The sequence below is a fragment of the Shewanella mesophila genome (genome assembly GCF_019457515.1).
GTDB lineage: Bacteria > Pseudomonadota > Gammaproteobacteria > Enterobacterales > Shewanellaceae > Shewanella > Shewanella mesophila.
On record NZ_CP080421.1, the window covers coordinates 1,095,759 to 2,018,504 of the forward strand.

Here is a 922,746-nt window from a genome sequence, read left to right on the forward strand (position 1 = left end):
AGCCTAAATCCTCCGACCGTTACATTCGCGCCGTTCACCAAGAAATAGAGACGAATAATATCGGCTTGGAAAAGACACGTTATGCCATTTTAGAAGGGATGCTGAATACTAAGGGATTTGCGTGGGTCTATGACGGAGAGGGCGAAGGATATATTTTAGCGCGCTTCGATTACCGAGGTGATACCAACGTAATGCGTATCGAGTATGATAAATCCTTAGTACAGCTTAAGTATCATGATGCGCTAGGGGATTATCAATGTGAAAAGCTGATTGATGATATCTGCTACAAAAATGGCCGTGGTTATTATAACTATATTAAAAATTTACGTGCCAGTATTGCTAAACAGTTGACGCGGCGCTAAGGATAGAGATAGATGAAAAAGTGTATATTCATAATCGCCCTTTGTTTAATATCTGTGTCCTCACTGCAGGCCAATACCTTACAGCTCTATCAAGATCCCGTGCCGCTAGGGGATTATGTAAAGGATCAAGATGAGATGCTCACTAAAGCACTTAAGCGCCACGGCTGGGTTTATGTCATCGAAGGCGATAGACGTTTTGCCAATTTGTCCCATAAAACCTATGAGATCAACGCTGAGCTGGTGATTAAAGATGCTGAGGTCGCGATAAAGTTTATCGATGCTGCGCGTCCTGAGTGCACAGAGAAGCGTTGTGATCTTGATATGGATAAGGTTAATGGTTGGTTGGTTAAATTACGCCGCAGCATAGCTTACGACCTAACCCTATTGGTGCGTGACGACGCGATACGACGTAGTTATCTGTAGCACTTTGATTTTATAGGTACAAAAAAGCCACTCAATAGAGTGGCTTTTTGCTGTCGGCTAGCCGATTAATGCTTGAACATTGCAGAGATAGACTCTTCGTTGCTCACTCGGCGAATGGCTTCAGCCATCACTGATGACATAGTTAGCTGAGTTACCTTGCTTAACGCCGCAATTTCAGGACTTAGTGGAATAGTATCGGTAACGATAACTTCATCGATAACAGACTCAGCGATGTTCTTCGCCGCATTGCCTGAGAATACTGGGTGAGTTGCGTAAGCAAAAACGCGGTTGGCACCGTGTTCTTTTAATGCTTCGGCCGCTTTGCAAAGTGTTCCACCGGTATCGATCATGTCATCAACGATAATGCAATCACGGCCCTGTACATCACCTATGATGTGCATGACTTGAGCAACGTTTGCCTGTGGACGACGCTTATCGATGATCGCTAAGTCAGAATCATCAAGTAGCTTTGCGACAGCACGAGCACGTACAACACCACCAATATCTGGAGAAACCACAACGGGGTTATCCAACTCTTTGCCTAACATATCTTCTAACAGTACTGGGCTACCAAATACGTTATCAACAGGCACATCGAAGAAACCTTGGATTTGCTCAGCATGAAGATCACAAGTTAGTACGCGGTCAACGCCGACGCTCGATAAGAAATCGGCAACGACTTTTGCCGTGATAGGTACACGAGCGCTACGAACACGACGATCTTGACGTGCGTAACCAAAATAAGGAATAACCGCAGTAATACGGCCAGCTGAAGCGCGACGTAACGCATCAACCATAACGATAAGTTCCATCAGGTTATCGTTAGTCGGTGCACAAGTAGATTGAATGATAAATACATCCGCCCCACGTACATTTTCGTTAATCTGGACACTGATTTCACCGTCGCTGAAAACGCCAACCTCTGCGTCTCCAAGTTTACAAAATAGACGATCTGCTATCTTCTTTGCGAGACTGGGTGTTGCGTTACCGGCAAATAGTTTAATGTCAGGCACTGTATGAACCTCAGGCGTATGCTTCATTGTAATGGCCGGGATAAAGTAGCCTTATCCCGCATGATTTTAACACTGCGCTAAGCGCAGCATTAGTGGTGATTTATTTGTCCCTTTCGCGATAAAACCGCTCATATCGGCAGGTATTTGGGCAAAAACTTGCTCTGCTTGTTCGCGAGTATCGAATGATCCGAAAACGCATGCTCCGGTTCCAGTCATTCTCGACGGCGCATATTCTATCAGCCACGCCAATGCTTTGGCAACTTGGGGGTGGCGATCTGCGACCAGCTGTTGGCAATCGTTGTGCCAATTGTTGTTCATTAAATCAACTAAGGTTAGCTTTGGGGTATCTCTTGGTAATAGCGGATCTTGGAATACTTTGGCTGTGGATACGTGCACATCTGGAGTAATAACAAGATACCAAGGTTCAGGGAGCTCAACTGTGATCAGCTCCTCACCGACGCCCTCGGCAAATGCCGACAAACCATTAATAAAAACAGGAACATCAGCGCCTAAAGATAATCCAATTTCAGCGAGTTCTTCGAGTGATAATTGGGTATTCCATAAATGATTAAGCGCAACCAATGTTGTTGCAGCGTCCGATGAACCACCACCAATTCCACCGCCCATGGGCAATTTTTTATCCAGCCAGATCTCTGCACCAAATGGTGTTGCTGATTTTTTTTGTAATGATTTTGCAGCTTTTAGAATTAAGTTATCGCTATTTGCGACAACATCGCCAATATTGGAATGTAATGTGAGTTCGCCAGTTTTATTGACAGCAAAATCGAGCAGATCACTCTGTTCGACAAACTGAAACAGGGTTTGAAGTTCATGATAACCATCTGGGCGACGGCCATTAATATGAAGAAAGAGATTCAGCTTTGCCGGTGCAGGCCATGCGCGTGAAATATTATTGCTCATTGGATTTCTCTGGTGTCTCTGGTGACAATGTTACGCTATCAGTGAGGGCTTGCCACTGACTAATTTGAATTTTCAAACGAATATCTTCACGGGTTAGCTCAAGTAGCCTAGGTAATTGAGCACCGCTTTGTGTTTGCCAGCTTTTAAATGTCACTTGCCAAGGTGTTTGCCCAATATGAGACTGTACCGTTTGGGGTCTATTTGCCTGATCTCTACTCAGTACTTGGTCGGTTGCTGATATTTGCCCCGTAATCCACAGTGGTAAAATATCAATAGGGATCGACCAGCCTGTCAGCCGCTTAAGTAACAGTTCTGGATCCTCGTCTCGATAAGTTTTGCCATCAAGTACTAGCTCGGCTCCATTCGCATCACTCGTCAGAGACATGACGGTAGTGCCAAGCATGGTAGTTAGCCTTAGCTCATTGTTATATTCGGTATGGAGCCAATATAAGTTAGTGCTAAATTTATCTTCAGTTGTCTTTACTGCTAGCTTACCCTGCATCTCCCAAGATTTTGCTTGCTCTGGATTAGTTACATTTACCGGGAGCAAGTTGATATTGGGTTTGCTAACACAGCCACTAAGCAGCAAACTCGAAAGCAGGAGTAAACACGGGATGATTTTTGTGAGGTAGTTCAAATTATTCATCTATTGCTGAAATAACTAACCCATATCATACGAGGGCTGTTTCTAAATACCAATGCTATTCGATAAATTTCCTGCCAGCCTAGGCTAGGGTTAGCAATGGCTAATTTTAATTAGTAACAAATTTTATGGCTTTGATGGCCTTGTTTAATTGGAAAAATAAGTAGCAAACGAGATTATTATTCGGTTTTGTTAAGCGTATTCTGTTTTTAGTTGGCTCAATTCAGTAGAATGGCTACCAATAAGTGAGATGCCTAGAGACCAGAAAGAGTCAGATGAGCCTTGTAGCAATCGGTATTAATCATAAAACAGCCACCGTAGACCTACGTGAAAAAGTAGCGTTTGCGCCTGATAAAATTCATGATGCGATGAAAAGCCTTGCCAGCCGCACTAAGACTGGTGAAGCGGTGATCGTTTCAACCTGTAATCGTACCGAACTTTACTGTAATACAGGTGAAGAGGCGGAGGTTATTCAATGGTTAGAGGATTATCATCAACTCTCTCATGAAGATGTCTTGCCGTGCCTTTATAAATATAAGGGGCAAGAGGTGGTGCAGCATCTGATGCGCGTATCAGCTGGGCTGGATTCTCTTATCTTGGGTGAACCGCAAATTCTTGGTCAGGTGAAGCAGTCTTTTGTTAAAGCAAAAGAGGCGGGTACTGTCGCGGTAACCATAGACCGCCTATTTCAAAATACCTTTTCGGTAGCAAAGAAGGTTCGCACGGAAACCGAAATTGGTGCAGCAGCTGTATCGGTAGCATTTGCGGCTGTCAGCATGGCTAAGCATATCTTCTCAGCAATCAGTGCGACAAAGGTGTTGCTTATCGGTGCGGGTGAGACAATAGAGCTCGTTGCCCGCCACTTAAAAGATAATGGCGTTGACTCAATGATCGTTGCTAACCGCACCATTTCACGTGCCGAAGCCATGTGTGAAGAGTTTGGCGCAACAGCAATTACGCTAGAACAGATACCAGAGTATCTCCCTAAAGCCGATATCGTGATATCCTCTACCGCCAGCCCACTACCTATACTCGGTAAGGGCATGGTAGAAAAAGCGCTGAAGCAGCGTCGTCATCAACCTATGTTATTGGTTGATATAGCAGTTCCTAGAGATATTGAAGCTGAAGTGGGGGATCTTGATGATGCCTTCCTCTACACGGTTGACGACCTGCAAAGCATTATTGAACAAAATATGGCCTCAAGACGAGAGGCTGCCGAGCAAGCTGAAGTAATTGTAGAAGAGGAATCTCATCTTTTCATGGAGTGGATCCGCTCACTAGAGTCAGTGGATAGTATCCGTGAATATCGCACCCAAAGTATGGCGATAAAAGATGAGCTGGTTGAGCGAGCGATCAATAAGTTAGCCCAAGGCGGAGATAGCGAACAGCTGATCCTCGAATTGGCCAATAAACTAACCAATAAATTGATCCATGCGCCCACTCAGGCTCTCACCGCTGCTAGTCGCCGAGGCGACCTAAACAGCATAGGGCAGTTACGTACAGCGCTTGGACTAGATAAAGACTAAGGTTAGCGTTGGAATGAAGGACAGTGTTATTCGCAAGCTCGAAGGCTTGCTTGAGCGTAATGAAGAAGTTTTGGCGCTGTTAAGTGATGCGAGCATCATTGCCGATCAGGAGCGTTTTCGCGCTCTTTCCAAAGAGTACTCTCAACTCGAAGATGTTGTTAGGACATTTAAAGCCTATCAGCAGGCTGAAGAAGACATTGAATCAGCTAAAGAGATGCTAAGTGAAGATGACCCCGATCTTAAAGAGATGGCGCAAGAGGAGATCAAAGAGGCTAAAGCCACTTTAGAAACCCTCGAAGCTGAGTTGCAAATTCTGCTGCTGCCTAAAGATCCTAAAGACGATAACAACGCCTTCCTCGAGATCCGCGCAGGTGCGGGTGGCGATGAAGCGGCTATCTTCGCCGGCGATCTATACCGTATGTACAGCCGCTACTGCGAAGCTAATCGCTGGCAAGTGGAAGTCATGACCCTTAATGAAGGTGAGCATGGCGGCTTTAAAGAGATCATTGTTAAGGTTTCCGGCGAAGGTGTTTTCGGTAAGCTGAAATTTGAATCTGGTGGACACCGTGTACAACGTGTACCAGAAACTGAATCTCAGGGCAGGGTGCATACCTCGGCTTGTACCGTGGTTGTTATGCCTGAAGTACCAGAAGCTGAGGCGATTTCAATTAATCCCGCCGATCTTAAAGTCGATACCTTCCGCGCATCGGGTGCGGGTGGACAGCACGTCAACAAAACCGACTCAGCCATTCGTATTACGCATATTCCATCAGGCATCATTGTTGAATGCCAAGATCAACGCTCACAACACAAAAACCGTGCCCAAGCCATGAGTGTTCTGGCTGCACGTATTCAAGCTGTTGAAGATGAGAAGCGTCGTAGCGAAGAGGAAACGACTCGCCGTAGCTTAGTGGCCAGTGGTGATCGCTCTGAGCGCATTCGCACTTATAACTATCCACAAGGTCGTGTTAGCGAACACCGCATCAATTTGACCCTTTATCGCCTTAATGAAGTGATGGAAGGCGATCTTAACGCGATTATTGAGCCGCTCATGCAGGAAAACCAAGCCGATATGTTGGCTGCATTAGGCGAAGATTAATCTTCCTCTAATTCTGCTCACAAAGCTTTTAAGGATATTTTTTGTTCCAGACCTTAGCTGAAGCCCTAGCTTGGGCTTCATCTCAACTTGTTGAGATCTCTGATACCGCCAAGCTTGATGCTGAAGTGATGTTATTGCATATCATCCATAAGCAGCGCAGCTATCTCTATACTTGGCCCGATGAACGCTTAACCTCTGAACAGGTCACCGCCTTTAAACAGATGGTTCAAAGACGTGCGATAGGTACACCTATTGCCCATATTGTGGGCGAACGCGAGTTTTGGTCGTTACCTTTTATGGTCAATCCCACCACACTGATCCCGCGTCCCGATACTGAAATATTGGTGGAAACAGCACTTAATCTGCCACTAGCAGATAATTCAAAGGTGCTCGATTTAGGGACTGGTACCGGAGCGATTGCGCTGTCGTTGGCGTTTGAACGTAGCTCTTGGGAAATAACCGCCGTTGATAAAGTCATAGAAGCGGTCGCATTAGCCAAAGCCAATCGAGACAACCTCAAGCTACCGCAGGTAAATATTTTGCAAAGCGATTGGTTTGATGCCATCACTCAATATGACTTTAACCTGATCGTTTCTAACCCTCCTTATATCGATGAAGAGGATGAACATCTTTCTCAAGGCGATGTTCGGTTTGAGCCGCAAAGCGCATTAACTGCAGGTGAGCATGGTTATGCCGATCTGTTCCATATTGCCGACTGTGCGAGGGACTATTTAGCGCCCGGTGGATACTTACTGTTGGAACATGGCTTTGGTCAAGCCATCACGGTTCGAAATAAGATGATTGAACTTGGCTACGAGGCCGTTTCTACCGTCAGAGATTTTGGCAGTAATGACAGATGTACCCTAGGCCGTTGGCCGAGATAGTGGCACATTGACACACCATTTATCTTGGCTGTGTTAGATAAATTTCAATAACTGAAAGTATTCCAGCCGTTGATATCTGAAGGTAGAAGTGTTCCTTCTACCTTCAGAGCTTCGTTAGGGAATGAAAATAATCTCTTTCTCAAGCAACTCGTATATCAATTCGATAGCTGAGTTTTTATCTGCGCCATTCTGACTCAACACACTGATGATCTCGCTACCCGTGAAACATGTTGTCTGTTCACTAAGAAGCAATACTATTTGAGCTAATAGGGGATCGGTAACCGATTGATTCTTGCTATGCCTAATCTTATAGCTGAGGCTCTCGACCCTTTGAGACTGGTTTAAGTTCCTCTTTTCCACTGAAAATGAAGCTTCAGGATTTACTGCAAATTGACTGGACTCTATCTCATCTATATTCACCGTCTCTGCTGCAGTATTATCAGTTTTACATATAATAAGCTCTAACTTAGGGATTTCGAATAATCTTTCAATTATTTGATATTGTTCAAATTCGCTCAACTCTCTTAGTCTTGCTAAAAGCTGAGGGTCGTTAAAACGTCTATCTACTGACCAGACATCAGGATCGATCCAACGAACAAACTTCATTTTCGCGTTATCAATGAACTTCCATAGGGAAGCGACATCGTAGCTCACTTCGTTGACATTAAGGCAAGTATCAACAAACTCTACATCGGGGTTTCTATAGGTACCTTGCCAATAATTGCCTTTAAAAATGGTGTTATCAGCTTCCTCAGTCAATGCTCTTGCAAGTGGTAATCTATCCTCAATTTCATCTTCATTAGGGGAGATAATATCGATTCCTTCAATTAGCCGGTATAGGGCTTGCCGACCAAAACTGCCATAGAGCATTAAAGAGATCACTCCGTGTGGCGCAAGAATATTGGCCAAGTTATTAAGGCCGACTTGAGGGTCTGCCAAATGGTGTAATACGCCGGACGAATAGATAACATCAAACCCTCCTGGAGGAATGTCAACTCCCTCCAGTGTCATCAGGTCTGCTTGTATAAAATTAACATTGGTGAGTCCTCGAGTCTCTGCATTGGTTTTGGCTTCCGCTAGACCGACACTATTAATATCTATAGCAGTAAACATCACATCGGGTTGTAGAGATGCTGCACCAAGAACCCCTGGGCCACGTCCGCATCCAGCATCTAAAACGTTAAGAGGCGTGTCCGTATCTTTTTTCTTTGCAACGTAACTTAAAAGTAATCTAGCATCGAAACCCGCTCTTATGGATGGATCTCCAGAGGGATAGGGATATCTTTCATACATACTTTTTACATTTTTAGTCGTTTGATCCACGGTTCATCTCCTCATACGGCACAATTGGCGATGCTAAAGGGTGTAAAGAGGTTTGTTGCGATCCCAAACAAGCCTGATAGCATCTAATTAGCTAACTAACTGGATAATCAAAATTCGAGGTAAATTGATAATAGTGTTAATAGCTTAATGCTACTTAATCTATGTTACTTTAATCCCATTAGCAAAAACCTATGTCACAGGTAGGGATTTATCCGATAGCCTAATCAATATTGAAATTGGGTTGTAGAGTCTCTCCATTTTTTATGCTTATGGGCGATCATCCCATTTCAGCTTTAATCAGTTTATTTTAGTCTGAACATTCACTGGGGATTGCTTACCTACTACAGAGCAGTAATGGTTAATTGTTAGTTTGAACACTCGACAATGCTTTGGTCATAAAATATTTACATCCAGTTTTTGGGTATGCTTGTTGGGTCCATTGCAATTGATAGCCGCGTGACTCATAGAAGGGCTTAGCCTGAAAGTTGAGGGTATCTAAAATGGCGTAAATGCAGCCGCGTTCTTTGGCTATGCGCTCAGCTTCTGCCAGTAGTTGACTACCGATTTGCTGACCGCGGAGTTGATCACTGACCCAGAAATTATCTAGCATCATCCAGTTACCAAAAGTACGAGCAGAAAGACCCGCGATAAGTTCACCTTGCTCATTTTCTAGTTTTAAGCCTAAAGGTAAGCGTTCACTCACTTCCCAATGTTGCCAGTTAAACTCGGCAATTTTTTGTTTAACGGCGTCGGCAAACTCATTTGAGTCATCGCGTGTAAATTCCATTGTCATATTGGTTCCAAATAGCGTTAATCGTTTATCAGGTTAGGACTAGTTTATCTTGGATAATCGTTTGATGATATTGGTGATGGAGAGGTGAATCAGGTACACTAGCGCCTTTGCGAACAACGAAAGAATTTAAAATGGACAGTTTATACCCCGCTATTAAGCACATTCATATGACGTTTATTGCCCTAAGTGTGCTGTTTTTCATTGTGCGTTTTGTATTGCACTTAAAACAGTCCCCTATCATGGACAAGAAGTTCGTTAAGATAGCGCCGCACGTTATCGATACTTTCCTTTTACTATCGGGTTTAACCTTGTGTTTCATCATTAAGCAGTATCCGTTTCAAGATGCTTGGCTTACCGAAAAGATCTTTGCCGTCGTCGCTTATATCTTCTTAGCGACCATCTCTTTAAAGGCGAATCGCAATAAATTATTTAAAGTTTTCGCTGCATTAGGGGCGATTGCCTGGATCGTTTATGCCGCAAAGATTGCGATGTTTAAACAAGCAATATTGATGAGTTAATGACACAAATGATCCTTAATGATGAACTCTCATTGCCAGAGAGCGCGTTTGACATTACAGAGTATTTAGGCTTTTCCAAAAAAGAAGTCGCTAAGTGGGCATGGTTGGAGTTGGCGGGTTCGGTGCTAAGCCAATATCTTGTCGATCGCAACGATAGGCTTAATGCCTTGATCAAGTGGTTTTATCAAGATTTAGGGTTCTGTGTTAGAGATTCTTACTTTAGTGTAGAAGCCGCTGATCTCGCTTGCTGTGTGACAAGTCGACAGGGTAATAGCACTACGTTATCGACATTGTTGATGTTACTGGCGAAACAGCTGGATTTGGTGTTAGAACCTTTACTCTTACCTGGTAATACCGTGCTTTGCAGTCGTATAGATAAGCAGGTGAGATATATCGATCCGTTAACGGGCAATGATATCACCAAGCATCAGCTACATGTGTTGGTTCGAGGGGAACTCGGTAATGGCGCGCCATTTAAGCCGCGTTACTTAAAGCCCGCAACGATTAAACGTCTACTGTCGCGCATGCTTCATGAACTCAAGGCTGGGGCAATTTTATCCCATAAGTTTGAGAGTGCTATGGAATGCTGCAATCTGTTATTACAATGGCACAGTGATGATTTAAACCTTAATCGTGAACGGGCTTTCATTGCGCAGCAATTGGGGTGTATCAGTGTGGCGGCGGCGGATTTACAGCATTTTGTCGACAATAGTCCCCATGATCCAGTAACCGAACTGGTCAAGTTACAGTTAAAAGAGCTCAATGAGGATCGAGAGGTCTATCATTAAATGCTTGCTAAACTGCCATAATAGCTGAGGTCGAGATACTTCAGCTTTTTTATGGTCATTTTGGGAGTCGCCATTGGCTTTTTGACGGCGTTAGGCACAATTTAATTATGCTCTAACCCTAGTGATGTTGTGACATGGCTTGAACTTTGATGCTGTGCTTAAGCGAAAACAAATCGTGCACTTTCATTGTAAAATGTTGGCTGGATAAACCGAGCCTTTTCGGCAGTTAATAACGACTCGTCTGATCGCTTTTTCACAACTCATTACGTTATGACAAAGCCAATGAAATACAAGCAACTAAAATAAACAACTACAACAAAATAGTTAATACAAAATAAATAGAACAAGATAACTAAAATAGAGTTACTAAGGGAGATGAAATGAGCGGTACAGCACTAGTCAGCAATGATGCCACGGGTCTAGGCCTATTAGCGGTAATATTGGGCTTCGTTTTTTATACCAATAGCAGCAGCCATCCATTTTGGGTAAAGTTTTATCGTTTTATTCCTGCACTACTACTGTGTTATTTCCTGCCCTCTTTGCTCAACTCATTCAATATTCTCGACGGTGATACCTCAAAGCTTTACTTTGTCGCCTCACGTTATCTATTGCCCGCTTGTTTAGTGCTTTTGATTTTAAGCGTCGATCTTAAGGCGATTATGAGCCTTGGTCCTAAGGCGCTCGTGATGTTTTTAACTGGCACAGTGGGGATAGTGATTGGTGGACCAATCGCCTTATTGATTATATCTACGATTAATCCTGATGTTCTTGGGGTGACTGGGCCTGATGCGGTGTGGCGCGGAATGACTACGCTTGCTGGCAGTTGGATTGGTGGTGGCGCGAATCAAGCGGCGATGAAAGAGATCTATGAAGCCGGTGGCAGTATTTTTTCTATCATGGTGACGGTAGATGTGATTGTTGCCAATATCTGGATGGCCGTGTTGCTGTTCATGGCATCTAAAGCCAAAGAGATCGATGCCAGAACTGGCGCCGATACTCGGGCGATTGAAACCTTAAAGCAAAAGGTTGAAAAGTATCATGCCGAGAACGCCCGTATTCCAAGTCTGCGTGATTTGATGATGATAGTGGCTGTCGGTTTTGGTATTACCGGCCTTGCGCACATGATTGCCGATTTCTTAGGGCCGTTTTTCGAAGCCAACTATCCTTGGACTCGCGATTACAGCTTAACCTCTAAGTTTTTCTGGTTAATTGTGACGGTAACCACTATCGGATTGGCGATGTCTTTTAGCCCTGTGCGTCATTTAGAAGCCGCTGGCGCCTCTAAAGTAGCTTCGGCCTTCCTGTATATCTTGGTTGCCACTATCGGCCTACATATGGATGTGTTTAAGTTATTTGACCCCGATAACCTTTGGTACTTCGCCATCGGTATTATTTGGATGATAGTGCACGCAGGCTTTATGTTGCTGGTGGCCAAGTTAATTAAAGCGCCGCTGTTTTACATGGCCGTGGGCAGTCAAGCGAATGTTGGTGGGGCCGCATCGGCTCCAGTAGTGGCAGCTGCGTTTCATCCTGCACTTGCACCAGTCGGTGTGTTATTGGCAGTGTTAGGCTATGCTGTAGGCACTTATATGGCTTGGTTATGTGGTCAGATCTTGCAAGTCGTCGCCGCTTAGCGTTTCGACTTGATACCTATTTGATTAATGCTAAGGCGAGGCCTTAGCTTCTTAAGAGAGAAGTAGCGATGAGTAATAAAACCATTAAGTTAGGTAGTATTGAGATAGCAAACGATAAACCGTTTGTCTTGTTTGGCGGTATGAATGTGCTTGAATCTCGCGATTTGGCCATGAAGATCGCAGAAACCTATGCCGAAGTTACTCAGAAATTGGGTATTCCTTATGTGTTTAAAGCCTCTTTTGATAAGGCTAATCGCTCGTCGGTAAACTCTTACCGTGGTCCTGGTATGGAAGAGGGGTTAAAGATTTTTCAAGAGATTAAGTCGACCTTCAACTTGCCGCTGATCACCGATGTTCATGAAACATATCAGTGTGCTCCAGTTGCCGAAGTGGTTGATATCATTCAGTTGCCGGCGTTCCTCGCTCGTCAAACGGATCTAGTCGTTGCCATGGCTAAAACTGGCGCCATTATTAACGTGAAAAAACCGCAGTTTTTAGCGCCCCATGAGATGCGTCATATCATCACCAAGTTTAATGAAGCCGGTAATGATGAGATTATCTTGTGTGAACGTGGTTCAAGCTTTGGTTATAACAACCTAGTGGTTGATATGCTCGGCATGGATGAGATGAAGCAATCAGGTTACCCGGTGATCTTTGATGCTACCCATGCATTGCAGCGTCCTGGCGGACGCAGTGATAGTGCTGGTGGACGCCGCGCTCAAGCAACTGAGCTTGCCCGCAGCGGTATGGCATTAGGTTTAGCTGGTCTGTTTATTGAGGCGCACCCAGATCCCGATAATGCGAAATGTGATGGGCCTTGTGCGCTGCCATTGCACCAGCTAGAGAACTACTTAGTGCAGATGAAAGCGATTGATGATTTGGTTAAATCATTCGATCCTATCGACACCAGTAAGTAAGCACTAAGTGTTACTGACTAAAGCCTCGCACATGCGAGGCTTTTTTGTATTTGAGTCGTAGTTAGAGAGGGGAGATTAGCTATGTTTTCACTATCCTGAGTTCAGCTTGGCTCGAGCAGAGGGTTATCCTTGAGTGCTATACATTGCAGTATTTCAATCTATGCTGGATTTCAATCAGTGCGACTAAGTGCAGTGATTAACTATAAAAAAAAGGCTAAGTTGATGAGACTTAGCCTTTGTCTAAAGGGAGTGATGAGTTAAGGGATTATTTTTTTAACGCGTGTTCCGCTGCGTGTTCACCTGCTCTTCGGCCAAATACAACCGTATCAGCAATGGCATTTCCACCAAGTCGGTTGAAGCCGTGTACACCACCGGTGACCTCACCAGCGGCGAATAGACCTGGTATTTTCCAGCTTTGCAGATTTAATACGTTAGAATCAGTGTCGATAGCGACGCCGCCCATGGTGTGATGAATACCAGGAGCAACTTTGACAGCATAAAAAGGAGCCTTAGTGAGATTCAACGGCATATCTTCACGACCAAAGGCGTCATCTTTACCATTTTTTTGGTACTTGTTATAAGCCGATACGGTCTGAGGTAGTTGATTCATGTCGGTGATCTTGGCCAATTCCTCAATAGTATTTGCTTTGCTTAACATGCCTAGGTGCTCATATCCGCGTACCATCTTTTTCTTTTCAACCAGCTGTTCATCAAATACTAACCAAGCGTATTTATCTTTCTGCTTTAGGATTGCGTCTGATGCGCGGTCACGCGTGGTTAACTCATTGATAAAGCGTTTACCATCGGTATTGACCATGATAGCGCCAACGCCGCGTACTGTTTCAGATATTAGGATGCGGCTATCTTTACCAATGGTTGGATGGGCCTGTACCCAATCAATATCGGTCATTGATGCACCAATCTCTTTGGCAAGCTTGATACCGTCTCCGGTAGCTGTCACATTGTTTGAGCTTGTCATATTAGCAAATGTTGGTCGGTACCATGAGATCATCTCCTTGTTCATACCGTAGCCACCCGTTGCTAATACAATTGAATCAGCAGCGATCATGTTGTAACCACTGTGACGGCCATGAACAACCACACCTGCCACCGATTTGTCATCGTTAAGTACGATTTTCTCCACACGCGAGTTAACGCGCACATCGATATTACGATCTACTGCCGCTTTGCGTAGAACATCGATAATATGTGGTCCAACAGAGGCGCCACCTGAAGGACGGTGAGTACGCTCGACTCTTGCACCGCCAGAACGTTTTAAGTCATCCATATTGGCGCCTAAAGATTCTAGCCATTTAACGGCATCCGCTGACTCTTCGGCTAAGATTTTTACCAATTTGGGGTCATTTTTGTAGCGACCACCTTTCATGGCATCTTCAGCGAACCATTCGACTTTATCTTCGATACCTTTTTTCTTTTGTTGAGGGGTTCCTACTGCGTTGATGCCTCCTGCTGCCAGCATAGAGTTACCACCCGTGTATGGTGCCTTTTCAAATAGGACAACTTTAGCACCATGCATTTTTGCCGATATTGCCGCGTTGAAGCCCGCAGAACCGCCGCCGACGACGATGACATCTAATGTTTCGACTGGCCCTTTATCAATGGCTTTTTGGATTTTGTCTTGGTTCCAACCCGCATCCCATTTTTTCTTTTCTTTGGTGTCTGCAAATGGCATATCTATTTCAAAGTTATGGCAATTATTACACGTTAGTTGGGGCTTTGAGTGCCCTGAGTGGCAGGAGGTGCAGTTAATATCACCAAGGTGAGAAGCATGTGGATCAAACTTTAGTTTTTCATTCGCCAACTCTTCATAGGATCCATGGCAAGAGCGGCATTGTTGATTTTCGTGGGTTTCGCTATCGCTCACCTTAATGGGTTTGCTATGGCAAGATTGACAGCTATCCATGTCGGCATGAAAGTTCGCCAAACTTTGATCCTTTGCTATTGCTACACCTGAGGTTAATAGCATGACAGCCATTACCGAGGCGATTTTATTTAATTTCATCTTCTACTCCATACACTCATTTTATTGTGTAGTTATTTTTTACTTTTCGGGGTAAGAGATTAATTAAATGGAGTCAATAAAAACAAGATCCTCATCAAGTTACTTAGTTGTGTCAGTTTTTATGAAACATGTTTAAGTTTTTCTTAACCATCTGCTTGTTTGTTTTTTGTGTGAGCTGGGTGCGGGTATTTCTATAAACTTATACGTAGCATTATTTATATCCTGTTTGCCTTGCCTATATGTGATTGCACATCAAACGGTTTGACAGATTTAAAAATGTTTAATAATGGTGGTGATTATGAATAATAAAAAGATATCAATTTGTGTTTTATCAGTGATGGCTTTAAGTAGTTTCTCTGTGATGGCTGAGCCTCCTAAGTTTTATGGGAAGTTGGATATTGCATTAACACATTCAGAAAATGGAACAACGACTCAAAACAAGAAGCAAGGAACAGTATTGGAAAATAACTTTTCTAATATAGGTGTTAAAGGTTCAGAAAAATTATCTTCTGATGTTAAGTTGCTATATAAAGTCGAAGTTGAAGTCGATAGTGCTACACAAGAAGCGACTGTTTTTAAAGCTAGAAATACATATTTAGGTATAAAGTCTGAACGTTTAGGGACTATTCTTGTTGGCCGAAATGATACTGTCATGAAGACATCTAAAGGCACTGCAGAGGCTTTTGCGTTAACGAATGCTGCATACAGTCGTATGATTGACGGCCAAGTGAGAAAGGCCGATGGTATAACCTATTATTCTCCAAAACTGGCCAATTTATTTACTTTAAATGCTACCTATTTAATGGATGATAATTATGAAGGGAACGATGAAACGCAATATGCGCTAAGTTTTTTGATGGGTGATAAGAAGTTTAAAACGTCAGATTATTACTTTGCGCTTGCCTATAATACTATCGGTGGTATTGATGCCTATCGTAGTGTTGGTCAAGTAAAGCTTGGTGATTTAGTTTTGTCTGGTTTATATCAAAATACCGAGAGTCAAAAAAATAGTGATAAAAGTGGTGGATCATATTTTTTTAGTGCGATTTATAGTATAGGTGATCTTAATTTAAAAGCGGAATATGGGAAAGATAATGCTGGCTTTGGTAAATTTTTAAAAAATAGTGTGTCGAGTGCAGACTACAAAAATGCAACAGACGTTGATATTGATTCAGTTACAGTTGGTGCTGATTATAATTTATCTAAGTCCATGAGGGTTTATGCACATTATGCAATATATTCTGGTGATTATCGTGTCAGTAATTCTTCACCTACAATTGAATTAGATGACGATAATATTGCTAGTATCGGTGTCCGTTATAATTTTTAGGGCTCAGACGTAGAAACTAGTAAGATCAGGTTTTCGTCATATTAGGCGTGTGTTGACTCTATATCGATGTCAATTTACGCCTTTACAGTATGTCAGATTAATTAAATTATTCTAACCGAGTTAACATTTACTGCAGTGAAATAGATATTGTCCTAACCTAATAAGGATTTTTATATATACTAGTTGTTAGCATCCTACTAAAGCGTTTTTTATGAGAATTACTTTAAAACAATTGTCGATATTTAAAGCTATCCATCATAGTGGGCAGATATCTAAAGCTGCTAAAGAACTACATATGTCTGTGCCAGCGGTGAGTATGGCGTTAAAAGAGTTGGAAAGCTGTCTAGGTAGTCGATTATTTGAGCGAAGTAGTAATGGCTTAGCAATCAATGATAATGGTAAAGTCATTCTACCTTATGCCAATGAGATGTTGTCAAAAGGAATGCAGCTAGAGCAGATATTAGCTGAAACATCTAATTGTATACGAGGAAGCCTGAGGGTCGGCAGCAGTAAAACCGCTGGTAACTATGTATTATCTCGTAAGATTCCATTATTTAAGAAAGAATTTCCGTCCGTAGAGATTAAATTAGTGATTGGTAACTCAATCACCATAGAGCAAATGGTAAGTGAAAAAGAGTTAGATCTTGGTTTTATTGATGCCAAATCTGGGAGTTCAAATCTCAAAAGCGAGCTGTGGTTGAAAGATAAAATATGTATTGTCACGGGTAAATCAAATTCTATTATCGGCGAGTCAATTACAGCGGACCGTTTATCAAAAGAGTTATGGGTGCTAGATGAAGCTGGCTCAATTTCGCGGATACGAGCAATTCAACTACTAAAAAGTGCCAAAATTAATATAGAGCAAGAGCTAACTATGACCACTATGGGGGCGATTAAGCGTGCTATTGGTACTGGTATTGGTTTAAGCGTATTGCCATGGATAGCGGTGGTAGAGGAGGTTGAACGTGGTGAGTTAGTGGAGTTAAAGCTACCTGGTTGGGAGCATCAACGCCATTACTGGTCTGTGGTTCGTGATAATGAGCCTATGGCAGAGTTGACGAGTAAGTTTTTAGCCTTTTGCAATAATGAAGCGATATCATAATTACCAGTGCAGGGCCGCTATTTGAATAAGGTGGCATTGCCGGAGAGATAGATTGGTCACTGCGGATCCCATTATTTTCGGTTTAGTTGTTGCGTTACTTGGTTTGATTTTTTATACCAGTAAACTAGCGCATCCATTTTGGCAAAGAATTTACAGATACATACCAGTGATGGTGATGTGTTATTTTCTACCGTCTTTATTTAACGCTTTTGGCTTAGTCGATAGCAGTGACAGCCAGCTTGCTACGATTGCATCCCGTTACCTCATGCCCGCCTGTTTGTGTCTACTCGTTATCAGTGTTGATCTTAAAGCCATTCGTAAACTTGGCCCCAAAATACTGTTGTTATTTTTTTCTGGTGGCTTTGGTGTGATTATTGGTGGGCCATTAGTGCTCTACCTGTTTACTATATTTGCACCAGAGGCTATAGCTTGGGATGGGGCTGATGCAGCGTGGCGAGGTATGGCTACACTGGCGGGCAATTGGGTCGGCGGTACCGCTAACCAGCTTGCGATGAAAGAAGTTTTTGCCGTTGGTGATGGTATCTTTTCAATTATGGTCACAGTTAATGTTGTGTTTTCAGCATTGTGGATGTCATTTTTACTCTATTGTGCCAATTATGATGAGTATATTGATAACAAGTTGGGAGCAGATCGCTCCGGATTAATCAAATTGCAGCAGTCTGTTAGCGCAACGGAAACTCAATCAGCTTTGATACCAGAGTTAAGGGATTATATGTTGATTTTCGCTGTTGCGTTTTCGGTGACAGGTCTAGGCCATGGTGTTGCTGATATCATGGTGCCATTTTTTGCTAGAGAATACCCCGCTTCCGCGAAGTTTAGTTTTACGTCCGAATTTTTTTGGATAGTCGTTGTTGTCACCTGCATTAGTGTTTTACTTTCTTATACTAAAGCCCGTCGATTAGAGCTAGTGGGGGCATCTAAAGTATCATCTGTTATGTTGTATTTTTTGATTGCAATTATGGGGCTGAAGATGGATATCAGTGCTATCGCAGATTTTCCTATTTACTTTATCATGGGCTTTATGTGGTTAGCGGTACATGCTGCATTTATCATAGTTGTCGGCGTATTGACGCGATCCCCCTTGGCCTATATGGCGATAGCGAGCCAGTGCAATTTAGGCGGCGCGGCATCATCTCCTATTGTAGCGGTTGCTTTTCATAAGGCGTTTGCGCCAGTGGCTGTGTTGTTATCAGTGCTGGGCTATGCGTTAGCGACATATATGGCGTGGATCTGTGGCGAATTATTAAGGCTCGTGGTGCCGGGCTGATTTAAATTTTTTAAAACTTCGTGGTTATATTTCTTTGTGATTTTTGATAATAGAATTCTGATCAAGTGCTTCCGCTTTGAGTTTTATTTATATTAACAATATTTCAAAAATTTAGTAATTTATAATATTGGTTTGCTGCATTTTTTGCATATGCCAATATAGGACTCTGCAATGGCATGGATATTTTTTACCTTACTTGCGGCATTTATGCAGGCATGGCGCAATGCGTTTCAGAGTCAGCTTAGCATTGACGTAAAAGTCGCTGGGGTCACGCTTGCGCGATTTATTTGGGCAAGTCCGATAGCAGCGATCTATCTTGCAGCTCTCTACTGGTGGCTACCTGTTGATAGTGCGCTCACCTTAGATATGCTCACTCTTAGTTTTTGGTGCTATGTCATTGGCGCATCCTTGATGCAGATCCTTGCAACCGCTTTGATGGTGCAACTATTTAAGATGCGTGATTTTGCCATTGGTGCAGGTCTAGCGAAGAGTGAGGCGATCGTTGCTGCCATATTGGGGGTATTGTTTTTTGGTACTCATTTGAGTTTATTGGGTTGGTTAGGGGTCACTATCGGCGCGGCGGCCGTGTTTATGATGAGTACCAATCAAGGCATTAAGAATCTATCTCCAGCAACCATGCTAATAGGGCTAAGTTGCGGTAGTGCCTTCGCCCTAACGTCTCTATGGATAAGGGAAGCGAGTTTGTGTTTAACGCTGCCATTTCCTCATCGGGCAGCCTGGGTTTTATTATGGGTTATTAGCATACAGACCTTGCTGTTGACCCTCTATCTATTGATTCGGGATAGGGAGACATTACTAGCTCTATGGCATAGACCGCGCTTAACTTTGTTAATTAGTGTTAGCAGTTGCTTTGGCTCTATAGGTTGGTTTAGCTCAATGTCGTTGCAGGCGGTACCCTATGTAAAAACCTTAGGTCAGATAGAGATATTTTTTACGATCCTGATCTCAGTCCTGTTTTTAAAGCAGGGAGTAAAAGTCAAAGATATGCTGGCATTAGTGTTGATCGCACTTGCTGCGGTACTAGTGATGTGGAGTTAGGACTGGCGCACTGTGATGAGTCGGACATAGGATGAGCCCCACATAAGGTAGGGATAGAAATAAGGCCCCTGAAACAAGAGGCCTTATGTCGATTTACACTCTAGGCGGTTTGGTACCTTGCGAGGATGTTTCCTAGGCTTTCAGAGGCCTGAGATAGCTGCACAACACCGTTAGAAGACTGGTGAGCAAGCTCTTTAATTGTATTCGCTTTTTGCCTAATTTCACTAAGTTCAGAGGCTATATCATTAGCAACAGCGCTTTGTTCTTCTGAGGACGCGGCTATTTGGAAGCTCATATCGATAACACTTTGAGATGATTCGTTGATTGAGCTGACATCTGTGCCAATTTCGGTGATCAGAGTTTGACTCGATTGCGCTTGCTTAACGGTATTTTGAGTGATGCTATCTATGTTGTTAGTCTCATGCTGCAGATTTTCAATCATGGCTTGGATCTCTACCGTTGCCGACTGTGTTCTGCTTGCAAGGGTACGAACTTCGTCGGCAACTACCGCAAAACCTCGGCCCATTTCACCCGCTCGCGCAGCCTCAATGGCGGCGTTCAAAGCTAGGAGATTGGTCTGCTCTGAGATAGCATTAATTGTGGTGATCACTTCGTTGATCTTGGTCGCGTTCACTTTCAAGGTGTTCACTGAATCAGACGTCTGTTCGATAAAGCGCGATAACTGCTCTATATCATCTATCGCTTTTTGCACTCGCTGGTAACTTTGGCGAATAGATTGTGAGTTTTGCTCTACTTGAGCCACCGAGTTATTTGAGATGCTAGAAACTTCAGAAGCCGATGCTGTCATCTCTTCCATTGCGGTTGCGACTGAATCGAGCGAGAGGTATTGCTGCTCTATCTGCTCTTCACTTTCACGGTTTTCTGCTGCGAATGATGATGCCGTGTTATGTAACGTGTTGGCATTGTCTTTTACCGTAACAACCAGTTCAGTCAGGGTGTCCATGGCATTATCGAGTGCACAACCTATGGTGCCAAACTCATCGCGGCCAGGATGAAATCCGAGTCGAGAGGTAAGGTCGCCCTTGGCGATATTTTCAGTGGTATTCCATAACACCCAAAGCGCACCGCCAATGAAAGTCGCTGTCCAGTATAGGATCACGGCAAATGGTAGCGCCCATAGGTAAGTGAGCAGCAGACTATAGAAAGCCGATTTTTTGGCGGCTTTTTCTTGAGAGCTGACACCTTGGCTGATGCTTAACATTTGGCCCGATTGGCTCTTGATCACTGCTGTTATCGTGTCATTTTTACGTGATGATTTACTGGCATTGCTATTTTGAATATTCAGCGTGGCGAACTTATCTGTTTGTCCAGTGCTTTCGATTGCACGAACCATACCCGTTAGTTGGCTTTCCAGATTGCTGAGCGATTGTTGTTCAATTTGCTCTATGTTGTCTTGATAGCGAAAAACGGCAATGCTAGTTAGCGCGATAAGGAAAGCGGCAAAGATCGCCCAAAACTTATCGTTTATCGACATTTTGATAAATAGTTTATCTATGGTGCGGAAATTCACTTCTCTCATAGTTGGTTCCAAATCGTTGTCAGGCGAAAGCTTAAAAGAATAGTAGAATAGATTATAAAGTTTAACACCAATTTAATAACGTATTTAGCATTTTTGTAATGACTTTTTAGTGGCTTGTATGTAATTTGACCAATATTTATGCTGCGAGTATCGAGTTGAATATAGTGGATCTAAACCTGTGCCCATTACTCGTCGCCCATGCCTCAATGATTAATCGCTGGTGTTATGTGTCAATATCGACTGACTTATAGCGAATTTTATTTGAACTCATTTGTTCAGCTTAATTATTTGGGGAGATCCTTGGGTTGCTGCCATGAAAGCTCTGTTGCAATATATTTAGCTGTATGGCTCACGAGTAACCCAAAGCTAGCCCCGGCGATAAGATCGCCCAGATAGTGATAATTCATCCCCAGTTGTCCTGCCAATGCAGCAATCAGTAGAGCAAACCAGAGAATCCCAAATCGCGGCAGATGGCGCCAAAAGGTCAGCGCTAAGGCAAAGGTAAATAGGGCATGCCCTGAGGGGAATGAGTTGTAAGATAGCCCCTCTGCGAAAGGATGAAATGCTTCGATACCGTCTGCAATCCATGACGGATTATGGCCTCCTGATGGCAGTTCAATCCAGCTCTCTGGCCAGGTTCTGCCAAATAGGTATTTAGTGGCGAGACGAGTAACGAATGCCAATGCAATTGTCATTAACAGTTCGATAGCGAGTGTGAGGTATTTTTGCCTAAAGGTTTGACTCATACAAGCTGCAATCACAAGGCCTGCGGTGAACTCCAATAGTACAGGGGTATAACTGAACCATTTAAGTATCTGCCGGCCGTAGGTTTGCTGATGCATTAACTCGGCGAGGTTACGATCGACAAAGAGGATGCTAAACAGGCACAGTAGAATTAACGAGCCATAGAGTAGTGCTAACCCTTTAAGGCTGCTATGGAAAACGCTTTTTATCATAGTCGGTTAAAACAGAAGGCAACTGAGGTCACCTTACTCTTTAGATAAATAAAACGCCACAGGTTTAGTATGGCGTTTTTATGTCGTCAGAAAAGCGTTAGAAGGGGCATGAGTTAGCTTCGTAGACTCTCGATAAGATAATTAAGGCTTGGGTTTTCTTCGAGACATTTGTCACTGGTGACATTGAAAGTCGGCGCGACAAGCCAGTTACGTTGGACCAATTCATCGATAAGATCTAGGTATTGTACACTGGTTTTACCGACCAGTAGATTACTCAAGCTGCGAGTCTTAGACAATGCAAGCATCTCTAAAAAGCCGCTGAGATAAAGATGATCTTTAGTAAATCCACCGCCGCGATAGACACGAGCCGCAGTCACAAAGGCATCACCTGGTTCCATACCGACGTCGTCGACGAGATAGCTGTGAGTAAGGTAAAAATCTTGCTCTTGTAACATGGAGTTAACGGCTAATACTCGACAGGCTAGGGTGTTGAGGCGTGCGTGAGCCATAAAGCCTGCATTGAGCTCAGCTAGTATCGCTAAGCCTTCTTGCGTATATGTGGCGCCAGGTAGCCCGAGTCGCAGCACCTTTAGTGGTTGCTGCTTGGCATTGAGCGTTGTGGCCATGTGCACGCCAAGTTCATGTTGAATTAGACGCTGCACCTCACTGTTATAAAACTCAGCATGGCTATTAATCGTCAGCTGTGGGGGCATTGAGCTCACCATTGCTCGGGCAACAATAGAGGTACTTAGACTGATTTTACACTGCATTCCCCATGAGTCTGCCTGTTGCTTCATCTGCTCACATGCGGCTTTGGCATCGAACTGTTCGCCACACTCTTCGGGGATCTCCTTGGCGTAAAGCAGGAACTTCGCGTTGTTTATCGCGCTGTTATCTGGGCGGCCGTAGTAGCGTAAGGAGTTATAAACAAACCCTTCCTGTCCGACGTTCGTTAGCATGTCGACCTGCTCGCCGAGCTTGTTAACTATATCACTATACATCTGCTTTAGAGCGGGATCAGAGATATTGTCTATCGGTAGGCGGTAGAGTTTATATTTAAACTCATTGGCATCTATCGGCAGCTGACGGTAGCGAAAGTTTGGCTTAAAGCGACTCGGTGCACAGAAAAAACGTTTGCGCTCAGCCACTAAATTAGTCGGGTTTACATATTTTAAGGTATTGACCTTCTGGGCTAAACGGAACAGGCTAGCGTCGATTTCGAGGACCGAGGATTCGACGGCGCTGGAGAGCATGTCGGCGCTACGGGTCTTGCTGCGACGATTGAGCTTACGTTGAAAATAAGCACTGGTGGCGCTAAACGCATTTTTCAGCCCAAGTTTTAGATCATCGAGTACGATAGGATAAACTTCGCCCGTTAGCTCATCCATGAACACTTTTTTTATCTCAATGGGCAGCACTAAGGTACGATCAAAATGCGCGTTAGTATGGGCGATAAGGTAACCTCGCCCTTCAAAGACGGCGTTGATCTTAGCATCGACTTCAATATTGGGCAGGGTGATGTTGCCGAGTTCACTTTGGAACTTTTTAACCACGTTCTCCCAACGTTCCATATCGATTTGTGCCGTCCCAATATTAAATACTGGGGCAGGCTTTTCGATGCGCTTGTAGTTGTATGAGTGCAAGTCAAATACGATAACGTTGCCAAACATGGACTCTAGCTTAGCGATAAGCGCTTCATAGAGAAGATAAAAGTCGTTATGTTTGGCTTGACTGATGCTGCGCTGTTTGGCACTCATCGTCTTGCGCCAGACCTGCTTCATCCAAGCCGATTTGTAGTAGGTACTAAGGCTCTTTGGGCGATTAAGATCATATTCAAACCGTGAATCAGTGCCGACCAGTGTAATGGGTTGTGAGGCGATGACTTCATCGGTATAGGGATCTTCTTCGAAATAGCGTTCTTCGGCGGTAAGTTGACCCAATCTGATCAGCTCATTTCTCAAGTTGTGGCCCGCATGGATTGCGGTGCACACTACCGGAAGATATTCCTCTATTTTGATAATACAGCCAGATGTTTCTAATTGACCCGAAAAAGCTTTGCCTTGCTTAATCAGGCCTAACATCTGCTCAAGACTATAAGTTTGCATCTTCTACCGCACGTCGATATGCACTCTTGCGTTGCATAAGTAAATCTTTAGAGTTAATGATGTTCTCTGCAAAATCAATCACTTGTTTTTGAAGTCTCACTCGGTTTAATTTATTAATACGGGTAATGCCACCAGGACTTAACACATTAACTTCAACGAGTTTGTTACCAATAACATCTAGGCCAGTAAAATAGAGACCGTCACGCACTAACTTAGGTCCAATTGCTGCGCAAAGCTCACGCTCTTCACGTGTTATGGTGTGTTTTACGACACTGCCACCGACATGCACATTAGAGCGAAACTCACCAGATGCGGGAACGCGTCTCATGGCACCGATAGGTTCGCCATTAAGCATAAGGATTCGTTTATCGCCTTCCTCTGCTCCTTCTATGTAATCTTGTAAGATCACGTAGTTACTTTGCTCATCGGCTCCAATATAGAAGTCTAACAATGAGCTGAAGTTTTGTCTGGCACTTTTTTCAATCACAATGACCCCGTGGCCACCAAAACCATTTAATGGTTTGAGGATCATCTTATCGCTGTCACTCTCTTCTAGCACTCGCTGAAGGTAGTCACGATTTTTTGATACGTGGGTAGTGGGGATATAACGACTGGCCGCACCGCTCATACTGGCGGTGTAAAGTTTATTATTGGCCACGCGTAATCCTTCGAGATCATTAATGATCAAGGTGTCTCCCTTGACGGAGTCGAGGAAGTTAAGTGCAAGGTTATCCAATGGGGGATTGGCACGCATAAAGATGCAATCAAATCCGGCCATAGGTAAACGCGCCTTATGAAACTCAACCGACCGATAAAAGCGCGGTATGTTATCGGGGATCTTAGTTCCTTTTTTGATGATTTGACAAAACCCGTAGACACTACTGTCTCGAATAGTTAACCCACTGGTGGTGGTGATAGCAACGGTATGACCGCGTTGCGCGCATTCATGAACTAGTCTTAGGGTGGTATCAGATTCTGGATCGATACGTTCCCACGGGTACATCAAAAAACAGATGTGCATTATTTAAGCAACCTCATCGTCGGGGTGTGATTCTACGTAACTGTATTCTTCAACACGCTTGTTCACAGTGCTATTTAGGGTGTGAAACTTTTTCGGCTCACGAGTGAGCTTAGTGTATTTTATCCATACATGTTCGAGTTTAGTATTGGCCTTATTAGGGTGTTTTAACACCTTAATAAAATGTTTTTCCTCTGCGGTTTCAGGATCTAATTCGCCTGACTCAAACGCGAGCATAGTATCGCCATATAGGCTTAATAGCTCCGCTTCAGACAAGGTGAATTCACCTGACTTGCTGAACCCTCTTGGAAAGTTTTTGTCATCAAAAAAACGCTTTTGACCAAAACGGAATGAATCTTCTGACATGGCAACCTCTAACTGTGATTTAAACGCTTTAACTACAGGGATATTCGATCGCGAAATTATGTTTTTTGCCCCCAAAAGAGAAACAAAATTTTTTTGTCGTCACCATCAGGATTAGTTGTTATTCTCTCGGTGAAATCGACAGAGAGTAAGTAATGGACGTAAAAGTATTTAAAACGTTTTTAGAAGTAGCACAAACACGTCATTTTGGTCGTGCTGCCGAAAACTTATATATAACCCAAGCTGCTGTAAGTGCAAGGATTAAGCAGTTGGAGTCTTTCTTTGATTCACCACTTTTTATCCGAGATCGTAATAGCATTAAATTAACGACCTCTGGTGAGCGATTAGTGGCTTATGCGGAGGTGATGGTTAACACCTTAGAGCAAGCTAAGAATGAGTTAGCGCTTGCAAACAATAAAGCACTGCAAATTACTATGGCTGGAACGCCGAATATTTGGGATGCCTATTTGCAACATTGCCTAAGTAAGGTCACCGAGGCTTTTGGCGGCTATGGCTTTTTAGCCGAGGCTTTAGGTCGTGAGCAGCTTAATCGTCAGCTTATTGAACGTACTATCGATATGGCATTTGCTTTTGACCCGCTCAAATCTGATGAGCTGGTATGTAAGCAGGTCGCAGATCTGGTATTGGTGTTGGTATCGACGTCTCCCTGTAGCCAAGAGCAAGCATTATCTGAGCATTATGTGTATGTCGATTGGGGCACCCGATTTGCGTCAGAGCACGCTGAGCGGCATTACCGTATTCCTCCTCCATATTTGAGAACCTCTACGGGGCGAATCGCACTGGACTTTATTCTCGATAAAGCGGGAGCGGCTTATTTACCGCTTTCGATGGTCGAGCCGTTTTTAAATGCTAAGCAGCTCTATCTAGTTGATGGCGTCGAAGCGTGGAACAGGCCTATTTACCTCTCTTATCGAAAAGACAGTGGCTCAATCGAGGCTATCACTAAGATCCAAGAGTTAGTAAAAGATATTCAGCCGCTGACGGCGTTAAGTCTTCAGCAAGCCAATTTGATGGATTAAGCATTTAATCCATATTGTCCCAGTAACAAGCATTTCATTCTCGGTCTGCATTGCGATGTTTTAGTGCAATCGCAATGCAGACTGCCGCACCGCCCCATGTGAGCAATATGGCTATCGACATCATCATCATGGCGCTAGCTGTCATTAGAGTGTTGCTCCTTTTTTTCGGTATCGTCTGGAGAATGGATGTTTGGATACCCTTGATGCTTACTGCTCAAATTAATCAGTATGGCAAAAAACATCATGGTACCCACTAACCCCCAGCCAAAAATAAGCTGATCGGCTATTGGATAATCGCCATAGCCGTTGACGATAGTGTTGTAGAGGTTCTTCATGAGAATAGTGACTAGGATTGCTGGGCTGATGAATTTTAAACAGATCTCTAGCCAGTGACCCACATGAAACTCTGAATTTTCATTGGCATGCTGCCGAATAAAGCTAACCTTGAGTAACCAAGTGACAATAATTAATTCGATTAGACAGCTCATCAATAGCGCGATGTTATTAATAAAGTAATCGACTAAATCCAATAGCAAAAGCCCGCCATTGGTGGCAAATGCCATGGAGACGAGATATCCAAAGCTACAAACAATAATGGCCGCGACTTTTCTCCGTAGATGAAACTTGTCTATAACCGCACTGATCACCGCTTCGATGATTGAAATATGGGAGCTGAGCCCTGCGATAACCAATGCAATAAAAAATAGCGGACCAAGAATATAAGGTGCTGGCATTAGGTTAATTGCTGTGGGAATCGTCACGAAAGCGAGGCCAATTCCCGAGCTAACGACTTCGGTGAGCGGCTTCATCTGTTGCTCTGCCATGTAGCCCAATACGCCGAAAATCAGAATACCCGCTAGAATCGAGAAGCCGCAATTGATCAACACTGTCATGAAGGCGTTGTTGTTAATATCGGATTTACTTGGCAGGTAGCTGGAATAGGCGAGCATGATGGCAAAGCCCACACTTAAGGTGAAGAAGATCTGTCCGTAAGCCGCTGACCATACTTTGAAATCCGATAGCCGACTAAAATCGGGCTCAAACAGGTAATTGAGCCCTGATAGTGCACCTGGTAAAAAGAGCACTCTTGCAATTAGCAGCAATACCATCATAAACAGCAGTGGCATCAATATCTTATTCGCCTGTTCAATCCCGCCTTTTACGCCAGTGTAGACCGCAGCGAAACTCATTAGCCAAGCAATAGTGATGCTGATAGCGATACCGAATTGAAACTCTCCTAAGTTAGAAGGGGAGTTATTACCCAGCTTTAAAAACTCATCGAAGAAAAATTGGTTTGGATTTTCGCCCCAGCTTAGGTTGAATGAAAAGCCTAAGTAGGAGATGGTCCAGCCGATAATAGCAACATAATAGACAGCGATAACCGCAGCGATAAATACTTGAAACCAACCAAGCCACTCAAGTTTTACACCTAAGGTTTGGCCGAGTTGAGTAAATACCCGAGGCGCGGTTTTCCTGATTTTATGCCCCAGACTGAATTCTAAAATCATAAACGGGATGCCGGCGGTCAACATGGCAAAGAGATAGGGAATGAAAAAGGCACCGCCGCCATTTTCGTAGGCCATGTAGGGGAATCGCCAGATATTACCTAATCCAATCGCCGACCCTACTGCCGCCAGTATAAATCCAACCCTCGAATTCCATTGTTCTCGCTTCATCGGTCACCTCAAGGTAACTCTTGCAATACTTGGATCAAGTCTAGTCTTTAATAGGCAATAGCGGGAGAGATAACCGTCACTTAGATACGGTTAAGCTGGTTAGCCATGGTTTTGTAGCGTGATGATTTGTCGGTAAACCTTAGTATTACACGGGGTGTCGATACCGTGATGTTTGGCACGGATTATCAAGTAACCGTTTATCGCATCAATTTCAGTTTTTCGCTGATGATAAATATCTTGATGCATGGAGGAGTGATTGTTTGCTGTCAGGTGTATGACATCAAAAACGCGCTGGGTGAGTGCGGGCCTATCGAGAGTTAGACCCTCTGCATCGGCCACGGTGAACACTTCATTTAATAGTGCGCAGATCTCATTGCGGTACTGTGGCTTCGCCAGTTCTCCATTTCGGCAATTATAGATGGCGGTTAATGGATTAATGGCAATATTGACTGCCAGCTTCTGCCAAAGCATAGGCAGAATGGGCTCACACCATTGGCTATTAGGAATGCTATCTAATAATTGTTGTTTGAGTTGCACTGACATCATTGGGCCGCAGTAGTGGCCAAGCTGGGTTAACCCTGTGCCAGTTTGAATAATGTGCCACTGTTTAGGTCTCAGTGCGCCTTGGGATGTCGTTCCAAGGCTTAATCCTCTGCCGTTTAAAAGTTTAGCAATCTCTAGATGAGGCCCCATGCCATTATGCAAAAGTAACAGATGACAGTGTGAGTGGAGCTTAGGTATGAGGGAAACTAAGGCATCAAATACTTGATACGCTTTGACACAGACAATGAGCAAATCGATTTCAACTAGCTGCTGTGACTCGGGTAAAATCACCTGCGCCTGTCGGTCTAGCTGCTCGCCTGATATATCAGTATAATGCAGTGTAGCCATGTTTGATGAATTTACTGCAGTGGCTGCGTGCGCGCTGCGCCCAATGACGTAAGGCGCCTTATTAGCCTTAGCAAACTGATGGAAGAGTAGTTGTCCAATCGCGCCAGCGCCGAGTATTGCAACCTTTGGTTTCTTGTTATCACGGTTTAGGATTTGCATCGTTAGTTGGCCTAGGTTATCGATCAATTTAACGAATAAAACTGGCTTTAACGTAACGTCTATAGAGCCAGTGGATAAAATAAAACAGCGCTACACCAAGCATATCGGCGATAAAGTCGGCACTAGAGGCGCTTCGATAGGGAAGAGTCGATTGTACTAGTTCAATAAAGATTGCGTAAAAAGCCAGTATTGAAGTCAGCGTATACCATTTGGGCTCGAAAGCCAGATAGGTGAGTAGCGCAAGGCAGAAAAAACTGCCCAAGTGACCAACTTTGTCCATGTTGGGTACAAGCTGAGGATAATTGGGGCGAGAGAAAACTAAATAACTGATCACGAGTAACGCAAGAAGTAAGGCTAGTTTAAAAATGAGCTTTCTAGAGATCACGAGTTACTATTATTGAGGTGGTTTTACCAATCATAGAAAAATGTCATCTTAAAGTCATTAATAATTCGCCGTGATAGGTGGTGAAGTTTTTTTGCTACCGGTTAGTGCAAGCAGGTAAACTAGCGGCCATAGATTAAGCGTAACAAGAGGATGGTACCTATGCCTTCTATGGATATAGTGTCGGAAGTAAATGAAGTTGAGCTGCGTAATGCCGTTGATAATACCCGCAGAGAGTTAGATGGTCGTTTTGATTTTAGGGGGGTCGTATGTGAGATAACCTATAAAGATCACCAAGTCACTTTGGCCTCAGAGTCTGATTTCCAGTGTCAGCAGCTGGTGGACATGCTGCGTAATCAACTCAGTAAGCGTAACGTTGACCCCGCTTCAATGGATGTGGCCGATAAAGCGATTCACAGTGGAAAAACCTTCTCGCTAAAAGTGACCTTTAAAGAGGGCATAGAAAGCCTTGTAGCCAAAAAGCTAGTAAAACTGATTAAAGACAGCAAGCTCAAGGTTCAGGCGGCTATTCAAGGTGATTCTGTACGTGTTACCGGTAAGAAGCGTGATGACTTACAAGCTGTAATGGCGATAGCTCGCGAATCTGATTTAGGTCAGCCATTTCAGTTTAATAATTTTCGAGATTAGGCTGAACCTAAACCAAGTTCAGGTTAGAATTGTAAAGCCCCGTTTTATTGCAATAAAACGGGGCTTTTGGTCTTTGTGGTGCTAATCGTTGTGCGGATAGGAATTAAACCTTACGAGCCTGTTCTTCGTCTTCAAGGTTGGCATTGGGTGTCAACTTGTCATTGCGGATATCATGGCTAGGGTGCGGGGCATATTTTTGGACTAGCACAATCAAGCCTAGCACCGGGAAACCAATGACACTGGCACCGACAAAGAAATTGATATAGCCAAAAGCATCGATATAAGCGCCCGAGAATCCGGCGACGAATTTTGGGAACAGCAACATGATCGATGATAACAACGCATACTGTGTCGCGCTGTAGCCACTGCTGGTGAGGCTAGATAGATAAGCGATAAAGGCCGCCGTGGCGACCCCTGCGCTGAAATTATCGATAGAGATCACCATGGTTAATAGGGGGACGTTGTAGCCAACCATGGCCTGATAAGCAAACAATAAGTTAGTGACCGCCACCATAAAGGCGCCCAGGAAGAGGATTTTCATGGTGCCATAGCGAGCGAGTAATACGCCCCCCGCGCCAGCCCCAACTAAGGTCATGATCAGCCCATAGACTTTACTAATGGCGGCAATTTCAGATTTGGCGAATCCCATATCGACATAAAAAACATTAGCCATAATTCCCATCACGATGTCGGAAATCCGGTAGCAGGAGATAAGTAGCAAGATTAAAATTGCACTGCGACCATAGCGTTTGAAAAAGTCGATAAAGGGCAAAATGCTGGCGGTATAAAGCCAAGAGATCCCTGCTGCGACAAACTTTGGGTACTTTTTCGATAGTGCGAGTTTGAGCTGAGCTTCTTTTGCGTCGGCCTCTCTGCTCTCTACAATGGGCTCTTTGCTCATTAGGGTGGTGATAATCCCCACCGACATTAGGCCTGCCATGGCTAGATAGGCGGTTTGCCAAGAAGCAAGATCATAGACCTCGCTATTGGGGTCGACCCAAGCGGCAATGGTTAATGCGCCTGCGGTAGCAATAATCATCGCGCTGCGATAGCCCACCTGATAGGCCGCGGCCAATGCCGCCTGCATCTTTTCAGGGGCTGAATCGATGCGAAAGGCATCGATAACAATATCTTGTGTTGCAGAGGCAAAGGCAACCATTAATGCAAATAGGGCAAGACGCTCGAGATCTTTAACTGGATCGCTCTGACTCATACCGAAAATAGCGACCACTAAAATCAGCTGAGCAAATAGCATCCAGCCTCGTCGCCGGCCTAAAAATCGCGTAAACAGTGGTAATGACAAGCGATCGACTAAGGGGGACCATGCCCACTTAACCCCATAGGCAAGTGCGATCCAGCTAAAGTAGCCAATCGCCGTTCTATCAATTCCCGCTTCTCTTAGCCAAAAGGAGAGAGTTGAGAAAACCAACATTAAGGGGAGACCAGCAGAAAAACCAAGCAGTAATAGCACTAACACCCGTTTATGGCAGTAGATAGAAAGTGCATCTTTTAGACGAGACAGATGGGTCACAGACATACAACAGTATTAAGAAAGATAGAGTTAGCTTAAACGCTAAGGACGCAAATAAAAAGAGAAAATCTGAGTCATAAAAAAGCTCGGTCGTGAGTGACCGAGCTTGGCTTTTATTGCATTAGTAAATAGAGATGGGTCTTTGGCCAATACAGCCTGTCGGGCAGGGGCCTTGATAAGTCAGGAAATCGCAACAATCGTTTATCTGTTTTCGCAAAAATTGATTGCCGCGTATTGTCCAATCAGGCCACTTGTCGAAGGCGTGGATTAGATGCCAAAAGACTCTTTCTATATCACTTTGCGCATCACCCTGATGATTGAACTGTTGCCACTCTTCTAGGGTGTCCCATAAGTAAAGCTGGATCTCGTTGAAATCGAGTTGATTATTCAAAAACGCTTTCCCGTATTGACCCAGTTGGGGCGCCTTATTATCGATGAACTCATTTGGGGTCATCGTTCGCCTCCTTGCTAACTACCAGACAAGTATAGTCGGCGATATTTTTGACTACTGTCTAAAAACCAGAATTTACATTTCTAGTGTTGTGGCACTTTGATGAAAGCGCCATGAACTTTGGGTTATTTTGTGACGTTCCTAACCTTTATTGCCGCGGAAGCAAGGTGGCCTTGGTTAAGATGATCTCTTTTACTGGAAAATCAGCCCAGCCAAGTTTAGTGTTGATCTGAGTTTCAACCATCGACATCGCTTCTAATACTTCCATGCCTTCGACGACTTCACCAAAAACAGCATATCCCCAGCGTCGTTTCGAAGGATCTAAGCGGGTATTATCGCCGACATTAAAATAAAATTGCGCGGTTGCCGAGTGAGGATCGTCTTCGCGGGCCATTGCAATCGTGCCCAAGCCATTACTGAGGCCATTACCCGATTCGTTGATGATAGGTTTGTCTGTTGGTTTTTCTTCCAATTTAGGATTAAGCCCACCGCCTTGAACCACAAATTCAGGGATAACCCGATGAAATAGGGTGTTGTCGTAATGACCTTTCACCACATAGGTCAGGAAATTATCAACAGTGATAGGCGCTCTTTTTCGATCGAGTTCAACTACGATGTTGCCCATGGTGGTTTCTAGTTTGACCTTGGGGTAAATAGTATCACTTTGGATATCGATAGCATGGGCCAAGGTGCTTATCGATAGCATGATGATAGAGCATATCCAATGTTTCATCGGGTCTCCTTACTGGATTTATTTTTGTTGTATGAACTGGTTGAGCTCGGGATCGTTAATGATTTTCCCGGTGAGATCGTCGAGTAGATTATTCATCGCTAACTCTAATGTGGCAAAATCGGCACTAAATGGGCCCGACACCACGTTACGACCTGTATATCGCTTGGTAAAGGTTTTTGCCGTATTACTGGCAATCACATTGATAATGATATCGTTGTTCGCTTCATAGCCTAAGGTGGTTTCATTGACGTCGGTAAGCAGTTTCTCTAGTTGAAATTGCAGATGATGGGCAGAACTTGGGTCTATCGTGTATCCCGCTTTAGTCAATCCCTGTCTAAACACTTGTTCCAACTGTTGGCGAGGCGCTTCGGAAGGACTGATTAATCTTGCTGCATCACCGTCTTGATTAAATCTGGCCACAAAATTTGCCGAACGGGTATCTAGCATTTCGATAGCGATCGGCGTCGAAGGCGCGCCTTGAGTGGTTATCGATGGTAGTTGAGGGTTGAGTGCCATATGAGTAGGGGTATGGCTGGCGCAACCAATGAGAGCAACTGCACTAACAACAAGTGGAATAAAACGTTTCATGAGATCTTATATGCGGTCAAAAGGTGGCATCAGCATACCAGAAGTTGATGAGGTTTCCAGCCCAGTTCATATTGAGTTTACTGCGCCTGTATTGCTCGACATCGTGAGCTTAGGGGCCTGTTAATCGATTGTTGCAAGCTGTGCTTTAAACTTGTTTGATAAAGCGTTAGAGTAAAAATTCAAAATAAAAAGGTGTCTTGACTGGGCCTTGGTTGCTTTAACACTGGCCTTAGCCATCTCTATTTCTGAATATTATCGAGGCTGTATTAGAAGCTATGATGACTCCAAATCAAATAACTCAGCTAGATATTAATCTGGCACCAGAGAGTCTTATCTTACCGTCAGGTAAAGTGTTATTCGGTCACTTTGATGGGCCTGTAAAATCATTGGGGTTGGAGAACTTTAACTATGTAAATGTAATGGATAAGCCCGCTAGTGCAATGGCTAACCATTTTCATTTTAAGCAATTTCAATTTGTATCGATAGTCACCCCAAGATTTGTCATTGGCGTCGCAATTGCCGATATTCGCTATGTGGGCAGCGCATTTTGTTATCTCTATGATATAAAAGCCAATAGCTTAGTCGAGACCTCTTGGCTAAAACCTTTAGGGATGGGATATCAGATGTCGCCGTCACCAAGTTCTGGAAAGGCTAAGATAAGCAATAGAAAAGGCTCAATTGCCTTTAATTTAGTCGATGGGCTATGGCAGCTTGTACTGAATACGCCGCAGATAGATGCCGAGCTTGAGCTACATCCTCATGCGCTAAGTCTACCGATGGCGATGTGTAACCCGACCGGGTATAGCGGCTGGACTTATACTCAAAAACATAATGGCCTAAAGCTTAAGGGCAGTTTAGTGGTTAATGCTGAGCCTCAGCCACTTAATCATGCGTTGGCAGGGTATGACTATTCGGCAGGATATATGCGCCGTGAAACCAGTTGGCGTTGGGCCAGTATTAATGCCAATGTGAACAATAAGGTGATTGGATTAAATCTCGCAGCAGGTGTCAACGAAACTGGTTGTAATGAAAATGTGTTTTGGGTCGATGGGGCTCGGCATCTGTTAGGACCTGTGCATTTCGAGTTTTCTCGTCATACACACATGATCAACAACTCGATTTGGCGCATCTATTCAGACAATGGACGCGTCGAACTCAATTTCCACCCTAGAAATTGCCGTCAAGAAAAACTCAACCTTTGGTTAATTAAGAGCAATTTCAGGCAGTTCATAGGTTACTTCGATGGCTTTATTATCGATAGTGATGGTGTTAAACATCAGCTCAAGCAAGCTTTAGGTTTGACTGAAGATCACTTTGCTCGCTGGTAGCGTGTTATGGTCCTCATAGGTGAGCATATTCAAAGGAATAAGACAGGAATAAAAGATGGATTTTAATTCACTCATTTCGCACCCAGAGATTTTACTCTTAGTGTTAGCACCAATTTTCTTTATCTGCATTTTACTTGAATGGTATATCGGTGATAGAGGTGGGAAATTACCCAAAACGGCGCGCTATCATCTGCCTGAGGTGTTGTGTAATTTTACCCTAGCGGGCATGCATCAAGTCGCTGATATTGTTGCGGGCTTGCTGGTGGCCAATATCTATTTGATGGTGTTTGGCTGGCGTTTGTTTGAGATCCAAATGGGCGCGCTTAGTTTTATCATGCTGCTGATCGCTCAAGATTTTTGCTATTACTGGTTTCATCGTGCCAGCCACCGAATCCGCTGGATGTGGGCTGCTCATGTGGCACACCATAGTTCTGAAAACATGAATTTCAGTACGGCTTTTCGTCAAAGCTTAATGTATCCGCTCGCAGGTATGTGGCTGTTTTGGTTGCCCTTAGTCATTATTGGTTTCGATCCCAATTGGGTGGTGTTTTCGGTGCTGCTTAACTTAGGATTACAGTTCTTTGTCCATACCCAAGCTGTCGACCGTTTAGGACCGTTAGAGTGGATCTTTAATACGCCTTCACATCACAGGGTGCATCATGGTCGCAATCGGCAATATATTGATAAGAATTATGCAGGTGTGCTGATCATTTGGGACCGCCTGTTTGGCACCTATGCCGATGAGGAAGAAACGGTAGTTTATGGGATCACTAAACCTGTGAACAGCTTTAATCCTCTGGTGGTCACTTTTAGTGAGTGGCGAGATATGTTTAGCGAAGCTTTTGCGAAAGGGCTGAGTTTAAAACAGCGATGGCAGCTGCTGTTTGCACCGCCAAGCGCTAATGATGCCAAACCTGTGGTTGCAAACCAGCATAGTGAAGTCCTGCACTCAGCAAACACCAGCAAAAGAGTATGATTGGTGGTGAGTTATTTATGCCTCTGGGCTGGAGTTCGCTGGCGGCTATTTCAATCTGGTTAACTGAGGTTGAGCAATAGTATCAACTGCTTTTAGGCATTTTTTGCGCTTGCAGAATAACGAATTTTCCGTTTGATGCCACCGTGGTGCAGTTTTTAAAAATCCGTTTCAATTTGACATGGTAGGCAAGGTGTCTGTTGCCTACCACATGTAAAATCCCGCCCTCTTTGAGCTTTCTGAATGCATCTAAAAACATCTGCCATGCGATATGATCAGTGATGGCTTCGCCTTGATGAAATGGGGGGTTACACAGCACCAGATCCGGGCAAACATTCTCGTCTAAGTGAGTTAAGCAGTCATCCCAATGAAATGAGGCTTGTTCGCCTTCAAGGCTTGAATTATCGAGGTGATTAAACTGCCAATTTTTCCGCGCTGAAGCGATGGCCATTTCAGAGTCATCGACAAAGTGAATCGTTGCAGTAGGGTAAAGCTGCTTGGCTCTTAAACCTAGGATGCCATTGCCACAGCCCAGATCGACAATTGAGTTGAACTCGCCTTTAGGCATATTCTCTAGCATGATCCTCGCGCCAATATCGAGCTTATTGGCGGCAAAAACATTACTTAAATTACTGATGGTCAGTTGATACTCAGGAACAGACCAGCGAGTTTCGGCTGGGAGCGCACGGACAATGCCGTCGCTGATGCAGGTGATCACACGGGTCTTCTTCCATGTGAGACTAGCGGTCGCCGTGCCTAAATGTTTAGCCAGTAATTCAAGCAGCGACTTATTAATCGATTTTGCTTTTGCGCCAATATAGATAGTGGTGCCTTTGGGCAATATTTGAGAAAGCCTGTCCAGTTGATGCGCCAGATAATTAAGGTTTTTGGGCAGCTTCATTAACACCAGCTCAATCGATACTGGTAGTAGGTCTCGGCTATTGCACCACTGGATATTGTCGCTGCTAAGCTGATTGTGTTGCAGATTTTGCTTGATACCGAGTTGACTGGTTTTGGCATCGGTTTCAATGATCAGTGGCCAATCAGGATTGTGCTTGGTGAGCGCGGTGCTTAACGCGCCAAAGCTGTCGTTAATAATGGCAGTGCTGACGGGATGCTGCTGGCTTTCCTGTATATGTTTTATCAAGTGTTCGTCGGCAGCATCCCAAGCCTGCAGGTTAGATTCCTGCTTAGCGGGATAACGATAAAGTTCAAGTTCGATATCGGCGACGGAGAATTGAGTTGTCATAACTGCACTGCTACTTTGAATTTGGGGCGCGATTATCGCAGATTTAGCCCATTAGGTATAGCAACAGCATTGAGCCTATTCCTCGCTGACTTTAGCTTGATGTATCCAATATGGCTATTATTAGCTAGGGTTGCTGTTAAGCTGAGCGAGTGTAAATTGCATTTAGCAGAGTGAGTGTTAAATAGGCCCTAGTGATTATCGTTTATGGGGAAATAGAGTGCGCCAACCTAGTTTAGATTTTGATGAGCAAAAATGGGATACGCAGCAATCAACCGCCGCGCCGTTTACCTTAGTCGAAGGGTATTTGAGCTTGCCTCAACAGCAGGCATTAGTTGCTGAATCGGCAAGCTATCCATTTTCCAGACCAAGGATTAAGGTCTACGGCAAATCCCATATGATCCCACGAAGCCAAGTATGGTTTGGCGATGAAGGTTGTGACTATCTCTATTCTGGTTTGTTTATTCAAGCGCTACCTTGGCCTAAGTATGCCATGCGATTACGAGATAAATTGGCGAGAGATTGGGGGCTTAATAGTAATGGTGTATTGGTTAATTGCTATCTAAATGGTCAGCAATCGATGGGCTGGCACAGTGATGATGAGGCAGAAATTACCCCCAAGTCAGACATAGCCTCGGTAACCCTTGGCGCAAGCCGAGCGTTTCATATCCGCCATAAGCAGACTAAAGAGAAAATAGAACTCGTGTTAAACAGTGGTGACTTACTGATCATGCATTGGCCTATGCAGGATGACTGGGAGCATTGCGTGCCAAAACGAATGGGCGTTAGCCAAAGTCGACTAAACTATACCTATAGGGAGCTAATTCCCAGATTTCACCAAGTTTAATTGGATCTTGGGCGATAGCTTTTGCTATCTAGCTCTCACTCTCAGGGAAACGAATGATTTATGCTCAAATAAGTTTGGGATCATCATCTAAGGAGTCATATATGAAAAAGATGTTCATTACGACAGTGGTGGGAAGCGTTACCCCTGGAGTCATTAAAGCCTTGGCTAATTTGACTCGCGAAGCTGGCGGAGAATGGTTGACGAGTAAAGTGATCAAAATCGATAACCTTTTTGCCGCAATGATGAAAGTCGCCATCGAAGATGAAAGTGTCGAATCGTTAAAGCAACAGTTTGCAGTTCAGTTCCCTACGCTGCAATTTAGTTATGGTGCTAAAGGTGAAGTGTACAACGAGCATACTCGTACTATGCAGCTGAATGTGGATTGCTCAGATCGTCCAGGCCTCACCCGTGAGATTGTCGATCTACTGTCAAACTTAAACTTAGAGATTGAACATATGGAGTTCAATCGGATGCATGTGTCGACCATAGGGCAAACGGTATTTTCATCCAAACTTGCTATTGCCGTGCCAGATGAGGTCAGCAATGAGAGTGTGGTTGAGTTATTGGAAGGTGTGTCAAAGGATGCGAGAGTCAGCATGGTGTGATAGTTGATCTTTTAGCGTCACCGCAGTAATCTGCCGCCATCATTCTTGTACTCATAAAGAGACAATGTATATGTCAGTAGAACAGATCATTATTGAAAAGCTAACTGCGGAATTATCACCCGTCCATTTAGAAGTGATAAATGAAAGTGATAATCACCATGTGCCGCCCAACTCAGAGACCCATTTTAAGGTTGTGGTAGCGAGTGAGGTGTTCGATGGTAAGCGTTTGATCGGTAGACACCGCATGATAAATGAGCTTTTAGCCGACGAGTTTGCTAATGGCATGCATGCGCTTTCTATGCACACATTTACGCCAACTGAGTGGCAAGCAGAGGCTGATATTCCGTCTTCACCTAAGTGTCGCGGCTAAGCCATTTACTGATCGCAATTAGTTGTTAAACCACAGAGTCTATCTGTGGTTTTTTTTGCCTGTTTTTCTTTTGTCTATAACGTCAATTTTTAGCTTATAGAAATGGCAAATGCCAATAACGTAATAAGGGCTGGCCTTATGTTGATTGGTATTAGGCTCAATGGTATTGGACGCCTGTATCGTTCTTCGCTGCACTTAGCTACTCGGTGCTGTTGGCATTAAGTGCACTTTACATAAGTTCTGCACTGTCGCATATTAAGCAGGCCTGCTTATTTAGGCATTTGATAATGACGCCTCTTAGCGTGTCATCTAACCAGATTATAGCTTGTGGCGCTTAGTGGATTGATATTCATTGTGGCCGCAAATCAGGGAGAATAGAGCAATGCCGTTACTTGATAGCTTCACCGTTGACCATACCCGCATGAATGCTCCTGCTGTGCGTGTCGCAAAAACCATGACGACGCCCAGCGGCGACAAAATCACCGTGTTTGATCTTCGCTTTTGTGTTCCCAATCAAGATATTTTGAGCGAGCGTGGTATTCATACCCTAGAGCATCTTTTTGCTGGTTTTATGCGTGATCACCTTAATAGTGATAGCGTAGAAATTATTGATATCTCTCCTATGGGATGCCGCACCGGTTTTTACATGAGCCTCATCGGTACTCCAACGGAGTCACTAGTCGCCGAAAGTTGGCTGGCGGCAATGGAAGATGTTCTTAAAGTTAACCAGCAGTCAGAGATCCCTGAGCTTAATGAATATCAATGTGGTACTTATGAGATGCACTCACTTGACCAAGCCAAAGATATTGCTAAGAACATTATCGCTTCAGGCGTTAATGTGAATAAAAATGATGATTTGAAATTGAGTGACGAGATCTTAAAAGGACTTTAAATGTCTGTTAGGCAAAAAAGCAGTTTAGACTGCTTTTTTTGTCGCTATTAGCTGATATTGATGATTAAACTTTAGTCGAACAAATGGGTTTTTTGTCTGTTTTTTGCGCTAACGGTTATTGCTAATATAAGGTTAAATTTAGCCTCGAAAAAATATATTTTGAACTTATAAAATCGATATAACCCTGCTAGGACAGGGGGCTAAATTAATTTGGGTTTACCTAAATCATAAAAATCCTCAGAACTGTGATCTACTCCTCACCGCAAAAAACCTAAGCAGCCTTTTAAAACACCCGTATTTTTCATAGCGATAACTAAATATTTACGGTAAAATGCGCCCGACCAGCGTGATTGCGATCGCATTTCTGTAATAAATCTGCGCTAGCTCAATGCGATAGCTTCTGTTTGAAATCTATCTCATTTAGCAGGAACGCGACGCATTATCTTTCCTTCATAACGTAGTGCTTGTGGATATGATTACAATAAAGAAAGGATTGGACCTACCTATAACAGGTGGACCAGAGCAAGTTATCCATAATGGCCCAGCCATTAAACATGTAGCTACTTTGGGTGAAGAGTATATTGGCTTACGTCCCACAATGAAGATCAAAGTGGGCGATAAAGTGCAAAAAGGTCAGGTGATTTTTGAAGACAAAAAGAATCCTGGCGTTAAATATACTGCTTTAGCCAGTGGCACAATTTCCGAAATTAACCGGGGCGCTCAGCGTGTTCTTCAGTCTGTTGTCATTGAAGTGGAAGGGGACGACAGTGTTGCCTTTGCTAAATATGATGCATCGGCTTTAGAGACTCTGGATCAGCAGCTTGTTCGTGACAACTTGATTGAATCAGGTTTATGGACAGCATTGCGTACGCGTCCTTTCAGCAAAGCTCCAGCAGTTGACTCTAGCGCTGCTGGTATTTTTGTGACCGCCATCGATACCCAACCTCTTGCCGCCGATCCTGCCGTTATCATTAACGAGCATAAGGATGATTTTGCTAATGGACTAAAAGCCTTAGCAAGATTAACCGAAGGTAAAGTGTATCTGTGTAAAGCGCCTGGTGCCGATATCCCAGCTGCTAATGCACAGGTTGAAGAGTTTGCAGGTCCGCATCCTGCGGGTCTTGTCGGTACTCATATCCATTTTGTTTTGCCTGCATCTGCTAAACGTACTGTTTGGCATATTGGCTATCAAGATGTGATCGCAATCGGTCAACTATTTACCACTGGTGAGCTAAATACTCAGCGTGTTGTTGCTGTTGCCGGCCCTAAAGCGCTTAAGCCTAGGCTTGTTCGCACCCTTGCAGGAGCATCTACAACCGAACTTGTGGTTGGTGAAGCTGGCGAAGGCGACGTGCGTATTGTTGCGGGTTCTATCCTTAACGGTAAAACCGCCGTCGGTGCACATGCTTATTTAGGTCGTTTCCATTATCAAGTGTCATTGCTTGAAGAGGGCAGAAGTCAAGACTTTATCGGTTGGGCAATGCCTGGCGCTGATAAATTCTCTATTACTCGTGCTTTCTTGGGCCATTTGTCACCATCACGTCTATTTAATATGACGACCAGCACAGGTGGTTCTGACCGTGCAATGGTGCCAATTGGTAACTACGAGCGAGTGATGCCTCTCGATATTCTTCCTACTATGTTATTGCGTGACTTAGTGTCAGGTGACAATGACGGTGCTGTTACATTAGGCGCATTAGAGTTAGATGAAGAAGATTTGGCACTATGTACTTTCGTATGTCCTGGTAAGTATGACTATGCGTCATACCTACGCGACTGCTTAGATACGATCGTGAGGGAAGGCTAATGGGCTTGAAACAGTTTTTCAAAAGTATTGAACCGCAGTTTGAAAAAGGCGGTAAATACGAGAAGTTTTATGCGCTTTTCGAAGCCGCATATACGGTATTTTATACGCCAGGCCACGTAAACAAGGGGCGTACCCATGTGCGTGATAACCTTGACCTAAAACGTATGATGATTACGGTTTGGGCGTGTGCATTCCCTGCGATGTTTATGGGTATGTATAACGTAGGTTTACAAGCTCAAGCTGCATTGCTGGCTGACTTTGCCACTCCTGATACTTGGCAAGTCGCGTTGTTCGGATTGTTTGGTACTGAGCTAACCGCAGATTCAGGTGTCGCTGCATTGATGTGGTATGGCGCTTGTTGGTTCTTACCCATCTATGCGGTGACATTTGCCGTCGGTGGTCTCTGGGAAGTGCTATTTGCATCAGTTCGCGGCCATGAAGTTAACGAAGGTTTCTTCGTGACCTCAATTTTGTTCGCGCTCACCCTGCCAGCAACAATCCCGCTTTGGATGGTTGCCTTAGGTATTACCTTCGGTGTGGTTGTGGCGAAGGAAATATTCGGTGGTACCGGCCGTAACTTCCTTAACCCTGCGCTTGCTGGTCGTGCGTTCCTATTCTTTGCTTATCCGCTGAACATGTCTGGCGACACCACTTGGGTTGTCGCTGATGGCTACTCAGGTGCAACCGCACTGAGTCAAGCGGCTCAAGGCTCTTTAGAGTATGGATTGACGCAAGACTGGTGGAATGCCTTCTTCGGTTTCATTCCGGGTTCTGTGGGTGAAGTATCGACTTTAGCCATCTTACTTGGTGGTGCAGTGATCGTTTATACCCGTATCGCTTCTTGGCGCATTATCGGTGGTGTTATGGCCGGTATGATTGCCGTGTCATTGCTACTTAATGCTATCGGCAGCGACACCAATCCAATGTTTGCTATGCCTTGGTATTGGCACCTTGTATTAGGTGGATTTGCCTTCGGTATGATGTTTATGGCGACTGACCCAGTTTCTGCGTCTTTCACCAACAAAGCAAAGTGGGCTTACGGTATTTTGATCGGTGCAATGGCTGTATTCATTCGTGTCATTAACCCTGCTTTCCCAGAAGGTATGATGTTGGCTATCTTGTTCGCCAACCTATTTGCGCCGCTATTTGACCACTTTGTGGTTCAAGCAAATATCAAGCGGAGGATTGCTCGTGGCTAGTAATAAAGATTCGTTCGGTAGAACGCTGTTTGTTGTTGTTGGATTATGTTTTATCTGTTCGGTATTTGTATCTACCGCTGCAGTATTACTTAAGCCTACTCAGCAAGAGAACAAATTGCTTGATAAGCAAAAGTATATTCTTGAAGCTGCCGGCCTAGTTGATGCTAAGTCAGGTAAAGTTGAAAAGGCCCAGATCCTTGAGACTTACAACAAGTATGTTGAAGCTAAGCTGGTAGACCTTAAGTCTGGCGACTGGGTTGAAGGCGATGCTAACACCTTTGATACTGAAAAAGCGGCTCGTAACCCTGCGACCTCATTCAAGCCAGAGCATGATATTGCATCGGTTAAGAATGTGGCTAACACAGGTGTTGTGTACTTAGTTCATGATGATCAAGGCAAACTGCAAACTGTGATTATTCCAGTTAAAGGTTACGGTCTATGGTCAACCATGTACGCTTTCTTAGCGGTAGAAGCTGACCTTAACACTGTACGCAGCTTAGTGTATTACGACTTTACCGGTTCAGGTGAGACTCCTGGTCTTGGTGGCGAAGTACAAAATCCTCAGTGGATTGCTAAGTGGGAAGGTAAGAAGCTTTATGACGAGCAGGGTAACCTAGCGATTAAAGTGACTAAAAACCCAGCTATCGCAAACTCTGAGCATGGTGTAGATGCGCTATCTGGCGCAACGCTAACCAGTAATGGTGTTCAGCATTCACTTGATTTTTGGTTAGGTGAAGAAGGTTATGCTCGCTTTATCGAGAAGGCGCGCAACGGAGGGCTAAGCTAATGGCTGATGCTAAAGAACTTAAACAGGTTCTGACTGGACCTATCGTTAGTAATAACCCGATTGCATTGCAGATCTTGGGTGTGTGTAGTGCCTTGGCTGTGACCAGTAAGATGGAAACTGCCTTGGTTATGACTATCGCGCTGACTGCAGTAACGGCATTGTCTAACTTGTTCATCTCAATGATCCGGAACCACATTCCAAGTAGTGTACGTATTATCGTACAGATGACGATTATCGCGTCGTTGGTTATCGTGGTTGACCAGGTGCTGCAAGCTTACGCTTACGATGTTGCTAAGCAGTTATCGGTATTCGTTGGTCTGATTATTACCAACTGTATCGTAATGGGCCGTGCTGAAGCCTATGCGATGAAGACACCACCAATGATGAGTTTCATGGATGGTATCGGTAACGGTTTAGGTTACGGTGCAATTCTATTGTCTGTGGGCTTCATTCGTGAACTCTTTGGTAATGGTTCATTATTTGGCGTTGAGATCTTAAGTAAGATTTCTGACGGTGGATGGTACCAGCCAAATGGTCTTTTATTGCTGCCTCCAAGTGCGTTCTTCCTGATTGCTGCATTGATCTGGATTATCCGTACTATGAAGCCTGATCAAGTAGAAGCAAAAGGGTAAGCGTAATGGAACATTATATTAGTCTATTAATTCGTTCTGTTTTCATTGAAAACATGGCGTTATCCTTCTTCCTTGGTATGTGTACTTTCTTGGCTGTATCGAAGAAAGTCACCACGGCCATGGGCTTAGGTGTTGCCGTTATTGTGGTATTGGCGATTTCAGTACCCGTTAACCAAATTATCTATCAAGGTTTATTAGCACCAGGCGCACTTGCTTGGGCTGGTGTTCCTGATGCTGACCTGAGCTTCTTGAAGTTCATCACCTTTATCGGCGTGATCGCGGCATTAGTTCAGATCCTTGAGATGGCATTGGATAAGTATTTCCCACCGCTATATAACGCGTTAGGGATCTTCCTACCTCTAATCACCGTAAACTGTGCGATTTTCGGCGCAGTATCTTTCATGGTTGAGCGTGACTACAACCTGGCTGAAAGTTTGGTGTTTGGCATAGGTTCTGGTATCGGTTGGGCATTGGCGATTGTCTTGTTAGCTGGTATCCGTGAGAAGTTAAAATATGCTGATGTCCCTGATGGTCTACGTGGTTTAGGTATTACCTTTGCTACTGCGGGTTTGATGGCGTTAGGTTTCATGTCGTTCTCTGGTGTGTCTCTGTAATAGAGACACCTTAACGGCTTCAGATTTTGAACCTTAAAGGATAAGTTCATGGGTATTATTGAATCTACTCCAATCGACGTCTATCTCGGTGTGAGTATGTTTACTGCCATTGTATTGGTTTTGGTTTTGGTTATTTTATTTGCCAAATCAAAGCTAGTACCAAGTGGCGATATCACTATCGGCATCAACCATGATGCTGGTAAAGCAATTAAGACGGGTGCTGGTGGCAAACTACTTGGCGCGCTTGCTGAAAACGGTATCTTCGTATCGTCGGCTTGTGGTGGCGGTGGCTCTTGTGGTCAGTGTAAAGTGATCGTGAAGTCTGGTGGCGGCGATATTCTGCCTACAGAACTTGATCATATCTCTAAGGGCGATGCTCGTAACGGCTGCCGTTTATCTTGTCAGGTAAACGTGAAAACCGATATGGAGATTGAACTAGAAGAAGAGATCTTCGGTATCAAGAAGTGGGATTGTGAAGTTATCTCTAACGATAATAAAGCAACCTTCATTAAAGAGCTTAAGCTGCAAATTCCTGATGGCGAATCTGTTCCATTCCGTGCCGGTGGTTATATTCAGATTGAAGCGCCTGCGCACCATGTTAAGTATGCTGATTTCGACGTACCAGCAGAATACCGTGGTGATTGGGAACACTTTGGCTTCTTTAACCTAGAATCAAAAGTTGACGAAGAAACAATTCGTGCGTACTCGATGGCTAACTATCCTGAAGAGGAAGGTATCATCATGTTGAACGTGCGTATTGCAACGCCACCACCACGCAATCTTAGCTTGCCTTGCGGTAAGATGTCGTCGTACATCTGGAGCCTAAAGGCGGGTGATAAGGTGACTATTTCTGGTCCATTTGGTGAGTTCTTCGCTAAAGATACCGACGCAGAGATGGTATTCATCGGTGGTGGTGCTGGTATGGCGCCAATGCGTTCGCACATCTTCGACCAGCTTAAGCGTCTTAAGTCTAAGCGTAAGATGAGCTTCTGGTACGGTGCTCGTTCGAGTCGTGAAATGTTCTATGTTGAAGATTTCGATGGCCTAGCTGCTGAAAACGATAACTTCGTTTGGCATGTTGCCCTATCTGATCCTCAGCCAGAAGATAATTGGGATGGTTACACAGGTTTTATTCATAACGTACTGTATGAAAACTACCTGCGCGATCATGAAGCGCCAGAAGATTGTGAGTTCTACATGTGTGGACCTCCAATGATGAACGCGGCAGTTATCGGCATGCTTAAAGATCTAGGTGTTGAAGATGAAAACATCCTACTAGATGACTTTGGCGGCTAATCACACCTTGTTGTGATAATATCTGTTCAGATGAGTTAAGTTCATCGAAATCCATATAAAGTGGTGTTTCGATGAGCTTAATTGTAATTTATTTGAGCGATTATTAAGGAATTTGGTCAATATGTTTAAGACCTTGGTAAATGGGTTAGTCCTTGCGGGGCTAGCCTTTTTTGTTTCAGCCTGCAGCCAACCTGCACAGATGCTCTCCTTCTCTGGTCAGACGATGGGGACGACATACCATATTAAGTTCGTTGGTACAGAGCAGTTGCCTAATGAACAGCTATTACAAGCAGAGATCGATTTGGCGCTTGAAAAAGTCAACGATCAGATGTCGACCTATCGAAAGAATTCAGAGTTATCCCAGTTTAATCAGATGACGCTGGCATCGACCATTGAAGTCTCTCCCGATACCGCAAAAGTAATTCAAGCGGGAATCGATCTCTATCAAAAAACCGATGGGGCATTAGATATCACCTTAGGTCCACTGGTTAATCTGTGGGGGTTTGGGCCCGATAAGCGGCCTGTTAAGGTGCCAAGCCCTGAGTTGATCGCTCAGACTAAAGCCAAGACTGGCATTCAATATCTGACGATTAACGGTCTTAAGGCGAGTAAGAGTAATCCGGATCTTTATGTGGATTTATCCTCTATCGCTAAAGGGTTTGGCGTCGATAAAATTGGATCACTATTAGCTAAGTATCAGCCCAAGGGGTACTTGGTCGAGATTGGTGGCGAAGTTAGCCTTTATGGAGTTAAAGCCGATGACAGTCCTTGGCGCATCGCTATAGAGCAGCCCGATATCGACGAACGCCAAATTCAACAAGTGATAGAGCCCGGTAACATGGCAATGGCCACTTCCGGTGACTATCGCAACTACTACGAGGAAGATGGTCAGCGATTTACCCATATTATCGATCCTCGCAATGGCTATCCGGTCGATCACCGTTTAGCGTCTGTTACCGTGCTGCATCCTCAAAGTATGATTGCCGATGGTTATGCAACGGCCATGATGGTGCTAGGCACAGAAGCGTCTTTGGTACTGGCGAAAGAGCAGAACTTGGCGATAATGTTAATTGAGAAGCAAGCAGAAGGTGAAGGATTTAAGGTCTATTACAGTGATAGCTTTAAGCCTTTTGTTGGTTTGTGATAGAATATCTAGCCCACTAGGCGGTGCGATAGTAAATCTCGCATCGAATAAGTGAGGCAACATATTTGATTTTTAAGCGAGTGATGAGTTCAGTGCATTGCTCGCAGTGGAGTAAGTGATGAGCACTTTTATAGCGGCTTTTGTGGTATTACTACTGTTTTTTTTACTCATGTCGATTGGCTATCTCGTCAAGCAAAAAGCGGTTGCTGGAAGTTGTGGTGGTTTAGGCTCCTTAGGGATTGAAAAAGCCTGTGATTGTGACGATCCGTGCGACAAGCGTAAGGCTAAAATGGCCGAAGAAGATGCTCGCCGTGAAAAACTCAACAAAGATCGTATTATCTGATATTTCAAGCTTGCTCAAACGACTAAAGGCTCCCATGAGGAGCCTTTTTTGTTGAACCTTAACCTTATTATTCATAACGCCGTTCGCTAACAGCAATTAGCATAGCGTCACTTTTAACACTTCTTTACTCTTCCTAGTTACTTGTATTCACTCATAATAGCTTGCTGTACTCCATAGCAACTAAGAATCAGAATAATAATGATTATCTTTGGTAAATATTTGAAACTAAATGTTAATTTGTTTTTGGTTGAATTTTGCTCTAGGCTTGAATATTGATTTAGATCAATATTACTAAGGAGCTCAAATGAAGGGTCATCCGAACGTTATTCGGCAACTCAATAAGATTTTGACGTTTGAATTGACGGCGATTAATCAGTACTTCTTACATGCACGTATGTATAAAAATTGGGGCTTAGAAGAGCTCAACGAGAAGTGCTACAAAAAGTCGATTCAAGATATGAAGCATGCCGATAAGCTCATTGAGCGGGTGCTGTTCCTCGAAGGTTTACCTAATCTGCAGCAGTTAGAAAAGTTACGTATTGGCGAAAACCCGCAAGAGATGCTGCAATGCGATAAGAGTATGCTCGAAGAGCAACTGGTTGAATTACGCAGTGTGATTAGCCTTTGTGAGACGGAGCAAGATTATGTCAGCCGAGAAATTTTAGAAGATCTACTCGAAGATGAAGAAGCCTATCTTGATTGGATAGAAGCGCAGCAAGATCTGATTAAAATGACCGGCATCCAGAATTATTTACAAGCGCAGATAGAGTCTGACTAGGGAGGTTAGAATGAAAGGTGATCAAGAGGTGATCGATACGCTAAATCAACTACTCACCGGTGAGCTATCGGCGATGGATCAATATTTTGTGCATGGACTCATGTATGACGACTGGGGGCTAACAGAATTACATGAGCGTATTTCCCATGAGTCGGACGATGAGCGAGAGCATGCGAAAAAGTTGGTTGAGCGGATCCTCTTTTTAGAGGGAACGCCAGACGTCGCTAGCCGTGAGGCGCTTAATATCGGTAAGACCCCGCAAGAAATGCTGCAAAACGATCTTAATTATGAATATAAGGTGGCAGACAATCTGCGCAAAGCGATAGCCTTATGTGAAACGAAGAAAGACTTTCCATCTCGTGAGTTATTGGAACTCTTGTTAGAGGAAACAGAATCAGATCATATGTATTGGTTAGAGAAACAACTTGGTCTTATCGATAAGGTCGGTCTACAGAACTACCTCCAGTCTAAGATGTAATTATCTATATTTGGACTTTCTGGACTGAAAAAGTTTGAACGCCACATAAGCCACCCATCAGGGTGGCTTATTCATTTCTGTCCCGTCCTGAGATAATTTGCCTCATGACCCTCTTTGTTAGGCGTTATCAATGGGGAAATATTTGTGTACTGTTTAAATGTACAGTATTCTTGGCGGTGGAGGTAAGCACCGTTGAAAAAGATTATCCATGTGGATATGGACTGTTTCTATGCAGCCGTCGAAATGCGAGATTTTCCTGAATTAAGGGGCAAGCCTATCGCGGTAGGCGGGCGCAGCGATCGCCGCGGCGTGATAAGCACTTGTAACTATGAGGCTCGCGAGTATGGGGTGCGTTCGGCAATGGCATCGGCTCACGCATTAAAACTGTGCCCTACGCTGATTTTAGTACCAGGACGTATGGATGTTTATAAAGATGTGTCGGCGCAAATTCGTAGCGTATTTGCCCGTTATACCGATTTAATTGAGCCACTCTCACTGGATGAAGCCTACCTAGATGTCACTGACTCTGATGCCCATCATGGCTCTGCAACCTTAATCGCTCAGTCTATTCGGCAAGAGATCTATGAATTAACTGGATTAACCGCCTCGGCAGGGATTGCGCCGGTTAAGTTTTTGGCAAAAATCGCCTCAGATCTAAATAAGCCCAATGGCCAATATGTAATAGTCCCCGATGCGATAGCGGAATTTGTAAAAACCTTGCCCCTGATAAAGATCCCCGGAGTAGGCAAAGTCACTGCGGCTAAGCTCGAAGAGATGGGGCTTCATACCTGTTTGGACGTGCAACAGTTCTCAGAGGCTAGATTAATAGAGAGATTTGGTAAATTTGGTGCTGTGTTGATTGAGCGTGCTAAGGGAGTCGATCCTCGGGGAATATCACCGAATCGCGAGCGTAAATCAGTAGGGGTGGAAACCACACTGGCCCAAGATATTTATACCTATGAGCAGTGCGAGTCGGTAATGCCGCAACTTATTCACGAGCTAGCAGCCAGGATTAACCGCAGCGCCTCGGCGCGACGGATTCATAAGCAGGTGGTTAAGCTTAAGTTTGATGATTTCAAACAGACCACGATAGAGCAGCGTAGCGACGAGGTATCGGTGAAGCTGTTTTACGACCTGCTCAGCCAGGCACTGGAGCGCCGCGCCGGCCGTGGTATTCGCCTGCTGGGTGTCTCAGTCGGTCTCGAGAGTGAGCTTGCTCATGCCGGGCTGGATGAGGCCGAGTATGGTGCGCAGATGGATCTCGGGTTTTAGCGTTAACCCTATTACCCTTTTTAGCTTGTAGCTTGGATGGTTATTGCGCCTAGTTATATTTTTGAAGCTTTACCCTTCATGGCAATCTAACGCCTACCCGGCGGGGCTGTGCAGATACGCCTGTGACACGCTGCGCGTCTTTAGATCTGCATGGATGCCGAACTGGCTGTTAAACAGGGATGTTGTTTGAATATATCCCTATACGCTTCACGGCGGCGTCCATGCCGCCGAGAGCCAAAAACGTGTTTACACCGGATATCCAACGTCTCTTCGATTTAGCGGTATTTCGGTACGAGTAGCGAACCTAAAGGCTGGGTTATTTTTGCCCAAAATGAGGCTGTCAAATGCCTAGGGTTCTGGGGCCAGTTCAGGTCATGTGAAAACTGGAAATAGTGATTTAATTAAATATATAAATCAATCTCAATACCTTGAGTTTAAAAACAACAAAATCGAAATCCTCAATGGCTTTTCAGAGCATTGCTTAAACGTATTTGAAGACTTCTTTCATGAGCTTTTTGCACGAATGGAAGCGTTAAAATAAATATAACAAGTGACTGTGGTGTTTCGTCAATATAACCTGCCGGCTCCTTGTTTTTAAATGTGGCATTGAGGGGTAGAATGCCGCTAGCGTTTTACAACCAATGGAGATGGAAATGGAGTATCCGGTAAAAGGGGCGTGTCAGTGTGGCGGTGTGACTTATGAGCTGCATTCGGCGCCTTTGATGGTGGTGGCATGTCATTGTAAGGAGTGTCAGAAGCTCTCAACCAGTGCCTTTAGCATCACGGCGATGGTGAATAGCGATAGCATAGTGTTTCAGGGAGAGATGGCCGAGTGGAGCCGTGTGGCCGATAGCGGCAACATCAATGGCGCTAAGTTTTGTCCCACCTGCGGCAACCGCATCTATCATTTCGACCCTAAAGACCCGAGTAAGATTAAACTCAAGCCGTCGAATCTGTCTGACACCAGCCTGATCGTCCCCACAGTTCATGTATGGGCCAGCGAGAAGCAAAGCTGGTTTACCATCCCCGAAGGCGTCGCCGTTTACGATAAGCAGCCTTAACCCAATATAACCAATAGGATTTCTCAGCATTTGCTGCCCCCATGCACTGCACCTGCCGTAGACAATTCATAACAATGTGAGTTAATGCTGTCGTTCGTTACGGTAAGCACTTTACCGTCGAATGTGGCACCGACGCTACATTTGTTTGCCAATAAAAAAGGCGTCTCGTTAGACGCCTTTCTCATCGATAACCTAGTTACGCTATCTATTATGCTTTAGCTGGAATACGTTCTAGTACTGCTAGAAGTAGTTTCCAGTATTGATCGACGGTCTCAATTAACACCATCTCATCTGGGCTGTGTGGGAAGCGAATGGTGGGGCCAATCGATACCATATCCATCTCTGGATAAGGCTTCTTAAATAGACCGCATTCAAGACCTGCGTGGATCACCATAATGGTTGGCTCTTTATTATAAATCGCCTCGTAGGTATCTTTCACAATTGCCATAACAGGTGAGCTGCTATCTGGCTTCCAACCAGGGTAAGCACCGCTAAATTCAACCTCTGCACCGGCTAAGCTGCTCAGCGCCGTTAGGTAGCCTTCAACTTCTTCACGCCCTGAATCGATCAGTGAGCGAATTAAGCAAAGAATATTAACAGATTCCCCTTCGGTCGAGATCACGCCGACGTTTAATGAGGTTTCTGTTACGCCTGCTATCTCATCGCTCATGCGCATTACGCCATTTGGACAAGCATGTAGCAGATCGATAAGGGTTTGCTGGGCATCTTCACTCATGACTTGAGTTGCCGCAGGGCTTTCTTGCAGGGTTAACTGCATATCGGGATCTGCAATGGCTAACTCTTGACGAACGAGAGCGGTAAACTCTTGCATTAACTCATTGAGGCGTGCCACATTTTCACCTGGCAGCATAAAACTCACGCTCGCCTCACGTGGGATCGCGTTGCGTAGTGAGCCGCCTGTAAAGTTAGTGAGTTCGAGTGCTAACTCATCGGCGTGGTTAAACAAGAAGCGAGCCAGTAGTTTGTTAGCATTGCCGCGGCCTAAATGGATGTTTACCCCTGAGTGTCCCCCTTTTAGACCCGAAATTGACAGTGTGTAGGTCGAGTTTGTAGGCTCTGGTGCTTGCCATACCATAGGGACGTCAATTTGCGCATCGACGCCACCGGCACAACCCATATAGATCTCACCCTCTTGTTCAGAGTCGGTGTTGATCAAGATCTCAGCATCGAGATAACCCGCTTCTAAACCAAATGCGCCAGTCATGCCGGCTTCTTCATCTATGGTCAGTAACACTTCTAACGGGCCGTGAGGAATGTTATCGCTGCCCAGCACGGCTAGCGCCGATGCCATGCCGATACCGTTGTCTGAGCCTAAGGTTGTTCCCTTAGCTTTGACCCATTCGCCATCGATATAAGCTTCGATCGGATCTTTCTCAAAGTCATGGACTTTATCTGCGTTTTTTTGCGGCACCATATCGATATGAGCTTGTAGCGCAACAGTTTTGCGATCTTCCATACCAGGGGTAGCTGGTTTTTTGATGATAAGGTTGCCGACTTTATCTTCGACAATGCTGAGCCCTTTATCTTTAGCCCAGTTTTGAATGTATTGACTTAATGCTTGCTCATGCTTTGATGGGTGCGGAATCGCACAGATCTGTTCAAACCATTGCCAAAGCGCTTGAGGTTGTAACTGGCTTAATGTGCTCACGGACTAACTCCTCTGTATTAAAGGTCGCTGAGATCAAAATTGGCGATAGTTTATCACAGAGTCAAAGCCAGTGAGCTGATTTGCGCCTATGGGTTTATCGATAGTGTCATTTCAAGTTGCCACATTTATAGATTGATCTTGGTATTTCACTTGGCTTTGTCTGCTCAATAAGGGAATAATGCCACTACTATTTGCTCGGGTTATTCGGCGGAGATCGAAATCGGGGTTCACAAGCTATAGGAATGGATATGACTCCAGTTAATTTTGTTGATGTAAAAGATAATGATGCAATTTTTGAAGGCAGCGGTTGGGATGCCGTTATCGTCGTCACATCAAGTTTAGATGATATTGAGTTTGATGAGATCAGTCTGCTCGCCAGTCATGGTGCCAATATAGATGCCCGCGTTGGTCGTTCTGCGACCCTGTTGTTTGCTCCCGGCCTTGCTGGAGGCAGATTAATTGTGTCGCCGGTACAAAACCATGCAAGCGATGTTCAAGATGTACGCGGTTATGCCGATGCTGCTCGCAAGGGCTTAAGCCTAGCGAAAGAGGCTGGCGCGCGTAAGCCTCTATTAGTGGTGTCACCAAGCCAACAGAGTAAGTATGGCCAATCTTTGTCTGTTGTTGCGCTAGCTTGTGGGCAAGAGCTTTGGCAGGCATTAGAGCTGCGCGAAGCCGTTAAACAGCGAGATGCTATCGAGTCTATCGGGTTGTTGGTGTCAACCGAGCAGGCCAAGGTGCTGAATGCGATAGAAACTGGCCGTCATCTAGCTCGCGATCTCTGTGGAACGGAACCTGAAAGAATGTCGGCGCCAAATTTTGCTCAATATTGCATAAATGCATTTGAAAATACCTGCCTTAAGGTGGCTGTGATAGAGGATCGTGATGTACTCGAGCGCGATTATCCGCTGCTCAGTGCGGTTGGTCGTTCATCTTTTGCTGTGCTACGTCATCAACCTCGAGTGGTTAAAGTTGAGTATTGCGCCGATGGTGACATAGATCGTAGTTACTTCTTTGCTGGTAAAGGGGTGGTATATGATACTGGCGGCGCCGACATTAAGGTTGCAGGCGGTATGGCGGGCATGAGCCGAGATAAAGGTGGTGCGGCAGCGGTTGCAGGGTTAATGAAGACATTATCGATACTTAAACCAAAAGGGATCCGTGTGGTCGCTGAACTAGGATTGGTGCGCAACAGTATTGGCAGTGAAGCCTTTGTCAGCGATGAGATCATTACCAGTCATGCGGGTGTTCGAGTACGGATTGGCAATACCGATGCAGAAGGGCGCTTAGTGTTGGCGGATCTATTGTCTCATCTGCGACTAAAAGCAATAAGCGCGCCTAGGGCGCAACTGTTTTCGGTGGCAACCTTAACCGGCCACGTTGTCCGTTGCTATGGTGGATATACTGCCGTCGTCGAAAATTCAGTTGCACGTGAACAAGGTGTGGGAGAGCGCTTGCAACAATTAGGCGAGGCGTGGGGCGAACCGCTCGAACTGTCTCGTTTGCGCCGTGAAGATTACGCTAAAATAGTCGATCCATCGGGTGCAGCGGACGTGCTTTCTTCTAATAATGCGCCTTCATCGGTCACTGCTCGTGGTCATCAATATCCTGCCGCATTTTTATTAGAAGCGTCTGGACTGCAAGCCCATGGGTTAAGCAGTGATAAACCGTTAGCTTATGCCCATGTGGATATTGCTGGCAGCGCGACCGAGGGCGATCCGCTTTATGGTAAGCCAACAGCAGCACCATTAGTCGGTTTATTACAACATCTTTGTTAGTGGCTTAAGCCGTTAGCGAGTGGATGCTAGGGTAAATATTTGAAGGGGGAAAGCTAAGGCTTTCCCTTTTTTGTTGCCGGATCACCGTTTCTAGAGATATGTGATCTTGATGTGAGTCGAAATGTATTTTTGTCGTTATAAAATTACATATTTGCGGTTAATTTAAAAAAATGAAGAAAATAGTTGTAATAAAACTACATTTAGCTATAATGGCTCTCGTTGGTTAGACACGGTGTCTACCACCTCTAGTCTATCCAGGATGGATAATTCTCCAAGGAATCGAGCGACAAGTTGACTCTGCGGCAGACTAGGCTTTTGAGCCAGTTAGCTAAGTTTAACTAGAGTAATTTTTATCACAACTTTGTTTAGGAGCTTTGACTATGGCTTACACAGGAATTCAACACGTTTATTGGCAGAAAAGTTGGTTTTGTACGAACGCTCTGCGTGGCGGGTTATTTGCTATGACTTTCAAGGGCTAACTACCCCTTATATCATCTGAACCTAGTTTAGTTGATATCAAGTAGTTGCATCATCCATCAACCTTATCCCTATTTGGGGACTTTAGACTCAAGTTGTATATTGCTTACGGTTAATCGTAATTGATATGCCAGTGTAACCCGCTAGCGCGGTAGCTCTATTCCTTTCGGAACACTTGAAACATGTCTTGCCTACTCTTTGAGTAGGCTTTTTTTTGCCTAAAATTCGGTAAAATCTCTCTTTGGTCACATCCTTGTATGTTCATCGAGTTATCACTTTCGCGTGACTCGCGTTTGCCTATTAGTTGAGTATATAATCTGCGCCGACGTTAGGTTGTTAACCTGGTGTTTACATCTACCCTACTAAAATGAATCATAATTAATTCAAGGAACCTTGTTCCATGTTAGAAAAACTATTCAAACTGACAGAGCACCAAACGACATTAAAACAGGAGGTGATAGCGGGACTCACCACCTTTTTAACCATGGCGTACATTATTTTTGTTAACCCTATGATGCTCGCCGATGCGGGCATGGATCATGGCGCGGTATTTGTTGCTACCTGCTTGGCGGCGGCAGTCGGCTGTTTAGTCATGGGGATCGTGGCGAACTACCCGATAGCGCTAGCGCCAGGTATGGGATTAAACGCATTTTTTACCTATACGGTTGTAGGCGAAATGGGTTACAGCTGGGAAACGGCATTAGGCGCCGTGTTCCTCTCTGGGATCTGCTTCTTGGTGCTATCACTTGTCAAGATACGAGAGTGGATCGTTAACAGCATCCCTATTTCTTTGCGTCTTGGGATTGCCGCCGGTATCGGTCTGTTCTTGGCCTTAATTGGTCTCAAGAGTGCGGGTATCGTGGTCGCTAGTCCTGCAACGATTGTGACTATGGGTGATGTGACTGCATTTCCCGCAGTAATGGCTGTGCTTGGTTTTTTCTTGATCATCGCCTTAGTGCATCGCGGCATGAAATCGGCGGTTATCATCAGCATACTGTTTATTACGGTTTTAGGTTTGCTGTTTGGTGATGTGCAATATAACGGTATGGTTTCTATGCCACCTTCAATCGCGCCGACGTTTATGAAGATGGATCTGTCGAGCGTATTAGAGATCAGCATGTTGTCAGTGGTGTTTGCCTTCCTGTTTGTCGACCTGTTTGATACCTCTGGCACTTTAGTGGCGGTTGCGCAGCGGGGTGGTTTCCTCGATGAGAAGGGCCGTCTACCAAGGCTGGGTCGTGCACTCACCGCAGACAGTACAGCAACCATAGCGGGTGCAATGTTGGGCACCTCTACCACAACCAGTTATATCGAAAGCACTGCGGGTGTGAGTGTGGGTGGCCGCACGGGGTTAACCGCAGTTGTTGTGGGTATTTTATTTCTATTGTCGCTATTTTTATCTCCATTGGCGGGGATGGTTCCTACCTATGCAACGGCTGGAACCCTGTTCTATGTGGCAATATTGATGATGTCTGGCTTAGTGCATGTTGATTGGGAAGATTTAACCGAAGCTGCGCCTGTCGTGGTGGTATGTATTTTAATGCCATTAACTTTCTCCATTGCGACGGGGATCGCCATGGGCTTTATTGCCTATGCCGCAATAAAACTGTTTAGTGGGCGATACAAAGATCTGACTATCGGCGTTGTGCTGTTGGCTGCACTGTTTTTAGCTAAGTTTATCTATGGTTAAACACCTTTGAGCTAATAATGTCGTCATGTGTCTTTGTTAGCGCATTCATTAAGGGTCATACAATGTATGACCCTTTTTTATGGCATATATTTAACTAATGTAGGTTGTCGCTAATCTTTTGAGTCCTTGGCTACCAATTTTGCAGTGGATTGGGTATAACCTTAGGTTCGGTTTTTTCTTTCAATAAAAAAATGAATCTAAGTGAGATTGGTTATCGCCGCGTGGTGGTAAAGTTGGGCACAAGCGTCTTAACTTCGGGCTCCCGTCAGCTGGATAAGGCACATATGGTTGAGCTTGCTCGTCAAATGGCAAGTTTAATGAAATCAGGTGTTGAAGTTGTATTGTGTACATCAGGGGCCATTGCCGCTGGTCGCGAACACTTAGGTTACCCCAGTCTCCCCGATACCGTGGCCAACAAGCAGTTGCTTGCCGCTGTGGGGCAAAGTCAGCTTATTCTTGCTTGGTCACAGCTGTTCAGTATTTATGGACTGCATGTCGGTCAGCTATTGCTAACGCGCGCCGATCTGCACGACAGAGAACGTTATCTCAATGCGAGAGATTCCCTTAATGCGCTGCTCGCTAATGGCATTGTTCCTATCATCAATGAAAACGATGCCGTGGCGACCAATGAGATCAAGGTGGGCGACAATGACAACTTATCAGCGAGAGCGGCACTGCTTTGTGATGCGGATTTGCTGATTTTACTCACAGATCAGAAAGGCCTATTTGATGCCGATCCTCGTTCCAATCCGCATGCCAAATTAATTAAGCAAGTGGTCAATATTGATGACAGCCTGCGCAGTCTCGCTGGTGGAGCCGTGTCGGGTTTAGGCACTGGTGGTATGGCGACTAAACTTCAAGCCGCCGACATTGCGCGTCGCGCTGGTATTGAGGTGATTATTGCATCTGGGCATCACCCAAAGGTTATCCAAGATGCGGTATGTAAAGAGGGGGTTGGCACCCATTTTACCGCACTAGAAAATCCGCTCGAGAGTCGTAAACAATGGATTCTTGCTGGCCCTGCGACCAAAGGAAAGCTAGTGCTGGATGCGGGCGCGATTATCGCAGTGACAGAAAAAGGAAGAAGCCTGTTATCTAAAGGGATTTTAACTGTAACTGGTCAGTTTGACCGCGGCGCAACATTACAAATTGTGGATGAAAAAGGTCGCGAATACGCTCGGGGAATGACACGATACAGCGCCAAAGATTTGATTAAGATCGCGGGTAAACACTCAGATGAAATTGAGCTGTTACTCGGCTATGACTATGGCGATGCGGTTGTGCATCGCAATGATATGGTCGTGCTATAGCGAGTTAGGATTAATGGCTAAATGCCATAACCAAAAAGAATAGGTAAGCCAAAGTGATAGAGAATAATCAGCAGTATTTAACTCAACTGGGTCAACAAGCTAAGCAAGCTAGTTATGCACTGGCTAATCTAACTGGCTCGCAAAAGCAGCAGTTATTGGGGGCAATAGCGGCCAAGTTAATAGCAAAGAGCGATGTTATCGTTGCAGCTAATAAGATAGATGTCGCTAATGCTCGCGAGCAGGGATTAAGTGATGCGATGGTCGATCGGCTGCTGCTCGATAGCGTTCGTCTCGCTGCTGTGATTGCCGATATTGATAATGTCATAAGACTTGCCGATCCCGTTGGCGCAGAGCTGGAAAGTCAGTTGCTTGATAATGGGTTGCGTTTGTCTCGTCGCCGAGTGCCTCTAGGGGTTATTGGGGTGATCTATGAAGCGAGACCGAATGTGACCGTGGATATCGCCGTCTTGGCTTTAAAAACAGGTAATGCGGTCATCTTGCGCGGTGGTAAAGAGACATTACAATCTAACTTGGCGCTGAGTGATGCTATACGTGAAGCCATAAGTGAGCAGGGACTTCCTACCGATGCGGTGCAACTGATCCAAAGCCCTGATCGCGCCTTGGTGACAGGGTTACTCAAGTTAGACAGTTATATCGATATGATAGTGCCTCGTGGTGGACAACATCTGCAACGTTTATGTGCTGAGCAGGCCACTATTCCGGTGATATTAGGCGGGATCGGTATTTGTCATCTCTATGCCGATAAAGATGCCAATATTGATAAAGCCATTGAGGTGATTATCAACGCTAAAGTGCAGCGACCTACTGTATGTAACGCGCTCGACACCTTATTGGTGCATCAAGACATTGCCGAACAGATACTGCCCAGACTCTATCTAAAAGCTCAATCCTTGGGAGTGAGTTTTTATACTTGTGATCGAGCGGCAAAGATAGCCAAAGGCGTAAATGTCGATGTTGAATCTGCAACCGATGACACTTATGGTCAGGAGTGGCTGTCATTGGTGCTTGGCATTAAGGTTGTTGATGATATTGATGAGGCGATTACTCATATTCGTCAATATTCTAGTGGTCACTCTGAGGGGATCCTCACCGATAATATCCACTCGTCGGCAACTTTCGTCAATCAGGTCGATGCATCGGCAGTCTATGTCAATGCGAGTACGCGTTTTACCGATGGTGGCCAGTTTGGGCTAGGGGCAGAGGTGGCGGTATCAACGCAAAAACTTCATGCGCGCGGTCCTATGGGACTCGAAGCACTTACGACCTATAAGTGGATCGGCGTTGGGAATTACACCGTCCGCGCATAATATAGTTGTTTAAACAGTAATAAAGGGGCTTAGGTGTCTTTATTACTGTTTGCTATTGAGTGGTATATGCTTCTACTCAGTGAAATCCCCCCCAAGTTTGAGATCAAATACCTATTGCGGCTAATTCACCTAGGCTTATCCCATCCCTTCGCCGAGTCTAGGTTGGTTAAATCAACTAATTGTTAGTTATATTCTTATCATCTATTACCGCTGTATATTACAAAGGGTATAAAAATCATCAGCTTAAATTATTGGCATCGTCTTTGCTTTATCTAATGCATTCAAATAGGTATAAGCTAAGGATGGAATATGAGCACTTCGATATTGTCTAAATTTGTTATTGGGCTAGGTTTGGTATTAACCCTTTGCAGCGTGACTGCACACGCCGAATCAAAAGTGACTTTAAGTGATAATTTTCAATACGATGGTCAAACTGTACTGCTAGATATGGAAGTAGGTAAGGCTGAGATGATCGCTACCGATGAAACTGAAATTCGGGTGGAAGTTGTCGTTAAGGCATCCGATGGTAATTGGTTAAGTTTTTGGAGCCGTGCAGATATCAATGATGTCAATCTTGCGGTAGTTGAGCGAGATAATAAGTTGATACTAAAAGTCGATAATCAAGACGGTATTAATCAAGAGTGGCGCGTCTACTTACCGCATGGCGCCGCGTTAGAGATCGATGCGGGTGTGGGTGAAGTGATTGTTGATGGACTGACCAGCAGTATAGATGTGGATTTAGGTGTAGGTCGTGCTGAGATCAAGCATCAAAATCAATATGGTAATATTGCGTTAGAGTCGGGCGTAGGTGAAGTGTCCGTGAGTCAAAATGGTCAGCGCCAAACGGTTAAACAAAGCTTAGTGAGCCAGAGTTACCACAGCCAAAATAGCGACCACCAAGAACACTTGTTTGTCAGTGTTGGTGTCGGCGAGATATCGATAGCGAATTAGCTTGAAAAATAGCTTAACAAAGCGAAAGCCGACGAGAGTCGGCTTTTTGGTTCGTTTGCTATACACAGGTAGAGAGTCTTGTTTTTGGTCGTAAGCGATTAATACCAATCAGTATAAAGATGTGTCGCTCAGCGAGAATTAGCGCTTATGAGGCAAGGCCCTTAATTGTTTCTCGGCTCTAGTATCCTAGGTAACCGCTCCATGCGTTACCCTACCGCCTAAATCTCTTTAGTCGTGCTTCGCCCTATCTCCATAAAGTCTTGCATTAAGGGCATTCACAACATCTGACCTCCAGGGATAGAGGGGAATGTCTTAAGTATGTCGGGAACATGCAAGACCCTGTTGATTGCAACTATTTCATCGCCCATTGGCCTTGAATTAGTTGCCAAAAAACACGCTAAGTAGATCACTTTCTTGTACTGATTGGTATAAGTTGTGGTAATAGTTGCTGTAATGCCAATGCCGTTAATATCAGTCCAAGACCGATAAATGTTGAGCGGGTAATGCTCTCTTGTAATATCCAAGCGATAAAGCCAACGGACAGTACTGGGGTAATAAATACTAAGGTACTCATGCTAGCGGTGCGGTCCGCTTTCTTGAGCGCGACTAACCAAAGTACGAATGTCACGCCCATTTCAAATAGTCCAACATACACACCAGCAGCAAAGGCCTTTGCATCCCAGGTTGGCATCGATTGGGTTAATAGCAATGCGGCTAAGATAAATGGCAATCCTAGGATGAAGCTGAGCAGCAGGCTAATGACGGGATCACCCTGATCTTTGGTATTAATGATCCAATAAAGTGACCAAAGTAAGGTGCTGGTTAATGCGAATATTACGCCTGCGCCACTATCGAAGTGAATATCGGTAATATGACCATTGGTGGCGATAACAAACACACCTAAATAGGCGATCAGCGCCGCGGTGATATCACTTTTTCTGAGCTTTTGTTTAAGCAAAGGGACGGACAGCAATGGCAGCAAAATAGCCCAAGTGTAGTTAAGTGATAGAGCTTGTTGCGCAGGCAGTAGGGCGTAAGCCTTAAATAGCACTAAATAGTACAAGAAGGGATTTAGCAATCCTGTTTGCAAATAAAACCAAGGACGTGCGATAAATTGCTGCTTAATTAATCTCAGCTTGCCCATGATAAATAAAATGATGGTTAGCGCGACAATAGAGGTCATGACCGCAATAAAGACCAGCTGCAACGGTGTAAAATGAGCGAGTGCGAGTTTAAAAGCGGTCGCCACCGTCGACCACAATAGAATTGCACCTATAGCGTAAAGATAAGCTTGGCTTGATGATTTCACTGGGATTTCTCACTGAACGAGACGACTTAAGCTATTGCGAGTTGATTTAACCCTACGCAACATTTCCTTCGATTGCATGCATTATACGCTTATCTTTGGGTCAAAGCTGCTTTTTAAGCTCAAAAAAATTCTTAATTAAGATAATTTTTATCTTTTAACCCTTGTAAACCTCTTAAGCGGCCCAATATAGGGTGTTAAGGAAAGATATCGGTTTGGAAAATTAGGCTTGAAATTGAATCCGCCTATCCCCATATCTGAATCAGATGACAAATTTAGCGTTAGTTAAAAGTTTTTTTGGAGGACTCCATGGGTAAAATTATTGGTATCGATTTAGGTACAACCAACTCTTGTGTTGCCGTATTAGATGGCGGAAAAGCACGTGTTATTGAAAATGCAGAGGGTGATCGTACCACTCCATCAATTGTTGCATACACTGGCGAAGAAACTATCGTAGGTCAGTCTGCGAAGCGTCAAGCTGTAACAAACCCAGCTAACACCTTCTTCGCAATTAAGCGTCTAATTGGTCGTCGTTTTACCGATGATGAAGTTCAGCGTGATGTTGACATCATGCCATTTAAAATCATTGGTGCAGATAACGGCGATGCATGGGTTGAGGCGCACGGTAAGAAGATGGCACCTCCACAAGTTTCTGCAGAAATTCTGAAGAAAATGAAGAAGACTGCCGAAGACTTCCTAGGCGAGCCAGTGACAGAAGCGGTTATTACCGTTCCTGCATACTTTAACGATTCACAACGTCAAGCAACTAAAGATGCTGGCCGTATCGCGGGTCTTGAAGTTAAGCGTATTATCAACGAGCCAACAGCGGCTGCGTTAGCATACGGTATCGACAAGAAGCAAGGTGATAATATAGTTGCGGTATACGATTTAGGTGGTGGTACATTCGATATCTCTATCATCGAAATCGATAGCGTCGAAGGCGAACAAACTTTCGAAGTACTAGCGACTAACGGTGATACTCACTTAGGTGGTGAAGATTTCGATAACCGTCTAATCAACTATCTAGCCGACGAATTCAAGAAAGAGCAAGCTATCGATCTACGTAAAGATCCACTCGCAATGCAGCGTCTAAAAGAAGCGGCAGAAAAAGCTAAGATTGAGCTTTCAAGCACCACTCAAACTGAAGTGAACCTGCCTTACATCACCGCCGATGCAACAGGTCCTAAGCACTTAGTGGTTAAGATCACTCGTGCCAAACTTGAGTCTCTAGTAGAAGATTTGATTGCTCGTTCACTTGAGCCATTAAAAGTTGCTCTTGCTGATGCTGACTTATCGGTATCTGAAATCAATGAAGTGATTTTGGTTGGTGGTCAGACTCGTATGCCTAAAGTTCGCGCTGAAGTCTCTGCTTTCTTCGGTAAAGAACTTCGCCAAGATGTTAACCCTGATGAAGCGGTTGCAATTGGCGCAGCAGTTCAGGCTGGTGTACTTGCTGGTGACGTAAAAGACGTACTACTACTAGACGTTACACCACTATCTCTTGGTATCGAAACCATGGGTAGCGTAATGACTAAACTGATTGAGAAAAACACGACTATCCCAACTAAGGCTAGCCAAACTTTCTCGACAGCAGACGACAACCAAAGTGCGGTAACTATTCACGTACTTCAAGGTGAGCGTAAGCAATCAAGTGCTAACAAGTCTTTAGGTCAATTCAACCTAGAAGGTATTGAACCTGCACCACGTGGCATGCCACAAATTGAAGTTGCGTTTGACATCGATGCTGATGGTATCTTGCATGTGTCTGCAACAGACAAGAAGACGGGTAAAGCGCAGAACATCACCATCAAAGCCTCTTCAGGTCTAAGTGATGAAGAAGTTGATGCAATGGTTCGTGACGCTGAAGCGCATGCTGACGAAGATGCCAAGTTCGAAGAGCTTGTGACAGCTCGTAACCAAGCAGATGGCATGGTTCACGCCACTAAGAAGCAGATCGAAGAAGCTGGCGATGCATTACCAAGCGAAGACAAAGAGAAAATCGAAGCTGCGATGGCCGAGGTTGATACTGCGTCTAAAGGTAATGACAAAGAAGCTATCGAGAAAGCGACTCAAGCATTAATGGAAGCATCTGCTAAATTAATGGAAATTGCTCAAGCCAAGGCACAAGCAGGCCAAGGTGAGCAAGCACAGCAGTCAAATGAAGCGCCTGCTGATGATGTTGTCGATGCTGAGTTTGAAGAAGTAAAAGACGACAAAAAATAATTAAGGCCTAGCCTAAATTATTTCCAGCGGGCGTTACGGGGAAACTCTAACGCCCGTTCGTACAACTCCAGCGCAGAAAGTATAAGACTATGTCAAAGCGAGATTATTACGAAGTATTAGGCGTAGGTCGTGACGCCAGCGAACGTGAAATTAAAAAGGCTTACAAGCGTTTAGCCATGAAGTTTCACCCAGATCGCAATCCTGGCGACAAGGCGGCTGAAGCCAGCTTTAAAGAAGTTAAAGAGGCTTACGAAATTCTAACCGATAGCGATAAGAAAGCGGCTTATGATCAGTTTGGTCATGCAGGCGTTGATCCTAATCGTGGCGGTGGTGGATTCGGCGGCAACGCTGATTTCGGTGATGTATTTGGTGATGTATTTGGCGATATCTTCGGTGGTGGACGCCGTGGTGGTCAACGTCAGGCTGCGCGCGGCAGTGATTTACGTTACAACTTAGAGTTATCGCTAGAAGAAGCGGTTAGAGGATTAACCAAAGAGCTACGCATTCCAACATTGGCAGCGTGTGATGCATGTGATGGAAGCGGTGCTAAGAAAGGTTCATCGCCAACGACCTGTGGAACCTGTCATGGTCAAGGCCAAGTACAGATGCGCCAAGGTTTCTTTGCGGTGCAACAAGCCTGTCCGACCTGTCATGGCCGCGGTAAGATCATTAAAGATCCGTGTAACAAGTGTCATGGTGAAGGTCGTGTCGAAAAGAGCAAAACCTTATCGGTCAAAATTCCAGCTGGTGTAGATACTGGCGATCGTATTCGTCTTTCTGGTGAGGGTGAAGCGGGTGAATTTGGTGCACCACCAGGTGACTTATATGTTCAAGTCACCGTGCGTGAACATGCTATCTTTGTTCGTGACGGCAACAACCTTTACTGCGAAGTGCCTATCTCATTTAGTACGGCAGCATTGGGCGGCGAGATTGAAGTGCCAACACTCGATGGTAAAGTTAACCTTAAGATCCCATCAGAGACGCAAACGGGGCGTATGTTCCGCTTACGTGGCAAAGGGGTTAAGTCGGTTCGCAGCCATGCCGTTGGTGATCTGCTGTGCAAGGTCGTAATGGAAACGCCAGTTAACTTAAGTGATAAGCAAAAAGAACTGTTACGTGAGTTTGACAACACGCTAACGGGATCGTCAAAAAAGCATAGCCCTAAAGCGGAAGGTTTCTTCGATGGTGTGAAGAAGTTTTTTCAAGACTTGAATAGTTAGCACTGACTGATACACAATAAAAACCTCGCATAGCGAGGTTTTTTTATGGTTAAAGATTGGTACACATAGGTTCGTTCAATAAGGATAGAGATAATGAAACAAGTTATTGCTGCAGTAACGCTATTGATATTAACCAGTTGCGCTACCCATCAATCGCCAACGGGTCGTGGGCAAACCTTACTTTTTTCTTCGCAGCAGATGGATCAAATGGGCGCGCAGTCATTTGCAGAAATGAAAAAGCAGCAACCCTTGAGCAAGGATAAAAAACTTAATCAATATGTGGTTTGTGTCGCCAATCGGATCACATCGGTATTACCGAGCAACCAGGCGAAGTGGGACGTGGTGTTATTTGAATCTGATCAAGTTAATGCCTTCGCGCTGCCGGGCGGTCATATTGGGGTCTACACAGGCTTGCTTAAGGTCGCGACTAACCAAGATCAGTTGGCGACTGTAATAGGCCATGAGGTAGCGCATGTGTTAGCTAATCACAGTAATGAGCAAGTCTCTAGGGCGCAGATGACTGGAGTCGGTATGCAGCTAGCGGACGTTGCACTCGATGCCGGAGGCGTTAGCAACAAAGATCTTTATATGTCGGCACTGGGCTTGGGCGCACAAGTGGGATTTATCTTACCTTATGGACGAGAGCAGGAGAGTGAAGCCGATATCATGGGCGTTGAATTAATGGCCAGAGCAGGCTTTGATCCAAGCCAAAGCATTCGTTTATGGCAAAACATGGCAAAAGCGGGTGGAGATCAAGGTCCTGAACTATTGTCAACACATCCTTCTCATGGTCGACGAATTGCCGATCTGCAGCAGATGCAAACTAAGGCGATGCCGTTATATCAATCGAGTTCACTGCGCGGAAAAAATCGCTGTGACTAATCGCTGATTTATGGGCTTTTTATCACATACTATGGTAAAATTCCGCGCGAAATTAATTGAATAAATGAGAGTACTATCATTATGTCTGACAAGTTCACCACAATTGAACAGCATGCTAGCTACGGTGTCGGTCGCCAATTAGGCGAGCAATTAGCGGCAAACTCTTTTGAAGGTATTGATATTTCAGCGGTTCAAGTTGGTCTATCTGATGCTTTTGAAGGTAAAGAGAGCGCTGTTTCTATGCAAGATCTTCAAACTGCCTTCACTGAAATCAGTCAGCGTATCCAGAAGGTACAAGAAGCAGCAGCAGCAGCTGCATCTGCGGAAGGTGATACTTTCTTAACTGAGAACCAAAAGCGTGATGGCGTTATTACCTTAGAGTCAGGTCTTCAATACGAGATCATTACCGAAGGTAATGGCGATAAGCCTGGTTACGACTCAACAGTTCGTACTCACTACCACGGTACTTTCATCAGCGGTGACGTTTTCGATAGTTCAGTACTACGTGATCAACCAGCCGAGTTCCCTGTATCGGGTGTTATCGCTGGCTGGACTGAAGCGCTACAACTAATGCCTGTTGGGTCTAAGTGGAAGCTTTATGTTCCTCATCACCTTGCTTATGGCGAGCGCGGCGCTGGTGCATCTATCCCACCTTATTCAGCCTTAGTGTTTGAAGTTGAATTGCTCGACATACTATAATCAAAAAGCCTAAGCCGTTGCTTAGGCTTTTTTTTGTAACTTGTTTCTAATAGCAAGCTATAAAGTCATTTTTAGACAGCCTGTATAGGCAAAGCAAATGAAGTGCAGGGAGACGTGGATGACAGAGCAAGTAAGGGTCGCTATTACTGGTGGCAGTGGTCGTATGGGTCGCACTCTTATTGAATCGGCAAAGCTGAGTAGCAACATCTTTTTAGGTGCGGCGATTGAGCGAGCGGGTTCAACGTTGATTGGGGTTGACGCGGGCGAGTTAGCTGGTGTTGGTGCAATGAATGTTGCTATAACGGATTCCCTCGATCTTGCTGTCGATGATTTTGATATTCTTATTGATTTTACCTCACCTGAAGCGAGCGTGGTTCACACTGACTGGTGTGCCCGTAATGGTAAAGCCATTGTGATCGGTACAACGGGTTTTAATCATGCTCAAAAAGAGCAGATAGCTGCTTATGCTGAGACCACTCCAATTGTGATGGCGCCTAATATGTCTGTAGGCGTTAACTTGATGTGGCGTCTGCTTGAGTTAACGGCTGAGGTGATGGGCGATTATACCGATATTGAGATTATTGAAGGCCATCATCGTCATAAGAAAGATGCACCGTCGGGAACCGCACTCAAGATGGGTGAGGTCATTGCTGAAGTGCTAGGTCGTGATCTAGAAAAGTGCGCGATTTATGGTCGTGAAGGGATCACTGAAGAGCGCTCACGTGAAACCATTGGTTTCTCAACGATCCGTGCAGGTGATTTAGTGGGTGAGCATACCGCTATGTTTGCCGATATTGGCGAACGTTTAGAGATCACTCATAAAGCATCGAGTAGGATGACTTTTGCAAATGGTGCAATGCGTGCTGCATTTTGGCTTGGTGAACAAGCCCCAGGACTTTATGACATGCAACAGGTCTTAGGCCTGAAAGATTAGTATTTAAAAAAACGCCGATATGGCGTTTTTTTTTATGGAAAAACACCGTTTATCTATAGACGAAATGATATTTCACCTATAGAATTGACGGAATTTGTCAAAATTTCGTATTTAAGCGAAAGTTGGTATCTTAAAAGTAAAATAAAACCCTATTATACAATGGCTTGGCTCTTTTCGGAGGTCGCGTTGACAAAGTCTGCCTTACTCGTACTCGAAGATGGAACCGTATTTACTGGCACTGCAATTGGTGCTGATGGACTGGCAGTTGGTGAAGTTGTTTTTAACACTTCCATGACTGGTTACCAAGAAATTCTTACGGATCCTTCCTATTCTCGTCAAATCGTTACTTTAACTTATCCCCATATTGGTAACACTGGAACCAATAGTGAAGATGTTGAATCTGATGCCGTTCATGCATGCGGGTTAATCATTAGAGATCTTCCTCTAATAGCAAGTAACTTCAGAAATCAGCAATCCCTAAGCGATTACTTGAAAGCTAACAATGTCGTAGGTATTGCCGATATCGATACGCGTAAATTAACGCGTGTTTTAAGGGAAAAAGGGGCACAGGCTGGCGCAATTTTAGTCGGTGATATGGATGAAGCTAAAGCGCTCGAAGCGGCTAAAGCTTTCCCTGGATTAAAAGGCATGGATCTCGCCAAAGAAGTGACCACAGATAAACAATATCAGTGGCGCAGTGGTAGCTGGCGTTTAGTTGGTGGTTTACCTGACGATACTCCAGAATCAGAGTTGAAGTTTAAGGTCGTCGCTTATGACTACGGTGTTAAACGCAATATTTTACGCATGCTGGTTGACCGTGGTTGTGATGTGACTGTCGTTCCCGCACAAACACCTGCGAGTGAAGTACTGGCGATGAACCCAGATGGTGTGTTTTTATCAAACGGCCCAGGTGATCCAGAGCCATGTGATTACGCCATTAGCGCGATTCAAGATATCTTGAAAACTGATATTCCAGTGTTTGGGATCTGCTTGGGTCACCAATTACTGGCATTGGCTTCAGGTGCAAAAACCTTAAAGATGAAGTTTGGCCATCACGGTGCTAACCACCCTGTGAGCAATATTGAGCTAGGTAATGTGATGATCACCAGCCAAAACCACGGTTTTGCTGCTGATGAAGCAAGTTTGCCTGCCAACATCAAAGTGACCCATAAATCACTGTTTGATGGTTCGTTGCAAGGCATCCATCTTACCGATAAGCCTGCGTTTAGCTTCCAGGGTCACCCTGAAGCGAGTCCAGGTCCTCATGATGCGGCCCCATTGTTTAATCACTTTATTGAGTTGATTGAACAGTATCGTCACAACGCTAAGTAGTCCGGGAGAAGGTTTAAGCAATGCCAAAACGTACAGATATAAAAAGTATTCTAATCCTGGGCGCTGGCCCGATTGTGATTGGTCAAGCATGTGAGTTTGATTACTCTGGAGCTCAGGCCTGTAAAGCCCTGCGTGAAGAGGGTTACCGAGTTATTTTGGTTAACTCAAACCCTGCGACTATTATGACTGACCCTGAAATGGCCGATGCAACCTATATCGAGCCTATTCATTGGGAAGTTGTGCGCAACATTATCGCCAAAGAGCGTCCAGATGCTATTTTACCAACCATGGGTGGTCAAACAGCGTTGAACTGTGCTCTTCGCTTGGAAAGCGAAGGCGTGCTGGCTGAATTTAATGTCGAGATGATTGGCGCGACCGCCGATGCAATCGATAAGGCTGAAGATCGTAGCCGCTTCGATGAAGCAATGAAAGCGATTGGTCTTGAGTGCCCGCGTGCAGGTATTGCTCGTAGCATGGAAGATGCTTATGGCGTACTTGAACAAGTGGGATTCCCTTGTATTATTCGCCCATCATTTACCATGGGTGGTAGCGGCGGTGGTATCGCCTATAACAAGGAAGAGTTTGAAGAGATCTGTTCTCAAGGCCTAGAGCTTTCACCAACCACCGAGCTGCTTATCGATGAGTCGTTAATTGGTTGGAAAGAGTATGAGATGGAAGTGGTTCGTGACCGTAACGATAACTGTATTATCGTGTGTTCAATCGAAAACTTCGATCCAATGGGTGTCCATACTGGTGATTCAATCACAGTTGCTCCAGCACAGACGTTAACCGATAAAGAGTATCAGTTGATGCGTAATGCATCACTAGCAGTGCTGCGTGAGATCGGTGTTGAAACTGGTGGCTCTAATGTTCAGTTTGGTATCAATCCTGTTGATGGCCGTATGGTTATCATCGAGATGAACCCTCGCGTATCGCGTTCATCGGCATTGGCATCTAAAGCTACGGGTTTCCCAATTGCTAAGATCGCAGCAAAACTTGCAGTTGGCTTCACCCTTGATGAACTAAGTAACGATATTACTGGAGGCGCAACACCTGCGTCATTCGAACCAGCTATCGATTACGTAGTAACTAAGGTTCCGCGCTTTAACTTTGAAAAGTTTGCTGGCGCAAACGACCGTCTAACCACTCAGATGAAGTCTGTAGGGGAAGTGATGGCCATTGGTCGTACTTTCCAAGAGTCGCTGCAGAAAGCGCTTCGTGGCCTTGAGGTTGGTGTAAACGGTTTCGATCCAATTATCGACATCGAAGATAATGATGCGCTGTCTCGTATTCGCCACGAGCTTAAAGAACCTGGCGCTGAGCGTATTTGGTATATTGCCGATGCATTCCGTGCCGGCCTTAGCTTAGAAGATATCTTTAAGCTGACCAATATCGACTCTTGGTTCCTCGTTCAAATTGAAGAGCTGCTTACATTAGAGACACAAGTTAAAGAATCTGGCATGTCTAGCATGGATAAGGATTTCTTATACAAGCTTAAGCGTAAAGGTTTCGCCGATTCACGTCTTGCTGCACTATTAGGTGTTAGCGAGTCTGAGATGCGTAAACTGCGTTATCGCCATGAAATCTACCCAGTTTATAAGCGTGTAGACACCTGCGCGGCTGAGTTCTCTACTGATACGGCTTATATGTACTCTACTTATGAAGAAGAGTGTGAGGCTAATCCAACAAATCGTGACAAGATCATGGTCATTGGTGGTGGTCCAAACCGTATTGGTCAAGGTATTGAGTTCGATTATTGCTGTGTGCATGCGGCGCTAGCGCTTCGTGAAGATGGCTTTGAAACCATTATGGTTAACTGTAACCCAGAGACAGTATCAACCGACTATGACACATCAGACAGACTGTATTTCGAATCAATCACACTAGAAGATGTGCTTGAAATCGTGCGTATCGAAAAGCCCAAAGGCGTTATCGTGCAGTATGGTGGTCAAACACCACTTAAACTGGCTCGTGACTTAGAGGCAGCAGGTGTACCGATTATTGGTACTAGTCCAGATGCCATCGACCGGGCAGAAGACCGTGAGCGTTTCCAGCAAGCGATTCAACGTCTAGAGATGAAACAGCCAGAAAACGATACTGTGACTACAGTTGAGGGCGCAGTCATTTCTGGTGAACGTATCGGCTATCCATTAGTGGTTCGCCCATCTTATGTACTTGGTGGCCGCGCAATGGAAATTGTATACGATGAGCAAGATTTGCGTCGTTACTTTAACGAAGCGGTGAGTGTCTCTAACGCATCACCTGTATTGCTTGACCGTTTCTTAGATAATGCGACCGAAGTCGATATCGATGCCATTTGTGATGGTAAAGATGTTGTCGTCGGCGCCATCATGGAGCACATTGAGCAGGCAGGCGTTCACTCAGGCGATTCAGGTTGTTCACTACCTCCATATACGCTAAGTCAAGCGATCCAAGATGAGATGCGTGAGCAAGTAAGAAAGCTTGCAATGGAGCTTGGTGTCGTTGGTTTAATGAACGTGCAGTTTGCGGTTCAAGATAACACCATCTACATGATTGAGGTTAACCCTCGCGCCGCTCGCACCGTGCCATTTGTATCGAAAGCGACTGGGGTACCACTTGCTAAGATTGCGGCGCGCGTCATGGCGGGTCAATCACTTGAAGAGCAAGGTTTCACTGAAGAAGTGATCCCACCTTTCTATTCGGTGAAAGAAGTGGTGTTGCCATTTAATAAGTTCCCAGGTGTCGACCCATTACTCGGCCCTGAAATGCGCTCTACAGGTGAAGTGATGGGCGTGGGTGATACCTTTGCCGAAGCTTATGCTAAAGCGCAACTTGGTGCGACATCAGAAGTGCCTAAGTCGGGTCGTGCCCTCTTGTCTGTTCGCAATAGCGACAAGAACCGCGTTGCCGATTTGGCGGCTAAGTTGATAGAGCTTGGTTACGAAATCGATGCTACTCACGGCACTGCTGTTGTGTTAGGCGAAGCGGGCATTAATCCTCGTCTCGTGAACAAGGTGCACGAAGGGCGTCCTCATATTCTTGATCGTATCAAGAATGATGAGTACACCTATATCGTCAATACGACAGAGGGTCGTCAAGCAATTGAAGATTCTCGTCAATTACGCCGCGGCGCTCTGCGTTACAAGGTTAATTACACTACAACCTTGAATGCGGCGTTTGCAACCTGTATGGCACATGCGGCAGATGATCGTACCAATGTGACATCGGTACAAGAGCTGCACAAACGCATTAAAGGCTAATACAATCATTAGCTTTAAAAGGCCGCGTAAGCGGCCTTTTTTTATTCGTAAATATAAGTGATGTGGTCACTAATCTAATGGGGTATTCGCTCTTCTTAGTTGTCGTACTGGCATATCGATGTGGGACGAAAAACACAGTTCTTTCAATGTTAATGTTATCTCTGCGTGATTCATTAGCATCTAACGCAATCCCAGTATAGAATAGATCCATTCCATGCTTTCTTTATACTTAGTCAGTGGCCTTTATCTGGTCAGGCTGGCTAGGATGCTTTTGTTTTAAGGAGACGATCGTTCCTATGAATAAGGTTCCGATGACAGTTGTTGGTGCAGAACAACTACGTAAAGAGTTAGATTTTTTAAAGTTTGATAAGCGCCCTAAGATTGCTGAAGCTATCGGTATCGCAAGAGAGTTGGGCGATCTGAAAGAAAACGCTGAGTACCATGCTGCTCGAGAAGAGCAGGGACTATGTGAGGCTCGTATACGAGACATCGAAGGTAAACTGTCGAATGTGCAAATTATCGATGTCACTAAGATGGAAAATACGGGGCGAGTGATCTTTGGCACCACTGTGACTATCTTAAATCTCGATACCGAAGAAGAATCTAAATATCGCATCGTGGGCGAAGATGAGGCTAATATCAGAGAGAATTTGATTTCGGTGTCATCACCAATAGCGAGAGGTTTAGTGGGCAAATCCGAAGGTGACGAGGTGACTATCTCTACACCAGGCGGTGTGACCGACTTTGAAATTACAGCGGTTGAATATATCTAAACCATTTTCAGGACAAGACTCGTAAACTAAAAAGCCGCTAATTGATAGCGGCTTTTTTATGTGGCAAATAGAATTACTTTGCTCTTGGAATGGCAATCTTCATTTCTGGAGATTGACGAAAAAGGACCAATACGTGACCGATTAGCTGTACTTTTTCAGCTTGGGTTTCGCGTACGATGGCGTCAACGACTGCATTTTTTAGCTCTCTGTCACCAGAGGCCACTTTCACTTTGATTAATTCATGATGAGAGAGTGCATTATCAATTTCAGCCAGTACACCTTCAGTCAGACCATTGGAACCAAGCTGTACAACAGGCTTTAAGTTATGTGCTAAGCCCTTTAAGTGCTGTTTTTGTTTGGTTGTTAAGTTCATTTCTACCAACTTTATGCTGAGTTACTGTTGAAAAACCGCTATTCTACCCTCATATAGCCTTTGTGTAACTTATATTTGTTGCGGATTTTAAATGTCAGGTAAAAAACGAACAGCTAGTTCCTCTCGCTGGATGCAGGAACATTTCGATGATCACTATGTAAAGTTATCGCAAAAACGAGGGTTACGTTCGCGTGCCGCGTTTAAAATCGAAGAGATACAACAGAAAGATAAACTTATCCGTCCCGGCATGACTGTCGTAGATTTAGGGGCTGCGCCTGGTGGATGGTCACAGATCGCAGTCAAATTGGCTGGAGACAAGGGCAAGGTTATCGCTTGCGATATTTTACCTATGGATCCCATCGTTGGTGTCGACTTTCTGCAAGGCGACTTTCGTGAAGAGAAAGTGCTTGATGCCTTACTTGAAAGAGTTGGCGATGCTAAAGTTGATGTTGTACTTTCTGATATGGCGCCTAATATGAGTGGTACAGGTGGTGTGGATCAACCGCGCGCCATGTATTTGGTAGAACTAGCGTTAGATATGTGTCATCAAGTGTTGGCACCTAATGGTAGTTTTGCTGTTAAAGTCTTTCAGGGGGAGGGCTTTGACGAATATATGAAGGCGGTAAAAGAAGCATTTACTACCGTTAAAACACGAAAGCCAGACTCTTCGCGACCGCGTTCGCGTGAAGTCTATCTTGTGGCGACAGGATACAAGTTGTAGTAACCTAACGTCAGTAACCGCAAGACTGTATGAGGTCTAGTAATTTTGAGTGATATGGCAAAAAATTTAATTCTCTGGGTTGTCATCGCCGTTGTGCTGATGTCAGTGTTTCAGGGTTATTCCCCCTCTTCATCAAATTCGTTGAAGATGGATTATTCCGCATTCTTGGACGATGTTCGTTCAGGGCAGATTAATGCTGTCGAAGTTAAAAGCGACCAACGTACCATTGAGGGTACAAAACGAACGGGTGAAAAATTCACTACGATTATGCCTATGTATGATCAAGATTTGATTAATGATCTTGACCGCAAAGGCGTGACCATGAAGGGACAAGAAGCCGAAGAATCTGGCTTCTTAACTCAGATCTTCATCTCTTGGTTCCCTATGCTACTGCTTATCGGTGTGTGGATATTCTTCATGCGTCAGATGCAAGGCGGCGGCGGAAAGGGCGCGATGTCATTTGGTAAGAGTAAAGCCAAATTAATGGGTGAAGACCAGATCAAGACGACTTTTGGCGACGTTGCAGGTTGTGATGAAGCTAAAGAGGACGTTAAAGAACTGGTGGATTACCTCAGAGAGCCAACCAAATTCCAAAAGCTAGGCGGTCGCATTCCTACTGGTGTGTTACTCGTTGGGCCTCCAGGTACAGGTAAAACCCTACTCGCAAAGGCGATTGCTGGTGAAGCTAAGGTACCTTTCTTTACTATATCTGGTTCAGATTTTGTTGAGATGTTTGTCGGTGTTGGTGCATCACGTGTGCGTGACATGTTTGAGCAAGCAAAGAAATCAGCGCCGTGTATCATCTTTATCGATGAAATTGATGCTGTAGGCCGCCAACGTGGTGCCGGTGTCGGTGGTGGTCACGATGAGCGTGAGCAAACATTGAACCAGATGCTCGTCGAGATGGATGGTTTTGAAGGCAATGAAGGTATTATCGTTATTGCTGCGACTAACCGCCCAGACGTACTTGATGCAGCATTGCTGCGTCCTGGTCGTTTTGACCGTCAAGTGGTTGTTGGATTGCCTGATGTGCGCGGTCGTGAACAAATTCTTAAAGTGCATATGCGCAAAGTGCCATTAGCCGATGATGTTAAGGCGAGTGTGATTGCACGTGGTACGCCAGGTTTCTCTGGTGCGGATTTGGCCAACCTTGTTAACGAGGCTGCGCTATTCGCTGCGCGTGGAAATCGCCGCGTTGTTGGAATGGAAGAGTTTGAAAGTGCTAAAGATAAGATCATGATGGGCGCTGAGCGTCGCACTATGGTGATGTCTGAAGACGAGAAAGAGATGACCGCCTATCATGAAGCAGGTCATGCGATTGTGGGCTGCTTAGTACCAGAGCATGATCCTGTGCATAAGGTGACTATCATTCCACGTGGTCGTGCGTTGGGTGTTACTTTCTTCCTACCTGAAGCTGACGCCATCAGCCAGAGCCGAAGAAAGCTTGAGAGTCAGATCTCTGTGGCTTACGGTGGACGCCTCGCTGAAGAGCTTATCTATGGCAGCGAACGCGTATCGACCGGTGCTTCACAAGATATTAAGTATGCGACTTCTATTGCGCGTAACATGGTAACTCAGTGGGGCTTCTCTGAAAAACTTGGTCCTGTGCTTTATGCTGAAGATGATAACGAAGTTTTCCTCGGACGCAGCATGGGTAAATCACAGCATATGTCTGATGAGACTGCCAAAGTGATTGATGATGAAGTTAAGATGATTATCGATAGTAACTATGACAGAGCCAATAAGTTCCTGACTGATAATATGGATATTCTTCATGCGATGAAAGATGCGCTTATGAAGTATGAGACTCTTGATTCGACTCAGATAGACGATCTTATGTCTCGCCGAGAAGTTCGTGCTCCAGCTGATTGGAATTTGGACGAAAATGGCAGTAATGGCGATCATAAAGGTGGCAAAGAAGCTGAAGCGGATGTTAAGGCTGACGATGCTGGTGTTGTAGAGCCTCTGAACGAAGCATCAACTCCAAGCGATAATAAAGGTGTTGATGAGTCTCCAGTGACCAAATAACTTGGTTTATTGAATTCGCGCGTACTAAAAATAATAGAAAACCCCGAAAGGGGTTTTCTCGTTTAAGACTGGTTAGTTCAATAAATCACTAGTTCGATTTTTTGAAAAGGATCATATCAATCCTGTTGATCACCGAATAATTCTTCATCGTCGAAATGCGTTTTTATCCTGTGGTAAATCATGTCATCAGGATATCTTGTTATTTCAATTGATGATTCAGCCTATTGTTGATTGTTGTCGAGGAAAATCTTTTGCAGTTAGTTAGCGGACAGAAAAAAATATTGCTCAATCGCCCACATGTTATGGGGATTTTGAATGTGACACCTGACTCATTTTCTGATGGTGGTCAACACAATAGCTTCGAGCGTGCCTGTCGGCACGCAGATGCAATGGTCTCCCAAGGCGCCAGTTTTATCGATATTGGTGGTGAGTCAACTCGGCCAGGTGCCGCCGATGTTACTCTTGAACAGGAGTTAGATAGGGTTATTCCACTAGTCGAATATGTCAGTGCAAATCATGATGTATGGATATCGGTCGATACAAGTAAGCCGAAAGTGATGCAAGAGGCGGTTGATAATGGCGCTCACCTTATTAATGATGTTAGGGCACTGCAGGAACCTGGCGCCTTAGCCACCGCAGCCAAGCTGAACGTACCTATTTGTTTAATGCATATGCAGGGGCAACCAAGAACTATGCAGCAATCGCCAGCGTATGGTGATATCGTTGTGGATATTGTGCAGTTTTTTGATGCGCGGATTAAAGCATGTGAAGCACAAGGCATCGACCGTTCTCAGATTATCTTAGATCCAGGCTTTGGTTTTGGTAAAACACTTGCTAACAATTATGAATTGCTGAATCGATTGGCTGAATTTAACTGTTTTGAGCTCCCCTTGTTAATCGGGCTTTCAAGAAAGAGTATGATAGGGCAACTTTTACAAGCCGATGTTAATGAGCGCTTAGCGGGTAGTCTAGCCGCTGCAATGTTAAGTGTTCAGCAAGGAGCAAATATTCTTCGTGTGCATGATGTCAAAGAGACAGTCGATATGCTTAAAGTGATGCACGCAACCACTCATTTTGAGTCGCTATAACGCGGTCATAATAACACTTTTGTAAATGTAGACGTCCTTACTATGGGCGTAAGAGGTTAACATCGTGAGAAAATTTTTTGGTACCGATGGCATTCGGGGCAAGGTGGGTTCTGGGAAAATGACACCAGAACTGGCGTTAAAATTAGGTTGGGCTGCAGGTCGTGTGCTTTCACGCTCAGGTACCAACAAAGTCATCATCGGCAAGGATACGCGGATTTCTGGTTATCTATTCGAATCGGCAATGGAGGCCGGTCTGTCGGCGGCAGGGTTGAATGTTATGCTAATGGGGCCAATGCCAACGCCCGCAGTCGCTTATCTTACGCGTACTTTTAGAGCTGAAGCAGGGGTGGTGATCAGCGCATCTCATAATCCCTATTATGATAACGGCATAAAGTTCTTCTCAAGCGATGGCAGCAAATTAGATGATGCCATCGAGCTCGAAATAGAGGCAGAGCTTGAAAAACCGCTCACCTGCGTAGAATCTCATCTATTAGGCAAAGTCTCCCGTATAGAAGATGCTCCTGGTCGATACATTGAGTATTGCAAAGGTAACTTTCCCGCAGATCATACACTTAAGGGGTTAAAGATTGTGGTTGATTGCGCTCATGGCGCAACTTATCACATTGCGCCTAACGTGTTTAGAGAGCTGGGCGCCGACGTTGTTGTGATTGGTACAGCGCCTAATGGGATCAATATTAACCATGAAGTGGGCGCTACTTCGATGGGTAAAATTCGTGAAACCGTCATTGCCGAAAAGGCTGATTTAGGTATCGCGCTCGATGGTGATGGCGATCGTATTATGATGGTTAATCGACACGGCAAGGTTATCGATGGGGACGAAATTCTTTATATTCTGGCCTGTGATGCCCAAGACCGAGGTATCTTACAAGGTGGGATCGTCGGAACTTTAATGTCCAACTTAGGCTTGGAGTTAGCCCTAAAAGCGCGTGATATTCCGTTTGCGAGATCTAAAGTTGGCGATCGTTATGTGATGGAACTGCTTAAGAAAAACGCATGGCGAATTGGTGGGGAGAACTCGGGTCACATACTCAATCTTGATCATGGAACAACAGGTGATGGCATCGTTGCTGGGATCCTTGTCCTCGCCGCAATGTGTCGTAAGAAGGCGACACTCGAAGAGTTAACCGAAGGGATAAAGATGTTACCTCAAGTCTTGGTGAACGTTCGCTTCGAAGGTAATCATAATCCGCTTGCGGCAGAAAGTGTTTTAGCCGCACAAGCTGAGGTTGAGAAGCAGCTTGGCGAGCGTGGTCGTGTTCTATTGCGAAAATCAGGAACCGAACCGCTTATCCGTGTCATGGTGGAGGGTGATGTAGCTAGCGATGTGACTCATCATGCGAACGTTATCGCCGATGCGATAAGAGCGTTAGTTTAGGTCGATTATTATTTTTGAATAACAGGATTTAATCTTCCCATGGTTAAATCCTGTCCTTTATCGATGAATTAAGGATAAAAAGTAGACGGGTAGACGGTTTATCGCAAAAATTCGGTATTTAGGTATTGTAAGTTAACAAGTGGTTCGCTATTATTCACGCCGCTTTCAGGAGGAGACAGTGATGGCACTTAGACGTCCAATGGTCGCTGGGAACTGGAAAATGAATGGCACGGCGCAATTAGCGCAAGAGCTATTTACCAAGTTCGCTAATAAGCTTCAAAATGATTCTGCGGAAGTAGTCTTATGTCCGCCTAGTATATTTCTAGAAAGTGTACGTCAGCAGCTAGATGCTAACAAAGAAGCCTTAAATGGTTGTCTTGTCCGGATGGGCGCACAAAACCTTAGTCAACATGAGTTTGGTGCTTATACTGGTGAAGTGTCTGGGCAGATGTTGTCAGATTCAGGATGTCGATATGTTATTATTGGTCACTCCGAACGTCGTCGTATGTACGGCGAGACAAGCGATATAGTGGCGGAGAAGTTCGCCGCAGCACAAAAGCACGGTTTGACCCCAATACTCTGTGTTGGTGAGTCTGGTCCGGCTCGTGAAGCAAGACGCACCTTTGAGGTGATTGCTGAAGAGTTAGACGTGGTCATTGAAAAAAATGGCACCATGGCTTTTGATAACGCGATTATCGCCTACGAGCCTTTATGGGCAGTGGGTACAGGTAAGAGCGCTACGCCAGAGCAGGCACAGGAAGTTCATGCGTTTATTCGCAAACGCCTCTCTGAAGTTTCTCCATTTATTGGGGAGAATATCAGGATTTTGTACGGTGGTAGCGTAACACCGAGTAATGCAGCAGATCTATTTGCTCAGCCTGATGTAGATGGTGGACTGATAGGCGGTGCAAGCTTAAACTCTACCGAGTTTTTAAGTTTATGTTCGATAGCAATGAGCGCATAAAATATGTACGAAGTTCTAATGGTTATTTACTTGTTGGTCGCATTAGGTCTAATTGGCTTAATCCTAATCCAGCAAGGTAAAGGTGCTGACATGGGAGCCTCTTTCGGCGCCGGTGCATCAGCAACATTATTTGGATCAAGTGGTTCAGGTAATTTTTTAACACGTTCTACCGCTGTTTTAGCGATTGCGTTTTTCGCTTTAAGTTTAACCATTGGTAACTTAAGCGCTAACCATGCTAAGAGTGAAGATTCGTGGAAAGATTTAGGTGCTGATGCAGCCGCTGTTACTCAACCAGTAACCGATACTGCACCAGATACCCAAAAGTCAGAAGATAAGATTCCTGACTAATACAACTTAATCATCGATTAAGTTGGGCTAAAACAAAGTATGATTGTTGGTGCCAGTTTTAAACACTGAGATTATTCCTCAATTATCTCGTTAAGGTGTAAACAGCGAAGAAAGTAAGATCACATGCGGATGTGGTGGAATTGGTAGACACGCCATCTTGAGGGGGTGGTGAGCTATGCTCGTGGGGGTTCAAGTCCCCCCATCCGCACCAAATCTTAGAATAGTTATTGGCTAGTCTGAGTGTAATAAAGTCTGTTAGTTAATTGGCTTTATTCTTGCAAATATTGATGAGTATCAATATAATTGCAGCAGTTGACGCGGGGTGGAGCAGTTTGGTAGCTCGTCGGGCTCATAACCCGAAGGTCGTCGGTTCAAATCCGGCCCCCGCAACCAGCTTCTCAGTGATGGATTTATCCATTTCTGATACAGGTTCTGAATGCTATGACCTCGTGATTACGGGGTTTTTTGTTATCTGGACTTTTGAAATATCGTCTTTTGGCGATGTCGTACTGGGCTTTAGGCCCTTTTTTGTTTTTCGGGGGGTAACCTTGGCAACTTTAGAAAGTAAACTGGAACAAATGCTTATCGCACCAGTTGAAGCATTAGGCCACAGTCTTTGGGGCATTGAATTTATTCAAGCAGGCAAGCACTCAGTTTTGCGCGTATATATAGATAATGAGAAAGGTATCTTTATTGATGATTGCGCAGATGTTAGTCGTCAAGTTAGTGCCGTGCTTGATGTTGAAGATCCCATATCAACCGAATATACATTAGAAGTTTCTTCGCCTGGTGTAGATAGGCCGCTATTTAATGCGGCGCAATATGCGCTTTACATCGGCGAGACTGTAAAGGTTCAATTGACTATGCCTGTTGCTGGTAGTCGTAATTTAAAAGGTACCGTCACTGGTGTTGAGGGGCAGATGCTTACTCTAACCGTTGATGGCAACGAACTGATTATTGCCTTGGATAACATCCGTAAAGGCAATTTAATCGCTAAGTTTTGATGGATTCAAGGTGAACGAGGCAAGAGGATGAACAAAGAGATTCTGCTAGTCGCTGAGGCGGTTTCAAATGAGAAGGCCGTACCGCGCGAAAAGATTTTTGAAGCGTTAGAAATAGCGTTAGCCACAGCAACCAAGAAAAAGTACGAAGGCGATATTGAAGTTCGTGTTGCTATCGATCGTAAGACTGGTGCATATGAAACTTTCCGTCGCTGGATGGTAGTAGACGATCATGGAGAAGCATTAGAAAATCCATTTCGTGAAATTACCCTAGAAGCGGCTCAATATGAAGATCCAGAGATCCAAGTCGGAGAATATATCGAAGATGAGATCGAATCTGTTGTCTTCGACCGTATAACGACCCAAACAGCAAAGCAAGTTATCGTACAAAAAGTACGAGAAGCTGAGCGTGCTCAAATCGTCGATCAGTTCCGTGAGAAAGAAGGCGAGTTGATAACAGGTGTCGTGAAGAAGAGTAACCGTGAAAGTGTTGTGGTTGATTTAGGTAATAATGCTGATGCAGTGTTGTTTAAAGAAGACCTGATCTCTCGTGAAAGCTTCCGTCCTGGTGACCGTGTTCGAGCATTACTTTATGCAGTGCGTCCAGAGGCTCGCGGTGCTCAGTTATTTTTAACTCGTACTAAGCCGGATATGCTTATTGAGCTTTTCCGTGTGGAAGTGCCTGAAATTGCTGATGAGATGATTGAGATTATGGGCGCTGCTCGTGATCCTGGTTCTCGCGCTAAGATTGCGGTTAAGTCAAATGACCGCCGCATCGATCCTATCGGTGCATGTGTTGGTATGCGAGGCGCTCGTGTTCAAGCCGTTTCTAATGAGCTTGGTGGTGAGCGTGTCGATATCGTTCTTTGGGATGATAACCCTGCACAATTTGTGATCAATGCAATGGCGCCAGCTGATGTGGCCTCTATTATCGTTGATGAAGATAATCACTCAATGGATATTGCCGTTGAAGCTGATTCTCTTGCGCAAGCAATTGGTCGTAATGGCCAGAATGTTCGTTTAGCGACCCAGTTATCGGGATGGGAGCTGAATGTAATGACAGTGGCTGATATGCAAGCTAAACACCAAGCAGAAAGTGCAAAGGTGGTTAACTTGTTTGTTGCCTCACTGGATGTCGATGAAGATTTTGCTCAAGTACTCGCTGATGAAGGCTTTACTTCATTAGAAGAGATTGCTTATGTTCCAGAGTCTGAACTTTTAGACATCGAAGGTTTTGACGAAGATGTCGTCGAAGCATTGAGAGAGCGTGCGAAAGCTGCTATCTCTACACGGGCTCTGGCGTCCGAAGAAGCACTTGATGGTGCTGAGCCGAGCGAAGATTTACTTGCCTTAGAGGGTTTAGAGCGTCATTTGGCGTATGTGTTGGCAAGTAAAGGCGTAATTACGCTTGAAGATTTAGCCGAACAAGGCATTGATGATTTGATCGAGATTGAAGAATTAACAGAACAAAAGGCTGGTGAGCTCATCATGGCAGCCCGCAATATCTGTTGGTTTGGCGAAGAAGCATAAGTCGATCAACAGAGGGGATTTAACAGATGGCAGATACTACAGTAGAAAAACTGGCCGCAGAAGTTGGAAAAACAGCAGATCGACTAGTCGAGCAGTTTTCTGAAGCAGGCATTAAAAAGAATAAAAGCGACACGGTTTCTGAACAAGAGAAGCAACAGTTACTTGATTTCTTAAAGAAACAACATGGCGGCGATGCTGCGCCAACTAAGATGACATTACAACGTAAGTCTGTATCAACACTGAGTGTTGCTGGCAGCGGTGGTCAATCTAAAGACGTTAAAGTCGAAGTTCGCAAAAAGCGCACTTTCGTAAAACGTGATGCAGCGGCCGATGCCGAGGCGGAAGCTAAAGCTAAGTTAGAAGCGGAAGCTAAAGCGACCGCAGAAGCTGAAGCTAAGGCAAAAGCAGAGGCAGAAGCTAAGGCAAAAGCCGAAGCCGATGCAGCAGCCAAAGCTAAGGCGAAGGCTGAAGCAGAAGCGAAAGCTAAAAAAGCTGCGGAAGCTAAGCCTGCTGTAGCTGAAACCGCTGAAGAGAAAGCGGCTAAGCTTGAAGAAGCTCGCTTACTTGCAGCGAAAGAAGCGGCAGCTAAGCAAAAGGTTGATGAAGAAGCGAAAGCGGCAGCCGAAGAAGCACGCCGACTCGCTGAAGAAAACGAGAAACGTTGGGCTGAAGAAGAGCGCATTCGTAAAGAATCAGAGAAGAGCGCCGATCATCATGTTACGACTTCAACTGAAGCTCGCGCTGCAGAAGATACCGCTGACATGAACGCTGAAAAGCGTGGCCGTCGCGCACGTAAACCTGCTGGCGGCAAGAAAGAAGTTGTCAATAAGAAACGTGGCGGCAGAGATAACCGCGGTGGTAGAGACCGTAATAGTCGTAACCAACGCAACGCTCCAGAGTCAATGGATCATGGTTTCAACAAGCCTGCAGCGGCTGTTAGCCGTGATGTAAGCATTGGTGAAACAGTTACTGTTGCTGAGTTAGCGCAGAAGATGGCGGTTAAAGCCACTGAGATCATCAAGCAGATGATGAAGATGGGTTCTATGGTTACGATTAACCAAGTGCTCGATCAAGAAACTGCTCAGATGGTTGCAGAAGAGATGGGTCACAAAGTGGTACTAACTCGTGAAAACGAATTAGAGCATCAAGTACTGGCTGATCGTGACGGCAATGTTAAAGTTGAGCCTCGCGCACCAGTAGTGACAATCATGGGTCACGTTGACCACGGTAAGACATCGCTACTCGATTATATTCGCCGTGCAAAAGTTGCATCTGGTGAAGCCGGTGGTATTACTCAGCACATTGGTGCATACCACGTTGAAACTGAAAACGGCATGATCACCTTCTTAGATACTCCTGGTCACGCGGCGTTCACCGCTATGCGTGCTCGTGGTGCTAAGGCGACTGATATTGTTATCTTGGTTGTTGCTGCCGATGATGGCGTAATGCCACAAACGATTGAAGCTATTCAGCACGCGAAAGCGGGCGGTGTACCGTTAATTGTTGCCGTTAACAAGATGGATAAGCCTGAAGCGGATCCAGATCGTGTTAAGTCTGAACTTTCACAGCATGGTGTTATGTCTGAAGATTGGGGCGGAAGCAACATGTTCTGTCACGTATCTGCCAAGTCTGGTGAAGGCATCGATGAGCTGCTTGAAGGTATCTTGCTAGAAGCGGAAGTACTTGAGCTTAAAGCTGTTCGTGAAGGTATGGCTGCTGGTGTGGTTGTCGAGTCTAAGCTTGATAAAGGCCGTGGTCCAGTTGCTACCGTATTGGTACAAGAAGGAACGCTTAAGCAAGGTGATATCGTTCTTTGTGGTCTTGAGTACGGTAAAGTCCGTGCGATGAAAGATGAGAATGGTAACTCGATCACTGAAGCTGGCCCATCTATTCCTGTAGAGATCTTAGGTCTTTCAGGTGTGCCATCAGCAGGTGATGAAGCAACGGTTGTACGTGATGAGCGTAAGGCTCGTGAAGTTGCACTTTACCGTCAAGGTAAGTTCCGCGATGTGAAACTAGCACGTCAGCAGAAGTCTAAGCTTGAAAACATGTTCGCTAACATGACCGACGGTGAAGTTCAGGAACTTAACATCGTGCTTAAAGCTGATGTTCAAGGTTCACTTGAAGCTATCTCTGATTCACTTAATAAACTCTCTACCGATGAAGTTAAAGTGAACATTATCGCTAGTGGTGTAGGTGGATTGACAGAGACTGACGCTTCACTTGCTGCTGCCTCTAATGCGATTATGGTTGGCTTTAATGTTCGTGCCGATGCACAAGCGCGTAAGACAATCGATAGCGAAAGTGTCGACCTTCGTTACTATAGCGTTATCTATCATCTTATAGATGAAGTTCGCGCTGCGATGGGCGGTATGCTTGCACCAGAATTTAGACAAGAGATCATTGGTCTTGCTGAAGTTCGAGACGTGTTTAAGTCGCCTAAGATTGGTGCTATTGCTGGTTGTATGGTTACCGAAGGTACTATCAAGCGTAGCGCTCCAATCCGTGTTCTTCGCGATAACGTGGTTATCTACGAAGGTGAACTTGAATCGTTACGTCGCTTCAAAGATGACGTCAACGAAGTTCGTAACGGTATGGAGTGTGGTATCGGCGTGAAGAACTATAATGACGTCAGAGTTGGCGATCAGATAGAGGTCTTTGAAACGGTCGAAATCGCTCGAACCTTATAATAGTAAAGGGCGGCGTAAGCCGCCTTTTTTAGTTAAGAGTGGCAATAATTATGGCAAAAGAATTTAGTCGTACTCGTCGTATTGCTCAGCAACTTCAACAAGAACTTGCTCAAGTGTTACAGCGTGATATTAAAGATCCTCGTATTGGAATGGTTACTGTTAACGATGTCGATGTGTCTCGAGATCTCAGTTATGCCAAGGTATATGTGACCTTCTTCGAAGAAGACAAAGCCGTGGTCGAGGAAAAGCTCGCGGCACTAGAGACAGCTGCAGGTTATGTGCGTTCGTTAGTGGCTGGTCGTATGAAACTGCGCGTTATGCCTGAGATTCGTTTTATTTATGATGCATCACTTGTTGAAGGTATGCGTATGTCTAACCTCGTCAGTCAGGTGATCAGTTCTGATCAGGCCAAGGCTCGTGAACATGGCAGTGATACCGAACAAGACGAAGAGCAAGGTGAAAAGTAATGGCGCGCAAACCTAAGGGTCGTTTTGTCGATGGTATAGTGCTGCTCGACAAAGACACTGGAATGAGCTCTAACTTTGCTCTGCAGCGTGTTAAGCGTATCTATAATGCCGCTAAAGCGGGTCATACTGGCGCTCTCGACCCATTAGCAACGGGAATGTTGCCAGTGTGTCTTGGTGAAGCGACTAAGTTTTCCCAGCATCTGCTTGATGCTGATAAGCGCTATTTAGTTACCGCTAAGCTTGGTGTGCGTACCGATACCAGTGACTCAGATGGTGAAGTGGTACAAACCCGCGAAATAGACTTTACCCAAGCTCAGCTGGACGAGGCATTAGAGTATTTTAGAGGGGATACTATGCAAGTTCCCTCAATGTACTCAGCATTGAAACATCAAGGTCAACCACTCTACAAATACGCTCGAGAAGGGATTGAGGTGCCGAGAGAGGCGCGTCCTATCACTGTGTATGAGCTTAATTTCATTAAGCTTGAAGGCGATGAGTTAACCTTAGATATTCACTGTTCTAAGGGCACTTATATCCGGACTATCACAGATGATCTCGGGGAAATGCTTGGTTGTGGCGCTCACGTTATCATGTTGCGTCGTACAGGCGTTGCTGGATACCCCTACGATAAGATGGTTTCGCTAGAACAGCTAGAGAACTTATTACAGAAGGCTCAGTCAGAGGAGCGTCCACCGAAAGAGTTGCTCGATCCTTTACTTCTACCGATGGATACCGCGGTGAGTGGCTTTAAAGAGATCAATGTCTCTGATGATATTGCTCACTATTTACTGAATGGTAATCCAGTTCAAGTGGCTAATTTACCCGTCGATGAGCTGGTGCGCATTACCATAGGTGATGAACGTAAATTTGTCGGCGTGGGTGCAATGAATGATGACGGCCTATTGGCACCAAAGCGTTTAATTGTATTACGAGACGAGCAAGCATAACGCTTGCAAGCTGGTTATAAAATAGGTACTATACCGCGCTCTCTTCGGCTGAGTTAGTGATCGGCTGAAGCATTTATATTATTTTGGAGAAAAACATGTCACTAAGTTCAGAAGTAAAAGCACAAATCTTGGCTGATTTCGGTCGTTGTGAGAATGACACTGGTTCTACTGAGGTTCAAGTAGCTCTTTTAACCGCACAGATCAACCATCTGCAAGGTCACTTTAAAGAGCACATCCATGATCATCACTCACGTCGTGGTTTGCTTCGTATGGTTAACTCTCGTCGTAAGCTTCTTGCTTACCTAAAGCGTACTGAAAACGTTCGCTACCAAGAGCTGATCAAAAAGCTAGGTCTACGTCGCTAATATTGCATTAGTGTACAGTAGTAAAAAAAGGAGGCTTAGCCTCCTTTTTTTATGCTTGAACTATGGCTAGTCAATATTATAGTTGGCTGATGGTTGCCGTTTTAGGGGCAATATATTTGTTTTCGAACTCATCCAATGGCAATGGCTGGCTGAAATAGAAGCCTTGTCCTATTTGACAGTCCATCTCTTTTAACCAAGCTAATTGCTGCTCATTCTCAATGCCTTCGGCCACAATATGCAGGTTAAGCTGTTTACCTAACATCAAAATTGTAGAGGCTATAGCGCTTTCATGAGGTAGATCGGTAACAAAGCAGCGGTCAATTTTCATGGTTGTGATCGGCAGATGTCTTAGGTACGAAAGCGATGAATATCCGGTTCCAAAGTCATCTACCGCAATGCCAAACCCTGCAGACTTTAGTTGTTCCAGTTTAGTGATTGCCAGCTCGATATCGTTCATTAATGAGGTTTCAGTGATTTCGACTTCGAGTAAATGGGGCTCAATCTGATATCTCAGTGATAACTGTTTGATATCGGGTACTAGGCTAGGGTCTGCAAATTGTTGTGAGGCGACGTTAACCGCGATTGGAACTGTATAGTTATAGCGTTTCTTCCAATGCTTAAGAGTCTTACAGGCTTCTTCTATTACCCAGCGGCCTAGTGGAATAATGATTCCAGTTTCTTCGGCGACAGGAATAAATGACATCGGGCTAATTAAACGGCCATCTTTCTTCCAACGAATAAGTGCTTCGCAGGCGATGACTTCTCCCGTCTTAATACAGAACTTTGGCTGGAAGTGCAGTAAAAACTCATTATTTTTTAGCGCGTCATGTAAGGATGCTTCGGTACGTAATCGAACCGCTGCACGCTCGGTCATCTGTTGTTTGAAAAATGCCCATTGATTAGACCCTGATGCTTTTGCGCTGTACATTGCGATGTCAGCATGGCGAATAAGGTCTTCTGCGGTTAATCCATCATCAGGGTAGATAGAGATACCGACTGAGGCGGCAGGGTGAATTGTATGTTCATTTAACTGCAGTGGAACGTTCAGTTGCATCAATAATTTGTCAACAAAATCGGCTGCTTGGTCTGGGGTACGGGCGTCATCGGCTAAAATCACAAACTCATCACCGCCAAGGCGTGCAACGGTTCCCCTGTCACCAACAACGCGCTCTAATATTCGCGCGATCCTCGCTAGGAATTGATCTCCCAGTGCATGTCCCAGAGAATCGTTGACGTTTTTAAAACGGTCTAAGTCGATAAACAACATGGTGAACTGGTGTTTATGTGCGCGTGCTCTTTGGATCGATACCGCGATAGTTTCAAGTAGCAGTGTTCTATTAGGCAGTCCTGTTAAAGGATCCCTTGTAGCCATACGGCGTAATTTGGTTTGTGTTTGACCAAATTGAATTAAGATTTGATTAAATTTTGATGTCACTAGTCCCAGTTCATCATCTTGATGGGCGGGAGACATAGGCAATAAATTTTCGTCAGGCAGTTCAGGATCGATTTTATCTATCGCTTCGCTGATCTCTGCAATCGGTTTAGTCAGGAATCGATGAAATAATATCGACAAGACTAACGTCACTAAGAGTGCTCGGGCTAGGGTTGCCAGAAAGCTAAATCTAAGTTGAGAAAATAGTGAGTCTGTGAGTTCTTGGGTGTTATAAAATATGGTGAGTATACCGATAACTTGCTGTTTATCAGTGCCTTCGAAAAATGATGGTCGGTATAAAGTGCGAGAAATTTGTTTCAGATCGCCGAACAGTTTTTGACTTAGCTTTCGTACTAACGCGTTGTCGGTAGATGGATTGTTCATCGATACGAAGATGCTGCCGTCGTCGAGTTCAATTAATGCTTCTCCGACGTGCTCGACTTTTAGTACACCTTCTAAGGTTTGAGTGGCTAAATTGTCGTCTAACGCCCAAACCGCATTTGCGGCGGGTTGTTCTATTGAATTAAGTAGTTCCTCTTGAGAAGCGGTCAGTTGTTGGCGAGCGGATATTCCGACTAAAGCGATTTCGACGATGAAAATGGCAAAGGCAAAAAACATCGCTGAAAACACGACTAAAGTCGTTTGTTTCCATGTCAATGATTTAAATTTAGCGCTCATTTGCCACTCCTCTATACCTGATTGGTGACTCTTCACATTCTATTGTCATAGAAAAAGCAGCGATTGATGACGAAAATTGCCTTATATAACTACTTTAGAGAAAAGATTCAGCTTTGTCATCTACATGTGCTCTTTATCTATTGATTAGACTTGAAGTATACTTACCCGCGAAAATAAGGTTATTAAATTAAGGAATGGTTCACGTGAATCCAATCGTAAAAAGTTTTGAATATGGTCAACATACAGTCACGCTAGAGACTGGGGTTATTGCACGTCAAGCTGACGCTGCTGTTTTAGCAAGTATGGGTGATACTACAGTTTTAGTAACTGTTGTCGGAAAGAAAGCTGAAGAGCCAGGTCGTGACTTTTTTCCATTAACCGTTAACTACCAAGAAAAGACATATGCTGCTGGTAAAATCCCTGGTGGATTTTTTAAGCGTGAAGGCCGTCCATCTGAAGGTGAAACATTAACAGCACGTCTTATTGACCGTCCAATTCGTCCATTATTCCCTAACGGCTTTAAGAACGAAGTTCAGGTCATCATTACTGTAGTTTCCGTTGATCCAGAAATTAGCCCTGAAGTTATCTCTATGATTGGTACTTCAGCAGCACTGTCTATCTCAGGTATTCCATTTAATGGTCCACTCGGTTCGGCTCGTGTCGGCTATGTGAACGGCGAATACATCCTAAACCCAACCGTTTCTCAGCTAGTTGACAGCGAACTTGAATTGTCAGTTGCGGGTACTGAAAACGCAGTACTTATGGTTGAGTCTGAAGCGAACGCGCTTCCTGAAGAAGTCATGTTGGGTGCTGTGGTTTATGGCCATGAACAACAACAAGTCGTTATTGAGGCAATTAAAGAACTACGCGCTGAAGTTAACAAACCAGTATGGGATTGGGCTGCACCAGTTCAAGACCAAGATTTGGTTGCTAAGATCAAAGATTTGGCTGAAGTGGGTTTAACCGAAGCTTACCAAATTCAAGTTAAGCAAGACCGTTACGTTCAAGTCGGTGTTGTTAAAACAGCAGCTAAAGAAGCATTATTAGCTGAAAACCCAGACGCAAACACACGCGAAATCGACGGCCTTCTAGCTAGCCTAGAGAAGAAAGTGGTTCGTAGCCGTATCATCGCAGGCAACCCTCGTATCGATGGCCGCGAACCAGATATGATCCGCGCACTAAACGTAATGGCTGGTGTATTGCCACGTACTCACGGTAGCTCACTGTTTACTCGTGGTGAAACTCAGGCGTTAGTGACTTGTACTTTAGGTACTGAGCGTGATGCACAGAAGATTGATAGCATCATGGGCGAATACACCAATCGCTTTATGCTTCACTATAACTTCCCTCCATACTCTGTTGGTGAAACAGGTATGGTTGGTTCGCCAAAGCGTCGTGAAATTGGTCACGGTAAGCTAGCTTGGCGTGGTATTAAAGCTGTTATGCCAACGGCTGAAGAGTTCCCATACAGCGTTCGCGTAGTATCTGAAATCACTGAATCTAACGGTTCAAGCTCTATGGCTTCAGTTTGTGGTACTTCACTAGCGCTTATGGATGCCGGTGTACCAATCAAGACTTCTGTCGCTGGTATCGCTATGGGTCTAGTTAAAGAAGGTGACGATTTCGTCGTACTTTCTGATATTCTAGGCGATGAAGATCACTTAGGTGACATGGACTTTAAAGTAGCGGGTACTCGTGACGGTATTACTGCACTGCAGATGGATATCAAGATCGAAGGTATCACGCAAGAGATCATGCAAATTGCACTTCAGCAAGCCTATGGTGCTCGTGTACATATCCTAAACGTGATGGACCAAGCGATTTCAGGTCACCGTGAAGAGATCTCTGACCACGCTCCTCGTATCACCACCATCAAGATCAACCCTGAAAAGATCCGTGATGTGATTGGTAAAGGCGGTGCGACAATTCGTGCGTTGACTGAAGAGACTGGCACCACAATCGAACTTGATGACGATGGTACAGTGAAAATCGCTTCTTCAAATGGTGAAGCGACTCAAGAAGCGATTCGTCGTATTCAAGAGATCACTGCTGAAGTTGAAGTGGGCACTGTGTACAACGGTAAAGTGGTTCGTATCGTTGACTTCGGTGCATTTGTTACCATTCTTCCTGGTAAAGATGGTCTAGTACACATTTCTCAAATCGCTGAAGAGCGTGTTGCAAATGTTTCTGATTACCTAGAAGTTGGCCAAGAAGTGAAAGTTAAGGTGATGGAAGTGGATCGCCAAGGTCGAGTTCGTCTTTCAATGAAAGAAGCTCAGCCTAAAGAAGAAGCTGCTAGCGAATAATCGTTAATAGTTTGAAGAAAGGAGACCATTAGGTCTCCTTTTTTATTGGTTTTTTATAAATGCAGATAGCCGTTAGTATTTGGGATTGCTATGATTGAGGCTAATGCTGAAGTTAAAAGGTTAAATGGATGACTTATAAATTGCGCTCAGCCACAGTAGCGGTTATGGCTGGTCTTAGTATGTTGCTAACAGGATGTGTATCAACTCAATCAGACGCCAGTGCTGAGCAGGGCAAGCTAATGGTTGCCCCCGTAATGCCGGATTATAAGTTAGAAGTGACTTTAGCAAGACTTAACGATATTTTGACCTCTGCCGAATTGACTCCCGATCAGCGTGCGCGGTTTCATTATGATCGCGGTGTTATTTACGATAGCGTTGGCCTACGTATTCTCAGTCGTATTGATTTTCATCAGTCATTAAAGCTGCAACCTAATTTAGCCGATGCATATAACTTTATCGGGATCTACTATACCCAAGAGGGAGAGTTTGAAAGTGCTTATGAGGCTTTCGATGCCGTACTTGAGTTGTCGCCTGATTATGATTATGCCTATTTAAATCGCGGTATAGCACTTTATTATGGTGAACGTAATGATCTGGCTACCGCCGATATGCAAAGCTTTTATCAGGGGGATGAGCAAGATGGTTATCGTGTCTTGTGGCTTTATATCATCGAAGCGAACGGAGATGCAGAGCTTGCTAAAACGCACCTTATTGAACGTCGAGCAAAGTTAGCCGACAATGCATGGGCGACGACCTTAGTGGATTATTATCTGGGTAAGGTGAGTAAGACGGAGGTTTTTAGTATCGCAAAGCAAGGACTTAGTCACCCTAATGAATATGCAGAGCGTCTTTGCGAAGCCTATTTTTATCTAGCGAAAGTCGCCCAGAAACAGGGCGAGTATAGCGATGCAGCTAATTACTTCAGGCTTGCGCTTGCGACCAATATTTATGATTTCGTCGAACACAGATATGCACGTGTCGAACTTGCAAAAATGAGCCAAGTATTAGAGCAAGAGTAATTATTGATTCTCGGTAATGCTAGCCTTCGTCTTTGCGAAGGCTTTTTTCTACATAGTCGTAGTTCCAAAAATATTTTGTTATAGCCTCAATTCTATTAGGGCTCTATTGACGACTAACAGACTAGCCATCACACCACCTAGGCGCTATAATTGCCGGCTTTTAGCACTCCATCATTCGCAGGTAACCATGTCAGGCTATAAAGTTGAAGTCGACAAGCGTCGTACTTTCGCCATCATCTCGCACCCAGATGCGGGTAAAACTACCATCACTGAAAAAGTATTGTTGTTCGGAAACGCGCTACAAAAGGCTGGTACAGTTAAGGGCAAAAAGTCGGGTCAACACGCTAAGTCGGACTGGATGGAGATGGAAAAAGATCGCGGTATTTCGATCACTACCTCTGTGATGCAGTTTCCTTATCACGATGCGCTCGTCAATCTGCTCGATACCCCAGGTCACGAAGACTTCTCCGAGGATACCTATCGTACTCTGACGGCAGTAGACTCCTGTTTAATGGTTATCGACTCGGCCAAAGGTGTTGAGCAGCGCACCATTAAATTGATGGAAGTGACACGTCTGCGTGATACGCCCATTGTCACCTTTATGAACAAACTCGACCGCGATATTCGTGATCCTATCGAGTTGATGGATGAAGTTGAAGATGTGCTTAATATCGCCTGTGCGCCTATTACTTGGCCTATTGGAGCAGGTAAAGAGTTTAAAGGCGTCTATCATCTGTTGCGTGATGAAGTGATTCTGTATCAAAACGGTATGGGGCATACGATTCAAAATTCTCGCGTTATTAAAGGTTTAGATAATCCAGAGTTAGATGCAGCTATCGGCAGCTACGCTCAAGAGATCCGTGATGAGATGGAGTTGGTGCTTGGTGCATCAAACGAATTTGATTTAGATGCTTTCCTTAAGGGGGAGCTTACTCCAGTATTTTTCGGTACCGCACTGGGCAATTTTGGTGTTGATCATATCCTCGATGGCATCGTTGAGTGGGCGCCTCGTCCACAGCCGCGTGAAACTGATGTTAAAGTGGTAGAGCCAGAAGATACTAAGTTCAGTGGCTTCGTTTTTAAGATCCAAGCGAACATGGATCCAAAGCATCGAGATCGGGTTGCTTTTATGCGGGTTTGTTCTGGCCGTTATGAGCAAGGCATGAAAATGCATCATGTACGTATAGGCAAAGATGTTAACGTGAGTGACGCGTTAACCTTTATGGCTGGGGATCGTAACCGAGCCGAAGCGGCATATCCTGGTGATATTATCGGTTTACATAATCACGGCACCATTCGTATTGGTGATACTTTTACCCAAGGTGAGAAGCTACGCTTTACAGGTATTCCTAACTTTGCGCCAGAGATGTTCCGCCGTATTCGTCTCAAAGACCCGTTAAAGCAGAAGCAGTTGCTAAAGGGGCTTGTACAACTTTCGGAAGAGGGCGCCGTGCAGGTCTTTAGGCCGCTCGATTCCAATGATTTGATTGTTGGCGCCGTGGGTGTACTTCAGTTTGAAGTTGTTGTACAACGTCTAAAGAGTGAATATAAAGTCGAAGCTATCTATGAAGCTATCAGCGTGGCAACGGCGCGTTGGGTTTATTGTGATGATCACAAGAAACTTGATGAATTTAAGCGTAAGTGCAGCAATAATCTTGCACTAGATGGTGGTGATAATCTCACTTATGTTGCGCCAACTATGGTTAATTTAAACTTATCGATGGAACGTTATCCCGACATAGAGTTTGCCAAAACGCGAGAGAACTAAGCGTTAAAGCTATATTAAAAAGCAGATTCGTCTGCTTTTTTTGTGCCTAAAGTTTCCCCGTTTTGATAAGGTGAATTTAAAACTGGAGAGGGAGAAGGCTATGATCGTAAAGTGGTGGCGAGCCTATATCACTTGGTGTGACAAGATGGGGTTGACCCAAGATAACAAGCGTTGCTGCGTCCCAAATCTATCGGATCCGCCTTTAAAAAAAACGCGAAAAAACGCAGAGCCGTCCGTCGATGAGACTAAAGACAATGCCAAATGATCTGCTAAAAGTGTTCGATAGCCATATTCACCTAGATTTTGATGCGTTTGAACCACTGCGAGAGCGACTCGTTGGACAAATGAGAAAGCAAGGCTTGGTTGACGCCGTCATTCCTGGGGTGTCTGTCGAGGGTTGGGGAAAGTTAATTGATATAGCTAAGCAGTACCAATGTCATTATGGCTTAGGTATTCATCCTTGGTATTGCAATGAAGATTGGCAAGCAGATGTTGTATCACTTGAGCAATATCTTGCGGTGAACCGCCGTGATCTATCTTTGGTGGCGATCGGTGAGTGTGGATTAGATGGTTTTCATCGCGATAATTGGCAGTGGCAACTGCCCTGTTTTGAAGCTCACTTGGTTTTAGCCCAACGTTATCAGTTACCCGTCATTATCCATAGTGTTAAAGCGCATAATGAAGTACTTGAGTTGCTTAAACGTTATCCGTTAGAAAACGGCGGAGTGATCCATGGCTTTTATGGTGGCTCTGAGTTGGCTAAAAGGTACCTGAATGTGGGTATGAAGTTGGGTATTGGACATCTCTTGCTAGACGAAAAAGCCAAGAAATTACCGGAAACGATTGTCAACTTACCATTGACATCTTTTGTCATTGAGACTGATTTAGCACTTATTTCTAGTAAGAAAGAAGTAGGGATTGCCGATGAAATCAACGGATCAAGCTTAATTTTGCATTTGCTAATTGAGAAAATCGCTAATTTACAAAAAAAATCTTGCGTTCTAGTATCAGAACAAGTGTTTCAAAATACACTGCAACTCTTTGAACTCTAGTTTATTTTAAAAAAAACAGATGTAAATCGCATCAACTTTTTTTTATAACACCTTGAAATAAAACTTCAAAAACTTGATCAAAACGACGATTTTAACCATTCCGTCTAGTATAATCTGACGGTGAAAAAGGTTGGTTAACAACATAATTAAAAAGTATTAACAATAGGGTGATGGTTAATGGATATTTTAATGAGTTTAGTAGGGGTGGTCACCTTACTTGCAATAGGTTTCTTGTTCTCTAATAACAAAAAAGCTATTAACGTTCGTACCGTTTTCGGTGCGTTAGCAATTCAAGCGTTCTTCGCTGGTTTCGTTTTATATGTGCCAGTAGGTAAGGACATCCTAAAAGGTGTTTCTGATGGCGTATCTAGCGTGATCAGTTATGCTCAAAATGGTATTAACTTTCTATTCGGTGATTTAGCCCAATTTAAAGTTGGTTTCATTTTCGCGATTAACGTTTTACCAGTTATCGTTTTCTTCTCTTCTTTAATCGCTGTGCTTTACTACCTAGGCATTATGCAATGGATCATCCGTATTATCGGTGGTGGTCTACAAAAAGCATTAGGTACAAGCCGCACAGAGTCTATGTCAGCAACTGCTAACATCTTCGTTGGTCAAACTGAAGCACCACTAGTGGTTCGTCCGTTTATCGCGACTATGACTCAGTCTGAATTATTTGCCATCATGGTTGGTGGTCTAGCATCTATTGCTGGTTCAGTACTTGCTGGTTATGCGCAGATGGGTGTACCTATTGAATACCTAGTTGCAGCGTCATTCATGGCGGCTCCTGGTGGTCTATTAATGGCTAAGCTTATGCATCCAGAAACAGATAAAACTGTTAATGAGATGGATGATCTTCCAGAAGATCCAGATAAGCCAGCGAACGTATTAGACGCAGCAGCAGCTGGTGCTTCATCTGGTATGCACCTAGCACTAAACGTTGGTGCAATGTTGATCGCTTTCGTAGGCTTAATTGCTATGATCAACGGTATCATCGGTGGTGTTACAGGTCTATTCGGCGCAGAAGGCATCACGCTTGAGCTGATACTTGGCTATATTTTTATGCCTTTAGCATTCCTAATCGGTGTACCTTGGAACGAGGCACTTGTTGCAGGTTCTTTCATCGGTCAGAAGATAGTTGTTAACGAATTCGTTGCTTACCTAAACTTTGCTCCATACCTAAAAGATGTTGCTGATGGCGGTTTGTTGGTTGAAGCGACTAATGCTGTAATGACTGATAGAACTAAAGCTATCATCTCATTCGCACTATGTGGATTTGCTAACTTGTCTTCAATCGCTATTCTATTAGGTGGTCTAGGAGCCATGGCACCAACACGTCGTCATGACTTAGCAAAACTAGGTTTACGTGCGGTAGTTGCTGGTTCTCTAGCTAACTTGATGAGTGCGACGCTAGCAGGTTTATTCCTAGCGTTATAAGTCTCAGGTAATTCCTTGGGGGGATGCCCCTGAACTGTGACTCTGCCCAGCAGGGCAGAGTCAAAGTTAACCTAACCATTTTTCAACGAATTTGTTACAAACGGCGTGACTTCTATTACCAAAATAGAGGCGCTATGTGCAAACAAACTAAGGCGGAGTTTGTGAGTTAGCTCAAGATATACCGCCAAATCAGAAGTTTGTTTTACTGTTAAGATATAGTGTTCGCATTTTTACGTTAATTGTATTGTGATTTAATAAAATTTGAGTAAAATGCGCCGCAAATAAGTTAAAAAACTTAAGTAAAAAACGCTGACTCGTTAAGAGCAGTAAAACCATAAAATAATGGGGTTGATGATGAAAAACGTTAAAACTTTAGCTTTAGCTGCTACAGCAGTAGCTGCAATGTCAGGAAACGCTTTCGCAGCTGATCGCTCAGACCTTCATGGTAGCGATTACAAGTGGATGCAGTTCAATGCAATGTACTCTGTAGGTGAGAAGCCTGATAACCCAGCATCAGGTGATCAGCACAACTATCTAGAGATGGAATTTGGCGGCCGCTCTGGTGTCTTTGATCTTTATGGCTATGTTGATGTATTCAACCTAGGCACTCAAACTTCAAGCAACGGTGACAAGAACCCAGGTTCTGGTACTAGTAAGTTGTTCATGAAGTTTGCTCCTCGTGTATCTATCGATGCAATCACAGGCAAGGACCTGTCTTTCGGCCCTATTCAAGAAGTTTACTTCTCAACGCTATTTAACTGGGATGGTTTAAACGGCAATGGTGTAAATAGCTCATTCTGGGGTGTTGGTGCAGACGTAATGGTGCCTTGGTTAGGCAAAACTGGCATGAACCTATACGGTTTTTATGACCTGAACGCTAAAGAGTGGAACGGTTACCAGTTCTCTGCCAACTGGTTCAAGCCTTTCTACTTCTTCGAAAACAAGAGCTTCCTATCTTTCCAAGGCTATGTTGATTACCAATTTGGTGCTGATGAAGATAAGGCTGCTTTCGTTCCTAAGACGTCAAGTGGTGGTGCAGCCTTCTTTGGTCTGTACTGGCACTCAGATCGTTACGCACTTGGTTATGGTCTAAAAGGCTTCAAAGACGTTTATCTGTTAGAAGATGGAGCTGGCGCTTTAGCACTTGAGTCTACTGGCTGGTCTCATTACTTCTCTGCAACTTACAAGTTCTAAGAATAGAATAAGTAAGTATTGGAGCCGTGATTATACGGCTCCAATTAACCATCAAATTTAATGTTTATTTCATTGTTTGATGGTTAATCTATATCTAAGTATGAACTATATTGATAGAGCTTATTTAGATAAAGGTTAATAGTTTTACGCGCTAAAATGGATTTTTCGCGGAAAGGCAGGAACACTGCTCTACAGTGATAATAACTCAGTTCCCCTTCCCGGTCTTCAAGGATTCAAGTCGTGACCCTGTGTCAGGATCGCTATCGAGGTGACTCGAGGCATTGAATACCTGAATAAGTAAACTTTAGTCAGGTGTATTAATCAGATTTTGTATTAATACGCATTAGACAAGATTTACGGCAACGCCTGAAGGCCCGGCCATAACAATAATCAAAATAATGCCAACTCTTAGGTGCTGTCATACGTCTATTTCTTTTTTTAGTATTTGAATGAATTAATTACGTTTCGGAGAGCTATTATGAGCGATTTAAAAAAAGCAGCACAAAAAGCCATTGAATTGATGGATCTTACTACCTTGAATGACGACGATACCGATCAGAAAGTGATTGAGTTGTGTCATAAGGCTAAAACTCCTGCAGGTAATACCGCTGCTATTTGTATTTATCCTCGTTTTATTCCTATTGCGCGTAAAACGCTAAACGAGATGGGTTGTGAAGAGATCAAAATTGCCACGGTAACTAATTTCCCCCATGGTAACGATGATATTGCTATTGCAGTTTTAGAAACCCGTGCAGCTGTCGCTTATGGTGCAGATGAAGTTGATGTGGTATTCCCATATCGAGCATTGATGGCGGGTAATGAAACTGTTGGTTATGAGCTAGTTAAAGCGTGTAAAGAAGCCTGTGGTGACGACGTTCTTTTGAAAGTCATCATTGAATCGGGTGTGCTTCAAGATCCAGCGCTTATTCGTAAAGCATCAGAATTATCAATCGATGCAGGTGCGGACTTCATTAAGACCTCTACTGGTAAAGTTGAAGTGAATGCGACGTTAGAAGCGGCTGAGATCATGATGACGGTTATCAGCGAAAAGAACCCTAAGGTTGGCTTTAAGCCTGCTGGTGGCGTGCGTGACGCTGCAGCCGCTGATGAGTTTTTAGCTCTTGCAGCCCGTCTTTTAGGTGACGATTGGGCAACGCCTCGTACCTTCCGTTTTGGTGCGTCAAGCCTATTAGTTAACCTACTTCATACATTAGATCTAGGTGATGCGCCAAAAGGTCCTCAAGGTTACTAAATATAGCGTTGGCTTTATTAGTTAAGCGTGATCTAAATCTATTTGAAGACGTCAAAACTAGTTTATATTAAATGTAGTTTAATTACGGTTTTGACGTCTTATAAAAGAGTTTGTCACCTAGAAAGAAATTTTGTGACAAACTTGGAGGCAGTACTATGTTTCTAGCACAAGAGATAATTCGTAAAAAGCGCAACGGCGAAGCGTTAACGACTCAAGAGATCCAGTTCTTCGTTAAAGGGATCACTGATAACAGCGTATCAGAAGGGCAAATTGCTGCACTTGGTATGGCTGTTTACTTTAATGATATGAACATGGATGAACGTATCGCATTAACCACTTCTATGCGTGATTCTGGCACAGTGCTCAATTGGAAGAATCTCGGCTTAGATGGTCCCATTATCGATAAGCACAGTACTGGTGGTGTCGGTGATGTGATAAGTCTAATGCTCGGCCCCATGGCGGCAGCATGTGGTGGTTATGTTCCAATGATTTCTGGTCGTGGCTTAGGACATACTGGAGGCACTCTCGATAAATTTGATGCCATCCCTGGTTATCAAACCGAGCCCGACAGTGCACTTTTCCGTAAAGTGGTAAAAGAAGCTGGCGTTGCCATTATCGGTCAAACTGGTGACCTCGTTCCTGCTGATAAACGTTTCTATTCTATTCGCGATAACACCGCAACTGTTGAATCAATCTCCCTTATTACAGCGTCAATTCTTTCTAAAAAGCTCGCCGCTGGTCTAGATGCACTTGCTATGGATGTTAAAGTCGGCAGTGGCGCATTTATGCCGACCTATGAAGCATCAGAAGAGTTAGCTCGCAGTATTACGGCTGTAGCCAATGGTGCGGGTACGCGTACTACCGCTCTCTTGACCGACATGAATCAGGTTTTGGCTTCTTGCGCCGGTAATGCAGTTGAAGTCAAAGAAGCGATTGATTTCTTAACGGGTAAGTATCGTAACCCACGTCTTTATGAAGTCACTATGGGGTTATGTGCTGAGATGCTCCAGCTGGGTGGTCTAGCGGAAAATGAAGCTGAAGCTCGTCTTAAGCTAAACCAAGTGCTTGATAACGGTAAAGCTGCTGATATCTTTGGCCGTATGATCTCAGGACTTGGCGGTCCAGCAGACTTTATCGAAAACTACAGTAAGTATCTTCCTCAATCTCAGATTATTCGTCCTGTTTATGCTGATAGATCCGGTTTTGCCTCTTCGATGGATACCCGTGAACTAGGGCTAGCCGTCGTTACTTTAGGTGGCGGTCGTCGCAAACCAGGTGATGCTTTAGACTATAGCGTTGGTTTAACCCAAGTATGTGCTTTGGGAGATGAGATTGTGGCTGATAAGCCAATTGCGATGATTCATGCGCAATCGGAAAGTGCGTTTGAAGATGCGGCTGCGGCCGTGAAGAAAGCGATTCATATTGGCGATAGTGCGCCAGAGAAAACACCAGAGATCTATCGTTACATTCGTCAAGAAGATCTCTAGGAGAGTAAAGATGAAAAGAACAGTAATTATGATGCTTGATTCGTTCGGCGTCGGTGCAGCTAAAGATGCAGCAGCCTTTGGTGATGTTGGTTCAGATACTTTTGGACATATCGCTAAGGCATGCGCAGAAGGCAAGGCTAATGATGGTCGTGAAGGCCCATTAAAGCTGCCTAATCTCGCTAAGTTAGGCTTAGCCTTAGCCGCCAAAGAGAGCACAGGTGCTTTTGCCGCTGGTTTTGCTGACGACGTTGAGGTGATCGGCGCTTATGGTTATGCCGACGAGCTAAGCTCTGGCAAAGACACCCCTAGCGGTCACTGGGAGATGGCGGGTGTACCCGTACTTTACGAGTGGGGTTACTTCAGCGATTTGACTAACTCTTTCCCAAAAGAATTGACTGATAAGATTCTAGCGCGTGCAGGTTTAACGGATTACCTTGGTAATTGTCATGCATCGGGAACCGCTATTTTAGAAGAGCTTGGTGAGGAGCATATGCGCTCTGGTATGCCTATTTTCTATACTTCAGCCGATTCAGTATTCCAGATTGCCTGCCATGAAGAATCGTTTGGATTAGAGAAGCTTTATGAGCTTTGTATTATTGCGCGTGAAGAACTCGAACCTTATAACATTGGTCGAGTCATTGCGCGCCCATTTGTGGGCACGGGTCCAAGTGACTTTGCGCGTACTGGTAATCGTCGTGATTACGCGGTTGAGCCACCAGCACCAACAGTATTAGATAAGTTAAAAGATGCCGGTGGTGAAGTGGTCAGTGTCGGTAAGATCGCAGACATTTATGCCCATTGTGGTATCACTAAGAAAGTGAAAGCAACAGGGCTAGAAGCGCTATTTGATGCCACTTTAGAGCAGGTCAAACAAGCGGGTGATCGCACTATCGTATTCACTAACTTCGTTGATTTTGACTCTCATTATGGTCATCGCCGTGATATCGCTGGCTACGCGCGTGCGCTCGAGTATTTCGACAGCCGTTTACCTGAGATGCTAGCGCTGTTAAATGAAGATGATCTGTTGCTATTAACAGCCGATCACGGTTGCGATCCAACATGGAAAGGCACCGACCATACTCGTGAGCGCGTACCAGTGCTTGCGTATGGTGCAGGTTTGGTTGCGGGCTCACTGGGTTGTCGTAACAGCTTTGCCGATATAGGCCAAAGCATTGCGACCTATTTCAAACTTGAGCCGATGGAATATGGCGAGTCATTTGTTGCATAAATGACGAATAGAGGTGGTCGTAAGCTCACCTCGTTACACCGAATTCTCAATTTGGCGGTTAAGATGATGGCCGCCAGTACTAGAAAGACTTAAGTCTAAAATAATAGGGGTTATATAGATGGCTACACCACATATTAATGCAGTAGACGGTGCATTCGGCGATACAGTGTTATTCCCAGGCGATCCACTTCGTGCTAAGTACATTGCTGAAACTTTCCTTGAGAACGTTGAGCAAGTGACTGACGTGCGTAACATGCTTGGTTTTACCGGTACTTATAAAGGCGTACGTATTTCTGTTATGGGCTCAGGAATGGGTATCCCATCTTGCTCAATCTACGCTACTGAACTTATTAAAGATTACGGTGTTAAAAACCTCATCCGTGTCGGTACTTGTGGCGCAATTAGCACTGACGTTAAAGTACGTGATGTGATCATCGGTATGGGTGCATGTACTGATTCTCAAGTTAACCGTCTACGTTTCAAAGGCCAAGACTTCGCTGCTATTGCTGATTACAGCTTGCTTAGCGCTGTGGTTAAAGCCGCTGATGCGAGAGGGACTAAATACCGCGTAGGTAACGTATTCTCTGCAGACCTTTTCTACACACCTGATCCAGAAATGTTTGATGTGATGGAAAAGATGAATGTACTAGGTGTCGAGATGGAAGCTGCTGGTCTTTATGGCGTAGCAGCTGAATTCGGTGCTAAAGCACTGTGTGTTGTCACTGTATCTGATCATATCCGTACTGGCGAAAAGACCTCTTCTGATGAGCGTCAAACCACCTTTAATGACATGATCGAAATGACACTGGACGCGGCAATTACTCTGTAATTTTTCGCATTAGTGAGCATTAAAAAACGGGCCAATCGGCCCGTTTTTTTTTGTGCTATAAAATGACTCATTTCTATTAAGATAACTTGTCGTTATTGTCGTTATTGTCGTTATTGTCGTTAGCGTCGACTGTCGTATCTGCCGGCGAAAGCGCAGCGGCGAGCTTTTTCCCGAGTTTCGTTTTTGTTTTTCTGCGGTCAAAGTCGGCGCGCTTGAAAGATAGCGCGCGCGAAAGCAACATCCCAATTAGGCCTGCAATGATAAGCATCATCTGTTGCTGCTCCATATTAAGCTGATGGGCTTCTTTGATCTCATTAAAGAACAGTTCAGGTTGTAATCTCACCTCGATATAGCCCAAATTCTTATCATCTTGTAATACGGCTTCGACATAAGGAGGGTATGTTGACAGTAAGTCTTTCATCTCATCAGAATCTGGATCTAACTCATCTTGAGTCACACTTTGGGCGAATGAAAGCCGTTGTCCTTGCTCGCTAAAGATGGTTGCAGACATCACCTTGGGATCTAAAACCAAGGCGGTGGTGAGCCATTGCAGTTGTTCATCATTTTGTAATTGCAGTGCTGGAGCTGCGCCATAGGCAGTTTGCTGCACAAGTAATCGTGCCATCTTTTGCGTTTGGGACTTTAGAAGCTGCTGACCTTGTAGTAGGCTTGTTTCCCATAATTGGAACAGACCCGCCATAAGCGCCAGTGCGATGCCTATCTGGATCAATCGTGAAAGCCTATGGGATTTTTTGAGTCCTTTAAGAAAAAACACTTTGTACCTGAACATGATAAGGGTTTTATTAATCATAATTGATTATCGTCAAACCCGATAGCCGGAGATGTAACACTAATGGAAAGTCAGCGCCAAGTTTCACTGTTTTCATGGATCTATGATGAGAGTTCTGACGCGTTCGAAAATCAAGGTCACTCTTTTGTGCGTCATCTCGAGGCTAATGCATTAATAGAAGTGGTGAGAGTGCGTATTGTCTATGAGAGTCGCGATGTAGAAGCTCAGTTAGCCGCAGCGATGATGGCACTGACATCGCTTGTGAGCATCGCTCAGATCAAGCGTCAATCGGGCTTACACTGTGTTGAACTTATTCTAGATGAAGCGCTTAGCGAAGCTGAGACAAATCAGTTCGATGCGATGGCGGGCATTGAGCTTATTACGATGGGCGAGAACTCTCCACGCTTAGATCAAGTGGGCTTGCTTGTGATGGATATGGATTCCACAGCGATCCAAATTGAGTGTATCGATGAGCTTGCGGTCATGGCGGGTGTTGGTGCAGAGGTGGCAGAAGTCACCGAGCGAGCTATGCAAGGTGAGCTTGATTTTGAACAAAGTCTTAGGGCTCGAGTCGCCAAACTAGCAGGAGCAGATGCGAAGATAATCGATGATTTATGCGCGCGGCTGCCGCTAATGCCGGGACTAATTGAGATGATCAAGGAGCTACAATCTCATCAATGGCGTCTAGTGCTCGCCTCTGGCGGGTTTACCCCTTTCGTTGGTCATTTAAAGCAGATGTTGTCACTCGATGCCGCCCATGCCAATGAGTTGGTCATTGAAGGTGGTCAATTAAAAGGTGAAGTGTGTGGCACTGTCGTCGATGCGCAGTTTAAGGCTGATACCGTTGAAAGTGCTGCTAACGAGTGGCACATCGCTTCTGGTCAGCGTCTCGCCATTGGCGACGGCGCGAATGATATCCCAATGATAGAAAGTGCTGATTTTGGTATCGCTTATCATGCAAAGCCTAAGCTACGCGCGGCAGCGGACGCCGCGATCGATAAGCTAGATCTACGAGTATTGCCTTATATGCTGGTTGATCTGAGTTAATGGAAGATGTTAGCTCGCTTAGACAATGCAAGTGAATGCAATGCAGTTAACGGAATAAAGGCTTATTTAGGATAGGTTTATAACCTCGAGTAGAGGTTCGTTATAGGAGGTTGTGTCTGCCGCTTGGCAATAAATTTGTCATTGTTAAGTGGCTTGTGGTTTTAGGCTCTGTTTTAATCATCAGGTTAGCCGCTGATCTGTAAGGGCTATTTTAAAACGCCTGTTTACCGTGGGTTTTTATATGTAGTCTGACTTGTTTTATTCCATGATTGTCAGTAACTTAATCGAAATTTATTTTATTTTAATTCTATTTTGAACATCATTCAGCAATCTCTTTATATTCCCTACCGTCAAGGTCAACTTCATCTGCGGCAAATAAAACGTGCAGATGCCGATATGCGAAGGCCGCCAATATTGATGCTCCATGGTGCCATGTCTAACGGCCGAGTTTTCTATAGTGACAAAGGTAAAGGCTTAGGATGTTATCTAGCCCAAGCTGGCTACGTGGTGTACGTACTCGATACCTTAGGTAGGGGGCTTAGTACGCCCAAGTTATCAGCGGGGGCGAGTCATGGACAGGGTGAGGTGATTCGAGAGCAGCTTCCTTTAGTGCAGCACTATATTTTGTCGATTCATCAAGGCGTCAGTAAAGTGCATTGGTGTGCTCATTCATGGGGCGGAGTGCTGATGGCGAGCGCTATCGCTCGATTCGATTTCTTTCAAACGAGTGTGGCATCACTGCTGACTTTTGGCTCTAAACGAGCGATTAAGGTCAAATCGTTCAAGAAATGGCTCATGGTTGATCTCGCTTGGAATCGACTCGCTCCAGCAATCGCCATGGGACATGGTTACTTAGCTGCCGATCGATGGCGCATGGGGATGGATAACGAAAGTCGTGCATCCCTTTCTCAAAGTATCGATTGGGTTCGAGGTGATTGGGTTGATCATGATGATAACTTTGATTATGCAAAGGCCGCAGCTAAACTCGCCGAAGGTGCTGGATGGCCTAAATCTTGGTTTATTGCAGGTCTGGGCGACAAAGTGCTTGGGAATCCAAGTGACGTGCAGCGTATGATCGCCGAGTGCCAGATGGGTGATGTTAAATACACACTATTATCAAAAGCAAATGGCAATAAGCATGACTATGGCCACGCCGATATGCTGATCCATAAGGATGCGATATCCGATCACCTCCCTTCGGTGTTAGCCTGGTATAACGCTTTTACGGGAGCCTAGTCTTCTATCTGGCGATTGAATTAAGGTGATTTTTTAATGATAAAGACTTGGGTAGCGTAGCATTACCTCTGGGGTAACATCTAATAGTTCGCCCACGCCTATGATACGCCACATCTTTTGCTCTAATTGTTTTGCCTTGTGCGGCGCATGTACGTTGATATATTCAAGTTCTCGCCTGATATAGCTCATATCAGGCTTGCCTGTTGCGCCGCGATAGATACGCAGCGCCATAAACTTACCTAAATTTTGGCTTTGGCGAATAAAATGAATTTGCGCCTGTTCATCACCGATCTCTTTTGGGGCGATGCATTTCATTTTTATTCGTCCTTGAGATTGGCGCGATACTTGAAGATAGACTTCGAAAAATTCCATGCCATGCTGCGGTTTCATCTGTCGGATTGGATCGATAAAATCACGTTTGAGATGGCCATCATCGAGCAGAGTGCTGAGATCATATTGCAGAGATTGTTGGGTGGCTGCAGCGAAAAGATCGGTGATCTCGTTCGAATGTTTACTCACTCCTAATACGCCCAACTTGGCTGATTTACTGGTTTTCTCAATGAAATAGGGTACAGACGCAAGTTCTCTCATCAACAGGTTCTTTAGGCCATCAGAAAGTTCTTTCATGTCGCTGTTGGCTTCGGTGAGTTTTTGTAATTTGTCACGATTGGTTTCGATGAGTCGGTTTAAGAAGGCGACGCCTACATGCGCTGCGTGGCCGACCATTGCCGCCAAATGTATAGTGATGCCATTTTTTCGAGTACGTATCAATCGGTAAGGTAGTTGAGAAAGTTTGGTTTTTCCTGCCAGATGCTGCAACTTAGGAAAACTTAAATATAACGGTGCGCTGGCATCGAATGTTGCGGGATCATCTAAGGTGACTTGAAGTCCTTTACCCGAAATATCTAAGGTAAAACCTTGATGAATCTCTTTTCCTTGGGTCACAGTCACTAAGGTCTTGAAAGAGAACCTTGCCTCGTTTCGCCTTTCGGTAAATTGTAGTGACAACAGTTTTATTTGGTTAGAGGTTAATTTCTTCTGCCCAAATGGCTTTAGCTCATTGGCTTGGTGCTCTTTGGTATCCCACTGACCGTATTGTTCTAACATATCGCTATTGGTTAAATCGATAAGTTGTAAAACATGGCTAAAGCGTTTGAGTTGTGCTTCGGTTAGTGGTGAATAATAGCTGCTATCGCCCGGGAGTATGCTGGATTTATAGGACGTGAGATGGTCGATTTCATGGCTAGTGAGCTTAAAGATACTCCAAGTGGATTTACTCGACCCAAAGCGGATAAATAAGCCTAATAGATCGGTTGCGAGTAACTCAGCTAAAGTCGCCGAATAGAAAAAGATGTTGCCTTGAGTTTGGAAGGTAAAGCAGAAAAACAGCGCGTGTTCAATGCTGTTAGGTTCATCGAGCAAGGCCTTTAAACGACTAGGGGTTAACATGCCAGGTAACTGATCGATCTCTTTTTCATCACTAAAGAAATGCTGCAGTTTTTGATTATCTCGACTTAGTAATTTGTGGGTGATCTTATATTGCCCATCTATATGCTCAACATAGAGCGGCAGATGGGGCAAGTGGGGTAAATAGTGACGCTCAAATCCCAATCCAGTTGCGGCAACTAAAATGTCATTGATATCGACCTTGTAGCGGAACTTGTAGCCCTGAATTAAATTTCCGAGCATTTCGGCTAGGGCATCACTGCCTCCGATACGTTTTAGGCGCATCCAGCTGTATTCATGGTTGCTTTCGACATCGACGACTTGATAGTCGACCCCTTGCTGCAGGTCTTCGAAATAGTACTCTTTACTCAGATCAAGTAACTTAATTCGCAGTGGTTGCTCGACATTAAGTCCATGGCTAGCAGGTAAGCGAATCCGAGCGCCGCCGACCGATAGATCGACTGTTATTCCGCCAATTTCACTCGAACCTGGCTGCACTGCACTAATGCGAATAGAGTAGTTCATCCGCTCTTCGCTGCGATTAAAATAGCTACCTAATATCGCACCATCGGCGACAAAAGGCGTTAGCGCCATGTCGCTATCGCTGTCAGGATCGCGAGATTTTTTACGTCTGAGTTTGTGGGTTTCCATCACTTGCTCATAGACGCCTAAGGTATATTGTCCTTGATACAGTGCTAACGCTTGGATAAAGCTATTTTTGGCTGGAGCATCTAGAAAGTGGGTTTGTTCACCACTTTTAACTGTCTCACAGGGGAGTTCTGACTTATCTCTTAAATCAATCACTCGGGTACATAGAGAAGATAGCCGATTAAGCTCCATTTTTAGCAAGAAACGGGTAGAGTTTGACTCTTTAGAGGTCAAATTTTCAAACAACTCTTGGAAGTTCTTTTCCATAAGCAAAGGTTTTAGTTGCTCTATCAAGGCGTTGTGTTGCTCTAAACTCATTGGCAATTTCTTTTTTGGGTGATTATTTTAAAGGTCACTTATCTTGTGTCGGCTAGCGGTGAAAAAACTTGATAGCCTCATGTTTATTAATGATAAAAATTAACTTTTAAGTAAGCGTTGACCATTTTATTGTTACCGCAGTTTAAGTCATTATGTGGGGGAAGTGCGACCGATTAATGATCAATGGCTAAATATTGATGACTTCTTGATTCACTTTCGCTGCAGATCGTTAAATACCGCGGATGTTAAGATATTTCCCTAGGATAATTTTATAACAAGCTAGAGTGAGATTTTGTGTGTCTCTAGTACTTGGGTCGCATTGTTACTGTGTTTAACGATACTCATGTAGAATGATAGCATCATGTTGGCGCCGCTTGGTACAGATGTATAACAGTGGCAGCAGAAACAGACTGTAAAGGTTAATAGAATTAGAATCGAATATGGCGAAGAATAAAACAGCTTATGTATGTAATGAGTGCGGCCAAGATTTCCCGCGTTGGCAAGGGCAATGCAGTGCCTGTAATGAGTGGAATACGATCACCGAAGTTCGTTTAGGCGCGGTAAAATCGAATAGTGGTTCGGTAGCGGGTTACGCAGGCTCTGTGGGCGGCGGCTCCAAAAAACTCAGCGAAGTTGAGGAGTTTGAAGCCAAAAAGATGCTGACAGGGATCGGGGAGTTAGACCGGGTGTTATGTGGTGGGCTAACCACAGGGTCAGTGAATATTATTTCTGGTGATCCTGGTGCGGGTAAAACGACCATCTTGTCTGATCTGGTGGCGCGTATGTCGCAAGTTATGCCATCGCTCTATTGTACAGCCGAAGAGTCACTGTCACAGTTTAAGAATCGAGTTAACCGACTCAAGTTAGATTGCAACGAGGATAATTTGTATCTGATGGCCGAGACCAGTGTTGAGGCTATTATTGCAGAACTAGAAGCAAAGCAAGTTAAGTTTGCGGTGATTGATTCTATTCAGGCGGTGGTCACCGATCTTGCGAATGGGAGCCCAGGCTCTCCATCACAAGTAAAGAGCAGTGCTCAGGCGCTGACTCAGTATTGTAAGCAAAATAACGTCACCATGTTCCTTGTGGCGCATGTGAACAAAAACAATGAAACAGCTGGACCACAGACGCTGATCCATATTGTCGATTGTTTAACTCATTTAGAGTGTAACGATGGTCAAGTTCGTACCCTTCGCGCTAACAAGAACCGTTTTGGTGATGTCGATACCGTCGGTATTTTCAAGATGACAGAGCGGGGGATGATCAGTGTCGATAACCCTAGCGAAATCTTTCTCTCTGGTTCGACGACAGATTCTCCGGGGGCTGCGATCACCTGTATTCGTAAGGGAAATCGTAACCTGCTGTTAGAGATCCAGTGTTTAACCACAGAGACCGAAGGTGAATTTCCACAGCGGGTTTGTGTGGGATTGAATATGAATCGTATCAAGATGCTCACTGGTATTTTACGCAAACACACACGTACTAAGATTTTTCATGATACCTATTTCAATTTGGTTGGCGGGCTTAAGATTGATGAGTCGGAGACCTGTATCGATTTAGCTTTGGTTACCGCCTTGCTCAGCAGTTTAAATGACTTTGTGGTCCCAAGGACCACCTGCATCATGGGAGAACTGAGTTTAAATGGTGATGTTCGTCCCATAGATAGCGGGGTACCACGGGTGAAAGAGGCGGTGCAGCACGGCTTTACTGAGATTTTTATTCCATATCGTAACTATCATAAATCGATGGAGGGACTAGGAGCTAAGATTAACCCTATCAAGACGATTCATGAACTGCTGGAATTAATCAGCTAGTTATCACGGCTTAGGTTAATAAAAGGGCTAGGACAATGCCCATGAAAGCGTTCGCCACGAGTAGGATGCTCAAAATAGAGGTCGCTTGCGTGTAATTGTAAGCGATCTGCCATCTGCTGACTCTGATGGTTTTTATAGAGATCGCAGCCAATAATTGGGTGCCCTATAGTCAGGCTATGGATCCGTAACTGGTGTGTGCGGCCGGTATGAGGAGTATATTGCACCATAGTCCGGGGCGGCTGTTCCAACCGAGTTAACACCTCATATTCACTGATGGCGGCTTTGCCTGTGGCGTGGCAAATTTTTACTAGGGGAAACAGGTTTTTATCTTTGGCTATTGGTGCCGTTATCTGTCCTTTGTCATCGGCAAGCCAGCCCTCTAACATGGCGATGTAGCATTTTTGAACCGTGCGCGCTTGAAATTGCTTATTGAGATGCTGTGCCGATCCTGCGTTCAGCCCAACCACCATAATGCCTGAGGTACCAAAATCTAATCGATGCGGCAATTTTGCATCAGGAAAGGCTGGAGTAAAGCCAGCTTGGCCATGTACCAAACGGTAATGTACCGAATCCCAGTTAAGTGGATTTTTTCCTGACAGACTCAGCAGTCCGCTTGGTTTATTAATTAATAGTATCTCTTCATCTTGATATAGGATCTTCACTAAATCGTCACAGACGGGGGCGACAAAGTCATCAACTATCCCTTTAGCTGGTTGACAAGGATGAAACATTTGGATTCCCTACAATTGAGAAATTACGCTGATAAATAAACAGACGGTTCGTTCAGATCAAAAAAAGGGGAAACGTATTCCCCTTTCGATGTCACTTAGATTTGGTAAATTTTAACCTTGATCGTGAACCTCAATAAACATTTTAAGCTCTCGGTTTAGCAAGGAAGCATCACCTAAGTTGAGCTCAAGCATGCGCCTAAGATGGCTGATACTATCGACGTCGATATGTAAACATTCTAAGCCTAATTGCCCCTCTTTTTGATGGATTAACTTAGTCTCCATCGATACCACTACATCCGATTCGCCTAAGGTAAAGCTTAATTGCAGTGGTTGTTCTGATGCTACAAAACCTGAAGGCTCGTTGATCAATGCACCGTTAAGACTGAGATCGTGGATCGTAGTTGGCCAGACAGTTTCTTGTTGAGTGAGTGTTGCATTCGCATCAAATAAAATACGCGAAAATTGGCGTCTTTCATCCATAATCTGTCCTTACGCTTTGAGGGAAGCTTTATGTTATAGAGTAAGCATAAGCTAACATAGCCTTAGTGTAAAAATCTTGCTTTATATTTATGACATCAAGGCGTTAATTGCTTATTTGTTTAAGGTTTTTGTTGTTGATCACCTCGTGAATAAATCTGCTAAACTTGCCCACTATTATTGGTGTTGTTATTGGTTGTTATGTTATTTGCACAATTAGGCTTAAGCCAGCCGCTGTTAGCTGCTTTGGAACAGCTTAGCTTTTCCAAAGCGACAGCTATTCAAACTGCAGCTATCCCGGTTATTTTGGCGAAAGAAGATCTTCTGGCATCCGCACAGACTGGGACGGGTAAAACAGCCGCATTTGGGTTACCTATCTTACAACAACTGCTCGACGCTGGCGTATCGGCGCAAGATCAACATGATGTGAAGGCATTGATACTCGTACCGACGAGGGAACTCGCATTACAGGTACAATCGAGTCTGCAAGGGCTTAGCCAGCATACCATGTTGCGAGTCGGTATCGTTTATGGCGGCGTGAGTATTGAAGCGCAACAAGTTGCCTTGGGTCAGGGGCTTGATATCTTAATCGCGACGCCAGGTCGCCTACTGGATCATCTTAATCGTGGCTCGCTGACGCTAGCTAAGCTTACTCATCTGGTATTTGATGAGGCAGATCGCATGCTCGATATGGGGTTTATGGACGAGATCCATGCCTTGATGAGTCAATTACCTACATCACGTCAGACTTTGCTTTTTTCTGCCACCCTTGATGATAGTGTTTTGGGCTTTAGTCGTGACTTACTCACTCGTCCTAAACGGATAGAGGTGGATCAAAGTAATAGCGTAGCGAAGGATATCGAGCAGCGAGTATATGCTGTTGACAGTGACAAAAAGTTTGCGTTGTTGTGTCACTTAGTGACGACAGGTGATTGGCAACGGGTGTTGGTGTTTAGCCGAAAAAAAGTGGCAGCAGATAAGTTAGCGCAGCACTTAAGCGAAAAGGGGATTCAAGCGAGTGCCTTTCACGGTGATCTGAGCCAAGGCGCAAGGGAGCAAGTGCTACAAAGGTTTAAGTCGGGCGAGATAAAGGTGCTGGTGGCGACGGATGTGGCCGCTCGGGGAATTGATATCCAGAGTCTCGATTACGTGGTTAATTATGAGCTGCCGTTTGTTGCTCAAGACTATGTTCACCGCATTGGGCGCACGGGACGCGCGGGTAACAAAGGGGTTGCTGTGACCCTTTTCAGTGAAGACGATGGGCTGCGACTGGAAGAGGTTGAGGTGTTGCTCGATAAGCGTTTACCTCAACAATGGTTACCTGGTTTTGAACCCGATTTAACTAAAGTCGATCCATTCGCTGGAAGAAACAGTAAATCGGCGCAAAAACGTCGGGCTAAGAAACGCCGTTATCCCAGTAAAAAATAGTCGTGAAAATAACGCCAGAATATGTGTATCTGGTTTAGCTTGATAAGCTTTAGCTGCGTTAAAACAGCATTTGGCCCTTGGAAAAGGGGGCGTGCCTCGGATGAGCATCTTTTTTGTCGATGATGACAACCTAAGGTGCACATTTTTCTATTAAAGAGAGCATGCTCGCCGCTATTTTGCGGTTATCGCAACCTTCTGCAGTAGGTATGCTCACAATATGTGCTGTTTTGTTACTTTGCTCTAGTTTCTTGTGATCACTTTACTGTAGAATTCGCGCCCAACTAAGGCTGTGATATTGGTGAGTATTTGCTTACCTCCATGAGTCGCTAGGGTTGATCAATCAAATTAAATAACTATTCCATTTTTAACAGGGTAGTGATCGATTCCATCGGCTTGCAGGTCACGTTAGGCACAATAATAAGTGCCCAGTGGATCTCTCACCCGTTTTTTTAACGGGGCTCTAACTTGCCACAGCCTTTCAAATTAAGAGATCAAAAAAGGTAAATAATTATGAAGTCTGAACAGACTCTCGATACCCCCGCAGTACCTGCTAGTTCTATACTTGACCGTTATTTCTCTATTACTGCGAGAGGCAGTACCCTAAGGCAAGAGGTGATTGCCGGACTCACAACTTTTCTTGCCATGGTGTATTCGGTGATCGTTGTGCCAAATATGTTAGGTGCGGCTGGATTTGATCCTGGGGCTGTGTTTGTTGCTACCTGTCTGATCGCTTCATTTGGCTCGTTGTTAATGGGGCTTTGGGCAAACCTTCCTATGGCGATAGGTTGCGCCATCTCGCTAACTGCCTTCACCGCATTTAGTATGGTGTTAGGTCAGGGAATTTCGATTCCGGTAACCCTCGGGGCCATCTTCCTGATGGGAGTCGTATTCACTTTGGTGAGCGTGACTGGCATACGTCAGTGGGTACTCACTAATTTACCTAAGGGGATTGCTCACGGCACGGGTATTGGAATTGGCTTGTTTTTATTACTTATTGCTACCAATAGCGTCCACTTGATTATCGCAAATGATACTGGGCTTCCAGTAAAACTGGGTGATATTCACAGTCTACCAGTGCTTGCAACGATTATCGGCTTAGCTGCGACTATTGGCCTCGAACGCCGAGGTGTGCCTGGTGGCATTTTATTGGTGATCATCGTTTTGTCTGTATTTGGCTTAGTGTTTGATCCCGCTGTTACTTATCAAGGGCTATTTGCATTTCCCGATCTGATGTCGGACAAGTCGCTCATTGGGCAGTTAGATATTATGGGGGCATTAAATCCTGTGGTGTTGCCGATAGTATTAGCGCTAGTAATGACCGCTATTTTCGATGCGACCGGGACGATACGCGCAGTTGCGGGGCAAGCTGAGCTGCTCGATAGCAAAGACAATATCGTGGGTGGAGGTAAGGCGCTAACATCCGATTCTGTCAGCAGTATTTTCGCTGGCGTAGTTGGCGGGGCACCTGCTGCGGTATATATCGAATCTGCGGCTGGAACGGCTGCTGGTGGTAAAACAGGATTGACTGCGACCATAGTCGGCACTCTGTTTTTACTGATGGTTTTCTTAGCACCGCTTAGCTATTTAGTCCCCGCTTATGCAACCGCTCCCGCGTTGATGTATGTGGGGCTTCTGATGCTGAGTAATGTCACTAAACTCGACTTTAATGATAAAGTCGATGCGATGGCAGGCTTAACCTGCGCGGTATTTATCATTCTAAGCTGCAATATTGTAACAGGCATTATGCTAGGTTTTGTCACCTTAGTGATTGGCCGTATCTGCAGTGGTGAGTGGCGTGCATTAAAGCCTGGGGTACTGGCTATCACTATCGGTTTAGTAGCGTTTTATCTAGGTGGCTGGGCTATTTAACGTTTGAACCGTTAGCTGGTTCGGTACTCGGCAATTTTTAAAGGCGAAACTATGAGAGTCACTTCATGTTTCGCCTTTTTTATTGGCTAAAGGCTCTTAATAGATCTTTCCAGGTGATGATACCCACGATCTGACCTTGCTCGAGCACAGGTAATGAACCTATATCGTTTTCAATGAGTAGTCGGCTCGCATCTTTAATACTCTTGTGAGGCGCAATGGTGATGGGATCACGGGTCATGACTTGGTGCGCTCTTCGTTGAAGAGTTTCTGAATCGCGTTCGGTTTCGTTGATGGCGCCGACATTAGGGCTTAGGGTTCGAAGATAATCTCGCTCTGACAACACGCCTTGTAATTGATTATCTTCGACTACCAATAGATGATGAAAGGGTGCACTGTCGAAGATCTCTTTGACTACTGTGAGCCTGTCATCCATCTCTATAGTGACCACGCGGGTACTCATAATATCTGCGACCGTAATTGTCATGGCAATCTCCTTGTTATGCTATTTATAACAGACAATTGCGTGTTCAACAAACCACCGGTGAGTCTTAGTCCGTTTCCTGCTTTTGTAGTTAAAGATTGGGGATAACGGTTTGGCTCTTTCCTATGCTTTCGGTACTGTGAGTATTGATCTCTTCATCAGTATCACTATCAATATTGCGCAGTGGAAGGTGGCAATCGATATAGCGAGCACGCCTTTTGGGCTTGAGTTTGTGGGTGTCGACTAGCACTAAGCCGTCAATACAATCACCAAAATCGACATCGACACCAAAATCAAGAAAGCTGACACCCTGATGATGACATAGTTCGCCATACTGCTTATAGAGAGCAGGCACTGCACTATTCATACTCGAAAGGATCTGTTTAAGTTGTTTAAATTCGGATTGATAGTCATCTCCAGGGTATAGCAAGCTCAGTTCCTGTCTTTTTGCCTCTGTAAAGTGGTAGCGATTATTGGCGTGAGCCATCTCTTGTGACGGTGAAAAATGGGCTTGATAGAAGAAGACCAGCATCTCCTTAACACGTTCGGGTAAACTATCACTAATCGATACTGGGCCAAAAAGGTAACGATATTCTGGATGCTTGGCTAAGTAAGCACCTATCCCAAACCAGAGATAGTCTAGGCTGCGTTTCCCCCAGTATTTTGGTTGTACAAAACTGCGTCCAAGCTCAAGCCCTTGTTCGAAATAGGGGGTAAAACAGGCGTGATAATTAAATAATGATTGGCTGTATAAGCCTGTACTGCCATCTGCTTGATATAGATGCTTAGCGCTTGCAAATCGATATGCGCCGACAATATCTAAGGTACTGCTATCCCACAAGACTAAATGGAGGTAGTGGGCGTCATACTTGTCGATATCTCGCCGCTTACCAGTGCCTTCGCCTACGGTTCGAAAGGCAATTTCTCGCAATCTGCCAATTTCGCGCATGATAGGATTGCTTTGATCATGTTGATAGAGGTAGATCAATTTGTTGTCGTGGGTTGTTCCGAGTAATTCACATTGTGAAAGTGCTTCTATGAGCTCAGTGCGCGACTCAGGATGTGCAATTGCATTTTGTGTCGTAAACAGCGGGCTACGATTTTTGCCAATACGGTAAAGATGACTCTTCAATAGCTTAATTTGAGTCTTAAGAGGGAAATCGCTACTGGCGACAACCTCTTTTGGGATGAGCTGACCAATTCTGACTGGCATGGTTCGCTTTGCCTGTTTAAACATCTCCTTTACCAGCAATAAGCTGGCCAAAGGCTTATAGATCATTGACGCGCCATAGAAAGTTGCAGAGTTTTTCGCATCGGCAAACATCGGCAGTAATGGCGCCTGACAAGCTTTGGCCATTTTGACAAATCCACTGTGCCATTGCAGATCGCGTACGCCATTTGGGCGTAGCCTTGAGACCTCTCCTGAGGGGAAGATCAACACTGCACCTTCATTCTTTAAATGTTGATGAATATTATTGATATGTTGTTTGGGTGTACCACTAGTCATATTACGAACAGGCAAAAGTATTGGGTGTAACGGTTTTAAGGTCATTAACAACTCGTTAGCGACAACTTTTACATCTGGGCGAACCTGACTGATCAGTTTAATCATGGCTAATGCGTCGAGAGAGCCGATAGGATGGTTGGCGTAAATAACCACCCGTCCTTCGTGGGGGATGTTTTCTATCTCGTTACTTGGCACGCTGTAGGTGAAGTTAAAACTGGCTAGTACCTGTTCAATGAAGTCGATACCCGAGAAGTGGGTAAACTCTTGAGTGATTTCCTGACACTCTTTTTCCATCAAAAAATAACGCAGCAGGGCTTTAGTCGGAGTAGCAAGCCAAGCAGATTGGTTCAGTCTAGGCAGGTGATTAGTAATAACATCATCGACACTAAATATCATTTTTTGCATAGGATTGGTTCGCTTGTGTTATCTCTGTCAGAGGCGCTTATTTGACACTGAGAGTAGCGAGATGATTTGAATTACAGATGAAGGATTTATTGCGCTCAGATGACGGGATTTAGCGGTTTACGATTAATTCGGATGGAAGGGTGATGATAAAAGTGCTTCCCTGATCTAGCACTGAGTTTATCTGTATTTCGCCTCCAAGAACCTGAGTCACTATGTTATAGACTATGTTCATACCTAAGCCACTTCCACCTTTACCTCTTTTAGTTGTGAAGAAGGGTTGAAAGACTTGTTCTTGGATCTCATCGGACATACCACAGCCATCATCTTGGTAAGTGATTTTGATCCCTAACTCATCGCTTTCAACGGTAAGGCTTAAGTTGCCAGAGCGACCATCAGGGTATGCATGGATCACCGAGTTATTGAATAAATTACTGACTATCTGATAGAAAGCACCTGGTGTGCTTTTAATATTTAGCTTTTCTGGACAACTATAGCTGTATTTATGCGGAGTGCGAGACAGCATTGGATTGAGTGAAATAAAGATCTCATCGAGGTAAGCATGTAGATCGAACTCTCTGACATCTTCATGGGACTGATCGACCGAGACTTGTTTGAAGCTCGCAATAAGTTTTGAAGCGCGCTGCAGATTTGAGAGGATTAATTGACAACATTCAGCGACTTCAACTTGATAAAGTACAAAGTCTTCGTGGGATACATCGCCTTGTTGATAGTTTTTGTCGAACACTTTTACACTTTCTTGCAGGTGCGATGCTGCCGTCACGCTAATCCCTATGGGAGTATTAACCTCATGGGTAATACTCGCCACTAGGCCGCCGAGAGCCGCCATCTTCTCTCTATCCATTAACTCGCCCTGAGTGTGCTTAAGTTCATCGAGGGTGCTATTGAGTTCGTCGTTGCGCTGTTGCAGCTCCGTCGTACGTAGTTTGACTCGTTGTTCAAGTTCTTGGTTGAGTTCTCTAAGTGCTATTTCCGTTTCTTTTTGCTGTTGAATATTCTTTATTGTCCCTGCCACCCTAGACGCTTTTCCGTTAGCATCACGTTCAACGACTTGGCCACGGTTTAATACCCAAACCCAGTTTTCCTGTTCATCCATCCCTCGATAAGAGACTGAAAATTTGTCCATCTGTTCATTTATGCACGCTTGGGCAATTTGCGAAACCTTAGGAGCATCTTCAGGGTGAATTCGATTTAGAATCGTCTCTTCGACCAGTTCGATGCCATCAGGGTATTCTAAAAAAGTATTAGTTCGATTGACTATTCCCTTGGTGATGTCCCAATCCCAAAACTCATCGCCACTTCCCCATAGTGCCAATTGCAAACGCTGTTCACTGTGTGCGATCTCCTTTAGCAGCTCTGCTTGTTGTTTATACTGCCACCATTTTCGATAGAAGAGGTAGCTGATGATCATGAATGCGAAACTGAAGTAGAAGGTGTACGCGAACGGAGACCGCCAAGGATCAGGTTCTATCATTACCTTTAATTGTCTCGTAGGGCTTGTTATGTTGTTGATATCTTTTGCGCGCACCTCAAAAATATAGTGACCAGGGCCGAGCCCCGTGAAGTAGGTGATCTGTTCTGTAGAGGATTGAAGCCAGGTTGGATTAAGCCCTATCATGCGGTATTCATAGCTAAGACGACTGGCATTGTGTAAGTTCGGACTGTGATAATGCAATGAAAAAATATCGTCTTCGTGGGTGAGTGATAGGGAAGCTTGATTTTTTTCTGAAATGTTATCAATGTTCAGCGCTGGCATGGGTTTATTAAGAATATATACATCAGTAATAACAGGCATGTTCGGCGCGAGCCTTTTGGGGAGCTGAGTTGGATTGAAGTGATTAAATCCGTTTACGCCGCCGACGTATATGGTTCCATTTTTCCCTAGGCTTGCTGCCCTAAAGTTAAATTCATTGGCCTGTATCCCATCGATATCTGTGTAGTTAGTGGTCGTCATCAAATTTGTATCTAGAGCGGTTAATCCCTTAGTGGTGCCAAGCCATAGAAGATTGTGTTGATCGGCTAGCAGCATATAGATGGTATTTCCAATAAGGCCATCGTCTGTTGTGAGTAATTTACTCGCTAAGGTTTTGCTATTAAACAGAATTAAACCATCAGTACTGGCTATCCAGAGGTCGTTATCTCGACCAGTTACGATAGATAGCAGACTTTTTTTAGGTAATTTAACAGAAGACTCGGTATTGAAGTGACGAATATTGCCTGCTGGTGAAATGCTGATCAGACCATCAGTGGAGGAGGTCAACCAATAGACCCCCTGATTATCTTGTGTCATATCAGTAATGAAGTTTGTGGGTAGACCTTGGCTAGCGTTGATGGTTTTAAAGCCTTTTTCTACGCCTAAGTATTGGGTGATTCCGGCATCTTTAGTCGTTATCCAAGGTTGCTTATCGCGGTCGAAGTATAGTGAGAGCAGTGTATTGCTAGGAAGGTTATTACTACCTTGATAGTTGGCTTGGTAGTGGATGTAACTCTGCTTATCTTGAGCATAGATAAAAAGGCCATCGCCGCGTGTGCCAATCCAGATTTGCCCCTTGTCATCTTGCTTTATAAAACTGATAAAGCTTTTTGATAACATTGTATTTTGCGGATTAAATAACTCAAAGCCGGAAAGGTCGCCATTGCTGTCTTTTAGACCAAAGTAGACGCCGTTGGCCGTACCAATCCATAAATCTTCATTTTCATCATCTAAAATTGCGCGAACATCAACATTCTTCAAGTTATCAGTGGGAAAGCTAAAACCATGAATATGGCCAAAATATTGGGCATCTAAGAAGGTTTTACTGAGACCTCCGCCTTGGCTGCCAATCCAAAGTTGTTGTTCATTGTCTATCCATAGTGAGGTGATCACCGGGCTGTTGACGCTGTATCTATTTTCGCTGGCAGAGTTAAATAGATGTAAGTGGTGCTGATTTGGCGAGTATCGAGCCAATCCATAGGAGCGATACCCTATCCAGAGGGTGCCAAATTTATCGCGTTTTAATGCGGAAATTTGACTCGATTTATATGTCAAAGCCGTTGTTATTTCGATCATGTTATTGTTAAGGATGTCGAGCAGGAATAAGCCTTGGTCTTGAGTTCCTATCCAAAGGGTATCGCTATTGCCTTGCTCGATAGCGCTGATCTTGTCAACAATGCCTTTACCCCAAAGGGATACTTTATATTGGCTTTGAGCCTGTTCTATGCTTGCCAGTCCCGCGTCAGTTCCTAGCCAGAGTCTGTCATATTTATCTCGAAATAGGCTAAGCATCTTATTGCTTGGTAGGGCAAAATGCTTAGATGCAGTGTCAAATCGCTCAATTATTTTACGGGTTTTAGGTGAAAAATAGAGTAGACCTTTATCGGCTGTTGCGACCCAAATATTGCCATTGGCTTCAAGATTAATATCGACAATATCATTGGGTAGCTCACTGTTTTTACTATTAAATACCTCAAATATGCCCGTGTCAGCATGATAGCGGTTTAGACCGTCACTACGGGTGATTAACCACAGCTGATTATGGTTATAGTGCAGCTTTTTAATATGCTTGACCGAGGGGCCGTATGGACCTTCTGTAATGTCGAAAATTTTGAAATGCTTGCCGTCGAATCGATTTAATCCCGCTTGTGTTGCAATCCAAAGATGGCCATCATCATCGCTAACGATATCGGTAATCGTGTTCATAGATAGCCCGTCTTTGGCTCCAAAGGAGTCAAATTGGGGTTGGTATGTTAGTGCACTACAGCAAAAACTGATAGCGAATAACAGCGATATGACAATAGCTCTCATTTAAGCAAGCCGGACTGGTATTTAGTTGATGTTAAGTGTCTAAGTTTAGGAGTGATTTGGGAAATTGCGAGGAATGAAAGTCAAGATAGTATCCAGAGCAACAGATGTTGCTCTGGTTTATTTACAAACGGGTTAAAAAATTAGATGAGCGACCCCAGCAATGACGGGGAGAGTTACTAGTGTGCGTAGAATAAAGACCACGAACAGTTCCACAATATTTACCGGAATTTTACTGCCAATAAGCAGTGCGCCAACTTCACTCATATAGATAAGTTGAGTGACAGACATCGCGGCAATAATAAAACGAGTCATGTCTGATTCTATCGAGCTGGCTAAGATCGATGGAATGAACATATCGGCAAAGCCTACCACGATAGTTTTTGAGGCTTCGGTGGCTTCTGGTACTTGTAGTAGCTCCAGAAGTGGAATAAACGGCATACCTAGATAATTAAAAATCGGCGTATATTCGGCGATCATTAAGGCGACGGTCCCTATTGCCATGACAATAGGAATAACACCAAAAATCATATCGATAACGTTTTTTAAGCCATCCTTAAGGGTGTGAACTATGCCTTCAGATTTTTCAGCCTTTGTCATTGCTTGCTCAAATCCCCAAGCAAACACGCCTTTGCCCTTGGGGATCACTTCATCGTCTGGATGACGCGGAGTGTCGTCGATGTAATGATCTTTCTTCCATGACAGAGGTGGAAGTTTAGGCACTACGATAGCGGCGACAATCCCCGCAAGACAGACAGTGAGATAGAAAGGAACGAATAAGTGCTCTAGTTTAACCTGCGATATCACCACCAATGAGAAGGTGATAGATACGGCGGAGAAGGTGGTGCCGATAACGGCTGCTTCTCTTTGAGTATAAAAACGTGATTCATATTGCTTGCTGGTCATCAAGATCCCAACACTACCATCGCCAAGCCAAGAGGCCATACAGTCGATAGCGCTGCGACCCGGCAGGTTGAACACTGGACGCATGATCTTTGTGAGCAGAGTGCCAAATAACTCTAATAGACCAAAATTGAGTAGTAGCGGAAGCAACATACCTGCAAAGATAAAAACGCAAAACAGTACTGGCAGCAGATCATTTAATACCAAGGCGCCAGTATTCGCCGAGTTAATCGCTTCAGGTCCTATACCTGCGTAGGTTAGTACGATAAAGACTGCACCAACTACCCTAACAATAGCCCACATCAAACTGACATTCAGCAGTGAATGCAAGAAATGGTGCTGTAATAATGCGCGAGGTTTGAATAGCTTGCACACTAAGGTGGCTATTGCGGTTATTACTACTATGCTAGTCACGATTGCAGTTGCGGCATCACCTAGCAAGTTTTGTAGCCCTTTGGATACAATTGCGATGGGAATCGTGATCGCATCTTGATAACTGATGGGTGTCATAAATAACAACAGGCCGATCAGCGAGGGAATAAGAAAAGTCAAAAATGTCTTTATGTTATGGGGGTGTTTTTCAGCCACTTTGTTTTGCCCTAAATTACGCTGTTTTTACAACGGCAATAAATTAATCAAAAATCCATAAAATGATTTAGTATGAATATCCATTCACGAATAAGCGGGGAAGGTTACCCCCTAAGTCTAGTGATGTAAAACCTTATCTTGCTTGCTTAAGAGAATCACTGCAGCAGAATAGTTATTAGCACTTTGTGACTATTTATATTGTACTGGATATTGTTAGATTTGCATCATGTAATTTTGAGTTAAAATTGTTTGAAAACAATGTAATGGATGTATTTTCTTTTGGTGTTTTCCTGATGATTGAGGTTAAGCACAAGTGTTGAATTACTTGATTTTGATAAACTCCTTAAGGTTAGCAATGTGTTGAGCTTAATTCATGTTTAAATCATATTACTTGAGTCATTGATAATGTATTCACCGCATCAGCTTATCTGTTTGATTGTTTGGCTATACTATTTGCAAGAATAATCAAGCTGGAAGGATAATTAGGCTAGGTATGTCAGTGTTTATCGAGGCGAGTGAATGGTGGGTCGCCTCAGTCCATTATTCTCAATGTGGAGAATTGGTCGATGTTTTATTTGGTTTTATTTGGTTTTATTTGGGTGATTATGTTTAAACCGTGCACTATGCTATTACTTTGTTTTGGATATGAGTGAGAGTTTGGTTTATCCCTCTTTTTTGTATCGTCATTGCCACTTTGACTAAATCTAAAAGTGAATCTAAAGTTGTGTGATCTTGGTGTGGGATATTATAAAAATATGCGCTAGACCACTGCAGAAAAATCTTATTCGATATATGTTAATGGGATAACAACAATAAATGATAAAGGAACCATGAACTCAAGAGAGCGAAAATTATCAAAACTAGCGTTTAGATTTGGCTTGCTTGGGCTCTTTGGCCATCTTTTAGGCTTAGTTTTTGCGTCCTTAGGGTTCAGTGACTTTAATGGTCAGGGGTTTAGTTTTTATAATTTTACCCTGAGTGAGCTGGGTCAATACGGTCATTCAGAATTGGCTGTGATCTTTAATGGCGGCCTATTCTTCGGTAGCTTGAGTCTGGTATTGTTCTGTTTATTCGCCTTGCAAATTTGTGACAACCCCTGGTTGTACCCATGCCTATTGTTGTCTGTTCTCGCCCTGCTAGCTCTGGCGATCACCGGACTCTTTCCCGTTAATGTCTATCATCTGCATACTATTGGTGTGGAGTATTTCTTTCATTTTGCCGCGTTAAGCGTGGCGAGTTATTTCGTATACCTTCTACAAAAGCCCAGTTCAGGCAAACGATTTGCTGTTAGGGGGAGTTTTGTTCTTTGCCTATTAAGCTTGGTTATTTTTGGCCTATTTATCGTTTTAGCCCATGTCGATATGGGATTAGTGGCTGATGGGCGTTGGTTTTATCATGATATGACAATGGTGGAACCGCGGCCACCATATTGGTGGCCAGCCATATTAGAATGGTTATCTTTGTTGATGTTTATGCTGTGGATATTCTCGCTGGTATGGAGCCAGCGAGAAGTTAAGCGTTAGATAACGCGATCCAATCCTGCTTGCTTGAACCAGTAACCGTTAGCGCCGTCGCTGCACTGTAGCTGGCACTCATTTAGACTCGATGCGATAGCGAGTGCATCGAGTGATGAAGGAGATACCCTAAAGTAGTCGATGCCCATTCTCTCCATCTGAGCTTGCTGATCTCGTAAATCGATATGCGTCGCAGATTGAGTTTGAATGCCATTTAAGCGCAGTAAGGGTTGAGACTCCTGTGTTTGGGCCAATACGCCTTTGGGATAATCGATACAGATAGTTTTACAGCTATCTTTAGTGAGGCCCTTATTACGGGCTGTGAAACAGCGAGCCGAGTGAGCTAAGGGCATATAACCGTGACCAAAGACTTCGACTTCTATCAGTTTCGGTGGCAAGGTGGCGATAATCTGCTCAAGCCACTCTTTGGACAGTTCTAGTGGCATAACAAAACGTTGCATACCCCAAGAAGCTAATTTTTTCAGCGTTGCCACATTATAGTTGTTGATCGTTGGGCCACACACAAAAGGCAGCTTAAGGGATTTGGCGACTTCCACTGCGCCCATATCATTCGCTTCAACAATAAATTCGCCGTTATCTATTTGCTGTTTTAACGCTCCAAATTCTGATTGTGCTTCTATTAGGGCTAAAGTCGATAATACAACTTGTTTACCCGATGCCTTTAACATTTGCGCCAATGCTAGATAATCTGCAAATTTCACTTCCCGGCGGCGACTACAGACGGTTTCACCCAGGTAGATCAAAGGGATATCGCTTTGAGCTACTTGTTGATAAAAGTCGATTATTTTATTTTTTGGCCAGCAATATTGAATCGGCCCAAGAGATACTTTCATGTTGATTCCTTATGTAACCTATTGCCAAGCTCTTTCGTATGCGCCTAATGTGGTGACTTGCCCCTCTGACACTTTAGCTAACGCCTTATTCCATTGCTCTTGGGCTGAATATGCTTTTGGATCGCTTAAGTAGGTATCAATGGCTTGACGCCATACTCGAGTAACCTGTTCAACGTAAGCGGGACTGCGCTGGCGGCCTTCAATTTTAAGAGATACCACATTAGATTTTGCCAGCTCAGGTAATAGACTTAGGGTATTTAAGCTCGTTGGTGATTCTAATAGATAATTGGGCTGGGCATCTTCTTGGGTGGTATAGCGCCCCTTACACACAACGGGATAACCCATTTGATCATCAATATCAGATTTATCGATAAGTACGTTGTTAAGACGGGTGAGTCGTTTTCCATCAACCTCTTGCCAGCGCACATCCTTTGCAGGGGAACATGAACCACCAGTGTTGGGTGATTGTCCTGTGACATAAGATGATAGATGGCAGCGCCCCTCAGCCATGATGCACAGACTCCCGAAAGCAAACACCTCTAGATCGACAGGGGTTACTTTAGCAAGATCGCGCACTTGCTTCATCGACAACACTCTGGGTAATACTGCGCGCTCAATATTAAATTCTCGTTTATATAGACTCAGAGCTCCTAGGTTGGTCGCACTTGCTTGCACGGAGAGGTGCAGGGCTAGGTGTGGATAGCGACTGTGAGCATAATCGAGTAAGGAGAGATCGGCCATAATGAGTGCATCGACCCCAGTGTTGGCAGCGAGATCTATGGCTTGATACCAACGTTGCTCTTCGCCTGGTTTGGGGAAGGTATTAATGGTTAAGAATATTTTCTTACCTTGTTGCTTGGTATATTGAACCGCTTGTTTGAGTTTCTTGGCGGTGAAATTTAGCCCAGCGAAGGAGCGGGCATTGGTGTCATCTTTTAACCCCAAATAGATCGCATCCGCACCAGCATTGAGTGCGACTTTCAATGATGCCAAGTTGCCAGCAGGACACAAGAGTTCCATAGCTACCTCTTTCATGAAAAGTGAGCAGTTTAAAAGGGATTGGCGACCGAAATCTTGATGTAAAACAGGTTTGCGATCATAAAATCTGGTTAAAATTGAAATATTTCTCATTCTTGGCTTATGCGCCGAGCTCATTGGATAAAATTGAGACGAGTCCAATTTTTTTCATACTCATTTTTTGTTAGGAGTAAGTAAGTGATGCAAAATAACTTGCTGGCGAATGTGGCCAAGCACCTGTTGCAATATGGTCCTAAAGTGATAGCTAAGCCCTTATCTATTGTGCCGTTTTCAGTGAAGGCTAAGGTGTTAGAAAAACTATTGAATCTGTTGCTAGCTCAACAAATCGAAGACGAAGAGTTAGGTTTTTTACAGCAACGCTGGGTTAAAATTGACATTCTCGATATGGATTTGAGTTTTGAAGTGAGCTTCGATAGACAGTTTTTAGTCCGTGAACAAGGAGTGTCAGAGGTGACTTTTAGCGGGTACACCAAAGAGTTAGTGCTGATTGCGGCAGGTAAAGAAGATCCCGACACCCTGTTTTTTCAACGTAAACTTTCAATTGAAGGTGATACCGAGTTGGGATTAGAGGTGAAGAACTTATTGCTCAGCATCGAGTTTGATTCTATGCCCAAGGTGGTGCGGGAAAGCATTGAAGGCTTAGCGGCTTTACTCATTCGGCTGCAACATCAGGCCGAGGCGAAGTGGGCTTAATACCAAAGCGTCATGGGCACAAATAAAAAAGCGAAGTTTAATCACTTCGCTTTTTTGGTTATTACCCTATTGCGCTACTAGCCTATGGCGTTGCCAAGGGTTTGCCTGTAATGAGGTGGTACTTCACCAGCAACTCATCATCTGACTCGACATGGGCGGGATCTGGGTCGATACAGTCGATAGGGCACACCGAAACACAAGTGGGCTTGTCGTAGTGGCCAACGCACTCGGTACATAGGTTTGGGTCGATCTCATAGATCTCCTCACCCATAGTAATCGCCTGGTTTGGACACTCTGGCTCACACATGTCACAGTTGATACAGCTGTCGTCGATTAAAAGTGCCATCAGTCCTGTCCAATTACACCGCTGTGTGCGGGTTACGAGTATTTTGCCCATCGTTAAGGTTGCGCATTAAAATCGCTTTATCGATTTCAACTTCTTGTGGCACAGGTAAGAACACAAAATGCCCAGAGCCCAGTCCAGCCTCAACACTCTCACCTTTACGGTTTTCCAGATGATCGATAGTCAGGTTAATGTTGCCTTGAGGGGTCATTAACTCAACACTGTCGCCGACAGAGAATTTGTTTTTCACATCGATCTCGGCCATGCCTTTCTCATTACGTTTACCCGTGAGTTCACCCACAAATTGTTGAGTGTCACTGATAGAGTAACCATAGTCGTAGTTTTGATATTCATCATGTACGTGGCGGCGAAGGAATCCTTCGGTGTAACCGCGATGTGCCAAACCTTCTAACTGATACATCAACGCAGGGTTAAATTCGCGTCCAGAAGCCGCATCTTCAATGGCTTGGCGATATAGTTGAGCCGTGCGCGCCACATAGTAGAAAGATTTGGTTCGACCTTCAATTTTCAGCGAGTCGATCCCCATCTTGGTTAGACGCTCGACATGCTGAATTGCACGTAGATCTTTAGAGTTCATGATATAGGTACCATGCTCATCTTCAAATGCTGGCATATATTCGCCTGGGCGACCCGCTTCTTGAAGTAACACCACCTCATTGCTGGGCTGGCCTGCACCTAACGTTGGGTTGTGCATCTGCACATCTGGATTGACAGCGATAATGTCGCCAGTTTCGGTTTGTACCGCTTCGTGGGCATCATACTTCCAGCGGCATGCATTGGTACAGGTACCTTGATTGGGATCGCGTTTGTTGATGTAACCAGAGAGTAAGCAGCGACCAGAGTATGCCATACACAGCGCGCCGTGAACGAAGACTTCGAGTTCGATATCGGGACAGCGTTGGCGGATCTCTTCAATTTCATCGAGTGAGAGCTCGCGAGATAGGATCACGCGTTTTATTCCCTGTTGCTGCCAAAACTTAACCGAAGCCCAGTTAATGGCGTTTGCTTGTACAGAGAGATGCACAACCTGATCTGGAAACGCTTCGCGAACCATCATAATAAGACCTGGATCTGACATGATCAGCGCATCGGGTTGCATAGCAACTACAGGCTCCATATCTTTGATGTAGGTTTTAAGTTTAGTGTTATGGGGCGCAATATTACTGACCACATAGAGCTTCTTACCTAGGCTATGGGCTTCTTGAATACCGGTAGCAAGGTTTTCCATTTTGAAATCATTGTTTCTGACTCGCAGACTATATCTTGGCTGACCTGCGTAGACTGCATCTGCTCCATAAGCAAAGGCGTAACGCATATTTTTAAGCGTCCCAGCAGGAGACAGTAGCTCAGGTTTAAACATAATTTCTCTCAATTAACAGGATTCAATCTAACTTGGGGCGGGCATTTTACTCAATGGGGGGAGGCTTATGCAAATTAGAAATTGTTTATTTTGTGGTCAAGCAGTGATCAGGTAAAAAAATTGTTGGATATCCAATAAAATTAAGCCAATTAATAACCTATAATCTGAAACTTAGCTAAAATTAAACAAATTCTTAACTGGATGTGTGATTTTTACCATCGCGCTCATTGAGAGTCCTGATATACTCTGCTCCATCATTAATGGGGTGATCTGTTTTTTTAAGGAATACGAATGTCTAACGAGCATCAACTACTGGTTGGGTTATTGAAAAAGTTGAAGGCCGATGCCTTAGTTTTACCAACTTTACCCGAGGTAGCAATGCGCGTTCAAGAAGTCGTGTCTAGGCCTGACTCTAGCCCTAAGCAAGTCGCTGAAATTATTGGTCAAGACGCCGCTATTTCTGCCCGAATGATTAAAGTCGCTAACAGTGCCATGTATAGCCGAGGTATTAAGGCTGAAAATATCAACAGTGCGGTAACTCGCATTGGTTTGACCCAGATTAAGTCCATTGCGACATCGGTTGCAATGGAACAGCTATTTATCTCTACCAATGAAATGGTATGGGAGGTGATGGATGAGGTTTGGAGTTCATCTATCGAAGTAACCTCTGCCGCTTGTGCTCTATTGCTTAAATATTCTAAGACTCATAAGGGATGCGGTTTAAACTACGACACGCTGACATTGGCGAGCTTAGTACATAATATCGGTGCATTACCTGTGCTTACCGAAGCGGAAGCGAATCCTCATCTGTTTACCAGTATCGATCAGCTGCGAGCGCTAGTGCGTAAGATGCAAGGCCCCATTGGGCGTGCGGTACTTAAAAGCTGGGACTTTTCTACAGAGGTGATGGAGGTTGTCGAGCGATGGGCCGATCTTCCCTATCTTCCTGAGCGAGTGACCTATTTGGATTTTGTGCGTGCGGCGGCGTTTTATACTGGCGAGTTACGTTCGGGCCATGAATTGGAAGAACGCTTAGATGTCTTTGCTAAACGCGGTTTGCCCGTCTCACCAGAATATTTAGGGTCAGATGAGTTTCTTGATAATTATCATTCAATTAAGTTGAGTTACGAGTAGTTGTTACGTAAGGTGATCTTTGCTAATAATGGTCAGTCACTTAGCTACACTAAACATTAAGGTATTATGTGGGTGTTACAGAACTTTATTGGATAATTGTTTATATTGTTGCCATAGGCATCGCTGGTATCATTTACTGTTACTGGCATAGACGAGTTGAGGTAAAGTTTCTTAATCGACTCATAGGTCAGCTGAGAGCCCAGCATAAAGTTCGCCAAGCCCTTAACATCAAGCATGTTCCATTTCGTTATATTCCTTTATATGTTCAGCTACAACAACTATTAAATACTCTGCCACCTCCCGCCGGCCGCGATAAGCTCACCGGCCTGATAAATCGCGTTGGCTTGAAATCTAAATTGACGCGATTAATGCCCGTTACCGAAGGGATGTTTGTACTTATCGATATTTATCGATTTAGATATGTAAACGATCTCTTTGGTTTCTCTTTTGGGGATAAGTTACTTTTCGCCATGAGCGAACGGATAAAGCTACAAGTGGGTGAACAAGACATGCTGGCACGCATGAATGAAGATGAGTTTCTTATTTTCTTTAAGACACCACTCAATGAGACGCAATTAGCTGTTTTACAACATACACTGCAGCAACCGATCAGTATTAATGACACCCTTATTAATTTGCAGGTACAAGTGGGCTATTTAGATCTGTCCCTATATCACTGTGATGTTAGCCAGATGTTAAGGCGGTTGGATTTAGCCTTGGTGAGGGCAAAAGCCAGCAGTAACTTGATGGCAAGCTATCGGGAAGGTGATGACATTAGCCAACATAGGCAACTGACCTTGATTAGCTGCTTTCCTAAGGCGCTTAAAAATAACGAACTCTATATCGTTTATCAGCCGAAATACAATGTTGTTGATGGTAATTGTACCCATGCTGAAGCTTTGATCCGTTGGAATAGCTCGGTTGTTGGTGCTGTTTCTCCTAGCGAGTTTATTCCTCTACTGGAATGTGCAGGAATGATTAGCATGCTGAGTCAATGGGTGATTGAACAAGTTTTGATTCAACAGCGTCAATGGCACAATAGTGGACTCGTCATGCAAGTGGCTGTTAATTTGGCAATCGATGATCTCAATAGTAAACGGCTTAGCGAGTCTATTATTGCCCAATTGAAAAAACATGATCTGAGCGCAGACTTATTGGCGATAGAGATCACTGAAAGCCAACTCATGACTGATATGACCCGTGCGGTGGCTGCGCTAAATAAGCTTAAACTCGCTGGCGTTAATGTTGCGATAGATGACTTTGGAACAGGCCATTCATCACTTGCTTATCTTAAGCTGCTTCCAGTTGATGAGGTTAAAATTGATAAAGCCTTTCTCGACAATATCGATGATGACAAGCGAGGGCAACATATTCTCAAGAGTGCGATAGAGCTCGCTAAAGGACTTGGGTTTTCGGTAACGGTTGAGGGCGTCGAGACTCAGAGGGCTTTTGATATGCTCTGCGATATGGGAGTCGATAAAATTCAAGGCGTTCTCTATGCTAAACCCATGACCGCCGCTGAATTAGAGATGAACTGGCGCAAGCTAAACAGCGCTAAGTTATAGCGCGATTTTTTCGCTGAAATTCTGGCTCAATAAACGTATAACCTCTGGAGACATAGGAGCTAGTTGACGGGCCTTGTTCATGCAGACCATCTCTATCTGTGCGGTAACGGCGGGCTTTTTCCCATTGGGACGCCAAATCTCTTGTTGCCATACTGTGCGGTACTTACTCTCGAAATAAAATGTCGTCCTTACATCGATAATTTCAGCAAATTCAACGCCATCATGACATAGCATATCGCTGCGATAGACCGCAAAGCCTAGGCCATGAGTATCCCAAAGGCTCGCCAGTAGCTCGGCTCCGATAACATGTTCACGTGCCCGTTCAAAATACTTTAAAAAATTAGGATGATAGACCACTCCTGAAAAATCGGTGTCTTCATAATATATTTGTACCGGAAAATGAAACGTTGAACTAAATTGTGGGAGAGCGGCGCTATTCATGGCTTAGATCATTAAGATAAAGAGCCCAAGTTTAACATATTAAATGTGTGAGATGCAGTGCCATCACCACTGCATATAGTGATCATTTTATTGATGTCTGGAGCGAGCTCATAATTTTGTCGTAGCGACCATCTTGATGCAGCGCTTTGAGGCCTTGATCTAACATATCTGCAAATTGCTTAGCATATGGACTGCGTTTCGAAAATGCGAGATAGAGTTCTCCTGTATGATTATGAACGCTCTTGCTGATCACATCTGAAACCCCCATTTCGGCAAGGTATTGTTTGGCGACTTGATCGTACATGATGACAGCATCGAGACGATTGAGTAGGAGCAAGTTGATCAGCTGACTATGATTTTTCACTTTAACCAATTTAAGGTGGGTGAGATTAGCCAATTCATCACCATATTCATATCCTTCAATAATACCAACCGTAGTATTTTTAGGAATATTCCATTTAGTATGAGCCGTAATGGGGTACGCATCGTTTTGGTAGAAAGAGGCTGTCGTTGAAAAGAGTGGTTCGCTGCCAAAAATGAATCTGTCTTCTGTACTCAGTTCTTTATGTAAATTGAAAACCGCATCAACCAAGCCTCTGTCGGCCATGACGAGTCCCCTCGCATAGGGCACTACAATCGTATCGACACTAATATTCATTAGCGAAAATGCTTGGTTGATCAAGTCATGGGACAAACCTTTGCCATTGTGATCCGCAAAAGGTGCCCAGTTATCTTCGGCGGCGACTTTTATATGATGCGGTTTGTCATCGGCTTGTAATGATGGATGCAGCATTATGCAGATTGAAAATAGGCATGGTACTGCCCATTGGGTATATTTGCGCATCATAATCCTTGAGGCAAAGCTTCCTAATAGTCTTTATCATAAGCTGTTTCAAAGCAGATCAAAATGAATAATTGGTTCATTGTGTTGTTTTTGCTATCGCTATCGCTATCGCCTGCACACCTCTAGAGACACTCTAAACTATCGGCACTATATAGTGGCAAGTTTCGCTGGTTACTCGTCGATTTTAGAGTGAGGTTAAAGATTGCTTAGAGTCAATTGAGTTTGCAAAGCGATAGCTTTTCATGTGTTGTTGATAACTGGCGTATTTTTTACAAATATTTCTGCTAAACTCACACTGATGTTATCAAAATGATAATAATAACTTACGATTGATATGAATCAAGATTCGCTATTTGCACTTCTCCAGAATGCAGCACTATTGTTGATATTGGTGTTTATTTACGATGCGGTGCCTCGTCAGCAGCGTAGTGAGCACTTTTTACTTTGGCGTTTATCAACCGGAATGGTCATTGGTCTGGTGACAATAGTCACAATGCTGGCTTCTTGGGAGTATTCCCCAGGTATTTTTGTCGACACTCGAACGGTTGTTTTAGCGATTTCCGGTCTGTTCTTTGGCGGTTTGCCAACCTTTATCGCTGCATCAATTGGCATAGGTTATCGCTTACTTGAAGGCGGTTCTGCCATGATTGCAGGTAGTGTTGCCATGCTTGCTGCTGCCTGTACTGGCAGCTTGTGGCGCTATTACCGCAAAAACCAAATTGCGGATATGGCATTCAAGGAGCTGTATTCCTTTGGTTTTATACTGCATTTAATCGTTCTGTCGTCTTTTTTTTTCCTGCCATCAAAGCTTTCTTTAAATTTACTTTATCAAATTGGTTTGCCAGTTCTGCTGTTATTCCCTTTGGTGACCGCGCTTATCGGGTTAATGCTATCTCGCCGATTTGAAATAGAGCGAGATGCCAAGGTTCAATTACAAGATGATTTTATTTTTCGCACTCAATTTGATATTGGCAATATGGGGATTGCGATTACCTCTGTCGATAAGCGCTGGATCAAGGTTAATCCTAGATTATGTAAAATGCTCAAATACAGTGAGAAGGAGTTGTTAAACCGAACTTGGTCCGATCTCACCTACTTTGAGGATCTCAAAGCCGACGAACAACAATTTGACATGATGTTACGGGGAGAAATTGATGCCTATGAGATGGATAAACGCTTTATCGCAAAAGGTGGAGAGATAGTTTATACCCATTTAACTGTCGCTTGCCGCCGAATGAGCAAGGGTGTCGAAATGGTGATTGCAGGATTTATTGACATCACCTTGCATAAACAAGCTGAAATGGCGGTTAGAACCAACCAAGAGCGTCTATCTCTTGTGCTCGAAAGTAGTGACTTAGGTTTCTGGGATTGGGATATTAAGACCAATGAGATCAAGCGTAATCCAAGGTGTGCTGATTTATTAGGGTGCGATCTCGAACGTTTAAATAGTGACAGCAGGCTCTGGCAAGATGCTATTCATCCCCAAGATAGAATGGCGGTTTTGACCTCGATTGATAATCACCTTAAAGGGGATACTGAAAGTTATAGTCTGGAATATCGACTCATTAGTCAGAAAGGCGAAGAGCGCTGGATATCAGACTCTGGAAAGGTGGTTAGTCGTGACATTAATGGCGAGCCGCTGCGGATGTGTGGCATTCATGTCGATATTACTGAACGTAAACAGGTACAGGAATCTCTTGAGCTTGCGGCATCGGTTTATAACAACTCTAGCGAAGCGATGAGCGTACAAGATCTCAACGGCAATGTCATTACCATTAATGCCGCTTTCACTAGTATCACGGGTTATAACGAGCATGAAGTCTTAAGCAAACATATTAGTATTTTAGAGTGTGACAAAAATAAGCATCAATATGCGGAGCTTGAAACCGCCATTTTGGAGCAAGGTCATTGGCAAGGTGAACTCTGGTTAAAAAGCAAGCTTGGTCATGAGTTTATGGTGTGGCTGACAATTAATAGTATTTATGACAAACATGGTGAGGTGTTTCGCCGAGTAGCTTTGTTCTCTGATATTACCGAAAAGAAGCAAGCCGAGCATATTATTTGGAAGCAGGCTAACTATGATCCTCTCACCGGATTGCCTAATCGGCGCATGTTACTGGAATACCTAAGTACCGAAATACTGCGTATCGATCGCAATAAAAGTCATTTTGCTTTGATGTTTCTTGATCTAGATTTTTTTAAAGAGGTTAACGATACCTTAGGCCATGATGTCGGTGATCTGCTGTTGCAGGAAACCGCCAAACGCCTCAAGAGCTGTATTAGAGAATCAGATGTTGTTGCCAGGTTAGGTGGTGATGAATTTACCGTTGTGCTCTCTGCGGTAGATTCTCCTCGAGGAATAGAGCGTGTTGCGCAGGGGATTTTAGAAAGAATTGCTGAGCCTTATTGTTTAGGGGATGAGACCGCCTATATCAGTGCCAGCATAGGTATCACTATCTATCCTGATGACGCAAACAGTATTGATAGTTTACTCAAGCATGCAGATCAGGCGATGTATGCGGCTAAGGAACAAGGGCGTAATCGTTTCCACTACTTTACCCCGTCTATGCAGGAGTATGCACATTATCGTATGGCCTTGGTGAAAGATTTACGTAATGCCATAGGGAGAAAAGAGTTTGAGATCTATTATCAGCCCATTATCGATATGGCAAATGGTCGGGTAAACAAAGCGGAAGCGCTTATTCGCTGGAATCACCCTGAACGAGGAATGGTGTCTCCTGGTGAGTTTATTCCTGTGGCTGAGGAAACTGGACTCATTAATGATATTGGCAACTGGGTTTTTGAAAAGGCGGCGCAACAGTCGGCTCGTTGGCGTAGCGAATTTGGGGTGGAGATTCAGATCAGTATAAATAAATCACCTATTCAATTTCGTGATGAAGGTGATGTCTTCACCAGTTGGCTCGCCCTGCTTAGACATCTCGGCCTCTCAAGTAATGCCATTTGCGTGGAGATCACCGAAGGATTATTGTTAGATGCTTCAATGGGAGTCACGGATAAATTATTGGCTTATCGTGATGCGGGTATTCAAGTGTCTCTCGATGATTTTGGTACGGGCTATTCTTCACTGGCTTATTTGAAAAAGTTTGATATCGATTATCTTAAAATTGATCAGTCTTTTACTCGCAATTTAGAGTCTGATAGCGACGGCGTAGCCTTGTGTGAAGCGATTATCGTTATGGCCCATAAGCTGGGGATTAAGGTCATCGCTGAGGGCGTTGAGACGCCATATCAACAACAGATATTAGCCGATGCCGGATGTGATTTTGGCCAAGGATACCTGTTTTCTATGCCTGTGCCGTTAGCCGAGTTTGAGCTGCTTTATTTGAAAAAGCAGTGATTCGGTCGAGTCTGGAGTTAACGCGTTTTAGATATCTACTGTGTCATTTGATCATTTTCACGCTTTTATGCTAATGGCTATTATCCTTATCATGCAGTTTTTGGTAGACTCCGCGATCACTTTTGATTTAATGCCCCCAAGATCTGCGAGCCTAATATGAATTTTGATTCTCTCCCTCTCCATCCCCTTTTGAGCCAAGCGACGGCGCTTTGTGGTTATACCAGCATGACAGAGGTGCAATCAAAAGTGATCCCGACAGCCATGCAGGGTTTAGATGTGATGGCTTGTGCCGAGACTGGCACGGGTAAAACCGCCGCATTTAGCCTTCCTTTTTTGCATCGTTTGCTTCAAGAAGATAAGCCAAAGGGGAGACTTAGGGTATTGGTCTTGACGCCGACACGTGAATTAGCCATTCAGGTTGGCGAGAGTATTAACAAATATAGTCAGTTAACGACGCTAAAATCGGTCGCTGTCTATGGCGGCGCTAATATCAATCCTCAGCGAAAAGCATTGGCGCAAGGAGTAGATATTTTGGTGGCCACTCCTGGCCGTTTGTTTGATCTTATTGGTCAGCATGGATTAGATCTCTCTTTGGTCGATCATCTGGTTATTGACGAGGCTGACCGTATGTTAGATCTCGGCTTCGTAAAGGATATTGAGCGGGTAAAAACCTTAGTCGCGAAACAACATTCTACCCAACTTTTTTCGGCAACATTTAGTCACGGCATTAAGGTGCTCGCGACTAAGATGCTCAATAATCCAGAGTGGATTAACGTGACTCAAAGTTCGACTGCAAGCCTGATTAAGCAAGAGGTCTATACCCTCGATAAACGCCGTAAGGCTGAGCTGCTCGCGGAACTTATCGGCCGTAACAATTGGCAGCAGGTACTTGTCTTTGTCAGCAGTAAAGAGAGCGCTGAATCGCTGCATAAAGAGTTGAAGCTCGATGGGATTAACAACGCCGTCTTTCACGGTGATAAAACCCAAGGGGCTCGAAATCGTGCGCTGGAGCAGTTTAAGTCTGGTGAGCTCAGAGTCATGGTAGCAACGGATGTAGCGGCTCGAGGATTAGATATTGAGGCATTGCCGCTGGTGATTAATCTGGAGTTGCCGTTAGATGCAGAAGACTATGTTCATCGCGTGGGGCGAACTGGACGAGCAGGGCTAGCAGGACATGCCATCTCTTTTGTTGGGTTAAATGATGAAAAGATGCTGCTGGAGATCGAAGTGCTTATTGGCCAAACGTTGCCGCGTCAGGTTATTCCTGGTTATGAGATCGGTGCGCCTTTACCTGAACGTTATCGCAAGTTGGATGTTGAAACGACGACTAAGCCTAAAGGGCATCAGCGCCGTAAATCCTCTTCTGGGCGCAGTAATCAAGCCAACAGTTACGACAGCCGCCGAGCTAATAAGTCGCGTAAAGTATAATTTAAGGGAATGAAGCTTCCCGAGCTTTGGAGTTCATTTCAATGATAGTAAAACCTATCGCTACCCATGTGATTACAGGCTTTTTAGGTGTGGGTAAAACGAGTTTTATTAAGTACTTGTTAGCCAATAAACCCATAGATGAAGTGTGGGCGGTATTGGTGAATGAGTTTGGTGAAATAGGCATAGATGCAGGGTTAATCGATAACCAGTCGGGAAAGGTGACAATAAAAGAGGTCGCTGGAGGTTGCTTGTGCTGCGCCGCTGGTGTGCCTACACAAGTGGCTGTTAATCAACTTATCGCTAAGGCAAAACCAGATAGGTTGTTGATCGAGCCCACGGGACTAGGCCATCCTAAGGCGATAATAGAAACCTTAATCCAACCTCACTTTCAACAAGTCATAGCGCTTAAATCGTCAATTTGCCTTGTCGATGCTCGTAAGGTCAGTGACAGTCGTTATCGACAGCATGATACCTTTAATCAGCAGCTGGCGATTGCCGACCTTATCCTTGCCACCAAAACCGATCTGCTTGATGAAAACGATCTTACTAATTTGCATCGCTACCTTGAAGCTCAATCGATTGATACGCAGGTTGTTGCCGTTAGCTTATTAGATAAGCCAGTACAGGTAGAGCAAACTGAGCTGTTTGAATGGTTATCTACCCATTATCTGCAACGCGCCTCAGGGATAACCAAACCTTCAGGGCTCCCTGCAGCGACAATGTCAGTGTCACTATTTCGATCGTCACAATTGCAAGCTGCGCCTGAACACAATGCGGTATCTTTTGATCCGCTGGGAGTGTATCGCAGCAGTAATAAGATAGATGATATCTATAGTGCTGGATGGGTGTTCGATTGCTATTACGAATTTGACTTTGCGACACTGCTTGCCTGGGTGAAGAAACTGCACTGTTTACGTTTGAAGGCGGTTGTTATCTGTGATGAGGGCATAGCAGGACTTAATTATGTTGATGAACAGCTTAGCCTTGTAGAACTCGATGATGCTATGGACTCGCGTATCGAGCTTATTAGCGAGCATGCTATTGACCTTGTTGAGATGGAACAACAATTGATCTTGCTATCTAAACGCATAAAGCTCTGATATCTTTCGCGACTTAGTGGTCTCAATACTTACATAGAACTTTTAGTATGCATGTCGCCGACAATGATCAAACCCTAGCCACAGATCCAATCCCTAAGCTGGTGTGGCGCTACACCATACCCACCATTTTATCTATGTTGGTGACTGGGGTATATGTCGCCATCGACGGCATGTTTGTCGGGCATTATTTAGGTGAGATTGGACTCGCCGGGATGATGTTGGCTTATCCCGTCGCTGCGATACTCTATGCTTTTGGCGCGCTGCTTGGTATGGGAGGAGCCTCTTTGGTGTCGATCAACTTGGGTCGTAATGATGCAGCAAGAGCGCGAAAAATATTGGGTAATACTTTTACCTTATGTCTGATTTCAGGGGCGTTATTTGCGTTGGGAGGCACCTTTTTTAGTCGAGCGATCTTGGCTTGGCTAGGCGCGGAAGGCGAGGTATTGCAAAGCGCTAACGATTACCTATTTTGGTATTTCGTTTTAGGTGTGTTTCCCATATTGGCGATCGCCTTTAGTGCGCTGTTGCGAAACGATGGTAGACCCGGTTTTGTCACCTATGTGTTGATTATCAGCGGCTGTTTAAATGCGCTGCTAGATTGGTTGTTTATCGTTGTATTTCCTTTTGGCCTCGCTGGCGCGGCTATTGCGACCATGATCTGCCAAGCGCTGACGGCGTTACTGTGTTTGCAGCATTTTTTTACCACTAAGACGCGCCTGCGCATTACCCTTGAGCAGATGAAGCTAACCTTAGATCATTGTTTAAATATTCTTAAGGTTGGTTTTCCTAGTTTCTTGATGAACCTTTATTTATCAATTGTGTTGACGCTGCACAATACCGCATTTCTTTGGGTCGGTGGCCCTATTCATGTCGCAGCTTATGGTGTGGTGAGTTATACCGAGGCGCTATTTTATTTGGTGTTTGAAGGTATAGCTTTTGGCACCCAGCCTATCTTTAGTTTTAATGCGGGCGCTAACCGATTCGACAGGGTGTTCAAAACCTTTAAAATTGCCATCATTATGACCCTTGTTACCGCTGCGGTTGGGCTGTTGTTTATCTATATTGTCCCTGAGCATCTAGTCTACATCTTTGCTGGCGATAACCCTGAGTTGACTCCAGTCGCCATCGAGGGAATGAGGCTTTATTTCTGGGGGCTTCCCTTTGAGGGGTTAATCTTAGTTGGCGCAGCCTTTTTCCAAGCGATTAATCGGTCAAAAGAAGCCTCTATGCTTACAGGCAGTAAATTGCTGTTAATTGCAGTGGTTATCTATCTATTTGCTTGGATTTTTGGTGTCACAGGGGTTTGGATCTCCTTGGCATGTTGCAGTTTGTTACTGACATTTTGGATGATAAGTCGTTTGCGAAAACTGTCTTACCATTTAAGTTAATTCATATTGCTGTTAGGATGTCGTATCGCACGCAGTATTTGGTTATATCGATTTAAGAGCGGTTTTCCCTAGTGAGATCGTGCGAGTCTGTATTGCAACCTCAAGTGCAATATTTAAGGTTAAACGGAAGGTTTAGCCAGCGTTTACAAATAAGGATATTTGTTTATGGTGTTAAAGTCTCAAGTTGTCGCTATCGCGTTTAGTGCGCTGATAAGTCTTAGTCCCTCAGTTAATGCCTCTCCATTTAGTGAAAGCTATGCAGCATATCAGCAGGCCATAGATGCTGCCGATACTGATGCAGCAGTGAAATATGCTAAACAGGCTTATGAGTTAGGCCAAAGTTATTTTGAGAGGGATAGTCTTGATGTTATCCATCTAGAGCTCAATTTTGCCACTGCTTTACAACAAAATGGTGATGATGAACTCGCTTTTGAGCATTTCGACAGCGTGATCACGGCTTATCGTAAGCTGTTTGGAAATGATGCGATTGAGCTTGTCGATCCCCTTATTGGCGCCGCTCAGACAATTTCCGCTTCTGAAGAGAAGAAGCGTTTATTTAAGCAGGCTATTGACATTGCTGAAGATGCTGACAAGCCATTATTGGTAGCAGAAGTTAAAATGTTGACCTTTAATGAACTTGCCTCTACGCCTTTCTATACTCGTGACGTCCGTGATTATGCTTTAGAGGCCTATGAGATCTATAAAGCCCAATTACCCGCCGATGCCATTGAGCGAGTGAAAGCCACATTTTCAGCGGGAATGATTAAGGCGGTGCAACATAAAAATAGCCAAGCTATTGAGTATCTCGAAGAGGTCGTTAAGCAGTTTTCTGTGCTTGATTACAGTCATCCCTATCAACTCGCTGCTCATGCGCGTTTAGTAGAGCTTTATGAAGCCGAGGGGGCGAGCGATAAATCAACCCAGCATTGTATTGCTATTGGCAGCATGACGCCGTGGAACGATAGCCAAGAGCAGACGCCATTGTTTAGAACGCCTCCTCGTTATCCGATCTCTTATGCTCGCGATAGTAAAGAGGGCTGGGCTCAGCTGTCGTTTACGGTCGATGAGCAGGGGTTTGTGAGAGACCCCGTGTTGTTGGCCTCTGAAGGTGGAAAATTGTTTGCTAGGGAGTCTCTTAAAGCGATTAAACTGTGGCGTTATGCTCCCAAATTTGTTGATGGTAAACCGGTTGCTGCCGAGGCAACAGTTCAGCTAGACTTTTCGCTAGGTCATTAAATTGATGCCAAAAATCAATATTTAGATAACATAAAGCCCCAGACAGATTGCTGGGGCTTTATGTTTGATTTGCTTGTATTAAAACAGTTTACTTCCCCATCCTAGTTTGTTTCTCAGTACGTGAAAGTAGTTATAGCCTTTAGGGTGGATTAAACGCAGACGCTCTTGGCTGCGACTGATAATGATTTCATCACCAGGTAATACAGGCAGGGCAACATGACCATCACAACTCACTTCTAACGTGTCGCCGTTATCGGGAGAAACCACAAGTTTGATGGTGCTGCAGGCATCGACCACGATTGGACGACATGAGAGGGTATGAGGGAACATAGGTACTAAGATTAGGGCTTCTAAGTTTGGAGTTAAGATAGCTCCTCCTGCCGATAGCGAATAGGCTGTCGATCCTGTCGGCGTTGAGACTATCATTCCGTCTGCGCGTTGGCTGTACATGAACTTGTCATCAATATAAACTTCAAACTCAATCATATGAGCAATTTTTCCAGGGTGGAGAACCGTTTCATTTACGGCTGTATTGCTCGATTTTACTATGCCGTGGCGATGCACCTCAGATTCGAGTAAGAATCGATGCTCGGTTTCATAATCACCTTGTAATACCTTGCCTAATGCTTCTTCAAAGTTATCTGGCGCTAAATCCGTTAAGAAACCCAGATTACCGCGGTTAACCCCTATAACTCCGATATCGAAACGCGCTAATACACGTGCTGCGCCAAGCATATTACCGTCGCCACCAACAACAATCGCAAGATCGCAATATTCGCCAATTTGCAGCAGGTCAACGGATTTGACGTGAGTGCCAATCTCAGCGGCAATTCTTTCTTCAACATAAACATCAAGACCTTGCATCGTTAACCAATGATGCAGGCGCTTTAAGGTTTTGTGTGTGCCTGTATGGTGGGGTTTGCCAATTAAGCCAATTGTGTGGAACGCTTTGCTCATATTTGTCTTTGATCCATGCCTTAGGGCTTGAAACCTCAAATTTGATCCCCATAATATGCCCAGAGCATGCAGAAACAAAGCATTTTTAGCTGGAGTAACAATGAGCAACGAATCGAGCAAAGCACAAGAACCACAAATTGAAGAAACCATCGACCCGCAAATGGAAACCGAGGTGGTTGAAGATCCAGCCAGTTTGATGGATGAACTTACCCAAGCTAATTTCCGTGTTGAAGAGCTGGAACAGGCGCTATCGGCAGCTGAAGCGAAAGTCGAAGAACAGAAAGACTCTGTAATTCGTGCCGCAGCCGAAGTGGATAATGTTCGTCGCCGCGCAGCGATGGATGTTGAAAAGGCGCATAAGTTTGCCCTAGAAAAGTTTGCCAACGAACTTTTACCCGTTATTGATAACATGGAGCGTGCGCTTCAAGGAACCAATGCCGAAGATGAAGCTACCAAGGCAATTTATGAAGGGGTCGAGTTGACGCTGAAGAGTTTCACTAGCGCAGTTGAAAAGTTTGGTCTAACTCAGGTTGATCCTCAAGGCGAAGCGTTCAATCCTGATCATCATCAGGCCATTGGTATGCAGCCTAGCGCAGAGTTTCCTGCCAATACTGTGATGTTAGTGATGCAAAAAGGTTATATGCTCAATGAGCGTCTGCTGCGTCCTGCTATGGTCATGGTGTCTCAAGGTGGCGGCTCTGTCGATACTCAAGCCTAATTTGAGATAATAGATGAATGACTAACATTTGGGAGTAATCTCAATCAAGATAAGTCATTTATCACCAAGTTTAGATATGAAAAAGGCCTCATTTTGAGGCCTTTTTGCTTATACAAATATCTGTTGCTCGGTTATTCGCTTAGATATTGATTAATTTGAGATAATATCCCTTCACTATCAAGCTTGAGCTCGGCCAAAATTTCCTCTGACTCACCGTGTTTAATAAACTCATCGGGGAGACCGATATTAAGCACTGGTATTGGCAATTTCATTTTTTGCAGTAGTTCGAGCACACCCGATCCCGCGCCGCCCATCACAGCGTTTTCTTCTACTGTCACTAGGAGTTCGTGGCTGGTGGCGAGCTGTTTAACTAGCTCTGCATCCAATGGTTTGACAAAGCGCATATCTGCAAGCGTTGCATCTAATGCGTCGGCGGCGTGAGATGCTGACGCCAAGGTGGTACCAAAGTTGAGGATAGCTATCTTCTTACCTTGACGTTTAATCAGACCCTTACCAATTTCAAATGCTGTCATTGCTTCGACTTGAGGTTCACCAGTGGCGCTTCCTCTAGGGTAACGGATTGCCGTTGGGCCATCGTTATAGCAGTAGCCCGTGTAGAGCATCTGTCTACATTCATTCTCATCCGATGGCGCCATGATCACCATATTAGGAATGGTGCGCATAAAGCTTAAGTCAAATGCCCCTTGGTGGGTTGGACCATCCGCTCCGACAATACCGCCACGGTCGATAGCAAAGATCACAGGCAGTTTCTGTAGTGCAACATCATGAATTAACTGATCGTACCCGCGCTGCAAAAACGTTGAGTAAATAGCAACGACTGGCTTGTATCCTTCACAGGCAAAACCAGCCGCCAGGGTGACTGCGTGTTGCTCGGCAATTGCCGCATCAAAATATTGCCCAGGAAAACGCTGAGAAAACTCCACCATGCCAGAGCCTTCTCGCATGGCTGGGGTAATACCCAATACCTTTTCATCTTTCTCTGCCATATCACATAGCCAGTGGCCAAACACTTGTGAGAAGGTAGGGTTTGATGGTTTTGAAGCGGGTTTAGCAAAGGTTGATGGATCAAATTTAGGGACAGCATGCCAGCCAATTGGGTCTTTTTCTGCAGGCTCATAACCACGACCTTTCTTGGTCATGATATGGAGTATTTGTGGCCCGGAGAGATTGCGCATATTACGCATGGTCTCGACTAAAGCATCGACATCATGGCCATCGATTGGACCAATATAGTTAAAACCAAGCTCTTCAAACATGGTGCCTGGCACAACCATGCCTTTAAGGTGCTCTTCGGTACGTTTAGCCATCTCTTTAATGACAGGCATACCCTTGAGCACTTTTTTGCTGTTTTCACGTATGGTGGTATATAAACGACCTGACATGAGCTGAGCTAAATGATTGTTAAGGGCACCAACGTTTTCTGAAATAGACATCTCATTGTCATTGAGTACCACAAGCATGTCATTATGCAGATCGCCGGCGTGATTCATGGCTTCAAATACCATGCCCCCAGTCATTGCACCATCACCGATAACCGCAACCACTTTGCGTCCAGCTTGCTCTTTTTCAGCAGCAACAGCCATGGCTAAAGCCGCACTGATGGAGGTGCCTGAGTGGCCGACACTAAAGGTGTCATACTGACTTTCTTCGCGCCAAGGGAAAGGATGAATCCCACCTTTTTGGCGTATGGTGTGCATTCGATCTCGGCGACCCGTTAAAATTTTATGGGGATAAGCTTGATGGCCCACATCCCAAATCAAACGGTCGAAAGGTGTGTTGTAGACATAATGCAAGGCGACCGTTAGCTCTACCGTGCCAAGGCCCGATGCGAAATGACCACTCGAGATGCCTACCGATTGCAGTAGATAACTTCTGAGTTCATCAGCAAGTTTTGGGAGCACGCCTTGAGGAAGCTGTCTTAGCTCATCGGGAGTGTTTGCCTGCGCTAGCACAGGGTATTTCGTTATATCCAAACTCATAGCGAGATTCTTTGGCTCTTTATTATACTCTTCGCTCTATGATAAAACGGGCGAATTCGGCAATTAACTGGCTATTGTATGGTAATTTAGCCAGCGCTGATAGGGCATCGTCGATCAAACTTTTAGCAGTCTCTTGTGCACCTTCTAATCCAAGCAGTTTAGGATAGGTACTTTTATTTGATTCACAGTCAGAACCTTGAGGTTTACCTAGCTCTTCGGTGCTGGCAATAATATCGAGTACATCATCTTGCACTTGGAAGGCTAGGCCGACAGCGTCAGCAAAGTCTAACAGGAGAGCACGCTCTATATCTGTGACGCCTGCGGCAATGATAGGTAATTCAACCGCGCAGCGAATTAGTGCCCCAGTCTTTAATTTATGTAGACGCTTTAATGTATCTAAATCTATTGGTTTATTGGTGGCGTTAAGATCCATCGCTTGGCCACCACACATCCCATGGTAACCAGAAGCGTTAGCCAGTGAACGTACCATTAACAGCTGTTGTGTCGGTGATAGCGCCGTTGTTTCTTGGCTAATAATCTCAAATGCTAAGGTTTGTAATGCATCGCCAGCTAAAATTGCCGTGGCTTCGTCAAAGGCGATATGTACGGTTGGTTTACCGCGGCGCAGTGCATCATCATCCATTGCGGGGAGGTCATCATGAATTAATGAATAAGCATGAATACATTCTACTGCGGCTGCGCAACTGTCGAGATGTTCCGGTGGCACATTAAGCATCTCGCCTACGGCATAAACCAAAAAAGGCCTAATTCGCTTGCCACCGATTAAGGCGCCATGTTCCATTGCTGCTTTTAATTTCGGTTCGGTATCGTCTTGAGCATCGATAGATAGACGCAGCAGATTATCGACCCGCTGCTGATATAGGGTTATCGCTTCGGTTAGCAATTATTCGCCCTCTGCTATGTAGGGTTGCAAACTTGGTTGATCATGTTCTTGGGTAAGAATAGACACTTTCTGTTGGGCTTGTTCCAACTTACCTTGGCTATTTCTGACTAAGTTGATACCCCGCTCAAACTGTTTTAAGGCATCGTCGAGAGAAACATCGCCCCGCTCTAGATCGGCAACAATTTGCTCTAATTCCGATAATGATTGTTCAAATGTCAGATTTTCAGGTTTTTTAGCCACGGTAATATTCCCAAGAAATTAGCGACACACAAAGTATCTTAGTGAACTTCATGGGTCAAATTAGGGTGTCGTATATTTGTGCAATAGCACGATTTACGGAGGAATTTTTATAAAAATTTGAATTTGTAGCTAAACTTGCGTGTAAGCTGTCCGATAACAGAATTAGAACAATATTCAATTTTATCAGATATTATATCCTAAAGTGATACGTGCGGTTAGCGCTATGAAGGTCAATTAGACGACTTTATTTTGCTCAACTTTAGGTACAAACCCTATCTTTAAGGGGGATTTGGGGTAAGATCATCAAAACCCTATCTTTGATGTTTTAGAGCTGATTAAAACGTAGACATCCTAGTCGATGTTTTAGAAACAGCCAATACAATAAATAAGGAACAGTTGTGGATTTAGCGACCCTGATAGGCCTCATTGGTGCATTTGCTTTTATTATTGGAGCTATGGTTAGTAGCGGCGGTATCGCCATTTTCATTGATGTGCCCTCAGTGCTTATCGTTATGATAGGTTCTTTATTTGTGGTCATGATGAAATATAACCTTAAACAGTTTCTTGGTGCGGTGAAAATTGCAGCCAAAGCGTTTATGTTCAAAATCGACAAACCCGATGTGTTAATAGAACAGTCTGTCACTATGGCCGATGCTGCGCGTAAAGGGGGCTTTCTCGCATTAGAAGAAGCTGAAATTAGCAATAGCTTTATGCAAAAAGCCGTGGATATGTTGGTTGATGGACATGACGGTGATGTTGTTCGTGAGGCATTAGAAAAAGATATCTCCTTGACTGAAGAGCGCCATAAAATAGGTATTGGTATTTTTCGTGCGCTAGGTGATGTCGCACCCGCTATGGGGATGATAGGTACGCTTGTTGGCTTAGTGGCTATGTTATCGAATATGGATGATCCTAAATCAATCGGACCATCGATGGCGGTGGCGCTGTTAACTACTCTTTATGGCGCAGTCATTGCTAACATGGTTGCTATTCCTATTGCCGATAAATTGACTTTACGTATGGGAGAAGAGATGCTCAACCGTAATCTGATCATGGATGCGGTGCTTGCGATTCAAGACGGTCAAAATCCTCGAGTTATTGAAGGATTCTTGAAGAATTATCTTTCAGAAAAACAACGTCAGATAGATACAACGGACGGAGAATAGCCTGATGGCTAAGAAGGTCAAATGTGATTGTCCACCAGCAGGAGCGCCAATGTGGTTGGCGACCTTTGCCGATCTGATGTCGCTACTGATGTGTTTCTTTGTTCTGCTGCTCGCATTCTCTGAAATGGACGTGATGAAATTCAAGCAAATTGCCGGTTCGATGAAATATGCATTTGGTGTACAGAATAAAGTAGAGGTGAAAGATATTCCTAAGGGGACATCGGTTATCGCACTCGAGTTTCGTCCCGGTAAGCCAGAACCAACGCCAATTGAGATCATTAATCAGCAAACTAACGAGATGACCGAGCCTACTATTGAAGTTCAGGCCGGTGAAGATGACAGCGCCGGTGGAGTCCAGCAACAACGTGGCGAGCAAAGAGGTGGTGAGGCGTCATCGACAGCGCAAGAGCAAGCCGATGCCGAAGCGCAGTCTCAATCACAACAGCAACAAGCATCCTCTCAAGATCAGATTAATGATCAAGTGAAGAAAATGGCTCAAGAACTCAACAAAGAGATTGTCGATGGTGCCATTGAGATCGAGTCGTTAGGGCAGCAGATCATTATTCGAATTCGAGAAAAAGGCGCATTTTCATCCGGTTCGGGATTCTTGCAACCTAGGTTTAAACCTGTGGTGCGTCGAGTCGGGGAGCTACTTAAAGATGTTCCCGGGATAGTGACTGTGTCGGGTTATACCGATGATATGAATATCAGTAATGAGCTTTATAGCTCTAACTGGGATCTGTCGAGTAAACGTGCCGTCGCCGTGGCCCATGAGCTTATTAAAGTTAAAGGATTTGATGATAAGCGAATGAAGGTTGTTGGAATGGCGAGTTCTTCACCATTAGTTCCTAATGATTCTGCAGATAATCGCGCTCGAAATCGCCGGGTTGAAATTGCCATAGAGCAAGGTAAGGCAAAAGAGTCGGATGAGATATTGGTTGGTCAATAACCTTTAAGTTAATGACAGGCATCATAAAACGGGCCCTATTAGTGGGCCCGTTTTGTTTAAGGGTTCTAAAAATTGCCATCTTTTACCACGGCTCGATAGGCATTTGCATACTGACCTTGGTATAATAGTCAGATTGCTGTCTAAAATTATTCCCTCGGAACTTCCATGAAATTTATCGTAAAACTGTTTCCTGAAATCATGATGAAAAGCAAACCGGTAAGAATGCGTTTTACCAAGATGCTTGAAACAAACATTCGTAATGTGCTGCGAAAAGTCGACGACGATGCGAAAGTGCAGCGTCAGTGGGACAAGATCATGGTCAAGGTGCCAGCCGATAAGCCCGAGATGGTGGCTATTTATGCCGAGCGTCTAGCCTGTATTCCGGGGATTGCTCATGTGCTGCAAGTTAAAGAAAGCACATTTGAATCGATCGATGATATTTATCAACAGACCTTACCTCTATATAAAGAGCAACTTGCGGGCAAAACGTTTTGTGTTCGAGTGAAACGTAGCGGTCAACATGACTTTAATTCAATTGAAGTTGAACGTTATGTCGGTGGTGGTTTGAATCAATTTACCGATGCTGCAGGCGTTAGACTTAAAAACCCTGATATGACAATTAACTTAGAGATCGATAGAGACAATCTTTATTTGGTTGAAAAGCGTATCGATGGGCTTGGTGGATTCCCGATGGCCACCCAGGAAGATGTGTTGTCGCTGATTTCTGGTGGGTTCGACTCAGGTGTTTCAAGTTACCAATTTATCAAGCGCGGCTCTCGGACTCATTACTGCTTCTTCAATCTTGGAGGCGATCAACATGAGATAGGTGTTAAGCAGGTTGCTTATCATCTTTGGCAAAAATATGGTGAGTCTCACAAGGTTAAGTTTGTTTCGGTTCCCTTTGATCCTGTGGTTAGCGAAATTTTAGAGAAAATCGATAATGGCCAAATGGGCGTCATACTAAAACGTATGATGATGCGTGCAGCTACCCGCGTCGCCGATAAAATGGGTATTCAAGCGTTAGTGACTGGTGAGGCGATGGGCCAGGTATCGAGTCAGACACTGACTAACTTGAATGTGATAGACCGTTGCACCGAGATGTTGATTCTGCGTCCGCTTATCGTGATGGACAAGCAAGATATTATCAATATTAGTCGTCAGATCGGTACCGAAGATTTTGCGAAATCTATCCCTGAATACTGCGGCGTGATCTCGCAAAAGCCGACGGTAAAAGCGGTACTCTCTAAAATTGAAGCCGAAGAGGCTAAGTTCTCTGAAGACTTATTAGATAGAGTTATCCAAGCTGCGGAAATTATCGATATTAGGGAGATTGCCACTAGCATGGATACTAAAATCACCGAAACTGAGACTGTCGATACCGTTAATGGTGGGGAAGTGGTTGTTGATATTCGCGCACCAGAAGAGGAAGAACAAAGTCCTCTCGCTATCGAGGGTGTTGAAATTAAAGCCATTCCTTTCTTTAAGCTAGCGACCAAATTTGCCGATTTAGATAAAGATAAGACCTATCTGCTTTATTGTGACAGAGGTGTGATGAGTAAGCTTCAAGCGTTATACCTGCAAGAGCAGGGCTATCACAACGTAAAAGTGTATCGCCCTTAATCTGTTTACTCATTAATGCGATAGAGGCCATCATTCAACAGAATGGTGGCTTTTTGTTTTTTGCTCTTCCCCTCAAAACATAAGCAAAATGAATGTACAAAAAAGCCGCATCGCTGCGGCTTTTTTATTATCAATTAGGATTAGCTAGGGTGTTACTCAGAGCGCTGTACACTAATGCTAATGTTCGTTTGCTGTTCATCTTTTTCAGCAACGAGCACGGCGTTTACATCTTCATTGAGGTCTTGTTGCATCTGAGCTAATCCTTCAGCCAATTGGGCGCTGATAGATGCATGTAGATCTGTGGTATCGATAATAATTTCGTCGGCAGTTACTGCGGTTGAAGCAGATAACAGCGCGATAGCAAAGACAGTTTTAAGGTTTATCATTTTGGTCGCCTCCGGGCGGCTAACTAGAGGGGTCAGACACTCCCCAATTACGTCGTAGAGGCTGTCTAACTTTATTCGTTTCATTGGCGCAAAATTTAACCAAAAACGCATTTCTTTACAAACGATAAAATGTAACAATGAGGATTAGAAAAACTAATTGAAATGTGAGACCAGGATCACTATGTCTAGACGTTTACCTCCCCTAAATGCGGTCAAAGCATTTGAAGCCGCGGCAAGGCATTTGAGTTTCACTCGAGCAGCTGAAGAACTTTTTGTAACGCAAGCAGCTGTTAGTCATCAGATTAAGGCGTTAGAGGAGTATTTAGGCCTTAAACTTTTCCGCCGTAAAAACCGATCTTTGCTATTAACGGAGGAGGGACAGGGATACTTTCTCGATATAAAAGATATTTTTGTGCAACTAGCCGATGCCACAGACCGTTTACTTGCGAGAAGTGCTATCGGTTCGCTTACGGTCAGTACTTCGCCCAGTTTTGCTATTCAGTGGCTAGTTCCAAGGCTAGCAAACTTCAGTGAGAAAAATCCTGATATCGATGTGAGGATCAAGGCGGTCGATAGTGAATCGAGTTCACTAACTGATGACGTGGATGTTGCGATTTATTACGGTATGGGGAATTGGCCTGGCGTTCGCGCCGATAAACTGCGTAATGAGGTATTGATCCCTGTCTGTTCACCTATGTTACTTAACGGGCCTAAGCCATTATCTCAGCCAAGTGATCTTAAATTTCACACTTTATTGCATGACTCTAGCCGCCAAGATTGGCAGGCGTGGTTTAGGCAGTGTGGCATTAATGATATTAATGTGAACCAAGGTCCAATTTTTAGTCATTCATCATTAGTGCTTCAAGCTGCTGCTCATGGTCAAGGGGTCGCGCTTGGCTATAGTGTATTAGCTCGTCCTGATATTAAGGCCGGCAGATTAGTGTGTCCTTTTCCTGAAGTACTTGTGAGTAAAAATGCCTACTATCTTGTATGCCAGCAAAATCATGCCGAGGTCGGTAAGATTGCTGCTTTTAGAGAATGGATGTTAGATATGTTCGAAGAGGAATCGCGTAGTGAATTACTGCCGGGCTAATAGAGCCATCTTCAATATCATACTAGGGGTAAGATGATGCAGAGTATATTCACCATTAAATCATCTATGCTGGCAAGCGAACTTCCGCAAAGTGAATGTTTAATCGAAGGGCCGCTCACCAAGCCTGAGCTTGACCAATTAGATACGCTTGTTCTGCTCGCTCATGGCGCTGGTGCGAATATGAAGCATGATTTTATGACAGAGATGGCGGGTGGACTCGCGGCTAACGGGGTGAGCGTTGTGCGTTTTAACTTTCCCTATATGCGAAAGAATGCCATTGATGGTAAACGTAGACCGCCAGACAGAGCCCCTAAGCTGTTGATGGACTTTAATCTGCATATAGCCGCGATTCGAGAGCAGTTTAAACCTGCAAAACTCATTTTAATGGGAAAATCGATGGGGGGACGTATGGCTGCTATGGTCGCTAGTGAGACTGGTGTCGATGGGGTGATCTGTTTAGGTTATCCATTTGTCCCACCAAAAGGCGGTGAGCCGAGACTCGAGCCTATCGCAAACTGTAAGGCTCCTCTGTTAGTGATTCAGGGTGAGCGAGATAAATTTGGTGCTAAAGGCGAGGTCGACATTTGGCTTGCACCTTATTCTGCTCAATTAAAGTGGTTAACCGACGGCGATCATAGTTTCATACCAAGAAAGTCGTCAGGCACTACTCAAGCGGCTAATCTTGAGCTGGCTATATCTCATAGTGTTCGTTTTATTAGGGGGTTAAATGCGTAAGGGATTCTTTTTAATGGCCGCATTAAGTGGCTTTATGGCCGTTGCACTTGGCGCGTTTGCCGCTCATGGGCTTAAACATGTTACCACTCCAGAGATGATCGCGATTTTTAATCTTGGCGTTGAGTATCAGTTTTATCATACCTTTGCGCTGATCGCGGTTGCCTTTAGTGGCCACTGGTTAAAGTCTCGTTTGATCGATTGGGCAGGTTATCTTTTTCTGCTAGGGATAGTGCTATTTTCTGGCTCACTCTACCTCTATGCATTATTAGGCGCAAAGTGGACTGGACCCATTACGCCGATGGGCGGGGTATGTTTCTTGCTGGGTTGGTTATTCATTGCTGTTGCTGTGTGGCGTAATCGGGTGGTTGAACTAGATGATTAAGCTAGCGTAGATTGAGCTAAGATAATCGTATTCATTTTAGAGAAAGTGTAGAATGGCGGCCAATTGCTTTGGTCGCCATTTTTTATTCAGGAAGTTCTGATGATTAACCTATTTTTATATTGCCGTGCCGGCTACGAAAAAGAGTGTGCCGCAGAGATACAGCAGCGTGCGGCTGAATTGAATATTGGTGGCTTTGTTAAAACCAACAAGAATGACGCCTATGTTATTTTTCAGTGTTTTCAAGCGGGTGATGCCGACATCTTGGCGAAATCGCTCGACCTAGATTCACTCATTTTTACTCGTCAGATGTTTGCCGCGAATGAGTTACTTAAATCATTACCTGAAGGCGATCGGGTTACCCCAATTGTTGAGGCGTTGGCTAAGGTTAGTAAAGCGGGTGAACTGAGAGTCGAGACGCCCGATACCAATGAAGCAAAAGAGTTGTCTAATTTTTGTCGTAAGTTTACCGTACCTTTGCGCCAAGCGTTAAAGCGCAGCGGTAGCTTACTAGAGAAAGAAAACCCTAAGCGTCCGATTATTCATGTGTGCTTTGTCGGCTCAGGCACTGCCTATGTTGGTTATTCCTTGAGTAATAACAGCTCACCTCACTTTATGGGGATCCCCAGATTAAAGATGGCTGCCGACGCGCCGAGTCGTTCGACGCTAAAGTTAGATGAAGCCTTTATTCACTTTATCCCAAAAGAAGAGCAAGAGCAGCGTTTACGCAGCGGAATGAACTCTGTTGATTTAGGCGCATGCCCTGGTGGCTGGACTTATCAGTTAGTTCGCCGCGGTATGTTCGTCGCTGCGGTAGATAATGGACCTATGGATCAAGGTCTGATGGATACCGGACAGGTAAAACATTACCAGGCCGATGGATTTAGATTTGAACCGCCGCGTAAGAATATTTACTGGCTGGTGTGCGACATGGTTGAAAAGCCTTCTCGAGTTGCTGAGCTTATCGAAGCTTGGGCGATTAACGGATGGTTTAAAGAGGCTATTTTCAACCTTAAGCTTCCGATGAAGAGCCGTTATAAAGAAGTGTCGACTATTTTAGATACCATGCGAAGTATCTTAAAAGAGAATGGTATTGAAGAGTTTCAACTCTCTTGTAAACACCTATACCATGATCGCGACGAAGTCACTGTCCATTTATGGTTGCGCCCCAGTGTTGGATTTTAGACCGCACTAGCGTAAAAAAAGCCCCGAATAGTGATTATTCGGGGCTTTTTAATATCATTTTAATGTGTCGACTAAAGGCGCTCGATCACAGCCTGAGTGAAATCAGTTGTACCGTGGGTACCACCAAGATCACGAGTCGTACGGTCACCTTCTTCAATCACCGCAGACACAGCTTTACGGATCGCTTCCGCTTTATCTGACATGCCCAAGTATTCAAGCATTTGAATCGATGCCAAGATCACTGAAGTTGGGTTGGCAAGGTTTTTACCTGCGATATCAGGTGCACTGCCGTGTACCGCCTCGAAGATCGCTGCATTCTTACCAATGTTGGCTCCAGGCGCCATCCCCAGTCCGCCGACTAGGCCAGCACAAAGATCTGACAGGATGTCACCAAATAGGTTGGTGGTGACAATCACGTCGAAGTTTTCTGGATTCATTACCAGTTTCATACACGTTGCATCCACGATCATCTCTTCGGTAGTGATGTCTGGATAACGTAGACTGACTTCGCGAGCAACTTTGAGGAATAGACCTGAAGTTGATTTCATGATGTTGGCTTTATGAACGATAGTGACCTTTTTACGACCCTCTTTACGGGCTAATTCGTAAGCAAACGTTGTGATCTGTTCAGCGCCTTGACGGGTAATAATGCTGGTTGCTTCAGCGGTGGCACCATCTTCAGAGATAGTTTGGCCTAATCCTGAATACATACCTTCAGTGTTCTCACGTACAGTAATAATATCGATATTATCGTAGCGAGCTTGAGTTCCTTTAAAAGAAAGCACTGGACGGACGTTGGCATATAAGCTGAACTTTTTACGCAATGTTACGTTGATAGAGGTAAAACCTTCTCCAACGGGTGTAGTGAGTGGACCTTTTAGCGTAATGCTATTTTTTTCAATCAGATCCAGCGTACGTTGTGGAAGAAGTTCACCTTGCTTCTCTAACGCCGCTAAACCAGCATCGGCAAACTCATATTCAAAATCACATCCTGCTTTGTCGAGGATTTTGATGGCTGAGTCGATAATACTTGGTCCAATCCCATCGCCAGGGATCACGGTAATTGTTCTTTTTGACATGGAGAGTCCTTCCACGGTTGGTCGTTACTGCTATTGTCTGACCATGTCGAAAGACACGGTTAATGACTATGAATTTTGTAGAATCTTATCGGCTCTATTTTAACTACTTTTGCGCAAGTTTCACAGGAAATAGTGAGCAATCTCACGTTTTTTTGTGTAGGCTAACTTGCATTAATAGAGGCTAATGACGATGATGGAATCTTAAGTGTTAAAAAAGTCTACTTTAGTCTAATAAATCGAGAATAATCCGTTAATAAAATAATTAAAACGAGGAAAACCTTGAAGTCATTCCCTACTGCCAGCCTAGCACTGCTTTGTGCCAGTCTTTTTACCCCCTCACTGTTTGCCGCAGATGTTACTCCAGAAGCCATAATGAAGTTTGAGTCGCTGAGCAAACCTGTCATTTCCGCACAAGGTAATGCGTTTGCAGTTGAAGTCGCTCCTGACCGTGGCGATAGCCATGGTATGGTCAAAAGACTCGATTTGGCTAAATCATTTGAGGTTCAAGGTGGCTCAAAGCCTAAAGTGAATCGTAATGGTCGCTTTGCTGCATTTGTTACAGAGCCTAGTTTACTCGAACAGGAGAAGGCTACTGCAAAACAGCGTAAAAAGTTGAAATCAGGCCTTGCTCTGCTCGATACCCAAACAGGTCAACAGACTCGTTATCAAAGAGTAAAAGAGTTCGCCTTTAACGACGCTGGTACCCACTTGGCTGTCTGGTATGAAGAAGATGAATCAAAGCCAGAAGAGAGTGGCGCTGATGATAAGTCAACGGGCAAAGCTGAAGAAAAGCTGGCCAAAGTTGATGACTATGATAAAGGTCGCAAGCTTGAACTGGTTAATTTAGCCAGCGGCCAAAGTCAAACGATTGAAAATGTTACCGCTTATTATTTCAATAAGTCAGGGCAATATGCCGTGCTGGCGCAAAATGATATTGCCGCTAATCTGCACCGCGTAGTACTTATCGATCTCAAAAATGACAGGCGAACCGTTGCACAAGGTTATGTGGATCAGCAGATAGGGGCTGTGGCTGTTAGCGATGATGGTTCGGTCATCTCCTATACCTATGGCGCGGCAAAAGAGGCTCCTTATGGCCGCCAATATCAATTGGCGCTGTTTTATATCAATGAAGCCAAGCTGCATCTCACTACTCAATCGGCTGATTGGGTGCTCAATCGTTATACTGAGTTAAGGTTTTCTGAAGACAGTAAGCGTTTGTTCTTTGGTCGAGTCCCTCAGGTTAGTCAGCAACTCGAGTTACCTAAGATCGAAAATGAAGCCGATCTATTTGAAGCGTCAATTATTACAGGGCAACGGGAGCTGAATATCTGGCACGGGGATGATCCTCGTATTAAGCCTAATGAGATTAAACAGTATAAAAAGGAGCTAAAGCGCACTTATCTAGCGGTATTGCATATGGAGAGCAAGCAGATCATTCAATTGACTGATCTGCAAGTCCCCGATATCGAAATCCAGCAGCAACAGCGTTATGCGCTAGCCAGCAGCGATGTTCCCTATTTAAAGATGATCACATGGGCTGGTTTCTATCGTGATTATTATATTGTTGATATAAACACTGGTCGAAAAGTGCCATTTATTATTCAACAGCCTACCTCTGAAAAGCCGTTACTTTCACCTAATGAGCGTTTCGTTGCCTATTATCAACAAGGCGATATCTATCTCTATCAAATAGCGCAAGATACTCGGGTTAAATTGACCAAGGATTTTAAGACTCCATTTGCCGATGAAGATCATGACTATCCGTCAGCGGCTCCAAGTTACGGGTTTGGTCCTTGGTTAGAAGATGGTTCTGGATTTTTAGCTTACGATAAATATGATATTTGGCAGTTTAATACTAACTCTTTGGCGGGCTTTAGGATCACCGCTGCGACAGGTCGTAAGAAACAGATCCAGTATCGAGTAGCGGGATTATTTGATAGTGAAAGTGTGCCCTCAACATTAAGCACAGAGCAAACCTTGTTGCTGCATGGCTACAATGAGCTCACTAAAGCGGATGGCTTTTATCAAGCTAAAGTGGGTGTATCTGGTGTTAAGCCATTAATGCAAGGAGATTATAAACTTAAGGTTTTAGCTCGCGCAGAACAGAGTAGTGAAATCTTGTTCTCGAAAGAGCGCTACGATCTCTACCCTGATCTCTACAGTGCAAAATTTAATGCACCGCAGCAAGCGAACCGTGAAACAGACTTAGATAGTCAGCGAAGAGGACTAGATTGGGGTCATTCGGAATTAGTTCATTGGACCAATGGTGATGGGCAACCCCTCGATGGCGTCTTGATTAAGCCGACGAACTATAAACAAGGTCAGCGTTATCCTGTATTGGTTTATTTCTACCGATTTATGAGTGATCGCTTGCATGGATTCCCGCAAATGAAGCTTAACCATAGGCCGAATTTCGCGTGGTATGCCGATAATGGTTATGCCATTTTCTTACCCGATATTCGATTTGAGGTCGGTTACCCAGGGGCGACATCGGTACAAGCATTAACATCGGGTGTGCAGAAGCTAATTGATATGGGGATTGCCGATAAAGATGCCGTCGGGATTCAGGGGCACTCTTGGGGCGGCTATCAAACCGCTTTCGCCGTCACCCAAACTCATATTTTCAAGGCTGCGGTAACTGGTGCTCCGGTATCGAATATGACCAGCGCTTATAGTGGTATTCGTCACGGTACAGGTCTTGCCAGACAGTTCCAATATGAAACGGGTCAAAGTCGTATCGGTGAGAGCTTGTTTAGGGCACCGCAAAAATATATCGAAAACTCACCCGTTTTTTACGTGGAACGTATTAAGACGCCTATGATGATTATGTTTGGTGATAAAGATGATGCAGTGCCTTGGGAGCAGGGCGTTGAGTTGTATTTGGCGATGCGTCGGGCCGCTAAAGACGTAGTGTTTTTGCAGTATGAAGATGAACCTCATCATTTGAAAAAGTACCCAAACAAGGTCGATTATAGTTTAAGAATGATGCAGTATTTCGACCATTACCTAAAGGGTCAGCCTGCGCCGAAGTGGCTAACTCAAGGCGAAGCCTATACTGAGTATAAAAAGTCAGAGTAAGGTTATACTGATTGGGATGAATGGTTTCATTTAGGAAAAGCCGAGCAGGGATTGAGCTCGGCTTTTGTTATTGTGTCTTTAAGGAGTTTCTATGGCTGAAATTGATCGTAAAGGTGCTCAAGTTAAATTCCCACCTCCATTGATTTTTGTAAGTTTCATGGCTTTAGCCTATTGGATGGGCAGCTTCTATCCCATCACGTTCTCTTCACCTGAATGGTTAAAATTCATCGCAGCGTTTTTGATGGTAATGGGTTTTGCGATCTTACTGCATATTTTGTTTATCTTTAAACGTCAGCAGACCGCTATCGAGCCGTGGCAACCGACCTCGGTTATAATTTCTCATGGCTATTATCGTTACTCGCGCAATCCTATCTATCTGATTTTTTGCCTCTATCCAATCGGCCTTGGATGTATGCTGGGATCATTATGGTTAATTGTGAGCCTTGTTCCCGCATGCATCGCTGTTTATCTCATAGCAATAAAGGCCGAAGAGCGTTACTTACATCAGAAGTTCCCACAGGAGTATGGTGAGTATTGCCTCAGAGTGAGGCGATGGCTATAAATAGGGCCGATCTAGATCGGCCCTAAAATAGAGATATTTTCAGAGCCACAGAAGCAAAATTCAAGGCGTCAGTGGCCTAAGATGTCATATTCTCTCGTTGGGTTAACCATCGATGGCGGCAGCTAAATATTGTTGATAGGTATCTTGTCCCCAGGCAATCAATTTATTGTTTTTAAACAGTAAGGGCGTGCATTCATCTCGAGTTGTTTCCCCATCAGATTTACTATGATGAGTGCGATAGAATAGCACTTGAAGCGTCTCATGATTTACGGTTTTCGCTTCAGAAAAGTCGGCTTTACCTAGGAGTAGTTTTACTTGGTCAACAGGGATGCCGAGGGTGATTTCAGTGAGCTTAGCCTTGTTGTAAGCCTGTCTATCTTCCCAGTCCATATCATCGGGTGTTGGTTCATATACCAGTACAACAACGGCAACAAAGGCGAGGTAGGCGGCAAAAATAGAGCCGATTATGACTGGAACTTTTGATTTCATTGTACTTAACAATCCTTCTGTTAATTGGGTATCAGCCTATACATCCACCTTGGCAACATGTTATTTACAATATAAAACAGATGAAAAGTGGAAGATAGTCTATTGGCTGCTATCGGAAAAAAGAAATAAGTAACCGAATGTTTACGTCGCAGTTGACTGCTGAACTCGATAGCTTGCGAGATGGGTATTGAGTGCGATATCGGTTTGCAGTTGAACCAATTTGTAGCTTAGCCGAGCCAGAGGTCTACCTTCTTCGAGTTTTTTAGCCTGTTTCGCGCCAATTTTATCTAAGGAGTTGTAGATATTGGCCAAGGTTCGGAATGTTTTTAGTAGCTCTGCTGCCGATTTTGGACCTATTCCGGGTACACCAGAGATCTTATTGCCGCTATCTCCAGCAAGTGCCAAGAAGTCGATAAATTGAGTTCGGTCGACAGCAAGTTTTTGCTCTCGCTCTTCGATGGTCAATGCTGTTTGGTTGAAGTAGTCCCAGCGTGAGATATTCGGGTTTAATAGCTGGGTAAAGCCTTTATCAGTTGAGACGATAATAGCGCGATTAGATTGCGCAACTTTTACCGCGAGCGTCGCAATAACGTCATCTGCTTCAGCTTCGGCATTAATTGAATTTATGCCGACTTCACTGAGGCAGCTTTTTATCTCTTTAAGCGCGTTAGCCAGCGCTTGAGGCATAGGTTTACGTCCTTTCTTATAATCATGATATAAGCGCTTTCGCCAAGATACTCCATCTCCATCCCACACTATGGCGACGTGGGTTGGAGTATGGCTTTGTAACAGCTTCAAGCAGGCACTACGAACTCGTTCTGGTAATCCATTTACATCATTTTCGTTAGGTTGTGCAGCGTGAATTCGCCTTACAAGGTTAAGTCCGTCGATGATTAAAAAGGTGTTCATAGCTGTCTTGGGATCTCGAGTATTAAGTCACTATCTTATAACAAGGAATATATTCACTGCCGGGTAATTTCATGCGCTGTTGTTTCACAAATGCTTGTAATAGCGTGTCCATCAATTGCATCAAGTTTTTGTCACCTCTTAATTCAAAAGGCCCCAGATGCTCAATCGCTTTAATGGTGTCCATTTTCACATTGCCAGCGACTATACCAGAAAATGCTCTCCTTAGGTTGGCTGCAAGCTCTGCTTTATTAAGATGAAAATATAAGTCTAGGTTATTCATCATCTCATGAGTAGGTACGAATGGCAGTTGGAACTCAGGTTCGATTTTAAGCGACCAGTTGTACTGATATGAATCCCCTGTATCTTTACGATATGTCTTGATCTCATCCATACCGTGGCTCATGACTCTTGCGACACGGACGGGATCGTCGATGATTATCTCATACTTATTTTTTGCTTCTTCCCCAAGTGTTGCGGCAATAAACTGATCAATTTTATGGAAATAATCCTCGCTCTCTTTTGGCCCTGTCAATATCAGAGGGAAGGGGCGAGAAGCATTTTCTTTATTGAGCAAAATGCCGAGCAGATATAGTAACTCTTCTGCCGTTCCTGCGCCGCCAGGGAAGATGATGACCCCATGTCCTAGGCGAACAAATGCTTCGAGTCGTTTTTCAATATCAGGCAAGATCACCAGTTCATTGACGATTTGATTTGGTGGTTCAGCCGCGATAATGCTGGGTTCGGTTAACCCTATATAGCGAGCATTTCTGACACGCTGCTTTGCATGACCGATAGCGGCACCCTTCATTGGTCCCTCCATGGCGCCGGGTCCACAACCTGTGCAAATGTTTAAACTACGCAGACCAAGTTCGTAACCAACTTCACGGGTATATTGATACTCGATAGGGTTGATACTATGGCCACCCCAACAGACCACCACGTTCGGATTTTCACGAGGGATCACCTGCGCGTTTCGCAGGATATCGAAGACAACATTGGTGATGTGATTAGAGTTAGTTAGGTTGATGTGTTTGAGGTTATCGTAGCGATCACTGAGAAAAACGATATCTCTCAACACTGCAAATAGGTGTTCTTGAATCCCTGCGATGATGTTGCCATCGACAAAGGCGGCTTCTGGAGGATTGACTAACTCAATCTTGATCCCACGTTCACGTCTAAGAACGTTGATATTGAAATTACTGTATTGTTCAAATAAATCTTGCGCATTATCGGTTTGCGCTCCCGAAGCGAGAACCGCTAATGAACAGCTACGAAATAGTTGATAAAGTTCACTACTTGCATTTTGTTTTAGGCGATCAACTTCCAATTGTGAAAGTTGATCCATACTGCCTCTTGGACTGATATTTACAATCATGACAACTCCTTAGCAGCAGAAGTGACTCATGAATATGACTGGGAATGGAGAAAGTTGCACAACTCATGTGGAGATGTGTTATACCAATTAAACTGCTTATTGTCTCATCGATAAATAGTCAATTTGATTGGTATTAGGCGTCAATAATCACTCTGTCTCTGCTTTCATGTTTAGCTTTATAGAGTGCTGCGTCGGCTCGTTCGAAAGTTTCACTTATCTGTTCATTATCAAGAATTTGTGCAGCACCTATAGACACTGTAACTGTAATTCTCTGATTTTTAAACTTAAAAGGAATATTTTTTATTTTTTCTCTTACGCGGTTTAACAGGTGTTCTATATCACTAGCAGAAACATCGGGAATGATTAATACAAATTCTTCACCGCCATATCTTGCGACGAATTCAGATTCTCTCAGTGAGTTTTTCAACGCCATAGAGATGACTTGTAGAGTCTTGTCCCCCGTACTGTGGCCGAAATTATCATTGATCGATTTAAAGTGATCGATATCCGCGACGGCAATCCAAAGTGGGTGTTTATGCCGCTGATAGTTACGGTACTCTTGCTCCATTCGCTCTTCTAGAGCGGCTCTGTTTGGCAACTGGGTGAGCGAATCGAGCATATTGAGCTTTTGCTGTTCAAATAATCGCTCTTTATAAGCGTTAGCTTCTTTACTAAGCTCATTAAGCTCGTCACGCATGGTTTCCATCGATTTTCGCAGTAGTGCTTGTTCTCGCTGCTCTAATGCTTCTTTGCGTCCTAGAGCGGTACGAATCGAGGCGAGTTGTTCTGTGACTTGAGACTTAAGGTGGTTGATATCATTGATATCTATAATGGCATCACCGACGTTATCGACTCTTGAGTTTATCTCTCTATTAAGTTGCTTTTTCAGTTGGAAGCTTCGTTGGTTGCTGTTGTATGAATCATTAACGACTTCTCTCACCGCAGATAATGCATCATTGAGAGCATAGAGAAACTCTTGAGAAGCACTCTTCTCCAAGGCGATATTTTCTAACAACAAGGAGAGAATGGTTTGATAAGCGTCGATCAAACCTTCCACTTCAATTTCGTCGGCCAAGTAATCTTTAATAACCAAAACTTGATCGCGTTGAACTTTGCGAAATTCTATTTCAGAAATCATCTGTGCCAGCTCATGGGCGAGCTGACGGTGTTTAGGCAAAACTTCTAGTGTCTCACCTTGTTCTAGCTGCTCCTGTAAAATGGCATCATAGAAACCTACCAAACGTTCTACTTTAGGGAAATAGTCCCAGTAGGTATGAAAAGGTTTACCAAGATCTTGTTTAAAGTAAGCAATCTCTTTTTTCAGCTTTTCTGGTATTGAGTTAACACGTTGAAGTTGGCGTATAACCTTTGAAAGACTCGAACGCCCTTCCTCTAGTTGGGTCATTACATGGTGATATTGATTCTTGAGGAGTTGTTCTACTTCGACAAGTTCAGGGAGAGCCTGTTCGATATATTCAATTGAGCCTAGGTTATGGCGAAGTTTTGCAAGTTTATTATCTAATTCAATGCTTTGACCTTTACATGCGAGACTAAGATGGCCGATGAATTGCAGTAATGAATGTTGATTTTGTTCTTTTTGCTCACTTATTTCAGCTAAAGCAGTTTTGGCAGAATGGAGTTTCTGCTGTAGTAGCGATACTTGGGAAACGCTTGCCATAGAGTCTTTCATTCTAGACCTTGTAAATATTTATCAGTGATCATGATTGACTTAAAATATCCTGCTCTAGAGAGTCTAGAAGTTGCTGAGCCGCTTTGCTAAGTTCAGCGCATAGGTTAATGGTATCTCATTCATCATGTTATGCAAACGTACTTTAGGCGCTATGTGACCTAGGCTGAATAGTTTTCATTATTCAAATCTATGTTGTTGTCATCACCGCCAGACCATTTTGGCCAACGGATTAGGTTTTTGTTTTCGTTGCTTTCAACCTTCACTAATCCGCGAGTGATCCCTTTTTCTAAATGTAAGTATAGTGGAGTTGAGAAAATTGCTGCTGGGGCGAAATTTAAAGGTGTTATTGACACAAAATAATCTTTTTCATCACCTAAGCTGATCGCTCCTGCGGTTAACATCTGTAACACATTAAAATAGACTGTGGGTTCAAATTTGATATCTGGATTATTCATCAAGGGTAAGCTGAGTATACCCAGATGAAGCGTGGTACCTTTCAATAGTCCTTGGTCATCGATGATTGAGCGAAGTGTTGTGAGCACCTCCAGATAGTCATGACTTTGGGGAAGAGTAATGGCAAAAACACCTGGGCGTATTAGGTAGGCATTGTTGCATAAGGATTGAGTTAGGCCCGTCATCAGCTGTTGGTTAGTGTGTTGGCTCGACTCGAGACCTAAATCTATGTCCATACTATGTCTATCGGTGAGCGAGAGCATCGCTATCATTGCTGGCTTTTGTTTTAATTTGAGCTGTTCGATAAACGCGCGATACCCAGGTAACTCGTTAACGGGATCTTGGCTGAGTTTCTGACCAATAGTTTGTAAATGTTGATTGGCCGTTTTTTTCCCTCTCCACTGATTAAAGCAGACTAACGAGATAAGAAATGTAGCAAATGCGGTAATAATTAAGGCTAAACGAAATTGACTTACCAGTTTGTCGTTCTCTTTCTGAGCCGATTGGATTTGAGCTAACTGTAATTTTAACTTTTGCTCGGCTAAACTGCTTGCGCTATAGGTTTGTGTCTCTTTATGAACCTTACTTAGCTGCTCATTGTAATCGATTAGCTGATCTAAGACGTTGAGTGATTTTTCAATATCACCTAACTCCTTTAATGCCTTGGTTCGGTATCGCAATGCCTCAATCATCTGCTCGAGTAAATCCTGCTCTTTTGCCAAGATGAAGGCTTTGGCCGCATAGCTGTTTGCCATGCTCCAGTCCTTAACGCTTGTTGCTACCTGGGCAATTAATAGGTCATTGTATACAAGGTAATGTTTGCTTTTCTTTTGTAAAAATAGGCTGTTCGCTTTAACCAGAAAAGTTAGCGCCGTACTCGCTTGGTTATTGTTAAAATACGCCTCGCCTAAATTATGATAGTTCAATGCTTGTGCGGTTAAATTGCCACGTTTAGTATCAATTTGTTGGGCATTAAGATAGTAATCGATAGCCTGATTCCATAAACCCTGTTCGCCATAGACCATGGCGATAACCGTCATGGCACTCGAGAGGTAATTATCCTTCTCGAGCGTTTTAAAACTATCAGCGGCTTTGTGGGCGTACTCTAATGCTTCGTTCCATGACTGCAGATCTCGATAAACTCTCGCCAGACGCAGTGATAGCGTTGCGCTTAAAAATGGTTTATCTAAACTTTCTGACAGGCGAATCGCTTCGCTGTAGTGCTGTAAGGCTTTAGTAAATTGTTCATCTTGATTATAAAATCGCCCGAGCGTTGTCTCTGCCTTGGCGATAAGATAATTATCTCTAAGTTGATAAGCGAGGTCTCTATAGTGGTTAAAATGGTCTAGTGCTTGGTTTTTTTGCAGCGTAATACGATAGAGATCGCCAATTTGATAATGAATGTTATGTAGCAGTAAATTGCTGTGCAGATCTTCCTCAATCAGTGGCTGGTGGAGGGCCTTTTTATAAAGTTCTATAGCCTGTTGATAATCTTGTTTTTCTCTACCTAGCTTACGACCTTTAAGCATGGCTAGATAAGCCACGTCATAAGGCGTATCTGCAATGATCTCTAGGGAGGTCATAATAGTGGTCGCTTTTTCGAGTGCATTTTCGGCGCCGACACCTGGTTCTAAATATAGTCGTGCGAGCCATTGCATCTCCTCTTCGAGTTCTGCGTTGGTAAAGCCTTGCTCCTCTGCGATACGGTTAAATTCCGCTTCACTCGTAAAAGTTAACGAGAAAGCCAGTGTTTGCGCCATATCTTGATAAAGCTGCGGCGCTGATTCGATTAACTTAACTTCTTTACTCAGAATTTGGCTGTAGGATGCCGCCGCCATACAGGAAAAAAAATAGCTTGGCAGTAACAAGCAGTAAAGGAACGTGCGCATTGATCTCTCGCTACCAGCCCTTTTGGGCTTGTTATGTTTTTAGGATAATGTCCGCAACCTAATGTTAAATCGGGTTATAATGACGAACTTCACATTAAAACAATGATAACAGAAGGAAGCTCGCGTGAAACTAGTTGTACCCTTGATTTTGATTTTTAATCTCTTTTTTATTACCTCTACTCATGCAAATGTTAACTATCATATTGACTTAACTACGCCAGAGCATCATCTGGCACAAGTAGAAGTGCAATTTCCTCCGACCCAATTATCCGAATTAGCAGTTGATCTACCTGTTTGGCGCACGGGTAAATACCAAGTGCTGCCGCTAGCTGACAGTTTGCGCTATTTTAGTGCCAAAGATGAGCAGGGTAACAGCTTAGAGTGGCGCAGAAGCGCCAGCGGAGAATGGCTAGTTCAATTAACCGAGCCAACAAGTGTGACAATTAGCTACCAGTTATATGCCAATACCTTGGGTCAACGTGTCAGTCATATCGATGGGTCACATGCTTATCTGGATGCCAGTGGCGTGTTTGTCTACAGTCCTTCATTTCGACAGCACAAGCTCGAAGTGTCACTCAAGGTGCCTCAGCAATGGCGAAGTTATTCTGGGATGAATCGTGGTGAGAATGAGCATAGTTTTATCGCAGATAACTACGATATATTAATCGATTCCCCCATTGAAACAGGTATCAACACCCATAAGCAGTTTAACGCCGATGGGCGAGATTATGAGCTAGTGATTTGGGGGGAAGGCAATTACGACGTCGATAAAATGGTCGATGATCTCACCCTGCTAAGTGGTCAAGCATCAGTTATTTGGGATGATTATCCATTTAAGCGCTATGTTTATATGGTTCATGCAACCAGTGGTGCAAGTGGCGCCACTGAGCATCTTAATTCAACGGTGATCCAACGTCCTAGATTTAGTTATCGCGAGCGTAAAGACTATCTTGGCTTTATTAAAACGGCGTCCCATGAGTTTATCCATACTTGGAATGTTAAAGCCTACCGTCCACAGGGGTTGGTGCCTTATAACTACCAGCAAGAGGGCATATCTGAGTTGCTTTGGATGGCCGAAGGCTCGACCAGTTACTTTCAAAGCCAGCTTTTACTTCGCGCAGGTGTCATCACGCCTAAAGAGTTTCTAGAAGATTTAGCCAAGCGGGTTGCAAGTAGCCAAATGACGCCAGGGCGTGAAGTTCAATCAATTGCCCAGGCGAGTGCAGGGCAGTGGGTCAGTACTGGTGGTGATTATGCCAAAAACCATAGTGCGAATATCTACTCTGAGGGGTATCTCGCTTCATTGTCGCTGGATTTTTCCTTACTCAGTGATACCGATTTAAAACGCTCATACCGCGACGTGCATAGACAGCTGTATCGTGATCATCGTATTCCGACCGGTTACACAGTTAAAGACGTGCAGCACATTTTAAACACTTTGAGTGGAAAGGATTATGGTGATTGGTGGCAATCCCATATCAATCAACCCTTGGTGATTGATTTTGAAACCTTACTTAAGCAAGCCGGTTTAAAAATGGGTTATGGCAGCGACAGTAAAGCTATTGCATTTTCGGGGATGACATTGGCCGATGATAAGTCACGTTTAAACCATGTATTACGCGGAGGACCCGCATGGCGAGCGGGTATCGTTGCTGGCGATGAATTGGTTGCGATTAACGATCTTAAGGTCACGGCTAAAGGCTTCAAGCAGCGAATCAGAGACTTCGCTGCTGGCGATACGATTAAGGTGACTCTGTTTAGCGATCAACGCCTAAAAGAGGTTGAGCTAACCCTAGCACAAGAGCAAAGCGGCAAGCTAGTGCTTGAAAGTGTGGTTAAGCCTTCTCGCGCGCAAAAAGCATTTTTTAAAGCCTGGTTGGGTATCGAGTGGCCGTTTGATTCAAAAGGTAAGTTTAAAAGTTAAACTTACGCCAACTTAGCTAAAATCATTAAGTTGGTTTAGCGATAGTTGAAGGCTTATTGCCAACAATTTATGGCTCAAAAAAACCACCGACAATTCGGTGGTTTTTTATATGATTTTCACAGCAATAATAGGAAGGTTCCCTATTACAAACTGTCTTCCATGCCGCCAAGCACTTCGATTAGAGAGCTCATTAGCGCAATAAGCTCGCTGCCCATCAGGGCAAAATCGGCGTCGAGTCGAGCAATAGGATCTTCTGTGCCCACTTCGTCGTTGCCAGCTCTAAACTCTTCTGAGAATTTAAGTCGTTTGATGCCTGCATCAGATTGCAATACAAAAGCAATAGATTGGCCAAAATGCAGCGCTAATTTATGCACCTGCTTGCCGACTTCGATATGAGCAAGCACTTCATTCTCGGTAAGATCTTGCTGCTTAAAGCGAACTATCCCGCCTTCGTCTGAGTCTGACTTTAGTTCAGCTTCATCTTGCATCTCAAATGGAGCAGGCGTGCTATCGCTTTTTAACCAATCGGTTAATTGAGTTTCGATAGGCGTTTTAAAGCTCATCGGGATCACAGGTAGTGAGCCTAATGCTTTACGCAGTAGTGCTAGTAACTCTTCAGCTTTGGCAGCGCTTGAGCTGTCGACTAAGATCATCTCGATTTCAGGCAAGATTAATGCGTGAATTTGGCTACGACGAGAAAAGGCGCGTGGCAGCAAGGTTGTGGTGATCTCATCTTTGAGTGAATCTTTCTCTTTTTTGGCGAGTTTACGATTCTCTTCATCTTCAATCTGAGCCACTTTCTCTTCAAGTGCTTCTTTAATGACTTGCGAAGGAAGGATTTTTTCTTCCTTGGTGGCGCAGATAAGGTGTCTGTCGCCAGCGCTATGCACCAATGTTTGTCCTAGTTTACCTAAAGCCTTAGAGAAACCAAACTTGCTGATGTCCTGGCTTGAGCAGGGAGAAAAGGTAAAGTCTTCCAGTGACTTCTCTAGCGCTTCAGTATCGACAGAGAAAGGTTTATTAAAACGATAAACAGTAAGATTTTTAAACCACATGATAGGCGCTCAATCAAAAATAAAGCCGCAGTGTAAGCCATTGACGGCGTCGGGTAAACCGCTATCGTTTGTGATGAAAACGCCATAAAAGCTGCCTTGTTGACATAATTCATCAAACTGTAATATTTCAATCCGTCGCGCTGTATGCCTTGTTGGCTGTAGGTTTTGTCTTGGAAGCGTTTGCATTTGTTACTTAATTAGCCTCAAGAGGAGATTGATGAAATAAAACTGCAATATAAAAGTTGCAAACTTTCGGCCGTCCAAACCAATAACCAAGACGAACAAACGTCGAAAGGATTAAATGATGAACGTTTTTTGTAAAACTCTACTTGCTTCTGCGCTAGCCACTGCCACTTTAGCCTCTGCACAGGCGGCAGAACCATTGACTGTTTACGGCAAACTAAACGTAACCGCTCAATCTAACGATGTAGATGATGATGCAACGACTACGATTCAAAGTAATGCTTCACGCTTTGGTGTTAAAGGTGGCTTCGAACTGAGCAGCTCTCTTGAAGCTTTCTACACTGTAGAATATGAAGTCGATACGGGTGATGATGTTAAGGAAAACTTCAAAGCACGTAATCAGTTTGTGGGTTTAAAAGGTAACTTTGGTGCCTTCTCTGTGGGCCGCAATGACACTATGCTGAAAGTGTCTCAAGGTAAAGTTGACCAATTCAACGACCTATCTGGTGACTTGAAAAACTTGTTCAAAGGTGAAAACCGTATTGAGCAAACAGCAACTTACGTGACGCCATCATTTAGCGGTTTTAAAATGGGTGTAACTTATGCTGCTGAAGGTGCTAGCTCACAGTATGCCCAAGATGGTTTCAGCATTGCAGCTATGTATGGTGACGCCAAATTGAAGAAGTCGCCAATCTTTGCTTCTGTAGCCTATGATTCAGACGTAAAAGGTTACGAAGTAGTACGTGCAACGGTTCAAGGTAAGGTTGCAGGTCTAGTGCTTGGTGGTATGTATCAGCAGCAAGAAGAGACATACAAGAAAGATGGTTCGCCAGTAACAGGTGCCGATAGCAAGACAGGTTACCTCTTCAGCGCAGCGTACACTATCGATGCCGTTGTGTTGAAAGCTCAGTTCCAAGACATGGAAGATAAAGGTGATTCATGGTCTGTTGGCGGTGATTACAAGTTAGGTAAGCCAACTAAACTATTCGCTTTCTATACTAACACTTCTATGGAAAGCAAAGATACTGACGATAAATACTTCGGTATTGGTCTAGAACACAAGTTCTAATCTATTGAAGTCAATACGATAGCGTATGACTGATAGGATAAAAGGGAGGCATTTAGCTTCCCTTTTTGTTATCTGCTTTTTGAAGTCGTTTTTAAGTTTTATGACAAAAACAGCAACTTTATGACAATATAGCGCTGCGGTTTCATAATTTTGTAATAAAAAAGTCCAATAATGGAAACGTGGGTATTCACTGATAGAAGATCGCATATGACTGCTAGGATTTTGATAGTTGAAGATGAGCTAGCCATTCGAGAGATGGTTGCTTTTGTTTTAGAACAACATGGATTCACGACAACTACAGCAGAGGACTATGACTCGGCACTGGATATGTTGTCTGAGCCCTATCCCGATTTGGTTTTGCTCGATTGGATGTTTCCAGGTGGAAGCGGTATCCAGTTAGCCAAGAAGCTACGCCAAGATGAGTTTACTCGTCATATACCTGTGATCATGCTGACCGCACGTGGCGAAGAGGAAGATAAGGTCAAAGGGCTGGAGGTTGGTGCCGATGACTATATTACTAAACCTTTCTCCCCTAAAGAGTTAGTCGCTCGTATCAAGGCGGTAATGCGCCGCAGCGCGCCTACCGCTTTAGAAGAACCTATTGATGTGCAAGGATTAGTATTAGATCCAGTTAGTCACCGCGTTACGGTAGGCGATCAAGTGCTGGATATGGGGCCTACCGAGTTCCGCTTGCTGCACTTCTTTATGACTCATCCCGAGCGTGTCTATAGCCGTGAGCAACTGCTCGATAATGTTTGGGGGACTAACGTTTATGTCGAAGACCGAACCGTCGATGTGCATATTCGCCGCCTACGTAAGGCGGTAGAGCCATCGAGCCACGACCGCCTTATCCAAACCGTTAGAGGCGCAGGCTACCGCTTCTCCACTCGACTTTAGTAAATTGATAGGCACAAGTAGCGATTTACGTTATCTTGTGCCCAATTGCTCACTATGGTTTATTTATGTTTGATTCATACTCAGGGTATCGGCTCCTCAGTCGTCTGGTGATCTTCCTCCTGCTCTGTTTTGCTGTTGGATTACTCATCAATCAAGTGCTGTGGGTGATGCTTATCGGCACGATTGGCTTGCTGGTTTGGCATTATAAACAGCTATCAAGGCTTAATTATTGGCTGTGGCGTGACAAGCGACTTACACCGCCAAATGGCAGTGGCAGTTGGGAAGGTGTGTTTAATGGCATCTATCGCTTACAGGGTAAAAATCGTAAAAGAGTGAGCCAGTTAGCTTATCTCTTAGCGCGTTTTCGCCAAGGCGCCGAAGCCTTGCCTGATGCTGCCGTGGTGTTAGATTCTGAAAATAATATTTTGTGGTGTAACAAATTAGCTCAGCTGTTATTAGGTTTAGTTTGGCCACAAGATAACGGTCAGCGTATCGATAATCTCATCCGTCATCCCGATTTCTCAAATTACCTTAAGCAAGCTAATTTTAACGAGCCTTTCGAGCTAACTGATACCCAAAATGACGCTCGGGTATTGGAGATCCGTATCATGGGTTATGGATCAGGCCAGCTGTTGCTGATCGCACGGGATATTACCCGCATACGTCAGCTCGAAGGGATGCGTAAAGAGTTTGTCGCTAATGTGTCTCATGAGCTAAAGACGCCGTTAACGGTACTGCAAGGCTATCTTGAGATGATGCAAAGCATGGCTGAGCCAGGATCGCCCAGTATTAAGGCAATGGAGCAGATGCAGCAGCAAACTCATCGAATGCGCTCTATGGTCGAGCAGCTTTTGGTGCTGTCACGTATTGAAGATGCGTCAGCGGTCAACCTTGAAGCTAAAGTCAATATGGCACTGCTAATGGATACGCTTAAAGAGGAGGCTCAAGCCCTGGCTTCGGATCAGTATCAACTAAGCTTTGAAAGCGACGCAAACCTCAACATCTATGGCAATGAGATGCTGCTGAGAAGTGCGTGTTCAAATCTGGTATCTAATGCGATCCGTTATACAGAACCCGGCGGTAGGGTTTCCATCGTTTGGAAGCGGGTGCCTATGGGGGCACAATTTAGTGTCACTGATACCGGTGAGGGGATTGCACCGCAGCATTTGGCTCGTTTAACTGAGCGCTTCTATCGCGTTGATAGTGCCCGTTCTCGTCAAAGTGGTGGCACAGGTTTAGGTCTTGCTATTACTAAGCATGCTCTGAGTCATCATCAAAGCGATCTCAATATTGAGAGTCGACTCGGTAGAGGTAGCTGTTTTAGTTTTATTATCCCTAATCACCTCATCGATATGGATTAGCAACTCGCTGCAGGAAGTGGCTGACAGCAGGTTATTCGCATTTGCTTTAACAAGTTAACGCCGTCATATAATGACGGCGTTTGGCGTTTATTATGACCGCCGTTTGACAGTCGCATTTAAGAAATTTAAAAAACTGGATTTTATTGCACTTTGTCATCTAAGTGTCACATCACGGTCATAGACTTGTCACGGTAGCGATTGATACTAGCTGCAACTTAAATGAAGCAAGTAAGCAAATCAGCTTAACACTGGAGCAAAGAATGAAACTTAAACAGCTTGTCGGTGCGGTGAGTTTAACAGCCGCTAGTGTATTTTCAGTAGCCGCTATGGCTTCTATCGATCCATCACTACCAACTTATGAAAAGAGTAGTGGTGTATCGGGTAACTTATCTTCTGTAGGTTCAGACACGCTAGCTAACATGATGACGTTATGGGCTGAAGAATATAAAGAGATGTATCCTAACGTTAACATCCAAATTCAAGCTGCTGGTTCATCTACTGCGCCACCAGCATTGACTGAAGGAACTTCACAGTTCGGTCCAATGAGCCGCAAGATGAAGCCTAATGAAGTTGAAGCGTTTGAAAAACATTACGGCTACCAGCCAACACAAATTCGTGTCGCTATCGATGCCTTAGCAGTATTCGTACACAAAGATAACCCAATTAAAGGATTAAGCATCGAGCAGATCGATGGCATCTTCTCTGCAACACATAAGTGTGGCGGTAGCGATGTACAGCGCTGGGGCGATGTGGGTCTAGAAGGCGGCTGGTCAGCTAAAGATGTACAGCTATATGGTCGTAACTCAGTATCTGGTACTTACGGTTACTTCAAGAAGAAAGCACTTTGTAAAGGTGACTTCAAGGCTAATGTTAACGAACAACCAGGTTCTGCATCTGTAGTGCAGTCGGTTTCACAGTCACTCAATGCCATTGGTTACTCAGGTATTGGTTATAAGACTGCAGGCGTAAAAGCGGTTGCTATCTCTAAGAAAGGTGATAATTATATTGATGCATCACCAGCGAATGCTGCTGATGGTAGCTACCCACTTTCACGTTACCTATACGTTTATGTGAACAAGCATCCAAACAAAGATTTAGCGCCACTTGAGCGTGAGTTCCTTCGCTTTATCTTGTCTAAGCAAGGTCAGAAAATCGTTGAGAAAGATGGTTATGTGCCACTTCCACGTAGCGTCACAGCAAAAGACTTAGAAAAAGCTGGCATCCGCCTGTAAGCTTTACCCTAAGTCAACAAGGCCTCCTAGTGAGGCCTTTTTTGCCTTTAAAAGAAGATGATATTTTGTTTGAATTGCGTTTGGCTACATCTTATTTGGCGATGGCCGCTTAACAAAAACGGTGTTGATTTCGATACCCTCAGCTGCGTCGATATTGGGGTATATCGTTGTTCACTCATAAACATATCTCCTATGCAAAAAGCTTAGGTTAAATTTGTCCATAAGACTCGGGGCAGTCCATTTATTTTGTCCAAAATCTTTCCATAGGGTCAAATCGAAGAGAGTGATAACTCGGTGTAGGTGCGGCTGTGGCCATATGCTCATCACATTTGGCATCTATGTGCTTCAGTTTCTGCAAGCCATTAGCCACAATTATGGTTAACGCTAGCATCAACCAATTGAATACAAAATGAAGCTAAATTAAAGGTTTTCATTGAAATAGTTATTGCTGCGTCAGATTTTGTCGTAGGTAGCGGTTATGCTGGTGGCACAAACAATTATGAGAAGCTTTGATGCAAACGAATATCCAGCGCCAGCTTGCCATGCTAGAGCAAATCCCTCGTCACCCTCGTCGAATTACCGCAAATGCTATTACCGATCGGTTACATGGTCGCGACTTCGATGTGGGTTTAAGAACCGTGCAAAGGGAATTGAAATCCATGTACGATATGGGGCTTTTTGGCCTTGTGCTCGATGACAGATGTAAACCGTTTGGCTGGTCGATTGCTGCGTGTTGGCGTGGTCTCAATTTGACCTTGATGGATCACCATATGGCACTGGCATTTCATACCCTAAAACACAGTGCCAGCCAGTTGCTACCACCACAAAGTCTTAAACAACTTACGCCCTATTTTGAACGCGCAGATCAAGTGCTTGCCAGTGATCCGGAAAATCCTTGGTTGTACTGGGCATGTCGGGTTGCGCAATTACCTGAACCTTTTCCCTATATCTGTGCCGAACCAGATCCAAAATCGTTTAAAACCATTCAAGAGGCCTTATTACATAAGCGCCAAATAGCCTGTCAAATCAAGCGGGTTATCAAAGGTAAAAGTTACTGGATTGACTATATGCCGCTCAATCCTGAGGGGATAAAAATATCCAATGGTGTGGTGTTGCTGGCGTTTACTATCGGCGAATTTGATTCGAGGCGTTATGTACGCTCGATTGACTTATTGCGCGATATCCAGCTGCTCGATACCCCGGCCATTACCAGAGATGATTTTGATATCGCCCATAGTGGAATCGCCGATACTGCGGAGTTAATTGATATCGAGTTACGTTTTACGTCATCGGCAAACTTTATTTTGAGTGGTGCCAAGTTAAGTGAAAACCAAGATGTTGAGCAATTGCAAGATGGTCGCTATCGCGTCACAGCGAGTGTTAAGGACTCCCCCAGGTTTAGGGCGTTTCTGTGGGAATTGGCAGATAACGTCGAGATTGTAGCTCCACTCAAGCTAAGAGCCCATTTCACGCGATTAATCAGTAAAGTCAGTAGCCAATATCAAACTGTTACGACTTAGTCTGTCGCAGCCACAAGTTAAGCTTCTGGATACAAATCCAAGGAGGTTAGCTAATGTTTGAAATTCTAACGCAAAATAGCCAAGTGCCGCGTATTGCCGTTTTTGGCGTGGGAGGCTGTGGTTGTAATACCATAAACCAACTTATTCAGGTTCCTTTTGGCGATAACGTGCACTTTGTTGCGGTCAATACCGATGCCCAGGCACTGGCTGCTTCTCAATGTAGTACTCGCCTACAAATCGGCTTAGAAACCACAAAAGGATTAGGTGCTGGTGCTAAACCTCAGCAAGGCCATGATGCCGCGCAGGAATCAGAGGCAGAGCTTAGAGAGCTTATTGAGCTTGCCGATATTATCTTTATTACTGGCGGGATGGGAGGAGGGACTGGAACGGGAGCGATCCCTTTTATGGCTTCTGTAGCAAAGGACCTCAATAAGCCTTTAGTCGCCGTAGTTAGTAGCCCTTTTGGCTTTGAAGGGTATCAAAGAAACCAATTGGCGAAAACGGGCGTCGAGCAATTAATGCAGTATGCCGATGCCGTGATCGTGTTACCTAACGATCAATTATCCAAAGCGTTGGATAAAAAAGTTAGCCTAGTTAACGCCTTTTTTGAAAGTAACCGAATTTTGCAAGATGTGTTGCTAGGGTTAACGACGACAATCAGTCAGTCGGGACTGATTAATATCGATTTAAATGATTTCATTGCTGTAGTGAGTCATCAAGGCCGAGCGGCGATGGGCGTTGCTAAGCAAGTGGCCGGTGAAGATCTGCTGCTCACAATCAATAAGGCCCTGAAAAATCCTTTATTGGAAGATGTTGATCTTACCCAAGCCAAGGGGGCTATTGTCAGTGTTATTGCGACAGAGAGTATTGAACTTAGTCAATATAATAAAATTGGGGAAACCTTACACCAGCAGCTAGATCCGGGTGCATTAGTGATCCTAGGGTTGACGATTGTTCCACAGTTGGATTGTGAACTTGAGTTGATGGTGATTGCAACGGGTATTCAGGCGCCAACAGAGGGATTATTAACCCAGGATAAGGTTGTCATATCACAGTCTAAAAACGATCGTTTTAGGTCAGCAGAGCTGATAAATGTACATGATTTTTTGGAAAAACAGGCCAGCAGTAAGCATGAGCAGCCGTTTTCTACTGAACTTGATATTCCGACTTATACTCGTCAAAGAAGGCCTAATTAACCTGAACTCGGGTTAAGAGATGGAATAACGCTAGATGAATTAGCCGTTTGACGCTTATTTCATCTCAAACTTGTCATTTGTTTTGATAATAAGGCGTATTTAAGCGTCAATAGCCCGCCTATTGCAAGTGAATCCAACGCAGTTAGCGGAACAAACGGTTGTTTGAGATACGTTTATTATCCCGAGTTTAGATTAACTAACACTGTAGTATCCGCCTCTTTCGTGTGAACGAGTTCAAACAGACCAAACTCTCGACTGTCTTAGCCAAATTCTAGATAAAAAAAAGCGACCCTGATGAGGTCGCTTAAGTTCCAAATTCGGAATCTAAGGATAGTTGCGCTAGAAACTATCTAAAGGGAATGATGATGAACGGTAAACACACTGATGATTAATTAAGGCCTGTCACTGGATTAACTAATCGATGCAAATTCTGTTCATATTATCAGAGCGCTTTTATCGGGATTAGTTCAGAAAAATTCTTAAATATTTTCATCTTTTTTAAAAAACCTTATTAAATCAATAAAAAGCTTCATGTTTAGCACCGGCTAAAGTAGTCTGTTGCCTGACTCACTACTCATCTTTTGTCATCAATAAGGACGTTGCGCCGACATGAAGTTCCCCCACCTGCTCACATCGCTGGCTATCTTCTTAACCTTCTCTTTGGCCACTCAGGCGTCCTCTACGGTAGCGGTATCCGAACAAGCGGCGCCCGGCTCTCTGGCGCCTAATTCAATGTCGCCAGCGCTTAATTCAACGTCGCCAGCGCCTAAGGTAGAGATCCCCCGCACAGCAGTGTTCGAGCTGACCGATCCCGTGAGTAAGCGCATCTATCCACTCTGGATTAAGCTGCCGCGCTCTTATCAGTCTGACAGCGAAAGGCATTATCCGGTGATCTATGTGGCCGATGCCCCCTATGCCTTTCAGATTGTCTCGGGCATGACGCGTTTTCCCATGAATAGCGGCAAGATGCGCGAGGCGATCATCGTTGGGCTCTCTTATGCCAAGGGGGATAAGGGGCCCCAGAGTCGGGTGCGTGACTATACCCAGGTTGTGGACAGCGGCTGGAAGCTAGAAACCGGCGGCGCCAGCCAATATGCAGATTATCTTCAGACTGTGGTCTTGCCCTTTGTGGCGGGGCGTTACCGGGTTAACGACAATGAGCTAACCTTCGTTGGTAACTCCCTCGGCGGCTTGCTGGGGGCTTATCTGCTACTCGAGCGGCCTAATCTGTTTGACCATTATGTGCTGGGCAGTCCCTCTGTGTGGTTTAAGGGAGAGCAGATCTTATCCCTGACGGCGAAGGCGAGGGCGACGGCTAAACAGGCGCAGAAGCGGCGGGTGTTTCTGGCGGTCGGGGCATTGGAGACGCCAGCTAAGGCGGGCATGCTACACGACATGGTGGATGGGGCCGATAAACTCAGCAAGCATCTTAAGAAGCAGCTAGGAGATGTCCTGGAGTTAGAGGTGTTAACCATAGCAGGGGCTCGCCACGAAACCGCCTTTCCCACCACGGCGAGCCAAGGCCTCTATTGGCTCTTGGCGCGCGACGGGGAAGGCAATACTCAATAAGCGGTTTGAGGAGCTTGTCCTAAGCAGGCTTTTTCTTAAGAAGGCCTTTCCCTACGAAGCTTAGCCTGAATAAGATCTCTTAAGAAGCTTGCTCTGAGTTCAGGCGCTTGAGCCAGGCCTGAAACTCAGCATCCATGCTGGTTCCCCACTGCTTTACCAGTGCCTGATATCTGGGGTAATCGCCCTTGCGGGTAAAGCCCAGCATGGTGTCTATCTTGTCTTTGTGGTGCTCCATCATGAAGCGTACCGCCAGATAGCCCCAGCGATAGACGCGATCCGTGCCGCCGTTGTGCTCATAGCTGGTGTTAAATAGTTCACTCAGTTGGAAGTGCTGCTTGGCGATGATGGCGATGGCCGCCGGGTTATCGTCCCCTTGAGAGATATATTCCCCCAGTCCCTCGCTCCACCAGACCAAGTGCGGCAGTAATGGCGCGGGCTTGGGGCAATACTCGGGGGCGCTATGGGAGTCGTGTAGCGAGGCGCAAAAATCGCCGTAGAGGTTGAAGTGACCGTCGAGGTAATGCACATACTCGTGGGCCAGGTTCCAGATCTGTCCGCCGCGCTCATAGGCGACAAATTCAGCTTGATTGCCCGGCTGGTGGGGCAGCCCTTCTAAGAACATGCCACCGTTGTCGCTCGGTACATCAACATGGCTGGTCACGTAGCGTACGAAATGTTCATGGCAATGATACACATTGGCGCGCATACGGTAATTGTTATAGCTGGTGGAATTTAGCTTCCTGTTTTTGCAGTAAAGCTCAGGCTTGAGTTCTCTGATCTGGGGTTAAGGCTTGAGAGCGAATGGTAATGGTTTCACTGCAATTGTGTTGCTGACTAAAGGTTTCATTCAATGGCACAACGTCGGTATTGGCGCTACAAAGGCTGGGTAATTTCAGCAGTGGAACGAGGGGAAGCTAGCTTAATCTACGCGCATGGTTTTTCCTACTAGCCATACTTGTATAAAACATGCAAAAGTGTTTCATCCTTATCTAACAGAGTCAATTTCAATGGTATTGTCGGGGGAGATGGCTACAATATCCTCAACCGCTCTAACTACTATAAGAAGGAATCATCAGTGTCCAAGCAATGGGATAATAATCAAGACCATCACTCGTTTGCTAATGTCGACCATGTCAGAGTCACCCATTTAGATCTTGCGCTGTCGGTACTGTTTGAACAAAAGCAATTGTTAGGGATCGCGCAGTTACAACTCGACTACCTAGATGCTCAGTGCCGAGAGCTGTATCTAGATTGCCGCGCATTAACCATAGAATCCATTGTTGATGATGCGGGGCAAGCGTTAGCATTCAGCATCGATCAGCAGGATCCGATTCGTGGCGAGCGGCTTAATATTCGCTTACTCTCGGCAACCAAGTGGGTATCCATTAGCTACCGTACTTCTGCCGACGCCCAAGGCTTGCAGTGGTTAGCACCAGAGCAAACCAGCGGTAAACAGTTACCCTTTCTTTTTAGTCAGTCGCAGCCGATTAATGCCCGCAGTTGGATACCGCTGCAAGACAGCCCCAGGGCCCGTATCACCTTTAACGCGACAGTTGAGGTGCCTAAGGGGATGCGTGCAGTGATGAGCGCCATGAATGATGCCGATGCGCCATTAACTGGTCGTTTTTCTTTTGAAATGGAAAAGCCTATTCCAACTCATTTAATGGCAATTGCGGTGGGGGATTTACAGTTTGGTGCAACAGGCCCAAGAACTGGGGTGTATGCGGAGCCTGAACTGTTGCAGGCAGCGGTAAAGGAGTTTGAAGATACCGAGCATATGGTCGAGATTGCCGAATCGCTGCTTGGCCCCTATCCATGGGAGCGTTATGACATGATAGTGTTACCCCCGAGCTTTCCTTTTGGTGGTATGGAAAACCCAAGGCTGGCATTCATGACCCCAACATTGATAGCTGGCGATAAGAGCTTAGTGTCAACCGTGGCTCATGAGCTGGCGCATTCTTGGACGGGGAATTTGGTCAGTAACGCCACTTGGCGTGATTTGTGGCTCAATGAAGGCTTTACCACCTATTTCACCAACCGCATCGTTGAGGCGGTATTTGGCCAAGAGCAGGCACAGCTTGAGGTGGTACTGGAATATGGCCGCTTAAAAGAGGAGTTGGCATTAATGCCGTTAGCGGCACAAACGTTACCCGCCAACGTGCAAACGGGCGATCCAAATGATGCGTTTAACCGCTTTACCTATGATAAAGCGTCGATGTTTGTTCATGATCTTGAGAAGCGCCTTGGTCGTGAATCGTTCGATATGTTCCTCTATCAATATGTCAGCCACTTTGCCTTTAAAGCGATCACCACCGAAACCTTCGTTGATTATGCTAAGCAGACCTTGTTAGTTGAACATGGCGATAAGATCAGTGAGCAAGAGTTGCAAGAGTGGGTATATGGCAGAGGGATGCCCTATTGGTTTACCCCGCCTACCTCAGACAGCCTAGATAAAGTGGATGCGCTGCTGGCGGATTGGCAAGCTGGGGGCAAAATCGATAAACAAAATACCCAAGATTGGCGTGTACATCACTGGCAGTATTTTTTAGGGGGTTTGCCTGAAAGCATCAGTCAACAAACATTGATGCAGTTGGACGAAGTGTTTGATTTTACCCACTCAACCAACGCCGAAATAGCCTGTGATTGGTATCGTGTGGCGATCCGTAATCACTACGACCCTGTACTGCCTGCGCTTGAGCGTTATCTGGTGAAAATTGGTCGTGGTAAGTTTGTGCGCCCACTATTTACCGAGTTACAGCTTGCTGGCTATCACACGGAGTTAGCCGCTATCTATGCCAAGGCGCGAGGCGGTTATCACCCCTCTTTAGCCGTGCAATTAGATAAGCAGTTCGCCAACTAGCTAAAAAAAATGGCAACCAAAGGTTGCCATAAACAATGTGTTTTAGAGCCATTAGCCATATGCGCTAGCTTTGGGTAATGCTCCTGGGACCGATAGGGTCGCCAAAGGGAGATGATGAACAAACAATGATGAAAAAATCTGTTACCTATTATCAGAGTCGCTGATTAACGATTTGTTCCCGCTTTATCGTAAAAAATCGAATTTTATTTCAATACGGCTTCAATGGTTTAGAACAAAAAAAATGGCAACCAAAGGTTGCCATAAACAATGTGTTTTAGAGCCATTAGCCATATGCGCTAGCTTTGGGTAATGCTCCTGGGACCGATAGGGTCGCCAAAGGGAGATGATGAACAAACAATGATGAAAAAATCTGTTACCTATTATCAGAGTCGCTGATTAACGATTAGTTCCCGCCTTATCGTAAAAAATCGAATTTTATTTCAATACGGCTTCAATGGTTTAGAACAAAAAAAATGGCAACCAAAGGTTGCCATAAACAATGTGTTTTAGAGTCATTAGCCATATGCGCTAGCTTTGGGTAATGCTCCTGGGACCGATAGGGTCGCCAAAGGGAGATGATGAACAAACAATGATGAAAAATCTGTTACCTATTATCAGAGTCGCAATTTTTAAAGAAGTTCAGTAAATGATGCAAAAATAGTTCAAATTTTTCGAATTATCTTAGATGGATATTTTAATCGATATATAAGGTATTGTTTTAAAATATCTTTGTTGGGAGTATAAAAAAAGGCAACCTATCCAGTTGCCTATTGATCTAGGAAGATCAAGGGGACCGCGCTAGAAGTCCCAGGGAGAATGATGAACATGAAAAATCAATTCTTCGCGTTCAATTATTTGAGCCAACAAGATCAATAAAGTTCAAAAAACAAACAATCTAATTTCAGTTTATTGCCATTTTTTTACTATCTCTTTGGATTAATTGAGTAAAGATTTTATTTTTTGTTCAAGAGATTCGGGTGCGGTTGTTGGGGCGAATCGCTCAAGGACCTCTCCGTGACTATTGACTAAGAACTTAGTGAAGTTCCATTTAATCGATTCGCTACCTAATAGACCTTTAGCTTGTTTCTTTAAGTAGCGATACAGAGGGCTGGCATCATCTCCGTTGACCTCTATTTTTGCAAATAGTGGAAAACTAACGCCAAAATTGAGTTCACAAAACTGACTTATTTCCGACTCGTCTCCTTGTTCCTGTTTACCAAATTGATTACAAGGAAACCCCAGTACCGCAAAGCGTTCTGGGCCATAAGTATCATACAAAGCCTGCAGGGCCTTGTACTGAGGTGTAAATCCACACTTGCTGGCAGTATTGACGATAAGCAAGACTTTACCTTTAAAGTCACTCATTGGTTGTTCGCTACCATCAATCCTTGTTACTGAAAAATCATAAATAGACATAATATTCTCCCATGTTTGTTTAAATCTTAGACTAGCAATAAATTAAGTTGTGCGCAATTTAATTTATTGCTTTGTTGCTGAGGTACAGAGGTGTGTGATGTCTCAACCTACCGACGTACGAGTGCGATATAGCTGTTTTACTTGGGGGGTGATTTGTGGCTTTACGTGATGGATTTTACTGTTTAAATCATTTTAAACAATGAGATAGCTAGCTTTCATGGTTAGCCTTTTTGTGTTTTGATACTTTGCGGTCAATATTCAAAGAGGTATTTATGAAATCTAGATTTGCAATATCTAGTTTAGACTTAATGGCATTGCCTGCTAATGCGACCGATTTAAATCTAGGTATCAATGATGACGTACTCTCTGCCGATGTGGAGATGAATTTGAACAAATCGGCCAATCTTGTACTTGACTACATCTATTCCAATGATGACGGTCATGCGGTGTCGGCTGCGGCACATATGGTTCATAGCGCTGGGGTCCATCATTTTGAAATTGGTCAAAGTTTTCTCACTATTGGGCCAAAGCAGAGTCAAAATGGCAGCCTTCTATCTATTGGTGGACGCTATTCGATGGAGCTTGGCTTTAACATATCGCTGAAGACCTCGGCATACTGCGCGCCTTCGTTATTTAGTTTTGGCGATATAGATGGTCAATATGAACTTGATGGCAGAAACCTGTTTCAACTGAATCCTGCGTTAGGGCTATTTGTGGGATACCGTAATATTCGTCTGCAATACGATAATCGAAGCAACAGCACGTTTGATAACGGTTTTTATATCTGTACGGCAGCAAGATTTTAGTGTCTTACTCGGATGGTCTCGTAGGCTCGTCGCTTGTCTCTGCTTATTGAGCAAATGCCGACGAGCCTTTATTGACTGGGCACAATGCTTATCGGCTAACGCCACTGTTCTTCTCGATAATCATCACTATTGCCATGTCGTTTTTGCTGTTCACTCTGTTGGCGGCGCCGTTGTTTAGCCCGTTTCCCACGCTGTTTGTCTTGTGGTTCGAGTTCCCATGGTGTTGAGTCATTGGATGTCATTTCATGTTTGTCTAAGTATTCATCATAGTGTGACATTGCAATATCCATATCTAGCGTCTGTGAAACATTGTTGATTTTTTGCCACTGTTTACTGAAAACCTTTATTGGTTAAGGCGGTGAGCCGTCGCTATCTCGCCAGCCAGCAATGCAGTAAAACATGGCCAATAGATGCAGCAGATTTTGTTCATTAATCATCAAAAGGGATACTAAAAAGCGTAAGTGACAGCGCTGTGACAAACAGAAGACGGTAGCGTGACATTTTTTAGGTAATCGAGCTTGGAGAGTTAAGCTCAGGTGGTTTAGTGAAGGCGCTGACCGATGCGGAAATAATCGCAGGTTTTGGCTATAAAAATAGTGTCGAGACATCATTGGCCGACGAGTTATCGCCAGCCAATTAACGCTATGGTTAACGCTTTACCATTTTTGCGACAAACATGCCGTCGCTATCGGCCTGATAAGGAAGAACCGTTAGCATCGATAAAACATCACCAGTAAATGGGTGGGTTAATGTTTGTAGGGTAAAATCACTATGAGTGGCTAAAAAGGACTCAACAACCGCTTCATTTTCACTAGGACTCATTGAGCAGGTGGCATATACCAATACGCCGCCCGATTTTACCGCGGCCGATGCACGGCTTAAGATATCGAGCTGCAGTGCCGGTTTGTCGGTGATCGCGGTTTCATCATCTAGCCAGCGCATATCGGGATTGCGTCGCCACGTGCCAGTGCAACTGCAGGGCGCATCAACTAATACTCCATCGAAATGTCCGCTTGGCACGGGAAGGGCATCCGATTGCCAAGGTGATACGCTTATCTGCTTAAAGCCAGCGCGCTTAGCTCGTTTATTCAGTTCTTCTAGTGGTTTACGACGAATATCAGAGGCCACTATACTGCCTTTGCTGTGAGGGTTTTGCTGTAACATCAAGGAACGTAACTGCAGCGTTTTTCCGCCCGCACCGCTACAAGCATCCCACCATAACTGATCATCTTTTGGCATGCAGATGTTACCTATCACCTGTGAGCCAAGATCTTGGATCTCCAGTTGGCCATCGGTATAGAGTTTTAATCCATTAAGGTTAATGCTCTTGTGACCAAGATTAATGGCATCAGTAAAGTAGGGAGTCATCGATGCAGGGATATCGCTAGCGCTTAATGCCGCGATAGCCTTTTTGGCATCTATTCCTTGTAGGCGTCCCCATATCGGTGGGCGAGAGCATAAAGATTCGACAAGGGCATCTTGCTCCTTTGGCGTCGAGCTTGGATAGTGCGCCCAGAACCAGTTGGGTACCAAATCGGTAATGGCAATACTCAGCTCACTAAAGCAGTTTTGTATCATCTTAAGCTTGAGAGCTAAGCTACTAATATCCGTTGTGTTATTAATGTGTGCAAGTTCAGTTAATGCCGCAAAACTTAACCAGGCATCACGAATATCTTGCCATGGATGTTCTTCGATTTTGGCCGTTAACACTAATGAAGCAAACCAGGCTTGAGGTGCATTACACACTTGAGGCAGTTGTTTCAGCCACCCGTGCCAGCGGAATAGCCCAAACAGACTTTCTCTAATGATGCGTCTGTCTTTTGAACCATGTTTTTTATGGGTACGAAAATACTCCGCGACTACGCGGTCCGCGGGCATCTTACTCTGCATTACTTGTTCAAATAGTTGATGAATAGTGATGCTGTAACTCAATGCGCGTTTTTGGGCTGAAGTACCTGCATTCACATCTTGATGGATGGTGTCAGTTATCGACACGTTCGATGCCTTATCTGTCGCTGCGAAGGTAAATGGAGAAGCTGAAGTATCGACCATGAATATATTGCCTAGCGCTGGTTCTAATTTCGAAGCCGCAAGTTTAACAGATGTCGTTGCTTTTGGGATCTTTGCTTAACAGATTCGCTAGTCCTATTTTGCGGACCAAGAGTGGCGAGCCTAGGCGGGAAATATTGAGCTGATAAGTGGCTGAGCGGGCACGAACCATTATCTGAACTTCAGAAGAACAATAACACCACTAACAAAGCCGAGTTTTAGGTTGGCTATATGCTTCTAAAATATGTCACTATGTGATTTCTCTTGTATCACTGATTTAGGTAACCCTATGGATAGCGCATCCATCTTACTTTGGAGTGTCTTGTTTAGTGCGATTGGAATGGGTTACTTCATCTACGGCAAACGGCAACAGGCACTTGTTCCACTGTGTACTGGGCTTGCTCTTTGCATTTTCCCCTACTTTATGACGAGTGTTACTGCGCTGCTGATTGTTGGCGTGCTCTTAGTCGCTGTGCCCTATTTTATTCGGTCCTAATTTTCTGCTTGCTTGTGTTTAATAGTCCATAGGACGGCGCAATCGCCGCCGTATAGTCCATCTCGTTCAGTGAGTGATGCTTTCACTTAGCCATGTCTTATTGCTCAGTGCATTAGGCAGGCAATTAGAGGTAAGGCAATAGTTATTGTTGTAACTATCTTTGACGCGACTTTCGCGGGCGTTATCTTGTCGTTATAACTAAATTTTAGTTCGATTTAATTTTAAATATTTTACGTTCATGATTTTAACATCCTGTTAATCTATTTTATTCTTTATTTAACAGTGGTTTGCTTGCTTTATCTTCCTGCAAATTATAAAAATTTCTGTGATTTGGCTCTAAAAAATAAAGCAGGAATAATAGTTATACATCTAGCTATTGCCATCATTATTAATTGAACGTTCAATTAACTATTTTAACGATGGAGAACAAGGCTTTTATGGCGCGATCGCAGATGACAACTGTCAGGCAGCAACAGCTTATCGATGCCACTCTTATCTCTGTTGAGCGATATGGCTTACATCATACGACGATCAACACCATTAGCGGATTGGCAGACATGTCACCGGGGATCATTAGTCACTACTTTGGCGGTAAACAGGGACTTATTGAGGCAACCTTAAAGTATCTGTTAGATGAACTAAAACAGGCATTAGGGCGTTTATGTCTGCAGATTCAGGTGTGGATGAGTTTGTTACCACATTTGCCATGCTGGGTGATTACTTTGGTAACTTGCATCACTTTGTATTGCCATTTAATGATTACCACGAGTTCTACCTATTTTGGTGGTTTGCATGGAGCATTATGATTGGTCAGTTTACTTCACGTTTTGTAGGCGGAATGAAAACCTATCAAGTGATAATTGCCATGATGGTATTTCCCTCTATTCCCATTGCGATCTGGTTTAGCGTGCTTTATTACTACAGCGCCAATGGCATTGCGACAGCAGGTTTTTATAACATCGCAATGGTCGTCGTCGGAATAACCTTTGTGATCAACTCATTAGATTCATTGATCCGTTTATATACCGATAATCTAAACTTAACTGTGCAGCGTTTCGGTAAGACTCAATACGTCATTGGTAATCTGGTATTGATGTGTGGCTTAACGCTGTTGTTCAGCTTAGATTTTCTACAAATTCAATGGGTAGGCGCGTTAGCTATTGCGCTGATATTAGGTTGTTTCGGCTATATCTTAGCGACCAATTTCCAACAAGTGGCGGAAATTGAACGCTCACCTAAAGAGAATAAAATCGACTTTAGTAAGATTGAGTTAGCTAACTAAGCTTAATTTTATCTGATTGAATTAAAAATAAATGTCCTGAATTTAGTTTGCTAGATTCAGGCTAAAAGAAGAAGGGAAATGATGAATACGACAATGAAGAAAATCGCAATACTTGGGTTGTTGGCCTTACCGACTACGGCAATGGCTGGCTTAAGTTCAACGGTAAACTTGACCTCTGACTATACCTTCAACGGGGTGAGCCAAACTGACAATGGTCCCGCGCTGCAAGCCAGTTTAGATTATGGTTTTGATAGCGGTTGGTATGTGGGTAGCTGGGCATCCAATGTTGATTTTGGTGATGGCGATGACACTTGGCTGGAGTGGGATTTCTACGCAGGTAAGTATTTTGAATTAACCGATCGCGTTTCACTCGATGTGGGTATTGCTTATTATACTTATCATGGTGATTCCTTCTCCGATGACTATAAGTATCCAGAAGCCTATACCAAGTTTGGTTATGCGTCGTCGCTTGGCCAAACCGAACTTAATTTCTGGTATTCCTGGGATTACTTTGGCTTAGATGCCGACCATTACATCATGATGGCGGCACATACCTTTAGCATTGCCGAAGGACATGATATCCGTATCAGCTTCGATCGCTCAACCTCTAAAGACGAAGCTAAGTGGTCATGGGATGGCGATGCATCATATAACCATTATCGTGTTGAATATATGACAAGCTGGAAAGGTTTCGACTTTAATCTTGCGGTTGAAGATACCAGCATGGATACCGATCTTAGTGATAGCCGCGGCGTTCTGTCTGTATCTCGCACATTTGAATTTTAAGCGCGATTGCGCCACGGACTTTTGTTGGGGTCTGTTGATCTTTGCTGGTTGAATTTTATTTGAGACAAAAATGATTTAATCGAGGTGAGTGGATTGTAGCCTAGTCATCTAAGTAAAATTCACTTAACAAAGAGTAAAATATTTTTAGCCAAACCCTTTGGGCAGCGTTTGTTGGTCATTTATACGGTGTTCTCAGCTTTTTAGGTAGAAAAACTACACTACAAAGCTTCTGCCTTATATAAGTACCCCCGCAATTCACTGCAAAAACAACCTTGAAAGAGCAACTGGCCCTAGTTAGTACAAAAGCAGAGCAAGCTAATTAGTTTGCTCTGTTTTTTTGCATTTCTAGCATGAGTCTAAGCCATATTTCTGTTATTGTGCTGCTGAAATGAGAGGGGATTATGGAAAAGTACGAACAACTATTAATTTCATTGCGCCGAGTGATCAGAGCCATCGATATACATTCTCGGCAACTCAATAAGCAGTCTGGGCTAACTGGTCCGCAGTTGATGGTGATGCAAACCATTTCGCAATTAGAGCGGCCTTTAGCTAAAGATGTGGCTCAAGAGGTGGCGCTCAGTCCTGCAACTGTGGCGACGATTATTGATCGGCTCGAAGCGCGTGACCTTGTTGTCAGAACCCGCAGCGAGTCAGATAAGCGTAAGTGGCATTTATCATTAAGTGATGCTGGAGTGACTATTTTGAGCGGCGCACCTAAACCGCTGCAAGATCACTTTATTAAGCGTTATCAAAATCTTGAAGAGTGGGAACAGAGTCAATTACTGTCTGCGGTAGAGCGAATTGCTTCTATGATGGATGCTAATGAACTCGACGCTGCGCCTGTTTTACTCGTGGGACAGATACAAGCGGAAGAGTAATTGTTTGGCATGCATAATCTCTTGGCGTGCTGAGTGGTTTTTGTGCAAACAAAACTTGGTTGTAGGAATGTGAGAGCGATATGGATCGTGAGATAAGTGGTATCAATAGAACGACGCCTGCTTTAGTGCTTGAGGGCGGTGGGCTTCGTGCCATCTATACTGCTGGCGTGCTCGATGCTTTTCTTGAGGCCGATGTTCACTTTGAATATCAAGTGGGCGTGTCTGCTGGGGCTATTTATCCTGCCTCTTATCTTTCGCGTCAGCATGGACGCAACCTCAAAATTCAGCAAAACTACCTTGCCGATAAACGTTACATGGGGTTGAAGTATTTTTTACGTGACGGCAACTATGTTAATACCGACTTTACCTATCGGCGTATGGCTCATGAGTTGTTACCTTATGATTTTGAGACTTTTCAACGTGGCAATGCTGAATTTAAGGTAGGTGCCTTTAATTGCTTAACGGGTGAGACTGAATTTTTTGGTAAGGATGATTTTGCAGAGCATGATAGATTTTTAGAAGTGCTTATCGCCTCAAGTAGTTTGCCGTTTATCTCCACTCCCACAATGCTAAACAATATGCCCTATTTAGATGGGGGGATTGCAGCGCCAATCCCTTTAGCGCAAGCACGAGCCGATGGTTATCAGCGTCAAGTGGTTATTTTAACCCAAGAGCCTGATTATCGAAAATCAGCCTTTAAATTTAAGTGGTTAGCACAACACGTTTATCGTCGTTATCCCAACGTCGCTGCGGCGATATTAGCCCGTCATCGAGTTTATAACGATGCGCTAACAGACTTAGCTTCCGCTCAGGCTGCGGGCACAGCACTGGTTTTACAGCCTGAAACGTCTTTGGGGCTATCGCGCTTAGAGCGTGATGTGTCGAAAGTCGAAGCGGTATATCATCGCGGTGTATCAGATGGCAGAGCTTTCTTGCCAAAGCTTCAAGCATTCCTTGGCGAATAGCCGTTCTAGTAAATTTTTCCTCCCAGTTTTAAACCGCCCAATAACGCCTCTTGTACCATACAACGACTTTCTATTTGTTAAATGCTTGCAGTAGATCTTTTGCACAAGTAATTTATAGCCTTGACTTAACGCAGACGAATAAGACCTTTATTGGAGAAGTGAGCATTATGGACAAAGATAAGTTTCAGCAAGGGTTAGCGGTAAGACGCGAGGTGATGGGCGATGATTTTGTCGACAGGGCGCTGTCGTCGGCCAGCGACTTTACTCAACCACTGCAAGATCTCGTTACCCGAAATGCGTGGGGAGAGGTGTGGGTGCGAGAAGGGATCTCAAAGCAAACTCGCAGCCTTATTACCATTGCCACTTTGGCAGCGTTAAAAGCGCCTACCGAACTTAAAGGCCATGTGAGAGGCGCACTGCGAAACGGTTGCAGCGTTGAAGAGATCCAAGAGGTGTTGCTGCATGCCACAGTGTATTGCGGCATGCCTTCGGGAATAGAAGCATTTCGCGTCGCCGCCGAGGTGATAGCCGAGTGGCAGCAAGGGGAGTAGGGATTGGTATTCCCCCTTGTTTGCTGAGTAGCGTTTGACGGTATGTTTAAGTGTTGAGTGGGTTTGAAGGTCATACCTTCATGGCAATCTATCGCCTGCCCGGCGAGGGGATGTGCAAACACGTTTTTGGCTCGCTGCAAGTCCATCCATGGATGCTCTGCGAAATCATCCATGATTTCGAAGGCCAAAACCGTGTTTACACCTAGTATCTAACGCTTCTTCGATTTGACTTCATCTGTTGCTTGCTGCAACAACTTTGTCTACGTTTAGCAAAAAAGCGTATTTCACAGGGCAAAGGAATACTGAGGCACAAAACTTTATTAAGCAACTTCGTCTTGGTCAGACAGAAATAGGTAGTTTTATCGTAAATTTAATAGCTCCAATTCCTGAAACTATAAACTCTCAACTAGATCAAGATGAGATGTCAGTTACGAGAGCGGTGACGAATAACTTGTCTCGAAGCCTTGTTGCTCTAGGGAAGGGGATAGAATTATATAAAGCTTCAGAAAGCATCTTTGAGTTCGAATCAATAGTTAAAAATGGCGTTAGTGCTAACTTATGTGACGCTCTAATTGGGCTCAGTGGTTTCTCTAAGAGTCGTTCGTTCAATATCAGTATTTGTCGTGCTGGCGCAGAAGTAGATACTCAAGAGTTACCAACTACATTCAAGTTCTTACCTGAACATGTTCCGACACTCGAGATAGCATCTTCGTTTTATAAAGGCAATTACATTATTAATGAATATGAGGCATTTGGGTTAGTTAGCAAGATGACGCACCTGCCTCAAGATGACTTTGGGGAGATAACGGTTCGTTCATCGGTCCGAGGTACTGAAAAAAATGTATTTATACAACTAAGCATGGAGCACTATTGGCAGGCTGTTCATGCTCATGAAAACGGTGATCTAGTCAGTTGTAAAGGAGTATTACATGTCACTGCAAAGTCAGCGAAGTTGCTGGACTCACATGACTTTAAAGTAATAGGTAAATCTGTCTAGGGTTAGCGTTGAAAAAAACTAATAAACAGTTTAAGAGTGATTCGCAATGTGTGGTATTTTTACTATGCGTTGCGTTTAGTGTTCAAGATGGTATGCGGAGGCACCAGTATGGCGTTGTTTACACCTCAACTAGGCGTTAGTTTACTAGAAAAATATGGATAAAATTGATTACTCAAAGTATAGCGTCGAGGAATTAGAAGACGCATATAGACATATTGATCGTGATAAATGGCCTGATCGCGTAAAAGAAATAGAGCAGATTATTAATGATCCTGTTAAGCGGCGAGCACGGGTTAATACTGATAAATATCGTAAGAAAATAAAAGAAGAACGTGCAGAGAGAGCAAGGAAGCGAAGGGAGCCTCTGGGTTATGCGTTAATGTATTTAGTGCTAGCTGTTTTAGTCTCATTTTTTGGAATAGTCGCTTCGCGAACTGGACAAGGAACAACCGCTGATTCCATAGGGGAAAGAGTTTTAATTGGAATAGCTTTTTTTGCTATTGCATATTTGTATTTTAATAAATGGCGAAAAAGCGTCGATAAACCCAGGCGCAAGTAATTCTCACCAAGCCAGCATCGATCCAGTTGGTCGCTGGATCTGGTTTAATCAGTCGTTGCTGGTGGCGTTAGTTGGAGGGCGAGCTTGGTTGGTTTTAATACCTTTTTAAATTCCTCTCAGAACATTGGGCGCGGTGTTAGCCGTTGGCTGCGATGATCGATGGCCGTTGTTCCATCTTGGTGAGCCAGGCGGTGAGGTGGGGCTGGTCGTCGCTTGGGGTGATCTCCAGGTGCTTGATGAAGCTCATCATCACGTAGGCGGTGATGTCGGCGATGGAGAACTTCTGGCCGGCCACAAAGGGCTGCTGGCCGAGCTGCTTCTCTAGCGTCGGCAGAAATTCTATCACTCGCTGGCGGGACTCTTCTCCCCAGGCCTCGACGCAGCGCTCTCTGTCTTCATACACCTTGGTGATGTTTCTAAAGGCCTGGAAGGCGACGAATAGGCCCTGCAGCTCGCAGATCCGCTGCCACATCTCAACCTGGGCCTTCTCCAGCGGCGTGTCGCCAAACAGCGAGTGTTCTGGCGCAGTGATTTCGTCGAAGTAGCGGCAGATGGCCACAGACTCACACAGGGTCTGGCCGTCGTCGAGTTCCAGCACCGGGATGCGGCCGTTGACGCTGATGGCTTTGAACTGGTCACTCAGGTTGTCGCCGGCGCGCAGGTTGAGGCTCTCACGCTCGAGACCAAGCGCCTGCTCCTTGATGCCGAGTTCCTTTAGGAAAATATTGACGCGTCGGGCGCTGGGGGTCATGGCTAATTCGTAGAGTTTCATCTATCCCTCTCTGACTCTTGTCGTTGTTTATTTTGTCGATGTTTATCTTGTCGATATTTACTTGAGTTCGGTCAGGCCGTTTGGCTTTAACTGAACGCTCGTTTAGAATAGAATCTAATTCATAACTAAACGTTCGGTCAAGAAACTTATATCGATCGATTTTTAATAGCAAAGAGCAAAATCATCTATGGCAAGAGTTTGTAATTTTGATAGGCAAGAGAAGCTGGTCTTAGCGATGGAGCTGTTCTGGCAAAAAGGTTATGCCGATACCTCGGTGGCAGATCTGGTTGCCAAGCTGCAGATCAATCGTTTTAGCTTGTATAACAGTTTCGGCGATAAGTTAAGCTTATATCGTGAGGCGCTGACTCATTACCTAGAAAACTATTCGCAGCCAAATTTGTCACCGCTTTTAAGCGAAGAGGCTGACGTTAACGATATCATTCGATATATAGAGGCGTTTATTGCTCTGCAATCGAGTCAACCCTATGGCTGTTTTTTGCAAAACGCCGTACTTGAGAAATACCTGAGTGATCAGGTGGTGCAGCAGATCTGCGCAAGGCTGTTTAATGGCCTGCATCAGGCTTTCGTTAAGGTGTTGATGCGCTCTCAGGCGTTAGCACAGATTGATTCAAGCATTAATACACCACAGCTAGCCAGCTTCCTAATCATGCAACTTCAGGGGATTCGAGTACTGGGTAAGGCAAAGCAATATGCGCTGATAGAAGATGCCCGCCAAGTATTATTGACTTATATAGGCGGGCTTAAGTCTTAACTTATGTGGTTTTTCAACTCTATAATTATTCTAATCATTTTTTTTACCTAGGTTATTTAGCGCCTTTGATCAGCGGAATGCCGTTGGTTCCAACAGGGATATATACCGTTGTATGATTGGGTGAGTCAGCCATTTTCAATTGAGCGTTGATGGCTTCATGTTGCAGGTAATTCGGTGTCAAAGTGGTGTTGATGATCTTTTGTGCCTCGGCGATCCCCTTGGCTTCTTCTATGCGGATCTCGGCATCTTTTTGCGCGATCTCTTTTTGGGTCTCTTTCTCCGATAATAATTGCTGCGCGGCTAGCTTTTTCTCCACCGCAATCGCTACAATCTCAGGGTAGTTGATATTGCCTATGACCACGTTTCTCAGCTGAAACGGTGATGTTTTAAGGTAGTCTTTGAGTTTTATCTCGACCGATTCGGCGATTTTTGAGCGGTTTTCCTTTAGGGCCACGCTATCATAGCGCTGCACTTCATCGCGGACATAGGTTCTGAAGGTTTCACGCACAAAACGGATATACCAGTTTTCTGCGCCATACTGTTCTACTACTTCTCTGACTGAGCCAGATTTAATCGCGATAACTGCATGAAAATTGAAACTGATGTTAAGATCATCATTGGCCAGTATCTTAAAGTTTTCGGTGTAGGTATTGGGCCGCATATCGATATTAATAATTTCGTTACGCCACAATGATACCCCATAGTTACTCGGCCCAATCAGGCTGCCACGATATCCACCAGAACCAAAGATTCTTGGTTTTTCGAATACATAACCCTCTTCACCTGCTGGTGTGTTTGGGTTGGTACAGCCTGATAGTAAGGTGCCTAAAAGGCCGATACTCACTAATACCATTAGTGGTTTTGTGACTTTTTTAGCGCTTAACTGCCTGTTCATCTAATGTCCTTATTAATTAATAATCTAAATCCAATGCAAAGCAGAGATAACCCATGAGCTTGTTGGCTTGGCTAAATTGATCGCTGCACCAGAGATCAAAATCGTTGGCAAACAGTTGTTCTGTGCTGACGGCTTTAATGGCGATAAAGTCTTTGCGCTTAAGTTCATCAATCATAGGGTGCTCTTTATCAAATCCTTTAGGAGGTCTGATTAAGCTGTCTCCCTCCAGGACGAAACCTGCATCCACAAGTTGTTTTAAAGCTTGTTTATAGGCATTGGGGTTGTCAACGATACAGCTGCGAATTTGGTTTAACGCCTTACTGTCGGGATGCCAAATACCAGCACCGATAAAACATCCGTCGTTGGCAATATGCAGATAAAAACCTGGTGCATGCACATCTTTACCTTGAAAGTGGCGAAACTGAATGCCGACATTAGTTTTGTAGGGGGTTTTGTCTTTGCTAAAGCGGGCATCGCGTTGGGGACGCATTAGGCTGCCTCCGACCTTTTTTGCCACCGCAGTTAGGCGAGGTGAGAGCTGCTGAATATGCGGTGCCATCGTCTCAATAAATTGTAACGCAGGCATTCGCACCTTAACTTCATAGTCAGCTTGATTGGTTTTAAACCAATCGCGGTGGTTGTTCGCTTCAAGCTGATCCAAGAAGGCTAAGGTGTCTGGGGTGAATATGGGGGAAGGTATGTTGCTGTTAACCACTTTCATAATAATTAATTACTGATAAAACCCTGATTGTGATATAAAAATACCATATTTTTTATCAAAGTGTTACTTGGGTATAGGCTAAAACAGGAAAGGGCTCCCTTAGCTGCTAAGCAGATTTATGCTATAGTCGCCGCCAATGAATGATGCGCTTACGTTGCACTATTTTAGGTATAAGCCAAGGGAAGTGTCGATACGCGCATAGATGTTTGCTCAAGTGGACAGGAGGGATAAATGAAGATTTGGGTAGATGCCGATGCATGTCCTGGGGTGATAAAAGAGATGTTATTTCGCGCAGCCGATCGCGCCGAAATTGAGGTCACGTTAGTCGCTAACCACGCAATGCGTATCCCACCGTCACGTTTCATCAATTTAGTGACAGTATCGTCAGGTTTCGATGTGGCCGATGATGAGATAGTTAAACGCCTCAATGGGGGAGATTTAGTGATAACAGCTGATATTCCGCTGGCATCAGAAGTGATAGATAAGGGAGGCTTTGCATTAAACCCTAGGGGAGAGCTCTATACGACCCAAAATATTAAATCGATTCTCAACATGCGTGACTTTATGGACACTATGCGAGCCAGTGGCGTGCAAACGGGTGGGCCAGCGGCGATAGGCCAAAGCGAGAAACAAGCTTTTGGTAATCAGTTGGATAGGTTTATTACTAAGCATCACAAGCGTTAACTGTATAGTCAAAACTGCAGTTTTAACCTTCGCCACAAAGGCGCTATTTGCGCCTTTGTGTTCTAGTTATGATTCGTTAGAGTAGTTCTGCTACAACTCGCTTTAGCAGAAATGTTTCACGCTCTATCGACATTCCTTTTTTATCGCAATGAGCCATGGTGTGCTCATTGTGGGCGATTGCATCATGGATATTGATCCAAACTGGGCGCATGCCATTTTGAATTTCATGGGCTTCAAGCCGCGTCTCTTTGAGTGTTTCATCTATGGTGCACACAAAGCAAAATGACTCCATATGCACAAAGTCAAAATCGTCTTTGTACCAAGGGCGAAACTCTTCATAGCGCCCAAACTCAGCCACGATATTAATATTATGCGCGCCAGTTTCCTCTTCGAGTTCACGGATCAACCCTTGGCGAACATCTTCGCCTTCATCGACACCTCCGCCCGGAATGCTGTAATCATGGTAGCGTTCGGTGTAGAGCATGAGGACCTCTTCGCCCCTTAAGATGATGCCGCGTGCCGCTTGGCGATGAAAGCCTCTACCTGCGATGGCTTGGCGATGCGGGGCATTAAGTGCTGGGTGGATGGTCGATTTTAGTAGGCGCATGAAGTCGATCGCTTGGTAAAGGGCGCAAGTATACGCAAAAAGTAAATTATTGTTGAGGGGTTAATGCTTGGTAAGCACTAATTGCCTCGCGGAGCATGTTAGCGTGCGCTTCATCAGTCGCGCCTTTAATTGCGAGACGATAATGGTTCAGCAGCCGAGTAAGGTAGTGTTGGTTGATGTCGGTACTGTGGTGTGACCATATTTTGTCGCCCACCGGTGAGACAGGTGTTGTGGCATCACTAGACAGGTGCAGCACTTCGTAGAAACGTTTGTTTTCAGTGATTAAGTGTTCATTAATTAGACCTAGCGCTAGCGAAGAGAGGGCTTCCCTTAATTGATAGGTGTGGTGAACAGGGCAGAGAATAAACTCCACACTTTGTCCGATAGCCAAGGCGTGTTGCCGTATCGCCTTCACAAAGCTTGCTGTGAGTTCACCACCCACTCCTGCAATAATCACTAGGTGAGGAGACTGACTGCGGTATTGTGCTAAAGGCAGCGCGTGAACGTCGAGACAGTGAACATGCCATGTTTGTTGTGATAGAGCGGCTAAGGGGTAAAACTGTCCAAGTTTTGCAATCAGGCTATTGGTGATAGATGGCACAATATCGACAAAATGCATGGCATCGCATCGCCCTTGTTTTAGCAAGGTGGCACCCAGCAAACCATGATCGCAACAGCAATCCCAAATATGGCTATAACGGCTATCGATCATGCTGGCAATAGTGTGTAAGCGTTGACTTAATTTCAATCGTGTGGACTCTGGTTAATGGGTGTGGCGTTTAAATTACTGGGTAGGCGTTTGCATTCGCCAGTGCCAGCATGGCAGCGTTATCTATTGTTGTAGCGTAGGAGCTGCTATCGCTGGGGGGATTAGCACTAAAGTGAACAATGGCCTCGGCGACTTGCTCTGCGCGAATAGGGCGATACTTTGCCCACTTACCAAACATAAAAGGGGCGATCCGCGGCAGGAGTGTTTGACCTATATCTTCAGCCAAGCGACTCTGCTTGCGTTTACCTAACAACAAACTTGGCTGATAGCACTGCAGCTGTTTTTGGCGGTCATGGGCCCACAGCTTCAGTGCAGCTTCAGTCTCCCCCTTAACACGGTTATAGAACACCTTGCTATTGGCGTCAGCACCTAAGGCAGTCACCACCGCGCTGTATTTTGCGTCGCACAAGGTGACGAAGTCGATTACGGCCCGCTGATCGACAGCAACAAAAGCCGCTTGGCTGCCCGCTTGTTTAATCGTGGTGCCTAACGCGCAAAAGCTATGGTCGATAGCAAAGGGGGGCGTAAGATGGGCCAATTGATTTAACTTAGTAGCGGTAAAGACTAGGCTTGGGTGGGTCAGTGCTGGCGGCGTTCTGCCAAGCACCCAGATATGACGGTAGCGACCGCAATCAATCAGTTTTTGCAATAAGTGTTGGCCAACCAGTCCTGTTGCGCCAATGATGGCTGCATTCATCTCACGTACTCGTTAAACAATCAGATCCATTTCAAGTTGGATATCGGTACACCCCTTTTTGCAAAACACTCCATATTGGCCTGTTTGCGCTTTTTCTGTGGGCACCACCAAATGCAGGGGTTGGTGACATGTCTCGCACATGACTGTATTACCTTTAAATAGGCGTTTAATCAGATTTTTCTGATCATTAAATGATTTAGCCGTGGTCTTATTGATGGCGGAAAAATCTAATTTCTGGGTTTTGTTGGCTGCACTATCAGTCATTGTTTAGGTCTTCGTTATACACATGATGTCGCTAGTATATCAGTGTTGAATCAACTCTAAAGTGATTCTATAAAAACATTTAAAATGTACCATAGTGCTACATATGTTTTAATTTTGTTAATTGTTTGTTGTTTTTTGGTTGGTGTGGTAGGTTTGTTTCGTCAGTTAGCAGTAAATGCCGAACATGGTCGCAATGGAAGATTTAAATGTTGTGGTATGCGCTGTTTAAAACAAAATTCTAATAAGAACCTCTTAATAAAAAATATAATGGAGAGACCTTCATGAAGTTAACAAGATTAGCAAGTGCCGTGATGGCAATTAGCGTTGGCATGTCGACACAAGCTTTTGCTGATGATGACCGTTACATCATCCAAGTAGACAATGGTAACAAGGGTGTAGTGAAGGCGTTAGCAAAGAAACTAGGCGCACAGATCCATGTCGATGGTAATGGCTTTATTGCTGCGACATTCACAGGTAAAGACTTATTACAGGTGAAAGGGCTGTTAAATAATCCGCATGTTAAGTTGGTTGAAGCAGATCAGCGCCGTCATCTGATGGGCTTTAGTGATGATGCTGGTAATCCAATGACACAGCAGGTGACGCCTTATGCTGTATATCAATCGCAAGCCGATCAGGTTAGCTTCAACAGTGCTGCAGGTATGAAGGTCTGTATCATTGATTCGGGACTTGATGCGTCAAACCCTGATTTTGTTTGGAACAATATTAGCGGTAACAATGATTCAGGTACTGGAAATTGGAATGAAAATGGTGGCCCACATGGAACTCATGTAGCGGGTACAATAGGTGCGGCTGACAACAATATTGGTGTTGTTGGTATGGCGCCTGGCGTTGATATGCACATCATTAAAGTGTTCAATGCTGATGGTTGGGGTTATTCATCAGATCTAGCACAAGCGACCAATCTTTGTAGTGCAGCGGGTGCTAACATCATTAGTATGAGTTTAGGCGGTGGCGGCGCTAACTCAACTGAATCTAATGCGTTTCAAGCTTTCGTTGATGCAGGTGGCCTAGTGGTTGCTGCAGCAGGTAACGACGGTAACAATGTTCGCTCATATCCAGCGGGTTACCCATCGGTCATGATGGTAGGGGCTAATGATGCTAACAACAACATTGCTGACTTTTCACAATTCCCAACTTGTACTTCGGGTCGTGGACCTAAGGCATCATCAGATGAAAACATCTGTGTTGAAGTTACCGCTGGTGGCGTAGATACGCTGTCTACTTATCCTGCAGGCATGGCTACAGCCTCTAATCTGACTGCTGATGGTGGATATGTAGCTAGTAGCGCAATGGAGAATTCAGGCACTGTAACAGGTAACACATACTTTATGGGAACCGCCGAAGCTACAGATGCTGGTGCGAACGGTAATGTCTGTATCATCGACCGTGGCGTGATCTCTTTTCACGATAAAGTGGCTAACTGTGAAAACTCTGGCGGTATCGGCGCCGTTATCATTAACAATGAACCTGGGATGCTGTACGGCACCTTAGGTGACACTAATGCGACGAGTATTCCAGCTGTGGGTGCAGCGCAAGAAGATCGCGCGGCGTTAACTGCGGCAGCTTCTGTCACGGTTGACATTAGCACGGCCGACTATGGTTTTATGAGTGGAACCTCGATGGCAACGCCAGCGGTATCGGGTATTGCAGCCTTAGTTTGGTCTAACCATAACGAATGTACTGGTAGCGAGATCCGTGAAGCGCTTAAAGCAACAGCGCTAGATGGTGGTGCAGCAGGTAATGATGTCTACTTCGGTTACGGTATCGTTCAGGCGGCTGCGGCAGATGCATACCTAACGGCCAATGGTTGCGCCGGTGGCGATAATGGCGGTGGAACAGGTGGTGGAGGTGATTTCACTCTTTCTGCCAATGGTTATAAGAGCAAAGGTGTGAAAACGGTTGATTTAACCTTTAGTGGTGCAGCTGGGACTAATGTCGATGTGTATCGTGATAACAGCAAAATTGCGACCACAGCAGCTAGCACTACTTATACCGATACCATTAATGGCAAGGGCGGCGGAACATACACTTATAAAGCGTGTGATGCAGGCACATCAAACTGTACCGCTGATGTGACCGTGGTTTTCTAAATAGACATCGTTATCCGTTAATCTAAGGGTAACAGGTAGATCTAAAAACGCAGCTAAGGCTGCGCTTTTTATGTTTCGGTTTGGTAAGGTTTGGTAAATACTAGGCTAGAAGCTCGAATGATAGATGGGTTGGAATTAAAGCGGTGCAGCGAACTCTAGCCTGCAAGGTGTTACTCTTTGCTCAATTTTGCTTGCAGATCTTGTTTTACTATTTCTAATGCCTCCAGCGCAACACTTGGCTCAATCTCATGACTCTCCAGAAGATAAATAAGGTCGACGGCTAGCTTTATTTCATCACTTGCTTGACTGAGGCCACTCTCAGCGGTGTCCGGGTTACCCGATGCTTGTGTCATATCATATCCTCTATTGTGTGCTAACGATTTTCACATAGTGTGCCGATGGGAACAAGTTGCTAAGGGGATATCTTTAATGGAGGTGTATGTTTAGGTGTTAAGGCTGCTACAGATAATGCTTGTTAGCGTGAGTTTTGGGCAAGCCATATCCAAGGTCACAAGAGAGTTGCGCTCACGTGTGCTTGGATAAAAAAACAGGCCATAAATGGCCTGTTTTAGTGTGATTAACTGATAAGAATTAGTAGGTATATTTCGCTTCTAAGAAGAAGTAACCCCCATTAAAGCCAAATGGCGTGTTGGTTAATGGGTAGACGAAGATACCATTGAAGTTATTACTATCAGGGCGCTTTTCTGGATAAACATCAAATAGATTTTGCACGCCAGCCGTAAAGCTTAACGCATCGGTAGCAGCGTATCGTACCGACATATCCATAATCCATTGATCGCTATAATTCACGTCGCCAGTTGAATAACCCACAGTGTAGTCGCCAAAGTAGCTAACACGAACATTAGTCTTGAAGTCACCGAGTTCATGGGTGAGACCTATGTTGCCCGTGTTATTTGGCGTTGCCGAGGTCATGCGAGTCTGCTCAATACGATCAAACAACTCTTCACCTACGCCGTCCAAGACTTGTGGGAAATGAATGTGTTGGATTTCAGTTTTGTTGTAGGCATAGGCTAAGTTGGCACGTAGGTCGCCCCAAGAACCGATATCAAAATCTTGGCTGACCACAAGATCGACACCGCGGGTACGAGTATCGACAGCGTTGATGAAAAAGCGTGCCGATTCTGCATTGGTTCCGGCTAACGCTTGGGCAACGGCTGGTGAGTCATCGGGAGTGACAGAGCTCGACAGAATGATGCGATCATCTACAGAGATTTGATATGCATCTAAGGTCACTGCTAAGCCTGTGTCATTGCGATAGACTAGACCTAAGCTGAAAGATTGCGAGAGCTCGGGATCGAGTTCATTGATGCCCAGCGCTGTAGTCACGGGTGATAGGGTATTGAATGTACCAGATTCTGTAGGTATCAGCTGACCCGTTACAGGATCTGGGTTAAACAAGGTCGAGATATTGCTAAAGTAGAGTTGCTGTACACTCGGTGCTCTAAAGCCAGTATTGATTGTTCCGCGCAGTGCTAGGTTATCGGTAAAGTCATAACGGCCTGCTAGTTTCCAGCTGGTATTACCGCCGAAGTCAGAATAGTCTTCGTAACGCAGTGCGGCGGCCCAATAAAAATCATCGGTTAACTGGTTTTCGAGTTCGACATAAACACCAGTATTATCTCGGGTTTCATCGACTTCAGATTCAGGGGTAAAGCCAGTAAAGCCTTGGCTACCCGCGGCGCGATTATCAAAACCGCCATTGAGATAAGAACCACTCTCGCCAGCCTCGATTTGGTAGCCATTTTGACGCCAAGAAATACCAGCAGCAAATAGGATCTCTGAGTCATTGGCAAAATCAAAATAGCGAGATACATCGATATTGACATTGGTTTCACGAGTGCTTAGTGTGCCCGCATCAAACTCGGTTGGGCTACTCGGGCCTAAGGAGGCGTTTAGGGTGTTATCAATATTGTAGTTAAATGAATTTTCGCCATGGCCTAGCGATGTATCGATGTTCCACTCACCTAGCGTGAATTCATAACCAAGCACCACGGAGGCGTCGATAATCTTTGGGTTGATTTGCGGCAAGAAACCATCTGGATAGATTTCGGTTAAGTTACGTTTATCGAGTGCTCTGCGATAAAAAGCGCCTGATTTAGTTTCACGTTGACTGATGCCGCCGAAAGCATACAGCTCACCATTGCTTGAAATTGACTTTGCCCCATTGATAAACAAGCCTAAGTTGTCATATTCAGCATCACCGACTTGATGGCTCTTACGGTTAAACGTGGCTTCGCGAGGATCGGCCGAACCATCAGCTAATTTAGGATATTGTTGGCGCGGATCTAATCCTGCTCGATTAGTACTATTTTTGTGGTGCGCTTCGAGAGAGATATTAACAAAACCATCGTCACTCAAATTAATGCCGTGGTTTACACCCACGCGCCATTGCTCACCATCACCTAAGTAAGTCTGGCCAGCTTGAGCGGATACACTACCGCCTTGATTGCTATCTTTTAGCACGACATTAATTACACCAGCAATGGCATCGGAACCGTATTGCGCAGATGCACCGTCACGGAGAATTTCAATACGTTTAATGGCCGTCATCGGTATCGCGTTTAAATCGACGTTGGATGAACCTTTGCCGACAGTGCCACTTAAATGCACTAGGGCTGAACCGTGGCGACGCTTACCATTAACGAGCACTAAGGTGTGATCGGGTGATAGGCCGCGCAAGCTCGCGGGGCGCACTGCATCGGAACCATCGGTAACCGATGAAAATGGGAAACTGTAACTTGGTGCGGCAAATTGCAGCGCCTTAGCCGTTTCTGTCATCCCCGTCGATTCAAGCTGCTCCGCGGTAATAATATCTACCGGGGCGACACTATCTGTCGCTGTACGCAGAGCGATACGTGAACCTATGATCTCGATTTTCTCGAAAGTGGCTTGTTGCTCTTCGGCGTGGACGGTGGGAATAATTAATGCAGATGACACTGCCAATGCGGTAACAGTTAAACGCATAAGACCTCTTAGTAATATCTATGTGAAACAACGACTCAATTTGGCTGGATATTATCACTGTAACAATTGTTACATTTAGACGGATATGTACTAACTCAGTGCGGACGGTTCTAAATGTGTTTCTCACCACCATATTAGTGTGGCTATTTGTTTACGTTACAAAAAGTTGCTTGGGCGCGTTTTGAGCCATGACGGCAGCTTTTCAAAGCCGCCGTCATGGTGGGCACTTTTTTATCGTTCGGTGGTTTGCGGGGGCTAATTATTTGGCCAGATCTATTCGGCCTGACATCGAGTGACTATCAAAGGGGCGCTACGATGCTTGTCGGCATCTGTTATAAAACACTGCTCACCACTTATCCAAAGCTGCACTATTTCAGGCAGTTCAAAACTTCGCCCCATCAGTAATTGACCATTAGGGTCGGTATGGGGTTCGCGCTCTAATGAGAGACGACTATTGCGAGTAAACGCATCATCTGCGATGGTCACGCGCGCCATTTTAAGTAAGCTTGCGATGGCGATTTCCAGTTCATTGATACTCTCGGCGCGAGGCTCAATGACCAAGGCAGGTACAGGAGTCGTTAACACTGTTGAGATCTGACTGTCATCGGCCTGTAAGCTGCACCCCATTAACAATAATGGAGTGAGCTTTAATACAGAGCTAACGAAATGCGGCTTGATCATGATTACTGTTTTACCTCAGTTAAGATGCGGTTATTAAGCAGTACATTTTGCAGTCGGGTATCTTGGAGCATATAACCTTGATCAACAAATTGTGGCTTAGCTGGCACTTTAGCTATCGAGGCTGGCACAGCTGGGCAACGACTATTGTCGCGATAATAAAGCGCTGCCGATAGTAATCGTTCCTCTTTGTCACCTAATGCATGGTTAAAATCATCTGCCAACTGGCAGCCAGTAATTTCGCTAGCCAGTGTTGGGCTCGTGCTAGGAATGAAGCCATCGGAGTAGTCGCCAAAGCCTTTGTCATTAGCTCCTTTAAATTGCACGGTAAAATAGGTCTCGCCACAATTAGGTGTTGGGTAGAAACCATAAGGTTTACCACAAGTCGTGCCACCCAGTTGAATCACTTCAACATCAATACCGCGTAAGCTGTTCATCAAGGCTTCACTTGCTGAGCAGGTATTATCTGTGGTCAGGACATAAAGGCGCTGTAAATCAAGTGTGGGTAAGGCTTGGCCTGCTCCGAGTAAACCAGAGTTAAACCCTATGGATTGATCGATAAATGGCATTGGCGTTAGCGGTTGTCCAGTTACTGGATCTGTCGTTGGGTATTTATCGTTAAAGGTGCTGCGCTCAAAGATACGGTTTTCGGTCGCTTGCTCACCAGCAATCATATAGCCTAACTGACTCGCCATCGCCAGCAGGCCGCCGCCGTTATAGCGAAGATCGAGTACCAGATCCTTAACGTCAAGTTGTTGTAGTTGATTTACCGCATCGACGAGCCCACGTTCGGCGGTGGCAATGTGAGAATTAAATTGCATGTAGCCTACGTTGCCCGTTGGTGTGGCCAGTGCTTTAACATTTTGAACCGGTGTTGATACCACGGTTTGTGCCGTAAGGGTGACGTTTCGGGTTTGAGCCGCACCTAAGTCTAGGATTGCAAATTGGGTTTGCTGGCCAGCTGTCGTAGGAAACAAGCCTTGGTTGAGGGTGTTTATTGAATCGCTATCGTTGGCATCTTTAACGCTGACGCCATTGATGCTCACAATAACAGCGCCACGAGCGATATTGGCACTGGTCGCTGGGGTTCCTGGTTCGGTATAGGCAACGGTGACTTTTCTATCTGTGCTTGCGCTAGCCTGTTGTAGATTGAGTTTTAAACCATACCCTACTGATGCCCCTGATTGATTGAGTTGATCCCATTCGCTCGTAGGCATCGAGAAGTGAAACTGATCTTTCTCATTACCCGATGCCGACAATTCGGTGGTTTTCAATAGCTGAAAATACTCAATCACGCCATAGGGAGCAGGATCTCTATCGGTGATTTCGTTGTACCATAAATAGGTATCGTTACTCCATGAACGTAACCAAAGCTTCTCATTTAGCTCATAACTTGCATTGCTGGCAGCGCATTGATTCGCTAATTGTGGATAAGCGGGAAACTCACCTTCAACCCATTTTAAATCGCTGCCAGAACTCGTTCCAATAGAGCCGTTATTATTTGAGCTAGTACCAGAATCACTGCCACCACCGCTGCATCCTGTTAACATTAGGCTTGATAGTATAAGGCTGCTTAATAGGGTTTTAGAGAGTAACTTCATAAATAATCCTTCATTATTCGACTCTTAACGGCTAAGTTGTTAGTCAGTTTTACAAATGGCTGTAACTTTTGTTAAAACAATTCTATAACAGAAGATTAAACTTTGTCAGTCAAGAATTGCTTTTGGCTAAAGAAAGATTAATAGGTCGCCGTATCACGATATTGATTGCGTATCATGTAATACCATTTATATTCAATCTAGTATTATTCCCAGCCACTTAAGGCTTTATTTAAGGTGCGGTCAAACTCATGGGATATTCGTTATTCGATTTTATTGCGGTACTGTGCTTCTTTACCTGTTGGATTGGTTATGCTCGTTTTGCGAGAAAAAAAGCCAAAACCACTAACTGTATTGCTAAGTGTTTACATCAGCACAGAATTCATTGGATGCATCAGCTCATTGGTCGAGAGGTCAGAGTCGCTGAGGCGGCATTACTTGCCAACTTAGAGCGTAATATTACTTTTTTTGCGTCTACGACGATGTTGGTGCTTGCCGGTGTGTTGACACTATTTGCACAGGTTGAGCGATTAGAAAGTGTGATAGCTTCAATTCCGCTTACCGCGCCGCCAGTGCACCTGCTTATTCAACTTAAGTTAGGTCTATTGACCTTTATTTTTGTGATGGCCTTTTTCCAGTTTACCTGGTCGATGCGTCAATATGGTTTTTTGAACGTCATGATTGGGGCGACTCCTATAGATAAGAGCGGCACGAGTAAAGCCTTGATGGAGTACGCTAGTCAGATGGCGATAGTACAAGATCAGGCTGCACATTCTTATAACTATGGCTTGCGGTCTTACTATTTTGCCATGGCTGTGCTGAGTTGGTTCTTTCACCCACTGCTGTTTATCGTCGCGAGTCTCGTGGTGGTTTATACCTTGTATCGCCGCGAGTTTAAGTCAAAGGCCGTGCTTGCCATTACCGCCGGAATGCAGATCTTAGATGCGCAAAAGCAGCTTACGGACGATAAGCTCAACGCAAAAACCGGTTCAACATAGGCCCAAGTTTAGCTTGAGAGTCGACTGAGTGATTGTTTCGTCCATGTTTGTTGTTTTGCGCTTTTGTAGTTAACTAGTTTGCAGATTGTAAAATGTGCCATATTGAATTAATTATTGATTGCGTTTGTAACTGAGCCTCTATTAATGTGCTCCTCGCTAGGAGAGCAAGGTATTTAACCTATTTAAATATCGATATTCGACGGATTGATTTTTCTATCTATCGCTATTTTTTGTCTTTTATTCTCCTAGCAATCATAAATATAAGGGAATACATTGATGAAAAAATCAGTTACAGCAGTTGCCATTCTTCTTGGACTTAGCTGCATGAGTGCTTTCGCAGCACAAGATAATGCTTTTCAACATGAAGCGGGTATCAATTATCTATCAAACTCAGAAGAGTTTAGCGATGGGATCTGGAATGCGAATTACCGTTACTATGTAACACCTGTTGCTCAAAGCACCAGTCCTTATGCGCTTAATAGCTTTTTAGCGCAAACGTCAAACTTAGGTGCTAACTACAGCAATATCGATGTTGTAGATGTTGATTCATACGGCGTCGATGGCACTTACGTTTTCGCTTCAAAATGGTTTGTATCAGCTAATTACCAAAATTATGACTACGCTAATTTCGATTTCAGTACTTATGGCGCTGAAGTGGGTTACTATTTTAATGATTCATCTGCGGTATCGGCTTTCTATACCGATGGCGAAGATAACTATGAAGAGCAGTATGGCCTAAAAGTGCGCAGTTTCTTGGCGCTGCAAGCTACTGCCGGTGTCGATCTTAAAGCGACTTGGACTCACAGCGATTCAGATGATCTGCTTAACCTAGGTGCCGATTGGTACATCAACAACGCTTGGTCAGTGGGCGCGGGTTATACTCGTAGTGATGACGATGATGCATTTGATCTAAGAACCGCTTATTGGTTGCGTCTGTCTGATAACTTCTCTGCTAATTTCCACCTTGCTCGCGTATTAGATTCAGACTTCGACGGCGTCAACATTGGTCTTGGGCTTGTTGGCCGTTTCTAATTGAGTTTAGATTAAGCGAGATCCTATTAGCGGCCATGCACTATGCATTGGCCGCTTTTTGTTAAAGTTGTGTTTGTGAGAAGGTCGCTTGTATCATCATCACTTCATCATGGGCGTTAATGAGTGCATTGACACAATTTCTATCGAGCTTTGTTCCTGCTAATCTTTCAAGTTCAGTATAAGCTTCTTGATTACTCCATGCGTTTTTATAGGGTCTCACACTGGTGAGTGCATCAAATACATCTGCCACTGCAACTACCCTAGCTTCAATAGGAATATCGTTACCTATTAAGCCATTTGGGTAACCCTGACCATCTAAGGTTTCATGGTGATACATCACTATATTGCGCAGGATCTGGGTATGATCTAGATTATTGAGATGATAATTGTTGAGTAGCTTGTCAATGAGCTCTAAGCCTGATTGACAGTGTTTTTGCATCTCTTGTCGTTCTTCTGTTGTCAGAGGCCCCTGTTTAAAAAGAATACTATCAGGCACTGTGATTTTGCCAATATCATGCAAGGGGGAAAATAGAAAAACGTGTTCAGCAAAATGGTCATTAAGCTGATGTTCGTCAGCAACTCGTAATATAATAAGGCGAGAATAATGGGACATTCTGGCGAGATGTTCGGCAGTTTCTGGGTCGCGAAAATGAGTCACATCAATAGCTGTTTGCATGGTTGATGCTAAGGTTTTTATATCTGAAAGCTCGTTGATTAAAATTAATGAAATTAGGTTACCGATCAGATCTAAATATTCAATACAGCGCTGGTCGAATACCTCTTCTGTATCGGCATTGAAGAAGATAAAGCCCTGCAATTCACCACTATAGATTATCGGTAGTGTATAGCTACTGCGGTAACCTGCCTCATATATCAACTGAGCATGTTGGTGTTTGCTATCGCAAAATACCCGTAAATCTTGCTCTATCCTGGCATTACCAGATATTGCGATTTGATTTAACGAATAACAGTCACTCAGCTTTGCCTGATAGTGGTTTAATGGAGAGGGTTTGCCACTGTAGATGAAGGTTTTGACTATATCGGTATCATGATCATAAAGAGCGACAGCAATACGTGAGATCGCGGGGAATTTTGTTTGAGTGCTTGAATGGAGATAAACCAACTTATTCATCGCCGATGAATGTTGGCTGATGTCTAAAGGTTTGTGGTTCATGGCTGCTCCTTCGGCACTCGCTTATCAATTGATAATCTAATCACCTGAATTTGGAACAATGAAGGTCGCTCTATTATTAGAGCTTAGATTACCTCTCCTGACTGTAAGTATAGCTCTTCAACATAATTTGAAAACAAATACTAAACAGATGTTCATCGAATAAGAGAAGGGTTAACTGAGATCAGTGAATACGCCAAGTACATAGTGAACTCTCGGCGTATTGGACAATACATAGTAGGACTAGAGTGCTAGCTAAATAGCCTTATCTAATGCTTGAGATACATCTTTGATGATGTCGTCGATATGCTCAATTCCAACAGAAATACGGATAAGATCTTCAGATACCCCAGCCTTGGCTAACTCATCGGTATCGAGTTGTCTGTGGGGTGTGGTGGCGGGATGACAAGCCAGTGACTTCGCATCGCCAATATTGACCAGACGTAAGATCATTTGCAATGCATCTATAAAGCGCCCTCCAGCCGCTTTTGCTTCATCTGGAGAGTGGGCTTGTATTCCAAAACTAATAATGCCAGAGGCTTTTCCTGCCGTTATTTTGTCGCAATTCTCTTTATAGGGGCTGTTTTCAAGCGCGCCATAGTTAACCCAGCTTACTTTAGGGTGTTGCTCGAGATATGCCGCCAGCGCTAACGCATTACTACAGTGGCGCTCCATTCTTAAGGCTAAGGTCTCAAGACCTTGAAGTAATAAAAAGGCACTTTGAGGCGATAGCGCTGCCCCAGTATTTCGAAGAGGAACGACGCGGCAGCGACCAATAAAGGCGGCTGGGCCAAAGGCCTCTGTGTAAACCACGCCATGATAAGATGGATCGGGTTCGTTCAACAGTGCAAACCGTTGAGGTTGAACTGCCCAATCAAATTTCCCAGAATCTATAATTGCGCCACCTATGGTGGTGCCATGACCGCCAATATACTTGGTCAACGAATGAACGACGATGTCGGCCCCGTGCTCAAATGGCCGGCACAATACTGGCGTTGCCACCGTATTATCGACCATGAGTGGCACACCATGTTTGTGAGCAATTTCGGCTAAACGCTCGATGTCGACGATGTTCCCTGCAGGATTACCAATAGACTCGCAAAACAGCGCCTTAGTATTGTCATCAATCAGTGATTCTAAACCGGCAAAATCATCAAATGCCGCCATGCGTACTTCAACGCCTTGGCGCGGTAGAGTGTGAGCAAATAGGTTGTAGGTGCCGCCGTAGAGCTGGCTGGTGCTGACGATGTTGTCGCCCACTTGGGTTAAGGCTTGAATAGCGTAGGTGATGGCGGCCATGCCTGATGCAACCGCTAACGCACCAATACCGCCTTCGATGGCGGCGAGACGTTGCTCTAAGACATTGGTGGTTGGATTCATGATGCGAGTGTAGATATTGCCTGCCACTTTGAGATCGAAAAGATCCGCCCCATGCTGAGTGTCATCAAAGGTATAGGAGGTCGTCTGATAGATGGGCACCGCCGCAGCCTTGGTGGTTGCTTCAGACTCGTATCCATGGTGCAGTGCTAGTGATTCAAGTTTCATCTTTGATCCATTCCTATTTCTTCGAGTGAATATTGAACATATCACTTGGCCGTCTAGATGTCTAAGTGTTTTTTTTATTGGTATGAGTTCATCTCTTTAGCGATAACAGCTAACAAATCGATATGATATTGTGACACTTAGGGTAAGCCATTTGCGATTGGATAATAGATGACGAGTACGATGAGAAAAGGGGCATTAGTACGTTGGAGAGATGATAGAGGTTATGGCTTCATTAAGGTCGAACCCAGTGATAGTCAGCCTGGATCTGATGATCTGTTTATTCATGCTAAAGCGCTACACCATATGAGTCGACGTCCAGTCGTTGGTGATACGGTTTATTTTCAAATAGAAGCCCAGCCCAATGGGAAATATGCCGCAATCAATGCGCGTATTGAGGGTGTTTCCCCTCGTTTGGTCGATTCGAACTCAACGGCTAAGGCTTTCTCTTCGCCAGCTCCTAACGCTAAGCAAAATGCTCAGCGAACGCCTAAGCATAAAAGTAAGCGAAAGCGTTCATCGCAATCCCCATTGATCGGTATTGTGCTGCGTATCCTTGTGATGATGTTACTGCTGGCGATAGGCAGCGAACTATATCAGCATTTCTGGCTAACGCCGGATAAGCCTAGCATTGAGGCTAGCACCAGCTTAACTGATACCCTTAACATTGATGTCAAGGTTAACGCCGATAGCGTGATAGCTAGGGCATTTGAGCAGAGGCAAAGCGGCGTGATGGTGCAGAGCCAAGGCCGGGTGACCAAATTATTAGCCGATGATAATGAGGGCAGTCGTCACCAGAGGTTTATTCTGCGGTTATCGACAGGCCAGACATTGCTGGTGGCCCATAATATCGACTTGGCGCCGCGTATCGATAGCCTTAATGTTGGTGATAATGTTAGCTTTGCCGGTCAATATGAGTGGAATCAGCGCGGCGGGGTCGTGCATTGGACTCACCATGATCCCAAAGGACGTCATCAAGGTGGTTGGTTAAGGCACAATGGACGCACTTATCAGTAACCGTCTCTGGGCCTGAATCGTGCTCATATTGTATGGTCAACTAAGTTAGCGGCCTTGCGAGTTTGCACTATACTGACAATTAGGCTGACGGTCGACGCGGCTAACAATACGAACCCTAAGTCGTGTATTAGGCTGGCAAGTAAGAGTGATAGGCCGAGGAGCAGGTAGTAAGTTAACCCTAATAGTGCGCCCGCACTGCCTACCATGGCCTTATAATCATCTATGGCTGAGCTCAAGATATTGAGAATGGCAATACCAAATGAGATCACCACCGCAATCATAGGAATAAGAAACGCTAGGCTTGTTTGCAGCGTGGCAACGCCAATCGCACCAACCATGGCAAGACAGCTCGCCATCAGGGTTAAGCCTTTTTCTTGCCAACCTAACATGAGTAACTTTTTATTGCGTAAACTGCCTAATAGGGTGCCAAACGCTAAGACGATACCACTATAACCAAAGACTAAGACGCTCAGGCTCAACTCAGAGAAGATAAAAGGGGCAAGTGAGTAATAGCCAAATAGCATCAGGTTAAAGCAGGCGATCAATATCGCGCAGCGCCATATTTTGCCATCATTGAACATACACGTTGCCAGCGGCCATAAGGGAATTGGTGTTAGATTGTTAGGCTTTGTTTCAATCAATAGGTAGCCGCTCATTAGCCAAAGGACTATTGATATCAGCACTAAGAAACTAAATAGTCCCTGATGTCCAAGCCGATCCACTAAAAGACCTGCTAATATTAAACCCATGATCTTGGCTCGATGGCTAATGGAGTTAACAAGCCACGGTGATTTGCCGCAACCGCGTAATCAGATAAAGCATAGGATTGGTGCCAGTGAACGGACTATTTCACGGATTTTCATCAAAGAGACGGGGATGGCATATTCGGTCTGGCGTCAGCAATGGTGATTACATCATGCGATAGCGCTGTTGGCACAAGGCGTGCGAGTCAATCAAGTGGCCAGAGAATTAGAGTTTGCTAGTGACAGCGCATTTATTGCTTTTTTTAAACAATATCTTGATCTGCCCCTTGGCAATCTTTTAGGCAGAATAAGAGTACGCCTGCTGAATAACACCAACCAGTATAAAGAAGTGTATGCTCAGCTTATTTAGCCCGCCCTAAATAAGTTGCATTTAATCCACTTGTTTTATTGTTATATAACTACATTGTTATCGTCAGTCCATCATGATTGGTGATGTGGATCACATATTTATTTTAAAATTCGTTCTTTAGTTACAATCCTGTGTCGGAATGTGACCTCAATATCGGTATTTTCGTTAATTCTGTCCTACGCTTGAGCATCCCCAATTTTTAATGGTTGATGTTTGCGATGGCAGGTTTCTCAGACAAGATTAAGATGATTAAGAAGGGCCTAGATGTGCCCATCGCCGGTGAGCCAAGGCAGGAGATCGAATCATCGTCTCTGCCAGCGAAAGTGGCTTTGCTCGGCGAAGAGTATGTAGGCTTAAAACCCACGCTTTTGGTTGAAGTTGGCGACCGAGTAAAAAAAGGTCAACCACTTTTCGAAGACAAGAAGACGCCTGGAGTGCTATTTACTGCACCCGCTAGCGGTGTCGTTGTCGAGATCAATCGTGGTGAACGCCGTGTGCTGCAATCTGTTGTGATTGCTGTCGAAGGTGATGAGCAGGTGTTATTTTCAAGCGTTAATGATCTGTCTCAGTTAAGCCGCGACGCGGTGCAACAAAACCTCGTCGATAGCGGATTATGGACTGCGCTGCGTACTCGTCCTTTTTCTCGCGTACCGCAACTCAATACTGAGCCATCGGCCATTTTCGTCAATGCAATGGACAGTAATCCCTTAGCGGCCGATCCTCGCGTTATCATCGCTGAGCAAGCCGAGGCCTTTGCCGCTGGTCTGCAAGTGGTGAGCTATTTAATCCAAGGCAAGGTACACCTTTGTCATGATGCAGGTGATAGCTTACCCGGAGCAGATTTACCACAAGTGGAAAGTCATCGTTTTGGCGGAGTTCATCCTGCAGGGCTTGTGGGCACCCACATCCATTTTATTCAACCAGCGAGTTTAGAGCGTCCTGTGTGGCATCTGGGCTATCAAGATGTTATTGCCTACGGCAAGTTATTCCTTACAGGTGAACTTTATACCGACCGCGTTGTTGCGCTTGGGGGACCAAGAGCAATTAATCCTCGTCTGTTACGTACTCAACTTGGTGCACAATTGAGTGCTTTGGTTGAGGGTGAAGTTAAGCCTGGTAATAACCGAGTGGTATCGGGATCGATCCTCGCAGGCCATACCGCAAAAGATGTACATGACTTTCTTGGTCGTTTCCATCAACAAATCTCTGTTCTGGAAGAAGATGATCAGCACCAGTTTTTATCTTGGGTGCGTGGTGGTTCAAATAAGTTCTCCATTACTCGCGCAGTGACATCGCGCTTTAGCAGTACCAAGCGGTTATTTAACTTAACGACCCATGCTGGTGGATCGCAAAGAGCCATGATTGCATTTGGTCAGTTAGACAGAGTGATGCCACTCGATATTTTGCCTTTGCTATTGATGCGTGACCTTGTGGTAAGAGATACCGACGAAGCACAGCTGCTTGGCGCACTAGAGTTAGATGAAGAAGATTTAGCGTTATGTACGTTTGTTTCACCGGGTAAATATGACTACGGACAAGAACTGCGTATCTGCTTAGATATTATTGAGAGGGAAGGTTAATGAGTAAGCCAAGCAAAAAGCCTGACGTTCAAAATGACTACTATGCACATGGTCAGTCAATGCGCAGCTTCTTTCGTTCACTACTCTATTTGCATGGCCGCAGCACCAAGGGGAAGGTGCATGTGCGTGATGCTATCGATGTAAAACGTACCATGACCTTAGTGGGCTTATGTCTGCTGCCTGCCATTTTATTTGGTATCTACAATTTGGGCTTACAAGCTCAGTTAGCGGTAGCTTCAGGGTTAACCACTCCTAATGTATGGCAGCTGTTCATCTTTAATGCCATTGGCGGTGGCCTGACCGATCAGACTGGTCTTTTGGGGTTGTTTGGTTATGGCCTCAGCTTCTATCTGCCTATCTATCTGACGGCACTGTTTGTGAGTCTGTTTTGGGAGATCGTTTTTGCTAAGGTGCGTCGCCAAGAGCTACACGAAGGGTTCTTCGTTACCGCGCTACTGTTTACTATGCTTATGCCTGTATCGACGCCGCTATGGATCGTCGCTTTAGGTATCACCTTTGGTGTGATCATGGCAAAAGAGGTGTTTGGCGGTATGGGATACAACTTCCTTAACCCTGCACTTGCGGGTTATGCCTTTATCTATTTTGCCTATCCGACTCAAGTTGTGTCACTTTCTCAGTTTGTTGCCGTTGATGGTTATTCGGGGGCAACCACCCTAGTGCAAACTGCTGCGGGTAAGATGAGTTTTGCCGATTACAGCTGGTATCAAGCGTTTAGTGACCCTTTATGGTGGGACAGTTTCTTTGGATTTACCGTCGGAACTATGGCTGAAACCAGCACGCTGGCCATCCTTCTTGGTGGTTTAATGCTTATTTTAACACGTCTTGCCGATTGGCGGATTGTGGTGGGCGTGATGTTAGGCATGGTGCTGACTGCCGTGACGTTCAATCTTATTGGCTCTGCTAAGAATGAGATGTTTGCCATGCCTTGGACTTGGCATTTGGTTTCTGGTGGTTTTGCCCTCGGTATGATGTTTATGGCAACCGACCCAGTAACCACGGCTTATACGCGCCAAGGCAAGTTTATTTATGGCTTGATGATTGGCTTCATGACAGTGCTGATACGTGTGCTTAACCTCAAACTGCCAGAGGGCATTATGTTAGCGATTTTGTTTGCCAACCTTTGGGCGCCGTTATTCGACTATGTGGTTGCTCGTCTTAATATGAAGCGGAGGCTAAAGCGTAATGCCTTATAAATCAGAACAGATGTTGCAGGTTCAGACTGCAAATTTATGGTCATCGATCATCGCATCCTTTTTATTTCGACTTTCCAGTCGCTTCGAGCGCGTCGATATGGGAGATAAATCCTAATGGCATTTAAGAAAGATACTGTAGTGGGGACCATGATCTTCACTATCATTCTCTGCCTCTCTTGTTCATTTATGATCACAGGTACTGCTGAGGTACTTAAAGAACGCAAGTTGGCTAAGAAACGTGATGAGTTAAAGCGCTACGTACTGATGGCGGCCGATGTTGACATCAGTGGTGATAAAGATTTTCGTCAGATTTTTGAAAAGTCAGTGACGCCACTGCTAATCGAAATCGATACTGGCGTGGTTGATACTGAGGCCAATGTACTCGACTTCGATGACCGCATGGCGGCTATCAATCCAGAAACCTCAAGTAAGCCGAAGAAAGACACCGCAAAGATTCGTAGCCGTGCCGACAAGGCCCGTGTGTTTAAGGTGTTTAACGATAACGGCGAGCTTCATGCCGTGGTGCTACCGATCTACGGTAAAGGCCTATGGTCGATGATTTATGGCTATGTGGCGGTAAAACCTGACTTTAATACCATCGAAAATGTGGTGTTCTATGAGCATGGTGAGACTCCTGGTATTGGTGATTTCCTCGATGATAGTGCTTGGACCGATAAGCTCAAAGGTAAGCAACTGTTTGATGAAAAAGGTAAAGTCTCATTCAAAGTGGTTAAAGGTGGCGCAAAAGCGGGCGATGTTCATGGTGTGGATGCCGTGAGCGGCGCGACGATGACAGGGCGTGGCGTACAACGCGCAGTACAGTTCTGGTTTGGTGAGGAAGGTTTTGAAACTTTCCTGCACAAGCTAAAAGCGTCGGAGGTTTAAGATGAGTAAAAGTATGACATCGACTCGGGATATTCTAACCGGTCCTATTTTTGCCAATAACCCGGTTGCGATGCAGGTGCTAGGTGTCTGTTCGGCACTCGCGGTGAGTAATTCCATGCAGACGGCGCTAGTGATGACACTGGCAGTGACCTTTGTATTGGTGTTCTCAAACCTGATCATTTCGACCATTCGTAACTTTATCCCTAACAGCGTGCGAATTATTGCCCAGATGACGGTGATTGCGTCATTGGTGATTATCGTCGACATGATTTTGCAAGATGTGGCCTACGAGCTATCGCGTCAGCTATCGGTATTCGTTGGTTTGATCATCACCAACTGTATCATCATGGGACGTGCAGAAGCCTACGCTATGAAGATGCCGCCACACCTTGCGGTGGTAGATGCCTTGGGCAATGCCATGGGCTATGGCGTTATCTTACTTGGGGTTGCCTTTGTACGTGAACTCCTTGGCAGCGGCAGTTTATTTGGTCATGAGATCTTTGCCACTATCGAAAATGGCGGCTGGTATTTAACCAACGAGATGTTCAAGTTACCACCAAGCGCTTTCTTCTTGATCGGCTTGATGATTTGGGCAATCAACGTCATTCAGCGTAAGCGAGGATAAGGAACGGATATGGAACACTATATTAATCTTTTTGTTCAAGCTGTCTTTATCGACAACATGGCTCTGTCATTTTTCATGGGGATGTGTACCTTCCTCGCGGTATCGAAAAAGGTATCGACCTCATTTGGTCTAGGTATTGCGGTTATCGTGGTGATGATGCTAGCCGTACCGCTAAACCAGCTGATCTATGCCAACGTACTCGCACCAGGTGCACTTGCCTGGGCCGGCTACCCCGAACTGGATTTGAGCTACTTGCAGCTAATTACCTTTATTGGTGTGATTGCCGCATTGGTACAGATTCTGGAAATGTTCTTAGATAAGTACATTCCAAGCCTGTATCAAAGCCTAGGCATCTTCTTGCCACTATTAACCGTGAACTGCGCGATTTTTGCGGGCGTTATCTTCATGGCTAACCGCGACTATACCTTAGCCGAATCGGCGGTATTTGCCGCAGGTTCGGGACTGGGCTGGGCAATGGCGATTGTGATGTTGGCAGGTCTTCGCGAGCGAATGAAGTTTCATGCAATCCCTGCTGGGCTTCAAGGTGTTGGTATCACCTTTATTACAACAGGCTTGATGGCTTTGGGCTTTATGTCTTTCTCTGGGATTTCGTTTTAAGTGGTGTGGATTCCCACTTAAATCAGATGCATTAAAGAAAAGGGTTATTAGATGGAAATGGCAATAGGCATAGGCATGTTCACCATAGTGGTGTGTGTGCTGGTTATGGTGATATTACTCGCCAAAAGCAAGCTGGTCATCAATGGTGATATCACTATCGGCATTAACGATGATGAAGAAAAACGCATAACAACGGCCGCCGGTGACAAGTTACTTGGCGCGCTCGCGGGTAAAAATATCTTTATTCCATCGGCGTGTGGCGGCGGTGGGACTTGCGGGCAGTGCCGGGTGAAGGTGAAGTCGGGCGGTGGCGATATTCTGCCGACTGAGCTTGATCATATCAGTAAAAAAGAAGCTAAAGAGGGTTGCCGATTAGCCTGTCAGGTTGCGGTTAAAACGGATATGGAACTTGAGATCGAAGAGGAGATCTTCGGTGTGAAGAAGTGGCAGTGTGAGGTGATCTCTAACGACAACCAAGCGACCTTCATTAAAGAGTTACTGCTTAAACTGCCAGAAGGTGAGGATGTTAAGTTTAAGGCTGGTGGTTATATTCAAATCGAAGCGCCAGCGCATGAAGTGAAATACAGTGATTTCGATATTCCTGCCGAGTATCGTGATGATTGGGAAAAGTATCATTTGTTTGATTTAGTCTCGACCTGTGAAGAGGATGTACTGCGTGCTTACTCAATGGCGAACTATCCAGACGAAAAAGGCCTGATCATGCTTAACGTGCGTATTGCTACGCCGCCTTCAGAAGGCTTGCCGCCAGGTAAGATGTCATCTTATATCTTTAATCTTAAGGCCGGTGACAAGGTGACGATTTCAGGCCCATTCGGTGAGTTCTTTGTTAAAGAAACCGATGCCGAAATGGTGTTTGTTGGCGGTGGTGCGGGTATGGCACCGATGCGCTCGCACATCTTTAATCAGTTAAAGGGTGAGAAGACTAAGCGTAAGATGACCTTCTGGTACGGCGCGCGTTCATGTCGTGAAATTTTCTACAAGGAAGATTTCGATAAACTCGCTGAAGAAAATGATAACTTCGAGTGGCACGTGGCACTGTCGGATCCGCTTCCTGAAGATAATTGGGATGGTTACACAGGCTTCATCCATAACGTACTTTATGAAAACTACCTTAAGAACCATAAAGCGCCAGAGGATTGTGAGTTCTACATGTGTGGCCCTCCAATCATGAACTCTTCGGTGATCAACATGCTGGAAAACTTAGGGGTTGAGCAAGAGAACATCCTACTCGATGACTTTGGTGATTAGACTCAATTGAGTCAACACCTGACTCAATGAAAAAACGCAGCCAATGGCTGCGTTTTTTATTGTGCATGAGTAATTATTGAGGCTGTATTCTTGAAACTAAGTGTTATGGGTATTTATCATTACATATCAACACAATGCTGAAATGTAGCAGGGGGTTACCTCATTTTGAATTATACCAATCAGTATAAAGATGTGAGCGTTCAGCGAGAATTTAGCGCTTATGAGGCAAGGCAACGAGTGAAGAGCATAGTTGAGCTAGGGTCAAACTCGTTAACACAGCATCGAAAGCGCTAAAACTCGCCTGTTAGGCGTGTTTAGGCGTGGTTAGGCTTCCTACTTCTGCGTTGAACAGCCTCACAAGGGATCAAGTATTCCATCATCCATTCGCCTTGAATTAGTTGTTAAAAAAACACGCTGAGTAGATCTCTTTCTTATACTGATTGGTATTAGATCCTGTTAGTATCGTTGGTGTTATTGACCTAAGATCTCATCTCGCAACGAATACGCAGCCATTAAAAGCTCCTGCTGCTCTTGCTGACCGACATTATGCTTTGCCAGTACCGCTAAGATATCATCGATCACCGCCATATATTCTCGCTCATTGATATTCATGCCTCTGTGAGTATCTACCATGTTCTTGCCGGTATATTCCTGCGGTCCGCCCGTGGCCATGCAAAGAAATTCGGTGACCTTTTCGATAACTCTATTACGATCAGAGTCTTTGTAGCGGCTAGCTATAATAGGATTTGCAGCGTGAGTATCAAAGATATCGGCGGCAACTTTGGCTATATTTGACTCGCCGCCTAGGCGAGTATAAAGACTTATTTCACTCATCATATTGCCTCTTATTTGATTCAAAGAAACGGAAGAGATTAAGCATTTTCAATAGTGGTCTTTAAGTGTAGTGCCTGAGGAGAATATTATGGCGCTAATGGGCTGTCATAATGGTTGATTTGAGCAAGTAGTTGTAAGGGGATAATTCATTTGCTCTTAGTTGTTATTTTTAGCCCTAGAGTTGAGCTAGGCATTTCATCTTTAAGAACAGCTCAAAAACGCAGCTATAGGCTGCGTTTTACTTTGTACTCGACTTATATTTTATATAAACACGGGAGCGTCATAGTCGTAGCCCTCGTCGGTATAGGCGGTAACGATGGCATCTTCAACTAAGCCGTCAGCTGCCGCCACTTGAGTATCAAAAAAGTGCTTGATCTGTTTACGACGTCCATGGGCTGCCCAGCTTTCTCCATCGGCCCAAATTTCGTTGAATACGATAGGGTGGTCGTTGCGCATGGCACTAGGATGGTCAATCTGTCGCGTTAAAATGTATTGAATGCAGCCCTGTTCACGCAAGGCATCGGGCTCTAATGCTTTAAGAACTTCAAATAGTTGCGCCTCTTTACCAGCTTTTGGGCGAAATTGAGCGATAACAAAAACACGAGTCGACATAATAAGGTCTCTTTTCTAAGTGAAGTGAGCAGTGTAAACCAACAGCGGCTAGCTCACTAGGATTGAAATATTGGTTATCTAGGTGTCTAGTGATAGAGTTCGCCTTGTAAATGTGACTCTTCATTGAGGAATTAGTGAGTGGCGTTAGTGAATCCTGTACAAGATTTTCAGATCTTTTTGACTCGATTAGGCCTAGACAGTAATGCAGTTGAAGCCGTTACAGAGCAGACTAAGTTGCTTAAGGTTGATGCTGGGCAAGTGCTGTTACATCAGGGAGAACTGCAACAATATGCCTACTTTATCCATACTGGAATACTAAAAGCTGAGCATGATAATGACAGTGGTGTGGCATTAGCGAAGGAGTTCTACTTTGAGCAAGAATTATGTTTCTTATACTACAGTTGGCTGTCTGGTACGTTAGCGCAATATCGACTCGAAGCTGTTGATAATGCAGAGTTAGTGCGAATACCTATCGACTTGCTTGATAGTCCTAATTGGCAACAAGTTAAAATGGGTTTGTTAAGCCAGCAGCTAATTTATAAGGAGCAAAAAGAGGCCTTTTTGTTGCTAAATACGCCAGAGCAGCGTTATTTATACCTTGTTGAACATAGACCATTGTGGGTTTCTAAGCTGCATAATCATCAATTGGCCTGTTATATAGGCATTAATCCTGTGAGTCTATCTCGCCTCAAGGCGCGGATATCCCAAGGTGCGAATATTTAGCCTTGTAGTCCTTACCAACAGCGCATAATTAGAAAAAGTATCCTTTGGTTAACCTAAGTTAATGCTCAATGCTGCCGTCAACCTCATAATTTGGCCGTCTACTATTTTTTGTCTTATTTTGATAAAGGTTTGGAAGGTGGTTTATGTCAGCATTTATGGTATCGCAATTATTGATTGCTATTGCGATTATCTTCGATCTTGCGTCGTTCCAGTTTAAACAAAAGCGCCATATTGTGGCTTGTCTTGCAGTATCAGGCTTACTCATTAGCACTCATTTTGCTTTGTTAGCACAGTGGACGGCAGCGGGATTAATGCTAGTTGCGGCTGTTCGTTATTTCGTTACTATTTTTAGCCATTCCAAACGGCTAATGTTGTTCTTTTTAGCCATGAGCACACTTGTTACCACGCTGACTTTTGGTGGCTTGCTAAGTCTTATCAGTTTCGCTGGTAGTGCAATGCAAACGGTCGCGGCGTTTTGCCAAAGTGATCAACGTTTACGTCAGCTGATGATTATCGGTACTAGCCTTTGGTTGATCAATAATATATTGGTTGGTTCACCCACGGCGGTATTGATGGAAATGCTGTTTATTGGCAGTAATCTCGTTGGTTATTATCGCTATTATGGCACGAGTCTAAAACTTGATATCGCAGATTAATTGGATTTTAAGCTCAGATTACTCATAATGCAGTTCGTGAATATTACTGGTGAATATGACGGTAAATGCGTCTTGATAAATTTGTTTGTAAGAGTACAAGGCTTAATCGTGAAGAGGCGGTTGTTGTTATTGGTGCGGGAAAGGTAGCCGTAAACGGCAGCGTCGTAGTCGATGCAGGCGCTCAGGTGCATGAGAGCAATTGCATTGTGTTTCAAGGTGGGTGCCTTAAACCCCGTCCTTTTCGTTATCTACTGCTAAATAAGCCTAAAAATACCCTATGTTCTAATGTCGATGGTGATCACCCCTCTATTTTTAATTTACTCGATGTTGAATATCCTCATGAGCTGCACATTGCAGGCAGATTAGATGCCGACACAACAGGGCTAGTACTCATTACCGATGATGGCCGCTGGTCGTTTAATGTGTTTAATCCCAAATATCATTGCCAAAAAGTGTACAGGGTAAGGCTGAGAGATAGCATAGAAGGTGAACACAAAGGCGAGATCGATAAGCAACTGGTGACTCGGTTTAAACAGGGGTTAGAGCTACCCGGCGAGACTAAGCCTACGCTGCCTGCAAAAATGGCCTACGTTAGTGAACGCGAGGTGCTGCTGACGATTAGTGAAGGGCGGTATCATCAAGTGAAACGTATGTTTGCGACTGTTGGCAACCGCGTTGTAGGCCTGCATCGTGAGCGGGTTGGCAGCATAGAGTGCGATGTCCCATGCGGTGAGTGGCGATATCTCAGTGATGAAGAGGTTGAAGGGTTTGGCTTTTCTCCATTCAGTGAGTTAGATAACAGACTCTAGTTGCTGGCTTGAGCCTGTTATCGGCAGAAAATAGCGCCTTTGATTCATGCTTTAGTGGTCTCGCTGCTGTGTTCGGCCCTGGGCGCTTTGCTGTGAGCGTTCGCGATTCGTTTGATGATTGACTTGAGTGCGCTGCTGAGTTTTTGACCTTTGACTCGCGTTAAACTGGGTACCTTCTCTCTCCTGTTTTATGCGGTTTGCCTGATCATGCCTATTCTTTTGAGCGCTATAGTCCCGCAGAAGGCCTTTATCTTCCTTTGGGTTGTAGTTGCGCTGAATGTTCTTATCTCTCTGATGAGTCCTATCTTGGCCTAAAGCAGGCTTAGTTTTTGCTGATTCGACCTTATAGATCGAGTTTGTCTGCTTGGTACGCTTCTCCTGATGAGTTGCTGCGCTGCCTATGTTGCGTTGGCTATTACTCTCTTTTTTATAGCGACTGTTAAACTCATGTCTTTGGTTTGATTTAATATTAGTGTTTATTCTAGCGTGATTGGTTGCGAGTTTATGCCCAAAATCCTGCTCTCGGCGCTGTTTAATTTGAACTGTGTTGTAGTGCTTGGGTTTGGCACCGTTACCGTAACGATCGACACTTCTTAGTTGTTTGGTTTGCAGCGTACTGGGTCGATGACTGTTATAGCGCTGTTTAACAACCGTCGAGCGGTAAGCGACACCTCGGCGATGGGTCGGTTTATGGTTCCAGCGCTGTGCACCGCTGCTCGATACGATACGAGTACGCGGACGATAGTGGTTCGAGTGGTGATGATGAGTCACAACAATATGACGGTCGTGCCAGCGAAACGCACTAAAGTAATAGTTAAAGCTAATGCGGATACCACTATGCCAATAGAAATGACTCGATAAGTGATTTGAATAATCCATGGCATAACGTGGTGGATAAACCCAATACACTGGCGGATAGTTGTACCAGCGCCAATGGCCATAGACGACTCGGGTGTCATAAACGGGTACGTAAACAATCTCTTTTTGTGCTGGCTCGATGATGATCTCTTGGTTGACTTTGGTCACCCTCATGTTGTCCATATCATCTAGGCTATTGGCCTCCTCGGCTTGGCGGCGAAGTGTTTGAATGCTGCTCAGTACCTGCTGCTCATCTTGTAAGAAGGCGTCGCCCAGTTTTTGCGTCCAATTGAGGTCGTCGCTGAGCTTCTCTAACACAGTAGGAAACGCCACTAACGCCACTACACTTGGGTCCCAATCTTTATCTTCAGCTTTGCTAACGGCGTCACTGGCTTGCAGATTTTTATGTTGCTTACGCCAGCGATTGGCTTGGACAACCTCCAAAGGGTAGGTCGAAGCGATCAATATATGGGTTAACAGACTGTCGGGATACAGGGCAATGGGCGCTAGCATTTGTGCGAGTTCGGCCTCACTAAACTGTATCTCTTCGATACGTTCTGCTGGGTTGTCAATCGCTAATACTGCTGGTGCAACTAAAAGCGGTAGTAGGGCGATAAGCAGGATGAAAGTTCCTTGTTTTATGCTGTTCATATCGTCTCCAATTTTTAACTGTTGTTTGATTTACCTCGATAGTAGATGAGCGAAGATGAACATAAGCTGAAAGCATAAGTGTGTTTGATTTTTACGAAAAAATTAGATTGTTGGCAGATCTGAAATCCATTAGAGTGGCTAGCACAATGAATAATTTCATAAGGAGATGTAATGTTTAGCCATGTAATGCTCGGTGCGAATGATATTGAAAAATCAAAACTATTTTATGATGCGATACTCGGTGCGCTAGGTTATGACGCTGGTGTTTTTGATGAGAAAGGTCGTTGTTTTTATTTTTCTGCAAGTGGGGTGTTTGCGTTAACAAAACCTATTGATGGCGAACCAGCGACTCACGGAAATGGAAGCACTATGGGCTTCAATGCAAAAGATACCGATTTAGTCGATGCTTGGCATGCTGCAGGCTTGGCAAATGGTGGTACTGCTTGTGAACAGCCTCCAGGCCTTAGAGAAGGAGCGGTTGGTCAGTTGTATTTGGCTTATCTAAGAGATCCTTCAGGAAATAAAATTTGTGCACTTCATCGAGTAGCTTAGTGTCGGTTATTGACTCGTTTATGTTGGGGCGGATTAGCGTTGTGATGTAAGTAACCTGAACTCAAGTTAAGTGATCAAACATAAGCTAATCCGCTTTTTGTTGATAAAAGTTACTAAGCTTTTGCCCCAAAGTGTGTAGGCCTTAGAATGAAGGTTTAGCATTGTTTGGGTTAGCCTTAGTTGCGTTTGGCAGCATCTTATTTGTTAAGTGTATTTGAAGGTCACACCTTCACTGTTACTAATCGCCTGTCCGGCGAGGAATGTGCAAGCACTCTTTTGGCTCGGTGAGTGAAGCATAGCTTCGTGCTTATGAACGAGAGACAGGGATTGTCGAACTGGCTTTTAGATAGGGATATCGTTGCGAGCACTTCCATGTGGCTCTGCGAAATCATCCATGATTTCGAAGGCCAAAACTGCGCTTACACTAGGTGATTTTATCTCTTCGATTTGACAGTCTTTGGTGTGACTTGAGAATTAAAAGCTAAGAAGGTTTTGCCCAAAAGTGGGTTAATGGGTTTTCGGTAGCTCAGTAATGAATGGACTTTCTGGCCTAGAAATTTTCATCGCTACACCCGTGTGATGTAATTCACTATGCCACTACATACTGCCTATCAAAAAACGGGATAAGTATACAGTTATATTAAAATCATCAGGGTTTTGAACGATTTCCATTCTGTATTCGTGCGCGTTTTTCCTGATGGATTACTTATATGAAAAGCGGCAAAATGCTGATAAGTTCATTACATACAGATAGTTAGCTGTGCGCGTTTTCACTGGTCCAACGAGGTAAACGCGCATGCGCACTAATAAAATGTTCTTGACCTGCGGTAGACGATTCTCAGCAAAAAAGAAGTGATATTTAAGTCTAGCCGAAGGAATAGATAGAGCCAAACGCGATGGAAGAAACGCCTCATTTATGATAGCTTGAAGGCACTTGCTAAGTCTCGTAAAGCGAAGCTTTCAAAGAGACCTGCAATTGACTTCAAGTAAAGCAGCGATGCTTCCCTCACGCCGCAGGGGGCATCAATTAAGCCCCAAGGGCATGGAATAAGAGCTCACGGATTGAGTAGCGATAACCTCCTCTCTCCGAAAGTTAAAGAACAATCCGTTACACGAGACCTTCGGCTCGTGAACTAAATCGTTCTTGACCTGCAATTGACTTCAAGTAAAGCAGCGATGCTTCCCTCACGCCGCAGGGGGCATCAATTAAGCCCCAAGGGCATGGAATAAGAGCTCACGGATTGAGTAGCGATAACCTCCTCTCTCCGAAAGTAAAGAACAACCCGTTACACGAGACCTTCGGCTCGTGAACCACGATCGTTAGCAGAATAGAAGGAATATTTGATGTCAGTGGAAGAAGTGGTTAGAGGTTTTATTGAGCAAGTAAGGTCAGGGAAAAGTCCAGACTTAGTCAACCAGTATCTAGCCCCAGTAGTTGTCGCTCATCAGATTGTTTCTGGAGTCTCACAAGTAATTGAAAGAACACCTGAAAACTATCGTGAGCACGTCGAAGAATTTCTAGAGGCTTACGGTAATTATGACCTCACAATAGAAGAATTTTTAGTTCAAGGTGAAAAGGTCTACGTCCGTTGGCGTCAAGACGGTTCCCATGAGGGCGTCATTTATGGTTATGAACCGACAGGTCTAGAACTCTCTACAGTAGGAAGCGCAGTGTACCGAGTCAGTGAAAACCAAATAGTGGAATATTGGATTCAACAAGAGAATCAAGGTCTACGAGGGCAATTGGAAGCTAACCTTGAGAAATTCTGCTAACAAATAAGGATAGGCCGCGCGCAGCCGCGTCCTTATCCCGAGTGTTGAACAAGCCCGATTGATACCTTTAATTGTAAATAACAGATCGAGAGTTCGGTCTGTTTGAATGATTGGTCAGTAGTTTGTTTTCACCAGAACATATCTAGCCCTTAGCAAAGCAGCCAATTAGACAAGTCCCGCTATATCAGTGTGTTGTATTTACTCCCCTTCTTTTAACTCAGTGTTACCGTTATCCTTATTCTTCCTGCGCTAGGCTGTGAACATTGAACTCGTCGGTCGTCTGTTGAGATGAATGCCCATGAAGCGCATCGGCTGACGGCAGCAAGGACAAGTGCGGTTCACCACAGTACGCTTTAGCTCTGGCACTTCCAGACTTCCTACTACTTGAGGCAGCGCACCAGCAACCGCAAGCATTAGCTGGATCTGCTGACGGATCTTTCGACTGCTACCTTGCAACAAGCCATAATCTCTGACTCGTCGTAGCCCTTTGGGTAATACGTGTTGCAGCACTAACCATAAGAACTTCACTGTAGGTAAAGGGCCCGTTTCATAAACAAAGTGTAAAGTGGCATGAGGGTACTTAGACTTAAACTAGCCGAGCTAGTTTTGTGATTGAGGATTTCGCAATAGAAACTCTTCCACAATGAATGATTTATGTCATGTGTTGGTCTTTAATATAAGCCACTTCAACGAACTCTTTATGAGTATCTAGGCCGATAAAAAGTATGTTATGTTGTTTCATGCTGATCGCCAATTTTTTAGTTTATTTAACAAAACTATTATGGCTCTGGCTTTCAGCTAACCCACGATGGATTGGAGATCAGCATCTTTATGGGGAGTCATTATGTCTATGTATTCAGGAGGAATCGAGGTTATATGAAAAAATTAAGTATGTTTTTATTTGTATTGTTATCAATGTCATCATTTGCTAATGAAGCTTCTTTGGAGGACAGAATGAAAGTTCTTGATACCGAGCTTTTTGAGTCTTTTAACAAGTGTCAAAGCCCTGAAGAGTTAGAAAAGCATGCTAGCTTTTTTTCTCCAGATGTAGAGTTTTATCACGATAACGGTGGTGTTACTTGGGATCGGGAAAGCATGATCTCAAATACTAAAAAAAACGTATGTGGTAACTACACTCGTAAACTTGTAGCAGGTTCCTTCAAAGCCTACCCAATTAACAACTTTGGTGCAATCACTGAAGGAGTGCACATTTTTTGTGACACTAAAACTAAAAAGTGCGAAGGAAAAGCTGATTTTGTTATGGTTTGGCGTAATGTAAATAATAAATGGGAAATTACTCGAGTATTGAGTTACGGGCACAGTGAAAACAAATAAAATACGTATAACGAATAAGGATAGGTCGCGCGAAGGCGCGTCCTTATCCTATTCGTTAGGGCTTCGCGGCCTATGCGACACATCCCTATTAGTGCTGTTTAGCGGTTTTAGCTAACTTTGTTACATAAAGCTCACTTAGCAATTTAACGCTAACTTTGCTGCTTAAAGCTCACTTGAAAGCGCGCGCCACCTAGTGCATCAGATTGACCTATAGTCAGTTCGCCCTGATAGCTTTCTACTAGATCGCGCACAATCGCAAGACCGATCCCATGGCCTTTTTCATAGGTATCTGCACGTCGTCCTCGTTCGAGTATGGCTTGTTGTAGTTCAGGGTCAACCCCTAAGCCATCATCTTCAATACAGATGACCAATTTGTCGCTGGACTCAGTAATACTCAAGTTCACTTCAGCTTTTGCTGCTTTGCAGGCGTTATCTAGCAGATTACCTAGCAACTCGGTTAAATCACTTTGATCGCCATAAAAAACCGTTAATTCATTAGGGGGAGCACTATAGTCGAGGCTAATGCTAGGGTATATCTTAGCTAAGGTGCGCAGCAATTTATCTGATGTGTCTTTCACCTTTACCCCTAAGTGCCATGCACTACCCGCAGCGCTTTGTGCACGCTTTAGTTGATGCCCTATGGTGCGATTGATCTGGTTAACTTGTTCGATGGAGGTTGGGCTCAACTCTTTTTGGCTTTGTATTACAGCCAAGGGGGTTTTGAGACTGTGGGCTAAATCTGATAGCGCATTACGATAGCGACTGCGTTGGTGTTGCTCGGTACTCAGCAGGGTATTGAGTTGTTTGGCAACCGCTTGTAACTCTGTTGGATATTGGCCTGTTAATTGGTGTGACTCTCCTCGCTGAACGGATTTGAGTTCTGATTTAAAGCGGGCGAGGGGTTTAAGCGTCCAGCTTAACCAAGCAATTTGAATGGTGACCAGCACTAACATGAGTAGCAATAACCAACTCCAAAGGTGCTGGCTGAAAGCCTGTTGTTGCTCTGCGACAGTGGCGAAATCTTTAATGATATGCAGGGTTATTGGTGCATCGGTTTGCTTGGCGACAGTGGCTGCGAAACGTACGCTAAAACTATAGACAAGGTGTGCTTTGCCATCGATGTCGATTTGACTAAAGTCACCACGGCCGACGTCTGGATTCGACAATTGCTGTGGCTCACTCAGACCTAAAAATGAGTTAGATGCCCATATTACCTTGCTGTTATCGGTCTTATTCACTTGCTGAGAAATTAACGCATAAAGCCCAGAGTTGATGACATTAAACTGGTTTTCTAGTAAGCGCTCGGGCATTAGCAGTTCACCATCTTCCATGTCTGTAACCGCAAGTACCGAATACAAGTAGGCGCTGAGTTGGTCCTGGGTATTAATTATCACCTGTTGTTTAAAGGCGTTGTTAAGTGCAAGACCTATGATTGGCAGCAGCACTACGATAAGCAGCAGGGCGCTGAGCATTAAGCGGGTGCTAAGTGAGTTGAGTAACTTAGTCACTGGAGTATCCATCTTCATCGATGTCTTAGTCGTTTGCCAGTTGTCGCATACGATATCCTTGGCCTCGTAATGTTTCGATTAAGCCATGTTCATTGTCTGGGTCGAGCTTTTTCCGTAAACGGCGAATAAACACTTCGATGACATTTGAATCTAAATCAAAATCTTGATCGTAAATATGTTCTATAAGTACGCTTTTGGATTTAACTTCTCCAATGTGTAGCATGAAATATTCAAATAGTTTGTATTCTGAACCACTTAAATTGATCTGCTGCTCACCGGCTTTGATCTCATGGCTGCTGGTATTGAGGCTAAAGATTCCGTTTTGAATGAGTGGACTCGATTTACCCGCGGAGCGACGAATAAGCGCCTTGAGGCGCGCGATTAACTCTTCGGGATGGAAAGGCTTTGTTAGGTAATCGTCGGCTCCGGCATCTAACCCTTCGACTTTATCTTGCCAACTGTCTCTAGCGGTTAAGATTAAAATCGGGTAATCAATACCTTGCGCTCGTAATTGGCTGATCAGCGCGATACCATCGAGCTTTGGCAGACCCACATCAATAATGGCGGCGTCATAGGTGTATTCTTCAGCTTGAAATAATCCCTCTTCACCATCGCTAGCCACATCTAAGGTGTAATTGGCATCAAGCAGATGTTGTTTTAAGTTATCTTGCAGCGCTAAATCATCTTCAACCAAGAGTAATCGCATCTGTCTCTCCTTAACTCTGAGTTTAGCGTCGACTCATCTGTCCACTAACGGCATCGATTGATACATAAAAAACCACGCCATCATTGCTGAGCAGTTTAGCGCGATATCCTGGATTGCCATTGACCTTGGTTGATTGAACACTGAGCACTTTGCCGCCGTATTTACTTTTAACCATTTGAGTGGCTTGTTGGCGATTGTTGACTCTGAGATTGGGTTGGTTTTTTTGCGCAGCGATTAATAGACCGCTACTTGCCATCGTCGATAGCCCATAGCTTGATGCATTCCCATGAGCGGGAAGTAATAAGCAAAGTGATGCTATCAATATCAGTGCAATTCTCATCAAAAGTACCTGTATTCCAATTATCTGCTCAGTGTAAAAGATCCTATAAAAATAAGAAACATATCAACCTAGTTACGCACGATTTTAGTCCGGCAATATCGTGAGCCCCGCTATTGCTTTTGGGTGTTGTCATGATGACTAACGTGCATTATCTCGAAGTGAAAATGAATATTAGCTGAATGCGTATTTTTACACCATCACACTGAATCCACTTTATTTTATCGTTCAGCTAATGTTCATTTTAGGCGAGCTTTAATAGATGCAACGACAAGATAATAGTTCAAAATGGAGATTGATTATGCACACAATCACTCAGTTAACTCAAAGCGTTGCAACGGCTTTCAAATCTAAGATGACACAGTTAAGGCCAAAGATCCTACCGAGTGTTTTACTCCTTGGGATGAGCACGACTCTCGCGGTTGCTGCCGACAATACTGCGGGTAAAAATAGCGCCGCTGAAAATACAGAGATGATGAGCTCTGCATCGATAAGCGTGGCTCAAGATTCGAATGGCCAGCAGGTGCCATTTAGTCGAGCCGTTCAACCAATGAACGCGGCTCAGCAGTTAGCTGCGCAGCAACTGAAACAAGTTGATATCGTTAGTGATAAACGAAAAACCCGTGAGCAAGTGATTGCAGAGCGTCAGTCTGGGGGGACAAAATCGGTGCCATTACGTTCAGCATCTCAGCGTTTGGATGCGGGGATCTTTCATGAGTTCTCCATCTATGAGGCGAGTAGTCGTCTGTTTGAAGATATTGACTACGACGGCTTTTTCCGCACTTTTAGTGTGACCTTTGATGCCGATGTTCATAGCTACTATATTGGGGAGCGTGCCGATGTCTATGCCGACCTCTATTTAAGTCGAAATGGCGGGCCGTGGGAGCTTTATCATACGACCGATATTTTCACTATTGTCGACGATGTGAGTGATGACGATTTTGAAGTGTTGACCACATTGCACACCGGTTACCCAAGCGATCATTACGATGTATTGATTGATCTCTATGAGGTTGGTTACAGTGATATTGTGGCCACTATCAGCAGTGATGATCTCGACGAACTCTATGGCTTGCCGCTGGAGAGCAGCGATCGTGATTTTTATGAAGAGGAGATCACCGAAGTGACTGTGGGAGGCTCTATGTCAATGTCTGCCATGTTGCTTTTGGGCGCTGTCGCAATATTTAGACGCCGTATTTTGGCTCCCGTGGCGTGAGCTTTATGTCGATATTTCCCGAGAAGATATCATTTACCTTTACTTGATCAATGTTTCTGTAGCGTGAATGACATTTCACAAAAAATTGCCATATTTAGGCGTATATTAAGGCTAATAGTTTTTTGTATGTTGGGGGAAGTATGGTGCAGGATCAACAAGTAAACAGTGAACAAGTCAAAGTCTATCGTGTTTGGGATAAACCGACTCGCCTGTTTCATTGGGTAAATGTATTGTGTGTCATGGCACTCATTTTTATTGGTGCCATTATGCTGTTTAAAGGTGCCTTGGGGATTAGTGGTTTAGAGGCGAAGGTTAAGCTTAAGGAGCTCCACGTTGTCATCGGCTACTTATTTGCGATTAACTTAGTGGTTAGATTGGTTTGGGGCATTATAGGTTCAAATAGTGCCCGTTTAGCTAAGATGCTGCCAAATTTTGCCGCAGTATCAGCTTATAAAGCTAAATTAAAGCGGGGGGAATCACCGCAATATCTGCATCGCAACCCTGTGGGGAATTTGGCGGTATTCGCCATGGTGATTCTAATGGTCACCATAATGTTAACCGGCCTTATTCGCGCCGGGACCGATATCTATTATCCTCCGCTAGGTGGCTTGGTTAGCGACTATATTGCTCAGGCTGGTGTCGATGGATCGTCGTTAAAACCTTATGATGAGACTGGTGTCGATAAACAGAAAGTGGCACAGATAAAACCGTTTAAATCATTGGCGGGTGAAGTGCATGTTTATAGCGTTTATCTGTTGATTTTAATCATATTGGTTCATGTTGCTGGGGTTATAGTCGCAGAGTTAAAGCATCAGCCTGGATTAGTCTCGGCGATGATATCGGGTAAAAAACGCTTGAGTCGACCTCCTGAAGATGAGAGTGGTTTGAATATAAAAAATACAAACTAAAAGGCACCATTTTAATTAAGTTAGTTGGGTACAGCATAGGTTGTGCCCAATTTTTTTATACGTGACTAAGTCCAAGTTTAGCAAGCGAGGTAAATAGCCGTTTATTGGTTTAAATATCAATAATCGGATTAGATAAAAAAGTACCACAATTAATACTTTAAAGACTTAATTTATCATTATTTTTAGGCTAGTATGTTAGGTACTTGTTAATGTCCCATTTGGGGGAATAATGAAGCGAACTCTGATACTTGCACTTACATTGATTGGCGCTTTAACATCAAGCTCAGCATCAGCAGTTGCTGATATCAAAGGTTACTATCTTGGCGCTATGGCTGGGAGCTCACAGCTAAAGGCGGGTGAGTTCGATGAGTCTGCAATAAGTTACGGCGTATATGGCGGTTATTATACGAGTAAGAATTTCGCCCTAGAAGCTGCCTATATGATGACAGATAACTATGTTGATCAGGGCGATGTCAAAGCGGATTACATCTCACTTGCAGCTAAGTTTCATCATTATTTTAATGATACCTATTCGATGTTTATTAAGGCCGGGGCTGCATCCACTAAGGTTGACGCCGATTTAGATTACGATGGTATTGGCTGGCTGTGGGGCGCGGGTTTTAATATGGCTTTTAGCAACAAGGTCAACGTGCGAATCGCTTATGAAATGGTGTACACAGATTTAGATGCCACAGATCTTGATGAGACCGTCGATAGCGATCTTGGCAATATCTATTTCGGGGTGCATTACCAGTTTTAATGCCGAGTTTTTGAAACGACAGTCATTATATGAATACCTAAAAACTCGGTGAGCTTAAAAACGCAGCATTTTTGCTGCGTTTTTTATTGCCTTACATAGAAGATCGCGCCTTGTTGATGAAACCACTAGGGAAGGTTTGGTGTATCGAAGCCATACTTGGCTAAGATAGATTGTCCCTCGGGAGATAAGATAAATAGGGCTAACTCGGAAGCATGTTCTTGAGCACCATTAACAACGGTCAACCCATAGTTGGCGCCGACGCTAAGCGATTCGGGCAATTGAACTATCTTAAGTTGATTGACTTCTTTTTGCGCTAATACCGCATTAGTACAGTAGGTTAGGAATATATCGGCTTGTTTGTTTTCCATCACCCAGCCATAGGGGTTGCGTCCTTCGGGTGCTTTAGCGCTGGTTGGACCGCCTGTTAATTGTAATGCTTTGCTGCTCAGTATTTTTTGTGCATCGGGTGACAGTTTTTCTGCCCGCTCGAACACCTTAAAGGCATAATCACCGGCAGGATCGGCCTTTGGGGTTGAGGTACCTACACGGGTATTTTTATTTAACATCTGCTGCAGTAACGTCTCCGATGAAACGGTGACTTCTGCTTGGGTAATCGCGCACAGTTTGTTGCGGGCAAACATCACTACATTACCGCTTATTTTGGCGTTTTTAAGGGTTGTAGGATGTTTCATGTTCGCTGAGGCGAATAGATCGACCTTTTCTCCAGATTCTATTCGTTTACGCAACAACCCCGAAGGCGCAAATTGGGCAGCGACATCAATCTTGTGGCTGTGTTGATATGTGTTGACGATATCTGTCATCGCCGCTTTTAAGCTGCCAGCAGCTCTAAACTCTAATGGTGCATCATGGGCTGCAAGGTTGCTGCTAAATACCGCGACAAACAGAGGGCTTAATATCCATTGATATTTCATGTTCCATCATTCCTGTGACTAATATTGGTCGCTATCACACCTTAATTTCTGATCAGCAACAATAGTCATAATTGACGCAATCGATAACTTGCAGTAGAGATCGCTAACTTAATGATGGAGTCAGACAAAATGTCGCAGACTAGCTTATTGTTCGATTAATCGGCTATCGTTCTCACTGGGAGCGCCAACAGCTTCTATTTATAACAATAACAGCATTTTGGGTAATGAAAGTAAGAGTGGCAGTGTGCTAAAAGTAGCATCATTTCATCATGGCTATTATTTCATAAGGGCCTTGGTGCCAATGATCTTAAAAGCGGGAACGCCTCTGACCAAGGTTTCCCGGGCAAAGCACTGCTGGCAATGCGGGCAAATGCAGGGGACTTGGGTATAGTCTTCAACAATCCGTTCTTTAAAACATTTGACTAGGGTTCCCTTGCCGCCTTTACGGTATTTAAATAACTGAGTTTTACACTGGCTACAGAGGATCTCGACAGTCCTACTAGGCCCTCTCTTATTTGGTTTCGCCATAATAATGGTTTGCTCTTAATGACTTATTGTTTAGCAGCTTACTGCTTAATAACTGAGTGCTGATGCCACTGCGGCAGCAAAAAGGATTTCTAACATCTATGTAACTTAGATATAGTAACGTAAGTAAAAAGGATATTGGCATTACTCTATGATTAAAATAATAAAAATTACAATTATCGGATTACTTGCCGCGTTATTTCTGGCGATAGTCGCTATTTATGTCGGTTTGCACCTTAGTCTGCCTAAACTTTCTGGAGAACTAAAGAGCCGTAAGATAGTTGCGCCTGTGACAATTGAAAGAGATCGCTTGGGAACCGCTGTGGTTAGCGGTAAAAATCGTCAAGATGTGGCTTTTGCACTCGGTTTCGCCCATGGGCAAGACAGATTTTTTCAGATGGATCTGCTGCGGCGTAACTCTGCCGGTGAGTTGTCAGAGATCTTTGGTCCTGGGGCTGTATCGCTTGATAAGCGTCATCGTTTTCATCAGCTACGGAAAAGGGCTGAGCAGATTTTTGATAAATTACCGACAGCTCAGCAGCAGTTACTTGAGCGCTATAGTGATGGTGTTAATCAAGCCATTACAGAGCAGAGCCTGAAATCGTTCGAATATATCTTAACTGGGGCGTCACCTAAACCATGGCAACCCACAGATAGCTTGCTTGTTATTTACAGCATGTATTTAGATCTGCAAGGCAATACCATTAACCGAGATATGGCGCTGACTATGGTTGAGCGTCTATTTGGTCAGCCGATGCGGCAGTTTATTACTCAGACCTCTAATTATCAGGCTGCGCTGGATAACAGTCTATTTCCATCGGATCCGCCGCTTATCCCAAGGATAGAACAGAGCATGATCGCTAATAGAGTTGATGTTGAGATTGCTGAGCTAGAAGAGGTGGGGAGTAACAACTGGGCGGTCACTGGCGCACATACAGAGTCAGGTAGCGCCATGTTATCCGATGATATGCATCTCTCATTTGCGGTACCGATTATTTGGTATCGAGCACAGCTTAATTATCCCGCGGCCGATGGTCAAAAGGTACAAGTCACTGGCGTGTCGCTTCCCGGCGCACCTGCCATTGTAGTGGGGTCAAATGGTAAGGTTGCTTGGGGCTTTACCAACGCTTATATCGACACAGCTGATTGGATAGCGATAGATGATAGTGAGGCGTTAACTTTAGAACATGAAACGATCAAACTCCCCGATTCAGTTGTAGATTTTCAGCTCCCAATGTCACGTTTTGGCCCGGTTAAGACCTATGGCGATCGGCAATACGCGCTCGCGTGGGTCGCACATCAAGATTATGCCGTCGATATGGAACTCATGGAGTTGGAGACTGCTAGCAGCGCAGAGGAAGGGCTTGAGCTAGCTAAAACATTTGGCGTTCCAGTGCAAAATCTATTGATTGTCGATGATAAGGGGAATGCAGGTTGGCAACCGACAGGTGCAATACCCAGTAGAACAAACCCTGCAGATATAGCGCAACCGATAAATGAGATTCAAGCGGTTGCTTGGGAGCAGGACGAGGGCCGTCTGCCTAGGGAATATAACCCCAAAAATGGCTTGCTTTGGAGCGCAAATGCCAGAGTGATGTCAACCCGTGATGCTATACGCTTTGGTGATGGCGGCTATGCGCTAGGTGCTCGAAGCGCTCAAATTCGCGACCGATTACAACAGCAGCAAGAGTTTAACGAAGCAGACTTTTATCGAATTCAGCTCGATAATCAGGCGCGTTTTTATCGACCCTGGCAGGACTATCTTGTTAACGCGTTAATGTCCCAACCTCAAAGGTTTGCAAAAGATATTCAGTATCTTAGGCAGTGGCAAGAGTGTGCCTGCAGTGATTCAGTTGGCTTTACTTTGGTCAAATCTTTCAGAAATCGGCTTATCGATGCTGCATTTTCGCCAGTTGAGAATGCGCTCAGACAGCATGATCTTAGCTTGTCGGTATTGAAACGCTATCTTGAACCCGCCATATGGCAGCTATTAAATGAACAAGCACAAAGCTGGTTACCATCAGAATATACCTCTTGGGATGAGTTTGTTATAGCAAGTTATGTGGCTTCAACCGAAAGCCTATTAGCAAAATATAGTGACTCTAATAACTATCAAGATCTGGCGTGGGGCAGGGTAAATAGCTTGCAGATTCAACACCCTTTCAGTAAACAAATTCCTTTGCTGAGCAATTGGCTCGATATGCCCACGGTCGAGGGGTTTGGCGATACTTTTATGCCTGCAGTGCAGGGAAAAAACTTTGGTGCATCCCAGCGCTTTATTGTTCAGCCCGGTTTAGAGGCTCAGGGGATACTAACGATTCCCGGTGGTCAGTCTGGTCATCCCTTATCGAAATATTATCGTTCAGGGTTTAAGGAGTATACTTCGAAGTTATCGACGCCACTATTACCGGGTGAGGTCGAGGCTAGGCTCACCTTACAACCCACACATTAACCTTTAACGGCCCGTCATCCTATGAGATAGAGGTTAATTGCCAATAAGGCGATTAACCTCTTGCCGTCTCATCTGCATTATACCTTACCTGATTACTTACCTTACTTTTCAAATGCTTAAACATTTTCTTTGTCTCTAATTGTTGTTTAGTTGTTATGAATACGTATGCAGCATGTTGTTGCGAGATTGTTGCCATGACTAGTATAGCGGAATAAAAAATATCCAATGCTTACATTAATCTGAGTCGTATAACTGAGCGTTGGGTGACAAAAAGTCCAAAGGTGAGGGGATTATCGATGCTCAAATGTAAACCAAGTATTTTAAGCTTGGCGTTGGCGGCTGCAGGGGGGAGCGTAATGTTTGCGCCAGTGGCTGTCAGCGCGGCTCAAAAGGTGGATGAAAAAACACCCGCAGAGGTGCAAGTACCAGCCAAGGCGCAAGAACCCGTTGAGGAAACCGCGCTAGACCTGTCGAATATTGAGCGGATAGAGGTGACGGGTTACAGTCGCAGTCTTATCGACTCGCTCAATGCCAAACGCTTTAGCGATACGGTCTCTGAGCAGTTATCTGCCGATGATTTGGGGGCTTTGCCTGATGTGTCAATGGCCGATGCATTAACCCGTCTCCCCGGCATATCCGCCGTGCGTACTGGCGGACAAGCGGCGGAAATCAATATTCGTGGTATGTCTGGAGGCTTTGTTTTTTCGACCTTAAATGGTCGCGAGCAGGTATCGACCAGTGGCACTCGCAGTATCGAGTTTGATCAATATCCTTCTGAGTTAATCAGCTCCGCTGCCGTTTATAAATCCCCTAAAGCCTCGCTTATCGAAGGTGGGGTTGCGGGGACGGTTGAGCTAGAAACTGCCAGCCCACTGAGTGCATCCAATACTCATAATTTTATGGTGAATGCGCGGGGCATGTATAACGACCGTGCCAGTGAAGTGTATGGCGCAAAAGAGTATGGCCACCGCTTGAGCTTCTCCTATCAGGGCAAGTTTTTGGATGAAACCTTGGGGGTTGCCCTAGGTTTTGCTCGCCTCGAGCAGCCTAGCGTCGCAACCCAATTTATCGGCCTTGCCTACAATGACAATAAAGATGTCGATGGTGTGGCAGGTGACACCAATGGCCCCATAGATAACCCTGCCAATGAGTATATCAGCGAAGGGTTTGAGGTTCAGCATCTTGGTGGTGTCGAGACGCGTAACGGCTACATGGGCGCGATTGAGTGGACGCCAATCGATAACTTCACCCTGAAGGCAGATGCCTTCGTGTCGCGCTTTGACAGTGAGGCGTTTGCTAGAGGCTATCGAGTTAAGTTGGGCGGGCCCTCGGCCAGTGTGGCTAACCCAGTGCTCGAAGGTAATGCGGTGATTGGTGGTACGTTTAATCGCAATTCAAAGAGCTATACCCGAGTTGAAATTGTTAATGACGACAACCAAGACTTCGATCAGGTCAACAGCTTTGGCGTGAACGCCGACTGGCAGCTCAGCGATAATCTTAATGTCTCTGCGGATATCTCCTATTCGTCGGCTAAGAGTGATTTTCGTAACGGCCTGCTGTGGTCAAATGTGGCCGTCGATGCCAATGCCGACAGTCCAGTGTTTGATGAAAATGTCTCTATCAGCTACCAGCTGAATGGTTTGAGCCTGCCTGATGTCGGCTTTAATCAAGCTGAAGCTTTTTCCGATGTCAATCGGGTCATGGTGAGTAAATATGGTATTTATCCTTTTGAAAATGAGGATGAAGTTAAAGCCTACCGTTTAGACTTTACCTATCTTTTAGACAACGATTATATCGCCTCAGTTGAGGTGGGGGCGCGTTATTCTGATCGCAATTACTCCAACAACCGCTCGGTATTTGAGTATGGCAATGATGGCGCATTTTCTAAGAGTGAGCCGCCACTTAAGCTGACAAACGATATGGTCAATGTCGTCGATTGGGAAGGCGACTTTAGCTACTTCCCATCTTATTTGGCTATCGATCTCGACGCCGCACTTAACGCTTGGTTCCCCGATGGCGTGCCGCAACCAGTGCAAACCTGGGGTAATGCCGCTGGGGTGTTAGACCCTCAGGGTTACACCAGCAATTACTCTTGGTCTGTGCTGCAAAGTGGTGAGGTGTTCGAAAAGGTACTGGCAGGTTATGTGATGCTCAACATCGACACTGAGATTGGTGATATTCCGGTGACAGGTAACTTTGGTGTGCGCATCGTCAATACAGATCAATCAGCTACCTTGCTTGAGAATGTGGCAGGCGATCCAACCCTTGGTGCACAAAATATTACCGATGAAGTGGGCATTATCAATAATTACTATGCACCAACGATAAAAGGGATCACTTACACCGATTATCTGCCATCGCTTAACCTAAATTTTAAGATCACCGACAATTCGCAAATTCGTTTCGCCGCGGCCAAGGTGATGTCACGCCCGCCTATTAACCGCCTTGCGGGCGATGCCAGCGCCAGCGTCAGTGATGATGGCATTATCAACGGATCGAGTACCAATAACCCATTCTTGATGCCCTTCTATGCCGATCAGTTTGATCTCTCATATGAGCGTTATTTCGATGAAGGGGCTTTTGTCGCCGCGCTGTTCTACAAGAACATCGACTCCTTTATCGATACCGTTGCGATAGATGATTTCGACTTTAAAGGTAATGGTTTTAACGTACCTGATTATATCGTTGACCCGGTCAGTGGTGAGCAGATCGCAACCACCAATGGGACTTATACCACTGCGGTGAATAATGCCGAGGGCGGTTATATTCGCGGCTTAGAACTGGCATACACCCAAGTGTTTGCTTCACTGCCTGAGGCGTGGTCGGGTCTGGGTTTTAATGCCAGTTACTCCTATACCGAGAGTGAGGTGCAGTCGATCACCAGCCTAGGTGGCGACAGCGTGGCTCAAGATTTACCAGGGCTGTCTAATAACGTGCTGAGTGCGACACTGTTTTACTCCTATGAAGGGTTTGAGACCCGTGTCAGTGCCCGCTATCGCGATGAGTTTGTCTCTGAGCAGGTCGCGATTAATGAGCAAGTGGTCAATTTTGCCGCAGAAACTGTTGTCGATTATCAAGCATCGTACCAGATGACCGATAGCTTTGGCGTGCTATTCCAAGTGAACAACCTGACCGATGAGCCCACCAAGAGCTATTTCGGTACCGAGCAAAAGACCGGCACCTTGCAGTATTTTGGTCGCGAGTTTTATCTGGGGTTCACTTATGTCATGTAATCGCAATCAACAGTTACTTACCCAGCAAGGCTTTGGCCATTATCCGCCGTTGGCTCGCTACGCCGACCTAGCCATAACAATAACTAAATTTGTAGGGAGAGATCACTCATGATGAGGTTTTCTAGAATCATGCAACTGACGGCCGTCGCCATCAGTGTGGGCGCGCTATCTGGCTGTGGTGGGGACTCATCTGAGCCCGGCCAAGTATTATTGACCTGTGATGTACCTATGGTGCCCGATGCCACTGGCACTAGTTGTGTTGCGCCGCCACCCATCAGTTGTAAGGCACCTAAATTTCCCGATGCCAACAACGAAAGTTGTATCGTCGGTTATAACCCTGACCTGCCATTGCCGATAGCGACGCCTACGGCAGATCAGGCGGTACTCTATTATAACCGTATCAAAGACAAAGATAACTCGGCTAGTAACCCAAATTATCCCAGCTTTAAATTGCACACATGGAATAACGACACCTGTGACGCTTTTGCTGCGCCATTTGATTCAACTGACTGGGCTAATGGCCACTCCTTCGATGGCATCGACCCTAACTACGGGGCTTACTGGATCTTAAACCTGAAAGCGGGCCACAGTGAGTGCGCCAACTTTATTGTTCATGAAGGCACTGAAGGGTCGGGTAAGGCGTTAGGTGATGGTGATCTGACCATGAACCTTAAGCCATTCGATGATAGCACCGCGCCAGAAGCACAATTTGATCGCATTAATTTCACTATTCATGGTGAGAGTGATGTCTATGATTTTCCTATTTTAGAGCTGGGGTTCTCTATTGGCGGAGCAAGCGCTCATTGGCTAGATAGAAATACCTTAGTGTGGAACGAAGACCCTGATGGCATCGCTAAATTTGCACTGCATCACTCGGCCAATGCGGGCATTGAGGCCGATGACAACAATGTGATTTCAGGCACCCAAGTGACAGTAACGCCTAGCGAACTCAGCGATGAGCAAAAAGCGCTCGTGCCACACTTGGCCGCGTGGCCTGCTTATCATATTGAGTTGTCCGCAGATGAAGCCAAAGCGATCGCAAAGGAGCAGTTAGTGCTAGCGGCCTATGACAGTGACGACAAGCCTGTTGCTGCTACCTTTGTGCAAGCGGCTAAGGTACTAGATGACTTGTACACTAAGGCCGAAAACGATGCCGATGAAGCCATGCTTGGTGTGCTTTACAGCGATGCCGAGATTACAACCAAGGTATGGGCGCCAACCGCGCAAAAGGTTGAGTTAAAGCTGTATGACAGCGGTAAAAACCTCACTGATACCAAAGCGATGACATTAGATAACACCACAGGTATCTGGTCTTATGCCGGTGATATGTCACTGGATATGCAGTTCTATCGCTTTGCGCTGACGGTTTATCACCCAGTGACTAAGAAAATCGAGGTGATAGAATCCACCGATCCCTATTCGCTGAACGTTTCAAGTAATGGCCGTTACAGCCAGTTTGTTAACTTGAGTAGCGACGCGCTCAAGCCTGAAGGGTGGGATGAACATAGCGTACCGACGGTTGCAAATCCTGAGGACACGGTGATCTATGAAGGCCATATTCGTGACTTTAGTATTCGTGATGAGAGCACCTCTGCGGCCAATCGTGGCAAGTATTTAGCCTTTACCGAAACGGATAGCGCACCTGTCACACACCTAAAAGCCTTGGCGGAAAGCGGTGTCACTCACTTTCATATGTTACCCGTGACGGATATCGCCACCATCAATGAAAATAGCGCCGAGCGCATTGAGATTACCGATACCTTAGCCATGCTGTGTGCCAAGATTGAAGACAATGCCAACGCCTGTAAGACTCAAGATAAGTCGGCAAGCATAGCGTCTATTTTGGCTGACAGCCTGCCTGGTTCGGGCGATGCACAGGATCTAGTCAACGCGATGCGTGGCGTTGATGGCTTTAATTGGGGCTACGATCCACAGCACTTTATTGCACCAGAAGGCAGCTATGCCAGTGAGGCGGATGGTACGGCGCGTATCAAAGAGCTACGCGCCATGAACCAAGCACTGCATGAGATGGGGCTTAGAGTGGTACTGGATGTAGTCTATAACCACACCAGTGCATCAGGGCTGTGGGATAACTCAGTGCTCGATAAAGTGGTGCCAGGTTATTATCACAGATACAACGAAGTGACAGGGGCGATTGAGTCATCCACTTGCTGTGACAATACCGCCACTGAACATCGCATGATGGACAAATTGGTTACCGATTCACTGGTTATCTTAGCCAAAGAGTATGGCTTCGACGGCTTCCGTTTCGATGTGATGGGGCACATGCCTAAACAGAGCATTATCGATGCTCGCACTGCCGTGCAAGCGGTCGATGCCGATAACTACTTTTATGGTGAAGGCTGGAACTTTGGTGAGGTGGCTGATAATCGTCTGTTTGAGCAAGCTACTCAGGCCAATATGGCAGGATCAGAGATCGGCACTTTCAACGACCGCATCCGTGAAGCGGTGCGTGGCGGTGCGCTGTTTGCGCTAGAGCAAAAGGATGACTACCTGCGTGACCAAGATACGCTGCGTCTATCCATGGCCGGCAATCTGCAAAACTACCTGTTAAAAGATTTTAATGGCAATACGGCAACAGGCAGTAGCTTTAGCTGGAACTCGCAGCCAACGGCTTATGCGCTTGACCCTGCCGACAGCATTAATTATGTCTCAAAGCATGATAACGAAACGCTGTGGGATATTTTGCAGACCAAGCATGATGTCGGGCTCAGCCTAGAAAGTCGTGTGCGGATACAAAATATCGCGGCAACCATTCCACTGATGAGTCAGGGGATTCCGTTCTTGCAGATGGGCGGTGATATGCTTCGCTCTAAATCGATGGACAGAAACAGTTATGATTCTGGCGACTGGTTTAACTGGGTTGACTTCACTAAAGCCAGTAACAACTGGAACGTAGGCCTGCCGTTGGCGCAAGATAACGGCAGCAAGTGGCAGCAGATCGCTGGGATCTCGGCAAACCCCAATGCGGCGGCGTCAATGTCTGAGATTGAGTTTGCCTCAATGGTGTTCAATGAGTTCTTGAGTATTCGTCGCGACAGCCCGCTGCTGCGATTAACCTCTGAGCAAGCGATTTTAGACAGAGTCGGCTTTCACAATATAGGTAAAAACCAGACCCAAGGCGTGATCGTCATGAGTGTCGATGATGGCGTGGATCTGGTTGATCTCGACCCCAGTGTCGATGCCATGGTGGTGATGGTCAATGGCAGTAATGCAGAGCAATCACATACTGTGCCAACGGCCACAGGTTTTAGCCTGCACACAACGCTGGTTCAATCGATTGACAGCACAGTGCGCGGCGCTAGTTTTAGCCAAGGTACCGATGAGGGCACCTTTACAGTGCCTGCTTATACCACGGCTGTGTTTGTTAAGCTGCAAGGCAGCATGCAGGGCGAAGGCTTGAGCGCCACAGCAACGGCGGGGGCACCAGATGTGGTGCCTTATGGCAGCACTGAGGTGTTTGTACGCGGTGCCATGAATGGCTGGGGCGAAGAGGATAAGTTTGTCTATCTAGGCGGCGGAGAATATCGCGTTGCTATTACGCTGGCTGCGGGTGATTATGAGTTTAAGATTGCCTCAGCCGATTGGAGCAGCGTTGACTTTGGTGGCGCTTCAGCCGCCGATGCAGACGTGGTACAAGATGTGGCCGAGCAGCTTGCTGCGAAAGGGGCAAACCTTAAGTTTAATGCGGCCATCGATGCAACCTATCTATTCTCACTCGATGCATCAGATAAAGAAAACCCAGTGTTAACCGTTTACAACGAAGAGCCTTTTGTGGGGACTCAAGTGTATTTACGTGGCGACATGAACGCTTGGGGGACAGACAATGAGTTAGTCTATATGGGCGGCAGCATCTACCGCGCGGAGATCGCGCTCAGTGTTGGCAATAAAGGCTTTAAGGTGGCGTCAAGTGACTGGTCAACGGTGGATTACGGCAGTGGTGAAGCAGATGGTGTGGTGGCCTTAGGCGTTGAGAAACTGCTGGCGATTAAAGGTGGTAACCTCAGTATCGATGTGGATAGCGATGATACTTACACTTTCACGTTCAATATGTCAGACCGCAACGCCCCGATATTAACCGTACATAAGACAGAGATGTTTGGTGAAAACACGGTTTATATCCGCGGCGGGATGAACGGTTGGGGCGAAGTGGATGCGCTTAGTTATCAAGGTTCATCCCTCTACAGTGTCGATATTGCCCTAAGTGCGGGAGACAATGAGTTTAAGATCGCCACCGGCGATTGGTCTACCGTGGATTTTGGTGCCATTGCTGGTGAGGAGACTGTGGTGGAGGGGGAAATGAAAACCTTAGCCTCAAAAGGCGCTAACATGCATTTAGATGTGCCAGCCGATGGTACCTATCGTTTTAGTGTGATGGGGCCTGATGCTAGCTCGCCGATCTTAACCGTGACTAAGGTGAATTAATCGCGAGGTTGATAAAACCTGAATATAAAAAAACCAGCGTAAGCTGGTTTTTTTATGAGTTTAGCAATTAGATGAGTTTAGCAATTAGCACCTAGTTTCTAGCATCTAGTACACTAGGCCATGCGCTCAACGGGTTTCCAGCGCAGTAGCTCACCAGGCAGTTTTACGCCTTGGGCGGTGATGCTGTTAATACGATTGAGATAAGCCGCGCCGTACATCAAGTGCTTAGCCAAATCTACCGCATTGCGGTTTTGATAGTCATCTAAATAACTGCCTTTTGCCCACTGGTTAAAAGCGCCAAGTGCCGGACCTGCCCAAATTTGGTAATCCATCTCACGGCCCACTTCGCCAGAATTTGACCAGCGGCTCGATAGTCCCAAATACCAGCGGAAAATCAGTGCCATCTTACGTTTTGGGTTACCTTCGGCACGCTCAATCTGCTTAGGATCGCGCTCATTAAAGTGGGCAACAGTGCCTGCCCAAATATCATCGAGACTTGAGCGAAACACTTGCTTCTCAAGTTTTTCACGCTCATCGGTAGGAATGGACTCAATAGCGTCATAACGTGTGTAGATCTCATACAGTTTGTTAGCGCGCATCGGGAATAGGGTGCCACGCTTAACCACCTGAAGCTTAACGCCCATCTCAAACATGTCGGCGGCTGGTGCCATGGTGACGTCGGCCATCTCTGTGGTGGCCAGAAGCTTGCGGGTATGCTCACTGGCCCCAGCTTCGACACAGGCTTGGTTGATTGAACCGGTAACGATATAAGCCGCACCCATATTAAAGGTCGCTAATGCCGCATCAGGGGTGCCCACACCACCGCCACAGCCTACGCGAAGTGGCGTTGGGTATTGGTACTTGGCTTGGATCTCCTCTTTCAGCGCTAAAATCGTCGGCAATAGTGTAACCAAAGGACGGTTATCGGTATGGCCGCCAGAATCGGCTTCGGCCGTAATATCATCAGCCATGGGGATCTGCTGGGCCATCGCCATCTGGTCGACGCTGATCAACCCTTCATCAAGGAGTTTCTGTAGCATCTTAGCCGGTGCTGGCATCATGAACTTCTCCGCCACTTCGGTACGGCTCACTTTGGCGATCACCTTATTGCCGATAACTATGTTGCCATGGGTGTCACGACTAAGACCTGCGGTGCGGTAGTAAACAATTTGCGGCGTGAGGCCTAAGAAAGCCGATGCCTCAACGGTACGTACCTTATGTTTGAGAAATAGCTCGACGCTGCCACGTTCTAGTGCAGGTTCGCTTGGGCTATGAATAAGGTTAAACATATAAGGGCCATTGGGCAGCGCCGCTTGAATGCGGTTAATGGCGGCTTCAACGCGGCTAGGGATGAGCCCCGCTGCGCCAAATGAGCACAGAATGCCCGCTTTACCTAAGGCGATAACCAGCTCTTCTGAGGAGATGCCGTTCGCCATCGCGCCAGCATAATAGGCATACTTTACCCCGTGAACGCGGCGGAAATTGCTATCACCAAGGCTTTCGGTGCCAAGCGCTGGGGTAAAGGCGCTAACGGGGTGGCCTTGAGCATTATTGCCTGTTATTAGGCTCGCTTCGGTCGCGATACCCACCCCTTTGTCGCTGTCATTGATGACATAGCAGGCGCGGCTGAAATCTTTCAGTTGCGCGGCCATGGCTGCCGTATCAAAGCTGATGCTAGCATCGCTTACTTGCCAAGGCCATGGCGATAACTTGTCGTTGGTTGTCGTAGGATTCATTTAAATAAGACCCTTATCTTTTTCATTCTTTATTAGGTTGCTTGACTAGCGGGATTGAGGATATGCCCATCCCGCTAGTATCAATTTTTTTAAGCTTCTTCGATACAGATGGCTATGTCGGTGACTTCATAGATACGCAGCCCGTCTTTGCTCAGGCTAGCGTTACCTGTGATCACCTTCTTACCACCCTCATCTTTAATCGAGGTAATACTCACATCCATCGACATCTGCTTATTGAGAGGGTTGATCTGACCGCGATATTTCCACTTAATGTTTGACAAAATCTGGCCAAACTTAGGGTTTTTAAATCCTGCGCCCAAATTTTTGCTGATGGCGTAAGTTTGCATGGTTTCGATAATGGCTTCAACGCCTAACGAACCCGGCATCACAGGATCTTGGTGAAAATGGAACTGGAAGAACCAGTCGCTAGGATCGATAGTGCGCTCAGCGTAGAGGTAACCTAAACCTTCGGTGCCACCGTTATCGACAATTTCGACGCTATCGATAAAATTAAGCTGACCGCCAGCAAGACGATAGTGAGGCTGATTTGCCGGCGCATTAAAGTGGCGGCCTGCTTTATCTAATAAATTCACTTTGGTGTCGGCACTAATGCCTTTGGCCACATGCCAAGGCTGAGTCACTTTACCATTATCTAAGCCCAGCTGGTCTTTAAGCGCATCGCCTTTGAAGTAGCCAAATACTGCGGTGCCGCGATAGAAGGGCTCGCCGTCGGTGCTCAATTCAAAGCTGAAACTTTGAATGATGTTGGTGCCAGCCATCACTGTTGACAGCAGACGCGAGTCGTTGACAATGGTTTTACCGCGCAGGTCGACATCGCGTAGTAGCTCGCCACTACCATCTAGGTTACGGAAAAACAGCTCAAGCCCTGGGAAGCCCAATGTGGTGCCCATGTAACCTGAGATGAAACCATTAGGCTGCAAAGAGATCTCCATCAGCACCGAATACGGCATGACAGCATGGTGGCTATTCTTATCGAAATACCACGCATCCGTTGGCACTTCATATTCGGCTATACAACTTGACGGTTTTTTAAATTCACCACGTTTACCGTTAACTTCCACCACGCGGGTGGTTAACTGCAGATCGCCGCACGGCGTACGTGGCGGGATCATTCCGCGATAAATTGAAAACTCAGGGCCAAAGCAGTTTTCGATATTACCTGTGGCAAATTCAAACATGTGATACGGCGTAAACGGCACGGTATCAGGCACGCGATTGGGATAATCGGGTGTGAGTGGTGCCTCTACATGTGAAAGAGGGATCACGCCTTTGTTAGGCGCGGCGCTCAAATCAGGCACTTGTGCCATTAACGGTGCATTGATTGACGCACCTTGATAGCCCTTTTTAGCACTTGCTGAGTCAGCCTGCACTGCGTTGCTAACCGTCAATGGTGCGTCATAGCGGGTACACTCATCTTCCTCTTTGATCATCACGCCGAGGTTTTGGAAGTCCACCACCACTTTGCCATTGAGCAGAATGTCGATGTTGGCTTTGGCATAAGGACGTGGGCTGAAGCCAATCTCGGTCACTTCCATACGATAGGTAAGCTGGGCCGATTGCGGAATAACCTGACCACGACAACGTACCTTTTGTGACGCATTTTCAAGTGGTTGGAAACGACCATTTTTCGTTTGGGTATGCATCCCTAGATGTAACATGTAGAACTGCAGTAACTGGCCACAGCCTTCTGCCATCAAGGAGCCCGCCATCACCTGATCATCTTTAAAATGACAAGGGAAGTACCAATGGTTAGGTTCCAGCTGCTTATGACCTTCGATTAACCCAAGTCCCCATGCACCGCCCGTTCTGTCGACCTTACTGACCTGCTCGATCATCAAGAACTTCTCAGAGGCAAAACACAATGATGGTTGGGGATGACCTGCGTGTGACGGACCGAAACAGCCTTCAATGTCGGCCGATAATAGCTTATGAATCGCGGCGTAATCGAACTGAGTCTGCGGGCAATCCAGTAGCGGATTAAAGCGTAGCTTGGTTGCGCTGTTACGGGCCTTGATTTCATCTTCTGTGCGGATGACACCTTTGCCGTCTGCCAGTTCTGCATCGGTAAAGAAACCCGCGCAGCCACCATCCATCTTGAGGATCATGGTATCGCCAACGAAACACTCATAAGAGAAGAAGAACAACAGGGTATCGCCGTTACGGGCATAGTGGTTGATCTTAATATCGTATCTTAATGTGTCACCGCCCCGAGGCAGGTCGCCTAAGAAGGTGAGGGTGCAGTCGAGTAGACGGTAAACGCGCTCACCCTTGTTTTCAAAATCAATACCTAAGTAGCTGATTAACATTAAGTCACACTGACCCGATTCAACGGCAACGGCCCAAGGAATTTGGCCATCGACTAAGTAAGGGGCATCCTCCGGGATGTCATACTCAGTGGTCATTGAACTTGGCTTGTATTCATTAATGTTGGCATCGAGTTTCGTCACCCGCGACACCAACAGATAGTCGGTGGTCGGTAGGCGAACGCGGCGCGAATAGTTATCGATAGGGGCATATTCTGGGCCAAATACTTTGGCGATATCACCTTCAGCATATTCGACCAGATCATGGTAATCCCAGATGCATGGCTTGTGCGCAGGCACTGGGGCACGATAAGGCTCTACCTTGTCATGCTGTGGTTTCAATATTGGCTGCGTCTCTACCAGCACTTGAGAATGAGCGTGAGTCTGCACTTGCGTCTCAGTCGGCGCCGCACCAGTGGCTTGTGCAAGCTGCTGTTTTAGCAGTTGGTCAGCCACTTTAAGGCCGGTTTCACGGCTCTTGAGAAAAGCGAGGTGCGCTTGCTGTGCGAGCTGCTGGTTATGCTGAAACGCGGCTAGCTCGCCTTGTGGCAAATTTAATTGGCTCGCATCGAATGTGCTGGGTGTTTTGCTTGTCATGATGTTCTGGGTACCTATTGCTTTAGCAATGTGGGCCTGTGTTGGCGTTTGGGCATCTGCCGCCGACGTCGCAACTGGCTGTGGGTAGCTGATAAGTTGCGGAGCACGTGAAGTGGTTGGCGCTAAATGACCCTGGGCAACTTTTGCTTTAATGGTGTCTAGACCAGGTATCGGGGTGTTAATAATATGACCCACAATATCTCGCCCACCTAAACCGACCTCCTTGACTAAGCTGCGCTCGGCATGGGTGCCTAAGGTGTGTGCCAGTCGTTGAGTCAGTGCACTGCGCTGCGTAGCATCTTGACTAAGGTGGGTGAGGGCGCACTGATTTTCACTGACATTGGCGATCACCGCATGCTGGCTTGAACCTTGCGCAGCTTGTTGATTGAGGCGCAACAAGCCATAGATTAGGCTCGTCATACCCGCGGCGGCAAAACTGTGTCCAAGCTGTTGCTGACCCTGTTCAAAACACGCTTGGGTTAAGGGGAGTGCCTGCTGCAATTGGTCGCATGTCAACGCGCTTCCTGGGGCAATACTCTGCTCAACTAAGCTGATTTGCGCGCCATGGGTGCCAGTGAGCGTGAGTAACTCATCGGCGACGCGGCTAACCGCGCTGGTGGCGCCAAAGTTTAGGCTCTCAATGGTGGCATAACTTTGCTTGGCGTGGACAAGCGGCTCGAGTACTAAAGCGCCCGCACCTTCTGCCAGTTTCCAGCCTGTATCGCTTGGTGCTACCGCCACTGGACTTACGGCATTTTTAAGCATCACCTGCTCAATACTACCAGAGAGGTCGACCGCGGCAATCACGACGGCGTCGAGCTGTTCTTGCACCATCATATTTTCGGCCACATCGAGGGCGCGGCTCACCGACTGCTCACCCGCTGAAATGGTGAAAGCAGGGCCGTTAAAGTCCCAGAGTGAAGCGATACGCGACGCCATGATGTTGCCGATAAAGCTGGTGTACTGGTTAAGCTTGGCAGCATCGAGCACACTATCCATGGCGATGGTTTCGATGGATTGATACTCACTGTCTGTGAGTGTCACGCCCATGGCATTGAGGCTTTGTTTCAATTGCGTATGCAAATTGACGCGCCCACGGAACTGATGCAGTTCAAGCTCTGTCTCCATCGCGACCAGCACGGCCACTTTCTGCCCCGGTTTTAACTTGGCATCACGAATGGCCTCGTCGGTCACCTTCATCAACATCAGTTGCTGACAGATCAAGCGATCATCTTCATTAGGCGGCAGTTTAAAGCGTAAAAAATCCAGCTCAAAATTGTCAACATAAGCCCCTTGTGGAATGGCATGGATGCCAAACTGAGCTAATAGCTCTGGGTGCTTGTCGAGTCCTTTCCAGCGCTTGCTGGGGAGATCGATAAACGCATGCTGACCCTGTTGCAAGGTCACATCGAGTTGATTAATGGTGCTAATCGGCCCAATGTGGCTGGCGATACCACTAATGGCGAATGCGGGAGTTGAGCCGTTACTGCAGGCCTGTGAAGGTGTGCTTGCCGCTCTTGGCTGTTTTGCGGTGTAAGACTCTAATAATAGGTGAGCATTACAGCCACCAAAGCCAAATACCGACACACCTGCAAGCCGTTCATGGTTGCCTGGCTTTACTGGCCATGGGGTGACTTTATTTGGCAAAGTATGAGCACCAAATAGGCCATTTGGCGAGCCAATGGCCTCACTAATATTAATGCTGGGCGGCAATACGCCTTGGCGCATGGCGAAGATCATCTTCATGATCCCTGGCATACCAGCAGCAGTAAGCAGGTGGCCTAAGTTGGATTTGGCCGAGCCAATGAGCGGTGCGGCTGAGCCATTGAGACGTGGGGCAAAAAACTGCTCCATCGAGGCCAGTTCAACCTTGTCTCCCAGTGGCGTGCCAGTGGCATGACATTCGATCACTTCGATATTTTCTGGCGCTATGTCGCTGCTGCGATAGGCGCGTTCGAAGGCCTTTACTTGGCCTTTGCTATTTGGGCTTAATACAAACTGGCCTTTACCGTCGTTAGACAGGCCGATCCCGCTGACCACGGCGTAGATCTTATCGCCGTCGCGCTCGGCATCGTCGAGACGTTTAAGCGCCAATACTCCAGCGCCTTCACCGGCAAACAAGCCTTTGCTGTTTTTATCAAAGGGGGCTGAGAATCCATGATCTGGGTAGGCGTGAAAAATCGAGAACCCCATATTGATAAAGAAAGGGTCCGCGCCAGAAACGGCGCCCGCCAACATTAAATCGGCTTTGCCCGTTGCAAGGTAATCACAGGCTAATTTAAGTGAATAAACTGAGCTGGCACAGGCGGCATCTAGGCTGAGCTGCACGCGACCGAGCCCTAGCGCGTCGGCAACAACCTTAGAGGCATTATGAGCAATTGCCCCGTTAGCACAGTCGATTGATGGTGTGTGTGGGGTTTGCGCGTTAAAGGCTTGCAGGCGAAAATCTCGGCTATCTAACTTGGTTTGCAGCGCCTTCTCTACCGCATTGTGATAGAGCGGCAGAAACAGCTCATTCGATTTTGCGGTTGGGAATGACAGCGCGCCCATGATGATGCCTGTGCGCTCTAGTAGTGGCGAGTCCATCGGAACGCCTGCATCGAGTAGCGCGTTACGACTGGTATCGAGTGCCCATTTGAAACTGTCATCGAGGCCCTTGAGCTGCTCAGTCCCGGTACGATAGCCGTTAGCATCGAAGATAAAGTCTTCAATATAGCCGCCTTTATCGCAATAAAATCGGTCAGATTGTCCCTGAACGCCTTGGTAGTCGGCGCTGTTAGCGCCCAGTTTCTCATTGCTGAGAATGGTTCTTGAGTCGCGTTTATCGAGTAAGTTTTGCCAAAATTGATCCGGCGTTTTAGCGTCGGGATACAGGGTGGCTAACCCGACTATCGCTATTTTACATGGTTGAGAAGGCGCTTCATTTGAAGGCATTATGCTTCCCCTTTTAATAAGGTATTTGCCGCATCAGTTGTCTTTAGCTGCTCTTGCAGTGCTAATTGACGCTTTAGTCCCAGCTGCAACACGGTCAGGCTGACGGGGACACGATGGCTGATTAACTGTCCGATCGCCTTAAGCAGAGTCGCGATATCGCTGCTCCCTTTGGCGTTTAGCGGAATCGTGCAGCATTGAGATGTCAGGTTTGTCGACGGTGATAACAGATTATCTATGAGTTTTTCACTGTTACTGCTTTTTAGTATTTTGTCGATAAGTGTGCAGTTTTGGCGATCGGCACCGATTTCGACAAATAGCCGTGCGCCTTGGCGCGTTGCACTCTGGATCAGGGCGGTAAAATCTAAGCTATTGCAGAAGGTATCGGCAATCGAGGTTGCTATTAGCTTAGGATTCAACTGACCCTGTTCATCGCCAACGCCCCTATCGATACCTTTGCCTGTATCGGCGGCGCTGATAAATGTAACTGGGTGACTCACCGCTTCTGGAACAATATTTTGCTCGTAAAAAGCGATCACATTTTCATGCTGGCTGAGTGCCGGTGTCGTGTGCATCGCCGTTACACGATTGGCCGCAATCCCGCGTTTCCCCAAGGCTTTTAGTAGCAGCTGACAGCTATGCTCACAACCTGCAATCACGCAGGTGTCTCCCTGAGTAATGGCTAAGTAAACACGTGGATATTGCTCAAGCATTGAGTGAATCGACTCAGGAGTGCAGCGCACCACAAAGCTGTTCCAATGAATCACATCGCTATCGGTCAGGCCCCAAGCGCTGCGCACAGCGCTTAAGTCGCCTGAGATGACGGACGTAAATAGCGGATCGCTTTTGGTTTTGTCGATCAAGAGATGAGGCTGCTGCCATACGTCAAGACTGGCCCACATTGAGGCTTCGCCCATGGAGTAACCTAACGCGTATTGTGGCTTAACATCAAACTCATCCATTAATAGTTTGCTCAGCAGATAACTCGCACCTACGCCTGCAATCGCCATATCGCCCAGGGCCATCTGCTCTGTGATCTGTTTGTCGCTATGATAGATCTCATCGGCTTGTAACATGGCTTTGAGATCGCCTTGCTGCTCTAAGCGGGCATAGAGCGCAGGGAAATAGTGATGCAGTTCGCTGAGCATGTCGTGATAGACAGTACCAACACCAGGATAAATAAAGGCCAGGTGTTGTTGTCCAAGTGGCGCTGCCGTAAAAAAGCTTCCAGCTGGGGTTTTGTATTGCCCTTTTTCTTTAAACACTTGGCTTAGCGCATCACTCATACAGGCGATCTCTTGCGCGAGAGACTCTATGCTAGTGGCTTGTAATGTGAGCGCAAAACGTGGACTGGTACTGATTTCAAATTCATGTAAATTGTGCTGCATTAACTCCAACAAAGATGACGTGATCTTTGAATTCTCGCTCATCAGCCTAATACTATCTAGCTCAGCGGCTAACGCCCACAAGCCTTGATTTAACTCGGCTTCACTGGTGCCAGAGATTAAGAAGAATAGGCGCTGTGCTTTGAGCAAGGATCTTGCTTTTAATCGACCCGTACCTTGAGTCAGCACTATAGCTGCATGCTTCATCGCGCTATCTGCGGAATCAAATTGCAGATTTAATCTTGCTACACGTGCCTGATAACGCTCTGTAAACCAATAGTGGCGTGAGTTATCGTCACGGGTAATGGTGCGCTGCGCGATATCGATAATCAGTTGGCAAAGCGCGTCAAATGCAAGTTGATTGCGATCAACCTCTGGATGACTCACTTGTTCATTATTAATGACAAGAGTGCGCTGACAGTTTACCGCGCTCAGATCACGCTTAGCTTGTTTTAGCGCAAGATTCGATGCCTCGTCAGCTGTTTTGGCATATTGCACCCCAGCAAGATACGCATGTGGATGCAGCTTTCGCTGCGCGGCCACAAGTGCGGGCATTAATACCAAACTGCTTTGCGGTGCCTGAATGCTGACTACTTCGCCAGCGGCCACAAGGTCTAGCGCCATCTCAAGATTTGTTGTGAACCTGTCAAGCTCAATCACCAAGATAGGTTCATTGCTCAGCTCGTTAGGCATAACGTCTGCCATATTAATCACGAGGGCGGCAACGCGCAGTGGCGCCGCCTCATCTTGGTCTAGCTTGCTATCGCTTTGTGTTGCGCTCCCTTTATTGAGAGTCCCATTATTGAGTGTCACTATGCATGATCCTCTTTAATGTGTCGCTCGTTAATAAAAGCGCCGTTAAGCGTTTTGCTTATGGTCACTTTTGCCGATCTCATTACGCAGCTTAACTGGCCATTTTGATGATACAGCGCCACATCGGCGATGAGCTGTCGGCTGCTGGTTTTAAGGACTGTGAGCTCGATATAACCCTGCTCGCCAAAGTCCATAGGTAACACACTGACGAACTCGCCAATGGTCGAGGGTAGACTGGCAGCGCCATAGGTTAATCTTGCCCAAACTAGCATCGCTTGCAGTAGCAGATCTTCAGCAAAAGGCTGACATCCTTTAGCGACCAAGCTTGGGGCAAAATCCCCGCAATCTTGCTTGGCCACAGCAGGCAGCTGACAGCTAACCACTAAGCCGTGCTCGGTAAAGCGCAATACCTTATCTAAGCCTTGTAAACGCGGGCCATGGAACAGGGTACCGTCACTGTAAAGCCTCGCTTTATCGGTTACAGGCACGACTTGGCTGAGCTGATCAAACTGCTTAGTGTTATGTTGCACGTCACCAGCTTTAACTAATAATGCCTGATACTGCGGCCGCCCTTCACAGCTGATCAACGCCTTAATACCTTTGAGTGCACCCGCTTCATATTGCGGGGTTAAGCACATCACTAAGGTTTGACTATCGCCTGAGTCGAACACTATGCCTTTGAGTAACTTGTAGTCTTGCACCATGAGCGTTAGCCCATATTGTTCAAGCGCCGCTTCGCGCATCCATTGGATAGCACAGACCGTTGGCAATACGGGATTGCCACCAATGCGGTGATCTTGAACAAAGGTCAATGCATCAGGCTTTAGCACTCGCGTAAGTGTCACTTCAGTCAGTGCGGTGACGTCGCGCTGCGGGCGCTGTGCAAGTTGCACCTCACCCGCATTAGGCTTTTTTACAGTCGCTTCCTTAGCGGCTGTGTCACTTTTGCTGTTGCCTTGCATGTCAGTGCCCACTAGCAGCTGCACACCACTCTCTTTTAGCAGTTGGGTCGCAAATAGCTCCGCACCTGATTGGAGTGGGATCACATACACACCTCGGTCAGTAAACATCTTTTTCAGCGCAGGGTTAACCATACCGCCATCCCAAGGTCCCCAGTTAAAGCTCATCACTTTAGTATTAGGGTGCTTTGCCGAGAGTTGTAGTGCCGCCTTGTTAAGAATGTCGTTCGACATGGCGTAGTCGCTTTGGCCAGTATTGCCGTAGAAACCTGCCGCCGAGGAGAACATGGCAACCAGTTTTAACTGACTGGCGTCAATGACAGAAAGCAGCGCCTTCAGGCCGTTGACTTTGGTGCCATAAACCCGTGCCAGTTCATCTAAGGTTTTGTCTTGGATATGTTTGTCAGCCAAGACACCTGCTCCATGGATAAGGCCTGTGATTGGCGTTATCTGAGTGATAGCGCTCAGTGCGCTGTTAACCGAGTCAGCATTGCTCACATCCATGCTGATGTATTCGGCGCTCGCGCCTACGGCGTTAAACGCATCCAGCGCGGCATTGATCTCTAAACTGCTCTGTACCGGCCACACTAGTGCATCTACCTGCTTAGGCGTGGGTTTCTCACCCGAGGCAATAATGTGGGCAATCGCGGCTGATTTGAGCTCAGTGGCAGATTTACCTTGTGCCCAGCTGGGCAGATGGTTAAGGGTCACATGTTGGCTACGACCCGCCAAGATAAAGTGGGACTGACAACGCTTAGCGAGAGCTAGGGCACACTCAAAGGTCACGCCTTTTGCTCCCCCGGTCACCAGTATTTTATCTGCGCTGTTTAGCTCACTTTTTGCTGTTTTTACGCTCGCATCGCCTGCAATCAGGGCTATGCGCTGTAGTTGACCTTGCTCATTGAGGCTTAAACCCACTTCGTTCAATGTTGCATTGCTATCAAACAGCTCGTTGGCGATGGCATCACTTAGATGGCTAGCATCCATTGCTGGTGCGATGTCTAATGCACGGCAAAATACGCTTGGCCACTCGTGGCTTAATGTCTTGGTGAGACCAGCCAGTGCGGCTTGGTTGAGCTCTGCAGTTTTTAACTGTTCAAGGTCTAAATAACCGAAGCCACCGTCAATACGACTGACGCTGATGAACGCACGTCGGGCACCGGTGTCTTGGGTTAATTTAGGTTGCAATAACTTGGCCCACAAGAAAGCTTGGCTCAAGTGATTGAAGCTGTCGTCGCTAAGCTGCACGCTGCTAACTAATGTTTGTGCCTCTAGCGCTTGCGATTCCTGTGGCTGCAAGTGAACAAAGCCGCTGATAGCGCCTAACTGCTTTTCAATCTGATCGATCACGGCTGTGATGCCAGTTTCATCGGCACTGTTAGCCTGAAAGCTTTTGATATCACTGTTTAGCGGTGACTGTGGTTGACCTTTCGGCAAACGCACAACGGCCACTTGCAAGCCCTGTTTAACCAGTTTCTCGGCTAGCACACCCGCATTATGGCCATCATCGTTGATCACAATGTGAGTGTTAGCGGCGAAACAGTTGTTAACTAACTCCGCCGCATCAAGCTTTTTTAGCGCTACCTCGCTGTGAGGTGGCAGTTCAACACTCGGCTCGCTTGAGAGCGCAGCAGGCTTATCATTTAAGGGCTCAGCCTTTGCGGGCGCTGCAGCTGATGATGAAGCGCCGAGTTTGCTGTTCATAGAGCCTTCAGCGGATAGCTTGCTATTCATATAGCTAACAATTTCACCTAAGGTGCGACACTCGGCTAAATCTTCTGGGTTTAGCTCTGGTAGCCCTGGCAGTTCATCTTGCACTGTACCTAAGATCTCCACACGCTTGATAGAGTCGATGCCTAAATCGGCTTCCATATCCATCTCGAGGGCGAGCATCTCGGTTGGGTAACCGGTTTTTTCGGCCACCACGTTCATCATGGTGTTGTGCACTTGCTCGTTAGTCAGACCGCTTTGAACAACTGCTGCAACAGGCGCAGCGGCTATTGCTGGTAACTTGCTGTTCATGTAAGCAACGATTTCACCTAAGGTGCGACACTCGGCTAAGTCTTCTGGGCTGAGCTCAGGTAGCCCCGGTAGCTCATCTTGCACTGTACCTAAGATCTCCACACGCTTGATAGAGTCGATGCCTAAATCGGCTTCCATATCCATCTCTAGGGCGAGCATCTCAGTTGGGTAACCGGTTTTTTCGGCCACCACGTTCATCATGGTGTTGTGCACTTGCTCGTTAGTCAGACCGCTTTGAACAACTGCTGCAACAGGCGCAGCGGCTATCGCTGGTAACTTGCTGTTCATGTAGGCCACGATCTCACCTAAGGTGCGACACTCGGCTAAGTCTTCTGGGCTGAGTTCTGGTAGCCCAGGCAGCTCATCTTGCACTGTGCCTAAGATCTCTACACGCTTGATAGAGTCGATGCCTAAATCGGCTTCCATATCCATCTCGAGGGCGAGCATCTCGGTTGGGTAACCGGTTTTCTCTGCCACCACGTTCATCATGGTATTGTGCACTTGCTCGTTAGTCAGGCCGCCTTGAGTGGCTGGCGCGACATTTACCTGTGTGTTTGCTGTAACTGGCGTGCTGCCAATGGTTGGCAGTTTACTGTTCATGTAGGCAACAATTTCGCCTAAGGTGCGACACTCGGCTAAGTCTTCTGGGCTGAGTTCTGGTAGCCCAGGCAGCTCATCTTGCACTGTGCCTAAGATCTCCACACGCTTGATAGAGTCGATGCCTAAGTCGGCTTCCATATCCATCTCTAGGGCGAGCATCTCAGTTGGGTAACCGGTTTTCTCTGCCACCACGTTCATCATGGTGTTGTGCACTTGCTCGTTGGTCAGGCCGCCTTGAGTCGCTGGCGCGACATTTACCTGTGTGTTTGCTGTAACAGACGCAGCGGCTATCGCTGGTAACTTGCTGTTCATGTAGGCCACGATCTCACCTAAGGTGCGACATTCGGCTAAGTCTTCTGGGCTGAGTTCTGGTAGCCCAGGCAGCTCATCTTGCACTGTGCCCAAGATCTCAACGCGCTTGATAGAGTCGATGCCTAAATCGGCTTCCATATCCATCTCAAGTTCAAGCATCTCAGTTGGGTAACCGGTTTTCTCGGCCACGACACTCATCATGGTGCTATGTACTTGCTCGTTGGTCAGGCCGCCTTGAGTGGCTGGCGCGACATTTACCTGTGTGTTTGCTGTAACAGGCGCAGCGGCTATCGCTGGTAACTTGCTGTTCATGTAGGCCACGATCTCACCTAAGGTGCGACACTCGGCTAAGTCTTCTGGACTGAGCTCAGGTAGCCCTGGCAGCTCATCTTGCACTGTGCCTAAGATCTCCACACGCTTGATAGAGTCGATGCCTAAATCGGCTTCCATATCCATCTCAAGTTCAAGCATCTCAGTTGGGTAGCCTGTCTTCTCGGCGACTACGTTCATCATAGTTGCTTGCACTTTCTCTGCAGAAAGCGCGTTGCTTGGCGCTGGGGCTGCTATTGGGCTTGCAACAACTGGTGCAATTACGGTTGGTGCCGTAACTGTCGCAGAGGCCGCAGGCGTGTTAACCACTGGAGTCACCACTTTTGGTGCTACTGCTGCGCTAACAGTAGGCGCTGCGGGGGCATTAATCACTGGTGCCGTCGTAACAGCTGGAGCTGACTGAATTGGTGCTACATGTACTGACGCTGGCTGAGTGGGAGCGATTGCGCCATGACTCAATAGGCCAATTGCGGTGGTATTGCTCTGCGCTTGCTGCTCTAAGAACAGAGTATGGCTTTGCAGTGTTTGCGCCTGATGCTGATGGAACTGTTCCATAGAGCGCTGTAGGCTCTCTGGGATCGCGATGCCTGATGCTGCCATTTGTGCTTGTGCGGTCATCAGGGTGGTAAAGGTTTCACCATATTGCTGTGGAATTGACAGGAACTGCTGATGCAGGGCTGCCGCTTGGCTTTGGGCTGCAAAGAACTGGCTTAGGGCATCGTTACTCACTGGGATGGCAGTGGTGGTAGTCATTTTGGGGGCAGTCGCTTGTGCTGGGATATTGTTTACTGAGGAATGGTTTACCGCGACGTTGTTTTCTACGACTTTTTCCACAACTTTCTCTACTTCCACAATCTTCTCAACTTCTACTATTTTTTCGACTTCGACGACTTTCTCAACTTCAACTAGCTTTTCAACTATTTGACTCGAGATCGCACCAGTTTGTAACGACTTGGCCATTTTCGCGCGAGTTGCTGGGCTAACATGGTTGGTCGCTGTCAGCTTGATGTTCATCGCCGATGGTTTTTCTTCGGCCGCGATTGGGGCCGCATAAGGGTCGAGGTTTTCTAGCGCAACGCCCGCTACCGCAAGCTGCACTGCTGCTTGACGCAGTTGCAGATCGCTATCGCCCTTAGGATTTGGGTTAATACTGACGGTACATAGTTCACTCATCTTGTCGCTAAGGGTGTTTTCAACCAGTTTTTGTAAGATGTTCTTTGGTCCAAATTCCACAAATACGCGAGCACCCGCGTCATACATAGCTTGCAATTGCTCGCTAAAGCGAACCGATTGCAGCATGTGTTGCTTAAACTCGCTCTTAATGGTCTTCGCGACCGAGTTGTACTGCTGGCCTGTGGCGTTCGAGTAGATAGGACGTTGTGGCTTGGTAAACTTAGCCGCATCGATGGCCTTAGCAAAAGGTGCCTGCGCATGGCCAACCAATGGGGTATGGAACGCACCTGAAACGGGCAGTGCAATTGTTTTAAAACCGAGATCGCTTAAGGCTTTTGCGGCCTCTGAAGTTGCGGCGGTTGGTCCTGCAATCACTAGCTGAGTTGGCGCGTTGTAGTTCGCCACTTTGACGCCATCAAATTTAGTGATAGTCGATTCAAGTAATTCAAGATCACTGGCAGCTTTGGTGATAATGGCATACATAGCACCAGTATCAACGTCGTCTTCAAGTTTGGTTGCCATGGCGTCGCCGCGGGCGAAGGTTAGCTTGTAGTAATCGTCACTACTGATAACCCCTGCCGCACAAAGCGCACTGAGTTCACCAAAACTGTGGCCAGCGACCATGTCAGCTTCAAAACCTGCTGCGGTCAGTAACGCGTATTGACCCATTGAGATAGCCCCAATAGCACTTTGCGCGTTAGCCGTGTTGGTTAATAGTGCTTCTTGTGCCTTTTTAGCCTCAGTGCTAAACACTGGAATAGGGTAAACAACTTGAGACAATGGTGTCTTGTTATGGGCGTCAAACACCTTGTCTGCGTCTACAAATTGCTGGCGCATCTCAGGGAAGTGGCAAGCGAGTTCACGGCCCATATTGAGGTACTGTGAGCCTTGGCCTGCAAAGAGGGCGGCTACTTTCCCCTCTGTCATTGCAGCTGTGCGGTAATGGATACCACCAGGCAGAGACCAGTGAGCCTCGTCACTAGATTGCAACTTAGTCAGCGCTTGATTAATCAACTTGATGAGTTCGTCATTGCTGCTAGCAACCAATCCTAGGCGCGGTGCATTCGATTCAAGTTTACGAACGCCATAATCGTTGGTGATGTCGGTTAAGCGAGTGCCATTATTAGCCGCGCTGAGGGCGCTATTGAGGCTTGCGATTAACTCAACTTTATTCGTGCCACTAAAGAGCAGGCTTTGAGCAACGCTGCGCTGACGGTATTGGGTCAGTCTGCTATCGGTACGCGCATGTTCACTGTTGTACTCCTCCAACACAAAGTGGAAGTTAGTGCCGCCAAAACCAAATGAGCTGATCCCGGCGCGGCGCGGCGTACCATCGGGACGAGGCAACCAAGGGCGAGTTTCGGTGTTTAAGTAAAACGGCGAGTTTTCGATATCCAGTTTTGGATTTGGCTCGCTGACGTTAATGGTAGCTGGCAACACCTTGTGGTGAAGCGCTAGCGCCGCCTTGATCAACCCTGCGGTTCCCGCGGTTGATTTTGTGTGACCGATTTGCGATTTCACCGAACCCAGTGCGATATGTTGTTTGCTGTCGTTCTCTTCTGCAAATACCGAGCTTAAGCCCCTAAATTCGGCTGCATCACCGGCGGCTGTGCCCGTGCCGTGCGCTTCGATAAGCCCAAGAGTGTGGGGGGCAAAACCTGCGTCATCATAGGCGCGTTTAAGTGCCTTGGCTTGACCCTCTGGACGCGGCGCATAGATAGACTTAAATTTGCCGTCTGACGATGCGCCTATGCCTTTGATCACCGAATAGATACGGTCGCCGTCACGCTCGGCATCTTCCAGACGCTTAAGCGCTATCATGCCAATCCCTTCACCAATCATCATCCCCTTTGAATCGATATCGAATGGCTGAATGGTTTCATTAGTGGTAAAGGCTGGGGTTTTTGAAAAACTCATGTACATCGAGGGTGAGTTATCGGTACACACGCCACCTGTGATCATCATCTCTGAGCGACCCTCAACGAGTTCACTCAGTGCCATACGCATAGCGGCTAACGAGCCTGCACATGCGGCGTCGACTACGCAGTTCATGCCGCCTAAGTCGAAACGGTTGGCAATACGACCTGCAATCACGTTACCTAAAGAGCCTGGGAATGAGTTCTCTTCCCAATGAATATACTGGTCTTGGAATTTCTTAATCAGCATTTCGCTGTCTGCGTCGCTGATACCGCTGCTCTTAAAGACCTTCTTGAGCACAGGATATTGTAGACGAGAGTTAAGGCTTTGGCTGATCTTCTGACCGCCACCTACACCTAGCGTAATACCGATTTTGTCACGATCATAATCGGCAGGTAGATTGGCATCTGCTAATACTTCTTTGGCGACAATCAGCGACAGCAGTTGCGAGGTATCGGTAAGTTCGAGGATATTTGGCGGCAGACCAAACTCCATTGGATTGAAGTTAACTTCTGGCATAAAGCCACCACGCTTACAGTAACTTTTGTCGGGCGCACTCTTATTGGTGTCAAAGTAGTCTTCGGTATTCCAATGGGTGTCTGGCACTTCAGTTATCGCATCAATCTTCTCACTGATTAAGTCCCAAAACTTATTCAGGTAACGTGAGTTAGCAAAGATGCTTGCCATGCCGACAATAGCAATAGGCATATCTTTAAGACGCTTGTTTAGGCGCGTGTCGCTTTGCGTCTGGTTGGCAGCTTGTTTAGCGGTAGGTTTAGAGATCTGGCTCATTATGAGTCTCCAGTGGATGCCTGAGTGTCAGGCGTCTTGTTGTTAATGTCAGCGTCTGTGTGTGTGCCATGAGTGAGCTTGGCACCAGGGAATCGCTGTAAAAAAATGTGATAGTTGCGAACAAGCAACTTACGTAAATGGAACGGCCCATGCTTTAACACATGAGTGATATAGCGGTTGGTGGCTTGGGTATTGCCATCTTGATAAATATCTAAATAGATCCAGTCGCTGTGCGGATCTATCCCCAACAATACCGAGCTTGGTGTCGCGTCAGTCAATTGGGGGGGAATGGTCAGTGATGCCACTTGCATCACGGTGTCGCCGTCTGCCTGAGGTAAGGCTAAGGCGTTGGCGAGGGTTTCGGGGTTGAGTGTATAAGTGGCTATATGACTCCCTTGTGCAATAGGGAGTTGATTAAAATAACGCTCAGGTACCAATGGACTTTCAATTTCGCTGATACGGGAAACACCATAGCGTTTAAGGCAACGCGCTAGACCTGAACGGGATACATGAGGGTTTATAAAGGTCTGAGTCACTCGCAATAACCTGTCTAACGGCATCTTAAGTTGGTATCTCAAACCGACTACCACATACTCTTGCATAGGGGTCAAGGTGGTATTGAGGTGGTGAGGCGTATTAGGCGTATTTGTCACCGAGTCGCGCTTACGCCACTTACGTACAGTGGCTTCACTGATGTTAAGCACCTTTGAGAGTTGGCTGACTGGGAGGTCTGATCCTTGGATGAATCGACGCATCTCGGGAGTCGTGGTGGCATTTTTGTGCCTAAACTCGGTGACATTTTGCGTACGGTCATCCGGCTTATCACTGTGTTCACGAGCATTAATACTCTGAGGCTCAACCATAGATAGTGCAAGTTTCCATGAATAATCTACTGGGACTTACCGTGGTTCATGTGGCCGTTTTGAGCTGCAGACTCATAAGGCTGGCGGTATTTCTCAGTGATTGAATAGCTATTTGCCCAGCAGACTACATTAGGTTTGAAGTCAACACAATCACCTGGGACTTAAAAGCACCTGTTTAGACCAGTTTTAGCGTACAAGTGTGCACTATAGCAAAATAGTGGAGGTGGCAGAAAGTCTATTGCGTTTGCTTTACCTAAGATTTACGGATGGAGAAATAAATATGATAAGTCGGTAGTGAGAATCGTGAGGAAGTATGTTCTGAGAGGAATAATCGATATAAGGGTAAAGCTAATAGTCTAGCTATCTTTACCCTATCGCTATATATCGTTGGTCAGGCTAGAGACTTGTTGCTCCAGTTGACTATTTCTAGGGGGGATAGATGCCCTGAGATTAATTACTTTTCGGAGCTGGTGTTTGACGGATGATATCGTTAATCGCCTCTCTATCTGCATTCTGGCGATCTTCACGTTGTTGACGTGTATCGCAAACTTTTACCTTGATGCTTGATCCCGTCACTCTCTGTTTTCTACATTCATAGCCCGCGTCGGCAAGTCTTTGTTCATTTTTTGCTTTTAATGCCATCTGCTCTTCAGTCATAGGCTTGTTATCGGTACTGCTGCAAGCTGTCATGGCGAACATCAAGACACTCAAAGTAACCGTCTTAATAATATTTGTTGATTTTATAGACACAAAGTTTTCCTTAAATAAGATTATTAGTATTGTTCCATCAAAATGATGTGCGTTTTCGTGTACGCATTTATTGCATCTGGTCTGAACCAAGTATAACGGTTACATATTTGGAACAAATTAACAACTAAAAACAACGCCGCTACCGAAGGCATACTTTAGACCGTTAGGGGTAAAGGATCTAATGTTAATTTTATCTAATTGAATTAACGTCTTATGTCTATTCTGTTTTAGGTCACAAGATGCATGGTGAATCCGTGATCTTGATCAAAAGCGATTGACCGTTACGCGCCTATACTGGTTGTTAATAAACCGATAACAACTCACGTTTTTTATTTGCAGCAATGACGATTTTGTTTGCGATAAAGCACAAATCCTAGTGCTGCTATCTAGTTAGATAACATGAAAACAAGGAGGCCAATATGGCTGAGTTTATGACCGAACAGATAAGAAATCTGGCGGTGCTCGGACACACTGGAGCGGGTAAATCCTCACTGCTTGAGGCGTTACTGTTCCAAGGTAAGGCGATCACCCAAAAAGGCAGGGTGGACAAGGGCACAAATCATGCTGATTTCACTGCCCAAGAAAAAGACCATCGCCATAGCCTTGAACCTTCATTCCTCAATCTTGATTTCGACAACCATCACATCAACTTTATAGATACTCCAGGTCTTCCTGACTTTTTTGGTAGAGCCTTGTTGCCACTGCCCGGTGTGGAGACTGTTCTGCTAGTGATCAATGCGACAACGGGTATTGAAACGATAACCCAACGCGCCTTTGAGGCGGCAAGAGCTCAAGGTAAAGTGGTGCTCATTGCCGTGAATCATATCGACGGTAACGCTGGGATCTTGCCTGCATTGCTCGATGATATTCAAACTCGATTTGGTCACCGCTGCTTACCCGTTAACTTACCTAATGCAGCGTTAGATAGCGTGATTGATTGTTATCTTCATCCTGAGCCACAGCTGCAAGCAGACGCGCTATTTCATGATATCGCCAGTGCCCGCGATGAGCTGGTCGATACAGTGTTAGAAGAAGATGATGATTTGATGGCGCTCTATTTAGAGCAGGGAGAATCTCTCACTCCCGAGCAACTACACGCGCCCTTAGAAACGGCATTACGCATGGGACACTTAGTGCCGATCTGTTTTACTAGCGCCGAAACAGAGGTCGGTATTAGCGAGCTACTTGAACTGATCATTAAGCTATGCCCTAATCCGCTTGAGGCCAATCCACCGCAGTTTTTAAAAGGATTTGCCGACCAAGCCAAGCCAGTTGATGTCACGCAAGCCGCCGATGATCATGTGCTCGCTCATGTATTTCGGGTCGCGATCGATCCTTTCTTTGGCCGGATGGGCGTGTTTAGAGTGCATCAAGGCACGATTCAATTGGGAATGAAGCTCTTTATTGGTGATGGACGTAAACCTTTTAAAGTCAGTAGTTTATTTAAGTTACAGGGTGATAGACAGATCGCGGTGACCTCGGCCATTCCTGGGGATATCTGTGCGGTATCTAAGGTCGATGAACTTAACGTCGGTGCGGTATTGCATGACAGCCATGATGAAGATGAGTTTTGTTTGCCAGAGCTTAACCTACCTCAACCTATTTTTGGCTTGGCTGTTTCGGCGAAGCGTCGTGGTGACGAGCAGAAAATTGCCGAAGTGCTCCATAAATTGGTGGTGGAAGATCCCAGTCTGCACATAGCTAAAAATGAAGCTGAAGGACAGACTATTTTACAAGGGCAAGGTGATCTGCATCTGCAGATCGCACTTGAAAAAGCGCACGATCTATTTAATGTCGATATGGATACCGATGTGCCCGCCGTCGCCTATCGTGAAACGATTATGGCAACAGCCAAAGCTCGTTATCGCCACAAGAAACAATCGGGTGGTTCGGGGCAGTTTGGTGAGGTCGAATTGGAAGTCGAGCCTTTACCACGGGGAACGGGTTTTGAGTTTGTCAGTAAAGTGGTCGGTGGCTCGGTGCCTAGCCAATATATCCCAGCGGTAGAAAAGGGGGTTAAGGAAGCTATGGGGAGCGGCGCTTTGGCTGGGTATCCTATGCAAGATGTGCGGGTGTCTCTGTTAGACGGTAAGCATCACAGTGTGGATTCGAAAGAGATAGCGTTTGTGATGGCAGGTAAAAAAGCCTTCTTAGATGCTGTGCATCAAGCTCAAGCGGTTATATTGGAACCCATAGTTGAGATGACGGTTACCGTTGCTCAGGAGCATGTTGGCGATATTACAGGCGATATCAGTGCTAATCGTGGCATTATTTGTGGTACCCAGGCGCAAGCGAATGGCAAGGTCGAGGTTGAGGTTGAAGCCCCCTTAGCGACAGTAGATGACTACTCTACCAGACTTAAATCGTTGACTGGTGGTGATGGGCAGTTTGCGATGACCTTTAGTCGCTATGATGTGGTGCCAGATCATGTGCAGCAACAGTTAGTTACCGAAGCAAAGCGTGATTAAGATGAAATAGATACTATGGTTAAGTAAAGGGAGAGCCGAAGCTCTCCTTTTTTATTTAAGTCTATATCGGTTTAATTTTGATATAGAAGGTGTGTTATATATGTATCTCTATTTTATCGTGAGCACTGCTACTAAGTGTTTATACCTGTTGATGGATGAAGATAGATCTTATGACCTCAAACTATTCCCATTTAATTCATATCCGTGATCACTCTGAGTTAGTGTTATACGAGCTCATTCCTGATGTCGTGTGGATATTTGATTTAGATAAACATGGTTGGTGGTGGGGAAATTCTGCCGCATTACGCTTTTGGGGGCTTGAGCAATTAACGCAGCTGATAGATAAGGATCTCTCTGGGGATACCCAAGGAGCGAAAGATCGCACTGCACAAACTTTTGAGTTGGCGGCTCAAAACGGTTTAACGGTCGATCCATGGACCACTTATCCAAATGGCAAGCCTAAAACACTCTATATGCGTCATCGCGCTGTGTTGGTGGGGCCCAATAAACATCGCGCCATCATTGCCTACGTGAATGAAGAGGTAAACCTCGGTGACACGCCTGAAAATCTGCTGTTAGTGGAGGCGATGCGCTATACCAGTGTGCTAGTGACCAGTTTTACGTTTGAGGGTGAGCCGATAGTCGAAAACCCAGCGGCGACCCAAGCCTATAAGCATTTGTCTCGAACAGACTTAGTTGATAACCATAGTTTCTTTTCTAGCCGCTTTCTTGACCCAAGTGAAGGAAAACGGGTATTGGAGACCGCTATCGCGCAAAAAGGCGGCCAATGGACCTGTGAGGTGATGACATCCGCTGGCATACGTAAACATACGTTAGATTTGCGTATCACTCGCCATCCATTAACAGGAGATTTTCTGTTGTTGATGTCCGAATATGATGTATCGCCCCTGCATGCAGCGCTTGACCAAGCACGGCAGGCGCAAGAGCAATTACGTCAGCTAGCACACTATGATGCGGTAACTGGCATCCCATCCTTGCACTATCTGTTGGCTAAGGAAGCTGAATTGGTTGAGACGGCAAAGAGCAACGAGTCGTTATTGGCTGTTTTATATCTTGATTTAGATGGATTTAAGCAAGTGAATGATAATTTTGGCCATGAGGCGGGCAATCAGGTGTTAACCAATATAGCCAATAGACTCAGTGTTATCGCACAGGGGAAAGGCCAAGTGGTGCGGATTGGTGGTGATGAGTTTATCCTGTGGTTAGATGGCATAAACCAGCGCCAAGAGATCTGCCGTATAGCAGAGGAGATAGTGGCTAAGGTTCAGCAACCTATAGCGCTAGCTGACGCTTTAGATCCTGTCGTGATGAGCGTTAGTGTCGGTATTGCTTATTACCCTGATCATGGGGATAGTTTAGAAGCCTTAATTCAGGCTGCTGACAATGCCATGTATCAAGTTAAGCATCAGGGCAAATGTGCGGCGCGAGAGGCCTAATGTTAAGCCAAGCCAGCAAAGAGTCTGACTGATTATTCTATGCTGGCTGAGTTTGCTAGACGTCCACCATTATCTATATGGCGTTATAGCTCGTTAGCTTCGCTGATCCGTTCGCGCTTTTCCTGCTCTTCTTCGAGCGCGGCTTGGATCTCTTCTAGTACCGAATTGACATCGGCACTGTGAGTATCTTCAATGAATTCACCGGTTAACTTAGTATTTGGGGTGAGTTTAGCTTTTTCGTATAACGCCCACATCTCTTTAGCGTATTTGGTCTGCGCAAGTGCTGGTGCAAACTGCGAATAGTAGTGGGTCATATTATTCACATCACGTTCGAGCATCACTTTGGCATTGTTGTTGGCTGATGCATCGACGGCTTGGGGGAGATCGATGATCACTGGGCCGTTATCGTCGAGTAACACGTTAAATTCAGACAGATCACCATGGACTATGCCCGCGCATAACATACGCGTGATATATCCCATCATCACATCGTGATCGGCGATAGCTTGCTCTGACGTTAGCATAACGTCATTGAGTCGTGGTGCCACATCGCCGTTAGCGTCGGTGATCAGCTCCATTAACAAGACGCCATCGAAACAACCAAATGGGGTGGGGACTCTAATATCGGCGGCGGCACATTTATAAAGCGCATCGACCTCGGCATTTTGCCAGGCTTGCTCCTGTTGTTCGCGACCATAGCTTGAACCTTTTTCCATCGCTCGGCTGCGACGACTATTTCGGCTCTTTCTACCTTCTTGATATTGAGCTGCTTTTTTGAAGCTTCTTTTTGTAGCTTCTTTATATACTTTGGCACAGCGGATCTCTGTCCCACAACGTACGATGTAGACAGTAGCTTCTTTACCACTCATTAATTGGCTAATCACTTCATCGACGAGACCATCGTCAACCAGTGGTTGTATACGTTTAGGCGTTTTCATTGCGCCGTTATACCTTACTTCAAGACGGGATGGTACCTCTTGAAGACTAAATTATGTGAACTTGGGGCAATTTAAGCGGTTCAAGGTGATTTTTCGTGTTTCATGGGACTAAAAATGCGTTAAGAAAAGCTCTCCTTATCTCCTGTGTTCGCCTCAGGACTATAGCGCTAGGGGAAACTGAGGCGTTTTGTCGTACTCTTATGTCGGTTAGTGGGCGTATTTATGTTTAACCGCTTCGATCAAGGCTTGCCATTGTGGGTATTCTGCCAAGCTGCTTTTAAGATCGCCCCAAGGTGACATAGTGATAGCTTGATTGTCTGTATGAGTTAATTGAGTTGATTCATAGAGATAATAAAATGCCGATGCTCGGTAGTTTGCAGCGCAATGGATCAAAATATCCTTATCTTTATTGGCATCCATAATGGTGAAAAACTGCTCAACATCCGCTAGCGTGGGTCGCTGCCAGTCCACTGAAATATGTGCGTATTGCATCTGTGCTTTAGCCACCAGCTCGGCCTCATTTTTATGTCCATTAGGATTGTCATTTGGAATGAGATTAATGACTAAATCGATGCCAGCTTGTTTTAGCACATCAAACTGCTCAGTGGTTGGAAGTCCCGAGGTGATAATGGTATCACTGTTAAGTTTTATCGCCTTAATATCGGACAAACTGGTCGGTGTGATTGCTGCATGAGCAGACATAGCACTACTCATGAGTATGGCTACGCGGATGACAAACCAGGTTAATCTCTTGTTTAAATCGATGAGTGGGCGCATAGTTTATATCCTTGATTTATAGTTTAAACTGCTGGCTTATGAGGGTACACCTGAGGTGCGATTAAGCGTTACATATTGCGACTTACTTGGCAATGAGTAGGTGAGGATATTCACTCGAATCGAGTACAATGGCTCCTTGTTGGGGATACTTGCGAGGTCACTTTTTGAGACAACTTTTTGAGGAAAGAATATGAAAATTGAACGTGTTAATCCGACGCCGCGCTGGTCAGATGCAACTGTTTTTAATGGGATTGCACACTTTGTCGAAATCGCCGAAGACACGACTGCTGATATGCAGGGTCAAGTTAAGCAGATTTTAGCGCAAGCCGAAGCGACACTGACCAAGGTTGGCAGTGATAGAGCCTCTGTGTTGTCTACCACCATTTATGTTACAGACTTTGCTCACTTGGCGATTTTGAACGAACAGTGGGATGCGTGGTTTCCCCAAGGCTGCGCGCCGAGTCGTGCATGTGTTAAAGCCGAACTCGCCGATCCTAACTATTTGGTTGAGATGACTTTTGTGGCGGCCTGTAAACCTTAAATTGGTCGACGTTGATAAAGCTCATGGCGTATGCAAGTACTTGTTTACGCTTGTGCCACTGGCGACTCGATCGCACTGCTAAGTAGAGCAAAAGCGTGATGTTAATCCATCGCACTTTTTAATCTATTGTCAGTCAGATTATTGAGCCTAAAACCGCGGCGTGAAGCGCTTGTTTACCTTTGTTTTGCTGCGCTATTCAACCGTGGCTACCCTTAGATCGGTTTATTTTCTAGCAGTCCCTGTTTGCTTGTTGTTTCATCAGTTATAGTGGGATCAGATTCAAGCTTTATCGACACATTGTGGATGATAATAGGGGGATTGATGAATAGGGATTCAAGGAAGATAGTTCATGTTTTTGTTGGGTTATTATTGGTGGTGCTAGCGCCGCTGGTGAGTGCGGATGAGCATGTATTAGATGCTCGTGATATTGTACGTCAGTCGGATGAACAGATGCGAGGAGCCTCCAGCTATAGCGTGGCGACGATGAACATTATCCGCCCTGATTGGACACGTTCCATGACCATGAAAAGTTGGACTAAAGGGCAAGACCTTTCACTGGTTTTGGTGACCGCTCCAGCAAAAGATAAAGGCAGCGCTTCACTCAAGCGTTATAAAGAGATGTGGAACTGGATCCCATCGATTGAGCGCGTCATTAAGATCGCCCCCTCAATGTTGAGTCAATCATGGATGGGCTCAGACTTCACTAATGATGACCTCATCAACCAATCTTCTATTGTTGTCGATTATGACCATCAGCTGATGGGGCAAGCGGCTATCGATGGTGATAACAGTTACATTATTGATGCGCTGGCAAAGCCCGATGCGCCAGTGGTGTGGAATAAGGTGCGTTTATGGATCTCCACAACCAGCTTTTTGCAACGACGTGTCGAGTTTTATGATGAGTTTGATGAGCTGGTTAATATCTTAGAAACCTCCCAAATCCAGGAGCTTGGTGGCCGTATGTTAGCCACCAAAATGGCGATGTACCCCGTCGATAAACCGGGTCAAAGAACCGAACTCATTACCCATGAAGCTCAGTTTGATTTCGATATTGAAGACAGTTTTTTTTCACAGCAGCAGATGAAAGCGTTACGGGATTAACGCGGTATAATACCAATCAGTATAAGAAAGTGATCTACTCAGCGTGTTTTAGCGCTTTCGATGCTGTGTTAACGAGTTTGACCGTAGAACAACTATGCTCTTCACTCGTTGCCTTGCCTCATAAGCGCTAAATTTTCGCTGAGCGATCATATCTTTATACTGATTGGTATAAAGTCGATTGAGGGAAGAGTTATGTTGGTGAAACTCGCGTGGCGAAATCTTTGGCGACAAAAACGACGGACGCTACTAACCGCGTTGTCCTTGGCGTTAGCACTGTTTTTGTCACTCTTTATGCGCAGTATGCAGGAGGGGAGTTACCAACATAATATTGATAATAGTGCACGTTTCTCTACAGGATTGGTGCAACTCTCGCACCCTGACTTTGCTCAGAGTCAAAGCATAGAAGATCTACTTCCTCAAACTGACCACTTTATTTCGCCCGCAATGACCTTGCCACATGTGAGCTATCTGCTGCCGCGTATTGAATCATTTGCACTGGCATCGGCTGGTGAGCGCTCCAAAGGGGTTATGGTGATTGGCGTATTGCCAGAGCAGGAGGATGAATACTCGGGCATTGCCAGTAAGTTGGTGGCTGGTGAATTTATTACACATGATGATCAGTCGGTGCTGATTGGTGAAGGGCTTGCGCAAACCTTAGCGCTGAGCGTGGGCGATGAGATAGTACTTTATGGTCAAGGCTACCGCGGACAAACCGCCGCGGGGTTGTATCGGGTAAAAGGCGTGCTGCATTTTCCGCTGGCCGCGCTTGATAAACAGCTCGTTTACCTCCCGTTACCGCTGGCGCAAACGCTCTATTCTACTGGGGCGCAGGTTACCACTTGGGTATTGCACAGTGATGAATTGTCACGGATCCCCGCCTTAAAGGCTGAGCTTCAGCAACTGTACGGTCAGGATGTGAATGTTCGAGATTGGCAAGAGCTCGCGCCTGAGATGGCCCAACAGATCACCATGGATAAAGCGGGTGGCGTGTTTATGATGTACCTCCTCTATGGCATTGTTGGTTTTGGACTGTTTGCGACAATTTTAATGATGACCTTGGAGCGACAGCGTGAATTTGGCGTGATGTTGGCTACAGGTCTACAGCGGCATAAGTTAATGCAGCTCATTATTATAGAGTCCTGCTTTATTTCGCTGTTGGGTGTCATCATAGGTTTAGCGGTGAGTTTCCCTGTTGTTGGCTATTTCTATTATCACCCCATTCAATTGTCGGGCGACACGGCCGAGATGATGCTGGAGATGGGCTGGGAGCCCATTATTCCTATGTTGATCTCGATCAGGCTTGTGGTCGATCAGGTGACAATCGTGCTCATGCTCATGAGTATCTGCCTGCTCTATCCGTTATGGCGAGCCTATCATTTGTCTCTAGTGTCGGCACTGAAGGGGGGGGAGTTATGATCATTAAGCTGGCGTGGCGAAACCTGTGGCGTAATAAAATCCGCACCACAACCATGGTATGCGCCATGGTATTTGGTCTGATGGGCGTGGTGGCGATGATGGGGTTTATGTCAGGCATGTATGGCAACATGATTGATAATGCCATTGCGTGGCAAGTTAGCCATGTTCAGATCCAAAACCAGCGCTACCTCGATGATCAAGATATCAATGAAACCTTAATTAACCCGCAGCCATTAATTGAGGCGCTGCGCACAATGCCCGGGGTTAAGGCGTTTTCTGCGCGATTTCTAGTAGACGGCATGATTGCTTCCGCGCGAGCCAATCGCGGTATACGCATCAATGGTGTCGACAGCGATGCCGAAGCGAAGGTGACGCCAATAGCTGGCAGTATTATCCAGGGCCGTTGGCTGCTACAAGAGGGGCGTAATCCCATCGTTGTATCGCAAAAGACAGCCGAACGTCTGCGGCTTAAGTTGGGGTCAAAGGTGGTGCTCACTTTCAGTAATGCCCATAAAGATGTTACTGGTGCAGCTTTTCGTGTTGCTGGTATTTTTAGTTCGCCTTCTAGTGGCTTCGATGAGGCGAACAGTTATGTGCGCCGCAGTGATTTGGCTAAGCTTGCTGGAGTCGAGGGGATTCATGAAATCGCCGTCGTGCTCAATGAATCAAATAATTTGGACAATCGCTCGGCACTGGAGCTAGCTGGGCAACTAAGTCAGTTGAGCGATACGGGCAATCGCGTGCGAGACTGGCAGCAAGTCCAGCCACTATTGGCGACAATCATTTCACAGATGGGTGCAACCAATGCGGTGATATTGGCCATTTTTGTTTCGGCAATGGGCTTAGGTATTGTCAATGTCATGCTGATGTCGGTGTTTGAACGTACCAGAGAATTGGGGGTGTTAATGGCAATTGGCATGGCAAAGCGTCAAGTGTTCACGCTTATTTTACTGGAGTCGACGCTACTGGGGATAACGGGCGCAACCATTGGATCGCTGGCCAGTTTACTGCTGGTTACGCTGCTGGCGCAAACGGGTATTCCTTTGGGCAATATGGCACAAGGGTTAGGTGCATTTGGCGTCGATACCACCCTTTATCCAAGCGTCAGCTCTAATGAGTACGCCGCAGCTTTTGTCACCGTGATCTTGGTGAGTATTCTGGCATCACTCTATCCCGCGCGGCAGATTTTAAAACAACGGCCGGTAGATGCTATGTCACAGAAGCATTAAGGAGGTGATGCGATGAGTATCGAGATTAGCCAGCTGAGCAAAGTGTACAATCCAGACAGCGACTTTCCAGTGCATGCCGTCAAAGCGTTAGACTTGAGCATAAAACAGGGAGAGTTTGTGGCTGTGATGGGGCCGTCAGGCTCAGGCAAGACCACTTTGCTTAACATGATTGGTGGAATAGACTCGCCAAGCTCGGGTGCAGTGTATATTGATGGTGATGATATTTGTCAGTTAGATGACAAGGCATTAATCGCCTTTCGTCGCGATCATGTTGGTTTTATTTTTCAAGATTACAGTTTGTTGCCAGTGCTGACGGCATTAGAGAATGTAGAGTTTGTGATGCAACTTCAGGGACACTGTGAGCAGGCTTGTCGGCAACGCGCCACCGAACTGTTGAAACAGGTCGGTTTGGGCGATCATCTACACAAAGTGCCCGCTAAGCTGTCGGGGGGGCAGCAGCAGCGAGTGGCCGTTGCCAGAGCCTTGGCCCCGCGGCCACGCTTTGTAATGGCCGATGAGCCAACCGCAAACTTAGATGCAAAAAGTACCAGTGAGCTGCTCGATATCATGCAACAGCTCAATGAGATAGAGGGAACGACATTTATTTTTTCAACACATGATCAACGCGTAATAAAGCGCGCTAAGCGGGTGATCGTGTTTGAGGATGGTCAACTTGTGGAGGATAAATTGCAGTGAGGTTGCCACGCTATGGGCTTGTGATCCTGCTCTGCCTTTGTGGCGTGCAGCAGTCGATGGCATCGCCTATCCCAGGGCTTGCTCCCCAAAAAGATTGGGACTTAAACGGTTACGTTAAGTATATGGGCAGTGCGACATATCCTGACAGTCAAGATAACCTACTTGATCATCTACTCAACCAACGTGTTAATTTTGAATATCGGATTGATAAGAGGCTGCGCTTTAATTTGGGGATGCGCAATCGACTCTTCTATGGTGACACGAGTCAGTTTCCGGCCTATGGCAAGCTGGTGGGCTTCGATAACGGATATTTTGACCTATCGACCAACTGGTTAGATAGCCATGGTTGGGTTGGTAACAGTCAGTTCGATAGGGCGTATTTAACTTTTAGTACTGATGAGGATTGGCAATTTAAGCTTGGACGATTTCGGGTGAATTGGGCGATGAGCGCACTGTGGAATCCCAACGATATTTTTAATGCTTACTCGATTTATGATTTTGATTATGAAGAGCGGTCTGGCACGGATGCGATAATGGTGAGCCGGAAATTGGGTTTTGCCAGCAGTGTTGAACTGGTCTTTAACGCCAATCAAGATAGTGACTTAAACCGCTATGCGACACGCTTTTTATTCAACCATGATGGCTGGGATATGCAGCTAATCGCTGGGAAAGCCGGTACCGATAGAGTATTCGGCGCTGGTTTTGCGGGGGATATTCAAGGGGCTGGTATTCGGGGAGAGTGGAGTTACTTTGACCCCATTTATGATAATTGGCCAGAGCGCGAGCAAGTGACAAATCCGTTACTCTCCACGCCCTCTATGTTGCCAGAGCTGGGGTTCTATTCGACCCATGTGGCGACTCTTGAGAGTGATTACAGTTTTGCCAGTGTTCGCAACTGGATACTGCGTGGATCTGTGCTGTATATATCCTCTCCTATGTTGGCCGATAGTGCACAGCTTTATCTTAATTTACCGCTCAGCGCTCGGACACTTAGCTTTACCCAATGGACCTATTATGGGGAGGCGAGTTTTGATTGGTCGGCGTTAAGCCGTGTCAGTCTAAGTGCGAGCTATTATCAGGATGGCTCCTATTTTGTTGGCGCTAGCGTCAGTTATTCGCTTGCTAATGACTGGCAGCTGCAATTTATTGCCCAACGATTTGATGGCGATATAGACAGTTTGTTTGGCCAATCCGCTTCGACGCTCGCTTTTGCTCAGGTGAAATGGAGCTTTTAGCCATCATCGCAGGATATTGGCGCCTTCAATGGCGAGGGGCTTATTTTCTTCGACGGCCCATGCTGTTAATATCGCGCTTTATTTAGCAGAAGAACACTCAATTTGACTCAGCTTGCAGACGAGGTTTCTAGCGATATCTCTGTATATTTTTGTCCCTTAGTCGATGACGGCTTGCCTGTTGCCGATCGTGCTCGTTTGGAGAGTTGGTTACCTGAAGATGAGCTTGCCAAGGTCAAGCGCTATACGCGTAAAGAGGCAAGGGAAAAAGGTCTGCTGGTGCGCGGCTATTTACGTACTTTACTAACGACCTATGCAGCGGGAGTAGGGCTTGAAATAACCCCGAGCCAATGGCGATTTGTCTATGGTGATAAAGGCAAACCTAGGTTAACGGCTGACCAGTTTCAGTGCACGCAAATAGCATTTAATATTAGCCATAGTGGCGACTATCTTATGGTATCCATCACCCATGGTGCCCCTGAGATCGAGCTAGGCGCCGATATTGAGCGGCTGCGAGCAAGCACCAATATTTACCCCATTTTAAATCACTATTTTACTGAGCAAGAGCGCGATGCCTTGCTGGCACTGCCAAAGGCTGAGCAGCGCGAGCGCTTTTTCAATCTATGGGCCTTAAAGGAGTCTTACATAAAAGCCAAGGGGTTAGGGTTAGCCTTGTCGCTAAAGTCTTTTGGCTTCTGTTTTGACAGTGCAATCCGCCAGACTATGATGATTGATGGTTTAGGCGAGATAGAGGCTCGTCAGGCAATAGGTTTAGTGTTGCATCAAGAGAGCATGCTGAGCAGCGATAGTTGGAGTGTGACACTGGCGCATATTGATGCAACTTATCGCTTTGCTGTGTGTATCAATCGGCCATCACAAAGGCTACATGGCACACTGATCACCATGAGAGAGTTATTGCAACGCTGGTAATTTGCAGAAAAAGCAGGCACAAATGACGTTGCCTGTTTGATTGGGAGGGTCGCGCTTAGGCCGTAATAGCCTTAAGCGCTGTTTCGATTAGTAGTTAGCTTGGAATGTGAGCCAAAGCTTGTCGGTATCGTTTGAGAAACTGTAGCCGGCGCCACTGAAGCTGGCGTACTTGATGCCCACGCTGTAGTGATTGGCAAAGGGGTAGGTGGCTGACACGCCCCACTCTTTACCTATATCGATGTCGCCATAGTCAGAATCAAATTTGTGGTATTTAGCCAGTAGGTTAAGGCCTGCAACTTTAGCGATCACAATTTAATGAGTAGCCATCAAGCCATTTTCCCAGTTGCCTTTACCGCTAAATAGGAATTTGTCTGTCCAACCATTGAAGGCATGTAAAGTGGCAAGCGGAGTGATAAAGCCTGCTTTACCATCGTCGGAGCCCAACACTTCGTAACCAATTTTGGCACCGAATGCATCGATATTAAGGCCAGCGCCCAATTTGTAGTAAGACGCGCTGTAACTCACTGGATTATCATTATCTTCAGACTGCTGAGCAAATTCCGCCTGGTAGCTGAGTTTCAGCGCATCGAGTTTTACATCGCCTGTTGCGCGGATACCGTAAGTGTCGGTAGAGAAAGCGGCCACATCTTGATTGTCAATAAGGTCGGCGTAACCAGTTAACTGGGCAAATTCAAGCCCTTTATAGTTAACGTTGACTAGGCGAGTTTCGTTCTCATGCTCTTCTTTACCTGAGCCTTCAGGGAATGTAGCGTTAGCCGCTGCGGGATGGGAGCAACAACAGTTGCGATTATGGAGGTCAAACAATAAAAAGCCCAGCATTGCTGGGCAATTAGTGATGCTATTAGCAATCAGTATGACGAAAACTTATTGGCGAGCAAGACGATGGCTTTCTGGCGGATTTTCAAAATCACTGCGATATGGGTTAATGTCTAGGCCACCACGGCGTGTGTATCTTGCATAGACGGTTAACTTGGCGCAATGGCAAAACTGTTTGAGGTCGACAAAGATCCGTTCAACGCATTGCTCGTGAAACTCATTGTGCTGGCGGAACGAGATCAGATAACGCAGCAGTTTTTCACGATCGATTTTAGGACCTTGATAACGAATCATCACGCTGCCCCAATCAGGCTGAGAGGTGATTAAGCAGTTAGATTTTAATAGGTTTGAGGTCAAGGTTTCTGCGACGACACTCTTGTCATCTGTGCTATCAATAAGGTAGTCGCTGGTAAATTCATAGTTATCAACTTCAATATCGAGGTCGTCAATGCAGGTACCTGGTAGCTCGACGACACGTTGAGAAGCAAACTGTTTGGGCTCAATGATCTTAACTACGACTTCACCTTCGGCGCATGCAGACAGATCTTTGGCCAAGGTTTGCTGTACCAGTTCAATAGACTCAAAGCGAGTTTGGTTGTAACTATTGAGATAGAGCTTAAATGACTTAGATTCAATTAGGTTGGCACTTTGATAATCGAGAATGAACTCGGCAATGGCGACCATTGGCTTACCTTTGGCATTTAGCCAAGAGAGCTCGTAACCCGTCCAGATGTCGGCCCCATGAAATGGCAGTTCAACGGATAAAGCAATCGCATCACGATTTAATTTTCTCGGTACGCCTTGTAGCAAGGATGCATCGTACTCAGCTTGATAACCAGTAGATTTGCCAAGGGTTAACTCTGAAAGGGCTGGTGCGTTACTATATGGGTCATGAACTGGTGTCATCAATCGGTTTTCCATGTCAAAATAGGCGCATATTATACTTGAATTTTGGGCGTGTGCTAAGTGTCTTCTTTACCTGCTTTAGATAAATTTTTCGCGTTATACCACCGAAGCTATATGGAAAAGTTAGGTGAGTTACCTCGATATTACCCACACGGTGAACACTCCAATTGTATTGTGGGAGAGTACCAACAGGGCGGGGATGCATCAGAGCCGGTTTCCGTGATATGGCAGGCGGTAGCGCGTCCAGTAAAAGGCACATTCGATAATATAGATCACGCCTTAGAGATGACATTGCATGGCGATATTAATCATCTGTATGGCGGTTATTTTTCAGCGCCATTAATGTTTAGCTCTCAGTGGGGCGATGGCGAACTGCTACAGGTATGGAATGACACCGATTTTGAGTATTTGCAGCAGAACCTGATTGGTCACCTAATGATGAAGCAGAAGCTTAAGCAACCTGCTACATGGTTTATTGGTGTATTGGGTGAGGGCGATCAGATGTTGGTTGTCAATAATGACGATGGCTCGGTTTGGATTGAGATCCCAGGTGAGCAGCCTGAAGTCAAGCTGGCTGAATCATTGAACGAGTTTATCAGCGGCTTAATCCCGCGGGTTTGCCCACCATCACTTGTTGTCGAAGAGTCGTTGCCGCACACTGACCATCCTGGCATTTGGCAGCGTTTAAAAATAATGTGGCAAAACTTGCTGGGTAAGCGTTAGTCTAAACCTAAACGCAAGCGGCCTTAGTGATGATGACTCAGGCCCGCTAGACTATAGGTGATCCCAAGAGATATTTGACACAATACGGCAGTTGTCGCATTTAAAATGAAACAGGTCTAATAGTGGTTCATCGAGCCGCCAATGGGCGTTGCCACAGCGAGGGCAGGCTCGCTGTTTCTCCGCTGCAAGGCTTTCACCGCCAACTCGATATAAGTAGTAGTAAGTAGGGATCTTGGTGAGATATTCGATTCGGCCACGCAGATCCCATCCTCGCCTGAATAGGTCGCTGTCACAGCGTGTCAGCTCTTCTAGCGCAGCAAATTCCGCTTTAGTCGCTGCGGCCATTTGCAGTTCATCGCACGCTTGCCACTCCGTTTGCCACTTAATGACGCGTTTATGATCGCCATTAAATGTGGCGGGGATTTTGTAAAGCGGGATCGGTTGTAGGGTGTCACCGTTGCGCAGTGGTGAACACATGTGCACATAGCTGGTATAAAGCAGTTGCCAACTGGCTGGCTCGGTACTGCTGATTTCAGAATTAATATCTTGGCCGATATACTTCTCTCTTGGGTGCAGTAGCTTTGCGTCAGTTAGCATTTGCAGGGCATGTTCGACCCAAGGGCTATTGTAACGCTTGGCTAAACTACTCTTCTCGGGCATGAGCAGGCGAACCCTAAACTCGCCATCGTTAAAGGCGACAGCAAATTCTCTTCCTAGCACCTGACCATTGGCGCGATAGGCTTCGAGCAACCCGTTTATTGCCTGTTCAGCAGCGGTGATCGTAGTGTTATCGAAGCATTCAAATCTTAATTCAATGACGTGCATTATTGACTATCTCTGTTACTAAGTGCAGATTCTAAAACTTCAATACGTGCGATGAGTTGCAACTGTTGCGACTGTAGCGCGGTTATCTGCGTAGCCAAGGCGGCGATAGTGGGTGTGGCTGTTTGCTCTGGCGCTTGGCTGTCGACCATTGTCGTATCAAATGCCAGTGCGGCAATTTCCTCTTTAGATAACGCCTTAAAGCGTTGTAATCCCTGAACCAATATTGGCATCGGGATCTGGTTTCCTAGGCGAGATTTTATTAGCGCCAGGCTTGGGGTCTTACCAGAAGAGGCGATTGACTTTGCTGTCGCAAGGACCTGTTCGATGGGGCTCATAGTTAGTAAATTTCCTCACTAATTAGCAATGTTTTTAAGAAATGCCTCATTTAAATCTATGTATATCTATATAAAACAATATGATACTTATTTGGCATAAGCCTTGCTTTAACTCTGACATGTATAATAGATAAACAGGAAGTTAAAGTGAAAACAAAATTATTAAGTTTGGTATTGGTTAGTGTCGCTAGTATAGGCCTTTCTGGCTGTGTATTAAACATAGGTGAAGGGGACGGACAATGGAGCAACAGCGACTCTTGGGAACGCGTACAAGATCAAAATAGAGCCAATTTAGCCAAGCTAAGTTTAGGGATGAGCCGAGATCAAGTGACGACTTTGATGGGAACGGCAGACTTTAATGAAGCCTATATCAAGCAAGATAAAGAGATTTCGGTGTTATATTACCGAACTCAGCGGATTAAAGGTGACGGCACCACAACTAAAGATGAATGCACGCCAATTGTCTTGGCTAATAACGCTGTCGTTGGTTGGGGTGAAAAAGCTTATCACAACATGTAACTATACTTAGCTGTTAACCTGCTCTGAGCTTGATAAGTGCAGAGCAGGTTAATGCTAGGGTTGACAACTGTTCATTACACTTAAACGTTTTACTTATTCACTCGGTTGAATCTCTTTACCAAGGTGGATAAGCAATAGCGCACCTATAATGCTCAATGGACTGAGTATCATCCATAAATCTCTGTCTTTCCATCATCGAATTCGCACACAAATAAGTTCGAAAGAATAAGGCTGTAAAGTGTAGCTCTCTTTTGCTATCAATCTCTTAATTGAGCATCTAATTGATCGACAATTTCGGTCCATAAGCCATCGTCACTTAGTGCTTCTTTGAGGAAATGTTTTTGCGCATCGTTCCAAAAATCAGCTTCAGTCAGATGAATGGACGCTTCTATGCGGTGTTGATTAATAAAAGTGTCGATATCTTGCTGGCTACTGGGTAATCCCAACTGATCGAATAGAGATTGAAAGTCTGGTTGATTCATATCCATAAATATCACCTTATTTTTAGCCTCTGATACCAATTGAGTATGCAACTTTTTGATTGAATTATCGACCCGATTAAAGTTTGCACTTTTTTACAACCTTGTTACATTGAATGATATTGATCGCTAACAAGGAAAACCAGTAATGAATACCACTGCAAAGCAAACCACACTTGATAACTTGAAAGCGGTATATTTAACCGCTGAAGATTTACGGGTTGCCGCGTCAATTTTATATAACGCATATCATGATGATCCTTTCTTTATTGCGGCCCTTCATAAAGGCGATAAGGCTCAATATGAACAGAAGCTGAGAGGCGCAATTCGAGAGGAGCTGCATACATTGTGGCAAGAAGAGCAGGCTCTAATTGGTTTATTTGATGATCAACGACTGATAGGGTTAGCGTGCATAGTGACTCAACAAGTACCATTAGGTGAGGCTCGTTATTGGCATTGGCGTCTCAAAATGCTAATGAGTACCGGATGGCATTCAACACAAGCGCTGATGAAAAAAGAGGCATCTATACTAGAACATCTCCCGAGTACACAATGTGGTATTTTGCAATTTATTGCGCTGACTCCAATTGAGCAACACAAAGGTTTAGGCAGTCGCTTGGTTCAAGCTGTAATGAGTTGGTGCGATGAACAGCCTAAGCTTGATGGTATAGGTGTGTATGTTACTCAAGAGAGTCACGTTCATCTGTTTTCAAAGCTAGGATTTGCAGCAATTGAAAAGCTGACTATTGGGAGTGTCGAAGGCGATCTTCTGTTTTATCGGAGTTGCGAGAGTGAATAAAAGGTTTCAAAATTTTTGGGAGTTTTATCCTTTTTATCTTTCGCAACATCAAGAACCTATGTGTAGATATTTGCATTATGTAGGCAGTTTACTTGTCATCAGTGTATTGATTTTATTTTGTGTTACGCAAGATTTTTGGTTACTGCTTCTAATGCCTATTTTAGGATACGGTTGTGCTTGGTTAGGTCATTTCTGTTTTGAACACAATCAACCTGCAACCTTCCAATATCCTTTGTATAGTTTTATCGGTGATTGGCTGATGTTTGCTCAATGGCTAGGAGCAATGATTCGAACGAAGGCCAACTAAACTAAGCTTGGGATAGCAGAACTGCTTCCCACAGTGTCTTATTATGCTTTTTACTGCATTGTAATCGCCCCCTTAAATTCCTCTTGGGTCTATTGCTCTGGTGATAGTTCGCATCAATATACGCGTATTTCTCATCATATTGACGATGAGCTATCTCATAAATTGCCAGATTCAATGTGAGAGATCTCTCACACTTATGTAAGTCATTCACTTGTTAATAACATGGTTTTAATTTGGATTTGAGTTATTCCTGTTTTATAACAATGGATTATGAATATTTGTTTCGTTTTTTGGCTTTTGCTGTTTTTGTTGCATTTTAGTTTGGCTGTAGATTGTTTGTTCTGTTCACATATACTAGTCACACGATATGGAATACCACGTAGGACGTGTGAGCCCCTTAAGGATTAGGGATATCAGTTAAGTGGATTAACTGACCATGGATGACAGACTAGGATGTTATAAGGATTGATGGGACTGGCAGGACGCTAGAGCATTATGGATGAAGCAGGGAGCATCTTGATAGCAGGAAGGCTAACAAAAGAGTACAAGAAGGCGCACTTTTAAGTGCGCCTTTTTCTTTTCAGCCCTAAGTTATCAACTTCAGTTAGTGGTTATCATCAATTAGACTTTGCCACGACATATCTGCATAAGATTTTTGCGATACGGGTCAATAGAACTTGATTGGCCAACAACAGACCTATCGATTGCTGGGTAAGCCGCCACAATTTGCAGCGCAGACAAGCCTTTTTATCTTGTTAGTAGGGTTCAAGTTAAAGATCAGATTCAGTGTTATCAAGGTGAATGCATTGGTCATAGGTGAGAGATCTCTCACATTGTCGTGAGACATGAGGTGATACTGAGGTTTGATATCTCTGTATAGTCACCAAAAAATCTTTTTAAACAAATGCTTATGTTAAAGGTCTTCATCTGCTTATTTATTGCGAGATAAAACTTGTAGATGTGACGACATTAAATTGAAGCCAATGAAGTAACATTGATCATGTTCAAGGATGAACTGGTCAGGATGACAGAGATGTTAACTAGGATTGTTAACATAGAGGGAATTTCCAAAGGATAGGGTACTTAGGATGAGTACTAGTGACTAAGGAAGGCCAAATCTTCAAGGATGACATTTTACTGCCTAGGATGGTGGTATACACGGAGTGTATGGAAAGGAATCCCATGGAAGAGCTTGGACATGCTTTATGGATGAAGCAAACTTGGTAAAAGGATTGCCAAGTCAAGGGAAGGTACTTAGATACAAGGAAAAATGGAAACAGGGATGATGCAAGGAGCATAATCTTCGCAAGGATGGTGCAGGGAGCACAGTTATAGCAGGATGGCTTAACGGAAAGATAGAAAGCGCGACTCTATTAGAGCCGCGCTTTTTCTATATAAACTATTTTCTGAGGCATTATATTTTGCCTTACAGCCTTACAGCCTTACAGCCTTACAGCCTTACAGCCTTACAGCCTTACAGCCTTACAGCCTTACAGCCTTACAGCCTTACAGCCTTACAGCCTTACAGCCTTACAGCCTTACAGCCTATTTACAACTGCCGCTATTACAGCCCCCGCGACTGCCACAACCGCCACCAAACTTTCCCGTTGACTCCGGGGCTTCGAGCCACTCAGGTTCTGGGAAAATCGGCCATTGAATTTTCTGGATCTTTTTACCGTGCATCCAAATAGACGCTTTATATTGATTGATACCGTCAGTACTAAACTCTAATAAAAACTTGGCTTTCCATGTTAGTCCGCTGGTTCCTCCCACACTAGGGCGAGCGGATTCCATGGCGATAGCTAATAGTTGAACTCGTTGCTTTTTGCACTCGCTAGTGGCAAAAACACGGCTTAGTTCGGCCATTTGTCGTAGTTGCCAGAAGAAGGCGGCGATGATCACCAATCCCGCAATCAATAAAAAATCTGTCATCATGCTTTGGTTACCTTAAAAAGTCCGCCGATGGCGGTCGAGAGGGCTGCACTGCGATTAGGATTTCTGAGTTCGATAAGCAACTCGGTTCTAATAGCTGGAATAGCTACGATATCAGCAAAGATCTGGTTAAAGAAGTGTTGATCTTGTTTTGCTAATACTTCGAGGTAAAGAGTGCGAGTTTGATCATCCTTCAGTGCCGTCCAGTTCCGTCCTGCGATAGTGATGAGCGCTTCCCTATCTAACGTATTATTTTGGGCTAAATATTGGATTGCTTTTTTGGAATATTGTGGTTGGGACGCTAATGCACGCATAAAATAAAGCTTGTGGTCATTCTGCGCTGCATAAAGTTTTTCCAGTAGGCGCTCAGCTAACTCTGGTGAGATCAGTAAATGTTCTAGTTGTTGACATAGTGCGATTTGAACTTCAATGGCACTGCTGTCGAATGCGTTTTCGATATGGCTATGATGATCAAGCTCGTCGGCTCTAGCACAAATATCAGCGATGCCTTGGAGGCCTACATCTTGCCAACGATCGCTGTCAAGTTGCCCCGATAAATATTGATATGCAAATTCATACTGTGGAGAGGCAGCTTTACCTAATTGTTTTCTAACTAAGGCATTAAATAGTGCCAGTTTTTCATCAGCAGGTTTGAAGGCAAATGGATGGTTAGCTAGCCTATCTTGCTGAGCTTCTGACATAGGTTGGGTTGGATCGCTGCCGAGCGCTTCTAACACCATACGAATAAATTGGGTGCGAGGCGCTGGGGACAATAATCCTCTTTCATCTAAGGGAAGTTTTAGAAACCAGATGTAGTGTTGTTCAGATGCGTCCCAAAATACCACTGCAAATTGAGCATGCCCTTGGATTGGCGAAGGATAGGGCGTAGTAAGTTGTTCTATTTCGGAAAATGTTGGTCTATCGATATGCTGTACGCGCCGTCCTAAATCATAGACTTCGAATTGGCTGTTTGCTGTAGATAAAAATTGGGAGAGAGTGGTGATTTCAGTCATAAGGATGCCGTTATGATAAGAGACAGATTTCAATGGGCGTTATTATAGGGAGAACTCTATTGAGATGGTATAATTTGGCGTAAATTAGCCGATATATCTGCTGGCATGCGGTATTTAGTGTCGATATTTATCCTTGGAAAGTGTCATGTTGTATCTTTTTGTTGAAAAGCAGTTAGCGTTAATTGAGCTGGAGTTAAAATTTCTTGGATTGTGGGCCAGCGAATCTCCGTCAGTAGAAGCCTTAGCCGATCCCACGCCTTTTGCCTGTGAGTCGATGTCGTTTGAGCATTGGTTACAATTTATTTTGATCCCTAAAATGAGTGTATTAATTGAGCAGAGAGACTCGCTACCAAGTAATATTGCGCTGACCCCGATGGCTGAGCACCTGTGGCATCATCGCGCCGAAATGAGCAGATTAATATACCTTATTAACCAATTAGATGAGTGTTTGAGTGAACCAAGATAAAGCAATGCAAGAGCAGGTTGTTGATGAGATTCAAGATATCGACTTGGATTTAGAACAAGTGCCAGAAATCAAGATCCTTTTTGAAGATGAGGATATTGTGGTTATTCATAAACCTGCAGGTCTGCTGGTTCATCGCAGTTACCTTGCTCGGAGAGAGCGATTTTTTGCAATGCAAATGACACGGGATAAAGTGGGCTGCCATGTATTTCCTGTCCATCGATTAGATAGACCAACTTCTGGTGTTCTATTGTTTGCTAAAAGCAGTGAGATGGCCAATGTACTTTGTGAGCAGTTTGCAGCTAAAGAAGTAGAAAAACAGTATATCGCAATTGTAAGAGGTAATATTTTGCAAGGAGATCTACTCGATTATCCGCTGAAGCAAGAGTTTGATGAACTAGGCGATAAACATGTGGATCCCAATAAAGCGGCTCAGGAAGCGCAAACAAGTTATTTGCCGTTGCTTAATTGTGAAATTCCCTATCCATCGGGACGGTATGCTACCAGTCGATATGCCTTAGTAAAGCTTACGCCACATACTGGACGTAAACATCAATTGCGTCGTCATATGGCGCATCTACGCCACCCCATAATTGGCGATACGACCCATGGCGATGGCAAACAGAATCGATTTATTAGAGAACAGTTTGGTATTAATCGTTTGTGGTTAATCGCGAAGAAACTTAGCTTTTATCACCCAAGAACGGGAGACCGTATCAGTGTCGAAACAGAGTTAGAGCAAGAGTGGCATACCTTATTTAACGCATTTGGATGGGATGATGAAGACTTTGATGTTGATGCAAGCCAACTGATCTGTTGAGTTAGCTATCCCTATTAATCCTTTTAGCTAGGGCGTATAGCGGTTTATTTTAGTAAAGCTATCGCCCTGCCATGATTAATTTTACCTACCGTTTATATTCGTTTTTTTAGGCGGCAGTCTCTTTTTCTTTTTTCACTTTGATAGGCGATACACACTGCTTATTAGCATTTTTTGTTGCGGGGAGGTTTAGAGCTAGCGCATGGATTGTTCTGAAATAACACATGCGTCGAATATGAGCACTACGCTGAACATGTTTTAGATGTTTCTGTCGGCTGGAATGTCGCATCTAATTGATCCTTGAAACTCAATAACCTAGTGTAGCTATCAAGCTTTCAATAAAGTATGGTTAAATTATATGTAAATATTGTGCTGAGGGCTAAGTAAAACATGAGAAAAGTGAATCTAGTTTTTGGAACTGTTTATGGTAGTGCGCAATTTGTTGCGGAATCGGTTCAGGAGCAGTTAATTGCTGAAGGTAGAAAAGTGGTATTGATGACCTCAGATACCCTAACTGGATTTGTGCCGCCACAGGATGAGTTGCTATTAATAGTCACTTCGACCACAGGTCAAGGTGATATTCCTGAAGATATTAGCATGTGGTTTGAAACACTAAGAAGTGAGGCTCCCTATCTACCTAAGCTCGAATATGGAGTGATAGCCTTGGGGGACTCTAGCTACGAGACATTTTGTAATGCGGGGATCCGATTCGACGAACTTTTTAGCGAACTCGGTGCAAAAAGGGTCGGAGAGTTATTAAAAATTGATGCCTGCGAAACAATGGAACCTGAAGTTGAAGCTAAATCATGGTTAATAGAGTGGAACAAACTCATCGCTCTAAGCCCCGCCGATTAGGTCAAATTAGTCGTCAGTGGTTTAAATTTGCGCAGCGGTTAAGTCAAGCTTTGCTGCTGCCTATTGCAATTTTACCCGCTGCTGGGGTGATGATTGGTTTAGCGACTAATCCAGTTCCTTTCATCTCTGAGAATGCGACAATCCTGATGTTGACTATCGGCAACCTTATTTTTTCTATGATGCCGATGTTGTTTGCGGTCACCGTAGCGATAGGGTTTTGTCGCGATCAAGGCATTGCAGCCTTTAGTGCCGTTTTTGGTTATGGGGTCTTTTTTTCAAGTTTATCGGCTTTAATCAAAATAGATGAATTTCAAACCCAAACTATTCTTGGAGCCGAGACCATAGATACGGGGATCGCTGGTGGAATATTTGTCGGAGCGATAACCTGTATTGCTGTGCATCAGAGTGAGCGAGTTCGCCTACCTGCGGTATTTTCTTTCTTTGAAGGACATCGAAGTGCGCCACTATTGATGCTACCCCTATCTGTCTTACTTGCTTATCTGTTTTTACTTGTTTGGCCGCCGCTATCCATTTGGATTGAGCAAGTTTCTAACTGGACCGTTTACCAAGAGCCTGCATTTGCATTTGCACTTTATGGCACAGTTGAGCGATTGTTGATCCCGCTTGGTTTGCATCACATTTGGAACGCGCCGTTTTATCTTGAAATGGGTCAATATGTGACAGAAACTGAGGTGTTTAGAGGCGAGATAGCTCGCTATTTAGCTGGCGACCCACAAGCTGGGAATCTGGCTGGTGGCTATCTGATTAAGATGTGGGGCCTACCTGCAGCAGCCTTAGCAATATGGCGATGTGCAGATAAGAATGAGCGAAATAGGGTTGCTGGAATAATGTTGTCTGCGGCTTCTGCATGCTGGTTAACTGGTGTTACTGAGCCTGTCGAATTTGCATTTATGTTTGTCGCGCCATTATTGTTCATCTTACATGCCCTGTTAACTGGGCTGGCTTACGCTGTCGCTATCTCATTAGATATCCACCATAGTGTGGTATTTTCTCATGGTTTAGTTGATTTTAGTCTATTGATGGGACAGTCCAGAAATGTAGAATGGTTTTGGATTTTAGGCCCTTTGACTGCGGTTATCTATTATCTGGTGTTTAGGGGGTCCATTCTAGCGTTTAATTTGAAGACCCCCGGCAGAGTTAGTGATAATGGAATTAACAACGGTGGCATAATTTCTATAATCAAAGCTGTGGGCGGTAAGGATAACATTAGTGAGTTGACGGCTTGCTTAACGCGTTTAAGAATAAGCCTCAAGCATGCTTCTCTTGTGGATATGAGCTTGCTGAACCGCTTGGATGCAAAAGGTGTCGTTGTAGTTGGAAATGGTGTACAAATTGTTTATGGGACTAAGGCCGAACGTATTCGGCGTTTATTACAACGATATTTAGATAGGCACAAACTGTGATCTTTTGGGAATTTTAGGGTAGGAACTAATGCAGCGAAAAGTATTAATTACAGACTGTGCAGATGAGCCAGGGCTAATAACAAAGTTAACGGGCGTCTGTTATGCTCATGGGTTAAATATCATTAAAAACAGTGAGTTTGTCGATAATTCTCAGGGGCGTTTCTTTATGCGCACAGAGCTTGAAGGGCACTTTGATGATGAGCGTTTATTGGCCGATATCGATAAAGTTCTGCCAAAGCAGCGTCATAGGAGACTTGTCAGTAAAGGCACAAAACGCATCGTTGTCATGGTAACTAAAGAGGCGCATTGTTTAGGCGATCTGCTAATGAAAGCCTATTATGGCGGATTAGATGTCGAGATCGCTGCAATTATTGGTAATTACGATACATTGAAACCGCTTGCTAGCAAGTTTGATATTCCGTTTTATGAGGTCTCACATCAGGGCTTGACTCGTCATGAACATGAGCAGGTAATGATGGATATCATTGTCAAGTTTAATCCAGATTATCTCGTGCTTGCTAAATATATGCGAGTGTTAACACCTGAATTTGTTGAGCGCTATCCTAATCGCATCATTAATATTCATCACTCTTTTTTGCCAGCGTTTATTGGAGCGGCTCCTTATCGCCAAGCCTGGGAACGTGGTGTAAAAATTATCGGGGCAACCGCTCATTTTGTTAACAATTGCCTCGATGAAGGACCGATTATTAAGCAGGATGTCATTCCTGTTGATCATAGTTACAGTGCCGAAGAGCTGGCTAAATGCGGACGAGATGTTGAAAAGAGCGTGTTGAGTAAGGCGCTGCAACTCGTTTTACAGGAAGATGTCATTGTTTATGGAAATAAAACTGTCGTTTTTTAACCTTGAATATGAGTGATACTAACCTTGGTGGTTAGCGCTAAATTTTAGAATGAAAAATAAAAAAAGAGCCGATTGGCTCTTTTTTATGCGAGTGTCTCAATTGTAGGAAAGAGATACATTAGATTAGTCATCGCAAGGTTAATAATTTACCGCCAAAATTTGATCCTCGCCGTAGTTCATCGCTATATCTTTAATGGTCACCGTACCCGTTGCATAAGGGGCTATTTTATGTGCTGTGCGATCAGCGCCTTGACTAAGTGCAAACTGATGGAAGCTTTGATCGTTACATACAAGGCGTGGAAATACCCTTTGCTTATTGATTCGGTACTCTTTCATTGTACCGTTAAACTTTACCACATTATTGCTGGCACCTGCTTTACAAACAGCAATCAGCGTTTTTTCCATGTGAGGTGTCATCGCGGCTTGAGTTGAAAAAGCGAATGGTGCTAACGCAATTACAGCGATTGATAGTAACTTTTTCATTTGATGCTCCTAGCATTTTTTCATTGGGATCGAGTAATAGTAAAGCCCCTATTTTGCATAAAAGCTGTTAGTGTTTTGTCGCCAAATGTATCTCAATGTGATGAGTGGATCAGTGTATGTCTGAAGGTAACAAAATATGTATGAAGCGATATGTATACCTATTTAACCTGAACTCGGGTTAAGAGATGGAATAACGCTAGATGAATTAGCCGTTTCACGCTTACTTCATCTCAAACTTGTCATTTGTTTTGCGAACAAGACCTATTTACGTGTCAATAGCCCGCCTATTGCAAGTGAGTCCAACGTAGTTAGCGGAATAAAGGGCTGTTTGAGATACATTTATTATCCCAAGTTCAGGTTATTTAGGTAGTGTACTAATGTCGGTAAAACTGCTTGGACAGAGTGATTTATGTCGCGAGTGCATCAAATCATGTGTCATCATGCGTTGACTGTGGCACCTAAGATGATCTTAAAAGATGTGAAACATCTGCTTGAATTAGAGAAGCAAGAGTATTTGATCGTACGAGATGAAAAGAAATCGTTGGGGGGGGCACATGGAAAACCTTCGCGAATGCTCACTTCTGTGATTATGATACTGAGTTGCATCATTAAAAAAGCCAAGCTGGTTAGCTTGGCTTTGTTGATATTTTCCGAGTCAATTAGTCAACGATACGCAACAGTTCATTGATACCGACTTTACCGCGAGTCTTAGCATCAACCTTCTTAACGATAATGGCGGCATATAAGCTATAAGTACCACATTTTGAAGGTAGATTGCCCGATACCACTACAGAACCCGCTGGAACACGTCCATAATGGACTTCGCCTGTTTCACGGTCGAAAATACGAGTGCTCTGGCCGATATAAACGCCCATAGAGATAACCGAGCCTTCTTCAACCACAACGCCTTCAACAATCTCAGAGCGTGCGCCAATAAAACAGTTATCTTCGATGATGGTTGGGCCTGCTTGCAACGGCTCTAACACACCGCCAATGCCCACACCGCCAGAGAGATGCACGTTTTTACCGATTTGTGCACATGACCCAACCGTTGCCCAAGTATCAACCATGGTGCCTTCATCAACATAGGCGCCTAGATTAACGTATGAAGGCATTAGCACTGTATTCTTACCTATGTACGAGCCCTTACGAACCGCAGCAGGTGGCACTACGCGAATGGCTTCCTCTTTAAAGCGTGCTTCATCATAATCGGCAAACTTCATTGGCACCTTGTCAAAGTATTTGGTTTCAGCGCCATCAACGACTTCGTTGTCGAAGATACGGAAAGAGAGCAGAACGGCTTTCTTTAGCCATTGATGTACGTGCCATTGGCCATCAATTTTTTCGGCGACACGAGCTTCGCCTCTATCTAACATATTGATGACTCGCTCGACATCGGCACGAATGGCGGCATCGACTGTGTTAGGTGTAATTTCTGCGCGAGCTTCAAAAGCTGCCTCAATACGTTGGCGTAAAGCCTCCATTAACATCTCCCAATTATCATTAACTATGAATGTTGACTAAATCTAATTATTAGGCTCAGATAGCACTTGGACCAGCGCCGCTCTGAGCTCATCTTGTTGAACTTGGTTTAACTCTTGTCCATCTGCCGTTTGTAACATGAAAAAGTCTTCGGCTCTTTCACCAATAGTGGTAATTTTCGCCCCTAGCAGCGACACCTGACAACGATAGAAAATATCACCCACTTTAGCCAGTAGTCCTGGGCAATCTAAGGCGATTAATTCCATCATGCTGGTGCCTTGCTTACGTGTAGGCAAAAAACTGACTTGAGTTCGAACTCGAAAGGGTTTCATCTGCCTAGGTAGTTTCTTAAATTTCGGCAGTTTAGCGGTATCGCTATTCAAGGCTTTGACAACCGCTTTCTTCAATCCTTGTATTCGAGATATTTGTGAAACAGGGCTGCCATCTTGCTCCAAAATAACGAAAGAATCCAGTGCGTAACCATCTTTTGAGTTCATGATACTCGCATCATGAACATTTATATTCTTGTTATCCAATACCGCCATAACTGTCGCGAATAACTTAGGCTTATCTGGACTATAAACGAAGAGCTCTGTCCCACCACGAGTCGTATGTTTAGAGATTAACACAAGCGGTTCGTCATGCTTATGCTTGAGGATCGCTTCTGCATGCCAGGCAACTTGATTGGGTTGGTGGCGCAGGAAATAGTCAGCCTTAAAACGCTGCCATAGAAGGTCGAGGCTTTTTTCTTTGATGCCGCGTCTTAGTAGCTCTTTCTTCGCTTTGCCTTGGTGCTCTCTGACCCTTGCTCTAATATCGACCGGTTTTTCTTTGCCTCTGGCAAGTACCCTTTGGGTTGAGAAGTAGAGATCGCGCAACAACGAGCCTTTCCAGTTATTCCAGGTTTTCTCGTTGGTGGCACAGATGTCGGCAACGGTTAAGCAGTAGAGATAGCTTAAGTGCACCGCATCACGTACTTTATCGGCAAATTCGGCGACGATGTCAGGATCTGATATATCACGGCGCTGAGCGGTAACTGACATCACTAAGTGGTTTTCTACCAACCAACTGACTAAGCGACCATCGTGTTTATTTAAGCCGTGTAGATCGCAAAATGCTTGAGCATCGACCGCACCTAGCTTGCTGTGATCGCCGCCGCGTCCCTTGCCTATATCGTGAAAAATGGCCGCTAGTACTAAGAGTCCTTTTTTCGGTAACTGATTAATCAGCACTGCGCCTAATGGAAACTCCTCTTTTTGCTCCGTTTGTGAGAAACGATCAATGTTTAACAGCAATCTATGGGTATGTTCATCTACTGTGTAAGCATGAAAGAGATCAAACTGCATTTGGCCTTCAATATTACGCCAAGCAGGCATATAGGCTGATAACATGCCGTGGCTATGCATTAACGATAAGGATGCGATGCCGCGAGGGTGACGCAAGATCTGTAGAAATACCGCTCGACAACGTTCATTTTCCATTAAAGGTTGTATTTGTGAACGGCGCGCTCGGCGCAGACTTCGTAAGGTCGGTGCGTAAATCGCTTTGACATTCGAGTTACGGGCGACTTGTAAGAATAGCCCCATCAACTCTGCAGGATCATCAAAAAGATCGGGGGTGAGCAGCTCGATAAATATACCGCGGCGCTGATAGTTTTCATCTATCTTTTTAATTTCTAACGCTTTGGTGTGGCCCAATGTGGCCCGTTTAAACAGTTGCAGCAGCATCTGGTTTAACTCCATCACACGACGTACCGTGCGATAGTAGCGTTTCATCATCTGTTCGACCGCGAGTTGGGTTTCATCTTTGTAGCCAAGTAGCTCTGCGACTTGGCGCTGAAGATCAAACAGCAAGCGGTTTTCATCACGACCAGAGATCAGGTGCAACGCAAAGCGTAGTCGCCAGAGATAATCTTGACACTCTAGCAGTTCATCCAATTCATTTTTTTCTAAAAAGCCGTGGGTGAGAAGCTCTTCTGCACAGCTTGCATCGAAATAGCGCATCGCGACCCAGGTAATGGTTTGAATATCTCTTAAGCCGCCAGGACAGGATTTTATGTTGGGCTCGAGATCGAATGCGCTGGCCTTTGCATGCCGGGCAAACTGCTCATCGCGCTTGGCGACAAAGAAATCGCTAGGAGGCCAGAAATTAGCTTCTCGTACCCCATCATAGAGTTGGTTAAATAGCCTGGGTTGACCACTTAATAGTCGGGCTTCGAGTAAATTGGTTGCAATGGTAATATCGTTAAGCCCAAGATCGAGAGTCTCATTTAAGGTACGAACACTATGACCCACCTCTAAGCCGGCATCCCAAAGGAACGCAATATAGGTTCCTAAAATGACTTCTCCTGCCTTAGATAGTTCGCCGTCGATAAGAAACAACAGATCGACGTCAGATTGGGGATGTAACTCACCGCGGCCATAACCCCCGACGGCAATGAGGGCGATAGGATGCTCGTTGAGTTGATGTAATTGCCATTGCTTAATAAGGAGTTCATCGACAAATCGACAGCGCTGACTGACCAGCTCAGTTACCGATTCCCCAGCGCTAAATCGCTCTAATAGTTCTTGGTTTTGTTGTTTTAAGGCGGTCTTTGCTGTTAGCGCTGTGTTCATTCTTGTCCTTAAAAGGGATAAAGATAGCAGGTAGTTGTACCTGCTATCTTGGGTTACCGCAACACAGAATGTAAACGGTTAATGATTGATGATTCGTGGGAAGTCTTCCTCTTCGCGTAGGGTTAATACTTCAACGCCCGTTGGCGTGATCAATAAAGTGTGTTCCCATTGGGCGGAGTTTTTACCGTCAGAGGTCGTGACAGTCCAGTTGTCATCTTTATCTAATACGCTAGTGTGGCGACCTGCATTGATCATAGGTTCAATGGTAAAGCACATACCTGGGCGTAATAGGGTCTTATCATTATTTTTATAATGCATAACCTGCGGCTCTTCATGGAAGCCTGCGCCAATGCCATGGCCACAATAGTCGGTAACTATGCTGTATTTTTCAAGGCCTGTTTTCTTACCTTTTACATATTTTTCGATAATGGTACCAATTTCGCCTAGTTTCATACCTGGACGTACTTTCTTGATGGCTTCATAAAGACTTTCTTGGGCTATGCGGCAAAGACGTTTGTCTTTGGCACTGACATCACCGATCAAGAACATCTTAGAAGTATCGCCATGGTAGCCATCTTTAATGACCGTGATATCGAGGTTGATAATATCGCCATCTTTTAATGCTCTGTCACTCGGAATACCGTGACAAATGACCTCATTAATAGAGGTACAAATTGATTTTGGAAAGCCATGATAATCAAGAGGTGCAGAAATTGCGCCTTGCTCTTCTGTGTACTTAGCGCAAATATCGTTGAGTTCGTTAGTCGTTACGCCAGCCTTTACATAAGGGGCTATCATCTCTAGTACGTCAGCGGCCAATTTACCTGCGGCGCGCATTTTTTCAATCTCTTCGGCTGTTTTAATCACTATACTCATTAAGCTGTCTCTTGGGTTTTGGTAGCTGCATTTTGGGCGCGTTTGCTACGCTAAAAATTTGTGTTTGCGCTGGTATTATGGTATAAAGCGCGCCGTTACGTTTGACTCTTGATACTTTGTCTTCTGACATTGAATTTAAGAGTGGATGTGGCGGCCATTATACATGGCAATTACTAAATACTAAATCACACACGTATCGACACGTTCTCCGGGGTGCCTATTTAGGTCGGAGATATGGGATGCGTGGAGGTCTAACCCCTAATTTTAAGGTAATAAAATGACTACAGTTTCAATGCGCGACATGCTTCAGGCTGGTGTTCACTTCGGTCACCAAACTCGTTACTGGAATCCAAAGATGAAGCCTTTCATCTTCGGCGCTCGTAACGGTGTACACATCATTAACCTAGAGCACACTGTGCCTATGTTCAATGAAGCACTAGCGTTCATCAGCAACGTAGCATCTAAGAAAGGTAAAGTTCTTTTCGTAGGTACTAAGCGCGCTGCAAGCGAAGCTATCAAAGAAGCAGCAATTTCTTGTGATCAGTACTACGTTGATAACCGCTGGTTAGGCGGTATGTTGACTAACTGGAAAACAGTTCGTCAATCAATCAAGCGTCTTAAAGATCTTGAAAGCCAGTCTGTAGACGGTACTTTCGACAAGCTAACTAAGAAAGAAGCGCTTATGCGTACTCGTGAACTTGATAAACTAGAGAAGTCTCTTGGTGGTATCAAGAACATGGGCGGCCTACCTGACGTGATCTTCGTTATCGGTGCCGACCATGAACATATCGCTATTAAAGAAGCTAACAACCTAGGTATTCCAGTTGTTGCTGTTGTTGATACTAACTCTTCTCCAGACGGCATCAACTACATCGTTCCTGGTAACGATGATGCTATGCGTTCTATCCGTCTGTACACTGAGTCAGTTGCTGCAGCTGCTAAAGAAGGCCGTGGTCAAGACCTAGCTGTTCAAGCTGAGCAAGATGGTTTCGTAGAAGCTGAATAATAAGGCGAGATGAATTTCATCGCCCTTATTAACCAAGAAGTATGATTGGTGAACAGGGGCCTTGGGCCCCTGTTTTTTCACATTTGATTTGTAGAGTTTTCTATAGAGGATTTAACAATGGCAATTACTGCTGCCCAAGTTAAAGAACTACGTGAGCGCACTGGCGCTGGCATGATGGATTGTAAAAAAGCGCTAACTGAAACCAATGGTGACATTGAGCTAGCGATTGAAAATATGCGTAAGAGTGGTGCTGCTAAGGCTGCTAAAAAAGCGGGTAACATCGCTGCTGACGGCACAATCCTTATCAAGCAGGGCGCTGGTTTTACTGCACTTTTAGAAGTTAACTGTCAAACTGACTTCGTTGCTAAAGACGGAAACTTCCTAGGATTCGCTAACGCTGTACTAGACGTTGCTGCTGCATCTAAAGTGACTATCGAAGATTTGAAAGCGCAGTTTGAAGAAACTCGTGTTGCTCTAGTTGCTAAGATCGGTGAAAACATCAACGTTCGTCGCGTTGAGTACATCGATGGCGACAAACTTGCTTTCTACCGTCACGGTGAGCGTATTGGTGTTGTTGTAACAGGTGAAGCTGACGAAGAAACACTAAAGCACATCGCAATGCACGTTGCTGCTTCTAAGCCTGAATACGTTAATCCTGAAGACGTACCAGCTGATGTTGTTGAGAAAGAAAGAGCCGTTCAAATCGAAATCGCGATGAATGAAGGCAAGCCTCAAGAGATCGCTGAGAAGATGGTTGCTGGTCGTATGAAGAAGTTCACTGGTGAGGTTTCTCTTACTGGTCAAGCTTTCATCATGGAACCTAAGAAAACTGTTGGCGAAATTCTTAAAGAGAAAGGTGCTTCAGTTACTAACTTCATTCGTTTAGAAGTTGGTGAAGGTATCGAGAAGAAAGAAGAAGATTTCGCTGCTGAAGTTGCAGCACAAATCGCCGCTTCTAAGGCTTAATCGTCGCTTTTTAGATACACCCAAAACCGCAGCAATCGCTGCGGTTTTGTTATGTCAATTAGATTGCCGCAACACGCATTTTTTCCGATATAATTGGCAAGTTACCCATCGGCATTTATCAGGATAAATAACTATGAGCACAAATCCAAAACCTGCTTTTCGACGTATTCTTCTCAAATTGAGTGGCGAAGCCTTAATGGGCGAAGAGGGCTTTGGCATTGACCCCAAGGTGCTAGATCGTATGGCACAAGAGATTAAAGAGCTGGTTGAGCTTGGTATTCAAGTCGGTGTTGTGATTGGTGGTGGTAACCTTTTCCGTGGTGAAGGTTTAGCAAAAGCGGGTATGAACCGCGTTGTAGGCGACCATATGGGGATGCTAGCAACCGTGATGAATGGTTTGGCAATGCGCGATGCATTGCACCGAGCTTATGTTAATGCTCGCCTTATGTCTGCAATCCCTCTAAAAGGCGTGTGTGACGATTACAATTGGGCTGAAGCGATTAGCTTGCTCAAATCTGGGCGTGTGGTAATTTTTGCGGCGGGTACAGGTAATCCATTTTGCACCACAGATTCAGCTGCGTGTTTACGTGGGATTGAAATTGAAGCCGAAGTTGTACTTAAAGGCACTAAAGTCGATGGCGTCTATTCAGACGACCCAGTGAAGAACCCAGAAGCGGTCAAATATGACGAGATGGGTTATGACGAAGTACTCGACAAAGAATTAAAAGTGATGGATCTTGCGGCGTTTACACTTGCAAGAGACCACGATATGCCGATTTTAGTATTTAATATGAATAAGCCTGGTGCGCTGCGCCGTGTTATTATGGGTGACCATGAAGGCACAATGATTAAGAGTAGCCGCGCAAAATCAGCCGAATAAATTTGTTTGTACTAACGAAAACTTAGTAACCCAAAAAGGATATTAAACGTGATTAATGAGATCAAAGCAGATGCGAAACTTCGCATGGGTAAATGTGTAGAAGCGACTAAGACTCAAATGGCTAAAGTGCGTACAGGCCGTGCTCACCCAAGCCTACTCGATTCAATCAAGGTTTCTTACTACGGTTCAATGACCCCGCTTAAGCAAGTGGGTAACGTGTCAATTGAAGACTCAAGAACACTTGCTGTAACCGTTTTTGATTCGACGCTAATTCCTGTGGTAGAAAAGGCGATCATGAGTTCAGACCTTGGTCTTAATCCAATGTCTGCAGGTACGACGATCCGTATTCCTCTGCCAGCCCTGACTGAAGAGCGTCGCAAAGACTTGATTAAAGTGGTTCGCGCCGAGGCTGAGAATGGCCGTATTGCGGTACGTAATGTGCGCCGTGATGCAAACTCTGATGTAAAAGCGTTAGAGAAAGATAAAGAGTGTACTGAAGACGATGTTCGTCGCAGCGAAGATGAGATTCAGAAGTTTACTGACGCTCACGTTAAAATGATTGATGAGATTTTGGCTGCAAAAGAAGCAGAGTTGATGGAAGTCTAATCTCCCTGCTTAGTCACTAGAGTTAACACGCCGTGTAGGGGTATACTACACGGCGTTTGCTATTTTAAAGGGTTGTAATAGATGTCAATCGAATCTCAAACTAGCTCTGAGCTTTCAAACGAAGCACTCTCAGAGTTAGTCAAGCAATCTATCCCTAAGCACGTTGCGATCATTATGGATGGTAATGGTCGTTGGGCTCAGGCCCAAGGTAAGCCTCGTGTCATTGGACACAAAGCTGGGGTTAAGGCTGTTAGACGTGCGGTTAGCACGGCTCGAGAGATGGGGATAGGCTCACTAACACTGTTTGCATTTTCAAGTGAGAATTGGCGTAGACCCGACAAAGAAGTCAGTTTGTTGATGGAACTGTTTTTTACCGTGCTGCAAAGAGAGCTCAAATTGCTGCACAAGAATGGTGTTCGTCTCAATATTATCGGCGATATCAGTCGTTTTTCAGAGCGTTTACAAAAGCAAATTGCTGCCGCTATGGCGAAAACAGCTGATAATGATGGTTTAATTTTGAACGTTGCCGCTAACTATGGTGGTCGTTGGGATATTATGCAGGCGGCGCAAACCTTAGCCAAAAAGGTTGAATCTGGTGAAATGAACAGCAGTCAGTTCACTGAAGAGGCGTTAAATCAGCATTTATGCATGCAAAATCAGTCGGAAGTTGATTTAATGATCCGAACGGGCGGAGATTATCGCATCAGCAACTTCGTGCTCTGGCAGGCCGCTTACGCAGAGTTAGTGTTTACTGATGTACTTTGGCCGGATTTTGATGAGCAAGCCTTTAAAGATGCTGTAGCCGTATTTGCTACACGCCAGCGCCGTTTTGGATTAACGGGATCTCAAATTGAGACATTACAGGCTGAATGCTAAATAATAAGAGGGAAAGTTTTGCTAAAACATAGAATAATAACAGCAGTATGGTTAATCCCCTTGGTCATGGGGGCCATATTCTTTTTCCCTGTGGAGTATTTTTCATGGGCCTTGGTTGCGGTCTTTTTAATCGCTGGTAAAGAGTGGGGGCGCATCATTGATAAGCGCTGCAATATTACCCAGTGGAGCTTTACCTTTACGATAGGAGTATTGCTGGTTGCGCTAAATATCTTGGTGCCAACAGAGCAAATTTGGTTGAATGGCAGCCTACATCCTATATTTATGGCCATTATGCTCATTGGTGCCATTTGGTGGGCTATTTCACTACTATTAGTTCTCTCTTTCCCGAAAAGCGCTGCCTTATGGGGCAAAAGCCATATGTTTAAGTCCATGTTTGGACAGTTGACATTAATTCCTTGTTTTACCGCACTCATAGCCTTGAAAGCGTTAAGTAACGAGGCGACCCCATATTATGGTGGAACCTTAGTTTTCTTGGTGATGTTAACTGTGTGGGCTACCGATTCTGGTGCTTATTTTGCCGGTAAGGCACTAGGTAAGCATAAGCTTATGCCCAATGTTAGTCCTGCTAAAACCATTGAAGGTCTTATTGGTGGGCTATTAACCACCATGATTGTTGTTGCGGGCATTATGTATGTGTCGCCAGAACAAGAAGTCGGCCTAATCATCGCTGTTACGCTATTTGTCGCTTTGGTTTCAGCTGTGGGCGATCTATCTGAAAGCATGTTTAAGCGTGTGGCAGAGATTAAAGATTCTGGAACAATTTTACCAGGTCATGGCGGGGTGTTAGATCGTATCGATAGTCTAACTGCAGCGCTGCCTATCTTTACGTTACTTTATATCGCATTTTGGATGTAACCATGCAGAAAATGGTGATTCTAGGCGCCACCGGATCCATTGGCGCTAGTACCTTGAGTGTCATTGCTCGTAACCCCAATGAGTATAGTGTTTATGCACTAGTGGCTAATACCAGCGTCGATAAGATGCTGGCCTTGTGTATTGCCCATCGACCGACAGTTGTCCATATGGTGGATGCGGCCGCAGCTCATCTTTTACAGCAGCAACTGCCGTCCAACCTTAATGTTCGCGTGTCAACAGGCGAAGATGAACTACTTGAATTAGTCAGTTCAAATGAGGTTGATACTGTGATGGCTGCAATCGTGGGGGCCGCGGGGTTACCATCGACACTGGCGGCGGTAAAAGCGGGCAAACGAGTACTGCTAGCCAATAAAGAATCACTGGTGATGTCGGGGCGGTTATTTATTGATGAGATGCAGCGTTCTGGCGCTCAGGTTTTACCTGTTGATAGCGAACATAATGCCATATTTCAATGTTTACCTCAGTTGGCCCAGCAGCAGATTGGGGCATGCCAATTGGCTGAGGCGGGAATCTCTCACATATTATTGACTGGATCTGGCGGACCATTCTTAAATACCGATTTAACCTTGTTACCGGATATGACACCGGAGCAGGCATGTAAGCATCCTAATTGGTCTATGGGGCGCAAAATTTCGGTCGATTCAGCCAGCATGATGAATAAGGGGCTTGAGTATATTGAGGCTCGATGGTTATTTAACGCGAGTAAAGAGCAACTTAAGGTCGTGGTGCATCCTCAGAGTGTTATTCACTCCATGGTGCAATATAAAGATGGCTCTGTTGTCGCTCAGTTGGGTAACCCTGACATGCGTACCCCTATTGCTCATTGTATGGCCTATCCGCAAAGAATTTCTGCTGGCGTTGAACCTTTGGATTTTTTCAAAGTCGGACAGTTAAGCTTTCTAGAACCTGACTTCGAACGTTTTCCCTGTCTTGCATTAGCAATTGAAGCCTGTGAACAGGGGCAGGAGGCGACCACAGTGCTGAACGCTGCCAATGAAATTTCCGTTGAGGCGTTTCTTGCGGGTAAGATACGGTTTACTGATATTGCAAAAATTAACGAGTTCTGTTTATTCAAGGTGGCTAAACAGAGCTTAAATACGATTGAAGATATTTTGGCGCTTGATCGTCAAACACGCATTGTCGCCGCTGAGCATCTTAAGCACATGCAATCGTTGTAAAGGAGTGTAATGCTAGACTTTTTATGGAACCTAGGTTCTTTTGTCATTGCCTTAGGTGTGCTGATAACGGCGCACGAATATGGACACTTTTGGGTCGCTAGACGTTGCGGCGTTAAGGTCGAGCGTTTCTCGATTGGTTTTGGCAAGGCTATCTGGCGTAAAGTGGGCAGTGATGGAACCGAATATGTCCTCGCACTTATCCCGTTAGGTGGCTATGTTAAGATGCTCGACGAACGTGTCGATGATGTGCCGCAAGCGTTAAAATCACAAGCCTTTAATCGTAAATCGGTATGGCAACGTATCGCCATTGTCGGCGCTGGCCCTATGGCAAACTTCATCTTTGCTATTTTTGCGCTGTACATCATGTATCTTATCGGCGTGCCGTCATTAAAGCCTGTGATTGAGTCTACTCAAGCCGATACGCCTGCTGCGGTTATCCAGGTTAATCGGCCGATGCAGATCATCGCCGTTGGTGACCAAAGTGTGCGTAATTGGGAAGAGGTGACGTACGCTTTAGTTGGTCACATCGGTGATGAACAGATATCGATGACGTTAGCGCCGTTATCCGGCGTTATGGGCGAAGAGCGGAGTTATAAGCTTGATACCCGCAACTGGAAGTTTGATCCAGAGAAGCAATCACCGATAACCTCATTAGGTTTGGATATCTATCGCCCCGAGATCACGCCCACATTAGCTTTGGTCAGTGATGATGGTGCTGCTCATGCGGCTGGCGTAAGGGTTGGCGATACCATAGTCGCTATTAACGGCAGTTCCTACAGTGATTGGGATGGTTTTGTTGAGCAGATAAAAGCGTCGGCCAATAAAACGGTAAGCATTACTGTAAAGCGAAATGGCGAGCAGCTTAAACTAAGTGTTACCCCGAAAGCGCGAACCTTGGATAATGGCAGTGTCGAGGGGGTTATTGGTGTTGCGCCAACTCAAGCGCCTTGGCCTGAAGAGATGCGTCTTCAGTTAGAATATGGCTTTGGCGAATCTTTTGTGGTTGCTGCAGATAAAACGTGGCAACTTGTGTCAGTCAGCATTAAGATGATTGGCAAATTGTTTACTGGCGATGTGTCAGTTAAAAATCTCAGTGGCCCTATCTCTATTGCACAAGGTGCAGGAAGCAGTGCTAACTACGGATTAGTTTATTTTTTAGGATTCCTGGCATTAATTAGCGTAAATTTAGGCATTATTAATTTATTGCCTTTACCCGTGCTAGATGGTGGGCATCTGTTATATTACTTCATCGAAGTGATCACAGGCAGGCCTGTACCAGAAAAGGTACAGGAAATTGGATTCAGATTTGGGGCAGCTATGCTGCTAATGTTGATGAGTATCGCCCTTTTCAATGATTTTTCCCGACTCTGAGCAAGGACACACACATAATTAGAAGTGCTCTATGAGATTGAATAAAATTTTTGCCTCGATGTTATTAGTCGGTGCGTCTTTATCAGGGAACGGTTGGGCAGAGACATTCCAGCCATTTGAAGTCACAGATATCCAAGTGCAGGGCTTGCAACGTGTTGCGCTTGGTGCCGCCTTGTTAAATATCCCCATTAAGGTGGGAGATACCGTTGACGAAACGCGTTTGCAGCAAGCGATTAAGAGCTTATATTCGTCGACTAACTTCGAACATATTGAAGTTGCCCGAGACGGTAGTGTGCTTGTGGTGACAGTAAAAGAGCGTCCAACTATCAGCGTTGTCTCTTTCGAAGGTAACAAAGATATTAAGGATGAGCAGTTACAAGAAAGCCTCGACGGTAGTGATGTAAAAGTCGGTGAATCTTTGGACCGCACCATGCTAAGCGGTATCGAGAAGAGCTTACAAGATTTCTACTATGGTGTCGGTAAATATGGCGCTAAGGTTGAAGCGCAGGTGATTAATCTGCCGAGAAACCGTGTCGAGCTTAAGTTTAAGTTCACCGAAGGTTTAGCCGCAGAGATCCGTCAAATCAACGTGGTGGGTAATACTGTATTTACCGATGCAGAGTTGATCGGCATGCTTGAACTTAAAGATTATGTCGCATGGTGGGATCTTTTTGGTGAGCGTCGTTATCAAAAGCAGAAGCTACAAGCCGATCTCGAGACCATCAAAACCTTCTATCATAACCGTGGTTATATTCGATTCGATGTTGCCTCTACTCAGGTAGCAATGACTCCAGATCGTAAAGGACTCTATATCACGATTAACGTCGATGAGGGTGAGCAGTACAAGGTTAAAGATGTTAATCTTACTGGTGATCTGATGGGGCGTGAAGAGGTGATGCAGGCGATTTTGCCTATCAAGGTCGGCGATACCTATAATGGTGGCGATGTAACCTTTACCGAAGAGATGTATGGTAAATATCTGGGCCGCTTCGGTTATGCTTATCCGGAAGTGAAAACCTACCCAGAAATTGACGATGAGACCAAAGAGGTCACGCTTAACGTCAATATTAAACCAGGTAAGCGGGTTTATGTACGTAGTATTAACTTCACGGGTAACCAAGTCACCAAAGATGAAGTATTACGCCGAGAACTCCGTCAGATGGAAGGCGCTTGGTTAAATTCGGCTCAGGTTGAGCAATCAAAGTCACGTCTTAATCGCCTAGGTTATTTTGAAACGGTTGATACTCAAACTGTGCAAGTGCCAGGTACTGATGATCTCGTTGATGTCGCATTTAATGTTAAAGAGCAGCCTTCTGGTTCATTTAACGCCGGCGTAGGTTACGGTACCGAATCTGGCCTTAGTCTGCAGTTTGGTGTTCAGCAGAGTAACTTCCTAGGCACGGGTAATCAGGCTGGGATAAACCTCAATACCAACAAATACTCTAAAAACGTCAATGTTTCTTATACCGATCCCTACTTTACTAAAGATGGTGTCAGTTTAGGTGGGAGTGTTTTCTGGAGCGAGTTTGATGCGAATGAGGCCAACTTAGAGCGTTATAAAAATAGCTCGTACGGTGTTACATTGAATTCGGGTTTCCCGATCAATGAATACAATCGTATTAACGGTGGTGTAGGCTATCGTCATAACGAAATCTCAGAGATTTCAGCTTATGAACAGGCGCTGCGCTTCTATAACATCTACCGTGATGCAAATGATCCAAACGCCGATCTCGCATTCGATAACTTTGAGTTAAATCTCGGTTGGTACCGCAGTACGTTAAACCGAGGCACTTTCCCAACAGATGGTTCATCGCAACGTCTAAGCGGCAAGATGACTGTGCCAGGTTCCGATCTACAATATTTTAAGACTGATTTCGATACCAGTTTTTACTGGCCAATTACCCGAAGTCACAGCTTTGTATTCTTGACTAAAGCGCGTTTAGGTTACGGTAACGGTTACGGTCAATTTGATAGTAATGATCAAATTCTACCCTTCTGGGAAAACTACTACTCAGGTGGTAGCAGCTCATTACGTGGCTTTAAGTCTAATTCAGTCGGTCCACGTTCATTCTACTTGTATCGTGGTAGTGAACCTTGCTCACCTGATCCATCGGGTGATGGTTGTTCGCTTCCAGGCGATCCTAATCGTGTAACGGTAAGTGATGGACGCTCTATTGGTGGTAATGCTATTGCGACAGCAACGATAGAAATGATTGTACCTACACCGTTTTTGGATGAGGCATATACCAACTCTGTGCGCACCAGTTTCTTCGTCGATGCGGGTAACGTGTGGGATACTGAGTTTGATTATGACTCATATAAATTCTTGCCAGCAGAGCAGTTTGCTAAGCTAGAAGATTACTCAGATCCAGGGCGTATCCGTGCATCTGCGGGGATGAGTGTACAATGGTTGTCGCCGATGGGACCTATGGTATTTAGTCTTGCATGGCCAATCAAAAAATATGAAGATGACGATACCGAGATCTTCTCGTTCAACATTGGTAAAACTTTCTAAAGTAGAACTAATTTAAATAAAAAGTATTCGGCAAGTTTTGCTGACAATAAGGAGTTTATTTTGAATAAGATGTTTAATCGCGCAATGATGGTTTTGGTTCTTTTAGGTGCACCAATTGCTGCGCAAGCTGAGAAAATTGCCGTTGTTGATATGCAAGCGGTGTTTGAGCAACTACCTCAGCGTGAAGAAGTAAGTAAAACCCTTAAAACCGAATTCGGTGACCGTGTTGCAGGTGTGCAAAAGATGCAAGACGAACTGCGCACTATGCTTGAAACTCAGCAGCGTGATGCAGCCCTGATGAGCGAGACTCAAAAGACAGAAATGTTACGTAAGATGGAATCAATCAAAGCCGAGCTACAACTCAAAGGTAAGGCTTTGGATGAAGATATGCGTCGTCGTAACGGTGAAGAGCAAAACAAATTGCTTGTTAAAGTTCAAAAAGCGATCAGTGCTATTGCTGAGAAAGAGCAATATGACGTAGTGCTTCAACGTGGTGCGGTCATTTACGTTAAACCTACTTCAGATATCAGCAGCAAAGTTGTTGAAGCGTTGAGTAAAGGCTAACGATTGATGACAAGCTACACATTAAGAGAGATAGCCACTCACTTAAATGCTGAAGTACAAGGTGATGACACGGTTAACATTAACCGTGTTGCTACCTTAGAAAATGCACAAGTCGGTGAGATCTCTTTTTTAGCCAATTCTAAGTACGAAAGTCAACTCGAAGGCACCTCAGCCTCGGCGGTATTGTTGTCGCCTAAGAGTGCTGAAAGTTATGCGGGTAACGCCATCGTTCTCAATGATCCTTATGTTGGGTTTGCCCGAGTCGCTCAGTTACTCGATTCGACCCCAAAGGCGGCAGAATCGATTCACCCTAGTGCGGTAATTGATGCTTCGGCAACGTTAGGAGAAGGCGTTGCTATTGGCGCTAATGCGGTAGTTGGTCCAAATGTCATAATTGGTGAAAATGTCCAAGTTGGTCCGGGTTGTGTGATAGGGCAAGACTCTATTGTTGGTTCTGGTACTATTTTATGGGCTAATGTCACCCTCTATCATGATGTACACTTGGGTCAGGCTTGTATCATTCACTCGGGTACCGTGATAGGTTCTGACGGTTTTGGCTATGCTAATGAGCGTGGTCAATGGATTAAAATTCCACAAACGGGTGGTGTGCGCATCGGTGATAACGTCGAAGTCGGTGCTTGTACTAGCATAGATAGAGGCGCTATCGAGCATACCGAGATCCACAACGGTGTGATTATTGATAACCAAGTTCAGATTGCCCATAACGTCATTATTGGTGCCAATAGCGCATTGGCAGGCAGTTCAACCATTGCTGGCAGTGTGACCATAGGCAAGTATTGCATCGTGGGTGGTAATAGCGCCGTTGCGGGGCATCTATCTATTGCTGATGGTACCCACGTCTCAGGTGGAACAAACGTCACGAGTGTTATTCGGGAGCCTGGTGTATACTCCTCGGCAACCGTCGCGATGGAAAATAAAGTCTGGCGCCGAAATACGGTTAGATTTAGACAGCTCGATGAGTTGTTCCAGCGCGTTAAGAAGCTTGAAAAAAACGTTAAATCAGATGATTAACTGCCTTTGGCAGCTAAGGAAGTTATTGAGTGTCAAATCAATTAAACACAATGGATATCAAAGAGATCCTGAAGTTTTTACCTCATAGATATCCGTTTTTATTGATCGATAGAGTCTTAGACTTTACCCCAGGCGAAACACTGTATGCGATCAAAAATGTGACCATTAATGAGCCGTTTTTCCAAGGCCATTTCCCTGTACAACCAGTTATGCCTGGTGTATTGATCCTTGAAGCTATGGCTCAGGCGACTGGCCTGTTAGCATTTAAGACCATGAGCGATGTGCCTTCAAATGACGCTCTATACTATTTCGCGGGTATTGATAAGGCACGCTTTAAGCGTGTCGTCGAACCTGGTGATCAACTTCATTTTGAAGTGAAAATGATTAAAGAACGCCGCGGGATTGGGGTGTTTACCGGTGAAGCCAAGGTGGATGGTGAACTAGTTTGTTCAGCTGAAATCATGTGTGCCCGTAGAGAGATTAGCAAGTGATCGATAAGTTAGCGTTTGTACATCCCGATGCCAAAATAGGCAATAACGTCACTATTGGTCCTTGGACTTATATTGGTGCTGACGTTGAGATAGGTGACGATTGTCATCTTAGTTCTCATGTCGTGGTCAAAGGGCCTACCGTTATCGGTAAAGGTAATCGCATTTTTCAGTTCGCATCTGTGGGTGAAGATTGTCAAGATAAGAAGTATGCCGGCGAGCCGACACGTCTTATCATCGGCGATAACAATGTTATCCGAGAGTCGGTAACCATTCATCGCGGCACCACACAAGACAAGGGTGAGACCATTATAGGTTCTAATAACCTGTTTATGGCCTATGTTCATATTGCTCACGATTGCGTGGTCGGTAATAACGTGATTATGGCCAATAACGCCTCTATCGCGGGTCACGTGCATGTGGGTGATTGGGCGATTTTAGGTGGTATGACTGGAGTACACCAGTTTGTTCATATTGGTGCCCATGCATTCACAGCTGGTTACTCTTTGATATTGCAAGATGTTCCGCCATTTGTGATGGCTTCAGGCCAACCCGCGATCCCGCGTGGATTGAACAGTGAAGGACTCAAGCGTCGTGGTTTCTCTAAAGAGAGCCAACTTGCCGTGCGCCGAGCTTATAAAACGCTTTATCGTAAAGGTTTAACTATAGAAGAGGCCGTTGCAGCACTGGGTGAAGATGCAGAAGATGAGCAGGTAAAGCTGCTGATGGATTTTGTGGTCAATTCCAGCCGTGGCATCATTCGCTAACGATATGCCTTTAAAAGAAAAGCTCGTTTATACGGGCTTTTTTTATGAGGTTGAAAAACCTAATAACGCACAAAGAATTTAGATATGAGTGAACAACAAAAAATATTTGCCATGGTAGCCGGAGAGCTTTCTGGTGACATCTTAGGTGCTGGATTAATTCGCGCCTTGAAACAGCAATATCCCAATGCCAGATTTATCGGTATCGGCGGCCCACAGATGGATGAACTGGGGTTTGAGTCGCTATTTTCCTTTGAGGAGTTAGCCGTGATGGGGATTGTGGAGGTGTTGTCGCGTTTGCCTAGATTACTCAAAGTGCGTAAAACCCTGATTGATGAGATCACGGCGCTTAAACCCGATTGCTTTATTGGTATCGACGCCCCCGACTTTAACATAGGTTTAGAGTTAAAATTGAAGCTGCGCGGCATTAAAACCGTGCATTATGTCAGCCCTTCGGTTTGGGCATGGCGTCCTAAGCGGATATTTAAAATCGCCAAAGCAACCAATATGGTGTTGTCGTTATTACCCTTTGAGAAGGCATTTTACGATAAACATGACGTGCCGTGTACGTTTGTTGGCCACACCCTCGCCGACGATATTCCTATGGTGAGCGATAAAGCGTCTGCTCGTAAAGTATTAGGTCTTGATCCAGAAGCTGAATACCTCGCCGTGTTGCCGGGCTCTCGTGGCGGTGAATTAAAGCAACTGGCAGAACCCTTTGTCAAAGCCGTTAGCTTACTTCGTCGACGTTATCCGGATCTTAAGTTTGTTACCCCTTTAGTTAACGCTAAGCGCCGAGCTCAATTTGAGGCGGCGTTAAAAGCTTTTGCCCCCGATCTTGAGATCCACCTTGTTGAAGGACAATCTCGAGTGGTGATGGCGGCAGCCGATGCGATTTTACTGGCGTCGGGCACTGCAACGCTAGAGGCTATGCTGGTTAAAAGGCCAATGGTTGTCGCTTACCGAGTGAGTCCGATAACCTATAAGATTGCTAAACGGATGATGCAGATAGAAAGTTACTCTCTGCCCAATCTGTTAGCGGGAGAGGATATAATTCCTGAATTGATCCAAGCTGACTGCACCCCGAAGAAGATTGCCGATGCCGTATCAGGGCAGTTGGACAGTGATCATCGGCCGTTGATGGCAAAGTTTACCGCTATGCATGAGCAGCTTAGATGTAATGCGAGTCAGCGAGCGGCAGAAGCTGTAATGACTTTGGTGGAGAAGGGATAAAGATGGCGACGTTTAAAGATATTACTCCAGAGCAAGTAACAGTATTGTGCAGCGGTTATTATGCCGGTGTTGATGAAGTGGGCCGCGGCCCACTAGTCGGTGATGTGGTTACAGCGGCGGTTGTGCTCGACCCGCAAAATCCAATCTCAGGTTTAAATGATTCTAAAAAACTGTCAGAAAAGAAGCGCTTAGCGCTATTTGATGAGATCTATGAAAAAGCGCTTGATGTGTCGGTAGGGCGTGCAACGCCTAGCGAGATTGATGAGCTTAATATCTTGCATGCGACAATGCTGGCGATGCAGCGCGCGGTGGCCGGTCTTCGGGCGCGACCTGAGCGCATTTTGGTTGATGGTAATCGGGTTCCCGACTTTGACGCACCAGGCTGTATTGAAGGCGGTGTTGAAAGCCATGCGGTTATTAAGGGTGATGGCTTGATCGCGGGGATCAGCGCCGCATCGATCATCGCTAAAGTGATCCGTGACAAAGAGATGGATGAACTCGATGCTCGCTATCCGCAGTTTGGCTTTGCTAAGCATAAAGGCTACCCGACAAAAGCTCATTTCGACGCCCTAGAGCAACATGGCGTATTGAGTGAACATCGTAAGAGCTTTCGGCCAGTAAAAGAGCGTTTGGACGCCCAATAATCGCTTATTGCTAGCCCCGCATCGGCTGGGCTAGCTTGGTAAGCGTGAGTCTGTTAATCTCAATCTGTTATTCTCAAAGGGCGATATCCGCCCGCTCAAATAATAAAAGATACTATCAACTATGTCAGAACCTCGTTTCGTGCATCTGCGCGTTCACAGTGATTTTTCTATGTCTGATGGCCTCGCGAAAGTGAAGCCTATTCTTGCTAAAGCCAGCGAACTTGAAATGGCGGCGCTTGCGTTGACCGACAAGACCAACTTGTGTGGTTTGGTTAAGTTTTATAGCGGATGTCATGGTGCGGGGATAAAGCCGATTATTGGCACTGATTTTTCTATGCTGGTGCCTGGATTTGAGGATGAGTTCTGTTCAATCACTGTATTGGCAATGAATAACGAGGGCTATAAAAACCTGACTTTATTGATCAGTGATGCCTATTTAAGGGGTCATGTTCGAGACCGGGCGGTGATCGATCAAGCGTGGTTGATTAAGTATAGCGAAGGGCTCATTTTACTCTCTGGTGCAAAAGATGGTGACGTAGGCAAGGCGCTGTTAAAAGGTAACGCTGGCCAGGTTGACTCTTTGATTGAGTTTTATCAAACCCATTTTCCCGATCGCTATTATCTTGAGTTAATTCGTACTGGCCGCGCCGATGAAGAGCGCTATCTTCATATGGCGGTAGAACTGGCTAACAACAAAGAGCTTCCGGTCGTTGCCACTAACCAAGTGGTATTTATTCAACCGGAGCAGTTCGAAGCCCACGAGATCCGTGTTGCGATTTCAGACGGCTTTACCCTTGCCGATCCGCGTCGACCTAAGACCTATAGCGAGCAGCAATATTTTCGCTCGCAAGATGAGATGTGTGAGCTGTTTGAGGATATTCCCGAAGCGATTACCAACACCGTTGAGATCGCTAAACGGTGTAATGTTACGGTCAGGCTCGGAGAGTATTTCCTCCCTAATTTCCCAACGGGCGATCTTTCTATCGAAGATTTTCTGGTTGCAGTGTCTAAGAAAGGGCTCGAAGAGCGTCTGGAATTTCTCTTTCCCGATGAACAAGAGCGTATTGCGCGCCGAGGCGAATATGACGAGCGCTTAGATGTCGAACTGACCGTGATTAACAACATGGGATTTCCTGGTTACTTCCTTATCGTAATGGAGTTTATTCAGTGGGGTAAAGATAACGGCATCCCTATTGGTCCAGGTCGTGGCTCGGGAGCGGGTTCCTTAGTGGCCTACGCGCTTAAAATTACCGATCTCGATCCGCTGGAGTTTGACCTACTATTCGAACGATTCTTGAACCCTGAACGTGTATCCATGCCCGATTTCGACGTCGATTTCTGTATGGATCGCCGTGATGAGGTGATCGACCACGTGGCCGAGCTCTATGGTCGTGATGCGGTATCACAGATCATTACCTTCGGAACCATGGCCGCGAAAGCGGTAGTACGTGACGTGGGGCGTGTGCTTGGTCATCCCTACGGTTTTGTTGACCGAATTTCGAAAATGATCCCCGCAGAGCCAGGGATGACGCTGGCTAAAGCCTTTGAGGCCGAGCCTGCGTTGCCTGAGGCCTATCACGCCGATGAAGAAGTCAAAGATCTCATCGATATGTGCCGTATCTTAGAAGGTGTTACCCGTAACGCGGGTAAACATGCGGGTGGGGTGGTGATCGCACCAACGGTTATTACCGATTTTGCGCCGCTTTATTGTGACTCAGAAGGCCATAATCCAGTCACTCAGTTTGATAAAAACGATGTGGAAACCGCGGGTCTGGTTAAGTTCGACTTCTTAGGACTGCGCACATTAACCATTATTGACTGGGCGTTGCAGATGATTAATCCGCGCCTTGAGAAAGAGGGTAAAGAGCCGGTTAGAATCGAAGCAATTCCGCTAGACGACCCCGCATCATTTAGACTACTGCAACGCTACGAAACTACGGCGGTATTCCAGCTCGAATCCCGCGGTATGAAGGATCTCATTAAACGTCTTCAGCCCGATTGCTTCGAAGATATGATCGCACTGGTTGCCCTGTTTAGACCTGGCCCGTTACAGTCGGGCATGGTTGACAACTTCATCGAGCGTAAGCATGGGCGTGAAGAGGTGTCGTATCCTGACTCTCAATACCAACATGAGTCGTTAAAGACCCTGCTTGAGCCGACCTATGGCATTATCTTGTATCAAGAGCAGGTGATGCAGATCGCTCAGGTACTCTCTGGCTACACCCTTGGCGGTGCGGATATGCTGCGTCGTGCTATGGGTAAGAAAAAGCCTGAGGAGATGGCGAAGCAGAGGAGTATTTTCAAAGAGGGAGCCATTAATAACGGTGTCGATGGCGAGCTGTCGATGAAGATCTTCGATTTGGTGGAGAAGTTCGCTGGTTACGGTTTTAACAAGTCGCACTCCGCCGCTTATGCGTTGGTTTCCTATCAAACTTTGTGGCTTAAGACCCACTATCCATCGCAATTTATGGCGGCGGTAATGTCTGCCGATATGGATAATACTGACAAGATCGTGACCTTAGTCGATGAGTGTGACCGCATGGGCTTGCCGCTGTTACCCCCGGATGTGAATAAAGGCTTATTTAGATTTACCGTCGACGATGACCAAAAAATTGTTTACGGCATAGGGGCGATTAAGGGCGTGGGCGAAGGGCCTGTCGATTCAATTTTAAAAGCGCGTCAGGATGGACCTTTTAAAGATCTCTTTGATTTTTGTGCCCGTATCGATTTGAAAAAGCTCAATAAGAGGGTGATTGAAAAGCTTATCTGCGCAGGCGCATTAGACACATTAGGCCCCCATCGCGCCTCTATGATGGCAACGCTGCCTGAGGCTATTCGCGCCGCAGATCAGCATGCAAAAGCCGAAGCGATAGGTCAGCATGATATGTTTGGCTTGCTCAACAGTGAACCCGAAGATAGCAAGCAGCAATTTGTCGAATGTACTCCTTGGCCTGATAAAATTTGGCTAGAAGGTGAGCGTGAAACCTTAGGCCTATATCTTACGGGTCACCCGATCAACCAGTATCTTAAAGAGTTGAAACACTACACCTCAGGTCGTCTGAAAGATGTTCATCCTACCGAGCGGGGTAAAACCATGAAAGCCGCGGGGCTTGTGGTGGCGACGCGAGTGATGATGACCAAGCGTGGCTCGAAAATGGGGCTGGTAACCTTAGATGATAAGAGCGCGCGTCTAGAGGTGATGCTGTTTACCGAAGCGTTTGAAAAGTTCGGTCACCTATTAGAGAAGGACCGGATTTTGATTATTGAAGGTGAGGTCAGTTTCGATGACTTCTCTGGCGGTAATCGTATGACGGCGCGTAATATTATCGATATGGGCGAGGCGCGAAGTCATTTTGCGCAGGCAGTAGAGGTCGATGTGGAATCTGACTCAATCGATAATCAGTGGTTAGAGCGTTTTGAGCAAGCCCTCTTACCATGGAAACAGGGTTCTGTGCCTGTGGTTATTAACTATGCTCAGCCTCAGGCCAAGGCACAATTTAAGCTTGGTGATGAGTGGCGGGTTAATCCTACCGACGAGTTAATGTTGGCACTGGAGACATTAACGGGTTCCGATAAGGTTAGGATAGTGTTCTAAATGGAAACTCCATCATTTTCTCCCGCCACTAAAATCGCTGAGTTAGTTGAACAGCTTGGGCTTGCGCCCGAGGCTAAGTTAGTGCTTGCCTACAGTGGCGGTGTTGATTCGCAAGTGTTGGCGGTGGGATTGGCTGAGTATGCTCAATCACATCCAGAGTTTAATTATCTTCTCGTTCATGTGCACCATGGCTTAAGCACTAATGCAGCTCTGTGGGCAAAGCATTGTGAAACGATGGCGACCCAATATGATTTGCCGATAAAGGTAAAGACGGTCAAGGTTGAAGCCGGGCCAAGAGTCAGTATTGAGGCGGCGGCGCGAGATGCGCGCTACGCAGTACTCACTCAAGAGTTATCGGCAGGTGATCTACTACTGACCGCGCATCATCAAGACGATCAACTGGAGACCTTGTTACTGGCACTTAAGCGTGGCCTTGGTCCTAAGGGGTTGGCGGCGATGGGGCGAGTGCAGGTGTTTGCAGAGCATGCCTACTTAGTGAGGCCCTTATTGGACGTGCAGCGCCAAGAGATTGAAGAATATGCCAAGCTTCATGATATTGCGCATATTGAAGATGAGAGTAATCAAGATAATCGTTTCGATAGAAATTTTTTACGTCTCGATGTTATACCTGCGCTGAAAGCGCGCTGGCCGTCTATTGCGTCTACGGCTTCTCGCAGCGCACAACTCTGCGCCGAGCAGCAATCGCTGATTGATGAGGAGGTGGGCGCTCGCTTACCTGGCATGTTGGTGAAGATGCCGAATATGGCTAGACCCGTATTAGATTTACGTTTGTTAGCACAGCAAAGCCAGTTATGGCGCGCGCAGTTATTACGCGGGTTTATCGACTCTTTAGGGTTTGCGATGCCCTCTTCGGTGCAACTAAAGCAGCTTTTGTTTCAGCTGTTGGCAGCGAAAGAGGATGCTAAAGTCGAGATAAGGCTTAAACCTATGGTGTTACGCCGTTTTCGCCATCATCTCTATATCGATAGATATGAAGCCTCTCCTAAGTTGATGCCTATAGAGATCGCTATTAACGAAAGCGCGTCAGAAGGCTGGCTGATAACCGAGAATATCAAGCTTGAGCTTAATCGGTGTGATACGGGGGTTCGCTTGCGATTGCCACAAGCCAATGAGCGGGTGAGCATTCGTTTTGGTGCATCAGGTTCATCGCGTTGTCACCCCCATTTTCGTGATAAGGGGCGCGAGTTAAAAAAGCTCTGGCAGGAGTTAGCTGTGCCGCCCTGGCTACGCGATCAAGTTCCGCTTATCTATTTCAATGATACCTTGGTTGCCGCGGCGGGTTATTGGGTTGAAAAACGCTATCTCGCATCAGAGTCTGAGGTGGGATTGATACCAATCAGTGTAAGAAAGTGAGCTATTCGGCGTGTTTTTAGGTAACTAACTCAAGGCGAATGGACGACTCTCGCTGAGCGTTCACACCTTTATCCTGATTGGTATGATTTTGAAATGGATAAGATCAGCCTGTAATCTAGCTAGGGCTGTTAAGTGCAAGCGTTAGCTTGGATAAGCCAAGTTAGGTCAATATAACCAACAAGCTTAAACATGGTCGTATAGATCTGATAGATATCATGACGAAGAGATATCTTGGCTAATATATGTCTTGTCTAATATTATGTCATGACTAATAGATAGCATGGTTGATCTGTTATCGCTTATTCCTACGTCTTTCACCTCAGGTGAATTACCCAAAAACTCACAACTAATATCTCTTTTTATATTGATGGCGATTAGCTTTGACCATCGACTCTATAACAGCGACGTCCCGCTGCTTTAGCACAATAGAGTGCCTTGTCTGCACGCAGATAGAGATCTGCTGCACTATCGCCACTTTGCCACTGTGAAACGCCTAGGCTCGTCTGTACCTGAAACTTATTTAGCAATAAATTACTGTCGATCATGGTCAGTACTCGTTCGCACATGATGCTGGCTGCTTGTGCATCGCCTTGGATAATGACAGTAAATTCATCTCCGCCAATTCTAAAGGCTTGATCGCTTTCTCGAATGGCTTGATTTAGTGTTTGCGCAAAACTGCTGAGCACATCGTCGCCAATAAGGTGTCCATGCGTATCGTTAAGGCGTTTAAAGTTATCGAGATCTAAGACAACTAAGCTTAATACCTCGCCATGGCGCTGCGCACGAGCCAGTGACTGTTTTATGGTCTCAGTATAATAGTGACGATTACCTAGCTGTGTCAGCGCGTCATACATAGCTTGCTGTGCCATCTGTTCATACTCTATGGCATTGATTAGCGGACGCAGTAACAGCGCCTGTAGCTGGCGTAAGAGTTCGGCTTGAGAGGTTAACATAGGTGAGTTTAATCGATAATCCAAACCCACGCTGATCCCGTCAAGGGAGACATTTTGCTTTACGGCCAAACCTTGCTCAGAGCCCCAGCTTAGCTGATACTCTTTAATGTGCAGTTTGATACCTAGGACTGGCAAGTTCTGTCCCATTATTTTGCCGAAGCAGGCAAAGACCGTCCGTGGATCTAAGCTTTCATGCAACTGTTGCATTATGGTAACCAAGTTTGGCGAACCTTTATCAGAGTGGTGATACTCTGGTTGATATCGAAATTCGCTAGGCGAGAATTCGGTCGCTAAAGCAAAGTCCATAGTGTTTACTCCACAATGAATCGGACTAGTGATAGCTTGTATGAAGCAATTATCGTGCCTATTGTTTTCGATAGAAAATTGTCTATATTTGTCATTTAGTTAATCACTTTGTTACATTTGTATTTTAAGCTGTCATCTTTTTGACAAAGGATTCAAGATTGAGGTGAGCGAGCGCCAACCTTGGAAGGGACGATAAAAAGACACTGGGTAACATTTTAATGTTTTCGGCATAAACAGTGACGAGTTTCCCCACTGCAATGGCTATAGGCTTATTGAGTGGCAATTGAAGATGAACAAGGTAATACCAATCTGTATAAGTAGCAGTTTGAAGCTACGCGTTATTCGATATGCAAAGTTGCAGCCATAGCATGCAGTGTTTTGTTCCCGACGGGAAGTCATGCATTAAAGCATTACGCTCTCGATCGGCATGGCCAATACAGAAATAGCCATTGCAGAAAGATCCCAGATTTTAAATGGAGCCCCAATGGAACATAGCTTTCTGATTAAAATATTGTTGATGTTGGTTATTGCCATAGTGTCGATAGCCCTATTCCGGCGAGCGGGACTGCCAGCAATTTTGGCCTATCTTGTGACGGGGGTGATTAGTGGTCCCTCGATGTTCAATTGGTTTAGTCAACAACAGATCCACTCGGTTGCCGAGTTGGGTGTCGTCTTGTTGATGTTTTCCCTCGGATTAGAGTTCTCCTTACCCCGCTTGTGGGCGATGCGTCGTACCGTGTTTGGCTTAGGTAGTGCACAGGTTTTTGTTACCCTGGTATTAACCATGTGCATCAGTATGCTAATGGGGATGGATCTGAATGAGGCGATTGTCGTCGGGGCCGTTGTGGCGCTTTCATCGACGGCTATTGTCCTCAAGCTACTCAATGAACGAGGGTGGCTTAGAAGGCGGCATGGTGAACTCTCTGTCAGTGTGCTCTTGTTTCAAGATTTAGCCGTGGTGCCATTGCTAATTTTAATGCCTTTGTTGGCATCCGATAGCGAGGTGCTCAGTTGGCATCAAATTTTGTGGGCGATTGGCGAGGGACTGCTAGCATTTATTGCCTTGATGGCGTTTGGTAAATGGGCACTGCCTAAACTGTTCGATGAGGTAGCACGGTCACGGTCGAATGAACTCTTTGTATTATCGACACTAGTGGTCGCCCTAGTAACTGGCGCCTTTACCCAATGGATCGGCTTATCTATGGCCTTAGGTGCGTTTATGGCGGGGATGTTACTTGGAGAGAGTCAATATAAGCGCCAGCTCGAGGCCGATATTCGTCCGTTTCGAGATCTGTTGATGGGGTTATTTTTTATCTCCATAGGTATGTTACTCGATTTCAGTTTGGTCATTACATTCTGGTGGCAGGTTTTACTGCTAGTGGTTGCTGTTATCCTTGCTAAGGCTCTGATTGTTTTCGGATTGCTTCGAGCGGCAAAAGAGTCATTTCGCACTTCGGTATCTAGCGCGATTAGCTTGGCTCAAGTGGGTGAGTTTAGTTTTGTGGTATTAGCCTTGGCCGTTAATTATCAGCTGCTCGAGATCACCTTGAGCACTAAACTGGTGATGGTGGCAGTGTTATCTATGGCGGTAGCCCCATGGTTGGTCAAACATAGCGTCGATATTGCCTGTCGTCTACATGGGCTTAAATCGTCCCAGCAAGGGGAGTCTGAACCGATCCCAACGATTGAACATGCTAATGATCTGGTGCTTATCTTGGGATACGGCCGTGTCGGTCAGACCATAGCTCGTTTTATGAAAATCGAGGCGATTCCCTATCTGGTGCTCGATCTCGACCCAACGCGAGTCTCTGAAGCTCGCCGAGCTGGCGAGCCTGTTTATTTTGGCGATGTGGCCAAACGGGCCATATTAAAACAGGCGCAGATAAAGGAAGCTAAGTTAATCGTATTAACATTTGATGGCGCTCGGGTATTGGAAGAGGTGTTACCGCTCTGTCGTCAATTAGCCCCAGAGGCGAAGATTTTGGTCAGAACCCGAGATGATGAGGGGATGGAGGATCTTGAGACGGCAGGCGCCAGTCAAGTGATCCCAGAGTCTTTAGAGGGAAGTCTAATGCTCGTTTCTCAGGTAATGTATCAATGTGGCGTGCCATTAAATCGTATTTTGAAACGTTTAGAGTATGAAAGACGTAACCATTACCAGTATCTGCATGGCTTTTTTTCTGGTGAGGAGACCGACTTTACCTTGGAGTTACTGCATGCGGTAGCGCTGCCTAAAGGGGCACAAGTGGTGGGTTTAACCTTGGCCGATATTCCATGGGAAAAACTTAGGGTCGAGCTTCGTGCTGTCAGGCGTGCCGGGGCCGAGGTTGAAAACCCAGATCTGGATTGGTTGATCAGGCCTGGAGATATTTTGATTATTTTGGGTAAGCCGCGACGTATTGAGAAAGCAGAACAGTTTTTATTGCAAGGCTAGTCAGCTTAAGCTGGATGTTAAACCGCCTGTTACTTTGCAGGCAGTCACTTGCAATAGTCTCTAGTCAATATCAAAAAAAGCTTTAATCTCATCTATTTGGCACATGGCATCCTGATAGCCAAGATTAATTAATGCGCTGCAGTAAGATTGTTCGAATAACAGATAGGAGACGATACTCGAATCCGATTGTTGATTGATCCCGATAAGTCGTAGCAGTGTGCGCACCGCCATCGGCATATCATGATAGTGCTGAGCGGCAATGAGGCTTAAGTCTTCACTGGGTTTTATCACCAAAGTGTCGATGGTTTTGAGCGGCGCTTGTTGGCGGGCCTCTTCTGGAATAAGTTTCAAGGTTCCGTTGATACGCTGTAAACGTTCTAAGTCGCTGTTAAGCGTGTCTGAAAATATGGTATCAAGCAGATGGCCGGCAATGGTTGCGGTTTTAGGGTGATGCTCTAACTCTTGGTGTATCTGTTTGTGTGGACTCTCTAAGTTTATCACCATGATTTTTTCTGCTCCTAAGTGAATAGGGCAGCTCAGGGGCGCTAACTGATGCACTGAACCATCGCCGTAATAACCCCGATTGAGTTTTATCGAAGGGAACACTAATGGTATGGCGGAGCTGGCGAGCAGATGCTCGGTGTTGAGGTGGGTTCGTTGTCCTCCTCGCCTTGAGCGAACCCACTCATCAATATCTCGATTGGCCTGAAAAAAGGATACCGACCGTGACGAGTTATAACATGAGGTATCGATACTGAGTGCATGAAGCGCTCCGTTACCGATATTTCTATCAATACGAGCAAAGTTAATCAGCTGATTCAGCAGTTCACGTAACGGATCATTATTGAATAAACTACCCGCGTCAGGGTTAATCTTCTCATCTTGTAACCCCATTAACGCCATCTTAGCCAGATGTGATAAAACCCCCGAGAAAGACGCTCGATAGATTTTATGGGTATTAAAATGACGCCAAACCCACTCAAGTTTATGCACTCCAAGATGAAAGCAGGAGGCGTGGGTAGCGATGGAGGTACCATTGATGGCGCCAGCGGAGGTTCCGCAAATAATCTTGAAAGGTATGCCATGATTTCGAGGATAGAATTGCACTATCGCCTTCAGCACGCCAACTTGGTATGCGGCGCGCGCACCGCCACCGCCCAAAACTAACGCTTTTTTATCTGGCAAGTTCGCCCCTTATGCTTCTATTTTAGCGTTAATACGCTGTGGTTTACTTATGCTAGGGTCTGTCGCCCCTTATGCTGATTGCTATTAATGGTTAACCAGCGCTATAAATTTAGAATATGTGACCGCAGGTTGATGTTCAAGCTAGCAAGGTAAATTTTTGTTTGTTTACTGTTAACGGGTCTATCACACTTTTAGCGCGTGTATAAACCTTCTCCTAGCATAAAAATCTCGATAATGGCCTAGTTAATAAGTCTATATTTACCTCAGCTTTACTTTGTGTTTTGGGGCGTGTTTACCCCTTATCTATTTGTAATTTATATGTTAAATATTGAGGTTTTATAAATTAACGATGACTTGAGCCAATTTGATAATCTTGAACCTTGGGGTAGACTGGAAAAATCAACATATGAGGGATCAAACATGTTACAGCCACTAAAAATAATAATAGCTGATGACCATCCACTTTTTAGACAAGCATTAGTCAATATATTAACGTCTCAATTTCATGAGCTAACTATCTTCGAAGCGGAAACCATCGGCGAGCTTGATGAGATTTTGCTGCAACATGATGATGCTGATCTCTTGCTGCTGGATCTTAATATTCCTAACGCACATGGTTTCAATACACTGGTTAATATTCGCAATACTTTTCCCCACATTGGAATTTTGGTGATCTCAGGCCAAGAGGATAAAGTCACCGTTGGCAAAAGCATTTCATTTGGTGCAGCAGGCTTTATTCCTAAATCCACCTCGGCCGATGAGATGCTTAAGGCGATAAAAGCCGTATTGGCGGGTCAGCAGTGGATCCCACAAGGCTGTGGCGATCTGACATCGGTTACCTTAGATTCGATGAGTAGCAAGATTGCTAGCTTATCGCCAAGACAACATAAAATATTAATGATGTTTGCCGATGGTTTGCTCAACAAACAGATAGCCTATGAGTTAGGTCTATCTGAAGCCACTATCAAGGCCCATGCTAGCGCTATCTTTCTTAAGCTTGGAGTTCATACTCGTACCCAAGCGGTCATCGCCATGAGTCAACTTTACCTCGATAAAACTCCACTGCTTGACGCCGTAGAATAAGCGCTATAGCTCAGTGCTAGCATAACTGCTCGGTGTCGCCGAGTAGTTATTGTGCAAGCTATTCGCTAAGGTAGCGCTCATAACTGCTCTCAGCGCTATGGGTTTTATTATTTTGCGCAGGTAGCCATAACCCAATGATTTAGCTCGAAGCACTACACTTTCATCTATGGTTGCCGTGATCAAAATAGCGGGCACGGGATGAGGTGATAGCTGCTCAATTTCGGTCATCAAGTCTAAACCGTTCAAGTTGTCATCAAGTTGGTAATCGACTAAAACAATATCGATTTTCACGCCATGTTGTTTGAATAAGGCTTTGGCCTCGTCTGCAGATGCCGCGCTATAGACGTGACATTTCCAGCCATTAAGCAGCTCTTCCATTCCTGCAAGGACATTAGGATCGTTGTCGATACAAAGCACATGTACGCCATTTAAGGTGAGGATATCGGCTTTGGTTGTGACCAATTCTTGTGGTTTGGCGATAGCCGTTTTGACTTGTAAACTAAAAATACTGCCATGATTGACCTCGGAAGATAAGGTCAGTTGATGATGCAGTAAGCCGGTCAAACCTTGTGCGATATTAAGCCCTAAACCTAGACCATTGACTCCTTCGTGACCTGAGTGTTGTAAACGGGTGAACTGCTCAAAAATAACCACCTGTTTGTCGGCGGGGATCCCTGGACCATTATCAACCACCTGTATCAATATATCGCTCCCTTTTCGGCGACATCCGAGCACAATTTTTCCATCTCCTGCGTAGCGAAACGCATTGCTGACCAGGTTTTGTAAGATACGTCTTAACAATACCCTGTCGCTGCTGACCCAAATCGCGGTCTTAATCGATTTGAATTTGACCTTTGACGTCGTCGCCATGGCGCTAAACTCTTCGACTAAGGAATCGAGCACCTCTTGCAGTGGGAAGTCACATATCTCGGGCACTATGGTGCCGCTTTCTATTCGCGAGACTTCATTTAAGTCCAGTAACAGTTCATTGGCCACTTGCAGTGCATTATCGATATAGCCGATCTGCTGTTTTTGTTTCGTGGATAATTGACCGTTTTGCACGAAGGCCGACGAGAACAAGCGTGCCGCCGATAGGGGTTGCAGTAGATCATGGCTACAGGCTTTTAAATAGAGGCTTTTCTTTTGGTGCGCTTGCTCTACCTTCTGCAGTGCATCTGCGAGCTCTGCGTTTGACTGACCGAGCTGCAAGTTAGCTTGCTCGAGCTTTTTAGTACGTTCATAGACGCGCGCTTCGAGATCCAGATTCTTCTCTTTAAGCAGTTTTTCAGCCTCTCGATACATGGTGATATCGGAAAATATCATCACAAAACCGCCATCGGGGATGGGGTTGCCTTGGATGCGGATCGTTTTACCGTCAGGCTGAATTCGCTCTGTGCTGTGACGACTACCTTGACGCAGAAAATCGAGGCGACGCTGCACTTGTTCATCGAGATTGGTGACGTAATGGTTGCCAACGCTCAAATTATATTTAATCAGCTGGCTCACTGGGCAGCCAATATAGATGAGATCGTCCGGGTAGTTAAATAGGTTGAGATAATGCTGATTCCAGGCCACTAACTTGAGGTCACTGTCGATCACAGAGATCCCTTCACTGGCATTTTCAATGGCACTATGAAGTACCGAGCGACTGAACTCCATGCGATGGTTTGAGGCGACTTCCACTAATTGGGCGACGTCTTCAATGGCAATATCGCGGCCCTTTAATGCATAGGAGATCACTAAGCGCGCCGATGCCGACCCCATTACACTGGCGAGCATATTTTCGGTGTAAAAAATGAGTGCCTGATTGTGTGCATTCTTATCGACAATGGGTTGAGGCTGGCAAGAGAAGAAATTATAAAATCCTTGGGCGGCTTTATCTTTACCTACAAACCTAGCGACTAATAGCTCCAGTTCGGTAGGATTGACGTGTTTAGGCACCTCTTGCTGCAATTTATCTAGCTCAGGTCGCTCTATAAAATGCGCGATCTGCATCTGCTCGTGTATGCTCTGACGGGTAAATGATGACACAAGCCAGATAGCCATGACATTGACAAACAGGCCGAGTAATGTGGCCATTGTTGTCATCGAGTATTCACTGCCTGCAAAAGGATGTGGGTATAAACCTAGCTGAGGTAACAGGTTGAGTGTCAGCCACAAACTAAAGCCAGAGGTGATGCCGACCAGCACGCCGATTAAGGTCACCCTGCGCCATAAAAATGCAGCAAAAAGGGCGGGACCTATCTGAGCTATGGCACCGAAGGCGACCTCTCCTAGGGAGGCTAAGGTATCGGGCGGCGCAACGAGAAACATGCCATAGCTTAAGAAAATAACAAATAACACCAGTGCTTTACGGATATTCAGTAGGTGAGATCTAAACTTATAGAAGTCGGCACTTTGAATATTGTTGATCTTAAAGAGTGTTGGAAATACCACTTCATTACTGAGCATGGTGCTCAGGGCGATGGTTGAGATGATCACCATCGAACTTGCCGCAGAAATAGCCCCTAGAAAACTAAAGAGTCCTAACCAGATCTCGCCAGTAAAAGCGGGGAGAAATAGCACATAGGCATCACTCTTAAGCGAGTCACCGTAAAGGATATTGCCAGCTTGCCCAAGTGGGGTGGCAAAGAAGGCAAAAACCAAAATATAGAGCGGAAATGTCCAGCGGCTCCAGAGGGCATGTTTTTGATCTTTAAGTTCGACGATTAATACCTGAAACTGTCTCGGCAGACAAAGAAATGCCGACATCACAATAAACAGCAAACCAAACATAGAGATAAGATTGGGATAGGTAAACTGCATGGTAATGGGGGACGCTTCGCTGGCCTTACGCCAAATATCCAGAGGTGAATCAAACAGGTAAAAAGAGACAAATATGCCGATAGTCAGGTAGGCGATAACTTTGACAAAAGACTCAAAGGCAATCGCCAGCATCATCCCCGGATGACGCTCGGTAACATCGATGGCGCGTACCCCAAAAATAATGGTAAAGCCTGCCAGAATAAGGCTGACGACTAATCCCAACTGCCACGAGGAGAGCAGGTGATCTTGGCGGAGGATCTCATAGGAGTTCACAATCGCCTTTTGCTGCAAGGCGATATAGGGCAAGGTGCCGACCAGCGCCACAAAGGTTACCACTACGGCTAATATGGGTGACTTACCAAAGCGTGCGGCCAGTAAATCGGCAATTGAGGTGATGTTGAGCCGTAAGCAGACACGAATAACCCGTTGGATAAATGGCCAGGCAAAGATAAACAGTAAAATAGGCGCGATATAAACGGGTAGATAAGAAAAGGAGTTATTTGCCGCTTGCCCAGCGGTTCCTAGAAATCCCCAAGAGGTACAATAAACCCCCAATGAGAGCGAATAGATCACCGTATGCTGTTTGCTGAAGAGTTTCTCGCGGTACTTATCGCCTAAGAACGCCATCAAAAACAGTAAGCCAATATAGCTGATGCTAATAGCGACCAATAACCAATTAGGGAACATAGATTAAGACCTATTTTTCAGGAGCTTAATCGCCGTTTTAACTGGCCCGCCCCTTTGTTTGTTATCAAGACAACATATCACATATCGCCCTATATTCGTCGAGTAATCCTATCGACTTAAGTCTTAGCCTGTTGGTGTTAATCATCTGGTATTAAGACCTTGGTATTGAACATAAGGTATTAATACTGCTGCACTAATACCTATTCCCAATTGAGCCTGTGTGCATATTTCTCCATCTTGGACGCAGACATAACAGGGGATAAAAAGATGCTTATTTCAACAATAAAAAAGATCACACTCGCGAGTTCACTTTGTTTAATAGCGGGTTCTGCCGCTGCAGGTTACGACTTTGATCTCGGCGAAAACGGAAAATTGTCATTTGGAGGTTACCTCAAGGCCGATGCGCGCTATGTATCTGGCGATGTGGGCTACCGTGACTTTTGGATTGGCTCTGGTGCTCCGCTAGCCGAAAGCGCTAATCAATTCAAAATTTTTGCCAATGAATCGCGTTTCAATACCAAGTATGTTCACGGTGATGTGATGGGCTTCATCGAAATGGACTTCTTTGGTGGCGGCGGCAATGAGGTGGTTTCCAATTCGGCGAATCCGCGTCTGCGTCATGCCTTTATCAAGTATAAAGGGCTGACAGCGGGTCAAACCTGGACCACCTTTATGAATACCAGCGCCATTCCTGAAACCGCCGATTTTGCCGGTGCGACAGTGGGGCTAGCATTTATTCGTCAAGGCCAGATCCGTTATGACATCGGCAATTTTCAGGTATCGATAGAGAACCCTGAAAGCGTTGGCGGCGACCCTGCAAACGATGATCTGCCCGATGTTGTTGCGCGTTACAATTTCAAAGGTGATTGGGGTAATGTCTCTATCTCCGCCTTGGGTCGTAGCCTCAATACCCAGATGGGCAAGAGTGAAACCGCATTTGGCGGCTCGATTGCCGGACTCATCAAGACCTTCGGAAAAGATGATTTCCGTTTTCAATTCCATCAAGGCGAAGTGGGCCGCTATGTCGGTATTGGCGCCGCGTCAGATCTTGTTGGTGAAGAGGTGGAAACCACAACATCTTACTTAGCCGCCTATCGCCATTACTGGACAGATAGCCTGAGAACCACCGTACTCTATGGTCGCGTCGAAACCGATATTACTGAAGCCGATCGCAGTCAGTGGAGTGTCAACCTGTTTAAAAACCTTACGCCAGCACTCGCCATTGGTTTTGAAGTCGGTAACTTTGAGATCGGTGATCAAGATGTCGACTCAGACTACGCTCAATTCTCAGTACGTTACGCCCTCTAGTTCCATCATTTTGGGGGGAGGGTTGCTCCCGCTCCTTCCCCTTTTTTTGTGCCGCGAGATCCCAATGGGTGGTTTGTTTTCGTTCATCGTCTTGGTCAAAGGCTCGGCAATGGGGAAAAGATAAGTGTTATTTAAAGGAGTATGGATGTGACAGATACCATTTTAAAAGTTGATCAAATCTCCCTCGCATTTGGTGGTGTAAAAGCGCTAACCGATGTCAGTTTTGAGGTAAAACGAGGCGCAGTATTTTCTATTATCGGCCCCAATGGGGCGGGTAAAACTTCGATGCTTAACAGCATATCTGGTCGTTATCGTCCCCAGAAGGGAGCGATTCATTTTGACGGCCAAGACGTGACTCACATGCGTCCTAACGATCGCGCCGATCTTGGCATTGGCCGTACTTTTCAAAACTTAGCCTTATTTGGTCACATGTCAGTACTCGATAACATCATGGTCGGGCGTCATCATCTAATGAAAAACAACTGGCTCACTGGTCCTCTGTATTGGGCATCGCCAGCACAGAAAGAGGAGCTGGCGCATCGCCGTCAAGTCGAGGAGATCATCGATTTTCTCGATATTACCCATGTTCGCAAATCGGTGGCAGGCACCTTGTCATACGGGTTACGTAAACGTGTCGAGTTAGCTCGGGCTATCGCCCTTAATCCCAAATTGATTCTGCTTGATGAGCCTATGGCGGGAATGAACCTAGAAGAGAAAGAGGATATGGCGCGCTACATTCTCGATCTCAATGAAGAGTTCGATATCACAGTGGTGATGATTGAGCACGATATGGGCGTGGTCATGGATATCTCCCATGAAGTGATGGTGCTCGATTTCGGTAAGCGACTCATCTGTGGCCTACCCGATGAGGTGATGGCCAATGAGCATGTGAGACAGGCTTATTTAGGGCTTGAAGATAACGAGCAATTAAAAGAGGTCGTCTAATGAATAGCTCAAATCAATTATCTAATCCGTCATTCGACATGGGGAACAGGGACACTTTTCCCAAGATATTGCGTCACAACGCCGCTAACTGGGGCGCTGAAATCGCCATGCGTGAAAAGGAATTTGGGATCTGGAGTGAGTTCACTTGGCAAGATTACCATAACCGAGTGAAGTGGATGTCCCTAGCCTTTAATCACTTAGGCATAGAAGCTAAAACCACTATAGCCCTGCTAGGGGATAATCGCCCTGAGTGGGTCTGGGGCGAAGTCGCAGCCCACGCATTATGCTGTTTTTCACTTGGAATATATCAAGATTCACTTCATGAAGAGGTCGCCTACTTACTAAATCGCAGCAATGCGCAGGTGGTTGTGGCCGAGGATGAGGAGCAGTGTGACAAGTTACTCGAGCTTGGTGACCAGATTCCGGATGTGAAATATATTGTTTACTGCGATCCACGAGGCATGCGCAAATATGACGATCCACGCCTAATTAGCGTCGAAGAGATCTACCGCATCGGTCAAGAAGTTGATAACACGGCGCCGCGCACCTATGACAACCTAGTCGATGCAGGGAAGGCTGAAAATATTGCTATCTATTGCACCACTTCTGGCACCACGTCCAAACCCAAAATCGTACTGCTGCAAGGCAGTAAGTTTATCGATCACTGCTGCTCCTATTTACGTGCCGATCCAAGGGCTCCTGGCGATAACTATGTATCGGTACTGCCACTTCCTTGGATCATGGAGCAGGTTTATGCAGTAGGTCAGGCCTTGATTGCTCGCCAAATTGTGAACTTTGTCGAAGAGCAAGAGACCATGATGGCGGATCTGCGCGAAATTGGCCCAAGCTTTGTGCTGTTAGCGCCTCGAGTTTGGGAAGGTATCCTCGCCGATGTTAAAGCGCGCATGATGGATTCGACCCCTTTTAAGCAAAAGCTATTTAATTTCGCTATGGAGCGAGCTGAAAAACGCTTAGCAGAGGGCAAGCGCTCTAAGCTTGCGGATCTGCTATTGATGAAGGCGCTGCGCGACCGACTCGGATTCTCATTCCTTAAATCGGCAGCCACCGGCGGGGCGGCGATGGGGCCTGACACCTTTAAGTTTTTCCAAAGTATTGGGGTGCCGCTGCGTCAACTCTATGGTCAAACCGAGATGTGCGGCGCTTACACCATACATCATCCTGATGATGTGGATTACGATAGCGTTGGCGTGGCGTTCGATACCGCCGAACTCAAGGTGATCAATACCGACAGTGAAGGTGTGGGAGAGGTCATTGCCAAAACCGTTGGCATGTTCAATGGCTATCTTGGCGACCAAGCCGCCTATGATGAAGATGTTAAAGAGGGTTGGATGCATACGGGCGATGCAGGTTACTTCAAACCATCGGGTCATCTGGTGGTGATCGACCGCATTAAAGATCTGGCGAAAACCAGTAACGGCATTCAGTACTCGCCGCAATATATAGAGAACAAACTTAAATTCTCATCCTTTATCGGTGAAGCGGTCATCCTAGGCAAGGATAAACCTTACTTGTCGGCGATATTATGCATTCGGTTCAGTATCGTTGCTAAATGGGCTGAGCAGCAAGGCCTTGCCTTTACCAACTACACCAGCTTATCGAGCCTACCAGAGGTTTATCAGCAGCTAACTCGCGAAGTTGAGCATGTTAATGAAACCCTGCCAGACGCTCAGAAAATAAATAAATTCATTCTGTTATATAAAGAACTCGATGCCGATGACGGTGAGCTAACCCGCACGCGTAAGGTGCGCCGCGGCGTCATCGCCGACAAGTATGGCGACATTATCGATTCTATCTACAACGATGAGCCCCATGTCGATATCGACACAGTGATCACCTTCCAAGATGGCACTAAGTCACGGATTAAAACCCAGTTACAGGTGGCTTCGGTGATCGATAGTCAAGTCGTTAACGATGCCAGCAAAGCGCAAAGGAGAGCATCATGAATTTCGAACTTCTGATCCAACTTATCATCAACGGCCTGATCGTGGGCCTGCTCTATGGTGTCGTCGGCATGTGTTTCGTGCTGGTGTACAAATCAACCCAGATTGTTAACTTCGCTCAAGGTGAGTTTTTGCTGGTGGGCGCTTGGGTCTGCTGGGCATTTTTAACCTACTTTCAACTGCCTTTCTTCCTTGGGTTTATCTTAACTCTCTGTTTTATGGCGGCCTTCGGTGTGTTGTTGCAGATGATAGTGCTGCGCCCCATGATTGGTGAACCCATTATCTCTGTGATCATGGTGACCATTGGCTTGTCTATCTTCTTCCAGTCGTTAACTAAGTGGATTTTCGGGGTCTCGCCGCAAAGTTATCCGCAAGTCTTCGACACCCAATCGGTGGCTATCTTTGGTCTGAATGTCGAATTTGCCTACTTGATGAGTACCGTTATCGCACTGCTCATCATGGTCAGCTTCTTTGTGTTCTTTAAATACTCAAAACATGGATTAGCCATGCGAGCCACAGCCTTCGATCAGCAGGTTGCACAGAGCTTAGGGATCTCGGTTAAGCAAGTGTTTGCCATGAGCTGGGGCATAGCGGCGACAGTGTCGGCGACGGCGGGCGTGGTCATCGGTATGGTCAACGGGGTTTCAAGCTCACTCTCCTCTATCGGTATTAAGGTCTTTCCTGCGGTGATCTTAGGCGGACTCGACTCCATTGTCGGCGCGATAGTCGGTGGTGTGGTGATTGGGGTGCTCGAAAACGTGGCAGAGTTCTTCGATAGCCAATACCTGAATATCGGCAACATGTATGACATAGCGCCATTTTACGTACTGCTTATCATCTTGTGGTTTAAACCCTATGGCTTGTTTGGCACCCGTGACATTGAGCGGATTTAGAGGATAGCACTATGTTTCAACTATTTGCATTAGACCTATTTTCAGTTCAAGGAGTTTGTTATGTCTAGTTTGGCCATGCGCCCGTGCGGGGATTTTCGCACCAGTTACAAGGGTGACAACACCATCTTTGAAACTAAGACCATTCGCTTGATGACGATATTGGTGATCGCATTAGCGTGCGCCGCACCTCTGGTGCTCGATGGTTACTTTCTAACCCTGTTTATTCAGATCTCCTACTTAGGTATTGCTGCACTTGGCCTTAACATTTTGGTGGGCTTTACTGGGCAGATCTCCTTGGGTCACGGGGCGTTCTTTGGCTTTGGCGCGTTTGCCTCTGCCTGGCTCAATACCAGTTTCAATATTCCTGTGGTGTTTTGTATTCCTTTGGCGGGCTTTCTAACCATGGCCGTCGGCATGATGTTTGGTATGCCAGCGGCGCGTATTAAGGGTCTCTATTTGGCTATCGCGACCTTAGCCGCGCAGTTTATTATCGAAGATTTCTTCGCCCGTGCGGACTGGTTCTCAGGTGGTTCATCTGGGGCGATGGCTGCTCCTGTTAGCCTGTTTGGATTCGATTTCGATACCGATTTAAGCTTCTACTTTATCGCCTTATTCGCCTTGGTATTTATGTATATCTGGGGCTGTAACCTGATGCGGAGCCGCGATGGCCGCGCCTTCGTGGCGGTGCGCGACCATTATCTCTCTGCCGAGATCATGGGGGTGAAGCTCAACAAGTATCGTTTATTGTCATTTGGGATCTCCTCTTTCTATGCCGGTATTGGCGGTGCACTTTATGCCCACTACCTAGGCTATGTTTCGGCCGAAGGCTTCACCATTTTGATGTCGATACAGTTTCTCGCCATGGTGATCATTGGCGGCCTTGGTTCCATTAAAGGCACGCTGATGGGCGTGGTGTTTATGGTGCTCTTACCTGAGGTACTCGAGAGTATCGTTGGGCTGATGCAGTACACCGCTTGGGGCGATATTCCCATGGTGACGGATGGTTTGGCCTACATCAAAGAGATGGCGATTGGGGTGGTGATCATCTTGTTCCTGGTTTTTGAGCCTGAAGGCCTAGCCCATCGCTGGGGACAGATTAAAAACTACTGGAAATGCTATCCGTTTGCCTATTAGCGTTGGTTTTAACTGATGCGCATCTCGTTGTAACACGCGGTAACGATATGCGCAGCGCAGCCACTTTGGCGAAGGTGGTTAGCGAATCTCTTCTTAATTACTCAAAGAAGTACGCACCGCAATTGAGTTGCTTTGGGCGCTTTAGCTGTCGCGCCACAAGGTTAAGGCAATTCAATCTTGAAGGACTATTTTGAAGTACCATTTGAAGGAAAATAACTATGTATAAGAAATTACTACTTAGCTCAACATTGGCGGCAATGACATTTGCAAGCAGCGCTGCTCATGCTGAGGATTCTGTTTTTGTCGGCCATCTTGCCGATATGTCAGGCCCTACCGCGTTTGTGGGCAAGCCTTATGCCGACGGGGTGCGTGATGCCTTGGCGTATATTAATGCTAATGGCGGTATCAAAGGCACCAAGCTTGAGTATGAAACGACCGATTATGCTTATAAGGTGCCGCAAGCGATAGCGTCTTATAAGAAGTGGCTATCACGGGAAAACATGGTGGCGATGCAAGGCTGGGGCACTGCCGACACCGAAGCGCTTATCTCCTTTGCGGCAAAAGATAAGACGCCTATCTTCTCGGCGTCATACTCCGGTCACTTAACCGATCCTCAAGGTAAAAACCCTAAGACCACCAAACCTGCGCCTTATAACTTTTTCTATGGCGCTTCTTATTCTGATGCCTGCCGTGGATTAGTGCAGTGGGCTGCCGACGATTGGAAGCAAAAAGGCGGCAAGGGTAAGCCTAAGTTTACCCATATTGGTGCCAATCATCCGTTCCCTAATGCGCCGAAAGAAGCCTGTGCCGAATACGCGACCGAGCTCGGTTTTGATGTACAGCCTTCAGTGGTGATCTCCATGAAACCAGGGGATTTTAAGGCTCAATGTTTAAGCCTTAAAAGCTCGGGTACCAACTATGGCTACATAGGTAACTTAGGTGGCTCGGTGCAATCGCTCATTAAATCCTGTGACACCGTCGGCACAGATATTCAGTTTATGTCCAACATTTGGGGCGGCGACAAGCTGGTGTTTAAGGCTGCTGGCGAAGGGGTGAAAAACTATATCTTCCCGACAATGACTCCGTTTTGGGATGATGAAGTTCCGGGTATGAAGCTGGTACGTGAAATATCAAAAATGTCAGACAGCAGCGGTACCGAACAGCGTCTGCATCACTATATTCGCGGTGTGTGCTCAACTTACTACATGAAAGAGTCTATGGAGTGGGCGAAAGACCACGGCGGCATTACTGGTGAAAATGTCAAGAAAGGGATGTACGTCCATCAAAACTGGGTACCAAAAGGATTAGAAGGCGTCTGTCTACCTGCTACATGGACACCTGAAGATCATCGCGGTATCAACCAAGTTAACATCTATCAAGGTAACTTCAATGGTGGTGACATTAAGGTAGAGAAAGTCAACCAAGTGACCTTAGAGCGTCGTGTGGACTGGCTAGGTTATTAAGCCATATTGCCGTTCGGCCTAGCGGTACGTTTTGCCCGCTAGGCCATCATCAATTGATCTTGGAGTAGTTATGACACAAGCCGTGCAGTTAAAACCAGAAACCCCACTTCTCGCGATTAATAACATCGAGGTAGTGTATGACGATGTGATCCAAGTGCTACGTGGCGTCAGCATTGAGGTGCCACAGGGGGAAATTGTGACCTTACTTGGGCCAAATGGCGCGGGTAAATCGACCACCTTGAAGGCGATATCTGGGCTACTTAAGACAGAAAATGGCGAGGTTTCTAAGGGGGATATCCATTTTATGGGAGAGCGGATCGATCAAAAAAATGCCGAGGATGTGGTGCGTTCTGGCCTATTTCAGGTAATGGAAGGTAGACGTATTATCGAAGACATGAGTGTCATCGAAAATTTAAAGCTCGGTGCCTATACCCGCAAAGATCGTAAAGTAAATCAAGATATTGAAATGGTGTTTAACTATTTCCCTCGCCTCAAAGAGCGTACTGGCTTAGCGGGTTATCTCTCGGGTGGTGAGCAGCAGATGCTGGCGATTGGCCGCGCGTTAATGGCGCGCCCTAAGATGATCTGTCTCGATGAACCCTCGATGGGCCTATCGCCACTGCTGGTTAAAGAGGTGTTTGGCATTATTGAGAAGATCAATCGCGAGCAGGGGATCACTATGCTGCTGGTGGAACAAAACGCCAACTACGCCCTGAAAGCGGCAAACTACGGCTATATCATGGAGTCAGGCAAGATAGTGCTCGATGGCAGTAAGGCGCAGTTACTCAACAATGAAGACGTTAAAGAGTTTTATCTCGGTGGTGGCAATGAAACCCGTAAGAGTTTTAAAAACTTAAAGTCTTATAAGCGTCGTAAACGTTGGTTGTAACAGGAGCATTTATGAGACCTTTTTTTCATCCGTTAGAGGCGCAAAGCGCCGCAGCGCGTGAGCATAGCTTGATGTTGGCCCTCAGTGAACAGCTAACCTTTGCTAAGCTGCATTGTGACTATTACGCCAAGCTGCTGGCCGACATCGATCTGAGTCAAATTAATCACCTCGATGACTTAGCTAAATTGCCGATAACTCGCAAAGCCGATCTTATCGCGCTGCAAAGCGATGCGCCGCCTTTTGCTGGCATGACCCCAAAGCAGCATCGAGTGGGCCGCATCTTTAAATCTCCAGGGCCGATTTACGAACCCGAATGTGACGGCTTTGATTGGTGGCGTATGGGGCAAGCGTTTTTTGCCGCGGGTTTTCGAGCGGGCGATCTGGTACAAAACTGCCTGTCATATCATCTAACGCCAGGCGGCTTCATTATGGATTCTGGTGCTAAGGCCTGTGGTTGCAGCGTGATCCCAGCTGGGCCCGGTCAGAGTGAGATGCAGCTGGATCTGATTGAATCGCTAAAACCCAATGGCTATTGCGGTACGCCATCATTTTTAAATATCTTGCTAGAAAAGGCCTATGAGCAAGATAAAGATATCTCATCTATCACTAAGGCGCTGGTCTCTGGCGAGGCGCTAACTCAGCCGCTTAAAAGCCAATTTGCTAAAGCGGGTATCGAGGTTAAACAAGCCTATGCTACTGCCGATATCGGCCTTATCGCGTTTGAGAGTGTCAGCGATGCAGGCTTAGTTATCGCAGAAGATATCATTGTCGAGATAGTGCGTCCCGGCACCTTAATCCCCGTTGCCGATGGCGAAGTGGGCGAGGTGGTGGTAACTAGCTTTAATCGCGACTATCCGCTGATCCGTTTCGCGACTGGTGACTTGTCGGCTATCATGCCGGGAGCCAGCGATTGTGGCCGCACCAATAAGCGGATAAAAGGCTGGATGGGGCGAGCAGATCAAACCTGTAAAGTGAAAGGACTCTTTGTGCATCCAGAGCAGATTGAGCGGGTGCGTCGCCATCATGCTGGTATCGACAAGGTACGGCTGCTCGTTTCAAATGAGCAAAACAGGGATGTCATGCGTTTATTGTGCGAAGTGGATAGTTCTGTGCATCCTCAACTCGATATTGCTGCTATCGCCCAGACGCTTCGTGCCGAAACTCAGCTCAGTGGCGAGGTGGCGTTAGTGGCGCTAGCTGCCTTGGCCAACGATGGCGTGGTGATTGAGGATCAAAGGTAGCGCTCTAGTGTAGCTTTTAGAGTAAGCTCTAATTCTGAATATTGTAAATGCCTAGCTTTGGATGAGGTTGGGCATTTTTGTTATTGGGAATTGTTGAATTTGGCAGAGTTGCTGTTTGATGATGTTTTGAAGGTTATACCTTCATGGCAACCTAACGCCTGCTCGGCGAGGGATGTGCATGGAAGCACCAATGTCGTGATCACATGGTCAGTGATGTTCCCTACATCACAGTGACATTTCCCATGTCCCTATGGGTCAGATGTGAAAGAACAACCTAATGTGCAGATACTGCTTCGGGACGCTTTGCGCCATCCTTGGCCGCTTAACGAAAACATCCATGTTTTCGATACCCTCAGCTGTATCTACACTAGGTTATTTTCTCTCTTCGATTTAGCTTCATTTGGTGTGAGTCGCTAGTTCAAAAGCTAACAAGCTTTTGCGACCAGTGATGTTCGTAAGAGAATAGAGCGAAAAACTTGGCTTTTCATGCTCTATAAACTGCTAGGTTTTTTGTAATTGTTTGAATTATATTGATTTAATTTTTTGTTGTAGAGACCGCTACATCAACTTGTTCAGTTTTGCGGGCGACTTATACAGTTTTTCTGAAAGTGATGTTAACTTTGTCACTGTATTTCAATGCATTAGCATGGCATAGTTGCTGTAAGTTAAATTTTAAGCAGCAGTTTATTGAGCAGCTAGTTAATAAGCTGTTAGATTTTGAATTTAGTTCGGTGGTTAAAAAATAATGAAGTACAGAAAAACCGAAAAATGGGATGACTTAGAAAACAGCAGAAACCTACTTTTTTTCGCTCAACTATTTAATGAGCTGTTTTTTGATTTCTCTCTGGATACTTATAAACCCTCGTCGATGAACACGAGTTTGTTGTGTGAGGAGGCATTAGAAGTTATCGAAGAGGTCCGGAAAGGAAATATAAAAGCACCTAACCTACAGCACGTTATTGATGAACTATGTGAAAACTTGTCTAAAGACAAGGTTGCACAAGCTTTGTTGTCTATTAAATTAAAGCAGATTAATACAACTCTTCGTGACCCTAAGAAGACGACAGAAGACAAGAAAATTGTAGTTGAATTGATTCTCCGTCAAATTAATTTGAAGCAGTATAAAAAGAAAAATGAAGAGCTACTAACTCAAGTAATTAATGGTGAGGTTGACTTTGCCTCGATTCGAACATTGGCTAGAAGTTATGCGACAACATTATTAAATTTGGGTTTTAGTTCAGAATACATTGCAGAAATTACACAACAGTTTTTCCATTACGATAAAAACAGGATTCACGGCAATAGTGCTATTGAGGACTTTATAAAAATATTCTGCGATAAACCAAAACAATATCAAATAGTCTTCCGTTCAGCAAAAGATGTTGAGTTCTACAAAGACTCTCTAAAAACTTTTGATATCAATATAGTAAATGACTTGCATGACCTAGATATTGACCATAGTAAACACAAGTTCCCAAAGAGCGAAAATGAAGTATACATTTGTGTTTCAGAGATTAAGGCTCGTGATAATTTTTCTGCGAAGAATAATGCTGAAGACACACTGGAAATGCTTAGCACAATATTTGGTTTATTCCATCACAAGCAACAGCTCAGCTGGGCGACAGATTGTTTGATTTTGAACAAGACGGATAATGAAGTGAATAGGTCTCGGTTTCGAACAAACGCTATGCATAAATGTAGCGATCAAAAGCCATCTCGAGCAGCAATACAAGCTAATAGATTTTTGTCGGAGTTTGGTTTAGAAAAAAACTCTTTTAGAATATTTACAAGAGCAGCTGAGCTTCACTCTTTAGCATTAAAAAGTGATTCTAATGAAAATCAGATGCTAAACCTTTGGATAGCACTAGAGTCAATTATTCCTGCTTCTCATGACTCAGGTTTATCTAATATTGAGCATATTGTTCAAAGCACTATGCCATTTTTGAACTTAGGTTATTATCAAAGGTTAGTTGCTCGTTTAGCAAGTGATCTTTTTAATTGGAATCGCCACCAGACAAAGAAAGTTTTAAAGGATATAGAGGGTGATAATCAGGTAGTAAAATTAGCTAAATTGATATCGCTAGAAGAGTTTTCAGATAAGCGACAAGAACTCAAAGATTCTTTTAAAGACTTTCACCTACTCTTCGATCGTTTTGAGTATTTAGAGTATATCTATGCTGACCCCCAAAATATGGTCAAAGGTTTGAAAAATCACACCGTAAGAGTTGGTTGGCAAATTCGACGGATCTATCGCGCTCGTAACATGATAGTTCATAGTGGTATGACACCGAGTTACATCGAGCTTCTTATTGAAAATGTGCATGATTATTTAGATCACATAATAAATAAAATAATAATGTTAGTGAATGACTCGCAAAAGGTCCTGAGTGTCGAACAAGCATTTAAATTAACTGATATGGCATATAAATCTTTAGAAGACACGCTGTCAGACAAAAAACTAAAGCTTGATGCTGAACTAATTGAACAGATGTATGCTTATAAAATCTAACAAACCAAGCTAGGCGGACGGGAATACAAAGAGAAAAAGAAAACAAAGACACCCAATGTTAATGGCGTAGAAGTAAACCTCCTACTAAGCTTTGACTGAGCATCGAACAAGGAGGTTTTTATGCCACGCCCTCGCAGAACTCAAATAAGTATCGAAGACACAGCCTATTATCATTGTTGTAGCCGCGTCGTTCGCCGAGCCTATTTATGTGGCGATGATGCTTATTCGGGTAAGAATTATGACCATCGTCGTGGCTGGGTTGAAGCACAAATACTTAAGCTATCAAAATGTTTGCCATTGATGTTGCAGTCTATTGTGTAATGAGCAACCTGCTCAATCCTTAATGTAAACCCTTAACGTAAATAACAAATTTAATAAATTAATTGCTCGTTATAGCATTATGATGCTTCAAGTTTTTCTAGTATTTTTATGCAGTTCGCTGTCACTTCTGTGCCGTTGCCAGATAAATGAGCGGTCACAATTGCTCCCTCCTTCATGATGCAGATAGCATCAATGAGTTCGCTGTTTTTGTTGGTAAGATGGTTGGCTATCACTTGCTTAACTTGTTGCTTGTGATGGTGGCAGAAGGTGAAAATATCACTGTTGATGTCGCTAAATTCGGCAGAGGTATTAATAAAAAAACAGCCTCTAAAATCGCCTAGTTCAGGTTCCTTGTTACAAAACCAACTTTCTAATGCTGAGAACAAGGTTTGAATGACCTGCTTGTCAGCTGTTGTCTTGGCGAGTTTTTGCTCTAGCCAGGTGACAAAAACCTCGTGCCTTTGCTGCAGCGCAGCGAAGATTAAGGCTTCTTTACTTTCAAAATGAATATACAGGGTTCGCTTGGCGATACCTGAAACCGCGAGTATTTCGTTTATGCCGACAGAATGAATACCGCTTTGATAAAAAAGTGTTAGTGCTGTGTCTATGAGTTGCTGACGTTTTTTGCTCACGCTCTGCTCTTTCAAAAAGTGACCCTCTTTCAATAACCCTTGTTGTTTAAAAAGCATGTTGACAAAAGTATACCGAGTTGTCTACTCTATTTTGGTAGACAGACTGGTATACTTTTGAGGTTAATATGAATAATGTTGTTTTATCGATAGTGGCAGGTGTGGGTGCCTTCTTGGCGATCGGCTTGCTTTCTTTCTTTGACTCGAACTTGAGTGACGTTGCTTTGTTGATGGCGCCCTTCGGTGCCACGGCTGTATTGGTTTTTGGTGTTCCAGAGAGTCCATTGGCACAGCCAAAAAATGTGATATTGGGTCATCTGATCACTGCTCTTATTGGGGTGTTTTTTACCCAGTACATAGGCGTTTCACCACTGACATTAGCGTTGGCGACAGGGATAGGTGTTAGCGCTATGCTGCTTACAAAAACCACTCATCCGCCTGCGGGGGCAAATCCGCTGCTTATAATGTTGGCCGGGCAGGGGTGGGCTTTTCTTATCACGCCAGTGTTACTCGGGGCAATCGTGATCGTTTTAGTGGGTAAAGGGATGCAATTTTTCAGCAAAACAATGGCTAAGCAGTTACATAGTTAACCGTTCACCTGCTAACGGCCAGAGCGCTAACGGTTAGGATAGTTTACGGTGAGCAGTCGAAGCGCTGAATAAAGGAGAGAACAGTCGCAACAGTTTGCGTTGTCTGCGGCATGCTCCATAAAAAGACGCCCAGCATGAGCTGGGCGTCTTTAGTCTCGATTAAGTCTTATTTGGCTGACTTGATAAAGTCGATGATCTGATCGAATGGAATATCTTGTTTCTCACCCGTGCGACGATTCTTATATTCGAATACGCCGCCGTCGATGTTACGATCGCCAATCACGATAACGTGTGGCAGACCTATAAGCTCCATATCGGCAAACATCACGCCTGGACGCTCTTTACGGTCGTCAAATAGCACTTCGATACCCGCATCGTTAAGGTCTTTATATAGCTGCTCAGCCATATCCTTAACGCGATGAGATTTGTGCATGTTCATCGGCAAGATACCGACCTTGAACGGTGCAATAGCATCTGGCCAGATGATACCGCGATCATCGTTATTTTGCTCAATAGCCGCTGCCACGATACGGCTCACGCCCACACCGTAACAACCCATTAGTAGGGTTTTTGACTTGCCGTTTTCGTCGAGTACGTTAGCGCCCATCGATTCTGAGTAGTTAGTCCCTAACTGGAAGATATGACCCACTTCGATGCCGCGCAGCAGTCCAATAGTCCCCTTGCCACATGGGCTTGCCTCACCTTCGATGACATTACGTAGGTCGGCAACAGCTACTTCTGCTAGGTCGCGCTCCCAGTTGATACCCACATAGTGTTTACCCTCTTGGTTAGCGCCAGCGGCAAAATCACTCATGATATTAACGCTGTGGTCAACATAGACAGGAATGGTTAAACCGACTGGGCCTAATGATCCAGGGCCTGCGCCTAGTGCTTTGCGGATATCGGCTTCATCGGCCATTTCAAATGGGGCTAATACGGCGTCAAGCTTTTCAACTTTAACTTCGTTCAGCTCATGGTCGCCACGAATGATCACGGCAACTAATGGCGCTTCTTCGGTTGCACCCTTAACGATAATGGTCTTAACGGTTTTTTCGATAGCGATGCCGTGCTGTGAGACGAGTTCTTCAATGGTCTTGGCATTTGGCGTATCGATAATGCTCATTTCCATTGTTGCAGCGCCGCGAGGTTCGGTTGGGATTGGCGCTTCTGCTTTTTCGATGTTAGCCGCGTAATCACTCTCAGTTGAGTAGGCAATTAAGTCTTCACCACTGTTGGCTAATACGTGGAACTCGTGTGACATGCTGCCACCGATAGAACCTGTATCTGCAAGCACTGGGCGGAAAGCCAGACCCATACGGCCTAGGATGTTGCTATAGGCTTGGTACATCGCCTCGTAGGTTTCATCCATGGTCTCTTGATCTAAATGGAAAGAGTAAGCATCTTTCATCAAAAACTCACGTGAGCGCATCACGCCGAAACGTGGGCGAACTTCATCACGGAACTTAGTTTGGATCTGGTAAAGATTAAGTGGTAACTGCTTGTATGAGTTAACTTCTTTACGGATAATATCGGTGATCACTTCTTCATGGGTTGGGCCTAAGACGAAGTCACGGTTGTGACGGTCTTGAAAGCGCAGTAGCTCAGGACCAAACTTTTCCCAACGGCCAGTTTCAACCCACAAATCTGCTGGTTGCACCATGGGCATTAAGATCTCAACAGCACCTGCATTGTTCATCTCTTCACGAACGATGGCTTCAACCTTACGTAAAACACGTAAGCCTGTCGGCAACCAGCTGTAAAGACCTGATGCGTTACGACGGATCATACCCGCACGCAGCATTAATTGATGACTAACCACCTCAGCGTTTGCTGGGGTCTCTTTTTGTGTTGACAGCAGGTACTTGCTAACTCGCATTCCCAATATCCAGTTATGTAATGAAATAGGCCGACATTTTAGCACCCTGTGTGTTGATGTCACCTAGTTTGTTGACACGGCGATTACTCGGTCAATCTATGTCGTTAGCTTCGCGAGCAGAGAGTCTGATGAACATCAATACTGACAGGTATCATGAAGCTGTTCGAGAGGGAGCTATTACTGTTATCCTCCTATCAAAAATACAGTTTCAAGTATAAAAAAGGAGAGAAATGAAAGCTAAAGTCTTAGTCGTGTTAGCGATTACTATTGCCCTGTTGGTGCTGCTTCCTCGATATCAGTCGACGCATGTTAAAACCACCTTGACCAATGCTCAGGATGATATCGTATTTTGTGAGGCCCATTGGAGCGACTTAGGGTTTGGCAATAAGATGTCAAATGCCGAGTATGATGACTGTGTCGATGCTTACCTTGCCGCGGGGTATTCTATAAGCCGTAATGAGAAGCGCGTCGAAAAAGTGGGTGAGCGGTGGTTGCGGTGAGTCAAGGGTGAGTACCCCGTCACAGGGGAAAGCTAGCCAATACATTGCGTACTGGCTAGTTTATTATTTTAGATAAGTAGTTTAAGCGCAGTTTATATCTTCATATAGCTCTTGATACATCAGCTCGCGCATCTTAAATTTTTGAATTTTACCCGTGACTGTCATCGGGTATTGTTCGACAAATTTGATATACCTTGGCACTTTGAAATAGGCGATTTTTTCAGTAAGAAAGTGACGAATTTCCTGTTCATCGATCTCTGCTCTCGGCTGGACTTTAATCCATACACAGACCTCTTCACCGTATTTTTCACTTTGCACCCCAAATACGGCCGCATCTTGCACGTCTGGGTGGGTGTAGAGTTTTTCTTCGATCTCGCGTGGATAGATATTCTCGCCACCACGAATGATCATATCTTTGATCCGGCCAACAATTTTGACATAGCCTTCGCTGTCCATCTCACCAATATCGCCTGAATGTAACCAGCCTTGGTTGTCGATAGTAGCTGATGTTTTTTCAGCATCGTTCCAGTAACACTGCATCACGCCGTAACCGCGACTGCACACTTCGCCAGGTTGACCCACTGGCAGTATGTCACCAAATTCATCGACGATTTTGACTTGTGTATGTGCTAGCGCTCTACCAACGGTTGTCACCCGTTTTTCAACCGATGAATCGATTTCGGTCATGTTGTTAATGGGGCTGCATTCGGTTTGTCCGTAACCAATGAGCACTTGTTCCATGTACATCAGGGTTTGAACGCGGCGCATCACCTCTTCTGGACAGGTAGCGCCAGCCATGACACCGGTGCGCAGAGTGCTTAAGTCGAACTCACTAAAGCGTGGATGTTCTAACTGCGCAATAAACATGGTGGGTACCCCATGTAGCGCGGTGCATTTCTCGGCCTCGACAACTTGTAAGGTGGTTAGCGGATCGAAAGCGTCACTTGGGTATATCGCCGCGGCACCTTTACTGATGCATGACAGATTGCCTAATACCATGCCAAAACAGTGATACAAGGGCACTGGAATACACAGTCTGTCATCAGCACTGAGCTGCATAGCATTGGCGACTAACAGGCCGTTGTTAAGGATGTTATGGTGGCTCAGCGTCGCACCTTTCGGGTTGCCTGTGGTACCAGAGGTGAACTGAATATTGATGGCATCGAAGGGAGACAGGCCATCGGCAACGGCTTTTAGCTCAAGTTTGTCGGCGTCACTTAAGGGGCGCTTTAGCTCATTAAAATTGAGCATACCGGGAGACACCTCATCACCCATACGAATCACAAACTCTAGTGAGGGCAACGCGGCAGATGACAATTGTCCGGGAAGGGCGCTGTTTAGCTCGGGGGCTAACTCATACAGCATTTGTAAGTAGTTGCTGGATTTAAACTTTTCAGCGCAGATAATTGCACGGCAACCGACATTGTTTAACGCATACTCTAACTCTTCAGGTCTATATGCTGGGTTGATACATACCATGATGGCGCCAATTTTCGCGGTGGCGAACTGGGTTAGGCACCATTCAATATTATTGGGAGACCAGATCCCGACGCGATCACCAGGTTTGATGCCAATCGCCAATAAACCTGCCGCCAGTTGATCGATTTGGGTTTGATACTCTTGATAGCTCCAGCGAATACCTTGGTGATGCATGACAACAGCAAGCTTATCGGGATTATTATTGGCCATCTCATCGAGATAAGCGCCAATGGTTTGCTCAATCAAAGGTTCACTGGTTTGCCCGTTATATTGACTGAGCGATAGGGGGAAATGGTTTTCAGTTGGATATGTCGTTACAGCAGACATAAAGCCTCCATGCGTTAGATGTTTCACAGCGATGGCTATCACACTACCCAAAGCCAGTGAGATCTCACAAGTGAAGATTGGCATTTATAGACTAAAGAACTAAGGTGAGGATATTGCGGTTTTCATCAGTTTTTAAACTAGAAGTGGTTGTTATAAAAACTAAAAAAGGAGACCTTAGTCTCCTTTTATTTAGTCTGTCCTATAAGCCATCTTGGGCGCGGCGTTTCTTAAAGTCTGACGCTTCGAGCCATTTTGGCCAGTCATCGTTGTTCGCCAGTTGAGTCAAGATGTCGCTGATCAGTGTTAAGTCTTGCGCGACGCCACCTAGATCCCAATTGGGATCATAATCATCGGCTCCCTGATGGTATTTATGGGCGATATAGTCGGGGTCGGTATCACCTAGGCTCATAAACATTAAACCTGGTACGCCTTGCTTGGCGAGTGCAAAATGATCTGAGCGGAACATTAAGCCATTTTGTGGACGCGGATCGGCTTTAACCCAGCGACCTTGCGCCTTCGCTGCCTTATCTAAGTAGCTCTCTAGCTCAGAGACACCTTCACCATAGCGTAAAATGTAATCGACCCCTTTGCCGACATTCATGCCATCGATATTTAAAAATGACACTAACTGTTTGGTGGCAACGGGAGGATGATCGGCAAAATATTGTGCCCCAATTAATCCTGTTTCTTCGGCGGTAAAGGCGGCAAATAGCATAGAACGTTTTGGCGCATCATCACCTGTTAACCCTTTGAAGTGACGGGCAAGTTGCAATACCCCGGCGACGCCAGAGGCATTGTCGACTGCACCGTTGTAGATCCGAGTTTCACCATCATGACTCGTTTTACCTAAATGATCCCAGTGAGCATGCATCACTAACCATTCATCAGCTTGACTAGTACCAAGCAGTAGGCCTGCGACATTATAAGAGGTGGCTAATTCAATCTGGTTATTGAGTTCAAGATTGGCCTTGAGATTAAGTGCCATGGATTTAAAGCCTGGCTTTGCCGCAGTCAGTTTGAGCTTATCGTAATCTAGGCCTGCAGCCTTAAATATTTTTTGCGCCACTTCATGCTGTATCCAACCCATGACACCGATATGTGAGCTGTTTTTGCTGTCATCGACTAGGGTGTATTTGGCGTTAGTATTACTGTTTTGCACCACATTCCAACCATAGGCCGCAGGGGCGGTTTCATGGACAATAAATACCGCCTTAGCGCCTTGACGAGCGGCTTCCTCATATTTATAGGTCCAGCGGCCGTAGTAAGTCATGGCGTTGCCTTTAAATACTTGAGGATCTTGAGTGGCAAATCCGGGGTCGTTCACCAGTAGTATCACCGTCTTGTCTTTTACGTCGATATTGGCGTAATCGTTCCAGTGATACTCGGGCGCATTGATGCCATAACCGACAAACACGACATCGTTATCTTTCAAGGCAACCTTAGGCTGGACTTGCTCTGTGCGAGCGGTAAATTCATCGCCATTACTAAACACCATATCGCCAATGGTAAGCTGCATGGATTGATCGGCGCTGATCTTGGCCATGGGCACACTCTGGCGGTAACTGTCACCAAAGCCGGGTGCGAGTCCCATAGATTTATAGGCGTTCTCAAGGTATTCGACCGTGAGAGTTTCGCCCTTGGAGAGTGGGCCGCGGCCCTCAAATTGATCGCTGGCGAGAGTTTGAACATCTTGGCGATAGCTTTGCTGGTCAAAATTAAATGGGGCGGCATGGGCAGCGGGCAAGAGTAACACGCCGAGCAGGCCTAATAAGCGAGAGGTATTCACAGGCGACTTCCTTCAATGATTATTGTTGTTTAATTGCTGTATGTGTGATTGTTTGAGTATTTTTTAATGCATTGTAACTGCTATTAGCTTTGATAGTAATGGTGAAAATGTGTTGAGCAAGCTTACTGGAAATAGTCTTTGACACTATGCTGGTATTGTTTCTACTATTGATAGGTGTCTGGGTATGTTTCAAACCAAAACCTCACCGAGCAAGATTAACAGTCAATGGATGCAGTGACGATAAGGACGATAGCAATGAAGCGTTTAGGGACAGTTGGATTCATGGCGTTAACGGTGAGCTTGACGTTGACAGGCTGCGCCAATTACAAAAGTTTTGACCAAGCATTTTATGACGGTATGGTGCGAAATAGTGAGTCTCGGGCGAACAATCATGACAACCAAGTTAATCGCGATGATGTGAATGCGGGGCTAATTAATATGATGATCCATGGCACCGCCGTCATCCTGCACGACTAAAATTACTTTTTATCTCTTCTATTTCTTCTATCGCCAATCAAGGTTGCGGGGTTACCGGCGACAATGCCATAGTCAGGCACATCTTTGGTGACAATAGCCCCCATTCCTATTACTGCGCAGTCGCCAATGGTTACGCCATCGACAATGCCAGCTTGCGCGCCAATCCATACATCCTTACCGATAACGATGCCTTTAGAGTTCGACTTCTGTTGGTAGATGGGGCTGTTAGGCGACATGCCATGATTAAAGGCGTAGATGGTGACATTGTTGGCGATACGGGTCTGATCGCCAATAACAATTTTTCCACTGCCGCCATCGAGTGAGCAGCCGTGATTAATCGCCACTTCATTACCTAGCACTATAGGCCCATGTAAAAAGCTGTCGGCAGCTAGCATACATTGGTCACCAATAATGATGCCACGCCCTGGCTCGGCAAATAGATGCGCCTGCTCGGCAATAAAGCAGTTGTCGCCAATGGTGATGGTTTCTAGGGCCATCAACCGGCGCTGAATTTCATCTTGCCAGGGTTTGGCCCAGCTTAAATGCTTCGGCTTTAAGGAGAAGTAGAGCCAAGGCATATAGGCGAGGCGCTGTTTATGCTGCGCTTGGTAATCGATGTGAGCTGTCATCACTCTTCGTCCGACTCAGATTCTGTCAGCGTTGAGGGACGTATGGTTTCTACCATTATCTCCTCGTCAATCACTCGCCAAAGGATATCTAAATCGTAGAGTGCGACCTGATACTGTTTAGGGTCGGCTTTGGCTTTCTTATAGGCAGGTCTTGGGTCTTGAGCGAGCACTCCTTCAATGATCTGCCGTAAGTTGGGATATTGATTCTGCTCATAATTTGCCAGCTGATGCTGTACTTCATCGGTAAAACTGACATTGGCGAGCACTGGCGCTTCATGCGCGATGCCGCCCTCGGCATCGCTAATCGCATCAGAGAAAGGAATGTAAGGTTTAATATCGATAATCGGCGTGCCATCGAGCAGATCCATTGCCGAGATCTCTAATACCACCTTGCCTTTCTGCTGGTGGACCCCATGGAGTTTGACTACCGATTGTCCAATGCCGTTAGGGCGAAAAGTGGAACGGGTTGCAAATACACCGAGTTTTTCATTGCCGCCTAGGCGAGGTGGTCTCACTGTGGTTTTCCAGCCCTGAGCTAGATTTTCATGAAAACTAAATAACAGCCAGATATGAGAGTATTGCTCCAGACCACGCACGGTATCGATATGGTTAAAGGGGGCTTGTAGCTCAACAAAACCACGGGCAGCGGTCACTAGCCCAGGTTGGCGAGGAATCCCAAACTTTTGTTTGTACGGAGTGCGGCAAATAGCCACCGCTTGAATTTCGCTGGTAAAGATCATGCAAAAGGCTCAATTAACGTGTGGTAGCGTATTTACTTCGCATCTACTATGGCCTGGCCAACGCATAACGCACGAGTAACGCAGGCTTTAGTGGCTTCTTCAAACATGACACACTGCTTAACGATGAGACCATTTGCGCCTTTTTCAGCGGCGGCTCGGCGAGCGATGGTGCGTGCATCGGCAATAGAGGCTGGCACGTCATTTACGCGTTCTTGGCAAGATTCACCTTCGACTAAGCCTTTTACTTCATAGGTTGTCGATGGCTGCATACCCTGTTGATATAAAACAACGTCACCAACTTTAAAGTAGTCATCTATGGCTTGTCCGCTTAAGTTGCTATTAAAAGCGTAGTCGCCAGCGCAACCACTTAGCAGTAGCACTGTGATGGCAAGGGTTGTCTTTTTCATGGTATGAGCCTGTTTTGAGTTGGGCAGTAATACAGGCCATCGTTAGATGACCAGTATTGAACTGTTTAGAATAGAAATTCTAACGCTTTAGGTACTTTTGATAAAGTTGTTGTTGGCGATTATTGAGATCTATTTGGCGGCCATCGATAAACACGGCTTCGATTTTACTCGATAGTGGATCTAGCATGTCACCAGAGGAGAGTAAGATGTTGGCTTTGTAACCAACCGCTATCGCCCCCATATCATCGATACCCAGGATCTTCGCCGCGTCTAAGGTGATACTTTTAAGCGCCTCATCTTGGCTTAATCCGTAGGCCGCCGCTTGGCCTGCGGCAAAGGGGAGGTTACGCGCGTTCCAGTCGGAGCTAAAGCCAAGAGCAAAGGGGATTCCAGCTTGTTTGAGCAGCTTGGGCACTTTGAAGCTCATTTCGGTTGGCTCATCTTTTCGCATGGGTAAGCTTAAGGTGTGGTTGTAGATGACCGATGCGCCAATTTCATTGAGCTGCTCTGCGACTCGCCAAGCGTCATAGCCGCCGACGATCACGAGTTTAAATTGATAAGGCGTGATCATAGCTACCGCTTGTTCAATCTGCTCGCTGCTATCGGCGTGAACGAAAAGCTGTCCCTGACCTTGATAGAGTGGCAACATCGCTTGCCAGCGATTATCAATTTTGTTGATTTTATTGGCGTTAGCCGCGAGATAATAGCGATAACCATCTTGCAGTGCCGTCTTAATCGCCTCTCGCTGCTGGTTATATTGCTCGACCTGTTGCTTTCGTTTCTCATCATCATGGGATAAGCGTCCCATAGTGGGCCAGTAGAGATGAAACTGTTTGGGTGTTGCCACTAATGCATCTTCTATGGTCCAACTATCTAAAGATACCAATGCGGATTGTCCGGTTAACGCCTTTCCTTGAGGTACGACTTGAGCATGGGTTATACCGTTGACACGCACCGTTGGAATAATCTCTGAATCGGGATTAAATGCACTAACAGCCAGTAGTTGTGGATTACTCTGACCAACTTCATAGCTGTCATTACTTGGGCGCATCATCTCCACTTCGACCAGGCCGATACTGGTATCTAATGCAATCAATCCAGGATAAAGATGTTTGCCTGTGGCATCGATAACCAGTGCATTTTCGGCGTTGAGCTTTGTACCGACTGCAACAATTTTACCTGCCTCTAGCCGAATATCAGTGTTGGCGAGTACGCCATCGGTGACGGTATGCACCCTTGCATTGCTAATCACTATGGCTTGGCTTTGTGGTTTTGCTGGCACCATGTCGTGAGCCAATAGAGAGCTACTGACTAAGCCAAGACCGACGGCCATTATTTGAGTTAAATGTCTCATTATAAAGCCTCCCCATACGTGTGGCTGTATCGTTTTTGGCTGTTTAGTGCGTTGGCGTTCTGCGTATTGGCTCTTTGTGTATCGGCATGGTGTCGCCAAACATCATATTGGGTGTCGCAGTGCCATTGGGGGTCATTGTCGACAGCTGGTGTCTCTCCCGGAACACTGGGCTTGTCACTGGTTAATATGGCTTGAATTAGCGCCGCGCGCTCGGTGGCGACATCGGATTGCATCGCCTTGTCTTGTACTCTGTCGAAATAGCGACGTCCCTCAATCCAAGTGCTATCGACTTTTGCATATACTGAAAGTGGCGAGTGATCCCAAAGTACGACATCGGCTTGTTTGCCTGGCGCTAATGAACCTACATATTCGTCGATCCCCAGTTGTTTTGCTGGGTTGATTGTCACCATGTTCCAAGCATCCATTTGGCTCATGTTGCAGTACATTACCGATTTAGCCGCTTCTTGGTTGAGACGCCGTTGCATCTCATAGTCATCCGAGTTGATGCTGGTGAGCACGCCTTTGTCGTGCATCAGACAGGTATTTTGTGGGATGGCATCATAAACCTCGAATTTATAGGCCCACCAATCGGAGAATGTCGACGCAAAAGCCCCATGTTTTGCCATCTCATCGGCAACTTTATAGCCCTCTAAAATATGGGTGAAGGTACCGACTTTAAAATTGTAAGCCTCCGCTAGACGGATAAACATCAAGATCTCCGATTGAACATAAGAGTGGATGTGGATATCACGCTTTCCGTTGAGCACTTCACTGACGGCTTGGAGGCGGTAATTAGGTTTAGGGGCAAGCTGGCGTCGTTGTTCACTCGAGCGCAAGTTATTATAGATTTTTAGCGCTTTTTCATAGGCAATCGCTTCGTTGAATGCCTCTTCAAATAGTGACTTAACGCCCATGCGACTCTGAGGGAAACGGCGAGTGAAATTGTCGCCCCAGTTGCTCTGCTTGACGTTTTCGCCTAGGGCGAACTTTATACTTGCAGGCGCCTGCTCAAATTTAATGCCTTGGGCATTTTCTCCCCAACGCATTTTTATCACCTGTGCTTGTCCACCGATAGGATTGGCGCTGCCGTGCAGCAGTTGTGCAGAGGTTACGCCGCCAGCAAGGGCTCGATAAATAGCGATATCTTCAGGGTTAAGTACATCGCCTATGCGTACCTCTGAGGTGATGGCGTCCGTCCCCTCATTGGTGCCGCCATTGAGCGCAATATGAGAGTGCTCGTCGATGATCCCTGCGGTGATATGTTTGCCTGTTGCATCTATGATTTGATAACCAGAGGGCGTAGTGAGATTCTTGCCTATCTTTTCAATCTGTCCGCGGCTAATGAGTAGGTCACTGTTTTCTAATATCCCTTCTGCCGTCGATGTCCAGATAGTGGCATTTCTGAGATGGATTTTCTCTGTTTCAGGTTGAGTGATTAACCCGTAAGCGACGTTTGGTTGAGTTAGCTTAGAAACAAGAGGTTTAATTGGGACCTCAGGTTTAATCTCTACTTCTTGCTCGCTTTCAATGGTGATACCGGCTAGTAGATGTTGGCTGTTGTCTTTATCTAACATGCGCCCATGAACACCTTGATCATCGAACCATAAGGTAAAACGATTGATTCCTGGGTAGCCTGCGTCACCGAGATCGGCGGTAAAGGTAAGCCTTTGGTTGGCGTAGGCTAGGGCGTCTAATCTTATCTCTTGTTCGCCGCTGCTTAACATACCCGACAGTTTGTCGCCTTGTGTCACCGCTAAATCTAAGGTTAGCTCACCCAGTGTTAGTTGATAATTACTGGTTAGCCTATGTGTGTCTCTTGGTATTAATTGAGTTTCTTTACCTTGTAACCAGACACTTTCGATTTTACCTGACTCAAATAGATCGCCATCGGCAACCACAAGATCCGCCATGTAGCCAGATTTGAGGCGACCACTAAGATCACCTATCCCCGCAATCTCGGCGGCTTCGGTTGTTAATGCGGCGAGGGCGGTTTGTTTGCTGAGCCCTGCATCGATAGCTTGTTTCAATCTTGGCCAGAAGGCGTCGGCTTTAATCCCATATTGAGTCAAGGCAAATGGGATTTTGGCCATTTCGAGGGCATAGGGATTGGTTGGCGCGCGCTCCCAGTGGCGCAGTTCCGCTAACGGGATATTACGCTCTTCACCATCATCTTTGACATTGGGCGCAGCGGGAAAGTTAAGCGGCAAAATAATACTAAAGCCAGTCGCTTTAACTTCATCGATACGAGCATATTCTCTTCCGTTACCCAATAGGTTGCCCGATAACTGATGTTCGTGCAGTAAGCTGGCAGCTCTTAACAGGCTATTTAAATCTTTGGTTTCAAACAGTGTAGATTCTTGCTTTATATTACCCAGACGTTCGAGCGCGATATTAAATTCAATATTATCGACCGATGTTTTATCCAAGGATTTATCAATGTTGGCGTTATACCATTTGGCATCTGCTAGGGTTTGGCGTATTAGTGCCATACTGCCCATTAATGAACTGGGATAATCTTGAATTGAACTGCCTTTATCGAAAGCGAATAGATGACTCGATCTTGAACGATAAATAATATCGTTGGCTTTTAATTGCGCGAGAGAAACACTCGCTGCCCGTCCTCTAAATATCCCGTCTAGAGCGCCTGTCTGTACGCTGGTAAAACCATTCGTTAGCCATTTTTTTGCCGATTCTTCGTTGGGGTAAACATAGTTAAACCACTCCTTTTCGGCGTGAATGGCACCATTCTCAGCATTACCGCCGATGCGCTTAATTTCATACACTGGCGGAGTGATCTTTTGCTGATCATATTTAAAATCGATTGCGTAGTCTGTGTAGGGGTCTATAAAACCTGGGTAAATCACCTTGCCTGTCATATCGATAACATAAGCATCGCTAGGTATTTGCTCATTGGTGATAATTGATTTTATTTTACTGTTTTCAATTAACAGGGTTGCTCGCTTGAGCTCTTTTCCTGGTTCAATCATCAATGTCGCATTGGTGAACGCTGTGATTTTTGGCGTGTTATCAGTTAGTTGTGAGTTTGCGTCGGCGGTAAAAGTGACGAGTGCCGCCATAGTAATACAAATGGTTGCCGATTTAAAATGAATGCGCATAGGTTTATTGATTTTGAGCTGAACTATTGGGATTGCTAAAGATTATCCTAATTTGTGAACAATTACCAAGTGATGTATTGGTAAAATTCACAAGCGCTTGCTCAACTAATCTAGCAATAAACTCGTTGACATAATTTACCAAAAAAAAGCCAACTAAAAAGTTGGCTTAATATTGGATAGGAAAGCGATTTAGCTCTCCTCCTTTTTCTCGACAGGTATTCTAGATAAGGAACTCTTCTAGGCTACGTCCTTTGTCCAATTCTTTCTTAAATACAGTTGGAGTGCGACCCTGACCTGTCCAAGTGATGGTTTCGCCATCGACTTCAATTTTATATTTAGCTGGGCGTGGTGCGCGCTTTTTCTTTGGTGCTGATTTTGTTGCAACAACACCTAAATCATCAACTGATAAACCAACGGCTTCCATTTGTTGGCGGATCTCTTCAATTTTTGCGTTACGTTCTGCCATTGCCGCATTTTCTTCTTCGGCTTGCTGAACTTTTTCAGTGATGATTTTTTCAAGTTTGACGGCTAAGTCTTTTAAGTCATCAACTGATAGCTCTTTAACAGCAGCTTTAAAACGACGACCGTGGGTCAAAATATCTAGAAATTCGCTCATTTTAATAATTTCCTACTGAAAATATATATAGTAAATATGAATACGCGGTTAATAATAGAAACTAATAACTGCTTTATCAAACGAATTAAATAATTATTTCGATATATGATGTAATTTTATATTGGTAAATAACAAATACTACTCAAATTGGCCACTAGATAAGCCTAATTTTGTTACTTTTAGATTCTACGATAACTTCCGCTTACTTCTTGTTGACGTTAACGTAAACAGGACGTAAAGTGGCACTAGTTTGTGATAGTTTTGCTATGCACTATTTTTTATCCAGAATAAAGACGTAAGAAGGAAGCCTTATGAAAGTATTGGTGCCAGTTAAACGCGTCGTCGATGCCAATGTGAAGGTCAGAGTGAATGCTGACAATACGAGTGTCGATACCGCAAATCTTAAAATGGCGATTAATCCATTTTGTGAGATTGCTGTAGAAGAAGCGGTTCGTTTAAAAGAAGCGGGTATTGTTACTGAGATAGTAGTGGCAACCATTGGACCTAAAGCGGCTCAAGAGCAATTGCGTACAGCAATGGCATTAGGTGCCGATCGTGGTATTCATGTGGAAACCGATGAAGAACTCGCACCTCTGTCAATCGCAAAGCTCCTTAATGCTATTCAGGGCCAAGAGCAGGCGCAGATTATTCTGCTCGGTAAGCAATCTATCGATGGCGATAACAATCAGACGGGTCAGATGCTGGCAGCGCTTGCAGGTATGCCTCAAGCCACCTTTGCGTCTGAAGTGAAGGTCGAAGGCGATACCGTATTAGTGACTCGTGAAATTGATGGCGGTTTGCAAACCTTAAAGATGCCACTACCTGCGATTATTACTACCGATCTGCGTTTGAACGAACCTAGATATGCAAAACTACCTAACATCATGAAAGCGAAGCGTAAGCCACTTGATACGGTAACTGTTGATAGCCTAGGCGTGACACTTAAGCAACATCAAAATGTGCTTAAAGTTACTCCGCCTGCTCAGCGTGAGGCTGGCGTGATGGTGGCTTCTGTTGAGGAGCTGGTTGAAAAGCTAAAAAATGAAGCGAAGGTGATCTAATGGCTATTCTAGTAATTGCAGAACATGATAATGCGAGTCTAAAGCTAGATACCGCAAAAGTGGTTGCTTGTGGTCAAGCGATTGGTGGTGATGTTGATCTGTTAGTTGCCGGTGAAAACTGCGCGGCGGCAGTCGAAGCGGCTAAACAACTCAGTGGTGTACGAACTGTATTGGTTGCCGATAATGCCGCTTATGCTAATGGTATTGCGGAAAATCTGGGTGCCTTAGTGGTGTCTATGGCGAGTGATTATCAACATATCTTGGCATCGGCTTCTAGCTTAGGTAAAGATGTTATGCCTCGCGTTGCAGCGCTGCTTGATGTGGCTCAGTTGTCAGAAGTCGTTGAAGTGGTTAGTGATGATACCTTCGTGCGTCCAATATACGCTGGTAGCGCTATGGCAACCGTACAGAGCTTAGATGCGATAAAAGTGATGACTGTTCGTTGCAGTGCGTTTGACTCTGTGGCTAATGATGGCGGTGCAGCGGTACAAAACATCGATGGCGTGTTTAGTAGCAATGTTGAGTTTGTATCGCAAACCTTGACTGAATCTGAGCGCCCAGACTTAGGTGCCGCTTCTGTTGTTGTTTCTGGTGGTCGTGCGTTAGGCAGTGCAGAGAACTTCGCTATCCTTGAGCAGCTAGCCGACAAATTGGGCGGCGCTTTGGGTGCATCTCGCGCGGCCGTTGACGCGGGCTACGTGCCAAATGATCTACAGGTGGGTCAAACTGGTAAGATTGTTGCCCCAGATCTGTATATTGCTGTCGGTATTTCTGGTGCCATTCAACACCTGGCGGGTATGAAAGACTCTAAAGTTATTGTGGCAATTAACAAAGATCCAGAAGCTCCGATCTTCCAAGTCGCTGATTACGGTCTAGAGGCTGATCTGTTTGAAGCCGTGCCTAAGTTACTTGAGCTTCTTTAGTAAAATGTAAACAGTTGGTGAACGCTTTGGTGTTCATTTAAAACTTAATGTGATATAGATCACGCCAAGCGGCTTTGAGGTAGCATCCTTTAAGCCGCTTGTGTTTTTATGTGCGTCACGTCGACCGATAGTGAAATTGGTTGGCGTCCTGAGACGTAGAGGTGCATTAAATATAACTAGTGTTCATTAGGGTGATGCCGATGAGTGAACATGAAAGGATTTGATGCCGAAGTGGTAAAGTTCATCAAGGCTTGCTGCTGGGGCTGTCATCGAATAGAGACAGCACTGCCATAGTGCTTTTTATCTGGAAGATAAAAAGAAGGTATACCGACGCATGGTATCACTATGGAGCGCTACTGATAGGACAGGTGTAATATCTATGACTATATCCCACCAGTTCAGTTGCCCTCCATTCGTATTTTAACGAAGACGACATAAAATAATGACAACTTTGAGTTACGCCGATTCGGCACTTTCTTTGCTACCTCCTGTGGTGGCAATTCTGCTGGCGATTTTTACTCGCCGCGTATTACTCTCCTTAGGACTAGGGATCCTATTAGGCGCAATCTTTATTACCGATTATTCAATCACGGGAACTGGCCAGTATCTGGGTCAGAAGGTGGTTGGACTGTTCTGGGATGATGGCACTTTAAATAGTTGGAATGTCTATCTGCTAGGCTTCCTTATTTTACTTGGGATGATCACTGCGCTTATTACCGTTAGCGGTGCAGCCAAAGCTTTTGCTGATTGGGCGCGTCAGCATATTCGCAATAAGCGAGATGCAAAGCTGCTGACAATGTTCTTAGGCTGCGTGGTTTTTATCGATGACTATTTTAACAGCCTAGTGGTGGGGAGCGTCGCGCGTCCTCTGACCGATAGGTATTATATCTCTCGCAGTAAGTTAGCTTATTTACTGGATTCTACCGCCGCGCCTATCTGTGTTATCTCACCTGTTTCGAGTTGGGGCGCGTATATTATTGCTCTGATTGGCGGTATCTTAACGACTCATGGTTTTACCGATACGGGTCATTTGAGTGTGTTTATTCAGATGATCCCCATGAATTTCTACGCCATTTTTGCCTTGTTACTGTTGCTTTGCGTTGCGTTTATGGGACTCGATGTTGGTCCTATGCGCCAACATGAGCTGAATGCACAAAAAGGTAATCTGTATGATGAGGCTAAAGGCTTACCTCCTGGGGCGAATAGTGATCTGCCTGAAGCCGATTCGGGGAAAATATTAGGCCTATTTCTCCCTATTACCGTATTAGTGTTTGCCACTATCTATTTTATGATCAGCAGTGGTGCCGATGCGCTAGCGGCCGAAAGTCTGCCATTTAGTGTGATTGGTGCATTTGAGAAAACCGATGTCGCGTCGTCTCTTTTCTTTGGTGCCGTTATCGGCCTAGCATCGACGTTAGTTTTGGTGATAAGCCAAGGTTTAGATAAAGCACTTGTCTTAAAAGGTGTGGTTGCGGGTGCGCGTTCAATGCTACCTGCTATTTATATTTTATTGTTTGCATGGACAATCGCCGGTGTTATCGGTCAGATGGAAACGGGTAAATATATGGCGAGCCTAGCTACTGGTAATATTCCATTTGCACTATTACCAGCAGTGTTATTCGTGTTGGCTGGATTGACGGCGTTTTCCACAGGCACCAGCTGGGGAACATTTGGTATTATGCTGCCGATTGCCGCCGATATGGCGATGGGAACGCATACCAACATGATGTTACCCATGCTCGCGGCTGTATTAGCCGGTGCGGTATTTGGTGACCACTGCTCACCCATATCTGATACGACCATTTTGTCGTCGACCGGGGCCAACTGTCACCATATTGACCATGTATTGACTCAGTTACCTTATGCGTTAATTGTTGCTGGGATCAGCTTAGGTGGTTATACCGTGCTTGGTTTTACCGAATCACTGGCAGCAGGCCTTGCCGCGTGTAGCGTCTTGTTTGTTATCAGCATATTGGTTCTGCGCCACAAGGCTATTCAACCAGTAAGTTAACGGGTAAGTGTATAAAAAAATGCCGCTAATTTAGCGGCATTTTTATTGGGTTAAAGTAAGTTAGGCTTACGGCTTAGTATTAGTTTAATCCGCGACGTTTAAGCAGCGCATCTGTGGTAGGTTCTTGGCCACGAAATGCTTTGTACGCTTCCATTGGTGGCACGCTATTACCTACTTCACGAATAGTCTTACGGTACTTCATACCGATTTCACGGTTTAAGCCACCTTGGGTTTGCACGTAGGCGAATGCATCGGCCGCCAAGATCTCACTCCACATGTAGGCATAATAGCTAGCGGAATAGCCACCGGGGAAGGCGTGAGCAAAATAGGTCGACTTATAACGTGGCGGCACAGCAGGGATATTGATGCCGTGCTTCTTCAGCGCGTTTGCTTCGAAACTTACGACATCTTGCAGTGGTGCGTCAGCTGGTAGTGAGTGCCACTCAAGGTCTACTAATGCCGCTGCCATATACTCAAGCGTATCGAAACCTTGGTTAAAACTACGGGACTTAAGTAACTTTTGTAGCAATTCCTCTGGGATCACTTCGCCAGTTTGGTAGTGCTTGGCATAGTTGGCGAGTACCTCTGGATGCGAAGCCCAATCCTCTTCAAAAGTCGATGGAAACTCAACGAAGTCACGAGATACCGCTGTACCCGATAGGCTAGGGTAGGTCACTTTAGAGAACATGCCGTGGGTGCCGTGGCCCATCTCATGGAACATGGTTGTCACTTCATCGTAGCTGACAAAAGTAGGCTCACCCTCTGGCGCCTTCTTAATATTCATTACGTTAACCACAACCGGTTTGCTGTTTAGCAATGTCGATTGCGATACAAATGAACTCATCCATGCGCCGCCGCGTTTACCTTCACGAGCAAAATAGTCGGCGTAGAAGATAGCCATTGAGGTGCCGTCGGTATCAAACATCTCATAGGCTTTGACATCTTCATGATAGACAGGCAGATCTGGGCGTGGCTTCAAGGTGACTCCGTACAGCTTTTCTAGAGTGAAGAACACCCCATCTTTCAGTACACGGTCAAACTCAAAGTAAGGTTTGATCGATGACTCATCGAGATCAAATTTTTCTTGGCGAACTTTTTCAGCGTAGAAAGCCCAATCCCAGGGGGCTAAGGTAAAGTTGCCTCCCGTTTTGTCTATCATCGCTTGAATATCAGCGGCTTCTTTTTCGGTATTAGCGACAACGGCTGGCACCATAGAGCCAAACATGTCATAAACGGCTTCGGGTGTCTTAGCCATCTGCGGGGTTAAACGATAATCGGCCCAACTTTTATAGCCCAGCAGTGCGGCACGCTCGGCGCGAAGTTGTGCAAGGCGTGATACCAATGACGCAGTCTCATTGTCACCACTCATGCCGCGTGTGGATGATGCTTGCCAAATGCGTTGACGGAGCTCGCGATTCTCAAGTTTGGCTAGTACAGGTTGGCGAGTGGTATTGGTAATGCTAAGCAGGTACTGACCTTCATGGCCTTGCGCCTTAGCATCGGCTTTAGCGGCGCGAATGTCGCTGTCTGACAAGCCAGCTAATTGATTAACATCATCTACTACAATCGCAATTTCTTTAGTCAGGCGCATCAGGCGCTGGCTAAACTCATTGGTTAGGGTCGATTGCTCTTCATTCAACACGCGAATTTGCGCTTTTTGCTCATCAGTTAATTTAGCGCCTGCCATAACAAAACGCTGGTGATAAATTTCGATAAGGCGCACCTCTTCAGCGGTTAATCCCAGTTGCTGACGCTGTTGATATAAGCTATCGATGCGAGAAAACAGGGCGCTATTTAGATGAATATTGTCCGAATGGGCTGCTATTTTTGGTGCCATTTCACCCTGGATTTTACGTAAGGTTGGATTGCTGTTTGAGCCCGTTAGATTATAAAACACTTTAGATGCACGGTTAAGCAATTCACCACTGATTTCTAGCGCCACTATGGTGTTTGCAAATGTTGGGCTGTTACTATTATTGGCGATAGTGAGGACTTGCTGATAGTGCTCTTTAATCCCTTGCTCTAATGCGGGCTGAAAATGTTTATCTTTGATGATGTTAAAATTAGGCGCTTGATATTGCAGTGAGCTTGCGATAAAGAGTGGATTTGCAGCAATAGGATCCACTAACAGCTGTTGTGTGTTTTCGCCTTCAGGCGTCGTCGATTGGCACCCTGTTAATAATAGGGTTGTAGATAGAGTACCAGCAATGGCCAGTGCGATAAGATTTAATTTCATGTTACAACGACTTCCTTCTTTTGATGTTTGTTATTTTTTATCGTAAACAAGTTAGCAGACACGTTAGACGTTACTTTATCTTTTGTGACTTAAATCAGGCTGAAATTAGTTAATATTTTGAGGAAAGAACAGCTGTATTCTAATTTTTGAGGGAGGTTGTTTTTTATCGATTTTATTAGCTATTTTGATGGTAAGTTAAGCTTGAAAGTAAAATGCTAAGTAGGTTAAACACTACCTAGCATTTTATTTATCGATATCTGTTGCCTTCGTCAGTAGGCTTAATGTTGTGACAACATGGTTAACTTAGCTTGGTAGAGTCTTTCAAGTTCAGGTTGATGTACCTTTTCCAATGCTAGCGTAAGGGCTTCTTTAGCTTGATGTTGGTCACCGAGTAGATAGAGTGTTTTTGCTTTACCGGCATAGCCTTGAGGTATGTATGGGGCAAGCTCGATCGCTTTACTGTAGTATTTTAAGGCTCGGCGATAATCTTTGTTTTTGTAATGCTCATTTCCCAATGTGACCCAGCGAAATGGACTAGGATCTTTCGCATTATCTATGCGGTTTTGCAGCCGCTGCGCTTCTATATATCTGGCATTTCTAGTCAATAACACCTGGTAGTTGAATAATAGGTTTAGATCATTCGGTTTTAACGACAGGCCATAAAGATAGATTGATTCTGCTTGAGCGTCTTGCTCTAAATGCCTAAAGATAACGGCCAACAAGTTAATGATTTCAATTCGTCTAGGCGCTAGTTTGAGTCCTTCAATTGCCAGCCATGCGGAATTGTTGAATTCCTTATTCTGTAGAGCGTCGGCTGCAAGGTTTTGATAATACATCGCCATAAATTGTTTATCATTTATATTGCCTTTCGATATGGAGTTACGGCTGGGGAAGTAGTCAATGATCACGCCTGGCTCGAAGAAGTAGAGAACATCATCTTTCTTTTCAAAACTAGGATCGACTAATTTGGTTTTTACATGATTTGAAATAAGTTCAAGATTCGCGCTTTGAAAGAAAACGGGTGAGGAGGTTTCTTCGATGTACTGGGTTTCAATTCCGACCAGATTAGCGTAAGCCGTGGTTAATACCGCTAGAGACATACAGTTTCCAGAGTTGTGCTCTAGGGTTTCATTGGCACTGTAGGTTTTGCCGTAATAGCTAAAAGTGCCGAGTCTCTCTTCTAAATAATCATAAATTCGATGATGTCCACGGATATCGGTATTGGATTGATAATATTCTAAAAACCTTGCTTTTTCTTCGCTGTCAACAAGCAGCACTTTGTCTATAGCGTCTATCTTGGGCTTTTGACCGAGCACGGTGAGATCAAGTATTTCAAAAATATCCTTGGTTTGATCTTCAGATTTAATATCAGAGCGAGATGCACAGGAGATAAGTGCTGATGATATCAGCAGCAGTAATAATGAATTAAAAAAACGATATAAATACATAACCTTCCTTGTTACATGTCGTAATTTAAATGATATCAACATCGGTAAAAACAGTGTTAACAGCCAATATAGTAAAACAGATGTAACGTGTCTATAACATTGCCTCTGGTAATCTATTTTAGAGTGGTATCGCAATAGTTTGGTGTTTTATTGTATTGCTATTAATCGAGATAGATATAACGAGTGTTTAGGTCGCCCTAAATTCAAATTTGATTCAGCTTTTTGATCGGCTACTCAAAATCGACTAAATTCGGTCTTACTAAGAATTCATGGCATTTTTGACGCTGCTAAATGTACAAAGATAGTGTTAGAATTTACCGAGAAAAATAATCACAGGAATATTTACCTTGGCACAGCTTTATTTTTACTATTCGGCGATGAATGCAGGCAAATCGACTTCGCTTTTACAATCTTCATATAACTATCGTGAACGCGGTATGAATACCCTAGTGATGACGGCATCAATCGATGATCGTTTTGGCGTAGGAAAAGTGGCGTCACGTATCGGCATAGAGACTGAAGCTCAGGTCTTTAGTAGTGATGATAATTTAAGTGAGATGATTCGCCGCGCGAATGAAGAGCAAATACTTCACTGCATCTTAATCGATGAATCTCAGTTTTTAAGTAAAGAGCAAGTTAAGCAGTTGACTTATGTGGTGGATATTTTAGATATTCCCGTACTGTGCTATGGCCTAAAGACCGATTTCCAAGGCGAACTCTTTAGTGGTAGCCAATATTTGCTTGCTTGGGCCGATAAGTTAGTCGAGCTAAAAACCATTTGTCATTGTGGTCGTAAGGCGAATATGGTGGTGCGCCTAGATGGTGAAGGCAAACCAATGAAAGAGGGTGAACAGGTCGCCATTGGTGGTAACGAAAGTTATGAGTCTGTATGCCGTAAACACTTTCGTGAGTTTTTGTGGGACTAGCCATTGAGACTCGCTCATTAGACTGAAAGTTTACCTCATGTAAGCGAGTCATCTACGGAATAATCTATGACCGAATCTAAGCATTGGACATTAAAAAGCATCGCCCAAGAGTTGGGGGTGTCAAATGCGACTGTTTCTAATGCCTTCAATCGTCCCGATCAGTTGTCTGAAAAGCGACGTAATGAGATCTTAGCCGCATGTAATGAACTAGGATACTTTGGCCCCAACAAGGCCGCCAGATCCCTGCGCCGAGGTAAGTTTGATACTGTTGCGCTGGTATTACCTGATAGCGTGTCTTATATGGTGTCGGATCCGGTCGCAAGTAAGTTTATGAAAGGGGTAGCTGAAGTACTTGAACAGCATAAAATTAATCTTTTGCTGTTTTCTGGAGGTGCTGAGAGTATCAATGGCGTAAGTGATTTCGTTGACGGTTTTATCTGTTACGGTCGGCCACGAAACGGTGTGTTGGTTGATCAACTTAAGCAGATGAAGAAGAAAGTGGTTACGGTAGACTTTAATATTCATCGAAGTGCATCGGTAAGTATAGATAACCGCCGTGGTGCATACGATGTCGCATCGATTGCATTACAATCGGAGCAAGATCAGGTCGCAATTTTGGGTTTACGTCTACTCGATACTCATCTTACCTGCCGGGTCTATGATTTTGACTCTGACGCTATGGAGGTTGATACTTCGATAGCGCATCAGCGGTTGCAAGGATATCTCGACGCGATTACTGATAAACAGATTTCACTGAGTCCGGATCGAGTGTGGAATATTCCTGAGAGCAATTCTGACTTTGCGGCTATTGCGGCCAAAGAGGCATTGAGCTGCAACCCTCGACCTAATGTTTTTCTGTGTATGAGTGATTTAATTGCAATGGCTGTGGTGCGAGAAGCTCTGCAAAAGGGGCTGAGAGTACCTGAAGATATCCGAGTCGTCGGTTTTGATGGTATTGAGGAAGCTCAACGCATGGTACCTGCATTGACTACCGTTTATCAGCATTCTGAGCAGAAGGGACGTCAAGCTGCGCAGATGTTTATTGATGATGCTCATGATGCAGAAATACTTGATTATGAGTTATTGCGTGGTGGTAGCTGTTAGAAAATAAACTTCAGCATCTTGCTGATGGCAAGATGCTGAACCTGGCTAATAATTGATGTTGATAATCCATCTATCTCTGTTGCGACAGTGGTTGCTACAAGAGTGATGCCAGCGTTAGCTTATCTATTTTTCCGTCTTGTTTCACCTCTATTTCGGCATCCTTAGTGGCAAAATCAACGGTCAATTTTGCGCTGTTAAGTCCTTCAGTCCAAATCAGTTGCAAACTGTGTTGATCACCGTTCATCGAAAACTCACCACTAAATGCATTTAGGTTATTTCGTAGTGAAATAAGTTTACAAAGCGCTTTAACAACAGGCTTTTGCAGCGCACTAGCGATATCGTCGATAGTGAGATAGGGACGGTTTATATCACGGCCTACTTGGGTCTTTTTAAGTAACGCCATATCATTAGGAATGGCGAGTAAGCCAGCGTAATAAACTTGGGGGATCCCTGGTGCAAAAAACTGTATCGCCCTTGCAATGAGATAATCAACATCGTCTTGCCCAAGTGCGTCATAATAGGTGCAGTTGATCTGATACAGATCGACATTACTTGCCGCAGCTCCAGTTGCTTGAAGGCTTTCGCCTTTACTTTTTGTGTGAATGGTATTAACCAAGTTATCGATTTCAGCGGCGTTTAGTAGACCTGGTTTTCCATCCATTGGGCCGACATCAATAATGCCGATACCATCGTGAGTGTCGAGAACTGTGATGCAATTCCGTGGCGCAATTGAGAGCCAATGGCTAAGAGCCGTTGCATCTTGGCTAAATAACGAGTGCAATATCAATGGTGGCAAGGCAAAGTCATAAACCATGTCTACTCGTTTGGCTATATCGATTTGTGTCATGTGATGAGAGTGGATCTCCGCTAAGGTTGTCATGCCTAGACGGTTAGCTTGCTTAGCTAATTGATTAACAAATTCAAATGACTCTTCTATCATGAAACAACTGGTGCCAGGTTTCTTAATGGCATAACCCGCCGCATCTAAACGGATAAGATTCACTTTACTTTCATGAAAGCGCGCCAGCACTTTGTTTAGGTAGGCTTGTCCTGCCTCAGAGTGGACATTGATATCAATTTGATTAGCGGTAAATGTGGTCCAAAACTCCACTTCACTACCGTCTGCTAATCGATAAGTACTAAAGCAACTTCCTGGACGAGGTCGGTAAATTTTTGCTCTATCTTCATCACTTAAGCCGCTTGGAAAGACACTCTCTTTGGTCAAGAACAGATCCCAATAAGCCGATTGCTTGCCCTTAGCGAGCACATCTTTAAACTCGTTTGATTCTGCTGACATGTGGTTAACGATAAGATCTGCCATGATATCGTAAGCTTCACCTATCTGTTTTACGTCGTCCCAATTACCGAGACGCTCATCGACTTGCACATGGTCAATGGGATCAAATCCCGCATCACTGCCATCAATGGGGAAGTAGAATGGTAACAGATGAACGCCACTAAAGCGTTCAGATAACTGGTTATCTAGTACCTGTTTGAGTCCTACCAATCCAGAGTTAGCGATTCGATCTACGTAGGTGATCAATTGCACTTTATTCTTCATTTTATGCCCACATTGAATTGAATGTTGAAAAAAAACTTAATCGATTAAGTTGTATATTTAACCAAGATGAAACATTATTCAAGGTGTTTGTTGAATTATTGAGGTGCGATATCCGTAATGTCGCCTCCGTGATCTCAAGTAATGTATACGAGGTATCGGCTTTTATAGTTTGTTTTTAATGCAATATTTGATATCTGCATTAACTGTTAACTCTACAATTGGCGGAGCTTTCGAGTGTGACTGGTCTAACATGACAGAGTCACCCTAGCGTTTAGTTGCCCTAAAAATATGATAAAAATAAAGGTGAACAGTATGACGAGTGAATTAGATAACCTAAATCATGATAGGAAAATGAAGGTAAGGTTACTGACCTATTTGATGTTTTTTATGTTCGCGATGACCTCTGATGCCGTTGGGGTGATCATTCCTGAGTTGATTAGTCAATTTGATTTATCTATGTCTCAAGCCAGCGCATTTCATTATATGCCCATGATTTTTATCGCAATGAGTGGACTTTTTCTTGGTTATCTTGCCGATAAACTTGGCCGAAAGGTAACCATTTTACTAGGGTTAGCATTATTTGCACTGGCTTGCTTCATGTTTGCTTTGGGAGAGTCATTTTACTATTTCTTATTTTTACTGGCGCTAGTTGGTACCGCTATCGGCATTTTTAAAACAGGAGCGTTAGGCTTGATTGGTGACATATCTGCCAACGCCAAGCAGCATTCAAGCACCATGAATACCGTCGAAGGTTTTTTTGGGGTGGGCGCTATGGTCGGGCCTGCCATTGTTAGTTACCTGTTGATCAGTGGCGTTTCTTGGAAATACCTTTATTTTGGCGCCGGGATATTTTGCTTGATCTTATGTGTCTTGGCGTACAGAGCAGAGTACCCTCAGTTACAACGCACCTCTTCGAAAAATATCAGCTTAGCGGGCACCTTTTTAATGATGAAAAACCCTTATGCGCTCGGTTACTCATTAGCGATTGGCCTATACGTGGCTACTGAGGTCGCTATCTATGTTTGGATGCCAACCTTATTGCTTAATTACGAGGGGAGTTTCGTATTAATCGCCACTTATGCGTTGACCATCTTTTTCACTTTGCGAGCTTTAGGTCGATTTTTAGGTGGATGGATTTTAAATCGATACTCTTGGCAACAAGTGATGTTCTGGTTTAGCTTAGCGATTGCTCTTTGTTACTTAGGTGCAATGTCTTTTGGTATCGATGCCGCTGTCGTGTTACTGCCGTTATCAGGTCTATTTATGTCGATGATTTATCCTACATTAAACTCTAAAGGGATCAGTTGCTTTCCCATTGAACAGCATGGCTCAGTTGCGGGCGTTATCCTGTTTTTTACTGCGCTATCTGCGGCTCTTGGACCGCTGCTAATGGGGATCGTTGGCGATATTTTTGGTCATGTAAAATATGGTTTTTATCTCGCTACAGCCTTTGCTTTTCTATTATGTGCTTTGGCGACGTTTAATTTGCTAAGAGATCCATCTGGGCATCTATTGGTCGCAAGAGAGCATTAAAATTCAGTTAGGCTATATTTATTTCTTCCATTGAAAAACAATCGCTTGGTTAGTAATTCTCAAATACAAGTTGCATTTAGGTTGAAAAATGTACTTGCAATTTACAATTTAGTTGCTAATTTGTAACTTAATCGATTAAGTTTGATTAAATAGAACATCACCTGTAGCAAATAACTGTGGTGCAGTCTTAGGGAGTAAGACTACATCGAATGATGATTGGGGATATAACAATGAAAATAAATAGATCACGTCAATTTGTAATTAGTACTGTCGCTGCACTAGTCAGCGCAAATCTGTGGGCAGCAGACGCTGATGTGCAGCAAGCAGAGGTTAAACAAGATGGCGTCGGCTTAGAGCGTATCGTGGTGACTGGCGTTGCTCGTGGAACACGAGTCATGGATTCAAGTGTTTCGGTGAGTAGCTTGTCACCAGATGAACTTGCTGTTAGCTCTCCGCGTTCGTCTGCCGAGGCGTTTCGTATTATTCCTGGGATGAAGGTCGAATCTACCGGTGGTGAGGGCAATGCTAACATCGCCGTTCGTGGTCTGCCTGTTGCCTCTGGTGGTGCTAAATTCCTACAAATACAGGAAGATGGTCTACCAATTCTACAATTTGGTGACATCGCATTTGGTAACGCCGATATCTTTCTACGCATTGATTCAACGGTGCAAACCATAGAGTCAATTCGAGGTGGCTCAGCATCGACTGCGACCAGTAATGCACCGGGTGGTATTATCAATATTATCAGTAAAACCGGTGACTCCGACTCGGGAAGTGTCTCTGCTACCTTAGGTTTAGATTATGATAGCTATCGTACTGATTTCGAATTTGGTACCGATATTAATGACACCATGCGGTTCCATATCGGTGGTTTCGTGCGCACTGGCGAAGGTCCACGCCAAGCTGGATATACCGCTAATCAGGGGGGCCAAATTAAAGCTAATTTGACTAAAGAGTTTGATTCTGGGTATGTGCGTTTATATTTCAAACATTTAGATGATCGAAGCATTGGATATTTGCCTATGCCAATGTATTCAGATGGTAGTTCTATTGCTGGGTTTAATAGCAGCTCAGATACAATTCATTCAGCTTATTTTCTCTCAACACTTAGCTTAGGTCCCGATGGTGAACGACGTCGCGGCGATATGCGTGATGGAATGAATCCTGTAGTAGACTCCTTTGGGCTTGAAGCATCATTTGATCTCGGTAGTGATTGGCAGGTAGAAAACCGTTTCCGCTTCTCTGATGTGAGCGGTAACTTTATCTCGCCGTTTCCAGCGGAAGTGGGTAACAGCAGTGCTATAGCATCAAGTATTGGCGGTGCAGGCTCGCAGTTGATTTATGCTAATGGACCTAAAGCGGGACAAGCGTTTGACAGTGATTTGGCGATGCGTATTCATACTTTCGATGTGAGCATGAATGATTTTGGCTCAATCGTGAACGATATCAAACTGACTAAAAGCTTTGAAGACTCAAGTATTACCTTTGGATATTACACTGCTTTGCAAAACATCAGCATGAGTTGGATGTGGAACTCTTACATGATGGAAGTAAAAGGTGATAATGCTGCGCTGCTCAATGTTGTTGCAGCAGATGGTACTTCCTATTCCGATAACGGCTTATATGGCTATGGCGTGCCGTATTGGGGGAATTGTTGTCAACGAAACTATGATACGGAATACACTATTCAAGCACCTTATGTTGCCGCATCATCCAAATTAGGGGATTTTACTCTTGATGCTAGTGTCCGTTACGACAGTGGCGACGCTAGTGGTTACTATGCTGGAAATACCCAATCAGTAGTAGATATGAATCGCGATGGGGTGATTTCAGAGCCAGAAAAGAGTGTCTCTTCAATTGATAATGCTAACCCACAGCCTGTTAACTATGACTGGGGATATCTATCTTACTCCCTTGGCGCAAACTATCAGATCTCTAACGATTTAGCGACATTTGCTCGGTTAAGCCGCGGGGGCAGAGCCAATGCCGACCGTTTGCTGTTTGGTAAGGTGAAGCCAGATGGTTCTGTTGCCGATGAAGATGCGGTTGATTTAGTCGACCAGTATGAACTAGGTGTTAAGTACCGTTATGACAACTTATCGCTATTTGCTACCGCGTTTTACTCTGAAACTGAAGAGCAGAACTTTGAAGCAACCAGTCAAAAGTTTTTTGATAGGAAGTATGAGGCGAAAGGTATTGAGCTTGAATCCGCTTACTATGTTGGTGATTTTGATTTTAAGGGCAGTGTAACTTGGACCGACGCAGAAATTGCTTCTGATGCACTTAATCCTGATGTGGTGGGAAATACGCCAAGACGTCAAGCAGACTTCATTTACTCCTTAATGGGTCGTTATAACTTTAACCGTGGCTCTGTTGGCGTCAATGTTATTGGCACTACCGATGCGTATGCGCAAGATAACAATGACCTGACTTTTGATGGCTATGCACAGGTTAATGCGTTCGCGTTGTATCAGTTAACCGACGGGTTATCTTTGTCTCTCAATGTTAACAATCTCTTTGATACCGTTGGGATAACAGAAGCCGAAGAGGGGTCGATTCCTGATAACAATATTATTCGCGCTAGAACCATTAATGGGCGTACTACGACCGCCACGCTTAAGTATGAATTTTAAAACAGTTTGTTAGTTTCCTTCAGCTATTAGCCCATGAAAATGGGCTCTTTTTGGGATATACAGCATGACAGCATTACTCTGTTTCGGAGAAGTCTTGGTTGATTTATTACCTATTGACGCCCTTGGAACCCAGCATCAACCTATTGCGGGTGGTGCGCCAGCCAATGTTGCGGTGGGTTTCGCTAAGTTAGGCGGTAAAAGCTTATTCGCTGGTGGGATAAGTACCGACGATTATGGGGTTATGCTGCAAGAGGCTTTAGCTCAGTATCGGGTAGATACCGACTATCTGGTGTCTTTTGACTGTGCGCCGACAGCGACGGTACTTGTGTCATTAGATTCAGGCGGGGAACGCTCATTTAGCTTCAACCGGAATGGTACGGCAGACATGCTATTTCGCAGCAATCATTTTGATATTATCGATTGGCAACAAGTCGATATTTTTCATTTTTGTTCTAACTCCATGACTGATGATCAGAGTTTCGCTGCCACGTTTTACGGCGTCCACTTAGCTTACAGCAAATCTAAACTGGTTAGTTTCGATGTCAATTTACGGCCATCTTTATGGAGTGATATTAAGCAAATGGCGACGAGAGTAGAGCGTTGTTATCACTATACTCATTTGCTCAAACTTAGTCGTGATGAGGCGCTCTATTTGGCCGATATTCACGGGATCTCTTTAGAAGAGTATTGGCAATACTGTATTGAATTAGGTGTTGAATGTATCTTGGTGACGAATGGTGATAAAGAGGTGTTATGTGTCACTTCTCACACTCAATTTACCGTTGCTGTGCCGACTGTCGACGTGGTTGACACTACTGCTGCTGGTGATAGCTTTATTGCCGGGTTTTTGTATGCGATAGCAAAAGAGATAGAGTTTGATTTAGCTTATCTGTCGATAAAACAACGATTCGAAAGCCGTGATTTTTTGCGTTCCGGGATAGATTTTGCAGCTCGCTGTGGTGCACTTACTTGCTCACAAAAAGGTGCGTTCCCTTCATTGCCTCATTTGGAGCTTGTGGCTAAGTTTGACTGAGTTTGACTAATTGTTAACTGTATCCTTGTGCATTACTGGCAAGGATTGGGAAAACCATTTCTGATAAAGTTGTTCGATCTCTCCCTCTACTTGTAGTTGTTCAAGAGCAAGGTTGATCTGGTTGAGAAGTGCTTGGTTGCCTTTCTTCACAGCCACTGCGACTGGCGTCATCGGGGTAGAGTCTTCGATGATTTTAATCTTTATATTGCGTTGCTTTGCTAAATAAAGACCAACGGCTTTAGGCATAATAGCTGCTGATATTTTGCCTGATTGCAACATCGACATCGACTGCTCTTTGCTTGACGTTGAAATGATCCGATAACGATATAAAATACCTAGCTTTTTCCATAATCTTTCAAGTTCAGAGTGGCGATCACCCGCTACAAATAAATTCACCAAATCATCGATTTTATTTATATTCTGATTTTCTTTAAGTACAAATACTACATCTTGTCTGTGGTAGTAAACGGCCGAAAAATCAAATATCCGTTTTCTTATTTCGGAGATTTCCATACCAACGATGAGATCTATTTTATTAAACCTTAATTCATTGAGCACCGTATCCCAAGGAGCCTGTTGGAAGGTGAAGCTTCGACCCATACGAGCGAATATTAATCTAGCAACATCGGCATCGAAACCAGTGACTCGTTCATTTTCGGTAAACTGATAAGGAGGGTATCCTGTTGCAATGCCACTGGTTAGCTGTGTGGGTTCAGATATATCGACAACAAGAGTGTTTGCTAGCGCGGCGCTCGATAACGTAAGCAGCATGATTAGCGCAGTGAGGTAGAACTTGGTTATCGCAGCGTAATTCATCTGTTTGATTTGCCTTTAACGTCTCTTACTTTTTGGCATAAGATTTTATCACCTATAGTAGCCGCCTAATGCTAAGTTTTGTAACGTTTTACTTTGGCGGTTAGTTTTTCCATTTTTCAAGTTAACAATGTTAGTGAATAGCCTAAGTCTCTAGCCTTAAATATCATGGGTTGGTAAAAAGTGAGAAGCAATGTGCCAAGTTAGGATGTGAAGGAAGAGCTTTCAATTGAACTTAGTGTAATCCTTCAATACCGTCTTCGCCATCTTAATGGTTTTCAATGACAAATGTTAAAAACCAATATAACAAGCTGCTTATTTAGCACTTTCTCAGTTGCTTCCCTATGAGATCTGGCTCAAAAAATCAACAGCTGTAATAATTGTTGATACAGTTATATTGAGCTAGATCAAAGGTAAGATAGTTTGAAAGCGTCAATATTCAGTCACCCTAGTGTTAATAAATTATTGAAACCCATGCGTAATAATCAGCCTGTTACCAACAAAGAGGTGCTTCTTACTGACGAAGATATCTTATTGTCTACAACAGATCTTAAGGGAAATATACTCCACGCCAATGATGATTTTTGTCGGATTTGCGGTTTTGAACAACAAGAACTGATCGCCCAGCCCCATAATATTGTTCGCCATCCAGATATGCCAAAGGAAGCTTATGGCATGCTTTGGAATACCCTAAAAGAGGGGAAATCATGGATGGGAATAGTCAAAAACCGCTGTAAGGATGGTGGGTTTTATTGGGTTAATGCGTACGTCGCGCCAGTGATGAAAAATGGCCGAATAACAGAATATCAATCGGTGAGGCGCAGAGCGAATAAGGCTCAAGTCGCGAGAGCAACCGACATCTATCAAAGTTTGAAACAAGGGGCGTCACGCCACGAAATCGATGAGGCGACTTTGGGTTTTACCACTCGAATAAAGCTGTTCTCTTTAATGGCAATGTTAGTCAGTTTAACTTGTTCTTTGTATTCTCCATGGCTTTCATTAGCCGTGGCGATCCCACTTTGGTTTGGCTTGCAGCGTTTAATGAGGCCGCTTGCTCAGCTAAATCAGAGGGCACTTGCAATATGTAACGATGGTGTGGCAAGACATATTTATACCAGCCGAAATGATGAGATAGGCAATATTTTAGTGGCTATGGATTATGTTACTGCAGAAATTGCTGGGGTAGTAGGAAGGATGGCGGATTCGTCTGACAGTATCGAGAAAGACAGCGAGCTGCTGCTGGATTCTATCATAGCTGCGGCGCAAAGAGCCGATAGTCAGAGTCAGCAAACGGCGCAAGCGGCCGCTGCTGTCGAAGAGATGACCGCAAGCTTTAGCGAACTAGGCCAACAAATTAAGCAAGTGGCTGAAGATGTGGAGGGCAGTCAGGAGGCTGTAGCACTTGGTTATCAGCAACTCGATTCCGTCGTTAAGGCAATCGATGCGCTTAATCAAGAAGTGGCTAATTTTGCTAGCGTTGTTGAAGAGATCGAACAAGATAGTGTGGCGATTAACGAGGTGCTTGAAGTGATCAGCAATATTGCTGAGCAAACAAATCTTTTAGCCTTAAATGCGGCTATTGAAGCTGCGAGGGCAGGAGAGTCGGGTCGAGGGTTTGCTGTCGTTGCCGATGAGGTTAGAAAGTTATCTGCTCGAACAGGTGATTCAACCAGTCAGATTGATCAAATCGTTGATAAATTTCAGCAAAGCACTGCGAATGCTGCACGGACATTAACTGCGGGGCAAAGTCAGGCGACTCAAGCGGTAGTGTTAGTTAAAGAAGCTGAGGCCGTGTTTGCTGGATTAGTATCGACGATAGATAGAATCAACGGGATGACAGATCATAGTGCAAATGCAATGAGTGAGCAGACGATTGCCGCAAATGAGGTGAGTGACTCACTACAGACGATCAGTGAACTTGCCTGTGAAGGTTATGGTCAATCGGAAGCGGATAAAAAGCTTGGGGAAAATACCTCGTTAAAAGCGTTAGAATCTAGGCAGTTAGCCAGACAGTTTTGGACTCAAGCGGTACAAAGAGCGAATCGTTAACCCTGTTTTAATGCAAAAAACCACCCTAGATGTTATCTCTTTGGGTGGTTTTGCTGTTTATCCCGAGTTTGACCGACTTAAAACGGAACTCGGGTTAGGCATTTTCGATTGGATAAATCTTAAAACACCATTTCAGGAACATGCTCTGGCACGATTAGTTTACCCGCCGTTTTCTCTATGATCTCTTCGACGCTCACCCCTGGTGCGCGCTCCAGTAGATGGAAGGCACCATCTTTAATCTCGACAAAAGCCAAATCGGTCAATACCCGTTTAATACAGCCATAACCTGTGAGCGGTAGCTCGCATTTAGGCAGTAACTTTGAGTTGCCGTATTTGTCGGCATGCATCATGGTGACGATAATATTGTCCGCGCCAGCCACTAAATCCATGGCGCCGCCCATGCCTTTGATCAGTTTGCCTGGGATCATCCAAGAGGCGATTGAGCCATTAACATCGACTTCAAAAGCGCCAAGCACGGTTAGATCCACGTGACCGCCACGAATCATCGCAAAGCTCTCTGCCGATGAGAAAAAAGATGCGCCCGGTACCGCCGTTACCGTTTGTTTACCCGCATTAATTAGATCGGCATCTATGGTCTCTTCCGTTGGGAATTCGCCCATGCCAAGCAGGCCGTTTTCCGATTGCAGCATCACTTCCATCCCATCAGGAATATAGTTAGCTACAAGGGTTGGAATGCCTATTCCTAAATTGACGTAAAAGCCATCTTGTAGCTCTTGGGAAACACGTTGTGCTAGTTGTTCTCTTGATAACGCCATGGTGTTTCCTCCTATTTAGCGGCTGCTTTGACGGTACGTTGCTCGATGCGCTTCTCGAACGTGCCTTGGATCACGCGATCGACATAGATACCTGGGGTATGAATATGATCAGGGTCGAGTTCCCCTGGCTCAACGATATGCTCGGCTTCTACCACGGTGATCTTACCTGCGGTGGCCATCATAGGGTTGAAGTTAGCGGCGGTTTTACGGAACACCAAGTTACCCATGGTATCGGCTTTCCAGGCGCGGACTAAGGCAAAATCTGCTTTCAGTGCTGGCTCTAATACATAGTAACGGCCATCGATTTCTCGTGTTTCTTTGCCTTCAGCGACGGGCGTGCCATAACCTGTGGCGGTAAAGAATGCTGGGATCCCTGCGCCGCCCGCGCGGATTTTTTCCGCTAATGTGCCTTGAGGCGTCAAGATAACATTGAGTTCGCCAGAGAGCATCTGCTGCTCAAAAGTCGCATTTTCGCCGACGTACGAGGCGATCATGGTGCTGATCTGACGGCTTTTGAGTAGCAGTCCTAAACCAAAGTCATCGACGCCAGCGTTGTTTGAAATCGCAGTGAGTCCAGTCGTGCCCATTTTAACCATTTGGGCAATGAGTCCTTCAGGAATACCACACAAGCCAAATCCACCGACCATGACGGTCATGTTGTCTTCGAGGCCGTGTAACGCTTCTTCGTAGCTGCTAACCAGCTTATTGAGTCCTGCCATTATTATTATCTCCTGTGAGAGGTGCTAGGCTAGGCGCCGAGCATCTTTTATTCTAGTCGCGCCTTAAGTTATTCGGTCAGAGCAAGGGCCACTTTTGCACCACTGGTTCTGCTCAGCGCTCGGCTAATCGTGTTGCCAGCCTCTATTAAGCGCGGTAAATCAACGCCTGTTTCTATGCCTAAACCGTGCAGCATGTAAACCAGATCTTCTGTCGCCAAGTTACCCGATGCGCCTTTGGCATAAGGGCATCCCCCCAGACCTGCGACCGAGCTGTCGATAACGCTCACGCCTGTTTCTAAACAGGCAAGAATATTAGCCAGTGCTTGCCCATAAGTATCATGGAAATGTAGCGCCAGTTTATCTACGGGGATTTTTTGCGTGACCGCTTCCACCATTTTACGGGCGTTAACCGGCGTGCCAACACCGATAGTGTCACCGAGTGAGATCTCATAGCAGCCCATTTTGTAAAGAAGTTCTGCCACTCTCGCGACTTCACTTACGGCAATATCACCTTCATAGGGACAGCCTAAAACACAAGAGACATAGCCCCGTACGGCGATGTTTTTGGCTTTAGCCGCCTCCATTACAGGGATAAAACGCTCGATAGACGCCTCAATTGAACAGTTGATATTTCGCTGGCTGAAGCTCTGTGAAGCGGCGCCAAAGATGGCCACTTCGTCTGCACCAGCGTCAAGTGCAAGTTCCAGCCCTTTTAAATTGGGCGTCAGCGCGCTGTAGACTACGCCACTGCGTTTATTGAGCTGCTTAAAAATATCCGCCGAATCGGCCATTTGTGGCACCCATTTGGGTGACACAAAGCTGCCTGCCTCGATGCGCTTAAGGCCAGCCATGCCTAACTGGTCGATAAGGATAAGCTTGTCAGCCGTGGTGACAGCTCGCTCATTTTGTAAGCCATCGCGAGCACCAACCTCAAAAAGGCTTACCTTACTTGGGTATCTGCCAAGGTTAGTGGACATGATTAATCCTCCTCATTTGGCGTGACATCGGCAAGCACTGCGCCATCACTGACTAGCTCGCCTGGTTCGAAGAAAAAGGCAGCAACGGTGCCATTAAAGGGAGCTTCTATGGTGTATTCCATCTTCATCGCTTCCATCACCATTAAGCCTTGACCTTGTTCAACCTTATCGCCGACCTCGACAAGGTGAGTCACGATAGTGCCGTTCATCGGTGCTTTTAGTTTGTCTTCGCTGCTACCTTGCTCTTCAAAAATTTCAGTCTGAATCGCGCGGTAATGATAGCTACCTGAAGGTAAAAATAACGTAAAATCATCACCTTCTCGACTCACAGGGAGCTTACTCTTATGACCGTTAATTTCGGCGTGTAGCAGATCTTGTTTTAACTCACCGCTGAGTGTCAGCGTTTGATCGTTAAGATTTAAATAATAGCTATCGCCGATTTGGCTTAGGGTTAAGTGCTGTATTTGATGTTGGTCGTCCAGCAAGGTGAGCTGGTGAAGGCCGCTGCGGTTGAGCCTAAAACCACTCACTTGTCCCCAAGGAGAGTAGGGGTCATTGCTATTGGTGGCGGTGAGTTTCGCCAGCTCTTGTTGGGCACAAAGGTGATATAGAGCGGCAAAGGCGAGAGCACTGTTTTGCTCTTTGCTGCTATCTGCATCTAAGTTAGTACCAATTAAGGTGTCGCCGTAACGCTCAATAAAATCGGTGCTAAAGTTGGCATCGCTAAAGGCTTGATGTTCGGCGATATTCGCTAAGAACTCTATGTTGTGTTTCAGACCGCTAATTTGATAAGACTCAAGTGCGTGCACTAAGCGTTGCAGTGCACGTGGACGAGACTCGTCCCATACAATTAATTTCGCGATCATGGGGTCGTAAAAATTACTGATCACATCGTTTTCACGAATGCCTGAGTCGATACGCACATAGCGGCTTTGCTCGGGCTCGCGCAAGAAGTTCAGCTTACCGCTAGCGGGTAAAAATTCATTTTGTGGATCTTCGGCGTAAATACGCGCTTCAAACGAGTGGCCGTGAATACGCACTTCATCTTGTCTCAGTGGTAACTCACTGCCACTGGCCACCATCAGTTGCCATTTGACTAAGTCTTGGCCTGTAACCATCTCGGTGACGGGATGCTCAACCTGCAAGCGGGTATTCATCTCCATAAAATAGAAGCTGCTAGCCTCGTCGGTAGCATGGGTGTCGAGTAGAAACTCGACCGTACCGGCGCCGACATAATCAATCGCTTTAGCGGCAGCAACGGCGGCTTCACCCATGGCGCGACGAAGGCTGTCCGTCAGACCTGGCGCTGGTGCCTCCTCGACCACTTTTTGGTGGCGACGTTGAATAGAGCAGTCACGGTCGGAGAGGTAGATACAGTTTCCTTGAGTGTCGGCAAACACTTGCACTTCAACATGGCGAGGTTGTCTTAAGTAGCGCTCAATCAATAATTTATCGTTACCAAAAGAAGATGCCGCTTCACGGCGGGCCGAGTTAATCGCGCCCAGCGCTTCTTTTTCAGACTCAACGATACGCATCCCTTTACCGCCGCCGCCATAGGCCGCCTTGATCAGTTGCGGAAAGCCTATCTCTTTCGAGGCTTGAAGTAAGCTTGCATCACTTTGGTCGTCACCGTGGTAGCCTGGCACTAATGGCACATTGGCTTTCTCCATGATGATCTTAGCCGCACTTTTGCTGCCCATGGCATCGATGGCGTCGGCGCCTGGGCCAACAAAGGCGATACCAGCTTGTTCACACTGGCGTGCAAAGTCGGCATTTTCAGATAGAAAGCCATAACCCGGGTGAACGGCCTGGGCGCCGCTGCGCTTTGCGATCTCTAGGATCAGATCGCCTTTTAGGTATGACTCACTCGGTGCGCTACCACCTAAGTAGAAAGACTCATCGGCCATCGCCACATGACGCGCATCTTTATCTGCATCGGAATAGAGGGCGACAGTTTTTACCCCCATGGCATTGGCGGTTTTGATAATGCGACAAGCAATTTCGCCGCGGTTGGCAATCAGTAATTTAGTAAACATGTTAGCAAACTCCCGCGCTTGGCTTGGCAATAGGGTCATTATTCATTGTGGTGTTCATATCGCTTTCCAATCTGGGCTTCGTTTATCGAAAAAGGCATTTAGCCCCTCTTGACCTTCGTCAGATACGCGAATACGGGCGATGCGCTCACTGGTGTAGTTCAATGTATCGTCATCGATAACGCCATCTTCTAAGCGTGACAACAAGGTTTTTACCCATGCCATACCTTGTGGGCTATTGCTTAACAGGGCGGCTATAATGGGTGCAGCTGCAGCGTCAAGATCATCTGCTATCTCATGGATAACATTGAGCTTTAGCGCTGTATCTGCATTAAAGCGCTCGGCGGTGAGCATGTAGCGGCGTGAGGCGCGTTGCCCCATTGCGCGTACCACGTAAGGGCTGATCACTGCGGGAATTAATCCAAGCTTGACTTCGCTTAAACAGAAACTCGCGCGTTCATTGGCAATCGCAATATCGCTTGCGCAGATAAGGCCTAGTGCCCCACCAAAGGCTGCTCCTTGAACCAGCGCAATAGTCGGTTTAGGAAATTTATCTAATGTATGCATCAAGGTGGCGAGCTCATTGGCATCGGCCAAGTTTTGCTCAAAATCCATCTTGGCCTGTTTGCGCATCCAGTTAAGATCGGCTCCAGCGCTAAAGTTCTTGCCATTGGCCTTGAGGACTAAGACTTGGCAATCGTCATTGCTAGCAAAACTATCCAGCGCTGCGATCATCTCGCTAATCATCACCTCATCGAAGGCGTTATGTTTGTCGGCGCGGTTAAGCACCATCTCGCCGACGCCATTGTTTAAGGCGCAGCTGAGGTATTGAAATTGAGTGTCTAGTGTTGTCTTGTCGGTCATGTTTGCATCCTCTGCCTAAGTTAAGAAATCGAATTTGATGGCCGCTTACATGCGGAACACACCAAACTTGGTTTCTTGTACTGGGGCATTTAGGGCGGCAGACAAGGCTAAGCCGACAACATCGCGTGTTTGCGCAGGATCGATAATGCCATCATCCCAAAGGCGAGCGCTGGCATGGTAAGGGTGACCCTCTTTGTCATATTGCTCGACGATTGGCGCGCGAAATGCCGCTTCATCTTCATTGGACCACTCGAGGCCTTTACGGGTGAGTCCATCGCGACGAACGGTAGCCAATACGCCTGCGGCTTGTTCACCGCCCATTACAGAGATGCGCGCATTTGGCCACATCCACATCATGGTGGGTTCAAAGGCTCGACCGCACATGCCGTAGTTACCCGCGCCGTAGCTGCCGCCAATAATTACGGTAAATTTAGGCACGTTGGCACAAGAGACCGCGGTGACCATCTTAGCCCCGTGTTTGGCTATGCCTTCATGCTCGTACTTTTTACCCACCATAAAGCCGGTGATATTTTGCAGAAACAGTAGCGGGATCTTGCGCTGACAACAGAGCTCGATAAAGTGAGCCCCTTTTTGTGCCGACTCAGAGAATAATATGCCATTGTTGGCCACTATACCCACAGGATAGCCATGAATACGGGCAAAACCACACACGAGTGTCGCACCATAGTTAGCCTTGAATTCGTCGAAATCTGAGTCATCGACGATACGGGCGATCACCTCTTTGATATCGAATGGCTTCTTCAGATCGGTGCCGACAATGCCGTAAAGCTCATTAATATCAAACTTGGGTGGTTTGGCTGGGCTTAACAAGCTTTCAATCTGTTTATTGTGATTGAGACGTGTCACGGCTTTACGGGCAAGTTCGAGGGCGTGCTCATCGTTTTGCGCCAAGTGATCGGCAACGCCAGATATTTTGGTGTGTACTTCGGCGCCGCCAAGTTCTTCTGCCGACACCTCTTCACCGGTTGCCGCCTTAACTAATGGTGGGCCAGCCAAGAAGATAGTGCCTTGCTCTTTAACGATAATGGACTCATCGGCCATGGCTGGCACGTAAGCACCACCTGCGGTACATAAGCCCATGACCACCGCAATTTGAGGAATGCCTAATGCTGACATCTGTGCTTGGTTATAGAAGATACGCCCAAAATGATCACGATCGGGGAACACCTCATCTTGGCGTGGCAGGTTAGCCCCGCCGGAATCGACTAGGTAGATACAGGGCAGGTGGCAACGCTTAGCAATATCTTGTGCGCGCAGATGTTTTTTGACGGTAAGCGGATAGTAAGTGCCGCCTTTAACCGTTGCATCGTTGGCGATCACCATACACTCGACGCCACTGACTCTGCCTATACCGGCGATGATCCCAGCCGCAGGTACCACATCGTCATATACCTCATAGGCGGCAAATTGGGATATTTCTAAAAACGGCGAACCAGAGTCGAGTAGTTTCTCGACGCGCTGGCGAGGCGACAATTTGCCACGAGCAAGATGACGTTCCATAGCGACGGCGCCGCCACCTTGTTCAATTTCAGCGAGTTTGAGCTTGAGATCGGCCACGACACTGGCCATCTGTTGATGTTTGGTTTTGAACTCATCGCTGCGAGGATTGATTCGACTACTCAGTTGCGTCACGTCAATGTTCCTTTTGTAAACTGTGATGGTGTCTGATGAGGCATTTACACTCATCAAAGGCCGAGCGATCTCTCGGCCATCAATAAGCGATTAACTATTTAGATTCGTTAAATAGCTCGCGGCCAATGAGCATACGGCGAATTTCTGAGGTGCCCGCACCAATTTCATATAATTTGGCATCACGTAGAAGGCGACCCGCAGCATATTCGTTAACATAACCGTTACCGCCGAGCAGTTGAATCGCATCGAGTGCCATTTTGGTCGCGAGCTCGGCAGAGTAGAGAATCGCGCCTGCGGCGTCTTTGCGAGTCGTCTCACCACGGTCGCAAGATTTAGCGACGTTATAGATATAAGATTTTGCCGCATTCATACCTGTGTACATGTCGGCCAACTTGCCCTGAACTAGCTGGAACTGGCCGATAGACTTACCAAATTGCTCACGCTCGTGGATGTATGGCACCACGATATCCATACAGGCCGTCATGATCCCTAGTGGGCCGCCAGACAGGACCACGCGCTCGTAGTCTAGGCCGCTCATGAGGACTTTAACGCCGTTGTTGAGTCCGCCTAAGATGTTTTCTTCTGGGACTTCACAATCTTCAAATACCAATTCACAGGTGTTTGAACCGCGCATACCCAGTTTGTCTAGTTTCTGTGCCTGACTGAAGCCTTTGCTGCCGCGCTCGACGATAAATGCAGTGATCCCGTGGGGACCTTTATCTAGGTCAGTTTTAGCGTAGATCACATAGGTGTTAGCATCAGGGCCATTGGTGATCCACATCTTGTTGCCGTTGAGAATATAACGGTCACCCTCTTTGCGTGCATGCAGTTTCATTGAAACCACATCTGAACCAGCATTAGGCTCACTCATGGCCAAGGCCCCAATATGTTCGCCACTCACCAGCTTAGGCAGATATTTAGCCTTCTGTTCGGCGTTGCCGTTGCGATTAATTTGGTTAACACACAGGTTAGAGTGCGCGCCATAGCTCAGGCCAATAGATGCAGATGCACGTGAAATCTCTTCCATCGCCACTACGTGCGCTAGGTAACCCATGTCGGCGCCGCCGTACTCTTCTGGCACGGTAACCCCTAATAGACCCATGTCACCCAGCACGGGCCAGAGCTCGTTAGGGAAGGCGTTCTCCTGATCGACTTTAGCGGCGATAGGAGCGATTTCATTGGCGGCGAAACTCTGCACTGCATCACGCAGCATATCGACATCTTCACCGAGACCAAAATTTAGAGATGAGTAGAGTTGAGTCATTGTTATATCCTACAGGTCTGATTTTTATAATTATTTTAGTAATAGTCGTTTAAGTACTGATTGTTAGTGTATTTTCTAGTTGTGCAAACTCTGTCTTTATTTGCCACCGCGAGTGTTTATTGGCTCTGCAGTTCTAACGCCGCACGGCATTGCTGCTCGGCAGAGTTAAGCTCCATCAATACGACCTTGATGTCGTCCATCTGCTGTTGCAGGGCCGTTTTCTTTTCATCGACCAGTTCCAACATGGTATGCAACTGGGTGCTACTGTTTTTATCGGCGTCGTACAGCTCAAATAAACGGCGAGTTTCGGCGAGAGAGAAACCTAATCGTTTACCACGTAATATCAGTTTTAAACGAACACGATCTTTTAGGCCGTAGATGCGAGTTTGCCCACGGCGCTTGGGTTTCAGCAGGCCCTGATCTTCATAGAAGCGAATACTTCGAGTCGTGATATCAAACTCTTTTGATAGATCACTGATTGAATAAGTTGTCTTTGGACTGTGTTTGTCGCTCATCAAAAAATACCATAACAATTAACATTGATAGAACGATATATGAAGTTTACGTAAAGGTAAAGATTTTAGGTGGTCAAATCTTGCCATTAAGCTCAAAACTGCTTCTGAGTGCAGGACTATCAGCCAATTAAAAAGGGAAGCGAGTGCCAAAGAGTCGTTAATCCTGACGATTAGGCAAAGGTCTAATGGGAAAAGATCTTTCACTCTCCATAATGAAAGGTATGGCGCAATTGCCAAACAAGTTGAAAAAGGAAGCCGATATGTGGCTGGCTAAGTGCCTTTGGGCATCGACCCGTTGCACTTAGCGCGGTTATATATTAATTGGAGATGGTCATATGAAGGCAGTGCATAAGCAGTTACATCAACAATCTATTGAAAATCCAAATGAATTTTGGGCCGATGCCGCCCAAGCGATAAATTGGGTTAAACCATTCGACACCGTACTCGATGATGCCGATGTGCCCATGTATCGCTGGTTTAGTGGCGGACAGCTTAATACTTGCTACAACGCTGTCGATCGGCATGTTGAGGCTGGACGCGGCGATCAGGTGGCTATTCAATATGTAAGTCCGATCACCGATACCGAGTATGGTATTACTTATAATGAGCTGCAGGCTCAGGTGAGTCGCCTTGCGGGATATATGGCAAGTCAAGGGGTGAGCAAAGGCGATAGAGTGATCATCTATATGCCCATGGTGCCAGAGACTGCCTATGCCATGCTAGCTTGTGCTCGTATTGGCGCCATTCATTCTGTGGTATTTGGTGGTTTTGCTGCTAATGAGTTGGCGACGCGTATCAATGATGCCAAGCCAAAAATGATTCTATCGGCATCTTGTGGTATCGAACCTTCAGGCGTGGTGGCATATAAGCCGCTACTCGATGATGCTCTTAACCAAGCGACCCATCAAGTGGATCAATGCCTCATCCTAAATCGTCATCAACTGCATGCGGATTTAGTGGAAGGGCGCGACGTAGACTGGCAATTCGCCATGGTCGATGCGCCCAATATCGACTGTCAGCCAGTGGAGGCAACCGATCCCCTGTATGTGCTTTATACCTCTGGCACCACAGGTCAACCCAAAGGTGTGGTTCGAGACAATGGTGGCCATGCGGTTGCGCTCGCATGGTCGATGAAAAATATCTACGATATTAATGGCGGAGATGTGTTTTGGGCTGCATCGGATGTCGGTTGGGTGGTGGGTCACTCTTATATAGTCTATGGCCCTTTGTTGGTGGGCGCGACAACCTTGTTATTTGAAGGTAAGCCTGTGGGGACACCCGATCCCGGTATTTTCTGGCGTACCATTGCTAAATATCAGGTGAAGAGCTTCTTTACGGCACCGACAGCGATTCGCGCCATTAAGCGTGATGATCCCGATGGCGACTTCTTGCAAGACGTTGACCTGAGTTGCTTAAAAACCGTGTTCTTGGCGGGGGAGCGTTGCGATCCTGATACCTTACATTGGGCGGAGCAGAAGCTAAACAAACCTATTATCGACCATTGGTGGCAGACTGAAACTGGTTGGCCAGTGGCAGCCAACATGATGGGGACAGCGCCAGTGCCTGTTAAGCCAGGATCACCAGCATTAGCTGTGCCGGGTTATGATGTTCAAGTGGTTGATGAGATGGGCGATCAAGTGCCCGCCGATCAAACGGGCAATGTCGTGATAAAGCTACCATTGCCACCAGGCACCTTGGCGACCCTTTGGCAAAACGAGGGGCGTTATAAAGAAAGTTATTTATCTATGTATCCTGGTTTTTATCTGACGGGTGATGCGGGTTATATGGATGATGAGGGTTACCTCTACATCATGAGTCGTATCGATGACATCATCAATGTTGCTGGTCATCGCTTATCGACGGGACGTTTTGAGGAGGTATTGTGTCAACACGAGGAGGTTGCCGAAGCGGCTGTGATAGGTGTCGATGACAAGCTCAAGGGGCAGGTACCACTGGGACTAGTGGTGCTTAAAAAGGGTTGCACCTTAACTGACGAACAGCTTTATATAGAGCTTATTGCCCTTGTGCGCGAACAGATTGGCCCTGTGGCGGCATTTAGGTTGGTGAGTGCGATTCCTAAGTTGCCTAAGACACGTTCAGGCAAAATTTTACGCGGCACTATGCGTAAGATTGCCGATAATCAGAGCTTTAATATGCCTGCGACCATTGAAGATCCTTATACATTGGAACTAGTGCGCAATGCGCTGACTCGTATGGGCTACGCCGATGCCCATGTCTAGGACTTAGGCTGTCGGATTAAAAAAGGGCCAGATGGCCCTTTTTTTACACCCCCAGTTAACCCTGATGGCTTTACAGTTTGAAGGTTTCTATTCTTGCTTTAAGATTATGGGCCAAGCTACTTATTTCTTGGCATGCAATCGCTGTTTGAGAAGCTCCCTCGGCCATCTCGGTCGATACATTATTGATATGATCCACGCTGCGATTAAGATCTTCAGATACCGCAGTTTGCTCGCTACAGGCAGTGGCGATTTGGGTGCTCATCTGGGCTATGTTCTCCACCGAATGTTCGATTTCACTGATTTGGCTACCAGCTTCGTTAACCTGATCGACACATTGGGCAATGCCTTGTTGGCATTCTTGGCTAGAGATACCAATCTTGCTGCTGTTTTCCTGTAGTTGATTAACGATATCGACAATCTGTGAGGTAGAATCTTGGGTGCGCTGAGCTAAAGATCTTACTTCGTCGGCGACCACGGCAAAGCCCCGTCCCTGTTCACCCGCTCGCGCTGCTTCAATAGCCGCATTCAGTGCCAATAAATTTGTCTGTTCGGCGATGCCACGGATCACATCTACGACCATATTGATGTTGTTTGAACTCGCTTCGAGTTCTTGAGCCAATTCATCGGATTCTTGGATCGTTTTCGAGACTCGATCGATGACGGCTATGGTCTGTTGCAGAGTCAGCGTACCTTGTTTAGCGACCTCTGTTGCCGAATAGGCCGAGGTTGCTCCAGCTTCGGTATTTTGTGCCACTTCACCGACGGCAGCCTGCATCTGAGTCATAGCCGAGGCGACGGAACTGAGCTCTAGCTGTTGATTCTGCATGTTTGATGCATTTTGTCCCGAGATGGCACTCACCTCTTCGACGGCTGCGGTTAGCTGAAATGTGGAATCATTGATTTCTGATACCAATGAGTGAAGGTTGGTCTGCATGGTAATGAGTTCGCGAAGCAAGGTGCCAAGCTCATCTTGGGTGAGGGCTTCGTCCTCTATCGCGTTGTTGAGTTGCCCTTTAGCAATCTTAGCTGCAAAATCCAATGCTCTGTCGATGGGACGACATATTGCGCGAGACAGCAGTGTCGAGGACAGCATGATGACCAAAATAATCACCACGGCGCCAATGCTTGCACTGTATTGTGTCGATAGTGCTTCATTGTGAACGTCTATCCCAATTTGTTTTACGAGCTCATCATTGAGTCCAAGGGTATCATCTAGGCTACTTAGGGCTTTGGAATAGGTACCAAAACTCGACAATACTACCTGATTGGCTTTTTCTGCGTCCCCTCGACCGAGCAGACCGTTATAGGTGCTGGTTTCTTGAATATATTGATTCCAAGTATCTTTAAATACCTTAAATGAACGTATTTCTTGTTGGTTGAGATCCAATGATTCATAGGCGGTTATTCCGTCTGTTACATCTTTGCGCCACTTATCTAGGTCTTTTAGCCATTCACCTATTTTAGGATTATCGCTGTTAGGGAGTAAGGAGAACTCATCTTTACGCACTTTGGTTATGTCGACTTGTATTCCCTTTAATATTGCGACAGAAGGCAGGCTTTTGTCGGTCAGCATCCTTATATTCTGGTTTAGGGCCGATAGGCTCAATACTAATAATAGGGCAACCGTCGCAAATACTACGAATACAACCAAGTAGCTTAGCCATATTTTTTTCACGACGCTTAAGTCTCTAATCTTCATACGCTTCTCCATAAAAAAGCTAGTTAAAGTACTAACACTTATTAACTATAGCGTGTATCTTGATAACCTTTAGGCTCATTTGTTGATAATTTATTATTTTTTCAACTTAGAGTAGATGTGAGCAGTTTGGTGTAGGCGCCTATGGGTCGTAAGCTTGTTACTATCTTGCTTAGATGAGTTATCAAGGTTGGGGGAACTGGCAAGCTGGGAGTAAGAACAGCCTTTCTATTTATCGTTAGTCTTTTGGGTTTAAGTTAGTGACGTTTTATGCTTTATAGAAAACTTATTCATAACCTATGTGCTATGTTGTTTCAGTGTTTATTGTATTTAGACTGAGCCATGAAGAAATTTTCAATTAGTCGAATAATACTAAGGTGGGTATTTTTAGGTTGCTAGGGCCTGTTGAACCTTGCTGTGAGTTAGACATTAACTCGCAGCAAGGTAAAGATATTTTAGATACCATTGAAGCCAAAGTAGCCGCTCATCTCTCTTAATTGAAATGACATTAATTATCGGAAAACTGTATTCTTCACTAGCCGAATTAACGAGGATACTCGCTGAATTACAGAGTCACCGGAGCGTTTGATTATTGCTATAGTTGACTTAGCTTTTAGATATCGGAAAACTAAAAAGCCGACGATGAGTCGGCTTTTGTATATTCAATCGACTAAATCCACGGGACTAGGCCAGTTTAACGACCATCTTTCCGCGGTTTTTCCCCTCAAATAGACCGATAAATGCAGCAGGCGCTTGCTCGAGCCCTTCATAGATGGTTTGTTCTGCTTTAACCTGACCACTCGCTAGCCATTGCCCCATCTGCTGAGAAAATTCGCCATAGTGTTGCCAGTGCTCACTGACGATGAAACCTTCTATCTTCAATTTTTTCATGATGATGTAGGCAAGGTTACTCGGTCCTTGTGTGGGCGCTGTGTCATTATATTGAGAGATCATGCCACACACTGCAATACGTCCATGGTCGTTCATATTGTCTAGTGCAGCAGCTAGGTGTTCACCGCCCACGTTTTCAAAGTAAACATCGACCCCTTGTGGCGCAGCCGCTGACAGTGCTGCACTTAAGTTAGCGGTAGTTTTGTAATTAATCACTTGCTCAACGCCCATGGCGCTAAGCGCTTCGGCTTTTTCATCTGAGCCTACAGAGGCGATGACCTTGGCGCCCATCAATAAGCCAAGCTGACAAACCACACTGCCTACCGCACCAGAAGCAGCAGAGACGAAAAGGGTTTCGCCTTGTTTTAGTTCGGCGATACGGTTTAGACCCGTCCATGCTGTCATGCCTGGCATACCAAGGACCCCAAGAAAATGTGATTCACACAAAGGCGTTTGGGGTAACAGGGTATGGTCTCTGCCGTCGGTAATGTAATGGCTGCGCCAGCCATTCATGCTGTTGACTTTGGCGCCGACAGGGAAGTCTGCATGGTTAGACTCGATAATTTCGCCGATAGCCCCACCCTCAAGCACTTCGCCTAAAGCGAATGGTGCGATATAACTTTCTCTATCGATCATACGGCCACGCATGTATGGGTCAACAGACATCCATAGGTTCTTCACCAAGAACTCACCAGCTTTGATGGCTGGCAGCTCGGCGTCAATCATGGAAAAGTCACTCTTAGATGGCATGCCTTCTGGGCGTGCGTTCAAAACAATTTGCTGTGCGTTCATAAAATACCTTTTTTACTTTGTGCGCTAATTAATTGTGGTAGACTTTACAATTATCTCTGGGATAATGCAAATGCTTTGCGCGCAAAGTATTTGCATTTAGTATCGAGTTATTAGTATCGAGTGATTCGTTTGATGCCTCTGAGGTCGATACAATAAGGTCCTCACCTTGCGAGTGAGGTGAATGTTAAGCATCTATATAAATAAGCTACATAGGACAAAGACTGTGACTGAACAATCTATCTCATCGACCTCTGGCGGTGAGGAGCCACAATCATCAGCAGGCAAAGGTCTGTCAGACAATGTGTGTTTTGCACTTTATACCGCCGCTAATGCCTTGGTGCGTGCTTATCGGCCACTGCTAGAGCGCTGCGATCTCACCTATCCGCAATATCTAGTGATGCAAGCGCTGTGGTTTGAAGATGATGCCAGTTTAACGACGCTGTCCTTGGCGACTCGGCTCGATCTTGGGACCTTGACACCGATTGTTAAACGGTTGGAATCAAAAGGCTTAGTGGTGCGCAATATCGATATGACCGATGAGCGAAAAAAAGTCATTAGCGTCACGCCTACGGGGCTTTCCCTTAAACAGGAGGCGTTGGCACTGACACAGAGGCTACTAGAAAAAGTGACTATCTCGGTGCAAGAAGTCGAACAGCTGCGAGACCTTTGCCTGACTTTGACCCAAGATCTAAATCAAAAGTAGTGTTTTGAAGAAGTACTCAGCGTTGAAATAAAAACAACTCTAAGAGATGCTTATTATTATAGCGAACACACTGTTTTCTGGTGTGTTCAGTGATTCGGGATATAGCCTAGTAATTAACTTACCAATTTTTGTATAATCGCCGCCAATTTCTTGCCTATCAATTGCGCAGTGTCAGAGCAGTGGATGTAAACGATTACAAGCCTATGATTTGACTAAACTTGGGCTGAAAACTATAACAGATAGGCGTCTATAATCTCTGTTTTCCGTGGGAAAATCTAATGCAAAATCACCCAGACCTTCTCGATATAGGTGTGATTGGCTTAGGTGTGATGGGTAAAAACCTCGCACTCAATATTGCCGACAATCACTACAACGTTGCCGCGTTTGATCTCGACACGCAAAAAATTACCGCGCTGCTAAAGCAGGAGCAAGCAGAGCGTCTTCCTGATACTGCGCAGCGCATAGCCGGTTGTAGCAATCTTTCAAAAATGTTGTCTAGTCTCGCAAAACCTCGGGTATTGGTATTGTCTGTGCCAGCGGGAGCGCCCGTTGATGGCGTGTGCAGTGCCTTGATTGAAGCGGGTATAGAAGCTGACGATATTGTTATCGACACTGGTAATAGCCTTTGGACCGACACTGTAGCGCGAGAAGCCCAATATGCAGGGCAGTTTGTCTTTTTCAGCTGCGCCGTATCAGGCGGGGAGATGGGGGCGCGTTTTGGTCCATCGTTAATGCCAAGTGGCGACAGAAAAGCTTGGGATAGGATTAAGCCGATTTGGGAAGCTATCGCGGCTAAAGTCGACCCGACGACTGGCCTACCCATTGAACGTCAAGAGCCGGGTAACCCGGTAACAGAGGGCGAGCCTTGCACAACCTATATTGGTCCAGCGGGTGCAGGTCACTACGTTAAGATGGTGCACAACGGTATTGAATACGCGGACATGCAACTTATTTGCGAAGCCTATCAACTATTAAGCGATGGCTGTGGCATGAGTGCTAGCGACATTGGTCAGGTATTCGCGCGCTGGAACCAAGGTAGCTTAAACAGCTACTTGATGGAAATAAGTGCCGATGTGCTTTCTCAGGCCGATCCCATCACAGGTAAACCTTTGGTGGAGATGATCCTCGATAAGGCGGGCCAGAAAGGCACAGGTCTTTGGACTGCCGTCAGCAGCCTTCAAATAGGCTGCCCTGCGCCAACGATTGCCGAGGCGGTTTATGCGCGAGCGGTAAGCACCCAAAAAAATCAGCGCCAGCAGTTAAGCAAGATGTTAGCGGGCCCGCAGCCGATGAAAATGAGCGCTGAAGAGCAGGCTCAATTTATCTCGCAGTTAGAGAATGCGCTCTATTGTGCCAAGATCGCCTGCTACGCTCAGGGTTTTCAGCTAATGGCGATGACGGCAAAAGAGAAAAATTGGCAGTTAGACTTTGCCGATATCGCTAAAATATGGCGCGCAGGCTGTATTATCCGAGCGACATTTTTGCAGTCGATTACTAAGGCCTATCAACAGGCCAGTGAGAACGGCGAAGAGCTGGCTAACTTATTGATGGCAGGCAGTTTTAGTCATGCATTGTCGGCAAAACAGCTAGATTGGCGTCAAGCGGTAGCCAAAGCCATTATTGGTGGCGTGCCAGTGCCTTGTATCGGCTCTGCGCTGGCGTATTATGATAGCTATCGCTGCGAAACCTTACCTGCGAATTTACTCCAAGGTCAGCGAGACTTTTTCGGCGCTCATACGTTTGAACGTATCGATACCCCAGCTGGTGAGAAGTACCACCTTAACTGGAGTCATAGTGAGCGCACCATAGAGAAAGTTTAACCTTTCCAAGGTAAGAAATAGAAAAGGCCGTTATCTTGAATGAGATGACGGCTTTTTTGTTACTTCACTAGCCTCCACAGGTGCCGCTTTCATAGCAGCTAGGTTTACGCGGACAGGTTGAGCCACGAGAGCAAATTAGCCTAGCTTCGTTGTCTATACCGCGTTCAACCCAGTTGATGTTGAGGATTTTTGCCACTCGCTTGATATCTGTTTTGATGCTAGTGGGTAGGTTAGCCGAGCCGCCATTGTCTACGCAGACCTTTTTGAGTTCGTGTGCAATGGATTGGGCGTCTCCACCTTGGGCTTCGATAGCGGGGTTAAGGTCGATACCGGCGCACAATACATGGGGGTTACCGGCTAAGTCATTGACACGGATCGATTCACAGCAGTAGATTTTTGGCTCGGTGGCGACATCTAATATAGATATCTGCGCCGACGATCCCGTTGATGCCGCATTGATCATACGAAATACCGCCCAGTGTTGACAGGGATCTTCCACTTGACGCATGTTACCCCATGGCAGAGGGATCCCGTTACCACGATAGACCGCCTTGAGTTTGCCTGGCGAATAAGCGTCGAAATAGTGCCAATGACTGTAGGGTGATACAGCGGTCATTCGCCGCATGGCCACCGATGGCGAGACTCCTACGAGTTTTGCCACATCTATCTCATAACCGTGACGGTCGAGCAGTTGTCTAAAGGGAACTTTAGGGCAGAGTAGGGCGCCGGCAAAGAAGCTAGACTCAAAGTCACGCCATGCATGCAAAATATCTTGGGCATCGACCGTTGATGATTGCGGTGAATTGAAGGTCTCTTCGCTTAAACTCGTGCCGTGGCTTCGACCTGCGACCATGATACTTTTCAGGCCATCTTTGTTGTGTAAAACACAGTGACCAATATGTACCGCTAAATCATATTTGAGTCGATTGTTGTGGTTTCTTAGGAGTTTATTGAGGCAGATCTGATTCGGTAATTCGAAATAGGAGGTGATGATATGCTGTTCGCTCGCTCCAGCCTCAATGCAGATCTCTTTAGGTGCCTGGCTAAACCATTTCACTTTTAGCCCCAATCTATCGACTATGCTAAGCAGGTCGTCGAGATTTAATGGCATGCGTTTTAGTCCCACCTCTTCGGCGGCTCGTTCAAGATCGGGGAAATGATTCTGATGGTGTTCCTGATGGGCGCGAATTAACAGATGTGCAAATTGGCGACCACTGATCCCCGTTTGTGACAACATCTCAGGGATAGCGATTTGGAGGATCTCATTTGAAAACAAAAAACTCGGCTCCAATGCCATGCCGTTGATCCCGCCCCTTGACCCTTTGACTGGGGTTATAGCTTGCTCTTCTGGTGCATCGTCAAGGAACCAGTCGACCTCTTTTTGAAACACAGCTGCAATCACCGCAAGCATGCCAGCACTGGGGACTCGCTTACCTCTTTCTATCATTGAGAGGTAAGAGACTGAGGGAGCAGAATCGGCATCGACTCTTACACAGCGAGCCGAAAGATCTTCCATGGTTAGATTATTACGTTTTCTTAGGTTTCTAATTTTAGTTCCCAGAAAATGTGACTTTCTCATTAGGCTAGTATTTGTTTTCATTTTGTAAAATTCACATTGTGAAATTTCTATTGTGAAATTGTAAAGAAAAAAGCGCTAGACTACAAATTAAGCAATCGGGACTGATTGTTGGTGTGAAGAGACTCGTCGTTAATCGCTCTCTTTGACCAAGTCAGTCAAAGCCAGTTTAGCGATAAATCACTATTGGAAGGATGAAGCTATGAATATTCAAGCAGAGCAACATAACCAGATAGACCAAAGTATTTACAACTTCATCAAGCAGGTAATGCCTATGACACTTATGAATGGAAACAACGCATTAGATCAAAACAGTCACAGTAACGACACTATGGCTTACGCCAAGCAAATTCTTGATCAATATTTCCCTCTCAGCAATGGTTCTCATCAGGATGTCTGCAGCTATGTGATTTACTATAAACAGCTTCTTGCGTTTTTTGCCGATGGCACCCAGAGTGGTCTTGCTCAGCCAAGACAGTTCGTTGCCTTAACGGGTCATAAGTGTGAACCTAGCTCAATAGTGCTTAAAAATAACGGTTTTCATGTTGAGTTGTCACTAGATAGAAGTGGTGAGAATGGTTGTTATGATCGAGCTGGTGTTGACGATGTGCAAGTTGAAGCGGCTTTGATGACAATTGTTAATAGCAGCCAAGCACCATCTCAGCGTAGTTGGACTAGTCTCATTAGCGGTCAAGCGGGTAAAGGCAATAAGCAGTTTACCTCTAAAGATGGTAACGAATACGATTTGTAATGGCTTATCGCTACAGCTGAAATTAAAGATTGCTTAACTTTTGCTGTAAAAATATGTCGTAAAATAATCGAGTAAAAAGGCCTGTGATTTCACAGGCCTTTTTCGTTTAGTGCTTTTTTACTCTTTAAGCTAAAGGCTAAAGGCTAAAGGCTAAAGGCTAATCCTATGCTAAAGAGGGTGCTGAAAATAATGGTCAGTTTCGCCGTTTGACCGAGTAACGGATTTAGCGCTTCACCTGAAGTTTGGCTAAATTCGCTATTTAGTTTTCTAGCCAAAATCAATGATAGCCCGCCCAGTAATACCGGTAGCCCAGGCAATAGACCCATAAAGAAACCACCGATGATCAATGCAAAAGGCAGATACACTAATGCTTGATAGAGGACACGAGACTGACCTTCACCGATCCTGACGGCAAGGGTGAATTTACCCGCCTTGGTATCAGTTGGAATATCACGGGTGTTATTTACTAACATGACCGCGGCATTAAATAGGCCAATAGCGCTTCCCAATAGCCAGGCGGCGATGCTGGTATCGCTTGCTTGCAAGTAATAACTGCCGACAACGGCCACTAAGCCGAAAAAGATAAAGGCGGCTACTTCGCCTAAGCCATGAGAGGCGAGAGGATAGGGGCCACCACTATAACCGAGCGCACCTAATATTGACGCCGCAGCTAGGATAGCAATGGGCCAGCCGCCATGATAAATAAGCAGAGAACCAACGCTGAGGGCAAGTATCAGACAGATAATCATCGCATTACGTACTTTTTCTGGTGCTAATAAGCCGCTCTGAGTGACACGTATGGGCCCTAGACGCTCTTGAGTATCAATACCACTTTTAAAGTCGAAGTAATCATTTGCTAGATTGACGGCAATCTGCAGCAGCAATGCGCAAATCATCGATGTGCAGGCGATAAGCCAGCTGAACTGTTCGAGATGAAGCGCAAGCGTATTACCAACCAATAGCGGGCCAATAGCGGCTGGAAGGGTACGTGGTCGTGAAGCTAAGATCCAAGGATTCATTATCTATGTTCGTAGTTGTTAACAAGTAGGTGGACTGAGGCGGTGAAGGCCTAAATTATGCGCGTAGCATAACAAAAAACGCTATGTCGATGAAGCGCTTGTATTAGCATTCTGTGAACTGCTTCGTTTTATTTATTGTTTATGGCTGGGATCTTTAGCCATAGGGATAGGATTGGAATAACTGTCTGTTAATAGAATGTGAAAAACTTGATGTAGAGCACGATTATTATCCGAAACATGACTAATTCTGTAGCCGAAGTCAAAGAATATGGTTGATAAATGTGCTGTTATAGTACTTCGTGAGTCTGGTTTTATTCGCGTTTTGTTAAAACTTATCTAATTAATTTATAATGATTTTATTATATTAGCTTGACGTAAAGTAAACGTTATTGAACCGCCTAATAAAAAAGGAATCTAGGTGATGCGTTTTGATGAACAGGTCGCTGTCGTCACAGGAGCAGGAGCCGGCTTAGGAAGAGCATATGCCATCGCCTTGGCTGAGCGAGGAGCGCGTATTGCGCTTATCGATTCAGGTTATGGTGATGCTAGAGAGCCTCATCGCCGTTATTCCGAATTAGAAAACACCGCTAAGGCACTAGAGCAACTGGGTGCGGATATTCTAAGTTTTGCTATTGATGTTCGTGACGAAACCGCATTAATTGAAGCCGTTCATCAAACCCATGAAAAATGGGGGCAGATAGACATTCTGATCCACTGTGCTAGCATCCATCATCCCTGTCCGTTTGATCTGTTAACCAAGGAACGTTGGCAACATCAGTTGGATGTGGACGTTAATGGCTGTTTCTATTTAACTAAATTGGTTTGGCCCCTGATGAAACTGCAAGGTTACGGTCGCATATTAGTCAGCAGTGCAGCCAGTGGATTGTATGGCAACATGTATGAGACCAGTTTTAGTACCAGTAAGATGGCCTTAATTGGTCTCGCCAATAGCCTTGCTTTGGAAGGCAAAGAGTATGATATCTGCGTCAATACCATTACTCCTCATGCATTAACTCAGATGACTGAACATCATCTTGCCCCTTCGGTTAAGCCCTTGTTTACCATCTCGTCTGTGAGCGCTGTGATGCTGTTTCTAAGTTCTAAATATGCGCCGACAGGGCAACACCTGTTAGTGGCTGCGGGTAGTGTCAGTAGAGGTGGTTTTACCGAATATCAGCATATTCGTATTGATGAGGAACACTGTAATCCAGAGGTATTGCAGCAACGTTGGTTAGAGATTGAGCGAGCACCACCTTGTCGTCAACATCCTAGTGCAGAAGATCAAGTGACAGCTTGGGCAAAGAGAGCCGCATTAGAACGCCATATAGTTATCGAATAAGTTTAATAGTTATAGTTTGTTACCTGAACACAATATTGATATTTACTCAAGAAACCTCACTGATAAACATGCCTTTAAAGCGCAACATGTCCTAGTAACATGAGTCGATTCTAAGGTAAGCTTAGCGGTCAATAAATCGATGTTGTTGCTGGGGGTGGAATGAGCCACGTTTTAGATGATCTGTTATCACTACTTTCTCTTGAGCAGATAGAAGTCGGGCTTTATCGTGGTCAGAGTCAGGATTTAGGCTTTGGCCATGTATTTGGTGGTCAAGTGATGGGTCAAGCATTAAGCGCTGCAGCACAAACGGTAGCAAGCGATAGACAGGTTCACTCATTTCACTCCTATTTCTTACGTGCTGGAGATGAAAAACAACCAATTGTTTATGACGTTGAGATTATGCGTGATGGAGGCAGTTTTAGTGCCAGAAGAGTAAAGGCTATCCAAAAGGGTAGACCGATATTCTATATGACGTGCTCGTTTCAGGCTGAGGAGGAAGGGTTTGAGCATCAGAGCGTAATGCCAAATGTTCCTGGTCCTGAAGGATTGTTGAATCAGCAAGAGTTGGCAATGACTCTGCGTGATAAAGTGCCTGCCAAGGTGCTTGAAAAATTTATGGCCGACTCTCCCTTAGAGATGCGGTTGGTCAATCCAAGTAGTCCTATCGCTCCGGCAGTATCGGATCCCAAACGATATGTGTGGATAAGAGCAAACGGTAACATTCCTGCCGATCTCTCTGTACATGAATACCTACTGGCCTATGCTTCAGACTTTAATTTCTTAGTTACTGCTGTTCAGCCCCATTGTGTATCATTTTTAACGCCAGGTATGCGTATGGCGACTATTGATCATGCTATGTGGTTCCATCGGCCGCTGGATCTGAGTCAATGGTTGTTATATAGCATTGATAGTCCAAATGCGGGTGGTGGAAGGGGATTTGTGCGCGGAGAGTTTTTTACTCAAGGCGGTGAATTGGTCGCATCGGCGACTCAAGAAGGGTTAATTCGTTTTACTAAGCGATGAGCAATATTTTATTAGGCTGAATCTATGAGCACCAAAGTTAAAAGTATTATCACACTATTTTGCATATTTGTTCTCAGCGCCTGTGTCACAGTACAGCCTGAGCCTCCGGTTATTGTTAACGGAGCGGCTGGCTATTTAGAGAAGATAGCGCTGCCGCAAGGGAGTGCAATCACTATTGCGGTTATCGATCTCGATACTCCTGGCGTGATCATTGCGCAGAAGTCATTTAATATTGCTCGGACGCCCGTGCCATTTAAATTTACTTTTGGCGCAGAAACTATCGACAAGTCAGTTAATTATGGGGTCGTTGCCATGATTCAATATCAAGGGAAAGTGATTTTCCAGACTTATGATAAGTTTCCGGTTATTAATAACGGCAAATACACCACAGAGGTGTTAATGAGACGGGCTACATCGCGTTAACTAAGTCCTAGTGGGTCAATCCTAGTAGAGTAAGCAGTCGTTTAGTCGATCATTCACAATAAGGAGCTTAGGCTCCTTTTTTGTTGTCACTCTAAAACCACCGCCTATGGAGATGGGGAGCATCAATTAGGCTTTGGTGAAATAAAATCAATGAAAGTTATGCAGTAGGTTATGTTCAATGGCCTACATAACATGGCTTTTTGCTAAAGCAGGGTAGGAAAGCTCCCTTCTAGGGATTGATATTCCAGCTACTAGTTTCAGAAGGTGGATGCTCTACAATGATACTTGGATTTTTACCATGATTTTTTGAATTCTTTGCCTTTTCTGTTTCCGTTTTTGCCATTTCCCGCTTTGACTCCAATTTTCTCTTTGATTTCACCATTACTTGAGCATTATTTAGCGCTATTTGGCACCCGCTTTGTGATTGCCACCGATAACGGACGCGTGGGACGGCGTAGGTGAACTCGAGGTGATCTTTATCACTAAATTCAAAGGTGCATTATCAATATTTGTTCGTTTTATGTGATCCGTGTCAGTTATAGTTACGACTAATTAGGTAGAAGGCGTGGTTATTGATATGGATCAATATGTAGCTAATTTGCTTCTGGCAGGATACACGCAAATGTAAGGATTTTGATAATAAAAACGACATATGCTGTTGTATTAATGGAGTAGTATGATGAAAAAAAATATCGTATCAGGTCTAATCGCTGTAACTCTTCTCTCTACTGGTTTCGCCACTTCTGTTTCTGCACATCAAGCCGGTGATTTTATCGTTCGTGCTGGTGCCGCTATGGTCGCACCGAATGAATCTAGCCAAGATGTGGCTGGACTTGGTGAGTTTAAAGTAGATGATAACACTCAGTTAGGCCTGAATTTGGGTTATATGTTGACCGATAACTGGGGAATTGAATTATTAGCGGCGACACCATTTAGTCATGATGTTTCTTTAAATTTAGGTGACGGCAACGGATATACTAAGATTGCCGAAACTAAGCATCTTCCACCAACCTTAGTCGCGCAGTATTACTTCGGTTCGGCGGACTCTAAGTTACGTCCTTATATTGGTGCTGGCGTTAACTTCACTAACTTCTTTGATAATGAGTTTACCAATGACCTTAATGGTGCATTGACAGATCTAAGTTTAAGTAACTCATGGGGTTTAGCGGCTCAAGTGGGTCTTGATTATCAGATCAATAAAAACTGGCTCGTGAACGCGTCGGTTTGGTATGCGCAAATTAGCACAGATGTTAAATTCAATTTAGGCGATGCACCCGTGAAAATTGAAACCGATATCGATCCATGGGTATATATGGTGAGTGTTGGTTATACCTTCTAATAATGTCTAAATGTATTATTTAAGAAACGCGACAGTTTAACAGATAAAAAAGGAGCCCTTAGGCTCCTTTTTTGTTATTTGGGCTATTGTATTTATCCCCTTGCTTGCCTATTGCCTATTTCGACTTTTGCGCCGCTTTCTCTGCTAGGCGCTGCTCTTTAGTGCGCCAATGGCGGGTATTATAGATAAACTCTGGTAACAGTTTGGTTAGCCAGGCCACCAATCGCCAGCGTTTGGTGATATAAGCTTTGCGCTTAGCGGACTTCATTGCCTTAATCACTTGCTTTGCAACTTCATCTGGCGGGGATAACCATAGTCGACTCCCCTGCATTGCCGCTTTATCTAGTAGGCCCATCTGAAGATCTGTGATGGTGATGGGAAGCTTAAGACGCTGAGCATGCATGCTCAGCCCTTCCAAATAGTTAGTCGCGTAAGCTTTAGAAGCGTGATATGCCACGCTAGGTCCACCACGTAATCCCGCTATTGAATTAACAGCTGCTAGCTGTCCATAACCCTGTTCGGTAAATAGCCTAAACGCCGTATTGCATATGGCACTAAAGCCCTGCACATTGACGGTAATAATATCTTCTTCAGGCTGCCATGGTAGGCTGGCATCATAGCTATTTAGTCCTGTGTTCACTATGACTAAGTGGGCGCCATTTAAGTCCTGCCAGAGGGATTCTAAGGTGGAAATAATGGCTTGTGGCTGCTCTACTTTTAATGCATGCACAGTCGCTTTGCTTGGCAGTGATTGAGCAAATTCCCTCAGTGAATCAGGGTCTTGGGCAAGGAGTGAAAGTTCTACACCTTGCGCTGAGAGTTGCTTAGCTATTTCGCGGCTTAACAGTGAGCTCGCGCCCACAATTATGGCAGTTGCTTGAGTCATGAGGGTATTCGACAACAAATGGTTGGCCTATGATATGAACTTAACGCGTTGAGAACAAGATTTATAACGTAGACATATGGACATCTAGAAGTCTTTATGTATGATGAGGAGTAAGAGTATGAATAATTGGTTAAAGTCGGTTTTATCTGTCGGGGCAATGGTTGCGACATTGAGTGGATGTGCGACTCCAAATGCGGGTGTCGAGATCCAGGGGGAAATTTGGTTTAAAGAGCGTATTGCCCTTCCAAGTGATGCGGTATTAACGGTTCAAGTTAAAGATGTCTCTTTGATGGACGCACCAGCGGTGGTTATTGCAGAGCTGGAGCGAAGCGATGTGACAACACCTGCACCGTTTCAATTTATGATCCCGGCAGATCAGTTTGAGCAAGGCCACACCTATGCAATCGGTGCCAAGATTAGTCTAGGTGATAAACTGATGTTTATTAATACTCAGTCATATCCCATCGACGTTGGCTCGCAAGCGCCTATGTCGATACTAGTGCAGAAAGTTGGCCGTTAGTGATAAGTTATGTTGTCCCTTATCGCGCCGACTTCATGGTCATAGCATACGCGTGGCGTATGTTTAACAAGAGTATAAGAGGCGCGGTATGCCGGTAAAAATTCCTGATAATCTGCCTGCGGCAGAGATCCTAGAGTCCGAGAATATTTTCGTCATGTCTGAAACTCGGGCGGCGAATCAAGATATCAGGCCGATGAAGGTGTTGATCCTCAATCTTATGCCCAATAAGATCGAGACGGAGACCCAGTTACTGCGATTACTGGGTAATACACCACTTCAAGTCGATGTCGATCTGTTGCGAATTCATGACAAAGAGTCGAAACATACTTCTATCGATCACATGAATAATTTTTATCGTGATTTCGAAGATGTACGACATAAAAATTATGATGGCTTAATTATTACAGGGGCTCCACTCGGGCAAGTGGAGTTTGAAGATGTGATCTACTGGGACCACATTCGTGAGATCATCGATTGGTCTCAAGAGCATGTGACATCGGTACTGTTTCTTTGTTGGGCGGCGCACGCCGCCTTATACCACCTGTACGGTTTGCACAGAAAGCTACTGCAAAAAAAACGCTCAGGAGTGTTTAATCATCAACGTAGTAAACACTATTTTCCTTTGCTTCGTGGCTTCGATGAGGAGTTTTTTGCACCACACTCGCGTTTTGCTGAGATGGATGTCAGTGAGTTAAAAGCGCACCCAGAGCTGCAAGTATTAACTGAATCAGAAGAGGCCGGGGCTTACATGGTGCTGAGTCGCAGCAACCGAAACCTGTTTGTTATGGGCCATCCAGAATATCAAAAGTCGACCCTAAAAGATGAATATCAACGGGATCTCGGTGAGGGACTCAATCCTGACGTGCCACTTAACTATTTTCGTCATGATGACCCTAACCAAGAGCCTGTTGCCCGCTGGCACAGCCATGGGAGTTTATTGGTTAGTAATTGGCTCAACTATTATGTTTATCAGTTAACGCCTTATGACCTTGATGACATGAGCGCTATGACCCCTTGGGAAAGTGATGGGGTAGTTAAATGAGCGAATTGTCAAATACCACCTTGATAGATACACCAAGATTGCAGATGCGTGAATTTACCCTCGATGATGCTGACGCGGTACTGGCCTTTTCGATTCATCCTGAGGTGGTACGATACACAGGTGATGCAGGCAAGGTTAACTCGCTTGAAGATGCCAAACGGGTTATCAAAGATTATTGGTTGGCCGGGTATCGCGAGCATGGTTTCGCGCGATATGCGCTGATCTGCAAGCAAGATAATCAATTGATCGGGTTTTGTGGCATAAAATATGAACCCTATCTCAATCGTGGCGCCGGGGGGATCGATATTGGTTATCGGATGTTACCCGACTATTGGGGGCAAGGATTGGCCACTGAAGCGGTAAAGGCTTGCTTGGACTATGCGCACAGCACCTTAGGGGTCGAGAAGGTTTACGCAGAAGTGATGGTTGAAAACAGCGCCTCAAGTAAGGTGTTGCTCAAGGCGGGTATGCGGCATATTGATAGCTACCAAGATGACGGTTATCAACTGCATCTTTATGAGACCTGCTAGCCGCCACGTTTTAAGTAAATCGTATCTCGCTTGAGAAACCACCTCCAACAGGCTATTTTATCTAGACTTATCAGGTTCTATAGGCCTTTTTTCTTCTCTAGAACCGTCGCGACGTTTCATACTTCTCCCATTAACCAATCATTTGACTAATGGTAGAAGTATTAGGTAAAGGACTGCTATGTCTGAGATTAAAAAGCGTATTTTGTTATTGCTGGCTCACCCCTCTCAGCATCGCTCTGAAGTTAATATTCCGCTATTTGAAGCCGCAAAATCGATTGAAGGTGTCACCGCTGTCGATCTTTATGGTGAATATCCAAGGTTTGATATCAACATTGAGCGTGAACAGCAGCGATTGATCGATCACGACATTGTTATTTTTCAATTTCCTCTCTATTGGTATTCCACTCCAGCAATTTTAAAAGAGTGGCAAGATTTAGTGCTTGAGTATGGGTTTGCTTATGGTGCCGATGGTGTCGCGCTCAAAAATAAGTTGTTTCTATGTGCACTTAGTGCTGGTGGTAAAGAGGATGCTTATAAGAGTCAAGGATATAACCATTTTACGATTAGGCAGTTACTCGCGCCGCTAGAGCAGACTGCAAGTCTAACAGGGATGCGTTATCTACCGCCGTTAGCCTTATTTGGCGCAAGAACGGCGATAGAAGACAATCGAATGTCATTCTATATCAATAACTGGCAACGATTGCTTAAAGCGTTAGTCGAAGATCGTCTCGATCTGCGTAAAGCCGCTAAACTCGATAAATTGAACGATCAGTTAGATAGCATCATCAGAGGAGAATAGCGATGACAGGGTACTTTCTACAAGCCTTCATCTACTTGGTTGCTGCGGTTATCGCGGTCCCTCTGGCTAAGCGTTTTGGGCTCGGCTCGGTGCTAGGATATTTGATTGCTGGTGTCGTCATTGGGCCAGTTATTGGGTTGGTCGGCGAAGAGACCAGTGTTATTCAACACTTTGCCGAATTTGGTGTCGTGATGATGCTGTTTGTGGTGGGTTTAGAGCTAGAGCCTAAGATGTTATGGGGCATGCGTCATCGACTAATGGGCTTAGGTGGACTGCAAGTTGTGTTAACCGCAGTCGCTGTAATGGCTGTCGCTATCTGGCTTGAGTTTCAATGGAGTATCGCATTAACCGTCGGACTGGTTTTCGCGTTGTCATCGACGGCAATAGTATTACAAACCTTTAATGAGAAAGGGCTTGGTAAAACGGAAGGGGGACGCAATGCGTTCTCTGTGTTGCTGTTTCAGGACATCGCCGTGATCCCTATGCTTGCCTTTATTCCTTTACTCGCTTTACCTGATTTAGTCGATAAGGCGCAGCTTGTCGCGACCAGCGCAGCACAACAGCATGATGAAATAAGTTTAGTGGCGGGCTTACCCTCATGGGCATATGCCATGGTCATCACCGCTGCCATTACTGGATTGGTGGTGGGTGGACATTACCTTAGTCGTCCACTGTTTCGGTTTGTGGCGAGTTCTGGTCTTAGGGAAATTTTTACAGCTACCGCGTTAATGTTAGTCATAGGTATTGCCGCATTAATGAGTTTGGTGGGTTTATCGCCGGCATTAGGCACTTTTCTAGCGGGAGTCATCCTAGCTAACAGCGAGTTTCGTCATGAGCTTGAATCGAATATCGATCCCTTTAAAGGTTTATTGTTAGGGCTGTTTTTTATCACCGTGGGAGCGGGTATTGATTTTGCGATTTTGTGGCAACAATTAGGGATTATTCTTCTGCTGACTCTAGGCTTAATGCTGCTTAAAGCCTTAGTGCTATTGATACTCAGTGTAGTGTTTAAGATCCGCAAAAGCGATCGCTGGCTATTTGCGCTCAGCCTCGCGCAAGCTGGAGAGTTTGGCTTTGTTCTACTGAGTTTCTCGGTACAAAATCATGTGTTGCCGACAGAAATGGTGCAGACTTTATCATTGGTGGTGGCAATCAGTATGTTCTTAACTCCTGGTTTATTTATTGCCTTTGAAAAGCTGATCGAGCCACGTTATCGAGTTGCCAAAAGTGAGCGCAAGGCCGATGATATCGATGAGCTGGGCACGGTTATCATTGCAGGTATGGGACGTTTTGGTCAGGTGGTCAATCGTTTGTTAACCGCAAATGGCGTAAAAACGGTGGTGCTGGATCATGATATTAGCCAGATCGATGTATTACGTAAGATAAACATCAAGAGTTATTTTGGTGATGCTAGTCGTGCCGATCTGCTGCATACCGCAGGTATCGAAGAGGCGTCCTTGTTGGTGGTCTCTATGGATAATCCTGACAGTGCCACCGAAGTGGTCAAGTACGTTAAGAAGACCTATCCACAGGTCAAAGTGTTAGCGCGGGCATTCGACCGCGGCCACGCTTATATGCTACGTAGTGCCGGGGCGGATTATATTCAAAAAGAGACGTTATTATCGGCGTTAGAATTAGGTGCCGATGCGATGAGATGCTTAGGCTTTCATCCATTTCATGTTGAGCAGCAGAAAAATATATTCAGACGAGTAGAGAAGCGCAGCTCTGATGTTCTTTATCAGGCATGGTGTGATGACAGCTCTGGTGAGCGATTCGATAATAATTACCGTAAATTATTTATTGAGCTCGAAGAGACAATTAAACAAGAGATGGTAAAAGATCGAAGCGATAAACATGCTACCAGTGAGCGTGGTTGGACGCCGCCACCGAAAGGCTATGATGAGATACTTGAGGGCGAGGAGCCTATCGATAGTATCCCAACGATTGCAGATGGCAGAATTACGCCCTAGTAAGTTCAAACAGAAATTTTAGAGATCACTTAATTGAGGCTGCAGATGCTCTGGCAGGACAACATGCACTTTCTCTTGGCTCAAAGGGCAAGTGAAGTCTAAAAAACAGGCCGTCAGTTGCAGGTTTGGATCGCCTTCACCTGCACCACCATGTTGTCTGTCTCCGATAACAGGGTAGCCAATGCTAGCCATGTGAATTCGAATTTGGTGCTTACGACCCGTTTCTATTTTTACCTGTACTAATGAGCGATTGTTGTGGGCATCATATTCAATGAGGTGAGCATGAGAACATGCGCTTTTGCCATCGACATCGGTTGTTATTGTTTGTGGTTCTAGTGGAAACTCCCCAGCAAGGATGACACGATATTGTTTATCAAGCTGACGATGTTCAAATTGTGCAGCAAGCGCCGCAGTGGTGGTTTTACTGTGTCCAATCATTACCAGTCCAGTGGCCGCTCTGTCGAGCCTATGGATGATAAATGCAGGGCGCTGCGGGGTGAGATGAGTTTCTACAAAGCGATTGATCGTCGTGTGATCGCTCCACTTCGAGCCCTGACATAGCATGCCGTAGGGTTTATACCAGATGCTATAGTCGCCCTTATCTAGCAATAATTGTGCGTCATCAACGGTTTGAGCAAGGACATCGGCATTGTAATAGAGGTGCAGTTGATCGCCAGCCTTTAAGGATTTTTTGGCACGCCTCAAGCGTTGAGTATATTTACCTCGGCTCAGCCATACCGCACCTTTTGCCATTGCTTGCTTGATTGTCTGTTTCGAATGCTGACTTTGGTTGGACAAAAGTGTGCAGGCATCGCTATTGGGATCGGTAACGGTTATATGGCATTCATACTTGCTTTGACTCATGGTGCAGAACATCTATTTTGGCTGTTTGACGGCGCAAGTTTACACCATTTTTATCCTATTGAGTGAACCGAATTCTCACTGAGTTTTATTTCAGGTATACGCTTACTAAGTGATTGATCACTGCTATACTCATTCTAGTTTCTGGGGGTGTGGTGCGTGTTTACAAAGGGTAACTAAGGAAAGTAACAGAGCCTGTAATCTCTGGGCCTGTCATCTCAGGGAGAGAAGTATGTTTCATGTTATCGCTAGAGTATCTATTTCCTTATTGCTTTTGTTTAGCCCATTGCTATGGGCCAACCCTAGCCCGACTCCAAATCCAAATCATGTACGTTACAACCTGTCTGATAAGTATATTGACGCCAAGCAAAGCTACTTTATCGATCTGTTAAGACTCGCGATGGAAAAGAGCGAGCAACAATATGGTGATTTCGAGCTTCAAGCTGTAGCGATTGATATGACTCAGCGCCGCGCAATCAAGTTTGTCCAAGAGTTCGAGTTGGATGTTGTTTGGACAATGACCACGATGGAGAGAGAACTGCAATTAAAACCTATCTATTTTCCTTTGTTGAAAGGGCTTTTAGGCTATCGCATCGCCGTTATCCGCAGTGAGGATGCAGATAAATTCAATGACATTCGTAGTTTAGAAGAACTGCAGAGGATCCCCGTAGGGCAAGGACTCGATTGGCCAGATAGTGATATTCTTCAAAAACAAGGTTTTACTTTAGTTCGAGGCGCCGACCATAATTTACTCACTATGCTCAATAAAAAGCGTTTTGACTATTATCTTCGGGGACTACATGAACCTTGGAGCGAACTTATTGACCAACCGGGTCTAATGATTGAACCGAATTTTGTCATCATCTATCCGGCCCCGATCTATTTTTTTGTTAGACAAGATAATGAACTACTCGCTGAACGACTTGAATATGGTCTTCGAGCCGCGTTGGCCGATGGTAGCTTCGATAGTCTGTTTTATAGTCATGCTATAACTCATGGGGTACTTGAGCGGGTTAATCTACCAACGCGTCAAGAATTTAGAATCGATAATCCTTTTTTATCAGATAGTTCCAAGAACTTGTTAAGCGAACGACAATTGTGGTTTGAAAAGTAAACTCTTTTCGAATCTTAGTTTCCACCCTTTGTGTTTTCCAAGGTTAACCAGTGCCTAACGAAGCAATCTGCCGAGCTAGATGCTGCTCAATTTATTATTCCTTTCAAAGTTGTCATTTAATCTTGTTGTGATACTAAAATCAGACTAAATTCATAGTAATAGAGTATGTTATTTCAGTTGTTTACGGATGTGCTGTGAAAATGAAATATCAATACGATTTGGATTGCTCGATTAACGTTTCTCGGGATTAAGGTCGTCTTTATGATTAACAATGAACAAATGGCGTTAGTGCTAGCGGCATTACCCGATCCTGCGTTCATATTATCAAAAAGCGGTAAATATGTTGCCGTGTTTGGCGGTAAAGATAGCCGTTATTACCATGATGGCAGCGGTTTAGTTGGATTGAATCTTGTGGATGTGTTGAGTCAGAATAAAGCTAACTGGTTTTTAGCGATCATTGGACGAGCGCTTAGCTGTAAAAAACTGCAGGTCGAAGAGTATGAGCTAAGCAACAAGGATGTAAAGGGTTTACCTGATGAGGGGCCACAGCAGCCAATCTGGTTCGAGGGACGTATTCAAGCGCTGGATTTTCTTATCGATGGTGAAGAGGTGGTACTTTGGGTTGCGAGTAATATTTCTACAAGGCATGAGTTTGAAGCCCAACTGCGAGAACTCAGCGATACGGATCAATTAACAGGACTGTTTAATCGGCGTCGTTTAGAGCGCGATTTAACCTTTCAATTTGATAGTTTTCAACGTTATGGCATTCCGACCGCTATTTTGATGCTAGATGTAGATCACTTAAAGGCGGTTAATGACAAACTGGGTCATCATGTTGGTGATGAGATTATTGTTGCGGTGGCCGAGACGTGTAGAACGCATTTTAGAAAAACCGACAGTGCTTATCGTTATGGTGGTGATGAGTTTGTGATCGCACTCCCTGGGATCAGTCTAGCGCAATCGATGGAGTTTGCTGAGCATCTCAGGCTTGCTTTTTACAACGAGTTACAGAAACTGGCACGAGATGGATTGTTTGCTACCGTCAGTATTGGTGTTGCGACGATTGAGCCACAAGACAACTCCTATGAAGATACCCTGAAACGAGCGGATGTCGGGCTTTATCAAGCCAAGCATGCGGGGAGAAACCAAGTCGTGCTAGCTCAGAGTTAGCGAGATAGAAATGATTTGAATATTCTAGCTTAGTCTTGACTACTGTGGTTTATTTTACGCCTCTATCGATCAAACCTATTTTTACCTATCTTTTAATGCAAATTCACTTGTTCTTAAGCGTTGACGAGCATACTGTTAATAGTAATTGTTCTCATTTTGAAATTGCATATTCTGGTTTCCCTGTGCTATACGGAGTTGAGTTATGAATGTACATTTACAGGCAAAGATTAAACATTGGCTGAGTCTCGATGGTGATGAAAACAGCCGTGAACAGATCCAAACCTTACTTGATAACGACGATATTGACGAGTTAGCGGCGCGCTTTAGTGGCCGTCTTATGTTTGGCACGGCTGGTATTCGTGGGGTGGTGGGAGCAGGCCCGATGAGAATGAATCCTTTAGTGGTTCAACAAACATCGAAAGGGGTGGCTGAATACCTGAAAGCTCAAATAAAGGATGCGTCGACTCGCGGGGTGATCATTGGTTATGATGGCCGTCATGATTCGAAGCGGTTTGCCCATGATACCGCCTCCGTTTTGACGAGTGCAGGTGTTAAGGTTTACCTCACAGAGAGAGTCGCTCCTACACCCTTGGTTGCCTTTGGTGTGTTGCATCTTGATGCCGCCGCAGGCATTGTGGTGACCGCGAGTCATAATCCACCGCAATATAATGGCTATAAGGTTTACTGGGAGAATGGCGCACAGATCATCCCTCCTCACGACAGCGGAATCGCAGCGCGAATAGAACATGCTGCAACTAACGCGATTTCACTAATGAGTCATAGCGAGGCCATCGCCAAGGGCAAGTTAATCATATTGGGAGACGATTTTTATCAGGCTTATCGACATGGCATACAGCAAGCTAGCACCTTGCAAAATCATACCGCGCCAGAGCGAGTGAGTCTTGCTTACACCGCAATGCATGGGGTTGGAGCAGATATGGCTGAAACTGTGCTCAAGGATGCTGGCTTTACTCAGGTATATTCGGTGGCGGCCCAGCGAGAGCCCGATGGGGATTTCCCCACGGTGAACTTTCCCAATCCAGAAGAAGCTGGGGCAATGGATTTAGTCATGGCTGAAGCCCATAAACACTCGGCTATGCTAGCATGCGCAAACGACCCGGATGCAGACCGATTTGCGGTGGCGGTGCGCAGAACCGATGCCTCTGCGGACATGAGTCCTAGTGAGGCATATCAGATGCTCACAGGCGATCAAGTAGGAGTGTTATTGGGTCACTATCTACTATCTCACGCCCCAGATGATCAGCGCCTGACCTGTCGCACTATTGTTTCATCGAGTCTGCTGTCGCAAATTGCAGATTCACTGAATGCGGTATGCGAAACCACCTTAACAGGCTTTAAATGGCTGACCAATGTCGGTATGAGCAAACAAACTAATACTAACCGCTTCCTATTTGCCTATGAAGAGGCGCTAGGCTACACCATTGGTAGCATGGTGTGGGATAAGGATGGTTTATCGGCCCTGGTTGCATTTGCGCAGCTCACTGCTGAGTTGGCGTCCAAGGGACAAACGATTTGGGATCGCTTAGAAGCCATCTATCGTCAGTATGGTTTCTATCTTAATCAACAGGTAAGTATCGCACTTAGCGCAGAAAGCGGCGCTCCAACTATTGGTGAGCAACTCAGGGCGCTAGCGCCAAATAAGATAGCCGATCGAGTTGTGGTATCGGTCGATGATATCAGTATCGGTATACGTCGCTTCGCAGACGGACGTGAAGAGCGTATCGATCTTCCCGCTAGTGATGTGCTTATCTATCAGCTTGATGATGGTGCAAGGGTGATCGTTCGTCCTTCCGGAACAGAACCCAAAGTGAAATGTTACTACGAAGTGGTCGAGCAGTTTGTTGATACGGATAGTTTACAAACTGTGCAAGCGCGGGCAGCACAATCCATGGCTAACTTGATTAAGTGCCATCAACAAGAGTTGCCAGGTTAATCCACGTTAACTTTAATTTTCCTCTACTGACACTATGCTGTCAGTAGGGGGGCGTTAAGCTCTTTGTGTCACTTAAGTGTTTTACAAGATATCGAGCTCCGATATCGGCACTGAGATAACAAGGAGAATGTTATGTTACAACAAGCACCGTTAGTTTGGGGTGAGATTGCCGTCGAAGATATGGATCGTGCCATTGCGTTTTATGGTCAGCATTTTGATGTGAGTTTTCGCTGCGAAACCATGAATGACATGGAGATGGCAATACTGGAAACTCAAGATAAGCAAGTCGCCAGCATAGGGTTAGTGAAACATGCCATGATGCGACCAAGCTTAGATGGCAGTGTTGTTTATTTGCACTTTGCTGATAAGCTTGAACCTCTCGTGACGCGTTTGGCGGCCAACGGCGTGACTATTTTACTTCCTGTCATGGCGATAAAAGAGGGTGAGTGTGGCTTTAGCTGCTTGTTTGTCGATAGTGAAGGCAATAAAGTCGGTTTGTGGTCGCCTAACCGATAAACCATGGGTAATGGATAGGAGAGAAAGATATGGAACTGGTTACCCTTCATGAGATGGTGATTCATGGCATGACGACTCGCACCACCAATGCGGATGAAGCCGTCGCAACGAGCCAAAAAATCGCCCCGTTATGGCAGCGCTTTATGGGGCAGTATGGCGAACAGATCATCAATAAGCAGCCAGCTTATGGTGTTTACTATGGTTATGAGTTCAACATGAATGGTGCGTACTCTGTCATGGCGGGGGTCATAACGGATGTCGAGAACGGAGGTCTCGTTGGCGATGGCCTTGAATCGATAACCCTAGCGCCGGGTAACTACTTACATTTTCATGCCAAAGGTGAGATGCCTCAATCTGTGGTGAGGTTATGGCAAGAGATCTGGCAGTACTTTGAACAGCCATCTTGCCCCTATACACGTCAATACCTTACCGACTTTGAATGTTATCCATCCGATGATAGTGTCGATATCTATATTGGTGTGCATACCGCGATTTAACATGTCGTTATTGCTAGGACGTCACCAATGACGTCCTTTTTATAGGGAGAACCATGCGCCGCGCGGATCGTCTATTTCAAATTGTACAGCTATTGCGAGGGCGAAGATTGATGACGGCGCAGCAGTTGGCCGATCGACTCGAAGTGTCAACTCGTACTGTCTATCGTGATATTCAAGATCTCTGTTTATCTGGAATTCCCATAGAAGGAGAGGCGGGCGTAGGTTATTTGTTACGTCATGAGGTTAGTGTTCCGCCGCTGATGTTCAATGAGGAGGAGTTAGAGGCGATTCAAGTGGGCATGCGAATGGTGCAAACTTGGGGCGGGAAGTCCCTCGGAAGTGCGGCCAAGCAAGCAATGATTAAAGTCGAAGCGGTATTACCTAAACGCTTGCAGGCATATCAATCGTTAATGTTTTCTCCCGATTTCTATCTCGATTCCGATGAGTTTCAATTTCTTGATCCCTTGAGGAATGCCGCCCAGCGTCGTGAGGTGGTTAAACTCTTTTATACCGATGCGAAGCAATCACTTAGCGAACGTGATGTGAGACCCTTAGCTATCTATTTCTGGCGTGGTACTTGGACATTGCTGACATGGTGTGAGCTACGCGATGATTTTCGTAATTTCAGGGCCGATCGGATCACCGGGCTTGTGTGCCTAAAACGTTTTTTCGCGGTTACACCTGGACAGGAACTTGACGATTTTATTGATTTGATGCAACAAAAGCAGGCCAACAAGGAGCCTATCAATCAAGGCCATGATGAAGTCTGATCTTTCACCACTAGTGATCTTTGATGCTAGGTGTAACTTATGCCATGGCGCGGTGAATTTTATTATCGCCCACGATCCTGACAAACAGTTTCGATTTTGTGCCCTGCAAAGCGCCACGGCACAGTCAGTACTGGTACAGCATGATCCTCAATTGCTGCAGTATGACACTGTGTATCTATTTCAGGATGAGCAGGTGTATATCAAGAGTGATGCGGCGATCGAAATAGCAAAGTTATTATCGGGTCACTGGCCGTTGCTGCGTTACGGTAAGTGGTTGCCGAAAGGATTACGTGATGGACTCTATGATACGGTGGCGCGCTATCGTTACCGTTTATTTGGTCAGCGGCCGCTCTGTTTACTTCCTGATGATGAAACCAAAAGCCGCTTCGTTGAATGAGGCGGCTGTACGTTGGGTATGAGATAGGGCTTATTTCAGTGCTATTTTAAAGCTCATCGTTAATCTAAGGCTAAAAGCTGCGGTAAGAATACAGAGTCTTGCTGGGCTATCTCCCTTTGCTCCTCAATCACTTGTTGCAAGATATCGTGCCCGGTTAGTGGATTAGCTAATACCACTCTAAACACCACAGAGGTTAAGCCTAAGTTGTTGTCTGGCGTGATCCGGGTACGGGATACAAATGACTTACCTTGTTCCCGCTGACGTTTCTGGACAAACTTGGTCAGTCCATCGAGTAGCGAGTTTATCTGGCTAACTTTGCTGACGTTGTTATTGAGCACCGCCTGTTGGAGTAAGCTCTGCACCTTGGCTGGAACATAACGATAGGTTAGTAGGCAGAGCTCGGGCGCCGAGACTAACTGAAAATCATCTTGCTGTTGAATAAGCTCGGCAAAATAACGCGCCTTTTCCAAGCTGTTATTAATGAGGATCTCATAGCCATCGCGGCCAATCACCTGCAGGCAGGCATGCACTAACATGGCCATGCCGGGGCGAGAGCCTTCAAGCGTTTGGCTGCCTAAATCTTTTGAGCCTTTGCGCAAAATATACTCGGCGTGATGTTTAATGGCATTGGCAAATTCAGGGTCTTTAAATAGCACCATGCCAGCGCCCATGGGCACATACATCTGTTTATGGGCATCTATGGTGACAGAGTCGGCACGCTCGACGCCAGCTAATAGATGACGATATTTGTTTGACAAAAGACTGGCGCCGCCCCATGCCGCATCGACGTGAAAGTGGCAATTTAGCTCTGAGGCTAATCTTGCTAGCTCATCAAGCGGGTCAATATTGCCCGTTTCTGTAGTACCTGCTACGCCAACAATCGCCATCACCTTAATATTACGCGCCTCGAGTTCGGTGGCCATGTGGCGCATCTTTGCCACATCGACCTTGTTGTCTTTAGCGCAAGGAATTTGAATGATGTTATCACGACCAATACCGAGCAGATCGGCGGCTTTGCCAAGGGAGTAATGTCCGCGCGTTGAGACTAAAATGGCTAAGTCATCATAGCCATAATGACGTAAGCCAGCCATGAGCCCTGATGCGGCAATCCCTTTAAAGTCACCATCGGCTGTGAGTATACGGTTACGAGCGATCCACAGTGCTGTGATATTGGCCACTGTGCCACCAGAGCAAAATGCCCCCAGTGAGTGGCTGGCGCTGTGCATCCAGTTATTATAAAAATCATCGCCTTGGCCATATACCATATGGTGCATCATGCCTAAAACTTGGCGCTCTAACGGCGTGAAGGCTTTGGACGTTTCAATTTTGACTAGGTTTTGGTTCAGTCCCACCATCATTTTCGATAGTGGCAACACAAAGTAGGGTAGTGCTGAGGTCATATGACCGATAAAACTCGGCGCTGAAGTGTGTACACTGTGGGCGATGAGAGTTTGCATCATCTGCTCAGCGTAATCGGAAACGAAGCTCGGCGACGCCGGGATTTGATGCGCCTGAAAGTCTTTCTCTATCTCAGTTAAAGGTTTCTCGAGTGCAACAATATTTTCCTTTAAGAATCCCATTAGGTTTTCAGATAGATTTTTTTCGATCTGACTCAAGGTTGAGGTAGGGGCTTCTGGCAAAGTGAATATGCGCAGTAAGGCTTCTTCAGAGGCTGTTGCTTGTCGTGTCTGCTTAGATGTCATCGAGGTGCATCACTTAACTCTTGACTCACCTTGTTATTGCTAGGCGGAGTCGGTCGAAAAAGGGAGCTAACTTTACTGTAAGCTTTATACCGCATCAAGGGGGAAAGTGAAATGAATTGAGACGAAATCGTAAACTTATACCATAGCTAAGATAGTCAAATAGCGAGCTGAGCCCGCCAAATTTGGGCTCAGATTAATGACAAATAGATAATGAGCTAACGAAGCATCATCTGTGGCGATTGGTGTTATACAAGGCGGCAATATTGATTGAGGTGGTGTAGAGGTTGTGTTTGGCATTGGAGAGCACTTTTTCCAATTCCATTGCTCTGGGGGTTATCGAGAATATTGCATCGATACCATGATCGAGTAATACATTGGCATCATCACTCACGCAGCCTGCGATAGCGATAACAGGAACGCCTTGTTTATTGGCTTCGCGGGTCACTCCCATCGGCGTTTTGCCATGTAATGTTTGGCTGTCGAGTCGCCCCTCTCCTGTGATCACTAAGTCTGCGCCATTAAGTGCGCCGGCTAGATCGACCGTTTTCATGACAATATCGATACCAGGTTTTAACTCGGCGTTGAGATAGGCAAGCACGGCAAAGCCCATGCCTCCTGCGGCGCCAGAACCGGGCGTATGACGATGCTCTGTTAATGTGGTTTGGGAGGTGATATTGGCAAAGTGAGATAGTGCGTCATCGAGACGTTCGACCATAGAGGCTGTCGCCCCTTTTTGGGGGCCAAAAATAGCCGATGCCCCCTTATCGCCACAAAGTGGGTTGTTAACATCGCAGGCGACCTCGATGTGACAGCTTTGCAGCAGTGGATGCAATTGACTGACATCGATCCTGTGCAGCGTTTCAAGCCCTGCGCCGCCAACATCAATCGGTTGACCATTTTTGTCGAGTAGATGCACGCCAAGGGCTTGTAGCATACCGGCTCCGGCATCGTTGGTAGCACTGCCACCTAAGCCGATAATAATATGTTTTATGCCTGCATTTAGGGCATGACATATTAGTTCTCCAGTACCATAGCTGGTGGTGATCTGCGGGTCACGCTGAGCTGCCGGAACATGATGTAATCCCGATGCCGACGCCATCTCGATCACGGCGGTTTTGCAGTTGTTGACACTCGTGCCTAAATTTTTAGCGCCCAAAATACCATAATGCGCCGTGACGGGCTCGCCGAGTGGCCCGATAACCGTGAGCTCAATGATTTTGCCGTTTGTTGCATCAACCATCGACTGCACTGTCCCTTCGCCTCCATCGGCAACGGGAACTTTTATATAGTCAGCATTCGGGAGCACTTGACTAAATCCACGTTCAATTTCGTTGGCAACTTCCATAGCGCTCAGGCTTTCTTTGTATGAATCGGGCGCAATGACTATTTTCATTGATATTTCCTATAAGTCAGGGATAGAACCAGAGTTAATGGCTGCCATGATACTAAAGGGTACCATGGCAGATATGGTCGCTTTTAGAGTAAAACGAGGCTAAGTAGGTAGACTAAAATCATGGCGGTAACGCCTTGAACTAAAGTTGCCATGGTTTGTGCCTTATAGGCTTGCTTTACGCTCATACGGCTAAATTGAGTCACCACCCAAAAGAAGCTGTCATTAGCGTGAGAGACCGTCATGGCGCCAGCACCAATGGCCATTACCGTGAGCACGCGTCCCATATCACTCGCCAGACCAATGTCACCCAACATGGGAGCAACTAGCGCAGATGTAGCCACCAAGGCCACGGTAGAGGAGCCTTGGGCCGATTTAAGCGCCGCAGCGACAATAAATGGCATAAAGATACCAATCCCCAATGCCGACAGTGAGCTACCCAAGAAATTACCAATTTCGGTGGCTTTTAACACCGCGCCAAATGCACCGCCTGCACCTGTGATCAATAAGATTGGCGCCGCAACGACTAGGCCGTGGCTGATGCGCTCACTGAACTCCTTAATTTTGTCATCACTTTTCAGTAGCGATAGCGATAACATCAGACCTATCATTAAGGCGTTCACCGGTTGGCCTAGGAAGGCGAATATTTCAAATAGCGAGCCTTCACCTATCGGATGAGAGGGGAACTTGGCAATTGACCCCAAGCAGATCAGCAAGATAGGAACGAAGATAGGGGCAAATGCTTTGGTTGGACTAGGTAATGTGCCATAAGCGGCCTTTAAACTGTCAAAATCTTCTACGCTGTTTTTAAGCTCCTCCGCACCTTCACCATCGGGCTCAACATGGGCAAAACGGTTGGCCCACAACATGCCAGCGAACGCGGCAACCGCGGCGACAAATATACCCACGCCAATAACGAGTCCTAAGTTTGACTCTAAGCCTAAATTACCGGCCGCAGCGATAGGCCCTGGCGTAGGTGGCACAAAAGTGTGGGTCGCGTAGAGCCCAGTGGCTAAGGCGACGCTCATCGAGACGCTTGATACCTTCATCCGATTGGCCATTGATTGCTTGAGTGAGTTCAAAATCACAAAGCCCGAGTCACAAAACACCGGAATCGACACTAAATATCCGATAACTGACATGGTGAGCGTCGGGAAACGCTTCCCCAGGACTCTGATCACCACGTCTGCCATGGTTATCGCGGCACCACTTTTTTCAAGTATGGTGCCAATAATCGTCCCTAAAACGATCACTAAGCCTATGTACCCAAGGATCCCACCAAAACCAGATGTGATGGTTTTAGCAATATCGGCACTTGGCAGACCATAGGCGAAGGCGGCGATAAACGACGCAATAATGAGGGTTAAAAACGGATGTAACTTAAATTTGGATGTTGCAATGACGATAAACGCAATCACGGCTAGCAGAATCAGTACTAGGCTCATAGGGTGTCCCTGTATTTGGGTTATATTTATTTGATGGATAGAACAATGGCCCGCATAGTCAGCGCCATCTAAAGTGAGGGCTAAGGTATTTCAGGCTTTGGCTATTATCCGCACAAAAGGACAATCAGGCTTCGTCAAAGTTGCTGGATTTTACCGGGTTTTATCAGATTATTTTGTGCGATTGCACATATATGGGGCGGGTGAGCCTAGATGACAGCTAAAAGCACAATATGCTGCCACCCAAGCTGTTGTGTTACGCGGTCAATTGGTGATTGGTTTGCTGTAAGCTGAACTCTTTGCGACAGGCATCACCGAAGGCTTTAAATAATTTGATCGAATCTGGATTGTCATTTGCTTGCCATTCAGGATGCCACTGGACACCAAGAATAAACTGTCCGTAAGCTGGGCCATGGATCGCTTCGATTAAGCCATCTTCGGCACGGGCGAGCGGTTCGAGTCCTTTCCCTAAGGTGCATATCCCTTGGCCGTGGAGTGAATTAATGGTGATGCTGTCTCCAAGTAGAGCATGCAACCAAGTGTTAGGTTCGATATTGATGCTATGGCGTGGACCATACTGTTCATCTACCGAGGTATTGGGATCTTCACGATGATCATCTAAGTGATCTTCAGCATAAACCTTTTGATGGAGATCGCCGCCCAAAGCCACGTTTAGCTCTTGCATGCCACGACAGATCCCAAGGATCGGCAGTTTTCGTGCTATTGCCCCACGTATAATGGCTAAGTCGAACAGATCGCGATTCACATCTTGTGCTTTCTCTGGTGTGAGATTTTCTTGTCCATACAGGCTAGGGTCGATATTTGAACCCGCACCAGAGAGATAGACACCATCGACCATATCCAAATATTGGTCGATATCCTCAACACCAAAACAGGTGGGAACCAGTAACGGAATGCAATCGGCGATATCGACGATGGGCTGCATATATTTGTGGGTCATGACTTGATAAGGGTGACCGTTACGGTCTTGTTGACCCATAGTCATTAAAATCGTGGGTTTCTTAGCGGTTTTTTTTTGTGTTATTGGCATAGATCACCTGATGAATAAATAGAGTCATGAGTTCATATTAGTGCCGATTGTCTTTGCTGTGTCGGTAGCGGTGACAATCGTTATAAGCGCGGTTTAATGGCACGCGTTAAACAGATTAGATGAACTTCAGTCTGCCTATTGGTGTTCATTATGTCAAACATTTTGATTGTAATTAATTACATTTAGTGTGGCAAATTTAGATCTAAGTGAGGATTTTTGACTTGGTTGGATTTCCAATGAAAGTCATGAGACTCTGGATTTTAGTTTAATGGATATTGGACTGGCTATAAAACGTTCTAAGACATTGTAGAGTTAGATTTTTAGTTCTAATTCATGACTATCGGATTACCGATTTTTATCGGCTAACGCTATGATAAACTGTTTTTTTGCCCTCTATATTTAACTTTTCAAAAGAGATAACTTTTGGTTTTATGATTGAAATTTGATTGAGAAAATGGCGGGTAAAATCAGGTTCATCAACTTCTTATGCGATTATTTTTATTGCAAAACACACTTTCCACAACTCAAGCTGATGAGTACCAAAACAATCGACTTAGAATTCATGTTTTGCCAAAATTTTATCCATTTCCCCTGACTCAGAAAGTATTTTTAAACCTGAGTTAAATGCCTCCACCTTTTTTTGAAAATTCTTTGTCTGCTTTGAAATCATCAGATATTGCTTCACTACTTCAACAGGTGGGTCAATCCATTCCAAGTTGTTCGCATGTTCTGGTATCTCTGTACGAATGATATATTGTCCCAACGCCTTATCCGTCAGGGCTAAATCAATACGATTTCTCGCTAATATAACAAGATTTTGTTTGTCTGTTGTAACTTCCAGGGTTCTCAAGTTGGCCTCTTTAAATCCAGGAGGATTAAGGTATCCACGGACAACTCCTACTGTGTAAGGTTTTAAATCTTCAAACGAATTAAATTTGATGTTGTCCTCTTTTCGTTTGTAGAAAACAATTTCGTTCGGAGGCAAAGGTTCAGAAAAGACAAACCATCGTTCTCTATCCTTTCTGTACCAGGCAGTGAATATCCCATCAACGGTTCCTTCTTTTGCTTCCTTCAACCCTCTTGCCCACGGAACAATTCTTAACTTCACCTCATAGCCAACCTTCTTATAAGCTTGGACAATAATTTCCGTGAACGGTCCTCCATTCTCTAAGCTTTTCCCATAGTAAGGGGGATAATCCACACAAGCCAAGACCACCTTGTTTTCATTGGCTACTGCTTGCAACGAGTAAATCAAGAATACTAAGATCGCCACTAGGTGTTTGTACTTCATCCTGACCTCATAAAAAATGTATTGAATATCAGCCGTAAAAAAAGAAGTGAATGCTTGATTGCTAATGACACACCGAGCACTGAACGCCCCAACCTTGGGAACCCCCTGAGAATTCCTTTTACAATCAATTAGTAGACACCCATGGTACTGTTTGATCTAATTAATTTCGCCAAAAACCTACCAGAACCAACACCATGCGCGATATAACAATACTACACGACTCACTCACCAAGCAATGCTCTTCCATCTACAAAAAACGTCTTAATTCTCTTTTTTTTTGCCACAAAATTATTACTCGACGGTGATAAAAAAGTTAGCCACCCATGGTTAATCAATTATATAGCATCATTATTCTCTGGTGCTTTTCATGCCTACACCAAAGAAGCATGACAAATGAGAAACCCCTTCGAAATGGCAGACAGCAGAGCATTAGTTAGATTTGAATAAGTGAAAAGAAGATGAAAGAGCAGTATCTAAGGCATCACAAATTGACCTGAATAACAGGCCTAGTACACTCCCCGGGGAGCAGAAGTAGTTGCACATAAGCCTGCTGCAAGCAATTAACTCCCATTGAAGGTTCGACCTTCAAACACATTTAACAAATAAGATTCAGCCAAACGCTACTCAAGTAACCCAAAAATACTAACCCTTCATTTGAAGAGGAATTCATCTGATCGCTAAATAATGACTTCACTGCCATGACAGCGTAAAATCCTCGGCTTCGTTAGCGAGTATTAGTTTAGTCTCACTCAGTATCAGCACAAGATGTTAAATGCCCATGTATTCTGCTCAGCACTGCTTTACCGCGTTTAAATCGCCAATCGATAGTTATCAACTACCTGAGCGTTTTACCTTTCCGTTTTATTATGAGCCACACCCTTTGTGTGTATTGGCGGCAGAGGAGTTACAAGCTTATCTGAGTAACCAAACCGATTGGCAACACAACTTTGGCTTAGGTAAGGACACCAACAAGGTTATCGGCAAGATGTTTGGTGTGCTGCTCGTTCGCAATAACAGTGGCGAGATCGGTTACTTAGCGGCCTTTTCTGGCAAGCTGGCTGAGCAAAATCTCATCGATGGTTTTGTGCCGCCGGTATTCGATATGTTGACTAAAGAGAGCTTTTTTCACGCAGAGCAACAAGCGATTAATCAGCTAACCTATGAGTTGACCCAGCTTGAGGCTTCGACCGAGCTGTTGGAGTTGAGAGAGCAGTTAGCGACATTAGGGCAAGAGGCTGATGATGAGCTCGAAGCCATGCGCGCGGCTATTATCGAGGGGCGTAAAGCGCGTAAATTAAAACGCGCTCAGGCTGAAGCTGAATTGTCGAAAGAGTCGTTGGTAGGGCTAAATGTGCAGCTGGGCAAAGAGAGTGTGGCGGAAAAGAATCGGCTAAAAGCGATAAAGTTGCATTGGGACGGCGTCATTGCAGAGGTGAGCGACTCACTACAATTGTTAGAGGCTGAGATTGAATCACTCAAAGCACAGCGGGCAAAGCAGTCTAACGCCTTGCAGCAAAAGTTGTTTGCACAGTATCGGTTCTTAAATCAAGCGGATGAGCTGCAAGATCTTAATCAGATCTTTAAAGATGCACCAAATCAGCAACCGCCAGCGGGAGCCGGTGAGTGCGCGGCGCCCAAGTTATTGCAATACGCCTTTTCTCATGGGTTGACTCCGCTAGCGATAGCCGAGTTTTGGTGGGGCGCCTCACCAAAGTCAGAGGTGAAGCAGCATAAGCAGTTTTATGGGGCTTGTCATGGTAAATGCCAACCTATCTTAAGCCATATGCTTAAAGGCATAGAGATGGATGACAATCCATTATTGAGTAATCCCGCCGAAGGTAAAGTTATCGATATTCTGTATCAAGATGAGGCGATGGCGGTGATCAACAAGCCGGCTGAGTTTCTGTCGGTGCCGGGGAAAAATATCTGTGATTCGGTTTATGCGCGCATGAAGCAGCAGTTTCCTACTGCGACCGGGCCTTTGATCGTGCATCGATTGGATATGTCGACCTCGGGGCTGATGGTGATCGCATTAAGCAAAGAGGCGAATAGAGCGCTGGTACAACAGTTTATTGGCCGTACGGTAGAGAAACGTTATGTGGCTAAACTGGCGGGCATAGTCGCAGGCGAGCAGGGCGAGATTAGCTTGCCATTGCGAGTCGATCTTGACGATAGGCCGCGCCAACTGGTCTGTTTTGAACATGGAAAACATGCTCATACCCTGTGGCAGGTTAAGGCGCGAGACGATGAGAACACTTGGCTGTACCTCTATCCTCAAACTGGCCGAACTCATCAACTGCGGGTGCATTGTGCCCATGTTGATGGGCTTAATCTGCCGATCATTGGTGACGATCTCTATGGCGCGCGCGCTAACCGTTTGCATTTGCACGCCGAGCGTTTAGTGCTCAATCATCCAACTACAGGAGAGCGACTGACCTTCGAAGTTGACGCTGAATTTTAATAGCGTATTTTTAGTGAGGCGTTTTTAACGCATTGTTTTAAAAGCAGGGTCTTTGCGCACGAATTCAATGCCTAATTTGGATCGCTCAATAGAATTTGCCCAAGATAGAGTTGCAGCAAGCCATCGATCTTGTTGAGTTCAACCCCTGTTATTTGGCTGATCTTATCGAGCCGATACCGAAGGGTATTGCGGTGGATATAAAGCTGTTTTGCACAAGCGCCCTGATCGCCTAAATGAGTCAGATACGCCGCCAGAGTTTTTCGTAGCTGCTGGTTATTGTCTTGCTCAATTAACTTGCTAAACGGCGTGAGCAGTTGCTGACCGCGCCAATCTTGTTTGAGTCCCGATAACATCACCAGCAAAGAGAAATCTTCAAACAGGTATTTGCTTCGTTTGGGTTGCATCTGCATGCCAAATCTAAGGGTTTCTTTTGCAGTTTGGTAAGAGTGATGAATATCGGTCGCGGCAGGAAAGTAGTGTCCCAAGGCGATTTTTAACTGAGCGTTCATTTCCGCGGGGATCCGTTTAAGCAGCTGGTCGATACGCTCACTTTCGAGACTCGCATTCCACTGTTTGCCATCCAGAAACGCAGGTTTGAGGATCACCAGCTCTGTCATCGATGTCATGGCGACTAGGTTACCCCTAGATGGATTTTCAAGCAGGTTAAGGACTTGTTTTAGTAGTGAGTTTGCCGTGGTATGGGGGTTATCCTCCTGTACTTGGATCACCGCCGCGACGCGGGGCATATAAAGGTCGATGTTGAGTTTCTTTGCCCACGCTTTGAGCTGATCAATATCGTTATATTCGCCCTTAATGAGTTGCAGAATAAACTCCTCTTGCTGACGGTTCTGCCATTGCGTTAGCTCAATTGAATTGGCCTGTTCAACAATCATCTCGGCGCTCATCTTCAGTAGCTCGCCATAGGCCATCAGATGTTCAGGATCTCCAGTAATACCCACAACACCGATAACCTCCCCTTGATAGTGCAAGGGCAGATTAATCCCTGGCTTGACGCCCTGAAGACTCGAGGTACTGGCTTGATTTATGGTAACGGTGCGATTTTGGCTGATGGCAAGTAGGGCACCCTCATGGGTCGAGCCGATACGATGGGGATCGCCTGAGCCCAAAATAACCCCGAGGTTATTCATCACATTAATATTGTGTTTGATGATCGCCATGGTGCGGTCGACAATCTGCTGCGCGATTTGTGAGTCTAAAAAGTACACTGGCTTGCTATGGTGTCGGAGTTGATATTTGAGCTTACGACAAATAGAGTGATGGAACTAGTGACTGGTACACGTTTTGATATCTAATGCCTCATAAAAAACCCGCGACTTGCGCGGGTTTTTAGTGACTATCGGCAAAATTTACAACTTGTAGCTCATGCTCAACATGATGAGATGGGCTGTGTAGTCGTGGCTGTTAGCGCCAAAACTCACGACGTTCCAGATCCCATCCGGGGCTATGCTGTTGCCTGGATCGTTGTCTTTGTAGTTTTCCATCTTGTAATCAAGACGAAGCGCCATTTTTTCAGTTGCCTGATATTGACCATAGACATTGATATTATGCACTTTAGCTGAGTAGTCGCCGTAATCGCCGCTGATCCCTTGGGTCACTTGGGTATTACTGCTTGAATCTGAGTAAGTGTAGTCTACGCCTAGGCGCATCTTGTTCTCTAACAGATTGTTATAGCTAAAGCCGGCACCAATGACATCGACTTGATCTTCTACAACGCCAAACCAGTTAGGTGCACTAAAGTTAGTGCTGCCAGCTTGCTCTGAATCAATATTCTGACGATTGTAGAAGGCGTTAACCATCATGTCGTCATTGATTAAGTAGCTAATATTGGCGTCATAACTAAGATCTTTCGATTCAGTTAGACCAATTTGAGTTTCGTTGTAGTCATCGAGTGCATAGCGCGCACCAAAGTCGATAGTTAACGCATCGATTGGTGTGTGGCTAACGCGAGCCTCAACCATAGTGCGCTTGCGATCGGCTAAGTTGTACTTGCGTAGCAGGTCATTTGACTCGCTTGAAGTCCATTCAGATGCCTGATACTCAGAACCATCACGCTCACCATAGCTGCCCTTGATCCACATATCCCAGTTGTTAAATGCACTGATACGGAACTTGGTCCAAAGTGTATTTTCATCTGTAGTTTCACGGTCTTGGTAGCTGCGCTCATCACGACGATAGTCGTAACCTGCTTCTAGGTTCATACCACGGCTAAGACGGAAATCAGCGCCCAATTTACCGCGTTGGGTGGTGATATCGTAAGGCGTGTTGTAAGCCACTTTTCCGGTTGTTGAGTTAATGCTGATCTGCGTCCATTGTTCAACATTGGTCTTGTTATCACGATCGCTATAGTCGTAGCTGGCGTTTAGGCGCACAGTGCTATTGATACGCGAGACCACTTTAAGGTTGACGCCATTCATATCGACCTTGCCATCTAATGCTTCGGCAGGGGTTTGATAACCATAACCTGAGGTGACAAAAGCTTGGTCCTGAGTCATTTGGCCGTAATGCACGCGACCACTCATGATGGTTTTGCCTGCAACATATTGGCCCATCAATGAAACAACATGGGCTTCATTGTCAGGGTCGAGTGCCATTACGCCTTGAGTTTGCGCGCCAAAGGTTGGATTAAACACATTGTCAAAGGTCAGTTGACTATATTGGTTTTTAAAGCTGGAACCTGAATAGTTCAGTGCAGTAAACCAGTTATCGCCTTTTAACTTAACACCCGCTTCAATCGTATCTGTGGTGTAATCAACAGGTTCAGCAAGCATCATCGATTGGTTAAAGAAGCTACCAGAGGCTTGTTTAAGGCCCTCTTTGTCTTCACGCTGATAGTTGATGTAAGTGCTCCACAGCTCTTCGGCTTGATATTCAAACCCAAGGCCTGCACGTTTGCGTTTAAGCGACAGTTCAGTTGGATTTAAGCTGCTATAAAGCTGGCTCATATCTTGGCTAGAACCTGCAGTTTGCCAGTTGTTAGGCAGGGTTAAATGATCGCCACTAACGCCTAGATATGGCGTCATGGCACTGTCTGTGTCATAGGTTGCGATTTGACGGTAATTTAGGTTGATCTTGTATTGACCTACCTTACCGGTATTCACGTCTAAACGACCATTTTCCATGCCCAGATCTTGGGCTTCTACTGTCGCGCGATAGCCTGATTTGTTGGTGTATCTGACATCGGCATCGACTTTGCCTGCAAACTCATTTTCGGCGGCAAAAGCATTAGCAGAGTGGATGTCGTTACTGTCATTGTAACCAACACCCACGCCTACTGTGCCTGATACGCCTGTATCAATAGCGCAGCGCTTACATGCCCACTTATCAAATTTTACTTTGTCAGTATTAGCGTTTTGTACGCCATAGCCATCGGCTAGAACCATGTTTGGTACAAAAACACTGGCATTAGCGATCAGGGCGAGCGTGACTAAATTTAAGTTGAATTTCATCTTCTCGTCTCCTTAGCGCTGGAATAGTTTGCCAGATGGATGGTTAGAACCATGGACCTGACTATGACAGTTCAAGCAGCTGCGGCCACCTGTAAAGGCATTACCGCCAACAGTTGAGCCTTGTTCTGTATTACCCATGTAGGCATTGCTGGCATGGCCATCGCTGGCATGGCATTGCTGGCATAGCTGAGGAGCACGAGTATTTAGCATACCTTCGTTTACGCTGCCGTGTGGGTTATGACAGGTCACACAGTTTTCAGTGACGGGGGCATGTTCCCATAGCTTTGGGCCGCGTTTTTCAGCATGACATGAGTAGCAAGTTTCATTTACGCTTGGCTTTACCAAGTCTGAATCTGCCATAGTGCCGTGTGGATTATGACAATCGCTACAGGTCATTTGGTTCCATTTCATTGGATGACTAGAGCGCTTGTTCATGTCCGCTTTTTGCTTAGTGTGACAGCTAGTACAGACTTCCATCTCAGTGTTTTTTGACAGCACTGGATCTTTTTCCGTATGTACCGAGTGACATGATGCACAGGCAACATCGGCATTGTCGTGATGACCGCCATTCCAAGACATACGCTTATCATCTTGGTGACAACTCATACAGACGCTGTTTTGCTTTTCTGCTGATAGAGTGGAATCAGGGCCAAAGGTGATCATTGGCTCATTACCACCCTTATTGTGTTTACCCATTGGGCCGTGGCATGACTCACATTGCAGACCCGCCATTGGGCTATTGCTGGAGTGTGTCGCGCCGTGGACACCTTTAAATAGGTCCATCACTTTTTCTGATTTACCGTGGCACATCAAACAGGTGTCGGCACCTTTTGGTGAGTATTGGCCTTCTGCGAACTTTTTGTCCAGGGTGGCTTCTACTTCATCGGGCGTCATTTTTGCGTCCCACTTCGATGCGATAGCACTGTGGCTTATACCCAAACTAAGCACCGCAGCAGCCATAACGGCTGGGATGAGGCTTTTGAATTTGTTTACGATTTTCATAATAGACTTCCTAATTTGCACAAATTTTCGAAAAGTAGGGGAGAGCACTCCCCTCGTTTTTCATTTCAAGATGAGCAAATTACATCTTAACCGCAGTGTGATCTTCGATAACAGGAGCATGACAGTAGAAACAGGTTTCTAACTGAGCAGCATCGTTAGCGACATCTTTTGCACCATTAATGATCGCACCTTGGCTTTCTGCATGGGCTTTAACGCTATCGCTGGTGTGACATGAAGTACATGTCGCAGTGATAGGTGTAGTGTATAGGCTCTCTTGGCTTGGTGTGTAAGGGTTTATTACTTTAGTTGCTAATGCGCCTTTCACTTTGAATGCGTCAAGGTTAAAGTCGTTATGACACTGAGCACAATCTTTGATGATGCCTTGCTCGCCGTGAACCACGTGGAGTTTCATCTCTAACGCACCTTTATTGGTGCCGCCTGCATAAGTACCGTCTGGTGTATGACAAGCCACACATGCATCAACACCTATGATTGGCATATCGTTAGCATCTTTTGCGTGTGAAAGCTGCTCAGACATCACGAAACCAGCATGGTGGCTACCTTTGTGGATTTCGAACTCAGGTGTATGACAAGAAGCACAAGCGGTAAAGTTAACAGAGTCAACGTGACGCATGCTTGGGGTTTGACCTGATAATGAAGCGAAAGCTAAATCCGCTTTCATCGCGGTGTACTTATCAGCGTCGCCACCGTCAAATGCAGGGTCTTCGCATTTTACGAATTTGCCAGCTTCTGAACACATAGCCCAACCAACAAAGGTAAAGGCGGTTTCGTTATCAGCACCGGCTTCAGTATTTAGCATAAGCTCTTTAGTGGTTGTGTAAACTAGCTTACCGTCTTGGATAGTCGCTTTTGCATCCACTACACCGTTCTTAATGGCGTTGATTGAGTCTTTACCGCCGTAGCCTAAGGTCACATTATTTGGACCCACGTTGGTGACGATTTCAACGCGCTGGATCATTGGCAGAACGTCATTGATATCAACATTTTCGCCAGCAGTATTAACGATTTGAATGCTAATGGTCGCTGCTTTAGTTGTTGAATCGATAGTAGACTCAGTTTGGATACCATATTGATCGATCAGTGCTTTTTTCTGAATTGCATTTTCGCTGTGGATCTCTTCAGTCCAGCTCGCGTTATGACAGGCGACGCAGTTGCTGTTGTCACTTTGCTGTGAGTGGCCTTTACCGGCTTGGAAGTCGATATTTACGTGACAGCTAGTACAGGTTTCCATGGTTGGAACTCGTGACCAGTTGCCCCACTCTGCAAGATCATCAGATTGTACGTGACAGGCTTGACAGTTGTCTTGAACGATAGCATGTGCTGTCTCAGCACTCAGTTCCATGTTTGGGCCGTACATTTTTGCATCGTTATGGACGTTATGAACAAGGTGGCTAAAGGCAACTTGTGGCTTACCTCTGCTATCAGCTAATTCCTGAGTATGACAAGAGATACAAGTTTCGACATTATAGCCGTGATAAATTTCCTGTCCTTCGCCGTGACAGGTATTACAGCTGGCGGTGGCGACAATATTCTTTGTATAAAGCGGTGCATAACCTTCGCCAGAGAAATCTTGGGATATCTCGGTACGTGGCACAGTAGTCACACCGTCTTGCAGCGTCGCCGCGCTGGCAATTACGTTAAAACGTTGTGTTAGTTCAGGGTTGTAGCCTTCTACCTCGACAGTAAGGCTGTAGTTGCCGTTCTTGTGGTCAGTAAACGCTTTCTGAGAGCCGATAAATTGCCATTGTGCACTATCGCCTGCACCAGTTGAACCTTGTGGAAGTAACTGAACAGCTTTCTTAACTTCAAGCTTTGTTAGGCCAACCACGGGTAGGTCTTCTTCGTTGGTGGCAAATACATTAATGGTTGGTACACCATTGTCATAAGAGACTTTGGTAATATCCAAGTTTAATGTATCGATATGATCAGCGGCAGAACCACCTGGGTTACCTGGGTTACCGTCATTACCATCGCTGCCGCCACAACCACTAAGAGCCATAGAGACTGCACTTGCTGCGAGAAGCAGCGCAAATTTATTATTTCTTATGTTCATCATTTTTTCCCTGCATAGGTTTGGCATCGTCTTAAGTGCATGGACAGTTTTCTGTTCCGATTCTCATTTATAAGTAGTGCAACCTAAGTCAATGCTGGAAATAGAAATCCCCAAGGAAATGCTAACGTAACAGGCGCCTAAAATCTGCCAAACTGGCTCTAATGTGTGACCGAGATCTTTCTATTTCTAAAGGGGTAGTTTATCGAGGTAGGAAAGGCTAATTTAGAATGAAAATCGGCCTATAAATTAACCAATTATTTACAATTTGTTTATAAAAATACATTTACTGTTTCTAAATAAAAACAAAGGGAGGCAAAGCCTCCCTTCGGGAATTAAATTTCAAATAAAGTGAGTAATACTCACTTTAGGTGATCTTCAATTAATGGCCGTGAAGTGCCATGACTTTCTCTGGCGTATGACAGGTTTGGCAAGTTTCTGCTGCACGAGTACGTACATCGTCTGCACTTGTACCATCTAAAATACCGCCGTTAGTTTCGATGTGAGATTGACCCGCATCGCTTAAGTGAGCTTGGTGACAACTTAAACATGCACCCGCATCTGACGATACCCATATACCTGCACTGTCTTTAGTTTCAAGATTAGGATAGTTCCATACACGATCAGGCGAGCGGCCTAAGGTGATACCATTATCGATCCCGTTTCTAGAGTCTTCGGCCGTGTGACAAGTCAAGCAATCTGTCTTCATTACCGTTCCAGATTTAAGCCCGCTGCCCCATTTGGCATTCATATCATGCCCTGCTGCATGGTGCGCTTTATAGGCATAGCTGGTAGGGCTATCAAACAGACCTGAACTACGAACAGATTCTTTAACTGACTTATCTGAAGTGTGACAAGTTTGGCAGTTGTAGTCGTTATTGTAGTGGTGGTTCTCTTGGTTATGACAACCTTGACACTTAGTTGGGTCAATGATGTCACGGCGAGAAGCCGCTTTAGCAGTATCGTCTACAGCACCGTCTTTCCAGACGAAATGTAGCGGAGCATCTTTGGCTTCAATTTTACGCACACCGTCGGTAGCACAAGCCGTTAGTTCAATGTCCGCAACGCCGTATCCACCATTGTTGAAACACACTTTTAGTGCTGACCACAACTCAAATGTTTTACCATTAGCATCGGCTGGTACATCAAATTTAGTGCCCGTTAATGTGTAGGTTTTGGTTGCCGCATCATAGACACCCTCTTTTAGGGCAATACGACGATTGCTATAAGAGGCTTCGCTGTATGCAGGGAAATCTTTATCGACATCCCATGCTACGACAACACGTGAGCTTGGGTCTAAGAACTCGCCGTCAATGGCTGCGCCATTTTGGTCAAGTACTTGTACGTTGAACACGAATTTACCGTTTGCATCAACGCCGATGTCGCTGAATTTCACGCTCATCTCACGAGCTTCGTTGTAAGCTTTCAGTACATCGCCGTGACGTTTGAATGCACTACCTGTTCCGCCGTAAGGTTCAGTACTGTTGTGACATGCGACACAATCAGTGCTGCCATGATGCGCTGATGGTTTTTCGCTATGACAACCGATACAAGCCGTGTTGCTTAGATCTGCTTTGAACAAATCAGCATTGGCAGGTGCGTTAGCCCCTTCAACGTGACATGAACTACAGTCAGCAGCAGGCTTTTGTGGGAACATCACCTTGCCATAGTCGTGAACGCCGCCGCCATAGCCGATAACTTTGTAAGGTGCTGGCACTTCGACGCCATCGGCATCATAAGTGTGGCGCTCATTTCCTCTATGGATCGCATGGATCATGTAGGTAAAGTCGACACTGTTACCCGTCTCAGGGTCGCCAGATGTTGCCGTATGGCATGAGGCGCAATTTTCGATATTAATGCGTCGACCGCCATGTAAAGCAAGGCTTTCTGGTTGGTGACAGGTGTAACAGGCTTCGATTGAAACCACATCACGAGTCTGAATATCTTCAGTTTTACCCGTTGAAGGTTGGAAATCGTAATTGGCGTTCGCGGTTACGTTAGGTTGCTCAAGCTCTAAGGTAATACGCTGAGTGGCATCGGCATCATAGGTGATGGTCAGTGGTGTCGTCACTTGGGCAATATTAGTCTGGAATGTGTAGCTGTAGCTACCATCTTGATTATCGACCAAACAGTCATCACATTTTGAAGCTTGCTCAACGTTGGCTTGATATTGAGTCGATGGGGTAATATCGGTTTCACCCTCAGGAACCCAACTTGGGTTTGGTGCTTTTTCAGCATTAATATAGGCTTGCCATTGGAAACCGCGATCAGCTTCAACGGCTGCCTCACCTTCGCCTGTGGTTTCAACTACGTGAGTTAATTGTGCAATGCCAAATCTTAAGTCGTGATCTTTGGTGAGACCGAGAACGGCGACGCCGTTAGCATCTTGAAGCGTAAAATCGACTTTTACCGTGCCAGCATCAATGCTTGCATTGGTAAATGTTGCTTTTAGGCTGGCGGTTGAGTCAATATTGACACCAATAACACCATCTTTTCCATCTTCACCATTTTTTCCGTCGCTGCCGCAACCTGATATGGCTAAAGAGAGAAGCCCTGCACCTAATACGGCTTTTGTCGCCGCATTAAAATTGAACTTTTTCATCATGATTATTCCCTGCAATAGTTTTAATCATCACTTGTCGGTTATTTAAGTTATTTAACACGTTCTCAAATGAGAACAGTTGTCGTTTGTAGTCTTTAAAAACAACCATTTAGTGTGTGGAATTTATTTCCACTTACAAGGCTATCGAAACAACCGCTTTTTGGCAGTTGTTTCAGTGTGCTTATGTGATTGAGATCTGACTATTTCTTTAGAGGTAGTGAAAAAGGCGCTTTTTTTGTGCAATTTTAATTTTTACTTAAGGAAACTCACTCTTAAGCCCTGTTAGATGTTGCTTTTTTGTATACATTTTTCGGCATATGATAATGGAGTTGAAATAGTTAAGTGGGTTTGTACAAAGCCGCAAATAAAAAGAGTGGAAAGGGTTGCTTTCCACTCTTGAGGGTAGGGTAGATGTATTTGCTATCGCTTAGTTTTGCTTATGCAGCTCAGCGACTTTTTCACTGTTGTGGCAAGTGAGGCATGATTCGCTATTGAGCATAGCTTGTTCATAAGTGCCTGCAACTACTCCCCCCATGCTTTCGATGTGTGATTTAGCTGCATCTTTACCACCACCGATATCGTAGCTGCTAGAGACGTGGCACGATGCACATACACCCGCCTGTGGGCTAGAAAAGGTTTCATCTTTTCTATTCCAACGCATTGGGGTTGAACGCGCATTTTCTAACCCAAAGTCATTGTCGCTATGGCATGCGCTACAGTTTGCACTGCTGACGAGTGATTGAACATCTTCGCGGCCGTGGGCTTTACCGAAAGTACCATGAACACGAACAATCATGCTGTTGTAATCACCGGCCTCATGACATTGAGCACAAGTATGTATATCGGCGTTACGATAGTGCGCGGCACCTTTGCGTGCGACCATGTCATTGTTATGACAGCTTGCACAGTTTTCATAATCGACCGCGCTTGCGCGTTCACTACCTTGGGTGCCATCAAGTTTAACAAACTCAGTTTTGGCAGCATTAGGGCTAAGTACACCTGTACAATTGCCTTCAGCATCAAGTGGAAGCAGGGTTGATGTCTTGTTATTAAAGCAAGTGTTAAAGCTAGAAGTAATAGCTAGGTCTGCACCGTTATTCAAGGCTTGTGCTAATGATGGTAGAACATAGCTAGCTTTTGAACCGTCGACGGTTACACTATAGCTACTATCTTGATTCGCAACTGCGGTGCCACTTGTACGGCTTGCTAAAAACGCATCAGGGCTTACTGAGTCTATGGCGTTGACATAAATCGACACGCGAGGCACGAATTCACCAGTCACCGCTTGTTCACCTTTCATTAGGTTCATGGTGAAAGTTAGCGTTGAGGTGGCTTCATCCCAGTTGATTTCGCTGTAGCTCGCATCAACTAAGATACCCGCTTGAGAAGCGGCTTCACGGCTGTCTTTTTCATGTCCAGCAAAGTGACGGAATGCGCCGCCGCGAGTATTGCCATCATTTGAGTTATGGCAACTGACACAACCAACTAGCACAGTATCTTCGCCAATGACTTCTGTACGGCTACCATAGTGGTAGTCACCGTGACAGGTTTGGCATCCAACCGTGTCTTTATCTGCAAACCAAGCTAATGCATGAGTTGTAAGGTCTTCTGGCAGTGTTTCTTCAGTCTCTGTGTAGCTAACGTGACAGCTTTGGCAGTCTGCCGTTGAAGTAGGGAAGTTAAGCTCAGCTTGTGGATTGCCCTCACTATCAAGCGCTGCACCATCAAATTCATAGGCAAATGCAGGGTTTTTAGCCGGATTTGCAATCACTGAGCTGAATTTCCCAAGCTCGCGACGCTCGCCTTCGGTAATACCAGTATGAATACCGTGTACTAAACCTTTGATGGAACCATCGAAGTTAAACTCAACTGTATTACCTTCACTGTCGACACCCGAGCCGCTATAAACTGTGTAGTCGGTATGGCAGAAACCACAACCATCGGCGGTGTTCCCATAGTTGCCATGACGAATATGGTCTTGACCAACGTGACAGTTAGTACAGGTTTCCATCTCCAGTACTTTCTTCGGTGACCCGACTGACTGTTGCGTTAGCGGATCCCAATAGTAAGCTTCGACATTTTTCAGCTTGTTTTGACCGACACCATAGGTCATCACGTAGATGCCTTGGATCTGGTTGACGTCGTAGTCGTAGTCTAAACCGTTAGTGTCTATGATATTGGGCGCGGTGATCTTGTATTTACCTTGGCCTAAATACGCAAGACAGGTTTCACCCTCAGGGCAGTCACGAGTAGGGCGCCAGTTGTTGGTGCCTGTCATAGGTACGCCATCTTTAGTGGTGTTTCGATAGGATAACCAAATTTGCTCATCTCCATCGGCTCTTGCCGTAACTTGGGTTCCATCTTCTAGTGCAAAAGGCGTAAAGGCCTCACTGCGAGTCCCCATGCGCCCGAAGGCAATTCTTAGAGGATCTTTTAGATTTTCTAATCCCGTTACGGCGACGCCATTAGGATTGGTTAGACTAAATTCAAAACTTAGGGTTTTTGAAGCCTCATCATAGTTTGCTAGTTCGACTTTAGTTTGAACTGCAGTTGCGCTGTTGATATCAATTGCGATTTCGCCAGGCTTGCCGTCTTCACCATCTTTACCATCGCTGCCACCACAACCGACCAGTGCTAAGGACAATACCCCAACACTAAAAGCTGCTTTGACTGCGGTACCGATTGAATACCGTTTCATCATTTTTCCCCTGCATGAGAGTGAGATCTATCTTTTTAGTATGGTTAAGGCAGATCTAAGTAACTGCTATTGCTTCAATTGCTTAGTTTTACCTTACTGGGATATTACCCAAAAGAGGTAGTAGGTTGAGAGTTAGTCTGTTCAAACGTGAACCAGATCGAGTGAGCCAGTAACGAGTGTGTACTTAGTGTTAAATTGCTTTTAAAACAATTGATTATATTGGCGTTATCAATGCATTATCATCAGGTTGAATAGGTAAAAGTGATGTATCTGAATTAGAGCTTAATAATTGAAAGGGATTTTTAATGGATACTTGATCTCAAACAAGGTTTGTTGCGTATTTTGAGATGCACAAACTACAGGGATCCTTGTGTATGTTTCTGGTTGGTTATCGATAAAGGTTTTTTTGTTTACCGTTGTGTTGTGATTTGGTTTTCTGATTGCTCCTTAAACTGTATTTGATGATGTCGTGGTACCTACGGATAGCACTAACACATAATCGCAATGACATTAGGCACGCTTAATGCTGTATTTTTAGTCTTAAATTAATCACAGCTAAATTGAGGCCAGTCAGTATAAAAAGTGAGCTGATTGGCGTGTTTTTTGGACATTAATTCAAGGTGAATGGTTACTCCTTTGCGAGGGCTATTCACCGTAGGAATAAGGCGTTAGATGTAAAGAGAGAAGTTATCGCTTCCCTCTTTACATCTCGATCAGAAATGCCGCATAAATAATGGCATTTAGTTGCCGTGTATACTCATTAGCTGTGCAGGAGTATGGCAAGTAGAGCAGGTTTCGGCCGCGCGTGTCCTGACATCATCAGCATCCATTCCATCGACAATTCCACCATTGGCAGCGATATGACTTGCGCCCGCCTCACTGAGGTATTTCTGGTGACAACTTAAGCAGGCTCCAGCATCTGAAGATACCCAAATATCGCTACCTGTAGTGGTATCGCCATATCGCCAAACGCGATCACTTGCTCTACCTAATTGAATACCATTTTTAACGCCGTCGTCGGTGTGGCATGTGGTGCAGTCGGTTTTCAACACTGTGCCCGATTGAACCCCTGCATACTTAAGATAATGACCTTGTGCTTCATGAGCCTTGAAAGCAAAGCTGGTGGGTTTGCGGCCTCCTGGGTAATCGCTATCACGGCTCGTGGTTTTATCTGGGGTATGGCAAGTTTGGCAGTTATAACCATTGTTGTAGTGATGGTTTTCCTGATTGTGGCAGCTCTGACATTTTGCGCTATCGATGATGGGACGTCGCTGCGCTATTGACGCTTCTGGATCTACGCCAGTGCCAGACCACACGAAGCGATAGGGGGCATCTTTGACCTCAATAGAACGTGTGGTGTCAGAGCACTCTGTCATAACAACGTCTGCAACACCATAACCACCATTATTGAAGCAGACTTCAACGGCTGACCATAGCTCAAAGGTTTTACCCGTTGCATTGGCTGGCATATTGAATGTACCTGCTACAATCGTAAAGGTCTTAGTGGCTGCATCATAAGCCCCATCAGAAAGTCTGAATCGACGTTGGTTGTATGACGCGTCGCTATAGGCCGGATAATCTTTATCGATATCCCAGGCCACGACGATTCGAGTGCCTTGCTCTATGAACTCGGCGCCGATGGCTGTACCAGTCGCATCTGTAAATTGCACATCGAACATGAGTTTATCATTCGCATCTAGCCCAATGTTGCTAAATGTCACGCTCATCGACTCTGCGAGCTTGTAAGCTTTTAGTACTTCGCCGTGGCGCTTTTCTGCACTACCCGTACCAGGATAGGTATCGGTTGAGTTGTGGCACGACATACAGTTTGTGCTACTGTGATTTTGCGATGGTTTTTCGCTGTGGCATGCGATACAGGCGTTATTACTTAAATCGGCTTTAAACAGATCGGCATTACTGGGTGCTCCACTTCCTTCGACATGGCATGAAGCGCAATCGGCAGCAGGCTTTTGTGGGAACATCACCTTGCCGTAATCGTGTAGACTACCTCCATACCCCACTATCTTATAAGGCGCAGGAACATAACCATCTGCGGTACTGGTTTGTCTATCTTGGCCTTTATGGATGGCGTGGATCATGTAGCTAAATTCGATGCTATTGCCACTTTCTGGATCGCCAGATGTTGCGGTATGACAACTGGCGCAGTTTTCCAACGCTATCCTTCTGCCACCATGGAGTGCAAGGCTTTCTGGCTGGTGACAGGTATAACATGCATCAATGCTCACCACATTGCGAGTTTGAATGTCCTCCGTTGCACCTGAAGAGGGTTGCCAGTCACGATGAGCGTTGGCGGTCGCTTGGGGTAATTTTAGCTCTAAAGTGACCCGCTGGGTGTTGTCAGCACTGTAGTTGATAGTAAGAGGTTCGGTGACATTGGCTATATTTCGTTGGAAGGAATAAGTGTAACTGCCATCTAGGTTATCCGTTAGGCAGTCATCACAAGCGCTGGCCGCTTCGACATTGGCTTGGTATTGCGCTGATGGATTGAGACCTGTTTTATCATCGGGGAGCGAACCGGGTTGTTTCAGTGTATTAATATAGGCTTGCCACTGGAAACCCCGATTAAACTCTTGGTTATCTATGGTTTCCGTGACGGGAGTGAGTTGAGCGATACCAAAGCGAAGATCATAATCTTTGGTTAGCCCTAAAACAGCAACGCCATTGGCATTTTCTAATTTGAAGGTGACAGAAACGGTGCCGTTATCTACCGATGCTGCTGTAAATTCGGCCATGATGCTTGATGTGGTGTCAATATTGACGCCGATAGGGCCATCGGGACCATCTTCGCCATCTTTACCATCGCTTCCGCAGCCGAAAAGGAGCGCGCTGCATGTCAGTGCTACTATGCTCCAAGCGGTACCTTTTGTTCTTATATCCATAATAGTGATTTCCCTATTAATGCATTTGATAACCGTGTGAGGCTCGCGCTAGAGTTGAATCTAGCGCAATGGTCACTATTCTATTGGGTGAACTTTTAATACATCTGTCGGAGCGCCCTGACCATGGCAGGTAGTACAGCTTTCAGTACCCGATGTGGCATCAGAGAGTGTACCCATAAACACGGCTCCTTGTTGGATCATGTGGTTCTTAGTCGTATCGCCGTCGTGACAATCACTACAGATGGCAGCCGTTGGACTCGTGTATAACTCGCCAGAAATAGCCAGTGGTTTCACGCCCGCAGAAAGCGGCAGTGCCACAGTGGCAATCCCATTATCTTGAGCATGACACTGAGAGCAGTTACCAATCTCACCAGGGTAATTGGTTGATTCATAACCTTCTCGATTGCCACTATGAATGCTATGGATTAAATGCTTAAAGTCGGCAGTGGCCGTTGATGGATTGTCGGTTGCATCGGCGACCATATTCGGGTTGTGACAAATCTGACACTGTCCCGCTAAGTCATTACGTGAACCATGGAAGTTGAGTTGTTGATCGCCATGACAGCTGCCACAGGTTTCGTTAGTGACAACGACTCGGCGTCCGCTGTCAGAAAGCGATTGGGAACTGAAAAATTGATGGCTCGACTTGATAGGGACTTCGCTATTACCTTCGTTGCTGCAGTCTCCCAATAGGCCTTCTGAAGCGCAAATCTTGCCTTGGATCGCTAAGGTGCCTTTATCCATCTCGCTTCCCATAGGTACGGTAACGCCTGCAATTTGGTAGCTATAACTTCCCGCACTGCCAGAGAGGGGAGTGACTTCTTGGAGTTTTATTGATTTAGGCGAGCGGGTGGCATAGTCGAAACTGGTGCCCCAATTGGCGTAGACTCGCAGATCAGAGATGAAACTCAATTTATCGGCACTGTTGGTGTAGATTTCACCTGAACTTGGATTTTGCAAGGTGACAGTAAATGAGACTGTGTCACCCGATAAGGATGCGGCGCTGATCTGTGGTTGGAACTGGGCTAATGCTTTGTCATTGCCTCCATCATTGTGGACGCTGGCTGTCCAGTCGGCGTTATGACAGGCAACACAATTAGCGTTATTTGCCTGGGTTGGATGACCTTCACCCGCTTTGAAATCGATACGAGTATGGCATGAGCCACAGGTTTCCATGGTTGGTACTCTAGCCCAATTTAGCTGCTCTGATAATGTTTCATCTTCGGTGTGGCAGGTTTGACAATTTGCCAAGGAACCTGGAAATCCAGTTAAATGTTTACCATGGATCATCTGCGGGAAAATATTATCAGGGTTACTCACGTGATCGGCGTTGTGGCAGGTGACGCAGGTCTCAACCTGATTATATCTACTGCGGTGGAAAGCCAAGTTGTTATGACAGGTGTTACAGCTTGCTACCTTGATAATATTGCGGGTGTAGACAGGAGCTGTGCTTTGGCCATTCTCAGGTGCTTGCCAATCAAAATGCTGATTAGTGACGGGTAACTGGGTACCATCAGGCAGGCTATCTCCACCGACTTTGACGACGATGCGTTGGGTGGCTCCGGCCTCATAGCTGACCTCATTCATGCCGTTAAATGCCGCGCTAAAAGTATAGCTATAGTTGCCGTTCTTGTGGTCTAGGTACTCTCCTGGGCAACTAGTCGCACAGGTTTCCGAGGTGAAATATTGCCATTGTGAGCTGTCACCAGCGTTGGTATAGCCTTGAGGGAGTAACTGGGCTGCGATAAATGTACTCGTTGCCACGCCAACCACGGGCTCATCATCTTGATTGGTTATCCGGTAATTCACCTTTGCTATACCATCTTGCATAGCGACCTCATCAAATGAGATCTGCAGTGTGCTAATATCCATCGCTGGTGGGCCACCTGGCTCGCCTGGATTTCCAGGGGTGCCATCATCGCCCCCACAGCCACTGAGCAAGATAGCAAGTCCTATAGCGGCCCCGTAATATGTTTTGTTTGTCATCTTTTTCATCATCTCTTCCTTGGCATTTTGGTGATTGGCATCAGTTAGAGTTGATAACTCAATGTCAGTCCAAAGTAGTGGGCACCGTAGTCGTGGCTTAAGTCTCCAAAACTCAGCACGTTGGGCAAGGTATCAAGGGTTAATCCTTGATTTGCCCAATCGGCGTCTTGGTATTGCTCATATATCCAATCGAATCGCAGGCCTACGCGCTCACTGACTCGATAATCAGCAAAGGCGTTAATGTTATGTTTGGTTGAGAAGTCGCTGCCGTAAGGAGAGCGCAATCCTTGGACGACTTGGGTATCACTTTGGCCATCGGCATAGGTATAATCTAGGCCGAGATTGAGTTTTTTATCCATTAAGTTGGCGTAATTGATACCGGCACCAATGAGTGTGGATTGCTCTTCTGAGCTTGAATACCAATTGGGCGTTGCATAATTACTACTGCCAGCTTGATCGCTATCTCGCCAATCTTGGTTCAAAAAGGCATTGAGATTGAGATTATCGTTAATAGTGTATTGCGCTGACAGGTCATAGCCTTGGGTTTCTACATTTGTAAGCCCAATGAGAGTGTCTGTGTAATCGTCTTGCATCCAATGTGCATTTGCACTGATGTTGTAGCTGTCGCCTGAATAACTCGTGTACAAGGCATAGCGTTGGCGTTCTCTATCGGCCAAATAGCTTTTTCTAAGTAGTGGGTTACTCGGACTCGATGTGGTATTTACCGCTTGATAGCTGCTGCCTGAACGGTCACTGGCTTGGGCTTTTAGCCACAGTTGCCATTGTGATGAAACCCGATAGTTAAATTTACCAAATAGGGTTAACTCTTGAAGGCTCTGTCGGTCTAAATCGCTGTAGTTATTATGATCATATTCATAACCTACATCGATATAGGCGGCAGGTGCGATGCGATATTTTGCTGCTATATTTACCTGCTGCTTGGTTCTGTCGTATTCGGGGTTGGCTGCATTTCCTGCGTAGTAGCTGTCGGTAACAATTTGTGGATAGCTATTGATCTCAGTTTTGTTATCGCGGTCGCGATAGTCATAGCTTGCTCTAAGCGATAATTCTCGAGTGATTCGCCCAGAGTAGTTCAGTTTCATCTCAATAATATCGACTTGGCCATCTAAGTTAGCACTGGGCAACATTGGTGAAGGGCCATTGATGGTCGCTGGCAGATAAGCCTGATCTTGGGTCATGCGAGTAAACCCAATATGCATTAACACTTGCTGGCCAGCGTCTGAAAATTGCGTACTGCCTGCAATTCGATAGGCTTTGTTGTCTGGCGCTACCGAACTTTGTCCAAAATAGGCTGCACCAAAGGTTGGGGTGAAAGCGGACTGCCAGTGGAGTGATTGTTCATCGTTACTGTAATGACTCAATCCGGCATCTATGCCCGCTAACCAATTGTCACCGCTAAGATATAACTTAGCGTTGAGCTCATCGGTCGAATCATCGATGCGCTGGGCAAGCATGGTACTGTTTGTCAGCAGATTAGCACTGGCGGTACGTTGGCCTTGGCGCTGTTCATGCTGGTAATCAATCTCAGCCTTATAGAAGTCACCGCGATAAGCACCATTTAGTCGATAGCGATCTCTGGCTATCTTTAATTCTGTCGCTACGCTGCTGGCGTTAAGTTCGCTCATTTGCGCTGTTGTCGCCCCCGCTTGCCATTGCTGGGGTAATTGCCAACGACCATTTTGGGTTGTATAGGGAGTTAATGCCTGATTGGTATCATAGTGCGTAATGCCGCGATAAGCGGCTGTAATAGCATATTGTCCAGGTTTGCCAGTGGTGAGAGCGGCAGAGCCGTTTTCATAACCTAATTTATCAGCTTTGAATCTTGTTCTATAACCTGTTTCATTTTGGTGCGTAACATTGGCTTCAAGACTGGCGACGACGCCATCCTTGTCTGTTCCTGTGGTATTGCCAAAACGACTATCTTCGCCATCATTATGGGCTGCACCTATGCCTATCTGACCATGAGTGCCAGTGGTGACAGCGCAGCGCTGGCATTTCCAACCGTCTAGCTTTAATGAGTCTCGGTTTGCCGACGAGATACCATATCCTTCGCTGTAAGCCATGGTGCTAATAATGGCGAATGCTAGGGTGCTAAGGCGAAGCGGTAGCCTATTGTGTCGATTGTGATTATTCATGCTAATGCTCCCTATTAACGCTGTAATAATTTGCCGGATGGATGGTTAGAACCGTGAACTTGGTTGTGGCAGTTCATGCAACTCTGACCGGCATTAAATGCGTTTGGAGTATTGCCAAAGACGGCATTGGAGGTGTGTCCATCTGAGGCGTGGCATTGCTGGCATAATTGTGGTGGCTTAGCGATCAACATAGCTTCGTTGACGCTACCGTGGGGATTGTGGCAATTGGCACAGTTATCTGTGACTGGAGCATGTTCCCACAGTTTAGGGCCGCGTTTTTCTGCGTGGCAGGCGTAGCAGTTTTCGTTGACGCTCATCTGCTTAAGGCTTGAGTCATTTAGGCTGCCGTGGGGATTGTGGCAGTCGCTACAGGTCATCTGTTGCCATTGCATAGGATGCGCGCTGCGTTTATGCAGATCGGCTTTTTGTTGAGTATGACAAGTGGTACACACGTTGACCTCTTGGGTCTTGTCTAAAATGGGATCGTGTCCTGTGTGCACTTGATGGCAGTCACTACAGGCAACATCGGCAGTATCGTGATGATTTCCATCCCATGCCATCCGCTTATCATCGTTGTGACAGCTCATACATACACTGTTTTGTTTGAAGGCTGGAACGGGGGAGTTGGCCCCAAAGGTGATCATAGGTTCCTTGCCCCCTTTGTTATGCTTGCCCATGGGACCGTGGCAAGCTTCACACTGCAGATCTGCCATTGGTGAGCCTTTGATCTGAGCATTGCCATGAACACCATCAAATAGTGCCATAACGGTTTGGCTTTTCTTGTGACACATTAGGCAGGTGTCTGCGCCTTTTGGGGAGTATTGCCCTTGTGCGAATTTTTCATCGAGGATCTGTTCAACCTCTTTTGCTGGGGTTTTATCCCATGGAGTTGCTATTACTGTGATGCTAAATAGCAGTGATGTAGTTAATAAACCAACTGTTTTAATTTGGTTTATTAAGAAAGTAGAATCCATTTTCATCATTTTCCGTCCCAAGCACGTTACGCTAGTTTTTAATTGTTGTTATTAATTAATGACTAATTTACCAAACTTAGATAATAGGCTGAAAATGTGATCTATGTGTGAAAATAATGTTGTCGATTTGCTTTGGTTACTTAAGTTTTTTAAGGAATTAGCACAAAATGTGACCTGGCTCACGTTAAGGCGTGGTTGGATGCTTATGAATTGTCATTCGCAATGAAAATCATTATCATTTAATAAATGGTTTTACTCATTGAGATATCTGTCACATAATATAAAATACAATTGAAAACTATTATCGTTTCCAATCCCAAATATTGATCTAGATAAAGTTATTTTAGCGGATGCTCCGTTAGAATCGGTGTTAGTTAAGATTATTCGAGGCCTGAAAAGGTAGTAATACGATATGAAATTAAGCGAATTGAAGCCTGGCGATAGCGCCGTTATCTCAGCCGTTGGTCAAATTGACCTGCCAGCTGTCGTTAAACGTAAACTCCTATCGATGGGCATAACACCGAATACCTCTTTTACCTTATTGAGAAGAGCTCCTATGGGGTCTGGGCTCGAGTTGGCAATTCGTGGCAGCAAATTATGTATGCGTAAAGATTTAGCGGATGTAATCGAGGTGGATGCTGCTCATGGTTAAACAATTTCATTGTGTCACTGTAGGTAATCCAAACGCGGGTAAATCGACTCTTTTTAATGCGCTTACTGGTGCTAATCAACAGGTTGGTAACTGGTCTGGTGTAACGGTTGAGAAAAAGACGGGTCAGTTCACGCTTAATGGCGCCGATGTATTATTAACCGATCTTCCAGGTATCTATGATCTCTTGCCTGCTGGCAGTAGCTGTGACTGCTCGCTTGACGAGCAGATCGCGCAACAATATCTTGCTGATGCCACCATGGATGGCATTATTAACCTTGTTGATGCGACGAATATCGAACGACATCTTTATCTCACCGTGCAGTTGAGGGAACTCGGTATTCCTATGGTTGTGGTGATCAATAAGATCGACGCAGCTAAGGCTCATGGGATTGAAATTGATACTGTAGCAATGAGTGAGCAGTTAGGTTGCCCTGTTATTGCGGTATGTTCTAGAGATGAAGCAGATATTGAGCAGGTAAAAGCACAAGTTGTCGACCTGCTCGATGGTAAAGTCTCCGAAGCACCTTTAGTTCTTAATTACGATGAGCAAATCGAAGCAGGCATTGCGGCACTATTGATCCGTGATGAGACGCTTAGCCGTGGCCGTGCATTAGCCATGTTAGGTAATGGTTTAGGTTGTGGCCAGTGTAAAAATGGCCAAATGCTTACCGAGGTTGCACAGTGCTCAGAAGGATTGGCCGCCAAAGGACAAGATATTGAGATCATGGTAGCCACCACTCGTTTTGATTTTGTTCAACAGGTGTTTACTCAATCTGTAAGTAACGGTGATGTGCAGACGATGAGCGATCGTCTCGACAAAATCGTATTGCATCCTATTGCTGGCATTCCCATTTTCTTGTTGGTTATGTATTTAATGTTCATGTTCAGCATTAATGTCGGCAGCGCATTTATCGATTTCTTTGACATTGCGGCGGGCGCTTTGTTCGTCGACCACCTCGGTTCTTGGATGAGCAATGTCGGTGCTCCAGCGTGGCTAGTGACTCTTGTTGCTGGTGGGGTTGGTCAGGGGATTCAAACCGTTGCTACCTTTATTCCTGTCATCGCCGCTTTGTTCTTGGCGCTTTCTATATTAGAAGGTTCAGGTTACATGGCGAGAGCGGCATTTGTGGTTGATGGCCTGATGCGGCGTATCGGTCTGCCAGGGAAAGCTTTCGTACCTATGATTGTCGGTTTCGGATGTTCCGTGCCCGCGATTATGGCCACGCGTACCTTAGGTAGTGAGCGTGAGCGTATTGTTACCGGTATGATGGCACCATTTATGTCTTGTGGTGCACGTCTTCCTGTATATGCGTTATTTGCCGCCGCCTTTTTCCCTGAATCGGGTCAAAATTTGGTGTTTCTATTGTATATCATCGGTATTTTTGCGGCGATTGGCACCGGGTTATTATTGCGCTCAACGATATTACCTGGCACCAGCAGCGCCGTGGTGATGGAACTTCCTAATTACGAGAAGCCTAAATTTAAGGCCGTCATGGCGCGCACGGGTAAGCGTACTAAGAGTTTCATAAAAGGGGCGGGTAAAACCATTGTTATCGTTGTAACCTTACTGAACTTTATCAATGCTATTGGCATCGATGGATCATTTGGTCATGAGAATAGCTCTGAATCTGTATTAAGTGTGGCTAGCCAAAAAGTGACGCCGCTATTTTCTCCCATGGGCATTGAGCCTGATAACTGGCCAGCGACAGTGGGGATCATTACAGGTATTTTTGCCAAAGAGGCGGTAGTTGGCACGCTAAACAGTTTGTATTCGACGGCATCCGGTGATGAGGAAGCGCTTAAGCCGTTAAGTGAGAGCTTTTCTGAGGCACTTGCGACTATCCCTGAAAACTTATTTGGAATTGCACCTGATGACCCTCTGTCACTCTCTGTTGGTGATCTCTCAACGGTCGAATCAGCATCGGCAGAGTTAGAAGTAGAGACGACAACTTTTAGTGCGCTGCAAGCCGGATTCTCCGGTGTGGTTGCTGCATTTGCGTATCTACTGTTTATTCTGCTGTATACTCCTTGTGTTGCGGCAATGGGGGCTTTAGTCGGCGAGTTTGGTTCACGTTGGGCGACATTCGCAGCAACATGGACATTTGGCTTAGCCTATGGCACAGCGACAGTGTTCTATCAGGCGGCTACGTTTGCGGTTCATCCGGTGCAGTCGAGTTTGTGGATTGGCGTCTTCGTTGTCGCACTGATCAGCTTCTATTTATGGTTAAAGCGCAAGGCACCTAAGCCGCAGACGATGATCCCCGTTATCAATGTTGTGACCGAGTAGACCTTCTCATCATAGGAAAAGCAGCGATTCGTCGCTGCTTTTTTATTTTTGTCGCAAATGATGACGGTTTTTATGCGTCACCCGTTGTAACTCAACCAGATCTGTAGGAATATGCTGGTTTTCCCTAATTGATACTGATCGGCTAAAATGCGGATTGGTGATAGCACTGTTGGTAAAGAGGATTTCCATGAGTCATATGGACACTGAAGTTCGTCCAAGTAACTTCATTCGTAATATCATAGATGAAGATTTAGAAAGCGGTAAGCATAGCAAAGTACATACACGTTTTCCGCCAGAACCCAATGGTTATCTTCACATTGGTCACGCCAAGTCGATCTGTTTGAATTTTGGCTTAGCTCAAGACTACAAGGGTCTATGTAACTTACGTTTTGATGATACTAATCCTGAGAAAGAGGATATCGATTACGTTAACTCTATACAGGCTGACGTGCAGTGGTTAGGGTTTCAATGGGATGGCGATATTCGCTACTCGTCGAACTACTTCGATAAGCTTCATCAGTATGCCGTTGAATTGATCAATAAAGGGCTAGCCTATGTCTGTTTTCTTAATGGAGAACAGACCCGTGAGTACCGTGGCACTTTAAAAGAGCCAGGAAAAAACAGTCCTTACCGCGATACCTCCGTTGAAGAGAATTTAGCGTTATTTGAAAAAATGCGTAAAGGCGAGTTCAAGGAAGGCGAATGTTCACTGCGCGCGAAAGTGGATATGGCATCGCCGTTTATGTGTATGCGCGATCCTATTATTTACCGCATCCGTTTTGCTCACCATCATCAAACGGGTGATAAGTGGTGCATCTACCCAATGTATGACTTTACTCATTGTATCTCTGATGCGATCGAGAATATTACCCATTCATTGTGTACCTTGGAATTCCAAGACAATCGTCGTCTGTATGACTGGGTCTTGGATAACCTTGATGATTTCCAAGCGCCTAATCGTACTCGTCAGTATGAGTTCTCGCGTTTAAATCTTGAATACACCCTGATGTCTAAGCGTAAGCTTAATGATCTTGTTGTTCGTCATCTTGTTTCTGGTTGGGATGACCCTCGTATGCCAACGATTGCGGGTCTTCGTCGCCGTGGTTATACACCAGCATCAATCAGAGAGTTTTGCCGCCGTATCGGTGTGACTAAGCAAGACAATATGGTTGAAGTGGGCATGCTTGATGCGTGTATTCGTGAAGAGCTCAATGAGCATGCACCACGCGCTATGGCTGTGATTAATCCAGTTAAGCTTATTATTGAAAATTATCCAGAAGGGCAAATCGAGCATTTGACTGCGCCTGCCCATCCAACGATTGAGTCTATGGGTCATCGTGACTTGGCCTTTGGGCGTGAGATCTATATCGATGCAGATGATTTCCGTGAAGAGGCTAATAAAAAGTATAAGCGCCTAGTCCAAGGTAAAGAAGTACGTCTACGTAATGCTTATGTGATTAAAGCCGAGCGTTGCGAAAAAGATGCCGATGGCAATGTCACTGCAATTTATTGTACTTATGATGAGCAAACATTGGGTAAAAACCCCGCTGATGGCCGTAAAGTGAAAGGGGTGATCCATTGGGTCGAGGCAACAACTGCAGTTAAGGCAGAATTCCGTCTTTACGATAAGCTGTTTAATCAAGCAAACCCTGCGGCAGCCGAAACCGTTGATGAAGTGTTAAATCCTAATTCGTTGGTGGTTAAACACGGTTTGGTAGAGGCTGGTCTGGTTAATGCTGAAGCTGAAAAAGCCTATCAGTTTGAACGTGAAGGTTATTTCTGCGCCGATAGTAAAGACTCTTCGCCTGAGCAATTAGTATTTAACTTAACCGTTGCACTGCGAGATTCTTCAAACTAATAATTTAGTTAGTCAAAATTGATTAAAAGGCTTTAGGGTTTCCCCTAAAGCCTTTTTTATTATAAATATTGAGCTATCAATTTGGCTATTGATACATAGGGCCTAAACCCATACTCCATAAAATAATGCTCGATGCCATTAAGGCGACCAATAAAACAAGACCCGCTGTAACAACCGAACTGGCGTAGATAAAACCTTTCTCCTCAGGAATATTCATAATAATGGGAACGCCGGTGTACAGCAGATATACCGAGTAGGAAAGCCCTGCTAAGCCGACAACCATCATAAACCATAAAGAAGGATAGAGCGCTGCAAGTCCAACCATAAACAGTGGTGTTGCAGTATATGCCGCCAATTCTAATGCCTGGGTGTAGCTTGGCTCTGCATCGAATGTTTTAGCCATCCAAAAAGCAAGATAAGCCAGCGCAAATACGCCCGCGATTAGGCCAAAGTACATACTGATAGACATCATTAATGCGCTTTGGGACGTCAGAAACAGCGGATCGGATACGCCTAAGTTCCATCCGATTGTGGTTGAGGCAAAATAGGTGCAAATAGCGGGAATTAATGCGATCAATAAGACATGGCTTAAACTGCTTTTTACTGCTTCGTGGTTTTTCTCAATTGTGTGCCACTCTTCTTTTGGATGAGTGTATAACCCCATTAAGTGATTCAATATCATTATAGTTATCCTTGTTTAGCTTTAATCTGCGCTCGCCAAACTTCAGACGAACCCTGATGCCTTTTGGTCTGCTACCAAATAGACCTTAGGCTCCCAAACAGTCATATTATTGTGACTGACTTAGTTTATTTATTGAACATAAACTACTACTAGTCAAGCTAACTTTGAAATGTTAGGGGGGATCTATATGCCTAAGTTACGGTTTTTTGTTAAAATACTGGGTCTGTTTTACCACAATTATAGAGTGTTCAATGCAAGCGTTATTAGCGCCAATAAAGCAGTTTTTGCAATGCGAAACCCCCGATGAGTGGATAGCTGAGGCGATAAGACCAGAGCAGTTATCGGCGTTATTGATCGATCATTGTAATTGCGAACTAAAGGCGGCGCAGACAGCAATGTTTTTAATTCGCAAGTATGCGATTGACAAAGCCAGCGGTGAACTACTGCTTAACTGGGCCAAGCCCTATGAGGAGTTTGTTTATAATAAGCAACGTTCAGTTAAGGACTTTTTAGCTAGAGAAGCTAAAAAGAATGAGTTGATAGGAGAGTTGAAGCCTAAAGTGGGTGTGGATTATGGTCCCGACTTGATTGCAAAAATGGTTCGCTTAATAAAAGAAGAGTTTCATCATTTTGAACAAGTGTTAGCGATCATGCTGGCTCGCGATATTCCCTACCAAAACTTAACTGCTGGACGTTACGCTAAGGGGATGATGAAGCACGTTCGTACCCATGAACCAGCCACACTAATAGACAAGTTGATTGTTGGTGCTTTTATCGAAGCGCGCTCTTGTGAGCGATTTGCTAAGTTAGCCCCTCATTTGGATGAAGGGTTACGGAAGTTTTATGTGTCGCTGTTGCGCTCGGAGGCGCGCCACTATCAAGATTACTTAACACTGGCCCAAGAAATATCTGCCGACGATATCGCAGTGCGAGTCGATCACTTTGCTAAGGTTGAAGCTGAGTTAATTTGCGAGCCAGACAGAGAGTTTAAATTTCACTCAGGGCGTCCTGCTTAACCATTAAGTAGGTTGTGCTAGTTGCCAGTGAAAAGTTTATCACGGCAATGTAACTTAGCTGAACGGCAACGCCGTAAGACTTATCTCATCAGGAGTAATAGTTAGCACGCTGCCTTGATCATACCAGTCGCCGACTACAATGCGTTGGCGCTCATTTTCTAGGTGATGGATAAAAGGTCTGTGAGTGTGGCCATGGATCATCAAATCGACATCGGCTTTATCCATCAAGGCGTTTACCGCCGTTTGTTCGACATCCATGATGGTATAGCTTTTTTGCTGATTACTCTGCTGACTTTTACTGCGCAGTTTTGTGGCAATCCCTATCCTCTGCTTTTTGGGCAGATGATTGTAGATAAACTTGGCCCAGACTTGGTTTCTAAACCAGCGAAAGCGTTGGTAGGCTTTATCTAAAGTACACAAGCTGTCGCCGTGGAGCAGGACTGCTGATTTTCCATATAGGTTAAGTCGATGAACTTCTGGTAATAACGTCATGCCAGCTAAAGTGGCATAGCGTTTACCTATTAGAAAATCACGATTACCATGAATGAAATAGAGTGGAGTATGGGTTGAAAACTGCTTTAACCTTGCGGCTAATTCAGTGGCAAAAGGCTCTGCTATATCGTCGCCGACCCAGACTTCAAATAGATCGCCAAGAATATATAAAGCATCACATTCGGGGCTTATTTGATCGAGAAATTGATAAAAGGCATTGAGAATATCGGGGCGCTCGGCACTTAAGTGCAGGTCGCCCACGAACAGAGTATGATTTAGCAATGGATTATTCTGCTATTGTCACTTTTTCGATGATCACGGCTTCTAGTGGAACATCTTGGTGCATGCCACGATTACCTGTAGCAACGGCTTTGATTTGGTTGACAACGTCCATACCTTCAACAACTTGACCAAATACACAATAACCCCAGCCTTGTGAAGACTCGGATTTAAAATCTAAGAAGGTGTTGTCGTTGATGTTGATAAAGAACTGGGCTGTTGCTGAATGCGGATCTGAAGTTCTCGCCATTGCAATTGTGCCAACCTTATTCGACAGACCATTGTTAGCCTCATTCTCGATAGATTCGTTAACGCGCTTTTGCGCCATATCTTCGGTGAATCCACCACCTTGGACCATGAAACCGTCAATCACGCGGTGAAAGATAGTACCATCGTAAAAACCCTCTTCTACGTACTTAACGAAGTTGGCAGCCGTAATAGGCGCTTTTTCGGCATCTAATTCAATTTTGATTTCGCCGTGATTGGTTTGCATTATGATCATTTGATTCTTCTCATCGCTTGTAACAGATAGATAGCGCACGATTCTAGCCTATTACCTTTAACGCATAAAGCAATTCTCCTGACTTTTATCCTCGAAGCGCGCTAATTTGATGTGCTTTTGCTCAGCAAATTGTCGGGAACGTGTTCGAGGACAAAAAACGTTTTAGATTCACGCTATCATGCTGGAAGCGTTGGTTTTCAGGTGGTAGACTGACTCTCCTATTTGTTGTCAATTATTTATAGAGAATCTCAATGTTGAAGCTATACAACAGTCTTACCCGCCAAAAAGAGGAATTTAAGCCATTACAGCCAGGTAAAGTCGGCATGTATGTCTGCGGGGTTACCATTTATGATTTGTGTCATATTGGTCATGGACGTACGTTTGTTAGTTTTGACATGATCGTTCGGTATCTACGCTATAGCGGTTATGACGTTAACTTTCAGCGTAATATTACCGATGTCGATGACAAAATTATTAAGCGTGCAGCCGAAAACAACGAAAGCTGTGAATCATTAACAGAGCGTTTAATTGGTGAGATGCACCGTGATTTTGATGCGCTTAATATGAAGCGCCCAGATTTTGAGCCGCGTGCAACCTTGCATATACCAGAAATCATCGAGATGGTTGAGCGCCTTATTGAGCGTGAACACGCTTATATCGCAGATGATGGCGATGTACTCTTTAGTGTGTCATCTTTTCCTGAATATGGGCGTTTATCTGGTCAGAATTTAGATCAGCTGCAAGCGGGTGCTCGTGTTGAAGTAGATGAAAATAAGCGCGATCCTATGGATTTCGTATTATGGAAGATGTCAAAACCAGGCGAACCCACTTGGGACTCACCATGGGGACCTGGTCGCCCTGGTTGGCATATTGAATGTTCAGCAATGAACAGCAAGCATTTAGGTGAGCATTTTGATATTCACGGTGGTGGTTCAGATCTGCAGTTCCCACACCATGAAAATGAGATTGCCCAGTCTTGCTGTGCTCACGACACGCCTTATGTGAATTACTGGATGCACACAGGGATGGTGATGGTCGACAAAGAGAAGATGTCTAAGTCATTAAACAACTTCTTTACCATTCGTGACGTACTTGAACATTATGAACCGTCGACGGTTCGCTATTTTCTATTGTCGGGTCATTATCGTAGTCAGCTGAATTATTCTGAAGATAATCTCAAGCAGGCTAAAGCGGCATTAGAGCGTCTTTATACCGCACTAAAAGGTCTAGATTTAACGCTTGATGCGGCCCCTGCAGAAGAATTTGTCGCTAAATTTAAGGCGGCAATGGATGACGATTTCAATACACCAGAAGCCTATTCAGTATTATTTGATATGGTGCGTGAGATCAATCGCCTTAAGGTTGATGATATGGCGGCGGCTTCGGCGCTGGGTGTCAGTATGAAGCAGCTTGCCGATGTGTTGGGTATTTTGGACCAAGATGTCGATGCGTTTTTCAAGGGCGAGGGCAGTGACGATGAAGTTGCTCAAATTGAAGCATTGATTGCTGAGCGTAACCGCGCTCGTGCAGAGAAAGATTGGCCAGCAGCGGATGTGGCGCGCGATGGCTTAAATGCCCTAGGTGTTATCTTAGAAGATGGTCCAGAAGGCACGACTTGGCGCAAAAAGTAGTTAGCTCTGCTTGTTGAGTATAAATAAAAATGCCTGCGTGAGAGTGCAGGCATTTTTTATGCTGGTCGAAATTCGAAACTTATCTAGTCGTGATAGTTTTCGGCAGCATACAGGGTATTTTCAAGTAGGCTTGCAATCGTCATTGGCCCAACGCCGCCAGGGACTGGGGTAATGTGGCTAGCGTGCTCTGCTGCGATGTCATATTGCACATCACCAACGAGCTTTCCGTCGTCTAAACGATTAATGCCCACGTCGATAACAATAGCGCCGGGTTTAATCCAATCACCAGGAATGAAGTTGGGTTTGCCTACGGCAACGATAACTAAATCAGCGCGGCGGATCTTATCTTCAAGGTCGCGAGTAAATCGGTGACAGGTGGTTGTGGTGCAGCCCGCCAGCAGGAGTTCTAAGGTCATAGGACGGCCAACGATATTTGACGCGCCGACCACGACCGCATCTAGACCATAGGTATCGATACCCGTTGACTTAATTAATGTCATTATTCCCATTGGGGTGCAAGAGCGCAGTACTGGGATACGTTGTGCTAGACGGCCAACATTGTAGGGATGAAAACCATCGACATCTTTATCTGGGCGGATCCGTTCGATCACCTTTGATTCTTCAATATGCTTTGGCAGCGGTAGCTGAACTAAGATGCCATCGATTGCCGGATCGTTATTACACCGATCGATAAGCTCAAGCAGCGCAGCTTCACTCGTATCAGATGGTAGATCAAATGATTGGGATAAGAAGCCAACTTCTTCGCATGCACGTCGTTTACTACCAACATAAACTTGAGAGGCAGGATCTGCACCTACAAGTATTACGGCTAAACCGGGTACGCGTTGTCCAGCCTCTTTACGGGCGGCTATTTTCGCGGCTAACTGAGTTCGAATGGATTGGGCGATCGCTTTGCCATCGATTATTTGGGCTGTCATGGGGGTAGGAGTTCCTTTATATGGCGCGATAATAAAATCGGCGACATTTTAACAGGGGTGGTAGCCAGTGTCATTGATTTAGCTTTATAACAGACCGTTTTATAATAAGAATAATAATAGCGGCAGAGATTGCCTGTATTGAGGTGACCATTAAGCTCGTCATAGGTGAGGTATTAAAGATGAAACTTGCGCGCTAACGGGGCGGTTTGTATGATTTATTATCTGATAGATGTTAAATTAAGCATCTGAATGGCCTTTTCAAAAAAATCGTTGACGACTATTAAGTGAGGGGATAAGATGCGCTCCGTTCTCAACGAGACATGTAAGACCTTCGGTGATTAGCGCAGCCCGGTAGCGCATCTGGTTTGGGACCAGAGGGTCAGAGGTTCGAATCCTCTATCACCGACCAAATTTTTAGAGAGTGTGAAAACATTGTCTAGCCCAGTTAGGATATGAACCAAGTTCATAACGAGGCGCCCGTAGCTCAGTTGGATAGAGCATCCGCCTTCTAAGCGGATGGCCGCAGGTTCGAATCCTGCCGGGCGTACCAAACAGTGGTGATTGTAGCTCAGTTGGTAGAGCCCCGGATTGTGATTCCGGTTGTCGTGGGTTCAAGTCCCATCAGTCACCCCACTTCTTTTTAAGAAGAAAATAAAGAAAGCGACCTTGAGTCGCTTTTTTTACGTCTGTAATTCGAGCTTTGAGGCTCGACTATGCAGAAAACCGTGGCTATAATGTCGCGTCTTGATAAATTTCAACTATGTGCGACGACTGCCAAACCCAGTTACCAAGCCATTTTAGTCGTTTTTTTAGATCAAGAAACGAATACCTTAATAGTTGAATATTCGGCTATTACAAAAAGACGTTTGACATATTTCGAGGTAAAACAATGCAAGTTTCTGTAGAAACAACACAAGGTTTAGAACGCCGTCTAACTATTTCTGTTCCAGCTGAGCAGATCGAGAAAGCCGTTTCAGATAGTTTAAAAAATGAAGCTAAGCGCGCACGTATTCCTGGTTTTCGTCCAGGTAAAGTACCTGTAAGCGTGATCAATAAGCGTTACGGCACGGCTATTCGTCAAGAGATCACTGGTGAAGTGATGCAACGTAACTTTATCGAAGCCATTATCGCTGAGAAGTTAAACCCTGCTGGTGCACCTACTTTCGTTCCAGGCGAAACTGATGCTGAAAACTTCCAGTTTGTGGCTACATTCGAGATCTACCCAGAAGTAGAACTAAAAGGTCTAGATGCGATTGAAGTTGAACAGCCTAAAGCTGAAGTAACTGATGCCGATGTAGACGCGATGATTGAGACACTACGCAAGCAACATGCTACTTTCGAAGCTGTTGAGCGTGAAGCGGCTGATGGCGACAAGGCGAAAATAGATTTCGTTGGTTCTATCGACGGTGAAGAGTTCGAAGGCGGAAAAGCTGAAGATTTTGAACTTCAACTTGGTAGCGGCCGCATGATCCCAGGTTTCGAATCTGGTGTTGTAGGTCATAAAGCGGGTGAAGAGTTCGAAATCGACGTCACTTTCCCTGAAGATTACCACGCTGAAAACCTAAAAGGTAAAGTTGCGAAATTCGCAATCACCCTTAAAGAAGTTCAAGCGGCTAACCTTCCAGAAGTTAACGATGAGTTTGCTAAGTTATTTGGTGTTGTTGAAGGTGGCCTAGAGGCACTTAAAGCTGAAATCACTAAGAACATGAGCCGTGAACTTGAGCAAGCGCTTAAAGCTAACGTTAAAGATCAAGTGTTGAATGGTTTGCTTGAGCAAAATGAACTCGACCTACCAAAAGCTTTGATTGACGGTGAAGTGAATGTACTTCGTCAACAAGCTATGCAACGTTTTGGTCAGCAATCAGCTAACATGCCTGAACTACCAGCGGATCTATTTACCGAACAAGCAGAACGTCGCGTAAAAGTCGGTCTGCTTCTTGGTGAAGTGATTAAGACTAACGAGCTAAAAGCTGAAGACGATCGTGTACAAACATTGATCGCATCTATGGCTTCTGCATATGAAGATCCAAGTGAAGTTGTTGAGTATTACAACAGCAACCAAGAGATGATGCAGAATATGCGTAACGTTGCGTTAGAAGAACAAGCGGTAGAAGCCCTGCTAAAATCTGCGAAAGTGACCGAGAAAGATGTCAATTTCGAAGAATTTATGAACAAGGCTACCGGTCGCGCGTAACCTAAGCTTGACTTAAATGGCTATTAGCCATTTATAATGGCTCGTATGAGGCTCCTCATGCGAGCCATTTTTATTTAGGGAAGTTAACAATGCTAAATGCGCCAGAATCTGTACTGAATGCACTTGTCCCAATGGTTGTTGAACAAACAGCTAAAGGCGAACGCTCATATGATATTTATTCTCGTCTCTTAAAAGAGCGTGTCATCTTCTTAGTTGGCCAAGTTGAAGAACATATGGCGAATCTTATTGTGGCTCAGTTGTTATTTTTAGAGTCAGAAAGCCCAGATAAAGATATCTATTTATATATCAACTCTCCAGGTGGTTCCGTTACTGCTGGTATGGCGATTTATGATACAATGCAATTCATTAAGCCTAATGTTAGTACCGTTTGTATCGGTCAGGCTGCAAGCATGGGCGCATTCCTGCTAGCCGGTGGCGCTGAAGGTAAACGCCATTGTTTGCCTAACTCGCGAGTAATGATCCATCAGCCATTAGGTGGTTTTCAAGGACAGGCGTCTGATATCGCGATTCATGCGCAAGAGATCCTTGGCATTAAGAATAAATTAAATCAAATGTTAGCCGACCATACAGGGCAACCCTTAGAAGTTATCGAGCGTGATACCGATCGTGATAATTTCATGAGTGCTCAAGAGGCCGCAGCTTATGGTTTAGTTGACTCTGTGTTAGACAAACGAGGCTGATAATTGTCTATTGCTGAGCTATGATCAGTAAAAGGCCATAAGATGAATCATGCAGTGAGTGAAACTGCAAAAGAGGTAAAGTAATGGGCGATAACAAAAGCAACGGTGATAGCGGGAAACTGCTGTACTGCTCTTTTTGTGGAAAGAGTCAGCATGAGGTTCGTAAGCTTATTGCTGGTCCTTCAGTTTATGTATGTGATGAGTGTGTAGAGCTCTGCAACGATATTATCCGTGAAGAGATCAGAGAGATATCACCAAAGCAAGATCAAGATAGGTTGCCTACGCCACATGAGCTTAGAGCGCATCTTGATGATTATGTTATTGGGCAAGAGAAGGCTAAGAAAGTCTTATCTGTAGCGGTATACAATCACTATAAACGTTTGAAAAATGCGACACCTAAAGATGGTGTTGAACTCGGCAAGAGTAATATCTTGCTGATTGGTCCAACTGGTAGTGGTAAAACATTACTTGCCGAGACCCTTGCACGCTTTTTGAACGTCCCATTCACAATGGCTGATGCAACGACCTTAACCGAGGCTGGTTATGTCGGTGAAGATGTGGAAAACATCATTCAGAAGTTATTGCAAAAATGCGATTACGACGTAGAGAAGGCACAGCGTGGTATCGTTTACATCGATGAAATTGATAAGATCAGTCGTAAGTCGGACAACCCATCCATTACTCGTGATGTTTCTGGTGAGGGGGTTCAACAAGCACTGCTAAAGCTTATCGAAGGAACAGTCGCCGCTGTTCCTCCACAAGGTGGCCGTAAGCATCCTCAACAGGAGTTTTTACAGGTTGATACCTCTAAGATCCTTTTTATCTGTGGTGGTGCATTCGCAGGCCTAGAGAAAGTGGTTGAGCAACGCTCGCACGTGGGCTCTGGTATTGGTTTTGGCGCCGAAGTCAAAGGTGAAGCTGACAAAGCGACTATCTCAGATATGCTGATGCAAGTTGAACCCGAAGATTTGGTTAAGTACGGTTTGATACCAGAGTTTATTGGTCGTCTTCCTGTGCTTGCTACCTTATCTGAACTCGATGAAGCCGCACTTATTGAGATTTTATCTGCGCCAAAGAATGCACTGACTAAACAGTTTGCGGCACTTTTCGAAATGGAAGGTGTTGATCTTGAGTTTAGAGAAGATGCGTTGAAAGCGATTGCCATAAAGGCGATGACGCGTAAAACTGGTGCTCGAGGACTACGTTCCATCGTAGAAGGTATTTTACTTGATATCATGTATGACTTACCTTCATCGGAAAACGTCGCCAAAGTCGTTATTGATGAGTCAGTGGTTAACGGTGAATCAGAACCCATTTTGATTTTTGAGAACACCGAATCGCAAGCAGCGGTAGCCGAATAATAATTAGGCTAACGAAAGCGAAACTATGATTAAGGAGCCTAAAGGGCTCCTTTTTTTATTTTTGCCATTGAAACAGATCAATCTACCCCAATATACTCATTAATATTGTTAGCAAACGGAATCGAGCTATGACCTCAGAGCGTGAAGCGCGAATCGAACTCCCCGTACTGCCACTGCGAGACGTGGTGGTGTATCCCCATATGGTTATTCCCCTATTTGTTGGACGGGAAAAATCTATTCGTTGTTTAGAAGCAGCGATGGAGCAAGACAAGCAGATAATTTTAGTGGCCCAGCGCGATGCTGAATTAGATGAACCGACTAGTGACGACATCTTTGAAGTTGGTACCGTTGCCTCTATTTTACAGCTGCTTAAGTTACCTGACGGCACAGTTAAAGTGTTAGTCGAAGGCGGCCAACGTGCTCGTATTCACAAGTACACCCAAGAAACTGAGTATTTTGTTGCTACAGCAGAGTACCTAGATTCAGAACAGCTCGTTGACAAAGAAGAGGAAGTGCTTGTTCGTTCGGCAATTGGCCAATTCGAAGGTTATATCAAGCTGAACAAGAAGATCCCGCCAGAGGTATTAACTTCATTATCGGGTATCGATGAAGCTGCGCGTCTTGCTGATACCATGGCTGCACATATGCCGCTTAAGCTTGAAGACAAGCAAACCGTTCTCGAGATGATTAATGTTTCAGAGCGTCTTGAATACTTAATGGCCATGATGGAGTCTGAAATCGATTTGCTACAAGTCGAGAAGCGTATTCGCTCTCGGGTTAAGAAGCAGATGGAAAAGAGCCAGCGTGAGTATTACCTTAATGAGCAGATGAAGGCGATTCAAAAAGAGTTGGGGGATATCGATGAGTCCCATGACGAATTTGAAACCTTAGCTAAGAAGATTGACGAAGCTGGCATGCCAAACGAGGCGAAGGATAAGGCAACAGCTGAGCTCAATAAGCTTAAGATGATGTCGCCAATGTCTGCTGAAGCGACTGTGGTGCGCAGCTACGTTGATTGGATGATTTCTGTGCCTTGGAAGCAACGCTCTAAAATTAAGCGTGATTTAGCCAAGGCGCAAGACGTGCTCGATACCGATCATTTTGGCCTTGAGAAGGTCAAGGAACGCATTTTAGAGTATCTAGCGGTACAAAGCCGAGTTAAGCAGCTTAAAGGGCCTATCCTTTGTTTAGTTGGACCACCAGGTGTGGGTAAAACGTCTCTTGGTCAGTCTATCGCTAAGGCGACAGGACGTAAGTATGTGCGAGTTGCGTTAGGCGGCGTGAGAGATGAGGCGGAGATCCGTGGTCATCGTCGTACTTATATCGGCTCAATGCCCGGTAAAGTGATCCAGAAGATGTCAAAAGTCGGCGTTAAGAATCCACTATTCTTACTCGATGAAATAGATAAAATGAGCTCAGATATGCGTGGCGACCCAGCATCGGCACTACTTGAGGTGTTAGATCCTGAGCAAAATGCAACCTTTAGCGACCACTATTTAGAGGTTGACTACGATCTGTCGGACGTCATGTTTGTCGCTACATCCAACTCGATGAATATCCCAGGGCCTTTATTAGACCGTATGGAAGTGATTCGTCTATCGGGTTACACGGAAGATGAAAAGCTGAATATTGCTAAGCAGCACTTGCTACCTAAGCAGATTGAGCGCAACGGCCTCAAAGCCAGCGAAGTGACTGTCGATGATAGTGCCATTATCGGTATTATTCGTTACTACACTCGTGAAGCTGGCGTGCGTTCACTTGAGCGTGAATTGTCGAAAATTTGCCGTAAAGTGGTGAAGAAGATCTTACTCGACAAGTCGGTTAAACATGTCGATGTAAACCAAGAGAACTTGAAGTCCTTCCTTGGCGTACAGCGCTGCGATTACGGAAAAGCAGAGTCGAATAACCAAATTGGGCAAGTGACGGGCCTAGCATGGACTGAAGTCGGTGGCGATCTACTCACCATTGAAGCGACCTCGGTTCCAGGTAAGGGCAAGCTGACTTATACAGGGTCACTTGGCGATGTGATGCAAGAGTCGATTCAGGCTGCAATGACAGTCGTTAGGGCACGAGCCGAGCAGCTGGGGATTAACCCTGATTTTTATGAGAAGCGTGATATTCATGTGCACGTTCCTGAAGGTGCGACCCCTAAAGATGGTCCTTCAGCTGGCGCAGCCATGTGTACTGCACTCGTTTCTAGCCTTACGGGTAATCCGGTGCGGGCCGATGTAGCCATGACCGGTGAAATTACCTTGCGCGGTGAAGTATTACCGATCGGTGGACTAAAAGAGAAGCTACTCGCAGCCCATAGAGGTGGGACTAAACTAGTGCTTATTCCAAAAGAGAATGAGCGAGATTTAGAGGAGATCCCTGCAAATGTGGTGGCCGATCTCGAGATAAGACCCGTGCGTTGGGTGGAAGAAGTACTTGAATTGGCTTTAGAACGACCAATTGAAGGCTTCGAAGTTGTTAAAAATTTGGTCTAACGCAAGAAAATGCCCATTTGCATTAAAAAAAGTGCAAAAAGGGGCTTTTTAAAATCGTAACCTGTGGTAGCCTAGGTCGGTGGATAGCTTTTTAGCTACAGGCCTTGGCGCTACTGGTTTTGAGCTTATTCCAATTTTATTTCTTAGGTTTTCCTATTTGGCTTGAACTTTAGTATCAAGCTTGTTATAAAAAGCCTCCGCAGACCGCTCTAGAGAAGGATTTGGTTGCGGCGCAAAAATTAAATTCAAGGGGATGACATGAACAAATCTGAACTAATCGAGAAAATCGCTTCTGGTGCTGACATTTCTAAAGCGGCTGCTGGCCGTGCTCTAGATTCTTTTATTTCTGCTGTGACTGATGGTCTAAAAGAAGGCGATAAAATTTCTCTAGTTGGTTTTGGTACTTTTGAAGTTCGTCAACGTGCAGAGCGTACTGGTCGCAACCCACAGACGGGTAAAGAGATCAAGATTGCAGCGGCAAATATTCCTGCATTCAAAGCAGGTAAAGCACTTAAAGACGCTGTAAACTAAGACATACTTAGTCAAGGTGGCCTTTGTAAACCTTATAAGTAGAATGATAAGCACTGTTTAGACAGTGCTTTTTACGAGTGAGTGTTTTGGTAATGATGCTTTCATTATCATGCCGTTGGCCTAACTTACCCAAAGAGTAAACTAGGTCTGACAATTTACAAGAATGGCGCATCCTACATAGTGATGCGCCTTTTTATTTTTAATGCAACGAGCGAGAAGTCTGATGTTAGAAAAGATTCGCGAAGGCTCACAAGGCGTGATTGCAAAAAGCATTCTCGTTATTGTAATACTGTCCTTTGCTTTTACTGGTGTGAGTAGCTATTTAGGTTCATCGACAGAGCCTAGTGCTGCAACAGTAAACGGCGAAGAGATCAGCAAATCGGCGTTAGAGCAAGCCTATCAAAGCGAGCGTGCGAGATTAGAGCAACAATTAGGTGAAATGTACGCTGCACTAGCCAGTAACGAGAGTTATTTAGCGAGTGTTAAGCAAAGCGTTTTAGAGCGTTTGGTTGGTGATAAACTGGTAGACCAAACGGCTGCAGATCTTGGCTTGACTGTTTCTGATGAGCAGATCAAAAATGCCATCATGAATGAGCCAGCGTTTCAAGTTGATGGCATATTTAATAATGACAGATATCTGGCGCTAATTCGTCAACTGGGTTATCAAGCTAATAGCTTCCGCGATATGATGCGTGCCGATATGACTCGTCGTCAGCTTGTTGTATCACTTGTTGGTTCTGAATTTGTACTACCTGGTGAAGCTAACTATCTAGCCCAGATCCAAGGTCAAACTCGTGATATCCGTTATCATGTTGTCGATGCGACTCCGTTTCTTGAGCAAGTTACCGTATCTGATGAAGAAACGAATACCTATTATCAAGCGAATCAAAATCAATTTGTTCGCCCAGAAACAGTATCACTCGATTACCTTGAGCTGAATTCCTCTGACATAGCGAGTGCAATAGCGGTGTCTGATGAAGAAGCGCAGACCTATTATGATGAAAACAAAGCTCAGTACGTCAAAGCTGAGAAGCGTCTTGCTGGTCATATTCTGGTTAATCTAGGTGACGATGAGGCTGCTGCTAAAGCCAAAGCTGAGGCTATCTACGCCAAGCTGCAAGCGGGTGAAGACTTTGCTGCATTAGCTAAAACCGATTCTGATGACACCTTTAGCGGCGAGCAGGGTGGTCAACTCGATTGGTTTGAGCAAGGTGTTATGGAGCCTGCTTTCGATACCGCCCTATTTGGTTTAGCACAAGGAGAGTATTCACCAGTCATTAAGACGAGTTTTGGTTATCACATCGTTAAATTACTCGATGTACAACCAAGTTCTACTGCGCCATTTAGCGATGTCAAAGATAAGATCATCACACAGTTGATGAATAAAAAGTCTGTTGATCAGTTTTATGGCTTACAGCAACGCCTTGCTGATGTCAGTTATGAAGTGCCTGATACTTTAGCTGAAGCGTCTAAGGAAGTCGGCGTTCCAGTGAAGACCAGTCCTGTATTTTCTCGAGATAATGCGCCAGAGCTATTCAGTTCACCTGAAGTGCTTAAAGCCGCTTTCTCTAATACTGTGTTACTCGATGGTATGAATAGCGATGTTATCGAGCTTGGTCCTAATCATGTGATTGTGGTTCGAGTTAATACTCATACCGCAGCGGGTACCTTAAGCTTAGATGAAGTTAAAGCCTCTATTGTAGAGCGTCTAAAACAGGATAAGGCGAATGAGCTTGCTCGTGAGAGTGCGCAAGCTATGATGACTGCGATTAAGGGTGGAGATACTTCTGCTGAACTTACCCTTCATACTAAGTTAACTCGTTTCGATCAGTCTGTTGATACTGGCATTGTGAATAAAACCTTTGAGATGGCCCAACCTGCAGGTGATGACTTAGTGGTTGATACTGCTTCTCTGGCTAATGGTTATGCGGTTATCGTGTTAGACAAAGTGAATGCCGCTGAAGGTGTTGATGAGAATCTTGTTAATGCCTTAAAGCAACGTCTTAATTCTCAGTACAGTGAAAATGATTACCGTGCTTTGATAAGCTTACTAAAGGCTAAAGGTGAAGTGGTTTATACTCCAGCCGAAGAGTAATCGCTAAGCAACGACAGTTTAGAGTTAAGAAAGCCAGCGTTAATCCGCTGGCTTTTTTATGGCTGCAATGGGTATTAAAAAAGTGTTTGTGTAGTCGCAGGGTTAATACCAATTAGTATAAGAAAGTGATCTCCCCTGCGTGTTTTTTTGGCAACTAATTCAAGGCGAATGGTCGATGGAATGGTTGCTCTCTTGTGAGGCCGTTCAACGCAGAAGTAGGAAGTCAAAAACACGCCTAACAGGCGAATTTGTGTTAACGAGTTTGACCCTAGTTCAACTATGCTCTTCACTCGTTGCAATCAACAGGATCTAGCATGTTCCAGACATACTTAAGGCATTCCTTCCATCGCTGGCGGTCAGATGTTGTGAATGCCCTTAATGCACGACTAAAGGGATTTTTAGGAGGTAGGGTAACGCATGGAGCCGTTACCGAGGATGCTAGAGCCGAGGAGCATTGCTTCATAAGCGCTAAATTCTCGTTGAGCGTCAAATCTTTATACTGATAGGCATAAAAAAGCCACGATAATTATCGTGGCTTTTAACGTATGTTTAGCGTAGTAAGAGCAGGTATTAAATCTGCTCTACATCGAACTGCACATCAGGGTTAACATCGGCTTCGTAGTCAACCGAGTCGATTCCGAAACCAAATAGTTTCAAAAACTCTTCTTTATATTCACGATAATCGGTGAGTTCACTTAAGTTTTCAGTGGTCACTTGCGGCCATAGATCACGACAATGTAGTTGGATCTCTTCTTTAAGCTCCCAGTCATCTAAGCGCAGACGGTTGGCGTCATCAACTTGCGGTGCGACGCCATCGGCGCGGAATAGACGTTCATTGAACATACGGTTAATCTGTTCTTGGCATCCTTCATGAAGACCTTCTTCGCGCATCTTCTTAAATACCATTGCAATATATAACGGCATTACAGGAATCGCTGAACTCGCTTGAGTTACTACGCTCTTTAGTACCGCTACGTTAGCGCTTCCGCCTGTTGTTGACAGCTTGTCATTTAGTGCGTTAGCGGCTCGGTCTAGATCCATCTTTGCCTTGCCTAACGCGCCATGCCAATAAATAGGCCATGTTAGCTCGGTGCCGATATAGCTGTAGGCTACGGTCTTACAATTGGGTGCGAGTACGCCAGCGTCGGCTAAAGCATTGATCCAAAGTTCCCAATCTTCTCCACCCATAACGGTAACAGTATCTTGGATCTCCTGTTCGCTAGCGGGTTCAACACTGGTTTCAATGATAAGATCTTTGTTGGTATCGACCGCGGTCGCCGTATAAGTCTCACCAATAGGTTTAAGTGAAGAGCGGATCAGCTCGCCTGAGTCAGGCAGTTTTCGAACTGGCGATGCGAGAGAGTAGACCACCATATCGACCTGACCGAGATCTTGCTTAATAATGTCAATCGCACGCTGTTTTGCTTCGTGGCTAAATGCATCGCCATTTAAGCTTTTAGAATATAAGCCTGCTTGTTTGGCAAATTTATCAAATGCTGCTGAGTTATACCAACCCGCAGTACCTGGTTTAGTTTCTGTACCGGGTTTTTCAAAAAAGACGCCGAGGGTTGCTGCATTGCTACCAAAGGCAGCGGCGATGCGTGAAGATAGTCCATAGCCACTTGAAGAGCCGATCACTAGTACTTTTTTCGGACCGTTGTTAACTGGGCCTTTTGCTTTGGTAATATTGATTTGCTCAAGTACATTTGCTTCACAGCCGACCGGATGAGTGGTAGTACAAATAAAGCCACGTGTTTTGGGTTTGATTATCATGTTTCTGCTTCTCTTGAAAAAGTGCCATAAGGATAATTAAACCAAGATGAAATGGCACATGTTTTTTAATTATTAGGCATATAAGCCACAGTGGTTGGAGCAGTTTAGCGTTTATAGGAGAACATAGTTTGCTCCTGAATGAGTCGCTGAGTGTATTCGTGTTGCGGCGAATTGAATAGCTTTTCAGTTGTCGCCTTTTCGACCATTTTACCTTGGTGGAGTACCATTATCTTGTCGCTGAAATGGCGGATAATATTCATATTGTGAGATACAAAAATATAAGAGAGTCCCATCTCTTGTTGCAGTTTGAGTAATAGATTCAAAATTTGCGATCGTACCGAGAGGTCGAGTGCTGTTAATGCTTCATCGGCAATGATGATTTTAGGGTTAAGCATTAATGCTCGCGCCACCGCAACGCGCTGTTTCATCCCTTCGGAGATCATGTGAGGATAGAAATCGGCATGTTCTGGCAATAATCCCACTTTTCTCAAACGATCGATCACTTGAGTGCGACGTGCGTGTTTATCTAAATCGGTGTTAAACCTCAGCGGTTCATCGAGCAGCTCACCGACAGTAATACTGGGGTTTAGTGACGTATTTGGGTCTTGAAAGATCATTCGTATTAGTTTGCAGCGCTGTTTGAGGTTGCGACTTTCAAGCACTTCGCCCTCAAATTGGATTTCACCGCCGGTGCGCTCTTCTGCGCCAACTAATATCCTTGCAAGGGTACTTTTACCTGAGCCTGTTTCGCCCACGATCGCAAGGGTTTCACCGCGATTGAGCTCAAAAGAGATAGGCTCAAGCGCATGGTTGTATTGGCGCTTAAAACCTTTGTAGCCAGCAAAGAAGGTTTTGCTGAGCTGATTAACTTTTAGTAAGGGGCTCGTCATTGCATGGCTCGCTATGGTAAGGGAAGTGGCACGCAAAATAGCGGTCTTTTTGGTGGCATAGATTTGGCTGATTAACGCAGTGCTTCTGTGCTTGAGGGCATCGTGGACCTAACCGACACCCTATGGGGAGATGCTGTAGTGCTGGGGCGGACCCTGGCAGAGTATTCATCATGGTTTTATGGTGCTCAGGATTTGAGTAATCAGGAATGTTATCCAGTAGCGCCTTGGTATAGGGATGATAAGGCTGAGCTATCACCTCCGCAGTTGGCCCCGATTCCATTATCTGGCCGCTATACATAACCGATAACCGGTCGCACCATTGAGACAGGGTTTCAAGCTCGTGACTGATAAGTAAAATCGATACATTTTGCAGCTGATTAAGTTTGCTCAATAGGCGAAATATCTGTGCCTGAGTTCGTACTTCCATGGAGTTGGTGGGTTCATCCGCGATAAGTAATCGTGGCTGATTTGCAACGGCGATAGCAATCATCACTTTTTGGCATTCTCCATCGGAAAGCTCCCAAGCGTAACTAGACATCACTTTTTGCGTCTCTTTAATACCAACCTTATGCAACCATTGCTGGGCTTTGACTCGCTTATCTTTGTCTCTTTTCCACCAGGGGATGGTTTTATTCTCTGGCATGGCTTCGACTATTTGAACACCGACTGAAATCGTCGGATCTAGGCTGCTTATTGGGTCTTGGAAGATCATCGCCATCTCACTTCCCATTAATACTCGCCGCTGTTGCGAGCTCATATCCATTAAGTTTTGACCATCCCACATCATACGGTCGGCCTGTATCGTCCAATTGTGTCCAGGAATTCCTAATATCGCCCTAGCTAACAGAGAGCGCCCAGAACCCGACTCACCAACAAGACCGTGGATTTCACCTGGATTGATGGTTAAGCTGACTCGCTCTAACGCCTTAACACGACCATGGGGGGTGTCTAGTTCGATAGTGAGGTTTCTAATATCGAGTAATGGCATCTATGATTCTCATTAATGACGAATAGGTGACAGTGCTGAGCGTAACCCATCACCAACTAAATTAATGGCTAAAACACTGCAAAAAATCGCCACGCCGGGAATGGAGACGGTCCATGGTGCGGTGAGCAAGTTATCCATACCTTGAGAAACCATAGCTCCCCATTCAGGGCTTGGTGCTTGAGCGCCAAGATTTAAGAAGCCCAGTGCGGCAATGTCGAGAATGGCAGCAGAGATCCCTAAGGTGGTTTGAATGATCATAGTGTCCAAAATGTTTGGCAAAATGACATACCAGAAAATTTGCAGTGGGTTAGCACCATCGAGTCTTGCGGCGGTGACATACTCTTTCTGTAGTTCTTCATGAACGGCTTGATGGATAGCCCTAACAAATTGTGGGGTGAGGGCGATACCCACCGCCCAAAATACATTCCCAAGACCTGGGCCTGTCACTGCAACTACCAGTATTGCCATTAATAGAGAGGGAATTGACAGCAGAGCATCTAGTAGGTGGCTGAGCAAGCTAGATTTTAGTCCTTTCATCATGCCGGAGATTGATCCAATGATGAAGCCGAAGATAAGGGCGGTTGCAACGATTCCTAGCGCCATGCCAAAGGTAAGATGAGCGCCATGTAGCAGCCTACTAAAGATATCGCGACCAAGATCATCTGTGCCTAAAAAGTGCTCAACGGTACCAGCAGGGTCCCAGGAGGGCGCAAGCAGCAGGGCATGAGGATCTTGGTGCTCCGGCGCGTAGGGGGCGATTAGCGGGCCGAAAATCGCCAGCAGAATAAGTGAACAGACGGCCCAGAGACCCGCAAAGGCAAAAGGGTTGTCTGTGAAGGCATTCCAAATTCGACTCAGTGGCGAGGGGATATGATCCTCTTGGTATATTTTAATTTGAGGCATAGAGTTCTTTCCTGCTAATGGGATTGAGTGCCGTATGCATCACTTCAATAAGTATACTCAAAAAGATGATAATCAAGGCTACCGCCAAGATACCGCCTTGGATAACGGTATAATCACGCTGATAGATCCCTGATACTAACCAGGCGCCAACACCGGGCCAGCTGAAAATCACTTCGACAACAATCGCGTAACTGGCAAATGCGCCGAGCATTAAGCCCAGATTTTTTAATACAGGAATAAAAGCGTTGGGTAAGGCATGACGTAAGACAATAGTTGAGGTATGCAACCCTCTGGCTTCTGCCGCCTTGATATAAGTTTTTTCCATAATGGATATCATGGCACTGCGGGTGATCCGCACAACCACGGTAAAGGGGAGAACAGCAAGAGTCACCGCCGGTAGAATAATATGCAGGAGAGCATCAATGAAAGCTGACATCGCATATTGTGAATTTGACATCAGGGTATCAATCAATAGAAAACCTGTGACAGGTTTTATCTCATATAACAGGTTTATCTGCCCTGAAATGGGTAACCAACCAAGATGCACGCCAAACCATAATGAGAGGCTTAAACCTAACCAGAACACTGGAATTGAGTATCCCGTTAGCGTTATTGCCATAATCGTGTGTTGAGTGATTTTATTTTTACTGAGTGATGCTAAGACACCTAATGGAATACCTAAGAATAAGGCGATAAATCCTGCAACAAAACCTAATTCAAAACTGGCTGGCAATACTGCTGATAGTTCATCGACAACAGGATTTTGCGAGGTGAGTGAAATCCCTAAATTACCCGATAAACGTTGTTGTAAATAGGCAACAAATTGACTAAAGGCGTTACCATCAAGCTCATAATCGGCTGTCATGGTAATGACATCCGTTGCACTGGGGGAATGTATTCCCGTTAAAGCAACGGTCCTTTCTACTGGAAATTTACTCATCGCAATAAACATAACGATGAATAAGATCAAAGATGTGGCTAAAAACAGGTTTAAACGCCGAATAAGGTAGCGAATCATTGCTTAGACTCCTCTAAGACAGGAACTTGCTGCAAAACCTTGTCGGTATTGGTGAAAGAGATACCACCAAAAGGAGTCAATTTTGCTTGGATGACCTGCTTTTGCTTTACTACCGAACGCGTGGCATGGGCAAACGGAAGTAGAGGAACTTGTTGAGCAAGGCGCTGTTCTGCTTGTTGATAGAGCGCTGCCCGTTTTTCTCGGTTAGTCGTCGATTTTGCTGCATTGAGAATTACGTCAAATTGCGGATCACACCAGCGAGATCGATTACTATTCGAGTTCGCCGATGCACAGCTTAATATTGGGGTAAAGAAATTATCGGGGTCACTATTGTCAGCGTTCCAACCAATAAGTACAGAGTCATAGCTGTGCTTACTCAACTTGTGGTTAAACACACTCCAATCATAGGTGACAATATTCACTTTGACACCAATATGCGCTAAATCAGCTTGGATTAGCTCAGCCGTTTTATGGGCATTGGGGTTGTATATCCGCGCCACGGGCATTGCCCATATATCTATGCTAAGGTCTTTTACTCCAGCCTCTTCTAGTAGTTCGCGAGCTTTTTCTGGGTTGTAATCAATTAGGCTTTCGTTCATTGAATAAGCCCAAGAGAGAGGGGGAAGTATGCCGACAGCTTCAACCGCCGTCTTTTGGTAAACAGCTCTGAGAATATTATCTTTATCAATAGCATGGGCTAACGCTCTGCGAACCCGAACATCATTGAGTGGGATGCGCTCGGTATTAAAAGCCCAAAAAGCGACGTTAAATCCAGGTAAGGAGTCGACTTCTAAATCATCTTTGTCGATGACAACTTGAAGCTCTCCAGCCTTTGGAAGTGCTGAAATATTACAATCGCCAGTGATTAGCTTCGCCAGTCGAGTGGTACTTTTGGGGGTAATGTCGAAAACCAGTTGTTCGACGTTAGGAGTGGCACGCCAATAATGATGATTGCGATAGTAGCGGATAAAGTCGTTTTTAACATAGTCGACCAATCTAAATGGACCGGTGCCAATAGCGAGTTTGTCTAACAGATCTGGCTCACCTGCTTGATATAAATTATCTGCATATTCTTGGGATAGTATCACCGCAAAACCCGTTGCAAGATTCGATAAAAAAGAGGCATCTTTCTGCTTCAGATGGAATGCGACACGGTAGTCATCGATTTTCTCAATATTATCGATAAGCTCGGTAAAACCAATACTTTCGAAGAATGGATAACCTGTTTTTGAGACAAAGTGATAGGGGTTGCTATTGTCGATAATACGATTAAATGAAAACAGCACATCGTCGGCATTAAAATTTCTCGACGGGGTAAAACGGGCTGAATGATGAAATTGTACGCCTGTTCTTAGCTCAAATGTATACACCTTTTCATCATCGCTGATGGTCCAAGATGTTGCTAATGCAGGGATCATCTCTCCAGACTTAGCGTCATAATCGACTAACCCATCATAGATTTGCTGTGAAGTTGCATCGACTGTGGTGCCCGAGGTTACGAGTTGGGGATTGAATGACTCTGGGTTACCTTCTGAGCAATACACTAGGCCAGAAGGTACACGAGTTGGACCACAGGCTGTCAACAGGGGGACTATGCAGCAAATTACTGAACCGAATGTGAGACGCTTTAACCGCTCTTTCATCAATAGATGTAATAGTTGTTTGAATGAAGAGGGTTATTTTAACAGCGCTATAGAGTTAGGAGCAAACATCATCTGCCCCTAGTTGGATTTATTTATCTAATAAATTGTATTTTTTCAAAATGCCCCGTAGTTGATGATAACTAAGGCCGAGCAGTTCCGCGGTCTTCTTCTGATTATATTGACCCACTTCGAGGGCTTTTTTCAGCAAGATAACCTCTTGGCTCTCGCAATGCTCTTTAAAATCCAAGGGAAAACTAATATTGTTATCACTGGTTGAATTTAGTGTAGGAGTGCAAGTTTCTGCCGTCGCAATTGGCGCTGAAACTGTGTCTTCGACTTGGGTTTGACGAGACTTGGTTTTCACTCTTTGGGTTGGGCGATAGGGAGACGCAAAGGGGTCTATTACAATGCTGTCAATGGCCGTATGGAGATCAGTGTTGCGATAAACACTGCGCTCTACCACGTTTTTTAGCTCACGAATATTTCCTGGCCAATTGTACTCCATTAACTGCTCAACGGCGTTGGAGGTAAATCCGTCGAACAGTTCATGTTTCAACTGTCTTGCCATACCGATGGCAAAATACTCAGCCAAGGGCATAATATCTTCGCGGCGATGCCTTAAAGGAGGTAAGGTGATCACATCGAAGGCTAATCTGTCTAATAGATCGGCTCTAAATTCCCCTGCTTGTGCTAATGAGGGCAGATCTTCGTTGGCCGCACACACTAAGCGCACATCAGTCTGAACTGTCTTGCTACCACCGACGCGCTCAAATTCACCATATTCAATCACGCGCAGCAGCTTCTCTTGAATAAGACCAGAAGTATTGGCAAGCTCATCTAAAAATAGCGTGCCCCCGTCTGCGCGCTCAAAACGACCTTCATGTTTCTTGTTTGCCCCTGTAAACGCGCCTGCGTCATGGCCGAACAGTTCACTTTCGAGTAAGTTTTCACTCAATGATGAACAGTTAAGTTTGATAAAGCTTTGATCCCAGCGTTTAGACAGATAATGTAAACGCTCGGCAATTAACTCTTTACCGGTACCACGCTCACCAATAATGAGAACAGGCTTTGACAAAGGCGCTATTTTTGAAACATGCTCTAAGACTTCCAACAGCGCATTAGATTGGCCAATGAGATTATCTTGTTTAAATTGAGTCGCCACAGTAATTTTTAGTCTTTCACGCTAATAATTGGTGAAAATAATAATATGTGCCTTGTGTGTTAAAATAAAGAAAAAGTTAAAATAATGTTTAAGTGTATGTATATTCAGGGTTTGCAAAAGTTGGCATGCTAAATGTATTAACCTTAGCGAAACCAACGTAAATTTAGAGGACAGTATTATGGGAATTTTCTCTCGCTTCGCAGATATCATTAACTCGAATATCAGCGCATTACTCGATAAGGCTGAAGATCCAGAAAAAATGGTTCGCCTTATTATCCAAGAAATGGAAGATACTTTAGTTGAAGTACGTTCAACTTCTGCCAAGGTACTTGCAGAGAAGAAGGAGATCCTTCGTCGTATCGCTAAGGTTCAAGAACAAGTACAAGATTGGCAAAGTAAAGCGGAACTGGCTTTATCAAAAGATCGTGAAGATTTGGCTAAAGCAGCGCTACTTGAAAAGCAGAAAGCAAGTGAACTGGCCGCGACTCTTGAACATGAACTCGTAGTTGTTGAAGAGCAGATCGCTCGATTGAAAGAGGAAGTAAACCTTCTTCAGGAAAAACTAGCCGATGCCAAGGCTCGTCAGAAGACTATCATTATGCGTAAGCAGACAGCTTCTTCTCGTTTAGAAGTAAAGCGTCAGCTAGATTCAAGTAAAATTGATAGCGCCATGAGTAAGTTTGAGCAGTATGAACGTCGTGTCGAAGGCTTAGAGTCTCAAGTCGAAGCCTATGACTTAGGAAACCAGAAAACGCTTAATGATGAGTTTGCTGCCTTGGAAGCTGAAGATTCAGTGACGGCTGAACTTGAAGCCCTTAAAGCGAAAGTCAAAGCGAGCAACGCGAAAAAGCAAACTAAATAACAACGATTCAGAGGTGAGTTATGGATATGGACGTATTAATAGCCCCGATTATTATCTTTATGATAGTGGTGGCGCCCATCTGGCTAATTCTACATTATCGTAGTAAGCGCCAAGTGAGCCAGGGACTCACTGAAGAAGAGTTTACTCAGCTCAATGAGTTAATCGGCAAAGCTGACAAGATGGCCCAACGCATTGAAACATTGGAAGCGATTTTGGATAGCGAGGCCCCGCAATGGAGGAATCGAGATGAGCGAATCTAGTGGACGACCCTTATATCGAATTCCCGAGTCAGGAAAGATAGCCGGAGTATGTGCAGGGATCGCAGATTACTTCAACTTTGAAACCTGGTTAGTTAGAGTGGTGGCAGCGTCAATATTCTTGCTTGGGGGATCGGGGATCATCTTCATCATCTATGTACTACTTTGGATGATATTAGATATCAAACCCGGCAGCGCAAAAAACAAGCAACAGCATAAAGAGATAGAAGTGAAGAAAAAGGTTTGGCAAGCAGGAGAGCCTGCCAAAGCGGCATTAAGGGATGTGAGCAGTCAATTTAGAAACTTAGAGATAAGGTTGCAAAATCTTGAACGTCACGTGACATCCGATAGCTTCGATCTCAAAAGAGAGATCAATAATCTTTAATCCTTTCAATGGGCGGCTTATACCGCCCTTTAACATATCTAAGATCTAGGTTATGAACTCATTTAACCGTTCGCTTAAAAAGCTTTCTTCTCAATCCAAATCATTGGTCAAACGGACGACAGACAATCATATTCGATTAGCTGTAACGGGCTTATCTGGCGCGGGTAAAACGGCGTTTATTACCGGACTGGTTAATCAGCTGCTGCACAGCGGTATAGGTGGCAAGCAGAACTCATTACCGCTTTGGCAGGTTGCTCGAGATGAACGCTTATATGGTGTTAAACGGGCGATGCAACCGGATATGACCATTGCGAGTTTTGACTATGAAGGAGCGATGGCTGCATTGTGCTCTGATGAGCCTAACTGGCCTGAATCTACCAGAAATATTAGTGAATTGCGGTTAGCAATCCGTTATCAGCCGAACAAAGGCTTGAGGGCAAAGTTTACCGATAGTGCGATACTTCATCTCGATATTGTCGATTACCCTGGTGAATGGTTACTCGATCTACCTATGCTCAAGTTGAGCTATCAGCAATGGTCTGCAAAGCAATTTTCGCGGGCATCAATATTATCCCTGAGCGAATATTATCAGCCGTTTATTAACGCATGTTCTGGGATAGAGCTGTCATCGGTCGCAGATGAACAGCAGCTAAAAATGATTGCTAAGCTGTATCAGCAGTTGTTGAACGATAGCGTTGCATCCCACGGTTTTTACAATGCGCAGCCTGGACGAATGCTGTTGCCGGGAGAGCTGGTCGATACGCCTATTTTGGCTTTTTTCCCGTTGCTGGGTATTAATCAGGCGCAAATTCAAACATTAGAAGAAAGCCCAAAGGGCTCTTATTATCATGTCCTTAAAAAGCGCTACCAGAGTTATGTCTCTGAGGTGGTAAAGCCCTTTTATCGTGATTATTTTGCAAAGTTTGATAGGCAAGTTGTACTCGTCGATTGCTTTACCCCACTTAATCGGGGCAAGGCGCAGTTTGAAGATATGAAAGCGGCTATCGATGGCATTATGGCGAGCTTTAATTTTGGCCAATCAAGCTTGTTAAAAAGGTTATTCTCCCCGCGCATCGATAAATTACTGTTTGCCGCGAGTAAGGTCGATCATATTACTCGCGATCAGCAGGGTAACGTCCTGTCTTTGCTGACCCTATTGGTTAAACACAGTCAGCAGCATGCGCAATTTGAAGGCTGTGACGTTGAGGTGATGGCGATTAGTGCGATTAAGGCAACGGCGCATGGCATGGTTCAAAGTGGCGCAAAGCAAGTTGAAGTCGTAAAGGGATGTGAGCTGGCGACGCGAAAAGAGGTCACACTATTTCCAGGAGAGGTGCCAAAGCAGTTACCTCAAGCCTCATTTTGGCAGCAACAGGGGTTCGAATTTGTTAATTTCTCGCCGCCACTATCGACGGCAACACTTGCGGACCCACAATTTGAACACATTAGGCTAGATCATTTATTACAGTATTTAATCGGCGATAAGCTTAGATAGTATTTCTAAGATCACTCGATTTAGTGATAGGTTAAAAATGACAAAAACATCGAGAACAATTGAAAAAAAACAGGTATTTGAACAAGAATCAGCGCTCTCCTCCTCGCCGCTTTTAGGCGCAAAACACTTTGATGACGCTGCCTTGATAGTCGAGGTGAATGAAACAACTGAAGATGAGCTAGAGCAGTTATTGGATGCTAAGGATACCTTTTCTAACGGATTTAAACCGACTAAGCAACGTCGCTGGTCATGGTTGGCCAAAGTCGCCATTTTGGGGATAGGTGCCATTATAATTAGCGAAACGATATTGTCCTTGATGGATGCATGGCAGCACAGTCCTTGGTTGTTTGGTCTATATGGCGGTGTTACCGCTGTGGTCACACTATGGGCCAGCCGTATCGCATTTGGTGAATGGCGCCAGCTAAAACGGTTACGTGGTGTTGAAGAGGCGCAGCAGGTAAGTGGTCGCTTAGCCTTAAGCATGCAAATTGGCGAAGCAGATCCTTTTATTGATAATATTTTGAGGAAATTACCTGACGACATCATCACCACTCAATATCGTGAATTGGTAAGAGAGGATCATAACGATGCTGAGCGTGTGTTGTTATTCGAGTCATCGGTGTTAAGCCAAATTGATATTAAAGCTAAGAAGTTAGTTCACCGCTATGCGACAGAATCTGCGCTCCTATTAGCAGCAAGTCCTATTGCGGTATTGGATATGGCCATTATTTTGTGGCGCAATCAAAAGATGATCCGCGATTTAGCCAAATGCTACGGTATAGAACTCGGTTATTGGAGCAGAGTTAAGCTTATTCGGTCAGTGATTGCTAACATCATCTATGCTGGCACGACAGAAGTCGTCACAGATATTGGTACTCAGTTATTGTCATTAGAATTGTCAGGAAAAATCTCTGCTCGCATGGCGCAAGGGCTTGGCGGCGGTCTGTTGACCGCTCGGCTAGGGTACCAAACTATGGCCCTTTGTCGTCCGGTGGTGTTTAGTGCTGAGGCTAGGCCAAAGCTGACGAAAATACATTCTGCGTTATTGGGGGAGTTAAAAGATTTTTCGCTTTCGGCCCTAGGCAAAACCCGTTCACGTAACAAAGATTTTACATCTGGGTAGGGCTTAATTCTTATCTATAGGTTTACTCCGAAGCGCTAAAAGGTTCATGGTAGGTAACCGCTCACATTCACTCCTAACAATAACAGTGAGCGACGACCTCGGAGAATTTATATGCAAGAAAAATGGAAGCTTGCCACTAAAGTTGTTCACGCTGGGCACCAGCGTAATGGACATGGTGCGTTAGTCTCGCCCTTATACCAATCGGCGACTTTTGTATTCGATAGTGCTGAGCAGGGAGGTGCTCGTTTTGCTGGTGATCAGGAGGGCTATATCTATACCCGTCTTGGTAACCCGACTACGGCTGAGTTAGAGCGGAAAATTGCAGCACTTGAAGGTAGCGATGCCGCCGCCGCGACGGCCTCTGGTATGGCAGCTGTTTCTGCCGCATTGCTGGCGAATTTAAATGCTGGTGATCACCTTGTTGCTTCGAAAGCTGTCTATGGCTGTACCTATGCGCTGATGACTGAGCAATTACCTAAGTTTGGTATCGAAGTGAGTCTAGTCGATTTTTGCGATATGGCGGCGGTGGCTGATGCCATTCAAGCGAATACCAAAGCACTATTTTGTGAGACTCCAGTTAATCCTCACCTCGATGTTTATGATCTATCTATAATGGCTAATATAGCTAAACAACATGGTGTGGTGAGTATCGTTGACAATACGTTTATGACGCCGTTATTGCAGCGTCCACTGCTGTTTGGCATCGATATGGTGATTCATAGCGCGACTAAATACCTTAACGGTCATGGCGACGTAATTGCCGGGCTAGTCTGCGGCACAGAGGAGATGATCCATAAGGTTAAGTACGAGATATTGAAAGACTTTGGTGGCGTATTGTCTCCCCATGATGCCTGGCTTATCCTTCGAGGGTTAAAAACCTTGGATGTTAGGCTTATGAGGCATTGTGACAGCGCCCAACAGATCGCAGAATATCTAGATGCGCATCCTAAGGTGGCTAAGGTTTACTATCCGGGTTTGCCTCATCATCAAGGATACAAGTTGCTAGGTAAACAGATGCTTAGAGCTGGTGGCGTTATTGCTTTTGAGCTCAACACGAGTTTGGAGGGAGCTATCGCATTTGTTAACCATCTAAAGATGTTTACCATAGCGGTAAGTTTGGGGGATGCAGAATCATTAATCCAGCACCCGGCATCGATGACGCATTCGCCTTATTCACCTGAAGAGCGCCAAGCTGCGGGGATCAGTGACAATTTATTACGTATCTCTGTTGGCCTAGAAGCGGTAGACGATATTATTAGTGATCTGCAGCAGGGTTTCGATTCATTATCTTAAAAATCTGCAGCTATAACAGACTTGGCTCCGGGAACACCTGAGCCAAGTCTTATTACGTTTTTGGATGCTAATTTCGTGTTCGAGTTTTGCACTTTAGCTGTGGGCACTAGTTTTGAGTACTAGATAGTCCAGAACAGATGAGCTATTACATAGAGCACCAACATACTGATAAAGTTGATTATAACACCAGCCCTCATCATCTCCGATTGCTTAATATAACCTGAGCCATAAACAATAGCATTTGGCGGTGTAGCCACGGGTAACATGAAGGCGCAGGAAGCGGCGATACCAATAAGCACTGACAGCATTACCGGTGATAGACCTAATGCCTCTGCAATAGCGGCGAATACAGGCACTAACAGCGCGGCGCTGGCGGTGTTACTCGCAAATTCGGTCAGCATCACCACGAAAAATATCACGGCGAAAGTAAATAAGGCCATATGAGTATTACCAAAGATGTCGGTTACCCAATGTGCCAGAAATACACTGGTCCCAGTCGTTTTTAAAATGGCGCTGAGGGTTAATCCACCGCCAAATAAGATGAGTACGCCCCAGTCGGTGGTTTTCTCAATCTTCTTCCACTCAACGAGTCCGAGGCCTGCCAACAATACAACGGCACTCAGCGCCACAATAGTATCGAATTGAGCTATGCCCCCTAAAGCGGCTGACAAAGGTTTACTGAAGATCCAGCAGCAAACCGTAGCCACAAATATGAGCAAGGTAAGCTTCCCCTGAACACTTAGGTGTTCGTTGGTTTTTGGTATGTCGCACACAACATTAAGGTTAGGCTTGAGATACAGATAGAGTGCAATCAACATGCTTGGCAGCATTAAGGCGACCGTGAGCAAGCCAAATTCCAACCAGTCGGCAAAGCTTAAACCGACTTGAGCTGCGGCGATCGCATTAGGCGGGCTGCCCACTAATGTGCCTATGCCACCAATATTGGCTGAATAGGCGATACCGAGTAGCATGAAAAGATAGGTATTTCTATGTTCCTTGATATCTAGCTGCTGCAAAATCCCTAAGGCTAGCGGCAACATCATCGCTGCGGTGGCGGTATTGCTTATCCACATCGATAGTAATGCTGTGATGCCAAATAGCATCATACAGGCAAGACTCAATTTACCTTTTGATGCAGTGATTACCTTGTTAGCAATTCGTTTATCTATGCCTTGATGATTAAGCGCCGCAGCAAGCACAAAACCACCGAAAAACAGATAAATAATGGGATTAGCAAAGTTACTCATTGCCGTCTTAGTTTCAAATACACCAAGGAGCACACCCAATATCGGGATAAGGATGGCGGTAATACTGATATGAATCGCTTCTGTTAACCATAATATTGCTGCGAATACCAAAATCGCCAAGCCAGTATTGATGCTTTGTTCAAACGGTAAAAACAGGTATAGCAAGATAAATAGGATGATATCTGCAAAGAGGACAAGCAGATTTTTATGGTCATTTGGGGTTTCTTTAACCAGAGGTAATGTTTGATTGGTCTCGTACGGCATTTATCGGTCCATCTCATTATTGTAATGCGCGTCACATTATCCTAGCGGTAAATTTGCTCCAAGGTTTTTTTGTGTGCCAAATTTACTTTTTTTTGAAACCGTGGGGTGATCATGCTCGTGTTTTGCGTTGGATTTGATGTCTTTGTCACCATTTTTTGTATCTTATGATCAGATTTAGTTTCAAGTAGAAGAATTTTCCCCTTTTTAATTAAACTTCTGAAATAAAGTAAGAATATCTAGATTGTGACGTGTGTCACGTCACGCGCTGGCGTTAATGGCTAGTTGTCACGCATTGGCGGAAATTTTGATGTTGTTCTATGTTTTTTACTAGGCCAAGGAAGATGGAGCGCTGGTCTGATATTCAATTATTATGGATTATTAAGGAGACTGTCATGAAAGTGATGCTATTAACCGCAGTATTGTCCGGTGTGTTGGCGATAAGCCCTTTGTATGCCGCCGAGAAGATCAACGCAGCAAGTGAGCAAGTTATTCCTGCTCAAATTAATATTAATACCGCAACGGCAGAGGAGTTGGTGCAGCTCAAAGGGATTGGTCAAAGTAAGGCGTTAGCGATAATTGAGTATCGTGACGCTAATGGAAAATTCAATTCGATAGAGGAGCTGTCTCAAGTGAAAGGTATTGGCAGTAAATTATTAGAACAGAATCGTGCTAAGCTGACTCTCTGAGCTTGGTGAGTAAATTAATGAGTGAATGTTTGAAAATGCCCGCAATAGCGGGCATTTGTATATAGATTGGGCAGTTGGAGGTAAAGAATAGATATCGAGTGGATATTCACTTGATTGCCGTGCGTCCATAGTAGATAATGCTCGCCGTCTTAAGGATAACTTTTCTTAAGCATCTATGGTGACCCTAGGGTCCCCCCGCAATGATAACTTGTGAACTCGGCCAGGCCCGGAAGGGAGCAACCGCAGCAGGCGACTCATGTGCCGGGGTGTGGCTCTAGGGAAACCTCCAATCTTAACTATTACCAACGAGTTAACCCAGAAATACCTCAGGTGATACACTTGATGGTACATTCTATCAAAAATAATCTATCTGAACTTCTGAACTTCTGAACTTCTGAACATCCCTTCACTTAATTTTTAAAGCTTAGTTTTTCAGAAATATAATGATATAAATCATCAAGTTATTTACATCGTTTTATGCTGTCTCATTTTTGTTTAAATTTGCTTTTAGAAAGGCTCTCGATTTTTCGAGGGCGGCTTGTATTTCCTCTTTCATCTGTTTGAGCTCGTTATAGTCTTCAAAAAAGTAAGTATCGACCAAGTGGCGGATGTAGCGAACTGGCAGTTGGTTTAGGGTAACGCAGCATAAGTCTGCCAAATAATCCTCAGGCAATTCATCTATTAACCCTTCATCTGATAGGAGTTCTAATAAAAGGACTTCATAGTAATTTCGAATTTCTAGTTGCATCCGCTTTCTCCAAAGGTTCGTATTGATTATCTTCAGTTTATAGTTATAGCTATTAATCTAGTTTGCTACCATATCGTGCTTGCAGCAATAAAAACTTGTCTCCATCTTTTGGATATAATTCTAGCGGTTGTTTGCGATATTCGCCTTTTATAATACTAGTGGGTATCGCTGTAGGTATTTATATTGCGGAAATTTTCGATATAAAAAACGCCAGCAAAGAGTTACTGGCGTTGTAGATTGGGGTGAAACGTTTTTATTTACAGCTGCTTAATTGCCCAGCTCATAAATTCTTTACGGGTTTTGTCATCAGCATGTAACCACCAATACTGTAGCATCTGTTGTGCGTGATCTGCATCGGAAGCCGTTGCTGGTAGTGTTGCTGGTAACGTTACAGCCTCAATTGAAGCGGCTGGAGCCACGGCTGGCGTTGGAGCATGAGTATTATTGGTTGCGACAACTGCAGCTGAACTGGTTGCTGCTACTGAAGCCACATCGATATCTTGACCACTATCACCACCAAATAATTTACTGACAAAACTCTCTTCTGTGATGTTGGTTTGCGCTACTTTGTAGCTAACATTACCACCATCTTTGCGAGTAATAATAACCTGTGGTGCTTTGGCAAAAGTCTTCGGGCGTTTAATTACTTCACCTTCCGCTGGCATTAATTGGTAGTCGTGGTTGCCATCTACCGCTAATGTGACAATAAACGGAGAAGACTTTATAAAACTTTCACTGTCACTAAAGTCATCTTGAACCATATCGTGGTAGCGAATCGCAATTTTGTGAGTGCCATTATCTAAGCTGATGTCTGATTTATGATTGAACATGCTGCTTTCAATTTTTTGACCATCTAGGGCAAGATATTCAAATGCCATGGGGATGGTTAAATTAGCAGCCATTGCCGAAGAGGCACCAAGCAGAGCGATTAAAGCGGTGATTGGCATTACTGATTTCATTGTTGCTCCTTAACGATTCTGACTCTTATACGGGCGTTCAAACGCCTGAATACGATCTTCAATATAGCTTATAGCTTGTCGGCACTTCCCTAAGCGGCGATGGACTAAAAGTATCTCATTTTGCAGTGCAATTTTGTCAGCACTATGACAGTTTTCAAGTTTTGATTGTAAGTTTTCGATTTTTTGTTCAAATGTTTGAACCCAGTTCAAATGTTTGTTCAATTCATCATACAACTGGTGACTATTATGCATCACACCCGTCGCGATCCAACCAAAACCACTTTCTGCATGGGATTGTTGACGACGCTTTTTGGCGTTGGCAAATCGCGATGCACGTTGTTGTTCGGCAGATTTAACATTTAATGTTGTAGTGTTAAGTGCTCGTCGAACCGCGGTAAATCTGTCTTGTATTCCTTCGCAGCTTAACGCAACGGTCTCTATAGATATATTCCCCTTTAATAGCTTTTCTAACTGAGCAATTTTTTTGCTCAGTTGCAATATACAAGGTTGCAGCTGTGCACCCGTTTGGTCGAACAAGCTGTCATTAAAACGCTCGGTATCGTTTAGCAACTTACGTTGGCCTTTAGCCAATTGGCTATCATGTTGTAGTACTTCTTGTTCTAGCTGCTTGAGTTGGACTCTTAAACGATGAATTAGTTCAGTGGTGTTCATGCCCATGCACTCCATGCCAAGTTGATGGCGATGAGGATCACTATGCTAATAAATAGCGGGCGAATAAAAGGCACGCCAAATTTGATTGCCGTTCTCGCCCCTATAAATGAGCCAAGCATCATACACAATCCCATTGAGAGGCCGATGACTATGTTTACCTGCCCTAGGGCGAGAAAGACCACGAGGGATGTAAGATTACTGATTAAGGTCATTGCTCTAGCCAGTCCGCAGCTATTGAGCACAGGCAACTTATATTGAGAGGCGCTACTAATTGTCCAAAATGCGCCAACGGCTGGACCGGCAAAACCATCATAAAATCCAAGTGGTAATCCTTGGCACCATTGTTTCTTCTTAGACGGTGTCGTTGTTGGAGCGATATAGGCGCTATCACCCATAGCATTAGGTTTGACTAAGGTGTATATCGCAATGAAGATAATGATGATAGGTAATAATTTTTCTAGCCATTGGTTATCGATAAGGTAAACCACGACCGTGCCAAAAACGGCGCCAATAAAGGTGGCGATTGAGGCGTGATACCAAAACCTTGGCGTAAAAAATTGTTTGCGATAGTAGGTAAATGCAGCCATTGATGAACCAAAGCTTGCAGCGAGCTTATTAGTTCCGAGCGCCGTATGAGGGGGGATGCCTATGGTTAATAATGCTGGAATTGACAGCAAACCACCGCCTCCAGCTACCGCATCAATAAATCCTGCAATAAAACCGGTTGCGGCCAAAATAGCCCAACTACTTGGTTCTAGAAGTAACTCCAAAGATTTTCCTATTCTATTACTTGACGAAAGGGTGGTAAGGCATCGAGTAGTGATTTACCGTAGCGTTTAGTGACCAGTCGACGGTCTAAAATGGTTATACGACCGTAATCCTCTTCCTTACGCAGCAATCTACCACAACTTTGGATTAATTTACGCGAAGCATCGGGTATTGTCAGTTGGAGAAACGGATTGCCACCCTTTATCTTAATATATTCTGCATGAGCCTGCTCGACAGGCGATGTAGGGACGGCAAAAGGGAGTTTAGTGATAATGAGATTCGTCAGATAATCACCTGGGAGATCCAATCCTTCAGAAAAGCTGCCTGTGCCAAATATAATGCTGACTTCACCATCGTCACAGCGCTTTTTATGATTGGCCAATATTTGCTGACGTGAGTCTTCGCCTTGGATCAATAATCTGGTGTTAATTTTGGGACGAACCAAGTCTGCTACTTTTTCCATCTGCCAATAAGAAGCAAATAGCACTAAGGTGGCTGTTTCACCTTCAATGAGTGAAATAATCTGTTCTGCTAACTCTTCAGTATAGCGATCATCAGTTGGCTCTGAACGCATCTTAGGGATAAACAAGGTGGCGTTTTGCTGGAAATCAAATGGGCTATCCATTGCTAAATAGCGACTGCCATCATTGATTGATAAACCGACTTGATGGGTAAAGTGATTAAAGTTGTTCAAGGCCCTTAAGGTTGCGCTGCACAAAACGACCCCTGCGGCTTTTTCCCATAACAGTGACTCAAGCATAAAGCCGACTTCGATCGGGGAGACATTAAATAGATAATCACTTTGCTTGCCAGTTAGCTGTTCAACCCATCTTGCCATCGGTGCGCCCTTGGAACTGTCTGTTTTAGCCATCATCTTCCATAGCTTTTGCAGATTTTCTAAGCGCTGCAACATAAATCCGGTTTCACTTAAGAGCTGTTCGGCTTGATGTTTAGGCAGCTCACCATCTTTGATTGACTCACTGAGTAGGGCAAGCATCTTATTAAACTGCTTTAACGCGCTATTTGAAGCAGTGGCTAAATTCTCCGATGGGATCACTAACGCTTGTGGTAGCTTGCCATGTTCAAAACGAATCCGATTTTCAGGATTATCAAATGCAGCGGCTTGAGTATCACAATACTGCGCAACGCCGTTGAGTAAACTGGTTAGCTCGCCAATGTGATCTAACATCGCCTGAGCCGGGGCAATAATATGGTTGCTCTTGAGCTGATTTTGCAATTTGGTGCTGGTTTTGCCTATTTTTTCAAGCCAATCGATAGCTCCCCGCAAGGTGGCCTGGGCGCTAGAGAAGTCTCTTGCAACCACTGGTAAGTGATGTGCTTCATCTATCACATAGTAAAGTTCTTCAGGGTCGGGCAGTATCACGCCACCGCCAAGTTCGAGATCGGCAAAAAGTAAACTGTGGTTAGCAATTAACACATCCCAATTATCGATATCTTCTCGTGCCTTATGAAATGGGCAGTGCCGATGGCTGGCAAGTTGACGATGACAGCTATGCTTGTCACAGGCAATTTGGCTCCAAAGGTGATCGGGTAGTTGTGTGGCTAATGTGTCACGCTCACCATTCCATCGTCCCTCGTGGTAATCTTTCAATAACCCTTGTAACAGCTCTATTTGACTGTGATCAGGCTTAGTTTGCCACATGGCCATTTGGGTACCGTCATCGCTGCCGATGAGCATCTCTAACTTTGCCAGGCAGACATAGCGCTGGCGTCCTTTAACGAGGCCAAAGGTAAAGTCGACTCCTGATTGCTGTAAAAAGAAGGGGAGATCTTTATTGAGCAGCTGCTCTTGCAGAGCGACGGTAGCCGTCGCTATGCAGACTTTCTTTTTATTGGCTAAGGCAAGTGGTATGGTGCCCAATATATAGGCCAGCGATTTGCCGATTCCCGTTCCCGCCTCAACGACTATGATGCGTCTATGTTGATCATATTCGCCCGCTAGTGTCTTTGATATTTCTGCCACAATGTAGTTCTGTTCCCGCCGTGAGCGAAAATTAGGAAGGGACGCCGCAATATCTTTGTAGATGGTGCGGATCTGAGTTTTTACATTTGCAGATAACATGAAAGCACATAGCAGAGAAATAGAGCTGTACATAATAACAGTGATTACATAGCCTAAGAAGAGGCTATTGTGACTATTTCAATAGTTTGTTAGCTATTGAACTGATAACCCCATGAATTAATGAATAAGAGTAGGCTCCTTGAACGTAGATTTTTCGACAGGCATGAGTGTTAAAGGGCGGATATTAACGCGTCATCAAGTGGGTGGTGCGCTGCATTATTATCTTAAGACGCTGGATGGTCCTGTGCGCGTGATCGTCAATCAAAGTGAAAGAGTATGTTTTTGCCGCACCAGTGACGCTGATTTGTTGCTGACTCTTAACGGGTGTCAATCTATACGTAGTGAAGCCATCAGCCTAAAAACATTTCAGCAAGAACCTGTCTCCGCGCTCTATTGCCCAAATAATCAAGTATTCCGCCAGCTTTCAAGGGGGGCTAGCGATCAAGGTATTGCACTATATGAGGCTGATATTCGTCCAGAGCAACGATACTTAATTGAGCGTTTTATTGCTTTAGATGTCGAGTTTATTGGGGGGCAAGGATCAGGTGAGGCGATTAATACGGTCGTTGGGCATCGATCTCGTCGTACTGATCTTGATGTGACGCTTTCAATCGTATCTTTGGACTTTGAATGCTCAATGAGTGGCGAACTCTATAGCGTTGGCTTATATGGCAAGGACAACGAGGGAGAGACGATAGCGTTAGTTATCATGGTTGGATCGCATTCAGATAACCATGAGCAAGGTGGCTCCTGTGCTGTGACGAATATTGAGTGGGTAGAAAACGAAGCGGCGCTGATCGTAGCGCTGATTAACTGGTTTGATCGGGTTGATCCCGACATCATTATAGGTTGGGCTGTGGTCACTTTTGATCTGGCGCTATTGTACCGACGTGCTGCCTTCCATCAAATTCCCCTTAATCTGGGACGAAATCAGCAGCCATTAACATGGAAGGTTGAAGATAAGTTTCGTCCTGAAACTTTGGTGCTTCCTGGAAGAGTGGTGCTCGATGGCATTGATTGGTTAAAAGCCGCATTTTATCAGTTCGATAGTTATTCTCTAGAAAATGTATCTCGCCAGTTACTTGGTGAGGGCAAAGCCATTGATGATGTTGCCAATCGAGGTGAAGAGATCACGGTCTTATTTCAAACTGATAAACTGGGGTTAGCCTATTACAACCTTACCGATAGCAGACTGGTGTGGGACATTTTTCAAAAGACGTCGTTAACGGAGTTTGCCCTAGAGCGCTCGAGACTAACGGGTTTGGAGCTGGGGCGGGTTGGCGCATCAGTGGCTGCGTTTAATCATCTCTACTTACCGCATCTTCATCGTGCAGGTTATGTGGCACCAAGCGAGCCCGCAAGCGATGGGATTGAAAGTCCAGGCGGTTATGTAATGGACTCTATTCCTGGGCTATATAAGCATATTTTAGTGCTGGATTTTAAAAGCCTTTACCCATCAATAATTCGTACCTTTCTTATCGACCCCAAAGGGCTCGCTGAAGGCCGGTTGCAAGATGACTCAAAAACAGTGGCAGGGTTTTTAGGGGCTCGTTTTAGCCGAGATAAACCGATATTACCAGAGCTTATTGCTGAGCTTGCCGCCAAACGAGAGTTAGCTAAGCAGCATCATAATGCTCCTTTGTCTCAGGCGATTAAGATCATTATGAACTCTTTATATGGTGTGTTGGGCTCTAGAGGCTGTGTGTTTCATGATGCGAAGTTGGCAAGCTCTATTACACTGCGTGGCCATCAAATTATGAAACAGACAAGGGCATGGATTGAAGAGATTGGGCTAAAAGTGATCTATGGCGACACCGATTCAACTTTTGTGCATCTTGCCGATGGCAGTGATATAGCCGACATAGATGAGTTTGCGCGCAATTTAGTTTCAATAATCAACGGAAAATGGCGTTCATTGCTTAAACAGCATTATGAACTCGACTGCCATTTAGAACTTGAATATGAACGTCACTTTGAACAGTTTTTTATGCCCACACTGCGGGGGTCATTAGAAGGCTCTAAAAAGCGCTATGTTGGCGCATATACGGGAGAAAATGGTGAGCTCAAACTGATTTTTAAAGGCATGGAACAGGTAAGAAGTGACTGGAGCCCGCTGGCTCGGCAGGTCCAAGCCGAGTTGTATTATCGGTTGTTCGCTAAGCAAGACATCGTAGAATATCTCAAGGATATCGTTTTGAGATTACAACAAGGCGAGCTGGACGATTTACTTATTTTTTCAAAACGTCTTAGAAGAAACATAGATGAGTACACGGCAAAGGCGTCGCCCCATGTTAAAGCTGCTTCACTTTGGTGCGAACGTAGTGGCAACAAACGACACGGAAAAAGAGGCGTTAAAGTTAAATATATCATCACTAGTAATGGTGCTGAGCCTATAGATTTTTGCCAAGGCCGAGTGGACTATCAATATTATTTAGATAAACAAATTGCACCCATTTCTGATCCAATTCTTTCAATTTTAAACACTAGTTTCAATCAAGTCATGTCAAAGCAAATGTCCTTAATTTAGTTGTCACTAGGTTGGTGCTATCAGCATGAGATGTTAATAAATGGTGTAAACTATGCTGATATCGCTGATTCTTGGTTAATATAGTGAAAAATAGTGTGCTTTTTGTGATATTCGTCTTTGAGGGTTTGCTAATCCTTTGCTAATCTCAAACTGAAATTGGAACGAAATAAAACAACGGAATGTAGTGCAAGCATATAAAGCAAACTGAACATAACAAAAGGTTAAGCGAACAAATGAAAAAGAGTTTAATAGCAACTGCATTAGCGGCTGTCATTTTTGTCCCGACAGCATCGGCTATCGAAATCTATAAAGATGATAAGAATGCTGTAGAAATCGGTGGTTTTATTGACGCACGAGTTATTAATACTCAAGGTGAAACTGAGGTGGTTAATGGCGCGTCACGCATTAATTTTGGTTTCACTCGTGAGATGAGTGATGGCTGGAAAGCCTTTACAAAACTGGAATGGGGCGTTAACCCTGTGGGCAGTAGTGATATTGTTTATAACAATCGTTTCGAATCTGTTCAAGATGAGTTTTTTTATAACCGTTTAGGTTACGTCGGTATATCTCACGACACTTATGGTTCTTTGACCATAGGTAAGCAGTGGGGTGCTTGGTATGATGTAGTGTATAGCACCAACTACGGTTTTGTTTGGGATGGTAATACCGCGGGGGTATACACCTACAATAAAGACGACGGTGCAGTAAACGGTGTTGGTCGTGGTGACAAGACTGTTCAATATCGAAACTCATTTGGTGATGTTAGCTTTGCAGTTCAAGCTCAGTTAAAAAATAGCGCTTTCTATACCTGTGATTCAGATGATATTACTCAAGAAGCGTGTGAAGCGCTTTGGAATAGTGGTGATAGATCTGCCCAACAAGTTGAGTTTAACTACACTTATGGGGGTTCTGTAACTTATGCTGCGACTGACAAATTAACCCTAACAGCGGGTGTTAACCGTGGTGAGTTTGATGTGACCTATGGTAATGGTGAACAAACAACAGCAGTCGATCTTATTTATGGTGCTGGTATCACTTGGGGGAGCTTTGATGATGTAGGTTTTTACGCTGCAGCTAACGTGAACAAGCAAGAAAACCACGATACCGATAACATTGGTCGCCTAATCAAAGACGCTTGGGGTGTAGAAAGCTTATTCTCTTACACCTTCGATAATGGTTTGCGTCCATTCGTGTCTTATAACATTTTAGATGCTGGTAATGACTATGTTATCCAGCCAAACTTTAATGCAGATCCTAATGATGTATTTAAGCGTCAGTTTGTTGTGGTTGGTTTACATTATGTTTGGGACAACAATACTGTTTTATATGTAGAAGCTCGTAAGGATTACAGTGACTTTACCAGTGCAGATAAACAGCAAGAAGCGAGAATGTCTTTATCTGAAGATGATGGCATCGCAATTGGTATTCGTTACACCCTCTAAACTCTGCTAATACAAACAAAAAACGCCTATTGTTAGGCGTTTTTTGTTGTCATTCTAAAACGATTCATCTCTTCCGCAGCGTATGAAGTATTTGAGTTGTTATTTCTTGTTATTAAACGTGAGTGTTTAAACTGACGAATTTGTAACCAATTGTTTACAAGGTTACAAATTTTCATCTTTAGAATTGTAATGGTTCAATTGTAAACTTTAAGAAAACTTATTCCGTCTATCCAGATCCGCTGTACTTCATGTTTTAGTTGTCTCATAGCCCCAACTTTCAAGTGGAATCTTATGCTTGATGCGGGTATTTGACCTGTAATTACATGTGGTTAGTATCATTTCCTTAAATTCTACCACCAGATGATTTTCGATAATCTAGGTTTCTTATATTTAATTTTCATTGCGGTACTCAAGATAAAAACTAAGGTAGCCCGACGCTAATCGAGCTATCGGCTGATTCTTGTGTGAAGAAAGAGGTTATCTTGTTGATTAAATGTTTCATATGTGGTTCTATTTGTTTGCGAATGTTCACGGATGTGACTTGAATGGTTAATTCGTGGGTAGTTCACGTAAAAATAAAAAATATAGTCCAGGGAGAAACAAAATGTATAAGAACAGCTTATTAGCTAGCTCAGTGCGTATTGCACTAGTTGGCGGTGCCATGGCTGCAACTTTCGCTTCACCAGTATCTTACGCTGCTGATGACGTTAGTTCTGAAGTCGAAAAGATTGAAAAGATTGAAGTTACAGGTTCAAGACTGCGCTCTACAGATATGCAAGGTTTTTCACCAGTTCAAGTAATTGACTCTTCTGATATCGACATGTCTAGCGTGGCTAACATTCAAGAGCTTCTGCTTAAGAATCCAGCGTTTGGTACGCCGGGTATCAGCCGTACAAACTCTAACTTCTCAACTGCTAGTGCAGGTGTTGCGACTGTTGATTTACGTAACTTAGGTTCTTCTCGCACCTTGGTACTTGTTAACGGACGTCGTTTCGTTGCGGGTGTTCCTGGCGAAACTTCGGTGGATTTGAACTCAATACCGACTCAATTTATTGAGCGAATTGAGATCATGACAGGTGGTGCATCAGCGGTTTATGGTTCTGATGCCGTGGCTGGTGTTGTAAACATTATCTACAAGAAAGAATTCGAAGGCATTGAGTTTGATGTTCAAAAGGGCGAAAGCTCGGAAGGTGATTCTGAAGAGACTCAAGTTCAGTTTACTATGGGGACTTCTTCGAGTGATGGAAAAGGCAACATAATGATTCACGGTGCATACACAAAGCAAGGTGCTGTGTATTCTCGTGACCGTGACCGTTCTGCCGTTGACCAAGCGTCTTTAGGTGCTTACTTCACTGGTTTACCAGAAGATATGTTTACGCCTGAAAGACCATTTTACTCTAGTTATTCTCCACAAGGTCGCTTCTTTGCTGGCGATACACAATATACATATAATCAAGCTGGTCAATTAGTTGAAGGTTGGTCTACCAACGGTTCAGATACCGCTGAAGCGAACGGTTTTAACCGTAGTGCTTGGCGTACAATTGCTATTCCAACAGAGCGTTATCTATTAGCTGCTTCTGGCAAATATGAATTTGCTGACGGATGGAATGCATTTATGGAAGGTACATATGCTTCTACTTCTACCAGTACAAAGCTAGAGCCTTTCCCAATGGCTTCTGATGATATCTTTTCTGCATCAGGCGGCCAAATGCCGATTGAGTATGAAACATTCATCGAAAGCTTAACAAATCCTGGTGAATATGAGCGCACAGTCGTACGTAATGCTTTTGTGCCTGACGCCATTTACAACTCGGCAATCGATGAAGATGGAGATGGACTAAAGGATATTTATTTCACTCGTCGTCTAGCTGATGTTGCGGCGCGAGGAAATGAAGCTGATCGTGATACTTTCAGAATTGTCGCTGGTGTAGACGGTGAAATTGCTGATGGTTGGTTCATGGATGCGTATTATGGCTATGGTCAAACTAAAGAGTCTCAAGTATCTAGTGGTCAGTTTAACTCACTGAATTTCCGCTCTGCACTTGAAGCTGTAGATGATGGCAATGGTAATATTGTTTGTCGAGATGCTACAGCAAGAGCTCAGGGATGTGTTCCTGTTAGTGTATTTGGTGCTGGTTCTATCTCAGCTGAAGGAGCAAACTATATTCAAGCTCCTGGATTGCTAGCGACATTTACTAGCCAGAAAACTGCAGGTGTTAACCTATCAGGCGATTTGTTAGAGATGCCTGCTGGTGCGTTGGGACTAGCTGTGGGTGCTGAGTATCGAGAAGAATATTCTCGTAGTGAATTTGATGCTCTTCAGCAATCAGGTCTAAACGGTGGTAATGCGATTCCAAGAACTGAAGGTGAGTTCGACGTAACGGAATATTATGCTGAATTAAATGTGCCTTTGTTGGATGGCGTGTTTATGGCCGATCAGTTAAATCTGCGAGGCGCATATCGTTGGTCTGATTACTCTACTGTAGGTAATACAGATAGCTGGAACGTGGCATTAGATTGGGCACCGATTGAGCAAGTTCGTTTTAGAGCGATTCGAGCGCAATCAACTCGTGCACCAAATATCAACGAGCTATATTCGCCACCAAGCCAAACATTCCCTTCAGGTCTAACTGATCCGTGTTTAGGTGTTACAGCTAGCTCTACTGGAGCTCAGGCCGAAGCATGTCGTGCTGATGCGGGTGTAATGGCTAATATTGCGGCAAACGGCGAGTTCACGCTGAACCAGTCTGATTTACAGGGCATTAGTGGTTATAATCGAGGCAACCCAGATCTTGGTCCTGAAAAAGGTAAGTCATGGACATTTGGTGTTACTGTATCGCCAGAAGGTCTTGCTATAATTGAAGATTTTGATTTTAACGTCGATTATTTCGATATTGAAATTGAAGATGCTATCGTATCAACACCACGTCAGTTTATCTTGGATGAATGTTATGGTGGAGACGCATCACTTTGTTCATTTGTGACTCGTCGTCCACAAAGTGCTGGCGCGAATAGTGCTGGTTCGCTTGAGTATATTGATTCTGCAGTGACTAACAGTGGTGGTTTTGCTACTGAAGGCGTCGATTTAGTTGTTACTTATGCCAAAGATTTTGAAGATTACAACCTTGTTGGACAAGTAAATGCTCGTTTAGCATATACTCATGTTTTAGACGGTTACTCAATCCCATTACCTGGTTCTGCAAAGGATAACTTTAACGGTGAGATCGGTTCTCCAGAGAACAAGTGGTATCTATCATTAGGTTATAGCTGGGAAGACTTGACGTTTGCTTGGAATACTACCTTTATCGGTGAGTCATACTTAGATGATGGTTTCTTGTCTGGTTATGATTTAGCGCCAGAATCAGTTGGTGTAGATTCTGTTACGTATCATGATATTAACATTGCATATCGTCCTTGGGAGCAAGCTGAGTTTTATATCGGTGTAAACAACCTATTTGACGAAGAGCCGCCTGCGATCATTACTGGTCTTCCTGGTAATACTACAGGTGCAGAAACCGATGCCGGTACTTACGATGCAGTTGGCCGTAGATACTATGCTGGTTTCAGGTTGACTTTCTAATACCATTAGAATGAAAGCCCCTCATGCTTCGCATGAGGGGCTTTTTTATTTATTTGGATTAATGTTGGGTTAAAGCTTATGTCGGAGGCAACCTAACCGTTTTTCATTATTTCATGCTAGTTCTTTATCTTATGTCCTTCCGTAATCTTCTCGAAAAACTATTTTTTAGGAAAGATATTTGAAAATGTACGTAACATAATTTCAGTTAATTAGGCTTTTTAACGTAGGTTATTACTTATAAAGTGTCTTATTAATCTAGCGGTGGAAATGAGGACGAACTGCTTAATAAAGCATGCATTCCGTATTATCCAGGGAAAGCGTCGATCATCAATTTTGTCTTTTATTAGAAAGTTATAATGCTCCGTAATTGTTAATGTACTCAAACAAATTATACTGTGCCTAACAGAGTTCTTTGTTTCTAAAGTTGTATGTGATTTAGCTCTAGAACGGCCAATAATTGTGAGTCTAGACTATAAAATGAGCGGTAAAAGATCCTATTTGTAAAAAATATGAGTTGCTTGTTGCTTATTTGTGTCTGCTGTGGTTTATTTGTCTTCAAATGTGAGCTTTGGTGATTAATTTTTTTGTTGCCAGCTTATGTTTACATAACAAATATAAAAGAAGTCCAGGGAGATACAACATGTATAAGAACAGTTTATTAGCTAATTCGGTGCGTTTTGCGCTAATTAGCGGTGCCGCTATGACAGCCTTTACTGCACCAGCAGTATTCGCCGCCGATGAAGGTGCAGATAAAGTTGAGCGTATTGAAGTTACTGGTTCACGTATTAAACGTGCAGATATGGAAACCGCAAGTCCAGTAACAGTTATTGATGCTTCTTCTATTATTTCGTCAGGTGCTACCTCTATTGATGATGTGTTACGCAATATGACATCAGCTGGTGGTGCAATGACAAACGCTGCTGTGAACAATGGTTCTGGTGGTAACGCGCGCATCAACCTACGTGGTTTAGGTTCAAATCGTACACTGGTATTAGTCAATGGCCGTCGTATGATCGCCTCTGGTACTGGTGCTGCGTCAACAGTTGACTTGAATACCATTCCAGTTTCAATGATCCAACGTGTTGAAGTGTTGAAAGACGGCGCGTCAGCTGTATATGGTACAGATGCCATTGCCGGCGTTGTTAACGTTATTTTAAAGCGTGACTTTGAAGGTTTCGAAGTAAACGTTCAAACAGGTCTTTCTGGACAAGGCGATGCCGATGAAACCAGTATCGACTTCACTCTTGGTAACACATTTGACAAAGGTAACATAGTTATCAATGGTCAATACACCAAGCGTGGTGAAGCGAGTCAGGCAGATCGTGACTTTTCTGAATGCCCAATAGCTGAAACCTCTGACGCTTCCTCATTATATTGTGCTGGTAGTAGTTATTCACAAGGCGGACATATCTGGGGTGATAAAAACCACGGTATCGAAGGTACTGGCGAAGATGGTGCTTATGCTGTTGGCGATTCAGGATATTATGGTGAATATGTAGCCGACCCTAAAACAGGAAAGCCAAAGTGGCAAGCATTTGATGATAAATCTGTGCCAGATTTAAGTGGTTTAGGTGGACAGTATCATGACTTTACTAACGCCGATCGTTATAACTACTCTGCGACAAGTTACCTATCGACACCGATGGAACGTCTTAACTTGTCTCTATCTGGTACTTATGAGTTAACTGACTCGATTTTATTCTTCTCAGAAGCGATGTACTCAAAGCGTTGGTCAAACCAGCAAATGGCACCACAGCCTATTTGGAACAGTTCTGCATGGGCATATGATTCATCATGGATGACACAAGATCTTGTTGGCTTAGTGCAAGAAGGTGAAAAACTTGATTATGGCCGTCGTGTAGTAGAATCTGGCAATCGTTACTTCTCACAAACGGTTGATACCGTGCGTATCGTTGTAGGACTCGAAGGTGAGTTTGATAACGGTTGGGCATGGGATGTATCATACAACAAGGGTAAGAATGATTCAGTTGATACACTAGCTAATCTGCATAACCTTGGTTCAATTGATGATGCGGTAATGAACAAGGAATTTGATCCATTTGACCAAGCATCTTGGGTTGGCGAAAGTATTTCTCCTTATATCTACACCGAACTTAATAGTGGTGGTAGTGAGTTAGATATTGCATCTGCTACATTATCTGGTGAGCTTATGGAGCTACCAGCTGGTTTCTTAGGTTTTGCTGCTGGTTACGAATATCGTAAAGAGTCTGCACACTACACGCCTGATTCATTAACATCTCAAGGACTAGCAAACGATCCACGTGTAGAACCTACTGCTGGTGAGTTTGATGTAAATGAACTTTATGCTGAGTTAGCAATACCGCTATTGAACAACTTACCTTTAGCTGAACAAGTCGATCTAAGCGCTGCAATTCGTTATTTCGATTACAGCACATTTGGTGATGATACGACTTGGAAGTTAGGTCTTACATGGCGTATGACTGATGACTTAATGTTCCGTGGTGGTATGTCTACAGCATTCCGCGCTCCAACTGTAAGTGAATTATACGGCGGTAAATCACCATCGTTTGAGCAAATCAAGCACCCTGCAACACCTCAGACTCAAGCTGAAGTGACTGTTGGTGGTAACCCTCTTCTAACACCTGAAGAAGCCGATATCACTACATTAGGTTTGGTTTACTCGCCAAACTTCGTAGAAGGTCTGTCATTCACTGTTGATTATTACGACATTGAGATCACCAACACAATTACTTCTGTTGATGATAACTATGTAGCAAATCAGTGTTTGGATGCCAATGGCTCGTTAATCAATACTGGTACTGCCTTATGTCAAGCATCTAACATTGCTATTGACGGTACTGGCCGTATTTCGTTCGATAACGGCTTGCAGAATATTGGTCAAACCAACACTGCTGGTTACGATATCAACGTTGCCTATGTATTTGAAGGTTTAGGTTTAGACTGGAAAGCAGGCCTAGATACTTCAATTCTTGAAGAGTATGAAGAGTTCGACCAAGATGGTGTCGCTGTTGATTACCGTGGATTTATTACTGGTGGTGCAGGTGCGTATGCTAAGTTGAAGACTAACTTCAATCTTACTGCAACTGGTGACAGCTGGAGTGCAACATACGAAGCACGTTATATCGATGGTATGGATTCATTCGCATGTAAGGATGATCCTTCTGAATGTTATGCACCAAGTGTCGATAGTGTTATTTATCACGATATTTCTGCAACTTATGACCTGACAAGTACTGTTCGTCTGTCTGGTGGTGTGAATAACGTGTTAGATGAAGAGCCTCCATACTACTCTGGTAATAACGATTCTAATACCGATCCATATACTTATGATGTGTTAGGTCGCTACTTCTTCGTAAGAGCGAGCGTTAAGTTTTAATTGATTGGTAAAGTGGTGTCTATGATGTAGTTGTTTGACTCTCACCACTCCAATAAATTAAGCCAAGAAATAAAAATCGGGTTTCATGCAAATGAGCCCGATTTTTTTCATTCCAATACTCTGATGTACGTCTTTTAGCCTATGATTATTATTCATATAGGAAAGCGGACGAGCTTTAATACTGATCCAACTTTTGTTTTTAGGGAAGGAGAAGGACGTAAAATGAGTAGATATAAAATTCTTCGTAAATCTATCAGCGATGCCAATCTGGAATAGTTTGTATATCCTAAATATAGATATAAGGTCTCAAATCGTAGGCAGGAAATGATGTTTATTGATGAATACGATTTCATAGTCTGAGACATGAGCAATCGTAATGGCTCTGAAGATTCTGCAAAAACTCTTCCACTGTAACCCCTAGAATATATTATCGATTTCACTTTACCTAAGGCCAGTGTCGATTGCTGCACACTATTCTAATGTTAAGGCAATATAGAGGCCTCAGAAATAGCTCTATATAGGGTGTTGCTATTATGTGTCTAGATGCGAAGTGTTGTTAACGGTGTGATGCGGAAAAATTCTAACAAAGTTTCGTGCGCCATGTTGTTGCCAGTTTGTTTTAATTTTATTTGTTATTTGTTAATTCTTAAATGGTTTTTAAATCAGTTGCTTATCTTATTTTCCGTGCTTTTTAACTATTTCGCATGTAAATGTTGTAATTATCAACTTGTTTGAAAAGGCACCTCTTGTGCGATTTACACCCTGTAATCGTTTTTTCTGATAGTTTTAGCACTTTTCAAATGTTGACATAGGTCAACATTTTGTGAAATGATGCCCACGGGTCTGCACCCTCAGTGGTGTAGAAAAAGGGAAGATAATAACTAACAATCACAAGAGAAATGCACACTTATAGCACAGGCATTCTAGCAAGATAAGCAGAAACCCCATGTTGCTATTAAGTTAAACCTTTTATTTTTCACTTCAAATTGGTTGGGAACTATGTCCAAGGTAAGCAAGAGAACTAAAATCGCTACAGCGCTGATTGGCGCGCTGGCCTTAGCAGGCAGTAACTTAGTGGTTGCTGATCCACTTTCTGATGTACAGAAAGCGGATACAAAAATTCATACAGATGCAGCAGCATCTCAAAAGAAAGTTGATAAATACTACGATCAAGCGCAAGACATGGCATTTCAGTACGGCCAAGTTGCAGACACTCGTGAGTCAACTAAATCATACAATGATTACGTAGCTGGTTTGGTCGCTGACCAAGAAGCAACCATGAAGCTTATCCAAGAAGATATCAATGGTGTTGATAAGCTACGTCAAGGTGTTGTTCCTTTGATGTTTAAAATGGTTGATGCTCTGGAGCAATTTGTTGCACTAGATCTACCATTCAACAAGGAAGATCGTGAGGCTCGTATCAAACGTCTTCGTGAGACGCTGGATACTGCAAACGTCACTCTTGCGGAAAAATACCGTCTGATCCTTGACGCATACAACATTGAGCGCGAATACGGTTCTAAGTTGAATGTTGAGACGGGTAAACTGCAAATTGATGGCAAAGAGATCTTAGTTGATTTTATTAACTTCGGTCGTGTTGCATACTACGCGCAAAGCCTAGACCAAAAGTCTGCGTGGATGTTTAATCCTGAGACAAAAGCATGGGACAAGCTAGAAGATAGCTACCTACGTAACATTACTAAAGCAATTCGCCAGGCTCGTGGCCAGGGTGCTCCAGATATGTTCGCGTTACCAATCCCAGCTGCGGAGGCTGCACAATAATGAAAAAGTTCATCACTACAGCAATCGTTGCTGCAAGTTTATCATTAACGGCTGGTATGGTTAGCGCTGCAGATGCGCCGAAGAACATCGATCAGCTGTTGAAGCAAGTTCAAACTGACCGTGCTAACGCTGCTAAAGTAAACAAGAAGCGTGAAGCTGAATTCCAAGCGGAACGTGGCGACAAAGCTGCACTACTTAAGCGTGAAAAAGCTGCCCTTGCAGCAGAAGAGCAGCGTGGTAAAGACCTTTCACAAGCATTTGCCGATAACGAGCGTAAAATTGCTCAGTTAGAAGAAGACCGCAAAATTGCTCAAGGTGACTTGGGTGAAATGTTCGGTGTGGTTAAAGGTGAAGCGGGCGATTTTGCTGGTAAGCTAGTTGCGTCAAACGTAACTGCTCAGTTTCCTGGTCGTGATGCGTTTATCGCTGAACTAGGTGCTCGTAAAGAGTTACCAAAAATCGAAGAGCTAGAGAAGTTCTGGGAAGAGCAGCTATTTGAAATGGCTGAGTCTGGTAAAGTTGTTACATTCGATGGTGCGGTTACTACTATCGATGGTAGCGTTCATAATACTAAGATCACTCGTGTTGGTGCTTATAACCTATTAGCCGATGGTGAATATGTTGTTTATAACGCAGACCTAGGGCTTATTCAGCAACTATCTCAACAGCCAGGTAGCGAGCAAGTATCTAGCGTTAAAGGTTTCGAAGGTCAAACTTCTGGAGTCCATAAGCTATTTGTTGACCCTGCGCGTGGTGTACTACTAAACGTATTTACTCAGAAAGCAACTATCGAAGAGCGTATCGAAGCGGGTGGAACTATCGGTTACATCATTATCGCGCTACTTGCTCTTGGTGCGCTGATTTCTATCGAACGTTTAATCAAACTTTATGTAGTTGGTGCGCAGGTAAATGCACAGCGTAAGAACATCGAAAACCCAGGTAATAACCCACTTGGTCGTGTTCTGAAAGCTTACTATGACAATAAAGATGTTGACGTTGAAACGTTGGAGCTAAAACTTGACGAAGCAATTCTGAAAGAAACGCCAGCGCTTGAAACTCGTATCTCTATCATTAAAGTTTTAGCCGCTATCGCTCCGATGATGGGTCTACTTGGTACCGTTACAGGTATGATCGCGACTTTCCAAAGCATTCAGTTATTCGGTACCGGTGATCCAAAGCTAATGGCTGGTGGTATCTCTATGGCACTTATGACGACAGTACAAGGTCTAGTTGCAGCGCTACCACTAATGCTGATGCATGCCATCGTTATTGCTCGTAGTAAGTCAGTTGTTCAAGTACTTGAAGAGCAAAGTGCGGGTATCATCGCTGAGCATGCTGAGAAGAGGAACGCCTAATGATGCTATACCTGATGGACATCTGGGATTCCGTCAGGGGCTTCATGGCCTCCGGAGGCGACGTCCTTTGGTTGGTTGCGGCAGTGCTATTCCTTATGTGGGTGTTAATGCTTGAGCGCTTTTGGTATCTCAATTTAATTGCGCCAAAACAGCACAAGAACATTATCGCTGCATGGGATAAACGAGAGGACTCTACCTCTTGGTATGCACACCGTGTCCGTGAAGCTTGGGTATCCCAAGCGAAACAAGATATGAATGCTCGTATGCTGATTATCAAAACCTTGGTAGCCATCTGTCCGATGATAGGCCTACTAGGCACCGTAACCGGTATGATCCAGGTATTCGATGTGATGGCAGTTCATGGGACGAGTAACGCTCGTATGATGGCAGCTGGTATTTCAATGGCAACCATGCCGACAATGGCGGGAATGGTCGCAGCGTTATCGGGAGTATTCTTTAGTACTCGCCTAGACGCTAAGATGAAAATCAGTATGGAAAAGCTAAAAGATAGCCTGCCACACCACTAGAGAGAGATTGAACATGGCACGTAAAAAGCATTCAAGTATAGACGAAGAAGCACAGATCGATATGACACCGATGTTGGACATCGTGTTTATCATGCTGATCTTCTTCATTGTAACAACGTCGTTCATTAAGCCATCAGGTCTTGATTATAACAAGCCTGAAGCTTCACAAGCGACTACACAGAAGTCAGCGAACATCTTTATTGGTGTAAGCAAAACAGGCGTAATTAAGATGGAAAACCGTCAGGTTGACATCGAACGTGTAACAGCAAACGTAGAGCGTATGTTGGCTGAATCACCTGAAGCGGCTGTCTTGATTGAAGCAGATAAAGAAGCGCAACATGGCCTAGTAGTTAAGGTTATGGACAATGTGAAGAAAGCAGGTATCAGTAAGATTTCGGTATCAGCGGGGAAAGACTAATATGCTGAGAGGAATAGTATCATTATTAGTTGGTGGTGCTGTTACTTTTGCCCTGTTTGTTTTCATGGCCTTCTTGGTCAGTGGCGGCGCGAAACGCGCCGACACTGCAACTGATTCTCCTGTAATTGAGATCAGTATGGATAAACAGGATACAAAAGTGCAGGACAAGCCTAGGGTTAAACCTAAGCCACCTACACCGCCTGAGCAGCCACCTTTGCCTGATACTCCGCCACCAGATAGTTCATCAGATATCGACACGAATATGTCGTTTAATATGAGCGGTGTGGTAGCTGGTTCAGCAAATACTGGTTTTAAGCTGGGTAACATGATGACTCGCGATGGTGATGCGACGCCTATCGTTCGAATCGAGCCGCAGTATCCAATTGCTGCAGCACGTGATGGTAAAGAAGGTTGGGTACAACTGAGATTTACCATTAACGAACTAGGTGGTGTTGACGACGTTGAAGTTATTAATGCCGATCCCAAGCGCGTTTTCGATAAAGAAGCGAAGCGTGCACTTAAAAAGTGGAAGTACAAACCAAAGATTGTTGACGGTAAAGCATTGAAGCAAACGGGCATGACAGTTCAACTAGACTTTAAACTCGATGGAGGCAAATAGAGATGCAAAAAGTTAATACTCTTGCAACTGCACTTTTGTTTGCTATCGGTGGCAGTCTAGCGGTCGCTCCAGTTGTTAATGCAGCTGAAAAATGCCCGATTGAAAAGCGTCAGTCAAAAGCGGTTGGTCAAAGCTCTGCTAAGAAAGTGCAGAAGTCTTTTGAAGCTTATCAAGAAGGTAACATCGATGAAGCTATCGCTGTGCTGCTTGAGGCTGATCCTCGAGATCCTTTTGATAAAGCGTATATTGCTCGTATGTTGGGTAATTTTTACGCCGAAAAGAATCAAATGGGCACGGCGATTAAGTATCTAAAGCAAGCCGTTGACGCTGACATTCTTGGTGGTACAGACCATGGTGCAACACTGCGTCTATATGCCGATCTGCTTATTCAAGAGCGCAAGTTCAAGGAATCAATTCCCTACTACTACGAGTGGATGAAGTTTACCTGTAAAGAAGATCCACAAGTGTATCGTCGTATAGGTATCGCTCACTCTGAACTTAAAGAGTGGGATAAGGTTCTTCAAGTCGTCGATAAAGGTCTTTCTATCAGTACTAAGCCAGATAAAGGCTTATACCAGATGAAGCTTACCGCTTACTTCAATAAGAAAGATTATAAGAACGCAGTTAAAGTACTTGAAACTATGGTGCCATTGTTCCAACAAGATGGTCGCCTTTGGGTACAGTTAGCTCAGTTCTATCTGATGACTGAAAACTATGATAAATCGTTAGCAACCTATGACTTAGCTTATAAGAATGGATTTTTAGAGACTGCGGGGAATATTACTCGTCTATCTCAGCTGTTAGCACAAAATGGTTCGCCATATCGTGCAGCAAAAATCTATGAAAAGCACATGAAGAGTGGCTTAATTAAAGAAGAGGAGAAAACTCTCTCTATTCTTGCGGGCTTCTACCATAATGCTAAAGAGCTAAAGGAAGCGGGTGATTATTACGGCAAAGCGGCTGCGATCGGTAACGATGGTAAGTTGTATCTAAAGCAAGCTAGACTACTGACACTTAGAGAAAAGCATAAAGAAGCGATTCCTGTGCTTAAGCAAGCCCTTGCGGCTGGTGGTGTAAGTGAAGGAGAAGTAGAGTTTGAATTAGCACTAGCCTATCTTGGCACTAAGCAGTATAAAGCAGCATATAACGCTTGCTTGAAAGCGGCTAAAGATGACAAGACTAAGCGTACAGCAAATAGCTACTTAGCTTATATCAAGGAAAAAGCGCGTATCTATAATGTCGCACTTTGACTTTGATTGATGAAAAAGCCCCTCCGAGGGGCTTTTTTTATACCTGAAAATCATTAAGGATTAAGATTGCGGATTTCTGAATGTTTATCTTTTTGCATTTCGAGTTGAAGGGATAAACTTCTGACATCTTCGAACAGTATTTCAATGTTGAGATCTCTTTCTGGCTTACACACATAAGCAGCCAGTTCATAGTCGATTCGATTTGTATATTTTGTTTGATAATTTTCGTTAAATTCAATGATTTTTTGCTCGATACGTTCAATAACCGTTTGTGTACCTTGTTGATCTATATTAAATAGCCCCAAGGCGAAATTATCTTGATTCAGTCTCGCGACCAAATCTGTGGTACGCATAATCGCTTCTTGAACTTGTTTCATGAATAATTCGAGTAGATGAGGTTGCTTAACTGTTTCATGAATGTGTGGGCACAGATACAATAGAGCCAAGCTTTGGTTGTCTCTGATATGGCGATGCCATTCACGATTAAAAACCTCTAAGAAATAGGTTTGGTTGTAGACGCCAGTTTCGGGATCTCTGAATCCTGAATTACTAAATGAATAGATCATTGACTCACTCCGCAAGTATCTCTAATGGTAAGTATAGAAAACAACAAGCAAATGCACAGAATATGAAGGATATTAGTAAAATGAATAAAAGCGTTCTAGCGATAACCGTTGCAATGAGCTTAGCCCTAGTAGGCTGCTCTGACGCACAAAATAGTTCGATTAATACCGAGAAAGTAAAACAAACCGAGGTTGCTAATGTTCAAACGGCAGAGCAAAGCTATCTTGCGCTGGTTGACGGTTATTTTAAAGAGACACTAAAGCTAGAGCCTATTTATGCTACGTTTGTTGGTGTGAGTGACTATAACGATCAATTCGGCGGTTCGCTCACTGAAGAATATTTGAAAGCGCGTCATGATCTCAATACTCGCTATCTTAAAGGGGTGAGAGCCATCGATCGTTCGGCACTGCCAGCTTCGCTACAGCTTAGCTATGATATGTTCACCTATGATAGGAATGTCGTACTCGTTTCAGAAACATTCCCTGAACACTTTATGCCCATGAATCAATTTTACAGCACAGTTATTAGCATGGTGCAATTGGGAAGCGGTGAAAGTGCACAGCCTTTCAAAACCGTCGCTGATTACAAGAATTGGCTGTCTCGTTTAGAAGGTTTTATTCAATGGACTAAGCTTGCTCAAGTCCGAATGAATGAAGGGATTGAAAGCAAAGTGGTATTACCGAGAGTGTTGGTAGAACGCATTATTCCTCAGCTCCAAGCACAGCTTGTGACCAAAGCTGAAGATAGTCTATTTTACGCGCCAATCACTCAATTACCTGAAAGCTTTAGCGAACAAGAAAAACAGGCAATAACAGCCGATTACACCGCACTCATCAATTCTAAATTGCTACCAGCTTTGAGTGATTTAACTGCATATTTTCAAGAAATTTATCTACCCGTGGCTCGCTCGAGTGATGGTTGGTGGGGATTGCCAAATGGTAAAGTATGGTATCAACACTTAGCTAACTCTCATACCACGACCACTATGCCTGTAGATGAGATCCATCAAGTAGGCTTGGCTGAAGTTTCACGAATTTTGGCTGAGATGGACAAAGTGCGTGAGCAAGTGGGTTTTGAGGGCGATTTAAACGCATTTTTTGCATCACTCTCTTCTGAACCTCAATATTTCTTCAACGATCGTCAAGGGCTTATCGATGGCTATATGACATTAAAAGATAAAATTAATGCAGAGCTCCCTAAATACTTTAATGTTATGCCAAATGCCGATTATGTTGTTAAACCGGTAGAAAGTTTCCGCGAGCAATCTGCGGCGGGAGCGTCTTATGAAGCACCTGCAGTCGATGGTTCTCGTCCGGGGGTGTTTTATATCAACACTTATAATCTTAAGGCACAACCTAAATGGGGCATGACAACCTTGTCATTGCACGAAGCTGCGCCTGGTCATCACTTCCAAATCGCGATTAAGCAAGAGCTTACAGGCGTGCCTGAATTTCAACGTTTTGGCGGCTATACCGCTTTCGAAGAGGGTTGGGCACTATATGCTGAGTATTTAGGGATCGAAATGGGATTATTTGAAGATCCGTATCAATATTTTGGTAAACTTTCTGATGAGATGCTACGTGCAATGCGCCTCGTGGTCGATACTGGTCTTCATGCTAAAGGCTGGAGTCGTGAGCAGGCGATCCAGTATATGAAAGATAACTCACCTATGGCGGAATCTGACATCATCGCAGAAGTGGAACGCTACATGGCGATCCCTGGACAGGCCTTATCATACAAAGTTGGGCAGCTCAAAATCCTCGCACTTCGTGCTGAAGCTGAAACAGCACTTGGTGATAAGTTTGATCTTAAGGGCTTTCACGACCAAATCTTAACTTCTGGTTCGTTACCTATGGCGGTAATGGAGCAAAAAATTCATGATTGGATTGAGGCGAACAAAGCGTAAGGTATAATTAGGCAGTAAAGGCTTTTTAAACCCAGCAAATGTTTTATACTTGCTGGGTTTTTATTTTATCGATATTTGAAAATTTTCAGGAGCACAACATGGTACAAGCAACGGCACGTCACCTTTTAGTAAGCAGCGAAGAGCAATGTGAGCAACTTAAGCAGCAGATCATAGAAGGTGCGGATTTTGGTGAAGTGGCTAAAGCCCATTCATCTTGCCCATCTAGTGCACAAGGTGGTGATTTAGGTTCTTTTGGTCCAGGCATGATGGTGCGTGAGTTTGACGAAGTGGTATTTAGTGCGCCATTAAATGAAGTTCAAGGCCCTGTTAAGACTCAGTTTGGCTATCACCTACTCGAAGTTACCAGCCGCGGTTAAGGCCGAGTATCAGTATGCTTGAGCTATATACCAATAGGCTCAAAATACGATCATTGCATCGTGGGGACTGGCAAAACTTTTTGTCAGTCCATCAAGACCGAGCTCAAAATCAATATGTTAGAGTTCCTGATGGTTTAGAGGTGCTAACGAATAAGTTTGAGCAACGCCTTAGACCTTGGCGCTACGAATCTGGTGATTGGCTAACGCTAGTGATCGAAGAGATTTCAACTGGTGAGTTTATTGGTTTTACTGGCCTGTATTCGGTTGATCTGTCCCTTGGTCAGGTAGAAGTTGGCTATATGCTTGCTGCGAAGGGCCAAGGTAAAGGTTATGCAACTGAGAGTCTTCAAGGCGTTATCGACTGGGCCTGTCTTAGTTTAGAGGTGCATAAATTTATCGGACTCTGTGCTGAGCAGAACCTGGCTTCAGCAAGGGTGTTAGAGAAATGTGGTTTTATCCATGAGGGCACCTTGAGGCATAACTATCTGCTCGATGACTGCTGGATTGATGATCGTTATTACGGACTATTAGCATCTGAGAGACAGCAATAGCTCGTGGTTATGCATAAGTGCTATAATCGCGGCGATTTGTTTTTTAAAAGGTAGATACAGTGACTACAGCATCACAAACCCTAGCGTTATTGCCAGGCGAAGAGTTCATCGAGCTCTATAAAGTATTGAAAGTCCAGTCTATGACTGGTGGCGGTGGTGAGGCTAAATTCGTTATTAGCGAAGGTATGGTTACTGTCGATGGCGAAGTAGAAACTCGCAAGCGTAAAAAAGTCACAGCAGGACAAGTGGTTAGCTTTAACGGCGAAAGCGTCACCGTCGTAGCACCTGAATAGTTTTTTCTGAGTGGGGTTTATAATGCAATTTCCAGATGATGACAATGGCAAGATGCTCGCGGCGATGGCCGATGCGGGTATCGATTTAACTAAAGCGCTCGATGTTGATTTTTTTCTTGTTTTTGAAGATCAACGTGATGCTGAGTCTGCAGCGCAAGAGCTAGCTCAATCTGAACTCGAAGGTGAGATGGAGCTTCATCTCAACGATGAAGTGGGTAAGTGGGAGCTCATCGTTTGTATCAATATGGTGCCACAATACGATGCTATCGTCGAACAAGAGATGGAGCTTAACACCTTTGCTGCGGAGTTTGGTGGTGCAACAGATGGTTGGGGCGTAATGCAACATCAAGAGGGCGACGATGAGTTCGCCGATGATGACCATGAATGTAGCGATACATGCCAGCACTAATTCCAAGATAGATAATTAAGCCACTATGATTAGTGGCTTTTTTTATGGCTTGAATGCACGACTAATTGGCTCTAGTGCAAGAGTGATAGAAGTTTACCTGCTTACTTCTGCGTTGAATGACCTCGCAAGGGAGCAAGCATCCCATCATCCATTCGCCTTGAATTCGTTGCCAAAGAACATGCAGAGTAGATCACTTTCTTATACTGATTGGTCTTACACTCTTTAGGTTGCTTGGTTGCGTTACGAATGGCGATGTCATAGTGCTGCTGACTATAGTCGACTTGGAAATCACCAATAGAAAGATCGATATAAAGGGTTGGATGGCGCATTTAAAACGTCTCAAGGCGAGGAATGAGCCAATTTCTGGTTAGGCTGGGTAAGGCAATAATCGTCATGGCCTGACTTCTATATTTGGGTGAGGTTATCTCCTCTGTCGCCTAAGATATATCCTTTGGAAGGCGCTATTGATGTGTAGTAAATAGCGTTGCCCCTCTTCGGTCAGCGTTAGCTGCTTATGATGGTGATAAAACAATTCAATTTCGAGATAAGCCCCTAGATTTTTATCTGCTTACTAATCGCGCCGTGGGTGACGTAGAGTTCATTGCCTTGGTAAAGCTTAGGTCTCTTGCCGCAGATTCAAAGGCACACAGGAGATTTAAGGGGGAAGTATGTTTTTATTTCTCAGCTCCTGTGTGAGGCCGTTTCACGCTAAAGAGACAAGAACTCCTTTGCTTTGTTGGTGCAAACCACGTTTAATAGCCGCTATTCGAGTCTGCAGTGTAATTAGAAGAAGTCAAAAATGTCGTTTGAGTTAACTTATGAATTGATTGCCGTCTTATTTGCGGTTGCTATGGCCGCTGGTTTTATCGATGCGATAGCTGGGGGCGGCGGTCTGTTAACGATCCCGGCATTAATGTGGGCAGGCTTGCCACCAACAGCGGCGCTTGCCACCAACAAATTACAAGCTTGTGGTGGTAGTCTTTTTGCTAGTTTCTACTTTGTTAGGAAGGGGATGGTGAATCTTGGACAAATGAAGTTAGCCATAGCTTGTGCCTTTATCGGGGCCGCATTAGGGACAGTTAGCGTGCAACTGATAGATGCTTCAGTGCTCGAATCGGTATTGCCATTTTTAATGTTATTGATTGGTGGTTATTTTCTGTTTTCCAAAAAAATCAGTGAAGAGGATAAACATCAAGTATTTACTCCAACGATTTTTGCATTTACGGCGGCGCTTGGGGTTGGTTATTACGATGGATTTTTTGGCCCAGGAACGGGGAGCTTCTTCGCGTTAGCTTTTGTATCGCTGGCAGGGTATGGTCTCGCCAAAGCTACCGCTCATGCTAAGGTGCTGAACTTTTCAACCAACATCGCCTCGCTGATCTTCTTTGCTCTCGGCGGTAAGGTGTTTTGGTTACTTGGGGGAATTATGTTGATTGGCCAAGCTCTTGGTGCAACCCTAGGTTCGCGCATGGTGTTAACTAAAGGCAGTAAAATCATTAAGCCGTTAGTGGTTACTATGTCAATCGCCATGAGTATCAAGTTACTCTCTAATCAATATGACATAGTCTCGTGGTTTTAGTCAGTTGTTCCGATCGTATAGTTCTTTGATATGCTGACTTAAAAACACGATAATCTAGCAGGCACCGGATTTCGTCTTATTCGAGATAATCGGCGCGTCGTATAAATCCACATTGAATAGTAGGTGTAGAGTGGCATCAAAACCTAAGCCAACGACGGCTATGTTGCAACTTATCGAGCAGGTTAAGCTTGAGTTACCGTTAGATGAACCTGCTAATTTTGTCTGTGGTCCAGAGGGAAGCTGCATCGGTTGCCCTAAAAAGCTACTCGAGTTAGTTGACAGTGAATTATCTTATTGGGAAACCGCCATTGCTAATGGGGATACTCCGCTGCTGGGTGACATCTCCCGTTTAGGTAAACTCTGTAAAAACGTCAGGCGAGGGTTAAAACGAAGCGGGGTTTTATAGAGTCGCAATGGAGCCGAGTCCCTCGTCGCCATAGTGAATAGTGAAAGTGTGAATATGCCTCGGTGCCGCGTCCTTAAGATGGCCTGCCTATGGCTGGGCCACCAATACCAATACTGGTAAAAAGGGTGAGCTTAATTCGCAAAAGCTTAGCCAAGTTTCCGATTAATTAACCCGCTGCGTAGGCCTTGAGAACCTCCTCGGCGATCATGGAGATGCCAGCGCGCATCTGTGTTTCATCTTGCACATAGTTCATGCGCAAACATTGTTCTGCATGTTGCCAGGACGATTTTTGTCCAAAAAAGAAGTATTTACCAGGGACAATCAACACGCCTCGAGCCTTGAGTCTGTTATAGAGCTCCATGGTACTAATAGGCAATTGATCAAACCAAAGCCAGAGAAACATAGCGCCCTCAGGTTTATGGATTCTAAACCTTTCATCCGTTATTGATTGCTGTAATAGCGATACCGCAAATTGTGATTTTTGCTGATAAAAGGGTTTAATCACAGTTTCACTCAAGCGCAACAAATCCCCCGCTTTGATCATCTGATCGGCTATGGCGGGGCCTACACCACCAGGGGCAAGACTGACGATAGCATTCAAGTTAGCCAGTGCGGTGGTGATGGTTTCATTGGCTATGACTATGCCACAGCGCACGCCGGGTAAGCCGAGCTTTGATAAACTCATGCACAATACCGTGTTGCTGTTCCAAAACGGTGTCACCTCTTCAAAGATAATGTTGGGAAATGGTGTGCCATAGGCGTTGTCGATGATAAGCGGAATATTGTTTTCTTGGGCTAATTTGTCCAACTTAACGATTTCATCGTCGGTCAGCACGTTGCCTGTGGGGTTGGTTGGGCGCGAAACGCAGATGGCCGCTATCGACTCATCGACATTTAGCTGGTCAAAGTCAACATGGTACTTAAACATACGGTCGTCTAGCATCTCGATCTCAGGGCGATAGGAGACAAAAATATCATCATCGAGCCCTGCGTCACTGTAACCGATATACTCAGGTGTGAGGGGTAACAGAATTTTCTTAAGGCTACCGTCTGCTTGAGTGCCTGCAAACAGGTTAAAGAGGTAGAAAAATGCACTCTGGCTACCATTGGTTAGGCTAATGTTTTTCTCGGTGATCTCCCAGCCATAGGTGTCACGCAATAACTGAGCTAAGGATGTGAGAAAGCCATTTTTACCCTGTGGGCCATCATAATTGCCTACGGCGGCAACCAAGTCACCATTTTTCAACATATCGGCGCTAACTTGGTGAAAGTAATCCTGCATTGCGGGGATCACGGCGGGGTTACCTCCGCCGAGCATTATCGCTCCAGGCGTTCTCAGGCCATCATTGAGATCATCCATCAAACGAGTAATGCCAGAATAACGATTAAACTTCTTACCAAACTTTGAAAATTGCATTGCGCCGAACACCTTGAAAACGAAAATTTCCCATTATTGGCGCCTGTAGTAACAATATTTTGCGGTAAACGCACATGTTTTTTGAATTTTAGTCGCCGTATTTGGGGAACATCATGTTTTACTGCAAAATTGGCTACTTTTACTGTGCGATGGCTCATAGATCTTGGTTGATCTGATGTTGGTGACAGAGGAAGAATAATATTCCGCTCACCGCGTAACTTCATTGCCATCTGTTGCTGCATTTCTTACTATAACTGTCATTAGATACGTTCGTATCCTCCTCATTTTCAAACGAGAACTGATGAAATTTATCCATACTTCGGACTGGCATATCGGTCGTCAGCTACATAATCAAAGCTTGCTGGACGATCAGCGTCACGTGTTAGCGCAGATCATCGAACTAGCCAAGGCGAACCAAGTCGATGCCTTAGTGGTGGCCGGTGACATTTACGATCGCTCTGTGCCGCCCGCCAACGCCGTGGCGCTGCTCGATGACGTGCTTAATCAAGTGGTCAATGATCTCGGCATTCCGGCTATTTTAATTGCCGGCAACCACGATGGGCATGAGCGGTTAGGCTTTGCTTCGCGGCAGATGCTGGGCAGTGGCTTACATATCATTGGGCCTATTAGTGACACTGTATTGCCCATTAAAGTAGGAAGCGCGAGTGGCGATGCGCTATTTTATCCGCTGCCCTATGCCGAGCCAGCGACGGTGCGTCATCTATTTGAATGTGATGTGTCTAGCCATGAGGCGGCGATGGCAAAACTGCTTGAGCAGATCAGCGAGCACGATAGTCAAGGCTTGCCAAAGGTAGTGATCAGCCATTGTTTCCTAGATGGCGGCAGTGAGTCAGATTCAGAGCGCCCCTTAAGCATTGGCGGCGCAGACAAAATATCGCCGAGTTTATTCGCGGATTTTTCCTATACTGCACTCGGTCATCTGCATGGGCCGCAGTATAAAGGGGAGGAACACATTCGCTACTCAGGCTCAATTTTAAAGTACTCCTTTAGCGAGCAGCATCAAAACAAATCGGTCACCTTAGTTGAAATTGATGCATCGGGGAAGGCGAGTGTTGAGCTATTGCCGCTAACGCCAATGCGTGACGTGCGTATCATCGAGGGGCTACTTGATGAACTGTTAACACTTGGCGTTAGCGATCCTCATCGAGAGGATTATTTGATGGTGCGTTTAGCCGACAAAAACGCCATCTTAGATGCTATGGGGAAATTACGAGCGGTTTATCCTAATGTGTTACATCTTGAGCGCACTGGGCTGATGGCCCAAAGTGAGCAGCTTGCCATTCGAAGCGATCACATTAAAAAAGGCGAGTTTGAGATGTTTAGCGACTTCTTTAGTCAGGTCGCTGGTGAGTCGATGAGTGACGAGCAGAAACAGTTGATGACGGATATTCTCGACAGCTTGCATAAAGCGGAGGATAACCAATGAGACCCTTGAACTTAACTATGACTGCTTTTGGTCCTTTTGCTAGCGAGCAGATCATCGATTTTAATACCCTTGGCAAAAATCCCCTGTTTCTTATTAACGGCCCAACAGGGGCGGGAAAGACCACCATTTTGGATGCCATCTGTTTTGCGCTCTATGGTAAAACTACCGGTGATGAGCGTGAAGGTTCTCAGATGCGCTGCGACATGGCAGATGATGAGCTATTGACCGAGGTGAGTTTTACATTTGAGCTAGGTCAGCATCAATACCATATTCGCCGCGTGCCAGAACAACCTAGAGCCAAAAAGAGCGGTGATGGCTACACGCTACAAAAGCCAGAAGCTCAGTTAATTTGCTTTCACAGCGATGGCTCCGAAGTCTTGCTTGTCGCGGCTAAGGTATCAGAGGCTACGGCGCAGATAGAGCAATTAACTGGGCTAGATGTCGATCAATTTCGTCAAGTCATGGTGTTGCCACAGGGTAAGTTTCGCGAGTTATTGATGGCCGATTCCAAGGCTCGCGAGAAAATTTTTAGTCAGCTATTTCAAACTCACATCTATCGCAAAATTGAAGACAAGTTAAAACAGCAAGCCTTAGGCATTAAAAAAGAGGTTGAGGCGATGCGTAATCGCCGCGACGGTGTCTTGCAAGGTGCAGAGCTTGATAATGACGACGCGCTGAGTGATGAGCTTAAGGCGTTGGCTCCCGAGCTTGCCAGCGCTACGGCAAAAAAGGTTGATACTGATAAACAAGTTCAGCAAGTGAGTCAGCAATTAGAGCAGGCGAAGCAGTTAACCGATGAGTTTTCCGCGCTAGCGCAGCTTAAGTTATTGGCTCGGCAACTCGATGAGCAAAAAACGCAGATAGATCAACAGCAGCAACAGTTATTCGCAGGGCGCAGTGCTAAGCTGCTACAACCTGTTTATCAGGCTGCAGAATCTCGTCAGCTTGAATTAACCCAAGCCTCCGAGCAGCAGCAAAAGTCGCAAGCTCATCAACAGCAGAGCCAAGATTCGCTTAATCGAAGCCTGGCCGCCATAGAGAAGCTGCCTAATTTAGAAGCTCAGCAGCAACAGACATTAGCCACTGCCCAGCAGCGTCGAACATTATTACCGCAGCTCAAACAACTTGAGCAGCTTAAAGCCCATGTAGCTCAAAGTCAGCAGCAGATGTTGAATGCCGAGCAGCAAGGTAAGCAGACAAAAACAAAACTGGCGCAGTTAACCGATGAAAAACTCGCTGCTCAGGCTCGAGTGCCAAAGCTAAAAGCCCATAGTCAGCAATTGCTGATCTTGCAGCAACAGATAAGCGATACCAAACATCATCTGCAGTTCTTCGCTCAGTGGCTGCGCGGCCATTCAGAGATTGAGCAAATCAATGCACGCTTAGTCGCCGCAAAAGAGCGTGGCGCACAATTGAAAGAGCAGCATCAAGCGCGACAAGTTCATAGTCAAACGTTAACGTTGCGCTGGCATCAGGGCCAAGCGGCCATCTTAGCGGCGAAGTTATCTGTCGGAGAAGCCTGTCCCGTGTGTGGCAGTCTTGAGCATCCACAGCTGGCACGAAGTGAGCAAATACTCCCCACTGATGAGGAGCGTGAAGCAGCGCAAGTCAATGAGCAGAGTGCACTGACCGAATTGACCAGCGCACGCTCCGATTACCGTCAATTAATCGAGAAGTTAAAGGATGTTGAGCAAAGAAACCATGAGCTGAGTGAACAGTTACCAGATATAGATAGCCTCACTCAAGCTGGCTTAGAAACAGCGTTAGGGCAGCTGGAGCGAGAATTTGCTGAGGCGAACAAGGCGCAGCAACAGCTGGCTGATATTGAGAGTCACCTTGCTGCGGTGCAGCAGCAAGAACAGCAGCTTAATCAGCAGCTTGACCAAGAGCGGGAACAATATCGTCAACTGGAAAAACAGTTTAATGAAAGTGCGGGGCAGCTTAAGCAGTTACAAGCCGCGATACCGCAAGAGCTGGTGGATTTAGCCGCGCTAGAGCAAGAGATCGCTAAGCTTGAGCAAGATGCAGCGCAGTTGAAGTTACAAATTTCATCTCTGCGAGAGCAACATACACAAGCCGAGCAGCAATTAGCCAGCGCCGCAGCGCAACTGCAATCGGCGAATGACACATGGGCGAGAGCAAATGAGCAACATCAGCTTGCCGTTAGTGAATTTGAGCGGCAGTTGCAAACCTCTAAGTTTGATTCCTTGTCCGCATTTAAAGTTGCCATACTAACAGACGATAGCATTGCGGCTTTAGAGCAGGAGATCAAGCAATATGAGCAGCGCTGTATTACTAACCAAGCGAACATTGCTCAGTTAGAGACTAAACTAGCCGACTGCACACAGCCCGATATCGCGGCAATAACAGAGGCTAAGTCGCAACTTGAAACAGTGCAGCAAAATGTGCTTAATCAGTGGCAGCAATTGAGTGGGCGTATGCGGCAACTAGAACAAACTACTGAGCAGCTCAAAAGCCTAGATGCGCACTCGAAAAAACTTGAAAAGCAGTATGGAGTCGTTGGGACACTGTCTGATGTCGCCAATGGCAATACTGGCAATAAAATTAGCTTGCAGCGCTTCGTGCTGAGCGTACTGCTCGATGACGTGCTGCTGGAAGCGAGCCATAGATTGCAACTGATGAGTAAGGGGCGTTATCGCTTATTGCGTAAAGAGGATAGGGCTAAGGGCAACAAGGCCTCAGGGCTCGAACTTGAAGTTGAAGATGCCTATACCGCGAAAGTGCGCTCTGTGGCGACCTTAAGTGGTGGAGAAAGCTTTATGGCAGCTTTATCCATGGCGCTAGGATTATCGGATGTGGTGCAAGCTTATGCTGGTGGCATTAAGCTCGACACCCTGTTTATCGATGAAGGTTTTGGTAGTCTAGACCAAGATTCACTCGAACTTGCGATCCGCACGCTAATGGATCTGCAGTCGGCTGGGCGCATGGTTGGGGTTATCTCCCATGTTACCGAGATGAAAGAGCAGATAGGCAGCCGCATCGATATTGTTAAGAGTGCGATGGGCAGTAAAGTAGAGCTTATTCTTCCTTAGAAAACGTCAAAATTGGAAAAGAGAAACCTGCTGTTAAGGCAGGTTTTTTTATCACTTTATCTCTGTTTATACTGCCTCCAGTTTCATTTACAGCCATATCTTCGATAAATTTGTGTGATCGATCTGTTTGTGAATTACATTTTTTTTGATATAACTGTTCATCAACCCGCCATTTCATGGGGTATTGGCGGGGAAAATGTTCATCATAATAATGAAAGTCGAGGCATAGGTTGCGTACAAGTAAATTTTCTTTTTTGAATATGTCTCCATCTCGGTTACTAGCGTTACCTGCGCCCCATAGAAAAATATTAATGGCTGCGAGTCTGCTGGTGGGGATATCGCTATTGTGGCCAAGTCAGAAGCAGGTTTTACCTCAGCGCATTCCTGTGACACTCGATGTCGAATCTCTGGTATCTAATCTCTCTGCAACCGAAACCGACACCATTGCAGAAATCCATCCCAATTATGTCAAAACCATCGTTAGCGGAGATACCTTAAGCGGATTATTCGTTGAGGCTAACCTTGATCAGCAAACCATGTATAAAGTGCTTGAGGCGGATCTTGATATTTTGGCACTAGATACCCTTAAGCCTGGAAATATTATTCGTTTTTGGCTCGATAATGACGGCCAATTAACTAAGTTGGAACTGTATTTTAATGCCGCTCGCCAAGTGGTCTTTAGCCGCTACGAAGAGGGCGGCTTCAAGGTTGACGAAATTAATATCGAAGGGATTTGGCAAAATAAGTCGCTAGTTGGTGAGATACAAGGCTCGTTTTATCTATCGGCGCAGCGAGCTGGATTGACTGCTGCTGACATTCAACGTGTCGAATCATTACTCAAAGAAAAACTGAATTTTGCGCGTGACTTACGTGCCGGTGACGAGTTTTCTGTACTCATGAGTGAGCAGTATATCGATGGTGAAGTCACTGGGAATAGCGATATTTTGGGAGTTCATATCCAGCGTGGTCGCAGCGCTATCAACGCCTATCAAAACAGCGATGGTAACTTTTATGATGAACAAGGACGCAGTCTCGCCAGAGCATTTCAACGTATTCCGCTACAAAAGAATTATCGAATTAGTTCACGGTTTGACCGTCATCGTCATCACCCGGTAACAGGCCGCACTGCGCCTCATAATGGCACCGATTTCGCGACTCCGACGGGGACTCAAATTATTGCACCGGGTGACGGTATCGTCTCTATGGTGACCGACCATAGATATGCTGGTAAGTATGTGGTGATCGAACATGGTAATAAGTATCGCACCCGTTATCTGCATCTTTCCAAAGCATTAGTGCATAAAGGGCAGCGGGTTTCTCGTGGTCAAGTGATTGCCTTATCGGGCGCTACCGGTCGTATTACGGGGCCGCATCTTCATTATGAGTTCCATGTTAATGGCCGCCCAGTCGACCCGATGAAAGCCGACATTCCGATGGCCAGTACCTTGTCTAAGAAGCAGATGACTGAATTTAGCCAATTGGTGAAAGTGCGTAAGATGTTAATGGGACAAGTGTAGAATCGTCTCAATTTCTCGCTGAGATGTAAAAAGTAAAAACCACCTACGTCAATAGGTGGCGAAATTCACTCTGCCACTACAACCATCAATTAGTTTTCGTCTGAAATCAAGTGAATGAAAGTGATGGAGTAGACTATGTTGAATGGCTTATAAGCTGATTTAACCATATCTCCGTTAGACTCAGTGTTACAGTAAAGCTTTGCTAGCGGTGCTGCGCAAACTTCTAAATTAGGGTAGAAAAGCTCCCTGTTTAGGCGTATATCAAAAGTCACCTTCTTAAGAAGGTGGATTCTTTATATAGATGCGTTTTCTAATTCGAGCATGGTTAGCCAAAGCCTCAAATCAAACTCCAACTGGTGATAATCACCTTCCATATGACAGCAGAGCTGATAAAACGCCTTGTTATGATCTTTCTCTTTTAAATGAGCAAGTTCATGTACAACCACCATACGTAAAAACGGCTCTGGTACCTGCTTAAGCTTGGATGAAATACGGATCTCATTTTTTGACTTAGTCTTACCACCATGATTTTTGGCGATATAGCTGTGCAGGCCTAAGGCTTGCTTTTTTAGGGTGATTTTGTCGTCATAAAGCACTTTGTTGAGTGGCTGAGACTTTTTAATATACCGATTTTTAAGGGCGATGGTATAGTCGTACAACGCTTTATCGCTGCGTAGTTCGTGGAGGTCTGGGTAGCGCTTCTCAAGTACAGATCGGAGTCTGTTCTCGGCGATAAGAGTGTCGACCTGAGATAAGATTTCGTTGCTGTAGCCTTGGAGGTAAGTCAAAGTATTCATTATGATAAACCGGGCTAATGTAGCCCGGCGAGCCTATTGGCAGTAGAAGTAAAGTGATTTAGCGAAATGGCTAATTATCGACTATTCGTCTTTAGCAAATATGCGTTGGTTATGCAGAGTATAAGCCACTTCAAATGCACTCTTTTGAAAACGCTTAAGATCGAGCCCATCAAAGTCAACCATCGGTGGGTTACGCTTCAGTTGCTCTTTCATCGTTACTGGTGAAATAAGGTGCACGGGCAAACCGCATAACTGAATCGCCGCTTCCATCTTAAAACTGGTGGCACTGCCTGCTAGTTTTCCCTTTTGCTCGCGCTCGATTAGTGCAACTTCATCGACTTTGTAGTCTTCCATCAATTTAGCGAAAGCAAAGTGAAACTCTTTAATTGATTCTGTCTTGGCTGAATTGGATACCGTTAATGAACGAGAACGGCATTCTGGCACGTTAAAAGTATCACCTTCATAACTTAATAAACTGATGATGGCTTCGCCACCTTTTAACTCAATGCCACAAACTCTCATGATAAACCTAATATAAAAACCATAATGACGCTTATTGTAACCTTAATTGGTCAAATGAGCAGTAGTTGCGAAAATAAATTCACATAGAAAATTGTTGTTTAGTGATTTTCTTTGATAACAAATTGAAAAGAGCGGTGCGATGACCGCTCATTTTGAAATTAATCTTCAGGGGTGTCTTGCAGTTTTGATTTAGGCTTGCGCAACATAGGTGCATCACCCACATCAATACCGGTAATAAAGCGTTTATCACGATTGTCTTTTGCTTTAGTCGCCGATTTGGCTTTGGTTGGACGAGCCTTCGCTTTTGTCACCTTTTTCGCGGCACTTTTACCTGGGTTAGGTTTCGCTTTTAAACCACTGAATTTGGGTTTTAGCCCCTCAATTTCACTCAGCTCGAAGTTTTTGCGCAAAAATAGCTGCACTTGCTTAAAGTTGTCCCAATCTTTAGGGCCAACGAGAGAGAGTGCATCGCCTTTCGCTCCAGCGCGTCCAGTTCGACCTATGCGGTGGATATACTCTTCTGCCAACTTGGGCATGTCGAAGTTAATCACTAAGGATACATTAAGCAGATCTAAACCCCGTGATGCGACATCTGTGGTAACTAAGATCTGTTGTTGACCGCGACTGAACTGGTCCATGATCTGATTTCGCGCCGATTGCTTAAGCTCTCCACTTAATGATGCTGTGGTAAACCCTTGCTCTGCCAGCTTTAGCGCGAGTCTGTCTGTGTCATTTCGGGTGGCCGTGAAGATTATCACTTGCTTGTGTTGCTGCTTTTTAAGCAGGGCCAATAGTAACTTTTCTTTATGATCCAAGTGGTCGCAAAGATAGATTTTTTGGGCAATATCTTGGTTTTCAACATGGGATGCGCCAATTGAAACGTGTTCAGGCTCTTTTAGCAGTTCGCTGGCGATCTCATTGATTTGACCATGATCTAAGGTTGCCGAGAACATCAAGGTTTGACGGCGCTTATGATCGGCGGCTTTGTTGATGGCACGCAGTTGATCTGCAAAGCCTAAATCCAACATCCGATCTGCTTCATCCAAAATCAGTAATTCAAGCCCATTAAGATGCAGATGATTTTGTTTTAGGTGATCGGCTAGGCGTCCAGGTGTTGCCACCACAAAATGGGGGTCTCTTGCTAAGCCTTTTGCCTGATCATTGAAGTTTTCACCACCCAAAATCTTCATCGCTTTATATTGGGTATTGGCCACCAATAGTCGAAGCTGGCTATACACTTGGGTTGCTAGCTCGCGAGTGGGCAATAAAATAAGTACACGAGGATCGCGTTTACTTAATGCTCTAGTGGAGATAACGCGCTGCATCGCTGGCAATAAAAAGGCGAGGGTTTTCCCTGAGCCAGTTTTAGATGATGCCATTAGATCTCTTCCCGATAGGCCTACAGGTATCGATTGCTCTTGGATCTCGGTCGGCTTTTCGATGCCCATATGTTCTAGGCTGGTTAGTAGGCGTTTATCGAGTGAAAAATCTGAAAATTGCAAAGGTGTGCTCCAAAATAACGGTAAGGCGGCATTATACATCGACTTGTACGTTTCAGCCATTAGCATTGATGTTTGTTCATAGTGCGGCGCGCTGGAAATTGAACTTAGCCGAATTATTTTCCGGCTAAAGGCTGATTGGCTAGATGCTTTAACATATGATGAAGTTATTCGTGGTGTAAACACCCACTGTTAATCGAGATGGATCCTAACTAGATGGAGAGTAATTAGATGGCGAATATTGGCATCGCTTTGGGCAGTGGCGCCGCAAAGGGATGGGCACACATAGGCGTGCTCAATGAACTGGCAAAAATGGGCATTAGGCCAAACAAGGTTGCAGGCTGTTCGATAGGCGCTGTTGTCGGGGCGGCATATGCTCAAAACAACTTAGATGATTTACAACAATGGGTCAGTAGTTTTTCGAGTTGGGATGTACTTGGCTTGATGGATCTGAGTTGGCGTAAAGGCGGCCTTATTGGTGGTGAGAGAGTCTTTGATGTGATGCAGCAACATATCGGTGATCTTGATATCGAAAAGATGAACTTACCTTTTGCGGCAGTGGCCACCGATCTATACAACGGCCAAGAGATCTGGTTCCAGAAGGGAAGTCTACGTCATGCAGTAAGGGCATCCTGTTCGATGCCAGGAATTCTACCGCCGGTAAAAATTGGTGAGCGATGGCTAGTCGATGGAGCCGTTGTTAATCCAGTCCCTATATCGGTAAGCCGAGCGATGGGCGTTGACTTAGTGATTGCAGTCGATCTGTATGGCCACAGGAAAACGCGCCTCGAACAGTTACCCGTATCGCTCTCGTCTAGTGATAAGGTCGTCGAGGGCAAGCATGATAAAGATCGTGGTCAAGAGGTTGGTTTCATGGATTTGCTGGCGCGTGGTCGAGAGTATGTGTCTGGGCTAACCGATAAGTTCTCCTTGGGAAATAACAGTCAACCTGGCATGCTGGCGGTTATGTCCCAATCGATGGATATTCTTGAGCAGCGCCACAAGCGCATTCGTTTGATGGGCGATCCGCCAGATCTCTTGATCACCCCGAACGTTGCCGATATTGGTACTATGGAGTTTCATCGCGCCGATGAAGCGATTGCGGCCGGCGAGTTTGCGGTTAAACAAGTCGCGCATATTATTGAGGCTAGGTTTGCTGAGCGTCATGCCTAAGACGTATTCATTATGTTTTGTCTCCGCTTAACAGGGAGAGCGTAGAAAGTGTTTTAGGCTGATCATAAAAAACGGCTTAGTTTTTGCTTTGTTGGATGAATCGTTTAGTAGTCGATATTTTGACAATGAATCCAATTAGTAGCCTTCTATCTTCACCTAATAACACAATCGCAACAGAGGCTTATGGGAATGCTGTTAATAGTGAACCCCAAAGTCAAACGAGTTCCGTACACAGTGATAAAGTTAGCCTGTCTAATAAGGCTAATACCGATAAGGTGACGGGGCCGGCGATTGCAGAAGAGGCTGTGTCATTGTCTCCTCGAGCAATACGCGCTCAAAAAATTGAGGCAATGGCTAAAGATTTCTTTGCTGACGGTCAGTTTACCACGGCTCAAATTCCCAAACTGATCCAGCGTTTGCATCAAGATGGTATTTTGTCTGACACTCAATTAAATCGTTTAAGTTCGGCAGGCTTTGATATCCCCGAACCCAGTGCGCAGAAACAAAGTCTAACGGATTTCATTGACGAGCAAAAAGAGACCTTAGCGCAGACAGATCCCGAGAGCGTATTAATGACGGTTCTCGATGATGCTAAATCAGTATTGGGTAATATGGATAGCGTTGATGGGGCGCTGTACAGTCAAAAAGCGGCCAGAGTGTCAGCCCAGTTGTCGGTATTTATTAATGGTGACATGCCGATGGAACAGCTTGATAAGAAGCAGTGGCAGGGGCTTAAGTCAACAATGCAGTTAGCAGCTTCGATGGGTAATTCACAACAGTTTTCGGGACAAATGAACAGTTATTTGGCGTTATCTAAGCGGATTACGTAATTTCTTAACAGTTATCCACAGTTTTTACCAACTTTTTACATTATCTAGCTCTGTTTACCTCTGCGGTCAAGGCCACTTTATAAGATAAGTGGTCTAGTTTGCAGTAATCTCTCGTCACAAAATTCCATCCGTAAAATCATGATCTGGATCAAGGTACTCGACCTCAGTTTGTAGCTTAATACCCTACATATTGTGCTTTGACGTTATAATTGCACTATATATGGTGTCATTTTGAACGTTACTTGAGGAGATAATAGACAATGCCAGTAGTTATTAAGCGGGATGGTTACCGCACGCCTTTTGACGAAACAAGGATTCGGGATGCGGTGATAGCGGCTGCTCACTCAGCAGGTATTGAAGATGTTGCCTACGCGACCCAAGTCGCGACTCAAGTAGCCGAAAAGATGGCCGATGTTGCAGAGGTCGATATTCATGATCTGCAAGATGCCGTCGAAAATCAATTAATGGAAGGGCCCTATAAGTCACTTGCACGGGTTTATATCGAGTATCGCCATGATCGCGATGTTCATCGTGAAGTCAGTAGCCGCCTAAATCAAGATATTCGTGGCCTTGTAGAGCAGAGTAATGCCGCATTGCTAAATGAAAATGCCAATAAAGATTCAAAGGTGATCCCAACCCAACGGGATCTGCTTGCTGGTATTGTGGCAAAACACTATGCCACTCGCCATATCTTGCCTAAAGATGTGGTGTCTGCCCATGAGGCGGGTGAGATCCACTATCACGATCTCGATTACGCACCATTTTTCCCCATGTTTAACTGCATGCTAATTGATTTGGCTGGCATGCTGACCCATGGATTTAAGATGGGTAATGCTGAAATTGAGACCCCTAAATCGATCTCAACCGCGACGGCGGTAACCGCACAGATCATCGCTCAAGTGGCGAGTCATATCTATGGTGGCACTACGATCAATCGTATCGATGAGGTGCTAGCTCCATTTGTGGCAAAAAGTTACGACAAACATTATCAAGTGGCGCTCAAGTGGGGGATTACCGATGCGAAAGCATTTGCGACCCAGCAGACAGAGAAAGAGTGTCATGATGCATTTCAATCGTTAGAGTATGAAGTGAATACTTTGCATACCGCAAATGGACAAACGCCGTTTGTAACCTTTGGTTTTGGTCTAGGTACCTCATGGGAGTCGCGTCTTATTCAGGGCTCTATGTTGAAAGTACGTATGGCGGGTCTGGGTAAAAACCGTAAGACAGCGGTATTCCCTAAACTGGTATTTGCCATTCGCGATGGCATTAATCATAAAGGTGGTGATTGTAACTACGATATTAAGCAGATGGCCTTGAAATGCGCGACCATGCGTATGTATCCAGATATCTTAAATTATGAACAGGTTGAAAAGGTCACTGGCTCATTTAAGACGCCGATGGGATGTCGCAGTTTCCTTGGTACCTACGAGGAAGATGGTGAATTAATCCATGAAGGCCGTAACAATTTAGGTGTGGTCAGCCTCAACTTGCCGCGAGTTGCGTTGGAAGCCGATGGGGATGAAGCGCGTTTCTTCGCTATTTTGGATCAGCGTTTAACCACTGCGCGCCGTGCATTAGATACCCGTATCGAACGTCTCGAAGGGGTTAAGGCTCGTGTTGCGCCAATCCTTTATATGGAAGGTGCCTGTGGCGTACGTTTACGCGCCGATGATGATATTAGCGAAATTTTTAAAAATGGCCGTGCGTCAATTTCGTTAGGCTATATTGGTTTACATGAAACGGTGAATGCGCTTTATGGCGATGAGACACATCTATTTGATAGCGAGCAGTTACGTGATAAAGCTCTGGCCATCATTGAGCACCTAAAAGAAGCCACGGTGCGCTGGCGCGAAGAGACAGGTTATGCGTTCAGTTTGTACAGTACGCCAAGCGAAAACCTATGTAGCCGTTTTTGTAAGCTAGATACCAAAGTCTATGGGGTTATCTCTGGTGTGACCGATCGCGGTTACTACACCAATAGCTTCCACCTCGATGTGGAGAAGAAGGTTAACCCATACGATAAGCTGGATTTTGAGATGCCATACCCAGCGCTGACCAATGGTGGGTTTATCTGCTATGGGGAGTACCCCAATATGCAGCATAATATAGAAGCACTTGAAAACGTGTGGGATTATAGCTACAGCAGAGTTCCTTATTATGGTACTAACACACCGATTGATGAGTGTTATGACTGTGGTTTTACCGGCGAGTTTAGCTGTACGAGTAAAGGGTTTACGTGTCCTAAATGTGGTAACCATGAACCCAGTCGGGTGTCGGTGACACGTCGAGTTTGCGGTTATTTAGGTAGCCCTGATGCGAGACCGTTTAATTATGGGAAACAGGAAGAAGTAAAGCGCCGAGTAAAGCACTTATAGCAATACTACTGCATTAACGGCGATAGGTTTCACGGTAAAAGACGTCTTAATTGGCGTCTTTTTGTCTGATAAAGGTTTAGTTTGATGAATTATCACCAATATTTTCCCATCGATGTTGTTAATGGTCCTGGAACTCGAGTAACTCTGTTTGTTTCGGGCTGCGAGCATCAATGTCGTGGCTGTTATAACCAATCGACGTGGAATCCTTGCTCTGGACATCTGTTTGACGATGGTATGGTTGAGCAGATATTAACTGATTTAAAAGATAATCGTATTCATCGCCGCGGATTGTCGCTTAGTGGTGGCGATCCGCTTTATCCGCAAAATGTGAGTGCTATTTTAGCCTTGGTTAAATGTGTTAAGGCTGAATGCCCAAGCAAAGATATCTGGCTGTGGACTGGTTATAGGCTCGACGAGCTCGATAAGACGCAGCGCCAAGTGCTTGACTATATTGATGTGTTGGTTGACGGAAAATTTGATCAGTCTCTTGCCGATCCTAGTTTGATATTTCGTGGTAGTAGTAATCAGGTGATCCATCATTTCTCTCAATAGTGGTATAATGCCGACCAGACAAACGGGAATCGTCAGATTTGATACTTAGTCGACCCGATATTATGGTTATTTTTTAAGGCAAGTTAATGAATTTAAAGCAAGAGTTGCAGCAGCTTAATGATCGTCTAGACAAGTGTCGTCGTAAATTAGATGCGGCTGAAAAACGCGGTGATCAAGCGGTGATTTTACAGTTTAAGCAAGAGATTAATGCTGTAACTAAGCAGATTTCCAGTGTAAGAAATCAACAAACGCGATTACTTAATAAAAAAGGTACTGATGTGAAATCACTGCCTTTTAGTCGTGAACTGACTAAAGCTGAACAAGCCGATATGGGTAAGCTTAAGAAATCAGTTCGTGGATTAGTGGTTGTGCATCCAATGACTGCCTTAGGTCGTGAAATGGGACTCACTCAAGTCACAGGCTTTGCCCTTAAGCCATTCTAAGCTGTCGTTAATGTTTATTAAGAGTGCGTGAGCGATGTCATATCGCTCATTGATGACACGGCGTATGCTTATAAACCATTTTTAGGTTTACTCGGTGAAGCAATAACCGATTCAATTCGTCGGCTATTTCACTATCAGGTAAAAACACATAGAATGCTCGGTCTGAGAATTAAGGTCGCTTTACTGCCTTAAATTTATTTATCGCTGACGTTTAAGTCTGAGCTAGTAGTAAAGGTTATTTCATGTCGATTAAGTATGTCGCTACTTCAAAATTACCTACGCCATGGGGCGTTTTTGCAATGCATGGTTTTGAAGACACTGACACAGGCAAAGAACATGTCGCACTGACATTTGGTGAGTTAGATAGCAATACGCCTATTCTTGGTCGTATTCATTCAGAATGCCTTACGGGTGATGCGTTGTTTAGCTTACGCTGTGACTGTGGTTTTCAACTGCAAACCGCGATGCAAAATATCGCTGAAGCGGGTCAGGGCTTTATCTTATATCTCCGTCAAGAAGGTCGCGGTATTGGCTTGTTAAATAAGATCCGTGCCTACGAGCTGCAAGATCAAGGGGCTAATACGGTAGAAGCCAACGAGCGGTTAGGCTTTGACGCCGATATGCGTAAGTACGATATGATCAAGCCTATGATGGACAATATAGGTGTTCATCAGGTTAAGCTAATGACTAACAATCCTCGTAAAGTCAAAGCAATGAAAGAGCTTGGAATCGAGGTCGTTGAGCGGGTGCCACTGCAGGTCGGTAAAAATCGTTATAACGAAGCCTATCTAAAAACTAAGTCAACCGAACTTGGTCATATGATGTCTGAATATCATTTTACGGAAGATAAGGGCTGCAACTCCTAATCATCTTCTCAAACTCATGGCGGCTAGCTTTTAATTTGGCAAGTCGCTATAGTTTTTAGCTTTAATTTGTTTGTTAACTAAAGCTTCCTATTCTATATGCCGATACGCATATCTCTGTTTCTTACCTGTATACTCTTTGGTTTAGCTAGCTTTTCTGCTGTGGCTGAACATGAATAAGATTTTGCTCATTATGCATTTGCCAACTATCTGGGCAGCGGCTTCTGCCGACCATCAGGCGAAATGTCACAGTGCTTTATATTCCTCATCGCTTTGAATTGTGTAGCGATTAAGATTCGTTATTGAGATTGCGCTCAGCGGTATCATTTGGTTTATTCAATTTTACTTGGGACGTTCTACCTGATGGCGAGTTTCCATCGAGTGTGGGACGACGACATTTATGCCAAGCATAGAACATCGAAATCAAACCTCGGCGACTCATGAGTTCCAATCTTATGTCGACTTAGGTTATGCAATAATTTTTCTACAGGTAATGATGTCGCCATCTTCTCGGCAGGTGTATCGAGTTTGCGAGAATTAACCCTTGAACAGAGTCGACCTATTTGGGTGAATAGACTCTTTTTTGCAGGTTATCGCAGTTTTGATGGCAAGCAACAAGCAACAAGCAACAAGCAACAAGCAACGTACTCTGCTATTCAATCAGGTATCTATATCGGCACTGATATTCATTGGCGATGGAATTGGCTAGGAGTGGGTGTAAAACCTAGAGTGTTCACTGCTGGCTATTGGTATTTTGATAGGCTTCGTTTTGTTATGCCTATCGGTGATGATGTGCTGGTTTCCCATAATTTGGAACTTGGTGCTACGCTGGCTTTTTCAAAGCCCATTTTATGGGAATGAATGGGAATAATTGACCGCCTAGGTGTCAGTTATCGAGTGGGTGATGGTGTACACGCGTGGCGATTGGTTTTTGAGTTTCCTATATGATAGCAATCAGTACAACAAGCGATTGGGCAATCTTAAGAAAGCCCTTCATTTGGCCACTTGCTTAGGCTGATAGGTATTACTCGCTCTTTCCCCAAATATTGGCATTGACCGAACTCGAGCGTTGATTTTTACTGCTGCTAGGCGTTTTTGCGGCAGGAAGTTCCTGCTGCGGCTTTAGTTTTGGCAGCGGTAACTTATTCATCTTTAAATAAAGGTATTCCACCTTCTCTCTGGCCCATGGCGTTTTACGTAAAAACTTGAGGCTAGATTTGATGCTTGGATCGTGATTAAAACAGCGGATATCGATACGCTGACCTAGCTCTTCCCAGCCATAATGATCGACTAAGTCATTGAGTAAATTTTCTAACTTTATTCCGTGGAGAGGGTTGTTCGTCTGTGTCATGTCGATCAGTTTATCAATGAAGATTTTCTCAATTATATCAGTTTATCTGAGGTGTATCAGATAAAAAAGAGAGCCACATAGGCTCTCTGTTTTAGGTTGCTGTGATTACTGGAAGCTTATCTGCCAAGCATCTATGCTACCTGTATCACGACGAGCGCTGTCTACGGCTTTTAGATTCCAAGTGCCGGCTGAATCAACGCCAGACATGTCTACTGTGTAGGTCTTGACTATGTTGTCAGCACTTCCGCCACTGTTATCATGTAGAATCGCAACCTGCCCAGAAGGGCTGTGTAACTCAACTTGAAGATCACCAATATAGGTATGGGTGATATTGACCGTTACGCTAACCATTCCCGAATCACCAGTACGAACAACGCTTATTGGGCTTTTAATACCCGTTGTGTTGTTGTCTGGGATGGCATAAGTCGTGTTGTTTGTATAACTCGCTGCTCCGCCACCAGTGCTACCACCACCGTTTTGCTCTGTGAAGCTAGCCGTTAGGTTTACGCCGCTGAATGCGCTATAACCTTGTACCATCACATAGTAAGTGCCCGCTTGCGCTGTACTGATAGGACATGACTCGCTGTTACCACCTTTCCATGGACGACAATCATAGCTGCTACTGGTTGGTGCTGCGCCATACTGTACATACAGATCGGCATCACCCGTACCGCCGCTCATGGCGAAGTTTAGATCGCTAGCACCAGCAGGGACGTCGATAGAGAAGTGCAGTTCATCATCTTTAGCGCCAGTTAAGTTTGTTTTCGCAACACCATTAACTAATACATTGTCACCGCCTGTTCCTCCACCTGTTCCTGGATCGGTTGGACCATCACAAGATTCATCAAGGTAGGCTTTGGCTGCAACCGCATCGATAAGACCGTAACCGGTTTTGTCATCACGACCTGCCGTTTCTAGATCTTCAGCTGTCGCCGTCAATGCAGTGCGGACCTGAGCTGCGCTACATTCTGGGTGGAAGCTCCATACTAAGGTTGCAACACCCGATACATGTGGCGTAGCCATTGAAGTACCATTGTAGTATTCGTAATCTTCATTATCAGTGCTTGCCACTGTGACCGATGTGCCTATATGAGCTCTTAGTGCTTGCCCTGTTGCACGGTCAACTGATACAGATACGATCGGTGCCTCGTTGTTGGTATCCACTAGGAAAGGATTTTGAAGACCAGGAAGAGTTGAGTTACTAAATACGATGGCTGCTTGAGCACCAGCATTGTTACAAGCTTTAACTGCATCAATTTCTGGATAGCTTGCCCCTTGGTTGCCTACACGCTCAACCAGACAGACTTTACCTGTCATATTACCGCAGTTAAATGTACTACCTGAAACCGAACATTCGGCTAATTCAGCCGTAACTGAGCCGACGATAGGAGTGCCAACATAATTACCCGCTGATTGAACGAAACGATTATGTGGAACAACGCCATTGGTAAAGTATGATTGACCGCCAGCTGTAATGTCGGCTAAACGACCTTCACCACGAGTCACAGTTGAAAGAATCGCTTCACCAGGACCCGAGATCTCGACTTGGTTGGTATATTGAGAAAATGCAGCGTGATCTTTGTTGTTATCGACTGCAGCAACCGACATTACCGCATCGTAAGATGCGGGATAGCTATGTGTGTTATCACCATCATTACCCGCAGCAGCGATTAGTAACACACCATTGCTGGCATGTGCAGCTAGAGCATTACGTTCAGTGGTGCTAGAGTTCGCGCCACCTAGGCTCATAGTGACAACGTTGGCACCATTATTAACACAGGTATCTACCGCCGAGACCAAAGATGATGAATAGCCCCATCCATCGGCATTGAATACTTTAATCACATGTATATTGGCATTTTGGTTTGGCATAACACCAACGACACCATCATTGTTGGCGATAGCGGCGATGGTTCCTGCTACGTGAGTACCATGAGCATTACCTGCACCTGGTTCATACCAGTTAGCGGTACCAGAATTATTGGTACCAGTGACATTATTTCCATTGAGATCGCTATGACTACGGTCATAACCAGAGTCAATAATACAAATTGTACGGTTACCGGCTTGGCTATCACTCAGGCTAGTTGCACCGACGTAAGTTTGTCCCCAAGGTGTGGTTTCACTTAATAGGCGGCGCGGCATATCTTCTTCAACATAGTCAACGTCGGCACGCAGTTTTAATGCTTTTATCGCTTTAGAATCAAGCTGTGCTGAATAAGCGTTGCTATGGCCAATACGCTTCATCTGCTTTGCTGCAACGCTATTTAGTGCACGGTGATGAGAAAAAACTTCATTTGCACGGGGTTGATAATCAGCAGTTTCAATGGCATTTGAGCTAAGTGCTGGGCTAACCTGTGCGTTTTTAAATTTAACGATATAGCGTTTTGGCAGTGGTGAAGCTTGAGTTAATCGAGCCGATTCTGCCTGCAGCTGAAGTCCTTTAGAAGGTGCAGCGTTAACGTTAGCCGCAATAGCCAAAGCTAATGCAGATAAAGACATAGCGACCGCAGTTGTTTTTTTAACTGTCATTTTTAGTCTTCCATTTCAAATTTAGAATTAATAATTATTATTAGAGTGTTTTTCAGCGTTACCGCCGAAAAAAATGTTACTCGGCAGTGAATTTATCTTTTGGTGATACATTTGTAAATGCAGTGTTAACCATTGGTTTATTGTTAATCTATCAAGTAGATAGAAGTTGGTTTATGCAAAAATACGATATTTGTAACGTGAATTTAGTGAGTTTAGAGTGAAAATTTGAATATTTACTCGATTTTTGTGATTGTTTATTTTTCTAGTCGTGGGAGAGATATATACTGGGGGGATAGGTTATTTTAGTATTATCTATATGTTATTTAAGGTTAATTTAATATTCGCTTTTAGTATAACTTATTCCTATAAGTTATATGTATTTAAGTTTTGATTTTTTAGTCAAATGTAACAGCTAAGCTAACTTAGATTCTAGCGATTAAAAAAGCACCTAAGGGTGCTTTTTTAATAATGTAACATTTATCGTTTGGCTACTATTTGTGCTCTGCAAGCTGTTCGTAACCTCCACCATTATGAATCTTGCTGTAACCTAGTTCGATTAAACTGGTCTGTGCGATACCACTGCGGCGTCCACTTCGACAATACACCACAACAGGCTGATCCTTAGCTATTTTTTGTTTGGTAAACTCGGCAGATATGCTCTCATAGGGAATATTTACCGCGTTATCTAAATGCCCTTGACTGAACTCTTCTGGGGTACGGACATCAATGACTAAGGCACCGTTATTGATCATCTCCCATGCCGCTGTTTGAGCATCAGCTTCTGCTGCCACACTCGGGGTCGATAACCCTATAGCGGCTACAAATAACAGTGCAATAAGCGTTTTAAATTGCTTTAACAGTATGTAAGTGGTTTGTCCCACGTGAACTCCTTGTTTAACTTTGTTGTTTGGCACGCTCAATTTCGGCTTCACTCTTAATACCAAGTTTTTTCATTATCATGGCGGCAGGGCAAAAACCAGTAAATGCGCTTTGAAATAGATTAGCGCCAACAAAGACAGTAAGCCAGACAAAATTATGATGTACTAATGCAGTGAGTGCTAAAGACAGTAACACCATAAAGCCAGCAAAAGCGAAAATACTACGTTCGATAGACATGATTAACTCCTTAAATGGACTGCTTAGTTAGCAGCAATATGTGACAATTTTTTATGCATGACGGCGTAATACAACACTGGAATAACGACTAATGTCAGCAAGGTTGATACGAAAATACCGAAGATCAAACTGATGGCTAATCCATTGAATATGGGGTCATCGAGAATGAAAAGGGCACCAATCATCGCTGCCAGTCCAGTTAACATAATGGGTTTGGCTCGAACCGCACCAGAATGAATAACGGCCTGCTCAAAGGGAACACCCGCAGCCGTTTCTTGATTAATAAAATCGACCAATAGAATTGAGTTACGCACAATAATACCCGCAAGGGCTATCATCCCAATCATAGACGTTGCGGTGAACTGAGCTCCAAGCAGTGCATGACCTGGCATAACGCCGATAATGGTCAAAGGAATTGGCGCCATAATAATCAGCGGCACTGTGTAGGATTTGAATTGACCGACCACAAGCAGATAGATAGCTATCATGCCTACCGCATAGGCGATCCCCATATCTCTAAAGGTTTCGTAGGTGATTTTCCATTCACCGTCCCAAAGTACTGCAATGCTATCCAGTCCAGAAGGCTGATTAACATAGTGTTGCTCGAAACCTAGGCCATCTTCACCATCAATGGCTGAGGCCATCTCAAACATGCCGTAGAGTGGACTATCTAGTGGCCCCGCCATATCGGCAACGACCATGATCATTGGGATCATGTTTTTGTGAATAATAGGTGCGTCGATTTGAGTCTTGTTAATATGCACTAACTCAGATACTGGAACAGAGCTACCATTCATGGTTTTCAATCTGAGGTTTAGCACTTGCTCCAGATCGACTTTGGCCCCTTCATCAAGTTGTAATTTGATAGGTACTGGCGTTTTATGGTTCGGCTTGTGTAGATAGCTGACCTCTTTACCGCCAATCGAGGTTGCAACTAATTCGACAATATTGCTGTATGGGACACCCAATAGGCTAGCTTTTGAACGGTCAATATTCACTTGCCATTTTTGCTGCGCTGCGGGCAGGTAGATGTCGATATCAACAACATCTTGAGTTTGATGGAACAGTTGCTGGAGTTGTAATGCCGCTTGTTCTCTCAGCGTTTCATTTGGCGCATACACCTCGGCCAAAATGGGTGACCATACAGGTGGACCCGGTGGCACTTCGACAACCTTAACGTTGGCATTGTATTTGGTCGCAATCTGTTGCAGTGACTCTCTTACAGAAACCGCAATAGAGTGGCTATCTCGATGACGCTCAGACTTATCGACTAAGTTAACTTGAATATCGCCAAGCTCTTGGGTTTCTCTTAAGAAATAGTGCCTAACCAGACCATTGAAATTCATTGGTGCATTAGTGCCAGCATACATTTGATAGTTATCGACTTCTTCAACCTGATTGAGCTGTTGCCCTAGCGCTTTAAGCACTCTCTGGGTCTGTTCCACAGGCGTGCCTTCGGGCATATCGACCATGACTTGGAATTCAGATTTATTATCAAATGGCAGCATTTTTAATACCACCAATTGACTGATAGGCAAAGATATGGCGATGACAATCAAGAGGGTTATTGCCGCCGCAAGCCCCAATCTTGCTTTGGATGCTTGCCGACCTTTAACAAAGGGCGAGATGAGTGCGGTAAATGCTTTAACCATGCGAGTCGTAGACGCCTCATCTTCTGTTGCGTTACCAGTGGTGTGCTTATGCTGTTTTAGCAATTTAGTCGCCAGCCAAGGGGTGACGATAAATGCGATTGCTAGGGAGATCAGCATCCCCATACTGGCATTTATGGGGATTGGACTCATATAGGGGCCCATAAGACCCGACACAAATGCCATAGGCATCAAGGCTGCGATCACCGTGAAGGTGGCTAATATCGTGGGGCCACCGACTTCATCAACGGCGACAGGAATGAGCTCGGTAAATGAACGTTTTCCCAGCGCCATATGACGGTGAATATTTTCGACAACCACAATCGCATCATCGACCAAGATCCCGATCGAAAATATCAGTGCAAAAAGTGAGATACGGTTGAGGGTAAAGCCCCACGCCCATGAAGCGAATAGGGTGATGGCCAAGGTAATAATAATGGCGATGCCGACGACGACAGCCTCACGTAGGCCCATAGCCAAGAAGACCAAGATGACAACGGCTGAGGTGGCAAATACTAGCTTTAAAATGAGGGTGTTGGCTTTATCGCCTGCTGTCTTACCATAGTTTCGCGATATGGTGACCTCGACATCGTCAGGTACTAAGATGTTATCGACTTTATCGAGACGCTCTAAAATCGCATTGGCGATGTCGACCGCATTTTCACCTGGTTGTTTACCAATGGCGATGGTGACGGCTGGGTAGGTTGCAAGCTTATCACTGTGCCATGCATTTTTAGTCGGAATATCAGTGTTGAGGCTAACGGTAGCGATATCGGCGAGATAGACGGGCGCACTCTTACCTGATTCATCTTGATAAATGGCGACGACTAGCTGTTCAACCTCTTGTTGAGATTGTAAAAATTGCCCTGTTTGAACTTTGATCTCTTGGTTATTTTGAACCAGTGAAACAGGCATAGAGACGTGATTGTTACTGGCAAGGCTGTTGCTGATGTCATCATAGGTCAAGCCATAAAAGCTCATTTTGGCAGGATCAATACGAACATTTAGGCTAACGTCATGGCGCCCGACACTATAGATCTCACGAGTACCTGGAATGCGTTTGAGTTCTGTTTCGAGTCCTTTGGCTATGTGAGTCAGTTCCTCTGCCGATCTCTGTGCTGACTTGGACCACAGCGTGAGAGTCACAATGGGAACATCATCTATCCCACGAGGTTTTATCTGAGGCTCACCGACCCCAGCTTGGGTCGCGACCTTATCCATATTGGAATAGACCTGATTATACAGTTTGACGATCGCTTCGTTGCGGGGGATACCTACTTCAAAAATGGCGATTAACAGTGCGCCATCAGGTTGTGAGAATGAGTAGAGGGTATCGACCCCTTTTATTTGAGACAGTACTTGCTCCATCGGCAGGGTAACCAGTTGCTCAACTTCGCTGGGAGTTGCGCCAGGGAAGGGAATAAAGACATCTGCAAAGGTGACATCTATTTGTGGTTCTTCCTCTTTCGGGGTGACCAATACCGCAAATAGGCCAAGTAATAGGCCAAGGAGTGCAAGTAACGGGGTAATTGCACTAAGCTGAAATAGGGCGGCTATACGACCAGAAAAACCCAGTTTTGTCGTCTGGTTATCGCCATTATGCATTTGTTGCGAACTCATCTTATTTACGACTCCTTGAAACGACCCAACCTACTATTTATTGATGTTAAGCAGTACGCTATAAGCATCTGCGGCGACAACGTCACCCGCATCTAACCCTGAAAGTACCTCATAACTGTCATCAAACTCGGCACCTAACCGGATCTGATTGAGTAGGAATTTTCCTTGTTGCTGTAAATAAACGGCACTGATCTCATTTTGAAACATGATGGCTGCTTTCGGTATAACCATAGTGCTACGTTGACCCGCGACAAACTTAGCTTTTACCCACATTCCAGGCATCAGATTGGGTAGACCTTGGGGAAGATCTATCCGAGTCTTATAGCTATGACTCTTTGGGTCGGCAAAAGAGAAGATAGTTAATGCTTGTGACTGAATTTTTTGTTGATCATTGAGTGTTAATTCAACATCAGGCTGTGCTCTGAGTGCGTCGATATAACGAAGTGGCACATGAGTAACGGCTCGCATTTGATCGGTAGAGAATCCACTCAATAGTGGCTGTCCTGGAGAGACCGTTTCACCGACTTCAACAAAACGTTGGGTGACTACACCTGCAAATGGCGCACTAACGCTGGTATATTTGACCGATTCATTGGCCTGAATAATGCGTGCTTTTGCGGCGCTTACAGCCTGAGCTGTTGAGCTGGCATTAGCGATGGCTTGATCCATGTCGCCTTGTGAGATCGCGCCTTTAGGAAAGAGCTCTTCGTAACGCTTACGCTGTTTTTGCGCTTCCTCATTTTGAGCCATGGCTCTTGCATAGTCGGCTTCGGCTGCCGCTAACTCTGCGCCTTGGGCGATACTGGTGATCTCTAATAGCGGCGCTCCTTGTGGCACAATATCATTCACGTCGTAATTGATTTTGATGATGCGCCCGGAAGTTTGTGCAGACACAGTCGCGGCCTTAACCGCTTCAAGCTGCGCATCGAGGGTGATCCATTGCGGTAACGGCTGCGGATTGACTGTAATGGTTTTGACTGACTCTGCAGATGCGAACAGGCTGCAAATAGAGAGAATAAAACCGACTGATAACGGGTGTTGAATACGCATAAGACTGACGACCTCCAAAAACTTCATAAGAAAATTCTAATGGACTTTTGAAACGAGTGCAATCATTTATTAGAAAAACGCGATGAATAGGGGGTTAGTCAGCGGCCTAATTCATCAATATAAGATAATAACGCTAACATTTAATCATTTAAGTAATAGGTCAGGGTTGAGACGACTCTGACTTTCTTGATATTGGGTGTGTTGCTATCACGATCGTTTATAGTGAATTGTCCTTGGGATGCACTCTTGATCTTGCCTAGTTTTGATTGAGAGTCGATGGCAAACTTTTCCGCGGTTTGACGTGCATTTTCGGTCGCTGATTGCACCATTTTAGGCTTGATGCTATTGAGTTGGGTAAATAGAAACTCGGTGCGGCTGTTATAGTCTTGACTAGAGATGACGATTCCCTCTTTGGCAAGATCGAGTAAATTGCGTTGTATACTGAGTAATAACTCAACTCTTTTGGTATACAGTGAAATGGTTACCTGGGCAGCATAGCGATAACGAACATTAGGATCTACGTAACCTTGAGCTTGACGATCTTGTATGGAGGGCAGAGAACTTGAGATCTCCTCATTAGTGAAGCCTTGTTTGATTAAAAATGCGACCACTTTATCGGACTTGGCCTGAACATTCTTATATAGGCTATTAAGATCGTTGTCGACTTCAGTAAAACGAATTGGCCAAATAGCCGTGTCTGCATCAACTTCCAGTTCGGCGAGACCTTTCACCGTTACGGTACGTTCCATTGCTCGCATAGTCACCAGACTGTTGCCTAAGCTGTTACCGAGCAAATACAGTCCACCGCAGATGAATAATCCCAGTAGAATAGTTGCAAATGATTTATGCATGAGAGAGCGTCCAAGTTGCTTTAAACCAATAGCATATGCTTGTTAGATTGATTTTTCTAGGTTAGTTTTCGGACCTTTTCGTCTCGCTTATGGTGTTTCGCTAGCTTGCCATAATTCGACTTTATTTCCATCGGGATCAATAAACCAGCCAAAGCGACCAAACTCCGAATCTTCTGTTTCTGCAATGACCTGTGCGCCGCCATTTCTCACTTGCTCTAGAGCGCCGTCGAGATCATCAACAATTAAATTAAACATAAAAGATTTTGCAGAGGGGTGAAGATAATCTGAATCAGCTGACATCGGTGTCCAAACACTATAACCCGCAGCAGCCGTTGGCGTGAGATTATTCAGATAGAAGGCGGCACCGCCCCAATTTTCTACCGGTACTTGCAGATGGGTCTTGTACCATAGCGCCAATGCGTTGGGATCTTCGCTCTTAAAGAATATGCCACCGAGTCCAATTACTTTAGCCATCATCAATTCGATTACAGTCAATTTGTATATTAACTGTAGGAAAGATTTCGTATAAGTACAAAAAAGCCACACTTAATGTATGGCTTTATACCTTCAATTATTTAGCAAGATTTAAAACTTGTAGCTGTATTGAATACCATACATCCAAGCATTCGCACGAGTCGTGCCGTTAACCGTCGCTACCGGAAGTGGTCCAAGATACTGACTTTCGGTGACGTCGACATCTTCGCCCATAAGATAGGTCAAACCAAAATCAAGATCTGAGTGCTCAGATAAGCTATATGTCACACCAGTAGAGAACCATTGACGATCAGAATCTGGAATCGCAATAGATTGGATTTCATCTACCGCACCCATGTCATACATATAACCTGCACGTACGGTCCAAGTATCATTTATGTCGTAAGTGCCACCTACAGAGAAGTGCCAAGTATTACGCCAGTTGTACTCTTTAATCGTACCGAACGCATCGGTATCTAAGGTATCAAAGTTGCTCCACTGGATAAATTGCGCCGAATAGTGCACGGCAAACTGACTGGTTAACTTGTGATAACCAGAAAACTCAGCAATTGAAGGTAGTGGTAAATGCAGTGTATCGTCGGCTGCGGCTTGACCTTGATAGATAAAGTCACCATCGGCTTTAATCGTTGGTGAGTAACGGTAGCTTAAGCCAAATCTGTGATTGTCATTGACTTCGTAAACTGCGCCGATATTCCAGCCTAACCCATAACCTTCAGCTTCTACATCAAGTGCTGGAGCGTTAGGGCCCATTCCTGCGCCTTTGAATTCGCGATAAAGCTCACCTGTACCGAGCACGATATCAAGTCCTGCACCGATACTGAAATTGTCATTAATGCGGTAAGACACGCTACCTTGTAGATTAGCGCTACGCACCTTGGTTGTGCCACCAAAAATATCAGCGGCAAAATTGTCTGGGTATTCGGTCGTCGTACCAAAGTTAGAATAAGCGCCAAAACCAATAGCCCACTCATCGTTGATTGGATGAACGATAAAGATATTGGGTACAGGTGTTGCGCCGCCAATATCAGACACATTAGGCAGATCGACTGACTGATAGCCTGTATTGGTTAGATAAGTAAGGCTTGCGTCTTTAAGAGTGACATCAGTATCGATATAAGTCACACCTAAGCTAATAGCGGTTGTGTCAAACAGGGCCATAGCGGCGGAGTTTCTAGCCATCACAGTGGCGTTATCAGCGATAACGGCATCACCAGAAAATGCTCGACCTAAACCTGTTGCCGATTGGCTATTAAGTTGGAAACCCGCAGCCATAGCTTGAGAGCTCGCAAGCGTTACGGCAACGGCTAATAATGTCTTGTTAAATAACTTCATGATTTTTTCTCATTATGTCTGGCCCCAATTATGGTGCTGTTGAGCATCCATTGAGATCCATTTATTAGTCGCGCCATACTAGGGTTGCAGTGACTCACTAACAACTCCGACCAGATGTTATTTATTGTTGGTTTTATGTTAAAGGGTGCACCCTAAAAACAAACTGGTTGGAGCAGATGTTTTCTGTTGGCTTAGCAGCTGCAGTATCAGGGGTTTTCAGGGGCTTAGCTAGATTTTACAAAGGTTAATTACTTGTAAATTTCCTTGGTTATAGTAAAAAAATTAAAGTATAAAAAATAGCGTACACTTGTACGCTATTTTGCTTTTTCGACTTTTTATACTCAGTTGGTTAATTAGAGTTTATGGCTGAATTGTTCAAATTGAACTTGAATATCGTCGCTGGGTTTTGACAACAGACTTATTACTATTCCCGCTATGGTCGCAAATACAAAACCAGGCAGTATTTCGTAGAGTTCGAATATGCCACCAGTCGCTTGTTTCCATAAGACCACTGTCAGAGCACCGATGAGAATAGTGGCCACAGCACCATTTCGACTATAGTGTTTCCAAAACAATGACAATAGCACCACAGGGCCAAATGCGGCGCCAAAGCCCGCCCAAGCGTAACTGACTAATCCTAATACGCTGCTTTCTGGATTTAGCGCGATGATCCCTGAAATAAGGGCAATGGCCAGTACGCCGATGCGACCTACTAACATCAGTTCTTTGCTGCTCGCTGTTGGCCGTAACCACTTCTTGTAGAAATCTTCGGTAATAACACTTGAGCAAACCAGCAACTGTGAATCTATGGTACTCATGATAGCCGACAGAATCGCGGCAATAAGTAAGCCACCAATCCAAGGATTAAAAGCGGCATGTGCTAGTTGAATAAACACTGTCTCAGGGTTAGCGATAGGTTCACTAGTAAAATAGAGGCTGCCTGCAAGACCAGTTGCTAGCGCGCCAATAAGCGCTACTATCATCCAGCTCATGGCGATACGCCTTGAAACCGTTAGATCGTCGGCGCTGCCGATGGCCATAAAACGAGACAAAATATGGGGTTGCCCGAAATAGCCAAGCCCCCAAGCGAGCAGAGACGCTAAACCAATAACTGTGGTGTTTTCACTGAACATGGATAGCATCGCAGGATCGAGTTCATGCAAGCCATTTTGTGTTTCTGGTTGGCTAAAAATTGCAACAGGGACAATGAGCAATGCTATTAGCATTAAACAACCTTGGAAAAAATCGGTCCAACTTACCGCGAAAAAGCCACCAACGAAGGTATAAGCCACGATAATGGTTGAGCCGATGATCAGTGCCAATGTGTAATCTAGGCCGAAGACTTTTTCAAATAAGATGGCGCCGCCAACCATGCCAGATGATGCATAGAAGGTAAAAAAGACTAAGATAGTAACGGCCGATACGAGTTTGAGGAGCCCTTGCTTATCGGCGAAACGTTTCTCAAAGAAGTCAGGTAAGGTGAGGGCGTTATCGGTAAACTGTGTATAGATCCGCAGACGTTTAGCGACAAATAGCCAATTGAGCCATGCGCCGAACACCAGTCCAATCCCTATCCATGCTTCACCTAAGCCTCCAAGATATACGGCACCTGGTAAGCCAAGCAGCAACCAACCAGACATATCCGATGCCCCAACGCTAAGCGCGGTCACCGCTGGTCCCATTGAGCGTCCGCCCAAGATATAATCATCGACAGAATCAGTTGCCTTGTATGCCCAAAGGCCAATCCCCATCATTAGGATGAGATAGCCGAAAAATGTAATTAAAATCGGTAATTCAATAGTCATGCGTAAGCCGTTTTATTGTTATGGTTTGGTGTGAGCCCGCTATGCTAGCAGAAGTTTGAGCGCTATCTCAATAAATCTAGAGGGTGTGATGAAGTTCTAACCTGTGGCAAAGGTGGCGACTGCCACAGGTTGTGACGTTCTTAGATGAAAGACTGTTTAATTTCGTCTTTTATGTTGTCAAGATCTGTGTGGTTTTCGGCGACTAGTAACATATATGCATTATCAGCGGAAAATCCGACTCCTTGATAACGGTTGTCAGCAAAAGCCTCCTCTAAGATCATTCGCTCCTCCACAGGTACAATAAATAGGGTGACCTTACCTTTTTCCCCCTGCATGACTAGGTGAATACTTTTCACTCCTTGGAAATCGCAATAGGTGCTAAACAGGACTCGACCCGGTTGTTCGATAAAACGGGCATTAGGCAAGGTGCCCATCGAGGCTAGTTGGGTATTAATGGTATCAAAACTGATATCATCTTCCATCTGCATCGCGACTTTTTCATGATAAACATGCGCTAATGCATGTTGACCGAGATCGACAGGTCCAAGGCGTAGCAAACTAAAACTGATGCCTGCGATAAATGCAATTGAGGCAACCAAAGCTAGCGTGACCCCCGTCTTACGACGCTGCACTTGATGTTGGTGTAGTTGCTGGTTTAACAATAGTTTGGCTTCTAGCCCTTCGGGAACATCAACTTTTAACGCAGATTCAAGTTGGTCATCTAAGCGTTTTAAGTCATTCACAAATGCTGCACGTTCTTTAGATTCACGCATGGCTTGTAAAAAATCCACATCGTGACTATTTGGATTTTCATAGGCCTCTCGGCGGAATTTGAGCTCATCCATTAGAGCGCCCCCTAGTTTGCGTGTTATCAAGTAATTCTTTGAGTTGGTTACGTGCTCTAAATAAGCGAGTCATAACCGTATTTCGATTGAGTTCTAAGATGTCGGCGATCTCTTCACCGCTAAATCCACCGATGACTTGTAAAATGAGCGGCTCTCGGTATTCAACTTCGAGCCTACTGATCTGACGGCGGATAAAATGCTGCTCCAGTTTATCGTCGCTTGATAATGATTGATTATCTTCAAGTTCAGACTGTTCTACGTCGGAGTAATCGAACTGTTTTCGTTCAAACCTCCGCGCATTCTCGCGGCGTAAAATAGTGATTAACCACGCCTTAGCGGCCTTATCATCCTTTAGGGACTCTAAAGATTTCCAAGCCCTTAAAAAGGTCTCTTGGGTGATATCTTCTGCTATATGTTTGTCGCCACATAACCAATAGGCGTAGCGGAACAGATCGGCATGAAGTGCCCTGACAAGGCTATCGTATCGTCGTTGTTTACTTAGCATGTCATTATTGACCGAGGATTTTGGGTTTTTATTTCGCTTAAGGTTAAACATTTTTCACTCGAGATGATCCATAACGTCGGCAAGATAACAAAAAGGGGTAACGTTACGTTACCCCTTAATAATGATATTTAGCAAGCTTACTGATTAGGGTTGAGTGGCGCTAGGGCACTCTTAGCTGTTTGCTCAGGTTTTAACGGGGCTTGTTTAACGGCGTTGATTAGCTCGGTGGCATTTAAATTTATCTTGCTTTGGCTATAGGCGCTGCGTTGTAAGTCGGTGATGGCGTTATCTAGTGCACCATTTAGCGATGCGATATCCGTTAGGGTCATCGGCTTTCCATATCGCGCAGTAAAATAACCTTGTAAGGCGGAGAGAATCGCCCCTACGTCAGCCTTTTTACATGCCGATTCGAGTTGTGTTAACTCGCTTTGCTTGGCTGGTTTATTGCCTACATTTGACTTCGACTCCGCGAGCACTGCCACTGGCACCTTATATTGTTTACGCCAAAGGGTTAGCGTGACTAACCAAAGCAGAGCAAATAACGCAGTTAGATAAGGCCAAAAGCCAGCGGAACCATTAGTCACTTCCGTGGGGGAGGCCACTGTTGGTGATGCAATGTCAGGTGCACTGGTAGAGGAGACGACAGTGACCGTTCGCGCTGGTAAGGTCGCAAACTCCTGCTTGTTAGTGCGGCTGTTCCACCAAGGAATGGTAATTTCTGGGAGCGTGTATGTGCCTGCCTTTGTCGGAACTATTGCCGTGGTTTGTGTTAGCTGGGATACCACCTGTTTTTCGCGCACAAAGGTTTGTCGCTGTGGCTTTTCAGGGTAGCTTTTAAAGCTATTAGGGACGGGGAGTGTGATTTCTGGCAAGCTGGTATCGTCGGTATTAGATGCCAGCAAGCTAATATTTCGAGTGATAGGTGTTCCTACCTCAATACTGTTTTGCTTGCTGTTACTGTTAGCGTTGTTTTCAGGCCAGTCCTCTTTTAACACCACAAGATCGCTCACTAACCATTTTCCACGGAAAGATTCAGGGATAGGTAAAATCGTGATCTCATTTGGCGCGGCTTTGGCCTGCATCGGCCTGCTTTCATTAAAGGAGAACATTCCCCCTCGGCGCGACGCTTCAACTAGCACATCACCAGAAAAACTGGCACCTGAGAGTGCTAGGCTGCCAGGCTTATCGGCAATAATGCTGTAGGTTCGCTCGATAACGCGATAGCGACGGCCATCGAGAATTTCAGTTGTATCACTATCTTCGCCTAATTGCTTAAGCTGAGCTCCGTCAACATTTGGTGCACTCAATACCCCTCGCTGTAATTCAACAGCAAGATAAAGCTTAACTTTATAAGTAATTAATTGACCTACATAGGCTTCTTCGCTTGAAAGGCTAGAGCGGATGAACAGATTTTTCATCTGCTCTGGCTGACTGCCCGAAGCGGCAACCTGAAGCGCGATTGGATCTGAGCTGATATTGTCGATCGTGAGCGCGGGTATCGTAACAGTGCCTGTCTTTTTAGGGGCGAGTAAAATTTGCCAGCGGGTTTCCTTACTTGCATCAAAGTTCATGATTTGAGTGCTGCGGCTAACACTGGTACGACCCACAATAAAATCTTTGAGCAGACTGCTGGTATCGAGACTGCCGTTATCGACATCATCATCGGCTTTGATGGTCAGCACTAAATACTCTCCCTCAATCGCAGGATTTCGATCGACAGAGGTTTCTAGCTTAGTCAATGCATAAGCGGAGTTTGAGAGGCAAAGCGCCAATAGGAAAAGAGTTAAAAAATATCGTATTACCACTGTTCGCTATCCTTTGAAGTCACGCCCTGACGACGTCGTTTTTGGTATTCAAGTTGCATTTTGTTGCGCAGTAGCACTTGTGGATCGTCGATAACGCCTGTGAGTGCCCGCTGCATTTCTGGTGGTAGATCTTCAGGTGCAATGGCGTTGGTCATTGCCTGAACTTCTTCTTTAGACTCAGCAGCATTTTTTTCATCGGTGTCTGCTTGAGCTGCGGCCATAGATTGCTCGGTTTGCTGTTGTGAGTCATCGTTAGCCGCTTGTTCAGTATTTGTTCCTGCTTGTTGTTCTTGTTGCTGCTGTTCTTGCTGCTTAGACTGTTGCTCGGGATCCGCACTCATTTGAGCTTCGTTATCTTGCGGCGTTCCGTCCGCTTGCTGACTTTCATCAGATTGGGTATTTGCATCTGACTGACTCTTTTTGTCGTCATTTGTGTCATCTTTCTGCTGGCTTTGCTCATTTTTCTCTTGTGAGTCTTGTTGTGATGATTGGCTATCTTGGCCTTGTTGGTCTCCCGATTGCTGATCGCCACTCTGCTGCTCTTTTGATGATTGTTGATCATCGCTACCTTGTGACTGGTTTTGTTGACCCGAATTTTGTTGTTCCTGACTGTCTTGATTCTGTTGGGATTGTTGATTTTGATCGTCGCTATTTTGTTGCTGCTGTTTTAACTGCTTTGCCAGCGCCAAGTTATCTTTGGCTTCAGCTAAACGAGGATCCTTGGTGATAGCTTGTTCATATCGTTTGATCGCGCCGTCAAGATCTTGCAACTGCATCAAGCTATTACCTTGGTTGTATAAGCCTGTTGCAGAGTCATCTTTTTCGTATTTTTCAAGTGCTTGCTCATAATCACCATCGCGATAATGTGCTGCCGCCTGCCAGTTGGGATCACTAAATAGCTTGGCTGCCTGCTGATAATCTTGTTGGTTATAGGCTTCCATTGCTCGTTGATCATCGGTTTGCCAAGGATGTTGCCAGCTGTCGGCATAAGCGGGCGTAGGCGGCATGACCAGCATTAAGCAAGCCAATGCAGCTAAGGCATGTCTGAAGCTCATCAGCGCAGGGAAAAGCAATAAAATTGCGATATAAGGACCTAAGTCAAGCCAGGTTTCACCCTCAAGATCAGATGCCTTAGTGGACTGACTCTGCTCTAGCCACTGGTTAAGCGCGCTAAGATCGCCGCCATCGGCACGATAAGGATATAAGTTACCATCATTGGCGCTAGCGATTGTGGAGAGTTCATTGTGATCGGTTTTAGGGACCACAATTTGACTGCTGTTATCACGCATTAGCTGTCCATCGGGAAGGCGAATCGGCGCGCCTTGAGCAGTGCCAAGGGCAATAATTGATAGCCTGTATTGGCTATCACTCAATACTCGACTCGATTCATTGACTTGCTCTGTCGCTACGCCATCGGTGAATAAAATGATATCGCCGCGAAGGTGGCCGCCCTGAGCCAGTAAGCTTTTAGCTTGGGTCAGCGCGGCAGGGAGGTTAGAGCCTCTAACGGGCATAATTTGCGGCGACAGGGTAGGTAATAAGTTGAGCAGCGTTGACATATCTCGAGTGAGAGGGCTTATGGTAAAGGCATCGCCGGCATAGGCGACTAGTCCAGTTTCTCCCTCTGTGAGGCTGTTAATAAGGTCGGTTGCTTTAAATTTAGCCTGAGTTAATCGGTTTGGCGCCAGATCGGTCGCGTACATAGACAAAGACATATCCATAACGATAACTCGGCCTTGATTGGCCTCAAATACGGGTAAGCTTTGTTTGGTAAACGCAGGACCTGATAAGGCGATAACGGCAACCAACCAACTTAAGCTAATGGCATTGAGATTACTTTTCTTAGACTGAGCCTGAGTTGACACCAGTACTTTAGCTAAATGAGGGGCGATATAACGATTCCAGCTCGATTGCTGTTGTTCATTGCGTCGAAGTTGCCATAGCATTAACGCTAGTGGTATCAGCGCCAGTAGCCATTCGGGGCGTAAAAAATGGATCATAATGCTCCCCGTTTGTTAACGATCAAACGTGATGAAATAAAAGGAAGTTTTAGTAGCATCTGCAACACACTTATTATTAGCGCTGCGGCTAACGGAAAATAAAATAACTCAGACTGCGGACGATAAGTTAGCTGATCGCTGTTGGTCGGCTCGAGCTTGTCTATCTCTTGATAAATTTGTTCTAATTCGGCTGAATTACGGGCGCGAAAATAACGACCTTTGGTTGTGGTCGCTAATTGAGTCAACTGGGTTTCATCAAGATCCATCGAAGGATTGACTCTCTCGCGGCCAAACAGGGTTTGTCTTTCCATGACATCGGCGCCAACACCTATGGTATAGATGGTGATACCACGCTTGGCTGCGATCGCTGCGGCTTGTTCTGGAGAGATAGCGCCTGAGTTGTTTGAGCCATCGGTCAACAGAATCAATACACGGTTGCTCTCCTCGGTTTTATCGAAGCGCTTTACCCCCAGAGCGATAGCTTCGCCGATCGCCGTTTGCTTGCCGACTAAGCCAATTTGAGCTTCGGATAAAAACTGGGCGACGGAGCGTCGGTCTTGAGTCAGCGGCGCCTGCAGATATGCATGATCGGCAAACAAAATCAGGCCTAATTTATCGCCTTTTCGCCGTTCAATAAAGTCACTCATTACGTGTTGAACCATAGTAAAACGATCGACGGGCTTGCCATCGAGTACCATATCTTCAATCTGCATACTGCCAGATAAATCCACCGCCAGCATTAAGTCACGGCCTTTGCTAGGCAGCTCAATCACGTCACCAACCCATAGTGGGCGGGCGACAGAAAAAACTAATAGTGTCCATATGAGCCACTGTGGAACTTGACTTATCCGCGAGCTTTTATTGTGACCAACGGCCCCAGAATTCGCAACGCCAGGCATTTGCAGATGACCACTCACTTGGTTCTGCTCAGTCTGAGAGCGTCTAAATATCAGCGGTAGTGGCAATAACAGGAGTAACCAAGCCCAGGCTATTGTGAACATAACGCCTCCTTACCTGTGCTATTTTGTTTTAACGGTAGGGCGTTATTGAGCCATTGTTTCGCTGCTATTTTGAGTTGCTTTGCTTCAGCGGTAGTGAGCGCTTGTGCTTGATAGCGTTTAGCCAGCAATTTAGGCAGAGCATCGTCCATCTTGTTGTCTTGTCGCCTTAACCAAGCGTACCAGCTATCTCCATCGAGTGAGGCAATGTTTTCTCTCGGGGTATAACTCATTGCGCTGCGTTTGAGTAATGCATTGATTTCGATAGCCAGCTGCCTATGGCTTGTATCTAACTTATCTAGCTGCACAATTGCTTCACGTTTAGCAGCGCAGCGTCGATGACGTTTTATGAGCCAAAAAGCGCAGGCGACTATCGCTACTAATGTCACGGCCAATAGTAACCAGTAGCCATATGCCAGCGGCCATGTACCTATGGGTTCTGGTGGTTGGATATCTTTCATCGCAGCTAAGGCGGGATTGTTAGCCGTCTGCATCTATCTTAAGGCTCCAATCTGTTGATTTAAAGGCATTGCAGCACTGATGATCCTAGGTTGGGCGTTCAATTGATTCATCATATTGATAAAGTCTTGCTGCTGGTTTTGCTGACTAAGCAGCCAGCGATCATAACTATCGCGATTCAAAATAAGCTCACTATTACCCTCTTTTACCGGCAGCTGAAATTGTGCTGGCAGGGGGAGTTCTCCTTGCCTTAATGGGTCAGATATGAGGAATGCTCCAATATCGCAATGGCGTTTCAACTCGCTTAATGGTGCAAGACACTGAGGCGTGAAGTGAGTGCCGTCGCTGATGATCCAGATTAACGATCCGGGCTTGGCAATGCGTCGCAGGCGTTGGCATGCGCGGAATAGATGATCGGGTTCGTGTTGCTGCCGATTGAGACCATCAAGCTGTTGCTGATGCACGGTCTGTATTGCCGAGATCAACGCCAACATCGTGGTTTGGCGACTACGAGGTTTTAACTCGATATGCTGTTGCTCGCTAGCAATTAGGGCGCCTAGTCGGTCACCGTGTCCTACTGCGCTCCATCCTAACGTACTACCAAGATGCGCCGCTTGTACTGCTTGGAGCATCAAGCTTGAGCCAAAGTAGAGGCTATGGCTTAAATCGAGCAGTAAGAGGACGGGGCGTTCACGCTCTTCAACGAAAAGTTTAGTATGGGCTTTACCTGTGCGTGCCGTTACGCGCCAATCAATGGTGCGCACATCATCACCGCTTTGGTAATGACGTACTTCAGCAAACTCCATACCACGACCTTTTATCGTGCTGGCTCTATGGCCTGCAAGTGCGGCACGTGCTTTGGTGCGTCTTTGTGGTAGCGCTCTGGCGATATTCTGGCAGGCGAGTAACTCCTTTTGATTGAGTGATACGCCATCGGCAAAGAGTGGTAACTCGCTACTTAACATTAAGGCACCGCAACTTGACTAAGGATATAGTTGATTACTTGGTCGGCATTAACGCCTTCAGCTTGTGCTTGGTAACTGAGTAATAGTCGATGACGAAGCACGTTAGGCACGACTGCCTGAATATCTTCTGGCGATACATAGTCTCGCTCCATTAACCATGCCCGTGCTCGAGCGCAACGTTCGATAGAGATGGTGGCACGAGGACTGACGCCATACTCAAGCCAGCTGGCTAAGGTGTCGCTGTACTGCTGAGACTGGCGCGTGGCCATGACGATGTTGACTATGTATTGCTCTAGGGGCTCTGCTAAGTAGATCTCTAACGCTTCGGCACGTGCAGCAAATACTTCTGCTTGAGCAATAGGCGATACTTTCGGAATATCATGTGCTTTGGCTTCACTGCGAGAGAGTCTCATGATCTCAAATTCAGTTTCGGCACTGGGGTAATCCAAATTGAGATGCATTAAGAAACGGTCTAATTGGGCTTCGGGTAGCGGATAGGTCCCTTCATTCTCTAATGGGTTTTGGGTTGCCATGACTAAAAACAGCTTAGGTAATTGATAACTATGCTTACCCACAGTGACCTGACCTTCCGCCATCGCTTCGAGCAAGGCTGACTGTACTTTAGCCGGTGCGCGGTTAATTTCGTCTGCCAAAATTAAATTATGGAAAATCGGCCCCGCTTCAAATTCGAAGGTGGCGGTTTGGGCGCGATAGATATCGGTACCCGTTAAATCGGCTGGCAGAAGATCGGGCGTAAACTGAATTCGGTGGAAATCGCCTTCGACGCCATCGCTCAGCGCTTTGACCGCACGGGTTTTCGCTAAGCCTGGCGGGCCTTCAACCAGTAGGTGACCATCGGCTATTAGTGCTATCAATAAGTTTTCGGTGAGAGTGGGCTGACCTAAAATGACTTTGTTTAGGTATTCACGTAATGCATGAAATCGACTTAACGGCATGTTGCTACTCAATTTTATCAATAGTGTGAGCTGTAGACAGCTAAATAGGGTAAAAATTCATATAGGGGCAGCTTTGCTAATTTCAAGGTTGTTAAACCTCGCAAATTAATGTGAACCGCTGCTCCTCAATTCAAATTAGCAAATTAAGTTAGCATGCTTACTAGGGGATTTAAACCGATTAAGGGGGGTAAATTGGCTTTTATTAAACATTGTTAATCAACATCTTTTTGGATAATTTACCAGTAAAAACCAAACAGCTGTTTAAAACTTTGAAATAAGAAGTTAGAATCAGATCACACTTTGATGGTCTGACCTGTTGCTAGGTGATGATTTATGAGGCAGCAGTGTAAGGAAACAATAATAACTGCGCCAATAGCATAATGCTTATTCGGCGTAAAAAGAGGGCAAAAGATGAGTGATTTACAGCAAGTAACCAATGCAAAAGGCGATCGCATTGCGATTGTGATGGGGCTTCGAACCCCTTTTGCTAAGCAGGCCACTGCATTTCATGGTGTTTCGGCATTGGATATGGGGAAAATGGTGGTCAATGAGTTGCTATCTCGCTCTGAACTAGACCCTAAAGAGATTGAGCAGTTGGTGTATGGCCAAGTGGTGCAGATGCCTGCCGCGCCCAATATTGCCCGCGAAATCGTACTCGGAACGGGTATGAATGTTGCGACCGATGCCTACAGTGTGACTCGTGCCTGTGCTACTAGTTTTCAATCAGCGGTAAATGTCGCCGAATCTATCATGACAGGAAATATCGAGATAGGAATTGCCGGTGGCGCGGATTCATCTTCGGTATTGCCCATTGGCGTGTCGAAAAAACTGGCTCATGCGCTGGTTGATCTCAATAAGGCCCGTAGCTTTGGTCAAAAGCTCGCCATCTTTAGACGTTTAGGTTTAAAAGACTTGTTACCTGTTCCACCTGCGGTCGCCGAATACTCTACTGGGTTATCTATGGGGCAAACAGCAGAGCAAATGGCTAAGACCTATAATATTAGCCGCGCCGATCAAGACGCGTTAGCGCATCGTTCTCACTCTTTAGCAACTGAAACCTGGAATTCGGGCCATTTGCGTGAGGAAGTGATGACGGCACATGTGCCTCCATATAAGTCTTTTATCGATCGTGACAACAATATTCGTGAAAACTCATCTATTGATTCATATGCCAAGCTGAGACCCGCATTCGATCGTAAACATGGCTCTGTCACCGCGGCTAACAGTACGCCATTGACCGATGGCGCGTCAGCTGTGCTACTCATGAGTGAAAGCCGTGCTAAGGCATTAGGTTATCAACCGATAGGTTACATAAAGAGTTACGCGTTTACAGCGATTGACGTATGGCAAGATATGTTGATGGGACCATCTTATGCGACACCGCTTGCACTCAAGCGCGCTGGAATGGAGCTTGAGGATTTAACTCTGATTGAAATGCATGAAGCGTTCGCTGCCCAAACACTGGCTAACATGCAGATGTTTGCTTCTAAAAAGTTTGCACAAGAAAAGCTGGGCCGTAATCGCGCCATTGGCGAAATTGATATGGGCAAATTTAACGTATTAGGTGGCTCACTTGCTTATGGTCATCCATTTGCGGCAACGGGTACTCGCTTGATCACTCAGGTGTGTCGTGAACTTAAACGTCGTGGTGGTGGTACAGGGTTGGCAACGGCCTGTGCTGCTGGTGGTCTTGGCGTAGCAATGATTGTAGAAGTGGAGTGATCTCATGGAAAAGAGTTTTAGTTTAAATCGTCTAGAAAATGGTATTGCCGTACTCACCATGGATGTTCCTGGTGAAACAATGAATACTCTACGAGCCGAGTTTGGCCCTGAGATTTGTGAGATGCTTGCCGAAATCAAAGCAGATCAACATATCCGCGGTATTGTACTGGTTTCTGGTAAGAAAGATTCCTTCGTTGCTGGCGCCGATATCTCAATGTTAGCAGCATGCCAGACCGCCGAGGATGCTAGAGAGCTTTCAAAACAGGGACACGAAGTGTTCTTTGCCTTGGAGTCTCTGAATATTCCTGTTGTAGCCGCTATTCATGGTGCCTGTTTAGGTGGTGGATTGGAGCTGGCGTTAGCTTGTCATCAGCGAGTCTGCAGCGATAGCCCTAAGACAATGATGGGTGTGCCCGAAGTACAACTTGGATTACTACCTGGCGGTGGCGGTACTCAGCGTCTGCCTCGTTTGGTTGGTATTACTGCTGCACTGGATATGATGTTAACGGGTAAGCAACTACGCCCTAAGCAAGCATTAAAGATGGGCTTAGTTAATGATGTGGTTCCTGAGTCCATTTTATTGCAAACAGCGATTGAAATGGCGTTGGCTGGTAAGAAAGTACAGCCAAAGCGTAAGACGTCTTTAGTCAATCGTTTACTTGAAGGTACGCCTGTTGGACGTAATATCATTTTCGATCAAGCGCTAAAGCAAGTTAACAAGAAGACTCAAGGAAACTATCCTGCACCGGCTAAGATCATCGATTGTGTTCGGCAAGGGATGACGAAGGGGATGGTGGTCGGCTTAGATGCTGAAGCAAATCACTTTGGTGACTTGGTGATTTCTGCAGAATCTGAAGCGCTTCGCAGTATCTTTTTTGCGACCACAGAGATGAAGAAAGAGTCTGGTGCAGGAGAAGTTCAGCCCAAGCCGGTTAAAAAGGTGATGGTGCTAGGTGGAGGATTAATGGGAGGCGGTATTGCCTCGGTGACCACGACTAAAGCGAAAATTCCTGCGCGCGTCAAAGACATCAATGAAACAGGTTTAAGTAATGCGCTCGCTTACGCATATAAATTGCTGGATAAAGGGGTTAAGCGTCGCCATATGACGCCCGCCGCGCGTGATAATTTGATGTCTTTGATGACCACGACAACCGAATATAAGGGGATTAAAGATGCCGATATCGTTGTTGAAGCGGTATTTGAAGACTTAGCGCTTAAGCATCAGATGGTTAAAGATGTAGAAAGAGAGTGTAATGAGGATACCATTTTTGCTTCTAACACCTCTTCACTACCTATCTCGCAAATTGCAGAAGCTGCAGAACGTCCAGAAAATGTGATTGGTTTGCATTATTTCTCTCCTGTGGAAAAAATGCCATTGGTAGAGGTTATTGCCCATAAGAAGACCTCTGCCCAGACCATTGCCACTACAGTTGCTTTCGCCCGTAAGCAGGGGAAGACACCAATCGTGGTGCAAGATGGCGCTGGATTTTATGTTAATCGTATCTTAGCGCTGTATATGAATGAAGCCGCTAATCTGTTGCTAGAAGGGCAGAGTGTTGAGCATCTTGATAAAGCACTCGTTCAATTTGGCTTCCCAGTCGGGCCTATGACTTTGCTTGACGAAGTCGGTATCGATGTGGGTGCCAAGATCTCGCCGATATTGGAGACAGAGCTGGGTGAGCGCTTTAAGGCTCCGACTGCGTTTGACAAATTATTGGCTGATGACCGGAAAGGTCGTAAAAACGGCAAAGGTTTCTATCAGTACGGTAGTAAGTCGAAGAAAAAGTTGGTCGATGAAACTGTTTACACCGTTTTAGGGTTAACCCCCTCTTCTGCTGGTGATATGAAAGAGCTAGCTCAGCGCTGTGTTGTGCAGATGTTGAATGAAGCGGTGCGCTGCCTAGAGGAGGGGATTATTGCTTCTGCTCGCGACGGCGATATAGGCGCTATCTTTGGCATCGGTTTCCCGCCGTTTCTTGGTGGCCCGTTCCGTTATATCGATACATTAGGTGCAGATAAGCTGGTTGAGACATTAGATCAGTATGCCAAAGTTCATGGCAAGCGCTTTAAACCTTGTGACCGACTTGTCGAGATGGCGACCGCTGGTACTCGATTTCACGATTAAGTCACCTTTAATTGATCTTAACAATGCGGCAACATAATGCCGCATTTTTTTTGCCTGCAGGATATTGCTTGCCTGTTTTTTGTTCATTTTTAAGATGGTTTTAGGTATGATGCTGCGATATTTTATGCTTGCTTTGAACCTGAGCTGCTTCGTATTAGCTAGTCTGTGGTTGCAAGTCTTAGCCGATCGCTAAGTGAGTAAACTGGTATTTGTCGTTAAAGAGGTTATAAGTGATTGTATTTGTCGTCAGTATTTTGACCGTGAGCAGTGTGGTGATGGGGAACTTAGCCTTTAGAGCGGGTTTAGGTGTTAAGCGCTGGGCATTGTTAGGATTGGTGTTAGGCCCCGTAGGCTATCCCTTATTTTCGACCCATAAACGCTTTGCCATTAAACGAGCGCAAGGTAAGGGCGCTAGCCAAATCAACCTTTGAGTGGTAGTGATTTAATTTTTTAATCAATGGGTTAAGTTGATTACGTTACTTCAGGCCAATATAAAATAAAAAGGAGCGTATTCGCTCCTTTTTAAGTATCTACGATAGATAATCTTGATCGTTTTATCGTTTGCTTCAACTAGTTCCACCAACCCTTGGCTGGGATCACTTCTAAGTGATCTAAACCAGCAGGAAGTTGTACTCTCTTACGCTCTGGTTTGTGGTTAAGTCCAAGAGCTTTCTTTAATGAATCTAACATAATCATTCTCCTTAAACTTAAGCTACAGCTGTGTTGATGAATTTGATGTGCGGTGAGCCAGCTACTTGAGTTTGTGAAAACTTGATGTGCGGTGAGCCAGCTACTTGAGTTTGTGAAAACTTGATGTGCGGTGAGCCAGCTACTTGAGTTTGTGAAAACTTGATGTGCGGTGAGCCAGCTACTTGAGTTTGTGAAAACTTGATGTGCGGTGAGCCAGCTACTTGAGTTTGTGAAAACTTGATGTGCGGTGAGCCAGCTACTTGAGTTTGTGAAAACTTGATGTGCGGTGAGCCAGCTACTTGAGTTTGTGAAAACTTGATGTGTGGAGAGCCAGCTACTTGAGTTTGTGAAAACTTGATGTGTGGAGAGCCAGCTACTTGAGTTTGTGAAAACTTGATGTGTGGAGAGCCAGCTACTTGAGTTTGTGAAAACTTGATGTGTGGAGAGCCAGCTACTTGAGTTTGTGAAAACTTGATGTGTGGAGAGCCAGCTACTTGAGTTTGTGAGAACTTGATATGTGGTGAGCCAGTAAGTGAAATTGTGTCAAAATTTGAAGAGCAAGTAAGGGCAAAAGCGATGGCAGTAACTAGTCCGTTAATCATTGTCGTATTCTCTCAGAGTTAGTGATTTTATTATTGCCAACAATTTGTTGACGTCTGAAAGAACTATTGCAGGTGTTATGCCATCTTTTGTTTTTCTTTTCTTAAAAGTTGTTAAACAGTTAGTTTTTACTGTGTTATTACTTTCTATTTTGCGCCATATGTATAGCGTGTGGCGTGATTGCATCGCGCCTTAACAAGTCGGAGAAATCACTTTCACACACGGCTTTGCTGAATATAAACCCTTGAATTTCCTCGCATTTAAGCGCTTTTAATATGCTAAGCTGAGAAGCATCTTCAACCCCTTCGCCTACGACGGACAAGCCCATGTTGTGGGCGATGGTAATAATAGAGTCGACCATTTTCAGATCGCGATCTGATTTATCAATATCGTCCACAAAGGCCTTATCTATTTTTAAGGTATCGATTGGGAAGCGTTTTAAATAGGAAAGCGATGAGTAACCTGTGCCGAAATCATCCAATGCCAGGCTCACTCCCATCTTTGAAAGCTGCATCATCACCTTAATGGCCTTTTCTGGCTGCTTTATGACGGTGCCTTCGGTAATTTCAAGCTCTAAATTGGCTGCGGGTAGTTGGGTGAGTCGTAAAATTGACTCTATTCGTTGTTGAAGATCGGGTAAAGCGAACTGCTGTGATGACAAATTGACGGCAACTCGGCCATTAAACATTTCTTGGCGGCGCCAATTTTGCGCCGCAAAGCAGGCTTTACGCAAAACAACTTCACCAATTTCAACGATAAGGCCATTCTCTTCTGCCAGTGGGATAAAGTCGGATGGTGGAATCAAACCATGGATAGGATGGTTTAATCGAACCAAGGCTTCCATCCCCGCCATTTTACCCGACTTGAGATCAATCTTAGGCTGATAATAGACCTCAAATAGATCATCTCTCAACCCTTCACGGATAAGGTTCTCTACTTCTAACTGACGAATGGCGTTACGGTTAAGCGACTCTGAGTAGAATTGATAACGATTTCCCCCCGCCGATTTTGCGTGGTACATAGCAATATCGGCTTTGCGCAATAGTGCCTGTTCGTTCTGATCGTCCTCTGGATAGAGCACAATCCCAATGCTGACGCCAACGACTACTTTGTCTTTTGTTAATTCAAATGGATTCGTAAAGGCGTCAACGACATTATTTGCTATAACTGCACTTGAACCTATATCTGGATTGTTATCAACCAATATGGCGAACTCATCGCCACCGAGACGATAGATACTGGTGTGGTAGGGGACTGTCGACTCGATTCGTCGTGCGACCTTTATCAGCAGCTCATCTCCCACTTGATGTCCAAGTGAATCGTTAATCTTTTTGAAGTTATCAAGATCGAGCACCATAAGTGTGTGGTGGGTGTCTTTTTTTACTAGGTTACCAAGGGTAACCATAAGGCTAGAACGATTGGGTAGGTTAGTGAGTAGATCATTGTTGGTCAGTTTTCTTAGTTCCTCTTCTTGTTGCTTGCGTCGAGAAATATCAGAAAAAACGCCAACATAGTGAGAAAGCGATCCCTGCTCATCATAGATTGCGTCGACTGTCAGTTCCATTAAAAAGCTGGAACCATCGCCTCTTGCGGACTCCACTTCATTACTCCAGCTTCCCTGTTGTTGTAAAATATTCCGGATCTGCTGTGAATAGCTCTCAGGGTATAGATCGAACTGGAAACGTTCTCCGATAAAGTCATTGCGACTCTTCTCACAAAGATCGCAGCAAGCTTCGTTGACCTCAACGAAATTAAACTGGTTATCTAAGATAAACATCCCTTCGGAGATATTTTCGATTGCACGCTCAAACAGCCTAAGTTGCTCCTCAGCTTGTTTAAAATTGCTAATATTTTTAATGGTACCTGTCATACGCAGGGCTTTATCGTGCTCATCACGTTCGACAATCTTGGCCCTATCTAAGATCCAAACCCATTGCTCATCTTTACCTTTTACTCGATATGCGGCTTCGAAGTGGTCGGTCTCACCGTAAAAATGTTTATTCAGTGCGTTGGTCACACGTTCTTGATCCATCGGATGAATATTACTCTCTTCCCCTTTTTCTCCTGAGCGCTGGCCATCACGAGGAAATTCGAGAGCCCCCCAAATGTTAGAGCGATAGATCTGTCCCGTTTCTATGTCCCAGTCCCACATCTCATCGCCGCTTCCCCAAAGTGATAGCTTTAAGCGTTCTTCAGACTTTGCGATTTGTCTTTGTACTTCTTGGCGGCGTAAGATTGCTTTTATAACAATAAAAGTGATTAGTAGGCTTACAGATAAATATACTAATTTTGCAGTGCTAGATAGCCACCAAGGTGGTGTTATAGTAATGCTAATGCTTTGGGTTGGTCCGACGGTATCTGTCAAAAAATCTTTAGCATATACATTGAAATTATATTTACCTGCAGACAAGTTAGTATAAGTTGCTGCATCAATGTCTTGCGCTGCTATCCAGTCGTCTGATAGCCCTTGCATTTGGTAAAAATGTTCAATAAGCCTTGAATTAGCATTAGGGCTACTAAATTTGAAAGTAAATGGATAATCTGAGTGTTTCAGTTCCAAATTTTCAGTATAAGAAATTGCATGATTTAGGTACTTACTTCCCGTTTTAACGGGTGAATTGAATATTAGTAACTTATCAATTGATGTTCTTAAGTTAGGAATTGTTTCTAAAAAACTATCGATAAGCTCTAACCTAACAAGACTTATACCATCAATACCACCAAATAACGCCGTTTCATCATTTATAGCTAATCCACTTGGTGTGTTGTATTCATATTGGCTACCATTTCTAGTCGGAAATATATAATTTTTTTTGTTTTTAATATAAACGATTTCACTAAGTGATGATGCTAAAATTGAATCACCCATTGATAAGATAGAATAAATTCCTTTTTCATTTTTAAATATTAATTTAAGGTTTCCTTCATCTTCAGAGTATTCGTATATACTATCAGCTGTTCCAAGTAAAATCTTATCTTTATGTTTAGCTATACTGTAAGTTAACATATTTGAAATTTGTTCTGTTTTATTATTTTTGATTTCAAATACGCCAGACTGCGTTGTTATAAAGAAATGTTCTTTAGATATCTTCAATAGCCCTAGAATTGGTTGTGTTACCTCAGTCACTATATTGTTATTAACATTCCCATATTCATCTATCTCAAAGATTTCCCCTGAATTTGTACCTGCCAGAATTCTATCGTTATCTCTCTGCAGATATGTTATTTTGTTTTTTAATATTTTTTTTGTTGAACGGTCAATGATATCAATTATTATTAAACCATAATCACTGCCAATAAATAATTTTTTTGACCATAGTATTGAATTCTTGAAGCCATAAATTCCACTATCAAACTCATCAACTTTGATCATTGATGAATCATATAGTTTAATTTTTTTGCTATCAGAAGAAACTAATATTTTCCCATTTGAGTCCAAACTGAAATGCCATGTGTTTTTATTGCTATCTGTAATGCTGCGTATTATATTTTCAGAGTCATTTATCGTTAATAAACCCTTGTTTACAAATCCTATGTGTGTTGCTTGGTCAGTTGTGTATATGACCGAAATGCTAGAGGTTTCAGGGAGGTTTTTTATTTTTTTTGCTGTTCTTTTTCCAAAACCATGTTCCAGATTGAATAAAACATTGCCTTTAATGCCATATGGGTTTCCATCTTTATATATTAACTTTTCAAGGTCGACGTTATTTGTTTTTTTTTCAACTCCATTTGATATTTCAAATAGTGAATCTTGAGTTAGGTATAATATTTTTTCACCAGCAGAAATAATGTCTTTAACATTCTTTGATATGATTTTTTTATTATCAAAGTTATTGTTGAATCTTATCAGGTTTCCTACGTAGTCTCTTAGGTAAATATGCTTCTCATCTCTAACTATTTGTTTTGTCTCATAAGTACCCTCTATTTTTTTTAGGATTTTTTCCGCATTCAAATCAGTGATTATTAATTCTTTTTCTGTTGCTATTATTATTTGTTCTTTTTGGCTGTAAATTTGCCAAATAGGATCGTTTGTTTTTGATGTAAAAAGGTTATCGCTGATGAATTTTTCATCTCTGGGGGAATATATTACTAATCCTTTATCCGTGCCAACCATTAGCTTTCCACCGGATGTATAGGCTAAGCTTCTTACGAATGAACTCGGTAGACCTGTTGTTTTTCCAGCAAAATATTTTTTAAAAACCTTCCCGTCAAAACGGTTGAGACCATTCAGCGTACCAATCCAAATATATCCATCATTGCCTTCTACAATTGATGTGACAGTGCTTTGTGATAATCCTTCTGGAACGCTGTATGTTTTGCTATTCAGCAAGATTGTAGGCTCAGTATTTTCATCAGCGTACGAATGGCCTGAAAAACAGGTTACTAAAAAAGATAAGATTAAAATTTTTATCAAAGAATTAGGCATAATTATTAGTTTGATTATTAGCCAATAGTGCATAGGCAACAGATGTTTAACCTACTTTTTCAGAAAGTTGAGGGTTTGTCAAAAGAACACTGAAAATAGTTAGTTGTTAATTATTTTTATTTTCATTCCATTTTGGTGGTTGTTGCTGTGTTCTGGCTGTTATTGCCGTGTTTTCACTGATTTTGGGTGTAAAGCAAGGGTTTTATCTAGTTTGATAGCTCTGGTGTTTTCGTTAACAAAATGTGTTGTTGTCGCCAATGGCTAATTAGTGGTTGCATATTGGAAGCCCCATCGAGTGTTCATGTGCTCAATAAGACCCACTAACCTAAGTTGAGTTCATAAACTTAAGATGATGAATGTCGTTGCATTATGCTTAAAACAGCTAACTAGCTATGCCTACACTTATCGATGCTAACTCATTACGAGATGAAGGCGTAGATGAGTTTCTCGAGCTTTCGAATGTAGAGTGCACAGGCGTTAGTTAGCTTGTTATCGATTGAATAGGCTATCGCTAATAGTTGAATTTCGCTGCTTGTTGTTTGAACGAGCGTAAATCAGTGATCATATTGCTAGATGATAATCTGTCTTGGCTTAGGTGCTGCTCACCAGTTGTGAACAACACTAAGCGGTCACTATGTTTGGTACGCATTTTTTTCATTATGAATTTAATTAGATCTGAACGTGTGAGCAGATTAATCTCACCTACCACTAACTCGCGTTGATTGAAGCTGTAATCTTTGTTACCAATGCTTGACCAGTAGCGCTGGCCACGAGTTTTCAAATTGGGGTCGTGTTCCATTATCTGGTTAACTAGGCCTTGTTTCGTTTGTTCCCATTGTTGATTGGTGATCTGCATAACTGCGTAGTTAAAGTCGGCAATGAATTCATCGATCGCTTCTAATAGCTGTAAGGGCCCTGTTGTGGGTGACTGAATATAGAAAATCATTCCGGGATATCGGTTTAAAGGCAGATAGCCTGTTCCGACCATATAGCCTAGTTGCCGCTTAGTTCTGAGTTCATGAAAGAAGGTCGAAGACATGGTGTGGTTTAATAGACTGAATAGGGCCATGTTCAGCGGTGACGCTTCTGATGATTGATAGTAGACGATAATACTGCTGTCTTGATGTGCGACAGGCACCTCTCGAATTAAGGTTCCTACATTATCTAGATTGATAAGTTCACGTTCAGATTCGCCGCTTGGTGACGAAACAAGCGATAGAATGTGATCGAGGCGTTTACCTAATGACTGTGCTTCTTTTGTCAGCCAGTCACCGTAGACTAAACCTTCTAGGTGAATTTTTTCATAAAAGTTACGTACATGGTTATGTAGGTCATCTAAGGTCAAGTTTTCTAGCTCTTCCGCCATTCTCAAGGGTTCGTAACTACGTTTTTGCAATGTCACCGTAAGGCTGGTGAATAGCTGCGATATCGGTTTAGCGCGACTTTGGTTGTACCAGTTACGTAGGATCTGGCGTTTTATTAACTTAAAGCGACTTTGGGTAAAGTTACGCTCTCGAGCCTTACTTATTAATAGTGAGAGCAGTGCTTCCTGCTTACCTGTAAAACCTGTGAGGTGAAGGGTAATGCCACCCTGATGGGGGTAGATATTGTAACTTAGCCCTGCTACTTCTGCTGGGTAAGTGTATTCGGTCAGATAATCTAACAGCATCTCCACATATAAACGCGTTAAAGCGGCATGGCGGGGGGTTGATGCCGCTTGGTCTGAGTCCAAGGAAAGATACATGTGTCCTTTAGGGACGTTAAATTCATCATCTTTTCGGTGCCAAATACGGTAACCCGTTTCTTGAGATACTATGGTGGGTACCTTGTGATTGCTCTTGTCTGATCTGGCAACAGAGTCTTCGATAATAAAAGGGTTGGGCTCAGGCAGTGTGAGTTCTTTACGTATCTCTGGATCAGCCCAAGCAGCTAGGCGTTTACTGTCTATCGGTTTTATTTGATAGGGTGAGTGATACCAAGCGGCCTGTTGCTCTGTCTCTAAATTAGGCGATATCAGCTGAATACGCATATTCTCTGATGTCATCAGATTTAATAGTGTCATCGCTTGGGTGGTATCTAGGCCATCCATTCGATAGTCACCGTATACTAGGTCTTCAATATCATAGTGATGCATATTAATACTGAGATGACTGGCTAGATCTAGTGGTTTGATCTGCTCTTGATATTTAAACGCCAACTTGAGAAGGTTGGCTCTTTCTTGATAGCGCCATTGTTCTAGTCCAAAATGTTTGATGAGTTTTAGATATTCAAATGTGGCTTTAATGACATCGTCTAATTGAGTTAATCCCTTATCAGTTAACTGAATGCTGATGTTGTAGTCTTTAAAGTTATATCCATTCACTCCACCACCGGCTGAAAGGTTGCTGGCTAACTCCTGATCTTTTAAATAGCTCAGTAAGCTGCCTTTCCCTTCATAACCTAATAGATGACTAATAAAGGTTAGCGGTTTGCGTTTATAGAAGTGATCGATTGCTGGCAGTGGAAATGTGATTGCAACTCGTCGCTGCTCTTTGAGCGGGACGATATTAATCTGTTGTTGCAGTTGCTCTGTTTGATAAATGGGCGTATCAGGGTATTGCTTGCGCAGATGATTATTTTTTATCCCAGCAAAATAGCTCTGTGCGAGCTGAGCAAGCTGAGCAAGCGTTAATGGGGCAACTAAACACAAGGTCATTAAATTTGCGCTGTAATGGCTTTGATAAAATTCGAGTAATTCTTGTCGTAAATCTTGTTCGCTACCCGATAATGTCTCTAGGTTTCCAACTGAAAACTTGGAAAAAGGATGCTTTTGATTGACGGTTTCTTTTTGAACCTGATAAGTGCGGCGAATATCATCTTTAAGTTTTAGACTAAATTCAGATTCAATCGCATGACGTTCTCTATCGACTAACTCTAAATCAAAGCAAGGCGCGATAAAAAACTGGCTGAAACGATCCAGTGATTCCTCAAAGACCTCGCTATCGATAGAGAAGAAAAAGTTAGTTTGCTCGGTGCCTGTCCATGCGTTATTACTGCCGCCATGTTGATTGATAAAGGCATGGTACTCGCCAGGTTTTGGGTACTTCTTGGTGCCTAAAAACAGCATGTGCTCAAGAAAGTGAGCCATACCAGGTCGCGCCACGGGATCGTCAAAATGACCAACATTAACAGCCATTGATGCTGCCGCCTGAGTGGCTTGCATATCTTCAACCAAAAGTACTCTGAGATCATTGCCAAGCTGTAAATATTGATATTGGCGATGGTCGTTCGGACTCTGAGTTATTTGCGTCGTTGTTGGCAATTGGTAGCTCCATCCAGATGCAGAAATAAGCGGGAGAAATTTTACTGACGAAAAAGCTAATTAAAACAGTAAGCCTACATATTGGGCTTGAAAATGGACTTTAGCAAATATCTTATCGTCTATTCGACTAATTATTAACTGACTTTGGGTTTGTTGCACACTCGTTTAGGGCTACAATTGCAAGGAAGAACAAAAATTCATAGCGAGAAGTAGTATGCAGCTATTTTTGATGCGACACGGTGAAGCTGGCTACAATGCACATTCTGATAGAGAACGTGTTTTGACCGAAGTAGGTCGTTACCAAACAGAGTTGATGAGTAATTGGTTAGCCCGAAGTATCACTGATTTTGACTTAGTGCTTGTCAGTCCTTATTTACGTGCGCAGCAAACATGGCAAGAAGTGAGTAGACACTTTCCTGAGCCAAGAAACTGGCTAGTGCTTGATGACTTAATCCCGTCAGCGGAGCCTACAAGGGCTGTCGATCTCCTGTTGGCTTATGTTGAGCAATATAAAGCCGATAAGGTTCTTGTCATTTCTCACATGCCGCTGCTTGGTTATATGGTTAGTGATTTGGTTGCGGGTATCGAGCCACCCTTATTCGCAACCTCTGGAATTACATTGATTGATAAGCATGGTGAAAGTGCATCGATGAGCTGGCAACATACTCCGCATACGGTAAGTTAGTCATCGCTAGCGGTAAATAACAGAAAGGACGCATCATGCGTCCTTTTTTAGTTACTAAGAGATTAGTCCCATTCAGGGCTGTCACCAATCTCAACCAGTACCAACAGTGCAGCATCGCCGCCCCATTCTTTAGGGGCTTTATGAAACGCCTTTACATGAGGGTGCTGAGCGAGCCACATCGGAATATTTTGTTTCAGTATGCCACTGCCGTGACCATGCATCACGCAGCAACAAGCACTATGTTGTTTAATACATGCTTGGATTAAGGCGGCAAGTTCGAGTTTAGCCTCGCTTTGCCGCATGCCATGCAGATCCAATAACAAATCAGGTTGGTAATCACCACGACGAAGCCGCTTCACCTCGAAGCTATCGACATCTTCCCTTGACCAGCGCATCGCGCCCTCTAGAGGCAGGTGAGGCTGATAGGTATCGGAAAAATAACTATCGGCATGAAGTTGTGTGGTTTTAACTTCAAGTTCACGTTTCTGTTTTTTGGGGGCATTAAAGTGACGCTTATCTTGTGTCAGCGGCTTTATGCCCTGGGTTAGCGCAGAAAAAAGCGCCAGCCCTTCATCTTTTTCTTTATTCATGGCGCTATTTTAGTGAATCCGATGCCATATGAATAGAGTTCAGTTACAATGAGGCGGAACTATCTAGCTGGAGCAAGTTTTGGATAAGATTTTTGTTGATGAAGCCGTGACCGAATTACGTACGATCGGCGATATGTTACGTTGGGCTGTAAGTCGTTTTAACGATGCGAATGTTTACTATGGACATGGCACCGACAACGCCTGGGATGAAGCTATTGCCCTAGTATTTCACGCTCTGCATCTGCCTGAAGAGATTGGCCAGCAGGTGATACATGCAAATCTTACGAGCAGTGAGAAGCATAAAATCGTTGAGTTAATCATTCGTCGTGTTCGTGAGCGCTTGCCTGTGCCTTATCTTACTAATAAAGCTTATTTTGCGGGTCTTGAGTTTTACGTTGATGAACGTGTGTTGGTGCCTCGTTCACCAATTGCCGAGATGATCGCTAATCGTTTCAGCCCTTGGTTATACAACAAGCCTGTCAACCGTATCTTAGATCTTTGTACTGGTAGTGGTTGCATCGCAATTGCATGTGCTTATGAATTTGAAAATGCTGAGGTTGACGCACTTGACCTTAGTACTGATGCGTTAGACGTTGCCCAGATCAATATCGAGACACTCGGGGTGATGGATAGAGTCTTCCCGATTGAATCCGACTTGTTCAGTGCTATCCCTAAAGCGCCGCAGTACGACCTCATTGTGTCAAATCCACCTTATGTTGATGCAGAAGATATCGGCGATATGCCTGATGAATATCACCATGAGCCAGAGCTCGGTTTAGCCTCTGGTCGTGATGGCCTAGATCTGACCAAACGGATTCTCGCCAATGCGGTCGATTACCTTACAGAAGATGGCCTGTTAGTGGTTGAGGTGGGCAATTCGATGGTGCATCTGATCGAACAATTCCCCGAGGTGCCGTTTACTTGGGTGAGCTTTGAAAATGGTGGTGACGGTGTGTTTGTATTAACTCGCGATCAGCTAGTTGAAAATGAATCACTTTTCGCCATCTATAAAGATAGTGAATAATAGAGCTGACTCCCTATCGCTTACGAATGAGTAAGCTGATTTAGGAATATATACCAGATAGAAATTGAGCTATGCTCGAAAGCGACTACTAATAACGAGGTGAATGAAGCAGATGTCGGGAAACAGTATTGGTCAAAATTTTGTGGTTACCACATTTGGCGAAAGCCATGGCAAAGCATTAGGCTGTATAATTGACGGTTGTCCTCCGGGGCTTGAGCTGTCAGAAGCCGATATGCAAGATGATCTTGACCGTCGTCGTCCTGGAACCTCTCGTTATACCACAGCAAGACGTGAAGCAGATGAAGTGCAAATTCTATCTGGTGTTTTTGAAGGTAAAACAACAGGCACATCAATTGGTTTAGTGATTCAAAATACCGATCAGCGTAGCCAAGATTACTCCAATATTAAAGATCAGTTCAGACCGGGACATGCCGATTACACTTACCAGCAAAAGTATGGTCTGCGTGATTACCGTGGTGGCGGTCGTTCATCTGCTCGTGAAACTGCGATGCGTGTTGCGGCGGGAGCGGTAGCTAAAAAATATTTAAAACAGGTACATGGCATCCAAATCAACGGTTATCTTTCTGAGCTGGGCCCTATTGTCGCAGAGAAGGTCGATTTGACTCAGGTTGAGCAAAATGCGTTCTTTTTTCCCGATGTCGATAAGCTCGATGTGCTTGATGAATATATGCGTGATTTGAAAAAAAGCGGTGATTCTATTGGCGCTAAAGTTTCAGTCGTCGCAACCAATGTTCCCGTTGGTCTGGGTGAACCGGTATTTGATCGACTCGATGCCGACATCGCCCATGCATTAATGGGGATCAACGCGGTTAAAGGCGTTGAGATCGGTGATGGCTTCGAGGTGGTTAACCAAAAAGGCTCTGAGCACAGAGATTTAATGTCTCCAGAAGGTTTTGCGTCCAACCATGCTGGTGGCATTTTAGGTGGGATCTCTTCTGGTCAGCCGATAGTTGCCCACATAGCAATGAAACCTACATCGAGTATTAGCGTACCTGGCGAAAGCATGACAGTGCAGGGCGATGTGTCAGAGGTAGTAACAAAAGGACGTCATGATCCATGCGTGGGCATTCGAGCTGTGCCCATTGCTGAGGCTATGCTCGCCATCGTGTTGATGGATCATCTGTTAAGGCATAGAGCACAAAATAGCGATGTACACAGTATTACCCCAGTTATCGGAATGCGATAACTGCAAATGACAACAATAAGAGGGCACATTTCAGTGCCTTCTTTCGTTCAACTTAATGTGATTTTAAGAGACTAAGCCGTACATCATGCCTAATGCAGATTCGCCACATCAACTCGGTTGGATTAGCGCTTGCTATTTCTTCTTCTTTGCCATTCTCGGTGTTTTAGTCCCCTATTTAGGCGTATTTTTCGAGCATCGTGGTTTTGATGCACAAGAGATAGGTTTTCTACTGGCAATTTTAATGGCGACGCGGATTATTGCGCCAAATATCTGGGCGATGGTCGCCGACAAAACTGGGATGCGGGGTCAGCTGGTCAAGTTTGGTGCCGCGTGTTCAGCGGTGGCATTTTTAAGTTTTTTCTATCACGGCGGATTTCTCTATCTTGCTATTAGCCTGAGTATCTATACCTTTTTCTGGAATGCGATATTGGCACAGTTAGAGGTGATCACCTTAGAAAGCCTCGGCGATAATACCGAGGGCTATGGTCGCATCAGAAGTTTTGGCAGTCTAGGGTATCTTGTTTTTGTGGTTGCTGTGGGTTTCGGGATTAGTCAGTTTGGCACCGAAATCTTGCCCTATGTTGGTTTAACCCTGTTTCTTGGCCTGCTCGCTTGTTCACTTTCTTTGCCCAATACACGCGTCGTTGTCGACCGAACAATAACCACCGAACCACTCAAAATCGACAAAGGGATCTTTTGGTTTTTGGTCTCAGCCCTATTGCTGCAAATGAGCGCCGGCCCTTTCTATGGATTTTTCGTACTCTATCTTAAGCAAGTAGGTTATAGCGAATCTGCAGCGGGTGTTTTTGTTGCATTAGGAGTGCTAGCCGAGATTGTGATGTTTATGTATGCTCCGCGGCTGATGGGGCGTTATGGCGTTAAAACTTTGTTGATAGTGAGTATTGGCTTTACCGCTGTGCGTTGGCTATTAATGGCGTTTGGTGCCCAATATCTTGTTTTACTCAGTATTAGCCAACTACTGCACGCTTTTACTTTTGGTTTAGTACATGCCGCATCGATTCAGTTTGTCCACCAACGATTTGATATTCGCCATCGAAGTAAAGGTCAGGCCTTATACGCGAGTCTAAGTTTTGGGGTTGGTGGTGCGCTTGGCACTTGGTTATGTGGATATATTTGGGGCGATGGTTCTAGTGCTTGGCTGAGCTGGGCGGTTGCGGGGGCATGTGCTGGTTTATCTATGATAGCGGTAATATTGATCCCTAAGCGTCAGCCAGCGACGGAAAAAGCGCTAAGCCACTAGGCCACAAGTCACTCAGCATTAGTTAGCTAAAGAGATAAGGAACAGCAGTGAAAAGTAGATTTCGTTTGGGTCTCATCATTAACCCGCTTGCGGGCCTTGGTGGCAGCGTCGGTCTCAAAGGCAGTGACGGTGTTGCCAGCGAAGCCCTGGCTCGCGGCGCTGAGCCTAAGTCTCATTTACGCATGGCGCAAGCATTAGAGGTTATCTTACCTTATAAAGATAAGGTTGAGATCTTTACGGCATCTGGTGCCATGGGGGAAGAGTTAGCCAAGCAGATGGGTTTTTCTACTCAAGTTGTTTATCAAGCGGGCCACGAAACCGTTGCACAAGATACAAGCAATGCTGCCAAAGCCTTGCAAGAGATCGGCTTAGACTTACTCCTGTTTGCTGGTGGTGATGGGACGGCTCGGGATCTGTTTGCGGTTGTAGATGAGTCTCTGCCCGTGCTTGGCGTGCCTGCTGGGGTTAAAATTCATTCCGGTGTTTATGGCATCACGCCCCATGCCTCTGGCATGGTGATTAAGCTTCTGCTCGATGGCGAGCTCGTTAGTCTGATGTCAGCCGATGTGATGGATATCGATGAAGCCGCGTTTCGCCAAGGAACAGTTAGAGCGCGTCGGTTTGGTGAAATGTTGGTGCCAGCAGAGCCTCGCTATATCCAGGCGGTAAAAATGGGTGGAAAAGAGGTCGATGAGTTAGTGTTAAGTGATATTGCTGCCGAAGCGATTGAACAGATGGAAGATGAACTCTGTATCATGGGCTCGGGCAGTACAGTCGCCGCTGTAATGGCTGAACTGGGTTTAGACAACACGCTTTTAGGCATCGATCTTATAGAACAACAAGCATTGACTGCCAGGGATCTTAGTGCATCAGAGCTGCTCGAACTCACCCAAAACCGCGCATGTAAACTGGTTATTACTCTGATTGGCGGCCAAGGGCATATTCTTGGGCGAGGCAACCAGCAGCTATCACCAGCGCTCATTCGTCATGTGGGGAAAGAAAATATTATCATCTTAGCCACAAAAACTAAGCTAAAAGCACTTGAAGGACGGCCATTAATTGTAGATAGTGGCGACCCAGAACTCGACAGCGAACTCTGTGGCTATTATAAAGTCATTACGGGTTACCATGACTATGTGATGTATCAGGTTGCAAACCCTGATCTTATGGCATCATAAGTTAATTTGGACAAAGCATTTTATAGATTGGAGAGACCATGTTAGAGCAGTACGAACAAGCATTAGATGAGTGGATTGCAACAAAAGTAGAGCAGGGAGATGATGATCAACTTTTTGCTAGCGGTTATTTGCAAGGCCATTTTGCCGTCGTGTTGTCGCAACTGGAAGTTGAAGATGAGCAAGGTTGTGAGGCTCTAGCCGATAGGATGCAACTGTGCCTCGCGACGGCTAAAACAGAGCTAGCGCCAGCTGACTTTGTGTTAGTACAAGAAGCATGGGATGAGTTAATTGAGAAAATTAACGCTTTGGTTGCAGCTTAACGATGAGCGATGCGTCTTTAGTTAAGATTGGTTTACTGAATCCCAAGAGCCCTACAAATGTTGGCGGTGTGATGCGCGCCGCGGGTTGCTATCAGGCCGATGAAGTGCGCTATACTGGCAAGCGTTACGCGTTAGCGGCAAAAAATCGCGGTGAGCAATACAATACCGATACTAAACGAGCAAGCTTGAATATTCCCTTGGTTGCCGTTGATAGCTTGCTAGATGGGCTAGATGATGACACTCAGGTGATTTGCGTCGACCTTGTCGAAGGGGCGATCCCGCTGCCGCAGTTTCATCATCCCCAAAAAGCGATATACCTGTTTGGACCAGAAGATGGCACTTTAGATCAGGCGCTGATTGATAGCGCCGATGCCGTTGTCTATGTGCCTACCGTAGGTTGTATGAATTTGGCCTCTTCGGTGAATGTGTTGCTTTACGATAGGCTTGCAAAAGGTGAGCATTTGGGCAGTGATGAGTTGATCAGGCAAAGCCGTGATACCAATAATCGCGTTAGAGTAAAGTCGTCCAGATAAGCTTCTGTTGTTTTTAAATAACTGCTTTTATCAAAATGCCAGCACTGACGCTGGCATTTTGATTTCATTTAGACGCTGCTAGCACTGGCAACCTGCGCATTATTAAGGTTAACAAAGAGTGACTCTTGCTAAAGCAATGCTTTGCCTTTGATCAGTTTTCGCATCCACATTCGATTAGGATTGAGCAAACTCAGTACATCCATGGTACTGGGTATCAACTCGCCGCACATTTGCGCTGCCAATATCTCAGCGGCTAACGGCCCAGACGTCAAACCTCTTGAGCCCAAACCACCCAGAACAAATAGTCCATCATGTACTGGCGCCTTGGTGGTTTGCCAATAGTTAGCACTCTCTTTGCTGGGCTGCTGGGACTGATAAATCTTGGTTATCGCATCGAAATCTGGGGCGCAGCCCATCATTGGTGCATGATCTCGGGTGACCATGCGTACACCGACTCTGGCGCTATGGCCAGTAATGTCGACATCACGGGGCCAGTCAGTTTGATAACTTGTGCGGATCTTATTGAGGTTTTCAAATTGCTCAGTCGCACTATAGTCAAGGTTGATTGGATCTTTAATGTAACTCGCGCCAGTACAATGCAGGCCATCTTGCTGTGGGGTTAAATAACCATGGGAGCAGAGCACTGTCTTAAGGTGTGTTAATTCACCACGACTAGGAATATGGCTGACTTGACCTCGAAAGCCGCTGATTGGAAGCTGGGCCGTTTGGCTAAAGTCAGTAAGATGTCGCCCATTGGCTAACACGACACAGGCAAAAGGTCCAAATTTCTGAGTCTGTAATCCGTGATCGGCGGTCAGAAACCACTGGCCATCGATTTGCTCTAGATCTGTGATGTTGGTTTTATAGTGTTGTTCTAATTGGCTTAAACTGGCAGCTTTTGCTATCGCTGCGGCGGTAAACTCCTGCGGGCATACCCAGCCTCCGAGTGGGTAGTAGATCCCAGAAAGGCCGATGTCGACTCCCGCCAACGTCGATGCTTCACTTGCACTCACCGATTGGGCAATATTATTTGCCCAAGGCTGAGAGGAGATGATCTTATGCAGTCGTTTCGTACTGCGTTCATCATGCCCCGTTTGCAGCACACCGCAGAAATCATGACTGATCTGATATCCCTGTTTAACCAAAGTGTTAATTCGTTGACGACTGAAAAGGTATCCCTGCAGAAAGAAATGGCTAAGTGTGCCATGTTCAGGTGTGAGCAGTGGGTAAATAGCCCCCTGTTTATTTCCCGATGCTTGTTGTCCTGGTGCTTCATCCATACAAAATAGGCTTACTGCGTGCCCGCGCTCAGCCAAAGACAAGGCTAAACAGGCACTGGCAACGCCGCCGCCAATGATCGCAGTCTCGCCAGGGTTTGCTTTATGCAATGGGTTGTAGTTAAACGATTGCTGATGCTGCTGGCGTAGCGCGCTGCGCTCCGTTTTAGCGAGATCAATATCCGTTTTATCTGGCGAACTGATAAGCTTCAGTGCTTGGTTGTACCTGTGATAAACGCGAAAACCGCATTGACTTGCTTGTGTTAGTAAAGGCGTTGGTAGCGCGAAATCAACAGGTTCATTGACATCAGTGAGTAATAGCAAGTCAGCGTCACTGTTTGATAGCCTGGCCATCTGCCAAAGGTTCTGGCGATTTAACGGCTCGACAGAAGGCTGCGAGCAGATGAGCCAGCGCATTATTTTATATTCACTGCCGCTGCTGATGTTTTTCAGTTGTTTAGTTAGCTCGCCGATATGAATCACCAATGACAAGGCACCATCGTAGGCAATAACCGAGTGACAGCCATCGACCTTGCTATTACCTATCTGATCTAGCTGCGCTGCAAGTTCAGTCAAGTCACCTAGCGCGTTGGCTATGTGAACTAACTCTTTACTGCGGCTAATAAATACATGAATGCAAGTTGCTTGGGCTAGCTGTTTCTTGCTCGCGCTATGGGCAACGGCAGATATAACAGGTGCCATATCTTGTCCCAGTAGTGCCAAAGTCGCCGCTTCAGGAGTCAGTGAATTAGGCGATAAATCACTAAAAATAGCGTCAATATCACTTTTGTTTACACTAATTTGTGCTTTTTTTTCACGTTCTTTAGCCAATGAATTTACTCTCACGATGTAATTAGGCATTATTTTACCTGCCTTTATGGAAAGCTGACCACTTAATTGCTGTAAAAGCGCTACTATTGGCCCAGCAAAATTGGTACTAGACGTACGGAATGGATAGTAAATAATGAAAAGAGTCGTGATCACCGGACTTGGCATAGTTTCAAGTATTGGTAATAACAAGCAAGAAGTCACCGAGTCACTTAAGGCTGGACGTAGTGGTATTACCCACTCAGATCAGTTTGAAGAAATGAAGCTTCGTAGCCATGTTTGGGGCGACATTAAGTTGGACCCTAAAGAGCATATCGATCGTAAAGCATTGCGCTTTATGGGAGATGCAGCTGCTTATGCATACATAGCTATGGAGCAAGCCATCGCCGATGCGGGTTTGACTGAAGAACAGTATTCTAATCATCGCGTTGGTATTATCGCCGGTACGGGTGGCGCATCATCTGCCAACCAAGTTCAAGCCGCTGATATCTTGCGTGAGAAGGGCGTTAAGCGCGTTGGCCCCTATATCGTGCCTCGTATTATGTCGAGTACAGCAAGTGCTTGTCTTGCAACCCCTTTTAAGATTAAAGGCATGAACTACTCAATTAGTTCGGCTTGTGCAACGAGCGCGCACTGTATTGGCCACGCTGTTGAGCTTATCCAGATGGGCAAACAGGATATGGTCTTTGCTGGTGGTGCTGAAGAGGTCGATTGGACTCTGACGATGGGCTTTGATGCCATGGGTGCATTGTCGACAAAATACAATGATGAGCCAACTAAGGCGTCACGTACCTATGATGCAGACCGTGATGGTTTCGTCATCTCTGGTGGCGGTGGGATCGTGGTTGTTGAAGAGCTAGAACATGCTTTAGCTCGTGGCGCTAAGATCTATGCTGAAGTTGTCGGTTATGGTGCATCGTCAGATGGTTACGATATGGTTGCTCCATCTGGTGAAGGCGCTGTACGTTGTATGCAGATGGCACTTGCCGACGTGGATACACCTATCGATTACATCAACACCCACGGTACATCGACCCCAGTTGGCGATATGCGTGAACTTGAAGCCTTAGCTGAAACATTTGGCGACAAGCTTCCTCCAATCGCATCAACCAAATCGTTAACGGGTCATGCATTGGGTGCGGCTGGTGTTCATGAGGCTATTTATAGTTTGATCATGATGGAAAACAGCTTTATTGCGCCAAGCATCAACATTGATAATGTCGATGAAAAAGCCGTAGGCATGCCTATTGTTACCGAATATCGTGATGCAGAGCTAAATACCATTATGAGTAACAGTTTTGGTTTTGGCGGCACAAACGCTACGTTAGTGATGCGCAAATATAAGTAACTTCAGTTTTGAGGTTATTAAAAAAGGGAAGCTCATGCTTCCCTTTTTTGTTTAGTGTCAATAACGTACTCTATGAGCGATTATTGTGCGTTCAGCTGCTGACCCGTGATCTCTTTTGAATCATCACCCATTAAGTACAAGTAGGTTGGCATAATCTCTTCAGGGGTTTTTAGTGTCTGTGGATTTTCAGCCGGATATGCATTGGCGCGCATCTTGGTTCGGGTTGCGCCCGGATTAATACTGTTAGCGCGCAGATTAGTACCTTGATATTCATGAGCGATTGATTGCATCATGCCTTCTGTCGCAAATTTGGATATAGCGTATTCGCCCCAGAACGCACGACCTTGTCGACCAACACCGCTAGAAGTGAAGATGAGTGATGCTAAAGGTGCTTTTTTCAATACAGGTAATAGTGCTTTAGTCATCATGATCTCTGCAATCAGGTTTACCTGCATTACCTCTTTAACTGAGTCCATAGAGATATGCTCAAATGGTCCAAGCACTCCAAGTAGACTGGCGTTATGCAATAAACCATCGAGATGACCAAATTGTTGCTCAATTGTCTCCGCCATATCGATATAGTTTTGTTCGGTGGCACCTTTGAGATCAAGAGGGACGATGGCTGGAGTGGGATATCCCGCTTGTTCTATCTCGTCATAAACGGCTTCCAATTTTTTTACCGTCTTACCTAACAGAATAACCGTTGCACCATGTTCGGCATATGCCAGTGCAGCGGCGCGTCCAATGCCATCACCTGCACCAGTAACCAGAATCGTTTTATCTTTTAGTAAATCTTTTGCTGCCTGATATTCCAACATGAGTCAAATTTTCCCGTTCGCGGAATTGCCCGCTATTTCTGTGATTTATTCAAGCCTGAAACGCCTGTTTAAAACAAATGATTAATTAACGACCATTTATCTAGCCTGTAAGTGTGACAAAAATGTAGCTAACTCAATAATTTTACGTTAACTTGAGCAGAGCTAGGGACTTACAAAGTCCTATTGGTCACGCAAGGAAGACTATTGTGACCAATTTTTGGGGAAAACAAAATTATTACAACAAGATTTGGGGAAAAAAGATGAAAAGACTCTTTTTGGGTGTCGCAATTGCATCCGCATTGGGAATGGCAGGTTGTAGCGAAGACAGTGTTGATGAACTCGTTGATAAGACCGAACCGCTGATCCCTCAATCACATATGGTGTTCGATCCTGCAAAAGGAAAGGTGCCATTACCCAACGACCTATTGTTTAGCGGTACGCTCGATGGCACCATTAATATTCCTGAAAGCAAAGACCCTGATGCTCCAAGCGAGGCGAAAGGTGATTACACTGATCCCACAATCGCGCTAGGGGCGTTGGATGGTTGGTCTACTACATCCCCAATTTCTATCACAGTTGAACCTGCAACCGATCACGATGGCAATAAGTTATCACTCGCTGCTGCATCCGTGTATCAACCGGGTGCAGTGCGTATGTTTGAAGCCACTGTCGGTGGCCCATTATCGAGTGATCCAGAGTGTAAGGCCGCAGCTTCAGTTTCTGCATGTAAAGTGGGCGATGAACTTCAGTTTGGTGTTGATTTTGTCTCTAAAGCATCGGGCAACACGATTGCGATTGTGCCACTTAAACCGCTAAAAGCGGGTCAATCTTATATTTACGCGACCACAAGCCTTATCCAAGATTCTGAAGGGCGTGCAATTGCTCCCTCTTCTAGTTATGGTTTGTTAAAATTAGATATTGAGACCAAGCCATTAGAAACCCCTGATCAACTAATGCTACAAACCTTAGTTAATAGTTATGAAAAAGGTATGGCGGCAGCTCACGGTGTTGATAGTGCAACGATCAGCTATGCAGGTCTATTTACCACTCAGGCTATCAGCGATGTCTATGAAACGACTAAGCTGCTAATGCTACAAGAAGGCTCTCCATTTGCTCCTTCGATGACAGTCCCCATGCCACATCCATTAGGTTTTACCGTGGCCCAGGCTGCGGGTTTGACGGAAGCCGATGGCCTTGCTTATGTCGTATCGAGCCTTGCCGATGTTTATGTCGCACAGCTGACGTTGCCGACATATGGACAGTGTAATTCTGTCACATGTAGCAGTATCGATGGCTATTGGAAAGCATTAGGCGATAGTCCTGTTTCAGTGTTGTTAGCACTTCAGAATGGCACCATGAGTCAGCAAACTTACGGTGCGCAAGCTATGGGATATGGTATCGACCCCGCAGCAGGTATCGCAAACCCGGCATTACTCGCCGGTAAAACCTGGTTATTGGATGATGGTAGCGCGGCAGATAAAGCGAAACATCTGACTAAGTTTAATCCGATCCCAGCACCAACGGGGAGTGAAACTGTTCAAGTACTCATCTCTATGCCAAATGCAGAGAGATTAGCCGCTTTTTATAGCGCACAAGGTTTACCCTTTACTGCTCCTGCTGCAGGTTGGCCGACAACCATTGCTATGCATGGTTTAGGTGGTGGCAAAGAGATGTCTTTAGCCTATGCGGGAAGCTATGCCGCAATGGGCGTAGCCACTGTCGCTATCGACATGCCGCTTCACGGGGCACGTTCATTTGATGCTGATGGCGATGGTACCTATGAAGTGTCGGCGACAGATCCGTCATATGGCGCCGTCGTCGGGACGCCAGATGCATTTACAAAAGGAAGTCCACTTGTCTTTATCAACATCGGTAGTACCTTGTCGGTCAGAGATAACTTTAGACAAGCGACTGTCGATCATTTAGGTCTTCGTGCGGCACTGACCAGATTAGCGGGTGACCTAGCCGCTGCGCAGATGCCACAGATGTTCGACATTACTAAAATTAGCGCGCAAGGCTTGAGTCTTGGGGCGATAGTCGGTACTGACTTTGCCACCTATGCCAGCACAGGTTTAACGCACCCAGAAAATGGTGCCGATTTAAGCTATGTACATAAGCTCAATGCGGTATCGCTCGTGGCGCCAGCGGGTGGTGTAGCTGGTACCTTTATCGGTTCAGCGACTTTTGGTCCAGTACTGTTTAACAATGTTACTGCCACTGATACGTTCCAAGCTTTAGTGGATGAAGCCAATAAGAGCACAAACTATGAACCAGGTTCGCCTGAATATGCAGCGCTTGTTCAGGCGGTATATGCACAGTTCCTACCGACGTTTGCGTTTGCAGTACAAACAGCGGTGGATGGCATGGATCCCATTAACCACGCCGCAGCGTTAAAAGCGACGGGCTTGCCTGTTCACTTAATTGAAGTCGCAGGTGATGGTAGCAACTTACCGGATCAAGTATTACCCAATAGCGTTGAGAACTTCCCTGTTTCAGGTACAGAGCCGTTAATCGCAAATCTTGGTCTTGAGTGTGTCGATACGACAACTGCTGGCTCGGGTGCGGTGCGCTTTAGTAAGGGTCATCATAGCTCAATCGTGAGCCCAAGTGAGATCCCTGGTGTTACCGATGGCAAAGCGGCCGCTGCCACCGTTGAGATGCAACAACAGGTAGCGGCATTTGCATTAACTGCGGGCAAAGAGCAGGCGAATATTCTGGTTCAAGATAAGTCTGTGATCCTTCCTTGCCAATAATATTTATCTGTTAGTGATTAAAAGCCCAGCGATTGCTGGGTTTTTTTATTGCTGCGTTTGTTATTCAAAGCAGTGCTGATAGAATAGCCGCTAATTATTTATACATATTAGATCGGCTTAAAACGGAGCTTATTTTGGAATTTTTGTACGAGTACGGATTGTTTCTGGCTAAAGCGGTAACCATAGTGGTCGCGATTGCGGCTGTAGTCATCATTGTTTTGGCTTCTGCTGTAAAACAAAAGGCCGATAAGGGCGAGCTTAGGCTGACTAATTTGTCTGAAGATCTTAAATCACTTAAGCATGATTTAAAGGAAGAGTTACTGTCAAAGAAGCAGTTTAAAGCTTATGAGAAAGCCCTAAAAGCAGAAGAGAAAGCCAAAGAGAAGGCCCAAGATGGATCAGCGTCTGTACCTCGGGTGTTTGTGGTTGATTTTAAGGGGAGTATCGATGCTGGTGAAGTGGCATCTCTTCGTGAAGAGATCAGCGCCATTTTAGCGATAGCTGAGGACGGCGATGAGGTGATTGTTAACGTTGAGAGCGGCGGTGGCATGGTGCATGGCTATGGTTTGGCATCGAGCCAGCTTGATCGCTTAAGAAGCGCTGACATTCCTCTGACCATCTGTGTCGATAAGGTTGCTGCCAGCGGTGGATATATGATGGCGTGTGTGGCTAATAAAATTTACGCCGCGCCTTTCGCGATTGTTGGTTCTATTGGTGTAGTCGCCCAAATTCCTAACTTTAATCGTTTGCTAAAAAAGCATGATATCGATTATGAGCAGCATACTGCGGGCGATTTTAAACGTACTCTAACTGTGTTTGGGGAAAACACTGATGAAGGGCGTGAAAAGTTTCAGCAGGAGCTAGAAGAGACTCATGTGCTGTTTAAAGCCTTCATCGCTAAATATCGTCCAGAACTCGATATAGCTAAGGTCGCTACTGGTGAGCATTGGTATGGCCAACAAGCGTTAGAGCTGGGATTGATCGATGGCTTATCGACCAGCGACGATATTGTCATGAACCTTGCTAAAGATAAAACTGTGATAAAAGTACGTTACCAGCTAAAGAAAAAGTTAGCCGATAAAATTGCCCACGGTGCCTCTCTTTGTATCAATGCCATTTTTAATCGTATGGCTGAGAAGAACCAACCTATGAGCTAGTGAATTTATCTAGCGATTTCAGATAAACCCAATTAAAAACCCACATCGTGTGGGTTTTTGATTATTAACAGATCATTATTTAGCAAAGGGTTTCATTCCTTCCATAAATCTTATACAAAATTAGTACCTAACATCACTTTTTGACGCCTTTCTATCATGAGTCTTCGAAGCTATATCCCGACATTAATGGTGGGCGACCAATCTTATCCTGCCTACGAGTTGGGCAATATTCTTACTTTTATCGAGATAAATCATGGTATTGAACAACAATCGAAATTATGTGCGGAAATTGGCATCGGTGTAAATGAGCTTAAACTGGTGCAGTTTGTATCGGTTTGGCAGGTAGATTATGCCATGGGGTTCCTGTCTAAGTTAGACTCGGACCCAGAGCTTGGGGCAAAACTGGGCGCCACGTATCGTCTTCAAGATCTCGACTTTCTGTTAGGTCATTTGTCAAAGTGTGGCACTTTGGGGGATTGCTTAGATTTTGTGGTTAGCAGTCCAGCATTAGTCGGCAGTGTGTCCGATACCTTAGTGACAAATACGGAGCGATACCTTCATCTACGTTGGCTCAATACAGGAAAAATAGTGGGTCACCATTTTGGATTGCAGTTTCAAAACAGTGTTTGCTCTATGCTTGCATTGGCGAGACAGCTAACGTCACAGCCTATTAAGCTTGAAAACGTATCTTTGGTAGAAACAGAGTCAGACAGTGTTTTTCTGCAGAGCTTTACGCAAGCTAAGATAAGCTATGAAAGTGAATTTTATGAATGGTCTATAGACAGAAACCTATTATCACTTCCCATTACATTTGATTTTAAGCAGCTCTCTTTTGCTCAAAACGACAATCAAGCAAACTCTTTCATTGAGCTAGTACTAAATGAGATCAGAAGCCGCTTTCCTCATCCACCTAAACTCGAACAGATGGCACAATGCCAGCAGATATCATCTAGAACCTTTAGGCGGCGCTTAGCCTGCGCAGGAACCAGTTATCAAAGATTGGTTGACCAAGTGCGTTGTCAAACCGCTATAGCGCTAATTGTCGCAGGGGAAAAAAGTGTCGTTGAAATCTCGGAAGTCATGGGATTTAGTGATGTTAGCCATTTTAGACAGAGTTTCAAACATTGGTTAGGCTACCCTCCGGGTTACTTTATTCGCCAGTTATGAGTGGTGCTTATCCCTCAATGGGCGCAACAACTCATTGCTGACATGTGCCTAGCGTCGGAGATAAGGAATCTATCCACTGACGAATAACCTCCATGGCCTCCACATGGACTAAGGTACGTCCAATTGGGGGCATTCTATCTTTGGCGCTGTTTAGCTCTTGTCGATACAGCACAATAGAGTGCTCGGCGTCACCTGGAATAATGTCATAGGAGAGTCCTTTTTCGCCGCCATCCCACCCGGGAGGCTGTTTACAAATGCCATATTGATAACTGGTGTGATCCACATGAAATCCGAGCCTTAATCCTGAAATACTGGCAAACCCTTCGGCTCTATGACAGTGCGCACAATTGATATCTAGATATCCTTTCGCACGATTGATAAGTGATGTACTGGTATCGGTTATCGCTGAAGCGGAGGGGAGTAACGCAATATCCCCTAAGCCAGTTAGCCAATTCTGCTGTTGCCAATAGGTGAGTTGGTTGGTGAGCGTGCCAGCAATTTGGATATCATGATTGAGTAGCTGAGATTTAAGTCCTATGGGGTTGATGTGGCTGCGCCCATCGATTGTTCGTTGATGACACAGCTTGCACTCGGCTCTGCTGGGTACATGATAGTTAAAGGTTAGCTGTTCGCCTTGACGATTAAGCGTATGACTAACATCGGCGCCAGCGGATGCCAGCTTGGCTTCTCCTTGGTGCCAAAAATAGGGCAGTGCAGTCCAACCCGATTCTCTGTGGATAAGGAGGCGGGTTTCGATGATGGTTTCATGCTCACGGCCGCTAAGCGTGGTATCCAACGGAAGGGCAAACGTTTTACTCAGGACAGTTCCAACGGGGAGTTCAAAGGTATCGCTCGGATTAAATGTTATCTTGGCGCCGTCAGGCAGGAAAACAAATCGATATTTATTGGCGTAATTACTAAATAGTTGTGTTGATAGCTGATAGAGAAACCCACCTTGGCGTGGGTTCTGAGTCGGATCATTTTGGTTGCTAAACAAGCCATATTGCGCAAGTAGTGGACAGTCTTCAGTCATTAAGGCATCCCAGTTGATCTGGGTATCATCACCAATACAAAGGCTGTCGGGCGTCTCTGGTGTTGTTACTGGCACGCTGGTGCTTGGATTATTGTTAGGCTGATTATCATCACCGCCGCAAGCACTAAGGAGAGCACATTGAAAAAGTGTGGCGATGATAAGTAGTAATTTGGTGTCCATAACGGCTCTTTACTGAGGATGTGAGTAAAAAGAAAGGCTACCAACTGGCAGCCTTATGCTTAATTTACTGAGAGCAGCTAGCGAGCGGTAAACGCTTAATCCACTCAGCGATTAACGCTGTACCTTCAGTATGTGATAGTCCGCGGCCAATTTCAGGCATACGATCACCAGGTGTTGTGCTATCCATTCTAAAATGCAGGATGGAAGTGTCAGCGTTGCCGGGTACTACGTCATAGCTAAGAGAGCCACCGCCATAGGCAACAGGTGATTTACAGGTGCCGTGTGAATATCCACTATCCTCTTCGTAGGTACGCCAGAACTCAAGTTTTAGCCCTGTATTTGACGCATTTCCTTCTGGGCGATGACAATGGGCGCAGTTGATATCTAAGTAGCCTTTAGCTGTCTTCATTAAGGCTGTATCCGATAACGTGGCAATGTTTGCTTCATCGCTATCATGGAACGCAGGTACTGTGTCGATAGACGTTACGTCAGGCACGCCTTGTAAAATACCAGCAGATTGCCATTTGAGTAGCTGATTCATGCTGCCATCGCTATAGGGGTAGTCCTTATTGAGATGACGAGCCTTTGGACCGATTGGCACAAATACCGCCTGACTCGAATCGTCAGCCTTAAATTGGTGACACTGTTTGCATTGGTTCATGCTAGGCACGACATAGTCGAAGCTTAAGGTTTCACCTTTATGGATCACTTGTTTAGCTTGAATCGCCCCGGCCTTAGTCAGTACAGCGTCGCTTTGCTCGGCGTTGTAAACATAGGGCAATGCAGACCAACCCGTGGCACGCTTGATTAGTAGGCGAGTTTCAACCAAGGTTTCGTTAGCCACCCCGCGTTTAGTTGTATCAGCGGGTAAAGCGAAGGTTTTGCTGATCACCGTACCCACAGGGAAGTCCATGCTTTCATTTGCCGAATAGCTAGCCTTCTTTCCCGCAGGCACAAAGACGAAGCGGTATTTACTGGAATAATCGGTAAATAGCTGGGTATTGAGATCGTAAGGCATGCCACCAGAGTGAGCGCCTGCAGTGGGATCACTGCTGTTTGCAAACAGATTATAGTCTGAGAGGTTAGGGCAGTTTGCACCTAAAAGCGCATTCCAATTCACCTCAGATCCGCTCGATTGACACAGGGTCAGATCGCCGTCACCGACCAAGCCGCCTTCGCCCTCACCAATGGTACCACCACCGCCTACTAAGTTACCGCCGTCACAACCTTCAACGTTGTCATCGACACCACAGCCGAAAATTTGATCGCCAAAGGTAACGGTATGTACAGGTAGGCTGACTTGAGCACAGTTCATGATCTCTGTTTGGGTCTTTTCATATAGGACATCGGCGATGCTGACGTCGCTATTGTTGTTCGCGTAGAGTCTGCCAAATGACACATCACCGTTGTTTTTAGCGCAGACATTGTCACTACCATCGGCAGCAAAAGGTTGCTCTTGCAAGCCCAGGTAAGCTGCAGTGCCGTTGTTGGATAACATTTCACCCAGACCATCATAGAGTACGCCAGGGAAGGCGCCATGGGTGAATAGATAGGCCTTGATAATGTCATCAATCAGATAACCATTAGGTTTCTGACCATAACCCGTGATCACGTTGTCATGAAGATAGATGTTACGCGGCGTTGCGCGCCAACCATCTTCAATAGGCTGGCCTGGCTGACCGTAATTTCCCACAAAAGAGGCCATATCGGGTTCAGCGATGAAGAAACTCGATACCGTGATCCCTAAGGTATCGTGATTGGTGATCTCGTTGTTAAAGATCTCTACGTCGTTGGTAGATAAGATGATCATCCCAGTTCCTGGTGGGACAATATGAACGCCTGCGGGGTTAGCCGATGCGTTCGCGAAGTTGGGGGTATTGTTGTCGTAAACCTTGTTATTAAAGATACGCACACTTGAACCATATCGGTGGTTATTAATCGGTAAATCAAAGACTAAAATACCGCCAGTGTTGCCCATGGCTTCGTTGTCGTATACATCGGCATACTTAGAGTTTTCGATTTCAATCCCGGCAACGTTTTCTTTGGCTATGTTACGACGCACGACAATGTATTGTGATTGGCCAACATAGATACCCGCATCGGCGCTGCCACGAACATAGGTATCTTCGATAAGAATATTTTCACATTCAACAGGATAGAGGCCGTAGGCACCGTTGCCTTCATCTAGCTCTCCTTCCCAAACCGTTGCGAGGCGACGTAAGATGATGCCATTGGTATTTTTTAGTTTAATGCCGTTGTTTTTGGCCTCATTTACCGACATATCTTGGATCACTATGTTGACGGCATTTTGGATGAAGATACCATCACCCGTGATCGACTCTGAAAAATCAAGCACGGTATCGTTCATTCCATGTCCCATAATGGTGATGTTTTTCGCAAAGGCTCCATCACCATCGACATCACCATCAAAAAGGAGTGTCGATGCAATTTTAAAGTTACCTTTGGGTAATACGATCACATCATTACTTTGGGCATTGATAAGCGCTTCTTGGATGCGCATGGTGAGGTTTTCACCATCTTCAATGATGATAGCTCCCTCGGGGAAACCCGCTCCTGGATCATCGGGTACAGTCACTACCGGCGGTGTTTCTACATTTTGGGTATCATCCTCGTCAGACGAACAAGCGGCTAGCGATATGGCTACGGCACTCGCGACAAGGGTTGGGATAACCCAAGAAGGTGTCTTGTTGAACATAGTATCTCCTACTTATTTTTATTATTCCTGCCTTAGATTGCACTGACGTACTAGATATGCAATGTGAGATCTGGCCAACATTTTTGTAACATTGTGGTGTGGAGGCATACCTATGCCTTAGTCAAACTGGCTTGCTCTATAAAGTCATTATAAAACATGTGGATAAGCTGGTTTTTTAAACGTTGCACTTTAATGTATTACAACTGGTCAGAGGTCTGTGTTTTGAATGCTATAGCGTGGGTTGTTTCGAAGTTGTTTCATTTTAGGTTTGGCTTAGATTTGAGATTTGAAGTTTGAGTTAGGAGGGATATTGCCAACTCCCTCCCTATTACCTATTGCTGTGTTAACAGCGATTGCTTATAGGGTTTCAATATATAGCAGTGATCCTAAGCTTATTGTCGATGCGTATCTAACCAAGGTTGAATGAATTCTGCAATTTGGGGCTGTGCATCTTCATTTGGATGGATACCGTCGGCCTGCATTAGTTCGGGGTGAATAGCAATCTTGGTCATGAAGAATGGCATTAAGGTTATGTCATGCTCAACGGCTAGGTCTTGATATACTTGAGAAAACATCTTGGCATATCGTGGGCCATAATTAGGTGGAACCATGACCTCACTTAACAAGACTTTTGCACCAGACTGTCTGGAAGCCGTGATCATTTTTGTAAGATTTTCTTTCAGTTGTTTGGGTGAGAAGCCACGAAGTCCATCGTTGCCGCCGAGTTCAATTAGCACCAATTTAGCTTGGGTCGACTCAAGCAGTGCAGGCAATCTACGGGATCCACCTGCAGATGTTTCACCGCTAACTGAGCCATTGATGATGGTGACATTCGGCATTTTCTTTTGCAACAGATGCACCCAACCTTTGTCTTGCTCCATGCCATAACTTGCACTTAGGCTATCACCTAAGATTAATATCGGGTTAGCATGGGCAGGAACAGTGTGTAGGATTAAGGCCACGCTGAGCAGTCTAAATACGTTACTAAAGCGATGAGTGAATAAGGATTTTATGTCAGATAATAGCGCTATCACGGTTAATAATCTCATTAAGTCAGTGGCTACCCAAGAAGGAGAGCTTACTATCCTCAACGGCATTAACATGGATGTCAAGTTAGGTGAAAGTGTTGCTATCTTAGGCCCTTCAGGTTCGGGCAAGTCAACATTACTGGGGTTGCTCGCCGCACTAGATTCTCCTACATCGGGTGAAATTTACCTTGATGGGAGTGCGCTTCACGGTCTCAACGAGGAAGGGAAAGCGGCGCTGAGAAAACAAAAGGTGAGCTTTATCTTTCAATCCTTCATGTTAGTTGACACCTTAAATGCATTAGAAAATGTGATGTTACCCGCCGAACTCTCTGGCATTGAGCGAGCGAAAGAAAAAGCGGAGGCAATGTTAGCGCGAGTGGGATTAAGTCATAGATTGACCCATTTTCCCAATCAACTCTCAGGAGGAGAGCAGCAACGAGTCGCTATCGCTAGGGCATTTATTTGTGAGCCTAAAGTGTTGTTTGCCGATGAACCGACGGGAAATTTAGATGGCGCAAATAGTGAAAAAGTTGCCGATATGTTGTTTGAACTTAATCGAGAGAGTGACACAACCTTAGTGCTGGTCACCCATGATCTACAGCTCGCGAGTCGCTGTGAGCGGCAGTTTTCGATGCAAGCCGGAAAACTAACTGAGTCGAATGAGGGATATCAGCCAGGTGATAAAGGTGAAATTCAGCAAGCTGCGGCGTTGGCGGAGGCGACTTAATGGAAAAGCGTATTGCCTGGAAACTGTTTAAGCGCGAGTTATTCCAGGGGCAACTCTTGTTGATTATCTTGGCTATTACCCTGGCGGTATTATCAGTTACAGGCCTTGCTCGCGTGAGTGAAAGATTGCAGATCGCCATTAACGGTCAGGCATCTAAGTTTATTGCCGCCGACCGTATTATCAATTCACCCACCCCGATAGATCCCACAATAGTGACCACTGCTCAATCAATGGGATTAAAGCATGTGGCGAGTCTGCAGTTTAACTCAATGGCCTTTGCCAATGATAACTTTCAGTTGATCACTGTTCGGGCGGTAGGGCAAGGATATCCGTTAAAAGGAAAAATCGAGCTGTCGACTGGGATAACCGATTCATTACCCCAAGCCGGCACTCTCTGGTATGAGACACGCCTCGGGGGGATATTGGCTTATCCAAAATCGCTTGAGGTTGGCAATGCCGAGTTTAGTCTTAGCGCCGAAATCGCCAGATTGCCTGATGCAGGGTTTAACCCTTACGCATCGTCCCCCGTGGTCTTGATGCGTTTAGAAGATGTCGACAAAACGGGTGTAATTCGACCTGGCAGTCGAGTAAGCTACATTCATCAGTTTGCCGGTGACGAGTCGCAACTTAAAACATTTGAAGCGGCCGTTAAGCCATTATTGAATAATAGCCAGCGCTGGGTCGATGTCCAATCAGGTGATTCCCCTATCGCCAGTGCTGTGAAGCGGGCTGAGCGTTTTCTCCTCTTGGCGAGTTTACTTGGTATCGCATTAGCGTGTGCCGCCATAGGTATTGCGGCTCAGCGATACTGTCAACGCCACTTTGATGTGGTTGCGATGTTGAAAACATTCGGTGCTTCTAGCAAACAGATCCGTATTTTATTTGGTTTACATCTGCTGTTCGTCACCGGATTAGGGATTGTGTTGGGGCTGATTGGTGGATTGGCGTTAGATGCCCTCATCACTGCGTACTTGCCTCAGGCTATCGCCGATTATAGTGCGCCATTGGCCAGACCACTGCTGCTTGGTGTTGCTACTGGCCTCATCTCCGCCTTCATGTTTTCGGCTTATCCGTTAATGCGCTTGTTATCAATCCCGCCACTGCGGGTATTACAGCGTCAGTTGGAGGGGCTTCAGTTAGGGATGTGGTTGCACCTCTTGCTGAGTTTAGCTGCCATGGCGTTACTGGGTTATCTCTATTCGCAAAGTCTTACGCTAACGATGACGGTTGTCGCAGGCGTGCTGTTGTTAGGTGTGTTGCTAAGCCTATTTGGTTTCCTGTTAATCAGAGCCGGCCATAGTGTTGGTATGAAGACCACCAACCCACTGCAACTTGCATTAGCAGGACTTAGACGCCGAGCAAAGCAAAATGCGGTGCAGTTGGTCGGTTTTAGCAGTGCTTTAGTGCTGTTATTGACCATTATCGCACTGCGTCAGGATCTGTTGGATGAATGGCAAAAGCAATTGCCAGCGCAATCACCTAATTACTTTTTAGTTAATATCGGCCCCGATGAGCAGCAGCCGTTAACCGACTATTTTAGTCAAAATGATATTAACGCCACCGATATCTACCCTGTGATCCGTGGTCGTTTAGTGGAGATTAATGGCGAAACGCTTATCTCTTCTGACCAAGCCGATGAAGGTGTGGAAGGCCGAGTCGGGATCTCTCGCGAATTAAATTTGACGTGGCGTGATGAACTGCCGCCAAATAACGACCTACTCGAAGGCACTTTCAACCAAGCGGCTGATGAGGTGTCTATTGAATCTGGTGTTGCTGAGCGTCTTGGGGTTGGTATTGGGGACTTACTAACATACGTTATTGATAACCAAAGGTTAACGGTGAAAATCACCAGTGTGCGCGGCGTACATTGGGAAACACTGCAACCTAATTTCTTTATGATATTCAGTCAAGAGGCGTTAGCGCCTTTTGCGTATACTTCAATGGCAAGTTTCTATCTTGAGGATAGTCAAAAGCACTTGGTACTAGATCTTATTAAAGGGTTTCCTACGGTATCGATTATCGATGTTGGGGCCATGATCAAGCAGCTTAGGCAGATCATCGATCAAGTCTCTTTGTCATTGACCCTTGTACTCGTACTGGTGTTACTGGCGAGCAGCTTAGTGATGATAGCGCAAACAGAGGCTGGGATGGCGACTCGGCAGCGAGAGCTGGCCGTGCTTAGAACCTTTGGCGCGTCGGGTTGGTTACTGAGAATGGCAACCGCGCTGGAATTTGCCTTGTTAGGCGTTATCTCTGGCATATTAGCGGTCATAGTCGCCGAATTTACGCTCTATTTATTGAAAACCCAAGTATTTGAGTTAGTGGTCTATATGCACTGGAATTGGTGGGTGTTAGCGCCGCTGAGTGGCGCATTGATCGTTGCATTACTGGGAACCTGGCGATGTCGTCAGCTATTGCAAAAATCATGTAGTGAGTTGTTAAAAGCGTAACTTGGCTAAAAAAGCTAATCTTTTTTGGCGACTAGCTTTTTTGTGTTTGATATTTTGCACCCGATAGGTAGAGAGCTTAACTCTTGTGACTATTGCGCTGCGAATAACTGTTTAAATGCGCTATCAATGTCTGGGTACTTAAAATGATACCCAGCCTCTAATGCTCTGTTTGGATAGACATATTGGCCTTCAAGTAGCAGCTCCGAGAGTTCTCCAAGCGCGATATTGAGTGCAGCTGCTGGCATGGGGAGAAATGTCGGTCTGTGTAATGCGTTGCCAAGCGACTTGGTAAATGTTCGGTTATTAACTGGGTGTGGTGCGGTGCCGTTATAGATCCCTTGGCATTGATTGTTCTGAAGCAGAAATAGGAACAAGCCAATCAGATCCTCTTGATGGATCCAGCTCATGCCCTGTTTTCCACTACCAATAATCCCACCACCACCGAGTTTGAAAGGCAGTAGCATTTTTTTGAGTGCGCCGCCTTTTAGGCCAAGCACTAAGCCGATTCGAACAATGCAAACACGAGTGTATTCACTGGCTTCCTGTGCCGACTCTTCCCATCTGGCACAAACACTATGGGGAAATTTTTCCTCTTGTCCTGTTTCTTTAAAATGGGCCAAGCTGAAGTGTTCGTCTATCTTGGTATTGGCATCATGATCCCCATAAATCCCAATGGCTGAACCACTGATAAATACCGTTGGAGGCGTTTTACTTGCCTTAAATAGCTGCACTAATCTAGCGGTGATATCCCAGCGACTATGACAAATCATCTGCTTTTGCTCAAGTGTCCAGCGTTTGTCTGCTATGGGTTCGCCGGCAAGATTGATAACGGCATGGAAGCCATCTAATGAAGATAGCGCGCCTAAATTACCGAGTAGTTTGTGATGAGAACCAAGTTCAAGGTGCGCTTTTCCTGCAGAGCGAGTCAGTAAGGTTAGCTCATTTCCTTGACTCAACGCATTGACGAGTTGTTTTCCAATAAAACCCGTACCACCCGTGATGAGAATTTTCATTTTGACTCCACTTTTCCTTGGGGATATCAAAAATATACACTAACAAGCCAAGTTAGGATCATATTTAACCGGGGATTTTTCAGACTTAGTCCCCGTAGGCCATTCGCTCGCTGTTACATAATTTTAGCGAGCCGATGGATTCTGTAAAATAGGAGACTTAAGTATTGGAATGGTCTTTACTGTAACAAAGTTGCATAGAGACTGAGTCGGCAAACCTTAATGCATGGGGCTTGTCAATTTCGACTTTGGCAACATCGACCCATTCATGTTCACAGGTAATGCTGAGTACTTGGTCTGTTAAATGCTCAAGTAATGAAAAGCGATTGTTTTCAACCAAAGCGATGATTTTTTTAGTAATCGTGCGATAATTTAACGCGTCTTCCATGTTGTCGCTATTACGAGCTTTGGCAGCGCAGTAATGAATTTCGGCATTGATGGTGACATCTTGCTTATTATTTATCTCATCTTCTTTTATGCCAATATAGGTTCTTAGGCGTAAATTTTTGATGCGGATGATGGCTATTTCAGGATTCATAAACGTTAGGGTATTTTTGTTAGGTGAGTTAAGCCTATCAATTTTATGAGTAATTCAGAAGGACTTTATTTAGATGACTCGATTTGATAACCAAGGTGTCGCGTTAAAAGGATTTGCGATCATGGCGTTTATCGTTGTGATACTTGCTGGCATAAAAGCCGCGAGCCCAATAGTGGTTCCTTTTGTGCTTTCAGCTTTCATTGCGGTGATCTGTAATCCGGCGATTAATGGGATGACACGTCTGCGTATCCCTAGACTGCTGGCCGTTATGTTGATGATGGTTTTTATTGTACTAATGGGCTTATGGCTCGCGTCTTTAGTGGGCAGTTCAATTAATGAGTTTTCGAGGCAATTGCCAGTTTATAGAGGCCAACTTGTCGAACAATTCGCATGGATATTAGCCAAGTTACAGACCTTTAATATTGAGCTATCTCGCGAACAGATCCTTGACTATTTTGATCCTGGCGCCGCACTGTCGATGACGACAAATATGTTGTCTAGCGTGGGCGGGGTGATGGCCAATCTGTTTTTGATCATCTTGACGATTGTTTTTATGCTTTTTGAAGCAGAAGACTTACCAAAAAAATTACATTTTGCCCTAGATGATCCTGATATGCGTCTTAAGCAGATCGACAAGTTTTTGCATTCTGTGAATCAATATATGGTGATTAAGACCTTGGTCAGTTTGGGGACTGGTTTAATTGTTGGGGGCGGTTTAGCCATTATTGGTGTCGATTATGCACTTTTGTGGGGCGTTGTGGCGTTTCTCTTTAATTACATTCCTAACATTGGATCTATCATTGCTGCCATCCCTGCCGTATTGCTAGCCTTTATTCAGATGGGGCCTGCCGTCGCTGGTGGCACCGCTCTGTTGTACTTCGCTACGAATATGGTGATGGGAAATGTAGTAGAGCCTAGATATATGGGGCGAGGATTGGGCTTGTCGACCTTAGTGGTGTTTCTATCACTGATTTTTTGGGGCTGGTTACTCGGCTCCGTCGGTATGCTGTTATCTGTGCCACTCACTATGATCGTAAAAATTGCATTAGAATCGAGTCAAAGCGGGCGCTGGTTAGCGATATTGCTAGCCGATAATGTTGATGATCTGGTGCCTGAAAAATCCCAAGAAAATGTGCTCGAAGAGCAACAAGAATCTTAATACTGATAAGGGTTATTAACGTTAATGCAGTTATTTGCTAAAGCATTACAAGCTGTCACCTTAGGTGATGACGCTGAGCGTCTATTTCATGGGCGTGGCGGTATGTATGATGGATGTGAACATTTATGTTTAGATTGGTTTCCTCCCGTATTGTTACTCACGAGTTTTAAATCGATCGAGGAAAATGAAGTCGCTCTCTTGACGAAATGCATCGCTGAACGTTGGCGACAGCTCAAGGGTGAGTGCCAGCTCAATCTTGTGTTTCAACATCGCTGTGCCGGACAGACTCAGACGCATCTCTTGCAAGGAGAGGTACCAGAACCTCATTATGTCGATGAAAATGGTGCTCAGTTTCAAGTTCATCTTCTTCGTGGTCAAAATCATGGTTTGTTTCTTGATATGCGTGCAGGCCGAGCTTGGGTTAAGCAGCATTCAAAGCAACGTAAAGTGCTAAACCTATTTGCTTATACCTGTGGTTTTTCGGTCATGGCACTGCAAGGTGGGGCTGATGAGGTGGTGAATATCGATATGAGCAAAGGCGCATTATCGATAGGTAAACAGAATCATCTGCTCAATGGCTTTGCCCACGGGGCGCGATTTTTAGGCCATGACATTTTTAAGTCTTGGGGTAAGTTAACCAAGTTTGGTCCTTATGATCTGATTGTTGCCGATCCACCGAGTAATCAGCGTGGTAGCTTTGTCGCCACTAAGGATTATGCCCGTTTGCTTAAACGTCTACCCAGTTTATTAGCAGAGCAGGGCGATCTACTTTTATGTTTGAATGCACCTGAGCTTGATATTGCATTTTTAAAGCAACAGGTTGAGGAGCAGAGCCCTTCGTTGATGTTTATCGAGCAGTTAGCTAATCCAGAGGTGTATCTTGATAAGGACCCGAATAAGGCCCTTAAAGTGCTTCGTTACCAACATAAGCCAACTTAAACCGTACATATTAGGCTGACATCGTTAGCGGTCAGCTTGCTAGAGAGAGATTAAGCGCAAGCGCCATAGGGCTCTTATGGAACAGTGACATTTCATGAGCACTATGGCTAATGTTCTTTGGACATTTGCAGATTAAAACCCCAAAAACTCATTCAGAACCGAGGTACCATGTGACTCGATAAGTTGAGCGACCAAATGATGATCTGGACTTTTTAATGCTGATATTTCGTTGAAGAGTTTATCTTGCACATCGAACGGCATCGACATCGAATCCATGAACATGTGGATCGACAATATATCCCCTTTATGAAACAGGTCGACTAAGGTTTTTGCTTCAAATTCTACTAGTGTATTCATTTTCTACCTCTCAATAACCAGTATCGTGAAACTGCAACCGATGGAATAGGTTCAATTTTAGCTTGCCAATCATCTAAGCTTTTCACTTTACAGTTCAGTCTACATTTTTTTACTTCATGAAGTTAAACTTCTGTTTTTATTGGTTAGATCTCCATTTTGATAATCGTGTGACACTTTTAGTTAAAGTTAACTTGTCATTTTTTGCCAACTATTAAGCCCTGTATTTTGTAAGCCATTGTTTGTTAATTGGCCTGTGAGGGGGTAAAATTCTGCCCTTATCTACCGTTGTTAGTGGCTTGGTTTATTTATAGTCGTCTTGATGGTTCAACTTTTGTCGATTTAGTTTTTAAGGATTCGACTTGTGAGAATTGACTGGTGACCGTTTGAGGCGTTTTTGTTATAGCTTTCAATCTTATTAACTATCGTTTTAAGTGCCAAATCGAATTAAAAAATGAAAGACTTTCATGTGAGCAATCTAAAACATCCATTTTTTTATCGTTTTTCGAATGATTTAGGTGTCATTTCTGAAAGTTTTCTGTAAGTTTGTTTTTTTTGTGATATCATCTCGCGCAGATAGTTTGTTGATAGGCAGATTAACACCCAAGGCTAAATGCATTACAAAAAGGCATGCCTGTACCCTACTTAATATCTGGAGTCGTTATGGAAGCTCGTGATTACGAAAGCGCATATTACCAAGTACAAGATGATGTTCTTGAGTCATTACCCGTAGAGATGGATGAAGAGGCGTATTTAGACTGATTTACAGCCTAAATCGCTGACAGATGAGGTAAGCGTTTTATTGAAATTTCATCTGACTTTAGATAAAAAAATAGCAACCAATAGGTTGCTATTTTTATGCCTGTAAAACCTTAATTACGATTGCCTTTTTCTGGCAGTATCTCAACGATCATCCATCGGTTTTTCACTTTATGTAACCGAATCGTGCGATCATCAATCCAATCTTCGCTGCCTCTTATTCCTGTCAGTTTTACAATGACGGTGACATCTTTCGTAAATTTTCGGAAGAAGTCGATATCAATCTCTTCAATTTCAAGGGTAACGTCGGTCATTGTTAGGTTCAGTACATGTCGCTGCACTGCTGATGCGATGTAATAGTGCGACAGCACTTCCTGCATGGGGTCATCGACAAACTGTTTAGCTTGCTCGACGTTTCTATCGATATAAATAGCCTGAAAGAAGCCTAAAGATACCTGCTCAGGCGTCTGTACGTTGGCGTTTGTTTCTGATTCTTGGCCGCAGCCTGTAATGAAGACCGCTAATATAAAAAGGATATATTTCATATATTTCAACAACTGGAGTTTGCCATTAGTATCGCGATTATCATCATACTTAGCAAGAGGGATACAAGATGTCTATTGATGGGAATATGTCGAACATGAATTATTGATATGGCTAGGTCACACAGTATCAAATATGTGCTTGGTTCTTTGTGCTAACTAACGGTTGTTCTGAGAGGCATTAACAGTGCTTGACTTATGTGATGAGATCCGTCATATCTGAATGAATAATCTATTATGGTTATCCACAGAATCTGTGGACAAGTATGTTGAAGACTAGATGCATAACCCTTAAGTTGTTGAACTTATTTGGTAAATTTTTCTGGTTAAATTTTGACGCATTAACTTAGTAGGGTATGTTTTTAACCCATTGTGGATATATCTGTCTAATTCTCATAAAAAAGCCTGTCATTTCGACAGGCTTTTTTTTGTTGGTCGGCAGTCGCGTTCTTTAGCTCTGTGATGCTTGAATCGCCGTTAGCGCAATAGTGTAGACGATATCATCTACGAGTGCGCCACGAGATAGATCATTCACAGGTTTACGCATCCCTTGAAGCATTGGACCAATACTGATGAGGTCTGCGCTTCGTTGTACGGCTTTATACGTCGTGTTACCCGTATTTAAATCTGGGAACACAAATACGGTTGCTTGACCCGCTACAGGGCTGTTTGGTGCTTTAGATTGCGCCACATTCGGCATGACCGCAGCGTCATACTGTAGTGGACCATCGATGATGAGATCTGGACGCTTTTCTTTAGCGATGCGGGTGGCCTCACGAACTTTATCCACATCCGATCCCGTACCAGAGCTACCCGTAGAGTAACTAATCATAGCAACACGAGGTTCAATACCGAATGCGGCGGCACTTTCTGCCGATTGAATCGCAATATCAGCCAGCTGTTCAGCATTTGGATCTGGGTTAATGGCACAGTCACCATAAACCAGTACTTGATCTGGCATCAACATAAAGAAGATAGAAGAGACTAGGCTAGAACCAGGTGCGGTTTTAATTAACTGCAGTGGCGGGCGAATCGTATTGGCCGTGGTGTTAACCGCACCAGAGACGATACCGTCAACCTCTCCTTGAGCCAGCATCATGGTGCCTAACACCATATTGTCTTCAAGTTGTTCGCGGGCAACGACTTCAGTTAATCCCTTGTGACGACGCAGATCGAGCATAGGTGCAACATAACGCTCACGTGCTGCCTCCGGCTCGATAATTTCAACGCCTTCACCAAGTGCAACCCCTTGTTGCATCGCGATACGCAAGATCTCTTCACGATTACCAATGAGTACACAGCGGGCGATGCCGCGCTCAGCACATATGGCAGCAGCTTCGATAGTTCTTGGCTCATCACCTTCAGGAAGCACGACAGTCTTATGGGCTGCGCGAGCAAGCTCGGTGAGTTTATATCTAAATGCCGGAGGAGAGAGTCTATGCTCACGAGGCGAATTCTCGGTCACACTTTGAACCCAGTTTTGATCTATGTGGCTGGCGACATATTCTTGTACTTGTTCGATACGCACAGCGTCATCTACAGGGACCTCATGGTCAAAACGCTGGATATTAAGCGAAGTCTGCCAAGTGTTAGTGTCGATTAAGAATACAGGTAAACCCGTTTCAAATGCCTGTTCACATAACTCCATGATCTCAGTTTCAGGCTCGTAACTCCCTGTAAGCAACAGAGCGCCAACTTTTACGCCGTTCATCGATGCAAGGCAAGCCGATACAATCACATCTGAACGATCACCTGAGGTGACTAACAGAGAATCTGTTTTAATATGCGTGACCATATTTGGAATGCTGCGAGCACAGAAAGTCACCTTACGAAGACGACGTGTGTGCATCTCACCAGCATTGATAATGCGAGCACGTAAGTGTTTGGCAAGATCCGATGCGCGTGGGGCGACGAGATCCAAGTTGTAAGGAACGCTACCTAAAATACGTAGCTTGCTTTTACCTGGTAGTTGGAACATTGTCGCAGGATCTGGACGCTGAACCTCTTGATGATCGAATACTTCAGAAAGATCGGGGCGTGCACGCCCTTCGTCATCAACTGGAGCTCCAATTTTGTTGATGATAGCGCCAATCAGACGTTTGTTTTTGCTACCACCCCATGCGTTGTGAGCAATCTCAAGACGATTCATTAGTGCTGTCGGTGTTTCATTGCCAGGCGCGGCAACGAAGATAATATCGGCATCGAGTGCTTTTGCTATCTTGTAGTTGATGTCGTCAGAAAAAGGGTGGTTACGGGTTTGTACTAAACCTTCAACGATTAATGTTTCGCTTGGATCGGCAAACTCGGTAGCGCGAGCAATAATTTGCTCCATAAGCACATCGGTTTGGTCGGTGCGGATGAGATTTTCAGCATGATCCATATCGAATGGTTCAAGCGGATTAACCGTAGGCGACTTACTAAGAATCGTGGTTGAACGTTCTGGACCAGTATCGGTTGGGCGCTGCTGAGCAATCGGTTTGAAAAAACGAACCTTTACACCATGGCGCTCTAAGGCACGAACCATACCGAGACTGATAGACGTTAAGCCTACGCCAGTGCCGTTTGGTATGAGCATAATATTGCGAGACATAATTACCTCTTTTTACCTTGCTAGTCTTTGCTAGCAAGTCTGTTAACGCTTTAAGTAAGGTGGAGATCTCCCCACCTCCAGATAATTTACTTCAGCAGTGATACTGCATCTTCGGCGATAACCCACTCTTCATTAGTAGGAATAACCAATGCAATAGGGCCATTGTCTGTTGTGATCTGACCTTGATTGCCAAAACGTGCCGCTTTATTGCGCTCGCTATCCACTTCAAAATTAAAAATTGAAAGTAGGTTAAGCACTTTTTCACGAATGAGTTCAGAGTTCTCACCAATGCCACCGGTAAAGACGAGAGCGTCTAAACGGCCTAGTGGCACTGTATATGAAGCAATGTACTTAGCCAGACGATAGCAGAATATTTCGAGTGCTAATGTCGCGCCTTTATGGCCATTTTGATAGCCTTCTTCGATGCCACGACAATCGTTAGTTAGCTCAGAAATACCTAATAGGCCACTTTGCTTGTTCATCAAGTTATTGACTTCATCGGCTGTGTAGCCAAGCTGATGGATCAGGTGATAGACGATAGAAGGGTCCATATCACCGCAACGAGTGCCCATTACAAGGCCTTCTAGCGGAGTTAACCCCATAGAAGTATCTACGCTCTTACCACCTTTGATGGCAGTAACGGATGCACCGTTGCCTAGGTGAGCACAGATAACATTGGTGTCGGCGGTATCTTTGCCAAGGACTTTAGCTGCTTCACGGCTGACAAATAGGTGGCTAGTACCATGTGCGCCATAACGGCGAATACCATGTTCGCGGTATAGTTTGTACGGTAGGGCATATATGTAGGCGTGTGCCGGCATACTTTGATGGAATGCGGTATCAAACACTGCAACTTGTGGCAGCTTAGGGAAAGATGCTTGAGCCGCTCGAATACCGATCAGGTGAGCTGGGTTATGAAGTGGTGCAAATACTGCGCTGTCTTCAATACCCTTAAGTACAGTTTCATCGATAATAACTGACTGGGTGTACTTTTCGCCGCCGTGCACGATACGGTGACCGATAGCTTGAATCTTTTCAGCAATCTGAGGGTGTTCACCTAAAATTTTGGTTACGATGAATTCAACCGCTTCACGGTGAGCGGTAAATGCACCTAGTCTAGCTTCGGATTTGTTGCCGTCGACTTTCCATTTAATTCGTGAGTCTTCTAGACCAAAACACTCTGCTAAGCCAGAGATCTGGTCGTCACCTGTGAGGGCATCAATAATAGCAAACTTCAATGAAGAGCTGCCGCAGTTAAGTACCAAAACCAGTTTATTTGACATGTTAAAACCTTTTGCAAAGTAGATGAATCAGTGGCGTTCACCAAAGTTTAATGGCTGCTCTAATATGTAGTGCATGCCACGTGATTTGCCCAATTTAGGGGCTGATAAACTGTCTTAGACAGGCTTGGAGTACTTGGGACTCTTGAGCCGATTGTGCTATTGTAAAGACAGTGTCTCAAAGTTCAGGTGTCATCATTGACAGTTAAAGTGTTTAAGACCTTAGGTGATGGTCGTCGTTATATGAAGACGTGGCCTATGGTTAAACAACTCAGTTTTTACTTTCCAGAATATCGCGTTGTTAAGGCGACACAGCTGGCAATTCGTCTTATGCCGCTACTAGCCATAGCTGCTGCGGCCAGTCAGCTTTATCTCTACGGATGGGATTTTTTACCCCAATCAATTACCGTAGCGCTGTTTTTTGTCAGTTTACCCATCCAAGGTTTATTGTGGCTCGGTTGGCGAGCAACACATCCTTTACCCTTAACTTTGCTTGACTGGTGCAATAATTTATCAACTAAACTGCAAAGCATGGGTATTGCCTGTGCGCCACTTGGCGCCAAAGCTTGTTATCTCGATATGGCAGTGATTTTAAAAATAGCCTTTGAACGTCTTGATAACAGTTACTGGGAAGAACTCTAGTCGTTAATAAACGGCCGTGATCCCAGCATCTATAAATACCCGTTTTATTTGTTCCATTGTTTCCCGACTTGGTGGCGAGATAGTCGCAAGTTGATACTCTTCACCTAGGGCTTCCCATTTGTGTTTGCCGAGTTCGTGATAAGGCAATAGCTCTACCTTTTCTACATTACTCATGGGTTTAATAAACTCAGCTAGGCCTTTAGCTGATTCGATATCATCAGTAAATCCGCCCACAACGACATAGCGTATCCAGGTTTTTTGTTGGCGTTTTTGAAGATACTGCGCAAATTCTAGTGTGCGATGATTACTGACTTGAGTTAATTCTATGTGTTTGGCGTCATCAATATGTTTGATATCGAGTAGCACTAAATCTGTGTTATCGAGTAGTTCATCGATAATAGGGCTGTATTTGCGCACAAAGCCGTTGGTGTCGAGGCAAGTGTGAATGCCTTCAGCTTTGCATGCGCTAAAAAGTGCTGCGACGAATTCAGCTTGTAGTATGGCTTCGCCACCACTGGCTGTAACGCCACCACCGCTAGATTCAAGAAAAGGGCGATAGCTAATGATCTGCTCCATTAGCTCATCGACCTCGATTTCCCGTCCGTCGTGCAGATCCCACGTATCTCGGTTATGGCAGTATTGGCAGCGCATTAAACAGCCTTGCATAAAGGTGATAAACCTGATGCCTGGGCCATCCACTGTACCAAAGGATTCGAGTGAGTGAATCCGACCTTTTACTGTCATTGCGACTCCGTTAACTTAATTAAAGTAGGCTGTACTAAATTAGTGACAGCCTAGCTTAAATTTACTAAAAATCTACCGTTAATACGCGAAATTGTGCAGCTTTACATACCTTTAGTGAAAGTACGTGTGATAACGTCCTGTTGCTGTTCTGGCGTTAGGGCATTAAAGCGCACTGCGTAACCAGAAACACGTATGGTTAGCTGCGGATACTTATCTGGGTTAACCACTGCATCTTCTAACATTTCGCGGTTCATCACGTTAACGTTTAAGTGTTGACCACCTTCACGTGAATCGTTATGAGCAAAATAGCCATCCATCAATGCTGCAAGGTTTGCACGGCGACCATCGTCATCTTTACCTAGTGCATTTGGCACGATAGAGAAAGTATAAGAGATACCGTCTTGAGCGTGAGCAAATGGCAGTTTAGCTACCGATGTTAAAGACGCTACAGCACCTTTCTCATCACGGCCATGCATTGGGTTTGCACCTGGCGCAAACGGAGCCCCTGCTTGGCGTCCATCAGGTGTAGTACCTGTTTTCTTACCATAAACCACGTTTGAGGTGATGGTCAGAATTGATTGAGTTGGAATAGCATCGCGGTACATTTTCATGTCACGGATTTTGGCCATAAAGCGCTCTACAAGCTCTGTGGCTAAATCATCAACACGTGCGTCATTGTTACCAAACTTAGGATAGTCACCTTCGATGTCGAAATCGATTGCGATACCGTGCTCGTCACGAACAGGCTTCACTTTAGCGAACTTGATTGCAGAGAGTGAATCGGCAGCGATAGAAAGACCTGCGATACCACATGCCATGGTGCGACGAACATCTCTATCATGTAGCGCCATTAGGGCTGCTTCATATGAGTATTTGTCGTGCATGAAGTGAATGGCATTGAGTGCAGACACATATTGTTTAGCCAACCAATCCATCATGGTGTCTAAGCGACCCATAACATCATCGAAATCTAATACTTCGTCAGTGATCGGTGCGAACTTAGGACCAATTTGCGTCTTAAGTTTCTCATCTAGGCCACCGTTAATGGCGTAAAGCATTGTCTTAGCTAAGTTTGCACGTGCTCCAAAGAACTGCATGTGTTTACCCACAACCATTGGGCTTACACAACAAGCGATAGCATAGTCATCCGACTCGAAATCAGGACGCATTAGGTCGTCGTTTTCGTATTGGATAGAGCTGGTATCGATAGATACTTTTGCACAGTATTTTTTAAAGCTTAGTGGTAACTTTTCTGACCAAAGTACAGTGATGTTTGGCTCAGGGCTTGGGCCCATGTTGTACAGTGTATGTAAGAAACGGAAACTGGACTTGGTCACTAACGTACGACCGTCTAGGCCCATACCCGCGATAGATTCAGTTGCCCAGATTGGGTCACCAGAGAATAGCTCGTCATATTCAGGAGTACGCAGGAAACGAACCATACGTAGCTTCATGACGAAATGGTCAACCATCTCTTGAGCTTGTTCTTCGGTTAACACGCCATTGTTGATGTCGCGTTCGATATAGATATCAAGGAAACTTGAAGTACGGCCAAGCGACATTGCCGCGCCGTTTTGGCTCTTCACTGCAGCTAGATAGCCGAAGTAAGTCCACTGAATCGCTTCTTTTGTATTAGTTGCAGGGCCAGAAATGTCACAGCCATAGCTTGCTGCCATCTGTTTCATTTGACCTAATGCTCTGTGCTGCTCAGCGATTTCTTCACGCAGTTGCATCGTTGCTGACAAGTCTTCACCCGCTTCAAATCGCTCTTGTAGTGAGGTAAATTGAGCGAACTTGTCTTGCATTAGGTAATCGATACCGTAAAGTGCGATACGACGGTAATCACCGATAATACGACCACGACCATAGGCATCAGGTAAACCAGTTAAGATACCTGATTTACGACAACGCATGATCTCAGGGGTGTAGATGTCGAATACACCTTGGTTATGGGTTTTACGTAGTTCTGAATATACGTACTTGATTGTAGGATCTAATTCGCGACCGTATGCTGCGCAGGAACCTTCGACCATACGGATACCACCGTTTGGTAGCATGCCGCGCTTAAGAGGAGCTTCGGTTTGAAGGCCAACGATAGTTTCTAGGTCTTTGTTGATGTATCCAGCTTCATGAGAGGTAATGGTTGATACTTTATCAGTATCAAAGTCAACAGGTGCATGGGTGCTATTTTCCTGTTTGATGCCTTCCATTACTTTGTCCCATAGCTGGTTGGTCGCATCAGTTGCGCCAGCTAGGAAAGACTCGTCGCCTTCATAGGGTAAGTAGTTGGCTTGAATAAAGTCACGTACATTTACTTCAGACTTCCAATCACCAGGAGTAAAACCTTCCCACGCTTTGGTGAACAGCTCAGTTTTTTCAGTCATCGTACTAATACCTTCTGTTTGAGATAAAGGTTATTGGGTATCGATTTTGGCTGCAGTAGCAATGATAGCGATACACCAATAGCTAAGTCTTAATAGCTCCCCTCAATATGTTGCCCTGATGATGGGAACTGATTATCGAACCGCGTTAACGTTTCGATGAAAAATCTATACTTCTAATTGTCGATACGATTGAAACATTGTATCTATATCGGTAACTCAAATTGGTAAGACCAATTTACCTAGATGATATTACCATATCCCACTAATTGCTGCACAATAATCGGCTGAGATAATGCTAAAACTGTTATCGACCTATCATTTTTGAGCTCAATTTCTATTTGCATCTCATCTTATTGTCGGCTATTTACGCACGTGCGTTTTTGTCTATCGTCAATCAGTGCCTTTTACAATATTGATCTGCTATGACATTGACTGAACTTGAAGGTCTGATATTTGAGCGTGAGTGCGTTATCAGCAAAATTGATAATAAGTATAGGAGAGAAAATAGAGAGAGCCGTGGCTCTCTCTATTTGGAAGTGCTTAAAGTAGTGCGGGTATACCTTGGATCATGCCAACCGCTAACATCGCGGCAAGACAGATAACAAATGCAAGACCAGGAATGATTAATCTGTCAGCTGTGCTCAGGCTAGCTGCGCGCTCTTTATCACCGATTAGCCCATTGTTATCTAAGAACATGGTTAGTGCCCATGCAAGAACAGGATTGGCAACAAATGAGGCGAAGATACAGATCCCTGCCGCTTGGCTGCTCTGAGTGTCTTTCACCATCTGCATACCCGCTTCGAGTAGTGGCAAGAACACACCAACAAGCAGAGCGATTGACATTACCGGGCGCCAAACGGTGACATCCATTGGATAACCGATGACAGCAACAATAATACACAATGAACCAAGTAGGATAGCGCCTGCAGGGATAGGACGCTTTGCGATAGCAGCAGGGATCATATAAGTTCCCCAAGATGAGGTGATGTTACCGCCACCAACCGCAGTACCGACGATTTGACGTAATGAACAGGTTGTCATGGTGTCATCAACGTCCATCAATACTTTTTCAGTGCCTTTTGGATAGTTCAGCTCTTGGAAGATACGATGCCCCAAGAAATCTGGTGACCACATAGCAACGGCTAAAATTGCAAAAGGTAATGATGCAACAAAATGCTCAAAATTAGGTAAACCTAGTTGCCAACCGTATTCGGTTGAGCCCCACCAGTAGATAGGGTTAAGGTTTGGAATACCAGGTTCAGTCACAAATTGAAGATCTAGACCTGCGCCGAGTGCAAATGCCAGTGCTATTGCAGCAATAGAGCATAGTGGAATCGCTAGCCAGCGCTTACCGACCTTAGCTAGATAGGCATAAAGAATAACGTTTGCAAGTAAAATGAAAAACGCCACATAGCCTAAGCTGTAATCTAACTCATGTTTGGATTGCAAACCGCCGGCCCAATCAAATAACGATGTGATCTGACTTTTAGCCCCCATGAAACCGAGGAATACCAGTAGACCGCCTGCTACGCCGCTTGAGGTGAGATTCACGAGTCGCGATCCTCCTTTGAAGTAGCTGAGGATCAGACCAAATATACCCAGTAAAATCGCTAAGGCTAATGGATGCGCACCAGCTAGGGCGATGGCACCAATTAAGGGGATCATAGGGCCATGGTTGCCGCCAAGGTTGGCGCGAGGGTTGATAAAACCAGAACTGATGATACAAAAGAGTAAAGCGGGGATGAGCATTTCTACGCGAACGACTTGAATGGCAAATTCGGCACCTAAATTCACATGTTCCCAGCGTTCTGAAAGTCCAGAAGCCCATGCTGCCATTACGGCGGAATACATAACGGTAATGCCAATGGTTCCTGCTATTGCGGGAACTAAGTCTTCCCATTCAAAGCGGAAATCTCTACCAGGTAAATTCAGGCCCCAACGTCTAGGCTTCATGATTTGTAACTCATGGTCTAGGTATTCTTCACGAGTATTAAACTCTGAAGCGGGACGATGAAGCTCTTTATAAGTCAGCTCAGAGGCTTCCGTTTCTTCGTGTTTGACTGTTTCTGACATAATTTCTCATTCTCCGAAAAGAACTTAGTGATTCATCTATTTGATGATGACTTCGACTGTATCCTTGGAAGTTAATCAAGTTGTCGTGGCCATAATGCCGAACATCTAACTTGAAAAACTTGTCCGCTTCTCTCACATGGAGTGCCATTTTTAAGAGAGCAGTTGTGTCCTTAACATTGCTTGAAATTGGTCTGACCAATTTACCTCATAAATATTAACACAGCAAAATGGTGTCGGCATTAAGTATCAATTAACTTGAAACTAATGATTAGGTGATTTGAGACCTAGTTAACAACTTGTGTCCAGATCCGTTATCGATTTTTACATTAGGCATATAAATTGCGTTGATACGACGATCTCGTTAAGCCTCACTTTTGAGAGCGAGTTGGCTTACTCGTCAAATTTTAGCGTTGTATCGATTAACGCCCAACTTCGAATATGACGCGCATCACCAAGTGTCGTGTCGTTGTGAGCGCTATCGCGATTTTTGATTGTTCATTTATCAATAGGCTTAATGAGTTAACTGTACTTATCGCTAGTCATCTTCGAGCTATTTTTGCTATCAACTTGCTTTATAGCTTAGGCAAGTTTGATTTTCTTGCCATGAAAGATCGTTTTAAGACGTTAACAATTGACTGACTCATCTGAACGCTGTCTTAGATTAAATAGGGCTAGATAGATTTAAATATAAATAACATCTTTTAATTCAATGCCTTAATCTGTTGCTGGTTTGTTTTACATTTATGCAACGCAAGTGGCTTTCCATCAATAATCTTGATTCTCTCTATCATTATTATCAGATTTTCTTTTACGTGTTGTAGCGATACGTTTGTAGCCACGGAGATAAGCCTAGTGGCTGCCAACCTTTCTATAACGATAAATAGGAGAAGATGATGTTACTTAGTTTTAGTCAGCGAATTTTTTACCGAGAAGGAGTCAGTTAATGGCGCCTCCTTCGTTTAACAGCGCGGTGTCTGCTTTGCAAAATCAGGCCGACAGAGTACCTATTCAGCCAGCGAGTACAGCATTAAGTATGTATCAACAGGCAGAGCGCTATGGCGTGACAAAAGTGAAGAAAGCCTATTGGCAATCGCTTGGCTTAGCAGCATTTGCTGGTGCATTCATCGCTTTAGCCTTTGTGTTTTATATCACTGTAACGACAGGATCATCGAGCTCATGGGGCTTGGTTCGTCTTGCTGGTGGCTTGGCTTTTAGTTTGGGACTAATGCTGGTGGTCATTTGTGGCGGCGAACTCTTTACTAGCACTGTGCTCAGCAGCGTTGCCTGGGCGCAAAAGCTCGTCAGCACTAAGGAGTTACTTGCTTGCTGGGTACGGGTGTACATCGGCAACTTATTCGGTGCCATGTTGATGTTGACGCTGATCATTACCGCGCGTATGTATGAGCTTGATGGTGGCTTGTGGGGCGTCAATGCGCTCAACATTGCTCAGCATAAATTGCATCATGGATGGGCTCAGGCGTTTGCGCTAGGCGTGCTGTGTAACATGTTGGTTTGTCTTGGTGTATGGATGACCTTCGCGAGTAAGGATGCACTCACTAAAGCCATCTTGCTGATGTTGCCTGTGGCTATGTTTGTTAGTAGTGGTTTTGAACATAGCATCGCTAACTTGTTTATGGTGCCTCTTGGGATCGTTATAGCCAATTTTGCCCACAGCGGATATTTCGACGCGGCAGGTATAACGGCTGCGCAATATAGTGATCTCACCCTAGCTAACTTCATTTGGAACAATCTTATTCCTGTGACGCTTGGCAATATTGTTGGCGGGGGATTATTGGTGGGCTTGGGTTATTGGATCATTGAGCGTAAGCCACAACAGACTAGCGACCTACATATTGCACCACCCACATTAGCCGAGTGTTTATCTCCCTTTAATTCACCGTCAATTCAATCATTAACTAACACAGTTAACGGCACCCATTCATTATTAGTCACACCCTCTGGAGATGTATCAATGCCTAAATCAATTCAAAAGCTGAATGTCAGCGAGGTTATGAATCAAACCCCTTTTACGTTAACGCCTGAACTATCCGTTTATGAGGGCTTAAAGCGTTTAAGTGATGCCAATGAACGCGGCGCTTCAGTGGTTGACGCTCAACAACGGCTACTGGGTTATATATCACAGCAAGATCTGCTCCGTAGTTTGTGGTCTGAAGAGTATGTCAGAGGGATTGCTTATAAAGTCGCAGACTTGATGCAAACGCAAGTGCTTACGGTGGCGCCAAATGATGCAGTGGCAGACTTAATTGAATTAATGGTTGTCGATAGAAACAAGTTGTTCCCTGTTAGTGAAATGGGGATCTTAACCGGAAATACCTTTGCTAGTTATGAGGAGCGTTTAAGGCGAGCTCATGCCAGTAAACCTAGCAGTTTTCCAGTCGTCGACGAGGGTAAGCTAGTTGGGGTTATAACTCGAGAGGCGATCGCCGCTAAAGTGTGTGATGTTTATGCTTAAGGCATGTAGTTGATAAAACTATTTTATCGACAAAGAGATGGGGCTAGTAGCCCCATCTCTTATTGTAAGACTATCTTGAGTGTTTGTGAGCTTGGCGATTTTTACTCAGTCTACGCGCTTCTGTTATTACGCAATCCCTTAACGGGTTCTCTCCCGAATCACAGCGCCATACAAATGAAAGATGTCTTTGCATATTGAGCTGAGGCGTTTCAAGGATAACCAGTTCACCCGCGGCAACTTCTTTTTCTACATCTAAGAAAGGTAAGCTACTCAAGTATGGCCCATTCTTAACGAGCGCCTTGAGCAGTGATACATGCTCATATTCCTTCCATACATTGAGCTTCTCTATTACCCCGTGAATGGCGCCCTCAAAAATCCGCCGCGTCCCCGCACCTTGCTCACGTAACACCCATTTCGCTTGCTCTAACTGTGACAAGCTGGTGGTTTCATATCTAGCGTAAGGGTGGTGTGGGGAGGCGATAACGACTAAATGATCATCTAGCCATTGTTCCTGATATAGACGGCTATCGTCATTACGGCCTTCAATAATGCCAAAATCATATTCGTAGTTGAGTAAACCTTCGACGACATTCTCGGTATTTTCAACTGTGAGATCGATCCTAAGTTCAGGAAAATCGGTATCGATTTTACTGATAAGTTCGGGGAGTAGGTGCTCAGCCGCTGTTTGACTTGAGCATAATCTAAACCGGCCGCTGATAAGGTGTTGTTCGTGAAGGCCTAATTCTATTTGCTGCGCATCTTGTAATAGCCTTCGCGCCTTTGGGCGTAACCAGTTCCCCCAGTGGCTCAAAGTGAGCCGATTGCCTTGTCGAATAAAAAGCGGTCTACCGAGTAGGTTCTCGAGTTGCCCAAGTGACATGCTGACTGCCGACTGAGTCATGGAGAGTTTTCTTGCTGCGGCGCTGACACTTTCTAAGCTGGCTACCGCATCGAAAACCATTATTTGCTTGAGTGAGTATTTCATGACGGCTATTTTGTCCCTAACTGAAACTAATATAAATTGAAACTATCAATTAAATTGATGGCTTATTGAGTCTGATTCTATGGCTTGTTAACGACCTAGACAAGCAAGCGGCTGATTTTAATGGTGGAATCTAGAGGTGGTTCACTCTTTTCGGCTAGCTGTGCGTTTCGTGGGATTTATCGTGATCGTTTTTAGAAATTTGTAATGTAAAAATAATGTGTTACAGGTCTTGATACTTAAGACTCTTCTAGTATGACGCTAGCTCTGACCGCTGCTTTTGTCTAGAATCGAGTATCTGTTTCTCTGTTCGTATGACTCTCTATGGCTTCATTGTCAAAAATGGCATTAGCGCTAACTGGCGGTTACTTCATATTATGGTGCTTGGGGCCGCTACTGCTCAAAGATGCTGGCAGCTGGATTGGTCTGCCTCTGTGGTTTTGGTTCTCCTGTATTGGGGCTCCTTTAATTCTGATCCTATCCTTAGCTGTGTTCCTGAGAGGACAAGATGACTAATCTTATTCCAGTTATGGGTTATCTGTTATTGAGCCTGATCATTACTCGCTGGTGGAGCCATAGGCAGAGTCAAAAGGGGGATAGACTTTACGGTGATAAGGCAAAACGTTTCTTTATCGGTGGCGCCTTTTTAAATGGCCCTTTGCTGGCGTTAACCCTTGTTGCAACATACACCAGTGCCAGCTCCTTTATCGGCGGTCCAGGCGCCGCTTATAAAATGGGCTTAGGTTGGGTATGGCTTGCATTAATACAGGTGCCTGTCGCTATCTTAACCCTAGGGGGATTAGGCCCCAAGTTTCTGAGCCAGCGCCATGGACATGCCACCTTGATTGAATGGCTCGATGCTCGCTATCACAGCCCATTACTGAGCCATATAGCGGTGGTAAGTTTAGTCACGGGTTTTATCGCGATGATTGCGGTGCAGTTTATTGGCGGCGCGAGGTTATTCTCTGGCGTGAGCGGTATTAGTTATGAGTTGGGGCTCGCTCTGTTTGTTGTCACTGTGCTCGTCTATACCTTAACAGGCGGGTTTCGGGCAGTAGTGCTAACCGATGCGTTGCAAGGGATTGTGATGCTGCTAGGCTTGCTACTCCTGTTTAGCGGTATTTTGTTTCAGGCTCCACTACCTGAATTAATGGCAACCGTTAGCCATTACTCTCCTCAAATGCTCGAGCCACATGGCGTAAGTGATGCGCTTGGCTGGCCTATGATGCTCTCTTTTTGGGTGTTGATCTGTTTTGGCACCATGGGGCTGCCCCATACCTTAGTGCGTTTACTGGCAGTAAAAGATAGCAGCGCCTTAAAGCGGGGCATGGTATGGGGAACCATTATCTGTTTTTTGATGACCTTGCTGCCGCACCTGTGCGGTGTTCTTGGTCGGGCGCTTTATCCTGATTTGTCGGTTCCTGATGAGATCATGCCAAGTTTAATATCGGGGATTTTTCCTCCTTTTTGGGCTGGAGTGCTGTTAGCGGCGCCAATCGCCGCAGTCATGTCATCGGTCGACTCCATGTTATTACAATCGGCGGTTAGCCTTATTCGCGACGGCGCCTTGAAGAAGTGGCCTAGCTTAAGCTCGGCCATGCAAGTTAGGCTGACTCGAATGGCTCTCTTACTGGTCACACTCATCGCTAGCTATTGGGCATTGGATCCACCAGAGATGATTGTTTGGATCAATCTTGCTGCATTTGGTGCGCTTCAGGCGGTATTTTTGTGGCCCATAATCGCCGGAGTGTTTTTACCCAGTGTCAATGGCGTTAGCGCATTAACATCGATGGTGGCAGGGCTGATTAGTTACTTACTGCTGCAAATAGCTGCGCCCTTTATGTGGCATATTCATCCTATTGTGCCAGCATTACTTTTGTCGTTATTGGTGATGCTTGCGAGTCATCTTTGGCAAAATAGATCTAAGGCTGTGACTTCCGAATGTTAATGTTAGTCTCAATGATAGTGTTGATGTTACTGCTTGCTAATGCTTGAGTTATCAGCTGACACCGCAGTGTAAACCTAGGTTGAATTAGTTTATATTTGCGGCCAGATAATCTTTATTCTGGCCATAAAATGAATGCTAATCCTACAAACTCATCAATTGAGTCTACCTCGTCTGTTCAAACCTGGCAGATGCCAGACACTTTAGTGATCATCTTTTTTGTCGCATTAGCGGCAATGCTACTAACCTATATTGTTCCTGTTGGCTCCTTCGAGACCCAAGATGTTATCTACGTGAGTGATGGTGTCGAAAAGAGCCGTAGTGTTGTTAATCCTAGCTCATTTCGTTATCAAGTTGATGATAGTGGAACTCCTGTTCTTCAGCCTATCTCCCTGTTCGAGGGTGGCGGTGATGTCGGCTTTTTTAATTTTGCCTTTGAAGGTTTAGTCTCTGGTTCAAAGTGGGGAACAGCCATCGGTGTCATCATGTTCATGTTAGTGATCGGCGGTGCATTTGGCATCGTAATGGAAACGGGCACTATAGATAATGGCATCTTGCGGTTAATCGATAGGACTCGAGGTAATGAAGGGCTATTTATCCCCGTTCTGTTTACCTTGTTTTCTCTTGGCGGCGCGGTTTTTGGTATGGGGGAGGAGGCGATAGCCTTTGCGATTATTATTTGCCCTTTGATGATCCGCCTCGGCTTTGATGGCATTACCACGGTTATGGTGACTTATGTGGCGACCCAAGTCGGTTTTGCCAGCTCATGGATGAACCCTTTTAGCGTGGCTATCGCTCAAGGTATTGCTGGCATTCCTGTGCTTTCGGGGGCGGGAGTGAGAGGTGTTATGTGGGCTGGATTTACCCTGATGGGGATAGTTTTCACCATGCGATATGGCGCTAAAATTAGAGCAACTCCATCATTATCTTATAGTTATAAAAGTGATCAGTATTTTCGAGATCACCAAGCTAGCGCTAGCTTAGAAAGCCGATTTAATCTAGGTGATATCTTAGTGTTACTGACCATATTACTCACAGTGATTTGGGTTATTTGGGGCGTGGTTGCAAATGCTTGGTTTATTCCTGAGATAGCGAGTCAATTTTTTACCATGGGGATAGTGGTTGGCGTGTTTGCTGTGGTGTTTAAGCTTAATAAGATGACAGTCAATCGCGTTGCAACCAGCTTTAAGCAAGGTGCTGCAACTATGCTAGAGCCTGCGATATTAGTCGGTTGCGCTTCTGGCATTTTAATTATATTAGGAGGCGGCGACCCGACGAAGCCGAGCGTTCTCAATACGTTACTTAGTAGCGCTGGCGGTTTTATTGGTGCGCTGCCAGCGGCATTTTCGGCTTGGTTTATGTTGTTGTTTCAATCGATATTTAATTTCTTTGTGACCTCGGGCTCAGGACAGGCGGCATTAACCATGCCCTTGATGGCGCCGCTTGCAGATATTGTGGGGGTTAGCCGTCAAGTTGCGGTGTTGGCGTTTCAGTTGGGCGATGGTTTTACTAATGTCATCGTACCGACCTCGGCGTCATTGATGGCGACATTAGGTGTATGCAGAGTCGATTGGGGGGCTTGGCTTAAGTTTATCTGGCGCTTTATGGCGGCGTTATTTGTTGTATCGAGTATTGTGGTAGTCGCTGCGCACTATTTTGGCTTTGTGTAATGCTTATTTTGCTTTTAGTTTAGGAAATCGAGCAATAAAAACGGCATCCTAGGATGCCGTTTTTGTAGTTATTACATCGCGAAACTAAAGGTTGCGTGGTAGTAGCGACCTACGTTGTCGTAAGAGGCTGAACCTGCACCAGTCCCAGTCGTACCGTACGGAAGATCACGGTCAAATAGGTTATCGACGCCAAATTTTAATTTAATACCGCTATCGAAAGCATACGATACCGATGCGTCAGAGATGAAATATTTTCCATATGACATGCTACTGCTAGGGTTAGGGTTCTTTTCAAGCTCTTGTGGAGTATAGAGAGAAACTCCATCAATGAATCTTGTTCTCCAATATACGCCCCAGTTATCTTTACTATAGGTTGCAGTAAAGTTTGCTTGCCAATCAGCTTCTCCAGTCATACCTGCATACTCATTGCTCGTACCAGGTTCATTTTGGAACGGATATTCGTTGCGTTTAAGCAAGTGAGTCACCACCATGTTGGTGTTAACATCACCATTGTATAGATCAAATACATAGCCGATATCAAAATCGATACCAGCAGCTTCAAGCTTGGCAATATTTAATGATTGCGACGTCAAACTGGTTATTTCACCAGTGGCTGGATCGCGAGTAATACGCTGACAATATACGTTGTCGATGCCTGTAGTCGAGTCAAGACATTTATCAATCATGTCTTGTGCGCTTACACTTGAAATAGCGTCATCAATTACGATATTCCAGTAATCAGCTGAAATCGAAAGACCATATATGAAGTCAGGTTGATAAATGGCACCAATGGTGTAACTTGTTGACGTTTCCTCTTTTAGATCTTCGTTACCACCACTTAGACCTTCGACTGTTGCTGAATCATAATCAGAGTTAAAGTCAGCTGGTACACCAAGCGCTGCGCAGCTAGTCTTACGAATAGCAGCTTGTTCTGGTGTTAAATCATTAAGATTGTCGAGTTTGCAAGAATCATCAATGTTAAAGAAGTTTTGCCCTAACGCGCCAAATAACTCACCAATATTAGGGGCGCGAATAGCGCGAGAATAGGTGCTGCGTGCTCGAAGTTCATCATTAAGCTGCCAGCTTAGACCCGCTTTCCAAGTTGTAGCATCACCAATAGTGCTGTAGTCCGCATAACGAGCGGCCAGTTCAAGATCGAGTTGCTGAATAGCCGGAAGATCTGCGAGTAAAGGTATATTCACTTCCGCAAAAATTTCTTTTACATCGTATTCGCCGCTATCTTCACCTAACACATTGAAGAAAGTACCTTCAGCATTTTTCGGCTCTTTCTGTATAGATTCTTCTTTACGGTATTCAACCCCTGTAGAAAAGCCAATTTCGCCAGCTGGTAACTCATAAAGCATAGAGTTAGTCAAGGTTCCGCCTAATACCGTTTGTTTAATGACAGAGGTTCCTGTCGATACAGTATTGATATAATCTTGAGCTTCAGATGAGGCATTGCCTGCACCAAAAATATTGATCGGAACGCAACCATCAGCTCGTGCGTCAGCATCGCGACAAACGGCAACACCATTTTCAATGACTGAATCTAGGGCATAGGCAAAGTTCTTCTTGATCATGTTGTTTTTATTAACACGTTCAAGATCTGTTTGGCCATAGATAGCATATGTATCGTATTCCCAGTCATCGCCGATGTAGCCAGTGAGGCCTAATACATATCGCTGTGTTTCGCGAGTATCATCTTCGATGCGTTGCCCTATACTATCGGTAAACAGTCTAACACCGATAGAGTCTGCATTTTGAGCATCCATTAACTCGGTAACGCTGGAATGTAAAAACGCATTGTCGCGTTTTACGTTTAACGGAGTGCCAAAGAAAAACGCGGGCTGACCATAATCACTTGATTGGCTGTTGACATATTTAGCTTCAAAATAGGCTTTCATGTCTTCATTGAGCTGATAATTAGCCTTAAAGTTAATGTTATATCGCTTAAATTCAGGTTGTAAGTCTGTATATTCTCTCAAGTTAAAAGAGTCACAATCGGCGCACTTAACGCCATCAACATTACTACCTGTATAGACATCTCGAACAGAGCCATCTGGATTAAAGGTTTTCCACCCATCTAGATTAAATACACCATCTCTATTGATAGCGTAATAACCTGCATTAGGTGTTAATATTTTGTCTGGATCATTGGGATCTACACTTCCAGGAGCCTGATTTTGATTACGTAATTCACTGAAGGAAATTGCCGTTTGCTCTCGATCTAAGCTGCGTAATCTATCTTGGCCACTATATTCTACTGCAAATGCTACGTTACCATTGCCGCTATCAAAATCGGTACCGTATGATAATGAGAGTTTTTCTTTTGAGTGGCTGCTCTCGCCTGCAAACCCTTTGGTTGCAGAGAACTCTAATCCTTCAATATCATCTTTTAAAATAAAGTTAACTACCCCTGTTACGGCATCTGCACCATAAATGGCCGAGGCACCACCAGTGATAACTTCTACTCGTTCAACCCAGCTACTTGGAATGGTATTAACATCCACTCGCTGCGAACCGGCTGAACTTGATACGTGGCGTTTCCCATCAACTAGAACCAAGGTTCTCGCAGTACCCATGTTACGCAAATCAAGAACGTTAAGGCCTGCTGTGCCAATGTTACGGCCAGAATTGGCCAATGAGTAAGTGCTGCCAAGAGCGGGTAATTGGTTTAGCGCTTCACCAATATTAGTCGCTCCAGTTGCTAATAATTCATCACCACTAATGACGGTTACCGGCGTTGGGGCTACTGCACCTTCTCTAATAATACGAGAACCAGTAACTTGAATCCGTTCTACCTTGTTTTCATCCGCTGCGTAAACCGCTGGTGCACTTAATGCGGCAGTTGCTGCCCCACCAATTAACACAAAGTGAACAGCTTTGGCCAATATAGAATTTGGCTGCATTTTTTTCTCCCTGAGACTTATTTTGTTTTTGATTTAATATTGATTAGTAAAAACTTTTCAAACATTTACTTATATTGAAATATCTTTACTTCATCATTGATATAATCATAGCGAGATAACAACTGCAACATCCTCGACACAGATGAAACCTATGATAAATAGCTGTTTGATTTATCATTTTATTAACCACGTGTTAACCTTGATGGGGTGGTGTTTATTTATTGTACGGTTTCTTGTATATCACTCTGGTTTAATTGTTATTAAATTTGATTGTTTGTGTTTTTTGTGTTTGCTTTTGACTTTTTAGTTGTTGTTAATTGTTTTTGTATTTGTTGGTTTTGGGTTTGTTAAATGGTGAGTATGTTATTTAAAAATAATCGTTAAAATTTGAAAAATATTGTGGAAATCGGTTATTTGTGAGCGCTATCTCGATAATTTTTGTTCATTACTCATTGGTAGATAGGTTGTTTTTGTTAATAGTTTGGTGTCACCATGTTGCGTTTTTGATGTTTTCCCGCTTTTAATAAACTCCAAACTCTAAAGTAGAGACTATTTGATCTTTTATTGTTGTTTATTCTATTGTTAATGATCTGGTTTGGTGATCTGAAGCTGTGAGAAAGGAGGGTTTAATCTATTACTAGCGGTAATGGTCGATATATTTATAAGAAACATATGCAACGATAACACTGGCAACGATTAATTCGATGATGGCTGTCATTTCTATTCCAACAGCGAAATTACTCATTCCGTATTTGGTTAGCATCCACTGATATGTTTTTAATAGGGCGGTAGCTCCTATCACCATAGGAAAAGTAAAAGCGGCATATCCTGGTGAAAACGGCAGTTTAAGCAGATGAAAAAGCGCTAAGTAGATTATGCTTGTCATCAGAATGGCGACGGTGAGCAGTAGTGTCACCACAGTCGCAGAAGGCTGTTCAACAATGGTAAGGTATCCGGCCAGACTCAGGCTTGCTGGCGCCGCCAAAATGGCTATGGTGGGTTTTGCTGCATCTGGTATTTTTGGGCAAAAAATCAGACGATACAACATGAGTGGTAGCATGACTAAATAGCAGCCCATACCGAACATCAATGTGGCGGTTGCGAGCCAGTGGTAACCATCGTTAGGAAAGCTTACCGCTGCGACAATAATACCTATGGGGGGAACAAACCAGCTAGGTACCATCTGTTCTAGTTTGAAGTCAAGCGCGCGGTAGTAGGCAAAAATACTTAAGAAGATTAAGTGAATAGCGATGGCTATTAGCCATAGATATTTTCCTGCTACCGGATTGTGGTGCCAAAGTGTATTAGAGACTACCATCAATGCCATCGCAAAAGTCGGAATGACGCTGCCAACAACGGGGTGGGTTAACTCCTCCTTTAATACCTTAGGGTGTAGCAGAAATTTAGCCATCAATGCCGACAACAGCATGCAGGCAATGAGTGTTCCTATCGTTTGTCCCAGACCATCATATTGTGGGAGTAAACTGTCCCAAGCCCAGCCAAGGCTAGCAATTGCCAAGGCTAGACCTGCCATGGGGCTTGGTAGACTTGATGCACTACGATGAAGTGCCGTTATTCTATTTTTCATGGTAACCCCATTACTGATTCATTCTATGTTGCTCATAATAGGGTCTGTATATTGATCATAAAATTTGATTATTTTTAATTACAGATTAATAAAACCTTATGGCTTGAGCTTGCAACGTAACAGGGTATGCCCTAAACCAATGTTGTCGATGTCTTCATCAACGTATAATCCAGCTTGAGAGATCAGCTTGAGCATCTCTTTGGAGTGATACATGCGGCTGTTGCCATTGGCCATGGCGGTAAAATAAAGAGATGTTGCGTTGACACAGTAAGCGCCAGCTTCAAAAGGTTGTCTGTCCCAATAGGTTTCTAAAATGCATAACTCGCTATTGGAATGCATATTGGCGGCGGTACTGCGTAAGATGGTAAGAATTTGTTCTTCATTAAAGCAGTCTAAGAACTGACTCATCCAATAGAGATCACCACCATTAGCAAAAGGACTGCTTTCGTCTAACAGATCACACTCAAAACCCTTAATTCGGCTGATGAGATTATGTCGCTTAGCATTAGATAGGGCGACGCGAAGTTGTCCTGGAAGATCCATAATAGTGACGACGACATCTGGATCATAAGTGGTACAGGCAAGGGCCCACTTCCCCGTATTTCCGCCAATATCGACTATGGTTTTAGGGGTATTCTTAAAGATCAATGGCAGCAATACATCAAATGCGTGATCAGAATAATAGTGGTCAAACTCAAACCAGCTTTTTTTTACCTGTTCGGGGAGCTCGCTTAAACTCGGATAGATAGTTGGCCAATCTCCAAAGATTTTAAGGCCGTTGGCTTTGCCTTCGACTAAAGACGATTCTAATTCAAATAAACCTTGGTAGCAGACATCGTGGATGAAATTGAGGTTAGTTTGCGCCATATTGTCATGAAGCATGAAATGGCCGATCTTATCTAAACGGTACTGGTCGTCTTCCTTCCACAGCAATCCCATGCTTAAACCCATATCCAGTAGAACGGTAATCGCATATGTGGACAGCTGACACTGAGATGCAATCTGCTCTTTAGTACTGTCTATGCCGTTAGCGCTATCGATATACTTTAAGATATTAAATTTTAGCAAGCAGCGTGCAACTTGAAATGCCACGGGGGCGAAGGCTATTTTTTGTGCTTCGAATTTTGCATCAAATGCATTGATAGATTTTGGTTTTTGGTAAAATGTCATTAGTAAGAAAGCTCTGTGAATAGGAGGTGGTCAATTGCTAACTGGACTTTACTCTTATCTTTCACTCGAGGCATTAGGCAACTTATTGTTAGTCGAGCTAGCTCTCGAAATTACTATTTAACCTCCACTTTTTGACAATAGATCTGTCGTTTATTCCTTTGTAGGTGCGATACCAAGATGTTAAACAAGGTGCTATTCGTCTAGTCGCGCATGATACCAAGTGATAATATCATGCCGATAATAGGATGCGAAACCATGTGTTGAGGAGTTATTGATGCTGCTGCCGTTACGTTATGTAGGGAGAAGAACACATAGATCAGATGGTGAGGCTAGACGTGTTGCCATTTTAGAAGCCACTCTGAGGCTAATCGTCAAGGAGGGGATCCGTGGCGTTCGTCATCGCGCCGTGGCGCTGGAGGCTAATGTTCCTTTGGCGTCGACGACCTATTATTTTAAAGACATTAAAGATCTCATTAGTGATGCTTTGACTTACTTTGCCGAAAAAACGCTGTGGATGAACAACACACTTGAACAAAAAAGCTTTCAATTATTACAAACCCTGAAGCAGGCGGGCGATCAAGTATCGCGTAAAGCGCTCGCGGATAACTTATCGTTGTTTATTTGTGAACATATTAAAGAGCAGGTTAGTCACAGAGACGATCGTATATTGGAGGTTGCTTTCCATGAAGAAGCATTGCGAAATCCGCAGCTCGCCTCGGCCATTCAGTCGTTAGATAATGCATTGCTCAATACTATCGAGCAGTTTTTTGTACAACTCGGTTCCTCTCAAGCAATGGCTGAGGCACACCAAGTATTAGGCCTAATTCGTTGGGTCGAATATCAAACGGTCGTCAGTGGTAAGTTAGATGAAGCGCAACTGAATGAGATCATTACTGTCTGTATTAATAATATTTTTACTAGCCCAATAGAAAGCCCTATTAGTGATAGTACCAATAGGGCTTTAACATCTAGCTAATGTCAGGATTGGGTGTTACTGAACGTTTTCAGCATCCCCAAATTGGCCTTGGAACAGTACTGAGGAGAGATAACGCTCTGCCGCAGAAGGCAGAATAACGACGATGTTTTTACCTTCAAACTCAGGCAATGACGCGATACGGTTTGCTGCTACAACCGCTGCGCCAGAGGAGATACCGACCAAAATGCCTTCCTCTTTCATTAGGCGTTGAGCCATCTCGATAGCATCTTCATTGCTTACCGCTTCAACGCGATCAACCATCTCTAAATCTAAGTTACCAGGAATAAAACCAGCACCGATGCCCTGGATCTTATGCGGACCAGGCTGAATGGCTTGTCCAGCGAGAGTTTGCGCAATCACTGGCGAATCAACCGGCTCTACCGCGACAGAGGTAATGGCTTTACCTTGTACATTCTTAATGTAACGGCTGATACCTGTGATGGTTCCGCCTGTACCGACACCAGCGACAACAACATCGACTTCGCCGTCGGTGTCATTCCAGATCTCAGGTCCAGTTGTTTTCTCATGGATCTCTGGGTTGGCTGGGTTATCAAATTGGCCAAGAATAAGATACTTCTCTGGATCTGATTGGCGAAGCTCTTCTGCCTTATCGATAGCACCTTTCATTCCTTTCGCACCTTCTGTCAGCACTAAGTTCGCACCTAGGGCTTTAAGTAGCTTACGACGTTCTAGACTCATGGTGTTAGGCATAGTCAGGGTTAACTTATAACCACGAGCCGCTGCAACATAAGCTAGCGCAATCCCCGTGTTTCCTGATGTTGGTTCGATAAGCTCTTTATCTTTTGTGAGTAAGCCTTTTTTCTCAGCATCCCATATCATGTTTGCGCCGATACGACATTTAACGCTAAAGCTTGGATTACGCGCTTCAACTTTTGCGAGCACCTGGCCGTTGCTAACGCGGTTTAGGCGAACAAGAGGTGTATTACCAATAGTATGTGAATTGTCTTCGAAAATTTTACTCATGGATTGCTTGCTCCTTAATTTATACAGCTAAATCATAGTGTGCTTTTGTTGCTTTAGAAATCATAGTTTAATCTTCTTTATTCCATTTAGTTATTAATGATGTAATATCTATCATAATTAGAAAGTGGTTAATCCTAGTGCAAAATGGATCTGATTGCTAAGTTAATGATTAAACATAGTTTCGTTAATTCTATCGTCAAGAGATATTGCCGATTGTCTCACATGGAGTGGATGCGTGAGCCCGACTAAAGACCCAAAAACAATGGTAACCCCATTTGCATTTAATATCGCTCCCAGCGTGTTGTATACGCCGCTGGCCTCACCAGTAAAGCGCGGCATAGCCATCGCTATCGATGGCTTATTAATTAGCGTATTGGCCGAGCAGGCTGGTTGGCTGTTTATCTTACTCGTTGGGTTAACCCTGTTGATTGAACGCAGAAGTCATCAAATTGGTAAAGCGTTTAAATGGGCGCTCTATTTCTCCATGTTAATAATGACGATTTGGGTGACCAGCGATAACTTGATTGAATATAAACGTGGCTCAAATGCTCAAAGTGACTCAATCAACGACACCATAGGGATACGTGAGCCCAGTGTGAGCGCATCGTTAAAAATATTGCCCGATATTTTGGCGTTAACTATGTGTGAGACTCGTTCCTGCGCAGAGACTAAGCTCGTCAGCCTGATGGCAATCGTCGAGGGAATGTCGATAACTGCGCAAGAAAAGCGACAGATGTTGCTGCAGGTCATCTCAGAACTTGAACTTTCTCAAGAGGATATCAGCGAGCTATCACAGCTTGTCGTTAATCGATTTCCCATGGCGGCAGACTCTGAAGCCGCTTCCTCGTCTGAAGTATTAGACAGTCAAGCAGATAAGAGTAGCGATAATCTATCGCCCCAAGAGGTTGGTGCTCAATCGCCTAGTTCGCCGACTTCGAATCTTGATCGCACCCAAATATCGGGCGCCGAACCGTTAGTTGCCGCTTCTAATGAGGTAAAGGAACAAGATAACCCGGTTGTGTTGCCTGCCAATGACCAAGATGGAATTGAGGATAATGACAAGCAACCCTACAGCGTACTCGGATGGGCTAAAGGACTGCTCAATGACTTAGGCTTAGGTTTTGGTTGGGCGGCCTTCTATTTTACCGTGTTTACCGCGTGGTTTGACGGGCAAACATTAGGTAAGAAGCTGCTTAATATTCGGGTGATTCAGCTCGATGCCTCTAAGATATCGCTCTGGGATGCCTTTGGCCGCTACGGCGGTTATGGCGCAGGATTTGCCACAGGTTTACTTGGCTTTATGCAGATCTATTGGGATGCCAATCGTCAGGCGATACAAGATAAAATATCAGCAACAGTGGTGATTGATTTGTCAAAAACGAAACAGATCCCAGATACCAGTGCTGTCTTTTTAGGTGAAGGACAAGGTTAGATTAGGAAGAGCATTTAACAGTAACAGGAGCGCGTCATGATGAGCGCGCTTCTTTAGTTTGTTGAAATGGAGTTTGTTTGAACGTAGCTAATTTGTATCACTAGGTTGGCTTCTTTTATTCTCGGCTAAACCTCATATTTCAAGCCTTGTCCTCAAATTACGACATTCAAAACGCCTTGCTAAAAATCACTTTATTAAAGCGCGTTATTAAAAACCGACAATTAGCACTATTCAGGGGCTATTTGATCGTTTTTATAAGCTGCACGATACTTATCGACCCACATGGAGGTGGCACCGCAAATCGCCACAGGCATGACGATAAAGTTCACAATCGGGATCATCGAAAATAGCGTCACCGCGGCGCCGAAGCTGAAGCTGCTGCCTTTGGTTTGATTAAGGGCAAACTTCATATCTTGAAACGGTACCTTGTGGTTATCGAATGGATAATCACAGTATTGAATTGCCATCATCCACGCACTGAACAGGAACCACAACACAGGGGCTGCAGTTTGACCTATAAAGGGGACCCAAAACAAAATTAAAAACACGATTGCCCGAGGCAGATAATATTTAAGTTTTATCCATTCGCGTCCAAGGATACGGGGCAAATCCTTAATTAAATCTGTGGTAGTGCCTGTGTTGAGATTTTTACCAGTAAGGAACTGCTCGACTTTTTCGGCGAGCAAGCCATTGAAGGGCGCCGCTATCCAGTTCATGACCGAGCTGAACACAAATGATAAGACAACTAACAAGGTCAATACGGCTAGTGGCCATAATAAAAAGTTAAGCCAGCTCAGATAATCGGGCAGTTGGCTACTCACCCAATTAAATACCTGTTCAAGTTGCCCTATCGCAAAGTAGATCACGCAACTAAACAAGATGAGATTGACCGCCAGCGGGATAAATACAAATCGTCTTAACCCTGGCTGCTTTATTAGTCGAAAGCCATCTAGAAAATAGTTCACGCCACTTTTGGACGTAGAGCTTGCTTTTTGATTCATAGTGTTATCAATGTCATCCTTATCTGTGTTAGCAACGATTGTGTGTCAGCACAGAGCTAAAAACAAGCGCGAATTGGGCCTATTAGTGATAAAAAACGTTACAAAATGCGGCGTGCTTTGCTAAAGTGGCACCCAATAATAACGGGTGCATTTTAAGTGCCCCTAAAGATAACGACCTAACGGGCTCAATGAGACTCAAACAGATAAAACTTGCTGGATTTAAGTCGTTTGTCGATGTTACTAAAATCCCTTTTAATCAACCATTAACCGCCATTATTGGTCCAAACGGCTGTGGTAAATCCAATGTGATTGATGCCGTGCGTTGGGTGCTTGGTGAAAGCTCAGCCAAAAACCTCCGTGGTGATTCGATGGCCGATGTTATTTTTAATGGCTCATCGGCCCGCAGACCCGTGTCAGTTGCCAGTGTTGAGCTCTCTTTCGACAACCAAGATGGTCGGTTAGCCGGGCAATACGCTAGCTATCAAGAGATCGCGGTTAAGCGTCAAGTGAGTCGCGATGGTGATTCCTCCTATTTTCTCAACGGCCAGAAATGTCGCCGTAAAGATATTACCGATCTGTTTATGGGCACAGGTCTTGGTCCTCGTAGTTATGCGATTATCGAGCAGGGGACGATTTCTCGTCTGATCGAATCTAAACCCCAGGAGCTGAGGGTCTTTATCGAGGAGGCGGCTGGCATCTCTCGCTACAAGGAGCGCCGCCGAGAAACCGAAAACCGCATTCGCCATACCCGAGAAAACCTCGAGCGTTTAGGTGATATTCGCCAAGAGCTAGGACGACAAATCGATAAGCTTGCCGAGCAGGCGCAGGCGGCCAAACAGTATCGAGAATTAAAGCAGACTGAACGTCGTCAGGACGCTGAGCTCAATGTGTCTCGCTTGCTTGAGTTACAGGGACAATTAGAGAAGCTCAGTGGAGAAATTGCCGCACAAGAACTGAAAAAAAGTGAACTCGATGCAGCCAATCAATCACTGCAAGTCGAGGCCACTCAGCTTAAGCTTAAACTCGATGAACTCGATCAAGAAGAACATAGCCAAGTCGAAGCGTTTTATATCAATGCCACTCAAATAGCCAAACTTGAACAGTCGCTAAAACATCGCCAGCAGCAAGATGCCCATTTAAATGAGCGATTATCGACAACCCAACAAAAGTTGGCGTTAACTCGTGCTCAGTTGCTGGCGCTCGATGTGGGATCAAAAGCACTCGATGAGCGTTATCAGGATGCAGTGTCTCAGCAGCAAGCGGCCAAGCAAGCTATAGAGATTGTCGACGAGCAGGTTAACGAGGCGCAGTTGAGTCTAGAGCTACAAAGTGAACGCTTAACTCAGGTGAAACAGGCGCTGCATCAGCATCAATTACAATTTCAAGTTGCCCAGTCTGAACATAAACATTTAACCAGTAATCTTGCTCAAAAATCACATCAGAAATCGGCATTACAGAGCCAAATGAGTAAATTTAGCGCTGTTGATGGCGAGACAACACTGCAATTGCAACAGATCCAATGGGATAACTTAATCGCGCAAAGTGAGCAGTTAACACTCAGTAATCAGCAGAAGAGTCAGCAACTCAATAGTTTAGAGCAACAAGATAAGCGCTTGCAGCAGCAAATTGATGCCCTATCGCAATCGCTAGCGGAAGAGCGGGGGCGCTTTAATATTGTGGAGCGACTACTCCCCCATATGGAGGAGACTGATAGCCGAGCATTATGGCAAATGCTCGAGGTTGAGCCCGGCTGGGAAGTTGCGGTTGACTTGGCGCTCGATGGTGTCTTGACGCAAAAGGTGGATGTCGACGAGTCACAAGTTGGCTTCACCCCATATACCACTAAGCAGTGGCAAGGAGTACGTGCTCCAGTTAACTTAGCGCCTTGGCTTGAGCATCTGCGCTGGGCGACCGATCTCCCCAGTGCTAAGACAATGTTAGCAAACATAGCGCCTTATGAGCGCATCGTTACTGCCGATGGCTATCTGCTTGGTCACGGTTTTTTATTGCAAAAGAGCGAGCAAAGTAGTGCATTAGTCCAGCTAAAAATGGAAAAAGAGGCCTTAGTCGCCAGTATTGCTAATAGCGAGGAGAGTCTTGGGCTTTTACGTGAACAATCCCAGCTTATTGCTCAGCAGCTCATCGAATGCCGCAGCTTAAGTCAGCAAGGTGCCACTCAGCTACAAGGCACTCAGCTAGAGCTTGAGCGCATTAGGACACAAGTTGATGCGACCAAAGAACGTATTAGCCATGCGCAAGAGCAACAAGGGCATATCAAGGAGCAACTAGAGGCGCTGGCCGAAAGTGCGTTGATTGATGAACAGAGATTGCAGAGCATTGGGGAGCGTTTAGCCGAAGATCAACAACAAGCTCATGAGCTGCAAAAGCAAACGGAAACGGCATCAGTTAATTACAACGAAAGTAGTGCATTAACCAAGCGACTTAGATCCCAGCGTGATGATAGAGTGGCCGAGCTTAATAAGCATCAAACTTTGCTTCAGTCGCTTAATACAGAGATAGCCCTTAACCAGCAGCAATCGGGTCAATATCAACAGCGAATCCAAGAGTTAACCGCGAGTCTAGAGGCGCTTGGGCAGCAACTCGACGGCAGTCATCAAGCCGATGACGAATCATCATCTCAGATGCAGCAGCAATTGACCTCCGCGCTCAATATGCAGCAGCAAAAGCAGCAATCACTCGACAAATTACGCGCACGACAAGCCGAGTTGCAAACTCAACTAGATCAAATAGTATCGAAACAAAAACAACAGCTTGCAAAGATAGAACACTTGATTCAAGCTATTAGTGCATTGTCCTTACGTCGTGAGGGGATTAAAGGTCAGGCCGATAGCCAACATGCATTATTGGTTGAGCATGAAATTGATGTGCAAAGTGTTAAGAGTGAGTTAGATCCAAGTTTGTCCTTAGGTTCGAGGCAGAAAGCATTAGAGCGCACTCGTTCACGCATCGAACACTTAGGTGCGATTAATTTAGCGGCGATCGAAGAGTTTGAGCAGCAGAGCGAACGTAAGCACTATCTCGATAGCCAAGATGCCGATTTGACCAAGGCGCTAAATAGCTTAGAAGAAGCGATTCGCAAGATAGATAAAGAGACCAAAACCCGTTTTAAAGAGACCTTCGATAAGGTTAACCAAGACTTAGGCGTGCTGTTTCCCAAAGTCTTTGGCGGGGGGAGTGCGCATTTGGCGTTGACCGATGATGATCTGCTCGAGACAGGCGTGACCATCATGGCCAGACCGCCAGGTAAAAAGAATAGTACGATCCACCTGCTTTCGGGTGGAGAAAAAGCATTAACCGCTTTATCATTGGTTTTTGCTATTTTTAGACTCAATCCAGCACCTTTTTGTATGCTTGATGAGGTCGATGCACCGCTTGACGATGCCAATGTGGATAGATTTTGCCGCTTGGTAAAAGAGATGTCTCAAAGTGTGCAATTTGTTTATATTAGTCACAATAAGATCACCATGGAATTGGCTGATCAACTGATTGGTGTCACTATGCATGAACCTGGGGTTTCGCGTATAGTGGCCGTAGATATTGATGAGGCGGTGGCGTTAGCCGACGCAGGATAATTATGGGAAAAGCAGGATAATCAATGGAAAATTTGCAACTGGTATTGTTCGTGTTAGGAGCGATAGCCATTATCGCGGTACTTGTGCATGGTTTTTGGTCCATTAGAAGGCAGCAGCCTAAGCCGCTAAAAGAAACGCCGATGGCTGGACTCTATAAAGAGCAAAATAGAGATCGTGATGGCTTCGACGCTGACGGTATCGGTGCCGTTCGAGTGCGTAAGCTTAATACTGAAGAGCTTGACTCTTCGACTGAGATTGCGCCAGAGCAAGCTGATCAAAGTATGTCGGCTGTGACGCCCTCATCTGCCAATTTTGCTGGCGAACGTCAGTTCTCTTTATCAGATGAACCTAAGCAGAAAGCCCCCCGTCAACGCCAAGAGCCTACACTCTCTGGGAGTGCCAATGACGAACTAGAACAGATGGAGTTAGGTTTAGGTCAAGCACCTGCTCAGCCTTCGCTGTTTGAAGATCCTGTTTGTTCGCGTAAACCAGAGAAGGTGAAACCAAAGCCTGCTCCTCAAGAAGCCGCCAAGCCAGCGCCAGATGTGGTGGAAGCTCAAATCGCACAGGCTGAAGCCGAGCTGAGTGTCGAGCCACAACCTGAGATTGAAGAGGTTAAAGAGCAGCCTTTGGGCGACCCACAAGATGTATTAGTATTGCATGTGGTAGCAGAAGAGGGCGGTGAATTAAACGGTGCTGAGCTGTTGCCGAGTCTACTGACGTTACACTTTAAGTTTGGCGACATGGATATATTTCATCGTCATGAAGACAACGCAGGAACGGGTAAGGTTCTGTTCTCATTAGCTAACATGGTTAAGCCTGGGGTGTTTAATCCCGACGAAATGGAACAGTTCACCACTCAAGGTATCGTGTTATTTATGACATTACCCTGCTACGGCGATGCGCTAATGAACTTCTCCAATATGCTTAATTCGGCACATCAGCTTGCCGATGATTTAGGCGGCGTATTACTCGATGGCGCTCGTTCCCCTTGGGATGAGCAGAAAAAGCAGTCTTACCTGCAACGCATCCGCGCCCAAGCATAAACTAACTGATTGATATTATTTTAGAGGCCGCATCAGCGGCCTCTATTGCTTAATCTGGACGACATATAATGCAAGCTATACAGCAAGAGATACAACAACTTACTAATGAAATTAACCAACATAACTATCGTTATTATGTTGATGATGCGCCATCGGTTCCAGATGCCGAGTACGATAGATTAATGCGCCGTTTGCAAGCATTAGAAGCCCAGTATCCCGAGCTAGCGTTGGCCGACTCGCCAACCAAGAGAGTCGGTGGTGAGGCCTTAGCTAAATTTGAACAAGTCACTCACCTCAAGCCAATGCTGAGTTTAGATAATGTCTTTAGTGAAGAGGAGTTTAACGCTTTTCATAAACGGGTTAGTGATAAGACCACCGCATCGCCTCAGTTTTGCTGCGAACCTAAGCTCGATGGTTTAGCCGTGAGTATTTTATATCGTGATGGTCAGTTTGAGCGCGCGGCTACTCGGGGGGATGGCGCGGTAGGTGAAGATATTACTGAGAACGTGCGCACCATAAAATCGATCCCACTGAGCCTGCGAGGCGATAATTATCCACCGTTACTCGAAGTTCGTGGTGAAGTGTTTATGCCTAAGGCGGCATTTGAGGCGGTCAATGATAAAGCCCGCCAAAAGGGTGAAAAATTATTTGTTAATCCGCGTAATGCAGCAGCAGGGAGTTTGCGTCAGCTCGATAGTAAGATCACCGCGAGCCGTTCGCTGGCATTTTATGCCTATGCCCTTGGCGTGGTCGAGCCGGAGTCTTGGTCGTTAGCTCCAAGCCATTATGATCAGTTGATGCAACTAAAAAGTTGGGGCTTTCCCGTCAGCAGCGAGGTGAAGGTTTGTGACAATATTCCCGCCGTACTCGCATATTATCAAGATATTCTCGAGCGCAGAGCAGCCCTTGCATATGAAATCGATGGCGTCGTGCTGAAAGTAAATGATATTAGCCAGCAGAAAACCTTAGGTTTTGTCGCCAGAGCACCGCGCTGGGCGACCGCCTATAAGTTTCCTGCACAAGAAGAGATAACACTGCTAGAAGGGGTCGATTTTCAGGTTGGGCGTACTGGCGCTGTGACGCCAGTTGCCCGTTTAAAACCGGTATTTGTTGGTGGTGTAACCGTCTCTAATGCGACCCTACACAACGCCGATGAGATAGCGCGTCTTGGGGTACAAATTGGTGACAGCGTGATCATTCGCCGCGCAGGCGATGTAATTCCCCAAATTGTTGCCGTCGTAGCCGATAAACGTCCCAATGATGCTCAGCCTATTCTCTTCCCTACGGCTTGTCCTGTTTGTGGTAGTGATGTTGAGCGTATCGAAGGTGAAGCCGTCGCGCGATGCAGCGGCGGTCTATTTTGTGAGGCTCAACGTAAAGAGGCGATAAAACATTTTGCTTCTCGCAAGGCGCTGAACATCGATGGTATGGGCGATAAAGTTGTCGAGCAGATGATCGACAAAGAGCTAATCGAAAGCCCCGCCGATCTGTTTAAGGTCACCGCGTCTGCACTCACCATGTTAGAGCGTATGGGGCTTAAATCGGCTAACAATTTGGTTGCCGCGATTGAAGATGCCAAGCAAACGACCTTTGCGCGCTTCTTGTATTCACTGGGGATCCGCGAAGTGGGTGAGGCGACCGCAGCCAATTTGGCAAATTACTTTAAAACCTTAGATAGACTGATACAGGCCGATGCCGAAGACTTTATCAAGGTTGATGATGTAGGTGTGATTGTTGCCCAGCATTTAGTGCACTTCTTTGCGCAGCCCCATAATCTTGAAGTGGTCGAGGGTTTGATTAACGCTGGAGTCCATTGGCCAGCTATCGAAGAGGTCGCTGAAGAGGCCCTGTCTCTTAAAGGCCAGACTTGGGTATTAACTGGCACCTTAACTCAGCTAAATCGTAATGATGCCAAGGCGCAGTTGCAGGCCTTAGGCGCCAAGGTGGCAGGTAGTGTATCGAAAAACACCGACTGCGTGGTGGCAGGTGAGGCAGCAGGGTCAAAATTGACTAAGGCGCAAGAACTTGGCGTTAAGGTTATCGATGAAGCACAACTATTAGCGCTTCTCAATGGTTAACGATTAACCATCTGCTTAAGCAATATAAAGCGCCATCTATCGATGGCGTTTTTGTTTATAGGCTCGTTAGATATTGAATTTGGAGGAACTGCCTCCATATTGTTAACAAATAAAATAAAAAGAGAGCAGGATTTGAATTTTAGTCATATCAATTGGCTTGATGACAATGGATATTTTAAACCCCCACTGATGCTATACGTTATGTTGGCATTTGTTGGTCGTGGTTGGTGTGTATTTATTGCCTCATTAACCCAAGCCAGTGATAGGGCTGGACTCGTTGCGCTGATTTACCCACAAAAATCTGACTTTCTGCTGTCACTTGTGGCTGGCTTTGGCGCCTTGGTGTTATATGGATTGGTGATCGCAGAGCGTAAACGGGGGCCTTTATGGCTCAGGCCGCTGTTTAATCAGCTTAAGTGGTTGTTAACAATGCTGTTATTGATAGACGGTGGATTGTTATTGCAACGCTTGGTGCATAATCACTTTCTGTATACTTGGAGTTTCGGTCTTGATGCGCTGTTTCTATTTTGGAGCTTTATCTATATCGGTAAATCTAAACATCTCGCTTATTACCTAGGTGATTGGCGAACTGAGCAGCTCGATGATCGGCCTAAATAATATTGAATGCTAATGATCGAGTCTGGACGTTGTATGTAAAATAATCTTTTGTGATTCGGTGTAATTTTAATGCATAACATATAACCAAATAGTGAAAAGGGCAGTTCATGCGCCTCAGTAATGACCGTGTAAAATCTGTGCCAAATTCGAAATCTATTGTCAATTTTATGGCAATTTGTACAATTTGAGTTGCTATTGACTATAGTTATGTTATTAAAGTTAAGCTGGTTTTCATCTATTATGTTGTTATGTGCCAGTTTGACTCACAATCGATAAATAATCATAAAACGTGGGTTCATAATGGAGTTACTTCGCGTGGCGAAAGAAAAGCCGATCCAAATACCACTCTCGAAATTGCAAATTGGCCTTACGGTCAAGCTCCCCTTGTCTTGGAAGAACCATCCGTTCTTATTAAATCGCATAAAGATTGAAGAGGAAGCACAGATTGAGCTGATTAAAAGCTTAGGTGTGCCCTATGTCATTGTGCTCTCTGGCAATGAATTGATCGAAGAGGAAGAGAGCGAAGAAGTTAGCCAAGCTCAAGTGGAAGAGGTGGTTGCTGATCCCGTGACTGAAGCCAAGCTACAAGTGCGTAAATCGCTGCGATTAAGTCAAAAGCGTTTCATCGACTGTCTTAACGATAGTCGTTCTATGTTTAGTAAAATAGCCAGCGATCCTGAGGGAGCCTATCGAGAAGCGGCGACCTTGGTCGAGAACTTACTTGAACATATGTATGAGTTCAAACATCCACATCTCGCGCTTGTTTCTGCGGGGGAGTCAGATAACAGTGTGACTCAACATGGTATATCGGTGGCGGTGATCTCATTGATGATCGCCAAAGCGATGGAAATGTCAAAGTCAGATATGCGTGATATCGCCTTAGGGTGTCTATTTCACGATATTGGCAAACTAAGGGTGCCCGAAAGCATTCGACGTAAGAACACGCCATTAACGCCATCTGAAGCCAATTTTTTAAAGATGCACCCTAATTTTGGTAATGACATGCTGTCTAAGACAGGGTTATTTAATAAGGCCGTGCTCAATATCGTGTTGCATCACCATGAGTTTATCGATGGTTCTGGGTTTCCCGATGGACTCACCGAGAAGAAAATTCCTATTAGTACTCAGCTAGTGAGCCTAGCCAATGATTATGATGACCAACTTTGGAGCGATGTTAGTCGTTCGCCTCAAGTCGCACTAGGGTACTTGTTTAAAAACCATGCCGGCAAACATTCAGAGACCTTAATTTCAGTGTTAGTGAAGCTGCTTGGGATCTATCCGCCAGGGACTTTAGTGCAACTTTCCGATGGCTGCGTCGGTAAAGTGATGATGACCACCTCATCGGTTAAGCAGCCTCAAGTTTGGGCTTGTAATAGTGACGGCGGTGAACCTGGTTTGCGCTTTCTTATGCAAGAAGAGGTGTTTGTTGAGAGCGTATTAAAAATAGAGGAGCTTAAAGAGGGTGCCTTGAAGGTATTGCAGGTCGATAACGGGATTAGTTTTTATTTCAGTGGAATGCAATAACAGCCTTTTATGAGCGCGCCTATTAAGGTATTTTAGACTGACTATCCGTTTGTAAAGAAACTCCTATGATTCATTCTGTTGCCCTAGTTGGATGCGGTTGGTTTGGCTTACCTTTAGCACAAGCTTTGGTCGATAGAGGCTTTTCTGTTAGTGGTTCAAAACGAGAAGCAGCACAAGCCTTAGCACTGAAAGAGCTGGGCATCGATGGATTTGTATTAGATCTCGATGCTCAGCAGCCGCTCGACAGTGACCAATTAGCTAAACTTCACGCCGATGCGATAGTTATTAATATTCCCCCTGGACTTCGCCGTGGTGACAATGGCTATCTTGCACGGCTTGAACATCTTCGTACGCTGATGGGCGATCATCTCTATCAGCGCATTCTCTTTATTAGCACCACAGGCGTCTATCCCGCTAATGGTAAGGTGCAATATGAGGCGGATGCCATCGCGCACAACGATACCAGTGAGATACTGCTGCAGGCCGAAGCCATGTTTAGAGGCGCTGTTATTGTTCGATTTGCGGGATTGATGGGGCCTAAGCGTCATCCTGGGCGTTTTCTTGCGGGTAAAACGGGCTTAACTGGCGCAATGCTATCGGTCAACATGACTCATCTTGATGATTGTGTCGGCGGCGTCATGGCTATACTTACCCATAAAGGGCAATTGGCACCTGCTTATAATATCTGTTCACCGGATCATCCATGTAAGGCGGCGTTTTATCAGCGCGCAGCGGCAATGTTAGGTTTAGTTGAACCTGAATTTACCTCATCGGGCGATGATAGCGAGGATAAAGTGGTCGACGGCTCGCTCATTTGTCAGCAGCTTGGCTATCAATATCGCCATCAGGATCTATTTGAAATGCTCGAGTCTTGTTGAGCGCGTTTTAGCGGATCGATTGCTAAGCGCTATTTGTTAATATCTATTTTGTAAAAGAGTGAAATATGAAAAAACTAACCCAAACAATACGGTTTATCACATTGGCATTGACGGCGTTTTTTGCCACTCAATTAGCGGCGCAAACGCAGTTTATTGAAGGACGGGATTACATTAAGGTTGCCGGTATTCCAGAGGCAAATAAGCCTGTGGTGCGTGAGTTTTTCTCATACAATTGCCCCCACTGTTATCGCCAAGATGGGTTATTTAGTGCGACGATGGCAAAGCTTGATGCCAGTGTGGATTTTGAGCGCACGCCTGTAGGGGCTGGCCGCCCAAGTTGGCAGTTGAGTCAAGAAGCCTATTATCTTGCGCAAAGATTTAAAGTTACCTCTCAGGCGCACGGTAATCTGTTTAAGCGTATTCACGAAGGAAAAGGCGCCTTTACTCGCCAAGATGAGTTGATACAGTTTTTTGTTGAGCAAGGTGTTGCTAAAGCAGAAATCGATCAGGCGATTGCATCGGCTGATAGCAAGTTAGCCCTATCTAACTATGATACTCAGGCGCAGCTGGCTGGTATTCGCGGCGTGCCTTCACTATTGGTTAATGGTAAGTATCTGGTGACCTCTAAAACCCATTCTGCCGATGAGTTGTCGGCGCTGCTGAAATATCTTTCCTCACTTGAATAGTTGATACTTATTGCCTGTCCGGCGGGTGCAGTGCATGGAAGCACCAATGTCGTGATCACAGGGTCAGTGATGTTCCCTACACCACACTGATATTTCCCATATCCCTATGGGTCAGATGTGAGGGAACGACGTATGTGCAAGCGCTCTTTTGGCTCGGTGAGTGAAGCGTAGCTTCGTGCTTACGAACGAGAGGCAGGGATTGCCGAACTGGCTTTTAGATAGGGATATCGTTGTGAGCACTTCCATGTGGGCTCTGCGAAATCATCTGACCTCCAAGGACGGAGGGAATGCCGAAAAATGTCTGGAACATTTTCGGCCATGATTTCGAAGGCCAAAACCGTGCTTACACCTATCTCTAACGCTTCTTCGATTGGACTTCATTTGATACGACTAATGAGTTAAAGGCTAAGAAGCTTTTGCCCCAAAGTGTGTAGGCCTTGGAATGAAGGTATGGCATTTTTTGGATTAGCCTTAGTTGCGTTTGGCAGCATCTTATTTGTTAAGTGTATTTGAAGGTCACACCTTCACTGTTACTAATCGCCTGTCCGGCGAGGAATGTGCAAGCACTCTTTTGGCTCGCTGTGAATATGTCCCTATACGCTCCACGGCGGCATCCCTGCCACCAAGGGCCAAAACCGCGCTTACACTAGGTGATTTTATCTCTGCGATTTAGCTTCATTTGGTGTGAGTGGCGAGTAAAAAGCTAACGTGCTTTTGCCCCAAAGTTTGGTGGCCTTGGAATGAAGGTTTGGCATTTTCTGGATTAGCTTATGTAGCATTTGGCTGGGTGGGAATGGGTTAAGTGAGCTGAAGGTCGTACCTTCAATGGGAGTTAATTGCCTGCGGCAGGCTCATGTGCAGATACTGCTTCGGGACGCTTTGCGCCATCCTTGGCCGCTTAACGAAAACATCCATGTTTTCGATACCCTCAGCTGCATCTACACTAGGTTATTTTCTCTCTTCGATTTAGCTTCATTTGGTATGAGTGGCGAGTAAAAAGCTAAGAAGGTTTTGCCCCAAAGTGAGTTACGCCTCCAAATTACACAATCGTACTCAATCAACTTTGATATACAAAAAGTAATAAGAGTCAAAAGACAAGACCTGACCCCGAAGTTCGGGAAAAATACTAATTAATAGGGTGTCAATAATATGCTTGCTGATAGGCAAGTGATATACGATAATGCTGTTTGTATATACAGTTAAGTGGCATAGATGACAGAGCTAGAAATTAAAAAACTAATAGTAAGGTACTTTCTAGAAAAGTATGAAAATTTTGTTGTTGGTTCTGAATTTTCATTTCAATTTGGTGAAAGACGAGCGGATCTAGCATTGCTGGATGATGGCTACTTAACTGCCTTTGAAATTAAAGGTTCTCGTGACACTGTATCTAGATTGAGTTATCAAATTGAAAGCTATAAAAAGTTTTTTGATTTTTGCTTTGTTGTGTGTGAACCAAGCAATTTGGCTGAAGTACGAGCAACGATTTCAAGAGATGTAGGCATCTTACTGGTCGAAAGAGGTACAATTACTCATGTTCGCCAATCAAAACAGTTCAAACGACACGATAAAAGAGTGTTATCCAGTGCGCTAAGTGTTCAAAAGTTGAGTGCGCTATCGAAAGGAAGCAATTTAAGATCGAAGCATGAGTTATGCGAGTACGTATCAAAAAACAATACTTTAGATTCATTAAGACAGTTATCAAGAAACGATTTTAATGAAAGGTATGGAGTGGCCTCAAAACTATTGAAACAAGAAGCCACTCTTCATTTGACGTCGGATGATATATACACAATTACAAAGAAAGCCCCGTCATCACTAAAGCGAAGAGTCACCTGACTCTCTAAGTAAAATTCGGCTTTTAATGTAGTAGTTCATGCGAACTGATATCCAAAATGCAGGGCTGATACCTGATGGATTATCATTTGCTGCCGCTTGAATCTCTTCATCAGCCCAAACACCAAGCGGTTTATATGATGTTGTATCTATAACGGTGTGCTTTGCGGCTCTTACATACCCACCATTATTTCTACGATACCTCTTATAAGTGAATGATTTTCCATTTAAAGATGCAATATCAACCCTAGGGACAAAAGTGCCGCCTTTCATTTCAATTTGCTCTGTGTTAATTGAAACGTAGTCACCATATTTGATTGGGAACTCTTCACTAATACCCTGATAGATATCTTCTTCACAGATCCTAAACTCACCTGCAATATCTTCACCACCAGTTTGAGCGACATTCGATGGGAAACTAGAGCAGAGCATAACAACGGCTTCGATTTTATCTTCGAATGGCTTCGTACCTGAACACGCATCAAGGAAAGCATCTACTACATCTTGAATGGGTTTATTTCTTACAAATTCAGCATCTAAAATAACGTAGAGTTTACAATTTTCGCTTAGGTTATTTACTATGGGTGTTAGGTAATACTCAACTTCTTTGTCACTTAAGTCATATGGTAATCTAACCGCTAGAAAATCCGTCCTAACAGAAGTACTTCTTACGAATTCTTCAACATCTTCGAACTTACCGTTATCATCTTCATACAAATGAACCATAGGAACGATATTCAAATCACTATGAAGATCAAATAGAAAATACTGCCACTCTTTAAAGCCATTATGTTCTGACAATAATTGTTCAATTTGAGGATTGGTGTAATTTTCGTCTGTACTCAAATCAAGTATAAATGGTCGTTTCTTTTGAATTTCGGCAATTTTCGACATACGACGATATATATCGCCATCAGGTGCTTTTTTCGTTTTTCTCGATTTGGTTAGTTCATAGATTGGCAAAATCTTTGAAAAATCATCATCATTGATGTGTTCAAAACATCGAAGTTCGCCATCTCTCGTCTTTATGATCGGAAAATAGACAAATTCACTCATAGATTATGTCCGTCATAGCCAAGAACCTTGGCTCTAATTCGAACGGCATGAGATGACACTTGGAAGTGCATAGCAACATCTTCAACCTTTGAGGATACGTTTGCAATAAAATTCTCGAAGGCATCTTTTGGCATCAATAGTGATGCCGCGAAATTATTGGCCTCGGCCTCCATCCAGTTTGTATCCCCATTTCTAAAGAAAGTTTTATCTTCAAAGCAATCACTGTTAGCAGCATGGCGTATGCGGTGTGCAATTTCGTGGGCTATCGTAAATCTTTGTCTATGTGGATGGTGTAGTGAGTTAACAGTCATAACCCAACTACCTGACTTTTTCTCTTTCTTTAGTGAGCCTGATTCTTCATCTTGCATTGGCTCATATCTAACGGCAATCCCTAGGTGTCTGGCCAATTCAGATACATTGACAGGGTCAGTCTCTAGTCCCTTACTTTCAGCAAGGGTTATTAGATGTTCAGGTGTAGACAAATCTTCAAATTCAGTATCCGCTTGAGTTTTTCTACCAGATTTTCTAACAAATGCCATCTATTGTTCCTTTTTGACAAGTAGGGTTTCTTTGTCTTCAGCTTCGGTCATATCTAACTGAGCAACACGTTCTGAAATGATTTTTATTTGTTGGCGTAAGCTTTGGTTTTCTGTTTCTAAGAGTTGCAAGCGATCAAAAGCACCACCTACAGTCCTTACTGACGCTTCATACTCAGAAACAGTAGTTTCTAATTCACTTTGTACAACTCGTAGTCGCAGCTCCGCCTCATTTTCAACCTTTGAATTGAGCACGTGATTGAAAGTGTCACTATGCATATACTTTTTTGTGATTTCTTCGGCTTTTTCTTCTGATGTGCTTTTGATGTAAATCACTGATATAGCGGCGATCAAACCGTTAATGGCAATAAGAAAAGTAATTATTGTTTGATAGAAGCCTGTTTGAAATGACCACACATCTTTCAGGCTAATCAATGTCCCACTTTTAACTAATTCGCCAACAATATGTGAAGTAAACGGGTCATTGATATTATCAGCATTAGCAAGCGCAACGGAGTCGGCATAACCAAGGTAAGATAGTAATGATGGAGATGGCAAGCATACAAGTAATGTCAGTAGCGCAATACAGAAAATTAAGCATGTGATTACGCTTACAAAAAAGATTGTCTTGTAGCTGCTAGGGCTAGTGGGGGTATCCTCTGACATGCTTCCGTTTCATCTGTTGTAATTTTTTGTAGCTTACTATACATCTGATTCATATAAAATAATTTAAGTCAATGTGGTTGCATATTTCAGAGTAAAAACCGATAGGGTCAGGTCTTGTCTTTTGCTTTTTGGTGGCAGTTTTCTATCAGGTTTAGCTATTTGTCATACCTGAAGTTATTAGTCATTTGCTAATGTTTGATTTTCCAAAACACATTTTTGTCCAAAAATGATTCACCATTGACAGTCCTGTGGATACAAAATAAAGCTAAATCGAAGAGACAAAATGACCCTGTGTAGATGCGGCTGCGGACGTTGATGGCAGGGATGCCATCGTCGAGCCTCCACGGATGGATTCACGGCGTGTAGCAGCAGTATCTGCACATTCCTCGCCGGACAGGCGATTAATTACAGTAAAGATACAAATTTCAAAGACACTCTACCAACACTAATTCAGCCAAATGTTAAACCACAAAAATGCCAACCTTCATTCGAAGGCCAACAAACTTTTGTCCAGAAATGAGTTAACTTGTGATTGCCCAAGAGGTACCAGTAAGGTCAAATCGAAGAGATAGAAAACTCGGTGTGAACACAGTTGTGACCTTCCGAGGCATGGACGCCGAGGTAGAGCTCACATGGAAGTGCTCGTAGCGCGTCACAAATGTGTTTGCACATGAGGCCTGCTGCAAGCGATTCAAAACAATGAAGGTTAACGCTACCATCAGCCATACCAAAAACCAATTCAGCCAAATGTTATAAGCCAAAAATGCCAACACCTTCATTCGAAGGTAAACCCTCTTTTGTCCAAAAGCTTCTCACAAGGTCAAATCGAAGAAATAGATAACTCGGTGTAGGTGCGGCTGTGACCTTTCGTGACATGGATGTCACGGCAGAGCCTACAGGGAATGTACTTGCGGCGTGTCACAGAAGTACCTGCACGAAGAGGTCGCTCTTTCACATTCTGTGATCACGACATTTTCGCATCCATGCACTTCACCTGCGGCAAGCAATTCATAACAATATAAGTTAACGCTACCATCAGCCATACCAAAAACCAATTCAGCCAAATGTTACAAGCTAAAAATGCCAACACCTTCATTCGAAGGCCTGCATCCACCTATGCACTGCACCTGAAATCCACTCTAGAGTTAATAATCTAAACCGCATTAGGACTGTTTTTTTGTACATTTTGTTTACATTTTAGCTCGACCTTAGTCTAATGTAAGCGTTTGATAAAATTGATGCTTTACGTGCGCGTAAACTAGTATCTATTTGTTTTTAAATTGTTAATTTAGGTTTCTCTGAAAGGTTTACGTTGGCGTTAGACTAAGGTCGCGATTGTTGTTATATCCCTGCTTGCTAGATTAATCGATGACTTAATAATAATCAGCACAGGGGAGTCGCAATGGCTTTTGAAAATAACGAAAAGGCAGAGGGTTACTGGCGTGAGAATTTACGCTTAGTTCTTGGACTGCTAGCAATATGGGCCGCAGTATCATTTGGCTGTGGCATTTTACTGGTTGATGTACTCAATGAAATCCATTTTATGGGCTTCAAGTTAGGCTTCTGGTTCGCTCAACAAGGGGCAATGTACGTATTCGTTGCACTTATATTTGTCTACGTGGCGAAAGCTAATGCGTTAGATAAAAAATATAACGTTCAAGAAGATTAAGGAGTAACGAGTATGGATGTGCAAACTTTAACCTATCTTATTGTCGGCTTTACCTTTGCGTTGTATATCGGTATCGCCATTTGGTCTCGTGCTGGTTCGACTAAAGAATTCTATGTTGCAGGCGGTGGTGTACACCCTGTGATGAACGGTATGGCAACTGCGGCTGACTGGATGTCTGCGGCATCATTTATCTCTCTGGCGGGTATCGTCTCGTTCGTGGGATATGATGGTTCGGTTTACCTTATGGGTTGGACCGGCGGCTATGTGTTGCTCGCCCTATGTATGGCGCCTTACTTGCGTAAGTTCGGTAAATTCACCGTGCCTGACTTTATTGGTGACCGTTACTACTCACAAGCGGCGCGTACGGTTGCGGTTATCTGCGCTATCTTTATCTGCTTTACCTATATAGCAGGTCAGATGCGTGGTGTGGGCGTGGTGTTCTCGCGCTTCTTAGAAGTGGATGTCGAAACCGGTGTTTATATCGGTATGGCCGTGGTGTTCTTCTACGCCGTACTCGGTGGCATGAAAGGGATCACTTACACTCAGGTGGCGCAATACTGCGTACTGATCTTCGCTTTCATGGTGCCAGCTATCTTTATCTCTGTGATGATGACAGGTCACATCATACCTCAGCTTGGCTTTGGCGCTGAATTGGTCGATGCCGCAGGCAATGGGACTGGGGTCTATTTACTCGATAAACTCGATGGTCTATCGGCTGAGCTGGGCTTCTCCCAGTATACCGAAGGCTCAAAGAGCATGATTGATGTCTTCTTTATTACTGGCGCACTGATGTTTGGTACTGCTGGTCTGCCTCACGTTATTGTGCGTTTCTTCACTGTACCTAGAGTGAAAGATGCGCGTATCTCTGCAGGTTGGGCATTAGTATTTATCGCTATCATGTATACCACTATTCCTGCTCTGGCTGCGTTCTCTCGTGTAAATATGATTGAAACCATTAATGGCCCAGAGTCTACTGGTGTTGCTTATGAAACGGCGCCTGAGTGGATTAAGAACTGGGAAAAGACGGGTCTAATTAAGTGGGACGATAAGAATGCCGATGGCAAGATTTACTATGCTAAAGGCGACACCAATGAGATGAAGATTGACCGCGATATCATGGTACTTGCGACCCCTGAAATTGCTAATCTTCCTGCTTGGGTGATTGCGTTAGTGGCAGCAGGTGGTTTAGCGGCGGCGCTGTCAACCTCGGCTGGTTTGTTGTTGGTTATCTCAACTTCGGTATCACACGATCTACTGAAGAAAAACTTTATGCCTGATATCTCTGACAAGAAAGAGTTGATGTATGCTCGTATCGCGGCGGCATTAGGTATTGTGATGGCTGGTTACTTTGGTATTCATCCTCCTGGGTTTGTGGCTGCAGTAGTAGCGATTGCCTTTGGTTTAGCAGCGTCATCACTGTTCCCAGCGATTATCATGGGGATCTTCTCAAGAACCATGAATAAAGAGGGTGCGATTGCGGGTATGGTAACGGGTCTAGCCTTTACAGCGGCCTATATTGTTTACTTCAAGTTTGTGAATCCTGCCGATAATAATCCTGCAAACTGGTTCCTTGGTATTTCACCAGAGGGGATTGGTATGTTGGGCATGATCATCAACTTCGGTGTGGCATTTGTTGTGAGTAAGGTGACAACAGCAGTACCGCAAAATGTGGTTGATATGGTTGAGTCTATTCGTTTCCCTAAGGGGGCGGGTGAAGCTCACGATCACTAGATGCTGACATCTAAACGCTGATATAGCGATATAGATATCGTGATTAGTAACAAAGGAGCGCTTGCGCTCCTTTTTGCTATTTACTATTTAACTGTGTGGATAGAAGGACTGTGTGGATAGAAGGGTGATTGATATTTACCCGATTTGTGTATTAGAGTGAGATAGAATAATTTTGAGGCTAAGCTATTGGATCATAATCAAATAAGCGTTAATACTTTTAATAAGCTGGCGCAAGTTTATCAAGATAAGTATATGAATTTGCCTCTATATCATCTCACTTATAACGCGTTGTGCGACCGCATCTCTTCCCATGATAAGGTTCTCGATATTGGCTGTGGTCCGGGCAATATTAGTCGCTATCTATTAGACCGAATGCCTAGTATTGACCTATTGGGCACAGATTTAGCGCCTAACATGGTTGAGCTGGCACGTCGTAATAACCCCGAAGCCCATTTTGAGGTGATGGATTGCAGGGCGGTTGCCCAGCTGTCAGGAAAGTTCGATGCGATCGTGTGTGGTTTCTGTTTTCCCTATCTTAATAAAGAGGAGGTTAACGCCATGATAGGCGCCATGTCATCACTCCTTACAGACACTGGGGTCTTGTATCTCAGTACCATGGAGGGAGATTACTCCGCTTCTTGTATGCAAACCTCCAGTCGTGGCGACAAGGCATTTATCTATTACCATGATGGCGACGAACTGACTCAGCGACTGCATGACAATGGTCTCATTCTTGTGTGGTCGCATCGTCAAGATTATCCTGAGCGTGGTGATGTCGACCTGTTTTTAATCGCCAAAAAGGGGCGTGATAGCGCGCCATCTGGCCTTTAGTCGAATAGCAAGTGGCTGCTTGCTAAGGCTATAGTGCTAGTATCATCGCTAAATCATGAGACAGATTATGGACGCTAGCGAGTTACAACCGATCACCCAGTTTTTAAGTCAGTTAACCCCATTTGATAGCTTGTCGCCGACAAGGCTTGAGCTGTGTTGCCGTGCATTAACCGTTGGCTATTATGGTAAGGCTTCTATGTATGTGCCCCTCGATGAGGCGCATCCGCAGCTCTATATTGTTCGCAGTGGTGCTTTTGAGGTACGCAGCGAAGATGGCGATCTGATTGATAGACTCGGTGACGGCGATTTTTTTGGCTTTCCGTCGTTACTCTCTGGCGATAAAGTGAGTAACCGGGTGCAAATTTTAGAAGATGGGCTGGTTTATCATCTCGATCCCGATACCTTTAATCAGCTTCGTAGCGAGAGCCGTGAGTTTGACCGATTCTTTAATCGTGCTTTTGCAAAGAGATTGCGGCATCAGAGTCGCTTCAAAGCAAAAGAGCTTGGTTCGACAAACCGTGTTAGCAGTCTCATGTCAAAACAACCATTGACCTTAGATATTAATGCTACGGTGACCGATGCGTCGAGAATGATGCGTGATGCTAGGGTCTCTTCTGTGCTTATCATAGATAATCATAAGTTGGCCGGCATTTTAACCGATAGAGATCTGCGTAATCGGGTGCTTGCCGAAGGATTAGACGGCCAGTTACCGGTTCATCAGGCCATGACTCGCTCGCCAACCACCTTAGCCTCTAGCGCTTTGGTATTCGAAGCCATGCTGTTGATGAGTCAGCATAATATTCATCACCTGCCAATCATCGACAATGATCAAGCCGTTGGGGTGATCACCAGTACCGATATCTTACGTGGTCAAAGCTCACAGCCGCTGTTGCTCATTGGTGAGATTGAACGCCAAAATAACCTCGATAGTCTTATTGGTGTGAGTAAGCAGATCCCCCTCTTGTTGCAAAACCTGATCAGTGCCGATGCCAGAGCCGAGGAGATAGGTCGAGTGTTAACCTCGGTTACTGACGCGCTAACGCGGCGACTTATTGTGCTTAATCAACAAATTCTTGGTGAAGCACCTATGCCATTTTGTTGGTTGGCGTTTGGCTCTCAGGGTCGACAAGACCAAGCTGCCTGCTCCGACCAAGATAATGGCTTATTACTGGCGCATGAGATGGATGAATATGCCGAAGGTTATTTTGAGGCACTGACTAAGGCTGTGTGTGCCGGCCTTGATAAGTGTGGCTATGTTTATTGCCCCGGCGACATTATGGCGCAAAATCCTAAGTGGCGAATGACATTGAAGCAGTGGCAAGCTAAGTTTGAGAACTGGGTTGTCCGCCCCGAGCCCAAAGCATTAATGCATGCCAGTATCTTTTTTGATATGCGCAGCGTGTACGGACCGTCGAGTCTGTTTGATAGTTTGCAATCGAGTGTGCTTGAGTCGACTAAGGATAACGATATCTTTTTAGCGGGCATGGCTGGGAATTCACTGCAAGTATCACCACCGCTGGGTTTCTTCAAAAAGTTTGTCCTTGAGCGTGATGGTCAGGAAGTGAAGGGGATCGATCTTAAGCATAAAGGCAATGCGCTGATCAATGATATTGCTCGGGTCTATGCGTTGTCGGCGGGGATCAAAGAGGTTAATACCGCGAAACGCATTCGATTACTGATGGAGCAAAATATCATTAACCGTAAAGATGCGCTCAATCTTGCCGATGCCCATGAGTTTATCGCCCATATGCGTCTGTCGAATCAAGGCTATCAATTTACCCATAACCAGCCGTTGAGTAATTATTTGATGCCGCAACACCTTTCGTCCTTAGTGCGGCATCAACTGAGGGATGCGTTTAAGGTGGTGCATGATGCTCAGGCTGGCATAAAGCTCAAGTTTACTCGGAGTTTCTAACTTGCTTAATCATCAACTGCTCAAGAGTCGTTTATGTTGGCGCGCCTTTAAAGCGCAAAATCCCACGCTTAAACGCTATCATCAAGCATTGATAGAGACCCTTGGTAAGCCTGTCTGTGATGTATCCTTTGCGGCTGTAGATCTCGAAATGACAGGGCTTAACCCAGTGTTCGATCAAATCTTGAGTATTGGCATAGTCCCGATTCGGCATAACCAACTTATTCTAAGCGAGGCGGATCATAAGTTGGTGCAGATCGATGGCAGCGTAGGGCAGAGTGCGACGATTCATGGCATATTGGATGTGCATTTACAGCAAGCGATCACAGTGGATGAGATGATGCAGTGGTTCTTGACCGAGACCATGGGCAAGGTGCTGGTGGCCCATCATGCGCCGTTAGATTTAGCCTTTTTGCAGACTGCTCTGGTACAAATGAGTCATGAGAAGGTAAAACTCATGGCCGTCGATACCTTAGCGCTGGAGAAAAAACGCTTACTGCGTCAACACGAAGTGCTCAAAGAGGGAAGCTTGCGACTTGGCGCCTGTCGAGCGCGTTACGGATTACCTGTCTACGCCGCCCATAATGCGCTCATTGATGCGCTTGCCTGTGGTGAACTACTCCTTGCTCAGATAGCGGCCAAGGGGGATGCAAAACACCTTAAGGTGAGTGAGTTGTTTTGCTGAATATGTTAACGCAATAATCTAATCGATAGAGTTGGTTACATTTTATTCGTTTATCTTTTATTTCAAACTGCCATTATTGGCGGTAATGATCAGGCTGATAGATGGAGTGACACATGGCATTACCGTTGATCTGGTTGGGTGGTGCAGCGTTGGGCGCGTTATTGGTTGCTGATGAGCGTAGCAATCAGAAAAAATTAACCTTAGATAGGCGGCTTGGCAAGGCTCCTAGGGCGCACGATGACAAGCGAGCATCACCGCTACCCCCTAGCGTATTTCATTTAGGAGAGGTAAAAGTGAAGCCTGAGCCTGGTGCTGTCATCTGTTGCTTTGTATTTGGGGTGATTGAACATACTGGTATTTGGCTGGGGGAAGATGCCTTAGTTGAGCTTCATGGTAGCGGCTTAGTCAGGCCTATCTCCTCTAAACGTTTTTTAGCTGGGCGCACGGGCAGCCGAATTTTTCAGGCATGTGATCATCAGCATCGCGCGCTCATTGCGCCTAAAGTCCTTTCGCGTGCAGAGCAGGCTATCTATCAATACCGAAACTACGATCTGTTTGACAATAATTGCCATCGATTTGTGTGGTCATGTATTACGGGAGAAGAGCTGAGTATTTCGAGTTTTGATAAATTTAACAAAATCTTAGGTAAGTATTTTCAGCAAGCTATCTATTGGGATGAGATAATACCTGCTTAATAAAGGTGATCGATTATTGATTCAGATTGATATAAAAAACGCCAGCAATTGCTGGCGTTTTTGGATGAATTATCGCTACGAGTTAACCACAAAAATGCTTAACGGCTCCAGCAACTAACTCAATCCCTGTCTGCTCACAAGGTGGAAGCTCAGCATCAGATTCATTAATTGGTGTAACGCGATCGCCCCATTTGAACAAGACTGCCGCAGAGGTTAACCCTGCACCAAATGCACAAGATAATATAGTTTGATTAGGCTTGATCATCCCTTTTTCTAACGCATCGCAAATCGCAATTGGGATAGTAGCCGCAGAGGTATTACCGTAGTTAGCAATGTTTACCACAGCTTTCTCTTTCGGGATCTTCATGCGGCTAATTAGGGTATCGATGATACGCTCATTAGCTTGATGTGGAATAACCCAGTCGACGTCATCTTTATCAACGCCACATTTCTCAAGTACGGTTTTACTCAGTTTACCCATGCCAGAGATCGCACGCTTAAAGATCTCTTGGCCATTGAATTCGATAAAGAAATCAAGTGATGCAGCGTTGAATCTGTCCATCGCAGTACCGAAACCAGCCTTAAGAATCTCACGGCCAGCAGGATCATTGTTAAGCTCATAGCCTAGAACACCGCCAGGTTGGTCGGTCGCTTCAACCACAACCGCACCCGCACCATCGCCGAAAAGTACCGCAGTTTCACGGCGAGACCAGTCGAGATAGAATGATAGGCGCTCTGCACCAATCACAAGTACGCGCTTAGATTGGCCGCATTTAATCTGTGAACTTGCTAGGCCAAGGCCATAGAGGAAACCACTACAGGCGGCATTGATATCAAATGCACCACAGCTTGCGCCGATGTTGGCCTGCACGGTAGAGGCGATATTAGGAATTAAGGTATCTGGGCTAGCAGTCGCTAAGATAATAAGATCAATATCGCTGCCTTCAAGACCCGCTGCAGCAAGCGCGCGTTTAGCGGCAACTGACGCGAGCTCAGAGGTATTAACATGACTAATGTGGCGTTGACTGATCCCTGTACGCGGCTTAATCCATTCGTCAGATGTATCGATAAATGTCGCAAGGTCATGATTTGTAAGCGTTGCGGGGGGAACACATTTTCCCCAACCTGTTATGGTGGCGTACTGCATCTTATATTCTCTCAAAAATAATAAAGGCAGAAGCGAACGCTCTGCCTTATCGAACTAATCTAATAAGCCTAGCAAGAAGTCAACAGATCAACTGTGATCTAGTCCACTTGTTGTGCAACCAGAGTACGTATTGCCTCTGCTGCATGTAATATGTGTGCCTTAAGGATAGCCACGGCTTTAACCGTTTCTTTACTGCGACAGAACGCGAGGATCTCTCTGTGATCTTGTGCCGCTTTAGGTATGCCGCCAGCAAGCAAAAGTTGCAGACGAATATAACGATCGCAGTTTGTGTTTAGGCCATGTACAACGTCCAGCGTATGCGGACGATTGGCGGCTTGGTAAAGACAAGTATGGAATTTAGTATTAAGTTCACTCCAACTGCTCACCGCATCTTCTTTTTTGAACGCTTCTTCTAACTCGTCGAGATAACCTCCAGCCTGATCTAATACCTCTTCGGTAAGATTGGGAATGGCTTTTTCAAGCAGATCTGTCTCGATGAGGGCACGTAACTCAAACAGTTCAGTTACCTGATCAACAGACAATTCGCTCGCCGTTGCTCCCTTGTGGGCTTCAAACTTAACAAGACCTTCAGCTTCTAGTTGGAGTAAGGCTTCTCTAACTGGAATTCGACTGACATTTAACGCTTCGGCCAATGCACTCTGACGAAGAGGCTCTCCTGCAGCGATTTCGCCGGAAAGAATTTTCTCTCTAAGGACTTCTACTACAACCTGGGTGCGTGTTTTATGAACGATAGGTGTTGTTCGGCTCATAGTTCCCATAATGTCTTTCGTGATTGTATGTGATCCGCATAAGATTACCGCTTATAACACTATAAATAAAGGGAAACCGTGGTTTCCCTTATATAAAATGTGTGTTTTAGAACCGTTTTAGGTTTGGTGCGCCATCTGATAACTCTGGCGGTAATAAGGATTTGGGCATGTTTTGATAGCAGATGGAGCGCTGGAATCGCGCGATTGCCGCGCTACCAACAGAGGTGCTACGGCCATCAGTGCTTGCTGGGTAGGGGCCGCCGTGATCCATCGAATGACATACTTCAACTCCCGTGGGCATTTGATTGAAAATCAAACGCTCAAAGCAATCACTGACCGCTTCAATCAGTGACAGGGCCGATGGCAACTCCTGTTCTGTGCCATGACCGTCACGGTGAGTTGCCCCGCTAGTTGCCCCGCTAGTTGCTCTGCTAAGGTCTGCATTTGCGCTGGATCTTCACACTCAACCACCACAGCACATGGACCAAAGACTTCCTGTTGTAGGCTTGGTGTTGCTAAAAATTCTGCTGCCTGAACACGAATCGTCATCGGACGTGTTCATTAGCTTGGAAGCGCCTGCTAATCGCATTGATAGCAGGTTTAAGGGCTGGTAAAAGTGTGATGGTGAGTGAGATAGGCTGGTGAATTTACACTATTTCGCCTGTCTATCTTAGCTCTTCGATCTCAATTTATCGTATAACTTAGGCCGCTTTCAGGTTAAGCTTAAAACCGTAGGTTGTAATGGTTAGTCTCATTTTTAGCGGGTTAAGGTTAGGTAGGGTGATACAAGATATTGATCAGTTAGTGAGCGACCTCAGAGCTTGCCGAATGTGCGCCGCACACTTGCCTAAAGAGGCTAGACCCATCATACAAATCTCACCACATGCGAAAATAGTCATTGCAGGGCAGGCCCCTGGAGCGGTGGCCAATAGCAGTGGCATCCCATTTGATGATGCCAGTGGTGAACGCTTACGCCAGTGGTTGGGGGTGAGTCATCAGCAGTTTTACGATGAGACTCTGTTTGCGATATTGCCAATGGCGTTTTGTTACCCAGGTAAAGGGACAAGTGGCGACAAACCACCGATAAAAGCCTGCGCCCAAAAGTGGCGTGCGACACTACTTGAGCATCTAACAAATGTGGAGCTGACAATTGTCATAGGGCAATATGCACAAGATTATCATTTTAACGATAAGCAAACCGTTACCGAGCGCGTGAGAGACTGGCGCAATAATAGTGAGTCGTTAATCGCTTTGCCACACCCTAGCCCCCGCAACAACATCTGGTTAAAACGTCACGCTTGGTTTGAACTCGAGCTGTTACCTGAAGTGAAACAAAGGGTCGCTAGGATATTGGCTTCGCATAACGGCATTGCACGTTAGCGCCAGGGTTATAGCGCCAGCGATAAATGTAAAGCAGTTAATACGGCCGCCCAGCAAAATTAGCTCTTTTGAAGAAGGGCGGCAGCAACGGGATCAGCGGCTCAATCAACATTATTCATCTGGCAGATCATTAAAGGTTTCTGGAATATAGTTCTTAGGCTCAATGGTGAATATCATTCCAGCCGTTAAGGTCCGACAGTTACCCGCTTCGTCATGGTATGGGTCGACATCGTGGGCATCCATCCCAAGCCAATGGCCAGTTTTATGTACCGTGAAACGTTTATAACTTTCAGACGCCATGACTTCTTCAATACTACCTTGTTATAGGCCTATCTCTATCAGCCCCTCTGCCATCACCCGCATGCAGGTTTCATACATCTTTTCCACGCTGGCTTGACCTGCGCAATAGCGTTATTGAGTGCATTAAGCACGATTTGACTAACCCTTGCTTGTGCGGCGCTAAACTTTCCATTGACTGGATAACGGCGCCTGATGTGTGACGCATAATGATTGAGCTCGGTGTCTGCATGATTAATAGTATCTGCCCAGACAGGGTTTGGCAGCCGTTTTTCTCGTAGTTATGCAGCAAGTATTGTTGCCTGATGCGACGATATTGGGGCTGGCGACCTCAATGGCACCGTGTTTCGCGATCTCGTCATTAAAGGTCGCAGCCAATATTACTTCGTTTACTGCAGGCTTACATGCTTTCATTGCAGCAATGTGCCCGTCGATTGAAGTAGCACCTTTTGCTGATAGCCAGCAATGCGTTTATCAACGTATTACGGCGTTGGTCATAGCGTTGTGGCATCTAAACGGCTCTTTATCTAAAACATGATAAGGCTACTATAATTGTGTATTTTATTCGGTGCTGGTTGTGCTTAATTTAATTGATTATTCTGCGGTGCAATTTTTAGATTCTGGTGGGATAATAATGCAAATTTTTTTACGTTGTTTTAATTAGGGGTATTTCCTGTGAATTCTGCTGTATTCTTAGATAGAGATGGTGTCATTAATATTGACCATGGTTATGTCCATCAAATTGACGACTTTGAATATGTGGAAGGGGTATTTGAAGCCTGCGCCGCGTTAAAGCAGATGGGGTATAAACTTGCTGTTGTGACTAATCAGTCAGGCATCGCTAGAGGCCTTTACAGTGAAGATCAATTCCATACTCTCACCGAGTGGATGGATTGGAATTTTGCTGATAAAGGCGTTGAACTCGACGGCATCTATTATTGCCCGCATCATAGTGAGAAGGGGATAGGTGAATATAAGGTCGATTGTGATTGTCGTAAGCCCAAGCCAGGCATGCTAAACAGCGCCGCACAATTTCTCAAGCTCGATCTATCACAGTCTGTCATGGTCGGCGATAAACGCGACGATATGCTAGCCGCCCAAGCCGCAGGCGTACCCATTCGTATATTGGTTCGCACGGGCAAAACGGTGACCGACGAGGCAATCGCCGCTGCAACCGTTGTTTTAGACTCGATAGCAGATGTTCCAGTTTACCTAAAATCACTTTGAGTGGGCATTATATTGCGTGAATAGTCGCTAAAATGCTTACTGGATAATCTGTTTGTTTGATATTTAATCGTTTGAGTGCGTTTTATAAAACAATTGAACAAAAGGGGTTGACGCAAGAAGCGTAATCCGTAGAATACGCAGCCCAAGCCAACGACGAACGTCTACGGCGATGCAAGGTAAGTGAAAAACTTTCCTTATAATAAGCATCACGCTCTTTAACAATTTATCAAGTAATCTGTGTGGACACTCACAGGTGTTGAGTTATTCGAAATTGCTTTTCTGTCTTCGGATGTAAAGCAATCAAAAATTTTACTCAATGTAAGATGAGTGTTCATAGCAATATGTACAACATGTTAGAGATTCTTCCGAGTCTTTAATGTGGAATCAGAATTCATTGAGCCGAAGCTTTAAGCTTCAACAAAACTTTAATTGAAGAGTTTGATCATGGCTCAGATTGAACGCTGGCGGCAGGCCTAACACATGCAAGTCGAGCGGTAACAGGAATTAGCTTGCTAATTTGCTGACGAGCGGCGGACGGGTGAGTAATGCCTAGGGAACTGCCCAGTCGAGGGGGATAACAGTTGGAAACGACTGCTAATACCGCATACGCCCTACGGGGGAAAAGAGGGGACCTTCGGGCCTTCTGCGATTGGATGTACCTAGGTGGGATTAGCTAGTTGGTGAGGTAATGGCTCACCAAGGCGACGATCCCTAGCTGTTCTGAGAGGATGATCAGCCACACTGGGACTGAGACACGGCCCAGACTCCTACGGGAGGCAGCAGTGGGGAATATTGCACAATGGGCGCAAGCCTGATGCAGCCATGCCGCGTGTGTGAAGAAGGCCTTCGGGTTGTAAAGCACTTTCAGCGAGGAGGAAAGCTTAAGCGTTAATAGCGTTTAGGTGTGACGTTACTCGCAGAAGAAGGACCGGCTAACTTCGTGCCAGCAGCCGCGGTAATACGAGGGGTCCAAGCGTTAATCGGAATTACTGGGCGTAAAGCGTACGCAGGCGGTTTGTTAAGCGAGATGTGAAAGCCCCGGGCTCAACCTGGGAACTGCATTTCGAACTGGCAGACTAGAGTCTTGTAGAGGGGGGTAGAATTTCAGGTGTAGCGGTGAAATGCGTAGAGATCTGAAGGAATACCGGTGGCGAAGGCGGCCCCCTGGACAAAGACTGACGCTCATGTACGAAAGCGTGGGGAGCAAACAGGATTAGATACCCTGGTAGTCCACGCCGTAAACGATGTCTACTCGGAATTTGGTGTCTTGAACACTGGGTTCTCAAGCTAACGCATTAAGTAGACCGCCTGGGGAGTACGGCCGCAAGGTTAAAACTCAAATGAATTGACGGGGGCCCGCACAAGCGGTGGAGCATGTGGTTTAATTCGATGCAACGCGAAGAACCTTACCTACTCTTGACATCCAGAGAACTTTCCAGAGATGGATTGGTGCCTTCGGGAGCTCTGAGACAGGTGCTGCATGGCTGTCGTCAGCTCGTGTTGTGAAATGTTGGGTTAAGTCCCGCAACGAGCGCAACCCTTATCCTTATTTGCCAGCACGTAATGGTGGGAACTTTAGGGAGACTGCCGGTGATAAACCGGAGGAAGGTGGGGACGACGTCAAGTCATCATGGCCCTTACGAGTAGGGCTACACACGTGCTACAATGGCAAGTACAGAGGGTTGCAAAGCCGCGAGGTGGAGCTAATCTCACAAAGCTTGTCGTAGTCCGGATTGGAGTCTGCAACTCGACTCCATGAAGTCGGAATCGCTAGTAATCGTGGATCAGAATGCCACGGTGAATACGTTCCCGGGCCTTGTACACACCGCCCGTCACACCATGGGAGTGGGCTGCACCAGAAGTAGATAGCTTAACCTTCGGGAGGGCGTTTACCACGGTGTGGTTCATGACTGGGGTGAAGTCGTAACAAGGTAGCCCTAGGGGAACCTGGGGCTGGATCACCTCCTTACCTATACGACTAACTTAATGTTTGTTGAGTGTTCACACAGATTACTTGATAGAAAGAAAGAGCAAAATATCGAAAGATAATTTTTGAGGGATTTGATTCAGTTAGAATTAAATAACCAAAAAGAATGGGTCTGTAGCTCAGCTGGTTAGAGCGCACCCCTGATAAGGGTGAGGTCGGTGGTTCAAGTCCACTCTGACCCACCAAATCTTCGTTTACTCTACGTTAACTTGTTACTCGTTTAGTGAACTAAACGTCGCAACAAGTTACCTTGACTAAACTCGATTTGGCTTCGCCAAAATTATTTGGCATTCGATATATTTGTTTGACTGCATGTAAATGGGGCTATAGCTCAGCTGGGAGAGCGCCTGCCTTGCACGCAGGAGGTCTGCGGTTCGATCCCGCATAGCTCCACCATTTACTTGCACATGGATAGAGATGCCAAAGATAAATGAAAAATTTATCTTTGGCTTTTTTAAGCCCGCTCTTTAAAAATTTGGAAAGCTGATAGTGTTAATGTGAAAGGGATAATGACGTACTTGTACGTAATTATTTGTAGCATTGACGCGAAAATTAAAATTGAGTTCTCAAACACTTAAATCAAGTGCCGAATCATTCCCTTTAATTAGGATGATGATTCATGAGTATTCTTTTGGCGAAAGTAAACACCATTAGTTGCGATACAACATCAAGCTTACCCGCTTGATAAAGTTTGTTTCCTTGTGAAACTCATTTGGGTTGTATGGTTAAGTGACTAAGCGTATACGGTGGATGCCTTGGCAGTCAGAGGCGATGAAGGACGTAGTAACTTGCGAAAAGCGTTGGCGAGCTAGTAACAAGCATTTGAGCTAACGATGTCCGAATGGGGAAACCCACTAGCATAAGCTAGTATCACAACATGAATACATAGTGTTGTGAGGCGAACGAGGGGAACTGAAACATCTAAGTACCCTCAGGAAAAGAAATCAACCGAGATTCCCCTAGTAGCGGCGAGCGAACGGGGATTAGCCCTTAAGCGTAGAGGGTGTTAGTGGAATGTGTTGGAAAGCACAGCGGCACAGGGTGATAGCCCCGTACATGAAAACTAACTTTACGTGAAAACGAGTAGGACGGGACACGTGACATCTTGTCTGAACATGGGGGGACCATCCTCCAAGGCTAAATACTCCTGACTGACCGATAGTGAACCAGTACCGTGAGGGAAAGGCGAAAAGAACCCCTGTGAGGGGAGTGAAATAGAACCTGAAACCGTATACGTACAAGCAGTGGGAGCGGTTCTTGAGACCGTGACTGCGTACCTTTTGTATAATGGGTCAGCGACTTACATTTTGTAGCGAGGTTAAGCGAATAGCGGAGCCGTAGGGAAACCGAGTGTTAACTGCGCGTTTAGTTGCAAGGTGTAGACCCGAAACCCGGTGATCTAGCCATGGGCAGGTTGAAGGTTGAGTAACATCAACTGGAGGACCGAACACACGTATGTTGAAAAATGCGGTGATGACTTGTGGCTGGGGGTGAAAGGCCAATCAAACCGGGAGATATCTGGTTCTCCTCGAAAGCTATTTAGGTAGCGCCTCGAGCGAATACCATTGGGGGTAGAGCACTGTTAAGGCTAGGGGGTCATCCCGACTTACCAACCCTTTGCAAACTCCGAATACCAATGAGTACTACTCGGGAGACACACGGCGGGTGCTAACGTCCGTCGTGAAAAGGGAAACAACCCAGACCATCAGCTAAGGTCCCAAAGTTATTGCTAAGTGGGAAACGATGTGGGAAGGCTTAGACAGCTAGGATGTTGGCTTAGAAGCAGCCATCATTTAAAGAAAGCGTAATAGCTCACTAGTCGAGTCGGCCTGCGCGGAAGATTTAACGGGGCTAAGCAATACACCGAAGCTATGGGTACTAGCGCTTGCGCTAGTGCGGTAGAGGAGCGTTCTGTAAGCCGTTGAAGGTGAAGGGGTAACCCACGCTGGAGGTATCAGAAGTGCGAATGCTGACATGAGTAACGATAAAGGGGGTGAAAAACCCCCTCGCCGAAAGACCAAGGGTTCCTGTCCAATGTTAATCAGGGCAGGGTGAGTCGACCCCTAAGGCGAGGCCGAAAGGCGTAGTCGATGGGAAACAGGTTAATATTCCTGTACTTTTGCTAACTGCGATGGAGAGACGGAGAAGGCTAGGCTAGCGCGGCGTTGGTTGTCCGCGTTTAAGGCAGTAGGTGGTGCACTTAGGCAAATCCGGGTGCACATACACTGAGAGTTGACGACGAGGTTCTACGGAACTGAAGTAGTTGATGCCATGCTTCCAGGAAAATCTTCTAAGCTTCAGGTTAGCAGGAATCGTACCCCAAACCGACACAGGTGGTTGGGTAGAGAATACCAAGGCGCTTGAGAGAACTCGGCTGAAGGAACTAGGCAAAATGGTACCGTAACTTCGGGAGAAGGTACGCTCCTGTTGGTGATGAGACTTGCTCTTTAAGCTGACGGGAGTCGCAGATACCAGGTGGCTGCAACTGTTTATCAAAAACACAGCACTGTGCAAACTCGCAAGAGGAAGTATACGGTGTGACGCCTGCCCGGTGCCGGAAGGTTAATTGATTGGGTTATCTTCGGAGAAGCTCATGATCGAAGCCCCGGTAAACGGCGGCCGTAACTATAACGGTCCTAAGGTAGCGAAATTCCTTGTCGGGTAAGTTCCGACCTGCACGAATGGCGTAATGATGGCCACGCTGTCTCCAGCCGAGACTCAGTGAAGTTGAAATTGCGGTGAAGATGCCGTATACCCGCGGCTAGACGGAAAGACCCCGTGAACCTTTACTATAGCTTGGCACTGAACATTGACCCTACATGTGTAGGATAGGTGGGAGACTTTGAAGATGAGACGCCAGTCTTGTTGGAGTCAACCTTGAAATACCACCCTTGTAGTGTTGATGTTCTAACTCTGGCCCCTGAATCGGGGTTGAGGACAGTGCCTGGTGGGTAGTTTGACTGGGGCGGTCTCCTCCCAAAGAGTAACGGAGGAGCACGAAGGTTGGCTAAGTACGGTCGGACATCGTACGGTTAGTGCAATGGCATAAGCCAGCTTAACTGCGAGACATACACGTCGAGCAGGTACGAAAGTAGGTCATAGTGATCCGGTGGTTCTGAATGGAAGGGCCATCGCTCAACGGATAAAAGGTACTCCGGGGATAACAGGCTGATACCGCCCAAGAGTTCATATCGACGGCGGTGTTTGGCACCTCGATGTCGGCTCATCACATCCTGGGGCTGAAGTCGGTCCCAAGGGTATGGCTGTTCGCCATTTAAAGTGGTACGCGAGCTGGGTTCAGAACGTCGTGAGACAGTTCGGTCCCTATCTGCCGTGGGCGTTGGATGATTGAAGGGAGCTGCTCCTAGTACGAGAGGACCGGAGTGGACGAACCGCTGGTGTTCGGGTTGTCATGCCAATGGCATTGCCCGGTAGCTACGTTCGGAATCGATAACCGCTGAAAGCATCTAAGCGGGAAGCGAGCCCTAAGATGAGTCATCCCTAGAGCTTTAAGCTCTCTAAAGGGCCGTAGGAGACTACTACGTTGATAGGCAAGGTGTGTAAGCGTTGTGAGGCGTTGAGCTAACTTGTACTAATGACCCGTGAGGCTTAACCATACAACCCAAAAGGGTTTCTAACTAAGTGAATACTTAGCGAAAGAATACAGCCACTTGATTTAGTGTGACTCAATTTTAAAACTTCCTGCTTAGGCGGGAACAGCTTTCTAAATTTCCAATTTTGTCTGGAAACCATAGCATTGTGGCACCACCTGATCCCATCCCGAACTCAGAAGTGAAACGCAATCGCGCCGATGGTAGTGTGGGGTCTCCCCATGTGAGAGTAGGTCATTTCCAGGCGCCTAATTATTCTCGAAAGAGAGTCGATAAATCCCCAGCACTTTGTGTTGGGGATTTTTCGTTTAACCGGTTTGAAATGACGACTCGAAGATGGGGAAGTAAATAGTCCGAATGTAGTGAGGCTCAAACCCATGTAGAGTAGGGTGAAGCGTCTGCGCTTATCAAGCGCAGCTTGATGCTGGAGCTGAACGCGGAGAGCTAGCTCGAAGCTGACCATTTCCAGACGCCTAACACTTCTCGAAAGAGAGTCGATAAATCCCCAGCACTTTGTGTTGGGGATTTTTTCGTTTAACCGGTTTGAAATGACGACTCGAAGATGGGGAAGTAAATAGTCCGAATGTAGTGAGGCTCAAACCCATGTAGAGTAGGGTGAAGCGTCTGCGCTTATCAAGCGCAGCTTGATGCTGGAGCTGAACGCGGAGAGCTAGCTCGAAGCTGACCATTTCCAGGCGCCTAACACTTCTCGTAAGAGAGTCGATAAATCCCCAGCACTTTGTGTTGGGGATTTTTTCGTTTAACAGCTTTTGAAATGACCACTCGAACATGGGGAAGTAATACCAATTATACCAATCAGTATAAAGATATGATCGCTAAGCGAGAATTTAGCGCTTATGAGGCAAGGCCCTTAATTGCTCCTGCATTAAGGGCATTCACAACATCCCTGTTGATTGCAACGAGTGAAGAGCATAGTTGTTCTACGGTCAAACTCGTTAATACAGCATCGAAAGCGCTAAAACTCGCCTGTTAGGCGTGTTTTTGGCTTCCTACTTCTGCGTTGAATGGTCTCACAAGGGAGCAACTATTCCATCGTTCATTCGCCTTGGATTAGTTGCCAAAAAACACGCTGAGTAGATCACTTTCTTATACTCATTGGTACTAATGGCATCGCCTAAAATTATCGATATCAGCAATCAAACCGTGATTGCTAGCCACTTTATTTTGAAAAGAGTTTCTCTTCTAATGTTCGCCCACGTTGTATCGTTCTATAAGTCCAACCTTGCACCGAGAACAGTTCGAGTAATGCCATTTCAAACTCAAAACTTTTAGCTAAATTATAATGTACAACAAACTCATTATATTGAGCTGCTTTTACGTTTTTGACTTGTGGCCATTGCGATAGTGTTTCCATAAGATGGGCACTATCGCACTGCTGCATCACTAAGGTTAAGTAATCGTCCGCTTGATTGTCCTGTATTGATACCGATTGATTAAGCATGCCTTTGTCTAGGTAAAGCACCTTGTCACATAGTTTTTCGAGTTCATCGAGATTATGCGAACTAATTACAAAGGTGGTTTCATTTGAGTGAGAGCGGACGAGCTCTCTGATCGCTTTAGCATTAGCGGGATCTAGTCCCGCAGTGGGCTCATCTAACAATACCAGTTGTGGTGAGCCTATTAATGCTTGTGCTATTGAGATTCGTTTACTCATTCCATGACTCAGCGACAGAGGCTTTTGGTTTGCCGTTTCACTAAGACCCACTAGGTCGAGTACACGTTGACATTCAGCCTTAGCACCTTGAGTGTCAAATCCTTGTAATTGCGCAAATAGGATCAACTGGGCTTGTACGGTTAAATTGGGATCGAGACGGGCATCTTGTGGCAGTGCGGAGACTTTTCCTAATAGGGGAGTACTTCCTGGTCGATGTCCCAAGATCGTTATCTCACCCTCTGTTGGTGCGATATAACCACATAATAAAGAGAATAATGTCGTTTTACCTGCCCCATTAGGGCCAACGAGCGCGACGGCCTGACCTGGAACAATATCAAAACTCACTTGGTTTAGCGCTTGTTTACTGCCATATGATTTGCTGACATTTTGACAACTGATGATATTCATATTGCAATCCTCGCCATGTAGGTACGTCCTAATAACAGCAATATTGCTGCTTGAATCAATGGAATGGCGGCAATGGGTAGGCTGCTAAAACCATGGGTATTGATCATCATTGATAGCTGGGCACCGGGTACTATCCACTGTAAAACAGCGCTTAAACTGGGGAGGTAGTAGTTAATAATGCCATTAACTATGGATATTCCGGCAAGTAGTAAGATGGCGTATATCGTTGCTTGACGTGCCGAATTTGCATATAGCGACAATATTGCCATTAACGCCGTGTAGGGTAGGAGGACAATCATGATGTTAACGAAAATAAACAGTGATGATCCCACGGCTGAAGGCAGTAAGTTGGGATCTCTGTAGGCGATTAACAACAGTGTGGCGAATAGGGTAAAGGCTAATAATATCGCTTGAATAAACAGATAGCCGGCGACGCGGCCAAAAAACAGCGTATCTCGGTTGGCTCTGAGCGTGAGAAAGCGAAAAGTACCACGAGTTTTGTCCGATGCAAACTGATCGGCAGTCACAAAAATACTAAATAACGGAAACAGATAAAGCGCTGCCACCCATAAAATAGCCATCTCCGCGACTTTCCATGAGAACAACTCACTGACGGAAGATTCACCAAATAACGCACTGAGTAATTGCTTAAAATCTGGCGAAAACAGATAGACTGAGGCGTGTTTTACGGGGTACCAAAGGATTAAAAACCAAACTAAAGCGAAGGCCGCAAGTGCGACTAATCCTCTAGTGCTGAATAAGATTTTTTTGAGTTCAAACTTGGCTAATAATATCGCGCCCGAGAGTGAACTTCGAGGGGTAACGGTTTTCAATGATAAATCCCTTTTTTGAAATTAATAGGGCTAGCTTAACACTTGTTATTTGTATAAGTTGCAGCAGTGCATGTCAGATTGTCTCTAAATGTTACTCGTTAGTGTAGAGACCAATTGTTTTAGTTCTGCAACCTCTTGTTCGAGTCGATTTACCCTTTCGGTAAGTGAATCTTGTGGCTGTTCATGCCCAGTAGCGCTATTTAGCGATGGTGTTTCCGTTTGGATTTGCTCCGAAGTTTCACTCAATAGCTCAATAAAACGACACTCTCTTTTTCCGGGTTCTCTTGGCAGCTGGCGTACCAAAGGTTCTGTCATCTCAGACAATGCCGTGAGTGCATGTTCAACTTCGGTGACATCGCTAAAGGCGTGAAGGCGATTACTGCGAGTTCGCAATTCCCCTGGTGTTTGCGCTCCCCGTAGTAGTAGCAAGCAGATAATGGCTACCTGTGCGGAACTCAACTGCAATGCGCTGAATTCAGTGTTGCAGAATCGATGTTTGTATTTTACGACACGGGAACCAAAACCGCTTTGTTCTGAAATGAGTCGCTTTTTGTTGAGAGAGTCGATCGTCGCTTGTACCTCCGATTCGGTGTAATTAACCACAGGCTCTCGGCTGGATTTTTGATTGCAGGCTAAGGTTAAACCGTTAAGCGAAAGGGGATATTGTTCTGGTGTGGTTCTCTCTTTTTCTAACAGACAACCGATAACACGTGCTTCGTGAGAGGTAAGTTTCATTTCAGTAAAAGTATCCGCATAAAAAAAGCATAGCTTGTTATAACAGAGCTATGCTTCTATGCAAAGGCAATCGACAAAGTCAGTGGGCTACTGACTAGTAACTGCCCAGTTTTTCAACTAACAGCTTTGGCTATTACTCTTCAACTAATCGAATACCATCTTGTTCGATAGTGATTTTCTGTAGTTTATACAGGCCACCAATGCTTTTCTTAAAGGCTTTTTTACTCATAGCCAGTTCAGCATAGATCACTTCTGCATCGGTTTTGTCGGTAAGAGGCAAAAATCCGCCCGCTTGCTTTAGCTTGATAATAATCGTATTGGCATGCTTATCAAGTTCCTCTTTTGCACCGCGTTGAAGCACGAGATCTATCTTATCGTCACTTCTGACACGTTTAACGAATCCTTTTACTCGTTGGCCAAAACGCAGATCGCGAAACACTTCATTTTTATAGATAACGCCCCAGTGACTATTATCAACAATGGCTTTATAGCCGAGATCTGTAGTGCCGCCAATGATCAGACTCACTTCTTGGCCATTACGATATGGCGGCGGCGTTTTGTCTAAAAACTTATCGACTTTAGAAGAGGCGACAATACGCTCGTCGGCATGGTTAACATCGACATAGACTAAATACGAACGACCGACTTCAATCTCTTTGTGCTGCTCACCGAAGGGTAAGAATAGATCTTTATCGAGTCCCCAATCGAGAAACGCACCAAATGGACCCGTTGCAATGCATTTAAGATAGGCAAATTGGCCCACTTGAACTTTAGGGATCTTGGTGGTGGCAATCACCTTATCTTCAGAATCAAGATAGAGAAATACCTCTACATTATCGCCAATTTCAAACTGTTTTGGCGCGACCTTTCTTGGTAATAATACTTGGCCTAATTCATGGGCATTAAGGTACACACCAAAATCGACTTGCTTAACGATCTCGAGGGTACAGGATTTTCCTATCTCAATCATGGGATTCTCTATGGTATTGACTAACAACTTCGACAGCGGATTATAGTGGAATTTTGGTTAAGATGCTGTAGCTCCAACTGGTTTAAAGCGTTTTTTTTTAATTGAATAAAATCATAACGATCATTGACAGAAAAACTCGGATATCTTTGTCGGAAAATGTGCAATACAGATCGTAATCTATTAATGTGTTATTCATGCTTGCAATTAGGTAATTTCAAGGGTTTAATTGCGCGCCTTTTTTTACTAACTCATTTGCTAAATTGAGGCGATAAAATGACGGGGACTCGGAGGACTAACTTCGATAGCTGACACCCAAAAATGGTGTTGATATTGTGGCTTATGTATTAGATAAGGCGTGATATTGGATAACATTCATGTGTTGGTAAGCATTTAGCTTGCTGAATATAAATGTAAATAGACAGGTTGAGAGAATATGAGTAATTGGTCTATTAAAGATGCTTATGCTGGATATAACGTAAATTACTGGAGCTCTGGGCTCTATGGCATAAGTGAGGCCGGTGAGGTGACGGTGTCCCCCGATCCGAGTCATCCTGAGTACAGTATTGGTTTAAATGAACTAGCAAAAGATATGGTTAAGTCTGGCGTGGCTTTACCAGTACTAGTACGATTTCCACAGATCTTGCATCATAGAGTTAACAGCCTCTGTAATGCGTTTAATCAAGCGATTCAAAAGTACGATTATCAATCCGATTATCTACTTGTGTATCCAATTAAGGTTAATCAGCAGCAAACTGTTGTTGAAGAGATTTTGGCGAGTCAAGTCTCTAAAGAAGTACCCCAGTTAGGTTTAGAGGCGGGAAGTAAGCCTGAACTTATGGCGGTACTTGCTATGGCGCAAAAAGCTAGCTCAGTGATCATCTGTAACGGCTATAAAGATGTTGAGTATATTCGTCTTGCCTTGATTGGCGAAAAGCTAGGGCACAGCGTCTACATAGTGCTAGAAAAGCTATCTGAGCTAAAAGTGGTGCTTGAAGAAGCCAAGAAGCTTGGCGTAACGCCACGTCTTGGCTTGCGTGTGCGCTTGGCATTCCAGGGCAAAGGCAAGTGGCAAGCGAGCGGCGGTGAAAAGTCTAAGTTTGGGCTATCTGCGGCGCAAGTGTTGAATGTAATCGACTCGCTCAAAGAGCAGCAAATGCTAGATTGTTTGCAATTATTGCATTTTCACTTGGGTTCTCAAATTGCCAATATTCGCGATATTCGTAGTGGCGTAAGTGAAGCGGGTCGCTTCTACTGTGAATTACAAAAACTGGGTGCTAACGTCAAGTGTTTTGATGTGGGCGGTGGTTTGGCTGTCGATTATGATGGGACACGTAGTCAAAGCAGTAATTCGATGAACTATGGTTTAACTGAGTACGCCAATAACATCGTCAGCGTTTTACGTGACATGTGTACTGAGCATGAGCAGCCCATGCCCAGACTGATCTCGGAATCGGGTCGCTATTTAACGGCGCATCACGCCGTGTTGATTACCGATGTTATCGGTACCGAAGCCTACAAATCTGAAGATATCGATGCGCCAAGTGAAGAAGCACCACAGCAACTTCAAAACATGTGGCAGTCTTGGACTGAAGTAAGCGCGAGAGCCGATCAGCGTGCGCTAATCGAAATTTATCATGATGTACAAAGTGACTTAGCGGAAGTTCATTCACTTTTTGCTTTGGGCCAGATGAGCTTGAACGATAGAGCCTGGGCTGAGCAGATGAACCTGCGTGTGTGTTATGAGTTAAAAGGTGTGATGAGTGGTAAGTATCGATTCCATCGCCCTATCATAGATGAGCTTAATGAGAAGCTTGCGGACAAGTTTTTCGTCAATTTCTCCTTGTTCCAGTCATTACCTGATGCCTGGGGGATCGATCAAGTATTCCCTGTCATGCCACTCAGTGGTTTAGACAAGGAGCCCGAGCGTCGCGCGGTGATGTTAGATATTACCTGCGATTCTGACGGTATTGTCGATCAATATGTTGATGGTCAAGGTATCGAAACGACCTTGCCAGTGCCTGCATGGAGCGCGGAAAGCCCTTATCTAATCGGCTTTTTCCTCGTAGGTGCTTACCAAGAGATATTGGGTGATATGCATAACCTCTTTGGTGATACTAACTCAGCGGTCGTGCGTTTAGATGACGATGGCTTGGTGAACATTGAATCCGTTCTCGCTGGCGATACGGTGGCTGATGTGCTGCGTTACGTCAACCTAGATGCAGTATCATTTATGCGAACGTATGAAGAGTTGGTTAATTTACATATTCAGGAAGATGAGCGTGCTAACATCCTTGAAGAACTTCAGGTGGGTTTGAAGGGTTATACTTACTTAGAAGATTTTTCCTAAAGGGTGATCTGTTTTAGAGTAAAGTGATAAAAGCCAGCTTTGAGTAGCCTCAAAGCTGGCTTTAAACCGTCTGATGATACAGGAGTGACATTCATCGATGTTTTTTGAAGGTGCAGAGAAACGTATTGAGATTGTTGTTGATGAGTTTACATCCAATCTACGTGAGCTTGGCGATCTGTTTTGGAAAACAGCTTTAGCTAAGGCTGGTGCATCGGTACTTTCAACAACATCTAACGATTGCTGCGACGCATACGTATTAAGTGAATCTAGTCTGTTTGTCTGGAAAAATAAGATTTTGCTCATCACCTGCGGTAACACAAGCCTCATTGATACCAGTGTGCAGATCCTAGAATCTGTTGGTGTAAATCATTTAAAATGGTTTAGTTATCAACGCAAAAGTGAGCTTTACGCTCATCTGCAGACGAGTCGTTTCGAAGACGATGTCATAAGATTAAAGCAATATATAGATGGCCACGCCTATCGGGTCGGTCATTTAGATGGTCACCATCACTACCTATTTTATAGCGAACCATTGCCATCACTGCAGCGATTCAGTGCGTTACAGATGTACCATATAAAAGGCGGCTTGGCTGACTATCTGCTAAGTGAACAACAGCATAAGAGCCATATTTTGACTCAACTGCAGTTAGACTCATTGTTGCCTCAGTTTAAGTTCGATGATTGGTTATTTAGCCCCTGCGGTTACTCCATTAATGGCATCTATCAAGATGACTATATAACAATGCACATTACGCCTCAGGAGCCCACTTCTTATGTCAGTATTGAAACCAATCTTGCTGACATCCAACGGGTGTTTAATATATTCTCCTTCATGTTAAATATATTTAACCCTGGTAGCTGGGATGTGATAGGGTTTAACGCGCATTTGCCTGCTGGTGGAATGGGTAGTTCAGTCCCATTAGCTCAATGCCGTTTAGCGTTGAACAACAAAGATAATCTATACATTACTCAATACAGAGAGCTGGCTTGCGAACAATTAGCTCCTGTTGAACTATTACTCTGATATGGAACAAGTATGACCACGATTGCAGATAAGCCTGATTATTCGCTTTTTTCCAATGCATTTGGTTATTTAAGACAACCACTGGATTTTAAACCTCTGGACAGCGATGCCGACGTTGTGGTTATTGGGTTACCGTTTGATATGGCAACGACGGGGCGTTCAGGTGGTCGTATGGGGCCGGGGGCTATACGTCAAGCATCGGTTAATTTAGCTTGGGAAGACGTTCGCTGGCCATGGGATTTTAAATTAAGCGAGCATCTTAAAATTGTTGATGCGGGAGACTTGGTTTATAACTGTGGTGATTCTGCGGATTTTACTCAAAGAGTAGAAGCGTTCGCGACCGCAGTTGTCGAATCGGGTAAGGCGATGTTGAGTTTGGGGGGCGATCATTTTGTGACCTTGCCTTTGTTAAGGGCTCACTACAAGAAGCATGGTAAAATGGCTCTTTTACATTTTGATGCACATACTGATACTTATAGTCAGGGCAGTAAATACGATCATGGAACCATGTTCTTTCACGCGCCAAATGAAGGCATTATCGATGCTTCTCATTCAGTTCAAGTGGGTATTCGTACTGAGTATGATCAGCGCAATCATCTGTTTAAGGTGATCGATGCAGCAACGGCGAATGAATTGACAGCCGATGAGATTGTTAAACAAATTAAAGAGCGTGTTGGCGATATGCCACTCTATGTAACTTTTGATATCGACTGCCTAGATCCAGCCTATGCTCCAGGTACCGGCACGCCAGTATGTGGCGGCTTAACCAGCGACAAAGCGATGAAAATTGTTCGTGGTCTACGTGGTATGAATATCGTAGGTATGGATGTTGTGGAAGTTGCTCCTGCTTACGATAGCGCTGAAATCACGGCTTTAGCAGGTGCAACACTTGGTTTAGAGATGCTTCATGTGTGGGCTTGTGCTCACAAAGGTGCTTAGTTGTAGGTGACTTCAATATCACCCGAGGGAAGGTTGATTGATGGCAAAATTAGATGATATCAGGCGCGAGTATACATTAGGAGGATTGCACCGTGAGGAGCTTCCTGACGATCCTATGGTGTTGTTTGAAAAATGGCTCGAAGAAATTCGTGACTCAGAAGTGCTCCCCGATCCTACAGCGATGTCGGTGGCGACGGTAGATGATGCAGGGCAACCATTTCAACGTATTGTATTGCTCAAGCGATTTGATCAAAATGGCTTTGTGTTTTTTACTAACCTTGCTAGCCGCAAGGCGGAGAATATTGGTAACAATAGTAAGGTGAGCCTGCTATTTCCGTGGCATTCACTCGACAGACAAGTTGCCGTGACTGGTGTTGCAGAGCCGCTATCTACCGCTGAAGTCTTAAAATACTTTATTACTCGTCCCAAAGATAGCCAGATCGCTGCTTGGGTATCTAAGCAATCGAGTAAAATATCCGCAAGGCAAGCGCTAGAAGGCAAATTTGCAGAGATGAAGGCAAAATTTAGCCAGGGAGAAGTTCCTCTGCCCAAATTTTGGGGAGGCTATCTAGTTCGGCCGACCAGTATTGAGTTTTGGCAGGGGGGCGAACATCGGTTACACGACCGATTTCTGTATAGCAAGACTGAAACGGATTGGGATATTGCTCGCTTAGCGCCCTAATGGTTAACCAATAATAAAAAACCACCTTCGCAGGTGGTTTTTTATATCTATATGATCAAATCAATAACACTCAAATCTTCTACCATTTCTTCTTAGGCTGGAATAACACATCAATATCATCTTCTTCGTTTTTTTGCCTAGGAGCGTTTGGCACCGACAGTTTTTGTGCGCTCATAATTTCATCTAACAACACTTTTGCTTCATCAACTTTTCTGGTAATGAAAGGATCATTAGGTGTTAGCGCTTTAATGGTATGCAATGTGGCTAATGCTTTTGTTACCATCTGTTTAGAAGAGCCATATTGTTTCATAAAACAGGCTGTACGAGCGCGAGATAACATAGATTCAACATTGATTCTAAGTTGCAAGCTGTCGACTCGTGCTTCTTCTTGGGCAAAAATGGTGGGGTCGATTTTACCTTTATTATGTTCTGCGCGTAAAATCGCTTTAAGTTTCTTAAGCACCTTAACTAAGTTTAAGATCTGCTTATCTGTATCGGGTAATCGAAAATGTTCAACCGCTGGATTCTGTTTAGGGTTGCTATTTAACGCGTCAATTTGAGTGTTGAGATCGTTCAAACGACGTCGATAATCCCCGGCTTGGCTACCCGCTAAATTTGCAGCTTGGCTTAGCGATTCCTGTACACGTCTGTATAGAATCAGAACAATATGAGTGGAACATGGAAACATACCAGTACAAGACAATACATTTTCAGTTTCATCAATAATGGCGCGTTGCCTAGCTAATTCCGTTCTTCTCTCTGCTTCCGCGCGTTCTTTATGTTGTTGGATAACATTGATACCGATAACCAATAACAGTAATGCACCGATGAGGATCAGAACCAAAGTAAATATCATAGATCTACCATTTTTTATGCAATTCCATTAATGCTACTATAAATCAACACGCTAGCATAGTTATCTTAGTCTAGCTTTGCCGTTATGTCGTGTGATTAATTATAACTCTGTGCTATATTCCCGTTTGATTTAATTTTTCCCATGTACTATAACTAATTCATATACTAGGGTACCTAATTTTTGGGCTGTGATCACCCACAGAGCATATACCTTTTCAAAGGATAGAAGATGAAGCTGCAGCAACTAAGATATATCGCCGAAGTGGTTAATCATAACCTAAATGTGTCGGCGACTGCCGAAAATTTATATACGTCGCAACCGGGTATCAGCAAACAAGTGAGGATGCTTGAAGATGAGCTTGGTATTCAGATATTTGGACGTAGTGGTAAACATCTTACCCATGTGACGCCTGCGGGCTTGCAAGTGATTAGTATTGCTAATGATATTTTGGGGAAAGTCGAAAGTATCAAGAAGGTTGCTGAAGAATATACTAAACCGGATCAGGGCGAGTTAAATATTGCAACCACGGATACTCAAGCGCGTTACGCACTGCCTACGATTATTAAAGGCTTTATTGAACGTTATCCGAAAGTCAACTTACACATGCACCAAGGTACCCCATCACAAATTAGTGAATTAGCCGCGAGAGGCGATGCCGATTTTGCGATAGCGACAGAAGGAATGCATCTCTATTCTGATCTCATTATGTTGCCATGTTACCACTGGAATCGTTCTATCGTGGTAAACCGAGATCATCCGTTAGCTTCACGAACGCAGATCAGTATTGAAGACTTAGGTCGTTTCCCTCTAGTGACCTATGTATTTGGTTTCGATAGAGAGTCTGAAATTGAAAAAGCATTTAATCGCGCTGGTATCGATCCTAGAGTGGTATTTACCGCAACGAGTGCGGATGTATTAAAAACTTATGTGCGTTTGGGCTTAGGTGTTGGTGTGATAGCTTCAATGGCTATCGATCCCGTTATTGATAAAGATTTAGTGGCAATTGATGCGAGTCATCTATTTGCCTATAGCACAACCAAGATAGGTTTTAGAAAAGGTAACTTTTTGCGTACTTATATGTATGAGTTTATTGAGCATTTTGCGCCGCATTTAACTAAAGATATTGTAGAGAAGGCTGTAGGTCTGCGAGATCAACAATTAATTGATAATCTATTTGCAGATGTAGAACTGCCTATACGTTGAAAATATGGGTATGGATTAGGTAATAAAAAACTCGCCAAATGGCGAGTTTTTTAGTTAGAAACATTCAACATTTAACATTCAACGATGTTAACCGCTAAGCCACCCTTGGCCGTTTCCTTATATTTACTGCGCATATCCTTACCAGTATCCATCATGGTTTTGATCACCTTATCCAGTGATACTTTATGGTTACCGTCACCGCGCATGGCGAGTCTAGACGCATTAATCGCTTTTACGGCGCCCATGGCATTGCGCTCGATGCAAGGAACTTGAACTAATCCACCGACAGGGTCACAGGTTAATCCTAAATTATGTTCCATACCAATTTCTGCTGCGTTCTCGACATGTTCGATTGTGCCGCCCATAATTTCGGTCAATGCACCCGCAGCCATGGAGCAAGCAACACCCACTTCACCCTGGCAACCCACTTCAGCGCCTGAAATCGAAGCATTCTTTTTGTATAAGATGCCAATCGCGGCGGCAGTTAGCAAATATTGACAACAGATATCGATATCAACTTCTTGAACGAAGGTATGGTAGTAGCAAAGCACGGCAGGAATAATACCGGCAGCGCCATTTGTCGGCGCTGTAACTACTCGATCGCCTGCCGCATTCTGTTCATTCACCGCTAGCGCAAAGAGGTCAACCCAGTCTAGTGCTGTGAGCGGGTCGACACAGGTTTTCCCTTCGGCTTTTAAACGGCGATAAAGGGCTGGAGCCCTGCGACGCAGTTTGAGACCGCCAGGTAAAATTCCCTCTTTTTGATATCCGCGCTCGATACAGGTCTTCATCGTTTGCCAGATATGCCATAGACGTTGTTTTATCTCTTGTTCTTCGCCGATAGACAACTCGTTTGCCATCATGAGTGCTGAGATACTGAGTCCATTTTCAGCACACATGCTTAATAGTTCTGATGCGCTATTGAAGTCATATGGAGCCGATTGTATCGGCGATGCAGGAGAGGCATCTTGGGCTAAAATTTCATCTTCATCGAGAATAAAACCGCCACCAACGGAATAGTAAGTGCGCTGGTATATACACTCATCTTCGGCATAGGCATATAGCGTCATCGCATTGGCGTGTGCAGGAAGACTCTTACGTCTATGGTAGGTGATGCCGTGTTCACGACTGAACTTAACTACTTTGTTATTTGGCATAATGAGTGTTTGACTATCACTCACCTGCTCAAGAACACTGTCTATGGAATCGGTATTGACGGTTTCTGGCTCTTCACCCATGAGGCCTAAAATGACAGCTTTACCAGTACCGTGCCCCTTTCCCGTTTGACCAAGTGAACCAAATAACTCAGATCTGAGTTCATCAGTTGCCGCCAAATGACCATGTTTTTCTAGATCTTTTATAAAGATATTGCCCGCTTTCATTGGGCCCACGGTATGGGAGCTCGATGGCCCAATACCAATTTTAAACATGTCAAATACGCTAATCATTGAAAAGTCCTGCTTGTCTTCATTGTTATCATTATTCAATCTCAGTGATTTTAGGCCAATTATGCCTTTTTTGCTGACCGTATAATGCTGAGCCTTGTGCTACTCTTGCCAGCAAATTAAGATTGAGTGCGGGTGAGTATCCCATACTTTAGTACTAACTTTCGCATTAGTTATTCTTAAGTGTAGACTTCGCATTAGACATATTAGTGCATCGTGAATTTATGTTAGTTAGATGGAATGGCGATATCCATTATTGTTGATTTAATACAATTGCTTATAGAATTTCTTTCTTTGGGTTTGTTTATTTTATTTAGTAAGAACAGTATTTATTTATCAGTTATTTTAGGGGGAAGTGTGGGCTATTTGATGATGGATTTGTTATCAACTCAGGTTTCTGAGTTAGAGAGAGAACAACTACAACACCCCATGGTTGGCGGTATTATTTTGTTTAGCCGCAACTATCAAGATCGGAATCAACTCTGTGAACTTATCAGCGTGGTTCGTGACATCCGGCCCGACTTACTTATCGCTGTCGACCATGAAGGAGGCAGAGTGCAGCGCTTTGTTGAAGGCTTCAGTAAGATCCCTGCGATGGGAGATATTTTACCCATGGCCAGTAACGATATGGCGATTGCGCAACAGTGGGCAGAGGAACTTGGTTTTTTGATGGCGATAGAGCTATTGAGTTGCGATATCGATTTGAGTTTTGCCCCAGTGTTAGATCTAAATGGCATTAGTGAAGTGATCGGTAAACGGGCTTTTAGCGATAAGCCTAATGAGGTGATCTCCTTAGCCACATCTTTTATTAAGGGAATGAATAGCGCAGGCATGGCCGCGGTTGGGAAACATTTTCCAGGGCACGGCAGTGTCGCCGCTGATTCACATATCGCAAAACCGGTTGATTCAAGAAGTGAGCAGCAGATCCGAGCATTAGATATGGTGCCATTTAAATCGCTGATGGCAGAGCATATGCTGCAAGGCGTTATGCCTGCTCATGTTATTTTCGATCGTGTCGATCCCAATCCTGCTGGCTTTTCCTCATATTGGTTAAAAGAGGTGCTTCGTGGTGAGTTAAATTTTAATGGGGTGATATTTTCCGATGATCTAGGGATGAAAGGTGCTGGTGTTGTTGGTGGATATAAGGAAAGAGCCCAAGCGGCGCTGAATGCCGGATGCGATATGATATTAGTATGTAATGATAGCCAAGGTGTCGCTGAGCTTTTAAATGAGTTTGAGTGGCCTTTATGCAAGCCTCATGTTGCTGCAGGCTTGTTACGTGCAAATGCCGAGCAAGTAGAGAATGCACTTCAAAATGAAACTCGTTGGTTAGCCGCTAAAGCGCTAGCAGAGCGGCTTGTATTGAACTAAGTTTGATGTAGCGCAAAATACAGATGAGCTCAGTTAGCTAAAGTTAATATTCAATGTTTATCAATAGGTGACAGGATGATCCTCTATTTTCATGGCTTCGATGCTACTAGTCCAGGTAACCACGAGAAGATGCGACAACTACAGTTTGTCGATAACGATGTTCGTTTAGTGAGTTACAGTACATTACATCCTAAGAATGATATGCAATATCTACTCAATGAAGTCAGTAGACAACTGAAGGAGTGTGACGATCCTGCACCGTTGGCGATAGGCGTGGGATTGGGCGCTTATTGGGCCGAAAGGGTGGGCTTCTTAAACCAACTTAAAACCATTTTAGTTAATCCAAATCTTCACCCTGAAGTGACTATGATTGATAAAATCGACCGCCCTGAAGAGTATGCCGATATCGCCAATAAATGTGTGAGTCAATTTAGGCATAAGAATAGTGGCAATTGCCTATGTATTTTGTCTCGCCACGATGAGGTGAATGACAACAAGGCGGTAATGGAGGAGTTAAGCCCATTTTATAAGATCATTTGGGATGAAGAACAAACTCATAAATTTGCGTCATTAGCAGCACACCTTGCAGAAATTAAAGAATTTAAGGTTGTATAGTTAATCAGTTTATGGGGCTGAATTTATCGATGCTATTGGCATAAACCTGACCGTGATGACAGGTACACGGTCTGGTTTATGGTCAATGCAGAAAGTAAAAATCTTTTGACTCTTAAATTCTCTAGCTCTTTTATGGTGTTTTAGCTGTTTAAAGGCGATTTGGTAAGGCGGAGCCAGTAAGATTTAATATTATCCACTTATTATCTTAGTCATTTATCTTCAATGCTTGAGCATCCAGCATCCAGCATCCAGCATCCTGTATCGAACATATCGCTTGTGGTTCAGTTTTTGATGATTGTGCATGTAGAGCTGTAGAGCTGTAGAGCTGTAGAGCGGATAGGGAAGGAGTGGACCAACGGAATTTCGATTTTTTTATGTGGCGAGTGTAGCATCGTCCTGCCATTTTGTGATACAAACTGATACAGATTGCTACATAATGATCTATCTGATCGTTTCCAATTTGCGTATGTCGCCCGATGCAGCTAACCACTTTATTAGTTAGCTGTTTTTTTTGTCTAAATTTTGCCCATATTGAAACTTTAGGTTATCTTCAAAGGGTCAACTTGGCAGATAAGAGGCGCAAATGAAGCGTGTATTACTCACTATTTCAGGTAAAGTTCAGGGTGTCTGTTTTCGGCGTTATAGTCAGCAAAAGGCGCTGGAGTTAGGCCTTACTGGTTATGCTAAGAATTTAGACAATGGTAAGGTGTCTATTTTACTTCAAGGGGGCAGCGCTGCCGTCGATCGATTTATCGCTTGGTGCGATGAAGGGGCTCCTCAATCTAGGGTTGATGATGTATTGGTCGAAGAAGATGAGGCTGATGATATCTATCTCGATTTTTCAATATGTTAAGGCTAAGTGTTTAATCATTTAGAATGAATACAATCTTATTGCGTCAGATTCATTATTGGTCGTTTACGGCTAATGGTCCTTATATTCGATCTCTTAAGGAATGTTTATCACTAGATGTTCCGATAGGGCGCCAGAGGTATGCAGCCTTTATTGCTAACGATACTTCATAGCGCTACTCGTAGCATCAATTAGGGATTAATAAACATTATCGCTAATAGTTTTGGGCTCAAGTGTTGATTTACCAGCGACTTGATTGGGATGTTCTAGTATGACTCCTAGCTGGTTTAGGCTACTCTGATCGATTTCATTGGGTTGCATCATTTTTCTTATTTGCAACAGCATCCCCATATTGGGGTGATCGAAATAATGAATTTCATCACTGATGACGCGTTTATTTTGTGCCATCCAGATATTGAACAGGTAAGGCACTGGTGTCGATGAAGCTGAGTCGTCGGTATAAAGATCGATCTTAAGCGGTATCTTGGTCCCTTCTTCGTGCAATGTGAGCGCGGTTTCAACATGTAAATAGTGATTGAGGTAGATGTTTATTGCGCCTTCTAACTGCCAAATAGGTGCTTTAGTCTCTGAATTACCCAGCCCGTAATCGAAATTAAATTGCGGGATATCTGACGCAGCCACTTGGTGGCCAATTAAGTAACCATCTTTCCCATAGCGCTCGGAAAAATCGTCACCTGCAAACAATCGAATGGGTGTCGCTCTATGTCTTGGTTGCATAGATTGTTGCCAAGTCATATGTAGCAAGCTCTTATGGCCAGGTTCTCGGTTTAAGGTGGCGATCATATCGTTAAACTGTGCCTGAGATGGGGCGAGTAGCACTGTAGACTGCCCCTCTTTGGCATATTGTGGTGTCGCCGCACCGATAGATGCTGGAATTGAACTTGGGTGACTTACCAGGGCTGAACTCAACTGTTGATTGCATCTTTCAGCATCTTCTATCCATTGCTGGGCTGTGCACCCTTCGAGCCCTACGCTTGCGCCTGTGATATCGGTACTAAATAGCGGTGATATCATATCTATCGGCTGACGCTTATTCATATTGGCTGGGTTATTGGTCATCTCTTCGAATGCATTCCCTTGACGTTCAAAGATGTAGATCTCAACTTCAAACCAACGCTCGGCATCTGCCAAGGCATAGTTAGAGATTGAAAATAAGCTGGCGGCCAATGCTAGACTCTGTTTAAGCACGTAGTTCTCCAAGACGATGTTGCATAAGCTGTGAGATGATCAGCGATAATAAGGCTAAACGATCTTTATCTGCTTCAGTAGGCATAAGGAATTTTAACTTACTTGGGCCATCCATACGATAATTTTGTGGCTGACTTTGCAGTAGGCCAATAATAAAGCCTGGATCGATAATGTGGTCATCCCTGAATTCCATGCTGCCACCTTTCGCATGCATCTCAATTTTGGCAATGCCTAATGCTGTTGCTTGATGTTTGTATAGGGTCAACTCTAATAGATTCTTCGTGGCTTGTGGCAATAATCCAAAGCGGTCGATCAGTTCGACTTTTAGCTCATCTAGTGCATTTTCACTCTTACAATTGGCGATTCGTTTATAGAGTGATAAACGGACATTAACGTCGTGTACGTAGTCTTCAGGCAGCAAGGCGGGAATACGTAGGTCGACTTCACATTGGCCTCGCAGCATCTGATCGAGCGAAGGCTCTCGACCCTCTTTTAATGATTTTACCGCGTCTTCCAACATCTCCATGTACAAGGTGAAGCCAATTTTTGAAATGTGACCACTTTGTTCATCACCTAAGAGTTCACCTGCACCACGGATCTCTAAATCCTGGGTCGCCAGCATAAAGCCCGCGCCAAGGTCTTCAAGGGCGCCAATCGCTTCGAGTCGTTTGCGTGCATCTTTAGTCATTCGTTTCGGGTGCGGGGTCATCAAATAGGCGTAGGCTTGATGGTGAGAGCGGCCCACTCGACCACGCAGCTGATGCAGTTGTGCTAAGCCAAAGTGGTCGGCGCGTTCTATGACTATGGTATTCGCGCTTGGGACATCGATACCAGTTTCAATAATAGTTGTACAGACTAATACATTGTATTTCTGGTGATAAAAATCAGCCATCACCTTTTCCAGATCCCGTTCACGCATCTGGCCATGAGCGGTGACAACTCTAGCCTCAGGAAGCAGCTCTTCAAGTTCCCGTGCGCGTTTCTCAATGGTTTCGACATTGTTGTGCAGAAAATAAACTTGACCGCCCCTTAAGATCTCACGCAGTAGTGCCTCGCGTACCGTTGTATCGTCATACTCTCTAACGAAGGTTTTTACCGCCAATCGTTTCGCTGGTGGCGTAGCGATAATCGATAGATCTCGCATGCCAGACATGGCCATGTTGAGCGTTCTAGGGATGGGGGTTGCAGTGAGCGTCAAAATATCAATATTCGCTCTAAGGGCCTTAATTTTCTCTTTTTGCCTCACGCCAAAACGGTGTTCTTCATCGATGATCAGTAGGCCTAAATTTTCAAATTTGGCTTCGGATTGCAGCAGTTTATGGGTGCCTATGACGATATCGACCTGACCATTGGTCAATTGCTCCAGTACCGCTTGTTGCTCTTTTGCCGTTTTAAAACGCGACAATACTTCAATCTTAATCGGCCAGTCGGCAAATCTATCCTTAAAGTTCTCATAATGTTGCTGAGCGAGCAGGGTGGTAGGGACTAAAATAGCGACCTGCTTATCATCATTTACCGCCACGAATGCGGCGCGCATTGCCACTTCGGTTTTGCCAAAACCCACATCACCACAGACCAAGCGGTCCATCGAGGTGGGCGAGCACATATCGGTGAGCACAGCGTCGATAGCCGTTTCTTGGTCGACGGTTTCTTCATAGGGGAAGCTGCTGGCAAACTGAGCATATTCTTGTTGGTCGAGCTGACACGCTTCACCTGGTCTAGCTTGCCTTCTGGCATAAACATCAAGCAGCTCTGCGGCGACGTCACGGATCTTTTCAATCGCTTTGCGTTTTGCTTTGCTCCAGGTTTCATTACCCAGTTTGTTGAGATGGGCTTCTTCATCGGGGCCGACACTGTAGCGACTAATAAGATTTAGCGAAGAGACGGGGACATAGAGTTTATCGCCGCCTGAATACTCAAGTTTAAGGTATTCGGCAACAAGCCCTCCAGTGTCTAGGGTTTCTAATCCTTGATAGAGCGCCACCCCATGATCTAAATGTACTATGGGTTGACCGACTTTTAGCTCGGCCAAGTCTTTAATGAGTGCATCGTTGCTGATCTGGCGCTGCTTATCTCGTCTGCGTTGCTGAGAAATACGTTGACCGAAAAGCTCGGTCTCACACACTAGCGCCCAAGGTTTGCCTTTATTACCACTTATGATAGCCCCTTGAGATAAGGGCGAAACGATTAGGCCAAATTGTGCCGGTTTTTCAGCAAATTGATTAAAGTGTTCAAATAGTTGGGGCTTTATTTCTATCTTAGCAAGTAGCTCTATGAGCGCTTCGCGTCGACCTTCCGATTCGGCGCAAAACAGGATTGAAATACCTGAGTTTGCATACTCTTGCAGGGCGATAAGCGGCTGCTTCAATTTGTGATTTGAGGCGATATCTGGCAAGGCTTCAACTTTGGCTGGAATACAGGTGCCTTGGAAATCTCGTCCCTTACACAGTAGCCTTGGCAATTGCTTAAATGCTTGAAATACTTGCTCTGCAAGTAAATAAAGATCTTTTGGCGGCAATAGTGGCCTTAAGGGATCCACGCGGCGATTTTCATAACGCTGAGCGACTTCATTAAGATGGGATTTCGCCGCAGTTTCTAAGTCACCGAGGGCGACCAGTTGAGTCTGTTCTGGTAGGTAGTCAAATAGGGTGGCAGTTTCATCAAAAAATAGCGGCAGATAGCTTTCAATACCCGCAGGCATTACTTTGCGGCTGACCATCTGATAGATAGATTCTGGCTCTTTAACGACCACATCAAACTGACGACGGTAACGCTGTCTAAACCCTTCGGTAGCCGCATCATCAGTGGGAAACTCTTTTGCTGGTAGTAATCGAATTCCCTCTATTTCACCACTTGAACGCTGAGTTTCGGGATCAAACTGGCGGATAGATTCCACTTCATCGTCGAAGAGTTCGATACGATAGGGGTTATTGGAGCCCATCGGGAAAATGTCGATGATAGAGCCTCGTACGGCAAACTCACCATGTTCATAAACTTGTTCGACTAGATGATAACCGGTATTCACCAATTGCTGACGCACTTGCTCGAGTTGGTAGATATCGCCCTTGTTGAGCAGCAGCACATTACCCGTTAAAAATGATTGCGGCGGCAGTCTCACCATCAGGGTGCTTATCGGAACAATCACTAGACTCTGCTTTTCGGTGGAGATCCTAGATAGCGTCTCTAACCTTTGTGATACCAGATCTTGATGGGGTGAGAAACTGTCATAAGGCAAGGTCTCTCTGTCTGGGAACAGGAGCACCGGGACTGATGCTGGTCTAAGCAGATATTTAAGCTCAGTTTCCAGCTGCAGCGCGCTGGGAGTGTCGTGGGTAACGACTAACGTTAAACCGTTATAATTAGCGCCGATATTCGCTAAGGTGATCGCCTGAGCCGCGCCATGCAATTGACTTAGGGTTTGAGGCGTTTTTACCCCTTTAACTTTTGGGGGCGTAAGGACAGAGAAAGCATTCATGGAGAAGAGACTAATAGCCAAAAATCGACAAAGATGCGAGCCATTGTAGAGGCTTAGTCTCCCATGTGCCAGTGAAAACTAGCCTTTACCTAGACTTGTTTTGATTGTCTTTTTTACGCTGCTGTAGTTGTTTTTGTTGAACATTGAGGCTGGCTTTTACCAATTGTTCAATATCTTCGTCCAAAATTTGGCTAAATTCGAGTTCGCTTTCGAAACCTGCTTGTTGGTTGCCCGATCCGCTCATTGGCGTTGAGCTTATGCATTGAGCGATACAAAGCATCGACAGTAGGGCATCTTTTATATGCAAGGTGACCCGATATTGTTTGCCTAATTCCAGTTGGGTATCGCCAATGATTTGAATGCCGCTACCACCAAACTGCTGGCCGATACATTTATCGCCTTCGTTGGGTTGCTGTTCGAGCACATATTGCAGAACTAAATCAATTTTACGCGATTGCAGCTTTAGATAATCAACCACGGTGCGCGCTTCGTCATCGAGGTTTCTCAGTTGCAATAAACAATTGGCTTCCATCGCTTTGACTTCGCTTATTAGCTGCAGGCCGAGAGGTAACATGCCCTTGAGCTCTGATTCTGAAGGCAAAGGTTGGTTTTCAGGCCAAGGCGATAGGTAAGCTGAAAACCTATGTCTGACGCTAAAATAGGAGTTTGATTCGTTGTTCAACGGATTGCCTCTTGTTTTTATGGTGCTATTACCCCTATTATCGTGCGCATCTCAATGATTTATCAAGGCTCCTGAGCAAAGAGACCCTGCCACACATGAATTTAGCGTTATCTTGGAACATAGGTTATCGATATTGGCGAGCGCGGAAAGCCAATGCTTTTGCCTCTTTTATCACAATTTTTGCCGTTTCAGGCATTTTACTTGGTGTAGCGGCGTTGATTATCGTCAGTTCGGTGATGAATGGATTAGAGGGACAGCTAAAACAACGCATTTTGGGCGCGGTTCCTCAGTTAACCGTTTATAGCGAACAAAATCTTAACCAGTGGCAGCAAAACGCTGATGCCTTAGTTAACCTTGATGGTATCGTCGCCGTCAGCCCTAGTATCTCCACCCAAGCTATGTTGCAAGCGCCTAAAAGTATCAGCGCGGTGCAGATCTACGGTATTTATCCTGAGCTTGAAAAGCAAAATCTAGCCTTAATCAATCAACATTTTAACGGTTCATTGGCGGCACTTAAGTCAGGAGAATATAACATAGTGCTAGGGGCCGAATTGGCGCGCCGTCTGGATGTTGCCCCTGGTGACAAAATTAGAGTCTTGAGTGGCGATGGCGTTGTCTATTCGCCGTTAGGGCCTGTGCCAAGCCAACGAAATTTTCATGTTGTCGGCGTCTTTGAAATGGGTTCTCAGGTGGATGCGAGCTTGGCCTATGTTCACCATGATGATGCGCAGCGCTTGATGAGGCAGAAACCGGGTGAGATAAAGCAACTCAGACTTTATCTAAATGATCCGTTTAACGCCGCTAAGATAGCTCCGACAGTGACTGATATATTCGCACATTCGGGAGTTAGCGTTACAACCTCTGATTGGCGCGACAGTTATGGTCACCTGTTTGCGGCGGTAAAAATGGAAAAGAACATGATGTCGCTGATGCTTAGCCTGATCATTGCTGTGGCGGCGTTTAATATCGTATCGGCACTGGTGATGATGGTGGTCGATAAAACCACAGATATTGCCGTATTAAAGACGCAAGGACTGCGCACCTCGAGTGTCATGAGTATTTTTATGATCCAAGGCTCGTTAAATGCCCTGTTAGGTTTGCTCGGCGGTTTGATCATTGGGGTTCTTATCACCCTCAATCTAAATACCATTATGGCGGCCCTTGGGATCTCAATTTTAGGAGCTGGACAAACACTACCCGTACAGTTGGAGTTTACACAGTTAAGCGCGATTGTTATCGGCACCCTAGTGATTACTTTTCTGGCCACGGTTTACCCTGCATTACGAGCCGCTAACATTCAGCCCGCTAGCGCATTAAGGTACGAATAGAATATGACCCAACAAGATAATAAGAGTTTGCTGTTACAGGTAAAAAACGTCACTAAACGTTACCATGAAGGCAGTATCGATACTCTGGTATTAAATGGCGTAGATCTCGATGTTTATAGTGGTGAGCAGCTCGCGATAGTGGGCACTTCTGGCTCGGGTAAGAGTACCTTATTGCATATTATGGGTACGCTCGATAAACCCAGTAATGGTCAAGTCACCTTGCAAGGAGAAGATCTTTATACCTTGTCGGCGAGCCGTCAGGCCAAGATACGCAATCAAGATCTGGGTTTTATCTATCAGTTCCACCATCTACTGCCCGAATTCAGTGCATTAGAAAATGTCGCCATGCCTGGACTTATTCAAGGGCGCGATCGTAAGTCGGTAGAGCAAGAAGCGAGTGCTTTACTGGAACGCGTGGGCTTAGGGCATAGACTAAATCATACACCAGGGGAGATGTCTGGCGGTGAGCGCCAACGTACTGCGATAGCAAGAGCGCTGATAAATAAGCCTAAATTGGTATTAGCCGATGAGCCGACGGGTAACTTAGATGCCGCCAGTGGTGAGTCGGTTTATGAGTTGATACGTGAGCTAGGCAGTCAACTCGGCACGGCATTTGTTGTGGTCACTCATGATCCTAAATTAGCCGCGCGTATGGACAGACAACTGCGAATGAAAGATGGACACCTTTATCATACCAAAGAGGCTTCAGAGGTTAACGCGCAGGAGCTTGCATGAGTCAGATGTTGTCATTTTGGGTAGGCTGGCGCTTCTACATGGCGAGACAGTCCAATCGTTTTATCAGTTTTATCTCTTTTGCCTCAACTGCAGGTATCGCCCTTGGCGTCGCCGTGTTGATCACTGTGCTGTCGGCGATGAATGGTTTTGAGAAAGAGTTAGAGCAACGTCTGTTAGGTGTTGTGCCTCATGGTGAATTGACCGGGGTTAATGAACCTATCCGCGATTGGCAAAAAATTGCCAAGGATGCCCAGTTAATCGAAGGGATTAAAGCAACGGCTCCCTTTATTCATTTACAGGGATTGATTCAAAAACCTGGAGGTTTTCAGGGGCTTTCTGTCATTGGTATTGATACAGCCCTTGAAGCTAACGTATCAAATATCGCCGATTTTATGGATGCTAAAAGTTGGCTCGCGTTAGGCCAAAGTGGTAACAATATTGTACTTGGTCGGGGGTTAGCCGATAGCTTGTCCCTGAAAGTAGGTGATAGTATTAGTTTATACACGCCTGATTTTGCTGCAAAACAGACAGAGACGAAACGCATTGGTTCGGCGAAGAGCCATCGCTTTGTCGTTGCAGGGATATTTGATATCGGTGGTGAGTTAGATCTGACCACAGCGTATATTCCGCTGACTTATGGCGCACAGATTTTAGGCTTCAGCGACGGGGTGAGTGGTGTACGTATTAAAGTCGATGATGTATTTGCTGCGCCTAGGTTGATAAGGACCTTAGGCTATAGTCAGCAGCAGTATATGTATTTGTCTGATTGGACTCGAACTCAGGGGCATCTTTATCAAGATATACAGCTGGTTAGAGCTGTAATGTATCTGGTTTTGGCGCTAGTTATTGCGGTTGCTTGCTTTAACATAGTGTCGACCTTAGTGATGGCTGTTCGTGATAAACAATCAGAAATTGCCATATTACTCACCATGGGAATGGCTAAAATTACCGTGATGGGAATTTTTGTTGTGCAAGGCGCGTTAAATGGGATCTTAGGCTGCTTAATTGGTGGTGTGCTTGGGGTTGTCATTGCGTTAAATTTGAGTGTCATGGCAAGTTTTATCGAACAGGCTTTAGGGGTCCAACTGCTTTCGGCCGATGTTTACTTTATCGACTTCCTCCCCTCACAGCTGCATTGGCAAGATGTGATTTTAGTGGTTAGTTTAGCGTTTATTATGAGTCTGATCTCTACCTTGTATCCAGCATGGAAAGCAAGTCAAACCATGCCTGCCACAGCATTGGCGGGCAGATAATAGAGTGTGTTAGTAATTGCGCCGTTAACGTTAAATCGTAGGATGGGTTAGGATTAGCTAAGTTGCTATCGGATAAAAGAGGTTTGATATATTGCGATCGTCTCTTATGCTGATCAACTATGATGCTTTCTTATTTCTAGCCCGGCGCTTGTGTGCGTACATGCTCTTATCCGCATTGGATAACAGCTGTTTAACTGTAGTGATTTGGCCTTCAAACATGGCAAAACCTATGCTTAACGACGGGATGATTTGTGTCTCGCCCCAGCTAAGGTAACTCGCTTCTATGGTTTCACGGAGTTGAGTAATAAGCGCTTCTATCTGTGAAGCATCGGAAATATTTCTTAATAGTATTAAGAATTCGTCCCCCCCAAAGCGAGCCACGGTTCCGTATGGCGAGGTTTCCGAGACCAGGAGTTTGGCGATATGTTTGAGTAGCTCATCTCCGGCCTCGTGTCCTAATTCGTCATTTACCTGTTTGAAACCGTTTAGATCAATATTGAGTAGTGTAAACGTCGCATTATTGCTGCCCTCGGTGATTAATTTATTGAGTAGATTAATCATGAAGCGTCTATTGGGTAATTGCGTCAGTTCATCTTCAAGTGCAGCGTTATGGGTATGTTTATAATGTCTGTAGAACAAGATCATCATGGCGTAGATAAGCAAAGTTGTCAGCCAGCCAATGACGAGCGCAATGTTATTAATGCGTTGAATTTGTTGGTGATTGTCAATGTCAAACTTAGCTGCAAGTTGCCAGATTCCGCTGGGTAGTTGGATGGGATATTGTATGTCTGGCTGATCAAATATGGTATCTTCGCCGTAAAATACCTGGCTAGTTTCATCGGGTAATACTTGTTTACGCAATGCAATGTTAGCGCCTTGAAAACGGGTTAATCCCGTTTCGTTAAGTAGTTTCTCATAGTCCATGACGACGCTGACCGTTCCCCAATAGTTAGTGTTTAAGGGAGAGTCTGAGAAAATTGGGTAGCGAGCAATGAGTCCTATGCCTCCTTGGACTAAGTTAACGGGGCCCGCAATAAAGACGCCTTGTCTTTCCTTCGCTATCAAGACGGTTTTGAGTTGCTCTGGCTGGGTCCTGAAATCAAACCCTATTGCTCGCTCGTTTCCTTTTTCGGGATAAACCAGGGTGATCACGTTGTTGGGGGCGAATGCGACGCTGCGAACATATTTGGCTTTAGCTAATAATTTTGTCGCTATCCTCGCCCAATTTTTCCTGGCAAACTCTGGGTCAATGGTGGTTACTGTGGCTAAGCTATCGGCTAGGTAGCTATCCATATAGACGGAGGCTTCGAAATTAAATCGAACTAATGTCAAATTCTTACGAATATCTTCTTTCTCTTTGGAGATCGCATGCTCTACCAAGTACTGACATATTGTGTTCACGGTAAAGGTTGCGAGGGTTATAAATAATAAAGAGAACAGTAAAAAAATCGCTAAATGTCTTTTATTTGAACCTAAATGCATGGCTTCCAACAGTATTTTTATATTTAGAAGAAGCAAATCAACATCAATCTGCTGATAAGGTTGCTGATACAAACGGTAAATAATGTTGCTATTTGGTTATTCTATAGCAAGTTTGTTTTATAAGCTAAGGTGATTTTTGTCGAGACGCCGCTGAGTATTATGCTGTTAGCACTATTTTCTTATCAGCCAAAAGCTGACGAATGAGGCTCGGGTGAGGGGAGGTATCTCAAGCCATGGGCTATTTTATAATATATAGCCATGGCAAACGTGGTGACATTATATCGCCCACCAGCGATTTATGCCTCTTTTAAGGTTAAAAAGGCCGTAGGTTCGAGAGTGAGTGTCGATGATGTGGCTACTATTTTGTGCGGTTTTTCCATTTAAATAAAATGGAGTATTTCCACAGATTATGGACCGTAAAATAGCCTACAGCAGCAAAAATAACCCCAAAAACCAAACAACCTAATAGAAATGGTGGGCCTATGGTAGAGAGTGATGATTCAATCCATTGCCAATTGGCTTCGAATACGAATCGCTGTGGTGGATGACTTAGTAGCTTTGCACCAAATAGATAAGCCGCGTAGAACATAAATGGCATAGTGATTGGATTCGTTATCCAAACCAATGCAACGGCTATGGGGAGATTACAATTGAATACAATAGCAAGTGCTGCGGCTAACACCATCTGAAATGGCATAGGTATCCACGCAACAAATAATCCGACGGCAAATGCCATCGGAGCTGAACGGCGATTAAGCGCCCATAAATTTGGTTTATGTAGCAGTTTACCAAACATCTGCAAGTGCTTATGATTTTGCAGCGTTTCAGGCTTTGGCATAAACCTTTCAATGATTTTTTTTGGCATAGCTTAGTATTGCAGTCTTAAATTATTCATTATGAATCGATTTATGTTTGGCTACTGTGCGACCATTATTTCGGCACTTCTGTGGCCGTCTTTACTTTCTGCGTCCCAAGCTTGGTATTGTATTGGGGCTGCGCTTGTACTTCTACGCTGGTCAAGGCTAATAGCGGGTGGTTTGTTCGCTGTAGCTTGGATCAGCTTGTTTTGTCACCAATTATTAGTATTTAATTCTATCGATAATGACGCAAACATATCAGTAAGGGCCGAAATCATATCACTAGTTTATCGAAACAGCGACTGGATAAGTGCTGATATTCGTGTATTGGATAACAATTCTTCTATCTTAGTAACTCAATATATGCGAGTTGCTTGGCCATTAGCGGCAAAAGCGAATGTGGGTGAACAGTGGCAATTGAAAATAAAACCCAAGTCTATTTCAAGTCCACTTAATCAAGGGGGCTTTAATCGTCAACGTTATTATTTGTCTAAACATATTATAGGAAAAGGTAAGGTCGTTGCCGCAGAACGTATTGAGGTCGCGGCAGGAGTGCGTTCATCGTTGATTAGCCAATTCACTCAAACGGTTAGTGGGTTTCAAAATGGTGATCTAATTTTGGCGTTGATGCTTGGAAATAAGCAATTGATCACCACAGATCATTGGCAAGGGCTGAAACAGAGTGGTACTGGGCACCTTATCTCTATTTCAGGATTGCATCTGTCGGTGTTAGCCCTGTGGTGTATTGCTTTGATGCGTATAGCCCTGAGTCGATTTCGACCGACTCCGACGGCGAACAATCTTCACCTTGCTGCCATGTTTGCGCTATTAGCGTGTTTCGTTTATGCCTACCTCGCTGGATTTGCCTTGCCGACTCAAAGAGCGCTAATCATGCTTGGGCTTGTTATTATACTAAGCGTTTTACGGCGATATTCGACCCCTTTTGAGCGCTTGCTTTGGGCATTGTTTGTGGTGTTGTTGCTTGATCCTGTCAGTATGATGAGTGCAGGCTTTTGGCTCTCTTTTAGCGCATTGGCCATTATATTAGGCTTTAGTCATGCACAGAGTAGAGAAATATCAACTGAGGTCACCTCCCTTTGGCAGCGGTTCAAGTTAAGTGTTAGCCAGCTCTGGTCACTGCAGTGGCGCTTAAGTTTACTGCTGGGGGTGTTGCAGATGTTGCTGTTTGGCGGTGCAGCCCCTTTATCTTTGCTGTTTAACGTAATCTTTGTGCCTTGGTTTAGCCTAGTGGTTATCCCGCTGACGTTTATCCTTATGCTTTGCTATCTGATCTCCGGAGGTTCGGAGGTGGTCACTACGGCGCTTTTAACACTGTTAGATAGCACGATAAGCCCACTTACTTGGAGTTTTTCGCTGTTGCAGTCGTTTCCCTATGGCTGGGTCTCGGTGTCATCTCAATTGTCTGTCGTTGTCGTCTACGCCTTACTCGCCCTTCTTATATTGCGGATCATCACCAAGTCTATGTGGCGTTGTCTCCTTACCATATTGTTGTTACCTGGTTTGTTGCTATTACTAAAGCCTTGGTCTGATGATTTTCGTCATGACTGGAAATTACATTTGTTAGATGTTGGTCAAGGCTTAAGTGCTGTGATTGAAAAGCAAGGTCGGGTCGTTATTTATGATACTGGGGCTGCTTTTGGCTCCAATTTCAGTTACGCGAAACAGGCTATTATTCCATTTTTGCAATATCGTGGGATTACGGATGTAGATTATTTGATCCTGAGTCATGGAGATAATGATCATGCTGGTGGAGCAGATGACATAATCGCGCAATATCCTCAACTTCAGTTGATCACAGATCTCGACTATCACCAAGCGATGGAGTGCAGGCCATCGACGTTTTATTGGCAGGCGTTAACGGTGCGCATATTAGGCCCGACTTCCCCTATGTCTGGCAACAATGGCTCCTGCGTCGTGCAATTTAGTGATGGCGTTAGGGAGGTGCTCTTGCCTGGGGATATTGAAATCGATGCCGAGCAAGCGCTAATTAAACAATATGGCGACTCGCTGAGCAGTGAGCTTCGCAGTAGTGTGTTAGTCGCGCCGCATCACGGCAGTAATACCTCGTCCAGTAACGGCTTTATTAGCGCCGTATCGCCCGATCTGGTTTTCTATCCAGCGGGATTAAATAATCGCTATGGGTTTCCCAAATCTGAGGTGGTGTCTCGTTATGAAAATGCAGGGGTTACTCAGTACAGCCTTGATGTTAATGGCCAGTTAAGCGTGATTTTTGAACAAGATGGCGTAAAAGTGAATAGCTTTCGGTACGATATTTCGCCATTTTGGTACAATAGGGTGTTTGAATTTGGTGTGTTCGGTAATACAGAGTAGAATGTGGTTCTTTGCACCAACTATAGAATCTTGAATGACAAAGTCTTCTAAAAGTGAAGTGAGAGCCGTTTTTGCTAGGCTACTGACTTATCTTATTCCCCTTAAAGGGGTGTTGTTTCTATCTGTATTTGGCCTAGTGTTATATGGCCTAGTGGACGCGACATTTATCTATTCCATCAAACCTTTCATCGATCAAGGTTTTGCCAGTAATGTACCCTCTACGCCCGGTTTAGTGAGCGGTGTTGATTTAGGCTTGAGTGGTGGTTTCGACTCTGATAGCGATGTGCTGATGGTTGCGCCCTTTGTCGTTATTGGTCTGTTTACTCTGCGTGGATTGGCGAACTTTTTGTCAACCTATGGTATCTCCTATATTAGTGCGCGGATGATTATGGATATGCGTCAACAAGTGTTTGAGCATTACCTGAGATTGCCTGTGAGTTACATCGACTCCGAAAGCAGCGGCAATCTTATCTCCCGTGTTACCTATGATACCGAGCAAATAGCCAGAGCATCGGGTAGCGCATTAATCACCATAGTGCGTGACGGCATCACGGTTGTTGGCATGTTAGGGGTGATGTTTTACAACTCTTGGAAACTCTCGCTCTGTATCTTGGTTGTCGGCCCATTAATTGGCATAGTGATCACCGTCGTTAGCCGTAAGTTTCGTAAGGTATCAAAGCAGATCCAAACCGCTATGGGTGGTGTTACCTCGGTGACGGAGCAGATGATCAAAGGCCATAAAAATGTATTGGTGTTTGGTGGGCAGAAAACCGAATCGGAACGTTTTGGCAAAGTGAACGATGATAATCGTTCTCGCACCATGAAGCTTGCGATGGCGCAAGCGGTTAGTCAGCCCTTAGTCATGGTCATAGGCTCATTTGCGTTAGCCTTTGTACTTTATGCATCAAGCCTAGATAGCATGAAAGCCGATTTAACCGCAGGTACCTTTGCGACGATCCTTGCGGCGATGTTGGCCATGTTGCAACCGATTAAAAGCTTAACTCGTGTTAATGCAGAATTTCAGCGCGGTATTGCGGCATGTAGCACGATTTTTGAAATTTTAGATACGCCACCAGAAGTCGACAATGGAACCTATGAAACGAAGCGAGTTGAAGGCAAACTCTGTTTTGATAAGGTTAATTTTCGCTATAACAATCAAGAAGGCTTGGCGCTCAATGGGGTTGATTTTAGTGTTAATCCCGGTGAAACGCTGGCTTTAGTGGGCCGCTCAGGTTCTGGGAAGTCAACCATTGCCAGCCTTATTACCCGTTTTTACTCAGATTTAGAGTCTGGGGATATTACCTTAGATGGGGTCAGTCTTCGGGATTACAAACTGGCTTCACTTCGAAGCCAAGTCGCACTGGTTTCGCAGCAAGTGACCTTAATTAATGACACTATCGCGGCCAACATTGCTTATGCCTATCCAGGCGAAGTGACTGAAGCGCAGATTTTGGATGCGGCTAAACTTGCAAACGCTTATGAGTTTATCGCCGATATGCCAGAAGGGATCCATACCCAAGTGGGTGAAAATGGCGTGATGTTATCGGGTGGGCAGCGTCAACGCATCGCTATCGCTCGGGCAATTTTACGCGATGCGCCCTTGCTTGTGTTAGACGAAGCAACCTCTGCGCTGGATACCGAATCTGAAAAAGCGATTCAAGGTGGTTTAGACAACCTGCGTCAAAACCGGACCTCGATTGTCATTGCACATCGTTTATCGACCATTGAGAATGCCGATATGATTTTAGTGATTGATCAAGGCCGAGTGGTTGAGCGGGGTTCTCATGCTGAACTGCTTGCGAAAGAGGGTATCTATTACAACCTTTATCAGATGCAATTTGGTAATTAACTAGATGCAAAATTTTGTCAACCGTCTTTGGTATGGCAAGCCCAATATTGGTATGCAACTGCTTGTTTGGTTGCTATTGCCCTTAAGTGGCTTGTTTTACCTTGTATCTCGTTTTAGACGACTGTTATTTAAGCTCGGGATTAAAAAAGCGCATACATTGCCAGTGCCGGTTATCGTCGTCGGTAATATCACTGTCGGCGGCAGCGGTAAAACCCCAACGGTTATCTATTTAATTGAGATGTTACGCCGTCATGGCTATCTCCCTGGGGTAATAAGCCGTGGTTATGGTGTCGATTTTAGTGGTACTCGAGAGGTGTTACCCGGCATGTCGCCAACAGAGGTTGGTGATGAACCCGCAATGATAGTGGCTCGAACTCAAGTCCCTATGGTCATAGGACGCAATCGTGTCGAGGCGGCAAAGGCGTTAATCGCATCCCGAGATGTGAATGTGATTATCAGCGATGATGGCTTACAGCATTATGCGCTTAATCGTGATATCGAATTACTCGTTCTAGATGGTGAGCGCCGTTTTGGTAATGCTTACTTGTTACCGTCTGGACCATTGCGTGAAGGGATATGGCGGCAAAAAGAGGTTGATTTTACTCTTGTTAATGGTGAAAGTTGCCGTGAGAACGAGTTCTTAATGCAATTAGAACCAGGTCATTGGCAGCGCGTGCAAGGCTCGCAGACAGATGAACTTAACTCTTTTTCAATTGATGCAGAGTCCGTTGCCATCGCGGGTATTGGTAATCCTCAGCGTTTTTTTAATACATTAAAGCAGATGGATATCCATGTCGATAAGCAACACGCTTTCGATGATCATCAAGCATTTCTGCTCGAGGATATAATCGCTATTGCTGGTGAGCATCAGGTACTGATGACCGAGAAAGATGCGGTTAAATGTCGCGAATTTGCAAAGCAAAACTGGTGGTACCTGCCTGTTGATGCCAAGATAGACTCTCGATTTGAACAGCAGCTAATTGCACAGTTACAACCGTAAAAAGAAGTACAACAAGGAAACTCAAATGGCGTTTGATAAGAAACTTTTAGAGATAGTTGCCTGCCCAGTGTGCAAAGGTAAACTTGAATATGATAAAGCAAAGCAACAGCTTATCTGTAAGGCAGATCGTTTAGTTTATGCCATCGATGATGGGATCCCCGTTTTGCTTGAAAATAAAGCTCAGCCTTGGATTGAGGAAGCTTAAGTTGTGATCGGCGCGCTTATGTTGAGCGCGCTACTATAACCCTGCATTTTAGTTTCCCTCTGAATAATCGCTTATAGTTGCTGCACTTGGTTTTAGTGTTGTTGATTTTATATGAGCAACTCCTCATAATCACGCCTCATTCTAATCGGAGTTAATACCGTGACTAAACCTGCCATACAAGCTGTTGTCGACCAAGTCTTAGCCGCAAACAAGGGTAAAAGAGTGGTTAGCTTTGAGTATGAAGGTAAGACGTATTGGCTGAAGCAAACCGAGCAATTAACTGGTGCCATGCGACTGTTAAAGTCACAGCCCGGTCAGTCTCTGCAGCTGGAAATTGCGACGCTGCAATCATTGGCGCAGAAGGGCGCTCCCGTGCCTGAACTCGTTGCCTTTGGTGACAATTATCTTGTGGTGGCAGATGTAGGAAGCCCTGTAAATCATTGGCTCGATAAGCGCTCTGATAGCGATATGCAGGCACAGATCCTCAAAGACAGCGCGATTGGATTAGCAAAGTTACATCAAAAAGGCTTAGCCCACGGCAGACCCGCGTTACGGGATATCTGCTGGAAAGAGGGCGAAGTGTCATTTATCGATTTTGAAGCTAACCAAAAAGACACAGATATAGAGAAGCAACAGGTAAGAGATCTGTTGGTCTATATTCATAGTCTCTACCGTTATATCGGTCCACATCCTGAGCTGGTTGAACCTGCGATATGTGCCTATCGAGAGGCTGGTGGAGAGTCATTATGGCAAGCCAGTCGAGTTCGGATCCGTCGCTGGCAATGGCTTAATTACCTTATTGCTCCGCTTAAAACCATAGGCGGAAAAGATCTCCGCCCGGTTTATTGGTTACTTAAACACTTTGCCAGTGCCTAGTTTTTTGTTCCTCGTGCTTTGTAGCAAGAGCTTAAAGTTTCTTACTCGAAAGGTCTTGATATAAGGTTTCAATCCAACGCTCGTCGGAAATAAAATTCCATCCCCAACCCTGTAAGTTCTCTGGTAGACCATCTTGTTTGAGCGTCTCTAACGATTTTGCCTTTATTAACTGGCTCTCCATCCAGTTAATGGATCCATCGAGTATATGTTTAAAGCGAATGAGGTCATTTTTCGTCGCGAGCGAACCATGCCCTGGGATCACTTTAGTGTCATTATCAATTCGGTTAATGATGTTAGCCACACTGTCACGATAGCCTTTCACTGAACCGCCAGCTTCCAAGTCCACATAGGGCCATTTATCTTTAAAGAATAGATCGCCCATATGCACGACGGATTTATCATCCCACAGCACAACGCTATCGCCATCGGTATGGCCGGCGCCAAGATGGATAAGATGTAAAATATCCCCATTAAAATGGATAGAAGTCCCTTGTTCATAAGTAATGCTTGGCAGTGCGGATTGGGTGTATTTATCGTTGTTTGCTAGACGCTTAAGTACATTACTGTGTGCGAAAATGGTGCTGCTGACACCAAAGGTATTGTTGCCTCCAGTATGATCGCCATGATAATGGGTGTTGACTACATAGCGGGGTAAGCCTGGTTGAATCGTGTGGAGAGCCGCACTAATTTTGCCTGCAAGTGGTGCGAATTGGTTATCGATAATGATAATGCCATCTTGCCCAGCAGAGACGCCGATATTTCCGCCCGATCCCGTAAACATATAGGTATTGGGACTGAGTTGCTGGCTTACTATTTCGACATTGGCAAATCTATCGTCAGTGGCGAATGCGCCGTTTCCTAGCAAAAAACAGCATCCAAGTAGACTAACACAAGGAATGGCGGAAATGAGTTTGGTCATATAGCTTCTCTTTGGTCATATAGCTTCTCTTAGTCGTCTTATTCTGCTTGTTGGTATTTTGTTAACTTAACCTAAGTGACAGATAAAAAGAAGGGCTACGAAAGCAGCCCTTAGTGGTTGGTTTAATGTGCCCAGGGCATTAATCGCCTCGTTCTCATATCGGCATTGCCAAGCTTAATCGCCGCATTATGGCGCATACGATATAAGGCTTGATAACATAAGGGCACTAAATAGAGACTCGTTACCGTGGAGAAGGTCAGTCCGCCAATAATCGCAATCGCCATGGGTGAGTATGGTGGTCCACCACCACCAATCTGAGTATCACCCATAGCAAGGGGAATAAGTCCCAGTACCGTGGTAGCTACAGTCATTAATACTGGGCGTAATCGAGTAATACATACATCATGGATAGTTTGAGATAACACTTCTAAATCAGGAGTTTGTTGATTTATTTGGTCAACTAATACAATCCCGTTGTTAACCACGATCCCCATCAAAATTAAAATCCCAATCATAGACATTATTCCCATCGGGGTGCCAGTAATGAGCAGCGCCCAGAATACGCCTGTGATTGAAAATAAGATGGAGGTAATGATTGCCGTTGGTAACAAGAGTGATTCAAATAGTGCTGCCATGACGATATAGATCATCGCAACGGCTAGGATCATATTGGTTGCCATAATGGCTTGATCTTCATCTTGGCGTTCAAATCCACCACGTAGCGAATAGTCATATCCTGGTGGAAATGAGACCGCTTGCATAACCTGTTTTATGGCTTTCTGTGCTTCTTCTGTGGTCATTTCATCTAGGTTGGCACCAATAGATAGCGCGGTTTGGCGATCGTAATGACGAATGGTGTCAAAGCGTGGTTGGATGCTAATCGTCGCCAAGCTTTGTAAGGTGTAGACGCGATTATCGATCCTAACAATGGGGAGTTGCTTAAGCTTTTCAAGCGATGCTTTCCATTGCTTTTCGAAGGCTAGCTCAATACGCAGCTCTCCATTGGGATCGTGTCTAAATGAGCGCAGTGGCGAGCCTCTCAGTGCCATTGATACGTTTTGTGCCAACTCGCTTAAGCTAAGGTCGAGTCTTGCTGCCATGGTACGATCGAGTTGAATAATTACCTCCTGCTGGGTGCCATTAAGTTCTGATCGCACATCGGCAAGACCTTTAATATTTGTCAGCAGCGGTATGACTTGCTCACTGAGGTTGATTAGTTCAGATGTCGAGCGTCCTGTTAATGTTACTCGAATACCGCTGTTTTCATCTCCCCAGCCAAATTGTGGCTTTGCGATTGAAAACTTTGGAAAACCTTCACGGATCTTACGTTTCAACGCCTTTAAGTCGATATCCTCATCTTCTTTAAGTAGCAGCGTCGATTGGCCACGGTCGGCGGCAAAATAGCTGTAGACAGAGTCGATATAAAACTCATCTTTGTTGGCGTAAAGGTAGTCCTCCATCCTGTTAATCATAGCTTCGGTAACCGCTAGGCTATGACGTCCTTCCACTTGGTAGTTGATATAGAGACGATTATTGCCTTCGCCGTCTGATTGATCTTGTTGCACCATGCTAAGGGGTAAAGCGGTTGAGGCGAGAAGTATCACAGCTACGACACCAGAGCGCTTCGGGCGGTGTAAAATCCAGCTCAGACTGCGCTCGTAGTAGTGTTGTAACTTGCTCTCTTTCGGATCCATTTCAATATCGAAATGAAACTTGCTTAACATTAATGGGATCAATGTTTTAGCCACAAGTAAAGAGGAAGCAAGTGAGATGCAGATCGCGATAGCGACATGCTCAAGGAAGATAGTGAGTTGGACTTTTACCCCAAAAATATTTGGTAAAAATACGATTGCCGTTGTGAGTGTTCCGGCTAGGACGGCTAATGCGACTTTGTTTACCCCTCGCAGTACCGCTTGCTCTGGAGCTTCACTGTTTGAATGCTGCTTCTCTTGTAGCACACTTTCACTGACTACCACGGCATTGTCGATCAACATACCGACAGCGAGTAGTAAACCCATCATGGATAAGATATTTAGGCTATAACCTAAAAAGTACATCCCGGCCAATGTCATGCACAATGAGATAGGCACAGAGGAAACCACAACTAACGTCATTTTTAGGTTACGCAGGAATAGATATAGCACTGCAAACGAGAGCAGGGCACCGATGAGTCCCGCCATGAGCAGATCAGACAGCGATGATTTTACACCATATGCTTGATCTTCCATGATAAAGAGTTTGATCCCTTGAAACTGAGGATCTTGCTTAGCCGCTTCGATGACCTTAAGCACTCGGTCCGATACATCGACCAAATTAGCCCCAGATTCTTTAAAGACATCGAGCCCCACTGCATAGTTTTGGTCAAGATGACGCCCGTCTAAGCGCTCTGGCAGGGCATAGCGTACGCTGGCGATATCACCGAGTCTGATCCCTGGCGCTAATACTAAGGCTTCTATTTCATCTAGATCTCGAAATTCGCCTTTGGGTGACACTTGATAAACTTTGGCATTCGCTCGGAGCGTCCCCGCGCTAACGATAAAGTTTTCTTGGCGCAGACGCGCTTGCAGTGCTGCGGTGCTGATGCCGCTTGCGGTGAGTTTTTCCGCATTAAGGCGCACTTCAATCTGCTTCTGCTCAACGCCATAAAGGGTCACTTGCGATACGCCTTCGACGCGCTCTAGCGGCTTCTTAAGCTGCTTGTCGAGTAAGTCGAATGCACCTGAAAGTTCTCTGTCGCTGGAGATACGAATCGTTAGTACGGGCATATCTGCGGTTGAGAACTGCCTGATAAAGACACGCTCAACATCTTTTGGCAGCTGATGGCGCACCGCATCGATTTTCTCTCTGGCTTCAAGACTCTTAGTCGAAACATTCTCGCCCCATTTCATACGCAGCTCAATCTCAGCACCATTTTGAGAAGAGCGAGATCTCAGCTCTTCGATGCCGCCCATGGTCGCCAGTGATTCTTCGAGCACATTGGTGATCTCCCGTTCAACCTCGGCTGGTGTTGAGCCTTTATAGGGCACTTCAATCAGTACCTGGGGCATTTCGATGCCCGGAAACATCTCTAGCGGTAATAGTCGACTCGATGCGAGACCAAACAGCAATATTGCAACAAAGAACATGCTGGTGGTTACGGGACGGGCAATGGCTAAGCGGGTGATATTCATTGTGCCTCTCCCATGACCGACTCGGCAGATTGAGGAGCAGCTTCCACTCGATACTGCTTACGGTCAAATAGCGAGTAAAGGGCTGGGATCACCACCAAGGTCAATAAGGTCGCAAGGCTTAAACCAAAGATTACGGTTATCGCCATAGGCGCGCGCACTTCACTACCGTCACCTAGGCCAAAAGCCATAGGAGCTAGACCAAGGGCGGTTGTCATGGTTGTCATAATGATGGGTCTAAGACGAGATTTAGCCGCTTCTTCAATCGCCATCGCCTTTTCCATACCTTGCTCACGCAGTTGGTTGATTCGGTCAACCAATACAATGGCGTTGTTTACCACGATACCCGCCAACATGATCAGACCGATAAACACCACTACACTAAGATGTGTTTGAGTGATATAGAGTCCCAAGATACTGCCACCAACAGCCATAGGTACGGCGATCAGGATAAGCAGGGGATGAATGAGTGACTCAAACTGACTCGCCATGACCAGATAAACTAAAAATATGGCAAGCACCAATGCTATCTGTAATGATTGGAACGAATGCTCCATCTCCTCATTCTGGCCACCGAAACGCACTTGAATAGAGCTGGGTATCGTTTGTTTATTCAAAATAGTTCTTGCTTCTGCTACCGCTTCATTTAAGTCACCGTAAGCTAGGTTTGCGGAGACAATAGCTACCCGTTGCTGACTGATACGGTTAATGGCAGAAGGGCCTAAGTTCAGTGATACCTTAGCGACAGCGCTCAGTGGAATAGGCTGATTGCTATTGGGGTTAATAATCATTGAATCGATATCGCTGATCTGGTCGCGCTCCTCGATTTCACTGCGTACCAAGATATCTATTTTTCTATCTCTCACCGTGTACTGGCTAGCAACTGTGCCACCGATACGCTGCGCAATACGGTTGGCAACCGTTGGAGCATCCATACCTAATGCGGCTAAACGCGCATGATCAAAACGTATGCTGAGCTCAGGTTGACCATCACGTAGACTGGTATTGAGGTCGGCGAAGCGATCTGAATCCGATAGGGCGCTCACTAAATTATCGGCGGTCTGTTTTAGTTGGGTAAGATCATAACCAATAACTTCAATTTCGAGCGGCGTCTTAAAGCTGAATAGTTCTGGGTGTTGGATCTTTGCTTCAAGCTCAGGTATGCGCATTGCCGTGGTTCGTAACACTTGGGTAACGGCATTAAATGCTTGGTGATCGGCCAGTACGACTTGTAATCGGCCCCAGTTTTCGCCGCCGCGCGAGGTATCAGATGTCATTAGTCCACCGCTACCTGCTTGACTGTAAGCATGCTTTACATCTTCTCTATCTTTGATCGACAACGCGAGTTTTTGCAGAATTTTGTCGGTCTCATTTACCTCTGTACCAGGTGGAAGAAGCACTTCAACGTAAAACTCTCCTTGGTTCATTGGTGGGATCAGTTCCATGCCTAAACGTGGCACTAAACTCATGGTCGCTGCTGTTACGGCAACTGCAATGGCTAGTGTTAACCATGTCATTTTAAGCGCTTGGCGCAGTAAGCTGTGGTAAACCGTTTCTAACCAATTATAAAGCCAATTAAATAAACCGCTTAACGGACGCATAACTAATCCTGCCAACCAAGACAAGGTACGAGTCAACATCAGTCCGAGCGTGAGTAATAATGATGGCAGATAGCTAAATAGCACCACAAATGGGAATGAACATATGGTAGCTCCATAGTGCTTAAACTTGGCCATCTTAGTATCAAGGACAGGTTTTTCACTCTTTTGCATAAGGTGTGGTAGTGTCTTAAAGCCTTCACGAGAGGCGAGCATCGGAATTGTGGTTAATGCGACTAACAGTGACGCTAGCAGTGCAAAAGTGACGGTTAAGGCTTGATCCGAGAACAGCGCACCTGCTACACCATCGACAAAGACTAAGGGTACGAATACCGCAAGGGTAGTCATGGTTGACGCGAAAATCGCGCCAGCTACTTCTTTAGTTCCCGTCACTGCTGCATCTAGTTTATTCATTCCGAGTTTTTTACAGCGGTCGATATTTTCAAGCACAACGATGGCGTTGTCGACGAGTAAGCCGACCGCCAGCGCTATACCGCCTAGTGACATGATGTTTAAACTAATGTCGGCAAAATACATCATGTTAAATGTGGCGATGACCGAAAATGGAATCGAGATGGAGATAATAAGTGTTGGCACTATGTCGCGTAAGAAAAGGTAGATCACCAACATAGACAGTAAACTACCAATTAAGGCCGCAGAGGTTACTTCACTGACCGCACTTTCGATAAACTCAGATTGGTTATAAATCACTTTTAGTTCTGCGTTTTCACTGAGCTTATTGAGTTTTTCTAGCTCTGCGGTAACTTTACGTGCGACAGCGACGGTATTGGCATCACCCTCTTTATAGATGGCAAGTTCAATCGACTCAGCCGAGCCGATGCGGGTGATATCATTACGCTCTTTATGGCTATCTATGATATCGGCAACTTCGAATAGGCGCACTAAGGTTTGGTTGTCGCGATAGATAACGATTTGACCGAGTTCTTCGAGTGAATTGAACTGGTTTAGCGTACGAACCAGATACTCTTTTTCTCCTTGAACCACTTTACCTGCGGATAAGTTGATGTTTTCTGCAGCAATACGCTCACGGATCTTGTTAGCGTTGAGATTAAGCTGAGTTAACTTTTGCTGATTTAGCTGGATATGAACCTCTTGTTCAAGTCCACCCGATAATCTTACTGCAGCCACGCCAGTTAAGGACTCTAACTGACGCTTTAACTCCTCTTCGGCAAAGGTGCGCATCTGTTTTAGCTCACTAGGCGTCGCATCCGGCACAGAAAGCGCCAAACGAACGATGGGGTCAAGATTGGGGTTGAAGCGCAGTAATAATGGTTTTTTCACGTCTAAGGGAAGCTCAATGGTGTCGAGCTTTTCTCGCACATCTAAGCTCGCCATATCCATGTCAGTGCCCCACTCAAACTCGAGCACAACATCCGACATACCCGAGCGTGAGATAGAACTGATCTTTCTTAAGCCCTTTACTATCCCTGCGGCCTCTTCGATAGGTTTTGATACTAACTGTTCAACCTCAACAGGCGCAGCCCCTATGTATTGAGTACGAATAGTGATCGTTGGGTAGCTTAGATCCGGTAACAATTTAACCGCAAGTCGTGAAAAACCAACCATGCCAAATAGTATGACCGCGAACATAAACATCCATACCGAGACGGGACGCTTTACAGAAGTGTTAATTATCGACATAAACTTGCTTCCCGTTACTGTTGTGCCTGAGCAACATCAAGCTCGCTGATCACTTCCACTAGAGATTGATCTTTAAGATTCTGATGACCGCGAATAACGATCTGTTCTCCTGGTTCGATACCCGATGTTACTTCTACCGTGTCAGCTTCACGATAGCCTAGGGAGACCTCTCTACGGGAGGCATTCTCTCCATCAATAACATACAGCGCGAATTGATTATCTTGGTTGACGACGGCGTTGTATGGCACAGTGATCACATTGGTGTGGGTATCATAGCGAAGCTCTACTCGGGTAAACATTCCCGCTTTGAGTTTTGCATCTTGATTTGGCACCGAAAGGGTGACTTTGAAAGTACCGCTTTGAGGATCGACAATCGGGCTGATACGCAGGACTTTTGCGTCGATGCTGTTATCAGTTTGCTTGTTGGCAAAGAGTTGAGCGTCTTGGCCTAGGCGTAAACTATGGAGTTGAATTTCAGGTAGGTGGACAATACCGTATAGTTCATCTTGATTGACCACATAGAATAGATCATCAAACTCTTTGGCCATATTGCCTTGCTTAACAAAACGTTTAGCGACCACACCTTCGATAGGTGAGCGCACCATGCTTTCCTCTACTTGTAGCGCGGCTAAATCACGCTTAGCGATAGCGGCTTGGAGGTTGTATTCGAGCTTTGCCATCGAATCAGCGCTGATAAACTCTTTATTGCTCATTTTTTTCAAGCGGTTGAGTTCTTGTTCAATGATTTCTACTTCAGCTTGTGAGCGTGCTAAGTCGTATCGTTGGCGCTTGGCATCAATCACAGCTAGGAGTTGACCTTTAGTGACACGATCGCCTTCCTCTACGTTAATCGATTCGATTAGCCCTGATATACGAGTGACTACGTTTGCCTCTAATGGTGCTTCTAGGGTGGCGGTTGTGCTGTAGAAGGAGGACACATCCCCTTGAATGACGGTTGTGGTTTCAACGGGTATGGCGTACTTCTCTTCCTCTTTGGTTTGTTCCTCATTTCCACAGGCACTAAGAACGGCAACAAAAAGTAGTGGAAGGGCGAGTTTAAATTTTGACAGAGATTCCATGTGAGCTTACCTATTTTATTTATCCAATTGCAACAGAATAAGCATTAAACGTGCCAAATTTTAATTTCATTTAAATACAGTGGTTTATCGTTTTTGTGCTTAGCGTTGGCAAATCGAAACTTCTATTTTGTAGTGATTTCATTTAACACTTGGTTAAATTTGCTAACAAGAGTAATAGCGCTATCGCTGCAGGATGCAAGTTGGATTTGCTACAAAATGTGACGAGTTAGGTCAGGTAAGCTCATCTACTCAATTGAGGAGAAATCATTACTGATTTAAGGAGAGGGAAGTTCTCGCGACATTGTCTGAAGAGATATTGGTTTTTAAGGTAATAAAAAAGGCACTAAATAGTGCCTTTTTAACCTATGAGCCGTGACTAGCCTAGCGTTTGTCTAATTTGACAAAACTACGTTCGGCTGCACCAGTATAAAGCTGACGTGGACGACTGATCTTATGACCTGGTTGGTCTAACATCTCTTTCCAGTGAGCAATCCAACCAACAGTACGCGCAAGTGCAAATAGCACAGTAAACATACTGGTAGGGATACCGATAGCCTTCATGATGATACCTGAGTAGAAATCTACGTTCGGATAGAGTTTCTTCGATACGAAGTACTCATCTTCCAGCGCGATACGTTCAAGCTCCATTGCCACATCAAGCAGTGGATCATCCACTTTTAGTTCAGCAAGTACTTCATGACAGGTTTCACGCATGACTTTAGCACGTGGGTCGAAGTTCTTATAAACGCGATGTCCAAAGCCCATGAGACGGAAAGGATCATCTTTATCCTTAGCACGTGCGATGAACTCAGGAATACGGTCAACGCTGCCAATCTCTTCAAGCATCTTCAGGCAAGCTTCGTTAGCACCACCGTGTGCAGGTCCCCATAGTGAGGCAATACCCGCAGCGATACATGCAAACGGGTTAGCCCCAGACGAACCCGCTAAACGTACAGTCGATGTTGATGCGTTTTGTTCGTGATCGGCATGAAGGATGAAGATACGATCCATAGCGCGTTCAACGATTGGGTTAACTTTGTACTCTTCACAAGGGACTGCGAACATCATGCTAAGGAAGTTACCCGCATAGCTCAAGTCGTTGCGTGGATATACGAAAGGTTGACCAATTGAATATTTGTAACACATTGCAGCAATCGTTGGCATCTTAGACACTAGTCTAAATGCTGCAATTTCACGATGATGCTCATCGTTAACATCGAGCGAGTCTTGATAGAATGCAGATAACGCACCTGTCACACCACATAGCATTGCCATTGGGTGGGCATCACGACGGAAACCACGGAAGAACGAAGCCAGTTGTTCGTTAACCATAGTGTGAGTCTTAACCGTGTATGCAAACTTATCGTATTGAGTCTTGTTTGGTAACTCACCGTAAAGCAGTAAATAACAAAGATCTAAATAATCTGATTCGACAGCAAGTTCGTCGATTGCGTAACCACGGTGTAAAAGTATACCTTGGGCGCCATCAATGTAAGTGATAGCGGATTCGCAGGATGCTGTTGCTAAAAATCCTGGGTCAAATGTGAAATGACCTTTGCTACCTAGTTTACTGATGTCGATAACATCAAAGCCTGCCGTTCCTTTCTTTATAGGCAGTTCAATCGAATCGTTCCCTGGTAGTTCCAATTTGGCTATATTATCAGCCATACCCCGTTCTCCTTACTTCATTCTTATGTGAGTGCGGCTTTGTCAAACGCCAATACTTTACAGTGAATGTAGATCACATTTCAATTTAAATAACTGTTTAAATTTCTTAGACCATGGTCTTAATAGGGGTAAAGCGCCTGCCAATACAGCCACTTGGCAGATTTTTTTACCAAAAAAACAAAATTTGCATAATGTGATGTTTGTATTTGACATTTCTGCGGCGTATACTTGCCACGGCTCGAAAGGGCAACAAACAATCCAATTCATAAACCATTGTTTAGTTCGCTTTATTAGTGATTTTTGAATTAGTTAACTGTTTGTTTCAACTTTTCTTTCGTGGCGAGATGAGGTGGTAAGTTTGCTTGCTGGTCGAATTTCGTGCGAAAGAGGTTCAATAACAAAAATAATGCTCAATGGAGCAGAGTGAGCAGAACGTGAAAAAGCAAAGACCTGTCCATCTAGATCTGCAGACCATTCGCTTTCCTGCAACAGCGATTGCGTCAATTCTTCACCGTGTATCCGGTGTCATCATGCTGTTTGCCGTCGGCATTCTTATCTGGTTGTTGAGTGAGTCACTCGCATCTGCTGAGAGTTTCGCAGGCATTCAATCTCTATTTGATAACTTCTTCGTTAAGTTTGTTTTCTGGGGAATTCTAACCGCCCTCGGTTACCATCTCGTGGTTGGCGTACGCCACCTCATTATGGATACCGGACGCTGGGAGGAGTTGGACTCAGGTAACGCTTCAGCGAAAGTCGCTTTCGTTATCGCAGCGACACTGTCAATCATTGCGGGGATTTGGGTATGGTAACAAATGCAGCAAGTCTTGGACGCAGCGGCGTTCATGATTTTATTCTTATTCGTGCTAGTGCAGTTATCCTTACTTGTTACACATTATTCTTAGTAGGATTTATCGCCGCTAGTTCTCCTCTCACTTATGACGTCTGGCATGGCTTATACAGCACTTTGCCGATGAAAGTGTTTACCCTTTTAGCCTTGGTTTCAATATTGGTCCATTCATGGATTGGTGTTTGGCAGGTGCTGACGGACTACGTTAAATGCGTTAGTCTGCGTGGTGTACTCCAATTCGTCTTCGTCGTGGCTGCCTTCTCTTATTTGGCTGCTGGCATTGTTATTGTGTGGGGTGTTTAAGTGAGTATTCCAGTTCGTGAATTTGATGCAGTAGTTATCGGCGCTGGCGGCGCAGGTATGCGAGCTGCACTACAGATTTCTAAAGAAGGTAAGAGCTGTGCGCTGTTATCTAAAGTGTTTCCAACACGTTCTCATACCGTATCGGCGCAGGGTGGTATTACCGTTGCGTTAGGTAATGCTCATGAAGACCATTGGGAACAACACATGTACGATACCGTTAAGGGTTCCGATTTCATCGGTGACCAAGACGCTATCGAATTTATGTGTCAAACCGGTCCTGAAGCCATTATCGAACTTGAGCATATGGGTCTTCCATTTTCTCGTTTTGACAATGGTAAGATTTACCAACGTCCTTTCGGTGGTCAGTCAAAGAATTTTGGTGGTGAGCAAGCGGCGCGTACCGCAGCTGCTGCTGACCGTACAGGTCATGCGCTATTGCATTGTCTTTATCAGCAAAACGTTAAGCATAAGACCCAAGTCTTCTCTGAGTGGTATGCACTCGATCTAGTCAAAAACGAAGACGGCGCTATCGTTGGTTGTACCGCAATCGAAATTGAAACCGGCGAAATCGTTTATTTCAAAGCGAAGGCGACCATTCTTGCAACTGGTGGTGCAGGGCGTATCTACGCATCTACCACTAATGCTCATATTAATACTGGTGACGGTGTTGGTATGGCGATGCGCGCTGGTGTGCAGATGCAAGACATGGAAATGTGGCAGTTCCACCCAACAGGTATCGCTGGCGCTGGTGTTTTGGTGACAGAAGGCTGTCGTGGTGAAGGCGGATACTTGCTAAACAAAGATGGCGAGCGCTTCATGGAGCGTTATGCGCCAAATGCGAAAGATTTAGCATCACGTGACGTGGTAGCACGTTCTATGATGACTGAAATTCGTGAAGGTCGTGGCCTTGATGGTCCATTGGGACCACACTGTCTTCTTAAGCTTGACCATTTAGGTAAAGAAACCCTAGAAGCACGTCTTCCTGGCGTTTGTGAATTGTCTCGTACCTTCGCGCACATAGATCCAGCCGATGGCCCAATCCCAGTATTGCCAACATGTCACTACATGATGGGGGGCTTGCCAGCTAAAGTGAGTGGTCAAGTTATTCGTCAGAATGAAGATGGCAGCGAGCAGGAAGTTGTCGGTTTGTTCGCCGTGGGTGAAATTGCCTGTGTATCAGTACACGGTGCTAACCGCCTAGGTGGCAACTCACTACTCGACTTAGTGGTATTTGGTCGTGCAGCGGGTCAGCACTTAGGTAAAGCGCTTGATGCGACTGCCGATCCAAAAGATGCGACTGATGCAGATATTGCTAAATCTCTTGAGCGTCTAAATCGCTGGGAAAGCAACAAAGACGGCGAAGATCCTGCGCAGATCCGTAAAGATCTCCAGCTTTGTATGCAGCTTAACTTCTCGGTATTCCGTAGTGGTGAAGCGATGGCAGAAGGTCTTGCTGAACTTAAGTCAATTCGTGAACGTCTAGCCAATGCTAAACTGTCTGACAACTCACAAGAGTTCAATACCCAGCGTATTGAGTGTCTTGAGCTGGATAACCTGATGGCTACCGCGATTGCAACGGCTTATGCGGCTAACTTCCGTACCGAGAGTCGTGGCGCGCATTCACGTGAAGATTACCTCGACCGTGATGATGAGAGCTGGTTATGTCACAGTGTATTTGACCCTGTAACTGAGCAGATGACTAAGCGTGAAGTGAACATGGAGCCTAAGCTTCGTGCCGCATTCCCACCAATCAAGCGTACCTACTAAGGAAATATGATGAATTTGAAGATTGCTATTTATCGCTATAATCCTGACGTAGACACTAAGCCTTACATGAAGGATTACACGTTGGAAGTGGCTGAAGGTACCGATATGATGGTGCTTGATGTCCTAATGCAGCTTAAAGTGCAAGATCCAACGTTGGCGTTCCGCCGCTCATGTCGCGAAGGCGTATGTGGTAGTGATGGCGTGAATATGAATGGTAAAAACGGCCTAGCGTGTATTACGCCAATCTCAACCTTTAAAGGGAAGAAGATTGAGATCCGTCCGCTGCCAGGTATGCCAGTCGTTCGTGACTTGATTGTAGATTTGACTCAATTCTACAAGCAGTACGAAAAGATTAAGCCTTTCTTGATTAACGATGAAAAAACGCCTGCGCGTGAGCATCTGCAATCACCTGAAGAACGTGCACACTTAGATGGTCTTTATGAGTGTATTATGTGTGCTTGTTGTTCTACAGCCTGCCCATCATTTTGGTGGAACCCAGACAAGTTCGTCGGTCCTAGTGGTCTGTTACATGCGTATCGATTCCTTATCGATAGCCGTGATACTGCAACTGAAGAGCGTTTGTCTGAGCTTGATGATGCTTACAGCGTATTCCGTTGTCACGGTATCATGAACTGTGTGGATGTCTGTCCTAAAGGACTAAATCCAACTAAAGCAATTGGACACATTAAGTCTATGTTGCTGAAGAGAGCAGTGTAAATGCAACAAATAGAGCTAATTTTAATAATTATATAGCTCAACGAGAGTCACTTCTTTATTTGAGAGAAGTGACTCTTTGTGTAATGGAACTACAATATGCCGTGAAATCTGGACTCTAGGGGCGGCAGATATTTTGCAATTGCAGTGCGTTTAACTGGGATTGCATTTTTAAGACTTTGGCTAAACACGTGTATAAAGTTTGAAAGGAATAGAAATGCACCAAGGCATCATGAAAGCCTGGCTCGATTCGTCTCACTTGAGTGGCGCGAACTCGACCTATGTAGAAGAGATGTATGAAGCCTATCAAGAGGACCCTCAGTCAGTTTCTGAAGACTGGCGAGTGGTGTTTGATAACCTCCCATATGCCAACGGTGCAACAGCAGATGTGCCGGAAGCTGCCCACTCCAAAGTACGTGAATATTTTCGTAGTTTAGCGTTAGAAGGCCGTCATAAGAGTTCGACTCGTATGACAGATCCTGATGTCGATGCTAAACAAGTTAAAGTCCTACAGTTGATCAACGCTCACCGTTTTCGCGGTCACCAGAATGCGAATCTGGATCCCCTTGAAATTTGGAAGCGTGATACCGTCAACGAATTGGACCCCGCCTTCCATGGCTTAACTGACGAAGATATGGATCGTGAATTCAATACTGGTTCGTTTGCTCATGGTGGTGACACTATGAAGCTTCGCGATCTAGTTAAAGCGCTTAAAGCCACATATTGTGGTGCGATTGGCGCCGAATACATGCATATCACGGATACCGATGAGAAACGTTGGATTCAACAGCGTTTGGAGCCATCCTTAGGTAGAGCTAATTACGATAAATCCACTAAGACCCGTATTCTCGAAGGCCTCAACGCCGCCGAAGGTATGGAAAAGTATCTCGGTGCTAAGTTTCCTGGTGCCAAACGTTTCTCGCTAGAAGGCGGTGATGCGTTAGTCCCTATGATGCGTGAAATCATCTATCGTGGTGGCGAAGCGGGTACTAAAGAGATTGTCGTGGGGATGGCTCACCGCGGCCGTTTAAATCTTCTTGTTAACATTTTGGGTAAAAAGCCTTCAGAGCTGTTTGATGAGTTTGCTGGCAAACACAGCGACGAGCTCAATGGTTCTGGCGATGTTAAATATCACCAAGGTTTCTCATCTGATTTCGAAACGCCCGGCGGCAACGTCCATCTAGCACTTGCGTTCAACCCATCGCATCTTGAAATTGTAAACCCTGTGGTTATGGGCTCTGTTCGAGCGCGCCTCGATCGCCGTGGTTGTAAAACAGGTTTACAAGTGATGCCAATCACCATTCATGGTGACAGTGCGATTGCGGGTCAGGGGATTGTGCAAGAGACATTTAACATGTCTCAAACCCGAGCTTTTAAAGTCGGTGGTAGTATCCGCATCGTGGTGAACAACCAAGTTGGTTTTACCACTAACTTAACTGAAGATACCCGTTCAACAGAATACTGTACTGACATCGCGAAAATGGTTCAGGCGCCAATCTTCCACGTCAATGCTGACGACCCAGAAGCGGTTGCTTTTGTGGCTCAGGTAGCGGTTGATTATCGTAACGAGTTTAAACGTGATGTGGTTATCGATCTGGTCTGTTATCGTCGTCATGGTCATAACGAAGCCGATGAGCCGAGTGCAACTCAGCCATTGATGTATGCCAAGATCAAGAAACATCCTACACCGCGTAAGATCTATGCAGATCGTCTAATCGAAGAAAGTACCTTAGCCGCTGATGAAGTAACTGGCTTAATCAACGACTATCGTGATGCTTTAGATAAAGGTGACTGTGTCGTAAAAGAGTGGCGTCCTATGACGTTGCATACTGTTGACTGGACGCCATATCTTAATCGCGAATGGGATGAAACTTATCCTGGTGAGATGTCAAGTGAGCGTCTACAAAACTTAGCGAATAAGATTAGCTACGTACCAGAAAGTCATAAGTTGCAATCTCGCGTTGCCAAGATCTATAAAGATCGCGCATTAATGGCTAGCGGTGAAAAGCTGCTCGATTGGGGCTTTGCCGAAACCTTAGCTTACGCCTCGATTCTTGAAGACAAGAAACGTGTGCGTATTACCGGTCAAGATTCTGGTCGCGGTACTTTCTTCCACCGCCATGCGGTGCTGCACAACCAGAACGATGCGACAGCTTATTTGCCGCTTCGCCATGTTGCCGATGAGCAAGGTCCGATTGATATTTCTGACTCGGTATTGTCTGAAGCCTCAGTACTGGCGTTCGAATATGGTTACGCGACTGCAGAACCTGGTGGACTCACGATCTGGGAAGCGCAGTTTGGTGATTTCGCTAACTGTGCCCAGGTGGTGATCGATCAGTTCCTCTCTTCTGGTGAGCAGAAGTGGGGCCGTCTGTGTGGCTTGACCATGTTGTTGCCACATGGTTATGAAGGTCAAGGTCCTGAGCACTCGAGTGCACGTCTAGAGCGGTTCTTGCAGTTGTGTGCTAATCACAACATGCAAGTGTGCGTGCCATCGACACCGGCACAGGTTTACCACATGCTACGTCGTCAAGTCGTGCGTCCAATGCGTCGTCCTCTTGTTGTGATGTCGCCAAAATCATTGCTGCGTCATCCTCTCGCGGTATCGAGCTTAGAAGAGTTAGCAAGTGGCACTTTCCAGAGCGTCATTGCTGAAATCGACGAGCTAGACAGCAGCAAGGTTGATCGCGTGGTGTTCTGTAGCGGTAAAGTGTATTTCGAACTGCTTGAGAAGCGTCGCAAAGAGAACGTTACTAATGTTGCCCTTATTCGTGTTGAGCAACTTTACCCGTTCCCGCATGAAGATATGTTGCAGATCCTTGCCCAATATCAGCACGTTAAAGATTTCGTATGGTGTCAGGAAGAGCCTCAGAACCAGGGAGCTTGGTATTGTAGTCAACACCATTTCTGGTCGGCAATTCCTGCTGGAGCTCAGTTAACCTATGCTGGTCGTGAAGCGTCTGCTGCGCCAGCTTGTGGTTACCCATCACTCCATGCTCAGCAACAAGAATCTTTAATCAATAGCGCATTAAAACTGTAGTAATAGACAATTTATAAAAGGATAGCTTTCCATGAGTATCGAAATTAAGGTACCCGTACTGCCAGAATCCGTTGCTGATGCAACCATTGCCACATGGCATGTTAAAGCTGGCGAGCAAGTGTCTCGTGATCAAAACTTAGTCGATATCGAAACCGATAAAGTGGTACTTGAAGTGGTTGCGCCAGAAGATGGTTCAATCGTTGAATTTTTCGCTGAAGAAGGTGATACCGTACTTGGTGAAGCTGTCATTGCTAAGTTCGTTGCGGGTGCGGTGGCCGGTCAGGAAGTGTCTAAAGCACAAGCTGAAGCTGCATCGCCTCAAGACGCGACTAGCGATGAGTCTAATGATGCGCTAAGTCCATCTGTACGCCGTTTGATTGCAGAACATAATGTTGATGCATCAAAGTTAAAAGGTACTGGTGTTGGCGGACGTATCACTAAAGAAGACGTTGAAGCTTTCGTGAAATCAGCTCCAGCGGCTAAGCCTGCTGCAGCGCCAGCGGTTGTTGCGCCACTAGGCGAGCGTAGCCAGAAGCGTGTTCCAATGACGCGTCTACGTAAGACCATTGCTAACCGTCTACTTGAAGCGAAGAACTCAACAGCAATGTTGACGACTTTCAACGAAGTGAACATGAAACCTATCATGGACATTCGTAAGCAGTATCAAGAAGTGTTTGAAAAACGTCATGGTATTCGTCTAGGTTTCATGTCTTTCTACGTGAAAGCCGTGACTGAAGCCCTGAAGCGTTTCCCTGAAGTTAATGCATCAATCGATGGTGATGATCTTGTTTATCATAACTATTTTGATGTAAGTATTGCCGTATCTACACCTCGTGGTTTGGTTACACCAGTACTGCGTGATACCGATATGATGAGCCTTGCGGATATCGAGCGTAATGTTCGTGAGCTAGCAATCAAAGGTCGTGACGGTAAACTAACTGTTGAAGATATGACTGGCGGCAACTTCACCGTGACTAACGGTGGTGTGTTCGGCTCGCTCATGTCTACCCCAATCCTTAACTTGCCACAGAGCGCGATTTTAGGCATGCATGCCATTAAAGATCGCCCAATGGCAGTTAATGGTCAGGTAGAAATTCTGCCTATGATGTACCTAGCATTGTCTTATGACCACCGTATCATCGATGGTCGTGAGTCTGTTGGCTTCTTGGTTGCCATTAAGGACTTCCTTGAAGACCCAACTCGTCTGCTATTAGACCTGTAAGACGACGTTGATTCGATGCCTATCGATAGGTAGGCATCACCCTCGCTACTGGCTCATATGAGCTGGTTGGATTTGATAAGAAGTATACGGATAGATCATCATGAATTTGCATGAGTATCAGGCAAAAGCCCTATTTGCCGAATATGGTTTACCAGTGTCAGAAGGTTTTGCATGTGACACCCCTCAAGAAGCGGTAGAAGCAGCAGGCCATATTGGCGGAGATATGTGGGTTGTTAAGTGTCAAGTACACGCAGGCGGCCGTGGTAAAGCAGGTGGCGTTAAAGTTACCGGCGATAAAGAAGAGATCAGAGCGTTCGCTGAAAATTGGTTAGGTAAGAACCTTGTCACTTATCAAACTGATGAGAAAGGTCAGCCAGTTGCTAAGATTTTAGTTGAAAGCTGTACTGATATCGCTAACGAACTTTATCTTGGCGCCGTTGTTGATCGTGCGACTCGTCGCGTGGTGTTCATGGCATCAACTGAAGGTGGTGTTGAGATTGAGACTGTGGCTGAAGAAACGCCAGAGTTGATCCACAAAGCGATTATCGATCCTTTGACTGGTCCTCAACCATACCAAGCACGTGATCTTGGCTTCAAGTTGGGCCTTACTCCAACGCAAATGAAGCAGTTCACTAAAGTGTTCATGGGTCTTGCTAAGATGTTTAACGACCATGATTTCGCACTGCTTGAGATCAACCCACTTGTTATCACGACCGAAGGCAACATTCATTGCCTAGACGGTAAGATTGGTATCGATGGCAACGCTTTGTTCCGTCAACCAAAAATCCGTGATATGCACGATCCATCACAAGATGATGCTCGTGAAGCGCATGCGGCTAAATTTGAGCTTAACTATGTTGCACTCGACGGTAACGTAGGTTGTATGGTTAACGGTGCAGGCCTTGCAATGGGTACTATGGACATCGTAAACCTACACGGTGGCAAGCCAGCTAACTTCCTAGACGTTGGCGGCGGAGCGACTAAAGAGCGCGTAGCTGAAGCGTTTAAGATCATTCTTTCTGACGACAACGTTAAAGCCGTTCTTGTGAACATCTTTGGTGGTATCGTACGTTGTGACATGATCGCTGAAGGCATCATTGGCGCCGTTAAAGAAGTGGGTGTTAAAGTGCCAGTTGTGGTTCGTCTTGAAGGTACTAACGCAGATCTCGGTCGCGAAGTATTGGCTAACTCTGGTCTTGACATTATTGCAGCTGAGTCACTAACTGACGCTGCAGTTAAAGTTGTTGCTGCTGCGGAGGGCAAATAATGTCTGTATTAATCAATAAAGATACCAAAGTTATCTGTCAAGGTTTCACTGGTGGTCAAGGTACTTTCCATTCTGAGCAAGCGATTGCTTATGGCACAAAAATGGTTGGTGGTGTATCTCCTGGAAAAGGCGGTCAAGTTCACTTAGGTCTTCCAGTATTTAATACTGTTAAAGACGCCGTGGCTGAAACTGGCGCAACAGCGACAGTTATCTATGTACCAGCACCTTTCTGTAAAGATGCAATTCTTGAAGCTATCGACGGTGGCATAGAGCTAATCGTTTGTATTACTGAAGGTATTCCTACTCTGGATATGCTTGAAGTTAAAGTTAAGCTTGAAGAAACTGGCGTTCGTATGATCGGTCCTAACTGCCCTGGTGTTATCACTCCGGGTGAATGTAAGATTGGTATCATGCCTGGTCACATCCACAAGCCTGGTAAAGTCGGTATTGTTTCTCGCTCTGGTACTTTGACGTACGAAGCGGTTAAGCAAACTACCGATGAAGGTTTCGGCCAATCAACTTGTGTTGGTATCGGTGGTGACCCAATCCCAGGTACTAACTTCATCGACGTATTGGAAATGTTCCAAAACGATCCATTGACCGAAGCCATCGTTATGATTGGTGAGATCGGTGGTACTGCTGAAGAAGAAGCGGCTGAGTACATCAAAGCTAACGTGACTAAGCCTGTTGTATCTTACATTGCTGGTGTTACTGCTCCTGCCGGTAAGCGTATGGGTCACGCTGGTGCGATCATCGCTGGTGGTAAAGGTACTGCAGAAGATAAGTTTGCAGCATTAGAAGCCGCAGGCGTAACGACAGTTCGTTCACTTGCTGATATCGGCAGTGCACTGCGTACTAAGACTGGTTGGTAATACCGGTTTTTCAGTATTAAAAAGGCGCCTTAGGCGCCTTTTTTGTTTGAGTTTAAGCTCGAACCGTTATTGTTTGCGGTTGAGGCCAAATTCGGCGGGAGTCAAGATATAGGTATCTTCACAATAAAACGCTTCGGCATTACATTGCTGCCACCAAGATGACCAAGCCGTATCGTTAACCTTCTCCTCTATGATGGCATTGTGTTCTAGCGGAGCCACTAAGCTACCCGTTGAGATCAATAGCCCGTATGGAGAGCGTCTCTTTATCATCCTAGGCTTTAGTTTACTGGGGTTATCTAACCCCATACTGCCGACCAATTCATAAAAGCTTTTCAAGGTATTTTGTTGGTAGTTTTTGACTCGCTCACTTTTGACTTCGACTTCTAATGCCTTAGAGCGGGCAGGATCTTGGGTTGCTATCCCCGTGGGACACATGTTGGTATTACAGTTTCTCGATTGAATACAACCTAGGGCGAGCATCATGGTGCGCGCTGCATTAACGATATCGGCTCCCATGGCTATCTTTGTCAGTAGATCGAAACTAGAGGCGGTTTTGCCCGAGGCGATAAGGGCGATTTTATGTCTTAGTCCAACACCAATTAAGGCATTATTTACAAAATATACGCCCTCAAGGCACATCATGCCTAAGCGGTTAGTAAACTCAACTGGCGCCGCGCCAGTGCCCCCTTCGGCGCCATCAATGGTGATAAAGTCGGGGGTTATTCCGGTTTTTAACATGGCTTTACAGATCGCCAAAAATTCTGCGGGATTACCAATACATAACTTGAAGCCAACAGGTTTACCGCCGCTGAGTTCGCGCAGTGTTTTGACAAAATTTAGCAGTGCAATAGGTGTTTTACATTCGGGGTTTACTGCCGGTGAGACACAATCTTTCTCCATTGATATATGACGGATCATGGCGATTTCGGGGGTGATTTTTGCTTTGGGGAGTACGCCTCCATGACCGGGTTTGGCGCCTTGACTTAGCTTAATCTCGATCATCTTTATCTGTGGCCGTTTAGCCATCTCTTCAAAGCTGTCAGGATTGAAGTTTCCATCATCATCTCGGCAACCAAAGAGACCTGAACCGATTTGCCAGACAATATCGCCGCCATGCTTGAGGTGATAAGGGCTAGCACCCCCTTCACCAGTATTGTGATAACAATCGGCTTTTTTTGCGCCGAGATTGAGCGCCTCGATGGCGTTGGCACTTAATGATCCAAAGCTCATTGCCGAGATATTAAAATAAGATGCATCATAGGGTTGGCTGCAATCTGGGCCGCCAATACGCACCCGTTTCGCCTGATCTTCGATATGTTTGGGAGACAGGGAGTGCCAAAGACTTAAGTAGTTCTCTTGCAAAAGATCATGCTGAGTACCAAATGCAATGGTATCGCGTACATTTTTAGCGCGTTGATAAACTAATGAGCGTTGCTCGCGGTTAAACGGGGCCTCTTCGGTGTCGTTGGCTATAAAGTACTGCTGGATCTCTATTCGGTATGATTCAAGAAAATACCTAAGATAGGCGACAACTGGATAAAGCCGACTCAAGGTATGGGGGCTATAAAACATATCGTAACTACCGATAATGGTGTAAAGCAGAGTCACGCTTAATAGCAGCGAACTCGGCCAGCCTCCTATCTGAGTAAAAAGATAGAGTCCGGTAATGTTGCCTAAGGTGGCGATAAGCCAAAAAACCTTTTGCATGATTGTCATAAAGCATTCCTTTTGCTGACATTAATCATAAGTTAGCTTATTGAACGACATAGTCAGTATTTTAGCAATTAAGTTTAATACTTTCTTAATTAGCCCAATTATCGGTATATTAGATAGTTCGATAGGGTAAGGAAAAAGGAGTTGGTAGTGATCATTGCACAAACAGACAGGCTCATATTGCGCCATTTCGAAGCTAAAGATATAGAAGCCATCTTTTTATTAAACAGTATTCCCGAAGTCCTCACCTATATTCCCGGCGAGCCAATGACCAGTTTATCTCAGGCGCAGCAGATATTTGAAAATGTTGTGCTTAAGAGTTACCAAGAACGTGGATACGGTCGCTGGGCAGTAGAACATAAGTTTGATGGTAAAGTGATCGGTTTTTGTGGGCCAACCTATATCAAAGAGTATGATGAGGTGGAGTTAGGTTACCGTTACCTTCCTGAGTATTGGGGGCAGGGCATAGGTAGTGAAGCTGGGCTTGCTGCCTTATCGCGCTTTAAAGAACATGGTATAGATGAGGCGATTGCGTTGATCCTCATAGGTAATAAGGGTTCTGAAGGCGTTGCGCAAAAAGTGGGTATGAGCTTACGGGAGCGCAATAAGTTTATGGGACATAAGGTCAATGTTTATCATAAGGTGCTGTAGGTTTTATTCACCAATAGAAATAAAACATAAAAAAACCAGCTTAAAAGCTGGTTTTTATTGATTTATTGACCCTATGCATCGCCGTGATCGCACTCATCATTAGTACAAACACCGTAAAGGTATAAACTGTGATTAGTGAGTTTGATGTTGTGTTTCATGGCAATTTCATCTTGACGACGTTCGATAACATCATCAGAAAACTCAATAACTTTACCGCAAGATAGACATACCAAATGATCGTGATGATGCTGTGATGAGAGTTCGAAAACGGCTTTGCCACTTTCAAAGTGATGGCGGCTAACAATGCCTGCGTCATCGAATTGGTTCAATACGCGGTAAACGGTTGCTAACCCAATCTCTTCACCAATATCGAGCAGTTTCTTGTATAGGTCTTCTGCACTGATATGTTGGTTTTCGGGTCCCTGCATCAGTTCGAGGATCTTGACTCGTGGTAAGGTGACCTTTAATCCCGCTTTCTTTAGCGCTTGATTTCCATCTGTCATTATTAATCTCTTGATTGCAGAACCATTAGCAAAGCCAATAGAGGTTCAGTTGTTGATATTGGGAACCATTATAGGGGCTGAATTTGAAAACTTAAACCTTTGATCTTGCATATTGTTCTTTCAAGCAATAATTTGGCTCAAAATGTTACTATCTGTGCGATAAAGACTGCATTTTTCACGTACTTTTTGTAGTGTTATTTATACTAACGCCCAATAGTCATGTTGGCGTAATTCTGGCAGGCTTAACAAGCCGACAAACCTATCGCTTACATGAGCCTATAACAATAAAAGGAATGCCGATGTATCGACAGATCGTGATATTAACTGGAGCAGGGATCTCTGCCGAGTCAGGATTGAGAACATTTAGAGATCAAGACGGACTATGGGAAGAACATAAGATTGAAGATGTTGCGACGCCAGAAGGCTACCAGCGTGATCCTGAAATGGTTGAGCGTTTTTATAACGAGCGATGGCAGCAATTACATGATGGTCATGTAGAACCCAATGCCGCCCATCTCGCACTAGCTAGGCTTGAACATGAGTTTGATGGCCAACTACTAGTGGTGACACAAAATATCGATGATCTTCATGAGCGAGCGGGTTCCCGTCGCTTGCTACATATGCACGGCGAATTGACCAAGGGGCGCTGTCCTCGATCGCAACAAACTTTCCTGCTGACCGATCATTTTGGTGTTAATCATACTTGTACTTGCTGTATCCCTGCCCAGCGTTTACGTCCGCATGTGGTTTGGTTTGGTGAGATGCCAATAGGCTTAGATCGTATTCAACATGCATTAGATACCTGTGATCTGTTTATCGCTATTGGTACCTCTGGCTCTGTATACCCCGCAGCTGGTTTTGTCGATACGGCTAACCATCATGGCGCGCAAACCGTTGAGGTTAATTTGATGCCAGCCGATAGGCATAGCCAATTCCAATATCACCTTCAAGGTAAAGCCAGCGAGATCTTACCTAAATTAGTCGATGATATTTTAAGTGGCCAAATTGTGAGTGATGCTGTTGCCAATAGCGATAAAGCGGCCAAGTAGATGGAATTAGAGATTCATTCATTGGTACCCAATAGCGCGTTACCCTGTCAAACTAAGCTGGCCATCATTATGCGGGGTTTACCTGGAAGCGGGAAGAGTTATTGGGTTGAGCAGTTTATTGACGCGCAGCCGACAGAGATCGCTAACGATATTAGGCTGCGTGGTTATTTTTCCACGGATCAGTTGTTTTATACCGATGGCCAATATCGATTTAATGCAAATTGTTTGAGTGAATACCATCAGCGTAATTTAACCGCATTCATTCATGCGCTGAGCAGAGGTGAGCCCGTTGTTATTTGTGATAATACCAATATGGCTAGGTGGGAGTTTATGACCTACGAGGCGGCAGCAAAAGCCTTGGGTTACCAAGTGCGTGAGGTGTTAATCGGCGATCCGCTCGATGAAGCGCATCAACGACTCTGCGCCCAGCGAAATCAACACGGTGTCTCGTTACATGATATTCAATCGATGGCGATTAAGTTTGAACCATTCTAGCGAGGAGCAAACTGTGTATGCGGTAATTTTTAGAGCCAAAATAATCAAACAGACTGATGAATATTCACGTTTAGCGTCTAAGTTGCGTCAGTTAGCGTTTGATAAATACCGCTGTATCGATTTTGTTGCGGTTACGCAAGAGGACCAAGAGATCGCCATCTCCTACTGGCACGATGAAGCTGACATATTAGCATGGAAAAAAGACAGCGATCATCAGATGGCGCAGTTGCTAGGCGCAAGAGAGTGGTACAGTCATTATCAAGTCGATGTGACGGAGGTGAAGCGCCATTATTTCAAGAATTGACAAAGGAGTGTTGAGTTTGAAACTTGTCCTATTAAGTGATCCGCAAAGCCGCGCTGCACAGCAGGCGATCTCCCATCTGTTTAATGATTCTAATGCCCCATTACGAGTAGGTTATCTCGCTTCTGAGCATGAGTCAGAACGACACTATTATCTGCAAACTCAAGCTTTTTATTCACAGTTTAATACGCAATTGAATTGTTACGTCGACCTACAGCAAGGCTATAGCGATGAAAAGTTTAATGCCCTTTGCCAAGCGGACGTTATTCACCTTGCGGGGATGAAAACAATGTAATGCTTGACGATTTTTCGGCAATGGCGCTGCTTCCCTATCAATTTGTTCCCCATGTGGATTTTAGCCAAAATGGTGTAGATCTCAGTGTGGCGGCATCGCGTTTGTTTAACCATGATGACTTAGTTCGCTACCCACTTATTTTATGCTCAGACGGCGATGCCGTTGTTTATCAAGATAATGCGCTTACTGCTTTTGGGGCGCCGTTATTATTTGATGGTATCTCGGTACTCGCGCTGAACTAATATCTCGGATGTCACTAATATAAAGTGGCCTAGCTAATATCTAGTGCTTTAGTGGCTCCTAATTACACCATTTTCCCCCTGCGTTAAACCAGCATGTCCGCTTTCGCCATACTTCTTGATTGGATTAGAAAAAACAATCTTTGCAGCTCACACTTGATTTAAAAAGGCTTTATTTGAATTAAGTGACGCTGCTGTAAATCCAAACTGACAATACCTTAGACTAAAGTTAATCAAATTCGACCAGTTAACACTTGCTTTACGTTCGCGTAAACGTCACAGTGATGTTATTTGAGCATGATCACAGTTTGTCACTTATAGAATGTGACCCGATCGCATAGGTACCTTAATTGGAGCGGAAGATGACTACAGAGCAAACAAACCAAGATATCGTGATTGTCGCGGCGAAGCGCACCCCTATGGGCGGCTTTCAAGGCGCACTGTCGAGCGTGACATCGCCAACACTTGCAGCGACAGCAATTAAAGGCTTGATGGATTTCACCTCAATTGCAGGCAATGATGTGGATGAAGTCCTTATGGGGTGTGTTTTGCCAGCGGGTCTTGGTCAAGCGCCAGCTCGTCAAGCCACTTTAGGCGCCGACTTGCCATTATCTGTGGGCGCCACGACAGTCAATAAAGTCTGTGGTTCTGGTATGAAGACGGTAATGTTAGCCCATGACCTCATTAAAGCGGGTAGCGCCAATATCGTTATCGCTGGTGGTATGGAAAGTATGAGTCAAGCACCTTACCTGCTGGATAAAGCCCGCGGTGGCATGCGTATGGGTCATGGCAAGGTGATGGATCACATGTTCCTCGATGGCCTCGAAGATGCGTATACTGGTGGTGCTATGGGCACATTCGCTCAAAAGACTGCTGATGATTTTTCCATTACCCGTGAAGCGATGGATAACTTTGCCCTAAGCTCACTGCAAAAAGCCAATGCCGCGATTGAATCTGGCGCGTTTAAAGATGAAATTGCCCCGGTGACAGTATCGAGCCGACGTGGTGATGTCGTGGTCGATACCGACGAACAGCCAGGGAATGCTCGTCCAGAAAAGATCCCCACACTACGCCCGGCATTCGCCAAAGAAGGCACTATCACTGCCGCAAATTCAAGTTCAATTTCAGACGGCGCTGCCGCACTTATGCTCATGACCCGCGAGCAGGCCGATGCGAAGGGACTCGAGGTGCTGGCGACCATTAAAGGTCACACGACTCACGCTCAAGAGCCATCGATGTTTACCACAGCCCCTGTTGGTGCCATGACTAAGCTGCTCGACAAGGTTAACTGGACTAAAGCCGATGTCGATCTATTTGAGATCAACGAAGCCTTTGCCATGGTCACCATGCTCGCGATTTCAGAACTCGGCTTAGACGAAACCAAGGTTAACGTCAACGGCGGTGCTTGCGCATTAGGCCATCCCATAGGTTGCTCTGGCGCCCGTGTGCTGGTGACCTTGATTCATGCCTTAAAAGCAAAAGGGCTTACTCGCGGCGTGGCTTCATTGTGTATCGGTGGCGGCGAAGCCACCGCTATGGCGATTGAAATCTAATCCATTGCTCGGGCTGATAGATGTGCTATTGGCCCATTTGCATAACCTCTGTTAACGATGTGAGTTTTTAGCTGTCACTTACATTTTTGTCTTAGTTAAAAAGATCTTAGGAAAGCAATATGACTATTCAAGTTAAACATTATATCGATGGTGAATTTACCTTAGGCCAAGGCACTCAGCAGATCTCGGTAACTAATCCGGCTAATAATGAAGTGATCGCGACCATTAACGCTGCGACTACATCAGAAGTTGAAATTGCCATCGCTAGTGCGAAAAAAGCCTTTATGACATGGAAAGAGGTACCCGTATCAGAGCGTGCTCGGGTAATGTTTCGCTATCAACATCTACTAAAAGCTCATCATGATGAGATTGCCACGATTCTGGCTCAAGAAACGGGTAAAACTTTTGAAGATGCCAAAGGTGATGTGTGGCGTGGTATCGAAGTGGCTGAGCACGCTTGTAACATTGCTAATCTTATCATGGGTGAAACGGTTGAAAACGTGGCGCGCAGTATCGATACCTATAGTTATACCCAGCCTTTGGGCGTATGCGCTGGTATTACGCCATTTAACTTTCCTGCGATGATCCCACTGTGGATGTTCCCATTGGCGATTGCCTGCGGCAACACCTTTGTACTTAAGCCGTCGGAGCAAGATCCGATGACGCCACAGCGCTTGGTCGAACTGTTTGAAGAGGCGGGCGCACCCAAAGGCGTTCTACAGCTAATTCATGGTGACAAGACGGCGGTCGATGTGCTGCTGACCCATCAAGATATCAAGGCCATTTCCTTTGTCGGCTCAGTCGGCGTCGGTCAATATATCTACAAGACGGGTACCGATAATCTTAAGCGTGTACAAGCCTTTGCAGGTGCTAAAAATCACTGCGTGATCATGCCCGATGCTAATAAACAACAAGTCATTAATAACTTGGTTGGTGCATCTGTCGGTGCAGCGGGTCAGCGTTGTATGGCACTGTCGGTAGCAGTATTTGTGGGTGAAGCGAAAAACTGGATCCCTGAGCTACGTGATGCCATAGCCAAAGTCAGACCGGGCTTATGGGATGATAAAGACGCAGCCTATGGTCCTGTTATCAGCCCTGCGGCGAAAGCGCGCGTGCTTAAGCTGATTGCTCAAGGCAAAGAAGAGGGCGCGGAATGTTTGCTCGACGGTAGCGATTTCACCGTCGAGGGCTATGAAAGCGGTAACTGGGTCGGACCGACTATGTTCACTAATGTGACCACAGAGATGAGCATTTACCAAGAGGAGATCTTCGGCCCTGTACTCTGCTGCATGGAAAGTGATTCTCTTGAAGACGCTATCGAGATAGTCAACGCCAGCCCATATGGTAACGGTACCTCTATCTTTACCGCGAGCGGCGCGGCGGCGCGTAAGTATCAGCATAATATTGAAGTGGGCCAGGTAGGGATTAACGTACCGATTCCTGTGCCGCTACCTTTCTTCTCGTTTACGGGTTGGAAAGGCAGTTTCTATGGCGATCAGCACGCCTATGGAAAACAGGCGGTCCGTTTCTATACTGAGACCAAGACCATCACCGCGCGCTGGTTTGAATCGGATATCTCAGATGCTGAGCACCATGCGCCGAATATGACGATTGCCCTGAAATAACGTGAAAGCCTTGGACTAATGAGTCCAAGGCTTTTCATCATATGTTTACAGTAAATAATCAACAAGCAATAACCACAATCAACAAGTTACGCACCGATATTAAAAAATGCCGCATTATCATTAGCGGCGAATAACCATAGGTGCTCAAGGAGTTAATCAGATGGATTTTAATCTGAATGAAGATCAACGCCAGTTTGCCGAACTGGCAACTCAATTTGCCAACGAAGAGCTAGCTCCATTCGCCGCCAAGTGGGATGAAGAGCATCATTTCCCTAAAGATGTCATTCAAAAAGCCGGAGAGCTGGGCTTTTGCTCTTTATACTCGCCAGAATCGGAAGGTGGTATGGGCTTATCTCGCCTCGATTCGTCGATCATTTTCGAGCAGCTTGCGATGGGCTGCACCGCCACCACAGCCATGTTGACTATTCATAATATGGCGACCTGGATGATCACTAGCTTTGGCTCTCAATCCCTGCGAGATGAATGGTCAGCACCATTGACCACAGGTGAAAAACTGGCCTCTTACTGCTTAACTGAAGCGGGCGCCGGGAGTGATGCGGCGTCACTCAAAACCAAAGCGGTTCGTGAAGGCGATGAATATGTGATCTCCGGCGCTAAGATGTTTATCTCTGGCGCTGGTTCGACGGAGATGCTAGTTGTTATGTGCCGCACCGGCGAAGCGGGTCCTAAGGGGATCTCGGCCATTGCTGTGCCTGCAGACACCGACGGCATCAGCTACGGCAAAGCGGAAGATAAGATGGGCTGGAACGCCCAGCCAACCCGTGAAATTACTTTCGATAATGTTCGTGTGCCAGTAAGCAATCTGTTAGGCGAAGAAGGTCAAGGTTTTACGTTTGCCATGAAGGGATTAGATGGCGGTCGCATCAATATTGCCACTTGCTCAGTGGGTACGGCACAAGCGGCACTCGATCGCGCGACTCAATATATGAATGAGCGTAAACAGTTTGGTAAGCCGATCGCGGCATTTCAAGCATTGCAGTTCAAGTTAGCGGATATGGCGACAGAGTTAGTCGCAGCTAGGCAGATGGTGCGTTTAGCCGCCTTTAAACTCGACAGTGGTGACCCTGAAGCGACGGCCTATTGCGCCATGGCAAAACGTTTTGCCACCGATATTGGCTTTAGCGTTTGTGATAGTGCATTGCAGCTTCATGGTGGTTACGGCTACATTCGTGAATATCCGTTGGAGCGCCATTTCCGTGATGTGCGTGTACATCAAATCTTAGAGGGAACTAACGAGATCATGCGCTTGATTATTGCTCGTCGTCTACTCGACGAAAACGCTAGCCCGATCCTGTAATTGTCATAAAGGAGCATAAAGATGACAGCGATTATCGAGAAAATTATTGGCCATACCGCGGTACTCACAATGAGCAATCCGCCAGCAAATACATGGACAGCATCGAGTTTACAGCTACTTAAGCAAAAAGTAAGTGAACTGAATGCCAACAAAGAGATTTATGCTTTAGTGCTAACAGGTGACGGTGAAAAGTTTTTTAGTGCTGGTGCCGATCTCAAACTGTTTGCCGATGGCGATAAAGGTAATGCGGCTTCAATGGCCAAACATTTTGGCGAAGCGTTTGAAGCCCTCAGTGGTTTTCGTGGCGTATCCATCGCTGCTATCAATGGCTATGCCATGGGCGGCGGGCTCGAAGTGGCGCTTGCTTGTGATATTCGCATCGCTGAAGCGCAGGCCGTGATGGCATTGCCTGAGGCGACCGTTGGCTTACTTCCTTGCGCTGGTGGTACTCAAAATCTCACGGCCTTGGTCGGGGAAGGCTGGGCGAAGCGGATGATCTTATGTGGCGAACGTGTCGATGCCGACAAGGCTCTTCAGCTTCGATTAGTCGAAGAGGTGGTGGCTAAAGGTTCAGCCTTAGATACGGCGTTAACCTTAGCTGAAAAAGTGGCTAATCAGAGCCCTAGCAGTGTGACTGTGTGTAAGCAGCTTATTCAGGCGGGCCGAGCGATGCCACGAACGCAGGCGCTGCCTGTCGAGCGTGAGTTGTTTGTTGGCTTGTTTGACACCAAAGATCAGGCCGAAGGGGTTAACGCGTTTTTAGAAAAGCGTCAAGCAAAATGGACCAATAGCTAATGAGTATTGAGCAAAGCAATAGCGTGGTATTTCAAACCTTAGGCACCTTGTCAGGCAAGTTGGTCGGTATTGCCACTCTGAACATGGAAAAGGCACTCAACGCGCTTAACTTGGAGATGATCCAAGCGCTTACTCGTCAACTCTCCGCGTGGGCACAAGATGATAGCATTGCTATGGTGGTGCTAGATGGTGCCGGCGAAAAAGCATTCTGCGCCGGTGGTGATGTGCGCGCACTTTATCACGCTTCTAAAGAGGCGCCGGGTGAAGTGACCACCATGGCAAGTGAGTTTTTTACCGACGAGTACTATTTAGATCATCTGTTGCACGTGTTCGACAAACCCGTGTTGGTTTGGGGCGATGGTATTGTGATGGGGGGCGGACTTGGGCTCATGGCGGGTGCTAGCCATAGAGTTATCACTGAGCGTTCACGTATTGCTATGCCAGAGGTGACCATTGGGCTTTATCCTGATGTGGGAGGGAGCTACTTTCTCAATCGCATGCCTGGTCACATTGGCCGTTTTCTTGGCATGACAGCTTACAATATGAATAGCGCAGATGCTTATTTCGTCGGCCTGGGAAATCATTATCTTAATAGTGATGATAAACAGCCGCTGTTTGATGCGCTAGCCAGTATCGATTGGGAAGGCGACATCGGGGTTAATCACACTAAACTTAATGCGTTATTAGAAGCGATGACGAGTCGCTGCGCGATCAAGATGGGTGAGAGTGTGCTTGCACAGCATCAAGCGCTGATTGATCAATTGATGGAGGGCGATTTAAGTCAGATCATGGCAAGAGTGGCCGCCTATGAGACTGATCAACCTTGGCTAGAACGCGCACTTAATACTATGTTAGCCGGAAGCCCATTGAGCCTGCATCTGGTTTATGAGCAATCAGGTTTAAGCACCAAATTATCACTCGAACAAGTATTTCAGCGCGAGCTGGGTATGAGTTGTAATTGCTGTGCTATCGGTGACTTTGTTGAGGGTGTTCGAGCGTTATTAATTGATAAAGATCGCCAGCCAACGTGGAAATATGCCAGTGTCGATACCGTCGACGCACAAGCGGTTGCACAGCTATTGGCTTCACCATGGTCTGAGGATCGACATCCACTAGCTAAACTCGGCTGATAGGGCGAGTAAGTTACAGTTTTTCATCAGGGTAATGTCCTAGGGAAAAGGAGTAAGAGATGAGTACAGTTGCATTTATCGGTTTAGGTAACATGGGTGGACCAATGGCGGTTAACCTAGTGAAAGCAGGTTTTACGGTTAACGCGTTCGATCTGTCTAAAGATGCGCTGCATCATGTGAGTGAGCAAGGTGCTATTCCTGCGCCGAGTGCATGTGCAGCTGCGGCAGCGGCAGATATCGTTATTACCATGTTACCCGCAGGTAAGCATGTTCGCGGTTTATATTTAGGTGATGACGATAATAAAGGTATTGTTGATGTCGTTGCTGCTGGCACATTATTAATCGATTGTTCGACTATCGATGCCGAGAGTGCCCGCTTTGTTGCTGAGCAGGCTAAAGCCAAAGGGCTTGAGTTCATCGATGCGCCAGTATCGGGTGGCACCGCAGGCGCGAGCGCGGGAACGCTCACTTTTATCTGTGGTGGCAGCGATAGTGCTTTTGAGCAGGCGCAAGGCGTATTAAATGCAATGGGCGCTAATATTTTCCACGCGGGCGGCGCTGGCGCTGGTCAAGTTGCCAAGATCTGCAATAACATGTTGCTGTCGGTATTGATGGTCGCGACAAGCGAGTCGTTACAGATGGGGATCGACCATGGGCTAGATCCAAAAGTGCTTTCTGAGATAATGAAAGTCAGTAGTGGTGGTAATTGGACGCTAGATAAATATAATCCTTGCCCAGATGTGATGCCAAGTGTGCCCTCATCGAACGGCTATCAAGGTGGATTTATGGTCGATTTGATGGTGAAAGACCTTGGTCTGTCCCAAGAAGCGGCATTATTGTCAAACTCAAGCACTCCAATGGGGGCGCTAGCACGCAGTTTATATGTCAATCATGCTCGCCAAGGTAACGGTAAGCGCGATTTTTCCAGTATTTTTGAGCAGTTTAATAAGAAAGGGTAAGTTGATGGATTTAAAAGATAAGGTAGTGGTCATTACAGGTGGCGCCGGCGGACTCGGTTTTGCGATGGCCCAAGAGTTGGCCGCTGCTGGTGCGAAATTGGCGCTTATCGATGTCGATCAAGAAAAACTCGAACGCGCTTGTGCGGATATTGGCGCAATGACCGAAGTGCAAGGTTACGCTTTCGACATTACTGATGAAGAAGATGTAGTTGCGGGTTTTGGTTACATCTTAGAAGATTTTGGTCAAGTTAACGTACTGATCAATAACGCCGGAATTTTACTCGACGGTATGTTAGTCAAGGCAAAAGATGGCGTGGTGAGCGATCGCATGTCGTTAGCACAATTCCAAGCAGTGATTAATGTTAACCTGACAGGCTCCTTCTTATGTGGTCGCGAAGCCGCGGTTGCCATGATTGAATCGAAGCAACAGGGCGTTATTATCAATATTTCCAGCCTTGCCAAGGCAGGCAATATTGGTCAAACCAATTATGCAGCCTCAAAGGCTGGCGTTGCTGCGATGTCAGTGGGTTGGGCCAAAGAGTTGGCGCGTCACAATATCCGTAGTGCAGCCGTAGCTCCTGGGGTAATTGAAACAGAGATGACTGCAGCCATGAAGCCAGAGGCCCTAGAGCGCCTCGAGAAGATGGTGCCGGTTGGCCGTTTAGGTCAAGCGAGTGAGATAGCCTCGACTGTGAAATTTATTATCGAAAATGATTATGTTAATGGTCGTGTGTTTGAAATTGATGGTGGTATTCGTATCTAATCGATACCCAAACATTGACTGAAAACGGGCATTAGCCCGTTTTTTATTGCCATTTCAAATAGGTCGTTAAATGGGTGATACTTTATACTGATAGTATTGAACAGTTCAACAAGTGACAGAAGGGGTTGTTATGTGGATAGAGAGAGTGACCAAGCGTCTGATGCTACTTGTGGGTATTGTTGGCGTATTGGTGATCTATTTTGGATTCTTTTACCTGCTGTTTCAGCCACAAGCGGCCGGTACTCTACCTTGGTATATACTATTGTCGCCTTGGCTTTGTATCTACTTTGGATTGAGTGCCGATAAGCAGCGTAAAAGTATCGATTGGCTTAGCCAAAAACTGATGTTTAAACGCTAATGTATTTTACAGCGGCAAGGCAACTACTTAGCGCAGTGCTCATACTGGTAACGGCGTTGATTCTGAGCTCCTGTAAACCGCCGTTAGATAAGCAAGAGATTGATGTCCGCAGTGGTCGTATTATTGCCGATTATGGTAGTTGGCAATCAGTGGTTAATCCCAATGATGTGTATGGTCTATCAGATAATATTACGGCTTTGCAAAGTGTCGATGATGCTATCTATTTTACTCAATCGGATGCCGAGCAGGAGGGGCGAGTCGGCCTCTATCGTATGGAAGCTGATGGTGACGTTACCCAAGTCATCGAGGCTTCATTTGACGTCAAAAGTCGGGTTCATGAATATGGCGGCGCGCCATTTCTGGGGATTGGCCATAGCTTATTTGCGGTAAACTATCTCGATCAGCGTTTATACCGGATCGCACCTAATCAGCAGCCAACGGCTATCACACCAGAAGGTACAAGGCATGCAGATTGTGTCTCTTTTCCCAAAGGTTCTCGTATTATCTGTGTACGAGAGGATCATCGCCAGCAAGCCTTGCCTAAGGCGAGTATCGTTGCCTTAAATTTAAACTTTACCAATGAGGGACAAACGATCGCCTCGGGTAAAGATTTTTATGCCGCTCCTCGGATCTCTCCAGACAACAAACAGCTCGCTTGGATAAGCTGGCAGCAACCTAATATGCCTTGGGACAAAACAGAGCTATGGTTGGCCGATATCGATGTTGACGGTGCAGTGACTAATGTTCGTCAGTTGCTTAAAGGGTATGAAGGCGCGATCACTCAGCCGCTTTTTAGCCCTTCGGGACAACTCTATTTTATTGCAGATTTTGATAATTGGTGGAATCTATATCGAGTTAAGTCTGATGGCACACCAGAGAAACTACTGGATATGGGGGCCGAGTTTGCGGTGCCAGATTGGTATCTTGGTAATCATAATTATGCGTTTGAGTCGCAGAGAAAGATAGTTGCTAGCTATATGAGCAAAGGTGTCACCTCCTTGATCCGCATCGATATTGATACCGGGACATTTGAGTCAATAGCCGCCGAATTTGCGCAAGTAAAGCAAGTGATTAAAGCCGCGGATGGCATCTATTTTATTGGTAACAAAGTGACGCCGGAAAAGGGCGTCTATCGCGTTGTTGGTCGCGGCGTCGAGTGGGTTTATGTGCCCAAAGTGCCAGTAATGAAGCCTGATTACATCTCAAGATCCGAGACCATCAGTTGCCCATTAGATCAATCTAAGCAAACGGTCTATGGCTATTTCTATGGTCCCATGAATCCTCATTTTATTGCGCCAAACGATCAGCGTCCGCCGCTTATTATTATGCTCCATGGTGGGCCAACTGCCAGTGCAAGTTTGAGCTTTCGCCGAGACATTCAATTCTGGACCAGTCGTGGTTTTGCTGTGCTCGATCTTAATTATCGAGGCAGCTCAGGTTTTGGGCGCGACTATCGCCAGAGCCTTTATGGTTTATGGGGGCAAGCCGATGTTGAAGATGCGGTGCAGGCCGCCAACTATCTGGTTGAGCGAGGATGGGTTGATGGTGAGAAGCTTGCCATTCGCGGAACCAGTGCTGGCGGGTTTACGGTACTCTCGGCGCTGGCTTTTTATGATACTTTTAAAGCGGGCGTGGTTTATTCTGGTATCAGCGACTTGGATTCTCTTGATAAGAATACCCATAAGTTTGAGCTAGGGTATTTGGATCAGCTGGTCGGGGATTTAAAGCCAGGTTCTGCGCTTTATCGTGATCGCTCACCGCTTTATCATTTAGATGATCTTAAAGAACCTCTGCTGCTTATTCATGGTATGCAAGATCCACTAGTGCCGCCGGAGCAATCTTTGGCCATTTTTAACGCCCTGAAACAAAGAGGGGTGCCCACTGCCTTGCTTCGTTTTGAGGATGAGGGACATGGCTTGCAAAAGCCGCGTAATCAAGTCGCAGCCCTAGAGGCCGAACTCTCATTTTATGGTCAAGTATTTGGGTTTATGCCTGCAGGATATATTCCCATGTTGCCACTTGAAAACAGTGGTGGTTTGCCGTTCAACCTTGATACTAAAATCAATCCTAAATGATAGCTTAAGATGATGTCGGTGACTTAGCACTGAGCTCCTTTAAAATGGCACAATCAGGTTGTTCTCCGCCTGCGCAGGCATGGATCAATTCGCTGAGTTGTTGTTTGAGGTTATGTAGTTGTGCTATGCGACGATTAACCTCTTGCAAGTGAATATTAGCAATCTGTTTGACATCTTCCGCGCTACGGGATTTATCGCTTTTAAGGCTTAAAAGTGCGCGACAATCTTCTAAGGTAAAGCCTAGTTCACGGCAGTGATGCAGAAAATGTAATTCATCTATCTGAGCCGTACCGTAACTGCGGTAGCCATTAGCCCCTCGCTCGGCGCAGACTAAGCCAATATCGTGGTAATAACGAATACTTTTTACCGATAGGCCTGTTTGTTTCGCTACTTCACCGATTTTAATCATATTTATGTTCCGGCTTATTGACTCTCCCGTTGGGGGAGCGTTTATTCTGAATAATATCTCAATATAGTTAGCATTGGTCAACGAGGAAAGTTTCTATGGATAAGCTCATTTTTTACGTGCCAACGATGAATTGTGCCAGCTGTGTGGCAAAAATCACCAAGGCGATGGACGCAATAGTGCCGTCCGATAGTCAAAGTATCGAGACCATGGTTAATCTCGCCGATAAGCAAGTGATTGTGACTGGGGTTGATGATGCTGACATGGTCGCCAAGGTGCTCGATAGGGCTGGATATCCAGGTAAGCAGGTCATAGATCAGCAGCTGGCGATAACCCAGCGCCAAGAGAATGAGCACAAAGAGTACCGTAAAAGGTTGTTGCAATCGATAGCGGCGTTAGCTGTTGGTATTCCTATGATGTTATGGGGAATATTGGGTAATGAGATGATGGTCAATACTTCAGGTCAACAGTTGGCTTGGGGAGCGATGGGACTTATTACACTCTTGCTGATGGTGTTTACGGGCGGGCATTTTTATCAAGGTATGTACAGTGCGCTTAAGGCAAAAAGTGCCAATATGGACACGCTTATTGTTTTGGGTACCAGTACTGCTTGGCTCTACTCCATGATGGTGGTCCTTATACCTCAGTGGTTTCCACAAGAGACCCGTCATGTCTATTTCGAAGCGAGCGTGATGATCTTAGGTTTGATTAACTTAGGCCATGGGATGGAGTTGCGTGCGCGTGGTAAAACCAGCGAGGCAGTGAGTAAGCTTATTGGCCTGCAGCCAACCAGTGCGGTTCGGGTTAGCGATAATGGTGACGAAACAGTTGATATCAAACAGATTAACATTGGCGATAGGTTGCGTTTAAAGCCTGGGGATAGAGTGGCACTCGATGGCAGGGTAACTGAAGGCGATGCGTTGATTAATGAGGCGATGCTGACTGGAGAGCCTGTACCTGTGAATAAAAATCCAGGTGATAGCTTAAGTGCTGGGACGGTAAGTGAAAATGGTAGCCTGATTTATCAAGTGATCGCCAGTCATCAAGAGACTAAATTGGCCAAAATTATTGCGTTAGTGCAGCAGGCGCAAACCTCTAAACTGCCGATAGGGCGCCTTACCGATCAGATAGCCGCGTATTTCGTACCAGCTGTGGTGATTATCGCTATTGTGGCCTCTGCAACTTGGTTTTTCATCGGCCCTGCGCCGCAGTTGAGTCACGCGCTAGTGGTGCTAACTTCAGTGCTTATCATCGCCTGTCCCTGCGCATTAGGTCTGGCGACACCTATGTCTATCATGGTGGCAGTCGGCCGCGCGGCGCAGATAGGTGTGCTGCTTAAAAATGGTGAAGCGCTGCAAACCGCGAGTAAAGTCACGACTGTTATATTAGATAAAACCGGCACCATCACAGAGGGAAAACCTGCGGTAACCGATGTGGTTAACCTCTCTGCTGATAAGTGTGGAGAGCAACTTGATGACAATAAACTGCTGGCGCTATTTGCCAGCGCTCAGCAGCGCTCCGAGCATCCTTTAGCCAGCGCAATATTAGCCTATGCAAGCGAGAAGGGATTGAGCCTGTACGAGCCTGAACACTTTACCAATATTAAGGGCCAAGGCATTAGCGCCGATATTGAGGGTTATGCCATTGTGGCGGGAAATGAGAAGCTGATGACCGAAAAAGGGATTGACGGTTTAGACAGTGTCGCCTCCCTGGTCAATGAGTTAGCGGCGAAAGGTAAAACGCCGATCTATTTAGCCCTTGATGGACAGTTGGCCGCGATGGTGGCGGTGGCCGATCCGATAAAACCAGATGCTAAGGCCGCAATTACCGCAATGTTGACCCAAGGACTAAAAGTGGTGCTGCTCAGTGGAGATAACAAGCATACCGCCAAAGCGGTGGCGAGTCAGGTGGGGATTATTGATGTCGTTGCAGAGGTTAGTCCCGAGCAAAAACAGCAGCTGGTGCTCGAGCGTAAGCAAGCTGGTGAAGTGGTGGCCATGGTTGGTGATGGCATTAACGATGCGCCAGCGCTTGCTGAGGCAAATGTGGGTATTGCGATGGGAAGCGGTACAGAGATCGCGATAGAAAGTGCCGATATCACCTTACTCTCCGAGCGCGTGATGACGTTAGCCGATACTTTCATATTGTCCAAAGCGGCCATGGTCAACATTAAACAAAATCTGTTTGGCGCCTTTATTTATAACACCTTAGGGATCCCAATTGCCGCAGGTGTACTGTTTCCTGTTACCGGATGGTTGTTGAGTCCTGTGGTTGCTGGCGCGGCCATGGCGCTTTCATCGCTAACCGTCGTCACTAACGCCAATCGCCTTAGAAGGGTAAAGCTGAGTGATTCTCAAGCTACTTTGACTAAATAACTCGCGGCGTTGTCGTTAGCGCTTATCGTTTTAGCGCGAGTTAAAGTTGCTAAATTTAGCCTAAATCGCTATAGTAGCGCGCTTTAATTTGTCCTTTTTAGCGCGCTTTTTAATCAGGTGGTGATCGATAGGGTTTATACTATCGTTTGCTAGGTTAGATTTTGAGTAGCTAGCAGCGCTTCGCTTAACTAAATTTCGGAATTTCACATTGATCACTACAGCTAATATCACCATGCAGTTTGGCTCAAAGCCGCTGTTTGAAAACATCTCAGTTAAATTTGGCGGCGGCAATCGTTACGGTCTTATCGGCGCTAATGGTTGTGGTAAGTCAACCTTTATGAAGATCTTAGGCGGAGAGCTTGAGCCAACCTCAGGCAACGTATCACTCGATGTCAACGAGCGTCTGGGTAAATTGAGCCAGAACCAGTTTGGTTATGAAGAGTTTAATGTGGTTGATACCGTGATCATGGGACATGCTGAACTTTGGAAAGTCAAGCAAGAGCGTGACCGTATCTACTCTTTACCTGAAATGACCGAAGAAGATGGCATTAAAGTCGCTGAGCTTGAGATGGAATTTGCCGAGATGGACGGTTATACCGCAGAGTCTCGCGCAGGTGAATTACTGTTAGGTGTGGGTATTCCGCTAGAGCAACACTTTGGCTTAATGAGCGAAATCGCTCCTGGTTTTAAGCTACGTGTGTTACTCGCTCAGGCACTATTTAGCGATCCTGATGTATTACTGCTCGATGAGCCTACCAACAACTTGGATATCGACACCATCCGTTGGTTGCAAGAGATGCTTAATCAGCGTAACAGCACAATGATCATCATCTCCCATGATAGATATTTCTTAAACTCTGTGTGTACACATATGGCTGACTTGGATTACGGTGAACTACGTGTTTATCCAGGTAACTACGATGAGTACATGATGGCGGCAAACCAAGCTCGTGAACGTCTGTTATCGGATAACGCTAAGAAGAAAGCGCAGATCTCTGAGCTTCAGGGCTTCGTTGCTCGTTTCTCTGCAAACGCTTCAAAAGCTAAGCAAGCGACTTCACGTGCTAAGCAGATCGATAAGATCAAACTTGAAGAGGTAAAAGCCTCTAGCCGGGTGAATCCATTTATTCGTTTCGAACAGGAAAAGAAACTGTTCCGTAATGCGTTAGTGGTTGAAGAGTTGAATAAAGGGTTCGACCAAGGTCCTTTGTTCAAAGACTTCAATCTGATTGCCGAAGTGGGTGAGCGTATCGCGGTACTAGGTGAAAACGGTGTGGGTAAGACCACCATGTTACGGACCCTTATTCATGATATTCCGCAAGATAGCGGTACTATCCAATGGTCTGAAAACTCTGCTATCGGTTATTACGCTCAGGATCATGAGTCAGATTTTGAAAACGACATGACATTGTTCGATTGGATGAGCCAGTGGCGTAAACCAGAAGATGATGATCAGAGCGTTCGTGGTTATTTAGGCCGCATGCTATTTGGTTCTGATGATATCAAGAAGTCTGTCAAAGTGCTATCTGGTGGTGAGAAGGGCCGCATGTTGTTTGGTAAGCTGATTATGCAAAAGCCAAACATCTTGGTCATGGATGAGCCAACCAACCACTTGGATATGGAATCGATTGAATCGCTCAACAATGCGCTAGAGATGTATGAAGGCACATTGTTGTTTGTCAGTCACGACCGCGCATTTGTATCATCACTAGCAACTCGCATTATCGAGATCACCGCCGATGGCGTAAACGATTTCAGAGGCACGTATGATGAGTTCCTGCGCAGCAAAGGCGTAGATGCTTAAATCTTAATCGCGCTCGCTAAATTAAATAAAAAAGCCCAAGGCAGTTAATCTACCTTGGGCTTTTTGTATCTGTCGCTAAATGGCTATTTAGCGAAGCGTTGATTTAGATATTTAAATACCGCACGAATACCGAATGCTTCACCGCCAATAGGGCGACCCGGCAATTTACGGTTATTCCATGCCATTACGTCAAAATGACTCCAGCTAATATCCTCATCGACAAATGCTTCAAGGTAGAGTGCAGCCGTGATAGCGCCGCCAAACGGCGTCTTACCGCAGTTGGCTAAATCGGCAATGTCACTACCTGTTTGATCAAAGTAAGGCTTGTGTAGCGGCATGCGCCAGACGGGATCTTCAACATCAAGGCCTGCGGCGGTTAAACCCGTGGCGACCTCATCATCATTGCTGAAAAAGCCGGGAAGTTCTGTACCCAAGGCGATACGCATAGCACCGGTTAAGGTGGCAAAATCGATGAGTAGCTCAGGCTTATCATTGTTGGCCTCAGCAAGCGCATCACACAAGACTAAGCGGCCTTCGGCATCGGTATTATCAATCTCAACGGTCAGGCCTTTGCGAGTGGTGATCACATCTCCTGGACGGAATGCATTGGCAGACACCGCGTTTTCAACCGCAGGGACTAATACACGCAAGCGGATAGGCAGATTGCTGGCCATAATTTGATGGGCTAAGCCAATTACGTGAGCGGCGCCGCCCATATCTTTCTTCATCAAGCGCATGCCTGCACCAGGTTTGAGATCTAGCCCGCCAGAGTCGAAGCAAACCCCTTTACCTACGAGAGTGACTTTAGGGGCATCTTCATCACCCCAAGTTAAGTCGATAAGGCGTGGAAGGTTCTCACTGGCGCGTCCGACCATATGAATAGTCGGGTAATTTTTATCGATAAGCTCATCGCCTACGATCTGAGTGACGCTAGCGCCAAACTCATCGGCTAAGGCTTCCATGGTTTGTGCTAGATGCTGTGGCATCATGTCGGCGGCGGGGGTATTAACCAAATCTCGTACTATGGCGACCGAGCGAGTGAGCTTTAATGTTTGCTCTACTATGGTGTCGCTATTAATGACCAGTGTTGGATATTGCTTGTCATTTTGCTTATAGCGATCGAACTTATAGGCACCGAGTGCCCAGCTGAAAGCGGCAGTTTTGAGCTGCTCGTCACTGGCATCAAGATAGTAATGATTCTCGGGTAACTCATTGACGATATCGCCGAAGATCCAATAAGAATCGATCTCCTTAGTAACATAAATAACCTGCGCAATTGCGCCGTCTGTGTTTGGAATAATACTCAGGCCTTTGCCGCTAAACTTAGTGTTGTTTAGCCAGTTTTGTTGCGGGGCAGGCTGTTTGGTTAGCCAAGTAGGGTAATCATGAGTCGCTATTATCGAAAGGGGGATCCCTTCAGTACCAGATAGAAGTAGTTGGGTCATTGGGTACCATCTTATGTCAGTGTGTAAGGTCAAAAATTACCTAAGATTAGCATGCTGGGGTAGAGAGGTGAAAGCGATGACTTATTTACTGCTGACTTTTTCAACAGTGCGTTTATGTTGTTGGGCCATGCGCCCAAGATGGGCTTTTCGCTCAGATAAGTTATTGAAAGAACTAGGAAGCACTTCGACGCCAACCCATTTACCTAGCTTGACCACCACTGGGATAGTAATGGGGGCGAATGGCAACACCGCAAAGACACCAAGGCCCAGACCTTTGACAAGATCGGCAAGCTGCATATTCGCTAGCTTTAACTCCTCTTTACTCGCTTGTTTGCGACTATAGCGCTTATAGGTGACCAACATATCTTTGGTTTCCTGTTTCTCCTGCGCTAAAGCGTCCTTGAGCACTAACATGTCACGTTTTAAACGCAGCCCAAAACGGCGACGACTAATGCGTATCACTCTCAAAGGCGCTTTGTGTATTTTACGGTAAAATTTCATGAGCTGATTGTCTCATAAGCCAGAGTGAAGACATATCTTTATATGTGAGCTTGTTACGCTTTTTTCGATATCAGCATCATGTCATTACTGATACAAGCTAGTCTCAGCGCATCGAGTAATACTTCATCTTATTTAGTGGAGTAGCTTTAGTTACGGATATTTGGATCTTAAGCGTACTCCAGTTAAACTTGGCCAAATTTAGGTATTTATTTTTACTGGGATATTAAAAAGGAACTGCTCATGCCTCATGGAATAGAAGCACTCTTGGATATCAAACTGCCAATTATTCAAGCGCCCATGGCGGGGGTTCAAGATAGTGAATTAGCAATAGCGGTTTGTCAAGCGGGGGCGTTGGGCTCCTTACCTTGTGCCATGTTAAATGCTGAGCAATTGCAACAACAAATTGGCCAGTTAAAGGCGGCGATCAATGGGCCTTTTAATCTCAACTTTTTTTGTCATCAGATGCCAGAGGATAGTCCTGCGATTCAAGATAAGTGGCGCGCAAGGCTGCAAGGCTATTTCGACGAATTAGCCATACCTGATGAACAGAAAAACAGCGCACCAACAAGAATGCCGTTTAGCCATGAGATTGCCGATGTGATTGAACCTTTCTCTCCGCCTATCATCAGTTTTCATTTTGGTTTACCCGAAAAAGCATTGATGAATCGCATAAAAGGCTGGGGGACAAAAGTCATCTCAACGGCGACCACTTTAGCTGAGGCCAAGTGGCTTCAACTAAACGGGGTTGATGCTATCATCGCTCAAGGTGTCGAGGCAGGCGGTCACAGGGGGATGTTTTTAACTGAGGATTTGAGCACACAAGTTGGATTGTTTAGCCTATTGGGTCAACTTAAAGGGCAAATAGAGGTGCCCATTATTGCCGCTGGCGGTATTGGTGATAGTGAGAGTGTACAAGCGGCCTTACTGCTTGGTGCCAGTGCGGTTCAGGTGGGCACGGCTTACCTATTGTGTCATCAAAGTAAAACTAGCCAGCTTCATCGTGATGCTCTGCAAAGTGAGAGGCGATACCATAGCGCATTAACGACACTGTTTTCTGGCAAACCAGCAAGAGGAATCGTCAATCGAGTGATGCATGAACTGGGGCCACTTAATCCATTAGTGCCGCCATTCCCTTACGGTGGGGCGGATATGGCGGTCTTACGTCAGTACGCTGAACGCATGGGTAAAGATGATTTTTCACCACTGTGGAGCGGTCAGAATCCCGATGCTTGTCAGTCTATTTGTGCCACCAAGCTGACCTATCAGTTAGCTGAAAATTTACGAGAGAATTAAGATTTTTAGATGAAAAAAACAGCCTGTTAGGAATTGCGAACAGGCTGTTTTTTAGCGATAAGAGTTTCTTCTAATTATGGTTTAAGAATGACTTTTACTGTGTCATCTAGATCGGCTTCATCTATATAACCAATAGCATTGGGATTTGCTGCAATCGTTGATTTCATTGCAGAGGCACTACTAAGTGTTGCAGGAGGGTTTCCTTTACCAGTAAATACCTGTTTGGACCAAAAAGCCTTCAACTGAGAGTCTGATTTGCCCGTTACTTTACTGTGAAACTCTGAACGCGCGGGATTTCCTTCCTCGAGTTCGTAGACTGTCGCAGAGGATGCGCCTTTACCTAAAAATGCTTTCTTAGCTTCAGATGCGGAAATATCACTGGCCCCTGGAGCACCAATAACAACAACTGCAGCCTCTGCCGACATGGCAACAGCAAGACTAAGCGCGATAATTGATAATATATTTTTCATTATTGCGCTCCTTAAAATACGACATCAAACTTAACGGTATACACCGTTACGTCATCATATTGCTGAAGAATGTTACTTTGGAAACCTCCAGATGTGTCACCGAAGTCGTTTGCATAGGTAACATCGAATTTAAGTGCCAGATTATCGAGTGCATCCCAACGAAGGCCAGCACTATAAGCCGTTCGTTGACCATTGAATATTGCGGCAATCAATGCACTTTGTGCATCAACAACCACTCTTTCATTATCATCTTGTGACTCATAGTAAGCCGCCGTAATGTAGGGTGTAAATGCATTGATACGATAACCGAGAGTAACGTAACCTGAATCTACATCGGTATATTTGCCATCGACCTCACTGCGAGTCCACTCGGTGATAGCTAAGAATTGTCCGTTGTCATAACTTGCACCAACACCACTAAAGGTTGCTTTTTCATTGTCGAGTGTCAGTAATGTTAACTGAGCATCGATTTCAATAGGAAGACCTGATGAGGGATCTTGTGATGGAATTTTTATCGTTCTTGAGATTGAACCATCTAATGTTGTTTGTCCATATACTGCACGTAATGTCCAGGTTTCATCAGTCCACATCACATTTGCACCTATGATGTTTTTGATGTCGGTATTATCTTCTTCTGATTCGCCCCCAAAGGCTTGTATCGTCAGCGTCGAATCATCAAATTCAACATCATAGCTGACATCGCCACCGATGTAAGTCGTGAAGGGGACAGCTCCATAAACTTCTTCAGGAGGCCGGGCGAAAGGTTGAGCGTATCCAACGTCTAGGTAATCTGAGTACATAAATAATGGAACACGTAGTTTGCCCCCTCGTATCTGCACACCGTTGTTAAATCGGTGAGAAACGTATGCCCACTCTGCTTCAACATCCCAGTCGTTTTCACCTTTCATCATCAGTTGCATGACAGCCTGAGTTTGGTCACTGATACTGAAGGTTGCTTGAAATCCTAATTTACTCTCTTCACTAAAGTCAGCGGAAGTACTTGTGCCTAAGTAGCCAGAGTTATTGTCGGCAGTGACGTAGGCACCGCTCATGAAGCCATTAAATGTAAAGCTGTCAGTTAAACTTGCCGTTTGTTGTTTTTGTAAGTCTCTTACTTGTTGCTCTAGCTGCGCTATTCTCTCTTCTGTTGCTTCATCAGCTAACACTTGTGACGGTAGCAGGACGGCTGTAATAGCGAGTGGTAAAGCTTTTAGCGCGAAATGTAACGGGTGTCGTATGTGCATTTTATTTCCCTCGATAAGGTCTTTTTAGAATAAATAGTTAAACTCTGAATTGTTCAGTAATCGTCCGTAGCTGTTTGCTGACGTTTTCTATGTCGTAACTCACCCCACCTAACTCGTCGGTGGTTACTTTTACTTTCTGCGCATTGCTTTCTATTTCTGCAACGAATTGTTGTATTAATTCCGAAGTAGTGTGTTGCTCTTCTGTTGCCGCAGCAATTTGTTCATTAACGACGACAATGGCACTGACTTTGTCAGTAATACTGAGGAGGGCTTCACCTGCGAGAGAAGTGCTTTTAACACCGTCATCAGCGGTTTCTATGCCTCGTTGCATAGCCTCTACAGCCTGTGTTGATGTTGTGCTAAGTTCTTGCAGAACTTGTTGGATCTCTTCGGTCGATGTTTGTGTTCTAGATGCTAATGTTCTAACTTCATCGGCAACAACCGCAAAGCCTCGGCCTTGCTCACCAGCTCTCGCTGCTTCAATTGCTGCATTGAGGGCGAGGAGATTTGTCTGTTCCGCTATGCCTCTGATGGTATTGAGAATATTGTGGACGTTACTGGTAAATGCATCTAATTGGTTGACGACAACGGCTGTTGTTCTTACTTCTTCGGATAGTCGGTTGATAGTGGCAATAGCGTTGGCGACAACCGTTTGTCCTCGCTGTGCCTCTTGATTGGCATCGTCGGCTTCAGATGCTGCATTGGTTGCATATGCAGCAATATGTTCAACGCTGACGAACATCTCTCGCATCGCATTTGAAATTTTGCTCACCGATTCATTTTGTTCTGATACTGACAGTTCACTGTGTTTACAGCTGGTTAATAGAGAATTTGATACCAGTCCTAAACTTTCTGTGGTTTTTTGTGTGTCAGCGATAGAGGACTGTAATTTTGACACGAACTGATTAAACCAATGTACTAATGCTGCGATTTCATCTTTCCCGTCATACTGAATCCGAGCTCTTAGGTCGCCTTCACCCTCGGAAATATTTCTCAGCGAGTCGGTGACATTATTGATCGTGACGATAATAGATCGATTGACAAAGAAGCCAACGACAATGAGGAACATTGATGCGGCAATACCTATCGTTAACATTGATATGGAGGCTCGTTCTGAACTATCTAAGGTATTTTGAATCGAGCGTTCAAATTGATCTGAAAAACTAAGCTGCTTTCCATTGAACTGTTTGAGAAGTTTGTTATACCGATCAGCATTATTAGCCGCTTGATTCTTGATTAGATTAAAATCGACATCATCTTTTAAAAATTCAGCCACTAAGCTCTTGGCATTGCGATGGTAAACAATAAGTTCTTCACGCATTGCTTGTGCTTCGTTTGATTCTTCTGGTAGTAGTTGACTGATATTATTTAAGTTATCACCGATTTGCTTAATCATTTTATCAACGATGATAAGAGTGTCTTCTTCACCTGTGGTGACCGCAGATTGAATATTTTGTTCCAGTTGGATCATTAAGCCTTCGTTGACGGTTGCCAGTTTCATTACGGGAAATAGTTGCTCATTAACGCGGTTTAGACGCTGGGCGTTGTCTTGAACGCTGTTGTTATTGATCACGAGAGAAATAATGAAAGATAAGATGGCTACAAGTGTTAACAACACGATTCGATGTTTGATTTTTAGCATGTTTAAATTCATATTTAAAACCTTTAGTTGGCTCTATTTGGCACTGATGTCAACTAAACTAAAATCGTGTATACAATTGATTTATATTTAGTTTAATGGAAATTAAAATAAAGTTAGCGCTACATAGGTACTAGTATAAAATCGACCTTTAAGCAATCTTATCTTTATAATTAATGGCTAAATTTATTTGAAACGGAGAAAAGAGGTCGTGATAATAAAAGAGGCGGATAAATATGTTTATGGTCTGCTAAGCAAAACCTTTCCATGTAAATTGTAGTCACTTTACTATGCTTTTTTATGAGGCATAGGTGGGGCTCTCTTCCTTAAGTAACTTGTTTTGATAAGAGGGAATATTAATCATGTTTTCCCTTAGCTTTCCACAACAATTAGTTCAGCCTTTAACTTAGTTATAATCACGAAGACTTGACTCAAAGTTAAACCAATACAGTTTATTAACTGTGCCTTGTTACTAATGTTTACAGGCGTTTATTTTATACTTTGCGTCTAAGTATGTACACAACTATGTAACAATTTGTGTCAGCTTTTAGCATTGGCGCCACTTCAGCGAAGATAATACAAGGCTTGCGAAGTTGAATCGTTAATTGATACGACAATAGCGCCAGCACGTTATGCCCTGATGAGGAAAAACGAAAATATTATATCTGACTGTGCAGACTAATAATCTATTGGGAGATGTCCGGTTTTAACCCAGATGATGGTGTCTTGTTCCACAAAGGGGAAATGCTGGCTCATATGTGGGCTACGGAGCCAAGTGCCTTTTGGGTAAGTGCCAAATTCATCGCAAAATGTGCCTGCAAGAACCAAGATCTCCTCACCACCAAAATGGCGATGAGGCTGGAATCGCTCGCCCTTTGGCCACTTAACTAAGGCGACATGTTGATGTTCAAACTGATGTAATTCCATCACTTGAAGTCCGCCAATGCCCGCTTGCCAAGGCGTATTGCGGGTATCAAGCCTAACCGTCGTTGTATCTCTAGGAGCAAACTGATTGAGCTTGACCAACAGGGTGCTGCCCTGTTGGCTAAAGGGGGCATGATGACTACCAGGAGGATTGCGGATATAACTCCCTTGAGGATAATCGCCATGTTCGTCAGAGAACACACCATCAAGGACCAATATCTCCTCGCCTAAAGGATGATTATGGGTCGCAAAGGCCGAACCTGCTTCATATTTCACTATGCTGGTCGTGTGTCCAGACTCTTTGGCTTCACGCTCAAGGGGCTTGCGCCACACGCCCTTAGCTGGACTCGGCTGCCACGCCTGCTGCGCAGTATCGATAACTAATCGCTCAGTAAAGTCCATGTTAATCATCATTATTTCCTGTGTGTGGAGAGTGAGCCATTATCCTGCCCGTAAGGCCAAAATGTCGGCGAGAACGAAAGGCTCAGGATAGCGGATGAAATCCCGGCTTTGTTGATCAACTGCGTAGATTGACATACGGTCGGCGAGTTCATTTCCTTCAATACCCACATGAGCGGCCACATGGGAAATGATGAGCTTCTCTTTAAGGCTGTCATAGAGTGCATGGGCGCTTTGGATGATCGTTAAGTTGGCGATATCACCAGCGGTTTTTCGCTTCCAGCCTTTGGCCTTCCAGCCATATGCCCAGTTGGTAATACAATTAATGGAATACTGCGAATCACTATGAATATGCACGCTGTGTCCTTGTTCAAGCTCAGTTTTTGCAATTAACAATGCTTGGTATAGTGCATTTAATTCGGCCGTATTATTGGTGCCATTGGGATTATATAAACCATACCAAAGTTCAGAGAGTTTGCCATGGCGATAGAGCGCGAGTCCCGAGCCAGCTTTACCTGGATTTGGCTCACAACCGCCATCGGTGTAAATATCGACATCACTATTGGCTATAGCGCTAGTGGCACTGACGCTTTTTGTGGCTGTTTTTGTGACGGTTTTAGTTGGCGATTTAGTTTGGCGTGAGCTGCCTTTGCCGAAGGCGGCTTTTGCTTCGGCTTCGGTTTTAAAGGATTTGTATCTGGCGCCAGCAAACCCATCGACTAGGGCTTTCGTTTGCGGCCAACTGGTAAAAATACCCGTTTCTCGTCCAGCCCAAACGACATAATATTTAGTTGCCATCTTTGTCCCATCTATTTCTAATAGTTAGCTTAAATAAGCCTAGCCCAATCAATTCAAGCTTAAATTAATACTGTATTTTATTGCTTGCAGCTTTGTAACAGTTTGACGAAGAACTCACTGCCTTTACGCTCGGCGAAGGCAATATTACGCTCTGGGATTGATTCTGGATCATTGTACTGCGCCAAGGCCTTTTCCATGCTTTCTTCGCGAATAATATGCAGCGTTGGATAGGGGGCTCTATTGGTGTAATTCGCAGCACTATCTTGAGGTTCGCCATCGAAGCAATAATCTGGATGGAAGCTAGCCAGCTGATAAACACCTTCATATCCTTGTTCGATAAGCAGGTCATTGGCGATATCTACTAGATCAAGATAGAGATAAAAGCCTTCAAATCCTTGCGGCAGAATAAACAGGGTGGTTTCTAACTGTGGATGAGCATCGAGAAACTGGCATTCATCGATAAGGACAGTTAATACATGATCAAGTTTTTTCTTTTCAATCACTTGATAACGAATCGAGTCCCTCATGACCTCCTGACGTGCGAACGGACAGATATTGTATTTCATGATGACGCGCTCCACCCAATTTTCCATTTCGGTTGCAATGGCTTGGGTAAACTCATCAGAGGCTGGTCGCTGCAGTGTCACCTTATTTCTCCACTATCACATTTAATTAGGCGTGATCATAGGGACGATAGACAGCACAAGCAATAGTGCCATAGTGATGTTAAACCATTTTTGTTGATGTTGGTTTTTTAGTAGGCGTTTTAAAGCAACACCAAAACCTAACCAGACAATGGCACAGGGAAACGCAACGCTCAGAAAGACGCTCGCTATGGTGACTACTTGGGGCGTTAGTGGCAGATCGATTGAGGTGAAGGTTGCGACGGCGCCAACAGCCATTATCCAACCTTTTGGGTTAACCCATTGAAAAGCCGCAGCTTGAACAAAACTCAGTGGTTTACTGGTCTGTTTGCCCTCCATTTTGCTACTACTGTTGGCGATAAGCCAAGCAAGATAGAGTAGATAGGTGATCCCCACATATTTAATGACCAAATGGAGTATTGGATAACTTTGAAAGAGAGCGCTTAGCCCCATGCCAATTGCCAGCACCATGCATGGGAATCCAATACAGATCCCTGCTAAGTGAGGCAAACTTGCTTTCACCCCAAAATTGACCCCTGAGCTCATTAACATAATGTTATTTGGGCCAGGAGTGATTCCAGATGAAAACGCAAACAGCGCAATGGCAAAAATCAGTTCCATTAATCCTTCAATCTCTTCAACGCGATAATCAACAAAGTATGATCGCCGACATTTATCTTCCTGACCAGCAAAATATTCTCAGAGGCGAGTGCTTTTTACAATTAGCTGAAAATTAGAGGGTTGTGGGGACTTTTAACATTCGAATGGCAAATGGGTTGCCTGAAATGTCTCTCGAAAATCTACAGTCATATGTTGCATTAGGCATAACAATATTGCGGCAGAAGGTTAGCCGAAGTTTAATGATTTTTACTAAATAATTGATCTAAAAGCCTCAAAGAATACGTATGGTCTACACTCTCAATGAAGAAAGAAGCGAGTCGAAGAAGGCATCAGTCGATGAGCTAAGCCTTCTTCGATCTATGGTTAGCTAAAAAGATGAGGATTAAAAGTGAACCTTGACCCCAACATTAACCGTGGTACCTAGGCCTTTGGTGTTATAGCCTTTGTAGGTGTATGCTTGAGAGCGCGCCGAGTAGTAATCTTGATTGAGCAAGTTCTCTACCCCAAGGCTAAATTGCCATTGTTTCCATTGGTAACTGCCGCTTAAATTTATCAAGTTGTAGGCGCTAATAGGCCCTTGGGCACCGACATATTGGCCATCTAGCTGTTCAAAACGTTTGCGATCGCCTACATACAGATAGTTAACCGTAATATTTGCCTCATCTACAGGTTGCCAATTAAGCGATGTGGTAAATTTAGGGGCTGAGATCACCTGACCATCTAGATAACTATCTTTTTCGGTATCCTTACCCTCTACCCAGCTGTAGCTAAGGCCGGCGCCGAGGTTATCGAGTAGCTGGTAACTGAGCTCCGCTTCATAGCCCCAGATTTTTTGCGGCGATCTTACTGGCATATAGACACCTGTCTGGGCATCATATTTATTACTGGTTCCGAGTTCTGATGTGCTGCGATAGGCGGCAAATTGATAACCTAGATCTTGGTAGCGTCCAGCGAATCCTACTTCATAGTTGTCGACTATCGAGGCTTGGGTTTGGATCAGCGAGATATCATTGACAGTGGCCGTACGCAGTAGGCTACCGAGATCGGAAATATCAGCTCCCTGTGAAAAACTCACAAAAGGGCTGATATATTCTGATGCACTGTAGCGTAGGCCGAGATTGTAAGTGGTCGAGGTAAAGTTGAGTTCACCGCCAGTGACGTCGAAAGGCACGGAGCAGGTTGCTGACGTGCTGCATAGCTTCAGTGTAGTGTAGTCATCGACACTGATATCCACTCTGTCGTGACGTAGGCCTGCCTTTACAATCCAATCATCATGGATCACCCACTTAGTTTGCAGATAAGCCGCCAGATTGCTCATGTCCATCTCGGGAACCCAGATGCGGCCATCATGCAATGGCTGCGAACTGATATCATTGAGGGCGTCTATGCCGTAGATAAAGGTCGCCGCGACATTATCCCAATCGACGACAGTATTGAAGTTGATGCGCAGTCCGCGTTTATTAGAACGGATTAAAGACTGACCACCATCATAACCTTCGCTCGGATTGGCTAACGCCGCCGAGTAGAAAAACATGTTTTCAATTTCTTGGTAATAGGCGTCTAAGGTCAGCTGAGTATTGTCAAATAGTGCCTCGTCTGTGTATTTCAGCATCAGGTTATGGTTACCGCTAGGCCCCTGTGGAACACCGGGTTTATTACCACCACTATTCTTTATTGCATAGGTCTTAACGCCCGAGTTAACACTGCCAGTCACATCCAGCAGATCGGCATTTTGTTGGGCTTCATAGTAGTTGTAGGTGAGTTGCAGTACCTTTTCGCCGTCGAAGTCATAGCTTAATTTAGTGAACAGGTTTTGCGACTTGGTTTCCGACAGACCATAGATGAGGCCAATAATGTCGCCCTCGGCATCATATTCGAGCCCTGTTTCCTCGACTGAACCATTGAGCACGTAGCTAACCTTGTCTAGTGTGCCATTGATGCTTGCGTTATAGCGGTAACCGGCGCTGTCTTCAAACTTAACGGGGCTGAACTTACTCGATGCCGCCAGTTCGATATTGGCCTTATCACCGCTTGATGCTTGCTTAGTTATATAGTTAATGATGCCGCCCGATGCGCCGTTGCCATAGATTGAGGTGGCTCCCTTAATTACCTCAATACGCTCGATAGCGCTGGGGTCGATGGAGCGGATACCAAGCTGACCATTGCGTAGTGGGGTCGATTGCGGCACGCCATCTATCATCACTAATGCTTTACGTCCACGCAGTGTTTGACCTGAGTTGCTTGAGGTGCCAGTGCTGGGAGCCATACCTGGTACGCGAAAAGCTAACATGTTTTGCAGCTCCGAACTGATCTGCATGTCTCGGCTGAGGGTCTTGTTGTCGATTAGGGTAACTGAGGAGGGGACTTCTTCGATACTTTCTACACTGCGACTGCCTGTCACTATGATCCGTTCTATATCGGTGACGTCTGCGACCGCTGAGTTATTGATTAAGCCTAAACAAAACAAGCTGGTGTACAGCGCGATTCTAGACTGTCTCGGGGGAATTTTTTTCATCCGTATTTCTTTTAACGACACTTTAGTCAACATCAAAGATTCCTATTTAATACAGGTAATAATTTGATGCGAATGATATAGATTCTCATTGGTAATTGCAGAGAATTTACATATGTTGCAAGTTTGTTGGTTCATTCGGGGGAGGGGTAGTCTAAATCGTGTTGAGGTTCGCCATAGATGAAAGTGTGGGGATGGATGACTGGGAGAGAAAGGGCCTTGAAAAGCTAGCTCACAAGGCCCTTTAATGGCTTAGTCGGTGCTGAGGTTTATCTCATAAGAGCTAAACTTGCGTAGGTTAATTACCCCTGTATCGAAAATCAGATATTGCCCCTTAATCCCCATTAGCTTACCTGTCACGATTGGATCTTTATCGAAGTTATGGGAGGAAATTTTTGTCGGAAACTCGCTTACTGGATACTCAATAGCAAGGATCGCTTCATCGAGTTGCTCGATGGCGTACTCCCCGTGCTCCATCGACAGTTCATGAATACGTTTTTCGATGTGCGGCAGTAACGCTTTTGCCTGTTCAACTAAATCGAGTGGCTCGGCATTGCCTTTAAGCATGGTGCGCCAATTGGTTTTATCATTGATCATCTTAGCCAGTTCAACTTCGATAAGGCCTGAAAGTTGTCGTGTAGAGACTTTTAAAATAGGCAAACCTTGGGTGGCGCCTTGGTCTATCCAACGTGTAGGAAGCTGAGTATGGCGGGTAATGCCGACTTTTAGGCCTGACGTGTTAGAAAGATATACGTAGTGAGGCACAAAACAGTTAGCCTCTCCCCATTGCGGCTCTCTGCATGTTCCTTGTGCAAAATGACAGGTTTCAGGTTTCATGATGCACATGTCGCAACTCGCCAGTTTTTTCATGCACACAAAGCAGTGTCCTTGAGAAAAACTCTTCTTGGTTTTCTTTTTGCAGTTGCAGCAGTAGATGTTTCCAGTATGGGTCAAAGTCACTTGGCGACCAATAAGCGGATTCATCTCGACTAAGTGCTCTGATAATGGTAGCTGGTAATTGACTTGGCCGTTGGTGTCGAGTGAGGAACGCATCTTGCTGATGTTTCCGATAAGTGGAGCGTTGGGCATCATGATATCCGGAATTAACTAATGAAACTTATGCAGGTGAAAACCTAAGCAAGTTTCATGGTGAATGTGGTTTATAGAGCGAGTATATCAGATTGATGAGTTTATCTTTGATAGGTTTTATCGATTGTATTCGTGATTATCTTCTCCTTGATTGCTTTAGCCCAGCTTATATCGCTGGGCTAAAGGTCGAGATAGCTAGATAGATCAAGCTATGATGTCGAGTACAACATCGTCACCTATGGTGTATAAGGCTTTCGTCAGTTGTTGCTCTGTTGCTTCATCGGGAATATTGAGACTGAAATTAGCCCGAAACAGTTCAACACCTGTGTGACTTGCGGTTTCATAATGGGTGGATAGGCGCTCGATGTTTATTGCTAGTGCATTGATCTTATTTGATATGTCATGAACCAATCCCGGTCTGTCGTAGGCGACTAACGAATAGTGTTTGCTTGGTACTACAGGTGCTGCGTGGCTTGTTTTACTGTAGGTAAGCGTAAGGCCTTCTATACATTCTAAATTTTCTAGTAGTGTTTCCCAATTTGCCGCCGGGACTTCAAGTAGCAATATGGCGGCAAAAATTCCGTCTAGGTGGCGGAGTTCTGAGTCGAGCCAGTTGCCTCCGTGGCGACTGACAATATGGGCTATTTGTTCGACTAATCCTTTTTTATCGGTAACTTGTAGCGTAACTAAATATCGTAACATTTGGTGAAGGCTCCATAAGTAATTGATGACATTTTCTCGCTGTAACAATAGTGTCATCTTTGCGTCATATAATCCCGACTGTCAGAAATGGGGTCGTATTAGGTTCACTATAGTTAACATAGCCTAGACGACAATCCCAGCAAAACTCTACTGAACAAAAATATACGAGGTTCTTAATGGAAACTCAGGTAACTCAACCTGGTTCTACAGCAACAAATTTGTTGATGGGGAAGGGCTCAAGTAGAAGAGCTTTTAAAGATAAGTTAACCCAATTTGGGGTAACGCTCGGCGGCACCATGGTGTTTGTCGCGTTATTGCTGATCTTTTTCTATCTACTTTACGTGGTTAAACCAATTTTTGATGGCGCCAGTGTGACGCCAGTGATGACCGCCGAGCTCCAAGATAGCGATGTTGCTACCCTAATGGTGGGCAGCGATGAACAAAATGAGATCCTTTATCGCGTTGGAGCAAACGGAAAAGTTACTTTTTACAGTGCAGCAACGGGTCAGGTTGTCGATGTGGAATCTATCGAATTGCCTGAAGGCGTGTCTATTGTTAGCAGCGCATCGGCAGTGCCAAGTGAACAACGTTTCGCATTTGGCCTCTCAAACGGCCAAGTGGTGATAGCTGGCATTAATTTCTCAGTCACTTATCCAGATAATAAAAGGGTGATCACGCCGAGCTTACGTTATCCGTTAGGTAAACAGCCTTTACCGGTGGATGATAATGCATTGCCACTTAATCAACTGAGTTTTGCCTATTCATCTGACAAAATGAGCTTTACCTATCGTGATGATAGTGGCCGCTGGCATCTTACTCGCCAAGAAGGTGAGGAAAACATGATGACAGAGGAGGTTGAGTGGGCATCGACATCAACGATTATCGATGATGCGCCGCTACAAGTGCAACAAGTGTTGATGACACCCGACCAGCGCCAGTTATTATTACGCTCGTCTAATCGCTTATTTGTCTATGATATTCGTGACGCTGAAGAGGTGTCATTGAGCCAAGTGATTGAACTTGAGCGCGCAAAGACCAAAGTAACCGATGTATCCTTGTTAGCTGGTGCCAGCTCGGTACTGGTTAGTTATGATAATGGCCTAATTTTGCAGTATTTTCAGGTTAACGGCGACAAAGGCCGTCAATATCAAGAGATACGTGAATTTAGCAACAAGGCCGGCGTTAAACGCATCGCCAGTGAGTTTTATCGTAAAAGTTTTGCAACGATTAGCGACTCTGGTGAACTCAACCTGCTTTACACCACTAGTCAGCGCAAGTTGTTTTCAGAGGCCTTTGATTTAAAACAACCGGGTGTGATGGGCTTTAGCCCTCGTTCGAATGCGTTAGTGGTTCAAGCTGGCGGAAAGCTGCATTTATTTGCGATTGAAAACAGTCACCCAGAGGTGTCTTGGAGCGCGATGTGGGACAAGGTGTGGTATGAAGGGTATCCCGAGCCACAATATGTTTGGCAGTCTACTTCGGGGTCTGATGACTTTGAAGCTAAGTTAAGCTTAATGCCACTGGCTTTCGGCACCATGAAGGCTGCGCTCTATGCCATGTTGTTTGCAACCCCTCTTGCAATTGCTGGCGCCATCTACACCGCTTACTTTATGTCGCCCAAAGTGCGTGCGGTCGTTAAGCCTACCATCGAAATTATGGAAGCCTTACCTACGGTTATTCTCGGTTTCTTAGCGGGTCTTTGGTTGGCACCACTTATTGAAGATAATCTGCCGGGGATCTTGATATTACTGGTGATGTTACCGGTGAGTATATTGGTGACGGCATTTGCGTGGCATCAATTGCCTGGACGTTGGAAGCAGCGTTTGCCAGAAGTTTACCAAGAGCTGATGTTACTGCCGGTGATCATCTTTGTTGGTTGGTTCGCTTTCTATATCAGTCCGTATGTTGAGGTGGCACTCTTTGGTGGTGACTCACGTTTATTTATCACTAATGAACTTGGTATTACCTTCGATCAGCGCAACGCTTTGGTTGTCGGTATCGCCATGGGCTTTGCGGTTATCCCAACGATATTTTCTATTGCAGAAGATGCTGTGTTCTCAGTACCTCGTCACCTTTCAAATGGTAGCTTGGCGTTGGGCGCAACCAACTGGCAAACCTTGACTCGGGTTGTGTTATTAACCGCGAGTCCAGGCATCTTCTCTGCGGTAATGATGGGTCTTGGCCGCGCGGTTGGTGAAACCATGATTGTACTGATGGCAACAGGTAATACGGCGATTATGGAATGGAGTGTATTTGAAGGGATGCGGACATTGGCGGCTAATATCGCGGTTGAAATGCCAGAATCTGCCATCGGTAGTTCCCATTACCGTGTGCTGTTCTTAGCTGCATTCGTCCTGTTTATCTTTACCTTCTTCTTTAACACCATTGCTGAAGTGGTGAGACAGCGTCTTCGTGAACGCTACAGCTCACTGTAATGGAGGCCAATATGTTTTTGATTTCGATATTTTCGCCTGTGACCTTAAGAGGCTTATGTAATGGGTAAGTGGTTTAAATCGGGTTCGCCCTGGATCTGGATGACAGGTGGCGCGGTCAGTATTAGTTTGATTGCTGTGATTGGTTTGCTGCTGTTAATCGCATCTCGTGGTTTGAGTTACTTCTGGCCTGCTGAGATCTATCAGTGGGAGTTAGTCGATCAGCAAGGTGTTCGTTCGACGCTGATTGGTGAGATTTACGATAAAGAGGAAGTGCCAACAGAGCGCTTGATCTCGGCGGGACACAAATTTAACCAACATCCTGGTGAGATGGTGACTCGATATCTTGTCAAAACGGGTAACCGCGAATTTGTTGGGTTAGATTTTCGCTGGATATTAGCAACCGATATTGTCTCTCGCACGACACCTATCGAGCTGGCTAAGTTAGAGCGCTCTAAAAACGGTGATTTCTACGGTTATCCAGTTGCGATTATCGAAGATGGTAAGCGTCTTGCGCTGGATAATGACCACCTTGAAGCATCGTTCAAAGAGCATATTGAACGGGCGGTTGCATTAAGTGATAAAGCGGTTTCATTGCAGAAGGGCGATATCGGTTCAGTTAACTATCAACTCGAGCATTTACGTTTAAAAGAACGTGGTTACGAGTTAGATAACGCCTTAACTGATGCGCGTAAAAGGCAACTCGATGCGGAGCGTACAAAACTTCAAGCCGACTACCAAGAGATGGAGAAGGCATTCTTTGCTCTTCGTCAAGAAGCTGCTCGTGACTCGGTGATTATCCGCGATATGCGCGGCGAAGAAGTCACGCTGCCACTTGATAGCATCTTAGATGTGACTTACTCAAATCACTTGAGCTTACTCGGCAAGGTGGGTCATTGGTTCAAAGGGATCGGTAAATTTGTTAGTGATGATCCTCGTGAAGCCAATACCGAGGGCGGGGTGTTCCCAGCTATCTTCGGTACGGTATTTATGGTGATGCTCATGGCGGTGATTGTGACGCCATTTGGCGTTATTGCAGCGGTTTACCTACATGAATACGCTAAGAAAGGTCCCATCACTAAGATGATCCGCATCGCGGTGATTAACTTAGCGGGCGTACCATCGATTGTGTATGGTGTGTTTGGTCTAGGGTTCTTTGTCTATATGTTAGGTGGGTCGCTCGATCAGCTGTTTTACCCTGAAGCGCTGCCAACGCCGACCTTTGGATCTCCCGGTGTCATTTGGTCGGCATTGACCTTGGCGATCCTTACATTGCCAGTGGTTATCGTGTCCACCGAAGAGGGGCTAAGTCGTATTCCAAGCTCGGTTCGTCAAGGGAGTTTGGCTTTGGGCGCGACTAAGGCTGAAACCTTGTGGCGCATCATCTTACCCATGGCGAGTCCTGCGATTATGACAGGCCTTATTTTGGCGGTAGCCCGGGCCGCTGGCGAAGTTGCCCCATTGATGTTGGTGGGTGTCGTAAAGCTTGCGCCGACTTTGCCTATCGATATGAATTTCCCATTTGTGCATTTAGAACGTAAGTTTATGCACTTAGGCTTCCATATTTATGATGTGGGGTTCCAGAGCCCGAATGTTGAGGCTGCGCGCCCCTTGGTTTATGCCACTTCGTTCTTATTGGTGACTGTAATTGTGAGCTTGAACTTGACGGCGATTGCTGTACGTAACCATTTACGTGAAAAGTATCGCTCACTAGAGCACTAACCCAAGCTAAATTAATACCCGCCCGGGCCGAGCTTGGGCGTGAATAAACCTTTATCCTGAAGTGATTAGGAACAGATATGATTTCGATAGATAGTTCGGTAATGAAAACAGAAACATTAGACTTAAATAACTTAAGTAGTGAACAGACCGCACTAGAGATCCGCAATTTAGATCTTAAATATGGCGATAAGCAGGCGCTATTTGATGTATCAATGAAGATACCTAAGAAAAAAGTTACCGCATTTATCGGCCCAAGTGGTTGTGGTAAGTCGACACTGCTTCGCTGTATTAACCGTATGAATGACTTAGTCGATAACTGCCACATTGGTGGTGAGATCTTGCTTCATGGGCAAAATATCTATGATAAGCAAGTTGACGTAGCCTCACTGCGTCGCAATGTCGGTATGGTGTTTCAGCGTCCAAATCCATTCCCTAAATCAATCTATGAGAATGTAGTTTATGGATTACGTCTGCAGGGGATAAATAACCGTCGTCAACTCGATGATGCCGCTGAGCGTTCGCTTCGCGGCGCTGCAATTTGGGATGAAGTAAAAGATCGTCTACACGATAATGCATTTGGTTTATCAGGTGGTCAGCAGCAGCGTTTAGTCATTGCCCGCGCCATTGCCATTGAACCTGAAGTCTTGCTACTCGATGAGCCAACGTCGGCACTAGATCCTATCTCGACGTTAACCATTGAAGAGTTGATAACCGAGCTAAAATCTAAATATACCGTTGTTATTGTGACGCACAACATGCAACAGGCGGCTCGCGTCTCTGATCAAACGGCATTTATGTATATGGGAGAGTTGGTTGAATACGCCGATACTAATACCATTTTTACTACGCCGAAGAAAAAGAAGACCGAGGATTACATTACGGGTCGCTACGGCTAAGATTCGCTTGAGAATCGATGTCGTCACACAACAGATTGAATTGAAAAGGTTGAGCTGCAATGGAAAACATGAATTTAAATAAACATATCTCTGGTCAGTTTAATGCTGAGTTAGATGATATTCGTAATCGCGTACTAGCGATGGGCGGTTTGGTTGAACGCCAGTTAGAGCAAGCGTTAGATGCTCTTGGTAATCTAGATGCCGAGTTGGCGCAGAAGGTGATAGATGGCGATCATACGGTTAACGGTATGGAAGTCTCTATCGATGAAGAGTGCACCCGCATTATCGCCAAACGTCAGCCGGCAGCGAGCGATTTACGTTTAATTATTGCTATCTCTAAAACCATTGCCGATCTAGAACGTATTGGCGATGCCAGCGTGAAAATTGCCAATGCGGCATTAGATAAGCGTTTGAAAAATCAACAACCGTTATTGGTTAGCATCGAGAATATGGGCCGTCATGCAACCCGCACCTTACATTCAACCTTAGATGCGCTTGCACGTATGGATGCAGAGGTTGCGATGGAACTGCATAAGGAAGACGCTAAACTCGACAGTGAGTATGAAGGTATTATTCGTCAATTAATGACCTATATGATGGAAGACCCGCGTTCAATTCCTGAAGTATTAGATGTACTGTGGGCAGCGCGTGCGGTCGAGAGAGTGGGCGACAGGTGTCAAAATATCTGCGAATACATCATCTACTATGTTAAAGGTAAAGATGTTCGTCATATTACCTATGAAGAGATGAAAAAAATCTAATCCCGTCGGCTAGGCGTTATCAACAACTAAGCTATTGTTAAAAGGCAACCTTAGGTGAACTCAGTTCACTTGGTTGCCTTTTTATATCTGTTGGTATTAGCCCTACCGTTATCCGTTTGGGGCGCATTGTGATACGGCACTTAAACACACAGCTTTTTGTTGCTCTTGTTAATAGCAGTGATTATTCTTGCAGGCAGTTTTTAAACAAGAGTACTTATTGATGTCAACCAATCAAGGTCAAAGTAAATTAGATCGCGTACTAGCAGAGGCGCGTGAATATAAAGCCAAGCGTGAGACTGGCTATCGTGAACAGGCGTTAAAACTCTATCCTTGGGTTTGTGGGCGTTGTACCCGCGAGTTTACTCACTCAAATCTACGTGAGTTAACTGTGCACCATAGAGATCATAATCATGATAACAATCCCTCTGATGGTTCCAATTGGGAGCTACTCTGCCTCTATTGCCATGACAATGAACATGCAAAATATGAAGAGCTTATTCAATATGGCTCGACGACTGAAAATAAAGTTGAAGCGGCGACGTATAATCCATTTGCCGACTTAAAAGGGATGATGAGCAAGAAATAATCTTTGCTTATAAAAGCCTTACGCGTCTTGTTCTGCAAGGCGCTTTTCTGCCTCTAACCATTTTTCTCGGCTGATTATCTGGCTGTTTTTACCTCGCTCTTTTTCTTTGCTGCGATGATGTTCTTCACTAGCGTATTGCGCCTTACGCTGTGCAAGGTTTTGCCAAATCTGCTGCTGTTTAATCTCGCTAGCGCTACTCCAGCCAACGATTTCATCAATATGGCGAAAACAGCCCATGCAGATCTCATCATCATTTAGTCCGCATCGTGCAACGCAAGGTGATTGCATAAAGTTATACTCATTTAGCTTTGATTGACGGGGATTTTACGGCAGTCGGCAAAGTGGTTCAATCTTATTGGTTAGGAGCCTATCGAGAACAATACTGCGCGGCTAACTCCTTGTCGCAATTCCTTGTCGCAATAGATTGGCACAAAAACTGAGCTCGTACCATCAGTGGGTCAAGGTATTGGTTTCGTCGTAACCGTGAGTTGTTTACAATAGCGCGGGGTGCTCGGTGAGTACTTGTCGAGCTTAAGGAATATCATGTCTTACCGCGAATTAATGCATAACTTAGATCAACTCTTATTAGCCAGTCGCTCGTTGTGGCAGGTTAAAGCGTTCGATTGTGAGGCTTTGCCCTGGGAGGCTGAATTTCCGCTGCTGGCTAAACGGGTGTGGCAGATCAGCGATGATGAGATAGACGCCATTGATCTTGATAACGCCCGCTTAGTCGAGACATTATTGCCTGCGTTGCAACAAGATCTTGATAATAGATCTTGTGACGACAATAGCAATGATAAGGGCGATGGGGCAGAAAGTCGGTCATTCTCTGAGTCATTGTCTCTGCTTCGCTCATCTTTGCCGCCATCGATACCAACGATGAGAGCATCAGTCACCAGTTCATCATCTTCGAGTGTGTTATCAGATAGTGATGGCAATAAGACACTATTCGGTCTCGATGACGATCTGCTTGCTCATTTTAGTGCTCATATCAAAGGGCGGAAATGGCAACAGATCACCGCATTTGCCAGTGCGATTGCTGGTGATCAAACCGAGATACTCGAATGGTGTGCGGGCAAGGGGCATCTTGGCCGCCTGATCGCTAAAGCGCAGCAGCGAAATGTCACCAGCTTAGAGTGGCAACAAATCTTATGCGATAACGGCCAAGCCTTTGCTGATAGGTGGGCACTACCGCAACGTTTTATCTGTTCAGATGCTTTTAGTAAGCAAGCAGGGGTGTTGTTGAAGCCCCAGCAGCAGGCGATAGCGCTGCATGCGTGTGGCGATCTTCATGTGGCATTATTGCGTCATGCATCTAAGGCCAATACGGCTTCAATTGCCATATCGCCCTGTTGTTATCATTTGATCAATAGTCAGATTTATCAAGGGATGTCAGAGGTCGCTAAAGCCAGTCGTTTGCGCTTAAGTCGCCATGATTTGCAACTGCCACTGCAACAAAGCGTGATCGCCAACGACAAGGCGAAAAAGCTGCGTTTACAAGAGGTGGCCTGGCGATTAGGTTTTGATAGCTTGCAGCGCCATGTGACTGGGAATAATCACTATTTGCCGATACCTTCGATTAAACAGAGCCAGCTCAGTGGTGATTTTGAGGCCTTTTGTTATTGGGCGGCGAAGCAGAAATCGGTCACTTTGCCGTCAGCTTGGTCGGCTGAACACTATTTGACCTTAGGGTTAGCGCGCCAGCGATTGACGAGGCGTATCGATCTGGTTGCTCATCTGTTTCGTGAGTCGTTGGAAAAATGGTTATTGCTCGATAGAGTCTGTTTTCTGCAAGAGGCAGGTTATCAGGTAAATTTGACCGAATTTTGTGCGGCAACGATTACCCCCAGAAATGCGTTAATTTTAGCCAAAAAGGCAAATTAACGTCATTTAAGGTCAATTTGCTGGCTAATAAACTGTTTAATAAGAAATAATTGGTTGGTAATGGGCTTGTGTAGAATGAATTGACACGATAAAAATGTTGGATTTATAGACGTAGTACCGAAAAAAGCGCTCATATTACGGTTTTCTGTTGAATCATGCGCGGTTTCTTGCTCAAATGTCGGGCTATTACTGAATAATAATAAATATCGGTGCGTAAAGTACCTATATACAGAGCGAAATAAACGGTTTCATGAAATATTCTCGCGTTTTTATAAACAGTCTGGCCTATGAGCTGGCACCTGAAGTGGTCTCCACCTCAGAACTTGAGTCTCGATTAGCTCCTTTGTATCAAAAGTTCAGGATCCCTATGGGGCAGCTTGCTGCACTGACGGGTATTCAAGAACGCCGCTGGTGGCCAAAAGGACACCGTTTGTCTGACGGCGCATTAGCTGCGGCAAATAAGGCGATCGACGAAACGGGGATCAGTGTCAGTGATCTTGGAGCCGTCGTATATACCGGGGTTTGTCGTGATCAACACGAGCCAGCGACCGCTTGCCGAATTGCTGCAGAGCTTGGGGTGTCTAAAGATACCGCCATTTATGATATCAGTAACGCCTGCCTTGGAGTCTTGTCTGGTATTCTCGATATTGCCAATCGCATTGAGCTTGGACAGATAAAGGCTGGCCTTGTGGTTTCCTGTGAGTCGGCGCGTCATATTGTGGATATTACGATCGACAATATGTTGGCCGAACCAACCATGCAAAACTACGCCCAATCATTAGCCACCTTAACTGGTGGCTCTGGCGCCGTGGCGGTACTCATCACAGATGGCACACTGTCATTAAAGGGCGAACGTCAGCACCAGCTGCTTGGCGCAAGTCATCTGTCGGCGCCTGAGCATCACAACTTATGTCAATGGGGCCTACAAGAGGCTGGAACTCAGTTGTATCGTGAGTTTATGCGTACCGACGGCGTCGCCCTGTTGAAAGAAGGGGTGGAACTAGCTCGTCATACTTGGAGCCATTTCCTTGAGCAGCGTAACTGGGTCGTTGAGCAGGTCGATAAGGTCATTTGTCACCAAGTGGGCGCATCAAACCGCAAACAGGTGCTCAGTGCGCTTAACATTCCTCAAGAGAAAGAGTTTCCGACTTATAAATTGCTTGGCAATATGGGCACGGTATCCTTGCCAGTTACGGCGGCAATGGCACATGATCAAGGATTCCTGCGCAAAGGCGATCAAGTGAGTTTCCTTGGGATAGGCAGTGGTCTAAATTGCATGATGCTTGGACTTAAGTGGTAATTCACCATCTCGTTTAGTCTTAATAAAACAGATTATCTCGATAGGGGCTGCAGCCCTTCATCGAGGACAAAACTTGGATATAGGAAAGTTCATGCTCGATACGCTATTTCCCTTTAAGCGCAACTATCTCGATAGAAACGGCAATAAATTACATTATGTAAATGAAGGTCAGGGCGAGCCCGTTGTGATGGTACACGGTAACCCTAGCTGGTCGTTTTATTACCGAAACGTGATCTCAGCGCTCAGTGCTAACCATCAATGTATCGTGCCTGACCATATAGGTTGCGGCTTATCGGATAAGCCCGATGATGCTGGTTATGATTACACCTTAAATAATCGTATCGATGATTTAGAAGCACTGCTTGACCACTTAGATGTTAAGCAAAACATCACTCTGATTGTGCACGATTGGGGAGGGATGATCGGAATGGGTTTTGCTGCCCGTCATCCTGAGCGGATTAAAAAGTTAGTCATTCTCAATACTGGCGCATTTCATCTGCCTGAGAGTAAACCGTTTCCTTGGGCGTTATCTATCTGTCGTAATACCCTGCTAGGCACCGTATTGGTTCGTGGTTTTAATGCATTTTCATCGATAGCGTCTTATGTTGGCGTTAAACGTAAAGCCATGCCTAAAGCTATTCGTAATGCCTATGTGGCACCGTTTAACTCATGGGCTAACCGCATCTCGACGCTGCGTTTTGTACAAGATATTCCGCTAAAAGAAGGGGATAGAAATTATCAGCTGGTATCGGATATTGCAGCCAGTCTTGAACAGTTTAAGTCACTGCCTATGATGATCTGTTGGGGCCTACAAGACTTTGTGTTTGATAAGGCATTTTTAGATGAATGGAAGCGTCGTTTCCCTGATGCTAAGGTTCATGAGTTTGCCGATTGCGGTCACTACATTTTAGAAGATGCAAGCGATGAGGTTGTCGCTCATATCCGCGAGTTTATGGCACAGTAATTTTACCGAGGTTGAAGCCCATGTCTGATAGTCCAATCAAGGGATTAGATAATCACACCGCTGGCGTCAACCTCTGTCGCCATCTGCAATTAGCCGCCCGCCAAACGCCACAAGAGCTAGCCGTCGCAGTTCAACAAGCTAAAGGTTTGCCCTTTTTCAATAAGACGCTGAGTTACCAAGAGCTGGATTTTAAGCAGCTCGATGAACTTAGTGATCGCCTCGCATTTGCACTCAATCAATTTGGCATTAGTCGTGGCATGAAAGCCGTATTGATGGTCACACCTAGTCTGGATTTTTTCGCACTGACTTTTGCGCTTTTCAAGGCGGGGATTATCCCAATCTTAGTCGATCCAGGTATGGGGGTTAAAAACCTCAAGCAGTGTTTCGAAGAGGCCGAGCCCGATGCCTTTATCGGCATCCCAAAGGCGCATCTGGCAAGAAGGCTGTTTGGTTGGGGGCAAAAGAGCCTTAAAAAATTAGTCACCGTTGCTGGCTCAGGTTTCTGGGGCGGTCGCTCGCTCGATAAGCTCTTAGCCAATATTCCATGTGATCAAAATAACAGCTACCCTATCGCGTTGCTAAACAGTGATGAGATGTGCGCAATCTTATTTACTAGCGGTAGTACGGGAACGCCCAAAGGGGTTGTTTATTCTCATAAGATGTTTGAGGCGCAAATTAATGCTCTTAAACATGATTATCAAATCGTTCATGGTGAGCGTGACTTAGCGACGTTTCCGCTGTTTTCGCTTTTTGGCCCAGCGCTGGGTATGGCATCCATTGTGCCAGAGATGGACGCCAGTAAACCTATTACTGCGAATCCAAATTACATTTTTGCCGCAGTTGAGCGTTATCAGTGCACCAATATGTTTGTTAACCCAGCATTAATTGAGCGTTTAGGGGAGGCAGGTTGTAACAAGATTAAGCTTCCCAGTCTGAAACGAGTGATCTCTGCTGGTGCGCCTGCAACTATAGCCTCTATTAAGCGATTCAGTCAGATGCTCAGTGATGATGTTGATGTGCTTAACTCCTATGGTGCGACCGAGTCACTGCCTATCAGCAAAATAGGCAGCGGAGCACTGTTTGCTACCACAGATATCACAGATAACGGCGGTGGCATTTGTGTCGGTAGCGCCATTGACGGGGTCAATATTGCCATCATCGGCATAACCGATAATACACTTGCTCAGTGGAATGATGATTTGTGTCTACCTGTTGGCGAGATTGGTGAAATCGTCGTCAGGGGAGAGATGGTCAGTCATAGCTATTACCGACGAGATAAGGCCACGGCTGAGGCAAAAATTGTCGGGGCAGAAGGTCAGCTTTATCATCGTATGGGTGATTTGGGCTATCTCGATAAACAACGGCAGTTATGGATGTGTGGCCGAAAAGCTCATAGAGTCGATGCCGAGCTTGCCAGCGGTATACAGCGCTATTTTTCGATCCCCTGTGAGCGTATCTATAACACCCATCCTAGTATCAAGCGTTCTGCATTGGTCGGAATTAGGATTAACGGTAAGCTAACGCCGCTGGTTTGCCTCGAACTTAAGTTAGGAGTGAGCTGCACCAATGCGGCGCAGCTATACCACGAGTTAACCCTGCTCGGGGAAGAACATGATCAAACCCAAGGGATCACGCGCTTTCTTATTCACCCTAGCTTTCCGGTTGATATTCGCCATAATGCTAAGATTTTTAGAGAAAAATTAGCTGTTTGGGCACAAGCAACATATAAAGAATAAGGTAAGCTTTCGATGACGATAACTCAGTTGCATCCTAAAGAGCAGGCCGCATTGACTCAATTATCAGCCCGTTGCCAAAGAGTATTAGTCACTGGCGCGGGTGGTTTTTTAGGTAAAGTAATTTGTGAACGTCTTATCGCAGCAGGGATCGAGGTTATTGGCCTTGCCCGCGGCGCGTACCCTGCGTTGACCCAAATGGGCGTTAAGATGATCGCCGGTGATATGAGCGATCCTCAAACCGTCAATGACGCGGTTAAGGGCTGTGACGCGGTATTTCATGTGGCGTCAAAAGCGGGCGTGTGGGGGAGTAAGCAAAGCTATTATCGGCCAAATGTTGATGGCTGCAGTAACATTATTAATGCCTGCATTAGCAACAATGTGGCCAAGTTAATCTATACCAGTACGCCCAGTGTGACCTTTGCGGGTAGCGATGAGTCGGGTATCGATGAATCACAGCCTTATGCGGCGAGCTATTTAAACTATTATGGTGAATCTAAAGCGAAAGCTGAGCAGTTAGTAGTGGAGGCCAATGGCAAAGCCTTAGCAAGCACGGGTCACTTATCGACCGTGTCACTTCGGCCGCATCTGATCTGGGGGCCAAATGATCCTCATTTAGTGCCAAGGGTGATTGAGCGAGCAAAAGCGAAGCGATTAAAACTGCTCGGCAGCGAAGATAAACTGGTTGATACGATTTATGTCGACAACGCTGCCTATGCCCACATACTGGCGGCACTTGCTTTGTTTGACGATAAACCAAGCTGCGCAGGGAAGTGCTATTTTTTGAGCAACGATGAGCCGATAACCATGGCTACAATGCTTAATAAAATCTTAGCGAGCGCCCAATTGCCGCCAGTCACGAAACGCGTCCCTGCTGGGGTGGCCTATAGTATCGGTGTACTGTTAGAGGCAGTTTATGGACTGCTCGGTAAGCAACAAGAACCCATCATGACCCGATTTGTCGCCAAGCAGTTATCGACCAGTCACTATTTTGATATCTCGGCAGCTAAACGGGATCTTAGTTATCAGCCCTTGGTCTCTATTGATGAAGGAATGCTAAGGCTGTCATTCTGGTTACAACAAAAGAAATAGTGTTGGTCATTCCACCTGTTGAACAAACGGCCAATACAAGGGAAGAAAAATTGGCTGTATAACGTCGGTGTAGATAACCCCTTTTTGATTTTACGTAAAGCAAAGCAAGGTCTTAGTTAATTGACTTCACCGGACACTGATTATAGAGTCAGCAACATATAGATAATAAAAACAAAACAACTCAAATAAAAAACCAACGAATGACATCATAAATGATGTTTTGGTAAATAAAGTCAGGGCTTCTTTCTTACATGGATGAAAACCGCTATTTTTTTGGTGATTGGCAAGTCGTTCCCAGCGCTAATACCCTACGTTCTGGCTCAGTTGTAAAACAACTTGAGCCCAAAGCGATGGATGTATTGCAGCTGCTCTGTCGTCATCATGGTGAAGTGCTCAGCAGTGACGACATTGTCGCACAGTGTTGGCCTACTGCCGAAGTCGGTGATAATCCCCTCCATAAAATAATCAATCAGTTACGCCGAGCATTAGGCGACAGTGCGACTCAACCCACTTATATCGAAACGATACGCAAGCGTGGTTATCGCACGCTTGCCGAAGTGAGTTTTCCTGTCGGCAGCGAGGAAGCGGCAAAAGAGCAAGGTTGGCAAGGTGATTCTCCTTATCCAGGTCTTAAGGCATTCGGCCCCGAGCATGCTGGGGTCTTTTTTGGCCGTAGCCAGCAGATAGCCACCTTACTCGAACGTATCGGCCAGCAAATTCAATTCGGTCGAGGTTTCTGTTTAGTACTTGGTCCAAGCGGCAGCGGTAAGTCATCTTTGGTTAGTGCGGGGGTCATGCCTAACCTAATGAGCGAACACGGCTATAATGGCCTTAATGTTAAGTCTTTTGCTAGCTTAGATCTTGCAGATGTGTCGAGTCAGCATTTACTAATAGACTTAGCTAGTGTGATGTTAGATTGGGAAATCAATGATGTCCCAGTATTTGATGGGTGGAGCGCAGAGCAGTTAGCGCACTTATTGCAAACCGAGCCTAAATCTGCGATAGCGCACTGCAATAATGTGCTTCGAACCCATGTCGATCACCTGTCGCAACTGGCACTGTTTATCGACCGATTAGAAGTACTGCTCTCTTCGCCACTTTTTAGTGATGCAGAGAGACATCAATTTGTTGATTTAATAGAGCAACTTGCTAGCTCGGGTAGTGTATTAGTTATTAGTGCCTGTCGTAATGACTTTTACCCTTTGTTGGTGGAATATCCTAGTTTAATGGCGGGTAAATCTCGCGGTGCACATTTTGACCTTGCGCCGCCGACTCGCCAAGAGTTATTACAGATGATCCGTTTACCCGCTATTGCGGCTAATTTAACCTGGGAGTTTGATCAAATAAGTGCAATGCCTCTGGATGAACTTATCTGCTCCGATGCGGCAGGCAACCCCGATACCCTGCCGATGTTGCAATTTATGTTGCAGGCCTTGTATCTGCAACGCAGCGAAGATAATCAATTAAGCGCCAGTGTCTACCGTCAACTTGGCGGTATCGAAGGGGCTATAGGCAAACAAGCCGAAGAGACGATTACCTGTTTAACTGCGCAGCAGCAAGCAAGTTTACCTAGCGTATTATCGCTGCTAGTGACCTTAAAGGAAGATGAAAACAGTATTACCAGCCGCAGCGCGCGTTGGTCGCAGTTAAACAGTCAAGATGAACGTCAGTTAGTACAAGCCATGGTCGATAGCCGCTTGTTTGTCTCCCATCTGCAAAACGACAATCCCTGTTTTAGCATCGCCCATGAGGCGCTGCTTAGGCGATGGCCTAGAGTTACCGAATGGATAGAGGCTCACCATGACAGTTTGAGTGTAAAGAGCCGTCTGTTTCACCTATCTCAGCGCTGGCTGAGCGAAAACAAACAAAGTGCTTACTTGCTTGCTGCAGGTAAACCGCTAAATGAAGCTGAGCAGCTTTGTGATAACCCGTTTTTTACCCTAGATAAACCAGAGCTGGCGTTTATAGCTGCCTCACGGCGTCGCACCCAAGTTAGGCGCTGGACGGGGCGCGCGACGGTCGCACTCTTATGTCTGCTCACGTTTATCTCTATCTTAATGAGTGTTAAAAGTCACGATGCCGAGCAACAAGCCCAGCAAAAGCGCTTGGCTGCAGAAAACCTACTCGGGTTTATGGTGGGGGATTTTGCTGACAAGCTGCGTGGCATTGGCCGAATGGACCTGCTCGATGGGATCAGTAATAAAGCGCTGGAATATTTCAGTGACTTTTCGGTGGATGATGATGAGAAACACCTCAGTTTCGATGCCCGTTTTCAGCATGGTCAAACCTTAGAGGCGATGGGTGAGGTGGCTTATTCGCGTAATAAAGTCGATGAAGCCCGCAGCGCACTGTTAGCGGCTCAAAACAAAATGGCGCCGCTGTTAAACTTGCAGCCCAATCATTTAGATTTACTCAAAGCCTTGGGGGCCAATGCCTTTTGGCTAGGGCAACTGCACTACGATAACAGCGATTGGCGTGCTACACAGCCTTGGTTTGAACAGTATCTCAATTATAGTCAGCGGATGTATCGAGTGGCGCCTGATAATGTAGACGCCATGATGGAGCTCTCTTACGCTCATAACTCGCTGGGCTCTGTGTATATGAAGCGAAAGGATTTTAGTCGCGCTACCGCCGCTTTTGAGCAATCACTGCAACTGAAGCTACAAGCGCTAACGCTAGAACCTGATAACAGTCAGCGAATTGCCGATGTGGCTAATGCACGATCTTGGCTAGCAAGTGCCATTTTATCAACTGGTGAAATTGATCGCGCACTAGACATCCATCAACAGATCCAAAGTGAGTTTGAACTGCTCCAGTTTAAGAAGCAGCCTTATTTACTTGACAGAGTAACGAGTAGTTATTATATATCATCAAAGTTATTGTTTTATAAGGGTAATATTGTTAATGCTTATGAGAAGGCATCCAAAGGTTTAGAAACTATTGACGAGGCGTTAGTGGTAGATCCCGATAATCAAGTTTGGAAGTCAATTAGATATTATTCATTGTTCCAGTTGCTGGAGCTGAGCGATCAATATTTTGACAGCGACAATGCCTTTAATATTGAGAGATTAGCGGTTTTGTTAACGGCAGATGAACAACTGACTCGCTCAGCTAAAAATAGGGAAGTGTGGGCCGCGTTTCAATACGCGGCGGCGCGGCACTTGTTTAATGTTGGCAAGCATGAACAAAGCCAGCGCTATATCGAGCCTGCTATTGCGTCCTATCAAGCGTTAACCAAAGAGTTTAGCCAAAATTCTAGCTATACCCTGAGATTGGCAGAAAGCCAGTTATTACAGGCGCAGCTATTACAAAAAAAGTTATCACAAAAAACACCTGTTAACCCAACACAGCACAGCGCAGAGATCACCGCACTGTGCGCTAAGGCCCACAGCCTGCTTAGCCCGATAGTGTTACAGGATAAAGATCCCCGTTACGGGATCCCGCTGGCTAAAGCGCTCGACTGCTTGGGCGAGTTAGACAACAGCAGCGAGCTAGTGCAGCACCTCAGCAGCGCAGGCGTTGGCAGTATAACGTTTTAGTGCTTGGCTTTATTTATTCTGTCGTCAGCGAGTAGTAAACCTGTAGTTCAACCATTATTCGCTAATAGCACTGCTCATATAAGCGATTTAAATTGTTAATCAAGTTGTAAACATTAGCTGTATAGGTAAAAGTTGTAACAAAAGACAGTTAATTTATAGGTAGTGATGTCAATCATCATTTTGTTCTAGTGCTTAGTTTCTAGTGCTTAGTTTCTAGTTTCTGGCGTAATTTAAAAGGAAATCAAATGTCTAAAGCACCCGGTCAGGCCCATTATGTGAAAGTGAATGTCGATTTAGAAAACGGTGAACCCGTATTCAGTTATCGCCATTTTAACGGCGAGCCTTGTGAAGGCGATGTTACTATTACCGAGGCGGGTACGATTACCTACCAGCTTAATGATAATACCGGCAAAGGCCTTAAATTCACCGGCGTGGGCTTTATAACTCCCTTCGATGGTATTGTCGATGCGGTAACGATTAGCAGTGATGGCACCTTAATTCAAATGGTGGACCTAGATAACACCCCAGGCACCACCAAATTCCAGTTTGTGTTATCCAATGCCGCCAATACATTGCTAGTGTTAAGTCCCGATCCAGAGGTTATTAATCGAGATGTAAAATAATGTAAATGTTAGGCGCTGCAACTCAATGCAGCGCTTTTTGAGCTTGATATTGAACAGACATTACAACATGTAAGACAATGTATTGGTCATTGATGTTGCATAGTGCTGTGTTTTTAATATGTTACTCAGTTATTCTCAGAAGTCTGGCCTTACCTGAAGATGGCCAGCGTAAATTAACTTAACTAAAAAGGAATTATGATGAAATTATCGACCTCACGACTATTTGTTGCCATGTTGCTTGTATCACCGTTGATGAGCCAAGCGGCGACTCAGAAAGAAATTGATCTGGTAATGGCGCCGTTACAAAATCGTGTTGATTTGCAAGTGATGTTAAGTGATGACTCGCCGTTAGATGCCCTTGGTGACGAGCTCACTGATTTTGTGAATAGTGTCGTTTATCGCGCTGATTGCAACCATCAACAGGGAACGGTTGTTAGCTTTGACCAGCAGATCCTACAAGATAACCTTACTGCTAGTGAGATTTATCGAATACTGTCATTATTTGGTCTGCAAAGCACCATTAGTCAATATCAAGGTGCTGAAATCGTTAATGATACCGATCGACTGTTACTGACTGGCTCAACTCTACCCCGTTGTGATGTTGCTACTCCTATCGCATTAACTGTGACCCTAGATGAAAACAAGCAGGCTGATTTTATCTATGAACAACAAGGCACACTTTGTGATGGCAATGTTGAATTAACTGAAAATAGCACGATAACTTATCAATTGGTAAGCACCAAGGATTCACCGGCTGATCTACGTTTGCTTGGAGCTGGATTTGCCAATCCGTTCGATGGGCATATTGAATACGTCAGTGTGAGTGATGATGGACAGACGATTACGTTACGAAACAATATTGAAAATCTAGGTGTAAGTAAATTTCAGTTTATATTTGCATCGGCGGAAAATGATTTACTGCTGTTAAGCCCAGATCCACAGGTTAAGAATGAGCCTACCAAGTAATATTTGCTGAACGAGAAATTGTCATTGCTGGTATTGATATATTTTCACTTAAGGTAGCTATAGGCTGCCTTTTTAGGTTATGTATCAAGTTTTAAAGTCGTGAATAGTTCTGTAAGCACATGTTTAATTGTTTTTTGTTAACCTATCGCTAGGTTAAAGTATAATAAAATCAACAGTTAAGTTGAGAAGGTTGTCGGAAGGTTAAAGTTGATCCTCTGCTGTAGTCTAGATCCCATAAGGTGAATACCGTGACACCGATTATGGATGAGGGACGAGGCATGTTAGCAAATAGACCAGAAAATATTGTCGATAAATACCGAGACGATAGCATTGAGACACTTGAAACCATTGGCCAATTTTTATCGGTTCACGGCGGTACCTGCAGCGATGGTGAGAGTGTCAGTATTGGTGGTCGAGCTTCACTTGAAAAGAGTAAGGTTGCTCATTCAAATAACGCTCAAGAAGTGTTGAATTCAGATGGTCTGAATAATCAGTTTTTAAATACATTAGCCAATGTGATCAACCATGTGAATGAGGCCATTTTTGTCATTAATCAAGATGGCATTTTTGAGATGCTCAATCCAATGGCGATTAAGTTATTTGGCGCTTCAAGAGAGGCCTTAGTTGGTCAGCATTGGTGTGATTTTCTCGGTAACCAGTTTAAAGATGAGTATTTATCTTTGCTACTGCAATGGAAAAAACGTCAAGATCAGATAGGTAATCATGGACCTAAAGAGGTGGTGGTTCACCGTGCTGATAGCTTGATGTTAGATGTGGATCTATCGTTATCTTATTTACCCGTTGAGCAAACAGGTCATAGCCCAATGTATATCGGGGTGATGCATAACCTAACCAACCATAAAGCCGAATATCAAGCGTTAAGACGTCAAGCGCGCACCGATAGGTTAACAGGTTTGGCTAATCGTCATGCATTCGATGAAGAGATGCAAAGCTGTTGGATTGATTGTATTAATGCTCAGCAGCCACTTAGCTTAGTGATTATTGATGTGGATTATTTCAAGTTATTCAACGACAGATATGGCCATGTAAATGGCGATGTTTGTTTGCAAAAAATTGCTGAGGTGATTGATAAAGCCTTACCATCGAGACTGTGTTTGGCAGCACGTTATGGCGGGGAAGAGTTTGCGCTTATTCTACCTAATTGTGATTCCGATACGGCTGAGCTGACCGCTAAGCGAGTGCAGAAGGCGATTAATCAACTGGCGTTTGTTGATCTAGGCTTGCATCCGTCGGTTAGAATTAGTGTTAGCCAAGGCATTGCCGTAGAAACATTAGGTCAGTATCGAACGCCAACGGCGCTACTTTGCGCGGCAGATACTGCGCTGTACCGCGCAAAGTCTGATGGTAGAAATAGAATCAATGTTAGCGTTTAATGTACTTGGTGTAATGTGCTATCGCCAGCTCGATAAGCGCTAGAAACCATCACAATAGACCTTGTCGATAACGGAGTCGTTTGCTCCGTTAAAGCAGCTAACACTGATCTGTATTAACCGTGGCTGATAAACGGTTTATTTTCGTCAATATCTGTTGGCTCTGTTATTGTGCTTGCTACCGATAACATTGCACTGGTAAGTTGACTGAGTTGCGCGGCGCTAATGCTGTAGGGCGGCATAATATAGATAAGGTTAGCAAAAGGGCGCACCCACACACCAAGATCGACAAAGGCTTGCTGTAACTGGGCGGTATTCACTGCTTGGTGCATCTCTATCACCCCCACAGCACCTAATACACGCACGGATTTTACCCCTGTTAAGCTTGTTGCTGGGGCAAGCTCGGTGGCCATTTGCGCTTCTATTTGAGCCACTTGTGTCTGCCAATCATTCGTAGCAATAAGATCTAAACTTGCACTAGCAGCTGCACAGGCAAGCGGATTACCCATAAAGGTTGGGCCATGCATAAATACACCTGATGGTGAATCGCTAATGCCTTGGGCCACCTCGTCGCTACAAAGCGTCGCCGCCAGTGAGATGTAACCGCCGGTGAGGGCTTTACCGACGCAGAGAATATCGGCCTCAATATCGGCATGCTCATAGGCAAACAGTTTACCTGTGCGGCCAAATCCTGTGGCAATTTCATCTAAGATCAGCAGCACATTGAACTCATTACATAGTGCTCGCAGGGCCTTAAGGTAATCAGCGCTGTAGAAGCGCATCCCCCCAGCACCTTGCATAATAGGTTCTATGATCACGGCGGCAATGGACTCATGCTGGTTTGTTAACATCTGCCTCATCGCGTTGAGATCATCTGGCTGCAACGGCTCGCCAAAGGGCGTTTTTGGTGCGTCCACAAAAAGTTGTTTAGTGACGGCATTGCCAAACATGGTGTGCATGCCGCCCTCAGGATCACAAACACTCATGGCGGCAAAAGTGTCGCCATGATAGCCATGTTTAACCGTTAATATGCGCTGCTTGTTAGGTTGCTGACGGCCTTGCCAATATTGCAGCGCCATTTTCATGGCGACTTCAACTGAGATGGAGCCCGAGTCGGCCAAGAATACCTTAGTTAAGTTGGCGCTGGTCATGGCCAGTAATTTTTTGCTGACCTCAATGGCTGGATGATGAGTGATACCGCCAAACATCACATGACTAAGGGTTTGCAGCTGCGATTGCATTGCATTAACAATATAAGGATGACTATAACCATGGACACACGCCCACCAAGAGCTGGTGCCATCGATAAGGCGTTTGCCATTGTCGAGAGTGAGTTCACAACCATCAGCGCTCACCACACCAAATGCAGGTAGCGCATGTATCATGGACGTGTATGGATGCCAGATGTGTTGTTTGTCAAATTCGTAATCGATAGGGGGAATCGCGGTCATTGCCTCTCCTCGTCTAATTTGTAACCATTAGTCAACCTGCCTAACTGGTTGGCGTTGACAGGTTAAGACCTAAAGGTATGCTAAGCAACATAAATGTCGATGTTTTAAATAAGTTCATCGTAATAATATTAACTGTAAGGGCCGTTATCCATGTCTCAAATACCATTACGTCATGATTGGCAACGTGATGAAATCGAATCACTTTTTGCATTACCGATGAATGATTTGTTGTTTAAGGCCCACTCGATTCATCGCCAAGTTTATGATCCTAACGAAGTGCAGATCAGCCGTTTGTTGTCGATTAAAACGGGGGCTTGTCCTGAAGATTGCAAATATTGTCCTCAAAGTGCGCGTTATGACACAGGCCTAGAAAAAGAGCGTTTGATTGAAATAGACAAGGTACTGACTGAAGCTCGCGCAGCAAAAGCCGCTGGCGCATCACGTTTTTGTATGGGCGCTGCGTGGCGTAATCCCCATGAAAGGGATATGCCCTATCTGAAAGATATGGTGGCAGAAGTCAAAGCCATGGGTATGGAAACCTGTATGACCTTAGGGATGCTGTCGCCATCGCAAGCGGAAGAACTCGCGGGTGCGGGTCTCGATTATTACAACCATAACTTAGATACGTCGCCCGAATATTATGGTGATATCATCACCACGCGTACCTACCAAGATAGATTAGATACCTTGTCGAATGTGCGTGCGGCGGGCATGAAAGTTTGTTCTGGTGGTATTGTGGGGATGGGGGAGCAGGCGACCGATCGTGCAGGCTTGTTGCAGCAATTAGCCAATATGGAAAAGCATCCTGACTCTGTGCCGATCAATATGCTGGTTAAGGTTGCTGGCACACCGTTTGAAAAGCTTGATGATCTCGATCCACTTGAGTTTGTTCGCACCATAGCCGTTGCTCGTATCATTATGCCGCTTTCGCGAGTGCGCCTGTCCGCTGGACGCGAGAGCATGAGTGATGAGCTGCAAGCCATGTGCTTCTTTGCCGGGGCTAACTCGATTTTTTATGGCTGTAAGCTATTGACCACCAGTAATCCTGAAGAGAATGATGATATGGCACTCTTTAAACGCTTAGGGCTGCACCCTGAGCAAGGTAAAGCGGCGACCATTGAAGAGGATAAGGCGGTATTTGCCAAGGCTGAAGCGATTAAAGATAAGCAGACGCAGCCTTTTTATGATGCGGCCGCTCTCTAGCATTATTGCAATTAGATCATAAATAGAGTGAACGCCTTAAATCGTAAGATTGAACAAACCATGCAATCGGCTGCTGACGCGGGTCTTTTGCGTCAGCGCCGAATGATTTCAGCATCAATCGACGTTACTGAGCCTAATCAAATATGGCTTGGTGATAAGCCTTATATCAATTTCAGCAGCAATGATTATTTGGGCTTGAGTCAGTCGAGTCAATTGATAGCGGCGATGGCTGAAGGAGCTAAACGCTTTGGTGTCGGCAGCGGCGCATCACCATTGGTGACTGGCTATAGCGATGCCCATCGGCAGTTAGAGCAAGCATTATGCGAAGCGACAGGACATGAGGCGGCGCTGCTGTTTTGTTCCGGTTTTAGTGCCAATAGTGCCTTGATGAAAACCCTTTTTGGTAAGGCAGAACGTGTGGTTGCCGACAAGTTGGTTCATGCCTCCCTTATCGATGGCTTGCGTGAAAGTGGTGCCAGCTTAAAACGGTTTGCGCACAACGATATTGATGCCGCCACTGCAATGATAGCTCAATATCAGCCACAAGCGGTCGTCACCGAAAGTGTATTTAGCATGGATGGCGATTGTGCGCCGTTAACCGAACTTTATCGAGCGTGCCAATCATCTAAAGCTTGGTTAATCGTCGATGATGCCCACGGGTTTGGTATTTTACCCAATCAAGAAACATGTCGTGCCGATGCCAGCAATTGTGACGTTCAAATTGTGACGTTTGGTAAAGCGCTCGGTTGCCAAGGGGCTGCGGTGCTAGCTTCACGTACATGTATTGATTTTCTGGTCGCCAATGCGCGCCATTACATCTATTCTACCGCGTTGTCGCCAGCAAACGCCTATGTAGCATTTAAAGCAACTCAGATGGTGATGCAAGCTCCTAAACTTTCCAGATCCTTGGCTGATGTCATCCATTACTTCAAGCGGGCTTGTCAGGAGGCGGGCGTGCCATTAACGCCATCGGTTACCCCGATTCAGCCGATTGTAGTCGGCGAACTCGATAGGCTAGATCGAGTCGCATCTCAATTAAAAGAGCAGGGGTTGTGGATTGGTGCCATTAGGCCGCCGACTGTGCCCAAGGGCAGTGCACGGTTGAGGATCACCTTGAATATAAATCACAGCCAGTCACAGATTGATCATTTAGTTGCAACCTTAAGCCGGGTGTTCACACCTAACTTGCCGTAAATAGGAAATATTGCTTCGTGAAAAGTGGTTCGATACATCCGATGATAGACATCGAGGACAGGTGCATACCGCTTCAGAATACTGCCGATAATAAGCGTGCCAGCCACAATACGGCGCAAATCGCGCAGCAGTTTTCTCAAGCGGCTAACAAGTATCAATGTCACGATGTGTTGCAGCGTTTAACGGCGCAAACGTTACTCGATGATATGACGCCATTGGGGCGATTATTAGATATTGGCTGTGGACCTGGAACCGATTTTAATCGCGCCAATATTGAAAGCGTTATCGGGCTCGATATTGCTCAGGGGATGTTAACGCGCATGCGGCAAACATTTGCTGATTATACCCCTTTATGTGCCGATGCCAGCGCTCTGCCGTTAGTTGATGGCAGTATTAATACTATCTATTCCAATTTAGCCTTGCAGTGGTGCGCCGATCTGGTGGCTGTGACCGACGAAATGGCGCGTGTGCTGAGTGTTGACGGCGAATGTCATTTAGCCATTGTAACCGACGGCAGCCTTAGTCAATTACAGCATTTAGGCTTTACAGTGAATGAGTTTAAGCAAGCCGAGGAGATCATTAGCTGTTTTTCTGCTGCGGCGTGGCAGATCGAATGTCAGCAGCTCAAATCGATGACGGTTCATTTTGAGCAGTTGAAAGACTTACTTTATTCCATCAAAGGTGTGGGCGCGTCGGTTAAGAGCTTAAGCGATAGTGATGATAGTGGTATCGAACAAAGTCCAGCAAAGCTTCGTGGGCGCCAAGACTGGTTAGCTATGCAGCAAAAAGCTGAGTTGATGCGAGAGCCAGCAGGTCTTCCGCTGACCTACGAGATCCTGTTTATTCGCGCAAAATTAAAAGGGTAGAACAGAGATGCTGTATTTTGTTGCAGGAACCGATACCGATTGTGGTAAGACATTTATCGCCTCGGCGCTGCTGCACCGGGCTAAGCAAACGGGCAGCACATTGGGGATTAAACCTATCGCATCAGGTTGTGAATTAACCGAGCAAGGCCTGAGAAATTGCGATGCGCTGTGCTTAATCACAGAGTCAACTTATGAGCTTGACTATCAACAGGTTAATCCATTTGCTTTTGCTCCTGCTATCGCTCCCCATATTGCCGCTGAGCAGATGGGGATGGTATTAACGCCGAGTGCCATTGCCGAGCATATTAATCAATTACCCTTTGGCGAGGTTGATTTTGCCCTAGTCGAGGGTGCTGGAGGCTGGCGTTTACCATTAGGCGAGGGTAAGTTCCTCTCTGATGTGGTTAAACAGTTATCGCTCCCAGTTATTTTAGTTGTCGGTGTAAAGCTAGGTAGTCTCAATCATGCCTTGCTGACCCAAGAAGCGATGTTAGCCGATGGGATCCATATTGTGGGCTGGGTGGCAAATATGGTCGATCCGAATATGAGTTGTCCTCAAGAGAATCTAAACAGTCTTAAAACCATGATGGCGAGTCCATGTTTAGGTGTGGTTCCGCATCTATCTTCGATGGATATCGCAAAGGCGGCAAGCTATTTGGACTTGAATGCGTTGGCTTAATCTCCCTTAAGCTGTTCTTTTAAGGCTATTTCAACGTTATTAATTAAGATTCATCAACTATCTTTTCAAGCTTAGCGAAAATTAATATTGGCTTAATACTTGGTTCCTAGACTGCGTACCTATAATTAACGAGATCTGTTTAATGCTGAATTGGATCAGCGATAGATTTTTTTACGTTTACCCTTGATATCTACTTTTTTGGACATATTATGTCATTAAGAGAGTGGCAATGACACAAAGGGTGTCTAACAGGAGCTTAAATGAAGCGTATTTTTTTATTGATTGCGACAAACATGGCAATTTTGCTAGTTGCTTCAATTGTTATGTCAATTCTAGGTGTGAACACCTCAACCATGGGCGGCTTATTAGTATTTGCGGCTATCTTTGGTTTTGGCGGCGCATTTATTAGTTTGGCTATCTCAAAGTGGATGGCGAAAAAGACCATGGGCTGTGAAGTGATCACTACACCTCGTGATAACACTGAACGTTGGTTAGTTGAGACCGTTGCTCGTCAAGCGCAGCAAGCGGGTATCAAGATGCCTGAGGTTGCAATTTATCAATCTCCTGAGCTGAACGCATTTGCGACGGGTCCGAGTAAAGATAACGCTTTGGTCGCAGTGAGCAGTGGCTTGTTATATGGTATGACGCAAGATGAGATTGAAGGCGTATTGGCTCACGAGGTTAGCCATGTGGCTAACGGCGACATGGTCACTCTGACTTTGATCCAAGGTGTGGTTAATACCTTCGTTATCTTTGCGGCGCGAGTCGTCGCTGGGATCATCAACAATTTCGTTGCCAGTAATGATGAAGAGGGTGAAGGCTTAGGCATGTTTGCCTATATGGCTGTGGTATTTGTACTCGATATGTTGTTCGGTATTTTGGCATCCATGATTGTGGCTTACTTCTCTCGCGTTCGAGAGTTTAAAGCCGATGAAGGTGGCGCTAAACTCGCAGGTAAGCATAAGATGATTGCGGCGTTAGATCGTCTTCGTCAGGGACCAGAAACTGGTGCAATGCCGGCTCAAATGGCGGCATTTGGTATTAATGGTAAAAAGTCGATGGCTGAATTAATGATGAGCCATCCACCACTTGAAAAACGCATCGCAGCGCTAAAAGCACAATAATTAATTGTCTATATCAATAAAAGGGAGCATTAGCTCCCTTTTTTGTGGCTATTAATCAGTAGATAGCCCTGTAACAGCTATACTCATTAACTCTAATTCGGGTTAACAGACAAGACAATCCTACCTGTATCAATCGCTTTGTTATGATTTAAGTTTGACACTTGGCATCTACTTTGTTCACTCATTAAGGGTGAGTCTATTGCTATAGGAGACAATATGGTTGAAAGAGGAAAGGCCTGTTTGAGATGAATCTAGGATACCTAATAAGGTTTACTGGCTGAGGCGTTAAAGATAGCACAATGCTAATTTGCATCATTAGGGTGTGATGTAAGTCAATGTTGTGGGGTTTTTGGGTGGTTGAACGGTAGATATTTGATTAAGTGCACATTTTTACGGTAAATCAAATGTTAACCTCCCGCCAATTAGAAAAGTTGCTAATTTGTGTTTCCTTCGCTATTTTAAGCTTAGTTGTGCAATTTAGACACTGGCGAGATGAGCGGTAAGAATAAACCTTCACTGTGCCAAACATAAAGAGGATATCATTGTGAGCAAGAAAATTTTAAGTGCATTATTTGGTGCAGGTCTAGCAGCACTAGCCCTATCTCCAGTCGCTATGGCTGAGCCACAAGAGCTTGCAGAAATGCATGCTGAGATGGAAGGTTGTGAAGCTTGTCATGCTAATGGTGAACCCTCAGCAGATGGCGCTCATGAGTTTGAGCAGTGTCAAAGCTGTCACGGCACATTGGCTGAAATGGATGCTGTGCATAAGCCACATGACGGTAATCTAATGTGTGCAGATTGCCATGCGCCTCATGATTCAAATGTTGGTGATAAGCCAACTTGTGATAGTTGTCATGACGATGGTCGTACTGCAGAGTCAACACTGAAGTAATCGGTATTGGCGGTTAAGTCAATTTGCTGTAAGTACAAAACACCAGCTAAACGCTGGTGTTTTTTATGATTAAAAATTGATATCTCTAATTATTATATTTGTAATACCAAATCAGTATATAGATGTGATCGCTCAACGAGAATTTAACGCTGATGAGGCGAGGCCCTTAATTGCTCCTCGGCTCTAACATCCTCGGTAACTGCTCCATGCATTACCCTACCTCTTAAATCTCTTTAGTCGTGCTTCGCCTTATTTCCTATATTCATATAGTTGTGCATTAAGGGCATTCACAAGATCTGACCTCCAGAGATGGAGGAAATGTCTTAAGTATGTCGGGAACATGCAAGCCCCTGTTGATTGCAACGAGTGAGGAACATAGTCGAACTAGGTTTAAGCTCGTTAACATTGCATCAGATGTGCTAAAACTTGCCTTTCAGGCGTGTTTTTGACTGCCTACTCCTGCGTTGAATAGACTCACAAGCGAACAAGCATTCTATCATCTATTCGCCTTGAATTAGTTGCCCAAAAACACGCTGAGTAGATCACATTCTTATACTAATTGGTATTACAGCTGGCCGTCGACTGGCGCTGTTTCTCGCAATGTTCTCATGGTTTACGGTTCAGCCGAGTGCCTACGTGATTGCTGAACTTCGTAGCCATTTATTAAAATGGTTCTGGACATGGTGTAATTGTCACTCAGTGGGAAGTAATTGGAATAGCACCGTTACAGGATACGTTGGTCAATAGATAATGCTATAGACGTTTGTCTGTATGTTAGGTCATGTTTTGATAAATAATACTGTTAAAAATGGTCATTTTAGCGCTATTGGGTAGTTATTATTTATTTCTATAGTTGTTATGATAAGCACTAATTAGATGGATATAAGCTAATTGGTAGCAACATGGAGTGAGCAGGATGTTCAAAGTTATAAATTGGGTAGTGGTTTCTCGTTCGCAGTTATTAACTGATTTATTGGAGACCCGTTGGCCTCAGGAGTTTTTGGTTAAATTAGCCAAAGTGGCTCCTGAAAGTGTAGAAGCAACGATGAATGAAGGAAGCTACTCATTGGTCGTCATCGACCTCTCCACAGTCGATGTTCAGCGTGCTTATCAGCTACAAAAACTGATAGAAAAACGGCATTCGGCTCGAGTCGTATTCCTACATTATCCTGAGCAAATTGATGCAAAATTCCTCATTTCCCCGATCACAGCGGCGGTTTTTTATCGCAATGTCACTCTTGAGCAGATCGGAAAATCATTAATAAATGTCCTTCGCGGTCAAACGGTTATTCCTCAATCGCTATTGTCTGATTCTGGTCAAGCACTGTTAGATGGAGCCGACAATTTAACCATTCGTGAGCGAGAGGTGCTACAGGCTTTGCTGACTGGATGTACCAATATTGATATCGCTAATCAGTTGTTTGTTAGTGAAAGTACCATCAAAACCCATTTATATCGTGTGTTTAGAAAAATTGGGGTATCAAGCAGAGGCCAAGCCATTGCCTGGGCACAAACGCACTTACACGAGGTGCAGCAGTGAACCCATTTAGCCGATCTATCTTGCGGCTGATATAAGGATGAAAGAGTCTGGTCTAACATTCATCGCTAAATACTGTTAAAAGGCATTTGGCGGTGGTTTTCTGTCATGCTGTTCACCTTATTGTATTGAATCGTCCTGTTCTCTTAGTGTCTACACATCTTCCCCAATTTTGAGCCTGCCTATTAATCCTTTAATCCTTTGATTGATCACAAATGATCAATTTGTGAGTATACTAGCTGCATAAGATATTTCATGAACAGCATAAGTTATTCCGAGAGGATTCTAAGATGGCAGAAGAAACAATTTTTAGTAAGATCATCAGACGTGAAATTCCAGCCGATATTTTATATCAAGATGAGTTAGTCACTGCATTTCGAGATATTGAGCCTAAAGCGCCTACTCATATTTTAATTATTCCTAACCATTTGATCCCAACAGTTAATGACGTTAAATCCTCTGATGAGAAGGCGCTTGGACGGATGATCACAGTCGCTGCCAAACTCGCTGATGAGGCGGGTATTGCAGAAGATGGCTACCGGCTAGTGATTAATTGTAATAAGCATGGCGGACAGGAAGTTTTTCATATTCATATGCATCTTTTGGGTGGCCAGTATATTGGCCCTCTAGTTTCTCCTCGTAAATGAGTAATGGTTGAAGATGAAAATCAATCCTGAATTTTTTCCCCTAACAGATTTAGCTCGACGCTTTGTGGATCAGTTAGCTCAATGCCGCCGTTTAAAGCTCGGCGTGCTTGAAGCGAGTGAGCATCATGTGTTGATAGAGTTGCCCTATAGCACTGAATTAATTGGCTATCCTGATACTGGTGTCATACATGGCGGAGTGATCACCACCTTAATGGATACAGCCTGTGGCAGTGCTGTAGTCTGTAGTATTTTTGATAAGTATAAGTCGCTAGAGTTGTCGCCTACGTTGGATTTGCGGGTTGATTATATGAAACCAGCAGAGCCACATAAAAGCGTATTTGGATTTGCTGAGTGCTACAAATTGTCTTCTAGTGTCGCCTTTACCCGCGCTATTGCCTATCAAGAATCGATTGATGATCCTATAGCCCATGCCGTAGGTTCATTTATGCGCATTAGTCCAGATCTGGTCGGAGAACCCTTTAGACGTGCTTTAATGGGAGAGAATGAATGAGCCAGATGCGACACACAGGCGAAATGAATGTTAAAGAAATAGTTAAGAAGGCGACCGAGCTCAATGATTTTAGTCATCTGCTTGAACACGTTCCCTATGCCAAGTTTATTGGCATGGAGGTGGTGCGTTTTGGTGATGAACTCGTATTCCAACTTCCGGCTAAAGATGAAAATATCGGAAATCCCACTCTGCCAGCCATTCATGGTGGTGTTATTGCTGGTTTTATGGAAATGTCAGCAATTGTCCAGCTGATGGTATTTATGCAAACGACTAAAGTGCCTAAAATTGTCGACTTTTCTATCGATTATTTGAGGGCGGGATACCACAGAGACAGTTTTGCTGAGTGTAAGATCACCCGTCAAGGGAGACGCGTAGCGAACGTTAATATCAATTGTTGGCAGACGAACCGTAAGGCGTTAATAGCAACGGCTAGGGCTCACTTCTTGATTGATTAGGTGATTGACTCGCTGAGCGCAGATAATCTCAACTTAGATTTTTTACACTGGCCAGTGTATTTGGATGAATTGGAGACTTCATGAATATGAAAAAGATATTTTTGCTCGCCGTGATCATTTATGGTGTCGCGGGGTGTGCCCCCCATACCGCAGGACTCATGGCCAGTTCGACGGGTGAGCAGCGAGTCGATAATAGTGCTTTTAATAGCGAAGTTTCTGTTCAGCAAGTGATGACTCGACTTAATGGCGATCTGTTAACCGCTGCGGGCACCATTAGTAGTAAAGTCGCCACAGATCTGCGTTTGCAGTACAAATTTACTTGGTATGATCTAAATGGCTTAACAATCGAAGATGAAGGCGTTAGCTGGAAATCATTAAAGCTGCATGGTAAACAACAGATGCAAGTTAGTGCGGTTGCGCCAAACATCACTGCCGTGCGTTGCGAACTGTATGTGCGTAAAGCCTTCTCTAATTAGGTCATTTCTAGATTAAGGTGCCAGCTCTGCTGGCATTTTTTTGCGATATAAGTCATTTTCTTCATTAAATGTGTCAACAATTTGTACGACTTATGTATAATCGGCCTTGCCAAGGGGTGTTAGCGGCGACTTATTTTTAAGTATCCGACTCACTGAGATGTCTATAGACAAACCCTTAGAACCTGATCCGGCTAATACCGGCGTAGGAATGGGCCACATTAGTTGATTACTACAATTTGATTGTGCTTTCTTTCTCGCTTTTTTAAGTGCCGGATCTCAAAAACTTATTTGAGGTCCTATGTTTACAATAAAATCAATATCTCCAGTCGCAATTGCCGTCTGTGCAGTCTTAAATCCGACCAGCTTACTTGCTAATGACAACCCCGTAACGAATGATGAAATGGAAGTCATTGTTGTGACATCTGATTTTCGTCAATCCACCTTAGAAAAAATGCCTTCGAGTATTACCGTCATCGATCAACAACAGATTGAAGATGAAGGTGCGCAACATTTCGAAGATGTGCTCAACTCTATCGCCAATTTTAACTGGTCTGGTGGAAGTTCAAGGGCGAAGTATTTCCAAATTCGTGGTGTGGGCGAACAGGAGGAGTATCAGGGCGCGCCAAACTCTTCTGTTGGTTATATCATCGACGATATCGATATGTCTGGTATTGGCATGATATCGAGTATGTATGATCTGCAGCAGGTTGAGGTGCTGCGTGGACCACAAGGGACCAGATACGGTGCTAATGCACTAGCAGGTTTGATCTATCTAAAGAGTAACGATCCTACGGCGATATTTGAGCACGGCGCTGAGGTGTCTTTAGGCGATGATCAATTGCGTACCCTAAGTGGATTCAGCTCTGGACCACTGACAGACTCTGGAAAATTGTTATACCGCGTCTCGTTGCAGCAACATGAGCAAAATGGTTATCGCGATAATCTTTATCTTGGACGTGATGATACCAATGGCCGCGATGAGTTTACTGGTCGTGTAAAATTACGTTGGTATGCAACCGATGATCTCGCTATCGATTTTAACTTAATGCATGCCGATTTCGATAACGGTTACGATGCATGGACGTTAGATAATAACGGCTTTAATACTCTTACCGATGCACCGGGTGTCGATAAGCAACGTACCACTGGTAGTTCTCTCAAATTTACCTATTCTGGCGCAGAGCAGTTTGAACTAGTGTCATTGACCTCTATGGCACAAACCGATACCCATCATGGTTATGACGGTGACTGGGCCAATCCTGAATATTGGCAAGCCAAAACTTGTTACGGTGCACCATGCGAATATGATTACACTTGGGACAAGATCGGAGATAGGCAAACGGTATCACAAGAGTTTCGTTTGAGCTCTACCGACGCAGGGCGGATTTTTAACGGTAGTACCGATTGGTTAGTGGGGCTTTATGGAATGCGGCTTGATGAAGATAATCATACTGCTGAGTTTTATAACGGTTGGGTAGATGAATTGCTTGCCGATTATAGCGCAACGAATATGGCAATATTTGGCCAATTAGACAGTGATTTAGGCAATGATTATGCCTTGTCGTTTGGTTTACGTGTCGAACGCAGACAAAGCGAATATCAAGATAGTGCAGGCGATAATTTTGAACCTTCAGAAACCATGTGGGGGGGACATATCGCCTTAAGTAAAGCGCTAAGTGAAGATCACGAGAGTTACTTCCGTGTCGCCAGAGGTTATAAGGCTGGGGGCTTTAATATGTCACTGCCGACTGAACTGAGTGACAGAAAGGAGTTCCAGACGGAAACCCTTTATAACTATGAGCTAGGCCTTAAGTCTTCATGGTTAGCGGGTGATGTGGCGACTAATTTCTCTCTGTTCTACATGGATAGACGCGATCAGCAGGTGTCAGCTTCTCAGCAAAACCCGTTAGAGCCTCAAAAATTTATTCTCTATATTGAAAATGCGGGTAGCTCTCATAACTACGGGGCTGAACTCGATGCTAATTGGTATGCCACAGATAATTTGAAATTGTATGCAACATTCGGTTGGTTAGAAACCGCCTATGGTGATTATCAATATCAGGATAAATATGGTGGTTTGGTCGATTTAAGTGGCAGAGAACTGGCCCATTCACCTAATTTTACTTATAGTGCTGGGGCCACTTATCGCAGTGATAATGGCTGGTTCGCCAACTTAACCACCAGTGGAAAAAGTGATTTCTATTACTCCGATAGCAACGAGTCAAAATCTGATCCTTATACGATTTTTAACGCCAGAATAGGGTATGAGACCGATATCTGGTCAGCCTATCTGTGGGGACGCAATCTGTTTGATGAAAACTATGGTGTACGAGGTTTCTACTTTGGTAATGAGCCCGACATTGATTGGGCGGATAAGCAATACATTCGCTATGGCGATCCGCGTCAGCTAGGCTTAACTGTTAACGTTAAGTTTATGTAGCTATCCATGTTGTTAGGGCGCTCGATTACTCCAGCGTCCTAATCACCCCAATTTATAAGTATTTATTGAAATTAATAGTAATGGAATTAAGCACGATGAAATTGACTGCCGAAATTAGTATGTATCCATTTAAAGAAAACTACATCGAGCCAATTCAGTGGTTTATCGACCGAGTTGACAGTTACAGCAACATTGAGCGGAAAACGAACGCTATGGCAACGCAGATCTGTGGTAACTACGGCGATGTGATGACTATGCTAGCGGTTGAGATGCAAGCCGCTCATCAAAAGTGGGGCAAGGCTGTTTTTGTGGTGAAGTTTATTGGTGGGGAGTTAGATCTCTCTCACACGCAGTAGATTCACCATGATGTTGACCTATTTTATGGTAGAAATTTAATATGACGGATTTTTGGTTAGCGCTATCTGCTACGCTGTCAGGCGCCTTTGTTGAGGCGAATGGCTTAACCGCCTGGGAAGCCGTGGCAGTTATTCTCGCCATCGCTTATCTCTGGTTAGCGATGCGCGGCAGTGTCTGGTGTTGGGCAGCTGCACTTTTCAGTACAGCGATTTATACCATGCTGTTCTGGGAAGTCTCTCTGTTGATGGAGTCGGTATTAAACGTCTACTACATGCTGATGGCTGTCTATGGCTATTGGCTGTGGACTCGGGGAGGAGGCGATGACAATGGTGTTGAGGTCGTTAGTTGGTCGCTGCCTCGACATTGCGTGCTGATAGGTGTCACGGCGGCGATATCCGCCATCGTTGGACATCTAATGGCAACCTATACTACGGCGTCTTATCCTTACCTTGATGCCGCTACCAGCTGCTTTGCTGTAGTGACAACCTATTTAGTGGCGAAAAAGGTACTTGAGAATTGGCTATACTGGGTTGTCATCGACTTTGTTTCTATCTATTTGTACCTCAATAAGGGGTTAATGCTAACCTCGATGCTGTTTATTTTATATGTGGGTATGGCGATTGGTGGTTACTTCTTATGGCGTACCAGCATGCGGACACAAAGTGATCGAGAGTCAGGTGATTATTCTTATGAATAAGCCAGTTCACTATGATTAAAGCGTTACATTCGTATAAGGCATTGAGGCTTCCGGCAGATATTATCGCCGAACTAGAGTGCCATGGATGCATGCTTACTGATGATACTCATGTGTCGATGCTTTCTCGCGGTTTGAGTAATCAAAACTATCTTATCAGATCAGAAGATCGGCAATATGCTCTGCGGATTAATAGCGATGCCAGCAGTGCTATTTGCCATCGCCAGAGCGAGGTCGCGAACTGGCGTTTGGCACAAGATGCCATGCTGGCCCCACAGCTACATTATGTGTCAGCCGACTACAAATATTACTTAAGTGATTTTATTCAAATAGATAGTGATTGGAGTCAGCTGATGACAGCCAATTCTGCTCATCCTTTGATTGACTGTTTTGAGCCGTGGCCTCAAGCGGAAAGGTTACTCTTATCATTATTAAACGGGTTGAGTCGCTTGCCGCCACCAACTAATGCCGTTTCGGTGACCGAGCAGTGGACTGAATATTTAGATACGCTGACCGATTTTTCGACTCGTCATCAGTTAACTTCGCCTAGGCTAGTGCAATGGTTTGGGCGTTATCAACAATTGATTAGCCGTAAGGCACAAGTAACCAGTGTGCTCACGCAACTGGATGCTTGCATGATTTTACCCCAGTTTAGTCATCGGGATCTTAATCCACACAATCTGCTATTAAAAAATAATCAAGTTTGGTGTATTGATTTCGAGTACGCCTGTTCATCGCATCCTTTAGTCGATCTCGCCAGTGTTTTAGCGACGCATCGATTATCAACCTCCCAGCGGCACTGGTTGATCTCAAATTACCTTAATAGTCATCCGCATCTAACGTCTGACGCCTTAAGCGCAGTACCTGCCGCTATCGAGTTGTACTGGTATTTTGGTTGCTGTTGGGCACTGCGGATGACTAGTCATATACTCGACTCAAATCATAGTAAAACAAGTGAGTCGACCACAGGACAAGCGAGTTCAAACCCTCATACATTTGACAACTATATTGTTTGTTTTGATGATTTCTTATCCCTATTACCAGAAAGCTAACTTTTAATTCACCTAACTACCGGCGCACCGATTTATAAACTAGCGAATGAAATAAAATAATCTGATGCATGGTCTATTCTCTCAATGATGATATTGAGGAACTCTCATGCAACTTATTCAAGTATATAAATCGTTTTTAAATGGAATTAAGCATACCGATGGGGTGCTCGCATTAGGCTTACGTCTATATTTAGCACCAGTATTAATGCAAGCTGGATATAATAAATTGTCTCACTTTAGTGATACGGCGGCATGGTTTGGTAACGCCGAGTGGGGATTGGGGTTACCACTGCCTGAGCTTATGGTCTCTCTAGCCGCAGGCTCAGAGTTCTTTGGCGCAATACTATTGGTGTTAGGGTTAGGAACTCGATTAATCTCGATTCCTTTGATGTTTACCATGTTGGTCGCCGCTTTTGCGGTGCATTGGGGTAATGGTTGGCTGGCTATTGCCGATCCCAGCTCTTGGTTAGCCAATGAACAAGTACTTGCCTCTGCTGATAAGTTACAAGCGGCAAAGTCACTACTACAAGAGTATGGCAATTATGATTGGTTAACATCCTCGGGTAATTTAGTGGTGCTCAATAATGGTGTCGAGTTTGCCATTACCTACTTACTTATGTTGTTTGCGCTAGTTATTATTGGTGGTGGGCGTTATACCAGTGTTGATTATTACATCGCAAAGCATAATCAATTGCTATAGCAACTTGCTGGGTGTAAATCCCACTAAATTAGTGGGATTTTATAAGTCAATTTGCTAATCTCTGAGCATAATTTCTCTGTTGGATTAACTCGTGGATGCCATTGAACTGCTTTTAACTCGCCAATCTTCACCAAGATTGGTTGCTCCAGCCCCAGATGAATCTCAACTCACCACAATTTTAAATGCCGCCGTTAGAGTGCCTGATCACGGCGGGCTTAATCCGTGGGAGTTCATTGTTGCCAGCGGCGATGGGCTTGATAAGTTATCTCAGTTGTTCGTAAAGGCGACCGCAGCCGATGGCGGGGATGAGGCCACCTTAGCCAAAGTGGCTAATATGCCGCGAAGAGCACCTATGGTTGTTACCGTTGTCGCGAAAGTCGTCGAGCATCCCAAAGTACCGGAGATTGAGCAGCATCTGGCCGTTGGGTGTGCCTGTATGGCAATGCAACAAGCTTCGTTTGCGTTAGGTTTAGGTGGAATTTGGCGAACTGGAAGCTTGGCATTTAATGCTCAATTACATCAAGATCTGGGCTTGGGAGCTAATGATCAGATCATCGGTTTCTTGTACTTAGGTACGCCAGCAGTTAAGGCGCCAATAAAACCTACAAAACCAGCTGAAAACTTTGTTCGTTATTTGTGAACTAAGGGTAATAGACTTTAGTCGGGTTTACTCTTTTTATAAATCTGTCACAGTAGCCATGAGCCTGCATTAACCTATGCATAGCTTTTCACCCTAAGTGATTTTGTTGTTGCCCGCCGTTTGAGCGGGCATTTTTTTGCTTGTCTGTTGGGCCTGTTGATCTTTTTCGGGTCGAAGTTTGTGTGAGAAAAAGCGTTTTAATCGAGGCGAGTGGATCCCAGCCTAATGATCTAAGCAAAATTCACTTTACAGGCTGAATGCTTACCTCACCATGATTGCATTGTTATTGTTACCACTTCCTATGAAGCCGCGTTCGCAGTATAGTCGAATGCTAATTGTGTCAAAGGCTTATAGGAGAATGAAATGCTTATCGCGGAAACACCCCGTTTAATACTGCGAAGAATGACCTTGTCCGATGCGCCATTTATGCTGGAATTATTAAATTCGGATGATTTTATACGTCATATAGGTGATAGGGGCGTGCGAACCATTCCTCAAGCCGAGAACTACCTCATCGAAGGCCCAATGCACAGTTATCTTGAGCATGGGTACGGCATGTACATTGTGGCGCTAAAATCAACGGGCGAAGCTGTGGGGGTTGCTGGTTTGGTGAAACGCCCCGAGCTGACCGAAACCGATTTAGGCTATGCATTATTGCCTAGGTTTTATCATAAAGGATACGCAATTGAAGCGGCGCAGGCCGTATTAAGACACAGCGATGGATTGGGGGTGGATCCGGTTGTTGCCATCGTCAATCCTGACAATAAGGCGTCGATTAATCTATTAGAAAAACTGGGTTTTTGTTTCCTGCAATCAATATCTTGGCAAGATGAACAACAAGTATTAATGTTTAAACGAGAGCTTGAAGTTACCTAGACTTTTTTGGTAGCGTGAAGACTCTGGTTCCTGTTAACCGACAGCGATGCGGAAGGTTTATTGGGAGGCTCTGTAATCATTGAGATGAATAGCGTAAACATGGCTTCATCAAATTTTCATATGGTATTGCTATAACCAGATTGTAGGGAGTGGATCATGAATAGTCAGTCACAATCAGGTTATCTAACAGGCGAATTAGTTATTCTAGAGCCCATGCAGCGTGAGCACATTGCAGCGTTGTCGATTGCGGTGAGTGATGGGAAGTTGTGGGAGTTGTGGTTTACCAGTGTCCCGCATCCCGATGAGATGAAAGGTTATGTTGATGATGCGATCGCAGCTGAGGAACGCGGCGAAGCACTTGCATTTGTTGTTCGGGATAAGTTTTCAGGGCAGGTAGTGGGTTCAACGCGTATTATGTCTTGGGATCAGGCCAATCGCCGTTTAGAGATCGGACATACTTGGTATGCTAAGAGTGCCCAACGAACAGGTATCAATAGCGATACAAAATATTTGTTACTTAGCTATGCCTTTGAAGTACTCGATGTGATGGCTGTGGAGTTCAGAACCCATTGGCATAACGAACGTTCCCGCGAAGCAATATCGCGCTTAGGTGCCAAACAAGATGGTGTGCTGCGAAATCACCGAATTTTGAAAGATGGCTCAGTTAGAGATACCGTAGTGTATTCAATCATTGAGGCGGAGTGGCCAGAGGTGAAGCAAAATTTGCTTCACCGAATGAATCAGTTTGAGCTCAATCGATAGATATTTAAGGAGGATAGATGTCGGGTGAAATAAGGCGGGTAACATTGGAAGACGTTGATGTGGTTGCCCAACTATTTGACGAGTATCGTCAGTTTTATCATCAGGAGAGTAATATTCCATTAGCCACTCAGTTTATTTCAACTAGGTTGCTTAACCGCGATTCAATCATTTTTGTGGTGCTCGACAATCAAGGCGTAGCTCTTGGTTTTTGTCAGTTATATCCTTCGTTCAGCTCTATTTCGGCTCAGTCTATGTTGATCCTAAGTGATCTGTATGTGACTCAACATGCCCGCTGTGTTGGTTTAGGGAGGCGTTTAATGAATACGGCGATGGAGTACGCGAGAACTAAAAATGTGAAAACGATATTTTTGGAAACTCATAAACAGAATCACCAAGCGCAAGCCTTGTATGAGTCTTTAGGTTTCATTCAGGAAAAAGAATTTTTAAGCTATAACCTTGATATTGAGTGATATCTAAAGTAGAAATGGTTCATTATTTATATATTGTTAATGGTCAAGGAATCTCTTCATGCGTTTTAATACTCTACTCTCCGTTTTAACTTTGGCATTATGCGGTACAGCATCTCAAACCGTATTGGCCGCATCCGATGCTGAAGTCGCATTCAACAAAGAGGTGCTTCAATGTGCGGCTTATTATCACATTGCCTCAGATGCGATTGGTAATATGAACGCTCCGCAGATGCAAGCTGTCGGCGAGCGTCTGAAAAAGTCCGGTGAAGATGCTATTGTGTTAGCCAAAAAATATCAAACGGACGCTGAGGTCGAGGCACTACTTGAAAAGAGTATTGCTGAGCAGCAAGCGAGCTTACCGAGTAATAAAAACTTAGGTGGGTTAATGAGCCGCTATAAAAGCCCTTGCCAAAGTTTGTTGGCTAACCCACAGCAAAGACTGGATTATTGGATAATGGCCACCATGTGAGCCAGTATGTTAGATATTATCAGAGTGCCAAAGTGCACTCTTTTTTTTAACGCCTGAAACTTCAGTGCACCTAAAACGGTCTAGTTAGTTACAAAAGAGGGTTTCGCTGGAGAACCTATGAATATCTACTTTCTAATTGCCGCTATAATATCCTTGCTCACCTGTATTGCTCATCTTACTTTTGGGCATAGGCAGTTTTTAAAGCCGATGCAGCAGGCTCAATTCGAGCCTGTGGCAAAAGCTGCGATGAGTTGCGTGTTTCATTACATCTCTGTGTTCTTACTGCTATCGACCATGGTGCTATTTGCCTGTGGTTTAATGCTAGTGTCCGATATGCAAAGTTATTCGTTAGTCTTGTTTATCGCGCTTAACTTTATTTTGTTCGCCATTTGGCAAATCTATATCGGTTACTTTTCCTATGTCGCCAATGGTTTTCGTTACTTGTATCAATGGGTGTTATTTCTACTTATTAGTGGTTTTATTCTATTTGGGACTTATTCTAGCTAATAGAACTAGATTAATTAGATGTTATACCGATTATCATGTGAGGAAAGTCAGCTCTCGTTTGAGGATTTTGTTGTGTAAAAGGGGGAGTTGCAGATAATGATTCTAGGGGGAACCGTATAAATAAAGAGTATATCGCTTAAATCATTTATCTACTGCGGTATCAAAACGGTTAACGACCGACAACATTTTTATTTGCAGGGCAGGCAAATCCCACCTGGGATTGAGTATATGTTTTCTCAAGATTAATGAAATATCTCTGTTAAGCTCTAGCTTGCGACTTATTCACCCATTGGCATTTGTTGGGCATAACAGTTTTGATTGGTTTCACAATTATCTGCGGTTAGGGTGACCTTTAATTGGCTGAGCTCTTGATTTGGTATCGAGTCACTTTGTTCATCTATCCAAGCACTTTTAATATCCGATAGCCAGTTGCTACCCGTACCTTGCTCAAAGTAGTCTGAAACGTCGACAAACGTTAACCAAAATGCGTAAGCAATGATGGAGTAAATTGTAACACGAAACATGGTTTGTACCCTGTAGGACCTAATTTAGCTTCGCACTATACTCGCTAATTTTTAAGAAAGAAACTGTCAATGTTTTGCCGCTATTTTGTACTAACGAGGTGTTTTTTTATTGTTGATTTTAAAGTAAAAAGTCTGATGTAGTAGATTTTCGCGCCAATAAAAAATCAGTGTCAGATTCTTAACAAATAGCGAAATTTTGACGATGAATAATCTATTAATGGCCGTTGAAGGAATCATACCAGTCAGTGTATAGACGTGATTGCTCAGTGATAATGTAGCGTTTCAGAGTCGAGGTTTTTCGTTAGGGATTTATTGTCGGGCAGATATTTGCAAGATGTAAAATGAAATAGCTTACCCTGTGGGTTAAATAAACCTATTTAACCCACAGGGTGCAGTTATCAAACCCAATAACAGCGCTAATTCAATACACTAATCGACTTTCAATACGCAATCGAACATACCATATCAATGGCACTATTTGCGTCGTCAGTTCGTATTCTTACTCTGTGATCTGATTCAGTATTGTTAGTTGCGTTTTTTCCACACCATAATACCTGCCACTATGATCACTAACGCGACGATAGGTAACAGATCATTAAGATGATGGAATAAACCTATACCTTGGTGTCCGGGATGTGCCCAAGCCGCAGCGGGTAACAAACTGACTAATAGTAGTAGGGCTCTGTTCATTTGACTTCTCCATATTTTGTTTGTGTAGGTTGTTAATCGGTTTCCAGCTCTAACTGCATGAGTAGCATCTCTTCACCATCAGTAATTTTGGTGTCGAAGCTATTGCAGTTAGGACAAATTACGGTGCGCTCAGTCACTTCATCTGTTGTGTGACATTGGTTGCACGCTATAACAATCGGTTGTATCTCAATAACAAGCTCTGCTTCTTTGGCGCGACCTTCTAGTTTGAAGGTATCGAATGCGGTCGCTAACAGAGAGGGTTCAACACCACTGAGTACCCCTATTTTTATTACGACCTTTGTTATTCGGGTTGCCTGATTTTCATCGGCATGTTGTTCGCACTGCTCTAGCAATGCACTGACAATGGAATATTCATGCATTAGCAGATCCTTGGTAATAATTCTCCGTGGGGCAGGTCGAGATAACGACTGCTTCCCCAAGGGGTTTTTAACACCACTTTACCCTGATGATCCGCGTCCACTCGACCAATAATTGCGGCTTGGTGACAGTGGCCATAACGCTGAATGATCTCTACTACACCTGCGGCGATATCACTAGGCACGGCGAGAATAAACGTACCTTCGTTGGCAAGATCATGTGGTTCAAAGCCATAGAGTTCACATAAACCTTTGACTTCATCACTGACAGGGATGAGAGACTCTTCGACGTTTATGCCCACATTGGATGCCACAGCCCATTCGTTAAGTACGGCAGCAAGGCCGCCGCGGGTCGCATCTCGCATCGCGTGAATATCAATATTTGCCGCTATCAGTTGCTCGACGATTGGCCAAAGATTCGCGCAATCACTGGTTAATTCAGACTCAAGGGCTAAGCCCTCTCTTGCCATTAAAATTGCCGCGCCGTGACGGCCAATATCACCCGAGACGATAATCGCATCGCCAACTTGGAGGTTTTTGACCGAGATATTGGGTTTTAAGATGCGCCCAACACCTGAGGTATTGATAAATAGACCATCGGCACACCCTTTGGGAACGACTTTAGTGTCGCCGCAGACAACACGGGTGCAACTTTTGTGAAGTTCCTTGGCCATGGTGTCGACAATCTCTTTAAGCTGGCGGATAGGGAAGCCCTCTTCAATAATAAAGCTGCAGCTTAGATATTGAGGCTCAGCGCCCATCATAGCTAGATCGTTCACCGTACCAGCAACCGCTAATTTTCCTATGTTACCGCCGGCAAAGAACAGCGGTGCAACGGTAAAAGAGTCAGTGGTAAAGGCGGCTTGTCCCTCAATATTAACAATCGCTGCATCCTCTTCATTGGCAAGGATAGGGTTGTTAAATGCCTTAAAAAAGATGGACTTGATAAGGTGATTCATCTCTTTACCGCCGCCGCCATGGCTGAGCTGAACGGATTTCTCTGTTGCGTTATCAAATGCTTGAGACATGGTTACACTCCGTTATAGCGGTAATAGGCATTACAGGCGCCTTCTGAGCTCACCATACAACTGCCTAGGGGAGACTCTGGCGTACAACCTCGACCAAACACCTTGCAATCTTTAGGTTTTGCAATACCGCGCAATATGTCGCCGCACTGGCAAGCCTTATGATCATCGATGTCGGCTACATCTAGCTTTTCGGCATAAATAAGCTCTGCATTTCTGTGCGCATATTCCGGTCTGAGCATCAGCGCCGAATCGGCCAAGGGACCAAGCCCTCTCCAGCGAAATTGCGGGCGTACCATCATGTATTTGTTCACTTTTTGTTGAGCGTGAACATTACCATCTTCGCTGACTGCGCGGCTATATTGCACATCTAGCTCTGCGACATCGGCCACTTTCTGCTTCACAATACGTAAGATAGACTCCATGACATCGACAGGCTCAAAGCCGGCAACGACGACGGGGGTGGCATACTGTTCAACGGTGTGGCGATAGAGCTTAGCACCACTGATCACGCTAACATGGGCGGGTCCTATAAAGGCGTTTACAGTGGCTTGTGGATCGGCCATGACCGCATCGATAGCTGGTGGCACCAGTACATGATTAATGTGAAACAATAGGTTGTCGATATTTTGGCTTTCGGCTTGTTCGATAAGCACTGCCGTCATCGGCGTTGAGGTCTCGAATCCAATAGCAAAGAAGATCACGGTTTTATCAGGATTTTCTCTGGCGATAGTGAGCGTATCGAGCGGATCGTAAATTGGGCGGATATCACAGCCTTTAGCTCTAAACTGCGCAAGACTGCCTTTTGAACCCGGTACTCTGATCATATCCCCAAGGGTGACCAAAATGACGTTATCCTGAGAGGCTAAAATCGCCGCATGATCGATGCGTTCTTTAGGCATAACGCACACAGGGCAACCAGGGCCATGAACAAACTCAATATTGCTTGGCAACAGTTGATTTAGCCCATACTTCATTATGGTATGGGTATGACCGCCACACACCTCCATGATATTGATCTTGCCTGAATAGCCATTGGCTAAACGGTGGATCTCCTTGGACAGATTGTTAATGGTGTCAGGATCTCTAAAGCCTTGGTAAAGCTGTTTGAGCTCAATCATGGTTAGTGCTCCTGTTCATCCATCTTATCGACGATCTCTTGATAAAGCGCCAAGCTCTGCTCTGCATCAGCCTTATCGATTTTATTCATCACAAAACCGATATGGATTAACACATAGTCATCCAGTTCGAGGGGATCACTGAGCAGGTGACTGCTGACTTTTCGCTTAACCCCCATGGTTTCCACGGTAACCGCTTGTTCATCGGGATGAAGTGCGACAACCTTGGACGGTATCGATAGGCACATGGTTAGGTTCTCCGGTGGGCGTTTAGCCAGTTGGCAACAGCAAACATACTGTTACTGTCTTTCACCGACGTCACTAATACGTGTGCTTGTGGGTTAAGGCGTTTGACTTGAGCTTTGGCCTCTTCAACATCGAAATCGAAATGAGGTAATAGATCCGCCTTGGTGATCAGCACTAAATCGGCTTTACGGAACATCACTGGATACTTTTCGATTTTGTCGTCACCTTCTGGCACAGACACCAACACCACATTCATGTGAGTGCCCACATCATAGGAGGCGGGGCAGACTAAATTGCCGACGTTTTCCACAAAGCAGATATCCAGCGGTTTAAGATCCACATGATGCAGCGCGCTATGCACCATAAAGGCATCAAGATGACATGCCGATCCGGTTTGAATTTGATAGGCTGTAATGCCCTTCGCGATCAGGCGGTCGGCATCGCGTGATGTTTCTAAGTCGCCTTCTATCACCGCATAATTAAGGTCTGTGTACTCTTTAAGATGCTCAAGTAGGGTGGTTTTGCCGCTACCTGGGCTGCTCATTAGATTAAATGCCGTGATCTGATGGTCTTCAAAATGAGCTCGGTTATGCGCCGCTTCATGATCGTTCTTATCGAGGATCTTGTGAATAACCGACAAGGTTTTCTTATCATTGAGCTGAGGATTGCTATGAAGCTCATCATGGGAATGATTATGATGCTCATGATGATGAGAGTGGGAGTGGCTATGGGCATGATCGTGTTCATGATGATCATGTCGTGTAATGGAACAGCCGCAATCTTTACACATAAAAAACTCCATTTAATCTAATGCTAATACACACAGTTTGCGCTTTGACAAGGATAACTTCATTGATACTGGTCACTTTTACGCAAAGTCATGAATGATTTATTGTTCAAATTTACTGCTGATGATGAATGCCATACCACAGTTGGCCTAACGCGATGCCACCATCATTTACTGGTACTTGCTTTGACGGCAATATTTGCTGTTGTTTAAGCAAATCATGACAGCGGCTCAGCAGATACCTATTTTGAAAAACGCCACCAGATAACACCAGAGGTAGCGATGGATATTGAGCCGCTAAGTCAGCGACGGCGCGCGCTAAACAGTCCATAAAAGCTCGTGCGATGAATGCGTTTTTGTTATCAAGCGGTTTAGGTGCTAATAACAGCGCCACGATCTGTTGCCACAGCATATCCGTTTGCCAAACACCATCGACTAGAGGCAGGTCAAAATGGATATTGGCTGCAATCAATTGCTGCGCCGATATCTGGTTGGCACAGGCCTCAATTAACATTCCAGCTTGGCCTTCAAATTGGGTCTTTTGCATTAGGCCGAGTAAGCAGGCTAATGCATCGAATAGGCGGCCTATGGAGCTCGTTTGCTGGCTTGCGACCTTCTTGTGCCAAAGTTGATATAGGTTACTAATGACGGATGTCGGTAACGATTGAATCGGCGCAATATTAAGCGCGATGAGTTCATCAGGCGTATATTGCTCAAACAGCAGTGCGAGCATTATACGGCGGGGATCTTTAATGGCTTGCTCGTTACCTATCAAGGCAAACGGTTTAAGATGGGCGATACGTCGATAGCCGTGGACATCGGCAAGCATGGCTTCGCCGCCCCAAAGTTGCTGCTCATCGCCAAGCCCTGTGCCATCGAAACTAAACCCTAATACCTTATCGGTATATTGATTTGCCGCCATAATGCTAAGAATATGGGCGAAATGATGCTGTACTTGGCTGTTTTCGGTATTGTCATGAGTTTGGCAATACTGTTTAGCCCAGCGGCTGGATGCATACTCTGGATGTTTATCACTCACCAAATATTGTGGTGTGAAACGATACAGACGCTTAAATGTGGCGAGAGTGTTGATGAAATATTGCTCAGCTTCGAGACTAAATAGATCGCCAATATGGGGGCTGAGAACCAGATTATGACCAAAGCCGAAGGCGATGCTGTTTTTCTGCTGGGCGCCTAGCGCGAGGGTATGAGCGCTCACCTGTTGTTGCCAATGCAGCGTTAGCGGCGCGTATCCCCGCGCTAAACGGATAACTTGTAATTGGCCATTAATCATCTGGACGACACTATCATCGCAGCCGTTGAGTATAGGCCGATTATGATCCAATACCGCATCAACCACGTCGCCTAAATGGGTATAGATCTCATCTGCCGCTGTGATGATTGGCTCTCCGCTGCGATTAGCACTGGTGGCAACGAGAGGGCGATTAAGCTCGCTAAGCAATAGATGGTGTAAAGGGGTGTAGGGCAGAAACAAACCTAATCTATCTATGCCTGGTGCGACACTTGAGCTTAAGGATGTATCCTGCTCATTATTGCGTGCTAACAGGGTGATAGGGCGCTCGGCGCTACTTAACAATTGCCACTCAGCATCTGAGCCCTTGGCTAAGGTTTTTGCCATGGCGAGATCGCTACACATCACCGCAAAAGGTTTGGCTGGGCGCTGTTTACGCTGGCGTAGCTTAGTGACCGCTACCTCATTGGTGGCATCACAGACTAGATGAAAGCCCCCGAGTCCTTTAATCGCAAGAATATCGCCTTGCTTCAATAAGCTAACGGTTTGCTCTAATGCAGTCTCTTTTGTCGCGAGAATGTCACCTGTTGCACTGGTTAAGCTGAGTGATGGGCCGCAGCGTGGACAACTAACAGGCTGTGCATGATAACGCCGGTCGAGCGGGTCATTGTAGGCCTTGGCGCATTGGTCACACATCTCGAAAGTGGCCATTGAGGTGTTTTTACGATCATAGGGCAGTGCATTAATTAAGGTGTAGCGGGGACCGCAGTTAGTGCAATTAGTAAAGGGGTAGTGATAGTGGCGGTTATTGGGATCGTTTATCTCATCTAAGCAATCTTGGCAGCTACTTTTATCTGCCGATACCGCGACTTGGGCATCATCATTAGCTTGGCTCTGTTTGATTTCAAATTTGCTGCACTCATGCTGTGTGGCGATAACTTGCTCACTAAAGCTATCGATGCGCGCCAGTGGTGGCGGGGTTTGCTTAAGTGATCGTACGAATTTATCTATGTTTAAACGGGTGCCCTGAAGTTCAATCGTTACCCCTTGGCTGTGATTAAAGGTAAAGCCGCAAAGCTGCAACGCTTTGGCGAGGCGGTAGACAAAGGGGCGAAAGCCGACGCCCTGAACTATACCCGATACCGTTAATTCTACGCGCTCAATCTTGCTTAATGAGCGCGCGTCTATGTCATGAACTTGACTGGGAATATCCATGACTATTTTCTGCGTTTTTTCAGCATCAAGGCACCAATGGCATAATTGTTGCCATCGATTTCAAGTTGTTGATTACATTTTAAAGCAAAGTTTTTACCGACGCGCAGCGCGACTCTTTGGCTGAGCACTGGGTTACTCCATTCACTTCCGGCAAGGGCTACCGCTTTTATGCTGAGGTTCAGATCCAGATGTTCTATCCAGTTAGCGAGGTAATCGGCTAGTGAGTCATGCATTCCAAAAGCGAGTTTAGCGTTATCCCTGTCATCAGCAAGTCGGAAGCTCATTAAAGTACCCAGCGTTTTACACCAGTTTAGGCTGCGGTATGCATGGCCGCGAGTTAAGGGATAATCGATACGCGGTGAATTGGCACCGCGGTGCGTCATAGCCCTAGCAATAAGCGCATCGCTAAGATCTGCAACATGCATTGAGCGACTCTCCAAGCCCAAGATCACGGCGCCTATCGCCCACAATGAAGTGAGGTTGTCACTTGGTGTATCCAGCTTTAAATCCAGCAGTCTTAGGTAGTCATCGGGGTAGCGCTGTTTAAATTTCTCTAATACCTGTTTTTGTGGGCTTTGCTCTAACTGATGATAAATCTCATAACCGCTTTGCGGTAGCTCGGGAAGTGCAAAGAACAGCTCTGGCTCGCCTTTACCATCTAGGGATTGTATTTGCCCACCGTGATACTGGCTGAAATAGAGTATGGCGCTGTGTTTGTTTAACCCATGTTCAAGATTAATACTGTTTAGGGCGCATAGACTATATTCAGCATTAGTCAGCTCTATTGGCGTTGATTGGGTGAAACCAGTTTCGTCAATGATCTGCTTAACCGTAAATAGCTCTTTTTTATTGCTGGCTAAATAGTGATTACCATGACTTTCGACTATTGCTTCATCATGTAGCGCCTTGACGTTACTGGTAAGGCGAGTGGTTGATGGGCCGGTGTGGTCCACCTCTGCCCAAGCGCCATCAATAAAGGCTAGTGGCGTCGACTTCTGGTTATCGTGAATAAATAACCAATCTATGCCTTGTTGACGTAATCGTTCGGCAATCACAATGAGTAGTCGGTTGTAGGCAAAGCAGAGGTCGTATAAAGGGGCGTCGAGTTTGGGATGATCGCTAATGGGTCTGACAGTAATTAGGGGTTTTTCAATACTCGATAGGGCTAAAACTTGGCGCTCATTGAGGTGAAACTGAGCGTTGAGCGTGTTGGGGTTGCATACCAGCAATCTAGGCCGACAATGAATATGATTTGTTTTAACACCCTGATCTTTAAGGTTGAGCCGAATAGGCGAGCTACCTGCGAGCGTGATCTCTCCGAGCGTCATGAGTTCGTTGCAAATAGCGTTAATGTCTTCTGTGGTTAATCCGCGGTAGTCTGGACTAATCCGCTGCTCTCCATGACAACAGTCACAAGCCAGTGCCAGATCGCCAAATTGAGCCGATTGATTGTCACCAAATAACGGCGTGCACCGTTGACAAAACTCTTGTTCAACGCCAGCGTTTAGTAGCCGCTTTTTGTCGCCGATCGGTTTATCGACAAGTGCAATCCGAGAATCCGTTAGCCATACCGAAATTAAAAAGTCATCTGCTATTGCGTCTGCAAGGGATTCCAAATCGGCTTGTTCGCCGTCAGCTTCGATAGCGTAACAACCCTGTTGATAGCTAATATTAATGTTTAGCGCATTATAATTTAGGTATTGGTTACATAAGTGTGCGTAGAGCGGCACCTGCCGTGAGCAGGTAAATTCAAATTTGATTGTTTTCATTTGTTGTTACACCGCGCTTATAAGAGTCAGGAATGAGGTCTTCGATAGCTATGTTGTTGACGCGAGTGACCGTGAAATCGAGTGAGTTTAGGTGATTAATAATGGTTTTTTCCATTAAGGGAACTGCCGCAGCGACACTAGGCGTAAGCCCTAATACCATAGGTTCCAGTACGGTAGGGGTACATCCCAACACAAAGGTTTTAGGACGATCGCCAACCATTTCCATCATGGTGAGGGTTTGCAGCATTTCAACTTCGTGGGCGCTGCCTTGCCAATCAATTTCGCTTGGTGCTTTGTCAAAATCAAAAAAGTACACTTCGCCAGGTCCAACACCATTGGCATTTACCGTATCGACAACGATGAGGTAATCGTATTTGCAAATAATGGGAATAAGACCCTGGGCGAGGGTGCCCCCATCCATCACATCGAGTTGATGCTGCGGATGGGAAAATTGATAGTTTTCTTGCAGGTAATTAACGAAATGTACGCCGATCCCTTCATCGGCGTACAGCACATTACCAATACCGAGTAACAGTATTTTCATGTCGTCCTTTCTAATGTTTCTTTGGATGGTAGTCGTATCCAGAGACGATAGAGTCTACCGAATTGTGTTTAAATCGAATGCCAGTCCAAACCGCCATATAGACGTGGATCACCACAAAGATAATAAACACCCAAGTAAAGTAGTGGTGCCAAATACGTACTGGTGCCAGTCCGCCCATGATACCAGTGACCCAAGCCGCGAAGCCTCCTAGCATGCCGCCTAGGCCTAGATGATAAACATTAGCATAGAGAGCTAAGCCTGTGACGCATATAAGAACGGCAAAAACGGAAACTGCCAAATAGGTCACAAATTGCAGTGGACCATAGACGCCTTTCTTGTCTAAATGTCCCATCCATAGGTATGACTTAAGTTGCACTATCCAACTGTTTACGCTGGTTACATCTTTAAAGGAGCGCCGCTCGATATCGCTTTTACTAAAAAAGAACAAGTAAGCGCGAACAATCGTAATGGCACATAAAATAAAGCCGAAGATCAGGTGAGATAATCTCACCCAGCCTTGTACCAATATATCTGAGCTACTGGGCGCGACCAAAAATGGCCAAGCGATATAGAAGCCCGTTATGACCAGAACCAATATGGACAGCGCACGCAACCAGTGAAATATTCTGATCGCGGCGCTAAAGATAAAGGCTCTCTCATAGGGTACATTTTGCGTATCCATGAGCTGCTCCTTAAACGTTTCCGTTTGGATCGATTCTAAATTCACCTAACTCTTGGCCCTTATAATCCATCACATGTACCGAACATGCCATGCAAGGGTCAAACGAGTGGATGATACGAATAATTTCCAATGGTCTGGTTGGATCTTCAAGCTTTAGCCCTAATAAAGAGGCTTCATAGGGACCGACTTTACCTTCGTTATCGACAGGACCTGCGTTCCACGTTGTGGGCACCACGGCTTGATAGTTCTCAACTAAACCATTTTTTATACGGATCCAGTGACTGAGCATACCGCGAGGCGCTTCAATCATCGCATGACCGACATATTCACGATTAGGATCCATATTGGGATTCACATAGGTAGTCTCATCAACTTGAATATTCTTGATAAGCGCATCGAATGTTTTTAACCCTTCCTGAGCCACAATAACGGTTTGTAGCATACGTGCTGCGGTTCGACCTAAGGTGGTAAAGAGTGCTGCTACTGGTAGTCCTGTGACTTCGAGTAAGCCATTAACCGCATCGACAACCACCTTATTACCGCGTGCATAGCTGACTAATAGGCTTGCTAATGGGCCCACTTCTACTGGCTCACCTTGATAACGCGGTGATTTCACCCAACTATATTTACCATCACCATCGAGAGTCGGCAGCTTGCCATAAACGGTATCGCGTTCGACAAACCCTGTGTAGTTAGGGATGGTTGTACCATCGTAAGGGTGTTGTGGTCCGTCTGCATCGTACCAAGCGTGGCTAACATCCTCTTTGATTAAATCAGGGTTAAGATCGCTAACGCCAGCGAGATCGCCGTTCATGATCACGCCTTGGTCGAACATGTACTGACCATCGGCTAATACGAAGTCATTGGTCGCCATGAAGTTTTTAACGTTCACTCCACCTAATACACTTGGCTCACCACCAAATGCTTCGGCGGCCATCACGATATCGGCTTTATAGGCACGATGAATGAAGTCGGTCACTGTGGCATGTTTTTGCTTCCATTCTTGCAGGCGGGCAGGGCTCAACATGTCACGTACTGAAGTTACACCACCAACCACAAGTGATTGTGGGTGAGGTTGCTTACCACCGAAAATGGCGAGCATCTCAGCGGCAACTCGCTGCACTTCAAGTGCTTTTAAGTAATGCGATAGGGCAATGAGGTTCTGTTCTGGGGTGAATTTATAGGTGCCGTTGCCCCAATAGGCGTTAGCAAATGGCCCAAGCTTACCGGTCTCTACAAACCCTTTAACCCGCTCTTGTACTGCACGAAGTTCACCTTCGCCAGCAGCGATCGGTTTGTCGGTGTATTTTAGTGCGACTTGCGCCGCTGCAGCTGGATCGGCACTCAAGGCCGAAACCACATCAACCCAATCTAGACCATGAAGATGGTAGAAGTGCACAATATGATCATGCATATAGAGAGACGTTTGCATCAGCGAACGTAAGTACTTAGCGTTAAGTGGAATTTTCACACCTAATGCATTCTCTACAGCTTCAGTACCGCAGCGATAGTGAGAATAAGTACATACACCACAAATACGCTGAACTATGAGTCCAACATCCATTGGGGTGCGGCCTTTGAGGATGACCTCAATACCACGCCAGAGTGTCGAAGAGGACCAAGCCTTCTGAACAACATTACTTTCATCAACTTCAACCTCGATGCGCAGATGGCCTTCGATGCGAGTGATGGGGTCGATAACTACACGTTTGCTCATTGAATTAGTCCTCTTTCGAATTGGCAAATACGCTGGCAACAGCGTGAGCGCCGATACCTACAGCTGTGGCACCCAAAATAACCGCGCCTACGGTGTCGGCGGTTGCATCTAGCCCATGAAGTAGCTGTCTGCCGAGGGGTTTTTCAAAGTCAGCCATGTCATCCCAGAAATTTGGCTCTGAGCAGCCCATACAACCGTGGCCCGCAAGAACAGGCCAACTGGTGTGGTGATTAAAGCGCTCAGTGGGGCAGTTGTTATAGGTATAAGGTCCTTTACAACCGACCTTGTATAAACAGAAGCCTTCTTTTGCTCCTTGATCGCCAAATTCTTCAACAAATTCGCCCGCATCGAAGCGACCACGACGTTCACAGTTGTCATGTACGCGTGCGCCATAAGCCCATTTGGGACGGTTAAACATATCCAACGCTGGTAACTTGCCGAACATGATGAAGTACATCAGTGTACCGACGATATTTTTCTCACTTGGTGGGCAGCCACCTAAATTTACGACGGTTTTATTGATGACTTGATCGACGCCTTTAGCACCTGTAGGGTTCGGAGCGGCGGCTTGAACGCCACCAAAAGATGCACAAGTTCCTACGGATATAATGGCGGCAGCGCCTTCGGCTGCGTGTTTAATGATCTCTAACCCTGTATGGCCTTTACAGCCAACGGTGAGGAAAGCACCATTGTTCGCAGTTGGAATAGCGCCTTCTACCGCAAGTAGATAGTTACCTTTGTAGGTCTCTAACGCATGTTCCAAATTTTCTTCGGCTTGCCAACCCGCAGCAGCCATTAAGGTTTCATGGTATTCCAATGAAACATGATCGAAGATGAGTGAGTCTAAGTTGGGCGTATCGGCACGAACGAGAGATTCAGAACAACCTGTACACTCGGCCATGTGTAACCAGATCAACGGAACTCTATCAGCAAGTTCAGCCGCTTCGGCTACCAGTGTGCTAAAAGGAAGAGGCAGAGCTAACATTGCGGTGACCGCTGCGCTCCATTTCATAAAGTCTCGTCTAGATATACCATGCTCTTCCATCTTATTTTGCAAAGACTGAGCATGACGAGGTGCTAAGCTGCGTAACATTTTTATACGCGCTTGGCCCTGTTCATATAAGGCGGCATGTGTGTCCATGGTTAACCCTTTGTTGTCATTTTGAAGCGAAAATGTAGTGGCACGTTTCGATTATTAAGTGTAGGCCTCAATTTGCGACCGATTATTGATGTATATCAACCTTTTGATAGCTTGTGAACGGCTGGAAGCTTTACAATTAATTCATATGAACTAGATCATGTTTCACTGTTTTAGTTGGACAAAATGTCGCAACTGAATAGTTGTCTGTGATTGATGTCATATTATTAAATCTATGCTAATCACTTGTTTTTATAGCTTATAAATAATATTGATTAAAACTTCGGCTTTTTAGACCAACCTTATATACACTTAAGGAGTAATGTCTAAAAAGGAGTTAGGTTATGGAGTCGATGAAAGTCGTTGATTATATGGACCGTCAACCTGTGTTATTACATGCTGATATGACACTGGCGGCTGCGGTAGAAAAGCTGCTCACACAAAAAAAACTCGGGGCAGCTGTGGTCGATTTACAAGGTAATTTAGTGGGATTTTTGTCGCAACAAGATTGTTTGGCTGTCATGTTAAAAAGTACCTATCACTGTGATTTAACTGCGAATGTTAGCGATTGTATGCGTACCGATGTGTTAACAGTAACGAAAGAAACTCCCATAATCACTTTGGCCGAGCAGATGTTGCAAGCTAAACCCAAAATATATCCTGTTGTCGATCAAGGTAAAGTCGTTGGGATCATCGATAGAAACTTGGTACTTAGAGCTATCAATGTTTCGATGCAAGAGTGTTATCTCAAGCCCGCTTGATATTGTTCATAAAATAGCCCGCAAACGTCCACCTTTTGACAAGACACATTGTTTGACAAAAGGTGAACGTTATTAAGGGATAAATACGTCATTTGCCATACCCAAAGGCCCTGTTAATTGGTAGGATCATCTCTTTGTGTCTTTCGTTAATGGGTTTTGCATTTGAATTCGCCACTTCATCCCCTGTCTAATGCCTTTTTAAAGCTGTGTTATCAAACAGATGCGTCTAAAATAAGACGTCGCCTTTTTCGCTTAAATAAGCAAGCTGACTCAGATAAGAAGCGTGACGAATTAAGCAAACTTGAAGAGCTCGCTGTTGCTGCTGCCGCTAAGGTTGAGCAGCGCCGCGAGGGTAGACCTGAGATCCGTTATCCTGAAGAGCTACCTATTTCGCAAAAGCGAGATGAGATCGCCCGAGCGATAGCGGGTCATCAAGTGGTGATTGTTGCAGGTGAAACGGGTTCGGGGAAGACTACCCAGTTACCTAAGATCTGCTTAGAGCTAGGCTTAGGTACTCGAGGGCTGATTGGTCATACTCAACCTCGTCGTTTAGCCGCTCGCAGCGTTGCCACTCGTGTGGCAGAGGAGCTGAACAGCCCGCTTGGTGAAGTGGTGGGCTTTAAGGTGCGTTTCGCCGATGCGATAAAGCCAAGTTCTTACGTTAAATTGATGACCGATGGTATTTTATTGGCGGAGCTGACCTCCGATAAGTTTCTCGATCAGTATGACACCATCATTATTGACGAGGCTCACGAGCGTAGCCTCAATATCGATTTCATATTGGGGTATCTAAAAAATGTTCTTAAGAAGCGTCCCGATCTAAAAGTGATCATCACCTCGGCAACCATTGATGTTGAGCGTTTCTCCCAACATTTCAATAATGCCCCCGTCATTGAAGTATCCGGGCGTACCTATCCGGTGGAAACTCGCTATCGCCCGTTAGTGCGTGAGCAAGATGAGGATCTGGATTTAACCGAAGGAATTTTTGCGGCGGTCGAAGAACTGATGCAAGCAGGCCCTGGCGATATTTTGATCTTCATGAACGGTGAGCGAGAAATTCGTGATGTCGCCGATCAGCTGAATAAACAGCAATATCGTGATACAGAAATTCTCCCTTTATATGCGCGCCTCTCCTATGGTGAGCAGTCAAAAGTATTTAAGAGCCATATTGGTCGGCGTATCGTGTTGGCAACCAACGTGGCCGAAACCTCGCTTACTGTGCCAGGTATTCGATATGTCATCGACCCTGGTACGGCGCGTATTAGCCGATACAGCTACCGCACGAAGGTGCAACGACTACCCATTGAGCCCATTTCTCAGGCCAGTGCTAATCAGCGTCAAGGCCGTTGTGGTCGTGTGGCGCCAGGGATCTGTATTCGGCTTTATGATGAGCTAGATTTCAATAATCGCCCGGAGTTTACCGATCCAGAGATACTGCGAACGAATCTCGCGTCGGTGATTTTACAGATGCTCGCTATTGGACTCGGCGATATCGAAGGCTTCCCCTTTATTCAACCGCCCGATTCACGTTATATCCGCGATGGTTTTTTGCTGCTTGAAGAGCTGCAATCGGTTCAAAAAAACAAGGGACAGTTGCAGTTAACGCCTCTTGGTCGCCAATTGGCGGCTATTCCTGTGGATCCTCGACTTGCACGAATGGTGATTCAAGCGAACGAATATGGCTGTTTACATGAGACGTTGGTGATCACCGCTGGCTTGTCGATTCAAGATCCCCGTGAGCGGCCGATGGATAAAAAGCAGGCCGCCGATGAATGCCACCGCCGCTTTAATGATAAAGATTCTGATTTTATGGCATGGGTGAATCTCTGGGAGCACATTAAGACAGAGCAAAAAGCCTTATCGGCTAGTCAATTTAGAAAGCTGTGTAAACAGGAGTTTTTAGCCTATTTGCGTGTGCGCGAATGGCAAGACTTATACGCCCAGCTACGCCAAGCCGTGCATGATCTTAAATGGAAGCTCAACAGCGAACCAGCAGATTATGAATTGCTGCATAAATCCTTGTTAACGGGTTTGTTAAGTCATATTGGCTTTAAAGACAAAGATAATGAGTATTTAGGTGCCCGTAACCGTAAGTTCTTTGTGTTTCCAGGTTCTCCTCTAGCAAAGAAAGGGCCTAAATGGATCATGGCGGCGGAGATGACTGAGACCTCGCGGCTGTTTGCGCGTTGCTGCGCCAAAATTCAACCTGAGTGGGTAGAGCCATTAGCCGCGCACCTCGTTAAGAGAAACTATCTAGAGCCCCATTTTGAGGCGAAACAGGGCAGTGTAGTCGCGCTGGAGAATCAGCAGCTTTATGGACTCACGATAGTGAATCGGCGCCGCACTCAATATGGCCCGATAAACCCTGTCGAAGCGCGGGAGATCTTTATTCGCAGCGCTCTTGCCGATGGTGAATTGCGTACCAACGAAGCCTTCTTTGTTAAAAACCGTAAGTTGCTCGAGGACATTGAAGCGTTAGAGCATAAATCTCGTCGCCGGGATATTTTGGTCGATGAGCAGGCGTTAGTGGACTTTTATGAGCCTAGGATCCCGCAAGGGATCTATAACGCGCCTAAACTGCTGAGCTGGTGGAAGCAGCAAAAGAAAACCAATCCCGATCTGCTCGACTTTGAACGAGAGCAGCTGATGAAGCGGGGCGACGAGCATGTGTCTGCGCTGGATTTCCCCGACTATTGGCACCAAGGCAACTTAAAGTTGAGCCTGAGTTACCATTTTGAACCCGCAGATCTTGATGATGGTGTCTCGGTTCATATTCCTGTTGCACTTTTAAATCAAATTGATAATGCAGGTTTTGACTGGCTAGTTCCGGGTCTGAGAGAAGAGAAATGTATCGCATTAATCAAGTCGCTACCTAAGACCTTACGGCGTAACTTTGTGCCTGCGCCCGATTACGCGAAAGCGTGTTTACAGGCGATGAATTCGACCGGTATGAGTCTACTCGATGCGATGTGCAAACAGCTACTACGCATGAGCGGCATGCGGATCTCACCCGATGATTTCGATACATCTCAATTGACAGCACACCTGTTGATTAATTTTAAGGTGGAAGACGATAAGGGACGGTTAGTCGCCCAGAGTCGCGATTTAGAATCCCTAAAAGGTCAACTTCAAGGTCAAGTGACGCAAGCAATTCGAAATGTCGCAGAGACAGGCATAGAGCAAAAACAGCTCACTGAATGGAGTTTTGGTGCTTTACCTAAACAATATGAAAAGCGTAAAGGTAACTTTGAGGTTAAAGCTTTTCCTGCTCTAGTGGATGACAAAACCAGTGTGTCAATCGCGCTGTTTGATGATGAAAATGAGGCTAAGCGAGCCCATCGCAGCGGATTGCAGCGACTGTTATTAATCAATATTCCCTCACCGGTGAAACATCTACAAAATACCTTGCCCAATAAAGCGAAGTTGGCGATGTATTTTAATCCCTTTGGCCAAGTGCAGATCTTAATTGACGATATTCTTTCGGCAGCGGTGCAGCAGCTATTGGATGAAAAAGGCTTAGATGTTCGCAGCGCAGAGCAGTTCGATTCCGCAAAAGAGTGGGTTCGCCAAGAGCTTAATCCGACAGCGGCTAAGATAGCTTTGCAGGTTGAGGAAATTTTGACCTTATATCAGAAAGTTAAAAAACGTTTGAAGGGTAAGATCAGTCTAGATATTGCTTTTGCCATGAGCGATATCCAGACTCAACTCGATAAGTTGGTCTTTAAAGGATTTGTCGAGCAATGTGGTTGGCAGCGACTGGCTGACATAGTGCGCTACCTTAAAGCGATTGATAATCGATTGGATAAACTGCCGGTCGATCCCAACAGAGATAGATTACATCTGCACAGTATTACCAATGTGCAAAATCTGCTGGATCAACAGTTGGCGAAGGTCCCGAGAACATCACCAGTGCCAGAAGCACTGCTTGATGCGCGTTGGATGATAGAAGAGTATCGAGTGTCCTGTTTTGCACAGGTATTAGGTACGGCGTACCCTATTTCAGAAAAGCGGATCATTAACCGAATAAATGAAGTTTAGCCCTCGTTTTTATTGAACTTAAGCACCTGTTAGCAGGTGCTTTTTTTATATCCGTTTTTTCCAACTACCTCTATCGATATATTTTGTCATTTTAATCCACCTTATCGCTTACAAATTAGCCAATTAAGAGCTATGTTTCAGTAGATTATGAATAGCTAATTCATTCATTTTGTTGTTTTCTCAATCGAAAATTGTAGTTATAGCGAGTGATCCAGGTTTTATCTGTATTAAAAGGATGATCCAGATCAAACATGCGTACTGTTTACCGATTAAGAGGTATACAGAATGTTAACTCATTATTGCTAACATGATGCGTAAGGAGATTGGTGCTGCAATAGGCTGTCTTACTTAACAAAATTTGGCTCATGTCGTCGTTCTGCACGTTAGGTGTAAAACCGACATGAACTGTTGGAGGATGCATGAGTTCCACATCAAATGAAGAGAAAAGTTTAGAACTAAGAATATTTGTGTTTCTAACCGTTTTTCTTGCACCACTGCTTTCAGTGTTACTGGTTTCTGGATTGGGTTTTGCTATCTGGTTTAGTCAGATCATCATGGGGCCGCCTGGCGCTGGCTAATCTACAGTCATTAAATTAGTAAGCAAAAATTATTAAATAAAGAGTGATTTTATCAATGAGCAAAGAACTTCACGTAACAAGCTTGGTGGTTCAGGTTAAACCTGAACATATGTCTAGTGTTAGGCAAGCCATTATGAAGATGGAAAATGCTGAGTTGTCTGTTAACGATGAGGTGAAACTGGTTGTGGTGCTAGAAGGCGAGACTCAGAAAGGATTATTGGCAGACATTGAAACCATTAATCATATCGAGGGCGTGTTGTCGGCTGCCATGGTGTATCACCAAAGTGAAGTGCTTGAAGAAGGTGAAAAATGAACATGAATAGACGCGAATTTATGAAGGCAAACGCGGCAATGACTGCTGCTGCCGCTGCTGGACTAGCGCTACCTGCTGGCGCGAGCAACTTAATTACCAGTTCAGAGCAAACTAAACTTGAGTGGAACAAAGCACCTTGTCGTTTCTGCGGCACTGGGTGTTCGGTGATTGTCGCTACCCGTGATGGCAAAGTTGTCGCCACCCATGGCGATGCAGAGAGTGAAGTTAACCGCGGCTTAAACTGCATTAAAGGTTACTTCCTGTCGAAAATCATGTATGGAAAAGACAGACTCAATACGCCTATGCTTCGAATGACTAACGGCAAATATGATAAGCATGGTGAGTTTACGCCTATTAGTTGGGATACCGCTTTCGATACTATGGCGCAGAAGTGGAAACAGACCATCAAGGCCAAAGGTCCTACTGCGATAGGCATGTTTGGTTCGGGTCAGTGGACGGTTTGGGAAGGTTATGCGGCTTCGAAACTGATGAAAGCTGGTTTTGGTTCAAATAACATTGACCCCAATGCGCGTCACTGCATGGCGTCTGCCGTGGGTGGATTTATGCGTACCTTTGGTATTGATGAGCCAATGGGATGTTATGACGATATGGAACATGCCGATGCCTTTGTGCTTTGGGGATCGAACATGGCCGAGATGCATCCTATCTTGTGGAGCCGAGTAACAGATCGTCGTTTAAGTGCGCCTCATGTCAAAGTGTCTGTGTTATCGACCTTTACCCATAGATCATTCGATTTAGCCGATTTAGGTATTGTCTTTACACCACAAACTGATCTGGCGATGCTTAATTTTATTGCCAATTACATCATTCAAAATGATGCGGTTAACTGGGATTTTGTTAACAAGCATACCAATTTCCGTAAAGGTGAAACCGATATCGGTTATGGGCTTCGTCCTACTCATCCGTTGCAGCAAAAAGCCAAGAACGTAAAGACTGCTGGTAAGTCGACGCCAATCGATTTCGAGGCATTTAAAGCCTTTGTTGCCGATTATGATGTGACATCTGTGAGTAAGCTCTCTGGTGTTCCAGAAGATAAATTAATCGAATTAGCGAAGATTTATGCCGATCCGAATACCAAGGTGACCTCATTTTGGACCATGGGTTTCAACCAGCATACTCGTGGTGTGTGGTGTAACAACCTGATTTATAACATTCACTTGTTAACAGGTAAGATCTCAACACCGGGTAACAGTCCGTTTTCGTTAACGGGTCAGCCATCTGCTTGCGGCACAGCACGTGAAGTGGGCACTTTCTCTCATCGTTTACCTGCAGATTTAGTGGTTAACAATCCCGAGCATCGCAAGATTGCCGAGAAAATTTGGAAGATCCCCGATGGTATCATTCCACCTAAACCAGGTTATCACGCCGTAGAGCAGAACCGTCGTCTTAAAGATGGCGATATCAATGCCTATTGGGTTCAAGTGAACAACAATATGCAGGCGGGACCGAATATTAATGAAGAGGGTTTGCCTGGTTACCGCAATCCTGAGAATTTCATCGTAGTATCAGATGCGTATCCAACCGTTACCACTCAGGCTGCCGATCTTATTTTACCGACGGCGATGTGGGTAGAAAAGGAAGGGGCATACGGTAATGCGGAGCGCCGCACTCAGTTCTGGCACCAAATGGTAAAAGCTCCTGGAGAATCGCGTTCAGATCTATGGCAATTAATGGAGTTTTCTAAGCGTTTTACTACCGATGAGGTGTGGCCAAAAGAGGTGCTTGCAGCGAATCCACAGTACAAGGGCAAAACCCTGTTTGAAGTCCTTTATCAAAATGGCAATGTTGATCAATTCCCATTAGAGCAAGCCGACCCTAAGTACATGAATGAAGAGGCTCATCATTTTGGTTTTTATGTCCAAAAAGGTTTGTTTGAAGAATACGCCGCGTTCGGTCGTGGTCATGGCCATGATTTAGCGCCGTTCGATACTTATCACCAAGTACATGGTCTACGTTGGCCAGTGGTCAATGGCAAAGAGACTAAATGGCGTTTCCGTGAAGGAAGCGATCCATATGTCAAGCCAGGTGCTGGATTTGAATTTTACGGTAAGCCTGACGGTAAAGCGGTTATCTTTGCCTTGCCTTATGAGCCTGCAGCCGAGTCGCCAGATGAAGAGTATGACATCTGGTTGTCAACGGGGCGCGTATTAGAGCATTGGCATTCAGGATCGATGACACAGCGTGTTCCTGAGTTGTATCGTGCTTTCCCTGATGCCGTCTGTTTCATGCATCCTGATGATGCTAAGAAGCGTGGGTTGCGTCGTGGTGACGAGGTCAAAGTGATTTCACGCCGTGGTGAGATTAAGACTCGAGTCGAGACTCGTGGTCGAAACAAGCCGCCAGTGGGACTCGTATTTGTGCCTTGGTTTGATGCAAGCCAGCTTATTAATAAGGTCACTCTTGATGCGACAGATCCACTGTCAAAGCAAACAGACTTTAAGAAATGTGCGGTTAAAGTGGTTAAGGCGTAAGGAGCATCACCATGAAACTAATAATAAATGTGACTTTAGCCGTGATCATGAGTGCAAGTGCTTTTGCGGCTTTTTACAGCGATGCGGCAAGTGTGCCAGATGAAAAAATTGCCACGTTAAGGCAAGCGCCAATAGCGACGAACCCTACGCCACCTGTGATGCAAAAAGTGCGCAACACAGATGTAAAAGAGGTGCGTAACTATCCGATGCAGCCGCCAGTTATTCCTCATAAGATTGATGGCTATCAAATTGATCTTAAAGTGAATAAATGTATGTCTTGCCACGCTCGCAAGCGTGTAGGTGACTCACAAGCGCCTATGGTGAGCGTGACTCACTATATGGATAGGGAAAATAATTTCTTGGCAGATTTGTCGCCAAGACGCTATTTCTGTACTCAGTGCCATGTGCCGCAGCTCGACGCGAAGATGTTAGTTGAAAATGATTTCATTGATATTGATCATCTCATTAAAGCTGAAGCGGCTAAGCACTAGGAGTTAACCCATGTTAGATAAGTTAAAAAAAATCTGGCAGGTATTAAGAAAACCGAGTGTGCATTACAGCTTAGGCTTTCTAACCTTAGGTGGATTTGTCGCTGGGGTGATCTTTTGGGGGGGATTTAACACCGCTCTAGAAGCGACAAACCAAGAGGCATTTTGTATTGGTTGTCATGAAATGGAAAATAACGTGTATCAGGAGCTAAAAACCACGATCCATTTCACTAACCGAAGTGGTGTGCGTGCAACCTGTCCTGACTGCCATGTGCCACATAACTGGACAGATAAGATCGCACGTAAGATGCAAGCATCCAAAGAAGTTTGGGGCAAGATATTTGGCACGATCAATACACGTGAGAAGTTTGAATCTAAGCGACGTGAACTCGCTGAACATGAGTGGGCACGGTTAAAAGCCAACGATTCTTTAGAGTGTCGTAACTGCCATAACTTTGATTATATGGACTTTACGCGCCAATCGACACGCGCAGCTAATATGCACTCCACATCATTAGCCAGTGGCGAGAAGACTTGTATCGATTGTCATAAAGGTATTGCTCACCACTTACCCGATATGCAAGGTGTAGAAGGTTTCTAACTTTTTACTTTTATCTCCGCTAAGCAAACGCCAGCAATCATCTCGCTGGCGTTTTTATTTCTACTTATACCATTCTCTTTATCATCGATTCGCTTCAAGAGGTCACCGAGTTGATGATCATCTCTCGCAACCAGCGGTGGCTGGAGTCGAACTCAAAATGCTCATGCCATAACAGCACGTAGGAGCCTGGTATTAACTCAGTTGGAACGGGAAGGGTGACCAACTTGAAATGCGGTATCATCTCTTGTGCGTATTTAGCTGGCGAGCACAGAATTAAGTCACTCTGCTCACATAGTTGCATTGCACAACGAAAATCAGTGAGATTGACGGCGATGTCACGTTTTAAATGTTTTATCTGCAATACATCATCGAGTAGCCAATGGGAGATCCCACCAAATGTCACTTGCAGGTGACGATATTTTAAAAAGGTGTTCAAATTCCACTCTTCATCGAGTAGTGGGTGTCCCTCACGCACAAGGCAGAGCGAATGATCGCGAGTGAGTTCGGCATAGTTTAAAGATTTTGGTAGGTTTTTAATGTGCAGTAATGAGCGGTCATCCCTTTCTCGGACGGTAATACCAAGATCATTGTCGCATCTTAACAGCCGCTCCATGCTGTCGTTATGCCAAGTATGGCTATCTATCGTGACGTTAGGCGCTTGCTTGAGGAGTTGGGGCATAAAATGGGGGTAGGTGAGTGAGTATGCCGTTTCAACCAGCTCGATTCGAAAACGTCTGCGGCTCTTTGAGGGATCGAAATCACTAGGACGCGTTAACTTTGCGACTTGATTTAATATCTGTCTTATTTCTGGACCTAACTGCTTTGCTTTAGGGGTTGGGCGCAGACCACGTGCTGTGCGTTCAAAGAGTTGGTCGTCGAAGGATTCTCTGAGCTTATTGAGCTGTTTACTCACTGCGGATTGACTTAAATGCAGGCGCTCTGCTGCTGAGGTGACACTTTGCTCCTCGAGTAATACTTCGAGTACCGTGAGTAAGTTGAAATCAAATTGCTTCAAAAAATCGCTCCCATTAGCGCTTAGGGTGAATACGCTTAGAATAATATCGATTTATTGTGGCTTTCGATATAGACAATAGATCCGTACACAAGTTAACCGTTTGATTAACCTTAGACAATAGATGTCCAAATGGATGGACAAATGGAATTTACCAATAGGCTTGAGATCTGTATTATAACCATCGGTTACTATTGTACTTTGGATACACATATTTAGTACTAAAACTCAGTATCAAAAAATTGGGCAGTAAACTAGCTGCTTCACGAAAGGGACGATCTAGGTTTACTAGATCTTATTTTTATGATCTTGGTCGAGATCATATGACATAAATGGAAATCGTCAGTATGAAAAAAATTATTCTTCTTGCTCTATCTTCACTTACTCTTTTCTCGTCATTTGCGTTTGCGAGAGATGATATCGGCGCTTATTCAATTACGGAAGTACTGAGCTCTGAAACCGCAAAAGCTAAGTTAGGTAGCGATGTACAGTTTTACTTTGGCGAACAAACTTACACTGAGCCGCTGCAAAAAATGGGTGATCTTAGAACAAACAAAAAAACGAACGCCTTTAATAAATCAGATAAAGAAGCTTGCGAGTGGGTATTTCTTTCTGCACTGATCGCACTTAAGAAGAGCGCGGTTAAGCAAGGTGGTAATGCGATAGTTAATATTAAATCTAACTATAAGAATCATCTGACATCAAGCGAAGAGACATTCCAATGTGGTGCCGGTACCATGATTGCAGGTGTGGCGCTGACGGGTGAAGTGGTTAAGCTAGCCGAATAGGTTTTGGGACTAGAATCAAGTATCTGAACTATTAAGTATAAAAACGCCAGCTATTTCCTGCTGGCGTTTTTTATGTGCAGTGTTTTGGGGTTTAGACTTTATACTCGCATCGATTTCTCGCCGCGGCACAGTCCCACAACGCCGGAGCGCGACACTTCGATGACCTTAGTCACTTCGCCAATTGCCGTAATAAAGGCATCAAGTTTATCTGAGGTGCCTGTCATCTGAATGGTGTAAAGCTCAGCGGTGACATCGACAATTTGACCGCGGAAAATATCGGCTGTTCGTTTCACTTCTTCACGGCCTGCGCCTTTAGCTTTAACTTTAACCAGTGCAAGTTCACGCTCGATATGGCTAGCCTCAGTAATATTAGATACTTTAAGAATATCGATCAGTTTATGTAACTGCTTTTCTATCTGTTCTAATACCGCCTCATCGGCAACCACCGTAATATTGAGCCGAGAAAGGGTTATATCGTCGGTTGGTGCAACCGTTAAGCTTTCAATGTTATAACCACGCTGAGAGAACAGGCCTACAACTCGTGACAATGCGCCAGGCTGGTTTTCAAGTAATACCGAAATAATACGACGCATTAGCTTTTCTCCGTTTTGCTTAACCACATTTCATTCATTGCACCGCCACGAATAAGCATAGGATAGACATGCTCAGTTTCATCGACACTAATATCGACAAATACTAGTTTGTCTTTCATTGCTAAGGCTTTAGCAAGACCTTCCTCTAGTTCTGCTGGATCGCTAATGGTCATGCCGACATGGCCATAGGCCTCGGCAATCTTGGCAAAATTGGGTACAGAATCCATATAAGAGTGAGAATGACGGCCTGAGTAGATCATATCTTGCCACTGCTTCACCATACCGAGGAAACGGTTATTTAGGTTAATGATTTTAACCGGCGTATCATATTGAAGTGCAGTAGATAGCTCTTGAATATTCATCTGAATCGAGCCATCACCCGTGACGCAAATTACCGTCTCATCTGGCATTGCCATCTTAACGCCCATGGCGGCGGGTAAGCCAAATCCCATGGTGCCTAGTCCACCAGAGTTGATCCAGCGACGGGGCTTATTAAAGGGATAATAGAGTGCGGCAAACATCTGATGTTGGCCGACATCGGATGCAACATAGGCATCACCATTGGTTAGCTTGTGAAGTGTTTCAATGACTTGCTGTGGCTTAATACGACCGCTGGTTTTGTCATACGCTAAGCTATCACGGGAACGCCATTGGTTAATTTCACTCCACCAATAATCGATAGCCGCCTCATCGTTTTTACTTGCATCATCTTCTTTAAGTAGTTCAAGCATACTGTCGAGGATATTATCCGCAGAACCAACGATAGGTATGTCAACACGTACAGTTTTGGAGATCGATGAGGGGTCGATATCGATATGTAAAATAGTCGCATTGGGGCAATATTTTTCGACGTTATTGGTGGTTCTGTCGTCGAAGCGAACTCCTATGCCAAAGATAAGATCTGAATTATGCATCGCCATATTGGCTTCATAACAGCCATGCATACCAAGCATCCCTAAGCTGTTCGCATGGGTGCCCGGAAAAGCGCCAAGGCCCATAAGCGTACTCACCACCGGGATGCCTAATTTTTCAGATATCGCTAAAATCTGTTGATCACACCCAGAGATCACCGCACCACCACCGACATAGAGTACCGGCTTTTTCGCCGCCAATAAGGCTTGTAAGCCGCGACGGATCTGGCCACGGTGTCCTGTGGTTGTGGGGTTATAGGAGCGCATGTTGATTTCATCAGGATATTGATATTCATGCAGTATTTGTGGATTTAAGCAGTCTTTTGGAATATCGACGACCACAGGGCCAGGGCGGCCAGTTGACGCAATATAAAATGCTTTTTTGATGATCTCGGGAATGTCTTTGGCATCGGTTACAAGAAAGCTGTGCTTAACCACAGGGCGTGAGATGCCTATCATGTCGCATTCTTGGAAAGCATCATTGCCAATAAGATTGCTGGGTACTTGGCCTGACAATACCACTAGCGGGATTGAATCCATATAGGCGGTCGCTATGCCTGTAATGGCATTGGTTGCGCCAGGTCCAGAAGTCACTAAGACTACGCCAACTTTCCCCGTTGCACGGGCATAGCCATCGGCCATGTGAACGGCGGCTTGTTCATGTCTAACGAGTATATGTTCGATGCCAGATTTTTGATGAAGTGCATCGTAGATATCGAGCACTGAGCCACCTGGGTAGCCGAAAATATGTTTAACGCCTTCGTCGATTAACGATCGGACGATCATGCTGGCGCCGGATAACTTCTCCATTTTTGATCCCTCATAAGTCACCGCTACGGTATGCAGTATCTTGATACAGCGACGGTAATCGCTAGAAATATAAGTTTGAAGGGTAATTCAAACTCGTTTACCACCCTGAAATTGTTTTCGAGCTAATAAGCTTGGGTGACTGTTTAAAAATGAACAGATTTTCATCATATAAAATAATCTTGTTAATTCAAACCTTTTATTGAAAAACTTTATTTAGATGAATAAAACTCAAGATCAGGCGATAAAATGAAGCCGTTTGGTGGGATAGGGCGAATTGATTTGGCTGCGATGTTATAACGGCAAACAAACGCTAAACCTAAAGCTCAATGATTTTTGACAAGTTTGGTGCAGCAAAAATAGCCTGCACCAAATAATCTCGTTAGGTTGCATCCCCCAAGGGATTGGAATGATGTGCGATAAACTGAAACAGACCCACAAGACAAACGGCACCTAGCATCAAGGCTGAAAAGGGGACCGCCGTGCCTGTATAAAAGAGCGCGAGCAGTGGCCCTGCGAGCGCACCAAAGCCAAAGCGCAAGGTGCCAATGACCGCCGTAGCCGTGCCCGTTTCTTGTTGAAACTTCATTAATACTATGGCATCGGCATTGACCGACATCACGCCGAGAAAGCCCATAAAAGGGATCAGCATTGCTACCGTATAGTGAAAACTTAATCCCAATAGATTGACCGTGAGTAACGCACTTCCTGCAATGGCGGCTAAAAAGGTTGAGACTTTTAACATTCGCCTTGAGCCAAATCGACCTACGATGCGGCTATTAATCACGTTGGCTAACATTAACGCGCCGACGTTGGTGCTAAACAAAATCGCAAACAGTGATTTATCTAAAGCGAACACCTCCATATAGACGAAAGGTGATGCGGTTAAATAGCAAAAAAAGGCAAAAGAGGTCATCACTCCGCTGGCGATATTCAGCTTAACGCCGGGTTTGGTAAACACCACTGCATAGGCGCCAAAAAACGACTTTTGACTGCGGCTTTCGAGTTGACTATCTGAAGGCATTCTTAGCTTGGTTGATACCAGTATCAGTAAAGCTAAGGCGTAGAAAGCCAGAATAAAGAAGATCAGGTGCCATTCTCCTAACTCTAAAATTAAGCTTCCTATCGTGGGGGCGATGAGCGGTGCTAGCATCATGATGAGGCTGACATAGGACATCCCTTTTGCTGTATTACTGCCATAAACCTCTTTGATATAACCTGGTACGACTACAGTAGCACCAGCGCCAATAAAGGCTTGTAAGAAGCGTAATCCTAAAAAAAGCTCAACATTGGTGACAAATGCCAATGATAGACTGATGAGCATAAAGCCAGATAAGCCAATAATGACTAAGGGGCGACGCCCTATACGGTCAGCGATCGGGCCAAAAGTCAGCATGCCTAGGGCGTAGCCCGCTAGATAGAGGCTTAATGACTGCTGTACCGTGGTGATGCTGGAGTTAAAGCTGGCTGCCAGGGTTGCCATTGCGGGCAGATACATATCAATTGCTAACGGCGTAATCGCGACAATAGCCGACAGCATAGGGATTAGTAGTGCCAAACTGGGAATGCTTACTGGAGCACGGTTGCTTGATTGCGGGATCGAAGCTTTGTTCACTTGTACCTCTTGTGACCGATAGAAACTTATATTAGGGGTGATAACAGAGATGGGATGTTATCTAGGAGAAAGCCAATTGTACGGCATCCTGAGTTGGTTTAGCTAATGGTTTATTGTGTTAGCACCGCTGCCTGTTATCGGGTTTTGTAACAAAATTTTGCGAGTTATAGAGATAAATACCGCCCCTGGGAGAGCGGTATTGTGGCACATCATTTGGGTCATAAACTTTTGCTGTTAACTTTGTTATCCAAGTTCGGCTTGGAAAGGCAAGTTGATCGGTCTTTGATACACCTTGTGATGACCACTGGCGCAGACGATATGGTTGCGATGCACCTTAGTCCAGCGACCATTGTTTTCTGTTGGTGGCTCTGAGCAGATAATAATGCACGCACTGTCGCTAGTATTGGGAGTAAAATCGATCACTCCCTTGTTATCAGATATGATGCCTTGGCCAAAAAACAGAGATGCCGGTTTCGCTTCCTCGTGCGTAGCAAACCGAGTTGCCAGGGTATGATAACCATCGGTAATGGCGAAATTAATAAATGCATTACTGTCTGCACCAACCTCTTTCCGTAACAACATAATGGTTTTTATAGTGGCTTCCATCGCCTGTTCGAGCTGACTTAAACTGGCGTTGGATATAAACCCAAGTTTATCCATGAAAAGTGCGAAGGCGTACTCCGAATCAGTATTACCTTTGATTAAATCGAACGCTCTATTGGTCAGCATATTCAGTAGAGGACGGCGAAACTTTTCGAACTGATCTAAGCGACCGTTGTGCATCCACAAGTAATGCATGCAGCCAAATGGGTGACAATTTGCCTGACTCACTGGCATGCCTTTCGATGCGTCGCGCACATGAGCAAAGTAATGTCTTGTCTCGACCTTCTCGGCGATTGTCTTCAGGTTGCGGTTACTCCATGCGGGATCGACGTTAACAAATGTCGCTGGTATGGGATCGTCTTGAGTTGGGTACCAACCCAAACCAAATCCGTCTGCATTGGTGGGGACTTTACGCTTTTGCGCATATTTACTTTGCATCACCAGTGAATTTGTCGCTTGAAATACTAATGGTGACATCAAGGCTTTAGGGCCACTATAAGTTAAGAACCTGCACATGAATTCTCTTATCCAGACTAGAGTTAAAGTTGAAACGAAAGGGTTAAAGTCAAATTTAGCCCGATAAATGGGACTTACAAAGTAATATTGTCAATTGGGCTGTAAATAGCTTAACCCGGACTAGTGCGGCGAACTAGGGACACTAGATTAGGTGCGTTATTCTGTCTCTTAACCTGAGCCTATTTTAAGTGGCTCTATTGGCCACTAACTATTGGTCAATATATGGGGCGTAAAAGGGTCATCGATAGTTTATTCTGTGCCAAATAGTACGGATTTTCCGCTTTCTAGCCAAGTCGGATACTTTGTCATTATCCTCGAGAATGCTTCACTTTGAAGGTGCCTATCGAGCCACGTTTTGACATGGGGATAGGGGGCTTTGTTCCACCAAGTTAGATTGACGTGGGCAAATTGGCGTATAAAAGGAAAAATCGCAACATCGGCGATAGACACTTGTTGCCTAACAAGATTCTCTTTATCTAACAGTTGTGCTTCTAGCAGAGTCAAATAGCTTTCTGCTTTGTTTCGATAATAGTTTTCTTCATGTTCAGGATAGCGATCGGCATATTTATATCTATCGAGCCAAGGTTTAAAGTCAGTGTCGTTCTGCTTTATTAATTCAGCTGCCGTGGTTTGATGGCTAATCGAGTTTTGCGTCAGTAGATCAAGTGGATCATCTTGCTCAAGCGCCCAGCGCATAATATCTAAACTCTCATCAATCACTTTATTATCACCGAGTACCAAAACGGGTACAGTGCCCTTAGGGCTTGCTGTTAGCATAGCTTCGGGCTTGTGTTTGAGCACTATCTCTCTTAGCTCAACAGGGCGAGTTGCTAGCAAAATACCGAGTCGTGCTCGCATCGCATACGGACAACGTCGAAATGAATATAATATTGGGCGGGGCATAAACTCTCCATCTTCGAGTCGATCTTTTGTTAAAGAGATAGGTTTGACAAAAGTGCTCGCTGTTCAAATGAGATAGTTTTCACTGCTTTGAATAAGATAGCAATTAGAAATCAGAATTTAGTGGTTATTGAGTGTAAATCGTTAGTGCTGGCGCCGTTATCATTTTTGTCATAACGCCTTTGTTAACCCAATACCCTTACTTTTTATCCCTGTTTATCTGAGTGTGATTTGGGTATGATTCCGCTCCATTTTGCGCGAGAAATCACATGTTCTTGCGAGTGACTATGCACTGGGGATTAAGCCTCAGCGAGCAGATAGAGGAAAGTATGTCTCAAGTTGTTGTTTGTGCTTTATATAAGTTTGTTTCGTTACCTAACTATGCCGATATCCAACAGCCGTTATTGGCTCAGATGGAGCAAGCGAATATCAAGGGAACCTTGTTGCTTGCGACTGAGGGGATCAATGGTACCGTGGCAGGAACTCAAGCCGCCATAGATGAATTACTGGTATGGTTAAGCCAACAACCAGGCCTAGATAACATAGTTCACAAATTGTCATTCGATGATGAAATGCCATTTTATCGCACTAAGGTGAAGTTAAAAAAAGAGATCGTGACCATGGGCGTTGAGGGAATTGATCCCCGTAAGGTGGTCGGTACTTATGTTAAGCCAAAAGATTGGAACCAGCTTATTTCTGATCCCGATGTGTTACTGATCGATACTCGTAATGATTATGAGGTCAGTATCGGAACCTTTAAAAATGCGGTTGATCCTAAGACTCAAACCTTTAGAGAGTTTCCCGACTACGTGAAGGAGAATCTCGATCCAGCAAAGCATAAGAAAGTCGCTATGTTCTGTACTGGTGGTATCCGCTGCGAAAAATCCACGGCCTACCTTAAAGAGCAAGGTTTTGATGAGGTGTATCACCTTGAAGGTGGTGTACTTAAATACCTTGAAGAGGTAAAACCAGAAGAGAGTATGTGGCAAGGTGAGTGTTTTGTGTTTGATAATCGCGTCTCGGTTAATCACAGCCTTGAAAAAGGGGATTACGATCAGTGTAACGCTTGTCGTTTACCTATTACCGAAGCCGATAAAGCCAGCGAGCACTATGTTAAAGGGGTTAGTTGCCCTCGCTGTATCGACAAGGTTAGTGAGAAACAGCGTCAGCGTTTCGCGGAGCGTGAGCGTCAAGTTCAGCTTGCTAATGCTCGTGGTGAGTCTCACATAGGTAGCGATGTCAACTCAGTGATAGAGAAACGCCGTCAGTATAAACTTGAGTTAAAACAAAGCCAAAACGATAGTAAAAAGTAGCCGACTTTTTTTCGTGTTAATAGTGTGCAGTTTGTGGGGGACTGACTATACTCAAATTACTGCCATTGATAAGTTGCATCGGGCGACATATAGGTTTTAAGGCAGGGTTAATAGAGTTGTAGTGGTTGGTTTTTAGGTTTAATTTCTATTAACTTTTTGAGTAAAAAGCAAAGGCGAGTATTGTATTAAGCAATGCTCGCTTTTTTATTTCTCTCTTCTTAATCTGGCGTAACAATGATCGTTATCCTACTTCGCCTAGCTAGCCTAAAATCACAGCAGTAAAGCAATAAACTCTTTTTCCTTAGGTATCAGTCTCTTCTAGTTGGAACATCTTTTTAAATTCTATTTTCCTACTCATAATCCTAATTATAGATTTACTTAGCATGCTAAATATATATAATGCTTAGCATGCTAAGTAATGAGTAACGACTATGGAAAGTATCAATCTGTTAGAAGAGTCATCTATTGGTGAGCGTTTAGGACGACTTGCGCGGCTATGGCGTATGGTTGCTGACGCAGAGTTAGCACCTTTGGGGTTAACGCATTCACGTTGGAGTGCACTATGGAAACTCTATCGCATGGGTCAAGGCATCAGCCAAAAAGAGTTGGCTGATGCCTTAGAGATTGAGTTGGCTTCATTGATGCGCACATTGGGTCAATTAGAACAACAAGGATTAATTGTTCGCCACTCTTGCTCTCACGACAAACGTGTCCGGCGAGTGTCGTTGACGACTGCTGGTGAAGAGCTACTCGATTTCATTAAACAGCGCATTATTGCGATTCGAAAAGAGTTATTTGATGGGATTAGTGTCGATGAGTTGGCCATATTTGAGAAGACGTTAACTCAGATCAGTGATAACGCGATTAAAAAGTTGCATCGCAACATGTTAAAAGATGAGGAATGAAGAGAAAGTATGACACCAGATCAACAGTTTACCCGATTAGTTAAGTTTGCCGTGGTTGGCTTTATGCTGTTATTTAGCTATTTCCTACTAGCCGATTTAAAGATGCCACTGACGACGCAGGCAATGGCGACACGAACGATCACTCTAGTCGCTCCGCAGATCAGCGGTCGTGTTATTAAGGTTGAAGTCAAAAACAATCAACACGTGAAGCAAGGCGATCTGTTATTTAGCCTAGATGCGACACCCTACCAATTAGCACTTGAGCAAGCCGAACTTTCATTAGAACAGGCCCGCCAAGATAACGCTGAACTGGATGCTTCTATTGCAGTTGCAAAAGCCGATGTAAACGCTAGCGAAACCAATTATGCCCTCAAGCAACGTGAAGCTAAGCGTTTGCAGTCACTTTATGCTAATAACAGCGTCTCGCAGCAGATGATTGATCAGGCTCAGACAGAAGTTAAGGCCAGTTTGTCACAGTTACTGGCGGTTAAAGCTCAGCTAGCTAAGGTAATGACGCTTCGAGGAGAGGCGGGTGAGGGAAATCTCAAATTACGTCAGGCAAAGAACAATGTCGAAAAGGCGAAATTGTCGCTAAGTTATGCTCAGGTTCGTGCCGAACATGATGGCGTGGTAACCAATGTGCAATTAGCGTCTGGCAACATGGTTAACAACGGGGCTGCTGTCATGGCGCTAGTGCTCGGTGATGTGGATGTTATTGCCGATTTTCGGGAAAAGAGTTTGCGTCATGTCTCGCCAGGTTCTATCGCAATGGTCACTTTTGACGGTCAGCCAGGACAACTGTATCAAGCGAGTGTGACTAGCGTTGATGCTGGCGTCAGTAATGCACAATTCGCGGCTGACGGCCGCTTGGCTACACCAACAGAATCTAATCGTTGGGTACGTGATGCCCAGCGTTTTAGATTGCATCTTGAACTCGATAAACCATTGATGAATAGTTTACCAGCAGGAGCAAAGGCCACAGTACAGCTACAGCCTGAAAATAGCTTATTTGGTATCTTGGCAAAGCTGCAAATAAAGTTTATTAGCTTGCTGCATTTCATTTACTGAGACGAGTATGCAATTGATACGTCACCACCCAATGAGCCATAACGACTTGAGGCAATGTCTTCGCATTGCAACTGGCGGAACACTGGGTTTTCTGATTAGTAAAATGATGGGGTTTAACTACGCGGTCTTTTTTACTGTGACTCCCATGCTATTGCTTGGACTCGTGCCTGTGCTCTCGGCTACTGTCACGAGACAAGTTCTTGCCTCATCGGTATTGTCGATTATTGAAGTGGGTTTGTTAGGGGGGCTTTTCGGGGGACAGCCAGTTGCGATGACCTTAATTGCGTTCGTGCTTTTTCTGTATCGCTTTGCTTGTATGTCAAAAGGCAGTTTATTCCTATTTGGTGCCAACGGCGTGATCAGCCTAAGTATCATGCTGCACTTTGCTAGCTATCCAGATACTAATGTCAACGATTTGATATTTTGTAACTTTTGGGGACATATTAGCTCCATCTGCATCGCTTTTTTAATGATGACGATCTTCCCTGATGTGATGCCACGAGCCACGACTTCAGGGGGGACTAAAGCGCCACATCGTATGCGTCATGAGGCCTTACTTGGGGCTACCGTTGCAACAATTTCGTTTTGTGCTTTTCAGGTGTTTGACCTTCGAGATTCACTATCGGCCCAGGCAACGACCTTGATTTTGCTTTTTCCCATGCATTGGAATGGCGCCTTAGGATATGCTCGCCGTCGAGCTATCGGGACGATAATTGGCGTGAGTTGTGGTTTATTAATCCAGCTCTTGCTGTATAACTGGTCGCACGAACTATTGCTGTTATTACCGCTGTTTTGGCTATTCACTTTATTGTTTAGTCAGGCGCATATTACCGAGGCGATGGGTTCTGGCGTAGGATTTGCCGGATTAACCACATTTGGAATTCTATATGGACAGAATTTGACCCCAAATAATGATCTTATCTTTAGTGGTCTTTACCGTGCTAGTAGTATCTTAGTGGCCATCGTCGCGACGCTTATTGCTTGTTATCTTGTCCATAGAATATTAAATCGCTTCGAAGTGACTCGCTTTGGTCATTAACGCTCTGTGTTAACTCTTTTCATCAATTCCGGTACATCATTTCCTATATGTCAAAGAATATGAGCCTAAGCTGGGTTGTTATTGCTTAAGCTCGTTTGCTAACTTGGCTTTGAGCCTCGCTCTAGCGCATTTATCTTCCATCACTGTCATCTGGCTTAACATTGTCGCCAGTAGCACTATGTGGGTCGCTAGGCATGGTTTTATCCATGACACCTTTGAGTAACTCCATCGGTAGAGGGAACAAGATGGTTGAATTTTTTTCGCCCGCGATCTCCGTTAATGTTTGCAGGTAACGCAGTAAAATCGCATTAGGCTCTTGGGCCAAGGTTTGCGCTGCGGTAACCAGTTTAGCCGAGGCCTCCATCTCACCTGAGGCATGAATCACCTTGGCTCGCCTTGTTCGTTCAGCTTCAGCCTGCCTAGCGATGGCGCGCACCATGGTCTCATTTAGATCCACATGCTTAATCTCGACATTTGATACCTTGATCCCCCATCCATCGGTGCGACTATCTAATATCGCTTGAATGTCGGTATTGAGCATCTCTCGATTGGCCAGCATTTCATCCAGTTCGTGCTGTCCTAGCACCGAACGCAGGGTCGTTTGTGCCAGTTGCGATGTGGCTTGCAAGTAGTCTTCTACGTTGATTATCGCCTTTTGAGCATCGATCACCCTAAAGTAGATCACCGCATTGACCTTAACGGACACATTATCCCGGCTGATCACATCTTGGGTGGGCACATCCATCACCACGGTACGCAGATCCACGCGTACCATTTGTTGGATCAACGGAATGACGATAATCAGCCCAGGTCCCTTTACTTGGTAAAATCGCCCCAACATAAAGACTACGCCTCGTTCATACTCTCGTAAGATTTTGAATGCACTAAAAAGTAACGCCAGCAGTAAAAAACCGAGCGCCATAAAGAACACCGAGGGGTTGTAACTAATTGTGTCCATTGGCTATCTCCTTAGGTGAAGGGGGAGTTGGGGTCACTGTTAGCGTGAGGTGCTCTCTTGCGACCACCTGAACTCGCTGATCCGTATGGGTCGGTTTATCGCTCACCGCAGCCCACTGTTCGCCGTCAAGGCTGACGAATCCCTTTTCAATGAATCCTTCTACAACTATGGCCACAGCGCCGACAATTGCCTCGTCACCACTGACTGGCCTATGATGACGCTGCCGCCATAGGGTGGTTAATATCCACAATGAAAACAGCAAGGCCGTAACGGTGACGGCGGCAATAAGCGGCAGCGAAATGGAAAAACGCTCGACTTCACTGTCGATGAGGAAAATTGAACCTAGGGCAAATGCGACCGCGCCGCCTAAACCAAAAATGCCGAAGCTTGGTACCATAGATTCGGCAATCAACAGGCCGATACCTAAAAGCATTAATCCCAGTCCAACATAATTGATCGGTAAGAGCTGAAAAGCATATAAAGCGATAAGCAGTGAGATGGCGCCAGTCACCCCTGCAATGCCTACGCCGGGGCTATAAAACTCGAGCAGTAAGCCGTATATACCAATTAACATTAATATATAGGCGATATTAGGGTCGGTGATGGTTGCAATAAAATGATTACGCCAACTACGATGATGCTCGATGAGTTGGGCATTGCCTAAGGTTAGTGTGAGCCTCTGATCGCCCATATCGACTTGGGTGCCATCAAGTTGAGCCAGCAGATCGGGCGCGTCATCAGCGATAAAGTTAATCACGTTTTCAGCCAAGGCTTCAGTTGCGGTCAAGGTTGCGGCTTCGGTCACCGCGCGCTCGGCAAAGTCGATGTTACGATTGCGCAGTGTCGCTAATGCTCGAATACTTGCAAGGGCATCATTTAAGATTTTGCGCTCCATTGCACTGCTATTATCTGTTGGGGGCTGTTTATTACTATTCTTATCACTATCTCCTTCTCCGTCATTTTTACTGCCTTGCTCCACTGCACCGTCGTCACTATTTGGAGAGGGCGGATTGGGAGCTGGGGACATAGGCCCGCCGAGCTTGACTGGCGTTGCAGCGCCTAAGGTGGTGGCTGGTGCCATTGCGGCGATATGACAAGCGTACAAGATATAGGTTCCGGCGCTCATGGCTCTGGCACCAGATGGCGAGACTAAGCATGCGATAGGAATGGTTGATGTCAAAATGGCTTGGTTGATGGTGTGTAAACTAGTGACAAGGCCGCCAGGCGTATCCATAGTGATCATCAGTAATGGCGGCTGCTGCCCTAAAGGCTGCTGATTAGCCTTAGTGATCTCATTAACCAAGTATTCGCTCACCGCTGGACCTATTGCCCCCTCAAAACGTAATAACGGCACCTTCTGTGGCGTGTGCTCCTGCTGCTTGATAACGGGTTGTTCAGTAGCTTGCTGAGACAGATCATTGAGCCGCTCAGATGCGCCGGTGTCAGCTAAGGTCATAGCAGTGCTTGAGGCACTAACACTCAGTAATAACAATATAAACAGGCCTATGATGTTGGTCATTATCTCGCTTCGTCGCCCTTGGTTAACCCAAGGCCAATTCATCCGTCTGCGGTGGATGATCTTTTCACCCTTGCATCCCCATCTTGCAGATCTTAATTGTGCGGTCATAACGGCATCCTAAGTCGAGCTAATATTAAGCTTAGTCGAATTAACTTCATCGGACAGGCGGTTATGCTCGAAATGACAATGGAACAAGGCTGTCAGCAGATTCCCGTTGTTGCGGTGATACCCGTTGCGACGTGTAAGACGGTGGCCTATTGGTTCCTTCAGTCAGGTGATTTAGGTGTTGGCCCACTATTATTTTATGACGCTGGTTGTCTTTTAGTGGGAGTGTGCTATTTTGCACGGCTTTTTATTAGTTGGAGCCTTTTAGCATGTTTGTTGGATTCGATTACGGCAGTGCCAACTGCGCCATTGGCGTGATGGAGCAAGGCGAAGTCAAATTACTACCGTTAGCCACTAATTCTAATTACTTGGTTTCAACGCTTTACGCTCTCGATCGCGATTTAATTTGCGAAGCTGTGCTTAAGGCGCTGCCCAGCGATCAGCAAGCCGATTATGCCAAGCTTCGTGCCGCCCAGCTTAGCCGTGCGCGCCATGCACGCCATACATTAGATCTCGACAACGACGAGCAAGCCGTCTTTGTGGGTGAGGCGGCAGTGCAGCACTATCTGGATATGCCTGAAGAGGGCTTTTATGTCCGCTCACCTAAATCATTTTTAGGTGCGACCGGGCTACGCGCGGATCAAGTGGCCTTGTTCGAAGATATCGTCACCATGATGATGCTGCATATTAAAAAGCTTGCCGATAAACTACCCAGTAGCGCTTCTAATGGCATCACTCATGCGGTCATTGGCCGTCCGGTAAATTTCCAAGGTATTGGCGGTGAAGAGAGCAACCAGCAGGCTGAGCGTATTTTAACCTTAGCCGCGCAGCGGGCGGGCTTTACCGCTGTGGCGTTTCTGTTTGAGCCATTAGCTGCGGGGATGGATTTCGAAGCAAGCCTAACGGTCGACAATACGGTATTAGTGGTCGATGTCGGCGGCGGTACGACCGATTGCTCTGTCGTTAAAATGGGGCCATCTCATATCGATAAAGCCGATCGCAGTGATGACTTCTTAGGCCATAGCGGCCAGCGCATTGGTGGTAACGATCTTGATATCGCATTGGCGATGAAAGCCTTTATGCCCTATTTGGGCTTAGAGACTAAAATGGTCAATGGCTTACCCGTTCCCAGTAAGCCATTTTGGAATGCGGTAGCGGTAAATGATATTAGTGCACAGCGAGAGTTTGCTACTCTCGGCAGTAGTAATATGATTAAGGACCTGATTAAAGATGCCGAGCGTACCGATCTTTTACAGCGCTTATTAAAAGTGCAGCAAGAACAGTTGGGTTACCGCATTGTAAGGAGCGCCGAAGGGGCAAAAATTGCGCTGTCCGACAGTACCCAGATCCAAATCTCGTTAGATTATATCTGTGATAAACTCCATGCTGATGTGAATGAGTCTATGTTTGTTGACGCCATAAGTCAGCCTGTGCGTCAGATCCAGAGTTTAATGGCTCAGGCGTTAAGCGACGCCCAAGTCACGCCTGATATTATCTATGTCACCGGGGGCACAGCTAAGAGTCCCGCGATTTACGCCAGTATTGCGGCTAACTATCCCGATATCGAGATAGTGGTGGGCGATCATTTTGGTAGTGTCACCGCGGGATTAACTCGTTGGTCACAAAAAGTATTTGGGTAGGGGTTATTCATAGATATTTACCCAGTACAGAGGATGTAAAATGGGAATACTAGAGATGAAAAGTAACGGCAAACTCAGCAAAGCGGTACTGCTTGCGACCTTATTGTTTAGCATGAGTGGTTGTGGCGATGATGTTGGTAAGGTCAGTCTTGGGATGTTTACCACCAAGGATGTGATTATCGACGCGCGCAGCGATCCAAAAGTGCCAGGTGTGACCTGCCATATTAGCCGAATAGAAGCGAATCTCGACTTTGCCGACCCCTCAGATATGGGGATCGCCTGTCGTCAAACTGGGCCGATTACTGCTGCAGATATTGCGGCTATTGATAAAAGCCATAACGGTGAGGTGGTGTTTAAGGCATCGCTGAGCATCTTATTTAAAGTACTTAAGGTTCGCCGCATCTATGATGCTGAAAATCAAACCCTGATCTACCTGTCGTACTCAACGAAAGAAACCAATGGCAGTCATAAGCATGCGATCTCGACCGTGCCTTTATACGGCACACAAGCTTGGCAAGATCCTACTAGCGTGGCTGGTAAACCTGCGCATTAGGACCGCTTAAAGGCGAGTTGAAAGGACGTTAAACCAGAGTTTATAGCTTTTAATCAAATACGTAGCTTTACTATTAAGTGATGGGTGAAGCTTAATGCAACATGTTGAAACAGTTAAGAGTCTATGAAACTTGGGACTAAGCTGTTTTTGTGTGTGGCTGGCAACAAGGCTTGTTATAGAGAATTTACTGCGCCGTTAGTCCAAATTTCGCATAAATGGAATCTACTCTTCCATTTTTCACCATGTCCAATATAGCATTTTGAAGTGCTTTTGCCTGAGGGTGGTTTTTAGGCATTCCATAATAGTTTCCTATTATGTTTGGATAGTAATAACCAGCTATTTGATAGCCAGTATATTCAACTACTTTTAACTCAGCTTCAAGGGCTGGTAGATCTAACACAATAATCACATCTATTCGTCGTGCTTCTAACATTCTCGCGAGGTTGAAATCATCGTTAACGATTGTTTTTTGTATCTGGGTATCGCTATCAAATTTTTCGAAATAAGCCGTTCCTCTTTTCACCCCAACGTTTAGATTTTTTAAGTCTTCATAACGGTTTATTATTGGCCCATCATCGCGGGTAACAAAAACGATATTACGTTCCTGTTGACTTATTGGGCCGATAAAATCAATAAACATTTGCCGATCATTTGTGCGTATTACTCGGGGAACAATGTCAACATTACCAATCTTTCTAAGTTTGGCCAGACTACGGGGAAAGGGGGCTATACGCCAATGAATACTGAAACCTATGTTGTTAGCAGCCTCTTCAATAATGTCCTTAAGTGGCCCACTAATGTGTTGATTTTCAGCGTCGATAACCATTTCTGGTGGTCGAGGCCTAAAGTCAGCGTTGAGAACATTGGCGAAAGTTATTGTGCTAAACAGTAAACAGGTCAGTGGTACAAAAATATTCTTAATACATTGCAACATGTTTGGTACCGCTTAAGAATTTGCTCTAGTTAGTATAAACAACTTTGAGAAGAGGACAAAAGCAGATCATAGGTTTATTTTTCATAAAACAATGCGTTATACCAATCAGTATAAAGATGTGATCGCTCAGTGAGAATTTACCGTTTATGAGGCAAGGTTTTTAACTGCTCCTCGGCTAGCATCCTCGGCTAGCATCCTCGGTAACCGCTTCATGCGTAACCCTACCTTCTAAATCCCTTCAGTCGTGCATTAAAGACATACAAGACCTTTTTTGTTTGCAACGAGAGAAGAGCTTAGTTGAACTAGGGTCAAACTCGTTCACCTTGCATCAAAAGTGCTAAAACTCGCCTGTTAGGCGTGTTTATTACCTTTCTACTTCTGTGTTGAATGGTCCCGCGAAGGAACAACCATTCCCATCAATTCGTCTTGAATTAGTTGCCAAAAAACTTGCTGAGTAGATCACTTTCTTATTCTGATTGGTATAACGATAAAATATTAGGCTTAGTGTCGCTGTTGACTCACCGCCAAGCCTAATTTTATTGTTCTCTCTGACGTTAATTCTTAACTTATCGGAGTTAACCTTGTACTCGATTTAAACGCTCAAACCCACCGCTGAGATCGGCAATGAGATCATCTGGGTTTTCAAGTCCGATATGTAAGCGAATTAATGGCTTACTGTTGTCCCATTGGGTTGCTGTGCGTAGCTTATCTATGCCAAAAACGCCGAGAATAAGGCTTTCATAGCCGCCCCAAGAGAAGCCCATCTTAAAGTGCTCCATGTTCTCTACAAACGCGGTAACCGATTTGAGGTTGCCTTGCTTTAATACAAATGAGAATAAGCCATTGGAGGCACTAAAATCCCGTTTAAAAAATTCGTGTCCAGGACAGGTTTCAAAGGCTGGGTGGCGGATATGGTCTACCTCGGGTCTCGTTAGCAACCAATTAGCGACTTTAAGGGCATTCTGTTCATGTTGCGCCATACGCACGCCTAGGGTACGCAGTCCGCGACTGGCGAGATAGACGTCATCAGCAGAGGTGCATTGGCCCATCAAGTAGCTATTTTCTCGCAGTTGATCCCAGTGCTGACTATTGGCCGTGGCGGTGCCCATCATGACATCTGAGTGGCCAACAATATACTTGGTTGCGGCCTGAATTGAGATATCAACCCCCATCTCGAAAGGGCGGGAGTTGATAGGTGATGCCCAGGTATTATCTAACATGACCACAATATTGTGCTGATGGGCAATACGACTAAGGGTCGGAACATCTTGTACTTCCATGGTAATAGAGCCAGGAGATTCGAGAAATAACACCTTAGTATTTGGGCGAATAAGCGCCGCGATATCATCGCCGATCATCGGGTCATAGTAAGTGGTTTCTATGCCGAATCCTTTAAGCAGTTTATCGCATAGATCACGAGTAGGTTCGTAGGCGCTATCGACCATTAATAGATGATCGCCCGCCTTGAGAAAAGAGAGTAGCGCACCAGAAATCGCTGCCGAGCCTGAAGGATAGAGGGTTGTGCCTACGCCGCCTTCGAGTTCAGCTATGGCTGCTTGAAATGCAAAATGGGTTGGTGTGCCGCGACGACCATAAAACATCTCACCGTTAGCACGATTTTTGGTCGCAAAGCGCATCTCTTCCATAGTGTCAAAAACCACAGTAGATGCTCTAAACACCGGCGGGTTAATCACCCCTTTGCTCCATTTTTTATCTCTGCCAACACTGACTATTTGAGTCTCTTTTTTCATCGCTTCATCCCACATCTTAATTGCTATTTTAGCCATCTTAACATCTAAATGGCTAAATGAAAGTGAGTTATTTACAGCTTATTTCCATATCTTATATCAGGTTTATTGGGAGCCTGATGGTGAACTCTACTCCGAGGTGTTTGCCATCGATGACCCTGTCTTTAGCACTAATACTGCCATGGTGGAACTCTGCGATTAACCGCGCAATATAGAGTCCCAGCCCAAGGTGAGGTTTGTCTTGGGTTTGTTGATGCCTAACCGACACCATAGACTCAAAGATCTGCTCACTCATGTTGTCAGGTAGTGCAGGGCCTTGGTTATAGATAGATAAGATAGCCATTTTGCCTTTTGCACTAAGTTTAACTTCGATTGCAGAGCCTGCTTGATTAAATTCAATGGCGTTGGCAATAAGCTTGTCCATTAACTGCGCGATATATTCAGGAACCCCATGCATCGACAAGGGATCTTGACAGATATCGACCTGAAAACGCTGTTTAGGGTAGGTTATCTGATAGCCTTGCATGCAACCTGAGACGACCTTGGAAAGTGGAAATAGATCGACTTCTGCGTGGGTTAGTGCCTCTTCAAGCCGAGTGGCTTCACTCATGTTGTTGAGGATCATATTTAGCCGACTAACCCCTTCTTGCGCGCGATCTACGTACTTTTGATGTGATGGCGATAGTTCTTGGAGCGCTAAGTGCTCAAGTGAAGAACGGACAACGGCAACTGGTGTGCGCAGTTCATGGGACAATCTCGATGACATATTTTCCAGATAATGGGTATATTGCCCGAGGCGGCTTACAATACTGGCAAAGCTACGGGAGAGATCGCCAATTTCATCGCGTACTTTTGAGCCGACAATGGCTTGTTTAATCCGGCCTTGGCTATCGATAGCTTGCTCGGCTTCATCCCTGAGTTTTCGGATACGGCTAGAGATGCTAGATGCGAAGAAGAACAGGGCTAATGTGCCCATGCTCATCACTGTGAGAATCACGTTAAACAGTTTTTCTAGCGCTTTGTTGCGCAGGGTTCTGATCCCGTGCGTGGTTTCCTCTGCGACCACCACGCCCATTACGGTATCATCTATCCAGATTGGGCTGGCGGCCGCTAGTACAACGGCTTTGCCGTCAGGTGTCAGCCGCCAAGTCGAACCAAGGCGCCCCGAGAGCGCGCGACGAATATGGCTTCCTTCCAATACGGTTGAGTCTTTTAACGAGTCGACAAAATCCTTAGGTGGCGTAGTTAGAATTCGATAATAAAAGGGGTGAAGATAGTCTCGCTTAAAGCGTCCCCAGTAACTGTCATCTTGTTGCTCTTTGGTGGTCTGCGCCCAGACATTGGTGCTGGTATGAATATCGCCAGATTTTGCCAGCACACGTCCATGTTTATCAACTACCCAAATTCGTGAGCTATTATGGCTCATCCCTTTGATAATACTTTCAATTTCTGGCGATGGAACTAAGACTGTGCCTAAGTTTTCGACATCATCGGTACTCGATGTCCCTACAATAGCTTCTACCTGACGAGACTTACGATCGTTGACATCAATGACTGCAAAACCGAGTTTACTCCCAACCATTTCCAGAGGGATCCGTAACTCTACATTGTAGCCTTTGTCGGTTTTTAGCCATTTACCCTGGATCTTAATCTCGGGCGTGACAGGAGCTCTAAGCTTCGGATTTTCTGGTAGTTCAAATGCGCTGATCCAGCCATCTCTGATGGTTGCGACTATGTAGCGGCGAAACTTACCATCTGGTGCCAAAGTCGCGATAGCTAGGTGATCGTTATTGTCGATACGCAGGCTATTGGTGCCGCGATAAACCACATTAGGATCGGTAACCTCAAAGAAACCATAGAGATAGCCGGCGTACTTGCCGACCATATGGGTAAAATCAACCTTCAGGGGTTTGGTTTCATCGGCGCTAAATAGTTGATGATGTTCTCCATAATGAAGGGCTCGATGACGATAACTTGACCAATCGCCGAGTTTACCATCAAGCTGGATCGGCCCCGCTAATGGGTAAGCGTAAAGGTCGCGTCCTTGCTCAACTTGCGACAGGAAACTGGCTTGTTTATCGAACAGTTTTGGCCGTTCATGTAGCGCGGTGGCCAATGCTTGGGTGGTCCCTTCGAGGGTTTTTTCTTGGCCATGTCTAAGGTATTTTTCCATCTCCCAGACATATTGGTACCCAAGCCAAGGTAGGCAAAGCAAAAACAGCGATAAGATGGCCACTTTTGTGCGCAGGCCAATAGGAAGATGGAGCATGATTAACCTTGATTGTCCCAACGGTAACCCATGCCATAGACGGTATCGATACAGTCAAAGCTATCGTCTTGGGCAATGAATTTCTTACGGATCCGTTTTACATGTGAAGTAATGGTACTGTCATCGACATAAATTTTCGCGTCTTGCATCAAGGCTTGACGACTACGAACATGGCCAGGATGTTTGGCAAGCGCATGAACCATCCAAAACTCGGTCACCGTTAGTTCAATGGGTTGCTGTTTCCAATAGACTTGGATCCGATTGACATCTATGGTGAGGTTGCCATGTTCAATCAGGTTCTCCATTAAGCTAGCGCTATTTTGTAGTTCCGAACGTCTAAATAGTGCCGCTAAGCGAGCAATGAGATGGGGAAAGCTGACATCTTTACTCAAATAGTCATCGGCGCCTAAGCGTAGGCCGCATACCGTATCAAAGTCGCTGTCTCTTGCAGTTAAAAAAATGATTGGCAGACTGCTCGACATCGCTCTAAGTGACTGACAAAGCGCAAAGCCTCCATCTATCTCGTTTTCTAAGCCAATGTCGATAATCGCAAGATCAGGCAAGCGAGTTGTAAATGCTTGCAGTGCTGTGGGGCGGTTAGCATATGCCTGGACACTGTATCCCTGCTGCTGAAGCACCTCTTTGTAATTTTCGCGGATAGCCGCTTCATCTTCCACTATAGCGATACGTTTCATGGTCCACTCATTGGGTTTTAACTGATTAATTGTTTGTGACTATACAGTAATTTTTTACTGAAAAAAGTGGTTGAAGCCAATTGCCATTTTGTTGCCACAATTGGTAGCTGCAATGCCATTTTTGCTCCCTGTCCGTGCCATTTAGCTGCGGTTTAATGAGCTCATCGAAACGAACCTAGCGGTTCACTTATTCAAGCAAGTTAGTTAAGACCACACACTTTAAGGAAGACCATTATGAAAAAGCAGATCCTAGCAGCACTTATCACTACCACCTTAGTGACCAGCTCTATGACCTATGCAGCATCTGTTCAAGGCCAAGAGGTAGCGTCTGAATCTTCAGATCAAGAGGCGTTAATTGGTGTTGGCTCGGGTATTGTACTGGGGGCCGTCGTTGGCGGGCCTGTTGGCGCCATTATCGGCGCATTTACTGGCGGAATGATTGGTCAGTCGGTTGCCGATGACAGTGAGATAAAGTTGCAACAGGCGCAGTTGGCGCAGCAAGAGAGTGAAATCGCAGTGTTGAATCAAGAGAAACAACATTTCGAAAGTCTCAGTGAGCAATATGCGAGTGCGCAACGAGAACTTGAAAGCCTTAAGCAGCGTCAAGGTACGCGATTAGAAGAGCTCGCACTCGGGCTTAATGTGCAGTTTAAGACGGGGTCTTCTGAGGTGGAATCACACTTTAAGGAACAACTTAATGAGGTGGCTGATGTGATGGCGATGTCACCAGAACTTAAGCTCGATCTAACAGGTTATGCCGATAGACGCGGGGAATCTAGTTATAACCAAGCCTTGTCGGAGCAACGCGTCGCCGAAGTTAGGCGTTATTTGGTTAAGCAAGGCGTTAACGAGTCTCGTTTAGATGCCAAAGCATTTGGTGCGACGGCGCCAGTGAAAGATGAGCAGAGCTTTGAAAATGACTTTTTTGATCGCCGGGTAACCATTAAGTTGCTGCCAGCCGATACCGCTATCGCCGCCAACTAGACGTCTCAAATAGAAATCAATCTTAGCGATGTAGCAGTGAGGAATTTGCACATGGAAACCGTGTCTTATCGTTTAACCAACCTTTGCCCCCCGAGGGGGGCGTTTTTTCACCGTCTATTAAAACCAATAAGGTTAACAGTAACGAAAAGTCTGCTCGTGGTATTCACTCTGTTATCACCGTTTAGTGCATTGGCGATGACAGAAGATGAAACTCCTCTGGGTAGCGCACAATTAGTTTATAGCTATGCAGAGAGTGATGCAGATAGCGATACCAAAATCGGTAGCGCAGGGGATTCACGCGAGCGTTTTACGGCATTACCTGTAAACACCCAAGTTGAAATGCAGGTCTCGGGTTGGCTTAATCGAGTCAGGGTAAAACAGTATTTTCATAATGACAGTGAACATTGGCTAAATGGTACTTATCAGTTTCCTCTACCCCATGATGCGGCGGTTGATTCGATGACATTGCGCGTTGGTGAGCGGGTATTGGAAGGGGAGATAAAAACTAAGCTTGAAGCTAAAAAACAGTTTGAGGTGGCAAAAGCCGCTGGTCAAAAAGCCAGTTTGGTTGAACAACATAAGCCTAATCTGTTTTCTACTCAAGTGGCTAATTTGGCCCCAGGTGAGACCCTTGTCGTTGAGATTGCCTATCAACAGCTAGTCAACTACCAACAAGGAGAGTTTAGTTTACGGTTTCCTATGGCCATCACGCCTCGTTACTACCCACAAAATCAGTTCCCCATTGAGCCGCAAGCGCAGTTTGTGGCATCGCCTGCACCGTCTTTTGCTGATCCAATGTTAACCGCAAAGGGGACTAATGCTAGCGAGTCCAATAATGTGAGTTTACATATCGAGTTAAATGGAGGGATAGCGCTTAGCCATATCAAAACGCCTTATCATTTAATGCAGCAAACTGTCACTAACGGCGATGTGATTGAGCTTGAGTTGACCCAAGTGATAAAGCCAGAGCGAGACTTTGTATTGAGCTGGCAACCTATATTATCCGAGCTTCCTACCGCTGTTGCTTTTACTCAGCGGGGGAGAACTCATCAACCAGCGAGTCTTGGCACTAACACTGCGAACACAGATCCAAGTGATGATTCATTCCCAAACATCAATAATGACTTTGGTGCTAACCATGACTATGGCTTAGTGATGTTGATGCCTCCGCAAGACAGATCGCGCCACGGGATGGCTCGTGAACTGACCTTGGTTATCGATACGTCAGGCTCTATGAGTGGTGACTCAATTGTACAGGCAAAAAGTGCACTGTTACATGCGCTTGCGGGCTTAGGTGCTGATGACACGTTTAACATTATTGCCTTTGAATCAAAAATCAAGACTTTGTCGCCAAGGCCGCTAATTGCAACGGCTTCGAACTTAGGGCGCGCCAATCTGTTTGTCAGAGAACTCGTTGCCGATGGTGGCACAGAGATGGCACCAGCCTTCATGCGAGCATTGAGCGCCTCTCCATCGAACTCGTTAGATAATGCTAGTCGGTTAAAGCAAGTGGTGTTTATTACCGACGGTGCGATCGGCAATGAGGAGCAACTCTTTAGTCTAATAGCGGATCATTTAGGCGACAGTCGTTTATTTACCGTTGGTATCGGCGCTGCGCCTAATGGCTACTTTATGGAGCGAGCAGCGCAGGCGGGCCGAGGTACCTATACCTACATCGGCAAGCTTAATGAAGTTGATCAAAAGATAGCTGAGTTAATGGACAAAATTGAGCATCCCATAGTGAGTAATGTGGAGTTGAGGTTAGGGGATGGCAGTATCCCCGATTATTGGCCTGTAAATATTGGCGATCTCTATGCTCAAGAGCCTGTGATGGTCGCGGTAAAGCTGAAATCTTCACGCCATCAATCCCATAACGATGAGCTTATCGTTTCTGGCACCTTGGGCGGACAGTTTTGGCAAAGACGCTTAACCTTGCAACGCGATGCTAAGGCCAAAGGATTAGATCTGCTTTGGGCGCGAAAACAGATCGCTGCATTGTTGCTCAGTAAAAATGGCAGTAATAGCGACAGGATAAAGCGCCAAGTAACCCAGATCGCTCTGGATTATCACCTCGTTAGCCCATATACCAGTTTAGTTGCGGTCGATAAAACACCATCGCGTCCCAATGGTGAGGCGAGTGTGGATGCACATTCCAGTACGATATTACCATTAGCAGGCCCCGCCAGCTGGCCGCAAACGGGCAGCGAGAGTCGTCTGTATATGGCGATTGGTGGAATGTTACTGTTCTTAGTTGGCGCTTATTCATTGAGTTTTTCTGGCGTGTTGTTTCGAGGTCGTTTTGGTGTTCGGGCATGAAAGGGCTAACGAGCTTGGTTTCACGTCAACGAATGACATTACTTATCACCATTATCGCTTGTGCATTATTGTTTAAGGGAGGATATATGCAGGCAAAAGCCCATTTTGCTCAGTTTCTAATTGAGCAGGCGTGGAATGAAACCTTAAGCCATGGCGGCTCAAACAAACCATGGAGCTGGGCTGATACTTATCCTATTGCCAAGATGCAGTTTATGAACTCAAAAAACAGCGTAACGGGTGATGCGCTTTATATTCTTGCAGGCGCATCAGGCCGAAATTTGGCATTTGGCCCTGCAGCTATCATGTCAAATAGTCAGATGAATGCGTGGGGGAATACTGTGATTGCGGGCCATCGCGACACCCATTTTGCTCGGTTAAAAGGCATAAAGCCCGGTCAGTTGATCTCGCTTCAAGATAGTTCGGCTAGGGAGAGATTATATCGAGTCGATACGATAGCGATCCTTGCTGAAGATGATACCTATCTGATGGGTTTGCATGACGAATTGCAGCTTACATTAGTCACTTGCTATCCGTTTGAGAGCCTAGGTGCGCAAAGCCGCTGGCGCTTTGTTGTTGTGGCAAAGCCAATTGAAACCGAGGCGCTGGATAGCGCCGCGCCCGTTGCTTGGCTAGATCGGCATTACGCGATTTCGACCTAGGCGTTTAGCCTCGTAGAGAAATTTATCGGTACGTTCGAGCAATTGGCCAGCCGATTCATTTTTCTGCCATTCACATACGCCAAAAGATGCGCTTATGTTGTCGATTCGCTGATCTTTTCGGCGGTCTTTCAAGCTAACCTTCTCGAGTGAGCGACGCATCGCTTCGGCAAGGTGACGTGCCTTACGTTGATGACTATTAGGTACAAGAATGGCAAACTCTTCACCACCATAACGATAAATTTTGATGCCATCGCGACATGCCTCACTAAGGCGTTTCGCGACCGCTTTCAATACATTATCACCGAGCTGATGACCGTAGTTATCGTTAAATTGTTTGAAGTAATCTATGTCAGCCATGATAAGGCAGGTCCCTTCAGGTGCTTGGGACAATATGCCATCGAGTTCTTTGTCGAATGCTCGACGGTTAAGTACACCCGTTAATGCATCGTAGTAGACATCTTTCTCTGAGCGTTTCAGTTCGGCTCGCAACGCATCTATTTCGTTCTGGGCTTTCTCGAGGCGTCCAGTGAAATACTCGGTGCTTGAACGGATCTCTTCGGACTCTTTGACAAGACTGCGGATGAGTCCTAGCACCTTCTCTAAACTCAAACCCTCCTTTTCGATTTGATTCAGTTTATTAAAGTTATTGTCGACTTTTTGCTGGAATTGGGTCGCGTCATGGTTAGTATCTTTCAGAGACTGTGAAAGTTCGACTGTCATCGCCTCTAGATTTTGGCGCATATCCAGTACATCTATCTCAACGGGATCAGAGATATGTTCGCGGTAAAGTAGCTCGGCATTGACGGGGGGACATGTGTTGTATTGTGAGACTATGGTATCCATCTTTTCTACGAGTGCAGGGTGTTGTTCACCCACATAGGCGTACCACAATGCATAGTTTGTTGGCGTTGTTGGGATCTGATGTTTTAGCATTAGGGGTACGGCTTTTTTTAAGTTTTTTGCCGCGGTTTGCATCAACTCTTTCGACATAATTAGCTGTTTCCTAGATGAGCATAACGCGCCATCTATCAATTGAAATCGTTTACTAAGTGCTGATCTTAGCCAGTGTATCGACCATAGAGACTTATATACCAACCACATTAATAATAAGCGAGCTTATTTAATGTGATTGGCGTCTAGGTTAAAGCGTATCGGTTACTGCCAAGCATAGCGCGAGGAGATAGGCTTCTCCATATTAGTTGCTACTTTGTTGAGCTGGCGCCCACTCCGACCATTGCTGCTCTGTCTTCTGATGCAAGGTAAAGCGTTTGTCTGCGCTGATCTGATTGTCAGTTGAACTAATCTGTTCGGTCACGACGCCAATGCCACCTGCTAGAATATTTTCCAGAGAACCAGTTTCAATTTGAGCGCCAGAAAACAAGCCTACATCGACTTTTATGCCAGAAAGATCCCAGAACTGACTACTCTGATTGACCAGATGTTTATAGTTGGCATCAATTTGAGCCAATATGAGCACCTCAACACCATCGTCTGTGAGGCGATAATCTCTCACATCGCCGATCTTAATGCCGCGGAAAATAATCGGCGTGCCCACTTTAATTGAGCCGAGACTCGAGTCCACTAAGGTGATCGATAACGTATCTTGGGCGATTTGCACCGGCGCGTCAGTGGTGCCAATAAATTGAGTTATAGCGAGTGTGCTTACCCCAGGGAGGACTGCAACATAAGGCCCGGTAAGTAGTGTCTCTGCAGCAGTGATCCCTGAAAGGGATATCTGCGCGTCGACCAGGTAATACTGCGAATCTTCTCGGGTAAAAATGTTGGCATAATCGCCATAAAGATAAGCATCGAGGTGTAAACTGCTCAGGTCGGCATTGAGTTTTACTCTCTCGACTTCACCAATTTTATGACCCATATATCGGATAGGGGCATAGGCGGCAATTTTACTACTGGCAGGGAAAGTTAACTGAATGGGCTGAGCCTTTGCGAGTGCCAATGACTGTGAGCCGTAAAGGTGGTGTTGATCGCCTGTTTCTCCCTCTTTTAATAGCCCTAGGGAGACACTGCCTTTGAGCGCTCCTTCTAACGGAGCAACATCAACTTTGACGCCAGTTAAACTGGCGTCAATGGTCATCGCACCATTTCGCCAAAATACGGTGTTTGACTTGATTAAATTACGAAAGGCTTTGTCTATTCCTAAAACGATAGCAAAATTTTCGTCACTGGCATTCCAATCAAGGCTTAGCACTTTCCCTATCTGCATTTTTTTGTAATAGATGGGCGATTTTGGCGTTAAATCGGCGCCATCAGGACTCGACAGCGTGATCGTTAACATCTCACGCTGTTCAATGGTTTCTTTTGCTTGTTGCATTGAGGCAAATAATGACAGACCCGTGCCACTTGCGAGCCGTTGGGTGCTTTTGCTTCTTATTAAACTAATTGCACCTTTAGTCAAAGTCGTTAAATCTCGGGTGCTGACTGACACACCATCAAGCGAAGCCTCTATGGCTAACGCCGATTCCGGAATAAAGTAGCTGCCTTTGGTGATCAATGAGCGATATTCTGACCAAATCTCTATTTGGTATTGGATGCCACTATAGTCAGGTTTGAATTTAACGCCTGTCACTGTACCTATCGGCAGCTGTTTGAATCGTACCTCTGCGCCAGCTTTGATACCGGGGTTATCCTCGGCCGACAGCGTTAACTGCACTGGTTGAACGCGACTCTCAGGTGCCGTGTTAAGCAGTATATATTCCGATTTAGCTTCTCCGACGCCTGGAATGAAATTAATCACGCTGCCTGTCACTAGGCGTGAAGCGTGTTTTATGCCAGCAAGTGATATGTCTGCGCCTTCGACCCAAAACTGCGCCGTTCCGCTGAGTAAATCGGCATATTGGGTATCGATAGTGGCGTCGAAACGAACGCCTTTATCGAGTAGGTGGGTTTGATTAATCCGTCCTATCTCTATGCCTCTAAAGATAATACTCGCACCGGTTTGTATTGCATCTGCATTGTCTGCGAGCAAACTAAAGGATGCACCACCGAGTGCTGAATCGGCATCTTCATAAATAACGAACTTTTGATTAGCTGTGGCTTTTGTACCATTAGGGTCAGAAGAGAAGGTGACTCCTCCTGCGAGGATCGCCGCAAGACTTTCTGTTTTTACTTTTAGGCCTGAAAGTGAAGCATCGAGTGTTAATCCTGATACATTCCAAAAGGCGGAGTTTTGTTTAATCAAGTGCGCATATTGCTTCTGGATATAGGCATTAAACAGTATGCTGTCATCGTTGACGAGTCGGTAGCTGACGATTTTACCAACAGGGATCTGCCGATAAAAAACTTGTGAGCCTACATCCAGTGAGCCAAGGCTCTTGCTGGTCAGCTCAATCATAAGTCCATCGCTACCTGGTGCGACCGGCGGAGCCTGATCTTCGGCAACAAAATCACTTCGGTATTCACCATCCCCTGGTTGGATTGCAATGTAGTTACCAGAAAATAGCGCATCTAGACCCTCAACACCGGTAATAGAAGCTTTGGGCATCACTAACCAAAATTTGGTTTCATCACGCAGGAAAGGGGTTGAGCGATAATCCATAATAAGATCAACATAAACTCCTTGTAATGCATCATCGATACTAATGTCGACTACCTTACCAACGGTCAAGCCTTGGTAGCGGACTAAGGTCTTACCGACGTCGATTCCGGTTGCACTCGGGAAATGGATTCGAACTTCAACACCCGATTCGCGAATACTTTTAATACCAAGCCAAGCGCCTAATACGAGTGCGACAATAGGCAGTAACCATATAGGAGAGAAAAGCTTTTTCTTTACCACTTTAGGTGCTTCAAGTTCTGTCATCGTTCGATTCCAATCGGTCCCAGAGTAAACGTGTATCTAATACTTTCGCCGCTAGTTGAGTCAGTAATATGACTAATGCAAACGCTGTCGCTGCAGGCGCAGGCTTTGCGTCGAATAGCTGCCCCATATTGACGAGCGCAGCAGTGATGGAGATGACGAAAAGGTCTAACATCGACCAGCGGCCAATCCATTCTATGATATGAAAACCAGCCATTAATTTTCTTTTCGATATTGGCACTTCAAAACTAATCGCGAGCAAATAGATGCACAGGCCAATAATTTTTAACATCGGCACTAATATACTGGCAGTAAACAAGATAATAGCAATGGGTAAAAGATCTAATTGAATTAGGTGGTTAATACCACTGAATATGGTGTCTTTTCTCACTTGACCTTGGCTGGTCATAACGGTAATGGGATAGAGGTTAGCGGGAAACAACAATATGGCTGCTGTGATCAGTAATGCCCAACTTTTTTGTATACTGCTGTAATCTCGGCTGGTTACTTCTTGTCCACATCTTGGGCAGGTTTTATTCTGCGTCTGACACAAATTGGTACAAGTAGGGCAGCAGGTAAGCCCGAGGCGCTGCCCTTGAGCAGAGGTGTTACTTGTACTCATTAAGGACGCTCCACATATGTTCTATGTCATATTCTCTTTGTAAAAATATCACCACGATAAATAACATCGTAAAGCAAAAGGTACCAATGCCGAAGTAGAGGTCCGTATAGTCAGAGAGCTGAAACACAGAAACGAAGATACTGATCATATAAATTTCTAACATGCTCAGTTGGCTTATGAGGTTGTGTTGACACAAAAATCCCTTATAAATTTTACGAAAAAAGGGATTATGTAACTGATATTTTACGATAAGCACTTGCAGCAATACCGATAGGATCAGCAGGCCTGGTGCGATCACCGCCGCCGTTAATACCGCGATAGCCACCACCCAATATCCTTGGTCCGCCACCGACATGGCGCCGCCGAAGATGGTCGTGGTTCTTACACTGCCAAGAAAGTGAAGTTCGAGTACCGGGAAAAAATTAGCGGGAAAATACAGCGCAAGTGCCGCGAGACATAAAGCCAGCATACCGTTAATCGAACAATATGGGGTATCGTAGAGGTAGCTATTGCAGCGAGGGCATAAGGCTCGAACTCCGGAGGGGAGGGCGCGCTTTCTGACGACCAAATCGCAGGAACGACAAAGGACGATACTCTTATCTAACACGTCTCTATCCATAATGCGTATCGATATATTCCTATCATTGAGGGTCGTTATGAGAAAGACACTTTATTGATATAGACCAGTAATCTGTCGATGTTAACGTATTACTATGATGCTGTTGGACATAAATTTTATCGCCTTGGGCATACAGAGTCTAACTATTTATATAGCATAAGATTCTATCAGATAAATTTGAACACTTGCATAAGAACTTATAATTGTGAGATTCTACAACTGTATATAAAAACAGTGTGAGGGCAGGCATGGCAGTAATAACTAAATTTGTCGTTGTCAGAGAAGGGGTTGAGAAGATGACATTCACATCTAAGAAGGAGGCTGACGCCTACGATAAGATGCTCGATATCGCGGACAATCTTCTTCCTTTTATCGAGCAATCAGCTTTAGAGCTCGATGACAGCGCGACAGAGAAGCTTTGTTTCTATTTGGCTGAAAACAAAGATCAACTTATGGGCTTGTTAAAAGGTAGTGCAGCACCCAAAGCAGCGCCAACGAAAAAAGCGGCTAAAAAGCCAGAATCTAAAACGTAAAAATAGTTAGGATAATTTTATGACGTCTGTGTGTTACGACACCTTAGTGAGACAAACCGATGCGCTGTTTGCTGGAGAAGATAATCTAATTGCGGCTATGGCTAACTTTTCAGCATTGATTAATGATCACCTCGATGATCTCAATTGGGCTGGTTTTTATCTCGTCGAAGGCGAACAGTTAATTCTTGGCCCTTTTCAAGGGAAAGTCGCCTGCACGCGAATTCCAATGGGAAAGGGGGTTTGTGGCACGGCGGCGCTAACCAATACCACACAGCGAGTCGCAGATGTACATCAATTTGAAGGGCATATTGCCTGTGATTCGGCGAGTAACTCCGAAATTGTCATCCCGATGCGACGAAATGGCAAAGTTATAGCGGTATTAGATATTGATAGCCCCTCGTTATCAAGATTCGATGAAGCCGATCAAATTGGCCTAGAGTTAGTCCTTAAAAGCTTGGAAAATGCTTTATTTGCTTAAACTACAACCAATTTTGCGCAATTGATGGTCGCAATCGTCTCCGGCACGCTTATAATAGGCCGCTCGACGAACATAAAAATGCCCAGTAACATTTCATTAGTTGAAATGAATACTTGGCGTTTGTTAAATGTAATTGATAAGGTATGTTGGATTGTGCTGGAGAGATGGTTAGTATCCTTTAAAGAAATGGCCTCTTAACTTAAGTCTAACAAATATGAACGACACGCCTACCAACACTGTTTTGGTTTGGTGATAGTCCCTTTTAAACTGTGGAAGTAATGATGGAATCAACAGAAAAGTTGACCGACACCAACGCTATTCTTGCGTATTTATATGAAACATTTCCTTTGTGCTTTATTGCTGAAGGTGAAACTAAACCTCTTAAAATTGGATTGTTTCAAGACTTGGCTGACAGGTTAGCTGATGATTCTAAAGTCAGTAAAACTCAATTGAGAATTGCCTTACGTCGTTATACGAGTAGCTGGCGTTATCTTAAAGGTGTAAAAGCTGGCGCACAGCGTGTCGACCTTGACGGTAATGAGTGTGGTGAACTTGAGCAAGAGCATATCGACCATGCGCAAGCTACACTGAAAGATAGTCAAGAAAAAGCTAAGGCTAAACGTGTTGCAAAAGCGGCGGCCAGTAAAGGTGAAAACTCTGCGCCTAAGGCAGAGAAAAAACCATTTAAGAAACCTGCTCCGAAGCGCAAGCCTGTTGCGACAAAAACGGCTAAGCCAGAGACTGTCGTTGAAAATTTAGTACCAGCAGTGTTGACCGAGCTGAAACAAAATCAGCGCGTCAGTGTCAAACTAGGTAAATCACCCGTTGCGGGTGTGGTATTAGACATCAAAAAAGAAGATGTGCAAGTACAGTTAGATTCAGGATTGACCATTAAAGTTAAGATTGAACACATCCTGTTATAGCTGTCTCATAGTGAAAGGAGTAACTTGTTGATGCGAAAACTAACTCTGGCTGTCTCAATTGCCAGCATTTTTGTAGGATTCTCGGCTTGGGCATTGACGCCTACAATTCCATCGAGCGAGTTGCCCTCACTAACCCAAGAGCCACAACATAAAGTGGCGAGCAAGCGAGTGACAGGTCTGTTCACTCGCGCTCATTATCATAGATTTGATCTTGATGATGCCTTTTCCCAGCAGGTATTTGACCGTTATCTAAAACAGCTCGATTACCGTCGTAACGTGCTGTTGCAGAGCGATATTGACGGTTTTAAAGTTTATTCAACCCAATTTGATGACATGCTCAAAAGTGGTGATTTAACGGCGGCGTATAAGATGTTTGATCTTGTTCAGCAGCGCCGTTATGACCGTTTCGCTTACGCGCTATCTTTGCTCGATAAAGAGATCGACTTCACTGTTGCAGGCGATAGCTATCAATATGATCGCGATGATGCCGCTTGGCCAAAAGATGAAGCCGAGGTGAATGAGCTTTGGCGTCAACGGGTCAAATATGATGCGTTAAACCTTAAGTTGACGGGCAAAAATTGGGATGAAATAGTTAAGGTGCTTGAGAAGCGCTACAACAATGCCATCAAACGCTTGAGCCAAACTAAGAGCGAAGATGTGTTCCAGGGCGTGATGAATGCATTTTCTCGCACGGTAGAGCCCCATACAAGTTATCTCTCTCCTCGCAACGCTGAGCGTTTCCAAATGGAAATGAACCTCAGTCTTGAAGGCATTGGCGCTGTGTTGCAGATGGACGACGACTATACCGTGATTAAGAGTCTGGTTGCCGGTGGTCCCGCAGCAGGTAGCGAAAAGCTTGCGCCAGAAGATCGCATTGTCGGTGTTGGCCAAGAAGGCGAAGAGATCGTCGATGTCATTGGCTGGCGACTTGACGATGTTGTAGAGCTAATCAAAGGACCTAAAGGCAGTAAGGTTGTATTGCAGATTTTACCTAAGAAAGGGGGATCTTCAGCTAAGCCAACGAATGTGACCATAGTTCGAGATAAGATCCGTCTTGAAGACCGCGCAGCTACATCAGAAGTGATTGAACCTAAAACCGGAGATTATGCTGGACGTAAAGTCGGCGTGATCAAGGTGCCAGGTTTCTATATGAACCTTTCTCAAGATGTTTCAAAAGAGTTAGCAAAACTCAACGAAGCAAAAGTTGAAGGTGTCGTGATCGATCTTCGTGGTAATGGTGGCGGTGCATTAACTGAAGCGACACTACTAACGGGGTTATTTATCGAACAAGGCCCTGTGGTTCAAATTCGTGATGCTAATGGCAAGGTATCTCAAAACAGAGATAATGATGGCCGAGTATCTTATGCTGGTCCATTAACGGTAATGGTTGACCGTTATAGTGCGTCTGCTTCTGAGATCTTCGCTGCAGCTCTTCAGGATTATGACCGTGCCCTTATCGTCGGTGAATCGACTTTCGGTAAAGGAACGGTCCAGCAGCACAAGAGTTTAGGTCGAATCTACGATATGTATGATAAGCCTATCGGACATGTGCAATATACTATTGCAAAGTTTTACCGTATTAACGGTGGCAGCACTCAGCTTAAAGGGGTTACCCCAGATATTCCATTCCCAAGTGCGCTTGAACCTGGTGAATATGGTGAAGCTGAAGAAGATAACGCATTGCCGTGGGACAAAGTACCTGTTGCACAATATGGCACTTTAGGTGATATCAATCCAAACTTAATCACGAATTTGGATAAACGTCATCAACAGCGTGTCAAAAAAGACGTTGAGTTTGGTTATATCTATCAAGATATTGCTGAATTTAAGAAGAGCCATAAAGAAAAAAGTGTCTCTTTAGTTGAGAAAGAGCGTATTGAAGAACGCGAGACAAATGACGATAAGCAGTTGGCACGTTTAAATGAGCGCCGCGCTGTCGATGGTTTAGCACCTTTGGCTACGCTCGATGGTGCAGAAGTTGACGCTAAAGCACCAGATGCTTTCTTAGATGAAACGGTCTATATCACCCTTGATATGGTAGATATGGACAAAATGGCCAAGACTCAGGTTAATTAAGCCAATATAAGTCATCAAAAAACGCGCTATTGGCGCGTTTTTTTTATCAAATTTACACAGATAAGAGGAACTGTGATGACACAAGTTCAAGCGAAATTCTTAAAAGACTACAGAAGTCCTGATTACACGATTACTCATGTTGCCCTTGACTTTTCCCTAGCGGGTTCAAGCACTAAAGTTACTGCAACTAGCAAAGTTCGCCGGCTTAATGAGAGTGCATCCACTTTAGTGTTAGATGGTGACGACCTTAATCTTGAGTCGCTCACCGTCAATGGCGAGGCTTATCAATATGATATTAAGGCGGGACAGTTGATCCTTAACGAGCTCGATGAAGAGTTTGAACTTTGTATCGTTACTTTGCTCGACCCTGAAGCTAATCTTGCGTTAGAAGGTCTGTATATGTCTGATGGTGCTTATTGCACCCAATGTGAGGCAGAGGGATTTAGACGCATCACTTATTTTCTCGATAGGCCAGATGTGCTTGCCACCTATGACGTACGTGTTGAAGCTGATAAAGCGGCATTTCCCTATCTATTAAGTAACGGCAACAAAATTGATGCCGGTGAACTTGAAAATGGCCGTCACTTTGTCTGTTGGCAAGATCCATTTCCAAAGCCTGCTTATCTATTTGCGTTAGTTGCGGGGGATTTTGACCTGCTCAGTGATAGCTTTACGACTAAAAGTGGTCGAGACGTTGCCTTGCAAGTATTTGTCGATAAGGGGAATTTACATAAGGCGGACCATGCGATGGCCTCGCTGAAGAAGTCGATGCTTTGGGATGAGCAACGTTTCAATCTAGAATATGATCTCGACATCTATATGATTGTCGCCGTTGATTTTTTCAATATGGGCGCGATGGAAAATAAAGGCCTAAATGTATTTAATACTAAATTCGTGTTAGCCGATACCGCATCTGCAACTGACGATGACTATCATGGTATTGAATCCGTTGTTGGTCACGAGTACTTCCATAACTGGACGGGTAACCGTGTTACCTGTCGTGATTGGTTCCAATTGAGCTTAAAAGAGGGCTTGACTGTATTTCGCGATCAGGAGTTCAGTTCAGATGTTGGTTCGCGGGCGGTTAATCGCATTCACGCCATCAAAGTAATTAAAAATCAACAATTCGCCGAAGATAGCGGTCCTATGGCGCATGCAATTCGTCCTGAGTCAGTTATCGAAATGAATAATTTCTATACGGTCACCGTCTATAACAAAGGTGCTGAAGTTATTCGTATGATGCACACCTTATTGGGCGAGGCGGGTTTCCAAGCCGGTATGAAATGTTATTTTGAGCGCCATGATGGTCAAGCGGTTACCTGTGATGATTTTGTCGCGGCGATGGAGGATGCCAGTGGCGTCGATCTGACTCAGTTTAGACGCTGGTATAGTCAATCGGGTACGCCGCAGGTGACGGTAGAGGAAGAGTATAACCATACGCTTAACCAGTATCGCCTGCATATCTCCCAGCATACCGCACCAACGGCAGAGCAGGCCGATAAATTACCACTGCATATCCCATTTGATATTGAGCTACTCAGCGCTGACGGTCAACCATTACTCAGTCGCGTGCTGGATGTGACTAAAGATAAGCAAACCTTTGTATTTGATGGCATCCAAACCAAGCCTATCCCCTCGTTATTGCAGAATTTCTCAGCACCGGTAAAGCTTGTCTTCGAACATACTATTGAGCAGCTAATTCACCTCATTCGTTTTGCAACGAGCGAGGTCGCTAAATGGGAAGCGTCTGTTGCTTTGTTCAGTCAAGCTGTGTGGCAAAACGTTGGTTATCTGCGTGCTAATACTGCAATGCATATCGATAGTCGTTTAACTGATGCAATAAGGGGATTATTACTAGACGAATCTCTAGATCGAGCATTATTGGCGGAGATCCTTAATTTCCCTAACGTGGCAACCCTGATAGAGCAAGAAAATGATGTCGATCTTGATGCATTGATCACCGCTCGTGCCTTTGTGGTGGAAGAGATTGCCAGTGGCTGTGAAGATGAATTGACAGCGCGCTATAGGGAGCTAGTGCAGATAGATAATGCAGGTGCTAGGGCGCTGAAAAACGTGTCATTGCAACTGCTGTTAAAGCTGTCCGATCAGTATCAAGTCTATGCTAAGACTCAGTACGATAGTGCAACCAATATGACCGATAGTTTGGGAGCTTTGTCTGCGCTCAATGGTGAAGAGGGCGAGTTAAGACAAACGCTGCTAGATGACTTTCAACAACGCTGGCTGGACACTCCTTTGGTGATGGATAAGTGGTTAACGCTACAAGCGACATGCCCTGGAGAGGAGCGCATTAACGCGATAATGGCGTTGACAGAGCATCCTGCATTTAGCTTCTCTAATCCAAATCGTGTCCGTTCACTATTTGGCGCATTCTCAGCGGCAAATACTGAAGTTTTCCATCGCGATGATGGTGCCGGGTATAAGCTTTTGACCGATGTGATTATTAAGCTCAACACCCTGAATCCGCAAGTTGCCGCGCGGATAATCACGCCCTTGATCCAGTTTAAAAAGTTCGATAAATCGAGACAAGAATTGATGAAAGCGTCTCTTGAGTCTATTTTAAGTTTACCCAATTTATCGAAAGACCTTTATGAAAAAGTCACTAAGGCGTTAGCTTAAATTCAACACGGCGAGGTAAGTTTTACCTCGCCGTTACTCTCTATATGTTGATGATACTATGGTTTATTTATTTTCTGTTTCTATAAATTATCGTGATTTTTTAGATTATTACCAAGGGTATGTAGATAAAGTTGAAGTCAAAGAAACTGGTGGTAAAACCCTATGGATCCATGCTAGGCATTTTAGACCCTTTTTAACACCATCTGGATTATCCGGTCACTTTAGGTTGGAGTTAGACAGTAATGGTCATTTTCATTCACTGACTCGGACATCCTAATTAGAGTTAATGCTCCAAACAGGTGATTGCATTTTTGATCACCGCATCCATTTCTACGAAAAAATATAATCACCTGTTTATTATTGCTTTTTTACATCACATTATCTTAGGTTAATTGATTGTTGAGATTGGTTTCAATCAAGCGTTTGAAAATATTGTGTTGTTATGGCTTAAGTGTACAAATCTCAAGGTAATTTTCTCTCTTTTCATCTTGCTCATCGATGGTAAATGCTGTAACAATGGTGTTACCTGTACGCTAACAAGATGTTGGCCATCATTCCTATAACAAAGAATCCAGCAGGTTACGGAGAAGAGCTAAAATGAAAAACCTAAAAAAGGGCTTTAATAAGTCAACGCTTGCTTTGGGGATCGTCGCAGCGTTGAGCATTGGGACGGCACCTACCGCTACCGCGGTGTCGTTTGATTGGGGAGAAGTAGAAGGTTCGTTCGATTCGACATGGAGTGCTGGCGCAAGTTGGCGGGTTGAAGAGCGCAACTGGGATGACAACATAGGTAAAGTTAATCACCCTCGCTTTGACTGGTCTAATTATTCTGCGTTTAACAATACTAAATATACCTCTGCTGAGATTTGGGCTCAGTCTGGTTCTTATTCTAGTAACGGTGACTTGAGTAATATGTTGTATTCTCAGGGAGACGTCACCTCTATGGTGTTTAAAGGGCTGCATGAGTTGTCCTTGAAATATAAGAATTACGGTTTATTTGCTCGTGGGATGTATTTTTATGATCAAAAAGCCAATAACGGTAGCTATGGATATAGCGATCCTATTACTGGTAAAGAGTATGACCCGTGCGCCGACTCAGAAGCGTCAAAAGTTCAATGTAAAGATGTCAGATTACTCGATGCCTTTATTTATGGTGACTTCGATTTCAACGATGGCGCTAACCCGTTAACGGTTCGTGTCGGTAACCAAGTGGTTTCATGGGGTGAGAGTACGCTGATTCCCCATGGTATTGGCGTTATTAACCCAGTTGACTTGAATATTCTAAATGCACCTGGTGCTGAGTTAAAAGAAGCGTTTAGACCCCAAGGTATGGTTTGGGCGTCATTGGGTGTGACAGACGGTTTGTCTGTTGAAGCTTTCTACCAATATGACTGGGAACCAGTTTGGGTGCCAACACCTGGTTCGTACTTCTCCTCTAATGACTTCGCTGGTTATGGTGGATATGCTCAAAATGCACAGTTAGGTTTCAATGCTAACCCTGATATGAATCTGGATTTCCTCATTTCAGAATATCAAAACCTTGCGGCTATGGTGGCTTCTGGTCAGTATGATGCGGGAACCTTGGGCGCATTGGCATTGGCTTATCCTACAAAAGCAACGCTGATTCAAGATCAGGCAAGTGCCAGCAATTCAGGCCAATACGGTATTAAGCTCGGTTACTATGCACCAGAGTTAGGTGAAACTGAGTTTGGTTTGTATTACATGAATTACCACAGCCGTCGTCCATTGATCAGTGGTACTACAGCTAACTTTACCGCCGAAGCGATCGGTCGTGACCTTGCTCAGCTTGGGGTGATAGGTGCTACGGGTGGAATGGTTGACCGTGACACAATTCTGGGCTTAGAGACCTTCTCAAAAGCACAGATCGTTTATCCTGAAGATATTCAGCTCTACGGTTTCAGTTTTAATACCTTAATCGGTGATACCTCTGTTGCAGGTGAAATCGCTCATCGCCTTGATGAACCATTACAAATTGATGATGTGGAATTGTTGTTTGCGGCTATGCCACAGCAATTGGCAAATGTCGATCCTAATCTTCCGCACTATAGAGCCGATCTCGATGGGATTTCGCAGGTCCAAAATTATGGTCCAGGCGAATATGCAGAAGGTTTCATTCGTTTAGATACCACTCAGGCTCAGGTGACATTTACCCATCTTTTTGGCCCGACATTAGGCATGAGTAATTTGGTGATGCTAGCGGAAGTCGGTGGTGTATGGATCCATGATATGCCTGGCTTTGATGAACTTAGACTTAATGGCCCTGGTACCGCACGTTCTGGCGGTAACCCAGATATGCCAGGCATTATTGAGGCCGTTCATAATGGTCCGGAAACTAACCCGTTCCCAACCGATTTTGCTTGGGGTTATCGTTTGGTGGCTAAGGCTGATTACAACAACTTATTTGCCGGAGTGAACATGTCTCCGCGCATTATTTTCTCTCACGACGTAGAGGGTATCACGCCCGATCCTATGTTCCTGTTTACCGAGGGGAAAAAGTCTGTCGCGATAGGTGTTAATTTTGATTATCAGAGTCGTTGGGGAGCCGATTTCTCCTATAACTCGTTCTTTGGTGGTGTAGGTACGACTAATCAGATGGCTGATCGAGATTACGTGTCATTTAACATCAAGTATTCAATCTAACTCACAAGGACAATAATAATGAAAAGATTAACTATATTGTCGGCGGCTGTGATCGTTGCATTAAGCGCGACATCTTCATTTGCTAAGGTTTCAGAGGCCGATGCCGCTAAACTTGGAACGACATTAACGCCATTGGGCGGAGAGAAAGCGGCTAACGCAGACGGTTCGATTCCAGCTTGGAATGGTGGCATCACCAGTGCACCAGCGGGTTATACCAAGGGCATGCATCATCCTGATCCGTTTGCTGCTGACAAGATTGAATTTACTATCTCGAATGCAAATAAAGATCAGTACAAAGAGAATCTCACTGACGGCCAACGTAAGCTTTTCGAGCTTTATCCCGATACTTACAAAATGAATGTGTACCAGACGCGCAGAACTGCCGCAGTGCCTCAGTTTGTTTATGATGCGACTAAGGCTAATGCATCTCGTGCGGAGCTTATTGCAGATGGTAACGGTATTTCAGGTGCGTCTATCGGTGTGCCATTTCCTATCCCTCAAAATGGTTTAGAGGCCATTTGGAACCATATTCTACGTTTCCGTGGTGTAGATGTTGAGACCTCTCGTAGTCAGGCCGCGCCTACAGCTTCAGGTGGTTATACACTGGTTGAAACTGCTGAAGAGATCCGCTTTGAATATTCTCGTCCAGAGATGACGTTGGATAAGTTAAAAGAAAGCAATACGTTGTTCTACTTTAAGCAAGTGGTGACGCAGCCAGCTCGTTTGGCGGGTACCGCACTACTAGTTAAAGAGACCATGGATCAGGAGGCTTTGCCTCGTCAAGCTTGGACTTACAACACAGGACAGCGCCGCGTACGTAAAGCGCCTAATGTTGCATTTGACACGCCAGGTACAGTATCAGATGGTCTTCGCACTACAGATGACTTTGATATGTTCAATGGATCGCCTGTACGCTATAACTGGGAGCTGTTAGGTAAGAAAGAGATCTACATTCCTTACAACGATTACAAGTTGCATTCAGATAAGCTTAAATATGATCAGATTTTAACTCCTGGCCATATTAATCCTGAGCACGTCCGTTGGGAGAAGCATCGTGTTTGGGTTGTAAAAGCCCAGCTGAAAGAAGGTATGCGTCATATCTATAAGACTCGTGTTTTTTATATCGATGAAGACTCTTGGCAGGTGTCATTGACTGATATCTATGATAACCGCGATGAGCTATATCGTGTCGCAGTCGCTCATGCGATTAACTACTATGAAGTGCCTACACATTGGACGACGTTAGAAGTGATTCATGATCTACAGTCGCGTCGATACTTAGCTATGGGACTTGATAACGAAGGCAGAATGTACAATTTTGATGCAAGCTTGAGTGAAGCTAATTTCACCCCAGCGGCATTGCGTCGTGCAGGTATTCGTTAATCATCGTTTGGATAGGGGTGGCTATCGCTGCCCCTCGTCTTATAAAAGGAAGTTTGTATGTCGTTTAGCATGCTTCGACTGATCTCGTTTTCTCTTCTTATTTTTTTGAGTGTTATCCCTGTTTATGCCGACGAGGGTCAAAGTGAATTACAACCGTTAGCCACTCAATCGATCGTGCTTGATATGGTCGTCAAAGGACAAACCGCGATAGCCGTTGGTGAACGTGGACATCTGTTTAGATTCGATAATGGTTGGCAACAAAGGCCTTCGCCTACCAATGCTCATTTGACTAAAGCAACGCTGCTCACGGATCAATTAGGTTGGGCTGTTGGTCATGATGCCACCATTGTACATACTCAAGATGGTGGACAAACGTGGCAAGTACAGATGACTTCGCCTGAAATTGAAAAACCCTTGATGGATATTTTATTTTTCGATACCCAGCAGGGAATTGCCATTGGCGCTTATGGTTTGTTTTATCGCACCCTTGATGGTGGTAAAAACTGGCAACAAGAGTTCCATAGTGAGTTATTGTTTGAGGAAGACAATGCTTATCTTGAGGAGTTAAAGGCCGAAGACGAAGCTATGTATCTTAGTGAACGTAGTACTTTGCTGCCGCATTTTAATCGCGTTGTTCAAATTGATGATCAGCGACTTCTTATGGTCGGTGAGTTAGGTTTGGCGGCGGAGTCTACAGATCTCGGTGTCACGTGGCAGCGTATCGATTTTCCTTATGAAGGCTCTTTATTCAATGTGTTAATCGCTGAGCAGGGCACCTATGTAATGGGCTTGAGGGGGCACCTGTTTAAGAGTCAAGATGGGATAGAATCTTGGCAAGAGATCTCTTTGCCAATTAATTCGACATTAAATGGCGGCCTAGTTTTGGATAAGCATACCGTTAGATTAGTCGGTAATGCAGGTATTGTTATCGACGTAGACAGTGATGATTCGGTTAAAATGATAGAGCAGCGTCAGGGGGAAAACTTAGTAACGATCAGTATGGATACTGAAGGTAAACAATGGGTTGCGGGTACAAAAGGTTTCGTTGAGTTAAAACAAAAATAATAAGGCCCAGACATGTTAGATAAATTAGTTAATGGATTAGAGTCGTTCCTGTTTAGGCAACGCGGATACGTGATTTTTGCGTTTGTGCTGGCAACCCTGTTTTTAGGATTTCAAGCCAGCCACCTTAAGATGGATGCGGCATTTGTTAAGAATATTCCACTGAATCACAGCTATATGCAGACCTATTTGAAACATCAAAAACAGTTTGGTGGAGCAAATAGCATTATGGTTGCGGTCGAAGATACTAGTGGCAATATTTTTAATGCTAACTTTTTCGATACCTTAAAACAGGTTCATGATCAGCTGTTTTTTATTCCTGGTGTCGATAGGGCGCAAGTCAAATCGCTTTATTCACCGTCGACACGCTTTACCGAAGTGGTTGAAGATGGCTTTGCTGGCGGCCCGGTTATTCCCGCCAACTTTTCAACGACATCAGAGGGACTGGAGGTTGTTCGAAGTAATATTGAAAAGGCCGGTATTGTTGGCCGCCTGATCGCAGAAGATTATTCTGCGGCAATGGTTACCGCGCAGCTAATGGACTTTGATCCGCAAACGGGTGAGCCGCTTGACACGCTCGCGTTTGCGGAACAACTAGAACATGAGCTGCGTGGGCAGTATGAAAATGAACATATTAAGGTTCATATCATAGGTTTCGCTAAGATGGCCGGTGATGTTGCCGAAGGCGCAAAAGGAGTGGTGCTGTTTTTCCTTATCGCGATTCTTGTCACTGCGGTGATGGTGTACCTATTTTCAAAGTCGGTGAAATTAACCCTGTTGCCCTTAGCTTGTAGCTTAGTGGCTGTGGTGTGGCAATTGGGCTTGTTGACTGTAGTTGGCTTTGGTTTAGATCCTATGTCTATTCTGATCCCATTTTTAGTCTTTGCGATAGGTGTAAGTCATAGCGTGCAGATGATTAATGCTGTGCGCCGCCGAGTCAGTGAAGGCGAAACGACCAAAGCGGCAGCGGCATTGGCTTTTCGAAGCCTGTTGATCCCAGGTGGAATAGCCTTGTTATCAGATACCGTTGGCTTTATGACCTTACTTGCCATCGACATCGGTATTATTCGTGAATTGGCGATTTCGGCATCTTTGGGCGTCGCGGTCATTATCCTGACCAATTTGATTCTGTTGCCACTGCTGATCTCCTACATTGAAGTAAAACCTCTTGAAGTCAAGGCTGACAACAAGATTGATAAGCTATGGTTACGCTTATCCTATTTTGCAACACCTAAATATGCTGCGGTTGTTCTTGTCTTAACGGTATTGCTTTACAGCGTAGGTTTGCAGCAAGCTAATGAGATGAAGATAGGTGACCTTCAAGGGGGCGCGCCTGCATTGCATGTTGATAGTCGCTACAACTTGGATACTTTTTACATCACAGATAATTTCTCGATTACCACAGATGTAATGACGGTGATTGTCGAGGCATTCCCTGAGGCGTGTACTTATCACGATGCATTAATGCAAATCGATGAGTTTGAGTGGTTAGTTGCCAATACGCCTGGGGTTGAGTCAACGGCGAGTCTAGCGTCGATAGCCAAGCGAGTTAATGCCGGATTTAACGAGGGTAACCCTAAATGGCAAGTGTTGCCTCGTACCACGGCAAGCCTAGTGCAGGCAGTTGGGCAAATACCCACGACGTCGGGTTTGCTTAATGGTGATTGCTCTGTGATGCCCGTTTATCTCTTTTTGAAAGATCATAAGGCGGAAACCATTGAGGTCGTTATCGACAAAGTCAAAGCTTTGGCTGCGAAAATGGATAATGACAAGTTGAGCTTTAAATTGGCCTCAGGACCCGTTGGAGTGATGGCGGCGACGAATGAAGCCGTCGCTGAGGCTCAGCTACCTATGATGCTTTATGTATACGGCGCCGTGTTTGTGTTATGCCTTATTAGTTTCCGCTCACTGCGCGCCACTGTAGCGGTTATCTTACCGCTTTATGTGGTATCGACACTGGCGCAAGCGCTGATGACTCAGCTCGATATTGGTCTGGCGGTGAGTACCTTACCAGTGATTGCACTCGGTGTTGGCATTGGCGTCGATTATGGGATTTACATCTTGTCGACGATGGCCGTTAAGCTTCGAGATGGGATGCCAGTACAGAAGGCGTATCATCAAGCGCTAGTCGAGCGCGGCAGCGCGGTGATCTTTACTGGGTTAACCTTGGCTATCGGTGTCAGTACCTGGTTCTTTTCTGCTCTTAAGTTCCAAATGGACATGGGGATTTTGCTCACCTTTATGTTTTTGGTAAATATGTTGGGGGCAATAATTATTTTGCCTGCGATAGGGGCCATTTTTTGGCGAAACCCTAAGTAGCAATGAATTAGGAGAGCATGAGCTCTCCTTTTTTATGCATAAAAACGCTATCAGAGCGATTGTTTTTTCATCTAGTGCGAAATAATGGCGTAATAACTGACGTTGAGGAGGATCTACCACTAAAATACTTCTCGAAATATGGCACATTTAGTAATAGACTTCCCGCATGACCTAGGTCACACATTTTGGCCGGTTATATGCTCAAGCATCCAAAAAATTACAAAAAGCGCTGCCATAGACCCTAAAGGAAACAGCAACATGGCCTTGAAAGATGCAATGCCTTCAGTACTACTTGAAAATGTAGTCAACCTAATTCACTCCAAAGTTCCCAATGCACAAGCCAAACAAGTCGAACAGTTCGCGACTTGTATCTATGCACACATGTCAAAAGACGACCTGCACGCCCGTAACGATAGTGATCTTTATGGCGCTGTGCTCAGTCTTTGGAATGTTGTTAATAAAACGCCAGTCGGCGAGAGTCATATTCGCGTATTCAATCCGAGTCAATCTAAGCATGGCTGGAAATCTTCACACTCAATTATTGAAGTGATCCACCCTGATATGCCTTTCCTAGTTGACTCTGTCGGTATGGCACTTAACCGAATGGGGATCACCACCCATATGATGTTGCACACACCGTTAACGGTGCAACGCGAGCAAGATGCAATCGTAAATGTAATCTATGGTGATGATCAGGATAACGGCGAAAAAGTGGCGGTTTTTCTAGTAGAAATCGATCGCTTGAGTAGCGAAGCTGATATCAAAAGTTTAGAGAAAGAGATTGCATCGGTTCTTGGTGATGTATCGGCATCGGTTAGCGATTGGCAAGTGATGTCAAATAAGTTAACTAGCACCATTAAAGAGATGGCAAAACGTCCGTTCCCAGGCGAACAGTCTGAACTTGATGAAGCGATCAACTTCTTAACTTATTTGAATAATCATCATTTTACTTTGCTGGGTTATCGCCGTTATAACCTCAACAAAGTTGAAGGTGATTTAGAGTTGGTTCCCGAGAATGATACCAGCCTAGGCTTGATGAATGTGCCTGGTAAACCAAAATCCGATAAAGGTTTAATGTTATCGACATTATCACAGACCGCTCGTAAAGAAGCGTTAGATAACAGCTTGCTGATTTTAACCAAAAGCAGTGAAAAGAGCCGAGTCCATCGTCCTGCTTATGTCGATTATATTGGAATCAAGCGATTCGATAAGAAAGGCAATGTGATCGGTGAAGACAGATTTATCGGTCTATATGCGTCTAATCTTTATAATCGCAGCCCAAGAGAGATCCCACTGCTGGCAGAAAAAATCCAGCGCGTCTTAGATGATTCAGGATTGACTCCGCTGTCACACGATTATAAAGCCTTGATGCACATTCTCGAAACCTTACCTCGAGATGAAATTATTCAGGCTCGTGAATCTGAACTAGCGAGCATGGCTCGTGGTGTGCTTGAGATGCAAGAGCGCGACAAGCTAAAATTATTTGTTCGCAAAGATGGATTTGGTCGTTTCTTATCTTGTTTGGTCTATGTGTCTAAAGATAGATATAACACTAAGTTGCGCCAAGATACCCAACGTATCTTAGCTAATCATTTTAATACAACAGAAGATGTTGAGTTTACTACGTATTTTTCTGAGTCGACACTGGCTCGTACTCACTACATAGTTAAAGTCGATAATAACAATACGGATGTCGATGTGGCCGCTATCGAAAATAATCTTATTGAAGCCGCGCGTTCATGGGAAGATAAACTCAGCAGCGCACTCATTGCAGCTCAAGGCGAAGAATCGGGTAATCATCTGGTTAAGCGTTATGTTAACGCATTCCCTCGTAGTTATAAGGAAGATGTACTGCCAAGTTCTACCGTTGTCGATGTAGATCACTTAGAAGCGTTGGATGACGACCACAAGCTCGGAATGTTGTTCTATCAGCCACAAGAAACGGCATTAAAAGACAACAAAGTACGTCTTAAGTTGTTCCATAAAGATGAGCCAATTCATCTTTCTGATGTGTTGCCAATGCTTGAAAACTTCGGTCTGAGAGTGATTAACGAGCGACCATACGAAGTGAAGACGGTCGACGGTGCGACATTCTGGATCCTTGACTTCTTGATGACTGTGCAAGGCGCAGCGGTGGATAACTTAGCCGACAGTCAAGATCGCTTCCAAACTGCGCTTTCACAGGTGTGGAACAAACAGTTAGAAGACGATGGCTTTAACCGCCTCGTATTAGCAACTGGGCTTTCTGGACGTGAAGTCTCTATTTTACGTGCTTATGCTAAGTATATGCGTCAAATTGATGCGACTTTCAGTCAGGCTTACATCGAAGAAACCTTTAGTAGCTATCCTCAGATAGCCGATCTCTTGGTTAAGATGTTTATTCGTAAATTCAATCCAAAGCTTAAGACTCGCACCTTAGCTAAGTTTGTCGAACAGATTGATCTGCGTCTTGATGATGTATCAAGTCTTGATGACGACCGAATTATCCGTCGTTACCTTGATTTGATTAACGCCACCTTGCGTACCAACTTCTACCAAGTGTTACCTGATGGTAGCAACAAGCCCTACGTCTCGTTTAAGTTCTCTCCTGCAGAGATCCCTGAGATGCCACGTCCACTGCCAAAGTTTGAGATCTTTGTTTACTCACCTAGAGTCGAAGGTGTTCATCTTCGTGGTGGAAAGGTCGCTCGTGGTGGTTTGCGCTGGTCTGATCGTCGTGAAGATTTCCGTACCGAAGTACTTGGGTTAGTAAAAGCACAGCAAGTTAAAAATACAGTTATTGTCCCAGTTGGTGCTAAAGGCGGGTTTGTTTGTAAACAGTTGCCCACTGAAGGCGGTCGTGATGCCGTCTTTACCGAAGGGCAAGAGTGCTATCGTTTATTCATCCGTGGCTTGCTCGACATCTCTGACAATATCATCGAAGGTGAAGTGGTACCGCCTGTGAATGTGGTTCGTCACGATGAAGATGATCCGTATTTAGTCGTAGCTGCCGATAAAGGAACCGCTACCTTCTCTGATATTGCAAACGCGATTTCTGAAGAGTACAACTTCTGGTTAGGTGATGCATTTGCATCAGGTGGTAGTAACGGTTACGACCATAAGAAGATGGGGATCACTGCCCGCGGTGCTTGGGAGTCAGTGAAGCGTCATTTCCGCGAGATTGGAATCGATTGCCAGACCACAGACTTTACTTGTCTAGGTATAGGTGACATGGCTGGTGACGTGTTTGGTAATGGCATGCTGCTGTCTGAACATACCCGTTTGGTTACAGCATTTAACCATATGCATATTTTCATCGACCCAACGCCAGATGCCAAAACCAGCTATCAAGAGCGTGCACGTTTGTTCGATCTACCTCGCTCAAGCTGGGAAGATTACAATAAGGAGTTGATTTCTAAAGGCGGTGGAATATTCCTACGCTCGGCGAAGTCAATCACTCTAACGCCTGAGATCAAAAAGATGCTTGATACTAAGAAAGCATCTATGACGCCTAATGAGTTGCTCAAAGAGCTACTTAAGATGAAGGTGGATTTGATTTGGAATGGCGGCATCGGTACCTATCTTAAGGCGAAGAGTGAAACTCACGCGGAAGTAGGCGATAGGGCTAATGATGCGCTACGTGTTAACGGTGAAGAAGTTAGAGCCCGTATTATCGGTGAAGGCGGTAACTTAGGTTGTACCCAATTAGGGCGTATAGAGTACACAGCTAATGGCGGTCGCATGAACACCGACTTCGTTGATAACGTAGGTGGTGTAGATTGCTCTGACAACGAAGTTAATATTAAGATCTTGCTTAATGCTATGGTTGCAGAAGGTGAGATGACAGTTAAACAACGTAACCGCTTGTTGGTCGATATGACTGATGAAGTGAGTCGCATTGTACTACAAGACTGTAAAGACCAGACTCGTACCATTTCAGTGACTCAAGTACGTGGTGCTGAGCAACTGAAAGAGCAGATCCGCTTTATTCACTATCTTGAAAAAGAAGATAAGCTCGACCGCGCATTAGAGTTCTTGCCAACCGATGACGAACTCGCCGAGCGTTTGGCCAATGGTAAGGCGTTGACCCGACCAGAGCTTTCTGTGCTAGTTGCATACGCGAAAATGGTGTTGAAAGAACAGTTACTGACACCTGAAATTACCGATGACACCTTCTTAAGTCAGTTGCTTATCGAGTATTTCCCTCGTCAATTGCAAGAAAAATACAGTGAGCGCATGGTTAACCATCCGCTGCGCGCCGAAATTATCGCCACATCGTTAGCCAATGAATTGGTTAACGATATGGGACTTAATTTTGTACAACGTATGCAAGATGAGACAGGTGCCTCAGTAGCCGAAGCTGCGATTTGTTACACTATGGCTCGAGAAGTGTTTGGTTTAGCTGATTTAACTAAGTCAATTACTGCGTTAAATGGGATCGTTCCTGCCGTTGTTCAGGGAGAGATGTTGCATCAGCTTCGCAGAAATCTTCGTCGTGCTTGCCGTTGGTTCTTACGTCACCGTAATCGTAACCAAGGCATTGAACAGACTGTCGCATTCTACAGTCCAGTATTTGAAGAACTTCGTGAAAATGTTCATCAATATATGGTTGAGGATGAAGTACAAGGTCTCTGCGCTGAAATCAATTCCTTGGTTAAAGAGGGCGTTTCAGAGAAAGTGGCGACCGATGTCGTTAACATGAGCACGCTGTTCTCAGCACTGGATATTTCCCAGATTGCTGAAGTTGAAGGTAAGCCTGTGGCGTTAGTTGCAGAAGCCTATTATAAACTAGGCGCTCGCATAGACCTGCATTGGTTCCTTGAACAGATTAGTGCTCAACCTGTGGCGAACCATTGGCAAGCCCTTGCACGAGCAGCATTTAGAGAAGAGCTGGATTGGCAACAGCGTTCATTGAGTTCTGCGGTGTTACGTACCTGCACCGACAGCTGTGATGCTGAAACCATTATTGCTCAGTGGATCGAATCCAATCAGGGCTTATTGGAGAGGTGGTTCCATATGCTTGCAGACTTTAAGACCTCGCAAACTCATGAGTTTGCGAAGTTCTCGGTCGCGTTACGTGAGCTGAATCTGTTGATCCTTCATTGCGAAGGTCAATCATAAAACGTTATTATAATAATAAGCCCTGGCAATAGCCGGGGCTTTTTTCGGTCTAGGAGAAAGCATGTTTTACAAAATCGCGCAAAAAGTGATGTTTCAGATGGATCCAGAAAAGGCGCACAATCTGGCGATTAATAGTCTGAAATCAACATCCAATTCTCCGTTAGATTGCTTCTACGCTCAGAAGTTTGATCCTGCACCAGTTGAGTTTATGGGGCTCACATTTCCAAATCCAGTCGGCTTAGCTGCCGGAATGGATAAAGATGGTGAGTGTATAGATGCTTTTCATGCAATGGGGTTTGGTCATATCGAAGTTGGTACGGTAACACCAAGGCCACAGCCTGGAAATGATAAACCTAGGTTGTTTAGGCTTAAACCTGCTAAAGCGATTATCAACCGTATGGGTTTTAACAACAAAGGTGTCGATAGTCTAGTTGCTCACCTTAAAGCGGCTAAATCTGGTGCAATGGTTGGCGTCAATATTGGTAAAAATAAAGATACGCCAGTAGAGCAGGGAAAGGATGATTATCTCATCTGCATGGAGAAGGTGTATCAATATGCGGCTTATATCGCTGTCAATATTTCATCTCCAAACACACCAGGCCTGCGCTCTCTGCAATACGGGGATCTACTTGATGATCTATTAGGATCACTAAAAGCTAAGCAAAAAGATCTCGCAAACAAGCACGGGAAATATGTTCCTATAGCGCTTAAAATTGCTCCCGATTTATCAACTGAAGAGATTGAGAAGATAGCGGAATCACTGATCCGTAATGAATTTGATGGTGCTATTGCAACCAATACCACGTTAACTCGAGATGGTGTTAGTGGGCTGGTTAATTCAAATGAGGCCGGTGGCTTGAGTGGTAAGCCATTGAATTCATTGTCGACTAAAGTAATAAAGCAACTTGCTGATAGCCTTAAAGGCCAGATCCCTATTTTAGGCGTTGGTGGAATAAATTCAGCTGATGATGCCATGGAGAAATTAGATGCCGGCGCCACTATGGTTCAAATATATTCAGGGTTTATTTATCGCGGACCTGAATTAATTAAAGAGATAGTGGAAGCTTACCGGTGCAGATAATTAATAAGATCTCTTTTTGATCTTATTAAACGATCGCGCGATCTAAATTTGATCGCGCTTGATCAACATAACATACTGTTATCTATGTTATATTTTGAAGAAAAATTTTGATATTGATTGAAATATCATCTATTATCGAGCTGTATTTACAGCAATGGGTACACGTTATGTTATTAATGCCACAAAGGGATTGGCAATGGATATATAACGACGCGTATGGAGTATTAAGCGTTTCGTTAGGTTCGGATATGGAATTTCTGACTCCCTATAAAATTAAAGCGCTAATTCCTGATGCACTATCTATTGTGGAATTTAGTGTAGAACATGCGAGATTCTATATCGACTTTATTGAGCGTTTAGGTAAATCTGTGAATGTCGCTGACGTGATAAAAGTTCAACTCAGTTTAAATGCTACAGCGGCTCATTTTATGTTGAAGCCACAAATGCCAAAGTCATGGTTTTTTGATAGCTCTGCAATTTGCGTTTATTCTGAGCTCGGAAAAGTTTTTCAGCTAAGATGTCAGGGTGTCGATGCCGATGTGATGGTTGTGGAAAGTAATCTACAGGCGTCATTGGTTATGCTGCTCTCTTCACAACTTATGCTAAATGATAATAAGTCGCTGAAACAGTTTGAGTGCATCAAAGTGATGAATGACCGTCTTCATCCTAAAAAAATAAAAAGGCAAACTGCTGCGGCGTAGCATGGTTTATTATAAAACCAATAATATTCTTGAAAAGATTGACAGAAAGGGAGCTAATGCTCCCTTTTCGTATTTGTTTTTTAGATCTCTACCTGAATTATTTTCGGTTGGAATTTTTTTGGAAGATTTTTTCTAGGTAGATAATTTTCTAGGATGATAATTCGCTCAGGAAATTGTTTGAATTCTTTAGATTAAAAGAATTGGTTGCGGGAGCCGGATTTGAACCGACGACCTTCGGGTTATGAGCCCGACGAGCTACCATACTGCTCCATCCCGCGTCCGTATTTCTATAATAAGAAACGCTGTAGTTGTTTTAATTCTGCTACTAAAAGAATTGGTGGGGAGCCGGATTACTAATTTAATAACTTGGCGACGACCTTCGCTTCTTTATATAAAGCGCTGAGCCCGACGAGCTACCATACTGCTCCATCCCGCGTCCGTATTTCTATAATAAGAAACGCTGTAGTTGTTTTAATTCTGCTACTAAAAGAATTGGTTGCGGGAGCCGGATTTGAACCGACGACCTTCGGGTTATGAGCCCGACGAGCTACCATACTGCTCCATCCCGCGTCCGTAATGCTAAAGGCTGAATCTACAGATAACATGCTGTTGCTAGCTGACTGTGTAATGCAATGTCCTTCAAAGCGGGGCGAACTATAGCGATATGATTCGCCCAATGCAAGTAAGATTAGACTTTAGCTCTTCAAGCGTTCATTAAAACGGCAAACTGCACTGTTATTGAGCGTGCAGGGGGATTTATCTCTGCCTATTAGCAGAACTTTTTATCTTTTAGATGTTGGACAATGTATAATAACGAATTGATTTTTGAAGTGTGTCTATTTATCCATGTTGAATTTTTTTGCTGCAGCCCCTCGAGGCTATGAATACGCGTTATCACTAGAGCTTGCCGAGTTAGGTGCCTGTGATATTAAAGAGAGCGTAGCGGGGGTTTATTTCTCTGCATCACTAGAGCTCGCCTACCGTATTACACTATGGTCCCGTCTTGCCAGTCGGATCATTTTGGTTATTTATAAAGGTCCCTGTGAAACGCCAGAGCAGCTTTATAATGCAGCTTATTGTGTTGATTGGCAGACTCATTTTTCAAATAAGAGTACCTTCAGCATCGATTTTCATGGCATTGGCGGCTTCATTAATAACTCGCAGTTTGGTGCGTTGAAGGTTAAAGATGCGGTGGTTGACCGTTTTCGCGATGATGGTTGCGAACGTCCTAACGTCGCTAGAGTGGACGCAGACTTTAAGATTGATGCGCACTACAGACGCGGACAAATCACACTAGGGGTTAACTTCTCTGGCCCAGCACTGCATCAACGTGGTTACCGAGCAACAACGGGTGAAGCGCCTCTAAAAGAGAACTTAGCGGCAAACATGCTAGTCAGAAGTGGTTGGAAGCAGCAACCTCAAGATCTGCTCGATCCGTTTTGTGGTAGTGGAACCATTCTAATCGAAGCGGCAATGATGGCGTGCGACGTTGCTCCAGCACTTTATCGGGCTAAGTTTGGTTTTCAAAAATGGCTGCGTCATCAAGATAATATTTGGCAAGGCTTAATGGATGAAGCTAAAGCGCGAGCCTCTTTAGGCATTAGTCGTTGTACGGTTAAGTTCTTTGGTTCTGATATTGATTCTCGCTTGGTTGCGCTGGCAAAGCGCAATGCTGAAAATGCCGGAGTGGCGGGGCTAATTGAGTTTTCTGTTTCAAATGCCTTAAATGTGAAACCACCAGTAGAGAATGGTTTTCTTATTACCAACCCTCCATACGGAGAGCGTCTTGGCACGGTAACCTCATTGCTACAGCTCTATTATCAGTTGGGTGACAAATTTAAGAGCGAGTTTGGCGGCTGGAAAATTGCCGTACTGAATAGTGATATTGAGTTACTTTCGGCATTGAAGCTTAAAGCCGACAAGCAGATGAAGATGTTTAATGGTGCGTTAGAGTGTGCTTTTAATTTGTATACGTTACATGCACAAAGCACTCGCCGCATCGATCCTAGCCAAGTGTTGGCACAAGGTGGAGAGGTGAGTGACGTTGCTACGCCTTTTGCCAATCGGATTAAAAAGAATTACAAACAGCTAAGTAAATGGGCTAAGCGAGAAGGTATCGACAGCTATCGTTTATATGATGCAGATATTCCTGAATACAATGTGGCAGTCGATAAATATCTTGATTACGTGGTGATCCAAGAGTATTCGGCGCCCAAGGATATTCCAGAGGCGGTCACTAAGCGCCGCTTAACCGATATCTTGTTGGTGTTGCCTAATGCTATTGGCGTCGAACCTGACAAAATTATTCTAAAGACCCGTGAACGTCAAAAGGGTACTAATCAATATCAAAAATTAGATGCTGAAAAGCTAGAGCTTAATACCATCGAATACGGTGCTAAGTTTAAGCTCAATCTTAAAGATTATCTTGATACGGGTCTGTTCTTAGATCACCGTTTAACAAGAAAGCTGGTTGGCGAAAAATCGAAAGATCGCTCTGTGCTTAACCTTTTTGCTTATACTGGTACAGCTTCGGTGCACGCTGCATTAGGTGGCGCAAAGTCGGTTACAACGGTTGATATGTCCAATACTTATCTTAATTGGGCGCAGGATAATTTTGCGCTTAATGGCTTATCGGGTCGTCAGTATCAGTTTATTCAAGGCGACTGTTTACAGTGGATCGCCGACTGCCAAGAAAAGTACGATCTCATTTTTATCGATCCACCGACGTTTTCTAACTCCAAGCGCATGGAAGATTCGTTTGATGTGCAGCGTGATCACGTAAATTTATTGAGTGGTTTAGTTAAACTGCTTAACGCTAACGGTGAGATTATTTTTTCTAACAATAAGCGTAAGTTTAAGATGGACAGTGATGCGATCGCTCGTCTAGGTTTTACTGTGACCAATATTGATGATCAGACATTACCGTTAGATTATAAGCGTAACCCTCAGATCCATAACACTTGGCTAATTACCCATGCCTAATATTGCCTCTTATATTTTGTTTCACACCGATGTTTGTCATCTGTGTGAACAGGCGCAGGCGTTAATTGATCCATTAGGTATCAATTATATTAAACAAGATATTTGTGATGTCGACGAATTAGCAGAGCGATACGGAACGCGTATCCCTGTCCTGTTACGTCAATCTGACCAATCAGAGTTAGGCTGGCCGTTCGATATCCAACAATTGCAACAGTTTACAGGAGCTTAAATTGAGTCTGGTTCGTATTAACAATGGCTCATTAGCCTATGGTTACACTCCGTTACTTCAACATGCTGACTTTGCGATCGAACCTGGAGAACGGGTCTGTATCGTTGGCCGTAATGGTGCTGGTAAGTCGAGCTTAATGAAAGTGCTATGCGGTGAAGTATTACTTGACGAGGGTGAGTTTAACATTGCCACCGATATCAAAGTGAGCCGTTTACAGCAAGATCCACCCAAAGCTGAGCAGGGCAGTGTTTACGCCTATATTTCTGCAGGTTTGCAAGAAGTAGGTGAAAAATTAGAGCGTTATCATCAGTTATCCCATGATGTGGGCAGTGCATCACCAGATCAGATGGAAAGAATGCTTAAGCAGATGGAGCGTCTGCAAGAGGATATCGATCATCTTAATGGCTGGCAGCTGGACTCACGGATCAATCAAACCTGTGAACTGTTGGGGCTCGATGCCGATGCGAGCCTCACAAGTCTGTCTGGTGGTTGGCAGCGAAAGGTCGCGCTAGCGAGGGCGTTAGTCAGTGAGCCAGATCTCTTGTTACTCGATGAACCGACGAACCACCTCGATATCGATACTATCGAATGGTTAGAGGAGTTTCTATTAAGCTATCGAGGCGCCATTGTCTTTATCAGTCATGACCGTGGTTTCATTCAACGTATGGCGACCCGTATCGTCGATTTAGATCGCGGCGTGGTCACCTCTTGGCCTGGTAATTATCAAACCTACCTCGATGGAAAAGCGGAATGGCTGCGGGTCGAAGCTGAGAAAAATGCCCAGTTTGACAAGAAACTTGCCGACGAAGAGACTTGGATCCGTCAAGGCGTTAAGGCGCGTCGAACCCGAAATGAAGGTCGCGTTAGAGCATTGAAAGCACTGCGTATGGAACGTATGGAGCGAATCAATCGCCAAGGCGGTGCTAAGATGGCGGTGGCCGATACCGATCGATCCGGTAAGCTTGTTTTCGATATCGACAGCCTCAATTACAATTTACCCGATAAAAACCTAGTCAAAAACTTTACTACTAGTGTGATGCGTGGCGATCGCATTGCGCTGATCGGCCCCAATGGTTGTGGTAAATCGACCCTGATTAAATTGCTTATTGGTCAGCTCGAGGCGCAATCGGGTGAGGTTAAAGTAGGAACAAAATTAGAGATAGCCTACTTTGATCAATACCGAGAAGCACTCGACCCTGAAAAGACGGTTGAAGATAACGTTGGCGAAGGGAAGAAGACGGTGACTATTAATGGTCAGGACCGTCATATTCTAAGTTACCTACAAGACTTTTTATTCTCACCCTTACGAGCTCGGACACCCGTTAAAGCCTTGTCTGGCGGAGAGAAAAATCGTTTATTGCTTGCGCGTTTGTTATTACGTCCTGCAAACCTAATTATTCTCGATGAACCGACAAACGATCTTGATATTGAGACCTTAGAGTTGTTAGAGTCTCTGCTGACCGACTACCAAGGAACATTGTTGTTGGTAAGCCATGACCGTGCTTTCATTGATAATACCGTGACCAGTTCATGGTGGTTTACAGGGAATGGTGGCTGGAGTGAGTATGTTGGCGGCTATGAAGATGCAGTGTCTCAAGGAGCAAAATTTTATTCTGAGGAACCAGTTGCCGCGGCCGCTGTCCAACCCAAGGTTGCCGAGCCTGTAAAGCAGCAAGCTAAGCCTGCCGCAAAGCAAGAAAAGAAGTTATCTTATAAATTACAACGAGAACTCGAGTCACTTCCAGCAAAGATGGAACAGCTGGAGGCGGACATTGAAGCACTACAGCTGGTGATCAGTGAACCAGATTTTTACGCTCAAGAACAAGATGTCGTGAGTCGTCGTTTAAGTGAGCTTGCCGCGCTAGAGCAGCAATTGGAAGTTTGCTTTGAACGTTGGGAAGAGTTAGAAGCCCTTAAGTAAGCGACAAATAAATAGGAATAAAATTAATGAAGTTGAAGTTTGATAGGGCCTTATCGTTAGTTGCCATCGGAGTTATTGGTGCACTGCAAACCGCTTATGCGGCGCCAGTTTATGAGATCCAAAACATTGAAGATTATGATCTAAATGGTACCTTAGAATCAACGATCAACGGATATGGGATATCAGTGAATCAAAACGATCAGATGCTTGGTATCTCTAAGGGTAAGAAGAAATTAGAAGTTAACAATGAAGATGGTGGTGTCATCGATATTGAAGATGGTATTCCGCCTGAACAGTTGGTCACTTACTCGGTTGATAAGCCCATTTTAGCTAACAACTTTACCTTTTTTGCTGAGGGTAATGGCTGGCTGCCAACATTTGATTCGGTATTTGGAACCACACCACCAAAAGATACCGATGAAAATGTACCAGAGTCCGTTAATTCGGTTAATGCCTACTATTATGGTATCAACAGTGCGGGTGTAAAAGTCGGCGCTTACAGTGCACCAGAACAAAAAGTGGAATATACCGGTGACAAAACTGGTGTTCATGAAGATCAAGAGTTCTGGTATTTCCGTGAGTTTGAAGAGCGGGGTTTTGTTAAATCGGCTGCGGGTAATGATGTACCATTAATCCCACCATATACGGTATATACAAAAGACGATACTAACGTCACGGTTGGCGGTGTATCAGTAGCCTCTGCAATCAACGAAAATAATGTGATCACAGGTTACGCCGCGACGGATATCGCATCATCTAGCGCAAGTCGCGTAGATAGCTGTATTACTGGTGAAGCCTATCCTGTCGATGTCTGTGTTCAGAAAGATCAGTATCCTGATAGCAATGGCTATCGACGTATTCTTTATCAAACGCGTGCATTTGTTTGGCAGTTTGATGGTAGCGATTCAGTTGTTGCGACTGAGTTAGCGTTACCTGAGAACTTAGATACAACTGGTGATCGCGTATATACCGCTCAAGGTTTAGGTATTAATGCTGAGGGGACAGTCGTTGGCCGCTCTCACATCAATCGTAACGGTGATACAGATAAGTTTGCCTATGATGCTGCGTATTGGATGAAAGATGATACCGGCAACTATCAGTATAATTGGGTCAAGATGACCAATGAGCAACTTTCATCTATTGCTTACGATATCAATGATAACGGCATCTTGGTCGGCAGTTATAAGCAATATATTGAAGGCTATTTGCGTGATAAGTTCTTCTATTTAGATACTAATCAAGCCGATCCTGCCTTAGTGACACCAAACGATTTCTTTAACGTAATGTCAGACCGCAGTTCGCGTCCGAAGGGGATCAATAACAAAGATCAAGTGGTCGGTTATGTTGAAGTCAGTAGCGAAAAGGAGAAGCCACGTATAAAGGCGGGTTTCCTTTTTGATAAAGCTGCCGATGAATTTAACGATATTAATGACCTGTTAGTCTGTGGTTCTAGAGGTTACGTTCAAGACGCCGAAGGCAAATGGGAACGTAATAAAGTTACCGTGATTGACGATAGTGGAGAAGAGCTCTCTTATGACAGCGATATCCGTATCGTAGAAGCGAATAGTATTAATGATGACGGCACCATCGTCGGTACGGCATTTATTCGTAAGCCGTCTTATCAATTTGATATTAATGGTGAGCTTGTAATTGGTGAAAATGGTAAGCCATTGTTTTTGTTAAATGCAAATGGACAACCCGTGACCTCCTATATTCCTAGAATGGTGGTGTTGAAGCCGACTTCATCTGGTACTGCTTGTACTGAAAAAGATGATGATAACAGTGGCAACGAAGATTATGAGCGTAAAGGTGCAGCAAGTTTCGCTTGGCTTTTCGCGCTACCTTTGGTCTGGTTTAGACGTCGTCGTCATAGCTAATTGCTGTTAGAACTATTTGAACTAAAAATCGAGGCAAATGCCTCGATTTTTTTTTAATAGAGAACTCATGAGCTTAAAAAATAAGCAGACCAAAAGACAAATTTTTAATTGATCTCAGTTGAAAAAAGTTCTATTTCTATCAGTGAGGCTTCGGCTTCTCGGATTTTTGAACAGAGGATGCTTGCATGAAAAGACAAAAAAGAGATCGTCTAGATAGAGCTTTTTCGAAAGGATTTCAGGCTGGAATTGGTGGACGTTCCAAGGAGAATTGTCCTTATTCAACATTAGACTCTAAGTCGCATTGGTTAGGGGGGTGGCGTGAAGGCGTCGATGGTCGCCTCAGTGGGTTATTTAACAAGTGACGCAGAGTTGCCCTCTAACAAGAGGGCATTTTTATATCTTTAACCGATAGTAGGTGGTTGACTAGAACGTCGAAGTGTCACTGAAGATGCCTACTTTCAAATCTTTAGCTGAATAGATCTCACGCCCATCAACTTCCATGACAGCATCGGCGATCCCCATTACTAGCTTGCGATACACTTTACGCTTAATAGTTAGCTTGTAAGTCACTTTTTTAGCATCGGGTAATACTTGGCCTGTAAATTTGACTTCACCTACGCCTAACGCTCGGCCTTTGCCCTCAGCTCCTTCCCAACCAAGGAAGAAACCAACGAGTTGCCACATAGCATCTAAACCTAGGCAACCAGGCATGACTGGATCGGTTTGAAAATGACAGTCAAAAAACCAAAGAGAAGGGTCAATATCTAGTTCGGCTACAATTTCACCTTTGCCAAACTCGCCACCATCATCGTTAATTTTTACGATCCGGTCGATCATCAACATGTTGTCGATAGGAAGGCGAGGAGAGTTGGCGCCAAATAGGTTTCCGTGGCCGCAAGCCACTAATTCTTCTTTGCTGAAACTGTTTGCTTTATTCATTATTAACTTTACTCCGTAATAAGAGCTGCAAGGTTAGCGAACACGTGTACGCTAAACAACTCCGATCAGCTAGAAAGTTTCAATTTTTCGAGCAGCTTAGCAAAAAAAGAGGGCTCTTCATCTGGATAACCCGCTAATCCTTCAAGGCGAGTCTGCACTAATCCATATAAGCTATTCTCTTCGAACTGGCCATTATCATCACGGGCACCGGCTGGCTTCTTCATCAAAATGGTGACAGCTTCGTCAATATGTTCGACTTGGTACAAGTGGAACTTATTTTCTGAAATCGCTTGAACTACCTCTTGATGGAGGTTGAGCTGCTGGACGTTGGATTTTGGCAATATAACCCCTTGGGTTCCCGTTAAGCCACGTCGCTTACAAAGACTGAAAAAGCCTTCAATTTTCTCGTTAACGCCGCCAATCGCCTGTACTTGACCAAACTGATCTATCGCACCTGTGGCCGCAATGCCTTGATCGATCGGTTGCTCGGCAATGGCTGACATCAGGGCACAGTATTCTGCTAATGAGGCACTATCACCATCAATCTCTTGATATGATTGTTCAAAGACGATGTTGGCGTTGAGGTGCAGGGGCGCATCTTTACCAAAGATTCGATATAAGCAAGATGAGAGGATCATTAATCCTTTCGCATGAATATTACCGCCTAGTTCTGACTTTCTCTCGATATCGGCCACTTCTCCATCACCGTAGTGTACCGATGCCGTGATACGAGCGGGCTCACCGTAGCAGTATTCTGCGGTATCGAGCACCGTTAGGCCGTTGATCTGACCCACCATGATCCCGTCTGTGGGAAGATTAATAAAGTTATCATCAAAACTCTGCGCCGATAACTCTTGAGATGCATCATGACGTTTTGTGTGCTGCTGCAGCGCATGCTCTATGGCTTTGCCATTAATCGTTCGAGAATGACTATAAGCACAAGCTTGTTCCATTAATTGCACTAATGGGACCGTTAAAAGTGTTAGATGCTGCTGATGATCGGCAAGTCTTGAACTATAAGTAAACAGCGGAGCTATGGCCGATTGTTCAAGCGTGACATTGTGATCATCTGCCAGTGTCAACAGCCAGCTTAAATAATCGTATTCGCTATATTGTGGGGTAGTTATTTCGGTAACCAATTCGCCAAGTAGGGGGAAATGATTAGCGAACAAACGCTCTTCAACGTAGGAAACGCTATATAACGCGCTACTGCCGACCAATATGATTTTGCATTGCAGTGGCACGTGCGGCCAATCAGAATGCACAGCATAATGACCTTGGTCGATGATCTGCAGTAATAGCTCCCACATCGACTCGCGTTTCCACAAGGATTCGGCGCAAACAAATAGATAGTGGCAGTCAGCTAATGCGCCAGCGTGATACTGTTGTGGTGTAGTTGTGCTGAGATGTCCTAACAGATCTCGCCGTTTGATGTTGCCACTAAGGTAGCGATAGGGTACTCGTGTTTGGCTAACGTTATCTTCGCCTATGCTCGTTTGCCACTCTAACTGCTGGTTTTGATTATCGCTGCCGTCGTTAATCTGGTTTAAATACAGATCTGATTTAGCATGCTGGCTATTAACGAGCGCCTCAATCAATTTAAGACGATCGATACCACGTTGGTCGGCAAGGTACATATGTTGGCCTTGGGTGTTCGCCAACAGCTTAAATGCGTCGAGAGTACGTTCTTGGCCAAGTAATCTCGACTGAATACTCGTGTCGATACTGGTAACAGATGGGATAGTAAAACTAGGTGATAGCGAAGCAGTCGAGATTGGATTTGCGTTCATATTGGAGAGCTTTATTTAAACATGCTCAGATGTTAGCACAATTTTGAATAGCCCCTATTAAGTTTCGTTACTTTCAGCTTTATGCTGTTTGGTTTTGAGCTCATTGGTTAAAAGGTGACTGACATGGATTATTTATTGGCCGATCAGTTTAATTTTCATCAAGGGAGCGGGTTTTAGGCTTTACATCTTATAAGGATACTTATACTATCACCGCCGCTGGAGAGATGGCAGAGTGGTCGAATGCACCGGTCTTGAAAACCGGCACGGGTTTATAGCCCGTCTAGGGTTCAAATCCCTATCTCTCCGCCACATTCAAACAAAAATCCCGTTATCGAAAGATGACGGGATTTTTGTTGCTTGCACTGCCACCATTTGCACTTTCGCGACAAGTACTCGCTAAAGATAGCGACTTGAACCCTCGGGTCAAATTTTAAACTTTAAATAAGGCTAAATTTCAGTTTGATCCTAATGGTAAGCTTTAGGTTTTTTTATCTGTCCAGTGGGCTGGCGATACCAGTTTGGTTGATGCCCGCAGCATGAGTATAATACCAATTAGTATAAAGATGTGATCGCTCAGCGAGAATTTAGTGCTTATGAGGCAAGGCAACGAGTGAAGAGCATTGTTGTTCTACGGTCAAACTCGTTAACACAGCATCAAAAGTGCTAAAACTCGCCTGTTAGGCGTGTTTTTGGCTTCCTACTTCTGCGTTGAATGGCCTCACAAGGGAATAACTATTCCATCATCCATTCGCCTTGAATTAGTTGCCAAAAAACACGCTGAGTAGATCACTTTCTTATACTGATTGGTATAAATCTGGGTGGTTTTAAGATCTTTATGTCCAAGCTGTTCTTGTACGGTTCTTATATCTGTTCCGTGCAGTAAAAGTTGAGTGGCGAACGAATGCCTGAATGTATGGGCAGTGACTCGTTTACCTACCTGAGCCTGCTCTGTAGCAACTCTTAATGCTCGACCAAACGCAGATGGATGGATGTGATGACGGCAAATATAGCCATCAACTGGGTGAACACAAAGCCGAGAAGCTGGGAATATATACTGCCAGTGAAACTGTTTAATGCTCTGCTTATACTTTCTAAACAATGAGGTAGGCAATGAAGCAAAACCAAACCCGGCCTCAATATCTTTATGATGTACCCCTTTCACTTTTTCAATTTGCCCCTTAAGACTATCAATGGTGCTACTTGGTAGCAGATAGACTCGATCTTTTTGTCCCTTACCTCGAAAGACAAAGATTGTACGGTGAACGAAATCAATATCTCTCCCTCTTAACCTGAGGGCTTCATTTAGCCTGAGGCCACTACCGTAAAGGATACTGGCAATCATGTTGTACTCACCACTCATTTGATTAATGATAAGTTTCGCTTGTTGGTTGTCTAATACTTGAGGAACACGAGTTGGGGCTTTGGCGTAGGGGAAGGTAAGAACATCGGGATCAACTCTAAGAACATGTTTGAATACAAAGACTATTGCACACAATGCTTGTTTTTGTGTACTAGCGCTAACACCTCGTTGGCTACTTAGATGATATAGAAAGAACTCAATATGTGAGGGGGTCAACTCACTTGCTCGCTGAACCTGGCTATATCTGATGAGATAGCGCACCCAGTAAAGATAGGATTTTTCCGTTTGCAAACTGTAATGTCGGACTCTAATTTGTTCTCGGATAGCTTCAATAAAAGAGGGTTTTGTCATTGGAGTTGTACAAATTTTTGCTGTATACATACAGTTACAATTGGTTTTTGAGAAATTGCGTAAAATATTGAGCAAAAATTGATATTTATCGCTCGATAAATCCCCGTAGATTAAGTAAGGTATTGAAAATAGGATATTTAGTAAAAGGTTGTAGAGACCTCCACATCAACTTGCTCACTTTTGCGGGTTTGATTTTGATAAAACTAGATGTAATTTATATAATTTTTTATAAACAGTCGGTTACGTTAGGTAGACTACGCCTAAGTTGTAATTTAAACCGGAACATTATCGAGCAGCTAGATAATAAGACGTTAACTGAACTCAAAGGTGTCATTATCACAATTCTTATCGAAACAAAGCGCCTTCAGATGCGAGAATTCACATTGGAGGACGTTGATGCTGTTTATGAGTTCTCGACTTGCTCTGATGTTACGCAGTTCACTGGGGACGCCGACGCCATAAAAAGTAAGGCTGATGCTGAAAATATAATCAGAAAAGTATGGTTGGCAGAATACAGAAGGTATGGTTATGCCCGCTATGCCCTAGTCCACAAGGATGACAAAAAGGTAATAGGTTTCTGTGGTGTTAAATATGAGCCGGAACTTGGTTGCCCTGACATAGGCTACCGTATGTTACCCAAGTACTGGGGACAGGGTCTTGGAACTGAAGCAGTGGGTGCAGTTTTTACTTACGCGCGTGAAGTGCTGGGCCTCAAAAAAATTATAGGAGAAGTCGTAGAAGAAAACGTAGCTTCAAATAAGCTGCTATTAAAGCTTGGCTTTTGCCATACAGAGACGTATGAAAAAGATGGTTTCGTAATAAACCGATATGAATGATACGTCACTCAGTTAACAAGCACGGGCAGGCGTGACGCAGCAAAGCTGCGCCGCTGCCGTGAGCGTTAGGCATCAATTTATATAATTGAGTATTTACAATGAAAATGAATTATTTTGTGTTTGGAACGAATGATAAAGAAAAGTCCGTTTCGTTTTATGATGAGTTATTTGACGGGTGTGGATTAAATAAAATTCACGATCAAGGACGAATGACACTATGGGGAAACGAAGAGTTTATGTTTGCCATAGCCGAACCGTTTGATGAAAATCCAGCCTCCAATGGAAATGGCACGATGCTTGGCCTTCATGTTGATTCAATTAATGAAGTCAATAGATTACATGAAAAAGCCCTAGATTTAGGCGGTTTGAGTGAAGGTGAACCTAGAATACGTTCTAATATGCATTCTGCTTATATAAGAGATTTAGACAATAATAAAATATGTTTCTATACGAGTAATGCCTAACAAATAAGGATAGGCCGCGCGTAGTCGCGTCCTTATCCCGATTGTTGAACAAGCCCGAGCTTGCTGAAAGTGATACCTTTTATATAGTAAATATCGGCGCGAGAGTTCACGCGAGTTTAGGTGTGATGTGTAGTTGCTCTTTTTGCAGCTCACAGCGATCCCTTAGCATCGCTAGCGAATCAATTAACTTCACTATATTAGTGCCTTAATCACCTCCTTTGGGTCCATCTATTTCGGCCTCTTAAGTCTATATACTTGTACTTACCCGCTTAAACAGTGGCGTTAGGCAGTGTTGCCGATTGGTGTTTTTAAGCTTGTCGGTCGTGCATGCTTATTCTCATGTACTCCCATAAATTTCATAGGCTGTTGGCAGCAGGGACAAGGTCGTATCGCCACCACTCGCTTTAGTTCAGATATTATTGGAAACACCTCACCTGCGACAGCGAGCATCAGCTGTATCTGTTGCCTGAGCTTGCTGCAATTACCGCTCAATAGTCCATAGTCTCTCACTCGTCGCAGTCCTTTGGGTAATATGTGTTGCAGCACTAACCATAAGAACTTCACTGTAGGTAAAGTGCGTATTTCAGTGGCTTTGGATTTGGTTTGGCTATTTTGATACTCGAAGCTGACTTGGTAATCCCCCCCATTTTTAATGGAGTAACTGTCGTTTATCGTCTACATCTGTTGCCTTTATGTCGCAATCCAAGCTTCTATTACTTATTACTTATTACTTATTACTTATTACTTATTACTTACTACTTGTTACGACTTTAGTCTAAAGTTTAACAATATTGTCGACAAAAGTGGCCGTTAAGCTTGTGTTTGTATTAATTGATGGCTATATTGTCGACAACGTGATTTTCTAATTGAGTTTTTCATCAAGATGGCATTCGAATCCAAACCGGCTGTGACTTCGGCAGACAAAACCTTTTATCAGTTAAGGCAAGATATTGTTGAAGGTGTTGTGCCGGCAGGTTCTAAGTTAAGTGAAACCGAATTGTCGACAACTTATGGTGTCAGTCGTGCGGTGATACGTGAGGCGATAAACCGCTTGGAGTCATGTCACATTGTCGAGCGTAAAGCCAATGTAGGCGCCAGAGTCGTTGCGTTGACGTCAGATGGCTTACTTGAACTGTACCAAGTTCGAGAGTCTCTAGAGGGGATGGCGGCGAGGCTGGCGGCAAAAAATATGACGCCTGATGAGGTTGCTGAATTAGAGGCGCTACTTCAAAGCCATTTTCAAGATGTTAAACAGGGCGAGTCTTACTACCAAGAAGCCGGTGATGTCGATTTTCACTACCGCATTATTCTCGGCAGTAAAAACAAACACCTTATCTCAATGTTGTTTGACGGGATTTATCACCTTGTGCGCATGTATCGCGTTCAGTTAGGAATGGCGGGACCGCGAGTAACTACCGCCTTTGATGAACATAAACATATAGTGCAAGCCATCGCCAATCGTGATGAAGAGTTGGCCGAGATGCTGATGCGACGTCATATCATGTATTCAAAAAACAATATTAAGAACAAGCTTTCATAAATCAAACCGAAGAGGAATCTAGCATGAGCGCAGGAAAAAAATTCCGTCAGGCCTTGGCTGATAATAAGCCACTACAAATCGTTGGAACGATTAACGCCTATACAGCCATGATGGCTAAGCAAATTGGTCATCAAGCTATCTATCTTTCTGGTGGCGGGGTCGCGAATGCGTCTTATGGATTACCCGATCTCGGTATGACATCACTCAATGATGTAATTGTCGATGTGCAGCGTATTACGTCTGCCTGCGATCTCCCCTTGATGGTCGATATCGATACCGGTTGGGGCGGGGCATTTAACATTGCTAAAACCATTCGCGATATGGAGAAAGCCGGTGCCGCTGCGGTACATATGGAAGATCAAGTGGCCCAAAAACGCTGTGGTCATCGCCCAAATAAGGAGATAGTGTCAACTGAAGAGATGGTTGACCGTATTAAGGCGGCCGTCGACGCCCGTACCGATCCGGATTTCTTTATCATGGCGCGAACCGATGCGTTTGCACAAGAAGGGTTAGACGCGGCTATTGAGCGAGCTAAAGCCTATATCGCTGCCGGTGCCGATGGCATTTTTGCCGAAGCGGTACAAACAGAGGAGCATTACCGCGCGTTTGCTGGCGCAATTGATGCGCCGCTACTGGCCAATATCACTGAGTTTGGCCAGACAGAACTTTGGAATAGAGAGCAGCTGGGAGAGTGGGGAGCAGATATGGTGCTTTATCCACTTAGTGCCTTTAGAGCAATGAATAAAGCGGCTGAAAATGTCTATACCGCGATATTACGTGACGGTGACCAAAAAGCCGTTGTCGATACCATGCAAACCCGTATGGAGCTATATGATTACCTCGGTTATCACGATTATGAGCAAAAGCTAGATAGCTTATTTGCCGAAGGTAAAAATAAATAGTGTGGCTTGAGCTGCGCAGCTCATCGCTAAGAGATGAGCGGCGCTCAGTTAAGGACAGTTTAAACCCTACGACCAAGAGTGATACTTGGTGAAACAGATAATTTAGATTCCAAAAGGAACACATTATGGTTGATAAAAAATTGAGTGGTGCAGGTCTTCGCGGACAAAGTGCAGGTGAAACAGCGTTATGTACTGTGGGCAAATCTGGCTCAGGTCTAACATATTGTGGCTATGACGTATCCGATTTAGCCGATAATGCGACCTTTGAAGAGGTCGCATATTTACTGTTTAATGGCGAGCTACCTACTGCCGCGCAGCTAGATGCATACAAAAGTGTATTGATGTCACAGCGCGATCTGCCTCAAGCCCTTAAAGAGGTACTGCAGCGTATTCCTGCTGATGCTCATCCAATGGATGTGATGCGCACTGGTTGCTCATTTCTCGGTAACCTTGAGCCTGAAGCGGATTTCTCTGAGCAAAATAAAGCCGCTAACCGCTTATTGGCAGCGTTTCCTGCCATTATGTGTTACTGGTATCGTTATAGCCATGAAGGCGTTGAAATTGAGTGTACAACCGATGAAGACTCGCTCGGCGGCCATTTCCTTAAGCTACTAAATGGTAAGACACCATCAGAGCTGCATCGCAAAGTGATGGACGTGTCGCTTATTCTTTATGCTGAGCATGAGTTTAATGCATCTACCTTTACTGCGCGCGTATGTGCATCAACCTTATCTGACATGTTCTCGTGTATCACAGGCGCTATCGGCTCGTTGCGCGGTCCACTGCACGGCGGCGCTAACGAAGCTGCAATGGAGATGATCCAGAAGTTTAGTTCGCCAGAAGATGCCAAGGTGCAGATGGCGGGTATGCTTGAGCGTAAAGAGAAGATCATGGGCTTTGGCCATGCTATCTATCGCACATCGGATCCACGTAACGTGATCATCAAAGCTTGGTCTGAAAAGTTGGCGCAAGAGTTTGGTGACAGTTCGCTATACGATATTTCAGTCGCCTGTGAAGAGTTCATGTGGGACACCAAGAAGCTATTTTGTAACGCTGACTTCTTCCATGCATCGGCTTATCACTTTATGGGGATCCCGACCAAATTATTTACCCCTATTTTTGTCTGTTCACGTCTAACTGGCTGGGCAGCTCATGTGATGGAGCAGCGTGCCAATAACCGTATCATTCGTCCAAGTGCGGATTATATTGGGTCTGAGCCACGTAAAGTCGTGCCGATTAGCCAGAGATAAGGGCGCTGGTAAATAGAATAAATAGCTAACCCCCAGCTGCTGATATTAAATAGCTAAGCCAGATAAATAGCCATGCCACTTAAATGGCTGAGATGTATCTGGCCTTTTTATCATCAGTTGGGTCATATTCTCGCGCAACATAAAGTCATTTATGCTGCGCATCACGCTACTAGGTAACTTGGTCATCAGCATAGCGGTTATCACCGTTAGCGACTAAAACTCGATGTGGCGTGAGCGTAAATAATTCAGTGGATGATGTTATGAACACGACACACCGTAAACCGCTTGCCGGTACCACGCTAGATTACTTCGACACTCAAAGTGCTGTCGATGCTCTAGTACCTGGTGCCTACGATAAACTTCCTTACACCTCAAAAGTGCTTGCCGAGAACTTAGTTAGGCGATGTGAACCATCGATGCTTAATGATGCGTTACTGCAGCTTATTGAGCGTAAGCGCGATCTTGATTTTCCTTGGTATCCTGCCCGCGTCGTTTGTCATGATATTTTGGGGCAAACTGCTCTGGTTGATTTGGCTGGGCTTAGAGACGCGATTGCCGATAAGGGGGGCGATCCTGCTGAGGTTAATCCTGTGGTGCCAACTCAGCTAATCGTGGATCACTCATTAGCCGTCGAACATGCTGGTTTTGACAAAGACGCCTTTGCTAAAAATCGCGCCATAGAAGATCGCCGTAACGAAGACAGGTTCCATTTTATCAACTGGACCAAGAAAGCCTTTAAAAATGTGGATGTGATCCAGCCTGGTAATGGCATCATGCATCAGATCAACCTCGAGAAGATGTCGCCCGTGATTCAGTCTCGTGATGGCGTTGCCTTTCCTGATACCTTAGTGGGCACAGACAGCCATACTCCGCATGTAGATGCACTTGGGGTTATCGCTATCGGCGTGGGTGGCTTAGAAGCCGAAAACGTCATGTTAGGCCGCCCCTCATTTATGCGTTTGCCTGATATTATCGGGGTCGAATTAACGGGTAAGCGTCAAAGTGGCATTACTGCAACCGATATCGTTTTAGCCTTAACCGAGTTTTTACGCGCGCAAAAAGTGGTGTCATCTTACTTAGAGTTCTTTGGTGAAGGTGCGGCGAACCTCACGCTTGGTGACCGCGCGACCATTTCTAACATGACCCCCGAGTTTGGTGCATCGGCGGGCATGTTCTATATCGATCAACAGACTATCGATTATTTGACTATTACTGGTCGTGATAGTGAGCAAGTGAAGCTGGTTGAGAATTACGCTAAGCAAACGGGTCTTTGGGCCGATAGCCTCAAAAATGCTGAATATGAACGTGTGCTGAGCTTCGATTTATCCAGTGTCGTGCGTAATATCGCAGGTCCTTCTAATCCTCATCGCCGAGTCGCGACCAGTGATTTAGCTGAAAAAGGGATCTCAGGTATCGTCGAGAATGAAGCTGGGTTGATGCCTGATGGCGCAGTAATTATTGCGGCTATCACTAGTTGTACTAATACCAGTAACCCTCGTAATGTTATCGCGGCGGGTCTAATCGCTAAGAAAGCCAATGAACTTGGATTAACCCGCAAGCCTTGGGTGAAATCATCGTTTGCTCCAGGTTCAAAAGTGGCCGAGCTCTATTTGAAAGACGCCAACTTGTTGCCTGAACTTGAGCAACTGGGTTTTGGTATTGTTGGCTTTGCCTGCACGACCTGTAACGGCATGAGCGGCGCACTTGACCCAGTTATTCAACAAGAGGTGATCGATAGAGATCTGTACGCGACGGCGGTATTGTCGGGTAACCGTAACTTCGATGGCCGTATTCATCCTTATGCTAAGCAAGCCTTTTTGGCATCGCCTCCGTTAGTCGTGGCTTATGCGATTGCTGGTACGATCCGCTTTGATATCGAAAAAGATAGCCTAGGGCTCGATAAGGCTGGCAACCCAATCTTGCTTAAAGATATTTGGCCAAGTGATGAAGAGATCGATGCGATCGTTAAGGCAAGCGTTAAGCCTGAGCAATTCAGAGAGATCTACACACCCATGTTTGATATCGCTGTCGATTATGGTGAGCAAGTCAGTCCGCTTTATGATTGGCGCGCCCAAAGTACCTATATTCGTCGTCCTCCCTATTGGGAAGGAGCACTTGCCGGTGAGCGAAGCTTAAAAGGGATGCGTCCTTTAGCCGTACTTGGCGATAACATTACTACCGATCACTTATCGCCATCGAATGCGATTCTGGCGAGCAGTGCAGCGGGTGAATACTTAACCAAGATGGGTTTGCCTGAAGTTGATTTCAACTCCTATGCGACTCACCGCGGCGATCATCTTACGGCTCAACGTGCGACGTTTGCTAACCCTAAATTGATCAACGAAATGGCGGTCATTAATGGCGAAGTGCAGCAAGGCTCGTTAACCCGTATTGAGCCAGAAGGTCAAGTGACGCGTATGTGGGAAGCGATTGAAACCTATATGCAGCGTAAACAGCCGTTAATCATCGTTGCTGGTGGTGATTATGGACAAGGCTCATCACGAGACTGGGCCGCCAAAGGGGTGCGTCTTGCTGGCGTTGAAGCGATTGTCGCAGAAGGGTTTGAGCGTATTCATCGCACTAACTTAGTCGGTATGGGCGTGCTGCCACTTGAGTTTAAGGCGGGTGATACACGCAAAACCTATGGCATTGATGGTACAGAGACCTTTGATGTAGTGGGTGAGCCCACACCAAGAGCCGATCTGGTACTGGTGATTAACCGTCAAAATGGTGAGCGTATCGAAGTTCCTGTGACCTGCCGCCTAGATACCGCAGATGAAGTCTCTGTCTATCAAGCGGGTGGCGTGTTGCAGCGTTTTGCTCAAGATTTTCTTGAGGCTAAAAAGGCATAGATGATCTTAGCGGTGGCATGAAGTCATTTATGCCGCCGCTAACGATGCTAAAGGAATGATCATGAAACAGATAAAAATAGCCGCTACTTATATGCGCGGCGGCACGAGTAAAGGGGTGTTTTTTGCCCTAAACGACCTGCCTGAAGCTGCAAAGGTGCCAGGCGCTGCGCGTGACGCTATGTTATTGCGGGTGATTGGTAGTCCCGATCCTTATGGTAAACATACCGATGGCATGGGCGGGGCAACCTCTAGTACCAGTAAAACCGTGATCCTATCGAAAAGCAGTAAAGCGGATCATGATGTTGACTACCTTTTTGGCCAAGTCGCAATAGATAAACCTTTTATCGATTGGAGTGGTAACTGCGGTAATTTAACGGCGGCTGTGGGCGCGTTTGCGATTAGCAAGGGATTAGTCGATCCGATAAATGTTCCCGATAATGGGGTTGCAGTGGTACGAATTTGGCAAGCCAATATTAGTAAGACCATTATCGCCCACATCCCGATGCAAGATGGTGAAGTGCTTGAGCTAGGTGATTTTGAACTCGATGGCGTTACGTTTCCTGCGGCCGAAGTCTTAGTGGAATTTGTTGATCCTGCCGATGGTGAAGGAGCCATGTTTCCCACCGGCAATTTAGTCGACGAGCTCAGCGTACCGGGTGTTGGCACCTTTGCCGCGACCATGATCAGTGCGGGGATCCCAACGATATTCTTAAATGCACAGGAACTGGGGTACGATGGCACCGAATTGCAAGAAGCGATTAATGGTGATGATGCGGCTTTAGCTAAGTTTGAGTTGATCCGTGCATATGGTGCGCTGAAGATGGGGCTTATTGAGGATGTTGAACAGGCTAAAACTCGGCAACACACCCCCAAGGTGGCCTTTGTTGCGCCGCCCAAAGCCTATATATCATCGAGTGGCAAATCTGTCTCGGTGGATGATGTCGATCTGTTAGTACGTGCCTTATCTATGGGGAAATTACACCATGCGATGATGGGCACGGCTGCTGTTGCTATCGGCACAGCGGCTGCTATTCCCGGAACTTTAGTTAATTTGGCCGCTGGCGGTACTGAACGCAGTAACGTGCGCTTTGGTCATCCGTCTGGGACGCTAAAAGTCGGCGCTACAGCAGCTCAAATGCAAGGCGTGTGGAGCGTTGAGAAAGTCAGTATGAGCCGCAGCGCGCGGGTGCTGATGGAAGGGTATGTCAGGGTTCCTCCGCTGAAATAGTGGCAATTCATCGAGCGGCAATGACGCTTAAGTGTTGAAATCGTTACCGATAAAGGGATGCTGAGTTAGCATCCTTTTTTATAATAAAAATAAGTATTTGCTAATTTGCTTTGATTTTAATCTGCAATAGTTAACACACTTAAAGCTTAATTTTTGCACCGTATTTTTTTAAAATAGATTACTTATAAATCATCGATTTAGCGATGGACAATTTGTCCTTTCCAATTCAGGGTAATTGGGCTAAATTACCGTGTGTATCGTACGTAAACTAATGTCGGTTTAGTATTAGCTATCAGGGTAGAGTGAAGTTGATAACTGTATATTTGGTTGATGACCATGAGTTAGTAAGAACCGGGATACGTCGTATTCTCGAAGATGAGCGTGGGATTAAGGTTGTTGGCGAAGCAGGTGATGGAGAATCTGCGGTGCAGTGGAGTCGTAACAACGAAGCTGATGTGATCTTAATGGACATGAATATGCCTGGGATTGGTGGACTCGAAGCTACGCGTAAGATCCTGCGCTACCAATCACACGCTAAAATTATCGTGTTAACGATACATACTGAAGATCCTTTTCCAACCAAAGTCATGCAAGCTGGTGCATCGGGATACCTGACTAAAGGGGCAACTCCGCCTGAAGTTATTCAAGCTATCCGTCAAGTTGCCGTGGGGCAACGTTATCTATCTCCTGAAATTGCACAGCAGATGGCGTTAAGCCAGTTTAATCAATCTGAAGATAATCCATTTAAGTCATTGTCAGAGCGAGAGCTACAGATCATGATGATGATAACCAGTGGCGAGAAGGTAAGTGACATCTCTGAGCAGCTCAATTTAAGTCCTAAAACGGTTAACAGCTATCGTTACCGTTTGTTTGCAAAATTAGGCATTAGTGGCGACGTGGAACTTACCCGATTAGCTATTCGCTACAAGATGCTTGATACTGGTCAGTTTTAATCTTTACCCAGTAGATAAGTAACATAATGTCAGTCCCAGTATTCGATTCAGCTCAATTTCTTAAAACGGTTTCCTCTTCGGCTGGCGTCTATCGTATGTACGATGCCAGCGGTACCGTTATCTATGTCGGTAAAGCAAAAGATCTTAAGAAGCGTCTTAGCTCCTATTTCCGTAAAAACCTAAACAACGTTAAAACAGAGGCCTTGGTATCACATATTTGTGATATCGATGTTACCTTGACCCATAGTGAAACCGACGCGCTCATTTTAGAAAATGACTACATCAAACAGTACATGCCTAAGTACAATGTATTGCTGCGCGATGACAAGTCGTATCCTTACATTTTGCTTAGCGGTCACCAGCACCCTAGGTTAGCCTATCACCGCGGTCCTAAACGAGAAAAAGGTCAATATTTTGGTCCTTATCCTAACGGCGGGGCGGTAAGAGAGAGCTTGCATTTGATGCAAAAACTGTTTCCTATCCGTCAATGTGATGATCTTTACTATAAGTCGCGTTCTCGCCCCTGTTTGCAGTATCAAATTGGACGTTGCAGCGCGCCGTGTGTTGGCAAAGTGTCCGATGAGGAATATCAAGAACAGGTAAAACTAGCCACGCTGTTTTTAAAGGGTAAAGACCAGCAAGTGATGGGCAGTTTAGTCGGTAAAATGGAGCATGCGGCTCAAGCCCTTAATTACGAAGATGCCGCGCGTTACCGCGACCAAATTGGCGCGCTAAGGCGGGTGGTTGAGCAACAGGAAGTCTCTGGTACGAGTGGTGATATGGACGTTATCGGTGTTTATTTTACGTCAGGTATTGCCTGTTTTCATCTGCTGTTTATTCGCAATGGAAAAATTTTTGGTAGCCGTAGCTACTATCCTGCGGTGCCCGATAAAACCGAGCTTGATGAAGTGCTCAGAGCCTTTATGTTGCAGTTTTACTTGAATGTTGATAGCCACAGAACATTACCCGCTGAGATTATTGTCAGTTATGAATTTGATGATATCCACGAGTTAGAACATGCCATAAAGCAAGCACTAGAAAAGAGTGTGCTGATTAAGACTAAAGTACGCAGTGAGCGAGCGAGCTTTTTAGCGATTGCCGACACGAATGCCAAAAATGCGGTTGAAACACGTCTTTCCCACCAAAATACGGTCGAGCAGCGCTTCTTACTGTTAGAGGAAGCACTCGAGCAAACTAAGACGATTGGCCGCATGGAGTGTTTTGATATTAGCCATACTATGGGTGAAAGTACGGTGGCTTCTTGTGTGGTATTTAATCGTGAAGGGCCACATAAGGCTGAGTATCGACGTTATAACATCGATGGTATTACGCCGGGTGACGATTACGCGGCAATGAAGCAAGCAATCGGTAGGCGCTTCGATAAGATTGATGCGACAGGCAAAATCCCAGATATCTTATTTATCGATGGTGGTATAGGGCAGCTTAGAATTGCGCAGAAGGTCGTCGATGAGAAGTTTGCCGAGCTAGATGTCGCCCCAACCTTAATTGGCGTTGCGAAAGGCGAGGGGCGTAAACCCGGTCTTGAGACTTTGATCTATGGTGAGAATGAGATCGCCTTTAATCTTCCAGCCGATTCGGGGGCGTTACATTTAATTCAACATATTCGAGATGAGTCCCATCGTTTCGCGATAACGGGTCACCGCAATAAGCGCCAGAAAACCCGTAACACCTCGAGTTTAGAATCGATTGCGGGAGTGGGCCCTAAACGTCGTAAAGCACTGCTGCAATATATGGGAGGCTTGCAACAAGTTAAGGCTGCAAGTGTCGCTCAGTTGACAAAAGTGCCTGGTATTAGCTTAGAAATGGCACAAACAATACATGATGCATTGCGAGGGTAACAAAATTAAGGCAAGATTGGCGCTGCTTTTAGATAATTGGTTTCATCATGCCGTTTAATGTTCCAATAGCGCTGACGCTATTCAGGTTGGTTTTACTACCTATTTTTGTAGTTGTTTTTTATTTACCTTACAGTTGGTCGCCGTTCGCTGCAGCCTTCGTGTTTTGGCTTGCGGCCGTTACCGATGCGCTTGACGGTTACGCAGCAAGAAAGCTAAAGCAATCGACTCGATTCGGCGCTTTTCTCGACCCGGTCGCCGATAAAATCATGGTCACGACCGCATTGGTGTTATTGGTCGCCCAGTACAATAGTATCTGGCTGACCTTACCCGCGTTATTTATGATAGGCAGAGAGATAGTGATCTCGGCGCTACGAGAGTGGATGGCTGAAATTGGCAAGCGAGGTGCGGTAGCAGTATCTTGGATTGGTAAGTATAAAACCGCCGCGCAAATGGTTGCGATTGTTGGGTTGATTTGGCGACCGAATGATTTTTTAACTTATACCGCAATTGCGCTGTTTTATGTGGCGGCGATTTTGACGTTCTGGTCTATGGTTAGCTATATTATGGCGGCCTGGGGCGATTTAACGGACGAATCGAACAATTAAAATGCAATGCGATCACTTAGTGTTCAAACGGCTCGGTAATCTAAAATAGAGCGTTGACACTGAGAGGTAAATCGGTAGAATGCCATTCCGCAGTCAGGGGAAAGCTTCTAAGTAAAAACTTGATTGAGATTGAAAGTTTTAAATAAGGCGACATTAGCTCAGTTGGTAGAGCGATACCTTGCCAAGGTATAGGTCATCGGTTCGAACCCGATATGTCGCTCCAATCTCTTAGATTGGAATTAAAACATTCGATGATGGCGCGATGGCAGAATGGCTATGCTGCGGATTGCAAATCCGTCGATCTCGGTTCGACTCCGGGTCGCGCCTCCACTTTTAGTTTTAACGTTGTTAACGGTAAAACACACATTGCCCGTGTGGTGGAATCGGTAGACACAAGGGATTTAAAATCCCTCGCTGAATAAGCGTGCCAGTTCAAGTCTGGCCACGGGTACCATCTTTAGATGACAAAAAAGCCTCAACACTAGTTGGGGCTTTTTTGTTTGGAATTTTCGTATCACGTAGTTAAGCATGCGATGGTTTGTAACTATCTAGCGTTTGTTCGTTGGATAAATTTTATTACATAACGGTTAATTGTATTCGTGGTCACTCAAGGCGTTGAATTCGTAATCCTTATTCATGCTGATTGGTATGGCACTTAAAATACATCTTTAGTTGCCTAGGCTAGAACCGTATCTATGCACCATAATAAATCGAGGAGGATTTATGGTGCGATGGGCTATTTTTAGTTTGCTGTTGGTGGTTAGCTTTACGTCATTGGGCGACGAGCGACTTGAGGCTGCGAATAAATTGCTGTTAAATCAGCTCAATTTTATTTTGTTAGCTAATCCAGATGATGAGTTGCGTCAGCTTAAAGCACAGCTGTCTTCAAACAAGGTTATTTCATTCGAGCGAATTCAACAGACCAGCCAAGCTATCGCTGATTTTTGGCAGAGAAATGCAATTGAAACTCGCTATGAGCCGTTGGCTCGTTATCAAGACCCCTATTTTCAAGCGCAAGCTGCCGAGCCACTTGTCGCAAACTACTTATCAGTCAATAACCGGATAAGGTATCTGCTATGGCTAGATGATACCCAGCAATGGCCAAGACTGACTCCTGAGGTTTGGCTGCATTTAGGTGATAGGCATTCCGATATTGCGTTGATCTCAAGCCGGTTAAATTTATTGGGTGATTATCCAAGTCCTGAGCTAGAAAACTCTGTCTTTTCTGAATCCTTACGCCAAGCGGTGGTGAGGTTTCAACGACGCCATGGCCTAAAGCAAGATGGTATTATCGGGCCCGCAACCATTAAGTGGCTAAATTGGACGCCTTTACAACGCGCCCAGACATTGGCGAGAAACTTTGTCGAGAAACATAGGTATCTTGCTCAAGTTGAACCGCGTTACTTGTTAATCAATATTCCTGAGTATCAAATGGTGTTGGTCGATCAAAACCGTATCGCCCTGCGCTCTAAAGTGATTGTCGGCAAACCTTATAGACAAACACCATTAATCAAAGGCCAAGTCAGCAACTTAGTTATCAACCCGAGTTGGCGAGTACCTCGTCGATTACTTAAGTATGATCTGCTACCTAAAGTGAGAGAGGACGGTAGCTACATTAGTCGTCGTAATTTCGAAGTGTTTGACTATTCTGGTGAGCAGGTAATTAAGACCGATGAAGAGTGGCGAGATATGGCTAAAGGGCAATTTCCTTATCGATTAGTGCAAAAACCGGGGGAGGACAACACTCTGGGTCGGTATAAGTTTTTCTTTCCTAACCAATATAATATCTACTTGCATGACACTACTGATAAGCATCTATTTGCTAAAGAGGTTAGGGCACTGTCGTCTGGTTGTATTCGAGTGGAAAAAGTGGAGCAGCTGGCAAACTGGATGGCGTCCAATTTAGTGAGGGACAAACAAACCTGGGTCGATATGCAGATCGAACGAACCAAAACCCAATGGTTTGCATTTGATGAAAAGCTCCCGCTACATCTGGTGTATTGGACATCATGGCTAGATAGTCAGAACATTCCCCAGTTTAGGGACGATATATATAATATAAATCAAAATATTACTCCAGTATTACACGCTGGAAATTAGCCTCTATCCCTTGCTGGTAAAGGGCTAGCGAAAAACAATTACTTGATCTCAATACCGATAACGTTTAATTTAGCGTCTGTGTTGTATAAAAAGTAATCGGTGGTATTAATGTCAATAGTGTGTCCTGCGCGTAGGCAGTTGTTGTTAGGCCTAGGTGGTGTAGCGATGTTTTCTATGGTATCTCCAAAAGTACAAGCGAGTCGTTCGACCTCAGGGGTTCGCTCTCTTGGCTTTTATAACCGACATACCGGAGAAAGAGGGCAAGGAAGCTATTGGATTGATGGGGATTACCAAGCAAATACCCTTTCAGATTTTAACCATATTCTGCGTGATCACCGACAAAATGAGGTGGCACCGATGGATAAGAGATTGTTTGATTTGCTTTATTCCTTAAAGCAAACATTAAATGTTGATCAAGAATTTCACGTGATCTCGGGTTATCGCTCGCCTAAAACCAACAATATGTTGGCCCAGAGAAGTAATGGAGTGGCGAAGAAAAGTTACCATATGAAAGGAATGGCGATGGATATTGCTATTCCTGATGTCCATTTAAAAGACTTACGTGATGCTGCGATATCGCTAAAATTGGGTGGCGTTGGTTTTTATCCTGATTCTGGTTTTGTCCATGTTGATACAGGCCCTGTTAGAAGATGGTGATTTAACTAAGCGATCTTCTATTTGTGCTGTAGACAAGCTTATGCTAGTATTCGCTCGCTTTAAATGAGGTCATCATTGGTCGAAAATGATGACCACCTAAAATTATTTTTAATAAGTGAGTCTATTATGTCTTATACAATCGCCGCACAAACCCGCACTGCAGTTGGGAAAGGTTCGAGCCGCCGCCTACGTCATGCTGGTAAAGTTCCTGCTGTTATCTATGGTGCGGGCAACGAACCTGTTTCTATCGAATTCGAACACAGAGAGATCATTAACATTCAAGCGAATGAAGATTTCTACACTTCAGACATCACTATCGTTTTAGATGGTAAAGAAGTTAAAGTTCGTGTTCAAGCTATGCAACGTCACGCGTTCAAGCCTCTAATTGAGCATGTGGATTTCACTTTCGCTTAATGCGAAGTGAAACAATAAAAAAGCGCCTATAAGGCGCTTTTTTATTGTCTGCTTTTAGTCGGAAAGCGTAATTTTGTTGCATTAAATGCTATCTAGCTCGGCCTGTTTATCAGGACATGAGGCAATGATCTGAGATTCGCCCTGTTCATCAAGTTGTTCTAACGTGACGGAAAACCCCCAAAGCCGATGCAGATGTTTCATCACTTCATTACAACTGTCATCTAGTGGAATTCGATTGATAGGGATATAACGTAATATCAATGAACGATCACCAGATACGGCGACACTTTGTACTTGGATATTGGGTTCTAGGTTTGACAGGTTATATTGCTGAGACAGTTTTTGACGTATATCTTGATAGCCCTGTTCATCATGAATTGCCGACACGTTGAGATAGTTTTTTTTGTCATCGTCAAGAATACTGAATAATTTAAATTGACGAATGATATTGGGTGACAAGTATTGGCTAATAAAACTTTCATCTTTAAAGTTTGCCATCGCAAAGTGCAGAGTCTCAAGCCAGTCGCTCCCCGCGATATCTGGAAACCAACGCTTATCCTCCTCTGTTGGTGATTCGCAAATTCTGCGGATATCAACGAACATATTAAACCCCAAAGCATAGGGGTTAATGCCACTATAATAAGGGCTGTTGTAACTTGGCTGCGCAACAACATTGGTGTGATTTTTTAAGAATTCAATCATAAACCGGTCACTAACCAAGCCATCATCGTAGAGGTGGTTGAGTATGGTGTAGTGCCAGAAAGTTGCCCAACCTTCATTCATTACCTGAGTTTGCTTTTGAGGGTAAAAATACTGTCCCATTTTTCTGACAATACGAACCACCTCGCGTTGCCAAGGTTCAAGCAGAGGTGCATTCTTTTCGATGAAATAGAGAATATTCTCTTGAGGTTCGGTTGGAAAGTTAGCCCTGAGTTCCGCTTTTTCTGCCGCAGGATTTAGAGGAATCGTGCGCCATAGGTCGTTCACCTGACTTTGCAGATACTCTTCGCGCTCTTTTTGGCGAATTTTTTCCTCTTTAAGTGAGATCTCACTTGGACGTTTATAGCGGTCAACACCATAGTTCATCAAAGCATGACAGGAGTCGATAACGAGTTCTACTTGCTCTGCACCATAACGCTCTTCACATTCGCGGATATAATTTTTGGCAAACACAAGATAGTCAATGATTGAGCTCGCATCGGTCCAGGTTTTAAACAGATAATTACCTTTGAAAAAGCTGTTATGGCCAAAGCACGCATGGGCCATGACTAATGCTTGCATCGTAATGGTATTTTCTTCCATGAGATAGGCAATACAAGGATCTGAGTTAATTACAATCTCATAGGCAAGCCCCATCTGTCCACGCTTGTAGCCTTGCTCCGTTTCAATGAACTTTTTGCCAAAGGACCAATGGGTATACCCAATCGGCATACCTATCCCGGCGTAGGCATCCATCATTTGCTCTGCCGTGATAACTTCTATTTGATTGGGATAAGTATCGAGGCGATAGTGCGCTGCAACCCTTTCAATTTCAGTGAGATAAGACTGTAGTAAATCAAATGTCCAATCCGGACCATCATCCATTCTATTGCGCTTTTTTGAATTCATAAGTCCCCCTTAAACAGCTTGCTTTTTAAACAACTCTCTAAATACAGGATAGATATCTTCAGCTTGTTTAATATGTTGAACGGCAATGTTATCGTGAGTCTTTTGTAGCCCTTCATATTCGCGCCATAGTGTTTGGTGGGCACGGTTAGTTATCTCTATATAGCTAAAGTAGCGCACTACTGGGAGTAGTTGTTTCTCTAATAATTGTCGGCAGGTAGGGGAGTCATCGGCCCAGTTGTCACCGTCAGATGCTTGTGCTGCGTAGATATTCCATTCGCTCTGGGGATAGCGTTTTTGTTGGATCTCATGCATTAACTTAAGTGCGCTCGAGACAATAGTTCCGCCAGTTTCTTGAGAATAGAAGAACTCATGTTCGTCGACCTCTTTTGCTTGGGTATGATGACGGATATAGACAACGTCTAGGTTTTTATAGGTTCGGGTAAGAAACAGATAGAGCAGTATGTAAAAGCGTTTCGCCATATCTTTTGTCGCCTGATCCATAGAGCCTGATACATCCATCAGGCAGAACATCACAGCCTGACTCGACGGAACCTCTCGTTTGGCAAAATTGTTGTAGCGGAGATCGAAAGTATCGATAAAGGGGACTTTTGCAATTCGGGCCTCGAGTTCGCAGATCTGCTCTTTTAAGCTGATGATCTTTTCTGCTTCAGAACCAGGCGTTTGTTCCAATAGTTCCAGTTCCGCTTTTAATTCGGCCAATAGGGCTTTCTTTGACGATGACATGGCAATGCGTCTCGCAAGCGATGAACGCAGGGATCGAACGATATTGATATTGGCTGGAACACCATCATTAGTAAAACCAGCGCGATAAGTTTGGTACTCAACTAATTTATTGAGTCGATTATTCTGTAAGTTGGGTAACTCTAGATCTTCAAATAGCAGTTCCAAATACTCATCTTTTGAAATTTGAAACACAAAGTCATCTTCTCCCTCTCCGGAATTAGAGGCATCCCCCTGACCACTACCTTTACCGCCTCCTTGAGGAGGACGGTCGAGCTTGTCACCGCGAGAAAATTGATCGTTGCCAGGATGAACTCGTTCTTTTACTCCGCCGCGACCTTGGTGAAAAGAGGGCTCACTGATATCTCTAGTTGGAATACCAATCGTTTCTCCTTTATCTATATCGGTAACACTGCGTCTTGTTACCGCATCGCTAACCGCTTTTTTTATTTGCTGTTTATAGCGATTGATAAACCGTTGTCGATTGACTGTACTTTTACCCTTGGCATTTAACCTTCTATCGATAAAATTAGCCATGCGCACCTCCTCAAGACTCGTGGGGAGCAAGCTCCCCATTGGGGATTATCAAGATGATTTACGCACCCGTAGATACCACTCTGATAATAGCCTTACTTGTTTTTTGGTATAGCCTTTTTCCATCATACGATTAACGAAGTCATCATGCTTTCGTTGATCATCGGTGGATGTTTTTGCATTAAAGGAGATCACTGGCAGTAGATCTTCGGTATTAGAAAACATCTTTTTCTCGATAACGGTACGCAGTTTTTCGTAGCTGGTCCAAAGCGGGTTTGAACCATCGTTGTTTGCCCTAGCTCTGAGTACAAAGTTAACGATCTCATTCCTGAAATCTTTGGGATTACTGATCCCAGCCGGTTTCTCAATCTTCTCTAGCTCAGCATTGAGTGCTTGGCGGTCAAATAGTTGCCCAGTTTCAGGATCGCGATACTCTTGATCTTGAATCCAAAAGTCGGCGTAGGTGACATAGCGGTCAAAGATATTTTGACCGTATTCGGAGTATGACTCTAGGTACGCAGTTTGGATCTCTTTACCGATAAATTCGATGTACTTAGGTGTTAAATAGCCTTTTAAAAACTCCAGATAGCGTTCGGCAGTTTCACTGGGAAATTGCTCTTGCTCAATTTGGCGCTCTAATACATAAAACAGGTGGACTGGGTTTGCTGCGATTTCACTATGGTCGAAGTTAAATACCTTGGATAAAATTTTAAATGCAAATCGAGTCGATAATCCCTGCATCCCTTCATCGACCCCTGCATAGTCACGATACTCTTGGTAGGACTTCGCCTTAGGATCTGTGTCTTTTAGACTTTCGCCATCATAGACGCGCATTTTTGAGTAAACTGATGAGTTTTCGGGTGTTTTTATCCGAGACAACACACTAAACTGAGCTAGTGTTTCTAGTGTATAAGGGGCGCATGGTGCTTGAGATAACTCAGAGTTAAATAACAATTTTTTATAGATCTTGATCTCTTCAGATAGGCGCAAACAGTAGGGGACTTTGACTATGTAAACCCTGTCTAAGAAGGCCTCATTGGTTTTGTTGTTTCTAAAGGTTGTCCACTCAGATTCATTCGAGTGCGCAAGAATAATTCCGCTGTAGGGAAGTGCCGATAGTCCTTCAGTACCGTTGTAGTTACCTTCCTGTGTTGCAGTTAGTAAAGGATGCAGCACCTTTATCGGTGCCTTGAACATCTCTACAAACTCCATCAATCCTTGATTGGCGCGGCAAAGGGCGCCTGAATAGGAGTAGGCATCGGCATCATGTTGGGCGAAATGCTCTAACTGACGAATATCAACTTTACCCACGAGTGAAGAGATATCTTGGTTGTTCTCATCTCCAGGTTCAGTTTTAGCTATGCCAAGTTGATCTAAGATAGAGGGATAGACTTTAACCACTTTAAATTGCGATATGTCGCCACCAAATTCATGTAGGCGCTTAACCGCCCAAGGTGACATGATCGTCTTTAAGTAGCGCTCAGGAATGTTGTACTCCTTTTGCAATAGCTCTGCGTCTTCCTCTGGATTGAATAGACAAAATGGATGGTCATTCACAGGACTTCGAACGCCGTTCGCACTCAATATATAGATGGGAACATGTTGCATTAAGGATTTCAGTTTTTCAGCGAGCGACGACTTACCACCACCGACAGGGCCGAGAAGGTAAAGGATCTGCTTCGATTCCTCTAACCCTTGGGCCGAGTGTTTTAGGTAGGCGACGATCTGTTCAATCGCTTCTTCCATGCCGTAGAAGTCTTTGAACGCGGGATAACGTGAGATCAATCGGTTAGAAAATATTCGACTCAGCACGGAATCTTTAGAGGTATCGATCACTTCGGGTTGACCGATCGCGATTAATAATCGCTCCGCTGCGGATGCATAGGCGGTACGATCTTCTTTACATAAGGTTAAAAACTCTTGTAAAGAATACTCTTCGTCTAATTTTTTTTCATAGCGCTGTTGATAATGCTCAAATATGCCCATTTTTCACCCCCTGAAACGCCAACGATATATCGTAAGGAACAACTGATATTCAGCGACCTACTCTTAATAATAGACGTTAAATGTGACGAGGCTAGGAAAAAAGTATAATAAAAACAATAACAAAACATTGCAAATGCAACAGTTGCATATGTTGTATTACCTTAAACTGATGAGAATAGTCTGTTTTTAGACATAAAAAAGGGAGCCATTAATGGCTCCCTTTTCTGTGTGGTATCGATTAACCAGCGAAGTTACTGTTAACGAATTCCCAGTTAACCAGTTCCCAGAAGTGTGCTAGGTAATCTGGACGCACGTTACGGTAATCGATGTAGTATGCATGTTCCCACACATCAACTGTCATTAATGGTGTTACACCTTCATCAGTTAGCGGCGTAGCAGCATTGCTGGTGTTTACGATAGCAACGCTACCATCAGCATTTTTAACTAACCAAGTCCAAGCGCTACCAAAATTGTTCACAGCTGCATCTGTGAATTGTGCTTTAAATGCATCGAAAGAACCGAACGCAGCATCGATTGCTGCCGCTACTTCACCAGTAGCCGCGCCGCCACCGTTAGGTGATAGGCAGTTCCAGTAGAAAGTGTGGTTCCAGATCTGAGCAGCATTATTGAAAATACCACCAGTAGAAGTTTTGATGATCTCTTCTAGGCTTTTTTCTGCAAGTTCGGTACCTTCAACTAGACCGTTTAGCTTCACGACATAAGTGTTGTGATGCTTACCATAGTGGTACTCAATAGTTTCTTGGGAAATATGGGGCTCTAGTGCGTTTTTTGCATAAGGAAGTGCTGGTAATTCAAAAGCCATGTTTTTTCTCCATTGACATTCAATTGTCTTTTTAGGTTTGCTCACTCGGCACATTCTACCTGATAAAATTGTGATGTGAATCATTGTTTGGCCGATTTCTTCGATTAATTCAATCGGCATATTGCTTGGTTTAAAAACCATAAAAAAAGTAGGTTTTTGTTCTGGCCTTTCCTGACGTACAATAGACCAAATTGTTTAAGTAGCTTAAGTTGCACTATTTAGGAAAGAATATGGAAACGAATGAAACCGTAGAAAAAATCAAACTGCAAATTGCTGAAAACCCAATCATTGTCTATATGAAAGGTTCTCCTAAGTTACCTAGCTGTGGATTCTCTTCTCAAGTTGCTCAGCTTATGATCAATTGCGGTGCACAGTTTGCGTATGTCGATATTTTGCAGCATCCAGATATCCGCAGCGAATTGCCTAAGTATGCAAACTGGCCAACCTTCCCACAACTATGGGTTGAGGGTGAACTAGTTGGCGGTTGTGACATTCTGACCGAAATGTATCAAAAGGGTGAGCTACAAACCTTGATTAATGACACTGCGGCTAAGTATCCAGCTGCGCAAGCTGATGCGTAAATTAGCTTAAGTGCATGTAAGCCCTTCAATTGAAGGGCTTTTTTATTGCTGCTGTTGTTCCGTCCTGAGATAAACTGACACTTTGGCGGCTTATTTATGAAAGTTCAGTGTCCCATCTTGAGACGGATATAAACAATGATTATTCGGTGATGGTTTGACTAGGCTTAGGCATAGGCAATAGCAGATTCATCGTAATGGCGACGATGCCGCAAAGACTGATCCCTGTAAGGCTAAATGAGCCTATACCAAAGGCCATACCGCCAATTCCGAAGACCAGCGTGACTCCAACAATACAGAGGTTTCTTGGTTCACCAAGATCGACGTGATTCCTAATTAGCGAGTTCAAACCTACCGCAGCAATAGAACCAAAGAGTAAACACATGATGCCGCCCATCACTGGCACCGGGATAGTTTGCATTAATGCGCCTAATTTACCGACAAACGCTAAGGTGATTGCCGTAATGGCTGTCCAGGTCATGATCCGTGGGTCAAAGCTTTTAGTGAGTGTTACCGCGCCAGTGACTTCAGAGTAAGTAGTATTTGGTGGTCCACCTAATGCGGATGCGGCGATTGTCGCGATGCCGTCGCCACTGAGAGTACGATGCAGTCCTGGCTTCTTAATATAGTCTTTGCCTGTGACATTTGATATTGCCAAAATATCACCGATATGTTCAACCGCTGGGGCAATTGCTACAGGGATCATAAAGGCTACGGCGTGCCAATTAAACTCTGGCGCAACGAAGTTTGGTATAGCAAACCAATTGGCATTATGAACCGGTGAGAAATCGACAATGCCAAATATCAGGCTGAGACTATAGCCGACAATGATCCCTGCTAATATCGGCATCAATTTAGCAATGCCTTTAGCAAATATAGCAACGCCAATGGTCGAAAGCAGAGATGCTAATGAGATGATGAGTGCGTGGTTACCATCGACTAAGGTTAAACTTCCGTCACCGCTCTTACCCAGTGCCATATTGACGGCAACAGGCGCGAGTCCTAGGCCAATAACGATAATGACTGGGCCGACGACGACCGGTGGCAGTAAGCGTTTAATGAAGTTATCGCCGCGTAATTTAACCACGCTTGCTAATATGAGGTAGACGAAACCCGCGGCCATGAGTCCGCCCATTGTTGAGGGGATCCCCCAAGTTTGGACGCCGTATAGTATTGGCGCAATGAAAGCAAAAGAGGAGGCCAAAAATATCGGGACTTGGCGTTTGGTCACGAGCTGGAAAAGCAGGGTTCCAATACCGGCTGTAAATAGTGCGACATTGGTATCTAATCCGGTTAATAGCGGCATGAGCACCAGCGCACCAAAGGCAACAAATAACATTTGTGCGCCTTGTAGCGGAATAGCTAAACGATTCATTATTAATCTCTTTTTATAAGTTTTTGTAGGGTAAACCGGTTAATGTTAACGTCTTGATGCTTCTTTTGCATCCTTGTTGATCACATTCTGGTGTTCTCACTAAAAAAAATCGTCATGACAGGTAAAGCGAACAGGCATGATTTAGGCTTGTGTGTTACACTGCCGCCATTGTATTTGGTTGAAGAATTGATACGGATGTTCAAGAGTCTTATTTATGTTTTTTATATGACGCTGTTGGTGATGAGCGTTAATCTTGCCAGCGCCTCGGAGTTGCTTCAGCTCAATGAGAGTGCTGTTAAGGTAGAGAACCGTACAACGCAAACTAAAAATGACGCTCTGAAACAAGCATTTAAGAATGTCTTGTTGAAAAACTCGGGGAGCCCAAACGCATTTTCAGTTCCTAGTATTGCCGCTGCGATAAATAATCCAACTGCGTATATTCGTCAATTTGGTTATCAAGAGATTGACGGGCAACTCTATTTGAACGTGTCATTTGATCACCAAAAAATCATTAAACTGCTGCGTGATGAGCAGTTACCCGTTTGGGGCAAGCAGAGACCATTAACTCTGTTTTGGTTGAGTCAAGAACAGCACGGCGAACGTGCTGTTGTAAGTGATGCCTCGATTTTAGAGAGTCGCCGCTATATTGGTGAACTGACAGCTGAGCTTGGGGTGCCGGTGTTATTGCCTATCATGGATCTAGATGATTCTATGCTGGTCAGTGTGACCGACATTCGTGGTATGTTTGCTGACCAAGTTGCGGTTGCGTCCGCACGGTACAATAGCGATTATTTTGTTATGGCTTCGATAGATGCCGCTGCTGACAGCCAAGTCAGTTATAGTATGGTACTGTATCCCACTGTATCGGGTGATGCATTGTTTAACCCCTTGGCGCAGCGTTCCGGCACGGCGCTTGATGCCAATGCCGCGATTAATGAGATATTCACTGCTCTGAGTGAATACTATGTTAGTCGCTATGCGGTTGCTGATAGCGGCGAGTCATTGATGACTCAACTGATCTTTACCGATATCACAGAGCGAAAGCAGCTTGTCGATATTGAGAAATATCTTGCCCAGCTTAGTGCTGTCAAATCCGTGCGCCTAACTCAGTTACGTGGTGTTTCCGCTGAGTTTTCTGTCCAGCTATTTGGTACGGAAGACGATCTCTTTCGGCTGCTAAAGTTAGAATCAAAAATTAAATCGCAACCTGTGACTGTGCCTGTATCGCTTGGAAAGGGCGATCCGTTAGCACCATCACAGAGTGAGACCATTAACTATATTTGGCTGGGTCATTAATGTAAGCTGGGTTCAATTGTGTTTGGATCCAGTTGTGTCGTACCAGACAAATGATATTGAGAGTTGATTAGTGGCATCCCATTCCCCGTTACAATTGTCGTTACCTGTCTATCTGCCCGATGATGAGACCTTTAAAAGTTATTATCCTGCGGCGGGTAACGATGAGTTAATTCAAAGTTTACAAGGTTGTGCCGACGGCAGTGCAAATAAAGCAGTTTATTTGTGGGGACCAGTAAAGTCTGGTCGTACACATTTGATGCACGCAACTTGCGCTCGCGCCAATGAACTTAATCGTAATAGCTTTTATCTGCCCTTAGGTATACACGCGAGTATTTCGACAGAACTGTTAGAAGGATTAGAGCAGGTGGATCTTGTCTGTATCGATGATATCCATGCTATAGCGGGTCATCCCTTGTGGGAAGAGGCGTTATTTGATCTATATAATCGAGTCGCTGAGCAAGAAAACTGTTCGTTAGTGGTTAGTGCGAGCGCATCTGCCGTAGAGAGTGGATTTGCGTTACCCGATCTTATTTCCCGCATGCAATGGGGATTAACTTATCAGTTACAGCCCATGGCCGATGATGAAAAGTTAGCGGCATTGCAGCGCAGAGCTGCGATGCGAGGTTTACAACTTCCAGAAGATGTTGGTCGCTTTTTATTGAAACGTTTAGCACGAGATTTAAGAACCCTATTCGATGTACTCGATAGGTTAGATAAGGCGTCGTTAGTGCATCAACGTAAGCTAACAATCCCTTTCGTCAAGGAGATGCTGCGGCTTTAGTCTTTGTCAGTGTTGTTGATATAAATAGTAAAGGCGCCAGTAGGCGCCTTTACTATTTATACCAATTGGTATGATTACTTTTTCTTCTTTAAGCCCAGTCCTAATTCTCTGCCGCGTATACGCGCATAGAATGGCAGGCTCACCAATAATACTGACAACAAGAGTACTTCAACGATTGCGAATATGAGGTCAGTCTCGGTGACGTACAATAAGGTCAAACCATGGAGCATATAGAGGCACACGATAAAACTGGCCCAGGCATAGGTATAGGGCGCACCAGTTAAGATCCCTTTTAGCGGAGCGAACAGAGGCAAGATCCAAAGCAGGCTGAACGCCATAGAGTACTCACCGTTTAATCCTTGATGACCAAACCAGGCTGTGAGTAGCAGTAATAGCGCTACGTAACAGGTACGGCTGATTTGAAATAGCATGGTTGAGCTCATTCGCTGGTATCGCCTTATAAAATGGTTAATACGTTTTCTGGTGGACGGCCAATAGCAGCTTTGTCGTTAGCCAAAACGATAGGGCGCTCAATAAGCTTTGGTGTGTCTACCATAGCTTGAATGAGTACTTCATCATCAAGGACATCGGCTAAACCTTGTTGCTTATATTCATCTTCTTTGGTACGCATTAGCTCTCTTGGGGTGATAGCTAATTTTTCTAAAATACCGTTAATCTCTAACTTTGTCAGCGGTGTTTTTAGATATTCGATGATCTGGATGTCACAGGCTTTCTCTTCAAGTAAAGCAAGGGTTTGACGGCTTTTTGAACAGCGCGGGTTATGAATAATCGTTACTTGAGTCATAGTCTCTCTGCTTATCGTGAAAATTTGCCGACATTCTACTTTAAAAGGTGAGCAGAGTCACAAAGAGTTATGTTTGTTTGATAGCGTTGATGACAGAAGTTGATTAGCCTGTTGGAAGCGGAGCCAGATAGACTGGCTCTCGTTCGAAAGAGATTTTATCCGGTGTTAAAGCAGATCTAACGCCTTCTTTGATTGCTTGAACTGGCGGATCCGCGCCTCTATGCGGGCTAGTTGCAATGGTTTTTGCTCTGATAGTCGATAGGCAAAATTAAGTTGATCGATCGCACCATCATAATCTGCTGCAAGGGCCATCGACTCGGCTTTTGCATAATACTCCATCGCTTTATTGCCCGCTTTCTTATAAGCGTCACTTAATAGCAATAGTGGCAGCTGATTTTGTCGGTCGAGAAAAATCATCTCTTCTAAGATAGGGATCGCTTTTTGGGGTTTGTCATCTTCGATGTAAGCATTGGCTAGATTGATATTGATCACCTGAGAGGTGGGCTTTAATTGGCGCTCCTCCTCTAAGAGTGCGATGGCTTTAGTGTGTTGATTGCGTGCTAACAAGAGATCGGTTTTAGTATCGATATAAAATAGATTATTGGGATCTTGTTTTAATAAGCTATCGATGATCTCTTCCGCTTGTTTTGCCTTGTCTGAGCGAAGCAGGGCAAGCGCTAAGCCATACTGGGCCGCCTGCTCGAATGAGTAGCTGCGTTTTTTAATTTGTTCTTGAAATAGCAATAACGCAGACTCTTCGCTATAGCTAGAAAAACGCACCTGAATCCGCGCTTTTGCAAGTTGAAAATCAAGACTGTCAGGTACATATCTATGGGGGTATTGAGCCGCGCGGTTTCTCGCTTCGGCAATACGAGATTCGGGTAAAGGGTGAGTTAACAGCATTTGTGGCGGTTTAGACGTAAAGCGATATCGGGTCGCAAGTTTAGCAAAAAAATCGGCGGCACCATCTGGGTCAAACCCAGCATCGACTAGAATTTGCATGCCAATGCGGTCTGCTTCTTTTTCATGTAGACGGGTATAGTTAATTTGTGATTGGGCCGACATCGCCTGAGTTGTTGCGAGCGCTGCCATCCCCGCTTGTGGCACGGCTATCGCGAGTAAGATAGAACCTAACATTGCCGCCATAGTCGCTGTTGAGCTTTTCTCTTTTGCTTCAATTGAACGTGCCAGATGACGTTGGGTAACGTGACTAATTTCGTGACCAATCACAGATGCTAGCTGGCTTTCGTTGTCTGCATTAAGAAAAAGGCCTGTATGGACGCCCACATGACCACCGAAAAATGCAAATGCGTTGATCTCATCATTACGTAATAGGAAAAAATAGAAGGGTGTCTTCACTCCCGTTGCGTGGGCAACCAGTTTATTACCCAGTTCCGTCATGTATTGGCTTAGTACGGGATCGTTTAGCATAGGCGCAGATGAGCGAATGACTCGCATGTAAGCATCGCCGTAGCTGTTCTCTTTTTCTAAGCTGAAGGTATTAACTGCAGCGGTGCCTAAATCCGGTAAATCGTTGTTGGCAAACCCCTGTGGAGCTAAAGAGAAAAGGGCAAATGACAATGCGCCTGCAACTAGGGATTTTGCTGTATTTATTTTTCTCAAACTTTTCCTTAGCGGTTTATCTGCAGATCATCTTGCTTATTGGAGCGAGTCGAGGGAGATAAGTTCATTCATCTACTGCAATAAGTTGTTGAGCTAATAGTGTAAAAGGACAATATACGATCGGCTCATAGATAACTTGTGGTTTAGTCAGAGACTTAGGATAATAGCGACAGTTTGCCTTTAGCAAGTTGATTATGACTTTTATTGATTTGACCGCCTATCGATGCCCGCTTGCCTTAGTTAAGCTTAAGTTAGCACTTAAGCACGCTGGTGAAGGAGAAGTGTTACAGATCTCCTTAGTTGATTCGGGATCTAGGCAAGATGTTCCTCGCTTTTTATTAAAGCTTAAGTATCCTTTTACTGAGCTACGAAATGATGACCAAATGTTAGTATTATCCGTTGTGAAATCCACAACATCTTAATTATAGAGTGTTATTTGAGTAGGAATTGTGAATGTTATCCTTATTGACAAATTGGTATAAAGAGCGATTTAGCGATCCTCAAGCCGTGACGCTGGTATTTATTCTCGTGGGTATCGCGATGGCTATCTATTTTGCCGGAGGCTTGTTGGCACCGCTCCTCGTTGCGCTTGTACTGGCATTTTTACTCGAGTGGCCGGTAGCACAGATGGTTAAAGTGGGCATTAATCGAACTACTGGTGCCTCATTAGTGCTAGTGCTGTTTATTGGTGTCATGTTACTGCTGACCTTTGGATTAATTCCAAGTGTTTGGCATCAGGGGGTTGCGCTCGTTACTGATCTTCCAAGTATGTTGGATAAAGGCTTAATTACCGTAAAGGGGTATGCTGAACAGTACCCTCAGTTTTTGGGAGTTGAGCAGCTTGACTCGACAGTCGGTGAGTTAAAAAAAATGCTCGATACTCAGCATATTTTTGATTTGGGTAAGCAGTTAATCGGCTACTCTGCATCGTTATTGGTACTCATGGTTTACGCGATTTTAGTGCCGTTATTAGTGTTCTTTTTCTTAAAAGACAAAGATATGTTGTTACGCGGTAGCAAACGGTTTATCCCCTCTAACAGGGAGTTAGCTCGTAAAGTGTGGTTAGAGATGAATCAGCAGATCTTTAACTATATTCGTGGCAAGGTAATAGAAATTGTCATCATTGGTGTCGCCAGTTATATCTTCTTCGCCATTATGGATTTGCGCTACGCGGCCTTACTTGGGGTGTTAACTGGTTTTTCTGTGTTAATCCCATATGTCGGCGCTACGTTAGTGACTTTACCCATCGCGCTGGTGGCATTTTTCCAATGGGGAGTCAGTCCAGAGTTTGGCTATCTTATGCTAGGTTACGGGATTATTCAGGCGCTAGATGGTAATCTTTTGGTCCCTATCTTGTTTTCTGACGCTGTGGATCTACATCCTGTCTTTATTATCGCTGCGGTATTAGTCTTTGGTGGGTTGTGGGGAGTATGGGGAGTATTCTTTGCGATCCCGTTAGCCTCCTTAGTTAAAGCTGTGATAAACGCATGGCCAAAGGCCAGTAGTGGCGAAGGTAGTGAACAAACTGCTTAGCAAGTATGTTGATAAAAAAGGAGCTTAGGCTCCTTTTTTATTGTCAGTCTTTAAAGGATAACGTGTAGCCTTCTATGGCTGAACCAATACTTGTTTTGCAGCAATAGCCAGCGCTCGATATACCAAGGTTGTTTGTTTGGCCTTGATGTTCCAGTGTTGCCAATACAAAGGCACTCGCATCGTTTTCGCTGGCGTTAATAGTTGTAAACGTCCACTGTCGAGTAGCGGTTTCGCTTGAAGGTGCCCGACGAGTCCGTAACCCATACCCAGCATGATAGCATCGAGAAAGCTTTCAGAAGAGGGGATTTGATGCTCATTCCAAGCTTGAGGCTCCATTGCAAAATACTCAGCGAGAAATTTTTCGTGGAGTTTATCTTTGGTTGAAAAGACCACAGCGGGTGCCTTGGCTAGACTCTCTGGTGATAGGCCATTGGCAAAATACTGGGCGATGAAATCATTAGTCGCCACACACAGGTATTCCATTTGTCCTAAGTATTCACTAGAGCAGCCCGTAAGGGGAGATTCAGTCGTGGTAACACAGCCAACCGCTGCGCCACTTTTTAGCAGATGGTGAGTATATGATTCATCATCAACAATGAGCTCTAGCAGCCATTTATGTCGTTTAAAGACCTCAGACACCGCAGGTAGGAACCATGTCGCGAGACTATCGGCGTTAACACCAATTTTGACTATGGTTGGTAGGCTAGGATCGTCGGCGTCGATTTCTGCGCTTAATTCGCTTTCTAGCAGACTGACTTGCGCGTAATGTCTAAGCAGTCGTTTTCCCATCGGCGTAGCTTCGGCCGGATTACTTCTGATTAGCAGGGTTTGTCCTACTTTTTCTTCTAATTGTTTAATACGCTGAGATACCGCCGATTGAGTAATAAACAAGGCTTTTGCGGCGCGATCAAAACCGCCTTCTTCAACGACAACACTTAGCGCTCTGAGATGGGCATAATCTAGCATCTCTTCCTCTTTACACTGAAATTACATTATTAATTTTACTAATGATACATTAAAAATATTAGTTATATTTATTATTATTAATCCACTATTCTGCCGCTCTATTAAATTGTTTAGCTTAGTTGGAGTCGTTGTGCAGGCATTTATTCAAGGCATTGGCATTGGTGGCAGTTTGATCATGGCGGTCGGTGCTCAAAATGCATTTGTATTAAAACAAGGGTTAAAGCGGTCCCATTCACTGCCGATTGCGGCCTTATGTTCGTTAATTGATGCATTAATGATAACCGCTGGTGTGGCTGGACTTGGGCATTTGATCATCGCCTTTCCGGTAATCAAAGATATTGCGAGCTTTGGTGGTGCGCTATTTTTGTTTGTTTATGGCAGTCGCGCATTGAGATCATCATTTCATCCTCAGTCGCTAGATTCAGAATCAACCATTGGCGCAGAGACGCTAAAAGCGGCGGTGTTAACAACCTTAGGAATTAGCTTACTTAATCCGCACCTTTATCTCGATACCCTTGTCTTGCTCGGCAGTATCAGCACCCAATTTGAGGGCTCCGATAAACCTTGGTTCGGCGCAGGTGCGGTATTAGCGTCATTTGTTTGGTTTTTTGGCTTGAGCTTTGGCGCGAGATATTTAAGTCCGTTATTTAAACGTCCTAAAGCTTGGTGCTATTTAGATAGACTTATTTGTTTAATCATGTGGAGCATAGCGAGTGCGCTGTTATGGCCTTACTTGAATTAATTTGATCACAAAAAAGCCAGCTAATGCTGGCTTTTTTGTTGCTGAGGTGAATTATGCTTATTGCTGTTCAATATAATTCAATACAACTTGATGGTGATCTTTGGTTTTAAATTTGTCAAACACATGAGCTACTTTACCATCTTGACCAATTAAAAAGCTTAGACGATGTATGCCATCGTAGATCTTACCCATGAATTTTTTCTCGCCCCAAACACCAAAAGCATCTGCAATCTCGTGATCCTCGTCGCTTAATAGTGAAAAGTTAAGCTCATGCTTATCGGCAAAGCGTGCCAATTTTGCCACGGGATCTGGGCTAATGCCAAACACGGTCACTGCAAGATTATCGAGTTGCGGCTTAGTATCCCGTAGTCCACATGCCTGTACAGTGCAGCCAGGGGTCAGTGCCTTAGGATAGAAATAGACCAATACAGGGCCAGTTTTTAGTGCCTCTTGCAGTGAGATGGTTTGGTCATTTTGGTTTTGTAGCGTAAAGCTTGGTGCAGTATCACCAGTAACTAAGGTGTTCATTCATGTTCCTTTATTGTTGGGTTTCGATACCTTGCATACGTTCTATGCTACAGCTTAGGTTCAATTCGGCCGCTAATTCGTTAAGACTTTGCTCAAGTTTTTCGATATCCACTTTTTCTGGAACATTAACCGTAAGCGATACATTTTGTACGGGTTCACCTTCAAGGTTCTCTTCTGCATGGGAGCGCACTGCGGCAAGATCCAGTGACCTATCTGCCATAAATTGGGTGAGGCGTCCCATGGTGCCGCGTTGATCTTTACCATTGAATGTGACCAGTAGGCGAGAGACGAAATTAAGTGGCGTATGTTTAGAGGTACGCTTCATTACGGTCAATAAGCCTAGTTCCACACTCAATGCTGGCAGACTGGTTTCCATTTTGGTGATTGAAGCCCAGGCACCAGAAATCATCATGATCAAAGTAAACTCGTTGCCAAATATTGCCATTCTGCTGTCGACGATATCACAGTCACATTCACTTGCTAATCGCGCGAATTTACTGACAATACCAGGACTATCTGAGCCCAGCGCGGTAACGACCAGATGATTTGACATGAAATTCCCCCTCTAAGTTACTGCTACAAATTGTACAAATACACACCAAATGAACCCTGTGTCATTTTGAGGAGCGTTATGCTACCACATGTTCGTTGTTTTGAGATCCCTGTCTTAACAAACAGTCAAAGAAATGGTTAGCATCGCTCTGAGATAAAATTCTAATAAATCTCAAGAGAGTTATGCTTGTTTTTACAGGTTACCATCAGTACCATAGCGAGTCCTGAACCCTTGGGGAAGTCACATGATAAACGGAAGCATTGTAGCCTTAATCACACCAATGAATAGTGATGGCTCGGTTGATTATGCAAGTCTAGAGAAGCTCGTCGAATACCATATCGAGCAGGGAACTGATGCCATTGTCGCCGTAGGCACAACGGGTGAGTCAGCCACATTACCACTTTCAGAACATATAGAAGTTGTTGCTCATACAGTTAAATTTGCCGCGGGCCGAGTGCCTGTCATTGGCGGTAATGGCGCGAATGCAACAGCCGAAGCAATTGAATTGACCAAGGCACAATCTAAGCTTGGCGTAGCCGCTATGCTTGGTGTGACCCCTTATTACAATAAGCCAACACCTAAGGGCTTAGTCGCTCATTACAAAGCGGTAGCGGCTGCAACCGATATCCCGCAGATATTGTACAACGTACCAGGCCGTACCTCGGTGGATATGTTGCCAGAAACCGTAGCTCAGCTTGTTGAAGTACCGAATATCATAGGCGTTAAAGAAGCAACGGGAGAGGTGAGCCGAGTTGCTCGTCTACGTGAGCTTTGCGGTAATGATTTCAAATTATACAGTGGTGATGATGCCACTGCGCGCGAGTTTTTGACCCTTGGTGGTGACGGCGTCATTTCTGTGGCCAACAATATTGTGCCTAAACAGTTTAAAGCCATGTGTGCGGCAGCGTTAAATGGCGACATAGCGGGTGCGCTAGCAGCTGAAGCAGAAATTAAGGGCTTGTTTAGCGCTTTGTTCTGCGAAGCGAATCCGATCCCGGTTAAATGGGCCGCTCATCGCATGGGATTAATCAGTAATGGATATATTCGTTTACCGTTAACGGAACTTTCACCCGAATATCATGGTCTGTTGCTAGAAGCGATGAAAAATGCCCGAATAGAGGTTCAATAATAAATGCTAAAGCAAGTAACTCCAATTTTGCTGATTGCAGCTGTCACGGCTTGTAGTTCACCAATAGATAGACGTCAGGCTAACGGTAATGATGATTATGCTGTGTTGGAGCCTCAACAAAGATTAGTTATTCCCGAAGGTTTGAACGAACCTAAGTACAGTACCGAGTACGAGATCCCTAGTGTTAGTAGTAAAGCTGATACCGATCTTGTGGGTAAAAAGCTTGATATCAGGCCGCCATTGCAAGTATTGCCTATGGCTGAAGGCACCCATGTTGAAGAGTCAAGTGACAGTATTAAAATTGTCGTCGAATCTATCGATAATGATGTCGATCTCAGGCAAGAGTTATTTACTATTTTGACTGAATATTTAAATAGTAAATCAATCAAGATGGTTAAAGATGATTATGCCGCTGGCATTATCGAGACTGACTGGATTGAAAATCAAGAAGTGATTGAATCTAACATGTGGGGCAGCGATGAGATCTACCTTGTCCGTCAACGCTATCGTTTTACTCTAGATGTTAGACCTCACGGCCGTAGTGGTAATTTAGCGATTGAACTTGTTGAACATGAAGAAAGCTTCGACGGTAAAGATCAAGACATAGTACTGAGTGGCGAAGATAAGCGTCGTTATACTGTCGATATGCTGAATAACACCATTGCTTACATGAGTGTTAAACGGGCTAAAATGCTTAAGGCTAAGCGTTTACGTGAAAGTCTCGGTATCGATGTAGAGCTCGTTAAGGCTAAACCCGTTGCCGAAGGCGAAAAGGCTGAAGTGAGCTATTGGTTGGCACAAGCACCGTATGCTCGTACATGGGAGCGTTTACGTATCGTGTTGCCAGAAATGGGCTTCGAGATCGTCGATATGGATAGTAATAAAGGCCTATACTACATCAACGTGAACGATGACTCTGGTTTCTGGAGTTCATTATGGAACGATAAGAAGTTACCTGTGAAGGAAGGTTCATATCGTCTTCGTGTTGAAGAGGACAAGCTCGACAGTAAGATGTCACGGATTTACCTAAATGATATGGCTGATGAGCCTGTCGGTAATGATGTTGTCGAAGCCGTTTATGACGGATTATCTGAATTGATGAAAGAAGATCGCAAAGTCAGATAATAGACAAGAATAGATAAAAAGGAGGCTGATATAGCCTCCTTTTTTTTGGCTATTTTTTAGCTTTTTTGAGCCCATAGCATTGCATGAGCCCATTTTTGCCATATAGTTGAGTAATACTTTTAGCGTATTTCGATCTAGGTGAGATTGAGCTCAATGGAGAGTAGATGGCCGCAAAATTGCAGCTGCAAGATATCGAAGCGAAATATTTAAAAATTGTCAGTGAGTTTGCTATCGATATGTTATCCCTTCAGGGGATAGATAATATATTGTGGCATCTTGCACAAAATGTCGTCGCGCAACTTGGCTTTGATGATGTGGTCATCTATCTGCTCGATGAAAAAAGGGACGTCTTGATACAGAAGGCGAGTTTTGGGGCAAAAAATCCGAAAGACCATGAGATATTAACGCCAATCGAATTAAAGTTGGGCGAGGGCGTTGTTGGCCAAGTCGCCGAGACTAAACGGCCGCTCTTGATAGGTGATACCCGGCTGTACGCTAACTATATTGTTGACGATGCCCCTAGACTCTCCGAGTTAGCAGTGCCTATGCTCGTTGAAGGCGAAGTTGTCGGCGTGATTGATACCGAACATCCCAAGAAGAACTTTTATAATGAGCAGCACGAGCGCACTCTCTTTGCTTTAGCGTCTATTACCGCATTAAAGATTCATAAAGCAAAAACCTTAGTAAAATTACAAAATACCATCGAAGAACTTGAATATTCGAGCAAAATCCAAGATACCTTATTTGAAATCGCCGAGATTATCTTTGAAACCGACAATATCAATACGTTTTATAGTCGATTACATCAATGTATCGGTAGGTTAACCTTTGCCAAAAATTTCTACGTTGCCATCTTAGACGAAGATGGTAGTACATTAAGCTTTCCCTACCATGTGGATGAGTTCGATAAGATTGAGCAAAATGCAAGAATCGCCATCGATCCAACATTTTTAAGTATTACTGGCTATGTATTGTTGAAAAATAAACCCTTATTGGCTACTGAAGCTCAGCTCAATGCTATGGTAGCAGCGGGTGATATTCATATTAACGGTAAAGTGCCAAATGCGTGGTTGGGGGTTCCCTTCGGTGATGAGTACTTTAAAGGCATTGTGGTGGTGCAAAGCTACCTCGATAGCGACCAATTCGAGCAGAACGATAAACAGCTTCTGGTCTTTGTTGCGAAGCATATTCGTAATGCCATAGAACGTATGAACGTTAAATCTCGGATGGAGTTCTTAGCTTTGCATGACTCCTTAACTGGGCTACCTAATCGGACATTATTTGTTGACCGGCTGACAAAGGCTCAGCAATCACTGACAAGCGATGGACTTCAAGGCATTGCCTTACTCTATATCGATATCGATAACTTTAAAGCCATTAATGACACTTATGGCCATCATCTTGGTGATGAGTTACTCAGAGGGATTGCACAGCGTCTTCTAGAGGGAGTCACCGAACATGATACCTTGTGTCGTTTTAGCGGTGATGAATTTGCTGTCTTGTTAGAGTTGATTGACTCACCGCAAAAGAGTCACGAGGTCGCATCTCAGTTACTTGAGCTCCTTGACGAAGTCATTGATCTCGGCGGTATACGTATTACAGTGTCTGCTAGTGTGGGCATAGTTAACTGTTTCCAAGCGAGTAGGTCAATTCCTCAGATATTAAGTCAAGCTGATGAGGCGATGTATAAGGCCAAGTTACTCGGAAGGAATTGTTTGTATGTCTATGAGGCTGATGCGAACCAGGTGCTTTCTTTACCTTATAAATTGGAAGCACAATTTGAGATGGCGGTAACAAAAAAGGAGCTGTATCTCGAGTACCAGCCAATATATGATCTTAAGACCGAGGTCATAATCGGTGCTGAATCTTTAATTCGCTGGCGGCACCCACAACTGGGCAAAATACCTCCGAATCGATTTTTGCCTGAGTTTCAACGTGAGGGTCTACTCGATCGTCTCGATATTTATGTGGTAGAGCAGGCGATCCAGTTTATATCTGAGCATCAAGAGTGTTTACCTAAGGGGTTCAAGCTCAGTGTTAATATCTCTGGAGCGGGCCTTAATTCGGCCCGTCTTTTAGCACTGTTTGAAGCGCAATATCAGCGTCATCCAAACATAATGGCTCAATTATGTATTGAGATCACAGAGCAGACCATAGTTAGCTCTGTGGATGAAACAAAGTTGACCATAGCGAGATTGCGGGAGATGGGATTGGCGGTATCGCTAGATGACTTTGGCACAGGGTATTCGTCATTGAGTTATTTGCATCAATTTACCTTCGACCAATTGAAAATTGATCGGGCGTTTATCAGTCATATGGATTTGGCCCATGACAATCGAGTGATTCTTGAAACCATTATTAATTTGGCCAAGACGCTTAATATCAAAACGGTTGCTGAAGGCGTTGAGACCCAGGATCAGTTTATGAGCATGCAACAACTCGATTGTGATTTTGCCCAAGGCTACTTAATGAACCCTTCACTATCTGGCACAAAGCTAATTGCTAGCCTCAAGGACAAACGGTCCTATAGTCGCGTCGACCAAACTAACTGTCTTATAAACTGAAAGTCTTGAAAGCAAATCAAGTCTATACAATTGATTTTATTTGTAATTGACGGGTTGATTTAGCGTTTGAGTCACAAGGAGTCGACAGACTCATTTAGGTCCATTCTTTCGTTTAACACCCAAGGGACGATCCATTGCTGTGAGTATTACGTATCACTCATGCATTGATCTATTGTTAAGTTTGTAAGCAAAAGTAAAACATCTTGATGCGTTATCATTCATAGGTAAACTAGCGTTAATTAACTGACGTAATTCGGAATATTGATGAAAAAAATTATAACAATCTCAATACTACTAGCGGCAGGTGCCGCGGCTTATTTTTACTTAAATCAACCCCAAATGTCTGGTTCAGCGAATGCCAGGCCAACCCCTAATGTCGTTGTTGCCAAAGCCGAGATGCAACCTATTCGAGACGAGGTGGAAGCCTTGGGGACTGGAAAAGCCAATGAGTCTATTACGGTGACGCCAAAAGTGACTGATGTGGTGACAGATCTGAATTTTGATGATGGTGATATTGTAGAGAAGGGGCGTCTGTTAGTGCGTTTGCAAGATAGAGAGCAGATAGCTCGTGTCACTGTGGCAAATGTAAAGATGAATGATCATAAAAGAGAGCTTGCCCGTATTAGCTCTTTGGTGACCAGCCAAACTGTTGCGGCTCTTGAACGTGATAGATTACAAACCCTAATCGATACGGCAAAAGCTGAGCTTGAACAAGCCGAGTCGGCGCTAAAAGATCGCCGTATCATAGCGCCGTTTTCAGGACGCCTAGGTTTACGTCAAATCAGCCAAGGGAGTTTAGTCACCCCAGGTACAGTGATCACCACCTTAGATGATATTTCGACGATTAAGCTCGACTTTTCTGTTCCAGAACGCTTTTTACAAGCTTTGCAGATAGGAAAGTCTGTTGAGGCGACAGCCGTTGCTTTCGATGGTGAAATGTTTAAGGGCAAAGTGGTGTCTGTCGATAGCCGTGTTAACCCTGTGACTCGCGCAGTCGTGGTTCGCGCCGAGATCGCCAACCAAGATTTACGCTTGCTGCCTGGTATGCTGATGAAAGTTAAACTCATCAAACAAAGCCGTGAGGCGTTAATCATTCCTGAAGCGGCAATCATTCCAATTCAGAAAGATCATTTTGTCTATCTTGTTAATGATGAAAATGTCGTTGAGCGCCGCCAAGTGCAGCTAGGTTTACGTAAACGTGGCTGGGTTGAAATTATTGAGGGTGTTGCCGTGGGTGAGCAGGTGATGATCCGCGGTATTTTAAAGGTGCGCCCAGGGGATACGGTCAAGGTACAAATGAGTGAGCATTTTAGCTTTCAAGAGCAAGCTAAGGTGGAGCCGATAGTATGATCTTGACGGATTTGTCGGTAAAACGGCCGGTTTTTGCTTCCGTTATTAGCATCTTATTGATCGCCTTTGGTTTAGTGTCATTCGATAAGCTTCCACTGCGTGAATACCCCAATATTGATCCACCTATTGTATCAGTGCAGACCAATTATCGCGGCGCGAGTGCAGCCGTGGTGGAAAGTCGAATTACTCAGCTGGTGGAAGATAGGATCAGCGGTGTCGAAGGGATCCGTAATATTAACTCATCTAGCAGTGATGGGCGTTCGTCGGTCACCCTTGAATTTGATGTCGGCCGAGATATTGAGGCGGCGGCGAATGATGTTCGCGACCGTATTTCTGGTTTGTTAAATAACCTGCCAGAGGAAGCCGAACCACCAGAGGTACAGAAAGCCAATGGTGGTGATGAAGTGATCATGTGGTTAAACCTAGTGTCTGATCAGATGAATACACTGCAGTTAACCGATTATGCTCGGCGCTATTTGGTCGATCGATTCTCGGTTATCGATGGCGTCGCCAATATTCGGATCGGTGGCGGTAAAGTCTATGCGATGCGGATTTGGATCGATAGACAAGCGTTAGCGGCACGTAACTTGACGGTTGCAGATATTGAATCGGTACTTCGTTCTGAAAACGTTGAGTTACCAGCGGGATCTGTGGAGTCGCAAGATAGACACTTTACCGTTAGGCTTGAGCGGACATTTAAGAATGAGGCGGATTTTTCCAACTTAGTGCTTGCTCAAGGCGCCGATGGGTATCTGATTAAACTCGGCGATGTGGCGAGAGTGGAGATTGGCTCAGAAGAGGAGCGGATCACCTTTAGAGGTAACCGCGAAGCAATGATTGGCCTTGGTATTTCCAAGCAGTCAACCTCTAACACTCTGGAAGTGGCACGAGCGGCAAATGCACTCGTCGATAAAATAAATCCCACCTTGCCAGCAGGTATGGAAATTAAACGCTCATACGATAGCTCTGTCTTTATCGAAGCCTCGATTAGCGAAGTTTACCAAACCCTGTTTATCGCGATGTTTTTAGTGATAGTGGTGATCTATCTATTCCTTGGTAGTGTGCGGGCGATGTTGATCCCAGCATTAACGGTTCCGGTGTCACTGATGGCAACCTTTATCGTGCTCTACGCCCTTGGCTACACCATTAATCTGTTGACATTGCTGGCGATGATCTTAGCGATTGGTATGGTGGTCGATGATGCGATTGTGGTGCTGGAAAATATCCACCGCAGGATAGAAGAGGGCGATTCGCCATTGAAGGCCGCCTATCTAGGCTCCCGTGAGGTTGCGTTCGCTGTGGTGGCTACAACCTTAGTGTTAGTTGCGGTCTTTATGCCAATTACTTTCCTCGAAGGGGATTTAGGTAAGCTATTTAAAGAGTTTGCCGTCGCGATGAGCGCAGCGGTTATTTTTTCGAGTCTTGTGGCGTTAACCTTAAGTCCTATGATGTGCTCTAAGCTGCTTAAACCCGCAGGGCAAGACTCTTGGCTGGTGCGCAAGATTGACGCAGGTATGAATAAGTTATCAGCCAGCTATCGTACCACCTTGTCTAAAGCGATGACCCATCCTTTTATCGTCAGTTCGTTAGTCATCATCGCTCTCGCTGCCAGTGGCTATTTGATGACTAAAGTGCCGCAGGAGTTTGCACCACGGGAGGATAGGGGCTCTATGTTCCTTATCGTCAATGGTCCTCAAGGAGCTAGCTTCGAATACATCACGCCTTACATGGATGAAATTGAAAACCGTTTAATGCCATTAGTCGAAAGCGGTGATATTAAGCGTTTGCTTATTCGTGCGCCACGTGGCTTTGGCAGAAGTGCAAACTTTTCAAATGGTATGGCGATTATTGTCCTAGAAGATTGGTCGCAGCGTCGCAGTGCGTTTGAGGTGATTGGTGATATTCGTGCAAGATTATCCGATTTGGCCGGAATAAGAGCCTTCCCCGTTATGCGTCAAGCTTTTGGTCGCGGAGTAGGGAAACCAGTACAGTTTGTGCTGGGTGGACCAAGCTATGAAGAGATCGCTAAATGGCGTGATATTTTGCTGGAGAAAGCCAAAGAAAATCCAAATCTTGTCGGTTTAGATCATGATTATCAAGAAACCAAGCCGCAACTTAGGGTGGTTATCGATAAAGATCGCGCCGCCGATTTAGGGGTGTCTATTTCTCATATTGGCCGGACACTCGAGTCGATGCTGGGTTCTCGTTTGGTGACTACCTTTATGCGTGATGGTGAAGAATATGATGTGATCATCGAAGGTAATCGAGACAATCAGAATACGGCGAATGATTTAAGTAACATCTATGTCCGATCCGATAGAAGCAAGGAGCTTATTCCGTTAGCAAACTTAGTCTCTGTTGAAGAGTTTGCCGATGCGAGTCAGCTCAATCGTTATAATCGCATGCGAGCCATCACTATCGAGGCTAACTTAGCCGATGGTTACAGTCTTGGCGAAGCTTTAGATTACTTAAATGATCTTGCTTACACTTACTTACCCGCAGAAGCTGTAATTAGCTACAAGGGGCAATCCCTCGATTATCAAGAGTCGGGTAGCTCAATGTATTTTGTGTTCTTGCTGGCGCTAGGGATCGTATTCTTAGTCTTGGCCGCTCAATTTGAGAGCTATGTTCATCCAATCGTGATCATGTTGACCGTCCCGCTTGCCACATTAGGTGCACTCATTGGCCTTTGGGCGACGGGGCAAAGCCTCAACATCTATAGTCAGATCGGGATCATTATGCTGGTGGGCCTAGCGGCGAAGAACGGTATCTTAATCGTAGAATTTGCCAACCAATTGCGAGATAAAGGCGTGGCGTTTAGCGATGCGATTATTCAGGCGTCGAGTCAGCGTCTACGCCCAATCTTAATGACGGGGATCACCACCGCAGCGGGTGCAATTCCGTTAGTCATGGCGACAGGTGCCGGCGCCGAGACACGCTTTGTTATTGGTGTTGTGGTGCTGTCGGGCATTATATTGGCGACCTTTTTTACCTTGCTTGTTATTCCTGTGGCTTACTCTCTGCTTGCTCGTAATACTGGCTCGCCAGAGGCGGTCGCTCAAGCATTAGAGAAAGAACTTAAGCAAAGTTAAACTACATAAATAGTAAAGACGAAGGGCCAACCTAGTGATAGGTTGGCCCTTTATTTTCAGGCGGCGTTTTTGTCAGCTTCTTATACTATAAATCACGCGATCAAAGCATTTAACTCAGCTTGCCACTTATCTATCTGATTGTAGAAAGATAAGTGGGGTAGTGCCTTTAGGCCGCTTGTGGTTTCTGCGATCAAAGTTGGAAAACCTTGTACGCCCCATTGGCTCATTAGTTGGCGGCTAATTGCTACCTGCTCCTCTATCTGGTTATCATTAACGAAGCGAGCAATCGCAGACTGATAAACATCAATGTCGATACTCAGCTCACTCGCTAAATCCCTGAGTACACCAATGTTACTGACATCCAAACCGTGCTGATAATGCGCCGATTGAATCGCCTCTAGCATATCAATGCCTCGGCTTTAGTAAAACCTGTATCGATGAGCGCCGCTTCGGTTTGTCCTTAAACTAATGCTGAGTTGACGCTAAAGCTGATAGGCATGGCGTTATACACTTGTAGTGTCAATTCGCTCTGTGCTGTATCGATTAGTACCGCAGCATGAGCAGAAGTGGCAAGCATAATATGTTTTATTCCTGTTTGGGATGATTTGGAAGCAGGAGCAAGTTTAGCGCGTGGAGAGCTTATTGAAGTGTTGTCGTAATGGGGCCAACAAGAGATGGATATGTCTTGTATCCTTCAAGGAAACATCTCTCGTTAACGGTTAGAGCGTTAATCGACTTTTTAATTATCGAACATGGGTGGGACTAACGTGGGACTAAGTTGTTTGGTCACCAAGTACACCTACTAAACTCATCTCCAAATATATTGCTCAATCAGTACCTTGTGCTAAATTTCGTGCTAATAGCTAATCAATTTTATCAAGCCTCATTCAAAGGCTGATTAGCGTTGAATAAGCTGCATCAATACCAGCTAATGCTCATTAAGGTCTGATATGTGATCCTAATAAATATTGCATTATCGCTAATAAAAGAAACCATTATTTATGGATCGAGGCTCTTTAATTATCGCGCTACAGATCACAATAAAATGATCTTAAATCGCCGCTAATTCATATAGACTCACCAGCTTATTTCTAACGTACTTGCTAATTTGACTAAGCGAGGCTTGTGGTCCTAAGTATGTAGGGGCTAAATTGTTAATCGAAAACCTACAAGCATCAAATGAAGATGAATAAAGGCTGTTAAATGAAGATAGTGTTACTCACCCATGAGCGAGAGCTCTCGCGGCCAACCAATACTGGCCGTTTGGCGTTAACGCATTTTCCCGAGTATTGCCAACAAGTGATCTGGTCTCGGGTTAATCCTGAGCGTGCATTGCAGCAAGCTTGTGAAACGGGTCAAGCGTTACTGATGTTTCCTGCAAAGGATGAGTCGAATAATGACGCTGAAGTCTTAGGGGCGGGAGTGACGGCAGTCAAGGCAACATGGACAACCTATAGTGAGATTGATCAGATAGACGCTATGGAAAACAAACAGATCATTATTTTAGATGCAACATGGCAAGAAGCACGAAAAATGATGCGTCAAAGCCCCTATTTACAACAGGCAGATCGACTTGCCTTAAGCGTTGTTGGCGATTCATCCTATCAGCTACGTCGCAATCAATTAGAGGGGGGCTTATGCACTATAGAGTGTGTTCAATTACTCTTCAGGCAAGCTAGCATGTTAAAACAGGCAGAGCAGCTTGAGCTGGCATTTACTCAATTTAATCAGCGTAGGTGATAGCGAGTCAGCTATCACACTGAGTGTTCAATAAGAATACGAGTAATGACAGGAGTATAAGCTAGGTTGCTGATAACTGAGCTTAAGTTATTTTATCTTGACCTTATATTACCGTTAAATAGACGCAGAGGAAGTGACTGAGTGCGCCAGCAAGCACAAATAGGTGCCAAATAGCGTGATTATAGGGAATACGTTTTACCACATAGAAAATCACACCAACGCTGTAAAAGAGACCTCCAAGCAGTAATAGCTGAAATCCAAGGGGAGTCATTGCTGCGATAAGGTCCTCTAATACCAACATACATAACCAACCCATGGTTAAATATAATATGACGCTAAAGGCCTTGAAGCGGTGGATGAAAATGGTTTTAAATAATACCCCGCCCAAGGCTATCCCCCAGATCGCCGCTAACATTATTAAGGCTGTATCACCGCCAAATTCGATAAGCATTAATGGGGTGTAGGTGCCAGCAATGAGAAAATAGATGGCACAGTGATCGGCTATTTTAAGCTTATGTTTTAGTTGTGGGTCTTTAACGCTATGGTATAGCGTCGAACAGAGGAATAAGAGAATGATGCTAAAACAGTAAATGATTACACCTGTAAGCTGAATGTTGCTCAAATGCCCCCAGCCTTTAGCAACGGAAGAAATTAACGCTAATACCCCAGCAACAATGCCAAGTCCATGGCTAACACTATTAGCCAATTCTTCTTTTTCACTATATTGTTTATTTAAATCAATGGTTTTGCTTTCGACTGTCGATAACTCTTGCGCGGTCATAGAATATCATTGTATCTGTTTAGGTATCTGAACCGCAGTGTAACAGTTCAGATTGATAATCGCCATATTTAGATAACGAATGTACGCTCAGCCTTGCTAAGCTTATTCCGAGTTCAGGTGTGCGAATATTCGCCCATATCTGCCGTACAGATGAGAGGCAGATGTAAGTGGTTCATTAGAAGGGAACTAACATCTGCTGAGCCACTCTAATGGTCACTTATTAAAATGAGGTCAAGGGAAGGATACTTTGCCGATAAGAATAGTGTCAGGCTTTAACTTTAACGGGCTAAAACGGCGTTCTAACTTAGTAGAGCCTTCATTCGATAGAACATTTAGCCTGTATTCCGATAACCCAATTCTGGCTAATCATAACTATGATAGACGACTAGTCGATCATAATATGGGTCACTGTTTCAGTGGCCATTTATCATTTTTTGCGGTCGTGCTGACTCATGTACTATTGTTATGGTGCTTGCAATTAGCTTGGCGCCCCAGTCTGAATACTGCACACCTTGAGGCAACGGTAGAAACGAGTCATCCAAAGACTAAAAAGGTCAATGCTTATATCATTTATCAGCCTGCAACGCCTTTAAGGGACGATTCGATTGAGCCTAGCATCGCCGAAGCGCCAGTTCAGGTTACCGAGAAATCTAAGTCACAGCGGTTAATTCAGGCCGATACACAGATTGAGGCATTGGCGACAAATAAAACGGTTAAACAAGCCCCCATTACATCAGAAAGCGCGATTTCAGCAGATAATAAGCTAAGCTTGCGGGTTAAAAAAAACAGTAACCAAAGTCAAACAGCGAATAATAGCGTCATTCAAACCAATAGACCTGCTGTCAATGTCAGTCAGTTCACTCAAGGATATGTTGAAAGGCAGCGATTAGCAGCCCTGGATTCTTTAGTGGTTAACGAGGCCAATCTCTATACCCAAAACCGTTCACTAAGTGAAATGGATGGTGATATGGAGATCTTGCAACTTAGTACTCCTGATGAATTTACTACTGCGGTAACCTTAGATAGTCACATCGATCCTAATCGAATTGTTAAGCAAGGTGATACCTGCTATCGGATTGTTAAAGTGGGTACAGTGTTAAATCCCCATGCCGAGAATTTAGGCTATCCGTTTAAGTGTGGCGGACAGACCATTGAGCAAGCGTTAAAGGCCGCGATCGATAAGCGTCTTGCCATGATGGGGGTTAAAAACTGATATTTTATCTGTGACTATTATTCACTGCACTCGTGATATTATGAATAAACCCCGGGGCGTAAGAGTTTAATTTATTGTATTTAAAGATTTTTTTGATGTGATTTAGTTTGGTTTTTCTGCTTACTTTAAGGCTTGTTTATTTCTCTAACTTGAGACTATACTGACCACCTCTTGTCGGAGTGCCATTTGGCTGAGACCGTTTATTCGGGATCCGTTGAACCTGATCAGGTTAGTCCCTGCGAAGGAAACAAGCATGATATTAACGCAATATTATTATAAAAATGACAGATTGGACTAAGTAATAGGCTTGCACTAAATCGTCCTCTAAGACTAAAGCATCAACAAGTTTTATCTGCTCGTTTGATAAAAGATGTGAGTAATTTTAAGCTGATTTCGAGTGATAGTTTGGATTACTGGCTTTAGGTTTAGTCGTTTTATCTAGATTTTACCGCGTTACTATTTGAGCCGTTTAACAGGCAATGATTATTGCTAAGTGTTAATAGACTCGCTCTATGCCATCAACTCTCAATTCTCCTGACAAGCAACTTCATATTCATAAAATAGTGAGATTGCTTATGTCAAATCGTCGTGAAAACCGAGCTCAGGCTCAAGCGTTTATTGATAATCTAAAACCCTTACAACATCCTAATTCTGAAAAGGTTTACCTAACTGGAAGTCGTAAAGATATTCGCGTCGCAATGCGGCAAATTTTTCAAAACGATACCCTTATCGGTAGTGCCGAGCAAGATCAAATTGTTGAAACTAATCCACCCCTAAAGGTTTATGATTGCGCTGGTCCTTACTCAGATCCTAAGGCTCAGATTAACGTCAGGAAAGGATTACCTAAATTACGCCAATCTTGGATTGCTGAGCGCGCAGATACTCGGCAACTCGATGGGGTTAGCTCTCGATTCACTCAGCAACGCCTGCAAGAGGAAGGCCTAGATCATCTACGCTTCGAATCATTACTACCTCCCCGTAAAGCGATCGCTGGTCGATGCGTTACTCAGATGCACTATGCTCGCCAAGGGATCATTACTCCTGAGATGGAATATATCGCCATTCGCGAAAATATGGCGCGCAGTGAGGTGAGTGATGAAGTGCTTAATCGCAAGGCTAAGGGGGAAAGTTTTGGCGCAACGATTGGTGAGCCAATAACGGCTGATTTTGTTCGTCAGGAAGTGGCTCGTGGGCGCGCGATTATTCCGCTAAATATTAATCATCCCGAAGCAGAGCCAATGATCATTGGCCGAAACTTTTTAGTGAAGGTGAATGCCAATATTGGTAACTCCGCGGTGACCTCATCGATTGAAGAGGAGGTCGAAAAGTTGGTGTGGTCAACGCGTTGGGGCGCAGATACCGTTATGGATCTCTCTACAGGGCGTTATATTCACGAAACCCGTGAGTGGATAATACGTAACTCTCCAGTGCCCATTGGAACCGTGCCCATCTATCAAGCCTTAGAGAAGGTCGGTGGCGTCGCCGAAGATCTCACATGGGAAGTCTTTAGAGATACCTTGATTGAGCAAGCCGAGCAAGGAGTCGATTATTTTACTATCCACGCAGGGGTGTTATTACGCTATGTGCCGATGACAGCCAGTCGCCTGACTGGGATCGTATCGCGCGGCGGTTCTATCATGGCTAAGTGGTGCCTTTCTCATCATAAAGAGAACTTTATCTATCAACATTTTGAGGAGATCTGTCAGTTATGCGCTGCCTATGATGTGTCTCTTTCCTTGGGGGATGGCATGCGTCCTGGCTCTATCGCAGATGCAAATGATGAGGCGCAATTTGCCGAGTTGGAAACGCTAGGTGAGCTGGTCAAAGTGGCCTGGCGATATGAGGTTCAAACCATTATTGAAGGTCCTGGACATATTCCAATGAACTTGATCAAAGAGAATATGGATAAGCAGTTAACGCTTTGTGATGAGGCCCCATTTTATACATTAGGTCCCCAAACGACTGATATTGCGCCCGGTTATGATCATTTTACCTCGGGTATTGGCGCTGCCATGATCGCTTGGTATGGCTGCGCCATGTTGTGTTATGTCACGCCGAAAGAGCATTTGGGACTGCCAAATAAAGAAGATGTGAAGCAGGGGTTGATTGCCTATAAAATCGCGGCTCATGCTGCAGATGTTGCCAAAGGGCACCCAAGTGCTCAAATGCGTGACAATGCCTTGTCTAAGGCTAGATTCGAATTTCGTTGGCAAGATCAATATAACCTCGGACTCGATCCCGATACTGCGCGTGCTTATCACGATGAGTCTTTGCCACAAGAATCAGCCAAGGTGGCTCATTTTTGTTCCATGTGTGGACCAAAATTTTGTTCGATGAAGATCACTCAAGAAGTCAGAGATTATGCAGCGGCTCAAGCGATAACCGTTCAAGCTGCTAGTGACCTTGCAACTTCCCCAGTAGCTGAGGGGATGGAGAAGATGTCCCAAGCATTTAAACGTCAAGGTGCTAATATTTATCAAGCTGTGTCAAAGCCTAGCGCTGCTGAAACGACGGTGGAAATCGCCAAAGCGGAGCATTGCGATGGATAGTCAACTATACGAGGCTGCCAACGCAAAGCCGCGTAGCAAACCTGTGGTATGGACCATTGCAGGCTCCGATAGTGGAGGCGGCGCGGGGATCCAAGCCGATCTTACGACGATGAATGATTTGCAATGCCATGCCTGTACCGTGATAACCGCCGTAACGGCGCAAAATTCGGTTAGCGTTGACCATATTTATCCGTTAGATGACAGCATATTACTCGCCCAACTTAACTGCTTGTTAAATGATCTGCCACCGGATGCGATCAAGGTAGGTTTGCTTGTCAATCAAGCACAACTGGATTGTTTGGTTCGTTGGTTTCGCTCTGAGCTTGCAACCTATCAACAAAACGTGGCTAAAAAAATCCCGATCATCCTAGATCCCGTGATGGTCGCCACTTGCGGTGATACTTTAGCTTCTATGCTGGACTATTCCGCGCTTAGGGGCGTGCTCACCTTGATCACTCCAAACGCTAAGGAGCTAGAACAGCTTAGTGGTGAAGGGTTAAAAAGCACTGATAAGTTTTCCGATGCGGCCGAACAGTTAGCGATCGATTTAAATACGAATGTGTTGGCTAAAGGCGGTGATAGAGGGGGATTTTGGCACGATAAGTATGCAAAAGATCTGTTTATTTGCCGCAGTGCATCACACACATCGCTGACTCATCAGCAGCGACCGTTCGTGTTATCGAGCCCGCGATCCGATAACCCTAACAATCACGGTAGTGGCTGTACTCTATCATCGGCCATTGCCGCGTTCATGGCCCATGACTATGTACTTCACGATGCCATCTTACTGGCAAAAGCTTATGTCAGTGCAGGCATTGCTCATGCTCAGCCAATCGGCAGAGGTGCTGGTTCTTTAGCTAGAATGGGTTGGCCTACTGATTTAGCGTTATTCCCCACAATTTTATCTAATGATGATAGACCCATATTGCCAGATGATCTTAATTTTACGCGACTAACTTATGGGTTAGATATCTATCCGGTTGTCGACAGTGTGGAGCTACTTGAGACATTACTTATAAACGGGGCTGTGACAGTGCAGTTGCGAATAAAAATCGCTGAAAACTTTAATGAGCAGATGCTGGAACAACAGATTGTCCGAGCAATTGCACTGGGGCGGCGTTATAAAGCGCAGGTTTTTATCAATGATCATTGGCAATTGGCATTAAAACATAAGGCCTTTGGGGTTCATCTTGGCCAGGAAGATCTGTTTGATGCAGACTTGGTGCAGATAGCGAGTAAGGGCTTAGCCCTTGGACTATCGAGTCATGGTTATTTTGAGCTAAAGCTAGCAGCGCAGATCAATCCCTCTTACATCGCGATAGGGCATATCTTTGCTACAACGACCAAATCTATGCCATCTCAGCCTCAAGGAGTGGTAAAGCTCCATCGTTACGTGAATTTACTATCGGGCCATTTTCCGAGTGTTGCCATTGGAGGGATTGATGCACACAACCTCGAAGATCTGGCGGTTACAGGCGTAGATGCGTGTGCGGTGGTGCGGGCGATCACCCAAGCAAAGTCGCCAGCTGTGGCTTATCAATTTCTGTCTCGTCTGTGGATGCACTCCTCAAAAGGCTCATTTAACCATTTGCAGGAGGTGGCAAGTGGTCATTAATGCTCGTCAGTATATTCACTATTCAAGGCAGATCATGCTGCCAGAACTGGGTGAACAGGGACAACAAGACTTGATACAGTCGAGGGTCGCCATTGTCGGTGTTGGTGGATTGGGTCAGCTCAGCTGTCAGTATTTAGCCGCAGCCGGTGTGGGAAGGCTTACCATTATCGATGGCGATGATGTAGAGCAAAGTAACTTGCCTAGACAACTTTTGTTTGATGAAAACGATATAGGAAACAACAAGGCATTGGTGAGTAGTAATAAGCTAATGGCTCGTTATCCCGAGTGCCAAGTCTCGGCAATCGATAGTTTTTTAAACGAAGACAATGTTACTGCTTTGCTAGCCGATGCAGACATAGTGCTCGATTGCAGCGACAACTTTGACACGCGTCATCTGGTTAATGATTCCTGCATTAAATTGTCGATACCCAATGTTATGGCATCAGTGGCGCATTTTAGCGGTCAATTGATGATTATCGATCTTCAGCGTTACCCGCAATCGGGTTGCTATCACTGCCTGTTCCCTAAATCGCTACAGAGTACACAAAACTGTACAAATTTGGGCGTTCTCGGTCCCATGGTTGGGGTTATGGCATCAATGCAAGCCTTGGTGGCGATAAAACACTTAGCAGGGATCTATGATGAAAATGCGCGGCTTTATCGTTTCGATGGCATGGAATTCAGTCAAACATCTTCATTACTAACCCGAGATCCAACGTGTCCAGTTTGTGGCAAATTAGTTAAGGAAATACGTTATGAGTAAGGTACAGATCACTATCAATGGGCAAGCATTATCGATTGCCGATAACAGCAGTTTGCAACAAATATTGTTGGACCGACAGGTGGCGCTTGATAGCGTCGCCTTACTCAAGGGAAGTAGAGTCGTGCCTAAATCACAATGGGCATTCACCACTTGTGTAGATGGCGATGTGATCGAACTTTTTGGCGTTGTTGCGGGAGGTTAGTATGTTGATGTTAGCAGATAGTCAGTTTTCTTCACGCTTGTTTACAGGTACTGGCAAATTTTCCTGCTCAAAGACTATGGTGGCTTCAATCGAGGCGAGTGGCTCGCAGCTGGTGACGATGGCAATGAAGCGCATCGACCTGAAAACGGCTAGCGATGATATTTTAGCGCCCCTTAAAGCATCAGGTGTAAAACTCTTACCTAATACATCGGGTGCGAGGAATGCTCAAGAAGCCGTATTTGTTGCAGAGTTAAGTAGAGAAGTGCTTGGTACCTCATGGGTAAAGCTTGAGATCCATCCCGATCCCAAATATTTAATGCCCGATCCAATCGAAACACTAAAAGCCGCAAAAATGCTTTGTGATAAAGGCTTTGTTGTATTGCCTTATGTACACGCCGATCCTGTATTGTGCCGACATTTGGAGGAGGTGGGTTGCGCCGCGGTTATGCCCCTTGGCAGTCCGATAGGTTCTAATCAAGGCTTAGCGACGCAGACGTTTTTAAAAATCATCATAGAACAGGCAAATATTCCTGTCGTTGTCGATGCCGGAATAGGGGCGCCATCACATGCTATGCAGGCGATGGAGATGGGCGCAAGCGCAGTACTTGTTAATACTGCGATAGCCAGTAGTCGCGATCCGGTTGCTATGGCGCGATGTTTTGAAAGTGCGGTGAGTGCAGGAAGAGATGCTTATCTGGCGGGATTAGGCGTCACTTCTTGCTACGCGCAGCAAACCAGCCCGCAAAAGCCATTAACTGCATTTTTGGAGTCCTAAGATGAGTTTTTATGATGAGTTAAGCTCGCTCCCCCGAGAGCAGCTTAAACTATCGCTCTATTCTATAGGCCCTAAAGAGGTGGAGAGCGCATTGGTTAGTAGCGAGGGTTCATTATCAAGTTTAATGGCCCTATTATCACCTGCAGCTGAGCCCTATATTGAGCAGATGGCCGTGCGAGCAAAGGAGATCACTCGGCGACGTTTTGGCACCAATATTGGAATGTATTTGCCCCTTTATTTATCTAATTTGTGTGCCAATGAGTGTGATTATTGTGGCTTTAGCATGAGTAATAAGCTTAAACGTAAATCTTTAACGTCTGATGAATTAAAGCAGGAGATAAGCATCATTAAGCGGCAAGGCTTTGATTCTATCCTATTGGTCTCTGGTGAACATGAAACCAAAGTGGGCATCGATTATTTTGCTTCTATGCTGCCTCTGGTAAAAAAACAGTTTAGTTACGTGGCGATGGAAGTGCAGCCGTTAAGAGAGGATGAATACAAACACCTAGTCAATCTTGGATTAGATGCAGTTATGCTGTATCAAGAGACTTATAATCCAACGACCTATCAAGAGCACCACACTAGAGGAAACAAGCAGGACTATCGTTATCGAGTCGATTCACCTGAACGTATTGCCCGCGCTGGCGTAGATAAAATAGGTTTAGGTGTATTGCTCGGCTTAGATGATTGGCGCTTTGATGCTCTGATGCTTGGCTACCATCTACATTATTTAGAACGCCATTTTTGGCGTTGTCGTTACAGTCTCTCCTTACCACGGCTGAGACCTTGCACTGGTGGTATCACGCCCAAAATGCCCCTAACAGACAAAGGCTTAGTCCAATTAATTTGTGCTTTTAGGCTATTTAACCAACAACTAGAGATAAGTTTATCTACCCGGGAGCCAGCCAGCTTACGGGATAATCTCTATGGCTTAGGCGTGACTCATATTAGTGCGGGGAGTTCAACCGAGCCTGGTGGTTATAGCAATCCTCAAAGGCAACTAAATCAATTTGAGATAAGCGATGATCGCAGTGTATCAGAGACGGTAAGCGCTATGGTGGCCAAGGGTTATATTCCTGTATGGAAAGATTGGCAATCTGAGTGGATTAATTTGTCATAAGACCGAGGTTAAATATTATAGGATCTGCGTTATCGCTGTACATTTGGCTTGGTTTGACTAATAATTGACCTACAGGTTTATCAAGCGAACGGAGCCAAATGTATGGAGATCCAATCAAGTTTCTCATCGGGATTATCCGGATTGCAGAGTGCTCAGTCTGGGTTAACTCAAGCGACCGTTGATGTGGCTAAGCCATCACAGCCACCTGCGACAACGACTGAAACATTAGAAGCAGAGACTGCAACACCCGTTGAAGCAACGGATAAGACTCAAGCTTTAGTATCGGCTGTCGAAGCACAGAATCAGGGTGAAGCGGCAGTAGAAGTATTAGAGGTTTCATCTGAAACCCTTGGTACTGTGATAGATATACAGGTGTAGTAACATGAGTGGCGTTATCTCTACGCCTACGAACTCGGCGGTGCATGCAAATGCAGCGCTTTTTGCATTGTCGAGCCCCCGCGGTGCCAGTTCTGCTAATGTAAACACTGCAACATTGCATGCGCCTGTATCATCAGCAGCGTTTTCTAATTCTGCTACACGCCCAAATATAACACCCGTTTTCAATAATACAGTTGCTCGAAATAATGGCGCCATTTCTGCGCCAAGCTTGCCTGCGACTTCTGTCGTTAAAGCGAACACTCCAAGTACAGGTAACAGTTACAGCCTTTCTCAAGGTGCCTTGAATTTATCGGGTATGATCAACAGCAACACGGCGCCTGATACTAGATCCCAGAGGGATAGTCGCAGTGACATTGGTGCTATTTTTAGCCGGGGTGCTACTGTTAGTGAGGCGGGTAAGAGTTCTGGGATTGGAGAGACGGCTCAACGTTCCTCCATTTTTAGTGATGAAAACGCATCAGAGTCTCCAGCTAATGCCGCTGTTGTCGAGCCAGATAAACAAGCCGAAAAACAGTCAGCTTATTCACCTTTTGAGCAACAAAATGATCAGCAGCAAAAGGCGCAAGAACTAGCAGAACAAGCCCAGTTGGAGCAACTCAGCAAACGTGATGCAGAAGTGCGTGCTCATGAGCAAGCCCATGCCAATGTCGGTGGGAATTTTGCTCGTTCTCCAAGTTTAACTTATGAGCAGGGCAGTGATGGTAAACGTTATGCCGTCGATGGCGAGGTGTCTATTGATATCTCGGCAGTTCCGAATGACCCACTTGCTACCTTAAACAAGATGAAGCAAGTCTACGCTGCCGCTATGGCGCCTGTTAATCCTTCGATGGCAGATATTCGTGTTGCAAGCGAAGCGCTACGTAAGATGAATGAAGCAAAGAGTCAATTGGCAGCTGAACGTGTCGAGCAAGCGCCATCTTTACAAGAGATAAACCCCTTGATTGATGCAGGCAATGCCATTAAAGGGATTGTTATCCCCGATCCCATCATCAGCCAGGTATTTGGTAAGGTTAATGAAAATGGGGTGATTTCTGGTAAGCGCGTAGATTCGCCCTCTGCTATAGATAATGATAGAGGCCCTTCACAGACTATCGAGCGTTTAAGCCGTTATATATTAGCAAATGACGCCTCGAAAGCCAGTTCTTATCGTCGTGGTTATCCTGTTTATCAATCTAAGGTGATCGACAGCCAGTACGGCAATATCAATAATGAGAAGCGCTCATCGCAACTGGACTTTAGCGTTTAGTCCCGAGTCTAGTGCAGGTGTCTAATATTAGTTTATCTATCTGTATTTGGACCTGTTGATCTGTGCGGGCTGAATGTTGTGTGAGACAACAACTTGCTAATTGAGGCGAGTGGGTTGCTGCCTAGTGATCTAAGCAAAATTTACTTAACAAAGGCTAAAATGTTTTTAGCCTAATCCTTAGGGCAGCATTTGTGGGCTATTTCTACTGCGTTCTCAGCTTTTTATGTTGAATAACGACACCACAAAGCTTCTACCTTGTATAAATACCCAATAATTCGCTGAAAAAACAACCTTGAAAGATCAACAGGTTCTAGTCATGATGTTGCGCCAGAATGAGCTGCTCGAGCAGTTGTGAAGCAGGTCCTTGATTATCCCTATTAGGAATGATCAGATTAAGCGCCGCTTGACGATGGCTACTGCCCTGTAAATCTAATCGATATAAACAGCCTTTGTCTAACAAGTCAGATACTAGGTGCGATGGGATCCAACAAAAGCCTAGCCCGCGATTTAAAATCGCAATTGCCTCATGAAAATTTGCCACCGTCCATCTTTGCTCGGCTTTTAGCCAACCGAAATCAGCTCGGGTGACTTGGCCTGTATCTTTAATCACAATCTGTAGATGCTCTGCTAATGATTGATCGTCGAGCGGTTCATTTCTATTGGCCAACGGATGGTCGGGATGGCACACTAGTAAAAACTCCACATGACACAATGGCTCAGCAAGATAACCCTTAGGTGGCGTTCCCGCGATGGCGATATCAACTTGTTCAGATTCGATCAGCTCCAGTGTTCCGTTGATGACCGAGTCGAGAATAATGATCCTTGTGCCGCGACCTTGAGGTTCAAACTGGCTTAAGGCATCGACGAGCTTATCCATTGGATAGATGATCTCTCGGGCGATAATGAGCGTTGGTTCCCAGCCTTTTTCAAGGTTTTTTGCTAACATTTCAAGCTCGGATACCGACCGAGTAATATGACGAGAACGCCTTAGTAACACTTCTCCCGTCTCAGTAAGATAAGCTTTACGACCTTTAACCTCTAGCAGAGCTACACCGAGTTGCGATTGAAGCTTCGCCACAGCGTGATTTAGGGACGACTGACTCTTGTTGAGCTTTTGTGCTGCTTGAGCGTAACCGCCATGATCGACGACGGCTTGAAGGATCCGCCACTGTTCTAATGTTGATTTTGCTTGGCTCATCGTCAGTACTCGATCCTTATGTTCAATAAATTAAAGGTTCATGCTTATTCAGCTTTAATCTTAACCTGTTTTGGCAGATATTTTTTCGTCGCTTTGAGTCTATGAAAATAGGGCCCTTGATGTAAGGTTGTTGGCCACTCAAGCAACATCATTGCTAGTACATTTCGATGTTCGCCTAAGGCCAGATCTGGGTTGCCTTTAGGAGAAGGGATGGTTTTTTCAGTCTTATCAAAAGCATTTATGATATGACGCTGAGTCTTACTCACCACCTCATTATTCGATAAGCCTGCGAGATGAAAGCTAATCCCCACCTCTGCGATAATATCGTCGGTAGCATCGGTTAATATTCTATCTATATTGGCCTCGAAGTAATCCAAAATCCAAGCAAACTCCTTAGCATCGACCTGATATTGATAGTATTCGCTGGCCGCAAAGATAAAATGGGTCATACCGTAAATTTTGTTTCTAAACTGCTTTTTGGTTAATTTTTTATCTCTACTTTGTGGATAGACTTGATTAAATGCTTGTTTATATTCGGCGATATAGTCTCCGGCACCAAGCTGCTTAGCCCAATACACATAATTGATAAGCTGCGCTGCCCAAGCTTCTATCATCGCTTTGTCTGTTAACCCTGGTTTTAGGTCGGTGGACTTTAGCGCAGTGAGTAGTTTGTCATGGCAGGGACCTTGTAAGCCAAATTCGTCTATACGGCTAGAAAAACGCAGTAACACATCGGTATAGAACAGAAATTCAGGGAAAGGTTTTAGTGCTTTCTTACGTGCTTTAGCGCGTGGACCATTACCTAAAACAGCAATTGCGGCCTTAGCTTCACTATCGATAAAACCTGGCTTATCTAATTGACACGCATAAAAACTCTGTGATTCTGTCACTGCATATAGGTCGACTAACGCAGCGTTAGCGTATTGCTCATCACCTGTCATGCGATAGAGGCGAATACCATAATGCCCTTGAACGCGAGGAGGAAGTTGATAAAGGTGATTTTCCAAATTGGATTTGATTGATTCTCGTACCAGCTGTGGGGTTAATGCTTTATTTGGGCTTAACGCTTCGCTGTCTTTTGTTGCGCCAATGCTTGGATAAAGCAATGCCGCTGCGATTGAAACCGAATAAACTAGCTTAGAAAGCATATGAGCGTTGATCATCTTGGATCCTTTCTATTAAAGAGGAGGGGGAGACCGGCCTTTCAAAGATTGTTGCTAATTGCTGCGAGAAGGACTGCTGCGTCTCGTTTATCATCAGAGTCGAAAATAGTCGTTGTTGATACTGATGGTCTTTATTTTGATGAAAAATAAGTTGAGCGAGGCTCTTTTGCCATAAACTTTGGTAATACAAAGGGCCTTGATTAATAATGCCTGTAAAGCTATAGACCGCATCTTGAGCTTGCGGCCATGTTTGGTTAAAGCTAAGTTCAAATTCATTTTGGTACTTCTGTGGGGTGAGCGCCCCTTGGTAGAAACCAAGTGCTAATTTACTTCTAAATACTTTCAATTGTGTCGCGTAGCGATAGAGATAGTCTTCTCGGCTACCGTCGGTAACTGCGGGTAATAATTTATAGCTAAGATAGAGCGATAACCAATGCTGGCCTACCTCATTACTGTCTTGGCTGTCGCCTAAAGTGTTTAACAGATAGTAATGGCCACCTTTTATTAGCTGAGCCAATGTCTCGGATAGGGCATAGATAAGCTGCTGCTGGCTTCGATAGTCGGTGAGGACATCAGGGAAGGCTAATGACACTTGACCAAACTGATGACCTATAACGCTCTGGCGTACTCTTTGGGCTTTTGGCGTATTGGCTTGAGAGAGGTAAATATCGCCGAGCAAACGTCGTTTATGCCAAACTCTCAATACTTGGGGATCGACTTCCTCTATCGTGACGTCAAACACTGCGAGTTCTTGGTAAATTTTTTGCAGTAATACTTGGCTGAAAATGGGCTCGATTGGGGTCGTTGACGCGACCGACAGGGTTTGGCCTATATCCCATGGCGCTGAAGCAGTTTGAGTTATCGCATCTAAAAATTGGTTAACTAATTCAGGGGTCGAGAGTTGTTGTCCAGCTAAGGCATAGTGAGCATAATCAGGAAAACCATGTTGAGCGGCTATTTGCTGTTTGGCGTCTAATAGGTGCTGCAACGCCTGCTGGTTTTTATCTTTTGCTCTAAGCTGGTATGCCTGCCATACCTGTTGGCGACATTGACTGTCTTGTTGTTCGATAAGGTAAGTCGCTATCGATTCACTAAAGGGAGCCGAGTTTTCAACTTGCGCAGTTTCATCGCTTGGGAGTGAACATCTATGCTCACCAATCACTAAAGAGAGTGATTGTTGGCCTAAGGCATGTTTTATCCCTGCTTCAGTGGTGTGCAAAATGGCCTTTAGCTTGAGTGAGGTTTGACGCGCTATCAGCTGAGATAGGCGTTGACCAAGGCGTTGCTCATGGGCTGAGGCACTTTGTTGTAATTGTTGGCTCAAGATCTCAACCTTTGGGTGTTGCGCTAATGCTGCAAACTCATCGGCTAAACGTAATTGGCACTGTAAAAGTAATTCTTTGTCTTCGCTATTCACGGAGAATTGACGATAGTAGTTGACGCTATCTTTAAGGTTAAAAAGCCCGATAAGCTGACGTTCAAGTGCTACCGCGTTTTCTGCAGCATCGTTTAAACCGTTATTATCGAGCACTACCTCATATTGAAGACATTGCTGAGCTAATAAAGTGATTGGCGAGGCGGCTTGCACCGCACTCGTAAGGCTAAGCGACAGAAGTATTGCTAAAATGTTTTTTAGCATATGCGACGCGCTCTTCCACTGACATGGACTTATTCTTCATCTGTTCGACATGTTTCAGCCTAGGTAAGATGCCTTGGCCATTTGCAATTTGAATCGCAAGTCCTGGGCGAGCATTAAGCTCTAAAAGCAATGGACCCAGTTTTTGATCCAATACCATATCTGTACCTAAATACCCCAGTTCGCTCATTTCATAGGCCTTAGATGCCGTATGTAATAGTGTATCCCAATGGGGAACGGCGATATCTATGAGTCTCTTATCGGTATCAGGATGAAGCTCAATAGGTCTATCGAATTGAACCGCATGTAAGCCTTTCCCGGTGGCGATATCGAGGCCGACTCCGACCGCTCCTTGGTGGAGGTTTGCTTTACCATCAGAGGCTGCGGTAGATAAGCGCAACATTCCCATGACGGGAAACCCCTTAAATACGATGAGTCGAATGTCTGGCACACCTTCGAAGGAGTAACCATCAAAGACAGGATCAAACTGAATTAATCCTTCTACAATCGCCACATCGGGTTTGCCTCCTAATGAAAACAGTCCACTGAGAATATTCGATACATGACGATCTATTTCACTTGGGGTTACTTCATTGCCATTGGGTTTAAAATAACGACCATTTTCGACCTTAGTTATTACCAAAATCCCTTTACCACCAGAACCTTGAGATGGTTTGATCACAAAGCCATCTTGGTTATTAACCATCTCAGGAATATGAGCTATATCATGTTGCTGAGTCACAGTGCCGATAAGTGCGGGTACAGCAATATCATTGGCCAGTGCTAGTTGCTTAGTGGTGAGCTTATCATCGACGCGCTTATAATATTTACGCGGGTTGTAGCGACCGATAAAATCGATGTTTCGCTTATTCATGCCAAGAACACCATTGTCCTTTAGCGTCTTAGGACGCGCGAATAACATGGTTACTCTCCCGCCAAAGGTCTAAAGCGTCGAAGTTCTAGTAATTTATAGCCAGTGTATTGTCCCATTAACAGCACGACAGCCAAAATGACTAAGTGGATGCCGAGGAAGTTAAACACCCAATGTTGTACCCACGCGGCGCTCATCGCTAGGTAAGCTAAGGTCGCGACAAACAAGCTACCGCCGCCTTGCACTACCACCTCTTTAGCACCTTCCTCTTCCCATAGAATCGACATCCTTTCGATAGTCCAAGCCAAAATAATCATCGGGAAGAAGGTGATGGTTAACCCTTCACTGAGACCAAATTTGTAAGAGATCAGGGTAAACAGGCCGATAATACCGATAACCACGATGATCACGGCCGATATTCGCGAGATCAATAGGAGGTTGAGCTCTGATAAATAGGAGCGGATCATTAGACCGAAGGCAACGATTAACAGGAAGCCGATAAGCCCCGTTAACAGGGTCGTTTGAATAAACGCCAGTGCAATCAGCACAGGCATAAAGGTTCCCGATGTCTTTATACCAATGATTACCCGCAAAAACACGACCATCAATACGCCAATAGGGATCAATAGGATACCTTTAAATAGACTCTGCTCTTCGAGAGGTAACTGATACAAAGAGAAATCAAGCGCATCTTTGTTCTTTAACACGTCGATAGAGGTCGCAAGTGCCGAGCGGGTGTCTTGTAGCATGGAGAAGTTAACTTGCGAGTTAACGCCACCGACAACATCTAAGGTTGATTTACCTGTTCTGTCCCAAATCATCAAATTGGCTGGACGACCTTGTGTGCCGTCAGCAGGATTAAATAAAATCCATTGGCCCTGATGATAGACTTCGACAAAGGTGGTCAACTGTTGGCGGCGACGTTGATCTTCAAGGAATAAAACACTGACTTTTTGTGCAGGGATCCCTTTACTGTTTAGCATATTAACAAACAGAGAAGCGGGAGAGTTACCAGATAGCAAGAGTTCAATATTTTGGCTACGCTCGGTCGCATTAAAGCTTTTGTTTAATTGCTGGGCAAACGAGAGGTTGGTGGCGCTGCGAGACCAGATCTCATCCATTATCTGCTCGGCGGCTGCTTTTTCTGTTGCTGGCCAGCTAAAGGGCTCGGGTTGTGCTGGTTCGCTGTTTGCTTGGATCTCATTTTTGCCCGTTGGGACTAAGGTCACCTTGTAATAGAGGTCTTGTTGGCCAATGGCATTGCGTGTCGACCAAGTGGCATGCCGACCAAACTCATCATCGGCAATGGTCAGCCCATATCCAGGTGAGGTGGCATTTTCGACTAAGATCTCGAATGCTGGATCACTCGGTAACGAGAAGGTTACCTCAGCCGCTTCGCCAACACCCTGAAAGCTCACCTTGGCATCGACAGCCCAGCTTTGAACCTGTTTGCCAGGTAGAAATGGCACATTGTGTTCAATTCCACGATAGATGCTAGCAGCAACGCCAGCTAAAAACAGTAGTGCAACTAATATATAAAACGGCTTTCTAGAGTGCATCTTCAAATAATCCTATTTTACTTTACTGCCGATATAGGCGTGGTCTTTCCGTGAATGAAGCTTTGTGCAACGTCTACAACCGCAATATCTTGCATGAATTTGCGCCCGAGTAGGAGTTGATATTCAAGGTGGCTGCGGTCAACAAGGTTAAGATCGGTTTCTGCTTTATATTTACCTATTTGGAGATGAGCATGAATAACGGGGCGACGGTCACTGCTTTCATCTGAGTCTTGTTTAATTCGTACAAAGCGTTCGACTTTAGATTCAAATGTTTGCGCAGGCTTATCAGAGCCTTGGGTAAACACATCGAAACGTACCCACTGCTTACCATCGCGTTCAAATAAAATGATATTGTGTGCATCTAAAGATGAAGACTCTGCTCCCGTGTCGATACGAGAATGAAAGCCTGATTTAATTTCGTCAATATAAACATTTTCAACTTCGCCCAACACAAATTTATCACCAATTGGAGACGGGTCACACTGAACTGGGACTTCAATTATTCTGTTTTCTTGCTGCTTGCTGTTGGTGACGGTTGCGGCTAACTCATCGACTTGACTTGCTAATGCCATTAAGGCTGCAGATTGGGTCGTCTGATTGGTATTAATCAGCTGCACCAACTCACTTTGTTGTTGGCTTAAACTGGCGTTGAGCGTTGCGGCATCAATTGGCGCAGGTTTATCGACGTTATCTGTGGTGGCGCAGCCGACTAAGGCAGAGGCAAGGGTAATAGCAATTATCTTTTTTAACATAGTGCGTCCCTACTGTTTAAATTAGACTAAATCTTTATTTGGTTGGTTTTTGGTGGCAATAAAAGTGGCTCGCTTTGGCGCGGGGTAGCCTTCCACTGTTAGACTTACATCATTGGGATCAAGGTAATCTACTAAAGATTCATTTGGCATCCATTCGGTGCTGCGCTGCTCTGCTAATGAGGTAACGTCGACATCGACGCAGCGAATATCCACAAAGTCGGCCTTCTTTAACCAAGCTTCTAGTGCTTTTACCGATGGCAAAAACCAAACATTATTCATTTTTCCATAGCGATCGCCTGGGACGAGTACGGTATTTTCATCACCATCGACCACCAGTGTTTCTAACACTAACTCACCGCCAGCCCGCAATTGATCTCTTAACTGGAATAGATGATCGATAGGTGAGCGTCTGTGGTAAAGCACTCCCATTGAAAATACGGTGTCGAAGGCATCCAGTGGCGGCAGAGATTCTATCCCTATGGGTAATAGGTGGATAGGATGATGTTCACCCGCAAGGCGTTTAACTGCTTCAAACTGACATAAAAACAGTGGGGAGGGATCGATACCGACAGCATGCTTTGCACCTTCGCCTAACATGCGCCACATATGGTAGCCGCTACCGCAGCCAACATCGAGAACGGTGCGATTAGCCAGTGGCGAAATATGGGGCTGTACTCGTTCCCATTTCCAATCGGAGCGCCATTCGGTATCGATATGAATGCCGTGTAGATTAAATGGACCCTTACGCCATGGCTTAAATATTTTTAATAGATTCTCAAGCTTTTGTTGCTCACCTTCGCTTAATTGTTTACCGCTACCTATGGTCACAGTCGATAACAGATCAATATGATCGGGTGCTGGGTAATGCAATTTATTAAGCACTTTTTCCCACTTGGGGAGATCGCCATGTTTGTTGTCTCTTTGCCATTGTCCCAGTATAGCGGGCAAGTTTTCTAACCAATGTTGTAGGCTAGAATCGGCTATTTGTTTGTAGAAAGAACTAAAATTAATCACTTTATCGCCACCATAGATGCAAAATTAAAACATTGAAACCAAACGCTAAAGTGGCTAAAGCCTTGTGCGTTTAAACGCCGCTCATGTTGCTGCAGCGAATCGGGTTTCATTACGTGTTCGAGTGAACTACGTTTCTGGCTTATTTCCAGTTCGCTATAGCCATTAGCACGCTTAAAGTCTAGATGCAGTTCATCGAGCAAACTCTGTACAGGAGCGTCTTCGAATGTGAGTTTCTCTGATAAAACCAGTAAGCCACCAGGTAAGAGTCCATCATAGATGTTTTTGAGGAGTGTTTCTCTATCTTTGGGGGCGAGGAACTGCATGGTGAAGTTAAGGATCACCATCGAGGCGTTTTCTACTTTAATATCTCGAATATCGGCGCAGATAAGATCCACCGGAGTTTCGCTGACATAGGCATTTAAGTTCTGCTGGCAACGCTCTATCATCGACTCACTGTTATCGACCGCAATAATGGTACAATTACGACCGTCGAGTTTTCGGCGTACACTTAAGGTTGCAGCGCCTAAAGAGCAACCTAGGTCATAAACACGGCTGTTTGGCACCACGCACTTAGTTGCAAAGTCACCCAGTGTATTGATAATTTGTCCGTAACCAGGCACAGAACGTTTAATCATATCATTAAACACCCCAGCGACTCTTTCGTCGAATTTAAAGTCGCTGATGTTTTCGCAGGCTTGGGCGTATATAGTGTCTTGAGAAGAGTTCATTAGAGTTTTTTAGATTAATTCGATTTTTCATTCTAGCGAATGATAACAGCTAGCAGCAAGTCTAGTACTGGAAATTCTAGATAAAATTCTGTCTAATATCTTTTTTATAACATACATTTCACAGCGACTTGACGTTCTAGGGAAATTCATTGAAGTCACTTATTTATTTTATCGTTGGATCGTTTCTACTCTTGTCTAGCTCTTTAATCGCTGCAGAAACTGAGCGTCCATTGATATTAGTGATGGGCGAAGATAGCTACCCTTATCAGTTTGTCGATGATAATGGTGATGCCAAAGGGGTTTTGGTCGACCTATGGCGCGAGTGGGCTTTGCAAACTAAAACACCAGTCGTGTTTGTTGCCCGTCATTGGAAAGACTCTCTGGTGCAGTTAGAAGAGGGCAAAGCCGATATTCACCTTGGTATGGGACGCACTGTAGAAAGAGAAGCTGTTTTCGATTTTGCCGACTCCGTGAGCACGGTAAGTACCTACCTTTATTTACGAAAGTCACTTAAAGATAAAGCCGCTTTTAGCGATCTGCTACCTTATAGGATCGGCGTAGTCAGAGGATCTTCTCATGAGTCTATTTTACATGCGCAAATTTCGGGGCTTAACTTTCGTTACTATAAGAGCAGGGCGGCTCTGCTAAATGGTGTGATTAATGGTGAAGTCGATGTGTTTGCGGGCATGGAAGGTTATCTGCGTGATACTGTAATTAGTCGCACTGTATTGGAAGAGTTTCCACTCGATAATCGTCTATTGATTAAAAAAACCTTGATCTTACCAGCCGTGACTAAGGGGAATAAAGCTTTACTAGATAAAGTGAATCAAGGATTCGCCGCTATGTCTCAGACTATTCGAGATGAAATAGATAAGCGATGGCTGGGTTATAATCACGATGTCAATACGCTAGTGATTGCTACGACGACAGGGATCCCACCTTTTGTCGATTTAGGGGGAGACGGCGAACCTCATGGTATGTATATCGATATCTGGAAGTTGTGGTCTAAGAAAACAGGCATCAATGTGTTGTTTAAACCTGCGTCGATGGCTGACACGTTGGAAGATATCAACTATCGACGAGCCGATATTCATATTGGTTATCCAGAAAGTGACACCATGAAAACCAATTTGACTCGTGCTTGGCAAATATATCAAGTTAAGAGTCGCCTGTTTAGTTATCAGCAATCTTTGAAAACTGTTGACGAGTTAAAAGGTAAACGAGTTGGAGCCGTTCCGACTGCGCCCTATTTAGATAAACTTAAAGCATCGTTACCCGATTCTGAATTAAAGCTTTATGCCAATGTCACTCAAATGATAGCGGCTGCGAAGCAAGGGCATATCTCCGCATTTGTGGCTTCTTCAACATGGACTCAGCATTATTTGTTGAAATTAGCTTCTTGGGGCGATTTTCATCAATTCCACGAATTGTCGTTTTTAACCAATATTTATGCGTTGACTCGCAATGAGGATAAGGGACTTGCCCAGCGTATTGAAGCGGGGTTTAACTTGATCACTCAGCAAGAGTTAGCGCAAATTGAGAGCAAATGGGTGTTAGACCCAGAAGACCGTACTATAGCTAAGAGCCAAGAGAGTTTGGAGTTTACGCCAGAGCAAATGCGTTATTTAGCAAGCCTTAAGCCATTAAAAATTGGCTACTTAAGAGATTGGCGTCCGATGGAGTTTCAGGGCGATGACAAGCAGTTTATGGGAATTAACAGCGAGATCAGTCAACTTTTATTGGCGAACAAACTTAATCTACGACTCGAACCGATAGTATTTGATGAATGGAACGAACTACTCGACGCGCTCAAGCGTGGTGATATCGATATTGCAGGAAGTGTCGCTCAGACACCTGACAGAGAGAAAGAGCTGTTATTCTCAGCCTCCTATTGGCCATCACCTTGGGGGCTAGTCACTAATTTAAGTCAAATTTCGATATTTAATTTGTCTCAGCTTAGTGGCAAGCGATTAGCTATCGTGGCGGGTTATCATCTTATTCCTAATCTAATGAATAATGGGTTGGGGATAGAGTTAGTCCTCGTACCCAATACTCGGGCGGGGATCGATGCGGTAGCGCAAGGTAAGGCCGATGCGTTTATCGAAAAAGTGGTCAACATGGGCGTTGAATTAAAAGGAGACGATTACCGAGGATTAAAGATGTCGGTGTTGGCTGACTACGCCGCAGAGCAAAGTTATTTTGGTGTTAATCCAAGTTTGAAGCCATTAATGCCGATCCTTGATAAGGCGATCGCTCAGTTGTCAAAAGATCAGAAAACCCAAATTTACCAGCATTGGGTCGCTGATGAGCAAACGAGTAAATTGGATTATCTCTCATGGCAACATGGCTTTTTTGCGCTCTTGACTATCTCACTGTTTGCACTCTTGTTTGTCGTTTGGTGGATTCGTCGACATAATGTCGCTGAGATCTCTTCAGTTAAACAACAGTTAGCTAATTTGGGGCAGTTTGATCCACGAACCGGGTTACCCAATCGCAGCTTACTCGATGATAGGCTAGAACAGGCGCTGTTGTTACATCGAAGAGAGATGCTGCCTTTTGCGGTACTGTTTATATGCTTTGATAACATACGCGAACTTAATCAAGAATTTGGTCATAAGCTTGCAGAACGAGCATTGCTGTTAGGGGCACAAAAATTGAAAGCGACCGCACGTAAGTCTGACACTTTGGCCAAATTTAGTGAAAATGAATTTGTTATGGTATTAAATCGCGTCAAAGATTTAGATAAGGTCTGCCAAGTTGCCGATGGCATCGTGGGCGGATTTGGCACCCCATTTGTTATCGATGGCAAGGATGTCGCACTATCGGTAAGCATTGGTGTCGCTATGTATCCAAATGATGGAGATAATGCTTTAGAATTGCTGAAATTTGCGGATAAATTGATGTCTCGAGCGGTTCAAAATGGTGGCCGATGTTATCGAAGTGCATAACGCGCGGCTAAGAAGCCCAGCGTTTATCGGCTCATATAACAGTTAATTAATTGGTCGAATAGGTATTGGTTGTTCGTGCTTTTTATTCGTTGGTTTATATCGATCGCTTTGATTACTAAAACGGCCAGCTTTAAGTACTGTTACTGTAGAAGCGTAAATTCTTACTCAGCGATCACATCTTTATTCTGATTGGTATAAGATATTAGGCGATTTAGTTAACCTGAGCGCAGCGTTCAGTTTAAGATACTGACGTTGGGAAGCCCTCTTTGGGATGGTTTTTAGTGCAGAAAAGTGAATCAAATTACGACATTTAGTTTCAGTTGGTGGATATTTATCCAACCCAAGAGTTTACTTCATTTTAAGATGATGAAGTTGTTTTGAAATCGGCAATATTTCACTATAATGCCGCTTTTGTCATGTATTGAATATTCCCCAAGCACAGCTTTGTGGATGAAAGGAAAGTGTTAGATGCGCAGTCATTATTGTGGAGACGTCAATGGGTCTCATGTTGGAGAAGAGGTCACTTTAGTCGGTTGGGTTAATCGTAGCCGTGATTTAGGTGGGGTTGTTTTTCTAGATCTCCGCGATCGTGAAGGTATTGTTCAGGTTGTTTACGATCCTGATTTACCAGAAGTATTTGAAGTCGCAAGTACGTTGCGTGGTGAATTTTGCGTACAAGTAAAAGGTGTTGTACGCGCTCGTCCAGAGAGCCAAATTAATGATCAGATGCGTACTGGTGAAATTGAGGTGCTCGGTAAAGCCCTGACGATTCTTAATAGTGCTGCGCCGCTGCCTATCAATATGGACAAGAATCAGCACAACACCGAAGAGCAACGTCTAAAGTATCGTTATCTCGATTTGCGTCGCCCTGAAATGGCTGAACGTATCATTTTCCGCTCTAAAGTCACTAGCGCAGTACGTCGTTTCTTAGATGGCAATGGTTTCCTTGATATCGAAACGCCAATTCTGACTAAAGCAACGCCAGAAGGCGCCCGAGATTATTTGGTACCGAGTCGTACTTATAAGGGGCAATTTTTTGCATTGCCACAGTCACCACAGTTATTTAAACAGCTGCTGATGATGTCGGGCTTTGATCGTTACTACCAAATCGTTAAATGCTTCCGTGATGAAGATTTACGTGCTGACCGTCAACCCGAATTTACCCAGATCGATATCGAAACCTCGTTCATGACATCTGAGCAGGTGATGGACAAGACTGAAGAGATGGTTCGTGGTCTGTTTAAAGAATTACTCAATGTTGACTTAGGTGAGTTTCCTAAGATGACATTTGAAGAAGCAATGCGTCGCTTTGGCTCTGACAAGCCAGATCTTCGTAACCCGCTTGAATTGATCGACGTTGCAGACTTAGTGAAAGATGTTGATTTTAAAGTATTCCAAGAACCTGCTAACGATGTCGATGGCCGCGTAGCGGTATTGTGCGTACCCGGCGGGGCTTCACTTTCTCGCAAGCAGCTCGATGAATATGGCAAATATGTCAATATTTACGGTGCTAAAGGTTTGGCTTGGATGAAGGTTAATGAACTAGAGAAGGGCATGGAAGGTATCCAATCGCCTGTACTTAAGTTCCTTAGCGAAGAGGTTGTTAACGCCATCTTAAGCCGCACCAATGCTGCCAATGGCGACTTGATCTTATTTGGCGCAGATAAAGCTAATATCGTTGCCGAGGCGATGGGCGCGTTACGTCTTAAAGTCGGTGAGGATTTTGATCTGCTTGAAGGCGAGTGGAAACCATTATGGGTTGTCGACTTCCCAATGTTTGAGCGCACATCTGATGGTGGCTTACATGCGATGCACCATCCATTTACCGCGCCAAGCAACATGACCCCAGCTGAACTTGAAGCGAACCCAGTTGCCGCGATTTCAGATGCGTATGATATGGTGCTAAATGGCTGCGAATTAGGTGGTGGTTCGGTGCGTATTCATAATAGCGATATGCAGTCTGCAGTATTCCGCATCCTGGGTATTAATGATGAAGAAGCGCAGGAGAAGTTTGGCTTCTTACTTGAGGCGCTTAAATATGGTACGCCGCCACATGCGGGTCTGGCATTTGGATTGGACCGTATTATCATGTTGATGACTGGAGCGAGCTCTATTCGTGACGTGATGGCATTTCCTAAGACAACGACCGCGGCATGTCCGCTGACGAATGCACCTGGGTTTGCTAACCCTGTCCAGCTAGAAGAGCTTGGTATCGCAGTAGTCGAAGCGAAAAAAGAAGCAGAATAAAGTAGTAAAAAAGCCGAGCGAAAGCTCGGCTTTTTCGAGAGATTCTCGAATAAGGAGTCATTTATGGCAGGTCATAGTAAATGGGCCAATATCAAACACCGCAAAGCAGCCCAAGATGCGAAACGCGGTAAACTGTTCACTAAATTCA

General features: G+C 45.0%; 754 protein-coding genes, 13 tRNA genes, 3 rRNA genes, 1 other RNA gene, 7 pseudogenes and 3 riboswitches (2 of these 781 running past the window's edge). Of the genes and pseudogenes, 470 read left to right on the forward strand and 308 right to left on the reverse strand.

Going from position 1 to position 922,746, the window contains the following annotated elements; translation table 11 throughout:
- Positions 1–362, forward strand: partial view of a hypothetical protein gene (locus K0I73_RS04915; protein WP_220063396.1) — the 3' portion only. It extends 97 nt beyond the left edge of the window; the window shows 362 of its 459 coding nt (coding positions 98–459); the start codon falls outside the window, past its left edge; the stop codon is at positions 360–362.
- Positions 363–374: 12 nt separating this feature from the next.
- On the forward strand, positions 375–785 hold the full coding sequence (locus K0I73_RS04920; protein WP_220063397.1) for a hypothetical protein: 411 nt from the start codon (positions 375–377) through the stop codon (positions 783–785).
- Positions 786–850: 65 nt separating this feature from the next.
- On the opposite strand, the gene K0I73_RS04925 is transcribed toward K0I73_RS04920, so the two are convergent.
- From K0I73_RS04925 to lolB, 3 genes are all read right to left on the reverse strand, one after another.
- Complete coding sequence (locus K0I73_RS04925; RefSeq protein ID WP_220063398.1) at positions 851–1,798, reverse strand: ribose-phosphate pyrophosphokinase; 948 nt, start codon at positions 1,796–1,798, stop codon at positions 851–853.
- 66 nt (positions 1,799–1,864) lie between these two features.
- Entirely contained in the window at positions 1,865–2,719 is an 855-nt protein-coding gene (gene ispE, locus K0I73_RS04930; protein WP_220063399.1) for a 4-(cytidine 5'-diphospho)-2-C-methyl-D-erythritol kinase, read from the reverse strand.
- On the reverse strand, positions 2,709–3,365 hold the full coding sequence (gene lolB / locus K0I73_RS04935) for a lipoprotein insertase outer membrane protein LolB (RefSeq protein WP_220063400.1): 657 nt from the start codon (positions 3,363–3,365) through the stop codon (positions 2,709–2,711). Before lolB ends, ispE begins: the two co-directional genes overlap by 11 nt.
- Positions 3,366–3,637: 272 nt before the next feature.
- On the opposite strand from lolB, the gene hemA reads away from it, so the two are divergent.
- From hemA to prmC, 3 genes are read left to right on the forward strand one after another with little or no spacing between them, the layout of a single operon-like run.
- Positions 3,638–4,888, forward strand: a complete 1,251-nt coding sequence (gene hemA / locus K0I73_RS04940; protein WP_220063401.1) for a glutamyl-tRNA reductase — start codon at positions 3,638–3,640, stop codon at positions 4,886–4,888.
- 13 nt (positions 4,889–4,901) lie between these two features.
- On the forward strand, positions 4,902–5,987 hold the full coding sequence (gene prfA, locus K0I73_RS04945; protein WP_220063402.1) for a peptide chain release factor 1: 1,086 nt from the start codon (positions 4,902–4,904) through the stop codon (positions 5,985–5,987).
- A gap of 41 nt (positions 5,988–6,028) precedes the next feature.
- A complete protein-coding gene (gene prmC, locus K0I73_RS04950) occupies positions 6,029–6,871 on the forward strand; it encodes a peptide chain release factor N(5)-glutamine methyltransferase (RefSeq protein ID WP_220063403.1) in 843 nt (280 codons plus the stop codon).
- A gap of 114 nt (positions 6,872–6,985) precedes the next feature.
- Here the strand turns inward: prmC and K0I73_RS04955 are convergent, their stop codons facing one another.
- Positions 6,986–8,194, reverse strand: coding sequence for a class I SAM-dependent methyltransferase (locus K0I73_RS04955; RefSeq protein WP_220063404.1), 1,209 nt, complete (start codon positions 8,192–8,194; stop codon positions 6,986–6,988).
- A gap of 358 nt (positions 8,195–8,552) precedes the next feature.
- Positions 8,553–8,987: a GNAT family N-acetyltransferase gene (locus K0I73_RS04960; protein WP_220063405.1), complete on the reverse strand. Its 435-nt coding sequence runs from the start codon at positions 8,985–8,987 to the stop codon at positions 8,553–8,555.
- 131 nt (positions 8,988–9,118) lie between these two features.
- Here K0I73_RS04960 and K0I73_RS04965 point away from each other — a divergent pair, with 131 nt between their 5' ends.
- The 4 genes from K0I73_RS04965 (at position 9,119) to kdsA (ending at position 12,844) form a co-directional block, all read left to right on the forward strand.
- On the forward strand, positions 9,119–9,505 hold the full coding sequence (locus K0I73_RS04965) for a SirB2 family protein (RefSeq protein ID WP_220063406.1): 387 nt from the start codon (positions 9,119–9,121) through the stop codon (positions 9,503–9,505).
- Positions 9,505–10,293 (forward strand): transglutaminase family protein, encoded by a 789-nt coding sequence (locus K0I73_RS04970; RefSeq protein ID WP_220063407.1) that lies wholly within the window; start codon positions 9,505–9,507, stop codon positions 10,291–10,293. Before K0I73_RS04965 ends, K0I73_RS04970 begins: the two co-directional genes overlap by 1 nt.
- Before the next feature lie 380 nt (positions 10,294–10,673).
- Positions 10,674–11,927: a DUF819 family protein gene (locus tag K0I73_RS04975; protein ID WP_220063408.1), complete on the forward strand. Its 1,254-nt coding sequence runs from the start codon at positions 10,674–10,676 to the stop codon at positions 11,925–11,927.
- A 68-nt stretch (positions 11,928–11,995) separates the two neighbouring features.
- Positions 11,996–12,844, forward strand: coding sequence for a 3-deoxy-8-phosphooctulonate synthase (kdsA, locus tag K0I73_RS04980; protein WP_220063409.1), 849 nt, complete (start codon positions 11,996–11,998; stop codon positions 12,842–12,844).
- 265 nt (positions 12,845–13,109) lie between these two features.
- Here the strand turns inward: kdsA and K0I73_RS04985 are convergent, their stop codons facing one another.
- Positions 13,110–14,867: a flavocytochrome c gene (locus K0I73_RS04985; protein ID WP_220063410.1), complete on the reverse strand. Its 1,758-nt coding sequence runs from the start codon at positions 14,865–14,867 to the stop codon at positions 13,110–13,112.
- A gap of 298 nt (positions 14,868–15,165) precedes the next feature.
- Here K0I73_RS04985 and K0I73_RS04990 point away from each other — a divergent pair, with 298 nt between their 5' ends.
- The 4 genes from K0I73_RS04990 to K0I73_RS05005 all read left to right on the forward strand — a co-directional run bounded on the left by K0I73_RS04990 (position 15,166) and on the right by K0I73_RS05005 (position 19,646).
- Positions 15,166–16,197, forward strand: coding sequence for a porin (locus K0I73_RS04990; protein ID WP_220063411.1), 1,032 nt, complete (start codon positions 15,166–15,168; stop codon positions 16,195–16,197).
- 211 nt (positions 16,198–16,408) lie between these two features.
- Positions 16,409–17,299, forward strand: coding sequence for a LysR substrate-binding domain-containing protein (locus K0I73_RS04995; protein WP_220063412.1), 891 nt, complete (start codon positions 16,409–16,411; stop codon positions 17,297–17,299).
- 52 nt (positions 17,300–17,351) lie between these two features.
- Positions 17,352–18,587, forward strand: a complete 1,236-nt coding sequence (locus K0I73_RS05000) for a DUF819 family protein (RefSeq protein ID WP_220063413.1) — start codon at positions 17,352–17,354, stop codon at positions 18,585–18,587.
- Positions 18,588–18,758: 171 nt separating this feature from the next.
- The gene (locus tag K0I73_RS05005) at positions 18,759–19,646 is read left to right on the forward strand and encodes a multidrug transporter (protein WP_220063414.1); all 888 of its coding nucleotides are present in this window, start codon (positions 18,759–18,761) and stop codon (positions 19,644–19,646) included.
- Between the two features lie 100 nt (positions 19,647–19,746).
- Here the strand turns inward: K0I73_RS05005 and K0I73_RS05010 are convergent, their stop codons facing one another.
- The 5 genes from K0I73_RS05010 to K0I73_RS05030 form a co-directional block, all read right to left on the reverse strand.
- On the reverse strand, positions 19,747–21,186 hold the full coding sequence (locus K0I73_RS05010; RefSeq protein WP_220063415.1) for a methyl-accepting chemotaxis protein: 1,440 nt from the start codon (positions 21,184–21,186) through the stop codon (positions 19,747–19,749).
- A 284-nt stretch (positions 21,187–21,470) separates the two neighbouring features.
- Entirely contained in the window at positions 21,471–22,142 is a 672-nt protein-coding gene (locus tag K0I73_RS05015; RefSeq protein ID WP_220063416.1) for a phosphatase PAP2 family protein, read from the reverse strand.
- A gap of 113 nt (positions 22,143–22,255) precedes the next feature.
- Positions 22,256–24,247 (reverse strand): flavohemoglobin expression-modulating QEGLA motif protein, encoded by a 1,992-nt coding sequence (locus K0I73_RS05020; protein ID WP_220063417.1) that lies wholly within the window; start codon positions 24,245–24,247, stop codon positions 22,256–22,258.
- Positions 24,234–25,268, reverse strand: coding sequence for a glutathione synthase (gene gshB / locus K0I73_RS05025; protein ID WP_220063418.1), 1,035 nt, complete (start codon positions 25,266–25,268; stop codon positions 24,234–24,236). Before gshB ends, K0I73_RS05020 begins: the two co-directional genes overlap by 14 nt.
- Positions 25,269–25,271: 3 nt before the next feature.
- Positions 25,272–25,631, reverse strand: coding sequence for a MaoP family protein (locus tag K0I73_RS05030; RefSeq protein ID WP_220063419.1), 360 nt, complete (start codon positions 25,629–25,631; stop codon positions 25,272–25,274).
- Positions 25,632–25,783: 152 nt separating this feature from the next.
- On the opposite strand from K0I73_RS05030, the gene K0I73_RS05035 reads away from it, so the two are divergent.
- A complete protein-coding gene (locus K0I73_RS05035; protein WP_220063420.1) occupies positions 25,784–26,668 on the forward strand; it encodes a LysR family transcriptional regulator in 885 nt (294 codons plus the stop codon).
- A 34-nt stretch (positions 26,669–26,702) separates the two neighbouring features.
- Here the strand turns inward: K0I73_RS05035 and K0I73_RS05040 are convergent, their stop codons facing one another.
- The 4 genes from K0I73_RS05040 to K0I73_RS05055 form a co-directional block, all read right to left on the reverse strand.
- The gene (locus K0I73_RS05040) at positions 26,703–26,813 is read right to left on the reverse strand and encodes a MetS family NSS transporter small subunit (RefSeq protein ID WP_220063421.1); all 111 of its coding nucleotides are present in this window, start codon (positions 26,811–26,813) and stop codon (positions 26,703–26,705) included.
- On the reverse strand, positions 26,803–28,344 hold the full coding sequence (locus K0I73_RS05045; protein ID WP_220063422.1) for a sodium-dependent transporter: 1,542 nt from the start codon (positions 28,342–28,344) through the stop codon (positions 26,803–26,805). The genes K0I73_RS05040 and K0I73_RS05045 overlap by 11 nt, the downstream gene beginning before the upstream one ends.
- A gap of 99 nt (positions 28,345–28,443) precedes the next feature.
- Positions 28,444–29,394, reverse strand: a complete 951-nt coding sequence (locus K0I73_RS05050; protein ID WP_220063423.1) for a ketopantoate reductase family protein — start codon at positions 29,392–29,394, stop codon at positions 28,444–28,446.
- Positions 29,395–29,422: 28 nt separating this feature from the next.
- Positions 29,423–29,779: a VanZ family protein gene (locus K0I73_RS05055; RefSeq protein WP_220063424.1), complete on the reverse strand. Its 357-nt coding sequence runs from the start codon at positions 29,777–29,779 to the stop codon at positions 29,423–29,425.
- Positions 29,780–29,938: 159 nt separating this feature from the next.
- On the opposite strand from K0I73_RS05055, the gene K0I73_RS05060 reads away from it, so the two are divergent.
- The gene (locus tag K0I73_RS05060; protein WP_220063425.1) at positions 29,939–30,424 is read left to right on the forward strand and encodes a YajQ family cyclic di-GMP-binding protein; all 486 of its coding nucleotides are present in this window, start codon (positions 29,939–29,941) and stop codon (positions 30,422–30,424) included.
- A gap of 103 nt (positions 30,425–30,527) precedes the next feature.
- Here K0I73_RS05060 and K0I73_RS05065 read toward each other — a convergent pair whose 3' ends face one another.
- From K0I73_RS05065 to K0I73_RS05080, 4 genes are all read right to left on the reverse strand, one after another.
- Positions 30,528–31,961, reverse strand: coding sequence for an AmpG family muropeptide MFS transporter (locus tag K0I73_RS05065; RefSeq protein ID WP_220063426.1), 1,434 nt, complete (start codon positions 31,959–31,961; stop codon positions 30,528–30,530).
- Between the two features lie 115 nt (positions 31,962–32,076).
- A complete protein-coding gene (locus tag K0I73_RS05070) occupies positions 32,077–32,409 on the reverse strand; it encodes a hypothetical protein (protein ID WP_220063427.1) in 333 nt (110 codons plus the stop codon).
- 145 nt (positions 32,410–32,554) lie between these two features.
- Positions 32,555–33,139 carry a peptidylprolyl isomerase gene (locus tag K0I73_RS05075; RefSeq protein ID WP_220063428.1) on the reverse strand — a complete coding sequence of 195 codons (585 nt, stop codon included), beginning with the start codon at positions 33,137–33,139 and terminating at the stop codon, positions 32,555–32,557.
- An 18-nt stretch (positions 33,140–33,157) separates the two neighbouring features.
- Positions 33,158–33,727, reverse strand: coding sequence for a YajG family lipoprotein (locus K0I73_RS05080; protein WP_220063429.1), 570 nt, complete (start codon positions 33,725–33,727; stop codon positions 33,158–33,160).
- A gap of 293 nt (positions 33,728–34,020) precedes the next feature.
- Between K0I73_RS05080 and K0I73_RS05085 the strand changes: the two genes are divergently transcribed.
- Together K0I73_RS05085 and K0I73_RS05090 are read left to right on the forward strand one after the other, a co-directional pair.
- Positions 34,021–35,055 (forward strand): DUF2804 domain-containing protein, encoded by a 1,035-nt coding sequence (locus tag K0I73_RS05085; protein ID WP_434086713.1) that lies wholly within the window; start codon positions 34,021–34,023, stop codon positions 35,053–35,055.
- A 55-nt stretch (positions 35,056–35,110) separates the two neighbouring features.
- Positions 35,111–36,031, forward strand: a complete 921-nt coding sequence (locus tag K0I73_RS05090; protein WP_220063430.1) for a sterol desaturase family protein — start codon at positions 35,111–35,113, stop codon at positions 36,029–36,031.
- Between the two features lie 82 nt (positions 36,032–36,113).
- On the opposite strand, the gene K0I73_RS05095 is transcribed toward K0I73_RS05090, so the two are convergent.
- The gene (locus tag K0I73_RS05095) at positions 36,114–37,277 is read right to left on the reverse strand and encodes a methyltransferase (protein WP_220063431.1); all 1,164 of its coding nucleotides are present in this window, start codon (positions 37,275–37,277) and stop codon (positions 36,114–36,116) included.
- A 217-nt stretch (positions 37,278–37,494) separates the two neighbouring features.
- On the opposite strand from K0I73_RS05095, the gene K0I73_RS05100 reads away from it, so the two are divergent.
- From K0I73_RS05100 to K0I73_RS05175, 16 genes are all read left to right on the forward strand, one after another.
- On the forward strand, positions 37,495–38,121 hold the full coding sequence (locus tag K0I73_RS05100) for an alpha-ketoglutarate-dependent dioxygenase AlkB family protein (RefSeq protein ID WP_258405297.1): 627 nt from the start codon (positions 37,495–37,497) through the stop codon (positions 38,119–38,121).
- 101 nt (positions 38,122–38,222) lie between these two features.
- Entirely contained in the window at positions 38,223–38,726 is a 504-nt protein-coding gene (locus K0I73_RS05105; protein WP_220063432.1) for an ACT domain-containing protein, read from the forward strand.
- A gap of 70 nt (positions 38,727–38,796) precedes the next feature.
- Positions 38,797–39,096: a BolA family protein gene (locus K0I73_RS05110; protein ID WP_220063433.1), complete on the forward strand. Its 300-nt coding sequence runs from the start codon at positions 38,797–38,799 to the stop codon at positions 39,094–39,096.
- Positions 39,097–39,478: 382 nt separating this feature from the next.
- On the forward strand, positions 39,479–39,988 hold the full coding sequence (luxS, locus tag K0I73_RS05115; RefSeq protein ID WP_220063434.1) for an S-ribosylhomocysteine lyase: 510 nt from the start codon (positions 39,479–39,481) through the stop codon (positions 39,986–39,988).
- Between the two features lie 472 nt (positions 39,989–40,460).
- A complete protein-coding gene (locus K0I73_RS05120; protein WP_220064269.1) occupies positions 40,461–41,795 on the forward strand; it encodes a Na(+)-translocating NADH-quinone reductase subunit A in 1,335 nt (444 codons plus the stop codon).
- Positions 41,795–42,994 (forward strand): NADH:ubiquinone reductase (Na(+)-transporting) subunit B, encoded by a 1,200-nt coding sequence (locus tag K0I73_RS05125; RefSeq protein WP_220063435.1) that lies wholly within the window; start codon positions 41,795–41,797, stop codon positions 42,992–42,994. Before K0I73_RS05120 ends, K0I73_RS05125 begins: the two co-directional genes overlap by 1 nt.
- Positions 42,987–43,781: a Na(+)-translocating NADH-quinone reductase subunit C gene (locus K0I73_RS05130; protein WP_220063436.1), complete on the forward strand. Its 795-nt coding sequence runs from the start codon at positions 42,987–42,989 to the stop codon at positions 43,779–43,781. The genes K0I73_RS05125 and K0I73_RS05130 overlap by 8 nt, the downstream gene beginning before the upstream one ends.
- Positions 43,781–44,413 carry an NADH:ubiquinone reductase (Na(+)-transporting) subunit D gene (locus tag K0I73_RS05135; RefSeq protein WP_220063437.1) on the forward strand — a complete coding sequence of 211 codons (633 nt, stop codon included), beginning with the start codon at positions 43,781–43,783 and terminating at the stop codon, positions 44,411–44,413. Before K0I73_RS05130 ends, K0I73_RS05135 begins: the two co-directional genes overlap by 1 nt.
- A gap of 5 nt (positions 44,414–44,418) precedes the next feature.
- The gene (gene nqrE / locus K0I73_RS05140; protein WP_220063438.1) at positions 44,419–45,027 is read left to right on the forward strand and encodes an NADH:ubiquinone reductase (Na(+)-transporting) subunit E; all 609 of its coding nucleotides are present in this window, start codon (positions 44,419–44,421) and stop codon (positions 45,025–45,027) included.
- A gap of 48 nt (positions 45,028–45,075) precedes the next feature.
- Positions 45,076–46,323 carry an NADH:ubiquinone reductase (Na(+)-transporting) subunit F gene (nqrF, locus tag K0I73_RS05145; protein ID WP_220063439.1) on the forward strand — a complete coding sequence of 416 codons (1,248 nt, stop codon included), beginning with the start codon at positions 45,076–45,078 and terminating at the stop codon, positions 46,321–46,323.
- A 121-nt stretch (positions 46,324–46,444) separates the two neighbouring features.
- Positions 46,445–47,467 carry an FAD:protein FMN transferase gene (locus K0I73_RS05150; RefSeq protein ID WP_220063440.1) on the forward strand — a complete coding sequence of 341 codons (1,023 nt, stop codon included), beginning with the start codon at positions 46,445–46,447 and terminating at the stop codon, positions 47,465–47,467.
- 118 nt (positions 47,468–47,585) lie between these two features.
- Positions 47,586–47,810 carry a (Na+)-NQR maturation NqrM gene (gene nqrM, locus K0I73_RS05155; protein WP_220063441.1) on the forward strand — a complete coding sequence of 75 codons (225 nt, stop codon included), beginning with the start codon at positions 47,586–47,588 and terminating at the stop codon, positions 47,808–47,810.
- A 304-nt stretch (positions 47,811–48,114) separates the two neighbouring features.
- Positions 48,115–48,588 (forward strand): bacterioferritin, encoded by a 474-nt coding sequence (gene bfr, locus K0I73_RS05160; protein WP_220063442.1) that lies wholly within the window; start codon positions 48,115–48,117, stop codon positions 48,586–48,588.
- A gap of 10 nt (positions 48,589–48,598) precedes the next feature.
- On the forward strand, positions 48,599–49,066 hold the full coding sequence (gene bfr, locus K0I73_RS05165; RefSeq protein ID WP_220063443.1) for a bacterioferritin: 468 nt from the start codon (positions 48,599–48,601) through the stop codon (positions 49,064–49,066).
- Positions 49,067–49,258: 192 nt separating this feature from the next.
- Positions 49,259–50,338 carry a DNA polymerase IV gene (dinB, locus tag K0I73_RS05170; RefSeq protein WP_220063444.1) on the forward strand — a complete coding sequence of 360 codons (1,080 nt, stop codon included), beginning with the start codon at positions 49,259–49,261 and terminating at the stop codon, positions 50,336–50,338.
- Between the two features lie 653 nt (positions 50,339–50,991).
- Positions 50,992–51,399, forward strand: a complete 408-nt coding sequence (locus K0I73_RS05175; protein ID WP_220063445.1) for a GFA family protein — start codon at positions 50,992–50,994, stop codon at positions 51,397–51,399.
- A gap of 208 nt (positions 51,400–51,607) precedes the next feature.
- Here the strand turns inward: K0I73_RS05175 and K0I73_RS05180 are convergent, their stop codons facing one another.
- Positions 51,608–53,068: an aminoacyl-histidine dipeptidase gene (locus K0I73_RS05180; RefSeq protein ID WP_220063446.1), complete on the reverse strand. Its 1,461-nt coding sequence runs from the start codon at positions 53,066–53,068 to the stop codon at positions 51,608–51,610.
- Positions 53,069–53,316: 248 nt separating this feature from the next.
- On the opposite strand from K0I73_RS05180, the gene K0I73_RS05185 reads away from it, so the two are divergent.
- From K0I73_RS05185 to K0I73_RS05205, 5 genes are all read left to right on the forward strand, one after another.
- Positions 53,317–54,846 carry a M17 family metallopeptidase gene (locus tag K0I73_RS05185; protein WP_220063447.1) on the forward strand — a complete coding sequence of 510 codons (1,530 nt, stop codon included), beginning with the start codon at positions 53,317–53,319 and terminating at the stop codon, positions 54,844–54,846.
- Positions 54,847–55,723: 877 nt separating this feature from the next.
- Positions 55,724–57,013 (forward strand): NCS2 family permease, encoded by a 1,290-nt coding sequence (locus K0I73_RS05190; protein WP_220063448.1) that lies wholly within the window; start codon positions 55,724–55,726, stop codon positions 57,011–57,013.
- Positions 57,014–57,204: 191 nt separating this feature from the next.
- Positions 57,205–58,323: a glutamate 5-kinase gene (gene proB, locus K0I73_RS05195; protein ID WP_220063449.1), complete on the forward strand. Its 1,119-nt coding sequence runs from the start codon at positions 57,205–57,207 to the stop codon at positions 58,321–58,323.
- A gap of 53 nt (positions 58,324–58,376) precedes the next feature.
- Positions 58,377–59,651 carry a glutamate-5-semialdehyde dehydrogenase gene (locus K0I73_RS05200; protein ID WP_220063450.1) on the forward strand — a complete coding sequence of 425 codons (1,275 nt, stop codon included), beginning with the start codon at positions 58,377–58,379 and terminating at the stop codon, positions 59,649–59,651.
- Between the two features lie 309 nt (positions 59,652–59,960).
- On the forward strand, positions 59,961–60,602 hold the full coding sequence (locus K0I73_RS05205) for a hypothetical protein (protein ID WP_220063451.1): 642 nt from the start codon (positions 59,961–59,963) through the stop codon (positions 60,600–60,602).
- A gap of 406 nt (positions 60,603–61,008) precedes the next feature.
- Here the strand turns inward: K0I73_RS05205 and K0I73_RS05210 are convergent, their stop codons facing one another.
- Positions 61,009–61,911: a DMT family transporter gene (locus K0I73_RS05210; protein WP_220063452.1), complete on the reverse strand. Its 903-nt coding sequence runs from the start codon at positions 61,909–61,911 to the stop codon at positions 61,009–61,011.
- Between the two features lie 306 nt (positions 61,912–62,217).
- Here K0I73_RS05210 and dnaK point away from each other — a divergent pair, with 306 nt between their 5' ends.
- From dnaK to greA, 8 genes are all read left to right on the forward strand, one after another.
- Positions 62,218–64,131 (forward strand): molecular chaperone DnaK, encoded by a 1,914-nt coding sequence (gene dnaK / locus K0I73_RS05215; RefSeq protein WP_220063453.1) that lies wholly within the window; start codon positions 62,218–62,220, stop codon positions 64,129–64,131.
- Between the two features lie 89 nt (positions 64,132–64,220).
- Entirely contained in the window at positions 64,221–65,351 is a 1,131-nt protein-coding gene (dnaJ, locus tag K0I73_RS05220; RefSeq protein WP_220063454.1) for a molecular chaperone DnaJ, read from the forward strand.
- A 93-nt stretch (positions 65,352–65,444) separates the two neighbouring features.
- A complete protein-coding gene (locus tag K0I73_RS05225; RefSeq protein ID WP_220063455.1) occupies positions 65,445–66,233 on the forward strand; it encodes a M48 family metallopeptidase in 789 nt (262 codons plus the stop codon).
- A gap of 81 nt (positions 66,234–66,314) precedes the next feature.
- Complete coding sequence (gene bamJ, locus K0I73_RS05230) at positions 66,315–66,932, forward strand: BamJ family beta-barrel-assembly machinery protein (protein ID WP_220063456.1); 618 nt, start codon at positions 66,315–66,317, stop codon at positions 66,930–66,932.
- A gap of 118 nt (positions 66,933–67,050) precedes the next feature.
- The gene (gene dapB / locus K0I73_RS05235; RefSeq protein ID WP_220063457.1) at positions 67,051–67,866 is read left to right on the forward strand and encodes a 4-hydroxy-tetrahydrodipicolinate reductase; all 816 of its coding nucleotides are present in this window, start codon (positions 67,051–67,053) and stop codon (positions 67,864–67,866) included.
- Positions 67,867–68,025: 159 nt separating this feature from the next.
- The gene (gene carA / locus K0I73_RS05240) at positions 68,026–69,198 is read left to right on the forward strand and encodes a glutamine-hydrolyzing carbamoyl-phosphate synthase small subunit (protein ID WP_220063458.1); all 1,173 of its coding nucleotides are present in this window, start codon (positions 68,026–68,028) and stop codon (positions 69,196–69,198) included.
- 20 nt (positions 69,199–69,218) lie between these two features.
- A complete protein-coding gene (gene carB / locus K0I73_RS05245) occupies positions 69,219–72,440 on the forward strand; it encodes a carbamoyl-phosphate synthase large subunit (protein WP_220063459.1) in 3,222 nt (1,073 codons plus the stop codon).
- Positions 72,441–72,736: 296 nt separating this feature from the next.
- Positions 72,737–73,213, forward strand: a complete 477-nt coding sequence (gene greA, locus K0I73_RS05250; RefSeq protein ID WP_220063460.1) for a transcription elongation factor GreA — start codon at positions 72,737–72,739, stop codon at positions 73,211–73,213.
- Between the two features lie 73 nt (positions 73,214–73,286).
- On the opposite strand, the gene yhbY is transcribed toward greA, so the two are convergent.
- Complete coding sequence (gene yhbY / locus K0I73_RS05255; protein WP_110458246.1) at positions 73,287–73,586, reverse strand: ribosome assembly RNA-binding protein YhbY; 300 nt, start codon at positions 73,584–73,586, stop codon at positions 73,287–73,289.
- 91 nt (positions 73,587–73,677) lie between these two features.
- On the opposite strand from yhbY, the gene rlmE reads away from it, so the two are divergent.
- The 14 genes from rlmE to rpsO all read left to right on the forward strand — a co-directional run bounded on the left by rlmE (position 73,678) and on the right by rpsO (position 87,131).
- A complete protein-coding gene (rlmE, locus tag K0I73_RS05260; RefSeq protein ID WP_220063461.1) occupies positions 73,678–74,307 on the forward strand; it encodes a 23S rRNA (uridine(2552)-2'-O)-methyltransferase RlmE in 630 nt (209 codons plus the stop codon).
- Between the two features lie 45 nt (positions 74,308–74,352).
- Positions 74,353–76,335, forward strand: coding sequence for an ATP-dependent zinc metalloprotease FtsH (gene ftsH, locus K0I73_RS05265; protein WP_286670427.1), 1,983 nt, complete (start codon positions 74,353–74,355; stop codon positions 76,333–76,335).
- A gap of 302 nt (positions 76,336–76,637) precedes the next feature.
- Positions 76,638–77,423, forward strand: a complete 786-nt coding sequence (gene folP / locus K0I73_RS05270) for a dihydropteroate synthase (protein WP_220064270.1) — start codon at positions 76,638–76,640, stop codon at positions 77,421–77,423.
- A 64-nt stretch (positions 77,424–77,487) separates the two neighbouring features.
- On the forward strand, positions 77,488–78,819 hold the full coding sequence (gene glmM, locus K0I73_RS05275; RefSeq protein WP_220063463.1) for a phosphoglucosamine mutase: 1,332 nt from the start codon (positions 77,488–77,490) through the stop codon (positions 78,817–78,819).
- Positions 78,820–79,000: 181 nt separating this feature from the next.
- Positions 79,001–79,783, forward strand: coding sequence for a triose-phosphate isomerase (gene tpiA / locus K0I73_RS05280; protein ID WP_220063464.1), 783 nt, complete (start codon positions 79,001–79,003; stop codon positions 79,781–79,783).
- Positions 79,784–79,786: 3 nt separating this feature from the next.
- Positions 79,787–80,131 carry a preprotein translocase subunit SecG gene (secG, locus tag K0I73_RS05285; protein WP_220063465.1) on the forward strand — a complete coding sequence of 115 codons (345 nt, stop codon included), beginning with the start codon at positions 79,787–79,789 and terminating at the stop codon, positions 80,129–80,131.
- Positions 80,132–80,256: 125 nt separating this feature from the next.
- Positions 80,257–80,342: transfer RNA gene (locus K0I73_RS05290), tRNA-Leu, on the forward strand.
- 105 nt (positions 80,343–80,447) lie between these two features.
- Positions 80,448–80,524 (forward strand) — tRNA-Met (locus K0I73_RS05295).
- 155 nt (positions 80,525–80,679) lie between these two features.
- Positions 80,680–81,135 (forward strand): ribosome maturation factor RimP, encoded by a 456-nt coding sequence (rimP, locus tag K0I73_RS05300; protein ID WP_220063466.1) that lies wholly within the window; start codon positions 80,680–80,682, stop codon positions 81,133–81,135.
- 27 nt (positions 81,136–81,162) lie between these two features.
- Positions 81,163–82,662 (forward strand): transcription termination factor NusA, encoded by a 1,500-nt coding sequence (gene nusA, locus K0I73_RS05305; RefSeq protein ID WP_220063467.1) that lies wholly within the window; start codon positions 81,163–81,165, stop codon positions 82,660–82,662.
- A 26-nt stretch (positions 82,663–82,688) separates the two neighbouring features.
- Positions 82,689–85,352, forward strand: a complete 2,664-nt coding sequence (infB, locus tag K0I73_RS05310; RefSeq protein ID WP_220063468.1) for a translation initiation factor IF-2 — start codon at positions 82,689–82,691, stop codon at positions 85,350–85,352.
- A 50-nt stretch (positions 85,353–85,402) separates the two neighbouring features.
- Positions 85,403–85,819 (forward strand): 30S ribosome-binding factor RbfA, encoded by a 417-nt coding sequence (gene rbfA, locus K0I73_RS05315; RefSeq protein ID WP_220063469.1) that lies wholly within the window; start codon positions 85,403–85,405, stop codon positions 85,817–85,819.
- Positions 85,819–86,766 carry a tRNA pseudouridine(55) synthase TruB gene (gene truB, locus K0I73_RS05320; protein ID WP_220063470.1) on the forward strand — a complete coding sequence of 316 codons (948 nt, stop codon included), beginning with the start codon at positions 85,819–85,821 and terminating at the stop codon, positions 86,764–86,766. Before rbfA ends, truB begins: the two co-directional genes overlap by 1 nt.
- Before the next feature lie 95 nt (positions 86,767–86,861).
- Complete coding sequence (rpsO, locus tag K0I73_RS05325) at positions 86,862–87,131, forward strand: 30S ribosomal protein S15 (protein ID WP_220063471.1); 270 nt, start codon at positions 86,862–86,864, stop codon at positions 87,129–87,131.
- Positions 87,132–87,207: 76 nt separating this feature from the next.
- Here rpsO and K0I73_RS05330 read toward each other — a convergent pair whose 3' ends face one another.
- Positions 87,208–89,241, reverse strand: coding sequence for a putative bifunctional diguanylate cyclase/phosphodiesterase (locus K0I73_RS05330; RefSeq protein WP_220063472.1), 2,034 nt, complete (start codon positions 89,239–89,241; stop codon positions 87,208–87,210).
- A 203-nt stretch (positions 89,242–89,444) separates the two neighbouring features.
- Between K0I73_RS05330 and pnp the strand changes: the two genes are divergently transcribed.
- The 11 genes from pnp to deoD all read left to right on the forward strand — a co-directional run bounded on the left by pnp (position 89,445) and on the right by deoD (position 102,813).
- Positions 89,445–91,547, forward strand: coding sequence for a polyribonucleotide nucleotidyltransferase (gene pnp, locus K0I73_RS05335; protein WP_220063473.1), 2,103 nt, complete (start codon positions 89,445–89,447; stop codon positions 91,545–91,547).
- A gap of 128 nt (positions 91,548–91,675) precedes the next feature.
- Positions 91,676–92,566 (forward strand): lipoprotein NlpI, encoded by an 891-nt coding sequence (nlpI, locus tag K0I73_RS05340; protein ID WP_220063474.1) that lies wholly within the window; start codon positions 91,676–91,678, stop codon positions 92,564–92,566.
- Between the two features lie 187 nt (positions 92,567–92,753).
- Positions 92,754–94,334, forward strand: a complete 1,581-nt coding sequence (gene prfC / locus K0I73_RS05345; protein ID WP_220063475.1) for a peptide chain release factor 3 — start codon at positions 92,754–92,756, stop codon at positions 94,332–94,334.
- Positions 94,335–94,434: 100 nt separating this feature from the next.
- On the forward strand, positions 94,435–94,599 hold the full coding sequence (locus tag K0I73_RS05350) for a DUF5363 family protein (RefSeq protein WP_220063476.1): 165 nt from the start codon (positions 94,435–94,437) through the stop codon (positions 94,597–94,599).
- Positions 94,574–95,386, forward strand: coding sequence for a TatD family hydrolase (locus K0I73_RS05355; RefSeq protein WP_258405298.1), 813 nt, complete (start codon positions 94,574–94,576; stop codon positions 95,384–95,386). The genes K0I73_RS05350 and K0I73_RS05355 overlap by 26 nt, the downstream gene beginning before the upstream one ends.
- 177 nt (positions 95,387–95,563) lie before the next feature.
- On the forward strand, positions 95,564–96,823 hold the full coding sequence (locus K0I73_RS05360) for a NupC/NupG family nucleoside CNT transporter (RefSeq protein WP_220063477.1): 1,260 nt from the start codon (positions 95,564–95,566) through the stop codon (positions 96,821–96,823).
- Positions 96,824–97,177: 354 nt separating this feature from the next.
- Positions 97,178–98,017: a nucleoside-specific channel-forming Tsx family protein gene (locus K0I73_RS05365; protein ID WP_220064272.1), complete on the forward strand. Its 840-nt coding sequence runs from the start codon at positions 97,178–97,180 to the stop codon at positions 98,015–98,017.
- Between the two features lie 478 nt (positions 98,018–98,495).
- Positions 98,496–99,269, forward strand: a complete 774-nt coding sequence (deoC, locus tag K0I73_RS05370; RefSeq protein WP_220063478.1) for a deoxyribose-phosphate aldolase — start codon at positions 98,496–98,498, stop codon at positions 99,267–99,269.
- 155 nt (positions 99,270–99,424) lie between these two features.
- Complete coding sequence (gene deoA / locus K0I73_RS05375; protein WP_220063479.1) at positions 99,425–100,756, forward strand: thymidine phosphorylase; 1,332 nt, start codon at positions 99,425–99,427, stop codon at positions 100,754–100,756.
- 10 nt (positions 100,757–100,766) lie between these two features.
- Positions 100,767–101,984 (forward strand): phosphopentomutase, encoded by a 1,218-nt coding sequence (locus tag K0I73_RS05380; RefSeq protein WP_220063480.1) that lies wholly within the window; start codon positions 100,767–100,769, stop codon positions 101,982–101,984.
- Positions 101,985–102,102: 118 nt separating this feature from the next.
- A complete protein-coding gene (deoD, locus tag K0I73_RS05385; RefSeq protein WP_220063481.1) occupies positions 102,103–102,813 on the forward strand; it encodes a purine-nucleoside phosphorylase in 711 nt (236 codons plus the stop codon).
- A 76-nt stretch (positions 102,814–102,889) separates the two neighbouring features.
- Here the strand turns inward: deoD and K0I73_RS05390 are convergent, their stop codons facing one another.
- Positions 102,890–103,624, reverse strand: coding sequence for a YtjB family periplasmic protein (locus K0I73_RS05390; RefSeq protein WP_258405299.1), 735 nt, complete (start codon positions 103,622–103,624; stop codon positions 102,890–102,892).
- Positions 103,625–103,666: 42 nt separating this feature from the next.
- Between K0I73_RS05390 and serB the strand changes: the two genes are divergently transcribed.
- Positions 103,667–104,650: a phosphoserine phosphatase SerB gene (gene serB, locus K0I73_RS05395; protein WP_220063482.1), complete on the forward strand. Its 984-nt coding sequence runs from the start codon at positions 103,667–103,669 to the stop codon at positions 104,648–104,650.
- 312 nt (positions 104,651–104,962) lie between these two features.
- Positions 104,963–105,886, forward strand: a complete 924-nt coding sequence (locus K0I73_RS05400; RefSeq protein ID WP_220063483.1) for an alpha/beta fold hydrolase — start codon at positions 104,963–104,965, stop codon at positions 105,884–105,886.
- 33 nt (positions 105,887–105,919) lie between these two features.
- Here K0I73_RS05400 and K0I73_RS05405 read toward each other — a convergent pair whose 3' ends face one another.
- The gene (locus tag K0I73_RS05405; protein ID WP_220063484.1) at positions 105,920–108,298 is read right to left on the reverse strand and encodes a PilZ domain-containing protein; all 2,379 of its coding nucleotides are present in this window, start codon (positions 108,296–108,298) and stop codon (positions 105,920–105,922) included.
- Between the two features lie 440 nt (positions 108,299–108,738).
- On the opposite strand from K0I73_RS05405, the gene radA reads away from it, so the two are divergent.
- Positions 108,739–110,112: a DNA repair protein RadA gene (radA, locus tag K0I73_RS05410; RefSeq protein ID WP_220063485.1), complete on the forward strand. Its 1,374-nt coding sequence runs from the start codon at positions 108,739–108,741 to the stop codon at positions 110,110–110,112.
- On the opposite strand, the gene K0I73_RS05415 is transcribed toward radA, so the two are convergent.
- Both K0I73_RS05415 and K0I73_RS05420 read right to left on the reverse strand, forming a co-directional pair.
- Positions 110,109–110,843, reverse strand: coding sequence for an RluA family pseudouridine synthase (locus K0I73_RS05415; protein WP_220063486.1), 735 nt, complete (start codon positions 110,841–110,843; stop codon positions 110,109–110,111). The genes radA and K0I73_RS05415 overlap by 4 nt on opposite strands.
- 111 nt (positions 110,844–110,954) lie before the next feature.
- On the reverse strand, positions 110,955–111,323 hold the full coding sequence (locus K0I73_RS05420; protein WP_220063487.1) for a PilZ domain-containing protein: 369 nt from the start codon (positions 111,321–111,323) through the stop codon (positions 110,955–110,957).
- A gap of 198 nt (positions 111,324–111,521) precedes the next feature.
- Here K0I73_RS05420 and K0I73_RS05425 point away from each other — a divergent pair, with 198 nt between their 5' ends.
- Together K0I73_RS05425 and K0I73_RS05430 are read left to right on the forward strand one after the other, a co-directional pair.
- Positions 111,522–112,748, forward strand: coding sequence for a DEAD/DEAH box helicase (locus K0I73_RS05425; protein WP_220063488.1), 1,227 nt, complete (start codon positions 111,522–111,524; stop codon positions 112,746–112,748).
- 510 nt (positions 112,749–113,258) lie between these two features.
- Positions 113,259–114,617, forward strand: a complete 1,359-nt coding sequence (locus K0I73_RS05430; protein WP_220063489.1) for an NCS2 family permease — start codon at positions 113,259–113,261, stop codon at positions 114,615–114,617.
- 79 nt (positions 114,618–114,696) lie between these two features.
- Here K0I73_RS05430 and K0I73_RS05435 read toward each other — a convergent pair whose 3' ends face one another.
- The 4 genes from K0I73_RS05435 to K0I73_RS05450 form a co-directional block, all read right to left on the reverse strand.
- Positions 114,697–115,101 carry a CBS domain-containing protein gene (locus K0I73_RS05435; protein ID WP_220063490.1) on the reverse strand — a complete coding sequence of 135 codons (405 nt, stop codon included), beginning with the start codon at positions 115,099–115,101 and terminating at the stop codon, positions 114,697–114,699.
- 88 nt (positions 115,102–115,189) lie between these two features.
- Positions 115,190–117,010: a bifunctional ornithine lipid synthase OlsF gene (olsF, locus tag K0I73_RS05440; protein WP_491573765.1), complete on the reverse strand. Its 1,821-nt coding sequence runs from the start codon at positions 117,008–117,010 to the stop codon at positions 115,190–115,192.
- 109 nt (positions 117,011–117,119) lie between these two features.
- Entirely contained in the window at positions 117,120–120,812 is a 3,693-nt protein-coding gene (locus tag K0I73_RS05445; protein WP_220063491.1) for a two-component regulator propeller domain-containing protein, read from the reverse strand.
- Positions 120,813–120,944: 132 nt separating this feature from the next.
- The gene (locus K0I73_RS05450; RefSeq protein WP_220063492.1) at positions 120,945–122,300 is read right to left on the reverse strand and encodes a YjiH family protein; all 1,356 of its coding nucleotides are present in this window, start codon (positions 122,298–122,300) and stop codon (positions 120,945–120,947) included.
- Positions 122,301–123,130: 830 nt separating this feature from the next.
- On the opposite strand from K0I73_RS05450, the gene K0I73_RS05455 reads away from it, so the two are divergent.
- Complete coding sequence (locus K0I73_RS05455; RefSeq protein WP_220063493.1) at positions 123,131–123,823, forward strand: DUF998 domain-containing protein; 693 nt, start codon at positions 123,131–123,133, stop codon at positions 123,821–123,823.
- On the opposite strand, the gene K0I73_RS05460 is transcribed toward K0I73_RS05455, so the two are convergent.
- Positions 123,820–124,668 carry a U32 family peptidase gene (locus K0I73_RS05460; RefSeq protein WP_220063494.1) on the reverse strand — a complete coding sequence of 283 codons (849 nt, stop codon included), beginning with the start codon at positions 124,666–124,668 and terminating at the stop codon, positions 123,820–123,822. The two genes, K0I73_RS05455 and K0I73_RS05460, sit on opposite strands and share 4 nt — an antisense overlap.
- Before the next feature lie 18 nt (positions 124,669–124,686).
- Positions 124,687–125,688, reverse strand: coding sequence for a ubiquinone anaerobic biosynthesis protein UbiU (ubiU, locus tag K0I73_RS05465; RefSeq protein ID WP_220063495.1), 1,002 nt, complete (start codon positions 125,686–125,688; stop codon positions 124,687–124,689).
- A 198-nt stretch (positions 125,689–125,886) separates the two neighbouring features.
- Between ubiU and ubiT the strand changes: the two genes are divergently transcribed.
- On the forward strand, positions 125,887–126,399 hold the full coding sequence (ubiT, locus tag K0I73_RS05470; RefSeq protein WP_220064275.1) for a ubiquinone anaerobic biosynthesis accessory factor UbiT: 513 nt from the start codon (positions 125,887–125,889) through the stop codon (positions 126,397–126,399).
- Positions 126,400–126,481: 82 nt separating this feature from the next.
- On the opposite strand, the gene K0I73_RS05475 is transcribed toward ubiT, so the two are convergent.
- Positions 126,482–126,745, reverse strand: a complete 264-nt coding sequence (locus tag K0I73_RS05475; protein WP_220063496.1) for a YfhL family 4Fe-4S dicluster ferredoxin — start codon at positions 126,743–126,745, stop codon at positions 126,482–126,484.
- A 13-nt stretch (positions 126,746–126,758) separates the two neighbouring features.
- Positions 126,759–128,123: a prephenate-dependent tRNA uridine(34) hydroxylase TrhP gene (gene trhP, locus K0I73_RS05480; RefSeq protein ID WP_220063497.1), complete on the reverse strand. Its 1,365-nt coding sequence runs from the start codon at positions 128,121–128,123 to the stop codon at positions 126,759–126,761.
- A 291-nt stretch (positions 128,124–128,414) separates the two neighbouring features.
- On the opposite strand from trhP, the gene K0I73_RS05485 reads away from it, so the two are divergent.
- Entirely contained in the window at positions 128,415–129,257 is an 843-nt protein-coding gene (locus K0I73_RS05485) for an HDOD domain-containing protein (RefSeq protein ID WP_220063498.1), read from the forward strand.
- 68 nt (positions 129,258–129,325) lie between these two features.
- The gene (locus K0I73_RS05490; RefSeq protein ID WP_220063499.1) at positions 129,326–130,822 is read left to right on the forward strand and encodes a putative bifunctional diguanylate cyclase/phosphodiesterase; all 1,497 of its coding nucleotides are present in this window, start codon (positions 129,326–129,328) and stop codon (positions 130,820–130,822) included.
- Here the strand turns inward: K0I73_RS05490 and K0I73_RS05495 are convergent.
- Together K0I73_RS05495 and K0I73_RS05500 are read right to left on the reverse strand one after the other, a co-directional pair.
- A complete protein-coding gene (locus K0I73_RS05495; protein WP_220063500.1) occupies positions 130,817–131,263 on the reverse strand; it encodes a thioesterase family protein in 447 nt (148 codons plus the stop codon). The genes K0I73_RS05490 and K0I73_RS05495 overlap by 6 nt on opposite strands.
- An 82-nt stretch (positions 131,264–131,345) precedes the next feature.
- Positions 131,346–132,110 carry a substrate-binding periplasmic protein gene (locus K0I73_RS05500; protein ID WP_258405301.1) on the reverse strand — a complete coding sequence of 255 codons (765 nt, stop codon included), beginning with the start codon at positions 132,108–132,110 and terminating at the stop codon, positions 131,346–131,348.
- 331 nt (positions 132,111–132,441) lie between these two features.
- Between K0I73_RS05500 and K0I73_RS05505 the strand changes: the two genes are divergently transcribed.
- From K0I73_RS05505 to K0I73_RS05525, 5 genes are all read left to right on the forward strand, one after another.
- Positions 132,442–135,465 carry an EAL domain-containing protein gene (locus tag K0I73_RS05505; protein ID WP_220063501.1) on the forward strand — a complete coding sequence of 1,008 codons (3,024 nt, stop codon included), beginning with the start codon at positions 132,442–132,444 and terminating at the stop codon, positions 135,463–135,465.
- Positions 135,466–135,621: 156 nt separating this feature from the next.
- Entirely contained in the window at positions 135,622–136,893 is a 1,272-nt protein-coding gene (locus K0I73_RS05510; RefSeq protein ID WP_220063502.1) for a DEAD/DEAH box helicase, read from the forward strand.
- A gap of 41 nt (positions 136,894–136,934) precedes the next feature.
- Complete coding sequence (locus tag K0I73_RS05515; protein ID WP_220063503.1) at positions 136,935–137,993, forward strand: CobW family GTP-binding protein; 1,059 nt, start codon at positions 136,935–136,937, stop codon at positions 137,991–137,993.
- 47 nt (positions 137,994–138,040) lie between these two features.
- Complete coding sequence (locus tag K0I73_RS05520; RefSeq protein ID WP_220063504.1) at positions 138,041–139,381, forward strand: MATE family efflux transporter; 1,341 nt, start codon at positions 138,041–138,043, stop codon at positions 139,379–139,381.
- A gap of 165 nt (positions 139,382–139,546) precedes the next feature.
- Positions 139,547–140,617 carry a TonB family protein gene (locus K0I73_RS05525; RefSeq protein ID WP_220063505.1) on the forward strand — a complete coding sequence of 357 codons (1,071 nt, stop codon included), beginning with the start codon at positions 139,547–139,549 and terminating at the stop codon, positions 140,615–140,617.
- 78 nt (positions 140,618–140,695) lie between these two features.
- On the opposite strand, the gene nadK is transcribed toward K0I73_RS05525, so the two are convergent.
- A complete protein-coding gene (gene nadK / locus K0I73_RS05530; protein WP_220063506.1) occupies positions 140,696–141,574 on the reverse strand; it encodes an NAD(+) kinase in 879 nt (292 codons plus the stop codon).
- A 100-nt stretch (positions 141,575–141,674) separates the two neighbouring features.
- On the opposite strand from nadK, the gene grpE reads away from it, so the two are divergent.
- Positions 141,675–142,292 (forward strand): nucleotide exchange factor GrpE, encoded by a 618-nt coding sequence (grpE, locus tag K0I73_RS05535; protein ID WP_220063507.1) that lies wholly within the window; start codon positions 141,675–141,677, stop codon positions 142,290–142,292.
- Positions 142,293–142,423: 131 nt separating this feature from the next.
- Here the strand turns inward: grpE and dxs are convergent, their stop codons facing one another.
- Genes dxs through xseB form a run of 3 tightly spaced genes read right to left on the reverse strand, consistent with a single transcriptional unit; the run spans position 142,424 to position 145,436 of the window.
- Entirely contained in the window at positions 142,424–144,292 is a 1,869-nt protein-coding gene (gene dxs / locus K0I73_RS05540) for a 1-deoxy-D-xylulose-5-phosphate synthase (protein WP_220063508.1), read from the reverse strand.
- Between the two features lie 22 nt (positions 144,293–144,314).
- On the reverse strand, positions 144,315–145,196 hold the full coding sequence (ispA, locus tag K0I73_RS05545) for a (2E,6E)-farnesyl diphosphate synthase (protein WP_220063509.1): 882 nt from the start codon (positions 145,194–145,196) through the stop codon (positions 144,315–144,317).
- Complete coding sequence (xseB, locus tag K0I73_RS05550) at positions 145,197–145,436, reverse strand: exodeoxyribonuclease VII small subunit (protein ID WP_220063510.1); 240 nt, start codon at positions 145,434–145,436, stop codon at positions 145,197–145,199.
- Between the two features lie 398 nt (positions 145,437–145,834).
- On the opposite strand from xseB, the gene pomA reads away from it, so the two are divergent.
- From pomA to thiI, 3 genes are all read left to right on the forward strand, one after another.
- Positions 145,835–146,602, forward strand: a complete 768-nt coding sequence (gene pomA, locus K0I73_RS05555; protein ID WP_220063511.1) for a flagellar motor protein PomA — start codon at positions 145,835–145,837, stop codon at positions 146,600–146,602.
- Between the two features lie 4 nt (positions 146,603–146,606).
- A complete protein-coding gene (locus K0I73_RS05560; RefSeq protein ID WP_220063512.1) occupies positions 146,607–147,551 on the forward strand; it encodes a flagellar motor protein MotB in 945 nt (314 codons plus the stop codon).
- A gap of 165 nt (positions 147,552–147,716) precedes the next feature.
- Entirely contained in the window at positions 147,717–149,171 is a 1,455-nt protein-coding gene (gene thiI / locus K0I73_RS05565; protein ID WP_220063513.1) for a tRNA uracil 4-sulfurtransferase ThiI, read from the forward strand.
- A 152-nt stretch (positions 149,172–149,323) separates the two neighbouring features.
- Here thiI and K0I73_RS05570 read toward each other — a convergent pair whose 3' ends face one another.
- Positions 149,324–149,557: a hypothetical protein gene (locus K0I73_RS05570; RefSeq protein WP_220063514.1), complete on the reverse strand. Its 234-nt coding sequence runs from the start codon at positions 149,555–149,557 to the stop codon at positions 149,324–149,326.
- A gap of 181 nt (positions 149,558–149,738) precedes the next feature.
- On the opposite strand from K0I73_RS05570, the gene K0I73_RS05575 reads away from it, so the two are divergent.
- The 4 genes from K0I73_RS05575 (at position 149,739) to rlmM (ending at position 152,949) form a co-directional block, all read left to right on the forward strand.
- Positions 149,739–150,650: a transcriptional regulator GcvA gene (locus K0I73_RS05575; RefSeq protein WP_220063515.1), complete on the forward strand. Its 912-nt coding sequence runs from the start codon at positions 149,739–149,741 to the stop codon at positions 150,648–150,650.
- A gap of 36 nt (positions 150,651–150,686) precedes the next feature.
- Positions 150,687–151,385: an alpha/beta fold hydrolase gene (locus K0I73_RS05580; RefSeq protein ID WP_434086714.1), complete on the forward strand. Its 699-nt coding sequence runs from the start codon at positions 150,687–150,689 to the stop codon at positions 151,383–151,385.
- On the forward strand, positions 151,378–151,767 hold the full coding sequence (locus tag K0I73_RS05585; RefSeq protein ID WP_220063516.1) for a DUF423 domain-containing protein: 390 nt from the start codon (positions 151,378–151,380) through the stop codon (positions 151,765–151,767). Before K0I73_RS05580 ends, K0I73_RS05585 begins: the two co-directional genes overlap by 8 nt.
- Positions 151,768–151,866: 99 nt before the next feature.
- Positions 151,867–152,949 (forward strand): 23S rRNA (cytidine(2498)-2'-O)-methyltransferase RlmM, encoded by a 1,083-nt coding sequence (rlmM, locus tag K0I73_RS05590; RefSeq protein ID WP_220063517.1) that lies wholly within the window; start codon positions 151,867–151,869, stop codon positions 152,947–152,949.
- A gap of 71 nt (positions 152,950–153,020) precedes the next feature.
- Here the strand turns inward: rlmM and K0I73_RS05595 are convergent, their stop codons facing one another.
- Positions 153,021–154,028: an isocitrate dehydrogenase gene (locus tag K0I73_RS05595; RefSeq protein ID WP_220063518.1), complete on the reverse strand. Its 1,008-nt coding sequence runs from the start codon at positions 154,026–154,028 to the stop codon at positions 153,021–153,023.
- A gap of 279 nt (positions 154,029–154,307) precedes the next feature.
- Between K0I73_RS05595 and K0I73_RS05600 the strand changes: the two genes are divergently transcribed.
- Positions 154,308–157,106 carry an alpha/beta hydrolase family protein gene (locus tag K0I73_RS05600; RefSeq protein WP_434086700.1) on the forward strand — a complete coding sequence of 933 codons (2,799 nt, stop codon included), beginning with the start codon at positions 154,308–154,310 and terminating at the stop codon, positions 157,104–157,106.
- Positions 157,107–157,197: 91 nt separating this feature from the next.
- Positions 157,198–157,668, forward strand: coding sequence for a methyltransferase family protein (locus K0I73_RS05605; protein WP_220063519.1), 471 nt, complete (start codon positions 157,198–157,200; stop codon positions 157,666–157,668).
- 102 nt (positions 157,669–157,770) lie between these two features.
- Here the strand turns inward: K0I73_RS05605 and K0I73_RS05610 are convergent, their stop codons facing one another.
- The 5 genes from K0I73_RS05610 to K0I73_RS05630 form a co-directional block, all read right to left on the reverse strand.
- On the reverse strand, positions 157,771–158,157 hold the full coding sequence (locus K0I73_RS05610) for a DUF3192 domain-containing protein (RefSeq protein ID WP_220063520.1): 387 nt from the start codon (positions 158,155–158,157) through the stop codon (positions 157,771–157,773).
- Between the two features lie 141 nt (positions 158,158–158,298).
- On the reverse strand, positions 158,299–159,066 hold the full coding sequence (gene xni, locus K0I73_RS05615; protein ID WP_220063521.1) for a flap endonuclease Xni: 768 nt from the start codon (positions 159,064–159,066) through the stop codon (positions 158,299–158,301).
- A 22-nt stretch (positions 159,067–159,088) separates the two neighbouring features.
- On the reverse strand, positions 159,089–160,441 hold the full coding sequence (gene ppnN, locus K0I73_RS05620) for a nucleotide 5'-monophosphate nucleosidase PpnN (RefSeq protein ID WP_220063522.1): 1,353 nt from the start codon (positions 160,439–160,441) through the stop codon (positions 159,089–159,091).
- Positions 160,442–160,574: 133 nt separating this feature from the next.
- Positions 160,575–162,131 carry a GGDEF domain-containing protein gene (locus tag K0I73_RS05625; protein ID WP_220063523.1) on the reverse strand — a complete coding sequence of 519 codons (1,557 nt, stop codon included), beginning with the start codon at positions 162,129–162,131 and terminating at the stop codon, positions 160,575–160,577.
- A gap of 158 nt (positions 162,132–162,289) precedes the next feature.
- Complete coding sequence (locus K0I73_RS05630; RefSeq protein WP_220063524.1) at positions 162,290–164,473, reverse strand: tetratricopeptide repeat protein; 2,184 nt, start codon at positions 164,471–164,473, stop codon at positions 162,290–162,292.
- 124 nt (positions 164,474–164,597) lie between these two features.
- On the opposite strand from K0I73_RS05630, the gene K0I73_RS05635 reads away from it, so the two are divergent.
- The gene (locus K0I73_RS05635; protein WP_220063525.1) at positions 164,598–166,397 is read left to right on the forward strand and encodes a M61 family metallopeptidase; all 1,800 of its coding nucleotides are present in this window, start codon (positions 164,598–164,600) and stop codon (positions 166,395–166,397) included.
- A gap of 143 nt (positions 166,398–166,540) precedes the next feature.
- On the opposite strand, the gene rdgC is transcribed toward K0I73_RS05635, so the two are convergent.
- Positions 166,541–167,452 (reverse strand): recombination-associated protein RdgC, encoded by a 912-nt coding sequence (gene rdgC, locus K0I73_RS05640; RefSeq protein ID WP_220063526.1) that lies wholly within the window; start codon positions 167,450–167,452, stop codon positions 166,541–166,543.
- Positions 167,453–167,753: 301 nt separating this feature from the next.
- Between rdgC and K0I73_RS05645 the strand changes: the two genes are divergently transcribed.
- The 7 genes from K0I73_RS05645 to K0I73_RS05675 all read left to right on the forward strand — a co-directional run bounded on the left by K0I73_RS05645 (position 167,754) and on the right by K0I73_RS05675 (position 176,479).
- Entirely contained in the window at positions 167,754–168,704 is a 951-nt protein-coding gene (locus K0I73_RS05645; protein WP_220063527.1) for a porin, read from the forward strand.
- 207 nt (positions 168,705–168,911) lie between these two features.
- On the forward strand, positions 168,912–169,601 hold the full coding sequence (gene phoB, locus K0I73_RS05650) for a phosphate regulon transcriptional regulator PhoB (RefSeq protein ID WP_220063528.1): 690 nt from the start codon (positions 168,912–168,914) through the stop codon (positions 169,599–169,601).
- A gap of 65 nt (positions 169,602–169,666) precedes the next feature.
- Positions 169,667–170,962 carry a phosphate regulon sensor histidine kinase PhoR gene (gene phoR / locus K0I73_RS05655; protein ID WP_220063529.1) on the forward strand — a complete coding sequence of 432 codons (1,296 nt, stop codon included), beginning with the start codon at positions 169,667–169,669 and terminating at the stop codon, positions 170,960–170,962.
- Positions 170,963–171,222: 260 nt separating this feature from the next.
- A complete protein-coding gene (locus tag K0I73_RS05660; RefSeq protein ID WP_220063530.1) occupies positions 171,223–172,194 on the forward strand; it encodes a PstS family phosphate ABC transporter substrate-binding protein in 972 nt (323 codons plus the stop codon).
- 512 nt (positions 172,195–172,706) lie between these two features.
- Positions 172,707–173,714: a helix-turn-helix transcriptional regulator gene (locus K0I73_RS05665; RefSeq protein WP_220063531.1), complete on the forward strand. Its 1,008-nt coding sequence runs from the start codon at positions 172,707–172,709 to the stop codon at positions 173,712–173,714.
- 53 nt (positions 173,715–173,767) lie between these two features.
- Positions 173,768–174,910, forward strand: a complete 1,143-nt coding sequence (gene ftsZ / locus K0I73_RS05670; protein WP_220063532.1) for a cell division protein FtsZ — start codon at positions 173,768–173,770, stop codon at positions 174,908–174,910.
- 609 nt (positions 174,911–175,519) lie between these two features.
- Positions 175,520–176,479 carry an alpha/beta hydrolase gene (locus tag K0I73_RS05675; protein WP_220063533.1) on the forward strand — a complete coding sequence of 320 codons (960 nt, stop codon included), beginning with the start codon at positions 175,520–175,522 and terminating at the stop codon, positions 176,477–176,479.
- Positions 176,480–176,558: 79 nt separating this feature from the next.
- Here K0I73_RS05675 and K0I73_RS05680 read toward each other — a convergent pair.
- Positions 176,559–177,378: pseudogene (locus K0I73_RS05680) on the reverse strand (collagenase).
- Between the two features lie 176 nt (positions 177,379–177,554).
- Between K0I73_RS05680 and K0I73_RS05685 the strand changes: the two are divergent.
- Entirely contained in the window at positions 177,555–179,339 is a 1,785-nt protein-coding gene (locus tag K0I73_RS05685; protein ID WP_220063534.1) for a M1 family metallopeptidase, read from the forward strand.
- A 936-nt stretch (positions 179,340–180,275) separates the two neighbouring features.
- Here K0I73_RS05685 and K0I73_RS05690 read toward each other — a convergent pair.
- A complete protein-coding gene (locus K0I73_RS05690; RefSeq protein ID WP_220063535.1) occupies positions 180,276–180,755 on the reverse strand; it encodes a glutathione peroxidase in 480 nt (159 codons plus the stop codon).
- Positions 180,756–181,027: 272 nt separating this feature from the next.
- Between K0I73_RS05690 and K0I73_RS05695 the strand changes: the two genes are divergently transcribed.
- Positions 181,028–181,561 (forward strand): YfaZ family outer membrane protein, encoded by a 534-nt coding sequence (locus K0I73_RS05695; protein ID WP_220063536.1) that lies wholly within the window; start codon positions 181,028–181,030, stop codon positions 181,559–181,561.
- A gap of 95 nt (positions 181,562–181,656) precedes the next feature.
- Here K0I73_RS05695 and K0I73_RS05700 read toward each other — a convergent pair whose 3' ends face one another.
- The gene (locus tag K0I73_RS05700; RefSeq protein ID WP_220063537.1) at positions 181,657–181,839 is read right to left on the reverse strand and encodes a hypothetical protein; all 183 of its coding nucleotides are present in this window, start codon (positions 181,837–181,839) and stop codon (positions 181,657–181,659) included.
- 370 nt (positions 181,840–182,209) lie between these two features.
- A complete protein-coding gene (locus K0I73_RS05705) occupies positions 182,210–183,613 on the reverse strand; it encodes an RsmB/NOP family class I SAM-dependent RNA methyltransferase (RefSeq protein ID WP_220063538.1) in 1,404 nt (467 codons plus the stop codon).
- Between the two features lie 286 nt (positions 183,614–183,899).
- On the opposite strand from K0I73_RS05705, the gene K0I73_RS05710 reads away from it, so the two are divergent.
- The 9 genes and pseudogenes from K0I73_RS05710 to K0I73_RS05750 all read left to right on the forward strand — a co-directional run bounded on the left by K0I73_RS05710 (position 183,900) and on the right by K0I73_RS05750 (position 190,124).
- The gene (locus tag K0I73_RS05710) at positions 183,900–184,106 is read left to right on the forward strand and encodes a hypothetical protein (protein ID WP_220063539.1); all 207 of its coding nucleotides are present in this window, start codon (positions 183,900–183,902) and stop codon (positions 184,104–184,106) included.
- 437 nt (positions 184,107–184,543) lie between these two features.
- Positions 184,544–184,759, forward strand: a pseudogene (locus K0I73_RS05715) (TetR family transcriptional regulator); the annotation flags it as partial.
- A gap of 2 nt (positions 184,760–184,761) precedes the next feature.
- Positions 184,762–185,388, forward strand: a pseudogene (locus tag K0I73_RS05720) (BCCT family transporter); the annotation flags it as partial.
- A gap of 81 nt (positions 185,389–185,469) precedes the next feature.
- A complete protein-coding gene (locus tag K0I73_RS05725) occupies positions 185,470–186,174 on the forward strand; it encodes a TorF family putative porin (RefSeq protein ID WP_220064279.1) in 705 nt (234 codons plus the stop codon).
- A gap of 401 nt (positions 186,175–186,575) precedes the next feature.
- Positions 186,576–187,052, forward strand: a complete 477-nt coding sequence (locus K0I73_RS05730) for a MarR family winged helix-turn-helix transcriptional regulator (protein ID WP_220063540.1) — start codon at positions 186,576–186,578, stop codon at positions 187,050–187,052.
- An 80-nt stretch (positions 187,053–187,132) separates the two neighbouring features.
- The gene (locus K0I73_RS05735) at positions 187,133–188,017 is read left to right on the forward strand and encodes a patatin-like phospholipase family protein (protein ID WP_220063541.1); all 885 of its coding nucleotides are present in this window, start codon (positions 187,133–187,135) and stop codon (positions 188,015–188,017) included.
- Positions 188,018–188,184: 167 nt separating this feature from the next.
- Complete coding sequence (locus K0I73_RS05740) at positions 188,185–188,568, forward strand: carboxymuconolactone decarboxylase family protein (protein ID WP_220063542.1); 384 nt, start codon at positions 188,185–188,187, stop codon at positions 188,566–188,568.
- 421 nt (positions 188,569–188,989) lie between these two features.
- Positions 188,990–189,565 carry a hypothetical protein gene (locus K0I73_RS05745; RefSeq protein ID WP_220063543.1) on the forward strand — a complete coding sequence of 192 codons (576 nt, stop codon included), beginning with the start codon at positions 188,990–188,992 and terminating at the stop codon, positions 189,563–189,565.
- Between the two features lie 154 nt (positions 189,566–189,719).
- Complete coding sequence (locus K0I73_RS05750) at positions 189,720–190,124, forward strand: hypothetical protein (RefSeq protein ID WP_220063544.1); 405 nt, start codon at positions 189,720–189,722, stop codon at positions 190,122–190,124.
- A gap of 136 nt (positions 190,125–190,260) precedes the next feature.
- On the opposite strand, the gene K0I73_RS05755 is transcribed toward K0I73_RS05750, so the two are convergent.
- Complete coding sequence (locus tag K0I73_RS05755) at positions 190,261–190,896, reverse strand: glutathione S-transferase (RefSeq protein ID WP_220063545.1); 636 nt, start codon at positions 190,894–190,896, stop codon at positions 190,261–190,263.
- Between the two features lie 187 nt (positions 190,897–191,083).
- On the opposite strand from K0I73_RS05755, the gene K0I73_RS05760 reads away from it, so the two are divergent.
- Positions 191,084–191,668: a TetR/AcrR family transcriptional regulator gene (locus K0I73_RS05760; protein WP_220063546.1), complete on the forward strand. Its 585-nt coding sequence runs from the start codon at positions 191,084–191,086 to the stop codon at positions 191,666–191,668.
- A gap of 52 nt (positions 191,669–191,720) precedes the next feature.
- On the opposite strand, the gene K0I73_RS05765 is transcribed toward K0I73_RS05760, so the two are convergent.
- Together K0I73_RS05765 and K0I73_RS05770 are read right to left on the reverse strand one after the other, a co-directional pair.
- Positions 191,721–192,521, reverse strand: coding sequence for an SPFH domain-containing protein (locus tag K0I73_RS05765; RefSeq protein ID WP_220064280.1), 801 nt, complete (start codon positions 192,519–192,521; stop codon positions 191,721–191,723).
- A 58-nt stretch (positions 192,522–192,579) separates the two neighbouring features.
- On the reverse strand, positions 192,580–193,284 hold the full coding sequence (locus K0I73_RS05770) for a DUF2461 domain-containing protein (protein WP_220063547.1): 705 nt from the start codon (positions 193,282–193,284) through the stop codon (positions 192,580–192,582).
- A gap of 231 nt (positions 193,285–193,515) precedes the next feature.
- Between K0I73_RS05770 and K0I73_RS05775 the strand changes: the two genes are divergently transcribed.
- A complete protein-coding gene (locus K0I73_RS05775) occupies positions 193,516–193,968 on the forward strand; it encodes a YaiI/YqxD family protein (RefSeq protein WP_220063548.1) in 453 nt (150 codons plus the stop codon).
- Between the two features lie 76 nt (positions 193,969–194,044).
- On the opposite strand, the gene K0I73_RS05780 is transcribed toward K0I73_RS05775, so the two are convergent.
- Genes K0I73_RS05780 through K0I73_RS05795 form a run of 4 tightly spaced genes read right to left on the reverse strand, consistent with a single transcriptional unit; the run spans position 194,045 to position 196,305 of the window.
- A complete protein-coding gene (locus tag K0I73_RS05780; protein ID WP_220063549.1) occupies positions 194,045–194,575 on the reverse strand; it encodes an NUDIX hydrolase in 531 nt (176 codons plus the stop codon).
- A gap of 46 nt (positions 194,576–194,621) precedes the next feature.
- Positions 194,622–195,323 carry a tRNA (adenine(22)-N(1))-methyltransferase gene (locus K0I73_RS05785; RefSeq protein WP_220063550.1) on the reverse strand — a complete coding sequence of 234 codons (702 nt, stop codon included), beginning with the start codon at positions 195,321–195,323 and terminating at the stop codon, positions 194,622–194,624.
- Positions 195,324–195,354: 31 nt separating this feature from the next.
- On the reverse strand, positions 195,355–196,041 hold the full coding sequence (locus K0I73_RS05790; RefSeq protein ID WP_220063551.1) for a Rossmann-fold NAD(P)-binding domain-containing protein: 687 nt from the start codon (positions 196,039–196,041) through the stop codon (positions 195,355–195,357).
- Positions 196,042–196,053: 12 nt separating this feature from the next.
- Positions 196,054–196,305 (reverse strand): hypothetical protein, encoded by a 252-nt coding sequence (locus K0I73_RS05795; RefSeq protein ID WP_220063552.1) that lies wholly within the window; start codon positions 196,303–196,305, stop codon positions 196,054–196,056.
- 281 nt (positions 196,306–196,586) lie between these two features.
- On the opposite strand from K0I73_RS05795, the gene K0I73_RS05800 reads away from it, so the two are divergent.
- Positions 196,587–198,416: a S8 family serine peptidase gene (locus tag K0I73_RS05800; RefSeq protein ID WP_220063553.1), complete on the forward strand. Its 1,830-nt coding sequence runs from the start codon at positions 196,587–196,589 to the stop codon at positions 198,414–198,416.
- A gap of 170 nt (positions 198,417–198,586) precedes the next feature.
- On the opposite strand, the gene rsmS is transcribed toward K0I73_RS05800, so the two are convergent.
- From rsmS to K0I73_RS05820, 4 genes are all read right to left on the reverse strand, one after another.
- On the reverse strand, positions 198,587–198,769 hold the full coding sequence (gene rsmS / locus K0I73_RS05805) for a pleiotropic regulatory protein RsmS (protein ID WP_220063554.1): 183 nt from the start codon (positions 198,767–198,769) through the stop codon (positions 198,587–198,589).
- Between the two features lie 238 nt (positions 198,770–199,007).
- Entirely contained in the window at positions 199,008–201,401 is a 2,394-nt protein-coding gene (locus K0I73_RS05810; protein WP_220063555.1) for a TonB-dependent receptor plug domain-containing protein, read from the reverse strand.
- A 273-nt stretch (positions 201,402–201,674) separates the two neighbouring features.
- Positions 201,675–202,082 carry a hypothetical protein gene (locus tag K0I73_RS05815; RefSeq protein ID WP_220063556.1) on the reverse strand — a complete coding sequence of 136 codons (408 nt, stop codon included), beginning with the start codon at positions 202,080–202,082 and terminating at the stop codon, positions 201,675–201,677.
- A 2-nt stretch (positions 202,083–202,084) separates the two neighbouring features.
- Positions 202,085–203,680, reverse strand: coding sequence for a S41 family peptidase (locus K0I73_RS05820; protein ID WP_220063557.1), 1,596 nt, complete (start codon positions 203,678–203,680; stop codon positions 202,085–202,087).
- 248 nt (positions 203,681–203,928) lie between these two features.
- On the opposite strand from K0I73_RS05820, the gene K0I73_RS05825 reads away from it, so the two are divergent.
- Entirely contained in the window at positions 203,929–204,675 is a 747-nt protein-coding gene (locus tag K0I73_RS05825) for a DUF599 domain-containing protein (protein WP_220063558.1), read from the forward strand.
- 276 nt (positions 204,676–204,951) lie between these two features.
- Complete coding sequence (locus K0I73_RS05830; protein ID WP_220063559.1) at positions 204,952–205,707, forward strand: putative porin; 756 nt, start codon at positions 204,952–204,954, stop codon at positions 205,705–205,707.
- A 61-nt stretch (positions 205,708–205,768) separates the two neighbouring features.
- On the opposite strand, the gene K0I73_RS05835 is transcribed toward K0I73_RS05830, so the two are convergent.
- Positions 205,769–206,881 carry an HD domain-containing phosphohydrolase gene (locus K0I73_RS05835; RefSeq protein ID WP_220063560.1) on the reverse strand — a complete coding sequence of 371 codons (1,113 nt, stop codon included), beginning with the start codon at positions 206,879–206,881 and terminating at the stop codon, positions 205,769–205,771.
- A gap of 252 nt (positions 206,882–207,133) precedes the next feature.
- Positions 207,134–208,423, reverse strand: coding sequence for an O-acetylhomoserine aminocarboxypropyltransferase/cysteine synthase family protein (locus tag K0I73_RS05840; protein WP_220063561.1), 1,290 nt, complete (start codon positions 208,421–208,423; stop codon positions 207,134–207,136).
- A 168-nt stretch (positions 208,424–208,591) separates the two neighbouring features.
- Here K0I73_RS05840 and K0I73_RS05845 point away from each other — a divergent pair, with 168 nt between their 5' ends.
- Positions 208,592–209,437, forward strand: coding sequence for a DUF3465 domain-containing protein (locus tag K0I73_RS05845; RefSeq protein WP_220063562.1), 846 nt, complete (start codon positions 208,592–208,594; stop codon positions 209,435–209,437).
- A 23-nt stretch (positions 209,438–209,460) separates the two neighbouring features.
- Here the strand turns inward: K0I73_RS05845 and K0I73_RS05850 are convergent, their stop codons facing one another.
- Positions 209,461–210,186 (reverse strand): MFS transporter, encoded by a 726-nt coding sequence (locus K0I73_RS05850; RefSeq protein WP_220063563.1) that lies wholly within the window; start codon positions 210,184–210,186, stop codon positions 209,461–209,463.
- 181 nt (positions 210,187–210,367) lie between these two features.
- On the opposite strand from K0I73_RS05850, the gene K0I73_RS19275 reads away from it, so the two are divergent.
- The 7 genes from K0I73_RS19275 to nqrF (K0I73_RS05885) all read left to right on the forward strand — a co-directional run bounded on the left by K0I73_RS19275 (position 210,368) and on the right by nqrF (K0I73_RS05885) (position 216,741).
- Entirely contained in the window at positions 210,368–210,550 is a 183-nt protein-coding gene (locus K0I73_RS19275) for a hypothetical protein (protein WP_434086701.1), read from the forward strand.
- Between the two features lie 218 nt (positions 210,551–210,768).
- Complete coding sequence (locus K0I73_RS05860; protein ID WP_220063564.1) at positions 210,769–212,130, forward strand: Na(+)-translocating NADH-quinone reductase subunit A; 1,362 nt, start codon at positions 210,769–210,771, stop codon at positions 212,128–212,130.
- Entirely contained in the window at positions 212,130–213,344 is a 1,215-nt protein-coding gene (locus K0I73_RS05865) for an NADH:ubiquinone reductase (Na(+)-transporting) subunit B (protein ID WP_220063565.1), read from the forward strand. The genes K0I73_RS05860 and K0I73_RS05865 overlap by 1 nt, the downstream gene beginning before the upstream one ends.
- A 114-nt stretch (positions 213,345–213,458) precedes the next feature.
- Positions 213,459–214,229, forward strand: coding sequence for a Na(+)-translocating NADH-quinone reductase subunit C (locus K0I73_RS05870; RefSeq protein WP_220063566.1), 771 nt, complete (start codon positions 213,459–213,461; stop codon positions 214,227–214,229).
- Between the two features lies 1 nt (position 214,230).
- Complete coding sequence (locus K0I73_RS05875) at positions 214,231–214,854, forward strand: NADH:ubiquinone reductase (Na(+)-transporting) subunit D (RefSeq protein ID WP_220063567.1); 624 nt, start codon at positions 214,231–214,233, stop codon at positions 214,852–214,854.
- A gap of 9 nt (positions 214,855–214,863) precedes the next feature.
- Entirely contained in the window at positions 214,864–215,472 is a 609-nt protein-coding gene (nqrE, locus tag K0I73_RS05880; protein ID WP_220063568.1) for an NADH:ubiquinone reductase (Na(+)-transporting) subunit E, read from the forward strand.
- Positions 215,473–215,523: 51 nt separating this feature from the next.
- The gene (nqrF, locus tag K0I73_RS05885) at positions 215,524–216,741 is read left to right on the forward strand and encodes an NADH:ubiquinone reductase (Na(+)-transporting) subunit F (RefSeq protein WP_220063569.1); all 1,218 of its coding nucleotides are present in this window, start codon (positions 215,524–215,526) and stop codon (positions 216,739–216,741) included.
- A 471-nt stretch (positions 216,742–217,212) separates the two neighbouring features.
- On the opposite strand, the gene K0I73_RS05890 is transcribed toward nqrF (K0I73_RS05885), so the two are convergent.
- Positions 217,213–217,578: a group I truncated hemoglobin gene (locus tag K0I73_RS05890; RefSeq protein WP_258405304.1), complete on the reverse strand. Its 366-nt coding sequence runs from the start codon at positions 217,576–217,578 to the stop codon at positions 217,213–217,215.
- Positions 217,579–217,836: 258 nt separating this feature from the next.
- Positions 217,837–218,187, reverse strand: a complete 351-nt coding sequence (locus K0I73_RS05895) for a putative quinol monooxygenase (protein WP_220063570.1) — start codon at positions 218,185–218,187, stop codon at positions 217,837–217,839.
- A gap of 138 nt (positions 218,188–218,325) precedes the next feature.
- On the opposite strand from K0I73_RS05895, the gene K0I73_RS05900 reads away from it, so the two are divergent.
- From K0I73_RS05900 to K0I73_RS05910, 3 genes are all read left to right on the forward strand, one after another.
- Complete coding sequence (locus K0I73_RS05900) at positions 218,326–218,910, forward strand: Crp/Fnr family transcriptional regulator (protein ID WP_258405305.1); 585 nt, start codon at positions 218,326–218,328, stop codon at positions 218,908–218,910.
- Positions 218,911–219,053: 143 nt separating this feature from the next.
- Positions 219,054–219,566, forward strand: coding sequence for a YgjV family protein (locus K0I73_RS05905; protein WP_220063571.1), 513 nt, complete (start codon positions 219,054–219,056; stop codon positions 219,564–219,566).
- Positions 219,567–219,631: 65 nt separating this feature from the next.
- Complete coding sequence (locus tag K0I73_RS05910) at positions 219,632–220,375, forward strand: pseudouridine synthase (RefSeq protein WP_220063572.1); 744 nt, start codon at positions 219,632–219,634, stop codon at positions 220,373–220,375.
- A gap of 51 nt (positions 220,376–220,426) precedes the next feature.
- On the opposite strand, the gene K0I73_RS05915 is transcribed toward K0I73_RS05910, so the two are convergent.
- Positions 220,427–221,884 (reverse strand): DUF3300 domain-containing protein, encoded by a 1,458-nt coding sequence (locus tag K0I73_RS05915; protein WP_220063573.1) that lies wholly within the window; start codon positions 221,882–221,884, stop codon positions 220,427–220,429.
- 171 nt (positions 221,885–222,055) lie between these two features.
- Between K0I73_RS05915 and K0I73_RS05920 the strand changes: the two genes are divergently transcribed.
- Both K0I73_RS05920 and K0I73_RS05925 read left to right on the forward strand, forming a co-directional pair.
- Positions 222,056–222,436 carry a VOC family protein gene (locus K0I73_RS05920; protein ID WP_028762907.1) on the forward strand — a complete coding sequence of 127 codons (381 nt, stop codon included), beginning with the start codon at positions 222,056–222,058 and terminating at the stop codon, positions 222,434–222,436.
- A 1,344-nt stretch (positions 222,437–223,780) separates the two neighbouring features.
- Positions 223,781–224,209 carry an ester cyclase gene (locus K0I73_RS05925; protein ID WP_220063574.1) on the forward strand — a complete coding sequence of 143 codons (429 nt, stop codon included), beginning with the start codon at positions 223,781–223,783 and terminating at the stop codon, positions 224,207–224,209.
- A gap of 249 nt (positions 224,210–224,458) precedes the next feature.
- On the opposite strand, the pseudogene K0I73_RS05930 reads toward K0I73_RS05925, so the two are convergent.
- Positions 224,459–224,758 (reverse strand): annotated as a pseudogene (locus tag K0I73_RS05930) (transposase); the annotation flags it as partial.
- Positions 224,747–224,951 (reverse strand): annotated as a pseudogene (locus tag K0I73_RS05935) (IS110 family transposase); the annotation flags it as partial. The pseudogenes K0I73_RS05935 and K0I73_RS05930, both read right to left, overlap by 12 nt.
- Before the next feature lie 134 nt (positions 224,952–225,085).
- Between K0I73_RS05935 and K0I73_RS05940 the strand changes: the two are divergent.
- Positions 225,086–225,544: a nuclear transport factor 2 family protein gene (locus K0I73_RS05940; protein ID WP_220063575.1), complete on the forward strand. Its 459-nt coding sequence runs from the start codon at positions 225,086–225,088 to the stop codon at positions 225,542–225,544.
- Between the two features lie 149 nt (positions 225,545–225,693).
- Here the strand turns inward: K0I73_RS05940 and K0I73_RS05945 are convergent, their stop codons facing one another.
- The 3 genes from K0I73_RS05945 to K0I73_RS05955 are packed head-to-tail and all read right to left on the reverse strand — an operon-like array spanning position 225,694 to position 228,098.
- Positions 225,694–227,064 (reverse strand): ATP-binding protein, encoded by a 1,371-nt coding sequence (locus K0I73_RS05945; RefSeq protein ID WP_220064283.1) that lies wholly within the window; start codon positions 227,062–227,064, stop codon positions 225,694–225,696.
- A gap of 13 nt (positions 227,065–227,077) precedes the next feature.
- Positions 227,078–227,758 carry a response regulator transcription factor gene (locus tag K0I73_RS05950; RefSeq protein WP_220063576.1) on the reverse strand — a complete coding sequence of 227 codons (681 nt, stop codon included), beginning with the start codon at positions 227,756–227,758 and terminating at the stop codon, positions 227,078–227,080.
- Between the two features lie 22 nt (positions 227,759–227,780).
- On the reverse strand, positions 227,781–228,098 hold the full coding sequence (locus tag K0I73_RS05955; RefSeq protein WP_258405306.1) for a PepSY domain-containing protein: 318 nt from the start codon (positions 228,096–228,098) through the stop codon (positions 227,781–227,783).
- A 298-nt stretch (positions 228,099–228,396) separates the two neighbouring features.
- Here K0I73_RS05955 and K0I73_RS05960 point away from each other — a divergent pair, with 298 nt between their 5' ends.
- The 3 genes from K0I73_RS05960 (at position 228,397) to K0I73_RS05970 (ending at position 230,979) form a co-directional block, all read left to right on the forward strand.
- Positions 228,397–229,311 carry a choice-of-anchor H family protein gene (locus K0I73_RS05960; RefSeq protein ID WP_220063577.1) on the forward strand — a complete coding sequence of 305 codons (915 nt, stop codon included), beginning with the start codon at positions 228,397–228,399 and terminating at the stop codon, positions 229,309–229,311.
- A 143-nt stretch (positions 229,312–229,454) separates the two neighbouring features.
- Positions 229,455–230,219 (forward strand): cytochrome b/b6 domain-containing protein, encoded by a 765-nt coding sequence (locus K0I73_RS05965; RefSeq protein ID WP_434086715.1) that lies wholly within the window; start codon positions 229,455–229,457, stop codon positions 230,217–230,219.
- A 229-nt stretch (positions 230,220–230,448) separates the two neighbouring features.
- Positions 230,449–230,979 (forward strand): outer membrane beta-barrel protein, encoded by a 531-nt coding sequence (locus K0I73_RS05970; protein ID WP_220063579.1) that lies wholly within the window; start codon positions 230,449–230,451, stop codon positions 230,977–230,979.
- A gap of 125 nt (positions 230,980–231,104) precedes the next feature.
- Here the strand turns inward: K0I73_RS05970 and K0I73_RS05975 are convergent, their stop codons facing one another.
- Together K0I73_RS05975 and K0I73_RS19095 are read right to left on the reverse strand one after the other, a co-directional pair.
- The gene (locus tag K0I73_RS05975; protein WP_220063580.1) at positions 231,105–231,911 is read right to left on the reverse strand and encodes a molybdate ABC transporter substrate-binding protein; all 807 of its coding nucleotides are present in this window, start codon (positions 231,909–231,911) and stop codon (positions 231,105–231,107) included.
- 276 nt (positions 231,912–232,187) lie between these two features.
- Positions 232,188–232,439, reverse strand: a complete 252-nt coding sequence (locus K0I73_RS19095) for a hypothetical protein (RefSeq protein WP_258405307.1) — start codon at positions 232,437–232,439, stop codon at positions 232,188–232,190.
- A gap of 148 nt (positions 232,440–232,587) precedes the next feature.
- Here K0I73_RS19095 and K0I73_RS05980 point away from each other — a divergent pair, with 148 nt between their 5' ends.
- The 3 genes from K0I73_RS05980 to pulA all read left to right on the forward strand — a co-directional run bounded on the left by K0I73_RS05980 (position 232,588) and on the right by pulA (position 242,567).
- Positions 232,588–234,888, forward strand: a complete 2,301-nt coding sequence (locus K0I73_RS05980; protein ID WP_220063581.1) for a penicillin acylase family protein — start codon at positions 232,588–232,590, stop codon at positions 234,886–234,888.
- Between the two features lie 296 nt (positions 234,889–235,184).
- On the forward strand, positions 235,185–238,121 hold the full coding sequence (locus K0I73_RS05985) for a TonB-dependent receptor (RefSeq protein WP_220063582.1): 2,937 nt from the start codon (positions 235,185–235,187) through the stop codon (positions 238,119–238,121).
- A gap of 111 nt (positions 238,122–238,232) precedes the next feature.
- Positions 238,233–242,567 carry a pullulanase-type alpha-1,6-glucosidase gene (gene pulA / locus K0I73_RS05990; protein WP_434086716.1) on the forward strand — a complete coding sequence of 1,445 codons (4,335 nt, stop codon included), beginning with the start codon at positions 238,233–238,235 and terminating at the stop codon, positions 242,565–242,567.
- Between the two features lie 113 nt (positions 242,568–242,680).
- Here pulA and pfaD read toward each other — a convergent pair whose 3' ends face one another.
- The 6 genes from pfaD to K0I73_RS06020 all read right to left on the reverse strand — a co-directional run bounded on the left by pfaD (position 242,681) and on the right by K0I73_RS06020 (position 262,071).
- The gene (gene pfaD / locus K0I73_RS05995) at positions 242,681–244,303 is read right to left on the reverse strand and encodes an eicosapentaenoate synthase subunit PfaD (RefSeq protein WP_220063584.1); all 1,623 of its coding nucleotides are present in this window, start codon (positions 244,301–244,303) and stop codon (positions 242,681–242,683) included.
- A gap of 89 nt (positions 244,304–244,392) precedes the next feature.
- Complete coding sequence (locus tag K0I73_RS06000; RefSeq protein WP_220063585.1) at positions 244,393–250,158, reverse strand: hotdog fold thioesterase; 5,766 nt, start codon at positions 250,156–250,158, stop codon at positions 244,393–244,395.
- Positions 250,158–252,353, reverse strand: a complete 2,196-nt coding sequence (locus K0I73_RS06005; protein WP_220063586.1) for a PfaB family protein — start codon at positions 252,351–252,353, stop codon at positions 250,158–250,160. The genes K0I73_RS06000 and K0I73_RS06005 overlap by 1 nt, the downstream gene beginning before the upstream one ends.
- Positions 252,353–260,458, reverse strand: a complete 8,106-nt coding sequence (locus K0I73_RS06010) for a type I polyketide synthase (RefSeq protein ID WP_220063587.1) — start codon at positions 260,456–260,458, stop codon at positions 252,353–252,355. Before K0I73_RS06010 ends, K0I73_RS06005 begins: the two co-directional genes overlap by 1 nt.
- Positions 260,458–261,321 (reverse strand): helix-turn-helix domain-containing protein, encoded by an 864-nt coding sequence (locus K0I73_RS06015; protein WP_220063588.1) that lies wholly within the window; start codon positions 261,319–261,321, stop codon positions 260,458–260,460. The genes K0I73_RS06010 and K0I73_RS06015 overlap by 1 nt, the downstream gene beginning before the upstream one ends.
- Before the next feature lie 450 nt (positions 261,322–261,771).
- The gene (locus K0I73_RS06020) at positions 261,772–262,071 is read right to left on the reverse strand and encodes a hypothetical protein (protein ID WP_220063589.1); all 300 of its coding nucleotides are present in this window, start codon (positions 262,069–262,071) and stop codon (positions 261,772–261,774) included.
- 419 nt (positions 262,072–262,490) lie between these two features.
- On the opposite strand from K0I73_RS06020, the gene fusA reads away from it, so the two are divergent.
- Positions 262,491–264,539 carry an elongation factor G gene (gene fusA, locus K0I73_RS06025; RefSeq protein WP_220063590.1) on the forward strand — a complete coding sequence of 683 codons (2,049 nt, stop codon included), beginning with the start codon at positions 262,491–262,493 and terminating at the stop codon, positions 264,537–264,539.
- A gap of 170 nt (positions 264,540–264,709) precedes the next feature.
- Entirely contained in the window at positions 264,710–265,996 is a 1,287-nt protein-coding gene (locus K0I73_RS06030) for a GGDEF domain-containing protein (protein ID WP_220063591.1), read from the forward strand.
- An 83-nt stretch (positions 265,997–266,079) separates the two neighbouring features.
- Here K0I73_RS06030 and K0I73_RS06035 read toward each other — a convergent pair whose 3' ends face one another.
- Together K0I73_RS06035 and K0I73_RS06040 are read right to left on the reverse strand one after the other, a co-directional pair.
- Entirely contained in the window at positions 266,080–266,934 is an 855-nt protein-coding gene (locus K0I73_RS06035) for a PA4780 family RIO1-like protein kinase (protein ID WP_220063592.1), read from the reverse strand.
- Positions 266,935–267,141: 207 nt separating this feature from the next.
- Positions 267,142–267,711, reverse strand: coding sequence for a protein tyrosine phosphatase family protein (locus K0I73_RS06040; RefSeq protein WP_220063593.1), 570 nt, complete (start codon positions 267,709–267,711; stop codon positions 267,142–267,144).
- A gap of 190 nt (positions 267,712–267,901) precedes the next feature.
- On the opposite strand from K0I73_RS06040, the gene K0I73_RS06045 reads away from it, so the two are divergent.
- The 7 genes from K0I73_RS06045 (at position 267,902) to K0I73_RS19230 (ending at position 274,856) form a co-directional block, all read left to right on the forward strand.
- A complete protein-coding gene (locus tag K0I73_RS06045; RefSeq protein WP_220063594.1) occupies positions 267,902–268,252 on the forward strand; it encodes a RidA family protein in 351 nt (116 codons plus the stop codon).
- Positions 268,253–268,573: 321 nt separating this feature from the next.
- Positions 268,574–269,353, forward strand: a complete 780-nt coding sequence (locus tag K0I73_RS06050) for an outer membrane lipoprotein-sorting protein (protein WP_220063595.1) — start codon at positions 268,574–268,576, stop codon at positions 269,351–269,353.
- Between the two features lie 192 nt (positions 269,354–269,545).
- On the forward strand, positions 269,546–270,769 hold the full coding sequence (locus tag K0I73_RS06055; RefSeq protein WP_220063596.1) for an ABC transporter permease: 1,224 nt from the start codon (positions 269,546–269,548) through the stop codon (positions 270,767–270,769).
- Positions 270,766–271,998, forward strand: a complete 1,233-nt coding sequence (locus tag K0I73_RS06060; protein WP_220063597.1) for an ABC transporter permease — start codon at positions 270,766–270,768, stop codon at positions 271,996–271,998. The genes K0I73_RS06055 and K0I73_RS06060 overlap by 4 nt, the downstream gene beginning before the upstream one ends.
- Before the next feature lie 12 nt (positions 271,999–272,010).
- Positions 272,011–272,694, forward strand: coding sequence for an ABC transporter ATP-binding protein (locus K0I73_RS06065; RefSeq protein WP_220063598.1), 684 nt, complete (start codon positions 272,011–272,013; stop codon positions 272,692–272,694).
- A complete protein-coding gene (locus K0I73_RS06070; RefSeq protein ID WP_220063599.1) occupies positions 272,691–273,929 on the forward strand; it encodes a hypothetical protein in 1,239 nt (412 codons plus the stop codon). Before K0I73_RS06065 ends, K0I73_RS06070 begins: the two co-directional genes overlap by 4 nt.
- Before the next feature lie 102 nt (positions 273,930–274,031).
- Positions 274,032–274,856: a 4'-phosphopantetheinyl transferase superfamily protein gene (locus K0I73_RS19230; RefSeq protein ID WP_286670428.1), complete on the forward strand. Its 825-nt coding sequence runs from the start codon at positions 274,032–274,034 to the stop codon at positions 274,854–274,856.
- Positions 274,857–274,943: 87 nt separating this feature from the next.
- Here the strand turns inward: K0I73_RS19230 and K0I73_RS19100 are convergent, their stop codons facing one another.
- Genes K0I73_RS19100 through queF form a run of 3 tightly spaced genes read right to left on the reverse strand, consistent with a single transcriptional unit; the run spans position 274,944 to position 276,599 of the window.
- Positions 274,944–275,165: a hypothetical protein gene (locus tag K0I73_RS19100; RefSeq protein ID WP_258405308.1), complete on the reverse strand. Its 222-nt coding sequence runs from the start codon at positions 275,163–275,165 to the stop codon at positions 274,944–274,946.
- 3 nt (positions 275,166–275,168) lie between these two features.
- Positions 275,169–275,681 (reverse strand): hypothetical protein, encoded by a 513-nt coding sequence (locus K0I73_RS19105; protein ID WP_258405309.1) that lies wholly within the window; start codon positions 275,679–275,681, stop codon positions 275,169–275,171.
- A 60-nt stretch (positions 275,682–275,741) separates the two neighbouring features.
- Complete coding sequence (queF, locus tag K0I73_RS06085) at positions 275,742–276,599, reverse strand: NADPH-dependent 7-cyano-7-deazaguanine reductase QueF (RefSeq protein ID WP_220063600.1); 858 nt, start codon at positions 276,597–276,599, stop codon at positions 275,742–275,744.
- Between the two features lie 60 nt (positions 276,600–276,659).
- Here queF and syd point away from each other — a divergent pair, with 60 nt between their 5' ends.
- The gene (gene syd / locus K0I73_RS06090; RefSeq protein WP_220063601.1) at positions 276,660–277,322 is read left to right on the forward strand and encodes a SecY-interacting protein; all 663 of its coding nucleotides are present in this window, start codon (positions 276,660–276,662) and stop codon (positions 277,320–277,322) included.
- 51 nt (positions 277,323–277,373) lie between these two features.
- Here the strand turns inward: syd and K0I73_RS06095 are convergent, their stop codons facing one another.
- Both K0I73_RS06095 and K0I73_RS06100 read right to left on the reverse strand, forming a co-directional pair.
- On the reverse strand, positions 277,374–278,147 hold the full coding sequence (locus K0I73_RS06095) for a Zn-ribbon-containing protein (protein WP_220063602.1): 774 nt from the start codon (positions 278,145–278,147) through the stop codon (positions 277,374–277,376).
- Positions 278,147–278,482 carry a hypothetical protein gene (locus K0I73_RS06100; RefSeq protein ID WP_220063603.1) on the reverse strand — a complete coding sequence of 112 codons (336 nt, stop codon included), beginning with the start codon at positions 278,480–278,482 and terminating at the stop codon, positions 278,147–278,149. Before K0I73_RS06100 ends, K0I73_RS06095 begins: the two co-directional genes overlap by 1 nt.
- 147 nt (positions 278,483–278,629) lie before the next feature.
- On the opposite strand from K0I73_RS06100, the gene K0I73_RS06105 reads away from it, so the two are divergent.
- Positions 278,630–279,001, forward strand: a complete 372-nt coding sequence (locus tag K0I73_RS06105) for a DUF3192 domain-containing protein (RefSeq protein WP_220063604.1) — start codon at positions 278,630–278,632, stop codon at positions 278,999–279,001.
- Positions 279,002–279,258: 257 nt separating this feature from the next.
- Here K0I73_RS06105 and K0I73_RS06110 read toward each other — a convergent pair whose 3' ends face one another.
- A complete protein-coding gene (locus K0I73_RS06110; RefSeq protein WP_220063605.1) occupies positions 279,259–279,489 on the reverse strand; it encodes a DUF2789 family protein in 231 nt (76 codons plus the stop codon).
- Positions 279,490–279,628: 139 nt separating this feature from the next.
- On the opposite strand from K0I73_RS06110, the gene K0I73_RS06115 reads away from it, so the two are divergent.
- Positions 279,629–280,279, forward strand: a complete 651-nt coding sequence (locus tag K0I73_RS06115) for a GNAT family N-acetyltransferase (RefSeq protein WP_220063606.1) — start codon at positions 279,629–279,631, stop codon at positions 280,277–280,279.
- A complete protein-coding gene (locus tag K0I73_RS06120; protein WP_220063607.1) occupies positions 280,272–280,586 on the forward strand; it encodes an Mpo1-like protein in 315 nt (104 codons plus the stop codon). Before K0I73_RS06115 ends, K0I73_RS06120 begins: the two co-directional genes overlap by 8 nt.
- Positions 280,587–282,131: 1,545 nt before the next feature.
- On the opposite strand, the gene K0I73_RS06125 is transcribed toward K0I73_RS06120, so the two are convergent.
- Both K0I73_RS06125 and K0I73_RS06130 read right to left on the reverse strand, forming a co-directional pair.
- On the reverse strand, positions 282,132–282,521 hold the full coding sequence (locus tag K0I73_RS06125; protein ID WP_220063608.1) for a DUF3301 domain-containing protein: 390 nt from the start codon (positions 282,519–282,521) through the stop codon (positions 282,132–282,134).
- Entirely contained in the window at positions 282,518–283,531 is a 1,014-nt protein-coding gene (locus K0I73_RS06130; RefSeq protein WP_220063609.1) for a DUF3549 family protein, read from the reverse strand. The genes K0I73_RS06125 and K0I73_RS06130 overlap by 4 nt, the downstream gene beginning before the upstream one ends.
- A 145-nt stretch (positions 283,532–283,676) precedes the next feature.
- On the opposite strand from K0I73_RS06130, the gene K0I73_RS06135 reads away from it, so the two are divergent.
- From K0I73_RS06135 to purU, 5 genes are all read left to right on the forward strand, one after another.
- Positions 283,677–283,997 (forward strand): YqcC family protein, encoded by a 321-nt coding sequence (locus K0I73_RS06135; protein ID WP_220063610.1) that lies wholly within the window; start codon positions 283,677–283,679, stop codon positions 283,995–283,997.
- A complete protein-coding gene (gene truC, locus K0I73_RS06140) occupies positions 283,984–284,814 on the forward strand; it encodes a tRNA pseudouridine(65) synthase TruC (protein ID WP_434086702.1) in 831 nt (276 codons plus the stop codon). Before K0I73_RS06135 ends, truC begins: the two co-directional genes overlap by 14 nt.
- A gap of 387 nt (positions 284,815–285,201) precedes the next feature.
- A complete protein-coding gene (locus tag K0I73_RS06145; RefSeq protein WP_220063611.1) occupies positions 285,202–285,666 on the forward strand; it encodes a flavodoxin in 465 nt (154 codons plus the stop codon).
- Complete coding sequence (locus K0I73_RS06150) at positions 285,618–287,090, forward strand: PTS transporter subunit EIIC (RefSeq protein ID WP_220063612.1); 1,473 nt, start codon at positions 285,618–285,620, stop codon at positions 287,088–287,090. Before K0I73_RS06145 ends, K0I73_RS06150 begins: the two co-directional genes overlap by 49 nt.
- 28 nt (positions 287,091–287,118) lie before the next feature.
- On the forward strand, positions 287,119–287,952 hold the full coding sequence (gene purU / locus K0I73_RS06155) for a formyltetrahydrofolate deformylase (protein WP_220063613.1): 834 nt from the start codon (positions 287,119–287,121) through the stop codon (positions 287,950–287,952).
- A 138-nt stretch (positions 287,953–288,090) separates the two neighbouring features.
- Here the strand turns inward: purU and K0I73_RS06160 are convergent, their stop codons facing one another.
- The 4 genes from K0I73_RS06160 to map form a co-directional block, all read right to left on the reverse strand.
- Positions 288,091–288,435, reverse strand: coding sequence for a DUF3718 domain-containing protein (locus tag K0I73_RS06160; RefSeq protein WP_220063614.1), 345 nt, complete (start codon positions 288,433–288,435; stop codon positions 288,091–288,093).
- Positions 288,436–289,094: 659 nt separating this feature from the next.
- Complete coding sequence (gene dapD, locus K0I73_RS06165) at positions 289,095–289,919, reverse strand: 2,3,4,5-tetrahydropyridine-2,6-dicarboxylate N-succinyltransferase (RefSeq protein WP_220063615.1); 825 nt, start codon at positions 289,917–289,919, stop codon at positions 289,095–289,097.
- A gap of 42 nt (positions 289,920–289,961) precedes the next feature.
- Complete coding sequence (gene glnD / locus K0I73_RS06170; RefSeq protein ID WP_220063616.1) at positions 289,962–292,532, reverse strand: bifunctional uridylyltransferase/uridylyl-removing protein GlnD; 2,571 nt, start codon at positions 292,530–292,532, stop codon at positions 289,962–289,964.
- A gap of 78 nt (positions 292,533–292,610) precedes the next feature.
- Positions 292,611–293,408: a type I methionyl aminopeptidase gene (map, locus tag K0I73_RS06175; RefSeq protein WP_220063617.1), complete on the reverse strand. Its 798-nt coding sequence runs from the start codon at positions 293,406–293,408 to the stop codon at positions 292,611–292,613.
- A 277-nt stretch (positions 293,409–293,685) separates the two neighbouring features.
- Between map and rpsB the strand changes: the two genes are divergently transcribed.
- From rpsB to tilS, 17 genes are all read left to right on the forward strand, one after another.
- Positions 293,686–294,414, forward strand: coding sequence for a 30S ribosomal protein S2 (rpsB, locus tag K0I73_RS06180; protein WP_220063618.1), 729 nt, complete (start codon positions 293,686–293,688; stop codon positions 294,412–294,414).
- Between the two features lie 117 nt (positions 294,415–294,531).
- Positions 294,532–295,380, forward strand: a complete 849-nt coding sequence (tsf, locus tag K0I73_RS06185) for a translation elongation factor Ts (protein WP_220063619.1) — start codon at positions 294,532–294,534, stop codon at positions 295,378–295,380.
- A gap of 133 nt (positions 295,381–295,513) precedes the next feature.
- A complete protein-coding gene (pyrH, locus tag K0I73_RS06190; protein WP_220063620.1) occupies positions 295,514–296,260 on the forward strand; it encodes a UMP kinase in 747 nt (248 codons plus the stop codon).
- 48 nt (positions 296,261–296,308) lie between these two features.
- Positions 296,309–296,866, forward strand: a complete 558-nt coding sequence (frr, locus tag K0I73_RS06195; RefSeq protein WP_220063621.1) for a ribosome recycling factor — start codon at positions 296,309–296,311, stop codon at positions 296,864–296,866.
- A gap of 81 nt (positions 296,867–296,947) precedes the next feature.
- Positions 296,948–297,742, forward strand: a complete 795-nt coding sequence (gene uppS / locus K0I73_RS06200; protein WP_220063622.1) for a polyprenyl diphosphate synthase — start codon at positions 296,948–296,950, stop codon at positions 297,740–297,742.
- An 18-nt stretch (positions 297,743–297,760) separates the two neighbouring features.
- Positions 297,761–298,618: a phosphatidate cytidylyltransferase gene (locus K0I73_RS06205; protein WP_220063623.1), complete on the forward strand. Its 858-nt coding sequence runs from the start codon at positions 297,761–297,763 to the stop codon at positions 298,616–298,618.
- A 2-nt stretch (positions 298,619–298,620) separates the two neighbouring features.
- The gene (ispC, locus tag K0I73_RS06210; protein WP_220063624.1) at positions 298,621–299,817 is read left to right on the forward strand and encodes a 1-deoxy-D-xylulose-5-phosphate reductoisomerase; all 1,197 of its coding nucleotides are present in this window, start codon (positions 298,621–298,623) and stop codon (positions 299,815–299,817) included.
- A gap of 9 nt (positions 299,818–299,826) precedes the next feature.
- Complete coding sequence (rseP, locus tag K0I73_RS06215; protein ID WP_220063625.1) at positions 299,827–301,188, forward strand: sigma E protease regulator RseP; 1,362 nt, start codon at positions 299,827–299,829, stop codon at positions 301,186–301,188.
- A gap of 31 nt (positions 301,189–301,219) precedes the next feature.
- Complete coding sequence (gene bamA, locus K0I73_RS06220) at positions 301,220–303,703, forward strand: outer membrane protein assembly factor BamA (protein WP_220063626.1); 2,484 nt, start codon at positions 301,220–301,222, stop codon at positions 303,701–303,703.
- Positions 303,704–303,772: 69 nt separating this feature from the next.
- Entirely contained in the window at positions 303,773–304,267 is a 495-nt protein-coding gene (locus tag K0I73_RS06225; protein ID WP_220064287.1) for an OmpH/Skp family outer membrane protein, read from the forward strand.
- Positions 304,268–304,273: 6 nt separating this feature from the next.
- The gene (lpxD, locus tag K0I73_RS06230; RefSeq protein ID WP_220063627.1) at positions 304,274–305,299 is read left to right on the forward strand and encodes a UDP-3-O-(3-hydroxymyristoyl)glucosamine N-acyltransferase; all 1,026 of its coding nucleotides are present in this window, start codon (positions 304,274–304,276) and stop codon (positions 305,297–305,299) included.
- A gap of 29 nt (positions 305,300–305,328) precedes the next feature.
- Positions 305,329–305,790 (forward strand): 3-hydroxyacyl-ACP dehydratase FabZ, encoded by a 462-nt coding sequence (fabZ, locus tag K0I73_RS06235; RefSeq protein WP_220063628.1) that lies wholly within the window; start codon positions 305,329–305,331, stop codon positions 305,788–305,790.
- Complete coding sequence (lpxA, locus tag K0I73_RS06240; RefSeq protein WP_220063629.1) at positions 305,787–306,554, forward strand: acyl-ACP--UDP-N-acetylglucosamine O-acyltransferase; 768 nt, start codon at positions 305,787–305,789, stop codon at positions 306,552–306,554. Before fabZ ends, lpxA begins: the two co-directional genes overlap by 4 nt.
- A gap of 84 nt (positions 306,555–306,638) precedes the next feature.
- Positions 306,639–307,784 (forward strand): lipid-A-disaccharide synthase, encoded by a 1,146-nt coding sequence (lpxB, locus tag K0I73_RS06245; RefSeq protein WP_220063630.1) that lies wholly within the window; start codon positions 306,639–306,641, stop codon positions 307,782–307,784.
- A 2-nt stretch (positions 307,785–307,786) separates the two neighbouring features.
- On the forward strand, positions 307,787–308,428 hold the full coding sequence (gene rnhB / locus K0I73_RS06250) for a ribonuclease HII (RefSeq protein WP_220063631.1): 642 nt from the start codon (positions 307,787–307,789) through the stop codon (positions 308,426–308,428).
- Positions 308,429–308,549: 121 nt separating this feature from the next.
- Entirely contained in the window at positions 308,550–312,023 is a 3,474-nt protein-coding gene (dnaE, locus tag K0I73_RS06255) for a DNA polymerase III subunit alpha (RefSeq protein ID WP_220063632.1), read from the forward strand.
- On the forward strand, positions 312,024–313,397 hold the full coding sequence (gene tilS, locus K0I73_RS06260) for a tRNA lysidine(34) synthetase TilS (protein WP_220063633.1): 1,374 nt from the start codon (positions 312,024–312,026) through the stop codon (positions 313,395–313,397).
- Positions 313,398–313,771: 374 nt separating this feature from the next.
- Here the strand turns inward: tilS and dgcS are convergent, their stop codons facing one another.
- Positions 313,772–314,656, reverse strand: coding sequence for a diguanylate cyclase DgcS (gene dgcS, locus K0I73_RS06265; protein WP_220063634.1), 885 nt, complete (start codon positions 314,654–314,656; stop codon positions 313,772–313,774).
- Between the two features lie 484 nt (positions 314,657–315,140).
- Here dgcS and K0I73_RS06270 point away from each other — a divergent pair, with 484 nt between their 5' ends.
- Positions 315,141–317,090 carry a monovalent cation:proton antiporter family protein gene (locus K0I73_RS06270; protein ID WP_220063635.1) on the forward strand — a complete coding sequence of 650 codons (1,950 nt, stop codon included), beginning with the start codon at positions 315,141–315,143 and terminating at the stop codon, positions 317,088–317,090.
- Positions 317,091–317,150: 60 nt separating this feature from the next.
- Here K0I73_RS06270 and K0I73_RS06275 read toward each other — a convergent pair whose 3' ends face one another.
- Positions 317,151–318,275 (reverse strand): patatin-like phospholipase family protein, encoded by a 1,125-nt coding sequence (locus tag K0I73_RS06275; RefSeq protein ID WP_220063636.1) that lies wholly within the window; start codon positions 318,273–318,275, stop codon positions 317,151–317,153.
- 420 nt (positions 318,276–318,695) lie between these two features.
- Here K0I73_RS06275 and K0I73_RS06280 point away from each other — a divergent pair, with 420 nt between their 5' ends.
- Positions 318,696–319,358, forward strand: coding sequence for a response regulator transcription factor (locus K0I73_RS06280; RefSeq protein WP_220063637.1), 663 nt, complete (start codon positions 318,696–318,698; stop codon positions 319,356–319,358).
- Positions 319,359–319,361: 3 nt separating this feature from the next.
- On the opposite strand, the gene K0I73_RS06285 is transcribed toward K0I73_RS06280, so the two are convergent.
- Positions 319,362–322,850, reverse strand: a complete 3,489-nt coding sequence (locus K0I73_RS06285) for a hybrid sensor histidine kinase/response regulator (RefSeq protein ID WP_220063638.1) — start codon at positions 322,848–322,850, stop codon at positions 319,362–319,364.
- A 267-nt stretch (positions 322,851–323,117) separates the two neighbouring features.
- On the opposite strand from K0I73_RS06285, the gene K0I73_RS06290 reads away from it, so the two are divergent.
- The 10 genes and pseudogenes from K0I73_RS06290 to K0I73_RS06335 form a co-directional block, all read left to right on the forward strand.
- Complete coding sequence (locus K0I73_RS06290; RefSeq protein WP_220063639.1) at positions 323,118–324,158, forward strand: DcaP family trimeric outer membrane transporter; 1,041 nt, start codon at positions 323,118–323,120, stop codon at positions 324,156–324,158.
- A 147-nt stretch (positions 324,159–324,305) separates the two neighbouring features.
- Positions 324,306–325,103, forward strand: coding sequence for an ABC transporter ATP-binding protein (locus K0I73_RS06295; RefSeq protein WP_220063640.1), 798 nt, complete (start codon positions 324,306–324,308; stop codon positions 325,101–325,103).
- Entirely contained in the window at positions 325,103–327,067 is a 1,965-nt protein-coding gene (locus K0I73_RS06300; protein ID WP_220063641.1) for a long-chain fatty acid--CoA ligase, read from the forward strand. Before K0I73_RS06295 ends, K0I73_RS06300 begins: the two co-directional genes overlap by 1 nt.
- Entirely contained in the window at positions 327,064–327,957 is an 894-nt protein-coding gene (locus tag K0I73_RS06305; protein WP_220063642.1) for a branched-chain amino acid ABC transporter permease, read from the forward strand. The genes K0I73_RS06300 and K0I73_RS06305 overlap by 4 nt, the downstream gene beginning before the upstream one ends.
- A 60-nt stretch (positions 327,958–328,017) precedes the next feature.
- Positions 328,018–329,091 carry a branched-chain amino acid ABC transporter permease gene (locus K0I73_RS06310; RefSeq protein ID WP_220063643.1) on the forward strand — a complete coding sequence of 358 codons (1,074 nt, stop codon included), beginning with the start codon at positions 328,018–328,020 and terminating at the stop codon, positions 329,089–329,091.
- 218 nt (positions 329,092–329,309) lie between these two features.
- The gene (locus K0I73_RS06315) at positions 329,310–330,554 is read left to right on the forward strand and encodes an ABC transporter substrate-binding protein (protein ID WP_220063644.1); all 1,245 of its coding nucleotides are present in this window, start codon (positions 329,310–329,312) and stop codon (positions 330,552–330,554) included.
- A 70-nt stretch (positions 330,555–330,624) separates the two neighbouring features.
- Positions 330,625–331,443 (forward strand): ABC transporter ATP-binding protein, encoded by an 819-nt coding sequence (locus K0I73_RS06320; RefSeq protein ID WP_220063645.1) that lies wholly within the window; start codon positions 330,625–330,627, stop codon positions 331,441–331,443.
- Positions 331,444–331,454: 11 nt separating this feature from the next.
- Complete coding sequence (locus tag K0I73_RS06325; protein WP_220063646.1) at positions 331,455–332,684, forward strand: phenylacetate--CoA ligase family protein; 1,230 nt, start codon at positions 331,455–331,457, stop codon at positions 332,682–332,684.
- Between the two features lie 745 nt (positions 332,685–333,429).
- Positions 333,430–335,193: a HEPN domain-containing protein gene (locus tag K0I73_RS06330; protein ID WP_220063647.1), complete on the forward strand. Its 1,764-nt coding sequence runs from the start codon at positions 333,430–333,432 to the stop codon at positions 335,191–335,193.
- A 120-nt stretch (positions 335,194–335,313) separates the two neighbouring features.
- A pseudogene (locus K0I73_RS06335) lies at positions 335,314–335,531 on the forward strand (transposase); the annotation flags it as partial.
- A 60-nt stretch (positions 335,532–335,591) separates the two neighbouring features.
- Here the strand turns inward: K0I73_RS06335 and K0I73_RS06340 are convergent.
- A complete protein-coding gene (locus K0I73_RS06340) occupies positions 335,592–336,146 on the reverse strand; it encodes a TetR/AcrR family transcriptional regulator (protein ID WP_220063649.1) in 555 nt (184 codons plus the stop codon).
- Positions 336,147–336,271: 125 nt separating this feature from the next.
- On the opposite strand from K0I73_RS06340, the gene K0I73_RS06345 reads away from it, so the two are divergent.
- Positions 336,272–336,733, forward strand: coding sequence for an HPP family protein (locus K0I73_RS06345; RefSeq protein ID WP_220063650.1), 462 nt, complete (start codon positions 336,272–336,274; stop codon positions 336,731–336,733).
- Between the two features lie 166 nt (positions 336,734–336,899).
- On the opposite strand, the gene K0I73_RS06350 is transcribed toward K0I73_RS06345, so the two are convergent.
- Positions 336,900–338,609, reverse strand: a complete 1,710-nt coding sequence (locus K0I73_RS06350; RefSeq protein WP_220063651.1) for a proline--tRNA ligase — start codon at positions 338,607–338,609, stop codon at positions 336,900–336,902.
- A gap of 230 nt (positions 338,610–338,839) precedes the next feature.
- Here K0I73_RS06350 and K0I73_RS06355 point away from each other — a divergent pair, with 230 nt between their 5' ends.
- The gene (locus K0I73_RS06355; RefSeq protein WP_220063652.1) at positions 338,840–339,109 is read left to right on the forward strand and encodes an ADP-ribosylation factor GTPase-activating family protein; all 270 of its coding nucleotides are present in this window, start codon (positions 338,840–338,842) and stop codon (positions 339,107–339,109) included.
- A gap of 81 nt (positions 339,110–339,190) precedes the next feature.
- Here K0I73_RS06355 and K0I73_RS06360 read toward each other — a convergent pair whose 3' ends face one another.
- Positions 339,191–340,915 carry an AMP-binding protein gene (locus K0I73_RS06360; RefSeq protein WP_220063653.1) on the reverse strand — a complete coding sequence of 575 codons (1,725 nt, stop codon included), beginning with the start codon at positions 340,913–340,915 and terminating at the stop codon, positions 339,191–339,193.
- A 199-nt stretch (positions 340,916–341,114) separates the two neighbouring features.
- On the reverse strand, positions 341,115–342,668 hold the full coding sequence (locus tag K0I73_RS06365; RefSeq protein ID WP_258405341.1) for a M28 family metallopeptidase: 1,554 nt from the start codon (positions 342,666–342,668) through the stop codon (positions 341,115–341,117).
- A gap of 288 nt (positions 342,669–342,956) precedes the next feature.
- Here K0I73_RS06365 and K0I73_RS06370 point away from each other — a divergent pair, with 288 nt between their 5' ends.
- The gene (locus K0I73_RS06370) at positions 342,957–343,178 is read left to right on the forward strand and encodes a hypothetical protein (RefSeq protein WP_220063655.1); all 222 of its coding nucleotides are present in this window, start codon (positions 342,957–342,959) and stop codon (positions 343,176–343,178) included.
- 2 nt (positions 343,179–343,180) lie between these two features.
- On the opposite strand, the gene K0I73_RS06375 is transcribed toward K0I73_RS06370, so the two are convergent.
- The 6 genes from K0I73_RS06375 to K0I73_RS06400 all read right to left on the reverse strand — a co-directional run bounded on the left by K0I73_RS06375 (position 343,181) and on the right by K0I73_RS06400 (position 350,040).
- A complete protein-coding gene (locus tag K0I73_RS06375) occupies positions 343,181–343,807 on the reverse strand; it encodes an acyltransferase (RefSeq protein ID WP_220063656.1) in 627 nt (208 codons plus the stop codon).
- Entirely contained in the window at positions 343,807–344,547 is a 741-nt protein-coding gene (gene tsaA, locus K0I73_RS06380) for a tRNA (N6-threonylcarbamoyladenosine(37)-N6)-methyltransferase TrmO (protein WP_220063657.1), read from the reverse strand. Before tsaA ends, K0I73_RS06375 begins: the two co-directional genes overlap by 1 nt.
- 32 nt (positions 344,548–344,579) lie before the next feature.
- The gene (rcsF, locus tag K0I73_RS06385) at positions 344,580–344,954 is read right to left on the reverse strand and encodes an Rcs stress response system protein RcsF (protein ID WP_220063658.1); all 375 of its coding nucleotides are present in this window, start codon (positions 344,952–344,954) and stop codon (positions 344,580–344,582) included.
- A 79-nt stretch (positions 344,955–345,033) separates the two neighbouring features.
- The gene (locus K0I73_RS06390) at positions 345,034–346,308 is read right to left on the reverse strand and encodes an amidohydrolase family protein (RefSeq protein ID WP_220063659.1); all 1,275 of its coding nucleotides are present in this window, start codon (positions 346,306–346,308) and stop codon (positions 345,034–345,036) included.
- Positions 346,308–349,424 carry an amidohydrolase family protein gene (locus K0I73_RS06395; protein ID WP_220063660.1) on the reverse strand — a complete coding sequence of 1,039 codons (3,117 nt, stop codon included), beginning with the start codon at positions 349,422–349,424 and terminating at the stop codon, positions 346,308–346,310. The genes K0I73_RS06390 and K0I73_RS06395 overlap by 1 nt, the downstream gene beginning before the upstream one ends.
- 220 nt (positions 349,425–349,644) lie before the next feature.
- Positions 349,645–350,040, reverse strand: coding sequence for an H-NS histone family protein (locus K0I73_RS06400; protein ID WP_220063661.1), 396 nt, complete (start codon positions 350,038–350,040; stop codon positions 349,645–349,647).
- Positions 350,041–350,351: 311 nt separating this feature from the next.
- Here K0I73_RS06400 and K0I73_RS06405 point away from each other — a divergent pair, with 311 nt between their 5' ends.
- From K0I73_RS06405 to K0I73_RS06415, 3 genes are all read left to right on the forward strand, one after another.
- The gene (locus tag K0I73_RS06405) at positions 350,352–351,101 is read left to right on the forward strand and encodes an electron transfer flavoprotein subunit beta/FixA family protein (protein ID WP_220063662.1); all 750 of its coding nucleotides are present in this window, start codon (positions 350,352–350,354) and stop codon (positions 351,099–351,101) included.
- The gene (locus K0I73_RS06410; RefSeq protein WP_220063663.1) at positions 351,101–352,024 is read left to right on the forward strand and encodes an electron transfer flavoprotein subunit alpha/FixB family protein; all 924 of its coding nucleotides are present in this window, start codon (positions 351,101–351,103) and stop codon (positions 352,022–352,024) included. Before K0I73_RS06405 ends, K0I73_RS06410 begins: the two co-directional genes overlap by 1 nt.
- Before the next feature lie 148 nt (positions 352,025–352,172).
- Positions 352,173–352,388: riboswitch (Lysine riboswitch) on the forward strand.
- Between the two features lie 78 nt (positions 352,389–352,466).
- The gene (locus K0I73_RS06415; RefSeq protein ID WP_220063664.1) at positions 352,467–354,035 is read left to right on the forward strand and encodes a Na+/H+ antiporter NhaC family protein; all 1,569 of its coding nucleotides are present in this window, start codon (positions 352,467–352,469) and stop codon (positions 354,033–354,035) included.
- 79 nt (positions 354,036–354,114) lie between these two features.
- On the opposite strand, the gene K0I73_RS06420 is transcribed toward K0I73_RS06415, so the two are convergent.
- A complete protein-coding gene (locus K0I73_RS06420; protein ID WP_220063665.1) occupies positions 354,115–356,271 on the reverse strand; it encodes a M3 family metallopeptidase in 2,157 nt (718 codons plus the stop codon).
- Between the two features lie 278 nt (positions 356,272–356,549).
- Positions 356,550–357,719 (reverse strand): transglutaminase-like domain-containing protein, encoded by a 1,170-nt coding sequence (locus K0I73_RS06425; protein WP_220063666.1) that lies wholly within the window; start codon positions 357,717–357,719, stop codon positions 356,550–356,552.
- A gap of 347 nt (positions 357,720–358,066) precedes the next feature.
- Between K0I73_RS06425 and K0I73_RS06430 the strand changes: the two genes are divergently transcribed.
- Both K0I73_RS06430 and K0I73_RS06435 read left to right on the forward strand, forming a co-directional pair.
- The gene (locus K0I73_RS06430) at positions 358,067–358,645 is read left to right on the forward strand and encodes a thymidine kinase (protein ID WP_220063667.1); all 579 of its coding nucleotides are present in this window, start codon (positions 358,067–358,069) and stop codon (positions 358,643–358,645) included.
- Positions 358,646–358,711: 66 nt separating this feature from the next.
- The gene (locus tag K0I73_RS06435; protein ID WP_220063668.1) at positions 358,712–359,749 is read left to right on the forward strand and encodes a LacI family DNA-binding transcriptional regulator; all 1,038 of its coding nucleotides are present in this window, start codon (positions 358,712–358,714) and stop codon (positions 359,747–359,749) included.
- Between the two features lie 94 nt (positions 359,750–359,843).
- Here K0I73_RS06435 and gtfA read toward each other — a convergent pair whose 3' ends face one another.
- Positions 359,844–361,310: a sucrose phosphorylase gene (gene gtfA / locus K0I73_RS06440; protein ID WP_220063669.1), complete on the reverse strand. Its 1,467-nt coding sequence runs from the start codon at positions 361,308–361,310 to the stop codon at positions 359,844–359,846.
- Between the two features lie 312 nt (positions 361,311–361,622).
- Here gtfA and K0I73_RS06445 point away from each other — a divergent pair, with 312 nt between their 5' ends.
- The 3 genes from K0I73_RS06445 to K0I73_RS06455 all read left to right on the forward strand — a co-directional run bounded on the left by K0I73_RS06445 (position 361,623) and on the right by K0I73_RS06455 (position 366,509).
- Positions 361,623–362,843, forward strand: a complete 1,221-nt coding sequence (locus K0I73_RS06445) for an MFS transporter (RefSeq protein ID WP_220063670.1) — start codon at positions 361,623–361,625, stop codon at positions 362,841–362,843.
- 230 nt (positions 362,844–363,073) lie between these two features.
- The gene (locus K0I73_RS06450; RefSeq protein ID WP_220063671.1) at positions 363,074–365,476 is read left to right on the forward strand and encodes a TonB-dependent receptor domain-containing protein; all 2,403 of its coding nucleotides are present in this window, start codon (positions 363,074–363,076) and stop codon (positions 365,474–365,476) included.
- 64 nt (positions 365,477–365,540) lie between these two features.
- Positions 365,541–366,509 carry a carbohydrate kinase family protein gene (locus K0I73_RS06455; protein ID WP_220063672.1) on the forward strand — a complete coding sequence of 323 codons (969 nt, stop codon included), beginning with the start codon at positions 365,541–365,543 and terminating at the stop codon, positions 366,507–366,509.
- 6 nt (positions 366,510–366,515) lie between these two features.
- Here the strand turns inward: K0I73_RS06455 and K0I73_RS06460 are convergent, their stop codons facing one another.
- On the reverse strand, positions 366,516–367,325 hold the full coding sequence (locus K0I73_RS06460; RefSeq protein ID WP_220063673.1) for a transporter substrate-binding domain-containing protein: 810 nt from the start codon (positions 367,323–367,325) through the stop codon (positions 366,516–366,518).
- Between the two features lie 471 nt (positions 367,326–367,796).
- Here K0I73_RS06460 and K0I73_RS06465 point away from each other — a divergent pair, with 471 nt between their 5' ends.
- Positions 367,797–369,371, forward strand: coding sequence for a methyl-accepting chemotaxis protein (locus K0I73_RS06465; protein ID WP_220063674.1), 1,575 nt, complete (start codon positions 367,797–367,799; stop codon positions 369,369–369,371).
- Positions 369,372–369,490: 119 nt separating this feature from the next.
- Here K0I73_RS06465 and K0I73_RS06470 read toward each other — a convergent pair whose 3' ends face one another.
- From K0I73_RS06470 to K0I73_RS06505, 8 genes are all read right to left on the reverse strand, one after another.
- Positions 369,491–370,147 carry a CoA transferase subunit B gene (locus K0I73_RS06470; protein WP_220063675.1) on the reverse strand — a complete coding sequence of 219 codons (657 nt, stop codon included), beginning with the start codon at positions 370,145–370,147 and terminating at the stop codon, positions 369,491–369,493.
- Positions 370,148–370,158: 11 nt separating this feature from the next.
- On the reverse strand, positions 370,159–370,866 hold the full coding sequence (locus tag K0I73_RS06475; protein WP_220063676.1) for a CoA transferase subunit A: 708 nt from the start codon (positions 370,864–370,866) through the stop codon (positions 370,159–370,161).
- A gap of 68 nt (positions 370,867–370,934) precedes the next feature.
- Positions 370,935–371,843, reverse strand: a complete 909-nt coding sequence (locus K0I73_RS06480; protein WP_220063677.1) for a hydroxymethylglutaryl-CoA lyase — start codon at positions 371,841–371,843, stop codon at positions 370,935–370,937.
- 2 nt (positions 371,844–371,845) lie between these two features.
- On the reverse strand, positions 371,846–373,879 hold the full coding sequence (locus K0I73_RS06485; RefSeq protein ID WP_220063678.1) for an acetyl/propionyl/methylcrotonyl-CoA carboxylase subunit alpha: 2,034 nt from the start codon (positions 373,877–373,879) through the stop codon (positions 371,846–371,848).
- Positions 373,880–373,933: 54 nt separating this feature from the next.
- Positions 373,934–374,740 carry an enoyl-CoA hydratase-related protein gene (locus K0I73_RS06490; RefSeq protein WP_220063679.1) on the reverse strand — a complete coding sequence of 269 codons (807 nt, stop codon included), beginning with the start codon at positions 374,738–374,740 and terminating at the stop codon, positions 373,934–373,936.
- Positions 374,741–374,785: 45 nt separating this feature from the next.
- Positions 374,786–376,393 (reverse strand): carboxyl transferase domain-containing protein, encoded by a 1,608-nt coding sequence (locus tag K0I73_RS06495; RefSeq protein WP_220063680.1) that lies wholly within the window; start codon positions 376,391–376,393, stop codon positions 374,786–374,788.
- Between the two features lie 94 nt (positions 376,394–376,487).
- Positions 376,488–377,657: an isovaleryl-CoA dehydrogenase gene (locus K0I73_RS06500; RefSeq protein ID WP_220063681.1), complete on the reverse strand. Its 1,170-nt coding sequence runs from the start codon at positions 377,655–377,657 to the stop codon at positions 376,488–376,490.
- Between the two features lie 116 nt (positions 377,658–377,773).
- Positions 377,774–378,172, reverse strand: a complete 399-nt coding sequence (locus K0I73_RS06505; protein ID WP_220063682.1) for a MerR family transcriptional regulator — start codon at positions 378,170–378,172, stop codon at positions 377,774–377,776.
- Between the two features lie 335 nt (positions 378,173–378,507).
- Between K0I73_RS06505 and K0I73_RS06510 the strand changes: the two genes are divergently transcribed.
- A complete protein-coding gene (locus tag K0I73_RS06510; protein ID WP_220063683.1) occupies positions 378,508–380,412 on the forward strand; it encodes a propionyl-CoA synthetase in 1,905 nt (634 codons plus the stop codon).
- Between the two features lie 70 nt (positions 380,413–380,482).
- On the opposite strand, the gene K0I73_RS06515 is transcribed toward K0I73_RS06510, so the two are convergent.
- Positions 380,483–382,111: a HAMP domain-containing methyl-accepting chemotaxis protein gene (locus tag K0I73_RS06515; protein WP_220063684.1), complete on the reverse strand. Its 1,629-nt coding sequence runs from the start codon at positions 382,109–382,111 to the stop codon at positions 380,483–380,485.
- A gap of 681 nt (positions 382,112–382,792) precedes the next feature.
- Positions 382,793–383,791, reverse strand: a complete 999-nt coding sequence (locus tag K0I73_RS06520; RefSeq protein WP_220063685.1) for an NADP-dependent oxidoreductase — start codon at positions 383,789–383,791, stop codon at positions 382,793–382,795.
- Between the two features lie 238 nt (positions 383,792–384,029).
- On the opposite strand from K0I73_RS06520, the gene K0I73_RS06525 reads away from it, so the two are divergent.
- Both K0I73_RS06525 and gnd read left to right on the forward strand, forming a co-directional pair.
- Positions 384,030–384,494 (forward strand): MarR family winged helix-turn-helix transcriptional regulator, encoded by a 465-nt coding sequence (locus K0I73_RS06525; RefSeq protein ID WP_258405342.1) that lies wholly within the window; start codon positions 384,030–384,032, stop codon positions 384,492–384,494.
- A gap of 278 nt (positions 384,495–384,772) precedes the next feature.
- The gene (gnd, locus tag K0I73_RS06530; RefSeq protein ID WP_220063687.1) at positions 384,773–386,314 is read left to right on the forward strand and encodes an NADP-dependent phosphogluconate dehydrogenase; all 1,542 of its coding nucleotides are present in this window, start codon (positions 384,773–384,775) and stop codon (positions 386,312–386,314) included.
- A 67-nt stretch (positions 386,315–386,381) separates the two neighbouring features.
- Here gnd and K0I73_RS06535 read toward each other — a convergent pair whose 3' ends face one another.
- Entirely contained in the window at positions 386,382–387,914 is a 1,533-nt protein-coding gene (locus tag K0I73_RS06535) for a DUF3612 domain-containing protein (RefSeq protein WP_220063688.1), read from the reverse strand.
- A gap of 178 nt (positions 387,915–388,092) precedes the next feature.
- Between K0I73_RS06535 and K0I73_RS06540 the strand changes: the two genes are divergently transcribed.
- A complete protein-coding gene (locus tag K0I73_RS06540; protein ID WP_220063689.1) occupies positions 388,093–388,641 on the forward strand; it encodes an aldolase/citrate lyase/malate synthase family protein in 549 nt (182 codons plus the stop codon).
- Between the two features lie 143 nt (positions 388,642–388,784).
- Here the strand turns inward: K0I73_RS06540 and K0I73_RS06545 are convergent, their stop codons facing one another.
- The gene (locus K0I73_RS06545) at positions 388,785–389,660 is read right to left on the reverse strand and encodes a 1,4-dihydroxy-2-naphthoate polyprenyltransferase (RefSeq protein ID WP_220063690.1); all 876 of its coding nucleotides are present in this window, start codon (positions 389,658–389,660) and stop codon (positions 388,785–388,787) included.
- A 421-nt stretch (positions 389,661–390,081) separates the two neighbouring features.
- On the opposite strand from K0I73_RS06545, the gene K0I73_RS06550 reads away from it, so the two are divergent.
- From K0I73_RS06550 to ompW, 4 genes are all read left to right on the forward strand, one after another.
- Positions 390,082–390,999: an SDR family NAD(P)-dependent oxidoreductase gene (locus K0I73_RS06550; RefSeq protein ID WP_220064288.1), complete on the forward strand. Its 918-nt coding sequence runs from the start codon at positions 390,082–390,084 to the stop codon at positions 390,997–390,999.
- 159 nt (positions 391,000–391,158) lie between these two features.
- A complete protein-coding gene (gene tesB / locus K0I73_RS06555) occupies positions 391,159–392,022 on the forward strand; it encodes an acyl-CoA thioesterase II (protein ID WP_220063691.1) in 864 nt (287 codons plus the stop codon).
- Positions 392,023–392,046: 24 nt separating this feature from the next.
- Complete coding sequence (locus tag K0I73_RS06560; RefSeq protein WP_220063692.1) at positions 392,047–392,445, forward strand: YbaY family lipoprotein; 399 nt, start codon at positions 392,047–392,049, stop codon at positions 392,443–392,445.
- Between the two features lie 676 nt (positions 392,446–393,121).
- Complete coding sequence (gene ompW, locus K0I73_RS06565) at positions 393,122–393,784, forward strand: outer membrane protein OmpW (RefSeq protein ID WP_220063693.1); 663 nt, start codon at positions 393,122–393,124, stop codon at positions 393,782–393,784.
- 115 nt (positions 393,785–393,899) lie between these two features.
- Here ompW and K0I73_RS06570 read toward each other — a convergent pair whose 3' ends face one another.
- The gene (locus tag K0I73_RS06570) at positions 393,900–394,670 is read right to left on the reverse strand and encodes an SDR family NAD(P)-dependent oxidoreductase (protein WP_220063694.1); all 771 of its coding nucleotides are present in this window, start codon (positions 394,668–394,670) and stop codon (positions 393,900–393,902) included.
- 118 nt (positions 394,671–394,788) lie between these two features.
- Here K0I73_RS06570 and K0I73_RS06575 point away from each other — a divergent pair, with 118 nt between their 5' ends.
- The 5 genes from K0I73_RS06575 (at position 394,789) to K0I73_RS06595 (ending at position 399,531) form a co-directional block, all read left to right on the forward strand.
- On the forward strand, positions 394,789–395,190 hold the full coding sequence (locus tag K0I73_RS06575) for a YbaY family lipoprotein (RefSeq protein ID WP_220063695.1): 402 nt from the start codon (positions 394,789–394,791) through the stop codon (positions 395,188–395,190).
- Between the two features lie 88 nt (positions 395,191–395,278).
- Entirely contained in the window at positions 395,279–396,232 is a 954-nt protein-coding gene (gene metA, locus K0I73_RS06580) for a homoserine O-acetyltransferase MetA (protein ID WP_220063696.1), read from the forward strand.
- Positions 396,229–396,762, forward strand: a complete 534-nt coding sequence (locus K0I73_RS06585) for a GNAT family N-acetyltransferase (protein ID WP_220063697.1) — start codon at positions 396,229–396,231, stop codon at positions 396,760–396,762. Before metA ends, K0I73_RS06585 begins: the two co-directional genes overlap by 4 nt.
- A gap of 178 nt (positions 396,763–396,940) precedes the next feature.
- Positions 396,941–397,561, forward strand: coding sequence for an NAD(P)H-dependent oxidoreductase (locus tag K0I73_RS06590; protein WP_220063698.1), 621 nt, complete (start codon positions 396,941–396,943; stop codon positions 397,559–397,561).
- Positions 397,562–397,563: 2 nt separating this feature from the next.
- Complete coding sequence (locus K0I73_RS06595) at positions 397,564–399,531, forward strand: monovalent cation:proton antiporter-2 (CPA2) family protein (RefSeq protein WP_220063699.1); 1,968 nt, start codon at positions 397,564–397,566, stop codon at positions 399,529–399,531.
- A gap of 18 nt (positions 399,532–399,549) precedes the next feature.
- Here K0I73_RS06595 and K0I73_RS06600 read toward each other — a convergent pair whose 3' ends face one another.
- Positions 399,550–400,395 carry an RluA family pseudouridine synthase gene (locus tag K0I73_RS06600; protein ID WP_220063700.1) on the reverse strand — a complete coding sequence of 282 codons (846 nt, stop codon included), beginning with the start codon at positions 400,393–400,395 and terminating at the stop codon, positions 399,550–399,552.
- 229 nt (positions 400,396–400,624) lie between these two features.
- On the opposite strand from K0I73_RS06600, the gene K0I73_RS06605 reads away from it, so the two are divergent.
- From K0I73_RS06605 to K0I73_RS06635, 7 genes are all read left to right on the forward strand, one after another.
- Positions 400,625–401,506, forward strand: coding sequence for a type 2 periplasmic-binding domain-containing protein (locus tag K0I73_RS06605; RefSeq protein ID WP_258405310.1), 882 nt, complete (start codon positions 400,625–400,627; stop codon positions 401,504–401,506).
- A 261-nt stretch (positions 401,507–401,767) separates the two neighbouring features.
- A complete protein-coding gene (locus K0I73_RS06610) occupies positions 401,768–402,676 on the forward strand; it encodes a GGDEF domain-containing protein (RefSeq protein ID WP_220063701.1) in 909 nt (302 codons plus the stop codon).
- A gap of 202 nt (positions 402,677–402,878) precedes the next feature.
- On the forward strand, positions 402,879–404,630 hold the full coding sequence (locus tag K0I73_RS06615) for a phospho-sugar mutase (RefSeq protein WP_220063702.1): 1,752 nt from the start codon (positions 402,879–402,881) through the stop codon (positions 404,628–404,630).
- Positions 404,631–404,762: 132 nt separating this feature from the next.
- Positions 404,763–405,146, forward strand: coding sequence for a VOC family protein (locus K0I73_RS06620; protein ID WP_220063703.1), 384 nt, complete (start codon positions 404,763–404,765; stop codon positions 405,144–405,146).
- Positions 405,147–405,175: 29 nt separating this feature from the next.
- Positions 405,176–405,643 (forward strand): GyrI-like domain-containing protein, encoded by a 468-nt coding sequence (locus K0I73_RS06625; protein ID WP_220063704.1) that lies wholly within the window; start codon positions 405,176–405,178, stop codon positions 405,641–405,643.
- Positions 405,644–405,696: 53 nt separating this feature from the next.
- On the forward strand, positions 405,697–406,413 hold the full coding sequence (locus K0I73_RS06630; protein ID WP_220063705.1) for a helix-turn-helix transcriptional regulator: 717 nt from the start codon (positions 405,697–405,699) through the stop codon (positions 406,411–406,413).
- Positions 406,400–406,810 (forward strand): thiol-disulfide oxidoreductase DCC family protein, encoded by a 411-nt coding sequence (locus tag K0I73_RS06635; protein ID WP_220063706.1) that lies wholly within the window; start codon positions 406,400–406,402, stop codon positions 406,808–406,810. Before K0I73_RS06630 ends, K0I73_RS06635 begins: the two co-directional genes overlap by 14 nt.
- 59 nt (positions 406,811–406,869) lie before the next feature.
- Here the strand turns inward: K0I73_RS06635 and panP are convergent, their stop codons facing one another.
- The 5 genes from panP to K0I73_RS06660 form a co-directional block, all read right to left on the reverse strand.
- A complete protein-coding gene (gene panP / locus K0I73_RS06640) occupies positions 406,870–408,513 on the reverse strand; it encodes a pyridoxal-dependent aspartate 1-decarboxylase PanP (protein WP_220063707.1) in 1,644 nt (547 codons plus the stop codon).
- A gap of 226 nt (positions 408,514–408,739) precedes the next feature.
- Entirely contained in the window at positions 408,740–409,906 is a 1,167-nt protein-coding gene (locus K0I73_RS06645; RefSeq protein WP_220063708.1) for a glycerate kinase, read from the reverse strand.
- 83 nt (positions 409,907–409,989) lie between these two features.
- Positions 409,990–411,348, reverse strand: coding sequence for a GntP family permease (locus K0I73_RS06650; protein ID WP_220063709.1), 1,359 nt, complete (start codon positions 411,346–411,348; stop codon positions 409,990–409,992).
- 253 nt (positions 411,349–411,601) lie between these two features.
- Positions 411,602–412,396, reverse strand: coding sequence for a gamma-glutamyl-gamma-aminobutyrate hydrolase family protein (locus K0I73_RS06655; protein ID WP_220063710.1), 795 nt, complete (start codon positions 412,394–412,396; stop codon positions 411,602–411,604).
- 553 nt (positions 412,397–412,949) lie between these two features.
- A complete protein-coding gene (locus K0I73_RS06660; protein ID WP_220063711.1) occupies positions 412,950–413,687 on the reverse strand; it encodes a substrate-binding periplasmic protein in 738 nt (245 codons plus the stop codon).
- 778 nt (positions 413,688–414,465) lie between these two features.
- Here K0I73_RS06660 and K0I73_RS06665 point away from each other — a divergent pair.
- Entirely contained in the window at positions 414,466–416,148 is a 1,683-nt protein-coding gene (locus tag K0I73_RS06665; protein ID WP_220063712.1) for an RluA family pseudouridine synthase, read from the forward strand.
- A 71-nt stretch (positions 416,149–416,219) separates the two neighbouring features.
- Here the strand turns inward: K0I73_RS06665 and K0I73_RS06670 are convergent, their stop codons facing one another.
- From K0I73_RS06670 to K0I73_RS06715, 10 genes are all read right to left on the reverse strand, one after another.
- Positions 416,220–417,374, reverse strand: coding sequence for a sugar diacid recognition domain-containing protein (locus K0I73_RS06670; RefSeq protein WP_220063713.1), 1,155 nt, complete (start codon positions 417,372–417,374; stop codon positions 416,220–416,222).
- A 141-nt stretch (positions 417,375–417,515) separates the two neighbouring features.
- Positions 417,516–419,615 carry an MtrB/PioB family decaheme-associated outer membrane protein gene (locus K0I73_RS06675; RefSeq protein ID WP_220063714.1) on the reverse strand — a complete coding sequence of 700 codons (2,100 nt, stop codon included), beginning with the start codon at positions 419,613–419,615 and terminating at the stop codon, positions 417,516–417,518.
- A gap of 12 nt (positions 419,616–419,627) precedes the next feature.
- Positions 419,628–420,617, reverse strand: a complete 990-nt coding sequence (locus tag K0I73_RS06680; RefSeq protein ID WP_220063715.1) for a DmsE family decaheme c-type cytochrome — start codon at positions 420,615–420,617, stop codon at positions 419,628–419,630.
- A 79-nt stretch (positions 420,618–420,696) separates the two neighbouring features.
- Positions 420,697–422,694, reverse strand: coding sequence for an OmcA/MtrC family decaheme c-type cytochrome (locus K0I73_RS06685; RefSeq protein ID WP_220063716.1), 1,998 nt, complete (start codon positions 422,692–422,694; stop codon positions 420,697–420,699).
- 376 nt (positions 422,695–423,070) lie between these two features.
- Positions 423,071–425,293, reverse strand: coding sequence for an OmcA/MtrC family decaheme c-type cytochrome (locus K0I73_RS06690; RefSeq protein WP_220063717.1), 2,223 nt, complete (start codon positions 425,291–425,293; stop codon positions 423,071–423,073).
- 424 nt (positions 425,294–425,717) lie between these two features.
- Positions 425,718–427,991, reverse strand: coding sequence for a multiheme c-type cytochrome (locus K0I73_RS06695; protein ID WP_220063718.1), 2,274 nt, complete (start codon positions 427,989–427,991; stop codon positions 425,718–425,720).
- Positions 427,992–428,728: 737 nt separating this feature from the next.
- Entirely contained in the window at positions 428,729–430,888 is a 2,160-nt protein-coding gene (locus tag K0I73_RS06700) for an OmcA/MtrC family decaheme c-type cytochrome (RefSeq protein ID WP_220063719.1), read from the reverse strand.
- Between the two features lie 75 nt (positions 430,889–430,963).
- Entirely contained in the window at positions 430,964–432,883 is a 1,920-nt protein-coding gene (locus K0I73_RS06705; RefSeq protein ID WP_220063720.1) for an OmcA/MtrC family decaheme c-type cytochrome, read from the reverse strand.
- 35 nt (positions 432,884–432,918) lie between these two features.
- Complete coding sequence (locus K0I73_RS06710; protein WP_220063721.1) at positions 432,919–435,030, reverse strand: MtrB/PioB family decaheme-associated outer membrane protein; 2,112 nt, start codon at positions 435,028–435,030, stop codon at positions 432,919–432,921.
- Between the two features lie 14 nt (positions 435,031–435,044).
- Positions 435,045–436,010, reverse strand: a complete 966-nt coding sequence (locus K0I73_RS06715) for a DmsE family decaheme c-type cytochrome (RefSeq protein ID WP_434086717.1) — start codon at positions 436,008–436,010, stop codon at positions 435,045–435,047.
- A 406-nt stretch (positions 436,011–436,416) separates the two neighbouring features.
- Here K0I73_RS06715 and K0I73_RS06720 point away from each other — a divergent pair, with 406 nt between their 5' ends.
- The 3 genes from K0I73_RS06720 (at position 436,417) to glnS (ending at position 440,801) form a co-directional block, all read left to right on the forward strand.
- On the forward strand, positions 436,417–436,656 hold the full coding sequence (locus K0I73_RS06720; RefSeq protein WP_220063722.1) for a FeoA family protein: 240 nt from the start codon (positions 436,417–436,419) through the stop codon (positions 436,654–436,656).
- Positions 436,649–438,943 (forward strand): Fe(2+) transporter permease subunit FeoB, encoded by a 2,295-nt coding sequence (gene feoB, locus K0I73_RS06725; RefSeq protein ID WP_220063723.1) that lies wholly within the window; start codon positions 436,649–436,651, stop codon positions 438,941–438,943. Before K0I73_RS06720 ends, feoB begins: the two co-directional genes overlap by 8 nt.
- A 187-nt stretch (positions 438,944–439,130) precedes the next feature.
- Entirely contained in the window at positions 439,131–440,801 is a 1,671-nt protein-coding gene (gene glnS / locus K0I73_RS06730; protein ID WP_220063724.1) for a glutamine--tRNA ligase, read from the forward strand.
- A gap of 85 nt (positions 440,802–440,886) precedes the next feature.
- On the opposite strand, the gene K0I73_RS06735 is transcribed toward glnS, so the two are convergent.
- On the reverse strand, positions 440,887–441,483 hold the full coding sequence (locus K0I73_RS06735) for a Yip1 family protein (protein WP_220063725.1): 597 nt from the start codon (positions 441,481–441,483) through the stop codon (positions 440,887–440,889).
- Between the two features lie 251 nt (positions 441,484–441,734).
- Here K0I73_RS06735 and miaE point away from each other — a divergent pair, with 251 nt between their 5' ends.
- Positions 441,735–442,499 carry a tRNA isopentenyl-2-thiomethyl-A-37 hydroxylase MiaE gene (gene miaE, locus K0I73_RS06740; RefSeq protein ID WP_220063726.1) on the forward strand — a complete coding sequence of 255 codons (765 nt, stop codon included), beginning with the start codon at positions 441,735–441,737 and terminating at the stop codon, positions 442,497–442,499.
- A gap of 54 nt (positions 442,500–442,553) precedes the next feature.
- Here miaE and K0I73_RS06745 read toward each other — a convergent pair whose 3' ends face one another.
- Both K0I73_RS06745 and K0I73_RS06750 read right to left on the reverse strand, forming a co-directional pair.
- Positions 442,554–443,273 (reverse strand): UDP-2,3-diacylglucosamine diphosphatase, encoded by a 720-nt coding sequence (locus K0I73_RS06745; protein WP_220063727.1) that lies wholly within the window; start codon positions 443,271–443,273, stop codon positions 442,554–442,556.
- A gap of 4 nt (positions 443,274–443,277) precedes the next feature.
- Positions 443,278–443,772 (reverse strand): peptidylprolyl isomerase, encoded by a 495-nt coding sequence (locus tag K0I73_RS06750; protein ID WP_220063728.1) that lies wholly within the window; start codon positions 443,770–443,772, stop codon positions 443,278–443,280.
- A gap of 251 nt (positions 443,773–444,023) precedes the next feature.
- On the opposite strand from K0I73_RS06750, the gene cysS reads away from it, so the two are divergent.
- Positions 444,024–445,403 (forward strand): cysteine--tRNA ligase, encoded by a 1,380-nt coding sequence (gene cysS / locus K0I73_RS06755; RefSeq protein WP_220063729.1) that lies wholly within the window; start codon positions 444,024–444,026, stop codon positions 445,401–445,403.
- Between the two features lie 83 nt (positions 445,404–445,486).
- Here cysS and folD read toward each other — a convergent pair whose 3' ends face one another.
- The gene (gene folD / locus K0I73_RS06760; protein WP_220063730.1) at positions 445,487–446,341 is read right to left on the reverse strand and encodes a bifunctional methylenetetrahydrofolate dehydrogenase/methenyltetrahydrofolate cyclohydrolase FolD; all 855 of its coding nucleotides are present in this window, start codon (positions 446,339–446,341) and stop codon (positions 445,487–445,489) included.
- Positions 446,342–446,673: 332 nt separating this feature from the next.
- Between folD and K0I73_RS06765 the strand changes: the two genes are divergently transcribed.
- From K0I73_RS06765 to K0I73_RS06805, 9 genes are all read left to right on the forward strand, one after another.
- Positions 446,674–446,750: transfer RNA gene (locus K0I73_RS06765), tRNA-Pro, on the forward strand.
- 64 nt (positions 446,751–446,814) lie between these two features.
- Positions 446,815–446,891, forward strand: a tRNA-Arg gene (locus tag K0I73_RS06770).
- A 7-nt stretch (positions 446,892–446,898) separates the two neighbouring features.
- Positions 446,899–446,974: transfer RNA gene (locus K0I73_RS06775), tRNA-His, on the forward strand.
- Positions 446,975–447,230: 256 nt separating this feature from the next.
- Positions 447,231–448,535 (forward strand): trigger factor, encoded by a 1,305-nt coding sequence (gene tig, locus K0I73_RS06780; RefSeq protein WP_220063731.1) that lies wholly within the window; start codon positions 447,231–447,233, stop codon positions 448,533–448,535.
- An 89-nt stretch (positions 448,536–448,624) separates the two neighbouring features.
- Positions 448,625–449,236: an ATP-dependent Clp endopeptidase proteolytic subunit ClpP gene (gene clpP / locus K0I73_RS06785; RefSeq protein ID WP_220063732.1), complete on the forward strand. Its 612-nt coding sequence runs from the start codon at positions 448,625–448,627 to the stop codon at positions 449,234–449,236.
- An 83-nt stretch (positions 449,237–449,319) separates the two neighbouring features.
- The gene (gene clpX / locus K0I73_RS06790; protein WP_220063733.1) at positions 449,320–450,597 is read left to right on the forward strand and encodes an ATP-dependent protease ATP-binding subunit ClpX; all 1,278 of its coding nucleotides are present in this window, start codon (positions 449,320–449,322) and stop codon (positions 450,595–450,597) included.
- A 128-nt stretch (positions 450,598–450,725) separates the two neighbouring features.
- The gene (gene lon, locus K0I73_RS06795; protein ID WP_220063734.1) at positions 450,726–453,083 is read left to right on the forward strand and encodes an endopeptidase La; all 2,358 of its coding nucleotides are present in this window, start codon (positions 450,726–450,728) and stop codon (positions 453,081–453,083) included.
- Positions 453,084–453,341: 258 nt separating this feature from the next.
- On the forward strand, positions 453,342–453,614 hold the full coding sequence (gene hupB, locus K0I73_RS06800) for a nucleoid-associated protein HU-beta (protein WP_220063735.1): 273 nt from the start codon (positions 453,342–453,344) through the stop codon (positions 453,612–453,614).
- Positions 453,615–453,837: 223 nt separating this feature from the next.
- The gene (locus tag K0I73_RS06805) at positions 453,838–455,709 is read left to right on the forward strand and encodes a SurA N-terminal domain-containing protein (protein ID WP_220063736.1); all 1,872 of its coding nucleotides are present in this window, start codon (positions 453,838–453,840) and stop codon (positions 455,707–455,709) included.
- Between the two features lie 570 nt (positions 455,710–456,279).
- On the opposite strand, the gene fabV is transcribed toward K0I73_RS06805, so the two are convergent.
- The 7 genes from fabV to pspF form a co-directional block, all read right to left on the reverse strand.
- Positions 456,280–457,482, reverse strand: a complete 1,203-nt coding sequence (fabV, locus tag K0I73_RS06810) for an enoyl-ACP reductase FabV (RefSeq protein WP_220063737.1) — start codon at positions 457,480–457,482, stop codon at positions 456,280–456,282.
- A 104-nt stretch (positions 457,483–457,586) separates the two neighbouring features.
- Positions 457,587–458,372 carry a peptide ABC transporter ATP-binding protein gene (locus tag K0I73_RS06815; RefSeq protein WP_220063738.1) on the reverse strand — a complete coding sequence of 262 codons (786 nt, stop codon included), beginning with the start codon at positions 458,370–458,372 and terminating at the stop codon, positions 457,587–457,589.
- Positions 458,347–459,360, reverse strand: coding sequence for a peptide ABC transporter ATP-binding protein (locus tag K0I73_RS06820; RefSeq protein WP_220063739.1), 1,014 nt, complete (start codon positions 459,358–459,360; stop codon positions 458,347–458,349). The genes K0I73_RS06815 and K0I73_RS06820 overlap by 26 nt, the downstream gene beginning before the upstream one ends.
- A 12-nt stretch (positions 459,361–459,372) precedes the next feature.
- Complete coding sequence (locus tag K0I73_RS06825) at positions 459,373–460,263, reverse strand: ABC transporter permease subunit (RefSeq protein WP_220063740.1); 891 nt, start codon at positions 460,261–460,263, stop codon at positions 459,373–459,375.
- Complete coding sequence (locus tag K0I73_RS06830; protein ID WP_220063741.1) at positions 460,250–461,281, reverse strand: ABC transporter permease; 1,032 nt, start codon at positions 461,279–461,281, stop codon at positions 460,250–460,252. The genes K0I73_RS06825 and K0I73_RS06830 overlap by 14 nt, the downstream gene beginning before the upstream one ends.
- A complete protein-coding gene (locus K0I73_RS06835) occupies positions 461,278–462,924 on the reverse strand; it encodes an ABC transporter substrate-binding protein (protein ID WP_220063742.1) in 1,647 nt (548 codons plus the stop codon). Before K0I73_RS06835 ends, K0I73_RS06830 begins: the two co-directional genes overlap by 4 nt.
- 88 nt (positions 462,925–463,012) lie before the next feature.
- Positions 463,013–464,086 (reverse strand): phage shock protein operon transcriptional activator, encoded by a 1,074-nt coding sequence (pspF, locus tag K0I73_RS06840; protein ID WP_220063743.1) that lies wholly within the window; start codon positions 464,084–464,086, stop codon positions 463,013–463,015.
- A gap of 178 nt (positions 464,087–464,264) precedes the next feature.
- Here pspF and pspA point away from each other — a divergent pair, with 178 nt between their 5' ends.
- The 6 genes from pspA to K0I73_RS06870 all read left to right on the forward strand — a co-directional run bounded on the left by pspA (position 464,265) and on the right by K0I73_RS06870 (position 469,501).
- Complete coding sequence (pspA, locus tag K0I73_RS06845; RefSeq protein WP_220063744.1) at positions 464,265–464,948, forward strand: phage shock protein PspA; 684 nt, start codon at positions 464,265–464,267, stop codon at positions 464,946–464,948.
- Positions 464,949–464,968: 20 nt separating this feature from the next.
- Positions 464,969–465,208: an envelope stress response membrane protein PspB gene (gene pspB, locus K0I73_RS06850; RefSeq protein WP_220063745.1), complete on the forward strand. Its 240-nt coding sequence runs from the start codon at positions 464,969–464,971 to the stop codon at positions 465,206–465,208.
- A complete protein-coding gene (pspC, locus tag K0I73_RS06855; protein ID WP_220063746.1) occupies positions 465,195–465,590 on the forward strand; it encodes an envelope stress response membrane protein PspC in 396 nt (131 codons plus the stop codon). Before pspB ends, pspC begins: the two co-directional genes overlap by 14 nt.
- A gap of 52 nt (positions 465,591–465,642) precedes the next feature.
- On the forward strand, positions 465,643–467,085 hold the full coding sequence (locus K0I73_RS06860) for a YcjX family GTP-binding protein (protein WP_220063747.1): 1,443 nt from the start codon (positions 465,643–465,645) through the stop codon (positions 467,083–467,085).
- A gap of 37 nt (positions 467,086–467,122) precedes the next feature.
- Complete coding sequence (locus K0I73_RS06865; RefSeq protein ID WP_220063748.1) at positions 467,123–468,208, forward strand: YcjF family protein; 1,086 nt, start codon at positions 467,123–467,125, stop codon at positions 468,206–468,208.
- 111 nt (positions 468,209–468,319) lie between these two features.
- Positions 468,320–469,501: a trans-sulfuration enzyme family protein gene (locus tag K0I73_RS06870; protein WP_220063749.1), complete on the forward strand. Its 1,182-nt coding sequence runs from the start codon at positions 468,320–468,322 to the stop codon at positions 469,499–469,501.
- A gap of 119 nt (positions 469,502–469,620) precedes the next feature.
- Here K0I73_RS06870 and K0I73_RS06875 read toward each other — a convergent pair whose 3' ends face one another.
- Complete coding sequence (locus K0I73_RS06875) at positions 469,621–471,012, reverse strand: SLC13 family permease (protein WP_220063750.1); 1,392 nt, start codon at positions 471,010–471,012, stop codon at positions 469,621–469,623.
- A gap of 392 nt (positions 471,013–471,404) precedes the next feature.
- Here K0I73_RS06875 and K0I73_RS06880 point away from each other — a divergent pair, with 392 nt between their 5' ends.
- Positions 471,405–471,698, forward strand: coding sequence for a ComEA family DNA-binding protein (locus K0I73_RS06880; RefSeq protein ID WP_220063751.1), 294 nt, complete (start codon positions 471,405–471,407; stop codon positions 471,696–471,698).
- A gap of 184 nt (positions 471,699–471,882) precedes the next feature.
- Positions 471,883–471,979: signal recognition particle sRNA small type (gene ffs, locus K0I73_RS06885), an RNA gene on the forward strand.
- A 194-nt stretch (positions 471,980–472,173) separates the two neighbouring features.
- On the opposite strand, the gene K0I73_RS06890 is transcribed toward ffs, so the two are convergent.
- From K0I73_RS06890 to dinG, 5 genes are all read right to left on the reverse strand, one after another.
- Positions 472,174–472,446: a late competence development ComFB family protein gene (locus K0I73_RS06890; protein ID WP_220063752.1), complete on the reverse strand. Its 273-nt coding sequence runs from the start codon at positions 472,444–472,446 to the stop codon at positions 472,174–472,176.
- A 257-nt stretch (positions 472,447–472,703) separates the two neighbouring features.
- Positions 472,704–473,405 carry a DUF2057 domain-containing protein gene (locus K0I73_RS06895; RefSeq protein ID WP_220063753.1) on the reverse strand — a complete coding sequence of 234 codons (702 nt, stop codon included), beginning with the start codon at positions 473,403–473,405 and terminating at the stop codon, positions 472,704–472,706.
- 9 nt (positions 473,406–473,414) lie between these two features.
- Positions 473,415–474,077: a primosomal replication protein gene (locus K0I73_RS06900; RefSeq protein ID WP_220063754.1), complete on the reverse strand. Its 663-nt coding sequence runs from the start codon at positions 474,075–474,077 to the stop codon at positions 473,415–473,417.
- Positions 474,074–474,847 carry a sulfite exporter TauE/SafE family protein gene (locus K0I73_RS06905; RefSeq protein ID WP_220063755.1) on the reverse strand — a complete coding sequence of 258 codons (774 nt, stop codon included), beginning with the start codon at positions 474,845–474,847 and terminating at the stop codon, positions 474,074–474,076. The genes K0I73_RS06900 and K0I73_RS06905 overlap by 4 nt, the downstream gene beginning before the upstream one ends.
- 8 nt (positions 474,848–474,855) lie before the next feature.
- On the reverse strand, positions 474,856–476,928 hold the full coding sequence (dinG, locus tag K0I73_RS06910) for an ATP-dependent DNA helicase DinG (protein WP_220063756.1): 2,073 nt from the start codon (positions 476,926–476,928) through the stop codon (positions 474,856–474,858).
- A gap of 139 nt (positions 476,929–477,067) precedes the next feature.
- Here dinG and K0I73_RS06915 point away from each other — a divergent pair, with 139 nt between their 5' ends.
- The 10 genes from K0I73_RS06915 to K0I73_RS06960 all read left to right on the forward strand — a co-directional run bounded on the left by K0I73_RS06915 (position 477,068) and on the right by K0I73_RS06960 (position 493,807).
- Positions 477,068–479,455 (forward strand): DNA polymerase II, encoded by a 2,388-nt coding sequence (locus tag K0I73_RS06915; RefSeq protein ID WP_434086703.1) that lies wholly within the window; start codon positions 477,068–477,070, stop codon positions 479,453–479,455.
- Between the two features lie 233 nt (positions 479,456–479,688).
- Positions 479,689–480,897, forward strand: coding sequence for a porin (locus tag K0I73_RS06920; RefSeq protein ID WP_220063757.1), 1,209 nt, complete (start codon positions 479,689–479,691; stop codon positions 480,895–480,897).
- A gap of 604 nt (positions 480,898–481,501) precedes the next feature.
- Positions 481,502–484,477 (forward strand): TonB-dependent receptor domain-containing protein, encoded by a 2,976-nt coding sequence (locus K0I73_RS06925; protein WP_220063758.1) that lies wholly within the window; start codon positions 481,502–481,504, stop codon positions 484,475–484,477.
- Positions 484,478–485,117: 640 nt separating this feature from the next.
- Positions 485,118–487,856, forward strand: coding sequence for a TonB-dependent receptor (locus tag K0I73_RS06930; protein ID WP_220063759.1), 2,739 nt, complete (start codon positions 485,118–485,120; stop codon positions 487,854–487,856).
- 999 nt (positions 487,857–488,855) lie between these two features.
- A complete protein-coding gene (locus K0I73_RS06935) occupies positions 488,856–489,638 on the forward strand; it encodes a DUF3450 domain-containing protein (RefSeq protein WP_220063760.1) in 783 nt (260 codons plus the stop codon).
- The gene (locus tag K0I73_RS06940) at positions 489,638–490,993 is read left to right on the forward strand and encodes a MotA/TolQ/ExbB proton channel family protein (protein ID WP_220063761.1); all 1,356 of its coding nucleotides are present in this window, start codon (positions 489,638–489,640) and stop codon (positions 490,991–490,993) included. Before K0I73_RS06935 ends, K0I73_RS06940 begins: the two co-directional genes overlap by 1 nt.
- Positions 490,993–491,520: a MotA/TolQ/ExbB proton channel family protein gene (locus K0I73_RS06945; RefSeq protein ID WP_220063762.1), complete on the forward strand. Its 528-nt coding sequence runs from the start codon at positions 490,993–490,995 to the stop codon at positions 491,518–491,520. Before K0I73_RS06940 ends, K0I73_RS06945 begins: the two co-directional genes overlap by 1 nt.
- 13 nt (positions 491,521–491,533) lie before the next feature.
- Positions 491,534–491,938: an ExbD/TolR family protein gene (locus K0I73_RS06950; RefSeq protein WP_220063763.1), complete on the forward strand. Its 405-nt coding sequence runs from the start codon at positions 491,534–491,536 to the stop codon at positions 491,936–491,938.
- A 1-nt stretch (position 491,939) separates the two neighbouring features.
- Complete coding sequence (locus tag K0I73_RS06955; protein WP_220063764.1) at positions 491,940–492,557, forward strand: energy transducer TonB; 618 nt, start codon at positions 491,940–491,942, stop codon at positions 492,555–492,557.
- Between the two features lie 2 nt (positions 492,558–492,559).
- Positions 492,560–493,807: a tetratricopeptide repeat protein gene (locus K0I73_RS06960; protein WP_220063765.1), complete on the forward strand. Its 1,248-nt coding sequence runs from the start codon at positions 492,560–492,562 to the stop codon at positions 493,805–493,807.
- Between the two features lie 53 nt (positions 493,808–493,860).
- Here the strand turns inward: K0I73_RS06960 and K0I73_RS06965 are convergent, their stop codons facing one another.
- Positions 493,861–494,373 carry a diguanylate cyclase domain-containing protein gene (locus tag K0I73_RS06965; protein ID WP_220063766.1) on the reverse strand — a complete coding sequence of 171 codons (513 nt, stop codon included), beginning with the start codon at positions 494,371–494,373 and terminating at the stop codon, positions 493,861–493,863.
- Between the two features lie 80 nt (positions 494,374–494,453).
- Here K0I73_RS06965 and K0I73_RS06970 point away from each other — a divergent pair, with 80 nt between their 5' ends.
- The 5 genes from K0I73_RS06970 (at position 494,454) to K0I73_RS06990 (ending at position 497,907) form a co-directional block, all read left to right on the forward strand.
- Positions 494,454–496,277 carry a DUF885 domain-containing protein gene (locus K0I73_RS06970; RefSeq protein WP_220063767.1) on the forward strand — a complete coding sequence of 608 codons (1,824 nt, stop codon included), beginning with the start codon at positions 494,454–494,456 and terminating at the stop codon, positions 496,275–496,277.
- A gap of 98 nt (positions 496,278–496,375) precedes the next feature.
- A complete protein-coding gene (locus K0I73_RS06975; RefSeq protein ID WP_220063768.1) occupies positions 496,376–496,654 on the forward strand; it encodes a peptidylprolyl isomerase in 279 nt (92 codons plus the stop codon).
- A 14-nt stretch (positions 496,655–496,668) separates the two neighbouring features.
- The gene (locus K0I73_RS06980) at positions 496,669–497,205 is read left to right on the forward strand and encodes a GNAT family N-acetyltransferase (protein WP_220063769.1); all 537 of its coding nucleotides are present in this window, start codon (positions 496,669–496,671) and stop codon (positions 497,203–497,205) included.
- A gap of 59 nt (positions 497,206–497,264) precedes the next feature.
- Positions 497,265–497,498, forward strand: coding sequence for an RNA-binding S4 domain-containing protein (locus K0I73_RS06985; protein WP_220063770.1), 234 nt, complete (start codon positions 497,265–497,267; stop codon positions 497,496–497,498).
- Positions 497,499–497,520: 22 nt separating this feature from the next.
- Positions 497,521–497,907 (forward strand): ribonuclease E inhibitor RraB, encoded by a 387-nt coding sequence (locus K0I73_RS06990; protein ID WP_220063771.1) that lies wholly within the window; start codon positions 497,521–497,523, stop codon positions 497,905–497,907.
- A 101-nt stretch (positions 497,908–498,008) separates the two neighbouring features.
- On the opposite strand, the gene K0I73_RS06995 is transcribed toward K0I73_RS06990, so the two are convergent.
- Positions 498,009–498,236, reverse strand: coding sequence for a hypothetical protein (locus K0I73_RS06995; RefSeq protein ID WP_220063772.1), 228 nt, complete (start codon positions 498,234–498,236; stop codon positions 498,009–498,011).
- A 470-nt stretch (positions 498,237–498,706) separates the two neighbouring features.
- On the opposite strand from K0I73_RS06995, the gene K0I73_RS07000 reads away from it, so the two are divergent.
- Together K0I73_RS07000 and K0I73_RS07005 are read left to right on the forward strand one after the other, a co-directional pair.
- On the forward strand, positions 498,707–499,486 hold the full coding sequence (locus K0I73_RS07000) for a TSUP family transporter (protein WP_220063773.1): 780 nt from the start codon (positions 498,707–498,709) through the stop codon (positions 499,484–499,486).
- A 130-nt stretch (positions 499,487–499,616) separates the two neighbouring features.
- Positions 499,617–499,892, forward strand: coding sequence for a hypothetical protein (locus K0I73_RS07005; RefSeq protein WP_220063774.1), 276 nt, complete (start codon positions 499,617–499,619; stop codon positions 499,890–499,892).
- Positions 499,893–500,058: 166 nt separating this feature from the next.
- On the opposite strand, the gene K0I73_RS07010 is transcribed toward K0I73_RS07005, so the two are convergent.
- On the reverse strand, positions 500,059–501,309 hold the full coding sequence (locus K0I73_RS07010; RefSeq protein ID WP_220063775.1) for a valine--pyruvate transaminase: 1,251 nt from the start codon (positions 501,307–501,309) through the stop codon (positions 500,059–500,061).
- A gap of 301 nt (positions 501,310–501,610) precedes the next feature.
- On the opposite strand from K0I73_RS07010, the gene K0I73_RS07015 reads away from it, so the two are divergent.
- The 3 genes from K0I73_RS07015 (at position 501,611) to K0I73_RS07025 (ending at position 507,326) form a co-directional block, all read left to right on the forward strand.
- Complete coding sequence (locus K0I73_RS07015; RefSeq protein WP_220063776.1) at positions 501,611–502,756, forward strand: exonuclease SbcCD subunit D; 1,146 nt, start codon at positions 501,611–501,613, stop codon at positions 502,754–502,756.
- Positions 502,753–505,809, forward strand: a complete 3,057-nt coding sequence (locus K0I73_RS07020) for an AAA family ATPase (RefSeq protein WP_220063777.1) — start codon at positions 502,753–502,755, stop codon at positions 505,807–505,809. The genes K0I73_RS07015 and K0I73_RS07020 overlap by 4 nt, the downstream gene beginning before the upstream one ends.
- Positions 505,810–506,039: 230 nt before the next feature.
- On the forward strand, positions 506,040–507,326 hold the full coding sequence (locus tag K0I73_RS07025) for a peptidoglycan DD-metalloendopeptidase family protein (protein ID WP_434086704.1): 1,287 nt from the start codon (positions 506,040–506,042) through the stop codon (positions 507,324–507,326).
- A gap of 293 nt (positions 507,327–507,619) precedes the next feature.
- On the opposite strand, the gene K0I73_RS07030 is transcribed toward K0I73_RS07025, so the two are convergent.
- The 3 genes from K0I73_RS07030 to K0I73_RS07040 form a co-directional block, all read right to left on the reverse strand.
- Entirely contained in the window at positions 507,620–508,123 is a 504-nt protein-coding gene (locus K0I73_RS07030; RefSeq protein WP_220063778.1) for a M48 family metallopeptidase, read from the reverse strand.
- A gap of 81 nt (positions 508,124–508,204) precedes the next feature.
- Positions 508,205–508,645 (reverse strand): DUF3010 family protein, encoded by a 441-nt coding sequence (locus K0I73_RS07035; protein ID WP_220063779.1) that lies wholly within the window; start codon positions 508,643–508,645, stop codon positions 508,205–508,207.
- A gap of 158 nt (positions 508,646–508,803) precedes the next feature.
- On the reverse strand, positions 508,804–510,147 hold the full coding sequence (locus tag K0I73_RS07040; RefSeq protein WP_220063780.1) for a DEAD/DEAH box helicase: 1,344 nt from the start codon (positions 510,145–510,147) through the stop codon (positions 508,804–508,806).
- A 228-nt stretch (positions 510,148–510,375) separates the two neighbouring features.
- On the opposite strand from K0I73_RS07040, the gene rssA reads away from it, so the two are divergent.
- The 7 genes from rssA to K0I73_RS19110 all read left to right on the forward strand — a co-directional run bounded on the left by rssA (position 510,376) and on the right by K0I73_RS19110 (position 517,244).
- Complete coding sequence (gene rssA, locus K0I73_RS07045) at positions 510,376–511,317, forward strand: patatin-like phospholipase RssA (RefSeq protein WP_220063781.1); 942 nt, start codon at positions 510,376–510,378, stop codon at positions 511,315–511,317.
- 95 nt (positions 511,318–511,412) lie between these two features.
- Positions 511,413–512,147: a hypothetical protein gene (locus tag K0I73_RS07050; RefSeq protein ID WP_258405311.1), complete on the forward strand. Its 735-nt coding sequence runs from the start codon at positions 511,413–511,415 to the stop codon at positions 512,145–512,147.
- A 260-nt stretch (positions 512,148–512,407) separates the two neighbouring features.
- On the forward strand, positions 512,408–514,525 hold the full coding sequence (gene nrdD / locus K0I73_RS07055; RefSeq protein WP_220063782.1) for an anaerobic ribonucleoside-triphosphate reductase: 2,118 nt from the start codon (positions 512,408–512,410) through the stop codon (positions 514,523–514,525).
- 84 nt (positions 514,526–514,609) lie between these two features.
- On the forward strand, positions 514,610–515,077 hold the full coding sequence (gene nrdG, locus K0I73_RS07060) for an anaerobic ribonucleoside-triphosphate reductase-activating protein (RefSeq protein ID WP_220063783.1): 468 nt from the start codon (positions 514,610–514,612) through the stop codon (positions 515,075–515,077).
- Between the two features lie 86 nt (positions 515,078–515,163).
- On the forward strand, positions 515,164–515,520 hold the full coding sequence (locus tag K0I73_RS07065) for a YibL family ribosome-associated protein (RefSeq protein ID WP_220063784.1): 357 nt from the start codon (positions 515,164–515,166) through the stop codon (positions 515,518–515,520).
- A gap of 242 nt (positions 515,521–515,762) precedes the next feature.
- Complete coding sequence (gene ribA / locus K0I73_RS07070; RefSeq protein ID WP_220063785.1) at positions 515,763–516,386, forward strand: GTP cyclohydrolase II; 624 nt, start codon at positions 515,763–515,765, stop codon at positions 516,384–516,386.
- A 525-nt stretch (positions 516,387–516,911) separates the two neighbouring features.
- Positions 516,912–517,244: a hypothetical protein gene (locus tag K0I73_RS19110; RefSeq protein WP_258405312.1), complete on the forward strand. Its 333-nt coding sequence runs from the start codon at positions 516,912–516,914 to the stop codon at positions 517,242–517,244.
- Positions 517,245–517,407: 163 nt separating this feature from the next.
- On the opposite strand, the gene K0I73_RS07080 is transcribed toward K0I73_RS19110, so the two are convergent.
- The 18 genes from K0I73_RS07080 to K0I73_RS07165 all read right to left on the reverse strand — a co-directional run bounded on the left by K0I73_RS07080 (position 517,408) and on the right by K0I73_RS07165 (position 538,717).
- Complete coding sequence (locus K0I73_RS07080; RefSeq protein WP_220063786.1) at positions 517,408–517,734, reverse strand: VF530 family protein; 327 nt, start codon at positions 517,732–517,734, stop codon at positions 517,408–517,410.
- A 105-nt stretch (positions 517,735–517,839) separates the two neighbouring features.
- A complete protein-coding gene (locus K0I73_RS07085; protein WP_220063787.1) occupies positions 517,840–520,266 on the reverse strand; it encodes a S8 family serine peptidase in 2,427 nt (808 codons plus the stop codon).
- A 491-nt stretch (positions 520,267–520,757) separates the two neighbouring features.
- Complete coding sequence (locus K0I73_RS07090) at positions 520,758–521,147, reverse strand: rhodanese-like domain-containing protein (RefSeq protein ID WP_258405313.1); 390 nt, start codon at positions 521,145–521,147, stop codon at positions 520,758–520,760.
- Between the two features lie 13 nt (positions 521,148–521,160).
- Complete coding sequence (locus tag K0I73_RS07095) at positions 521,161–521,382, reverse strand: YgaP family membrane protein (RefSeq protein WP_220063788.1); 222 nt, start codon at positions 521,380–521,382, stop codon at positions 521,161–521,163.
- A 23-nt stretch (positions 521,383–521,405) separates the two neighbouring features.
- A complete protein-coding gene (locus K0I73_RS07100) occupies positions 521,406–524,651 on the reverse strand; it encodes an efflux RND transporter permease subunit (protein WP_258405314.1) in 3,246 nt (1,081 codons plus the stop codon).
- Between the two features lie 33 nt (positions 524,652–524,684).
- Entirely contained in the window at positions 524,685–525,701 is a 1,017-nt protein-coding gene (locus K0I73_RS07105) for an efflux RND transporter periplasmic adaptor subunit (protein WP_220064296.1), read from the reverse strand.
- Between the two features lie 140 nt (positions 525,702–525,841).
- Complete coding sequence (locus tag K0I73_RS07110; RefSeq protein ID WP_220063789.1) at positions 525,842–526,552, reverse strand: SIMPL domain-containing protein; 711 nt, start codon at positions 526,550–526,552, stop codon at positions 525,842–525,844.
- An 87-nt stretch (positions 526,553–526,639) separates the two neighbouring features.
- On the reverse strand, positions 526,640–527,026 hold the full coding sequence (locus K0I73_RS07115; protein ID WP_220064297.1) for a VOC family protein: 387 nt from the start codon (positions 527,024–527,026) through the stop codon (positions 526,640–526,642).
- A gap of 111 nt (positions 527,027–527,137) precedes the next feature.
- A complete protein-coding gene (locus K0I73_RS07120; RefSeq protein ID WP_220063790.1) occupies positions 527,138–528,379 on the reverse strand; it encodes an OmpP1/FadL family transporter in 1,242 nt (413 codons plus the stop codon).
- A 353-nt stretch (positions 528,380–528,732) separates the two neighbouring features.
- Positions 528,733–530,184, reverse strand: a complete 1,452-nt coding sequence (putP, locus tag K0I73_RS07125) for a sodium/proline symporter PutP (protein WP_220063791.1) — start codon at positions 530,182–530,184, stop codon at positions 528,733–528,735.
- 140 nt (positions 530,185–530,324) lie between these two features.
- Positions 530,325–531,029, reverse strand: coding sequence for a DUF3379 domain-containing protein (locus K0I73_RS07130; RefSeq protein ID WP_220063792.1), 705 nt, complete (start codon positions 531,027–531,029; stop codon positions 530,325–530,327).
- On the reverse strand, positions 531,022–531,585 hold the full coding sequence (locus tag K0I73_RS07135) for a sigma-70 family RNA polymerase sigma factor (protein ID WP_220063793.1): 564 nt from the start codon (positions 531,583–531,585) through the stop codon (positions 531,022–531,024). Before K0I73_RS07135 ends, K0I73_RS07130 begins: the two co-directional genes overlap by 8 nt.
- An 86-nt stretch (positions 531,586–531,671) precedes the next feature.
- Complete coding sequence (locus K0I73_RS07140) at positions 531,672–533,339, reverse strand: BatD family protein (RefSeq protein WP_220063794.1); 1,668 nt, start codon at positions 533,337–533,339, stop codon at positions 531,672–531,674.
- Positions 533,333–535,339, reverse strand: coding sequence for a vWA domain-containing protein (locus K0I73_RS07145; protein ID WP_220063795.1), 2,007 nt, complete (start codon positions 535,337–535,339; stop codon positions 533,333–533,335). The genes K0I73_RS07140 and K0I73_RS07145 overlap by 7 nt, the downstream gene beginning before the upstream one ends.
- Positions 535,336–536,340 carry a vWA domain-containing protein gene (locus tag K0I73_RS07150; protein WP_220063796.1) on the reverse strand — a complete coding sequence of 335 codons (1,005 nt, stop codon included), beginning with the start codon at positions 536,338–536,340 and terminating at the stop codon, positions 535,336–535,338. The genes K0I73_RS07145 and K0I73_RS07150 overlap by 4 nt, the downstream gene beginning before the upstream one ends.
- Positions 536,328–536,831, reverse strand: coding sequence for a DUF4381 domain-containing protein (locus K0I73_RS07155; RefSeq protein WP_220063797.1), 504 nt, complete (start codon positions 536,829–536,831; stop codon positions 536,328–536,330). Before K0I73_RS07155 ends, K0I73_RS07150 begins: the two co-directional genes overlap by 13 nt.
- Entirely contained in the window at positions 536,832–537,761 is a 930-nt protein-coding gene (locus K0I73_RS07160) for a DUF58 domain-containing protein (protein ID WP_220063798.1), read from the reverse strand.
- On the reverse strand, positions 537,761–538,717 hold the full coding sequence (locus K0I73_RS07165; protein WP_220063799.1) for an AAA family ATPase: 957 nt from the start codon (positions 538,715–538,717) through the stop codon (positions 537,761–537,763). Before K0I73_RS07165 ends, K0I73_RS07160 begins: the two co-directional genes overlap by 1 nt.
- Before the next feature lie 411 nt (positions 538,718–539,128).
- Here K0I73_RS07165 and fadI point away from each other — a divergent pair, with 411 nt between their 5' ends.
- The 3 genes from fadI to K0I73_RS07180 all read left to right on the forward strand — a co-directional run bounded on the left by fadI (position 539,129) and on the right by K0I73_RS07180 (position 542,995).
- Positions 539,129–540,439 (forward strand): acetyl-CoA C-acyltransferase FadI, encoded by a 1,311-nt coding sequence (fadI, locus tag K0I73_RS07170; RefSeq protein ID WP_220063800.1) that lies wholly within the window; start codon positions 539,129–539,131, stop codon positions 540,437–540,439.
- 4 nt (positions 540,440–540,443) lie between these two features.
- Positions 540,444–542,564 (forward strand): fatty acid oxidation complex subunit alpha FadJ, encoded by a 2,121-nt coding sequence (gene fadJ, locus K0I73_RS07175; protein ID WP_220063801.1) that lies wholly within the window; start codon positions 540,444–540,446, stop codon positions 542,562–542,564.
- 230 nt (positions 542,565–542,794) lie between these two features.
- Entirely contained in the window at positions 542,795–542,995 is a 201-nt protein-coding gene (locus K0I73_RS07180) for a hypothetical protein (protein ID WP_220064470.1), read from the forward strand.
- A 276-nt stretch (positions 542,996–543,271) separates the two neighbouring features.
- On the opposite strand, the gene K0I73_RS07185 is transcribed toward K0I73_RS07180, so the two are convergent.
- The 3 genes from K0I73_RS07185 to K0I73_RS07195 form a co-directional block, all read right to left on the reverse strand.
- Positions 543,272–543,856, reverse strand: coding sequence for a hypothetical protein (locus K0I73_RS07185; protein WP_220063802.1), 585 nt, complete (start codon positions 543,854–543,856; stop codon positions 543,272–543,274).
- A gap of 137 nt (positions 543,857–543,993) precedes the next feature.
- Entirely contained in the window at positions 543,994–548,280 is a 4,287-nt protein-coding gene (locus K0I73_RS07190; RefSeq protein WP_220063803.1) for an EAL domain-containing protein, read from the reverse strand.
- A 511-nt stretch (positions 548,281–548,791) separates the two neighbouring features.
- Positions 548,792–551,581, reverse strand: a complete 2,790-nt coding sequence (locus tag K0I73_RS07195; RefSeq protein ID WP_220063804.1) for an insulinase family protein — start codon at positions 551,579–551,581, stop codon at positions 548,792–548,794.
- A gap of 214 nt (positions 551,582–551,795) precedes the next feature.
- On the opposite strand from K0I73_RS07195, the gene sixA reads away from it, so the two are divergent.
- Positions 551,796–552,266: a phosphohistidine phosphatase SixA gene (gene sixA, locus K0I73_RS07200; RefSeq protein ID WP_220063805.1), complete on the forward strand. Its 471-nt coding sequence runs from the start codon at positions 551,796–551,798 to the stop codon at positions 552,264–552,266.
- Positions 552,267–552,328: 62 nt separating this feature from the next.
- On the opposite strand, the gene smrB is transcribed toward sixA, so the two are convergent.
- Positions 552,329–552,856 carry an endonuclease SmrB gene (gene smrB, locus K0I73_RS07205; protein WP_220063806.1) on the reverse strand — a complete coding sequence of 176 codons (528 nt, stop codon included), beginning with the start codon at positions 552,854–552,856 and terminating at the stop codon, positions 552,329–552,331.
- Between the two features lie 79 nt (positions 552,857–552,935).
- Between smrB and prmB the strand changes: the two genes are divergently transcribed.
- From prmB to K0I73_RS07235, 6 genes are all read left to right on the forward strand, one after another.
- Entirely contained in the window at positions 552,936–553,880 is a 945-nt protein-coding gene (gene prmB / locus K0I73_RS07210; RefSeq protein ID WP_220063807.1) for a 50S ribosomal protein L3 N(5)-glutamine methyltransferase, read from the forward strand.
- Positions 553,881–553,992: 112 nt separating this feature from the next.
- A complete protein-coding gene (gene aroC, locus K0I73_RS07215; protein ID WP_220064298.1) occupies positions 553,993–555,087 on the forward strand; it encodes a chorismate synthase in 1,095 nt (364 codons plus the stop codon).
- Positions 555,088–555,172: 85 nt separating this feature from the next.
- Positions 555,173–556,348, forward strand: a complete 1,176-nt coding sequence (locus K0I73_RS07220) for an MFS transporter (protein ID WP_220063808.1) — start codon at positions 555,173–555,175, stop codon at positions 556,346–556,348.
- A 47-nt stretch (positions 556,349–556,395) separates the two neighbouring features.
- A complete protein-coding gene (locus tag K0I73_RS07225) occupies positions 556,396–557,526 on the forward strand; it encodes an ATP-NAD kinase family protein (protein WP_220063809.1) in 1,131 nt (376 codons plus the stop codon).
- A gap of 38 nt (positions 557,527–557,564) precedes the next feature.
- Complete coding sequence (locus tag K0I73_RS07230) at positions 557,565–557,846, forward strand: YfcL family protein (RefSeq protein ID WP_220063810.1); 282 nt, start codon at positions 557,565–557,567, stop codon at positions 557,844–557,846.
- 2 nt (positions 557,847–557,848) lie between these two features.
- Complete coding sequence (locus tag K0I73_RS07235) at positions 557,849–558,379, forward strand: RNA methyltransferase (RefSeq protein WP_220063811.1); 531 nt, start codon at positions 557,849–557,851, stop codon at positions 558,377–558,379.
- Positions 558,380–558,507: 128 nt separating this feature from the next.
- On the opposite strand, the gene mnmC1 is transcribed toward K0I73_RS07235, so the two are convergent.
- A complete protein-coding gene (gene mnmC1, locus K0I73_RS07240; RefSeq protein WP_220063812.1) occupies positions 558,508–560,517 on the reverse strand; it encodes an FAD-dependent 5-carboxymethylaminomethyl-2-thiouridine(34) oxidoreductase MnmC1 in 2,010 nt (669 codons plus the stop codon).
- Positions 560,518–560,620: 103 nt separating this feature from the next.
- Between mnmC1 and fabB the strand changes: the two genes are divergently transcribed.
- On the forward strand, positions 560,621–561,832 hold the full coding sequence (gene fabB / locus K0I73_RS07245) for a beta-ketoacyl-ACP synthase I (RefSeq protein WP_220063813.1): 1,212 nt from the start codon (positions 560,621–560,623) through the stop codon (positions 561,830–561,832).
- Positions 561,833–561,912: 80 nt separating this feature from the next.
- Here the strand turns inward: fabB and K0I73_RS07250 are convergent, their stop codons facing one another.
- The gene (locus K0I73_RS07250) at positions 561,913–562,650 is read right to left on the reverse strand and encodes a YciK family oxidoreductase (protein WP_220063814.1); all 738 of its coding nucleotides are present in this window, start codon (positions 562,648–562,650) and stop codon (positions 561,913–561,915) included.
- 260 nt (positions 562,651–562,910) lie between these two features.
- Between K0I73_RS07250 and K0I73_RS07255 the strand changes: the two genes are divergently transcribed.
- The 3 genes from K0I73_RS07255 (at position 562,911) to K0I73_RS07265 (ending at position 567,727) form a co-directional block, all read left to right on the forward strand.
- Entirely contained in the window at positions 562,911–565,403 is a 2,493-nt protein-coding gene (locus tag K0I73_RS07255; RefSeq protein ID WP_220063815.1) for a VolA/Pla-1 family phospholipase, read from the forward strand.
- Positions 565,404–565,537: 134 nt separating this feature from the next.
- Entirely contained in the window at positions 565,538–566,560 is a 1,023-nt protein-coding gene (sohB, locus tag K0I73_RS07260) for a protease SohB (RefSeq protein WP_220063816.1), read from the forward strand.
- A 156-nt stretch (positions 566,561–566,716) separates the two neighbouring features.
- A complete protein-coding gene (locus K0I73_RS07265) occupies positions 566,717–567,727 on the forward strand; it encodes a helix-turn-helix domain-containing protein (protein WP_258405316.1) in 1,011 nt (336 codons plus the stop codon).
- A 31-nt stretch (positions 567,728–567,758) separates the two neighbouring features.
- Here the strand turns inward: K0I73_RS07265 and K0I73_RS07270 are convergent, their stop codons facing one another.
- The 3 genes from K0I73_RS07270 to K0I73_RS07280 form a co-directional block, all read right to left on the reverse strand.
- Complete coding sequence (locus tag K0I73_RS07270; protein WP_220063817.1) at positions 567,759–568,940, reverse strand: SO2930 family diheme c-type cytochrome; 1,182 nt, start codon at positions 568,938–568,940, stop codon at positions 567,759–567,761.
- 64 nt (positions 568,941–569,004) lie between these two features.
- Positions 569,005–571,656 carry a parallel beta-helix domain-containing protein gene (locus K0I73_RS07275; protein WP_220063818.1) on the reverse strand — a complete coding sequence of 884 codons (2,652 nt, stop codon included), beginning with the start codon at positions 571,654–571,656 and terminating at the stop codon, positions 569,005–569,007.
- A gap of 392 nt (positions 571,657–572,048) precedes the next feature.
- Positions 572,049–572,618 carry an arylesterase gene (locus K0I73_RS07280; RefSeq protein ID WP_258405317.1) on the reverse strand — a complete coding sequence of 190 codons (570 nt, stop codon included), beginning with the start codon at positions 572,616–572,618 and terminating at the stop codon, positions 572,049–572,051.
- A 49-nt stretch (positions 572,619–572,667) separates the two neighbouring features.
- Here K0I73_RS07280 and K0I73_RS07285 point away from each other — a divergent pair, with 49 nt between their 5' ends.
- Together K0I73_RS07285 and K0I73_RS07290 are read left to right on the forward strand one after the other, a co-directional pair.
- On the forward strand, positions 572,668–573,411 hold the full coding sequence (locus K0I73_RS07285; protein ID WP_220063820.1) for an ABC transporter ATP-binding protein: 744 nt from the start codon (positions 572,668–572,670) through the stop codon (positions 573,409–573,411).
- Positions 573,411–575,861 (forward strand): ABC transporter permease, encoded by a 2,451-nt coding sequence (locus K0I73_RS07290; protein WP_220063821.1) that lies wholly within the window; start codon positions 573,411–573,413, stop codon positions 575,859–575,861. Before K0I73_RS07285 ends, K0I73_RS07290 begins: the two co-directional genes overlap by 1 nt.
- Positions 575,862–575,950: 89 nt before the next feature.
- Here K0I73_RS07290 and K0I73_RS07295 read toward each other — a convergent pair whose 3' ends face one another.
- Together K0I73_RS07295 and folX are read right to left on the reverse strand one after the other, a co-directional pair.
- The gene (locus tag K0I73_RS07295) at positions 575,951–576,874 is read right to left on the reverse strand and encodes a TIGR01777 family oxidoreductase (protein ID WP_220063822.1); all 924 of its coding nucleotides are present in this window, start codon (positions 576,872–576,874) and stop codon (positions 575,951–575,953) included.
- Between the two features lie 157 nt (positions 576,875–577,031).
- Positions 577,032–577,409 carry a dihydroneopterin triphosphate 2'-epimerase gene (gene folX / locus K0I73_RS07300; RefSeq protein ID WP_220063823.1) on the reverse strand — a complete coding sequence of 126 codons (378 nt, stop codon included), beginning with the start codon at positions 577,407–577,409 and terminating at the stop codon, positions 577,032–577,034.
- A 73-nt stretch (positions 577,410–577,482) separates the two neighbouring features.
- Between folX and K0I73_RS07305 the strand changes: the two genes are divergently transcribed.
- The gene (locus K0I73_RS07305) at positions 577,483–578,568 is read left to right on the forward strand and encodes an AI-2E family transporter (protein WP_220063824.1); all 1,086 of its coding nucleotides are present in this window, start codon (positions 577,483–577,485) and stop codon (positions 578,566–578,568) included.
- 24 nt (positions 578,569–578,592) lie between these two features.
- Complete coding sequence (locus K0I73_RS07310; protein ID WP_220063825.1) at positions 578,593–579,507, forward strand: class I SAM-dependent methyltransferase; 915 nt, start codon at positions 578,593–578,595, stop codon at positions 579,505–579,507.
- Between the two features lie 132 nt (positions 579,508–579,639).
- Here K0I73_RS07310 and K0I73_RS07315 read toward each other — a convergent pair whose 3' ends face one another.
- The 4 genes from K0I73_RS07315 to ackA all read right to left on the reverse strand — a co-directional run bounded on the left by K0I73_RS07315 (position 579,640) and on the right by ackA (position 585,035).
- The gene (locus tag K0I73_RS07315) at positions 579,640–579,864 is read right to left on the reverse strand and encodes a hypothetical protein (protein ID WP_220063826.1); all 225 of its coding nucleotides are present in this window, start codon (positions 579,862–579,864) and stop codon (positions 579,640–579,642) included.
- 869 nt (positions 579,865–580,733) lie between these two features.
- Positions 580,734–581,165 (reverse strand): hypothetical protein, encoded by a 432-nt coding sequence (locus K0I73_RS07320; RefSeq protein WP_220063827.1) that lies wholly within the window; start codon positions 581,163–581,165, stop codon positions 580,734–580,736.
- Positions 581,166–581,613: 448 nt separating this feature from the next.
- Complete coding sequence (gene pta, locus K0I73_RS07325) at positions 581,614–583,752, reverse strand: phosphate acetyltransferase (RefSeq protein WP_220063828.1); 2,139 nt, start codon at positions 583,750–583,752, stop codon at positions 581,614–581,616.
- Between the two features lie 86 nt (positions 583,753–583,838).
- On the reverse strand, positions 583,839–585,035 hold the full coding sequence (gene ackA / locus K0I73_RS07330; protein WP_220063829.1) for an acetate kinase: 1,197 nt from the start codon (positions 585,033–585,035) through the stop codon (positions 583,839–583,841).
- Positions 585,036–585,230: 195 nt separating this feature from the next.
- On the opposite strand from ackA, the gene yfbV reads away from it, so the two are divergent.
- A complete protein-coding gene (yfbV, locus tag K0I73_RS07335) occupies positions 585,231–585,674 on the forward strand; it encodes a terminus macrodomain insulation protein YfbV (RefSeq protein ID WP_220063830.1) in 444 nt (147 codons plus the stop codon).
- Between the two features lie 3 nt (positions 585,675–585,677).
- Here the strand turns inward: yfbV and pflA are convergent, their stop codons facing one another.
- From pflA to K0I73_RS07350, 3 genes are all read right to left on the reverse strand, one after another.
- Entirely contained in the window at positions 585,678–586,418 is a 741-nt protein-coding gene (gene pflA / locus K0I73_RS07340) for a pyruvate formate lyase 1-activating protein (protein ID WP_220063831.1), read from the reverse strand.
- 101 nt (positions 586,419–586,519) lie between these two features.
- Positions 586,520–588,802, reverse strand: a complete 2,283-nt coding sequence (gene pflB, locus K0I73_RS07345) for a formate C-acetyltransferase (protein ID WP_220063832.1) — start codon at positions 588,800–588,802, stop codon at positions 586,520–586,522.
- Between the two features lie 540 nt (positions 588,803–589,342).
- Positions 589,343–590,875 (reverse strand): DUF3360 family protein, encoded by a 1,533-nt coding sequence (locus K0I73_RS07350; RefSeq protein WP_220063833.1) that lies wholly within the window; start codon positions 590,873–590,875, stop codon positions 589,343–589,345.
- Between the two features lie 1,033 nt (positions 590,876–591,908).
- Between K0I73_RS07350 and focA the strand changes: the two genes are divergently transcribed.
- Positions 591,909–593,348 carry a formate transporter FocA gene (gene focA, locus K0I73_RS07355; RefSeq protein ID WP_258405343.1) on the forward strand — a complete coding sequence of 480 codons (1,440 nt, stop codon included), beginning with the start codon at positions 591,909–591,911 and terminating at the stop codon, positions 593,346–593,348.
- Positions 593,349–593,418: 70 nt separating this feature from the next.
- Here the strand turns inward: focA and K0I73_RS07360 are convergent, their stop codons facing one another.
- Positions 593,419–594,333: a LysR substrate-binding domain-containing protein gene (locus tag K0I73_RS07360; RefSeq protein ID WP_220063835.1), complete on the reverse strand. Its 915-nt coding sequence runs from the start codon at positions 594,331–594,333 to the stop codon at positions 593,419–593,421.
- 321 nt (positions 594,334–594,654) lie between these two features.
- Here K0I73_RS07360 and K0I73_RS07365 point away from each other — a divergent pair, with 321 nt between their 5' ends.
- From K0I73_RS07365 to yfcC, 3 genes are all read left to right on the forward strand, one after another.
- Entirely contained in the window at positions 594,655–594,846 is a 192-nt protein-coding gene (locus tag K0I73_RS07365; RefSeq protein WP_220063836.1) for a YhdT family protein, read from the forward strand.
- Positions 594,839–596,278: a sodium/pantothenate symporter gene (panF, locus tag K0I73_RS07370; RefSeq protein WP_220063837.1), complete on the forward strand. Its 1,440-nt coding sequence runs from the start codon at positions 594,839–594,841 to the stop codon at positions 596,276–596,278. Before K0I73_RS07365 ends, panF begins: the two co-directional genes overlap by 8 nt.
- 128 nt (positions 596,279–596,406) lie before the next feature.
- Positions 596,407–597,945 carry a putative basic amino acid antiporter YfcC gene (yfcC, locus tag K0I73_RS07375; protein WP_220063838.1) on the forward strand — a complete coding sequence of 513 codons (1,539 nt, stop codon included), beginning with the start codon at positions 596,407–596,409 and terminating at the stop codon, positions 597,943–597,945.
- Positions 597,946–598,016: 71 nt separating this feature from the next.
- On the opposite strand, the gene K0I73_RS07380 is transcribed toward yfcC, so the two are convergent.
- The 3 genes from K0I73_RS07380 to K0I73_RS07390 form a co-directional block, all read right to left on the reverse strand.
- Entirely contained in the window at positions 598,017–600,854 is a 2,838-nt protein-coding gene (locus tag K0I73_RS07380; RefSeq protein WP_220063839.1) for a TonB-dependent receptor, read from the reverse strand.
- Between the two features lie 637 nt (positions 600,855–601,491).
- Entirely contained in the window at positions 601,492–602,442 is a 951-nt protein-coding gene (locus K0I73_RS07385) for a TDT family transporter (RefSeq protein WP_220063840.1), read from the reverse strand.
- Positions 602,443–602,538: 96 nt separating this feature from the next.
- A complete protein-coding gene (locus tag K0I73_RS07390; protein ID WP_220063841.1) occupies positions 602,539–603,612 on the reverse strand; it encodes a methyltransferase in 1,074 nt (357 codons plus the stop codon).
- A 274-nt stretch (positions 603,613–603,886) separates the two neighbouring features.
- Between K0I73_RS07390 and K0I73_RS07395 the strand changes: the two genes are divergently transcribed.
- Positions 603,887–604,588: a TetR/AcrR family transcriptional regulator gene (locus K0I73_RS07395; protein ID WP_220063842.1), complete on the forward strand. Its 702-nt coding sequence runs from the start codon at positions 603,887–603,889 to the stop codon at positions 604,586–604,588.
- Positions 604,589–604,603: 15 nt separating this feature from the next.
- Here the strand turns inward: K0I73_RS07395 and cysK are convergent, their stop codons facing one another.
- A complete protein-coding gene (gene cysK / locus K0I73_RS07400) occupies positions 604,604–605,572 on the reverse strand; it encodes a cysteine synthase A (RefSeq protein WP_220063843.1) in 969 nt (322 codons plus the stop codon).
- Positions 605,573–605,834: 262 nt separating this feature from the next.
- Between cysK and K0I73_RS07405 the strand changes: the two genes are divergently transcribed.
- Complete coding sequence (locus K0I73_RS07405) at positions 605,835–607,004, forward strand: RDD family protein (protein ID WP_220064300.1); 1,170 nt, start codon at positions 605,835–605,837, stop codon at positions 607,002–607,004.
- A gap of 227 nt (positions 607,005–607,231) precedes the next feature.
- Here the strand turns inward: K0I73_RS07405 and cysZ are convergent, their stop codons facing one another.
- Positions 607,232–608,005, reverse strand: a complete 774-nt coding sequence (gene cysZ, locus K0I73_RS07410) for a sulfate transporter CysZ (protein WP_220063844.1) — start codon at positions 608,003–608,005, stop codon at positions 607,232–607,234.
- Between the two features lie 188 nt (positions 608,006–608,193).
- Here cysZ and K0I73_RS07415 point away from each other — a divergent pair, with 188 nt between their 5' ends.
- The 8 genes from K0I73_RS07415 to K0I73_RS07450 all read left to right on the forward strand — a co-directional run bounded on the left by K0I73_RS07415 (position 608,194) and on the right by K0I73_RS07450 (position 620,264).
- A complete protein-coding gene (locus K0I73_RS07415; protein WP_220063845.1) occupies positions 608,194–611,598 on the forward strand; it encodes a chromosome segregation protein SMC in 3,405 nt (1,134 codons plus the stop codon).
- A 23-nt stretch (positions 611,599–611,621) separates the two neighbouring features.
- The gene (gene zipA, locus K0I73_RS07420; protein WP_220063846.1) at positions 611,622–612,644 is read left to right on the forward strand and encodes a cell division protein ZipA; all 1,023 of its coding nucleotides are present in this window, start codon (positions 611,622–611,624) and stop codon (positions 612,642–612,644) included.
- Between the two features lie 68 nt (positions 612,645–612,712).
- Complete coding sequence (gene ligA, locus K0I73_RS07425) at positions 612,713–614,722, forward strand: NAD-dependent DNA ligase LigA (RefSeq protein ID WP_220063847.1); 2,010 nt, start codon at positions 612,713–612,715, stop codon at positions 614,720–614,722.
- 132 nt (positions 614,723–614,854) lie between these two features.
- Positions 614,855–615,340 (forward strand): DUF2919 domain-containing protein, encoded by a 486-nt coding sequence (locus tag K0I73_RS07430; RefSeq protein WP_220063848.1) that lies wholly within the window; start codon positions 614,855–614,857, stop codon positions 615,338–615,340.
- A 315-nt stretch (positions 615,341–615,655) separates the two neighbouring features.
- A complete protein-coding gene (locus tag K0I73_RS07435) occupies positions 615,656–616,864 on the forward strand; it encodes an HD-GYP domain-containing protein (RefSeq protein ID WP_434086718.1) in 1,209 nt (402 codons plus the stop codon).
- A 65-nt stretch (positions 616,865–616,929) separates the two neighbouring features.
- Positions 616,930–617,742, forward strand: a complete 813-nt coding sequence (locus K0I73_RS07440) for a Rossmann-fold NAD(P)-binding domain-containing protein (protein WP_220063850.1) — start codon at positions 616,930–616,932, stop codon at positions 617,740–617,742.
- Positions 617,743–617,807: 65 nt separating this feature from the next.
- A complete protein-coding gene (locus K0I73_RS07445) occupies positions 617,808–618,428 on the forward strand; it encodes a thiol:disulfide interchange protein DsbA/DsbL (protein ID WP_220063851.1) in 621 nt (206 codons plus the stop codon).
- A 1,212-nt stretch (positions 618,429–619,640) separates the two neighbouring features.
- Positions 619,641–620,264 carry a sce7726 family protein gene (locus tag K0I73_RS07450; protein ID WP_220063852.1) on the forward strand — a complete coding sequence of 208 codons (624 nt, stop codon included), beginning with the start codon at positions 619,641–619,643 and terminating at the stop codon, positions 620,262–620,264.
- Here K0I73_RS07450 and K0I73_RS07455 read toward each other — a convergent pair.
- From K0I73_RS07455 to K0I73_RS07465, 3 genes are read right to left on the reverse strand one after another with little or no spacing between them, the layout of a single operon-like run.
- Positions 620,244–621,317, reverse strand: coding sequence for a beta family protein (locus tag K0I73_RS07455; protein ID WP_220063853.1), 1,074 nt, complete (start codon positions 621,315–621,317; stop codon positions 620,244–620,246). The two genes, K0I73_RS07450 and K0I73_RS07455, sit on opposite strands and share 21 nt — an antisense overlap.
- Complete coding sequence (locus K0I73_RS07460; protein ID WP_220063854.1) at positions 621,314–621,856, reverse strand: ImmA/IrrE family metallo-endopeptidase; 543 nt, start codon at positions 621,854–621,856, stop codon at positions 621,314–621,316. The genes K0I73_RS07455 and K0I73_RS07460 overlap by 4 nt, the downstream gene beginning before the upstream one ends.
- Positions 621,857–622,519: a hypothetical protein gene (locus K0I73_RS07465; RefSeq protein ID WP_220063855.1), complete on the reverse strand. Its 663-nt coding sequence runs from the start codon at positions 622,517–622,519 to the stop codon at positions 621,857–621,859. It abuts the gene before it with no gap.
- A 1,402-nt stretch (positions 622,520–623,921) separates the two neighbouring features.
- Here K0I73_RS07465 and K0I73_RS07470 point away from each other — a divergent pair.
- The 6 genes from K0I73_RS07470 (at position 623,922) to K0I73_RS07495 (ending at position 630,042) form a co-directional block, all read left to right on the forward strand.
- Entirely contained in the window at positions 623,922–624,188 is a 267-nt protein-coding gene (locus K0I73_RS07470) for a DUF4212 domain-containing protein (RefSeq protein ID WP_220063856.1), read from the forward strand.
- 12 nt (positions 624,189–624,200) lie between these two features.
- Positions 624,201–625,919, forward strand: a complete 1,719-nt coding sequence (locus tag K0I73_RS07475) for a sodium:solute symporter family protein (RefSeq protein WP_220063857.1) — start codon at positions 624,201–624,203, stop codon at positions 625,917–625,919.
- A gap of 186 nt (positions 625,920–626,105) precedes the next feature.
- Positions 626,106–626,750 carry a class I SAM-dependent methyltransferase gene (locus tag K0I73_RS07480; protein ID WP_220063858.1) on the forward strand — a complete coding sequence of 215 codons (645 nt, stop codon included), beginning with the start codon at positions 626,106–626,108 and terminating at the stop codon, positions 626,748–626,750.
- Positions 626,751–626,817: 67 nt separating this feature from the next.
- Positions 626,818–628,665, forward strand: a complete 1,848-nt coding sequence (locus K0I73_RS07485; protein ID WP_220064301.1) for a DUF294 nucleotidyltransferase-like domain-containing protein — start codon at positions 626,818–626,820, stop codon at positions 628,663–628,665.
- Position 628,666: 1 nt separating this feature from the next.
- Entirely contained in the window at positions 628,667–629,347 is a 681-nt protein-coding gene (locus K0I73_RS07490; RefSeq protein WP_220063859.1) for an exonuclease domain-containing protein, read from the forward strand.
- 113 nt (positions 629,348–629,460) lie between these two features.
- Positions 629,461–630,042 (forward strand): lecithin retinol acyltransferase family protein, encoded by a 582-nt coding sequence (locus K0I73_RS07495; protein ID WP_220063860.1) that lies wholly within the window; start codon positions 629,461–629,463, stop codon positions 630,040–630,042.
- A gap of 82 nt (positions 630,043–630,124) precedes the next feature.
- Here the strand turns inward: K0I73_RS07495 and K0I73_RS07500 are convergent, their stop codons facing one another.
- The 4 genes from K0I73_RS07500 to K0I73_RS19245 all read right to left on the reverse strand — a co-directional run bounded on the left by K0I73_RS07500 (position 630,125) and on the right by K0I73_RS19245 (position 632,508).
- On the reverse strand, positions 630,125–631,189 hold the full coding sequence (locus tag K0I73_RS07500) for a ketoacyl-ACP synthase III (protein ID WP_220063861.1): 1,065 nt from the start codon (positions 631,187–631,189) through the stop codon (positions 630,125–630,127).
- A 98-nt stretch (positions 631,190–631,287) separates the two neighbouring features.
- Positions 631,288–631,959 (reverse strand): GntR family transcriptional regulator, encoded by a 672-nt coding sequence (locus K0I73_RS07505; protein WP_220063862.1) that lies wholly within the window; start codon positions 631,957–631,959, stop codon positions 631,288–631,290.
- 106 nt (positions 631,960–632,065) lie between these two features.
- On the reverse strand, positions 632,066–632,326 hold the full coding sequence (locus K0I73_RS19240) for a hypothetical protein (RefSeq protein WP_220063863.1): 261 nt from the start codon (positions 632,324–632,326) through the stop codon (positions 632,066–632,068).
- A complete protein-coding gene (locus K0I73_RS19245; protein WP_220063864.1) occupies positions 632,305–632,508 on the reverse strand; it encodes a hypothetical protein in 204 nt (67 codons plus the stop codon). The genes K0I73_RS19240 and K0I73_RS19245 overlap by 22 nt, the downstream gene beginning before the upstream one ends.
- A 279-nt stretch (positions 632,509–632,787) precedes the next feature.
- Between K0I73_RS19245 and K0I73_RS07520 the strand changes: the two genes are divergently transcribed.
- Complete coding sequence (locus K0I73_RS07520) at positions 632,788–633,339, forward strand: uracil-DNA glycosylase family protein (protein ID WP_434086719.1); 552 nt, start codon at positions 632,788–632,790, stop codon at positions 633,337–633,339.
- Between the two features lie 111 nt (positions 633,340–633,450).
- On the opposite strand, the gene K0I73_RS19120 is transcribed toward K0I73_RS07520, so the two are convergent.
- Genes K0I73_RS19120 through K0I73_RS19125 form a run of 3 tightly spaced genes read right to left on the reverse strand, consistent with a single transcriptional unit; the run spans position 633,451 to position 634,050 of the window.
- Entirely contained in the window at positions 633,451–633,639 is a 189-nt protein-coding gene (locus K0I73_RS19120; protein ID WP_258405319.1) for a M24 family metallopeptidase, read from the reverse strand.
- 53 nt (positions 633,640–633,692) lie between these two features.
- Positions 633,693–633,902 (reverse strand): M24 family metallopeptidase, encoded by a 210-nt coding sequence (locus K0I73_RS19250; protein WP_350355339.1) that lies wholly within the window; start codon positions 633,900–633,902, stop codon positions 633,693–633,695.
- Positions 633,871–634,050 (reverse strand): hypothetical protein, encoded by a 180-nt coding sequence (locus K0I73_RS19125; protein WP_258405320.1) that lies wholly within the window; start codon positions 634,048–634,050, stop codon positions 633,871–633,873. The genes K0I73_RS19250 and K0I73_RS19125 overlap by 32 nt, the downstream gene beginning before the upstream one ends.
- Here K0I73_RS19125 and K0I73_RS07530 point away from each other — a divergent pair.
- The 8 genes from K0I73_RS07530 (at position 633,971) to K0I73_RS07565 (ending at position 641,455) form a co-directional block, all read left to right on the forward strand.
- On the forward strand, positions 633,971–634,174 hold the full coding sequence (locus K0I73_RS07530) for a hypothetical protein (protein WP_220064471.1): 204 nt from the start codon (positions 633,971–633,973) through the stop codon (positions 634,172–634,174). The two genes, K0I73_RS19125 and K0I73_RS07530, sit on opposite strands and share 80 nt — an antisense overlap.
- 137 nt (positions 634,175–634,311) lie before the next feature.
- The gene (gene gmhB / locus K0I73_RS07535) at positions 634,312–634,863 is read left to right on the forward strand and encodes a D-glycero-beta-D-manno-heptose 1,7-bisphosphate 7-phosphatase (protein ID WP_220063866.1); all 552 of its coding nucleotides are present in this window, start codon (positions 634,312–634,314) and stop codon (positions 634,861–634,863) included.
- A gap of 426 nt (positions 634,864–635,289) precedes the next feature.
- Positions 635,290–636,832, forward strand: a 16S ribosomal RNA gene (locus tag K0I73_RS07540).
- Positions 636,833–636,958: 126 nt separating this feature from the next.
- A tRNA-Ile gene (locus tag K0I73_RS07545) sits at positions 636,959–637,035 on the forward strand.
- Positions 637,036–637,170: 135 nt separating this feature from the next.
- Positions 637,171–637,246 (forward strand) — tRNA-Ala (locus tag K0I73_RS07550).
- Between the two features lie 327 nt (positions 637,247–637,573).
- Positions 637,574–640,467, forward strand: a 23S ribosomal RNA gene (locus tag K0I73_RS07555).
- A gap of 124 nt (positions 640,468–640,591) precedes the next feature.
- Positions 640,592–640,707: ribosomal RNA gene (gene rrf / locus K0I73_RS07560) — 5S ribosomal RNA — on the forward strand.
- The 16S, 23S and 5S rRNA genes sit together here with 2 tRNA genes alongside, the layout of an rRNA operon.
- 529 nt (positions 640,708–641,236) lie before the next feature.
- A complete protein-coding gene (locus K0I73_RS07565) occupies positions 641,237–641,455 on the forward strand; it encodes a hypothetical protein (protein WP_220063867.1) in 219 nt (72 codons plus the stop codon).
- A gap of 186 nt (positions 641,456–641,641) precedes the next feature.
- Here the strand turns inward: K0I73_RS07565 and K0I73_RS07570 are convergent, their stop codons facing one another.
- The 4 genes from K0I73_RS07570 to K0I73_RS07585 form a co-directional block, all read right to left on the reverse strand.
- Complete coding sequence (locus K0I73_RS07570; protein ID WP_220063868.1) at positions 641,642–642,544, reverse strand: ABC transporter ATP-binding protein; 903 nt, start codon at positions 642,542–642,544, stop codon at positions 641,642–641,644.
- The gene (locus K0I73_RS07575; protein WP_220063869.1) at positions 642,541–643,377 is read right to left on the reverse strand and encodes an ABC transporter permease subunit; all 837 of its coding nucleotides are present in this window, start codon (positions 643,375–643,377) and stop codon (positions 642,541–642,543) included. Before K0I73_RS07575 ends, K0I73_RS07570 begins: the two co-directional genes overlap by 4 nt.
- Positions 643,378–643,461: 84 nt before the next feature.
- Positions 643,462–644,112, reverse strand: coding sequence for a YceH family protein (locus K0I73_RS07580; protein ID WP_220063870.1), 651 nt, complete (start codon positions 644,110–644,112; stop codon positions 643,462–643,464).
- A gap of 133 nt (positions 644,113–644,245) precedes the next feature.
- Positions 644,246–645,082: a CvfB family protein gene (locus K0I73_RS07585; protein ID WP_220063871.1), complete on the reverse strand. Its 837-nt coding sequence runs from the start codon at positions 645,080–645,082 to the stop codon at positions 644,246–644,248.
- A 433-nt stretch (positions 645,083–645,515) separates the two neighbouring features.
- On the opposite strand from K0I73_RS07585, the gene speA reads away from it, so the two are divergent.
- The 4 genes from speA to pdxH all read left to right on the forward strand — a co-directional run bounded on the left by speA (position 645,516) and on the right by pdxH (position 650,074).
- The gene (speA, locus tag K0I73_RS07590) at positions 645,516–647,429 is read left to right on the forward strand and encodes a biosynthetic arginine decarboxylase (RefSeq protein WP_220063872.1); all 1,914 of its coding nucleotides are present in this window, start codon (positions 645,516–645,518) and stop codon (positions 647,427–647,429) included.
- Between the two features lie 97 nt (positions 647,430–647,526).
- Complete coding sequence (locus K0I73_RS07595; protein ID WP_220063873.1) at positions 647,527–648,453, forward strand: adenosylmethionine decarboxylase; 927 nt, start codon at positions 647,527–647,529, stop codon at positions 648,451–648,453.
- Between the two features lie 12 nt (positions 648,454–648,465).
- A complete protein-coding gene (speB, locus tag K0I73_RS07600; protein WP_220063874.1) occupies positions 648,466–649,392 on the forward strand; it encodes an agmatinase in 927 nt (308 codons plus the stop codon).
- Between the two features lie 40 nt (positions 649,393–649,432).
- Positions 649,433–650,074 carry a pyridoxamine 5'-phosphate oxidase gene (pdxH, locus tag K0I73_RS07605; RefSeq protein ID WP_220063875.1) on the forward strand — a complete coding sequence of 214 codons (642 nt, stop codon included), beginning with the start codon at positions 649,433–649,435 and terminating at the stop codon, positions 650,072–650,074.
- Between the two features lie 79 nt (positions 650,075–650,153).
- On the opposite strand, the gene K0I73_RS07610 is transcribed toward pdxH, so the two are convergent.
- The gene (locus K0I73_RS07610; RefSeq protein ID WP_220063876.1) at positions 650,154–650,930 is read right to left on the reverse strand and encodes a hypothetical protein; all 777 of its coding nucleotides are present in this window, start codon (positions 650,928–650,930) and stop codon (positions 650,154–650,156) included.
- A 228-nt stretch (positions 650,931–651,158) separates the two neighbouring features.
- On the opposite strand from K0I73_RS07610, the gene cysB reads away from it, so the two are divergent.
- A complete protein-coding gene (gene cysB, locus K0I73_RS07615) occupies positions 651,159–652,133 on the forward strand; it encodes an HTH-type transcriptional regulator CysB (RefSeq protein WP_220063877.1) in 975 nt (324 codons plus the stop codon).
- A gap of 71 nt (positions 652,134–652,204) precedes the next feature.
- Here the strand turns inward: cysB and K0I73_RS07620 are convergent, their stop codons facing one another.
- Positions 652,205–653,581 carry an L-serine ammonia-lyase gene (locus K0I73_RS07620; protein ID WP_220063878.1) on the reverse strand — a complete coding sequence of 459 codons (1,377 nt, stop codon included), beginning with the start codon at positions 653,579–653,581 and terminating at the stop codon, positions 652,205–652,207.
- A gap of 354 nt (positions 653,582–653,935) precedes the next feature.
- On the opposite strand from K0I73_RS07620, the gene nagZ reads away from it, so the two are divergent.
- The 3 genes from nagZ (at position 653,936) to K0I73_RS07635 (ending at position 656,417) form a co-directional block, all read left to right on the forward strand.
- The gene (gene nagZ, locus K0I73_RS07625; RefSeq protein ID WP_220063879.1) at positions 653,936–654,949 is read left to right on the forward strand and encodes a beta-N-acetylhexosaminidase; all 1,014 of its coding nucleotides are present in this window, start codon (positions 653,936–653,938) and stop codon (positions 654,947–654,949) included.
- A gap of 75 nt (positions 654,950–655,024) precedes the next feature.
- On the forward strand, positions 655,025–655,564 hold the full coding sequence (gene ycfP / locus K0I73_RS07630; protein ID WP_220063880.1) for an alpha/beta hydrolase YcfP: 540 nt from the start codon (positions 655,025–655,027) through the stop codon (positions 655,562–655,564).
- A 583-nt stretch (positions 655,565–656,147) separates the two neighbouring features.
- Positions 656,148–656,417, forward strand: a complete 270-nt coding sequence (locus K0I73_RS07635; protein WP_220063881.1) for an acylphosphatase — start codon at positions 656,148–656,150, stop codon at positions 656,415–656,417.
- A gap of 195 nt (positions 656,418–656,612) precedes the next feature.
- On the opposite strand, the gene K0I73_RS07640 is transcribed toward K0I73_RS07635, so the two are convergent.
- From K0I73_RS07640 to K0I73_RS07650, 3 genes are all read right to left on the reverse strand, one after another.
- Positions 656,613–657,623, reverse strand: coding sequence for a peptidoglycan binding protein CsiV (locus K0I73_RS07640; protein WP_220063882.1), 1,011 nt, complete (start codon positions 657,621–657,623; stop codon positions 656,613–656,615).
- Entirely contained in the window at positions 657,616–661,098 is a 3,483-nt protein-coding gene (gene mfd, locus K0I73_RS07645; protein ID WP_220063883.1) for a transcription-repair coupling factor, read from the reverse strand. Before mfd ends, K0I73_RS07640 begins: the two co-directional genes overlap by 8 nt.
- Before the next feature lie 85 nt (positions 661,099–661,183).
- Positions 661,184–661,780: a hypothetical protein gene (locus K0I73_RS07650; RefSeq protein WP_220063884.1), complete on the reverse strand. Its 597-nt coding sequence runs from the start codon at positions 661,778–661,780 to the stop codon at positions 661,184–661,186.
- A gap of 95 nt (positions 661,781–661,875) precedes the next feature.
- On the opposite strand from K0I73_RS07650, the gene K0I73_RS07655 reads away from it, so the two are divergent.
- The 3 genes from K0I73_RS07655 to lolE are packed head-to-tail and all read left to right on the forward strand — an operon-like array spanning position 661,876 to position 665,096.
- Positions 661,876–663,108, forward strand: coding sequence for a lipoprotein-releasing ABC transporter permease subunit (locus K0I73_RS07655; protein WP_220063885.1), 1,233 nt, complete (start codon positions 661,876–661,878; stop codon positions 663,106–663,108).
- Between the two features lie 3 nt (positions 663,109–663,111).
- The gene (gene lolD / locus K0I73_RS07660) at positions 663,112–663,843 is read left to right on the forward strand and encodes a lipoprotein-releasing ABC transporter ATP-binding protein LolD (RefSeq protein WP_220063886.1); all 732 of its coding nucleotides are present in this window, start codon (positions 663,112–663,114) and stop codon (positions 663,841–663,843) included.
- A complete protein-coding gene (gene lolE, locus K0I73_RS07665) occupies positions 663,840–665,096 on the forward strand; it encodes a lipoprotein-releasing ABC transporter permease subunit LolE (protein WP_220063887.1) in 1,257 nt (418 codons plus the stop codon). The genes lolD and lolE overlap by 4 nt, the downstream gene beginning before the upstream one ends.
- A gap of 117 nt (positions 665,097–665,213) precedes the next feature.
- Here the strand turns inward: lolE and K0I73_RS07670 are convergent, their stop codons facing one another.
- Positions 665,214–666,497, reverse strand: coding sequence for a diguanylate cyclase domain-containing protein (locus K0I73_RS07670; RefSeq protein WP_220063888.1), 1,284 nt, complete (start codon positions 666,495–666,497; stop codon positions 665,214–665,216).
- A gap of 439 nt (positions 666,498–666,936) precedes the next feature.
- Positions 666,937–667,443: a DUF2062 domain-containing protein gene (locus K0I73_RS07675; RefSeq protein WP_220063889.1), complete on the reverse strand. Its 507-nt coding sequence runs from the start codon at positions 667,441–667,443 to the stop codon at positions 666,937–666,939.
- A 43-nt stretch (positions 667,444–667,486) separates the two neighbouring features.
- On the opposite strand from K0I73_RS07675, the gene K0I73_RS07680 reads away from it, so the two are divergent.
- From K0I73_RS07680 to K0I73_RS07700, 5 genes are all read left to right on the forward strand, one after another.
- The gene (locus tag K0I73_RS07680) at positions 667,487–669,787 is read left to right on the forward strand and encodes a DNA internalization-related competence protein ComEC/Rec2 (RefSeq protein WP_220063890.1); all 2,301 of its coding nucleotides are present in this window, start codon (positions 667,487–667,489) and stop codon (positions 669,785–669,787) included.
- Positions 669,788–669,821: 34 nt separating this feature from the next.
- Positions 669,822–671,636: a lipid A export permease/ATP-binding protein MsbA gene (gene msbA, locus K0I73_RS07685; RefSeq protein ID WP_220063891.1), complete on the forward strand. Its 1,815-nt coding sequence runs from the start codon at positions 669,822–669,824 to the stop codon at positions 671,634–671,636.
- A 4-nt stretch (positions 671,637–671,640) separates the two neighbouring features.
- Positions 671,641–672,636, forward strand: a complete 996-nt coding sequence (gene lpxK, locus K0I73_RS07690) for a tetraacyldisaccharide 4'-kinase (RefSeq protein ID WP_220063892.1) — start codon at positions 671,641–671,643, stop codon at positions 672,634–672,636.
- 25 nt (positions 672,637–672,661) lie between these two features.
- The gene (locus tag K0I73_RS07695) at positions 672,662–672,841 is read left to right on the forward strand and encodes a Trm112 family protein (protein ID WP_220063893.1); all 180 of its coding nucleotides are present in this window, start codon (positions 672,662–672,664) and stop codon (positions 672,839–672,841) included.
- A gap of 159 nt (positions 672,842–673,000) precedes the next feature.
- Positions 673,001–673,717, forward strand: a complete 717-nt coding sequence (locus tag K0I73_RS07700; RefSeq protein ID WP_220063894.1) for a lipopolysaccharide kinase InaA family protein — start codon at positions 673,001–673,003, stop codon at positions 673,715–673,717.
- A gap of 31 nt (positions 673,718–673,748) precedes the next feature.
- Here the strand turns inward: K0I73_RS07700 and K0I73_RS07705 are convergent, their stop codons facing one another.
- The 5 genes from K0I73_RS07705 to K0I73_RS07725 all read right to left on the reverse strand — a co-directional run bounded on the left by K0I73_RS07705 (position 673,749) and on the right by K0I73_RS07725 (position 683,810).
- Positions 673,749–674,636 (reverse strand): MBL fold metallo-hydrolase, encoded by an 888-nt coding sequence (locus tag K0I73_RS07705; protein ID WP_220063895.1) that lies wholly within the window; start codon positions 674,634–674,636, stop codon positions 673,749–673,751.
- Positions 674,637–674,758: 122 nt separating this feature from the next.
- Positions 674,759–677,806 (reverse strand): efflux RND transporter permease subunit, encoded by a 3,048-nt coding sequence (locus tag K0I73_RS07710; protein WP_220063896.1) that lies wholly within the window; start codon positions 677,804–677,806, stop codon positions 674,759–674,761.
- Positions 677,803–681,063 carry an efflux RND transporter permease subunit gene (locus K0I73_RS07715; RefSeq protein WP_220063897.1) on the reverse strand — a complete coding sequence of 1,087 codons (3,261 nt, stop codon included), beginning with the start codon at positions 681,061–681,063 and terminating at the stop codon, positions 677,803–677,805. Before K0I73_RS07715 ends, K0I73_RS07710 begins: the two co-directional genes overlap by 4 nt.
- A 14-nt stretch (positions 681,064–681,077) precedes the next feature.
- A complete protein-coding gene (locus tag K0I73_RS07720) occupies positions 681,078–682,142 on the reverse strand; it encodes an efflux RND transporter periplasmic adaptor subunit (RefSeq protein WP_220063898.1) in 1,065 nt (354 codons plus the stop codon).
- A gap of 381 nt (positions 682,143–682,523) precedes the next feature.
- Positions 682,524–683,810: a citrate synthase gene (locus tag K0I73_RS07725; protein ID WP_220063899.1), complete on the reverse strand. Its 1,287-nt coding sequence runs from the start codon at positions 683,808–683,810 to the stop codon at positions 682,524–682,526.
- Positions 683,811–684,223: 413 nt separating this feature from the next.
- On the opposite strand from K0I73_RS07725, the gene sdhC reads away from it, so the two are divergent.
- From sdhC to sucD, 8 genes are all read left to right on the forward strand, one after another.
- On the forward strand, positions 684,224–684,619 hold the full coding sequence (gene sdhC / locus K0I73_RS07730; RefSeq protein ID WP_220063900.1) for a succinate dehydrogenase cytochrome b556 subunit: 396 nt from the start codon (positions 684,224–684,226) through the stop codon (positions 684,617–684,619).
- Positions 684,613–684,960, forward strand: a complete 348-nt coding sequence (sdhD, locus tag K0I73_RS07735) for a succinate dehydrogenase, hydrophobic membrane anchor protein (protein WP_220063901.1) — start codon at positions 684,613–684,615, stop codon at positions 684,958–684,960. The genes sdhC and sdhD overlap by 7 nt, the downstream gene beginning before the upstream one ends.
- Positions 684,961–686,727: a succinate dehydrogenase flavoprotein subunit gene (sdhA, locus tag K0I73_RS07740; RefSeq protein ID WP_220063902.1), complete on the forward strand. Its 1,767-nt coding sequence runs from the start codon at positions 684,961–684,963 to the stop codon at positions 686,725–686,727. It begins immediately after the preceding gene.
- 9 nt (positions 686,728–686,736) lie between these two features.
- The gene (locus K0I73_RS07745; protein ID WP_220064302.1) at positions 686,737–687,444 is read left to right on the forward strand and encodes a succinate dehydrogenase iron-sulfur subunit; all 708 of its coding nucleotides are present in this window, start codon (positions 686,737–686,739) and stop codon (positions 687,442–687,444) included.
- A 214-nt stretch (positions 687,445–687,658) separates the two neighbouring features.
- Entirely contained in the window at positions 687,659–690,481 is a 2,823-nt protein-coding gene (sucA, locus tag K0I73_RS07750; protein WP_220063903.1) for a 2-oxoglutarate dehydrogenase E1 component, read from the forward strand.
- A 31-nt stretch (positions 690,482–690,512) separates the two neighbouring features.
- The gene (odhB, locus tag K0I73_RS07755; RefSeq protein WP_220063904.1) at positions 690,513–691,703 is read left to right on the forward strand and encodes a 2-oxoglutarate dehydrogenase complex dihydrolipoyllysine-residue succinyltransferase; all 1,191 of its coding nucleotides are present in this window, start codon (positions 690,513–690,515) and stop codon (positions 691,701–691,703) included.
- A gap of 100 nt (positions 691,704–691,803) precedes the next feature.
- Positions 691,804–692,970 carry an ADP-forming succinate--CoA ligase subunit beta gene (gene sucC / locus K0I73_RS07760; protein WP_220063905.1) on the forward strand — a complete coding sequence of 389 codons (1,167 nt, stop codon included), beginning with the start codon at positions 691,804–691,806 and terminating at the stop codon, positions 692,968–692,970.
- Positions 692,970–693,842 carry a succinate--CoA ligase subunit alpha gene (sucD, locus tag K0I73_RS07765; RefSeq protein WP_220063906.1) on the forward strand — a complete coding sequence of 291 codons (873 nt, stop codon included), beginning with the start codon at positions 692,970–692,972 and terminating at the stop codon, positions 693,840–693,842. The genes sucC and sucD overlap by 1 nt, the downstream gene beginning before the upstream one ends.
- Before the next feature lie 66 nt (positions 693,843–693,908).
- On the opposite strand, the gene K0I73_RS07770 is transcribed toward sucD, so the two are convergent.
- Complete coding sequence (locus K0I73_RS07770; RefSeq protein WP_220063907.1) at positions 693,909–695,558, reverse strand: FMN-binding glutamate synthase family protein; 1,650 nt, start codon at positions 695,556–695,558, stop codon at positions 693,909–693,911.
- 147 nt (positions 695,559–695,705) lie between these two features.
- Here K0I73_RS07770 and K0I73_RS07775 point away from each other — a divergent pair, with 147 nt between their 5' ends.
- Complete coding sequence (locus K0I73_RS07775) at positions 695,706–696,206, forward strand: GNAT family N-acetyltransferase (protein ID WP_220063908.1); 501 nt, start codon at positions 695,706–695,708, stop codon at positions 696,204–696,206.
- Positions 696,207–696,277: 71 nt separating this feature from the next.
- On the opposite strand, the gene fur is transcribed toward K0I73_RS07775, so the two are convergent.
- Entirely contained in the window at positions 696,278–696,709 is a 432-nt protein-coding gene (fur, locus tag K0I73_RS07780) for a ferric iron uptake transcriptional regulator (protein WP_220063909.1), read from the reverse strand.
- Positions 696,710–697,008: 299 nt separating this feature from the next.
- Here fur and cobB point away from each other — a divergent pair, with 299 nt between their 5' ends.
- The 14 genes from cobB (at position 697,009) to K0I73_RS07850 (ending at position 709,664) form a co-directional block, all read left to right on the forward strand.
- Entirely contained in the window at positions 697,009–697,758 is a 750-nt protein-coding gene (gene cobB / locus K0I73_RS07785; protein ID WP_220063910.1) for a Sir2 family NAD+-dependent deacetylase, read from the forward strand.
- Complete coding sequence (locus K0I73_RS07790; protein WP_220063911.1) at positions 697,759–698,253, forward strand: ATP-binding protein; 495 nt, start codon at positions 697,759–697,761, stop codon at positions 698,251–698,253. It begins immediately after the preceding gene.
- Between the two features lie 13 nt (positions 698,254–698,266).
- Positions 698,267–698,557, forward strand: coding sequence for an antibiotic biosynthesis monooxygenase family protein (locus tag K0I73_RS07795; protein WP_220063912.1), 291 nt, complete (start codon positions 698,267–698,269; stop codon positions 698,555–698,557).
- A 16-nt stretch (positions 698,558–698,573) separates the two neighbouring features.
- On the forward strand, positions 698,574–698,849 hold the full coding sequence (locus tag K0I73_RS07800; RefSeq protein WP_220063913.1) for a hypothetical protein: 276 nt from the start codon (positions 698,574–698,576) through the stop codon (positions 698,847–698,849).
- Positions 698,849–699,091: a hypothetical protein gene (locus K0I73_RS07805; protein ID WP_220063914.1), complete on the forward strand. Its 243-nt coding sequence runs from the start codon at positions 698,849–698,851 to the stop codon at positions 699,089–699,091. Before K0I73_RS07800 ends, K0I73_RS07805 begins: the two co-directional genes overlap by 1 nt.
- Before the next feature lie 359 nt (positions 699,092–699,450).
- On the forward strand, positions 699,451–700,641 hold the full coding sequence (locus K0I73_RS07810) for a thiolase family protein (protein WP_220063915.1): 1,191 nt from the start codon (positions 699,451–699,453) through the stop codon (positions 700,639–700,641).
- 119 nt (positions 700,642–700,760) lie between these two features.
- The gene (locus K0I73_RS07815; RefSeq protein ID WP_220063916.1) at positions 700,761–702,266 is read left to right on the forward strand and encodes a CoA-acylating methylmalonate-semialdehyde dehydrogenase; all 1,506 of its coding nucleotides are present in this window, start codon (positions 700,761–700,763) and stop codon (positions 702,264–702,266) included.
- 160 nt (positions 702,267–702,426) lie between these two features.
- Positions 702,427–703,584 (forward strand): acyl-CoA dehydrogenase family protein, encoded by a 1,158-nt coding sequence (locus tag K0I73_RS07820; protein ID WP_220063917.1) that lies wholly within the window; start codon positions 702,427–702,429, stop codon positions 703,582–703,584.
- Positions 703,585–703,605: 21 nt separating this feature from the next.
- Positions 703,606–704,379 (forward strand): enoyl-CoA hydratase, encoded by a 774-nt coding sequence (locus tag K0I73_RS07825; RefSeq protein WP_220063918.1) that lies wholly within the window; start codon positions 703,606–703,608, stop codon positions 704,377–704,379.
- Positions 704,379–705,509: an enoyl-CoA hydratase/isomerase family protein gene (locus K0I73_RS07830; RefSeq protein ID WP_220063919.1), complete on the forward strand. Its 1,131-nt coding sequence runs from the start codon at positions 704,379–704,381 to the stop codon at positions 705,507–705,509. Before K0I73_RS07825 ends, K0I73_RS07830 begins: the two co-directional genes overlap by 1 nt.
- A 59-nt stretch (positions 705,510–705,568) precedes the next feature.
- Positions 705,569–706,468, forward strand: a complete 900-nt coding sequence (mmsB, locus tag K0I73_RS07835; RefSeq protein WP_220063920.1) for a 3-hydroxyisobutyrate dehydrogenase — start codon at positions 705,569–705,571, stop codon at positions 706,466–706,468.
- 4 nt (positions 706,469–706,472) lie between these two features.
- On the forward strand, positions 706,473–707,231 hold the full coding sequence (locus K0I73_RS07840) for an SDR family oxidoreductase (RefSeq protein WP_220063921.1): 759 nt from the start codon (positions 706,473–706,475) through the stop codon (positions 707,229–707,231).
- A 130-nt stretch (positions 707,232–707,361) separates the two neighbouring features.
- On the forward strand, positions 707,362–707,589 hold the full coding sequence (locus K0I73_RS07845) for a hypothetical protein (protein WP_220063922.1): 228 nt from the start codon (positions 707,362–707,364) through the stop codon (positions 707,587–707,589).
- Positions 707,589–709,664 (forward strand): S9 family peptidase, encoded by a 2,076-nt coding sequence (locus K0I73_RS07850; RefSeq protein WP_220063923.1) that lies wholly within the window; start codon positions 707,589–707,591, stop codon positions 709,662–709,664. Before K0I73_RS07845 ends, K0I73_RS07850 begins: the two co-directional genes overlap by 1 nt.
- A gap of 4 nt (positions 709,665–709,668) precedes the next feature.
- Here K0I73_RS07850 and K0I73_RS07855 read toward each other — a convergent pair whose 3' ends face one another.
- Positions 709,669–710,070 carry a MerR family DNA-binding protein gene (locus K0I73_RS07855; RefSeq protein ID WP_220064303.1) on the reverse strand — a complete coding sequence of 134 codons (402 nt, stop codon included), beginning with the start codon at positions 710,068–710,070 and terminating at the stop codon, positions 709,669–709,671.
- Between the two features lie 98 nt (positions 710,071–710,168).
- Between K0I73_RS07855 and K0I73_RS07860 the strand changes: the two genes are divergently transcribed.
- Positions 710,169–712,445, forward strand: coding sequence for a heavy metal translocating P-type ATPase (locus tag K0I73_RS07860; protein WP_220063924.1), 2,277 nt, complete (start codon positions 710,169–710,171; stop codon positions 712,443–712,445).
- A 208-nt stretch (positions 712,446–712,653) separates the two neighbouring features.
- Positions 712,654–714,249 carry an ABC-F family ATPase gene (locus tag K0I73_RS07865; RefSeq protein ID WP_220063925.1) on the forward strand — a complete coding sequence of 532 codons (1,596 nt, stop codon included), beginning with the start codon at positions 712,654–712,656 and terminating at the stop codon, positions 714,247–714,249.
- 83 nt (positions 714,250–714,332) lie between these two features.
- Here K0I73_RS07865 and K0I73_RS07870 read toward each other — a convergent pair whose 3' ends face one another.
- Positions 714,333–715,694 carry a leucyl aminopeptidase family protein gene (locus K0I73_RS07870; RefSeq protein WP_220063926.1) on the reverse strand — a complete coding sequence of 454 codons (1,362 nt, stop codon included), beginning with the start codon at positions 715,692–715,694 and terminating at the stop codon, positions 714,333–714,335.
- A gap of 81 nt (positions 715,695–715,775) precedes the next feature.
- Positions 715,776–716,195 (reverse strand): LETM1 domain-containing protein, encoded by a 420-nt coding sequence (locus K0I73_RS07875; RefSeq protein WP_220063927.1) that lies wholly within the window; start codon positions 716,193–716,195, stop codon positions 715,776–715,778.
- A gap of 240 nt (positions 716,196–716,435) precedes the next feature.
- Between K0I73_RS07875 and K0I73_RS07880 the strand changes: the two genes are divergently transcribed.
- Positions 716,436–717,488 (forward strand): NAD(P)H-dependent flavin oxidoreductase, encoded by a 1,053-nt coding sequence (locus K0I73_RS07880; protein ID WP_220063928.1) that lies wholly within the window; start codon positions 716,436–716,438, stop codon positions 717,486–717,488.
- 74 nt (positions 717,489–717,562) lie between these two features.
- On the opposite strand, the gene K0I73_RS07885 is transcribed toward K0I73_RS07880, so the two are convergent.
- The 10 genes from K0I73_RS07885 to K0I73_RS07930 all read right to left on the reverse strand — a co-directional run bounded on the left by K0I73_RS07885 (position 717,563) and on the right by K0I73_RS07930 (position 728,530).
- Entirely contained in the window at positions 717,563–717,958 is a 396-nt protein-coding gene (locus tag K0I73_RS07885) for a phosphate ABC transporter substrate-binding protein (RefSeq protein WP_220063929.1), read from the reverse strand.
- Between the two features lie 11 nt (positions 717,959–717,969).
- Positions 717,970–719,202 (reverse strand): hypothetical protein, encoded by a 1,233-nt coding sequence (locus tag K0I73_RS07890; RefSeq protein WP_220063930.1) that lies wholly within the window; start codon positions 719,200–719,202, stop codon positions 717,970–717,972.
- Positions 719,203–719,239: 37 nt separating this feature from the next.
- Positions 719,240–720,856 carry a methyl-accepting chemotaxis protein gene (locus K0I73_RS07895; protein ID WP_220063931.1) on the reverse strand — a complete coding sequence of 539 codons (1,617 nt, stop codon included), beginning with the start codon at positions 720,854–720,856 and terminating at the stop codon, positions 719,240–719,242.
- A 663-nt stretch (positions 720,857–721,519) separates the two neighbouring features.
- The gene (locus tag K0I73_RS07900) at positions 721,520–722,176 is read right to left on the reverse strand and encodes a cupin domain-containing protein (RefSeq protein WP_220064304.1); all 657 of its coding nucleotides are present in this window, start codon (positions 722,174–722,176) and stop codon (positions 721,520–721,522) included.
- A gap of 30 nt (positions 722,177–722,206) precedes the next feature.
- Entirely contained in the window at positions 722,207–722,962 is a 756-nt protein-coding gene (locus K0I73_RS07905; RefSeq protein ID WP_220063932.1) for a ribonuclease H family protein, read from the reverse strand.
- 77 nt (positions 722,963–723,039) lie between these two features.
- Positions 723,040–723,555 carry a DUF1415 domain-containing protein gene (locus K0I73_RS07910; protein ID WP_220064305.1) on the reverse strand — a complete coding sequence of 172 codons (516 nt, stop codon included), beginning with the start codon at positions 723,553–723,555 and terminating at the stop codon, positions 723,040–723,042.
- Between the two features lie 75 nt (positions 723,556–723,630).
- Complete coding sequence (locus K0I73_RS07915) at positions 723,631–724,227, reverse strand: LysE family translocator (protein WP_220063933.1); 597 nt, start codon at positions 724,225–724,227, stop codon at positions 723,631–723,633.
- Positions 724,228–724,609: 382 nt separating this feature from the next.
- Positions 724,610–726,742, reverse strand: a complete 2,133-nt coding sequence (locus tag K0I73_RS07920; protein ID WP_220063934.1) for a TonB-dependent receptor — start codon at positions 726,740–726,742, stop codon at positions 724,610–724,612.
- 249 nt (positions 726,743–726,991) lie between these two features.
- Positions 726,992–727,831 (reverse strand): DUF2797 domain-containing protein, encoded by an 840-nt coding sequence (locus K0I73_RS07925; protein WP_258405321.1) that lies wholly within the window; start codon positions 727,829–727,831, stop codon positions 726,992–726,994.
- A gap of 201 nt (positions 727,832–728,032) precedes the next feature.
- Positions 728,033–728,530: a glycine cleavage system transcriptional repressor gene (locus tag K0I73_RS07930; RefSeq protein WP_220063935.1), complete on the reverse strand. Its 498-nt coding sequence runs from the start codon at positions 728,528–728,530 to the stop codon at positions 728,033–728,035.
- A 176-nt stretch (positions 728,531–728,706) separates the two neighbouring features.
- On the opposite strand from K0I73_RS07930, the gene K0I73_RS07935 reads away from it, so the two are divergent.
- The 5 genes from K0I73_RS07935 (at position 728,707) to K0I73_RS07955 (ending at position 734,927) form a co-directional block, all read left to right on the forward strand.
- Positions 728,707–730,965 (forward strand): ABC transporter permease subunit, encoded by a 2,259-nt coding sequence (locus K0I73_RS07935; RefSeq protein ID WP_220063936.1) that lies wholly within the window; start codon positions 728,707–728,709, stop codon positions 730,963–730,965.
- Between the two features lie 60 nt (positions 730,966–731,025).
- Positions 731,026–732,684 (forward strand): phosphate ABC transporter permease PstA, encoded by a 1,659-nt coding sequence (gene pstA / locus K0I73_RS07940; protein ID WP_220063937.1) that lies wholly within the window; start codon positions 731,026–731,028, stop codon positions 732,682–732,684.
- A 77-nt stretch (positions 732,685–732,761) separates the two neighbouring features.
- Positions 732,762–733,580 carry a phosphate ABC transporter ATP-binding protein PstB gene (gene pstB, locus K0I73_RS07945; protein WP_220063938.1) on the forward strand — a complete coding sequence of 273 codons (819 nt, stop codon included), beginning with the start codon at positions 732,762–732,764 and terminating at the stop codon, positions 733,578–733,580.
- Between the two features lie 59 nt (positions 733,581–733,639).
- A complete protein-coding gene (phoU, locus tag K0I73_RS07950; RefSeq protein ID WP_220063939.1) occupies positions 733,640–734,341 on the forward strand; it encodes a phosphate signaling complex protein PhoU in 702 nt (233 codons plus the stop codon).
- A gap of 220 nt (positions 734,342–734,561) precedes the next feature.
- Positions 734,562–734,927, forward strand: a complete 366-nt coding sequence (locus tag K0I73_RS07955) for a YajD family HNH nuclease (RefSeq protein ID WP_220063940.1) — start codon at positions 734,562–734,564, stop codon at positions 734,925–734,927.
- 18 nt (positions 734,928–734,945) lie between these two features.
- Here the strand turns inward: K0I73_RS07955 and K0I73_RS07960 are convergent, their stop codons facing one another.
- Positions 734,946–735,215 carry a DUF1289 domain-containing protein gene (locus K0I73_RS07960; protein ID WP_220063941.1) on the reverse strand — a complete coding sequence of 90 codons (270 nt, stop codon included), beginning with the start codon at positions 735,213–735,215 and terminating at the stop codon, positions 734,946–734,948.
- A 255-nt stretch (positions 735,216–735,470) separates the two neighbouring features.
- Here K0I73_RS07960 and K0I73_RS07965 point away from each other — a divergent pair, with 255 nt between their 5' ends.
- From K0I73_RS07965 to K0I73_RS08005, 9 genes are all read left to right on the forward strand, one after another.
- Positions 735,471–736,811 carry a methyltransferase gene (locus tag K0I73_RS07965; protein ID WP_220063942.1) on the forward strand — a complete coding sequence of 447 codons (1,341 nt, stop codon included), beginning with the start codon at positions 735,471–735,473 and terminating at the stop codon, positions 736,809–736,811.
- Positions 736,812–737,061: 250 nt separating this feature from the next.
- Positions 737,062–738,111 carry a 3-oxoacyl-ACP synthase III gene (locus K0I73_RS07970; protein WP_220063943.1) on the forward strand — a complete coding sequence of 350 codons (1,050 nt, stop codon included), beginning with the start codon at positions 737,062–737,064 and terminating at the stop codon, positions 738,109–738,111.
- A 91-nt stretch (positions 738,112–738,202) separates the two neighbouring features.
- Entirely contained in the window at positions 738,203–739,075 is an 873-nt protein-coding gene (locus tag K0I73_RS07975) for an alpha/beta fold hydrolase (RefSeq protein WP_220064307.1), read from the forward strand.
- Between the two features lie 20 nt (positions 739,076–739,095).
- Complete coding sequence (oleC, locus tag K0I73_RS07980; RefSeq protein ID WP_220063944.1) at positions 739,096–740,811, forward strand: olefin beta-lactone synthetase; 1,716 nt, start codon at positions 739,096–739,098, stop codon at positions 740,809–740,811.
- A 12-nt stretch (positions 740,812–740,823) separates the two neighbouring features.
- Positions 740,824–741,900, forward strand: coding sequence for a 2-alkyl-3-oxoalkanoate reductase (gene oleD / locus K0I73_RS07985; protein WP_220063945.1), 1,077 nt, complete (start codon positions 740,824–740,826; stop codon positions 741,898–741,900).
- Positions 741,901–742,151: 251 nt separating this feature from the next.
- Positions 742,152–745,439 carry an nSTAND1 domain-containing NTPase gene (locus K0I73_RS07990; protein WP_220063946.1) on the forward strand — a complete coding sequence of 1,096 codons (3,288 nt, stop codon included), beginning with the start codon at positions 742,152–742,154 and terminating at the stop codon, positions 745,437–745,439.
- Between the two features lie 245 nt (positions 745,440–745,684).
- Positions 745,685–746,062, forward strand: a complete 378-nt coding sequence (locus K0I73_RS07995; protein ID WP_220063947.1) for a DP-EP family protein — start codon at positions 745,685–745,687, stop codon at positions 746,060–746,062.
- Positions 746,063–746,257: 195 nt separating this feature from the next.
- Entirely contained in the window at positions 746,258–747,028 is a 771-nt protein-coding gene (locus K0I73_RS08000) for a DP-EP family protein (protein WP_220063948.1), read from the forward strand.
- A gap of 248 nt (positions 747,029–747,276) precedes the next feature.
- A complete protein-coding gene (locus K0I73_RS08005) occupies positions 747,277–748,422 on the forward strand; it encodes a GGDEF domain-containing protein (protein ID WP_258405322.1) in 1,146 nt (381 codons plus the stop codon).
- 113 nt (positions 748,423–748,535) lie between these two features.
- On the opposite strand, the gene bioA is transcribed toward K0I73_RS08005, so the two are convergent.
- Positions 748,536–749,870 carry an adenosylmethionine--8-amino-7-oxononanoate transaminase gene (bioA, locus tag K0I73_RS08010; RefSeq protein WP_220063949.1) on the reverse strand — a complete coding sequence of 445 codons (1,335 nt, stop codon included), beginning with the start codon at positions 749,868–749,870 and terminating at the stop codon, positions 748,536–748,538.
- A gap of 150 nt (positions 749,871–750,020) precedes the next feature.
- On the opposite strand from bioA, the gene bioB reads away from it, so the two are divergent.
- From bioB to K0I73_RS08120, 22 genes are all read left to right on the forward strand, one after another.
- Positions 750,021–751,073, forward strand: a complete 1,053-nt coding sequence (gene bioB, locus K0I73_RS08015) for a biotin synthase BioB (protein ID WP_220063950.1) — start codon at positions 750,021–750,023, stop codon at positions 751,071–751,073.
- A gap of 60 nt (positions 751,074–751,133) precedes the next feature.
- Positions 751,134–752,267, forward strand: a complete 1,134-nt coding sequence (locus tag K0I73_RS08020; protein ID WP_220064309.1) for an 8-amino-7-oxononanoate synthase — start codon at positions 751,134–751,136, stop codon at positions 752,265–752,267.
- 41 nt (positions 752,268–752,308) lie between these two features.
- On the forward strand, positions 752,309–753,133 hold the full coding sequence (locus K0I73_RS08025; RefSeq protein ID WP_220063951.1) for a methyltransferase domain-containing protein: 825 nt from the start codon (positions 752,309–752,311) through the stop codon (positions 753,131–753,133).
- A 10-nt stretch (positions 753,134–753,143) separates the two neighbouring features.
- On the forward strand, positions 753,144–753,812 hold the full coding sequence (gene bioD / locus K0I73_RS08030) for a dethiobiotin synthase (RefSeq protein WP_220064310.1): 669 nt from the start codon (positions 753,144–753,146) through the stop codon (positions 753,810–753,812).
- Between the two features lie 260 nt (positions 753,813–754,072).
- The gene (htpX, locus tag K0I73_RS08035) at positions 754,073–754,936 is read left to right on the forward strand and encodes a protease HtpX (RefSeq protein WP_220063952.1); all 864 of its coding nucleotides are present in this window, start codon (positions 754,073–754,075) and stop codon (positions 754,934–754,936) included.
- A gap of 544 nt (positions 754,937–755,480) precedes the next feature.
- A complete protein-coding gene (gene cctA / locus K0I73_RS08040) occupies positions 755,481–755,828 on the forward strand; it encodes a tetraheme c-type cytochrome CctA (RefSeq protein WP_220063953.1) in 348 nt (115 codons plus the stop codon).
- A 916-nt stretch (positions 755,829–756,744) separates the two neighbouring features.
- Entirely contained in the window at positions 756,745–757,368 is a 624-nt protein-coding gene (locus tag K0I73_RS08045; RefSeq protein WP_220063954.1) for a LuxR C-terminal-related transcriptional regulator, read from the forward strand.
- Positions 757,369–757,655: 287 nt separating this feature from the next.
- Positions 757,656–758,012: a purine nucleoside phosphoramidase gene (gene hinT, locus K0I73_RS08050; protein ID WP_220063955.1), complete on the forward strand. Its 357-nt coding sequence runs from the start codon at positions 757,656–757,658 to the stop codon at positions 758,010–758,012.
- 13 nt (positions 758,013–758,025) lie between these two features.
- Positions 758,026–758,523: a PaaI family thioesterase gene (locus K0I73_RS08055; protein ID WP_220063956.1), complete on the forward strand. Its 498-nt coding sequence runs from the start codon at positions 758,026–758,028 to the stop codon at positions 758,521–758,523.
- Positions 758,520–758,978 (forward strand): PaaI family thioesterase, encoded by a 459-nt coding sequence (locus K0I73_RS08060; protein WP_220063957.1) that lies wholly within the window; start codon positions 758,520–758,522, stop codon positions 758,976–758,978. Before K0I73_RS08055 ends, K0I73_RS08060 begins: the two co-directional genes overlap by 4 nt.
- Positions 758,979–759,064: 86 nt before the next feature.
- Positions 759,065–759,454, forward strand: a complete 390-nt coding sequence (locus K0I73_RS08065) for a YcfL family putative periplasmic lipoprotein (protein WP_220063958.1) — start codon at positions 759,065–759,067, stop codon at positions 759,452–759,454.
- A 102-nt stretch (positions 759,455–759,556) separates the two neighbouring features.
- Positions 759,557–759,680, forward strand: a riboswitch (TPP riboswitch).
- Between the two features lie 72 nt (positions 759,681–759,752).
- The gene (locus K0I73_RS08070; RefSeq protein WP_220063959.1) at positions 759,753–761,894 is read left to right on the forward strand and encodes a TonB-dependent receptor; all 2,142 of its coding nucleotides are present in this window, start codon (positions 759,753–759,755) and stop codon (positions 761,892–761,894) included.
- A 95-nt stretch (positions 761,895–761,989) separates the two neighbouring features.
- On the forward strand, positions 761,990–762,250 hold the full coding sequence (locus K0I73_RS08075; protein WP_220063960.1) for a YkoF family thiamine/hydroxymethylpyrimidine-binding protein: 261 nt from the start codon (positions 761,990–761,992) through the stop codon (positions 762,248–762,250).
- A 41-nt stretch (positions 762,251–762,291) separates the two neighbouring features.
- Complete coding sequence (gene pnuC / locus K0I73_RS08080; RefSeq protein ID WP_220063961.1) at positions 762,292–762,948, forward strand: nicotinamide riboside transporter PnuC; 657 nt, start codon at positions 762,292–762,294, stop codon at positions 762,946–762,948.
- 11 nt (positions 762,949–762,959) lie between these two features.
- On the forward strand, positions 762,960–763,997 hold the full coding sequence (locus K0I73_RS08085; RefSeq protein ID WP_220063962.1) for a phosphotransferase: 1,038 nt from the start codon (positions 762,960–762,962) through the stop codon (positions 763,995–763,997).
- A 106-nt stretch (positions 763,998–764,103) separates the two neighbouring features.
- Complete coding sequence (locus tag K0I73_RS08090; RefSeq protein ID WP_220063963.1) at positions 764,104–764,697, forward strand: HvfX family Cu-binding RiPP maturation protein; 594 nt, start codon at positions 764,104–764,106, stop codon at positions 764,695–764,697.
- A 91-nt stretch (positions 764,698–764,788) separates the two neighbouring features.
- A complete protein-coding gene (locus K0I73_RS08095) occupies positions 764,789–765,337 on the forward strand; it encodes an NAD(P)H nitroreductase (protein WP_220063964.1) in 549 nt (182 codons plus the stop codon).
- Between the two features lie 363 nt (positions 765,338–765,700).
- Entirely contained in the window at positions 765,701–766,213 is a 513-nt protein-coding gene (locus tag K0I73_RS08100; RefSeq protein WP_220063965.1) for a GNAT family N-acetyltransferase, read from the forward strand.
- 156 nt (positions 766,214–766,369) lie between these two features.
- Positions 766,370–766,975 (forward strand): GNAT family N-acetyltransferase, encoded by a 606-nt coding sequence (locus K0I73_RS08105; RefSeq protein ID WP_220063966.1) that lies wholly within the window; start codon positions 766,370–766,372, stop codon positions 766,973–766,975.
- Positions 766,976–766,992: 17 nt separating this feature from the next.
- On the forward strand, positions 766,993–767,445 hold the full coding sequence (locus K0I73_RS08110; protein ID WP_220063967.1) for a GNAT family N-acetyltransferase: 453 nt from the start codon (positions 766,993–766,995) through the stop codon (positions 767,443–767,445).
- Between the two features lie 58 nt (positions 767,446–767,503).
- Complete coding sequence (locus K0I73_RS08115; protein WP_220063968.1) at positions 767,504–767,914, forward strand: hypothetical protein; 411 nt, start codon at positions 767,504–767,506, stop codon at positions 767,912–767,914.
- A 117-nt stretch (positions 767,915–768,031) separates the two neighbouring features.
- Entirely contained in the window at positions 768,032–768,421 is a 390-nt protein-coding gene (locus K0I73_RS08120) for a hypothetical protein (RefSeq protein WP_220063969.1), read from the forward strand.
- A gap of 278 nt (positions 768,422–768,699) precedes the next feature.
- Here K0I73_RS08120 and K0I73_RS08125 read toward each other — a convergent pair whose 3' ends face one another.
- From K0I73_RS08125 to hyaA, 13 genes are all read right to left on the reverse strand, one after another.
- The gene (locus K0I73_RS08125) at positions 768,700–768,945 is read right to left on the reverse strand and encodes a hypothetical protein (protein ID WP_220063970.1); all 246 of its coding nucleotides are present in this window, start codon (positions 768,943–768,945) and stop codon (positions 768,700–768,702) included.
- A gap of 525 nt (positions 768,946–769,470) precedes the next feature.
- Positions 769,471–769,635, reverse strand: a complete 165-nt coding sequence (locus K0I73_RS08130) for a hypothetical protein (RefSeq protein ID WP_220063971.1) — start codon at positions 769,633–769,635, stop codon at positions 769,471–769,473.
- Positions 769,636–769,667: 32 nt separating this feature from the next.
- Complete coding sequence (gene hypA / locus K0I73_RS08135; RefSeq protein WP_220063972.1) at positions 769,668–770,015, reverse strand: hydrogenase/urease nickel incorporation protein HypA; 348 nt, start codon at positions 770,013–770,015, stop codon at positions 769,668–769,670.
- A complete protein-coding gene (gene hypE / locus K0I73_RS08140) occupies positions 770,015–771,040 on the reverse strand; it encodes a hydrogenase expression/formation protein HypE (protein WP_220063973.1) in 1,026 nt (341 codons plus the stop codon). The genes hypA and hypE overlap by 1 nt, the downstream gene beginning before the upstream one ends.
- Before the next feature lie 2 nt (positions 771,041–771,042).
- Entirely contained in the window at positions 771,043–772,158 is a 1,116-nt protein-coding gene (gene hypD, locus K0I73_RS08145) for a hydrogenase formation protein HypD (protein ID WP_220063974.1), read from the reverse strand.
- Positions 772,159–772,160: 2 nt separating this feature from the next.
- Entirely contained in the window at positions 772,161–772,403 is a 243-nt protein-coding gene (locus K0I73_RS08150; RefSeq protein ID WP_220063975.1) for a HypC/HybG/HupF family hydrogenase formation chaperone, read from the reverse strand.
- Between the two features lie 2 nt (positions 772,404–772,405).
- Complete coding sequence (hypB, locus tag K0I73_RS08155) at positions 772,406–773,191, reverse strand: hydrogenase nickel incorporation protein HypB (RefSeq protein WP_220063976.1); 786 nt, start codon at positions 773,189–773,191, stop codon at positions 772,406–772,408.
- A gap of 112 nt (positions 773,192–773,303) precedes the next feature.
- Positions 773,304–775,655 (reverse strand): carbamoyltransferase HypF, encoded by a 2,352-nt coding sequence (hypF, locus tag K0I73_RS08160; protein WP_220063977.1) that lies wholly within the window; start codon positions 775,653–775,655, stop codon positions 773,304–773,306.
- A gap of 2 nt (positions 775,656–775,657) precedes the next feature.
- Positions 775,658–777,424, reverse strand: coding sequence for a NiFe hydrogenase (locus tag K0I73_RS08165; protein WP_220063978.1), 1,767 nt, complete (start codon positions 777,422–777,424; stop codon positions 775,658–775,660).
- Complete coding sequence (locus tag K0I73_RS08170; protein ID WP_220063979.1) at positions 777,405–777,968, reverse strand: HyaD/HybD family hydrogenase maturation endopeptidase; 564 nt, start codon at positions 777,966–777,968, stop codon at positions 777,405–777,407. Before K0I73_RS08170 ends, K0I73_RS08165 begins: the two co-directional genes overlap by 20 nt.
- Before the next feature lie 10 nt (positions 777,969–777,978).
- Positions 777,979–778,650, reverse strand: a complete 672-nt coding sequence (gene cybH, locus K0I73_RS08175; protein ID WP_220063980.1) for a Ni/Fe-hydrogenase, b-type cytochrome subunit — start codon at positions 778,648–778,650, stop codon at positions 777,979–777,981.
- A gap of 10 nt (positions 778,651–778,660) precedes the next feature.
- Positions 778,661–780,367 (reverse strand): nickel-dependent hydrogenase large subunit, encoded by a 1,707-nt coding sequence (hyaB, locus tag K0I73_RS08180; protein ID WP_220063981.1) that lies wholly within the window; start codon positions 780,365–780,367, stop codon positions 778,661–778,663.
- A gap of 4 nt (positions 780,368–780,371) precedes the next feature.
- Positions 780,372–781,508 carry a nickel-dependent hydrogenase small subunit gene (gene hyaA, locus K0I73_RS08185; protein ID WP_220063982.1) on the reverse strand — a complete coding sequence of 379 codons (1,137 nt, stop codon included), beginning with the start codon at positions 781,506–781,508 and terminating at the stop codon, positions 780,372–780,374.
- Positions 781,509–781,849: 341 nt separating this feature from the next.
- Between hyaA and K0I73_RS08190 the strand changes: the two genes are divergently transcribed.
- The 7 genes from K0I73_RS08190 (at position 781,850) to K0I73_RS08220 (ending at position 790,776) form a co-directional block, all read left to right on the forward strand.
- Positions 781,850–782,266: a CBS domain-containing protein gene (locus tag K0I73_RS08190; protein ID WP_220063983.1), complete on the forward strand. Its 417-nt coding sequence runs from the start codon at positions 781,850–781,852 to the stop codon at positions 782,264–782,266.
- A gap of 156 nt (positions 782,267–782,422) precedes the next feature.
- Positions 782,423–786,304, forward strand: a complete 3,882-nt coding sequence (gene hrpA / locus K0I73_RS08195; RefSeq protein ID WP_220063984.1) for an ATP-dependent RNA helicase HrpA — start codon at positions 782,423–782,425, stop codon at positions 786,302–786,304.
- 419 nt (positions 786,305–786,723) lie between these two features.
- Entirely contained in the window at positions 786,724–786,882 is a 159-nt protein-coding gene (locus K0I73_RS08200; protein ID WP_220063985.1) for a periplasmic nitrate reductase, NapE protein, read from the forward strand.
- Positions 786,883–786,937: 55 nt separating this feature from the next.
- Positions 786,938–787,195 carry a chaperone NapD gene (locus K0I73_RS08205; protein WP_220063986.1) on the forward strand — a complete coding sequence of 86 codons (258 nt, stop codon included), beginning with the start codon at positions 786,938–786,940 and terminating at the stop codon, positions 787,193–787,195.
- A gap of 2 nt (positions 787,196–787,197) precedes the next feature.
- Positions 787,198–789,687 (forward strand): nitrate reductase catalytic subunit NapA, encoded by a 2,490-nt coding sequence (gene napA / locus K0I73_RS08210; RefSeq protein WP_220063987.1) that lies wholly within the window; start codon positions 787,198–787,200, stop codon positions 789,685–789,687.
- Between the two features lie 47 nt (positions 789,688–789,734).
- Entirely contained in the window at positions 789,735–790,178 is a 444-nt protein-coding gene (locus tag K0I73_RS08215; protein ID WP_258405345.1) for a nitrate reductase cytochrome c-type subunit, read from the forward strand.
- A 10-nt stretch (positions 790,179–790,188) separates the two neighbouring features.
- Entirely contained in the window at positions 790,189–790,776 is a 588-nt protein-coding gene (locus K0I73_RS08220) for a cytochrome c3 family protein (RefSeq protein ID WP_220063989.1), read from the forward strand.
- Between the two features lie 94 nt (positions 790,777–790,870).
- On the opposite strand, the gene K0I73_RS08225 is transcribed toward K0I73_RS08220, so the two are convergent.
- Positions 790,871–791,791, reverse strand: coding sequence for a LysR family transcriptional regulator (locus tag K0I73_RS08225; RefSeq protein WP_220063990.1), 921 nt, complete (start codon positions 791,789–791,791; stop codon positions 790,871–790,873).
- 344 nt (positions 791,792–792,135) lie between these two features.
- Here K0I73_RS08225 and K0I73_RS08230 point away from each other — a divergent pair, with 344 nt between their 5' ends.
- On the forward strand, positions 792,136–792,576 hold the full coding sequence (locus K0I73_RS08230) for an excinuclease (RefSeq protein ID WP_220063991.1): 441 nt from the start codon (positions 792,136–792,138) through the stop codon (positions 792,574–792,576).
- A gap of 98 nt (positions 792,577–792,674) precedes the next feature.
- On the opposite strand, the gene ilvN is transcribed toward K0I73_RS08230, so the two are convergent.
- The 5 genes from ilvN to K0I73_RS08255 form a co-directional block, all read right to left on the reverse strand.
- Positions 792,675–793,169 (reverse strand): acetolactate synthase small subunit, encoded by a 495-nt coding sequence (ilvN, locus tag K0I73_RS08235; protein ID WP_220063992.1) that lies wholly within the window; start codon positions 793,167–793,169, stop codon positions 792,675–792,677.
- Positions 793,169–794,890, reverse strand: a complete 1,722-nt coding sequence (locus tag K0I73_RS08240) for an acetolactate synthase 3 large subunit (RefSeq protein WP_220063993.1) — start codon at positions 794,888–794,890, stop codon at positions 793,169–793,171. Before K0I73_RS08240 ends, ilvN begins: the two co-directional genes overlap by 1 nt.
- A gap of 379 nt (positions 794,891–795,269) precedes the next feature.
- Positions 795,270–796,502 (reverse strand): multidrug effflux MFS transporter, encoded by a 1,233-nt coding sequence (locus K0I73_RS08245; RefSeq protein ID WP_258405323.1) that lies wholly within the window; start codon positions 796,500–796,502, stop codon positions 795,270–795,272.
- A gap of 243 nt (positions 796,503–796,745) precedes the next feature.
- Positions 796,746–797,621: a class II glutamine amidotransferase gene (locus K0I73_RS08250; protein ID WP_220063994.1), complete on the reverse strand. Its 876-nt coding sequence runs from the start codon at positions 797,619–797,621 to the stop codon at positions 796,746–796,748.
- 249 nt (positions 797,622–797,870) lie between these two features.
- Positions 797,871–798,524, reverse strand: a complete 654-nt coding sequence (locus K0I73_RS08255) for a glutathione S-transferase (protein ID WP_220063995.1) — start codon at positions 798,522–798,524, stop codon at positions 797,871–797,873.
- Between the two features lie 326 nt (positions 798,525–798,850).
- On the opposite strand from K0I73_RS08255, the gene trhO reads away from it, so the two are divergent.
- The 4 genes from trhO (at position 798,851) to K0I73_RS08275 (ending at position 802,846) form a co-directional block, all read left to right on the forward strand.
- Positions 798,851–799,834, forward strand: a complete 984-nt coding sequence (gene trhO / locus K0I73_RS08260) for an oxygen-dependent tRNA uridine(34) hydroxylase TrhO (RefSeq protein WP_220064312.1) — start codon at positions 798,851–798,853, stop codon at positions 799,832–799,834.
- Positions 799,835–800,265: 431 nt separating this feature from the next.
- On the forward strand, positions 800,266–800,739 hold the full coding sequence (slyA, locus tag K0I73_RS08265; protein WP_220063996.1) for a transcriptional regulator SlyA: 474 nt from the start codon (positions 800,266–800,268) through the stop codon (positions 800,737–800,739).
- 9 nt (positions 800,740–800,748) lie between these two features.
- Positions 800,749–801,807, forward strand: a complete 1,059-nt coding sequence (locus K0I73_RS08270) for an HlyD family secretion protein (RefSeq protein ID WP_220063997.1) — start codon at positions 800,749–800,751, stop codon at positions 801,805–801,807.
- A 7-nt stretch (positions 801,808–801,814) separates the two neighbouring features.
- Positions 801,815–802,846 carry a DUF2955 domain-containing protein gene (locus K0I73_RS08275; RefSeq protein ID WP_220063998.1) on the forward strand — a complete coding sequence of 344 codons (1,032 nt, stop codon included), beginning with the start codon at positions 801,815–801,817 and terminating at the stop codon, positions 802,844–802,846.
- A gap of 130 nt (positions 802,847–802,976) precedes the next feature.
- On the opposite strand, the gene K0I73_RS08280 is transcribed toward K0I73_RS08275, so the two are convergent.
- Both K0I73_RS08280 and K0I73_RS08285 read right to left on the reverse strand, forming a co-directional pair.
- Positions 802,977–803,804 carry a slipin family protein gene (locus tag K0I73_RS08280; protein WP_220063999.1) on the reverse strand — a complete coding sequence of 276 codons (828 nt, stop codon included), beginning with the start codon at positions 803,802–803,804 and terminating at the stop codon, positions 802,977–802,979.
- Positions 803,791–805,431, reverse strand: a complete 1,641-nt coding sequence (locus K0I73_RS08285) for an NfeD family protein (protein WP_258405324.1) — start codon at positions 805,429–805,431, stop codon at positions 803,791–803,793. Before K0I73_RS08285 ends, K0I73_RS08280 begins: the two co-directional genes overlap by 14 nt.
- Positions 805,432–805,697: 266 nt before the next feature.
- On the opposite strand from K0I73_RS08285, the gene yegD reads away from it, so the two are divergent.
- Positions 805,698–807,068 (forward strand): molecular chaperone, encoded by a 1,371-nt coding sequence (yegD, locus tag K0I73_RS08290; protein ID WP_220064000.1) that lies wholly within the window; start codon positions 805,698–805,700, stop codon positions 807,066–807,068.
- 55 nt (positions 807,069–807,123) lie between these two features.
- Positions 807,124–807,621, forward strand: coding sequence for a CreA family protein (locus K0I73_RS08295; RefSeq protein WP_220064314.1), 498 nt, complete (start codon positions 807,124–807,126; stop codon positions 807,619–807,621).
- Positions 807,622–807,805: 184 nt separating this feature from the next.
- Here K0I73_RS08295 and K0I73_RS08300 read toward each other — a convergent pair whose 3' ends face one another.
- The 4 genes from K0I73_RS08300 to pdsR all read right to left on the reverse strand — a co-directional run bounded on the left by K0I73_RS08300 (position 807,806) and on the right by pdsR (position 813,267).
- Positions 807,806–808,555: a substrate-binding periplasmic protein gene (locus K0I73_RS08300; RefSeq protein WP_220064001.1), complete on the reverse strand. Its 750-nt coding sequence runs from the start codon at positions 808,553–808,555 to the stop codon at positions 807,806–807,808.
- Between the two features lie 575 nt (positions 808,556–809,130).
- The gene (locus tag K0I73_RS08305; RefSeq protein WP_220064315.1) at positions 809,131–810,306 is read right to left on the reverse strand and encodes a cystathionine beta-lyase; all 1,176 of its coding nucleotides are present in this window, start codon (positions 810,304–810,306) and stop codon (positions 809,131–809,133) included.
- 91 nt (positions 810,307–810,397) lie between these two features.
- Positions 810,398–812,572: a proteobacterial dedicated sortase system histidine kinase gene (pdsS, locus tag K0I73_RS08310; RefSeq protein WP_220064002.1), complete on the reverse strand. Its 2,175-nt coding sequence runs from the start codon at positions 812,570–812,572 to the stop codon at positions 810,398–810,400.
- A 2-nt stretch (positions 812,573–812,574) separates the two neighbouring features.
- On the reverse strand, positions 812,575–813,267 hold the full coding sequence (pdsR, locus tag K0I73_RS08315) for a proteobacterial dedicated sortase system response regulator (protein WP_220064003.1): 693 nt from the start codon (positions 813,265–813,267) through the stop codon (positions 812,575–812,577).
- Positions 813,268–813,501: 234 nt separating this feature from the next.
- Here pdsR and pdsO point away from each other — a divergent pair, with 234 nt between their 5' ends.
- From pdsO to K0I73_RS08330, 3 genes are read left to right on the forward strand one after another with little or no spacing between them, the layout of a single operon-like run.
- The gene (pdsO, locus tag K0I73_RS08320; protein WP_220064004.1) at positions 813,502–814,251 is read left to right on the forward strand and encodes a sortase-associated OmpA-like protein PdsO; all 750 of its coding nucleotides are present in this window, start codon (positions 813,502–813,504) and stop codon (positions 814,249–814,251) included.
- Between the two features lie 51 nt (positions 814,252–814,302).
- Positions 814,303–816,567 (forward strand): marine proteobacterial sortase target protein, encoded by a 2,265-nt coding sequence (locus K0I73_RS08325; protein WP_220064005.1) that lies wholly within the window; start codon positions 814,303–814,305, stop codon positions 816,565–816,567.
- Positions 816,564–817,226, forward strand: a complete 663-nt coding sequence (locus tag K0I73_RS08330) for a class GN sortase (RefSeq protein WP_220064006.1) — start codon at positions 816,564–816,566, stop codon at positions 817,224–817,226. Before K0I73_RS08325 ends, K0I73_RS08330 begins: the two co-directional genes overlap by 4 nt.
- Here the strand turns inward: K0I73_RS08330 and K0I73_RS08335 are convergent.
- The 4 genes from K0I73_RS08335 to K0I73_RS08350 form a co-directional block, all read right to left on the reverse strand.
- The gene (locus K0I73_RS08335) at positions 817,197–818,216 is read right to left on the reverse strand and encodes a GGDEF domain-containing protein (protein WP_220064007.1); all 1,020 of its coding nucleotides are present in this window, start codon (positions 818,214–818,216) and stop codon (positions 817,197–817,199) included. The two genes, K0I73_RS08330 and K0I73_RS08335, sit on opposite strands and share 30 nt — an antisense overlap.
- Before the next feature lie 205 nt (positions 818,217–818,421).
- On the reverse strand, positions 818,422–821,046 hold the full coding sequence (locus K0I73_RS08340; protein WP_220064008.1) for an MlaD family protein: 2,625 nt from the start codon (positions 821,044–821,046) through the stop codon (positions 818,422–818,424).
- On the reverse strand, positions 821,033–821,665 hold the full coding sequence (locus tag K0I73_RS08345; protein ID WP_220064009.1) for a paraquat-inducible protein A: 633 nt from the start codon (positions 821,663–821,665) through the stop codon (positions 821,033–821,035). Before K0I73_RS08345 ends, K0I73_RS08340 begins: the two co-directional genes overlap by 14 nt.
- Complete coding sequence (locus tag K0I73_RS08350; RefSeq protein WP_220064010.1) at positions 821,652–822,284, reverse strand: paraquat-inducible protein A; 633 nt, start codon at positions 822,282–822,284, stop codon at positions 821,652–821,654. Before K0I73_RS08350 ends, K0I73_RS08345 begins: the two co-directional genes overlap by 14 nt.
- 248 nt (positions 822,285–822,532) lie before the next feature.
- Here K0I73_RS08350 and K0I73_RS08355 point away from each other — a divergent pair, with 248 nt between their 5' ends.
- The 13 genes from K0I73_RS08355 to K0I73_RS08415 all read left to right on the forward strand — a co-directional run bounded on the left by K0I73_RS08355 (position 822,533) and on the right by K0I73_RS08415 (position 843,238).
- The gene (locus K0I73_RS08355; RefSeq protein ID WP_220064011.1) at positions 822,533–822,817 is read left to right on the forward strand and encodes a YebG family protein; all 285 of its coding nucleotides are present in this window, start codon (positions 822,533–822,535) and stop codon (positions 822,815–822,817) included.
- Between the two features lie 19 nt (positions 822,818–822,836).
- Positions 822,837–823,295: a GAF domain-containing protein gene (locus K0I73_RS08360; protein WP_220064012.1), complete on the forward strand. Its 459-nt coding sequence runs from the start codon at positions 822,837–822,839 to the stop codon at positions 823,293–823,295.
- Positions 823,296–823,576: 281 nt separating this feature from the next.
- A complete protein-coding gene (gene proQ / locus K0I73_RS08365; RefSeq protein WP_220064316.1) occupies positions 823,577–824,218 on the forward strand; it encodes an RNA chaperone ProQ in 642 nt (213 codons plus the stop codon).
- Between the two features lie 30 nt (positions 824,219–824,248).
- A complete protein-coding gene (gene prc, locus K0I73_RS08370) occupies positions 824,249–826,294 on the forward strand; it encodes a carboxy terminal-processing peptidase (RefSeq protein WP_220064013.1) in 2,046 nt (681 codons plus the stop codon).
- 75 nt (positions 826,295–826,369) lie between these two features.
- On the forward strand, positions 826,370–828,931 hold the full coding sequence (gene pepN, locus K0I73_RS08375) for an aminopeptidase N (RefSeq protein ID WP_220064014.1): 2,562 nt from the start codon (positions 826,370–826,372) through the stop codon (positions 828,929–828,931).
- Positions 828,932–828,989: 58 nt separating this feature from the next.
- Positions 828,990–829,208: a DUF2835 family protein gene (locus K0I73_RS08380; protein ID WP_220064015.1), complete on the forward strand. Its 219-nt coding sequence runs from the start codon at positions 828,990–828,992 to the stop codon at positions 829,206–829,208.
- A gap of 320 nt (positions 829,209–829,528) precedes the next feature.
- Positions 829,529–831,592 (forward strand): DUF1302 domain-containing protein, encoded by a 2,064-nt coding sequence (locus K0I73_RS08385; protein WP_220064016.1) that lies wholly within the window; start codon positions 829,529–829,531, stop codon positions 831,590–831,592.
- 18 nt (positions 831,593–831,610) lie between these two features.
- A complete protein-coding gene (locus K0I73_RS08390) occupies positions 831,611–832,975 on the forward strand; it encodes a DUF1329 domain-containing protein (protein ID WP_220064017.1) in 1,365 nt (454 codons plus the stop codon).
- A 57-nt stretch (positions 832,976–833,032) separates the two neighbouring features.
- Positions 833,033–834,040 (forward strand): WD40/YVTN/BNR-like repeat-containing protein, encoded by a 1,008-nt coding sequence (locus tag K0I73_RS08395; protein ID WP_220064018.1) that lies wholly within the window; start codon positions 833,033–833,035, stop codon positions 834,038–834,040.
- A 12-nt stretch (positions 834,041–834,052) separates the two neighbouring features.
- Positions 834,053–836,356 carry an efflux RND transporter permease subunit gene (locus K0I73_RS08400; protein ID WP_220064019.1) on the forward strand — a complete coding sequence of 768 codons (2,304 nt, stop codon included), beginning with the start codon at positions 834,053–834,055 and terminating at the stop codon, positions 836,354–836,356.
- Positions 836,357–836,614: 258 nt separating this feature from the next.
- Positions 836,615–841,456, forward strand: a complete 4,842-nt coding sequence (locus tag K0I73_RS08405) for an NAD-glutamate dehydrogenase (protein WP_220064020.1) — start codon at positions 836,615–836,617, stop codon at positions 841,454–841,456.
- Positions 841,457–841,517: 61 nt separating this feature from the next.
- Positions 841,518–842,537 (forward strand): quinone-dependent dihydroorotate dehydrogenase, encoded by a 1,020-nt coding sequence (gene pyrD / locus K0I73_RS08410; protein ID WP_220064021.1) that lies wholly within the window; start codon positions 841,518–841,520, stop codon positions 842,535–842,537.
- Between the two features lie 167 nt (positions 842,538–842,704).
- The gene (locus K0I73_RS08415) at positions 842,705–843,238 is read left to right on the forward strand and encodes a cell division protein ZapC (RefSeq protein ID WP_220064317.1); all 534 of its coding nucleotides are present in this window, start codon (positions 842,705–842,707) and stop codon (positions 843,236–843,238) included.
- A 201-nt stretch (positions 843,239–843,439) separates the two neighbouring features.
- On the opposite strand, the gene K0I73_RS08420 is transcribed toward K0I73_RS08415, so the two are convergent.
- Both K0I73_RS08420 and K0I73_RS08425 read right to left on the reverse strand, forming a co-directional pair.
- A tRNA-Met gene (locus tag K0I73_RS08420) sits at positions 843,440–843,516 on the reverse strand.
- A 215-nt stretch (positions 843,517–843,731) separates the two neighbouring features.
- A tRNA-Met gene (locus K0I73_RS08425) sits at positions 843,732–843,808 on the reverse strand.
- Between the two features lie 276 nt (positions 843,809–844,084).
- Between K0I73_RS08425 and rlmKL the strand changes: the two genes are divergently transcribed.
- The 5 genes from rlmKL to rmf all read left to right on the forward strand — a co-directional run bounded on the left by rlmKL (position 844,085) and on the right by rmf (position 850,609).
- Entirely contained in the window at positions 844,085–846,220 is a 2,136-nt protein-coding gene (rlmKL, locus tag K0I73_RS08430) for a bifunctional 23S rRNA (guanine(2069)-N(7))-methyltransferase RlmK/23S rRNA (guanine(2445)-N(2))-methyltransferase RlmL (RefSeq protein WP_220064022.1), read from the forward strand.
- Positions 846,213–846,449, forward strand: a complete 237-nt coding sequence (locus tag K0I73_RS08435) for a glutaredoxin family protein (RefSeq protein ID WP_220064023.1) — start codon at positions 846,213–846,215, stop codon at positions 846,447–846,449. Before rlmKL ends, K0I73_RS08435 begins: the two co-directional genes overlap by 8 nt.
- A gap of 1 nt (position 846,450) precedes the next feature.
- Positions 846,451–848,370 carry an ABC transporter ATP-binding protein gene (locus K0I73_RS08440; protein WP_220064024.1) on the forward strand — a complete coding sequence of 640 codons (1,920 nt, stop codon included), beginning with the start codon at positions 846,451–846,453 and terminating at the stop codon, positions 848,368–848,370.
- A gap of 26 nt (positions 848,371–848,396) precedes the next feature.
- Entirely contained in the window at positions 848,397–850,247 is a 1,851-nt protein-coding gene (locus tag K0I73_RS08445) for a DUF3466 family protein (protein WP_220064025.1), read from the forward strand.
- Positions 850,248–850,432: 185 nt separating this feature from the next.
- Positions 850,433–850,609, forward strand: a complete 177-nt coding sequence (gene rmf / locus K0I73_RS08450; RefSeq protein ID WP_220064026.1) for a ribosome modulation factor — start codon at positions 850,433–850,435, stop codon at positions 850,607–850,609.
- 61 nt (positions 850,610–850,670) lie between these two features.
- On the opposite strand, the gene fabA is transcribed toward rmf, so the two are convergent.
- Positions 850,671–851,186 (reverse strand): bifunctional 3-hydroxydecanoyl-ACP dehydratase/trans-2-decenoyl-ACP isomerase, encoded by a 516-nt coding sequence (fabA, locus tag K0I73_RS08455; RefSeq protein ID WP_220064027.1) that lies wholly within the window; start codon positions 851,184–851,186, stop codon positions 850,671–850,673.
- 65 nt (positions 851,187–851,251) lie between these two features.
- Entirely contained in the window at positions 851,252–852,976 is a 1,725-nt protein-coding gene (locus tag K0I73_RS08460; protein WP_220064028.1) for a S16 family serine protease, read from the reverse strand.
- 218 nt (positions 852,977–853,194) lie between these two features.
- Here K0I73_RS08460 and K0I73_RS08465 point away from each other — a divergent pair.
- Positions 853,195–853,285: transfer RNA gene (locus K0I73_RS08465), tRNA-Ser, on the forward strand.
- A 409-nt stretch (positions 853,286–853,694) separates the two neighbouring features.
- Here K0I73_RS08465 and K0I73_RS08470 read toward each other — a convergent pair.
- Positions 853,695–854,717 (reverse strand): integron integrase, encoded by a 1,023-nt coding sequence (locus K0I73_RS08470; protein WP_258405325.1) that lies wholly within the window; start codon positions 854,715–854,717, stop codon positions 853,695–853,697.
- 92 nt (positions 854,718–854,809) lie between these two features.
- Here K0I73_RS08470 and K0I73_RS08475 point away from each other — a divergent pair, with 92 nt between their 5' ends.
- Together K0I73_RS08475 and K0I73_RS08480 are read left to right on the forward strand one after the other, a co-directional pair.
- Entirely contained in the window at positions 854,810–855,523 is a 714-nt protein-coding gene (locus K0I73_RS08475; protein WP_258405326.1) for a GNAT family N-acetyltransferase, read from the forward strand.
- 98 nt (positions 855,524–855,621) lie between these two features.
- Complete coding sequence (locus tag K0I73_RS08480; RefSeq protein ID WP_220064029.1) at positions 855,622–855,987, forward strand: VOC family protein; 366 nt, start codon at positions 855,622–855,624, stop codon at positions 855,985–855,987.
- Positions 855,988–856,269: 282 nt separating this feature from the next.
- Here K0I73_RS08480 and K0I73_RS08485 read toward each other — a convergent pair.
- Positions 856,270–856,626: pseudogene (locus K0I73_RS08485) on the reverse strand (transposase); the annotation flags it as partial.
- 244 nt (positions 856,627–856,870) lie between these two features.
- On the opposite strand from K0I73_RS08485, the gene K0I73_RS08490 reads away from it, so the two are divergent.
- From K0I73_RS08490 to rplY, 14 genes are all read left to right on the forward strand, one after another.
- A complete protein-coding gene (locus K0I73_RS08490) occupies positions 856,871–857,527 on the forward strand; it encodes a GntR family transcriptional regulator (protein WP_220064030.1) in 657 nt (218 codons plus the stop codon).
- 23 nt (positions 857,528–857,550) lie between these two features.
- On the forward strand, positions 857,551–858,429 hold the full coding sequence (gene prpB, locus K0I73_RS08495) for a methylisocitrate lyase (protein WP_220064031.1): 879 nt from the start codon (positions 857,551–857,553) through the stop codon (positions 858,427–858,429).
- A gap of 125 nt (positions 858,430–858,554) precedes the next feature.
- Positions 858,555–859,679 carry a bifunctional 2-methylcitrate synthase/citrate synthase gene (gene prpC / locus K0I73_RS08500; RefSeq protein ID WP_220064032.1) on the forward strand — a complete coding sequence of 375 codons (1,125 nt, stop codon included), beginning with the start codon at positions 858,555–858,557 and terminating at the stop codon, positions 859,677–859,679.
- 260 nt (positions 859,680–859,939) lie between these two features.
- Positions 859,940–862,531, forward strand: coding sequence for a Fe/S-dependent 2-methylisocitrate dehydratase AcnD (gene acnD, locus K0I73_RS08505; RefSeq protein ID WP_220064033.1), 2,592 nt, complete (start codon positions 859,940–859,942; stop codon positions 862,529–862,531).
- 55 nt (positions 862,532–862,586) lie between these two features.
- Positions 862,587–863,759: a 2-methylaconitate cis-trans isomerase PrpF gene (gene prpF / locus K0I73_RS08510; protein WP_220064034.1), complete on the forward strand. Its 1,173-nt coding sequence runs from the start codon at positions 862,587–862,589 to the stop codon at positions 863,757–863,759.
- A 308-nt stretch (positions 863,760–864,067) separates the two neighbouring features.
- Positions 864,068–864,712 (forward strand): UvrY/SirA/GacA family response regulator transcription factor, encoded by a 645-nt coding sequence (gene uvrY, locus K0I73_RS08515; protein WP_220064035.1) that lies wholly within the window; start codon positions 864,068–864,070, stop codon positions 864,710–864,712.
- 26 nt (positions 864,713–864,738) lie between these two features.
- Complete coding sequence (gene uvrC, locus K0I73_RS08520; RefSeq protein WP_220064036.1) at positions 864,739–866,571, forward strand: excinuclease ABC subunit UvrC; 1,833 nt, start codon at positions 864,739–864,741, stop codon at positions 866,569–866,571.
- A gap of 47 nt (positions 866,572–866,618) precedes the next feature.
- Positions 866,619–867,176 (forward strand): CDP-diacylglycerol--glycerol-3-phosphate 3-phosphatidyltransferase, encoded by a 558-nt coding sequence (gene pgsA, locus K0I73_RS08525; protein WP_220064037.1) that lies wholly within the window; start codon positions 866,619–866,621, stop codon positions 867,174–867,176.
- A 147-nt stretch (positions 867,177–867,323) separates the two neighbouring features.
- Positions 867,324–867,399, forward strand: a tRNA-Gly gene (locus K0I73_RS08530).
- A 33-nt stretch (positions 867,400–867,432) separates the two neighbouring features.
- Positions 867,433–867,506 (forward strand) — tRNA-Cys (locus K0I73_RS08535).
- A 38-nt stretch (positions 867,507–867,544) separates the two neighbouring features.
- Positions 867,545–867,630 (forward strand) — tRNA-Leu (locus K0I73_RS08540).
- A gap of 269 nt (positions 867,631–867,899) precedes the next feature.
- Complete coding sequence (locus K0I73_RS08545; protein ID WP_220064038.1) at positions 867,900–869,276, forward strand: L,D-transpeptidase family protein; 1,377 nt, start codon at positions 867,900–867,902, stop codon at positions 869,274–869,276.
- A gap of 108 nt (positions 869,277–869,384) precedes the next feature.
- The gene (gene mepK / locus K0I73_RS08550; protein ID WP_220064039.1) at positions 869,385–869,933 is read left to right on the forward strand and encodes a peptidoglycan L,D-endopeptidase MepK; all 549 of its coding nucleotides are present in this window, start codon (positions 869,385–869,387) and stop codon (positions 869,931–869,933) included.
- 126 nt (positions 869,934–870,059) lie between these two features.
- Positions 870,060–870,347: a 50S ribosomal protein L25 gene (gene rplY, locus K0I73_RS08555; protein ID WP_220064040.1), complete on the forward strand. Its 288-nt coding sequence runs from the start codon at positions 870,060–870,062 to the stop codon at positions 870,345–870,347.
- An 81-nt stretch (positions 870,348–870,428) separates the two neighbouring features.
- Here rplY and K0I73_RS08560 read toward each other — a convergent pair whose 3' ends face one another.
- From K0I73_RS08560 to sodB, 4 genes are all read right to left on the reverse strand, one after another.
- Entirely contained in the window at positions 870,429–871,955 is a 1,527-nt protein-coding gene (locus tag K0I73_RS08560; protein WP_220064041.1) for a SpoVR family protein, read from the reverse strand.
- Between the two features lie 9 nt (positions 871,956–871,964).
- Positions 871,965–873,233: a YeaH/YhbH family protein gene (locus K0I73_RS08565; protein WP_220064042.1), complete on the reverse strand. Its 1,269-nt coding sequence runs from the start codon at positions 873,231–873,233 to the stop codon at positions 871,965–871,967.
- A 48-nt stretch (positions 873,234–873,281) separates the two neighbouring features.
- A complete protein-coding gene (locus K0I73_RS08570; protein WP_220064043.1) occupies positions 873,282–875,216 on the reverse strand; it encodes a PrkA family serine protein kinase in 1,935 nt (644 codons plus the stop codon).
- A gap of 238 nt (positions 875,217–875,454) precedes the next feature.
- Positions 875,455–876,039: a superoxide dismutase [Fe] gene (gene sodB / locus K0I73_RS08575; RefSeq protein WP_220064044.1), complete on the reverse strand. Its 585-nt coding sequence runs from the start codon at positions 876,037–876,039 to the stop codon at positions 875,455–875,457.
- Between the two features lie 230 nt (positions 876,040–876,269).
- On the opposite strand from sodB, the gene grxD reads away from it, so the two are divergent.
- The gene (gene grxD / locus K0I73_RS08580) at positions 876,270–876,620 is read left to right on the forward strand and encodes a Grx4 family monothiol glutaredoxin (protein WP_220064045.1); all 351 of its coding nucleotides are present in this window, start codon (positions 876,270–876,272) and stop codon (positions 876,618–876,620) included.
- 139 nt (positions 876,621–876,759) lie between these two features.
- Here the strand turns inward: grxD and K0I73_RS08585 are convergent, their stop codons facing one another.
- On the reverse strand, positions 876,760–877,992 hold the full coding sequence (locus K0I73_RS08585) for a uracil-xanthine permease family protein (protein ID WP_220064046.1): 1,233 nt from the start codon (positions 877,990–877,992) through the stop codon (positions 876,760–876,762).
- A gap of 195 nt (positions 877,993–878,187) precedes the next feature.
- On the opposite strand from K0I73_RS08585, the gene K0I73_RS08590 reads away from it, so the two are divergent.
- Together K0I73_RS08590 and hda are read left to right on the forward strand one after the other, a co-directional pair.
- Positions 878,188–879,288 (forward strand): DUF2066 domain-containing protein, encoded by a 1,101-nt coding sequence (locus K0I73_RS08590; RefSeq protein ID WP_220064047.1) that lies wholly within the window; start codon positions 878,188–878,190, stop codon positions 879,286–879,288.
- A 70-nt stretch (positions 879,289–879,358) separates the two neighbouring features.
- On the forward strand, positions 879,359–880,069 hold the full coding sequence (hda, locus tag K0I73_RS08595; protein WP_220064048.1) for a DnaA inactivator Hda: 711 nt from the start codon (positions 879,359–879,361) through the stop codon (positions 880,067–880,069).
- A gap of 74 nt (positions 880,070–880,143) precedes the next feature.
- Here the strand turns inward: hda and K0I73_RS08600 are convergent, their stop codons facing one another.
- From K0I73_RS08600 to bepA, 3 genes are all read right to left on the reverse strand, one after another.
- The gene (locus K0I73_RS08600) at positions 880,144–880,512 is read right to left on the reverse strand and encodes a DUF2069 domain-containing protein (RefSeq protein WP_220064049.1); all 369 of its coding nucleotides are present in this window, start codon (positions 880,510–880,512) and stop codon (positions 880,144–880,146) included.
- Between the two features lie 14 nt (positions 880,513–880,526).
- On the reverse strand, positions 880,527–880,874 hold the full coding sequence (gene arsC, locus K0I73_RS08605) for an arsenate reductase (glutaredoxin) (RefSeq protein ID WP_220064050.1): 348 nt from the start codon (positions 880,872–880,874) through the stop codon (positions 880,527–880,529).
- A gap of 165 nt (positions 880,875–881,039) precedes the next feature.
- Positions 881,040–882,497 (reverse strand): beta-barrel assembly-enhancing protease, encoded by a 1,458-nt coding sequence (bepA, locus tag K0I73_RS08610; protein WP_220064051.1) that lies wholly within the window; start codon positions 882,495–882,497, stop codon positions 881,040–881,042.
- A 194-nt stretch (positions 882,498–882,691) separates the two neighbouring features.
- Here bepA and K0I73_RS08615 point away from each other — a divergent pair, with 194 nt between their 5' ends.
- Positions 882,692–882,919, forward strand: coding sequence for a sulfurtransferase TusA family protein (locus tag K0I73_RS08615; protein WP_220064052.1), 228 nt, complete (start codon positions 882,692–882,694; stop codon positions 882,917–882,919).
- 31 nt (positions 882,920–882,950) lie between these two features.
- Positions 882,951–884,030, forward strand: coding sequence for an AI-2E family transporter (locus tag K0I73_RS08620; RefSeq protein ID WP_220064053.1), 1,080 nt, complete (start codon positions 882,951–882,953; stop codon positions 884,028–884,030).
- 72 nt (positions 884,031–884,102) lie between these two features.
- On the opposite strand, the gene K0I73_RS08625 is transcribed toward K0I73_RS08620, so the two are convergent.
- Positions 884,103–884,996: a LysR family transcriptional regulator ArgP gene (locus K0I73_RS08625; protein WP_220064054.1), complete on the reverse strand. Its 894-nt coding sequence runs from the start codon at positions 884,994–884,996 to the stop codon at positions 884,103–884,105.
- A gap of 175 nt (positions 884,997–885,171) precedes the next feature.
- On the opposite strand from K0I73_RS08625, the gene K0I73_RS08630 reads away from it, so the two are divergent.
- A complete protein-coding gene (locus K0I73_RS08630; RefSeq protein ID WP_220064320.1) occupies positions 885,172–885,738 on the forward strand; it encodes a LysE/ArgO family amino acid transporter in 567 nt (188 codons plus the stop codon).
- A gap of 57 nt (positions 885,739–885,795) precedes the next feature.
- On the opposite strand, the gene bcp is transcribed toward K0I73_RS08630, so the two are convergent.
- On the reverse strand, positions 885,796–886,266 hold the full coding sequence (gene bcp, locus K0I73_RS08635) for a thioredoxin-dependent thiol peroxidase (RefSeq protein WP_220064055.1): 471 nt from the start codon (positions 886,264–886,266) through the stop codon (positions 885,796–885,798).
- A gap of 10 nt (positions 886,267–886,276) precedes the next feature.
- Positions 886,277–886,819 carry a glycine cleavage system transcriptional repressor gene (locus K0I73_RS08640; protein WP_220064056.1) on the reverse strand — a complete coding sequence of 181 codons (543 nt, stop codon included), beginning with the start codon at positions 886,817–886,819 and terminating at the stop codon, positions 886,277–886,279.
- A 244-nt stretch (positions 886,820–887,063) separates the two neighbouring features.
- Here K0I73_RS08640 and dapA point away from each other — a divergent pair, with 244 nt between their 5' ends.
- The 5 genes from dapA to K0I73_RS08665 all read left to right on the forward strand — a co-directional run bounded on the left by dapA (position 887,064) and on the right by K0I73_RS08665 (position 896,079).
- Positions 887,064–887,948, forward strand: a complete 885-nt coding sequence (gene dapA, locus K0I73_RS08645; RefSeq protein ID WP_220064057.1) for a 4-hydroxy-tetrahydrodipicolinate synthase — start codon at positions 887,064–887,066, stop codon at positions 887,946–887,948.
- Positions 887,949–887,951: 3 nt separating this feature from the next.
- The gene (bamC, locus tag K0I73_RS08650) at positions 887,952–889,073 is read left to right on the forward strand and encodes an NlpB/DapX family lipoprotein (protein WP_220064058.1); all 1,122 of its coding nucleotides are present in this window, start codon (positions 887,952–887,954) and stop codon (positions 889,071–889,073) included.
- 164 nt (positions 889,074–889,237) lie between these two features.
- The gene (locus tag K0I73_RS08655) at positions 889,238–891,637 is read left to right on the forward strand and encodes a GGDEF domain-containing protein (protein ID WP_220064059.1); all 2,400 of its coding nucleotides are present in this window, start codon (positions 889,238–889,240) and stop codon (positions 891,635–891,637) included.
- A 264-nt stretch (positions 891,638–891,901) separates the two neighbouring features.
- On the forward strand, positions 891,902–892,987 hold the full coding sequence (locus K0I73_RS08660; RefSeq protein ID WP_220064060.1) for an efflux RND transporter periplasmic adaptor subunit: 1,086 nt from the start codon (positions 891,902–891,904) through the stop codon (positions 892,985–892,987).
- Positions 892,984–896,079: an efflux RND transporter permease subunit gene (locus tag K0I73_RS08665; RefSeq protein WP_220064061.1), complete on the forward strand. Its 3,096-nt coding sequence runs from the start codon at positions 892,984–892,986 to the stop codon at positions 896,077–896,079. The genes K0I73_RS08660 and K0I73_RS08665 overlap by 4 nt, the downstream gene beginning before the upstream one ends.
- Before the next feature lie 92 nt (positions 896,080–896,171).
- On the opposite strand, the gene K0I73_RS08670 is transcribed toward K0I73_RS08665, so the two are convergent.
- Positions 896,172–896,483: a hypothetical protein gene (locus tag K0I73_RS08670; RefSeq protein ID WP_220064062.1), complete on the reverse strand. Its 312-nt coding sequence runs from the start codon at positions 896,481–896,483 to the stop codon at positions 896,172–896,174.
- Between the two features lie 799 nt (positions 896,484–897,282).
- Here K0I73_RS08670 and K0I73_RS08675 point away from each other — a divergent pair.
- Positions 897,283–897,819, forward strand: coding sequence for a DTW domain-containing protein (locus tag K0I73_RS08675; protein ID WP_220064063.1), 537 nt, complete (start codon positions 897,283–897,285; stop codon positions 897,817–897,819).
- A 103-nt stretch (positions 897,820–897,922) separates the two neighbouring features.
- Here the strand turns inward: K0I73_RS08675 and trhA are convergent, their stop codons facing one another.
- Positions 897,923–898,600, reverse strand: a complete 678-nt coding sequence (gene trhA / locus K0I73_RS08680; RefSeq protein WP_220064064.1) for a PAQR family membrane homeostasis protein TrhA — start codon at positions 898,598–898,600, stop codon at positions 897,923–897,925.
- 247 nt (positions 898,601–898,847) lie between these two features.
- Between trhA and K0I73_RS08685 the strand changes: the two genes are divergently transcribed.
- The 9 genes from K0I73_RS08685 to K0I73_RS08725 all read left to right on the forward strand — a co-directional run bounded on the left by K0I73_RS08685 (position 898,848) and on the right by K0I73_RS08725 (position 908,482).
- Positions 898,848–899,813, forward strand: coding sequence for a hypothetical protein (locus tag K0I73_RS08685; RefSeq protein WP_220064065.1), 966 nt, complete (start codon positions 898,848–898,850; stop codon positions 899,811–899,813).
- Positions 899,814–899,978: 165 nt separating this feature from the next.
- Positions 899,979–900,077: riboswitch (TPP riboswitch) on the forward strand.
- A gap of 311 nt (positions 900,078–900,388) precedes the next feature.
- On the forward strand, positions 900,389–902,362 hold the full coding sequence (gene thiC / locus K0I73_RS08690) for a phosphomethylpyrimidine synthase ThiC (RefSeq protein WP_220064066.1): 1,974 nt from the start codon (positions 900,389–900,391) through the stop codon (positions 902,360–902,362).
- The gene (locus K0I73_RS08695) at positions 902,355–903,977 is read left to right on the forward strand and encodes a bifunctional hydroxymethylpyrimidine kinase/phosphomethylpyrimidine kinase (RefSeq protein ID WP_220064067.1); all 1,623 of its coding nucleotides are present in this window, start codon (positions 902,355–902,357) and stop codon (positions 903,975–903,977) included. The genes thiC and K0I73_RS08695 overlap by 8 nt, the downstream gene beginning before the upstream one ends.
- Positions 903,967–904,740, forward strand: a complete 774-nt coding sequence (locus K0I73_RS08700) for a HesA/MoeB/ThiF family protein (protein WP_258405327.1) — start codon at positions 903,967–903,969, stop codon at positions 904,738–904,740. The genes K0I73_RS08695 and K0I73_RS08700 overlap by 11 nt, the downstream gene beginning before the upstream one ends.
- Positions 904,733–904,942, forward strand: a complete 210-nt coding sequence (gene thiS, locus K0I73_RS08705; protein WP_220064068.1) for a sulfur carrier protein ThiS — start codon at positions 904,733–904,735, stop codon at positions 904,940–904,942. The genes K0I73_RS08700 and thiS overlap by 8 nt, the downstream gene beginning before the upstream one ends.
- 1 nt (position 904,943) lies before the next feature.
- The gene (locus tag K0I73_RS08710) at positions 904,944–905,717 is read left to right on the forward strand and encodes a thiazole synthase (RefSeq protein ID WP_220064069.1); all 774 of its coding nucleotides are present in this window, start codon (positions 904,944–904,946) and stop codon (positions 905,715–905,717) included.
- Between the two features lies 1 nt (position 905,718).
- On the forward strand, positions 905,719–906,837 hold the full coding sequence (gene thiH / locus K0I73_RS08715; protein ID WP_220064070.1) for a 2-iminoacetate synthase ThiH: 1,119 nt from the start codon (positions 905,719–905,721) through the stop codon (positions 906,835–906,837).
- A gap of 102 nt (positions 906,838–906,939) precedes the next feature.
- Positions 906,940–907,215 (forward strand): chemotaxis protein, encoded by a 276-nt coding sequence (locus K0I73_RS08720; protein ID WP_220064071.1) that lies wholly within the window; start codon positions 906,940–906,942, stop codon positions 907,213–907,215.
- A 4-nt stretch (positions 907,216–907,219) separates the two neighbouring features.
- Positions 907,220–908,482, forward strand: a complete 1,263-nt coding sequence (locus K0I73_RS08725; protein ID WP_220064072.1) for a putative metalloprotease CJM1_0395 family protein — start codon at positions 907,220–907,222, stop codon at positions 908,480–908,482.
- A 310-nt stretch (positions 908,483–908,792) separates the two neighbouring features.
- On the opposite strand, the gene K0I73_RS08730 is transcribed toward K0I73_RS08725, so the two are convergent.
- From K0I73_RS08730 to cmoA, 8 genes are read right to left on the reverse strand one after another with little or no spacing between them, the layout of a single operon-like run.
- A complete protein-coding gene (locus K0I73_RS08730) occupies positions 908,793–909,680 on the reverse strand; it encodes a LysR family transcriptional regulator (protein WP_220064073.1) in 888 nt (295 codons plus the stop codon).
- A 44-nt stretch (positions 909,681–909,724) separates the two neighbouring features.
- Positions 909,725–910,828: a DUF3541 domain-containing protein gene (locus K0I73_RS08735; protein WP_434086720.1), complete on the reverse strand. Its 1,104-nt coding sequence runs from the start codon at positions 910,826–910,828 to the stop codon at positions 909,725–909,727.
- Positions 910,818–912,482: a M3 family metallopeptidase gene (locus K0I73_RS08740; protein ID WP_220064075.1), complete on the reverse strand. Its 1,665-nt coding sequence runs from the start codon at positions 912,480–912,482 to the stop codon at positions 910,818–910,820. Before K0I73_RS08740 ends, K0I73_RS08735 begins: the two co-directional genes overlap by 11 nt.
- Positions 912,445–913,401 carry an alpha-L-glutamate ligase-like protein gene (locus K0I73_RS08745; RefSeq protein WP_220064076.1) on the reverse strand — a complete coding sequence of 319 codons (957 nt, stop codon included), beginning with the start codon at positions 913,399–913,401 and terminating at the stop codon, positions 912,445–912,447. Before K0I73_RS08745 ends, K0I73_RS08740 begins: the two co-directional genes overlap by 38 nt.
- A 2-nt stretch (positions 913,402–913,403) precedes the next feature.
- The gene (locus tag K0I73_RS08750) at positions 913,404–914,909 is read right to left on the reverse strand and encodes an inactive transglutaminase family protein (RefSeq protein ID WP_220064077.1); all 1,506 of its coding nucleotides are present in this window, start codon (positions 914,907–914,909) and stop codon (positions 913,404–913,406) included.
- A gap of 17 nt (positions 914,910–914,926) precedes the next feature.
- Positions 914,927–915,661: an ATP-dependent zinc protease family protein gene (locus K0I73_RS08755; protein WP_220064078.1), complete on the reverse strand. Its 735-nt coding sequence runs from the start codon at positions 915,659–915,661 to the stop codon at positions 914,927–914,929.
- A gap of 21 nt (positions 915,662–915,682) precedes the next feature.
- On the reverse strand, positions 915,683–916,675 hold the full coding sequence (gene cmoB / locus K0I73_RS08760) for a tRNA 5-methoxyuridine(34)/uridine 5-oxyacetic acid(34) synthase CmoB (RefSeq protein ID WP_220064079.1): 993 nt from the start codon (positions 916,673–916,675) through the stop codon (positions 915,683–915,685).
- Positions 916,672–917,403 carry a carboxy-S-adenosyl-L-methionine synthase CmoA gene (gene cmoA / locus K0I73_RS08765; RefSeq protein WP_220064080.1) on the reverse strand — a complete coding sequence of 244 codons (732 nt, stop codon included), beginning with the start codon at positions 917,401–917,403 and terminating at the stop codon, positions 916,672–916,674. The genes cmoB and cmoA overlap by 4 nt, the downstream gene beginning before the upstream one ends.
- A gap of 149 nt (positions 917,404–917,552) precedes the next feature.
- On the opposite strand from cmoA, the gene K0I73_RS08770 reads away from it, so the two are divergent.
- The 3 genes from K0I73_RS08770 to K0I73_RS08780 form a co-directional block, all read left to right on the forward strand.
- Complete coding sequence (locus tag K0I73_RS08770; RefSeq protein WP_220064081.1) at positions 917,553–920,351, forward strand: transporter substrate-binding domain-containing protein; 2,799 nt, start codon at positions 917,553–917,555, stop codon at positions 920,349–920,351.
- 468 nt (positions 920,352–920,819) lie between these two features.
- The gene (gene aspS, locus K0I73_RS08775; protein WP_220064082.1) at positions 920,820–922,598 is read left to right on the forward strand and encodes an aspartate--tRNA ligase; all 1,779 of its coding nucleotides are present in this window, start codon (positions 920,820–920,822) and stop codon (positions 922,596–922,598) included.
- 63 nt (positions 922,599–922,661) lie between these two features.
- A protein-coding gene (locus K0I73_RS08780) for a YebC/PmpR family DNA-binding transcriptional regulator (protein WP_220064083.1) crosses the window boundary here: on the forward strand, positions 922,662–922,746 show its 5' end (the start). It continues 662 nt past the right edge of the window; the window shows 85 of its 747 coding nt (coding positions 1–85); its start codon is at positions 922,662–922,664; the stop codon falls past the right edge of the window.

Coding starts and splice junctions, on each gene's coding strand:
- K0I73_RS08390 (WP_220064017.1), top strand. CDS start 831,611: ATGAAAAGATTAACTATATTGTCGGCGGCTGTGATCGTTGCATTAAGC.
- K0I73_RS07830 (WP_220063919.1), top strand. CDS start 704,379: ATGAGTATTGAGCAAAGCAATAGCGTGGTATTTCAAACCTTAGGCACC.
- mfd (WP_220063883.1), bottom strand. CDS start 661,098: ATGAATGCTTTCTCTGTCCTTACGCCCCCAAAAGTTAAAGGGGTAAAA.
- K0I73_RS05960 (WP_220063577.1), top strand. CDS start 228,397: ATGCACACAATCACTCAGTTAACTCAAAGCGTTGCAACGGCTTTCAAA.
- K0I73_RS07130 (WP_220063792.1), bottom strand. CDS start 531,029: ATGGATGAGCTCAAATTCCGCCGAGAGGCCTATGAAAATCCAAATAGT.
- K0I73_RS05390 (WP_258405299.1), bottom strand. CDS start 103,624: ATGATTAATAAAACCCTTATCATGTTCAGGTACAAAGTGTTTTTTCTT.
- K0I73_RS06830 (WP_220063741.1), bottom strand. CDS start 461,281: ATGATTCGCTACCTTATTCGGCGTTTAAACCTGTTTTTAGCCACATCT.
- K0I73_RS07010 (WP_220063775.1), bottom strand. CDS start 501,309: ATGCAATTTTCAAAGTTTGGTAAGAAGTTTAATCGTTATTCTGGCATT.
- tsaA (WP_220063657.1), bottom strand. CDS start 344,547: ATGATCTTTACCAGCGAAATTCAAGCGGTGGCTATTTGCCGCACTCCG.
- K0I73_RS07110 (WP_220063789.1), bottom strand. CDS start 526,552: ATGCATAAATCATTTGCAACTATTCTACTGGGATTATTCATCTGCGGT.
- K0I73_RS08115 (WP_220063968.1), top strand. CDS start 767,504: ATGCGTTTTAATACTCTACTCTCCGTTTTAACTTTGGCATTATGCGGT.
- K0I73_RS08570 (WP_220064043.1), bottom strand. CDS start 875,216: ATGGGCATATTTGAGCATTATCAACAGCGCTATGAAAAAAAATTAGAC.
- carB (WP_220063459.1), top strand. CDS start 69,219: ATGCCAAAACGTACAGATATAAAAAGTATTCTAATCCTGGGCGCTGGC.
- K0I73_RS05955 (WP_258405306.1), bottom strand. CDS start 228,098: ATGAGAATTGCACTGATATTGATAGCATCACTTTGCTTATTACTTCCC.
- hypE (WP_220063973.1), bottom strand. CDS start 771,040: ATGTCTCAAGCATTTGATAACGCAACAGAGAAATCCGTTCAGCTCAGC.
- serB (WP_220063482.1), top strand. CDS start 103,667: ATGGAAAGTCAGCGCCAAGTTTCACTGTTTTCATGGATCTATGATGAG.
- K0I73_RS06270 (WP_220063635.1), top strand. CDS start 315,141: ATGGAACATAGCTTTCTGATTAAAATATTGTTGATGTTGGTTATTGCC.
- K0I73_RS07270 (WP_220063817.1), bottom strand. CDS start 568,940: ATGGACACCAAATTACTACTTATCATCGCCACACTTTTTCAATGTGCT.
- K0I73_RS05850 (WP_220063563.1), bottom strand. CDS start 210,186: ATGGGTTTAATATTAGCAGGTCTTTTAGTGGATCGGCTTGGACATCAG.
- dnaJ (WP_220063454.1), top strand. CDS start 64,221: ATGTCAAAGCGAGATTATTACGAAGTATTAGGCGTAGGTCGTGACGCC.
- cobB (WP_220063910.1), top strand. CDS start 697,009: ATGTATCGACAGATCGTGATATTAACTGGAGCAGGGATCTCTGCCGAG.
- cysS (WP_220063729.1), top strand. CDS start 444,024: ATGTTGAAGCTATACAACAGTCTTACCCGCCAAAAAGAGGAATTTAAG.
- feoB (WP_220063723.1), top strand. CDS start 436,649: ATGGTTAAACAATTTCATTGTGTCACTGTAGGTAATCCAAACGCGGGT.
- K0I73_RS06000 (WP_220063585.1), bottom strand. CDS start 250,158: ATGCCTTCAAATGAAGCGCCTTCTCAACCATGTAAAATAGCGATAGTC.
- K0I73_RS06720 (WP_220063722.1), top strand. CDS start 436,417: ATGAAATTAAGCGAATTGAAGCCTGGCGATAGCGCCGTTATCTCAGCC.
- fabB (WP_220063813.1), top strand. CDS start 560,621: ATGAAAAGAGTCGTGATCACCGGACTTGGCATAGTTTCAAGTATTGGT.
- K0I73_RS08205 (WP_220063986.1), top strand. CDS start 786,938: ATGAGCAAAGAACTTCACGTAACAAGCTTGGTGGTTCAGGTTAAACCT.
- K0I73_RS07445 (WP_220063851.1), top strand. CDS start 617,808: ATGAAAAAACTAACCCAAACAATACGGTTTATCACATTGGCATTGACG.
- K0I73_RS07265 (WP_258405316.1), top strand. CDS start 566,717: ATGAGTCTTCGAAGCTATATCCCGACATTAATGGTGGGCGACCAATCT.
- K0I73_RS08270 (WP_220063997.1), top strand. CDS start 800,749: ATGACACCAGATCAACAGTTTACCCGATTAGTTAAGTTTGCCGTGGTT.
- mepK (WP_220064039.1), top strand. CDS start 869,385: ATGTCAATAGTGTGTCCTGCGCGTAGGCAGTTGTTGTTAGGCCTAGGT.
- tig (WP_220063731.1), top strand. CDS start 447,231: ATGCAAGTTTCTGTAGAAACAACACAAGGTTTAGAACGCCGTCTAACT.
- K0I73_RS05910 (WP_220063572.1), top strand. CDS start 219,632: ATGCGTCTTGATAAATTTGTTTGTAAGAGTACAAGGCTTAATCGTGAA.
- K0I73_RS05765 (WP_220064280.1), bottom strand. CDS start 192,521: ATGGTATTAGTGAGTATCGGCCTTTTAGGCACCTTACTATCAGGCTGT.
- K0I73_RS05745 (WP_220063543.1), top strand. CDS start 188,990: ATGTCAGTTACGAGAGCGGTGACGAATAACTTGTCTCGAAGCCTTGTT.
- K0I73_RS07710 (WP_220063896.1), bottom strand. CDS start 677,806: ATGAATATCACCCGCTTAGCCATTGCCCGTCCCGTAACCACCAGCATG.
- K0I73_RS05595 (WP_220063518.1), bottom strand. CDS start 154,028: ATGTCAAAAAGAACAATTACCGTGATCCCTGGCGATGGGATTGGACCA.
- sixA (WP_220063805.1), top strand. CDS start 551,796: ATGCAGCTATTTTTGATGCGACACGGTGAAGCTGGCTACAATGCACAT.
- clpX (WP_220063733.1), top strand. CDS start 449,320: ATGGGCGATAACAAAAGCAACGGTGATAGCGGGAAACTGCTGTACTGC.
- K0I73_RS07095 (WP_220063788.1), bottom strand. CDS start 521,382: ATGTCTATCGAACGTAGTATTTTCGCTTTTGCTGGCTTTATGGTGTTA.
- K0I73_RS05970 (WP_220063579.1), top strand. CDS start 230,449: ATGAAGCGAACTCTGATACTTGCACTTACATTGATTGGCGCTTTAACA.
- K0I73_RS08670 (WP_220064062.1), bottom strand. CDS start 896,483: ATGCTAGAGGCGATTCAATCGGCGCATTATCAGCACGGTTTGGATGTC.
- K0I73_RS08190 (WP_220063983.1), top strand. CDS start 781,850: ATGGAGTCGATGAAAGTCGTTGATTATATGGACCGTCAACCTGTGTTA.
- K0I73_RS06405 (WP_220063662.1), top strand. CDS start 350,352: ATGAAAGTATTGGTGCCAGTTAAACGCGTCGTCGATGCCAATGTGAAG.
- acnD (WP_220064033.1), top strand. CDS start 859,940: ATGAACACGACACACCGTAAACCGCTTGCCGGTACCACGCTAGATTAC.
- K0I73_RS05755 (WP_220063545.1), bottom strand. CDS start 190,896: ATGAAACTCTACGAATTAGCCATGACCCCCAGCGCCCGACGCGTCAAT.
- K0I73_RS08055 (WP_220063956.1), top strand. CDS start 758,026: ATGAAAATCAATCCTGAATTTTTTCCCCTAACAGATTTAGCTCGACGC.
- K0I73_RS05710 (WP_220063539.1), top strand. CDS start 183,900: ATGGATAGCGCATCCATCTTACTTTGGAGTGTCTTGTTTAGTGCGATT.
- K0I73_RS05435 (WP_220063490.1), bottom strand. CDS start 115,101: ATGACAATTACGGTCGCAGATATTATGAGTACCCGCGTGGTCACTATA.
- bamJ (WP_220063456.1), top strand. CDS start 66,315: ATGTCTGACAAGTTCACCACAATTGAACAGCATGCTAGCTACGGTGTC.
- K0I73_RS06465 (WP_220063674.1), top strand. CDS start 367,797: ATGCGTAATAATCAGCCTGTTACCAACAAAGAGGTGCTTCTTACTGAC.
- oleD (WP_220063945.1), top strand. CDS start 740,824: ATGACGATAACTCAGTTGCATCCTAAAGAGCAGGCCGCATTGACTCAA.
- nrdD (WP_220063782.1), top strand. CDS start 512,408: ATGCCAGTAGTTATTAAGCGGGATGGTTACCGCACGCCTTTTGACGAA.
- K0I73_RS08025 (WP_220063951.1), top strand. CDS start 752,309: ATGATAGACATCGAGGACAGGTGCATACCGCTTCAGAATACTGCCGAT.
- K0I73_RS05330 (WP_220063472.1), bottom strand. CDS start 89,241: ATGAGCGCTAAATTTAAATCATTGACATGGAAACAAACGACTTTAGTC.
- napA (WP_220063987.1), top strand. CDS start 787,198: ATGAATAGACGCGAATTTATGAAGGCAAACGCGGCAATGACTGCTGCT.
- aspS (WP_220064082.1), top strand. CDS start 920,820: ATGCGCAGTCATTATTGTGGAGACGTCAATGGGTCTCATGTTGGAGAA.
- cysB (WP_220063877.1), top strand. CDS start 651,159: ATGAAGCTGCAGCAACTAAGATATATCGCCGAAGTGGTTAATCATAAC.
- K0I73_RS06345 (WP_220063650.1), top strand. CDS start 336,272: ATGAATAATGTTGTTTTATCGATAGTGGCAGGTGTGGGTGCCTTCTTG.
- K0I73_RS07485 (WP_220064301.1), top strand. CDS start 626,818: ATGGACGCTAGCGAGTTACAACCGATCACCCAGTTTTTAAGTCAGTTA.
- K0I73_RS06355 (WP_220063652.1), top strand. CDS start 338,840: ATGAAAGCTAAAGTCTTAGTCGTGTTAGCGATTACTATTGCCCTGTTG.
- rlmE (WP_220063461.1), top strand. CDS start 73,678: ATGTCAGGTAAAAAACGAACAGCTAGTTCCTCTCGCTGGATGCAGGAA.
- K0I73_RS06630 (WP_220063705.1), top strand. CDS start 405,697: ATGCGCCGCGCGGATCGTCTATTTCAAATTGTACAGCTATTGCGAGGG.
- K0I73_RS08105 (WP_220063966.1), top strand. CDS start 766,370: ATGAATAGTCAGTCACAATCAGGTTATCTAACAGGCGAATTAGTTATT.
- K0I73_RS07815 (WP_220063916.1), top strand. CDS start 700,761: ATGACTATTCAAGTTAAACATTATATCGATGGTGAATTTACCTTAGGC.
- K0I73_RS07580 (WP_220063870.1), bottom strand. CDS start 644,112: ATGAAACTTACCTCTCACGAAGCACGTGTTATCGGTTGTCTGTTAGAA.
- fabV (WP_220063737.1), bottom strand. CDS start 457,482: ATGATAATCAAACCCAAAACACGTGGCTTTATTTGTACTACCACTCAT.
- K0I73_RS04975 (WP_220063408.1), top strand. CDS start 10,674: ATGAGCGGTACAGCACTAGTCAGCAATGATGCCACGGGTCTAGGCCTA.
- K0I73_RS06890 (WP_220063752.1), bottom strand. CDS start 472,446: ATGCAACTAGAAATTCGAAATTACTATGAAGTCCTTTTATTAGAACTC.
- aroC (WP_220064298.1), top strand. CDS start 553,993: ATGTCGGGAAACAGTATTGGTCAAAATTTTGTGGTTACCACATTTGGC.
- K0I73_RS08280 (WP_220063999.1), bottom strand. CDS start 803,804: ATGGACACAATTAGTTACAACCCCTCGGTGTTCTTTATGGCGCTCGGT.
- K0I73_RS05985 (WP_220063582.1), top strand. CDS start 235,185: ATGCTCAAATGTAAACCAAGTATTTTAAGCTTGGCGTTGGCGGCTGCA.
- K0I73_RS06710 (WP_220063721.1), bottom strand. CDS start 435,030: ATGAATAATCACAATCGACACAATAGGCTACCGCTTCGCCTTAGCACC.
- dnaK (WP_220063453.1), top strand. CDS start 62,218: ATGGGTAAAATTATTGGTATCGATTTAGGTACAACCAACTCTTGTGTT.
- K0I73_RS05585 (WP_220063516.1), top strand. CDS start 151,378: ATGCGTAAGGGATTCTTTTTAATGGCCGCATTAAGTGGCTTTATGGCC.
- K0I73_RS07975 (WP_220064307.1), top strand. CDS start 738,203: ATGCTCGATACGCTATTTCCCTTTAAGCGCAACTATCTCGATAGAAAC.
- K0I73_RS08300 (WP_220064001.1), bottom strand. CDS start 808,555: ATGTTGCAATGTATTAAGAATATTTTTGTACCACTGACCTGTTTACTG.
- K0I73_RS08405 (WP_220064020.1), top strand. CDS start 836,615: ATGGCCTTGAAAGATGCAATGCCTTCAGTACTACTTGAAAATGTAGTC.
- bcp (WP_220064055.1), bottom strand. CDS start 886,266: ATGAACACCTTAGTTACTGGTGATACTGCACCAAGCTTTACGCTACAA.
- K0I73_RS07960 (WP_220063941.1), bottom strand. CDS start 735,215: ATGCAATCACCTTGCGTTGCACGATGCGGACTAAATGATGATGAGATC.
- trhA (WP_220064064.1), bottom strand. CDS start 898,600: ATGACCGCGCAAGAGTTATCGACAGTCGAAAGCAAAACCATTGATTTA.
- K0I73_RS06470 (WP_220063675.1), bottom strand. CDS start 370,147: ATGGCGTTATCAAGAGAACAACTAGCACAACGTGTTTCCCAAGAGCTA.
- K0I73_RS08725 (WP_220064072.1), top strand. CDS start 907,220: ATGAGTGGCGTTATCTCTACGCCTACGAACTCGGCGGTGCATGCAAAT.
- K0I73_RS05980 (WP_220063581.1), top strand. CDS start 232,588: ATGATTAAAATAATAAAAATTACAATTATCGGATTACTTGCCGCGTTA.
- K0I73_RS07255 (WP_220063815.1), top strand. CDS start 562,911: ATGAAAAGACTCTTTTTGGGTGTCGCAATTGCATCCGCATTGGGAATG.
- prfA (WP_220063402.1), top strand. CDS start 4,902: ATGAAGGACAGTGTTATTCGCAAGCTCGAAGGCTTGCTTGAGCGTAAT.
- K0I73_RS05800 (WP_220063553.1), top strand. CDS start 196,587: ATGAAGTTAACAAGATTAGCAAGTGCCGTGATGGCAATTAGCGTTGGC.
- pgsA (WP_220064037.1), top strand. CDS start 866,619: ATGCCGTTTAATGTTCCAATAGCGCTGACGCTATTCAGGTTGGTTTTA.
- fabA (WP_220064027.1), bottom strand. CDS start 851,186: ATGAATAAAGCAAACAGTTTCAGCAAAGAAGAATTAGTGGCTTGCGGC.
- panP (WP_220063707.1), bottom strand. CDS start 408,513: ATGACATCTAAGCAGACACGACAAGCAACAGCCTCTGAAGAAGCCTTA.
- lpxB (WP_220063630.1), top strand. CDS start 306,639: ATGAGTGAACAACAAAAAATATTTGCCATGGTAGCCGGAGAGCTTTCT.
- K0I73_RS05830 (WP_220063559.1), top strand. CDS start 204,952: ATGAAAAAATCAGTTACAGCAGTTGCCATTCTTCTTGGACTTAGCTGC.
- K0I73_RS06500 (WP_220063681.1), bottom strand. CDS start 377,657: ATGACTCAACTCTACTCATCTCTAAATTTTGGTCTCGGTGAAGATGTC.
- K0I73_RS05460 (WP_220063494.1), bottom strand. CDS start 124,668: ATGAAAGTATCTCTTGGGCCGATTCAATATTGCTGGCCAAAAAATAAA.
- K0I73_RS07880 (WP_220063928.1), top strand. CDS start 716,436: ATGCCTCATGGAATAGAAGCACTCTTGGATATCAAACTGCCAATTATT.
- sucA (WP_220063903.1), top strand. CDS start 687,659: ATGCACCAAGGCATCATGAAAGCCTGGCTCGATTCGTCTCACTTGAGT.
- metA (WP_220063696.1), top strand. CDS start 395,279: ATGCCGGTAAAAATTCCTGATAATCTGCCTGCGGCAGAGATCCTAGAG.
- K0I73_RS06995 (WP_220063772.1), bottom strand. CDS start 498,236: ATGCGCCATCCAACCCTTTATATCGATCTTTCTATTGGTGATTTCCAA.
- K0I73_RS05090 (WP_220063430.1), top strand. CDS start 35,111: ATGGATTTTAATTCACTCATTTCGCACCCAGAGATTTTACTCTTAGTG.
- slyA (WP_220063996.1), top strand. CDS start 800,266: ATGGAAAGTATCAATCTGTTAGAAGAGTCATCTATTGGTGAGCGTTTA.
- K0I73_RS07150 (WP_220063796.1), bottom strand. CDS start 536,340: ATGTTCACAATAGCCTGGGCTTGGTTACTCCTGTTATTGCCACTACCG.
- K0I73_RS07155 (WP_220063797.1), bottom strand. CDS start 536,831: ATGCAGACGGCTAACAATCCCGCCTTAGCTGCGATGAAAGATATCCAA.
- hemA (WP_220063401.1), top strand. CDS start 3,638: ATGAGCCTTGTAGCAATCGGTATTAATCATAAAACAGCCACCGTAGAC.
- K0I73_RS06665 (WP_220063712.1), top strand. CDS start 414,466: ATGTATTCTGCTCAGCACTGCTTTACCGCGTTTAAATCGCCAATCGAT.
- K0I73_RS08350 (WP_220064010.1), bottom strand. CDS start 822,284: ATGGATAGAGACGTGTTAGATAAGAGTATCGTCCTTTGTCGTTCCTGC.
- K0I73_RS05225 (WP_220063455.1), top strand. CDS start 65,445: ATGAAACAAGTTATTGCTGCAGTAACGCTATTGATATTAACCAGTTGC.
- K0I73_RS06575 (WP_220063695.1), top strand. CDS start 394,789: ATGAATAATTGGTTAAAGTCGGTTTTATCTGTCGGGGCAATGGTTGCG.
- K0I73_RS07820 (WP_220063917.1), top strand. CDS start 702,427: ATGGATTTTAATCTGAATGAAGATCAACGCCAGTTTGCCGAACTGGCA.
- pspB (WP_220063745.1), top strand. CDS start 464,969: ATGGATATGGACGTATTAATAGCCCCGATTATTATCTTTATGATAGTG.
- K0I73_RS05925 (WP_220063574.1), top strand. CDS start 223,781: ATGTCAGTGGAAGAAGTGGTTAGAGGTTTTATTGAGCAAGTAAGGTCA.
- K0I73_RS06435 (WP_220063668.1), top strand. CDS start 358,712: ATGACCGAATCTAAGCATTGGACATTAAAAAGCATCGCCCAAGAGTTG.
- K0I73_RS07915 (WP_220063933.1), bottom strand. CDS start 724,227: ATGGAACTGATTTTTGCCATTGCGCTGTTTGCGTTTTCATCTGGAATC.
- K0I73_RS08250 (WP_220063994.1), bottom strand. CDS start 797,621: ATGTGCAGGTTCTTAACTTATAGTGGCCCTAAAGCCTTGATGTCACCA.
- K0I73_RS08400 (WP_220064019.1), top strand. CDS start 834,053: ATGTTAGATAAATTAGTTAATGGATTAGAGTCGTTCCTGTTTAGGCAA.
- K0I73_RS19245 (WP_220063864.1), bottom strand. CDS start 632,508: ATGACGATTCGTGTTCAGGCAGCAGAATTTTTAGCAACACCAAGCCTA.
- K0I73_RS06115 (WP_220063606.1), top strand. CDS start 279,629: ATGAATACCACTGCAAAGCAAACCACACTTGATAACTTGAAAGCGGTA.
- K0I73_RS06310 (WP_220063643.1), top strand. CDS start 328,018: ATGTCTAGTTTGGCCATGCGCCCGTGCGGGGATTTTCGCACCAGTTAC.
- prpF (WP_220064034.1), top strand. CDS start 862,587: ATGATCATGAAACAGATAAAAATAGCCGCTACTTATATGCGCGGCGGC.
- rpsB (WP_220063618.1), top strand. CDS start 293,686: ATGACTACAGTTTCAATGCGCGACATGCTTCAGGCTGGTGTTCACTTC.
- pnuC (WP_220063961.1), top strand. CDS start 762,292: ATGACGGATTTTTGGTTAGCGCTATCTGCTACGCTGTCAGGCGCCTTT.
- tsf (WP_220063619.1), top strand. CDS start 294,532: ATGGCAATTACTGCTGCCCAAGTTAAAGAACTACGTGAGCGCACTGGC.
- pulA (WP_434086716.1), top strand. CDS start 238,233: ATGAGGTTTTCTAGAATCATGCAACTGACGGCCGTCGCCATCAGTGTG.
- K0I73_RS06655 (WP_220063710.1), bottom strand. CDS start 412,396: ATGCCAATAACACAAAAAAAAACCGCTAAGAAACCCACGATTTTAATG.
- K0I73_RS06045 (WP_220063594.1), top strand. CDS start 267,902: ATGAAAATTGAACGTGTTAATCCGACGCCGCGCTGGTCAGATGCAACT.
- ubiT (WP_220064275.1), top strand. CDS start 125,887: ATGCAAAATAACTTGCTGGCGAATGTGGCCAAGCACCTGTTGCAATAT.
- K0I73_RS05020 (WP_220063417.1), bottom strand. CDS start 24,247: ATGCAAACTTATAGTCTTGAGCAGATGTTAGGCCTGATTAAGCAAGGC.
- K0I73_RS06460 (WP_220063673.1), bottom strand. CDS start 367,325: ATGAATTACGCTGCGATAACCAAGTTCTACCTCACTGCGCTAATCATG.
- K0I73_RS08640 (WP_220064056.1), bottom strand. CDS start 886,819: ATGTCAAATCATCTGGTCGTTACCGCGCTGGGCTCAGATAGTCCTGGT.
- K0I73_RS08000 (WP_220063948.1), top strand. CDS start 746,258: ATGATGAAATTATCGACCTCACGACTATTTGTTGCCATGTTGCTTGTA.
- K0I73_RS06010 (WP_220063587.1), bottom strand. CDS start 260,458: ATGAGCCAGATCTCTAAACCTACCGCTAAACAAGCTGCCAACCAGACG.
- K0I73_RS07295 (WP_220063822.1), bottom strand. CDS start 576,874: ATGAAAATTCTCATCACGGGTGGTACGGGTTTTATTGGAAAACAACTC.
- kdsA (WP_220063409.1), top strand. CDS start 11,996: ATGAGTAATAAAACCATTAAGTTAGGTAGTATTGAGATAGCAAACGAT.
- K0I73_RS06920 (WP_220063757.1), top strand. CDS start 479,689: ATGAAAAAGAGTTTAATAGCAACTGCATTAGCGGCTGTCATTTTTGTC.
- K0I73_RS06125 (WP_220063608.1), bottom strand. CDS start 282,521: ATGATGACAGATTTTTTATTGATTGCGGGATTGGTGATCATCGCCGCC.
- K0I73_RS05050 (WP_220063423.1), bottom strand. CDS start 29,394: ATGCAAATCCTAAACCGTGATAACAAGAAACCAAAGGTTGCAATACTC.
- K0I73_RS05945 (WP_220064283.1), bottom strand. CDS start 227,064: ATGGATACTCCAGTGACTAAGTTACTCAACTCACTTAGCACCCGCTTA.
- K0I73_RS05350 (WP_220063476.1), top strand. CDS start 94,435: ATGATCGTAAAGTGGTGGCGAGCCTATATCACTTGGTGTGACAAGATG.
- gnd (WP_220063687.1), top strand. CDS start 384,773: ATGCAAAATCACCCAGACCTTCTCGATATAGGTGTGATTGGCTTAGGT.
- K0I73_RS07220 (WP_220063808.1), top strand. CDS start 555,173: ATGCCTAATGCAGATTCGCCACATCAACTCGGTTGGATTAGCGCTTGC.
- K0I73_RS07105 (WP_220064296.1), bottom strand. CDS start 525,701: ATGCGTATTCAACACCCGTTATCAGTCGGTTTTATTCTCTCTATTTGC.
- K0I73_RS07695 (WP_220063893.1), top strand. CDS start 672,662: ATGGCGTTTGATAAGAAACTTTTAGAGATAGTTGCCTGCCCAGTGTGC.
- K0I73_RS07770 (WP_220063907.1), bottom strand. CDS start 695,558: ATGACAATCATGCAAAAGGTTTTTTGGCTTATCGCCACCTTAGGCAAC.
- K0I73_RS07015 (WP_220063776.1), top strand. CDS start 501,611: ATGAAATTTATCCATACTTCGGACTGGCATATCGGTCGTCAGCTACAT.
- K0I73_RS05735 (WP_220063541.1), top strand. CDS start 187,133: ATGGATCGTGAGATAAGTGGTATCAATAGAACGACGCCTGCTTTAGTG.
- K0I73_RS06395 (WP_220063660.1), bottom strand. CDS start 349,424: ATGCGCATTCATTTTAAATCGGCAACCATTTGTATTACTATGGCGGCA.
- K0I73_RS06835 (WP_220063742.1), bottom strand. CDS start 462,924: ATGAAAGAGCGGTTAAAGCGTCTCACATTCGGTTCAGTAATTTGCTGC.
- K0I73_RS07315 (WP_220063826.1), bottom strand. CDS start 579,864: ATGAATACACTAGTAGAATTTGAAGCAAAAACCTTAGTCGACCTGTTT.
- K0I73_RS05380 (WP_220063480.1), top strand. CDS start 100,767: ATGAAAAGAACAGTAATTATGATGCTTGATTCGTTCGGCGTCGGTGCA.
- K0I73_RS07135 (WP_220063793.1), bottom strand. CDS start 531,585: ATGTTTAACCTTAAGCGAAATAAAAACCCAAAATCCTCGGTCAATAAT.
- rsmS (WP_220063554.1), bottom strand. CDS start 198,769: ATGACACAAGCATCGGGTAACCCGGACACCGCTGAGAGTGGCCTCAGT.
- K0I73_RS06735 (WP_220063725.1), bottom strand. CDS start 441,483: ATGATATTGAATCACTTAATGGGGTTATACACTCATCCAAAAGAAGAG.
- K0I73_RS06870 (WP_220063749.1), top strand. CDS start 468,320: ATGCAAGAAAAATGGAAGCTTGCCACTAAAGTTGTTCACGCTGGGCAC.
- K0I73_RS07655 (WP_220063885.1), top strand. CDS start 661,876: ATGAATTTAGCGTTATCTTGGAACATAGGTTATCGATATTGGCGAGCG.
- prfC (WP_220063475.1), top strand. CDS start 92,754: ATGTCAGGCTATAAAGTTGAAGTCGACAAGCGTCGTACTTTCGCCATC.
- pdxH (WP_220063875.1), top strand. CDS start 649,433: ATGGCAAAATTAGATGATATCAGGCGCGAGTATACATTAGGAGGATTG.
- K0I73_RS08490 (WP_220064030.1), top strand. CDS start 856,871: ATGGCATTCGAATCCAAACCGGCTGTGACTTCGGCAGACAAAACCTTT.
- K0I73_RS06315 (WP_220063644.1), top strand. CDS start 329,310: ATGTATAAGAAATTACTACTTAGCTCAACATTGGCGGCAATGACATTT.
- K0I73_RS06675 (WP_220063714.1), bottom strand. CDS start 419,615: ATGAAATTCAACTTAAATTTAGTCACGCTCGCCCTGATCGCTAATGCC.
- K0I73_RS07305 (WP_220063824.1), top strand. CDS start 577,483: ATGACTCGATTTGATAACCAAGGTGTCGCGTTAAAAGGATTTGCGATC.
- msbA (WP_220063891.1), top strand. CDS start 669,822: ATGACAAAGTCTTCTAAAAGTGAAGTGAGAGCCGTTTTTGCTAGGCTA.
- ispE (WP_220063399.1), bottom strand. CDS start 2,719: ATGAGCAATAATATTTCACGCGCATGGCCTGCACCGGCAAAGCTGAAT.
- K0I73_RS07385 (WP_220063840.1), bottom strand. CDS start 602,442: ATGAAAAATAGAATAACGGCACTTCATCGTAGTGCATCAAGTCTACCA.
- K0I73_RS07520 (WP_434086719.1), top strand. CDS start 632,788: ATGTGCGCCGCACACTTGCCTAAAGAGGCTAGACCCATCATACAAATC.
- K0I73_RS07955 (WP_220063940.1), top strand. CDS start 734,562: ATGTCAACCAATCAAGGTCAAAGTAAATTAGATCGCGTACTAGCAGAG.
- K0I73_RS05840 (WP_220063561.1), bottom strand. CDS start 208,423: ATGAAACTTGAATCACTAGCACTGCACCATGGATACGAGTCTGAAGCA.
- K0I73_RS06965 (WP_220063766.1), bottom strand. CDS start 494,373: ATGATCTATTCATTTAGTAATTCAGGATTCAGAGATCCCGAAACTGGC.
- htpX (WP_220063952.1), top strand. CDS start 754,073: ATGAAGCGTATTTTTTTATTGATTGCGACAAACATGGCAATTTTGCTA.
- K0I73_RS06110 (WP_220063605.1), bottom strand. CDS start 279,489: ATGGATATGAATCAACCAGACTTTCAATCTCTATTCGATCAGTTGGGA.
- K0I73_RS05870 (WP_220063566.1), top strand. CDS start 213,459: ATGGCATTTAAGAAAGATACTGTAGTGGGGACCATGATCTTCACTATC.
- K0I73_RS08585 (WP_220064046.1), bottom strand. CDS start 877,992: ATGAATCGTTTAGCTATTCCGCTACAAGGCGCACAAATGTTATTTGTT.
- ribA (WP_220063785.1), top strand. CDS start 515,763: ATGTCGATTAAGTATGTCGCTACTTCAAAATTACCTACGCCATGGGGC.
- K0I73_RS08600 (WP_220064049.1), bottom strand. CDS start 880,512: ATGAGCTCAACCATGCTATTTCAAATCAGCCGTACCTGTTACGTAGCG.
- K0I73_RS08460 (WP_220064028.1), bottom strand. CDS start 852,976: ATGAACGCAAATCCAATCTCGACTGCTTCGCTATCACCTAGTTTTACT.
- K0I73_RS05560 (WP_220063512.1), top strand. CDS start 146,607: ATGGCTAAGAAGGTCAAATGTGATTGTCCACCAGCAGGAGCGCCAATG.
- K0I73_RS07990 (WP_220063946.1), top strand. CDS start 742,152: ATGGATGAAAACCGCTATTTTTTTGGTGATTGGCAAGTCGTTCCCAGC.
- K0I73_RS05455 (WP_220063493.1), top strand. CDS start 123,131: ATGAACTCAAGAGAGCGAAAATTATCAAAACTAGCGTTTAGATTTGGC.
- K0I73_RS07825 (WP_220063918.1), top strand. CDS start 703,606: ATGACAGCGATTATCGAGAAAATTATTGGCCATACCGCGGTACTCACA.
- focA (WP_258405343.1), top strand. CDS start 591,909: ATGTATCAACAGGCAGAGCGCTATGGCGTGACAAAAGTGAAGAAAGCC.
- K0I73_RS07720 (WP_220063898.1), bottom strand. CDS start 682,142: ATGGAATCTCTGTCAAAATTTAAACTCGCCCTTCCACTACTTTTTGTT.
- K0I73_RS08380 (WP_220064015.1), top strand. CDS start 828,990: ATGGTTTATTTATTTTCTGTTTCTATAAATTATCGTGATTTTTTAGAT.
- K0I73_RS06285 (WP_220063638.1), bottom strand. CDS start 322,850: ATGTTCCCTAATTGGTTATTGGTCGCTATTAGCATCAGCTATATTGGC.
- nqrF (WP_220063569.1), top strand. CDS start 215,524: ATGGAAATGGCAATAGGCATAGGCATGTTCACCATAGTGGTGTGTGTG.
- K0I73_RS06030 (WP_220063591.1), top strand. CDS start 264,710: ATGACCTCAAACTATTCCCATTTAATTCATATCCGTGATCACTCTGAG.
- nqrF (WP_220063439.1), top strand. CDS start 45,076: ATGGGTATTATTGAATCTACTCCAATCGACGTCTATCTCGGTGTGAGT.
- K0I73_RS07235 (WP_220063811.1), top strand. CDS start 557,849: ATGAGCGATGCGTCTTTAGTTAAGATTGGTTTACTGAATCCCAAGAGC.
- K0I73_RS06715 (WP_434086717.1), bottom strand. CDS start 436,010: ATGAAAATGGATTCTACTTTCTTAATAAACCAAATTAAAACAGTTGGT.
- K0I73_RS05940 (WP_220063575.1), top strand. CDS start 225,086: ATGAAAAAATTAAGTATGTTTTTATTTGTATTGTTATCAATGTCATCA.
- K0I73_RS05475 (WP_220063496.1), bottom strand. CDS start 126,745: ATGGCACTTTTAATCGACGACAGCTGTATCAACTGTGACATGTGTGAG.
- K0I73_RS08665 (WP_220064061.1), top strand. CDS start 892,984: ATGATCTTGACGGATTTGTCGGTAAAACGGCCGGTTTTTGCTTCCGTT.
- K0I73_RS05795 (WP_220063552.1), bottom strand. CDS start 196,305: ATGACTGATAGTGCAGCCAACAAAACCCAGAAATTAGATTTTTCCGCC.
- K0I73_RS06505 (WP_220063682.1), bottom strand. CDS start 378,172: ATGAGCGACAAACACAGTCCAAAGACAACTTATTCAATCAGTGATCTA.
- deoA (WP_220063479.1), top strand. CDS start 99,425: ATGTTTCTAGCACAAGAGATAATTCGTAAAAAGCGCAACGGCGAAGCG.
- K0I73_RS08470 (WP_258405325.1), bottom strand. CDS start 854,717: ATGTATACAGCAAAAATTTGTACAACTCCAATGACAAAACCCTCTTTT.
- K0I73_RS06510 (WP_220063683.1), top strand. CDS start 378,508: ATGAAGGCAGTGCATAAGCAGTTACATCAACAATCTATTGAAAATCCA.
- rdgC (WP_220063526.1), bottom strand. CDS start 167,452: ATGTGGTTTAAAAATCTTACTGTTTATCGTTTTAATAAACCTTTCTCT.
- putP (WP_220063791.1), bottom strand. CDS start 530,184: ATGACTATTGAATTACCGATTTTAATTACATTTTTCGGCTATCTCATC.
- pstB (WP_220063938.1), top strand. CDS start 732,762: ATGATTTCGATAGATAGTTCGGTAATGAAAACAGAAACATTAGACTTA.
- K0I73_RS06875 (WP_220063750.1), bottom strand. CDS start 471,012: ATGCCGTACGAGACCAATCAAACATTACCTCTGGTTAAAGAAACCCCA.
- K0I73_RS06685 (WP_220063716.1), bottom strand. CDS start 422,694: ATGATGAACATAAGAAATAATAAATTTGCGCTGCTTCTCGCAGCAAGT.
- K0I73_RS08620 (WP_220064053.1), top strand. CDS start 882,951: ATGTTATCCTTATTGACAAATTGGTATAAAGAGCGATTTAGCGATCCT.
- rlmKL (WP_220064022.1), top strand. CDS start 844,085: ATGTTGAATTTTTTTGCTGCAGCCCCTCGAGGCTATGAATACGCGTTA.
- K0I73_RS06280 (WP_220063637.1), top strand. CDS start 318,696: ATGTTACAGCCACTAAAAATAATAATAGCTGATGACCATCCACTTTTT.
- K0I73_RS07890 (WP_220063930.1), bottom strand. CDS start 719,202: ATGCACATACGACACCCGTTACATTTCGCGCTAAAAGCTTTACCACTC.
- pstA (WP_220063937.1), top strand. CDS start 731,026: ATGGGTAAGTGGTTTAAATCGGGTTCGCCCTGGATCTGGATGACAGGT.
- clpP (WP_220063732.1), top strand. CDS start 448,625: ATGCTAAATGCGCCAGAATCTGTACTGAATGCACTTGTCCCAATGGTT.
- bfr (WP_220063443.1), top strand. CDS start 48,599: ATGAAAGGTGATCAAGAGGTGATCGATACGCTAAATCAACTACTCACC.
- K0I73_RS08085 (WP_220063962.1), top strand. CDS start 762,960: ATGATTAAAGCGTTACATTCGTATAAGGCATTGAGGCTTCCGGCAGAT.
- K0I73_RS06540 (WP_220063689.1), top strand. CDS start 388,093: ATGAATATTCAAGCAGAGCAACATAACCAGATAGACCAAAGTATTTAC.
- K0I73_RS07080 (WP_220063786.1), bottom strand. CDS start 517,734: ATGACACAGACGAACAACCCTCTCCACGGAATAAAGTTAGAAAATTTA.
- K0I73_RS05495 (WP_220063500.1), bottom strand. CDS start 131,263: ATGAATAGCGCCGCTCTCCCACAATTTAGTTCAACGTTTCATTTTCCG.
- K0I73_RS05580 (WP_434086714.1), top strand. CDS start 150,687: ATGCAGAGTATATTCACCATTAAATCATCTATGCTGGCAAGCGAACTT.
- K0I73_RS05835 (WP_220063560.1), bottom strand. CDS start 206,881: ATGAACCACAAACCTTTAGACATCAGCCAACATTCATCGGCGATGAAT.
- K0I73_RS05070 (WP_220063427.1), bottom strand. CDS start 32,409: ATGACCCCAAATGAGTTCATCGATAATAAGGCGCCCCAACTGGGTCAA.
- K0I73_RS06595 (WP_220063699.1), top strand. CDS start 397,564: ATGACAGGGTACTTTCTACAAGCCTTCATCTACTTGGTTGCTGCGGTT.
- pdsS (WP_220064002.1), bottom strand. CDS start 812,572: ATGCTCCATCTTCCTATTGGCCTGCGCACAAAAGTGGCCATCTTATCG.
- sucC (WP_220063905.1), top strand. CDS start 691,804: ATGAATTTGCATGAGTATCAGGCAAAAGCCCTATTTGCCGAATATGGT.
- K0I73_RS08630 (WP_220064320.1), top strand. CDS start 885,172: ATGGCGGTCGGTGCTCAAAATGCATTTGTATTAAAACAAGGGTTAAAG.
- K0I73_RS08615 (WP_220064052.1), top strand. CDS start 882,692: ATGACTTTTATTGATTTGACCGCCTATCGATGCCCGCTTGCCTTAGTT.
- K0I73_RS06645 (WP_220063708.1), bottom strand. CDS start 409,906: ATGAAAATAGTCATTGCGCCCGATTCATACAAAGAAAGCCTGAGCGCT.
- K0I73_RS08660 (WP_220064060.1), top strand. CDS start 891,902: ATGAAAAAAATTATAACAATCTCAATACTACTAGCGGCAGGTGCCGCG.
- folD (WP_220063730.1), bottom strand. CDS start 446,341: ATGACAGCCCAAATAATCGATGGCAAAGCGATCGCCCAATCCATTCGA.
- nadK (WP_220063506.1), bottom strand. CDS start 141,574: ATGAGCAAAGCGTTCCACACAATTGGCTTAATTGGCAAACCCCACCAT.
- speA (WP_220063872.1), top strand. CDS start 645,516: ATGAGTAATTGGTCTATTAAAGATGCTTATGCTGGATATAACGTAAAT.
- K0I73_RS07805 (WP_220063914.1), top strand. CDS start 698,849: ATGCTTGACGATTTTTCGGCAATGGCGCTGCTTCCCTATCAATTTGTT.
- rpsO (WP_220063471.1), top strand. CDS start 86,862: ATGTCACTAAGTTCAGAAGTAAAAGCACAAATCTTGGCTGATTTCGGT.
- K0I73_RS08750 (WP_220064077.1), bottom strand. CDS start 914,909: ATGCACTCTAGAAAGCCGTTTTATATATTAGTTGCACTACTGTTTTTA.
- K0I73_RS07120 (WP_220063790.1), bottom strand. CDS start 528,379: ATGAAGTTATTTAACAAGACATTATTAGCCGTTGCCGTAACGCTTGCG.
- K0I73_RS08655 (WP_220064059.1), top strand. CDS start 889,238: ATGGCCGCAAAATTGCAGCTGCAAGATATCGAAGCGAAATATTTAAAA.
- K0I73_RS06545 (WP_220063690.1), bottom strand. CDS start 389,660: ATGAATCCTTGGATCTTAGCTTCACGACCACGTACCCTTCCAGCCGCT.
- pdsO (WP_220064004.1), top strand. CDS start 813,502: ATGAAAAAGCAGATCCTAGCAGCACTTATCACTACCACCTTAGTGACC.
- cysK (WP_220063843.1), bottom strand. CDS start 605,572: ATGAGTAAAATTTTCGAAGACAATTCACATACTATTGGTAATACACCT.
- K0I73_RS06950 (WP_220063763.1), top strand. CDS start 491,534: ATGGCACGTAAAAAGCATTCAAGTATAGACGAAGAAGCACAGATCGAT.
- K0I73_RS05010 (WP_220063415.1), bottom strand. CDS start 21,186: ATGAGAGAAGTGAATTTCCGCACCATAGATAAACTATTTATCAAAATG.
- K0I73_RS08060 (WP_220063957.1), top strand. CDS start 758,520: ATGAGCCAGATGCGACACACAGGCGAAATGAATGTTAAAGAAATAGTT.
- K0I73_RS05605 (WP_220063519.1), top strand. CDS start 157,198: ATGGCTGAAATTGATCGTAAAGGTGCTCAAGTTAAATTCCCACCTCCA.
- K0I73_RS08200 (WP_220063985.1), top strand. CDS start 786,724: ATGAGTTCCACATCAAATGAAGAGAAAAGTTTAGAACTAAGAATATTT.
- K0I73_RS07790 (WP_220063911.1), top strand. CDS start 697,759: ATGGAATTAGAGATTCATTCATTGGTACCCAATAGCGCGTTACCCTGT.
- K0I73_RS06925 (WP_220063758.1), top strand. CDS start 481,502: ATGTATAAGAACAGCTTATTAGCTAGCTCAGTGCGTATTGCACTAGTT.
- K0I73_RS07570 (WP_220063868.1), bottom strand. CDS start 642,544: ATGAATATCATCAGTTGTCAAAATGTCAGCAAATCATATGGCAGTAAA.
- rmf (WP_220064026.1), top strand. CDS start 850,433: ATGAAAAGACAAAAAAGAGATCGTCTAGATAGAGCTTTTTCGAAAGGA.
- K0I73_RS06615 (WP_220063702.1), top strand. CDS start 402,879: ATGAATGTACATTTACAGGCAAAGATTAAACATTGGCTGAGTCTCGAT.
- ackA (WP_220063829.1), bottom strand. CDS start 585,035: ATGTCAAATAAACTGGTTTTGGTACTTAACTGCGGCAGCTCTTCATTG.
- K0I73_RS07565 (WP_220063867.1), top strand. CDS start 641,237: ATGACCACTCGAACATGGGGAAGTAATACCAATTATACCAATCAGTAT.
- K0I73_RS05365 (WP_220064272.1), top strand. CDS start 97,178: ATGAAAAACGTTAAAACTTTAGCTTTAGCTGCTACAGCAGTAGCTGCA.
- K0I73_RS04970 (WP_220063407.1), top strand. CDS start 9,505: ATGACACAAATGATCCTTAATGATGAACTCTCATTGCCAGAGAGCGCG.
- K0I73_RS05915 (WP_220063573.1), bottom strand. CDS start 221,884: ATGAACAGCATAAAACAAGGAACTTTCATCCTGCTTATCGCCCTACTA.
- K0I73_RS06690 (WP_220063717.1), bottom strand. CDS start 425,293: ATGATGAAAAAGTTCAATTTTAATGCGGCGACAAAAGCCGTATTAGGT.
- K0I73_RS05060 (WP_220063425.1), top strand. CDS start 29,939: ATGCCTTCTATGGATATAGTGTCGGAAGTAAATGAAGTTGAGCTGCGT.
- K0I73_RS05630 (WP_220063524.1), bottom strand. CDS start 164,473: ATGCGCACGTTCCTTTACTGCTTGTTACTGCCAAGCTATTTTTTTTCC.
- rssA (WP_220063781.1), top strand. CDS start 510,376: ATGGCGAATATTGGCATCGCTTTGGGCAGTGGCGCCGCAAAGGGATGG.
- cysZ (WP_220063844.1), bottom strand. CDS start 608,005: ATGAATCAAAAAGCAAGCTCTACGTCCAAAAGTGGCGTGAACTATTTT.
- sucD (WP_220063906.1), top strand. CDS start 692,970: ATGTCTGTATTAATCAATAAAGATACCAAAGTTATCTGTCAAGGTTTC.
- K0I73_RS07840 (WP_220063921.1), top strand. CDS start 706,473: ATGGATTTAAAAGATAAGGTAGTGGTCATTACAGGTGGCGCCGGCGGA.
- K0I73_RS05520 (WP_220063504.1), top strand. CDS start 138,041: ATGCATGTCGCCGACAATGATCAAACCCTAGCCACAGATCCAATCCCT.
- K0I73_RS08020 (WP_220064309.1), top strand. CDS start 751,134: ATGCAATCGGCTGCTGACGCGGGTCTTTTGCGTCAGCGCCGAATGATT.
- K0I73_RS06940 (WP_220063761.1), top strand. CDS start 489,638: ATGAAAAAGTTCATCACTACAGCAATCGTTGCTGCAAGTTTATCATTA.
- K0I73_RS08340 (WP_220064008.1), bottom strand. CDS start 821,046: ATGACAGAACTTGAAGCACCTAAAGTGGTAAAGAAAAAGCTTTTCTCT.
- K0I73_RS07290 (WP_220063821.1), top strand. CDS start 573,411: ATGGAAAAGCGTATTGCCTGGAAACTGTTTAAGCGCGAGTTATTCCAG.
- K0I73_RS05485 (WP_220063498.1), top strand. CDS start 128,415: ATGTCTAACGAGCATCAACTACTGGTTGGGTTATTGAAAAAGTTGAAG.
- K0I73_RS05905 (WP_220063571.1), top strand. CDS start 219,054: ATGTCAGCATTTATGGTATCGCAATTATTGATTGCTATTGCGATTATC.
- K0I73_RS07310 (WP_220063825.1), top strand. CDS start 578,593: ATGCAGTTATTTGCTAAAGCATTACAAGCTGTCACCTTAGGTGATGAC.
- purU (WP_220063613.1), top strand. CDS start 287,119: ATGCAGCGAAAAGTATTAATTACAGACTGTGCAGATGAGCCAGGGCTA.
- K0I73_RS06305 (WP_220063642.1), top strand. CDS start 327,064: ATGAATTTCGAACTTCTGATCCAACTTATCATCAACGGCCTGATCGTG.
- K0I73_RS07675 (WP_220063889.1), bottom strand. CDS start 667,443: ATGCCAAAAAAAATCATTGAAAGGTTTATGCCAAAGCCTGAAACGCTG.
- K0I73_RS07395 (WP_220063842.1), top strand. CDS start 603,887: ATGCTGCTGCCGTTACGTTATGTAGGGAGAAGAACACATAGATCAGAT.
- folX (WP_220063823.1), bottom strand. CDS start 577,409: ATGAATCCTGAAATAGCCATCATCCGCATCAAAAATTTACGCCTAAGA.
- K0I73_RS06325 (WP_220063646.1), top strand. CDS start 331,455: ATGAGACCTTTTTTTCATCCGTTAGAGGCGCAAAGCGCCGCAGCGCGT.
- K0I73_RS07900 (WP_220064304.1), bottom strand. CDS start 722,176: ATGATTAACATGGACTTTACTGAGCGATTAGTTATCGATACTGCGCAG.
- K0I73_RS07725 (WP_220063899.1), bottom strand. CDS start 683,810: ATGGCTGATAATATAGCCAAATTGGAACTACCAGGGAACGATTCGATT.
- K0I73_RS06805 (WP_220063736.1), top strand. CDS start 453,838: ATGTTAGAAAAGATTCGCGAAGGCTCACAAGGCGTGATTGCAAAAAGC.
- K0I73_RS07020 (WP_220063777.1), top strand. CDS start 502,753: ATGAGACCCTTGAACTTAACTATGACTGCTTTTGGTCCTTTTGCTAGC.
- K0I73_RS07450 (WP_220063852.1), top strand. CDS start 619,641: ATGACAGAGCTAGAAATTAAAAAACTAATAGTAAGGTACTTTCTAGAA.
- yegD (WP_220064000.1), top strand. CDS start 805,698: ATGTTTGTTGGATTCGATTACGGCAGTGCCAACTGCGCCATTGGCGTG.
- thiC (WP_220064066.1), top strand. CDS start 900,389: ATGTCAAATCGTCGTGAAAACCGAGCTCAGGCTCAAGCGTTTATTGAT.
- prpB (WP_220064031.1), top strand. CDS start 857,551: ATGAGCGCAGGAAAAAAATTCCGTCAGGCCTTGGCTGATAATAAGCCA.
- rnhB (WP_220063631.1), top strand. CDS start 307,787: ATGGCGACGTTTAAAGATATTACTCCAGAGCAAGTAACAGTATTGTGC.
- infB (WP_220063468.1), top strand. CDS start 82,689: ATGGCAGATACTACAGTAGAAAAACTGGCCGCAGAAGTTGGAAAAACA.
- arsC (WP_220064050.1), bottom strand. CDS start 880,874: ATGACTCAAGTAACGATTATTCATAACCCGCGCTGTTCAAAAAGCCGT.
- K0I73_RS05865 (WP_220063565.1), top strand. CDS start 212,130: ATGAGTAAGCCAAGCAAAAAGCCTGACGTTCAAAATGACTACTATGCA.
- hypD (WP_220063974.1), bottom strand. CDS start 772,158: ATGATTGAGCTCAAACAGCTTTACCAAGGCTTTAGAGATCCTGACACC.
- K0I73_RS05150 (WP_220063440.1), top strand. CDS start 46,445: ATGTTTAAGACCTTGGTAAATGGGTTAGTCCTTGCGGGGCTAGCCTTT.
- proQ (WP_220064316.1), top strand. CDS start 823,577: ATGGAATCAACAGAAAAGTTGACCGACACCAACGCTATTCTTGCGTAT.
- ftsZ (WP_220063532.1), top strand. CDS start 173,768: ATGTTTGAAATTCTAACGCAAAATAGCCAAGTGCCGCGTATTGCCGTT.
- K0I73_RS05110 (WP_220063433.1), top strand. CDS start 38,797: ATGTCAGTAGAACAGATCATTATTGAAAAGCTAACTGCGGAATTATCA.
- K0I73_RS05125 (WP_220063435.1), top strand. CDS start 41,795: ATGGGCTTGAAACAGTTTTTCAAAAGTATTGAACCGCAGTTTGAAAAA.
- uppS (WP_220063622.1), top strand. CDS start 296,948: ATGTCAATCGAATCTCAAACTAGCTCTGAGCTTTCAAACGAAGCACTC.
- hypF (WP_220063977.1), bottom strand. CDS start 775,655: ATGGATATTCCCAGTCAAGTTCATGACATAGACGCGCGCTCATTAAGC.
- K0I73_RS08120 (WP_220063969.1), top strand. CDS start 768,032: ATGAATATCTACTTTCTAATTGCCGCTATAATATCCTTGCTCACCTGT.
- K0I73_RS05845 (WP_220063562.1), top strand. CDS start 208,592: ATGACGAGTACGATGAGAAAAGGGGCATTAGTACGTTGGAGAGATGAT.
- K0I73_RS07165 (WP_220063799.1), bottom strand. CDS start 538,717: ATGCCGTTAAGTCGATTTCATGCATTACGTGAATACCTAAACAAAGTC.
- K0I73_RS07995 (WP_220063947.1), top strand. CDS start 745,685: ATGTCTAAAGCACCCGGTCAGGCCCATTATGTGAAAGTGAATGTCGAT.
- sdhD (WP_220063901.1), top strand. CDS start 684,613: ATGGTAACAAATGCAGCAAGTCTTGGACGCAGCGGCGTTCATGATTTT.
- pdsR (WP_220064003.1), bottom strand. CDS start 813,267: ATGAAACGTATCGCTATAGTGGAAGATGAAGCGGCTATCCGCGAAAAT.
- K0I73_RS08735 (WP_434086720.1), bottom strand. CDS start 910,828: ATGCTTTCTAAGCTAGTTTATTCGGTTTCAATCGCAGCGGCATTGCTT.
- K0I73_RS07860 (WP_220063924.1), top strand. CDS start 710,169: ATGGATAAGCTCATTTTTTACGTGCCAACGATGAATTGTGCCAGCTGT.
- K0I73_RS07000 (WP_220063773.1), top strand. CDS start 498,707: ATGTCGTTTGAGTTAACTTATGAATTGATTGCCGTCTTATTTGCGGTT.
- K0I73_RS08545 (WP_220064038.1), top strand. CDS start 867,900: ATGGTGCGATGGGCTATTTTTAGTTTGCTGTTGGTGGTTAGCTTTACG.
- dinG (WP_220063756.1), bottom strand. CDS start 476,928: ATGTTATCTGCAAATGTAAAAACTCAGATCCGCACCATCTACAAAGAT.
- K0I73_RS07920 (WP_220063934.1), bottom strand. CDS start 726,742: ATGAAAAAAATTCCCCCGAGACAGTCTAGAATCGCGCTGTACACCAGC.
- K0I73_RS05820 (WP_220063557.1), bottom strand. CDS start 203,680: ATGAAGTTACTCTCTAAAACCCTATTAAGCAGCCTTATACTATCAAGC.
- K0I73_RS04960 (WP_220063405.1), bottom strand. CDS start 8,987: ATGACAATGGAATTTACACGCGATGACTCAAATGAGTTTGCCGACGCC.
- K0I73_RS06970 (WP_220063767.1), top strand. CDS start 494,454: ATGAATAAAAGCGTTCTAGCGATAACCGTTGCAATGAGCTTAGCCCTA.
- K0I73_RS07455 (WP_220063853.1), bottom strand. CDS start 621,317: ATGAGTGAATTTGTCTATTTTCCGATCATAAAGACGAGAGATGGCGAA.
- secG (WP_220063465.1), top strand. CDS start 79,787: ATGTACGAAGTTCTAATGGTTATTTACTTGTTGGTCGCATTAGGTCTA.
- K0I73_RS05075 (WP_220063428.1), bottom strand. CDS start 33,139: ATGAAACATTGGATATGCTCTATCATCATGCTATCGATAAGCACCTTG.
- K0I73_RS06040 (WP_220063593.1), bottom strand. CDS start 267,711: ATGCGCCCACTCATCGATTTAAACAAGAGATTAACCTGGTTTGTCATC.
- sdhC (WP_220063900.1), top strand. CDS start 684,224: ATGGAGCAGAGTGAGCAGAACGTGAAAAAGCAAAGACCTGTCCATCTA.
- K0I73_RS08045 (WP_220063954.1), top strand. CDS start 756,745: ATGTTCAAAGTTATAAATTGGGTAGTGGTTTCTCGTTCGCAGTTATTA.
- pepN (WP_220064014.1), top strand. CDS start 826,370: ATGACACAAGTTCAAGCGAAATTCTTAAAAGACTACAGAAGTCCTGAT.
- K0I73_RS05575 (WP_220063515.1), top strand. CDS start 149,739: ATGTCTAGACGTTTACCTCCCCTAAATGCGGTCAAAGCATTTGAAGCC.
- bamA (WP_220063626.1), top strand. CDS start 301,220: ATGAGATTGAATAAAATTTTTGCCTCGATGTTATTAGTCGGTGCGTCT.
- K0I73_RS07585 (WP_220063871.1), bottom strand. CDS start 645,082: ATGATTGAGATAGGAAAATCCTGTACCCTCGAGATCGTTAAGCAAGTC.
- pta (WP_220063828.1), bottom strand. CDS start 583,752: ATGTCTCGCAATATTATGCTCATACCAAACGGCACTGGCGTAGGCTTA.
- fadI (WP_220063800.1), top strand. CDS start 539,129: ATGAGTGATTTACAGCAAGTAACCAATGCAAAAGGCGATCGCATTGCG.
- K0I73_RS05770 (WP_220063547.1), bottom strand. CDS start 193,284: ATGAAAGTGGTTAACAGCAACATACCTTCCCCCATATTCACCCCAGAC.
- K0I73_RS06300 (WP_220063641.1), top strand. CDS start 325,103: ATGAATAGCTCAAATCAATTATCTAATCCGTCATTCGACATGGGGAAC.
- K0I73_RS06520 (WP_220063685.1), bottom strand. CDS start 383,791: ATGAACGCACAGCAAATTGTTTTGAACGCACGCCCAGAAGGCATGCCA.
- yhbY (WP_110458246.1), bottom strand. CDS start 73,586: ATGAACTTAACAACCAAACAAAAACAGCACTTAAAGGGCTTAGCACAT.
- tilS (WP_220063633.1), top strand. CDS start 312,024: ATGGAAACTCCATCATTTTCTCCCGCCACTAAAATCGCTGAGTTAGTT.
- K0I73_RS05975 (WP_220063580.1), bottom strand. CDS start 231,911: ATGAAATATCAATGGATATTAAGCCCTCTGTTTGTCGCGGTATTTAGC.
- K0I73_RS08150 (WP_220063975.1), bottom strand. CDS start 772,403: ATGTGCCTATCGATACCGTCCAAGGTTGTCGCACTTCATCCCGATGAA.
- zipA (WP_220063846.1), top strand. CDS start 611,622: ATGGAAAATTTGCAACTGGTATTGTTCGTGTTAGGAGCGATAGCCATT.
- K0I73_RS08295 (WP_220064314.1), top strand. CDS start 807,124: ATGAAAAGTAACGGCAAACTCAGCAAAGCGGTACTGCTTGCGACCTTA.
- speB (WP_220063874.1), top strand. CDS start 648,466: ATGACCACGATTGCAGATAAGCCTGATTATTCGCTTTTTTCCAATGCA.
- K0I73_RS07595 (WP_220063873.1), top strand. CDS start 647,527: ATGTTTTTTGAAGGTGCAGAGAAACGTATTGAGATTGTTGTTGATGAG.
- rbfA (WP_220063469.1), top strand. CDS start 85,403: ATGGCAAAAGAATTTAGTCGTACTCGTCGTATTGCTCAGCAACTTCAA.
- phoU (WP_220063939.1), top strand. CDS start 733,640: ATGGAAAACATGAATTTAAATAAACATATCTCTGGTCAGTTTAATGCT.
- K0I73_RS07465 (WP_220063855.1), bottom strand. CDS start 622,519: ATGTCAGAGGATACCCCCACTAGCCCTAGCAGCTACAAGACAATCTTT.
- K0I73_RS05525 (WP_220063505.1), top strand. CDS start 139,547: ATGGTGTTAAAGTCTCAAGTTGTCGCTATCGCGTTTAGTGCGCTGATA.
- K0I73_RS07145 (WP_220063795.1), bottom strand. CDS start 535,339: ATGATCCATTTTTTACGCCCCGAATGGCTACTGGCGCTGATACCACTA.
- K0I73_RS05510 (WP_220063502.1), top strand. CDS start 135,622: ATGAATTTTGATTCTCTCCCTCTCCATCCCCTTTTGAGCCAAGCGACG.
- cybH (WP_220063980.1), bottom strand. CDS start 778,650: ATGGATACGCAAAATGTACCCTATGAGAGAGCCTTTATCTTTAGCGCC.
- K0I73_RS06420 (WP_220063665.1), bottom strand. CDS start 356,271: ATGAAATTAAATCTTATCGCACTGGCCATTGCTGGTACTCTATCTACA.
- K0I73_RS06585 (WP_220063697.1), top strand. CDS start 396,229: ATGAGCGAATTGTCAAATACCACCTTGATAGATACACCAAGATTGCAG.
- radA (WP_220063485.1), top strand. CDS start 108,739: ATGGCGAAGAATAAAACAGCTTATGTATGTAATGAGTGCGGCCAAGAT.
- K0I73_RS06750 (WP_220063728.1), bottom strand. CDS start 443,772: ATGATCATAATGCAAACCAATCACGGCGAAATCAAAATTGAATTAGAT.
- K0I73_RS06660 (WP_220063711.1), bottom strand. CDS start 413,687: ATGAAGTACAAACACCTAGTGGCGATCTTAGTATTCTTGATTTACTCG.
- K0I73_RS05740 (WP_220063542.1), top strand. CDS start 188,185: ATGGACAAAGATAAGTTTCAGCAAGGGTTAGCGGTAAGACGCGAGGTG.
- bfr (WP_220063442.1), top strand. CDS start 48,115: ATGAAGGGTCATCCGAACGTTATTCGGCAACTCAATAAGATTTTGACG.
- K0I73_RS08480 (WP_220064029.1), top strand. CDS start 855,622: ATGAAAATGAATTATTTTGTGTTTGGAACGAATGATAAAGAAAAGTCC.
- K0I73_RS07415 (WP_220063845.1), top strand. CDS start 608,194: ATGAGACTCAAACAGATAAAACTTGCTGGATTTAAGTCGTTTGTCGAT.
- K0I73_RS04990 (WP_220063411.1), top strand. CDS start 15,166: ATGAATAATAAAAAGATATCAATTTGTGTTTTATCAGTGATGGCTTTA.
- ubiU (WP_220063495.1), bottom strand. CDS start 125,688: ATGGAACTCTTGTGTCCTGCTGGCAACTTGGCATCATTGAAAGTCGCA.
- K0I73_RS05500 (WP_258405301.1), bottom strand. CDS start 132,110: ATGATGCGCAAATATACCCAATGGGCAGTACCATGCCTATTTTCAATC.
- K0I73_RS05695 (WP_220063536.1), top strand. CDS start 181,028: ATGAAATCTAGATTTGCAATATCTAGTTTAGACTTAATGGCATTGCCT.
- K0I73_RS06560 (WP_220063692.1), top strand. CDS start 392,047: ATGAGCACCAAAGTTAAAAGTATTATCACACTATTTTGCATATTTGTT.
- K0I73_RS06475 (WP_220063676.1), bottom strand. CDS start 370,866: ATGGCAGGACTCAATAAGCTGGTTAGCAGCTACGAAGAAGCGTTACAC.
- K0I73_RS07885 (WP_220063929.1), bottom strand. CDS start 717,958: ATGAAAAATATATTATCAATTATCGCGCTTAGTCTTGCTGTTGCCATG.
- K0I73_RS04985 (WP_220063410.1), bottom strand. CDS start 14,867: ATGAAATTAAATAAAATCGCCTCGGTAATGGCTGTCATGCTATTAACC.
- K0I73_RS08255 (WP_220063995.1), bottom strand. CDS start 798,524: ATGCCCCGCCCAATATTATATTCATTTCGACGTTGTCCGTATGCGATG.
- K0I73_RS05890 (WP_258405304.1), bottom strand. CDS start 217,578: ATGATGAGTGAAATAAGTCTTTATACTCGCCTAGGCGGCGAGTCAAAT.
- K0I73_RS06625 (WP_220063704.1), top strand. CDS start 405,176: ATGGAACTGGTTACCCTTCATGAGATGGTGATTCATGGCATGACGACT.
- uvrC (WP_220064036.1), top strand. CDS start 864,739: ATGTCAGTCCCAGTATTCGATTCAGCTCAATTTCTTAAAACGGTTTCC.
- K0I73_RS05675 (WP_220063533.1), top strand. CDS start 175,520: ATGAAGTTCCCCCACCTGCTCACATCGCTGGCTATCTTCTTAACCTTC.
- K0I73_RS06610 (WP_220063701.1), top strand. CDS start 401,768: ATGATTAACAATGAACAAATGGCGTTAGTGCTAGCGGCATTACCCGAT.
- rseP (WP_220063625.1), top strand. CDS start 299,827: ATGCTAGACTTTTTATGGAACCTAGGTTCTTTTGTCATTGCCTTAGGT.
- folP (WP_220064270.1), top strand. CDS start 76,638: ATGGGGATTTTGAATGTGACACCTGACTCATTTTCTGATGGTGGTCAA.
- K0I73_RS08065 (WP_220063958.1), top strand. CDS start 759,065: ATGAAAAAGATATTTTTGCTCGCCGTGATCATTTATGGTGTCGCGGGG.
- K0I73_RS06900 (WP_220063754.1), bottom strand. CDS start 474,077: ATGAACACCACTGAACTAATTCATCGTTTAAGAGTCCAACTCAAGCAG.
- K0I73_RS06015 (WP_220063588.1), bottom strand. CDS start 261,321: ATGGTTGAGCCTCAGAGTATTAATGCTCGTGAACACAGTGATAAGCCG.
- K0I73_RS07850 (WP_220063923.1), top strand. CDS start 707,589: ATGTATTTTACAGCGGCAAGGCAACTACTTAGCGCAGTGCTCATACTG.
- K0I73_RS07390 (WP_220063841.1), bottom strand. CDS start 603,612: ATGACATTTTACCAAAAACCAAAATCTATCAATGCATTTGATGCAAAA.
- K0I73_RS05700 (WP_220063537.1), bottom strand. CDS start 181,839: ATGTCACACTATGATGAATACTTAGACAAACATGAAATGACATCCAAT.
- hyaB (WP_220063981.1), bottom strand. CDS start 780,367: ATGAGCAAACGTGTAGTTATCGACCCCATCACTCGCATCGAAGGCCAT.
- lolD (WP_220063886.1), top strand. CDS start 663,112: ATGACCCAACAAGATAATAAGAGTTTGCTGTTACAGGTAAAAAACGTC.
- K0I73_RS07610 (WP_220063876.1), bottom strand. CDS start 650,930: ATGATATTTACTTTGGTTCTGATCCTCATCGGTGCATTACTGTTATTG.
- K0I73_RS06095 (WP_220063602.1), bottom strand. CDS start 278,147: ATGCACGTCATTGAATTAAGATTTGAATGCTTCGATAACACTACGATC.
- K0I73_RS06535 (WP_220063688.1), bottom strand. CDS start 387,914: ATGAAAACAAATACTAGCCTAATGAGAAAGTCACATTTTCTGGGAACT.
- K0I73_RS07810 (WP_220063915.1), top strand. CDS start 699,451: ATGACTACAGAGCAAACAAACCAAGATATCGTGATTGTCGCGGCGAAG.
- K0I73_RS08230 (WP_220063991.1), top strand. CDS start 792,136: ATGAAAAAAATTATTCTTCTTGCTCTATCTTCACTTACTCTTTTCTCG.
- K0I73_RS06700 (WP_220063719.1), bottom strand. CDS start 430,888: ATGGATATAAGAACAAAAGGTACCGCTTGGAGCATAGTAGCACTGACA.
- fur (WP_220063909.1), bottom strand. CDS start 696,709: ATGACAGATGGAAATCAAGCGCTAAAGAAAGCGGGATTAAAGGTCACC.
- K0I73_RS05645 (WP_220063527.1), top strand. CDS start 167,754: ATGATGAACGTTTTTTGTAAAACTCTACTTGCTTCTGCGCTAGCCACT.
- K0I73_RS07320 (WP_220063827.1), bottom strand. CDS start 581,165: ATGAAATATATCCTTTTTATATTAGCGGTCTTCATTACAGGCTGCGGC.
- K0I73_RS06330 (WP_220063647.1), top strand. CDS start 333,430: ATGAAGTACAGAAAAACCGAAAAATGGGATGACTTAGAAAACAGCAGA.
- glnD (WP_220063616.1), bottom strand. CDS start 292,532: ATGAACACAGCGCTAACAGCAAAGACCGCCTTAAAACAACAAAACCAA.
- K0I73_RS07705 (WP_220063895.1), bottom strand. CDS start 674,636: ATGACCAAACTCATTTCCGCCATTCCTTGTGTTAGTCTACTTGGATGC.
- K0I73_RS05860 (WP_220063564.1), top strand. CDS start 210,769: ATGGCAGGTTTCTCAGACAAGATTAAGATGATTAAGAAGGGCCTAGAT.
- K0I73_RS06410 (WP_220063663.1), top strand. CDS start 351,101: ATGGCTATTCTAGTAATTGCAGAACATGATAATGCGAGTCTAAAGCTA.
- K0I73_RS06065 (WP_220063598.1), top strand. CDS start 272,011: ATGAGTATCGAGATTAGCCAGCTGAGCAAAGTGTACAATCCAGACAGC.
- K0I73_RS07160 (WP_220063798.1), bottom strand. CDS start 537,761: ATGTTAAGTAGCGAGTTACCACTCTTTGCCGATGGCGTATCACTCAAT.
- K0I73_RS05775 (WP_220063548.1), top strand. CDS start 193,516: ATGAAGATTTGGGTAGATGCCGATGCATGTCCTGGGGTGATAAAAGAG.
- K0I73_RS05405 (WP_220063484.1), bottom strand. CDS start 108,298: ATGAGTTTAGAGCAACACAACGCCTTGATAGAGCAACTAAAACCTTTG.
- dapD (WP_220063615.1), bottom strand. CDS start 289,919: ATGGAGGCTTTACGCCAACGTATTGAGGCAGCTTTTGAAGCTCGCGCA.
- K0I73_RS06135 (WP_220063610.1), top strand. CDS start 283,677: ATGTTGTATCTTTTTGTTGAAAAGCAGTTAGCGTTAATTGAGCTGGAG.
- K0I73_RS05730 (WP_220063540.1), top strand. CDS start 186,576: ATGGAAAAGTACGAACAACTATTAATTTCATTGCGCCGAGTGATCAGA.
- K0I73_RS07620 (WP_220063878.1), bottom strand. CDS start 653,581: ATGATTAGCGTATTTGACATGTTTAAAATTGGTATTGGGCCATCGAGC.
- K0I73_RS05190 (WP_220063448.1), top strand. CDS start 55,724: ATGTTAGAAAAACTATTCAAACTGACAGAGCACCAAACGACATTAAAA.
- phoB (WP_220063528.1), top strand. CDS start 168,912: ATGACTGCTAGGATTTTGATAGTTGAAGATGAGCTAGCCATTCGAGAG.
- sodB (WP_220064044.1), bottom strand. CDS start 876,039: ATGGCTTTTGAATTACCAGCACTTCCTTATGCAAAAAACGCACTAGAG.
- K0I73_RS07365 (WP_220063836.1), top strand. CDS start 594,655: ATGGCTTCATTGTCAAAAATGGCATTAGCGCTAACTGGCGGTTACTTC.
- K0I73_RS08335 (WP_220064007.1), bottom strand. CDS start 818,216: ATGTCGAAAGAGTTGATGCAAACCGCGGCAAAAAACTTAAAAAAAGCC.
- K0I73_RS07405 (WP_220064300.1), top strand. CDS start 605,835: ATGGTAACCCCATTTGCATTTAATATCGCTCCCAGCGTGTTGTATACG.
- K0I73_RS05895 (WP_220063570.1), bottom strand. CDS start 218,187: ATGTCGACTCGTGTTTTTGTTATCGCTCAATTTCGCCCAAAAGCTGGT.
- K0I73_RS05205 (WP_220063451.1), top strand. CDS start 59,961: ATGAGCACTTCGATATTGTCTAAATTTGTTATTGGGCTAGGTTTGGTA.
- hyaA (WP_220063982.1), bottom strand. CDS start 781,508: ATGGACACACATGCCGCCTTATATGAACAGGGCCAAGCGCGTATAAAA.
- K0I73_RS07505 (WP_220063862.1), bottom strand. CDS start 631,959: ATGAGCCGAACAACACCTATCGTTCATAAAACACGCACCCAGGTTGTA.
- K0I73_RS07845 (WP_220063922.1), top strand. CDS start 707,362: ATGTGGATAGAGAGAGTGACCAAGCGTCTGATGCTACTTGTGGGTATT.
- K0I73_RS08695 (WP_220064067.1), top strand. CDS start 902,355: ATGGATAGTCAACTATACGAGGCTGCCAACGCAAAGCCGCGTAGCAAA.
- K0I73_RS05105 (WP_220063432.1), top strand. CDS start 38,223: ATGAAAAAGATGTTCATTACGACAGTGGTGGGAAGCGTTACCCCTGGA.
- K0I73_RS07050 (WP_258405311.1), top strand. CDS start 511,413: ATGAATCGTTTAGTAGTCGATATTTTGACAATGAATCCAATTAGTAGC.
- K0I73_RS05120 (WP_220064269.1), top strand. CDS start 40,461: ATGATTACAATAAAGAAAGGATTGGACCTACCTATAACAGGTGGACCA.
- miaE (WP_220063726.1), top strand. CDS start 441,735: ATGCAAGCGTTATTAGCGCCAATAAAGCAGTTTTTGCAATGCGAAACC.
- K0I73_RS05705 (WP_220063538.1), bottom strand. CDS start 183,613: ATGGTCGATACTTCAGCTTCTCCATTTACCTTCGCAGCGACAGATAAG.
- K0I73_RS08215 (WP_258405345.1), top strand. CDS start 789,735: ATGAGTGCAAGTGCTTTTGCGGCTTTTTACAGCGATGCGGCAAGTGTG.
- carA (WP_220063458.1), top strand. CDS start 68,026: ATGGCTTGGCTCTTTTCGGAGGTCGCGTTGACAAAGTCTGCCTTACTC.
- nusA (WP_220063467.1), top strand. CDS start 81,163: ATGAACAAAGAGATTCTGCTAGTCGCTGAGGCGGTTTCAAATGAGAAG.
- K0I73_RS06960 (WP_220063765.1), top strand. CDS start 492,560: ATGCAAAAAGTTAATACTCTTGCAACTGCACTTTTGTTTGCTATCGGT.
- K0I73_RS06880 (WP_220063751.1), top strand. CDS start 471,405: ATGAAAGTGATGCTATTAACCGCAGTATTGTCCGGTGTGTTGGCGATA.
- K0I73_RS07470 (WP_220063856.1), top strand. CDS start 623,922: ATGGCTTTTGAAAATAACGAAAAGGCAGAGGGTTACTGGCGTGAGAAT.
- K0I73_RS07030 (WP_220063778.1), bottom strand. CDS start 508,123: ATGAATACTTTGACTTACCTCCAAGGCTACAGCAACGAAATCTTATCT.
- K0I73_RS08330 (WP_220064006.1), top strand. CDS start 816,564: ATGAAAGGGCTAACGAGCTTGGTTTCACGTCAACGAATGACATTACTT.
- K0I73_RS08130 (WP_220063971.1), bottom strand. CDS start 769,635: ATGAACAGAGCCCTACTACTATTAGTCAGTTTGTTACCCGCTGCGGCT.
- K0I73_RS07970 (WP_220063943.1), top strand. CDS start 737,062: ATGAAATATTCTCGCGTTTTTATAAACAGTCTGGCCTATGAGCTGGCA.
- bioA (WP_220063949.1), bottom strand. CDS start 749,870: ATGACCGCGATTCCCCCTATCGATTACGAATTTGACAAACAACACATC.
- tesB (WP_220063691.1), top strand. CDS start 391,159: ATGAGCCACGTTTTAGATGATCTGTTATCACTACTTTCTCTTGAGCAG.
- pflA (WP_220063831.1), bottom strand. CDS start 586,418: ATGACAGTAAAAGGTCGGATTCACTCACTCGAATCCTTTGGTACAGTG.
- hupB (WP_220063735.1), top strand. CDS start 453,342: ATGAACAAATCTGAACTAATCGAGAAAATCGCTTCTGGTGCTGACATT.
- K0I73_RS05515 (WP_220063503.1), top strand. CDS start 136,935: ATGATAGTAAAACCTATCGCTACCCATGTGATTACAGGCTTTTTAGGT.
- K0I73_RS06865 (WP_220063748.1), top strand. CDS start 467,123: ATGACAAAAACATCGAGAACAATTGAAAAAAAACAGGTATTTGAACAA.
- K0I73_RS06450 (WP_220063671.1), top strand. CDS start 363,074: ATGAAAATAAATAGATCACGTCAATTTGTAATTAGTACTGTCGCTGCA.
- K0I73_RS06060 (WP_220063597.1), top strand. CDS start 270,766: ATGATCATTAAGCTGGCGTGGCGAAACCTGTGGCGTAATAAAATCCGC.
- K0I73_RS05610 (WP_220063520.1), bottom strand. CDS start 158,157: ATGAAATCAAAAGTTCCAGTCATAATCGGCTCTATTTTTGCCGCCTAC.
- K0I73_RS06620 (WP_220063703.1), top strand. CDS start 404,763: ATGTTACAACAAGCACCGTTAGTTTGGGGTGAGATTGCCGTCGAAGAT.
- K0I73_RS06375 (WP_220063656.1), bottom strand. CDS start 343,807: ATGACAGCTCACATCGATTACCAAGCGCAGCATAAACAGCGCCTCGCC.
- K0I73_RS07085 (WP_220063787.1), bottom strand. CDS start 520,266: ATGACAGTTAAAAAAACAACTGCGGTCGCTATGTCTTTATCTGCATTA.
- phoR (WP_220063529.1), top strand. CDS start 169,667: ATGTTTGATTCATACTCAGGGTATCGGCTCCTCAGTCGTCTGGTGATC.
- bioB (WP_220063950.1), top strand. CDS start 750,021: ATGTCTCAAATACCATTACGTCATGATTGGCAACGTGATGAAATCGAA.
- K0I73_RS08755 (WP_220064078.1), bottom strand. CDS start 915,661: ATGTTAAAAAAGATAATTGCTATTACCCTTGCCTCTGCCTTAGTCGGC.
- K0I73_RS07360 (WP_220063835.1), bottom strand. CDS start 594,333: ATGAAATACTCACTCAAGCAAATAATGGTTTTCGATGCGGTAGCCAGC.
- K0I73_RS08385 (WP_220064016.1), top strand. CDS start 829,529: ATGAAAAACCTAAAAAAGGGCTTTAATAAGTCAACGCTTGCTTTGGGG.
- K0I73_RS05505 (WP_220063501.1), top strand. CDS start 132,442: ATGAATCAAGATTCGCTATTTGCACTTCTCCAGAATGCAGCACTATTG.
- xni (WP_220063521.1), bottom strand. CDS start 159,066: ATGAACACCTTTTTAATCATCGACGGACTTAACCTTGTAAGGCGAATT.
- K0I73_RS06035 (WP_220063592.1), bottom strand. CDS start 266,934: ATGAAAACGCCTAAACGTATACAACCACTGGTTGACGATGGTCTCGTC.
- K0I73_RS05360 (WP_220063477.1), top strand. CDS start 95,564: ATGGATATTTTAATGAGTTTAGTAGGGGTGGTCACCTTACTTGCAATA.
- K0I73_RS08720 (WP_220064071.1), top strand. CDS start 906,940: ATGGAGATCCAATCAAGTTTCTCATCGGGATTATCCGGATTGCAGAGT.
- K0I73_RS07185 (WP_220063802.1), bottom strand. CDS start 543,856: ATGATTAACGGACTAGTTACTGCCATCGCTTTTGCCCTTACTTGCTCT.
- dnaE (WP_220063632.1), top strand. CDS start 308,550: ATGTCAGAACCTCGTTTCGTGCATCTGCGCGTTCACAGTGATTTTTCT.
- K0I73_RS07715 (WP_220063897.1), bottom strand. CDS start 681,063: ATGTCGATAATTAACACTTCTGTAAAGCGTCCCGTCTCGGTATGGATG.
- odhB (WP_220063904.1), top strand. CDS start 690,513: ATGAGTATCGAAATTAAGGTACCCGTACTGCCAGAATCCGTTGCTGAT.
- K0I73_RS19125 (WP_258405320.1), bottom strand. CDS start 634,050: ATGAAAGCATGTAAGCCTGCAGTAAACGAAGTAATATTGGCTGCGACC.
- K0I73_RS05430 (WP_220063489.1), top strand. CDS start 113,259: ATGAAGTCTGAACAGACTCTCGATACCCCCGCAGTACCTGCTAGTTCT.
- rplY (WP_220064040.1), top strand. CDS start 870,060: ATGTCTTATACAATCGCCGCACAAACCCGCACTGCAGTTGGGAAAGGT.
- K0I73_RS08360 (WP_220064012.1), top strand. CDS start 822,837: ATGACGTCTGTGTGTTACGACACCTTAGTGAGACAAACCGATGCGCTG.
- K0I73_RS06415 (WP_220063664.1), top strand. CDS start 352,467: ATGACAACTTTGAGTTACGCCGATTCGGCACTTTCTTTGCTACCTCCT.
- prc (WP_220064013.1), top strand. CDS start 824,249: ATGCGAAAACTAACTCTGGCTGTCTCAATTGCCAGCATTTTTGTAGGA.
- K0I73_RS05175 (WP_220063445.1), top strand. CDS start 50,992: ATGGAGTATCCGGTAAAAGGGGCGTGTCAGTGTGGCGGTGTGACTTAT.
- K0I73_RS05030 (WP_220063419.1), bottom strand. CDS start 25,631: ATGTCAGAAGATTCATTCCGTTTTGGTCAAAAGCGTTTTTTTGATGAC.
- greA (WP_220063460.1), top strand. CDS start 72,737: ATGAATAAGGTTCCGATGACAGTTGTTGGTGCAGAACAACTACGTAAA.
- K0I73_RS19095 (WP_258405307.1), bottom strand. CDS start 232,439: ATGGCGAAACCAAATAAGAGAGGGCCTAGTAGGACTGTCGAGATCCTC.
- K0I73_RS06480 (WP_220063677.1), bottom strand. CDS start 371,843: ATGTCCACTAACCTTGGCAGATACCCAAGTAAGGTAAGCCTTTTTGAG.
- deoC (WP_220063478.1), top strand. CDS start 98,496: ATGAGCGATTTAAAAAAAGCAGCACAAAAAGCCATTGAATTGATGGAT.
- yfcC (WP_220063838.1), top strand. CDS start 596,407: ATGAATGCTAATCCTACAAACTCATCAATTGAGTCTACCTCGTCTGTT.
- K0I73_RS06130 (WP_220063609.1), bottom strand. CDS start 283,531: ATGACTGAAATCACCACTCTCTCCCAATTTTTATCTACAGCAAACAGC.
- K0I73_RS04995 (WP_220063412.1), top strand. CDS start 16,409: ATGAGAATTACTTTAAAACAATTGTCGATATTTAAAGCTATCCATCAT.
- lpxD (WP_220063627.1), top strand. CDS start 304,274: ATGACAAGCTACACATTAAGAGAGATAGCCACTCACTTAAATGCTGAA.
- K0I73_RS05135 (WP_220063437.1), top strand. CDS start 43,781: ATGGCTGATGCTAAAGAACTTAAACAGGTTCTGACTGGACCTATCGTT.
- K0I73_RS07500 (WP_220063861.1), bottom strand. CDS start 631,189: ATGCAGTACGCCACCATAACAGGTTGGGGAAAATGTGTTCCCCCCGCA.
- K0I73_RS06445 (WP_220063670.1), top strand. CDS start 361,623: ATGACGAGTGAATTAGATAACCTAAATCATGATAGGAAAATGAAGGTA.
- glnS (WP_220063724.1), top strand. CDS start 439,131: ATGAGTCATATGGACACTGAAGTTCGTCCAAGTAACTTCATTCGTAAT.
- trhO (WP_220064312.1), top strand. CDS start 798,851: ATGTCTCAAGTTGTTGTTTGTGCTTTATATAAGTTTGTTTCGTTACCT.
- K0I73_RS07250 (WP_220063814.1), bottom strand. CDS start 562,650: ATGTTGGAATATCAGGCAGCAAAAGATTTACTAAAAGATAAAACGATT.
- K0I73_RS05810 (WP_220063555.1), bottom strand. CDS start 201,401: ATGCGTTTAACTGTTACCGCATTGGCAGTGTCATCTGCATTAATTATT.
- K0I73_RS05005 (WP_220063414.1), top strand. CDS start 18,759: ATGGCATGGATATTTTTTACCTTACTTGCGGCATTTATGCAGGCATGG.
- K0I73_RS08075 (WP_220063960.1), top strand. CDS start 761,990: ATGAAATTGACTGCCGAAATTAGTATGTATCCATTTAAAGAAAACTAC.
- K0I73_RS06600 (WP_220063700.1), bottom strand. CDS start 400,395: ATGAGTCAAAGCAAGTATGAATGCCATATAACCGTTACCGATCCCAAT.
- K0I73_RS06055 (WP_220063596.1), top strand. CDS start 269,546: ATGTTGGTGAAACTCGCGTGGCGAAATCTTTGGCGACAAAAACGACGG.
- K0I73_RS08740 (WP_220064075.1), bottom strand. CDS start 912,482: ATGCTAAAAAACATTTTAGCAATACTTCTGTCGCTTAGCCTTACGAGT.
- K0I73_RS06695 (WP_220063718.1), bottom strand. CDS start 427,991: ATGATGAAACGGTATTCAATCGGTACCGCAGTCAAAGCAGCTTTTAGT.
- ompW (WP_220063693.1), top strand. CDS start 393,122: ATGATGAAAAAAAATATCGTATCAGGTCTAATCGCTGTAACTCTTCTC.
- K0I73_RS07065 (WP_220063784.1), top strand. CDS start 515,164: ATGAATTTAAAGCAAGAGTTGCAGCAGCTTAATGATCGTCTAGACAAG.
- K0I73_RS07875 (WP_220063927.1), bottom strand. CDS start 716,195: ATGAAATTTTACCGTAAAATACACAAAGCGCCTTTGAGAGTGATACGC.
- K0I73_RS05690 (WP_220063535.1), bottom strand. CDS start 180,755: ATGTCTATTTATGATTTTTCAGTAACAAGGATTGATGGTAGCGAACAA.
- dapB (WP_220063457.1), top strand. CDS start 67,051: ATGACAGAGCAAGTAAGGGTCGCTATTACTGGTGGCAGTGGTCGTATG.
- lon (WP_220063734.1), top strand. CDS start 450,726: ATGACCTCAGAGCGTGAAGCGCGAATCGAACTCCCCGTACTGCCACTG.
- K0I73_RS06550 (WP_220064288.1), top strand. CDS start 390,082: ATGCGTTTTGATGAACAGGTCGCTGTCGTCACAGGAGCAGGAGCCGGC.
- K0I73_RS07925 (WP_258405321.1), bottom strand. CDS start 727,831: ATGATGCCCAACGCTCCACTTATCGGAAACATCAGCAAGATGCGTTCC.
- prpC (WP_220064032.1), top strand. CDS start 858,555: ATGGTTGATAAAAAATTGAGTGGTGCAGGTCTTCGCGGACAAAGTGCA.
- K0I73_RS05780 (WP_220063549.1), bottom strand. CDS start 194,575: ATGCGCCTACTAAAATCGACCATCCACCCAGCACTTAATGCCCCGCAT.
- K0I73_RS06485 (WP_220063678.1), bottom strand. CDS start 373,879: ATGTTTACTAAATTACTGATTGCCAACCGCGGCGAAATTGCTTGTCGC.
- thiS (WP_220064068.1), top strand. CDS start 904,733: ATGAGTAAGGTACAGATCACTATCAATGGGCAAGCATTATCGATTGCC.
- dapA (WP_220064057.1), top strand. CDS start 887,064: ATGATAAACGGAAGCATTGTAGCCTTAATCACACCAATGAATAGTGAT.
- lpxK (WP_220063892.1), top strand. CDS start 671,641: ATGCAAAATTTTGTCAACCGTCTTTGGTATGGCAAGCCCAATATTGGT.
- fusA (WP_220063590.1), top strand. CDS start 262,491: ATGGCTGAGTTTATGACCGAACAGATAAGAAATCTGGCGGTGCTCGGA.
- K0I73_RS06515 (WP_220063684.1), bottom strand. CDS start 382,111: ATGAAGATTAGAGACTTAAGCGTCGTGAAAAAAATATGGCTAAGCTAC.
- K0I73_RS08560 (WP_220064041.1), bottom strand. CDS start 871,955: ATGAATTCAAAAAAGCGCAATAGAATGGATGATGGTCCGGATTGGACA.
- K0I73_RS08240 (WP_220063993.1), bottom strand. CDS start 794,890: ATGGAGAAGTTATCCGGCGCCAGCATGATCGTCCGATCGTTAATCGAC.
- K0I73_RS05425 (WP_220063488.1), top strand. CDS start 111,522: ATGTTATTTGCACAATTAGGCTTAAGCCAGCCGCTGTTAGCTGCTTTG.
- K0I73_RS07440 (WP_220063850.1), top strand. CDS start 616,930: ATGATTCATTCTGTTGCCCTAGTTGGATGCGGTTGGTTTGGCTTACCT.
- pyrH (WP_220063620.1), top strand. CDS start 295,514: ATGAGCACAAATCCAAAACCTGCTTTTCGACGTATTCTTCTCAAATTG.
- K0I73_RS07895 (WP_220063931.1), bottom strand. CDS start 720,856: ATGAATTTAAACATGCTAAAAATCAAACATCGAATCGTGTTGTTAACA.
- K0I73_RS05040 (WP_220063421.1), bottom strand. CDS start 26,813: ATGACAGCTAGCGCCATGATGATGATGTCGATAGCCATATTGCTCACA.
- K0I73_RS19120 (WP_258405319.1), bottom strand. CDS start 633,639: ATGGCGTCTGAAAGTTATAAACGTTTCACGGTACATAAAACTGGCCAT.
- cmoA (WP_220064080.1), bottom strand. CDS start 917,403: ATGAACTCTTCTCAAGACACTATATACGCCCAAGCCTGCGAAAACATC.
- K0I73_RS08090 (WP_220063963.1), top strand. CDS start 764,104: ATGCAACTTATTCAAGTATATAAATCGTTTTTAAATGGAATTAAGCAT.
- map (WP_220063617.1), bottom strand. CDS start 293,408: ATGAGTATAGTGATTAAAACAGCCGAAGAGATTGAAAAAATGCGCGCC.
- K0I73_RS07905 (WP_220063932.1), bottom strand. CDS start 722,962: ATGGCAACTAAATATTATGTCGTTTGGGCTGGACGAGAAACGGGTATT.
- K0I73_RS06050 (WP_220063595.1), top strand. CDS start 268,574: ATGAATAGGGATTCAAGGAAGATAGTTCATGTTTTTGTTGGGTTATTA.
- K0I73_RS07870 (WP_220063926.1), bottom strand. CDS start 715,694: ATGACCCAACTACTTCTATCTGGTACTGAAGGGATCCCCCTTTCGATA.
- K0I73_RS06320 (WP_220063645.1), top strand. CDS start 330,625: ATGACACAAGCCGTGCAGTTAAAACCAGAAACCCCACTTCTCGCGATT.
- K0I73_RS07035 (WP_220063779.1), bottom strand. CDS start 508,645: ATGAGAGTTTGTGGCATTGAGTTAAAAGGTGGCGAAGCCATCATCAGT.
- luxS (WP_220063434.1), top strand. CDS start 39,479: ATGCCGTTACTTGATAGCTTCACCGTTGACCATACCCGCATGAATGCT.
- K0I73_RS06150 (WP_220063612.1), top strand. CDS start 285,618: ATGGTTAATAGAGTGGAACAAACTCATCGCTCTAAGCCCCGCCGATTA.
- K0I73_RS06945 (WP_220063762.1), top strand. CDS start 490,993: ATGATGCTATACCTGATGGACATCTGGGATTCCGTCAGGGGCTTCATG.
- K0I73_RS05570 (WP_220063514.1), bottom strand. CDS start 149,557: ATGATAAACCTTAAAACTGTCTTTGCTATCGCGCTGTTATCTGCTTCA.
- pspA (WP_220063744.1), top strand. CDS start 464,265: ATGGGAATTTTCTCTCGCTTCGCAGATATCATTAACTCGAATATCAGC.
- K0I73_RS04920 (WP_220063397.1), top strand. CDS start 375: ATGAAAAAGTGTATATTCATAATCGCCCTTTGTTTAATATCTGTGTCC.
- K0I73_RS06160 (WP_220063614.1), bottom strand. CDS start 288,435: ATGAAAAAGTTACTATCAATCGCTGTAATTGCGTTAGCACCATTCGCT.
- K0I73_RS05790 (WP_220063551.1), bottom strand. CDS start 196,041: ATGAATGCAGCCATCATTGGCGCAACAGGACTGGTTGGCCAACACTTA.
- K0I73_RS07910 (WP_220064305.1), bottom strand. CDS start 723,555: ATGGAAAATTGGGTGGAGCGCGTCATCATGAAATACAATATCTGTCCG.
- K0I73_RS08285 (WP_258405324.1), bottom strand. CDS start 805,431: ATGACCGCACAATTAAGATCTGCAAGATGGGGATGCAAGGGTGAAAAG.
- mmsB (WP_220063920.1), top strand. CDS start 705,569: ATGAGTACAGTTGCATTTATCGGTTTAGGTAACATGGGTGGACCAATG.
- rcsF (WP_220063658.1), bottom strand. CDS start 344,954: ATGAAAAAGACAACCCTTGCCATCACAGTGCTACTGCTAAGTGGTTGC.
- dxs (WP_220063508.1), bottom strand. CDS start 144,292: ATGAGTTTGGATATAACGAAATACCCTGTGCTAGCGCAGGCAAACACT.
- K0I73_RS07190 (WP_220063803.1), bottom strand. CDS start 548,280: ATGCCTAATTCTTTGATAAAAATTTTAATCTTATCTTTTTTAGTAACC.
- nqrE (WP_220063568.1), top strand. CDS start 214,864: ATGGAACACTATATTAATCTTTTTGTTCAAGCTGTCTTTATCGACAAC.
- K0I73_RS06820 (WP_220063739.1), bottom strand. CDS start 459,360: ATGCCATTACTCGATATTAGAAACCTCACTATCGAACTAGACACCCCC.
- nrdG (WP_220063783.1), top strand. CDS start 514,610: ATGAATTATCACCAATATTTTCCCATCGATGTTGTTAATGGTCCTGGA.
- olsF (WP_491573765.1), bottom strand. CDS start 117,010: ATGCAAAAAATGATATTTAGTGTCGATGATGTTATTACTAATCACCTG.
- K0I73_RS08395 (WP_220064018.1), top strand. CDS start 833,033: ATGTCGTTTAGCATGCTTCGACTGATCTCGTTTTCTCTTCTTATTTTT.
- K0I73_RS08170 (WP_220063979.1), bottom strand. CDS start 777,968: ATGAAAATACTGTTACTCGGTATTGGTAATGTGCTGTACGCCGATGAA.
- grxD (WP_220064045.1), top strand. CDS start 876,270: ATGGAAACGAATGAAACCGTAGAAAAAATCAAACTGCAAATTGCTGAA.
- dgcS (WP_220063634.1), bottom strand. CDS start 314,656: ATGGACTTTGCTTTAGCGACCGAATTCTCGCCTAGCGAATTTCGATAT.
- K0I73_RS07285 (WP_220063820.1), top strand. CDS start 572,668: ATGTCAGATAATAGCGCTATCACGGTTAATAATCTCATTAAGTCAGTG.
- K0I73_RS06975 (WP_220063768.1), top strand. CDS start 496,376: ATGGTACAAGCAACGGCACGTCACCTTTTAGTAAGCAGCGAAGAGCAA.
- K0I73_RS05035 (WP_220063420.1), top strand. CDS start 25,784: ATGGACGTAAAAGTATTTAAAACGTTTTTAGAAGTAGCACAAACACGT.
- gtfA (WP_220063669.1), bottom strand. CDS start 361,310: ATGAAGAATAAAGTGCAATTGATCACCTACGTAGATCGAATCGCTAAC.
- K0I73_RS07380 (WP_220063839.1), bottom strand. CDS start 600,854: ATGCAGCCAAATTCTATATTGGCCAAAGCTGTTCACTTTGTGTTAATT.
- K0I73_RS08435 (WP_220064023.1), top strand. CDS start 846,213: ATGCCTAATATTGCCTCTTATATTTTGTTTCACACCGATGTTTGTCAT.
- K0I73_RS08675 (WP_220064063.1), top strand. CDS start 897,283: ATGAAGATAGTGTTACTCACCCATGAGCGAGAGCTCTCGCGGCCAACC.
- truB (WP_220063470.1), top strand. CDS start 85,819: ATGGCGCGCAAACCTAAGGGTCGTTTTGTCGATGGTATAGTGCTGCTC.
- hypA (WP_220063972.1), bottom strand. CDS start 770,015: ATGCATGAATATTCCATTGTCAGTGCATTGCTAGAGCAGTGCGAACAA.
- thiI (WP_220063513.1), top strand. CDS start 147,717: ATGAAATTTATCGTAAAACTGTTTCCTGAAATCATGATGAAAAGCAAA.
- K0I73_RS08590 (WP_220064047.1), top strand. CDS start 878,188: ATGTTCAAGAGTCTTATTTATGTTTTTTATATGACGCTGTTGGTGATG.
- K0I73_RS08625 (WP_220064054.1), bottom strand. CDS start 884,996: ATGCTAGATTATGCCCATCTCAGAGCGCTAAGTGTTGTCGTTGAAGAA.
- K0I73_RS05750 (WP_220063544.1), top strand. CDS start 189,720: ATGGATAAAATTGATTACTCAAAGTATAGCGTCGAGGAATTAGAAGAC.
- K0I73_RS06590 (WP_220063698.1), top strand. CDS start 396,941: ATGTCTGAGATTAAAAAGCGTATTTTGTTATTGCTGGCTCACCCCTCT.
- K0I73_RS06860 (WP_220063747.1), top strand. CDS start 465,643: ATGAACTCATTTAACCGTTCGCTTAAAAAGCTTTCTTCTCAATCCAAA.
- K0I73_RS08275 (WP_220063998.1), top strand. CDS start 801,815: ATGCAATTGATACGTCACCACCCAATGAGCCATAACGACTTGAGGCAA.
- K0I73_RS07350 (WP_220063833.1), bottom strand. CDS start 590,875: ATGTCAGAAACAGTCAAACACGAAGAAACGGAAGCCTCTGAGCTGACT.
- bamC (WP_220064058.1), top strand. CDS start 887,952: ATGCTAAAGCAAGTAACTCCAATTTTGCTGATTGCAGCTGTCACGGCT.
- K0I73_RS05015 (WP_220063416.1), bottom strand. CDS start 22,142: ATGATAAAAAGCGTTTTCCATAGCAGCCTTAAAGGGTTAGCACTACTC.
- K0I73_RS08325 (WP_220064005.1), top strand. CDS start 814,303: ATGGAAACCGTGTCTTATCGTTTAACCAACCTTTGCCCCCCGAGGGGG.
- K0I73_RS07100 (WP_258405314.1), bottom strand. CDS start 524,651: ATGAGTTCGCAACAAATGCATAATGGCGATAACCAGACGACAAAACTG.
- K0I73_RS06400 (WP_220063661.1), bottom strand. CDS start 350,040: ATGAGCGAATTTCTAGATATTTTGACCCACGGTCGTCGTTTTAAAGCT.
- K0I73_RS07530 (WP_220064471.1), top strand. CDS start 633,971: ATGGCACCGTGTTTCGCGATCTCGTCATTAAAGGTCGCAGCCAATATT.
- K0I73_RS06930 (WP_220063759.1), top strand. CDS start 485,118: ATGTATAAGAACAGTTTATTAGCTAATTCGGTGCGTTTTGCGCTAATT.
- gshB (WP_220063418.1), bottom strand. CDS start 25,268: ATGCACATCTGTTTTTTGATGTACCCGTGGGAACGTATCGATCCAGAA.
- K0I73_RS08445 (WP_220064025.1), top strand. CDS start 848,397: ATGAAGTTGAAGTTTGATAGGGCCTTATCGTTAGTTGCCATCGGAGTT.
- K0I73_RS08110 (WP_220063967.1), top strand. CDS start 766,993: ATGTCGGGTGAAATAAGGCGGGTAACATTGGAAGACGTTGATGTGGTT.
- K0I73_RS05625 (WP_220063523.1), bottom strand. CDS start 162,131: ATGAAAGACTCTATGGCAAGCGTTTCCCAAGTATCGCTACTACAGCAG.
- K0I73_RS05815 (WP_220063556.1), bottom strand. CDS start 202,082: ATGATCAAGCCGCATTTCGTTAGCTCTGTATTAAAGCTCACTCCATTA.
- K0I73_RS05825 (WP_220063558.1), top strand. CDS start 203,929: ATGGGATATTCGTTATTCGATTTTATTGCGGTACTGTGCTTCTTTACC.
- grpE (WP_220063507.1), top strand. CDS start 141,675: ATGAGCAACGAATCGAGCAAAGCACAAGAACCACAAATTGAAGAAACC.
- pspC (WP_220063746.1), top strand. CDS start 465,195: ATGAGCGAATCTAGTGGACGACCCTTATATCGAATTCCCGAGTCAGGA.
- K0I73_RS08710 (WP_220064069.1), top strand. CDS start 904,944: ATGTTGATGTTAGCAGATAGTCAGTTTTCTTCACGCTTGTTTACAGGT.
- hinT (WP_220063955.1), top strand. CDS start 757,656: ATGGCAGAAGAAACAATTTTTAGTAAGATCATCAGACGTGAAATTCCA.
- hypB (WP_220063976.1), bottom strand. CDS start 773,191: ATGTGTAAAGATTGCGGCTGTTCCATTACACGACATGATCATCATGAA.
- fadJ (WP_220063801.1), top strand. CDS start 540,444: ATGGAAAAGAGTTTTAGTTTAAATCGTCTAGAAAATGGTATTGCCGTA.
- K0I73_RS07115 (WP_220064297.1), bottom strand. CDS start 527,026: ATGGCTAAAGTAATTGGACTCGGTGGCATATTCTTTAAGAGCGAAGAT.
- K0I73_RS08730 (WP_220064073.1), bottom strand. CDS start 909,680: ATGAGCCAAGCAAAATCAACATTAGAACAGTGGCGGATCCTTCAAGCC.
- pyrD (WP_220064021.1), top strand. CDS start 841,518: ATGTTTTACAAAATCGCGCAAAAAGTGATGTTTCAGATGGATCCAGAA.
- K0I73_RS08100 (WP_220063965.1), top strand. CDS start 765,701: ATGCTTATCGCGGAAACACCCCGTTTAATACTGCGAAGAATGACCTTG.
- trhP (WP_220063497.1), bottom strand. CDS start 128,123: ATGTTTAAACCTGAGCTACTGTCTCCTGCTGGGACGCTTAAAAATATG.
- K0I73_RS06825 (WP_220063740.1), bottom strand. CDS start 460,263: ATGCCTCAAATTAAAATATACCAAGAGGATCATATCCCCTCGCCACTG.
- K0I73_RS05665 (WP_220063531.1), top strand. CDS start 172,707: ATGCAAACGAATATCCAGCGCCAGCTTGCCATGCTAGAGCAAATCCCT.
- K0I73_RS06370 (WP_220063655.1), top strand. CDS start 342,957: ATGAAGCGTTTAGGGACAGTTGGATTCATGGCGTTAACGGTGAGCTTG.
- K0I73_RS06895 (WP_220063753.1), bottom strand. CDS start 473,405: ATGAAATCAGTAATGCCAATCACCGCTTTAATCGCTCTGCTTGGTGCC.
- K0I73_RS05725 (WP_220064279.1), top strand. CDS start 185,470: ATGAATACGACAATGAAGAAAATCGCAATACTTGGGTTGTTGGCCTTA.
- lolE (WP_220063887.1), top strand. CDS start 663,840: ATGAGTCAGATGTTGTCATTTTGGGTAGGCTGGCGCTTCTACATGGCG.
- oleC (WP_220063944.1), top strand. CDS start 739,096: ATGTCTGATAGTCCAATCAAGGGATTAGATAATCACACCGCTGGCGTC.
- lolB (WP_220063400.1), bottom strand. CDS start 3,365: ATGAATAATTTGAACTACCTCACAAAAATCATCCCGTGTTTACTCCTG.
- K0I73_RS08565 (WP_220064042.1), bottom strand. CDS start 873,233: ATGGCTAATTTTATCGATAGAAGGTTAAATGCCAAGGGTAAAAGTACA.
- smrB (WP_220063806.1), bottom strand. CDS start 552,856: ATGAATAAAGAAAAAGATGAAGGGCTGGCGCTTTTTTCTGCGCTAACC.
- K0I73_RS05065 (WP_220063426.1), bottom strand. CDS start 31,961: ATGTCTGTGACCCATCTGTCTCGTCTAAAAGATGCACTTTCTATCTAC.
- K0I73_RS07230 (WP_220063810.1), top strand. CDS start 557,565: ATGTTAGAGCAGTACGAACAAGCATTAGATGAGTGGATTGCAACAAAA.
- K0I73_RS05420 (WP_220063487.1), bottom strand. CDS start 111,323: ATGGATGAAAGACGCCAATTTTCGCGTATTTTATTTGATGCGAATGCA.
- nqrM (WP_220063441.1), top strand. CDS start 47,586: ATGAGCACTTTTATAGCGGCTTTTGTGGTATTACTACTGTTTTTTTTA.
- K0I73_RS08070 (WP_220063959.1), top strand. CDS start 759,753: ATGTTTACAATAAAATCAATATCTCCAGTCGCAATTGCCGTCTGTGCA.
- K0I73_RS05875 (WP_220063567.1), top strand. CDS start 214,231: ATGAGTAAAAGTATGACATCGACTCGGGATATTCTAACCGGTCCTATT.
- K0I73_RS04965 (WP_220063406.1), top strand. CDS start 9,119: ATGGACAGTTTATACCCCGCTATTAAGCACATTCATATGACGTTTATT.
- K0I73_RS06490 (WP_220063679.1), bottom strand. CDS start 374,740: ATGACCGACAAGACAACACTAGACACTCAATTTCAATACCTCAGCTGC.
- K0I73_RS07680 (WP_220063890.1), top strand. CDS start 667,487: ATGTTTGGCTACTGTGCGACCATTATTTCGGCACTTCTGTGGCCGTCT.
- K0I73_RS06935 (WP_220063760.1), top strand. CDS start 488,856: ATGTCCAAGGTAAGCAAGAGAACTAAAATCGCTACAGCGCTGATTGGC.
- nlpI (WP_220063474.1), top strand. CDS start 91,676: ATGACTTATAAATTGCGCTCAGCCACAGTAGCGGTTATGGCTGGTCTT.
- deoD (WP_220063481.1), top strand. CDS start 102,103: ATGGCTACACCACATATTAATGCAGTAGACGGTGCATTCGGCGATACA.
- K0I73_RS08165 (WP_220063978.1), bottom strand. CDS start 777,424: ATGAAAACAATCAAATTTGAATTTACCTGCTCACGGCAGGTGCCGCTC.
- K0I73_RS06455 (WP_220063672.1), top strand. CDS start 365,541: ATGACAGCATTACTCTGTTTCGGAGAAGTCTTGGTTGATTTATTACCT.
- proB (WP_220063449.1), top strand. CDS start 57,205: ATGAATCTAAGTGAGATTGGTTATCGCCGCGTGGTGGTAAAGTTGGGC.
- K0I73_RS08305 (WP_220064315.1), bottom strand. CDS start 810,306: ATGAAAAAAGAGACTCAAATAGTCAGTGTTGGCAGAGATAAAAAATGG.
- K0I73_RS06360 (WP_220063653.1), bottom strand. CDS start 340,915: ATGTCTGCTGTAACGACATATCCAACTGAAAACCATTTCCCCCTATCG.
- K0I73_RS06290 (WP_220063639.1), top strand. CDS start 323,118: ATGCTTATTTCAACAATAAAAAAGATCACACTCGCGAGTTCACTTTGT.
- K0I73_RS06815 (WP_220063738.1), bottom strand. CDS start 458,372: ATGACGAGCCCCTTACTAAAAGTTAATCAGCTCAGCAAAACCTTCTTT.
- thiH (WP_220064070.1), top strand. CDS start 905,719: ATGAGTTTTTATGATGAGTTAAGCTCGCTCCCCCGAGAGCAGCTTAAA.
- K0I73_RS08415 (WP_220064317.1), top strand. CDS start 842,705: ATGTTATTAATGCCACAAAGGGATTGGCAATGGATATATAACGACGCG.
- K0I73_RS06680 (WP_220063715.1), bottom strand. CDS start 420,617: ATGAAAATCGTAAACAAATTCAAAAGCCTCATCCCAGCCGTTATGGCT.
- K0I73_RS05185 (WP_220063447.1), top strand. CDS start 53,317: ATGACTCCAGTTAATTTTGTTGATGTAAAAGATAATGATGCAATTTTT.
- ilvN (WP_220063992.1), bottom strand. CDS start 793,169: ATGCGTCGTATTATTTCGGTATTACTTGAAAACCAGCCTGGCGCATTG.
- K0I73_RS05760 (WP_220063546.1), top strand. CDS start 191,084: ATGGCAAGAGTTTGTAATTTTGATAGGCAAGAGAAGCTGGTCTTAGCG.
- pflB (WP_220063832.1), bottom strand. CDS start 588,802: ATGACTGAAAAAACTGAGCTGTTCACCAAAGCGTGGGAAGGTTTTACT.
- K0I73_RS08355 (WP_220064011.1), top strand. CDS start 822,533: ATGGCAGTAATAACTAAATTTGTCGTTGTCAGAGAAGGGGTTGAGAAG.
- K0I73_RS06955 (WP_220063764.1), top strand. CDS start 491,940: ATGCTGAGAGGAATAGTATCATTATTAGTTGGTGGTGCTGTTACTTTT.
- K0I73_RS05355 (WP_258405298.1), top strand. CDS start 94,574: ATGAGACTAAAGACAATGCCAAATGATCTGCTAAAAGTGTTCGATAGC.
- K0I73_RS07965 (WP_220063942.1), top strand. CDS start 735,471: ATGTCTTACCGCGAATTAATGCATAACTTAGATCAACTCTTATTAGCC.
- ligA (WP_220063847.1), top strand. CDS start 612,713: ATGCAAGCTATACAGCAAGAGATACAACAACTTACTAATGAAATTAAC.
- K0I73_RS06980 (WP_220063769.1), top strand. CDS start 496,669: ATGCTTGAGCTATATACCAATAGGCTCAAAATACGATCATTGCATCGT.
- K0I73_RS06635 (WP_220063706.1), top strand. CDS start 406,400: ATGATGAAGTCTGATCTTTCACCACTAGTGATCTTTGATGCTAGGTGT.
- K0I73_RS07460 (WP_220063854.1), bottom strand. CDS start 621,856: ATGGCATTTGTTAGAAAATCTGGTAGAAAAACTCAAGCGGATACTGAA.
- rlmM (WP_220063517.1), top strand. CDS start 151,867: ATGATTAACCTATTTTTATATTGCCGTGCCGGCTACGAAAAAGAGTGT.
- K0I73_RS05950 (WP_220063576.1), bottom strand. CDS start 227,758: ATGCGATTACTCTTGGTTGAAGATGATTTAGCGCTGCAAGATAACTTA.
- ispC (WP_220063624.1), top strand. CDS start 298,621: ATGCAGAAAATGGTGATTCTAGGCGCCACCGGATCCATTGGCGCTAGT.
- K0I73_RS06705 (WP_220063720.1), bottom strand. CDS start 432,883: ATGAAAAAGATGACAAACAAAACATATTACGGGGCCGCTATAGGACTT.
- tpiA (WP_220063464.1), top strand. CDS start 79,001: ATGGCACTTAGACGTCCAATGGTCGCTGGGAACTGGAAAATGAATGGC.
- K0I73_RS07275 (WP_220063818.1), bottom strand. CDS start 571,656: ATGTTCAACAAGACACCTTCTTGGGTTATCCCAACCCTTGTCGCGAGT.
- K0I73_RS05415 (WP_220063486.1), bottom strand. CDS start 110,843: ATGTTTCATCCTTGTCAACCAGCTAAAGGGATAGTTGATGACTTTGTC.
- K0I73_RS06990 (WP_220063771.1), top strand. CDS start 497,521: ATGCAATTTCCAGATGATGACAATGGCAAGATGCTCGCGGCGATGGCC.
- K0I73_RS08345 (WP_220064009.1), bottom strand. CDS start 821,665: ATGAGTACAAGTAACACCTCTGCTCAAGGGCAGCGCCTCGGGCTTACC.
- K0I73_RS06650 (WP_220063709.1), bottom strand. CDS start 411,348: ATGAGCCTAGTACTGATTCTGCTAGCCGTGATTGCGTTTATCGTCATT.
- K0I73_RS05080 (WP_220063429.1), bottom strand. CDS start 33,727: ATGAAACGTTTTATTCCACTTGTTGTTAGTGCAGTTGCTCTCATTGGT.
- K0I73_RS05045 (WP_220063422.1), bottom strand. CDS start 28,344: ATGAAGCGAGAACAATGGAATTCGAGGGTTGGATTTATACTGGCGGCA.
- pfaD (WP_220063584.1), bottom strand. CDS start 244,303: ATGAATCCTACGACAACCAACGACAAGTTATCGCCATGGCCTTGGCAA.
- K0I73_RS08745 (WP_220064076.1), bottom strand. CDS start 913,401: ATGTTATTCGCGCGTCCTAAGACGCTAAAGGACAATGGTGTTCTTGGC.
- K0I73_RS06605 (WP_258405310.1), top strand. CDS start 400,625: ATGTTTCATGTTATCGCTAGAGTATCTATTTCCTTATTGCTTTTGTTT.
- K0I73_RS06225 (WP_220064287.1), top strand. CDS start 303,773: ATGTTTAATCGCGCAATGATGGTTTTGGTTCTTTTAGGTGCACCAATT.
- mnmC1 (WP_220063812.1), bottom strand. CDS start 560,517: ATGCCTAATTACATCGTGAGAGTAAATTCATTGGCTAAAGAACGTGAA.
- K0I73_RS08220 (WP_220063989.1), top strand. CDS start 790,189: ATGTTAGATAAGTTAAAAAAAATCTGGCAGGTATTAAGAAAACCGAGT.
- K0I73_RS05095 (WP_220063431.1), bottom strand. CDS start 37,277: ATGACAACTCAATTCTCCGTCGCCGATATCGAACTTGAACTTTATCGT.
- K0I73_RS06570 (WP_220063694.1), bottom strand. CDS start 394,670: ATGACTCAAGCAACTGCCATAATTGTGGGCGCGAGCTCACTGTTAAGC.
- K0I73_RS06145 (WP_220063611.1), top strand. CDS start 285,202: ATGAGAAAAGTGAATCTAGTTTTTGGAACTGTTTATGGTAGTGCGCAA.
- K0I73_RS05660 (WP_220063530.1), top strand. CDS start 171,223: ATGAAACTTAAACAGCTTGTCGGTGCGGTGAGTTTAACAGCCGCTAGT.
- K0I73_RS07745 (WP_220064302.1), top strand. CDS start 686,737: ATGAATTTGAAGATTGCTATTTATCGCTATAATCCTGACGTAGACACT.
- queF (WP_220063600.1), bottom strand. CDS start 276,599: ATGACACCAGTTCATGACCCATATAGTAACGCACCAGCCCTTTCAGAG.
- K0I73_RS06350 (WP_220063651.1), bottom strand. CDS start 338,609: ATGCGAGTTAGCAAGTACCTGCTGTCAACACAAAAAGAGACCCCAGCA.
- ycfP (WP_220063880.1), top strand. CDS start 655,025: ATGATCCTCTATTTTCATGGCTTCGATGCTACTAGTCCAGGTAACCAC.
- nqrE (WP_220063438.1), top strand. CDS start 44,419: ATGGAACATTATATTAGTCTATTAATTCGTTCTGTTTTCATTGAAAAC.
- K0I73_RS07930 (WP_220063935.1), bottom strand. CDS start 728,530: ATGTTACGATATTTAGTTACGCTACAAGTTACCGATAAAAAAGGATTA.
- K0I73_RS07635 (WP_220063881.1), top strand. CDS start 656,148: ATGAAGCGTGTATTACTCACTATTTCAGGTAAAGTTCAGGGTGTCTGT.
- K0I73_RS07495 (WP_220063860.1), top strand. CDS start 629,461: ATGGCATTACCGTTGATCTGGTTGGGTGGTGCAGCGTTGGGCGCGTTA.
- K0I73_RS05445 (WP_220063491.1), bottom strand. CDS start 120,812: ATGAGAGCTATTGTCATATCGCTGTTATTCGCTATCAGTTTTTGCTGT.
- K0I73_RS08125 (WP_220063970.1), bottom strand. CDS start 768,945: ATGTTTCGTGTTACAATTTACTCCATCATTGCTTACGCATTTTGGTTA.
- K0I73_RS06425 (WP_220063666.1), bottom strand. CDS start 357,719: ATGTATTTATATCGTTTTTTTAATTCATTATTACTGCTGCTGATATCA.
- K0I73_RS05920 (WP_028762907.1), top strand. CDS start 222,056: ATGTTTAGCCATGTAATGCTCGGTGCGAATGATATTGAAAAATCAAAA.
- ppnN (WP_220063522.1), bottom strand. CDS start 160,441: ATGATTGTAAATATCAGTCCAAGAGGCAGTATGGATCAACTTTCACAA.
- K0I73_RS06100 (WP_220063603.1), bottom strand. CDS start 278,482: ATGAGCCCCATCGAACAGGTCCTTGCGACAGCAAAGTCAATCGCCTCT.
- panF (WP_220063837.1), top strand. CDS start 594,839: ATGACTAATCTTATTCCAGTTATGGGTTATCTGTTATTGAGCCTGATC.
- K0I73_RS07935 (WP_220063936.1), top strand. CDS start 728,707: ATGGAAACTCAGGTAACTCAACCTGGTTCTACAGCAACAAATTTGTTG.
- K0I73_RS07475 (WP_220063857.1), top strand. CDS start 624,201: ATGGATGTGCAAACTTTAACCTATCTTATTGTCGGCTTTACCTTTGCG.
- K0I73_RS06390 (WP_220063659.1), bottom strand. CDS start 346,308: ATGAGACATTTAACTCAAATAATGGCCGTCGGTCTTGGCTTAGTCAGT.